Genomic DNA, 922,746 nt, shown 5'->3' with positions numbered 1-922,746 from the left:
AGAGGAGCCCACCGTGATCGTCACGCTGATCGTCGTCTGCGAGATCGGCTTCTGGGTGCTGCTGGCCGCGGGTCTATTCGTCCGTTACGCCCTGGGCATGCGCCGGGCGGGCCTCGCGCTGCTGCTGCTCGAACCGCTCTTGGAGGTCGTCCTCCTCGTCGCCACCGCCGTCGACCTCAAGAACGGCGCGGACCCCAGCTGGAAGCACGGCCTGGCCGCGCTCTACATCGGCTACACCGTCGGCCACGGCCACCGCACCGTGAAGTGGCTCGACGGGCACGCCGCGCACCGCATCGGCGGCGGCCCGCCCCCGCCGAAGCCGCCCCGCTACGGCATGGCGCGCGCCCGCCACGAGGGCCGGGTCTGGCTCGGCTCGGTGACGGCCGCCGCCGTCGCGAGCGGCCTGCTGCTGCTCGCCATGTGGTACGTCGACGACCCCGGCCGCACCGGCTCGCTCCAGAGCTGGACGTGGGTCGCCTGGCGCGCGGCGGGCATCCACGGCCTGATCGCCCTGTCGTACGCGATCTGGCCGAAGAAGGCACCGGCGGAGCTGCCGGAGCGGGAGCGGGTGGGCTAGCGCTCGCCGCCCGGCACCCACAGCACGTCCCCGACCTCCTTGTTCGCGATCCGCGCCAGGATGAACAGGAGGTCGGAGAGGCGGTTCAGGTACGTCGCGGTGAGCGGGTTCATCGTCTCGCCGTGCACCTCCATCGCGGCCCACGTCGACCGCTCCGCGCGCCGTACGACCGTGCATGCCTGGTGCAGCAGCGCGGCGCCCGCGGTGCCGCCCGGCAGGATGAACGACCGCAGCTTCTCCAACTGCTCGTTGAAGTGGTCGCAGTCCGCCTCCAGCTTGTCGACGTAGAACTGCTCGACGCGCAGCGGCGGGAACTCCGGGTTCTCGACGACGGGCGTGGACAGGTCGGCGCCCACGTCGAACAGATCGTTCTGCACGCGCACGAGCACCTTCACCACCTCCTCGTCGAGGCCGCCGAGGGCGATCGCCGTGCCGATGACGGCGTTGGCCTCGTTGGCGTCCGCGTACGCCGAGATCCGCAGATCGGTCTTGGCGGTACGGCTCATGTCACCGAGGGCGGTGCTGCCCTTGTCTCCGGTACGGGTGTAGATACGCGTCAGATTGACCATGCGACCAGCCTAGTTACGCCACGGCCGCCCGGAAGCCGCGTGTGCCGACCGTCACGGCGAGCGCCGCGAAGGCGAGCGCGACCAGCACTCCGTAGAGCATGTTCGCCGTCGCGTAGTGACCGACGTACGCGTCCCGCATCGCGTCCACGAGGTAGCGCAGCGGCATCACGTGCGAGAGGCCGTCCAGCCACCCCGGCGCGAGCGCCATCGGCAGCATCAGGCCGGACAGCAGCATCGACGGCATCGTGACCGCGTTGATGACGGGTCCGAACTCCTGCGGCGTCCGGGCCCGGAAGGCGAGCGCGTACGAGAGGGAGGCCAGGGAGAGCGTCAGGAGCGCCACGAAGGCGAAGCCGACGAGGATGCCCGCGAGTGGCGCCCGCAGGCCCATCGCCAGCGCCACGAGCACGAGCAGTACGGCCTGGAGGAGGAACAGCGCGGTGTCCCGCAGGACGCGGCCGAGCAGCAGCGCGAGCCGGCTCACGGGTGTGACCTGCATCCGCTCCACCACCCCGTGGTGCTTCTCCATGATGATGCCGAAACCGCAGAACGCCGCACCGAACAGGGCGAGTTGGAGCAGCAGCCCCGGTACCAGGACCTGCCATGAGCTGCCCGCGGAGGCGAGCGGGAGGCCGGTGAGGAGCGGGCCGAACAGCAGCAGGTACAGCAGCGGCATCAGGATGCCGAAGAGCATCTGGAAACGGGAGGAGAGGGTCTGGCGGGCGTAGCGGCCGAAGATGATCGCGGTGTCGGAGGCGAGGGTTCTCATGTCGCTCACACCGCCACCGGGGCCGTGTCCACCGGCGCCGGTCCGCGCCCGGTGATCGCCAGGAAGGTGTCCTGGAGGCTCGCGTCGGCCGCCCCGCCGTACCGCAGCTTGAGCGCGTCCGGCGTGCCCTCGGCGGCCACGACGCCCTTGTCCACCACGACGATCCGGTCCGCGAGTGCGTCCGCCTCGTCGAGGTAGTGCGTGGTGAGGAAGACGGTCGTACCGAACTCGGCGCGCAGCCGCCGCACCAGGTCCCACAGGTCGGCGCGGCTGCCCGGGTCGAGCCCGGTCGTCGGCTCGTCGAGGAAGAGCACCTCGGGTCGGTGCACGAGCCCCATCGCGATGTCGAGGCGGCGCCGCTGCCCGCCGGAGAGCGCGGCGGTCCTGCGCTCCATCAGGCCGGCGAGGCCGAGCTCGGCCGCCAGCTCATCGGCCCGCGCCGCCGCTCGCGGCTTCGTCAGGCGGTACAGGCGGCCCTGCGTGACCAGCTCCTCGCGTACGGAGACGGTCGGATCCACGCCGCCGGACTGCGCGACGTAGCCGACCGCGCGCCGCACACCCGCCGGGTCCCCCACGAGGTCGTGACCGGCGACGGTGGCCGCGCCGCCGCTGGGCGCGAGCAGGGTGGTGAGCATGCGCAGGGTCGTGGTCTTGCCGGCGCCGTTCGGACCGAGGAGGCCGAGGATCTCGCCCGGCTCGACGCGCAGGTCGATGCCGCGGACCGCTTCCACCGGCCCCTGTTTGGTCTGGAAGGTCCGGGTGAGTCCGGACGTGCTGATGACTGCCATGCGAGCCAGAAAAACAGAGTCACTGAAATTTTGCAATGCCCCCAAAATTTCAGCGAGGCCAGGAAGCCGTAGACTCGATCCATGGCTGAAGGGCTCAGGGAGCGGAAGAAGCGGCAGACCAGGCAGTACATCTCGGACGTGGCGACGGGCCTGTTCCTGGAGCGCGGCTTCGACGCGGTGACCGTCGCGGAGATCGCCGACGCGGCGAACGTCTCCGTGAACACCGTCTACAACTACTTCCCGGCCAAGGAGGACCTGTTCCTCGACCGTTCCAAGGGGGTCGTCGACCGCATGTCGCGGTGGGTGCGGGCCCGCGACGTGGGGGAGTCCGCGGCCGTCGCCGTGCTGCGTGAGCTGCGCGCGGAGGTCGAGTCGGTCTCACCGCGCGTCGGCCTGATGGACGGCTACAGCGACTTCATGCGCGTGGTGCAGGCGGCGCCCGCCCTGCGCTCCCGGCTGTGGGCGATCCAGCAGGAGGTCCGCGACAACCTCGTGGAGACACTGCGCGAGGAGACCGGCGCCCAAGAGGACGACCTGCTGCCGGACCTGGTCGCGGGTCAGATCGACTGGGTCCACCAGACCGTCATGGGCAGCATCGGGCGCCGCATGGTCGCGGGCGGCGCCCCCGCCGAGGTGTCCCGGGAGATGCTCGACGTGCTCGACGAGATCGAGGAACTTCTGAGCGCCAAGGTGCTCAACTACGCCGTACGGGACGCCTGATGGGCACGGATGATCGATCAATGCGCCGTGCCGGTGTGATGTCCGTCATTCGAGACGTGACGCGCATCTCTTAGCGGTCACACGGCCGCTGTCGGGCGCTAGTGTCCGCCGAAGAGCAACGTAAACAGCGATTTGTGCGGGCGCGCGGGACGCGCGGTTAGGGGACACGTACGTGGCAAGGAAGCTCGCGGTCATCGGAGCCGGCCTCATGGGGTCGGGCATCGCGCAGGTCTCCGCCCAGGCGGGCTGGGACGTCGTACTGCGGGACGTCACCGACGAAGCGCTCACGCGCGGCACCGACGGGATCAAGGCCTCGTACGAGAAGTTCGTCGGCAAGGGCAGGCTCGACGCCGCCGACGCCGAGGCCGCGCTCGGCCGCATCACCCCGACCACCGACCTCGACGCGGCCGCCGACGCGGACATCGTCGTCGAGGCCGTGTTCGAGAAGCTCGAAGTGAAGCACGAGATCTTCCGCGCGCTCGACAAGATCGTGCGGGACGACACCGTGCTCGCCTCGAACACCTCGGCCATCCCGATCACCAAGATCGCGGCGGTGACCGGGCGTCCGGAGCGGGTCGTCGGCGCGCACTTCTTCTCGCCGGTGCCGATGATGCAGCTGTGCGAGCTGGTGCGCGGCTACAAGACGAGCGACGAAACCCTCGCCACCGCGCGGGAGTTCGCCGAGTCCGTCGGCAAGACCTGCATCGTGGTCAACCGGGACGTGGCCGGGTTCGTGACGACCCGTCTCATCTCCGCCCTCGTCGTCGAGGCCGCGAAGCTCTACGAGTCGGGGGTCGCCACCGCCGAGGACATCGACGTCGCCTGCAAGCTGGGCTTCGGTCACGCGATGGGGCCGCTGGCCACCGCCGACCTGACCGGCGTCGACATCCTGCTGCACGCGACCGAGAACATCTACACCGAGTCGCAGGACGAGAAGTTCGCGCCTCCGGAGCTGATGCGCCGGATGGTGGACGCCGGTGACATCGGACGCAAGAGCGGGCAGGGCTTCTACGAGCACGGCTGACCGCACACCTGATGCCATGTCACCCCTCGGGGTGAATTCGGTATCGGTTCGCTTACAGACGGCAACTTTCGGCCCCCGCGGCACGTCAGTTGCAGTGACATACATAGATCACCCGGATCACATGAACAGCTGAGTAGCGGCTCAGTACCGGGCCGCCGTACTCCCGACCACGCCGAGCACTTCTGTATTTCCCACGGGGAGCGCATATGTACATCAGGGGCGACCACGCCGAGCTGGTCGTCGGGGGCCGCCTCGACGTCCGCAGCGCGGCGGACGCCCGTACGGTCCTGCACACCGCCGTCGACGACGGAATCGGCGATCTGGTGCTCGACCTGTCCGAACTCGACTCCTGGGACGCGACGGGCCTCGGCGTCATCATGGGCGCCCACCGGCGCGCGGGACGCTGCGGGCGCCGGCTCGTACTGCGCCGTGTGCCGCCCCAGATGCAGCGCCTCCTCGTCGCCACCCGGCTGCACCGGATCCTGGCCATCGAGGGCGGCATCGGCCTCGAGTCCCTGCCGCGCGTCTGACGCAACGATCGCGCGGCCGGACCGGAGACCGCGCGTCCCGACCGGAAGCCGCGCGTCCCGACCGGAACTCACGCGTCACCACCGGACGTCGCGCCTCCGAACGGGAATGCATACCTCCGAACCGGAAGGTATGACCCCGCAAGGTGTGAATCACTCATTCCGGCGGGAACCGCCCGCAATCCTCACGAGACTGTGACGTCTCGGGCGGCGCGGTACCTCCCGGCTTCGTAGATACTGAACGAAGGTCTAAGGTTCGGTCGCCCGCCACAAAAGACGAACCCGAGGCGCGGGCACCGGACCAGAAGCGACAGCGCAGTGTGCACAGGCCGGGAGGGGCAAGCGGCACACGACGCTTTTGGGGGGCTTTGACCATGGACCCGATGAACCGGGGACCGGAAGATTCCAGCCAGGACCGGCACGACCAGACGGCGGACAGCGGGCCGCGCCAGCGCCCGCCGCGCGACCCGCTGACGCCCGACTTCGGTCAGCCGTTGCCCGCCCTCGCCAGGGCCGTACAAGTGGTCTCCGGCGACTACCTGCTGACCGTCAATCCCGTCGACGGCAGCGAGATCGAACCCTGCCCGCCCGGCGAGCGCCCGGACCGGCCGGCCAAGTACGACGCCACGGAGCGCGCGGCCCACGCCCGCGCCGCCCGCCCGCCGCTGCCCCCGGGGCCCGCACAGCCCCAACTGCCGCTCCTGGAGCGCCAGGAGGAGCGCGAGCGGCTGGTACGGCTGCTGGCGCGCGGCCGCTCCGTACGGCTCACCGGGCCCTCCGGCTCGGGGCGCACGGCGCTGCTGGACCGGATAACCGAGGACTGCGCCGACATCGCGCCCGACGGCGTCGTCCGGCTCTGCGGCCACCGGCGCTCCGTAGAGGACCTGCTGTACGACCTGTTCGCCGCGGTCCACGACGCGCCGCTGCACCGGCCCGACCGCGCCCTGCTGCTCGAACTCGTCCACGAGGTCGGCGCCGTCGTGATCCTGGACGACCTGGAGTTCGGCGGCGCCGCGCTCGACGAACTCCTCGAAGCGACGCCCGAGTGCGCCTTCCTGCTGGCCGCGACGCCCGACGTGCCGGCGCCGTCCGCCGCATCGCACGCCGAGGAGGTCTTCCTCGCCGGGCTCGGCCGCGGCGGCGGACAGGAGCTCCTGGAGCGGGCCGTCGGCCGGGTGCTCACCGACGAGGAGGCCCAGTGGGCCGCCGACCTCTGGTTCGAGTCCGAGGGCCTGCCGCTCCGCTTCGTCCAGGCCGGCGCCCTGCTGCGCCAGCGCGACCAGCTGCGCGTCGACCCGGAGGCCTTCGACGCGTTCGGCTACTACGAGGGCCCCGGCGCGGCCCCCGTCGACGCGCCCTTCGACACCGCCGACGGACACGACGTACCGCTGCCCGCGCTCGCCGAGGCCGCGGCGCCCGCCGCGCTGCTCGCGTCCCGGCTCAGCGGGTCGGCCCGCGCCACCCTGGAGTTCGCGGTCGCCCTCGGCGGCGAGATCCCGCACCAGGCGCATCTGCCGGCCCTCATCGGGAACACGCACGCCGACGCGGCCCTCGCCGAACTCGTCTCCTGCGCACTCGTCACGCCCGTCGGCGGCCGCTACCGCCTCGCGGCCGGGGTACGCCAGCAGCTGGAGGCCGCGGGCTACGGCACCGACACCGCCGCCCGCGGCAGCACCGCCGCCCAGCACTACGCCTGGTGGGCCGCCCACCCGTCGGTGGGCCCCGAGCGGGTGGCCGCCGAGTCCGACGCGGTGCTCGCCGCCCTCGCGGCGACGACGGCGCAGGACGTGTCCGTGGAGCTGGCCCGCGCGGCCGCGCCCGCCTTCGCCGCCGGGTTCGCCTGGACCGCGTGGGAGCGGACCCTGCGGGCCGGCCTCGAAGCGGCGCGCGCCACGGGAGACGTGTCGGAAGAGGCGTACTTCCACCACGAGTTGGGCGTCTTCGCGCTCCTCGGCGGGCAGCTCGACCGGGCCCGCGTGGAGCTGGAGGCCTCCATCGCGCTGCGCGGCGCCGTCGCCGACAAGCGCGGCACGATCGCGGGGCGCCGGGCCCTCGCCCTGGTCACCGACCGCTCCGGCGGCGCGACGGCCGGGGAGGAAGTGCCGGACGCGATGTACGAGGAGTCGGCGTCGCCGCCCGGCGGTGTCGCCGCGTTCGGGCTGCCGCCCCAGACGCCGGGCCAGTCCGAGACGCTGGTGGCCCGGCAGGCCTCCCCGGGGCCCGCCCCGACGGTGCTCGGCAACAAGCCGCCCACCCGCAAGTCGGTGACCGGCGGCGCCCGGCGCAATCTGGTGGCGGCCGGTGCGGGCGCGCTGCTCGCGGCGGTGCTCGGTACGGTCGTCACGCTCGGCGCCACGTCGGGCAACGACGACGAGCCGTCGAACAAGGTCAACACGAACCCGTCGGCGACGGCGGGGGAGAACGGCGGGGAGCTGGGCGCCGACGAGGCGGCGGACGACGACAAGTCGAGCACGGCGCCGACGGACCCGGGCGCGGACGGCATTCCGAACACGTCGGACGACCCGACCCCGTCGAGCGGCGCCACGGACGAGCCCTCGGACGACGCGAGCGGCTCCACGACCCCGGACGACCCGACGAAGTCCCCGAGCAAGTCGCCCTCGAAGTCCCCGTCCAAGTCGCCGACCAAGTCCCCGTCGAAGACACCGACCCCGACGCCGACGAAGCCGCCGACCTCCAGCCCGCCGCCGTCCCCGTCGACCACGCCGCCGACGACGCCGCCGGAGACCCCCGACACCTCGGACTCGGCCAGCGGCCCGATCACGACGACCCCGTCCACCACGACGGCGACCACCACGTCGACCGCCTGACCTCTGCTCCTCAAGCGCCTCCGGCGTGTGAGGAGCGGGGTCCGGGGCGGAGCCCCGAGGCGTCGGCCACGGGGCTCCGCGGCCTCAGAAGAGCCGCAGCTTGTCGTCCTCGATGCCCCGCATGGCGTCATAGTCCAGCACGGCGCACCCGATCCCCCGATCCGTGGCGAGCACCCGCGCCTGCGGCTTGATCTCCTGAGCCGCGAACACCCCCCGCACGGGCGCCAGATGCGGATCCCGGTTCAACAGCTCCAGATACCGTGTGAGTTGCTCGACCCCGTCGATCTCACCCCGCCGCTTGATCTCCACGGCCACCGTCTGCCCCTCGGCATCCCGGCACAGGATGTCGACCGGCCCGATCGCCGTCATGTACTCGCGGCGAATGAGCGTGTAGCCCTCGCCGAGCGTGTCGATACGGTCGGCGAGCAGCTCCTGGAGGTGCGCCTCGACGCCGTCCTTGATGAGCCCGGGGTCCACCCCGAGCTCGTGCGAGGAGTCGTGGAGGATCTCCTCCATCGTGATGATGAGCTTCTCGCCCGCCTTGTTGATGACGGTCCACGTGCCCTCGTCCTCCCCGCTGCCCTCCTTCAAGGTGCACGGCGGCGACATCCAGTTGAGGGGCTTGTAGGCGCGGTCGTCCGCGTGGATCGAGACGCTGCCGTCCGCCTTCACGAGGATGAGGCGAGGGGCCGACGGAAGATGGGCGGTGAGCCGGCCCGCGTAGTCCACGGAGCAACGGGCGATGACGAGACGCATGGTCGGCAACGCTACTCGACACACACCGGTGGACGCACTTCTCCCTCTCGCCTCCCGTCACCGCTCCACCTGAGCCCCGAGGCGGCGCCCCTTTAATTCCAGTAAGCACGCGTTCGGCATTGGCCGGTTGTGTACGAACGAATCCCCCTACGCCCTGTTGCCGTTCGGACACGTTCCCTACCGTAGAAGACAGGAGGTCGCGGCGCGTGCACGCTCCGTGTTCCACGGGATCATGCGCGCCGAGGCCCTCTGCCCTGTCCGTCAGCCCCCGCTCCCCGGGGGTGCGAGAGGAGAACCCATGTCGCTCGACGTCTCACCGGCACTGTTGGATCAGGCCGAGCGAGGCGAGGTTGACGAAAAGGACTTCGTCGACTGCGTCCGGACCTCCCTGCCATACGCGTGGGAGATGATCAGCTCCCTGGTGGCCCAGCTGAAGGTCGACGGCGGAGACTTCGCCGACAACCAGACGCCGCCCCCGGACGAGCAGGCACGTGGACAGCTTCTGCGTGCGCTCGCGAGTGACGCGATACGTGGAGCGCTGCAGAGGCACTTCGGTGTCCGCCTCGCGTTCCAGAACTGCCACCGGGTCGCGGTGTTTCCGCAGGACCCGTCGGTGGACGAGACGCTCGCCCGCTTCACCTCGGCTCGCAACCAGCTGCTCAACCAGTCACCGGAGCTGCGTGACTGCTGAGTGCTGAGGGCGTGACAGCCTTGCCTGCCGTCCCGTATGCGGGAGGTGCATCTGTACGGGTCGGCAGGCGCCGAGGCGAACGCCCCACGGACTCAGGCGAGTTGAGGAAGCACCTCGGCCCCGAGGCGCCGGACGTTCTCCTCCGTCGCCGAGAGATCCCCCGAGCCCTCGACGAGCAGGGCGAACCGGGTGATCCCCGTCCGCTCCGAGGTGGCCGCCAGCCGGTCCGCGCACACCTGCGGGGTGCCGACCGGATGGAGCGAGCACAGCAACTCCGTGTAGGCGTGCGGATCACGCATCGCGCGGGCCCTGCCGTCGACCGTCACATGGGCGTCAAGACCCTGCTTCAGCCAGCCCGGCATCGCCTTCAGGAGTGTCTCGGCCGCCTCCGACTCGCTGTCACCGATCTGGGCGACACCGGCGGAGACGTGCGCCGCCGCGTAGACCTCCTCGACCGAGCGGCCCGCCTCGCGCGCGCAGCGCCGCCACAGGCCGACCATCTCCGCCTTCTCCGCGTCCCCGATGTGCATGCCGAGCAGCATCGGCAGACCCCGCTCGGCGGCGAGCCGCACCGTCTTCGGTGACGTGCAGGCAACAACCACTTCCGGCCCTTCCTGGGCCGCCCCGCCGATCGCCTCCGTGGGGCGCGGGACGACCGGGACCTCACGGAAGTCGAAGCGCCCGCCCGTCCCTCCGACCCGCTCGTCGCGCAGCCACCTCAGGAGCAGATCGAGGGACTCCGGGAAGCCCTCCTCGTACGCCTCGACGCCCGCCCCGAAGACCTCCAGGTCCACCCAGGGCCCGCCGCGGCCGACGCCGAGCGAGAACCGGCCGCCGGACGTGACGTGCAGCAGCGCCGCCTGCTCGCCGAGGGCCACCGGGTGCGCGGTCGGCAGCACACTGACCGCCGTGCCCACCCGGAGCGTGCGGGTGCGGCCGAGCAGCAGCGCGGCCAGCGTGACGGCCGACGGGCAGGTCCCGTACGGCACGAAGTGGTGCTCGGCGAGCCACACCGAGTCGAGTCCTGCCTCTTCGGCGACCTCGGCGGACCGCACCGCGCGGTGCAGTGCCTCCCCCTGACCCTGACCGGGAAACTGAGCGGCCAGTACAAACGTTCCTACGCGCATCGCACTCCTGCCTTTCTTGGCGCCGGCGCGGGCACTCCCCCTGAAGGCATTAACGGCTGGCAAGTGCCAAAGACACGGCCTCGCAAGAAGATTGGCGGATTTTCCGGTCGGTCCTGCGGCGGGCCCCGGCCGGAGGATCTTCGGGTACCCCCTGACCTTCGGCGTAGGCTGGAGAGGTCCTCCTGCTTCCGTTCCCACACACCGAGGTGAGACGTGTCTCCGCGCCGCAACCGTCCGAAGGCAGGCGGGTCCTCCAGCAACAGCGGCGGCAGCGGCGGCGCGGACGAGGGGCGGCGCTACGGCGGCTTCCAGTCCGCGGAGAGCTGGCAGGGCGAGCAGTGGAGCGTGCGCCACGTGGCGGGCGCGAGCGCGGCCGGCAAGACCTACCGCTGCCCCGGCTGCGACCAGCAGATCCCCTCCGGCGTCGCGCACGTGGTGGCCTGGCCGGAGTACGGGGGAGTGGACGACCGGCGGCACTGGCACAAGGCGTGCTGGAACGCGAAGGACCGCCGCACCACGAAGGTGCAGCGGTCCAGGAACGCTCCGCGGTACTGAGCCCCGGCGGATCCGCCGATACGGCTACACGTCGCGGTTGTTGATCGACAGGAACGCGCCGCCGAGCGCCACCGCGGTGACCCCCGCCATGATCCACAGCGGCTCCCAGCCCGTCGGGCCCGAGTTGCCGGTCACGGACTGGTCGTAGAGCACGGCGAGCTGGCTGGGCACCGAGTACTCCAGCAGGGCCTGCTGGAGGTCCTTGAGCGACTCCGCGAACATGAAGATCGCCATGACCAGCGGCAGCAGCACGACGCCGACCATGATGGTGATCGCGCCCGCCGAGTGCCGCACCAGCGTGCCGACGGCCAGGCCCAGCAGGCCGAGCAGCGCGACGAACAGGCCGACGCCGAGCGTCGACTTCACCCACACGCCGCCGCCCGGCGAGTCCGAGCCCACGATCCCGACCTGGAGCGCGCCGACGAGCGCGGCGAACACCGTGGTCAGCACGGCGACGAGCACGAAGAAGACGATCGCCTTGGCGGCGAGCACCCGGCTCCGGCTGGAGCAGGCCGTCATCGTCGTACGGATCATGCCCGTGCCGTACTCGGAGGCGATGGTGAGGACGCCGAGCGTCATCACGCAGATCGTGCCGAGCAGCGTGCCGAAGAAGCCGAGGCTGAGCACCTGGTCGCTGTCCGGCGCCGCGCCGTCGTCCGCGGCGACCACGGCGGCCGAGCCGAGCCCGAGGCCGACCATCAGCACGATCATCACGCCGAGCGTCCACATCGTGGAGCGCACGGAACGGATCTTCGTCCACTCCGAGGCGAGCGCGTCGCCGAGGTGCGCCTTGCGGATCGGGATGGGCGAGGCGTACGAGGCGCCGGGGGCGGCGAAGGGCGGGTGCGGCGTGCTCATCGGGCGTCCTTGTCCATCGGCGGGGCGGTCGGGGCCGGGGCGGCGGCCGGGCTCGGCGGCGCGGCGGGCGGGGCCGCCGGAGCGGCGGCCGGGGCGTTCGCGGGCGGCATGGGCGCGCTCGGCGGGACCGCGGGGGCGCCCGCCGGCGGCAGCGGGGCCGCGTACGGGTTCTGGTCCGCGACCGGCGGCTGGACGGGCGCCTGGGGCGGCGGCGGGGCGTACCAGCCCGGCTGGTCCTGGCCCGGCACCGGCATCTGGCCGGGCGGCATCATCCCGGGCGGCAGCGGCTCGTGCAGCCCCGCGCGCTGGTCGGCGGTCGAGCGGTAGTCGACGGCGCCCTGTGTCATCCGCATGTACGCCTCCTCCAGCGAGGCCTGGTGCGGCGACAGCTCCCACAGCCGGACGTCCGCGCCGTGCGCCAGATCACTGATGCGCGGCAGCGCGAGACCCGTCACGCGCAGCGCGCCGTCCTGCTCCGGCAGCACCTGGCCGCCCGCCTCGGTCAGCGCGGCGGTCAGCTTCTCGCGCTGCTGCGGCTCGCTGTCGGGCGTACGGACCCGGGCGAAGCCCGCGGAGTTGTGCGCGATGAAGTCCCGCACGCTCATGTCGGCGAGCAGCTGCCCGCGCCCGATCACGATCAGGTGCTCGGCGGTGAGCGCCATCTCGCTCATCAGGTGCGAGGAGACGAACACCGTGCGCCCCTCGGAGGCGAGTGTCTTCATCAGGTTCCTGACCCAGAGGATGCCCTCGGGGTCGAGTCCGTTGACCGGCTCGTCGAAGAGCAGCACCTGCGGGTCGCCGAGGAGCGCCGCGGCGATGCCGAGCCGCTGGCCCATGCCGAGCGAGAACCCCTTGGACCGCCGCTTCGCCACGTCCTGGAGCCCGACGACACCGAGCACCTCGTCCACCCGGCGGGCCGGGATGCCGGAGAGCTGGGCCAGGCTCAGCAGATGGCTGCGGGCCGTCCTGCCGCCGTGCACGGCCTTCGCGTCGAGCAGCGCGCCGACCTGGCGCGGCGCGTTCGGCAGCTTGCTGTACGGATAGCCGCCGATGGTCACGTGACCGGCGGTCGGCCGGTCGAGACCGAGGATCATGCGCATCGTCGTGGACTTGCCCGAGCCGTTGGGCCCGAGGAACCCGGTCACGGTCCCCGGCCGCACCTGGAAGGAAAGGTTGTACACGGCTGTCTTCGCGCCGTAGCGCTTCGTCAGGCCGACTGCCTCGATCATTCTCCGCACCCATCGGAAGGATCTGAGAGTTTCAGGACGTCGGGGCAGACGCCCCCGTAAGGGTTAGGAGGGTATACGCGCGCTGACGGTTCCTGCCAAGAGTGAGCAAAGAGTCAGAAGGGGCCGGAGGGGGTCGTTCCGCCCGCGCGCAGCAGCCGGGTGCCCCGTTCGCGTACGGAGGGCGAGGCGACGGCCCGCCGCACCCAGTCCCGCGGGGTCGGGCCGAGCAGGGCGGCGAGTTCGGCGGAGGCCGCCATGAGCGCGCTCAGCAGCCCCGCCTGGTCGACGCCGCCGGCCCGGGGAGAGCCGGTGGCCGGGTCGACGAGGACGCCGTGCTCACCGACGTACATCTGGAGTCCCGGGACGGGCGCCCCGGGGACGGGGACGCGGCGGTAGTTCGGCAGTTCCGTGGCGTCGACGGCCTTCAGCTGGGCCGCGTCGAGCCAGGAGACGACGAGGCTGCGCTCGGCCCCCGGGTCCGGGTACGGGGCCGCCGCCACGTACCCGTTGCGCCCGATGTGCGCGGAGCAGCCGACGCCGATGCCGCGGACGGTGACCGGGACCATCGGCACGGCCACTTCGAGGCCGAGCCGGTCGAGCTTGTGCGCGACCTGGGCGGGGGAGGCGTTGGAGCCGACGGCGAGCACGGGGGTGCGGTCCGCGCTCCACCGGGGCAGCTCGCGCTCCACGTCGAGGTCGAGGAGCCGGTCGCCCAGGAGGAGGGACGGGGCGGTGACCGGGCGGCCGGGGTAGCTGAGCGGGACGAGGGCGGGGACGGTGTCGTAGCCGAGCAGGGCCAGGGTGCGGCTGGGGTCGATGGGCGCCATGGGGCCGCAGATTAGGGCAGGCACGCGGGTCTGTCCCGTACAAGGACGAGTGCCGTGGGTGGACGGACCCGTCCTGTACGGAGCCCTTCTACGCGTCCCGCTTCTTCAGCAGCACGTATCCGACGATCAGCGCCACCGCGACCCACACCAGCAGGATCCCGAGCCCGCCCCACGGACCGTACGGGGTGTCGTCGCCGGGCGTGTCCACCACCTGCATGATCTTCGTGCCCGCCTGGTCGGGGAAGTACTGGGCGACCTTCTTCGTCGCGGAGACGCTGCCGAGGATCGGCGAGACCAGGAAGAAGAACGGCATCAGGATGCCGAGCGAGAGCATGGGGGAGCGGAGCATCGCCGCGACGCCCATGGAGAACATCGTCATCAGCGTCATGTAGACGGCGGCGCCGAACACCGCGCGCAGTACGTTCGGGGCGCCCAGGTCCGTGTTGTGGTCGCCGAGCATCAGCTGGCCGAGGAAGAACGACGCGAAGCTGGTGACCAGCGCGACGGCGAGCGCGAGCAGCGCGGCGACCAGGATCTTGGAGAAGAGGAACGTGCCGCGCTGCGGGACCGCCGCGAGCGAGGTGCGGATCATGCCGGTGCTGTACTCGCTGGCGACGACCAGGACGCCGAAGACCACCATGGCGAGCTGGCCGAGGGTGAGGCCGGAGAACGAGATGAAGGTCGGGTCGAAGGTCAGCTTGTCCCCGGTCGACATCTTGTCGAACTCGTTGCCGGTGAAGGCGCTGATCAGCATGCCGAGCCCGACGGAGACGAGCACCGCGAGGCCGAGCGTGAGGGCCGTCGAGTTCACCGACTTGATCTTGGTCCACTCGGAGCGGAGGACCTGGGCCGCGGCCATCTCAGGCCTCCTTCTTGCCGTCGTCGGGCTGCTGCCAGCCCTGGCCCCACTGCGCCTGGGGCTGCGGCTGCGCGGGGGCGTCCGTGTGCGCGTGGTACTCCACCGACTCCGCGGTCAGCTGCATGAACGCTTCCTCCAGGGAGGCCTGCTGGGGGCTCAGTTCGTGCAGGACGATCTGGTGGCTCGCGGCGAGTTCGCCGAGTTCCTCGGAGGAGTGGCCGTCCACCTCCAGCGTGCCGCTGCCGGCCTCCACGACCGTGATGCCGGACCGGTGCAGCAGGTCGAGCAGGCGCTCGCGCTGCGGGGAGCGCAGCCGTACGTAGGCGCGCGAGTTCTGCCGGATGAACTCCGGCATCGACATGTCGGCGAGGAGCCGGCCCTGGCCGATGACCACCAAGTGGTCGGCGGTGAGGGCCATCTCGCTCATCAGGTGGGAGGAGACGAAGACGGTACGGCCCGCTGCCGCGAGGGACTTCATCAGGTTGCGGATCCAGTGGATGCCCTCGGGGTCGAGCCCGTTGACCGGCTCGTCGAACATCAGGATCTGCGGGTCGCCGAGGAGCGCGCCGGCGATGCCGAGGCGCTGGCCCATGCCGAGCGAGAACCCCTTCGCCTTCTTCTTCGACACCGCGGTCAGGCCGACGGTGTCGAGCACCTCGTGGACGCGGCTCTTGGGAATGCCGTTGGACTGCGCCAGGCACAGGAGGTGGTTGTAGGCGCTGCGGCCGCCGTGCATCGCCTTCGCGTCGAGCAGCGCGCCGATGTGGCGCAGCGGGTCCTTCAGCTGGGCGTAGTGCTTGCCGTCGATGCGGACGTTGCCGGCGGTGGGGTTGTCGAGGCCGAGCATCATCCGCATGGTGGTGGATTTGCCGGCACCGTTGGGGCCCAGGAAGCCGGTGACGATTCCTGGGCGGACGGTGAAGGTGAGGTTGTCCACGGCGGTCTTCTCGCCGTATCGCTTGGTCAGCCCCGAGAGCTCGATCATGCGGCCACGCTAAAACGCGGCAAAGCCCCCGGCCACTTGTGGGTGACCGAGGGCTCTTAAGCCTCGCCGGCGATTGAGGCGCGGGGTCCGGGGCGGAGCCCCGTGACCTCGCCCCCGCGGCGCCGTGGCTGGCCCCCGGGGCTCCGCCCCGGACCCCGCTGCTCAATCGCCGCAGGGGCTTGATGGAGCCGAGCGCCGCAGGGGCTCGATGGGCCTAGCGGGACTGCTGCGCCGGCACTCCGCGGGAGATGGGCTCGTCCTCCGCCGGGGCGCCCGCGGCGGCGACCGCCGCACCGGTGAGCGTGGCCAGCATCTCGCGGACGTTGGTCAGCTGCGCGTTGATCGAGTCGCGGCGGTTCGTGAGCGCCGCCAGCTCGCGCTCGGACTCGCTGCGGATACGGTCCGCCTTCGCGTTGGCGTCCGCCACGATGTCCTCGGCCTGACGCTGCGCCGTCTCCACCGTCTGGCGGGCGCGCCGCTCGGCGTCCGTACGGAGCTTCTCGGCCTCCAGGCGGAGCTGCTCGGCACGGTGCTCGATCTCGGCGAGGCGCTTCTCGGCCTTGGCCTGACGCGAGGCCAGGTCGCGCTCCGACTGCTCGCGTCGCTTGGCCAGGTTCGTCTCGAAGTCGGCGGCGGCCTGGGCGGCCTTCGCGCGCGTCTCCTCGAAGAGGGCGTCGGCCTCCTCGCGCTTGGACTGCGCGTCCTTCTGCGCCTCGGTGCGCAGCGCGGTGGCCTCGCCCTTGGCCTTCTCGACGATCCGAACGCCCTCGTCCTCGGCCTTGGCCTTGCGCTCGGCGGCGAACGACTCGGCGTCGTTGCGCACCTGCTGGGCCGCGGACTCGGCGAGCTCCCGGTGCTGCTCGGCGGCCCGGCGGGCCTCTTCGCGCAGGTCCTTGGCCTCCTCCTCGGCGAGGCGGAGGATCTTCTCGACGCGGGCGCCGAGGCCGGCGTACGACGGCTCCGCGTCGTTCACCTGCGCCTGCGCGTTCTGCGTCTCGAGGTGCAGCTCCTCGATGCGCTTTTCCAGAGCAGTGATACGGGCAAGAGCGCTGTCACGATCGGAGACGAGCTTGGAGATCCGTTCGTCCACCTGAGCGCGGTCGTACCCACGCCGCACAAGCTCGAAGCCGTAGGGGGAAGTGTCGCTCATGGGGTTCCTGTCGAATGAGACCGGTGAGGTGATAGGGGGAATCCTAGGGGGCGTAGCGGCGTGTCACCGTGCAGATGCCGGTTTGATCAGGCTTCAGCTCTAAAATGTCACCCCTTTTGAGTGGCGTGAAGTCGGACTGCTTGCCAGGGCAAGGGCCAAAGGTCCTTGGTGGGCGCGGCCGTTGGCCGAATCGCTAGCTCTCGGAGCTTTTGCCACTCGATCGTGTGGCACCCGCGGCTGCCCCGGCCTTGACGCCCCCGTCCTTGCCTCCCCCGCCGGACGGAGCCTCAAAACTCTCCAACGCCTCCAACACGTCCTGGACACGGGAGATCTCGGCATTGATGTCCTCGCGGCGCCTGACCAGCACGTCGAGGTCCCGCTGGCCCTTTTCGAGCATGGCGGTCGCCTCCTCCTCCGCGTCCGCCTTGATCTTGTCCGCCTCGCGGGAGAGCTCGGCCTTCTTCTGCTCGGCTTCCTTGAGCAGCCCCTCGGCCTTCTTCACCGCGGCGATACGGACCTTGCCGGCCTCCGAATTCGCGTCGCTCAGCAGCTCCTTGGCCTTGGCCTGGGCCTCCGTGAGCTGCTCCTCGGCGGCCTTGATCAGGGCGTCGCAGCGCTCGCCCGCGCTCTTCATGGCTTCCGCGGACTCGCGGCGCGCGTGCTCGTGCAGCTCCTCGATCTCGGACGTGATCCGGTCGCGCAACTCCTCGGCGCGCTCCCGGATCTGCGTCGCGTCCCGGCGCGCGCCGACGAGCAACTCGTCGGCGTCCGTACGGGACTTCTCCACGATCGAGTTGCCCTCGACGGTCGCCTCGGAGACCAGGCGCTCGGCCTCCGTGCGGGCCGCGCCGACCATCGTGTCGGCCTGCGCCTCGGCGTCGGCGGTCGTCTTCTGCGCCGTCTCCTGCGCCTCGCGCGTCAGCTTGTCCGCCTCGGTCGCGGACTCCGTGATCAGCTTGTCGACCTGCTCCGCGGCCTCCGTACGCCGCTTGTTGGCGTCCTTGCGGGCCTCGTCGAGGGTGCGCTCGGCCTCCTCGCGCGCGGCCGTCGTGATGCTCTCGGCCTCCGCCGCCGCGTCCGCCTTGACGCGCTCGGCGTCGGTGCGGATCCGCTCCGCGTGCGCCTGCGCGGAGGCGACCGTCTCGGCGGCCTCGGCGCGCAGCCGCTCCGCGTCTCCGGTGGCGTCCGAGATCAGCTTCTCGGCCTTGGCCACGGACTCGGTCCGTACGCGCTCGGCCTCGGCCCGCGTCTCGTTCGTCAACTGCTCGGCGGCGGCCGTCGATTCGGCGCGCAGCCGCTCGGCCTCCGAGGTCGCGTCGCCGACGAGGTTCTCGGCCTCCGCCGTGGCGTCGCCGACCAGCTTCTCGGCCTTCGCGGTGGACTCGGCGCGGACCCGCTCCGCCTCCGCGTTGGTCTCCGTCGTCAGGCGCTCGGCCTCGGTGGCCGCCTCGGTGATCAGCGTGTCGGCCTGCGCCGCCGCGTCGGACCGGATCCGGTTGGCGTCCTCGCGGGCGTCCGCGCGGGTGCGCGAAGCGTCCTGGTCGGCGGCCGAGCGCAGGTCGGAGGCCTCCGTGCGGACCTGCTGGGCGTGCTCCGACGCGTCCGTGCGCAGGCGCTCCGCCTCGGCGAACGCCTCCGCGACGGTGCGCTCCGCCATGGCCTTGGCGGCCTCCGCCTCGGCGGTGGCCTCGGAACGGACCCGGTTCGCGTCCTCGGTGGCGCGCTCCCGCTCCGCGTAGGCGTCGGAGCGGACCCGGTCGGCCTCCTCCTGCGCCTCCGTGCGCGTGCGCTCCGCCGCGTGCTCGGCGGCGGACCGCAGCCCGGTGATCTCCTCCTGGGCCTGCTCCTGGAGCCCGGCCACGGAGTCGCGCACCTGCTGCGCCGTCTGCTCGGCGGTGGAGACCATCTCGGTCGCCCGCTGGTCCGCCTCCTCGACCAGGCGGACGGCCTCGGTCTGCGCCTCCTCGACGCGGGCGCGCGCCACGGCGAGCAGTTCCTCGCTCTGCTCGCGGGCCCGCTCGCGCTCCTGGTCGGCCTCCTCGCGCGCGCTGCCGAGCGTCTCCTCGGCCTCGCGGCGGCGCCGGGCCGCCTCCTCCTGGGCGGCGGCCAGCGTCTCGGCGGCCTCGGCGGCGATCCGCTCGGCCGCGGTCTGCGCCTCGGCGCGGATCCGGTCGGCGGACTCCTGCGCCTCCGTCTTGAGGCGCTCCGCCTCGGTGGCGGCCTCGGTGCGCAGCCGCACCGCCACGTTCTCCGCCTCGGAGCGGGTCGTCGACGCGTCCGCCGCGGCCTCCGTGCGCAGCCGCTCGGCCTCCGCCTCGGCCTGCGCCTGCACCGTACGGGCGCGCTCGGTGGCGTCGGCGCGCAGCCGGTCGGCCTCCTCGGCGGCCTCGCGGCGCAGCGTCTCGCCCTGCTCCCGCGCCTCGTTCAGCGCCGTCTCCGACGCGGTCAGGCGCTCCTCGGCCTCCGTGTGCAGGCGGGTCAGCTCGCGGGCCGCCTCCTCCTGCTTGGCCTGCATGGCCCGCTCGGCCTCGTCCTTGAGCTCCTGCGCCGCGCGCTCCGCCTCGGACCGGGTGGCCTCGGCCTGCTCCTCGGCCTCGGTGCGGTAGCGCTCGGCCTCCGCGCGTGTGCGCTCCAGGGTCTCCTCGGCCTGCTTGCGCAGCGCCGTGGCCCGCTCGATGGCCTCGGTGCGGACGCGCTCGCTCTCCGTCGCCGCGTTGCCGCGCAGCTCGTCGGCGTCCGCCTTCGCCTTGGCGAGGAGCTGCTCGGCGGTGCTGGCGGCCTCCTCGATCTGCTGGACGGACTCGCGGCGGGCCTCGGCCCGGATCCGCTCGCCCTCCTCGACGGCCTCGGCCCGCAGCTGCTCGGCCTCGCCGCGCAGCCGCCGCGCCTCCTCCTGGAGCTCGACGGTCTTGGCGCGGTACTCCTTGGTGTCGTCCTTGGCCGCGCCCTTGAGCTCGGCGGCCAGGTCGTGCGCCTCCGCGCGCAGCCGGTCCGCCTCCGCCTCGGCCTCGGCGCGCAGCCGCTCGGCCTCGTCGGCGGCGGCCTTCGTCGTCGCCTTGGCCTCTTCGGACGCCTTGTTGAGCACGTCCTCCGCGGTGCGCGCGGCCTTCGCGAGCTCGCCCGCCGTCTCCTCGGCGGTGACCGTACGGGCCTTCTCCTTGGCCTCGGCGATCAGCTTCTCGCCCTCGGCGCGCGCGTCGGCGACGACCTGCTCGGCCTCCGACTTGGTGGCCTCGGCCTCCTTGGTGGCCTCCTGCACGAGGCGGGCCACCTGCTCCTTGGCGGTGCGGGTGCGCTGCTCGTTGGTCGACTCGGCGCTCGCGAGCTGCTTGGTCGCGGCGTCCCTGGCCTCGGCGAGCACCTTCTCGGCCTCGGCGCGGGCCTCGCGCAGCGCGGTGTCCGCCTCGGCGATCTTCTGCTCGGCGGCGCGGCTCAGCTCGCCGGCCCGGCGGCGGGCCTGCTCGGACTCCTCGCTGGTCGACGTACGCAGCTGCTCGGCGTGGTCGGTGGCTTCCTGTGCCTGCGTCGACGCGGCGTTCAGCAGGCGCTCGGCGTCCTGGCGCGCGCGGGCCAGGATCGACTGCGCCTCGGCGCGCGCCTCCTCGGCCTCGGAGGTGAGGCGCCGGCGCGCCTGCTCGGAGACCCGCTCGGCCTCGGCGCGGGCGGCGGCGAGCGCCTGATCGGCCTCGGCGCGGGACTCGTCGAGGAGGCGGCGGGCCTGCTGCTCGGTGCGGGCGCGCAGCTGCTCGGCCCACTGCACGTTCTCGTTGACGTGCGTCTCGACCGTGCGGCGGCGCTCGGCGAGCTCCTGATCGAGCTGCTGGCGGCGGTTGACCGCCTCCGTGTGCAGCTCGGACTGGAGCCGGGACTGCTGCTCGGCGTGCTCCTGGAGGATGCGCTGGGTCTGCGCGCGGGCCTCGCGCAGCTCGCGCTCGGCGTCGGCGCGCAGCTGGTCGGCCTGGATCTGCGCGTTGCGCAGGAGCTGCTCGGCCTGGTAGCCGATGTCCGACCCGTCGTAGGCAGGCCGGGACGCGAGGCTGCGGCGCGCCTCGTGCAGCTTGGCGCGCAACACCTCCACCTGGTAGCCGAGGTCCTCGGCGTGCTGGACGGCCTTCTCCCGCTCGGTCTTCAGCCGGTCCATCTCGGCTTCGAACCGCGAGAGATGGTCGGTCTCAGCCGGCCGTCGGCCGTCCTGGCTCTCGTAGCCCCGCACTGCGCGGTCCCATCCGTCCCCTGGTCGCAAGTACTTCCTTACGAGCCTCGTCCATCCCGCGAACGAGGCCCCCGGGGAATGGTGTCAGATCGAATTCGCCGGTGCTGTCGGACCGTTCCGGCTGATGCCTTCGCCGTCCGATGTGCTCCGACCCTCGTCCCCCGATACCCGGACCCCGGCCCACGACCGGCCGTTGGAGACGGCAGCCGCCCCACAACCCTACCGGGCCCACTATGTGGAGGTCAGTGCTCCGCCGACTCCTGGGGCGCAGCGGTGACGAGTTCGGTCAGGACGCCGTGGCAGTCCTTGGGGTGCAGGAACGTGATGCGCGAGCCCATCGACCCGCGTCGGGGCTCTTCGTAGAGGACGCGTACGCCCTTGTCCTTGATGTCGGCGGCGTCCGCGTCGACGTCGGCCGTGCCGAAGGCGATGTGGTGCACGCCCTCGCCGTTCTTGGCCAGCCACTTGCCGACGGCGGAGTCGTCGCGGGTCGGTTCGAGCAGCTGGAGGTAGGAGGCCCCGCCGTCGGAGGTCTCGTTGATCTTGAGCATGGCCTCGCGCACGCCCTGCTCCTCGTTGACCTCGGAGTGGAAGACCTCGAAGCCGTACGTCGCCCGGTAGAACTCGACGGTCTTGTCGAGGTCGAAGCAGGCGATCCCGATGTGGTCGATTCGCGTCAGCATGCTGTCAGTGCAGCGCGCTCGGAGTGGTTACGCAACGTGCGCGCGATCACACTCGCGCGGCGATGACGCGGGCAGTACCGGTCAGTACCTTTCTTGGTAAACCCTCGTTCACTCCTCATCTCCAAGGGGCCGTGCCTCATGTCAGGAACGACCGGTACCACGTCAGTGATCGTCGCGGGCGCGCGGACGCCCATGGGCCGACTGCTCGGCTCGCTCAAGTCCTTCTCCGGAGCCGACCTCGGCGGCTTCGCGATCAAGGCCGCCCTCGACCGTGCGGGGATCGGTGGCGACCAGGTGCAGTACGTGATCATGGGGCAGGTGCTCCAGGCCGGGGCAGGGCAGATCCCGGCTCGCCAGGCCGCCGTCAAGGCGGGCATCCCGATGAACGTCCCGGCGCTCACCATCAACAAGGTGTGCCTGTCCGGTCTCGACGCCATCGCGCTCGCCGACCAGCTCGTTCGCGCCGGCGAATTCGACGTGGTCGTGGCCGGTGGCCAGGAGTCCATGACGAACGCCCCGCACCTCCTGCCGAAGTCCCGTGAGGGCTACAAGTACGGCGCCGTCGAGATGCTCGACGCGATGGCGTACGACGGGCTGACGGACTCCTTCGAGAACATCCCCATGGGCGCCTCGACGGAGAAGCACAACACCCGCCTCGGCATCGCCCGTCCCGAGCAGGACGAGATCGCCGCGCTGTCGCACCAGCGGGCCGCCGCCGCGCAGAAGAACGGCACGTTCGAGGCGGAGATCACGCCCGTCGAGATCCCGCAGCGCAAGGGCGAGCCGGTCCTGTTCAGCAAGGACGAGGGCATCCGCGCGGAGACCACCGCGGAGTCCCTCGGCAAGCTGCGCCCGGCCTTCGCCAAGGACGGCACGATCACCGCCGGCACGTCCTCGCAGATCTCCGACGGTGCCGCCGCGGTCGTCGTCATGAGCAAGACGAAGGCGCAGGAGCTGGGCCTGGAGTGGATCGCCGAGATCGGCGCGCACGGCAACGTCGCGGGACCGGACAACTCGTTGCAGTCGCAGCCGTCGAACGCGATCCAGCATGCCCTCAAGAAGGAGGGCATCGGCGTCGAGGACCTCGACCTCATCGAGATCAACGAGGCGTTCGCGGCGGTCGCCGTGCAGTCAATGAAGGACCTCGGGGTGTCCTCGGAAAAGGTGAACGTCAACGGCGGGGCGATTGCCCTGGGTCACCCGATCGGGATGTCCGGCGCGCGCATCGTGCTGCACCTCGCGCTCGAACTGAAGCGGCGCGGCGGCGGTGTCGGCGCGGCGGCGCTGTGCGGTGGCGGCGGTCAGGGTGACGCGCTGGTGGTGCGGGTACCCAAGGCGTAACGCCTTTCGCAGGCGTCTTACGTCGTCGTCGGTGTACGGGAACTGGTGAACGGAGCTGTGATGCAGGACGTCCCCACGCTGGTCGCGCAGGCGAGGGAGGGCAGGCCGCGGGCCGTGGCCCGGCTGATCTCCCTGGTGGAGGGGGCGTCCCCGCAGCTGCGCGAGGTCATGGCCGCGCTCGCGCCGCTCACGGGCGGGGCGTACGTGGTCGGGCTGACCGGGTCGCCGGGTGTCGGCAAGTCGACGTCGACGTCGGCGCTGGTGAGCGCGTACCGGCGGATCGGCAAGCGGGTCGGCGTGCTCGCCGTCGACCCGTCGTCGCCGTTCAGCGGCGGTGCGCTCCTCGGCGACCGGGTACGGATGTCGGAGCACGCCTCCGACCCCGGGGTCTACATCCGGTCGATGGCGACGCGCGGTCACCTGGGCGGGCTCGCGTGGGCCGCGCCGCAGGCGATCCGGGTCCTCGACGCCGCAGGGTGCGACGTGATCCTCGTCGAGACGGTCGGCGTCGGCCAGTCCGAGGTGGAGATCGCCTCGCAGGCGGACACGAGCGTGGTGCTCCTCGCGCCCGGGATGGGTGACGGGATCCAGGCGGCCAAGGCCGGGATCCTGGAGATCGGGGACGTGTACGTGGTGAACAAGGCGGACCGGGACGGGGCGGACGCCACGGCCCGCGAGCTGAACCACATGCTGGGTCTCGGTGAGTCCCGGGCTCCCGGGGACTGGCGGCCGCCGATCGTGAAGACGGTCGCGGCGCGCGGCGAAGGGGTCGACGAGGTCGTCGAGGCGCTGGAGAAGCACCGGGCGTGGATGGAGGAGCACGGGGTTCTCGCGGAGCGGCGGGTGGCGCGGGCGGCGCGGGAGGTCGAGACGATCGCCGTGACGGCGTTGCGGGAACGCATCGGCGATCTCTCCGGCGACCGTCGCCTCGGCGCCCTCGCGGAACGCATCGTCTCCGGCGACCTTGACCCTTACCGGGCGTCGGACGAACTCGTGGAGGGCCTCACGGGACGCTGAGCGCGGCCGGCGGGTGGGGCGCCCCGACGCCACCGTCCTGGTTACGCGGCATCGTGCTCGGCCTACCCGCACCGTGGCCGTGCCCACCGCCCCCATTGCGCCACACCGTGGTGCCGCCTTGCCCACCCTGCCGCCCCAGGCGGCAGACTGCCCAAGGCGGGGCGCGGCCGACCGCCATGGGTGGGGAGCCGGGGGCGGCGGCGGATTGCCCGAGGCGGGGTGCGGCCCCACCGCTATGGGTGAGGAGCCGGGGCTGGCGGCAGGTTTTCCGAGGCGGGGTGCCGGGGGGTGCGGTAGCCCGCCCTGGGGGGGGGCGGGCGGGCTGACCGGGGGTGGGGAATTTGAGCCCCTGCGGCGATTGAGCAGCGGGGTCCGGGGCGGAGCCCCGTGGCGTGAGGCGCGCTCCGCGGGGGAGCCCCGTGGCGTGAGGCGCGCCCCGGCGGGGTGTCAGTCGTCGTCGGACGAGCGGTCCGGCGTCACGGAGGCCGAGGTGAAGGACACGTGCCAGTCGGCCTGCGTCCCGTCCGCCGACGTCGTCTCGACCTCCCACACCTTCACCGCCCCGTCGTCATCCGCGTCCACCGACGTGACCGTCCCCTTCGAGGCCGCGGCCCGCGCCGCGTCCTCCGCCGACGTCGACGCCCCCTTCAGCATCGCCCCGACCCGCGCCGCGCTGTCGTCGTCGTCCCCGTCGTCGTCCCGCTCCGTGTGGGAGCCGAGCACCTTGCCCGTACCGGGGTCGACCTCGACGTGCTGCCACTTGTTCCCGGAGCCGATCACGTCGACGTCCCAGACCAGCCGCCCGTCGTCGGAGTCGAGGTCCGCACCCACGGCCGTGCCGGACGTGTGCTTCAGCGCGGCGGCGATCGCGTCCTCGGCGGAGACCTTCGCGCCCTTCGCCTCGTTCGCGTCCTCCTGCTTGTCGCTCACACCGTCGTCGTCCTTCACCTTCACCGACGACTTCGACGCCACCGACTTCGGCGAACCCTCGTCGTCGGCGACCGCGACCGCGGTGGCCGTGCCCGCGCCGAGCACGGCGACGACGGCGATGGCGGAGATGACAGTGGTACGGCGCTTCATGAGCTTCTCCCGTGACTGAGGTGTCCGGCGGGCGGCGCCTTCCGGCCGCCCTGTCCGTCCTTCGGGAAACACACTGCCCGGACGACCCTGAAGCCCCGCTGAAGAACCCTGAAGCCTTCTTCAGGTTCGACCTGCGACCCTTGCCCACATGCGCCCGCCCGTCACCCACCACCGCCCTGCTCGAGACGCTGCGCGTCGCCCCTCCCGACTCTTGATCGTCGAGGACGAAAAGCGACTCGCCCTGTCGCTCGCCAAGGGCCTCACCGCCGAGGGCTACGCCGTCGACGTGGTCCACGACGGACTGGAGGGCCTGCACGCCGCGAGCGAGTCGCCGTACGACCTGGTCGTCCTCGACATCATGCTGCCCGGCATGAACGGCTACCGGGTCTGCGGAGCCCTGCGCGCCGCGGGCAACGACGTGCCGATCCTGATGCTGACCGCGAAGGACGGCGAGTACGACGAGGCCGAGGGGCTCGACACCGGCGCCGACGACTACCTCACCAAGCCGTTCTCGTACGTCGTCCTCGTCGCCCGGGTGAAGGCGCTGCTGCGGCGCCGCGGCAGCAGCCGGAGCGCCAACCCGGTGCACACCGTCGGCCCGTACGCCGTCGACACCGCGGCCCGCCGCGTCACCCACGCCGAGAACGGTGAAGTCCCGCTCACAGCGAAGGAGTTCGCGGTCCTTGAGCAGCTCGTGACCCGGGCCGGCGAGGTCGTGTCGAAGGGCGAGATCCTCGACCACGTCTGGGACTTCGCCTACGAGGGCGACCCGAACATCGTCGAGGTGTACGTCAGCGCCCTGCGCCGCAAGCTCGACGCCTCCCTGATCCGCACGGTGCGCGGCGCCGGATACCGCCTGGAGGCCCCCCGATGAGGCGCCCCTTCGGCTCCGTACGGGCCCGCGCCGCGCTCGCCGCGACCCTCGTCGTCGCGGTCGCCCTCGTCGCGGCGGGCGCCACCGTGCTGCTGTCGCTGCGCGGCAACCTCACCGAGCAGGCGGGCGGCGCCGCCGACTCCACCGCCCGCCGCGTCGCCGGCCTCCTGGCCACCGGCACCGCGCCCGGCGACCTCGACCTGGACGACGAGGACCCGGTGCAGGTCGTCGACGACGACGGCAGGGTGGTGGCCGTCTCCGAGGACCTGGAGAAGGTCTCCGGCACCGGCGTGCGCGACGTGACGCCCGCCGCGGCGCGCCCCGAGGACGACGGGGACGAGGACGGAAGCGACGACAAGCGGGACGCCAGCGTCTCCGACCAGACCGACTACACGGACGGCAGCGCCACCATCGACGGCGACAGCGCCGACTACCGGTTCGCCGCGGTCGAGGTCGAGGACACCGCGTACGGGGATCTGACCGTGTACGCGGGCGGCTCGCTGGACGCCGAACAGAGCGCGGTGAACACGGCGTTGACGTCGATGCTGATCGGCTTCCCGGTGCTGCTCGTCGTGGTCGGCGGTGTCACCTGGCTGGTGACCCGGCGCGCGCTGCGGCCCGTGGAGGGCATCCGCGCCGAGATGGCCGCGATCACGGCGTCGCAGGACCTGGGCCGGCGGGTGCCGGAACCGGACACCCACGACGAGGTGGCCCGGCTCGCGGGCACCACGAACGAGACGCTCGCCGCCCTGGAGGCCTCGGTGGAGCGCCAGCGCCGTTTCGTCGCCGACGCCTCGCACGAGCTGCGCAGCCCGATCGCCTCGCTGCGCACCCAGCTCGAAGTGGGCGCCGCGCACCCGGAGTTGCTCGATGTCGACGGCGCCGTGGAGGACACGGTGCGGTTGCAGGAGCTGGCGGCCGACCTGCTGCTGCTGGCCCGCCTCGACGCGGGCGAGAAGCCGGGCGGCGGCGAGGTCGACCTCGCCGCGCTGGTGCGCGAGGAGGTGTCGCAGCGTGTGGGCGACCGCGTCCCCGTGCACGTGGAGGCCGCGGAGGTGCCCCAGGTCAGCGGCTCGCGCGGTCAGTTGGCGCGGGTGCTCGGCAACCTGGTGGACAACGCGCAGCGGCACGCTCGCGCCGCGGTGCGCGTCACCGTGCGCGCCGACGCGGAGCGGGTCGTGCTCGGCGTCGCCGACGACGGCGCCGGGGTTCCGCGGGGCGAGCGGGAGCGGATCTTCGAGCGGTTCGTACGGCTCGACGACGCCCGCTCCCGGGACGGCGGCGGGGCCGGACTCGGCCTCGCCATCGCCCGCGACGTGGCGGCCCGGCACGGCGGCACGCTGACGGTGCGCACCGCGCCGGAGGGCGGCGCGCTGTTCGAGCTCGCGCTGCCCGCCGACCGGTTCGTGCCGCCCGCCGCCTAATAGCTCACGGTTTGCCGCGTTGCGATCGCAGGTGTTCGGCGATGGGGGAGAGGGCCTGGCGCAGATGGCCCAGCTCCTCCGGTGAGACGAGGTCCACGAAGTGGCTGCGGACGGACGCCACATGGTGCGGGGCGACCTTCCGCATGGTCTCCATGCCGTGATCGGTGAGCACGGTGTACAGGCCCCGGCGATCCGACTCGCAGTTCTCGCGGCGGACCAGCCCGGCGTTCTCCATGCGGGTGATCTGGTGCGACAGCCGGCTCTTGGACTGAAGGGTCGCGGCGGCGAGGTCGCTCATCCGCATCCGCAGATCCTCGGCCTCGGAGAGGTTCACCAGGATCTCGTAGTCGTTCATCGTCAGGCCGAAGGGCTGGAGATCCTTCTCCAGCTGATAGTTGAGCAGTCTGTTGACCTCCAGGTGGGTGCGCCAGGCGCACTGCTCCTCATCGGTCAGCCACGGCGTGGCCGTCTCGGTCTCCATGAAATCGATTCTACCTAAGAAGTTGAAAGGTGAACGAATGTGGGGGGTGACACACTACGCACTCGCGTTCGACGTCACACTCCGCAGATTACCGCTCACAGCCCGAAGCGGCGCTGGAGGTCCCCGAGCTGTCCGGGAAGGCGCGGTGCCTGTGGCTGACCCGTGGAGGTTCCGTGTCCGCCGGGAACTCCCGCCTGGTGAGGCACGTCACCCACGGCCTGTTCGGGCATCAACGACTCGCTGGACTGGAGCAGTACGGTCCCCGCGCCCACGAACTCGAACTGGTGCTCCTCGCCGGAGACCCCGCCGATGCCCGTCATCGCACGTAGACCGCCGATCACGCCCGTCAGATAACCGTGGTCGTAGTGATGGCAGGGCGACGGACAGTCGGCCCAGCCGACGAGCGCCTGCGGGTCCACCCGGATCGGCGGCTCCATGAACACGACCGGACCATTTGACGCCGCGACGAATTTGCCGGTGCCAATGAGTGTGAGGAAGCCGGGAACGATCGATTGCTTCAGCGAGAGAGTTGGCTGAAAAGCGAGCAGGTTGCCCGCGCGGATCGTCAGGTTTCCGTCATCGAGGTCGTACGAGTTCACGTCGAAGGCCCGGTCCGCGAGCAGCATCTTGCCGCTGCCCTCCGCGACCACCCAGTCGCTCGCGTGCAGCGGCGAGTGGAACGAGGCGCGCACGAGCCGGTCGAGCCGGCCGTGCCCGATGCCGTTGAAGTCGATCCGCCCGTAGTAGGCGATCATCTTCCCCTTCTGCAGGAACCACTGGCTGCCGCTCAGCTCCACGCAGAAGGTGTACGCGTTGACGTTGTCGTCGACCGGCAGCGTCGCCGGGTCGTGCACGATCGGGCCGGTCACAGCTTCTCCTCCGATGCCTGGACGTACACTGCACCGCTGCCGCTCAGCTCCAGCTGGAACGCCTCGCCGCTGCCGCGCCCCACCATGTCCCGCCAGCCCAGGGCCGTGGACAGCTTGTTGCGCACGTCGCCGTGGTGCGCCACGTACGCCTGCGGGTCGACGTGCACCGACCGCCCCGGCGTGATCGGCAGCTCGATGACCCCGCCGTGCGCCATCACGGCCACCGATCCGTGCCCCTGAAGCGTCGTCGTGAACAGGCCCTGCCCGGTCACCTGGCCGCGCACCATGCCCATCACCCCGCCCTGCGAGCCCATGAACATGGTCCCCTGCCGCAGCGCCCCGTCGAAGGCGAGCAGCCGGTCCGCCTCCACGTACAGGGTGTCGCCGGAGAGCGTGATCACCTGCACGTGGTGCCCGCCGTGCCCGAACAGCACGGTGCCGCTGCCCTCGACCGTCATCAGCGGTGTCGCCTCGTTCGCGACCCGCCGCCCGATCATGGACATCAACCCGCCCTGCCCGCCCTGGGTGTTGGGGGTGAAGGAGACGTCTCCCTGGTAGGCGAGCATCGCGCCGCGCTGGCTGTAGAGCCGCTGGCCGGGCACCACGGTCGCCTCGACCATCCTCGAATTGATCTCCCGGAACCCCGGTGCGGCCGCCGTCGTCATCACACGTCCCCCGCGATCGTGTTGCGCTCACTGGGCTGCACGTAGACCAGCCCGTCGCCCTCGAAAAGGATCTGGAAGGCCTCGCCGCCGCCCTCGCCCAGGAATGTGCGGAAGCTCACCCCGGACTGGAACGACTGGTGCAGGTTGCCCTGGTGCGCGATGTACGCGCCGGGGTCCACGGTCAGCGGGTAGTCCCGGCTGACCCGGAGCACCACGGCCGGGCCCTCGCTCATGATCGCCGCCTGCCCGTGCCCCTCGACGGTCGTCGTGAACAGGCCGTTGCCCTGGGAGGCCCCGCGTACGCCGGTGAAGGAGGTGCCGGTGCGCAGCCCGGCGTCCGTGCACAGCAGATTGCTCGACTCGACGTACAGCTTGTCGCCGTTCAGCCCCACCAGGTTGATCTCGCTCGCCCGGTCCGCGAACCAGCAGGTGCCCTCGCCCTTCACCTCCATCACGGTCATCTGTTCGCCGGTGATGCGGCGGGTCACCATGCCCCGGATCCCCTCGCCGCCCCCGCTCAGCTTCTTGAACGCCATCCGGCCGTCGTAGGCGACCATCGAGCCGTTCTTCGCCTTCACGCTGTCGCCGGTCATGTCGACGGCCAGCACTTTGCTGCCCTGCAGTCGGAACGTAGCCACGGGGTCGAAGGTAGCCGCCCACGGGAGCCCGCCGACAGGCCCCCACCGGCGCGATGCCACAATGGGGAAACGCTTGTGCGCACATTCACAAGATCATCGACCGTCCGCCCGCTCAGCCGAAGGTGCACCCGTGGACCTCAAGACCGCCTCCGCCCTCCGACGACTCCGCCTGGTCTCCGCCCCGGAGGCCGTCTCCTTCCTCCTGTTGCTGATCTGCTCGGTCCTCAAGCGGACGACGGACTTCAACGCGGTGCCCGTGATGGGCGCGGTCCACGGCTTCCTCTTCGTGCTGTACGTGATCTTCTGGCTCGACGCCTGGAACCGCGCGAAGTGGAGCTTCGGCACCGCCGCGCTCTACTTCGTCCTCTCGGTCCTGCCCACCGGCGGCTTCTTCGCCGAGCGCCGGCTCAAGCGTGAGGCCGAGGCGGCGGTCATGGCCACCCGCGCCCGCCAGGAAGGCGTGGTCAACGCATGATCGTCGCCTTCTCCGTGACCCCGCTCGGCGTCGGTGAGGACGTCGGCAGCTACGTCGCCGACGCCGTCCGCGTGGTCCGCGAATCCGGCCTCCCGAACCGGACCGACGCGATGTTCACGTCCGTCGAGGGCGAGTGGGACGAGGTGATGGCGGTGATCAAGCGCGCCGTCGCCGTGGTGGAGGAGCGGGCGCCGCGGGTGTCCGTCGTCATGAAGGCGGACATCCGCCCGGGTGTGACGGACGGTCTGACGTCGAAGGTCGACACGGTGGAGCGCCACCTGTCCGAGTAGCCGGTCACGCCGCAGCGGCCCGATGCCCCCGTGGGGTGTCGGGCCGCTCGTGCGTACGGCCTCACTCGTACGCCCTCTCCTGGTCGACACGCCCGGGAAAGTCCCTTTTTGTGGGGGTACCGAAACGGTCGATCACCAGATCCTGGAGGGCACGTGCGGCCTGACGAGGGCTATGACTACGACACCTACAGCAGGCTCGCCGGCCCGCTCACCGAGCCGTCGGAGGACGGCGGCTACCGGGTGCAGTACACCTCGCTCCTCTCGAACGAGCCGCACCGAATACGGGCCGTCCTGCTCATGACGCTCGCGCCCCTGCTCACCGGGGCACTCCTCGTGTACCTGGTGTGGCCCAGCCACTGGGTCGAACGGGAGGGCGGCGACCGCTGGATGGTCTCGCTCGACATCGTGATGCTGCTCGCGATCGGGTTCATCGAGCTGTTCATGCTCGTCAACGTCGTCTCCATCGCCCACGCCACGCTCGTCGCCCGGGACCCGGTCCCCGTCCGTCCCGAACCCGGCACCCGCGTCGCGTTCCTCACCACGTACGTCCCCGGCAAGGAACCCCTGTCGATGGTGCGCGCCACCCTGGAGGGGGCCGTGCGCCTCACCCACGACGGGCCGCTCGACGTATGGCTCCTGGACGAGGGCGACGACGCCGCGGCCAAGGCCCTGTGCGCCGAACTCGGCGTCCGGCACTTCACCCGCAGCGGCATCCCCGAGTGGAACCAGGCCAAGGGCCCCCACAAGGCCCGTACCAAGCACGGCAACTACAACGCCTGGCTCGCCGCGCACGGCGACGGCTACGACTTCTTCGCCTCCGTCGACACCGACCACGTGCCGCACCCGGAGTTCCTGGAGCGGATGCTCGGCTACTTCCGCGACCCGGACGTCGCCTTCGTCGTCGGCCCCCAGGTCTACGGCAACTACGACTCCCCGGTCACCAAGGCCGCCGAGTCCCAGCAGTTCCTCTTCCACGCGCTCATCCAGCGCGCCGGGAACCGCTACCGGGCCCCCATGTTCGTCGGCACCAACAACGTCGTACGGATCTCCGCGGTGAAGCAGATCGGCGGCCTCGTCGACTCCATCACCGAGGACATGGCCACCGGCTTCGAGATCCACCGCCACCGCAACCCGGACACCCACGAGCGCTGGCGCTCCGTCTACACGCCCGACGTGCTCGCGGTCGGCGAGGGACCCGCCTCCTGGACGGACTTCTTCACCCAGCAGACCCGCTGGTCGCGCGGCACCTACGAGACGCTGTTCCGCCAGTACTGGAAGGCCCCCGGCTCGATGCCGCCCGGCCGCCTCTTCTCGTACTCGATGATGCTCGTCTACTACCCGATGACGGCCGTCAACTGGCTGCTCGGCGTGTTGAGCTGCGTCCTGTTCCTGTGGTTCGGGGCCAGCGGCACGCAGGTGTCCGCGTCCGTGTGGCTGATGCTCTACAGCGACGCCGCCGCCCTCCAGGTCGGGCTCTACCTGTGGAACCGGCGGCACAACGTCTCCCCGCACGAACCCGAGGGCTCCGGCGGCCTCGCCGGCATGGGCATGTCCGCGATCTCCGCGCCCATCTACCTCAAGTCGCTCGGCGCGGCCCTGCTCGGCCGCCCCAGCCGCTTCGTCGTCACGCCCAAGGGCGGCGACGCCAGCGCCGACCGGCCGCTGACCTTCCGCATCCATCTGATCTGGGCGGGCGTGCTCGCCACCTCGCTCGCGGCGTCCGTCGTCCTCGACCACACCCACGTCGCCATGCGCACCTGGGCCGTCCTCGCCCTGTGCATCGCGCTCGCCCCGCCCGTCGTCTGGTACGCCTCGCAGCGCCGGGCCGCGGCGGCACAGGCGGCGGCCAGGGCCGAGTTCGAGCCGACGATCACCGTGCAGCCGGTCTCCAGCACGTCGACCTCAGGAGGGAACTGACCCATGCCCTACAGACCTTCGCGCCGGATGAAGAAGACCCTCCTCGGAGCGGGCGGCGCCGTCCTCCTCGTCGGCCTGAACGCCCCGGCCGCCTGGACCTTCGCCAGCGAGCAGTACGAGGACTGGAAGATCGCCCAGCCCGGCTACAAGGCCACCTACGGCTCCTGGTCGCAGGTCGACATCCCCGAGGAGTTCCGCACCAACGCCATCCACGCCGCGCTGCTGCACACCGGCAAGGTCCTCATCGTGGCGGGCTCCGGCAACGAGCAGAAGAAGTTCGACGCCGGCTCCTTCGACACCGTCCTGTGGGACCCGAAGGCCAACACCTTCAAGAAGATCCCCACCCCCGCGGACTTCTTCTGCGGCGGCCACGCCCAGCTCCCCGACGGGCGGCTCCTGGTGGCGGGCGGCACCGCCCGCTACGAACTGCTCGACGGCGAGGTCGAGAGGGCCGGCGGCGGCATGCGCGTCAAGAACGAGAGCCCCGACAAGGCGGTGCACCTGAAGAAGGGCACCACGTTCCGCTCCCCGTCCGGCGTCGAGTACGTCTCCAAGTTCGACGTGACGGTGCCCAGGGCCCAGCGCACCTTCGACAAGAAGCGCAACGCGGCCGGCGTCATGCAGCCCTGGAAGACCAAGGTCAAGGCGAGCGAGGCCCGCGTCTTCGTCGAGGCCGCGCGGCCCGGCGAGGAGCACGTCACCGAGGACGACGCTCAGTACGAGATCGAGGGCCTGCGCGGCAAGGACGCCGACAACACGTACGGCCTCTCCGAGAAGATCACCATGGACAAGCAGGACTTCCAGGGGATCAAGGAGGCGTACGAGTTCGATCCCGTCGCCGAGCGGTACGTGCCGGTCGAGCCGATGACGAAGGCCCGCTGGTACCCGACGCTCGTCGGCCTGGAGGACGGCAAGGTGCTCGCGGTGTCCGGGCTCGACGACGTCGGCGTCATCGACCCCGGCGACAACGAGATCTACGACCCCGAGACCAAGAAGTGGTCGATGGGCCCCAAGCGGTACTTCCCGACCTACCCGGCGCTGTTCCTCACCAAGGGCGGCAAGCTCTTCTACCCGGCCTCCAACGCCGGTTACGGGCCCGCCGAGAAGGGGCGCGTCCCCGGGCTGTGGGACCTGAAGACCAACAAGTTCGAGAAGGTCCCCGGACTGACGGACACGGACCAGACGGAGACCTCGTCCTCGCTGCTGCTGCCGCCCGCGCAGGACCAGCGGTTCATGATCCTCGGCGGTGGCGGCGTCGGCGAGTCCAAGAAGTCGACCGCGCGCACGGCCGTGGTGGACCTGAAGAAGGAGAACCCCTCCTTCAAGGACGGGCCGCAACTCCCGCAGGGCACACGCTACTTGAACTCGGTCATCATGCCGGACGACTCCGTCTTCACGACCAACGGCTCCGAGGACTACCGCGGGCGCAGCGCCAGCAACATCCACAAGGCGCAGTTCTACGACCCGCGGGCGAACGCCTTCCAGGAGGCCGCCGCGCCCAAGGTCGGCCGCAACTACCACTCCGAGGCGCTGCTGCTGCCCGACGGCCGGGTCGCCAGCTTCGGCTCCGACCCGCTCTACGACAACCAGCAGAACACCAAGCTGGGCCACTTCGAGCAGCGCATGGAGATCTTCACGCCGCCCGCGCTGCACCGGGGCGGGGACCAGCGGCCCGTGCTGGGCGCGGGCCCGAAGGACGTGCCCGCGAGCGGGAAGGTCACCTTCCGCACGAAGGACGCGGACGGGATCGTGAAGGCGCGGCTCATGCGGCCGTCCGCCGTGACGCACACGACGGACGTGGAGCAGCGCTCGATCGCGCTCGACGTGACGAAGTCCGAGGGGGCGGTGTCGGTGGACGTTCCGAAGGACCGCACGCTGGTCCCTCCGGGGTGGTACATGCTGTTCGTGTCGGACGCGGACGGGGTGTCGTCCGAGGCGAAGTGGGTTCAGGTGAAGTGAGTTCCGCCGGTCCGGGGATGCGCTCTCGGGGCGCCGCCCCGGACCCCGCTCCTCAATCGCCGGAGGGGCTGGACCGGGCCAGGCCCAGCGCGTAGTCCGCCCACCACGTTCCGGCGGCCGGGCCGCCCCGGCAGGTGCCGTCGGACTCACCGGGCCGCTTCACCCACAGGTTCGCGTCGATGAGGGCGTCGCCCGTCTTCGTGGTCGGGGCGGAGCCCAGCGCGCGGCCGGGCGGATTGCACCAGGCGTCGCCCTGGCCGTCCCCGTAGGGCCCCGCGCCGTTGCGGCTCGTGTCGACGACGAAGTGGGCGCCGTCGAGGAGCCCGGAGAGCCGGCGGCCGTAGGCGGCGCTCGCCTTGTCGGTCTGGAAGTTGGAGACGTTGAGGGCGAACCCGTCCGCCTTCTCCACCCCGGCCCGCCGCAGCGGCTCCACCAGTTTGTTCGCGTCGGGGATCCAGGCCGGGTTCCCGGCGTCGACGTACACCTTTGTGTTCGGCTGCCGCTTCAGCCGGTCGATCGCCGCCGACATCAGCGCGTACCGCTCGTCGTCGTACTCGGCCGGAGTGCACCCGTCGACGATGTGCCCGAGCGCGTCCGGTTCGAGGACGACGAGGGCCTTGGCGTCGCCGATCCCGGAGGCGAACGCGTCGATCCACTGGTGGTAGAAGTCCGCGCTGTGCGCCCCGCCCGCCGAGTGCTGCCCGCAGTCGCGGTGCGGAATGTTGTACGCGACCAGCACCAGTGTCTTGTCCGCCTTCGTGGCCTGCGCCGCCGCCTCGGCGATCGGCTGCCGCGGGTAGTCGCCCGGCGCCCACATGGCCTGCGGGTGCGCGGCGATCCGCTCGATCAGCGCGGCGTCGGAGCCGCGGCCCCGGCTCTTCCACTCGGCGACCTGGTCGGCGGCGTCGGAGTCCGGGTCGACCCAGAACGGGGAGGTGTCGGTGACGGAACTCGACGGCGCGCTCTGCCGCGCGGGCTCCGCGGCGGAGTCGCGGCCGCCGCCGGTGCTGCCCGCGCCGCCCCCGCCGCCGTCCGAGCAGCCGACGGTGACGGCGGACAGCAGCAGCGCGGCGGTGGTGACCGCGAGGGTGCGGGCGGGTGTGCGGACGGACGGGACGGGCATCCTGCCCCCAGGCTCGGAGCGTGCGAAACGGTATCGATCGGCTTTATCAGGTCAATACCGGGCAATCGTTACACAGGGTTGTCGATTCCCCGCGCATTAGCGGGCCCGGCCCACTCCGGCCCGTCCCGCCGCGCCCTTCACGCGCCCTGATCGCCCGTCACGAGCGCGCTGCCCAGCGGCGTCCGCTCGTACAGCACCTGATGTCCGTGCCGCCGCGACGTCAGCAGCCCCGCCCCGCGCAGCGCCGACAGATGCGCCGACACCGACGAGGGCGCGCGGCCGAGCCGATGCGCGAGCGCGCTGGTCGACGCCGGTTCGGCGAGCGCGTCCAGGACGTCGGCGCGGCCCCGGCCCAGCAGGTTCGCCAGGGCGTCCGGGGTGCGCGCGGCCGGTGCGGACCACAGTGCGCCGACGCCCCGCGCCGGGTACGCGACGGTGGGCTGCCACGGCGGTTCGAAGCCGCTGACCACGTCGGGCCAGCAGAAGACGCTGGGGAGGAGGACCAGGCCCCGGCCGTCGAGGTCCCGGCGGTGCTCGCTCGCGCGGGCGGTGAGCGTGAGCGTGCCGGGCTCCCAGTCCACCCGCGGATGCAGCTCCTTGAGCAGCCCTTCGAGCCCGACCTCGGCGAGGCGCCGCGAGTGGTGGGCCACGTCCGCCTCCAGGAGCGCGCGCAGCCGCGGCCACTCCGGCTCGACCAGCGCCTGCCAGGCCAGCTCCAGCAGATCCGCCAACTCCCTTACGGCGCGCGCCGGTTCGGCCGCCAGGGCGCGCCCGAGCGGGGACCGCGCGGCGCCCGGTGTGCAGGCCAGCGACTGGGTGATGCCGCGCAGCGCCTCGTCCGGAGCCGTCGCCCGCAGCGCGGCGATCTCCTCGTCGAACGTGGCGGCGGGCCCGATCGGCGGCGGCCCGAGGAAGTCCGGGGTGTGCCCGCGCTGCGGCATCAGCAGCCACACCGGCGCCAGATCGAGCCCCTCGGCGGCGGCGCGGACTCGGCGCAGCCACGGCAGGTGGTACCCGTGCCGGTCCGGCCTCTTGAGCGTGCGGATCGCCTCCTGCGTCTCCCACAGCGGCGAGATCGCGAACCGGCACCGCAACAGGTCCTCCCGCCCGAACCTCAAGTGCAACGGCACCCCGCCACCCCTCCCCGGCCGGAACATTCGCCCCTCGCCGAAACACTACGACCGCCCGCGAACGGACGGCAGCCTGCGCCCATGACCACTGACCGTCGGGGCGCCTCACCCGCCGACCCGAACACCACGGACCCGAACACCGCCGACGCGGACGCCGCCGCCCCGGACACCTCCGACGAACGCACCGGCTACACACGCCTCTTCCGCATCGCCGAGTTCCGCGCCGTGTTCGTCGCGCACGCCGCCTCCCTGCTCGGCGTCGTCGTCGCCGAGATCTCGCTCACCGTGCTCGTGTACGGGCTGACCGGGTCGCCGTTGCTGAGCGCGCTCACCTTCACGCTCGGGTTCCTGCCCTACCTCGTCGGCGGGACGCTGCTGTCCGGGATCGCGGACCGGTTCCCGGCGCGGCGGGTGCTCGTGGGGTGCGACCTCGTGTGCGCCGGGTGCGCGCTGCTGATGGCGTTGCCCGCCACCCCGGTCGGGGGACTGCTCGCGCTGCGCTGCGTCATCGCGCTCGTCTCGCCGGTGTTCAACGGCACCCGCATGGCCACGCTCACCGACGTGCTCGGGGACGGCGACCTGTTCGTGCTCGGCCGCTCGCTGCTGCGCATCGTGTCGCAGAGCGCGCTCCTCGTCGGCTTCGGTCTCGGCGGCGTCCTGCTCACGGTCGTGACCCCGCGCGGCGCGCTCACCGTCACCGTCGTCACGTTCCTGTGCTCGGCGACCCTGCTCCGCCTCGGCACGAAGGCGCGCCCCGCGCGGGAGCGGGACCGCGACAAGGAGGGCGCGCTGCTGCGGTACTCCCTCGCCGGCGCCCGGCAGGTCCTCGGCCACCGCCGCATCCGCGCCCTGCTGCTCCTCCTGTGGCTGCCGCCCATGTTCGTCATCGCCCCGGAGGCCCTCGCGGCGGCGTACGCGGACGAGATCGGGGCGGGGCCCGCGGCCGTCGGACTCCTCATGTGCGCGATGGCCGTCGGCACCGTCGCGAGCGAACTCGCCGCGGGCTCGCTGCTCTCCCCGTCGGCCCGGTCCCGCATCGCGCTGCCGCTCGCCTCGGTGACCCTGCTGCCGCTCGCCGGCTACGCCCTCGTGCCCGGCACCGCCTGGGCCGTCGTGATCCTGCTGCTCGCCGGGGCCGGGTCCGCGTACACCCTCGGTCTCGACCGCTGGTTCGTGGAGGCGGTGCCCGAGGAACTGCGCGGCCGGGCCATGACCCTGCACAACGCGGGCCTGATGACCATTCAGGGCGTCGGCACCGCGCTCGCCGGTGCGGCCGCCGAGATCGTCGACGTGTCCACCGTCGTCGCGGGCACCGGACTCCTCGGCGCCCTGTGCTGCACGGCGCTCGCCCTGGAGGTGCGGGCGAGCGCCCGGACCCGCGGACCGGGCCGCGGCCCAAAGGCCGAGACGGGGCTGACCGGCATGTGACTGCCCGGTAAGGTCGGGTGCGTGCCGAAGCCCCTCTCTCTCGCCTTCGATCCGATCGCCCGCGCCGACGAACTCTGGAAGCAGCGCTGGGGGTCCGTCCCGTCCATGGGCGCGATCACCTCGATCATGCGCGCGCACCAGATCCTGCTCGCCGAGGTCGACGCGGTCGTCAAGCCGTACGGGCTCACGTTCGCGCGCTACGAGGCGCTGGTCCTGCTCACCTTCTCCAAGGCGGGCGAGCTGCCGATGTCGAAGATCGGCGAGCGGCTCATGGTGCACCCCACGTCCGTGACGAACACGGTCGACCGGCTCGTGAAGTCCGGCCTCGTCGACAAGCGTCCCAACCCCAACGACGGGCGCGGCACGCTCGCCACCATCACGGAGAAGGGCCGCGAGGTCGTCGACGCGGCCACCCGCGACCTCATGGCGATGGACTTCGGCCTCGGCGTCTACGACGCGGAGGAGTGCGGCGAGATCTTCGCGATGCTGCGGCCCCTGCGGGTGGCCGCGCACGACTTCGAGGACCAGTGACTGGCCCAGTGACGAGGGCCACTGGGGCCGCTTCAAGATCGAGCAAAACGGGCGGTTAGGCTCGACCCATGAAGAAGAGCGTGCTGACCCGCTACCGGATCATGGCCTACGTCACCGGTGTGCTCCTGGTCCTCCTGTGTCTCGGCATGATCGCCAAGTACGCGCTCGGCATGGACGGCGCCGCCGACGTCACGCGCGTCATCGCCATCGCGCACGGCTGGCTGTACGTCCTCTACCTGGTCTTCGCCTTCGACCTGGGCTCCAAGGCCAAGTGGCCGGTCGGCAAGCAGCTGTGGGTGCTGATCGCCGGCACGATCCCCACCGCCGCCTTCTTCGTGGAGCGCAAGATCTCCGCGGAGCTCGACGCCAAGGTCGCGGCCGACGGCACGAACCTCGCCAAGGCGTAACCCGCCCGGTTCCGGCAACTCCGCGCGCGCCCGTTCCCTACGGGTGCGCGCGTTTTTCGACCGCGAGTGTACGTTCGTACGCCTCGCAGTGTACGTTCGTACGCATGCCCACGGACCACTTCGCCGACGACCCGCGCAGCAACCTCGAACGGATGCTCGCGGGCGACCTCTACATCGCCGACGACCCGGAGATCGCCACCCGCCAGCGGCGCGCGATGCGGCTCGCCGCGCGGTACGAGGACGTCTTCCTCGACGACCACGGATCGGCGGGCGAGGTGCTGGCCGAGCTGCTGGGCTCCGTCGGCGAGGGCGTCGAGGTGCGGCCGCCGCTGTACGTCGACTACGGCAGCAACATCAGCATCGGCGCCCGCACCTTCGTCAACTACCGGCTCACCGCCCTCGACGTCGCCGCGATCACCATCGGCGAGGACTGCCAGATCGGCCCCGGCGTCCAGCTCCTCACGCCCACCCACCCGGTGGAGCCCGGCCCCCGGCGCGACAAGCTGGAGGCCGCGCTGCCCATCACCATCGGCGACAACGTGTGGCTCGGCGGCGGTGTCATCGTCTGCCCCGGCGTGACCATCGGCGCCAACAGCGTGATCGGCGCGGGCGCCGTCGTCACCCGGGACGTACCGGCGAACGTCGTCGCGGTCGGCAACCCCGCCCGCCCCGTCCGCGAGATCTGAGGGGTACGGCCATGGCCACCGGACAGGCGGACCCGCGGCGCCGCGAGCGGATCCTCGCCGCGACCCTCGACCACATCGCCGACGAGGGCGTCGCCGGGGTCTCGCACCGGAAGATCGCCGCGCGGGCCGGGGTGCCGCTGGGCTCGATGACGTACCACTTCGCCGGCATCGACGACCTGCTGCGCGAGGCGTTCACGGGGTTCGCCGACCACATCGTGGCGGTGTTCGAGCGGCACCTGGCGGGCGTCGGGACGCCGGACGAGGCGCGCGACGCCGTCACGGAGCTGATCCACGCGCTCTCCGAAGGCCCCCGGCGCGACCTCGTGCTGTCCCAGGAGCTCTACACCCTGGCCGCCCGGCGCCCGGAGTACCGGGAGCTGACGCGGGCATGGATGGCACGCAGCCGGGAACTGCTCGGGCGCCACTTCGACCCGGTGACCACGCGCCGCCTCGACGCGCTCATCGAGGGCCTGGCGCTGCACCGGTCCCTGGGCGACGCCGAGGCGTACACCCGCGAACTGACCGGTGAGGCGGTGCGGCGCCTCACGGTCGAGTAGACCGCCTGTGGGGGCACGGACCTGACACCGTGTCCCCACAGGCACGTACGGCCCCGAGGAGCATCCGCGCATGACCGCCACCCCGTCCCGCCCCGCGCACCACCCGCTGGTGGGCGCCGCCCGGCGGCTCGCCGACGACGTCCTCGCGCCCGCCGCCGAGGCCCACGACCGCACCGGCGTCACCCCCGGGGCGATCGCCGCGGTCCGGGCCTCGGGCGTGCTCGGCGTCAACGCGCCCAGCGCGTACGGGGGTTCGGGTGCGCCCGCCGCGGTCGGGCGGGAGATCGCGGAGATCCTGGCGGGCGCGTGCTGCTCGACGTTCTTCGTGCAGGCCCAGCACCACACTCCGGTACGCGCCCTCGCCACGGGCGCCGAGGCGCCCCGCGCGCGGTGGCTGCGCCGCCTGGCCGGGGGCGAGGCGCTCGCGGGCATCACCTTCTCGCACCTGCGGGCCTTCCCGGAGCTGCCGGTGCGGGCGATCCCGCTCGCAAGCGGCGGAGTGCGCTTCGACGGGCGGGTGCCCTGGTACACGGGCTGGGGCCTGAACGACGTGTTCCTGCTCGGCGGGGCGACCGAGGACGGCGAGGTCGTCTTCGCGGTGGCGGAACCCCGCGAGCAGCCGGGCCTGGCCCCCACCGAACCGCTGCGGCTCGCCGCGCTCACCGGCACCCGCACCGTCGGCCTGGTCCTGGACGGCTTCACGGTGGCGGAGGAGGACGTCGTCGTACGGCAGCCGTACGAGGAGTGGGCGCGGGAGGACCGGCCCAAGAACACCAACACCAACCCGGCCGTCTTCGGTGTCGCGCGCGCCGCCCTCGACCTGCTCGACGCGTCCGGCGACGCCGGGGCGAAGGAGACGGCGGGCGTGCTGCGCGAGCGCCTCGACGCGGCGCGCCGGGACGCGTACGCGCTGGTCGACGAGGTTCCGGCGGGGGAGCGGCTGGGGGACCGGCTCGCGGTGAAGACGCGGGCGTACGACCTGATGCGGGCGGCGACGACGGCCGCGATCGTGGCCGGGGGCGGGCGTGCCTTCGGCCTGTCGGCGCCGGCCCAGCGGCTGGCCCGTGAAGGGCTGTTCCTGGTGGTGCAGGGGCAGACGGCGGAGGTGCGGGCGGCGCATCTGGCGGCGCTGCGGGCCTGAACGGGGCGGAGGCCGGGGCGGATCGGCCGCCGTGGCCCATCGACATTTAGTAGGACGTCCAAGTAAATTTGACGCATGGACGCTGACGCGATCGAGGAAGGCCGCCGACGCTGGCAGGCCCGTTACGACAAGGCCCGCAAGCGGGACGCGGACTTCACGACACTCTCCGGGGACCCGGTCGAGCCGGTCTACGGGCCGCGGCCTGGGGACACGTACGAGGGCTTCGAGCGGATCGGGTGGCCGGGCGAGTACCCGTACACGCGCGGCCTGTACCCGACCGGGTACCGGGGGCGGACGTGGACCATCCGCCAGTTCGCCGGGTTCGGCAACGCCGAGCAGACCAACGAGCGCTACAAGATGATCCTGCGCAACGGCGGCGGCGGGCTTTCGGTGGCCTTCGACATGCCCACGCTGATGGGGCGCGACTCCGACGACCCGCGCTCGCTCGGCGAGGTCGGGCACTGCGGCGTCGCGATCGACTCGGCGGCCGACATGGAGGTCCTGTTCCGGGACATCCCGCTGGGCGACGTCACGACGTCGATGACGATCAGCGGCCCTGCGGTCCCCGTCTTCTGCATGTACCTGGTGGCGGCGGAGCGGCAAGGGGTGGACCCGGGGGTGCTGAACGGCACCCTCCAGACCGACATCTTCAAGGAGTACATCGCGCAGAAGGAGTGGCTGTTCCAGCCCGAGCCCCATCTGCGCCTGATCGGCGACCTGATGGAGCACTGCGCGCAGGCCATCCCCGCGTACAAGCCGCTGTCGGTCTCCGGGTACCACATCCGCGAGGCGGGTTCGACGGCCGCGCAGGAACTGGCGTACACCCTCGCCGACGGCTTCGGCTACGTGGAGCTGGGGCTGTCGCGCGGCCTGGACGTGGACGTCTTCGCCCCGGGCCTCTCCTTCTTCTTCGACGCGCACGTGGACTTCTTCGAGGAGATCGCCAAGTTCCGTGCCGCGCGCAGGATCTGGGCGCGGTGGATGCGGGACGTGTACGGGGCGAAGAGCGAGAAGGCGCAGTGGCTGCGGTTCCACACGCAGACGGCCGGGGTCTCGCTGACGGCGCAGCAGCCCTACAACAACGTCGTGCGCACGGCGGTCGAGGCGCTCGCCGCGGTCCTCGGCGGCACCAACTCCCTGCACACCAATGCCCTCGACGAGACGCTCGCGCTGCCGAGCGAACAGGCGGCGGAGATCGCGCTGCGGACGCAGCAGGTGCTGATGGAGGAGACCGGGGTCGGCAACGTGGCGGATCCGCTGGGCGGTTCCTGGTACGTGGAGCAGCTCACCGACCGGATCGAGGCCGACGCGGAGAAGATCTTCGAGCAGATCAAGGAGCGCGGCCTGCGGGCGCACCCGGACGGGCGGCACCCGATCGGGCCGGTCACGTCCGGGATCCTGCGGGGGATCGAGGACGGGTGGTTCACGGGCGAGATCGCGGAGTCGGCCTTCCGGTACCAGCAGTCCCTGGAGAAGGGCGAGAAGCGGGTCGTCGGGGTCAACGTGGCGGAAGGTTCCGTCACCGGTGACCTGGAGATCCTGCGGGTCAGCCACGAGGTCGAGCGCGAGCAGGTCCGGGTGCTCGCCGACCGCAAGGGCGGGCGCGACGACGCGGCGGTCCGGTCCGCGCTGGACGCGATGCTCGGCGCCGCGCGCTCCGGCACGAACATGATCGCCCCGATGCTCGACGCGGTCCGCGCGGAGGCGACGCTCGGCGAGATCTGCGGGGTGCTCCGCGAGGAGTGGGGCGTCTACACGGAACCGCCGGGCTTCTGACCGGGCGCTTTCAGCGCCGGTGCCGGTACCTCAAGCCCCTGCGGCGATTGAGCAGCGGGGTCCGGGGCGGAGCCCCGGGAGCGGAGGGTGGACGGGGCGAAAGACTGGGGCGCTGCCCCATACCCCGCTCCTCAATCGCCGGAGGGGCTTGAGCAAGTGATCTTGGGGTAGGCGCGCGCACGCCAAGTGCCGCGCCCACCCCAGGAGTTACCGTGCCCCGCCCCGCAACCACCCTCGCCGCCGCCACCCTCACCCTCCTCACCGGCATCGCCATCGGCACCACGACCACCGTCAGCGCGAACCCCCCGGCGGAGCCCAAGGTGCAGAACCGCTTCGACTCCCTCGGCGCCGACGTCCGCGCCGCGAAGCTCCCCTCCGGCCGCACCGCCCACTACACCGACTCCGGCCCCGCCACCGGCACCCCCGTCCTCTACATCGGCGGCACCGGCACCAGCGCCCGCGCCGTGCACATGACCGACTTCATGCGGACCACCAGACAGGACCTGGGCCTGCGCATGATCACCGTCGAGCGCAACGGGTTCGGCGACACCGACTACGACCCGAAGCTCGGCAAGGCCGACTACGCCGAGGACGCTCTCGCGGTCCTCGACGAGCTGGGCGTCAAGAAGTTCAAGGTGATCGCGATATCCGGCGGCGGCCCCTACGCCGCCGAGATCGCCGCCAAGGCCCCTAACCGGGTCAGCGCCCTGCACCTCGCCGCCGCCCTCCCGCCGTACGGCACGAAGCCCGCGTACTGCGGCCTGTCCGACGAGCAGCTCACCGACGCCGTCAAGGACCAGATCAAGGACCCGCGCGTGTGGTGGGCCTTCCCCGACGACAGCCCCGTCAAGTCGATCCCCGGCTTCGCCGACACCGCGTACGAGGAGGGGGCACGGACGTACTACCAGCGCGGCCAGCTGGCCGACCCGGCGCCGCAGGTGCACGAGCAGCGGCTCTACTGCGACCGGCCGGGCCCGGACCTGTCGAAGCTGACGGCGCCGGTGTTCCTGTACCACGGGGACAAGGACACGACCGTGCCCGCGAGCACCCTCAAGGCCTGGCGCGACAACCTGCCGGACGCGGCGAAGGTCAGGACCCGGACGTACGCCGACACCGGGCACGACGTCCAGTACCGCCACTGGGACCAGATCCTGGTCGACCTGGCGGGCCGCTCCGACCGCACCGTGGTCTGCCACGACAAGCGCACCCGCGCCCTGCCGGCGACCGAGGCCGACGCCCTCGTCGCCAAGAAGCGCGCCACGCTGGGCAGTTGCGCCTGGAACACCAAGTAGGCCCCAGGGCCTACCGCGCCGCCGCCGCGAGCCCGCCCAGGAGCAGCGCCGTGAACCGCCGCACCCACTCCCCGTCCGCCGGTTCCGCGCTCACCAGCGTGCGGTGCACCACCGCCCCCGCCGCCACGTCGTAGATGAGGTCCGCCGTGGCGGCGGCGGCGGCCGGGTCGGGGGCCGGGGGGAGTTCGCCGCGGCGCTCGGCCCGCGCCCGCCCCTCCAGCACGAGCCGCTTCTGGCGGTCGACGATCGACGTCCGGATCCGGTCCCGCAGCGGAGCGTCCCGCGTGGACTCGGCGACCACGGCCATCAGCGCCGTCTTCGTCTCGGGCCGCCCCAGGATCGCCGCGAACTGCCGCACCACGCCCTCCACGTCGGCGGCGAGCGAACCCCGGTCGGGCAGTTCCAGCTCGTCGAAGAGGACCGCGACCGCGTCCACGACGAGCTCGCTCTTGCCCGGCCAGCGGCGGTACAGCGTCGTCTTCGCGACACCCGCCCGCGCGGCCACGTCGCCGAGCGTCAGCTTCGACCAGCCGAGCTCCACCAGCGCCGCCCGCGTCGCCTCCAGAATCGCCTCGTCCGCCGCGGCGGAACGCGGACGCCCCGTCCGTACGTTGGGGGGACAGGGGCTGGACGAGTCGGGCGGCGTGCGGCTCTGCATGGTCGTTGACCATACCGGCGGGTACGGCCGAAAGATCGCGTGAGGCAGATCACCGGTTGATCACCGGGGCCCTGTTCCCGCGTCCCGCCCACGGCAGTTACGCTACGAGTCGTAGCGAAAGCTGCGGGATCTCGTACGACCGCCTCGGATCTGCACCCCTGGGCGAGCCGGACGAGCGGCAACCACAAGGCGCCAGGTGGGGACCCGGCGCCGACCATCAGGCCGAGTCCGCTCCGTGCCTCCAGATGCGTCTCGCATTCCGGCGGGAGGCCGCGGAGCCGGACCCGGCCCACAACCGTCCGCGGAGGGGGGAGACTGTACGCATGCAGCCACGGAACATGTCCATGAGCGGAGTCGTCGATCTCGCCGCGGTGAAGGCGGCCCAAGAGGCCAAGGCGAAGGCGGAGCAGGCGCGCGCCGAGCAGGCCCGGCAGGGCGGCGGCGGAGCCGTACCGCCGTCGAGCCTGGTCATCGACGTCAGTGAGGCGGACTTCGAGAGCGCCGTGCTCCAGCGGTCCACCGAGGTGCCCGTCGTCATCGACTTCTGGGCCGAGTGGTGCGAGCCCTGCAAGCAGCTCAGCCCGTTGCTCGAGCGGCTCGCCGCCGAGTACAGCGGCCGCTTCGTGCTCGCCAAGATCGACGTCGACGCCAACCAGATGCTGATGCAGCAGTTCGGGGTCCAGGGGATCCCGGCCGTCTTCGCCGTGGTCGCCGGCCAGGCGCTGCCCCTCTTCCAGGGCGCCGCCCCGGAGGCCCAGATCCGCGGCACCCTCGACCAGTTGATCCAGGTCGCCGAGGAGCGCTTCGGTCTCACCGGCATCCAGGTCGACCCGGCGGCGGAGGGTTCCGCCCCGGTCGCGCAGGAGGCCCCGGCGGGCCCGTACGACGCGCTCCTCGAGGCCGCCGTGCAGGCGCTCGACGCCGGAGACCTGGACGGCGCCGTGCAGGCGTACAAGAACGTCCTGTCCGACGACCCGGGCAACACGGAGGCCAAGCTCGGCCTCGGCCAGGCGCAGCTCCTCCAGCGCGTGCAGGGCGTCGACCCGCAGCAGGTGCGCAAGGACGCCGCCGAGAAGCCCGGCGACGTGCAGGCGCAGATCGCGGCGGCCGACCTGGACCTGGTCGGCGGACATGTCGAGGACGCCTTCGGACGGCTCGTCGAGACGGTGGGGCGCACCGCGGGCGAGGACCGGGACGCGGCGCGTGTACGACTGCTCGAACTGTTCGAGGTTGTGGGCGCCGACGATCCGCGCGTGACGACCGCGCGTACGGCTCTGGCCCGCGTTCTTTTCTGAGTCGTCAGTGACCAGTCGTTAAACACTGCGGCTTGTGACGCCGGAGTGAAAATTCTGTCCCGAGGGACGCACAGCGGCCGCGCTTTACCAAAACTTGGTAATCGCGGCCGCTGTTACTTGAAGTAACGCGGACGCGATCTTCTGTCCGGATCCGTCCCGGATTCAACCTGTATGGAAACTCGCTTGACGGCACCCTGAGTTGTTGTTCGGACTCGCTCCGTCCGTGTTCGGTTATCCGTCCGTTACCCGCGAGTAACGAACCCCCTTGTGTCCGGGCCGCGAATGCACCACGATCGGGCACGCTCGGTCCTCTCCCCACCGTCCGGCAGCCATTCGAGCGGCGGGGTGCATGGGTCCCCACCGGGCGGTCGACGGCGAACCAAGGGGAGCGCCGGCGGTCTAGGACAGGGGGGTCTCAGCCGTCCGGCTGGGCCTGTCCGGCAGGTTGCGCGTGATGGCTCAGGTGCGACCAGTGGTTGTCGCTCGGGGGTGATCGCCGGTGATCAGGGTGCGGAACAGACCATGCACTCCCGATGCGGGCGCTCTCCTTCCCGAGGACGTAGCACTTCTCCCATCCCTGCCCGGCTGAGCCGCCCTCAAGGGGCAGTCAGGGCCGGAGATGTACGTCCGAGAAGGAGGAACAGTCATGAAGTCCGTGACTCGTGGCGGAACCAGATGGAAGCGGTTCGCCGTAGTCATGGTGCCGAGCGTCGCGGCGACTGCCGCGATAGGCGTGGCCCTGTCCCAGGGTGCGCTCGCGGCATCGTTCAGTGTGTCGGGTCAGTCGTTCAAGGTGACGGCCGACTCCCTCGACGGCAAGGGTTTCGTCCAGTACGGGGCCATCGACTCCGGCAAGACGGGCAACCACCCGGTCGCCGTCGTCGGCATGAAGTCCGCGAACATCAACAACCTCTGCCAGTCGGTGGTTGTGCCGGTTCCGGTCTTCGGCGACGTGTCGATGAAGCTGTCCGCGGGCAGCAACCCGTCGGCTCCCGTCGAGGCCAAGACCCTCTACATCGACGCCGATGACCTGAAGGCCGACGCGACCTTCAAGAACATCGACATCGGTGTGGCGGCGGGTGACGCCAAGAAGGGCCCCGGTATCCACCAGGGCGACAAGGCCGACCCGAACTCGTTCGCCCAGCAGGCCGACTCGGTGCACTTCGAGAACGTCCAGCAGCGCGCGTGGGCCACCACGGCCGGCACCTTCAAGCTCTCGGGCCTCAAGATGAGTGTCAAGAAGGGCAAGCACGAGTGCTACTAGGCCCCGAGGGCCCGAACCTGGGCCGGGGTCTTGGCACTTGATGTGCTGAACGGCCGGGCGCGGGGACACTCGCACTGACGCGGGACCGTCCCCGTGCCCGTCTCCGGACAGCCACCATCACCACAGATCAACGCCTTCCCGAGGAGCTGTACGACATGAGCGCCGAAGCGCACGCAGGACTGGGCCCCAAGCTTGGTCGGATGCGCCAATCGTTCCGAGGGTGGCGCGGTCAGCGCCCGTTCTGGGGCGGCCTGCTGGCAATGCTCGGCGGCCTCCCGATCATGTACTTCCCGTACGCGAACCTCACGCTCGGCAACATGACGATCAAGATGGCGACCACGGCCGGTGCCGGTTCGCTCATCATCGGCATCCTGCTGGTCGTGCTCGGCCTGACGATGTGGTTCCAGCCGCACTCCCGTGTGTTCGCGGGTGTCGCGGCGATTCTTCTCGCCCTGGTCTCCCTCGTGGTGTCGAACTTCGGCGGCTTCGTCATCGGTTTCCTGCTCTCGCTCGTCGGTGGTGGCCTCGGCATTGCCTGGGCACCGGGTGAGCCGCAGCAGGAGGACTCGGCCCACAACGGCGGTGACCGGACCGCGTCCCCGGACGCGGCGCCGGCCGCACCGCCGATCGCGGGAGCCACCTACCAGGTCGCGGGCGCAAATGACGACGTGTCAGGGACGAGCCCGAACAACGGGACGAACGGGAGGCACCGTGCCGGCTGACGAGGTGCAGTACGAGGGCTCCGCCTCGGAGCCCCGTGCGAGAACCGGGCCGCGGCATGCGGCGCGGCGGCATGCGGCACCAAAGAAGCATCTGTTCACCAAGATGCACATGCCCGCGGGCAAGGCTGTCGCGCTCGCGGCCATGCCCACGGCCGTGCTGATGGGTCTCGGCCTGACGCCGACGCTCGCCGCGGCCAAGGACAACCCGACGAAGTTCTCGGTCGACGACTACAAGGCCTGCGCCGACGCCCTCGAGTCGGACAAGGACGCCACGTCCGACGAGGAGGCGAAGGACAAGACCAAGGAGTCGGCCACGCCGACCCCGTCGCCGTCCGCCTCGGAGTCCAAGGACAGCGACGAGAAGAAGGCGGCCACGCCGACTCCCTCGCCGTCGGCGTCCGCCTCCGAGGAGTCGGCCGACGACGACAAGGCCGGCGAGGACACGGCCACGCCGTCCCCCTCGGCGTCCGAGACCAAGAACCCCCTGGACCCGCTGGGCCTCGGTGACGCGCTCAAGAAGGCGTTCACCCCCGACGACCAGGAGTCGGAGAGCGCGACCCCGTCGCCGTCCGCGTCGGAGTCCTCGGGCGGTCTGCTCAAGGACACCACCGACAAGGTCGACGACACGGTCAAGGACACCACCGACTCGGTCAAGGACACGACCGACAAGGTGGGGGACACGGTCAAGGACACCACCGACAAGGTCGGCGAGACGACCGACAAGGTGGGGGACGCGGCCAAGGACGCGACCGAGAACGTGGGCGACCCGCAGGGCACCGGCGACGTTCCGGAGAACTGCCCGAAGGCCACGGACGCGGAGGGCGCGAACGAGGACACCCCCGCCCAGCTCCCGGACAAGACCTGGAAGCTGGAGGCCAGCTCGCTCCTGCTCAAGGGGGCGGACTACAAGGGCCTGGTGGACGTCCGGATGGCCGACGGTTCGACCAAGCGCGTCATGAAGTACGTCATCTCCAAGGGCACGGACATCGGCGATCTGCACCAGATCGCCCCGGGCCCCGACGGGAAGTTCTTCCACATCCGTTCGGACAAGGGCTCCACGTCCACCATCCGCGACGGACAGACCACGATGTACACGGAGGAGCTCTCGGGCAATCTGTTCGGGCTCATCCCCATGACGTTCAACGCCAAGAACCCGCCGCCGCTCAACCTGCCGACCCTGTTCTTCACGAACGTCAAGGTCACGCAGGCCTCGCAGTTCGGCGGGACCCTGCACGTGCCCGGTCTGCACACCACGATCGAGAACAGCTGACCGGCACGCCTCACAGCCCGTTCGGGAGCCGCACACGGCAAAGGGCGCCCCCTCCAAGGGGGCGCCCTTTGTCATGCGCTCATGTGCTCGGGCACGCGGTGACGCGTCAGTCGCGCTCGCCGCCGCCCAGGTGGTGCACCCGGACCATGTTGGTGGTGCCGGGGACGCCGGGGGGCGAACCGGCCGTGATGACCACCGTGTCGCCGTCGTTGAAGCGGTTCAGCTTCACCAGCTCGGCGTCGACCAGGTCGACCATGGCGTCCGTGTTGTCCACGTGCGGCACGACGTGCGACTCGACGCCCCAGCTCAGCGAGAGCTGGTTGCGGGTCTCCTCGTCCGTGGTGAACGCCAGGATCGGCTGCGCGGCGCGGTAGCGGGACAGGCGGCGGGCCGTGTCACCGGACTTGGTGAAGGCGACCAGCGCCTCGCCGTTCAGGAAGTCCGCGATCTCGCACGCGGCACGGGCCACCGAACCACCCTGCGTACGGGGCTTCTTGCCCGGCACGAGCGGCTGGAGGCCCTTGGAGAGCAGCTCCTGCTCGGCCGCCTGGACGATCTTCGACATCGTCTTGACGGTCTCGATCGGGTACGCGCCGACCGAGGACTCGGCCGACAGCATGACCGCGTCGGCACCGTCCAGGATCGCGTTCGCGACGTCGGAGGCCTCGGCGCGCGTCGGACGGGAGTTGGTGATCATCGACTCCATCATCTGGGTCGCGACGATCACCGGCTTGGCGTTGCGGCGGCACATCTCCACGAGGCGCTTCTGCACCATCGGGACCTTCTCGAGCGGGTACTCGACGGCCAGGTCACCACGGGCGACCATGATCCAGTCGAAGGCCGCGACGACGCCCTCCATGTTGTCGACGGCCTGCGGCTTCTCGACCTTGGCGCCGACGGGGACGCGACGCCCCTCCTCGTCCATGATCTTGTGGACGTCCTTGACGTCGTTGGCGTCGCGCACGAAGGACAGGGCGACCATGTCGCAGCCCATCCGCAGGGCGAAGCGGAGGTCCTCGATGTCCTTCTCGGACAGGGCCGGGACGTTCACCGCCGCGCCGGGCAGGTTGATGCCCTTGTGGTCGGAGATGACACCGCCCTCGACGACGATCGTCTTCACGCGCGGCCCGTCGACCTCGACGACGCGCAGCTCGACGTTGCCGTCGTTGATCAGGACCTGGTCGCCCTTGGAGACGTCGCCGGGCAGACCCTTGTAGGTCGTGCCGCAGATCGACTTGTCGCCCGGGACGTCCTCGGTGGTGATGGTGAACTCGTCACCGCGCACCAGCTCGACGGGGCCCTCGGCGAAGGTCTCCAGGCGGATCTTCGGGCCCTGGAGGTCGGCGAGCACGCCCACGGCGCGGCCCGTCTTCTCGGCGGCGGCGCGAACACGGTCGTAGCGACCCTGGTGCTCGGCGTGGGTGCCGTGGCTGAAGTTGAAGCGGGCCACGTTCATGCCGGCCTCGATCAGCGAGACGAGCTGCTCTTCGGAGTCGACGGCGGGGCCCAGCGTGCAGACGATTTTGGAACGGCGCATGGGGGCGATCCTATCGGTTTGTTTCGCTACGGAATATTCCGTCTGGTGGAATCTACAAATGGGCGGGCGGGCGCTCAGTCGTTGCGTCCTCGGACGAGTTCGTAGGTCTGCTGCGCGATCTCCAGCTCCTCGTCGGTCGGCACCACGGCGACGGCCACCCGGGCGTACTCGGGCGAGATGAGCCGCGGCTCGTCGGAACGTACGGAATTGAGCTCGCCGTCGACCGCGAGACCCAGCTCCTCCAGGCCCGCGACCGCAGCCTCGCGCACCGGCGCCGCGTTCTCGCCGACCCCCGCCGTGAAGGCGATCGCGTCCACCCGGCCGAGCACCGCGTAGTAGGCGCCGATGTACTTCTTCAGGCGGTGGACGTAGATGTCGAAGGCGAGCCGCGCCTCCTGGTCGCCCTCGTCGATGCGACGGCGGATCTCCCGCATGTCGTTGTCGCCGCAGAGCCCGATCAGGCCCGACTTCTTGTTGAGCAGGTCGTCGATCTCGTCCGCGGACATCTTGCCCACCCGCATCAGATGGAAGATGACGGCCGGATCGACGTCTCCTGAACGCGTACCCATCACGAGCCCCTCAAGCGGGGTCAGCCCCATCGATGTCTCGACGCAGCTCCCGCCGCGCACCGCCGAGGCGGAGGCGCCGTTGCCCAGGTGCAGCACGATGACGTTGACGTCCTCCGGGGCCCTGCCCAGCAGCGCGGCCGTCTTGCGCGAGACGTACGCGTGCGAGGTGCCGTGGAAGCCGTAGCGCTGGACCCGGTGCTCGTCGGCGGTCTTCACGTCGATCGCGTAGCGCGCGGCGGACTCCGGCATCGTCGTGTGGAACGCCGTGTCGAAGACCGCGACCTGCGGCAGGTCCGGGCGCAGCGCCTGGGCGGTCCGGATGCCCGTCAGGTTCGCCGGGTTGTGCAGCGGCGCCACCGGGATGAGCCGCTCCACCTCCTTGAGCACCGCGTCGTCGACGACGGTCGGCTGCGTGAACAGCTTGCCGCCGTGCACCACGCGGTGGCCGATCGCGGCCAGCTCGGGGGAGTCCAGGCCGAGCCCGTCCCGGGACAGCTCCTCGGCGACCGCCTTGAGCGCCTCCTCGTGGTCGGCGATCGGCCGGTTCTGCTCACGGGTGTCCCCGCCGGTGGCCAGCGGCGTGTGCTTGAGCCGGGAGGTCTCCTCCCCGATGCGCTCGACCAGGCCGACGGCGAGGCGGGCCTGGTCCGCCATGTCGAGGAGCTGGTACTTCACCGACGAGGAGCCGGAGTTCAGGACGAGGATGCGAGTCGCTGTCACGGGTACTGCTTTCGATGGGGTGGTGGGGGGATCAGTTGGCGGGGGTCTGGGCCTGGATCGCCGTGATGACGACCGTGTTCACGATGTCCTGCACGAGGGCGCCGCGCGACAGGTCGTTGACCGGCTTGCGCAGACCCTGGAGGACCGGGCCGACGGCGATCGCGCCGGCCGAGCGCTGCACGGCCTTGTACGTGTTGTTGCCCGTGTTGAGGTCCGGGAAGATCAGCACGCTGGCCTGGCCCGCGACCTCGGAACCGGGCAGCTTGGTGGCCGCGACGCTGGGCTCCACGGCGGCGTCGTACTGGATCGGGCCCTCGACCCGCAGGTCGGGCCGCGCGCCCTTGACGATCTCCGTGGCCTCGCGGACCTTGTCGACGTCGGCGCCCGAGCCGGAGGTGCCGGTCGAGTACGACAGCATCGCGATCCGCGGGTCGACGCCGAACTGGGCGGCGGTCGCGGCCGACTGGACGGCGATGTCGGCGAGCTGCTTGGCGTTCGGGTCCGGGTTCACGGCGCAGTCGCCGTAGACGAGGACCTTGTCGGCCAGGCACATGAAGAAGACGGACGACACGATCGCGGCGTCCGGCTTGGTCTTGATGATCTCGAACGCGGGCCGGATGGTCGCGGCCGTGGAGTGCACGGAGCCGGAGACCATGCCGTCGGCCAGGCCTTCCTGCACCATCAGCGTGCCGAAGTAGTTCACGTCGGCGACCACGTCGTGGGCCAGCTCCGGCGTGACGCCCTTGTGGGCGCGCAGCGCCGCGTACGCGTCGGCGAACCGTTCCCGCAGCGGCGAGGTCTGGGGGTCGATGAGGTCGCTGTCGGCGAGGTCGACGCCGAGGTCGGCGGCCTTCTTGCGGATCTGCTCGACCGGTCCGAGGAGGGTCAGGTCGCAGACGCCGCGGCGCAGCAGGACGTCCGCGGCGCGCAGCACGCGCTCCTCGGTGCCCTCCGGGAGGACGACGCGGCGCTTGTCCGAACGGGCCTGCTCCAGCAGCTTGTGCTCGAACATCATCGGCGTGAGGCGGTCGGAGGACGGCGCCTGGATGGTCCGCAGCAGCCCGGCCGTGTCGACGTGCTTCTCGAAGACGCCGAGCGCGGTCTCCGCCTTGCGGGGCGTCGCCGCGTTCAACTTGCCTTCCATGGCGAACAGTTCGGCCGCCGTCGGGAAGGAGCCGCCCGCCACCGCGACCACCGGGGTGCCCGGCGCGAGGCGCTCCGCGAGCTTGAGGACGCCCTCGCCGGGCTGCTCGTTCAGGGTCAGCAGGACGCCCGCGATCGGCGGGGTCCCCGCGCTGTGCGCGGCGAGCGCGCCGACGACCAGGTCCGCGCGGTCCCCGGGGGTGACGACCATGCAGCCCGGCGTCAGGGCGTTGAGGAAGTTCGGCAGCATGGCGCCGCCGAAGACGAAGTCGAGGGCGTCGCGGGCGAGCCCCGAGTCGTCACCGAGCAGCACCTTGCCGCCCAGGGCGTACGTGATCTGGGCGACGGTCGGCGCCGCGAGCGCGGGCTCGTCGGGCAGCACGTAACAGGGCACGGGCAGCCGGTTGGCGAGCTTGTCGGCGATCTCCTCGCGGTCCGCCGGGGTCACTCGGTTGACCACCATCGCGAGGACGTCGCAGCCCAGGCCGTCGTAGGCGCGGTAGGCGTTGCGGGCCTCGGCGCGCACCGATTCCTCGGTCTGCTTCTTGCCGCCGACGACCGGGATCACGGAGGCGCCGAACTCGTTGGCGAGCCGGGCGTTGAGGGCCAGCTCGTCCGGGAGCTGGGTGTCCGCGAAGTCCGTGCCGAGCACGAGGACGACGTCGAAGTCGCGGGCCACCGCGTGGAACCGGTCGACGAGCCGTGAGACCAGCTCGTCGGTGCCCTGCTCGGCCTGGATGGCGGAGGCCTCGTGGTAGTCGAGGCCGTACACGGTCGCCGGGTCCTGCGACAGCCGGTAACGGGCCCGCAGCAGGTCGAAGAGCCGGTCGGGGCCGTCGTGGACGAGCGGTCGGAAGACCCCCACCCGGTCGACCTGTCGGGTCAGGAGCTCCATGACCCCCAGCTCCACGACCTGGCGGCCGTCGCCGCGGTCGATCCCGGTCACGTACACGCTGCGCGTCACGCGTGCTCTCCGTTTCCCTCGTGGTCCTACGCGTCCGAACCCGGGTTTTCCGGGCCGATCCGGTCTCCTTCGGGTCAAAAAAAGGCCCGTAATGAAACCCGTGCCCTCTTGACAATACCTCCGGCGGTGGCTAGGTCGCCCGCCGGACAAAAGGCCCTTCCCACAGGGTCCACGTGCCCAGGAAGCCCCTCCCGAAGCTCCCCGCGCGGCCGAGCGCGAGCGCGCCCCCTCCGGGAGCGTGGAACAATCGACAACGCTCACCGACGTACCAGCAGCGAGCAGGAGACACAGCACGATGCGTATCGGAGTTCTCACCGCAGGCGGCGACTGCCCTGGCCTGAACGCCGTGATCCGGTCGGTCGTGCACCGCGCCGTCACGCACTACGGCGACGAGGTGCTCGGCTTCGAGGACGGCTATGCGGGTCTCCTCGACGGGCGATTCCGACCGCTCGACCTCAACGAGGTCAGTGGCATCCTCGCCCGGGGCGGCACCATTCTCGGCTCTTCGCGCCTGGAGCGCGACCGTTTCCGCGCAGCCTGCGAGAACGCGAAGCAGCTCGCCGAGGAGATCGGCTTCGACGCCCTCATCCCGATCGGCGGCGAGGGCACGCTCACGGCGGCCCGCATGCTGTCCGACGCCGGGCTGCCGGTGGTCGGCGTGCCGAAGACGATCGACAACGACATCTCCTCCACCGACCGCACCTTCGGCTTCGACACCGCCGTCGGCGTCGCCACGGAGGCGATCGACCGGCTGAAGACGACCGCCGAGTCCCACCAGCGGGTGATGGTCGTCGAGGTCATGGGCCGGCACGCGGGGTGGATCGCGCTGGAGTCCGGCATGGCCGGCGGCGCCCACGGCATCTGCCTGCCGGAGCGGCCCTTCGACCCGTCCGACCTGGTCAAGATGGTCGAGGAGCGGTTCTCCCGCGGCAAGAAGTTCGCCGTCATCTGCGTCGCGGAGGGCGCGCACCCCGCCCCCGGGACCATGGACTACGGCACGGGTGAGATCGACCAGTTCGGCCACGAGCGCTTCCAGGGCATCGGTACGGCCCTCGCCTACGAGCTGGAGCGCCGCCTCGGCAAGGAGGCCCGCCCGGTCATCCTCGGCCACGTCCAGCGCGGCGGCACCCCCACGGCCTACGACCGCGTGCTCGCCACGCGGTTCGGCTGGCACGCGGTGGAGGCGGTGCACCGCGGCGAATTCGGCAAGATGACGTCCCTCAAGGGCACGGACATCACGATGGTCCCCCTCGCCGAAGCCGTCACCGAACTCAAAACGGTCCCCAAGGACCGCATGGACGAGGCGGAGTCCGTCTTCTAACCCGCGGGCCAATCAAGCCCCTGCGGCGGGTGAGCCCATCAAGCCCCTGCGGCGTTTGAGCAGCGGGGTCCGGGGCGGAGCCCCGATCTTTCCAGCCGCGTCGCCGCTCACCCCCGGGGCTCCGCCCCGCACCCCGCGCCTCAAACGCCGGCGAGGCTGGAAAACCGCAAGCCCCGCCGGAGGCTCACCGCACCCGGATCCGGGACCAGAACTCGTCCAGGATCCGGTCCAGGAACAGCCTCCCCGCCTCCCCGGACTCCACGGAGGTCCCCCCACCCCAACTCAACGTCGCCGCCATCAACGCCTGATACTCCAAATGCATCTCGTGCAGCACATCCTCCAACTCCCTGCGCTGCACCGCGACCAACCGCGCCACCGGCCGCACCGCCCCCTGCCACCGCGTCCGCGCCGCATCCCGCAACAACTCCGCCAGCTGCGCGTCCCGCCCGGTCACCGTCGACAGCGCCCGCGGCCCCAGCCGCAGCGTCTGCGCGAGCGCCGTCGCCTGCCGGTCGTTGCCCTGCCAGTCGCCGGTCTCCTCCATCCGCAGATACGAATGGATCTCCATCCCGACCGCCCGCGCCACGTCCTCCGGCGCCAGCCCGTGCGCGAGCCGATGCTCCCGCAGGGTCCTCGGCGCACCGATGAGTTCGCTCGGCGAGCACCACAACGCCCCGGCGAGCGCGGTGAGTTCACCGGCCGACGGCGTCCCCTCGCCGCGCTCCCAGGCGACGATGAGGTCCGGCGTGACGTGCGCGAGCCCGTAACTCGCGCGCATGCCGTACGCGACGTGCCCCGGCGCCATCCCGAGCGCTTCGCGCAGCCGTCGGGCGGCGGGGGCGTTGAACGGTGGTGTCGGCTGGTTGGACGTGACCTCGTGCTGCACGGGCACAAAGTAGGGGGTCACGGGGCGCTTGGCTACGGTCCGTGCGTTCCGCGTGACAATTTGGTACCTGTTGACGGAACTTGAGGCCCGTCCGACTCATGCACAAGGACGAGACCGCTCACCCCTTCACCGCCCCGCCGAGCGCGAACCCCCCGCCGAAGCGCCGCGACACCAGGACGTACAGCAGGACCACGGGTGTCGAGTAGATGATGGAGAACGCGGCGAGCTGCCCGTACACGACGGTGCCCCGGTTGCCGAAGAAGTCGTTGATGCTGACCGAGGCCGGCATCTGGTCGGGGGAGAGCAGCAGCATGAACGGGACGAAGAAGTTCCCCCACATCATCGCGAACGCGTACACGGTGACGACGGCGACGCCGGGCCCCATCAGCGGCAGCACGATCCGTACGAGCCCCTGGAAGGTGTTCGCGCCGTCCGTCCAGGCCGCCTCCTCCAGCTCCTTCGGCACGCCGTCCATGAAGTTCTTCATCAGCCATACGGCGAACGGGAGTTGGGACGCGGCGAAGAAGTAGATGGTGCCGGACATCGTGTCGATCAGGTTCACCTGCACGAACAGCGCGTACACCGGCACCATGACCGCAGTGATCGGCAGGCACGTCGCGAACAGCGTCGTCGTGAGGAACGGTGTGTTCAGCCGCGAACGGTAGCGGGAGAGCGGATACGCGGCGAGCGCCGCGCAGCCGACCGTGAGGGCCGTCGCGCCGCCGCACAGGATCAGCGAGTTGAGCAGCGGCGTGAACGTGACGTCGGGCGTGAGCACGTCGTCGAAGTTGCCGAACGTGAACCGCTCCGGCCACTTCACCCGCAGATTCGCCCCCGCGTCGACCGACGACAGCACGACCCACGCCAGCGGCAGCGCGAAGGCGAGCGCGACGACGAGCAGCGCCGTGTCCGCCGTGAGCCGCCTACGGATACGGGTCTTCACCTCAGGTCTCCTCCGTGCGCAGCAGCCGCATGTACACCAGCGAGAACAGGGAGCCGACCACGAGCAGCAGCAGCGCGACCGCGGTGCCGTAGCCGATCATGGACTTCTGGAAGGCCTGCTCGTACATGAACAGGGGGAGGGTCTGGCTGTCGTTGCCGGGCCCGCCGCGGGTCATCACCCAGATCAGGCCGAAGACGGACAGCGTCTGGAGGGTGTTCAGCATCAGGTTCGTGCCGATGGAGCGGCGGATCATCGGCAGCGTGATGTGCCACAGGCGCTGCCAGGTGTTCGCCCCGTCCACCTCGGCGGACTCGGTGACCTCCGTCGGGATCTCGGAGAGCGCCGCCGAGTACACGAGCATCGAGAAGGCGGTGCCGCGCCACACGTTCGCGAACGACACCGCGAGGATCGGCAGGGTGAACAGCCAGTTCTGGCTGGGCAGTTGGAGCCAGTCGAGGATCGCGTTGAGGGTGCCCTCGCGGCGGAAGAAGGCGTACAGCAGGAAGCCGGCGACGACCTCCGGCAGCACCCACGCCGCCACCACGACGGCACCCGTGAGGCTCCGGACCGGCTTCGACGCGCGCCGCATCAGCGCCGCGAGCGCGAGGCCCAGCGTGTTCTGCCCGACGATCGACGACAGGAACGTGAAGACGAGCGTCAGCCACACGGCGTTCAGGAACGCGTCGTCCTTGAACGCCGTCGTGAAGTTGTCGAAGCCGACGAAGGACGACTCCGCCTGGCCGGTCAGCTGGAGGTCGGTGAAGGCGATGTAGGCGCAGTACGCGATCGGCCCCGCGAGGAACAGGGCCATGACGAGGGTCGCCGGGGCGATCGGTACGAGCCGGAGGACGGTTCTGCGACGTTTCACGCTGGTGCTGCTCTCTCCCTCAACTCCACTGCGCCTAGGGCTTCTTGACGACCTTCCCGTCCGCCGCCGTCCTCACCTGCTCGTCGTACGTGGCCGCCGCCTCGTCGACCGACGCGTCACCGGTCGTCACCGACTCCATCGCCTCCTGGATCGCCGTGGAGACCTTCGGGTACGCCGGGTACGCGGGCCGGTAGTGGGTGCTCGCCACGAGGTCCGTGAAGAACTTGATGCCGGGCTGCGCCTTCACGTACGCGGGGTCGTCGGCGACGTCCTTGCGGACCGCGATGCCGGAGTTGGCGATGTACCAGCGCTTGGCGTTCTCCTTGGTCTGCATCGTCTTGACGAAGTCGAAGGCGAGGTCGGGGTTGGCCGCCTTGGACGGGATCGCCCAGGTCCAGCCGCCGGACATGGAGACCTTGCCGGGCGCCTGCCCTTCTTGCGTGGGCATGGGGGCGAGGCCGAGCTTCTGCGACCACTCGGGCCACTCGTGCCCGCTGCCCTCGATCCAGTCCTGCGGCAGCCAGGAGCCGTCGAGGTTGATGCCGAGCTTGCCCTCGGGCAGCAGCTCGCCGCGCACCCGCGTCGGGAAGTTCGGATCGAGGGCGTCGGAGACGTCGGGGCCGAGCTTCTCCTCGAACACCGTCTCCACGAACCCGAGGCTGTCCTTGAACGCCTTCGAGCCGGTGACCCACTTGCCGCTGCCCTTGTCGTAGAGCGGGTCGGCGGCCCCGGACCCGGTCCCGTACAGGAGCATCTGGAAGCCCTGCATGGTGGAGGCCTCGCCGGCGGGTTTGCCGGTGTAGACGTTCAGCGGGGTGACGCCGGGGACCTTCTTCTTGACGGCGCGGGCCGCGTCCAGGACCTCGTCCCAGTTCTTCGGCTGCCACGGCAGCGCGATCCCGGCCTTCTTCAGGATCGCCTTGTCGTACCAGAGGCCGCGGGTGTCGGTGCCGTCCGGAACGCCGTACGTCTTGCCGTCCCTGGCCTTCGCCGCGGTCTTCGCGGTGTCGACGAACTGGTCCCAGTCCGCCCACTTGTCCAGGTACGGGTCGAGGGGCTTCAGATACCCGCTGGCGATGTCGGAGTTGATGAGGAAGGTGTCCTCGTAGACGAGGTCGGGGGCGGTCCTGGGGGAGCGCAGCATCTGCTGGAGCTTGGTGTAGTACTCCGCGTCCGGGGCCTTGATCGGGACGAACTCCACCTTCTTGCCGGGGTTCGCCTTCTCGAACTTCTTCTTCATCGCGGCCAGGTAGTCGTCCATGACCTTGACCTTGTTGTCCATGGACTGCTTGAAGGAGACCTTGATGGTGTCCGAGTCGCTTCCGGAGCCGCCGCCGCAGGCGGTGAGCGTCGCGGCGGCCAGCAGGACGGAGACGGTGAGGATCGGGGCGGTGGGGCGCACGGGCACGACCTCCTACGAAGCATCGCGGGCATCGTTGTCACGCGGGGCTGCACGTGAACGTAAGCGCGGCGCCGATCAGGGTCAATGGGTTGTGCAAGTTAGGTAAGGCTAAGCTAAGTTAATCTTCGGGTGGCGTCGCAACGCCCCCATCCGTGAAGGAGATTGACGCAGCATGCCTCGAATCACTCCCAGGCTCCGCCGTTCCGCCGCCGTCGCCGTGGCCCTCGTCGCGGGCGCCACCGCGGCCCAGACCGGCACCGCGAGCGCCGCCCCCACCGGCCCGGCCGCCGCCTCCGCCCCCGTCACCAAAGGCCTCTACCAGTCGGCGTACTCGGAGCGGAACCACGCCCTGTGGACGACGTCGGCCGTGGGCCGCCCCCCGGTGACCACGTCCGCGCTCACCAAGCTCGACCCGAAGACGCTCAAGGTCGAGGCGACGTACACCCCGCCGGTCACCGACGCCGCCACCGGCGCCGTCGAGGCGGTCTACGGCATCGCGGTCGACGACGAGCACAACACCGTGTGGGTCACCAACACCCGCAACAACTCGGTCGCCGTCTACAGCCAGAAGAACGGCGCCCACCTCGCCACCCTCCCGAACGTCGCCCACGCCCGCGAGATCGTCGTCGACGACAAGCACGACACCGTCTGGGCGAGCGGCTTCGGCGACGGCAGCGTCGTCGGCTTCGACAGCCGTACGTTCGCCGAGAAGAAGCGCGTCACCGTCGAGGGCGCCGGCCCGACCGGCCTCACCGTCAACGAGCGCACCGGCACGGTCTACGCCGCCGACCTCACCAACGACCAGCTCATCGAGGTCACCCGCGGGTCCGACGAGCCGCGCCTCATCCCGACCGGCGACGGCCCGATCTCCGTGGCCCTCTCCAAGAACGGCCGCACCGCCTACACCGCCGACAACACCGCCGGCACCGTCTCCGTCGTCGACCTCGACAAGGGCCTGGTCACCAAGTCCGTCGCGACCGGCGCGGGCACCCTCTCCGTCGCAGCCGACGACCGCTCCGGCAAGCTCGTCGCCGTCAACCGCACCGACGCGACCGCCACCGTCGTCGACCCCCGCAAGGGCTCCGTCGTCAAAACGGTGAGCACGGGCGCCAACCCGAACCACGTCGAGATCGCGCGCGGCACCGCGTACGTCGTCGACAAGTCGGGCACGGGCCCGGCCGGCGAGGACCTCCTGACGAAGTTCGCCGTACGGAAGTGAGCGCCGCCGCGCGCTACTTCCAGGTGTAGACGAGCTCCGGCCGGCCGACCTGCCCGTACTGCGGGCTGCGCACCGCCCGGCCGGAGTCGACGAGGTGCTCCAGATACCGCCGGGCGGTGATCCGCGAGATCCCGATCGCCTCCGCGGACGCCGCCGCGGTCATGCCCTCCGGCACCTCCCGCAACGCCTGCGTCACCCGCTCCAGGGTCGGCGCGCTCAGCCCCTTGGGCAGCGCGGCCGGAGCCGGCGAACGCAGCGTGGCGATCGCCCGGTCGACCTCGTCCTGGCCGGACGCCTCGCCGGTCGTCGCGCGGTACTCGGCGTAGCGCACGAGCCGGTCCCGCAGCGTCGGGAACGTGAACGGTTTCAGCACGTACTGCACGACCCCGAGCGACACGCCCTCGCGGACCACGGCCAGGTCCCGCGCCGACGTCACCGCGATGACGTCCGCCTGATGCCCGGCCGCCCGCAGGGACCGGGCGAGCGCCAGGCCGTGGCCGTCCGGCAGGTGCAGGTCCAGCAGGAGCAGATCCACGGGGTTGCGGTCCAGGAACCGCTTGGCCTGCGCCGCGGAGTGCGCCTTCCCCACGGGCCGGAACCCGGGCACGCGCCCCACGTACAACGCGTGCGCATCCGCGGCGACGGGATCGTCCTCGACGACCAGCACCCGAATGCCCCGCTGCACACCACTCACGACTTCCCTCCCTCACGGAACTGCCCACACCCTGCGACTCCGGCAATCTCAGCCCCGCCGCCGGTCCCGGCACTTCCAGCCCGCTCGGGGAAGCCGGCCTCGCCGCCGGTCCCGGCATTTTCAGCCCGCTCGGAGAAACTGGCCTCGTCGACGGTCCCGGCAATCTCAGCCTCGCCGGCGTTTGAGGCGCGGGGTCCGGGGCGGAGCCCCGAGTCGTCGACCCCGGAGGGGGTTGCGGCCACGGGGCTCCGCCCCGAACCCCGCTGCTCAATCGCCGCAGGGGCTTGAGGGGGCTCACCCGCCCCGGAGGCATGACGCGGCACCCGCACCGTGAACTCCGCCCCACCCCCCACCGCCCGCCCCAACTCCAGAACCCCACCACACCGCGCCAACGCCTGCCGCACAAGCGCCAGCCCCAACCCCCGCCCACCCGCCGCCGCCGACGGCTTCGTCGACCACCCCCGCTCGAAGACGGCGTCGACGTGCTCCGGGTCGACCCCCGGCCCCGTGTCGGACACCCGCAGCAACAACCCCTCGTCCCCCGTCCGCGCGGTCACCGTGACCCTCGCCCCGGGCTCCCCCTGCGCCGCGTCGACCGCGTTGTCGACAAGGTTGCCGAGCACGGTGACCAGGTCCCGCGCGGGCAACGCCTGCGGCAGCAACCCGTCGTCGATCCGCGTGTCCGCCGACACCACCAGCTCCACCCCGTGCTCATTGGCCTGCGCCGCCTTCCCCAGCAGCAACGCCGCCAGCACCGGCTCACTCACCGCACCCACGACCTGGTCCGTCAACGCCTGCGCCAGCTCCAGCTCCGCCGTCGCGAACTCCACGGCCTCCTCCGCCCGGCCCAGCTCGATCAACGACACCACCGTGTGCAACCGGTTCGCCGCCTCGTGCGCCTGCGACCGCAACGCCCGCGTGAACCCACGCTCGGAGTCCAACTCGCCCATCACCGACTGGAGTTCGGTGTGATCCCTGAGCGTCACGACGGTGCCCCGCCGGTCCCCGCTCGCCACCGGCGACGTATTGACGACCACGACCCGGTCGACCGTCAGGTGCACCTCGTCGACCCGCGGCTCGGCGGCCAGCAACGCCCCCGTCAACGGCGCCGGCAGCCCCAGCTCGGCCACGGACCGCCCCACCACGTCGTCCCCGACACCGAGCAGCACCCGCGCCCCGTCATTGATGAGCGCCACCCGCCGCTGCCCGTCCAGCATCACCAGCCCCTCACGCACCGCGTGCAGCGCTGCCTGGTGATACGCGTGCATCCGGCTCAGCTCGGCGGCGTTCATCCCGTGCGTGTGCCGACGTAGACGGGCGTTTATGACGTACGTACCAATACCGCCGAGCACGAGCGCGGCCAGCGCCACCCCCGCCACCGCGAGCACCTGCCCCCGCGCCCGCTCAGTGATCACGTCGACCGTGATGCCGGCGCTGACCAGCCCGACGACCCGGTGCCGCCCCTCGTCGTACACCGGCGTCACCACCCGCACCGACGCCCCGAGCGTCCCCGTGTACGTCTCCGAGAACGTCCGTCCCTTCAGCGCGGGCCCGATGTGCCCGAGGTAGCGCTCCCCGATCTGCCGCTCGTCGGGATGCGTCCACCGGATCCCGTCCGGATCCATGATCGTCACGAAGTCGACGCCCGTGTGCCGCTGCACCTCCCGCGCGTACGGCTGCAACCGCGCCGTCGGATCGACGGCCCCCGAGGCCGCCTCCCGCACGGACTCCGCGTCGGCGACCGCCCGCGCCGTCGCCGTGGCCTGCCGCCGCGCACTGCTCTCCGCCTGCCCCCGGTCACTGAGATACGTGAAGAGCGCACACCCCGCCACCACGACGGCCACCAGCACGACCTGCATCGCGAAGAGCTGGCCCGCGAGGCTGCGGGGACGGGGGAGACGCATGCGGAACAGTCTGCCTCCACGTATAAGCACGAACTAAATGAACGGAAGGGTGACGGTACTCACCGAGCAGAGAGATAGTCGCCAGGATTCGCAGGGCGTGAGCCGCACGACCTGGTACGCCGACGTCGTCGTCAGGAGGAACCGTGGCCGGGACAGAGACCACAGGGCCAGCCGCACCAGCGAAGCGGGACCGCACCCACTATCTCTACATCGCCGTGATCGTGGCCGTGCTGCTCGGTATCGCGGTCGGCTTCATCGCACCCGACTTCGCCAAGGAACTCAAGCCCATCGGCACGGGCTTCGTGAACCTGATCAAGATGATGATCTCGCCCATCATCTTCTGCACCATCGTCCTGGGCGTCGGCTCGGTCCGGAAGGCCGCGAAGATCGGCAAGGTGGGCGGCCTCGCCCTCGGCTACTTCATCGTGATGTCGGTCGTCGCCCTGGCCATCGGCCTGATCGTCGGCAACTTCCTGCACCCCGGCGACGGCATGAACCTCACCGAGGCGGTCAAGGGCGCCGGCCACACCGCCGCCGAGGAGGCCAGCGAAGGCCCCGTCGACTTCATCCTCGGCATCATCCCGACCACCATGGTCTCCGCCTTCACCGGCGACTCCGTCCTCCAGACGCTGCTCGTCGCCCTCCTCGTGGGCTTCGCGCTCCAGGCCATGGGCCGCTCCGGCGAGCCGATCCTGCGCGGCGTCGAGCACATCCAGAAGCTCGTCTTCCGGATCCTCGGCATGATCATGTGGGCCGCCCCCGTGGGCGCGTTCGGCGCGATGGCCGCCGTCATCGGCGAAACGGGCGTGGACGCCCTGAAGGCCCTGGCCACCATCATGGTCGGCTTCTACATCACGTGCGCCCTGTTCGTCGGCATCGTCCTCGCGGCGATCATGCGCCTGGCGACGGGCTTCAACATCTTCTCGCTGCTCAAGTACCTGGGCCGCGAGTTCCTCCTCATCCTCTCGACATCGTCGTCGGAGTCGGCCCTGCCGCGCCTGATCGCGAAGATGGAGCACCTCGGTGTCTCCCGCCCGGTCGTCGGCATCACCGTCCCGACCGGCTACTCCTTCAACCTCGACGGCACCATGATCTACCTGACCATGGCGTCGATCTTCATCTCCGACGCCATGAACCAGCCGATGTCCGTCGGCGAACAGATCGGCCTGCTCCTCTTCATGATGATCGCGTCGAAGGGCGCGGCCGGCGTCTCCGGCTCCGGCATCGCCGTCCTCGCCTCCGGCCTCCAGTCCCACAAGCCGGGCCTGGTCGACGGCGTGGGCCTGATCATCGGCATCGACCGCTTCATGAGCGAGGCTCGCGCCCTCACCAACTTCGCGGGCAACGCCGTCGCCACGCTGCTCATCGGTACGTGGACGGGCGAGGTCGACCGGGACCGCGTGAAGAAGGTCCTCGCCGGTGACCTCCCCTTCGACGAGCGCACCCTGCTCGACTCCGCCTCCGACTCGGACGCCGACAAGGACGTACCCGAGCCGCGCGACGGCGGATCGAAGGAGCCGGTAGGCGCCTGACCTCCCCCTCCCAGGCGCCTACCAAGGTGCGGGGCCCGGTGCGATCCGTCGCACCGGGCCCCGCTTTTGTGCCGCGGAGGGACGTGGCGTAGAGTCCTGCGAGTTGCCCAGCCACTGGGCGACACCCCCCAACCTTCAGCATGATCTCCCACCGGGAATGATTTCGGCGTGCCCGAATTCAATTCCGAACCCCGATTGGCTTCGGGGCCGGGGAATCCGCTAAAGTCTGGGACGTCGGAACGGCCCAACAGCCGCGAGGACAAACCCAACTGACTGGGAATCAGGCCCGAAAGGATCTGATAGAGTCGGACTCGCCGGAAAGCCGAAAGGCCGGAAAGCGAAGCGGGACCGAGGAAATCGGCCGGTTAAACGGTCTGATAGAGTCGGAAACGCACAACAGCAAGACCGAAGGGAAGCGCCCGGAGGAAAGCCCGAGAGGGTGAGTACAAAGGAAGCGTCCGTTCCTTGAGAACTCAACAGCGTGCCAAAAATCAACGCCAGATATGTTGATACCCCGTCTCCAGCATCCGCTGGGACGAGGTTCCTTTGAAAAGTCCTTCTTCGGAAGGCACACAGCGAGGACGCTGTGAACGGTCGGATTATTCCTCCGACTGTTCCGCTCTCGTGGTGTCACCCCGATTACGGGGAAACATTCACGGAGAGTTTGATCCTGGCTCAGGACGAACGCTGGCGGCGTGCTTAACACATGCAAGTCGAACGATGAAGCCCTTCGGGGTGGATTAGTGGCGAACGGGTGAGTAACACGTGGGCAATCTGCCCTTCACTCTGGGACAAGCCTTGGAAACGAGGTCTAATACCGGATAACACTCTCCTCCTCCTGGGGGTGGGTTAAAAGCTCCGGCGGTGAAGGATGAGCCCGCGGCCTATCAGCTTGTTGGTGAGGTAATGGCTCACCAAGGCGACGACGGGTAGCCGGCCTGAGAGGGCGACCGGCCACACTGGGACTGAGACACGGCCCAGACTCCTACGGGAGGCAGCAGTGGGGAATATTGCACAATGGGCGAAAGCCTGATGCAGCGACGCCGCGTGAGGGATGACGGCCTTCGGGTTGTAAACCTCTTTCAGCAGGGAAGAAGCGAAAGTGACGGTACCTGCAGAAGAAGCGCCGGCTAACTACGTGCCAGCAGCCGCGGTAATACGTAGGGCGCAAGCGTTGTCCGGAATTATTGGGCGTAAAGAGCTCGTAGGCGGCTTGTCACGTCGATTGTGAAAGCTCGGGGCTTAACCCCGAGTCTGCAGTCGATACGGGCTAGCTAGAGTGTGGTAGGGGAGATCGGAATTCCTGGTGTAGCGGTGAAATGCGCAGATATCAGGAGGAACACCGGTGGCGAAGGCGGATCTCTGGGCCATTACTGACGCTGAGGAGCGAAAGCGTGGGGAGCGAACAGGATTAGATACCCTGGTAGTCCACGCCGTAAACGGTGGGCACTAGGTGTGGGCAACATTCCACGTTGTCCGCGCCGCAGCTAACGCATTAAGTGCCCCGCCTGGGGAGTACGGCCGCAAGGCTAAAACTCAAAGGAATTGACGGGGGCCCGCACAAGCAGCGGAGCATGTGGCTTAATTCGACGCAACGCGAAGAACCTTACCAAGGCTTGACATACACCGGAAACGTCCAGAGATGGGCGCCCCCTTGTGGTCGGTGTACAGGTGGTGCATGGCTGTCGTCAGCTCGTGTCGTGAGATGTTGGGTTAAGTCCCGCAACGAGCGCAACCCTTGTTCTGTGTTGCCAGCATGCCCTTCGGGGTGATGGGGACTCACAGGAGACCGCCGGGGTCAACTCGGAGGAAGGTGGGGACGACGTCAAGTCATCATGCCCCTTATGTCTTGGGCTGCACACGTGCTACAATGGCCGATACAATGAGCTGCGATACCGCAAGGTGGAGCGAATCTCAAAAAGTCGGTCTCAGTTCGGATTGGGGTCTGCAACTCGACCCCATGAAGTTGGAGTTGCTAGTAATCGCAGATCAGCATTGCTGCGGTGAATACGTTCCCGGGCCTTGTACACACCGCCCGTCACGTCACGAAAGTCGGTAACACCCGAAGCCGGTGGCCCAACCCCTTGTGGGAGGGAGCTGTCGAAGGTGGGACCGGCGATTGGGACGAAGTCGTAACAAGGTAGCCGTACCGGAAGGTGCGGCTGGATCACCTCCTTTCTAAGGAGCATCTAGGCTGCCGGGCTTGCCCGGTGGTCCAGGGCCATTACGTCGGCAAATGTTCGACGGTGGTTGCTCATGGGTGGAACGTTGATTATTCGGCACACTTGATCGTCTTCTCCTACCAGTACTGCTCTTCGGAGCGTGGAACGTTGAGGGAAGCGGCGAGGGTGTCGGGCACGCTGTTGGGTGTCTGAGGGCACGGGCTTGTCCCGAACCTCGATGCCGGCCCCGGTAAAAATCTGCTTCGGCGGGTTGTGACGGGTGGTTGGTCGTTGTTTGAGAACTGCACAGTGGACGCGAGCATCTGTGGCCAAGTTTTTAAGGGCGCACGGTGGATGCCTTGGCACCAGGAACCGATGAAGGACGTGGGAGGCCACGATAGTCCCCGGGGAGTCGTCAACCAGGCTTTGATCCGGGGGTTTCCGAATGGGGAAACCCGGCAGTCGTCATGGGCTGTCACCCGCTGCTGAATATATAGGCAGTGTGGAGGGAACGCGGGGAAGTGAAACATCTCAGTACCCGCAGGAAGAGAAAACAACCGTGATTCCGGGAGTAGTGGCGAGCGAAACTGGATGAGGCCAAACCGTATACGTGTGAGACCCGGCAGGGGTTGCGTGTGCGGGGTTGTGGGATCTCTCTTCCATCGTCTGCCGGCGATGGGACGAGTAAGAAACCGTTGATGTAGGCGAAGGACATGCGAAAGGTCCGGCGTAGAGGGTAAGACCCCCGTAGCTGAAACGTTAGCGGCTCGTTTGAGAGACACCCAAGTAGCACGGGGCCCGAGAAATCCTGTGTGAATCTGGCGGGACCACCCGTTAAGCCTAAATATTCCCTGGTGACCGATAGCGGATAGTACCGTGAGGGAATGGTGAAAAGTACCGCGGGAGCGGAGTGAAATAGTACCTGAAACCGTGTGCCTACAAGCCGTGGGAGCGTCGGAACCAAGCTTGCTTGGTTCTCGTGACTGCGTGCCTTTTGAAGAATGAGCCTGCGAGTTTGCGGTGTGTTGCGAGGTTAACCCGTGTGGGGAAGCCGTAGCGAAAGCGAGTCCGAATAGGGCGGTATAGTAGCGCGCTCAAGACCCGAAGCGGAGTGATCTAGCCATGGGCAGGTTGAAGCGGAGGTAAGACTTCGTGGAGGACCGAACCCACCAGGGTTGAAAACCTGGGGGATGACCTGTGGTTAGGGGTGAAAGGCCAATCAAACTCCGTGATAGCTGGTTCTCCCCGAAATGCATTTAGGTGCAGCGTCGTGTGTTTCTTGCCGGAGGTAGAGCACTGGATAGGCGATGGGCCCTACCGGGTTACTGACCTTAGCCAAACTCCGAATGCCGGTAAGTGAGAGCGCGGCAGTGAGACTGTGGGGGATAAGCTCCATGGTCGAGAGGGAAACAGCCCAGAGCATCGACTAAGGCCCCTAAGCGTACGCTAAGTGGGAAAGGATGTGGAGTCGCAGAGACAACCAGGAGGTTGGCTTAGAAGCAGCCACCCTTGAAAGAGTGCGTAATAGCTCACTGGTCAAGTGATTCCGCGCCGACAATGTAGCGGGGCTCAAGCGTACCGCCGAAGTCGTGTCATTGCAGCAATAGGGCCAACGCCTGCTGTGATGGGTAGGGGAGCGTCGTGTGCCGGGTGAAGCAGCACCGGAAGGTAGTTGTGGACGGTTCACGAGTGAGAATGCAGGCATGAGTAGCGATTCACACGTGAGAAACGTGTGCGCCGATTGACTAAGGGTTCCTGGGTCAAGCTGATCTGCCCAGGGTAAGTCGGGACCTAAGGCGAGGCCGACAGGCGTAGTCGATGGATAACCGGTTGATATTCCGGTACCCGCTGTGACGCGAAAGACATCGAATCCAGTGATGCTAAGGCCGTGAAACCGCCGTCCTCGTCTTTGACGTGGTTCGGAGTGGTGGAGCCGCCGGTCCAAGCTGGTAGTAGGTGAGCGATGGGGTGACGCAGGAAGGTAGTCCAGCCCGGGCGGTGGTTGTCCCGGGGTAAGGGTGTAGGGCGCTGTCTAGGTAAATCCGGACAGCTTGTGCCTGAGACCTGATGCCGAGCCGATTGTGGTGAAGTGGATGATCCTATGCTGTCGAGAAAAGCCTCTAGCGAGTTTCATGGCGGCCCGTACCCTAAACCGACTCAGGTGGTCAGGTAGAGAATACCGAGGCGTTCGGGTGAACTATGGTTAAGGAACTCGGCAAAATGCCCCCGTAACTTCGGGAGAAGGGGGGCCACGTCTGGTGATGAGTCTTGCACTCTGAGCTGGGGGTGGCCGCAGAGACCAGCGAGAAGCGACTGTTTACTAAAAACACAGGTCCGTGCGAAGCCGTAAGGCGATGTATACGGACTGACGCCTGCCCGGTGCTGGAACGTTAAGGGGACCGGTTAGTCACATTTCGGTGTGGCGAAGCTGAGAACTTAAGCGCCAGTAAACGGCGGTGGTAACTATAACCATCCTAAGGTAGCGAAATTCCTTGTCGGGTAAGTTCCGACCTGCACGAATGGCGTAACGACTTCTCGACTGTCTCAACCATAGGCCCGGTGAAATTGCACTACGAGTAAAGATGCTCGTTTCGCGCAGAAGGACGGAAAGACCCCGGGACCTTTACTACAGTTTGATATTGGTGTTCGGTTCGGCTTGTGTAGGATAGGTGGGAGACTGTGAAGCGGCCACGCCAGTGGTTGTGGAGTCGTCGTTGAAATACCACTCTGGTCGTGCTGGATGTCTAACCTGGGTCCGTGATCCGGATCAGGGACAGTGTCTGATGGGTAGTTTAACTGGGGCGGTTGCCTCCCAAAGGGTAACGGAGGCGCCCAAAGGTTCCCTCAGCCTGGTTGGTAATCAGGTGTTGAGTGTAAGTGCACAAGGGAGCTTGACTGTGAGACCGACGGGTCGAGCAGGGACGAAAGTCGGGACTAGTGATCCGGCGGTGGCTTGTGGAAGCGCCGTCGCTCAACGGATAAAAGGTACCCCGGGGATAACAGGCTGATCTTCCCCAAGAGTCCATATCGACGGGATGGTTTGGCACCTCGATGTCGGCTCGTCGCATCCTGGGGCTGGAGTCGGTCCCAAGGGTTGGGCTGTTCGCCCATTAAAGCGGTACGCGAGCTGGGTTTAGAACGTCGTGAGACAGTTCGGTCCCTATCCTCTGTGCGCGCAGGAATATTGAGAAGGGCTGTCCCTAGTACGAGAGGACCGGGACGGACGAACCTCTGGTGTGCCAGTTGTTCTGCCAAGGGCATGGCTGGTTGGCTACGTTCGGGAGGGATAACCGCTGAAAGCATCTAAGCGGGAAGCCTGCTTCGAGATGAGTATTCCCACCCACTTGATGGGGTAAGGCTCCCAGTAGACGACTGGGTTGATAGGCCAGATCTGGAAGCCCGGTAACGGGTGGAGGTGACTGGTACTAATAGGCCGAGGGCTTGTCCTCAGTTGCTCGCGTCCACTGTGTTGGTTCTGAAACCACGAACAACCGTCGTAGTCATGGGCCACGACTCCGGTTGTCAGTTTCATAGTGTTTCGGTGGTCATAGCGTGAGGGAAACGCCCGGTTACATTCCGAACCCGGAAGCTAAGCCTCACAGCGCCGATGGTACTGCAGGGGGGACCCTGTGGGAGAGTAGGACGCCGCCGAACTATTTTTAGATGGGAAAGCCCGGACCGGGATACGGTCCGGGCTTTTCTGCGTTTAGGGTCGGCGGCAATTACTGCGTCGCGGTGCGCAGGCACGTGCGCAGTTCTTCCAGTGCTTCGGGATTTCCCGTCGCCCCTACCGTCTCCTGGCGGTTCCACAGAACCCGCAGCAGTGCTGCTGGGCGGCCGCTCAGGGTGGCGTCCACGGTGGGTCCGCCGGTGCCCTGCTGGGTGCCCTGCACGTCCTCGACGACGAAGCGGGGGCCGGGGCCCGTGTGGATGCGCCAGGCCCTGGGGGTTGTCGGGGACTCCGCGATCACCTCGAACGTGCGGCCCGGTGACGCGGCCAGGGGTTCCCTGAAGTAGTCCGACCACTCGGCGACCGCGTACGCGGTGAAGACCTTCAGGAGTTCGTCGATGCCGTCGACGGCCAGGTCGTCCGGGACCGGGGAGACCGGTTCGCCCGCCGCGAGTTCGGCGTCGATGCGGTGGACGACCGTCTCCTGAGCCATGCGGCGGATCCAGAAGCCGACGGTCTGGTCGGGGGCGTACCAGGTGCCGGCAGGGTCCTCGGGGCTGCGGGCCGTCAACTCCGCACGCAGTTCGGCGTAGGCGCGGTCGAGCAGGGCGAGCGGCTCCTCGTCGGCCGTGCCCTTCGGCGGCCACTCCGGTTCGGTGCCCGGGGCCGCCGTCCGGACGGCCTCCGTCTTGTGGGCGTAGACCTGGCCCACGTGGCGCGTCAGGTCGGTGAGGGTCCAGCCGGGGCAGGTCGGGACCTCGGCGGTCGCCGGGCCCGCCGAGGCCGCGGCCCGCAGGCGCTCGAAGTCGGCGGCCAGGCAGTCGAGATAACGGGGTACGGACAGCGGCGTGCGTACGTCGTTGGTCATGGGCGCAACTTAGCGTCCGGCACTGACAATGACCCCTGCCTTTTCGGTGCGGGCTGAGTACGTGACGTGAGTACGCGCACTCAGGTGCCGGGGCCGCGGGGTGCCTTGGATGGGGGTATGACTTCCGAACTCGTGGTCGACTCCGTCGCTCTGTCCGCGCCGCGCTCCCGGTCGTGGGTGGCGCCGCTGGTGTCCAGCGTGATCACGCTGCCCGCGGCGTTCTTCGCCTACGTGGTCGCCGCCGCCTCGCAGATGGCCTGCGACGCGTGTTCCGGTGCCGCGGCCGTTCGGTTCGAGGCGAGTGCGGAGTGGGCGTTCACCGTCTTCGGGTGGGGGCTGACCGTTTCGCTGCTGACGCTCGCGACGGCGTGGCTGCTGCCGTGGGAGGGCCGGTTCGCGAGCCGGCGGCTCGGGTTCGCGCTGGCGGCTCCGTTCGCCGTCGCGGTGACGCTCGTGCTGTACCTCGTGCTCGTCGACTGGCCTTGACGTCAGCGGCAAGGTCTACCGTCTCTCGTATGCGCATCGGAGAGCTCGCCGCCCGCGCCGGTACGACGACGCGGGCGCTCAGGTACTACGAGTCGCGCGGGCTGCTGCCCGCGCGGCGCGGCAGCAACGGCTACCGGACCTACGACGACGCTGATCTGCGGGCGTTGCGGCAGATCCGTACGTTGCAGGACTTCGGGTTCGACCTGGAGGAGACCCGGCCGTTCGTGGAGTGCCTGCGGGCCGGTCATCCGGAGGGTGACTCGTGCCCCGCCTCGCTGGCCGTGTACCGGGGCAAGGTGGCCGAACTCGATGCGCTGATCGGCGAGTTGACCGCCGTACGGGAGAAGGTCGGTGCGCAGTTGGCGCGTGCCGAGCAGGCCATGGAGGCGCTGGCCGGGGCGCAGGAGACCGGGCCGCGCTGTGAGCTGGGAGAGGGCGCATGACGTTGCGTGTCGTGACCGAGGCGGACTTCGAGGAGCAGGTGCTGCGGGCCGGGCGGCCCGTGCTCGTGGAGTTCACCGCGCAGTGGTGCGGGCCGTGCCGGCAGCTGGGGCCGGTACTCAAGGCGATCGCGGAGGAGGAGCGGGAGCGGCTCGACGTCGTGGCGATCGACGTCGACGCGAGTCCCGGAACGGCTGTGCGGTACGGGGTGCTGGGGACGCCGACGCTCATGGTGTTCCAGGGCGGCGAGCCGGTGTGGTCGCGGGTCGGGGCCCGGTCCAAGCGGAAGCTGCTGGAGGAACTGGAGCAGCTGGAGGGCGTGGGTTGATTGCGGCCGGCGCGGTCCCGTCGGTTCCGAACCCGTAATTGGAATTCAGCCCCGCCCGGGGTATATTCGGTGTTTCTGTGTGCCCACAGAAAAGGCCCCTCACTGGGGGCCAACAAAAACCACGGTACCGGGCAGGGAGTTGTTTTGTCAAGCCGGGACAGCCTGGAATTGCAGAAAGAACAGGAATACATCGACGCGCTCTACGGGCGCGTCGATGAGCTGCGTGGCGTCGCCGCGGACTCGGTCCGGGACGCGATCACCCCGGTGGGAACCGGTCAGCAGGCCCGCCTCGAGCGGGACCTGCTGGTCGTCGAGAGGTCCGGCCTGCTGGCCGCGCTGAATGCCGTCGAGGGCTCGCTCTGTTTCGGGCGTATTGATCTCAAGAGCGACGCCGAAGGCGACGGTGCCGTGCATCACATCGGCCGTATTGGAATTCGCGCCGACGACACCGAACGTACGCCTCTGTTGATCGACTGGCGGGCTCCCGTCGCCCGGCCTTTCTATCTCGCGACCGGGCATACGCCGATGGGGCTGCGCCGGCGCCGTCACCTCACGCTCGAGGGGCGTACGGTCACCGAGCTGCACGACGAGATCCTCGACCTCGACGACTCCGAGCGCACCGGGTTCGAGGACCCGACCGGTGACGCCGTGCTGCTCGCCGCCCTGAACTCGGCCCGCACCGGCCGCATGGGCGACATCGTGCAGACGATCCAGGCCGAGCAGGACCGCATCATCCGCCACGAGCACCAGGGTGTGCTCGTCGTCGAGGGCGGGCCCGGCACCGGCAAGACGGCTGTCGCGCTGCACCGTGCCGCGTATCTGCTGTACGAGCACCGGGAGCTGCTCGCCAAGCGGGCCGTGCTGATCGTCGGGCCGAACCCGGCGTTCCTGAAGTACATCTCCGAGGTGCTGCCGGCCCTCGGTGAGACCGGGGTGCTGCTGGCGACCGTCGGGGAGCTGTTCCCCGGCGTGCACGCCACCGCCAAGGACACGGCGCGCGCCGCCACGGTGAAGGGGTCGGCCGACATGGCCGAGGCGCTCGCGCTGGCCGTCACCGACCGGCAGCAACTGCCGGAGCCCGGTGCCCCGTTGGTGATCCCGCACGACGACGGCGACCTCATCCTCGACTGGGAGATCGCCTACGAGGCACGGCAGGCCGCCCGCGACACCAAGCTGCCGCACAACCTGGCCCGGCCGCACTTCGCGTTCCGCATCATCGACGCGCTCACCGAGCAGCTCACCGAGCGGATCGGCGCGGACCCCTACGGCGGGCCGAACTTCCTCGGGCCCGACGACATCGCCCAGCTCGGCAAGGGGGTCGCGTCGAGCGCCGAGGTGCATGCGGGCATCGAGTCGCTGTGGCCCACGCTCACGCCGCAGGGGTTCGTCGCCGACTACCTGGCCGAGCCCAGTCATCTGCCGGAGGACGACGCGCGGGCCATCCGGCGCGTGGACGCGGGTGACGACGCGTGGACCGTCGGCGATGTGCCGTTGCTCGACGAGGCCGCGGAGCTGCTCGGGTACGACGACAGTGCCGAGCGGGCCGCCGCGGAGGCCGCGCGGCAGGAGCGGATCGCGTACGCGCAGGGTGTGCTCGACCTCTCCAGGGGCTCGGAGACGTACGAGTTCGAGGACGAGGACGAGTCGGAGGTGCTCGCCGCGCACGACATCGTGGACGCGGACCGGGTCGCCGGGTGGTACGAGGAGGAGGACCACCGCAGTGCCGCGGAGCGCGCCGCCGCGGACCGGACCTGGGCGTTCGGGCACATCATCGTCGACGAGGCGCAGGAGCTGTCGCCGATGGCGTGGCGGCTGCTGATGCGGCGGTCGCCGACGCGGGCGATGACGTTGGTCGGGGATCCCGCGCAGACGTCGGAGGAAGGTGGCGTCGGGGCCTGGGCGGACATCCTCGCGCCGTACGTCGAGGACCGGTTCGAGCACACGCGGCTCGGCGTCAACTACCGGACGCCGTCCGAGATCATGGAGGTCGCGGCGGCCGTGCTGCGGGAGTCGTACCCGGAGTACGAGGCGCCGTCGTCGGTGCGGTCCACCGGGGAGCGGCCGTGGGGGGTGCGGGCGGAGGATGTCGTCGAGGCCACCGCCAAGGCCGCCGTCGAGCGGATCCCCGAGGAGGGGCGGCTCGCCGTGATCGCGCCTCGGCGGCTTCATGAGGCGTTGGCCGCGAGGTTGCCGGGGGTTGAGGCCGGGGGTGAGCCCGACCTCACGCGGCATCTCGTGCTGTTGGATCCGCGGCAGGCCAAGGGGTTGGAGTTCGACCGGGTGATCGTGGTCGAGCCGGGGGAGTTCGGGGTGAGTGATCTGTATGTGGCGCTGACTCGGGCTACGCAGGATTTGGGTGTGGTGTATGCGGGGGCCGTGCCGGCGGCGTTGCGGGGTGGGCTTGCGGAGGTGAGTGCCTGACGCCTCGGGGCTCCGCCCCGGGCCCCGCTCCTCAAGCGCCGGAGGGGCTCCAAAGGATCGGGGCTCTGCCCCGGGCCCCGCTCCTCAAGCGCCGGAGGGGCTGGAAAGACCTCAAGCGCCGGAGGGGCTGGAAGGGCCGGGTGGGTCAGGGGGTTAGCCAGATTGTGGACAGTGGGGGGAGGGTGATGCGGAGGCTTGAGGGGTGGCCGTGGTGGGGGGTGTCGTCCGGTTTGAGCGGGTCGCGGTTCGTCACGTCGCCGCCGCCGTAGCGGGCGGCGTCCGTGTTCAGGGTCTCGTGCCAGGCCGCGATGTCGTCCGGTACGCCGAGGCGGTAGTCGTGGCGGACGACCGGGGAGAAGTTCGAGACCGACAGGAGCGGGGTGCCGTCGGCCGCGTGGCGGAGGAAGGCGAAGACGTTGTCCTCCGCCGCGTCGCCGACGAGCCAGGAGAAGCCGGCCGGGTCGGTGTCCCGCTCCCACAGCGCCGGGGTGGCACGGTAGTTCGCGTTCAGGTCGCGGGTCAGATCGCGGACGCCCCGGTGGTCGGGTTCCGCGCCGTAGCCGGGATCGAGCAGCCACCAGTCGGGGCCGTGGGCTTCGGACCATTCGGCGCCCTGGGCGAATTCCTGGCCCATGAAGAGGAGTTGTTTGCCGGGGTGGGCCCACATGAAGGCGAGGTAGGCGCGGAGGGTGGCGCGTTGTTGCCACCAGTCGCCGGGCATTTTGGAGACCAGGGAGCGTTTGCCGTGCACGACTTCGTCGTGGGAGATCGGCAGGACGTAGTTCTCGCTGTAGGCGTAGACCATGGAGAACGTCATCTCGTGGTGGTGGTGCTTGCGGTGCACGGGTTCGTGGGCGAGGTAGTCCAGGGAGTCGTGCATCCAGCCCATGTTCCATTTGAGGCCGAAGCCGAGGCCGCCGAAGCCGGTGGGGCCGGTGTGGTGGGTGGCGCGGGTGACGCCGTCCCAGGCGGTGGACTCCTCGGCGATGGTGACGATGCCGGGCACGCGGCGGTAGAGGGTGGCGTTCATCTCCTGGAGGAAGGCGACGGCGTCGAGGTTCTCGCGGCCGCCGAACTGGTTGGGGGTCCACTGCCCGGCCTGGCGGGAGTAGTCGAGGTAGAGCATGGAGGCGACGGCGTCCACGCGCAGGCCGTCGATGTGGAACTCCTGGCACCAGTACAGGGCGTTGGCGACGAGGAAGTTGCGGACCTCCTTGCGGCCGTAGTCGAATTCGAGGGTGCCCCAGTCGGGGTGGGCGGCGCGCAGCGGGTCCTCGTGCTCGTACAGGGGGCGGCCGTCGAACTCGGCCAGCGCCCAGGCATCACGGGGGAAGTGGGCGGGCACCCAGTCCATCAGGACGCCGATGCCGGCCCGGTGCAGGGCGTCGACGAGGTGTTTGAAGTCGTCGGGGGTGCCCAGGCGGGCGGTGGGGGCGTAGAAGCCGGTGACCTGGTAGCCCCACGAGCCGCCGAAGGGGTGCTCGGCCACCGGCAGCAGCTCCACGTGGGTGAAGCCCAGGTCGGCGACGTAGGCGGGCAGTTGCTCGGCGAGCTGGCGGTAGGTCAGGCCGGGCCGCCAGGACGGCAGGTGCACCTCGTACACCGAGAACGGCGCCTGGTGCACCGGACGCGCGCCCCGCTGCTCCAGCCACGCCTCGTCACCCCACGTGTAGTGCGAGGCGTGCACCACCGAGGAGTTGGCGGGAGGCTGCTCCGTGCGGGTCGCCAGCGGGTCGGCGCGCATGGTCTTGCTGCCGTCGGGGCGGGTGATCTCGTACTTGTACAGCTCGCCCTCGCCGATGTCCGGGACGAACAGCTCCCAGACGCCGGACGATCCGAGTGAGCGCATGCTGTGCGCCGCGCCGTCCCAGTAGTTGAAGGTGCCGACGACGCGGACGCCGCGCGCGTTGGGGGCCCACACCGTGAAGCGGGTGCCCTGGACGCCCTGGTGCTCCATCGGGCGGGCGCCGAGCGCCGTCCACAGCTCCTCGTGGCGGCCCTCGTTGATCAGGTGCAGGTCCAGGTCGCCGAGGGAGGGGAGCAGGGCGTAGGCGTCGGCGATCGTCTGCGTCGTCTCGTCGTACGTGATCTCCAGGTGGTACTCGGGCGGGATCTCGCGGAGTTGGAGCAGGCCGGAGAAGAAGCCCTCGCCGTCGTCGTGGAGGTCGGCGTGGAGGCCCTCCGGGGTGGTGACGGCGACGTGGGTCGCGTAGGGGCGGCAGGTGCGGAAGGCGATGCCGCCGTGGGTGGGATGGGCGCCGAGCACGCCGTGGGGGTTGTGGTGGGTGGCGGACTTGAGGCGTGTGCGGTCGTCCGGGGGGACGGGGGCGGAGGGTGTGGTGGTCGGGGGGCGGGTCACGGTCGGGCCTCCTTGGGCGCCATCTTGTGGTGTGTGCGTGTGGTGGCGTGGCGGACGGGTGGTGGTGCCGCTTCTTTGAGGTCGCCCCCTCCTGAAAGATTGCGCAGTTCCTCGCGCCCCTTAGTGCGACTCCTCAGCCAACCGTTCCAGTGCGGCCAGCGGGACTTGGAGCCAGTCCGGCCTGTGCCGTGCCTCGTAGAGGGCCTCGTAGACGGCCTTGTCGGTTTCGTAGGCGCGGAGGAGGGCGGGGGAGCTGCGGGGGTCGGTGCCGGAGACTTCCGTGTAGCCGTCGCAGTACGCGGCTCGGCAGGCCGTGGCCCAGTCCGCCTGCCAGGGGCGGTAGGTGCGGGCCGCGTAGTCGAAGGAGCGGAGCATACCGGCGATGTCGCGGTGGACGGGGTGCGGCAGGCGGCGTTCGGCCAGGGGGCGGGACGGTTCGCCCTCGAAGTCGATCAGCTTCCAGGCGCCCGACGGTTCGCGCAGGCACTGGCCCAGGTGCAGATCGCCGTGGACCCGCTGCGCCTGCCAGGTGTGGCCCCGCGCGCCCAGGTCGGCCAGCGCGTCGAAGGCCGAGCGCAGGCCGTCGACGTAGGGGAGGAGGGACGGGACCTGGGCTGCCGTGGTCTCCAGGCGGTGGGTCATGGAGTCGGCCAGCTGGTCGATGTGGGCGCGGGTGTACGTGACCGTGGGCAGCGCACGGGCCAGCGCCGTGTGCACCTCGGCGGTGGCGCGGCCGAGGTCGCGGGCCTGCGCGGTGAAGTCCTGCTGATTGGTGAGGTGCTTGAGGGCGAGGTCCCAGCCGTCGGCCGCGCCCTTGAGGAAGGGCTGGAGGAGGCCGAGGGTGGCGGGTTCCGTGCCGGGGGTGCCGTTCGACTCGAACCAGGCGACCGGCGCCGGGACCCGGTCGCAGGACTCGCGGGCCAGGGCCAGCGGGAGTTCCAGGTCGGGGTTGAGGCCGGGGGTGACCCTGCGGAACAGCTTGGCGATCAGGGTGTCGCCGTACACGACCGAGGAGTTGGACTGCTCGGCGGTGAGGGGGCGGGAGGCCAGGTTGCGCGGCACCTCGCCGTGCGGGCCCCGGTGGAAGCGGAGGGCGCCGAGCGCGCCGGGTATTCGGAGCCGTTCCAGCAGGACCGCGGCGCGCCGGGGGTCCTGGAGCGCCTCGTAGGCGGTGCGGCCGGCGAGCGGCCCCTGGGTGATGTGGCCGATCACCGCGGGCGCCAGGTGCGGGGCCGCGGCCTCGGCCGTGCCGATCAGCAACTGGTAGCAGTCGCCGGGGCCCTCCTCGTCGGCCGGTGGCTGGTGGGCGCGGACGAGGAGGTGCAACAGGGCCGCGTCCGGCAGCAGTTCGGTGACCGCGTCGAGGGTGAAGCCGGTGACCGGTCGGCCCTTGCCGGCGAACCAGCGCTGGCGCGGCAGCCATTCGCGCAGCAGCGGGTCGAGCGACATGAGCGGGTCCACCGGCTGTGCGGTGGGCCGGGTTGCGGCTTCCGACATGGCGTCGCGTCCTTTCCCCGGGATGCCGGGCGACGCGGCGGATCCCGGGTGCCGTGATGCTGTCCAGGGAGTTGTCCGGAGTGGGGGACGTGCCGGGTATGCGGGGAAGAGTGCCCAGGGCGGGGCGGTGAAAACCGCCCCGCCCTCTCGCTACTCGCCGTTCTCGTGACGCAGCCTGAACCAGTAGAAGCCGTGTCCGCCGAGGGTGAGCAGGTAGGGGAGTTCGCCGATGGCGGGGAAGCGGACGCCGCCGATGAGTTCGACGGGGTGGCGGCCGTTGAAGGCCTGCAGGTCGAGTTCGGTGGGCTGGGCGAAGCGGGAGAAGTTGTGCACGCACAGCACCAGGTCGTCGCCGTACTCGCGCAGGAACGCGATCACGGCCGGGTTGGAGGAGGGCAGTTCGGTGTACGAGCCCAGGCCGAACGCCGGGTTCTGCTTGCGGATCTCGATCATGCGCCGGGTCCAGTGCAGCAGCGACGACGGCGACGACATCGACGCCTCGACATTGGTGACCTGGTACCCGTAGACCGGGTCCATGATCGTGGGCAGGAACAGCCGGCCCGGGTCGCAGGAGGAGAAGCCGGCGTTGCGGTCCGGGGTCCACTGCATCGGGGTGCGCACCGCGTCGCGGTCGCCGAGCCAGATGTTGTCGCCCATGCCGATCTCGTCGCCGTAGTACAGGATCGGGGTGCCGGGCAGGGACAGCAGCAGCGCGGTGAACAGCTCGATCTGGTTGCGGTCGTTGTCGAGCAGCGGGGCCAGGCGGCGGCGGATGCCGATGTTGGCGCGCATCCGCGGGTCCTTGGCGTACTCCGCGTACATGTAGTCGCGCTCTTCGTCGGTGACCATCTCCAGGGTCAGCTCGTCGTGGTTGCGCAGGAAGATGCCCCACTGGCAGCCCGACGGGATCGGCGGGGTCTTGGCGAGGATCTCCGAGACCGGGTAGCGCGACTCGCGGCGCACCGCCATGAAGATCCGCGGCATGACGGGGAAGTGGAAGGCCATGTGGCACTCGTCGCCGCCGGAGGCGGCGTCGCCGAAGTAGTCCACGACGTCCTCGGGCCACTGGTTGGCCTCCGCCAGCAGCACCACGTCCGGGTACTGGGCGTCGATCTCCTTGCGGACCCGTTTGAGCATCTCGTGGGTGGCGGGCAGGTTCTCGCAGTTGGTGCCCTCCTCGGCGTAGAGGTAGGGGACCGCGTCCAGGCGGAAGCCGTCGATGCCCAGGTCCAGCCAGAAGCGCAGGGCGGCGAGGATCTCCTCCTGCACGGCCGGGTTCTCGTAGTTCAGATCCGGCTGGTGGGAGAAGAAGCGGTGCCAGTAGTACTGCTTGCGCACCGGGTCGAAGGTCCAGTTCGAGGCCTCGGTGTCGACGAAGATGATCCGGGCGTCCTCGTACTGCTTGTCGTCGTCGGCCCACACGTAGTAGTCCCCGTAGGGGCCGTCCGGATCCGAGCGCGACTGCTGGAACCATTCGTGCTGATCACTGGTGTGGTTCATGACGAAGTCGATGATCACGCGCATCCCGCGCTGGTGCGCGGCGTCCACGAACTCCACGAAATCGGCCAGATCACCGAACTCGGGGAGGACCGACGTGTAGTCGGAGACGTCGTAACCGCCGTCCCTGAGGGGGGACTTGAAGAAGGGCGGCAGCCAGAGGCAGTCCACGCCGAGCCACTGGAGGTAGTCCAGCTTCGCGGTGATGCCCTTCAGGTCGCCGACGCCGTCGCCATTGCTGTCCTGGAAGGAGCGGACCAGCACCTCGTAGAAGACGGCGCGCTTGAACCAATCAGGGTCCCGGTCCTTCGCAGGGGTGTCCTCGAAGGTGTCCGGGACGGGTTCATTCATCATCATGGTGTGGGTGACCCTCCGAATCCCATGTCCCGTCTGCTCCTGAGAATTCATCGCGGCGTGGCCGGTCGCGTGAGGACGAGGATGTGCGCGGGCGCCCGGCCGGGCTCCAGGCGCACGTAGTTCGTCCTGCCCCAGTGGTAGGTGTCGCCGGTGAGTTCGTCGCGCACCGGCACGGATTCGTGCCAGTCGAGCCCCAGGTGCGGCATGTCCAACGACACCGTCGCTTCCTGGGTGTGGTGCGGGTCGAGGTTCACGACCACCAATACCGTGTTCGAGCCCTGTGCGGATGCGGTGGTCTTGGAGTACACGAGCACCGCGTCCTTGTCGGCCTCGTGGAAGTGCACGTCGCGCAGCGTGCGCAGCGCCGGGTTGCGGCGGCGGATCGCGTTGAGCGCGGTGATCAGCGGGGCGATGGTGCGCCCCTCCCGCTCGGCCGACTCCCAGTCCCGGGGCCGCAGTTGGTACTTCTCCGAGTTCAAGTACTCCTCGCTGCCGGGCCGCAGCGGGGTGTTCTCGCACAGCTCGTAGCCGCTGTAGACGCCCCACGTCGGCGACAGCGTCGCCGCCAGCACCGCCCGCAGCTCGAACGCCGGACGGCCGCCGTCCTGGAGGAAGGCATGCAGGATGTCGGGGGTGTTGACGAAGAAGTTCGGCCGCATGTACGCCGCCGTCTCGCCCGCCAACTCCCGTACGTACTCGGTGAGTTCGCCCTTGGTGTTGCGCCAGGTGAAGTAGGTGTAGGACTGCTGGAAGCCGACCGCGGCCAGCGTGCGCATCATCGCCGGCCGCGTGAACGCCTCCGCCAGGAAGATCACGTCCGGGTCGGTGCCGTTGATCTGGGCGATCACCTTCTCCCAGAACACCACCGGCTTGGTGTGCGGATTGTCGACCCGGAAGATCCGCACCCCGTGGTCCATCCACAGCCGCAGGATCCGCACCGTCTCCGCCACCAGACCGGGCAGATCCCTGTCGAAGGCGATCGGGTAGATGTCCTGGTACTTCTTCGGCGGGTTCTCCGCGTACGCGATCGTGCCGTCCGGACGGTGGTGGAACCAGTCCGGATGCTTGTCCACCCACGGATGATCCGGCGAGCACTGCAACGCGAAGTCGAGGGCCACCTCCATCCCCAACTCCCGCGCCCGGCCCACGAACGCGTCGAAGTCCTCGAACGTGCCCAGATCCGGATGGATCGAATCGTGCCCGCCCTCCGGCGAACCGATCGCCCACGGCACCCCCACGTCATACGGGCCCGGCGACAGCGAGTTGTTGGGCCCCTTGCGAAACGTCGTCCCGATCGGGTGCACCGGCGGCAGGTACACCACGTCGAAACCCATCGCCGCGATCGCCGGCAACCGCCGCGCCGCCGTCCGGAACGTGCCACTGACCGGCGGCTCACCCGCCCGGACCACCGCCCCCTCCGAACGCGGAAAGAACTCGTACCAGGACCCGAACAGGGCCCGCTCCCGTTCCACCAGGAGGGGCAGCCATGCGCTGCGTGTCACCAGTTCGCGCAGCGGGTGCCGGGACAGGGCCTGCCGTACGTCGGGGGCGAGGGCGGCGGCGAGCCGGGAGGCGGCGGGTCGGGCGCTGTCGCGCAGGATCGCGGCGGCGTCCGCGACCGGGGAGCGGAGCGGGGCGGGGACGCCCTTCGCGGCGCGCTCGTACAGCAACGCGCCCTCCTCCAGGACGAGTTCGGTGTCGATGCCCGCCGGGATCTTGATCTTCGCCGCGTGCCACCACGTCGCCACGGGGTCGCCCCACGCCTCGACCCGGAAGGCCCAGCGCCCCATCGCGTCGGGGGTGACGTCGGCGCCCCAGCGGTCGGTTCCGGGGCTCAGTTCCCGCATCGGGGTCCAGGGGCCGGTTCTGCCGTCGGGGCCGCGCAGCACGACGTTCGCGGCGACGGCGTCGTGGCCCTCGCGGAACACGGTGGCGGTGACCGGGAAGGTCTCGCCGACCACGGCCTTGGCCGGGCGGCGGCCGTGCTCGACGGCGGGGCGCACGTCGAGTATCGGTATGCGGCCGATCGTGGCACGCGTTTTTGCGGGAGTGGATCGTTCTGCGGGCATGACCGCTCCTGTCCGCGAGGATTCGGGGGGTGCGGAAATCAGATTCGGGGAGAGGGCCGTGCGGTGAAGCCGTGCGGCGTATCGGGGGAGCCTTCCACGCTCCGACGGCGGGCAATCCGGTGTCGTACCAACTACTCGTCACTACTCGCGCGTAAGGGAACACATAGGACCGGTCCCGCCGAAATCGACGGGACCGGGTCATGAACTCTCCTTCGTCCTAGGGGTTGTCGACCTGGAGCAGTTTGTTCGGTGAGCCGAGGCCCGCGCCCGTCACCTTGCCGGTCGCGGCCCGCTCGGTGAGCGCCTTGCTCACCTCGGCGGGCGAGGCCCCCGCGTGGTCCGCGAGGTACAGTGCGGCCGCGCCCGCGACGTGCGGCGAGGCCATGGACGTACCGGAGAAGGTGGCCTTCCCCGAATCGCTCGCGTAGGAGGCGGACGTGATGTCCACTCCAGGGGCGAACAGGTCTATTCGAGTACCCCAGTTCGAGAATTTCGCACGTGCGTCCTTCTTGTCGCTCGCGCCGACCGTGATCGCTTCCTTCACACGGGCGGGGGAGTACAGCTCGGCGGGCATGCCGTCGTTGCCCGCGGCGATGGTGTAGGTGACGCCGGAGGCGATGGAGTTGCGTACGGCGGCGTCGAGTTGGGCGTTCGCGAAGCCGCCGAGGCTCAAGTTGGCCACGGCCGGTTTCTGCGCGTGCTTGGTCACCCAGTCGATACCGGCGAGGACCTGCGCCGTGGTGCCGGAGCCCTCGTCGTCGAGGACCCGTACGGCGACCACGTCGGCCTGCTTGGCGACGCCGTACGTCTCGCCCGCGACGGTCGCCGCGACGTGCGTGCCGTGCCCGTTGCCGTCCTGTGCCACGGAGTCGTTGTCGACGAAGTCCCAGCCGCTGGTGGCCCGTCCGCCGAAGTCGCGGTGGGTGGCGCGGACACCGGTGTCGATGACGTAGACGTGTGTTCCGCTGCCCGCCGACTCGGGCCAGGTGTACGACTTGTCGAGCGGCAGATCGGTCTGGTCGATGCGGTCCAGGCCCCACGACGGCGGGTTGCTCTGCGTGTGCTCCATGGTGACCTGGGTGTCCTGGACGACGGATGCGACGTCGCCGTCGGCCGCGAGCCGCCTGGCCTGCCCCTCGCCGAGCGTCACCGCGTAGCCGTTCAGCGCCTTGCTGTAGGTGTGGCGTATTTTCGCCCCGTACTTCTCCGCGAGATCCTTGCCCGCGGTGGACGGGGCCCTCGTGTCCCCCTTCAGTGTCACGATGTAGCTGCCCGCTATGGAGCCGGGTTCCCCGGCGCCGGATATCCGTCCCTGAGCGGGGGCGGCGTCCGCGGGCAGTGTGATGGCCGAAAGCACCGCGACCGTGGCGGCCGCGGTGAGCCCGCCGGCCCAGCGCGTCCGTCGCTTCCGCGTCACTCGCACGGTCCCTGCCATGGATGAGTTCCCCTCCTCAACTCGGCGCGGTGTCACGCCAGTTGGCAGCCTCTCGTGCGGTGTGAAGCGCCACAAGGAGGTACGAGGTGGCGGAATCGGCCATATCGGTCGTGGCGGTCCTGGGCGTGAGTTGCGGCGTTTTTCGGTCGTCCGCGTGCGGAGGCCGGACCTCCGGGCGCGGCGCGCACCGGTCTGGCGCCGCGCACGGCCGCGGCCGATGATGAGGCCGTGTCGATCATTCACCGCACCACACTCACGCCCACCAAGCTCGAACTGCTCGCCGAGTGGCTGCCGCGGCAGCCCTGGTACCGGGGCGACGGCGCCCCGGAGCTGGCGAAGGCCGGCGGATTCCGTCTCGACGACCCGGCCGGGGACGTCGGCCTGGAGTTCATGGCCGCGACGGACACGTCGGGCCCCGAGCCGGTCACCTACCACGTCCCGATGGCCTACCGCGGAGCCCCGCTGGAGGGTGCCCCGGACGACGCGCTCATCGGCACCACCGAGCACGGCGTGCTCGGCAAGCGCTGGGTGTACGACGGGGCCCAGGACCCCGTCCTCCTCGCCCAGCTCACCGCACTGCTGAAGGGCGAGGTGCCCGCGCACGCGCAGAGCATCGACGGCGCCCTCGACCCGGCCGTGCACGCCCGGCTCACCGGCGACGCCGCCCGACCCGAGATCGTGCGCGTCCTGGAGGCGGGGGCGAAGGCGCCGGACGGGGCGGTCGGCGAGGTCTCCGCCGAGTGGCTCGCGGAGGACGAGCGGCGGGTCCGTGGGGTTTTCGTAGTGGTTCGGGGCGACTGAGGACCTCTGGGCGCCGCGTGCCTCTGGGTGATCATGAAATCTGACATCGTGGGACGGCCGCCGACGACCCGCGGCGGCATCTTCCCGTACCGACGTCCGAACGGTTTGGATGTGGTTTTTTGATCTGGGGGACAACACGCATGACAGCGACCCGACGTCCGCGACGGCTTGCACGCATCCTCACGGGGGCCGCCCTCGCGGTGGGCGCGCTCGTCGGCGCGGCCGCCGCACCGGCCGCCGCCCATGACCCCAACCCCGAGGCAGCCGTCACCTATCAGGACACCGGCGGCGGCGTCGGCGTCCGTGTGGCGCTGACCCAGGGCCCCGAATTCCTCGGCGAGGTCCGCTTCGACCCGGCCCGGCAGCAACTGCGGATCCTGGACGCCACGAACGACGGCGACACGTTCTACGTGCACGTCTCCTCCACCCGGGGCGGTGTCACCCACAACCTGGGCACCTACTCCGCGCCCGGCAGCGAGGCCCCCGTGGACTCCGTCGTGAAGGACTTCGACGTTCCCCGGGGCACGCCCCTGGACATCGAGGTGTACGACGACGCCGCGCTCACCGACTACATCGGCGGGGCGCGCGGCACCGGAGCGGCGATCGCGTAGCACGCGCCCGGGGCCTGTCGTTCGGATCAGGCCCTGGCAGCGCGCCGCGGGCCACGCGCAGGAGGCGCCGTGGCCCGCGGCCCGTTGTGGCGGCTACCGTCGGGGACACGACAGGCGTACTCCGCGCGACCGCAGAGGTGAGCACGTGAAGGCCATCCGTCGATTCACCGTCCGCCCCGTCCTGCCCGAACCCCTCGCCCCGCTGCACGACTTGGCGCGCAACCTGCGCTGGTCCTGGCACGCGGGAACCCGTGATCTGTTCGCCGCCGCCGACCCCGAGCGCTGGGCCGGGTCCGGCGGCGACCCGCTGCGACTCCTCGGCAGCGTCCCGCCCGAGCGGCTCGCCGCGCTCGCGTCCGACGAGGACTTCCTCGCGAGACTCAGCGAGGTCGCCGACGATCTGCGCGGCTATCTGCACGACGACCGCTGGTACCAGGACCAGGGCGGGCGCACCCGGCTCCCCGCCGCCCTCGCCTACTTCTCGCCGGAGTTCGGCATCACCGCCGCGCTGCCGCAGTACTCCGGCGGCCTCGGCATCCTCGCCGGCGACCACCTCAAGGCCGCGAGCGACCTCGGAGCGCCGCTGATCGGCGTAGGACTGCTGTACCGGCACGGCTACTTCCGGCAGTCCCTGTCGCGGGACGGCTGGCAGCAGGAGACGTACCCCGTCACCGACCCCAACGAGCTGCCGCTGGCCCTGCTGCGGGAGCCCGACGGCACACCCGTGCACCTCGCGCTCGCCCTGCCCGGCGGGCGGCGGCTGCTCGCACGGGTGTGGCAGGCGCAGGTGGGCCGGGTGCCGCTGCTGCTGCTCGACTCGGACGTCGAGGAGAACGACGTCCACGAACGCGACGTGACCGACCGGCTCTACGGCGGCGGCAGCGAGCACCGGCTGCTCCAGGAGATGCTGCTCGGCATCGGCGGGGTGCGTGCCGTACGCGCGTACTGCCGGCTCACCGGGCATCCGGCGCCCGAGGTCTTCCACACCAACGAGGGGCACGCCGGTTTCCTCGGCGTCGAGCGGATCGCCGAACTCGCCGAGCAGGGACTCGACTTCGACGCGGCCCTGGAGTCCGTGCGGGCCGGAGCCGTGTTCACCACCCACACCCCCGTCCCCGCCGGCATCGACCGCTTCGACCGGGAGCTCGTCGCCCGCCACTTCGGCGCCGAGGCCGAGCTGCCGGGGCTCGACGTGCAGCGCATCCTCGGCCTCGGCATGGAGACGTACGCGGGCGGGGACCCCAACGTCTTCAACATGGCCGTGATGGGCCTGCGGCTCGCCCAGCGCGCCAACGGCGTGTCCACGCTGCACGGCTCCGTCAGCCGCGACATGTTCGCCGGGCTGTGGCCCGGCTTCGACGTCGAGGAGGTGCCGATCGCCTCCGTGACCAACGGGGTGCACGCGCCGACCTGGGTCGCCCCCGAGGTGTACCGGCTCGGCGCCCGGCAGATCGGGGAGCGGCGCACCGAGGACGCCCTCTCGGTCGGCGGCTCGGACCGCTGGGACGCCGTCGGCGAGATCCCCGACCGGGACATCTGGGAGCTGCGCGGCGAGCTGCGCCGCCAGCTCGTCGACGAGGTGCGCGGGCGGCTCGCCGCGTCCTGGCGTCAGCGCGGCGCGGGCGCCGCCGAACTCGGCTGGGTCGACGGCGTCCTCGACCCGAACGTCCTGACCATCGGCTTCGCGCGCCGCGTCCCCTCGTACAAGCGGCTGACCCTCATGCTGCGCGATCCGGACCGGCTGATGCGGCTGCTGCTCGACGAGGAGCGGCCGGTGCAGATCGTCGTCGCGGGCAAGGCGCACCCGGCCGACGACGGCGGCAAACGGCTCGTGCAGGAACTGGTGCGGTTCACCGACGACCCGCGCGTGCGGCACCGCATCGTCTTCCTGCCCGACTACGGCATGGCGATGGCGCAGAAGCTGTACCCCGGCTGCGACATCTGGCTCAACAATCCGCTGCGCCCGCTGGAGGCCTGCGGCACGTCCGGCATGAAGGCCGCGCTCAACGGCTGTCTCAACCTGTCGGTCCTGGACGGCTGGTGGGACGAATGGTTCGAGCCCGACTTCGGCTGGGCGATCCCCACGGCCGACGGCACGGCCACCGACGAGCACCGCCGCGACGACCTGGAGGCGGCGGCGCTGTACGAGCTCCTGGAGGACCGGGTGGCGCCCCGCTTCTACGAGCGGGGCCCTGAAGGGCTGCCCGACCGCTGGATCGAGATGGTCCGCCAGACCCTCACCCACCTCGGCCCGAAACTCCTCGCGGGGCGCATGGTCCGCGAGTACGTGGACCAGCTGTACGCCCCCGCCGCCGAGGCCGCGCGGGCGCTCACCCCGGACGCCGCGCGGGACCTCGCCGCGTGGAAGGCGCGGGTGCGGGCCGCCTGGCCGGGCGTCACCGTCGACCACGTGGAGGCCTCGGCGGGCGGCGCCGAACTGGGCGCCACGCTCGGCCTCCATGTCCGCGTCGCCCTCGGCGCGCTGGGCCCGGACGACGTCGAGGTGCAGGCCGTCGCCGGCCGCGTCGACACCGAGGACCGGATCACCGAACCGACGACGGTCCCGCTGAAACCGGTCGGCGGGCCCGACGGCGAGGGGCGCTGGGCGTACGAGGGACCGCTCGCCCTGGACCGCAGCGGGCCCTACGGGTACACGGTGCGGGTGCTGCCCGCGCATCCGCTGCTCGCCTCGGTCGCGGAGACGGGGCTCGTGGTGGTGCCGACGGAGGCGACGGGGGAGGGGGCCGGGGTGCTGATGCGGTGAGCGCGCGGCCGGGGCGGACACCGCGTGCCCGCCCCGACCGCCCTGCCGTGAGGACTACTTGACGTTCACGGCCGACCAGGCGGCGGCGACCGCCTTGTACTCGGCGGAGTCCGCGCCGTACAGGTCGGACGCCGCGCTGAGCGTGCCGGTGCGGGCCTGCGCGTAGTTCGTGCTCGACGTGAAGTACGTCGTCAGGGACTTGAACCAGATCTTCTCGGCCTTGTCCCGGCCGATGCCGGTGACGGTGGAGCCGTCCGAGGTCGGCGAGTCGTAGTCGACGCCGTTGATCGTCTTCTTTCCGCTGCCCTCGCTGAGCAGGTAGAAGAAGTGGTTGGCGATGCCGGACGAGTAGTGGACGTCCACGTTCCCGGCGCCGGACTTCCAGGCGTCGAGGGAGTTGCCGTCCTTGCTGGGCTTGTCCATGTAGCGCAGCGGCGAGCCGTCGCCGTTGATGTCGATCTTCTCGCCGATGAGGTAGTCGCCGACGTCCTCGGAGTTGTTCGCGTAGAACTCCACCGAGGTCCCGAAGATGTCGGAGGTCGCCTCGTTCAGGCCGCCGGACTCGCCGCTGTACGTGAGGTTGGCGGTGGCCGAGGTGACGCCGTGGCTCATCTCGTGCGCGGCCACGTCGATCGAGGTGAGCGGCTTGGCGTTGCCCTCGCCGTCGCCGTACGTCATGCAGAAGCAGCTGTCGTCCCAGAACGCGTTGACGTACGCGTCGCCGTAGTGGACCCGCGAGTAGGCGCCCTTGCCGTCGCCGTTGATGCCGCTGCGGCCGTGCACCGACTTGTAGTAGTCCCAGGTCACCTGGGCGCCGTAGGCCGCGTCGACACCGGCGGTCGCGGCGTCGTTGGTCGTGCCGTCGCCCCACGTGTCGTCGGCGTCGGTGAACAGCGTGCCCTTGCCGGACGAGCCGTGCTTCAGGTCGTACGTGGAGTGCCCGCCGCGCGTCGCGTCCGTGAGCGAGAACGAGGAGCCGGAGCCGCTCGTCCCGATCTCGACGCTGCCGCTGTACTGGGACTCGCCGGTGCCGGTCCTGATCTCGTCGTACGCGAAGATCTTCTTGCCGGTGGCCGCGTCCGTGACGACGTGCAGGCGGCTGGGCGTGCCGTCCTTCTTCGTGGACGTGACGACCTTCTCGTAGGCGAGTCTCGGCGTGCCGGAGGCGGCCCAGACGACCTTGCGGGCGCCGGACGGGGCGGCCTTGAGGGAGGCGCCGGAGGTCGCCACGTCGATCGGCTTCGAGGTGGCGCGGGTGACGCCCTCGCGCTTGCCCGCCTTCGTCTCGTGGACGACGAGGTCGCCGCCGAGGACGGGGAGGCCGTCGTAGGTGCGCTCGTAGCGGGTGTGGGTCGTTCCGTCGCGGTCCTTGACCACGTCGCGGACGACGAGCTTCTCCTTGGCGCCGAGCTTCAACTCGGCGGCCGTTTGCGCCGTTTCGGCGCTCGCGTCCTTGATCAGGCCGGCGCGGGCCGAGGCGCTGAGAGCCAGTGGGGTGGCTCCCGGGGCGGACGGCTGGGCGGCGGCGCCGGTCGTGGTGAGGGCGCCGGTGAGCAGGGCGCTCGCGGCGACGGCGGTGGCGATGGACAGGGTGGTGCGCCTGGATATGTGGGGGGTCACGAAGAAAGCTCCTTGTGTGATGTGGGGGGGTGAGCTTTGCCGTGCGGGTGGTGCGGGTGGTGCGGGACGACTGTGACAGTTGACAGCTGTACGTGTCATGTACGCGATCGGATGTTGGCCGGAATTCGTCCGTTGAGCGAAAAGTGACGCACGCAATGCGAACGCGAACGGGCGTGCCGCACCGGGGAGTCGAACCACCGGTGCGGCACGCCCTGTCTCGCGTTGCGGGCCTACGGGAACGTCAGCTTGAAGCTGTTGATGTAGCCCGTGTCCTGCTGTCCGAGGTCCTGGACCTTCAGCTTCCAGGTGCCGTTCGCGGTCTCGGCGGAGGCGTTGACCGTGTACGTGGTCTGGATGTTGGGCGTCGGGTCGTACGCGGAGCTGTGCAGCCGGTACGTCCTGCCGCTCGGGCCGACCAGGTCCACCTGGAGGTCACCGCTCCACGTGTGCACGATGTCGACGCCGACCTTCAGCGTGGACGGGGCCGCGCCGCTGACGCCGGAGACCGTGACGGACGAGGTGACGGCCGCGCCCGGGTAGTCGGGGATCGTCACGTTCGCGTCGTTGGTGAACGTCTTTCCGGTGCCCGGGTCGCCGCCGCCGGAGCGGGCGCCCACGGCGACCCCGGCCCACGCGTCCTGCACGGCCTTGTACTCGGCGGACGTCGTCCCGTACAGCTCACCGGCGACCGCGAGGGTGCCGGTGCGGGCGCCCGCGTAGTTCGTCGTCGACGTGAACTTCGTGGTCAGCGCCTTGAACCAGATCAGCGCCGCCTTGTCGCGGCCGATGCCGGTGACCGGGAGGCCGTCGGACGTCGGCGAGTTGTAGGTGACGCCGTTGATCGTCTTCGTGCCGCTGCCCTCGCTGAGCAGGTAGAAGAAGTGGTTCGCCGGGCCCGAGGAGTAGTGCACGTCGACCGAGCCGATGCCGGAGTACCAGGCGTCCTTGGACGCGCCGTCCTTGCTCGGCTTGTCCATGTAGCGCAGCGGGGTGCCGTTGCCGTTGATGTTGATCTTCTCGCCGATGAGGTAGTCGCCGACGTCGGAGGAGTTGTTGGCGTAGAACTCCACGGTGGCGCCGAAGATGTCGGACGTCGCCTCGTTCAGGCCGCCCGACTCGCCGGAGTAGTTGAGGCCGGCGGTGTTCGACGTGACGCCGTGCGTCATCTCGTGCGCGGCCACGTCGATCGACGTGAGCGGCTTGGTGTTGCCGCTGCCGTCGCCGTACGTCATGCAGAAGCAGCTGTCGTCCCAGAACGCGTTGACGTACGCGTTGCCGTAGTGGACCCGGCTGTACGCGCCGACGCCGTCACCGCGGATGCCGCTCCTGCCCTGCACGTTCTTGTAGTAGTCCCAGGTCAGCGCGGCGCCGTAGTGGGCGTCGGCGGCGGCCGTCTCGGCGTTGGACGCGGAGCCGTTGCCCCATACGTCGTCGGCGCCGGAGAAGAGGGTGCCCGTCCCGGACGTGCCGCGGTTGAGGTTGTACGTCTTGTGGCCGCCGCGGGCGGTGTCGTTCAGCGTGTACGAGGAGCCGGACTGCGCGGTGCCGAGGGTGACGGTGCCGCTGTACATGGTGTTGCCCGTGCCGGTCTCGATCGCCTGCCACTCGTGGAGCTTCTTGCCGGTGCTCGCGTCGGTGATGACGTGCAGCTCGTTCGGGGTGCCGTCGTGCTGCAGCCCGCCGACCACCGTCTCGTACGCGAGGGTGGGCTGCCCCTTCGTCGCGCCCTGGCCGAGCCAGACGACCTTGCGGGGGGCCTTGTCGGCCTCGGTCCGCTTCGAGCCGTCCGCCTTCGCGAGGGCGAGGGCCTGGGTCTCGGCCTTGGCGGGCCTCACCGAGGGTGTGGTGTCGACGTTCTTGAGTTCCGCCTTGGACGCCTTGGTGACGTCCTGCGTGGTTCCGGCCTTCGTGGCGTCGACGACCAGGTCGCCGCCGAGGACGGGGAGGCCGTCGTAGGTGCGCTCGTAGCGGGTGTGCGTCGTGCCGTCCTTGTCCTGGAGCACGTCCCGGACGACCAGCTTCTCGTTCTTGCCGAGGCCCAGGTCCTTCGCGGTGCCGGCCTTCGTCGCGTTCGCCTCGCGGAGCAGCTCGGCGCGTTTGGCGGGGGTGAGCTTCGCGGGGAGCGAGCCGGGGTCGGCGTCCGCGGCGGGCCGCGCGGTGCGGGGCGCGTCGTCCGCGTCCGCGGTGGCCGGGAGGGTCTGGAGGGTGACCGTCAGGAGGGCGGCCATGGTGCCGGCGGCGAGAGCGGTTGCCGTGGTCCGGCGGCGGGGCGAGCCGGGTCTGTGGGAGGTGGTGTTCTTGCGCAACGCGGAACTCCTTCTGCATGACCGCGGGTTGGCGGTCAGTGGGGAACGGGCGGAGGGTGTCCGACCGGGCAGAGCGCAGTGCGGAGTGGTGCGGTTGGGAGAGTGGCACCGTGGGGGGTCGGTTGTCAGGGGCCGGTCAACATGTTGGCCGGAAATCGTTCGTTGACCGGTGGGTGGCGTTCGTTTCCCGGTGACGTGGTTGCGCCCACGGGGCTCCGCCCCGGACCCCGCTCCTCAAGCGCCGGAGGGGCTGGAAAGATCGGGGCGCTGCCCCGGACCCCGCTCCTCAAGCGCCGGAGGGGCTGGAAAGGATCGGGGCTCTGCCCCGTGCCCCGCTCCTCAATCGCCGGAGGGGCTGAAAGATCGGGGCTCTGCCCCGGACCCCGCTCCTCAAGCGCCGGAGGGGCTGGAAAGCAAGCGCCGGAGGGGCTGGAGATGGAGACCGCCGCCGATGCGCCTGGTTGAGTCGGTCTATTGAGCCACTCCGGCGATTGAGGAGCGGGGTGCGGGGCGGAGCCCCGGTAGTTGGAGCCTCTGCGGCGATTGAGCAGCGGGGTGCGGGGCGGGGCCCCGAGGGGTTAGCCGGTGAGGCTGGTGCGCCAGGCTCGGTGGAGGGTGGCGAAGGTGCCGGTGGCGGCGATGAGCTGGGAGGGCGGGCCGTCCTCGGTGATGCGGCCGGACGCCATCACCAGCACCCGGTCCGCGATCTCCACCGTGGAGAGCCGATGGGCGATGACCACCGCCGTACGCCCGCGCAACACCGTACGCATGGCGCTCTGCACCGCCCGCTCCCCGGGAATGTCCAGCGAACTGGTCGCCTCGTCGAGGATGAGCACCGCGGGGTCCGCCAGCAACGCCCGCGCGAACGCGACCAGTTGACGCTGGCCCGCCGAGATCCGCCCACCCCGCTTGCGGACATCCGTGTCGTACCCGTCGGGCAGCGCCACGATGAAGTCGTGCGCGCCGATCGCCTTCGCGGCCTGCTCGATCTCCTCGCGGGACGCCTCCGGGCGGCCGATCGCGATGTTCTCGGCGACCGTGCCGGAGAACAGGAACGCCTCCTGGGTCACCATCACCACCCCTCGCCGCAGCTCCGCGTGGGACAGCTCGCGCAGGTCCACCCCGTCGAGCAGCACCTCACCGTGCGAGGGGTCGTAGAAGCGGGCCAGGAGCTTGGCCAGGGTCGACTTGCCCGCTCCCGTCGAGCCGACCACCGCCACCGTCTGGCCCGCCGGCAGCGTCAGGTCGAAGCGGGGCAGCACCTCGCCGCCCGTGCGGTAGCCGAACGAGACCGACCGGAACTCGACCTCGCGGCCCGGCTGTTCACTCGCCCGCTCCGGCAGCGGACGCGGCACGGCCGGTTCCGGTACCGAGGGCGTCTGCACCAGCAGGCCCGCGATCTTCTTGAGGGACGCCGCCGCGCTCTCGTACGCGTTGAGGAACATCGCGAGGCGGTCGATCGGGTCGTACAGCCGCCGGATGTAGAGCACCGCCGCCGCCAGCACGCCCAGTTCGAGCGTGCCGCCCGCCACCCGGTACGCGCCCCACAGCACCATGCCCGCCACCGCCGTGTTCGCGAGGAGCCGGGAGCCGACGACGTAGCGCGCCATCTCCAGCATCGCCGTGCCGTTGGACCGCTCGTGCCGGTGGTTGAGCTGCGCGAAGTGCTCGTCGTTCGCGCGCTCGCGGCGGAAGGCGCGCACGGGACGGATCCCGTTCATGGTCTCGACGAACTTCACGATGACCGCGGCGATCGCCGAGGAACGCTCCGCGTACGCCCGCGCCGCCCGCTTCCGGTACAGCCGGATCAGGACGTAGAGCGGGCCGAACGACAGGGCCGCCACCGCCCCGATGCCCAGGTCGAGCCAGAGCAGCATCGCCGTGATGTAGAGCGATCCCACGATGACGTTGACCAGCTCCTGGAGGCCCTCGCTGAGCAGTTCGCGCAGCGCCTCCACGTCCGTCGTGGCCCGCGAGATGACCCGCCCCGACGTGTACCGGTCGTGGAAGTCCACGCTCAGCGCCTGCGCATGCCGGAAGATGCGGCCGCGCAGGTCGAGCAGCACGTTCTGGCTCACGCGCGCCGAACACCGGATGTACGCGTACACGAACGCCGCCGACCCGGCCGCGCACAGCAGGAAGCCCGCGCCGACCGCTACCAGCGGCCCGTAGTCGTGCGCCCGGAAGGCGGGGACGGCGCTGTCGATGGCGTACGCGACGATCAGCGGCCCGGACTGCACGGCCGCCTGTTGCAGGAGCAGGGCGAGGACCGTGAGGGCCACCATGCGGCGGTGCGGCGCGAGCAGCGAGCGCAGCAGGCCGCCCGTCGCGCCGGCCGGGGTCGGCAGGTCGTCCTGGTCGAAGGGGTCGCCGGAGGAGCGCGGCGGTGCGTCGTCGGGGCGCTGGGCCTTCTCCTTCGGGCCCGTCCTGCCGTTCGGCTTCGCGGTCGTCGTCATGCGCGCTCCGTCTCCGTCACCGTCTCCGTACCCGTCTCCCCGGTGGGCCCGCCCGACATCAGGTGTCTGTACTCGGCGTTCGTACGCAGCAGTTCGTGGTGGGTGCCCACCGCCGTGATCCGGCCCCCGGACAGCAGCGCCACCCGGTCGGCGAGCAGCACCGTCGACGGCCGGTGCGCCACCACCAGCGCCGTGCTGTCGGTGAGCACCCGGCGCAGCGCCGCCTCCACCGCGGCCTCCGTGTGCACGTCGAGCGCGGACAGCGGGTCGTCGAGGATCAGGAAGCGGGGCGCGCCCACGACCGAGCGGGCCAGGGCGAGACGCTGGCGCTGGCCGCCGGACAGGCTCAGGCCCTGCTCGCCCACCTCCGTGTCGATGCCGTCCGGCAGGTGGCGCACGAAGTCGGCCTGCGCGACGGCGAGCGCCTGGTCCAGTCGTCCGGGCTCCGCGGGCCCGGAGGCGCCCATCAGGACGTTGTCCGCGACCGATGCCGAGAACAGGGTGGGCTCCTCGAACGCCACGGACACCAGCGCGCGGAGTTCGGCGTGCGGCATCGCCGTGATGTCGCGGCCGTCGAGTGTGATGCGGCCCGCCGTCGGGTCGTACAGCCGGGGCACCAGGGCGGTGAGGGTGGTCTTGCCGCTGCCGGTCGAGCCGACCAGGGCCATGGTTTCGCCCGAGCGGATGTGCAGGTCGATGTGGGTGAGGGTGGGGGTGGAGTGGGCGGGGGCGTCCGGGTAGCGGAAGGTGACGCCCTCGAACCGCAGGCCGTCGCGCTCGCGCGTGGTTGCGGACGCGGGGCTCCGCCCCGGACCCCGCTGCTCAAGCGCCGCAGGGGCTGAAAGATCGGGGCTCCGCCCCGGACCCCGCTCCTCAATCGCCGGAGGGGCTTGATTGGCCGGGCCGTGCTGGTTCAGCACCTGTCGTTCCGGGGGCGTGTCCATGACCTCGAAGTAGCGGCGCGTCGCCGTCGCCGCCTCCTGGCTCATCGCGAGGAGGAAGCCGATGGACTCGATGGGCCAGCGCAGGGCGAGTGCCGTGGAGAGGAAGGCGACCAGGGTGCCCGCCGACAGGGAACCGTCGGCGACCTGGACCGTGCCGAGCACCAGGGCCGCGCCCAGCGCGACCTCGGGCAGCAGGGTGATCGCCGCGAGGATCCCGGAGAGCAGCCGGGCCTTCGTCAGCTCGGTGCCCCGCACCGTGGCCGCCAGGTCGCGGAACGCCCGCGCCTGGCTGCGGTGCCGGCCGAAGCCCTTGATGATCCGGATGCCGAGGACCGACTCCTCGACGACCGTGGTCAGATCGCCGACCTGGTCCTGGGCGCGGCGCGAGGCCCGCGAGTAGCCCTCCTCGAACTTGTAGCAGAACGCGATCAGCGGCAGCGCCGGGGCGAGCAGCACCAGGCCGAGCCCCCAGTCCTGGACGATCAGCAGGGTGAGCCCGGCCAGGATCGTCACGCCGTTGACGATGAGGAACGTCAGCGGGAAGGCCAGGAACATCCGCAGCACCATCAGGTCCGTCGTGCCGCGCGACAGCAGCTGGCCCGACGCCCACCGGTCGTGGAAGGAGACCGGGAGGCGCTGGAGATGCCGGTACAGATCGGCCCGCAGCGCCGCCTCCACCCCCGCGAGCGGCCGCGCCACGAGCCATCTGCGCAGCCCGAACAGCAGCGCCTCCGCGATGCCGAGCCCGAGCAGCACCCCGGCGCCCAGCCACACCCCGCCCGGATCGCGCTCGGTCACCGGGCCGTCCACGATCCACTTCAGGACCAGCGGGAAGACCAGGGCCAGGCACGACGCGAGCACGGCCACGACGGCCGCGCCCGCCCACCGCGCCCGCACCGGACGCACGTACGGCCACAACCGCAACAGCGTCCGCACGGCGGAGAGTTGACCGGTCGTCTCTGTGGTGGCACGTGTAGTCGTCGGCATCAGGAGCGAGCCTACGGTTCGGCACTGACAACGCCCACCGAGTTTCGGCCCGGGGCCCGAGCGGCGGGCGCCGCCCCGGAGTCGTACCCTCCATCAACCGATCGGTTGATACGGGGTCGAGCGCGTCGGCCGATGCCCGGACCCGGCCCGCGCGGCGAGTCTTGATGCCATGACGACCACCACAGCACCGCTCATCGAGGTCACCGGGCTGCGCAAGACGTACGCCGGGCGGGCCGTCGTCGACGGGGTGTCCTTCAGCGTCGGCGAGGGCGAGATCTTCGGCATCCTCGGGCCGAACGGCGCGGGCAAGACCACCACCGTCGAGTGCGTCGAAGGGCTGCGCGCCGCCGACGAGGGGCGCGTGCGGGTCGCGGGTTTCGACCCCGTACGCGACCACGCCCGGGTCACCGGAATCCTCGGCGCGCAGCTCCAGGAGAGCGAGATCCAGCCGAAGCTGACCGTCCGCGAGGCCCTGGAGCTGTACTCCGCGTTCTACCCTGACCCGCTCGACTGGCGGCCGCTGGCAGAACGGCTGCGCCTCACCGACAAGCTCGGCACCCGGTTCGCCAAGCTCAGCGGCGGCCAGAAGCAGCGGCTGTTCATCGCGCTCGCCCTCGTCGGCAACCCGCGGGTCGTCGTCCTCGACGAGCTGACCACCGGGCTCGACCCGCGTTCGCGCCGCGACACCTGGGAGCTCATCGAGGAGGTGCGCGCGGGCGGCGTCACCGTCCTGCTCGTTACGCACTTCATGGAGGAGGCGCAGCGGCTCTGCGACCGGATCGCCGTGATCGACCAGGGCCGGGTCGCCGCGCTCGACACTCCGGCGGGGCTGATCAGCCGGGCCGCCGGGTCGACCGTCATCTCGTTCACGCCGTCCGCGCCGCTCGACGAGCGGGACCTCGCCGGGCTGCCCGCGGTCACCTCCGTGGATCACAAGGACGGCCGCGTGACCCTCACCGGCACCGACGACACCGTCACCGGGCTCCTCACACTGTTCGCCCGGCAGCACGTCACCGCCCACCAACTCCGGGTCTCCGACGCCACGTTGGACGACGCGTTCCTCGACCTCACGGGAGTCGGCCAGTCATGAGCACCGTCACCGCGCCCACCACCGCCGCCGCCGTCCCCGCCGAACGGGCAGCAGTCAACCGGGCCGTCCTCAAGGCCGAGTTCACGCTCTTCCGGCGCGAGGCGGGCAGCCTCGTCGGGATCCTGCTCTTCCCCGTCGCCCTGCTCCTGATCCTCGGCTCCATCCCGTCCTTCCGGGAGGCCGACGCCGGGCTCGGCGGCATCCGGCTCGTCGACGCCTACGTGCCCGTCACCGTGCTGCTCGGCATGATCGCGGGCGGCATCCAGTCGATGCCGCCGATCATCACCGGGTACCGCGAACGCGGCATCCTGCGCCGCATGTCGACGACGCCGGTGCGGCCGACGGCCGTCCTCGGCGCGCAGATGGGCATTCACGGCGTGGCGATCCTGGTCTCTGTCGCCATCTGTCTCGCCGTCGGCCGGATCGTCTTCGACGTGGCGCTGCCCCGGCAGGCCGCCGGCTATCTGCTCGCGCTCGTCCTGTCCGTCGTCGTCTCCCTCGCCCTCGGCGCGCTGATCGCCTCCCGGGCGCGTACGACGAAGATCTCCAACGCCATCGGCTCGGTCGTCTTCTTCCCCGCGATGTTCTGCGCGGGCGTGTGGCTGCCGGTGCAGGCGATGCCGGAAGCGCTGGCCCGCATCGTGGAGCTGACACCGTTCGGCGCCGCCGCGCAGGCCCTGAACCAGGCCGCGGCGGGCGACTGGCCGGCCTGGTCGCACCTGCTGGTGCTCGCCGTCTGGGCCGTGGGCCTGACCGGCGCGGCCGCGCGCTGGTTCCGCTGGGAATGACCGTGGAGGCGGGCGCGGTCGCGCAGACTGGGGACATGGACGAGCGGGATCAGGGGGGGCCGGGCCTCGGGCGCGGCGGCAACGGGCCGGCCGGCCCGGGGACCGCCGACGGCCGGGCGGCCCGGACCGGAGCCGACGACGACCTGGCGCGGCTCGACCCCGGCACCGCCGAGGTCGAACAGCGCTGGCGCGCCTTCCACCGGTTCTCCCCGTACGTCCTGCTCGCCGTCAGCACGGTGATGGGCGTGGCGAGCAACAGCGCCTTCGGCGTCGGCGCCGCGGGCTGGTGGACGATGGGCGGGCTCGTCGCGGGAGCCGTCGCCCTGGAAGCCGTCGCCCTGCGCATCGGGCTCGCCCGCCGGGCGCCCTCGGTGGTGGGGTCCGTCTACTACTGGGTGCGCTGGGCGCTCGCCTTCTGCCTCACGTGGCTCAACCCGCTGTTCGCGTTCTACGCGGCCATCGGCTACTTCGGCGCCGGCCGGTTCCTGCTGCCCCGCCTGGTCAAACCGGGCCTCGCCGCGTCCGCGCTGATCCTCGCCGGATCGCAGTCGGGCGGGCTCCCGCCGCGGAACGGCGCGCAGTGGGCCCTGTTCGGCGCGCTCCTCGCGGTCAATCTGGGCCTGGTGGCGGCCATGGTCCACCTCGACACGAAGGAGGGCGAGCGCTCCCTCGCCCAGATCGCCACCATCGCCGAGCTGCACCGCACCAACACGGCGCTCCAGGAAGCGCTCGACGAGAACGCCGCGCTGCACGCCCAACTCCTCGTCCAGGCACGGGAAGCGGGCGTCGCCGACGAGCGCCGACGGCTCGCCGCCGAGATCCACGACACCATCGCCCAGGGCCTCACCGGGATCATCGCCCAGCTCCAGGTCGTCGCGAACACGGACGACCGGGCCCTCGCCCGCGAGCACCTCGACCGAGCCGCGGGCCTCGCCCGGCACAGCCTCGGCGAGGCCCGCCGCTCCGTGCACAACCTGGCGCCCGCCGCCCTCGACGACGCGACGCTCGGCGAGGCCCTGAAGAAGACCGTCGCCGACTGGTCCGCCCGCACCGGCGTCCGCGCCGACTTCACCCTCACCGGCACTGCGGAGCCGCTCCACGAGGAGATCGAGGCGAGCCTGCTGCGGATCGCCGAGGAGGCCCTGTCCAACGCCGCCCGGCACGCGGCCGCCACCCGCGTCGGCGTCACCCTGTCCTTCATGGCGGGCGAGGTCACCCTCGACGTCCGCGACGACGGCCGCGGCTTCGACCCGATCGGCCTGCCCGCCCGCACCGGCAGCGGCGGCTTCGGCCTCGACGGGATGCGGGCCCGCGCGGAACGCCTCGCCGGCGGGGTCACGGTCGAGTCGGAGGAAGGAGGCGGCACGGCGATCTCCGCTCACGTACCGTTGGTGCGCCATGACCAGTGACCCCGTCATCACCCTCCTGATCGTCGACGACCACCCCGTCGTACGGGACGGTCTGCGCGGCATGTTCGAGTCGGCCCCCGGCTTCACGGTGCTGGGCGAGGCGGCGAACGGGGTGGAGGCCGTCGCCCGCGCCACCGCGCTCGACCCCGACGTGGTCCTGATGGACCTGCGCATGCCCGGCGGGGGCGGCGTCGACGCGATCCGCGAACTGGGCAGGCAGGGCGTACGGGCCCGCGTCCTGGTCCTCACCACGTACGACACGGACTCGGACACGCTGCCCGCCATCGAGGCGGGGGCGACGGGCTACCTCCTCAAGGACGCCCCGCGCGAGGAACTCTTCACCGCGGTACGCGCCGCCGCCGACGGCCGCACGGTCCTGTCCCCGGCGGTGGCGTCCCGCCTGGTCACGGCCGTGCGGACCCCCGCACCCGCCGTGGACGAGACCCTCTCGGCGCGCGAGCGCGAGGTCCTGGTCCTCGTCGCGAAGGGCACCTCGAACAAGGAGATCGCCCGCGAGCTGTTCATCAGCGAAGCCACGGTCAAGACCCACTTGACGCACGTGTACGGCAAGTTGGGCGTGAAGGACCGCGCGGCGGCGGTGGCGGTCGGGTACGACCGGGGGATTCTCGGCTGAGGTGTGGCTGCGGCCGGGGGTCCGGGGGTTGTCCCCCGGGGATTGCAGTATCAGTGAGGCGACGGTGAAGACCCACTTGACGCACGTGTACGGCAAGTTGGGCGTGAAGGACCGCGCGGCGGCGGTCGCGGTCGGGTACGACCGGGGGATTCTCGGCTAGCAGCACCCCGGGGCGCGTCCCCATACTGGAAGGTATGAGCACCGGCTCCCAGGAGTTCGTGCGCGCGACGCCACGGCCCGGCGGGCCGATCGTCTCGGCGGTCGGCTACCGCACGCGGGGTCTGCCTCCCGCGCTCCACCGCGGCCTGCCCTCCCCGTACCTCACGGTGATCTTCACCCTCGACGAGCCGGTCGTCGGCGGTCACACCCCGGAGCAGGCCACGGGCCCCGACGCGGTCCGCACGGACATCGTCGTCGGCGGCCTGCACCAGAGCCCCGCGTTCATCGCGCAGTCCGGCACCGAGGCCGGCATCCAGCTCGCGGTGCACCCGCTGGCCGCCCGCGCGCTGCTCGGGGCTTCGGCGGCCGAGCTCGCGGGACCCGTGGCGATCGAGGGCACCGACGTCCTCGGCCGGTCCGCCGCCCTCGTACGGGAGGAGCTGGTGGGCCTGGACGGCTGGCGCGCCCGTTTCGACCGTCTCGCCGACTACCTGGCGCGAGCGGCGGACGACGACCCGCTCGTTGGCGTACGCCCCGAGGTCGCCGAGGCCTGGACGTGGCTCGCCCGCCACCGCGGCGCCGGCACCCTGCGCGGTCTCGCCGCCCACGTCGCCCTCAGCGAGCGCCGCCTCACCACGCTCTTCCGCGCCGAGACGGGCCTCGGCCCGAAACAGGCGGCCCGCCTGATGCGCTTCCAGCACGCGAAGGCCGCCGTGGTCCGCGCCGTGGCGGCCGGCGCCCCACCCGACCTGTCCCGCGTCGCCGCCGAGCACGGCTACTGCGACCACTCCCACCTGGTCCGCGACTTCCGCCAGTACACGGGCCTGAGCCCGACGGGCTGGATCGCCGAGGAGTGCCGAAACATCCAAGCCGGGGGCCACGCCAACGGCGAAGAATCGACGCCATGAACACCACACAGAGCACCCCGCAGACCCCGCGCGAGCCCGCCGTCTGGCCGACCCTCTCGGCCAACGACGCGCCCGCCCTCATCGACTTCCTCGTCGACACCGTCGGCTTCCTGCGCACCGCCGTCTACGAGGACGGCGGCCTCGTCGCCCACGCCCAGCTCGACTGGCCCGAGGGCGGCGGCATCATGCTCGGCTCCCTCAAACCGGACGCCACCGATGCGGACTGGTGCCTCAGGCCGGGCACGTTCGGCGCCTACGTCGTCACGGACCAGGTCGACGAGCTGTACGCCCGCCTCGTCGACGCGGGCGTCAAGATCCTCCGCGAGATCGCCGACCAGCCCTACGGCAGCCGCGAATTCGCCATCACCGACCCCGAGGGCAACAAATGGTCCTTCGGCACGTACCGGGGCGAGCCCGCGCCCCGATAGGGGTGCGGGGAACCGCGCACACCCCAGCTACCCGGCCACGCGCAGCAGAAGTACCGACCGCGCCCCCACCTCCACCACCGCCCCGGCCTCGTGCACCACCCCCGGCGGGGCACCCTGCGCCTCCTCGCCGGTGTCCACCACCACCTCGTACGAACCGGCCCACGGCTCACCCGGCAGCACGAACGGCTCGGGCAGGGCTCCCGCGTGCAGGATCGCCAAGAAGCTCTCGTCCCGTACCGGCTCGCCGCGCGCGTCCCGTCCGGGGATGTCCCGCCCGGACAGGTACATCCCCACCGTGGCGGCGGGCGCGTACCAGTCGCCCTCCGTCATCTCGGTGCCGCGCGACGTGAACCACGCCAGGTCGCGCAGCCCGTCCGCGGAGGCCGCCCGGCCCGAGAAGAAGGCGCGGCGGCGCAGCACCGGGTGCGCGTGGCGGAGCGCGACGAGCCGTGACGCCAGTTCGAACAGCTGGCGGCACCCGGGGTCGTCGAGCAGTCCCCAGTCGACCCAGCTGATCTCGTTGTCCTGGCAGTACGCGTTGTTGTTGCCGCGCTGCGTGCGCCCGAACTCGTCGCCCGCGACCAGCATCGGCACCCCCGTCGACAGCAGCAGCGTCGTCAGCAGGTTGCGCAACTGCCGCCTGCGCAGGGCCCGGACGTCCTCGTCGTCGGTCTCGCCCTCCACGCCGCAGTTCCAGGCCCGGTTGTCGTGGGTGCCGTCCCGGTTGCCCTCGCCGTTCGCCTCGTTGTGCTTGCGCTCGTAGGAGACCAGGTCGCGCAGCGTGAAGCCGTCGTGCGCGGTGATGAAGTTGACCGAGGCGTACGGGCGGCGCCCGCCCCACGCGTACAGGTCGCTGGAGCCCGACAGCCGGTACCCCAGGTCCCGTACGTCCGGCAGCGCGCCGCGCCAGAAGTCCCGTACGGCGTCGCGGTAGCGGTCGTTCCACTCGGTCCACAGCGGCGGGAAGGCCCCCACCTGGTAGCCGCCCGAGCCCACGTCCCACGGCTCCGCGATCAGCTTCACCCGCCGCAGCACCGGGTCCTGCGCGATCACCGCGAGGAACGGCGACAGCATGTCGACGTCGTGCATCGAGCGGGCCAGCGCCGCCGCGAGGTCGAAGCGGAACCCGTCGACGCCCATCTCCGTGACCCAGTAGCGCAGCGAGTCCGTGATCAGGCGCAGCACGTGCGGCTGGACGACGTGCAGCGTGTTCCCGCAGCCCGTGTAGTCGGCGTAGCGCCGGGCGTCGTCCTGGAGGCGGTAGTAGCCGCGGTTGTCGATGCCTTTGAGCGAGAGCATCGGGCCCAGCTCGCCCGCCTCCGCCGTGTGGTTGTAGACCACGTCGAGGATGACCTCGATCCCGGCGTCGTGCAGCGCCCGCACCATCCGCTTGAACTCGCCGACCTGCTGCCCGCCCGTCCCGGAGGCCGCGTAGCCCGCGTGCGGGGCGAAGTAGCCGATGGAGTTGTAGCCCCAGTAGTTCTTCAGGCCGCGGCGCAGCAGATGGTCCTCGTGCGCGAACTGGTGCACCGGCAGCAGCTCCACCGCCGTCACCCCCAGCCGCACCAGGTGCTCGATGGCGGCGGGATGCGCGAGCCCCGCGTACGTCCCCCTCAACTCCCGCGGTATGCCGGGGTGTTGGCGGGTGAAGCCGCGTACGTGCAGCTCGTAGATGACCGAGTCCGCCCACGGCGTCTTCGGCCGCCGGTCGTCCACCCACTCGTCCCCGTCCGCGTCGTCGTGCACGACCACGCCCTTCGGGACGTACGGCGCCGAGTCCCGGTCGTCGCGCACCGTGTCCGCGACGTGCTGCTGGGGCCAGTCCCGTACGTGCCCGTAGACCTCCGGCGGCAGCCCGAACTCGCCGTCCACGGCCCGCGCGTACGGGTCGAGCAGCAGCTTCGCCGGGTTCCAGCGCGCCCCGGTCCACGGGTCCCAGCGGCCGTCCACCCGGAACCCGTACCGCTGCCCCGGCAGCACGCCCGGTACGAAGCCGTGCCAGATCTCGTGCGTCAACTCGGTGAGGGGTGCCCGGCGTTCGCGGCCCGCCTCGTCGAAGAGGCAGAGCTCGACGGCGTCCGCGCCGCCCGCCCACAGCGCGAAGTTGGTGCCCGCGACGCCGTCGGGGCCCACCCGGTAGCGGGCGCCGAGCGGCACGGGCGTGCCCGGCCACACCGGCTCCAGCGGCGCGGCGCGCTCCCGTTCGCGGACGTGTCCGGCGAAGGGGGCGGGCAGGGGTGGCCTGCCGTTGCCCGTCCTGCTCGTCCCCGGCGCGCTCTGAACTGCCTCCTGCTCGGGTGCGCTCGACACCTGTCAGCCTCCCGCGGCTCCACGACTGATGCGCTCCAGGGCGTGCGGCGTCCCGGTCGCTCCCCTGCGCCCTCCCCACTGTTCTGCCCAGAGCTTCGCTCGCACTCACGTTTCCCCAGCGGGGGGCACGTCGTTGGGCTGGCGTGAGAACAGCTGTGAGGCGTGCGCGGCACGCAGGGGCGACACTGGCCGCCGTACTGACATGGGCGGGACTGACCGGCGCGCTGGCCGGATGCGAGTCGGACACGACATTCGACAAGCCGCGCTCCGCGAAGGAACTGATCCGGGTCACACCCGACGACCGCACGAAGGGCGTACGGGAGCACCAGAAGCTCCAAGTGACCGTCCCCGAGGGCCGGTTGGAGTCCGTCAAGGTCGTCCGCGTCCAGGACGCCCAGGAGCAGACCGTCCCCGGCCGGCTGGAGCGGGACGCCAGGCGCTGGCGCCCCACCGGCCCCGGCGCGGACCGCCTCGCGCTCGCCGCGCAGTACAAGGTCGACGCGGTCGCCGTCGACGGCCACGGCCGCCGTGTCGCCCGGCACACCACGTTCACGACGTACGTCCCCGACAAGCGCTTCATCGGCTACGTCACGCCCGAGCACCGCGCCACCGTCGGCACCGGGATCATCGTGAAGGTCGCGTTCAACCGGGAGATCCGGGACCGGGCCGCCGTCGAGCGGGCGATCAGGGTGACCGCCCGGCCCGCCGTGCGGATCGCCCCGCACTGGTTCGGCCGGACCCGGCTCGACTTCCGCCCCGAGAAGTACTGGAAGCCCGGCACCAGGGTCACCGTCGACCTCGGCCTGCGCGACGTGCAGGCGGCGCCCGGTGTCTACGGCCTCCAGGACAAGGCGTTCACGTTCACGGTGGGCCGCAGTCAGGTCAGCGTGGTGGACGCGGCGGCCCACACGATGCGGGTGCGCAGGGACGGGAAGGTGGTGGACACCCTGCCGATCACCGCGGGGGCGCCGCGCTCGACGACGTACAACGGGAAGATGGTCGTCAGCGAGATGCTCGACGTCACCCGCATGGACAGCCGCACCGTCGGTTTCGGCGGCGAGTACGACATCCCCGACGTGCCGCACGCCATCCGCCTCACCGACTCCGGCACGTTCCTGCACGGCAACTACTGGTCGGGCGGCGTCTTCGGGAACAGCAACGTGAGCCACGGCTGCGTGGGCCTGCGCGACGTCAAGGGCGGCAGCTCGCAGACGCCCGCGGGCTGGTTCTACGACCGCACGCTCATCGGCGACGTGGTGGAGGTCAGGAACAGCGCCGACAAGACGGTCGCGGCCGACAACGGTCTGGGCGGCTGGAACATGAGCTGGGCACGCTGGAAGGCCGGGGGAGCGGCCGCGCGATAGCCGCGCGCCCCCTGGGTGACGAATCAGCCGAAATTCACGCCTCCCGCACGGCGTTGGGACTAAACGGTGACATCTCTGGGGATCCGTTTTCCCAGGTCGTGTGGTTATCTTTCGCAGTGCGCGCAAGCGCGGCAGTGCGGGCCTTGGGGGCAAGGCCGTGCGAGGGGAGAAAGATCTTGAACGGGCGACGACCGATATCTGCGGTTCTGCTGGGGGCGGCACTTTTCATGGTCACCGCGTGCGGTGGCGGCGATTCGGACTCCGGGGACAGCAAGGGGAAATCCGAGAAGGCGGCGGCGAACAAGCCGTCGAGGGCCGTGGTGAAGGTGGAACCCAAGAGCGGCGCCGACGACGTCGCGACCAGCGGGGCGCTTCAAGTCACGGCGGACAAGGGCAAGTTGACCGAAGTGAAGGTCGCCGACACCAAGGGCAACGAGGTGCAGGGCGACATCGCCGCCGACGGCGCGAGCTGGAAGCCCGCGCACCACCTCGCGGCATCGACCGAGTACAAGGTGCACGCGGTCGCGAAGGACAAGGACGGCCGCGAGTCCGCCAAGGACTCCACGTTCACCACGCTCACCCCGAAGAACACCTTCATCGGCACGTTCACGCCGGAGGACGGTTCGAAGGTCGGCGTCGGCATGCCGTTCTCGGTGCGCTTCTCGCGCGGCATCACGCACCCCGAGGACGTCGAGAAGGCGATCTCGGTCAAGGCGGAGCCGTCCGTCCCGATCGAGCCGCACTGGTTCGGCAACGACCGCATCGACTTCCGTCCCGAGGAGTACTGGGCGAAGGGCACCGAGGTCACCGTCAAGATGAACCTCGACGGCGTCGAGGGCCGGCCCGGTGTCTACGGCAAGCAGGTGCGGACCGTGAAGTTCACCGTCGGCCGCAGCCAGATCTCCACGGTCGACGTGAAGACGAAGATGATGACGGTCAAGCGCGACGGCAAGACCATCAAGAAGATCCCCGTCACCACGGGCAAGCCGGGCTACGAGACGTGGAACGGCAAGATGGTCATCAGCGAGCGGCTGCGGGTGACCCGCATGAACGGCGAGACGGTCGGCTACGGCGGCGAGTACGACATCAAGGACGTCCCGCACGCCATGCGCCTCACCGACTCCGGCACGTTCATCCACGGCAACTACTGGGGCGGCGACGCCTTCGGCAACTACAACGCCAGCCACGGGTGTGTGGGGCTGCGCGATGTGCGCGGGGGCTACGACAAGAAGATCTCGGCGGCGTGGTTCTTCAACAACTCGATGACCGGTGACGTCGTCGAGGTCAAGAAGTCCCACGACAAGAAGGTCGACCCGGGCAACGGCCTCAACGGCTGGAACATGTCCTGGGCGGACTGGAAGAAGTAGAGCCTCACCGGCGTGGCGGTCCGGGGCTCTGCCCCGGACCCCGCTGCTCAATCGCCGCGAGGGCTGCAAAGGTACGCTGCGCCGCATGACCGTTCACCTCGAAGTAGCCGACGGCGTGGGCACCATCCGCCTGGACCGCCCCCCGATGAACGCCCTGGACATCGCCGTCCAGGACCGCATCAAGGAACTGGCCGAAGAGGCCACGGCACGTGACGACATCCGCGCCGTGGTGGTCCGCGGCAGCGAGAAGGTGTTCGCGGCCGGCGCGGACATCAAGGAGATGCGGGACATGGACCACGCGGCCATGGTCACCCGCTCCCGCGGCCTCCAGGACGCCTTCACCGCGGTCGCCCGCATCCCGAAGCCGGTCGTCGCCGCGGTCACCGGTTACGCCCTCGGCGGCGGCTGCGAACTCGCGCTGTGCGCGGACTTCCGGATCGCCGCCGACAACGCCAAGCTCGGCCAGCCGGAGATCCTGCTCGGTCTGATCCCCGGCGCGGGCGGCACCCAGCGGCTCTCCCGGCTCGTCGGCCCGTCCAAGGCCAAGGACCTGATCTTCACGGGCCGCCAGGTGAAGGCCGACGAGGCGCTCGCCCTCGGCCTCGTCGACCGGGTGGTCCCGGCCGCCGAGGTCTTCGACGCCGCGAACGCCTGGGCCGGACGGCTCGCCAAGGGCCCGGCCATCGCGCTGCGGGCGGCCAAGGAGTCCATCGACGCGGGTCTGGAGACGGACCTCGACACGGGCCTGGCCATCGAACGCAACTGGTTCGCAGGCCTGTTCGCCACCCAGGACCGGGAGACCGGGATGCGCAGCTTCGTGGAGGACGGGCCGGGCAAGGCGAAGTTCGCCTGACGGCCTTCCGGGCGGCTCCCGACGGGGTGTCAAATGCCGCGCGGGCAAGCGGAGTTGATCAGGTACCTCGTTCGGGGAGCATTATCCCAGTCTTAAGCGAACCTTAAGAGATCCTGTTCGCAGCCGATCAACCGCGGCGCATTTCGCGGGAGTCGCCGCAGGTCAGCACGGGCGAGCAAGGCTCTGTACTGCCATAGGCATATGCCTGAACGGCCCTCCGGAACGAAGTGTTCCGGGGGGCTTATTCCGTCGGAACGGCCCCACGGGGCGCCCCCTGCCCTCATCATGGAGGCATGGCGGGGCTTGAGGGTGTGGAACAACCGCGGCGGCACGCGGGTGCGACCGCGGCGCGCTGGTCTCCCGCGGTCGAGGACGAACACGCCCTGCGGGCACTGGAGTTGTTCGGAAACCCGGCCGAGGCGGAGGTGTCCCTGCCGTCGCGTCCCGAATCGGCCGCGACCGCACGGCGGCTCGCACAAGTGGTGGTGCTGCGGCACTGGGGACTCTCCCCGAAGATGACCGAGGACGCCGTCCTGCTCGTCTCCGAACTGGTGGGGAACGCGGTACGGCACACCGGCGCCCGCCACTTCGGACTGCGCATGCTGCGCCGCCGCGGCTGGACCCGCATCGAGGTGCGCGACCCGTCCCGCGGTCTGCCGTGCCTGATGCCGGTGCACGAGTTCGACATCTCCGGGCGCGGCCTCTTCCTCGTCGACAAGCTCTCCGACCGCTGGGGCGTCGACCTGCTGCCGCGCGGCAAGACGACCTGGTTCGAAATGCGCGTCGCCGACCGCTGAACCCACCGCCTTCACCGTGGCCTCGGGCGCTGGGCTTGAGTCTCCACCCACTGGAAGGCCCAGACTCCTCCACATGATCGACGACGGCCCACGGCTGCTCACGATCGGACAGCTGGCCCGCCGCACCGGCCTCACGGTGCGCACCATCCGGTTCTGGTCCGACGAGGGCGTCCTGCACCCCGTGACCCGCAGCGAGGGCGGCTACCGGCTCTACGACGCCGAGTCCGTGGCCCGCCTGGAGCTGATCCGCACCTTGCGCGAGCTGGGCCTCGGCCTGGACGACGTCCGGAAGATCCTCTCCGGCGAGCGCGACCCGGCGTCCGTCGCCGCCGCGCACGTGGCGGCGCTCGACGCGCAGATCCAGGTGCTGCGGCTCAACCGGGCCGTGCTGTCGACCGTCGCCAAGCGGAATTCGAGCGCCGAGGAGATGGCCTTCATGAACCGGATGGCACGACAGTCCACCGCCGAACGCAAGCGGATCATGGACGAGTTCGCCGAGGAGATGCTGCGCGGCCTGGACACCGTCGACCCGGCGGTCCAGGAGCGGATGCGGGGCATGAGCGCGGGCCTGCCGGACGACCCGACGCCCGAGCAGGTCGACGCCTGGGTGGAACTCGCCGAACTGCTCCAGGAGCCGGACTTCCGCGCCCGGATGCGGCAGGCCACCGAGTACAACGCCGCCGACCGCACCCCCGACGACGCGGCCGGCGCCTCCATGCGGTTCCTGCGCACACTGATCACTCTCGCGGGCGACGCGGTGCGCGCAGGCATCGACCCGGCCTCACCCGAAGCGGAACCGGTGCTCCGGGAACTGCTCGGCGACGCCGACCGCTCCGCCGTCCTCGACCGGCTGCTCGCCACGACGAACGACAAGGTGGCCCGCTACCGGGAACTCCTCGGTGTCCTCAAGGGCGGCCGCCCCGAGCAGCCGCACCGTGAGGAGTTCGCCTGGGTACTCGCCGCACTCCGCGCCAGGACGGCCAGCTAATCTGACCCCCGTCAACACGGCAGTGAGCAAACGAGGGGTGACCCGGTGGCGGACATCGAAGAAGCACGCAAGGCGTTCGAGCGGTTCGACGCGGACGGCGACGGCTTCATCACGGCGGCCGAGTACAAGAGCGCCATGGCGCAGATGGGCGACTTCAACGTCACGGACTCCGTGGCCGAGGTCCTCATCGCCGGACAGGACGCCAACGGCGACAAGCGCCTCTCCTTCGACGAGTTCTGGGCGAACCTGAACAAGTGACCCCGACGCCCACTGGGGCGTGCGCCCGCCGCACGCCCCAGCGACGCGTTCAGGCCCCGGCCGCCCACTCCTTCATGGCGGCCTTGGTCCCGAAGTCGGCGATGTTCTTGTCGAGGGGGCTGTCGGTGTACTGGTGGATGGTCCAGTCCGCCTGGATGCGGGGCCTGCCCGCGGTCACGTAGTCGGCGATCCAGAGGCCGTCGCCGGCGTAGGACGTCGTGTCCACATTGAGCCAATAATTGCGGTTGCAGTACAACATGACGCGGTGGTTGGGGCGCAGGCGCTTCACCTCGCGGATGAACTTGTCCTTCTCCGCGTTGCTCGCGTGCGTTCCCTCGCCGGTCGTCTCCCAGTCCGCGGCCAGCAAGTCCCCTGCTTTCTCCGGGGCCTTGCTCACGAAGTACTCGGCCTGCGCCGTGATGTTCCCCGGCCACAGGAAGTGGTAGAAGCCGACCACGCACCCGGCGTCGCGGGCCCGCTTCGTCTGCGCGGCGAGGCGCGGATTGACGTAGGAGCGCCCTTCCGTGGCCTTGACGAAGACGAACGAGACGCCGTCCGTGTCGAACGTGGACTGGTGCGAACTGACGTCGATGCCGCGGATCATGCGGGCCTCCGGGTCGGTGGTGCGACGAGGTCGAACTCTCATCGTTCCCGGTCCGGCACGTCATGACGCGGGCTTTGCGGGATCAGCGGCTGTCCGTCATGCCGCCCGTCACCGTGACGACCTCGCCGACCGTGTAGCTGGAGTCCGCGTCGGAGGCCAAGTACACGTAGGCGGGGGCGAGTTCCTCCGGTTGGGCGGCGCGGCCCATCGGGTCGGAGGTCGAGCCGAGGTCTGCCAGGTAGTCGTCCGGGAAGCGTTGGCCGGAGAGGTTGAGGACCGTCCAGGTCGGGCCCGGGGCCACGACGTTGGCCCGGATGCCGCGCTGCGCGAGATGGCTGGCGATGGACTTGGTGAAGATGATCTGGGCGCCCTTCGTCGCGGCGTAGTCCATCATCATGTCGCTGCCCTTGAGGCCCTCCTCGGAGGCCGTCGCGATCACCGCGTCCCCGTGGCCGAGGTACGGGAGCGCGGCCTGGAGGAGGTGGAAGTAGGCGTACATGTTGGTCTTGAAGGCCAGGTCGAACTCCTCGAAGTCGAGGTCTTCGAGGCTGTTCTGGCTGTTGAGCCGTGCGGCGTTGCTGACCAGGACGTTGAGACCGCCCAGCTCGCGCACGGTGGCCTCGACCGTCTCGTGGCAGACGGCCGCCTCGCTCAGGTCCCCCGGCAGCAGCAGGCAGCGCCGTCCCTCGGCCTCGACCGCCTTTCGGGTCTCCTCGGCGTCCGGCTGCTCCTGCGGGAGGTGGCCGATGGCGACGTCCGCGCCCTCGCGGGCGTACAGCACGGCGACCGCCCGGCCGATCCCCGAGTCACCGCCGGTGATCAGGGCGATCCTGCCGTCGAGCTTGCCGGAGCCGCGGTAGCGGGGTGCCAGGTAGTTCGGGCGCTGGCTCATCCGTGACTCCAGCCCCGGGCGCTCCTGCCGTTCCCACGCGTACGGCGGGGTCGGCTGGGCCTCCTCCTGGGCAGGCGGGGTGTTCTTCGGGTGGTCGGTCACCGGGCTCGCCTCCTTGAGCCGGGGGATGCGCTGACCCCACCCGTGTCCCTCACCAGCAGGAAGCGAAACGGACACCGCCTGTCGCGGCTACCTCCGGCCACATTTTTGGCCCGCGCTTTGCCCGCCCGGACGCAACTGACGGAGGCCGGGCGACTGTCTGACAGTGAGCTGGGCCCCCTAGGGGGTACGCGGAGTGGACCCGGGAGAGCGGAGCAGGTCGTGGGACGGCGCAGGGGCAGTGGCATAGGAATCGCGCTGATGACGGTCGCGGTGCTGGTGGGCACGAGTGCCTGCGGCGGCGGTGGCGGCGCGGACAGGGCCGAAGGGAAGGCGTCGGGGAAGGCGAGCGCGAGCGCCAAGCCCTCACCGGACAAGCCCAAGGGCCCGCCGATGCTCCTGGAGACGATCACTCCGCAGACCGGCGCCGAGGTCGGCGTGGCCATGCCCGTCTCGGTGGTGTTCACGAACCCGGTGGCGGCGAAGGCCCGCGCCTCCGTCGAGAAGCACATGAAGGTGAGCACGTCGCAGCCGGTCGAGGGCGCCTGGCACTGGTTCGGCGACAAGCGCGCCGACTGGCGGCCCAAGGAGTACTGGCCCTCGGGGACGAAGGTGAAGGTCGACGCCGACATGAAGGGCGTCAGCAACGGCAACGGCCGCTACGGCGTGCACGGTTACACGCACACCTTCACCGTCGGCGCCGACGTGCGCGCCGACGTCTCCGTCACCGGCCACACCCTGAAGGTGACGAAGAACGGTTCGGCTCTGCGCACCCTGTCCATCAACGCGGGCAGCGCCGAGTACCCCACGTGGAACGGCACGATGGCCGTGATCGACAAGCAGAAGAAGGTCCACATGACCTCCTGCTCGATCGGTATCAGCTGCGACAAGGGCAGCGCCGACTACTACGACCTCACGCTCCCCTGGGACGTCCACCTCACCCAGTCCGGCACCTACGTCCACTACTCGACCGGCGACCCGAACCCGGGCAGCGGCAGCGCCCGCGGCTCGCACGGCTGCGTGCACCTGTCGATCGGCGACGCGAAGTGGTTCTACCAGCAGGTGAAGCAGGGCGACCCGGTGACCATCACCGGCTCCCCGCGTGCCAAGGCCCCGGCCGACAACGGCTACGCGGCGTTCAACCTGAGCTGGGACCAGTGGCTCCAGGGGAGCGGCTCGGGGGCGGGGACGACCGCGGCCCTGTAGCCGCCGCGGGCCACCTGCCGTCGCGGGTTCTCGGCATTCTTCTCGTTGCTCACGCGCGCAACGGTGGCCGCAGTGGTTGTTTCTCTTCGCAGCCGAAGATTTCCGGACGGTCAAGGACTGAAGTTCAACTGCATATGTGGTTCGGGGCGGGGTACTGGGGCTGAGCCCCGGAAAACGCTGTGAACACATCAACTGCTGAACTTGAGCGAAGGGAATCCTGATGATTCTTGTCGGACTGATCCTGCTGATCATCGGCCTGCTGGTGGGCATGGGCCTGCTGACCACGATAGGTGGAATTCTTATCCTGGTCGGCGCGATCCTCTGGATTCTCGGGGCCACCGGCCGTGCGGTCGGCGGCCGCAAGCACTATTTCTAGATGCTTCTCGATCTTCAACTGTGCAATGCGGCCGAACGGCCGGTAGTTCTCCGTGAATTACCGGTCCGGGATGCTATTCCGCGATGCCCGGTGAACGACCTTGTTGTCGTCCACCGGGCATCGCGTGTGTTCCGGCACGTTCTCGCGCTCAGCGCTCGATGAGGTTCAGCGCTCGATGATGTTCAGCACTCGATGATGTTCACCGCGAGCCCGCCCCGCGCCGTCTCCTTGTACTTGACCGACATGTCGGCCCCCGTGTCCCGCATCGTCTTGATGACCTTGTCCAGGGACACCTTGTGCGAGCCGTCGCCGCGCAGCGCCATCTTGGCGGCCGTGACGGCCTTGACCGCCGCCATGCCGTTGCGCTCGATGCACGGGATCTGGACGAGGCCGCCGACGGGGTCGCAGGTCAGGCCGAGGTTGTGCTCCATGCCGATCTCGGCCGCGTTCTCGACCTGCTCGGGGGAGCCGCCGAGGGCCTCGGCGAGGGCGCCCGCCGCCATCGAGCAGGCGGAGCCGACCTCGCCCTGGCAGCCGACCTCGGCGCCGGAGATGGAGGCGTTCTCCTTGAAGAGCATGCCGATGGCGCCCGCGGTGAGCAGGAGGCGGACGACGCCGTCCTCGTCGGCGCCGGGCACGAAGTTCACGTAGTAGTGCAGGACCGCCGGGATGATGCCGGCCGCGCCGTTCGTCGGGGCGGTCACGACGCGGCCGCCCGCCGCGTTCTCCTCGTTCACGGCCATCGCGTAGAGGGTGATCCACTCCATGGCGTGGGCCACGGGGTCGCCCTCGGCGCGCAGCTTGCGGGCCGAACTCGCGGCGCGGCGGCGGACCTTGAGGCCGCCGGGGAGGATGCCCTCGCGGGACATGCCGCGCGAGACGCAGGACTGCATGACGCGCCAGATGTCGAGGAGCCCGGAGCGGATCTCCTCCTCCGTGCGCCACGCCTTCTCGTTCTCCAGCATCAGGGCCGGGATGGACAGGCCGGTCTCCTGCGTGAGCCGGAGCAGCTCGTCGCCGGTGCGGAAGGGGTACTTCAGGAGGGTGTCGTCGGGAACGATCGGGTTCTCGCCCTCGACGGCGTCCTCGTCGACGACGAAGCCGCCGCCCACCGAGTAGTACGTCTTGGTGAGCAGCTCCTGGCCCCCGGCGTCGTACGCCCACAGCGTCATGCCGTTCGCGTGGTACGGGAGGGCCTTGCGGCGGTGCAGGACGAGATCGTCGTCGTAGGAGAACGGGATCTCGTGCGCGCCGAGCAGGTTGAGGAGACCTTTTTCCTTGATCGTCTCGACGCGTTGGTCCGCCGTCTCGACGTCGACGGTGCGCGGGGAGTCGCCCTCCAGGCCGAGCAGCACCGCCTTGGGGGTGCCGTGCCCGTGCCCGGTCGCGCCCAGGGAGCCGTACAGCTCGGCGCGGACGGCGGAGGTGTGGGCCAGCAGGCCCTCGTTCTTCAGGCGCCGCGCGAACATGCGGGCCGCGCGCATCGGGCCGACCGTGTGCGAGCTGGACGGGCCGATGCCGATCGAGAACAGGTCGAAGACCGAGATGGCCACGGTGGGACTCCAATGATGGGTGGTAGACGCCGTTGTCTGCCGGACGAGCAAGAGTGCGGTGGAAGCGGCCGGGGCACCGCGCTCACTGTTTCCTTCTGGTTCCAGTGTGCGTGGTGCCCCGGTAGGACGTATGTACGCAAGGGTACGTAATCCGGGCCGAAGGGCCGTGGCTGCTACAGGCCCGGGTACAGCGGGTGCTTGTCGGCCAGGGCGGTCACCCGGGCCTTGAGCGCCTCCGCGTCGTACGACGGCTGGAGCGCGAGCGCGATGACGTCGGCGACCTCGCGGAAGTCGTCGGCGCCGAAGCCGCGCGTGGCCAGTGCGGGCGTACCGATCCGGAGCCCCGACGTGACCATCGGCGGGCGCGGGTCGTTCGGGACCGCGTTGCGGTTGACCGTGATGCCGACCTCGTGGAGGCGGTCCTCGGCCTGCTGGCCGTCGAGCTCCGACTCGCGCAGGTCGACGAGGACCAGGTGCACGTCGGTGCCGCCGGACAGGACGTTGACGCCGGCCGCGCGGGACTCCGCGGTCGTCAGCCGCTCGGCGAGGATCCGGGCGCCCTCGATCGTGCGCTGCTGGCGCTCCTTGAAGCCCTCGCTCGCCGCGACCTTGAAGGAGACGGCCTTGGCCGCGATCACGTGCTCCAGGGGGCCGCCCTGGAAGCCCGGGAAGACCGCCGAGTTCAGCTTCTTCGCGAAGTCCTTGGAGCGGGCGAGGATGATGCCGCCGCGCGGACCGCCGAGCGTCTTGTGCGTCGTGGACGTGACGACGTCGGCGTACGGGACCGGGTTGGGGTGCAGGCCCGCGGCCACGAGGCCCGCGAAGTGCGCCATGTCGACCCAGAGGTACGCCTCGACCTCGTCGGCGATGCGACGGAACTCGGCGAAGTCCAGCTGGCGCGGGTACGCGGACCAGCCGGCGATGATCACCTTCGGGCGGTGCTCCTTGGCGAGCCGCTCGACCTCGGCCATGTCGACGAGGCCGGCGTCGTCCACGTGGTACGGGACCACGTTGAACTGCTTGCCGGAGAAGTTCAGGCGCATGCCGTGCGTGAGGTGGCCGCCGTGCGCCAGGTCCAGGCCGAGGATGGTGTCGCCCGGCTTGGCGATGGCGAAGAGGGCGGCCTGGTTGGCGGAGGCGCCCGAGTGCGGCTGCACGTTCGCGTACTCGGCGCCGAAGAGCGCCTTCACGCGGTCGATGGCGATCTGCTCGGTGACGTCGACGTGCTCGCAGCCGCCGTAGTAGCGGCGGCCGGGGTAACCCTCCGCGTACTTGTTGGTCAGGACCGAGCCCTGGGCCTCCATGACGGCGGCGGGAGCGAAGTTCTCCGACGCGATCATCTCAAGGGTCGACTGCTGGCGCTTCAGCTCGGCGTCGACCGCTACGGCGACCTCGGGGTCGAGCTCGTGCAGGGATTCGTTCAGAACGGACTTCTCGGTCATGGTGCGGGTCAGCTCCCGGAGAACTCGGTGTACTCGTCGGCGGAGAGCAGGTCCTTCGGCTCCTCGGCAAGGCGGACCTTGAACAGCCAGCCACCCTCGAAGGGGGCCGAGTTGACCAGCGCCGGGTCGTCCACGACGTCCTGGTTGATCTCGGCGACCTCGCCGGTGACGGGGGAGTACAGGTCGGACACCGACTTGGTGGACTCCAGCTCGCCGCAGGTCTCACCGGCGGTGATGGCGTCGCCGACCTCGGGAAGCTGGACGAACACGATGTCACCGAGCGCGTTGGCCGCGTGCTCGGTGATGCCGACCGTCGCCACGCCGTCCTCGACGGCCGACAGCCACTCGTGCTCCTTGCTGTAACGCAGGTGCTGGGGGTTGCTCATGATGAGAATTCTCCTGTACGCGGGAAGGTGCCGGTGACGGCGGGGCTGCTGGGCGGTGCTGTGAGGCTTACTTCTGGCGCTTGTAGAACGGCAGGGCCACGACCTCGTACGGCTCGTGCGAGCCGCGGATGTCGACCCCGACGCCCGCCGTGCCCGGCTCCGCGTGCGCGGCGTCCACGTACGCCATGGCGATCGGCTTGCCGAGCGTCGGGGACGGGGCGCCGGAGGTGACCTCGCCGATGACTTGGCCGTCGGCGACGACCGACATCCCGGCGCGCGGGACGCGGCGGCCCTCGGCGATCAGGCCGACGAGCTTGCGGGGCGGGTTGGCCTCGGCCTTCGCGGCGGCGTCCTTCAGGGCGTCGTGGCCCACGAAGTCGTCCCCGTGCGAGGTCTTCTCGAACTTCACGACCCGGCCGAGGCCGGCGTCGAAGGGGGTGAGGCCGGTGGTCAGCTCGTGCCCGTACAGCGGCATGCCGGCCTCCAGGCGCAGCGTGTCCCGGCAGGACAGGCCGCAGGGGATCAGGCCGTGCTCGGCGCCCGCCCCGGTCAGCGCCTGCCACAGCTTCTCCGCGTCGGCGGGCGAGACGAACAGCTCGAAGCCGTCCTCGCCGGTGTAGCCGGTGCGCGCGATGAGCGCGTCCACGCCGGCGACGGTGCCCGGCAGGCCCGCGTAGTACTTGAGGCCGTCGAGGTCGGCGTCCGTGACGGACTTCACGATGGCGGCGGAGTTCGGGCCCTGCACGGCGATCAGCGCGTACGCGTCCCGGTCGTCGCGGACCTCGGCGTCGAACCCGGCGGCGCGCTCGGTGAGGGCGTCGAGGACGACCTGGGCGTTGCCCGCGTTGGCGACGACCATGTACGTCGTCTCTTCGAGCCGGTAGACGATCAGGTCGTCGAGGATCCCGCCGTCCTCGCGGCAGATCATGGTGTAGCGGGCGCGGCCGGGGCCGACGGAACCGATGTTCCCGACCAGGGCGTGGTTCAGCAGGTCCACGGCTCCCGGCCCGGTCACCGTGATCTCGCCCATGTGCGACAGGTCGAACAGGCCGGCCGCGGTGCGCACGGCGTGGTGCTCGTCGCGCTCGCTGGCGTAGCGCAGGGGCATGTCCCAGCCGGCGAAGTCGGTCATAGTGGCGCCGAGCGAGCGGTGCAGGGCGTCCAGTGCGGTGGTGCGGGTCATGGGTGGTGTGCTCCCGGTGGCATGACGGCGGTGGCGGGGTCTCGGATCTCGTACGAGACGCGAGGCGCCCTCCCCATCTGTCATCGGAACCTGAGAGGTTCGCCCCGGAGGGCTTGCACCTTGGGTGGGGTCACGTCACAAGCGTGACCCACTTTTCAGATCTGCCTCGCCCGCGCGGTACGGGGCCTGAGAGATTCAAGGGAGGAACTTGCTCCTTCGGCGTCCGGGTACTCGATCGTCCCCGGAACTCTCCCGCGCGGATTCAAGCGGCCGGTATGCAGTTGCGCGCACATCATTGCATGCCCGGCCAACGGGGAAAGCCCTTGAGGGGCATTACCTTCTCTTTACACTTGAGGGGCAAGGCTGACGTGACCGGAACGGGGAGGACGATCACGGTGCACAAGGCAGTGGCGGGGGCTTATGGGGTTTCCGCGCCCGCGGTGGCGGGCGTGCGGATTCCCGGCCAGCGTTCGGTGCGGGACCTCCGGGGGCGGCGCGGGCACACACCGCGCAGACTCGCGTTCGCGGCGGGCGACCTCGTGGTGATCTCCGGACTCCCGGGCAGCGGCAAGTCGACGCTGATGCGGCGGGCGGTCACCGTGGTCCGGATCGACTCCCAGGACACCCGCGAGCGCTGGGCCGCGCGCATGCCGCGCTTCCTGCCGTACGCGCTGTACCGCCCGGTGGTCCGCGTCGCGCACTACGCGGGGCTGCGCCGGGCCATGCGCTCGGGCGCCAGCGTCGTCGTGCACGACTGCGGTACGCAGGCGTGGGTGCGCCGCTGGGTGACCCGCACGGCGAGACGGCGCGGCGCGGGCGTCCACCTGATGCTCCTCGACGTGCCCGCGGACACGGCCCTTGAGGGGCAGCGGGACCGCGGCCGCGGGGTGTCCCGGTACGCGTTCGCGCGGCACCGCCGGGCGGTGGGCGCCCTCGTCTCCTCGACGGAGCGGGGGGATCTGCCGGCCGGGATGGAGTCGGCGGTGCTGCTGGACCGGGCGGCGACGGAGGCGCTGGGCGGGATCACGTTCAGCGAGTGATCGCCGAGGCGTACGAGTTTTCGGTGACCGTCAGGGCGTACGCGTATCGTCGGCCCCGCGCGGGACGACGTCGCGTGCGGGAAGAGCAGCGCGCAGAACAGCAGAGGTTGATGGCAGTCATGGAGTTCCCAGGGGCCCCCGAGCCGGGGCACGGTCACGCCGAGGGGCAGGAGGGTGCGTTCTCCCATCCCGCGCAGGGCTGGCCCGCCAACGAGTTGGAGCAGGTGCTCGCCGCGGCCCTCGGCGAGGGGGCCTCAAGCTCGGCGGGCGCGCGGATCGTGGAGGTCCTCGGCCGCAGCCCTGTCTGGATCCCGCTGCCCAAGGGCGGCTCGAACGCCAGCCGGGACCTCGACCTGCCGAGCCTGGAGATCGAGGGCCAGGCCTACGTTCCCGTGTTCAGCTCCGAGCAGCAGTTCATGGCGGTCACCGGCGGCCGGATGGACTGCACGGTGGCCCCGGCCGTGGAGTTCGCGCGCGGGCTGCCGCCGCAGGTCGGCATCGCCGTGAACCCGGACGGCACGGTCGGCGTGCCGCTGCCGCCGCCGGCCGTGGCGGAGCTGGCCCGCAGCGGCCGCACGCCGCTGGACGGCCCGGCGACGGGGGGCCGCGTGGTGCTCTCCGAGCCGGACTGGCAGGTCGACCCGGTCGACTTCCTGGCCGTGGTCCGCGAGGAGTTCGAGGCGCTCGGCACGGTGCTGAGCGCGCGCCGCTGCCTCGCCGCCGTGGAGGACGCGGAGCCGTCCCTGTTCATCGGTGTGGAACTGACGCAGTGGGAGGGCTCCGCGCGCGATCTCCCGCTGGACGCGCTGGGCCGGGCGCTGGGCCGGACACCGGTGCCCTGGGCGGTGAACCTGGTGTTCCTGGACGTCACACAGGACCCGGTCGCGGACTGGTTGCGTACGCATGTACGCCCGTTCTACGTACGAGAAGGGTGACCACGTCCGTCAAGTCGGTGTCAGTATCGCCGCTTAAGCTGGTTTCATGACGTGACCGGTCGGCGCTTCGCTTTCCGGCCACGTGTGGAACACGGACGTATTGAAGAGCCGAAGGGGCGGTTACGGGTGAGTGCGTCGGGCACGGCCGCGGCCGGACAGGTCGAGCACATGCTGCGCCAGGTGACGCCGGGACGCTACGACGCGTACGAGGCGCTCCTCAAGGCCCTCGCCGACCCCGCGGCAGGCCAGGTGTGGATGCTGCTCTGGCACGGCCAGGCCGGCTCCCCGGACGCCCAGTACGGGAACATGGAGGTGGACGGCTTCTCCTACGCCCCCTGCGTCACCTCCGCCCAGGAACTCTCCGCCTCCGGCTGGTCGCGGGCGTACGAGGTGGTCAGCGGGGTCGACGCCGCGCGCACGCTCTACCCGGACCATTACGGCCTCTGGCTCAACCCGCACGCGCCGGGCGGCGGCGTCGGCATTCCCTGGCTCGACCTGCGGCGCATCGCGGGCGGCCTCGACCGGCAGCCGGCGGGGCCGCTGCGGCTCTCGGAGCCGACGATCGAAATCCCCCAGTTCTACGCCGTTCTGACCCAGAACGCCCACCGCACCACGGCGATCCGCTCCCTGCGCCGCGCCTGGGTCCAGCCGACGCTGGGCGCGCCCTATCTGGCCATCGGCCTGGACGTCTACGACACGTCTCCGGCCTCCGTGGACGCCGTCCGCGCGATGATGCAGCAGTCCATCCCGGCGGTGCCGGAGGGCCTTCCGGTGTCCACGGTCGCGATGTCGGACGAGTACGACCCGGTGGCGATGTGGCTGCGCCAGGCCCGTCCGTTCTACGACCGCGAGGCCCATGCCGCGCCTCCGGCTCCGGCGGGCGGTGGTTACGGCTACCCGCCGCCGCACGGCGCGACGTACTGAAAAGCTGTCCTCAAACGCCGGACGGGCTGGATCTTTCCAGCCCGTCCGGCGTTTGAGGACAGTCCTTATGCCCGGTTCCGCACCAACTCGCCCGGTCAAAGGCGGAGTTCGTCCCCCGCGTCCCAACTGCCCACCGTCCGAACCCCGTTCACCCCAGTTCGGATAACGGAACACCCCAGCAAGCATCACGGTTAGGCATCCTTTCGCCGTCAAGTCTGGCAACAGATCACACCCAGGTTGAAGACTCCCGCTCCAAGGGGGCTTCGCCTCTGTGTACGACGGACTGAACCACGCCGCCACAGCGGCAAGTGCGGGCCGGTCACCGCCGGTTGAGAGGGGTCCCTGCCACGATGACGGCACCATTGCACGACACGAGCGCGGAAGCGGAGCCGAGCGCACCGGTCGAGCCTGCCAAGGGAGAAGGAGCCCGCAAGGTCGAGGGCCGCTCGCTCAAGCAGATCGCCTGGAACCGGCTCAAGCGCGACAAGGTCGCCCTCGGCGGTGGCATCGTTGTCGTCTTCCTGGTCCTGGTCGCGATCTTCGCCCCGCTCATCGTCAGTCTGCTCGGCCACCCGCCGAACGAGTTCCACCAGGACAAGCTGGACCCGCTGACGAACCTGCCGCAGGGCGCGCTCGGCGGCGTCAGCAGCGACTTCCTCTTCGGCCTCGAACCGAACAAGGGCCGCGACGTGTTCAGCCGGATCGTCTACGGCGCCCGCATCTCGCTGCTCGTCGCGTTCCTCGCGGCGATCGTCGCGGTGTTCCTGGGCACGCTGTTCGGCATCGTCGCCGGCTACTTCGGCGGCTGGGTCGACGCGGTGATCAGCCGCGTGATGGACGTGCTGCTCTCCTTCCCGCAGCTGCTCTTCATCATCTCCCTGGTCTCGGTGCTCCCGGACGACCTGCTCGGCCTGACCGGCAGCGGGGTGCGCATCGCCGTACTGGTCCTCGTCATCGGATTCTTCGGATGGCCGTACATCGGCCGCATCGTCCGAGGACAGACGCTCTCCCTGCGGGAGCGCGAATACGTCGAAGCGGCACGGTCGTTGGGCGGTGGCTCACGGCACATCCTCTTCCGCGAACTGCTGCCGAACCTGGTCGCGCCGATCGTCGTCTACATGACCCTGATGATCCCGACGAACATCCTCACGGAGGCGGCGCTGAGCTTCCTGGGCGCCGGTGTCCGGCCGCCCACGGCCTCCTGGGGCGGCATGCTCCGCGACGCCCTGGAGACGTACGAGCACGACCCGATGTTCATGGTCTTCCCGGGCGTGACGATCTTCATCACCGTCCTCGCGTTCAACCTCTTCGGCGACGGGCTGCGCGACGCCCTCGACCCGAAGGGCACCCGGTAACGCCGCGCGCGTCCGGCGTCACACGTCCAAACCGGCTTCACCGAACTGCGCCTGCATCACCGGCAGGCGGCTCGATTCCATGGTTCTCCGGCAGGTGTCCGGGACCGCGATCTCGGAGGTTACGAGAAAATGCCCACAGGTTCCTCGAAACGACGGCTCGCCGCCGGTGCCGCCCTCGTGGTCGCGGCTCTGGTGTCGACCACGGCGTGCGGTGGCGGTGGCGACGACGAGTCCAACGGCTCGTCGAAGGGCGCCGGTTACGACGCGGCGTACAACAAGATCGCCAACCCTTCGAAGAAGAAGGGAGGCACGCTGCGCATGGTCGGCAAGCAGGACCTGGACTCCGCCGACCCGCAGCGCGCCTACTACGGCATGTCGTGGGACTTCATGCGGTTCTACACGCGCCAGCTGGTGACCTACGCGCCCAAGCCGGGGGCCGCCTCCACCGAGCTCGTCGGCGACCTGGCCAAGTCCACCGCCAAGATCTCGGACGACGGCAAGACGTACACGTACGAGCTGCGTGACGGCATCACCTGGGAGGACGGCTCGCCGATCACCTCCAAGGACGTCAAGTACGGCATCGAGCGCATCTGGGCGACCGACACCATCACCGGTGGCCCGCAGTACCTGAAGCAGAACCTGGACCCCAAGGGCGAGTACAAGGGCCCCTACAAGGACACGTCCAAGGACAAGCTGGGTCTGAAGTCGATCGAGACGCCGGACGACCAGACCATCGTCTTCAAGCTGCCGAAGGCCAACGGTGACTTCGAGCAGTTCCTCGCCATGCCGACCGGCTCGCCGGTCAAGCAGGAGAAGGACACGAAGGCCAAGTACACCCAGCGCCCGTTCTCGGCCGGCCCGTACAAGTTCCAGTCGTACAAGGCCAACAAGAAGATCGTGCTGGTCCGCAACGACAAGTGGAAGAAGGCCTCGGACCCGGTCCGCGCCGCGCTTCCCGACAAGGTCGACGTGACGATCTCCGCCAACCTGGAGGAGAACGACAAGCGCCTGATGGAAGGCGACTACGACGTCGACCTGAACGGCACCGGCATGACCCAGTCGGGTCGCGTCACGGCCGTCCAGGACCACAAGGACAACGTCGACAACATGCGGACCGCCTTCGTCCGCTACGTCGCCCTGGTCCACACCGCCAAGCCCTTCGACAACGTCCACTGCCGCAAGGCCGTGTTCTACGCGACGGACTTCGCGGGCCTCCAGCAGACCCGCGGCGGCAAGCTGGCCGGCGGCGACATCGCCAACTCCACCCTGCCGAAGTCCATCAAGGGCCACAGCGACTACGACCCGTACGGCGTCCTCGCCCGCAAGGGCAAGCCGGACGCGGCGAAGGCCAAGGCCGAGCTGAAGGAGTGCGGCAAGCCGAGCGGCTTCTCCACGAAGATCACCGCCCGTAACAACAACCCGGGCGAGGTCGACACCGCCGAGGCGCTCCAGGAGCAGCTCGCCAAGGTCGGCATCAAGGTCGAGGTCGATGCCCTGGACGGCGCCGAGACCGCCTCGATCACCGGTTCGCCGAAGGTCGTCAAGTCGCGCGGCTACGGCATGATCATGAGCGGTTGGGGCCCGGACTTCCCGTCCGGCCAGGGCTTCGGCCAGCCGCTGTGGGACAGCCGGTTCCTCTCGGAGACCGGTAACTACAACGAGTCCCAGATCAAGGACAAGAAGATCGACAAGATGTTCGACGACGCGATCGCGGAGACGGACCCCGACAAGGCCGGGCAGATCTACGAGAAGCTCGACAAGCGGATCCTCGACGAGGCCGACTGGATGCCGTTCATCTACGAGAACAACATCACCTGGCGTGGTTCCCGTCTGACCAACGTCATGATGGCCGACGCCTTCAGCGGTCGCTACGACTACGCCTCCCTGGGCGTCGTCAAGTAACACCCCCGCCGGGGAGCGGAGTCGCTCCGCTCCCCGGCCCCCTCCTGCTTAGCCGCCGAAACCCGCCAGTCCGAAGGGCAGGTGATGGCCCCGGGCGGCGGACGTGGACTCCCACAAGGAGCCGACGGACGCCGCCGGGCCGCGCACAGTGCTTGCTTATCTCATCCGGCGCCTGTTCGCCGTAGTCATCATGGTGCTCGTCGTTCTGCTCGCGACCTTCACCATCTTCTTCATGCTGCCCAAATGGGCGGGTCAGGACATCGCCGTCCTCTTCGCCGGCAAGTCGTCCGGAGCCGAGCAGCTCGCGGGGATCCGGATCAAGCTGGGCCTCAACGACCCCCTGCTCGTCCAGTTCTGGGACTTCGTCAAGGGCATTCCGCTGGGGCGCGACTACGCCAACGGCAGTGACGTGACCCACTGTTCGGCGCCCTGCTTCGGCTACTCCTTCCGTACGGAGGTCCCCGTCTGGGACACCCTGAAGGACGCGCTCCCGGTCACCGGCGCGCTCGCGCTCGGCGCCTGCGTGCTGTGGCTGATCGGCGGCGTCGCCACCGGCGTCGTCTCCGCCCTCAAGCGCGGCACCGTCTGGGACCGCGCCGCCATGACCACCGCCCTCGCCGGCGTCTCCCTGCCGGTCTTCTTCACCGGCATGGTCGCGATGGGCATCTTCGTGCACAGCCTCGGCTGGGTGAAGATCGCCGACTCGCTCTCCACGGAGGACTCGATCGGCACCTGGTTCGAGACGCTGATCCTGCCGTGGATCGTGCTCGCGTTCCTCAACGCCGCGATGTACGCCCGGCTCACCCGCGCCACGATGCTGGAGATCCTCGGCGAGGACTACATCCGCACCGCGCGCTCCAAGGGCCTCGGCGAGCAGGCCGTCATCACCAAGCACGCGCTGCGTTCCGCGATGACGCCGATCCTCACCGTCTTCGGCCTCGACCTCGGTGTGCTGCTCGGCGGCGCCGTGCTCACCGAATCCACCTTCAACCTGCCGGGCCTCGGCCTCGCGGCGGTGCAGGCCATCAGCAACAAGGACCTGCCGGTGATCCTCGGCGTGACGCTTGTCGCGGCCCTCGCGATCGCCGTCGCCAACCTCGTCGTGGACCTTCTGTACGCCGTCATCGACCCGCGAGTGAGGCTGGGATGACCACCGAACCGAACAAGACCGGAACGGCGGTCGGAGCACCCTCCGAGGTGGTCTCCGCCTCCGGCGCCCCCACCTCCTTCCTCGAGGTCCGCGACCTCAAGGTGCACTTCCCGACCGACGACGGCCTGGTCAAGTCCGTCGACGGGCTCTCCTTCAAGCTGGAGAAGGGCCGCACCCTCGGCATCGTCGGCGAGTCCGGCTCCGGGAAGTCCGTCACCTCGCTCGGCATCCTCGGCCTGCACACCACCGGCCAGTACGGCCGGCGCAAGGCGCAGATCAGCGGCGAGATCTGGCTGGACGGCACCGAGCTGCTCACCGCCGACCAGAACACGGTGCGCAAGCTGCGCGGCCGCGACATGGCGATGATCTTCCAGGACCCGCTGTCGGCCCTGCACCCGTACTACACGATCGGCCGGCAGATCGTGGAGGCCTACCGGGTCCACCACGACGTCGACAAGAAGGTCGCGCGCAAGCGGGCCATCGAGATGCTCGACCGGGTCGGGATCCCCCAGCCGGACAAGCGGGTCGACGCCTACCCGCACGAGTTCTCCGGCGGTATGCGCCAGCGCGCCATGATCGCGATGGCGCTGGTGAACAACCCCGAACTCCTCATCGCCGACGAGCCGACCACGGCCCTCGACGTGACGGTGCAGGCGCAGATCCTGGACCTGATCCGCGATCTCCAGAAGGAGTTCGGCTCCGCCGTCATCATGATCACGCACGACCTCGGTGTCGTGGCGGAGATGGCCGACGAACTGCTGGTGATGTACGGCGGCCGCTGCGTCGAGCGCGGCACCTCGGAGCAGGTCTTCACCACGCCCCAACACCCGTACACCTGGGGCCTGCTGGGCTCGATGCCGCGCATCGACCGGGACCAGACCGAACGGCTCACCCCGGTCAAGGGCTCCCCGCCCAGCCTCATCAACCTGCCGAGCGGCTGCGCCTTCAACCCGCGCTGCCCCTACGCGGACGTGCCCAAGGACAACATCACGCGCACCGAGCGCCCCGAGCTTCGCGAGGTCGGCTCCGGCCACTTCTCGGCCTGCCACATGTCGGCCGACGAACGCGAGCGGATCTGGAACGAAGAGATTGCGCCGAAGCTGTGACGGACGCCAAAGGACCTGAGACCGACATGACGCCCTCCTCGCCCCCCTCGATCCCCCAGCAGGCGACGACCTCTCCGGAGCCCGCGGTCGGCGAACCGCTGCTCAGGGTCGACGGCCTCGTCAAGCACTTCCCGATCCGCAAGGGCCTGCTCAAGCGGCAGGTCGCCGCCGTGCAGGCGGTCGACGGGATCAGCTTCGACGTCCGCGCGGGGGAGACCCTCGGCGTCGTCGGCGAGTCCGGCTGCGGCAAGTCGACGATGGGCCGGCTCATCACGCGGCTGCTCGAACCCACGGGCGGGCGCGTCGAGTTCGAGGGCCAGGACATCACGCACCTGAGCACCGGCGGCATGCGGCCGCTGCGCCGCGACGTCCAGATGATCTTCCAGGACCCGTACTCGTCGCTGAACCCGCGCCACAACATCGGCACGATCGTGGGCGCCCCGTTCCAGCTCCAGGGCGTCAAGCCCGAGGGCGGCGTGCGCAAGACGGTCCAGGAGCTCCTGGAGAAGGTCGGGCTCAACCCCGAGCACTACAACCGCTACCCGCACGAGTTCTCCGGCGGCCAGCGCCAGCGCATCGGTATCGCGCGGGCGCTGGCGCTGCGGCCCAAGCTGGTGGTGGCGGACGAGCCGGTCTCCGCGCTCGACGTGTCGATCCAGGCGCAGGTGGTCAACCTCCTGGACGACCTCCAGGAGGAGCTCGGCCTCACGTACGTGATCATCGCGCACGACCTGTCGGTCATCCGGCACGTGTCGGACCGGATCGCGGTGATGTACCTCGGCAAGATCGTCGAGCTGGCCGACCGGGACGAGCTGTACGCGCGGCCGATGCACCCGTACACCAAGGCGCTGCTGTCGGCGGTTCCGGTGCCGGACCCCAAGCGCCGCGGTGCCAAGAGCGAGCGCATCCTGCTGCGCGGCGACGTCCCCTCGCCGATCGACCCGCCGACCGGTTGCCGTTTCCACACGCGGTGCTGGAAGGCGACGGAGCTGTGCCGGACGACCGAGCCCCCGCTGATCCCGCTCGCCTCGGGCCACCAGGTCGCCTGCCACCACCCGGAGAACGCGGCGGATCAGGCTCCGCAGGACACGGTGTTGTTGACGGAGGCGAAGGAGGCGATCGACGTGATCACGGTCCCCGAGACGGTGGACGCGGAGCCTTCGGACGACCCGAAGACGGACTAGCCCGACCCGCGGCTCCCGCCCCACCGCACGGGGCTCCGCCCCGGACCCCGCGCCTCAAACGCCGGCGAGGCTGGATATGCGCACTTCGCGCCGAGACTTTCGGCGCGAAGTGCGCCATTGAAGCCCCTGCGGCGATTGAGCAGCGGGGTCCGGGGCGGAGCCCCGTGGCGTCACCCCCGTGTCGGCGCATATGGCCCGATGGGGTCATGTACACGACCACCTTCGAGCGGCAGCATTCCGCTGTCCGTCACACCGGAACCCGCTCGAAGGGAACCGCCCATGGCCCTCTCCCGTTCGGCACGCCTGGCCGCGCTCACCGTCGCCGCCGCCTCCTTCTGCCTGATCGCCGCCGTCCCCGCCCCCACCCCCGGCTCCGACGGCATCGGCGACCCGTACTTCCCGCAGCTCGGCAACGGCGGCTTCGACGCCCGCCACTACGCCCTCGACGTCGACTACGACCCCGGAACCGACCGCCTCGACGGCCGGGCGACCCTCACCGCGCGCGCCACCCAGAACCTCTCCCGCTTCGACCTCGACCTGCAGAAACTGACCGTCACCAAGGTCGAGGTGAACGGCAGACGCGCCGAGTTCACCCGCAGCGGCGACGAGTTGCGCATCACTCCGCGCGCCGCGCTCCGCAAGGGCAACACCTTCACCACGACCGTCACCTACGGCGGCGTGCCCGAACCCCTCAGCGGCCCCATCGTCTTCGGCTCCGACTACGGCTGGATGAAGACCGCGGACGGCGTCTTCGTCGCGTGCGAGCCGAACGCCGCCTCCACCTGGTTCCCGTCCAGCGACCACCCCTCCGACAAGGCCACGTACGACATTCGCATCAAGGCGCCCAAGGGCCTGACCGGAGTCTCCAACGGCCGTCTCGTCGACACGTACGACACCGACAAGGGCACCCGGACCGTGCACCACTGGCGCGAGACCAAGCCCATGGCGACGTATCTCGCGACCGCCACCATCGGCGACTTCGACGTGAAGACCGGCACCACCCCCGGCGGCACCCCCATCTACGTGGCCATCGACCCGGTCCTCGCCAACAGCAACAACGTCGACGTGTACGCGGTCACCGCCGAGGCCACCGACTACTGGTCGCAGGTCTTCGGCCCGTACCCCTTCGAGGAGACGGGCGCGATCGTCGACGACATGCCGCAGGCCGGCTTCTCCCTGGAGACGCAGACCAAGCCGATCTACTCGGCCGTGCGCTCCGAGTCGACGATCGTGCACGAGCTGGCGCACCAGTGGTTCGGCGACTCCGTCTCGCCGAAGCAGTGGGACGACATCTGGCTCAACGAGGGCTTCGCCACGTACTCCCAGTGGCTGTGGACCGAGCACAAGGGCGGCGCCTCCGCCCACGACTCCTTCCTCGCCGGCTACAACGCCCGCCCCGCCGACTCCGCGTTCTGGCAGGTCAAGATCGGTGACCCGCAGCGCGACACGATGTTCGCCTCCGCCGTCTACCAGCGCGGCGCGATGACGCTCCAGGTGCTGCGCGAGCGCATCGGCGACAAGGCGTTCTTCAAGCTGTTGCCGAAGTGGACGCAGGCGAACCGGTACGGCAACGTCGAGACGTCCGACTTCATCGCCCTCGCCGAGCGGGTTTCCGGGCAGCAGCTCGACGACCTCTTCGACACCTGGCTGTTCACGACGGGCAAGCCCAGCCTGTAGAAGGCCCGGACGCGCGGCGGGTAAGAATGTCGCGTGCTCCAGGAACTGTTCAATCCCTCCGTCCAGCATTGGCTCGACCTCATCGGGATCTTCGTCTTCGCGATCTCCGGCGCCCTGATGGCCGTCCGCAAGAACTGGGACGTCTTCGGGATCGCCGCGCTCGCCGAGGTCACCGCGCTGGGCGGAGGGCTCTTCCGCGACCTGGTCATCGGGGCCGTGCCACCGGCCGCGTTCACCGACATCGGCTACTTCACGACGCCGCTGATCGCCGCCGCGCTCGTCTTCTTCCTGCACCCGGAGGTCGAGCGCACCCAGACGGCCGTGAACGTCTTCGACGCGGCGGGCCTCGGCCTGTTCTGCGTCACCGGCACGACGAAGGCGTACGACTACGGGCTCGGGCTCACCGCGTCCGCCGCGCTCGGCCTCGCCACGGCGGTCGGCGGCGGTGTGCTGCGCGACATCATCGCCAACGAGGTGCCCTCGCTCGTGCGCTGGGACCGCGATCTGTACGCGGTGCCCGCCATGGTCGGCGCCGGGATCGTCGTCACGTGCATCAGCCTCGACGCGCTCGACGCCTTCACCAGCGCCATCGCCGTCCTCACCGCCTTCGTGCTGCGGCTGCTCGCGATGCGCTACCACTGGCGGGCGCCCCGCGCGTGGAACCGCAGGTCGGCCGGGGTGGAAGTGACGGAGGAGACACCGTAGGCCCCGGGCGGGCCGCCCAAAAAGCTACCGCTCAGTAATTACCTGTTGTACGTTTCCGGGTATGGCAGACGCAGTATCCACGCAGGGCCGCCCGGCGACCATCGGCGACAGCGAGTTCGACCGCGACACGGCCGTCACCCGGCGCGCGGGCGAGCCCGGTGTCTACGACATCGACCTCTCCGCGGGCTGGACGATCATCAACGCCCTCAACGGCGGCTACCTCCTCGCCGTGCTCGGCCGCGCCCTCGCGGACGCGCTGCCGCACGACGACCCCTTCACGATCTCGGCGCACTACCTCACGGCCTCCGCGCCCGGCCCCGCCGTGATCAGGACCGACGTGGCCCGCACCGGCCGCACCCTCTCCACCGGCCAGGCCTCCCTCTTGCAGTACGCGGAGGACGGCAGCGAGGTCGAGCGGATCCGGGTCATCGCCAGTTACGGCGACCTCGACACGCTCCCCGACGACGTCCGCACCAGCGCCGAGCCGCCCGTCATGCCGGCCATCGAGCAGTGCTTCGGCGCGGGTGACGCCCCCGAGGGCGCGCCCGCCGTCCCCGGCAGCTCGGCGATCTCCGACCGGCTGCACCTCAAGCTCGACCCGGCCACCCTCGGCTGGGCGCTCGGCGCGCCGTCCGGCAAGGGCGAGATGCGGGCCTGGTTCGGTCTCGCCGACGGCCGCGACATGGACCCGCTGTCGCTGCTGCTCGCGGTGGACGCGCTGCCGCCGACCGCCTTCGAGATGGGCCTCATGGGCTGGGTGCCGACGGTCGAGCTGACCGTCCACGTGCGCTGCCGCCCGGCGCCCGGACCGCTGCGCGTCGCGATCACGACGCGAAACCTGGCGGGCGGCTTCCTGGAGGAGGACGCCGAGGTCTGGGACGCGAAGGACCGCCTGGTGGCCCAGTCCCGCCAGCTCGCGCGCGTACGCCTCGCCTGATCCGAGCTCCCGGGTCCGAGGACGCTACGACCGCAGGAACTCACCCAGTACGGCGGTGAGTTCCGCGGGTGCGTCCTCCTGGACGAGGTGCCCCGCGCCCTCGAAGATCCGCAGCTCGGCGCCGGGGATCAGCTTGGCCAGCTCGTGCGCCCGCGCGACCGGGATCCAGGTGTCCTCGGCGCCCCAGCCGACCAGGACGGGCAGGTCCAGCTCCCCGTAGCGGTCTTGGATGTCGTCGGTGGCCGCCCCCGGCGGGTTCTGCTCGATCTGCCGGTAGAACGAGTCCTGCCCGGCTTCGGTCAGCCACGGCTCGACCAGGCGGGCATGGGTCGCGGGATGCAGACCCGGGTGGCTGCACGAGCTGATGTAGCGGCGCACGAGCGCCTCGTGCAGCTCCGTGGGCAACTGCCGGTAGACGTCGCCGTGTTCGACGAAGTGCCGGTACGTGGGGGAGCCCCACGGCCGGATCGCCACCGGGTCGATCAGCGCGAGCCGCGCGTACGCGGCCCCGTGCAGCAGACGCGCGCGCAGCGCGATCGCGCCGCCGAAGTCGTGCGCCACGACCGCCGGCGCCCGCCCCTGCCCGGTGAGGCCCCAGTGGTCGAGCAGCTCGGTCAGGACGCGGGCCTGGGCGTCGAGCGAGAGGTCCTGCCCGGCGCGCATCTCGGAGGCGCCGTACCCGGGCAGATCCCATACGTGCACGTGGTGGCGGTGCGCCAGCGCGCGGGCCGGTGCCCGCCAGACGTACGACGAGAACGGCGTGCCGTGCACGAGGACGACGGGCGGCGCGTCGGCCGGCCCGAGGGACGTCCAACGGATCTCGCCGGACGAGCTGGAGAAGCTGCGGTCGAGGTTCCAGTCGGCTGCTGTCATGACCGTAACGCTAGTTGCTCATGACGCGTCGAGCCAGTGTTTTCTGCCGACGCTGACCAGGCGCAGCTGGCGCTCGGCCCGGTCCACCACGCGACCGAAGTCCTCGGTGTCCGTGCCGAGCAGCAGCGATGCCGTCACGAGCATGTGGTCGACGTACAGATTGGCCAGCATCGTCAGGTCCTCACGGCTCCAGCCCGCCGCCTCCGGGTCCTGGCCGAGCGCCTCCCGCACCTCTTCGGTGAACTGCCCGAGCTGCTCACCGATCGCCTCGCGGACCCGCTGCACGCCACCGTGCCGCTCGCGCGCGATAAAGCGGACGTGTGCGGGGTACGCGTGCACGTGACGGGCGATCAGCTCGATGGTGCGCGTGATGCGTTCGTCGCTGTCCCAGGTCGCCGTCAGCACGTCGCGGATCACCGCGTGCAGACTGCCGAGCGCCTCCTCGACCAGGGCCACTCCCAGTTCGGCCGTGCTGTCGAAGTGCCGGTAGAACGCGGTCGGAGTCATGCCCACGGCGCGCGTGACCTCGCGCAGGCCGAGGCTGCTGAGGCTCTGGTCCTCCAGCAGTTCCAGCGCCGCGTCCAGGAGCGCCTGTCGGGTCTTCAGCTTCTGTGCCTGACGGCTGCCGGGAGTGTGACTCATGTCATCCAGTTAACAACTGTTCTCTGTAATGGGGAAGTCGTCCCGCGAGCTAGACTCGTCAGTCAGTGAACAGTTGTAACCCTACTTTTCGAGAGGCTCCCATGCTGTTCCTCGTAGCGGCCCTCCTCGTGCTCGGCTTCGCGCTCGGCACCGTGGCCCACGCCCCGCTGCCCATCACGCTCGCCGCCGCCGCCGTCATCGGCGTCTGGCTGGCCGTCTTCACGGTCCGCGAGCGCCACGCGCGCCGCCGGCAACAGCACTGAACCGTCAGCAGTTCACGCACTCAGGGGGTATCACCGTGCAACTCACCGCAGACCCGCAGACCAGCGCCCGCCCCGTCGGCCGTCGGGACACCGACGGCATGGCCGTCGCCTCGTTCGTGCTCGGCCTGGTCGGACTGCTCGTCATGAACGTCTTCCTCGGCCCCGTCGCGATCGTCCTCGCGTCCCTCGCCCTGTGGCGCGGCACCGAACGCCGCGGCCGCGCCTTCCTCGGCCTCGGCCTCGGCATCGCCGACCTCGTCGTACTCGGCGCCCTGATCGCCGCGGACGGCACGATGTCCTGGAGCATCGCGGGCTGAGCCGCACGCGGCGGCCGGAGCGCCGCCGAAGGCTCGTAGAATCGAGCCCACCATGGCATACCTCGACCACGCCGCGACCACGCCCATGCTCCCGGAGGCGGTCGAGGTGATGACCGCCCAGCTCGCCGTCACCGGCAACGCCTCGTCCCTGCACGCCGCGGGGCGCCGCGCCCGGCGCACCGTCGAGGAGTCCCGCGAGACCCTCGCCGAGTCGCTCGGAGCCCGGCCCAGCGAGGTCGTGTTCACCTCGGGCGGCACCGAGGCCGACAACCTCGCCGTCAAGGGCCTGTACTGGGCGCGCCGCGCGGCCGACCCGGCCCGCACCCGGGTCCTGTCCAGCCCCGTCGAGCACCACGCCGTGCTCGACGCCGTGCACTGGCTCGCCGAGCACGAGGGCGCGACGGTGGAGTACCTGCCCGTCGACGCGTACGGGCGGGTGGGCGCCGAAGCGCTGCGCGAGGCGATCGAGCGGAACCCCGACGACGTCGCGCTCGCCACGGTCATGTGGGCCAACAACGAGATCGGCACGATCCAGCCGGTGCGCGAACTGGCCGACGTGGCAGGCGGGTTCGACATCCCGCTGCACGCCGACGCGGTGCAGGCCTACGGGCAGATCCCGGTCGACTTCGCCGCCTCCGGGCTCGCCGCGATGACCGTCTCGGGCCACAAGATCGGCGGCCCCTACGGCATCGGGGCCCTCCTGCTCGGCCGCGAGTACACCCCCGTCCCCGTGCTGCACGGCGGCGGCCAGGAGCGGCACGTGCGCTCCGGCACGCTCGACGTCCCGGCGATCGCCGCCTTCGCCACGGCGGGCCGGATCGCGACCGAGCGGCGCGAGTGGTTCGCCCGCGAGATCGGCGCGCTCCGGGACGCGCTGGTCACCGCGGTGCGCACGGCCGTCCCCGAGGCGATCCTCGGCGGCGACCCCGCGCCCGGCGGCCGGCTCCCCGCCAACGCCCATTTCACCTTCCCCGGCTGCGAGGGCGACTCCCTGCTCCTGCTCCTGGACGCGCAGGGCATCGAGTGCTCCACGGGCTCGGCCTGCACCGCGGGCGTCGCCCAGCCCAGCCACGTACTGCTCGCCACCGGCACCGACCCGGACCTCGCCCGCGGCACGCTCCGCTTCTCCCTCGGCCACACCACCACGAAGGCCGACGTCGAGGCGGTGGCGAAGGCGATCGGGCCCGTCGTGGAGCGGGCGCGGTCGGCGGGGCTGACGTAATCGCCGCCCGCTCTCAGGCCTTCGTCGAGCCCTCCCGCGCGTATGCCGCCCTCACCAGGCGTATGTACCGGTCCCAGTCCCAGTGCGGACCGGGATCGGTGTGGTCGGTGCCCGGCACCTCGACGTGCCCGATGATGTGCTCCCGGTCCACCGGCATGTCGTAGCGCCGGCAGATCCGGGCGGTCAGCCGCGCCGACGCCTCGTACATCTCGGCCGTGAAGTCCTCGGGCCGGTCCACGAAGCCCTCGTGCTCGATGCCGACACTGCGCTCGTTGAAGTCCCGGTTCCCCGCGTGGAACGCGACGTCCAGCTCCCGGATCATCTGCGCGATGTGCCCGTCCTGCCGGACGACGTAGTGCGCGGCGGCGCCGTGCCACGGATCCTTGAAGACCCGCAGCGCGCTCTGGTAGCTGCCCTGCGTGACGTGGATGATCACCCGGTCGACGCGGAAGTCGGAGGGGCGGTCCGCCCGCCGCCAGTTCGCCGCGGCCGCCGCCACCCACTCCGCGCCCTTGAAGTCCACCTCGCCGGCCTTGCGCGGCTTGTCGACGCCCGGCACCTGCCACCACATGCGCGCGAGGTCGCCGCGCGCGAGCAGTCCGACACCGACGGCCGACGCGGCCCCGCCGATGATCAGGGCCCGACGGCTGATCCCGCGGTCGCGATCCCCGCCCTTGCCGGCCCCGGCTCCCTGCTTGCCCATATGACGCCCCCGTCAGTCCCGTACGAGATCCACAACGGATGTCCGAGCGATTCGGTTCCCGCGGGCCCGTACTCTGTTAGTGCTATGACTTCGCAGACCTCGATGCTCCCCGCCGACCGCCCCCTCCGCGTTCTCGCCGCCATGTCGGGAGGCGTCGACTCCGCCGTCGCCGCGGCCCGCGCCGCCGAAGCGGGCCACGACGTGACCGGCGTGCACCTCGCGCTCTCCGCGAACCCGCAGTCGTTCCGTACGGGCGCCCGCGGCTGCTGCACCATCGAGGACTCCCGCGACGCGCGCCGCGCGGCCGACGTCATCGGCATCCCGTTCTACGTCTGGGACCTCGCCGACCGCTTCCGCGAGGACGTCGTCGAGGACTTCATCGCCGAGTACGAGGCCGGCCGCACGCCCAACCCGTGCCTGCGCTGCAACGAGAAGATCAAGTTCGCCGCGCTCCTCGACAAGGCCCTCGCCCTCGGCTTCGACGCGGTCTGCACGGGCCACTACGCGCAGGTGATCGTCAACGACCGGGGCGAGCGCGAGCTGCACCGCGCCGCCGACATGGCCAAGGACCAGTCGTACGTGCTGGGCGTCCTCGACGACCGCCAGCTCGCCCACGCGATGTTCCCGCTGGGCGACACGGAGACGACCAAGGAGGAGATCCGCGCCGAGGCGGAGCGCCGCGACCTCGCCGTCGCCAAGAAGCCCGACTCGCACGACATCTGCTTCATCGCCGACGGCGACACCCAGGGCTTCCTCGCCAGCCGCCTCGGCAAGGCGGAGGGCGACATCGTCGACGAGGCGGGCGCCAAGCTCGGCACCCACGAGGGCGCCTACGGCTACACCATCGGCCAGCGCAAGGGCCTGCGCATCGGCACGCCCGCCCCCGACGGCAAGCCGCGCTACGTCCTGGACATCTCCCCGGTGGACAACACGGTGACGGTGGGCCCGGCCGCCGCCCTCGACGTCACGGCCCTCACGGCGATCAAGCCCCGCTGGTGCGGCGCGGCGCCGACCGGCCCCGGCACGTACACCGCCCAGCTCCGCGCGCACGGCGGCGAGACCGAGGTGTCGGCGGAGCTGGTCGACGGCGAGCTGCGGGTCCGCTTCACGGAGGCCGTCCGCGGCGTCGCCCCCGGCCAGGCGATCGTGCTGTACGACGGCACGCGCGTGGTGGGCTCGGCGACGATCGCGACGACGCAGCGGGTCACCGCGGGCGTCTGAGACGTCAGCCCCGGCCCTGAAGGTAGTACTGGAGCACGGCTCCCAACTGGCCGCACCACTCGGCCGCCAGCGCCTTCTTCCGGGCGTGCACCGGGCAGGTGTAGACGGCGCCGTCCGACATCGACGCCGTGAGCACCACCCCGGACGGCAGCGGCTGGAAGTGCGCCGTGCGGACGTGCGACCAGGGCAGGTCGATGGCGTGCGGCCCCTGCTCGAAGTGCAGCCCGTCCGCGTCCACGACCACGCCGTTGAACTTGTCGGCGGCCACGAACTCCGGTCCGCCGGGGCCCGCCGGGGGAGCGGGCGGGGCCATCGGCGCCTGGCCGGGCGGCGCGGGCGCGTGGCCGGGCGGCGGCGGTGCGAAGGGTGGCGGCGCCGCGCCGAACCCACCCGTCGGAATGCCCTGCTGTCCGTCTTCGTGAGCCATGCCAGCCTCACCCTCCGCCCTGCGCCGTGTACCTCCTCATTCGACCACGCGCGCGTGGTTACGCGGCATCCACCTGCGTCTCGTAGAAGCACAGGTGGTCCTTGATGGCGGCGACCTCGGCCTTCGGCTCCGGGTACGCCCACACCAGGTCGGGTGCGCCGGGCAGCGACCAGTAGGAGGCGTCGCCCTTGAAGGGACAGTGCGTCGTCGTGTCCGAGGGGGTGAGAAGCTCGGTCCGCACGTCCTGCGGCGGCAGGTAGTACCGCACCGGGCAACCGGTCTCCTTCAGGACCAGCGGGCGCGTGCTCTCGGCGAGCACCTGCCCTGCGTGGACGACCCGCACGTGCTGCGAACCCTGCTCGACGGTGATCTCGTGTCCTTGAGTCATGGGTGTGTCAGCGCTCACAGCGGTCGAGTTCTTCCCGTTCATGGCGGGCCGTACCGTGGACGCCATGAACATCTGTGTCTTCCTCTCCGCCGCCGATCTCGACGAGCGCTACACCCGGCCCGCCCGCGAATTCGCCGAACTGCTCGGCAAGGGCGGCCACACGCTCGTGTGGGGCGGTTCGGAGAGCGGGCTCATGAAGGTCGTCGCCGACGGGGTGGCGGCGGCCGGCGGCGGGCTCGTCGGAGTCTCCGTGGACTTCCTCGCGGCCAAGGCGCGCGCCGTCACCGCGCCCGACGAGATGGTGATCGCCAAGGACCTCGCGGAGCGCAAGGCGCTGCTCCTCGCGAAGGCCGACGCCGTCGTGATCATGGTGGGCGGCACCGGCACGCTCGACGAGGCCACCGAGATCCTGGAGCTGAAGAAGCACGGCAAGACCGACAAGCCGATCGTGCTGCTCAACTCCGAGGGCTTCTACGACGGCCTGAAGGAGCAGTTCCGGCGCATGGAGGACGAGGGCTTTCTCCCGCTGCCCCTCACTGACCTCGTGTTCTTCGCCGAGGAGCCGGTCGGGGCGCTGGCCTACCTGGAGGAGTCGCAGGGCGTCGAGTAGTGCGAGCATGGCGGGCATGGCTACCCATGTGATCACCGGCGCCGGTTCCGGAATCGGCGCCGCCGTCGCCCGTCGACTGCACGAGCGCGGCGACGAAATCTACGTGCACGCGCGCGACGCGGGCCGCGCCAAGGAGCTCGCCGCCGAGTTCCCCGGCGCGAAGACCCTCGTCGGTGACCTCTCCGACCCGGACAAGCTGTCCTGGGCCTTCTCGCACCAGACGCTGCCCGACCGGATCGACTCGCTGCTGCACATCGCCGGCGTCGTCGACCTCGGCAAGGTCGGCGAGCTCACCCCGAAGTCGTGGCGCCACCAGCTCAACGTCAACCTCATCGCCCCGGCCGAGCTGACCCGTCACTTCCTGCCCCAACTCCGCCTCGCCCAGGGCCACGTGCTGTTCGTGAACTCCGGCTCCGGCATCCACGCGGGACCGGAGTGGTCCGCGTACGCCGCCTCCAAGCACGGACTGCGGGCTCTCGCGGACTCGCTGCGCAAGGAGGAGCACGACAACGGCGTGCGCGTCACCTCCGTCTACCCGGGCCGCACCGCGAGCGCCATGCAGGCCAAGGTGCACCAGCAGGAGGGCAAGGAGTACGACCCGTCGCGCTGGATCGACCCCGAGTCCGTCGCCACGACCATCCTCATGGCCCTCGACCTGCCCCGCGACGCCGAGGTCAACGACCTGACGGTGCGACCGGGGCGCTGACGCACCGCCCGCCCGGCGGCCGTCGTTACGTACCCTTCCTGGGTGGATGAAAAGAGCGACTTCAGGTGGGGGCCGGCCACGGGTGTCGGGTCGATGCCCGGTGGTGACGCGCGCGAGGCCGCCAAGACGGTGACCGGCAGCTTCGAGGGGCCCGAGCAGGGGATGCCGTACCTCGCGGAGCTGCCCGCGCGCGGGCCCGGCGCCGACATGATCGGCCGGACGGCCGGGCTGCTGGTCGATCTCTACGCGCGCGTGGAGCCCAGCGGCTGGCGGATCGGCGACCGGCCGGGCCGCGACACCAAGCGGGCCCGGTCCTGGCTCGGCGAGGACCTGGACGCGCTGGAGGAGTTCACGCAGGGGTACGAGGGGCCGCTCAAGGTCCAGGCCGTCGGGCCGTGGACGCTCGCCGCCGCACTGGAGCTGAGGAACGGGGAGGCCGCCCTCTCCGACCTCGGCGCCTGCCGTGACCTGGCCGCCTCCCTCGCCGAGGGCCTGCGCGCGCACCTCGCCGACGTCCGCCGCCGGGTGCCCGGCGCCCGGCTGATGCTCCAGCTCGACGAGCCCTCGCTCATCGCCGTGCTGCGCGGGCAGATCAAGACCGCCAGCGAGTACCGCACCCACCGCGCCGTCGACCGCCAGCTCGTCGAGAGCACGCTGCGGGACGTCCTCTCCGTGATCGAGGACGGGCCGCGCCTCGTCCACTCCTGCGCCCCCGACGTGCCGTTCGCCCTCCTGCGCCGGGCCGGGGCGGACGCGGTCTCCTTCGACTTCGCGCTGCTCACGGAGCGTGACGACGACGTGATCGGGGAGTCCGTCGAGGGCGGCCTGCGACTCGTCGCCGGTGTCGTGCCCGGCGTGGACGGTCCATTGTCAGACCCTGCCGGTAGCGTCATGGGTGTCAGGACGCTGTGGCGCAGGCTGGGGCTGAATCCGGGTTCGCTCGCGGACTCGGTGGTGCTCACGCCGTCGTGCGGTCTCGCGGGTGCCTCGCCCGCGTACGCCCGTGCGGCGCTCGCCCACTGCGTCCGGGCGGCGAGATCACTCGCGGACAACCCTGAGTGACCGTGGACGAAGGCATACGGGAGGACGAGACGGTGGCTGACGCACTGCAGAGCGAGAGCACGGTGCCCGCCGAGGCGCGGGACGAGCACGCCCAGCTGGCCGAGCAGATCGAGGAGCACCGCTTCCGGTACTACGTGAACGACGCTCCGGTCGTCTCCGACGCCGAGTTCGACAAGCTCCTGCGCTCCCTGGAGGCGCTGGAGGAGGCCCACCCCGAGCTGCGCACCCCGGACTCGCCGACCCAGAAGGTCGCGGGGCAGTACGAGACGGAGTTCACCTCCGTCGAGCACCGCGAGCGCATGCTCTCGCTCGACAACGCCTTCGACGACGAGGAGCTGGCGGCCTGGGCCGACCGCGTCGCCAAGGACGTGGGCGCGCCCGGCTACCACTTCCTGTGCGAGCTGAAGATCGACGGCCTGGCGGTCAACCTGACGTACGAGGACGGGCGGCTGACCCGCGCGGCCACCCGCGGCGACGGCCGGGTCGGCGAGGACATCACGCCCAACGTCCGCACGATCTCCGACATCCCCAACCGCCTCAAGGGCGACAACATCCCGCCGCTCGTGGAGATCCGCGGCGAGGTGTACTTCCCGATGGAGAAGTTCGAGGAGCTGAACGCCCGGCTCGTCGAGGCCGGCGACAAGCCCTTCGCCAACCCCCGCAACGCGGCGGCGGGTTCGCTGCGCCAGAAGGACCCGCGCGTCACGGCGACGCGTCCGCTGCACATGGTGGTGCACGGCATCGGCGCCCGCGAGGGCTTCGACATCGACCGCCTCTCCCAGGCGTACGGCCTGCTGCGCGAGTGGGGCCTGCCCACCACCAAGTACAGCAAGGTGGTCGACGACCTCGAAGGCGTACGCAAGTTCATCGCGTACTACGGGGAGAACCGGCACTCCGTCGACCACGAGATCGACGGCGCCGTCATCAAGCTCGACGAGATCCCGCTCCAGGGCCGCCTCGGCTCCACGGCGCGCGCCCCGCGCTGGGCCATCGCCTGGAAGTTCCCGCCCGAAGAGGTCAACACCAAGCTGCTCAACATCCGCGTGGGCGTGGGCCGCACGGGCCGCGTGACGCCGTACGCGCAGGTGGAGCCGGTCACCGTGGCGGGCTCCGAGGTGGAGTTCGCGACGCTGCACAACCAGGAGATCGTCAAGAAGAAGGGCGTGTTCATCGGGGACACGGTCGTCATCCGCAAGGCCGGAGACGTCATCCCCGAGATCCTCGGCCCCGTCGCCGACCTGCGGGACGGCAGCGAGTACGAGTTCGAGATGCCCACCGAGTGCCCTGAGTGCGGCACCCCGCTGCGGGCCATGAAGGAGGGCGACATCGACCTCCGCTGCCCCAACGCCCGCACGTGCCCCGCCCAGTTGCGCGAGCGCCTGTTCTACCTGGGCGGCCGCCAGTGCCTCGACATCGAGAACTTCGGGTACGTCGCCGCCGCCGCGCTCACCGGCCCCCTGGAGCCGGAGCAGCCGCCGCTCACCGACGAGGGCGACCTGTTCGACCTCACCATGGACCAGCTGCTTCCCATCAAGGCGTACGTCCTCGACCCGGACAGCGGGCTGCCCAAGCGGGACCCGAAGACGGGCGAGGAGAAGATCGCGGACATCTTCGCCACCAAGGCGGGCGAACCGCGCAAGAACGCCGTCTCCATGCTGGAGAACATCGAGGCCGCGAAGCAGCGCCCGCTGGCCCGCGTCATCAACGGCCTGTCGATCCGGCACGTCGGCCCGGTCGCCGCCGAGGCGCTCGCCCGCGAGTTCCGCTCCATCGATCGCATCGACCAGGCCACCGAGGAGGAGCTCGCCGCCACGGACGGCGTCGGCGGGATCATCGCCGCTTCCGTGAAGCAGTGGTTCGCCGAGGACTGGCATCGGGAGATTCTGCGGAAATGGCGTGACGCCGGTGTGAGGATGGAGGAGGAAGGTGCGGGCGAGGACGAGGGGCCGCGCCCCCTCCAGGGCCTCACCGTGGTCGTCACCGGAACGCTCCAGCACTTCACGCGGGATGGCGCAAAAGAAGCCCTCCAGACCAGAGGCGCCAAGGTCACGGGTTCCGTTTCGAAGAAGACGTCCTTCGTCGTCGTGGGGGACAACCCCGGTTCCAAGTACGACAAGGCCATGCAGGTGAAGGTTCCGGTTCTGGACGAGGACGGCTTCGCGGTCCTGCTGGAACAGGGCCCGGACGCCGCCCTCGACGTGGCGCTGCCCGCGGAGACGGAGACCGCCGAGTAGCGGCCCGGGGTCACTCGAACGGCGCATACCAGACGCACGCGGAACGCCGGGGTCATTCGGGCAACCGTCCTCGGGCGCGTCCGTCTGGTGCCCGTGGAAGCCTTCTGCGGCCTACTGTTGAGGTGTGCGCCTGCCGAGTCCTGCTGCGGATGGGGCAGATCCCCGCTCACTGGAAGCGAGGAGAGCGGGCAGTGGACGGAGAGTGCCGTCGGCAGTGAGAGGGACGGGAATGGAACCGACCGAGAGCGCCGCCCCGGACTCGACGCTGCGCCCGCGCCGACGCGCGCGGCGCTATCCGGCAGCGCGCACCGGCCACGGCGACGGGGTCGACGGCGACGCGAGCGGTCACGGGGAGAACAAGCGCGGTGGTGTGGTGAACTGGCGCAAATGGTGGCGCGGGGGCGTGCTCGCCCTCGGCGCCGGCCGGACGGGCGAGACGTCGGCCCCGGTCGCGGACAGGCGCGCGTCCGGCGCCCAAGTGGCGGGCCACGAAGGCCTGGTGGGGCCGGCGACGACGGGCCGCCCCGCGGCCCCCGGGACGCCGTCCGCCGCGAGTGACCTCACCGCCCGTGCGGACCAGGGCAGTTCGGCCGAACCGCGGGACCGGGCGCTGCCCGCCGCCCCCGCCCTGCCCGAACTGCCGGGCCGTCCGCCGAGGATCCACCACGCGCCCGCTAACGGCCGGCCGGTGCCCCTGCGGCCCGCCGACGGCCGCCCCGGAAACCACCGGCCGGGCGAGCACCCGCCCGTCGACCACCACGGCCGGGCCGTCGACCCGAACCACGCCGACGCCCGCCCGCGCCCCGCGATACCGGTCCGGCCGGGCACCGCCACGCCCCGTACGCCACTGCCCGGGACGGCACCCGCGGGCGGCCACGTCGGCATGGCGACGCCCGCGCGCAACCAGCACCAGCTCGCCGGGCAGACCGAGACCTCGCGGGCCGCGCTCGTCCCGCTGCTGCCCGGCATGGTGGTGGCGCTCGCCGCCGTGGTGCTCGGCGCCGGTTTCTACTGGGCGTTCGCGGAGGGGCACGCGCTCTTCCCGTCCGGCGCGGTCGGCTGGTGCCTCGCCATCCTGACCGGGATCATCGTCGGCCACCTCGTGGCGCTCGGCCGCGACCGCTGGTGGGGCGGCACCGGCTCCGGCGCCGCGCTCACCCTCGCCGTCCTGCTGCTCTACGGCTGGGTGCCCGCGGGCATGGTCAGCCTCACCGTCGTCGTCCTCGTCGGCATCGCCCGCAGACACTGCTGGCGCCAGGGACTGCTGCACGGCGCGATCGACATCCTCGGCATCGGGGCGGGCGCCCTCGTCCTCGCCGCGTTCGGCCGCGTGCCGTCCGTCGAGACGCCGTGGAAGCCCGAGACGTGGACCGTCTCCACCGTGGCCCAGGTCGCCCTCGCGGCGATCGCGTACCTGCTGATCACGCGCGCCCTGCTCTGGTACGTGCACGCGCCGCCGCACTCGGGACTGCCGACCGTGGCCCGCACCGCGCTCGTGCGGCAGGGACTCGTCGCCGTCGCGCTGCTCGGGATCGCGCCGCTGATCTGCGTCGTCGCCGTCGCGCTGCCGGTGCTGCTGCCGCTGTTCGCGATCCCGCTGATCGCGCTCGACTCCACGCTGTGGATCGCGCGGGCCCGCGCCGAGGAGCAGCTGCGCGACCCGCTCACCGGCCTGCCGAACCGGCAGTGGCTCCTCGAGCGCACCTGGTCCGCGCTCGACGACGCCGAGCGGATCGGGGTGCGCAGCGCGCTCATGCTGATCGACCTCGACCGGTTCCGCTCGGTCAACGACACGCTCGGGCACCTCGCCGGAGACCGGCTGCTGCTCCAGATCGCGGACCGGCTGAGAGCGGCCCTGCCGCGCGGTGCGGAGGTCGCGCGGCTCGGTGGCGACGAGTTCGCCGTGCTGCTGCCCGTGGCCGACTCCACGACGTCCGCGACGCGGGTGGCCCGCAACCTCGTGGCGACCCTCGGTTCCCCCCTCGACCTGGACGGACTGACCCTCGTACTGGAGGCCAGCGCGGGACTCGCCGTCTTCCCCGACCACGCGCTCGACGCGGAGGGGCTGCTGCGCCGGGCCGACGTCGCGATGTACCAGGCCAAGCGGGACCGCACGGGCGTCGAGGTGTACGAGTCGAAGCGCGACTCCAACACCCCCGACCGGCTCGGTCTCCTCGGCGACCTGCGGCGCGCGCTGGACGCGGGCGAGGTGGAGCTGCACTACCAGCCGAAGGTCCGGTTCGACGGGCAGGTGGCGGGTCTGGAGGCGCTCGTACGGTGGGTGCACCCGGAGCGCGGAAAGGTCCCGCCGGACGAGTTCATCGCCATCGCCGAGTCGTCCGGGCTGATGCCGCATCTGACCGAGTACGTCCTGGAGACCGCGCTCGGACAGGTCGCGCGGTGGCGCGCGCAGGGGCTGCACGTGCCGGTCGCCGTGAACGTGTCGCCGCGGGACGTGCACACGCCCGGGTTCGCGGGGGCGGTCGCCGCGCGGCTCGCGCGGCACGGGGTGCCTGCCGGATCGTTGCAGCTGGAGATAACGGAGCACGTGCTGCTGGAGGATCCGCAGCGGGCGGCGGACACGCTGGCGGGGCTCACCGGGCACGGCGTGAAGATGTCGCTCGACGACTTCGGTACCGGGTACTCGTCGCTCGTGCACCTGCGGCGGCTGCCGGTCAGCGAGCTGAAGATCGACCGGTCGTTCGTGGCGCGGCTCGCGGTGGACAACGAGGACGCGGAGATCGTGCGGTGCACGGTCGACCTGGCGCATTCGCTGGGGTTGCTCGTGGTGGCGGAGGGCGTCGAGGACGACGAGACGTGGGAGCGGTTGCGGGACCTGGGGTGCGATGCGGTGCAGGGGTGGCTGGTCGCCGCGGCGATGCCGCCCGACGAGACGACGGCCTGGCTCCGCGCCCGCGGTGACCGTGGCTGGCGCCCCCCGGCAGCCCTCCCGGCCACCCAATCCGACGACCTCGGCCCCCTCACCTGACCGCCCCCGAGCCGCGCACGCCACCCGTGGCTGAGGTCGCGCAGTTCCCCGCGCCCCCAAGATGGCGCGCGGAGTGCGCCCCTCAGGGGCGCGGGGAACTGCGCGACGCCAACCCCGTGTGACGCGCACCGGGGGCCGCGCCCGGAAACCCGTTCTCGGGCATGGGTCCGCGACCCATAGGATTGGGGTCAAACCGAGAACACGCACCCCGTGAGGATCCGCATGCCTGGCATCACGCGCGAGGAGGTCGCCCACCTCGCCCGGCTGGCGCGTCTGGAGCTGAAGCCCGAAGAGCTCGACCACTTCGCAGGCCAGCTCGACGACATCATCGGCGCGGTCGCCCGCGTCAGCGAGGTCGCCGACCAAGACGTACCGCCGACTTCGCACCCGCTGCCGCTGACGAACGTCATGCGCAAGGACGAGGTCCGTCCGTCGCTCACCCCCGAGCAGGCGCTGTCCGGCGCCCCGGCCCAGGAGCAGCAGCGTTTCAAGGTGCCGCAGATCCTGGGGGAGGACTAACCCATCATGACGGACATCATCAAGCTCACCGCCGCCGAGATCGCCGCGAAAATCGCGTCCGGCGAGCTCACCGCCGTCGAGGTCACCGAGGCCCACCTGGCCCGCATCGAGGCCGTCGACGAGAAGGTGAACGCGTTCCTGCACGTCGACCGTGAGGGCGCCCTGAAGCAGGCCGCCGCCGTCGACGCCAAGCGCGCCGCGGGCGAGAAGCTCGGCCCGCTGGCCGGCGTCCCGCTCGCGCTGAAGGACATCTTCACCACCGAGGGCATTCCGACCACGGTCGGCTCGAAGATCCTCGAAGGCTGGATCCCGCCGTACGACGCCACGCTGGTCAAGAACCTGAAGGCCGCCGACGTCGTCATCCTCGGCAAGACCAACATGGACGAGTTCGCCATGGGGTCGAGCACCGAGAACAGCGCGTACGGCCCCACCGGCAACCCGTGGGACCTCACCCGCATCCCCGGCGGCTCCGGCGGCGGCTCCTCCGCGTCCCTCGCCGCGTACGAGGCCCCGCTCGCCATCGGCACGGACACCGGCGGCTCGATCCGCCAGCCCGCCGCCGTCACCGGCACCGTCGGCGTCAAGCCGACCTACGGCGGCGTCTCCCGCTACGGCATGGTCGCGTTCTCGTCCTCCCTCGACCAGGGCGGGCCCTGCGCCCGTACGGTCCTGGACGCGGCGCTGCTGCACGAGGCCATCGCCGGGCACGACCCGCTCGACTCCACGTCCATCGACGCCCCGGTCCCGGCCGTCGTCGAGGCCGCGCGCAACGGCAGCGTGCAGGGCATGCGCGTCGGCGTCGTCAAGCAGTTCCGCGGCGAGGGCTACCAGGCCGGTGTCGTGCAGCGCTTCGACGAGTCCGTCGAGCTGCTGAAGTCGCTGGGCGCCGAGGTCGTCGAGCTGGACTGCCCCTCGTTCGACCTGGCCCTGTCGGCGTACTACCTGATCGCGCCGTCCGAGTGCTCCTCGAACCTCGCCCGGTTCGACGCCATGCGTTACGGCCTGCGCGTCGGTGACGACGGTTCGCACTCCGCCGAGGACGTCACCGCGCTGACCCGCGAGGCCGGCTTCGGCGACGAGGTCAAGCGCCGCATCATCCTGGGCACGTACGCGCTCAGCTCCGGCTACTACGACGCGTACTACGGCAGCGCCCAGAAGGTGCGCACGCTGATCACCCAGGAGTTCGAGGCCGCGTTCGAGCAGGTCGACGTCATCGTGTCGCCGACCACGCCGACCACCGCCTTCCCGATCGGCGAGCGCGCCGACGACCCGATGGCGATGTATCTCGCGGACCTCTGCACGATTCCGACCAACCTCGCGGGGAACTCGGCCATGTCCCTGCCCTGCGGCCTCGCCCCCGAGGACGGGCTGCCGGTCGGCCTGCAGATCATCGCCCCCGCGATGAAGGACGACCGCCTGTACAAGGTGGGCGCCGCCGTAGAGGCCGCATTCGTGGAAAAGTGGGGACACCCGCTGCTTGAGGAGGCTCCGTCGCTGTGAGTGCCATGGCAAAGAAGGCCAAGAACTTCAAGAAGTCCAAGACCGGCGTCTATGTCTCGCTGGCCAGCACCGCTTTCGGCGCGATCAGCGTCGCGAAGCAGGCGAAGATGGCCCGCAACGACAACGACACCCTGCGGCTGATCGACGCCGCCGTGTCCGCCGCCGCCATCGTCACCGGTATGGCGATCCTCTACCGGGAGCTCAAGCGCCTGGGCGACGACGACGTCCTGCTGGGCTGAGAGGGAAGTTTCAGAAATCGTGACTGCCACGACCACGTCCGAGCTGATGGGGTACGACGACGCGCTCGCGTCGTACGACCCCGTCATGGGCCTTGAGGTCCACGTCGAGCTCGGCACCAAGACGAAGATGTTCTGCGGCTGCTCCACCGAGCTGAAGCAGGACGCCAACAGCCAGACCTGCCCGACCTGCCTCGGCCTGCCCGGTGCCCTGCCGGTCGTCAACGAGATCGGCGTCGAGTCGGCCATCAAGATCGGCCTCGCGCTCAACTGCTCGATCGCCGAGTGGTGCCGCTTCGCCCGGAAGAACTACTTCTATCCGGACATGCCGAAGAACTTCCAGACCTCCCAGTACGACGAGCCCATCGCCTTCGACGGCTACCTCGACGTGCAGCTGGAGGACGGCGAGGTCTTCCGCGTGGAAATCGAGCGCGCCCACATGGAGGAGGACACCGGCAAGTCGACGCACGTCGGCGGTGCCACGGGCCGCATCCAGGGTGCCTCGCACTCGCTGCTCGACTACAACCGCGCGGGCATCCCGCTCATCGAGATCGTCACCAAGCCCATCGAGGGCGCCGGCGAGCGGGCCCCCGAGGTCGCGAAGGCGTACGTCGCCGAGCTGCGCGAGGTCATCAAGGCGCTCGACGTGTCCGAGGCCCGGATGGACAAGGGCCAGATGCGCTGCGACGTGAACCTCTCCCTGCGTCCCCACGGGACCAAGGAGTTCGGTACGCGCTCCGAGACGAAGAACGTGAACTCGCTGCGCAGCGTCGAGCGTGCCGCGCGGTACGAGATCCAGCGCCACGCGGCCGTGCTGTCGTCGGGCGGCACCATCGTGCAGGAGACCCGTCACTTCCACGAGGAGGACGGCTCCACCACGTCGGGCCGCATCAAGGACAACGCCGAGGACTACCGGTACTTCCCGGAGCCCGACCTGGTGCCCGTCGCCCCGGCCCGCGAGTGGGTCGAGGCGCTGCGTGCCGAGCTGCCCGAGCTGCCGCTCGCCCAGCGCAACCGGCTGATCGAGGAGTGGGGCATCAGCTCCCACGACATGCAGTCGATCCGCAACGCCGGGGCCATCGGCCCGATCGTCGCCACGATCAACGCCGGTGCCGACTCGACCTCCGCCCGCAAGTGGTGGATGGGCGAGCTGGCCCGCTCCGCGAACGACCAGGGCGTCGAGCTCGGCGCCCTGCCGATCACGCCGGAGCAGGTGGCCCGCGTGTCCGAGATGGTCGCCGCGGGCGACCTCAACGACAAGCTGGCCCGCCAGGTCATCGACGGTGTGCTGAAGGGTGAGGGCACGCCGGACGAGGTCGTCGAGAAGCGCGGCCTGAAGGTCGTCTCGGACGAGGGCGCGCTGTCCACGGCCGTGGACGAGGCCATCGCGGGGAACGCGGCGATCGCGGACAAGATCCGGGGCGGCAAGGTGGCTGCGGCCGGTGCCCTGGTCGGGGCGGTCATGAAGGCGACCCGGGGGCAGGCCGACGCGGCGCGCGTCAAGGAGCTGATCCTGGAGAAGCTGGGCGTCTCCGACGGGTGATCGGGGTGGGGCGGCGGTGCACCGGGGAGTCGGAGCGCCGCCGCCCTTCCATGTCCGACGCCGCGGGGCTCCGCCCCGGACCCCGCTGCTCAATCGCCGCAGGGGCTTGAAAGTGGGGGCTTGAACATCTCGATCGTCGCAGGGACGTGACCGTGCTCGTCTCCCTCGCCCTTCTCGTCGTCACACTCGTCTTCGCCGTCCTGCGCCCCCGCGGGTGGCCGGAGGCGGTCGTTGCCGTGCCCGCGGCCGGGGTGGCCGTGCTCACCGGAGTGGTGACACCCGCGCACGCCTGGTCGGAGACGCGGGAACTGCTCCCGGTCGTCGGGTTTCTCGCCGGGATCCTGCTGCTGGCTCAGCTCTGCGCCGACGAGGGGTTGTTCAAGGCCGCGGGGGACGCGGTCGCCCGCGCCTGTCACGGCAGTCCGAAGCGGATGCTCGGCGGGGTCTTCGTCGTGGCGGCGGGCATCACCGCCGTACTCAGCCTCGACGCCACCGTCGTCCTGCTCACCCCGGTCGTGTTCGCGACCGCGACCCGGATCGGCGCGCGCCCGCGGCCGCACGTCTACGCGAGCGCCCACCTCGCCAACTCGGCGTCCCTCCTCCTCCCCGTCTCCAACCTCACGAACCTGCTGGCCTTCGCGGCGAGCGGGCTCACGTTCACGCGGTTTGCGGGGCTGATGGCGCTGCCGTGGCTGGTGGCGATCGGGATCGAGTACGCGGTGTTCCGGCGCTGGTTCGCGGCGGACCTCGCCGCGCCCGCGCACGAGCCGGACCCCGCGGAGGAGACCGGCGTCCCGCTGTTCACGCTCACGGTGCTGGCGCTCACCCTCGCCGGATTCGTCGTCACGTCGTTCGTCGGGATCGAGCCGCTGTGGGCCGCCTTCGCCGGTGCGGCGGTCCTGGCCGTGCGGGCGCTCGCCCGGCGCCACACCACCCCGGTCGCGCTCCTCAAGGCGGCCAACCTGCCGTTCTGCGTCTTCGTCCTCGCGCTCGGCATCGTGGTCAGGGCGGTGGTCGACAACGGGCTCGGCGACGCCGTGGCCCGCTTCCTCCCCGACGGTTCCTCGCTGGCCGCGCTGCTCGCGGTCGCCGGGGTCGCGGCGCTGCTGTCCAACGTGATCAACAACCTGCCCGCGATCCTCGCGCTGCTGCCGGTCGTCGGCCCGATGGGGCCGGGCCCCGTCCTCGCCGCGCTCATCGGCGTCAACCTCGGGCCCAACCTCACGTACGTCGGCTCCCTGGCCACGCTCCTGTGGCGCCGCATCGTCCACGAGCACGGCACGGAGCCCGAACTGGGCGAGTTCACACGGCTGGGGCTGCTGACGGTTCCCGCGACGGTAGTGGCGGCGACGGTGGCCCTGTGGGCAGGTCTGGCCGTGCTGTAAGGCCTGGTTCCGCCGTTCTGTGAGTAAGGACACGAAAGCGACAAAGGATCACTTCGGCCTGCAAGAGTGGCTCGCCATTGCTCATGTGTTCTTTGCGGTCGGTACACGCACCAAGCGGATGTTCCCGGTCAAAGATCCACGAATGACTCAGGGAGCACGTCCATGGCCGCACTCGCCCGCTGGTGTGTCAGGCACCGGCTCGTGGTCGTCCTTCTGTGGCTGCTCGCCCTCGGAGGCATGAGCTCGGCCGCCGCCGTCGCCGGATCCGCGTACTCGAACGACTACGAGGCGCCGGGCACCGAGTCGGGGCACGCCACGCGCCTGCTCGACGAGAACTTCTCCGGCCTCGGCGGCGACAGCGACACCGTCGTGTGGCACATCGACGGCTCCACCGTGCGCGCCGACGACGTCGAGAAGACGATGACGAACACGCTGGACGAGATCGCCGACCTGCCGGGCGTCGCGTCCGTCACGTCCCCGTACACGGCCGGGGGCGCGGGACAGATCAGCGCCGACGGCGCCACCGCGTACGCCACGGTCACCTTCCACGAGCAGGCCGACGACATCCCGGTCTCCCAGGCGCAGGCCCTCGTCGACACCGCCGAGGACGCCGAGACGCACGGGCCCGACGGGCTCCAGGTCGAGCTGGGCGGCAGCGCCGTCGCCCTCACCGAGTCGACGTCCGGCCACCTGTCCGAGGTCATCGGCGTCGTCGTCGCCGCCGTCGTGCTGTTCCTCGCCTTCGGCTCGCTCGCCGCCGCCGCGCTGCCCATCGCCACTGCGCTGGTGAGCGTCGGCACCGCGTACGCGGGCATCGTGCTGCTCGGGCACGCCATGACCGTCGCGGACTTCGCGCCGATGCTCGGCATGCTCGTCGGGCTCGGCGTCGGCATCGACTACGCGCTGTTCATCGTGACCCGGCACCGCAAGGGGCTGAAGCGGGGCCTGCCGGTGGCCGAGGCCGCCGAGCGGGCCGTCGCGACCACCGGACGGGCCGTCGTGTTCGCGGGTGCGACCGTGTGCATCGCCCTGCTCGGCATGCTGATGCTGGGCCTGAGCTTCCTCAACGGCGTCGCCATCGCCGCCTCCGTGACCGTGCTGCTCACCGTCGCCGCGTCCGTGACGCTGCTGCCGGCGCTGCTCTCGTTCATCGGCACGCGCGCCCTGTCGCGGCGCGAGCGGCGCCGGCTCGCCGCACACGGGCCGGAGCCCGAGCTGCCGACCGGGCTCGCCGCCCGCTGGGCCGCCTTCGTGGAGCGCCGGCCCAAGCTGCTCGGCGCGCTCGCCGTCGCCGTGATCGCGGTGCTGTCGCTGCCCACGTTCTTCCTCCACCTGGGCACCTCCGACCAGGGCAACAATCCGGCGAGCAGCACCACCCGACAGGCGTACGACCTGCTCGGCGAGGGTTTCGGACCGGGCGTGAACGGACCGCTCACCCTCGTCACCGAGGTCGACGGCGCCCAGGACAAGGCCGCGCTGGCCGAACTGACGGGCGAGCTGCGGCACACCGAAGGCGTCGCCTCCGTCTCGCGCGTCACGTACAACGCCGACGACAGCGCCGCCTACCTCACCGTCGTACCGACCTCCTCGCCGCAGTCCGAGCAGACCAGCGCACTCGTCGACCGCCTGCGCGCGGACGTCGTCCCGCAGACCGGCCTGGACGTCCAGGTCGGCGGCGTCACCGCGAGCTACGACGACTTCGCCGAGGTCATCGTCGGCAAGCTGCCGCTGTTCGTCGGCGTCGTGGTCGGGCTCGGCTGCGTACTGCTGCTGCTCGCCTTCCGGTCCGTCGGCATCCCGCTCAAGGCCGCCGCGATGAACGTCGCCGCCGTGGCCGCCGCCTTCGGAGTCGTCGTCGCGATCTTCCAGTGGGGCTGGGGGAGCGAACTCCTCGGCCTCGGCAGCTCCGGGCCGATCGAACCCTTCCTGCCGGTGATCATGGTGTCCGTGCTGTTCGGGCTCTCCATGGACTACCAGGTGTTCCTCGTGAGCCGGATGTACGAGGAGTGGCTGGAGACCGGCGACAACCGGCGGGCCGTGCGGGTCGGGCTCGCCGAGACCAGCCGCGTGATCAACTCGGCCGCCGTGATCATGATCTCGGTCTTCCTGGCGTTCGTGCTCACCGGGGACCGGGTGATCGCGATGTTCGGCATCGCGCTCGCCGTGGCCGTCGCCGTCGACGCGTTCATCCTGCGGACGCTCCTGGTCCCCGCCCTGATGCACCTGCTGGGCGGCGCCAACTGGTGGCTGCCCGCCTGGCTGGAGCGACGCCTTCCGCGCCTGAGTATCGAGGCTCCCGAGTGCCGCGCCGACGCGGGTGCGAGGATCCCGGTGCAGCGAAGGACTGCCGATGCCGACGTGTTGCTGAAGGAGCCCGATGTACGCGATCCCGCTGGGTGAGGAAAAAGCCGAACTGCGCCCCCTGGAGCCCTGGCACGCCGAGGAGTTCCTGACCCACCTGGACCGGGGCCGGGAGTTCATCGGCCGGTTCATCCCGTTCGGCCAGGACGCCCGCGACACCGACGGAGCCCGCGCGCTGCTCCAGCGGTACGCCGACAAGCGCGCCGCCGACAGCGGCAGCCTGCACGGCATCTGGCTGGACGGGACACTCGTCGGCGGCGTGCTCTTCCGGCTCTTCGACGCGGCCGCCGGTACCTGCGAGGTCGGCTGCTGGCTGGAGCCCGCCGCCACCGGGCGCGGACTCGTCACGCGCGCGGCCCGGGTGCTCATCGACTGGGCCGTCGACGAGCGCGGCATCCACCGGGTCGAGTGGATCGCCGCGTCCGGCAACACGCCCAGCACCAGCGTCGCCCGCAGACTCGGCATGCGCCGCGACGGCGTGCTCCGCGAGGCGTTCCTGTACGACGGCGTACGCCACGACGAGGAGATCTGGTCCGTGCTCGCGCCGGAGTGGCGCAGCGCACGCGACGCGCACAGGGGACGTTAAGACGCCTCTCAGACTCCACCCCTACCGTGCCGTGCATGACTACGAAGACTGAGGCACAGCGCGACGCCGAGACGCGGGAGGAGGGCACGGAGGCCACCGCCCCCGAGGCCACCGAGGAGAGCACCACGGAGGCCAAGGACGTCGAGGCCACCCAGGACGCCGACGCCGCCGGTGCCGCCGACGACGGGACCACCGACGACGCGGCCGCCGAGGCCGCGGCGGAGGCGGAGCTCGAAGCCCTCGCCAAGGCCGAGGCCGACAAGCCGACCGGCGTCGGCCAGGGCGCGTGCGCCATCGCCTCCGTGGCCCTCGGCATCGTCGCCCTGAGCGGCAACTGGCTCGGCACCGTCGCCTCGGCCCGCCAGCAGCTCATCGGCCAGCTGAACACCGCGTCCAACGCGAGCATCGCCAAGCAGGTCTCCGCGGTCTACGGAGAGGCCTGGCACTCCGCCGCCCTCGTCGGCGGCGCCTTCTCGCTCGTCGCCCTGCTCGTCGCGGCGGCCGTCCTGGCCCGCCCCGCGTTCGGCGCGCCCGGCAAGCCGCAGGCTCCGTGGATCAAGTCGACGGCCTGGGCCGGACTCGCGGTCGGCGTCATCGGCCTGCTGCTCGCCGTCGCCAAGTACACCGACCTCATCATGGGCCTGCCGAGCACCAGCTGAGGCCACCCCCACCTGCGGCACGAGCCGCCTAAGGCACCCCGTGGGCCGCGTCTAAGGAGGCGCGGCCCACGAACATGCGGCACTCTCCCGATGTGCCGCACCCCCCTGGGAGACGAGAGTCGAGGCATCACGTCGAGGCCTCGCGAAGAACGCTCCGCGAGAGCCGCAGCGATCGTCACCAGGGAGACGACATGTTCGAGTACGAACTCCACCAGCTCCGCTCCGCCGAACTCATCGAGCGCGCCGACCGCTTCCGCCTCGCCCGCTCCGTCCGTACGCAGGCCAAGGCCCGCCGCGCGGAGCGCCGGGCGCACGGCGGCCAGGACGCGGAGGGGCGGGTGAGCACCGAGCGCGCCCGTGGACGCCGCGCGCCCCGCACCGCGTGAGCGCCGCCGCCGGGGTCGGCGAGGCCGAAATCCTCGCCGCCCTGTCAGGCCCGTGTGCGATGCTCAGCGATGTGGAGACCCGGTCCGTCAGCCCGGTGTTCGTCGGCCGCGCCGATGAACTGGGCGTACTGAACAAGGCCCTTGCCCGGGCCGAGGCCGCCGAGCCGCAGGCGCTGCTGCTCGGCGGCGAGGCAGGTGTGGGCAAGACGCGGCTCGTCGAGGAGTTCGGCGCGGCCGCCCGCGCGCGGGGCGCCGTCGTCGTCACCGGCGGCTGCGTCGAGATCGGCGCCGACGGGCTGCCGTTCGCCCCCTTCTCCGCCGCCCTGCGCGCCCTGCGCCGGGCACTGCCCGCCGAACTGGCCGCGGCGGCCGCCGGCCGCGAGGAGGAACTGGCGAGGCTGCTTCCCGAGTTGAGCGACCAGGACGGCCGGGGCTTCGACCGCCGCGGCGACGAGAGCGCCACCGCCCGCCTCTTCGAACTCACCGCCCGGCTCCTGGAGGGCGTGGCGGCCGAGCACACCGTGGTCGTCGTCCTCGAAGACCTGCACTGGGCGGACGCCACCACCCGCCACCTGCTCAGCTACCTGTTCCGTACGCTGCGCGGCGGCCGCCTCGCCGTCATCGCCAGCTACCGCGCGGACGACGTGCACCGCCGCCACCCGCTGCGCCCCCTGCTCGCCGAGCTCGACAGGCTGCGCACCGTCACCCGCATCGACCTCGGCCGCCTCAGCCGCGACGAGGTGGCCCGCCAGGTCGCCGGAATCATGGCGGCGGAGCCCGAGCCCGCGGTCGTCGACGACATCTTCCGCCGCTCCGACGGCAACGCGTTCTTCGTCGAGGAACTCGCGGTGTCCGCCGCCGAGGGCCGCGCCACGGGCCTGACGGACTCGCTGCGCGACGTCCTCCTCGTCCGCGTCGAATCGCTGCCCGAGACCACCCAGCGCGTCGCCCGGATCTGCGCGGAGGGCGGCTCCACGGTCGAGTACCCGCTGCTCGCCGCCGTCGCCGGGCTCGGCGAGGACGAGCTGATCGAGGCGCTGCGCGTCGCCGTCGGGGCGAACATCCTGCTCGCCTCCCCGGAGGGCGACGGCTACCGCTTCCGCCACTCGCTGGTCCGCGAGGCCGTCAGCGACGACCTGCTGCCCGGCGAGCGCTCCCGCCTCAACCGCCGCTACGCCGAGGCCCTGGAGGCCGACCCGGCGCTGGTCCCCGCCGACGCGCGCGTGACGCGCCTGGCCAGCTACTGGTACCACGCGCACGACGCGGCGAAGGCCCTGCCCGCCGTCCTCGACGCGTCCGTGGCGGCCCGCCGCAGGCACGCGTACTCCGAGCAACTGCGCCTCCTGGAGCGGGCGATGGAGCTGTGGGACGCGGCGCCGCGGGAGATCCGCGCCGGCCTGCGCGCCGGCGACCACGCCATCGCCTACTCCGCCGGCGACCGCGACCCCGCCGTCACCCCGCTCGACTACCTGGACCTGCTGTCCGAGGCCGCCGTCGCGGGGCGTCTGTGCGGGGAGCGCGAGCGTGCGCTCAAGATCGGCAGGCGGGCGCACCGCATCCTGGAGGAGGCCGAGGAGAGCGGCCGGGCGGATCCCCTGCGGGCCGCGTGGTTCCACATCCAGAACTCCAAGATCGTCTCCCATGTCGGCCGCGGCGACGGATGGGACGAGATCGCCACCGCGCAGGAGCTCGTCCGCGGCCTGCCGCCGTCCGCCGTGCACGCCGAGGTCCTGGTGAACGTGGCCGCCTGGGGCATGCTGCACAGCCCCGGAGCCACGACCCTCGCCGCCGCCGAGCGGGCCGTCGAGTACGCGCGCATGGTCGACGACGCCGAGGAGGTCGAGCTCCACGCGCGGCTCGTGCGCGGCGGACTCCTCGTGGACACGGGCGCCGTCGAGGAGGGCCTCGCCGAGATGTACGACGTCCGCGAGCGCTCCTTCGGGCACGGCCTGACCGCCCGCCTCGTCAACGTCAACGTCAACCTGCCGTCCCACCTGGAAGGCGTCGGGCGGTCCGCCGAAGCCGTGCGCGTCTGCGAAGAGGCCATCGATCTGTGCCGCCGGTACGGCCTCGCCGACAACAAGGGCTGGGTCCGGTCCAACCTGGCGGAGTCCCTCGTCTCCCTCGGCCGCTGGGACGAGGCGTCCGAGGTGGCCGACTGGGTGAGCCGGCGCTACGGCCTCAGCGACAAGCCCCGCGGCAGCGCGTGCGCGCACCTCGCGGTGATCGCGCTCGGCCGCGGCGCCCTCCAGGAGGCCGCCGGCCACCTCGACGCGGCCAACGGCTACTACGGCGCGCACGACCCGCAGCCCCAGTACTCGCTGCCCCGCGCCCACCTCGCGCTCGCGCTCGCCGCAGCGGAGGGCCGCGTCCTCGACGCCCGTGCCGTACTCGACCGGCTGGTCGAGGCGGGCCTGCCGCACTCCATGCACCGCTACCTGTGGCCCCTCCTGCGCACCGCCGCGGCCGCCGAGGCCGACGCCCGCGGCCTGCCCGCTGCCGACGCCGGGCGCGCCGCGGCGATCGACCGGATCAGGGCCGCCGCCGAGCGCCAGGCCACCTTCGTCCCGGTCTGGCAGGCGTACGACCTGTGGGTGCGCGCCGAGCTGCTGCGCGCGCAGGACCGCGACACCCCCGACGACTGGGCCGCCACGGTCACCGCATTCGACCCGCTCGACCGCCCCCACGACCTGGCCCGCGTCCGGCTCCGCCTCGCCGAGTCGCTGGTCGCGCGGGGCGCCGAGGACGACCGCGACCGTGCCACGGAGCTGCTGCGCCGCGCCGGGGCCGTCGCGGACCGCCTCGGGGCGCGCCCGCTCGCCGAATCCGTCGCGCTGCTCGCCCAGCGGGCCCGCCTGACCCTGGCGGCCGACGCGCCGCGGCGCAGCGCCCCGGCCGACGCCGCCGAGGAGTTCGGCCTCACGAGCCGCGAGCGGGACGTGCTGGGGCTGGTCGCCGCGGGCCGCAGCAACCGGCAGATAGCCGAGGAGCTGTTCATCTCGCCGAAGACGGCCAGCGTCCACGTCTCCAACATCCTCGGCAAGCTGGGCGTCGCGGGCCGCGGCGAGGCGGCGGCCCTCGCCCACCGCCTGCACCTCCTCTCGGCGCAGGGGGCTCCCGTACGCTGACGGGGAGGGCCCGGTCGGGCCCCGCCGTCTGGAGGCGCCGTGTTCAACATGTTCGAGGAACTGTTCGCACCCGGCCGCAAGCACACCAACGACGAGCGCAAGCGGCTGGAACTGACCCGCGTCGACCTCAACGACGGCGACCCGGGCCGCGGCCCGATAGACCTCACCTCGGGCAAGGTCGTGGTCCGCCCGCCTCAGGCGCAGACCCGGGCCCCGGAGCCGGAGGCGGCTTCCGACTCCGACGAGGGCCTCAGCTGACCTTCAGCTCCAGGATGCGGTCGTCGCCCTTCTCCGGGGTGCCGCGGGTGTCCGTCTCGCTCGTCACCAGCCACAGCTTGTCGCCGCCCGCCGGGACCACCGTGCGCAGCCGTCCGTACTCGCCCTCCAGGAACGCCTGCGGGTCGTGCGCGGCCTTCGTGCCGTCGAGCGGGATGCGCCACAGCCGCTCGCCACGCAGCCCGGCCATCCACACCGATCCCTTCGCGTACGCGATCCCGCTGGGCGAGGCCTCCGACGTGCGCCACTGGGCGACGGGGTCGTGGTACTCGTCGCCGTCGCTCCTGCCCTCGGCGTCCGGCCACCCGTAGTTGTCGCCCGCCACGATGTGGTTCAGCTCGTCCCAGGTGTCCTGCCCGAACTCGGAGGCCCACAGCCGCTTGTCCGCGTCCCAGGCGAGACCCTGCACGTTGCGGTGCCCGTACGAGTACACGGGGGAGTCGTCGCCGAACGGGTTGTCCGGCGCCGGGTCGCCGTCCGCCGTGAGCCGCAGGATCTTGCCGCCGGGGGAGTCCTTGTCCTGCGCCAGCTCCGTCTTGTACGTCTCGCCCGTGCCCACGTAGAGCAGCTCGTCGGGGCCGAACGCGATCCGCCCGCCGTTGTGGTTGGTGCCCTTGGGGATGCCCCGGAACACGGTGTCGGGAGCGCCCAGCTGCTCCCCGGCGGGCTTCTTCTCGTCGTACATCATCCGTGCGATGCGGTTGTCCGACTCGGTCGTGAAGTACGCGTAGACCATGTGGTCGGAGGCGTAGTCGGGGGAGAGCGCGAGGCCGAGGAGCCCGCCCTCGCCACCGGCGGCCACCCCCGGCACCTCGCCGAGGACCGTTTTCTTCCCGGTCTCCGTGTCGACACGGGTGATCGTGCCCTCGTCGCGGGAGGAGACGAGCAGACCGTCCTCGGGCAGCGGGGCGAGCCCCCACGGCGACTTGAGCCCCGTCGTGACCGTGCGCTCGACGCTCACCGAACCCTTCGCGGGCGGCACGTCCTTCTTCGGTGACGAGGAGCCCTTCGACCCGCTCGCGCTCGGCGCGGACGTCTCGCCCTTGCCCGGCGGGGTGCCGTCACCGGAGCTGCACCCGGCCGTGAGCAGGAGCGCGGCACAGGCGGAGAGGGCCAACGCGGGCCGCACTGCTGGTCGTTGCACGATCAGGATCCCTTCGACACGAAGCTCTGCCGTTCACACACCGCTCTACCGTTCAAACACCGCACACGCCGCTCAGGTTCCCGAACCCGCCGCACCGAACCGCAGCACCGAACCCGCCGCGCCGGAGCGGGGCCCCGCTCAGTCCCACGAGCCCTGCGCCGCCGGCAGTCCCGCGATCTCCGACAAGTCCGCGGGCGTCAGCCGCAGTTCGGCCGACGCCGCGTTCTCCCGCGCCCAGCGCTCCTGCTTGGTGCCCGGAACCGGCACCACGTTCTCACCCTGCGCCGACACCCAGGCGAGCGCCACCTGGGCCGGTGTCACCTGCGCCCCGTGCCGCGCGGCGACCCGGCGCAGGCCCGCTACGATCGGCTGGTTCGCGGCCATCATCTCGGCGGTGAAGCGGGGGTGGCGGGCCCGGACGTCGTCCGGTTCGAACCCACTGCCGGGGGTGAGCGTGCCGGTCAGGAAGCCGCTGCCCAGCGGCATCGCCGCGAGGAACCCGATGCCGCGCGCCGCACACCACGGCAGCAGCGCGTCCCGCGCCTCCGGCGACCACACCGACAGCTCGGCCATGACCGCGCTCACCGGGAACACCTGTTGCACCCGCTCCAGCTGGCGGATCGTTTCGGCATGCACCGCGGCCCGCGCGCCCCGGCCACCGCGCCGTGCCGTCCGCGCACCCACCGCGCAGAACCCCAGCGACCGCACCTTGCCCGCGCCGACCAGCTCCGCCATCGCGCCCCACGTCTCCTCGACGGGCACCTCGGGGTCCGCGCGATGCAGTTGGTACAGGTCGATGACATCGGTCTGGAGCCGCCGCAGCGACGCGTCGCAGGCCCGCTTCACATAGCCCGGCCTGCCGTTGGCCACGATGTGCTGCTCGCCGACCAGCAGCCCCACCTTCGTCGACACGAAGGCCTCCGCCCGCCGCTCCTTGAGCACCCGCCCCAGCAGCAGCTCATTGGTGAAGGGCCCGTACATGTCCGCGGTGTCGACCAGGCCGCACCCCCGGTCCAGAGCGGCGTGCAGGGCACGCAGTGACTCCTCGCCGCGCTGCCGCGAACGGGTGTACGCCCAGCTCATCGGCATGCAACCGATTCCGACGGCGCCCACGTCGAGGCCCGTCGTACCGATCGCCCTGCGCACATCTGCGGCGTTGTCGTCAATCACCATCGCTCCGCGATGCCTCAATCCTCCGCCTTGCAGCTGCACGCACCAGCCCCCGCTTACCCGCACCGATCCATGACGGCCGCTCGTACGCGACCTGATCCGCCGGACAGACCCTGGCCCCTCCCGACGAGGTCCCCAACCTAACCTCTGTACCTTCACGTGCCTGACATAGCCTCCTGACCATGACTGGTGACGTGTGGCTGCCCTTCCCCGCCGACGAGATCCCGGGCCTCCCCGACGGGCTCGACTACCGCTTCTGGAACGGTGAACCCGACTTCCCGGCCGACCCCACCGCGTGCGCGTACTACGTCGTGCCCTACATGAAGCCGCAGGGCGTCGGCGTGCGCCCGCTGCCGGAGATGACGTCCGTACGCGCCGTGCAGACGCTCTCCGCGGGCGTCGACCACGTGCAGAGCGGCCTGAAGTACCTGCGTCCGGGCGTGCAGTTGTGCAACGCGCGCGGGGTGCACGACGCCAGCACCGCCGAACTCGCGCTCACGCTGATCCTCGCCTCCCTGCGCGGCATCCCCGACTTCGTGCGCGGGCAGGACCGCGGCGAGTGGCGCGGCGGATTCAGGCCCGCGCTCGCCGACAAGCACGTGCTCGTCGTGGGGTACGGAGCCATCGGGTCCGCCATCGAGGACCGGCTCACTCCGTTCGAGGTCGCGCGGGTGACACGCGTCGCGCGCTCCGCCCGTACAACGGAGCGCGGCCCCGTGCACCCGCTCGCCGAACTGCCGGAGCTGCTGCCCGAGGCCGACGTGGTCATCCTGGTCACGCCGCTCACCGAGGACACCCGCGGCCTCGTGGACGCCGAGTTCCTCGCCCGCCTCAAGGACGGTGCGCTGCTCGTGAACGTCAGCCGCGGCGCCGTCGTCGACACCAAGGCACTCCTCGCGGAACTCGACACGGGCCGCATCACCGCGGCCCTCGACGTCACCGACCCCGAACCGCTGCCCCAGGAGCACCCGTTGTGGCAGGCTCCGGGTGTGCTCATCTCGCCGCACGTGGGTGGCCCCACATCCGCCTTCCTGCCGCGCGCCAAGCGCCTCCTCGCCGCCCAACTCAACCGGTTCGCGGCGGGGGAGCCGCTCGAGAACGTCGTGCTCACCATCGACTGAACCGTCCGCCCCACGGCCAACTCCCGGGCCGCCGCGCACCGTTCCCGGGCACGCTGTGCGCCCGTCCGAATGCACCCCGTGCCCATTCCGCGCTCGCATCGTGCCTGGTCGTCACGGAGAGTAGAGGAACTATGTCCCTGAGTGACGAGACTGGTGTATCGTCCCGACTGGGGCAGCGCCGTGCCAGCACGCGGCGCCGGGGATGAGTGACGGACTGCGAGGGGGGCGACGGGCGATGCACGGCCTATGGGCGAACGATCCGACGCGGCGGGGCCGCCGACGGCGGTCTTGTACGGTGACCCGCGCTCCGATGCGGGGCCGAAGTCCGGGCTGCCGCAGGACACATGCGCATCGGACCGGCCCGCGCGGCGGCCGCAGAAGGCATCCGCAGGCAGGGCAGCGAAGGCGGGACGTGGGGGTCGCCCCGCTGACCGAGGCGGCCCGGTGAGTACGCACCCCACGCCGACGACGGCCCTGGGCGCCTCGATGTACTCCGGCGGCCAGGCCCCCTCCCGCGCGCCCCAGCGCGGCGGTGCGGGGGTCCAGTTGTTCCTCGCCGTGCTGTGCGCCGGATACGCCACAGGCTCCGCGCTCGGCTGGGGCTCCGACCGACTCGCCCTGATCATGGGTGACTTCGGCCTGAGCCTCGCGGCCGCGATCGCCGCCGTGTCGAACTTCGTGTACGCGCGCAGCAGGCGCAGCCGTTTTCGACCCGCCTGGCTCCTGTTCGCGTTCTCCTCGCTCATGGCGAGCTTCGGCAACGGGGTGTGGGGCTGGTACGAGGTCGTCCTGCGCGCGCCGGTGCCGACCCCGAGCTTCGCCGACCTGTTCTTCCTCTGCTTCGCGCCACCCGCCATCATCGGCCTGCTCGTGCTGGCCAAACGGCCCGTGACCAAGGCCGGCTGGATCTGCCTCGGGCTCGACGCGTGGCTGATCGCCGGGTCCCTGATCACGCTCTCCTGGAGCCTGGCCCTCGCGCACACGGCCGAGTTCGAGGGCCAGAGCGTCACCCGCACCGCGCTCTCCCTCGCGTACCCGCTGCTCGACATCGCTCTGGTCAGCATGGTGCTCGCGCTGCACTTCCGCCGCTCGCCCGGCAATCGCACGGCGGTGAACACGGCCATCGGGGCGCTCGCGCTCACCGTGATGTGCGACGCCCTGTTCACCTCGCCGCTGCTGCACGCCAGTTACCGCTCGGGCGAGATCCTCGACGCCGGCTGGTTCGCCGGGTCCCTGCTGCTCGCCTACGCGCCGTGGGTGGGGACGCGCAGCGGCGAGCGGGACGAGGACCGCGCGCCCGCCCCGGGCAACCGCTACCAGGTCAGCTACACGCGCCCGATCTCCGGCTCGCTCGCCGCGCTCACCCCGTATCTGGCCGCCGCGGTCTGCACGTTGGGGATCCTCTACAACGTGCTCAACGGACACCGGGTGGACCGCGTCGTGCTCTTCACGGCCTGCACCGTCGTCCTGGCCCTCGTCATGCGCCAGGGCATCATGCTGCTCGACAACATCACGCTCACCCAGGAACTGGCGCAGAAGGAGAACCACTTCCGCTCCCTGGTCCAGGGCTCCAGTGACGTCATCATGATCGCGGCGCCCAACGGGATACTGAGATACGTCAGCCCGGCCGCCGCGGGCGTCTACGGACGCGACGCGGAGGAGCTCGTCGGTTCCGAACTCGCCTCGATCATCCACCCCGAGGACCTCGGGCGTGTGATGCACGAGGTGCGCAGATTCCTCGCCGCGAGCCAGGTCGAGGAGCCCACCACGCGCATCGAATGCCGTTTCCGCTCCGGCACCGGAGCCTGGCTGAACGTGGAGTCCACGATCAACCGCCACCACGGCGGTCTGATCCTCAACAGCAGAGACGTGACCGAACGGGTGCGCCTCCAGGCCCAGTTGCAGCACAATGCGGAGCACGACCCGCTGACCGACCTGCCGAACAGGTCGCTGTTCACCAAGCGGGTCGGACAGGCCCTGTCGGGGCGGCGGGCCGGCGATCTGGGCACCGCCGTGCTCTTCATCGACCTCGACGGCTTCAAGCAGGTCAACGACACGATCGGCCACCAGGCGGGCGACGAACTGCTCGTGCAGGCGGCAAGAAGGCTGGCCGACTCCGTGCGGTCTTCAGACACCGCGGCCCGTCTGGGCGGTGACGAGTTCGCGGCATTGATCGTCGGTGACGGCGGTCGGGATCACACCGCCAGAGAACAGCAGATCTACGAGCTGGCCGACCGGCTCAGAATCGCCCTGTCCCAGCCCTACACGATCGAGGGGCGGGAGGGGGTGCGGGTCGCCGCCTCCATCGGCGTCGCCTTCGCCGAGCCGGACATCACGGCGGGCGAGCTGCTGCGCAACGCCGACCTGGCGATGTACCGGGCGAAGGCCGCGGGCAAGGGCCGCGTCGAGCTGTACGCGCCGCAGATGCAGGCCGACGTCGTCCGCAAGGCCGAGCTGGCCACGCGGCTCCGGTCGGCCTTGCACGAGGGCGAGTTCGCGCTGCTCCACCAGCCGATCGTGTCGCTCGACGACGGCCGGATCACGGCGGTCGCCGCCCAGGCCAGATGGCGCAGCGCACAGGGCATCCTCTTCACGCCCGCCGAGTTCCTGCGGGTGGCCGACGACAGCGAGCGCACCGCCGAGCTCGGCCGCTGGATGCTGGAGGAGGCCGTCGAGCAGGCCGCCGAGCGCGGGCACAGCGGGCATGCGACACCGGTCGCCGTCCGGATCAGCGCGCGCAGGCTCCTCGACCGGGCCATGCCGCTCGGCTCGATAGAGGCGCTGCTGACCCGGCACGGGCTGCCCTCCGGCGCGCTCATCATCGAACTGGCGGACAGCGACCCCAGAGTGCCGCTCGACGAGCTGGAGCGGCGTCTGACGGCTCTGCGGCGCCTCGGTGTCCGGATCGCCCTGGACGGGTTCGGCAGTGGCTATGCGGCCATCACGGCGCTGCGCCGCCTCCCGGTCGACGTACTGAAGCTGGACCGCTCGCTCATCGAGGGCGTCGTCGAGTCGGCGCGGCTGCACAAGATCACCAGTGGGCTGCTGCGGATCGCCGGGGACCTCGGGCTCAGCTCCGTCGCGGACGGCGTCGACCTGCCCGAACAGGTGGCGGCGCTGCGCTCGATGGGGTGCACGCACGGGCAGGGCATGGCGTTCTCCGGGCCGCTCGACGAGTACCGGCTGCGCCGGGCGCTGGTCCTCGGGGAGTACCCGGTGCCCGCGGGGCCCGGAGAGCCGGTGTTCGCGGGCGCACCCGCGCTGCGCTCACATAATGAGACGGCTGTCCCACCCACTTGACAGGCCATGTGCGCCGGGGGGAGGGTCAGTGCCATGCGCACCCGAATTCTCGTACTTGGAAAGCGCGTCGGCTGAAGCTGGGACCACTGGTTCGAACACCGGAAACCCAGCGACCGCACCCGGCGCGCTCCCCTCGCTTGCCTCACGGCACGAGGGGTTTTTTGTTGCACGGGTGCCGGTTCAGCTCCACCGCCGACCGCCCGACAAACTCGTAAGACCCTGCACAACCCTCGCAAAAACCCTCAGCATCGAGAAGAGAATGCCGATGACCGAGCAGGCCACCGGGGCCAGCCAGCCGCAGCCGCGGCCCCGTTCCGGAGGACAGCAGTCCGCGCCCGTCGAGCACGTCACGGGTGCGAAGTCCCTCATTCGCTCGCTTGAGGAGGTCGGGGTCGACACCGTATTCGGCATCCCCGGCGGCACGATCCTTCCGGCGTACGACCCGATGATGGACTCGAGCCGGGTGCGCCACGTGCTCGTCCGTCACGAGCAGGGTGCGGGCCACGCGGCCACCGGTTACGCGCAGGCCACCGGCAAGGTCGGCGTCTGCATGGCCACGTCGGGCCCGGGTGCGACGAACCTGGTGACGCCGATCGCCGACGCGATGATGGACTCGGTGCCGCTCGTCGCGATCACCGGCCAGGTCGTCTCCAAGGCGATCGGCACGGACGCCTTCCAGGAGGCGGACATCGTCGGCATCACCATGCCGATCACCAAGCACAGCTTCCTGGTCACCAAGGCCGAGGAGATCCCGCAGGCCATCGCCCAGGCCTTCCACATCGCCTCGACCGGCCGTCCGGGCCCCGTCCTCGTGGACATCCCGAAGGACATCCTCCAGTCGCAGACCACCTTCTCGTGGCCGCCGCAGCAGGACCTGCCCGGCTACCGCCCGGTGACCAAGCCGCACGCCAAGCAGATCCGCGAGGCCGCGAAGCTGATCACCAACGCGAAGCGGCCCGTCCTCTACGTCGGTGGCGGCGTCCTCAAGGCCCGCGCCACCGCCGAGCTGAAGATGCTCGCCGAGCTCACCGGAGCGCCCGTCACCACCACCCTGATGGCGCTCGGCGCATTCCCCGACAGCCACCCGCTGCACGTGGGAATGCCGGGCATGCACGGTGCGGTCACCGCCGTCACCGCGCTGCAGAAGGCCGACCTGATCGTCGCCCTCGGAGCCCGCTTCGACGACCGCGTCACCGGCAACCTGGACAGCTTCGCGCCGTTCGCCAAGATCGTGCACGCCGACATCGACCCGGCGGAGATCGGCAAGAACCGCGCCGCCGACGTGCCGATCGTCGGTGACGCCCGCGAGGTCATCGCCGACCTGATCCAGGCGGTCCAGAAGGAGCACAGCGACGGTCACGCCGGCGACTACAGCGCCTGGTGGAACGACCTCAACCGCTGGCGCGAGACCTACCCGCTCGGCTACGACCAGCCCGCGGACGGCTCGCTCTCCCCGCAGCAGGTCATCGAGCGCATCGGTGAACTCGCCCCCGAGAACACGATCTTCGCGGCGGGCGTCGGCCAGCACCAGATGTGGGCCGCGCACTACATCCAGTACGAGAAGCCAGCCACCTGGCTGAACTCGGGCGGCGCCGGGACCATGGGCTACTCGGTCCCCGCCGCGATGGGCGCCAAGGCCGGCGCCCCGGACCAGACGGTCTGGGCGATCGACGGCGACGGCTGCTTCCAGATGACCAATCAGGAGCTGACCACCTGCGCCCTGAACAACATCCCGATCAAGGTCGCCATCATCAACAACGGCGCCCTCGGGATGGTCCGCCAGTGGCAGACGCTGTTCTACAACCAGCGCTACTCGAACACCGTGCTGCACGCGGGCCCGGACGGCGAGACCCCGCCCAACAAGGGCACCCGCATCCCGGACTTCGTGAAGCTCAGCGAGGCCATGGGCTGCTACGCCATCCGCTGTGAGCGCCCCGAGGACCTCGACAAGTGCATCGAGGAGGCGAACTCGATCAACGACCGCCCGGTCGTGGTCGACTTCATCGTCCACGAGGACGCCATGGTGTGGCCGATGGTCGCCGCCGGCACCTCCAACGACGAGATCATGGCCGCCCGGGACGTCCGCCCCGACTTCGGCGACAGCGAAGACGACTGAGAGCCGCAGGAGAAGGAACCAAGACCATGTCCAAGCACACGCTCTCCGTCCTCGTCGAGAACAAGCCCGGTGTCCTGGCCCGGATCACCGCCCTCTTCTCGCGCCGCGGCTTCAACATCGACTCGCTCGCCGTCGGTGTCACCGAACACCCCGACATCTCGCGCATCACCATCGTCGTGAATGTCGAATCGCTCCCGCTCGAACAGGTCACGAAGCAGCTCAACAAGCTGGTCAACGTCCTGAAGATCGTCGAGCTCGAGCCCGACTCGGCCGTGGCCCGCGAGCTGGTGCTCGCCAAGGTCCGCGCCGACAACGAGACGCGCTCGCAGATCGTCGAGATCGTCCAGCTCTTCCGCGCCAAGACCGTGGACGTCTCCCCGGAGGCCGTCACCATCGAGGCCACCGGATCCAGCGACAAGCTCGAGGCGATGCTCAAGATGCTGGAACCCTTCGGCATCAAGGAGCTCGTCCAGTCCGGCACCATCGCGGTCGGCCGCGGCTCGCGCTCCATCACCGACCGGAGCCTGCGGGCGCTCGACCGCACCGCGTAGCTCGCATAGCGAGACCCCCGAACCTTCCTTCCGCACCCCGCCGTACGGTGGGACGCAACACCAGCACACCAAGGAGAACCCCAGTGGCCGAGCTGTTCTACGACGACGATGCCGACCTGTCCATCATCCAGAACCGCAAGGTCGCGGTGATCGGCTACGGCTCCCAGGGCCACGCCCACGCGCTCTCGCTGCGCGACTCGGGCGTCGACGTGCGCGTCGGTCTGCACGAGGGCTCGAAGTCCAAGGCGAAGGCCGAGGAGCAGGGCCTGCGCGTGGTCACGCCGTCCGAGGCCGCGGCCGAGGCCGACGTCATCATGATCCTGGTCCCGGACCCGATCCAGGCCCAGGTCTACGAGGAGACGATCAAGGACAACCTGAAGGACGGCGACGCGCTGTTCTTCGGCCACGGTCTGAACATCCGCTTCGACTTCATCAAGCCGCCGGCCAACGTCGACGTCTGCATGGTCGCCCCCAAGGGCCCGGGTCACCTGGTGCGCCGCCAGTACGAGGAGGGCCGCGGCGTTCCGTGCATCGCGGCCGTCGAGCAGGACGCCTCGGGCAAGGCGTTCGACCTCGCCCTCTCCTACGCGAAGGGCATCGGCGGCACGCGCGCCGGCGTCATCAAGACGACCTTCACCGAGGAGACCGAGACCGACCTCTTCGGCGAGCAGGCCGTTCTCTGTGGTGGCACCGCCGCGCTGGTCAAGGCCGGTTTCGAGACGCTGACCGAGGCCGGCTACCAGCCGGAGATCGCGTACTTCGAGTGCCTGCACGAGCTGAAGCTCATCGTCGACCTCATGTACGAGGGCGGCCTGGAGAAGATGCGCTGGTCGATCTCCGAGACCGCCGAGTGGGGCGACTACGTCACCGGCCCGCGGATCATCACGGACGCCACCAAGGCCGAGATGAAGAAGGTCCTCGCCGAGATCCAGGACGGCACGTTCGCCAAGAACTGGATGGACGAGTACCACGGCGGTCTGAAGAAGTACAACGAGTACAAGACCCAGGACGAGAACCACCTCCTGGAGACCACCGGCAAGGAGCTGCGCAAGCTCATGAGCTGGGTGAACGACGAGGAGGCGTAAGCCTTCCGACAACGGGCCGCGGCCGAGCCGCGGCCCGTTGTCCATTCCGTCCAGCCTCGGACGAGTGATCCTTCCGGGGAGGCGCAAGACGCCCTCCCCAGCGCCACTACACTGCTGACTACATTCGCGTTGGGCCCACAGCGTCGTGCGTCTTCCACGCGGCAAGCACCCTCCACCGCCTGCGGCCGTCGGGACGGCCGTCCGCATTGGACCTGTGAGGACTCACGTGAGCACTGCTGCCACCGGCAAACCCGTCGTACTCATCGCCGAAGAGCTGTCGCCCGCGACGGTCGACGCCCTGGGCCCGGACTTCGAGATCCGCCAGTGCAACGGCGCGGACCGGGGCGAGCTGCTCCCGGCCATCGCCGACGTCGACGCGATCCTGATCCGCTCGGCCACCAAGGTCGACGCCGAGGCGATCGCCGCCGCGAAGAAGCTGAAGGTCGTCGCGCGAGCCGGCGTCGGCCTCGACAACGTGGACGTCTCCGCCGCCACCAAGGCCGGCGTGATGGTCGTCAACGCGCCGACCTCGAACATCGTGACCGCCGCCGAGCTGGCCTGCGGTCTCCTGATCGCCACCGCGCGCAACATCCCGCAGGGCTCGCAGGCCCTCAAGGGCGGCGAGTGGAAGCGCAGCAAGTACACGGGCGTCGAGCTCGCCGAGAAGACGCTGGGTGTCGTGGGCCTGGGCCGCATCGGTGCCCTCGTCGCGCAGCGCATGTCCGCGTTCGGCATGAAGGTCGTCGCGTACGACCCGTACGTGCAGCCCGCGCGCGCCGCGCAGATGGGCGTGAAGGTGCTGACCCTCGACGAGCTGCTCGAGGTGTCCGACTTCATCACCGTGCACCTCCCCAAGACCCCCGAGACCCTCGGCCTCATCGGCGACGAGGCGCTCCACAAGGTCAAGCCGAACGTGCGGATCGTCAACGCCGCGCGCGGCGGCATCGTCGACGAGGAGGCGCTGTACTCGGCGCTCAAGGAGGGCCGCGTCGCCGGCGCCGGCCTCGACGTGTACGCGAAGGAGCCCTGCACGGACTCCCCGCTGTTCCAGTTCGACCAGGTCGTCTGCACCCCGCACCTCGGTGCCTCCACGGACGAGGCGCAGGAGAAGGCCGGTGTCGCCGTCGCCAAGTCGGTGCGCCTCGCGCTCTCCGGTGAGCTCGTGCCGGACGCCGTGAACGTCCAGGGCGGCGTCATCGCCGAGGACGTCAAGCCGGGCCTGCCGCTCGCCGAGCGCCTCGGCCGCATCTTCACCGCCCTCGCGGGCGAGGTCGCGGTCCGCCTCGACGTCGAGGTCTACGGCGAGATCACCCAGCACGACGTGAAGGTGCTCGAACTCTCCGCGCTCAAGGGCGTGTTCGAGGACGTTGTCGACGAGACGGTCTCCTACGTCAACGCCCCGCTGTTCGCGCAGGAGCGCGGCGTCGAGGTCCGCCTCACCACGTCGTCCGAGTCGCACGAGCACCGCAACGTCGTCACCGTGCGCGGCACCCTCGGCGACGGCCAGGAGGTCTCGGTCTCCGGCACGCTGGCCGGCCCGAAGCACCTCCAGAAGATCGTCGCGGTGGGCGAGTACGACGTGGACCTGGCGCTCGCCGACCACATGGTCGTCCTGCGCTACGAGGACCGTCCGGGCGTCGTCGGCACGGTGGGCCGTGTTCTCGGCGAGGCCGGCATCAACATCGGCGGCATGCAGGTCTCGCGCGCCGATGTCGGCGGCGAGGCCCTCGCGGTCCTCACCGTGGACGACACCGTTCCGCAGAACGTCCTGAACGAGCTGGCCGCCGAGATCGGCGCCACGTCGGCGCGCTCCGTCAACCTCGTCTGAGGTCCGACGGCTTTACCGAACACGGCTGAGGGCCGGGTCACCCACGGGTGGCCCGGCCCTCGTGCGTTCAGCCGGAGGCGCTGGTCTCCGGTGCGATCAGACCCTCGCGGTAGGCGATGCCGACGGCCTCGGTGCGGCTGGACGCACCCAGCTTGGCGAGGATGTTCGAGACGTGGACGCTCGCCGTCTTGCCGCTGATGAACAGTTCCTCGCCGATCTGCCGGTTGGTGCGGCCCCGGCCCAGCAGCCGCAGCACGTCGCTCTCCCGGGCGGTCAGCGCGGCGATGCGCTCCCCGGCGGCGGGGGCGTCGGAGAGGCGGCCCCGCCGGATCAGGGTGTCCAGGGCCTCGCGCAGGGGCACGGCGCCGAGCCGTTCGGCGGTGTCGCGGGCCGCGTAGGCCTGCTCGGCGGCCTCGTCGCGGCGGTCCGCGGTGAGCAGCGCCTCCGCGAAACGGTGGCGGCACCGGGCCAGTTCGTACGGCTCGCCGTAGCCGAACGCCGTCACGACGCGGTCCCAGGCCGCGACGTCCGGGCCCGTGGCGGCGCGGACCGCCTCGGCCTCGGCGCGGGCCAGCCAGGCCAGGCCCTCGGGGCCCTGGTCGGGAACGTCCCCGCCGTGGGCCGCCGTGTCGCGGGCCAGCTCCACCAGTTCGGCCGCGGTCCCCGCCCAGCGCTCGGCGGTCGCCGCGTCGCCGGTCAGGCGGGACTGCTCCGCCGCGTCCGCGACCGCCGACAGGGCGAGCGCGGCGAGCCGGACCACGGCGTCGGGCCGCCCGGAGCCGGTGGAGTCCGTGAGCGCGTCGACGGCCGTGTGCAACTGCCGTACGGAGCCTTCGGCGTCGCCGCGCTGCGCCGCCGCGTCGGTCAGCACGATGTTCGCGACGAGCAGCGCCATCCAGTCGGCGGTGCCTTCGCCCTCGTACAGGGCGTTGGCTCCGGCGACGGCCGCGTTGAGGTCGCCGCGCGCCAGCGCGACGTAGAGCGCGGGCGCGGTCGCGAACGCCCCGGCGGCCGGGAGGAGTTCGGCGTCGGCGGCGGCCGCCCGCGCGCACTCGTCCCAGCGGCCCAGCGTGTAGAGCAGCAGGGACTGGAGGTAGCGCAGCTCCAGGGCGTACGGGGACGAGAGCAGGCCCGCGCGGCGGGCGCCGTCGAGGCCCTCGCCGAGCCAGGTGAGGCACTCGTCCAGGGCGCCGGACTCGTAGGCGCCGACGGCGAGGTTGTAGAGGGCGCGCATCTCCACCGGGAGGTTCCCGGAGGTCCTGGCCAGTGCCAGGGCGTCGCGCAGCCGCTCGCGGCCCCGCGGGGTGCCCCGGTCGTGCGGCTCCAGGCCGACCAGTGACACGAGCAGGTCGGCCTGCGCGTCGGTCAGGCGGAGCCGCTCGGCGACGTCGAGGGCCTGCCGGGCGACGCGCTCGGCGTCCGCGTCACGGCCCACGTACCGGGCCGCCATGACGTGCGTCGCCGCCGCCCACACCCAGGTGTGCGACGGCGGGTCGGCGGGGATCAGGCCCAGTGCCTCGCTGCTGTACGTGAACGCGGCCTCCGGGTTGTCGATCCGGATCAGGTTGCCCGCCAGGGTGTAGCGGACCCGGGCGGCGACCTCGGAATCGGCGTCCGAGCCGGTGCTCGCGAGGGCGGAGCGGGTGAGCTGGACCGCGCGGTGCGGCTCCCCGGCTCGCGCGGCGGCCGCCGAGGCGCGCAGCGCGAGCGTGATCGTGTCGTGGTGCTCGGGGCGGGCGGCCGCGTCGACCACGGCCCACAGTTCGAGCGCGGTCTCCAGGTGGCGCAGCTCCTCGGCGGGCGCGCCGACGCGCTGGGCGTGGTCGGCGGCCTCGATCGAAGCGGTCAGCGCGTCGCCGAGGTCGTGGCTCTCGCGGGAGTGGTGGGCGCGCTCCGCGGCCCGCTCCGGCGGGCGCCCGCCCGCAGCGAGGAGTTCGGCGAAGAGCCGGTGCAGCCGGATCCGCTCGCCGGGCAGCAGGTCCGCGTACACGGCCTCGCGGATGAGGGCGTGCCGGAAGGAGTACGTCGCGTCGTCGCCCGGCAGCAGCAGTTGCCGCCCGATGACCTCGCGCAGCACCGACTCCAGCTGCTCCTCCGGGAGTTGGACGGCGTCGCGCAGCAGGTCGTGCCCGACGCGGCGGCCCGCGACGGCCGCCGTGCGCAGCACCTGCTGGGCGCTGTCGGTCAGCTGCTCGACCCGGATGAGCAGCACGTCGGCGAGGCCGCCCAGCGCGACCGGGCCCTCGTCGCCGGGCAGCGCGGCGAGCAACTCCTCGGCGTAGAAGGCGTTTCCCTCGGCGCGGTCGACGATGCGGCGGACGGTGCTGTCGGCGACGGGGCCGGGATGCTGCGCGCGCACGAGCCGGGCGACATCGGCGTCGGGGAGCGGCCGCAGGTCGAGGCGGTCGACGGTGGGCAGCCTGATCAGCTCGGCGAGCAGCGGCCGCAAGGGGTGGCGGCGGTGCAGGTCGTCGGTGCGGTACGAGGCGAAGAGCGTGAAGTGGCGGGGCCGGCCCTCCTGCGCGGGCCGTCGCCGGGCGCCGCGGCTGAGCAGGAAGCGGAGCAGGTCGCGGGAGGACTGGTCGGCCCAGTGCAGATCCTCGACGACGAGGAGGAGCGGGGTCAGTTCGGCCAGGTCCGCGAGGAGTCCCGCGACGCCCTCGAAGAGCTGGAGCCGGCCGCCGGGGTCCGGTGCGGCGCCGGTGCCGGAGGCGGCGCCGAGCAGCCGGTCCACGGCCGGGTACGCGGCGAAGGCCGGGGCGAGCCGCTTGTCGGCGGCGGCCGCGCCGAGGATCTCCGTGAACGGCAGGTACGGCAGGCCCACGTCGCCCAGGTCCACGCAGTGGCCGGTCAGGACGGTCGTCCCGGTGGCGGCGGCGTGCGCGGCGGCCTCCGTCAGCACCCGGGTCTTGCCGACGCCCGCGTCCCCGGCCACGAGCACGGCCCGCGGTTCACCGGCCTCGGCCCGCCCCAGCGCACCGGTGAGCCGGTCCAGTTCGTCCGCCCGGCCGATCAACGGCGCCCCGAATGTCTGTTCCACGCGCCCATCCTGGCACGGCCCGGCCGACGCCCTCCCGGAGAAGACCGAACGCACCACTCCGCGACCATCGGCGGCAGCCGGCGTCACCGTCCTTTGGGGGACCCGCCGCTCCGGTGGCGGACGAAGGCGAGCGTGGCGTGGGGCTCGCCGGGCGCGGGGGACCGGACCCAGGGAGCCGCCTCGAAGCTGTGCAGGCGACCCGCCGTCAGCGCGAGCCGGGGGAGGCCCACCCGGTACAACCCGGCCAACGCGTCCAGGGCACGGACTGCCGCGCTCACCTGTTCCTCCTGGGCGGGGCCAGGTCCGGTGCCGGGGCCGGTGGCGGGAGTGGTGGTGGCGGTGGCCGTGGTGAAGCCGAGCCGTTCCGGGGCCAGTTCGGCGGGTATCTCGCCGGAGCGCGACTCGACCATGCCGGCGCGCGCGGTGAAGCCGTAGAGCGGCTTGCCGTCCCGCGCGGCCGACACGTGCAACGTCACCCGGCCCCAGCGCTGCCCGCACCACACCACGATCGCCCGGCGTCCCCCGGCCGACGCCGCGAGCGCGGGGGAGACGAACCGCTCGGCCAGGTACGAGGCCGGCGGGTCCTCGTCGATCCCGAAGCTCCACCCCGGCCCCGCCCGCCCGACCCGCAGCAGCACCAAGTCCTCGTCCGACGTGAAGGAACGCTGTGCGGGGCGGTGGTGGCGGCGGACGTCCCAGGCGCGCAGCGGCGGCGTCAGGGTCGCGCCGGGGGCGGCGCCCAGCAGCTCGGGCAGGGCGTCCGGGGCGGCGCCCTCCACCAGCACGAACCGGACGTCGCCCGGCTGGTTCGGCCGCAGGCCGGGGCGCACCACCCAGGAGAGACCGTCGGGCTCGGGCTCCGGCTCGGGTGCGGTAAGCGGTTCCGGTACGCGGCGCGGTTCCCGGGCGGGCTCACCGGCCGCGTCGCGCTCGTCCCCGCGCGCGGTGGCCAGCAGTTCGAGTCGGCGCTCGGCCGTCAGCGCCGGGGCGAGGAGCGGGTCGGCGAGCAGTCCGAGCGGGGCGAGTTGGTCCGGGCCGAGGGGCCGCCACGACGGCAGGCCTTCGCGGAGCAGTCGCCAGGCCGTCGTCGTATCGCCCCAACGGGCCGCCTCACGCGCCGCGTTCACCGCCTCGCCGAAGGCGCCGCCGGGCCGGTACTCGTAGGTGCCGTCGAGCATCCGACGGAGTAGGTCGGCGGCGGCTTCGGCGGTGTCGGGGAAGATGCCGGGGTTGGCGTGGTGCCAGCCCGCAGGGTCGGAGCCGCGCTGCCCGACGGCGAAGTGGGCCGCCGCCAGGGGCAGCAGATCGGTGAGGTATCCGGGGTCCGCGGGATGCGACGGGACTCCCGGCGCGCCGCCGCCGCGCACCGTTTCGAGCTGCCGCAGCATCGACGCCGCCCCCGGTCGCCCGTACCGCGCAGCCTCGCGCAGCAGCCCGGCCGCCTCCTCGTGCCGCCCCCGCAGCGCGGCCGTGCGGGCGCGGTCGACGGCGGCGTCCTGAGCGCGGGTGGTGTCGTTGGCGAATCCGGTTCCGGCCTCGGCCGCGAAGCGGTGGAACTCCTGGTGCATGGCCACCATGAACGCCGCGAACGACGGGTACCTGTCGGGGTCCGCGGCCCGCCAGGAGGCCCAGGTGCGGACCGCCCATTCGCCGTCCGGGCCCACGTCCTCGGGGTCGAGCAGGACGAAGACCATGTCCGACTCCGCGTCCAGCCGGAGCGCGCGCGACCAGAGGCCGACCTGGGCGCGGACCTCCGGCGTGTTGCCCTCCTCGCCCCAGAACGTGTCGAAGTCGGAGCCGAGGCCCATCGCGTCCTCGTGCCAGTGCGCCTGCTCGGTGCCCGCGAGGCGCCACACGAAGTTCCCCGCGTGCTGCCAGCCGTCGCTGATCCGCAGGAACTCGCGGTACGACGGCGGAAGTTCACGTCCCAGCCGACGCTCCAGCGCGGTGATCCGCTCCTGCGGCGCCGGGTCGAAGCCGAGCCACCGGTCCCGTACCGACTCCTCGTCGTCCGCCGACAGGTCCACCGCGTCGCGCCGTGCGTCGGACCACTCCTCGCTCCACCGCCCGAGGAAGCGCCGCCAGTCGAAAGTCGTCTCGTCCATGTCGCGGATCCTGGCACCCGCCACTGACAATCGCGGCGGACATCGGCAACGGGCGGGATGCCGGGGCCCGTTGAGAGCCACGGCACCCCGCCCGTTGCCGATGTCCGGCCCCGGTGTCCGACTCAGGCGACCGGTTCCGTCGTGCGGGCGTTGGTGGCGTCGGGAGCGTCGGCCGCCCGCGCGGCCTCGCCCGGCCGTACCCGCAGCAGCCACAGCGCGAGACCCGCCCCCGCCAGCAGCACCGCCATCGCCGTGCACGAGGCCCAGAACATGCCGTCCACGAAGGCGGTGCGGGCCGCGTCGACCAGGCCGGGGACGGTCACCGCCTCGCCGAGCGTTTCGGGGGCCCCGGCGGGGAGTCCCGCCTGGAAGGCCGCGGTGCCGACCGAGCCGAGCACCGCCATGCCGAGCGCCCCGCCGAACTCCTGGCCGGTCTCCAGGAGGGAGCCCGCCGTCCCGGCCTTGTCCACGGGCGCCGCGGCCAGCGCCAGATCGGTGACGACCGAGGCCACGGAGACCACGCCGCAGCCGATCAGGGCGGCACCGGCGAGGACCAGCGCCAGGGAGTCCGTACCCGCGAAGGACATCAGGGCGAAGCCGGACGCCGTGATCAGGAAGCCGGACGCCACGACGAACCGCTTCTCGACCCGCTGGGCGACCGTCGCCGCGAAGGGCGCCACGCCGCCGATGAGCAGGGACGGCGCCAGCGACCACAGGGCGGCCTTCAGCGGCTCGTAGCCGAGCACCGACTGGAGGTACTGGGTGGTGAAGAACGCCGAGCCCATCATGGAGAACATCACCAGGGTGTTGAGCGCGATGCCCGTCGCGTAGATCCGGTTGGTGAACAGCGAGCGGCTCAGCATCGCGTACGGGACGCGTCGCTGGCGTTGGACGAACAGGGCGCCGAAGACGAACCCGGCGGCCACGAACAGCAGTTGGCGTGCTTCGAAGCCTTCGGAGGCGATCTGCTTGAGGCCGTAGACGACGGGCAGCACCGTGGCCATCGACAGCGGCACGGACAGCAGGTCGAAGCGGGCCGACGGGTTGGGGTCGCGGCTCTCCGGCAGCAGGAACGGGCCGACCAGCAGAAGCAGCAGCATCGCCGGCACGTTGACCAGGAAGACCGAGCCCCACCAGAAGTGCTCCAACATGACGCCCGACATCACCGAGCCGAGGGCGACGCCGCCGGCCATCGCGCCGGACCAGATGCCGATGGCCTTGGCCCGCTGGGCGTCGTCGGTGAACAGCGTCCGGACGATGCCCAGGGTCGACGGCATCAGCGTCGCCCCGCCGATCCCCAGCAGCGCGCGTCCCGCGATCAGCGCCTCGGCGCTCGGTGCGTAGGCCGCGAGCACGGAGGCCGCACCGAAGGCGGCGGCGCCGATGAGGAGGAGCTTGCGGCGGCCGATGCGGTCGCCGAGGGAGCCCATGGTGAGCAGCAGGCCGGCCAGGACGAAGCCGTAGATGTCGAAGATCCACAGCTGCTGGGCGGCGCTCGTGTGCAGTTCCTGGCTGATCTCCGGGACCGCGAAGTAGAGCACGGAGACGTCCATCGAGACCAGGAGCAGAGGAAGCATCAGGACGGTGAAGGCCGCCCACGGATTGGCCCCGGCCCGGGGCCGCGGGTTCGTCGTCGGTGTCATGAGAGGGAATGTACGGCTGTCTTATACGCGTGTCTAGAACGACTGTATAAGACAGCCGTTTGAATTCCGGATAGGGTGACGGCATGGGACACCGTGAGGATCTGCTCGAAGGCGCCAAGCACTGCCTGCTGGAGAAGGGGTTCGTGCGCACGACCGCGCGCGACATCGTCAAGGAGTCCGGGGCGAACCTGGCGTCCATCGGCTACCACTACGGGTCGAAGGACGCGCTGCTCGCGCAGGCGTATCTCGCGCTCGCGGAGGAGTCGGGCGGCGCCTTCGACCTGGACTTCACGACACCGGCCGGCACCCTCGAACGCTTCCACGAGGTGTGGGCCAACGTCATCGAGAGCTTCGGCAAGCCCGGCACCATGTGGCACCTGGGCATGGAACTCGTCGCGATGGGCGACAAGCTGCCCGCCGTCCGGGAGATCGTCGCGAAGGCGCAGAGCGAGGGCGGCCGCGGGGTCATCCCCGCGTTCATGGGCGGGGACGAACCGCCCGCCGACCACCCCAGCGTCGACACCCTCGGCAAGCTCTACATGACGCTGATGACCGGGCTCATCGCCGAATACATGCTCGACCCCGAGAGCGCGCCCAGCGCCGAGGAGCTCACCGAGGGGATGCGCAGGCTGATCACGGCCGCGCACCCCTCACAGGCGTGACGCCTTCGGGTCCCTCACAGGCGTGACGCCTTCAGGCCCATGTGCAGCAGCAGCCGGTCCTCGCCCTCGTCCAGGTCGAGGCCGGTGAGCTGCTCCACCCGCGACAGGCGGTAGTACAGGGTCTGGCGGTGGATGCCGAGCGTCGCCGCCGTGCGGCCAGCCTGGCCCGCGCAGTCGAGGAACACCTCGGCGGTGTGCGCCAGTTGACGGTGGGCCGGGGCCAGCAGCGGGGCCACCGCCGGGTCGTGCGCGGCCTCCGCGGGGAGCGCCGTGAGCAGCCGGTACGGGCCGATCGACGACCACTGCGCGTCCGGGCCCAGGCGCGGATCGGCCAGCGCCGCGCGGGCCGCGGCCGTCGCCTCCTGCCAGCCCGTGGCCAGCTCGGCGAGGTCGTCGCGCGGCGCCCCGATCCCCGAGGCCACCCCCACGCCTCCGTCCGCACCCGCACCCGCCCCCGCGCGCGCCCGCAGCTTCCCGGCCGCCGTCAGCGCCGGCGCCAGCGCCTCCCGCGAGCGCAGCCGCACCAGCAGCGCGAGGCACTGCCCCGTCACCCCCCACGGCACCGTGCACAGCGCGTCCGCCGCCGGGATGGTGCGCACCGACGGCGCGTCGTCGGGGTCGGCCGAGGGCCACGGCGCGACGCACACCACCGTGTGCAGCCCGTCCGCCCGGCTGCCGAGCGCCGTCCGCAGCGCCGCCACCGCCATGTCCCGCTGCCAGCCCCGCTCCGCCGTCAGCACGGAGTGGAACTCGCGGGTCAGGTCCGCGCCCGCCTGCGCCTCGTCGGCGAGCTGCGCCCCGATCCGGCCCGCCACCTCCATCGCGGCATCGAGTTGCTCGGGCGTGGGACCCGGATCGTCGTCGAGCAGCCATACGTAGCCGAGGACGAAACCGTGATGGCGTACGGGAAGACAGATGCGGCCGCGATAGACGCCGGCCTCCGGGGTCGCCGGGATCCGGACCGGTTCCTTGGCGCTCGCGATGCCGAAACCCTCGAACCAGGTGCGGACCGCCGAGGTCGAGCCGCGCGTGAGGATCGAGCGGGTGCGCACCGGGTCGAGCGCCGTCTCGTCGAACTCGGTGTCGCTGTCGGTGACCTGCGCCCCGAACGCGATGAGCCGGAAGTCCCGGTTCTCCAGGGTCGCCGGGGCGCCGAGCAGCGCCGAGATCTCGTCGACCAGGTCCTGGTAATCGCCTTTCACCCCGCCATTCTCGCCCATCCCACCGGCCTCTTCATACAGATGTCTGAGGTGGGAGCCACAGATGCGTGACAGCTGTCGATGGCACAGGATCGGAGGGATCCTTAGATTTCACGGTGGTTCCGCGTGCCGTTCCCGCTTTGCGGTGGTACGGCATATTTCTCAACTCATGCTTCGTGGAGGTGCCCCGTGCTGGCTCCCTTGATCCTCGCCGCGTCGCGCAGCGACAAGATGCGCGCCTTTGTGTCGGCGGCGCCGGGCACCAAGCAGGTCGTCGACCGTTTCATCGCCGGTGAGTCGGTCGACCAGGTCGTGCCGATCATCGAGGACGCCGCCGCCAAGGGTCTTGAGGTCACGCTCGACGTCGTCGGTGAGGACATCACCACCGTCGAGCAGTCGCACGCCGCGCGGGACGCCTACCTCCAGCTGATCGAGCGCCTGAAGGAGCTGGGCCTCGGCACGAAGGCCGAGATGTCGGTGAAGCTGTCCATGTTCGGCCAGGCCCTCCCCGACGGGCACGAGCTGGCGCTCGCCAACGTCCGCCCGGTCGTCGAGGCCGCCGCCGCGATCGGCACCACCGTCACCCTCGACGCCGAGGACCACACCACCCTCGACTCGATGTTCGCCATCCACGAGGAGCTGCGGAAGGACTTCCCGCAGACCGGCTGCGTCATCCAGGCCTACCTCTTCCGCACCGAGGACGACGCCCGCCGCCTGGCCGCCGCCGGCAGCCGCGTGCGCATCGTGAAGGGCGCCTACAAGGAGCCCGCCGAAGTCGCGTACCAGGACAAGGCCGAGATCGACAAGGCGTACGTGCGGATCATGCGCATCCTCATGGAGGGCGCCGGGTACCCGATGATCGGTTCGCACGACCCGCGACTCGTCTCCATCGCGCAGGAGCTCGCCCGGCAGGCAGGGCGCAAGCTGGACGAGTACGAGTTCCAGATGCTGTACGGGATCCGCAGCGACGAGCAGCTGCGACTCGCCGCCGAGGGGCACCGCATGCGTGTCTACACCGCGTACGGCACCGACTGGTACGGCTACTTCATGCGTCGCCTGGCGGAGAAGCCGGCCAACCTCCTCTTCTTCGCCCGCTCGATCCTCACCAAGGGCTGAGCCTCCCTCTCGCAGGGCCCACCGCTTCCCCCGACGACTCCCCGACCCCCCGAAGGAGATACGGACTCATGACCTTCGACGCCGTGACCCAGGTCCCCGCCCCGGTCAACGAGCCGGTGCACGGCTACGCCCCCGGATCCCCGGAGCGCGCCCGCCTGGAGGCCAAGCTCAAGGAGCTGGCCGACAACCCGATCGAGCTGACCTGCACCATCGGCGGCGAGCGTCGGATGGGCGGCGGCGAGCGCTTCGACGTCGTGCAGCCGCACAACCACAAGGCCGTCATCGGTACGTATGCCAACGCCACCGAGCAGGACGCCCAGGACGCGATCGACGCCGCCCTGGCCGCCGCCCCGGCCTGGCGCGCGATGTCCTTCGACGACCGCGCCGCGATCATCCTGCGCGCCGCCGAGCTGCTGTCCACGAAGTGGCGCGAGACGATGGCCGCGTCCACGATGCTCGGCCAGTCGAAGACCGCCCAGCAGGCCGAGATCGACACGCCCTGCGAGCTCATCGACTTCTGGCGCTTCAACGTCCACTACGCCCGCAACCTGCTCGCCGAGCAGCCGCCGGCGAACTCCACCGGTGTGTGGAACCGCATGGACCACCGCCCGCTGGAGGGCTTCGTCTACGCGATCACGCCGTTCAACTTCACGGCCATCGCGGGCAACCTGCCCACCGCCCCCGCCCTCATGGGCAACGTGGTGGTCTGGAAGCCGTCCCCGACGCAGACGCACGCCGCCGTCCTGCTCCTCCAGCTCCTGGAGGAGGCCGGTCTTCCGAAGGGCGTCATCAACCTGGTGACGGGTGACGGTCTCGCGGTGTCGGAGGTCGCTCTCAACCACCGTGACCTGGCCGGTATCCACTTCACCGGTTCGACCAAGACCTTCCAGCACCTGTGGAAGACGGTCGGCAACAACATCGAGAAGTACCGCACCTACCCGCGGCTCGTCGGCGAGACCGGCGGCAAGGACTTCGTCGTCGCCCACCCGAGCGCCGACCGCGCCGTCCTCAAGACGGCCCTGACCCGCGGCTCCTTCGAGTTCCAGGGCCAGAAGTGCTCCGCGTCGTCCCGCGCGTACATCCCGGCCTCGATCTGGAACTCCGGTTTCAAGGAGGAGTTCGTCGCCGAGGTCGACGGCATCACCATGGGTGACGTCACCGACCTGTCGAACTTCATCGGCGCCGTCATCGACGAGCGTTCCTTCGCCAAGAACAAGGCCGCGATCGACCGCGCGAAGTCGGACGACTCCTGCACGATCGTCGCCGGTGGCACCTACGACGACTCCGTCGGCTACTTCGTGCGCCCGACCGTCATCGAGTGCACCGACCCGGCCAACGAGGTCTTCACCACCGAGTACTTCGGCCCGATCCTCGCGGTGTACGTCTACGAGGACGACCAGTACGACGCCATGCTGGAGCAGATGGAGTCGGCGTCGGACTACGCGCTGACCGGGTCGGTCATCGCGAACGACCGGGCCGCCGCGGCCCACACGATGGAGAAGCTGCGGTACGCCGCGGGCAACTTCTACATCAACGACAAGTCGACCGGTGCCGTCGTCGGCCAGCAGCCCTTCGGCGGTGGCCGCGCGTCCGGCACCAACGACAAGGCTGGTGCCCCGCAGAACCTGATGCGCTGGACGCTGACCCGCGCCATCAAGGAGACGTTGGTTCCGCCGACGGACTACACGTACCCGCACATGGGCTGACCGCCCCTGCGACGGTGCCGCCCCCGGTCGAGGTTCCGCCTCGGCCGGGGGCGGTTCACGTGAACCACCCCTACGCCTCGGGGCTCCGCCCCGGCCCCCGCTGCTCAATCGCCGCAGAGGCTCCAAAAGATCGGGGCTCTGCCCCGCACCCCGCTGCTCAATCGCCGCAGAGGCTCAAAATACCCGGACCGCCGCCATACCCATGGTGCGCACACACGGAGCCTCGCCGGCGATTGAGGCGCGGGGTCCGGGGCGGAGCCCCGGTCTTTTGGAGCCCCTGCGGCGATTGAGCAGCGGGGTCCGGGGCGGAGCCCCGTGGGCGCAACGGCGGGGTCGGTCAGGGGACGGTCAGGACGAGTTTGCCCTGGGTGTGGCCCGAGGCGATCAGTTCGTGGGCCTTGCCCGCTTCCTCCAGGGGGAGGACCGCCGATACGTGGGGGCGGACCCGGTTCGCCGCCATCAGGGCCGCGACCTTGCGAAGGGTGGCACCGGAGGGCTGGACGGAGACGGGGGCGAAGCGGGCCCCGCGGGCCTCGGCGTCCTCCTGGGTGACGCCGGGGTCCCACAGCACCGCCGAGACAAGGAGCCCGCCGGCGCGCAGGGTGACCAGGGTGCGGGGACCGTAGTCGCCGCCGATCAGGTCGAACGCCACGTCGACGTCGCGCACCGTGTGGGCGAAGTCCTCGGCCGTGTAGTCGACGCACTCGTCGACCCCGAGGTCGCGCAGGAAGTCGTGCTTGTCGGCGCGGGCCGTCCCGATCACGTACGCGCCCTCCGCCTTGGCGATCTGCACCGCCACGTGTCCGACGCCGCCCGCCGCCGCGTGCACAAGCACCCGGCGGGCCGGCCCGATCTGCCCGGTGTCGACGAGCGCCAGCCAGGAGGTGAGCGCCGCCGCGGGCATCGCCGCCGCGTGGACGTGGTCGACGTTCCCCGGCTTCGGCGCCAGGTGTTCGGTGCGGATCACGACGTACTCGGCGTACGCCCCGCCCCGGATCATCGCGAACACCTCGTCGCCGGGCCGGAACTCGGTGACGTCCTGGCCCGCCGCCTCGACGACGCCGGAGACGTCCCAGCCGAGCGTGAACGGCGGATCGCCGAAGAATCGCGTGGTGCCGGAACGCACCATCCGGTCCACCGGGTTCACGCCGACCGCGTGCACCCGGACGAGCACTTCACCGGCGAGCGGCTCGGGCCGCTCCGCCTCCACCACTTCGAGCACCTCGGGTCCGCCGAAACGGCGCTGACTGATGACGCGCATGGTGGGACTCCTCCCCAGGGCCCGCCGGGCCACCGCGACCCGGGCGGGTACGGCACCCATCGTGGGGCGTGCGCGGCGGCCGCGCCATGGCCCGTCCCACCCCGGGAACGTACTCGGCCATGGCCTGTGGCCGCTGTGACCAAAGGGGCTGAAGGGGCGGGGGAAGTGAGGCCCGTCTCAGATAGTAGGAAGTCCGAGTAATTGTGGAGACAGAAGCAGAGACCTGTCCTAGCTTTGTAGGAGCCGAACGTCTCGCCCGATCCGGCGAATGGCGGCCGCGAGCCGAGCACCGCGCAGGCAACCCCTGCGGCTCACCGCTCCCCGCCCCTTCCGGCGCCTCGAAATCCCCATGGGTGTGCGCTCGTTCCGCGCGCCCCGATGTGATCTCAAGGAGTCGATCACCATGGCCACTGCGACGCCCGTCCGCCGCCGAGTCCGTCACGTCTCCCCGTCGAGCGAAGCCGACCGGCACGCCGCCAGGACCGCGGCCGCCGCCCTCCAGCGCGCCCTCGACCGCAGGGACAACGGCGGGGAGACCGGTCACTGAGACCGGCCCCCCTCGAAAGCCGCTTCACGAACCGCGCTTCACCTCGAAGTGGTCGATGCGCTCGCCGCTCTCGGCCAGCGCCGACACCGTCATCCGGTCCTTCTCCACCTCCACCGCGAGGAACGAGAAGCCGGTGTACCGCACCCGGGACCACTCCACGGTGTCCGGGTCGGGCAGGCGTGACTTCGTCCAGTGGAAGGTGACGATCGACTCGCGGTCGACCACGTTGCCCTCGTAGCTGTCCTTCACGCCCGGTCCGAAGCCGTAGAGGTCCTTGCCGGCGCCGCCCGCGGTGACGTACACGATGCCGTCGCGCGTCGGATCGGTCGACGCGCCGACCGGCACCGGCTTGCCCACCTCTCCGTTCCCCGCGCCCCGGATCGCGTCCGTGCGCTCGTAGACGTGGTTGTGCCCGTTGATCACCAGGTCCACCTGGTGCTTCGCGAACAGCGGCACCCACGCGTCGCGCACCCCGCCGTCCGAGGCGTGCGTCGACGTCGAGTACGCGCAGTGGTGGAAGAAGACGATCACGAAGTCGATCTCGTCGCGCGCCCGCAGCTCACCGAGGCGTCTGTCCAGCCACGCCGTCTGCTTCCCGTCCGTGTACCCCTTGTTGGCGGTGATCTCGTACGAGACGTCGTTCGCGTCGAGGGCGACCACGCCCACGTTCCCGTACGTGAAGGAGTAGACGCCCGGCGCGTTGCGCGGGTCCGGGCCGTTGTCCGGCAGTGACCAGCGGGCGCTCTGGCCGCCGTAGCCGTTGGGGGAGTACCAGGCCTCCATGTCGTGGTTGCCGGTGGTCACCATCCACGGCACCGACTTGGCGACCGTCTCCGTCTGCGCGAGGAACTGGTCCCACACCCGCGCGTCGTACGTGTCCGAATCCTTGCCGTGGCCGGTGGTGTCGGCGTAGCAGATGTCGCCCGCGTGCAGATGGAAGGACGGGTTCTGGCCGAGGATCACCTGGTCGTTGGCGAGCGCGTCGTAGCTCACCCCCTGGTCGCCGAAGGCCGTGAAGACGAACGGCCGCGGGGCGGCCGGCGCGGTACGGAAGGTGCCGAGGGTGCCGAGGCGCTCCGCGTCCGCCGGGTCGAAGCCGTCGTGGCCGACGCCGTAGTAGTACGTCGTGCCGGGCTCCAGGCCGTCGAGCGCCGCGTGGAGGTAGTGCTGCTCGACCTCCGGGAGCTTCTTCGACAGGGCGGGGGTGCGCAGGGCGCGGACCTCCGCCGGGATCTTCCGGCTCAGCTCCCAGGGCTTCAACCCGACCCGCAGGTACGGGTTCTTGACCGGGAACGGCACCTGCCACGCGATCCGCATCTGCGTCTTCGGATCGGCGCCGAAGGCGAGGTGCCGGCCGAAGGGCGCGACGAGCGAACCGTCGACCTGTGCGGCGGGCGCGCGGGACGGCAGCAGCGGCGTCGCGTACGCCCCGCCGGCCGCGCCGCCGCCGAGCAGGGCCGCCCCGCCGACCGTGGCCGCGGCTCCCGTCAGGGCGCGGCGCCTGCTGAACCTCGTCCGCAGGTACTCGTGCTGCTCGGGCATGCTCATGCGCCGGGCGAGGTGTTCGGGGATGCCGACATGTGGGGTGTCGTTGGCAGGCGTCATGGAAGGGAACTTCCCAGTAACCTCCAACTCCCGCCATACGTACGGGTGAACAACTTCTGGCCGCCAGGAGACCGGGCCCCGTCCGCTGTCCGGATCGTGGACGCCGTGTGTCATCCCATGGGACGGAGGGGTACGGTGCTCGCATGTCTCGCAGCATCAATCTCGCAGTGATCCCCGGTGACGGCATCGGCCAGGAGGTCGTGGCCCAGGGTCTCAAGGTCCTCTCCGCCGTCCTTCCGCAGGATGTGAAGCTGGAGACCGAGGAGTACGACTTCGGCGCCAAGCGCTACCACGCGACCGGTGAGACCCTCACCGACGCCGACCTCGACTCCCTCAAGAAGCACGACGCCATCCTGCTCGGCGCCATCGGCGACCCGTCGGTGCCGTCCGGCGTCCTGGAGCGCGGCTTCCTGCTCAAGCTCCGCTTCGCGTTCGACCACCACGTCAACCTGCGTCCGTCGAAGCTCCTTCCGGGTGTCTCGACCCCGCTCGCGGGCGAGCCGGACATCGACTTCGTCGTCGTCCGCGAGGGCACCGAGGGCCCGTACACGGGCAACGGCGGTGTGATCCGCAAGGGCACGGCAGCCGAGGTCGCCACCGAGGTCTCCGTCAACACCGCCTTCGGTGTGGAGCGTGTGGTGCGTGACGCGTTCGCCCGCGCCCAGGCCCGCCCCCGCAAGAAGCTCACGCTGGTCCACAAGAACAACGTGCTGACCTTCGCGGGCCACCTGTGGACGAACATCTTCAACAAGGTGGCCGAGGAGTTCCCCGAGGTCACCACCGACTACATCCACGTCGACGCCGCGACCATCTACCTGGTCACCGACCCGGCCCGCTTCGACGTGATCGTCACCGACAACCTCTTCGGCGACATCATCACCGACCTCGCCGCGGCCGTCTCCGGTGGCATCGGCGTCGCGGCCTCCGGGAACATCAACCCGAGCCGTGAGTTCCCGTCCATGTTCGAGCCCGTGCACGGCTCGGCCCCGGACATCGCGGGCCAGGGCAAGGCCGACCCGAGCGCCACGATCCTCTCGGTCGCCCTCCTCCTGCGCCACCTCGGCTACGAGACCGAGGCCGCCCGCATCGAGACCGCGGTCTCCGCGGACCTCGGCGAGCGCGGCGACGCCGTGCGCTCCACCGACGAGATCGGTGACGCCCTCGTCGCCCGAGTAGTAGCCGGCTGACCCGGCGCTCACCATTACGGCAGCAGCCGCCGGGTCGCACACCGCGCCCGGCGGCTGTTCCTGTGCGGCCCCTGGGTGCGACCATCAGCCTTGGGCCGCTTCACGCACCCGTATCCACCTGGGTCCGTTTCGACCACACCCGTCCTCGCGAGATAATCGAACGCGGGGCCGCGATGTACGTGGAAGCTCGGACGTCCTAGTACCAGGAGTGCAGGCGTGAACGCGGTCCGTCACAACCAACGGTGAAGGACACGCAACCATGACGACGCCCACGATCGAGCTCAAGCCCACCGCCACCCCGCTGTCCGCCGCACAGCGCGAGGAGATCCTGGCGAACCCGGGATTCGGCCGCCACTTCACCGATCACATGGTGACGGTCAAGTGGACCGAGGGGCGGGGCTGGCACGACGGGCAGCTGGTGCCCTACGGACCGCTCTCCCTCGACCCGGCCACGAACGTCCTGCACTACGCGCAGGAGATCTTCGAGGGCCTCAAGGCCTACCGCCGCCCCGACGGCTCGGTCGCCACCTTCCGGCCCGACATGAACGCCAAGCGCTTCCAGCACTCCGCCTGGCGCCTCGGCATGCCCGAACTGCCGGTCGAGACCTTCATCGAGGCCTGCGACCTGCTCGTCCAGCAGGACAAGGACTGGGTGCCCGCGCACGGCGGCGAGGAGTCCCTCTACCTGCGCCCGTTCATGATCGCGACCGAGGTCGGCCTGGGCGTGAAGCCCGCCAACGAGTACCTGTTCATCGTCATCGCCTCGCCCGCCGGCGCGTACTTCTCCGGCGGCGTGAAGCCCGTCTCCATCTGGCTCTCCGAGGACCGCGTCCGCGCCGTCCCCGGCGGCGTCGGCGACGCCAAGACCGGCGGCAACTACGCGGCGTCCCTGCTCGCGCAGGCCGAGGCCGCCGCCAAGGGCTGCGACCAGGTCGCCTACCTCGACGCCGTCGAGCACAAGTGGGTCGAGGAACTGGGCGGCATGAACCTGTACTTCGTGTACGGCAACAAGATCGTCACGCCCACCCTCACCGGTTCGCTGCTCGCGGGCGTCACCCGTGACTCGCTCCTCCAGGTCGCCCGCGACCTCGGCTACGAGTCGGAGGAGCGCCGCGTCTCGATCGACGAATGGCAGGCGGCCACGGAGTCCGGCGAGCTGACCGAGGTCTTCGCCTGCGGCACCGCCGCCGTCATCACGCCGGTCGGCACCGTCAAGCGCGAGGGCGCCGAGTGGCAGCAGTCCGGCGGTGAGGCCGGCGAGGTCACGATGAAGCTGCGCAACGCCCTGCTCGACATCCAGCGCGGCACCGCCGAGGACAAGCACGGCTGGATGCACCGGCTCGGCTAGGACGTCCGGCGGTCCGGCCCCCGCCCCGCGCTCGCGCGGGGCGGGGGCCGACGCATGTCCGGGGCCCGGTCAGTCCCCGTCGCCCGACCCGCCGGACCGGCCGCCCGAACCCTTCCTCGCCGCCTGGCCCAGCGCGCCGAGCACCATCAGCAGGACCTGCGCGCAGCGCAGCAGCGCCGCGCCGGTGTACTTGGCAGCGATGACCGCCTTCGTCCGTGCGGGGGATCTCGTGGTCTCCGTCATGCCACGCATGGTCCCACTCCCCGGCCTGCCCCGTCCTTTGAATCGCGATCCATGTGCTCATGCCCTCGCGCCACCCGGACCCCCGGCCTCCTGATGCGAAGGGTTTAGAGTGGCGTTCTAAGAACGACGAGGAGGTGTGACGGCGTGCGACTGACCCCCACGGAACGCGACCGGCTGCTGCTGTTCGGTGCCGCCGAGCTCGCGCGGGCCCGCAAGGCGCGCGGCCTGCGGCTCAACGTGCCGGAGGCGACCGCCCTGATCGCGGACACCGTCTGCGAGGCGGCCCGCGACGGGAAGCGGCTCGCCGAGGCGATCGAGGCGGCCCGGTCCGCGCTCGGGCCCGAGGACGTGCTGCCGGGCGTCGCCGACGTGGTGACCGAGGTGCACGTGGAGGCGGTCTTCGACGACGGCTCGCGGCTCGCGGTCGTGAGCGACCCGATCGCTACCGGAGAGGACTCCGGCTCCCTGGGCGCGGACGCCCCCGGCGCCCTCCTGCCGGGGCCCGAGCACGAGGACCCGCGGGCCGTCCTCACGCTCACCGTCACCAATACGGCGACCGTCCCCGTCTCCGTCACCTCCCACTTCCACTTCTTCGAGGCCAACCCGCGCCTGGACTTCGTACGGGAGCGGGCCTACGGGATGCGGCTCGCGGTGCCCGCGGGGTCCTCGGTGCGGTTCGGGCCGGGGGAGACGCAGGAGGTCGGGCTGCTGCCGATCGGCGGAGCCCGCGTCGCCATCGGGTTCGCGGGCCTCGTCGACGGGCCGCTGGACGCGCCGGGCGCCAAGGACGAGGCGCTGCGCCGCGCCGCCGCCTGCGGATATCTGGGCGTATCGAGCGAGAAGACCGAGGAGGACGAGCGATGAGCCGCCCCGGAGGGCACCCCGCCGAAGCCCGCCGGCTGACCCCGTACGAGTACGCGGGCACGCACGGGCCGCGCGCCGGAGACCGCGTCCGGCTCGGGGATTCCGGGCTCACCATCCAGGTCGAGTCCGACTCCCAGAGCTACGGGGACGAGTTCCTCGCCGGATTCGGCAAGACCGCGCGCGACGGACTGCACCTGAAGGCCGCCGCCGTCCGCGACACCTGCGACATCGTGATCAGCAACGTCGTCGTGATCGACGCCGTGCTCGGCATCCGGAAGGTCTCCATCGGCATCCGCGAGGGGCGGATCCACGCCATCGGGCGGGCCGGCAACCCGGACACGATGGACGGCGTCGACGTCGTGGTCGGCACGGGCACGACGATCGTGTCCGGCGAGGGCCTGATCGCCACCGCCGGAGCCGTCGACACCCATGTGCACCTGCTGTCGCCGCGCATCATGGAGGCCTCCCTCGCCTCCGGCGTCACCACGATCATCGGCCAGGAGTTCGGCCCCGTCTGGGGCGTCGGGGTCAACTCGCCGTGGGCGCTGAAGCACGCGTTCTCAGCCTTCGACGCCTGGCCGGTCAACATCGGCTTCCTGGGGCGGGGTTCGTCCTCGCACGGCGCCCCGCTCGTGGAGGCGCTCGCCGAGGGCGGCGCCTGCGGGTTCAAGGTGCACGAGGACATGGGCGCGCACACCCGCGCGCTCGACACGGCGCTGCGCGTCGCCGAGGAGCACGACGTCCAAGTCGCCCTGCACAGCGACGGGTTGAACGAGTGCCTGTCGGTCGAGGACACCCTGAAGGTCCTCGAAGGCCGCACCATCCACGCCTTCCACATCGAGGGCTGCGGCGGCGGCCACGTACCGAACGTCCTGAAGATGGCGGGCGTCCCGAACGTCATCGGGTCCTCCACCAACCCCACCCTCCCGTTCGGCCGGGACGCGGTCGCCGAGCACTACGGCATGATCGTCTCCGTCCACGACCTCAAGACGGACCTGCCGGGCGACGCGGCCATGGCCCGCGACCGGATCCGCGCCGGGACGATGGGCGCCGAGGACGTCCTGCACGACCTGGGCGCCATCGGCATCACCTCGTCGGACGCGCAGGGCATGGGCCGCGCGGGCGAGACCGTGCGCCGTACGTTCGCCATGGCCGGGAAGATGAAGCGGGAGCTCGGCGACCCGGGCGTCGGCCACGACAACGACCGTGTGCTGCGTTACATGGCGAAGCTGACCGTCAACCCCGCCATCGCGCACGGCCTCGCGCACGAGATCGGCTCCCTGGAGCCCGGCAAGATGGCCGACATCGTCCTGTGGTCGCCCGAGTACTTCGGCGCGAAGCCCCAGCTCGTCCTCAAGTCCGGCTTCCCCGCGTACGGGGTGGTGGGCGACCCCAACGCCGCCACCGACACCTGCGAACCCCTCGTCCTCGGCCCGCAGTTCGGGGCGTACGGGGCGACGGCCGCCGAGCTGTCGGTCGCCTTCGTCGCGCAGGCAGCCGTCGACGACGGTCACGACACGATGCCCACCCGCAGGCGCCGCGTCGCCGTGCGCGGCACGCGCGGCATCGGCCCGGCCGACCTGCGCCTCAACTCCCGCACGGGAGCGGTCGACGTGGACCAGCGCACGGGTCTGGTCACCCTCGACGGCGATCCGATCCGCTCGGAACCGGCCGAGTCCGTCTCCCTCAACCGCCTCTACTTCCTGTAAGGGATCAAGCCCATGACGTATGTGATGCCGCCCGAGTGGGCCCCGCACGAGCGCACGTGGATGGCGTGGCCGGGCCCCAACCCCACCTTCGCGGACGACGGCGAGCTGGCCGGGGCGCGCGCCGCCTGGGCGTCGGTCGCGAACGCCGTGCGCGCGCACGAGCCGGTGACGATGGTCGTCGGTCCGGGCCAGGAGGCGTCCGCGCGTGAACTCCTGCACCCGTCCGTGGAGTTGACCGAGCGCGACCTGGACGACGCGTGGATGCGCGACATCGGCCCCACGTTCGTGAAGCACACGGAGTCGGGCGAACTGGCCGCCGTGGACTGGACGTTCAACGGCTGGGGCGCACAGGACTGGGCCCGCTGGGAGCACGACTCCGCGGTCGCCCGGCACCTCGCCGGCCTCACCGGCGTGCCCGTCCACTCCTCGGTCCTCGTCAACGAGGGCGGTGGCCTCCACGTCGACGGCGAGGGCACGGTGCTCCTCACCGAGACCGTGCAGCTCGACCCGGACCGCAACCAGGGCTGGACCAAGGAGCGCGTCGAGGCCGAGATCCACGCCCGCCTCGGCACCACCAAGGCGATCTGGCTGCCGCGCGGACTCACCGCCGACTACGGGGAGTTCGGCACGCGCGGCCACGTCGACATCGTGGCGGCGTTCGCGGCGCCCGGCGTCGTCCTCGTCCACTCCCAGCGGGACCCGGCGCACCCGGACTTCGAGGTGAGCCGCGAGATCATCGGCGTACTGGCCGGACAGACGGACGCGCGGGGCCGCGCGCTGGAGATCGTCGAGATCCCGGCCCCGACGGTCCTCACCGACGAGGCGGACGGCGGCTGGGTCGACTACTCCTACATCAACCACTACCTCTGCAACGACGGTGTCGTGCTGTGCGGCTTCGACGACCCGAACGACGAGCAGGCGGCGGCCATCTTCCGAGGGCTGTTCCCGGACCGGAAGGTCACCCTCGTCGACGCCCGCACGATCTTCGCGGCGGGCGGCGGCATCCACTGCATCACCCAGCAGCAGCCGGTCGCGGGGGCCTGAGCATGACCGGGACGCAGCGCAGGCGCACCCCGGCGCCGCCGCGCGAGGACGTGCTCGCCGCGACCATGGCGATGATCGCCGAGCACGGCCTGGAACGGCTGACGATGGCCGCGCTGGGCCGGGCGGTCGGGATGAGCAGCGGGCATCTCGCGTACCACTTCGGCAGCAAGGACGAGTTGCTGCTGCGCACGCTGGAGTGGAGCGAGGGGCGGCTCGGCGCGCGGCGCCGGGAGGCGCTGGTCGCGGGCGGCAGCGCGCGGGACCGCCTCGACGCGTACGTCGACCTGTACGTGCCGGACGCGCCGCGTGACCCGCACTGGACGCTGTGGCTGGAGGTCTTCAACCGGTCGCGGAACGCCGACGACGACGCGCGCGCCCGGCAGGCCGCCATCGAGGGGGCCTGGCACCGCGACCTCGTGGCGCTCCTCGCCGAGGGCATCTCGCGCGGCGAGTTCCGGACCCTCGACCCGGACCGCTTCGCGACGCGGCTGCGGGCGCTGCTCGACGGCTTCGCCATCGCGGTGGCGATCGGCCTGCGTACGGACCGGGCCGAAGTCATGGCCCACGTACGGGAGTTCCTCGACGAGGGCCTGCGCGCGGACAGGTCCTAGAGGGTGAACCTCAGCGGGGTGCCGGGCGCCGCCTGGGCCGCGGCGGCGAGTGCCGGTTCCGGGACGACGGCGATCACCGGGTAGCCGCCGGTGGTCGGGTGGTCGTGCAGGAACACCACGGGGCGCCCGTCCGGCGGCACCTGCACGGCCCCGAGGACCATGCCCTCGCTGGGCAGCTCGCCCTCCAACGCCCGTTCCAGGGACGGCCCTTCGGTGCGCAGGCCGATCCGGTTGCTGTTGCCGGAGACGGTGTACGTGGCGGTGCGGAAGGTGCGGTGCGCGCTCTCGGTGAACCAGTCCGCCCGGGGGCCCGGTCGTACCGGCAGGACGAGTTCGGCCGGGGGCGCGGGCCAGGGGGCGGCGGCCGGCAGCGCGGTCGGCGGGGGGCCGGGTGGGCCGACGGGGAGCACGTCTCCCGTGCGCAGCGGGGCGGGGCCGAGGCCCGAGAGCAGGTCGGTGGCGCGGCTTCCCAGCACCGGGTCGACGGCGAAGCCGCCGGCCACGGAGACGTAGGACCGGACGCCGGTCCGGGCGGGGCCCACGTCGAGGGTCGCGCCCGCGGGGACGTGGACGGGGGTGCCCCAGGGGGCGGGTGCGCCGTCGACGGTGACCGGGCAGGGGGCGCCGCCCACGACGAAGGTGGTGGCCCGGTCGGGGCGGAGCGCGCATCCCGTGAGGGTGGTCTCCAGGGCGGCGGTGCCCTCCGGGTTTCCGAGGAGGCGGTTGGCGAGGCGGAGTGCGGGGGCGTCGAGGGCGCCCGAGCGTGGTACGCCCAGGTGGGCGTGTCCGATCCGCCCGAGGTCCTGCACGGTGGTCAGCGCCCCACCCCGCACCACCTGCACCTTCCCCCTCACAGCGCACCCCCCGCACGCCCAACCCCGGGGCTCCGCCCCGGACCCCGCTGCTCAATCGCCGCAGGGGCTTGGTGTGTCGGGTCCTGCTGCTCAGTCGCCGCAGGGGCTTGCTGTGACGGAGCCGCCGTGCTCGACGCCGCGGGGCTCTGCCCCGGACCCCGCTGCTCAATCGCCGCAGGGGCTTGATAGGACTCGCCGAGCGTTGCCGAGGGGTGGTTCCTTTCAAGCCTCGCCGGCGTTTGAGGCGGAGCTGACCGTGTCGGGGGGTGGGGCGCATCGAGTGGGGCCGGCGATGGAGGCGTGCCGGTCGGGATGTCGAGCCTCGCCGGCGTTTGAGGCGCGGGGGCCGGGGCGGAGCCCCGGGGGTTCGGCCCCGTGGGGGTGAAGCGGACGAGGGTTCCGGGGGAGAGGAGTGCGGCGGGGGACCGGGCCACGTCCCACAGGACCCCGGGCCCGGCCATCGTTCCGATCAACTGCCACCCACCCGGCGTCGCCCGCGGATACACCGCCGAATACGCCCCGGCCAGGGCAACCGCCCCCGCGGGAACCCGCGTCCGCGGCGTCGCCCGCCGCGGCACACGCAACTCCTCCGGCAGCCCGGCCAGATATCCGAACCCGGGCGCGAACCCGCAGAACGCCACGCGATACGTGTACGACGCGTGCACCTCGCCCACCTCGTCCACGCGCACACCCCACAACTCCGCGACCTCCGCGAGGTCGGGCCCGTCGTACGTGACGGGAATCGTCACCACGTCGCCGTCCGCGACCGCCCCCACTTCCACGTCCCACGCGCCCAGTTCGCGCGCGAGCGCCTCCGGCTCCGCCACCCCGTCGAGCAGCACGGTCCGCGCCCCCGGCACGATCTCCCGCACCGGCGGCAGCGCCCCCGCCCCCCGCCTGCGCAGCAACTCCGCGTGGAACGCCCCCGCCTGCTCGGCGTCGGCGAACTCCACGAGCAGCGCCTCCCGCCCGGCGGGCCGCACCACGGGAGCCACGGCCCCGCTCACGCGAACGCCCCGACCTTGACCCCGGCGTCCTCGAGCGCCGCCCGCACGCGCGCGGCGATCCGCGCCGCACCGGGCGTGTCACCGTGCACGCACAACGACCGCGCGGCGACGGCGACATGCGACCCGTCGACCGCCTCCACCCCGCCGTCCACCGCGAACGCGACGGACCGGCGCACCACGGCGTCCGCGTCCTCGACCACGGCATGCGGCTCACGGCGCGGCACGAGCGTGCCCTCGGGGGTGTACGCACGGTCGGCGAACGCCTCGCGCACGCCCCGCAGCCCCGACTCCTCGGCCGCGTGCAGGAGTTGGGACCCGGGCAGTCCCAGTACCGGCAGCTCCCCACCGGCGAGGCGGACGCCCTCGACGACGGCGCGGGCCTGCTCACTGTCCCGTACGGTCCGGTTGTAGAGCGCCCCGTGCGGCTTCACGTACGCCACCTCGGCACCGGCCGCCTCGGCGAACACCCGCAGCGCCCCGATCTGGTACGCCACCTCGGCCGCCAGTTCGTCCGGCGGCACGTCCATGGCGCGCCGCCCGAAACCGGCGAGGTCCCGGTACGAGACCTGCGCCCCGATCCGTACCCCGCGCTCGGCGGCGAGATCGCAGACCCGGCGCATCACGGCAGGGTCGCCCGCGTGGAAGCCGCAGGCGACATTGGCGCTGGTCACGACGGAGAGCAGGGCCTCGTCGTCGGTGAGGGTCCACCGGCCGAAGCCCTCGCCGAGGTCGGCATTGAGGTCGATGACGTCCTGATCCTGGATCACCGTCTCAACGTAGAGGATTGTTCAACGATCCGACAAGGGTGAAGATTCTTTCCGGTGGCGGGCCGGACGCTGTCACGAGAAGGGCCGGAAGTCCGAATTCCGGAACCTCTTGTTAGATCGTTGAACGATCCTCTAGGGTCCGTGCATCCCTCATCCATCAGTGCGTCCCTCATCGAAAAGGCCGCCGCATGATCGTTCTGCTCGGTGTGCTCGTGGTGATCCTCGGATTCGTCACGCGCCGCAATCCCGTTCTCGTGGTCGGCGTCGCCGGCATCGTCACCGGGCTGCTCGGCAAGATGAACCCGTTGGAGATCCTCTCCGCCTTCGGGAAGTCCTTCGCCGACAGCCGCTCGGTCACCGTCTTCGCCATCGTGCTCCCGGTGATCGGTCTCCTGGAGCGCTACGGCCTGCGCGAGCAGGCCCGCAACCTCATCGGGAAGCTCGGGAAGCTCAGCGCGGGGCGGTTCCTCACCGCCTACCTGCTGGTCCGCCAGGTCACCGCCGCCTTCGGCCTCAACAACCTGGGCGGTCCCGCGCAGGCCGTGCGCCCGCTCGTGGCCCCCATGGCGGAGGCCGCCGCCGAGCGCACCGCCGGGGCGAAGCTGCCGGACCGGCTGCGCGAGAAGGTGCGTTCCTACTCCGCGTCCGCCGACACCGTCGGCGTCTTCTTCGGCGAGGACTGCTTCATCGCGATCGGCTCGATCCTGCTGATCACCGGCTTCGTGAACTCGACGTACCACGAGCACCTCGAACCCACCGAACTCGCGCTGTGGGCCATCCCGCTGGCCGTCTGCGCCTTCGTCATCCACGGCGCGCGGCTGCTGCTCCTCGACCGGCAGCTGGAGCGCGAGATGGCGCTCGCCGGCGCCGAGCACGACCTGCCGCTGCCGAAGCAGACGCCCGGTGACGCCGGGAAGGAGACCGCCAAGTGATCAAGGTCGAGTGGCTGTACTGGCTGATCGGTCTCGTCTTCGTCGTCATGGCCGTACAGATGGCGACGGACCGCACCAACCCCAAGCGCTGGACCTCGGCGGCCTTCTGGGGCCTGCTCGGACTGACCTTCCCCTACGGCACCGGGGTCGCGGGCGGCTCCACGACGCTGCCCGCCGAACCCCTCGGCGTCGCCGTCCTCGTCCTCATCGGCCTCGCCGGGTTCAACCTCATCGGCAAGGGCACCCCGGTGACGACGACGGACAAGGAGCGCGAGGCGTCGGCCCGGCGGCTCGGCAGCAAGCTCTTCATCCCGGCGCTCACGATCCCGCTGGTCGCCATCGTCTGCGCCTCCTTCCTCGACGAATCGGGCCTGTTCGAGACCGGTCAGGCCACCCTCCTCGGGCTCGGGCTCGGCTGCGTCGTGGCGCTCGTCGTCGGGATGCTGGTCACCGGCGAGCGCCGGATATCGACGCCGATCCACTCCGGGCGCTCGATGCTGGAGGCGATGGGTTCGGCGCTGCTGCTCCCGCAGCTGCTCTCCGTCCTCGGCTCGATCTTCGCGGTCGCGGGGGTCGGCACCCAGGTCGGAAAGATCACGAACGCGGTGCTGCCGGACGACTCCAAGTACCTGGCCGTGGTCGCGTACTGCGTCGGCATGTTCCTGTTCACCGTCATCATGGGCAACGCCTTCGCCGCGTTCCCCGTCATGACGGCGGCGATCGGCTGGCCGGTGCTCATCGTGCAGATGGGCGGCAACGAGCCGGCGATCCTCGCGATGGGCATGCTCGCGGGCTTCAGCGGAACGCTCGTCACGCCCATGGCCGCCAACTTCAACATCGTCCCGGCGACGCTCCTCGAACTGAAGGACCAGTACGGGCCGATCAAGGCGCAGCTCCCGACGGGCTTCGCGCTCCTCGGCTGCAACATCGTGATCATGTCGCTGTTCGCGTTCTAGGAGGTCGCAGGATGACTCGGGTGCTGCTCACCGGGTTCGAACCGTTCGGCGGGGAGTCCGTGAACCCGTCGTGGCGGGCGGCGGAGGCCGTCGCCGCCGCCCCACCGGACGGCCTGACCGTCACGGCGGTCCAACTCCCGTGCGTCTTCGGTGAGTCGCTGACCGCGCTGCGGGACGCGGTGACCCGGGCCCGGCCCGATCTGGTCGTCTGCCTCGGCCAGGCGGGAGGCCGCCCCGGCGTCACCGTCGAACGCGTCGCCATCAACGTCGACGACGCCCGGATCCCCGACAACGCCGGGGCCCAGCCCATCGACGTCCCGGTGGTGCCGGGCGGACCGGCGGCGTACTTCTCCACCTTGCCGGTGAAGGCGTGCGTGGCGGCGATGCGGGAGGCGGGGGTGCCGGCGGCGTTGTCCAACACGGCCGGGACGTTCGTGTGCAACCACGTGGCGTACGGCCTCGCGCACCTGCTGGCCACGGAACTCCCGGGCGTGCGGGGCGGGTTCGTGCATGTGCCCTGGGCGCCCGAGCAGGTCACGGACGGCACGGCGCCGTCCCTCCCGGTCGAGACGGTCGCGACGGGCCTCCGCGCGATGCTGCTCGCCGCGGTCACCACCCACGACGACCTGCGGATCACCGAGGGCGCCACCCACTAGCAGGGGCGCCCCGCGCCCCGAAAGGGGCGCGGGGAACTGCGCGAACGCAACCACAAGCGGAACCGCACCCGGCAACGCCCCCGCACCCCGCGCCCACTCACCCGCCCCCACCCCACCGAAGGATCACCCCATGCCCACCCCGGAGGAAACCGCCCGACTGGCGGCAGCCAACGTCACTCGCGAGTACCCCAACTTCACGGCCCACCTCACCACCTCCCCGGCCGACAACCCCCGCCCGAGCGACCTCCACCCCGCCTTCTACGGCGCCTACGACTGGCACAGCGCCGTCCACATGCACTGGCTGCTGCTCCGCACCCGGCCGGAGGCCCACGCCGACGTACTCGACCGCCACCTCACCCGCGAGAACCTCGCCCGGGAAGCCGCATACCTCCTGGCCCGCCCGAGCTTCGAGCGCCCCTACGGCTGGGCCTGGCTCGTCGCGCTCGCGGCGCAGTGCGACGGCACGCGATGGGCCGACGCCTTCGAACCCGCCGTCGACGCGGTCGACCGCCTCCTCACCGACTGGCTGCCGAAGGCCACGTATCCCGTGCGCCACGGCAACCACCCCAACAGCGCCTTCGCCCTCGGCCTGATCCTCGACACGGGGGAGCGCGCGGGGCTGCCGCACCGCACCCTGGACGCCGTACGGGACCGCCTGCGCGACTGGTTCGCCGACGACCACGACGCGCCCGCCCACTGGGAACCCTCCGGCCAGGACTTCCTGTCGCCGGCCCTGACGGAGGCCGACGCGATGCGCCGCGTGTTCGACGACGCCGACGCGTTCGCCGCCTGGCTCGACCGCTTCCTCCCGGCGCTCGCCACCGGCGCGCCCTGCGCGCTGCTCGACGTACCGGTCGTCTCCGACCACTCCGACCCGCAGATCGGGCACCTGCTCGGCCTCGCGCTCTCCCGTGCCGCGTCGCTGCGCGCGATCGCGAACGCGCTGCCCGAGGGAGCCGTCCGCGAGCGGCTCGCGCAGGCCGCGCGGGAGCACCTCGACGCGGGTCTTCCGGCCGTCGAGAGCGGCGACTTCACGACCGACCACTGGCTCGCGACGTTCGCCGAACTCGCCCGTGAACAGTATGAACGCAAGTAAGTGCGATCGTTGTCACTTACGCCCTTGCCCTGAGCACGACAGGTCGCGCATCGTGCCGATCATGGAACGACAGCAATGGAAGAAGATCCTGGTCGGCTCGGCCGGGAACATGGTCGAGTGGTTCGACTGGTTCGTGTACGCCAGCTTCGCGACGTACTTCGCGGGGTCCTTCTTCCCCAGCGGCAACCCGACCGCCCAGCTCATGAACACCGCCGGCATCTTCGCCGTCGGCTTCTTCATGCGCCCCGTGGGCGGCTGGCTGCTCGGCCGGGTCGGTGACCGCAAGGGCCGCAAGGCGGCGCTGACGCTCACCGTCACCCTCATGTCGGCCTCGGCCGTCCTCATCGCCGTCGCGCCGACCTACGCGGTGGCCGGGTACGGCGGCGCCGCGGTGCTGCTGATCGCCCGCCTGCTCCAGGGCCTGTCGGTCGGCGGCGAGTACGCGGCCAGCGCCACCTACCTCACCGAGGCGTCGGCGCCGGAGAAGCGTGGCTTCGCCTCCAGCTTCCAGTACGTGTCGATGACGGCGGGCCAGATCGTCGGCCTCGGCCTCCAGATCCTGCTCCAGCGCACGATGTCCGACGACGCGCTGCACAGCTGGGGCTGGCGCATCCCGTTCATCATCGGCGCCCTCGGCGCGGCGGTCATCTTCTACCTGCGCCGCAACATGCTGGAGACCGACGTCTACGAGGAGTCCGCCGACGCCGACGCCACCGTGGGCGGCGACGACAAGGGCACCCTCAAGGCGCTGTGGGCGCACAAGCGCGAGGCGTTCCTCGTCATCGCGCTGACCATGGGCGGCACCGTCGCGTACTACACGTACACGACGTACCTGACGAAGTACCTGTCGAACTCCGCGGGCCTGAGCAAGGAGACGGCGACGCTCGTCTCGTTCTGCGCGCTCGTCGTCTTCGCCTGCCTCCAGCCGGTCGCGGGCGCGCTCTCCGACCGGATCGGCCGCCGCCCGCTCCTGATCACCTTCGCGGTCGGCTCCACCTTCCTGACCGTGCCGATCATGACGCTGCTCCAGCACGCGGGCTCGTTCTGGCCGGCCCTCGGCCTCTCCCTGCTCGCCCTCGTCGTCGTCACGGGCTACACGTCCATCAACGCGTGCGTGAAGGCCGAACTCTTCCCGACCGGCATCCGCGCCCTCGGCGTCGCCCTCCCGTACGCCATCGCCAACGCCCTCTTCGGCGGCACCGCCGAATACGTGGCGCTCTGGTTCAAGAACGCGGGCATCGAATCCGGCTTCTACTGGTACGTCGCGGGCTGCGCGGCCGTCTCCCTGATCGTCTACCTCTCGATGCGCGAGACCCGCGACATCGACCTGAACCGCGTCAAGGCCGAGGCGACCGCCCCCGAGAAGGCCGAGCGGGTCGCCTGACGCCTCCGGCGGCGTCAGATCCCGAGCCGCCGCGCGATCCCGTCGAGCACGCAGTCGAGCCCGAACTCGAACTCCCAGGCGGGGTCGTCCTTGCGCGTCGCTGACAGGGTGTACGCGCGGTAGTTCGGGTAACGGCCGCTCTCCATCAGGTAGTTCATCTGCGGGGCGAGCGCCTGACGGGTCTCGTCCCCGCTCTTCCAGTCGTGCTGCTCGCGGTACTGGCGCAGCGCGATCTCGGTCTGCGTCGCGCCGTGCACGAACGCGCCGACCGCCCGGTGGGCGGCCACCATCGAGTCCGCGTCGAGGTCCTTGCCGGCCAGCGCCCTCAACTGGCGCTCCGCCACGGCCATCCGCGCGGGGGTGAGCTGGGCTCCCGGCAGCGGTGTCTGCCCGAGCCAGGGGTGGCGGAGCATCAACTCCCGCGTCTGCAAGGCGAAGGAGCGCAACACCTCACGCCAGTCGGTCACGTCGTCGGGCACGGTCAGCTCGGCGGAGACCCGGTCGAACATCAGCGCCCACAGGTCCTCCTTGCCGGAGACGTGCCGGTAGGCCGCCATGGGCGCGACGCCCAGCTTGGTGGCGAGGCGGCGCATGGTGACGGCGGCGCCGCCCTCCTCGTCGGCCAGCTCCACGGCCGCCGCCGCGATCCGCTCCAGGGTCAGCGCCGCGCGCCGGGCCGGTGCGGGCCGTTCGAGCCGCTCCCAGAGCGAGGGCTCGACGAGCCGACCCTCCTCGTCCCCGGTCTTCTTCCCTGCCGCCACGCTCCGGCTCCTCCCGCTCACGATTGTGTACATCGTATCGCCAGTGGACGCCGTACACATCGGTGTGTACGTTGTACGCGAATGAGTACGCCGTACACATCGTGCGCATCCAGGGGGTTCGCCATGTCCGACACCACTCCGCTCCGCGTCGCCGTCCTGATCGGATCCACCCGCGAGGGCCGGTTCGCGCCCGTCGTCACGCGCTGGCTCGCCGGGCAGCTCGGACAGCGTGCCGATCTGCGCGCCGATGTCGTCGACCTCGCCGAGACCCCGCTGCCCACCGTGCTGCCCGCTTTCGGCGAGGAGCCGCCGCCGGGCACGAAGGAGGCGCTCGCCCTCGTCTCGCCGCGCCTCGCGGCCGCCGACGCGTTCGTCCTCGTCACGCCGGAGTACAACCACAGCTTCCCGGCCGCCCTGAAGAACGCGATCGACTGGCACAACCAGGAATGGCACGGCAAGCCGGTCGCCTTCGTCTCGTACGGGGGTCTGTCCGGCGGCCTCCGCGCGGTCGAGCAACTGCGTGTGGTGATGGCCGAGTTGAACGCCATGTCCATCCGCAACACGGTCAGCTTCCACAACGCCTGGGGCGCCTTCGACGCGGAGGGGCGCGTCGACGATCCCGTCGTGGACGCCGCCGCGAAGTCGATGCTCGACCAGCTGACGTGGTGGGCGCAGGCGCTGCGCGACGCCAAGTCCGTCCGCCCGTACGCGGTTTGAGGGCGGCCATGACGACACTCATGGAGAAGGCGGCCGAGGAGCGGGCGACGCCCTCCCGGTTCGTGATCGCGGGCCTGCTGCTCGGCATCGTGCTCGCCACGCTGGACGGCACGATCGTCGGCACGGCCCTGCCCGTCATCGTCGACGACCTCGGCGGCCTGGACCAGCTCTCCTGGGTGGTGACCGCGTATCTCCTGGCGGCGGCCGTGACCACCCCGCTCTGGGGCAAGATCGGCGACCTCTACGGCCGCAAGGGCAGCTATCTCGCCTCGGTCGCCGTCTTCCTCGCCGGATCGGTGCTGTGCGGACTCGCCCAGGACATGGGCCAGTTGATCGCGTTCAGGGCGGTGCAGGGCATCGGCGCCGGCGGCCTGTTCGTGGGCGCGCTCTCGCTCGTGGGGACCCTGCTCGGCCCGGCCGGGGCCAGCCGCTCGCAGTCCGTCATCGGCGTACTGCTGCCCGCCGCGATGATCGGAGGGCCGCTGCTCGGCGGCTTCCTCACGGACCAGCTGAACTGGCGGTGGGTGTTCTACGTGAATGTGCCCGTCGGGGCCGTCGCGCTCGCCGTCGTCGGGGCGGGCGTGCGCTTGCGCTCGACGCGGGTGCGGGCACGGGTCGACCTCGCGGGCGCCGCACTGCTCACCGCCGCGATCCTCGCCCTGACGCTGCTGGCGTCCTGGGCCGGGACGGCGTACGCCTGGACATCGCCCCGGATCGGGGCGCTCGCGCTGGTCTCGGTGGCGGCCGTCGCGGGGTTCGTCGCGGTGGAGCGCCGCGCGGCCGAACCGGTGATCCCGCCCCGCCTGTTCCGCGACCGCAGCTTCGGCGTCGCGCAGGTGCTCAGCTTCGTCTCCGGGGCGGCGATGCTCGGGGCGGCCACCTATCTGCCGCAGTACATGCAGCACGTGCGGGGGATGTCGTCGACGGGCAGCGGACTGCTGCTGCTCCCCCTGATGCTCGGCATGATGGGCGCCCAACTGACCATCGGACGCCGGGTGGGCAACGGCGGCCGCTACCGGCACTACCCGATCGTGGGCGGCGTCCTCGGGACGGCGGGCGCCCTGGCCCTGCTCCTGCTGGACACCGGGACGGCGGCCTGGGTGGCGTCCGCCCTGACCCTGCTCCTGGGCATCGGACTCGGCTGCCTGCTCCAGCCGTCCCTGCTGATCACCATGAACAGCGCCGAGCCCCGTGACATCGGCGCGGCCAGCGGGACCCAGACACTGCTGCGGACCGTCGGAGGCTCGCTCGGCGTCGCGGTGCTCGGGTCCGTGTTCGCCGGGCGGGCGCACGGCGGCACCGACCCGGCGGGGATCGTCGCCGGGCTGCACGGCGTGGCGGTCGGCACGGCGGTGCTGTGCGCCGTGGCCCTCGGGGCGGCGCTCCTCGTACGGGAAGTGCCGCTGCGCACCCGGCCGGAGGGGGCCGGGCCCGAAGCCGACCGGGCCGCCTGACCGCATCGTGAGACCACGGCCCGGCATCCGGCCGGGCTGTGGCAGACTGCCGCCGTGCTCTCGTTCGCCATGATTATTGGCAGCAGGCGCGCCGGTCCGCAGTGACCGCCTCGTACGACCCGGTACAGGTGGACACCGTCGTCCTCGACCCGCGCGCAGACCTCTCGCACCCGCGAGGGGTTTTTCTGTTTCTGGCCCACCCACAGCCAGGCGGAGTGCGCGAGGGATCATAGATGGACGGTGGAGCCGGTCATTCCGGTAGACCGAGAATCCCCATCAGGAGCCAGATCAGCATGAGCAGCAGCCTCAGTGAACGTCCCAGTGCACAGCCCACTGAACTCGACGATTCCTTCCACGTCTTCGACACCACGCTGCGCGACGGCGCGCAGCGCGAGGGCATCAACCTCACCGTCGCGGACAAGCTGACCATCGCACGGCACCTGGACGACTTCGGCGTCGGCTTCATCGAGGGCGGCTGGCCGGGCGCCAACCCCCGCGACACGGAGTTCTTCGCCCGCGCGCGCGAGGAGATCGACTTCAAGCACGCGCAGCTCGTCGCCTTCGGCGCGACCCGCAGGGCCAACGCCAAGGCCAGCGAGGACCCGCAGGTCAAGGCGCTCCTCGACTCCGGCGCCCCCGTGATCACGCTCGTCGCCAAGTCCCACGACCGGCACGTCGAACTGGCCCTGCGCACCACCCTCGACGAGAACCTGGAGATGGTCCGCGACACGGTCTCGTACCTGGTCGCCCAGGGCCGCCGGGTCTTCATCGACTGCGAGCACTTCTTCGACGGCTACCGCGCCAACCCCGAGTACGCGAAGGCCGTCGTCCGGACCGCGCACGAGGCCGGTGCCTCCGTCGTCGTCCTGTGCGACACCAACGGCGGCTTCCTGCCCGCGCAGGTCCAGGCCGTCGTCTCCACCGTCCTCGCCGACACCGGCGCCCGGCTCGGCATCCACGCCCAGGACGACACCGGCTGCGCCGTCGCCAACACCCTCGCCGCCGTGGACGCGGGCGCCACCCACGTCCAGTGCACGGCCAACGGCTACGGCGAGCGCGTCGGCAACTCCAACCTCTTCCCGGTCGTCGCCGCCCTGGAGCTCAAGTACGGCAAGAAGGTCCTCCCCGAGGGCGCGCTGCGCGAGATGACCCGCATCTCCCACGCCATCGCCGAGGTCGTGAACCTCACCCCCTCCACGCACCAGCCCTACGTGGGTGTCTCGGCCTTCGCCCACAAGGCCGGCCTGCACGCCTCCGCCATCAAGGTCGACCCGGACCTCTACCAGCACATCGACCCCGACCTCGTCGGCAACCACATCCGCATGCTGGTCTCCGACATGGCGGGCCGCGCCTCCATCGAGCTCAAGGGCAAGGAGCTCGGCGTCGACCTGGGCGGCGACCGCGAACTGGTGGGCCGCGTCGTCGAGCGCGTCAAGGAGCGCGAGCTCCAGGGCTACACGTACGAGGCCGCCGACGCGTCGTTCGAGCTGCTGATGCGCGCCGAGGTCGAGGGCAGGGAGCGCACGTACTTCAAGGTCGAGTCCTGGCGCGCGATCGTCGAGGACCGCCCCGACGGCAGCCACGCCAACGAGGCCACCGTGAAGCTGTGGGCCAAGGGCGAGCGCATCGTCGCCACGGCGGAGGGCAACGGCCCGGTCAACGCCCTCGACCGCGCGCTCCGCGTCGGCCTGGAGCGCATCTACCCGCAGCTCGCGAAGCTGGAGCTGGTGGACTACAAGGTCCGCATCCTGGAGGGCAAGCACGGCACGTCCTCCACGACCCGCGTCCTGATCTCCACGTCCGACGGCGCGGGGGAGTGGTCCACGGTCGGCGTCGCCGAGAACGTGATCGCGGCGTCGTGGGGCGCGCTGGAGGACGCGTACACGTACGGGCTGCTGCGGGCGGGCGTCGAGCCGGTCGAGTAGCCGCCTTCAGCCTCTCCGGCGATTGAGGAGCGCAGGAGCGGGGTCCGGGGCAGCGCCCCGAGGCGTCCACTGAGTTAGCGTCGAGGGTATGAGGCCCTACCTCGCCGCCCTCGCCGCGCCGCTCCTCGCCCTGGGCGCCACCCTCGCGGTGGCGCCTCCCGCCTCCGCCGCCACGGACGTGTCCACCGTGGCGGACGCCCTGGAGAAGAGCCCTGTCTACGTCGCCCCGGGCGCCGCGGACGGGCTTACGTCCGCCGACGTCGACGCCCTCGCGGACAAGATCAAGGACGCCGACAAACCCGTGATGGTGGCGGTGCTGCCCGCGGACTTCCCCAAGCAGGACCTCTTCACCGACCTGCGGACGAAGACGGGGATCGTCGGCGTCTACGGGGTGCGCCTCGGAGAAGCGTTCGACGTGAAGGCAGACCGCCAGGTGATGTCGCAGAACGCCGTGGGCAACCTGGCGCGGTCCGTCCAGGGCGAACCCGCCAAGCAGCAGCTCGACGACTACGTCGACACGGCCGTCCGCACCGCCAAGGGCTCCGCCCCCGACAGCTGGAACGCCGGCGGCGCCGACGACGGCGTGCCCGTGGGCGCGCTCATCGGCGTCGGCGCGGTCGTCGTCGCGGGCGGCGCGGGCGCGTACGCCCTGGTCAGGCGCAACCGGCGCAGGCGCGAGGAGGAGCAGCGGGAGGCCCTCGAAAAGCTGCGGGTCGTGGTGGACGAGGACATCACGGCGTTCGGCGAGGAGCTGGAGCGCCTCGACTTCCACCCGGCGGAGGCCGGCGCCGACGACGCGATGCGCGCCGACTTCGAGCGCGCGCTCGACGCGTACGAGAAGGCGAAGCGGTTCATGGCGGCGGCCCAGCGCCCCGAGGAGGTGCGCGGGGTGACGCAGGCGCTGGAGGACGGCCGGTTCTCGCTGGCGCTGCTCGCCGCCCGCCGCGAGGGCCGCGCGCTGCCCGAGCGCCGCTCGCCGTGCTTCTTCGACCCGCGCCACGGCCCGTCCGTCGAGGACGCCGAGTGGACGCCTGAGGGCGGTGCGCCGCGCCAGGTCCCGGTGTGCGCGGCGGACGCGACCCGCCTGAAGGACGGCGACCGGCCGCTGGTGCGCACGGTCGACGCGGGAGCGGGCGAGCGCCGCCCGTACTACGACGCGGGTCCGGCGTACGGGCCGTGGGCGGGCGGCTACTTCGGCGGCGGCATCCTGCCGGGCCTGCTGGTCGGCACCGTGCTGGGCTCGATGATGGCGTCCCCCGCCTACGCGGCGGACTACGGCGCCGGGTACGGCGACTTCGGCGCGGACGCGGGCTACGACGGCGGCGACTACTCGGGCGCCGACTTCGACTCGTCCGACTTCGGCGGCTTCGGCGACGGCGGAGGCGGGGGCGACTTCGGCGGGGGCGGCGGCGACTTCGGCGGCGGGTTCTAGCGCCCGCCGCCGCCCCCTGGCGGCTCAGCGACGCAGCGCGGCCGCGCCCGCGTACCGGGCGCTCGCTCCCAACTCCTCCTCGATACGGATGAGTTGGTTGTACTTGGCGGTGCGGTCGGAGCGGGACAGCGAGCCCGTCTTGATCTGGCCGCAGCCCGTGGCGACGGCCAGGTCCGCGATCGTCGTGTCCTCCGTCTCGCCCGAGCGGTGCGACATGACGACGGTGTAGCCCGCGCGGTGCGCGGCGTGCACGGTGGCCAGCGCCTCCGTCAGCGTCCCGATCTGGTTGACCTTCACCAGGACCGAGTTGGCGACACCGGTGGCGATGCCGTCGCGCAGGATGGTCTCGTTCGTGCAGAACACGTCGTCGCCGGTGAGCTGGCAGCGGCCGCCGACCCGCGCGGTCAGGTCCCGCCAGCCCGCCAGGTCGTCCTCCGCCATCGGGTCCTCGATCGACACGACGGGGTACGAGTCGATCAACTTGACCAGGTAGTCGGCGTGTTCGGCCGGGGTGCGCCGCACGCCCTCCCCGGCGTAGTCGTAGGCGCCGTCGCGGAAGAACTCGGACGACGCCGGGTCCATGACGAGGCCGATGTCCGTGCCCGGCCGGTACCCCGTGCGCTCGACGGCGGCCACCACGAAGTCGAGGGCCTCCTCGGCGGTCCGCAGCGCGGGCGCGAAGCCGCCCTCGTCGCCCACGCCGGTGGAGTGCCCGGCGGCGAGCAGGTCGCGGCGCAGGGTGTGGAAGATCTCCGAGCCCATCCGCACGGCCTCGGCGAAGGTCTCCGCGCCGATCGGGGCGACCATGAACTCCTGGAAGTCCAGCGGATTGTCCGCGTGCGCGCCGCCGTTGACGATGTTCATCATCGGTACGGGGAGCAGCCGGGCGTCGGCGCCGCCGAGGTAGCGGTAGAGCGGCAGCCGGTGGGCGGCGGCCGCGGCCTTCGCGGTGGCCAGGGAGACCCCGAGGAGCGCGTTGGCGCCGAGCCGGGCCTTGGTGGGCGTGCCGTCCGCCGCGACGAGGGCGGCGTCGAGCCCCGCCTGGTCCTCGGCCTCGCGCCCGACGACGGCGTCCGCGAGCTCCGTGCCGACGTGTCGCACGGCCCGGTCGACGCCCTTGCCGTGCCAGCGGGCCGGGTCCCCGTCACGGAGTTCGACGGCCTCGCGGGCGCCGGTCGAGGCGCCGGAGGGGACCGCGGCGCGGCCCAGCGAGCCGTCGGCCAGTTCCACGTCCACCTCGACGGTGGGGTTGCCCCTGCTGTCGAGGACGCGGCGGCCGGTGACGGAAGTGATGGCGGTCATGGGAGTGGGTGTCCTTCCCCGTGCGCATATGTGCGCCGGGGCCCGGCTGCGGCGACGGTGGCGCGGCCCCGGCACCGAAAACTCTACAGCAATGCTGTGCAGTCGTGCTGATCAGTTCTGCTGTTCAGTGTGGCTGTCCAGCCGCGCTGCCCAGCCGTGCTGCACAGCGCGGCTGCTCAGAGCCGCTGCGCAGCAGTGCTGCGTTAAAATCCGGTATGCCCCTCCCGGAATCCGCCGCCGTCGCCGCCGAACTCCGCACCGCGATGGGAAAGCTCACGCGGCGCGTGAAGCTCGAGGACCAGATGCCGCTCGGTCAGGTGGCCGTGCTCGGCGCGCTGGACCGCAGCGGCGCGCTGACCACCAGCGAACTGGCGGCCGATCAGCGCGTGCGCCCGCAGTCCATGGCCCGTGCCGTCGGGCTGCTCATGGAGCAGGGGCTGCTCACCCGCCGTGCCCATCCGACCGACGGCCGGAAGAGTCTGGTCGAGCTGTCGGCCGCGGGGCGCGCCCTTCTCGAGGAGGAGCGGGAGCGCCGGGCGGATTGGCTCGCGCAGGCGATCGAGGCGGAACTGTCGCCCGCGGAGCGGGAGTTGCTGGCGAAGGGGATCGGCCTGGTGGAACGGCTCGCGGCGCACTAGCCCCGGCGCCCGCCTTCGGCACCTGCGTCCCCTCGCCGAACATCCACCGCGACAGGGCCACCCGCAGCCGCAGCGAGGCCGTGGCCCGGCGGCGTACGCCGTGCTCGTCCGTCCGGGGCGGCGGCTCCAGCGCGGCGGGCTGCTCGTGCTGGGTGAGCCGGTACGACTCGGCCCGCTCCAGCGGCTCGTGGACCTCCACGTACTCGCCGTGCGGCAACTGTTTGATCCGCCCCGTCTCCCGCCCGTGCAGCACCTTCTCCCGGTCGCGCCGTTGCAGCCCGAGGCAGATCCGCTTCGTGACGACGAACGCGAGCACCGGCCCGGCGAACAGCGCCACCCGCGCGAACCAGGTGATGGCGTTCACGGAGAGGTGGAAGTGCGTGGCCCACAGGTCGTTGCCGCCCGCCGCCATCGCCACGAGGAACCCGGTGAGCCACGCGACGCCGAGGGCCGTACGCACCGGGCGGTTCCGCGGCCGGTCCAGCACATGGTGCTCCCGCTTGTCGCCGGTGACCCACGCCTCCACGAACGGATACACCCCGATGAGCACCAGCCACAGCGGGAACGCCAGGAACGGGATGAAGACGCCGAGCGCGAGCGTGTGCCCGCCCACCACGATCTCCCACCCCGGCATCACCCGCACCAGACCCTCCGCGAACCCCAGGTACCAGTCCGGCTGGGCGCCGGTGGAGACCTGGTCCGGCCGGTAGGGCCCGTACACCCAGACGGGGTTGATGGACGCGACCGCCGAGATCAGCGCCACGGCGCCGAACACCAGGAAGAAGAACCCGCCCGCCTTGGCCACGTAGTTCGGGAAGAACGGCTCGCCCACGACGGTCCGTTCGGTCTTTCCGGCCCCCGGGTACTGCGTGTGCTTGTGGTAGAAGACCAGGATCAGGTGGAGGACGACGAGCACCGCCATGATGCCGGGCAGCAGCAGGACGTGGATCGAGTAGAAGCGCGCCACGATGTCGTCGCCGGGGAACTCGCCCCCGAACAGGAAGAACGACAGATACGTCCCGACGACCGGGATCGCGAGCGTCATGCCCTCCACGAGCCGCATGCCGGCGCCCGACAGCAGATCGTCCGGGAGCGAGTAGCCGAGCAGCCCCTCGAACAGGGCGAGGAACAGCAGGACCCAGCCGAACAGCCAGTTCAGCTCGCGCGGCTTGCGGAACGAGCCGGTGAAGAAGTGCCGCATCATGTGCACGAACATCGCCGCGATGAAGATCAGCGCCGACCAGTGGTGGATCTGCCGGATCAGCAGCCCGCCCCGCACGTCGAAGCTGATGTCGAGCGTGGAGGCGTACGCCTCCGACATCCGGATGCCCTTCAGCGGGACGTAACTGCCCTGGTACGTCACCTCGTTCATCGACGGATGGAAGAACAGCGTCAGATAGACGCCGGTGAGGATCAGGATGAGGAAGGTGTACAGGCAGATCTCGCCCAGCATGAACGACCAGTGGTCGGGAAACACCTTGCGCAGGTACGAGCGCCCGAGACCGTGGATCCCGAGCCGCCCGTCGGCCCAGTCGGCGAGGCGTTCACCCTTGGCGGGGGCGGGTGCGCGGCGTTCGGTTGGTGCGGACATCAGGCTCCTCCCGTGACTGCTCGCTGAGGAGACGGACGGGGGTGGCCGGGTTGTGACACGGGACGGCCGGAAAGTGGTGCGGGTCACACGGGCGGGGTCAGCCGCGGCTCAGTGTGCGCGTCACCCCGGCGAGCAGCGTCGTCGTCAGCAGCCAGCCGACCGCGATCAGCGTGTACGCCAGGCCCTGCACGCCCGTTTCGGCCCAGTGCCAGGCGCCGCGCTGGCCGAGACCGCCGACCGGGATCAGCAGATCGAGCGTGTACGCGACCGGGTTGAAGGGCGCGCCCTCGCCCCGCTTGTTCGGCACGGGGGTGTGCGCGTGGAAGACGAGCGTGCCGAAGAGGGTGAGCAGCACCAGCCAGATCCCGGCGATCCACGGCCGGTACCCGTAGCCCACCGTCACGTCCAGCAGCAGCCCCCAGGCCCGCCCCAGCGGGCGCCGCGCGGAGCGCCGCTGCCGTTCCCGCGCGAGCAGGACCCGCCGGGCCTCGTCGTCCTGCCCCTGCCTCCGGTAGTGCGCGGCGAGTTGCTCGTACGGCTGCGGGGCGAACACGGGCTGGTGGCTCAGCCAGGCGAGCCGGTTCCCGGTGTCCTCGCGCCGGCTGTCGGAGGTCGCCTCCAGCCAGTCGTACGTCAGCCCGTCGAGCCCGAGCGGCCGCCGCCAGGTGGCGGGGCGGTCCTGGATGCGGGTCGCGCGGGCGTTGCGCAGGTTCACGCCGCCGGCGGGGGGCCGGGCGAACCGCAGGTCCAGCGCCTCCACCTGGGCGCCGACGCACATCAACGACGAGCCCTCGCCGCGGAGTTCGGCCTCGTGGAACGAGAGCAGGTCGTCGATCCGCGCCCCGCGCAGCCGGACCCGGCCGTCGACCCTGCACCCCATCTGCATGCGGACCGTCGAGGCGTGCAGCCCGTCCCCGTTGAACGCCACCGTGTCGGCCTCCGGCACCACGATCCGGGCGCCGCGCAGCCACAGACCGCCCGGCAACTCGGCGCCCGGCAGCAGGACCTGGCCGTGGGCGACGAACCCGCCCTCGCAGAAGACGCCGCCCTCCATCACCAGACCGCCCGCGTTCAGGGCGATCTCCTCCTCCGCCACGAGACGGGCCCGGTCGAGCCGCAGCCCGCCCGCCACATGGGCGTGGACGAGGTTCACCGCGCCGCGCCGTCCCCCGGTGACGGTCGAACCGCGCAGGTCGAGGCGCCCGCCCATGCGCGCTGTCGGGGCGTGGAACCCGGGCAGCTCGCAGTCCGTCACGGTGAACGCGAGCGTGCTCGCCGCCTCCAGCGTCAGCGGCTCGTCGAACCGGCAGTCCTCGAACCGTACGAGCCGTTTGATCTCGGCGCCGTCGAGCGCGAGGGCGCCCGTGACGTGAGCGCCCCGCAGTACGTACGGTGCCGGGCCCGCGCCCTCGTCGAGGATCTCCCGTCGGACGGCCTCGGCGTCGACGCTCCGTTCAGGGGTGGGCGGCATGGGGCGCAGCATGACACACGGGGCGCCGCGCGTGTGCCGCGGGCGCGACCTCGAACGGGGCGCCCCGGAAACGGAGTTGGCGGCCACGGAGTCCGTGACCGCCTCAACTCACCGATCCAGCCGGCCCGGCCTCCGCGGCCGGTGCGGAAGGCCGGTTCAGGCCTCCTTGATCGCCGAGATGTCGAAGTTCAGCTTGATCTTGTCCGAGACGAGGACGCCACCGGTCTCCAGCGCGGCGTTCCACGTGAGGCCCCACTCCGAGCGGAGGATCTCCGTCTTGCCCTCGAAGCCCACGCGCTCGTTGCCGAACGGGTCCTTCGCGGCGCCGTTGAACTCCAGGTCGATGCTGAGCGGCTTGGTGGTGCCGAGGATCGTCAGGTCACCGGTGATGCGGTAGTCGTCGCCGCCCAGGGACTCGGCGGACGTGGACCGGAACGTCATCGTCGGGAACTCGTCGGTCTTGAAGAAGTCGGCGCTCTTGAGGTGACCGTCACGGTCGGCGTTGCCGGTCTCGATGCTCGTCATCTGCACGTCGAAGGAGGCCGTCGACTTCGACGGGTCCGAGCCGTCCAGGTGCAGCGAGCCGGTGAAGTCGGTGAAGCTGCCCTTCACGTTGGTCACCATGGCGTGCCGGGCGACGAAGCCGAGCGTGGTGTGCGCGGGGTCGACGGTGTACTCACCGGTGAGCGCGGCGAGGTCCGGGCTGACCGGCGCGGCGGTGGCAGCGGCGGCGGGGGTGGCGGTGGACTCGTTCTTGCGGCCGAAGATGCCCATGACGTGCTCCTTGGGGACGGGCGGCACGGGGGTGCCGGGTGGAGTGGTGCGCTGATGTTGAACGTTGAACCATCAACTGGCTACGACTGTAGCGCGATGAAGTTCAACTTTCAACATCAAACGGTACGTGCTTCTTCGATTACAGCCCGACACGCCGTATGTCGCCCTTTCGGGCGTGCGTCTCACGCCTGCCCGCGGGTCGGTGTGAGGCGGGTCTCAGGGGGTGGCTTTGTTTGACGTCTACAAGACGGACCCGTGCTGAGCAGTCACTTCGGCCCTCTCTTGGCGAGGTTCTGTTCAGGGCTACCAGGAAAACGGGCCGGAGACTGTACGGAGTCGACGGACCGTTTTCCCCTCTCCACTTCGTAAGGTCACTACATGACCGTTTTGGACGACACCGCCTCGAACCCGGGTGACGAGCCCACCGACGCCCGCGGGCGGGTGGCCGAGCTGCACGCGATCCGTGCGCAGGCGCTGGCCGGACCGAGTGAGAAGGCGACCGCGGCCCAGCACGCGAAGGGGAAGCTGACGGCGCGCGAGCGCATCGCGCTGCTTCTGGACGAGGGTTCGTTCAACGAGGTCGAGCAGTTGCGGCGGCACCGGGCGACCGGGTTCGGCCTGGAGGCGAAGAAGCCGCACACCGACGGTGTCATCACCGGCTGGGGAACGGTCGAGGGCCGCACGGTCTTCGTGTACGCGCACGACTTCCGGATCTTCGGCGGGGCGCTGGGCGAGGCGCACGCCACGAAGATCCACAAGATCATGGACATGGCGATCGCGGCGGGTGCGCCGCTGGTGTCGCTGAACGACGGTGCGGGCGCCCGGATCCAGGAGGGCGTCTCGGCGCTGGCCGGGTACGGCGGCATCTTCCAGCGCAACACCAAGGCGTCGGGCGTGATCCCGCAGATCAGTGTGATGCTGGGCCCGTGCGCGGGCGGCGCGGCCTACAGCCCGGCGCTGACGGACTTCGTGTTCATGGTCCGTGAGACCTCGCAGATGTTCATCACCGGCCCGGACGTGGTCAAGGCGGTCACGGGCGAGGAGATCACGCAGAACGGTCTGGGCGGCGCCGACGTCCACGCCGAGACCAGCGGCGTCAGCCACTTCGCGTACGACGACGAGGAGACCTGCCTCGCCGAAGTCCGCTACCTGCTCTCCCTGCTCCCGCAGAACAACCGCGAGAACCCGCCGACGATCGAGTCCGACGACCCGGCGGACCGTCGCGGCGACGTCCTGCTCGACCTGGTCCCGGCCGACGGCAACCGCCCGTACGACATGACCAAGGTGATCGAGGAGCTCGTCGACGACGGCGACTACCTGGAGGTCCACGAGCGCTGGGCGCGCAACATCATCTGCGCCCTGGCCCGGCTCGACGGCCAGGTCGTCGGCATCGTCGCCAACCAGCCGCAGGCCCTGGCCGGCGTCCTGGACATCGAGGCGTCGGAGAAGGCCGCGCGCTTCGTCCAGATGTGCGACGCCTTCAACATCCCGATCGTCACGCTCCTCGACGTCCCCGGCTTCCTGCCCGGCGTCGACCAGGAGCACGGCGGCATCATCCGCCACGGCGCCAAGCTGCTGTACGCGTACTGCAACGCCACGGTGCCCCGTATCTCCCTCATCCTCCGCAAGGCGTACGGCGGCGCGTACATCGTCATGGACTCCCAGTCCATCGGCGCCGACCTCACCTACGCCTGGCCGACCAACGAGATCGCGGTCATGGGCGCCGAGGGCGCGGCCAACGTGATCTTCCGCCGCCAGATCGCCGAGGCCGAGGACCCCGAGGCCATGCGGGCGCGCATGGTCAAGGAGTACAAGTCCGAGCTGATGCACCCGTACTACGCGGCGGAGCGCGGCCTCGTCGACGACGTGATCGACCCCGCCGAGACGCGCGAGGTACTGATCCGCTCCCTGGCCATGCTCCGCACCAAGCACGCCGACCTGCCGTCCCGCAAGCACGGCAACCCCCCGCAGTAGGAGACCTGCCACATGTCCATGCCTGACATCCGTGTCGAGAAGGGCCACGCCGAGCCCGAAGAGGTCGCGGCCATCACCGCGATCCTCCTCGCCCGCGCCTCCGCCCAGCCCGCCCCCGCCCCCGCCCCCTCCCACCCCGCCCGCCAGCCCCGCGCGGGCTGGCGCCGCCTGGAGCGCGAGCCCGGCTTCCGGGCGCCGCACAGCTGGCGCTGAGACTCTCACCGAAGTCACCGAAGTCACCGAAGGACCGGCACCCCCGCGAGGGTGTGCCGGTCCTTCGGCGTTCAGCGGCGCTTCAGGCGGATGCCGGGGACATTCGGCTCGGTGGGGGAGAGGGGGGTGGTCCCGATGACGCGGACCAGTACGGTGCGGCGGGTGGAGGGGCGGGCCAGGGAGGCGAGCGAGACAGTGGGAGCGTCGTCGGCCGGGCGGCAGCCGTGCAGGATCACCTCGCGCAGGCGGGGCAGCGCGGCGATAGGGCTCAGGTCACGAGGCAGGACGCACCCGCGCAGGTCCAGCTTGGCCACGGAGGAGGGCAGCGCGCCGTCGATCGGCAGCCAGCGACTCAGGTCGAAGCCGTAGAGGATCAATGAACGCAGTCCGGGATGAGCGGCTCCCAGTTCCTCCAGACCCACGGGGTGCCCCGAGCCCTGGAGCAGCAGGAAGGTCAGCGGCCGCGGGACGAGGAGCGGTGACAGGTCCGTCCCCGGTGGGAAATGGCCGAGTCCCAGACTCGTCAGACCGGAGGGCAGCGGGACATCTGCTGCTGGGGGCAGTTCCGGCCAGAACTGCAGTTGCAGATTCTCCAGCTCCGGCAGGTCGGCCACAGGGGAGACGTCCGTCAGGGGCACGTCCCCCCAGAGCGAGAGATTGCGCAGCGTCGGCCGCTCCCGCAACGGTGAGAGGTCGCTCTCCCCGCGCAGCGACGGAAGCCACAGCCAATCCAGCTCTCCCAGCGCCCGGCTCTCGGCCAGTCCGTGCGGGAACGGGTACTGGACGGCGACCATTCGCGCCTCGCGCAGCTTCAGCACCACCGGCCATTGGCCGGCGTGGGTCAGGGAGAGCCAGGTCCGATCCAAGGGAAGCGCGGCCAGCACGCGCCGCGCGAACTCCTGCGGGTCGAAGTACTCCCACGCCCCAGCCAGTGCCCTGTGCACCTGAGGGCGCGGGTCCTTGGTGTACTCGACGAGCAGATCGAGTGCGGGCGCCCCGCCGATGAGGGCCGCGGTGCGGATCGTGGCTGTCGCGATTCCAGGGGGCAATCCGTCCAGCGACTCGGGCAGCCTGCGTGTCAGGGAAGCCCCGACGGTCGCCAGTGAGGTGGCATCGGAGTGGCGCCTCGGCGGCAGCAGCGAATCCTGCGCCGCGTCGAGCTGTTCGAGGAGCTGCGTCGGCACGGTCGTCATCGTCTCCAGACACGCGGCGGCCAGCAGCCGCAACGTCCGCCGGTTCCGGGGCTCGGCCCGCGCCCGGTCCAGGACGCCCCCGACCAGTTCGACCCGCTGGCGCTGGTTGGCGTGACCGGCGGCAAGCACCACTGTCTCCCGCCACAGATCCAGATGCGCCCGCTCAACGAGATTGCCCATGCGGTCCTGAGCCGCGGCCTCGGCGGCGGCCAGATACTCCTGGAACGTACGGTGCATGAAATCCACCCAGCCCTCGGCGGGTGCGCGCAGCACCCCGGAGCGGGCGATCAAGTGGTCGAGCACGGCACCGGGATCGACGTTGTCGAGGTGACGCATCGAGCGCATCACCAGGTTCACGTGCACGACGGCCACATCGTGGGAGATCTCGCTGCGGTTGTTGTCGGAGAGCCGCCAGGCCAGCGCCCGCAGTATGTGAACCTTGTCGGTGAGGCTCAGCGGCAGCGCGCCCGCGCTGGGCACGCCCCGCTCCGCGTCCCGCCGCTGTACCAGGGTCTCCAAAGCGACCTGGTACAACTCCATCCGGTTCCGGGGCAGTTGGCGGCGACGGCTCAGGTGCAGCGCACACAGCAGAGCCGCGACCAGTGGCGTCCCGGCCAGCGCCTGGAGGTGAGCGCGGTCCTGGACGCTGGTGAGCAGGGACCTTTCGTAGAAGGGGAGTTCGTCGACCCGGCACGGCAGCCGGTCCCCGCTCGCCGCCACCGCCTCGTGCCACTGCCGGACGAAGGCCACGAGATCGGACGGCCGCATCCGGTTCAGCCGCAGCGTCTTGAAGTCCTGGGCGCGCAGCCAGTCCCAGCGTGCGGCCGCCGGACGCGAAGTGACGACCACGCGGTTGTCCGGGTAGGCCAGGAGCAGTGCGCGCAGCCACTGCCTGACCCGGGCCCGGTCCTCGGAGAGCAGTTCGTCGACACCGTCCACGAGCAGCAGCACCCGGCCCGCGGCGAGGTGTCGGTCCATCCACGCGGACGGCATGTGTCCGGTGAGCGGGCCCGCGACCGAGTCCAGCAGCTCGTCCGGGCGGGGCAGCGGCCGGCCCGCGTACCGGCGCAGCTTCACCAACACCGGCACCAGGCCGTTCCAGCCGTCGAGTTCCCCGGTGAACACGGAACGGGCGGCCGTCACCGCCAACCAGCGCAGCAGCGTCGTCTTGCCCGAGCCCGCCTCGCCGCGCAGCAGTACTCGCCGATGCGGACGCAGTGCCGCTTCCACGCCCTGGCCCTGCCCGGCCTCCTCGGCCTCGACCCAGGCCCCCGCTCCCGTACGCACCGATCGGCCGGGGCGCGGCGCGGCGGGCCCGGCCTCGTCACCGGCCCTGAGACTGACGTACGCGACCGAGAGCCGCGCCCTGGGCATCGCCTCGGCGGCGAAGCTGAACAGCTCCATCTCGTCCAGGGACGCGGCCACCAGCTCCAGGTACTCCCGCAGGAAGGCGTCGTCCTCGCCCGAGCCCTCGGGCGCGTACAACGAACGGGCGGGCAGCCGTTCCAGGATGCGGCTCACCTCGGTGCCCAGCGAGGTGGTGCGCCCCAGCAGTTCCGTGACGGCCCGCTCCGTGTACTGCGGCAGCCGCCGCAGGATCCGGACGTAGCAGTCGCAGCACTCCGCGAACACCAGGTCGTGAAAGCGGGCGGCCGCCTCGTCCAGGCCGGGTGGGGCGGGGTGCGCGGCGTGCAGGGCGCGGGCGAGGCGGACGGGGTCCGCGTCGGAGCCGATGACAGCCGCGTCCGACAGATCGGCGTGCGCGAAGGTGTCCGTGACCGCGTCCAGCGCTGACCGCCGTCCGGCATCGGTCAGCTCGCGGAACTCGTGGGCGAGCAAGGGCTCCAGACGCGCGGCGACGGCGTCCGCCATCTGCTCGAACTGCCGGTCCACCGCCCGCTGGGCGCGCATCCCCGGGACCCGGGCGCGGACGAGTTCGCTCAGTTCGGCCCGGCTCTCCCGCTCGCGCCGCCGCGGCGCCAGCCACATTCCGAGGGCACGGGTCGCCACCACCCGGCCCACCCCGATCGCCGCCGCCTCCACACTCATCGCAGCCCCCCCGGCACCGACAGCACAGAGCTGCATTGTGGCGCGCGGCCGGCCGCCGGTGCCCGGACAACGCGAAAGCCGGGGCCCCGTGGGACCCCGGCTTTCGCGTGGAACGGTGAACGGCTACCGCAGCCGCGCCATCAGCGCATGCTCCACCAACGTGATCAACGTCGACTTCGCGTCGGCGCGGTGCCGGGCGTCCGTCGTGATGATCGGGGTGTCCGGGCCGATCTGGAGGGCCTCGCGGACCTCGTCCGGGTTGTACGGCTGGCTGCCGTCGAAGCCGTTGAGGGCGATGACGAAGGGCAGGCCGGAGTTCTCGAAGTAGTCGACCGCGGGGAAGCAGTCGGCGAGGCGGCGGGTGTCGACGAGGACGACCGCGCCGATCGCGCCGCGCACCAGGTCGTCCCACATGAACCAGAACCGGTCCTGACCGGGCGTACCGAAGAGGTACAGGATCAGGTCCTGGTCGAGCGTGATGCGGCCGAAGTCCATGGCGACCGTGGTGGTCGTCTTGTCACCGGTGTGGGTCAGGTCGTCGATGCCCGCGGACGCGGACGTCATGACGGCCTCGGTGCGCAGCGGGTTGATCTCGGAGACGGCGCCCACGAACGTCGTCTTGCCGACGCCGAAACCACCCGCCACCACGATCTTCGCCGATGTGGTGGAGCGGCTTGGAGCAGCCGGCCCTCCGCTAGAGCTTGCGAAGTCCACTGAGCACCCTTTCGAGCAATGTCACGTCTGGCTGGCCGCCGGCGCTCTCGTCGCCGCCGGGCTGATGGATGGCGACCAGTCCCGCCTCCGCGAGGTCGGCGACGAGAATCCTGGCCACACCGAGGGGGATCGTGAGGAGCGCCGAGATTTCGGCGACCGACTTGATCTCTCGGCACAGATTGCAGATCCGCTGGTGCTCGGGCAGTTGGCCCTGCAACTGGTGCGGCTGCGCGGTCGTGTGCACCAGCGCCTCGATGGCGAGCTGGTACCGCGGCCTGGTGCGACCGCCCGTCATGGCGTACGGGCGCACCAGCGGGTTGTTCTTGGCGGCGGGTGCGGGATTCGCGTCGGGACGCGGCTGCGGCTGCACAGGCTGGATACGGGGCGCGGGCGGCTGGTCGTAGGGACCGGGCTGCCGGGTCGGCCGGGCGTGGTTCGCCGAGGACGGGGAGGACGGGAAGTTGTACCGGTTCTGCGACCCGTCGTCGCCCATGCCTGCCTGGCCCTGCCCGTGGCCGTGACCGTGGCCGTAGGGCGGCCACTGGGCCGACGAACCGCTCGGGGGTGTTGCTGAACCAGACACGAACTTCCTCCTCCGACTGCGCTGGGCACCATCACTGTGGAGCCGCGTCCCGAAACCTTACGGCCCCGGGACGCGAATACGCACTGCCTGTCTGTTAGTTGAGAAGGCTTCCCTGAAGCTCCGCCCGCAGGTCCGGGGTGAGAACCGAACCCGCACGGTCGACAAGAAGGGCCATCTCGTACCCAACGAGGCCAATGTCCGCCTCGGGGTGTGCAAGGACGGCGAGAGAAGAACCGTCCGAGATGGACATGATGAAGAGGAATCCTCGCTCCATCTCCACAACGGTCTGGTTCACCGGGCCGCCCTCGAAGATGCGGGAGGCGCCCGCGGTCAACGAGGTCAGACCCGACGCGACGGCCGCCAGCTGGTCGGCACGGTCACGGGGGAACCCTTCGGACATCGCCAGAAGGAGTCCGTCGGCGGAGACCACCACCGTGTGGGACACCCCGGGGGTGTTGTCCACGAAGTTGGTGATCAACCAGTTCAGGTTCTGTGCCGCCTGGCTCATCGGGCTCACACTAACGCTCCTGGTTGTAGGTGCTGTCAGGACCGAAGCCCTGGCCGTTCGTATCACTGCTGCCCTCACTGCGTCCCCGCTGCACGCCGCGACGCAGGTTGCTGAGCCTGCCCCGGACGTCCTCGGGGGCGCGGGAGACCTGTGGGCCGCCCTGCGGCGTCGACTCCGCCGTGCCCTCGACCAGATTGGCCTTGGGCACCCGGCGCGGCAGACCGGACGCGGTGACGCCGCCCGCCTTCGGCTTCTTGAGCTGCTCCGCGCGTTCCCACCGGGCGTCGTTGGCCGAACGCCAGCTGGTGTCCTCGTCGGAGCGGGGCTCGGGCTCCTGCGGCCGCGCGGGCTCGGGCTCCCGGAGGGCTCCGCCGCCGCGCCGCGGGAGACCGGCGTCGGTCAGCGCGTGGGGGGCGGAGGGGGCCGGTCCGGTCGGTTCCGCCGGGGCGGCACCGTGCCCGTCGAAGCCTACGCGTTCCTGGTCCGCCGCGGCAGTGCCCGGAGCGGATTCCGCTTCGGGGCCGAACGGGCCCTGGAAGTCGGACCGGTAGTCGCGCTGGGCCTGCCAATCGGCCTCCGGCGCGGGCCGGTCGAACGGGTTGTACGACTCCCGCGACACTTCCGCATAGTCGTCCTGCGGGCCGTAACCAGGGGCGAATCCGTCCGGCTGCCCGCCCTCGTGGGAGGGCTGCACGGGGACGAATCCGTCGTAACCGCCCTGCTGCCGGTCGTCGTAGCCGACCTGGTGCTCGTCGTAGACGTCCTGCTGCGGATCGTCGTAGCCGATCTGCTGGTGGTTGTCGTACGGGGCCTGCTGGGTGTCGTACGCGTTCTGATCGGCGAAGGGCGGACGGTCCTGCTGCGGCTGCTGTGGCTGGAACTCGTCACGGAACAGCGGGCGGTCCTGAGGGGCCCGGTCCGTGTCGTGCTGCTGGGCCTCCAGGGCCGCGCGGCGCTCCTCGCGCATGAGGGAGCGGCCGACCGGGTCCAGCTCGCGGGCGTCGTCCGGGACGTCGTAGCGGCTGTCGTCGAAGCCGAGCTCGGCGGCGGTCCGCAGCGGGGCGTGCTCGAAGGCGGCCTGCTTCGGGATCATCGTCGAGACGGTGAACTCGGAGTCCAGCGGCTGGTCGGCGCCGCCACCGTGGGTGATCACCTCGGGGAGCATGACCAGCGACGTCGTCCCCGCCTGCTCGCCCGAGGGGCGCAGCTGGACGCGGATGCCGTGCCGGTCGGAGAGGCGGCCGACCACGAACAGGCCCATGCGCTGGGAGATCGCGGCGTCCACGGTCGGCGGGTTGGCCAGCTTGTGGTTGATGTCCGCGAAGTCCTCGGCGGTGAGGCCGATGCCCTTGTCGTGGATCTCGATCATCACGCGGCCGTCGGGGAGACGGGTCGCGGTGACGCGGACCTTGGTCTGCGGGGAGGAGAACGTCGTCGCGTTCTCCAGCAGCTCGGCGAGCAGGTGCACGAGGTCGGTGACCGCACGGCCGTGGATCTCGGCCTCGGGGACGCCGGCCAGCTCGATGCGCTCGTACTGCTCCACCTCGGAGGTGGCGGCACGGAGCACGTCGACGAGCGGGACGGGCTGGTCCCAGCGGCGGCCGGGCTCCTCGCCCGCGAGGACCAGGAGGTTCTCGCCGTTGCGGCGCATACGGGTCGCGAGGTGGTCCAGGCGGAAGAGGTTCTCCAGCTGGTCCGGGTCGGCCTCGTTGTTCTCCAGGTCGGTGATGAGGGTCAGCTGGCCCTCGATCAGCGACTGGTTGCGGCGCGACAGGTTGGTGAAGATCGCGTTGATGTTGCCCCGCAGCAGGGCCTGCTCGGCGGCGAGCCGGACGGCCTCACGGTGCACCTGGTCGAAGGCGCGGGCGACCTCGCCGATCTCGTCGGTCGTGGTGATCGGGATCGGCTGGACGCGGGTGTCGACGCGGCCCGGCTCGGTGCGCGAGAGCTGGTCGACCAGCGACGGCAGGCGCTGCTCGGCCACGTCGAAGGCGGCGGTGCGCAGCCGGCGCATCGAGCGGGACATCTGGCGGGCCATCTGCCCGGCGAGCAGGAACGCGGCGAGCAGGGCGACCACGACGGCGGCACCGATGATGATCGCCTCGCGCTTGGCGGCGGCGGCGATCCCGGAGGCCTCGGTCACGGCCTTGTCCGCGAGATTCGACTCGATCGTGCGATAGGCGTCGAACTTCGCGGTGTTGACGGCCCACCAGTTCTCGGGCGTGACGCCCTTCTGGGCGAGCGCGAGCCGCGCGCTGGGCTGCGTGCTCGGCAGGCCCACGACGGCCGCCACCATCCTGGTGTTCTCCGGCGGCGCGACGTACGACGGGTCCTTGGCCTTGGCCGCGGCCGCCTGCTTGGCGCCGTCCGACTTCAGCTTCGCGATCGTGTCCTCGAGCTTCTGGAGGTCCTCGGCCGTACCGCCGCCCTTGTACTCCTCGATGGCGATGTTCTCGAGGTAGGCGTAGGAGCCGAGCGCGGTGCGCTGACGGCTCAGGTTCGTGGTGCCGGGGCCCGGCTTCACCAGGAGGTGCATGCCGATGGACCGCTCCAGCGAGAGCGCCGCCTTGGTCAGCGAGATCGCGTAGACGGTGCGGCCGTAGCTGGTGATGTTGCCGGTGCCGAGGCCGAGCTCGTTGGCGAACTCCATCAGCGGGTGCTGGATGGCGACGTAGCCCTCTTCGGTCTGCACGCCCGGCAGCTTGGAGGTGTACGCGGCGGCGCGCAGCTTCTTCAGCTGCGGCTCGACCTTGGTGAACTGCGCCATGCGGCGATCGAGGCCCGCCTTGTGCGGCATGTTCTCGGCCGCGGCGTGGAACTTCTCGGCGGCGGCGTCGGTGGCCTCACGGGCCGCCGTCACCTTCGGGTCGTCCGTCTTGCCCTGGAGGAGGGGCGCGGCGGAGATGTCGCGCTCCTCGATGAGGCGGTTGCCGTACGTCAGTGAGGCCTGCACGAGACGTGCGGTGTTCTCGGCGTCCTCGGCCTCCTGCCAGGTGGCGATCGAGTTCGACACCTGGAAACCGCCCATGACCAGACCGACGACCACGGGTATGAGCAGGATGGCGTTCAGCTTGGTGGGTACACGCCAGTTACGCGGCGACATCCGGCCACCCGACGGTGCCGGCGCCGGTGCCTCGGCCGCCGGTGCGGTCCGTGCCGCTTCGCGCGGCGGCGGGGTGAAGTTGCCCCGCGCCGATGCCGGCTCGGGACTGTTCTTGCTTCGCCTCACTCGACCAACAACCTCTCGGCGTCGGCACCTACGTTGTGCCGCTGTATGTCTCCCAGGCCCATTCCTACTGGGCAGTTCAGCGCATTCCAGCACGTCAAGAGGCGCACTTCCAAACAGTCGGAAGCGGAACCTCCGCGTGACGCACACCCCAGATAAAACGGTCATAAAGAGCGAGCCCCGCCAAAAGGCGGGGCTCTTGTGAGCGCAGTGGAACCGGGTGTGCGCGACGTGTGTCGGTGCCCTGGGAATTCTCTTTCGAAACGTTATGAACAGCGCGGCCCGGCGTGTCAAAGGCCACAGGGGCCGCCGACGGGGCTACGGCAACTGCCGTACGGATCTGGCCACTTGGTGACCGAGATCCGACCGCTCCTGAAAGGTGCCGATCATCGCGCCGGATGCCGCGCCCGCTACTTCAGGCGCGCCATGAGCGCGTGCTCGACCAGCGTGATCAATCCGCTCTTCGCGTCCGCGCGGTGCCGGGCGTCGGTCGTGATGATCGGGGTGTCCGGGCCGATCTGGAGCGCCTCGCGCACCTCTTCGGGAGCGTACGGCTGGTGCCCGTCGAAGCCGTTGAGGGCGATGACGAAGGGCAGGCCGGAGTTCTCGAAGTAGTCGACGGCCGGGAAGCAGTCGGCGAGGCGGCGGGTGTCGACGAGGACGACCGCGCCGATCGCGCCGCGCACCAGGTCGTCCCACATGAACCAGAAGCGGTCCTGGCCCGGCGTACCGAAGAGGTACAGGATCAGGTCGTCGTCGAGCGTGATGCGACCGAAGTCCATGGCGACCGTGGTGGTCGTCTTGTCACCGGTGTGGGTCAGGTCGTCGATCCCGGCGCTGGCGGAGGTCATGACGGCCTCGGTGCGCAGCGGGTTGATCTCGGAGACGGCACCCACGAACGTCGTCTTGCCGACGCCGAAGCCGCCGGCCACCACGATCTTCGCCGAGGTCGTCGCGCGGGCGGTTCCCACGGAACCGTCAGAGCTTGCGAAGTCCACTGAGCACCCTTTCGAGCAGAGTCACGTCCGGCGCACCGCCGTTGGCCTCGTCGCCGCCCGGCTGGTGAATGGCGACGAGCCCGGCCTCGGCCAGGTCCGCGACGAGGATCCGGGCCACACCCAGCGGCATCGAGAGCAGCGCCGAGACCTCGGCGACCGACTTCACCTCGCGGCACAGGTGGCAGATGCGCTGGTGCTCGGGCAGCAGCGTCACCAGGGCCGCCGGGTCGGCGGTCGTGCTCACCAGCGCCTCTATGGCGAGCTGGTAGCGCGGCCGGGTCCGGCCACCGGTCATCGCGTAGGGACGGACCAGGGGCTGGTCGCCCTCGTGACCGTACCCGGCGTGGGCTGTCGCGCCGTACGGGTCGTGGGAGTCGGTGGGCGGGGTCATGGATCCTCCGGGCGGGACGACAAGTGCGGGGGCCTGCCGTCTGAGGGTGGGCCGGTGGGGGGATTGTGACGGCGGAACTTCGCATGTGCGGATTGCGTGCGCTTACTGGATTCCGGGGCTGCCGATGCAGCAGACTGCGGGGACGGCCGGGTTACCGGCCGTTACCCGCCTCAGTGCAACAGGCTGCCCTGGAGTTCTGCGCGCAGGTCGGGGGTGAGCACGGAGCCCGCCCGGTCGACCATCAGCGCCATCTCGTAGCCGACGAGGCCGATGTCGCAGTCGGGGTGCGCCAGCACGGCGAGCGACGAGCCGTCCGAGATGGACATGATGAAGAGGAATCCTCGCTCCATCTCCACGACCGTCTGGTTCACCGGGCCGCCCTCGAAGATCCGGGACGCGCCGGCCGTGAGCGAGGTGAGACCCGACGCCACGGCCGCCAGCTGGTCCGCGCGGTCCCGCGGGAACCCCTCGGACATCGCGAGCAGCAGCCCGTCCGCGGACACCACGACCGTGTGTGAGACACCCGGTGTGTTGTCCACGAAGTTCGTGATCAACCAGTTCAGGTTCTGTGCCGCCTGGCTCATCTGGCTCAACTAACGCTCCTGCTGGTGAGTGGGGCGGGGGTAGCTGCCGGTGTTGCCGGCCTGCCGCCCCTGCTGGATGCCCCGACGGAGATTGGTCAGCCGACCGCGCACGTCGTCGGGCGCGCGCGAGACCTGAGGTCCGGCCTGAGTCTGCTGCTCCTGGGCCGTGCCCGCCACCAGGTTCGCCCTCGGCACACGGCGGGGCAGACCGGAGTGGGTGACGCCGCCCGCGGCGGGCTTGCGCACCCGCTCGGCCTGGCGCATCAACTCGTCGTTCGGCGACTGCCGCCAGTTGACCTCGGACGGGTCGGGGGACGCGGCGGGCCGGGCGGGCGCGGAGGCCTGGGCCCCCGGACGCTGCGGCAGCCCCTGCTCAAGGCGGCCACCGGGGGACTGCGTCCCCTGGTTCCGGCCCTGACCGTTCTGGCCCTGGTTCTGGCCCTGGCCCTGACCGTTCTGGCCCTGGCCGTGGAACCAGTTGGTCTCCAGCGTGTCGTACAGCGGCGTGCGGCCGTCACCGCCCGACGCGTCGCCCGGCGGCAGGAAGTCCTGCTGCGAGGGCTGCTCGGGGATGCCCTGGTCCTGCATGCCGTTGCGCTGCGGCGGCTTCGGGGGCGTGAACTCGAACTGGCCGGAGTTCGAGCGCCCCTGGGGCTGCGCGTACTGGCCCGTGCTCGACGGGTCGTTCTGGGAGCGGTTGTACTGGCCGGCGCCCGACGGGTCCTGGGACCGCGGGAACTGGCCGGAGGACGGATCCTGCGCGGGCGGGAAGCCACCGGCGTCCGAAAGGCCCTGCGGCTGGGCGTACTGCCCGGTGGCCGAGGGGTCCTGGACGCGCGGGAACTGGGCGGTGCCCGACGGGTCGCCCCCCGGGCGGTCGAAGCCACCGGTGTCCGAGGGGCCCTGGGGCTGCGCGTACCGGCCGGTGCCGGAGCGGTCGCCCTGCGGCTGGGCGTACTGCCCGGTCGCCGACGGGTCCTGCACGCGCGGGAACTGGGCGGTGCCCGGGTCCTGCGGGCGCCGGCGGCGGCCCGTGTTCGACGGGTCGCCCTGCGGACGCTCGAACTGGCCCGTGCCGGACGGGTCCTGACGGCCCGTGAGACCGCCGTCCCGGAACCCGTTCGCCGGACCGCCCGTGCCCGGGTTGCCGGCGTCGCCGCCGCGCGGACCGAAGACGTCGGACCGGACGAACTGGCCGGAGTCCTGCGCCGGTCCGCGACCGCCCTGGCCGGGCTGCCCGGCGGGCGGGCCCTGCCGGTCGTCGCGGACGCGCGGCATCCGGGCCGTCGAGTCCGGCTCGTCGTGCTGACGCGGCGCGTCGAGGTTCGGCTGCGCGTTCTCGTCGCCCCAACTCGGCGTACGGGGCTGCGGGTTGCCGCCCGGCAGCTCGGCACGCGGGCCACCGCGCGGAGGCAGCACCGGACGGCGCCGGCCCTGCGGCTCGTTCGGGTCGCTGTGCGTGCGCTGCTGCGGCGGAACGGGACCGCCGGGGGCCTGCCCCTTGCTGAACGCGTCGGCACCGGAGGGACCGGACTGAGCGGAAGGAGCCGACGGGCCCGAGGGAGCCATGGGGCCGGGGCCGGAAGGACCACCCGGAGCCTGCGGCCCGCCGGGACGTCCGGGCAGCGCCGCGCGCGGACCACCCGCACCGGCACCGACCTGCGGCCGCCCGGCACCGGACGCGCCGGAGCCGCCACCGAGGAGACCGCCCGGAGCGCCGGATCCGCCGGGCGCCTGACCGCGCCGCGCGGCGGCGACACCGGCCGCGGCCTGCGCGGCGGCGGGGCCACCGGAACCACCGGGGCCGCCCGGCTTGCCGCCGGGCTTCCTGCCGCCCTGCGCGACGTCCACGGGGAGCATGACCAGCGCGGTCGTACCACCGGAGTCGGAGGGGCGCAGCTGTATGCGGATGCCGTGGCGCTGCGAGAGGCGGCCGACCACGAACAGACCCATGCGGCGGGAGACCGACACGTCCACGGTGGGCGGCGAGGCGAGCCGCTCGTTGATCGCGGCGAGGTCCTCGGGGGAGAGGCCGATGCCGGTGTCGTGGATCTCGATCAGGACGCGGCCGTCGGGCAGCGCGTGACCGGTCACCTTCACCTTGGTCTGCGGCGAGGAGAACGAGGTCGCGTTCTCCAGCAGCTCGGCGAGCAGGTGCACGAGGTCGTTGACGACGCGGCCCGCGACCTCCGTGGCGGGCACGGCCGCCAGTTCGATGCGCTCGTACTGCTCCACCTCGGACGCGGCGGCACGCAGCACGTCGACGAGCGGAACGGGCCGGGTCCAGCGGCGGCCGGGCTCTTCACCGGCGAGAACGAGGAGGTTCTCGCCGTTGCGGCGCATGCGGGTCGCGAGGTGGTCGAGCTTGAACAGCGAGGACAGCTGGTCGGGGTCGGCCTCGCGGGACTCCAGCTCGGAGATGAGCGAGAGCTGACGCTGGATGAGGCCCTGCGAGCGCCGCGAGAGGTTGGTGAACATCGCGTTGACGTTGCCTCGCAGCAGCGCCTGCTCGGCGGCGAGGCGGACCGCCTCGCGGTGCACGTCGTCGAAGGCCGCGGCCACCTTGCCGATCTCGTCGCGCGAGTGCACGCCGACCGACTCCACGGACGTGTCGACGTCCTGCGGGTCGGCCTCGGAGAGCTCCTTGACCAGCTCGGGCAGGCGGTCCTGGGCGACCTTGGTGGCGGTGTCCTGGAGGCGGCGCAGCGAGCGGATCATGGACCGGGCCACGACGAAGGCGCCGACGAGCGAGACGCCGAGCACGAGCAGGATCAGCGCACCGTTGATGATCGCCGAACGCTCGGAGGCGTTGCGCAGCTCGCGGGCCTGCTGCTCCATCTGGTTGAGCAGCGTCAGCTCGATCTTGGACATCTCCTGGATGCGCGTGGTGTCCGCGTCGATCCAGTCCTTGTACGAGCGCTTGTCCTGGGACTTGATGCCGTCGGTCTTCTGCAGCACGCGGTTCGCGTACGTGTCGGCGGCCTTGATCGTGGAGTTGTTCTCCTCGATCGGCTTCAGCAGCTCCTGCGCGTCCACGGGGCCGTACACGGCCTTGAACGACTGGATCTGCGACTTCTGGTTCTCCAGCGCCGCGAGACCGTACTGCCGGTCGGTCTCGGTGAGCTTGCCGAAGCGGGAGCTGTTGGGCGGCAGGGCGGCCGCGATGATGGCGCGCTGCTCGGAGGCGTACTCCTTGGCGGAGGAGAAGGCCGCCAGCGCGCGCGTGCGCTGGATCATCTCCGGGCTGCTGGTCGCCTGCGCCATGTCCGTGGACAGCGAGAGCAGCTCGTTGATGATCCGGCTGTAGGCGTCGACGGTCTGCGAGGCGTTCGACTGGTCGCTGTACGCCTCCTGCCGGATCTTGCCGAGCTGGATCAGCTCGCTGGCGATCTGCACCGCGTGCTCGCGCACGCCGTTGAGGCTGCCGGCCTCGCCGTCGGACTTGATGTCCGTGGTGCTCTGCAGGAACGAGGTCTTGGCGCGGGTGGTCTTCTCCCGCGTCGACTTGACGCTGAAGTCGCTCGCCGACGAGCCGTTCGACAGCGGGCCCGCCGCCTGGTCGCGCTCCTCCTGGAGCGCCGACGCCAGCTCGGTCGCCTGCTTCGTCATCTCGGTCAGCAGCTTCATGTTGTCGAGCTGCTGGATGTCGTTCAGCGATTCGGCGATGCGCAGCGCGCCCAGCGAGGTCGCCGCGACCACGGGGAGCGCGAGCAGCGAGACGAGGCGCGTCGAGATGCGCCAGTTGCGCAGCGCCATCCGGGAGCCGGGCCCCGTGGGCACCTTGGGCTTCGCCGCGGACGGCGTGGAGGCACCCGGAGCGCCGCTCCGGCCGTCGCCCTCCGAGGTGTCGACGGACGCGGTGCGTCCCGGGTTCTGAGCGTGCGGGGGCCGGGTGCCGCCGGCTATCGGACCGGTCCCGCCGCGCGGCTCCGGCTCCGCCGCAGCGCTGCCATCCCTGTTCTTACGTCCCTGCACTAGCGTCGCAACCTCTGGACCAGGCGCCCCGCCCGCATGCGCGGACAAGGCGGTGTCGGCGTCGTTCGGGGGGCGACCTGAAACGTCCCCCTGTGGTCGTGAGTGACCGGCGCTGGCTCCCCCTACCGCCACTGTTCGGCGCTGCGATGCGCCCGTGCGCGCCGGTTCTGTACCTGCGGCGGTCCACGCGATTCCAGCACAGTGCAGGATCTCCAACAAGGCCCGAGGGGTACCCCGCGGTCTCTGTGACGCGGTGTGAGTGCAGGGTCACGAGACGTAGAAAGTGATCTAGATTAAACCGGGCATTGCGGTGCTTTCCGTGTGTGACTCGGGAGTGTCCCAGTCGCCATGATCGGGAGCGGAATGGTGACTTCAGGCATGCAATGTCCGTTTCGCGCGCGAGGGTTCACGTTCCGATCCGCCCCTTTTGCGAGCGCTTCCGTGAGCAAACTCACACGCCGATGATCACAACTTCCGGACTTTCGGAGGGATTCGGATGTTTAGCGCCGCTGGAGCTCTGTGTATGCCAGATAGTTCGGGATTTTCGGACCGGCCGACCGGTCCGCCGCGACGTATCGTGGTCACTCCGCACCCCGTCTCACCGAGAAGGTTCCAGAGCGCAGCCATGAAGACGATGATGTTCCAGAACATTGCCAACCCGCGGCGCACGACGCTGGCGCACCTCGCGGACGCCGAGGAGATCCAGGCCGCGCCGGCCGTCCCGGAACACTCGGCGACGCTCCCCACCAACACGGCCAACCCCAAGCGCACCATCCTGATGGTCGCGCCGGAGACCGCCCCGGCGGCCTAACCACCACAGCGACGGCGCCTGCCCCACCGCGTTAGCCTGGTCCGGTCACATCCCACCCGGGCCCAACGCAGAAAAAAGGGGCGCAGCAAACCGTGCGCATCGCCAGATTCTCCATCGACGGGAACGTCGCCTTCGGCGCGGTCGAAGGCGACAAGCCTGACGAGCTCGTCCTCGACATCATCAAGGGCATCCCGTTCACGGACTTCGAACTGAGCGGCACGAAGGTCCCGCTCAACAAGGTCCGGCTGCTGCCCCCGGTGCTCCCGAACAAGGTGATCGCCTTCGGCCGCAACTACGCGGAGCACGCGAAGGAACTGGGCAACGAGGTCCCGGACACCCCCTTCGCCTTCTTCAAGCCGTCGACGTCGGTGATCGGCCCGGACGCCGAGATCCAGTACCCCGGCTTCTCCGAGGAACTGCACCACGAGGCGGAGCTCGCCGTCGTCATCGGCCGTCTGTGCCGCGAGGTCCCGCGCGAGCGCGTCAAGGACGTCATCTTCGGCTACACGGCCGCCAACGACGTCACCGCCCGCGACGTGCAGAAGCGCGAGAAGCAGTGGGCGCGGGCCAAGGGCTTCGACACGTCCTGCCCGCTGGGCCCCTGGGTCGAGACCGGCCTCACCCTGGAGCAGGCCTCCGACCTCACGGTCCAGTGCACGGTCAACGGCCAGCAGCGCCAGCTCGGCCGCACGTCGCAGATGATCACATCCATCGAGGACCTGATCGTCAACATCTCCGAGGCCATGACGCTGCTCCCCGGCGACGTCATCCTCACGGGCACCCCGGAAGGGGTCGGCCCGCTCAGCGTCGGCGACGAGGTCGCCGTCAGCATCGAAGGCATCGGCACTCTCACCAACAAGGTTGTCAAGCGTGGCTAGCGCACCCGTACGCGTCCGTTTCTGCCCCTCGCCCACCGGTAACCCCCACGTGGGCCTGGTGCGCACCGCCCTGTTCAACTGGGCCTTCGCGCGCCACCACCAGGGCACCCTGGTCTTCCGCATCGAGGACACCGACGCGGCCCGCGACAGCGAGGAGTCGTACGAGCAGCTCCTCGACGCGATGCGCTGGCTCGGCTTCGACTGGGACGAGGGCCCCGAGGTCGGCGGCCCGCACGCGCCGTACCGGCAGTCGCAGCGGATGGACATCTACAAGGACGTCGCGCGCAAGCTCCTCGACGCCGGGCGCGCCTACTACTGCTACTGCTCCACCGAGGAGCTGGACGCCCGCCGTGACGCGGCCCGCGCCGCCGGCAAGCCCTCCGGCTACGACGGCCACTGCCGCGACCTCACCGCCGAGCAGAAGGCCGCTTACGAGGCGGAGGGCCGCAAGCCCATCGTCCGCTTCCGGATGCCCGACACGAAGATCACGTTCAACGACCTGGTCCGCGGCGAGATCAGCTACGAGCCGGAGAACGTCCCGGACTACGGCATCGTCCGTGCCAACGGCGCGCCGCTCTACACGCTCGTCAACCCGGTCGACGACGCGCTGATGGAGATCACCCACGTCCTGCGCGGCGAGGACCTGCTCTCCTCCACCCCGCGCCAGATCGCCCTCTACTGGGCGCTCAAGGACCTGGGGATCGCCCAGCTGGTCCCCGAGTTCGGCCACCTGCCGTACGTCATGGGCGAGGGCAACAAGAAGCTGTCGAAGCGCGACCCGCAGAGCAGCCTCAACCTCTACCGCGAGCGCGGCTTCCTCCCGGAGGGCCTGCTCAACTACCTCTCCCTCCTCGGCTGGTCCCTCTCCGCCGACCGCGACATCTTCTCCATCGACGAGATGGTGGCCGCGTTCGACGTCAAGGACGTCCAGCCGAACCCGGCCCGCTTCGACCTCAAGAAGTGCGAGTCGATCAACGGCGACCACATCCGCCTGCTCGACCCGAAGGACTTCGCGGAGCGCTGCGCCCCGTGGCTGCGGGCCCCCTTCGCGCCGTGGGCCCCGGAGGAGTTCGACGAGGCGAAGTGGGCGGCCATCGCGCCGCACGCCCAGACCCGCCTCAAGGTCCTCTCCGAGATCACGGACAACGTGGACTTCCTCTTCCTCGCCGAGCCCGTCTTCGACGAGGCGAGCTGGAACAAGGCCATGAAGGAAGGCTCCGACGCCCTCCTGCGTACGGCCCGCGAGAAGCTCGACGCGGCCGACTGGGCGTCCCCCGAGTCCCTCAAGGAGGCCGTCCTGGCCGCCGGCGAGGCCCACGGCCTCAAGCTCGGCAAGGCCCAGGCCCCGGTCCGCGTCGCCGTCACCGGCCGCACCATCGGCCTGCCCCTCTTCGAGTCCCTGGAGATCCTGGGCAAGGACAAGGCGCTGGCCCGCATCGACGCGGCCCTGGCCAAGCTCACCGCGTAACCACGCGCGCGCAGGCACGAAAGACCCGGAAGCGATCCGCTTCCGGGTCTTTCGCGCTTACGGTCGAGACATGCCGCACAGCACCGCCATCAAGGCCATCGTCTGGGACATCGATGACACGATCTTCGACTACGCGAACGCCGACACCGTCGGTATGCGCGAGCACCTCACCGTGGAGGGGCTGCTCGACGGCTTCGGGAGCGTCGAGGAGGCGCTCGTGCGGTGGCGGGCGGCCACGCGCCAGCACTGGGCGCGGTTCGAGGCGGGGGAGAGCGACTGGGAGGGGCAGCGCCGCGACCGGGTGCGCACCTTCGTGGGCGGCGCGATGGCGGACGACGAGGCCGACGGGTGGTTCGCCCGTTACCTCGCCCACTACGAGGCGGCATGGGCCCTCTTCCCGGACACCGTCCCGGCCCTGGACGCCCTCGCCGCCGGCTACCGGCACGCGGTGCTGTCCAACTCCTCGCTGCACAACCAGGACCGCAAGCTGCGTGCCCTCGGCGTGCGCGACCGGTTCGAGGCCGTCCTGTGCGCGGCCGAACTCGGTGTCGCCAAGCCCGAGGCGGCCGCGTTCCACGCCGTCTGCGAGGAGCTGGGCCTCGCGCCCCACGAGGTCGCGTACGTCGGTGACCAGCCGGACACGGACGCCCGCGGAGCGGTCGACGCGGGCCTGAGCGGGATCTGGCTGGACCGCGCGGGACTCGGCGGCCGGCCCGAGCTCGTGCGCATCACCGGCCTCGATCAACTGCCCGCACTGCTGGCTCGGGATACCCGTTTTGGAGCGCAGTCCACCTTCGGGTAATGTTCTTTCTGCGCCAAGGGGAGCGGGCCGAAAAGCCCGGGACCCGGAAGCGCAAGCCAAGCAAGATCCCCCTCGGGGGTTGTGCTTCGGTGGCCTATGGTGTAATTGGCAGCACGACGGTTTCTGGTTCCGTTAGTCTAGGTTCGAGTCCTGGTAGGCCAGCTCGCAGAGCTCATCTGCACACGTGGATATGGCATCCACAAAGCCCCCGTTGTGTAGCGGCCTAGCACGCCGCCCTCTCAAGGCGGTAGCGCCGGTTCGAATCCGGTCGGGGGTACAGATCCTTCCCGCGGGGACGGCCTGGGTAGCTCCCACCGACTCTGATGCAGGATCGCTAGGGCCCCCGTTGTGTAGCGGCCTAGCACGCCGCCCTCTCAAGGCGGTAGCGCCGGTTCGAATCCGGTCGGGGGTACGCATTGAGTTCGCAGGTCGCAAGGCCTTGAACTTCAGTGGTCTATGGTGTAATTGGCAACACTACGGTTTCTGGTACCGTCATTCTAGGTTCGAGTCCTGGTAGACCAGCTCGACCACGTAAGTGGTCAAGGCCCCCGTTGTGTAGCGGCCTAGCACGCCGCCCTCTCAAGGCGGTAGCGCCGGTTCGAATCCGGTCGGGGGTACGCGAACGAAGAAGGCCCTTCCCGAATGCGGGAAGGGCCTTCTTCATGTGTGCGCGCAGGACGCGGGAGTTGACGTTCCGCAGGGACAACTCCGGCCGGTCGCTGCGGCGTTGGAGCGACCGGCCGGGAACGGGCAGGGGTGCGGAAGGAGTTGAGCGCGACCGGATCAGCCGGTGCGGCGCAGGGCCTCGGAGAGGCGCCCCGCGGCGTCGATGACGGCCTGGGCGTGCATCCGCCCCGGGTGGCGCGTCAGACGCTCGATCGGGCCGGAGACCGAGACCGCTGCCACGACCCGGTTCGAGGGGCCGCGCACCGGCGCCGAGACGGACGCGACGCCCGGCTCCCGCTCGCCGATCGACTGGGCCCAGCCGCGGCGCCGTACGCCCGACAGGGCCGTCGCCGTGAAGCGGGCGCCCTGGAGGCCGCGGTGCAGGCGCTCCGGCTCCTCCCAGGCCATCAGGATCTGCGCGGACGAACCCGCCTTCATCGTGAGGGTCGAGCCCACCGGAACTGTGTCCCGCAGGCCGGAGAGCCGCTCCGCCGCGGCGACGCAGATGCGCATGTCGCCCTGGCGGCGGTAGAGCTGGGCGCTCTCGCCCGTGACGTCCCGCAGGTGCGTGAGCACCGGGCCCGCCGTCGCGAGGAGACGGTCCTCGCCGGCCGCCGCCGAGAGTTCCGCGAGGCGCGGGCCGAGAATGAAACGGCCCTGCATGTCGCGCGCCACCATGCGGTGGTGCTCCAGGGCCACCGCCAGGCGGTGGGCTGTGGGTCTTGCCAGTCCGGTGGCCGCGACAAGGCCTGCGAGGGTCGCGGGTCCGGACTCCAGGGCGCCCAGGACAAGGGCTGCCTTGTCCAGAACGCCGACGCCGCTACTGTTGTCCATGCGTCGATACTCCCGTCTCACTCTGTGAAACGCAAGTTCAATTTTCCGTGGAACTTGCCACCCTGTACGTCACACCGGCCCGTGGACCAAACGGGCCCGGCCGCCGGCGTCCGGTACGAGGGGTACGGGCGACGGCGATCCGAAATCTCTAGTTGGGCCGGCGCACCTCAAGCCGGCCGGAGGGAAAGCGATGGGTAGGACACTCGCGGAGAAGGTCTGGGACGACCACGTCGTCCGGCGCGCCGAGGGCGAGCCCGATCTCCTCTTCATCGATCTGCACCTGCTGCACGAGGTGACCAGCCCGCAGGCCTTCGACGGCCTCCGCCAGGCGGGCCGTCGGGTGCGGCGCACCGACCTCACCATCGCGACCGAGGATCACAACACCCCGACCCTCGACATCGACAAGCCGATCGCCGACCCGGTCTCGCGCGTGCAGCTGGAGACGCTGCGCAAGAACGCCGCCGAGTTCGGGGTGCGCCTGCACTCGCTGGGCGACGTCGAGCAGGGCGTCGTGCACGTGGTGGGCCCGCAGCTGGGCCTGACCCAGCCCGGCACCACCGTGGTGTGCGGCGACTCCCACACCTCCACCCACGGCGCCTTCGGCGGCCTGGCGTTCGGCATCGGCACCTCCCAGGTCGAGCACGTGCTGGCCACGCAGACGCTGCCGATGGCCCGCCCGAAGACCATGGCGATCACGGTCGAGGGCGAGCTGCCCGAGGGCGTCACCGCCAAGGACCTGATCCTCGCGATCATCGCGAAGATCGGCACCGGTGGCGGCCAGGGCTACATCCTGGAGTACCGCGGCTCGGCCATCGAGAAGCTGTCGATGGAAGCGCGGATGACCATCTGCAACATGTCCATCGAGGCCGGTGCCCGCGCGGGCATGGTCGCCCCCGACGAGACCACCTTCGCCTACCTGGAGGGCCGTCCGCACGCGCCGAAGGGCGCGGACTGGGACGAGGCGGTCGCGTACTGGAAGACGCTGAAGACGGACGACGACGCGGTCTTCGACGCCGAGGTCTTCATCAAGGCCGACGAGCTGTCGCCGTTCGTGACCTGGGGCACCAACCCCGGCCAGGGAGCGCCGCTTTCGGCGAACATCCCCGACCCGGCTTCGTACGAAGACGCTTCGGAGCGCTACGCCGCCGAAAAGGCCCTGGAGTACATGGGGTTGACCGCCGGGCAGCCGCTGCGCGAGGTCAAGGTCGACACCGTCTTCGTGGGCTCGTGCACGAACGGCCGCATGGAGGACCTGCGGGCCGTCGCCGAGATCCTCAAGGGCCGCAAAATCGCCGACGGCGTACGGATGCTGGTCGTGCCGGGTTCGGCGCGGGTGGGCCTGCTGGCCGTCGAGGAGGGCCTGGACAAGGTCTTCAAGGAGGCCGGCGCCGAGTGGCGGTACGCGGGCTGCTCCATGTGCCTGGGCATGAACCCGGACCAACTCGCGCCCGGCGAGCGCTCCGCGTCCACCTCCAACCGCAACTTCGAGGGCCGGCAGGGCAAGGGCGGCCGCACCCACCTGGTCTCGCCCCAGGTCGCCGCCGCCACCGCCGTGCTCGGCCACCTGGCCTCGCCCGCCGACCTGTCCGACGCCCCTGTCGCCGCTGGAGTCTGATCAGTCATGGAAGCATTCACCACGCACACCGGCCGGGCCGTCCCGCTGCGCCGCAGCAACGTCGACACCGACCAGATCATCCCCGCCCACTGGCTCAAGAAGGTGACGCGGGACGGGTTCGAGGACGGACTGTTCGAGGCCTGGCGCAAGGACTCCGAGTTCGTGCTCAACCGGCCCGAGCGCGAGGGTGCCACCGTCCTGGTGGCCGGCCCCGACTTCGGCACCGGCTCCTCCCGTGAGCACGCCGTGTGGGCGCTGCAGAACTACGGCTTCAAGACCGTCATCTCCTCCCGCTTCGCGGACATCTTCCGCGGCAACTCCCTGAAGAACGGTCTACTGACCGTGGTTCTCGACCAGAAGGTCGTGGACCAGCTGTGGGAGCTGGTGGAGAAGGACCCGCAGGCCGAGATCACCGTCGACCTCCAGGAGCGCGAAGTGCGCGCCGAGGGCGTCACCGCCTCCTTCGAGCTCGACGAGAACTCCCGCTGGCGGCTGCTCAACGGCCTCGACGACATCAGCATCACGCTGAAGAACGAGTCGGACATCGCCGCCTACGAGGCGAAGCGCCCGGCCTTCAAGCCGCAGACCATCCAGGTCTGAGTCCGGCCGGATCCCCGTCGGATCCGCAGCCCGACAAGGCTTATTCAGGCCACATCAACAGGGCCCCGTACCCCCAATCGTGCACCGGTTGGGGGTACTTCTGTGTCGGGCCCCGACCCCCCTCGGACGGCCCTCGCGGGCGGTCTCCGCGGCCCCTCAACTCCCTTGAATGACAGGGGTGTTCCCGGGGTACGCGTGGATCGGTGCCGCTCTGGGCGGACCCGCCGCGCAAGGCTCCAGAAGGGGCCTGTGAGGCGGGAGTTGCACCCTGCGGAGGCGACAACTCGCCCCAGATGGCACAATCTGTGCATGGAACACGACGGCCAACTCCAGCTGTACGCGGCGGTCGCGAACCAACTCAAGGAAGCGCACTCCCGAGTGCGCGCACTGCAAGTCCCGGAGGGCGTACGGATGGCGCTGACCCGGAAGCTGCTGGCCGTGACGGCCGCGGCCAAACACGATCTCGCCGGTGCGGCAAGGCGTCTGGAGCGATTCATGGCGGACCTCGACGACTTCGAAGAGGGCTCCATCACTGAAGAGGAACTCTGAGACTGCCTAGTTCGTTGCGGCACAAGGGTGATTAGCCCGTTTCGCGTTTGATTTGCGGTATATATCTGCCTAACGTGCGAAAAAGCCGGTGCGAAAGAGATTCGCTCGGCAATGTCTCCGAAGGGGAAGACGTGAACAAGGCGCAGCTCGTAGAAGCCATTGCCGACAAGGTCGGTGGCCGTCAGCAGGCCGCTGACGCCGTCGACGCCGTACTCGACGCCATCGTCCGTTCCGTGGTCAGCGGTGACCGTGTCTCGGTCACGGGCTTCGGTTCGTTCGAGAAGGTCGACCGCCCGGCCCGTTACGCCCGCAACCCGCAGACCGGGGAGCGCGTCCGGGTGAAGAAGACCTCGGTTCCGCGTTTCCGCGCGGGCCAGGGCTTCAAGGACCTCGTCGCGGGTTCGAAGAAGCTCCCGAAGAACGACGTCGCGGTCAAGAAGGCGCCCAAGGGCAGCCTGACCGGCGGTGCTTCGGCGACGGTCAAGAAGGCCGCGGCCAAGAAGACCACCGCCAAGAAGGCCGCCGCGAAGAAGGCCACGCCAGCGAAGAAGACCACGGCGAAGAAGACCACCGCCACGGCCAAGAAGGCCACGGCGAAGAAGACCACGGCGAAGAAGGCGACCGCCACGGCCAAGAAGGCGGCTCCCGCCAAGAAGGCCGCCACCACCGCCAAGAAGGCCGCCCCCGCCAAGAAGGCCACCGCGAAGAAGACGGCGCCCGCCAAGAAGGCCACGGCCAAGAAGGCTCCCGCCAAGAAGTCGACGGCGCGCAAGACCACCGCCAAGAAGGCCACCGCCCGCAAGAAGTAAGTCGCTTCTCGGGCGTACGCCACCTGGTTGCTCACGCGTCGGGCCGGGCTCCCTTCGGGGAGACCGGCCCGCGGTGTGTTCCGGCAGGTGTTCCGGGCGGCCGGCGCAGGCCTCAGAACGTCTGCAGCGTCACCAGCGTGATCCGCCGGGGGTCGGCCGCGCCCGGGGTCTCCTGGACCTCGATGCGCACCCGCTGCCCCGGACGCAGCAGCCGCAGGCCGCCCGCGTCGAAGGCGGCGGCGTCGAAGGGGACCGGGGTCCCGTCGTCCAGGAGGACGCTGCCGGAACGGGTCTGGGAGTCGTACGTGTACGCGGTGGCCTGCATACGGGCAGCGTACTCAGTGGGGGTCCGCGGACGGGATCGCGTCCGGGATCAGGAGCCCCGCCGCGGCCTGTGCGGTGTGCGGGCCGACGCCCAGGGACAGGGCCGCGCGCAGGTCCTCGCCGGTGTCGACGTCCTGACGCACGGAGTCCACGCCCGCGAGGGGGAGTTCCGCGGCGCCGGACGCGGTGTGCCGGGCGCGCGACGCCCCGCCGAATGCGGGGCGCAATTCCGTTCCGGGAGCCGCGGACAAGAGCGTGGTGCCGATTCCGGCGGCATCGGGCAGAAAAGCGCGGGGAAATGCGGCGGCCGACGCGAGAACACGGGCCAATTCCGGGGGACGCAGAGCCGGCAGATCCGCGTTCAGGGCCGCCACCGCCGCGGCCGGGCGCGCGGCGCGCACCGACGCCGCCCCGTGCGCGAGAGCGGCGTTGAGGCCCGCCTGCGGGGCGTCCGGTACGACGTGGGCGCCGAGCGCCGCCAGTTCGCGTTCGGCGCGCGGGTCGTCCGTGACGACCACCACATCCCGTACCGCCGCGCAGGCCCCGGCCGCGGCGACCGTGTCCTGGGCGAACGCCAGGGCGAGACCTGGGCGCAGGGCGTCTCCCGCTGTCGGGGTCAGCCTGCTCTTGGCCCGCACCAGCGGTTTCAGCGGTATCACCAGGGTCCACTGCACGCGCCCATTGTGACCTGTGCATGAGGTGCGGCCGTCCGGGCGGGCGTACGGTGTTCTCGACAGACCGGTGGGTCGGGGCGACACTTGTGCGGCCCCCAGGCCCCCTTAGAGGAAGGTGTCCGAGTGTCCCGCCGCAGAATCGGCTTCTGGTACCGCTTCGCCGCGGTCCTCTGCAAACCACCGCTGGTGGTTCTGTTCAAGCGGGACTGGCGCGGAATGGAGAACATTCCGGCCGACGGAGGCTTTATCACCGCGGTCAACCACAATTCGCATCTGGACCCGTTCCTCTACGCCCACTTTCAGTACAACACCGGACGGGTGCCGCGTTTCCTCGCGAAGCACGGCCTCTTCAAGAAGGGGTTCGTGGGCGCCGCGATGCGGGGCACCGGACAGATTCCCGTCTATCGCGAGTCCACGAACGCGCTGAGCGCCTTCCGTGCCGCGATCGACGCGGTGGAGCGCGGTGAGTGCGTGGCCTTCTATCCCGAAGGAACGCTCACGCGCGATCCCCAACTGTGGCCGATGACCGGTAAGACGGGTGTCGCTCGAGTGGCGTTGCAGACGAAGTGTCCGGTGATTCCGGTCGGCCAGTGGGGTGCCACCGAAGCGCTCGCGCCGTACTCCAAGAAGCCGCATTTCTTCCCGCGCAAAACGCACCATGTGCTCGCCGGTGAACCCGTCGACCTCTCCGCGTACTACGACCGGGAGATCACGCCGGAGCTCCTCAAGGAGGCGACCGAGGTCATCATGACCGCGATCACCGCCGAGGTGGAGGAGCTGCGCGGCGAGAAGGCGCCGCAGAAGCGTTACGACCCGCGCGAGGCGCGCATCGAGCAGCGCCGCAAGTTGCAGGCGGGCAAGGAAAGTTCGGCCACGAGCGGTACGAGCGGTACGACCGAGGAGAGCAGCAAGTGACCCGACCCGTGAAGGCCGCCGTCTTCGGCACCGGCTCCTGGGGCACCGCCTTCGCGATGGTGCTCGCGGACGCGGGCTGCGACGTCACCCTCTGGGCCCGCCGCGCCGAACTCGCCGAGGCCGTCAACTCCACGCGCACGAACCCCGATTACCTGCCCGGCGTGGAACTGCCGGAGAACGTGCGGGCCACCCACGACCCGGCCGAGGCCGCGGCGGACGCCGACTTCACGGTGCTCGCGGTGCCCTCGCAGACGCTGCGCGGCAACCTCGCCGAGTGGGCGCCGCTGCTCGCCCCCGACACCGTCCTCGTGTCGCTCATGAAGGGCGTCGAGCTCGGCTCGGCGATGCGCATGAGCGAGGTCATCGAGGACGTCACGAAGGTCGGCCAGGACCGCGTCGCGATCGTCACCGGACCCAACCTCGCGCGCGAGATCGCCGCCCGGCAGCCCGCCGCCGCGGTCGTCGCCTGCCGCGACGAGGAAGTGGCCCAGCGCCTCCAAGTGGCCAGCCACACCCCGTACTTCAGGCCGTACACCAACACCGACGTGGTCGGCTGCGAGCTCGGCGGCGCCGTCAAGAACGTCATCGGGCTCGCCGTCGGCATCGCGGACGGCATGGGCCTCGGCGACAACACGAAGGGCTCGCTCATCACGCGCGGGCTCGCGGAGACGACCCGGCTGGGGCTCGCCATGGGCGCGGATCCGCTGACGTTCTCCGGGCTCGCGGGCCTCGGCGACCTGGTGGCCACCTGCTCCTCGCCGCTCTCGCGCAACCACACCTTCGGCACCAACCTCGGCAAGGGCATGACGCTCCAGGAGACCATCGCGGTCACCAAGCAGACCGCCGAGGGCGTCAAGTCCTGCGAGTCGGTGCTCGACCTGGCGCGCCGCCACGGCGTCGACATGCCGATCACGGAGACCGTCGTCGCCATCGTCCACGAGGGCAAGTCGCCGGTCGTCGCGGTGAAGGAGCTCATGTCGCGCTCCGCCAAGCCGGAACGACGCTGAGCGACGAGTCGACGGCAGGTCTACGACAACTGTGCGACCGGGGCTCTGCGGGCGCTGACTCTCGTACTACCAGCAGGTACGCTCAACGCGATATGAGCAGCGAGAACCTCCCCCAGAGCCCTGCCTCCTCCGCCGGTGGGCCCAAGCCGCGTGTGGCCGTCGTCTTCGGTGGCCGCAGCTCCGAGCACGGCGTGTCCGTGGTCACGGCGGGTGCCGTGCTGCGCGCCATCGACCGCTCCACGTACGACGTGCTGCCCATCGGCATCACGCGCGAGGGGCGCTGGGCGCTGACGGCGGACGACCCGGAGCGGATGGCCATCACCGACCGCCGGGTGCCGGACGTCGCCGACCTCGCCGAGTCGCCCGAGGGCGGCGTGGTGCTCCCGGTCGACCCCGGCTCCCGCGAAGTCGTCTACAACGAGCCGGGATCCGTGCCCAAGGTGCTCGGCGAGGTCGACGTGGTCTTCCCCGTGCTGCACGGACCGTACGGCGAGGACGGCACCATCCAGGGCCTCCTCGACCTCTCCGGCACCCCGTACGTGGGCTGCGGTGTGCTCTCCTCTGCCGTCGGCCAGGACAAGGAGTACATGAAGCGGATCTTCACGTCCTTCGGGCTGAAGGTCGGCCCGTACCTGGTGATCCGGCCGCGTGAGTGGGAGCGGGACCAGGAGGGCGCCCGGCGCCGCGTCGCCGACTTCGTCGGGGACCACGGCTGGCCGCTGTTCATCAAGCCCGCGCGCGCGGGTTCGTCGATCGGCATCACGAAGGTCGACTCCTTCGAGGGGCTCGACGAGGCGATCGAGACCGCCCGCGAGCACGACCCGAAGGTGATCGTCGAGGCGGGCATCGTCGGGCGCGAGATCGAGTGCGGTGTCCTGGAGTTCGAGGACGGGCCGCGCGCCTCCGTGCCCGCGGAGATCCCGCCGGCCGACTCCCACGCGTTCTACGACTTCGAGGCGAAGTACATCGACTCCGCCGCCGGGATCGTGCCCGCGCCGCTGAGCGAGGAGCAGACCGCCGAGGTGCGCCGGCTCGCCGTGGACGCCTTCGAGGCCATGTCCTGCGAGGGCCTGGTGCGCGCGGACTTCTTCCTCGACGAGGACGGCGAGTTCGTCATCAACGAGATCAACACCCTGCCGGGCTTCACCCCGATCTCCATGTACCCGCGGATGTGGCAGGAGACCGGCGTCGGCTACCCGGAGCTGGTGGACCGTCTCATCCAGGCGGCGCTGCGCCGCTCGACGGGGCTGCGGTAGTCACCCCGACCGAAGGACTCTCTAGTCGGCGATCCCTTCGGGGATCGCCTTCTTGATGGGCTTCGCCAGGTCCACCAAAGAGCCCGCCCCGCTCCTGGCGACCTCGTCCTGGGGAATCGTCACCTCGACGTAGGCGAGGCGGCCGCCCGTCGTCATCCGCTGCGCGCCGCCGTCGAGTTCCTCCGCGACCCAGCCCACTCCGTCGATCGTCGCCGTGTTGCTGTCCGCCTTCACCGCCGCGTCGGGCCACGGCACGCCGCAGCGCAGTATGATCGCGGGGCTTCCCCAGGCAGCGGTGAGTTCCGAGTCCGGCTCGGGGTCGTTGCGCGTCAGTCCGTCGATCTTCTCCGGCAGGGCCTTGTCGAGGTCCCGGCACAGCTCGGCGGCCTTCGCGTCCGGCGTGGGAACCGCGGCCTCGGGTGCGTCGTCCGTCGCGGTACAGCCCGTGACGGCGATCAGCAGAAAGAGCGAGGGCACCACTATGGACAGGCGGCTGAGTCGGCCATGACGGAGCCGGTGACGATATGACTTCACCGGCACAGGGTAGACGGGGGCTACAGGTGGACGACCGGGCAGGTCAGAGTGCGCGTGATGCCGTCCACCTGCTGGACCTTGGCGACCACCATGCGGCCCAGCTCGTCGACCGTGTCGGCCTGCGCGCGCACGATCACGTCGTAGGGGCCGGTGACGTCCTCGGCCTGGATCACTCCTGGAATCTTCCCGATCAGCTCGGCGACGGTCGACGCCTTGCCTACTTCGGTCTGGATCAGGATGTACGCCTGTACCACGGAACCTCCAGGGCGGCCGCGAGGATCATCACGAGGATCATGTGGGGAGAAGGGACGCCACGGTATCGCGTCCCCTCTCGCCGCGGGGAGACCCGGTGGGGGCCGTGGCGCCCGACGGATGTGGAAGACAGGCCCGTGACAAAAACCGTACCCATGACAGACACGACCCGCGACCGCAAGCGGACCGGGGCAAACGGCCCTGGCGGCCGCCGGCGGACCGGGGCAGAAAGGGCAGCGCGCGCATGAAGGGCACCGTCGGCGAGTTGGGGGAGTTCGGCCTCATCCGGGAACTGACCTCGCGGCTCACCACCACCCCGGCCGTACGCATCGGTCCCGGCGACGACGCCGCCGTGATCGCGGCGCCGGACCGCAGGGTCGTCGCGAGCACCGACGTCCTGCTGGAGAACCGGCACTTCAGGCGCGACTGGTCCACCGCGTACGACGTCGGGCGCAAGGCCGCCGCGCAGAACCTCGCCGACATCGCGGCCATGGGCGCGGTGCCGACGGCGCTGCTGCTCGGCCTCGTGGTGCCCGCCGAACTGCCCGCGTCCTGGCCCTCGGAGCTGATGGACGGGCTGCGCGACGAGTGCCAGGTGGCCGGTGCCGCCGTGGTCGGCGGCGACGTCGTGCGCGGCGACACGATCACCGTGGCGATCACCGCGCTCGGCGACATGCGGGGGCACGACCCGGTGACGCGCGCCGGGGCGCAGCCCGGGGACGTGGTGGCCGTGACCGGCTGGCTCGGCTGGTCCGCCGCCGGGTACGCCGTGCTCTCCCGCGGCTTCCGCTCGCCGCGCGCCTTCGTGGAGGCGCACCGCCGCCCCGAGCCGCCGTACGAGGCGGGGCCCGCCGCGGCCGGGCTCGGCGCCACCGCCATGTGCGACGTGAGCGACGGGCTCATCGCCGACCTGGGCCACATCGCCGAGTCGAGCAAGGTCCGCATCGACATCACGTCCGGGAAGGTGGACGTGCCGTCGCAGATGAACGACATCGGCCAGGCCGTCGGCGTCGATCCGTTGCAGTGGGTGCTGTCCGGGGGAGAGGACCACGCGATCGTGGCGACCTTCCCGCCGGACGTGAAGCTGCCCGCGCGCTGGAAGGTGATCGGTGAGGTGCTGGGCCCCTCCGCGATGCCTCAGGTGACCGTGGACGGGGCGTCCTGGACGAACCAGGGCGGCTGGGACCACTTCGGCGACGGCGGCGCCGGGGGAGAGATCGAGTAGGCGCGGCGGGCCCACGAGAGCGGGCATACGAAAAGGACCGGTTCCCGAGGGAACCGGTCCTTTTCGAGCAACCAGCGAAGGTGGCCGCGCTAAGCGTTACGTCAGCGCGAGACCTTGCCGGCCTTGATGCACGAGGTGCAGGCGTTGAGGCGCTTCGGCGTCCCGCCGACCACGGTACGAACGCGCTGGATGTTCGGGTTCCAGCGACGCGGGGTACGGCGGTGCGAGTGCGAGATGTTGTTGCCGAAGCCCGGCCCCTTGCCGCAGACGTCGCAGTTGGCAGCCACGGGTCACTCCAAAGACTTCAGATGCACTTACGGTTGATCCCGGCATGCCGGGATCAGGATCGGAGGATCTGAGTGGCGGTGCCAGGGGATGGCCCGACGGATATCGGGCAACCCGAGCAGCATACAACGGCTGCGTCGGTAGAACGAAACCACCATGGCTGGTGGGACCCCCTGGCCGGGCTCCGCACCAGCTCGGAGCGGGGGTGCGGACCGGATTCCGGACCGGGCCCTCTTTCCGGACGGTCACCTTCCGGGGTCTACTCTGCGTTGCCAGTCCAGCTGCTCGAGGAGGAGGCGCAGGTGCCGCAGGTGCTCGACGTGATCGCGGTGCGCGCCTGGTGCTCACTGGCCCTGGAGGCGCTCGGCCGTGACCGCGCGGAGATCGACGCGATCAACGTGTATCCCGTCGCCGACGGGGACACCGGCACCAATCTGTACCTGACCCTGGAGTCCGCCCACCAGGCCGTCGAGGCGGTCTTCGACGGTCTCGAGGCGGGGCCCGAGCCGTCCGCTCCCGCGCTCCCCGAGGTGATCCGCGCCATGGCGCACGGCGCCCTCATCGGTGCCCGCGGCAACTCCGGGACGATCCTCGCGCAGCTGCTGCGGGGGATGGCCCAGGTGCTCGCCGCCGACGGGGTGGGTGAGGGAGATCACGCTGCGGGGGCCGACGCGGGCAGGGTGCGGCTCGCCCTGGGCCGGGCCGCCGAGTCCGCGCGCGAGGCGGTCGCCCGCCCCGTGGAGGGCACCGTCCTCACCGTGGCGGCGGCTGCCGCGGAGGCCGCCGCCGGAGCCGACGGGGACTGCCGCGACATCGTCCGCGCGGCCTACGAAGGCGCGTGCGTGGCGCTCGACGCGACGCCGGGGCAGCTCGCCGCCCTGAGCAGTGCCGGGGTCGTGGACGCGGGCGGGCGCGGGCTCGTCGCGGTGCTCGGCGCGCTGAGCGAGGCGGTCTCCGGGGAGGCGCCCGTACGGCGACGCGGCGCGGGCGGGCACGCGCGCGTGGAGCCGGTTCCCGACGCGGCGCTCGAATGCCCCGAGGAGGACGGCGCCGCGGGGCCCGCCTTCGAGGTCATCTATCTGCTGGAGGCGGACGACCGGGCCGTGGCCCGGCTGCGGACCCGGCTCGACGCCCTCGGGGACTCGCTCGTCGTCGTGGGCGGGGACGGCCTGTGGAACGTCCACGTGCATGTCGACGACGCGGGCGCCGCCGTGGAGGCGGGCGTCGAGGCGGGCCGGCCGTACCGCATCCGCATCACGCACTTCGGCGCCGGCGACGTGCACGCCACCCATGCCGCGCCCCGGGAGCGCGCCCAGCGGGCCGTCGTGGCGGTCGTCCCGGGCGACGGACTGGCCGGGCTCTACCGGGAGGCGGGCGCCACGACCGTGCCCGACCGGCCCGGCGAATCGCCCGCGAGCGGGGAGCTGGTCGAGGCGATACGGCGGGCCCACGCGCGCGAGGTGGTGCTGCTGCCGAACGACGCGGAGCTGCGGCACACCGCCGCCGCGGCGGCCGAGCAGGCCCGCTCCGAAGGTCTGCGGATCGCGCTCATTCCGACCCGCTCGGCGGTCCAGGGCATCGCGGCGCTCGCCGTCCACGAGCCCGACCGGCGCTTCGACGAGGACGTCGTGGCGATGACGTCGGCCGCGGGGGCGACCCGGTACGGCGAACTGACCGTGGCCGAGCGGCAGTCGTGGACCATGGCGGGCATCTGTCAGGCCGGCGACGTGCTGGGACTGATCGACGGGGACGTGGCGGTCATCGGCGCCGAGGTGCGGGACACCGCGCGCACGGTCCTCGACCGGATGCTCGCGGCGGGCGGCGAGCTCGTCACGCTCGTCCTCGGCGAGGAGGTCTCCGACGAACTGGCGGCCGGCCTCGAACAGCACGTGCGCGAGACGTACCTGGCCGTGGACACGGTGGTGTACCGCGGTGGCCGGCAGTCGGCGCTGATGCTGATCGGCGTCGAGTAGGCATGCGCCGCGCGGCGTCCGTCAGCGGATGCCCTCGCGGCGCAGGGTGGCCGCCAGTTCGCCCGCATGACGGTGGAGGGTCTCCGCGACGCGGGTGAGCTCCTTCTCCGTGGCCCGGGACAGCGGCATCGAGCAGCTGATCGCGTCGGTGGCCGGGATGCGGTAGCCGACGCAGGCCGCCACGCAGCACAGGCCCGCGGTGTTCTGCTCCCGCTCGATCGACCAGCCGCGCACCCGGCTCTCCTCCAGCTCGGCGTGGAGCGCGGTGCGGGTGGCCACCGTGGCCTCGGTCAGCTGCCGCAGCCGCTCGTCGGGGAGGATCGCGTCGACCTCGGCGCGGGTGCGTTCGGCGAGCAGGGCCTTGCCCAACGACGTGGCGTGCGCGGGCAGTTGACGGCCCACGCGGGACACCAGGCGCTTGGGTTCGGTGACCTCGCGACTGGCCAGGTAGATGACGTTGGGGGCGTCCAGGCGCGCGTAGTGCACGGTGTAGCCGGTCTCGGCGCGCAGGCTCTCCAGCTGCTGCACGGCGAGCGGCAGCGCCGGGTCGCGGTCGAGGTAGGCGGTGCCGGCGAGCAGGGCGCGCGGGCCGATGCCGTACGTCTGCTCGCCGTCGGAGGTCTCGATCCACTTCAGCGTCGTCAGCGTGCGCAGCAGGGCGTACAGGCTGGAGCGGGGGTAGCCGGTCCGCTCCTGGAGTCCGCTCAGGCTGAGGCCGTCCGCGGACTCGGCGAGCGTCTCCATGATCCGCGCGGTGCGCTCCGCGGACTTGACCAGGCCGCGGCCCGACTCGCTGTCCGCCGGGCCCAACGAGGCTTTGTTCGCTGCCACTTCTACCCCCCCTGAACGTCCGGATCATCGTAGGCGACGAGGTGGCCGGAGCCCCGCGGCCCGGACCGCGAAATCACATACGCAAGTCTTGTCCACGTACGTGGACGCGTGTCAGGATCCGGGCATGCCTGACACTGAGCAGCACCGGATCGCCGAGGTTCGTGTGACACCGGTGGCCTTTCGTGACCTTCCCCTCCTCAACTCCGTCGGCGTGCACGAGCCGTTCGCGCTGCGTTCCGTCGTCGAGGTGGTGACCGACAGCGGGCTGTACGGGCTCGGCGAGTCCTACGGAGACCTGCCGCACCTGCGCCGCCTGGAGCGGGCCGGACGGCATCTGGTCGGCATCGACGTCTTCGACCTCAACGGCGTGTGGCGCGCGGTCGGCGCGTCACTGGCCGCCGACAGCGGGGAGGGCGGTCATGGGATGAGCGGGATGGTGACCGACAGCTCCCTCGCCGACCGCGTCGTCTCGCCCTTCGAGGTCGCCGCGCTCGACCTCCAGGGCAAGGCCGTCGGCCGCCCGGTGAGCGACCTGCTGGGCGGCGCCGTCCGCGACCGCGTCGCCTACAGCGCGTACCTCTTCTACAAGTGGGCCGGACACCCCGGGCAGGACGACGACGAGTGGGGCGCCGCCCTCGACCCGGACGGGCTGGTCCGGCAGGCGCGGCGCATCATCGACCGGTTCGGGTTCGGCGCGATCAAGCTGAAGGGCGGCGTCTTCCCGCCCGAGGAGGAGATCGAGGCGGTCCGCGCGCTGCGTGCCGCCTTCCCGGACCTGCCGCTGCGGCTCGACCCCAACGGGGCCTGGAGCGTGGCCAGTTCCGTCAAGGTGGGGCAGGAGCTCGACGGCGTCGTCGAGTACCTGGAGGACCCGACGCCCGGCATCGCGGACATGGCCCGCGTCGCGCGCGAGGTGTCGATGCCGCTCGCCACCAACATGTGCGTGGTGGCCTTCCACCATCTGCCGCCCGCCGTGCGGCAGGGCGCCGTCCAGGTGGTGCTCTCCGACCACCACTTCTGGGGCGGGCTGCGCAGGTCGCAGCGGCTCGGCGCGATCTGCGAGACGTTCGGCATGGGTCTGTCCATGCACTCCAACTCGCACCTGGGCATCAGCCTCGCGGCCATGACGCACCTCGCCGCCGCCACCCCGAATCTCGACTACGCCTGCGACACCCACTGGCCGTGGAAGGACCCCGCCGAGGACGTCGTGGTGCCGGGCGCGCTCACCTTCGAGTGCGGCGCGGTCGCCGTGCCCACCGCCCCCGGGCTCGGCGTCGAACTCGACCGCGACGCCCTCGCCCGGCTGCACGAGCAGTACCTCACCAGCGGCATCCGCGAGCGCGACGACACCACCTACATGCGCCGCTTCCACCCGGAGTTCGACCCGACGGTGCCCCGGTGGTGAGCCCCCGGCTCCACGTGCTGGTCACCGAACCCGTCATGGGCCGGTTCGAGGACGTGCTCACCGAAGGCGGCGCGCACCGCTGGACCTTCGCGTACGGCGACGACCCCGCGGCCCGCGCCGCCGCGGCCACCGCCGACGTCCTCGTGTGCTCCGCCGCCGACCGGGCCCTGCTGGCGTCGATGGAGCGGCTGCGGCTGCTGCACGTCACCGGGGCCGGCTACGACAGGATTCCGCTGGACGCGCTGCGGCCCGGGGTGCGGGTGGCGAACACCTTCCACCACGGCCGCTCCATCGCCGAGCACGTGGTGATGGTGTCGATGATGCTGCTGCGCGACGTCGCGCGCGGCGAGCGCGACCTGCGGGCCGGAGTGTGGCGCAACGCCGTCGTCGACCGGACCTACCCCTTCGGTGGGGTCCTCGCGGGACGCACCCTCGGCGTTCTCGGCATGGGCGAGATCGGCGGCGAAGTGGCGCGGCTCGCGGGCGCGTTGGGCATGCGGGTGCGTACCGTGCGCCGCGATCCGGGCGCGCCGCCGCCTCCCGGGGTGGACCTGGAATGGGTGGGCGGGCAGGACCGGCTGCACGAGATGCTGGGCGCCTGCGACGTGGTCGTGGTGACGGTGCCGCTGAGCGAGGAGACGCGGGGGCTCGTGGACGCCGCCGCGCTCGCCGCGATGAAGCGGTCCGCCGTGCTCGTCAACGTGGCCCGGGGCCCGGTCGTCGACGAGAAGGCGCTGCACGCGGCGCTGGGCGACGGCACCATCGCCGGGGCCGGGCTCGACGTGTGGTGGCGCAATCCGCGGGAGGCCGGGGCGCCGCCGCCCTCGCACCTGGACTTCACCGGGTTCGGCAACGTGGTGCTGACGCCGCACCAGTCGGGCCACACCGAGGAGACGTTCCGGGGCCGGGCCGAGGACATCAGGGCGAACGTGGCGGCGCTGGCGGAGGGCCGGCCGCTGCGCAACCTGGTGCGGGGCTGACGGCCGCACCGGAGGTCACACCAGCTGTTCGCCGATCAGCAGCACCGCCCCCAGCGCCGACACCCCGATCGCGGCCCACCGCAGCCGCCGGGCGTCCATGAACCGGTTGACGTAGCGCGACAGCACGTAGCCGAGGACCGGCGCGGGGGCGAGCACGGCCGACATCGCGAGCGTGTGCGCCCCGATGGAGCCCGTGGACGCGAGGGTCACCACGGAGAGCACCGAGCCGATCAGGAAGAACCCGCTCATGGTGCCGCGCAGCACCGGCGCGTCCTTGCCCTGCCACACCAGCGCCATCGGCGGCCCGCCGATCGACGTCGCGGTACCGAGCAGCCCGGACGCCGATCCGGCGAGGACGAGCGTCGGCCGGTGCGGGCGCGGGGCCCAGCCGAAGCAGGTCAGTACGGTGCCGAGCAGGACGACGGCCGACAGCAGCAGGGCCAGGCCCCGCGCGGGCAGCGCCGCGACCAGCAGCGCCCCCGCGACGGTGCCCGGCACCCGGCCGACCAGCGCCCAGCCCGTGCCCCGCAGATCGATGTGCTGCCGCTCGGCCACGGTCACGAGCAGGGTGAGCAGGCCCGCCTGGATGATCAGCGTGCCCGGTACGAGGGACGGGTCGACGACGGCGACCACCGGCGCGGCGAGCATCCCCATGCCGAAGCCGATGGACGCCTGGAGACAGGAGGCGACCACCACCGCGACCGCGACGACCAGATAGCCGGTGAGCGTCACTGACCCTCCCCGCCGGACACCACCAACTTTGCCGGGTCCTCCAGCGGATGGAAGCAGGCCGCCGTGTGTCCCGGGTCCCGCGGGTCGACGGCCTCGTCGGGCGCCGCCGAGGCGCACGCGTCGGTCGCCTTCCAGCAGCGCGTACGGAAGCGGCAGCCGGACGGCGGCGACAGCGGGGAGGGCAACTCGCCCTGGAGGATGATGTGTTCGCGGCGTCCGCCGGCGTCCAGCGAGGGCGCGGCCGACATCAGCGCGGAGCTGTACGGGTGCAGGGCGCGGCGGAAGACGGACTCCGTGTCGCCCTGTTCCACGACGCCGCCCAGGTACATCACCATCACGCGGTCCGCGACGTGCCGGACCACCGACAGGTCGTGGGAGATGAAGAGGTAGCTGACGCCGAGCTGCCGTTGCAGGTCGTTGAGGAGGTTGAGCACCTGCGCCTGCACGGACAGGTCGAGCGCGGACACCGGCTCGTCGCAGATGATCACGTCGGGGGAGAGGGCCAGCGCGCGGGCGATGCCGATGCGCTGGCGCTGGCCGCCGGAGAACTCCTGCGGGTAGCGGTGCTCGTCGCCCTTGCGCAGCCCGACGAGGTCCAGCAACTCCCGTACGCGGGCGGCCCGTTCGGCGGCCGTGCGGTGCAGGGAGCGGTGGGTGCGCCACGGTTCGCCGATGATCTCACCGGCCGTCATCCGGGCGTTGAGCGAGGCGAACGGGTCCTGGAACACCATCTGCACGCGGCGCCGCCACGCAAGCAGCTCCGCCCCCTTCAGCGCGAACGGGTCCACGCCGTCGAAGCGGACGCTGCCGCCGTCGGGCCGCTCCAGCATCAGCAGCGTCCGGGCCAGCGTGGACTTGCCGCAGCCCGACTCCCCGACGAGGCCGAGGGTCTCGCCGCGCCGCAGGTCGAAGGAGATGCCGTTCAGGGCGCGCAGTCTGCGCCCCTTGCCGGCGCCCTGGACCTGGAACGTCTTGGTGAGGTCGCGTACGTCGAGCAGGGGCGCGTCGTTCATCGGTTCACCTCGTCGGAGAAGTGGCAGGCGGCCGTGCGGCCCGGCGCGACCTCGGCCGGTTCGGGGCGCCGCGCCCGGCACAGGTCGCGCGCCAGCGGGCAGCGGTCCTGGTAGACGCAGCCGGACGGAATGGAGTGCAGGTCCGGCGGGGCGCCGCCGATGGACCTCAGGTCCTCGCCGCGGGCGGCGTGCACCGGCACCGAGTCCAGCAGGCCCTTCGTGTACGGGTGCCGGGGCGTGTCGAAGACCTCGCGCACGGGCCCGGACTCCACGACGCGGCCCGCGTACATCACCACGACCTCGTCGGCCTGCTCGGAGACGAGCGCCAGATCGTGGGTGATCAGGACGACGCTCATGTCGCGTTCCTCGCGCAGGTCCCGCAGCAACTGCATGATCTGCGCCTGCACGGTGACGTCGAGCGCGGTCGTCGGCTCGTCGGCGAGGAGCACCGACGGGGACAGGGCGACCGCGATGGCGATGAGGAGGCGCTGGCGCATGCCGCCGGAGAACTGGTGCGGATAGGCGTCGACCCGGCTCTCCGGCTCCGGGATGCCGACCCGCGCCATCAGCTCGATCGCCTCCTTGCGGGCCTGCTTGCGGGACATGCCGCGGTGGATCCGGAACGGCTCGGCGAGCTGGGTGCCCACCGTGTAGACCGGGTTGAGGGCGGTCAGCGCGTCCTGGAAGACGATGGCCAGTTCGGGCCCGGCGAGCGCGCGCCGGGTCCGCTCGTCGGCCGCGACCAGGTCGGTGCCGTCGAGCAGCACCCGGCCCCCGCTCACCTCGGCGGCCGGGGCCAGCAGCGACACCACGGCCTGCGCGGTCATCGACTTGCCGCAGCCCGACTCGCCGAGCAGCGCGAGCGTCCGGCCGCGCCGCGCCCGGAAACTGACGTCGTCCACGGCGCGCACGGTGCCCCGCGGGGTGCGGATGTCGACGCTGAGGCCGTCGACCTCAAGGGCCGTGGCGGTGGTGGTCGCGGTCACGACTGGGCCTCCTGGGGAGCCGGGGCGGAACGGCGGCGCGCCGTGCGGGGCAGCGCGAGGCGCCAGCGCTGCGCGGGGTCGGTGGCGAGCCGCGCCCACGAGGCGAGCACGGTCGCGGACACCGTCGTGACGACGATGGCGAGACCGGGGAAGAACGTCAGCCACCAGGCGCTCTGCAAGTACGTGCGCCCCTGCGAGACCATCAACCCCCAACTGACGTCCGGCGGTTGGATGCCGATGCCGAGGAAGCTCAGCGAGGACTCGGCGAGCATCACGTAACAGAATTCGAGCGTCGCGAGGGTCAGCAGCGTCGGCAGCACGATCGGGAAGACGTGCCGGCGGATGATCGCCCCGCTGGACGTGCCGAAGGTGCGCGCCGCGTCCACGAACAGCCGGCTCTGGAGCTCGGAGGACTCGGAGCGTGCGGTGCGCAGATAGACCGGGAGCCGGGTGAGGGTGAGCACCAGCACGAGGTTGGCGATGCTCGGCGAGAAGACGTACAGCACGACGACCGCCATGAGCAGCGAAGGGAAGCTCATGATGACGTCGGCGATCCGCATCGCGACCGTCTCCCGGCGCCCGCGGTGGTACCCCGCCCACATGCCGATCACCGAGCCGACGGCCAGCGCGAGCAGTACCGAGGGCACGGCCACGCTGAACGTGGTGCGCGCGGCGACGACGAGCCGGGCCAGCATGCTCTGGCCGAGCGGGTCGGTGCCGAGGACGCCGAGCCAGCCGTGGTCGAGGGTGAACGGGGCCTGGTTGGCGTTCTTCAGGTCCTGGTCCGTCGCGGCGTCACCGAGCAGCGGCGGGCCGAGGAGCGCGGTGAGCGCGATCAGGACGAGCAGGACGGCGGCCACGGTGGCGACGCGGTCGCGCAGCAGCATGCGCCACAGGGGGACGTGGCTGCCGCGGGGCGGGGCGGGCGCCGTCTCCGGCTCGGCGGGCACGGTGTCCGGCGCGGGCTTGTCGATCGAGGTACTCACGGCGTCCTCCTCAGGCCGTCGCCGTCTCGCGCACGCGCGCGTCGAGCAGCGCGTAGCAGACGTCGATGCCGATGTTGAGCGCGAAGATGGTGATCGCGGTGATCAGCACCGCGGCTTGGAGCACCGCGAAGTCGCGGCCCAGGATGGAGTCGATCATCAGCTTCCCGATGCCGGGCCAGCCGAAGATGGTCTCCACCACCACGGCCCCGTTGACCAGCGACACGGCCAGGTCGCCCGCCACGGTGAGCGCGGGAGCGGCGGCGTTGCGCAGCGCGTGATGGCTGACCACGCGGACGCTGCCGGCGCCCTTGCTGCGTGCCAGCCGCACGTACGGGGCGGAGAGCGCGGAGACCATGGCGCCGCGCACCACCTGGGTGAGCACGCCGAGCGGCCGGATCACCAGCGTCGCCACCGGCAGCACCCACGACAGCATGCCGTCGCTGACGCCCGAGGTGGGCAGCACGCCGAACGTGACCGCGAAGATCCACACGCCGGTGATCGCGAACCAGAAGTCGGGGACGCTCGCGGCGGTCATGGACAGGAACGAAGAGACGCGGTCCGCGAGGGAGTTGGGCCGGAAGGCGGCCCAGCTGCCGATGACCACCGCGCCGATCACGGCGATCAGCATCGTCGCGAAGGCGAGTTGCAGCGTGGCGGGGAAGGCCCGCAGCGCCATCGTCGCGGCGGACTCCCCGGTGCGCAGCGACTCACCGAAGTCGAGCTGGAACACCCCGCCGAAGTAGTCGGCGATCTGCTGCCAGATCGAGTCGTCGAACCCGTTGCGCGCGGCGAAGTCGGCGCGCTGGGCCGGGGTGGCGGACTCGGGCAGGTACAGGGACGACGGATCGCCCGTGAGCCGCGCGAGGACGAACACCCCGAGGAGGACGGCGACCAGCGGCAGGATGCTGGTCAGCGTGCGTCGTCGAAGAAAATGGAACATCGCTGTCCCTTGGTTGAAGGAAGACCGTGGGCGTGCCGATCAAGCCCGGGTGGGTCGATCAAGCCCCTCCGGCGATTGAGGAGCGGGGTTTGGGGCAGCGCCCCATGCCGTGGGCTCAGTCGCCGCGCTCGAACTCGGCGAGCCGCATCTCGTCCCCGGTCGCGGAGTTGGGCCGGTACCGCACCCCGTCCGCGAGCGCGACGATCCCGTACATGTGCGCCACGTACGCGTACTGCGTGATCTCGTCCGGCTCCTGGGCGAAGATCCGGCCCAGTGCCTCCTGGCGCTCGTCCCTGGTGAGGGCCTCGGCCGCCCGGATCCTGCGGTCGAACGCGGCCGTGCCGCCGGAGCTCTGGAACCCCTTGCTGAGCAGGTACTGATCCATCGTGAACGCCGCGTCACCGGCCTGGTTCCCGTGCTGGACGAGCAGCAGGTACGGCCCCGTGTCCTTGGGGAACGGCCGCTCCTGGAACTCCGTGCTGCCCGCCGTGTCCTTCATCTGGATCTTGACGTTGAGCCCGATCCCCGCCAGCTCGTTCTGGATGACCTGCACGGTCTCGTCGACCTTCGGGAAGAGCGCGGTCCGGCTGATCAGCCGGATCTGCTTCCCGACGTCGACCCCGTCGGCCTTCGCCTCCGCCAGCAGCCTCTTCGCCTTGGCGAGATCGGTCGGCCAGGGCTTCAGCCCCTTGTCGAACCCGGTGATCCCGGCGGGCACGAGCTGGGCGGCGACCTTGGCGTCGCCCTGGTAGAGCGATTCGACGATGCCCTTGCGGTCGATCGCGTAGTTGATCGCCTTGCGCACCCGCTCGTCGTTCAGCGGCGCCTCGCCGAGCTGCATGCGCAGCGCGGTGGTCTCGTTGTTCGGATACGTGACCGCGGTGTCGCCCGCCCCGTCCTGCGGGCCGAGCGACGTGGCCACGTCCGCCTCGCCGCCCGTGACCATGGCGGCGCGGACGCTGCCTTCGGGGCGCCACTGGTAGAGGGCCTTGCGGTAGTCCGGGGCCTTGCCCCAGTACCGCTTGTTGGCGGTGAGGGAGAGCCGCAGTCCCGGCTCCCAGTCGGCTATCCGGTACGGGCCCGTGCCGATCGGCTCGCGCACCTTCTTCTTCGCGTCGGTGGACGTCGGCACCATCTCGATGAAGGACAGGCGCAGCGGAAGGATCGGGTCCGCCTCGGGTGTCGTCACCTTCAGGGTGTGCGCGTCGGGCGTCGACAGCTTCACGTCCATGTCACCGAAGACGTAGCCCTCGACGTTGCAGCCGAGCTTCGAGTTGACCGCGCGGTCGATGGAGTACGCGGCGTCCTTCGCGTCGAACCGCGAGCCGTCGCTGAACCGAACGCCCTCGCGCAGGGTGTACGTCCACGCGGTGGCGGAGGCGCGCTTCCAGGAGGTCGCGAGTTTCGGCCGCAGCTCGCCCGAGTGCGGATCGCGCTCGGTCAGCGGTTCGGTGATGTTGGAGCGCACCACCACTCCCGTGGAGGTCAGCGAGGACTCGCAGGGTTCGAGGGTGGGCGGCTCCTCCGGCAGTACGACGCGGAGCGTGTCCTTGCCCGCCGTCACCGACGCGCTGTTGGCCACGGTGCAGGCGCTGGCGGCGAGCGTGCAGACGAGCGTCGAAGCGAGAGCTGCCCGCCGGCGGAGCCTGACGGCTCGGGCCCGACCGGGGAGGGGAACAGGGGGCATGGGGCTTCCTCCACCGCGACAGACATTACGCCTGTCCACGGATGTAGACGCCGTTTCAATTTGTGGACGCACGGTAAGTGTGGGTTCTGAGACACGTCAAGAGATTGCGCAGGCGCGGGAGTGGGGAGTGCGTCGAGGGCCCGGTCGAGGACCCACAAGACCAGCCGTATGCATATGTGGACGGCATTCCTATCCGTGATCGAGGTCTGCTAGCTTGCGGCCAGCCGACCTCACCCGCCACGACCCTGGAGATCCCCATGGCCCGTTTCTCGCCCGACGATCTGCGCCGCGTCCTGGGCTCCGGTCTGCTGTCCTTCCCCGTCACCCACACCACCCCCGACCACGCCTTCGACGAGCCCGCCTACCGCGCCCACCTCCAGCGCCTCACCGGCTACGACGTGGCCGGACTCTTCGCCCCGGGCGGCACCGGCGAGTTCTTCTCCCTCAGCCACACCGACGTCGACGCCGTGCTGCGCGCGACCGTCGCCGAGGCCCCGGACGGGCTGCCGGTCATCGGGGCGGCCGGATACGGCACGGCCATCGCGGTCGAGATGGCGCGGCGGGCCGAGGCGGACGGCGCCGACGGCATCCTGCTGCTGCCGCCCTACCTCACCGAGGTCGGCCAGCAGGGGCTCTACGAGCACGTGGCCCGGGTCTGCGAGGCCACCTCGCTCGGCGTGATCGTCTACCACCGGGCCAACGCCCGCTTCACCGCGGAGACGGTCGACCGGCTGGTCGCGCGGTACCCCCACTTCATCGGCTTCAAGGACGGCGTCTGCGACATCGACCTGATGGCCCGGCTGCACGCCGAGCACGACGAGCGCCTTGTCCTCATCGGCGGCCTCCCCACGGCCGAGACCTACGCGCTGCCGTACCTCGAACTCGGCGCCACCACCTACTCGTCCGCCATCTTCAACTTCGCGCCGCAGTGGGCCTGCGACTTCTACGCCGCCGTGCGCGCCCACGACAAGGCGCAGGTGTACGACCGGCTGCGCGAGTTCGTCCTCCCGTACATCGCCCTGCGCGACCGGGCACCCGGCTACGCGGTGTCGATCGTCAAGGCGGGACTCACCGTCTCCGGCCACCCGGCGGGCCCCGTACGGCCGCCGCTCACCGACCTCACCGAGGCCGAGCACGAGGAACTCGCGGCGCTCGTGAAGAAGGTGGTCTGACATGACCGGCGCGCCAACGGGCCCCGTCGTCACGGCACTTCGCGTCGTACCGGTCGCCGGTCACGACAGCATGCTGCTCAACCTCAGCGGCGCGCACGGCCCCTACTTCACCCGCAACATCGTGCTGCTCACCGACTCCGACGGCCGCACCGGCGTCGGCGAGGTCCCCGGCGGCGAGGCGATCCGCCGCACCCTCCAGGACACCGCCCCGTACGTCGTCGGCGAGGCGCTGGCCCGCTACCGGTCCGTCCTGCGCGCCGTCGGCGCCGCGTTCGGCGACCGCGACAGCGGCGGGCGCGGCCTCCAGACGTACGACCTGCGCACCACCGTGCACGTACAGACCGCGCTGGAGGCCGCCCTCCTCGACCTGTTCGGGCAGGCCCTCGGCCTGCCCGTCGCGGAACTCCTCGGCGAGGGACAGCAACGCGCCCGGGTGCCCGTCCTCGGCTACCTGTTCTACGTCGGCGACCGCACACGCACCGACCTGGCGTACCGCTCGGAACCCGACGCCGCCGACGCCTGGAGCCGACTGCGCCACGAGGAGGCGCTCACGCCCGAAGCGGTGGTCGCGCTCGCCGAAGCGGCCAGGGAGCGCTACGGATTCGCCGACTTCAAGCTCAAGGGCGGCGTGCTGCCCGGCGAGGAGGAGGCCGAGGCCGTCACCGCGCTCGCCGAACGCTTCCCCGACGCCCGCATCACCCTCGACCCCAACGGCGCCTGGCCGCTCGCCGACGCCGTCCGGTACGGGCGCGCCCTGCGCGACGTACTCGCCTACGCCGAGGACCCCTGCGGCGCCGAGGGCGGCTACTCGGGCCGCGAGGTGATGGCCGAGTTCAAGCGCGCCACGGGACTCACCACCGCCACCAACATGATCGCCACGGACTGGCGGCAGCTCGGCCACGCGGTGCGCGCGGGAGCCGTCGACATCCCGCTGGCCGACCCGCACTTCTGGACCATGGCGGGCTCCGTCCGCGTCGCCCAGCTGTGCGAGGCATGGGGCCTGACCTGGGGCTCGCACTCCAACAACCACTTCGACATCTCGCTCGCCATGTTCACCCACGCCGCCGCGGCGGCCCCCGGCGAGATCACCGCCATCGACACCCACTGGATCTGGCAGGACGGCCAGCGGCTCACCACCGACCCGCTGCTCATCCGGGACGGCGGCATCGACGTGCCGACCGCGCCCGGCCTCGGCGTGCGCGTCGACCACGAGCGCCTGGAGACCGCGCACGAGCTGTACCTGCGCGAGGGCCTCGGCGCCCGCGACGACACGGTCGCCATGCGGTTCCTCGTCCCCGGATGGCGATTCGACCCCAAGCGACCGGCCCTGGACCGCGCGCCGGAAGCGACGACAGGAGTACCCGCATGACCCCCACGCCCACCCCCGCACCCACCGGCCGCGTCCTCGCCGTCGGCTCCCTCAAGCCCTCCCTCGCGCAGACCCTGAGCACCACGTACGACGCCCTCGTCCTTCCTCCGGAAGGACCGGAGCGCGCAGCCTTCCTCGACCGGTACGCGGACGAGATCGGCGTCGTCGTCACCTCCGGCCGGGCGGGCGTCGGCACCGAGCTGATGACCGCGCTCCCGCGCCTCGGCGCCGTCGTCAACTTCGGCGTCGGCTACGACACCACCGACGTCGTACTCGCCCGGCAGCGCGGCATCCTCGTCAGCAACACCCCCGACGTGCTCACCGACTGCGTCGCCGACACCGCGCTCGGACTGACGCTCGACGTACTGCGCGGCCTCAGCGCCGCCGACCGGTACGTGCGCGCCGGCCGCTGGCCCGGCGAGGGCCCCGTACCGCTGGCGCGGCGGGTGAGCGGGGCCCGGGTCGGGGTGCTCGGCCTCGGGCGGATCGGACAGGCCATCGCCACCCGGTTCGCGGCCATGGGGTGCCCGATCGGCTACCACAGCCGCCGGGAGGTGCCGGGCGTCGACTACGCGTACGCGGCGACACCCGCCGAACTGGCCGCCTCCGTCGACGTCCTGGTGGTCGCCACGTCCGGCGGCGCGGCGACCAGCGGCCTCGTGTCCCGCGCCGTCCTGGAGGCGCTCGGCCCCCAGGGCTACCTGATCAACATCGCGCGCGGCAGCGTCGTCGACGAGGAGGCGCTCGTCGACCTCCTGACCACGGGCGGCCTCGCGGGCGCGGGCCTCGACGTGTTCACCGACGAGCCGCACGTGCCCGAGGCGCTGCTCGCCCTCGACAACGTGGTGCTCACACCGCACCTGGCCAGCGGCACGGTGCAGACCCGCGAGGAGATGGAACGGCTGACGCTGGACAACCTGGCCGCGTACCTGGCGCACGGGAAGCTGGTGACGCCGGTACCGGAAGCGGCCTGAGGCGGCCGGTGAACCCGGCCGAGACCGGACAGGGACACGGGGCGGGACGCGGCCGGATTCCGGGAGGCGTTCGGCCATTGTCAGTGGCGTGGTGTGCAATGGATCTCGTGCCCGCGCTCGAAGAACCACTGAAGAAGGTGCTCGGCCCCGCCACCGCGAAGGTGATGGCCGAGCACCTCGGCCTGAACACGGTCGGTGACCTGCTCCACCACTACCCGCGCAGATACGCGGAGCGGGGCGAGCTCACCCGCCTCGCCGAGCTGCCGCTGGACGAGCACGTCACGGTCGTCGCCCAGGTCGCCACCGCCCGCATCCTGAAGTTCAACGGCGGGCGGGGCCAGCGCCTCGAAGTCACCATCACCGACGGCAGCGGCCAGCTCCAGCTCGTCTTCTTCGGCCGCGGCATCCACAAGCCGCACAAGGACCTGCTGCCCGGCACGCGCGCGATGTTCGCGGGCAAGGCATCGGTCTTCAACCGCAAGATGCAACTGGCGCACCCCGCCTACCAGTTGCTGACCGCCGAGTCCTCGGAGGACGCCGCCGAGACCGTCGGCTCCTGGGCCGGTGCGCTGCTGCCGATCTACCCGGCCACGGCCAAGCTGGAGTCGTGGAAGATCGCCAAGGCGGTCGACCTGGTGCTGCCCAGCGCGGGGGAGGCCGAGGACCCGCTGCCGGAGTCGCTGCGCGAGGGCCGCGGCCTGGTCCCGCTGCCCGAGGCCCTGCTCAAGATCCACCGACCGCAGGTGAAGGACGACATCGCCGCCGCGCGGGACCGCCTGAAGTGGGACGAGGCGTTCGTCCTGCAAGTGGCCCTCGCCCGGCGCCGCTTCGCGGACACCCAACTGACCGCCGTCGCGCGCGCGGCGAAGCCGGACGGCCTGCTGACCGCCTTCGACGCGAAGCTCCCCTTCACGCTCACCGACGGCCAGCAGAAGGTCTCCAAGGAGATCTTCGACGACCTGTCCACCGAACACCCGATGCACCGCCTGCTCCAGGGGGAGGTCGGGTCGGGCAAAACGATGGTGGCGCTGCGCGCCATGCTCGCCGTCGTCGACGCGGGTGGCCAGGCCGCGATGCTGGCGCCCACCGAGGTCCTGGCGCAGCAGCACCACCGGTCCATCACCGAGATGATGGGCGAGCTGGCCGAGGGCGGGATGCTGGGCGGGTCCGAGCACGCCACCAAGGTCGTCCTGCTCACCGGCTCCATGGGCATGGCCGCCCGCCGTCAGGCCCTGCTCGACCTGGCCACGGCCGAGGCCGGGATCGTCATCGGCACGCACGCGCTGATCGAGGACAAGGTCCAGTTCGACGACCTGGGGCTGGTCGTCGTGGACGAGCAGCACCGCTTCGGCGTGGAGCAGCGCGACGCCCTGCGCTCCAAGGGCAAGCAGCCCCCGCACCTCCTCGTCATGACCGCGACGCCGATCCCGCGCACGGTCGCGATGACGGTCTTCGGCGACCTGGAGACCTCCGTCCTCGACCAGCTCCCGGCCGGCCGCTCGCCGATCGCCAGCCACGTCGTCCCGGCGGCCGACAAGCCGCACTTCCTGGCGCGCGCGTGGGAGCGCGTACGCGAAGAGGTGAGCAACGGACACCAGGCGTACGTGGTCTGCCCCCGCATCGGCGACGACGAGGACGAGAAGGGGGCGAAGGGCAAGGCCACGAAGCAGTCCGCCGAGGACGAGGCGGAGAAGCGGCCGCCGCTCGCGGTGCTCGACGTGGCCGAGGAGCTGGCGCGCGGCCCGCTCCAGGGCCTCAAGGTCGAGGTCCTGCACGGCCGCATGCAGCCCGACGACAAGGACGCGGTGATGCGCCGCTTCGCCGCGGGGGAGACGGACGTCCTGGTGGCGACGACCGTCATCGAGGTCGGCGTGAACGTGCCGAACGCGACGGCGATGGTGATCATGGACGCCGACCGGTTCGGCGTCTCCCAGCTCCACCAGCTGCGCGGTCGTGTCGGCCGTGGCTCGGCGGCGGGCCTGTGCCTGCTGGTCACCGAGATGCCGGAGGCGAGCCCCGCGCGCGCCCGCCTCGGCGCGGTCGCCGCCACGCTCGACGGCTTCGAGCTCTCCCGCATCGACCTGGAACAGCGCCGCGAGGGCGACGTCCTGGGCCAGGCCCAGTCCGGCGTGCGCTCCTCCCTGCGGATGCTCGCCGTCATCGAGGACGAGGAGATCATCGCGGCGGCGCGCGAGGAGGCGACCCGCGTGGTCGCGGCCGACCCGGAACTGGACGCCCTCCCCGGCCTCCGCACGGCCCTGTCCGCCCTCCTCGACGAAACCCGCGAACAATACCTCGACAAGGGCTGAACGCCTCCGACGGAAGCGCGGCCATTTCCAGCCCCTCCGACGGAAGCACGGCCAAATCAAGCCCCTCCGGCGATTGAGGAGCGGGGTCCGGGGCGGAGCCCCGTGGCGTGGGGGCGGTGCCGGTCGACAGGCGCCGGGTGACGGTGGCCTGACAGACTGGACCCGCAGCGACAGCACACTCGTACGGAAGACAAGGACGTAGCGCGATGACCCGCGTGATCGCCGGAACGGCCGGCGGACGCCGCCTCACCGTCCCCCCGGGCAACGGCACCCGCCCCACCTCCGACCGCGCACGCGAGGGCCTCTTCTCCACCTGGCAGGCACTCCTCGGCGGCAGCCTCACCGGCACCCGCGTCGCCGACCTCTACGCCGGCTCCGGCGCCGTCGCCCTGGAAGCCCTCTCCCGCGGCGCCTCCCACGCCCTGCTCGTCGAGGCCGACGCCCGCGCCGCCCGCACCATCCGCGACAACATCCGCGCCATCGGCCTCCCCGGCGCCGAGGCACGTACCGGAAAAGCGGAGCAAATCGTCGCGGGCCCGGCCCCCACCACCCCGTACGACCTGGTCTTCCTCGACCCCCCGTACGCCGTCTCCGACGACGATCTTCGGGAGATCCTGCTCACACTCCGCACGCGGGGCTGGCTCGCGGACGAAGCGCTCGTCACCGTTGAACGCAGCACCAGAGGCGGCGAATTCCGGTGGCCGGACGGCTTCGAGGGCCTGAGGTCCCGTCGCTACGGCGAAGGCACGTTTTGGTACGGTCGCGCCGCCTTGAACACCACCCTCACGTGCGACGACGCACGATGACCGGACCGGAGAGCGAGGGACATCCCGTGCGCCGCGCAGTCTGTCCGGGGTCGTTCGACCCCATCACCAACGGCCACCTCGACATCATCGCCCGAGCCTCCAAGCTCTACGACGTGGTGCACGTCGCGGTGATGATCAACCAGTCGAAGCAGGGCCTGTTCACCGTCGACGAGCGGATCGAACTGATCCGCGAGGTCACCGCGGAGTTCGGCAACGTGGAGGTGGAAGCCTTCCACGGCCTGCTCGTCGACTTCTGCAAGCAGCGCGACATCCCGGCCATCGTGAAGGGCCTGCGCGCCGTCAGCGACTTCGACTACGAGTTGCAGATGGCGCAGATGAACAACGGTCTGTCCGGCGTGGAGACCCTCTTCGTCCCGACCAACCCGACGTACAGCTTCCTGTCCTCCTCCCTGGTAAAGGAGGTCGCCGCCTGGGGCGGTGACGTATCGCACCTCGTTCCGCCGCGCGTGCTCGAGGCATTGACCGAGCGCCTCCCCAAGAAGTGACACGCACGCGCCAGTTGGGCTTACAGTCGCCTTGTCCGTCTCCAACAACCCTCTGACTAGACGAGAGAGTGGCGAGCACACGGTGGACGTGCAGAAGAAGCTCGACGAGATCGTCGCCGCGGTCGGCGGCGCCCGTTCGATGCCCATGTCGGCCTCGTGCGTGGTCAACCGCGCCGACCTCCTCTCGATGCTCGAAGAGGTGCGCCAGGCGCTGCCCGGCTCCCTCGCGCAGGCCCAGGAGCTCATCGGCGGCCGCGAGCAGATGGTCGAGCAGGCCCACGCCGAGGCCGAGCGCATCATCGACAGCGCGCGGGCCGAGCGCGGCACCCTGATCGCCGACACGGAGATCGCCCGCAGCGCCCAGGCCGAGGCCGACCGGATCCTCACCGAGGCCCGGCAGGAGGCCGAGGAGGTCCGCGCGGAGGCCGACGACTACGTCGACTCCAAGCTGGCCAACTTCGAGGTCGTCCTCAACAAGACGCTCGGCTCGGTCGGCCGCGGCCGCGAGAAGCTGCTCGGCACCGGACCCGGTGTCGACGCCGACGGCTACGAGGACGAGGACGCCCCCGAGCGCAGCCACGACCCGGAGACGCTGCGCCGGGACGCGGACAGCTACGTGGACACCAAGCTCGGCGCCTTCGAGGCGGTGCTCGCCAAGACCCTGGAGGCCGTCGGCAAGGGCCGCCAGAAGCTGCACGGCCGGATCGCCAGCGACGACCTGGGCACGCTGGCCGCGGACGTCGAGGGCCAGGCGCACACCAGCGACGCCGACTACCTCGCGGGCCTCGCCGAGATCGGCACCCAGGACCAGCGGGGGACCGCGTCCCAGGCGCCGCCGGTCCCGCAGATCCCGGCCCAGGCCCCGGAGCCCGCGTACGCGCAGCAGGACCAGGACCCGTACGGCACCTTCCAGCAGCAGCCGTACGGCCAGCAGGACCCCTACGCGGCGTACCAGCAGGACCCGTACGCGTACCAGCAGCACCAGCAGCAGGATCCGTACGCGTACCAGCAGCAGGACCCCTACGGGTACCAGCAGCACCAGCAGGACGCCCAGAACCACCACCAGCAGCATCAGCCGCAGGCCCAGGACAGCGCGCTCGACGAGACGAGTCTCTTCGACACGAGCATGATCAGCCTGGAGCAGATGCGGCAGTACGAGCAGGGGCGCTGATCAGGGGCAGGGGGCAGATTGGGCCGTGAGCGAAAGGTCCAGTACCCTGGTTGTTCGGTCGCGCGTACACGTGCGTTCCGAGCTGCCCGGAAAATCGGGGCGGCAACCCCCCATGAGCTTCGAAGAACGAAAGCAGGACCAGCCCTGAGCACGCACCTCGACCACCGCAACCCGTTCGTGTTCGATACGCACGAGCTGGGTCGGCGTCCTGGTGCCATGCAGCGGCTGTCCCGCACGATCGGCGCTCCCAAGGAGTTCGGTCTCCTGGGGGTCATCGAGGTGCCGGAAGGCGCCCCGGTGGAGCTCGACCTCCGTCTTGAGTCGGTCATGGAAGGTGTGCTTGTCACAGGCACCGCCCGTGCATCGGCCGAGGGGGAGTGCGTAAGGTGTCTGGAGCCCGTCGTCCAAGAGGTCGACGCGGATTTCCAGGAGATGTTCTCGTACCCTGACGCCGACGACCGGGGCCGTCCCAAGGACGACGCCGGCGACGACGCCGAGGACGACGAGGACAGGCTCTTTCTCGAGGACGGTCTTTTCGACCTCGAGCCCGTGCTGCGTGATGCGGTGGTGCTCGCACTGCCGATGCAGCCGGTGTGCCAGGAAGACTGCGAGGGTCTGTGCTCCGAGTGCGGAGTGCGGCTTTCGGACGAGCCCGGCCACCACCACGACGCCGTCGACATCCGTTGGGCGGCTTTGCAGGGACTCGCTGGCACCATCCAGGACGGCGAGAAGGACGAGATGAGCGGCGCCGAAGCGGAAGCGGGCGTCGACGAGAAGCAGGAGAAGTAGCCGTGGCTGTTCCGAAGCGGAAGATGTCGCGCAGCAACACGCGCCACCGCCGGTCGCAGTGGAAGGCTGCGGTCACCCCCCTGGTGTCGTGCGAGCGCTGCCAGGAGCCCAAGCAGCAGCACATCGCGTGCCCGTCTTGCGGCACCTACAACAAGCGCCAGGTCCTCGAGGTCTGAGCGGCTGGTGAGAGGCACAGTGTCGAGCCCCAAGAAGGCGGATGACGCCAAGAAAAAGGTGGACACCACAGCCTCGTCCCACACGCTTCTGGAAGGGCGGCTCGGGTACAAGCTCGAGTCCGCCCTTCTGGTGCGTGCGCTGACACACCGTTCGTACGCGTACGAGAACGGCGGCCTGCCGACGAACGAGCGCCTGGAATTCCTGGGCGACTCGGTGCTCGGCCTCGTGGTCACCGACACCCTCTACCGCACCCACCCCGACCTGCCGGAAGGCCAATTGGCCAAGCTGCGGGCCGCGGTGGTCAACTCGCGTGCGCTTGCGGAGGTCAGCCGCGGGCTCGACCTGGGCTCCTTCATCCGGCTCGGCCGGGGCGAAGAGGGCACGGGCGGCCGGGACAAGGCGTCCATCCTCGCCGACACCCTTGAAGCGGTGATCGGCGCGGTCTACCTGGACCAGGGTCTGGACGCGGCGGGCGAACTCGTCCACCGTCTCTTCGACCCGCTGATCGAGAAGTCCTCGAATCTGGGAGCCGGCCTGGACTGGAAGACCAGTCTCCAGGAGCTGACGGCGACCGAGGGGCTCGGTGTTCCCGAGTACCTGGTCACCGAGACGGGTCCCGATCACGAGAAGACCTTCACTGCTGCCGCCCGCGTCGGAGGCGTCTCGTACGGCACCGGCACCGGCCGCAGCAAGAAGGAAGCGGAGCAGCAGGCCGCTGAGTCCGCGTGGCGTGCGATTCGCGCCGCGGCGGACGAGCGGGCGAAGGCTGCGGCGGTCGACACGGCCCCCGGAGCGTAATCGCTCCGCTTCCTGAGCCCGCTCCCACCCCACCGGTGCGAGCGGGCTTCGCACTTCCCACGCCACGGGGCTCCGCCCCGGACCCCGCTCCTCAATCGCCGGAGGGGCCCGACAACGGAGGACCGTCGTGCCAGAGCTGCCCGAGGTGGAGGTCGTCCGGCGCGGGCTCGCGCGGTGGGTGGCGCACCGGACCGTCGTGGAGGCGGAGGTGCTGCACCCGCGCTCCGTACGCCGCCACATCGCCGGTGGCGACGACTTCGCGTCCCGGCTGAAGGGCGTGACGATCGGTGAGCCGAGCCGGCGCGGCAAGTATCTGTGGCTGCCCCTGGAGGACTCCCGCACCGCCGTCCTCGCCCACCTCGGCATGAGCGGCCAGCTCCTCGTGCAGCCGCACGACGCCCCCGACGAGAAGCACCTGCGGATCCGGGTGCGGTTCGCCGACGACCTGGCGACCGAGCTGCGCTTCGTCGACCAGCGCACCTTCGGCGGGCTCTCCCTGCACGACACCGACGAGGCCGGCCTGCCCGACGTCATCGCGCACATCGCCCGCGACCCCCTCGACCCGCTCTTCGACGACGCCGCGTTCCACACCGCGCTGCGCGCCAAGCGCTCCACCATCAAGCGGGCCCTGCTCGACCAGTCGCTCATCAGCGGCGTCGGCAACATCTACGCGGACGAGGCGCTGTGGCGCTCGAAGCTGCACTACGAGCGCCCCACGGCCGGTTTCACGCGCCCCCGCACGGCCGAACTCCTGGGCCACGTACGGGATGTGATGAACGCGGCGCTGAGCGTCGGCGGCACCAGCTTCGACTCCCTCTACGTGAACGTGAACGGGGAGTCCGGCTACTTCGACCGCTCGCTCGACGCGTACGGACGCGAAGGGCTGCCGTGCCGCCGGTGCGGAACGCCGATGCGGCGCCGCCCGTGGATGAATCGGTCCAGTTACTACTGCCCGAAGTGCCAGCGGCCGCCGCGAGCGGTGGCGTAGGGGACGCAAGGGGGACGGGGCGGCCTCAGTAGCCGAAGTCCTGCGTCCACCAGGGGCCGCCCGAGCCGAAGTGCACGCCCACGCCCAGGGTCTTGAAGTCGCAGTTCAGGATGTTCGCCTTGTGGCCGGGGCTGTTCATCCAGGCGTCCATGACCGACTGGGCGTTGGCCTGGCCGCGCGCGATGTTCTCGCCGCCGAGATCGGTGATCCCGGCCGCCTTGGCCCGGTCCCAGGGCGTGTCCCCGTCCGGGTCCGTGTGGTCGAAGAAGTCCCGCGCGGCCATGTCGTCGCTGAACGCCGTGGCGAGCGCGGTGAGGCCGCTGTCCGACGTCACGGGGGAGCAACCCGCCTTGGAGCGCTCCTGGTTGACGAGGGCGAGGACCTGCGCCTGGGCCGACTTCTCCGACGCGCTCGACGAGCCGCCGGCGCTGCCCGCGGGCGCCTTCGTCTTGGCCGGGGCGGCCGGAGCGGCGGTGGAGGGGCTCGCGCTCTTCGTCTTCGTACCGCTGTCGCCGTCGGAGGAGGCGGACGTCCGCTGCTGCTTCGACGGCTCCTTGGACGGGGCGGCGCTCGACGCGGACCGTGACGGCGAGGCGGACGGTGTGGCCCGCTCGGTGTCCCGGCTCGCCGAGGACGGCTCCCGGTCGCCGACCGGCCCGTCCGTGCTGCCCTGCGCCGTGACGTCGGGGGAGTCGGCGGCCTCCACCGTGCTGCCGCCTCCGTCGCCGCCGAGCTTGAAGCCGCCGCCGCCCGGTATCAGGCCGGTGGTCACGGCGACCGCGCCCATCGCGACCGCCGCGGAGGCGCCGAGCAGGCCGGTGCGCAGCGGCACCCCGTCACGCTTCTTGCGGCGGCGGGAGCTGCCCGCCTGCGCGGGCGACGGGGTCGGCGAGGGGTACGCCGCGTACCCGTTCGCGTAGTCGCTCGCATGCGGGCGTCCGGCGGCGGAGCGTCGGTGGCGTCCCATGTCCTGGCCTTCCTGGATCCTCGCGGTCGTCACTGTGGCGCATGGTTCTCACCCGTACGAGTGAGTCTCAGTGGTCGGCGACGGTACCCCAACTCCCAAGGGCGCGAAGTGCTCCGAGTGCTTTTGGCCGGTTAGCGTGCACCCATGAACGAAGAAGTACGGATCACCGCCTGGGTGCGCGGACGCGTCCAACGTGTGGGTTTTCGGTGGTTCACTCGTGCACGTGCGCTGGAGATCGGCGGCCTGAGTGGTTTTGCTCTCAATCTCGACGACGGGCGTGTTCAAGTCGTCGCCGAAGGACCGCGCGAGGCGTGCCAGCACTTGCTCGACTGGCTCCACGGCGACGACACACCCGGCCGGGTCGACGGTGTGACTGAGATCTGGGACACGCCCCGGGGCGGCTACGAGGGGTTCGCCATCCGCTGAGCCGTCACCGGGGTCCGGCCCGGGGGAGGGGCTCGGAAGGTGCCGGGGACAACTGCCTGAGACGGAAATGCCCTGGTGGTTGCCAAGAACGGGTACTCGTGGGAGGCTCCCGAGCGACGGATGATCTCTACGCCCCCGGGCCCGGACGTGAGGCCGCACCGCAGGTTCTGCGGCGCGAGGCCCCCGGTTTGCCCGCCAATACGGGGCGTGATCGTGTTGACCGTCAAACTTTTTGGTGAGACTCTGGAAGTCCCCGCGCACCTTAGCTGTTTGGCATGTAAGAACGGCAGCAAAACAAGAAGTGCCAAGCACCGCGGGTGCGATTCCCTCACGACCCACACCGCTTCGGTCGGTCACTCAGTGTGGAGGACCATCCATCATGGCAAAGGCGCTTCTCGGTTACGTCGGCGGCAGCGACCCGCGACTCCTCGCCGAGATGCGACGGCTCCAGCAGCGCGTTCAGGACCTCGAATCCGAGCTCGGTCGGATCCAGGCCGAGAACGACGCGCTCGCGGCTGCCGCTTCTCACGACGCTCACTTCGAGGTCGACGTACCCCAGGCGGAGCCTGCGCTCACCTGACCACCCCCAGCGACGTAGGTGGTCGGGCCGCCCCGTAACCAGGCCGCTCAACAAGTTGTGCAAGGGACGCTTCGGCGTCCCTTCTTACTTCCGGCCCGCTCTTTCCGGCCGCTCCCGCTCCCGGACCGCCTTCTCGGCTCTCCGGCGCTCCCGCGCACCGGATTTCGCGACACTCGGCCTTGACGTTCTCTACGTCTGATGTGCCCTGCATGTTCATGCGTGAAACCGCGGGTTCATGGAGTGAGACAGGGGTGCCGGGTAGAGTCCGACGGCGTGCACCTCAAGGCCCTGACCCTGCGCGGGTTCAAATCGTTCGCCTCGGCCACCACGCTGCGGTTCGAGCCGGGCATCACCTGCGTCGTGGGTCCCAACGGTTCCGGCAAGTCCAATGTCGTGGACGCGCTCAGTTGGGTCATGGGCGAGCAGGGCGCCAAATCGCTGCGCGGCGGCAAGATGGAGGACGTCATCTTCGCCGGCACCACCGGGCGGCCACCGCTCGGCCGGGCCGAGGTCTCGCTCACCATCGACAACTCCGACGGCGCGCTGCCCATCGAGTACGCCGAGGTCACCATCACGCGGATCATGTTCCGCAACGGCGGCAGCGAGTACCAGATCAACGGCGACACGTGCCGACTCCTCGACATCCAGGAGCTGTTGTCGGACTCCGGCATCGGCCGCGAGATGCACGTCATCGTCGGACAGGGCCAGCTCGACGGCGTGCTGCACGCCGACCCCATGGGCCGCCGCGCCTTCATCGAGGAGGCCGCGGGCGTCCTCAAGCACCGCAAGCGCAAGGAGAAGGCGCTGCGGAAGCTGGACGCGATGCAGGCCAACCTCTCGCGCGTACAGGACCTCACCGAGGAGCTGCGGCGGCAGTTGAAGCCGCTCGGCAGGCAGGCCGCCGTGGCGCGGCGCGCCGCCGTCATCCAGGCCGACCTGCGCGACGCCCGCCTCCGGCTGCTCGCCGACGATCTCGTGCGGCACCGCGCGGCGCTCAGCGCCGAGGTCGCCGACGAGGAGGAGCTGAAGCGGCGCAAGGGCGCGGCCGAGGAGGAGCTGAAGAAGGCGCAGCTGCGCGAGGGGCACCTGGAGGACGCCGTCCGGCAGTTGACGCCCCGGCTCCAGCGGGCGCAGCAGACCTGGTACGAGCTGTCGCAGCTCGCCGAGCGGGTGCGCGGCACGGTCTCCCTGGCCGACGCGCGGGTCAAGAGCGCCACCGCCGCGCCCGCCGAGGAGCGGCGCGGCCGTGACCCCGAGGACCTGGAGCGCGAGGCCGCGCGGGTGCGGGAGCAGGAGGCCGAGCTGGAGGCCGCCTTGGAGGCGGCGCAGATCGCCCTGGACGAGACGGTGTCGCACCGCGCGGACCTGGAGCGCGAGCTGGCGGTCGAGGAGCGCCGCCTCAAGGACGTCGCGCGGGCCATCGCCGACCGGCGCGAAGGGCTCGCCCGCCTCCAGGGCCAGGCCAACGCGGCGCGTTCCCGCGCCGCCTCCGCCCAGTCCGAGATCGACCGCCTCGCCTCCTCCCGCGACGAGGCGCGGGCGCGGGCCGTCGCCGCGCAGGAGGAGTACGAGCAGCTGAAGGCCGAGGTCGACGGGCTCGACGCCGGTGACGAGGAGCTCTCCGCCCGCCACGAGCAGGCCAAGGCCGCGCTCGCCGAGGCGGAGGCCGCGCTGACGGCCGCGCGGGAGGCCGCCACGTCCGGGGAGCGCAAGCGCGCGGCGCTCGCGGCCCGCCACGAGGCGCTCGCGCTCGGACTGCGGCGCAAGGACGGCACGGGCGCGCTGCTCGGCGCGCGCGACCGGTTGACGGGACTCCTCGGCCCTGCCGCCGAACTCCTGTCCGTGACCCCGGGCTACGAGGTCCCGGTCGCGGCCGCCTTCGGCGCGGCCGCCGACGCTCTCGCGGTCACCACCCCCACGGCCGCCGCCGAGGCCATCCGCCTCCTCCGCAAACAAGACGCGGGCCGCGCCTCCCTCCTCCTGACCTCCGACCCCCCATCTCCGCCACCACGGGACGCCTCCACCCATCAAGCCCCCGCGATGCGGGACGGCTCCACCAATCAAGCCCCTCCGGCGATTGAGGAGCGGGGTCTGGGGCAGAGCCCCAGCGGTGCAGCGCAACCCGGAACCCGCACCCCACAACCCGCCGCGGAACTCGTCCACGGCCCCGCCGAGTTGCTCCCTGCCGTCCACCACCTCCTCCACCGCATCGTCGTCGTAGGAACACTCGAAGACGCCGAAGACCTCGTGTACGCCCGGCCCGACCTGACCGCCGTCACCGCCGAAGGCGACCTCCTCGGCGCCCACTTCGCCCACGGCGGATCCGCCGCCGCCCCCAGCCTCCTGGAGGTACAGGCCTCCGTCGACGAGGCCGCCGCCGAGCTGGAGGAACTGGCCGCCCAGTGCGAGGCCTGGGCCGAGGCCCAGCACACCGCCGCCGAGCGCCGCACCGAATGCGCCGCCCTCGTCGAGGAGTTGGGGCAGCAGCAGCGGCTGATGGAGCGCGAGCGCTCCGGCCGCGCCCAGCAGCTCGGCCGGCTCTCCGGCCAGGCCCGCGGCGCCGCGGGCGAGGCCGAACGCAGCGCCGCCGCCGCGGCCAAGGCCCAGGACGCGCTGGAGCAGGCCGTGCAGGACGCCGAGGAACTCGCCGAGCGCCTCGCCGTGGCCGAGGAACAGCCCGCCGACGAGGAGCCGGACACCTCCGTGCGCGACCGCCTCTCCGCCGACGGCGCCAACGCCCGGCAGACGGAAATGGAGGCCCGCCTCCAGGTCCGTACGCACGAGGAGCGCGTCAAGGGCCTCGCGGGCCGCGCCGACTCCCTCGACCGGGCCGCCCGCGCCGAACGCGAGGCACGCGCACGCGCCGAGCGCCAGCGCGCCCGCCGCCGCTACGAGGCCGCCGTCGCCGAGGCCGTCGCCTCCGGCGCCCGGCAGCTGCTCGCGCACGTCGAGGTGTCGATCACCCGCTCCGACGAGGAACGAACCCTGGCCGAGCGGGCGAAGGCGGCGCGCGAGCAGGAGCTGGCCGCCGAGCGCTCCCGCGGCCGCGATCTGAAGGAAGAACTCGACAAACTCACGGATTCGGTCCACCGGGGCGAGGTACTAGGAGCGGAGAAGCGGCTGCGGATCGAGCAGCTGGAGACCAAGGCTCTGGAGGAACTGGGTGTCGAACCGGCCGGGCTCGTCGCGGACTACGGTCCGGACCAGCTCGTGCCGCCCTCGCTCCCCGCCGAGGGCGAGGAGCTGCCGGAGGACCCGGAGCACCCGCGCAACAGGCCCCGCCCGTTCGTCCGTTCGGAGCAGGAGAAGCGGCTGAAGTCCGCGGAGCGCGCGTACCAGCAGCTCGGCAAGGTCAACCCGCTTGCCCTTGAGGAGTTCGCGGCGCTGGAGGAGCGCCACAACTTCCTCAGTGAGCAGCTGGAGGACCTGCGCAAGACCCGAGCCGACCTGCTTCAAGTGGTGAAGGAGGTCGACGAGCGGGTCGAGCAGGTCTTCACGGAGGCCTACCGGGACACGGCGCGCGAGTTCGAGGGTGTCTTCAGCCGGCTGTTCCCCGGTGGTGAGGGACGGCTCGTCCTGACCGACCCGGAGAACATGCTCACCACGGGCGTCGACGTCGAGGCCCGGCCGCCGGGCAAGAAGGTCAAGCGGCTCAGCCTGCTCTCGGGCGGCGAGCGCTCGCTGACCGCGGTGGCCCTCCTGGTCTCCATCTTCAAGGCGCGGCCCAGCCCGTTCTATGTGATGGACGAGGTCGAGGCCGCCCTCGACGACACCAACCTGCAACGCCTGATCCGGATCATGCAGGAGTTGCAGGAAGCCTCGCAGCTCATCGTGATCACGCACCAGAAGCGCACGATGGAGGTCGCGGACGCGCTGTACGGCGTCTCCATGCAGGGCGACGGGGTGTCGAAGGTCATCAGCCAGCGGCTGAGCTAGCCGCCGCGCGCCGAGCGCGGTCACCACCTCCACCGGTCATGTTCAAGTCTTGAACACATAACGACTCTCCCATGCCTGAAATTCACAGGACCCGAAGTATTGACTTCAAAACATGAAGGCATAGTCTCTGCAACGTTGCTTTTACCTTCAGGTGGTGGGCGGCGTGAACTTGTGCGCCACTGGAATCGCATCTGAAGGGCTCGCCCCCACCCCCGGCAGCGAAGCCGGTGGCCCGAGGAGTACATGTGACCAGCAGTGCGGCACCAAAGTCCGGAGCCCGGGAAGCCAGGCCCGAGCATCTGAGCCATGTCATCTTCATCGCGGCCGCGGCCGCGATGGGCGGTTTCCTCTTCGGCTACGACAGCTCGGTGATCAACGGAGCCGTCGAAGCCATCCGCGACCGGTACGACATCGGTTCTGCCGCGCTCGCCCAGGTCATCGCCATCGCCCTGATCGGCTGCGCCATCGGCGCCGCCACCGCGGGCCGCATCGCCGACCGCATCGGCCGCATCCGGTGCATGCAGATCGCGGCGGTCCTGTTCACCATCAGCGCCATCGGCTCGGCGCTGCCCTTCGCGATCTGGGACCTCGCCTTCTGGCGGATCATCGGTGGCTTCGCCATCGGTATGGCCTCGGTGATCGGCCCGGCGTACATCGCCGAGGTCGCCCCGCCCGCCTACCGCGGCCGGCTCGGCTCCTTCCAGCAGGGCGCCATCGTCATCGGCATCGCGATCTCCCAGCTCGTCAACTACGCGCTGCTCCAGGCCGCCGACGGCGACCAGCGCGGCAAGCTGATGGGCCTGGAGGCCTGGCAGGTCATGCTCGGCGTGATGGTCGTCCCGGCCGTCATCTACGGTCTGCTCTCCTTCGCGATCCCCGAGTCGCCGCGCTTCCTGATCTCCGCCGGCAAGACCGAGCGTGCCAAGCAGGTCCTCGAAGAGGTCGAGGGCAAGGAGATCGACCTCGACGCGCGCGTCGCCGAGATCAAGCACGCCATGCACAGCGAGCACAAGTCCTCCTTCAAGGACCTGCTCGGCGGCAGCTTCTTCTTCAAGCCGATCGTCTGGATCGGTATCGGCCTCTCGGTCTTCCAGCAGTTCGTCGGCATCAACGTCGCGTTCTACTACTCCTCGACGCTGTGGCAGTCGGTCGGTGTCGACCCGACGGACTCGTTCTTCTACTCGTTCACGACGTCGATCATCAACATCATCGGTACCGTCATCGCGATGATCTTCGTCGACCGCATCGGCCGCAAGCCGCTGGCCCTGATCGGTTCGGTCGGCATGGTGATCGGTCTGGCCCTGGAGGCCTGGGCGTTCAGCTACGACCTGGTGGACGGCAAGCTGCCGGCGACGCAGGGCTGGGTGGCCCTGGTCGCGGCCCACTTCTTCGTCCTCTTCTTCGCCCTGTCGTGGGGTGTCGTCGTCTGGGTCTTCCTCGGCGAGATGTTCCCGAACAACATCCGCGCCGCCGCGCTCGGTGTGGCCGCCTCCGCCCAGTGGATCGCCAACTGGGCGATCACCGCGAGCTTCCCGTCGCTGGCCGACTGGAACCTCTCCGCGACGTACGTGATCTACACGATCTTCGCCGCGCTCTCCATTCCCTTCGTGCTCAAGTTCGTCAAGGAGACGAAGGGCAAGGCGCTGGAGGAGATGGGCTGACCCAGGCCCCTCCCCGAGAACCCGGGGAGATGGATTCAAGTCCCCGCTGCCATCTCCCCGTTGCCGTCACTGCCCCGGCTGAAGGACCTACGACTGGTCCTTCAGCCGGGGCAGTACGTTTTCGCAGTACAGCTGGAGACTGCGGCGCCCCTCGTCCAGCGGCATCCCGCCGGAGAGCGGATGCAGGATGTAGCTGTCGAGCCCCAGACCCGCGCACTCGTCCGGCGTCAGCACCCGGTACACACCCTCGGCGCGCAGCTCCTCGACCGTCCGCGCCCCCGACTTCACCGCCGACTTGATGTCCCCCGACTGCCACGAGGCGTACGTCCGCGCCTCGTGCAGGAAGTGCTCGCCGTACGTGGCCCAGGTGCGGTCCGGGTCCTCGGACAGGTGGAGGAGCGGGGTCTGTTCGCCGGGCATCATGGTCCAGCCCTCGGTGCCGTACTCCTTCAGCTTCTCCTGGTAGTACGACTCCAGCTCCGGCAGGTGCGCGCTGGGGAAGAACGGGAGGCCGAGGCGGGCCGCCCGGCGCGCGGCCGCCTGCGAGGAGCCGCCGACCAGGAGCAGCGGGTGCGGCTGGGTGAACGGGCGCGGCGTGACCCGGACCCGGCGTCCGCGGTACTCGAACTCCTCGCCGGTCCACGCCTTCAGCAGCGTTTCGAGCAGCTCGTCCTGGAGCCTGCCGCGCCGCTTCCAGTCGACGTCGAACTGTGCGTACTCCTCCGGCCGGTACCCGATCCCGGAGACCGTCACCAGGCGGCCGCCGCCGACCAGGTCCAGTACGGCGATGTCCTCGGCGAGGCGGAGCGGGTCGTGCAGCGGCCCGATGATGGCGGAGACGGTGACCGCGATGCGCTGGGTGGCGCCGAGGACGGCGCCCGCGAAGGTGAAGGGCGAGGGCAGCCAGTTGTTGGCGACGCCGTGGTGCTCCTCGGTCTGGACCGTGTCGATGCCCTGTTCGTCGGCGTAACGCGCCATCTCCACGGACGCCTGGTAGCGGGCGGCGAGTGTCTCGGGCGTGCCGGCGGGGTCGACGAGGTTGAACCGTACGACGGATACGGGCATGAGAAGTCCCCCTTCACACGGGCACGCGGGCTCTGGTGAAGGGGGACGGTAGCTGACGGGGCGTCAGGAAGCCATGGCCTCGGCGGCCTCGGGCGCGTCCGGAGCCGTCGTGGTGTCGGCCGGCTTGGGCAGCGCCAGGTACAGCAGGCCGGAGACGACGATCGTGACGACCCAGCCGAGGCCGTACTCACCGATGAAGTTGTTCGTGGCGAGCGGCCCGGAGAACCAGGTCGACGACGTGAACAGCAGACCGACGACCAGGCCGACCGCCCAGGCCACGCACGCGGCGGGGGAGAAGCCGGCCTTGTACCAGTAGGCGCTGGTGCGGGTGGTGTCGATCAGGGCCGCACCGTCGTAGTGCCCCCGCGTGAACATGTCCGCGCCGAAGACGCCGACCCAGGCGGAGAACGCCACGGCGAGCAGCGACAGGAAGGAGATGAACGAGCTCATGAAGCTCGTCGCCACCAGCATCAGGATCGCGCCGAAGACCAGCGAGATCACCGCGTTGATGGAGACGGCCCAGTGCCGCGGCACCTTGAAGCCGAGGGTCTGCGCGGTGAACCCGGCCGAGTACATCGACATGGCGTTGATCAGCAGCATGCCGACCAGCGCGATCAGCAGGTACGGCACCGCGATCCACAGCGGCAGGATCTCGCCGAGGAAGGAGACCGGGTCCGCCGCGTCGGCCAGGTCCGGGGTGGAGACCGCCATCACGGCACCCATCAGGACCATCGGCAGCACGACGATTCCGGCGCCGCCGATCGAGTTCCCGATGATCCCCTTGGCGGAGGCGGTGCGCGGCAGGTAGCGCGTGAAGTCGGGGGAGGACGGGATCCAGCTGACGCCACCGGCGGCGATCATGCCGATGCCCGCGACCATCAGCGACGTCTGCCCGGCGGGCCGCCCGAAGACCTCGGACCAGTCGGTGTCGATGACCAGGTAGACCAGCACCAGCACCGAGAAGACGCCGAAGAGGTACGTCGCGTACTTGTTGCACATCTGCACGACGTTGATGCCGAGGCCCGAGATCGCGAACGTGGCGCAGACGAACAGCAGCAGGGTGAGGATCACCAGGAAGTTGTTCTGCTTGATGCCGAACAGGATGTCCAGGACGGTGAGCACGGCGTACGCGCCGGTCACCGCGTTGATCGTCTCCCAGCCCCAGCGCGCGATCCAGATCAGCGAGCCCGGCAGCAGATTGCCGCGCTGGCCGAACACGGCCCGGGACAGCGCCATGCCGGGCGCGCCGCCGCGCTTGCCCGCGATGCCGATCAGGCCCACGAGCCCGTACGACACGATGGGTGCCGCGATGGCGACGACGATGGCCTGCCAGAAGTTGAGCTCGTACGCCACGACGAGGCTCGCGCCCATCGTGAGCAGCAGCACGCTGATGTTGGCGGCGACCCAGGTGGGGAAGAGCTCGCGGGTCCTTGCGGTGCGCTCGGCGTCCGGGACGGGCTCGATGCCGCGTGTCTCCAGGGCGCCTTCGGCTTCGGCGGTCTTGCTCATGCGGTGGGGTTCCGTGCCTCTCGCTCGGCTCCGTCGTGCGGGGACGACGAGGGCCGGTGGGGGGTGACGTGATCGCGATGGACTCTACGCGCGTTGATGCGGCGACTGCCATCGTACTTTAGTCCGAGTCGAACCCGTCAGGGCCCTTTGTCCCTTGGAGGAAGGTACGAACACGGCCTGAACGGGGCCCATGACTGATACTGGACGGGTTATGGAAACCGTCATCCTTGCTGTAGTCATCGCCGTGGTCGTGCTCGGCGCGCTCGGCGGGCTCGTGGTAGGCAGCCGCCGTAAGAAGCAGCTGCCCCCGCCCCCGCCGGCGACGCCCGACATCACCACCGCCCCGCCCACCGAGCCGCACGTCGGCGAAGAGGCCGAGACGCCGCGCGACGAAGCGCGGCGCACCATCGAAGAGGTCGACCTCCCGACCGCCGAACCGGCGGTCGGGAGGTCGCCCGAGGCTCCGGCCGTCGAGGAGCCCGCCGCCCCCGAGGTCGAGGTTCCGGAGCCGACCGCGGGCCGCCTGGTGCGGCTGCGGTCCCGCCTTTCCCGGTCGCAGAACGCGCTGGGCAAGGGCCTGCTCTCCCTTCTGTCCCGCGAGCACCTCGACGAGGACACGTGGGAGGAGATCGAGGACATCCTGCTCACCGCCGACGTCGGTGTGCAGCCCACCCAGGAGCTGGTCGACAACCTGCGCGAGCGCGTCAAGGTGCTCGGCACGCGCACGCCGGACGAGCTGCGCGCGCTGCTCCGCGAGGAGCTCCTGAAGCTCGTCGTCCCCGAGTTCGACCGCTCCGTGAAGACGGAGGGGCTCGCCACCGAGGGCACGACCCCGGGCATCGTGATGGTCGTCGGCGTCAACGGCACCGGCAAGACCACCACCACCGGCAAGCTCGCGCGCGTGCTTGTCGCCGACGGCAAGAACGTGGTCCTCGGCGCCGCGGACACCTTCCGCGCGGCCGCCGCCGACCAGTTGCAGACGTGGGGCGAGCGGGTCGGTGCGCGCACCGTGCGCGGGCCCGAGGGCGGCGACCCCGCCTCCATCGCCTTCGACGCCGTCAAGGAGGGCATCGAGGAGGGCGCCGACGTCGTCCTCATCGACACCGCCGGGCGGCTGCACACCAAGACCGGGCTGATGGACGAGCTCGGCAAGGTCAAGCGGGTCGTGGAGAAGCACGCGCCGCTCGACGAGGTGCTGCTGGTGCTCGACGCGACGACCGGGCAGAACGGGCTGGTGCAGGCCCGCGTGTTCGCCGAGGTCGTCGACATCACGGGCATCGTGCTGACCAAGCTGGACGGTACGGCCAAGGGCGGCATCGTCGTGGCGGTGCAGCGGGAGCTGGGCGTGCCGGTGAAGCTCGTCGGACTCGGTGAGGGGCCGGACGACCTGGCGCCGTTCGAGCCGGAGGCGTTCGTGGATGCGCTGATCGGCGAGTAAACGCTTCGCCTCGGTGCGGGGAGGCCGCGGTCGTGCTGCTCTCTTTTGGGCGGCGCGGCTGCGGTTTTTTCTGTGGTCCCGTTCTTTTGCGCAGTTCCCCGCGCCCCTGAGGGTGCGCCCCTACCGGGGCGCTCGGTGGGCCACGTACGCCAGGGTGCCCAGCAGCAGCCGGGCCTGGGGCGGTTGGTTGGCCGTGTCCAGGGACGGGGGGCGCAGCCAGGTCGCCGGGCCGAGGCCGCCGCGGTCGGAGGGCGGGACGGTGATGTACGTGCCGGTACCGAGGGCGTGCAGGTCGAGGGCGGCGTCGTCCCAGCCCATGCGGTAGAGCAGCGCGGGGAGTTCGGCCGCGGCGCCCGGTGCCACGAAGAAGTGGGCGCGGCCCTCGGGGGTGGCGACGACCGGGCCGAGCGGCAGGCCCATGCGCTCCAGGCGGATCAGCGCCCGGCGCCCCGCGGCCTCCGGCACGTCGATGACGTCGAAGGCCCGGCCCACCGGCAGCAGCACCGCAGCACCGGGGAACCGGCTCCAGGACTCGGTCACTTCGTCGAGCGTGGCACCCGCGGGGACCACCGCCGACGGGTCGAGGGGATGGGCCCCGGGGGTCGGGCAGCCGGCCCTTCCGCAGGAGCAGGCGGAGCCGGCGGCGCGGGCGCCGGGCACCACGTCCCAGCCCCAGAGGCCGGTGAACTCCGCCACCGTGGTGCACTCAGAAGCGCGGCCCGACGTGCGGCCGCGGCGACGTGTGCCGGTGCGCATCTCGCGAATGCCGCCGATCGTGAAGCCCATGCCCCCTCCAACACATCCTGCGCGCCGGTGGTTACGCGGCGGAACGGGATCGTTACCCAATGCGCACGACATCCCGACGGGTCGGAGCCCAGTCGCACTCGGGGTGGTGCGCCCCGTATCGCGCGCCCCCGTCCACCCTGTTCCGCCTACTTCCGGCTGTCCTGTGTCAAGTGAATCGTGTGGGGCCGCCGCTGAGTTCATTCGAAGGGGTGGCGAATGGTGGCGTTTCCGGGTTCGCCCTCGCCGGAGGGGTGATCGTAGGATTACTTTCAGTGCACGAGCCCTGAGGGTCACGCACCCGTGGGTATGCCGGAGGCAAGTCGGTTTCCTGTTCGAGGAGTGACAACTGCCGGACGGGAAGCGGTATTTGACGGCATCCTGGTAGGGCTTGCGGGCAAGGGTGTGGACAGGACGGTCGCCGAGAGTGGCCGGCGCGCGTGCACACAGGTCTTAGAGGGCTTCAGGGATGGGGGCGTTCCAGTGGGCGGCAGCGGCGGTGGCGTCACGAACGCCGAGAAGCGCCCGAACGAGCTGCTCGGTTCGTGGTTCGTGCGCAGCGGCTGGTCCAAGGGCGAGCTGGCGCGGCAAGTGAACCGGCGGGCCCGGCAGTTGGGTGCGAACCACATCTCCACGGACACCTCGCGGGTGCGCCGGTGGCTCGACGGGGAGAACCCGCGCGAACCGATCCCGCGGATCCTCAGCGAGCTGTTCTCCGAGCGCTTCGGCTGTGTCGTCGCCGTCGAGGACCTCGGCCTGCGCGCCGCGCACCAGGCGCCCTCGGTGTCCGGCGTCGACCTGCCCTGGACCGCCCCGCAGACCGTGGCGCTCATCGGCGAGTTCTCGCGCAGCGACCTGATGCTCGCCCGCCGCGGCTTCCTCGGCAGCTCCCTCGCGCTCGCCGCCGGCCCTTCGCTCATCGAGCCGATGCAGCGCTGGCTGGTGCCCACCCCCGGCGCGACGGCCAGGCCCGAGCCCGAGCCGGTCACCCAGCGCCGGGGGAACCGGCTGTCGAAGCCGGAGCTGGACCTGCTGGAGTCGACCACGGTGATGTTCCGCCAGTGGGACGCCCAGTGCGGCGGCGGCCTGCGCCGCAAGGCCGTTGTCGGCCAACTCCACGAGGTGACCGACCTGCTCCAGGAGCCGCAGCCCGAGGAGACCACGCGCCGCCTGTTCAAGGTCGCGGCCGAACTCGCGGAGCTGGCCGGCTGGATGAGCTACGACGTGGGCCTCCAGCCCACCGCCCAGAAGTACTTCGTGCTCGCGCTGCACGCCGCCAAGGAAGCGGGCGACAAGCCCCTGGGCTCGTACATCCTCAGCAGTATGAGCCGCCAGATGATCCACCTCGGCCGGCCCGACGACGCGCTCGAACTCGTGCATCTCGCCCAGTACGGCAGCCGTGACTGCGCCAGCCCCCGGACGCAGTCCATGCTGTATGCGATGGAGGCCCGCGCGTACGCGAACATGGGGCAGCCCGGCAAGTGCAAGCGCGCCGTGCGGATGGCCGAGGACACCTTCACCGACGCCGACGACTGGGACGACCCGGATCCCGACTGGATCCGCTTCTTCTCCGAGGCCGAACTCCACGGCGAGAACAGCCACTCGTACCGGGATCTCGCCTACGTCGCCGGCCGCAGCCCCACGTACGCGTCGATGGCCGAGCCGCTCATGCAGCGCGCCGTCGAGCTGTTCGGGAAGGACGCCGAGCACCAGCGTTCGTACGCGCTGAACCTGATCGGGATGGCCACGGTGCACCTGCTCCAGAAGGAGCCCGTGCAGTCCACGGTGCTCGCGGGGCAGGCCCTGGAGATCGCCAGGAAGGTGCGCTCGGAGCGGGTCAACACCCGCATCCGCAAGACTGTCGACAATGCGACGCGGGACTTCGGTGATGTCGCCGAGGTCATCGACCTGACCGAACAGCTCGCGCTCCACCTGCCCGAGACCGCCGAAGCGGCGGTCTGACGGCGGGGGAGCACCCCCTCAGAACCCCGGCCGCGGCCACCCGTCCCGAAACAGCCCGACTCGGCTCCCCTACGCCAGGTCATCGAGGACGGAGGCCGCGGCCGGCTTGTTCTCGGCCTGCTTGGTTGCGTCACGATAACGATCGACCCGGACGCATTCCGGCATTTCATCCACCCGTAACACCCGCGACCTCTTCGTCACTGCGGCGAAACATCGAGGGGCCTCCACGGAAACCGCGCTGAGCCAATCTCTTGGCTCATAACCGGCCCACCCCTCATGACCGCTCAGGCTTCGCCCGCACGGGGCCGTACCAACGACGAGGAGACGCCGATGGCATCAGCCATCACGCTGGCGGCAGACGCACCCACGCTGTCGCCCGCCAACACAGGCTTCATGCTGATCTGTTCCGCCCTGGTAATGCTCATGACGCCGGGCCTGGCCTTCTTCTACGGAGGCATGGTCCGCGTCAAGAGCACCCTGAACATGCTGATGATGAGCTTCATCAGCCTCGGGATCGTGACGATCCTGTGGGTGCTGTACGGCTTCTCCGTCGCGTTCGGCACCGACAAGGGCTCGATCATCGGCTGGGACGGCGACTTCGTCGGGCTCAGCGGGATCGGGCTGACCCAGCTCTGGGACGGCTACACGATCCCGGTCTACGTCTTCGCGGTCTTCCAGCTGATGTTCGCGATCCTCACGCCCGCCCTGATCAGCGGCGCGCTCGCGGACCGCGTGAAGTTCAGCGCCTGGGCGCTGTTCATCGCGCTGTGGGCCACGATCGTGTACTTCCCCGTCGCCCACTGGGTGTGGGGGACCGGTGGCTGGGCCTTCGAGCTCGGCGTGATCGACTTCGCCGGCGGTACGGCCGTGCACATCAACGCCGGTGCCGCGGCGCTCGGCGTGATCCTCGTCATCGGCAAGCGCGTCGGCTTCAAGAAGGACCCGATGCGGCCGCACTCGCTGCCGTGGACGATGCTCGGCGCCGGTCTGCTCTGGTTCGGCTGGTTCGGCTTCAACGCCGGTTCGTGGCTGGGCAACGACGACGGCGTGGGCGCGCTGATGTTCCTCAACACGCAGGTCGCGACCGGCGCCGCGATGCTCGCCTGGCTGATCTACGAGAAGATGCGGCACGGCGCGTTCACCTCGCTCGGCGCCGCCTCCGGTGCCGTCGCCGGTCTGGTCGCCATCACTCCTTCCGGTGGTTCCTGCTCGCCGCTCGGCGCGATCGCCATCGGTGTCGTCGCCGGTGTCCTGTGCGCCATGGCCGTGGGCCTGAAGTACAAGTTCGGCTACGACGACTCGCTCGACGTCGTCGGCGTCCACCTGGTCGGCGGCGTCGTCGGCTCCCTGCTCGTCGGCTTCTTCGCCACGGGCGGCGGCCAGTCCGACGCGGCCGGCCTGTTCTACGGCGGCGGCCTCGACCAGTTCTGGAAGCAGTGCGCCGGTGTCGGCGGTGTCCTCGCCTACTCCCTGATCGTCTCCGCGGTCCTCGCCTTCGCCCTCGACAAGACCATGGGCATGCGGGTCGAGGAGGACGACGAGGTCTCCGGCATCGACCAGGCCGAGCACGCCGAGACGGCGTACGACTACAGCGGTGCCGGCGGTGGCGCCCTGGCCCGCCAGGCCGTCCCCGCGCCGTCCGCCGCTGCCGCCCAGGACCCGAAGAACACGAAGAAGGTCGACGCATGAAGCTGATCACCGCGGTCGTCAAGCCGCACCGGCTCGACGAGATCAAGGAAGCCCTCCAGGCCTTCGGCGTCCAGGGCCTGACCGTGACCGAGGCCAGCGGCTACGGCCGTCAGCGCGGCCACACCGAGGTCTACCGTGGGGCCGAGTACACCGTCGACCTGGTACCCAAGATCCGTATAGAGGTCCTGGTCGAGGACGACGACGCCGAGCAGCTGCTCGATGTCGTCGTGAAGGCGGCGCGGACCGGCAAGATCGGTGACGGAAAGGTCTGGTCGGTCCCCGTCGAGACCGCCGTGCGGGTCCGCACCGGAGAGCGTGGACCGGACGCGCTGTAACGGATCATTCATGGACGAATCGGGAGTCGCCGGGTGACGAGCGTGAACGACGTACGTGCTGAATCAGAGGATTCCGGACCCGGCGGCTATGCGGCGGCCCGACTGCGCCTCCTCCAGGGGGACGCGCGGTCCGGGCCGCCGCGCCGTGCCGCCCTCGCCGAACTCACCGACGACTGGCTCGTCGGGCTCTTCGGCGCCGGAGCGCCGGGCGTCTCGCTGGTGGCGGTCGGCGGCTACGGGCGCGGCGAACTCTCGCCGCGCAGCGACCTCGACCTGCTCCTGCTGCACGACGGCTCGGCGGACGCCGACGAGGTCGCGGCGCTCGCCGACCGCATCTGGTACCCGATCTGGGACCTCGGCCTCGCCCTCGACCACTCCGTGCGGACGCCGTCCGAGGCGCGCAAGACCGCGGGCGACGACCTCAAGGTGCAGCTGGGCCTGCTCGACGCCCGGCACATCGCCGGTGACCTCGGCCTGACGGCGGGCCTGCGCACCGCCGTGCTCGCGGACTGGCGCAACCAGGCGCCCAAGCGGCTGCCCGAGCTGCGCGAGCTGTGCGAGGAACGGGCCGCCCGCCAGGGCGAGTTGCAGTACCTGCTCGAACCGGACCTGAAGGAGGCGCGCGGGGGCCTGCGGGACGCCACCGCGCTGCGCGCCGTCGCCGCGTCGTGGCTCGCGGACGCACCCCGCGAGGGCCTCTCCGACGCGCGGCGCCGGCTCCTCGACGTACGCGACGCCCTGCACCTGGCCACCGGGCGCGCCACCGACCGGCTCGCGCTCCAGGAGCAGGACCAGGTCGCCGCCGAACTCGGCCTGCTGGACGCCGACACGCTGCTGAGGCAGGTGTACGAGGCCGCGCGCACCATCGCGTACGCCAGTGACGTCACCTGGCGCGAAGTGGGGCGGGTACTCAAGTCCCGGTCCGCCAGGCCCCGGCTGCGGTCCCTGCTCGGCGGCGGGAAGGCCGCGCCGATCGAGCGGTCGCCGCTCGCCGAGGGCGTCGTCGAGATGGACGGTGAGGTGGTGCTCGCCCGCGCCGCCAAGCCCGACCGCGACCCGGTCCTGCCGCTGCGCGCCGCCGCCGCGGCCGCCCAGGCCGGGCTGCCGCTGTCGCTGCACGCGGTGCGCCGGATGGCGGCCGCCGCCCGGCCGCTGCCCACGCCCTGGCCCGCCGAGGCGCGCGAACAGCTGGTGACCCTGCTCGGCGCGGGCCGCCCCACCGTCGAGGTGTGGGAGGCGCTGGAGGCCGAGGGGCTGATCACGCGGCTGATCCCGGACTGGGAGCGGGTGCGGTGCCGACCGCAGCGCAACGCCGTCCACACCTGGACGGTCGACCGGCACCTCGTCGAAACCGCCGTGCGCGCCGCCGAGTTGACGCGCCGCGTGCACCGGCCCGACCTGCTGCTCGTCGCGGCGCTGCTGCACGACATCGGCAAGGGCTGGCCGGGGGACCACTCGGTGGCCGGGGAGATCATCGCGCAGGACGTGGCCGCGCGAATCGGCTTCGACCGCGCCGACGTCGCCGTGCTCGCCTCCCTCGTCCGCCACCACCTGCTGCTCATCGAGACCGCCACCCGGCGCGACCTGGAGGACCCGGCGACCGTACGGTCCGTCGCGGACGCGGTCGGCTCGACCGGCACGCTCGAACTGCTGCACGCGCTGACCGAGGCCGACGCGCTGGCCACCGGGCCCGCCGCCTGGTCGTCCTGGCGCGGCTCCCTCGTCGCCGACCTGGTCAAGCGGGTCTCCGCGGTGCTCGCGGGCGACGAACCGGTCGACCCGGACGACGCCGAGCCGACGGCCGAGCAGGAGCGGCTCGCGGTGGAGGCCCTGCGCACCGGCGGCCCCGTGCTGGCGCTGCGGGCACAGACCGACGCCGTACCGACCGAGGCCGAGGGGTCCGCCGAACCGGAGCCGCTCGGCGTCGAGCTGGTGATCGCGGTGCCCGAGCAGGACGGGGTGCTGCCGGCCGTCGCCGGGGTGCTCGCCATGCACCGGCTGACCGTGCGCACGGCGGAGCTGCGGGCGCTGCGGCTCAGCGAGGTGGAGGGCGACGCACTGGTGCTGAACTGGCGCGTCGCCGCCGAGTACGGCTCCCTGCCGCAGGCCGCACGGCTGCGCGCCGATCTCGTACGGGCCCTCGACGGCTCGCTCGACATCGCGGCGCGGCTCGCCGAGCGGGACGCCGCGTATCCGCGCAGGCGCGGCGTGGTGGCGCCGCCGGCCCGGGTGACGGTGGCGTCCGCGGGATCGCGGCGGGCGACGGTGATCGAGGTGCGGGCGCACGACGTGCCGGGGCTGCTGCACCGCATCGGGCGGGCCCTTGAGGGGTCCGGGGTGCGGGTGCGTTCGGCGCACGTGTCGACGCTGGGCGCCAACGCGGTCGACGCGTTCTACGTGGCCGGGGGTGACGGCAGGCCGCTGGCTCCGGAGGAGGCGGTGTCCGTGGCGCGCGGCGTGGAGGAGTCGCTGCGGGGGTGACGGGGCCGGGGTGCGCGCACCCCGGCCCCGTGGGCGTCACTTTCCGATGAAGCCGTTGGCGCGCAGGAAGTACAGCGCGGCCTGGTCGGCGCTCCTGCCCTCCAGGTCGACCATTCCGTTGAGCTCGATGACGGTCTCCTCGGTGAGCGCGTTTCCGAGCTTCTTCGCCAGCTTCGCGAGCTGGGGGTACTTCCTGGCGGTCTCGTCGCGCACGGTCAGCGCGGCCAGCTCCGTCGTGAAGTGCCCCTTGTCGTCGTCCAGGACCTTCAGGTCCAGGGACTTCAGGCGGGCGTCCGTGGTGAACACCTCGGCGAACGCGCAGGGGCTGCCCTTGGCGACGTTCACGAAGTTCAGCGCGAACGCGTTCTGGTAGACCTGCGGCGCCGGGAAGGTCAGCTGGTACGGGCTCTGTTCCAGCGCCGACAGCTCACGGTCCAGGAACTCCGAGGCGCCGCACAGCGTCGCCTCCTGCGGGTGCTCCTTCGTCAGCTCCGCCAGGTCGCTGATCGAGTCGACCTTCCCCGCGGGGCCCGGGGCGTCGGCGGCGCGCGCCAGTGCGTACTGGTCGCCGAACTTCGCCGGGCCCAGCCACTTGATGCCGTGCTTCTTCAGGTCCTCCTGAGAAGTCGCCCTGAACTGTGCCGCGCTGCCCCGCACCGGCTTGTCGTGCTGGAGGAACTGGGTCCAGCCGGTGCCGGAGTAGTCCCAGTACAGGTCGACGTCGCCGCTCTTGAGGGCGCTGCGCACGATCGTCGTGCCCTGGAGGCCGGTCTGGTCCGTGGTCTTCGCCCCGGCCGCCTCCAGCGCGTACTTCGTGATCTTGCCGAGGATCAGCTGCTCGGTGAACTCCTTGGAGCCGACCTTGAAGTGCGCGCCCTTGAGGTCGACGTCCTTGGCGATCGAACCGCTTTCGAGCTGCTTCTGGCTCGCCTTGCGCGGCAGGCCGCCGGAGTCGTCGGCGCCCGTGTCCGTACAGCCGGTCAGCGCGGCGCCGCCGAGCAGGGCCGCGCACAGGGCGAGGGACACCGGCCTGAATCGCTTGTGTGTGGTCACTTCTCTCCCAGGTCCCTTCTCACAGACCGCGCGGACGCAGCACGTTCTCGACGATCCCGGCGACCCAGTCCACGAGCAGCGCGAGCACGGCGACGAGGACACTGCCGGTGATCAGGACCAGGTTCCGGCTGGAGTTGATCCCGTTGGAGATCACGTCCCCGAGACCGCCCGCCCCGATGAACGTCGCGAGCGCGACCGTGCCCACCGTGATCACCAGCGCCGTACGGATACCGGCGAGCATCACCGGTACCGCGAGCGGCAGCTCGATCCGGCGCAGCACCTCCCACTTCGTCATGCCCATGCCCCGGGCGGACTCCAGGATCGACGGGTCCACCTGTTGCAGACCCGCGATGGTGTTGCGCAGCACCGGCAGCACCCCGTACGCGACGAACGCGATCAGCGCGATCTGCGTGACGCCGAGGCTGACGAAGGCCACCGCGAGCAGCACGATCAGGCCGAGCGAGGGCAGCGCCTGCCCGATGCTGGCGAGCGCGAGCACGGGTCCGGCGAGCGGGCGCGCCCAGCGGCGGGTCAGCAGCACGCCGAGCGGGATGGCGATCACGAGGATCAACACCGTCGCGGCGGCGGTCAGTTCGAGGTGGGTGAGGGTGCGGCTGAGCAGGTAGTCCGTGTTCAGGCTGCGCAGCTCGATCTGGTCCTTGTCCTGCCCGGAGACGTACCAGGCGAGGAGCGCGAGGACCACGGCGAGGGCGAGCGGGGTGAGGGCGAGACGCCACAACGGCGGCAGGACGCGGGTGCGTTCGGCGCTTCTCGGTGCGCCGGGAGCGTCCTCGACGAGTGCCTGGGTCACGGCCGGGCCCCCTGGAGCAGACCGGAGCCGCCGTCGGTGTGGATCAGCGTCCGCAGCGTGTCCAGGGAGACGACCCCGCGGTAGCGGCCGGCGTCGTCCACGACCGTCAGCGCGGACGCGTTCACGGCGAGCAGCTCGTCGAGCGCGTCGTACAGGCTGGTGGCCGGGCCGAGCGGGGAGATCAGCGGCAGCCGCGAGCCACCGCCCGATGGCAGCCAGCCGACGGGGTGGCGGTCCTCGTCCAGGACCACCACGAACGCGTGATCGCTGTCGGCGGCCGCGGCCTGCTGTTCCTCGGCGCTCGCCGACTCGGCGACCGTGGGCCACAGCGGGACGTCGACGTTCCCGAGCCGGGTGAGGGAGAGGCGGCGGACGGCCGCGCCCGAGCCGATGAAGTCGGTGACGAACTCGCTGGCGGGCTCGGCGAGGATCTTCTGAGGGGTGTCGTACTGGACGACGTTGCCGTGCTCGGCGAAGACGGCGATCTTGTCGCCCATCTTCACGGCCTCGTCGATGTCGTGGGTGACGAAGACGATCGTCTTGCGCAGCTTGGCCTGGATCCTCAGGAACTCGTTCTGCAGCGCCTCGCGGTTGAGCGGGTCGATCGCGCCGAACGGCTCGTCCATCAGCATCACCTGCGGGTCGCCGCCGAGCGCGCGGGCGACGCCGACGCGCTGCTGCTGACCTCCGGAGAGCTGCTTCGGATAGCGGCCGCGGTACGTGTCCGGGTCCAGGCCCACCATGTCGAGCAGCTCGTCCACGCGCGCGTGGACGCGTTTTCTGTCCCAGCCGAGCAGGCCGGGCACGGTGGCTATGTTCTGGGCGACCGTCCGGTGCGGGAAGAGGCCCGACTGCTGGATCGCGTAGCCGATGCGGCGGCGCAGCTCGTGCACCGGGATCTTCGTGACGTCCTCGTCGCCGAGGTGGATACGGCCCGAGGTCGGCTCGATCAGCCGGTTGATCAGCTTCATCGTCGTGGTCTTGCCGCAGCCGGAGGGGCCGACGAAGACCACGATCCGCCCCTCGGGGATCTCCAGCGTCAGATCGTCCACGGCCGGACGCTCCTGTCCCGGGTAGGACTTGGTCAGCCGGTCGAGCCGGATCATCGGGTGACCCCCTTCGGAGTGGTGAGACGGTTCAGCAGGGCGAAGAGCAGATCGAAGAGCAGGGCCAGGACGACGATGGCGAGCGCGCCCTCGAGCGTCAGATAGACGGCGTACGGGGTGCCCGCGCTGGCGAGTCCGTCGAGGATGAGCTTGCCGAGACCGGGGCCGTTCACGGCGGCGGCGATCGCGGCGATGCCGAGCAGCATCTGCGTCGCGACGCGCAGGCCGGTGAGGACGACGGGCCAGGCCAGCGGGAACTCGATGGTGGCCAGCACCTTCAGCCGGGTCATGCCCATCGCGTGCGCGGACTCCACGATCGCCGGGTCCAGCTCGCGCAGACCGACCACGGTGTTGCGTATGACGGGGAGCAGCGCGTAGAGCGTCAGGGCCACGACCGACGGTCCCGTGCCCAGGCCGAGCGGCGTGATCAGCAGGCCGAACAGCGCGTACGACGGAATCGTGAGGAGCAGTCCGGCCGCCCCGAGCACGGCGGCGCGCGGCGCCCGCGTCCGGTAGGTGAGGACCGCCACCGGCACCCCGATGAGCACCGCGAGGGCGAGCCCTTCGAGGACGAGCAGGGTGTGCGCGAGCGCGGCGTCGAGCACGTCGGGCCAGTTGCCCTGGAAGTAACCGAGGAAGTTCACGCCGGCCTGCCCTGGGGCGCGGGTGTTCTACGCACCGGCCGCGGCGGCCGGTGCGTGGCGGGGGAGGTCATCTGCGAGCTCCTGTTCACGTCGGGGTGCGTGCGGCGGTGCGCCGCACGGCTGCTGGTGGCGGTTCCGGGCGCGACCGGGCACGCCCCGGCCCGGGGCGAAGGTGAGGGGCGGCTTCGAAATCGGAGGGCGCCTACCCGGTCCGGCGGCGCTGATGTGCGTCGATTTACGAAACCGTTGGGCCCGTAATTATGGCGAACGCGCAGGTCACGCACGGATGGCCGCAGCGGATATCGCGTCTTATGCGCGGTTTTTTCGTATGTCGGTGCGGTCCACGCGGCGCTTCAGGACCGGGCCACTGACCACGGCCGCGCGGGCGGATACCCTGGAGGGCGACCTGTCCGTAAAGCCACCCGACCCGAGGATTCGCGACCGCCGTGTTCGACACTCTCTCCGATCGCCTCGCAGCGACATTCAAGAACCTCCGCGGCAAGGGGCGCCTCAGCGAGGCGGACATCGACGCCACGGCGCGCGAGATCCGGATCGCCCTCCTGGAAGCCGACGTGGCCCTGCCCGTCGTCCGCGCCTTCATCAAGCAGGTCAAGGAGCGCGCGCTCGGCGCCGAGGTCTCCCAGGCGCTGAACCCCGCCCAGCAGGTCATCAAGATCGTCAACGAGGAGCTCGTCGGCATCCTCGGCGGCGAGACCCGCCGGCTGCGCTTCGCCAAGACCCCGCCCACCGTGATCATGCTCGCGGGTCTCCAGGGTGCCGGTAAGACCACCCTGGCGGGCAAGCTCGGCCGCTGGCTCAAGTCCCAGGGGCACTCGCCGCTGCTCGTCGCCTGCGACCTCCAGCGCCCCAACGCCGTGAACCAGCTGAGCGTCGTCGCCGAGCGCGCCGGCGTCGGCGTCTACGCCCCGGAGCCGGGCAACGGGGTGGGCGACCCCGTGCAGGTCGCCAAGGACTCCATCGAGCACGCCAAGGCGAAGGTCTACGACGTGGTGGTCGTCGACACCGCCGGTCGTCTCGGCATCGACGAGGAGCTGATGCGGCAGGCCGCGGACATCCGCGACGCCGTCAGCCCCGACGAGATCCTCTTCGTCGTCGACGCCATGGTCGGTCAGGACGCGGTCAACACCGCCGAGGCCTTCCGCGACGGCGTCGGCTTCGACGGCGTGGTGCTCTCCAAGCTCGACGGTGACGCCCGCGGTGGTGCCGCGCTCTCCATCGCGCAGGTCACCGGCAAGCAGATCATGTTCGCCTCCAACGGCGAGAAGCTGGACGACTTCGACGCGTTCCACCCGGACCGCATGGCGTCCCGCATCCTCGGCATGGGCGACATGCTCACGCTGATCGAGAAGGCCGAGCAGACCTTCTCGCAGCAAGAGGCCGAGAAGATGGCCTCGAAGCTGGCCTCCAAGAAGGGCCAGGACTTCACGCTCGACGACTTCCTGGCCCAGATGGAGCAGGTCAGGAAGATGGGCTCCATCTCGAAGCTGCTCGGCATGATGCCGGGCATGGCCCAGATGAAGGACCAGATCGCCAACCTCGACGAGCGCGACGTCGACCGCACGGCCGCCATCATCAAGTCGATGACGCCGATCGAGCGCCAGGAGCCGACGATCATCAACGGCTCGCGCCGTGCCCGTATCGCCAAGGGTTCCGGTGTCGACGTCAGCGCGGTCAAGAACCTGATCGAGCGGTTCTTCGAGGCCCGCAAGATGATGTCCCGCATGGCCCAGGGCGGCGGCATGCCGGGGATGCCCGGGATGCCGGGCATGGGCGGCGGTCCCGGCCGGCAGAAGAAGCAGCCGAAGAAGGCCAAGGGCAAGCAGCGCTCCGGCAACCCGCTGAAGCGCAAGCAGCAGGAGCAGGAGGAGGCCGCCCGGCGCGCGGCCGCCGCCGAGGCGGGCGGCGCGCTCGGCCTGCCCGGCGCGGGCCAGCAGGACGGCAAGTTCGAGCTGCCCGACGAGTTCAAGAAGTTCATGGGCTGAGCCCACCTCGTCGCTCATGTAAGGGGCGCCCGCCACGGCGGACGCCCCTTACGCATGTCCACGAGTGGCGGGCCTGCGGCAACTGTGCGGTCATGGGCGGAAGGCCTGGGGCCGTGACCGCCCCGGAGAACGGCAGGCCACAGGAGGCGAGGCAGGCGTGGCGAACCCGGTACCCCCGCGTGATCGGACGGATCAGCCCTGGCGTTCCGAGGGCGCGCCGCCGCCACCGCCACCGCCGAACCCCAAGCGCAAGATGCCCGGCGGCTGGGGCAGCCTCATCCTGACGGCCCTGATCGTCTACCTCATCGCCAACCTGGTGCTGTCGTTCTTCAACGAGGGCGACGAGCCCACCGTCTCGTACACCGAGTTCAGCAAGCAGGTGGCCGACGACAACGTCAAGAAGATCTACTCCAAGGGCGACGCGATCCAGGGCGAGCTCAAGAAGGAGCAGAAGACCCCGGACGACAGCGACAGCAAGCGCGAGAACTACACCAAGTTCACGACGCAGCGCCCGTCCTTCGCCGACGACGACCTCTGGGCCGACTTGGAGAAGCACGACGTCACGGTGACGGCCGAACCCGTCGTCCAGGAGCGCAGCTTCCTCTCCAACCTGCTGATCTCGCTCGCCCCGATGCTCCTCCTCGTCGCGCTGTGGGTGTTCATCGCGCGCCGCATGAGCCAGGGCATGGGCGGCGGCGCGGGCGGCATGCTCGGCCGCAAGCAGCCGCCCAAGCCGGTCGAGCTGGAACCCGGCAAGAAGCGCACCACGTTCGAGGACGTCGCCGGCATCGACGAGGTCGCGGGAGAGCTGGGCGACGTCGTCGACTTCCTCAAGAACCCCGACGACTACCGCACCATGGGCGCCAAGATGCCCCGCGGCGTGCTCCTCGCGGGCCCGCCCGGCACCGGCAAGACGTTGCTCGCGCGCGCGGTCGCGGGTGAGGCCGGGGTGCCGTTCTTCTCGGCCTCCGCCTCGGAGTTCATCGAGATGATCGTCGGCGTCGGCGCCTCCCGCGTGCGCGAGCTGTTCGCCGAGGCCCGCAAGGTCGCCCCCTCGATCATCTTCATCGACGAGATCGACACCATCGGCCGGGCCCGCGGCGGCGGGGGCGGCGTCGGCGGCCACGACGAGCGCGAGCAGACCCTCAACCAGATCCTCACGGAGATGGACGGCTTCAGCGGCTCGGAGGGCGTCATCGTCATCGCCGCCACCAACCGCGCCGACGTCCTCGACCCGGCGCTGACCCGCCCCGGCCGCTTCGACCGCATCGTCAACGTCTCGCCGCCCGACCGCGGCGGCCGCGAGTCCATCCTCAAGATCCACACCCGTGGCATGCCGCTCGCCCCCGACGTCGACCTCGCCCAGGTCGCCCGGACGACGCCGGGCATGACCGGCGCCGAACTGGCCAACCTGACCAACGAGGCCGCGCTGCTCGCGGTCAAGCGCAAGCAGAAGCAGATCAACCAGACCGACCTCTCCGAAGCGCTGGAGAAGGTCCAGCTCGGCGCCGAGCGGCCCCTGGTGATGCCCGACGAGGAGCGCCGCCGCACCGCGTACCACGAGAGCGGCCACGCCCTCCTCGGCATGCTCCGGCCCGGCGCCGACCCCGTCCGCAAGATCACGATCGTGCCGCGCGGCCGGGCCCTCGGCGTCACGCTCTCCACTCCGGACTCCGACAAGTACGCGTACACGGAGGAGTACCTGAGGGGCCGCATCATCGGCGCCCTCGGCGGCATGGCGGCCGAGCACGTCGTCTACGGGGTCATCACGACCGGCGCCGAGAACGACCTCGAACAGGTCACCAACATCGCCCGCGGCATGGTCGCCCGCTGGGGCATGAGCGAGAAGGTCGGCCGCCTGTCCGCCCTCCCGAACGACGCCCAGCAGGCCTACGGGCTGTCCGCGGCCCCCGACACCCTCGACACCATCGACGGCGAGATGCGCCGCATCGTGGACGAGTGCTACGAGGAGGCGTGCCGGCAGCTGCGCGACAACATGGACAAGCTCGACGCGCTGGCCTCCGCGCTCCTGGAGAACGAGACGCTGGAGGAGGCCGACGCGTACCGCATCGCCGGCGTCACCCGCCTCACGAAGGACTGATCAAGCCCCTGCGGCGATTGAGCAGCGGGGGCCGGGGCGGAGCCCCGTGGCGTGGAGGGTCACCGGGTCCGGGCGATCAGGTAGCGGAAGACGTTCGGCATCCACACCGTGCCGTCGCCGCGCACATACGCCTGGAGCGCCTCCGACACCTCCTTGTCGACCTGCGCCGGGTCCGTCGCCCCCACGGCGGCGTCGAACAGGCCCGTGGACATCAGCCCGCGCACCGCGCTCTCGGCGTCCGCGTACCCGAAGGGACAGGCCACCCGCCCCGAACCGTCGGGCCGCAGCCCCGCCCGCTTCGCGACGTCCTCCAGGTCGTCCCGGAGGGCGGGACGCCAACTGCCCGTACTGCGCAGCGGGTCGGCGAGCCGGGTGGCCACCCGCAGGACGGACGACGTGGCGCAGCGCTCCGGTGGACCCCAGCCGGCCAGCACCACGGCGGCGCCCCGCTCCGCCATCGGCGCCACACGCTCCAGGCGCGCGGAGAGCCCCTCGGAGTCCCCGTCCACACAGCCGATCGGCTGGAAGTCGGTGATCACGCTGTACGGGCCCCCGCCGGGCTCCGTCGCGGTGAGGTCCGCGACGTCGGCCGTCGTGAGCCGCGCGTCCGCCGCCTCGCCCGACCGCGGCGCGCCCTCGGGCAGCAGCCGCTCCTTGGCCAGGGCCAGGCGCTCGGGCTCCGCGGGTTCGACGCCGGTCACGGCCGCGCCGCGCGAAGCCGCCATCAGGAGGGCGAGTCCGGAACCGCAGTCGAGCCCCAGGAGCCGGGTACCGGGACCGACCTCAAGGCGCTCGTACACCGCTTCGTAGAGCGGCACCAGCATCCGTTCCTGGATCTCCGCCCAGTCACGCGCGCGTGCGCACAAGTCCGACCGCGGCGCGGGCGCCGCCTGCGGGAACTGCCGCCGCACGAGCGTAGGTGTCATCGAAAGTGCCCCAATCAACCGAGAGATGCCGAGAGTTGTCGCTGTGCTGTCCGGCCGTCCGCGTGGTGTCCGGCCGCGTGCGCGCGCTGCTCGCACTCCCCCCGTATGCCAGGGAACTCCGCAACGTCCGTCACGTCTAGGGGGTGTTTGGCAGGCGCGGCGACATTGCACGCGTGCACCGTCGTGCGCCCCCAAGGGGTCATATGACGGGTGCACACGGGCATCCGGGCGAAAAGGACTCGAATGCCCCGCGGCCCGCGCCGTAGCATCCGCGACATGGCCACAACCCGTGTTCTCACGCCCCGGTCGGAAGACTTTCCGCGCTGGTACCAGGATCTGATCACCAAGGCCGAACTGGCCGACAACGGTCCGGTGCGCGGCACCATGGTCATCCGACCGTACGGCTACGGCCTGTGGGAGCGGATGCAGCGGGAGATGGACGACCGCATCAAGGAGACGGGCACGCAGAACGCGTACTTCCCGCTCCTGATTCCGCAGTCCTACCTCACCAAGGAGGCCGACCACGTCGAGGGCTTCGCGCCCGAGCTCGCCGTGGTCACGCACGGCGGCGGCAAGGAGCTGGAGGAGCCCGCCGTCGTCCGCCCCACCTCCGAGACGATCGTCAACGCCTCCTTCGCCAAGTGGGTGCAGAGCTACCGGGACCTCCCGCTGCTCATCAACCAGTGGGCGAACGTCGTCCGCTGGGAGCTGCGGCCCCGTCTCTTCCTCCGTACGACGGAGTTCCTCTGGCAGGAGGGCCACACGGCGCACGCGACCTACGAGGATGCGCGCGACTTCGCCGCGCGCATCCACCGGGACGTCTACGCCGACTTCATGGAGAACGTCCTCGCGATGGACGTCCTCCTTGGGCGCAAGACGCCCAAGGAGCGCTTCGCCGGCGCCATCAACACGCTCACCCTCGAAGGGATGATGGGTGACGGCAAGGCCCTCCAGATGGGCACCAGCCACGAACTCGGCCAGAACTTCGCCAAGGCCTTCCACACCCGCTACCTGTCCAAGGACGGCGCGGAGGAACTGGTCTGGCAGACCTCCTGGGGCTCCACGACCCGCATGATCGGCGCCCTGGTGATGATGCACGGAGACGACAACGGACTGCGCGTACCGCCCCGCCTCGCGGCCACCCAGGTCGTCGTGCTCGCCATCAAGGGCGACGAGGCCGTGCTGACCAAGGTGCGCGAAATCGGCGCCCTTCTTAAGAAGGCGGGAATCCGGGTCCACGTGGACGACCGCACCGACGTCCCCTTCGGGCGCCGCGCCGTCGACTGGGAGCTGAAGGGTGTGCCCGTACGCGTGGAGATCGGGCCCCGCGACCTGGAGAACGGCACGGGGATGCTCGCCCGGCGCATCCCCGGCGGCAAGACCTCCGTCGCCCTGGAGGCCCTGACCGCGGTGCTGCCCAAGATCCTGGACGAGGACCAGGCGCTGCTGCTCGCGCAGTCACGCGAGCGGCGGGAGCTGCGCACGACCGACGTGACCACGGTCGCCGAGGCCCTGGAGGCGACCTCCGCGGGCGGCTGGGCGCGCATCCCGTGGGCCACCCTCGGCGAGGCGGGCGAGAACGAGCTGGCCGGTCACGGCGTCTCCGTACGGTGCCTGATCACACCGGAAGGGGCGGTGCCGGACGCCGACGACGCGGCCGGTAACGTCGCGGTCGTGGCGCGCGCGTACTAGGCGCGGTTGCCGGGAGGGCGCGCGCCGAGGGCGTACATTCCACTACGCACCACCTTGGTGCGAGCTGTGAGCCTTCTCCGCAGATCGGCGCACCCGCCCTCGTCGGGACGCATCAGCGACAACTGACTGGTACGTGCAAATTATTTGGGATGCCCCGGAATAGGAACACGGAGGCACCTCGGCTCGTTGTCACGACGTGAGCACGACACCACCTGTTCTCGCCGCAGAGCTGGCAGGGGCGTGGGCCGACATTCAGCGGCACCACTCCGAGCTGCCGGATCTAGCCGCGCCCGAATCCCTGATCGGCGAGTCGTCGTCCGCCTGTGGACGCGAGCTCTCCTTCGAGCGACTCCTTCACGAAGCAGTCCACGGCATCGCAGCCGCGCGCGGAATCCGCGACACCTCGCGCGCCGGCCGCTATCACAACCGCAGATTCCTGGCCATCGCCGAGGAGTTGGGCCTCGACCATCCCGAGGAGCCGCACCCCAGCAGCGGCTTCTCGCTGGTCACGCTCAACCCCGAGGCGAAGCAGCGCTACCGGCAGACGATCGAGCGGATCCAGCGCGCCCTCAAGGCGCACACCGTGGCGACCGCCGCGGACACCAAGCGCAGCTTCCGCGGCCCGGCCGCGCGGCACGGCTCCTCCGGGGGCGGCGTCCGCGTCAAGGCGGTCTGCGACTGCGGGCGCAACGTCCGCGTCGTGCCGTCGGTGCTCGCGCAGGCCCCGATCATGTGCGGCGGCTGCGGGAAGCCGTTCCGTATTCCGGAGGTCGTCGGCGTCGCGGCGGGCTGAGTGGCTCTCCTGGTGGGGGCGGTCGGGGGGATTCGGCCGCCCCGGGGACGTGTGGCACAATGGCTAGCTGTACTCGACAGTCGCACAGGACCCCTCTCTCCTCCGGCTGACGCGTCCATCGGGCACTCGGGTACCGCAACCCCACGCGGCAATCTCGCCGTGCCCACCCACGTCAAGACCAGGAGACACCACTCCCGTGGCAGTCAAGATCAAGCTGAAGCGTCTGGGCAAGATCCGTTCGCCTCACTACCGCATCATCGTCGCCGACTCCCGCACCCGCCGTGACGGCCGTGCGATCGAGGAGATCGGTCTGTACCACCCGGTGCAGAACCCCTCGCGCATCGAGGTCGACTCGGAGCGCGCCCAGTACTGGCTGGGTGTCGGCGCGCAGCCGACCGAGCCGGTCATGGCCATCCTGAAGCTCACCGGTGACTGGCAGAAGCACAAGGGCCTGCCCGCCCCGGAGCCGCTGAAGGTCGCCGAGCCGAAGGCCGCCCGCCCCTCCTTCGAGGCGCTGGCCACCGAGGACGAGCCCAAGGGTGAGGCCATCACCCAGAAGAAGAAGGCTGAGAAGAAGGACGAGGCCGAGGCCGCGTCCGAGTCGACCGAGGCCTGAGCATGCTCGAGGAGGCTCTTGAGCACCTCGTGAAGGGCATCGTCGACAACCCCGACGACGTGCAGGTCGCCTCGCGCAACCTGCGCCGGGGCCGCGTCCTCGAGGTCCGGGTACACCCCGACGACCTCGGCAAGGTGATCGGCCGCAACGGCCGCACCGCGCGCGCCCTGCGAACCGTCGTGGGTGCCATCGGCGGCCGTGGTGTCCGCGTCGACCTCGTCGACGTCGACCAGGTTCGCTGAGAAAAGTTGAACACCGGCTCGGGCCGGGGAGGGCTTACGAGCCGTCCCCGGCCCGATTCGTTTGTGCCCCGTGGTGGGCTGACAGGAGAGTTTCGGACGTGCAGTTGGTAGTGGGGCGCATCGGCCGCGCCCACGGCATCAAGGGCGAGGTCACCATCGAGGTGCGCACCGACGAGCCCGAGCTGCGGCTCGGTCCGGGCGCGCGGCTCGGCACCGACCCCGCGTCCGCGGGACCGCTCACCATCGAGTCCGGCCGGGTGCACAGCGGCCGGCTGCTGCTGCGCTTCGAGGGCGTACGCGACCGGACCGGCGCCGAGGCGCTGCGCAACACGCTCCTGATCGCCGAGGTGGACCCCGAGGAACTGCCCGAGGAAGAGGACGAGTTCTACGACCACCAGCTCATGGACCTCGACGTCGTCACGGTCGACGGCACCGAGGTGGGCCGGATCACGGAGATCTCGCACCTGCCCTCGCAGGACCTGTTCATCGTGGAGCGCCCCGACGGCAGCGAGGTCATGATCCCGTTCGTCGAGGAGATCGTCACCGAGATCGACCTCGAGGAGCAGAAGGCGGTCATCGACCCGCCGCCGGGCCTCATCGACGACCGCGCCGAGATCGCGTCCTCGCGCGAAGAGGGGGACGAGTCCGCATGAGGCTCGACATCGTCACGATCTTCCCCGAGTACCTGGAACCGCTGAACGTCTCCCTCGTCGGCAAGGCCCGCGCGCGTGGCCAACTCGACGTCCACGCGCACGACTTGCGGCAGTGGACGCACGACCGGCACAACACGGTCGACGACACCCCCTACGGCGGCGGCCCCGGCATGGTCATGAAGACCGAGCCGTGGGGCGACTGCCTCGACGACGTGCTCGCCGAGGGGTACGAGAGCGGGGCCCAGGGGCCCGTCCTGGTCGTCCCCACGCCCTCCGGGCGCCCCTTCACCCAGGAACTCGCCGTGGAGCTCTCCGAGCGCCCCTGGCTGGTCTTCACGCCCGCCCGCTACGAGGGCATCGACCGCCGCGTCATCGACGAGTACGCCACCCGCATGCCGGTCTACGAGGTCTCCATCGGCGACTACGTCCTCGCGGGCGGCGAGGCCGCCGTCCTCGTGATCACGGAGGCCGTGGCGCGGCTGCTGCCCGGCGTCCTCGGCAACGCCGCCTCGCACGAGGACGACTCCTTCGCGCCCGGCGCCATGGCCAACCTCCTCGAAGGCCCCGTCTACACCAAGCCCCCCGAGTGGCGCGGCCGGGACATCCCCGACGTGCTGCTCAGCGGCCACCACAGCAAGATCGCCCGCTGGCGGCGCGACGAGGCGCTGCGCCGCACCGTGCGCAACCGGCCCGACCTGATCGAGCGCACCGACCCCAAGGCCTTCGACAAGAAGGACCGCGAAATGCTCTCGATCCTGGGCTGGGGCCCCCGTCCCGACGGACGATTTGGGCCGACGCCCGGGGTCGTGGAAGAATAGGCCGCTGCTGTACGTCCAGCCTGCGCCCCTGCCACAGGGGGAACGACGCAAGGCCCGACGCGATCAGCTACCGAAACTCATCGCATACCTCCCGTCGATGACCTGTGGCATCGACGAAGAAAGCAGACGATCATGTCCAACCTGCTCGACTCCGTCGATGCCGCTTCGCTGCGCAGCGACGTCCCGGACTTCCGTCCCGGTGACACCGTCAACGTGCACGTCCGCGTCATCGAGGGCAACCGCTCCCGTGTGCAGCAGTTCAAGGGCGTAGTCATCCGCCGCCAGGGCGCCGGTGTCCGCGAGACCTTCACGGTCCGCAAGGTCTCCTTCTCCGTCGGCGTCGAGCGCACCTTCCCGGTGCACACGCCGATCGTCGAGAAGATCGAGCTCGTCACCCGTGGTGACGTCCGCCGCGCCAAGCTGTACTACCTCCGTGAGCTGCGCGGCAAGGCCGCGAAGATCAAGGAGAAGCGCGAGAACTGAGCCGCTCGGCGCCCCCAGGGGGCGCCGGCGCATCTCGCCTGCGGAGTCCAGGGAGCGGCCGGATAGCATCTGGCCTCGATGGACACCACAGCACAGCACGAGGAGCGCGACCGTTCCTCCGAGCCCCACGAGAACACCTCACAGGGCGAGGAGGGCCGGTCGCGCTCCTCTTTGCTGTCCGGGGTGGCCGACTGGCTGCCCGGCGGCCGCATCACCCTGTCCGTCCTGCTGTGCCTGGCGTTCCTGCTGGCGTTCACCGTCTTCGTGATGCAGCCGTTCCAGATCCCCAGCGGCTCCATGGAGAGCACATTGAGGGTCGGGGACCGCGTTCTCGTAAATAAGTTGGCGTACCGTTTCGGTGCCGAGCCGACCCGCGGCGATGTGGTCGTCTTCGACGGCAGTGGGTATTTCGGAGAGGGCGACTACATCAAGCGCGTCGTGGGCACCGGGGGAGACCACGTGGTCTGCTGCGACAGCAAGGGGAGGGTCGAGGTGAACGGGAAGTCCGTGGACGAGCGCTCCGTGCTGCACGCCGGGGACAAGCCTTCGGCGGTGCCCTTCGACATCGTGGTTCCCGAGGACACTCTCTTCCTGCTCGGCGATCACCGCAGCGACTCCCGTGACTCCCGCGACTACCTGGGCGCGCCGGGCGGCGGCTTCGTCCCCGTGGACCAGGTGATCGGCAGGGCCGAGTGGATCGCCTGGCCGACCGGACACTGGCACTCCTTGTCGCGTGAGGACATCTACGCGCGCGTGCCCGCCGCCGGCGGCGCCCATGGGTAGGCGCGGCAAGTCCCGCAGTCACCACGGCGACGAGCGGCTGCCCACCGGCAGCAGGCCCACCAGCGGCCCCGCACAGCCCGGCCGGGCCGAGCGGCGCAAGCTCGCCCGCAAGGTGAAGCGGCGCCGCAGGCGCTCTGCCCTCAAGGAGATACCCCTCCTCATAGGCGTGGCCCTGGCCATCGCCCTCGTACTGAAGACGTTCCTCGTGCAGGCCTTCGTGATCCCCTCGGGCTCCATGGAACAGACGATCAGGATCGGCGACCGGGTCCTGGTCGACAAGCTCACCCCCTGGTTCGGCGCGCAGGTGCAGCGCGGTGACGTCGTCGTCTTCAACGACCCGGACAACTGGCTGAAGCAGGAGGCCGTCCAGAAGAAGAACGCCCCGGTCGGCGTGAAGCAGGTCAAGGAAGGCCTGACCTGGATCGGGCTGCTGCCCTCCGACGACGAGCGGGACCTCATCAAGCGGGTCGTCGGCGTCGGCGGCGACACCGTGAAGTGCTGCGACAAGCAGGGCCGCGTCACGGTCAACGGGACTCCGCTCGAAGAGCGCTCCTACATCCACCCGGGGAACGCCCCCTCAAAGTTCGACTTCTCGGTGAAGGTGCCCGAGGGGCGACTGTTCGTGCTGGGCGACCACCGGGCCAACTCGGCCGATTCGCGCTACCACTTGAACGACAAGAACGACGGCTTCGTGCCGGTCGACAACGTCGTGGGACGGGCCCGCTTCATCGGCTGGCCGATCGGGCACTGGGCCTCGCTGGAGGAACCGACGACCTTCGCCGCCGTGGCCGACGCGCAAGGGGACGGGTCGACCACAGCCTCAGGAACGTCGCATAGGGTGGCCTCCACGTACGGTGCCGGACCGGGCTCGAACGCTTCGGATTCGGACGGATTTATCCCCCTCCCGACCCCTGCGGAACTCCCGCTCGTTATGGGAGTGGTGGGCCTGCATCGGATACGGATCAGGCAGCGGCACGGAGTGAGGAGTGGATGTGGGGGACTTGGCGGTCGGCGCACGGTCAGGGCATGGTCCCGAAGAGGAGCCCGGACGAACCGACGGCGCGGCGGGTCCGGGTCCCGAGGGTCCGGCCCCGGAGACGGGTGACGGCTCGACGGCCGCTCCCGCGAGCGACACGGCAGAGGGCGGCGCCGAGCGCGGCGGGCCCAAGAAGCAGCGTTCCTTCTGGAAGGAGCTGCCGCTCCTCATCGGTATCGCTCTCGTCCTGGCGCTGCTGATCAAGACCTTCCTGGTCCAGGCGTTCTCGATCCCGTCGGCGTCGATGGAGAACACGCTGAAGATCGGCGACCGGGTCCTGGTCGACAAGCTCACCCCGTGGTTCGGCTCGGAGCCGGAGCGCGGCGAGGTCATCGTCTTCCACGACCCGGCGGACTGGCTGGCGGGCGAGCCGACGGCGGAGCCGAACGCGGTGCAGACGGTGCTCAGCTGGGTGGGTCTGATGCCGTCGGCCGACGAGAAGGACCTCATCAAGCGCGTCGTGGGCGTCGGCGGCGACACCGTCGAGTGCAACGGCACGGGCCCGCTCAAGATCAACGGCAAGGCGCTGAACGAGCCGTACGTCTACCCGGGCAACACCCCGTGCACCGACGACAACGCGGGTGGAACGTTCAAGGTGAAGGTTCCCGAGGGCAAAGTTTGGGTCATGGGTGACCACCGCCAGGACTCCATGGACTCGCGCTACCACCAGAACGACAAGAACGACGGCTTCGTGCCGGTCGACAACGTCGTAGGACGCGCCATCGTCGTGGCCTGGCCGCCCACGCACTGGTCGACGCTGCCGGTGCCGGACACCTTCGACCAGTCGGGCCTGGGCGCCGCGGCGAACGTCGTTCCGGGCGCGCTCGGACTCGCGGGTGCGGCGCCTCTGGTGCTGTGGCGCAGGCGCAAGATCAACCAGCGCGTTACCGAGGGGAACACCAGGGTTTCTGGGACTGGTAGCGCGGGGTAGTGTGCCGTCCCAGATCGCCGATCTTCTGTGGTCCGCGCCGTTCCGGGGCCGGTTCGACGAGATCGATTTCTCCGAACCGGGGGAGCAACTGGGATGAGCAGGACGCGTCGTACGAATGAGGGCCACGGCAAGGTCGGCAGCGCGCTGTCCGGCATAGCCGTGGCCCTCGGCTGTGTGCTCTTCCTGGGAGGGTTCGTCTGGGGCGCCATCGTGTACCAGCCGTACACGGTGCCCACCGACTCCATGGACCCGACGATCAAGGCGGGCGACCGTGTCCTCGCGGAGCGGATCGACGGCAGTGACGTCAAGCGCGGTGACGTCGTGGTCTTCCAGGAAGCGACCTGGGGAAACGTTCCGATGGTCAAGCGCGTCGTCGGCGTCGGCGGTGACAAGATCGCCTGCTGCACGGACGACAAACTGACGGTCAACGGCAAGCAGATCGACGAGCCGTACCTCCCCAAGGGCGAGAGCGCCTCGCTCACCGGCATCAAGACCACGACCGTCCCGCAGGGCCGGCTCTTCCTGCTCGGCGACCACCGCTCGGACTCGATGGACTCCAGCATGCACCTGGGCGACAGCGAGAACGGCTCGGTGGAGCGCGGCGCCGTGCAGGGCCGCGTGGACGCCCTGGCGTGGCCCATGGCGGGCATGCAGAAGCCCACCGGGTTCGAGGCGCTGCCGGGCGGCATCTCGCAGCCGGGACCGGTGAAGACGATCCTCGCGGCCATCGTGGTGGGCGCCGTGCTGGTGCTCGGCGGGGCGGCGTACGGCCCGATCGCGAAGCGTGCGCAGCGCTCGCGCGGCCGGACCCCGGAGCCTGCCCGTGCCTGAACTCGGCCAAGAACTGCGCAGGGTCGCCCGGGTCGTCCTGCTCGACCCCGAGGGGCGGATCCTGCTGCTACACGGGCACGAGCCGGGCGACCTGGCGAACGACTGGTGGTTCACGCCGGGCGGCGGTCTGGAGGGCGACGAGACGCGTGAGGAGGCCGCCCTGCGGGAACTGGCAGAGGAGACCGGCATCACCGACGTCGAACTGGGGCCTGTGCTGTGGCAGCGGATCTGCTCCTTCCCCTTCGACGGCCGACGCTGGGACCAGGACGAGTGGTACTTCCTGGCCCGTACGAGCACGCCCTCCGCGGGACTCGGGGAGATCAACGAGACGGGCCTGACCGACCTGGAGCGACGCAGCGTCGTGGGAGCGCGCTGGTGGACGTGCCGGGAACTGGTCGAGGCGCATGAGACGGTGTATCCGACCAGACTCGCCGAGCTGCTGACGCGGCTGCTCGACGAAGGTCCCCCGGGCCGGCCCGAGATCCTCGACACGGAAATCGTCTAGAGGCGCACGAGGCTGGCGCACAATAGGGGGACGCACGGCTGAAGGGGAACATGCCATGAGCGCCGAGGACCTCGAGAAGTACGAGACCGAGATGGAGCTGAAGCTCTACCGGGAGTACCGCGACGTCGTCGGTCTGTTCAAATACGTGATCGAGACCGAGCGGCGCTTCTACCTCACCAACGACTACGAGATGCAGGTGCACTCGGTCCAGGGTGAGGTGTTCTTCGAGGTGTCGATGGCGGATGCCTGGGTCTGGGACATGTACCGGCCCGCTCGATTCGTGAAGCAGGTCCGGGTGCTCACGTTCAAGGACGTGAACATCGAGGAGCTGAACAAGAACGACTTGGAGCTTCCGGGCAGCTGAGTCGGCCGGGCGGTGACCGAGTCGGCCGGGTGACGGGGTTTTCCACAACCCGTAGGTAGTTCACCAAGATCCACTTCTGGTTCGCGCACACGTCAGCGTGGGTGCCGGAGGTGGTGCGACGTGAACGCACGGGGAGCACTGGGGAAGTACGGCGAGGATCTGGCCGCGCGGCGGCTGACCGAGGCCGGGATGACGGTGCTCGCGCGCAACTGGCGCGCGGGCAGGTCGGGCGAGATCGACATCGTGGCGCGCGACGGCGACGCGGTCGTCGTGTGCGAGGTCAAGACCCGCAGGAGGCAGGACGGCGCCGCCGGGGCCTTCGAGCACCCGATGGCCGCGATCACGCCGGTCAAGGCGGCCCGGCTGCGCGATCTCGCCGAGCGCTGGGTGCAGCAGCACGGGGGAGCGCCACCGGGCGGCGTCCGCATCGATCTCGTCGGCGTGCTGCTGCCCGACCGCGGAGCGCCCCGCGTCGAGCACGTGCGGGGGGTCTCCTGATGGGATTCGCGCGTACGTGTTCCGTGGCCCTGGTGGGCGTCGAGGGCGTCGTCGTCGAGGTGCAGGCGGACCTGGAACCGGGCGTCGCCGCGTTCACCCTCGTCGGGCTGCCCGACAAGAGCCTGGTGGAGAGCCGTGACCGGGTCAGGGCCGCCGTGGTCAACTCCGGGGGCGACTGGCCGCAGAAGAAACTCACGGTCGGGCTCAGCCCGGCGTCCGTGCCCAAGAGCGGTTCCGGGTTCGATCTCGCTGTCGCGTGCGCGGTCCTGGGCGCGTCCGAGCGGATCGACCCACGGGTCCTCGCCGACATCGTGATGATCGGGGAGCTGGGTCTGGACGGGCGGGTGCGGCCGGTGCGGGGCGTACTGCCCGCCGTGCTCGCGGCCGCCGACGCCGGTTACGAGCAGGTCGTGGTCCCCGAGTGCACGGCGGGGGAGGCGGCCCTCGTGCCGGGCGTCTCCGTCCTCGGCGTCCGCAGCCTGCGCCAGCTCATCGCCGTGCTGACGGACGAGCCGGTGCCCGAGGAGGACGCGGTGCCCGAGTCGGGGCGGCCCGATCCGATGCTCGCCGGCCTCAGCATGCCGGGCAGCGGCGTCGGCACGGGCCTCGGCGGCTCCGCGCACGACGGGCCGGGGCTCGACCTCGCCGATGTCGTCGGGCAGCTGTCCGCCCGCACGGCGATCGAGGTCGCGGCGGCCGGCGGACACCACGTGATGCTGTCCGGGCCGCCTGGTGCGGGCAAGACGATGCTGGCCGAGCGGCTCCCCGCCGTCCTGCCGCCCCTCACCCGCGAGGAGGCGCTGGAGGTCACCGCGATCCACTCCGTGGCCGGGATGCTGCCCCCGGGCAGGTCGATGATCGACACCGCGCCCTACTGCGCCCCGCACCACTCGGCGACCATGCAGTCCCTGGTGGGCGGCGGGCCCGGGGTCGCCCGGCCCGGAGCGGTCTCGCTGTCGCACCGGGGCGTGCTCTTCCTCGACGAGGCCCCCGAATTCAGCGGCAAGGCGCTCGACGCCCTGCGGCAGCCCCTGGAGTCGGGCCACGTGACGATCGCGCGCAGCGCCGGGGTGGTGCGGCTGCCCGCGCGCTTTCTCATGGCGCTCGCCGCGAACCCCTGCCCGTGCGGGCAGTACCGGGCGCTGGGCGGTGAGTGCGACTGCCCGCCGGCCACGGTCCGCCGCTACCAGGCCAGGCTCTCGGGACCGCTGCTCGACCGCGTCGACCTCCGCGTCGAGGTGGACGCCATCACGCGCAACGAACTCGCGGGATTCGGGCCGCGCGGCGAGAGCACCCGGACCGTCGCCGACCGGGTGCGGGAGGCCAGGCAGCGGGCGGCTGCCCGATTCGCCGACAGCCCGTGGCGGCTCAACAGCGAGGTGCCGGGCCACGCCCTGCGCACCCGGTGGCCCGCGGCTCCCGGCGCCCTGGACGAGGCGGAGCTCGACCTGGAGCGCGGCTTCCTCACCGCGCGCGGGCTCGACCGGGTGCTGAGGGTGGCCTGGACCGTGGCCGACCTCGCGGGCCGGGACCGCCCGTTCGCCCAGGACGTGGCACTCGCGCTGCAACTGCGGACCGGGATCTCGCGCGGGGTGCCGATGACGATCGGGGCGGGGGTGTGACGGGGGCGGCCTTCAAGCCCTGGAGGCATCACGGTCGGGCAAGCCGCTGCGGCGGCTCGGGTTTTCAAGCCCTGTGTGGGTCCGGGCCCCGCGACGGGGCGATGTGGAAGGGGGACGGACGTGGTGGGTGTCGGGGTCGGTGAGGAAGTGCGGCTGGCGCGCGTGCGGTTGACGCGGATCCTGGAGCCGGGCTGGGAGGTCGCCGGGCGGTGGTTGCGGGAATTCGGGCCGGTGGAGACGGTGCGGCGCATCGAGGCGGGGGAGAGGGAGGGGCCGCTGCCCGGCGTGCGGTCGGGACGCTGGGCGGGGCTCGTCGCGCGGGCCGCGGAGACCCCGGCCGCTGGGCGGGACCTGGCGCGGGCGGCGGCCGGCGGGGCCCGGTTCGTGTGCCCGGGGGACCCCGAGTGGCCGGGACAGTTGGACGACCTGGGGGACGCGCGGCCGATCGGGCTGTGGGTGCGGGGCGGGCCGAACTTGCGGATGTGGGCGCTGCGGTCGGTGGCCGTGGTGGGCGCCAGGGCCTGCACGGACTACGGGGTGCGGGTGGGCGCGAGCCTCGGCGCCGGGCTCGCCGAGCGCGGCTGGGTCGTGGTCTCGGGCGGGGCCTACGGGGTGGACGCCGCCGCGCACCGCGGGGCCCTCGGGGTGACCGGGGCGACGGTCGCCGTGCTCGCCTGCGGCATCGATCGGGTGTATCCGCGGGGGCACGCCCAGTTGATCGACCGGGTCGCGGAACAGGGACTCGTGATCGGTGAGTTGCCGCCCGGCGACCACCCGACGCCCAGCAGATTCATCCTCCGGAACCGGGTGATCGCGGCCCTCACCAGAGGGACCGTCGTCGTCGAGGCCGCCTACCGCAGCGGAGCACTCGGCACGGCCCGCTGGGCGCAGCGTCTCGGGCGCCACGCGATGGGCGTTCCGGGGCCCGTGACCAGCAACGTCTCCGCGGGAGTCCATGAACTGCTCCGGAAGGAAGCGGTGCTCGTGACCGACGCCGAGGAAGTCGTCGAGCTGGTCGGGGAGATGGGCGAGCTCGCGCCGGAGCGGCGCGGTCCGGTGCTGCCCCGCGACCTGCTGCCGCCCGCCGCGGCCCAGGTGCTCGCCGCGCTGCCCGCGCGCGGGGTGTGCACGGCGGCGGAGGTCGGCCGGGACGCGGGCACGACCGAGGACGAGACGATCGGGAGGTTGTACGAACTGCGCTCTTTGGGGTTCGTCGAACGACACGGTGGAGGCTGGCAGTTGACACGCCAGGCGATCGAATCTGTCTTTCCGCCAGGGGAGGTGCCGTGACGCGTTGCGTTGCGCCGTCCGGATGACCCCCCGATGGCCTTGGCAATTGCGGTAGTTGACGCTCCGGCCCGGTCGGCCGGAGCGACGGAACCGGCCACGTGAGTCGACGAAGGGAACGTATCTGCGCAACGGCGATCTCGCACCCTTCGCACACTGCGACGCTCCAGTCACGCTACGCTCACCAGGATCCGGGTTCGTCCCCTCCATCCGGAATCAGGCAGGTAGCTCGGCACCAGTCATCACCAGACAGGCAGCACGGCATCTTCACAGGCAGAGCGATCACAGCGACCAGTACGTCAAGCACCCTCGGTTTCCTGGGTACGCAGCAGCAGAACGGCACAAGGCGGCGCATGCCACAACACACCTCCGGGTCCGACCGCGCGGCGGTACCGCCCGCCGCGCGCGGCTCCAGCGTGCGGCCTCCGGCTCCCTCCTCGCTCGAGGAGCTGTGGAGGTCGTACAAGGAGACGGGCGACGAGCGGCTGCGGGAGCAGCTGATCCTGCACTACTCGCCGCTGGTGAAATACGTGGCGGGCCGGGTCAGTGTGGGGCTGCCGCCCAACGTGGAGCAGGCGGACTTCGTCTCGTCGGGCGTCTTCGGGCTCATCGACGCGATCGAGAAGTTCGACATCGAGCGGGAGATCAAGTTCGAGACGTACGCGATCACGCGGATCCGCGGCGCGATGATCGACGAACTGCGCGCGCTCGACTGGATTCCGCGGTCCGTGCGGCAGAAGGCGCGCAACGTGGAGCGGGCCTACGCCACGCTTGAGGCCCAGCTCAGGCGCACCCCCTCGGAGAGCGAGGTGGCCGCCGAGATGGGGGTCGCGCTCGAGGAACTGCACGCGGTTTTCAGCCAGTTGTCGCTGGCGAACGTGGTGGCGCTGGAGGAGCTGCTGCATGTCGGCGGCGAGGGCGGCGGGGACCGGCTCAGCGTCCTGGACACGCTGGAGGACCACGCCGCGGACAATCCGGTGGAGGTCGCCGAGGACCGGGAGCTGCGGAGGTTCCTGGCGCGGGCGATCAACACGTTGCCGGAGCGGGAGAAGACCGTCGTCACGCTCTACTACTACGAGGGTCTGACGCTGGCCGAGATCGGCAATGTGCTGGGGGTCACGGAGAGCCGGGTCAGCCAGATCCACACGAAGTCCGTGTTGCAGCTCCGGGCGAAGCTCGCGAGCTTCGGGCGCTGACTTCCGTGCGGTTCGCGGGCGCTGTTTTCGGGCGCCGGTCGGCTCCGGTCGGGCAGTGCGGGGTGCCGGTGGCTCCCGTCCCGGGCGGCATCTTCGTAAAGTGGAGACGTGCCTAGGATTCGAGCGGCCTCCGTGGCCGAGCACCGGTCGATGCAGCGCGGCGCCCTTCTGGACGCGGCGCGTTCCCTGCTGTCCGAGGGTGGGACGGAGGCGTTGACGTTCCCCGCACTCGCGGAGCGGACGGGGCTCGCGCGTTCGTCCGTCTACGAGTACTTCAAATCTCGGGCGGCCGTGGTCGAGGAGTTGTGCGAGGTCGACTTTCCGGTGTGGGCCGCTGAGGTCGAAGCCGGGATGGCGCGGGCGGACACGCCTGCCGGCAAGGTCGAGGCGTATGTGCGGGAGCAGCTGGCGCTGGTCGGGGACCGGCGGCACCGGGCCGTGGTCGCCATCTCCGCGAGTGAGCTGGACGCCGGGGCGCGGGAGAAGATCCGGGCCGCGCACGGGGGGCTCGTGGCGATGATCGTCGAGGCGCTCGGGGAGATGGGGCACGAGCAGCCGCGGCTGGCGGCGATGTTGGTGCAGGGGGTTGTGGATGCGGCTGTGCGGAGGATTGAGCTGGGGGCGGCGGAGGAGCCGGGCGTGATCGTGGATGCGGCCGTGGGGATGGTGTTGCGGGGCGTTCGGGGCTGAGGTGTGGCGGTGTGGGGCGTCCGCCGCTGGACCCCCGGGGCTCCGCCCCGGACCCCGCTCCTCAATCGCCGGAGGGGCTTCAAGTGCGGCGGCGATCGCCGGAAGGGCTTCAAGGGCGGTGGCGATCGCCGGAGGGCCCTGGGAAAAGGTCGCGATCACCTGAGGGAACCGAGAGAAGTGGGGCCCAGGACTGGGGGCGGCCAGGTCCAGACCGGTAGCAGTCTGGAGGGGGTGGTCGTGAGGAGGGACGGGGGGAGCAGGGTCAGGGGGTTCAGGTAGGTCGGGCCGCGGCGCAGGCCCCAGTGGAGGCAGGACGGAGCCGTCGGCGGGCAGTGGGTCGTGGGGAGTTGGAGCGTGGCGATCGGCTCGCCCGCCGTGACGTCGTCGCCCTTGCGCACCGTGGGCGTCACCGGTTCGTACGTCGTCCGCAGCGGCGGGTCGCCCGTGTCGGCGAGGTCCACCGACAGCACGCCCCGGCCCGCGACCTCGCCCGCGAAGGCGACCCGGCCGTCGGCCACCGCGCGTACGGGGGCGCCGATGGGGGCCGCCAGGTCGACGCCGCGGTGGCCCGGACCGTAGGGAGTCGCCGGAGGTGCCCAGGCGCGGACCACCGGAGGCCGGTCGCCCACCGGCCAGAACCGGGCGTCCCCCGCCCAGGCCGGCAGTGCCGGGATGCCCAGCGCGGCGCCCAGCGCCACCATCACCGTGAGTAGTTTTCGCATGACGCTCAGGTTCCTCCGCGGAGCGCCTCCGCGCGGATCTTGGCCGGGAAACGTGGACTACCGAGCGGTTGTGGACAGCGGCGTCACCCGGTACCTCGCGGGTCCCGTACACTTCATGTGGCGATCCGGCCCACCGGATCGACTTCGCACGCCCCGACACCGGGTCTCACCGGCCTCGTGTCAGTGGCCTATCGGTCCCGTACGGACAGCTCGCAGAGCGCGGACGTACGCGGCAGGCACACGCAGTGGGCGTCAGGAAACAACCGAGAAAACACAAGGAGTACGGCCATGGCCGTCGTCACGATGCGGGAGCTGCTGGAAAGCGGCGTCCACTTCGGTCACCAGACCCGTCGTTGGAACCCGAAGATGAAGCGCTTCATCTTCACGGAGCGCAACGGCATCTACATCATCGACCTTCTCCAGTCGCTGTCGTACATCGACCGCGCCTACGAGTTCGTCAAGGAGACCGTCGCCCACGGTGGCACGGTCATGTTCGTCGGCACGAAGAAGCAGGCGCAGGAGGCCATCGCCGAGCAGGCGACCCGCGTCGGCATGCCCTACGTGAACCAGCGCTGGCTGGGCGGCATGCTCACCAACTTCTCGACCGTCTACAAGCGTCTGCAGCGCCTCAAGGAGCTCGAGCAGATCGACTTCGAGGACGTCGCCGCGTCCGGTCTCACCAAGAAGGAGCTTCTCGTGCTCTCGCGCGAGAAGGCCAAGCTGGAGAAGACCCTCGGCGGTATCCGCGAGATGTCCAAGGTTCCCAGCGCCGTCTGGATCGTGGACACCAAGAAGGAGCACATCGCTGTCGGCGAGGCCCGGAAGCTCAACATCCCGGTCGTCGCGATCCTCGACACGAACTGTGACCCCGACGAGGTCGACTACAAGATCCCGGGCAACGACGACGCGATCCGCTCCGTCACCCTGCTCACCCGCGTGATCGCCGACGCCGTCGCCGAGGGCCTCATCGCCCGTTCCGGCGTGGCCACGGGCGACCAGAAGCCGGGCGAGAAGGCCGCGGGCGAGCCGCTCGCCGAGTGGGAGCGCGACCTGCTCGAGGGCGAGAAGAAGGCCGACGACAAGGCTGAGGCCAAGACCGAGGAGAAGGCCGAGGAGGCCGCCCCGGCCGCCGAGGCTGCCGCTCCCGCCGAGGCCGCTCCGGCCGCGGACGCCGAGAAGGCCTGACCCGTACGGGACTCGGTTTCATGAGGTGACGGCGGGGGTCGGCTTCGGCCCCCGCCTTCACCCGTGAACCGCCAGCTTTCGTCCTCGGACTTCCGTCCTCAGCCTTCCGAAGACCGCTTCCTTCTGAAGACTGCTCCAGACTTCGTAGAGAGAAAAACAGGATCATGGCGAACTACACCGCCGCTGACGTCAAGAAGCTCCGTGAGCTCACGGGCGCCGGCATGATGGACTGCAAGAAGGCGCTCGACGCGGCCGACGGCGACGTCGACAAGGCCGTCGAGGCCCTGCGCATCAAGGGCCAGAAGGGCGTCGCCAAGCGCGAGGGCCGCTCCGCCGAGAACGGTGCCGTCGTCTCCCTCATCGCCGACGACAACACCTCCGGTGTCCTCGTCGAGCTGAAGTGCGAGACGGACTTCGTCGCCAAGGGCGAGAAGTTCCAGGCCGTCGCCAACGAGCTGGCCGCGCACGTCGCCAAGACGTCCCCCGCCGACATCGAGGCGCTGCTCGCCTCCGAGATCGAGGCCGGCAAGACCGTCCAGGCGTTCGTCGACGAGGCCAACGCCAACCTCGGCGAGAAGATCGTCCTGGACCGCTTCGCGCAGTTCTCGGGCGCGTTCGTCGCCGCCTACATGCACCGCACCATGCCCGACCTGCCCCCGCAGATCGGTGTTCTGGTCGAGCTGGACAAGGCCGACGCCGAGCTGGCCAAGGGCATCGCGCAGCACATCGCCGCGTTCGCCCCGAAGTACCTCTCCAAGGAGGACGTGCCGGCCGAGGTCGTCGAGACCGAGCGCCGCGTCGCCGAGGAGACCACCCGCGCCGAGGGCAAGCCGGAGGCCGCGCTCCCGAAGATCGTCGAGGGTCGCGTCAACGGCTTCTTCAAGGAGGCCACGCTGCTCGGCCAGCCGTACGCCCTCGACAACAAGAAGTCCGTCGAGAAGGTCCTCCAGGAGGCCGGTGTCACCCTGAAGCGCTTCTCGCGCATCAAGGTCGGCATCTGAGTCCGTACCGCGACCGACGCGAGACCCCGCTAGGGTCGACAGCAGTCGCCCGCGTACATCCCTGTGCTTGGGGTGTACGCGCCGGGTGACCGCAGTTGTGACGAGGAGGCCATTGCCGCGCATGGGATGCGAACCACCCCACCGGCAGTGGCCTTCTTCGTATGTGTGCCAAGCAAAAGAGGCGAGAATCCCATGACCACCACCCAGGCCGACACTGCCGATACAGGCGACAAGAGCGACGAAGGCAAAGGCGCGGGGCGCTTTCTGCTGAAGCTTTCCGGCGAGGCGTTCGCCGGGGGCGGGGGTCTGGGCGTCGACCCCGACGTGGTGCACGCCATCGCCCGTGAGATCGCGGCCGTCGTACGCGACGGCTGGCAGATCGCCGTCGTCATCGGCGGCGGCAACTTCTTCCGCGGCGCCGAACTCCAGCAGCGCGGCATGGACCGCGCCCGCTCCGACTACATGGGCATGCTCGGCACGGTCATGAACTGCCTGGCCCTCCAGGACTTCCTGGAGAAGGAAGGCATCGACTGCCGCGTGCAGACCGCCATCACCATGGGGCAGGTCGCCGAGCCGTACATCCCGCTGCGCGCCGTACGGCACCTGGAGAAGGGCCGCGTCGTCATCTTCGGCGCCGGCATGGGCATGCCGTACTTCTCCACCGACACGACCGCCGCGCAGCGCGCCCTGGAGATCGACGCCGAGGCGCTGCTCATGGGCAAGAACGGTGTCGACGGCGTCTACGACTCGGACCCGAAGACCAACCCCGAGGCCGTCAAGTTCGACGCGCTCAGCTATGGCGAGGTCATCACGCGCGACCTCAAGGTCGCCGACATGACCGCGATCACCCTGTGCCGGGACAACAAGCTCCCCATCCTCGTCTTCGAGCTCCTCACCTCGGGCAATATCGCCCGTGCCGTCAAGGGTGAGAAGATCGGGACCCTCGTGGGCGAACAGGGCAACCGCGCCTGACCCCCCTTCAGTCCCCCGGGGAACCCCGTGTCCTTGGAGGTCCCCGAGGGATGGACAATGTCCTGCCGGTCGGACACCGTGCAGGAAAGACATGCGACGTAGCCGACCGTGCCCCGTGCCCGGCCGGGCCTCACTCAAGACACGCAGGAGCAAGTGGTGATCGAAGAGACCCTCCTCGAGGCCGAGGAGAAGATGGAGAAGGCCGTCGTTGTCGCCAAGGAGGACTTCGCCGCGATCCGCACCGGTCGTGCGCACCCGGCGATGTTCAACAAGATCGTGGCCGACTACTACGGCGCGCTGACGCCGATCAACCAGCTCGCCTCGTTCTCGGTGCCCGAGCCGCGGATGGCCGTGGTGACCCCGTTCGACAAGAGCGCGCTGCGCAACATCGAGCAGGCGATCCGCGACTCCGACCTCGGCGTCAACCCGAGCAACGACGGACACATCATCCGAGTGGTCTTCCCGGAGCTGACCGAAGAGCGCCGCAGGGACTACATCAAGGTCGCCAAGGGCAAGGCGGAGGACAGCAAGGTCTCCATCCGCTCCGTGCGCCGCAAGGCCAAGGACACCATCGACAAGGCGATCAAGGACGGCGAGGTCGGCGAGGACGAGGGCCGTCGCTCCGAGAAGGAGCTCGACGAGCTCACCTCGAAGTACGTGGCCCAGGTGGACGAGCTGCTCAAGCACAAGGAAGCCGAGCTGCTCGAAGTCTGAGCGAGCGCGGAAGATCGAGGTTCGAGGAATCCGTGAACGACTCTTCCTGGGGGGCGCCGACCGGGCCCGGACACTGGGGCCCGACCGACGGCCCCGGGCCCGCCCGCGGCCAGGACCCCGCGTCTGGGCAGGACCCCTCGTACGGTTCGTACGGGCAGGCATCGGCGTACGGCCAGGGCCTGCCGTACGAGGCCTCGTACGACCCGTCGTCGTACGACCCGCCGTCGTACGAGCAGGAGCCTCCGTACGGCCACGGAGCGTCGTACGACCAGCGGGCGTCGTACGAGCAGGGCCCGTCGTACGAGCACGGGCCGTCCTACGGCCAGGGGCCCTCGTACGAGCAGGGTCCTTCGTACGAGCAAGGGCCGTCGTACGAGCAGGGGCGCGCTCCGGCGGGTCCCGCGTATGAACGGCACGCGGTCGATGAGACTCGGCCCATGCCCATCGTGCCCGATATGCCTGATACGCCTTCTGGTGACGGAAGGGACGGCGACCAGGACGACCGGGGGGCCGCTCACCTGAGTGGTCCCCTCTTCCGCGACGAGACGCCGCAGGAGCCGGTGCCGGGAGCGGCGCGGCAGCAGCCCGTGCAGCCGGCCGCTTCCGCGCAGCCCGAGCCGCCCAAGAAGAAGAGCGCGGGCCGGGACCTCGGGGCGGCCATAGGGGTCGGCGTCGGGCTCGGCGCGGTGATCATCGCCTCCCTGTTCATCGTCAAGGCCGTGTTCGTCGGCGTCATAGCGGTCGCCGTCGTCGTCGGCCTGTGGGAGCTGACCTCGCGGCTGGAGGAGCGCAAGGGCATCAAGGCGCCGCTCGTGCCTCTCGCCGTGGGCGGCGCGGCCATGGTCGTCGCAGGTTACGTGCGGGGCGCCGAGGGCGCGTGGGTGGCGATGGCGCTGACCGCGCTCGCGGTGCTCGTGTGGCGGATGACGGAGCCGCCCGAGGGGTACCTGAAGGACGTCACGGCGGGGGTCTTCGCGGCCTTCTACGTGCCGTTCCTCGCGACCTTCGTGGCGATGATGCTCACCGCGGACGATGGGGCGTGGCGCGTGCTCACGTTCCTGATCCTGACCGTCGTCAGCGACACCGGGGCGTACGCGGTCGGCTGGCGCTTCGGCAAGCACAAGCTCGCGCCGCGCATCAGCCCCGGCAAGACCCGTGAGGGCCTGGTCGGCGCGGTGTCGTTCGCGATGGTGGCGGGCGTGCTGTGCATGCAGTTCCTGGTCGACGACGGCACGTGGTGGCAGGGCCTGGTCATGGGCGCCCTCGTCGCGGCCAGCGCGACCCTCGGTGACCTCGGCGAGTCCATGATCAAGCGGGACCTCGGGATCAAGGACATGGGCACGTTGCTGCCGGGGCACGGCGGCATCATGGACCGCCTCGACTCGCTGCTGCCGACGGCTCCCGTGGTGTGGTTGCTGCTGGTGCTGTTCGTCGGGTCGAGCTGACCCCGGAGCCTCGCTCCGGCCGGGCATTTTCCGAAGGCGGGCCCGTCGTCCACAGGACGACGGGCCCGCCTTCGTTCTGTCCGCGCCGCGGGCACTGACCGGGCTCATCGGGTACCGCGCCGAGGCGGTCTGCGCCGTCCGCCCGTCCGACGGCGGCGGCCGACGGGTCAGCGTGGGCGTACTGGAAATGGCGCGCATCCCCGACACCACCACGACGGACGAATGAGCCCCCGTCAGTAACCGGACGGGGGCTCTTCGTATAAGTGTGCGCGTCACTTGTGAAGACCTGTTCGCGAAGGTGGTCGGGTTCGTTGAGGGGGGCTTGCGGGCGTTCTTTACGCTCAAGTAACAACATGCCTCATGAACATTTTCGGTCGCAGCTTCACATCCCGGCGCGCAGAGGGATCCGCTGCTCCGGGGGCCGCCGGCACCGCACTGCTCGATCCTGCCGGTCTCGACCCCGCCATGGCGGCGCTCACCGGCGAGTGGATGGTCGACCCCGCGCACAGCAGGATCGGGTTCTCCGTGCGGCACGCCATGGTGACGACCGTGCGCGGCGCCTTCACGCAGTACGAGAGCCGGCTGCACTTCGACGGCACCGATCCGTCCCGTTCCTACGCGGAACTCGTCCTCGCCACCGCCAGCATCGACACGGGCGTCGAGCAGCGGGACGCCCACGTGGTCGGCCGCGACTTCCTGGACGCCTCCCGGTTCCCGCGGATGTCCTTCAAGAGCACCGCCGTGGAACTGGCGGAGCCGGACGTCTACCGCATGCACGGCGACCTCACCATCAAGGACGTCACCCGCCCGGTCACTCTGGAGCTCACCTACATCGGCTTCGTCACGGACGCCTTCGGCGACGAACGCGTCGGCTTCGACGGCACCACCACCATCAACCGCACCGACTGGGGCCTCACCTACAACGCCCGCCTCGCCCAAGGCGGCAACATGGTCAGCGAAAAGGTCCGGCTCCAGTTCGACATCGCGGCCATCCGCACGCCTGCGGGCCGCTGAGGCCGCGGGGCGGGGCGTCGACCAGGGCACGTGCGCACGTGCGTGACCGTCCGGTCGGCGCGCGGGGTGTGCGGAAGCGGGTAACGTCAACCCGTGACCGACAGCAAGAACATCAATAACCCCGTGGGCCAGGGCGGCGGCCAGCGCAAGAAGCAGTCCCGCGCCGAACGGCAGAACAACGGCCCGCACCGCAACCTCGACCGCCGGCTCGCCGCCGACCAGAAGGCGGAGCTGGTGCGCAAGATGCGCGAGAAGACGGGCGCAGCGGAGGGCTCTGGGCGGGCGGACGACGACACCGCGCAGGGCTGAGGCGCCACCGGAAGCCGTCCCCAAGTCGCTCAGCAGTGGCCTGCCGCCCCCCGTCGGTGACGGGGGGCGTGACCGCGACAGGTCACCGGTGAATGTCTGCGACACTGGTAACGCTATGCCTAAGCCCGGAGAACTAGCGGTGACCCGGCATCAAAAAGGCCCCCGACCTGCGCGTTTGGCGCGGATCAGGGGCCTGTTTTGGCTTACTGGGCCGTGTCTGGGCCGTCTGGCTCAGGAGGCGGCGGCAGGAACATCCGGTCCACGGCGTTCCGAGTGCGCTCTTGGCTCGACGGCATCAGGTGCGCGTACACGCGGAGCGTCAGCGCCGGGTCGGTGTGGCCGAGGTACTGGCTCACGGCCTTGATGCTCTCTCCGGCGTCGAGGAGGACGGACGCGTAGAAGTGCCTGAGCGCGTGCATGCCGTGCTCGCGGGCCGATACGTACCTCCCATCGGGCCCGGCGTCCGGGATGAGCCCAGCGAGCGCCAGAGCGGGCTTCCAGACATGGGTGTTGAAGTTGCTGCGCCACACGATCCCGTTCGCCTCGTTCGTGAACAGGAGACGGGCCGTCACCTTCGGTCCGTCGGGCTTCCGCCACGGCAGCGTGATCTCAACCGGCTTGAAGGCGTCCATGTGGGTGCGCAGTGCCTCAGCGACGTACGACGGCAGCGGGACGTCACGCTCCTTGCCGCACTTGGGCGGGGCGAACACGGCCTGGCCCCGGATGAGCTTCACCTGGCGGACCACGTGCAGGATGCCTGCCTCGAGGTCGATGGTGTCTTCGGCGAGACCCACGATCTCTCCCTGGCGGAGTCCGCATCCGGCGCCTGTGTCCACCATGGCCTGGTAGCGCTGGGAGAGTGCTGCGCGAACCGCCTGCACCTGTGTGGGCAGCCACGGGACGACGCGGCGGCGCTCGGCAGTCGGCGGGCGTACGGACTTCGCAGAGCACGGGTTCCGGGGCAGGAGGCCGTCGTCCACGGCCGCGCTCAGGACGGCACGGACGTCGCCGTAGATATTGCGTGCGTAGGCGCCGCTCACGGCCGGGTTGGCCTCCAGGGCGCTCGTGAGCTGGCGGATGTGCTCGGGGCGGAACGAGTCCAGCGGGCGCGTGCCGATGACCGGGAACGCGTGCAGGCGTAGCCGCTGCTCGGTGACGATCTGGCTGGACACGTCAGAGGTGTGAGCCTTGAGCCACTTCTCGGCGTACTTCTTGAAGGTGATCCGGGCGGCCCGAGGGTCGATGTAGTTGCCGCGCGACATGTCCGACGCAATGTCGGTCAGCCACTGCTCGGCGAGCCGCTTCTGACGGTCCGGGAAGCTCTTGGACTTCTCGGTGCCGTCCGGGCCGATGTAGCGGGCGCGGTAGCGGAGGCCGAGGCCGTGGCGGTCGCTCTTGGCCTTGACGGGCTTGCCGTTCGGGCCGGGCTCGGTCTTGTACCAGCGGTCTTGGATGTGTCCGGCCATCAGGCGGCCACCTCCATCTGCGACTTGACCCACGTGCGGATGTCCTCGGGGTCGAAGCGAAGGTGCCGGCCGACGCGGAAGCCCTTCGGTCCGGTGCGCTTGCGGCGCCACTGGTAGACGGTCTCGACCGGGACGGCCAGGAGCTCGGCGACGTCGACCGGGGTCAGGTAGCGCTCGGGCAAGGCGTGCTGCATGGTCACCACTCCTTCTCGTCTGCGAGGTCGGTCAGGGCTTCGCGGGCTGTCTCGCGGTTGAGTTGGAGGCCGCGGGCGATGGTGGCGGCCAGGGCGGATTCGCCGGGGGTGTGGCCGTGGCCCGCGTACTGCCAGTCGGCCAGGACGAGGACGGTGTCCGGCTCGTACTCGGGGTTGCCGAGGGCTTCGCGTTCCTGGGCGGCGCGGAAGTCGGCGCGGGCCTGGCGGAGTTCGCCGAGGGTGGTCGAGTAGCGGCGGGACTTCGAGGAGAAGTGGCCTCGGAAGCCGAGCATGTGGGCCCAGGCCCAGAGGCGGCGGTCCGGGTAGAGCGGGTCGAGGTGCTTGCACGCTTCGATCAGGCGCCGGGTGTGGTCGGGGACCTGGTGGCGGTCGAGTTCGGAGAGTTCGCCGATGCGGCGGTCGAGGGTGCCGGTGTTCTCGGCGGCCTTGGTGGCGTACTTGGCGACGTAGGCGGCGACAGCCTGTTCGGTGATGTCGGAGCCGTCGCCGAACGCCTTGACCGGGCGGACGTCGAGTTGGGTGCCCCAGCGGAAGGTGCGGGCCGGTTCGTCCTCGGCGGCCGGGATCGAGACGGACGTGTAGCTGTGGGAGGCGGCGGCCTGGATCGCGTCGGCGAGGAGCGTGACCGTGGCCCAGGACGGCGGCGGGGTCTCGGGGCCTTCCGGGCCGTCGATGCGGATCACCGCGTGGAAGTGCAGGGCGCCGCGCTTCTGGAACTCGGCGACCTTGCCGTACGAGAGGCGGGCCGACTCCTTGAGTTCGCGCTGGGTGACTCCGGCACGGGCGGCGATCTCGCGCCGCAGGCGGGTCGTGAAGCGCATCCACAGGTCGCCCGCGTGGTTGTTGAAGAGGACGGCGGCGGCGTAGTCGTACGTCGTCGGGTCGAGGGCCGTGCCGAGGGCGGGGTCGTCGGTGGCGTGGCGGGTGCCGCAGCGGCAGGTGCCGGAGTCGGGGCTGTTGTGGACCGGGCCGAAGGACGGGGCCGTGAGCGTGGCGAAGACGCGGGGGTGGTCGCGGACCGTGGAGGGGATGTCGCGGCGGTCGTCTCCGGCCAGGCCCGCGCGGATGAGGTGGTATGTGTCGCCCGCGTACGTGAAGGCGCAGGAGGGGCAGCGGGATGCGCGGCGGTTGCCGCAGGCGACGCGGAGACGACCACCCGGCTCGGTCTCGGTCGAGTAGTGGTGCAGCGTCTCGCCGGTGGTCTTGTCCTTGGTGAGGGTCCAGCCGGTGAGGTGGATGGGGTCGGAGCATCCGCCGGTGCGCTGGATCTGGTCCTGCCAGCGGTCGAAGTCGGCGGCCGAAGCCACCCTCAGCAGGTCGCCGAGGGTGGTCGGGTCGAGGAGCGTGTCAGGCACGGGCGCCCTCCCGCGCGGTGCTGGTGCGGAGGACGACGAAGCCGGTGCCGTCGCAGGCCGGGCAGTCGGCGGTGATGGTGCGCAGGTGGCCGTTCCGGTCGCGGCCGCCGAGGGTGATGGCGACGGAGGCGAAGCCGTCGCAGGCGGCGCAGATCCGGGACGGGCGGCGGGTGCGGTGCGTCATGCTGGGGGTTCCTTCCGGTTCTTGGATCGGTTGGGGCATGGCTCCCGGGCGGTGGAGACTTGGCGGTTTCAGGCCGCTCGGGGGCCGGTCAGCGGCGCTTGTGCTCGGAGTTCATGAGCGAGCGGATGACGAGCGCGGTGATGGCGGTCGATCCGGCGGTGATGGCGACGGCCAGGAGCAGCGAGACCAGGACGGTGCCGAGGACCAGGACGACGCCCGTGCCGCCGACGACGAGGGTGATCAGGGCGCCGGGCGTGAGCTGGACCGTGGGGCGGGTCGAGGTCGGAGGCTGGGTCGTTACCGGGGTGGGCTGAGACTGCGTGATTGCCGTGGGCTCGGCGACGGCGGGCGGGGTGACCTGGCCGGTTGGGACGGGCATGGTCGGGACCTTGGGGCGCAGCATCGGGACGTACTCCCTTCCGTGGGCGGTTACTTGACGGCGGTGTCGATGACCGGGGCGAGGACGCTGTCGGCGAGGAGGTAGCCGCCCAGGAGCAGGAGGGCGACGAGCCACCAGGGCGGGCGCATGAGCTTGATGCCGACCAGGCCGACGCAGGCGACGAAGAACCAGAGCGGGACGTCCATGGCGGTCTCCTCAGCGGACGCGGCAGCGGTGGGTGCGGGCGGCGAGCTGGGCGGCGGACTGGCTGGAGTAGTCCGAGGACCAGCCGCAGCGGTCGGCGGTGCAGACGGCCGCGTGCTTGGTGCGGCCGTGGCGGTCGCGGTGGGTTCCGACCTGGACCGGGCCGATCTGCATCACCGAGTGGAAGTGGTCGCGGGCGGGCATGGTGGTTCTCCTTTCGGGTCAGGTGAGTTGGGCGGCGATGGCGTCGGCCAGCTGGGGCGGGACGCCGAGGCGGGAGCGCAGGGTGTCGGGGTCGATGGCAGCGCCGGTACGGGTCCGGTGGTCGTCGGCGACCTTGCGGGCGTGGGCGACGAGGGCGGCCGGGACGGCGGGAGCCGGTTCGGCGGGCGGCGGGGCCGCGGGCTCGGTGGAGGCGGCCGTTAGTGCCGGGGCTTCCTCGGCGGCCGGAGGCTCTACGCGCTCAGGGGCCGGGGTGGTCGGCTGCTCGAATTCGGGCTCGGGCTCGGGTGCCGGCCGAACCGCTTCCTGCTCGTCCTCTGCGGGCGCGGCCGTGTGGGCCAGGAGCGTGCCGCCGAGGAAGGCGATCGCGGGCCACCCGGCGACGCCGATCCGGAGCCAGGCGGGCGGGTGGTCGACGTCGAGGAGTCCGGCGGTGGCGACGTTGGCGCCGAGCGAGGCGAACAGCGCGACAGCGAACCAGGACCAGGCGAGCCGGGACCGCCGGTCGCTCCGAAGTCGACGCCAGGCGGCGACCAGGAGCAGGTCGACGCTGACCGGGTAGGCCCAGGCCTTCCAGCCGTCTTGTCCGGCAGCGGCGGCCAGGTCGTGGAGGTGGGCGAAGGAGAGGGCTCCGGCGATGACGGCCTGGACGAGGACGGCGTCCGGGCGAAGCGTGGTGCGGGCCGTCACCGGTCAGCCCTCCGAGGCGTCGTCGCTGCCGTCGTACGGCATGGGCGGCAGGACCCCGATCGGCAGGGACAGGGCGAGCGCGGGGGCGATGACCTCGACGAACGCGGCGTCGGTCTCGTAGCGGCGCTCGTACAGGTCGAGTGCGCCGAGGAGGGCGGCGGTGCGGGCGAAGTCCTCGTTGGCGTCCATGGGTTGGCCTCCTGTTTTCGGCATGGGCGGGGTAGGGACGTGGCGCGGGGCGGTCGCGCCGACCGTGGAGCGGTGGGGAGTCAGGCCGTGACGGTGGCGGCCTTGGTGAGCGAGACGGACGCCGGGGCGGGCGCGGGCACGGCGGGCCGGAAGGCGGCGAGCGCGGGCAGGTCCGGGGTGCGGTCGGCGTGGGCGTTGCAGAGGTTCACGGCGGCGCGCAGCGAGGTGTGCGGGGCGCGGATGCGGGCCCAGCCGCCGGTCGAGTCACCGGCGACGGCGATGCCGGGGGTGTCGGGCGAGATCTGGATGGCGGCGAGTACGGCGTCCGGGGAGATGTCGCCGAAGGCCATGTTGGCGCTGGTCTCGTCGTTGACGCGGTGGGCGGTACGGCCGGTGAGCTGGGCGCGGAGCATCGTGATGCCCTTGCCGAGTTCGGAGCCGAAGCGCTGCCCGCAGATCTCCAGATAGATGCCGGCCGCGCGGCCGAGCTGGGCGAGGCGGACGAGGGCGGTGACGATGCGGTCGCGGCGCTTCTCCTCGTCCTTGCTGGCGTACAGGGCGAGTTCGGCGACCTCGTCGACCAGGACGACGACCGGGGTCGGGCGCAGATCGGCGGGCAGGTCCCAGATGTCGGCGGCGATCTCCGCGTCCGGGACGCCGACGCTGATGCGCTGTTCGGCGCGGATGAGCTGGTAGACCTCCTGCATGTGGTCGACGAGCGCGTCGAGGAGTTCGAGCGCGGTGTCCGGGTCGTCGGCGAGAGCCGAGAACCGGCGGGCGAGCGGGAAGAGCTCCACGCCCTGCTTGCAGTCGATGCCGACCAGGGCGACGTCGAGCGGGGCCAGGCCGCACACGAGATTGCGCTGGTAGACGGACTTGCCGGACTCGGTGGCGCCGAGGGTGAGGCCGTGCGGAACGGCCCGGTAGTCGCGGTAGTGGATCGAGCCGTCCTCGCGCAGCGCGACCGGGACACGGAGCGGCGACGAACCGGCGGCGGTGCTGGGCGCGGGCATCTGCACCCGCTTGAGCACGTCGTAACCGGTCATCCGCAACTCGACGACACCGGCGCGAAGTTCACGGGAGGCGACGCCGTGCATCCCGAAGGAGTGGCGGAGCCGGTCCGTGGCGGCGGAGAAGTCGAAGGCGTCCTGTCCGGGGCGGAGCTTGAGCCGCAGGACGAGGCCGGTCCGGGTGGGACGCAGCCGCAGGATGCGCGGCGAACGGGACTCGGGCAGAGGCCGGTTGGCCAGTCGGGCGAGTGCGAGGCGCCAGCGCGACGGCGGGACCGTGAGCCCACAGGCCTCCATCACCGAGGCATAGCGGACCAGGAGCCGCAGCGACGCAAGCACGGCGCCGAAGCAGACCCAGTACCAGGCGGGGCGCCGCCACCGCAGAAGACCTGCGACGGCGGCCACCACCAGGAGCACGACGATGAACTCGCCCATGATCAGGCCGCCTTGGCCGTGGACGCGTTGGCGGCGAGCGAGGTGACGGCGACGGCGCGGAAGGCGATGCCGTGCCGCTTCTGCCCGTTGAACTCGTTCTCCCACGGGCGGGCGATCAGGCCGGTGAGCGCGACGGGCGTACCCATTGTCAGCTCCTCGGAGACGCCGGTCTCGGGAACGGTGACGGACAGGATCTCCACCTGGTCGTTGGCCGCGAACATCACGTCCACGGTCATCAGCTTGCCGCCGGTCTCGACGTCCAGGGCGACCTCACCAGTCTTGCGGTCCTTGACCTTGACCTGCGGGGTCTTGGCGACCATCACGGTGGCGGCGGAGGTGTCGACGGGGATCTGACGCACAGAGATCACTCCTATGTAGGGGCTGGACTCCGTCACTCATGTACATGAGTGACATGAAGAAGAGTGCAACACTCCTATACATGAGTCAACCCGCCGCGACAGAAAAGTCACGACGGGCTGCGGATCAGCGAGGGTGCGTCAGTCGGCGGCAGGGATCCGGTACTCGAAAACGAACTGGTCAGCGGCCATGAGGGTGTCGCAGACCTCGACCACGCGGCCTTCGGTCGTACGGGCCTCACGAATCAGGTGGATCACCGGGGAGCCGGGGCTCAGCGCCAGTTCGGACGCCTCCGCCTTGGAGGCCGGACGCCCTTGCAGCGTCTCGACGAACTCCGCGAACTCGTGCCCGTGGTCTTCGAGTCGGGCGTAGATGCCGCCCCCGCCGGGGTTCTCGGCGAACAGCTCGGGGATGTCCTTCACGACGTCCCACGGGAGGTACGAGGAAGCCGTCTCGACCGGGGTGCCGTTGCGGAAGTAGAGCCGTCGGCGAGCGAGGACCTGGGTGCCGGCCGGAACGCCGAGACGTTCGGCAGCATCCTCCGGGGCCTCCATCGGGCCGATGTAGAGCACGCTGACCTTCGCCGTGGCGCCGGACTGTGCGGACTCGGCGAGGTAGGCGGCCTTCCCGCCCTGGCGGTGCGAACGCCGGAAACGATCGGAGGAGCGCAGCCGTACCGGCGGCCGGTCCTTCACCATCGAGCCCTTGCCGTGCCGGGTCTCCACGAGCCCGCTGGCCCGGACCTCGACCATCGCCTTACGAATCGTGCCGCCCGAAACGCCGTAGCGCTCGACCAGCTCTGACTCGCTCGGCACCAGCTCACCAGGCTTGATGACTCCAGCCCTGATCTGCTGAACCAGATCCTCAGCGATCCGCACGTACTGAGGGACGGACCTCCCCTCTCCCACTGCAGTTCCCATAGTCCTTTTCTTCCTCCTATGCTCCTGTACATGAGTAACAGCGCCAAGGAAGGCCAGTCAACGCCACTGCACTCCGTGTCCGTAGCCGGAGTGGTGGTCCGCGATGACGGCCGACTGCTGGCCATCCGGCGCGCGGACAACGGCACGTGGGAGCTCCCGGGCGGCGTGCTCGAACTCGAGGAGACCCCGGAGGCAGGCGTACGCCGAGAGGTCTGGGAAGAGACCGGCATCCACGTCGAGGTGGACGAGCTGACCGGCGTCTACAAGAACACCACCCGAGGCGTCGTCGCTTTGGTGTTCCGCTGCAAGCCCGCGGGCGGCGAGGAGCGCACGTCGGACGAGTCCACGGCCGTGGAATGGCTGACGCCTGACGAGGTCAGCGAGTTCATGTCCGAGGTCTACTCGATCCGGCTCCTGGATGCCCTCGACGGGGCAGGTCCTCATGTCCGAAGCCATGACGGCAAGCGGCTGACGCCAGCGCGATAGAACTTTCCCTACTTCATCAAGACCGGCTGCGCTCCGCTCCGCCGGGCGCGCTTCCCGGCTCCGCTGCCCTTCGCGCTCATGCCTTCGGCCCGCGCTACGGGCGCTGCGCCGACGCGCGCCCACATGGTTGGGGCCGGGGCTGTGAAGCGGACGAATCGCACGGCTCAACTCGCGGTCAAAGACGGTGCCTCCGGCGGGGGATCGGCCGGCACCGGGAGCCGGGGGAAACGCTGCCGGGTGCGGGTCCGTGGGTGGTTGCGAGGGCTCCCATCCCGTCCACCGTCGACCCAGGCAAAGCCGAGCAGACGTGGCCCCTGGTGTCCAGGTCGTTCGTACAGTGGCGCGCTCCACCTGGACACCAGGGGCCACGCCCGCTCCACTGCGTGTGGGTCGACGGCGGACGGGATGGGAGCTGGGGTTGAGCTGCTAGGCCAGTAGGCAACCAGCCCCCGATAGATGAAGCTCCACAGTGCTCCCAGCCTTGGAGTTCATCAATTCAAACAGGGAGAGCTACTTTCGGCCGGTTCCGCGTGCCCATCGTTGACGAATCGCAGGCTGCAACGCGAGGTAGGCACGATAGGCATCTCTTGGAGATGTTCCGTCAGTCCTGGAGCGAAAAAGCTCAAAGCAGTTGTTCATCAGTTGCTTGTCGGTGTCCCAGTTCCCCCTCAACAGATTTCCCTTTATCCATTTTTCAATTGTTTCCTTGTAAAGCGTCAGGTTGAATTCGCGAACGGCGCTAGTGCAGATCAGTGCGATTTTTTGCAGATGGGCGAAATCTAGGATGATCTGAGTGGTTTCTTCTTTTTTGCTTAGGCCGAGCGCCCTCGCATTACCTCGACTGAGCACACCATGCGAATGCACACTGGCGTGGCGAATGTGGCAAACGACATCAAAGTTGGCGAGAGCGATTCCGAGAGAGCTGTTTGGCTGCCATGAAAAGCCAAGCAGGGTGTTGCTCTTTTTCTTGATCTCCGATTCGCTAGCGAAGCTAACTCCCTCAAACAACCCCATTCCCAATTTACTGGCGCCATAATAATCGACGGCCCCCATGGCGATCATTTGATCGGCGACCTTTTCCCTTACGATCGGGCACGTATTTATCAACCCCAAAAAGATTGACCTAAAGTAGGATTCTGTTCCGGTCACGATCCCAAGAGCCAGCAGCCTTCCCAGGGTGTCGTTTCTTGAGAGTTCCTCAGGTAAGCCGAGTCGAAGGACGTCGCCCAAGCTGCCGTAGAAGGCATCAATGGGGCTGTTGTTCGCCTCTGCTTTCACGCAGCAAGTCGTGAATTTCGTGTCGGTGCTTTCGGGAGGGAGGTTTACTTTCTCCCAGGCGGAGTTTGTCATGTTTCTGCTAGACACTGACAAACTCCTGGGCGTAGCGCTTAATCCTTCTTGCCCAAACGGGGCCGATGTGGGGTACCGCGCGAAGTGCGTTCTCCTCGTCAAGTAGGAGGTCATTCACCGTACGGATCTCGGTGTGCTTTAGTAGCCCGTCCAGCTTCTTTTTGGTGAGTGGAAGGTTGTCGATCGGAGATTTCAACAACTCTTCGTAAATTGAAGCGGTCCTGAGTTGACGACCACATTTCATGCAGAACTGTGCATCCTCGGAGAAACGAGGAGCCCCACAGTTAGTACACGGAAGCAGGTCTAGAGTGCACCTGTCGGTGTAATCTTCGCCGAGCACATTGGCGGGCTGCAATCTCGAAAAGGCATGCGCATCGCGGGCCATTAGGGCCGACACGACATCTGATACAGCGAACGCTCTTCCCAGGCTAAGCGCGTTACCCTCAATCAGAACTGCGTAGTGGACCATGTACCGATGGAAAACCCCCTTCACGCCTCGCGAAACCGTATGGGCGTCGCGAAGAAGGCCGGAGTACTCAAGCATGGAAACCATTCGTGTGAGCTTGGCGTCCATGGGTTCGTGAAATGCAATTACTGTCGCTTTAGACCTATCTCGTCGACTGGAGTTGAAGCTTTGGAGGTGACGTACCGCGCCAGCCTCAAGCTCCCGTCCGAATTCCACAAAATGCCTATATCTGGGAAGCTTATCGGCGAGCGTACTAAAGATCTGTCGGACAGATGCTGCGTGATCAGAGATAGCGGCTTCGGCCATTTTTCGCGTTGGAGTGTGAGTCTCGTCTTCTTCAACTCCCAGAAGTTGTGAAAGCATTACCAGGAATCCGCGAGGCAAGCCGAACGAAGCTAGTGCCAAATAGTCAATTAGCTCATCGCGCCCTCTCAACTTCTTCAAGTGCGAGGGAGGGATACGGCGATCGACGATCTCGCGCATGAGTGCCAGATATCCGTCCTCGTCGGGGCGGAGCCAGGACTCGACGAGTTCGGCCTCGTGGCCGACATGAAAGTTAGGGGAGTAGCTCGTGATCCCTGGATACACGGCTGCTTTCGCCGAAACGATTCGCGACCTGAGTCCCCGGAAAATCTCAAAGAATTCCCGTTGCTGCTCTGGCGAGAAGGCATGCGCGGCATCATCCAAAAGTAGGATGCATCTCTTCAGTCCGCTTTCTCGGGTCCATGCCTCCAGAGCGTGCAGCAATTCCGTAGGAGTTGTGTATGCGTCCGGAATTTCGGTTGTCGCTCCGGCTTCAAGAGCCTTAATGTACTCCTTTGCGTCAAGTGTCAATTCCGCCAAGGTTGGCGGAATGTCTCGGTGGCACTCTTCGAAGGAGTCTCTGACGCCGATAGCAATCTTGAGCAGCACCCATTGTCGAAACAGTTGCAGGGCGTTCGCCGAATTGTGAAACAGGGGTTCCAGGGCTAGTGATCTGCTGTAATTCACGTAGACGCCTAGGTGTGACTCTCCTTCCTGCAATTCAAAGTAGGCTCGTCGCAGGAGCGTGGATTTCCCGCATCCGCGAGGGCCGATCAATAGCTTGGCCCCTGGCCCTTTGAGTTTCGAAAGGATTGTTCGATCTGCTTTAGTCTCGGCAGTCCATGCTGCTAGTTCAGCCTTTGAGAGGTATTCGGCGCGTTCTTCGAATACGTTCGCTGTCAGTGATTCGTGAAGATTTTCCATTGCTTCCTAACGTCTGAATGGGTTGCAGTGTTGCAATGTTTGCTGTGAGAGCGGGCGCCAAAATATAGAGCACTGTGCTCGCAGGTGAATTATTATCGCCCGGATCGGGCGTGGGGCGCAATGGCGGGCGGACCGGTTGGGAGCTTCTGTCGTCACTCGGGTATGGGTTCGCGTTCACAAGCCTCGGGTTTGCTGAAGCAGATAGAGCGCAGGCGCGACATGGCGCTGGCTGTGGACGCACTGTCCGATCTCGCCGAACCGCAGAACCGAAGCCAAGCCGTCATCGTTTACCGAGCTGTACGCGAAGCCGCCGATCACACGGAGCGGATCACGAAGTGAGCGATCATAGGAAACTTCTCCACCTGGAGCTTCGGATCAGAAGCTCGCGGTCAGCCCAGGCTGGTGCCATGAGGACGCGCAGGCGTTGGCAGTGGGCCAAACTTCAGGTGTGAAGCCTGCCCGCTGCTGTCCGGCTCGCTGGTCGGGCCATAGGTGGGTTGAGCGTCTTGGGCCGTCTATGGGCCGTCCGAGGGGGCTCAAGGAGGACGAGTAGTGACCACCGATGACAGGGGCCACGGGCCTTGGGCCCAGGTCACCCCCGCGCATCTGCGACACTGGAACCGCTATGCCTAAGCCCGGAGAACTCACGTTCGTCGCCCCCCGCGGGGCCAAGAAGCCGCCGCGGCACCTTGCTGATCTTTCGCCTGCGGAGCGGAAGGAGGCTGTTGTCGCGATCGGGGAGAAGCCGTTTCGCGCCAAGCAGCTGTCGCAGCACTACTTCGCGCGGTACGCGCACGATCCCGCGGAGTGGACCGACATCCCCGCGGGGGCGCGGGAGAAGCTGCGGGAGGCCTTGCTGCCGGAGCTGATGACCGTCGTGCGGCATCTGTCGACCGACAGCGACACGACGCGCAAGACGTTGTGGAAGCTGTTCGACGGGACGCTCGTCGAGTCCGTGCTCATGCGGTATCCCGACCGCGTGACGATGTGCATCTCGTCGCAGGCCGGCTGTGGCATGAACTGCCCGTTCTGCGCCACCGGGCAGGCCGGGCTCGACCGGAACCTGTCGACCGCCGAGATCGTGCATCAGATCGTCGACGGGATGAGGGCTCTGAGGGACGGCGAGATTCCTGGGGGGCCGGCCCGGCTCAGCAACATCGTGTTCATGGGCATGGGCGAGCCGCTCGCCAACTACAAGCGGGTCATCCGCGCCATCCGCGCGCTCACCGACCCCGAGCCGGACGGGCTCGGGCTCAGCCAGCGCGGCATCACCGTGTCGACGGTGGGGCTCGTGCCCGCCATCAACCGGTTCACCGACGAGGGGCTCAAGTGCCGCCTCGCCATCTCGCTGCACGCGCCCGACGACGAGCTGCGCGACACCCTCGTCCCCGTGAACACGCGGTGGAAGGTGCGGGAGGTGCTCGACGCCGGGTTCGAGTACGCGGCCAGGTCCGGGCGGCGGCTGTCCATCGAGTACGCGCTCATTCGTGACATCAATGATCAGGCGTGGCGGGGTGACCGGCTCGGGCGGATGCTCAAGGGGCGGCCCGTGCACGTGAACCTGATTCCGCTCAACCCGACGCCGGGCTCCAAGTGGACCGCCTCCCGGCCCGAGGACGAGAAGGCCTTCGTCGAAGCGATCGCCGCACATGGTGTGCCCGTGACCATTCGGGACACCCGTGGGCAGGAGATCGACGGGGCGTGTGGACAGCTGGCCGCCACCGAGCGGTAGCCTGGCCTCGAACAACAATTTGTATATTCCGACAGGGGAGCGCCACAGCGCTGAGAGTGCGGTACGCCGCAGACCCTCTGAACCTCGCCCAGGTCATTCTGGGTAGGAAGTTCGGTCATCACTCAAGCTGTTGCGCCCTGCCCGGAGACCGTCAGTGGTCCCCGGGCAGGGCCGCGTCTCTTCCTGGACCCCCAGGAGGAAAACCAGTGGGCAAGAAGAAGACCTGTGTGGCCGTTGCCGTCGGGCTCGGCCTCGTCAGCCTGTCCGCGTGCGGGTCGTCGTCCGACGGTTCGTCCGGCAGCGGCGCGTCCAAGACCGTCACCCTCGTCAGCCACAGTTCCTGGGCGGTCTCCAAGGACGTGCTCGCCGACTTCGAGAAGACGTCCGGCTACGACGTGAAGGTCCTGGAGGACGGCGACGCCGGCGAAGCCGTCAACAAGGCGATCCTGTCCAAGGGCAACCCGCAGGGCGACGTCTTCTTCGGCGTCGACAACACCCTCCTCTCCCGCGCGCTCGACAACGGCCTCTTCTCCTCGTACGAGGCCAAGGGGCTCGACGAGGTGGAGGAGCGGTATCAGCTCGATCAGAAGAAGAAGCGGGTCACTCCCGTTGATACCGGGTCCCTTTGTGTCAATTACGACAAGGCCTACTTCGAGAAGCGTGATCTTGCGCCTCCGGCCTCCTTCGCCGATCTCGCCAAGCCCGCCTACAAGGACCTCCTCGTCACCGAGAACGCCTCGACCTCCTCCCCGGGGCTCGGGTTCCTGCTCGGCACCGCCGCCGCGTACGGCGACGACGGCTGGCAGGCGTACTGGAAGAAGCTGAAGGCCAACGGCGTCAAGGTCGTTGACGGGTGGGACCAGGCGTACAACGAGGAGTTCTCGGGGTCCGCCGGCGGGAAGAAGGCCGGGGGCGAGCGGCCGCTCGTCGTGAGTTACGCCTCCTCGCCGCCCGCCGAGGCCGTGTACTCCGACCCGCAGCCGAAGACCTCGCCCGTCGGTGTCGCCAAGGACACCTGCTTCCAGCAGATCGAGTTCGCGGGGCTGCTCGACGGCGCGCGGAACGAGAAGGGCGGCAAGGCGCTGCTCGACTTCCTGGTCTCCAAGGAGTTCCAGGAGGACATGCCGCTCAACATGTTCGTCGACCCGGTGACCAAGAACGCCACGGCGCCCGCCGACTACACCAAGTACGCGGTGAGGATCGACGACCCCGAGACCATGAGCCCGCGCAAGATCGCGGACAACCGTGACGACTGGGTGAAGTCGTGGACGTCGCTCGTACTGAAGTAGCGGCCCCCCGGCAGCGGGGCAACGCGGCGCGGCTCGGGCTCATGGCCCTGCCCGTCGTGTTCTTCGGGCTCTTCTTCGCCTACCCGGTCGTCGCCATCGTCGAGCGCGGGCTGCACACCGACGGCGGCTGGCAGGCCGGGCGGATCCTGGACGTGCTCGGGCAGTCGGACATCCGGCACGTCCTGTGGTTCACGGTGTGGCAGGCGCTCGCGTCGACCGCGCTGACGCTGCTGATCGCGCTGCCGGGGGCGTATGTCTTCGCCCGGTTCGAGTTCCCGGGCAAGCAGGTGCTGCGGGCCGTCGTCACGGTGCCGTTCGTGCTGCCGACCGTCGTCGTGGGCACCGCGTTCCTCGCGCTCGTCGGGAACGGAGGGCTGCTCGACGAGGTCTGGGGCGTCCGGCTCGACACCACCGTGTGGGCGATCCTGCTCGCGCACGTCTTCTTCAACTACGCCGTGGTCGTACGGACCGTGGGCGGGCTGTGGGCGCAGCTCGATCCGCGGCAGGAGGAGGCCGCGCGGATGCTCGGGGCCTCGCGGTTCGCGGCGTGGCGGAAGGTGACGCTGCCGGCGCTCGGACCCGCTGTGGCGGCGGCCGCGCTGATGGTCTTCCTGTTCACGTTCACGTCGTTCGGTGTCGTGCAGATTCTGGGCGGGCCCGGGTTCTCCACTCTTGAGGTCGAGATCTATCGGCAGACCGCGCAGATCTTCGACCTGTCCACCGCCGCTGTGCTGACCATCGTGCAGTTCGTGGCCGTCGGGCTGATCCTCGGCGTGCACGCGTGGACCGTGCGGCGGCGGGAGAGCGCGCTCAGGCTGGTGGACGCCGCGCAGGCGTCGCGCAGGCCGCGCGGGGCCGGGCAGTGGACGCTGCTCGGCGGTGTCCTGGTGTCCGTCGCGCTGCTGATCGTGCTGCCGCTCGGGGTGCTCGTCGAGCGCTCGCTGGACGCGCCCGGTGGGTACGGGTTCGGGTACTACCGGGCGCTCACCGACGCCGACGGCGGGACCTTCCTCGTACCGCCGATCGACGCGATCGGGAACTCGCTGGAGTACGCGCTCGCCGCCACCGCCATCGCCGTGGTGATCGGCGGGCTCGCGGCGGCGGCGCTGACGCGGCGTGCCGGGCGGCTCGTGCGCGGGTTCGACGCGCTGCTGATGCTGCCGCTCGGGGTGTCCGCCGTGACCGTCGGGTTCGGGTTCCTGATCACGCTCGACGAGCCGCCGCTCGATCTGCGGTCCACGTGGATCCTGGTTCCGCTCGCGCAGGCGCTCGTGGGGGTGCCCTTCGTCGTACGGACGATGCTGCCGGTGCTGCGGGCCGTCGACGGGCGGCTGCGGGAGGCGGCGGCCGTGCTCGGGGCGTCGCCGCTGCGGGCGTGGCGGGAGGTCGATCTGCCGATGGTGCGGCGGGCGCTGCTGGTCGCCGCCGGGTTCGCCTTCGCCGTCTCGCTCGGCGAGTTCGGGGCGACCGTGTTCATCGCGCGGCCCGACAACCCGACGCTGCCGGTGGCCGTGGCGCGGCTGCTGGGGCGGGCCGGTGACCTCAACTACGGGCAGGCGATGGCGCTGTCGACCGTCCTGATGGTGGTGTGCGCCGCCGCCCTGCTGGTGCTGGAACGTCTGCGGCCCGCCAAGGCCACGACCGGGGAGTTCTGATCTGATGCCGCTGCTGGAGCTGGACCACGCGACCGTACGGTTCGGTGGGCGCGCCGTGCTCGACGAGGTGGGCCTGGAGGTGGCCGAGCACGAGATCGTGTGCGTGCTCGGGCCCAGTGGCAGTGGCAAGTCGACGCTGCTGCGGGCCGTCGCCGGGTTGCAGACGCTCGACGGCGGGCGGGTGGTGCTCGGGGGCGCGGATCAGGCCGGGGTGCCCGCGCACAAGCGGGGGGTCGGGCTGATGTTCCAGGACCACCAGCTGTTCCCGCAGCGGGACGTGGGGCGCAACGTCGCGTTCGGGCTGCGGATGCATGGGGCGGGCAAGGGCGAACAGGCCGAGCGCGTACGGGAGTTGCTCGCGCTCGTCGGGTTGCCGGGCGCCGAGCGGCGGGCGGTCGGTTCGCTGTCCGGTGGTGAGCAGCAGCGGGTGGCGCTGGCGCGGGCGTTGGCGCCGAGGCCGAGGCTGCTGATGCTGGACGAGCCGCTCGGGCAGCTGGACCGGTCGTTGCGGGAGCGGTTGGTCGTCGAACTGCGGGAGCTTTTCGGTGAGTTGGGGACGACGGTGCTGGCGGTGACGCACGACCAGGGGGAGGCGTTCGCGCTCGCCGACCGGGTCGTGGTGATGCGGGACGGGCGGATCGCCCAGAGTGGTACGCCTCTTGAGGTGTGGCAGCGGCCGGCCGACGAGTTCGTGGCGCGGTTCCTCGGGTTCGACAACGTGGTCAATGCGACGGTGACCGGGGTGGTGGCGGACACGGCGTGGGGGAAGGTGCCCGTGCCGGAGGGCTCCGCCCAGGGGGAGGGGAAGGTGTTGGTGCGGCCGGCGGGGGTCGGGCTTGTCGCGTCCGACGAGGCGCAGCTGAGGGGGACGGTCGTCGGTCGTACGTTCCGGGGGACGCATGTGGCGTTGCGGCTTGAGGTGGAGGGGGCGCCGAGGTTGGAGGCGGTCTGTGCGTTGCGGGTGGCCCCCGGGGTGGGGGATGTGGTGGGGGTCGCGTTCGACGCGGGCGAGGTTGTGGTGCTCGGCGCCTAGCCGGTGGGCGCGGTCGGCCGTGCCGTGGTGGACCCCCGACGAACGTGCTGCCCGCACCGGGGTGCCGCCTTGCCCACCCTGCCGCCCTTGGCGGCAGATTGCCCAAGGCGGGGCGGCGTCCACCGTAGTGGGTGGGGAGCCGGGGTGGCGGTGGATTGCCCAAGGCGGGGCGGGGTTGGCCGCCTCGGGTGGGGAGCCGGGTGGCCGTAGCAGTAAGCCCGTCCGGCGATTGAGGACGGTTTTTGAGGTGGCTCGGTGAGGGGGAGGTCGACCGTTCGGGTGGGCCGAACGGTCGACCCGGAAATTACTTCTGGGTGGCGCCCTTGCGGCGCAGGGCGAAGACGACGCCGCCGCCCGCGACGACCAGGAGGGCCGCGATACCGGCGATCACCGGCGTGTTGCTGCTGGCACCGGTCTCGGCCAGGTCCGAACTGCCCGCGGGGGACGCGGAGTTGCTCGGCGCCGGGGCCGCCGCCTCGGTGGTCTCGGGCGCCGCCGGCGCCGAGGTGCTGGGCGCCGCGGACGCCGGGGGCGTCGACGGGGGCGTCGACGGCTTCTCCGTGGCGCACGCCTTCGCCGGCGCGGTCACACCGCCGGCGATGTCGTCGTCGACGTTGAAGCGGTCGGTCTTCACGTGGACGCGGTAGGTCGCGCCCGGCTTCCAGTCCTCCTTGAAGGTGATCGTGACACCTTCCTTGGAGCCCTTCACGACCTGCGAGCCGACCTGTTCCTCGGCGCCGCCGGACGTCCGGAAGACGGTGACGGTCGCCGGGGTGCCGGAGGAGTCCACGTCGGTGACGGAGATGACACCCTGCTCGCCGTCGCAGACGGCCTTGGCGGTGAACTCGCTGATGTCGCACGCCGAGGCGGAACCCGCGACGCCGAGCGTCAGGGCCGTCGCGGCGGCGGCCACACCGGCGAAGCGGGCCGCTCTGGAGGAGATGCGAGAAGATATGCGGGGGGCTACGGACACGTTCGTCCTTCACGGGATGACGTAATGGGAGGGGGCGTGGCCCGGTGCGGACGCACCACGAATGCTCAACACCCCCACGGTCCCCTCACGTTTATCTGCGTCAGTGACGCAGCGTCAATACAAGGACCCCGCCAGGGAGTCAGGCTTGACCTGTCCTTGACCCGAGGCGCAGCACCGCGTCCGCCGCCTCCTCGACCGTGTCCACGAGCGCGATGCGGTCCTCCATCGACCGCTCCCGCGCGAGCGCCTGGAGGAGTGGCCAGGTGGGGAGCCGCTCCGTCCAGTGGGCGCGGTCGACGAGGACCATCGGGGTCGGTTCGCCGCGCGACTCGTAGTAGTTGGGCGTCGCGTTGTCGAAGATCTCCTGGACCGTGCCGGCCGCACCGGGCAGGAAGATCACGCCCGCGTTGGAGCGGGCCAGCAGGCCGTCCTCGCGGGTGGCGTTGGCGAAGTACTTCGCGAGGTGCGAGGCGAACGGGTTCGGCGGCTCGTGCCCGTAGAACCAGGTCGGGATGCCGACCGAGGCGCCGCCCTCCGGCCAGCGGTCCCGGACCTCGAAGGCCGCCCCCGCCCAGTCCGTGATCGACGGGGTGAACGACGGTGACTTCGCCAGGAGTTGGAGCGCCTCGTCGAGCATCGGGTCGCCGAAGGGCGCCGCGTACGCGCCCAGGTTCGCCGCCTCCATCGCCCCGGGACCGCCCCCGGTCGCGACGGTGACACCGGCGCGGGCGAGCGTCCGCCCGAGCCGGGCCGCCCCCGCGTACGCGTCCGTGCCGCGCGCCATCGCGTGCCCGCCCATGACGCCCACCACCCGCGCCCCGACGAGGAGTTCGTCGAGCGCGTCGGAGACGGAGTCGTCGTGCACGGCGCGCAGCATCGACGCGAAGACGTCGCCGTCGGCCTTGGTCCGCTGGAACCACTCGTACGCGCGGGCGTCGGGGGTGGCCTCGTAGCCACCCTCGGACGACAGGCCCTCGAAGAGTTCGTCGGGGGCGTAGAGGTGACCCCGGTACGGGTCGAAGGGGAGGCCCGGGACCGGCGGGAAGACCAGTGCGCCGCGGGCTCTGACCTCGGCCGCCGCGCGCTCGTCCATGGGGCAGCCGAGGAATATGGCGCCCTCGACATCGGCGCCGAGCAGTTCGTCGGTGCGGGCGGTCAGGTCGACGGCCTGCACCCGGTGTCCGGTGAGAGCCCCGTGCCCGGCGACCACCTCGTCGAACTCCGCGAGCGTCTCGATCTCGCGGTCGGAGGTGGTGCCGGGCACGTGGGGCTCGGAGGATGCGGATGCGGAGGGGTTCGCTGGAGTCGGCTGCACCCGCCCATGCTAAGCAGGGGCCCGCGCAGGCCCTTTGGTCAGCCCTCGACGGCCGTCGGGTCCATCCACATGACCTCGAAGGTGTGCCCGTCGGGGTCGTCGAAGGCCCGCCCGTACATGAAGCCGTGGTCCTGCTTCTCACCGGTCTCGGAGCCGCCCGCGGCGATCGCCCGGTCCACGAGCTCGTCCACCTTCTCGCGGCTCTCCGCACTCAGCGCCAGCAGCGTCTCGCTGCTGGTCCGGGAGTCCACGATCTTCTTCTTCGTGAACTGCGCGTACTTCTCCTTCGCGAGCAGCATGACCACGATGTGGTCGCTGATGACGATGGAGCTGGTGGTGTCGTCGGAGAACTGGGCGTTGCGCTCGTAGCCCAGCTCCGTGAAGAACTTCGTGGACGCCTCCACATCGCTCACGGCCAGGTTCACGAAGATCATCTGCTGGTACTCGCTCATGAGGTGTCCGTCGCCTTCTCGCTCAGTCGGTCGGTGTCGTCCGTACGAACAGATAGACGGTCAGTGTCGGCAAAACTCATCGCGCTGTCAGCGGAGCCGCCGAAAGTTGTGCGACGACCCAGGTCAGCGGACCGAACACGGCGAGCAGCACGCCGGTTCTGAGCGCCGCCGCCCCGCGCAATGCCGTGGCCGGCGCCCCGATCCGCAGCAGCGCCTCCGTGGTGTGCCGCCGCGCCCGGCGGGCCTCGAAGGACGCGGTCGCCAGCGTCGCCACGGCGCAGCCCACGACCAGCACCGCGCCGAGCGTCGCCAGCGGCCCGACCCCGGACGCCCGCGCCGGGCCCCCGTCGCCGCCGTACAGCGTCACCGCCGCGACCGCCCCCGAGGCCACCGCGCAGACCACGCCGAGCGGCCGGCCGATCCGCCGCGCCTCCTCCATGAGCCCCCGGCCCGCAAGCAGCCGCACCGCGGACGGGCGTACGGACTGGAGCGCCCGGCCGCACAGGTACGTGATGCCGGGACCGGCGAGCGCCAGGCCGAGCGCGGTCAGTGTCCACCCGGCGAGCACCCCGGTGGGGCTGCCGGTGAGACCGCCCGGCAGCCGGGACCCCGCGGCGCCGCGCGCGCCCGCCGCGTACGTCTCCACGGCGAGACCCGCCGCGAGCAGCGCGAAGCCCCACGGCAGCCCGGTCGGCGCCGTGGCCGGTTCCGCCGGTTCCTCGGTGTCCTTGACCGGCGCCGTGAGCCGCGGGCGCAGCGCGAGGGCGCTCGCCGCGGACGCCGTGAGCGGCACCCAGGTCAGCAGCGTGAGCACGGCGGCGAGCGGCAGCGGCCGGTCGGCGGCGAGCAGCCCGCGGGCCGCGCCGTCGAACGGCAGGCCCGTGAGGTCGCCCCGCAGGTGCAGGAAGAACAGCAGCGCCAGCATCGAGCCGAGCGTGCAGGCGATGGCCGTGGAGATCGCGGCGAGCAGGGTCAGCCGGGCCGGGCCGAGGCCCACCGCGGACAGGCCCGCGCGCGGCTTCGTACCGGGGTCGGAGCGGGCCACGGCGACCGCGAAGTACACGGTCGCGGCGAGTGGCAGGACGCACCAGGCGAGGCGCAGCAGCGAGTTCGCCGCGCTGTCGGGGTGGGCGAGGGCGTGGCCGAGCGTGCACAGGAGCAGGAAGCCGGTGCCCGCGGAGGCGGCGGCGACCAGGAGTCTGCGCAGCTGGGCCGTCGGGTGCGCGCCGCGCGCTAGACGGAGAGCGAGCACGCGGCCCGGCCTTCCCCTTCGGGGGCCTTCTCGGGCAGCTGCACGGTGTGCACCCGGCGCCCGTCGAGCAGCGCCTCCGTACGGTCGGCGAGGGCGCCCACCTCGGAGTCGTGCGTGGCGAGGACGACGGTGATGGCGTGCGAGCGGGCCGCGGCGGTGAGGGTGCGCAGGATGTGCGCGTGGTCGGCGCGGTGCAGGGTCGCGGTTGGCTCGTCGGCGAACACCACGCTCGGGGCGTGCGCGAGGGCGCGGACGATGGCGACGCGCTGCCGCTCGGCCACGGTCAGCGCGTGCGGGCGCTTGCGGGCGAGGCGGCCGACATCGAGCCGGTCCAGCCACTCGTGGGCGGTGGCCTTGGCGGCGCGGCGGGGGGTGCCGCGGAGCATCAGCGGCAGCGCCGCGTTCTCCCACACGTTCAGTTCGGGAACGAGGACGGGCTCGGGGTCGATCCAGCCGAACCGGTCGCGGCGCAGCCGCTCCCGGACGAGGGGGCCCATCGTGTGCACGGGCGCGCTGTTGAACCAGACCTCGCCCTGCTGCGGCAGGAGCTGGCCGGAGAGGCAGCGCAGCAGGGTGGTCTTCCCGCTGCCGCGCGGGCCGGTGACGGCGAGGATCTCGCCCTCGCGGACACCGAGCGAGACACCGGTGAGCGCGGGGGAGCCGCTGTCCGATCCGCTGTGCGAGTAGTGCAGGGCACGCGCCCACAGCACGTCGTTGTCCGGCGGGGCCACCATGACGTACACCTCGGTTCTGATCAGTTGCCTTCCCCCTAACGGGGGAACGAAGGCGGGGCCGATCGGTCACTGGGCACGGTAAGGAGGCGCGGGGGCGGGCCGGAGAAGGGCACGGCCCGGTCGCGTCCCATCTCACTCGGATGGGTGCGACCGGGCCGTGTTTCAAGCCAAGAGGCGTTCCGTGGCCGCCCTGGCTCGGGCCTTGCCTTGGAGCAGGGCTCAGATCTTCGTCCAGGCCTCCATGAGGACCTGGCGGATGATGCCCTCGATCTCGTCGAAGGTGGCCTGGTCGGAGACGAGCGGCGGGGAGAGCTGGATGACCGGGTCGCCACGGTCGTCGGCGCGGCAGTACAGGCCGTACTCGAAGAGCTTCTTGGAGACGAAGCCGTAGAGCACGCGCTCCGACTCCTCGTCCGTGAAGGTCTCCTTGGTGGCCTTGTCCTTCACGAGCTCGATGCCGTAGAAGAACCCGTTGCCGCGGACGTCGCCGACGATCGGCAGGTCGTTCAGCTTCTGGAGCGTGTTGAGGAAGTTCGCCTCGTTGTCCAGCACGTGCTGGTTGAGGCCCTCGCGCTCGAAGATGTCGAGGTTGGCGAGACCGACGGCCGCGGAGACCGGGTGGCCACCGAACGTGTAGCCGTGCAGGAACGTGTTGTCGCCCTTGTAGAACGGCTCGGCGATGCGGTCCGAGACGATCGCGGCGCCGATCGGGGAGTAGCCCGAGGTCATGCCCTTGGCGCAGGTGATGATGTCCGGGACGTAGCCGAACTTGTCACAGGCGAACATCGTGCCGAGGCGGCCGAAGGCGCAGATGACCTCGTCGGAGACGAGCAGCACGTCGTACTGGTCGCAGATCTCGCGCACGCGCTGGAAGTAGCCGGGCGGCGGCGGGAAGCAGCCGCCGGCGTTCTGCACCGGCTCCAGGAAGACGGCCGCGACCGTCTCCGGGCCCTCGAAGAGGATCTGCTGCTCGATCTGGTCGGCGGCCCAGCGGCCGAAGGCCTCCGGGTCGTCGCCGTGGATCGGGGCGCGGTAGATGTTCGTGTTCGGCACCTTGTGCGCGCCCGGAACGAGCGGCTCGAAGGGGGCCTTGAGGGCGGGCAGACCGGTGATGGACAGGGCGCCCTGCGGGGTGCCGTGGTAGGCGACCGCGCGCGAGATGACCTTGTACTTGAGGTTGTTGCCCTTGAGCTTGTGGTACTGCTTCGCCAGCTTCCACGCGGTCTCGACGGCCTCGCCGCCACCGGTGGTGAAGAAGACCTTGTTGAGGTCGCCCGGAGCGTAGTGGGCCAGGCGCTCGGCCAGTTCCACGGCCTTGGGGTGGGCGTACGACCAGATCGGGAAGAAGGCCAGCTCGGCGGCCTGCTTCGCGGCGACCTCGGCCAGCTCCTGCCGACCGTGACCGGCCTGGACCACGAACAGGCCGGAGAGGCCGTCCAGGTACTTCTGGCCCTTGTCGTCGTAGATGTAGGTGCCCTCGCCACGCACGATGGTGGGAACGGGCGCGTTCTCGTACGACGACATGCGCGTGAAGTGCATCCACAGGTGGTCGTACGCGGTTCGGCTGAGGTCCTTGCTCACGGCTATCGGGTTCCCCACATATAGGTCTGCTTCTTGAGCTTCAAGTAGACGAAGCTCTCGGTGGAGCGCACTCCGGGGATGGCCCGGATGCGTCGGTTGATGACCTCCAGAAGGTGGTCGTCGTCCTCGCAGACGATCTCCACCATCAGGTCGAACGAGCCCGCGGTCATCACGACGTACTCGCACTCCGACATGGCCGTCAGCGCGTCCGCCACGGGATCCAGGTCACCCTCGACGTTGATGCCGACCATCGCCTGCCGTCTGAAGCCCACGGTGAGCGGGTCGGTGACGGCGACGATCTGCATCACGCCCTGATCGAGCAGTTTCTGGACGCGCTGGCGCACGGCCGCCTCGGAGAGGCCCACGGCCTTTCCGATGGCGGCGTACGGGCGCCTGCCGTCTTCTTGGAGCTGTTCGATGATGGCGAGGGAGACGGAGTCGAGCGGCGGGTTGCTGCCGTTCCTCGAACTGGGTCCCTTGGGGTCTGCGCTGCGACTGGCCACGGCCTCACTGTGCACGAGGACTCGACAGTTCCGCAACCCTGGATCGATGAAATTCGTTGTCTACGGGCCTCATCATCACTGATTCCGTAGTTCACGGGGGGTGGGGGGTGTCGAAAACGTCGGTCTTCCGACTAGGGTGGGTGTCTCAAGCTTTGGACAGCGAACAGGTAGGAGGGCCGGCAGTGAGCACGAGTGAGCTGCGTCGTCTGCGTAACTACATCGACGGTGAGTTCCGGGACGCCGCCGACGGACGGACCACCGAAGTGGTCAACCCCGCCACGGGCGAGGCGTACGCGACCGCGCCGCTGTCCGGGCAGGCCGACATCGACGCCGCCATGGCCGCGGCCGAGGCCGCGTTCCCGGCCTGGCGCGACCTGGTGCCCGGCGAGCGCCAGCGGTACATCCTCAAGATCGCGGACGCCTTCGAGGAGCGCGCCGAGGAGCTCATCGCGGCCGAGGTGGAGAACACGGGCAAGCCCATCGGGCTCACCCGCTCGGAAGAGATCCCGCCGATGGTGGACCAGATCCGCTTCTTCGCGGGCGCCGCGCGCATGCTGGAAGGCCGCGCCACCGGCGAGTACATGGAGGGCCTCACCTCCATGATCCGCCGCGAGCCGATCGGCGTCTGCGCGCAGGTCGCGCCGTGGAACTACCCGATGATGATGGGCGTGTGGAAGTTCGCCCCGGCCCTCGCCGCGGGCAACACGGTCGTCCTCAAGCCCTCGGACACCACCCCCGCGTCCACGGTCCTGATGGCCGAGATCATCGGCTCGATCGTCCCCAAGGGCGTCTTCAACGTGGTGTGCGGCGACCGCGACACCGGCCGCATGATGGTCGAGCACAAGACCCCGGCGATGGCCTCCATCACCGGCTCCGTGCGCGCCGGCATGCAGGTCGCCGAGTCCGCGTCCAAGGACCTCAAGCGCGTCCACCTGGAGCTCGGCGGCAAGGCCCCCGTCGTCGTCTTCGAGGACACCGACATCGCCAAGGCCGTCGAGGAGATCTCCACGGCGGGCTTCTTCAACGCCGGGCAGGACTGTACGGCCGCGACCCGCGTCCTCGTCCAGGAGGGCATCCACGACGAGTTCGTGACCGCGCTCGCCAAGGCCGCCGCCGACATCAAGACCGGCATGCCGGACGACGAGGACGTGCTCTACGGCCCGCTCAACAACCCCAACCAGCTGAAGCAGGTCTCCGGCTTCATCGACCGCCTCCCGGCGCACGCCAAGGTCGAGGCCGGCGGCCACCGCGTCGGCGAGACGGGCTACTTCTACGCGCCGACCGTCGTCTCCGGCCTGAAGCAGGACGACGAGATCATCCAGAACGAGGTGTTCGGCCCGGTCATCACCGTCCAGTCCTTCACGGACGAGGAGCAGGCCGTCGCCTACGCGAACGGCGTCGAGTACGCCCTCGCCTCCTCCGTCTGGACGAAGGACCACGGCCGCGCGATGCGGATGTCCAAGGTCCTCGACTTCGGCTGCGTGTGGATCAACACGCACATCCCGCTGGTCGCCGAGATGCCGCACGGCGGCTTCAAGAAGTCCGGCTACGGCAAGGACCTGTCGTCGTACGGATTCGACGACTACACGCGGATCAAGCACGTCATGACGTCGCTGGACGCGTGAACCTCACCTACGGCGAGGTCGGCGCGACCCTGACGGAGGGCGGACTTCCGTCGGGGTACGGCCACGTGGACCGCCGCGTCCGGATCGGCTCGGGGCAGGAGTGCTTCGAGCGGGCCGGGGCGGCGGTTCTCGCGTGGGGCGCCCAGCGCGGCGCCGGGATGAAGGTGATGCCCGGCGACGACGCCCGGGAGGGCGCGGACGTGCGGCTGCGGTTCCTGTGGCTGCGGATCCCCTGCCGGGTGGTGCGCGTCGTACGGGACGCGTCGCGCATCGGCTTCGCCTACGGAACGCTGCCCGGCCACCCGGAGTGCGGCGAGGAGGCGTTCCTCGTCGAACGCGACGCGGACGACGCGGTGTGGTTCCGCGTACGGGCGTTCTCGCGGCCGGGGCGGTGGTACGCGCGGTGGGGCGGGCCGGTGGCGCGGGGCGTGCAGAAGTGGATGACCGGGCGGTACCTGCGGGCCATCGCGGGGTGACGCGGGGGGCGGCGTGGCCGCGCGGGGGCGTGCGGTTGTGCGCGAGCGTGAGGGTGTGCGTGAGCGGGCGGTCGTGCGCGGGCGGGCGGTCGTGCGCGGGCGGGCCCTCGGCCCCCTCCGCCGGCTCCCGCCCGCGCACGGCTCCCCCTCCGTCGGGTCAGGCGGTGCGGGCGTAGTGGCCCGCCCCGGTCACCGGTTGCTTGTGCCATGTGCCGTCGCCCGGACGCTTCGGCGGCGTCGGCGGCCGTTCGCCGTCCGGGAACGGGTGGCCGTGCTTCGGGAAGGACACGCCCGCCTCCTCCAGCGGGCCCTTGCAGGCCTTGAACGCCTTCCGGAAGGCGGCGGAGTCCAGGGCGGGCGCCTTGCCCCCGCGCACCCGCATCATGACCGTGAACGAGACGCCGCCGTCGCCGTCCTTCGCGGCGTGGAACGACGGAAACGTCTTCTGGCCGTGCTCGCGCATGCACGCCGCGAACGCGTCGTTGGCCTCGTTGAGGTCGTCCGGCGCCTCGTCGGTGGGCTGGTAACCGATGGCCGGTCCGCCGCTCCTCGGCGGCTTCGGCGGCGTGTCGCCTCCGGTGGCCGCGGCCTGGGTCGCGGTGACCGCGCCCAGGGCGACGGCCGAGATCAGCGCGCCGGCCGCGAGGACGCGGTGGCGGCGGTGGAGCGTGGGTGTACGCATGCGGGTTCCTCCTGATGGGCGGCTGGTTTCGCGCAACTCACTTCACCGGTACGGCGGTTACGGCACGGGAACGCCCGCCCTTATCCCCGCGTAACCGGGCCGCCGCCACACTGACGCCATGCGTGTGCTGGTGGTCGAGGACCACGAAGAGCTCGCCGAGACCGTCGCCGCGGGGCTGCGCCGCCAGGGCATGGCCGTCGACGTGGCGCTCGACGGGGACACCGCGCTGGAGCGGGTCACCGTGCACGGCTACGACGTCGTCGTGCTCGACCGCGATCTGCCGGGCGTCCACGGCGATCAGGTGTGCCGGGTGCTCGCGGCGGGCCAGGGGCGCGAGCGGGTCCTGATGCTCACCGCGTCCGGCGCCGTCGCCGACCGGGTCGCCGGGCTCGGCATGGGCGCCGACGACTACCTGCCCAAACCGTTCGCGTTCACCGAACTCGTCGCGCGCGTACGGGCGTTGGGGCGGCGTGCGACGCCCGCGCTGCCGCCCGTCCTGGTCCACGGGGACCTCCGGCTCGACCCGGGGCGCCGCGAGGCCGTCCGCTCCGGTCGGCAACTCCCGCTCAGCCCGAAGGAGTTCGCCGTCCTGGAGCTGCTGCTCGCGGCGCGCGGCACCGTCGTCTCCGCGGAGGAACTGCTGGAGCGGGCCTGGGACGAGGCCGCCGACCCGTTCACCCAGACCGTGAAGGTGACCGTCAGCAGGCTGCGCCGCAAGCTCGGCGACCCGCCGCTCATCGAGACGGTCGACCGGGCCGGGTACCGGGTGTGAGCGGCGCCCGCCCGGCCGGGAGGCTGCCCGGCGGCGGCAGCGTCCGATGGCGGCTCACGCTGCTCTACAGCGGCCTCTTCGTGCTCGCGGGCGGCGTACTCCTCGCCTTCGTGTACGCGTTGGTGGCCCGGACGCCGGACTGGTCCCGGGTGCGCTCCGGGGTGCGGTCCACCGACGCGGTCGTCCCGCCGCACGTCGACGGCCCCGCCCTGCGGGCCGTCGTCGAGCAGAGCCTCGAAGCACAGCGCGAAGGGCAGCTGCACCGGCTGCTCATCGAGTCGGGCATCGCCCTCGGCCTCATGGCGCTCGCCTCACTCGTGCTGGGCTGGCTGGTCGCCGGGCGGGTCCTCGCCCCGCTGCGCACCATGACCCACAAGGTGCGCCGGATCTCCGCCGACGACCTGCACCAGCGGCTCGCGGTGGGCGGCCCGCGCGACGAACTGGGGGACCTGGCCGACACGTTCGACGCCCTGCTCGCTCGACTGGAGGGAGCCTTCGAGGCGCAGAAGAGGTTCGTCGCCAACGCCTCCCACGAACTGCGTACCCCGATCACGTTCCAGCAGGCCGTCGTCGACGTGGCGCTCGACGACCCCGACGCGACCGCACAGGCGCTGCGCGCCGCCTGCCGCCGCGTGCGCACGGCGGCCGAGGAACAGGAGCGGATCATCGAGGCGCTCCTGATGCTCGCGCGCAGCCAACGCGGCCTGGAGACACGGGAGTACGTGGATCTCGCCGACGTCGTACGGGACGTGCTGGCGTCGGCCGGCGGGGGAGTGCCCGTGCGCGCCGCCCTCGACCGGGCGCCGCTGCTCGGGGACCGGCGCCTGGTCGAACGCCTCGTCGGCAACCTGGTCGACAACGCCGTGCAGCACAACTCCACTGATCGGCACGGACGTTGGGTGGCCGTGTCCACGCAGTGGCGCGACGGGCTCGCCACGCTCCACGTCCACAACAGCGGCCCGCACGTCCCCGCCGACCAGGTCGACTCGCTCTTCGAACCGTTCCGCAGGCTCGGCGCCGAACGCACCCGGCGCCGCGAGGGCCTCGGCCTCGGCCTGTCGATCGTCGCCGCCGTGGCGCGGGCCCACGGCGGGCATGTACGGGCCCGGCCCGGCGGGACGGACGGCGGGCTGAGCGTCGAGGTCGGCTTCCCCGGCGCCCACGCCTCGTCGCGGCACTCGACGCGGTAGGCCCCGTCGCCGCGCGTCCGCACACCGTGCGGGGTGTGGCCGCGCCGCCCCGGGACGTGGGCCGGCCGGTGAACATCGACAGGGTGTCGGGCGGGGGCCGGGCCGCTCGACGCAGCGTCCATTGAGGGCCCAAGGAGCCTGCGGGCAAGCTGAGTTCGTGCGATCGAACTCCATGACCCCCCATGTCACCCGCCGCTCCCTGTTGCGCGCCCTCGGCGGCGGCGCCACGGCCACGGCCCTCGGCGCCCTCGCCACCGGCTGCGGGGTGCCCGCCGCGTACGTCGCGGAGGGGGACCGCGGCGCCAAGGACCTGTCCGCCGACGACAAGCGGCTGACCTGGGCGAACTGGCCGCTCTACATCGACGTGGACGATGCGAACCCGTCCCGGCGGCCGACCCTCGACGCCTTCGAGGAACGGACCGGGATCCAGGTCAAGTACACCGAGGAGATCAACGACAACGACGAGTTCTTCGGGAAGATCAGCCCCTCCCTGATGAACCACCAGAAGACCGACCGCGATCTCATCGTCATCTCCGACTGGATGTGCTCGCGCTTCGTACGCCTCGGCTGGGTCCAGGAGATGGACCGGGCGCACCAGCCGAACGTCACCCGGTACCTCGACCCGCTGCTGCGTTCACCCGCCTTCGACCCCGGCCGCAAGTACACCGTGCCGTGGCAGTCCGGCATCACCGGCATCGCGTACGACAAGCGGCGCCTCGGCCGCGAGCTCCAGCACGTCTCGGACCTCTGGGCGGACGACCTGAAGGGGCGCGTCACCCTGCTCTCCGGCCTCGACGAGTCCTTCGCGCTCCTCATGCAGGGCAACGGCGTCGACATCACCCGGTGGACCGCCGACGACTTCGACCAGGTCTGCGAGCAGGTCGAGAAGCTCGTGCGGGCGAAGCACATCCGCCGCTTCACCGGCAACGACTACATCAAGGACCTGGCCGGCGGGGACGTCCTCGCCTGCCAGGCGTACAGCGGCGACATCATCCAACTCCAGGCCGACAACCCGGACATCGAGTTCGTCGTCCCCGAGGAGGGCGCGGAACTCTGGGCCGAGTCCCTGATGATCCCCAACCTCGCCGACCACAAGGCCAACGCCGAGCGCCTGATCGACTACTACTACCGGCCGGAGGTCGCCGCGGAGCTCGCCGCGTGGGTCAACTACGTGTGCCCGGTGCCCGCGGCGCGCGATGTGCTCGCCTCGTCCAAGGACAAGGAGACGGCCGCGCTCGCCGAGGACCCGCTGATCTTCCCCGACGACCGGATGCGCTCCCGGCTCGCGATAGCCCGGGACATCAAGCCGGCGGAGCGTACGGAGTTCTCGAAGCGGTGGAACAGGATCGCGGGGCTGTGAGCCGCCGGGGTGCCGCTCAAGTCGTACGCGGGTGTGTGGGCGGTCAACACCACCGCGCCGACGCTGCGGGACACCTTCACCGACCCGGACGGCGACAAGGTCAACGGCACCTTCCAGGTCCGCACCAACGCCTTCGACGGCACCCACTACCTTGGCGGGCCTCGGGGATTCGCCTCCACCTTCCGCATGTTGGACATGGACGGCTGCTGGGTCGACATCGACGGGTTCCAGGACTGCGACAGCAGCGCTGACGTGATCAAGTGCGCTCAGCGATCGTGACGCGTGAACCGTAAGGAGTGACAGGCGAGTGCGGGGTCCGTGTGAGCGGGCCCCGCACTCGCCTGTCGGACCCGCTCACACGGGCCGCCACCCGTCCTGGAGACGGCTCTTCACGAGGTCCGGTGCCTCGGCGTCGACCCAGCCCAGACCGTCGCCGGAGGGGGAGCGCAGCGGTGTCTCGCCCTCCGTCACCCGGCATGCCGTCCCGGTCGCCAACGCCCGTGCGGCATCGGCGAGATACTCGGCGACCGTGCACCCGGAAGGATCCAGCGTGCCCGCGTCCGTCCATGTGCCCAGGGTCCCCTCCGCATCGATCCACATCCCGGACATGTCGGAGTCGGTCACCTGGGACAGGAACGGGACGTGGCGGCGCGGATCGGCGGGGTCCGCGTACATGCTCACGTGCTCGGCCAGCTCAACGACCCGTTCGAGCGGGAGCCAGGCGAGCCCGCCGGGAAGAAAGCACACGGCATTCTGATAGCGCCAGAAAGGGTCGGCCGGATCCGCTGGAACGTCCTGCGGGTAGTCGGCGAAGTGCTCCGGCTCGTGCACTCCGTCATGAAGGAGGTACAACGCGCGTACCCCCGTGGGGAGGGCGGTCCCCAACTCGTCCTCGACGGCCGCGATCTCGTTCTCGGACGCGGGCGGACGGAGCATGCTGTGGGACAGCGGTGCCACGCGCGCGAGTTCGGTCTGGAACCGCTCCCAGGCCGACCTCGTATCTTCTGCGTTCATGATCGGCCACCCTATGAAAAGGAAAACCGAGATGAAGGCCGAACGGTGAGCGCGGGCTCCCCGGCCGTCACGAGCCCCATGGACTGCCGGGAATTCGCCGCATAAGGACGGGGCGATACGGAAAGAGTGCGCGGGCATCCTCGACGAGCACGGGCGGCTGATCCGCTGAGCGCGACCGTGTTGCCGCCGCTGGGAAGTGAACCCTCCTGCGGTACGGAGCGTGTCCTGTTGTGGAGAATACGTGAACGCGAACCGCTCATCGTCCACCGCCAGCCACCGACGGAGGAACACCATGGCCGACTCCGCGCACCTCCCCTCCCGCCGCACCGTCCTCACCGCGACCGCCGCGGTCGCCCTCGCCACAGCCGTGCAGGGCGGCAGTGCGGAGGCCGCCGCCTGGCCCACCGAGTTCCCGCTGCCGAACGGGTTCCAGCCCGAGGGCATCGCCGTCGGGCGCGCCCCGTACGCGTACATGGGCTCCCGCGTCGACGGCCGGATCTTCCGCGTCGACCTGCGCACCGGGCGCGGCGGCGTGCTGTGGCCGGGCGCCGCCGGGCTCGTCTCGCTCGGCATGAAGGTCGACCACGACGGGCTCCTGTACGTGGCCGGGGGCCCCGGAGGCGTCGCCAGGATCATCGACACCCGCACCGGAGCGCTCCTCGCCACCCACCGATTCACCGAGCCGAGCGGCCACTTCATCAATGACGTCGTCCTGACCCGGGCCGGTGCCTGGTTCACCGACTCGCGCGACAGCAACCTGTACCTCCTCAACGGCGACGCCGTACGCGGGCTCCCCCTGAGTGGCGACTGGGAACTCGTCCCCGACGCCACCAACGCCAACGGCCTCGTCCCCACCGCCGACGGCCGCGACCTGATCGTGGTCAACTCCGTCCAGGGACGCCTCTACCGCGTGGACACGAAGACGGGGCACGCCGCGCTCGTCGAACTGGTGGGCCTGCCCGACGTCGTCAACGGGGACGGGCTGGTGCGCATCGGCTCCCTCCTGTACGTGGTCCAGAACCGGCTCAACCGGATCGCGGTGCTGCGCCTCGACAAGCGGGAGACGAAGGCCACCCTCGTCCGCTTCCTCACCGACCCCCGCTTCGACGTCCCCTCCACCGCAGCCCGCCACGGCGACCGCCTCTACCTGGTCAACGCCCGCTTCACGACGCCGCCGACGCCGGAGACGACGTACAACGGGGTTGCCGTGAAGCTGAGTTGAGGATGCGGAGGCCGTTCTAGAGTGGGGCCATGGGTGACGAGGGTTCGGTCGGGGCGGCGGTGACGCTGGGGCTGTTCGCCGCGTGGGCGGTGCACGACACGGAGGAGGTGCTCGCCGCGCCCCGCTGGCTGCGGCGGCATCTGCCGGAGCTGCGCGAGCGGTGGCCCCAGGTGCCCGAGCGGGTGTGGCGGTCCCTGGAGGGCGTCGACGAGCGGGAGTTCCGTGCCGCCGTCGGCGTGATGGCCGGGATCGTCGGAGCGGGCGCCCTCGCCGGATGGGCGAGCGGCGGCCGCTCCGCGACGTATCAGGCGATGCTCGACGGCTTCGGCCTGCACGGCCTCGTGCACCTGGCGCAGGCCGCCGCCGTCCGCGGCTACACCCCGGGCGTGGCCACGACGCCCACCCTCGTCGTGCCGTTCGCCCTGTGGGCGCGCCACCGGCTGCGCCGCGCCGGGGTGCTGCGGCCGACCCGGGGCCGGGACCTCGCCGCCGGCCTGCTGTGGGCGGGGCGGCGACGGCGGTGTCGCACGGGGTGGCGCGGCGGCTGGTCGGGAAGCCGGGAAGCGACGTCAGGAAGCGTTCCTGACGGACGCCGCGATGATGCGCTCGGCGACGGGGTTCATCTCCTCGCCCTTCGCGTCCGTGGCGTTGACCGAGTAGACGACCGTGCGGGACAGGTCGCGGGTGGCGGCGACGCCCGTGCCGTAGCCGTAGCGGGAGCCGGACTTCCCCCAGTACACCTGGCCGTTCAGCTCGATCCGTTGCAGGCCCGCGCTGTACGTGGCGTCCTTGACGCGGGCCGGGGTCCTGAACATCTCCTTCAGCTGCGGGGCGGGCAGGATCCGGCCCTGGAAGAGGGCGGTGATCAGGCGTTCCAGGTCGGCGGTCGTCGAGATCATGTCGCCCGCCGCCGCACGGTCCGCCTGCACCCACTCGGTGACGTCCACGAACGCGCCGTCCACCAGCTGGTAGCCGCGGTTGTGCGGGCCCTGGATACGGGGGTCGGTGCCGGGGAACGACGTGTCGCGCATGCCCGCCGGGCGCAGGACCAGCTCCTGCGCCGCCTGTGCGTAGGAGCGGCCCGTGACCTTCTCCAGCAGGAGGCCAAGCAGCGTGTAGTTGATGTTCAGGTACTGCTGACGGGTGCCCGGCGCGAACGCGGGGCCCTTGGCGAGCGCCGACGTCATGACCTCGGTGGGCGTGATGACGTCGAAGCGGTGCGCGTACTGGTCCTCGAACGCGTTGCCCCAGCCGTCACCGGGCTGGATGCCGCTGGTGTGGTTGAGCAACTGCCGTACGGAGATGGGGTGTTTGAAGGGCGTGTCGTGGAAGAGGGCGGGGAGGTAGTGCTGGACGGGGCGGTTCAGGTCCAGCCTTCGTTCGGCGGCCAGGCGCAGGACCGCCGCCGCTGTCACCACCTTTGTCGTCGAACCCGCCCGGAACCGCGCGTTCTCCAGGGCCTTCTCCCGCGTCCGCAGATCCCGTACGCCCGCGGTCCCGTGCCAGGAGCCGCCGGTGCCGCCGATCCGGACGAGGGCGGCGGTGGCGTCGTCGTCCGGCAGCCCGGTGAGGGCGGCGGTGAGGGCCTGGGCGTCGGGGGCGGGGGCCGCGTTGGATGTCACCGGGGCCGGGTGGGCCTGGGCCGCCGGTGCGGCCGCGGCCACGGTGCCGAGGGCGAGTGCGAGGGCGGTGGGCAGGGCCAGGGTGAGGGCGGAACGACGCTTCAAGGGGGCCTCCTGGTGCGGAAGTCGACCCGAGTGGGCCGACGTCGACCATCCTCGGTCGCGCGTCGGCCGGGCGGCTCGTCCCACCGAACGAGTCCGACCCCGGGCCGTGCCCCGGGCGCCCCCCTAGGGGGCGTTCGTCAGCGGTCGTCCGGGCGCAGGGACGTCAGGACGTCGATGCGGTTCGTCGTGATGGAGTCCACGCCGAGGTCGAGGAGGCGGCGCATCGAGCGGCGGGTGTCCGGGGTCCACACCGACAGGAGGTAGCCGTCGCGGTGCACCCGGGCCGCCAGCTCCCGGTTCACCAGCGTGAAGCGGTAGTTGAGCCAGCGCGGGGTGAGCGCCGCGAGCACGGCCGGGCGGGGCGGGGCCAGCGAGGTCCAGGTGAGGGCGAGTTCGGCGGTGGGGGACGCGGAGCGCACCATCAGCATCGTCTGGGCGCCCGCGCAGTAGTAGACGCGTTCGGTGGCGTCGCAGTCGGAGACGGTGCCGAGGGTCGCGCGGACGGAGCGGGGTGTCGCGCCCGGGAGGTCGATCATGACGCGGGTGTCGCGGCATGTCTCCAGGGCGTCCGCCAGGGTCGGTACGCCGTCCTCCGTCAGGCTGCGGACCTCGTCGTAGGAGAGGGCGGAGAGGGGGCGGTCGTGCTCCCACAGTCGGTCGAGGGTGGCGTCGTGGAGGAGGACCGGGGTGCCGTCCCTGGTCAGGCGGACGTCGAACTCGACCGCGTCCGCGCCCCGGTCCAGCGCGGAGCGCAGGGACGGGAGGGTGTTCTCGCGGACGCGGTAGGGGTCGCCTCGGTGGGCGACGGCGGTCACGGGGTGCATGGCCACCATTGTGGCCGGTGGCCGGGTGGGTGGGTGTCACCCACCCGGTGAGCGCTCGCGGGGCTCCGCCCCGGACCCCGCTCCTCAATCGCCGGAGGGGCTTGATTGTGCCGGGCCTTGCTCCTTGGCCGCCGGACGGGCTTGATTGTGCCGGGCCCTGCTCCTTGGCCGCCGGAGAGGCTCTAGCTGAGCCAGTTGGTCGTGTACGTGTCGATCTCCGTCGCGATGCGCGCCTTGCCCGCGGCGTCGAGGAAGGACGCCTGGACGGAGGCCTTGGCCAGGTCGGCGATGCCGCGGGCATCGAGGTCGAGGAGGCGGGCGGCCACCGCGTACTCGGTGTTGAGGTCCGTGGAGAACATCGGCGGGTCGTCCGAGCTGATCGTGACCGGCACACCCGCCTCGACGAACTTCCGCAGCGGGTGCTCGTCGAGCGTGCGGACCGCGCGCGTCGCGATGTTCGACGTCGGGCACACCTCCAGCGGAATCCCGTGCTCGGCCAGGTGCGCGAGGAGCTTCGGGTCGTCCGCGGACGACGTGCCGTGGCCGATGCGCTCGGCGCCCAGATAGGTGAGCGCGTCCCACACCGTCTCCGGCCCCGTCGTCTCGCCCGCATGCGGCACCGACCGCAGGCCCGCCGCGCGCGCCCGGTCGAAGTACGGCTTGAACTGCGGGCGCGGCACGCCCACTTCGGGCCCGCCGAGCCCGAACGACACCAGGCCCTCCGGCCGCAGCGCGTCGTCCGTGGCCAGCCGCACCGTCTCCTCCGCCGACTCCAGGCCCGCCTCGCCGGGGATGTCGAAGCACCACCGCAGCACCGTGCCGAACTCGGCCTCCGCCGACTTGCGGGCGTCCTCGATGGCGTCCATGAACCCGCGCGCGTCGATGCCACGACGGGTCGAGGAGAACGGGGTGATGGTCAGCTCCGCGTACCGCACGTTCTGCCGGGCCATGTCGCGGGCGATCTCGTACGTGAGGAGGCGGACGTCCTCCGGCGTGCGGATCAGGTCGACCACGGACAGGTACACCTGGATGAAGTGCGCGAAGTCCGTGAACGTGAAGAAGTCGGCCAGCGCCTCGGGGTCGGTCGGGACCGTGGAGTCGGGGTGCCGGGCGGCGAGCGCGGAGACGATCCTCGGGGAGGCGGAGCCCACGTGATGGACGTGCAGTTCGGCTTTCGGCAGTCCGGCGATGAAGGTCTGCAGGCTCTGGCTCACGGGTTCCTCCCCAGGAACGTGGGTGATCGGCTGATCGGGGTCCTCGTCATCGTATGCGGGCGGCCCGCGCGCCCGGCGTGCTGCCTAGGGCCCTTCTGACGGATCTTGCTGGAGTCGCGGGGCCTGGCACGCACATCTGCTGCGTTGTCGTCGGTTGCCAACTCCCCCACCCTCGAACCAGGCTCCGCCAAGCTCGGGCGGGAGGTACCCCCTCGCGTTGTCGCCCTTCTCGGGAGGTCCCATTACCCCGCTCGCGGAGCCGAACGACGCGGCCTCCCGGGCCCAGCCTGATCCGTCAGAAGGGCCCTAGCATGACCGGATGAGCGAGCCCGACCCGCGGCGCACCCCGCCGGCGCCCTCCGCGTACGGGTACGTCAACCCGTACGCGGCGCCCGACGCGCCCGTGCCGCCACCGCCCGTGGGGCCGGAGGGGCGACCGGGTGCGCTGTCGCGTCCGGCGTACGGACACGCGTACGGACACGCGTACGGGCACGCGTACGGGGACGAGTGCGGCGCCGCCGGGGCCCGCGTTCCGTCCCGAAGAGGGTTCGGCTGTGGGCTCGTGCTGGGCGCGCTGCTCCTCCTGCTGCTCCTCGGGATCGCGGTCGCCCTCCTGAGGTAGGCCCCTCAGCCCGCTCAGCCCGCTGCGCGCAGCCGCTCCCGCGCCGCCATCAGCGCGAACCCCAGCAGATTCGCCCCCCGCCACCGCCGCGGATCCTGCGCCGCCGCGTCGTCCGCCGCCAGGCCGATGCCCCACACCCGGTCCATCGGGCTCGCCTCCACCAGCACCCGGTCACCCGTGCCGACGAGGAACTCCCGCAGTCCCGGATCCGAGGCGAACTTGTGGACGCTGCCCTCGACGACCACGCCGAACCGCGCCCGCTCCCACACCGCGTCGTCGAAGCCGCGGACCAGGCGGCCCGCCTTCTTGGCCTCCGACGGGTGTCCGGCCGCGATCGCGCGGCGCTCCGCCTCCGCGTCCCCGAACAGGCGGGCCTTCTCCGCCATCATCCAGTGCTCCGCCGTCGCGTACTCCACGCCGTCCACCGTGAACGGCGACGGCCACCACTGGCTGAGACAGCTCGCTCCGATCGTCCCGTCCTTGCGCGGCGTGTGTCCCCAGAAGTGCAGGTACTTGACCCTTTTCGCCGTCTCGTCCCCCGTCTCCAGAGCCGCCACCAGCGATTCCCTGCTGTCGATCTCCATACACGGGAGTCTGGCACCCACCACTGACAATCCGTCCTGGGTTTTCCAGGCGGACTCGACACCTGGTCGACAGATTCCGTCGCGTAACCAAAAGGCAACAACGGAATCACTTGTTGGAGTACTGGTCCTCTGTCAGGATCGGCACTCAAATCGAGCTGGAGCTACGGCTGGAGCTACGTCGGTGCCCTCGGGACGAGGACCGGCGCAGAGAAGCGAGAGCGAGCACTCATGCACCACCCCACCTCGGATCACCCCACCTCGGCCAAGAACGTCGCCGCCTCGGCACAGGAACGCTTCGCCGACGGCGCCAACTTCGTCGGCGGCCGCCTCGTCAAGGGCACATCCGGCCGCACCCACGCCGTCGTCGACCCGGCCACCGGCCAGGAGGTCTTCCGTTACGAGCTGGCGGGCACCGCCGACGTGGACGCCGCCGTCGCCGCCGCCCGCGCCGCCTTCCCCGGCTGGTCGGGCGCGACGCCCGGCGAGCGGTCCGACGCCATGCACCGGTTCGCGGCCGTGCTCGGCGAGAAGGCCGAGGAGTTCGCCCTGCTGGAGACGTTGCAGTGCGGCAAGCCGCTCAAGCTGAGCCGCGAGTTCGACGTGCCGGGGTCGATCGACAACGCCGCGTTCTTCGCCGGCGCCGCCCGCCACCTCCAGGGGCAGTCCGCGGGCGAGTACAGCGGCGACCACACCTCCTACGTACGCCGGGAGCCCATCGGCGTCGTCGGCTCCATCGCGCCCTGGAACTACCCGCTCCAGATGGCCGCCTGGAAGGTGCTCCCCGCCATCGCCGCGGGCAACACGATCGTCCTGAAGCCCGCCGAGCTGACCCCGTTCACCTCGCTGCTCTTCGCGCAGGCCGCCACCGAGGCCGGTCTCCCGGACGGTGTCGTCAACGTCGTCACCGGGGCGGGCAAGGACGTCGGCGAGCACCTCGTCGGCCACCCGGACGTCGCCATGACCTCCTTCACCGGCTCCACGGGCGTCGGGAAGCGGGTCGCCGAGATCGCCACCGCCACCGTCAAGCGGCTCCACCTGGAGCTGGGCGGCAAGGCGCCCTTCGTCGTGTTCGACGACGCCGACCTCGACGCCGCCGTGCACGGCGCGGTCGCGGGCGCCCTCATCAACACCGGGCAGGACTGCACCGCCGCCACGCGCGCGTACGTGCAACGTCCGCTCTACGACGCCTTCGTGGAGCGGACGGCCGCCCTCATGGAGACCGTCCGGCTCGGCGACCCGTTCGCCGCGGACACCGACCTCGGTCCGCTCATCTCGCACGCGCAGCGCGACCGCGTCGCCGCCTTCGTCGACCGGGCGCGCGGCTACGCGCGCGTGGTGACCGGCGGCGAGGCCCCCGGCGGCGACCTCGCCGACGGCGCGTACTACCGGCCGACCCTCATCGCCGACGCCGCGCAGGACAGCGAGGCGGTGCAGTCCGAGATCTTCGGCCCCGTGCTGGTCGTGCTGCCCTTCGACAGCGACGACGAGGGCATCGCGCTCGCCAACGACACCCCCTACGGGCTCGCGGCCTCCGCCTGGTCCACCAACGTGTTCCGCGCCAACCGCGCGACGCGCGAGATCAAGGCGGGCTGCGTGTGGGTCAACGACCACATCCCGATCCTCAGCGAGATGCCGCACGGCGGATACAAGGCGTCCGGCTTCGGCAAGGACATGTCCGCCTACTCCTTCGAGGAGTACACGCAGATCAAGCACGTCATGTTCGACAACACCGCGGTGGTGCGCAAGGACTGGCACCGCACGATCTTCGGGGACCGATAGTCACTGAGGCCGTACCGACCGACGGCCGCCAACCTCCCGAAAGGGCAACCACGCGCATGGAGCAGTACGAGCCCGACCGTTTGTCCCCGGCCCAACTGGCCGCCATGCACCGCAGCTTCAGGAACGGCAGGGCAGCGATGTCCCGCCGGACCCTGATGCGGGCCTCGGCCGGCGGCGCGCTCGCCGTCGGCGGGCTCGGCGCCCTCACCGGCTGCGGCATCCCCGCCGCGAGCAAGTCCTCGGGCGGCATCTCGTCCGAGGACCACTCGGCCAAGGAGAAGACGATCAACTTCTCCAACTGGACCGAGTACATCGACATGAGCGACGACGAGAAGCACCGGCCGTCGCTGGAGGCGTTCACCAAACGCACCGGGATCAAGGTCAAGTACACCGAGGACATCAACGACAACGTCGAGTTCTTCGGGAAGATCAAGCCGCAGCTCGCGGCGGGCCAGGACACCGGCCGCGACATCATCGTCCTCACCGACTGGCTCGCCGCGCGGCTCATCCGCTACGGCTGGGTGCAGAAGCTCGACCCGGCCAACCTGCCGCACGCGTACACCAACCTGGCCACCCAGTTCCGCAACCCCGACTGGGACCCGGGCCGCTCCTACTCCTACCCCTGGCAGGGCATCGCGACGGTCATCGCGTACAACACCAAGGCCACCGGCGGCAAGGAGATCACCTCGGTCTCGCAGCTGCTCGACGACCCCAGGCTCAAGGGCAAGGTCGGGCTGCTCTCCGAGATGCGCGACACGATCGGCATGACCCTGATCGACATGGGCAAGGACCCGCGCACCTTCAAGGCCGACGACTTCGACGCGGCGGTCGCGCGCCTGCAGAAGGCCGTCGACAGCAAGCAGGTGCGCCGCTTCACCGGCAACGACTACATTTCCGACCTCTCCAAGGGCGACCTCGCGGCGTGCCTCGCCTGGGCCGGTGACGTCGTCCAGCTCCAGGCGGACAACCCGGACGTCAAGTTCGCGATCCCGGACGCCGGTTACATCTCGTCGACCGACAACATGCTGGTCCCGAACAAGGCACGTCACAAGGCGAACGCCGAGAAGCTCATGGACTACTACTACGAGCCGAAGGTCGGCGCGGAGCTCGCGGCGTGGATCAACTACGTCTCGCCGCTGGAGACCGGCATCGTCAAGCCCGAACTCGCCAAGATCGACAAGGATGTCGCGAGTGACCCGCTGATCGTCCCCGACAAGGAGATGTCGGCCAAGGCACACGGCTTCCGCTCGCTGACCGCCAAGGAAGAAACGGCGTTCGAGCAGAAGTTCGCCCAGCTCACCGGCGGCTGAGCCGACTCACGCCCGCGCGCCCCGACCGTCCCACCCTCCTTGACTCCTTGGACTCACCATGACGACTCCTCCCCAGAGCGACCACGGCGGCGACGTCCGTCTCAGCGGGATCAGCAAGACGTACGACAACGGCTTCACCGCCGTACGACCGCTCGACCTCACCGTGCCCCAGGGGTCCTTCTTCGCCCTGCTCGGCGCCTCCGGCTGCGGGAAGACCACGACCCTGCGCATGATCGCGGGCCTGGAGGACCCGACCACGGGCACGGTCCACCTCGGCGACCAGGACGTCACGAACCTGCCGCCCTACAAGCGGCCCGTGAACACCGTCTTCCAGTCGTACGCGCTCTTCCCGCACCTCGACATCTACGAGAACGTCGCCTTCGGCCTGCGCCGCCGCGGTATCAAGTCGGTGAAGAAGCAGGTCGAGGAGATGCTCGACCTGGTGCAGCTCGGCGAGCACAAGCGCAAGAAGCCGCACCAGCTCTCCGGCGGCCAGCAGCAGCGCGTCGCCGTCGCCCGCGCCCTGATCAACCACCCCAAGGTGCTGCTCCTCGACGAGCCGCTCGGCGCCCTCGACCTCAAACTGCGCCGCCAGATGCAGCTGGAGCTCAAGCGCATCCAGACCGAGGTCGGCATCACGTTCGTGCACGTCACGCACGACCAGGAGGAGGCCATGACGATGGCCGACACCGTCGCCGTGATGAACGCGGGCCGCGTCGAACAACTCGGCGCCCCCACCGACCTGTACGAGAACCCGGGCTCGACGTTCGTCGCGAACTTCCTCGGCACCTCGAACTTCATCGAGGCCGAGATCGCGGGCCGGGCCGGCGACGACCTCACCCTCAAGGCGGGCGACGGCAAGCTCGTCCTGCCCACCGCCCGCAACTCCGCGGCCACCACCGCCACCGGCGACAAGCTCCTCCTCGGGGTGCGCCCCGAGAAGATCTCGCTCACGCACGCCGACGACGCGGGCGAGATCCCCGAGGGCCGCAACCGGATCACCGGCCGCATCGCCGACTCCTCGTTCATCGGCGTCTCCACGCAGTACGTCGTCGACAGCCCGCTGTGCGACTCCTTCGAGGTCTACGCGCAGAACATCGAGCGCGACAGCCGCCTCGCCCCCGGCGCCGAGGTCGTCCTGCACTGGAACCCCGCGCACAGCTTCGGTCTCGACGCCGCCCAGGATGTCGACGCGGGCGCGGCCAAGGTCTCGGAGGACGCCGCCGCATGAGCACGACACTCTCCGACGCGCCCCCGGTGGCGCCCACGCCCGAGGAAAAGCCACGCAGGCCCCGCAAGCGCGGCCGCCTCGTCCCGTACTGGCTGCTGCTCCCCGGCATCCTGTGGCTCGTCGTCTTCTTCGCGCTGCCGATGGTCTACCAGGCCTCGACCTCCGTACAGCAGGGTTCGCTGGAGGACGGCTTCAAGGTCACCTGGCACTTCGCGACGTACTGGGACGCGCTGTCCGAGTACTACCCGCAGTTCCTGCGCTCGGTCCTGTACGCGGGCCTCGCCACGGTCCTGTGCCTGCTGCTCGGCTATCCGCTCGCGTACCTCATCGCGTTCCGCGCGGGTCGCTGGCGCAACGTCATCATGATCCTGGTGATCGCCCCGTTCTTCACGAGCTTCCTGATCCGTACGCTCGCGTGGAAGACGATCCTCGCCGACGGCGGCCCGGTCGTCGGCGCGCTCAACTCGCTGCACGTCCTGGACGTCACGAGCTGGATCGGCATGACCGACGGCAGCAGGGTGCTGGCCACGCCGCTCGCGGTGGTGTGCGGACTCACGTACAACTTCCTGCCGTTCATGATCCTGCCGCTGTACACCTCCCTGGAGCGGATCGACGGCCGGCTGCACGAGGCCGCGGGCGACCTGTACGCGGCCCCGTTCACCACCTTCCGCAAGGTGACCTTCCCGCTGTCGATGCCGGGTGTCGTCTCCGGAACGCTGCTGACCTTCATCCCCGCGACCGGTGACTACGTGAACGCCGATCTGCTCGGCTCCACCGACACCCGCATGGTCGGAAACGTCATCCAGACGCAGTTCCTGCGGATTCTCGACTATCCGACGGCGGCGGCGCTCTCCTTCATCCTCATGGCGGCCATTCTCTTCATGGTCACCTTCTACATCCGTCGCTCCGGGACGGAGGACCTCGTCTGATGCGCTGGCTGCGAAAGAATCTCGTGGTGATTGCGGGCCTGCTCACGCTCGGCTATCTCCTGCTCCCGAACATCGTCGTCACGGTCTTCTCCTTCAACAAACCGAAGGGCCGCTTCAATTACGAGTGGCAGGAATTCTCGACGGACGCCTGGAAGAATCCGTGCGGCGTCGCCGACATGTGCGGCTCGCTCTCGCTGAGCCTCCAGATCGCCCTGTGGGCCACGATCGGCGCGACCGCCCTCGGCACGATGATCGCCTTCGCGCTCGTCCGCTACCGGTTCCGGGCGCGCGGCGCGATCAACTCGCTGATCTTCCTGCCGATGGCCATGCCGGAGGTCGTGATGGCGGCCTCGCTGCTCACGCTCTTCCTCAACATGGGTGCTCAGCTGGGCTTCTGGACGATCCTGATCGCCCACATCATGTTCTGCCTCAGCTTCGTGGTGACCGCGGTGAAGGCGCGCGTGATGTCGATGGACCCGCGCTTGGAGCAGGCGGCGCAGGACCTGTACGCGGGCCCCTTCCAGACCTTCGTACGCGTCACGCTGCCGATCGCCGCGCCCGGTATCGCGGCCGGCGCGCTGCTCGCCTTCGCGCTCTCCTTCGACGATTTCATCATCACGAATTTCAACGCGGGCTCGACTGTCACCTTCCCCATGTTCGTATGGGGTTCGGCGCAGCGCGGTACGCCCGTTCAGATCAATGTCATAGGTACGGCCATGTTCCTGGTCGCCGTACTGTGTGTGCTTGCCGGAATGACCATCGGCAAGCGAAAGAACAAGGTCGCCTGACCTTGCCGAGTTTCTGAGGGAGTTGGAATCATGGCCGCACGCGCCATGAATCGCTGGACGAATTCACTCGCCGACGCCAAGCCGGTCGCCTACTGGCTGGACGACCCCGGCAGGCCGGAGCCCCGCCCCGCGCTCACCGGCGACGAGCGCTGCGACCTGCTGGTCGTCGGCGGCGGCTACAGCGGGCTGTGGACCGCGCTGCTCGCCAAGGAGCGCGACCCCGGCCGGGACGTCGTCCTCGTCGAGGGCAAGGAGATCGGCTGGGCCGCCTCCGGACGCAACGGCGGATTCTGCGCCGCCTCCCTCACGCACGGCACGGCCAACGGGCTCGCCCGCTGGCCGAAGGAGATCAAGAAGCTGGAGGAGCTGGGCGCCGCCAACCTCGACGCCATCGAGGCGGCGGTCGCCCGCTACTCCATCGACTGCGACTTCGAGCGCAGCGGCGAGCTGGACGTGGCGACGCAGCCGCACCAGGTCACCGAACTGCGCGCGTTCCACGAGGAGTTGACCGAGGCGGGGCTCGCGGACGGCATCGAGTTCCTCGACGCGGACCAGACCCGCGAACAGGTGGCCTCGCCCACCTTCCTCGGCGCGCTGCACGACCGGCGCGGCGTCGCCCTGCTCCACCCGGCGAAGCTGGCGTGGGGCCTCAAGCGGGCCTGCCTCGACCTCGGTGTCCGCGTCTACGAGCACACCCCGGCCACCGAACTCGCCTCGGGCGGCACCGGGCTCGCGGTCCGCACCCCGTACGGCCGGATCTTCGCCCGGCAGGCCGCGCTCGGCACCAACGTCTTCCCGTCCCTGGTCAAGCGCACCCGCGCGTTCACCGTCCCGGTGTACGACTACGCGCTGATGACGGAGACACTGAGCGCGGACCAGCTGGCCGCGGTCGGCTGGAAGAACCGGCAGGGCCTCGGCGACTCGGCCAACCAGTTCCACTACTTCCGGCTCTCCGCGGACAACCGGATCCTGTGGGGCGGCTACGACGCGATCTACCCGTACGGCGGCCGGGTGCGGGCCGAGCACGACGACCGGCCCGAGACGTACGCGAAGCTCGCCGAGCACTTCTTCACATGCTTCCCGCAGCTGGAGGGCCTGCGCTTCACGCACGCCTGGGGTGGCGCCATCGACACCTGCTCCCGCTTCTCCGCGTTCTTCGGCACGGCGCACGCGGGACGGGTGGCGTACGCCGCCGGGTACACCGGCCTCGGCGTCGGCGCGACGCGGTTCGGCGCCGACGTGATGCTCGACCTGCTGTCGGGCGAGCCGACGGAGCGCACGGAGCTGGAGATGGTCCGCAAGAAGCCCCTCCCGTTCCCCCCGGAGCCCTTCGCCGCCACCGGCATCGCCCTCACCAAGTGGTCCCTGGCCCGCGCCGACGCCAACGGCGGCCGCCGCAACCTGTGGCTGAGGACCATGGACGCGGTGGGCCTCGGCTTCGACAGCTGAGCCGCTACTCGGCCGCGACCGTGCCCTGATGGAAGTACAGCCGCCACCCGGCCTCCGGGTGGCGGCGCCACACCGAACTGCGGTTCACGCGGCGCCCGTGGTCGGCCGAGTGGTACGTCAGGTGCACGACGCCCGGCGCGAGCAGCGTGCCCGTCATCCCCGTGACCACCGCCGGGTCCGCGGCCGAGATGCCGCCCGAGCCCGTCACCTCCAGGATCGTCTCGCGGTCCCACCGCCGCCCCGAGGCCCCGAACTCGAAATACTCCGGGTCGAGCAGCGCCCGGACCGCGTCGTCCGACGCCCGCACCGCCGGGTCGAGCATCCGCAGCTCCCCGTCGATCGCCGCCCGCACCTGCGCGTTCTCGTCCTCTTCCATGCCCGTGAGCGTACGTGCGCGCCCGCCCGCGATCACCGGCGTACGCCCCTGGTCGCGTGCGCGCGGGAGAATTCACCACCACCAGATGATCGAAGTCGCGTAATGCCGCGGCCCCTGCCCCCTCTCGTTCGTGACCATCAGCGTCGATGTGAACGAGGAGGCCCCGTCATGACTGGCCCTGGGGACAAGGCCGCGGTCGAGTGGCTGGTGTCCGTGGCACCGGATCCGGACGCCTGCCGCTGGGAGTGGGAACGCAATCCGCACGGGGTGGCGCTGCTGCCCGCGGGCAAGCGGTGGGACGTGCTGATCCTGCCGGGGGAGCTGGGATACCCGACGCTCGACGTGCTGCGCCGGGTCATCGACCGGCCCGGCCCCGTGCTCGCCGACTTCGGCGCGGCCCGCATGGGCTTCTTCGTCCCGGCGGGCACCGCCACCCGCTGGCTCGGCACCGGCGTGCGCAGCGCGGGACTCGGCACCTGGATCGTGGTGCCCTATCCCGGCCGGCTCTCCGGCGGCGTGCGCTGGCTGGTGGCGCCGGACGGCTCGGGCACGCTCACGGACCCGGCGCTCCTGGAGCTCGCGATGCACGAGGCCGCGGCCCAACTGGCAAGGGACGCGGGGGAGTAGCGACATGCCGTTCCGGGGCGGGTTCGGGGCCGGACCCTTGACAACTCAATTGGTCTGGACCAAGTTGGGCGCGCTCCACCGCGCTCGATTCCCCGCCCTGCCCGGAGGCAGCCATGTCCCGCTCCAGACCCCGCAGGCTCCTGAGAACCCTCACCGCCGTCGCGCTCGCCGCGACCGGCCTCACCGCCCTGTCCACCACCGCCCGCGCCGCCGACACCGACCTCGCCCGCAACGGCGGATTCGAGTCCGGCACGGACGGCTGGACCTGCTCCCCGGGCACGAGCAGAATCGTCAATTCACCGGTCCACGGCGGTACGTCGGCCCTCCAGGCCACCCCCACCGCCGCCGACAACGCCCGCTGCTCCCAGACGGTGACCGTCAAGCCCGACGCCACGTACACCCTGTCCGGCCACGTCCGGGGCAGTTACGTCTACCTCGGCGCGAGCGGCACCGGCACCACGGACGTGTCGACCTGGACCCCGTCGGCGTCCGACTGGCAGCGGCTCACGACCACCTTCCGCACGGGCCCCGCCACCACCAAGGTCACGATCTACACCCACGGCTGGTACGGCAGCCCCGCCTACACCGCCGACGACCTCACCCTGCTCGGCCCCGGCACCGAGACCCCCGTGCCGCCCGCCGCGCCCACCGGCCTCAAGACCTCCGCCGTCACCGCCACCGGCGTCGGCCTGTCCTGGTCGGCGGTCCCCGGAGCCACGGGCTACACGGTCTACCGCGACGGCGTGAAGTCCCAGACGGTGAGCGGCACTTCGGCCACCGTCACCGGCCTGACGCCCACCACCGCGTACAGCTTCCAGGTCGCCGCCGTGAACGACGCGGGCGAGTCCGCGAAGTCGGCGACGGTCACCGCGACGACGGCCGCGGGGCCCGGCGACTCCGGCTCCTCCGACCTCCCGGCACACGCCCTCGTCGGCTACCTCCACGCGAGCTTCGCCAACGGCGCCGGCTACACCCGCCTCGCCGACGTCCCCGACAGCTGGGACGTCATCGACCTCGCCTTCGGCGAACCCACCTCGACGACCTCCGGCGACATCCGCTTCAACCGCTGCCCGGTCACCGAGTGCCCCACGGTCGAGTCGGACGCCGACTTCAAGGCCGCGATCAAGGCCAAGCAGGCCGCGGGCAAGAAGGTCCTGATCTCCATCGGTGGCCAGAACGGCCAGGTCCAGCTCACCACCACGGCCGCCCGCGACACCTTCGTCTCGTCCGTCTCGAAGATCATCGACGAGTACGGCCTCGACGGCCTCGACATCGACTTCGAGGGCCACTCCCTGTCCCTGAACGCCGACGACACCGACTTCAAGAACCCCAAGACCCCCGTGATCGTGAACCTGATCTCGGCGGTGAAGACCCTCAAGGCCAAGTACGGCGACGACTTCGTCCTGACCATGGCCCCGGAGACGTTCTTCGTCCAGCTCGGCTACCAGTACTACGGCACCGGCAAGTGGGGCGGCCAGGACCCGCGCGCGGGCGCGTACCTCCCGGTCATCCACGCCCTGCGCGACGACCTGACGCTCCTGCACGTCCAGGACTACAACTCCGGCTCGATCATGGGCCTCGACAACCAGTACCACTCCATGGGCGGTGCCGACTTCCACATCGCCATGACCGACATGCTGCTCACCGGCTTCCCGGTCGCGGGCGACGCGAACAACGTCTTCCCGCCGCTGCGCGCCGACCAGATCGCCATCGGCATGCCGGCCTCCACCCAGGCGGGCAACGGCTACGTGAGCCCGGCCGAGACCAACAAGGCCCTCGACTGCCTCACCAGGAAGACCAACTGCGGCTCGTACGCCACCCACGGCACCTGGCCCGCCCTGCGCGGACTGATGACCTGGTCGGTGAACTGGGACCGCTTCAACAACTGGGAGTTCCAGAAGAACTTCGACGCCTACTTCGGCTGACGGCCCACGCGGCGGCGCACAGCAGCAGCACCGCCAGACACCAGCTCCCCACCACATCGGCAGGCCAGTGATACCCCTGCCGGACGAGCCCCAGGCCTACGGCAGCGTTCACCAGGACGCAGCCGTAGGCCGCCTCGCGTCGGCGGTGGACGACGTGCAGCAGCAGGACGCACAGGCCGTACGCGACCGCCGCCGTCGCCGCGTGCCCCGACGGGTAGAAGCCCGTTGCCGGGGCCATGGGCGGCGGGCCGGGGCGGTCGACGAGCGCCTTGAGCGGGGCCACCAGCGCGGGGACCAGGGCCATCGTCACGACCGCGACGACCACGGGGAAGCGGGAGCGGGTGCGCCACGTGACGTACGCGAGGGTGACGGCGAGGACCGGCAGGGCGACCGACATGTTGCCGAGGCCGGCGAAGAACTCGGCCGGGCCCGCGGGGACCGCGCTGGTGCGGATCGCGTCGCCGAGCCGCTCGTCGTACGCGAGGAGGGGGCCTTCGGCGGCGACCTGCCAGGTGAGTGCGGCGAAGAGGAGTGCCGCGAAGAGGAGGAGAAAGATGGTCGGCCGGTTCGGAACAGGGGGGGTAGTTCCGAACCGGCCGAACTGGCCGGCGTGTCGCGCGCCCCGGGGGGTATGGGGCGGGCGACCGTCCGACCGGTGAGGAGTTCCGGAGCCGGAAGCTCCGGGTGTGTGCGCGAGGGCACGACCAGGGCGAAGCTGGGGATGCTCCGACCCGGTGTCGCCCGCAGTCTCCTGCGAGCGGGGTGTTTCTCTCATCTGCAGAAACCGTACGGCAGGGGCTGAGGGCGCGACAGCCGGTTGGGCAACATCCCATCGGCCCCGCACACGTTCTTCACACGGCCCGACCGTCGTCGCAGGTCACGGAAGCGTCGCGGTCCGCGTCCTCACGACCGGGCGGTGTGACTCCTGTTGCCGGAGCGGCCCTGCGGGAACGGCTCAGAGCGCGGCGAACGCGCTCTCGATGATGTCGAGACCCTCGTTCAGGAGGTCCTGACCGATGACGAGCGGCGGCAGGAAACGCAGCACGTTCCCGTACGTGCCACAGGTGAGGACGAGCAGGCCCTCGGCGTGGCAGGCCTTGGCGAGCGCGGCGGTGGCCTCCGGGTTCGGCTCCTTGGTGGCGGGGTCCTTGACCAGCTCGACGGCGATCATGCCGCCGCGGCCCCGGATGTCGCCGATGACCGGGAACTTCTCCTGCATCGCCGACAGGCGCGACTTCATCGTCGTCTCGATCTCCTTCGCCTTGGCGTTGAGGTCGAGCTCCTTCATCGTCTCGATGGCGCCGAGCGCCCCGGCGCAGGCCACCGGGTTGCCGCCGTAGGTGCCGCCGAGGCCGCCCGCGTGCGCCGCGTCCATGATCTCGGCCTTGCCGGTGACGGCGGCGAGCGGAAGGCCGCCCGCGATGCCCTTGGCGGTCGTGATCAGGTCCGGGACGATGCCCTCGTCCTCACAGGCGAACCACTGGCCGGTGCGGCAGAAGCCGGACTGGATCTCGTCCGCGACGAAGACGATGCCGTTGTCGGCGGCGAACTGGCGGATCGCCGGGAGGAAGCCCTTGGCCGGCTCGATGAAGCCGCCCTCGCCGAGCACCGGCTCGATGATGATCGCGGCGACGTTCTCGGCGCCGACCTGCTTGGAGATCTGGTCGATGGCCTGCTTGGCGGCCTCCGGACCGGCGTTCTCCTCGCCGGTCGGCCAGCGGTAGCCGTACGCCAGCGGAGCGCGGTAGACCTCGGGGGCGAACGGACCGAAGCCGTGCTTGTACGGCATGTTCTTCGCGGTCAGCGCCATCGTCAGGTTGGTGCGGCCGTGGTAGCCGTGGTCGAAGACGACGACCGCCTGGCGCTTGGTGTAGGCGCGGGCGATCTTGACGGCGTTCTCGACGGCCTCGGCGCCCGAGTTGAACAGGGCCGACTTCTTGGCGTGGTCGCCCGGCGTCAGCTCGGCGAGCGCCTCGGCGACGGCGACGTAGCTCTCGTACGGCGTCACCATGAAGCAGGTGTGGGTGAAGTCCTGGAGCTGGGCGGAGGCGCGGCGGACCACGGCCTCGGCGGAGGCGCCGACCGAGGTCACGGCGATGCCGGAGCCGAAGTCGATGAGGCGGTTGCCGTCGACGTCCTCGATGATGCCGCGGTCCACCTTGGCGGTGAACACGGGCAGCGTGGAGCCCACACCGGCGGCGACGGCCGCGGTCCGGCGCTTCTGCAGCTCCTGCGACTTCGGACCGGGGATGGCGGTGACGACGCGGCGCTCCTGCGGGATGGCGCTCATGCGGGGCTCCTTGTTTCTGACGGGCCGGTTCCGGCTCCCGGGCTCGGTGTCGAGGTCTTCGGGTCGATGCCGCCGCGGCTGTTTTCGGGGGTTTCTCGCAGGTTAGGGGCGGGATGGCGAGCCGGTCATGCTCCATCCGGGCAGGGTCGGGGACAGGTGTTGTCCGTCTTGGACAGGTGGGGATCCGGCGCGCTCGCCGCCCGCACCGGGGACCCGCGCCGGACCGTTGCCCTTCCCTGGGGCGCGTAATCGGTGAACTCCCCTGGTACGGGCATTAGATTGAGGCCCGATCGACGCACACGGCACGGACGGACCGGCAGCTCGGGCCGGTCCGGCAGAGCAGGGGGCTACGTCATGGACAGCGACGGCGGCATGCAGGAGACGCAGGGCGCGGGCGGTGGTGAGCGGCAGGCGGCGGCCGTCCCCCGGCCCGCGCGGCCGCCGCGTCCGACCGCCCCGCCGAAGCCCCGGCAGGCACCCGCCCCGGCCCGCGGCTCGGTGGCCGAGTGGCTCGCCGCGCGGCGCCCGAAGGTCCAGCCGGGAATCTGGCGGTACGAGTACGTGCCCCGGCCCCCCGAGCGCGACACGTCCGCGATCGGGCGCAAGCTGCTCGTGTGGATGGCGGTGTCGTTCCTGGTCGGCGTCTTCCTGTGGAGCCTGTGGCGGCGCGGCACACTGCCGTACCAGTGGGCCCCGCTCAAGATCTTCACGCCGGACGACTGGTGGTGGCCGGGCACGACCACGTGGCGCGACCGCAAGGGATACGACGCGCTCGTCGTCTACGAAGGCGTGGCCTTCGCGCTGCTCGTCTTCCTCGTGGGCCGGTTCGGCGCCTGGGGCGAGGGCATCCGGCACTTCGTCGTGCGGCGTCCGCAGCCGGCCCGCGCCGTCATCGCCTCGGTCGCCGCGGTGGCCGCGCTGATCTTCGTATGGCCGGACGCGCTGGGCCTGGACTGGCGGCCGCTGCCGGTCGCCGACCCGGTCCTCTCCCTCGTCGTCCTCGTCACCGGCGGCTACGGCTTCTTCGAGGTGCCGGTCCTCGTGTATCTGCTGTACGCCCTGATCACCGCGGCGGTCCTGTGGCCGTTCGCCCGGCTGGGTGGCTGGCTCGACGTCTGGTCCGCGCGCCGCAAGAAGGCCCGCAAGGCGCCGCCCCGCCCCGCCGCGCCACCCGCGCGCGCGAGTTGGGCACAGCTGCGCGAGGCCGGCCAGGACCAGGCCGCCGACGTGCTCGCCGCCGAGGTGGCGAGCGGCCGCATGAACGACGTCGACTGCGCGCGCGTCACCCACGCCTGGCGGACCGGCGCCGACCCCGCGGCCTTCGCCGCGACCGTCCTCAAGCAGGGCGCCGCCGCCTGGACGCATCCCTCGGGCCAGCGCGACCTGCCCGCCCGCGCCGCCGCCCACGACCTGCTCGTCGGACAGGTGCGGATCGGGTCCTTCGCGCCCGACGAGCGCAATCCGTACGCGCTGCGCGGCGCGGGCGTCGCCCTCGACCCCGGCCTCCTCGGCACCTCGCTGCTGGCCGTCGGCCCGTCCGGCGCGGGCAAGACCGCCAAGGTCGTCCGCCCTGTCGTCGAATCCCTCGCCCTCCAGGCGCTCACCGGCCAGAGCGCCGTCCTCGCGGTCTGCGCGGCGGGCACCCCGCTCGGCTCCGACGACGCCTACGACGTCGTGGTCAGGCCCGGCGACCGGACGTCGGTGCACGACCTCGACCTGTACGCGGACGCCACCGACCCCGACGAGGCCGCCGCCTTCCTCGCCGACGGCCTGGTCGGCGACCTGGACACGGTGGACACCCGGCGCGCCGCCACCGCGCTCGCCCAGCTCCTCGGCCCCTACCGCGAGGCGCACGGCGCGTTCCCCGCGGTGCCGGTGCTGCGCGAACTCCTGGAGGGCGAGCCGGAGGCCCTCGCCGACCTCAAGGGACGGCTCCTCGCGGACTCCGCGATGCGCCGCGAACTCGACGCCCGGCGCCGCCAGCTGGGCACCGCCAACGACCCCGGCCCGATGCTCGCCGACCGCCTCGCGCTCCTCGACCGCCCGGTCTTCTCCGGCTTCTTCGACCCGGCCGCCACCCGCCCGTTCTCGGTGCGCGCCCTCGCCCACCACCCCCTGCGGGTCCGCGTCGACCTGCCCGAACAGGGCCACGAGGAGGCGTCCCGGCTCCTCGCCCGCCTGCTCCTCGCCCAGTTCACCACCGTCGTACGGGCCCGGGGGCAGCGCTCCCACTTCGCGTGCCTGGTCCTCGACGACGCGGCGCGCACCGTGACCGCCGAGACCGTCCGCGGCATCCAGCGGCTGCGGTCCGCGCACGCGGGCGTCGTGCTCGGCCTGCGCACCATCGGCGAGGTCGCCGAACCGCTCCAGGGCCCGCTGTACGCGGCGGTGGGCTGCCGCATGGCGTTCTCCGGCGTCACCACCTGGGACGGCCGGCGCTTCGCCGAGGCGTGGGGCACCGAATGGGTGGAGACCGAGGAGGTCGCGCAGCACGCGGTGTACGCGCAGGCACCGGTGACCCGCGCGCTGTACAAGATGCGCCAGATGGTCACCGGGAAGGCCGTCACCACCGACGCCGTGACCGTCCGCAAGGTCGAGCGCGAGCGCTGGTCCGCCTCCGACCTGGCGCACGCGGTGCCGCCGGGCCACGCGGTGCTCTCGCTCACCACCGTGCGCGGTGAACACGCTCCGCCGCTGCTCGTGGACCTGCGGGGCTGAAAGCGGCCCGCGAGCGCCTGAAGGTTCCCTGAGGTTCCAGGGGGTGTGGCCCCAGCGGTACGTACGGTGAGGCAGAATCGACACTGGTCGTTCATACGGACCGGCTAAAAGCTTCACAAGATCCACGAGGTCCGGAGTCGCGAGCTCCGGCCCTCCCCGACCCGGATCGCCCGTACGCCCCGCCCCGCCACCGCTCCCTGTACGCCCTCCTCACCGAAGGCCTGGCCCATGCCGCCCACGCTCGCCTCGCTCGTCCACCACTCGGCGCTCAAGCTCGTCGTGCGGGCGGGCGAGCAGCATCTGGACACCCCGGTCCGCTGGGCGCACGTGAGCGAACTCGCCGACCCGGTCCCGTACATGGACGGCGGCGAACTCCTCCTCATGACCGCGCTCAAGCTGGACGCGGAGGACGCCGAGGCGATGCGGCGCTACGTGAAGCGGCTCGTGGAGGCGGGGGTCGTCGGCCTCGGCTTCGCCGTCGGCGTCAACTACGACGACGTACCGGAAGCCCTCGTGAAGGCGGCGAAGGACGAGGGCCTGCCGCTGCTCGCGGTGCCGCCGCGCACGCCGTTCATCGCCATCAGCAAGGCCGTCTCCGCCGCCATCGCCGCCGAACAGTACAAGGCCGTCACCTCCGGCTTCGCCGCGCAGCGCGAACTCACCAAGCAGGCGTTGAACGGCGGCCCCGAAGGCGTCCTCGCGGTGCTCGCCGGGCAGGTCGACGGGTGGGCCGCGCTGTACGACGCGTCCGGCGCCGTCGTCGCCACCGCCCCGGACTGGGCGGGCCGCCGCGCCGCCCGCCTCACCGCCGACGTCGAGCGGCTGCGGGAGCGTCCCGCGCCCGCCAGCGCGGTCGTCGAGAGCGGCTCCGACGACCGCGTCGAACTGCACTCCATCGGCACCGGCCGGCGCCCCCGCGCGGCCCTCGCCGTCGGCACGGAGACCACCCTCGGCACGGCCGAGCGCTACGCCCTGCACTCGGCGATCGCCCTCCTCACCCTCACCACCGAACGCTCCCGCGCGCTGTACGCGGCCGAGCAGCGGATCGGTGCGGCGGTGCTGCGGATGCTGCTCGCGGGGGAGCCGGACCACGCGCGGGCCGTCGCCGGCGACCTCTACGGGGCGCTCCTCGACGCGCCGTTCCGCATGGTCATCGCGGACGCGGTCGCGCCGCCGCCGAGCGGGGTGGCGGCGCAGACCGGGGCCGCGTCGGCCGGGCCGGGGCCGACCGGGACGGCGGCGCTGCTCGCGGAGGCGGTGACCGGGGCCGGGGGGCCGGGGGCGGGGCCGCTGGCCGTCCTCGCGGACGTGGTGGAGTCGGCGGCGGCCCGCTCCGGAGAGGCGCTGCTCGTCGTCCCCGACAACCACCGCCTCGTGCTGCTCGCCGTCGACGGCGGGGCGGCGGCGGAGGCGTGCCTGCAGTACGCGGAGGCGCTGGAGTCGACGCGCGGTGAGAGCTCCTCCTCGTCGGAGGACGAACTGGTCGTCGGCTTCTCGGCGCCGGCCGGGCCGATCGCGGCGGTGTCCGCGTACAAGCAGGCCGAACAGGCGCTCTCCGTCGCACGCCGGCGCGGCCGGGTCCTCGTCGAGCACGAGGACGTCGCGGCGGGGTCCGTGCTGCCCCTCCTGGGCGACGACGCGGTGCGGGCGTTCGCGGACGGTCTGCTGCGTGCGCTGCGCGACCACGATGCGACGGGGCGGGGGGACCTGGTGCGGTCGTTGCGGGCGTGGTTGTCGCGGCACGGGCAGTGGGATGCGGCGGCGGCGGATCTCGGGGTGCATCGCCACACGCTCCGCTACCGGATGCGGCGGGTCGAGGAGATCCTCGGCCGCTCCCTCGACGACCCGGACGTCCGCATGGAGCTGTGGCTCGCCCTGAAGGCAACCGGCACGTGACCCCCACTTCCGGGGCTCCGCCCCGGACCCCGCTCCTCAAACGCCGGAGGGGCTGTAATTGGGCACCTTGCGCCGACTGGTTCCGCGCTGAACCAAGCCCCTGCGGCGATTGAGCAGCGGGGTCCGGGGCGGAGCCCCGAGGGTGCAACCACGGGGTGGTGCGCCAAAACGGCCACGTGGGGGCGCCGAACCGTACACGTTGGCCAAACCGCCGCCGCCCGCCCCGCCCTACCGTGGTCACACCCACCGCAACACCCACGGAGAGGCCGGTACACGCCCCATGACCACCCACGCCTTCTGGCTCGCCGGCCGCCAGGCCACCGGTGACACGACGTTCGACGTCCACAACTCCTACGACGGCCGCCTCGTCGGCACCGTCTCCGAGCCCACCGAGGCCCAGGTGGAAGAGGCCGTCGCCGCCGCCCACGCGGTGGTCGACGAGTTCGCCGCGACCCCCGCCCACGTACGGGCCAAGGCCCTGAACCACGTCGCCGACCGCCTGATCGAGCGCACCGAGGAGATCGCCCAGCTGATCTCCGCCGAGAACGGCAAGCCGATCAAGTGGGCCCGCGGCGAGGTCGGCCGCGCCGTCTCCGTGTTCCGCTTCTCCGCCGAGGAGGCCCGCCGCTGGAACAGCGGTGAGGCCCAGCGCCTCGACACCGACGCGGGCGGCACCGGCCGCATGGCGATCACCCGCCGCATCCCGAAGGGCGTCGTCCTCGGCATCGCCCCGTTCAACTTCCCGCTGAACCTGAGCGCCCACAAGGTCGCCCCGGCCATCGCGGTGGGCGCGCCCATCATCCTCAAGCCCGCCCCGGCCACCCCGATCTCCTCGCTGATCCTCGGCGAGCTGCTCGCGGAGACGGACCTCCCGGCCGGTTCCTGGTCCGTCCTCACGGTCCCGAACGACCGCATGCCCGCCCTCGTCCAGGACGAGCGCCTCCCGGTCATCTCCTTCACGGGTTCCGGCCCCGTCGGCTACGCGATCATGGACAGCGTCCCGCGCAAGCACTGCACCCTGGAGCTCGGCGGCAACGGCGCGGCCGTCGTCCTCGCCGACTACGCCTCCGAGGCGGACCTGGACTGGGCCGCGACCCGTATCGCGACCTTCTCCAACTACCAGGGCGGCCAGTCCTGCATCTCGGTGCAGCGCGTCATCGCCGACGCCGCCGTCTACGACCGGCTCCTGCCGAAGATCGTCGCGGCCGTCGACGCGCAGGTCACCGGCGACCCCGCGGACGACGCCACCGACGTGGGCCCGCTGGTCAGCGAGGACGCCGCCAAGCGCGTCGAGTCGTGGGTCGACGAGGCGGTGCAGGCGGGTGCGTCCCTCCTCGCCGGCGGCAAGCGTGACGGCGCGACCTACGCGCCGACCGTCCTCGCCGACGTCCCGGCCGACGTCACGATCGCCCGCGAGGAGGTCTTCGGACCGGTCCTCACGGTCACGAAGGTGGACGGCGAGACCGCGGCCTTCGCCGCCGTCAACGACTCCAAGTACGGCCTCCAGGCGGGCGTGTTCACGCACGACCTCCAGACCGCGTTCCGCGCCCACCGCGCCCTCGAGGTCGGCGGCGTGGTCATCGGCGACGCCCCGTCCTACCGCGCCGACCAGATGCCGTACGGCGGCGCCAAGCAGTCCGGCGTCGGCCGCGAGGGCGTCAAGTTCGCCATGGACGACTACACGTACGAGCGCGTCCTCGTCCTGACGGGCCTCGCCCTGTAGTACGCGTCCACAGACACCGGCGCGCGCCTGATCCGCGTGCCGGACACACGACGGCCCGAACCCACTGTGCGGGGGTTCGGGCCGTCGCTCGTTCCGCGTCGCGTCGCGGCGTACGAAGGGTCAGACGATGCGCTCGGGGGCGTCGAACTGGTCGACCGGCGCGTTGTCGCACGCCGCCACCGGGCCGCCGAGCACGTTGCCGCCGACGCCCTCGGGCGCGGGGACGGCGCACCGCAGGTCGACGTTGACGAACGGGGCGCCGTAGCTGTTGAGGAGGCCGCCCGTGTCGCCGCCGATGGCCACGTCCCCGTTGCGGCCGGCGAACTCCTGGGCGCCACCGTCGGCCGCGGCCGTACCCGCACCGCCGACGGCCGAGGCCGCGGCCGCGGCGGCGAGCGCGGCACCGGTCACGATTCTCCGGATCATTCTCTGCTCCAATTGAGGGGAGGAAAAGGCGGCCGCAGGTGCGGCCGTCTCATTTCTTACGCCATTTCCGTTCCGCCATTGAACGCAATAGGCAGTCTATTCACGCGAATGGAGAAAAGCGGGACGGGGAAAAGGGGTGCCCTCCCGCGGCCGTGCAAGGAGGGGACACGGCCGAAAGAGGGCGCAGCTCTTGAGTGCGGTGCGTGGAACCGCCTCCTGGCGGAGGGTCAGATGATGCGCTCGGGGGCGTCGAACTGGTCGACCGGCGCGTTGTCGCACGCGGCGACCGGGCCGCCGAGCACGTTGCCGCCGACGCCCTGGGCCGCGGGGACGGCGCAGCGCAGGTCGACGTTGGCGAACGGGGCGCCGTAGGAGTTGGCGACACCGCCGGTGTCGCCGGCGATGGCGACGTCGCCGTTGTCGGTGGCGAACTCGGAGGACCCGTTGCCCGTGCCGCTCACCGTCTCGCCGTAGGCGACGCGCGCGGCCTGGTTCATGTCGTGCGCGCTCGTCGTCAAGTTCTCGGCCTCGGGACCGCCCGTGGTGGCGGCGGCCATTCCGGCGGTGCTCACGGTGGCAGCGGTGGCGGCGGTCGCGAGGGCGGCGCCGGCCAGAACCTTACGGATCATGAATGCTCCAATTCAGAGGGGGTGACGGCTGCATTTTGCAGGGGCCGCTCCGTCGAATGCTGAATTCACGGTGAATGTCATCGCCATTCATGCATTCAGTCCATTCCGCCATTCCGTGTCGTCGATGCCCCGAACAGGAATGCGCGGCGGCGGGAAGTCCGCCGGAACCCGTGCGCGAGGTCTGGCCGACATGCCCGCTGTCGGGTACATACGATCCAGTAGCACCGGTCGGTAACCAGCCGGGCGGTGGACCCGACACGCGGCGAGGTGAACCTCATGTCCGCAACATCCCCCGCACCCCAGCACCGGGCGAAGGTCTCCGAGAAGGAGGCCCGCCAGGTCGCCGAGGCCGCCCGCGAACAGGACTGGCGCAAGCCCAGCTTCGCCAAGGAACTGTTCCTCGGCCGGTTCCGGCTCGACCTCATCCACCCGCACCCGATGCCCGCCGACGAGGACGCGCAGCGCGGCGAGGAGTTCCTCGCGAAGCTGCGCGACTTCTGCGAGACGAAGATCGACTCGGCCCGCATCGAGCGCGAGGCACGGATCCCCGACGAGACGCTCAACGGGCTCAAGGAGCTCGGCGCGCTCGGCATGAAGATCGACACCAAGTACGGCGGCCTGGGGCTCACGCAGGTCTACTACAACAAGGCCCTCGCCCTGGTCGGTTCGGCCTCGCCCGCCATCGGCGCGCTCCTGTCGGCGCATCAGTCCATCGGCGTGCCCCAGCCGTTGAAGATCTTCGGCACGCAGGAGCAGAAGGACACGTTCCTGCCGCGCTGCGCCCGCACCGACATCACCGCCTTCCTGCTCACCGAGCCCGACGTCGGCTCCGACCCGGCCCGCCTCGCCACCACCGCCGTGCCCGACGGCGACGACTACGTCCTCGACGGCGTGAAGCTGTGGACCACGAACGGCGTCGTCGCCGACCTGCTCGTCGTCATGGCCCGCGTACCCCGGTCGGAAGGCCACCGGGGCGGTATCACCGCGTTCGTCGTCGAGGCGGCCGCCGAGGGCGTCACCGTCGAGAACCGCAACGCCTTCATGGGCCTGCGCGGCCTGGAGAACGGCGTCACCCGCTTCCACCGCGTCCGCGTCCCGGCCGCCCACCGCATCGGCCGCGAGGGCGCCGGGCTCAAGATCGCGCTCACCACCCTCAACACCGGCCGGCTCTCCCTCCCCGCCATGTGCGTCGGCGCCGGGAAGTGGTGCCTCAAGATCGCCCGCGAGTGGTCGGCGGAGCGCGAACAGTGGGGCAGGCAGGTCGCGTTCCACGAAGCCGTCGGCGCGAAGATCAGCTTCATCGCGGCGACGTCCTTCGCCCTCGAAGCCGTGCTCGACCTCTCGTCGCAGATGGCCGACGAGGACCGCAACGACATCCGCATCGAAGCCGCCCTCGCCAAGCTGTACGGCTCCGAGATGGCCTGCCTCATGGCCGACGAACTCGTCCAGATCCGCGGCGGCCGCGGCTTCGAGACCGCCGAGTCCCTCGCCGCCCGCGGCGAACGCGCCGTCCCCGCCGAACAGGTCCTGCGCGACCTGCGCATCAACCGCATCTTCGAGGGCTCGACCGAGATCATGCACCTGCTGATCGCACGCGAGGCCGTCGACGCGCACCTGTCGGTGGCCGGCGACCTGATCGACCCGGAGAAGTCGCTCCAGGACAAGGCGAAGGCGGGCGCCAAGGCGGGCGGCTTCTACGCCAAGTGGCTCCCCAAGCTGGTCGCGGGCCCCGGTCAACTCCCGCGCACCTACGCGGAGTTCCACCCCAAGGGGCACCCGGACCTCGGAACGCACCTGCGCTACGTCGAACGCTCCTCCCGCAAGCTCGCCCGCTCCACCTTCTACGCGATGTCCCGCTGGCAGGGCCGCATGGAGACGAAACAGGGCTTCCTCGGCCGCATCGTCGACATCGGCGCCGAACTCTTCGCCATGAGCGCCGTCTGCGTACGCGCCGAACTCCTGCGCACCACCGAACCGTACGGCCGGGAGGCCTACCAGCTCGCCGACGCCTTCTGCCGCCAGGCCCGGATCCGCGTCGACGAACTCTTCGGCCGCCTGTGGACCAACACCGACGACCTCGACCACAAGGTCGTCAAGGGCGTCATCGCAGGCACGTACACCTGGCTGGAGCAGGGCATCGTCGACCCCAGCGGCGACGGCCCCTGGATCGTCGACGCCACCCCGGGACCCAGCAAACGGAAGAACGTCCACCGGCCGATCCGCTGAACCACCAGCAGGTCCTGTGCCATCCCGTGTCGGGCACACAGGGAAGTCACGCAAGAATGGGGGGATGAGCGACAGCCCATCCCCCCTCGCGGACCCGCACCTCGTCTTCGACCCGGCCCCGGCCGACGCCCCTCGCGACGTCGTCGTCCTCGGCTCCACGGGATCCATCGGCACCCAGGCCGTCGACCTCGTGCTGCGCAATCCCGACCGGTTCCGCGTCACCGCGCTCAGCGCCGCGGGCGGCCGCGTCGAACTCCTCGCGGAGCAGGCCCGGCAGCTGCGCGTCCGCACCGTCGCCGTCGCCCGCGAGGACGCCGTGCCCGCGCTGCGCGAGGCGCTCGCCGCGCAGTACGGGGCGGGGGAGCCGTTGCCCGAGATCCTCGCGGGGCCCGAGGCCGCGACCGAGATCGCCGGACGCGGCGACTGCCACACCGTGCTCAACGGCATCACCGGCTCCATCGGCCTCGCGCCGACGCTCGCCGCCCTCGAAGCGGGCCGCACCCTCGCGCTCGCCAACAAGGAATCGCTCATCGTCGGCGGCCCCCTCGTCAAGCGGATCGCCAAGCCCGGCCAGATCATCCCGGTCGACTCCGAGCACGCCGCGCTCTTCCAGGCCCTCGCCGCCGGCACCCGCGCCGACGTCCGCAGACTCGTCGTCACCGCCTCCGGCGGCCCCTTCCGCGGGCGGACGAAGGCGGATCTCCAACAGGTCACCGTCGACGACGCCCTCGCGCACCCGACCTGGGCGATGGGCCCGGTCATCACGATCAACTCCTCGACCCTCGTCAACAAAGGGCTTGAGGTCATCGAGGCACATCTGCTGTACGACATCCCGTTCGACCGCATCGAGGTCGTCGTGCACCCGCAGTCCTACGTGCACTCCATGGTCGAGTTCACCGACGGTTCCACGCTCGCCCAGGCCACCCCGCCCGACATGCGCGGACCCATCGCCCTCGGCATCGGCTGGCCCGAGCGGGTCCCCGACGCGGCGCCCGCCTTCGACTGGACGAAGGCCTCCAGCTGGGAGTTCTTCCCCCTCGACAACGAGGCGTTTCCGGCCGTGGGGCTCGCCCGACACGTGGGGGAGCTCGCGGGGACGGCCCCGGCGGTGTTCAATGCCGCCAACGAGGAGTGCGTCGACGCGTTCCTGAGCGGCGCCCTGCCGTATCTCGGGATCATGGAAACCGTGACGAAGGTCGTGGAGGAACACGGCACACCCGAAACGGGAACTTCGCTCACCGTCGCGGACGTCCTCGAAGCGGAGACCTGGGCACGCGCTCGGGCCCGTGAACTGACGAAGACAACGGACAAGGCAGCCGCGGAGGCTCGTGCATGACGACCTTGATGATGATCCTCGGCATAGTCATCTTCGCGGTGGGCCTGCTCTTCTCCATCGCCTGGCACGAGCTGGGCCACCTGTCGACGGCGAAGCTCTTCGGCATCCGCGTCCCCCAGTACATGGTCGGCTTCGGCCCCACCATCTGGTCGCGGCACAAGGGCGAGACCGAGTACGGCGTCAAGGCCATCCCGCTCGGCGGCTACATCCGCATGATCGGCATGTTCCCGCCCGGCGCCGACGGCAGGATCGAGTCCCGCTCGACCTCCCCGTTCCGCTCCATGGTGGAGGACGCGCGGGCCGCGGCCTTCGAGGAGCTGAAGCCCGGCGACGAGACCCGCCTCTTCTACACGCGCAAGCCGTGGAAGCGCGTCATCGTCATGTTCGCCGGACCCTTCATGAACCTGGTCCTCGCGATCGGGCTCTTCCTCACGGTCCTGATGGGCTTCGGCGTCACCCAGCAGACGAACGTCGTCTCGTCCGTCTCGTCCTGCGTCATCCAGGCCAGCGCCGACCGCGACACCTGCAAGGCCTCCGACCCGGAGTCCCCGGCGAAGGCGGCGGGCCTCCAGCCGAAGGACAAGATCGTGTCCTTCAACGGGGTCGCCACGGACGAGTGGAACGCGCTGTCCGACGAGATCCGCGAGAGCGCGGGCAAGACGGTCCCGATCGTCGTCGAGCGAGACGGGCAGCAGCAGACGCTGACCGCGAAGATCGCCACGAACCAGGTGCCGAAGAAGGACTCCCGGGGCCAGATCACCGAGGGCTACGTCAACGCGGGCTTCCTCGGCTTCACCGCCGCGACCGGCGTCGTGCGCCAGGACTTCGGCGACTCCGTCACCTGGATGACCGACCGGGTCGGCGACGCGGTGGACTCCATCATCGCGCTGCCCGCCAAGATCCCCGCCCTGTGGGACGCCGCCTTCGGCGACGGCCCGCGCGAGCAGGACTCGCCGATGGGCGTGGTCGGCGCGGCCCGTGTCGGCGGCGAGATCTTCACCCTGGACATCCCGCCGACGCAGCAGCTCGCGATGGCGTTGATGCTGGTCGCGGGCTTCAACCTGTCGCTCTTCCTGTTCAACATGCTCCCGCTGCTGCCCCTCGACGGCGGCCACATCGCGGGCGCGCTGTGGGAGTCGCTGCGCCGCAACCTGGCCAAGGTGTTCCGCCGCCCCGACCCGGGCCCGTTCGACGTGGCGAAGCTCATGCCGGTGGCGTACGTGGTGGCGGGCGTCTTCGTCTGTTTCACGATCCTCGTCCTGATCGCGGACGTGGTGAATCCGGTCAAGATCAGCTGACCGATCCCTGGTCAGAAGCCGTTCGGGGCCTGTTCGCCAGTCGTTCGGAAGGTGTTTCGGACCGCCCGGCACCATCGGTGCCGGGCGGTCCCTCTTTGTGGGGGATTGAAGGGGCGCGATGTGCTCGGGCACGCGCCGGTGACGTAATCTCGGAAGCCTCTGGACTCGATCCACATCCTTGGGGTTGCACAGCAGATGACTGCGATTTCTCTCGGCATTCCGTCCGTACCGACCAAGCTCGCCGAGCGGCGCAAGAGCCGGCAGATCCAGGTCGGCACGGTGGCGGTCGGCGGGGACGCCCCGGTGTCCGTGCAGTCGATGACGACGACGCGTACGTCCGACATCGGCGCCACGCTCCAGCAGATCGCCGAGCTGACGGCCTCCGGCTGCCAGATCGTGCGCGTGGCCTGCCCCACGCAGGACGACGCCGACGCGCTGCCCGTCATCGCCAAGAAGTCGCAGATCCCGGTCATCGCGGACATCCACTTCCAGCCGAAGTACGTCTTCGCGGCCATCGAGGCGGGCTGCGCCGCGGTCCGGGTCAACCCGGGCAACATCAAGCAGTTCGACGACAAGGTCAAGGAGATCGCCCAGGCGGCGAACGACCACGGGACGCCGATCCGGATCGGCGTGAACGCGGGCTCCCTCGACAGGCGGCTGCTCCAGAAGTACGGCAAGGCGACCCCCGAGGCGCTCGCCGAGTCGGCGCTCTGGGAGGCGGGCCTCTTCGAGGAGCACGGCTTCCGCGACATCAAGATCTCGGTGAAGCACAACGACCCCGTGATCATGGTCAACGCGTACCGGCAGCTCGCCGCGCAGTGCGACTACCCGCTGCACCTCGGTGTCACGGAGGCCGGTCCGGCCTTCCAGGGCACGATCAAGTCGGCGGTCGCCTTCGGGGCGCTGCTCTCCGAGGGCATCGGCGACACGATCCGGGTGTCCCTGAGCGCCCCGCCGGTCGAGGAGATCAAGGTCGGCAACCAGATCCTGGAGTCCCTCGGCCTCAAGCCGCGGCGCCTGGAGATCGTCTCCTGCCCCTCCTGCGGCCGCGCCCAGGTCGACGTCTACAAGCTCGCCGAGGAGGTCACCGCCGGCCTCGACGGCATGGAGGTCCCGCTGCGGGTGGCCGTCATGGGCTGCGTCGTCAACGGTCCGGGCGAGGCCCGCGAGGCCGACCTCGGCGTCGCCTCCGGCAACGGCAAGGGGCAGATCTTCGTCAAGGGCGAGGTCATCAAGACGGTGCCCGAGTCGAAGATCGTCGAGACGCTGATCGACGAGGCGATGAAGATCGCGGAGCAGATGGAGAAGGACGGGGTCGCCTCCGGCGAGCCGTCGGTGTCCGTCGCGGGCTGACCCCGCCGCTTTCAGGCCCGCGCACCCTCCGGGTGGGCGGGCCTTTCCGTTCGGCGCCCTGCGGTCCCGCCGTGGTCCGGTCTGCGCAGTTCCCCGCGCCCCTGATCCGCCGGCGTCCGGTCCGTGCCCCCTCCGCGTCGGCGACCACCGGTTTCGTTGTTGGTCCCGTTCGCGCAGTTCCCCGCGCCCCTGGGGGCGCACGCAGTGCGCCTTTCAGGGGCGCGGGGAACTGCGCAGACCCGCGGCGCGGCCGGAAGCCGCCGACGCGAGAGGACCCGCGCGGGGGCCCCGGCGGAAGGGGGCCGAAACGTCGACCCGTCACACCCGCGGAGCGCCAGGTACAGTGCGGAGATCAGTAGCCCATCCGGTGAGGCCCTTCCGCACGTGTTGACTCAGACCACCACTCGGGTCCTCGAACCGAGTGACCTCGACGCCGCGCTCGCCGTCCTCGACCGCGAGCCCGTCGCCAACGCCTTCGTCACGGCCCGCGTCCGTGTCGCGGGCCTCGACCCGTGGCGGCTGGGCGGCGAGATGTGGGGCTGGTACGAGGACGGCATGCTGGCCTCCCTGTGCTACGCGGGCGCCAACCTCGTACCGATCTGCGCCACCGACCGCGCGATCCGCGGCTTCGCCGACCGCGCCCGCAGGGCCGGCCGCCGCTGCTCCTCCATCGTCGGCCCGGCGGAGCCCACCGCCCGCCTGTGGCAGCTGCTCGAACCGGGCTGGGGCCCGGCCCGCGAGGTCCGCTCCCACCAGCCGCTGATGGTGACCGACCGGATGCCCGCCGACATCGCCCCGGACCCGTACGTCCGCCGCATCCGCAAGGACGAGATGGACACGATCATGCCGGCGTGCGTGGCCATGTTCACCGAGGAGGTCGGCGTCTCCCCGCTCGCCGGTGACGGCGGCCTGCTCTACCAGGCGCGGGTGGCCGAACTGGTCGGTTCCGGCCGCTCCTTCGCCCGCCTCGACGAGCACGGCAAGGTCGTCTTCAAGGCGGAGATCGGCGCCGCGACCGAGCAGGCCTGCCAGATCCAGGGCGTGTGGGTGGCCCCCGAGTACCGCGGCCGCGGCCTCGCTGCCCCCGGCATGGCGGCGGTCCTGCGCTACGCCCTCGCCGACGTCGCCCCCGTGGTCAGCCTCTACGTCAACGACTTCAACACCCCGGCCCGCGCCGCGTACCGGCGCGTGGGCTTCGAGGAAGTCGGGGCGTTCATGAGCGTGCTGTTCTGATACGGCACGTTTCTCCCGTTTCGTCGTGTGGTGCCCGTCTCAACTCTTTGGCGCACATTGACATTAGTGTGTCTTATGGACCATAAAGGTGTTGCTTTGGTTCAAGCTTCACTGACTGTAGGTGCCTCACGATGTCTGCTCCCGGTTCCGGCACAGCCGCCTGGCAGGAATGGCGTGCCGACCGGCACCGCTCCGTCACCGCTGCCACCGGAAACCTCGCCCTCGTCGAGACCCGCTGGCTCCCCGCCGGCGAGACCCCCGACCTCGACGCCGCCCGCGAGGGACAGCCCGACACCGTCACGGTGACGAGCCTCGAACGCACCGACATGGTCACCGGCGCCCCCGAGCACGGCCTGCGCTTCTGGGACGCCGAATCCCCGGCCGTCCGGGCCTTCGACCGCATCGACGTCTTCCCGTACGACCCGTCCTGGGTCCTGGACGCCACGTACACGCCCGTCGAGGGCGCCCGCACGGTCGCCTTCGAGCACCTGCGGGACAACGGCGGCACCCGCGAGAAGGTCGTCCCCGGCGACATCGCCCTGACCGTCGACGGCACCGACTACACGCTCTCCGCGTTCGACGACGACGGCACGCTGCTGCTCGTCTTCGGCGACCCGACCAACGGCGACTCGACCTACGGCGCCGGGCGCTTCCTCTTCGTCGAGCACACCGGCGAGGGCCGCGTCCGCCTCGACTTCAACCGGGCCTTCGTACCCCCGTGCGGCTTCTCCGATCAGTACAACTGTCCGATGCCGCCGCGGCAGAACCGGCTCCACCTGCCCGTCGAGGCGGGCGAGAAGCTCCCGGTCCTCCGCGACGGCTTCGCCGGCACCGCTCACTGATCGACTCCACCCGCACTCCTCCTCGTAAGGCCCCCTCATGCGCATCTCCAAGAGATCCCTGTCCGTCGGCACGCTCACCGTCGCCCTCGCCGTCACGCTCGCCGCCTGCGGCGGCTCCGGCTCCGGCTCGACGTCCGGCGGCGGCGCGTACGACAGGAACGCCACGGTCAACATCGGCTCCCTCTACGAGCCGCAGAACCTCGACAACACCGCGGGCGGCGGCCAGGGCGTCACCGAGGCCCTCAACGGCAACGTCTACGAGGGCCTGTTCAGGCTCACCGACCAGGGCAAGGTCGAGAAGCTCCTCGCCGAGGACCACAAGGTCAGCGGTGACGGCCTCACCTACACCTTCACCCTCCGCGACGGCGTGACGTTCCACAGCGGCAAGAAGCTGACCAGTGAGGACGTCAAGTACAGCCTGGAGAAGGTGATCGCGAAGGACTCGCAGTCCGCGCGGAAGGCGAACCTGGAGGTCATCAAGGACGTCGCCACCCCCGACGCGAAGACCGTCAAGGTCACGCTGTCGAAGAAGTCGATCTCCTTCATCTACAACCTCTCCTACGTCTGGATCATCAACTCCGACGCCAAGAGCCTGAAGACCAGCGAGGACGGCACCGGCCCGTACCAGCTGAGGAAGTGGACCCGCGGCTCCGCCCTCAGCCTCGACCGGTTCGGCGGCTACTGGGGCGACGCGGCCAAGAACAAGCAGGTCGTCTTCCACTACTACAAGGACGCGACCGCCCTCAACAACGCGCTCCAGACCAACGCGGTCGACGTCGTCACCAGCGAGCAGTCGCCCGACGCCCTCGACCAGTTCACGTCGAACCAGAACTACAAGGTCAACGACGGCGACTCGACCACCAAGCTGCTCCTCGCCTTCAACGACAAGGCGAAGCCGTTCACGGACGTCAAGGTGCGCCGGGCCGTCTCCGCCGCCATCGACGACAAGAAGCTCCTCGAATCCGTCTGGGGCGGCTACGGCAAGGAGATCGGGTCGATGGTGCCGCCCACCGACCCCTGGTACGAGGACCTGACGGACGTCAACGCGCACGACGTCAGCAAGGCCAAGAGGCTGCTGAAGGAGGCGGGTTACGGCAAGGGGTTCAGCTTCACGCTCGACACCCCGAACTACGACCCGCACCCCACCGCCGCGACCTTCATCAAGTCGCAGCTCGCCAAGGTCGGCATCACCGTAAAGATCAACACGATCACGCCGGACGAGTGGTACACGAAGGTCTACAAGAACCACGACTTCACGGCCACGCTCCAGGAGCACGTCAACGACCGCGACCTCGTCTGGTACGGCAACCCCGACTTCTACTGGGGCTACGACGACAAGCAGGTCCAGGACTGGGTCGAGAAGGCCGAGCAGGCGTCGACCACGGCCGAGCAGACCGAACTGCTGAAGAAGGTCAACCGCAAGACCGCCGAGGACGCGGCCAGCGACTGGCTCTACCTGTATCCGCAGATCGTCGTCGCGAACACCAAGCTGTCGGGCTACCCGCTCAACGGCCTGAACTCGCAGTTCTTCGCGTACGACATCAAGAAGAGCAGCTGAGCCAGGGGACATGACCCGCTACCTCCTGCGGAGACTGGTGTTCCTGCTGGTCTCCCTCGTCCTCGCGTCCGTCGTGCTGTTCGTGCTGCTCCGGATGCTGCCCGGCGACCCGGCGAACGCGCTCACCTCGGTGGGCGCCTCGCCGGAGCAGATCGCCGCGGCCCGGCACTCCATCGGCTCCGACAAGCCGCTGCCCGAGCAGTTCACGCACTGGATCGGCCAGCTGGTGAGCGGTGACCTCGGCACGTCCTTCGTGTCGTCGCTGCCGGTCGGCCCCGAGGTGTCGCAGCGCCTGAACGTCACGGTGCCGCTGACGCTGTCGGCGTTCGTGCTCGCCGTGCTCCTCGCGGTCCCGGCCGGGTTCGTGGCCGCGTACAAGAAGAACACCTGGTACGGGGCGCTGCTCAGCGGCGTCTCCCAACTCGGCATCGCCGTCCCGGTGTTCTGGCTCGGCATGATCCTCATCGCGGTCTTCGCGCTGAACGCGGGCTGGCTGCCGTCCGGCGGCTTCCCGCAGGACGGCTGGGACACCCCCGGTCCCGCCGTGCAGTCACTGGTACTGCCGGTGGTCACGGTGGCGCTCGTCATGTCCGCGTCCCTCATCCGCTACGTACGCTCCGCCACGCTCGACGTCCTCGACAGCGAGTACCTGCGCACCGCGCGGGCCCTCGGCTCGTCGTTCCGGCGGGCGATGTGGCGGCACGGGCTGCGCAACGCGTCCGTGCCGGTCATCTCGATCCTCGGCATCGAACTCGCCTCGACCCTGCTCGGCGCGGTCGTCGTCGAGTCCGTGTTCGCGCTGCCGGGGCTCGGCTCCATGCTCGCCACGGGGATCGCGCAGCACGACTACCCGGTGATCCAGGGCGTGCTGTTCGTGTCGACGTTCGGGGTGCTGATCATCGGGTTCCTCGCGGACCTCGTGCAGCGGCTCGTGGACCCGCGCCTGCGCGGACGGCTCTCGGGAGGCGGTGTGCGATGAAGCGCAGATCATCGGTCACCCTGTGGACGGGCGGCGTCTTCGCCGGACTCGTCGTCCTGCTCGCGCTCGTCTCCCTGTTCTGGCTGCCGTACGACAGCGACGACACGTCCGGCGGCCGGCTCGCCGGGCCCGGCGGCGGGCACCTGCTCGGCACCGACAAGCTCGGCCGTGACCTGTTCACGCAGCTCATGACGGGCTCGCGGATCGCGCTCCAGGCCGGGCTCGGCTCGGTCGCGGTGGCGGCGCTGCTCGGTGTCACCCTGGGGCTCCTCGCGGCGTTCGCGCAGGGCTGGTTCGACGACACCCTCTCGGCGCTGCTCGACATCCTCATCGCGTTCCCGACGCTGCTGCTCGCGATGCTGATCGTCGCGGCGCGGTCGGCGACGCTCGGCTCGGCGATCCTGGCCATCGGCCTCGCGCAGAGCGCGGTCGTGGCCCGGCTCACCCGGATCCTCGTCAAGCGGGTCCTCGCGCAGGACTACATCACGGCGTCCCGCACGTCGGGCACGAGCTGGCCGCGCGTCGTGGCCGGGCACGTCCTGCCCAACATCTGGCCGACCCTCGCGGTGAACCTGGCCCTCCAGTTCGGCCTCGCCGTCCTCGCGGAGGCGGGCCTGTCCTACCTCGGCCTCGGCGCACCACCGCCCAACGCCTCGTGGGGCCGGATGCTCCAGGAGGCGCAGGCGACGTTCACGACGGCGCCCGCGGGGGCGCTCGCGCCGGGCATGCTGCTCGTGCTGCTGGTCATCGGGGTCAACCTGATCGCGGACGGGCTGCGCGACGTCCTCGACCCGACGGCACGCAAGGAGCGGGTGGCGGCATGAGCGAACCGTTGCTTTCCGTAGAGGGACTCACGATCCGTACGGGAGACGGGCGCGAGCTGGTGTCCGGCCTCCGCTTCGAGGTCGCGCGCGGCGAACGCCTCGGCCTCATCGGCGAGTCGGGCTCCGGCAAGTCCCTGACGACGCTGGCGGCCCTCGGGCTGCTGCCCGCGGGCATGACGGCGACCGGCAGCGTCACGCTGGACGGTACGCAGATCGTCGGCGCGAGCGAGAAGACCCTCGTGGGCGTACGCGGCCGCAGCGCGGCCGTCGTCTTCCAGGAGCCGCTCACCGCGCTCGACCCGCTGATGCGGGTGGGCAAGCAGATCGCGGAACCGCTGCGCAGGCGGCAGGGGCTGAAGGGCGCGGCACTGCGGTCGGCGGTGACGGACCTGCTGGAACAGGTACGCCTCCCCGACCCGGCCCGGATCGCCCGCGCCTTCCCGCACGAGGTCTCCGGCGGCCAGCGCCAGCGCGTGGCCCTCGCCATGGCGCTCGCCTGCGACCCGGCGCTGCTCGTCGCGGACGAGCCGACGACGGCGCTCGACGTCACCGTGCAGGCCGAAATGCTCGACCTGATCGACGGACTCGTACGCGAACGCGGCATGGCGGTCCTGTTCGTCAGCCACGACCTCGCGGTGGTCTCGAAGGTGACGGACCGCGTCCTGGTGATGAAGGACGGGCGCGCGGTCGAGTCCGGCGCGGTGGCCGACGTCGTCCGGGCCCCGCGAGAGGCGTACACGAAGGCGCTGGTGGACAGCGCGCGGCAACTGGAGTCCGCGCTCGACCTGGGAGGCGTGCGATGAGCGCTCCTGTGCTGGAACTGGACAAGGTCTCGTACGCGTACCGGGGCGCCGCGGCGCCCGTCGTCACGGACGTGTCGGTGGCGGTCGAGACCGGGCAGAGCCTCGCGCTCGTCGGTGAGTCGGGCGCAGGCAAGACGACCCTCCTGCGCATGCTGCTCGGCCTCGCCCGGCCCACCTCCGGGACGGTCCGCTTCGACGGCGACGAGCTGCGGCCGCGCGACCGGGCGCGGATGAAGGCGTTCCGGCGGAGCGTGCAGTGCGTCTTCCAGGACCCGTACGCCTCGCTCGACCCGCGGCAGCGGGTGCGGCGGATCGTGGCCGAGCCGCTGCGGTCGCTCGGCGTCGCGACGGGGGAGGAGGCGGACCGGAAGGTCGCGCACGCCCTCGAACGGGTGGGGCTGCCGGCCGACGCGGGGGAGCGGTACCCGCACGAGTTCTCCGGCGGGCAGCGCCAGCGCATCGCCATCGCGCGCGCCACGGTCTGCGACCCGCGGGTCCTCCTCGCCGACGAACCGGTCTCCGCGCTCGACGTCACGACCCGGGTGAAGGTGGTCGACCTGCTGGCCGAGCTGAAGGAGACGGCGGGGCTCACGATCGTGATGGTCTCCCACGACCTGTCGGTGGTGGCGGCGCTGTGCGAGCGCACGGCCGTGCTGGAGCGGGGGCGGGTGGTGGAGTCCGGGCCCACACCGTCGGTCCTGGGCGCGCCAGACCACGCATACACGCGCCGCCTGCTGTCGAGCGTCCCGAGGCTGCCGCACGGTGGTTGACGCTACGGGGCTCCGCCCCGGTCCATAGAGCCCCTGCGGCGATTGAGCAGCGGGGTCCGGGGCGGAGCCCCGTGGCCGCGACCACGGCTGCCCGTACAGCGCTCGGTCGACCGAGGTACCCTCCGGGCATGCCGCACCGGAACCGCACGGACGACCGCGCCGTCACCATCGGCCCCCTGGACCTGCGCAGCCGTGTCGACGAGGCGCTCGCCGTGCAGGCGTACGCGTTCGGGCTCAGCGACGACGAGATCGCCGTGCGCCGCCAGATCGTGCTGCGGCACATCACCTACCCCGGCGCCCGCTCCCTCGGCGCCACCACCGACACCGGCCGCCTCGTCGGCTTCGTCTACGGCATGCCGAACGACCGCACCCACTGGTGGTCCACCGTCGTCGAGCCGTACCTCCGCGCCCGCGGCGAGGACCACTGGCTCGACGACTCCTTCGTGATCACGGAGCTGCACGTCCACCCCGGCTACCAGAACCGCGGCGTCGGCCGCACCCTCATCACGACGATCACCGACGGCGCCACCGAGCCCCGCTCGATCCTCTCCGCGATCGACTTCGACAGCCCGGCCCGCGGCCTCTACCGCTCCCTCGGCTACGAGGACCTCGCCCGCCAGGTCCTGTTCCCGAGCGCCCCGCGCCCGTACGCGGTGATGGGCGCGCCCCTGCCACTGCGCCGTCACGCATAACCGGCAACCGATTTCCGGCCGCGACCGCCCCCCGGCTAACCTCCTGACATCACCCTCCCCCAAGCTCTCAACTACGTTCGAGCAGGGGGCACCCCCTGTCGCAGGAGTCGAATCATGGCCAAGGTCCAGGTCCAGCGCATGTCGAAGTTGATGGTGAAGACACTGCGCGACGACCCGGCGGACGCCGAAGTCCTCAGCCACAAGCTGCTGGTCCGCGCCGGTTTCGTGCGCCGCACCGCCGCCGGTGTCTGGTCCTGGCTGCCGCTCGGCCGACGGGTCTACGCGAACGTCGAGCGCGTCATCCGCGAGGAGATGGACGCCATCGGCGGCCAGGAGGTCCTGCTGCCCGCGCTCCTGCCCAAGGAGCCGTACGAGGCGACCGGGCGCTGGGAGGAGTACGGCGCCGAGCTGTTCCGCCTCAACGACCGCAAGGGCGGCGACTACCTGCTCGGCCCGACCCACGAGGAGATCTTCACCCAGCTGGTCAAGGACCAGTGCACGTCCTACAAGGACCTGCCGGTGATCCTCTACCAGATCCAGACCAAGTACCGCGACGAGGCCCGCCCCCGCGCCGGCATCCTGCGCGGCCGCGAGTTCCAGATGAAGGACTCGTACTCCTTCGACCTGACCGACGAGGGCCTCGCCGAGTCGTACGGCCTGCACCGCGCCGCGTACCAGCGCATCTTCGAGCGCCTCGGTCTCGACTACCGGATCTGTGCCGCGACCGCGGGCGCGATGGGCGGCTCGAAGTCGGAGGAGTTCCTCGCCCCGGCCGCGGCCGGCGAGGACACCTTCGCCGACTGCCCGAACTGCGACTACGCCGCGAACACCGAGGCCGTCGGCTTCGCCGTCAAGGCGGTCGACGCGGAGGGCGTGCCCGCGTTGGAGGAGGTCCCGACGCCGGACACCCCCACCATCGAGACGCTCGCCGCGTACATGGAGGTCCCGGCCTCCGCGACGCTCAAGAACCTCCTCGTGAAGGTCGACGGCGAGATCGTCGCGGTCGGCGTCCCCGGCGACCGCGAGGTCGACATGGACAAGGTCGAGGCGCACTTCGCCCCGGCCGCCGTGGAACTGGTGACGGCCGAGGACTTCGAGGGCCGCGCCGACCTGGTCCGCGGTTACGTCGGTCCGCAGGGCCTGGAGAAGGTCACGTACATCGCCGACCCGCGGGTCGCCCCCGGCACGGCGTGGATCACCGGCGCCAACAAGGACGGCGTGCACGCGAAGAACGTCGTCGCGGGCCGTGACTTCGAGGTCTCCGAGTACGTCGACGTGGTCGTCGTCCAGGAGGGCGACCCGTGCCCCCAGTGCGGCACCGGCCTCAAGCTGGACCGTGCCATCGAGATCGGTCACATCTTCCAGCTCGGCCGCAAGTACGCCGACGCCTTCCAGCTCGACGTCCTCGGCCAGAACGGCAAGCCGGTCCGCGTCACCATGGGCTCGTACGGCATCGGCGTCTCGCGTGCCGTCGCGGCGCTCGCCGAGCAGCACGCCGACGACAAGGGCCTGATCTGGCCGGAGGAGATCGCCCCGGCCGACGTCCACGTCGTCGCGGCGGGCAAGGCCCTCCAGACCGAGCTCGCCCTGGAGGTCTCGGACAAGCTGGCCGCGGCCGGCGTCCGTGTCCTGGTCGACGACCGCCCCGGCATCTCGCCCGGCGTGAAGTTCACCGACTCCGAGCTGATCGGCGTCCCCAAGATCCTCGTCGCGGGCCGCCGCAGCGCCGACGGCGTCGTGGAACTGAAGGACCGCCGCACGGGCGAGCGCGAGGAACTCACGGTCGAAGAGGCCATCACCCGCCTCACGGCGTAAGCCCCTCGGCGCCCCCTCCCCGCTGTTCAAGCCCCTGCGGCGCTTGAGCAGCGGGGTCCGGGGCAGAGCCCCGATCTTTCAAGCCTCGCCGGCGTTTGAGGCGCGGGGTCCGGGGCGGAGCCCCGTGACGCCCACCACGGAGCCGGTCACAGCCAGCCGGCGAACTCCAGCAGGTTCTCGCCGTCCCGGTGCCGCCCCACGCGCAGTGCCCGCGCACCGGACTCCACCGCACGGAACAGCGTCCAGCCCCGCAGCCGGTCCTGGTCGACCTCCAGGGACTCCGCCAACCGCTTCACGCGGCGGCGCGTGATGGCGGGGCCGGAGGGGGAGCCGATGAGGTCCTCCACCCGGTCGCGGACCAGCCGCGCCAGGTCGAACGCCGTCTCGCCGACCACCGGGTCCGGCCCGACCGCCAGCCACGGCATCCGCTCCCCGGACAGCACCTTGGACTGCCGGAACGTGCCGTGCAGCAGGCGGAGTTCGGGCGGCGCGGACACCAGCTCGTCCCGGGTCGCGAGGGCCGCGTCGATCAGCGGCGCCACGTCGGGGAACGACTCCACCGTCGCCCGCATCCCCACCGCCTGACGGCCCGTACGCTCCGGAACGGTCTCGCAGTTGCGGCCCTCCGGCGGGTCCACCCACAGGCGGCGCAGCGTGCCCGCCGCCTCAAGGAGCGCCTTGGCCTCCGGCAGCGTCCGCACGGAGATCTCCGGGTGCAGGCGTTCAAGGAGCAGCGCGCCGTCGTTCACGCCCGGGTCGAGCAGCCGCACCGCACCGAAACCGTCCCAGTGCGTCAGCGCCGCCCGCTCGGCCTCCGGGCGGAAGCGCTCGGGGGCCAGCTTGAGGATCGCCGGGGAGCCGTCCGCCCTGCGGACGTGGGCGACCAGGCTGCTGCGGCCGCCGGGCACATGGACGCGCTCCACCGTCACATCGCGCCGCGCCGCCGCGGCGCCCAGCAGCGCGCCGACCTCGTCGAGCCACGCCGAGGCCCCGTCGTCGCGCACCTCGCCGAGCGCGTTCACCAGCCGCTTCGGCGGTTCGAATGCCATGCGCGGGGATGCCATGCGCGGGGATTCCCTTCCCAAGACTGCCTACGTGCTGGGCTGCTCCGAGGACGAGGACCCCGACGACGATGCCGTCGGCGCCGCGGCCCGTTCGGAGAGCCCAGGGAAGGCTACGCTGCCGCCGCCCCAGCGCACGGCACGGACCGCCGCCTCGCGCAGCGCGTCGGCCGCGCTCCGGCGCCGCTCCCCGCCCGCCGCCCGGACGAGGTCCGAGTAGACGCCGGCGACCCGGCTCTCGATGTCCGCGGCGAGCCGCGCCGCCGCCGCGGAGTCCGGCACCGGGAACGGCAGCGCGTACGCGCCCGCCGACTCCTCGGGGTTGCCGCCCAGGTCCCGCACCGTGCGCCGCAGTTCGTCGCGGCGCGCGCGATGCCCGTCGTACGCGGACCGGGCCTCGCTCCTGCGGTCCTCGCCGATCCGGCCGCCGACCACCCCGTACCCGTACACCGCCGCGTGCTCGGCCCGCAGCGCCGCCTGCACCGCGGCGAGCAGCTCGTTCTCGCTCATTCGCCCTCGTCCTCCGACAGCAGATACGCGTGCGCCGCCCCGGCCGCCGCCACCGACGCCAGCAGCCTCGCCAGCTCGCCCGGCGCGTCCACCAGCTCCGTCGCCCTGCGGTCCGCCAGCGACCGCTCGGCCACCGCGAGCGCCTTGAGGATGTCCTTCTCGGAGGCCGGCGCGGGCGCCGACTTCCGGCCCGGGGGCGCCGCGGCCCCCGAGGCGCGGGCCTTCCCGCCGAACGCCTTCACGTGCCGCTCGACCTCGGCCCGCAGCGGACCGAGCCGGGACGCGAGCCCCGGCCGGGCCGACAGCGCCTGGTCGTACTGGGCCAGCAGATCCGTGCTCTCCCGCGCCGCCCGCGTCCGCAGCCGCTTCTCCTGGGCGGCGGCCGGCGACCCGCTGCCGCCCTCGGCGCCCCCGTCGGCGTCCGAGCAGCCGGTCAGCAGCGCGGCACCGGCCAGCGAGGCGAGCAGGGTCCTGCGGCGAGGCCCGGAGCGGGCGGGAGGGAGCAGCGGCACGGCGGGCGTCCTCAAGAGGCAGAAGTGAGAAAGCTTTCGGAGGCGGCGGCATCTTGATCGGTACCGATCAAGGGGGAGTGGCCGTGATCACCGTACCGCCGCCCTTGCACGGGTGGACGGCAACACCCCCCTGGACCGGATACCCTTTGACCTGACGCGCAAGGAAAGTCAGTAACCACAACAGCACACGCGGCCGAGGAGTCACCCGGATGAGCACCACCCAGAACGAGAGGCTGCGGGAACTACTGGAACCGCTCGTCACCTCACAGGGGCTCGAACTCGAAGAGATCGAAGTGGCCTCGGTAGGACGCAAGCGTGTGCTGCGCGTCGTCGTGGACTCCGACGAGGGCGCCGACCTGGACGCGATCGCCGATGTGAGCCGCGCGCTCTCGGCGAAGCTCGACGAGACCGACGCCATGGGCGAGGGCGAGTACGAGCTCGAGGTCGGGACCCCGGGCGCCGAGCGCCCCCTGAAGGAGCACCGCCACTACCTCCGCGCCGTCGAGCGCCTCGTCAAGTTCCAGCTGAAGGACGACAGCGAGCTGGTCGCGCGCATCCTGAAGGTCGACGACGACGGCCTCGACCTCGAAGTACCGGGTGTGAAGGGCCGCAAGGCGACCACCCGCAGGCTCGACTTCGCCGACATCGCCAAGGCGCGTGTCCAGGTCGAGTTCAACCGCAAGAGCAAGAACGACAGCAACGACAACGAAGAGGAGGCGTAGCCGTGGACATCGACATGAGTGCCCTGCGGGGTCTGGTCCGGGAGAAGGAGATCTCCTTCGATCTGCTGGTCGAAGCGATCGAGTCGGCCCTCCTCATCGCCTACCACCGCACCGACGGCAGCTTCCGCCACGCGCGCGTGCGCCTCGACCGCGACAGCGGACACGTCACGGTCTGGGCCAAGGAGGACCCGTCGGACCTCGAAGAGGGCCAGGAGCCCAAGGAGTTCGACGACACCCCCTCCGACTTCGGCCGGATCGCCGCGACCACCGCGAAGCAGGTCATCCTCCAGCGGCTGCGCGACGCCGAGGACGACGCGACGCTCGGCGAGTACGCGGGCCGCGAGGGCGACATCGTGATGGGCCAGGTCCAGCAGGGCCGCGACCCGAAGAACGTGCTGGTCGACATCGGCAAGCTGGAGGCCATCCTGCCGGTGCAGGAGCAGGTCCCCGGCGAGGAGTACCCGCACGGGCTGCGCCTGCGCTCGTACGTGGTCCGCGTCGCCAAGGGCGTCCGCGGCCCGTCCGTGACGCTGTCCCGTACGCACCCGAACCTCGTGAAGAAGCTCTTCGCGCTCGAGGTGCCGGAGATCGCCGACGGGTCCGTCGAGATCTCCGCCATCGCGCGCGAGGCCGGCCACCGCACGAAGATCGCCGTGCGCTCCACCCGGAGCGGGCTGAACGCCAAGGGCGCCTGCATCGGCCCCATGGGCGGCCGTGTGCGCAATGTCATGGCCGAGCTCAACGGCGAGAAGATCGACATCGTCGACTGGTCCGACGACCCGGCCGAGATGGTGGCCAACGCGCTGTCCCCGGCCCGCGTCTCCAAGGTCGAGATCGTGGACCTCGGCGCCCGCTCCGCCCGCGTCACCGTGCCGGACTACCAGCTCTCCCTCGCCATCGGCAAGGAAGGGCAGAACGCCCGGCTCGCGGCCCGCCTCACCGGCTGGCGGATCGACATCCGTCCGGACACCGAGCAGCCGGAGTCCGGGGCCGGGGAATAAATCCGAGCGCTCAGCGCTTGGATCACGACAGTATGTGACGAAACCAGCCGTTCGATCTTTGCCCCAAAGGGGTGAGGTCGGTACGGGGAGGTAGACTTAATCGTGTCTGGTCGGACGCATGCCCGCGCATGCCCTGAGCGAACCTGCGTGGGATGCCGGGAGCGAGCGGCCAAGAGCGAACTGCTGCGGATCGTGGTGATCGAGGGACAGTGCGTCCCCGATGATCGCGGTACGCTGCCCGGCCGGGGTGCGTACGTGCATCCCGCCGTGGCCTGTCTCGACCTGGCGGTCCGCCGCCGGGCGTTCCAGAGGGCTTATCGAGCCCCTGGACCGTTCGACACGGCGGCCCTGCGCCACCGCGTCGAGCAGGCGACACCGTAAGAAGCGCCGCGCGGAACCCCCGTGCGGCCCTGGTACCCCGCGAGTTGGAAGTAGGTCGAGATTGCGATGAGCACTCGATGAGCACGCGATGAGTACGCCCATGAAGTAGCGACGGTCCGGCGTAACCCGGACCTAAAAGGAGCGAAGTGGCTAAGGTCCGGGTATACGAACTCGCCAAGGAGTTCGGCGTGGAGAGCAAGGTCGTCATGGCCAAGCTCCAAGAACTCGGTGAATTCGTACGTTCGGCGTCCTCGACGATCGAGGCGCCGGTAGTACGCAAGTTGACTGATGCCCTGAACCAGGGCACCAACGGTGCGGCCAAGAAGGCCGCGCCCCAGAAGGCCGCGCCCGCGAAGCCCGCGGCGCCGCGTCCCACCCCTTCTCCCGCGCAGGCCGCCAAGCCTGCCGCCCCGCGTCCGGGTCCGGCTGCTCCGGCGCCGAAGCCCGCCGCGGAGAAGCCCGCTGCCCCGGCCGCTCCGGCGACCCCGGGTCCGCGGCCGACGCCCGGTCCGAAGCCGGCCCCGAAGCCCGCTTCCCCGGCGCCGAGCACCCCGGAGTTCCAGGCTCCCGCCGCTTCGCAGGCCCCCGCGGCCCCGAAGCCCGGCGGCGCCCGCCCCGGTGCCCCGAAGCCCGGCGGCCGTCCGGCCCCCGGCCAGGACCGCGGCCAGGGCCAGCGCGGTGACCGCGGCGACCGTCAGGGCGCCCCGCGTCCCGGCGGCCAGGGCGGTCCCCGTCCCGGTGGCGCCCGTCCCTCGGGCCCGCGTCCGGGCAACAACCCCTTCACCTCCGGCGGTTCCACCGGCATGGCGCGCCCGCAGGCGCCCCGTCCGGGCGGCGCCCCGCGTCCCGGCGGCCAGGGTGCCCCGGGCGGTCCGCGCCCGCAGGGTGGCGGCCAGGGTGGTCCCCGTCCGCAGGCTCCGGGCGCCGGTCGTCCGAGCCCGGGCAACATGCCGCGCCCGCAGGGCGGCGCGGCCGGGCAGGGTGGTCCCCGTCCCGGCGGCGGCAACCGTCCGAACCCCGGCATGATGCCGCAGCGTCCCGCCGCGGGCCCGCGTCCGGGTCCGGGTGGCGGCGGTCGCGGTCCCGGCGGCGGCGGTCGTCCGGGTGGCGGCGGCGGTCGTCCCGGCTTCGCCGGTCGTCCCGGCGGTCCCGGTGGCGGTGGCGGCGGCTTCGCCGGTCGTCCCGGCGGTCCCGGCGGCGGCGGTGGCGGACGTCCCGGCGGCTTCGGCGGCCGTCCCGGCTTCGGTGGCCGTCCCGGCGGTCCGGGTGCACGTGGTGGCACGCAGGGCGCCTTCGGTCGTCCCGGCGGTCCGGCGCGTCGCGGTCGCAAGTCGAAGCGGCAGAGGCGCCAGGAGTACGAGGCCATGCAGGCCCCGTCGGTCGGCGGCGTAATGCTGCCTCGCGGCAAGGGCGAGACCGTTCGCCTGTCGCGCGGTGCCTCCCTCACCGACTTCGCGGAGAAGATCAACGCCAACCCGGCGTCGCTCGTCGCGGTCATGATGAACCTCGGCGAGATGGTCACGGCCACGCAGTCCGTCTCCGACGAGACGCTGCAGCTCCTCGGTGACGAGATGAACTACACGGTTCAGATCGTCTCCCCCGAGGAGGAGGACCGTGAGCTGCTCGAGTCGTTCGACATCGAGTTCGGCGAGGACGAGGGCGGCGAAGAGGCCCTCATGGCGCGTCCGCCGGTCGTGACCGTCATGGGTCACGTCGACCACGGTAAGACGCGACTGCTCGACGCGATCCGCAAGACCAACGTCATCGCGGGCGAGGCCGGCGGCATCACCCAGCACATCGGTGCCTACCAGGTCGCGACCGAGGTCAATGGCGAGGACCGCGCCATCACCTTCATCGACACCCCGGGGCACGAGGCGTTCACCGCCATGCGTGCCCGTGGTGCGAAGTCGACCGACATCGCGATCCTCGTGGTCGCGGCCAACGACGGCGTCATGCCGCAGACGGTCGAGGCGCTCAACCACGCCAAGGCCGCCGAGGTCCCGATCGTCGTCGCGGTCAACAAGATCGACGTCGAGGGTGCCGACCCGACCAAGGTGCGCGGTCAGCTGACCGAGTACGGCCTGGTGGCCGAGGAGTACGGCGGCGACACCATGTTCGTCGACATCTCCGCCAAGCAGGGCGAGAACATCGACTCCCTGCTCGAGGCCGTGGTCCTGACCGCGGACGCCTCGCTCGACCTGCGGGCCAACCCCGACCAGGACGCGCAGGGTATTGCGATCGAGGCCCACCTCGACAAGGGCCGCGGTGCCGTCGCGACCGTCCTCGTCCAGCGAGGCACGCTCCGCGTCGGTGACACGCTGGTCGCGGGCGACGCCTACGGCCGTGTCCGTGCCCTGCTCGACGACAAGGGCGAGAACGTGCAGGAGGCCGGTCCCTCGACTCCGGTCCTCGTGCTCGGTCTCACCAACGTCCCGGGCGCCGGCGACAACTTCCTGGTGGTCGACGAGGACCGTACGGCCCGTCAGATCGCCGAGAAGCGTGCCGCCCGCGAGCGGAACGCGGCCTTCGCCAAGCGCGTGCGCCGTGTCTCCCTCGAGGACCTGGACAAGGTGCTCAAGGCCGGCGAGGTCCAGCAGCTCAACCTCATCATCAAGGGTGACGCTTCTGGTTCCGTCGAGGCTCTCGAGTCCTCCCTGCTCCAGCTGGACGTCGGCGAAGAGGTCGACATCCGCGTCCTGCACCGCGGCGTCGGTGCGGTCACGGAGTCGGACATCGACCTGGCCATGGGCTCGGACGCCATCGTCATCGGCTTCAACGTCCGCGCGGCCGGCCGCGCGGCGCAGATGGCCGAGCGCGAGGGTGTCGACGTCCGGTACTACTCGGTGATCTACCAGGCCATCGAGGAGATCGAGGCGGCCCTCAAGGGCATGCTCAAGCCGGAGTACGAGGAGGTCGAGCTCGGCACGGCGGAGATCCGCGAGGTCTTCAAGTCGTCCAAGCTGGGCAACATCGCGGGTGTTCTCATCCGCTCCGGCGAGGTCAAGCGCAACACCAAGGCGCGCCTCCTCCGCGACGGCAAGGTCATCGCGGAGAGCCTCAACATCGAGGGTCTGCGTCGCTTCAAGGACGACGTCACCGAGATCCGCGAAGGCTTCGAGGGTGGTATCAACCTCGGAAACTTCAACGACATCAAGGTCGACGACGTCATCGCGACGTACGAGATGCGCGAGAAGCCGCGCGTCTGAGCCTGATACGCGACTGGGGCCGGTCGACGGGACTTATTTCCGTCGATCGGCCCCGGCCGTTGCGTGTACGGTTCCCGTATCGGTGGCCGGAACCGGCCGCCCATACGACCCCGGACCGGCGGGACATCCGGACACACATGTATGTGGGGACTCTGTCCTTCGACCTGCTTCTCGGCGACGTCCACTCGCTGAAGGAGAAGCGCTCCCTCGTCCGCCCGATCGTGGCCGAACTCCACCGCAAGTACGCGGTGAGCGTCGCCGAGACGGGGAACCAGAACCTCCACCGCAGGGCCGAGATCGGGCTCGCGGTGGTCTCCGGGGACACCGGCCACCTGACCGACGTGCTCGACCGGTGCGAGCGGCTCGTCGCCGGGCGGCCGGAGGTGGAACTGCTGTCGGTTCGGCGCAGGCTCCACGGCGACGACGACTGACGCAGACTGAAGCTACAAGCAAGTAAGCACTTAGAAGGAGACGGACCAGTGGCCGACAACGCGCGCGCCAAGAGGCTGGCGGACCTCATCCGAGAGGTGGTGGCGCAGAAGCTGCAGCGTGGGATCAAGGACCCGCGGCTCGGCTCGCACGTCACGATCACGGACACCCGTGTGACGGGGGACCTGCGGGAGGCGACCGTCTTCTACACGGTGTACGGGGACGACGAGGAGCGCGCGGCCGCCGCCGCGGGCCTCGAGAGCGCCAAGGGCATCCTGCGCTCGGCGGTCGGTCAGGCGGCCGGTGTGAAGTTCACGCCGACCCTGGCCTTCGTCGCGGACGCCCTGCCGGAGAACGCCCGCACCATCGAGGACCTCCTCGACCGGGCCCGGCAGTCCGACGCACAGGTGCGCGAGGCGTCCGCGGGCGCCGCGTTCGCCGGTGAGGCGGACCCGTACAAGAAGCCCGAGGATGCCGACGAGGACACGGCCGACGCCCCCGAGAAGGACGGCGAAGCCTGAGCATGTCCGACCGCACCCCTCCGCCCGACGGCCTTGTCATCGTCGACAAGCCGTCGGGCTTCACTTCGCACGACGTCGTGGCCAAGATGCGCGGGATCGCCAGGACCCGTCGTGTCGGACACGCGGGCACCCTCGACCCGATGGCGACGGGTGTGCTCGTGCTCGGCGTCGAGCGCGCGACCAAGCTCCTCGGCCATCTCGCGCTGACCGAGAAGGAGTACCTGGGCACGATCCGGCTCGGGCAGAACACGCTGACGGACGACGCCGAGGGCGAGATCACGTCCTCCACCGACGCGTCCGGCGTGAAGCGCGAGGCCATCGACGCGGGCATCGCCGAGCTGAGCGGCGACATCATGCAGGTGCCGTCGAAGGTCAGCGCCATCAAGATCAACGGCGTACGGAGCTACAAGCGGGCCCGCGACGGCGAGGAGTTCGAGATCCCGGCGCGCCCGGTCACGATCTCGTCCTTCGCCGTGTACGACGTCCGGGACGCGGTCGCCGAGGACGGCACGCCGGTCCTCGACCTGGTCGTCTCCGTCGTCTGCTCGTCCGGTACGTACATCAGGGCGCTCGCCCGTGACCTGGGCGCGGGGCTCGGTGTCGGCGGGCATCTGACGGCGCTGCGGCGCACGCGCGTCGGCCCGTACAAGCTCGACTCGGCGCGCACCCTGGACCAGCTCCAGGAGACGCTGACCGTGATGCCGGTGGCCGAGGCGGCCGCCGCCGCGTTCCCGCGCTGGGACGTCGACGGGCGGCGCGGCAAGCTGCTGCTCAACGGCGTGCGCCTGGAGATGCCCGAGGAGTACGCGGGGGCGGGTCCCGTCGCCGTGTTCGGTCCTTCCGGCGACTTCCTCGCGCTGGTCGAGGAAGCGAAGGGCAAGGCGAAGAGCCTGGCCGTCTTCGGCTGAGGCTCGGCCGGTGGAGCGGCGGGTTACCGGTCTGTGGGTGGCCGCCGCTCCACGTCCCCCTCTCCAGGGTGTATCCACTGCACCCGTGCAGTTCACCCCTCCGAGCGGGCGCTCGGAGTGAATCGGGGGAGTGCAAGGGGGCGCGTTCGCTTCGGGCGCTGTTCCACTGATCATCGCGCGCCTACCGTCGGACGTACGAAGTACTTCGAAGGTACAGGGAGTGGCGCGAAGCGGTGGGAGGGTCCGGGCATGGTGGATCCGCCGCTGGTACGGATCTGTGATCCGACCGGGCGGCCGTGCGGTACGGGGTTCGTGGCGGACGACCGCGGGACGGTCGTCACCAGCCACGAGGCGGTGGACGGCCTCGGGCGTCTCGAGGTGCACGGGCCGGGTGGCGTGAGATGCGCGGTGGGACCCGAGTCGATCGTCGAACTGCCCGAAGCGGGGCTGGCGTTGGTGCGAGCGGAGGGGATCGGCGCGGCGCCGCTGCCGATCGCGGCGTCGGGGGTGCTCCGGGCCGGAGCGTATGTGCGGATTCCGGCGGGCGGGTGGCGCGAGGCGCGGGTCCTGGGCCGGACACCGGTCGCGTACGTGGCCCGGGACGGCACGCATCTGCTCGACGACGCCCTGGAACTGGCCGTCGGCACGGCGGGGGCGGATGCGCTGCGCGTCGGCGGCGGGGCCGCGGGTGGGCCCGTGCTGGACGCGCGTACGGGGGTGGTGCTCGCGGTCCTCGGTACGGCGCTGCGGGCCGGGCACCGGGCCGCCGGGTTCGCGGTGCCGCTGCGGGCGGCGGCCGCCGTCGGTGGGCGCGGGGCGCTGGCCGAACTCCTGGCGCGCAATGCCGCGACCGTGCCCGCGTACGGGGACGAGCTGAACCTCGGCGGGGTGCTGCACCTGTGCGGGATCTCGGTGGGCAGCGACGGGCCGGGCGAGGAGGGGCCCGAGCCGGTCGAACGGCCGGACTTCGTGAGCGAGTTGGACGCCTTCACGTCGGGGGCGGGCGGTGAGGCGCGGGTGCTGGCCCTCGTCGGGGAGCCCGGGAGCGGGCGGACCACGGAGCTCGCCGCGTTCGCCGCGCGGCGGGCCGCCGGGGACGGGGCGGCGCCCGCGCTGTGGCTGCGGGGCGCGGATCTGAGCGAGGACGACGCGTCGGTGGCGCAGGCGGTGGGGCGGGCGCTGGAGCGGGCCGGGCGGATCGTGGCGGCGTCCGGGGACGGCAGAGGTGTCGCCGGAGGCGGCGTCGGGGAGGTCTCCGCCGAGCGGATCGCCGAGGTGGCCAGGGAGGCCGGACGCCCGCTCGTGCTGCTGCTCGACGGTCCCGAGGAGATGCCGCCCGTGCTCGCGCACCGGCTGGGTGCCTGGTCGCGGGGGACGGAGCGGTGGCTCGCGGCGTGCGGGGTGCGGCTGGTGGTGGCGTGCCGCGGCGAGTACTGGGAGCAGGCGGGCGCGATGTTCGGCGCGGAGGTCCTGCACGGGCGGGCGGAAGGGGCCTTCCCGGCGTGCGTACGGATCGGGGACCTGGTGGGGGAGGCGGCGCGGCGGGCGCGGGAGCGGTTCGGAGTGCCGGAGGGGGCGCTCGCGGAGCGGGAGGCCGGGCATCCGTTGTCGTTGCGGTTGCTGAGCGAGGTGCGGGCGGCGTTGCCCGGGGGTGTGGACGGGTGTCCCGACCGGGACGAGATCCTCGGGGCGTACCTCGACCTGATGTGCCTGCGGGTGGCGGTGCGCCTCGCCGCGCCCGCCGGGGTGCGGGGGAGCGGGGTGCGCAGGCTCGCGGCGCGGGTGGCGGGGCAGGTGCACGAGGCCGCGCGGCGCAGTCTTGGACCCGGGCAGGGGGAGTTGGACCGGGAGTCCTTCGAGGAGCTGTTCCCGTGGGGGATGCGGGACGGGGTCGCGGGGTGGGCGTCGGCGGTGCTGGCGGAGCGGGTACTGGTGCCGGCCGGCGGAGGGGGTGGGTATCGGTTCGCCCACGAGGAGGTCGCGGACTGGATCCAGGGGATGCACTTGGATGTGGCGGGGGCGTTGGAGGGGTTGGTGTTCCGGCGGGGTGAGGGGGCCGGGGGCGGGGGCGCGGTGCCGGTGCCGAGGCATCGGGCGGGGCCGGTGGTGAGGGCGTTGCTCCTGGTCGAGCGCCAGGGGGGCTGCGCCGAGCTGGAGGGGTGGTTGCGGGAGTTGGTGGCGTGGGGCTTCGCCGGTGATGCGGGTGGTCTTTCGCCCGAGCCGGGGTTGACGCCCGAGGAAGGTGCTGCCCGTGCCGGGGTGCGGCGTTCGCCCGAGCCGGGGTTGACGCCCGAGCAAGGCGCTGCCCGCGCCGGGGGCCGCCTTGCCCACCCTGCCGCCCCTGGCGGCAGATTGCCCAAGGCGGGGGCGGGGGCGGTGCCTGAGGGAGGGGCTGCCCGTGGTGGGGGCCGTCTTGCCCACCCTGCCGCCCCTGGCGGCAGATTGCCCAAGGCGGGGGCGGTGTCGGTACCTCGGGGCTCTGCGGCGTTCGAGGAACGGGAGGCGTGGGCCAATGAAGCCCCTCCGGCGATTGAGGAGCGGGGTGCGGGGCGGAGCCCCGACGCTGGGGTGGGGGAGGCCGAGTGGTGGGCGCGGGAGTTGGTGCGGGCGGTGTTGGTGAGGGTGGGGGACGTCGGGCCGTACATCGGGGTGGTCGAGGCGCTCGCCGAGCGGGGCGCGTTCGGCGGGGCGTTCTGGATGCGGATCGCCGTCGGGGACGACACCCGGTTCGAGTTGTTGCGGCGGGCCGTCGTGCACGACGGGGGCGCGGCCGGTGGGCGGTGCCTGGACGCCGTGGCGCAGGCACTCGTCGCCGACCCGCGCCGCGTACACCGCAGACTCACCCGCTGGTTCGACGACGAACGCCCGCTGCCCGCCCTCCCCGACGCCACCGTCGCGGACGCCGCCCAGGCCCTGCTGCACACCCACCGCCGCCACGACCTGGACGACCTGACCGAGGCCCTCGTCGACCGCGCCCACCCGCTCGCCGACGAACTGCTCGCCACGCTCGCCGAGGAGGAACCGGCAGGCATGTGCCGGGCCGTGGAGCGGTGGGCGCACGACGAGCGCCCCGAGCGCCGCGTGGCCGCCGCCGCGTACGGGGCGCGGGTCGCGCCGCGCGTGACGGCCGACGCCGACCGGGAGCTGCTGCGGTACGCCGCGCTCGCCCTGCTCGACCGGCCCGCGGACCGCGCGCTGCACGGCGCCGCCCTCGCCCTCCTCGTCCGGGACCCGGCCACGCGCCCCGGCCACCTGGCGCGAGCCCTGGAGCGCTTCGCGGCGGGCGACGCCCAGTTGCCCGCCGCCGCGCTCGCCCCGGCCCTCACCACCCACCCGGAGCCCGTGCTCGCCGCGTTCCAGGCGCGGCTGCGGGAGCCGGGCCCCGGACTCGGCGGAATCCTGCGGGCCCTGGCCGAGCTGACGGACCCGCCGCTGGCCCGCCGCGCCGCGGGCCTCGTGCGGCAGCTCGCCGAGGACTGGCCGGACGCCGCCGCGGGACACGTGGCCGCGTTCGTCGACCGCGGACTCGAACACGGCCCCGGCGCGCGGCCCGTGCTGTTCCCGCTCGTCGTGGGCCTGCTGGCGGAGCGGCCCCCGGTCGTCCGGTGCGCGCTCGCGCCGGTGCTCGCCGCGCCCGGCACGACGGCGTCACGGGCGCTGCGGGCCGAGCTGACCGACGTACTGCTCGACGAGGAGCGGGACCCGGTGGTGCTGGAGGCGCTGCTGGGCGCCGCCGCGCGGGACGCCGGGCGGCGCGGGCAGGCCAGGACGCGGGATCTGGTGCACCGCACGGGCACGCTGCTCGTGCGCACGCCCGAGGGCGCGGCCCGCTTCGACCGGCGGCTGGTGGAGCTGGCGCGCACCGTGCCGGGGTTCGCCGGGCTCGTGGCGCGCTGGCTGGCCGGGGCGCCGCGGGAGTGGGCGGCGCTGGTCGGGCCCGGCCCCCGGCGCACGATCGAGACCGTGGCGGGGGCGCGGGTGTCCGCGTAGCGTCGCGGGCCGCCCGATGCGGAGCGCGGGCGGTCGGCATGGCACTCTTAGACCTGCGTATTCGACAGAGAGACGTAACGGTCGTACACAGGTTTGCGAGGGGCAATCACCGTGCAGCGCTGGCGTGGCTTGGAGGACATCCCCGAGGACTGGGGGCGCAGCGTCGTCACCATCGGCTCCTACGACGGGGTGCATCGCGGGCACCAGCTGATCATCGGCCGGGCCGTGGAGCGGGCGCGTGAGCTGGGCGTTCCGGCCGTCGTGGTCACCTTCGACCCGCACCCCAGCGAGGTCGTGCGGCCGGGCTCGCACCCGCCGCTGCTCGCCCCGCACCACCGCCGCGCCGAACTGATGGCCGACCTCGGTGTGGACGCGGTGCTGATCCTGCCGTTCACCACCGAGTTCTCGAAGCTGTCGCCCGCCGACTTCGTGGCGAAGGTGCTCGTCGACCGGCTGCACGCGCGCGTGGTCGTCGAGGGCCCCAACTTCCGCTTCGGCCACAAGGCCGCGGGCACTGTCGACTTCCTGGCCGAGCAGGGGGGAACGTACGACTTCGAGGTCGAGGTCGTGGATCTGTACGTGAGTGGTTCCGCGGGCGGCGGCGAGGCGTTCTCCTCCACGCTGACGCGGCGGCTCGTCGCCGAGGGCGACGTGGCGGGCGCGGCCGAGATCCTGGGCCGCCCGCACCGCGTCGAGGGCGTCGTCGTGCGCGGCGCGCAGCGCGGCCGTGAGCTGGGCTTCCCCACGGCCAACGTGGAGACGCTCCCGCACACCGCGATCCCGGCCGACGGCGTCTACGCCGGATGGCTGCACGTGAACGGCGAGGCGATGGCCGCCGCGATCTCCGTCGGTACGAACCCGCAGTTCGACGGCACCGAGCGGACTGTCGAGGCGTACGCCATCGACCGTGTCGGCCTCGACCTGTACGGCCTGCACGTGGCCGTCGAGTTCGTGGCGTTCGTGCGCGGCATGGCGAAGTTCGAGTCGCTGGACGAACTGGTCGCTGCCATCGCGGACGACGTGAAGCGCTCGCGGGAACTGCTTGAGGCGAGCGAGCCGCACGAGGGCTGACCCCGTCGCGTCGTGTGACGCGGGTCACTTCGGCGGGTGTCACACGGGGGCGGGCCGCTCCGTCATAGGGGATGTCACCGCTTATGACGGAGTGCGAAGGAGCCCCTCATGGAACCGCGACTCGACCTCTTCTCCAACCCGGCCCTCGGCAAGATGCTCAAGCACGTCATCGCGGCGGGCCGGTCCGCCGCCGATTTCGGGGTGCCGGCGGCCACGCTGAACCTGGTCATGATCCGGGCCAGCCAGATCAACGGCTGCTCCGGCTGCCTCGACATGCACGTCAAGGACGCCGCCGAGGAGGGGGAGACGGCCGTCCGGCTCGCCCTCGTCGCCGCCTGGCGGGACGCCAAGGTCTTCACCGAGGCCGAGCGGGCCGCCCTGGAGCTGACCGAGGCGGGCACCCGCCTCGCGGACAGCGCCGGCGTCTCCGACGAGGTCTGGGCGCGGGCCGCCAAGCACTACGACGAGACGCAGCTCGGCGCGCTGATCGGCTGCATCGCCGTCATCAACACGTTCAACCGGGTCAACGTGATGACCCAGCAGCAGGGCGGCGACTACGTGCCCGGCATGTTCGGCTGAACCCGTGGGACAGGGGGAGGGCCCGGCTCCACGGAGCCGGGCCCTCCCCCTGCGCTTTCTACTCGGCCGCCGCCCAGTGGCACGCCACCTGCGACGCGGCCGCACCCGTCAGGACCGGCAGGTCCACGGTCCGGCACGCGTCGGCGACCCCCGCCCGCTCCGCCCGGCCGTCCGCGAGGACCTGGCAGCGCGCGTGGAAGCGGCAGCCGGCCGGGATGCGGGACGGGTCCGGCGGCTCCCCCGTGAGGACCACCGGTTCGCCCGGCGCCTCCGGCAGGACCGACAACAGGGCCTGCGTGTACGGGTGCCGGGGCGCGGTCAGGACGTCCTCGACGCGGCCCGTCTCCACGATCCGGCCCAGGTACATCACCGCCACCCGGTCCGCGATGTTCCACGCGAGGCCGAGGTCGTGCGTGACCACCAGCGCGGACAGGCCCAGCTCGTCGCGCAGGCGCAGCAGCAGGGCGAGGATCTCACCCCGTACGGACGCATCCAGGGACGCCACCGGCTCGTCCGCGACGATCAGTTCCGGGTCGAGGACCAGCGCGCCCGCGATGACGACGCGCTGGCGCTGGCCGCCCGACAGCTCGTGCGGGTAGCGCAGGAAGAACCGCTCGGGGGGCCTGAGGCCCGCGCGGGACAGGGCGTTCGTGACCGCCTCGCGTTCGTCGCCCGCGTATCCGTGGATGCGCAGCCCCTCGGCCACCGCGTCGTACACGGTGTGCCGGGGGTTGAGGGAGCCGCTCGGGTCCTGGAGGACCAACTGGACGCGCTTGCGGTACGCCTTGAGCGCCTTCGAGGCGTAGTCCAGCGGCTCGCCCGCGAACGTGACCCGGCCCGACGTCGGCTTCTCCAGGCCGAGCAGGGTGCGCGCGAGGCTCGTCTTGCCGCAGCCGGACTCGCCGACCAGCGCCACGATCTCGCCCGGCGCGATGTCCAGGTCGACGCCGTCCACGGCCCGCGCCTCGGCCGCGCCGCGGCGGCCGGGGAACGTGACGTGCAGCTTGTCGGCGCTGAGGAGGGTCTGCACGGAGCCGTCCGGCTTCTGAAGCGTTTCCGTCATGCCGTGGTGCTCCTTGCTTCGACTTCCGCGACCGGGGCGTCACTCGACCCCACGTGCACACACGCCGCCCGCCGCTGCGGACCCGCCACCCGCAGCACCTGGTCCTCACTCGCGCACACGTCGAGCGCGACCGGGCAGCGCGGGTGGAACGTGCAGCCCGACGGCAGCGCCGACGGGTCCGGCGGGTCGCCGGGCAGCCCGCGCGGCGCGAACCGGGACGCCGGGTCGCCGATCGTCGGGAACGCCGCCGACAGCGCCTTCGCGTAGGGGTGCACGGCGTCCTCGTACACCTGGAGGGCCGGGCCCTCCTCGACGACGCGGCCCGCGTACATCACGGCGAGCCGGTCGCAGGTGTCGGAGAGCACCGCCAGGTCATGGCTGATCATGACAAGGCCGAGGTTCTCCTCGGCCACCAACTGCTCGATCAGGCGCAGGATCTGGGCCTGGATCATCACGTCGAGGGCCGTCGTCGGCTCGTCGGCGATGATCAGGTCCGGCTCGCAGGCGAGCGCCATCGCGATCATCACGCGCTGGCGCTGGCCGCCGGAGAGCTCGTGCGGGTAGGCGTTCGCGCGCGCCGCCGGGAGCCCCACGTGTTCGAGGAGTTCGCCGACCTTCTTCTTCGCGCCCTCCTGCGTCGCCTTCTTGTGCAGCAGGATCGGCTCGGCGATCTGGTCGCCGATGCGGTGCACCGCGTTGAGCGAGTGCATCGCGCCCTGGAAGACGATCGAGGCGCCCGCCCAGCGCACCGCCCTGACCTGGCCCCACTTCATGGTGAGGACGTCCTCGCCGTTCAGCAGGATCTCGCCGGTGACCTTGGCGTCCTTGGGGAGCAGGCGCAGCAGCGCGAGCGCCAGCGTCGACTTCCCGCAGCCGGACTCGCCCGCGATGCCGAGCTTCTGGCCCGCCTCCACGGTCAGGTTCACACCGCGGACGGCCTGCGCCCCGCCGGCGTAGGTCACTTCGAGGTTCCGTACCTCAAGAAGCGTCATGACCGCACCCCCAGCTTCGGGTTGAGGACGGATTCGACCGCGCGGCCGCACAGCGTGAAGGAGAGCGCGACGATCGCGATGGCGATGCCGGGCGGGGCCAGGTACCACCAGTCGCCGGCGCTGACCGCGCCCGCCTCGCGCGCGTCCTGGAGCATGCCGCCCCAGGAGGTGACGGTCGGGTCGGACAGACCGAGGAACGCGAGCGTCGCCTCGGTCAGGATCGCCGACGAGATGATCATCGTGGTCTGCGCGAGCACCAGCGGCATCACGTTCGGCAGCACGTGCCGCGTCATGACATGGCTGTGGCTGCCGCCCAGCGCCCGCGCCCGCTCGATGTACGGGCGCGCCTCGACCGACAGGGTCTGCGCGCGCACCAGGCGCGCCGTCGTCGGCCAGGTCGTCACGCCGATCGCGATGATCACGGTCCACATCGAGCGGTCCATGACGGTGGCGAGCGCGATGGCCAGGACCAGCGTCGGCATGACGAGGAACCAGTCGGTGATCCGCATCAGGACCGTCGAGTACCAGCCGCGGAAGTGGCCCGCGACGATGCCGATGACGGTGCCGATCGCCACGCACAGGAACGCCGCGAGCAGGCCCACGGTGAGCGAGACACGCGCCCCGTACACCACGAGGGCGAGCACGCTGCGGCCGAACTGGTCGGTGCCGAGCGGGAATTCACCGCTCGGCCCCTCCAGCGGGCCGCCCGGCGCGTCGGTCACGCTCTGCGAGTCCTCGCCGACCAGGACCGGCGCGAGGATCGCGATGAGCGCGATCAGGATCAGCAGGCCGAGGCCCCACAGCCCGCTGCGGTGGGAACGGTAGGAACGCCAGAAGCGGGACAGGGACTGGCGCTTGCGGGCGCGCGCGAGGGAGCGCGCGCTCGGCGCCTTCGGCGCTTTCTCGGGAGGGGTCTCGGTCGTCGTCATCGGCCCACCCTCGGGTCGAGCAGCGGATAGAGGATGTCGGCGAGGGTGTTCGCGAGGATCACCGCGGTGGCGAAGACGAAGAACAGGCCCTGGACGAGCGGCAGATCGGGCACGGAGAGCGCCTGGTAGAACAGGCCGCCGAGGCCCGGCCAGGAGAACACCGTCTCCACGAGGATCTGCCCGGCGACCACGTGCCCCAGGTTCACGAACATCAGCGTGAACGTCGGCAGCATCGCGTTCGGCACCGCGTGCTTGCGGCGCACGAGGTCGTCCCGCAGGCCCTTGGCGCGCGCCGTCGTCAGATAGTCGCTGCCCATCTCGTCGAGCAGCGAGGAACGCATGACGAGCAGCGTCTGCGCGTAGCCGACCGCGACGAGGGTGACCACCGGCAGGACCAGATGGTGCGCGACGTCGAGGAGGTACGCGAACCCGGTCTCGCCGCCCGTTTCGAGGCCGCCCGTCGGGAACATGCCGGGGATCGGCCCGATGCCGACCGCGAAGACGATGATGAGGAGCAGGCCCAGCCAGAACGACGGGACCGAGTACAGGGTCAGCGCGAACGCCGTGTTGAAACGGTCGCTGCGCGAACCGTTGCGCCACGCCGTGCGCGTCCCCAGCCAGATGCCGAGCGCCGAGTACAGCACGTACGCGGTGCCCGTGAGCAGCAGCGTCGCCGGGAGCGCGTCGACGATCTTGTCCATCACCGGGGTGTGGAACTGGTACGAGATCCCGAAGTCGCCGGAGAGCGCGTCCCCGATGTACGACGTGAACTGCTTCCACATCGGTTGGTCGAGGCCGTACTGGTGGCGCAGGTTCTCCAACTGCTCGGAGGAGACCTTGCGGCCGCCGGTCATCTGCTTGACCGGGTCGGACGGGATGAGACGGAAGAGGAAGAAGCTGGTGACGAGGACGGCGAAGAGCGAGACGATCGCGCCGCCGATCTTCGCCAGCGCGTACCTCACGTACGCCTTGGTGTTGCGGGCCCGGGGCCCGCGGGCGGCGGGCGGCGGCCCGGCCGAAGCCGGGTCGCCGCCGGACTGCGCGTCCGCGGACCGCACGAGCGCCGGGGTGCTGTCAGCTGTCATGGTTCAGGTGAACTCTCGTTACTCGCCCGGGACGTGAGCCGGACGTGCCGGTGGTGCTACTCGCGCTCGTCCGCCGTCGTGCGACGCCGCCGCGCGAAGAGCACTCCGCCGCCGATGACGACGAGGGCCGCGACCACGATGCCGATCACGATGCCGGTGGAGCTGGACGAGCCGCTGTCCTCGCTGTCCGACGCGGACGCGGGCTCGGCCGACCACCAGCTCCAATACCCGTCCTGGCCGTAGATGTTGCCCGCGGCCGTGGGCATCGTCTGGATCGACTTGATCTGGTCGGTGCGGTAGGCCTCCACCGCGTTCGGGTACGCCATGACGTTCATGTAGCCGGAGTCGTAGAGCCAGGACTCCATCTTCTTGACGGTGTCCGCGCGCGAGGCCGGGTCGTAGTCGGCGAGCTGCTGATCGTAGAGCTTGTCGAAGGTCTTGTCGCAGATGCCGTTGTCGGTCTGCGCGACCTCCTTCGGCTTGCTCGGCAGCGCGGCGCAGGTGTGGATGCCGAGGACGAAGTCCGGGTCGGGGTTGACCGACCAGCCGTCGAAGGCGAGGTCGTACTCACCCGCGTACCAGGGCACCGAGACGTCGTCGACGCAGTTCAGCTTGAGGCCGATGCCGATCTTGCCCCACCACTCCTTGAGGTACTTGCCGACCGCCTTGTCGTTCGGGTCGGTGGCGTGGCACAGCATCCGCAGGTCGATCGGCTTGCCGTCCTTGTCGAGACGCTTGCCGTCCTTCATCTTGTAGCCCGCGTCGTCGAGCATCTTGGCCGCGGCGTCGCTGTCGTAGTCGAGCTTCTGGTCGCCCGAGGGCTCCCAGAAGTAGTCCTTGAAGCGCGGCGGGATGTAGCCCTCGCCCTGCACGGCGTGCCCCTGGAAGACCTTGTCGACGATCGTCTTGGTGTCGACGGACTTGAAGAGTGCCTGGCGGAACGTCTTGTCGAGCAGCGCCTTGTTGCCGTCGCCGAACTTCTTGCCGTCCTTGGTCTGCCAGCCCGGGTTGACCGCGATGGCGTAGAAGCGGCGGCCGGGGCCCTCGTTCACCTTGATGTTCTTCTCGCCCTTGAGGGACGCCGCCTGAGCGGGCGTCAGGGCGGGCGAACCGGCGACGAAGGAGACCTCGCCCTTGCGCAGGGCGGCGACCGCGGCGTCCTGGTCCTTGTACGTCTTGAAGACCAGGTGGTCGAATTGCGGCGTCTTCGTCTTGCGCCAGAAGTCCGGGTTGCGCTTCAGCTTGACGTACTGGTCGGTCTTGTAGCCGGTCACGACGTACGGACCGTTCCCGACGATCGGGAAGTCCTTGTCGTTGTTGAACTTCGAGTAGTCCTTGACGTCCTTCCAGATGTGCTCGGGCACGATCGGGATGTCGAGGGACGTCATGGTCGCCTGCGGCTTCTTCAGCTCGATGACGAGCTTGGTGTCGCTGGGCGCCGTGACCTTCTTGAAGTTGCCGACGAAGGAACCGTTGGCGGTGGCCGCCGCGTCGTCCGTCATCATCTTGTTGAACGTGAAGGCGGCGTCACGCGCCGTGGCCTTCTCGCCGTCCGACCACTTCGAGTTGGAGCGGATGGTGTACGTCCACGTCAGCTTGTCGGCCGACGGCTCCCACTTGGTGGCGAAGCCCGGAATGACGCGGTTGTCCTTGGGGTCGTAGTTGGTCAGGTACTCGTACATCAGACGGTGGATGCTCGTACTGACCAGGCGGGTCGCCAGGAAGGGGCTCAGCGAGTCGACGCTCTGCGCGACGGCGACGGTGAGGGTCTTGTTCGAGCCGCTGTCGGCCTTGGCGGCCGCCTGCTGTGCCTCGGCCTGCCGCGGCGCCGGGTTCAGTGGCGTGGCGAGCCCCGCCGTCAGGGTGAATGCCGCGGCGCCGGCCGCGAGGAGTATCCGCACTCCGCGACGCGCGGGGCGTGCCGTTCTGTCGTGCTGGTCTTGCTGAACTGGTGTGTCCATCGGCGGTGACCTCGCGCATCGATCGCACAGCTTGGCTGGATCCGGGAATTCAGGTGGATTGAAGTGTTGGTTTATCAGCGGCAGTTGAGGAACGTCAACGGTGGGTGAACCCCATGTGGCCTGCGGAAATAACGAGTTGACCCGCATTTCACGCACATTGGTCGAGACCTCTGACGCTGTGCAGGCCAGGGAGTGGCACCCGGATGGGGACAGGGTGCGCAAAAGGCCCGCACCGTGCAACGGTGCGGGCCCTTCGGGGTGTCGCGGCGGGTGCGGCCACGTGCGCGGCTACGCGTGCGGTGGCTGCCAGCCGGGTCCCGAGTGCGGCGGGTGCGGGTGCTGCGGCGCCTGGGGCTGCATACCGCGGGCGAAGCCCTCGGCGACCAGCGCGGAGAGGTCGAAGTAGGCCTCCCGCACCTTGGGCCGCATCATGTCGAGGTCGACCACGGCGCCGGCCGCGAGATGCTCGTCGAAGGGGATGGCGACGACGTCCCGGCAGCGGGTCTGGAAGTGGCTGACGATGTCGTCCACCTTGATCATCTTGCTGGTGTCGCGGACCCCGGAGATGACGGTGAGGGAACGGGCGACGAGCTCGGAGTACCCGTGGGCGGACAGCCAGTCGAGCGTGGTGCTGGCGCTGGACGCGCCGTCGACCGACGGGGTCGAGATGATGATCAACTGATCGGCCAGGTCGAGGACTCCGCGCATCGCGGAGTAGAGCAGACCCGTGCCGGAGTCGGTCAGGATGATCGGGTACTGCTTCCCGAGTACGTCGATGGCCCGGCGGTAGTCCTCGTCGTCGAACGTCGACGACACCTCCGGCTCCACGTCGTTCGCGATGATCTCCAGGCCGGAGGGGGCCTGCGAGGTGAACTGCCGGATGTCCATGTACGAGTGCAGGTTCGGGATCGCCTGCACGAGGTCGCGGATTGTGGCGCCGGTCTCGCGGCGGACGCGGCGGCCGAGGGTGCCGGCGTCCGGGTTCGCGTCGATCGCGAGGATCTTGTCCTGGCGTTCCGCGGCGAGCGTCGAGCCGAGGGCCGTCGTCGTGGTCGTCTTGCCGACGCCGCCCTTGAGGCTGATCACGGCGATGCGGTAGCAGGACGTGACCGGGGTGCGGATGAGGTCCAGCTTGCGCTGCCGCTCCGACTCCTCCTTCTTGCCCCCGAACTTGAAGAGCCCGCCACCGGACGCGCTGGGCGCCTTGCTGCGCTGCTTCTGCCGCTTGTTGTTGACCAGCCGGTCGGCGGACAGCTCCACGGCGGCGGTGTAGCCGAGGGGGTGCGAGGGAGCGGGGGCGGCTCCGCCGGGGGGTTGGGTGTGCGGGACCTGCGGGGCCGGTTGGGCGGGGGGTTGCTGCCAGGTGGGGGAGGGGTGGGTGTGTGGGGGCTGCGGCTGCGGCTGCGGTTGTTGGTGGGGGTGAGGGTAGGGGTTGGGCTGCGGTTGGGCTTGGGCTTGGGCGGCCGGGGTCGGTGGCGGGGAGCCGAAGGCGGGGTAGGGCTGCTGTTGGGGGTAGCCGTAGCCCGGAGGGGGCGGTGGGGAGCCGTACGCGGGCTGGGGCTGGGCTGGCGGTGCCGGGGGAGCCGGGGGCATCGGTTGGGGTGAGGGCTGGGGGTAGCCGTAGTTGGCGTGGGCCGGGGCCGGGGGCGCCGGTTGGGCGGGGGGTTGCGGGAACCCGTAACCGGGCTGGGGGGTGGGCGCGTTGGGTGGCGTCTGGGCCTGGGCCGGGGGCGCCGGCGGGAAGCCGTAGCCGGGTTCAGGGGTGGGCGCGGCCGGTGGTGCCGACTGCGGGAAGCCGTAGCCCGGCTGCGGGGTGGGCTGTGCCGGAGGCGGCGGGGCGACCGGTTGGGCGGGCGGCAGCGGTTGGCTTTGCTGCGGGAAGCCGTAACCGGGTTCGGGCGCGGCGGGGTTGGGCGTCGGTGCCACCGGCTGGGCCGGGGGCTGCGGGAGTGCCGGGGGCTGCTCGGCCGGGCCGGGGGTGGTCCACTCCGGGGCGGCGGCGGGTGCGGCCGGCTGGAACGTCGGCGGCAGCGGCGGCACCCCACCCGCGGGTGGGGGCGGGGGAGTCCAGCCACCCGGAGAGGCGGGAGCCGGGGGCGCCCCGGCGCCGAACGGGGTTGCGTCGGCCGCGGCCACACCCGCGACGCCGCCGGCCGCTTCGGCGGCGGGCGCCTGGGCCGGGAAGCTGGGGGCGTCTGCGGGGGTGGGGACCGGGGCGGGGGCGGCGACCGGGGCGGGGGCGTCGGTCGGGTCGTACGTCGCGGCGGGGCCGGTTGAGTCCGCCGGGGCGGGCGTACTGGCCGTGTCGCCGTGGCCGGTTGGGTCGGCCGGGGCGTGTGCACTGGCCGTGTCGCCGTGGCCGGTTGCGTCGGCCGGGGCGTGCGTACTGGTCGCCTCACCGTGGCCGGTTGCCTGGGCCGGGGCGTGCGCATCGGTCACGTCATCCGAGCCGGCAGTGGCGTCGGCGGCCACGACGCCCGCGCCGCTGGAGCCTCCGGCCGCGTACGTGTCGCCGACACCACTGGCACCGGTCGCACCACTCGCACCGGCCACAACGCCCGCACCCACAGCGCCTTCCGCCCCGGTCGATGTGACCGCGTCACCCGTACCGGTCGCACCGCCCCCACCCAGCGCATCGCCGCGGTCGACCGCACCGGTGGCACCACCCGCACCAGCAGTCACACCCCGTCCGGCGGAGCCACCCGTATCGATCTCCACATGCACCCGGTGCGCATCGACCCACGCGCGGGCCCGCTCCTCGGGGGTCTGGCTCTCCGCGGTGGGGGCGGGAGCCGGGGTCGGCGGCTCCGGGCGGCGGTCCTCCGGGGGTTCGCCGAGGGCCGCGAGTTCGGCGAAGTCACGGTTCAGGGACGGCGCGGAGAAGCGCAGCGTCGAGGCGCTCTCCAGGTCACCGGACGGGTTCTGCCCGGGAGCCGGCGGCGCCGGTGGGCCCTGCGTGTACCAGGGCGGCGGGGCGTACTCAATGGTGAACTCGCCCGTCTGCTCGACACTGGCCCCCGCGTCGGACGGATCGCGGACATCGTCACGATCGCTGTTCACAATGCCTCCTGGTGTGGTCGAGCACCGGCGTGCCTCCCCCTGTCCCCCTGACGGCACACGGCACGTCCCGCCCCAGCCTAATCACCGCGCCGCGCCGCACGGCAGGCCCCGCACGCCCGACGGCCCCCCGTGCGTCACAGGCGGTCGACTAGACTCGCCGCGCTGTGACCGGGGAGGGCACGGCGTGCGCATGCGGACCGGGGGGCCCACCCGTCCCCCACCCGTCCGCGTACGGCCTCCGACCCACCCGTACCGCAGCGCCGCACCGACGTACCGCCCCGCACCGCGATCACCCGTACCGAACCGTGCGCACGCACCGCCGCGCACCGACCCGCACCACACCCGACCCCGTGAGAACTGACAGCCCATGCCTACCGCGCTGACCCACGACGACCCCGTACAGCTCGGCCCGTTCCGCCTTGTCGCGCGGCTCGGCAGCGGTGGGATGGGGACGGTGTACGTCGCGCGGACCGCCGGCGGGCGGACCGTGGCCGTCAAGACGATGCACGCCGCCGTCGCCGCGGACCAGGCCGGCAGGACCCGGTTCCGGCTGGAGATCGACGCCGCGCGGGTCATCGGCGGGCAGTTCGGGGCGAAGGTCGTCGACGCCGACCCGCTCGCCGAGACACCGTGGCTGGCCACCGAGTACGTGCTCGGGCCCCCGCTCGACGAGGCCGTCGAGAACGGCGGTCCGATGCCGGAGGCGACCGTTCGGGCCCTGGGCGCCGCCCTGTGCGCGGCACTTGGGCAGCTGCACCGCAGCGACGTCGTGCACCGCGACCTCAAGCCGTCCAACATCCTGGTCACCGCGTACGGCCCGAAGGTCATCGACTTCGGCATCGCCCGCGCCATCGGCGACATCCACCTCACCCACACCGGCTCCGCGGTCGGCACCCCCGCGTTCATGTCGCCCGAGCAGGCCACCGGGCAGGAACACGGCCCGGCGGGCGACGTGTTCGCCCTCGCCGGGGTGCTGGTGTTCGCGGCGCGCGGCAGCGGCCCGTTCGGCAACGGGCAGGCCGCCGACCTGCTGTACCGGGTGCGTTACGGGGAGCCGGACCTGACCGGGGTGCCCGCCGGGCTCGTCCCCGTACTGGCGCCGTGCCTGCACAAGGACCCGGCGCACCGGCCCACCACCCAGCAGCTCGCGGCCCAACTCCACTCGGGCCAGGGCGAGTTCGCCGACCACCTCTCCGACGTGCTGCTCGGGGACATCGGCCGCCGCGCCACCGACGTATGGCAGATCGCGCCGCAGCGGCTGGCCGCCCCGCAGCACCACACCGTGGCGGGGACCACCGCCGTCGACGCCGTGGCCGGACCCGTCTCGCGGCGCCGCTTCCTCGCCGTCGGCGGGGTGCTCGCCGCGGGCGCCGTCGCGGGCGGCGGCGCTGTGTGGTGGACGGGACGGTCGTCCGGGGACCCGGAAGCGGCGGACCCCAAGGCGCGACCCGCCCGCAAGGTGGCCCGCAACCTCGACCCGCTCTGGGACGACGAGGGCTACTACGAGACCGGCGTCGTCAAGGGCAAGGCGATGATCCCGGCCATCGTCGACGGCGTCGCCGTCGCCATGCGCGGATACGCCCGCGGGCTCGACCTCTCCGACGGCACCAAGCGCTGGGACGACCACATCGGCAGCGCCTGGCAGTGGGCCGCCGCGGACGGAAAGCTCTACCACCTCTCGTACAACGTCAACGAGGACGACGAACCCGGCCCTCCCGTCACCCTCGACACCGTCGACCCGCGCACCGGCAAGAAGCTCAAGACGCTCGCCCGCCTCGCCGACACCACCGACCACCTGGAGGGCAACCAGATCCTGTGCGTCGCCGACGGCATCGCCTACGTCGCGGTCGGCAAGGACAAGGGCGACAAGCTCGGCTACGACCCCACGCAGAAGTGGTCCCTGCGCGCCGTGGACTGCGCCAGCGGGAAGACCTTGTGGAAGCGTGCGCTGCCCAAGAAGGTGGAACTCGACCAGACCATGCACATCGTCGGCGCGAAGGTCGCCGGCGGGCGCCTCATCACGTTCCAGAACGTCAAGGAGGACGAACCCCACATCGTCGTCCGCGACCTGAAGGACGGCCATGTGCTGTGGGACGTGTCCTACCTCGTCGACGACACGGCCATGCTGTGGGCCGAGATGGCGGCCGACGACACCCACCTCTACATCGGCGGCACCCGGCTGCGCGCCGTGCGCCTCAAGGACGGCAAGGCGCAGTGGCAGACCCCGGAGGGCCACGCCTTCGGCCCTCCGACGCTGGCCGACGGCGTGCTGTACGCGGTCGGCGAGGGGGTCGGGCTGACGGCGTACCGGCCGGGCAGCGGCAAGCGCCTGTGGGTGGAGAAGGGCGGCAGCGCCGACGAACAGTCCAGGCAGTGGCGCCCGCTCGTCGGCAAGAAGTCCGCGTACTACCGCAACGGTGCGCAGCTGCACGCCGTGGACCTCAAGAGCCGGGCGGTCACGTCGACGTACAAGACGGACGGCGACCGCTTCTACGAGAACCCCGAGCGCACGCGCATCATCTCGCTGAGCGACAACGCGAAGCTGGCGGCCTACCCCATGAAGTGACCCCGGCCCCGGCTCCGACCCGTCACGGAGTGCCCCGCTCCGCTCCGTCCGGCTTCCCACCCCCGACACCTCCCCGCCCCGGCAGAAGGCCCCCACCATGAAACCCCTCGGCATCGGCGACCCCCTCCGCCTCGGTCCCTACCGCGTGCTCGGCGTGCTCGGCGAGGGCGGCATGGGCAAGGTGTACGTCGGTCAGGACGGCGCCGCGACGCTCGCCGCGGTCAAGGTGCTCAAGCCCGAACTCGCCCACGACCCGCACCTCGCCCAGCGTTTCGTGCGCGAGGCGCAGGCCGCGCAGGCCGTGCGCAGCAAAGGAGTCGCGAACGTCCTCGGCGCGTGGACCGAGGGCGGCCGGCCGTGGATGGCGACCGAGTTCCTGGCGGGCCTCACCCTCGACCAGGCCGTCGAGGCGCACGGACCGCTGCCCGAACCCGCCCTGCGCGCCCTCGCCGCCTCCCTCGCGCACACCCTCGCCGACATCCACGCGGCGGGCTTCATCCACCGCGACCTCAAGCCGCCGAACATCGTGCTCACGTCGACGGGCCCGCGCATCATCGACTTCGGCATCGCCCGCCCCGAGCACGGACTGACCCTCACCACGACCGGCGAGGTGCCGGTCACCCCCGGCTACGGGGCGCCCGAACAGGTCCTCGGCCACCGGGTCACCCCGGCCGCGGACGTCTTCTCGCTGGGCGCGGTCCTCGTGTACGCGGCCACCGGGCGGCGCGCGTTCGACGGCGGACACGTGGCGGCCGTCCAGTACGAGGTCGTGCACGGCGATCCCCAACTCCAGGGCATCGCACCGGAGTTGACGTCACTGATCGCGCCCTGCCTCGCCAAGGACCCGGCCCACCGCCCCACGCCCGCCCAGATCGCCGAGGCGATGCGGCCGCCCAAGGGCGCGGAGAAGACCTGGCGGCGCGGCTCCATCGCCGACGCGATCACCGAACGGGAGACCGGCGCCAAGCACCTGTCGACCACCCTCGTGGGCGGGACGCGGCCACCGCAGCCGGCCATGTCACGAAGACGCCTGCTGACGACCCTCGCCGTCGGCGGCACCGTCGCGGCGGCGGGCGCCGGCACGGCCGCGTGGTGGTACGGCTCGCGCGACGACCGGGCCCTCTTCGACATCCCGGCCGCGGCGAAGACCCCCGTCCGCGCACTGGAGTCCAAGCCGACCGACGACTACGTCGAGAACGGCGGCTCCATGAAGCTGTGGTCCGTCTCCACCGCCGACGCCACCTCGCCCGAACTGCTCCCCGTACGGGACGTCCTGGTCTTCGCCCTCGGCTCCGGCGGCATCGGCGCGCACGCCGTCGAGGACGGCAAGCAGCGGTGGACCGCCGAGGGCATCCGCGCCAAGAGCGGCTACGTGTCGCTGGCCGACCGGCTCGTCGTCGGCGCCGACGAGCAGGGCACGCTGCACACCTTCGTGCCCGCCACCGGCGAGGCCAAGTGGACGTGCGCGGGGGCCGAGGCCGAGACGCTGCTGGCCGCCGACACCGACGCGGTGTACGTGACCACGAAGGACGACCGGCTGCGCTGCGTCGGCGCCAAGGACGCCGAGGTGCGCTGGACGGTCACCGCACCGGCGAAGTTCCGCGGAAAACTGCACGGCCCGGCGGCCGTCGGCAAGGGCGTCCTCGTCGTCCCGTCGACCGACGGCACCGTGCTCGCGGTGCGCACCGCCGACGGGCGCACGGCCTGGCAGCAGACCGACGAGTCCGAGGCGGTCGTCCGCCCCGTCGTCGCCGGGGACACCGTGTACCTCAACGGCCGCACCCTGGAGGCCCACACCCTCACCGACGGCCGTCTCGTGTGGACCACCATGCCGCTCGCCTCGATCAACTCCGACTACACGAAGTGGGGCCCGGTGGAGGTGCACGGCTCCCACGTGTACGCCAACGCCGCCGACGTCACCCGGTGTCTCGGCCGGTCCGACGGCCAGCAGCAGTGGTTCGCGGTCGGCCCGTCCACCGCCAGCCGGGTATTCGCGCAGGGCAGCGCCGTCTGGTCGGTCGACGACGGCGGCGGGATCGGGGAGCTGCAACTGAAGGCCTTCCCGCAGAAGGACGGCAAGAACGGCTGGACGACGCGGTACCCGCGGCCCCACTACTCACAGCTCGCCGCCGACGGGAACCGGGTCTTCCTGCTGCTCGACAGCACCGTGCAGGCGCTCGGCGTCTTCTGAGGGATTGGTTGACTTGGTGACACACATGCAGAGCGCTGCCCGGCAGGTCGGCCCGTACCTCCTGCTCACGCCCATCGACCCCGCCCACCAGGAGCGGCCGGTCCCGGCCGCCCGCTGGGTCGCCCGCACCCCCGGCGGCGACCGCACCGTCCTCCTCCACACCCCGGCCCCCGGCGCCGACCCGAACCGCTTCATGGCCGAAGCGGACGCCGCGCGCTACCTGTTGGGCACGTGGACGCTGCCCACGGTCGAGCTCGCGCAGCCCGGCGACACCCCCTGGCACGCGCGCCCGTACGTGCCCGTGCTCCCGCTGCCGACGGCGCTCGCGCTGCACGGCGGGCCGCTGCCGGAGCGCACCGTACGCGCCCTCGGTGTCGCCCTCGCCGAAACCCTCTCCGTCATCCACGGCCAGAGCCTGGTGCACGCGGGGCTGTCCCCGGCGGCCGTCCTGCTCTCCTTCGACGGCCCGCGCCTCGACTGCTTCGGCGCGGTACGGGCGGCGGCACCCGAGGGGGCGGCGCGGCGCGACCTGCCGGGCATCGACGGCACGGCGCTCGCGCCCGAACAACTGGCGGGCGGCAGGCCGCGCCCACTCGGCGACGTCTACGCGCTGGGCGCCACCCTCGCGTACGCGGCGACGGGCCACACGGTCCCGGAACGCGACGAACTCCCGCCGTCCCTGCGCTCCCTGATCAGCAGAAGCCTCTCCCGCGACCCGGTTGTACGCCCTCAACTGGCGGAGCTGGTCGTCGAATTGAGCGGCGGAGCGGACTCGCCGACTGCCGCCCGCCCCACCGGCTTCGGCACGACGGACCACGCCTCACGACTGCTGACGCCCGGCTGGCTGCCGTCCCGCCTGGTCGCGGCGCTGGCCCACCAGTCGGCGTCGATCCTGGACGCGGACCTGCCCGTGCAGCCGCCGGCCCCTGGTCACTGACTGGGGCCCTTCTGACGGGTCAGGCTGGGCCCGGGAGGCCGCATCGTTCGGCTCCGCGACTCCAGCAAGATCCGTCAGAAGGGCCCTAGGCGTCGCCGCCCGCTTGCCGGAGCGGCGCCGCCTCCAGGTCGAACTCCCCGTCCCGCGCCCCGAGCACGAACGCCGTCCACTCCGCCTCGGTGTACCGCAGCACCGTCTGGGGCTCCAGCGACGACCGCATCGCGACGGCGCCGCCCGGCAGCTTCGCGATCTCGACGCGCTCCTCGTCCTGCTCGGTGCCGGGCGCGCTCTCCCACGTGACACCGGAGATGTCGAGCGCGTACAACTCGTCCTTCTCGCGCTCCTTACGGGCCTGAACCTCTTCCGGCGTCTCGCCTGTAGTCCCCACGCCGCATCAGCCCTTCCGTCGCTCCCTGTGAAACGGGTTCAGCTTAGCGAGAGTTGACCCGCGCCCGTCCCGTGTCTTCCCCGTATTCACCTGTGCCGGTGGCCCGCTGGTCGCCCGGGGGCGTGGGTTGGTCAGGTGGGGAATTCGCCGAGCCAGCCGTGGGTGAGGAGGTGTTTGGGCAGGTACTCGGATTCCACGTGGATCGGGAGTTCGCCGTCGTGGGCCCAGCAGGCGATGGCGAGGGGGCCGAGGGCGAGGGCGCCGTCGATGTCCTCCGCCCGGTCCTCGTTCAGGGTCCAGTAGGTCTTGTGGAGTTTGAGGGCTTCTTCGAGGGCGGGGCTGAAGCCTTCTGTGTCTCTGCGGACGAAGTGGTAGAAGAGGTTGATCGGTGGATACAGGACGCCCTGGAGGAGATCCTTCGGCGTGGTGCGGGCGACCGAGGGGTCGGACATCTGAAGTGTGGTGGTGAGTTTTTCGACGAGTCCGGGGCGGCGCAGCCAGTAGGTCTGCAGGGTGTCGACCCAGTGGTAGATGTACTCGTCGTAGGCGCCTTCGGGGGCGCGCAGCCGCTCCAGCGGGATCTCGCACAGTCGCGTCATGCGGTCCGGTTCGCGGCAGATGACGGCCAGCCAGAAGGCGTCGATCCAGTTCCCGGCGTCGGCGGCCGATTGTCGGCCGATTGCGGCCAGGGTGCGTGGCTTGCGGTTGATGCGGCACTCGAAGGTGCCTTCGTCGCTGCCGCTGACGGTGAAGAGCGCGGAGCCGAGTTGCATGGCCGTCACGGCGGCTTCCCAGGTCTCGATGGCGCCTGCTCGGGGATCGGCCACGAGATGAGCGTTCAGCGCCGTACGGGAGGTGATGAACGCAAAGTCGATCATGCCGGTCGAGGCTTCCAAGTCGTCGACCTGTAGCGCGACTTCCTCGCTGATCCGTCCGGCGAACTCGGCAGCGTCAGCGCGCGGCGTGATGTGCCGTTCGATGGTCACGTTCACGGTCACGGAAAATCTCCTTGTTGCTCATTGAGGGCGATGCACAGTCGTAGCCGGCGAAAGCCTTCGCGGTGAGACGGAGGGCTGGGTGCTCGCATTCTCCAGGGCGCCGCGAACCGCGACCGAGGCAGGAATGCGCACCGTCGAACCAGGATCTTTCGTGGAGGGCGCCGCTCGTGGGGCGTACGGGGGCCGTGGGTCCGAGAGGATGTAGCGACGCATTCTTGAGGAGAGGGACTTCACGTCGTGAGCAGCAACCACCCGGGCCCGTACGCCGGACCGCCCCAGCAGCCGGGCCCCTACGGCGGACAACCGGGGCCGTACGGGCAGCAGCCCGCACCTGCCGGGCCGCCTCCCGCGCCTCCCGGTCCCTACTCGCAGCCAGTGCTCCCGGGGCAGCCTGGACAGCCAGGACCGTACGCGCCCGGACCGAACGGCCAAGCGCAGTACGGCGGTTGGGGAGGCCCGTCGCAGCCGGGTGGTTACCCGCCGCAGCGCCAAGGCAGCGCGGGCAGGACGTGCGCGACGCTCGCCGCGGTGGGGCTGGCGCTGCTGGTGGCTGCTGGCGGTGGCGTGTTCTGGTACGTCAAGTCGCAGGGACCCCAGGACGACGGCCCGCACAAGCTGACCGCGCCGTCGACGATGTCGTTCGCCCCGTACTACCGCTCCGGCGACGCAACGGATCCACGCCTCGCGACGGACGATCCGAAGGAGTTGGAGTGGCACGAGATGAAGAAGCCCACGGAGATCGCCGCGAGCTACTCCGACGAACTCCTCAACGGCGCCAACACCTCTGATCCGGACGCGGCCCAGGACACGTTGCAGCGCGCGGAGAACAGCAAACGGTTCACGGTCACGGGCGGCTACGGCGAGTTCCACAACCCCGAACTGGCCCTGGCCTACTACTTCGACGTCGTGAGGAACAACGTCCGCGAGACCGCGGACAAGGCTCCCGGGCACGTCGTCGCGTCACTGGACGTGGAAGAGGACACCGAGGCGGACTCCCTCGACGGCGCGGCGATGAGGTGTGCGGACCTCAAGGTGGACAGCTTCGACAACGACGACGCGGACCGCGAGACGACGGTGTGCGGGTGGGCCGACTACTCGACCGTCGCGCTGGTGACCCCGTACGACGGGAAGTTCGGTCTGTCGACCGAGGAGGCGGCGGAGCTCACGGGGAACGTCCGTAAGGCCATGCGCGTCGCGCGCTAGGCGGTGCCCTGGCTGTGGCGCGGCCGTGGGGGTGGCATGCGTGAGGCCCGTGACCGGGTTCGGCGGTCACGGGCCTCGGTGCTGCGGTGCTGCTGGGTACGTGTTCCTGCTGGGGCCTACTGGCGCGGAGTGCCCCACGGCGGTGGCGGCTGCTGGCTGGGCTGTTGGCCGTACGGGCCGGGCTGCTGGGGCTGCTGCGGGGGGTAGCCGCCCTGCTGGTAGGCCGGGGGCGGCATCGTGCCGGGAGCGCCGGGGCCACCCGGACCGCCGGGACCGCCGCCGTTGTTCCTGTTGCGCGAGACGACGACGATGATCACGATCACCGCGATGAGGACGAGTGCGCCGACACCGATGCCGACGTACAGCAGCATGTTCGAGCTGTCGCTGTCCGAGGAGTCGGAGGCGGCGTCCGAGGAGGAGTCCCCGGCCGCGCTGCCGCTGTCCTGGCCGGACGCCTTGGGGAGCGAGGACAGGTCCCACGGGCCGTTCGCACCGCCCTTGGGGATGTCCTGGGTGAGCGCCTTGAGGGGGCTCAGGTCACCGTAGCCGTGGTAGGGGTCGGGCAGCTTCGACTTGTTGACGCCGTCGGCGATGTACGTGGACTTGATGACACGGTTGACCAGCTGCCCGGGGGTGTAGTCCGGGAACTTCTCCTTGAGCAGGGCGAAGGCGCCGGAGGCGATGGCCGTCGACATGGACGTGCCATCGGTGGTGAGGTAATCACCCTTGACGGTGTTGCCGCCCGCGTCCTTGTAGTCGCCGTTGGCGGTGGCGACGGTGATGTCCTTGGCCGGGGCGGTGAACATCAGGGACTTGGAGTAGTTCTGGTCCTCCCACGGTGCTCCGCTCTGGGTGGAGCCGCCGACGAGGACGGCGCCGGGGACGGTACCGAGGGCCTTGTCGCGTCGAGAACCGCTGTTCCCGGAACCCTGGACCACGACCACGTTGTGTTCGATCGCGTAGGCGATGGCCCTCTTGTCCGAGGCGTCCGCGTAATCCACGTCCTGGGCGATGTTGATGACGTCGGCGCCCTGGTCGACGGCGTAACGAACGGCGTCTTCGTAGGAGCAGGAGTGCGAGCCCTCCTCGCCGACCGCGCCTCCCTCCGTGTCGAAGATGTCCACTGGGAGGATCTTGGCGTCCGGCGCCAGCCCCAACATCCCTTGGCTGTTGCCCGCACCGTGGCCGTGACCGGCGATCAGTGACGACATACCTGTGCCGTGGTCGTCGAGGATCTCCTTGTTGGCTGCCTGACCGTCCTTGCAGCGCTCGCCGGACAGCACGTTGCCCGTCAGGTCGGGGTGGGTCCCATCCACGCCGTCGTCGAGTACGGCGACAGTGACACCCTTGCCGGTGGCGACCTTGTGTACGGCGTCGATGTCGAAGGCCTTGTTCTGCCACTGTCCGTCGCGGGTCGCGTCCGCCGACGCGGCCGATGCGGTGCCGAGCACCAGGGCTCCCACCATGGCCGCGCCGCCGATCGCGCGTAGCGTTCTGTGCGCGAAGCGCATGCTCTGACACCTTTCTGGGTGAATTACCTGCTGTCGTACGTGGGGCCCACGACCGGGTGGTCGTGGGCCCCACGAACGGTATCTCGTTACTCGATGACCGGAGGGTTCGCCTTGCGCTGCTTCGGCGTCCAGGTGTCCTCGTCCTCGACGAGGTAGTCAGGTCGACGGCTGTTGTTCCCGCCCTCGCCCTGCTGCCTTCCGGCTCCGCGTCCGCCGGCCCCGGCAGGACCGAAACCGTTGCGGCCGTTCTGGCCCCTGCCTGCGGCTCCGGCTCCGGCGCCGCCCGCGGCACCGCCGCGATTGCGAAGTCCCGTACCGCCGGGGGTGAACGCCCCGCCGGTCTTGCCCTTCGCACCGCCGATGACGCCGCCCTTCGTACGAGCGGAGGCGCCCGTCCGGCCCGCGCCACCCGTGCCGCGCCCGGCAGCACCGCCGGCACCGGCGCCGCCGCCCATGCCGCCCATGCCGCGTCCGGCAGCACCGGTACCGCGTCCCGCGGCACCACCGGCGCCGAGGCCGCGGCCCGCTGCACCCGCACCGCGAGCACCCGCGCCGCCCGCGCCACGGGCAAGGCCCGCCGCGCCGCCGGCCAGACCACCGGCGAGGCCGCCTGCCATGCCTCCGCCGATGCCGCCGCCCGCACCGCCGAGCCCGGCTCCTCCGCCGCCGACGCCACCACCGGCTCCGAGGCCGGCACCGGATCCGAGGCCCGCGCCGCCACCCGTGGTGAGGCCGGGGCCCGCGCTCTCCAGACCCGTACCGATCTGGGACGCGTCGGAAGGAAGGGTCGACGTGGTCGGCGGCTTCAGGCCGTTCGCGTCGAAGCCGGGGATGCCCTGGCCGACTCCGCCGCCACCGATACCGGTGCCGCCGCTGATGCCCGGGTTCGTGCCGCCGGCGCCGGGGACGTTCATGTCACCGGGGCCGTTGACGTCAGGGGTCTTGACCTTGGGCGGATTGTAGACGTTGCCAGGATCCTTCAAGGCCGACGCGTTCGTCTTGTAGGCACTCCCGAGCTGCTCCAAGTGCTGAGCGGCCTGAAGCGCAGCCTGCTTCTTCGCGCCCATCTTGTCACCCCACTTGTCGATGACGTGCTGGGTGTCGATGCCGCTGGCGAGGTCGGCGTCGATGCTGCCCCCGGAGCTCCTGACGCTCTGGTAGAGCTGGTAGTCGGCGTACAGCGCGGTCCCGGGATTGGCGATCATCATCGCGTAGTCCTTGGCGGACATGTTGCTGAACATGTCCGTCGCGGTGTCCCACGCCTCGTCCCACCAGCTGACGTCGATGCTCTGGACCTGATCCTGGATCTGGTAGAGGTTGTCAGCGGAGTTGTCCATCGCCGTACCGGCCCGCTCGGCGTAGCCGCCGCCCTTGGCCATCTCCTGGCTGATCTTGTCCGCCTCTTCCCGGAACTTGTCCGCGGAGGCGCCCTTCCACTTCTCCAGGACCTTCTTCACCGCATTGTCGAACTGCAGCTTGAGGCCGCCTGCGCCGTCGGAGCCGACGAGGTGCTCCTTGACCTCCGTCCAGTTCTGCGCGACCTCCTTGACCGTCTGAGGCTTGGCGTCCTGGACCATCTGCTTCAGCTTGTCGAGGTCATTCATGTTGAACTGGGTGTCCCAGCCCTTGCCCGAGCCGCCGCCGCTCAGACCGCCACCCGATGCCGCGTCCGCCACCATCTCCCCGTCCCCCTTCAGCCGTTACGGTCCGCGACGCCCGAGCCGCCGGTCTCCTTGACCGTGTTGTCGGCCTCGGCGTCCTGGTAGACACCGCGAGCCTTGTCCGTTTTCTTGCCGAACTTGTCGACGAGCTTCTCGATCTTCTCGATCATGTCGACTTCGATCTTCTGCTTCATCTCGCCGTGCGCGTTGTACAGCTCCTGCGCCTCCGAGAACCCGTTCCCCAGCGCCCCGTTCGGCAAGTACGTGCCGTACTTGGCCTTGTCCTTCGGTCCGCTCATGTCGCTGAGGACCTGATTCAGCTCCTTGACCACCTGGTCAAGCGCATCAAGATCGACCTCGTAACCCTCACCAGCCATCGCAGGCCGCCTTCCCCGTTTCCCCTAATTCCGTTGTACAGCGCGCAGTTCAGTGCACAGCCGACGTCACTAGAATCGCCCGCCGTACACCGAACTCACAAGTCGAGCACAGGTTCTCTCACAGAACGTCCTCTGCAGAACGCCCCCTACAGAACATCCTCGCCCCGCCGCCGCAACCAGTCCCGCCGCGCCATCGCTCCCGCCGCGATCACCGCGAGGCCGAGGCCGCCGCCGATCACCAGGTAGGCGCCGAAGCGGGCGTTGCGCTCCGCCGGGGTTTCGCCCAGGGTCAGTTGGGCGGGGATGATCTTCTCTTCGTCGCCGTGTTTCGATCCGGACGCGCCTTGCAGGTCCTCGTTGGTGATCTGCTGCGTCGGCGGGGTCTCGTCCTTGATGGCGGCCACCGGGTCGACGACGCCCCAGCCGATGTTGTTGTCGCGGTAGGCGTGCGAGCGCGACGCGGTGTCCTCGAGGTGCCAGATGATCTGCTCGGGCGTCCACTTGGGGTGCTTCTGCTTGAGCAGGGCCGCGACCCCGGCCACGTACGGGGCGGAGAACGACGTGCCCTGGTCGACGCACTGGCCGCCCTGCGGGACGGTCGAGACCATGTCGACGCCGGGGGCCGCGATGTCCACGTGCTTGTTCGGCGTGGAGAACGGGGCGCGTTCGTTGTTGCGGTCGGAGGCCGCGACGGACAGGACGTTGGTGTTGGGCAGGGCCGCCGGGTAGGTGTCGACGGGCTTGCCGGACGCGCCGCTGTTGCCGGCCGAGGCGACGATGAGGATGCCCTTGGCCTCGGCCCTGTTCACCGCGGCCTGGAGGACGGGGATCTTGGAGACGTTCGCCGTCGTGCCCTGCGAGATGTTGATGACCTTGGCATTGGCCGAGACGGCGGCGTTGATCGCGTCGACCATCGTCGCCAGGTTGCCGCCCTCCTCCGCCGTGCTGGTCTGCAGCGGCAGGATCTTGGCCTTCGGGGCCAGGCCGTGGAAGCCCGAACCGGTGATGGGGGAGGCCGCGATGATGCCGGCGACCTTCGTGCCGTGGCCGACACCGTCCGTCGTGGCCTTGGACCCCTTCGCGAACGACTTGCCGCCCAGGACCTTCCCCGCCAGCTGCTCGTTCTTCGTGTCGACGCCCGTGTCGATGACGGCGACGGTCACGCCCTCACCCTGGGTCGCGCCGCCCTCCCACAGCTGCTCGGTGATCACCCGCTGCAGTGACCACGGCGTGCCCTTGATCAGGTTGCCGCCGAACTGGCAGTCGGTGTTGGCCAGTTGGGTGCCGGGGTTGTCGTCGGCGACCGCGGAAGGGGTGGTCAGTCCGGCAACTGCGGCGGTCGCCGCGAGGGCCACGGCCACGCGACGCGTGGAGGCAATGGATGCCACGGTGTCTGCTCCCCCTAGGAGTTCTGCGTCTGCTTCGCGGCCGTGGTGGTCAGGTCGGGCCCCGACGGCAGCAACTGGGACCACTGAGCGGGCACCGTGACCTTCTGCGCGCTCTCGTAGCCGAGGCGGATCTTCGCCTGGCTGACCTCCTGCTTGTCGGAGCCCGAGGTGTCCTTGCCGGAGTCGTTGTTGACCGGCAGGTAGTAGCGCAGGCCCGTGTCGGTGGCCAGGTAGTTGAAGCCGCTGGAGGACTTGCCCTCCTGCTCCTGGTAGAGCAGGCCGCTGCCGGGGCTCACGTACGAGGAGGCGCTGGACGCGATCGAGCTGATGGGCAGGGAGGTGCCGGCCCAGGTGGTCAGGCCGGTCGACTTGCCGCCGTGGTAGACGGAGCAAGAGGTGTCGTTCTGACCGCCGTTGGCGAGCTCGACGGCCTGGGCGGGCCAGGTGCCGCCGCCGGAGAGGCTGCCGGTGTCCGGCCGCAGGGCGGTCTCCTGGATCGTCGCCGGCTGCGGGTTGCTCAGCGTCTCCTTGAGCAGCTTCGTCTGGAAGTCGGTGACGGCGATGACGCGGTCCCGCTCGACGAGGTAGTGCTGGCCGTTGCGGGTCTTCAGCAGCGTGCCGGTGGTGCGGTACTTCTCCGGGACGCCGTCCGCGGTGGAGCCCGTTCCGTCACCGGGCACGTACGGCATGGAGATCGCGGTCGGGCTCTGGGTGAGCGTGGCGAGCCAGTCGTCCGTGACGGTGCGCGGCTGCGCCTGGTTGCCGAACAGGGTGCGGACGAGCGCGTCGAGGTCGCCGGTGCGGCCGTCGGTGAGCTTGTACGCGACGCCCTTGCTGCTCACCAGGTACGGCATGCCGCTCTTGTCCTGGACGTACAGGGCCTTGTCGCCCGCCAGCTTGCCCGAGTCCTTGGCCGTGACCTTCTTCGCGTCGCTCTTGTCGAGCACGAACACGGTCTGCTGCACCGATGTCGTGTCGGAACCGGCGCTCGCCTGCTGGCACAGAGCCCAAACCTTCGCCGTACCGGCGTCCTTGGCGCTGGGCATTCGGTCGGGGGCGTAGGGAATTCCGACCATCGAACCCTGAGCGATATCCGATTCGTCGAGGAACTTTTCCTTGACGGTCTTCACGGAACCGTCACCGCTCTTTTTCGGGTTCAGCAGAAGCTTCGCCGAAGCGAGGTTGAGCACCGGATGCAGAACGGGGATGTCCTTGCCGTTCTTGTCCTTTTCGTCTGACTTGAGCACGACATAGCGAGTCGCCGACGGGTCCGTGACGATGATCCCGGCCTCGGGGGTGTCCCAGCCCTCCGGGGCCACCGGGCTGATCATGCCGCAGGCGCCGAAGCCCGCCAGGATCACGACTGCCATGACGATGCCGGGCACCGCGTGCTTGAGAGGCCTCGGGGCGCTGTCCACCGATCCATTGGGGAGTGGCTTGAGAAAAGCGGCAACGGTCCGCTTGCGTGCGAAATTGTAGGCATTCAGTTCATCACGACGTGATGCCATCGTTACGTATTCTCCCCGTCCTCGCTGGACCGTGCTGGACTATTGCTGCGGGTCCACTTCTCGACCACCCCCGGCGCGTGCGCCGCACGGGCCTCTACTATGCCGTGTGGTGATCGGGCCGTAGCGTACGGGTACGGTTTTTCCACGCGCCAGCCGACGTTGGGTCCCGATGGCCCGGGGCGGTCCGATTCGGGCCGATTCAGCCCAGCCGGCCATCACGATTCATCACAGCAGCGAGCGAAGGAGCAGGGCGGGGGATGTCCAGCGCCAGCAGGACCCGACAGCGCGGCAATCAGGGGCGACCGGCCCCGAACGGGCGCCGCGGAGGCGGCCGTTCCGGCGGCCGTCCCAGCGGTCGACCGGGTGGGCAGGGCGGGCGGGGCGGGCGCGGTAGCCGTACCGCCCAGGTCGCCGCGCCGCCCGTCCAGCAACAGCCCGCGGCTCCGGCCCGGCCGAAGCTGCCCCGCAAGATCGGCAGCTTCGGACCGATCAGCACGCACCACCTGATCATCATCGAGATCGCCCTGGCGCTCGTCGTCGCGGCCGCCGCGATCAAGGCGGTGCTGATGGTGCCCGCCGCCATCGTCGGCGGTCTCCTCGTCTTCCTCCAGCTCGGCCGGCGCCGCCGGCACCCGCTGCCCGAGTGGATGGCGATCGGCCGCGCCCTCAAGCGCCGCCGCCGCGCCTTCAACGGACCGCCGCCCGCCGACATCGACAGCGGATTCGCCCCGCTCCTCGAGGCCGACCCGAGCCTGCGCACGTACGAGTACGAGGCGCGCGACCGGCGCCTGGTGGGCTTCGTCGGCGACGGGACGTTCCTGACGGCACTCGTTCAGGTGGACTCCGCGCCCGGCCCGCTGCGCCCGCAGGGCGACGCGCGTCCGCTGCCCGTCGAACTGCTCGCCGACGCCCTCGACGTCGAGGACATCCACCTCGAATCGGTGCAGCTCGTGCAGTACACCCAGCCCGCGCCCGCCCCGCACCTCCCGCCGCAGGCTCTCGCCGCGCAGGCGTACGCCGCGCTCCAGGCGCAGGCCGGGACGCCGGCGGTGCGGATGACGTGGGTCGCCCTCAAGCTCGACCCCGAGCTGTGCCCGGAGGCCGTCGAAGCCCGCGGCGGCGACCTGCGCGGCGCCCAGCGCGCCCTGCTGCGCGCCGCCGACCAGCTCATCAGCCGGCTCAACGGACAGGGCTTCGTCGCCGAGGTCCTCGACGAGTCCGCGGTCCTCTCCGCGCTCTCCGTCGCCACCTGCGTCAACCCGCGCGCCAACCTCAACGCCCAGTCCCAGCAAGGGCGTTCGGGCCCCCGTACCGAGGAGAGCGTGCGCGCCTGGCGGTGCGACGACCGCTGGCACGCCTCGTACTGGATCGGCACCTGGCCGCAGCTCGGCCGCGGTGGCACGCCGCTCGGCGCGCTCGCGTCCGGCCTGTCCACCACCCGTACGCTCGCGACCACGTTCAGCGTCGCCCTCGCGCGCGCGGGCCGTGAGGACGTCGCGGTGAGCGGCCACGTACGCCTGTCGGCGCGCAGCGAGAACGAACTCGGGCAGGCCAAGCGCGAACTCGAGCGCGCCGCCTCCGGCCTCAAGACCGGCCTCGTCCGACTCGACCGGGAGCAGCTGCCCGGCCTCCTCGCCACTCTTCCCCTCGGAGGCACGCGCTGATGAGCACCCCCGGCAACCAGGGACACCAGGGACCGCACGACCCCGACGGCCAGATGACGCCCGAGCAGGCGGCCGCGTACGCCGCCGAGCAGGAGCGGCGCGCCGCGGAGGCCGCCGAGCGGCGTCGTCAGTGGGAGGCGCAGCAGGCCGCCGCGCAGCAGCAGGGTGCCCCGGACCAGCAGGGTGCGTACGGCTACCCGCAGCAGCAACAGCCTCAGCCGCAGCAGCCTCAGCAGGTGTCGCCCGAGCAGCACGCGGAGCAGGAGCGCCGTGCGGCGGAGGCCGCCGAGCGGCGTCGCCAGTGGGAGGCGCAGCAGGCCGCCGCGCAGCAGCAGGGCGCCCCGGACCAGCAGGGCGCGTACGGCTACCCGCAGCAGCAGGCGCAGCCGCAGCAACAGCAGCAGCCCGTTCCGGAGCAGGGCGGCTACGGCTACCCGCAGCAGGCCACGCCCGACCACGCGGCCGCCCAGCAGCAGGCCGCCGCCCAGCAGCAACAGCAGGCCGCGGCCCAACACGCCGAGGAACAGCGGCAGTTGCGTGCCCGGTACCAGGAGGAGCAGCGCCGCGCCGAGGAGGCCGAGGCGCGCCGCCTCCAGTGGCAGGACCAGCAGCGGCAGCAGCAACTGGCCGCCCAGCAGCAGCTCGCGGCGCAGCAGCAGGCGGCCGCCCAGCAGCAGTACGCGCAGCCGCAGCCGGGGCCGGACCAGCAGCAGCCGCAGGACCCGTCCCAGGGCGGTGTCGTCGGCGGCATCGCGGGCGGCGTCGGCCACGTGCAGCAGCAGGCGGCGCCGACGGCGGCCACCGGCACCATGACGTACGCCCCCGCACCCGAGGTCGGCTCCGGCCGGCCGACGCACCGGGCGCTCCCCGAGGAACCCGACGACGACGACTTCGCGGAGTTCGAGGAGGAGTTCACCAGCCCCGGCTACGGGCTGCGCGGCCCGCGCCGGCGGCGGCACGTCATGTCGAAGAAGTCGCTCGGCTCGCTCGGCGTGAGCGTCGGCGACGACGGCGTCGTCATCGGCGTCGACCCGCAGGGCGCGCCCGCGGTGCTCGACGTACTGCGGCCCAAGCCCCGCGAGATCGTCGTCGTCGGCTCGATGTGGACCGCGCAGATCATCGCGCTGCGCACCGCCGCCATCGGCGCGCGCATCGCCGTCGAGTCCGTGCGGCCCGCCGCGTGGGCGCCGATGGCGCAGGCCGCGGGCGGCGGGCTCCAGTGCGTCTCGGTGTACGAGCCGCGCCAGATGGCCGCGCAGGGCGCGTCGGTCGCCAGCCCGGTCCTCGTCGTACGGGACCTGGGCGCGCAGCCGGGACGTTCCCAAGTCGCCCCGACGCCCTGGCAGTCGACGCTCACCGTCGTGCCGTTCCTCGGTCCGCGCGCGCCGCGTCTGCTCGCCCGCGCCGACGTGATCGGCCTGCAGAACCTCTCCCCGCAGGAGGCGGAGGTCATCGGCCGGGTGCTGCGGCTGCCCGAGCACGTCACGCAGACACTGCCGACGCTCAGCGACGCCACGATGCTGTGGATCGCGGGGGACAAGCACCAGTACGTGATGGTGCAGCCGACGGAACCGGAGACGGGGCTGCTCGGCGGCCCGCGCCGCATGGACTGACACGGGCGGCGTCGGACGGACCGGTGCGGCACGCTCCGTTCCGGTTCACCCGACGCGGTCCGCGCCGGACAACCTTGCGCGGCCTGCGTCGAACGGACGACGCGGCCCGCGGTGGAGTGTCCGGCGGTGGGCGGATCCCGGCGGTCGCGGTGGGTGGCTCCGTGGAGACAGCGGGTACGTGGTGACGCGTACCGCCTTTACGGTGGCCGCCCCGCACCGTTTACGCTGTCGGGACGAACGGCTGAGACGCAAGTGATGCGGGGCCGCTGCGACGGTCGGGGGCGACGACGCGCGACCCACCAGGTCCCGCCGGATCCGGTCGTTCAGGTGCACAGCAGAGACCAGGAGGCACAGTGACCAGTGACCGGGACCAGCGGAACCCGGAGCCCGGCGACGGTTCGATCGAGACGGAACTGACCGGCGAGTTCCGCCTCGATTTCGACGCGCCGTCCTGGTACGCGCAGCCAAGTGAACCGAGTGCGACGACGCCGCCGTCCGGCACGCCCGCGCCGCCCGCCAACCCCGCGGGCGCTTCGGCGGGTCCCTCGTCCGAGGGGTCCACGCCGCCGCCGGCCGCGCCCGGCTTCCCGAACTTCGGGGCTCCGGGCACGGGTTCCGCGGGGGCCGCTCCCGCGGCGCCGCCCGCGCCCGCGCCGCCGGCTCCGCCCGCCCCCGCCCAGCCCGCGCCGTCGGCCCCGCCGACCGCTCCCGCCGCCGACCCGGCCGCGTCGAGCCACCGGTCCGGGGCGGTCGACCCCACGGGTGACCTGTGGGGGGACGACGACGATGACGACGACACCGCCGAGGACGGGACGGACTCCGCCGCGGCCGCGGCTCCGGCGGAGGGCGCGCAGCCCGAGGCCGCGGAGACCGTGAACGAGGCCGAGCCCGCCGCCGGTTCGGGTACGCAGGCCCAGCCGGTTGCGCAGGCCGGGGCTCAGGCTCCGGCGGGCGCCGACACCGCCGCCCCCGCCCCGCAGCCCCCCGTCGACGGTGGTTACGGCTACCCCCAGCCGGGCCAGCCCCAGCCGGCCCCGGGCCAGCCCGCACCCGCGGTGCCCGGTTACGGCTACCCGCACCCCGCCGCTCCGCAGCCCCCTGCGCAACCGCAGCCCCAGCCGCAGGCTTCGGGTTACGGCTACCCGCAGCCCCCTGCGCAGCCGCAGCCGCAGGCCTCCGGTTACGGCTACCCCCAGCCCCAGCCCCAGCCGCAACCGCAGCCCCAGCAGCAGGCGGCTCCCGGTCAGCCCGGTCAGCCGATGCCTCCTCAGCAGCCGGGTCCGTACGGTCAGCCCGCGCCGCAGCAGCCGGGCCCGTACGGTCAGCCCGCCGCTCAGCAGCCGGGTCCGTACGGCCAGCCCGCCGCTCAGCAGCCCGGCCCGTACGGTCAGCCCGCTCCTCAGCAGCCGGGGCCGTACGGTCAGCCTGCCCCGCAGCCGCCCGCCGACGGTGGTTACGGCTACCCGCAGCCGGGCCAGCCGCAGCCGCAGCCCGGTCAGCCGCAGGCTCAGCAGCCCCCGGCGCAGCCGCAGCCTCCGGTCCAGCCGGGCCAGGAAGGTGCGCCCGGCACGCCCGGCACGCCTGGCGCCTTCGGTGTGCCGGGGGCCCCTCAGCCGCAGCAGGCTCAGCCGGCCCCGGCCCCGGCCCCGGCCCCCGCCCCGACTCCGTACCCGCAGCCCGCGGTTGACCCGCGTGCGGGCTGGGACCCGGGTGCCGGGCAGCAGCGTTCGGCGCCCGGCGCGCCGCTCGGCTACAACGCGCAGGTCGAGCTCAGCTCTGACCGTCTCCTGCGCAACCAGCCGAAGCGCAAGAACAACAACAAGGGCCCCAGCAAGTTCAAGCTGGGTGCCAAGGCGGCCGAGGCCGAGCGGCAGCGCAAGCTCCAGATGATGCGTACGCCGGTCATGTCCTGCTACCGGATCGCCGTCATCAGCCTCAAGGGCGGCGTCGGCAAGACGACGACCACGATGTCGATCGGCGCGACGCTCGCCTCGGAACGCCAGGACAAGATTCTCGCGATCGACGCGAACCCGGACGCCGGCACGCTCGGCCGCCGTGTCCGCCGCGAGACCGGCGCGACCATCCGCGACCTGGTGCAGAACATCCCGCACCTGCACTCGTACATGGACATCCGCCGCTTCACCTCGCAGGCCCCCTCCGGCCTGGAGATCATCGCCAACGACGTGGACCCGGCCGTCTCGACGTCCTTCAACGACGCCGACTACCGCGCCGCGCTCGACGTCCTGGGCCGCCAGTACCCGATCATCCTGACCGACTCCGGCACGGGGCTGCTGTACTCCGCGATGCGCGGAGTCCTTGATCTCGCCGACCAGTTGGTCATCATCTCGACCCCGTCGGTGGACGGCGCGTCCAGCGCGAGCACCACCCTCGACTGGCTGTCGGCGCACGGCTACGCGGACCTCGTCCAGCGTTCCCTCACCGTCATCTCCGGTGTCCGCGAGACCGGCAAGATGATCAAGGTGGACGACATCGTCAGCCACTTCGAGACGCGCTGCCGCGGCGTGGTCGTCGTCCCGTTCGACGAGCACCTGGCGGCGGGCGCCGAGGTCGACCTCGACATGATGCGCCCGAAGACCCGGGAGGCGTACTTCGAGATCGCCGCGCTGATCGCGGAGGACTTCGCGCAGCGCGCCGAGGCCCAGATGCAGGCGGGCGGCGGCATGTACGGAGGCCAGCAGCCGGGCATGCCCCCGGCCGGCTACCCGCAGCAGCAGGGCTTCCCCCAGCAGCAGCCCCCGGCCCCGCAGCCCGGCTACGGCTACCCGCAGCAGCAGCCCCCGGCGCCCCAGCAGCACCAGGCCCCGCAGCCTTCGCAGCAGCAACCGCCGCAGCAGCAGGGCGGGTTGCCGTCGGGCTGGACGACGCAGCAGCCGCCGCAGTAGGCAGCGGTACGAGCGAGGGGGCCACGTCCGCGTCGGACGTGGCCCCCTCCCTCGTATGCGCACGCGCACGCGGATCCTCACACGCGCCCGCGCCCAGCTGTCACCTCACCGCTGGAACGTGGCCCGCAGATGCTGGTCGAGCCAGGCGGTCCACGTGGGGACGTCGATGTCGGCGTACGAGAAGGGGTACGGCCCGTGCGGGCCGGTGATCAGGTCGAGCGAGTCGTGGCGCGCCACGAACACCGTCTCCAACTGGCCGCCGGGGCGCCGGTAGTCCGACGGGAACCACATCTCGATCTCCTGCCAGTAGTCGGTCGTCGAGTTCTGGCCGCCGCTCGGGGTGCCCTTCTTCACCTCCGCCTCGTCGAACCGGAAACCGAGGTTGGCGTAGGCCTGCAACAGCGCGTCCTGCGCGGGCAGCGCGTGCACCTGGATCTCGTCGAAGTCGCCGCGGTCCACGGCGTTGTCGATGGTCAGCTCGGTACGCACCGCCACGCGCGCCCCCTTGAGCGGCCGCCCGCCCAGGACGTGCGTCAGCGGCGTCTCCCACGGCACCTCGATCGTCAGCTGCCCGTCCTTGGTCTCACCGGCCTTGAGGTCGAACTTCTCACCGAGGACGAGGGACTTGATGACACCCGGGTTGCTCCACAGGGTCTCGGACTCCTCCTGGTCCTCGAACCGGGTGACGACCTCCAGCCGGACCCGCTCGACCTCGATGTCCACGGAGCCGCCCTTGAGCCGCACGCTGCACTGCACCTGGTCACCGGGCCGTACGGCCGTCGCGCTGAGCGTCGTCTCGACCTCGGGCGCACCGACTCCGAGCGAACTGAGGAACTTCCGAAAAGCCACGAATACCCACTCCCCGGGCCACCGGCTCCTCGCACCTGGACCTTCCAGGCCCGCCCCGACCCGCCGCGCGAACCCTAACGTGGGACGCCGCCCGGGGTGTTCGTCCTCCCTCAGATCGAATAAACGACGATCGACACGACGAGCCCCACGAGGGACACGAGGAACCCCCAGCCCGACAGCGCGTCCCGCACCGGCGCGGTGAGGACGCGCCACCTGTCCGGGGCGGACTCGCCCGTGTCCCTCATGCGCTGAAAGCCGCTCGGCAGAGCGCGCAGTACGAGGGAGAACGCGCCCAGATAGAAGAAGCCCAGGCAGAACGACCAGGCGGACTCCCGCCAGTTGACGACGGCGTACGAGGCGCCGGAACCGGAGACCGCGACCTTCTCCCCGCTCGCGTAGGCGTACCGGGGCTCGACGACCGCGCCGTCCACCGCGTCCCGCCCGGAGCCGGGCAGGTACCGCCCCACGCATGTGTGGCCCTGGGAGCCGCGCTGGTAGCAGTCCGTCACCGTCAGGGTCCCGGTCGAGCCGGTGACCCCGGATCGCTCCATGCCTTGGACGACGTACACCGCGGCGAGGAGGAGGGCGACGACGGTGATGACCGCGGCGGTGATGCGGCCCGCCCAGGCGGGTTGTTGGCCGCGCGTCGCCTTGTGAAGTTCAGGCATGCCGAATGCTCCAGCGGAAAGGGCCCATGTACGCACCGAGACGACTGGGGGGGGGCGGATCAATTCACATCGCGATGGCAGAAGCGATGAATCCGACGATCCCGATGCCCGTGAAAAAGATGACCGCGACGCGGCTCGGCATTCCCAATACGTCGTTCCAGGCTTCCTTGACCTTCGGGCCGCCACGCCGCGGCCAGTCCGCGATCAAGCAGAAGATTCCGGCGCCGAGGAAGATGGTTCCACCGCTGACCGCGGCCGCCGAATACGCCACGCGCCTCGTGTTGTCCAGTTCATAGTCACCCGTGATGGCATGCCCGATGAAGTCGGAGTCGAAGTGCTGGGCGGCCAGTTCGAGGTCCGACACGTCGGAGGCGAGCAGCCGCGCGACGTACGCGGTGCCGTCCTTGCTCGGTGCGTCGTTCTGGCCGATGGTGACCGCCGCGTCGTCGTCCACGTAGGAGCGATCGTCGGACCGGAATTCCCCCGTGCAGGTCGCGCGGAAACTGGACGGCCCTCGCGAGGAACTCGTACGCGCCTTCGTCTGCTCGCACTTCTGCACGGCGAAAGTTCCGTGCGTTCCGAAATGCCCCATGGACGAAAGAGCCTGAAATCCGTAGACGAGAGCCGCACTCACGAAGGCCAGGATGAATACGAATCCGAGTCCATTGCGCTGGCCAAGGGGCGTCTTCTGTCGTGCTTTTGTGCGGCTGTTCATGAGTGTGGGTGGCCTCTGCGCGGCATGTGGGGTGGTGGAAGGCAAGACGGCAGGACGGCAGGGAGGGGCTCACTGGAACGGCGAGGTCGCCAGACCGAAGACCGCGATGGCGAGACGGAACAGAATGGAGAGGACGAGTCCGATCCCGCCGATCACCCAGAGCCATTCCTCAGTGGAACGCAGCCGCTTCGGGATCAGCTGGTCCGCCTGTTTCGCGGAGGGACCGATGCCCTTCTTCGGGAAGGACCCCGTCAGCGCGCACTTGAATCCGTAGGCGAAGACCAGCAGGAAGAAGAAGCCGCCGCAGAGGTAATTGGCAACGGACTCCACGTTGGTGACCACCAGCGTTCCGTCATCGGCGCGGTTCACCGCCAGCTCGTCCGCGTGGTCGTCCGCGACCTTCCTTGCCGCGTCGGAATCGGCACCCTGGAAACTCAACGTGATCTTCGCGGACTCGTCGACGACGTCACCGTCGGACGAGCGGAAGGTGCCATGACACGTGACCCTGGCCCGCGCGTGCTCGCCCGTGCTCGAATACTTCGACGAACTCCGCGAGTATTCCTCGGTGCACTTGCTGATGGCGAGATTGCCGTGCGAACCGACATATCCACTGGACATCACGGCATTGAAAAAGGTCCAGTACATACCGCCCAGAGTGAGTGCCACGAGCACCAACCCGAAGATTCGGCCCAGGAGCGCGGGCGGCGGGACGGGGGCGCCCTCGTCGTCGGACGCGTCGTCGCCGACCGATTGGCCGGGGCGGGGATGGGGCACAGGTGAGGGTGTCTTCACCATTTCTCCAGATGGGGTCGAACCATTTTGAGCGGCGAGATCCAATGCTGCGGAGGGCCTCGTTCGATGGACTCCGGGCGTTGCGTGTGAGAAATGTGTGCGCAGTGCGTCCCGGCGTGGCGGTCGACTACTGTACGACATGCAGCCCACGCACGGCTGCGGTAGTCATCAAGCAACAGGGGAAGACGTGGCGGGTAAAGGCTTCGACGTCGATACGGATGTACTCAAGGCTCAGAGCCGGGCGTTCGCTCACCTTGCCAAGGAGTTCCAGGCGAAGGCAAAGGCGTTCGACTCCACGGTGAAGGAGCTCGAAAAGCCTTGGGCCGACGATCAGATTCAGCTCGTCAGTGAGCTCCTCATGCTCTACACCCCTGTGAGCGAAGGAATCCGCGGATCACTCGAGAGCCTCACCAACAGGCTTCAAGGCATGAGTGACGGGCTCGAGTACATGGCCAAGGAGCACGACACCACCGACGAGGCCCACTACGAGGCCTTGATGACGGCTGCTCAGCAGCACCGCTCCTGAACCATATTCACCGCACTCACCGGATTCACCGCATTCCACGCGCGTGGGGGACACGCAGTAACCATGAACATCGACATCAAGCTGCCGAACGAACTCGACTGGCTGCTCGACATCCTCGGCTTCCAGTGGCCCAACATCGACATCGACACGATGATGGAAGCCGCCCAGGAGTGGACGGAATTCGGCTCGACGGTCCAGCAGTTCGCCCAGGACGGCAACGCCGCCGCGGCCGCCGTCACTTCGAAGAACTCCGGTGACGCGGTTGACGCGTTCATCGAGGAGTGGGGCAAGTTCGGCGACGGTGGCACGGGCGTCGGCTACCTCGACCTGCTCTACGAGGCGTCGGTCGTGCTGGCCGGTCTCCTGGAGATCTGCGCGGTGATCATCGCCGCGATGAAGATCGCCATCATCGTCCAACTCATCGACCTGGCCATCGAGTTCGCCGTCGCGCAGGCTTCGGCCGTCGTCACCCTGGGAGCCTCCGAGGCAGGGCTGGCCGCTCGCATCGTCATGATCCGAGCCGTCGTCAAGCAGATCATCACTCAGGCGGTCCAGAAGATCGGCCAGGCGGTGCGCAAGGCGGTCGGCGAGTACGCCGTCAAGAAGGCCGCCGACGTCGGCAAGGAACTCGCCATGGAGACGGCCAAGTCGATCGGCATGGCGGTCGGTACTCAGGTCACCCGCCTCTCCCTCGGCGCGGGGGTCGACGCCAACGCCCTGGTCGGCGGTGCCATCAACCCGGCTCTGAAGACGTTCACCGGTACGAAGTGGGGTGACGAGGACGGGGACGGCAAGTACGGCCTCGAGGCCGACGGGGTGGGCAAGGTGGTCTCCGGAACCATTCAGGCCGGCCAGGGGATCGCCGAAGGTGACGGGAAGAAGGCCTGGGAGGGCTACCAGGACGCGGTGAGAGGTGCTCGCGACGGCATCGGCTCCCGCTACGAGGAGCCGGGCAAGCCGACGGCCGCCACTGAGGAGCCGGCGCCCGAGCCGAGCGGGCAGCCCGCCTCCGGAGACGGGGGCGAACCAGCGTCGGGAGGCGGCGGCGAAACCACGTCGGGAGGCGGCGGCGAGCCCGCGTCGGGAGGTGCAGGCGAACCCGCGTCGCGAGGCGCAGGGGAGCCCACGTCGGGAAGCGGAGGCGAATCCAGGGCGGAGCCGACGTCCGGTGGCCGTCCCGCGTCCGAGGGATCCTCGCGCGGCGGTTCCGCCACCACGTCCGAGAGGGCACTCTCGGACGGTGCCGAGGACGACGGCGTCCGCGCCGCCTTCGGCTGACCGGCCACCGCACCCCACGCCACCCCGCCACGACCACCCCGCACCCCGGAGGAGACACCACCCCATGAACACCGGCAACCGCGACAACTTCGGCCCGCAGGGCGAGCGCGAGTACCCCATCGAGGACCAGAACCTCACCGAGGAGCAGAACGAGCACCTCACCGAGAGCCTGCGCAAGGTACGTGACATGAAGGACGCGCCGCCCGCGTTGCAGGACCTCGCCCGTCAACTCCTCGGCGGACGCATGGACTTGAAGGAAGTACTCGATTCCCCGGCCGGCCACCGCGCCCTCGGCGAGGGGCTCGCTCCGCTGCGCGAGCAGTGGCGGAACATGTCGCCCCAGGAGCGCCAGCAGGTCCGGGACTACGACCCGGACGAGGACCCGAAGAACGCCCCCGGGCGCGACGGCCGGATTCGCTGAGAACGGGGCCTGACGGCACGGGTAGGGAGAGGGTGGTTACTGACATGACATCGACGGGGGCGTCCGGCGCGCACGCCGAGCAGTACGTGGCGCGGCGCGACCACATCTTCCGGCGCATGTTCGGCTGGATCGTCGGCCTCGGCATCGTCGCCATCGGCTGCGCGACGGCCTGGACCGGCACCGGGTACCTCGACGGACACGTGTCGGTCTCGGCGCGGCCCGGAACGCTGGTGGTCCAGTCGTGCGAGGTCGCGGACACCGCCCACACCTGCACCGGCACCTTCGAGGACGACAGGACCGGCGAGCGGAGCCGGGGCGCGGCCATGCGGTGGGACCGCGACGCCATCCAGGGCGCCGCGCTCCCCGCGTACAGGACGGACGACGGCTACACCGCCACGGACGACGGCGAGCTCACTCCGGGCAAGCTGGCCAGGGCCCTGTTCTGGTTCGGTGTCACGGCGCTGCTGTGGGTCGTCGGCGCCTTCTTCCTGCTGACCGGCTACCAGCTGCGGCCGCCACTCCACTACAGCCCCTTCTTCGGCGTCTGGCGCGAACGCGAACGCCGCTTCGGCCGCGTCACCCTCGGGGATGCGTGGCACGTCCTGCGCCACGAACGCGGCCCGGCCCTGCCGATCCTCGCCGTCGTGACCGTGCTGTGCCCGGTGCTGTTCGCCGGGAGCTGGCTGGCGGGCGGGGCGTAGTTCGTCGACGTACGTGACTGGGTGACCGCGTGACCGTGGGGCAAGCGCAAAGGCGCGGCGGCCCCGGTTACAGCACCAGCCCCAACACCAGCGACACCAGCGCGCCCAGCGCCCCGAACCCGGCCAGACCGAAGAGGACCGGCCGCGTCGCGCCACCCGCCGTCGACCGCCACGCGGCGCGGAACGGCACCCTGGTGCGCGTACCGGTGTAGCCGGTCGTCACCGCGAAGGCGCCCAGAGCGGTGCCGATCAGCATGGCGAAGGCGAAGGCGAACATCATGCCGCCGTTACGGGCGTTGGCCTCGACGTACGCGTACCGGCGGCTCTCCGGCGTCGAGGTGGAGTCCGTCCGCGTCACCGAGAGCTTCGCGCCCGCGGGGTGGGCGGAGGACGGTTCGAGGTAGGCGTTCGAGTCGTCGCCCTTGCCGCCGTCCGCGGCGAACGTCCCCAGGCACTCCACCTCCTCGCGCGTGCGGTGCTTGCCGTGCGCGCGGTAGCTGACGGTGTGCGCCGAGCACTGGGAGACCGTGAACTCACCGTGCGTACCGCGCATCCCGGCGGCGTACGTGGCCTGCCAGGCGAGGACGCCGGCGCCGATGAGCGTGACCAGCATGACCCCGACGCCGATCCTGTGCATCACGGATACGACGGATACAGATACGGATACAGATACGGATACAGATGTGGACAGTCGCGGAACGCTACCGCAGGTACATGGCAATCGTGCGTGGAGGGCGTGAAGACCGGTGGTTCGAGGCGGGGCGTGTGCCTGGGGATCACTACGATCGCGATGTCGGACATCTCTGTCCACGGGCTCGGGCCGCCACGCACACCAACCGCGCGCCGCCCAGACCCACTTGGGTGACACGCACACACACTCGTGATTCATGGGGGACTCACATGTCAGGTTTCGGCTCAGGCAGCTTCGACGTCGACCCGGCGGTCCTGAAGGAACAGGGCGTCGCCTTCGGCGAGTTGGGCAAGTCCTTCCTGGCCGCCACCAAGGAACTCAAGTCCGCTCTCGAATCCGCCGAGGGGGAGTGGGGTGAAGACATCATCGGCACCTTCAACGACATCTACGAGCCGGTGCGCGAAGGCATGTTCACCTCGATGGAGCACCTCGCCGACGAGCTCGACAAGATCGGCGGCAACTTGAAGGTGATGGGCACGCAGTACGAGCTGACCGAGGACGACCAGGCCCAGATCATGATCGGCCAGCAGGCGAACCGCCCCGGCCTGGGCATGCAGTTCTGACCCCGCCCCCGGACCTCCCAGTCCTTCCGGTCCGAGCCCGGCTCCGGTCCGGCCGCCGCCGCACGCCACATCGAGACGAACCAACTTCACGCGCAACACGGGGGAGTGACACAGCATGGCCCTGACCCTGCCCGACGAGATCGCATGGGTCCTCGACCTGCTCGGCTACAGCTGGCCGGACGCCGACGAGGACAAGATCCACGAAGCGGCCGAGACCTGGCGGCAGTTCGCCACCGCGGTGCGGGACGCGCAGAACGGCGGCACCACCGCCGCGAGCGCCGTCCTGAGCAGCAACTCCGGTGAGGCGTCCGAGCAGTTCTCGGCGGCGTGGCAGAAGTTCTCCGGCGGCGGGGGCGGCTACCTCGACGACGCCGCGACGGCCGCCGAGATCCTCGCCTTCGCCCTCGACGCGGTCGCCGTCATCGTCCTCGCCAGCAAGATCGCGGTCATCGCGCAGCTCATCGCGCTGGCCATCGAGATCGCGGTGGCCCAGGCGGCGGCGCCGCTCACGTTCGGCATCTCGGAGCTCGGCGCGGCCGGTGCCACGCAGGCGACCCGGCTCATCGTGCGCCGCATCCTCGACGAGCTGAAGCAGAAACTCATCCAGCAGGTCACCCAGGCCGTCGAGCAACAGGCGGTCCAGTCGATCAAGGACATGGTGATCGACGTGGTGAAGGAGGCGGCCGTCGAGGCGGGCAAGGCGGCCGGGCAGAACCTCGTCCAGCAGGGCGTGCAGAACCACTTCGGCGCGCAGGACGGCATGAAGTGGGGCGAGGCCGCCGTCGTCGGCGCGGGCACCTTCGCCTCCGAGACCGTCAACGGCGCCGCGGGCGTCGTCAGCGAGGCCACGGGCCAGTTGGGTCCCGCGGGCCGTGTGCTCGGCGGGGCCGCGAGCGCGGGGATCGGCGCGGTGGGCGAGGGCATCGGAGAAGGGGTGCACGCCACGGGCGAGGGCGTCGGCCAGGGCGCGGGAGCCGCGGCCCAGGGCATCCTCGACAGCACCGCCGAGAGCCTGCCGAAGGCGGGCGACGCCGTCACGGATGCGCTGGACCCCGGCTCGATGGTCTCGTCGCCGGGCGAGACCGCGCAGGGAATGATGGACGGCGCGGTGGACAGCGCGACCGGGGCGCTCGGGGACGCGGCTCAGAACGGGGTCTCGCGCCTGAGAGGGGAGCAGCCCGCGGCGGACGAGCCGGCCACCACGCCGAACGCGTCGGCCTCGCCCGGTACGCCGAACACGAGCAGCACATCCAGCCGGAACCCGGAGGACGCCCGCGCCAGATCGGTCTTCGGGTGACGTAACGGACGTATGGGTGCCCTGTGAAAGCAGGGCGTCACGATGTCAATCCGTAACATTGTGTGGATCCTGTCACGGCACGGCCGGTCACCTGGGAACCGCCTTGGGTGACCGTGTCAGTTGTGGCTAAAGTACTGTCGCGGCACTATCGAGAAGTGCCACCCGTGCTCAAGTTCCTCCTGGGAGTGACGAGCCGCGGGGACCGATGTCGAATTCTCATGGGGGCAAGTGGCCATGGCCGGTCAATTTAATGTCACGCACGAGGAGATGGTCGCGTTCAGCGGCCGTATCTCGCAGGTGAACGAGTCCATCCAGGGTGAGATCCAGCGACTGCAGACGGTGGTCGACTCGATCACCTCCGGCTGGAAGGGCCAGGCGGCCACTGCGTACAACAACCTGCAGAACCAGGTGAACGAGGACGCCACCGCCCTCAACCGCGTGCTGAACGAGATCAAGGAAGCGATCGACGCGACCACGCAGAACTACCAGACGTCCGAGGACGAGCAGGCCGCTTCGATCTCGCACGTCGCGTCGGGCGCCGAGGCCTCTCCCTTCGGATGAGCCGCCCCGGCCGCTGAATCCGCGCCGCCCTCACCGGCAGGCCGCGGACAGCGCGCCACCGTCGCAATCCTTCTTCACCCTTCCGTCCAACATCCCCCGGGGGAGACATCATGTCCGGTCAGGTTCTGGTCAATTTCCAGACCATTTCCCAGGCTTCGCAGGACGTCAAGTCCACCGCCAGCCGCGTCCGCCAGCAGCTCGACGACCTCGAGGCCGGCGTCAAGCGCATCGCTTCGACCTGGGAAGGTGCCGCCCAGGAGGGCTACCAGGCCAAGCAGAACGAGTGGGACCAGCGCGCCGCGTCCCTGCACCAGACGCTCGAGTCGATCGCCCGCGCGCTCGACACGGCCGCCCAGAACTACCAGGCGACCGAGAGCCGCAACACCAGCGTCTGGTCGTAACGCAACCTCCGCGCGCGTCCCCGCGCGCGGAAGCGTCGCAGCGATACGTGACCGGGGGCGGCGGGTGCGAGTGCACCTGCCGCCCCCGGTGGCATGTGCGGGGGCGCTTTGCCGCGCAGAGGGGAGCGGTGTGACACGACTCCGCGGGGCTCGGAGCGAATCCGGGAAATGCGGACGGAATCGCTTCGCGCTTCGGTAAGGGAACTCGTCATCATCAGCCGGGGTCGATGACCGCTCATTCGGAGCCGTGACCGGGTAATTCGTACGGGCCCTGTCGCCCGGCGAACGAATAGTCTCCGCGCGGTCCTTTGCGGTCGTTGCGGAGTCGTCCCTTGGTCATTTCACCGACTCATGAGCCACGCCGATCCCACGGTCACCAGCGGCGTCGCAAGGTTCAGGGCGAGCGCGCCCGCCGTCAGCCCCGGGCGGACGTCCCGGTGGCCGCGTATCCCCAAGTAGGCGGCGACCGGCGGCAGAACGAACCCGAGAACCACCCCGGGGTACCAGCCCTCTTCCACGAGGAAGAAGACCGCCAACCCCCACCAGGCCGGGACCGCCAACAGGGCGGCGACCCGGACCCGGGTCAGGAACACCTCCAAAAACTCCCCGGTACCGAACACGCTCACGCCCTCACACGACGGGGTGTGGCCGGTGGCCGTCGCCACCCGCCTCCTTGACCCGCACCACATACTCCACGCCTGAAGCCCTCACCCGAACATCGGCCCATCCCCCACCATCGCGACCCCCGCCCCCAGGCAGATCGCCGCGAACGCCCACCGCGTACGCCCCATGCGCGCCAGCAGCACCCCGCACCCGCTGATGACCCCGCCCGCGAGGTACAGCGCCGTCCACGGGCCGGCCGCGCTGCCCTGGCCGAGGCGGACGACCGTGAGGGCGAGCGCGACGAGGGCGATGAGCGCGGAGATGCCCGCGGAGACCCGGCGCGCCTGGCGGGCCGCGCGCCGCCGGTCCAGGGGGAACCCGGGTTGCCCCTGGCCCTGGAACCGCGACCTCAGCTCTTCGTCCCATTCCGAGCCATGAGTCATGTCGCGGAGCCTAGACGCCACGCATCCCCCTGTCGGGTGGCGCGACAGCTTTCCTACACTCCCTGCCCAAGTCGACACCTGACAGCCACGCACCGGCACCGAACGCCACAGTCGGACGCACCGGTGAGCGCCTGCCGCCGGGCCCGCCCCCGTACGATGATCGTCGGTTTCGGACCGGCAACAGCGGTCCACAACGGGGAAGTTGTCACTCACTCATGGCAGACATCGACATCGACGTCGCGCGCATACGCGCCACGGCCGACGACACCGGCTCACTGGCCCGCCAGACGGCCAAGCGGCTCAGCCACTCGCTCGACAGCAGCGACGCCGTGCACGCGAACCACCACGGCCACGGCTGGCAGAGCCCGGCCCAACTCAAGGCCTGCGCCCGCGCATGGGAGGAGCACTTGGTCTCCCTCGCCCGCCGGATGGGCGAACTGAGCGAGAAGGTACGGGACTCCGCGGACAGTTACGACCGCGCGGACGCCGAGGCCGAATCCCGGCTGCGCGCCGGCCTGAACGAGCTCGGGAGGGCCTGACGATGGTCTCGTACCAGGGTGTGTCGGGCGCCCACCCGAAGACGTGGGCCGCCGCGGGCGACGAATGGCACGCCACCGCCAAGTACGCCCTGGACGCCGCGAAGGACCTGCGCGAGCACGGCGCCAAACCGCTCGCCGACAACTGGACGGACGCCGTCGGCGCCGCCGCGGCGGCCGAGTTCGAGAGGCTCGCGAACCAGTTGGAGGCCGCGTACGACATCCTGCTCGCCGTCGACATGGTCGCCGACGGCATGACGACGACCCTCGAAACCGCGCAGAGCACCCTGCACGCCGCGCAGGACCTCGCCGCGCGCCACGGCCTGGAGATCGCCGCCGACGGCACCATCAGCGAGGTGGAGCCGGAGGGGGCCGCGGACGCGGAGCCGTACCGGGCTCAAGTGCAGGAACTCGTCGACCAGGCCCTGCAACAGGTCACGTACGCCGACGAGTTGGCCGCGGCCGAGTTCGCGAAACTCGCCGCCAAGACCGGTGTCAGCGACCCGGACAAGGCGCTCGACGGCGTCCAGACGCACGCCTCCCACGTCCAGATGAAGATGCTCGCCGCCGACATCCCGGTGGGCGAGGACCCCGCGACCGCGCGCCGCTGGTGGAACGGCCTGACGCCCCAGCAGCGCAAGGACATGATGCTGGCCCAGCCCGTCGCCCTCGCGGGCCTCGACGGCATCCCCGCCGACGTACGCCGTGAACTGCGCGGCAGCGACGGCAAGTTCGACCGCGTCAAGATGATCGAGTACGCCCTCGACAACTGGAACAAGCCCGACCCCACCGACTTCGGCAACAACTGCGCCAACTTCGTCTCCAACGCCCTCCTCCACGCCGGCATGAAGGAGAAGACCAGCCTCTGGGGCCCCGCCGACGACGACTCCTGGATGGCCGGCCCCCGCACCGGCATCGACGCGATCGACAAGCGCCTCTCCTACTCCGACACTTGGGCCGCCGCCGAGAACCAGCAGAACTTCATGCTCGCCCACGGCGCCGACGAGGTATCCCGCGCCGACGCGAAGCCCGGCGACCTCATCTACTACGAACAGGCAGGCGTGCCCGACACGGAGGCGAAGGGCAATACGCACCACGTCGCGATCGTCACCGCGGTGATGCCGGACGGCGAGATCAAGTACACGCAGCACAACGAGGAGTACCAGAACGTCAGCCTGGAGGGCCGCCTCCCCTCGACCGAGAAGAACGAGGGGCAGCAGAACCTGCGCATCGTCCGCCCGCACCCCGACTGGTACTGATACGCGCACCCGATTCCGACGCCCCCGAAAGATTCACAACGCCTTGACCAGCTCCCCTCGTGATCGACGAGGGGTCGCTCCGGCCGCTGATTGAATGGGCGGGTCACGTGTGGCAATCGCAAACACACGGGTTGTCACGGAGAACTACGGGGATCTGCGGGGATCTACGAGATCACGGGGATCTACGAGATCACGGTGATCTACGGGATCACGGGGGGATCCACGGGGATCACGGGGAAGTACGGGGAACTCATGAAGCACACGCACGTCCGGACCGTCCGCCGCGCCGCCGCCGCGCTCGCCTGCGCCGCCGCGCTGGTGTCGCTGACGGCCTGCAACAGCGGCGAGGACAAGGCCGCGGACACGGCGGACACCGCGGACAGCAAGCCGTCGGCCGCCGCCGGGAAGCCGAACGGGGTCGAGAAGCTCACCGCCACCGAACTGCGCGCCAAGGGCCTGGAGACCAAGGCCGCCGCCGGTTCGGTACGCGAGGTCATGTCCCGCTCCGACGCCAAGTCCGACCTCCGCCTCTCCGCCACGGAGTGCGCGGGCACGGTCGACCTCAACGACATGGGTTCGTTCGAGGTCATTCGCAAGGGCGACGACGTCTGGGGAAAGGTCGACTCCACGTTCTCGACCTGGGTCAAGGAGAACGGCGGCGCCGTCCCGGCCAACCAGTGGATGCACGGCTCGCCGACCGAGGCCGTCACGAAGGTGCTCGTCAGCTACTGCCACAGCGAGCAGTTCGGCACGCAGGAGAAGAGCACCCTCAAGCTGACGAAGGGCTCCGAGAGCAAGGTCGCGGGCCGGCCCGTCGCCACGGTCGTCGCCAAGGGCACGGCCGCGGACAAGCAGGCCACGTACAGCATCGCGACCACGGGCAAGCCGTACCTGGTGCAGCAGGTGGCCCCCTACAGCAACGGCACCGGCGACCAGACCATCACCTGGTCCGAGTTCGGCACGCCCGTCGACGCGAAGGCGCCGACCGGCAAGATCGTGGACGCGCCGGACGTCTGATCCGCGGTAGAACGCCGTCGGTCTGATTTGCGGGAGAGCGCCGTCGGGCTGATCCCCGGGGGAACGCCGTCGGTCTGATCCGCAGGAGAACGCTGTCCGTCCGACCACCGGAGTAACGCATGCGGGAGAGCCAGGAGCCCGACCAGGCCTCCCGCATGGCCGCGGGCGAGGCGGGGCGGGCCGAACTGGCCGCCGAGATCCGTTCACCTCGTGACGGTGCTGGACGTCTGATGGCAGGTGTCCTGCCCGACTTCCGCTCACTGCGGGCGGAACCCGTGGTGGCCGCAGGATGCCAACGGCAACAAGTACGCACACCGGCAACGGACTCAAGCACCGGCTGAGGAGCTACGCCGAGGGCATGTTCCCGGCCGCGGGGAGCGTGACGTCGAGGGCCACCGGACCAGAACCGTCCAGCTCGTCACGGCCACCGCGCCGTCGCTGCCGCCACCGCCGTCCCGGCTCAGGTCGACCGGCATCGATCCGCAGATCCGCGTACCACCGAAAGGCCCCCATGCTCCCGAACGCCCCCGGCAAGCGCCCCGCCGCCGGCGCCCTGATCGGCTCCGCCCTGGGCGATGCCATGGGGCAGCCGACCGAGTTCCTCTCGTCCGTAGAGCGCATCGAGGCCGAGTTCGGCCCGTGGCGCGAGATGCGGCTGCCCGTGCGTCACGACGGTGTCGCGCTCGTCACGGACGACACCGAGATGACACTCGCGGTGGCCCGCGCCCTGCGCAAGGTGCAGGCGTCCGGCGGCCTGAACCGCCCCGGCCCGGTGACGGAGACGCTCGTCGAGCACTTCTCCACGTGGCTCGACCACCCGGGCATCGCCCCCGGCCGTACGTGCATGACGGCATGCCGCGAACTGCGCAAGGGCACGCCATGGGCGCAGGCAACGATCGCCGACTCCAAGGGGTGTGGCGCCAACATGCGCGTCGCACCCGTCGCTCTGGTCCCCGGCCTTTCGCCCCAACACCGCGCGCTCATCGCCCAGTTGCAGAGCGCCCTCACGCACGGGCACCCCACCGCCCTCGCCGCCAGCGACCTGACCGCGTACGCGATCCGACTACTCGCCCACGGCACCGCTCCGGCCCTCCTGCCGGAACTCCTGCTCGCCTACGCACGCGCCTCGGTCCTCACCTCGCCGCCCGGTTGGAGCGATTGGCTCGGCGACCTCGCGCCTGAGGGGCCGGCCTACGTGGACGGTGGCTGGCAGGAGTGCATCGGCGTCCTCGAACGCGTGGCCGCGGCCGTCGCGCCGGGCGGCGCCGACCCGGAGGCCGACCCGTGCCTGGCGACGGGCGCGGGCTGGATCGCCGAAGAGGCCCTGGGCACCGGCCTGTTGTGCTTCCTGCTCTTCCCCGACGACCCGGTCACGGCGCTCCGCCGCGCCGCGTGCACATCGGGCGACTCCGACTCCATCGCCACACTCACCGGGGCGTTCGCGGGCGCCCACGACGGCATCGCGGCGTGGCCGCCGCACTGGCTGGCCAGGGTGGAGCACAGTGCGGAGCTGTTGGATGTGGGTGGTTCGTGGGACGGAGAGGTCTGACCAACGTCCCCGTGGAACCAGGAGTTCGAGTTGTCGAAGGCCGCCCAGGACGCGAAGGTTCACCACTCTTCGCCGTGGCGAAGTGGCGGCTGACAACCGCTGATGCTGACCATTTGGACTCCCTTCCGGAGGAGCGCATCGGCCACGGCACGGTTGGGTGCTTGGAATCTCGGCTGTGTCGAGCGTCAGGTTCAGCTCCGCAGCGATGTTCCAGTCACATCTGCGTGTGCTTCAACAGGCCGCCCTGACGGGCCTGTTCGATGACCCCCGGCTCGGCGGCCTTCCGTGCGGCTTCCGCATCTTCCCAGTCCTTGGGCTGGACGAAGATCAGCATCCCGGAGTGGGGAAGCATCACTACGCCACCGCATGAGTCGTCTCCCGCAAACCAGATCCAGTCCGCACGGCCGGAGGGCCAGCGGTCGTGGCGGAGGGGGTCCATGCCAGTCATGACCGGGGATTCGCCAGCGCCGGCGTCACCCAGACGAAGGGAACTCTTGCCGTTGACGCGAAGGTTGAGCGGATGGAAGGGGCGAGCGACCGGCTGGAATGCGCGAACAACGCGAGCACACTTTCGAGTCCAGTACAACGCTGTGCCAGCCCATCCCAGAGCCAGGATCGCCGCGGTGATGGACAGTGGAATGAGCGGGAACAGGTACGTGATCTCCAGTAGGGCGCTGGCCGCGAGGCTGAAGATGACGACGGCAGCCTGGACTCCGAACCAGCCAAGCGTCGCGAGGTAGTGAGCCCTGATCGCTGCGGTCGGATCCGGCTGGCTCACATCGGAGGCGCCATGCCCTGAGGCCTTCGGGAATGTCGCCAGAGCGAGCACGACGTATCCACCGATCAGCACGGCGATGCCCAGGAGCCCGAGAAGGAACATGCTGTCGCTCCTGAAGAGCAGGGCGAGCGGGTACCCGACGGCAATGGCAATGAGTGCCTTGCCGATCCTCCCCTTGGGAGCAGGCGTGGACGTGGTGAGGGGCTGTCCTGTCATGGTGGGTTCTCTCTTGTGGGCGTGGTGAGTCTCGGCTCAGCCGAAGATCTTCCGGACGCTGTCGGTGTCTGGAGCCTGGCTGGTCGGGCCAGCTGCATCGCCCGCCTGAGGGTCGCTGAAGGTCACTGTGCGCGCCACCCCCAGAAGCACGTCGCGATAGTCATCTGCCTGTTCGATCTCGGCAGTCACCAACTGCACAAAGAAGACGGTGGACGAACCGGGAGCGGGGATGGCGACAGTGCCTTGCCACACCGGCATCTCCTGGAATTCCTGAGTCTTGGGGTCTTCTCTGGGGGACGCGGTTTGTCTTTCCTGCTCGGTGACAAAACCAAGACCGCAGGGCAACTCAACCGGTCGCACGCCGCCCCGGCTGGACGAGCCGTCGGGGGACGTGGGGATCAAGCGAGTGAGTGCGGCTTTCGCGCCACCGCTCGGGACGGACATCATCGACACGACAAGGGTCGACAAGACGGGGCGCTCTGTGCCCTCCCCAGGGTGCAGGCCGATCGCACACCCCATGACTTCGTGGCTCCGCATGGACAGCAAGGAGACGGCGTACAGCCGCAGTGCCGAACTCGCTCGATCACGCTCTTCACCTGGTGGCAACGCACTGATCTGTTGTGCCCGCCCGCGGAGGTCGCTGAGGGAGGGGGCCAGGTCGATCTGGTGGAAGCCATGGGGGATGCCCCACCAAAAGGCCGGCGTCAGGGTGTCATCCTGTTTCATGCGCGGTCCCATCAAAGCCGGATTCCACGAAGCAGTTCACCGGTGTCCTTGAAAATCTCACTGAAGTCGTCAGGGGCGCTCGCCGCGCCGGCAGCGATCTTGGAATATTCGTTGGTTTCGTGTCCGACGCCGTCCTCCGGGAGAAGACCAAAGCTCTCAGCGGAGGAGACGATATTGACGGCCGCGTTCGCTCCATCGAGGGCGAATTCTTTCAGCCCCGCAGATGTGGCTCCGTCGAGGGCTTTGTACGTGAAGGCTGGAACGATGCCCTTGACGAACTGATCGGCCTTGGCTCCAACTGCCAGCGCTTCGCCGCCTTCCCTCGCCACCGCGCTGGCAAGCCCGACTTCACTTCCGGACCGTGCAAGCGCACCCACCCCGGGCACCATGCCGAGGGAGTCACCGACGACGCCTGCCCATGCTTTGACTCCTTCTCCCAACCCGTACTCACCGCGTAGGGAGTCCCTGAAATCCTCACTGGAGAGATTTTTGGCCATGGACAGCGCGCTGGCTCCCACGGCCACGGCGAGAAAAACCGGCGCAAACGGAGTGGGGAGCAGGGCCAGAAGCCCGGCGATCGCCGAGATGGTTCCGGCGTGCTCAAGAATTCCTTCACCGATCGCCTTGAGGGCGTCACCGATCGCGGAGGCCGCCTTGCTGAGCCAACCGGGTTCCTTCGGCGCGAGCTTGTCGTCGGCCTCGTCCAGGCGTTTGGCGACCGTCTCGGCCTTTGCTTCGTGCTCGGCCTCCAGCTCCTTCGCCTTGGAGATGACGTCCTGATACGCCTGGTTGGCCTGTTCGAGCTCGGTGGAGGCGTCGTTGAGGGCAGACTCGGCGGACCGTAGCCTCGCCGTGGCCGTGTCGGCTTCCTCCTGGCTGGGAAAGGTCCTGCCGGCGAGGTTGAGGTCCGGGTTCTGCCTGGCCTGATCGTGAGCTTTTCGAGCGGCTTCGGCAGCGGACTTCCGTTGGCCGGCCTCTTCGTCGTATTTCTTGGCCAGATCGCGGTGGGAGGTGAGCGTGGCGTTCCACGAGGAAAGGGCGGTCGCCGCCTTGTCCAGGGAGCGAGCGGCGTTCTTGACGTAGGTAGGGATGTCGCCGTCGAGCGCGTCACGGAAGGCGTCCGCAGCGTCCCCTTCCCAGTAGCTGCTCTCGCCGAGCAACTGCTCGATCTGGCGGTAGGTCGAATCCAGCGTCCTCGATGCCGTTTTGACCTTCAGCTCCAGTTCGGTGACTTCGAAAGGAGTACCGGGGGCAGGGTTCCAGCCGAGATGGGTGTAAGGGTTGGCCGCCATGGGTCACTTCCCGTGAGAGGAAGCGGTTGGGAATTTGGACAGTGCCTCCGCGAGACTGTTCTCCAACTTCTCGTAACTGAGCTTGTTGTCCTTCACTCCTTCGGAGATGCCGCCGATCTGCTCGCTGAGCTGCTCGGTCCCGAAACGCCAACGCTCCTGGAAGGTGTCGCAGGCTTGATCGAGGCGGGCCGTTCCGATCTGGTCGCCACGGACATGGGCGAGCGCGGTGCGAGCCGTGCTCAGCTCGTCGATGCTTGCTTCCAGTGAGGCAACAAACTTCCCCAATGCGTCAGTGTCGGTTTTGTAGTGGCCACCCACCCGGCTTCCTCCCAGCAGTCGGCGTCGGAACTGAGGGGTCACCATAGACCGACTGAGGCGATCTGCCTCAGGTGGTGGGGCGGTACGGTCTGCGCCTGGCTGGTACGGGTTGCCGGCACCGGTGCACGTTGCGCGGACTGCGCGCCGGTATGGGGGAGTGCCGCAAGTGCCCCATAGGGATGGCGTGTGTAGACCAACTGCGCCACCCCCCAGACGAGTTGGGCTCATGCGGATTGTGGCGGTCGCACCTGCTGGCCGCGCCCGCGTTCATGAGGGCCGCGGAGGGCACGTGCGTGACACAAATGCGTGCATTATGTCCGGCTCGGTGCCGTATCTGTTCTCTCTGTCGTGGAGTTGTGACAGACGGCACCGAGCGGGGTGCGGGTGCCGTTCGATAGGCTAAGGACAGGCTTGTGACAGGGGACCGGACTTATCGCCCCAAGGGGAAGAACGGGACTAGCAGGATGAACGGGGAGGGCCAAGCGCATGGCCGGTGACGGGTACAAGGTCGATCTGAGTGCGCTCGACCAGGTCATCAGAAAGCTGAACGGGGTTATCGGCGACCTCGGTAAGGCGAACGCGGACACGGAGCACAACACGCACCTGCCGCCTGGCGCGCTAGGCAGGAGCGTGGGCGCGCACAAGTTCCACGAGGCCGAGGATCTCGCCCAGGCGCACTCTGACATGCGCACGTATCTCAAGGACGTTGTCCGTCACCTGGAAGAGGTGATGGACGACTTCGGAGCGAAGACCAAGAGGGCGCACGGGGCGTACCAGGACGCCGAGGCAGACACGGCGGGCGCGATGCACGGGGCGGACGCGACGCAGGCATCGACGTCGTCCCCCTCGTCCGGAGCTTCCGCGGGGTCGATGTCTGGTGTGTAGCAGGAGCAGCGCGCGCAATGGCTGGTACGCAGGATACGACGTGAGAGATGAAGGGGGCCTGGGGCGCAATGAGTAACGAGGGCGTGAGCTACAGCTATAACGCGCCGACCCAGTGCTACGCAGGCGACAACACGACCGACTTCAAGAACCTGGACATGGACACCATGAAGGCCATGGTCCAGGACGCCAAGCCGGGCGATGTGCACGACGCTGCCCGGGGCTGGAAGGGCGTGCACGAACAGCTCGTTGGAATCAAGGAAGTCTACGAGCACGCCGTCGCCGAGGTGTTGCAGCACTGGGAGGGCTCGTCGGCCGACCAGTTCCAGGCTCGGTCGAAGGTAGTCGCGAAGAAGATCGAAGACACGGCCACGTACGCCTCGCACGTCTCCACGGCGATGACGAGCGCGGCGAACGTACTCGGTGACATTCAGCCCATTGTCCGGGATATGCAGAAGCCTAGTGGCGGTAGCAGCTTCGGGGATCGCCTCACTGACGGCGGGCGTGACGAGGACGGCCTGAACCGGGATCTCGCCAATAAGAACGTCTCTGCGCAGGAAATTGCTGACAGTCGCGAAGGTGACATGTCGGAGGGCCGAGAGGCGCAGATGCAAATGGCTGTAAAGATGGAGGAACTTGGAACCGCCTATAACGGGCAGACCAAGTCGATGGGGTCGTGGTCGAGGAGGCAGAGGGACGAAAGTGAGGACTATCCGGGAGAGCCTGGTGGCGTCGCTCCCGTGCCCATCGTGGCTGGCTCCGTAAGGAGTCCCTCTGCTGGCGTCGGAGCTGGAAATCTGGGTCGATCCACTGGTTCGGCCTCGTCCGCCAAGGGTGTGAAGTCGCCCACTGCCAGCGGCATTAGCGGTGGAATTGGTTCGCAGAAGCCGACTGCTGGCTCGCAGATCGGGGCTGGCAACCTCAGCTTCGGTGGCGGCTCAGGTATCGGAGCCGGTGGTGTCGGTGCGGGCTCTGGTGCCGGCGCTGGCGGTATCGGTGGTGGCATGGCTGGTTCCGGAGCTGGTGCTGGCGCGGGCGGTGTCGGCGGTGCGGGAATCGGCGGCGCGATCGGTGCCGGCGCCGGCCTCGGCGCGGGTGCTGCGGGCCGCGGAGGCGCAGGCGCAGTGGGGCGCGGCGGTCTCGGTGCTGGTGGCGCAGGTTCGGGCGCTGCCGGTAACGGTGCGGCGAAGGGGCTGAAGGGCAGCTCGCTCGCCCGTACGAAGGGCGGCGAGATCGGCAAGTCTGTCGTCAAACCCGGGTCTGGCCAGCAAGGCGGTTCGGCTCTGCGTCAGAAGCCGAAGACGGCGACCGGCGGAGCAGGGAAGAACGCCGGACGCAATGGCCTTCCGCATGGCGCTCAGACAGGCAATGGCAAGGACAAGAAGCGGCGCGACAACTCCCGTCCGGACTATCTGGTCGAGGACGAGCAGACCTGGGCAAACGGGCGCACTGTTAACCCCAAGGTCGTGGAATAGTCAGACCGACTGGTTAAGTATGCGGTGAAGACAAGACGGGGTCCGCAGCCTTCCGGCTGTGGGCCCCGCCCTGCGAGGGAAGGTGTTACGGCATGAGCTTCACGCGAGCGCTGCGCGCGGTGGGCGCCGCAGCGGCGGCGGGAGCGCTGCTTTTCGCGGCTGCGCCGACGGCGTCGGCGGACCAAGTCAGAAACGGGCAGTGGCCGTTGACGGCCTGGTCGGCCGACAAGATCTGGAAAGTGGCGACCGGCAAAGGTGTCACGGTTGCCGTGATCGATGACGGCGTAGACGCGGATCATCCGGACCTCAAGAACAACGTTCTGGCTGGCAAGGACTTCGAGTCCGGAGACGACGATGCCTCGCCCGAGGATGGCGACAGCCACGGGACAAGCATGGCTGGCGACATCGCTGGGCACGGCCATGGTGCGAACGGTGGGGACGGCGTCAAGGGGCTGGCCCCGGAGGCGAAGATCCTCCCGATCCGTGATCTCGGTGGGAGTTGCTTTGCGGAGTCTATTCGTTACGCGGTAGACCGTGGTGCCCAGGTGATCAACATTTCGCAAGGGGTCAGCAACTGTGCAGACGAGAGCGCAGTTCTCAGCGCAATTTCCTACGCCAACGAAAAGGGAACGCCGGTCGTTATCTCCACCGGAAATGAGGGGGAGAATGCCGACAAAATGTTGCCTGTCAGCTACCCAGGCGTCGTTGGCGTGGGAGCTGTGTCGAGCAGCGGTGAAGTTTGGAGCAATTCGAACTACGGCAAGGTCGTACTGCTCACCGCTCCCGGCGTGGAAGTCGTCAGCACAGGTACTGGCCCCACTGGGTATACCAAAGGGCAGGGCACGTCTGACTCCGCCGCTTACGTTTCTGGCGCCCTGGCTCTCCTCCAGCAGAAGTTCCCCGACCTGACCCCGGGACAACTGGTCAACCGTCTCGTCAAGACCGCCGGTCTCCCCGCCTCCGCGAAGGGCGCCTCGCTCCCCGACGAGCACTACGGTTACGGCTACATCCAGCCGCTGGCCGCGCTCACGAAGGACATTCCGGCCGGTTCCAAGAACGGGCCGCTGAAGATCGACGAGTTGAACTCCGCAGTCGGCAAGACCAGCAGCGGCGGTGCCTCCGCCCCGTCCTCCTCTTCGCCCGACGCCGCGTCCGACTCCTCGGACTCGGGCGGCATGAGCACCGGCCTGATCGTGGGCATCGCTGCCGGCGTCCTCGTCGTCCTGGTGGTCGTCGTGATCGTGATCGTGCGCAGCCGCAAGAACAACGGTGGCGGGCCGCCTCCGCCCCCGGGTGGCGGCTGGGGCGGCGGCGGCCAGGCTCCGTATCCGGGGCAGCCGCAGCCCAATCCGTACCAGCAGCAGTCGCCTCCTGCGCCGGGCGCGTACCCGCAGGCGCCGACGCAACCGCCTTACGGCCAGCAGTAGTTGCAGGCATCGAGTTCCAGGCGGCGTCTGCGACCGGCCCAGGGCCCGGTCCAGGACATCGCACCACGCGCCCCGCATCCTCAAAGATGCGGGGCGCGTGGCATGTGTCGGGGAGCAATAGCGGCGCGGAGTCGGCGGAGCGGTCAGCGGCCAGAAGCCAGCCGTTACACAATGATCGCTCCGCCGAGGCATCGTCCCTGCAAATCGGACGTCGTCCGTGACCTCGATCTGTGGCCTGAGAGTGGCCGCCCCCCTCGTGCTCCTTGTGCGTCAGGGGTACAGCGCAGTGCGGCGCATCGCGCTGTCCTCAGTAGGCAGTCGTCAGCCGTGGGGGCCGCAGGTGCTGCCGTGCGGCCCCCGCCTCCCGGCCGAGGTGGGCGGCGGCCGCATTCTGATCGCCGCCCCCGTACAGCAACGCGTCAGTCGCCCATCTTGATGAGCGAAGACTCGTGTGCCTGATCCATCGTGGTTCCCTCGATGCGCTCGCCGCTGTTGGAGACCGACGCAAGGAACAGTGAGCCGTCGTGCCAGTAGGGCATCGCCCAGGCGTCCTGGCCGAGCGCGCCGTCGAGGTGCCCGTAGTACTGCTTCTGCGTTTCCGTGCCTGACTTGGGGTCGAGGCCGACGAGGTACATGGGGTATCCGTCGCCGCCGAAGGTGTCCTCGCGCCAGCTGTTGTCGTCGTGCTTCACGGCCATGAGCTCGTTCCCGCTCCCCTGGACGAGGAGGTACTGCACGTCGGTACGGGTGCCCGTGGACCAGATGCGCTTGCCGCTGTCGAGGTCGTACGCGTCGATCGCCGACCAGAGCGACGAATCCTCGCGCTTCTCGGCGATGTACAGGGTGTTGCCGATGACCTTCATCGCGGCCTCAGGGTCGCCCGCCGTCGCGCCCTCACGCTGCGAGAAGTAGAGCTCGGCGGGCCGGGAGCCGCCCAGGACCAAGTCGCTCTTGGCCTTGCCGTCGTCGTCCAGGACGGTGAACCCGTTCTTCTTCACGTCCCATGGGACACCGACGATGACCGGGGACGTCGACACGACCGTGGCGTCGTCGCCGTAGCCCCAGTCGCCCTTGCCCATGGCGTAGGTCCACTCGGCCTTGCCGGTCGCCGGGTCGACGCCGGCCGCCGAAGCGCTCTGCTCCTCGGGAACGACGCCCACCCAGCGGGTCGTGCAGCGTTGCACCCGCACCAGCCTCTCCCCACCGACATACCCCTCTCCCTTGCACGCCTTACCCCCATACGTCCCCTTCTTGCTGTCCTTCCACAGCACCTTGCCGGAGCGCAGGTCGTACGCGGTTTTGTCGTTGACCACGACGGTGCCGCCGCTGACCGCGGTGCTGGGGCCGTCGTCGCGTTTGGGGATCGTGTGCTGCCACAGTTTCTTGCCGGTTTTGAGGTCGAGGGCGAAGAGGCTGTTGCAGTTGTGGACGGTGCCGACCGCGAGGACGGCGGTGTCCTTGCTCGTTATGGAGGAGGCGTGGCAGATGGCGGAGGCGCCCTTTCCGGGGGCGGCCATGCCCCACTGGAGGTCGCCGCTGTCGGTGTCGAGCGCGCTGATGCCGTCGGTCTGGGCGCGGACGACGGTGTCGCCCGTGAACCAGGTGCCGAGGTAATTCTGCGTGTCGGTCTGGCCCCCGTAATAGGGAAGGCTCCACTCGACCGACGTCTTCGTGGGGTCCAGGAGCAGCCAGGCCACCGAGCCGAAGACGCCCGAGACGATGATGCTGAGTACCAGGAGGAAGATCATCAGGCCCTGGCCGCGCTTCTTGCCGGGCATCTGGGATGCCGGGTGCATCGGCGTGAACTGCGGTGGTGCGAAGCCCTGTTGGGGCGAGGGCGCGTACGGGGAGGCGTAGGGCTGCTGGGGCTGCTGTCCCGGTGCGGGCGGCATGCCGTTGGAGTAGCCGGGCGTCGTCATGAGATCTGCTTCCTCACGTAGTCGGCCCAGGCGTTCTGGAACTCGTCCAGGCCCATGCCGGTGGCCTGCTCCAGCTGCGCGTCCATCCCCTTGGCGTTCTTGTACTGCTCGGCGACGAAGGCGAGGGCCTTGTCCTCGCCGTACTTCTCGGCGATGAAACGGATGGCCAGCCAGCCCAAGGAGTAGTGCGCGCTGTTCTCCTCGTCGATCGTGCTGTGGAAGTTCTCGCTGGTGGGGAGCTTTCCGTCGAAGGGATCGACGTAGCTGTCCGCGTAGTACGCCTTCAGCGTGCGTACTTCCCTCGCCGCCGCGGCGGCGTCGTCCCGCATCGCCATGTACTCGGCGAAGCCCTCGACGACCCACAGCTGCGCCTGACCGTTCGGGCCGGTCAGCGGTTCCACCAGGGTGTGCGCGAGTTCGTGGTGGCTGATCTCGAGTACGCTCGCGGCGTAGTCGGGGCGGGTGAAGCGGCTCTCCGCGGTGTCCATGACGATCCGGGCGCCGCCGTTCTGGACGCTCACCTTGGCCTTGCTGCCGCCCGCTTGCACGGCCGGCATCTGGATGGACACGCCCGCCTCCGCGATCGACTCGTCGTCGCCGGTGCCCTCGCGGTACATGTTCTTGTACACCTTGCGGTTCTTCTCGAGCGTGACGACGAAGCCGGGCATCGTCCTGCCGCTCTTGGGGCCCTTGGCTCCCCAGATCGCGAGATTGTCCTTCGCCGCCTTCTCGATGTACGGCGCGTAGCGGCGGGCGTCGGCGGCCTGGGCGGCGTCGGACATGATCACGGTGTGCGCCTTGACGGTGACGGCCATCGAGTCGTACGCGTCCCAGGGGGCCGGGTAGTTGGTCATCTTTCCGAAGCCGGCGAGCTTCGGGGTGGCGGGCCCCACGTCGGTGACCTTCAGGTCCGCGTCCTCGGTCTTCTTCTCGACGGTCCACCGGTACCACTCGGCGACGGGCGTCGCGTCGGCGCCCTTCACCTGGTGTACGAACGCCACGTCGACGGAGGCCGAGGCGCCGGCGCCGTAGTGGTCGACGGCCCGGCCGTCGATGTTGAGGAACTGGTACTCCGACACCGCGAAGGGAACCTTGCGGAGGTTCGTGAACAGCGACGCCTGCTTGCTCTTCAGCGTCGACGAACCGCCGTCGAACGGCGCGAGGTAGGTGTCCTTGTCGCCGCCCGTGAGTGCTTCGGAGTGCTTCTTCAGGAGGCTCGACATGTCGGCCTGCGTGATCGCGGTGGCCTGACCGCCCTCGCCCGCCACCGGGAGTTCGTCGTCGCCGACCACCTGCACGATGCCGAACACCATCAGGATCAGCGACATGACGGCGATGCCGCCGAAGGCCACCGTCACCCACTTGAGGACGGGGTTCACCGTGCGCGGCGCCGCACTGCCCTGCGATGCGACGGACGGCCCGAGGGGCGGTGCCGGTGGGGCGGGCGGCGGGGACGGGGGCCTGGGTGGCTGTTGCGGGGGATACGACTGGCCGTATCCCTGCGGCGGTTGAAACGACATGAATCCCTCGTTGAGTGGGGGACACACGTCCGTCCCCCGTGACGACGCTTGTCATGCATCCGATGAAGGGGACGCTTCTCATTCTTATCAGACGTTTACCTCGGTCACTGAGGCGCCTCCAGTCGCGCTCAGGTGGCGGCTGAGGCGTAGTTGCGTGTGGCTGGTGGGACGGAAAATGTTCCGTGAAGTGCGCACGTATGTTCTTTTCCGGTCCTACACTCGTCGCTTGCAACGACGGTGGCGGTCACGGGAAGCGGGGGCTTCGCAGCATGCGCAATCGCGCCAACTCATGCTTGTGGAACGACGAATCGATCACCGTTGGCGGAGGTCGATGTGGCCTCTGACTTCGCGCGACTGATGAAGCAGGGCTTCACGGTTGTGGGTGTGGGAGCGGCCGTCGGAGCGTGGCGCGAACTGCCGCACAGCGCACCTAAGTTGACGGGACGTCATGGGCCATGATTTATCGGCCCGTTGCACCATTCCTAGAAGGGAGACGACGCCGACTCGGCGCTGTTCTTCCTGGTGAACGTCGAGTCGAGGTTGGGGTCGACGAGACCGAGGTGTTGGCCGTCACGCGCGCCGTGGACACCACGAGCAGCCACGACGCGGCGGCGGAGTCCGCAGTCGATGTGAAGCGCGCCTTATCGCCGGAAGGCCTCCCCGTGGAGTACCGAAGGAGGCCAATGGTGACCCGGAGCCAGGCTCGTTCATTGGTGAGGGCCCGACTGCTGGGCAGGGTGTTGGCCGTGTCTCTCGCACTGCTGACGGCCGGAGGTTGCGTCTCCCAGGAAGACCACGAACGGAATGCTCCGTTGCCGCGTATGGAGCGCGATGCCGTACTGAAGTGGGCCAAGGATTTCACCGCGTACATGGCCGATGCGTCCGGGGCGGATCTCGTTCCCTCCACCGAAAAGACGAACTTCGAAACGTGCGTCGGGGCCCATGACGAAGTCGCCGAGGACGGCCGGTACAGCCTCTTCTACTACGTGTACTCATCCGCGCCCGCGACGCAGCACACACGCTTGGTGCGGGCGTTGCGTGAATCGCTCGAGAAGCATGGGTACGACGTCACGGACTACCGCGAGTTCAAGAACTCCTACGAATCGGCTCTCCTGTGGGCCGAGAACGAGAAGAATCGCTACCGCGTCATGGCGGAAACGGTCGGGTCCGGTAGGACCAAGCCGCAGCGGTTCTCCTTCTCCGTGCGCACTCCGTGCTTGCTCCCGCCCGGGGCCGAACAGCAACAGTTCTGAGAGAACGGTTCTGAGAGGGAACGCATCCGGAATGCGAGAACGCCGGCGTGGATGGAGCCGCGGCCGCCGTGCGGGCGGCGCCACGTACGACGATGGATCCGTCACTACGCGGCTCACCCGGGCCGGTAACCCGGGCGCGCTGCTCGCGTTGGCCCTCGTGCGGTCATCGGTGTCGTTCTGCTCTTCGCGGCGGCCGTCTTCGGCCTGCTTGCCGTGAGGGTCAACTGAACGTTGTGTCGCTGGTGGTGACGTGGTGATCTGGTGACCGCGGTGAAGTGGTGAGTTGTGAACGGGAATCGGGGAGCAAGATGAGTAGGTCTTCGGGGGCTGTTCGTCGGCATGCCGTGAGTGGCCTGGGTGTGGTCAGTTGGGGCGCTTCGGGTGTGTGCGTTGTCGGCTTGCTCGGGTGGCTGTTTCTGCCGGTGCTGGCTTGGCGGCGGGTGCTGGTCGTCGCGTGTCTGGTGGTGTTGCTGGGGCATCTGGTGGTCCTGTTGCTGGGGCGCCGGGGGTTGGGCGTGGCCGGTGGGGGTGAGGGTGCGGGGTACCTGGCTGTTCGGCCGGAGGGGGCGGTGGTCGAGGGCGGGGATCCTCCCGGGTTGCCTGCGGTGTTGCCTGTAGGGCGTTGGGTGAAGGTGCGCGGGCTGGTCGGGATCGTCGCGTTTCTGGCGGCGCTCGTCGGGATTCTGGCCGTGACCGCGGGGGACGGCCGGGATGCCGACCGGGCGGCTGCCCTCACCGAGGCCGGGGCCGTTCGAGGGAGCGCGCGAATCCTGGAGGTACGGGACGTCGAGCGGTTCGCCGGGCATTCGGACACGGACTTCGAGGCCCGCCTGACCGTGCTGTTGCCAGCGAGGCAAGGTGAGCCCAGCGCTGACCGAGCCACGCTTCAGGCGCGCACGCCCGACGAGCCGCGCAGGGGCGGGGAGGTGGAGGTGCTCTACGTTCCGGGGCGGCCGGACCTCGGAGCCGTGCACGGCGACGGTCCGACGCTCGACCGGCTGGAGGCCGGGACCGCCCTGACGCCCGGCGCGACGTGGGCGTTCTTCGGGAGTTGGGCAGGGGTGTCGCTGGTCGTGATGCTGGCTTCCGTCGGTGCGGGCAGCTTCCGTGGGATCGGTCGGCTCGGTGACGGTACGCGCGCCGTGCGCGGGCGGGTGCGGGGCGTCGCGCGCTGGGACGGCGGCGGTACCGCGGTCCGTGTGCGTACCGGCAGTGGTGAGGTGCACTTCTCGGCGGAGCAGAACAACCAGGCCATCGCGCAGGTTCTCCGGGACGAGGAGGTCTGGGTGTGCTGGGCCGATCCCGCTGGCCTCGCTGACCCCGCCGACTCCACGGGTGTCGGCAACGGCCGACGACTGCATGCCGCGCTCGTCGGAGACCGGCACTGGTGCCTGCCGGGTGAGGTGTGGAGCGCCCAGGTCGCGCGCTCCGCCGCTCGGGACGCGGCCGCCGTGGGCACGCCGGACGCTCCGCTCGACGGGCGACGTTCCGTGGCGTTGTGGCTGCCCGTGACCTCGTGGCCGCTGCGGCTCCGTATGCCGACGGTGCTGCTGATCCCGGCCTGCGCCGTCGCCACCGCCCTGCTGCTGACCGATGTGGAAGGGCGTACTCGCTGGGCGCTGGGGCTCGTTGCCGTGGTGGCGCTCCTCGGCACGTACGTCGGATTCCTGGCTTCCGGCGGCCCTCGGAAGAAAGCCGCCGCCACTTCCGCAGGTACCGGTACTGGTGTCGCTCTAGGTGTCGATGCGAAAGGTGCTCGTCCATGAGGTCACACGTCCAACTGGCGTGTAAAGAGCGTGAGTTCAGCAGCGTCGCGATCCGTGACGCCCTGCGGTGCCACGTAGACCGGCTTCCGGATCCGACGGCGCCTGATGCCCGCCCAGCGGGCCCTCGCGATGCGCTCGACGCCCGCGCCCTTCCGGCTGCGCGGTCCAGAGCCTCCAGCCGTTCGGCTGCATGATCAGCAGCTCGCCGCTGCCCGGCACGAACGCGGCCCCGCCGAAGACCTTGTCCCCCGCGAACCACACCCCGGCCTCGATCTCCTTCTGATGACGGTCTCCTTCTGATGACGATGGGGCGGCGTGAGTCAGGGGGGCGGCGCCGGCCGGCCGTGCCGACTGACGTGCCGCCGGCCGACGGCCCTGCCTGCGCGGCCGTCAGAACAGCCCGTGCCACATCTGCTCGATCACCAGCGACCACCAATGGTTCGGCTCGGCCAGGGAGTTCGGGTCGATCCCAAGGAGGCGGGACTGGAGGTCGGCGACGATGTTGCCCGCCGTGTGCGGGTCCGCGCCGACCATGTGGCCGCGCGTCGCGTACAGCGTGGCGAGGGAGTACGCGAAGGCCGCCACCGAGGAGTTGACGTACTGGAGGCGGCCGTCGAGAGGCGTGGCCGCCCAGACCTGGCCCGTCTCGCGGTGCACCGTGATCACGTACAGCCCGTCCGTGCCGATGCGGGTGTACGCGGTGAGGGTGTTCGACGCGTCAGGGGGCAGCGGGACGCCGACGCCGATGAGGTTGGTGCCGGCGTCCGTGAACATGCCGCCCGTCACCGGGGGAACGCTCGGGTCGTCCGTGTCCGCCAGGAAGAAGAGCGGCACGTCGGCGGGGATGCCGGCCGTGGACAACGTGGCCCGCGCCGAGTCCGGCAGGGCCGCCGTGGCCAGCAGCTGAGGAGCGTAACGGCGGACCTTGTCCGCGCCGAACACCTGCGTCAGCAGCGGACCCAGCTCCGCGTCCGGCAGTACGTGCGTCGGCGGTACGGGGTGGGGGAGCGGGGCGCGCGAGGGTTGCGGTGGCGCCTGATGGCCCGCGAGTTGGGCCATCAGCTGCGCGTGCGAGGTGAGCGCGGTGACGCCCTCGACGCGGGTGGCGGGCTCCCAGCCGTAGGGGTGCGCGTGCGACTGCTTGGCGTTCGGGAAGATGTTGTTGAGGACGTTCGCCGTGTAGCCGCCGGGGAAGTAGCCGGGGCACAGATCCGTGTGGATCGCGACGACGTTGCTCACCGGCACGTTCAGCTGGTCCAGTTGTGCCATGCCCTGGTACTCGGCCGGGGGCTGGCCGGGTGCCGAGACCGCCGTGACGTAGGCCTCCTGGCCCGTGCGCGGATCCACGTAGGTGAACACGGCCGTGTTGCCCGGTCCGGTGGCCGGGCGGGGGCCGCCCTGGCTGGGAACGTGTGCGGCGGCAGGGCCGGGGGAGGGAGCGGGCGGGGGCGTGGGGGTGGCCTGCTGTGCCGCCTGGTGGGGCGGCGGAGTGGACGCCGCGGGCCGCTGCGGCGGCGCCAACGGGTAATCCACCACGGTGGGCGTGCGCTGCGCGGACGACCCGGACGACCCGGACGACCCGGACGACCCGGACGACCCGGACGACGCGGCGGACGCGGCACCGGCGGGCTGCTCGGACCGCCCCCCTGCCGCCCCGGACCCGGCCACCCCGGCCCCCGGCACCCCCAACACCCCCGCGTACTGAGCGAGCCCGTCCTCCTCGAACGCCGCCGCCAGCACCCGCACCCGCTCCGCGGGCCCCGCCTGCGTACGCGTCAACAGCGGCGCGATCCGCAGATACGTACGCCCCGCGGCGGGCAGCGCCTCGCGGGCGCGGTCGTCCGCGGCGACCTCCTCCACCGCGGCCCGCAGCACCACGGGGTTCGCGTGCGCCAGCAGCCACGGGTCCTTGAGCAGGCGCGGCAGCTGGCCCGCGCCCAGGAGGTGGCCGACGACACCGTCCCGGACGTAGGGGTCGGCCCGCTCCCAGCCGCCCTGCTCGGAGACCAGCTCCAACAGCTCCAGCGCCAGGCCCAGGTGCGCACCGCGCACATCGGGCAGAGCGGCGCGCAGCGCCTCGCCGAGTGCCGGGTGGGTGAGGGCGACGAGGGTGGGTTCCGCCGGATCGTCGTCGTTCACCGTCGTCACGAACGGTCCCGCCAGCGGCATCCCGTTCGCGATCTCCGAGGACAGGTCGCGGCCCGCGAGCGCCGAGGCCAGCGGCGCCCACAGCGGCAGGGGAATCCCGTCGCCCTCGGCCAGCGCCAGCGGGGCGAGCATCGCGCGCAGGAGCGCCGGGTCGGCGCCGAGCCGCTGCGCGTGCAGGTCGACGGCCTCGGCGGGGCCGGCCGGGAACAGTGCGGCGTTCGGGGGCGCCTGGGGTGCCAACAGGTGCGCGTTGACGGCGAGTTGTACGGTCAGTCGGCTGCCGCCGGGGCCCGTGGCCGCGCGCGCCGCGAGGCCCTGAGCGAGCCAGAGCCGCATCTGCGGATCATCCGTGAACGGCAGGCGGGGCGCCCCGAAGGCGGGGTCGAGCGCGGTCTGCGTCTGAAGGGTGAGGCCCTGGAGGTCGGCGTACTCGGGGGCGTCGAGGTCGACGACCTGCGCCGTCCCCGCGGGGAGCGCCGCGGCGATCTCGGCGGCCAGCGCCCTCGGCACCTCCGCCAGCAGCCGCACGGACGCAAGCCCCGCCAGCGGCACCAGCAGCTCGCGCGCCATCCGCTCGGGCCCGCGCCCCGCCCGCACGGGACCGGCCCGGTCCACATCCGGTACGACGATGACGCGCTCGGCGGCGCCCAACGCCTCGTACACCTGAGCGTCCCGCGCGACGTCGATGCCGTAGTGGTCGGCCAGCACCCACAGCACCTGCGCGGGAGTGAGGCCCGCGGCGCTCGGCACGGCGGGAGCGGGCAGCGCCGGCGGAACGGTCCACGGGTCGAGGCGCGCGAGGTCCATGCGCTCGCGGTAACCGGGGTCGCACATCATCAGGAACCCGGTCAGCAGCCGTGAACTCCCGCACCCGGGCGACCCGGTGAGCAGCACGACACGCGGCGCGTCCGGAACGGCGGCCCGCCAGGCGGCGAGCGGACGCAGGGCGGAGGCGCGGCCGCCGATGAACGGATGCGGCTCGTAGGCGACCTGCTGCGGCGCCGCCATCGGGCTGCTCTGCCAGTTCACGTCTCTCCCTGGTGTCCCGTGTTCACGTGCCCGGTCACTCTAGTACCGGGCCGTGCCGCACCGAACGCGGCATGGACGGCGTCCGAACCGGTGCGCACGGGTGGTTTGGGGCCCGCGGCGAGCCGGTGGCCGCCTCCGCCTCGGGATGAGCCGCCCACCGCCGGTCGGCTAGGGTCGCGGGCATGACACGTACGGGTGGAGACGGCACCGGCCTGCAGTGGGAGGCGGACTTCTCGGGGAAGTGGGAGACCGAGCTTCCGCCGGAGGAGCGCGCGCTCGCCGAGGAGCAGGCGCGGGTCGCCGAGGCGGGGCGGCGCGAGCGGCTGCGGGACGTCGTGTGCGCGGCCGTCTTCGTCGTGGCGGCCGTCGCGGCGCTCGTCGGGCAGGCCGTCGGCGGGGCCGGCGCGGTCGCCCTGGGCGCGAACGCCGTGGGCGTGGCCGGGGGCTGCGGCGCGCTGTGGCTCGCCGTGCGCGGGGCGGGCGGCATGGGGCGTACCGGCCTGTGGCTGATGGTCGGCGCGCTGCTCGTCATCGGCGCGGGCCAGGCGGTCTGACCGGGCCCGCTCGCACTCCCCTCACGTCGCCTTCGTGATGTGCGACTCCGTACCGCCCCCACCCGCGGCGAAGTCGATGTCGTTGCGCTCCTGCTTGATGAGTTCCTCGTTGAAGGACTCGTTTTCGGCATGGTTCTTGGCCATCGCGCCGAGCGCGCCACCGATGTTCGTCAGCTCCTGCGCCAGGTGCCGCATCGACTCGAACATGCCGGTCTGCAGACCCTCGTAGGCGATGCCGAACTTCTCGCCGATCTCGTCGTCGCCCCACGGCGGCATGTCCGCCTTGTCGGCGAAACTGGTCAGGCCCTGCACGAAGCCCTCCACCTGCCCCTTCTCGGGGGCGGGAGCCTCACCGCTGGTGGGGGCGCAGGCGTTGACGGAGGCCAGCCCGTTCTGGAGGGCGGCCGCCGCTCGGGCGAACTGGGCGCCCAGGTCCTGGAAGCTGGTGCCCTCCCGGGAGAGGGACGTCGTGTCGGTACGGAATCCTTCGCGAGCCATGAGGGTCCTCTCAAGCGACCTGGAGTGCGGACGGTCGGTGCGTGCGGCCAGGCACCGTCGTCCTAACCCTGCTCGACCTGGCGCCGGTACAGGCTGATCGCCGACTCCGGCGGGAAGTTCGGGACGTGCATCGTCGAACCGTCCGCCTTCGAGACGACCAGGTGGCTCCCGCCGTACGAGGGCGGATCCGTCGGCGGATACGTCGCGTGGATCAGGAAGCCGAGGTCGAACTCCTCGACGTGGAGCGTCGCGGGCGTGCCGTCGGCGCACAGCGGCCGGTACGTGGTGCGGGCGATCGCCAGGGCTTCGTCGGCCGTCCGGGGCGGCTGCGGCGGTTGCGGCGGGGTGCTCAACTCTCTTCTCCCTCACGTCGGTTCGGACAAAAGACTACGGCGCCGGAGATCGGTCCACCCGATCTCCGGCGCCGTACCGTACTCACGTCACGCGCCAGCCACTGCGCAACTCACGTCACGCGTCAGCCACCGCGCAACTCACGTCACGCCTCAGCCACTGCGCATCGGCAGCCACGCCGTCTGCACCAGCTGCGCCCCGCCCTTGCGGGTGACGAGCATGCCGCGACCCTGTGGGAGCCGCTGCGGCTTGAGCGGGCCGAAGATCTGGCCCTCGGCCGGGTCGCCGGAGAGCACCAGGCCCGTCGCGCCGAGCTCCTTCATGCGCTGCATGACCGGCTCGAAGGACTGCCGCGCCGCACCCGAGGACGAGCGCGCCACGATGATGCGCAGGCCCAGGTCCCGGGCGAACGGCAGGTACTCCAGGAGCGGGTTGAGCGGGTTGCCGGAGCTCGTCGCCACCAGGTCGTAGTCGTCGACGATGATGAACGCGTCCGGCAGGTCGTACCAGGAGCGGTTGCGCAGCTGCTCCGGCGTGACGTCCGGACCCGGCATACGACGGCCCATGGAGCCGGCGAGGCTGGTGATGACCTCCTGGAGCTGCGGACCCGAGGCGCAGTACTTGTAGACGTGCGAGTCGGGCATCTCGCCCAGGTGGGCGCGCCGGTAGTCGCCGACGACGATGAGCGCCTTGTCCGTCGCGTACCGCTCGGAGATCTGCTTCGCGATCATGCGCAGCACCGCGGACTTGCCGGACTCGGACTCGCCGTAGACCACCAGCAGCGGGTCGTTCTCGAAGTCGATGAACGACGGCGACAGCGTCGTCTCGTCGACACCGATCGCCACACCGCGCTCGGGGAAGTCGCCGCCCTTGGGGACCTCGCTGATGTGCAGCTTGGTCGGCAGCATCCGCACCGGCGGGGCCGGCGGACCCTGCCAGTGCTCGGCGACCGTCGTCACCATGTGCTCGATGGCCTGGCCGAGCGTCTCCACGTCCGACGAGGCGTCGATACGGGGGAGTGCGGACAGCGAGCTGAGCTTGTCGGGGGTCAGACCGCGGCCGGGCATGCCGAGCGGCACGGCCTCCATCTTCTTGCGGTCGAACTCCGACTCCATCGGGTCACCGAGCTTCAGCTCGACCCGGTTGAGGAGCTGGTCGCGCAGGGCGGGCCGGACCTCGGTGTAGCGGCCGGAGCCGATGATCAGGTGGACACCGAAGCCGAGACCGCGCGAGGCCAGGTCGAGGATGACCGGGTCGAGCTGCTCGTAGTCGGTCTTGAAGGCGGCCCAGCCGTCGATGACGAGGAAGACGTCGCCCCACCGCTGCTCCGGGTACTGGCCCGCGGCGCGCCGCGAGCGGAACGTACCGATGGAGTCGATGTTGTTGGCGCGGAAGAACTCCTCGCGCTCGTTCAGGATGCCGCGGACCTCGGCGACCGTACGGCGCACCTTCTCGGCGTCGAGGCGCGAGGCGGCGCCGCCGACGTGCGGCAGCCCCTCCATCGCGAGCATGCCGCCGCCACCGAAGTCCAGGCAGTAGAACTGCACTTCGGACGGGGTGTGGGTGAGCGCGAACGACGTCATGATCGAGCGGATCAGCGTCGACTTGCCGGACTGCGGACCACCGACCACGAGCCCGTGACCGGCCGAACCGGAGAAGTCCAGGTACTGGATGTCGCGGCGCTGCTCGAACGGCTTGTCCACCAGCGCCATCGGCACGACCAGCTTGCCGAGCGCCGGGTAGTCCGGCGCGTGCAGACCGCGCTCCGGCGTCGTCGACAGCGGCGGCAGCAGCGAGTCCACCGAGGGGGACTCCTCCAGCGGCGGCAGCCACACCTGGTGGGCGGGCGGGCCCTGGCCGACGATGCGCGCCACGATCACGTCGAGGACGGTGTCCGCGAGCGCGTCGTCGACCTGGTCGGGCACGACCTCGGGCTCCGGCTCGTGGATGATCTGCTCGGCGACGGGCGCCGCCGTGAACAGCACCGGCTGCCGGTGCGTGCGCGACCCGCCCCCGCCGGAACCGCCGGCGCGGTAGACACCACCGACGTACGCGGCCTTGAACTGGATCATCGTCTCGGTGTCGTACTTGAGGATGCCCGAGCCGGGGACGTTCGGCAGGTGGTACGCGTCCGGGACACCGATCGCGGTACGGGACTCGGCGGCCGAGAACGTGCGCAGACCGATCCGGTACGACAGGAAGGTGTCCAGGCCGCGGAGCTTGCCCTCCTCCAGACGCTGCGAGGCGAGCAGCATGTGCACACCCATGGATCGGCCGATACGGCCGATCTGGATGAACATCTCGATGAAGTCGGGGCGCGCGGTGAGGAGTTCGGAGAACTCGTCGAGCACCATGACGAGGGAGGGCAGCGGATCCAGCGGGGCGCCGGCCGCGCGGGCCTTCTCGTAGTCGGTGATGTTCGCGTAGTTGCCCGCCGAGCGGAGCAGCTCCTGGCGGCGCTGGAGCTCACCGGTGATCGAGTCGCGCATGCGGTCGATCAGCGTGAGGTCGTCGGCCAGGTTGGTGATCACGGCGGCGACGTGCGGGAGTTCGGACATGCCCGCGAAGGTCGCGCCGCCCTTGAAGTCGGCGAGGATGAAGTTCAGCGTCTCCGAGGAGTGCGTCACCGTGAGGGCGAGCACGAGCGTGCGGAGCACCTCGGACTTACCGGAACCGGTGGCGCCGACGCACAGGCCGTGCGGGCCCATGCCCTCCTGCGAGGCCTCCTTGATGTCGAGCATGACCGGCTGCCCGTCGCGGTCCACACCGAGCGGCACACGCAGCCGCTCGTGCAGGGTGCGGGGCCGCCAGGTGCGCGCGACGTCGACCGAACCGGCGTCGCCGATGCCCATCAGCTCGGTGAAGTCCAGGTTGGCGAGGAGCGGTTCGTCGCCGTCCGCCGAACCGGCGCGCAGCGGGGCGAGCTGCCGCGCGAGCGCCTCCGCCTCGGTGAGCGACAGCGTGTCGCAGACGCCGGTGTACTGGGTGCCGCCCTGCGACTCCAGCAGCAGCTCGCCCGGCTGCACCTGCACGGACAGCGAGCCGCGCAGCTCCTCGACGACGCCCGGGACGACCTCGATGATGGTGACGCCCTGAAGGCCCTCGGCGCCCGCGATGAGCGACTCGTCGGGGATGCTGCCGCCGTCCATGACGACGACGAGGTGCGGCTGGTCGACGACCGGCGGGCCCTGCGGGTTGAACCGGCCGCGGCCCTCCAGCTCGTCGGCGAGCATCTCCTCGACCTCACCGAGGTCGTCCACGATCACGCGCCGCGAGCCCGCGCCGTCGGAGGTGCTGTGCTGCACGTGCGGCAGCCACTTCGCCCACTCCCACTCGGCCATCGCGCCGGGCGAGGCCACCACGGCGACCCGCAGGTCCTCGGGGGAGTGCAGGGTGCACAGCTGGGCGATCATGGCGCGGGCCGCGCCGTACGTGGTGTCCGGATCACCGGAGACGCTCACGTGGTAGAAGGACCGCAGCGACACGGCCAGCGGCAGCGCGTCGAGCGTGCCGTGGGTCTCCAGGAACGACTTCATCGCGTGCGCGGTGAGCGGTTCCAGCTCGTCGAGCGGCGCGGTCTCCGGCGCCATCAGGGGAGTTGCCAGCTGCTGCGGGCCGAGCCCGAGCCGCACCTGGGTGAAGTCCGAATCGCTTCCCCGGCGCTCCCACACCCGCCGGCCCTCGGCGACCAGCGCCCACAGCTGTTCGGGGTTGGGGTGCAGGAAGTACTGACCGTCGCGCTGCATGCGCGCCGTCTTGCGCACGTCGCGCCGCACCTGGGTCAGGTACTTGAGGTAGTCCTGGCGCTCCTGGGCCATCTCGGCCCCGCCGCCCTGCCGCGCCTTGATCAGCTGGGCCACCGCCATGGCCAGGGTGGAGGCGATCATGATGCCACCCATGATCTTCATGATCGACTGACCCGAGGTGAAGAAGAACGCCGAGGACGTGCCCATGCCCAGCATGGGCAGCAGGCTCATCATCAGGTTCTGGTCTTCGGGCCGGGCCAGCTCCGGCGGCGGTTCGAGACGCACCTCGTCGGTCGGTACGTCGGGTGGCAACACCCGAGGCGGTCGCTTGACGATGACCACGCTCACCGAGGCACCAGTCCTTAAATCTGCAGTCGTCAGTTCAGCGCGCACGTATGTCGTACGCATCGGGACATGTCGGACCGCCCCCGTTACTGGCGGTTCCCCCAGGCCGAAGACAGAGTTCTCCGGCGTGCGTCGGCGATCCTACTGACTCATCCCAACTCCTGGGGCCCATGGGGTGAGGAGGCTTTGTGGACGCTACGCTGACGCACCGCGCGTGACGCCGTCCGGCCGCCGCGCCGCCGCACCGATACCACAACAAGTCATGACATGAGGGGGAACCGCGAGGTGAGCACCACAGCTCTTGCCGGAGGCGGAACCGGCTTCTGCCGGGTCACCGTCGCCGCACCGGACGCACGTATCGATGTGGCCCTGCCCGAGGACGCCGCGCTTGCCGACATCTACCCGGAGATCCTCCAGCTCTCCGGGCAGAGCCAGGCCGAGGGCGACCCCACCGGGTACCACCTGGTCCGCAGGGACGGCACCGTGCTGGACGCCGGCCGCTCGCTCGCCGACCAACGGGTGCTGGACGGCGACGTGTTGATGCTGCGCCCGTTCTCCGAGTCGCTGCCCGCCGCGGTGTTCGACGACGTCTCCGACGCGGTCGCCTCCGCGGTCCGCCGCGACCGGCGCCGCTGGAGCGACGAGCTGATGAGCGTCGTCGGCCTGGGCGCCGGTGTCCTGCTGCTGACGCTGATGGCGTTCGCGCTGTGGTTCTCGAACCCGGTCGACCGCGACATGCACAGCCTGCCCGGCATCATCGCCGGTGTCGTCGGCGTCCTGCTCGTCGCCTTCTCCGTGGTCCGCGCCCGCGTGTACGACGACCGCGCCGCGTCCACCTCGCTCGGGCTCGCCTCCCTGCCGCACCTGCTCATCGCCGGTTCCGGCATCTTCGGCACCGGTGCCGCGGAGGGCCCCGGCCGGCTTCAGCTGCTGTCCGGCTGCGTCGTGGTGCTCATCGCCTCCGCGCTGCTCGTGGTGCTGCTGCCGCACGGCGACGCCGTGTTCGTCGCCGCGGCCCTGGGCTCAGCCGTCGGCGCCCTGGCCACGTTCGGCGCGCTGATCACCGAGGCCTCGCCGAGCGAGGTCGCCTCCGTCACCGCGGTCGTCGCGATCATCGCGTTGGCCTGGCTCCCCGGCATGTCGGCCCGCTCCGCGCGGCTGCCCATCGGCTACCGCTCGCCGGACCAGATCGCCCAGGGCCGCGACTACGGCCGCGAGGAGGAGGAGCACATCGACTTCGGCCGCATCGGCGCCCAGGTCCGCCGCGGTCACGAACTGCTCCTCGGCCTCGTCATCGGCTGCGCCGCCCTCGCCGTCGCCTCGGCCGGTGTGGTGCTCGGCTTCTCCGACGACGTGTGGGCGCAGCTGCTCGCGCTGGCCGCCGGTATCGCGCTCATGCTGCGCGCCCGCCTGTTCGACTACACGGCGCAGGTCGCGTCCCTGGTCGTGGGCGGTCTGCTGATCCTCGGGCTGCTCATCCTGGGCGTGACCCTGAACACCCCGCACTCGCTCCTGCAGAGCTTCCTCCAGGGCGACACCGCGCCGCTCAACATCCACATCCTGTGGTTCGCCGCCGCGATCGGGGGCGGCGCCGCCCTCCTCGTGATCGTCGGCCTGTCCGTGCCGCGCAAGGGCGTCTCCCCGTTCTGGGGCCGCATGCTCGACCTGTTCGACGGCTTCGTGCTGCTGACCCTCGTACCGCTGTGCCTGGCCGTGCTCGGCCTGTACACGCAGGTGCGCAGCATGGTCAGCTGAGTCCGGGACCGGGCGGCCGCCGTCGAGGCGGTCGCCGGGCGGCTGGTACGCTGTGTGACGGCCGTTTGTGTACGCGTCCCCGGTATCCCTGAGGACAGCGCCCAGCGGATCCCCGCCTCCCGAGTTGTGGAAGCTCCCCTGAGATGCAGACCAGGGGCACTCGGCGGCATCAAGACTCTACGAGGAGTAAGCGTGGCTCTCGACACCGCTACGAAGAAGCAGATCATGACCGAGTTCGGCACCAAGGAGGGCGACACCGGCTCCCCCGAGGTCCAGGTCGCCATGCTCTCCCGCCGCATCTCGGACCTGACCGAGCACCTCAAGACGCACAAGCACGACCACCACTCGCGTCGCGGTCTGCTCATCCTGGTCGGCCAGCGTCGCCGCCTGCTGCAGTACCTGGCCAAGAAGGACATCCAGCGCTTCCGTACGCTGGTCGAGCGCCTCGGTATCCGCCGCGGTGCGGCCGGCGCCCGATAAGACGCTGTGAAGGGGGCGGTTCCCGATTGTGGGGGCCGCTCCCTTTGCCGTACGTGCGCACTGTCACCGACGCTTTGTAGTCTGGTGACGTACGACGACACCGATGAGGAGAAGCGCCACCTCGCCGCCGCCGGTCCTCGGTAGTGGCCCCCGGAGACGCAAGAGGATCTCCGGGAGCTTCGATCGAAGACCGGCCCGCACCCAAGGCGCGCTTCTCCGTACCGTCCCCCTGCCACACGGGCAGAGCGGGACAAAAGACGCATACGACGAAAGTAAACGGAGAGATCGCTAGTGGAGAACGAGACCCACTACGCCGAGGCCGTCATTGACAACGGCTCCTTCGGCACCCGGACCATCCGCTTCGAGACGGGCCGCCTCGCCCGCCAGGCCGCCGGCTCCGCCGTCGCCTACCTCGACGACGACACGATGGTCCTGTCGGCCACCTCGGCCTCGAAGAACCCCAAGGACAACCTCGACTTCTTCCCCCTCACGGTGGACGTCGAGGAGCGGCAGTACGCCGCGGGCAAGATCCCCGGCAGCTTCTTCCGCCGCGAGGGCCGCCCCTCCGAGGACGCCATCCTCACCTGCCGCCTCATCGACCGCCCGCTGCGCCCGTCCTTCAAGAAGGGCCTGCGCAACGAGATCCAGGTCGTCGCCACGATCATGGCGCTCAACCCCGACCACCTGTACGACGTCGTGGCGATCAACGCCGCGTCCGCGTCGACGCAGCTGGCCGGTCTGCCCTTCTCCGGACCCGTCGGTGGCGTCCGCGTCGCGCTGATCAACGGCCAGTGGGTCGCGTTCCCGACGCACACCGAGCTCGAGGACGCCGTCTTCGACATGGTCGTCGCCGGTCGCGTCCTGGAGGACGGCGACGTCGCGATCATGATGGTCGAGGCCGAGGCCACCGAGAAGACCATCCAGCTGGTCAAGGGCGGCGCCGAGGCGCCCACCGAGGAGGTCGTGGCCGCCGGTCTCGACGCCGCGAAGCCCTTCATCAAGGTCCTCTGCAAGGCCCAGTCGGACCTCGCCGCGAAGGCCGCCAAGCCGACCGCCGAGTTCCCGATCTTCCTGGACTACCAGGACGACGTGCTCGAGGCCCTGACCGCCGCGGTCAAGACCGAGCTCTCCGCCGCCCTCACCATCGCGGGCAAGCAGGAGCGCGAGGCCGAGCTGGACCGCGTCAAGGGTCTGGCCGCCGAGAAGCTCCTCCCGGAGTTCGAGGGCCGCGAGAAGGAGATCTCCGCCGCGTACCGCTCGCTGACCAAGTCCCTGGTCCGTGAGCGCGTCATCAAGGAGAAGAAGCGCATCGACGGCCGCGGTGTCACCGACATCCGCACCCTGGCCGCCGAGGTCGAGGCCATCCCGCGCGTGCACGGCTCGGCGCTGTTCGAGCGTGGCGAGACCCAGATCCTGGGCGTCACCACCCTCAACATGCTCCGCATGGAGCAGCAGCTGGACACCCTTTCGCCGGTGACCCGCAAGCGCTACATGCACAACTACAACTTCCCGCCGTACTCCGTCGGTGAGACGGGCCGCGTCGGCTCCCCGAAGCGCCGCGAGATCGGCCACGGCGCGCTCGCCGAGCGCGCGATCGTGCCGGTCCTGCCGACGCGCGAGGAGTTCCCCTACGCGATCCGCCAGGTCTCCGAGGCGCTGGGCTCCAACGGCTCGACGTCGATGGGCTCGGTCTGCGCCTCCACCATGTCGCTGCTGAACGCCGGTGTGCCCCTCAAGGCCCCCGTCGCCGGTATCGCCATGGGCCTGATCTCCCAGGAGATCAAGGGCGAGACGCACTACGTCGCCCTCACCGACATCCTCGGTGCCGAGGACGCGTTCGGTGACATGGACTTCAAGGTCGCCGGCACCAAGGACTTCGTCACGGCCCTCCAGCTGGACACGAAGCTCGACGGCATCCCGGCCTCCGTCCTGGCCGCCGCCCTCAAGCAGGCCCGCGACGCCCGCCTGCACATCCTCGACGTGATGATGGAAGCGATCGACGTTCCGGACGAGATGTCCCCGAACGCGCCGCGGATCATCACCGTCAAGATCCCGGTGGACAAGATCGGTGAGGTCATCGGCCCGAAGGGCAAGATGATCAACCAGATCCAGGAGGACACCGGCGCCGACATCACGATCGAGGACGACGGCACCATCTACATCGGTGCCGCTCAGGGCTCGCAGGCCGAGGCCGCCCGCGCCACGATCAACGGCATCGCCAACCCGACCATGCCGGAGGTCGGCGAGCGCTACCTGGGCACCGTCGTGAAGACGACGACCTTCGGTGCGTTCGTGTCGCTCATGCCGGGCAAGGACGGTCTGCTGCACATCTCGCAGATCCGCAAGCTCGCCGGCGGCAAGCGCGTGGAGAACGTCGAGGACGTTGTCGGCGTGGGCCAGAAGGTCCAGGTCGAGATCGCCGAGATCGACTCCCGCGGCAAGCTCTCCCTCATCCCCGTGATCGAGGGCGAGGAAGGCGACGAGGCGAAGAAGGACGACGCCGACAAGTGACGTCCCGTAGCACCAAGACGACGGCCCGCACCTCTTCGGAGGGGCGGGCCGTCGCCCGTACCCAAACCCTCATCCAGGGCGCGAACGGCATCGGCACGGTCCGCAAGACGACGCTCCCGAACGGGCTGCGCATCGTCACCGAGACCCTGCCCTCGGTCCGCTCGGCCACCTTCGGCATCTGGGCCCACGTGGGCTCGCGCGACGAGACACCGACGCTCAACGGCGCGACGCACTACCTGGAGCACCTGCTCTTCAAGGGCACCCGCAAGCGCAGCGCGCTGGACATCTCGGCCGCGATCGACGCGGTCGGCGGCGAGATGAACGCCTTCACCGCGAAGGAGTTCACCTGCTACTACGCGCGCGTGCTCGACACCGACCTGCCGCTCGCCATCGACGTCGTCTGCGACATGCTGACCGGCTCCCTCATCGAGGAGGAGGACGTCGACGCGGAGCGCGGCGTGATCCTCGAAGAGATCGCGATGACCGAGGACGACGCCGGTGACGTCGTGCACGACCTGTTCGCGCACACGATGCTCGGCGACACCCCGCTCGGCCGCCCCGTCCTCGGCACGCCCGACACGGTCAACGGGCTCAGCAGGAGCCAGATCACGCGCTTCTACAAGAAGCACTACGACCCGACGCACCTGGTCGTCGCGGCGGCGGGCAACGTCGACCACAACAAGGTCGTACGCCAGGTCCGCGCCGCCTTCGACAAGGCGGGCTTCGGAGGCGTCTCCGCGGCGCCCATGGCCCCGCGCGCCGGCCGCAAGACCCTGCGCGCCGCCGGACGCATGGAACTCCTCGGCCGCAAGACCGAGCAGGCCCACGTGATCCTCGGCATGCCGGGCCTGTCCCGCACCGACGACCGCCGCTGGGCCATGGGCGTGCTCAACACGGCGCTCGGCGGCGGCATGTCCTCGCGCCTGTTCCAGGAGGTGCGCGAGAAGCGCGGCCTGGCGTACAGCGTGTACTCGTACACGTCGGGCTTCGCCGACTGCGGGCTGTTCGGCGTCTACGCGGGCTGCCGGCCCAGCCAGGTGCACGATGTGCTGAAGATCTGCCGTGACGAGCTCGACCACGTCGCGCAGCACGGCATCAGTGACGACGAGATCCGCCGCGCCATCGGCCAGCTCGCCGGCTCCACGGTCCTCGGCCTGGAGGACACCGGGGCGCTCATGCACCGCATCGGCAAGAGCGAGCTGTGCTGGGGCGAGCAGATGTCGGTCGACACGATGCTGGAGCGCATCTCGGCGGTGACCCCGGACGAGGTGCGCGCGGTCGCACGCGACATCCTGGGTCAGCGACCGTCCCTGTCGGTCATCGGCCCGCTCAAGGACAAGCAGGCGTCGCGCCTGCACGAAGCGGTCGCGTAAGCGCCCCTCACCTAAGGATGACGGAGATCATGAGCAAGCTGCGCGTGGCGGTTCTCGGAGCCAGGGGCCGCATCGGCTCCGAGGCCGTACGGGCCGTCGAGGCGGCCGAGGACATGGAGCTGGTCGCGGCCCTCGGCCGCGGCGACAAGCTGGACGCCCTCGTGGAGTCCGGCGCCCAGGTCGCGGTCGAGCTGACCACGCCCGACTCGGTGATGGAGAACCTGGAGTTCTGCGTACGGCACGGCATCCACGCCGTCGTCGGCACGACGGGCTGGACGGACGAACGCCTCGCACAGCTGAACGGCTGGCTCGCGGACTCCCCGGAGACCGGCGTCCTGATCGCCCCGAACTTCTCCATCGGCGCGGTCCTGACCATGAAGTTCGCGGAGGCGGCGGCGCCGTACTTCGAGTCCGTCGAGGTCATCGAACTGCACCACCCGAAGAAGGTCGACGCCCCCTCGGGCACGGCCGGCCGCACCGCGCAGCTGATCGCCGCCGCCCGCGAGAAGGCGGGCAGCGCCCCGATGCCCGACGCCACGGCGACGGCGCTCGACGGAGCGCGCGGCGCGGACGTCGACGGCGTCCCGGTCCACTCGGTCCGCCTGCGCGGCCTCCTGGCGCACCAGGAGGTCCTCCTGGGCGCCGAGGGCGAGACGCTGACGATCCGGCACGACTCGCTGCACCACAGCAGCTTCATGCCCGGCATCCTGCTCGGCGCCCGCAAGGTCACGACGACCCCCGGCCTCACCTTCGGCCTGGAACACTTCCTCGATCTGAACGGCTGACCTGCTGCGATGCGCGCGAAAATCACGTATGCCGTCACGGCCGCCGTCCTGGTCTTCTACTTCGTCCTGGCCGGCGACCGCGGCGTCATGCTGTTGAGGCAGGGCACGGCACTGACGATCACCTTCGGTGTCGCGGTGCTGATCCTGCCGCTGATCGGCGTGTGGTTCCTGTGGGCGAACACCCGGTTCGTCACCAAGGCGAACCGGCTCGGCGAACTCCTGGAGGCGGAGGGCGGCCTGCCGGTCGACGAACTCCGGCGCGACAGTTACGGCCGCATCGACCGCGACTCCGCCGACGAGGTCTTCGCCCGGCGCAAGGCCGAGACGGAGGACGCGCCGGGGGACTGGCGCTGCTGGTTCCGCCTCGCCATCGCCTACCGCGACGCACGGGACACCCCGCGCGCGCGGAAGGCGATGCAGCGCGCGATCGCCCTCCACGAGGGCCGCTCCGCGGGCATCTGATCCGCGTACGCAGAAGGGCCCCATCGGCACGACGCCGGTGGGGCCCTTCTGCGTACGCTCACGTACGCGCGCGTGCGTCAGCGCCGCACGCGGTACTCCTCGGCCCAGACCTCGATGGTGTCCGCGGCCCGGTCGAACGCGGTGGACCGCCCGAGGAAGTCCGCGCTGTGACTCGTCAGCAGCGTCGTCTGATCCCCCTGCTGATCCCGCTGTACGAGGATCAGGGCCTGACCCTGCACGGTGCGCGGCAGCCCGAGCCAGCGCACGGGCCGCTGCACCGTGCGCGCGGTGGCGACGCGGTCCCACGACGCCGTGCGGGTGACGAAGAAGCCGACATGGCGCAGCCCGCGCGCGCTGACCCAGGTGCCCATGCGCAGCAGCCGCAGGGCCGACGCGATGATCAGCACCGCGAGCACACCGCAGACCGTGGCGGCGGAGGTGTCCCCGGCCACGGCGATGATCACCGAGGCGAACAGCACGTACGAGGCCAGGAGCAGCAGCAGCGCCGCCGCGCCCACCCGGTACGGTCCCGGGCGGTAGGGGCGGCGCCACTGGTCGCGGTCGTCGAACGGCAGCGGGGTGTCCGCGGCCGCGTCGAAAGCACGGTCGGCCGTCAGGAAGGGCAGGGGCACGACGGGTCCTCACTCGGTCCACCGGTATGGGGGCTGTGCCCGGTGAGGCTATCCGGGGTCGTACCGGCCTTCCACCCCAGGGGGCCGGACGTGACGCCGGGTCAGTGGCCCTGCGAGGCCTCCGACTGCTGCACGCGCTGCGAGGACTGATCGGTCGACAGGGCGGGCATCCCGATCAACAGGGAGCCCACGAGGCCGGCCACGACGGTGAGGCCGACGAGTGCTCGGCCGGCGATCTGCCCGGCCGAGGGGCGCTCACGCGCGGGCGGTTCGACATTGCTGCGGAACTTGTCGGCTTCGGCGATGAAGGCGAACGGTACGGGCTCGCGCCGACGGAACATTGGACTGCCACTCCTCAAGCGACTCAAGTGTCTCGAACAAAGTGTGTTCATCTACACAGACGAGCGATCGCTTCAAAGGGTGCCCACTTTCACCAAATTAACCAAACTTCGCTCCCGTACGCCGCGGATCGTCGTGACAAGCGAGCGAATGCCCTGTTGTCAGTGGCGGCCCGTAGAGTGGGCGCCGCCCTGGAGAGAGTGATCGGAAGGACCCCGGCAGCATGACCGAAACCCCAGCTGAAGACCTCAAGCCGACGTTCCGCGGTGACGTCACCGTCGAGCTGGTGAAGCACACCGCGAGCGACACGGACGTGCTGTTCGCGGCCCGCGTCTCGACGCTCGGCGAGCAGTCGATCGACGAGCTGTCGAAGGACCCCGAGCGCTCCAAGGGCCTGATCAACTACCTGATGCGGGACCGCCACGGCAGCCCCTTCGAGCACAACTCGATGACGTTCCTCATCAGCGCCCCGATCTTCGTCTTCCGCGAGTTCATGCGGCACCGCGTGGGCTGGTCGTACAACGAGGAGTCGGGTCGCTACAGGGAGCTCCAGCCGACGTTCTACGTCCCGGACGCCGACCGCAAGCTGGTCCAGGAGGGCCGCCCGGGGAAGTACCAGTTCGTCGAGGGCACCCAGGCGCAGCAGGAGCTGACGGGCCGCGTCATGGAGGACTCGTACCGCCAGGCGTACGAGGCGTACCAGGAGATGCTGGCCGCGGGCGTCGCCCGCGAGGTGGCCCGCGCTGTGCTCCCGGTCGGCCTGTTCTCGTCGATGTACGCGACGTGCAACGCGCGCTCGCTGATGCACTTCCTCGGCCTGCGCACCCAGCACGAGCTGGCCAAGGTGCCGTCCTTCCCGCAGCGAGAGATCGAGATGGTCGGCGAGAAGATGGAAGAGGCGTGGGCCGAGCTCATGCCGCTCACGTACGCCGCGTTCAACGCCAACGGCCGCGTGGCGCCGTAGCCCTGACCGGGCTTGCCCGTGACCGCCAGGAGCCGGGCCCGAGTTCCGGGATCGGCACAGATGTGCGGGCACCCGACCGAAGTGTCCGTATTGCGGCATTTCGGAAAGTTCATCTAGCCTGATCAAACGGACCCGGCACTGCTTGAACCCCCGAGCAGGCAGTGCCGGGCTCCACCTTTGTTCTGACTTGTCGCATCCCCCGAGGGGGGACCCGGTACTGAGCAGCGAGTAGCGTGTTACCCATGGCTCCGACCTCGACTCCGCAGACCCCCTTCGGGAGGGTCCTCACCGCCATGGTCACGCCCTTCACGGCGGACGGCGCACTCGACCTCGACGGCGCGCAGCGGCTCGCCGCCCACCTGGTGGACGCAGGCAATGACGGCCTGGTCGTCAACGGCACCACCGGCGAGTCCCCGACCACCAGCAACGCGGAGAAATCGGATCTGATTCGAGCCGTCGTCGAGGCGGTCGGCGACCGGGCCCACGTCGTGGCGGGCGTCGGCACCAACGACACGCTCCACAGCATCGAACTCGCCCGCCAGGCCCAGCAGGCCGGCGCCCACGGCCTCCTCACGGTGACGCCGTACTACAACAAGCCGCCGCAGGAAGGCCTGCTCCGCCACTTCACGGCGATCGCCGACGCGACCGAACTCCCCGTGATGCTCTACGACATCCCGGGCCGCAGCGGCGTGCCGATCAACACGGACACGATCGTCCGACTGGCCGAGCACCCGCGCATCGTCGCCAACAAGGACGCCAAGGGCGACCTCGGCCGCGCCAGCTGGGCCATCGCCCGCTCGGGCCTCGCCTGGTACTCCGGCGACGACATGCTCAACCTGCCCCTGCTGTCCGTCGGCGCGTGCGGCTTCGTCTCCGTCGTCGGCCACGTCGTCGCACCCGAGCTGCGCGCCATGCTCGACGCCTTCACGACCGGCGACGTGCACAAGGCGACGGAGATCCACCAGAAGCTGCTCCCCGTCTTCACCGGCATGTTCCGCACCCAGGGCGTCATCACGACGAAGGCCGCCCTCGGCCTCCAGGGCGTCCCGGCGGGCCCGCTCCGCCTGCCGCTCGTGGAGCTCACCCCCGAAGAAACGGCCCAGCTCAAGATCGATCTTGCCGCCGGTGGGGTACAGCTCTGATCACAGACTTGGCAAAGCTTCACAACTGAATCAGCTGAACCAACTGAATCACCAACAGAACAGCACGACCCGGGCCCGGCGCCCGGCAACCACCACAACTGCTACTGCACGAAACGTCATGCGCGCCACGTGCCTACAGGTACGTGGCGCGCGTGGTTGAGGAGAGTCTTTTGAGTCATCCGCATCCTGAACTCGGCGCCCCGCCGAAGCTTCCGAAGGGCGGCCTGCGGGTCACCCCGCTCGGCGGCCTCGGTGAGATCGGGCGCAACATGACCGTCTTCGAGTACGGAGGCCGTCTGCTGATCGTCGACTGCGGAGTGCTCTTCCCCGAGGAGGAGCAGCCCGGAATCGACTTGATCCTGCCGGACTTCACGTCCATCAGGGACCGTCTGGACGACGTCGAGGGCATCGTCCTGACGCACGGCCACGAGGACCACATCGGCGCCGTCCCGTATCTCCTGCGCGAGAAGCCGGACATCCCGCTGATCGGCTCCAAGCTGACCCTCGCCCTGATCGAGGCGAAGCTCCAGGAGCACCGCATCCGCCCGTACACCCTCGAAGTCTCCGAGGGCGAGCGCGAGCGGCTCGGCCCGTTCGACTGCGAGTTCATCGCGGTCAACCACTCCATCCCGGACGCGCTGGCCGTCGCCATCCGCACCCCGGCGGGCATGGCGGTCCACACGGGCGACTTCAAGATGGACCAGCTTCCGCTGGACCGTCGCCTCACGGACCTGCCGACGTTCGCGCGCCTGGGCGAGGAAGGCATCGACCTCCTCCTCACGGACTCGACGAACGCCGAGGTCCCGGGCTTCGTCCCGCCCGAGCGCGACATCTCGAACGTGATCCGCGGCGTCTTCGCGAGCGCGCAGAAGCGCATCATCGTCGCGTCCTTCGCCAGCCACGTGCACCGCATCCAGCAGATCCTGGACGCCGCGCACGAGTACGGCCGCCGGGTCGCCTTCGTCGGCCGCTCGATGGTCCGCAACATGGGCATCGCCCGCGACCTCGGCTACCTGAAGGTCCCGGCCGGCCTCGTCGTGGACGTCAAGACGCTCGACGACCTTCCCGACAGCGAGGTCGTCCTGGTCTGCACGGGTTCCCAGGGCGAGCCGATGGCCGCCCTGTCCCGCATGGCCAACCGCGACCACCAGATCCGGATCGTCTCCGGTGACACGGTGATCCTGGCGTCGTCCCTCATCCCCGGCAACGAGAACGCGGTCTACCGCGTGATCAACGGCCTGACCCGCTGGGGTGCGAACGTCGTCCACAAGGGCAACGCGAAGGTGCACGTCTCCGGCCACGCGTCGGCGGGCGAGCTCCTGTACTTCTACAACATCTGCAAGCCCAAGAACCTGATGCCGGTCCACGGCGAATGGCGCCACCTGCGCGCCAACGCCGAGCTGGGCGCCCTCACCGGCGTCCCGCACGACCGCATCGTCATCGCCGAGGACGGCGTCGTCGTCGACCTCGTCGACGGCAAGGCCAAGATCTCCGGCAAGGTCCAGGCCGGTTACGTCTACGTGGACGGCCTCTCGGTCGGCGACGTCGGCGAGCCGGCCCTGAAGGACCGCAAGATCCTTGGCGACGAGGGCATCATCTCGGTCTTCGTGGTGGTGGACTCCAGCACCGGCAAGATCACGAGCGGTCCGAACATCCAGGCCCGCGGCTCCGGCATCGAGGACTCGGCGTTCAACGCCGTCATCCCGAAGATCCAGGAGGTCCTGGAGAAGTCGGCCCAGGACGGCGTCGTCGAGCCCCACCAGCTGCAGCAGCTCATCCGCCGCACGCTGGGCAAGTGGGTCTCCGACTCGTACCGCCGACGCCCGATGATCCTCCCGGTCGTCGTCGAGGTCTGAGCGACCCAAGGAGCGGGGCGCCTCGATTTGCATCGGGGAGCCCCGCTCCAGTAGGTTTACGGCTCCGCTTCAGGGGGCACCCGCCGCACTCAGCTGCTCGGGTCGACCACCAGACGGAGCGGAAATTCCGACTCAGAATCTCTGATAAAGTCGGTCCCGCCGAAAGGCAAAGGCCCTCCAACGGCCACCGGAAATGAATTCCGAACCGGAAACGGAACGGAAAACGGATCTGGTAGGGTTGGAAACACGAAATACCGAAGGGAAGCGCCCGGAGGAAAGCCCGAGAGGGTGAGTACAAAGGAAGCGTCCGTTCCTTGAGAACTCAACAGCGTGCCAAAAATCAACGCCAGATATGTTGATACCCCGTCTCTCTGAGACGAGGTTCCTTTGTAAAACACAGCGAGGACGCTGTGAACGGTCGGATTATTCCTCCGACTGTTCCGCTCTCGTGGTGTCACCCCGATTACGGGGAAACATTCACGGAGAGTTTGATCCTGGCTCAGGACGAACGCTGGCGGCGTGCTTAACACATGCAAGTCGAACGATGAAGCCCTTCGGGGTGGATTAGTGGCGAACGGGTGAGTAACACGTGGGCAATCTGCCCTTCACTCTGGGACAAGCCTTGGAAACGAGGTCTAATACCGGATAACACTCTCCTCCTCCTGGGGGTGGGTTAAAAGCTCCGGCGGTGAAGGATGAGCCCGCGGCCTATCAGCTTGTTGGTGAGGTAATGGCTCACCAAGGCGACGACGGGTAGCCGGCCTGAGAGGGCGACCGGCCACACTGGGACTGAGACACGGCCCAGACTCCTACGGGAGGCAGCAGTGGGGAATATTGCACAATGGGCGAAAGCCTGATGCAGCGACGCCGCGTGAGGGATGACGGCCTTCGGGTTGTAAACCTCTTTCAGCAGGGAAGAAGCGAAAGTGACGGTACCTGCAGAAGAAGCGCCGGCTAACTACGTGCCAGCAGCCGCGGTAATACGTAGGGCGCAAGCGTTGTCCGGAATTATTGGGCGTAAAGAGCTCGTAGGCGGCTTGTCACGTCGATTGTGAAAGCTCGGGGCTTAACCCCGAGTCTGCAGTCGATACGGGCTAGCTAGAGTGTGGTAGGGGAGATCGGAATTCCTGGTGTAGCGGTGAAATGCGCAGATATCAGGAGGAACACCGGTGGCGAAGGCGGATCTCTGGGCCATTACTGACGCTGAGGAGCGAAAGCGTGGGGAGCGAACAGGATTAGATACCCTGGTAGTCCACGCCGTAAACGGTGGGCACTAGGTGTGGGCAACATTCCACGTTGTCCGCGCCGCAGCTAACGCATTAAGTGCCCCGCCTGGGGAGTACGGCCGCAAGGCTAAAACTCAAAGGAATTGACGGGGGCCCGCACAAGCAGCGGAGCATGTGGCTTAATTCGACGCAACGCGAAGAACCTTACCAAGGCTTGACATACACCGGAAACGTCCAGAGATGGGCGCCCCCTTGTGGTCGGTGTACAGGTGGTGCATGGCTGTCGTCAGCTCGTGTCGTGAGATGTTGGGTTAAGTCCCGCAACGAGCGCAACCCTTGTTCTGTGTTGCCAGCATGCCCTTCGGGGTGATGGGGACTCACAGGAGACCGCCGGGGTCAACTCGGAGGAAGGTGGGGACGACGTCAAGTCATCATGCCCCTTATGTCTTGGGCTGCACACGTGCTACAATGGCCGATACAATGAGCTGCGATACCGCAAGGTGGAGCGAATCTCAAAAAGTCGGTCTCAGTTCGGATTGGGGTCTGCAACTCGACCCCATGAAGTTGGAGTTGCTAGTAATCGCAGATCAGCATTGCTGCGGTGAATACGTTCCCGGGCCTTGTACACACCGCCCGTCACGTCACGAAAGTCGGTAACACCCGAAGCCGGTGGCCCAACCCCTTGTGGGAGGGAGCTGTCGAAGGTGGGACCGGCGATTGGGACGAAGTCGTAACAAGGTAGCCGTACCGGAAGGTGCGGCTGGATCACCTCCTTTCTAAGGAGCACTTCTTACCGAGTCCTTCGGGACGAGGTCAGAGGCCACTACGTCGGCAAACGTTCGACGGTGGTTGCTCATGGGTGGAACGTTGATTATTCGGCACACTTGATCGTCTTCTCCTTCCAGTACTGCTCTTTTAGAGCGTGGAACGTTGAGGGAAGCGGCGAGGGTGTCGGGCACGCTGTTGGGTGTCTGAGGGCACGGGCTTGTCCCGATCCTCGATGCCGGCCCCGGTAAAAATCTGCTTCGGTGGGTTGTGACGGGTGGTTGGTCGTTGTTTGAGAACTGCACAGTGGACGCGAGCATCTGTGGCCAAGTTTTTAAGGGCGCACGGTGGATGCCTTGGCACCAGGAACCGATGAAGGACGTGGGAGGCCACGATAGTCCCCGGGGAGTCGTCAACCAGGCTTTGATCCGGGGGTTTCCGAATGGGGAAACCCGGCAGTCGTCATGGGCTGTCACCCGCTGCTGAATATATAGGCAGTGTGGAGGGAACGCGGGGAAGTGAAACATCTCAGTACCCGCAGGAAGAGAAAACAACCGTGATTCCGGGAGTAGTGGCGAGCGAAACTGGATGAGGCCAAACCGTATACGTGTGAGACCCGGCAGGGGTTGCGTGTGCGGGGTTGTGGGATCTCTCTTCCATCGTCTGCCGGCGATGGGACGAGTAAGAAACCGTTGATGTAGGCGAAGGACATGCGAAAGGTCCGGCGTAGAGGGTAAGACCCCCGTAGCTGAAACGTTAGCGGCTCGTTTGAGAGACACCCAAGTAGCACGGGGCCCGAGAAATCCTGTGTGAATCTGGCGGGACCACCCGTTAAGCCTAAATATTCCCTGGTGACCGATAGCGGATAGTACCGTGAGGGAATGGTGAAAAGTACCGCGGGAGCGGAGTGAAATAGTACCTGAAACCGTGTGCCTACAAGCCGTGGGAGCGTCGCGCAAGGAACTTGTTCCTTGCGTCGTGACTGCGTGCCTTTTGAAGAATGAGCCTGCGAGTTTGCGGTGTGTTGCGAGGTTAACCCGTGTGGGGAAGCCGTAGCGAAAGCGAGTCCGAATAGGGCGGTATAGTAGCGCGCTCAAGACCCGAAGCGGAGTGATCTAGCCATGGGCAGGTTGAAGCGGAGGTAAGACTTCGTGGAGGACCGAACCCACCAGGGTTGAAAACCTGGGGGATGACCTGTGGTTAGGGGTGAAAGGCCAATCAAACTCCGTGATAGCTGGTTCTCCCCGAAATGCATTTAGGTGCAGCGTCGTGTGTTTCTTGCCGGAGGTAGAGCACTGGATAGGCGATGGGCCCTACCGGGTTACTGACCTTAGCCAAACTCCGAATGCCGGTAAGTGAGAGCGCGGCAGTGAGACTGTGGGGGATAAGCTCCATGGTCGAGAGGGAAACAGCCCAGAGCATCGACTAAGGCCCCTAAGCGTACGCTAAGTGGGAAAGGATGTGGAGTCGCAGAGACAACCAGGAGGTTGGCTTAGAAGCAGCCACCCTTGAAAGAGTGCGTAATAGCTCACTGGTCAAGTGATTCCGCGCCGACAATGTAGCGGGGCTCAAGCGTACCGCCGAAGTCGTGTCATTGCAGCAAGAGGGCCAACGCCTGCTGTGATGGGTAGGGGAGCGTCGTGTGCCGGGTGAAGCAGCACCGGAAGGTAGTTGTGGACGGTTCACGAGTGAGAATGCAGGCATGAGTAGCGATTCACACGTGAGAAACGTGTGCGCCGATTGACTAAGGGTTCCTGGGTCAAGCTGATCTGCCCAGGGTAAGTCGGGACCTAAGGCGAGGCCGACAGGCGTAGTCGATGGATAACCGGTTGATATTCCGGTACCCGCTGTGACGCGAAAGACATCGAATCCAGTGATGCTAAGGCCGTGAAACCGCCGTCCTCGTCTTTGACGTGGTTCGGAGTGGTGGAGCCGCCGGCCCAAGCTGGTAGTAGGTGAGCGATGGGGTGACGCAGGAAGGTAGTCCAGCCCGGGCGGTGGTTGTCCCGGGGTAAGGGTGTAGCCCGTCTTCCAGGTAAATCCGGGAGACATGAGGGTGAGACCTGATGCCGAGCCGATTGTGGTGAAGTGGATGATCCTATGCTGTCGAGAAAAGCCTCTAGCGAGTTTCATGGCGGCCCGTACCCTAAACCGACTCAGGTGGTCAGGTAGAGAATACCGAGGCGTTCGGGTGAACTATGGTTAAGGAACTCGGCAAAATGCCCCCGTAACTTCGGGAGAAGGGGGGCCACGTCTGGTGATGAGTCTTGCACTCTGAGCTGGGGGTGGCCGCAGAGACCAGCGAGAAGCGACTGTTTACTAAAAACACAGGTCCGTGCGAAGCCGTAAGGCGATGTATACGGACTGACGCCTGCCCGGTGCTGGAACGTTAAGGGGACCGGTTAGTCACATTTCGGTGTGGCGAAGCTGAGAACTTAAGCGCCAGTAAACGGCGGTGGTAACTATAACCATCCTAAGGTAGCGAAATTCCTTGTCGGGTAAGTTCCGACCTGCACGAATGGCGTAACGACTTCTCGACTGTCTCAACCATAGGCCCGGTGAAATTGCACTACGAGTAAAGATGCTCGTTTCGCGCAGAAGGACGGAAAGACCCCGGGACCTTTACTACAGTTTGATATTGGTGTTCGGTTCGGCTTGTGTAGGATAGGTGGGAGACTGTGAAGCGGCCACGCCAGTGGTTGTGGAGTCGTCGTTGAAATACCACTCTGGTCGTGCTGGATGTCTAACCTGGGTCCGTGATCCGGATCAGGGACAGTGTCTGATGGGTAGTTTAACTGGGGCGGTTGCCTCCCAAAGGGTAACGGAGGCGCCCAAAGGTTCCCTCAGCCTGGTTGGTAATCAGGTGTTGAGTGTAAGTGCACAAGGGAGCTTGACTGTGAGACCGACGGGTCGAGCAGGGACGAAAGTCGGGACTAGTGATCCGGCGGTGGCTTGTGGAAGCGCCGTCGCTCAACGGATAAAAGGTACCCCGGGGATAACAGGCTGATCTTCCCCAAGAGTCCATATCGACGGGATGGTTTGGCACCTCGATGTCGGCTCGTCGCATCCTGGGGCTGGAGTCGGTCCCAAGGGTTGGGCTGTTCGCCCATTAAAGCGGTACGCGAGCTGGGTTTAGAACGTCGTGAGACAGTTCGGTCCCTATCCTCTGTGCGCGCAGGAATATTGAGAAGGGCTGTCCCTAGTACGAGAGGACCGGGACGGACGAACCTCTGGTGTGCCAGTTGTTCTGCCAAGGGCATGGCTGGTTGGCTACGTTCGGGAGGGATAACCGCTGAAAGCATCTAAGCGGGAAGCCTGCTTCGAGATGAGTATTCCCACCCACTTGATGGGGTAAGGCTCCCAGTAGACGACTGGGTTGATAGGCCAGATCTGGAAGCCCGGTAACGGGTGGAGGTGACTGGTACTAATAGGCCGAGGGCTTGTCCTCAGTTGCTCGCGTCCACTGTGTTGGTTCTGAAACCACGAACAACCGTCGTAGTCATGGGCCACGACTCCGGTTGTCAGTTTCATAGTGTTTCGGTGGTCATAGCGTGAGGGAAACGCCCGGTTACATTCCGAACCCGGAAGCTAAGCCTCACAGCGCCGATGGTACTGCAGGGGGGACCCTGTGGGAGAGTAGGACGCCGCCGAACTATTTTTAGAGAGAAGCCCCGTGCCATTCGGCACGGGGCTTTTCTACGTTCAGCCCTCGTTCACGTTGCATGGACACGATCCCAGGCATGGGCACAGTTGAAATGCTGCGAGCCGCAGGCGTCGGTACCGGGGACGAAGTCATCGTGCCGGCCTTTGGGAACCCCGAGGTCGCCGAGGGCGTCGTGCAGGCAGGGGCCGTACCGGTCTTCGCCGACATTCACCCTGAGACGTACTGCATCGATCCCTCCCACGTCGCCGCCGCCGTGAGCGCGCGGACCGCCGCGGTCGTCGCCGTGCACCGCTTCGGGCATCGTGCGGACGTCGCTCGGCTGCGGGAGCTGGAGCGGAGTCACGGGCTGCTCGTGCTGGAGGAGCCGGGCGAGTCCGAGAAGTCGTACGACGAAGTGGCTCGGCGTCGGGTGCACGCGGCCTACTTGAGCGCGCGGCTCACCGGCGTACGGACACCCGTCGGGCAGGAAGGGCACACGTATCAGCAGTACGTGGTGCGGGTGCCGGGGAATGGGCGGCCGGACCGGGATGCGTTCGCGCAGGTGTTGCGGCGGAAGGGCGTCGACTGCCGGGTGCCGGTGAAGACGCCCGTGCACCGGATGCCGGGATTTCGGTGCGACATCACGCTTCCGGAGACCGAGCGGGCCGCCGACGAGACCCTCGCGCTGCCGGTCGAAGCGGCAATGACGCGGCGGCAGTTGCAGCGGGTGACCCAGGCCTGCAATGCGCTCGGGGGATTGCTGCAGCCGGCGTTCTAGCCAGGGCGAATGGTGGTTCGGAGGGGCCTCGACATCAGGTATGCTTTTACTCGTTGCCGAGCGGGAAACCGCGAAAGCGACAGGCCCCTATAGCTCAGTCGGTAGAGCGTCTCCATGGTAAGGAGAAGGTCAGCGGTTCGATTCCGCTTGGGGGCTCTTTCATTTAAGGCCTTCGCCCTTCGGGCGGGGGCCTTTTTCGTTGCCCCCGCCCCCGGGCGATGTCAGTCGTGGTGGACGCCCGGAACGCGCATCGTCAGGATCGCCATGTCGTCCGACGGGGCGTCGGCGGCGAAGCGCTCCACCGCGCGCATGATGCGGGCGGCCACCGCGCCGGCCGTGAGGCCCGTGCACGTGGAGAGCACATCGGCGAGGCCGTCGTCGCCGAGCATGCGGCTGCCCTCGCGGCGCTCCGTGATGCCGTCCGTGACGCAGAGCAGCACGTCGCCCGGGTCGAGCGTCACAGTCTGCTCGTACAGCTCCAGGTCGTCCATGACGCCGAGCAGCGGCTGCGGTTCCGCGTACGGCTCGACCGTGCCGTCCTGGCGGAGGCGGAGGGGGAGCGGGTGGCCGGCGCAGACCATCTTGAGGACCGCCGAGCCGTCCTCCTGCGGCCACAACTCCCCGTAGAGCAGGGTCAGGAAGCGGCTGCGGGCGCCCTCGTCGAGGATCGCCGCGTTCAGGCGCTCCAGGACCGCCGGGCCGCCGAAGCCCTCGCGGGCCAGGAGGCGCAGGGCGTGGCGGGCCAGGCCCGTCACCGCCGCCGCTTCGGGGCCCGTGCCGCAGACGTCGCCGATCGCGAAGCCGTACGCGCCGTCGCGGATGGGGAACAGGTCGTAGAAGTCGCCGCCGACCTCGTTGCCCTCGCCGGCCGCGCGGTAGATGACCTCGACCTCGACGCCCGGGACGTCCGGGAGCTCCGGAGGGAGGAGGCTGCGCTGGAGGGACTGGCTGATCGCCATGCGCTCCGAGTACAGGCGCGCGTTGTCGAGGGCCAGGGCCGCCCTGCGGCTCAAGTCCTCGGCGAGCTCAAGGATTTCCTGGCGGAAGTGCTCGTCGGTCGGCTTGCCGAGGGTCAGCATGCCGATGACGCGGTTGCGGGCGACCAGGGGGAGGACCACTGTTTCGCCGCCGACCGCGGAGGCCGTCTGGAGGGTCGTGCCGATGCCGGAGCTGACGCTCGCGGGTTCGCCGAGACCCAGGCTTCTCATGGACGTACGGAGTGCGGCCTGGTGCGCTGCTTCCGCCGGGGCCGCCCAGACACGGGCGCCGGGTGTGGGGACCGGGTCCGGAGGGGCGATCTTCGACAGGAGTGCCTTGAGGCCGTCGATGCGCTCCTCGTCCTCGTGCAGCACATAGGAGAGGTACGGCTCCGAGGCCTGGTCGGCGATCGTGTAGACCGCGCACCACGTGGCGAGGGTCGGGACCGTCATCTGGGCCATGAGCGCCAGGGTCTGGTCTCTGTCGAGCGTGCCCGCCAGGAGGTCGGAGGCCTCGACGAGGAAGCTGAGCGAGCCGCGGCGGAGCTTTTCGAGTTCGCCGAGGCGCGCCGATTCGACGGCCAGCGCGATGCGGTCGGCGGCGAACTGCAGGCGCAGCGCCTCTTCGTTGGAGTACCGGTCAGGGGCCTCCGCCGCGACTCCCAGGGAGCCCGTGAGGCGGCCCTCGACCTTGAGGGGGACCGTGACGACCGAGCGCATGCCCGTGCCGTTCAAGAGCGGTACGGCGCCGGGGACTTGGGTCAGGTCCTCGTGCACGGCGGGCATTCGGGCCGAGCCGTAGCGGCCGGGGCCGACTTCCACGGGTACGCGCGCGAAGCGCTGTCGTGCGGAGGGCAGGCCGGTCGAGGCGCGGACCTCCAGCTCCGTCTCGTCGTCCGTGGCGAGGAGCAGGAACGCGGAGTCGCCGTCGAGCATGTCGCGGGCGCGCTCGACGGTGCGCTGAAGCAGTCCGTCCAGGTCGTCCGGGGCCGGCGAGCCGATGAAGACCTCGAACGGGTCGGAGCCCTGGCTGTCGGAGTGCGTCGTCGCGTCGGGCGCCGGGACGCGCAGCGGGGTCTGGAGGACGGCCCGCTCGTGGTCGCGTACGAGGAGGCACACCGTCGACGGTTCGCCGTCGGTGTCGCGGACGCGCAGGTGGGAGGCGTACACGGGCGTCACGCGGCCGGCGGCGCTGCGGATGCCGTAGCTGCCCTCCCAGCGTGAGAGTTGCAGCGCGTCGACGATTCCGGTGCTCGTGCCGGGCGTGTGCGGCCAGGCCGCGAAGTCCGTGAGGGGCTTGCCGGTGACCTGCTCGGCGGCGTAGCCGAAGAGCTCCTCCGCGTCCTCGTTCCACCCGGTGATCGCGCCGACCCGGTCGATCTGGACGACGGCCACGCGGACCCGCTCGTCCGCGAGGGGGAGGAGGTCCGTGGGGAGCGTGGGGCCCGCGGCGCGGGTGCCCACGGAGCGCTCGGGGAGGTCGAGTTGGAACCAGACCGTCTTGTGCGTGGCCGAATAGTCGACCCCCCAGCGGCCCGCGAGCGCCGCGCAGAGCTGGAGACCGCGGCCGCCCTCGCGGTCCGGGCTCCCCATGTTCATGGCGGAGGACTGCAACGGGATCTCACGTTCCGGATAGCGGTCGGAGACCTCGATGCGGACGTGGTCCTCACTCCGCAGGCACAGAACCTCCGCGGATGTGCCCGCGTGAACCACGGCATTTGTCACGAGTTCGCTGGTGAGGACGACGGCGTCGTCGATGATGTCCGCATGGCCCCACCCCTGGAGGGTGTCGCGCACGAAGGAGCGGGCCGTCGCGACGGACCGCCCGACGGGTTCGAAAGTGGCAGCCGCGCGCGCGGTGATCACAGAACTCCCTGTACGAGTTGTACTCGTTGTACGAGTGTCGAGGCCCAGGTCTCCCGTACCCATGTCTCGGCCGCCCCTCCGATGCCCGCTCGTTTTCCGCCACCGCCCAGGCCGGGCAGACCGGGGTGGGTGGACAGCCGCATGCAAGGTTACTTACCTTCGCCGTCCATGCGGATGCCGGTCGTCTGTGTTTCCGCCCGGAGGGTGTGCGGACGGTGTGCGAAGCTGCCGAACTGTTATGGCCTGGTTCAGCCATGGTGAAACACTGGGCAAGCTTCCATAGAAGAACGCATTGAACTGTCGATGCGGCGGTAGAAGCGAATCCGAGAAAAACCCGAGCTACCCGAGCAGTACAGGTCGATCCCTGCGGGAGGGACACAGTGGAGTCTGGCGCAGCGACGCGAAGCAAGAAGGCGCGCGCAGAAGGCGGACAGTCCCTGACAAAACAGCGCAAGGGGCGCAGTGGCGGCGGCACGACGACCGTGGATACCGCGGCTCTGAACCGGCTGCTCGCAGGTCTGGTCGCGATGAGAGACGGCAATTTCCGCAAGCGGCTGACCGTCAACGGCGACGGTGTCATGTCGGAGATCGCGGCCGTCTTCAACGAGGTCGCCGACCGGAATCTGCATCTGACCGGCGAGCTGTCGCGGGTGCGGCGCATGGTCGGCCGCGAGGGCAAGCTCACCGAGCGGCTCGAGACGGGCGCCTGCGAGGGCTCCTGGGCCAATGCGATCAATGCGTCCAACGCGCTCGTGGACGACCTCGTACGGCCCGTCTCCGAGGTCGGGAGGGTGCTCTCGGCGGTCGCGGACGGCGATCTGTCGCCCCGCATGGAGCTGCGGGCGCAGGTGCCGGAAGGGAAGCCGGAGGCGCACGGGCATCCGCTGCGCGGTGAGTTCCTGAAGGTCGGCCGGACGGTCAACAACCTGGTCGACCAGCTGTCGACGTTCACCGACGAGGTCACGCGGGTGGCCAGCGAGGTGGGCACCGAGGGCAAGCTCGGCGGGCAGGCGCGCGTACGTGGAATGTCCGGTTCGTGGAAGGATCTCACGGATTCGGTCAACACCATGGCCTACCGGCTGACGGCGCAGGTGCGTGACATTGCTCTCGTTACGACCGCCGTGGCCAAGGGTGACTTGTCCCGGAAGGTCACGGTTCACGTCGCGGGCGAGATGCTCGAGCTGAAGAACACCGTGAACACGATGGTCGACCAGCTGTCGTCGTTCTCCTCGGAGGTCACCCGGGTGGCCCGGGAAGTGGGCACGGAGGGTGAGCTCGGCGGGCAGGCGCAGGTGCCCGGTGTGGCCGGTGTGTGGAAGGACCTCACCGATTCGGTGAACCTCATGGCCGGCAACCTGACCGCCCAGGTGCGCGGGATCGCGCAGGTCACGACGGCGGTGGCGAACGGCGACCTCTCGCAGAAGGTCACGGTGTCGGCGCGCGGCGAGGTCGCGCAGCTGGCCGAGACCATCAATCAGATGACGGAGACGCTGCGCACCTTCGCGGACGAAGTGACGCGCGTCGCCAACGAGGTCGGTGCCGAGGGGCAGCTCGGCGGCCAGGCGAATGTGCCGGGGGCCGCCGGGACGTGGAAGGACCTCACCGATTCGGTGAACACGGTTTTCCGGAACCTCACAACTCAGGTGCGGGACATCGCGACCGTGACCACGGCGGTGGCGAACGGTGATCTGTCGCAGAAGGTCACCGTCGATGTCGCGGGCGAGATGCTCGAGCTGAAGAACACCGTGAACACGATGGTGGACCAGCTGTCCGCCTTCGGTTCCGAAGTGACGCGCGTTGCTCGTGAGATCGGTGTCGAGGGTGAGCTCGGTGGTCAGGCGCTCGTTCCCGGCGCCGCCGGCACGTGGAAGGATCTGACCGACTCCGTCAACACCGCGTTCCGCAACCTCACCGGGCAGGTGCGCAACATCGCCCAGGTGACGACGGCGGTGGCGAACGGTGATCTGTCGCAGAAGGTCACCGTCGACGTCTCCGGCGAGATGCTCCAGCTGAAGAACACCGTGAACACGATGGTGGACCAGCTGTCGAGCTTCGCCGACCAGGTGACGCGGATGGCCCGGGACGTGGGCACGGAGGGCCGCCTCGGCGGGCAGGCGCGCGTGGACGGCGTGAGCGGCACGTGGAAGGAACTGACCGACTCCGTCAACTTCATGGCCGGCAACCTGACGTCGCAGGTGCGGCAGATCGCTCAGGTCACGACCGCGGTGGCGCGTGGTGACCTGTCGCAGAAGATCGACGTGGACGCGCGCGGCGAGATCCTGGAGCTGAAGAACACCATCAACACGATGGTCGACCAGCTCTCCGCCTTCGCCGACCAGGTGACCCGCGTCGCGCGCGAGGTGGGCACGGAGGGCCGGCTGGGCGGTCAGGCGCAGGTGCCCGGCGTGGCCGGTGTGTGGCGCGACCTGACGGACTCCGTGAACGGCATGGCCGGCAACCTCACGGCTCAGGTGCGCAACATCGCGCAGGTGGCGACCGCGGTGGCGCGGGGTGACCTGTCGCAGAAGATCGACGTGGACGCGCGCGGCGAGATCCTGGAGCTGAAGAACACCCTCAACACGATGGTGGACCAGCTGTCGGCCTTCGCCGAGCAGGTGACGCGGGTCGCCCGCGAGGTGGGTACGGACGGCATCCTCGGCGGACAGGCCGAGGTGCAGGGCGTGTCGGGTACGTGGAAGGACCTGACGCAGTCCGTGAACGGCATGGCCAACAACCTGACGCTCCAGGTGCGCAACATCGCCGAGGTCACGACGGCCGTGGCGCGCGGTGACCTGTCCAAGAAGATCACCGTCGACGCCAAGGGCGAGATCCTCGAACTCGTCACGACGGTGAACACGATGGTGGACCAGCTGTCGTCGTTCGCCGAGCAGGTGACCCGGGTGGCCCGCGAGGTGGGCACCGAGGGGCAACTGGGCGGTCAGGCAAGGGTTCCGGGTGTCACGGGCATCTGGAAGGACCTGAGCGACAACGTGAACCTCATGGCCAACAACCTGACCATGCAGGTGCGCAACATCTCCCAGGTCGCCAACGCGGTGGCCAACGGCGACCTGACCCGGCAGGTCACCATCGAGGCGCGCGGCGAGGTCGCGCAGCTCGCCGACACGTTCAACACGATGGTGCGGACCCTGAGTTCGTTCGCCGACCAGGTCACCAAGGTGGCCCGCGAGGTGGGCACCGACGGCATCCTGGGCGGCCAGGCCCGCGTACCCGGCGTCTCCGGTACGTGGAAGGACCTGACCGAGTCCGTGAACGGGATGGCCTCGAACCTGACCGGTCAGGTGCGCAACATCGCGATGGTCACGACCGCCATCGCCAAGGGCGATCTGACCAAGAAGATCGACATCGACGCGCGCGGTGAGATCCTCGAGTTGAAGACCACGATCAACACGATGGTGGACCAGCTGTCGTCGTTCGCCGAGCAGGTGACCCGCGTGGCCCGTGAGGTGGGCACCGAGGGCCAGCTGGGCGGCCAGGCGCGGGTGCGCGACGTGGACGGCACCTGGCGCGATCTGACCGAGTCCGTGAACGAGATGGCAGGGAACCTGACCCGTCAGGTGCGCGCCATCGCGGCCGTCGCGACCGCGGTGACGCGTGGCGACCTGAACCTCAAGATCGACGTCGACGCCGCGGGCGAGATCCAGGTCCTCCAGGACAACATCAACAAGATGATCTCCAACCTGCGCGACACCACGATCGCCAACGAGGAGCAGGACTGGCTCAAGGGCAACCTGGCGCGCATCTCGGGTCTGATGCAGGGCCGCCGCGACCTCGACGACGTGGCCGGGCTCATCATGAGCGAGCTGACCCCGGTGGTCTCCGCGCAGCACGGCGCGTTCTTCCTGGCACTGCCCCTGGACGACAGCGCGGACGCGGCGATCGCGGACCAGGACGCGTACGAGCTGCGCATGTGCGGGAGCTACGGGTACTCCATGGGTGCCATGCCGACGGCCTTCCGGCCCGGCGAGACGCTCATCGGGACGGCCGCGCAGGAGAAGCGCACGATCCTCGTGGACAACGCGCCCAGCGGCTATCTGAAGATCGCCTCCGGGCTCGGTGAGGCGCCTCCGGCGCAGGTCATCGTGATCCCCGTGCTCTTCGAGGACACGGTGCTCGGCGTGATCGAGCTGGCGTCGTTCACGCCGTTCACTCAGATCCAGAAGGACTTCCTGAACCAGATCGCCGAGATGATCGCGACGAGCGTCAACACCATCTCGGTCAACACCAAGACCGAGGTGCTGCTGAAGCAGTCGCAGGAGCTCACCGAGCAACTGCGTGAGCGCTCGGCCGAGTTGGAGAACCGGCAGAAGGCCCTCCAGGCGTCCAACGCCGAACTGGAGGAGAAGGCCGAACTGCTGGCCCAGCAGAACCGTGACATCGAGGTGAAGAACACCGAGATCGAAGAGGCGCGGCAGGTCCTGGAGGAGCGCGCCGAGCAGCTCGCCGTGTCGATGCGCTACAAGAGCGAGTTCCTCGCCAACATGTCGCACGAGCTGCGCACGCCGCTCAACTCGCTGCTCATCCTCGCCAAGTTGCTGGCCGACAACGCCGACGCGAACCTCACGCCGAAGCAGGTCGAGTTCGCCGAGACGATCCACGGCGCGGGTTCCGACCTGCTCCAGCTGATCAACGACATCCTGGACCTGTCGAAGGTCGAGGCGGGCAAGATGGACGTCTCGCCGACGCGCATCGCCCTGGTGCAGCTCGTCGACTACGTGGAGGCCACGTTCCGGCCGCTGACCGCGGAGAAGCAACTGGACTTCTCCGTAAGGGTGTCGCCGGAACTGCCCACCACGTTGCACACCGACGAACAGCGCCTCCTTCAAGTGCTGCGCAACCTGCTCTCCAACGCGGTGAAGTTCACCGACTCCGGAGCCGTGGAACTCGTCATCAGGCCCGCCGGCAACGACGTACCGAACGCGATCCGTGAACAGCTCCTGGAAGCGGGCTCGTTGCGGGAGGTCGACGGCGATGTGATCGCCTTCTCGGTGACCGACACCGGTATCGGCATCGCGGCCAGCAAGATGCGCGTCATCTTCGAGGCGTTCAAGCAGGCCGACGGCACGACGAGCCGCAAGTACGGCGGTACCGGCCTCGGCCTGTCCATCAGCCGTGAGATCGCCCGCCTCCTGGGCGGCGAGATCTTCGCGCAGAGCGAGCCCGGACGCGGCTCGACGTTCACTCTGTACCTGCCGATGCACCCGAGCGAGCTGCCGCCCCAGGGCTACGCGCAGCTCGCGCCGACCATCGAACCGGGGGAGCGGCTGGCCCTCGACGCGGCGCCCGAGCCGGCCGAGGTGGAGACCCCGGCCGAGGTGCGGTCCTACCAGGACACCCAGAACGGCCCCGCGGCCCTCTTCCGGCGCCGCCGCAGGTCCGCCACGCCGCAGCCCGAGCGGACGGCGCTGACGGGCCAGCCGATGCCCGCGCAGGAGCGTGCGGACGAGCAGTGGGACGGCACCGCGGGGGCCACGGGCGCGGCCGAGCAGAGCGCGCCCGCGCCGCGGCGCGGGCTGCTGTTCGGTGGCGAGAAGGTGCTCATCGTCGACGACGACATCCGCAACGTGTTCGCGCTCACCAGCGTCCTGGAACAGCAGGGCCTGTCGGTGCTGTACGCGGAGAACGGGCGGGAGGGCATCGAGGTCCTGGAGCAGCACGACGATGTGACAGTCGTGCTCATGGACATCATGATGCCGGAGATGGACGGCTACGCGACGACGACGGCGATCCGCAGGATGCCGCAGTTCGCCGGGCTGCCGATCATCGCGCTCACCGCCAAGGCGATGAAGGGCGACCGGGAGAAGGCGATCGAGTCGGGCGCGTCCGACTACGTTACGAAGCCGGTCGACCCGGATCATCTGCTCTCTGTGATGGAGCGGTGGATGCATGGCGAGTGACCGGAAACCGAAATCTTCAGGATGAGTTGCTGACTGAGTGTGGTCGTGGCCGTGTAGAAGCGCGGGATACGGGGAACCTTCTGGTCTCCCACCGCGTTTCTGCTACGTGCACGGTGACATCGCGGTGACAGGGTGTGGCGACAGGCGGGGTGCGGCTACCATGACCGGCACAAGGACGGACGGCGCAAGGGAGTCGTTCCCTGGGGCGGCGAAAGGAGCCTCCCCGAGTCCTGCGGACAGGGGCGGCCCCATGCCGGGGCGAGGAGGGCGGGCCATGGTGCAGAAGGCCAAGATCCTCCTGGTCGATGACCGGCCGGAGAATCTGCTGGCGCTGGAGGCCATCCTCTCCGCGCTCGATCAGACACTGGTACGGGCATCGTCCGGGGAGGAAGCGCTGAAGGCGCTGCTCACGGACGATTTCGCGGTCATTCTGCTGGACGTTCAGATGCCGGGAATGGACGGTTTCGAAACCGCGGCGCACATCAAGCGTCGTGAGCGGACACGGGACATCCCGATCATCTTCCTCACGGCGATCAACCACGGACCGCACCACACGTTCCGTGGCTACGCGGCCGGGGCGGTCGACTACATCTCGAAGCCGTTCGACCCGTGGGTGCTGCGCGCCAAGGTCTCGGTGTTCGTCGAGCTGTACATGAAGAACTGCCAGCTCCGGGAGCAGGCGGCGCTGCTGCGGCTCCAACTGGAGGGCGGCGGCAAGGCCATCGGGGACTCCAAGGAGCCCGCGGGGCTGCTCGCCGAGCTCTCGGCGCGGCTCGCCGCGGTCGAGGAGCAGGCAGAGGCACTGTCGAAGCAGCTGGACGACGAGTCGGCGGACGCGGCCGCGGTGGCCACCGCGGCGCACCTGGAGCGCAAACTCACCGGGCTGCGCCGGGCGCTCGACGCCCTGGAGCCCGGCGCGGGAAGCGGCGCTCCCACGCTGCCCTCGCAGAACTGAGGCAGGACCGAGGCGGTCGCCCTCCAGAATCGAGGGCGCCGATCGGGCTTTGAGGACACGTCAGTTTTCACCCCGTCAGTTCGCGACACGAACGGGTGAAGCAGTGGGCACACGTGTCCAAGGTCGTCTCCCCCGGTAACCTCACACCTATGGCCTCACGTCCCGCAGCCAAGAAGACGCCCGCGAAGAAGACGGCGGCGCCGACCAAGGCTCCGGCGAAGAAGGCCGCTGCCAAAAAGGCCCCCGTGAAGGGCGCGGCCAAGAAGCCGGTGCCGAGGAAGGCGCCCGCCAAGAAGGCCGTGGCGAAGAAGCCCGCTCCCAAGCCGGCACCCAGTCCCACGGGCGGCCTGTACCGGCTCGTACGGGCCCTGTGGCTCGGCGTCGCGCACAGCGTGGGAGCGATGTTCCGAGGCATAGGGCGTGGGGCGAAGGGGCTCGACCCGGCCCACCGCAAGGACGGCCTCGCGCTGCTGCTCCTCGGCGTCGCCCTGATCTGCGCGGCCGGTACCTGGTCCAATTTGCAGGGCCCGGTCGGTGACCTCGTCGACATGCTGGTGACCGGTGCCTTCGGCCGCCTCGACCTGCTGGTGCCGATCCTGCTCGGCATCATCGCCGTACGCCTGATCCGGCACCCCGAGAAGCCCGAGGCCAACGGGCGGATCGTGATCGGCCTCTCCGCGCTCGCCATCGGCGTGCTCGGCCAGGTCCACATCGCGTGCGGCTCACCCGCGCGCGGGGACGGCATGCGCGCCATAAGGGACGCGGGCGGGCTCATCGGCTGGGCCGCCGCGACGCCGCTGAGCTTCACGATGACCCAGGTGCTCGCGGTCCCGCTGCTCGTCCTGCTCACCGTCTTCGGGCTGCTCGTGGTGACCGCGACGCCGGTCAACGCGATCCCGCAGCGGATGCGCCAGCTCGGCGTGCGGCTCGGCGTCGTGCAGGACGACGCCGCCTACGTCGACGCGGCCGCGGACGACTACGACTACGACGACGAGTGGCGCGAGGCCGCGCCCGTGCGCTCCCGCAAGCGCCCCGCGGCCCCGGACTCGTACGACCCGGACCAGGCCGAGGAAGAGGCCTTCGCCAAGCGCCGCAAGCCGCGGCGGTCGGTGCAGCCCGCGATGGACCGGCCGATGGACGCGGTCGACGTGGCCGCCGCCGCTGCCGCCGCGCTCGACGGTGCGGTGCTGCACGGCATGCCGCCGTCGCCGCTCGTCGCCGACCTCACGCAGGGCGTCTCCGGCGAGGGGGCGGGCGAGAGGAGTGGTGAGCCGTCCGCAGAGGACCGCTCGGCGGCCGTGCCGACGGCCAGGGCCAAGAAGGCCCCGCAGGCCGCCCAGAAGGAGCCTGAGCCCACGCCCACCTCGCTCGCCGTGCCGGACCTCACCAAGGCCGCGCCCGACGCGCGCGGGGACCTGCCGCCGCGCGCCGAGCAGCTCCAGCTCGCCGGCGACATCACGTACGCGCTGCCCTCGCTCGACCTGCTGACGCGTGGCGGGCCCGGCAAGTCGCGCAGCGCCGCGAACGACGCGGTCGTCGAGTCGTTGCAGAACGTCTTCACCGAGTTCAAGGTCGACGCGGCCGTCACCGGCTTCACGCGCGGCCCCACGGTCACGCGCTACGAGATCGAGCTCGGCCCCGCCGTGAAGGTCGAGAAGATCACGGCGCTGGCCAAGAACATCGCGTACGCCGTCGCGTCCCCCGACGTCCGGATCATCTCGCCGATCCCCGGGAAGTCCGCGGTCGGCATCGAGATCCCGAACACCGACCGCGAGATGGTCAACGTCGGCGACGTGCTGCGCCTCGCGGACGCCGCCGAGGACGAGCACCCGATGCTGGTCGCGCTCGGCAAGGACGTCGAGGGCGGCTACGTCATGGCCAACATGGCCAAGATGCCGCACATCCTGGTCGCCGGTGCCACCGGTTCCGGTAAGTCCTCGTGCATCAACTGCCTCATCACCTCGATCATGATGCGGGCGACCCCCGAGGACGTCCGGATGGTCCTCGTCGACCCCAAGCGCGTGGAGCTGACCGCGTACGAGGGAATTCCGCACCTGATCACGCCGATCATCACCAACCCCAAGAAGGCAGCCGAGGCGCTCCAGTGGGTCGTGCGGGAGATGGACCTGCGCTACGACGACCTCGCGGCGTTCGGCTACCGGCACATCGACGACTTCAACCAGGCCGTCAAGGACGGCAAGCTCACCACGCCCGAGGGCAGTGAGCGGGAGCTGAAGGCGTACCCGTACCTGCTGGTGATCGTCGACGAGCTGGCCGACCTCATGATGGTCGCGCCGAGGGACGTCGAGGACTCCATCGTCCGGATCACGCAGCTCGCGCGCGCGGCCGGAATCCACCTGGTGCTCGCCACGCAGCGCCCGTCCGTCGACGTCGTCACCGGCCTGATCAAGGCGAACGTGCCCTCGCGGCTCGCGTTCGCCACCTCCTCGCTCGCCGACAGCCGGGTCATCCTCGACCAGCCGGGTGCCGAGAAGCTCATCGGCAAGGGAGACGGCCTGTTCCTGCCCATGGGGGCGAACAAGCCGACCCGTATGCAGGGCGCCTTCGTCATAGAGGACGAGATCCACGCCATCGTGCAGCACTGCAAGGACCAGATGGCGCCCGTCTTCCGGGACGACGTCACGACGGGCACCAAGCAGAAGAAGGAGATCGACGAGGACATCGGCGACGACCTGGAGCTGCTGTGCGCGGCCGCCGAGCTGGTCGTCTCCACACAGTTCGGCTCGACCTCGATGCTCCAGCGCAAGCTGCGCGTGGGCTTCGCCAAGGCCGGACGCCTCATGGACTTGATGGAGTCGCGGAACATCGTCGGACCCAGTGAAGGTTCGAAGGCTCGTGACGTTCTTGTGAAAGCCGATGAGCTGGAGGGAGTGCTCGCGGTGATCCGCGGGGAGGCTCAACCCTAAAGAGGTCCCTCGAACGACGTCACTCGTAAGGGCACCGGAGCAACCGTTTCCCCATCGCCTACGTCAAGTTGAGGGAAGGGACAACCGAGTACGTCGCCAGCGGGACGGCAGGCCATTCCGATGGCGTACAAAGTCCGACCGCCCGGTTGCCTCACCCATTCACACCCCCCCTACACTGAACCTCCAGCAGGTGGCTACACGCTCGAAAGGCGCCCCCGTGTCCATCGGCAACTCCCCTGAAGACGACCGCCCTTCGGAAGACCGCATCCCGCACGCGGACGACGACCGGCCGTCGATCGGTCGTGTCCTCCAGCAGGCACGTATCGACGCGGGTCTGACCGTCGACGAGATCAGCCAGTCGACCCGGGTGCGCATTCCGATCGTGCACGCGATCGAACAGGACGACTTCTCGCGCTGCGGCGGCGACGTCTACGCCCGCGGCCACATCCGTACGCTCGCGCGTGCCGTCAATCTTGATCCCGAACCCCTGCTCGAACAGTTCGGCGAGGAGCACGGCGGGCGCCCCGCGCCGACGCCGGCCACGCCGCTGTTCGAGACCGAGCGGATCCGCTCCGAGCCCCGCAGGCCCAACTGGACGGCCGCCATGGTCGCGGCGATCGTCGCGGTGATCGCCTTCGTCGGCTACACCGCCTTCAGCGGCGGCGACAGCGACGGCAGCCAGCAGCAGGCCGCCGAGGGATCCACCCCGGCGACCGGCAAGCCCAAGAGCCCGAAGCCGAGCCCCAGCACCAAGAAGCCCACCGACCCGAAGCCCGAGCCGAGCGACAGCGCGATCGCCGCTGCCCCCGCGGACAAGGTGACCGTGAAGGTCAGCGCGTCGGACGGCCGCAGCTGGATCTCCGCCAAGGACCACAACGGGCGGATCATGTTCGACGGGCTGCTGCAGGACGGCCAGACGAAGACCTTCCAGGACAACCAGAAGATCGACCTCGTGCTCGGTGACGCGGGCGCCATCAAGCTGTTCGTGAACGGCAAGCAGATCGAGGACGAGTTCCAGCCCGGCCAGGTCGAACGGCTGTCGTACACGAAGGGTGACCCCGAGGTCGGCTGAGGCCCACCGAGGCCGACGATCTTGCGGTAACCCCTCGCGGCTGGGGCTGTCAGTGGGACGAAGTAGTCTTGTTGCCATGCCCGAACGCCGTACCGTCGCACTTGTCACCCTTGGCTGCGCCCGTAACGAGGTGGACTCGGAGGAGCTCGCAGGCCGCTTGGAGGCGGACGGCTGGGAGCTCGTCGAGGACGCCGACGCCGCCGATGTCGCCGTCGTGAACACCTGTGGCTTCGTGGAGGCCGCGAAGAAGGACTCCGTCGACGCCCTCCTGGAAGCCAATGACCTCAAGGGCCATGGCAGAACCCAGGCGGTCGTCGCCGTCGGCTGCATGGCCGAGCGGTACGGCAAGGAGCTCGCCGAGGCGCTGCCCGAGGCCGACGGCGTGCTCGGCTTCGACGACTACGAGGACATCTCCGGCCGCCTCCAGACGATCCTGTCCGGGGGCAGCGTGGAGGCCCACGCCCCGCGCGACCGCCGCAAGCTGCTGCCGATCAGCCCGGCCGAGCGCCAGGAGGCCGGCGCCGGCATCGCGCTGCCCGGCCACGCCCCCACGGACCTTCCCGAGGGCGTCGCGCCCGCGTCCGGGCCGCGCGCGCCGCTGCGACGCCGCCTCGACGGCAACCCCGTGGCGTCCGTGAAGCTGGCCTCCGGGTGCGACCGGCGCTGCTCGTTCTGCGCCATCCCGTCCTTCCGCGGCTCGTTCATCTCGCGCCGCCCCAGCGACGTGCTCAACGAGACGCGCTGGCTCGCCGAGCAGGGCGTCTCGGAGATCATGCTGGTCTCCGAGAACAACACGTCGTACGGCAAGGACCTGGGCGACATCCGGCTTCTCGAGTCGCTGCTGCCCGAGCTGGCCGGCGTCGACGGGATCGAGCGGGTGCGCGTCAGCTACCTCCAGCCCGCCGAGATGCGCCCGGGGCTGATCGACGTACTGACGGGGACCGAGAAGGTCGCCCCGTACTTCGACCTGTCCTTCCAGCACTCGGCGCCCGGCGTGCTGCGCGCGATGCGGCGCTTCGGTGACACCGACCGGTTCCTGGAGCTGCTCGACACCATTCGGTCCAAGGCGCCGCAGGCGGGTGTCCGGTCCAACTTCATTGTCGGCTTCCCCGGCGAGAGCGAGGCCGACTACGCGGAGCTCGAGCGGTTCCTGAACGGCGCGCGCCTGGACGCCATCGGTGTCTTCGGCTACTCCGACGAGGAGGGCACGGAGGCGGCGACGTACGAGAACAAGCTGGACGAGGACGTCGTCGCGCAGCGCCTCGCGCGCCTGTCGCGGCTCGCCGAACAGCTGGTGTCGCAGCGTGCCGAGGAGCGCCTCGGTGAGACCGTGAAGGTGCTCGTCGAGTCCGTCGACGAGGAGGACGGCGTCGTCGGGCGCGGTGCCCACCAGGCGCCCGAGACCGACGGGCAGGTGCGTCTCACGAGCGGCGCGGGTCTCGTGGTCGGTCGTATGGTCGAGGCGAAGGTGGTCGGCACCGAAGGTGTCGACCTTGTGGCCGAACCGCTGGAGATCGCTGAGGAGGCGGCCAGATGACCGGAGTCCCGGCGTCCGCTGCGGGCGGGACCGGCAGGCCGTCGCCCGGAGGCAAGCTGGGTACTGCGGCCGTCAATCAGGCGAGCCTGTGGAACATCGCGAACATCCTGACCATGATCCGGCTCCTTCTGGTGCCGGGCTTCGTGGTGCTCATGCTGGCCGACGGCGGGTACGACCCGGCGTGGCGGGCCTGGGCGTGGGCCGCGTTCGCCGTTGCCATGATCACGGATGTTTTCGACGGTCATCTGGCACGTTCGTACAACCTGGTCACCGATTTCGGAAAGATCGCCGATCCCATCGCCGACAAAGCGATCATGGGCGCCGCCCTGATCTGTCTGTCCTCGCTCGGTGATCTTCCCTGGTGGGTGACCGGAGTGATTCTCGGGCGCGAGCTCGGGATCACCCTGCTGAGATTCATCGTCATTCGCTACGGCGTCATTCCGGCCAGCCGCGGCGGCAAGCTCAAGACGCTCACGCAGGGCACGGCCGTCGGCATGTACATCCTGGCGCTGACCGGCCCGCTCGCGACGCTGCGCTGGTGGGTGATGGCGGTGGCCGTCGCGCTCACCGTGATCACCGGGCTGGACTACGTGCGGCAGGCCGTCGTGCTGCGCCGCGCGGGGATCGCCGAGTCGAAGGCGGCGGCGCGGGTGTCCGCGGAGGCTGCCGAGAAGTGACGGACGAGGCTGTCGAGGCGCTGCGCCTGTTGACCGAGCGGGGGCAGACCCTCGCCGTCGCCGAGTCGCTCACGGGCGGCCTGGTGGCCGCGGAGCTCGTGGCGGTGCCGGGGGCCTCGAAGGCGTTCCGCGGCTCCGTCACGGCGTACGCGACCGAGCTCAAGCACCAGCTGCTCGGTGTCGACGCGGAGCTGCTCGCCGCGCACGGCCCCGTCCACCCCGAGGTCGCGCTGGGCATGGCGGCCGGGGTGCGCCACGCGCTGGGCGCGGACTGGGGCATCGCCACGACCGGTGTCGCGGGCCCCGAGCCGCAGGACGGACAGCCGGTCGGGACGGTCTACGTGGCCGCTGTCGGGCCGGGAGCTGATCGTTCCGAGGGCGCGGCCGATTTCGCTGCTAGCCACAAAGTGGTCGCGCTGCGGTTGAACGGCGTTCGGACGGAAATCCGTAGGGAGAGTGCACGGAGCGTGCTCGCCCTGCTCGTCGAAGAGCTGGTCGGAGCGCATGTCGGCGAACGTACTGGGAAAGCGCGGGCACAGGATACGGAACAGAACGGGGGGTTTTGATGTTTGCAGCCCTGAGTGAACACGACATCGCTCCCCGCACGGCCGCGGCACAAGGCGGTACGGTGGGGCGAGAAGGATGCGGCTACGCGGTCCGAGGAGGGAGCCACCGATGATTCTGCTCCGTCGCCTGCTGGGTGACGTGCTGCGTCGGCAGCGCCAGCGCCAGGGCCGTACTCTGCGCGAAGTCTCCTCGTCCGCCCGAGTCTCGCTCGGCTATCTCTCCGAGGTGGAGCGGGGGCAGAAGGAGGCTTCCTCCGAGCTGCTCTCCGCTATTTGCGACGCGCTTGACGTACGGATGTCCGAGCTGATGCGCGAGGTGAGCGACGAGCTCGCTCTCGCCGAGCTGGCCGAGTCGGCAGCAGCGGTCCCGTCGGAGCCGGTGCCCGCACCGGTTCGTCCGATGCTCAATTCCGTCTCCGTGGCCGGTGTCCCACCGGAACGTGTGACGATCAAGGCGCCTGCGGAGGCCGTGGACGTTGTAGCGGCGTAACGCCTGCGCTCAGTGCGCTGAGCCCAGCTTGAACCCGGGAGAGCCCCGGCCGAGTCATCGGCCGGGGCTCTCTGTTGTGTGGGCGGGTGTGTCGGGGCCTGTGGGCGGGTGGGTGAGGGCTGCGTGGGCAGAGGACTCGACGTCCGATATGCCCGGAATAGTGCGCGTGTGCCATTGTTGGGGGTGGTTTCGATATGGAGGTGGCGTATGTACGTCGTGAAGAGCCCGTTGTCCGATGCCGACCTGAAGACCGTGGGCGAGGCGCTGCAGGGTGCTCTCGTGGACCTGGTGGATCTGTCGCTCGTGGCGAAGCAGGTCCACTGGAACGTGGTCGGTCCGCGGTTCCGGTCGGTGCACCTTCAGCTCGACGAGGTCGTGGACACCGCGCGGCAGCACTCCGACACGGTGGCCGAGCGGGCCTCGACGCTGGGTGTCCCGCCCGACGGCCGCGCGAAGACCGTCGCGGACACCAGCGGCGTGGGCGTGGTCCCCGACGGCTGGGTGAAGGACGTGGACGCGGTGGGGACGCTCGTGGACGCGCTGGGCGCCGTCATCGCGCGGATGCGTGAGCGGGTGGAGGCGACCGGTGAGGCGGACCCCGTGAGCCAGGACATCTTCATCGGCATCACGGCCGACCTGGAGAAGCACCACTGGATGTTCCAGGCGGAGAACCGGGGCTGAGGCCCCACGGGGGTGCTGGTCGGTTCCGGCGGGCGCGGCGCGGGGCGGCCGGCCCCGGGGAGTCGGCGGGTGGAGGTGAGCGGTCGGTGGCGTGGACTGGGTGGCAGGTCCTGCGGTGGGTGCCGGCCGTCGTGTGCGGGGCGCTGTGGTGGTGGGGCGCCCTGCGGCTCGCCTTCGCTCCGGACGCCGGGGCGCTCGAAGGTGCGGTCGTCGCCGGGGGCTGGGGGCTGAGCCTGCTGCCGGTGCACGCGCTGCCGAAGTCGCGCGCCGCCGGGGTGGCCGGGATGTCCGGTCGCCACGGCGCTCGGCGCGTGCGGACGCGGGCGGTGCGCGCGGGGCGTGAAGTCGCGGGCGGGGTGTGGCGGGAGGTCACCAGGGCATGGCGACGCCCCCGTTCGGGCGGAGGATCTGGCCCGTCGTGAACGATGCGGCGTCCGAGGCCAGGTGCAGCACCGCGTGGGCGATGTCCGCCGCCTCGCCGACCCGGCCCAGCGGTGACATGCGCACCATCAGGGCCTCGGTGTGGGCCTGCGCGCTCTTGTCGTGGCGGGTCGTCATCGGCGTACGGATCCAGCCCGGTGCCACCGCGTTGACCCGGATGCCGTGGGGGCCGACCTCCGTGGCGAGGGTTTTGGTGAGCTGGACGACGGCGGCCTTCGCGGCGCCGTAGCAGAGCAGCCCCGGGCCTCCGGTGTCGACGGCGCCGGAGGCCATCGTGACGATGCTGCCGCGGGTACCGGCCGCGATCATGGTGCGGGCCGCCTCCTGGCAGGCGTAGAGCACACCCTTGAAATTGATGGCGATGACGCGGTCCAGGTCCTCGTCGCGGGTCTCCAGGACCGGGCTGTTGTGCATGACCCCGGCGATCGCGGCCATGATGTCGAGGCCGCCCGAGGTGGTGGTCGCGGTGGCGACGGCCTCCGTGACCTGCGTGCGGTCGGACACGTCCAGGGTGTGCGTGTGGGCCGTGCCGCCGCTCTCCTTGATGAGGGCCGCCGTCTCGTGCAGGCCCTGTGCGTCGCGGTCGGCGCAGTGGACGGTGGCGCCCGCCTCCGCGAGGAGCGCCGCCGACGCGCGGCCGATGCCGCTCGCCGCGCCGGTGACGAATGCGGTGCGTCCGGTGAGGTCGTACGCGGTGAGGGGCATGGGTGGACGGTACGAGGTTTTCTGACGGGGCGTCAATTGTTGTGCAGAGGGCGACTTCTACGGCGTGGGGGCCGGGCCTTGTTGGCAGTTCGGGCACCAGTAGGTGGGGCGTTCGCGGGAGCCGTCGCCCTGGTTGGCCGTGCGGATGGGGGTGCCGCAGCGCAGGCAGGGGCGGTGGGTGCGGCCGTAGACGTAGAGGCGCTCGTCGGCGCGGGGGCGGCCGGTGGTGACGCGGGACGGGCGGTCGCGGTTGGCCTCCAGGAGCTTCTTCGCGAGGAGCGGGAGGCGGTCGGCCGACTCGGCGGGCAGCTCGCCGGCCGGGAGCCAGGGGGTGGCGCGCAGGAGAAAGCAGAGCTCGGACTTGTAGATGTTGCCGATGCCCGCGAGGTTGCGCTGGTCGAGGAGGGCCTCGCCGAGGGGGCGGGTGGGGTCCTTGAGGATGTTCCGCAGGGCGGTGTCCGGGTCCCAGTCCGGGCCTAGGAGGTCGGGGCCCAGGTGGCCGACGGCTTGTGACTCCTCGCTGGTGCGCAGGAGTTCCAGGACGGGGAGGCGGTAGCCGACGGCGGTGCGGGTCTCGTTCGCGAGGATCGCGCGGATCTGGTGGGTCGGGCCGCCGCGCCAGCGCTCGCCGGGGGCGTAGATCTTCCAGGAGCCGTCCATGCGCAGGTGGGAGTGGAGGGTGAGGCCGCCCTCGATGCGGGTCAGCAGGTGCTTGCCGCGGGGGGTGACGTTCAGGACGGTGCGGCCGGTGAGGTCGGCGGTGGCGAAGCGGGGGACGCGGAGGTCGGAGCGGGTGAGGATTTGGTCGGCGAGGGCGGTGTGCAGTCGGCTTGCCGCCTGCGCGACGGTGTCTCCTTCGGGCATGAGGTCAAGGGTAGGTGGGGGTGGGGTGGCGTTGGGTCGGTTGACGTTGCGGGGCTCTGCCCCGGGCCCCGCTGCTCAAGCGCCGCAGGGGCTTGAAAGTGGAACTTCGCCCCGGACCCCGCTGCTCAAGCGCCGCAGGGGCTTGAACGGGTGGGGGTCAGGGGCGGAGGCGGAGGCCGCGGGGGGTGGCGTGGAAGCCGGTGGATTCGAGGAGGGGGGCGTAGGGGGAGGTGAGGGCGGGTTCCGCGTTGATGCGTTCGACCGTGATGGCGCCGATGGCGCCTGAGCGGGCGGACTCCGCGAGGGCCTGGGCCGCGGCGGGGACGCGGGGGTCCTCCGCGAGTTGAGCGGCGGTGGCGGTGGCGGGGGCTGGGGTGTCGGTTTCGGAGGCGCGGTGGGGCCAGGCCAGGAGCGTTTTGCCGCCGCGCTCCATGTAGAGCGTCAGCTCACCGTCGACCAGGACCACCAGCGAACCGGCCTTGCGGCCCGGCTTGTGGCCGGGTTTCTGGCCCGCGCCGGTGGGGGGATCGGGCCAGGGGAGGGCCGCCCCGTACGCGTTGGCGGGGTCGGCCGCGGCCAGGACGAGGGCGCGCGCCGCCGTCCTGCCGTTGTCCACGGGAGGGGCGCCGCGCTCCTGTGCGTTGGCCGCCGCTCGCAGGCGGTCCACTGCGCCGTCCATCGCGAACTGGGCGGCGCCGAGGCCCTCCACCACGTAGCCGCGCCGCGCCTGGCCGCTCTCCTCGAAGGCGGAGAGGATCCGGTACGTCGCCGAGAAGCCGCCCTCGACACCCTCCGCGGCCACGGCTCCTCGCGTCACCACTCCGTGGCGGTCGAGGAGGGTGCGGGCCAGGGCGTGGGCGCGCACGGTCGCATCGGGTTCCTGGGTGGGCAGCAGCGACCAGCGTCCGGCGACCGTGGGAGGGCCGGTGCGTGAGGTGGGCCGGGCGCCGGCCGTGAGTCCTCCGTAGCGGCCGCGGGGGACGGCTCTGCGGGCCCGGTGCGCGGTCGAGCCCGCGGTGCGGCCCGAGCCGAGAAGGGAGCGCATCGGGGCCAGCGTGTCGTTCGTGAGACGGCCCGACCAGGCCAGCTCCCAGAGCGCGTCGGCCAGGTGGGGGTCGGTCGCCTCGGGGTGCCCGGTGGCGCGGACCTGATCGGCGATCTGGCGGAAGAACAGGCCGTAGCCGCCCGAGAGGGTGTCCAGTACAGACTGGTGGAGCGGGGTGAGCTCCAGCGGGTGTGCGGGGGGCAGGAGGAGCGGGGCCGCGTCGGCGAGGTAGAGGCTGATCCAGCCGTCCTTGCCGGGCAGTGAGCCCGCCCCCGCCCACAACACCTCGCCGGACGCCGTGAGTTCGTCGAGGAGCGCGGGCGCGTAGCCGGAGACGCGTGAGGGCAGGACGAGCTTTTCCAGGGCAGAGGCTGGTACCGAGGCACCCTGGAGTTGCTCGACCGCCCGCACCAGGCCGTCGATGCCGCGCAGGCCGTGCCCGCCCACGTGCTGCCACTGGGGCAGGAACTGGGCGAGCGCCGCCGGTGGCACCGGCTCCAGCTCGTGGCGCAGTGCGGCCAGCGAGCGGCGGCGCAGCCGGCGCAGGACCGTGGCGTCGCACCACTCCTGGCCGATCCCCGCCGGGTGGAACTCGCCCTGGACGACACGGCCGTTCGCGGCCAGGCGGTGCAGCGCGCCGTCCGTGACCGCCGCGCCGAGGCCGAAGCGGGCCGCCGCCTGCGTGGAGGTGAACGGGCCGTGGGTGCGGGCGTAGCGGGCCAGGAGGTCGCCGAGCGGGTCCTTGACCGGCTCCGTGAAGGCCTCGGGGACGCCGACCGGCAGCGCCGTGCCGAGGGCGTCGCGCAGTCGGCCCGCGTCCTCGACCGCAGCCCAGTGGTCGGTGCCTCCGATACGGACGCGGATGGCGCGCCGGGCGCGCGCCAGGTCCTCGGCCCAGCCGGGCTCGGCGCCCCGCTCGGCCAGCTCCGCGTCCGTGAGCGGCCCGAGGAGGCGCAGCAGGTCCGCGACGCCTTCGGCGTCCTTGACGCGACGGTCCTCCGTGCGCCACTGCAGTTCCTGCTCCAGCTCGGCGAGGACGTCCGCGTCGAGCAGTTCGCGCAGCTCGGCCTGGCCGAGGAGCTCGGCGAGCAGCCGGGAGTCCAGGGACAGCGCGGCCGCACGGCGCTCGGCCAGCGGTGAGTCGCCCTCGTACAGGAACTGCGCCACGTAGCCGAACAGCAGCGAGCGGGCGAAGGGGGAGGCTTCCGGGGTGGTGACCTCGACGAGACGGACCTTGCGGGACTCGATGTCGCCCATCAGCTCGGCGAGGCCCGGCACGTCGAAGACGTCCTGGAGGCACTCCCGCACCGCCTCCAGAACGATGGGGAAGGAGCCGAACTCGGATGCCACCTCCAGCAGTTGCGAGGCGCGCTGACGCTGCTGCCACAACGGGGTGCGCTTGCCGGGGTTGCGGCGGGGCAGCAGCAGCGCGCGGGCGGCGCACTCGCGGAAGCGGGAGGCGAACAGGGCCGAGCCGCCCACCTGGTCGGTGACGATCTGGTCCACGTCGCCCTTGTCGAAGGCGACGTCGGACGCCCCGATGGGCGCCTGCTCGTCGTCGTACTCCATGCCCGGCTTGGCGGGTTCCTGGTCGAGGAGGTCCAGGCCCATCAGATCGGCGTCGGGCAGGCGCAGCACGATGCCGTCGTCGGCGTGCATCACCTGGGCGTCCATGCCGTACTTCTCGCTGAGCCGGGCGCCGAGTGCCAGCGCCCACGGCGCGTGCACCTGGGCTCCGAACGGCGAGTGCACGACGACCCGCCAGTCGCCCAGCTCGTCGCGGAAGCGCTCGACCACGATGGTGCGGTCGTCGGGGATGTGACCGCAGGCCTCGCGCTGCTCCGCGAGGTACGACAGAACGTTGTTCGCCGCCCACTCGTCGAGCCCCGCCGAGGCGAGGCGCTCGCGCGCGTCCTCGGGCTTCTGCGAGCCGACCTCGCGCAGGAACGCGCCCAGAGCACGCCCCAGTTCGAGCGGACGGCCCAGCTGGTCGCCCTTCCAGAACGGCAGGCGTCCGGGCACTCCGGGGGCGGGGGAGACGAGGACACGGTCGCGGGTGATGTCCTCGATGCGCCACGAGCTGGTGCCGAGCGTGAACACGTCCCCGACCCGGGACTCGTAGACCATCTCCTCGTCGAGCTCGCCGACCCGGCCGCCGCCCTTCTTGGGATCGGCTCCCGCGAGGAAGACGCCGAACAGGCCGCGGTCGGGGATCGTGCCTCCGGAGGTGACGGCGAGGCGCTGCGCTCCCGGGCGGCCGGTGATCGTGCCGGCGACGCGGTCCCACACGACGCGCGGCCGAAGCTCCGCGAAGGCGTCCGAGGGATAGCGGCCCGCCAGCATGTCGAGCACGCCCGTGAACGCCGACTCGGGCAGCGAGGCGAAGGGGGCGGCGCGGCGCACCAGGGCCAGCAGATCGTCGACCTGCCACGTGTCCAGGGATGTCATCGCGACGAGCTGTTGCGCGAGTACGTCCAGGGGGTTCGCAGGGAGGCGCAGCGATTCGATGGCGCCGGACCGCATGCGCTCGGTCACGACCGCCGACTGCACCAGGTCGCCCCGGTACTTCGGGAACACCACTCCCGTGGAGACCGCGCCCACTTGGTGGCCCGCACGGCCCACGCGTTGCAGCCCCGACGCGACGGACGGGGGCGATTCCACCTGGACCACCAGGTCGACCGCGCCCATGTCGATGCCCAGCTCCAGGCTCGACGTGGCGACGACGGCGGGGAGCCGGCCCGCCTTCAGGTCCTCCTCGACCAGCGCGCGCTGTTCCTTGGAGACCGAGCCGTGGTGGGCGCGCGCGATGACCGGGGGCGCGCCCTTCGCGGCGCCCGCCTCGGCCATCAGCTCGGCCGGGGAGTGGTCCTCGGGCAGCGTCTCGCCGGTGGCCCGCTCGTAGGCGATCTCGTTGAGCCGGTTGCACAATCGCTCGGCCAGGCGGCGCGAGTTGGCGAACACGATCGTCGAGCGGTGGGCTTCGATCAGGTCCGTGATCCGCTCCTCCACGGAGGGCCAGATCGAGGGACGCTCCGCCCCCTGGTCGGAGTCGGGCACCGGGGAGCCGCCGAGCTCGCCGAGGTCCTCCACCGGGACGACCACCGACAGGTCGAACTCCTTGCCGGACGGCGGCTGGACGACCTCCACCTTGCGCTGCGGCGACAGATAGCGCGCCACCTCGTCGACCGGCCGGACCGTCGCGGACAGGCCGATGCGGCGGGCCGGGCGGGGCAGCAGCTCGTCCAGGCGCTCCAGGGAGAGCGCCAGGTGGGCGCCGCGCTTGGTGCCGGCCACCGCGTGCACCTCGTCGAGGATCACCGTCTCGATGCCCGCCAGCGCGTCCCGCGTGGCCGAGGTCAGCATGAGGAACAGTGACTCGGGCGTCGTGATCAGGATGTCCGGCGGGCGCGTGGCCAGCGCGCGGCGCTCGGCGGGCGGGGTGTCGCCGGAACGGATGCCGACCTTCACCTCGGGCTCCGGCAGGCCGAGCCGGACCGCCTCCTGACGGATACCGGTCAGAGGGCTGCGCAGATTGCGCTCCACGTCCACCGCGAGGGCCTTCAGCGGGGACACGTACAGCACCCGGCAGCGCTTCTTCGGGTCGGCCGGCGGCGGGGTCGACGCGAGCTGGTCCAAGGCGGCGAGGAACGCGGCGAGCGTCTTGCCCGAGCCGGTCGGCGCCACGACCAGCACGTCCGAGCCCTCGCCGATCGCCTTCCACGCCCCGGCCTGAGCGGATGTGGGCGCGGAGAAGGCCCCCGTGAACCAACCGCGGGTCGCGGGGGAGAAGCCGCTGAGGGCCTGCGAGGCGCTGGGGCCCCCTTGCCTGGACCTGACCATGCCCCCATCCTGCACCCCGCCACTGACAATGGTCGTGACCTGGGCAAACGGGTGGTTCGGCGAGGCGGCGCTGACGCAGAATGGGCGTATGGCACTGGCGGCGGGGAAGAGCGAATGGGCACGGCACTGGCGGTACGAGCAGCTGCCGGGGCTCGACCTGCTGCGGGCCCGTTACGTTCGGCACACCTTCCCGCGCCACAGCCACGACGGATTCGTGATCGCCGCGGTCACCCGCGGTGTCGAAACGATCGGCCTGCCCGACGGCACCCTGCACGCCGGGCCGGGCACCGTCGTCATGCTCAACCCGGAAGTGGCGCACACCGCGCGGGCGGGCGGGCCCGACGGCTGGACCTACGCGACGCTTTACCCGTCCGCCGACGTCGTCGCCGAGATCGCCGAGGAGACCGGCACGGTGCGCGGCACCGCGGTGTTCGGTGAGCCGATGGTCACCGATCCGCAGGCCGCGCTGATGATCAGCGAGATGCACCGTGCCGCGGAACAGGGCAACGCGCTGGCAGCCGACAGCCTGCTCAGGGTCGTGTGCGCCCGGCTGCTGCGCGCGCACGGGACCTCGCTCGCGGTGCGGCCCCGGAGGTCCGCAGGCGCCAGGGCCGCGGCCAGTGCGCGCGACCTCCTCGAAGCACGGCTGTCCGACCCGCCGTCCCTGGAGACCCTCGCGGCCGAGCTCGGCACCAGCCCCTTCGCGTTGCTGCGGGCCTTTCGTGACGCGTACGGGATGCCGCCGCACACCTGGCTCACCAACGCGCGCGTGCGCGTGGCGCGACGTCTCCTGGAGGCGGGGACGGCGCCCGCGGATGCCGCAGTGGCCGTCGGCTTCACCGACCAGCCGCACCTGAACCGGCACTTCACGCGGATCGTCGGGGTGCCGCCGGGGGCCTACCAGCGCGAGCGCAAGAACGTACAAGAACGGGACGCGTCCCTCCTCGTACCGTTCGGGACGTGGCAGACAAGACAACATCCACAGACATACGTACAGCAGAAGCTCTCCCTCCCGGACCCGAGCACGCGGGTGAGCCGGTCAAGGCGGATTCCGCCGTCGTCCGGGACGCGCTCGGGGTCGGCGTCGCCGTAGGCCTTTCCGGATTCGCCTTCGGGGTGACCTCGGCGGGTAGCGGCCTCACCGTGCTGCAGTCCTGCGCGCTCAGCCTTCTTGTCTTCACGGGGGCCTCGCAGTTCGCGCTCGTCGGGGCGCTCGCGGCCGGGGGCAATCCGTTCACGGCCGCCGCGGGCGCGTTCTTCCTGGGGGTGCGCAACGCGTTCTACGGGTTGCGCCTGTCCCAGCTGCTCGCCCTCCCGCGCGCGGTGCGACCGTTCGCGGCGCACTGGGTGATCGACGAGACGTCGGCCGTGTCACTCGCGCAGCCGACACGGCGCAGCGTGCGCCTTGGCTTCACCGTCACCGGACTGACGCTGTACGTGCTGTGGAACCTCACCACGCTGCTCGGCGCCCTGGGCGCCGAGGCCATCGGCGACACCGACGCGTGGGGGCTCGACGCGGCCGGGCCCGCGGTGTTCCTGGCGCTGCTCGCGCCGATGCTGAAGACCACCACGGAGCGTGCCGTGGCCGGGCTGGCCGTCGTCCTGATGCTCGGACTGCTGCCCGTACTGCCGGCCGGGGTGCCGGTGCTCGTGGCCGCGCTCGCGGCCCCCGCCGTGCTCTGCGTGGAGGGGCGCCGCCGGGGCGCCGCGTCCGACGCGTCGCGAGGAGGAGACCGATGAACATCTGGATCGCCATCGGGGTCACCGCCGTCGGCTGCTACGCCGTGAAACTGATCGGTCTGCTCGTTCCCGCGGGCGCCCTGGAGCGCCCCTTGGTGAGGCGTCTTTCCGCGCTGCTCCCGGTCGCCCTGCTGGCCGCGCTCACGGCCCAGCAGACGTTCGCGGACGGGCGGGCGCTGGTCCTCGACGCCAGGGCGGCCGGGCTCGCGGCGGCCGCCGTCGCGCTCGTGCTGCGGGCGCCGTTCCTGGTGGTGGTCGCGGCGGCCGTGGTGGTCACCGCGGGGATGCGGGCCCTCACCGGGTGACGCGGCGCGTGGCGCGGGGACCCGCGCCCCCGCTCGCGCGGTGCTGTGACGCGTCACAATGGGTGTCCTGCTGCAGGTGACCAGGGAGGACCCGTGGCGTTGTCTCCGGAAGCGCGCTCTCTCGCCGCGCGCTGCGAGCCGCGCGTCAACCAGCTGGCGCGCCGCATGGCCAGGGAAGCCTTCGAGGAACTGCCCGGCTACGCGGAGCTGCCGGACGACGTGAAGGACCTGGAGATCGCGGCGACCGCGCGACACGGCGTACGGCTCTTCCTGCGGCACGTGGAGGACCCGGACGCGCAACGGGCCGGGAGCCACCGGCTGTTCCGCGAGAGGGCCGCTCAGCGCGCTGAGGAGGGCATGCCGCTGCACCTCCTGCTGCGCACGCACGCGCTCGGCTCCTACGCCCTGTGGCGGGCGCTGCGCGATGTCGCGGAGCCCGGCGACGAGGCCGCGCTGGTGGAACTCGTCGACGTGCTGCTGCGGGCCCAGCCCGGCGTCGTCGGATCGGTCGCCGAGACCTACCTGGACGAGCGGTCCGCCCTGGAGGCCGAACGGCACGCGCAGCAGCGGTCGCTGGTGCGCGGCCTGCTCGACGGGATGCTCCCGCCCGGCCACGTACTGCTCGACCAGCTCCGGCTCACGGGCCCCGCCCACGTACTGGCGCTCGGGACGGACGTGACACCTGCCGAGGGACCCGTCGCGGTGCGCCGACGGCTGCGACGCCTGCAGAGCGTCCTGGACCGCACCTTCGATGGAGCGGTGCTCGCCCTGCTGGACGGCGACGTGGGACGTGTCGTCGTCCCGAAGGACTGCCCCGTGCCCGGCGACCTGCCGCACCACCTGAGCCGGGCGAGTGGCCTGCCCGTGCGGGTCGCCGCGGTCCGGGCGGACAGCCCCGAGGAGCTGCCCGGCGCGGCCCGCACCGCGACCGAGATCCTGCGCATCACGCGCGCGTGCGGCCTGCCGCCGGGTCTGCACCGCCTCGATGACGTCCTGCTCGAGTACCACCTCTCCAGGCGCAACGAGAGCAGCCACCTCATCGCCGCCCTCCTCGACCCCGTCGCCGAGCGGCCGGAGCTCCTGGAGACGCTCCGCACGCACCTGGCCCACCAGCAGGACCGCAGGGCGACCGCCGAAGTGCTCGGGCTGCACCCGAACACCGTCGACAACCGGCTCGCGAAGATCGCCGAGTGGACCGGCATCGAGCTGTCCTCACCGCGCGGCACGGCCCTCGCCATCGCGGCGCTGCTCCTGCGCGACGCCGAGCAGTGAGCGGACGACCCTGTCCGCACAACGCCCTGCGTGCGACGCCCTACAAGGGGCGCCCGTAAGCGCGCAGCGTGCGCAGGGCCTCGATGGTCACCATGGGGCGCGCCTCCATCGCGGTCGACGGGGCCCACTGCCGCCAGTTGATCGGCCAACCCCCGTCCTCCTGCTGCTCGTTCACCAGATGGTCCAGCGAGCGGGCCATCTCCTCGTCGGTGAACCAGGAGCGCGCCAGGGACTCGGGCACCTTGGCGAAGTCGTACGGGAAGTGGTGCTCGTCCGGCGCGTACCCGGGCGCGACCGGGTGGTCCGCCCTGCGCTCCGGATCGAGCACCGCGAGCCGCTGCTCGCGCACCAGGCGGCCGAGCCGGTCCGCGGCCGCCCGCGCGCGCGGGCGGTCGGGTGCGCTGTCCAGGAAGGCGACCGCGGCCTGGACCTCGTACGGGTGGGATGTCTCGAGGGACTCGACGGCGGACCAGCAGAAGTCCGTGGCCCGGAACAGCCAGGCGTGCCACACCTCGTTGCGGTGCAACAGGCCGACGACGGGGCCGGTGGCGAGCAGCTCGCCCGGCGGGTCGTCGACCACCGGGACGAACGGGGCGCAGGGGTAGCCCCGTTGGCTGGGATGCACCGCCGGAAGCGCGCCTTCCGGGGTGGACACGGCGGTCAGATAGCGGCCCACGCGCTCCACGCGCTGCCCCGAGCATCGCCCGATCGAGTCCAGTACGCGCAGCGCGTGACCGGTGTGCAGGGGCTGGCTGACCGGGCCGCGCAGGTCCGGTTCGAGGGCGTGCCCGAAGCCGTCGTCCTCGTTGCGGTAAGCGGTCAGGGCCGTCTCGACGGCGTTCGCCGCCGCGGTCGAGCCGTCCAGGAAGTGATAGGCGAACCGGCGCTGTTCCAGGACGCGTGCGGTCAGCCAGACGAAGGTCTCGGCACGGGCGAGCGGGGAACGTGCCGGGGGCGACGGGGGGAGTGGGGAAGCTCCGGTTTCGGCCATGCACCGACCGTAGGGCGGAAAGCGTTCTCGGCGAGCCTCCCGGGCGCGGCTGCACTCTCAGGGGCGGGATACTGGACCTATGCGGTTGACGGTCTTCTGGCAGCGAATGGCGGATCATTTCGGATCCGGTTACGCCGACACGTTCGCGCGTGATCATGTGATGGCGGGGCTCGGTGGGCGCACGGTCCACCAGGCGCTCGACGCGGGCTGGGAGGCCAAGGACGTGTGGCGGGTCGTGTGCACGGCGATGGACGTACCGGACGACAGGCGCTGAAGAGTGATGGAACGGGGGAGGCCGACCAGGGTCGGCGACGTGGGCGAGACTGACAGCGTGGCACCGACTGACGAGACCTTGCAGGTGGCGGACGACGCCCCGCCGCCCGGCACCACGCCGCCCCCGGCACCGCCGGGTTCGGCGCCGGCGCCGCGTGAGCGGATGCCGCGCTGGCTGCCGCGCGCCATGGTGCTCGCGCTGGCCCTCATCGCCTGCTTCCAGCTGGGCCACTGGGCCTTCGACCAGCTGACCGGGCTGCTGATCAACATCCTGATCGCGTTCTTCCTGGCGCTCGCCGTGGAGCCGGCGGTGAGCAGGATGTCGGCGCGCGGGCTGCGCCGGGGCTTCGCCACCTTCCTGGTGTTCCTCGCCGTCCTGGTCGTGAGCGCGGGCTTCGTCGTGCTCCTCGGGTCCATGCTCGCCGGCCAGATCGTCGACATGTTCGACGACTTCCCGAAGTACATCGACCAGCTCATCAGCTGGGTCAACGACACGTTCCACACGGACCTCAACCGGGTCGAGGTGCAGGACAGCCTGCTGCACTCGGACTGGCTCCAGAAGTACGTCCAGAACAGCGCCACCGGTGTCCTGGACGTCTCCGCGCAGGTGCTCGGCGGGCTGTTCCAGCTCCTGACGGTCCTGCTGTTCTCGTTCTACTTCGCCGCCGACGGCCCGCGCCTGCGGCGTGCGCTGTGCTCGGTCCTGCCGCCCGCCCGGCAGACCGAGGTGCTGCGCGCCTGGGAGATCGCCGTCGACAAGACCGGCGGCTACCTCTACTCGCGCGGCCTCATGGCACTCATCTCCGGGATCGCGCACTACATCCTGCTCGCGGCGCTCGCCGTCCCGTACGCGCCGGTGCTCGCCGTGTGGGTGGGGCTCGTCTCGCAGTTCATCCCGACCATCGGCACGTATCTGGCGGGCGCCCTGCCGATGCTCATCGCGTTCACCGTGAACCCCTGGTACGCGCTGTGGGTGCTCATCTTCGTCGTCGTGTACCAGCAGTTCGAGAACTACATGCTGCAACCTAAGCTGACCGCGAAGACCGTGGACATCCACCCGGCGGTCGCCTTCGGTTCGGTCATCGCGGGCACCGCGCTCCTGGGCGCGGTGGGCGCCCTGATCTCGATTCCGGCGGTCGCGACGCTCCAGGCGTTCCTCGGGGCGTACGTGAAGCGGTACGACGTCACCGACGACCCGCGCGTGCACGGGCACCGCATCCGTGGGGCGTCCCTTCTGGCGAGGATGCGGCGCATCGTGAAGGAGCCGCGCTCCGGGCGCCGGTGAACCCGCCGTACGACGCGGGGTGGGTCAGCCGGTCCGCGTCGCGAGGAGGCGGCGCAGTGAGGTGTGTCCGGGCGGGCCCCAGGAGGGCTTGCCCCCAGGGCGGCCGTGGTCGCCCGCGTCGCCGATGAGGATGCAGACGAGGGCCTTCATCACGGCCCAGCCGCGCGCACGCCGCAGGGTGGCCGCGTCGGGGGCCGGTCGACAGGCGGCGTGGAAGCGCTCGACGGCGCCTTCCGGGAGCAGCATCCAGGCGGCGGCGAGGTCCCAGGCAGGATCGCCCGTGCAGAGGTCGCCGAAATCGATCACGCCGCAGAACGTGCCGTCGGCGGTCAGGACGTTGGCCGCGTGCAGGTCGGCGTGGAGCCACAGCGGCGGGCCCGTCCACGCGGGTGCGGCGACGGCGTCGTCCCAGACGGCGCGGACTGCGGCCGGGTCGGTGATCAGCCCCCGCTCGGTTGCTTCGGCGAGCTGCTGGGCGAAGCCCTCGGTCGCGTCGGCCGGGTGGCCCCCGCGAGCGCGCCCGGTCGGCGCCCCTTCGGGAGCGGGCTGGTGGAGTGCGTTCAGGAAGGCGGCCAGGGCGTCGGCCGATGAGGCGGCGGTGGCGGGCTCCTGGTCGGCGGGTGTGCCCGGCACCCAGGTGGTGACGATCCAGGGGCGGGGGAAACGCTCGGAGGGCTCGCCGAGGCGCTGCGGGACGGGGACCGGCAGGGGCAGGCGCGGGGCGAGCCAGGGGAGCCAGGCGTGCTCCTTGCGCAGCAGCGCGTCCGCGGAGTCGGTGGCCCAGGGCAGCCGGACGGCGAGGTCGTCGCCGAGCCGCCACAGCTGGTTGTCCCAGCCGCGGGCGCCGAACCGCACCGGACGGTCGGCCAGGTCGGGGTGCTGTTCCCGGAGCAGCTCCCGGACGAGCTCTGCGGTGATCTCGATCGCGGTGTGGGTCATGCGGAGCCACGGTAGCCGGAGGGTCGCACCCGTTCGTGGTGACCGGTGATCTCGGGCTCGGGAGCGGGCAGGCTGGTGTGCGGGGCCCCGGCGATCATGTGGCGGTCGGGGCGCGCCGACCCGCGTGGTGCGCTTGACACCAAAATCGAACATCCATTCTTATGGAGTGTCCAGAGGCACTTTCCCCCAGTGTTTCCAAGGGATTCGGGGAGAGTGGCCGGGCGAGGAGCCTCGAGTTATCCACAGGCGAGACAGGCGTCGAGGCCGATTGTCAGTGGCAGGCGTTAGCGTCTTTGGCGTGAAGCGATCGACTCAAGCAAACCGGGTGGAACCCATGGCAGGAACCGACCGCGAGAAGGCGCTCGACGCCGCTCTCGCACAGATTGAACGACAATTCGGCAAGGGCGCGGTCATGCGCATGGGCGACCGAACCCACGAGCCCATCGAGGTCATCTCGACCGGCTCGACGGCGCTCGACGTGGCCCTCGGCGTCGGCGGCATCCCGCGCGGCCGTGTGGTGGAGGTCTACGGCCCCGAGTCCTCCGGTAAGACGACCCTGACCCTGCATGCCGTGGCCAACGCGCAGAAGGCCGGCGGCCAGGTGGCCTTCGTGGACGCCGAGCACGCCCTGGACCCCGAGTACGCGAGGAAGCTCGGCGTCGACGTCGACAACCTGATCCTGTCCCAGCCGGACAACGGCGAGCAGGCTCTCGAGATCGTCGACATGCTGGTCCGTTCCGGCGCCCTCGACCTGATCGTCATCGACTCCGTCGCCGCGCTCGTGCCGCGCGCGGAGATCGAGGGCGAGATGGGTGACTCGCACGTGGGTCTTCAGGCCCGCCTGATGAGCCAGGCGCTCCGGAAGATCACCAGCGCGCTCAACCAGTCCAAGACCACCGCGATCTTCATCAACCAGCTGCGCGAGAAGATCGGCGTCATGTTCGGCTCGCCGGAGACCACGACCGGTGGTCGCGCGCTGAAGTTCTACGCCTCGGTGCGCATCGACATCCGTCGTATCGAGACCCTGAAGGACGGCACGGACGCGGTCGGCAACCGCACCCGCTGCAAGGTCGTCAAGAACAAGGTCGCCCCGCCCTTCAAGCAGGCCGAGTTCGACATCCTCTACGGGCAGGGCATCTCCCGCGAGGGCGGCCTGATCGACATGGGCGTGGAGCACGGCTTCGTCCGCAAGGCCGGCGCCTGGTACACGTACGAGGGCGACCAGCTCGGTCAGGGCAAGGAGAACGCGCGCAACTTCCTGAAGGACAACCCCGACCTGGCCAACGAGATCGAGAAGAAGATCAAGGACAAGCTGGGCGTCGGTGTCCGTCCGGAGGAGCCGGGCAGCGAGCCGGCGGCGGACGCGGCGGCGGAGCCGGCCGTTCCCGCCGAGGACGCGGCCAAGACGGTGCCCGCGCCCAAGGCGACCAAGTCCAAGGCCGCGGCGGCCAAGAGCTAGTCCGCCGTGACACGACGAACCGACTGGACCGATGACGACGTGCGCTTCGCCGTCCCCGAGGGCCGGGGGCGCGGGGGCGGCGGGGCGTACGACGACGTGGGGTACGGCGAGGCCGGGGACGACGTCGAAGCGGGGAGCGGCGCGGCGGACGGGCCGCGCCGTGGTGGACGTGCACGGGGCGGGGCCGGCCCGCGTGGGCGTCGGCGCCGGGGTGGATTCGGGGATCCGTCCGGCGCCGAACAGGACGACGGCCACCCCGGCTCGTCGAGGGCCGAGCGGGGGGAGCCGTCAGGGGACCCGGCTGAGCGGGCGCGGAACATCTGTCTGCGTCTGCTCACCGGGACTCCGCGTACGCGCAAGCAGTTGGCCGACGCGCTGCGCAAGAAGGAGATCCCCGACGACGTGGCGGAGGAGGTGCTGAGCCGCTTCGAAGAGGTGGGGCTCATCAACGACAGTGCCTTCGCGGACGCGTGGGTGGAGTCCCGGCACCACGGCCGTGGGCTTGCCCGGCGGGCGCTGGCGCGTGAGTTGCGCACCAAGGGGGTGGACTCGACCGTGATCGACGAGGCGGTCGGGCAGCTGGATTCCGACCGGGAGGAGGAGACCGCGCGCGAGTTGGTGGCGCGGAAGCTTCGGTCCACGCGAGGGCTCGAGCGGGACAAGCGGTTGCGGCGGCTGGCGGGTATGTTGGCGCGCAAGGGCTATGGGGAGGGGATGGCGTTGCGGGTGGTGCGGCAGGCGTTGGAGGAGGAGGGGGAGGAGACGGACGACTTGGGGTTCGGGGAGTAGCGGCTCCGCCGAAGGTGGGCGTGTGGTGTGTGTCGGGGCGTGGTGTCAGGTGTGTGGTGCGCCGCGCCTTGGGGTTCGGTCGCACGGGGAGCGGTCGGGGCTCTGCCCCGGAGCCCCGCTCCTCAATCGCCGGAGGGGCTTGATGGGCTGCGAGGTCGGCTGCTCGGCGGGGAGTGGTGGGGTTTTCCCCCGGGAGAGTGGGCGGGCTGCCGGAATGTCAGGGGGCGGGCCGCGGGCCATCGTTGGGGGATGACATGGACGATGGGTGTGGGTCGGCCGGGCGGTGCCTCATGATGCTGCGTTATGCCCTGCGGAGCGTTCGGGCCCGAAAAGGGGGCTTCCTCGGGGCCTTTGTGGCGCTGATGTGCGCGGCGGCGCTGGTCACGGCCTGTGGCACGTTGCTGGAGACGGGGCTGCGCGGCACGGTGCGCACTGAGCGGTACGCGGCCGCGCCGATCCTGGTCTCCGCCGATCAGGACGTGCACCAGACCATCGTCAAGCACAAGAAGGGCAAGACGAAGGTCAAGCACAAGGCGAAGCCGATCGCCGAGCGGGCGTGGCTGCCGAAGGACGTCGTACGGCAGGTCCGGGACGTTCCCGGTGTGCGGCGGGCCGTGCCCGAACTCTCCTTCCTCGCCCAGCCGTTGGCGCGGGGAGCGGTGGACGCCGAGCGGCCCGCGCAGGGGCATGCGTGGGAGTCGGCGGTCCTGACGCCGTTCGTGCTCGCGACCGGCGCCGCGCCCCGTTCCGACCGCGACGTCGTGGTGGACCGGGATCTCGCGCACCGCGCGCACCTCGCGGTCGGCGACCAGCTCGCCGTGCAGTCCACGCAGGACCCGCAGACGTATCGCGTCAGCGGTATCGCGGCGCCGGGCGCGGGAGCCACCGTCACCCACCAGACCTCGCTGTTCTTCGCCACCGCCGAGGCCGAGCGGTTGGCCGCGCACCGGGGAGCGGTCACGGCCATCGGCGTCGTGCCGGAGCGGGGGCGGGACGTGGCAGAGGTGAAGCGGGCCGTCTCCCAGGCGCTCGGCCGCGCCTCCGGCCAGGTGTCCGGTCAGACCTCCGGCCAGGCTTCCGGTGCGGCTTCCGGTGCGGCTTCCGGAGGCGTGAGGGTCGAGGTGAGCACCGGGGACGACCGGGGTGCCGTCGAGTTCCTCGACGCGTCGGCCGCCCGCGTGAAGCTCGTCAGCATGGGCGGGGCCATGGGTGGCACGTCGCTGCTCGTCGCCGTGCTGGTGGTGGTCGGCACGTTCGCGCTGAGCGTGCAGCAGCGGCACCGCGAACTCGCGTTGCTGCGCGCCATCGCCGCCACCTCGCGGCAGATTCGCCGACTGCTGGGGCGGGAGGCGCTGATCGTCGGCGGCGTGGCCGGGGTCGTCGGCGCCCTCCTGGGGCTGCCGCTGGGCGGCTGGCTCTACGGGCGCTTCGTCGAACTGGGCGCCGTGCCGTCCACCCTGGAACGCACCGTCAGCTTCTTCCCCGTGGCCGCCGGCGTCCTCGCGACCCTGTTCGGAGCGTGGCTCGCGGCCCGTGTCGCCGGGCGTCGTATCGCGCGGATCCGGCCAGCGCAGGCCCTGTCCGAGGCGAGCGCCGAGGCGCGGCGGCCCTCCGTGGTCCGGATCGTCGCCGGACTCGTCGCGCTGGCGGGCGGCACCGTGCTCGTCGTGGTCCTCGGGGGCCTGCGGACCGAGGCGGCGTCAACGCCCGTGACGTTCCTGACGGTTGTCGTCCTCGCCTGCGCCGTCTCCCTGCTGGGGCCGCTGCTCGTCAAGGCGACCATGGCCGTCGTCGGACGGCCCCTGCGCGGCACCGGCCCCGGTGCCCGGCTCGCCGTCGCCAACGTGCGGGGCAACTCCGTCCGGATGGCCGCCGTCGTCACCCCGCTCACCCTGCTCGTCGGCATGACCTGCACCGTCCTGTTCGCGCAGCCCACCCTCGGCGACGCCGCCCGCGCCCAGGAGCGCGCCGGCATCCGCGCCGACTGGGTGCTCGCCGCGCAGCAGCCCGGCGTTCCGGCGGCGGCCGCGCGTGCCCTGCGTGCGGACCGGGACACCACCGCCACCGAGGTCGTCCGCTCCACGGTCCGCGTGGGTCTCACCAAGTACCCCGCGCAGGGCGTCACTTCGGCCGGGCTCACCCGCACCTGGGACCCGGACGTCACCTCCGGCACCCTCGACCGTTTCGGGGCCCGCTCGGTCGCCGTCAGTGAACTCGCCGCGGATCAGCTGGGCCTGAAGCCCGGCAGCAGCCTGAAGCTCACGCTCGGCGACGGCACACCGGCCACCCTCACCGTCGCCGCCGTCTACGCCAGGGGGCTCGGCTTCGGCGATCTGACCCTCTCCCACGCCCTGCTCGCCCGCCACGTCGACAATCCGCCCGCCTCCTCCGTGCTCGTCTCCACCGACCGCACACAGGAACAACTCGCGCACACGCTCCGTGAGTTCCCGGCCGTGCGCGTGCTGACGCCGAGCGCCGCCGACGGCCTCCAGGAGGCGCGGCAGCAGGCCAACGCCGAGGTCAATCTGCTCGCCATGGCACTCGTCCTCGCCTTCACCGCCATCGCAGTCGTCAACACTCTGGCGATGTCGGTGTCCGAGCGGATACGGGAGTTCGCGCTCCTGCGGCTCGCCGGAGCGACCCGGCGCCAGGTGCTGCGCATGCTGCGCGTCGAGGCCCTGGCCGTCGTCCTCATGGGCGTCGGCCTGGGCAGTGGGATCGCGCTGGCCGTGCTCACCGCGTTCAGCCTCGGCATGACGGGCACGGCGGCGCCGGCCGTGCTGCCCCTGGTGTACGTGGGAGTGGTCGCGGCCGCCGCGCTGCTCGCGCTGACCGCGAGCTCGCTGCCGGGACGCGCGGCCCTGCGGATCCGGCCCGTCACCGCGGCAACCGCCAAGGAGTAAGGGGCACTTCGCAAGGGTGGGCGCCCCTTACCCACAGGGCCGCCCACCTCTGCCTGCCCACCCTTGCCTGCCCGGCAGTTGCCGCTCAGCCCTTACGCCTTCGCCACCGGCAACCCCGCCGCCCGCCACGCCTGGAAGCCGCCCACCAGGTCCGTCGCCCGGTGCAGGCCCAGTTGGTGCAGGGAGGCCGCGGCGAGGCTGGAGGCGTAGCCCTCGTTGCAGACGACCACGACCCGCAGGTCGTGACCGGTGGCCTCGGGGGAGCGGTGGCTGCCCCACGGGTCGAGGCGCCACTCCAGTTCGTTGCGCTCGACCACCAGCGCCCCCGGGATCAAGCCGTCTCGCTCCCGCAGGGCCGCGTACCGGATGTCGACGAGGAGTGCCTCGCCGCTGGAGGCCGCGTCGAACGCCTCCCGCGCCTCGACCCGGTCGAGCCCGGAACGCACCCGCTCCAGGTGGTCGTCGATGCCCACCGGGCGGGGGCCGGGCGCGCTCACTGCCAGTCCTCCGGGCTCTCCACCGACTCCAGGCGCAGCACCGGGCCGGTGCGGCTGTAGCGCCGGATCCGGGGGAGCGGCGGGTAGTAGGCGTGCACCGAGACGGCGTGCTCGGCGAGGGACTCGTTCAGCACCTCGTGCACGTGGTGGCGGCCGAAGGCGCGGCCCTCGCCCGCCGTCAACCGCCGTTCCCTGTCGACGTCCTCGGACAGCTCCAGGGTCTTCCACCCGTCGGTGGGGAGGCGGGCGGCGAGCGAGTTCTCCTTGAGCGCGCCGCGCGCGGTCAGGAAGGCGCCGACGGACTCGGCGTGGTCGTGCCAGCCGGTGCCGGTGCCCGGCGGCCAGCCGATGAGCCAGGCCTCGCTGCCCTCGGGGCCTTCGAGCCGCACCCACGTACGGCCCTCCGGATCGAGGGGCAGCGAGGTGATCAGCTCGTGGTCCGCCGCGACGCTGCGGACGAAAGCGAGGAGGTCGGCCTGCGTGGGAGCGGCCGGGGACGTACGCGAGGAAGGCGTGCGCGAGGCGGACGTACGGGATGCGGGCGTGGGGGATTCCGGCGTGCGGGAATCAGAGGCCAGACTGGACACAGGAACCGTCCTGGGAGTTCGCGGGAAGCACGCGCACGCCGAACGGCGCGCACGTGAAAGGAAGGATGCGAATTCAGCAGGACGAGTGACACACGCAGCCCGCGTAGCGGACGAGGTCCATATGGACCCTCCGCCACAGGCGTACATCGGTGTCGAGCGTCATGGTCCGGAGTAGACCACGACGCCAGGGGCCGGTCAACCTGCCCTCCGGATCCTCACTCCGGCCCCCCGCCCGCTCACCGGCCCCCGCCGTGCCTCAGCGACTCGCGCCGCTCTTCACCGGTCCGTTCTCCTCCGCGGGCTGGCCGACGGCCGTGCGCGCCGCCTCGTACAGCTCCGCGGGGCGGACCCCGCTCAGCGCCGTGACCAGGTGCCCGTCCGGCCGGATCAGCAGCACGGTGTGCGCCCCGGCCCCCGGGTAGCTCTCCGCGACGAGCAGCTCGGCCTCGTGGGGGAGCGCCGCGACGGCCGCCGCGAGCCGGGGCATCAACCCCGCCGACATCCAGTGCTTGCGCTCCCACACCCCGGTCCCGGGGGCGACGAGCACGACGAGCAGCGGCCCGCGCCCCAGCCGGTCACGGAGGCGTACGAACGAGCCGTCGGGCGCCGTGACCTCGACGTCCGTGATCGGTGCGCCCGGCGCGGTGTCGACCTCCACCTGCGACTCGGAGTGCGGGGGCGCGAGCGGCGAGTCGGGGTACGCCCCCGGCGCGCCGAGCGGCCCGTGCCCCAGGTGACCGTCCGTGAGCAGCGCGTCGTGCCCGCGCGCGGCACCGGGCACGTACGCGCGCAGCCCGCCGCCACCGCGCAGTATCGGCAGCGCCTGGTCCGCGGCGCGCAGCCGCCCGGCCACCACGGCCCGGCGCTCGGCCTGATAGCTGTCGAGCAGCCCTTCGGCGGTGGGGTGCGGCCCCGCGTGCCAGGCCAGGGCCAGCTTCCACGCGAGGTTGTCGGCGTCGCGCAGCCCCTCGTCCAGGCCCTGCGTGCCGAGCGCGCCCAGCAGGTGCGCGGCGTCCCCGGCGAGGAAGACGCGGCCCACCCGCCAGCGCCGGGCGAGGCGGTGGTGGACCGTGTGCACTCCCGTGTCGAGCAGTTCGTACGGCGGGGTGGAGCCTCCGCACCAGCCCCCGAGGGTCTCCCGGACGCGGTTGACCAGTGCGTCCGGGGTCACCAGGTCGCTGCGGGGCGGCAGCAGCCAGTCCAGGCGCCAGACGCCGTCGGCCAGGGGGCGGCCGACGACCTCCGAGCCCGATCGACCCGAGGTCCGCCACGGAGGACTCCGATGGAGCAACGCCTGACCGGGCCACGGAAGTTCCACACGCAGCGCGGCGACCGCGTGCCGCTCGACGGCGGTGCGGCCGGGGAAACGGATGTCGAGGAGCTTGCGGACCGTGGAGCGCGGCCCGTCGCAGCCGACGAGGTAACTGCCGCGCCACCACGTGCCCTTGGGGCCGCGGGTGTGCGCGGTCAGGCCGCTCTTCTCCTGCTCGATCGAGTCGAGGCGGCTGCCGACGGCGACCTTGATGAGCCGCTCGGCGTTGACGGCCCCGCGCAGGGCGTTGGTCAGTTCGTGCTGGGCGATGTGGAGCGGGGCGGGCAGCGATGCGCCCGCGCCACCCGGAGCTCCGGGCTCACCGAAGGTGACGACGCCCATCTCCTGCTTGCGGCGCAGGGAACGCCAACCCGTCCAGCGGGCACCGATCCCCTCGAACGACGTACCCGCGAGCCGTTCGGCGAGCGCCGCGGTGTCCTCCCGCAGCACCACCGTGCGGGCGGGCCGGGGTTCGTCCTTGCCGGGGCCCTCGTCGAGGATCACGGACGGTACGTCGTGCCGCGCGAGGGCGAGGGACAGCGCGAGCCCTACGGGTCCCGCGCCGACGACGATCACCGGGTCCACGGCGTGGCCCCTCCCGCCCCGAGTAGCCCGCCGGGAAGTGTCCCGTGCCAGGGCACGGGCGGCGTACTGGACGTACAAGGACGGGCAGTTGGAGCGGGGTGCGCGTTCACAGAGCGTATGCAACCCATTGCCGGTGCTTGCGTCAAGTGACGGCGGCAGTGGCGATCAAGCCACTGCCGCCGTCGTCCGCGGGTCCCGGAACCCTGCTCGGGTCAGGTGGTGCGGGAGTCCGGTCCCTCGGGTCGGTCGTCCGTGCCGGGCCGCTCGTCGGCGACCTCGTCGACGGTGGCGGCGGCACCGTGGTGGCCCGCTCCGCCCGGCAGGTCCACGGCGTCCTTCAGACCGCCCTCGCCCACGGGTTCGGCGGCCGCGGCCACCTTGATGCCGGTCTTGGCCCGACGGCCGCGCCGCTCGATCCAGTTGGCGAGCCCGGACAGCGCCAGACACATCAGGACGTAGATCGTGCCGGTCACGACGAGCACCGGAACGTACGGGTACTCCCCGCCGACCAGCGTGTTGTTGGCCAGCTTGCGGGCCGCGTAGAGGAGCTCCGCGTACGTGATGATGTAGCCGAGCGAGGTGTCCTTGAGGGTGACCACCAACTGGCTGATGATCGTCGGCAGCATCGACCGGATCGCCTGCGGCAGCAGCAGTGTGGTCATCACCTGGTACTTGCGCAGGCCCAGCGCGTACGCCGCCTCGACCTGTCCGCGCGGCACGGCCTGGAAGCCGGCGCGCAGCACCTCCGCCTGCACCGAGCTGTTGTAGACGGTCAGGCCGATGACCAGCGCCCAGAAGGCGTTGTTCTCGCCGATGACGCCCAAGTCGCTCTTGTAGGTGAGGAAAAGAACCCACAGGGCGTAAATGGTGATCAGCAGCGGGATGGCGCGGAACAGCTCGATGAAGCCCGTGGCGAACCAGCGGATCGGCCGGTGCTCCGAGGAGCGGGCCACCGCGAGGACGACGCCGAAGATCAGCGAGAGCGCGCCCGCCGCGGCGAAGACCTTCAGGGTGGTCAGGATGCCGTCACGGATCGCCGTGCGGACGTTGGCGTAATTGAAGATGTTCCACTTGTCGGCCTCGAACTGGCCCTTGGAGGCGAGCTGCGTGACGACGAAGACGATGAGGCCGAGCACCGCGAGGGTGCCGACGACGGTGTAGATCCGGTTGCGGATCCTGGCCTTGGGGCCCGGGGCGTCGTAGAGAACGCTGGCACTCATCGGGCGACCTCCAGGGTCCTCTCGAGCACCCGGAACAAGATGCTGATGGCGAAGGTGATGACCAGGTAGCCGAGCGCCACCCACAGGAAGATCCAGGCGATCGGGTAGCCCTGGTCGCTCAGCAGCTTCTGCCAGCCGAACAGCTCGGTGACGCTGAAGGCGCCGGCGATGGCCGAGTTCTTGGTCAGCGCGATGAAGATGGAGCTCAGCGGGGGCAGCACGGTCCGAACCGCCTGCGGAAGGATGATCAGGCCGAGCGTCTGGAAGAACGTCATGCCGATCGAGCGCGCCGCCTCGGCCTGCCCGAGCGGGACGGTGCTGATGCCGGAGCGCACCGCTTCACAGACGAACGCGGAGGTGTAGCAGCTCAGCACGATCAGGGCCTTGACCCACGGGCTGAAGCCGAAGTCGATGACCTGGGGGACCGCGAACCAGATGACGAGGAAGAGCAGCGTCAGCGGGGTGTTGCGGAACAGCGTGACCCAGGCGGTGCCGAAGTACCGCAGGGGCGGTACGGGAGAGACCCGGAACCCGGCGAGGAGCGTGCCGAGCAGCATCGCGAGCAGTCCACTGGCCAGGGTCAGGCCGATGGTGCCGAAGAATCCCTCGCGGAATTCCGACAGGTGGTCGAGCAGTACATTCACGGGGATTTCCTCGTGGGGCGGCAGCGGTCGGGCAGGGGGAGCCGCGCCCTGTACGCGGTCGTGGCGTACAGGGACGCGGTCAACTCACTGCCTGCGAGAACAGGCGGCTGAACACTCAGGAGGTGCCGAACGCCCGAGAGCGCTCAGCGGCGCCGAACGCTCAGTAGCGCTCCAGGGCCGGCGGCTCGGTGTACTCGGCGCCCGAGAGGCCGAGCGTCGCGTCGTAGGCCTTCTTGTAGTCGCCGTTCTTCTCGTGCGCCTCGATGGCGTCGGAGACCGCGTCGCGCAGGGCCTTGTCGTCCTTGCTCATGCCGACGCCGTACGGCTCCTCGGTGAAGGGCTTGCCGACGACCTCGAGCTTCTTCGGGTTCTGCGCGGCGTAGCCCTTGAGGATCGCGTCGTCGGTGGTGACGGCGTCGACCTCGTTGTTCAGCAGCTGCTGCACGCACTCCGAGTACTTCGCCAGCTCGACGGTCTCGGCGCCGTACTTGGGCTTCTTGATCTCCTGGAGCGGGGTCGAGCCCTTGATGGAGCAGACCTTCTTGCCCTTGAGGGAGGTCGGACCCGTGATGTCCTTCTCGCCCTTGCGGACCAGGAGGTCGGCGCCGGCCTGCATGTACGGGCCCGCGAAGCCGACCTGCTTCTTGCGCTCGTCGTTGATCGTGTACGTGCCCACGTAGAGGTCGACGTCGCCCTTGGAGATGGTGGTCTCGCGGACGCCGGAGTCGATCGTCTTGAAGGTGATCTGGCTGGGCTTGAAGCCGAGGTCGGCCGCGACCATCTTGGCGATCTCGATGTCGAAGCCGGAACGCTTGCCGCTGGAGTCCTGGAAACCGAGGTACGGCTGGTCGTCCTTGGAACCGATGACGAGCTTGCCGGCCTTCTGGGCCTTCTCCAGGGTGGGCGAGTCGATCTTGACGTCGGTCTTCACCGCGTACGTGGGGAGCTTCGGCTGGTTCTTGCCGCCCGAGGCACCGGCGGGCTTGTCACCGGCCTCTCCGGACTCGCCGCCACAGGCGGTGGCGGTCAGCGCGAGCGCGGCGACGGCGGCGGCCGCGGCGGCGGACTTGCGGAGCTTCATGGTGAACATCCTTCGTGTCGGCAGATTCGGCAGTGGAAAGTAGGCAACACGCGCGCGCGGGTGCGCAGTTGCGGGCCCGCGCGGGGCGCGCGTCTAGTGGTGCAGGATCTTCGACAGGAAGTCCTTGGCCCGATCGCTGCGCGGATTGCTGAAGAACTGGTCGGGTACGGCCTCTTCGACGATCCGGCCGTCCGCCATGAAGACGACTCGGTTGGCCGCGGAGCGGGCGAAGCCCATCTCGTGCGTGACCACCACCATCGTCATGCCGTCCCGGGCGAGCTGCTGCATCACTTCCAGGACCTCGTTGATCATCTCCGGGTCGAGCGCCGATGTCGGCTCGTCGAAGAGCATCACCTTCGGATCCATCGCCAACGCCCGTGCGATGGCGACGCGTTGCTGCTGGCCGCCGGAGAGCTGCGCCGGGTACTTGTCGGCCTGGGCGGCCACACCGACCCGGTCGAGAAGCGCACGGGCCTTCTCCTCGGCCGCCTTCTTGTCCGCCTTGCGGACCTTGACCTGTCCCAGCGTCACGTTCTCGAGCACCGTCTTGTGCGCGAACAGATTGAAGGACTGGAAGACCATTCCCACATCCGCGCGCAGGCGCGCCAGCTCCTTGCCCTCCTGGGGCAGCGGCTTGCCGTCGATCGCGATGTCGCCGGAGTCGACCGTCTCCAGGCGGTTGATCGTGCGGCACAGCGTGGACTTGCCGGAGCCCGACGGGCCGATGACGACGACGACCTCACCCCGCGCGATGGTCAGGTCGATGTCCTGCAGCACGTGCAGCGCGCCGAAGTGCTTGTTGACTCCACTCAGCGCGACCAGTGCGTCGCCCGCAGGGGGAGTGGCGTCCTTGGTCACCGAAACTTCGGTCATCGGGGTCTTGCTCCGTCCTCCTCGGTTGGGAGGACAGTAGTAACCCCATACGACCAGCGTCATTACATCTGAGGGGAAATTGAGCATAACGATCCGGCCGCAACCGGACACTATGCGTGAAGGGGGCGAGGGCCTCGCGTACCGGGTGCATAACGGAACACGGCCGTAACCGGAACCCTCTTGACGTCGTCCTTACCTATCGGAGTGGATGCCCTGGTGAACAGCGCGGAGAGGTGAGGGGGCCGAAATGAGACTGCTGCTCGTCGAGGACGACGATCACGTGGCGGGCGCCCTCTCGGCCGTCCTGTCCCGGCACGGCTTCGAGGTGCGGCACGCCCGCAGCGGCGAAGAGGCGTTGCAGGCACTGGTGCCCGAGGCGGACGCCTTCGGTGTCGTCCTGCTCGACCTGGGCCTGCCCGACCTGGACGGCTTCGTGGTCTGCGACAAGATCCGCCGGCGCACCTCGACACCCGTGATCATGGTGACCGCGCGCGGGGACGTACGGTCCCGCATCGAGGGACTCCACCGCGGCGCCGACGACTATGTGGTGAAGCCCTACGACATCGGGGAGTTGCTCGCCCGGATCCACGCGGTGAGCCGCCGCACGGCCCAGGAGGGGGCCGCCGCCGTGGACCACGGGGTGCAGTTCGGCGACGTCAGCATCGATCTGCCCACTCGCAAGGTCGCGGTCGCGGGAGAGTTCGTCCAGCTCACCCGCAAGGAGTTCGACCTGCTCGCCCTCCTGGCGCAGCGGCCCGGCGTCGTCTTCCGCCGGGAGCAGATCATCAGCGAGGTGTGGCAGACCAGTTGGGAAGGGACCGGGCGCACCCTGGAGGTGCACGTCGCCTCGCTGCGCTCCAAGCTGCGCATGCCCCGGCTCATCGAGACCGTGCGAGGGGTCGGATACCGGCTCGTCGCCCCGGCCGCGTAACAGAAGCCGTAGAGTCCTGGCGTGCGTGCCCGCCTGCTTCCCCTGCTCATCGTCCTCATGGCGGGTGTGCTGCTCGCGCTCGGCTTCCCGCTGGCCGTGAGCGTGGCCTCCGCGCAGCAGCAGAAGGTGGTCGTCGACCGCATCGACGACACCGCGCGGTTCGCCTCCCTCGCCCAGTTCGTCACCACCCGCCCGGACAAGGCCGGCGGGGGCCGGGCCATGGAGAACGACGAGCGGCGGCAGACCCTGCGCACCGAACTCGCCCGCTACTACGAGGTGTACGGCATCAAGGCGGGCGTCTTCTACCGGGGCCGGGAGCCCATGGGGCGCGCGCCCGACGACTTCGGGATACCGCCCGCCGGCTCCAGGAGCCCGCTGCGCGCCGCGTTCGACGAGGCGCTGTACTCGCGCGGCAGCCACGACCCGCCGCAGGTGTGGCCGTGGCAGCGCGGCCGGCTCGTGGTCGCCTCGCCCGTCATCCGCGACGGCGACGTCGTCGCCGTCGTGGTCACCGAGTCGCCGACCGGCGCGATGCGCAGCGCCACGCTGCGCGGCTGGCTGGTCATCGGCGCCGGTGAGGTGGCCGCGATGCTGCTCGCCGTGGGCGCCGCGCTGCGGCTCACCGGCTGGGTGCTGCGGCCCGTACGGGTGCTGGACGCGACGACCCACGACATCGCCACGGGCCGCCTCAAGTCGCGTGTCGCGGCGGCCGGCGGCCCGCCGGAACTGAGGCGCCTGGCCCGGTCGTTCAACGAGATGGCCGACAACGTCGAGGACGTGCTGGAGCAGCAGCGCGCCTTCGTCGCCGACGCCTCGCACCAACTGCGCAACCCGCTGGCCGCCCTGCTGCTGCGCATCGACGTCCTGGCGCTCGAACTACCGGAGGGCAACGAGGAGATCGCGTCCGTGAAGACCGAGGGCAAGCGCCTCGGCCGGGTCCTCGACGACCTGCTCGACCTGGCCCTGGCCGAGCACGCCGCGGCGGACCTCCAGCTGACCGACATCGGCGAGCTGGCCGCGGAGCGGGTGGAGGCCTGGCGCCAGACCGCCGAGGACAAGGGGGTCCGGCTCACGGCCGACTGCCCGCCGGTGACGGGCTGGGCGGACCCGGTCGCCCTGTCCAGCGCCCTCGACGCCGTGGTCGACAACGCCCTGAAGTTCACCCCCGGGGGCGAGCAGGTCACCGTCTCCGCACGGGCCACGGGCGACGCGACGGTGGTCGAGGTCGCCGACGGCGGCCCCGGCCTGCGCGAGGAGGAGTTCGCCCGGATCGGTGACCGGTTCTGGCGCAGCGGACAGCACCAGAACGTCAAGGGCTCGGGCCTCGGCCTGTCCATTTCGCGGGCCCTGCTGACGGCGGGCGGCGGCTCGATCGGCTACGCGCGCCGGGAGCCGCACGGCCTGGTGGTGACGCTCCGGGTGCCCAGGACCGCGCCCGTGCCGCCGCAGGACGCGGCCGAGCGGGGTGGCGGCGCGGGCCGCGGGGAGAACGGTTCCGGCAGGCAGGCCGCCACCGTTCAGGGCTTGACCGAGCGGTAGTAGCGGCGCGCGCCCTCGTGCAGGGTGAGCGGGTCGGTGTAGACGGCCGTCCTGAGGTCGACGAGCTGCGCCGCGTGCACCTCCGCCCCGATGTGGTCGCGGCTGTCGATGACCGTACGGGTGACCGCCTCGGCCAGCTCAGGATCGACCCGGTCGGTGGTGACCAGCAGGTTCGCCACCGCGAGGGTGCTGACGGGTTCGCCCTGCTGGGCCGCGGGGTAGGCGTCGGCGGGCATCACGGCGGCCCGGTAGTAGCGCGAGTACCCGCCCATGGCGTGCAACTCGTCGACCAGCGAGCCGAGTTCCACGAGCCGGATCGGGGCGGCGTCGGACAGGTCCCGTACGTGACCGGTGGGCAGTCCGCCGGACCAGAAGAAGGCGTCGATCTCACCGGAGCGCAGGGCGCGCGGCATGGTGTCTATGCCGATGCCCACCTCGGTGACGTCCTTCTCCACGTCGAGCCCCGCCGCCTTCAGGATCCGCTCGGCGATCAGCCGCACGCCCGAACTGCGCCCGCCCACGGCCACCTTCATGCCGCGCAGGTCGGCGACCTTCTGCACGGGGGAGTCGCGCTTCACGACGAGCTGCATGTAGTCGTCGTAGAGGCGGGCGCAGCCGCGCAGGCGTCCCGCGCCGGCCTGGTCCTCGGCCTGGTACTTGGCGACGGCGTCCGCCGCGGCGATGGTGAAGTCGGCCTCGCCGGTGGCCACCCGCTCCACGTTCTCCCACGAGCCCTGGCTCTCCTTGAGCGTGACGCCCAGGTCGGGCAGGTCCCGGTCCATGGCCCGCTTGAGGAGATTGCCGTACTTCTCGTAGACGCCGGTACGCGCGCCGGTGCTGAACGTCATCCGGCCCTGCGGCGGCTCCTCGCCGAGCGGCAGCAGCCACCACAGCAGCAGCGCGAACACCACGAGACCCGCCCCGGAGCCCAGCAGGGCGCGGCGACGGGTGACGCGGAGGGTCGGCTGTGGCATGGCGCGATCCTGCCAGGTGGGGGCGCGCGGTGACCAGGTTCGGAGGGTCTCGGTGAGGTCACCGTCCGTAGCGCCGAACTGGGGAGTGGCGCTGCCGCCGACGCTGTGAGGCCACCCGTTCCGGGCCCGGCCTCGCGGGCGGCGCAGGACCACTCCCGGAACCCCATACCCTTGTTGTCATGAGCAGCAGCGACCCGCGTCCGGCCGTGGACGACCGTTCACCCAAGACATACGAAGTACGCACCTACGGGTGCCAGATGAACGTCCACGACTCCGAGCGCTTGTCGGGTCTCCTGGAGGGCGCGGGTTACGTACGCGCCCCCGAGGGCTCCGACGGCGACGCCGACGTCGTGGTCTTCAACACGTGCGCGGTGCGGGAGAACGCTGACAACAAGCTCTACGGCAACCTCGGCCACCTCGCCCCCATGAAGGCGCAGCGGCCGGGCATGCAGATCGCCGTGGGCGGCTGCCTCGCCCAGAAGGACCGCGACACCATCGTGAAGAAGGCGCCCTGGGTGGACGTCGTCTTCGGCACGCACAACATCGGCAAGCTGCCCGTCCTCCTGGAGCGCGCCCGCGTCCAGGAGGAGGCGCAGGTCGAGATCGCCGAGTCCCTGGAGGCGTTCCCCTCCACGCTGCCCACCCGCCGCGAGAGCGCGTACGCGGCCTGGGTGTCGATCTCGGTCGGCTGCAACAACACCTGCACCTTCTGCATCGTCCCGGCGCTGCGCGGCAAGGAGAAGGACCGCAGGACCGGCGACATCCTCGCCGAGATCGAGGCACTGGTCGGCGAGGGCGTCTCCGAGATCACGCTGCTCGGCCAGAACGTCAACGCCTACGGCAGCGACATCGGCGACCGCGAGGCCTTCAGCAAGCTGCTGCGCGCCTGCGGAAAGATCGAGGGCCTGGAGCGCGTCCGCTTCACGTCCCCGCACCCGCGCGACTTCACGGACGACGTGATCGCCGCCATGGCCGAGACGCCGAACGTGATGCCGCAGCTGCACATGCCGATGCAGTCCGGTTCGGACACCGTCCTGAAGGCGATGCGCCGCTCGTACCGCCAGGAGCGGTTCCTCGGCATCATCGAGAAGGTCCGCGCCGCCATGCCGGACGCGGCGATCACCACCGACATCATCGTGGGCTTCCCCGGCGAGACCGAGGAGGACTTCGAGCAGACGCTGCACGCCGTGCGCGAGGCCCGCTTCGCCAACGCCTTCACCTTCCAGTACTCCAAGCGCCCCGGAACGCCGGCCGCCACCATGGAGGGCCAGATCCCCAAGGAGGTCGTGCAGGCCCGCTACGAGCGGCTTGTCGCGGTCCAGGAGGAGATCGCCTGGGAGGAGAACAAGAAGCAGGTCGGCCGCACCGTGGAGCTCATGGTCGCCGAGGGCGAGGGCCGCAAGAACGGCGCCACGCACCGACTCTCCGGCCGGGCCCCCGACAACCGCCTCGTGCACTTCACCAAGCCCGAGGCCGAGGTGCGCCCCGGTGACGTCGTGACCGTCGAGATCACCTACGCCGCCCCGCACCACCTCCTCGCCGAGGGCGACGTCCTGAACGTGCGTCGCACGCGCGCGGGCGACGCGTGGGAGAAGCGCAACCAGGAGGAGCAGGACAAGAAGCAGGGCGTGCTGCTCGGCCTGCCGAAGATCGGCGTCCCCGAGCCGCTGCCCGCCATGACCGGGGGCTGCGCGGTCGACTGACGCGCCACGACGGGGGGATCGGATGACGCGCTGGGTGATCACGATGGAGTACGGCGCGGGTGACGGGCACAGCTTCGGCGCGCTCACCCGCTTCGACTCCAGCCGCGACGAGGCCAGGGCCGCCCTGTACCGGTACGCCTGCGAGCACCGGCACAGGCCCGGCCTGCGCCAGCGCGGCCGTGAGGTGTTCCGCGAGCACGACGACGCGTACTACGTCCGGATCACGGGCGCGATGTCCACGCACGACGTGCGGTACCGCCTCGCCGAGCTGGTCTGGAGCACGGACGACGGTCCGGATCCGGGACCGCCCCGGCCCCCGTCCCAGTGGCGGCGGGACGTCTGGGCCCCGCCGCCGGGCGACACCGCGGCGGAGCCGTCCGACGCCACCCCCGACTACTGGCGGCCGCCCGACGAGTAGGCTGCCGATCATGCTTGTCGCCGCCGCCGTCTGCCCGTGCCCGCCCCTGCTCGTGCCCGAGATCGCCGCGGGCGCGGCCCCGGAACTGGACGCCGCGCGGGCGGCCTGCGACGAGGCGCTCGCGGCCCTGCTCGCGGCGGAACCCGACCTGGTGTGGGTCATCGGCGAGGGCGCGCGCACGGGCGTCCACCGGCCCGGAGCCCGCGGTTCCTTCCGCCCCTTCGGCGTCGACCTCGACGTGCACCTCGGCGCCCCGTCCGGCGCCACCGGGGCGACGCTCCCGCCGTCCCTCGCCGTCGGCGCGTGGCTGCTCGCGCGCGCGGGGTGGACCGGCGAGACGCGCGGCTACGAGATGGCGGGCGGCGGCTCCGCGTTCGACCGGGCCGAGGGCGCGTGGCGACTGGCCGACGGTTCAACCGGGGCCGAGCGCGTGGCGTTCCTCGTCATGGGCGACGGCACGGCCTGCCGCACGCTCAAGGCCCCCGGCTACCTGGACGAACGCGCGGAGGGCGTCGACGCCGCCATCGCCGCGGCCCTGCGCGACCTCGACGTCGACGGCACCCTCGCGCACCTCGACGCCGACCTCGCCCGCGAACTGAAGATCTCCGGCCGCGCCCCGTGGCAGCTCCTGAGCGCCGCCTGGGACAAGCAGGACGGCACGGGCCGCCTCCTGTACGAGGACGCTCCCTACGGAGTGGGCTACTTCGTGGCGTCCTGGACGTGATCCCGGGCGTGCCCCGTCCGGGACGCCGCCCGTAGAAGCCCCGGAAACACGGCGACGGCCGCGAAGCCCGATGGCTTCACGGCCGTCCGCCCGGTGGTGCGACGCGCGACGTCACGACGCCGGCGGAGGCGACGACGGCGGGTTGCCCCCGTCCTTGGCGTCCTTGGCATCCGGCCCGGACATCCGGTCGACGGCGTCCTTCGCCTTCTCCGTGCCCTGCTGGATCTTGTCGCTGTACTTGCCCTTGGTCTTCTCGTCGACCATCCTGCCGGCCTTGTCCAAGCCCTGGTCGATCTTGTCCCCGTGCTGTTGCGCGAGGTCCGAGACCTTGCCCTTGGCGGGACCGAGCTTGGCCTTCAACGAGTCCAGGAAGCCCATGGCTGTACCTTCCGTCGCACTGAGCTCCCGCGGGAGCTACTTGCGGGCGCCTTCGCCGGCCTCGTTGTCGGCGGCCTGCTCCGCGGACTGCTGCTTCGGGATCTCCACGCCCTCCGCCGCGGCGGCCTCGGCCGCCTTGTCGTCAGCGGTGGCCTCCGCGGCCTCCTGCTCCGGGGTGGGAGCCGCGGCGGCCTCGTCGGCACCCTCGGCGCCCTCCGTCTCCGGAGCGGCCGTCAGAGTGGAACCCTGAGCCTCGGTGGTTGACACCTCGCCCGCTTCGCCGGCCTTTCGGCGAAACATGGAAAAAACGCCCATTTCAACTCCATACGGTACTTGTGTGGGCGAAATCCCGCCCTACCCGGTGCGTCCCATTGCGGCGACCGGGGCGCCGGCCCTTGAAACCGGCGGCTGGAACCTCGCAACAGGCAACGACCCCGAACCGGTGGCGTCACGTAGCTCATTCGTGAACAGGCGTCCGGGTTTGCGAGACTGGGGCGGTGAGTAGCGCAGCTCCCGCCCCGCGGGTCATCGCCGTCGTCGGGCCGACCGCGGCAGGAAAGTCAGATCTCGGTGTTTTCCTCGCCCAGGAACTCGGCGGCGAGGTGGTCAACGCCGACTCCATGCAGCTGTACCGCGGGATGGACATCGGCACCGCCAAGCTGACGCCCGAGGAGCGCGACGGGATCCCGCACCACCTCCTGGACATCTGGGACGTCACGGAGGCCGCCAGCGTCGCCGAGTACCAGCGCCTCGCCCGCGCGGAGATCGACCGGCTGCTCGCCGAGGGCCGCTGGCCCGTCCTCGTGGGCGGCTCGGGGCTCTACGTGCGGGGCGCAGTCGACAAGATGGAGTTCCCCGGCACCGACCCCGAGGTGCGCGCCCGCCTGGAGGACGAGCTCCGGCTGCGCGGCTCCGGCGCCCTGCACGCGCGCCTCGCCGCCGCCGACCCGGAGGCCGGAGCGGCGATCCTGCCGAGCAACGGCCGGCGCATCGTGCGCGCCCTGGAGGTCATCGAGATCACGGGGCAGCCCTTCACCGCGAACCTGCCGGGACACGACTCCGTCTACGACACCGTCCAGATCGGCGTGGACGTCGCGCGTCCCGAACTCGACGAACGCATCACCACGCGCGTGGACCGTATGTGGGAGGCCGGACTGGTCGACGAGGTGCGCGCGCTGGAGGCCCAGGGGTTGCGGGAGGGACGCACGGCGTCGCGTGCCCTCGGCTACCAGCAGGTGCTCTCGGCCCTCGCCGGGGAGTGCACCCTGGACGAGGCGCGCACGGCGACCGTCCGCGCCACCAAGCGCTTCGCGCGCCGTCAGGACTCGTGGTTCCGGCGCGACCCGCGGGTGCATTGGCTCAGTGGAGCCGCGGCGGACCGCGAGGAACTTCCGGCTCGAGCAATGTCGTTGGTCGAACGACCGGTTACAGCCTGATCACGTGATGGCATCGGGACGCTCCGCCCGTCATCGCGCCCTCCGCGGGCGTGCCATCATCGACCATCGATCGACCAGTGGAGTCCGAAGTGGGAGGGCGCGTGGCGATGGAGGCCGGCCCTCGTGACACCGCACCAGGCGGAGAGCAGCTCAGCACCGACGGTCCCGGGGCGAACGCCGACGGCGTGATCGCCGACGGACCGACCGTGGAGGAGCTCGCCGCGCAGGAAGAGGCCCAAGAGGTCGAGGTCGAGCTGCGCCCGCAGCGCAGACTCCGCATCTGGCAGCTTGCGCCCATCGTGATGCTGGCCGCGATCGGCTCCCTGATGTTCGCGTTCCCGCTGTTCTTCGAGTTCGGCGACGGCGGCGCGGTCGTCGCCATGCTCGGCCTCCTGATCAGCTCCTGCGCCGCGGGCTGGGGCATGATGGCGGCCCGCCGGGTGGGCTACACGCTGCCCGGACTGCCGCCGCGCGGCTCCGGCAGATGGCCGGACTGGCGCGTCGTGGGCGCGTACGTCGTCGTGGTCGCGGCCGTCGCGGTGCTCGCCGTGTGGCGCGTCGCACGGCTGCGCTGACCCCGCCCCGCACCGGCCGGCCCGATCCGCCGCCCTGGTTGCCGGAGCCATCTCGTACGATCGAGAAATGACCACCTTCCTCAAGGGTCACGGGACCGAGAACGACTTCGTGATCATCCCGGACCCGGAGAACGCCCTCGCGCTTCCGCCGACCGCCGTCGCCGCCCTGTGCGACCGCCGGGCCGGCATCGGCGCGGACGGCGTGCTCCACGTCGTGCGCACCGCCGCCCACCCGGAGGCGAAGCACATGGCTGCCGAGGCGGAGTGGTTCATGGACTATCGCAACGGCGACGGTTCGGTGGCCGAGATGTGCGGCAACGGAGTGCGGGTCTTCGCCCGGTACCTCCAGCACGCCGGGCACGTCGGCGAGGGCGACCTCGCCGTGGCCACCCGAGGCGGCGTCAAGACGGTCCACATCGACAAGGAAGGCCTGATCACGGTCGGCATGGGCAAGGCGGCGCTCCCCGAGGGCGACGTCACGGTCAGCGTCGACGAGCGGACCTGGCCCGCGACGAACGTGAACATGGGGAACCCGCACGCGGTCGCCTTCGTGGCCGACCTCGCCCACGCGGGCACCCTGCACGCCGCACCCCCCTTCGCTCCGGCGAACGCCTACCCGGAGGGTGTGAACGTTGAGTTCGTCGTCGACCGCGGCCCGCGGCACGTCGCCATGCGCGTGCACGAGCGCGGCTCGGGCGAGACCCGCTCCTGCGGCACCGGCGCCTGCGCCGTGGCCGTCGCGACCGCCCGCAGGGACGGCCTGGACCCGGTGGTGACCGGGTCTCCTGTCACGTACGAGATCGATCTGCCAGGTGGCAGGCTGACGATCACCGAGCGTCCGGACGGCGAGATCGAGATGACCGGTCCCGCCGTGATCGTCGCGGAGGGTCGGCTCGACACCGACTGGTTCGCGGCGATCGAAACCGTAAACCAGTGAACCTTCGCTCGAATGGGTGATCCGTTTCACGCTCGGCGAGAGGGGGACTGCGCCACGTGATGGGCTCGGTAGCATCAAGCACCGGTCCGGACGGGTGCCGCCGCCAGCCCGCCGCCGGTCGACAAAGCCGGAGGTGCTCATGAGTGCGGAGGCGACCAACCCCGCGAACCCGGGGTCGATCACGCCCGGATCGCATCGTCGGCGTGGCCGCCCCCGGATCGATCTGCGACGTCTCGGCCGCGCCGCGCTGCTGGGCGCCCCCGCCCGCGGCCGCCTGCCGGACGCGATCGGTCACGTGGCGGAGGCCCACCGGGCCCACTACCCCGACGCCGTCCTGGACCCGCTGCACCGCGCCTATGTGCTGGCCGAGTCCTCGCACCGCGGCCAGATGCGCAAGAGCGGCGAGCCGTACATCACGCACCCGCTCGCGGTGACGCTGATCCTCGCCGAGCTGGGCGCGGAGATCACGACGCTGACGGCGTCCCTGCTGCACGACACCGTCGAGGACACCGAGGTCACGCTCGACCAGGTGCGCGAGGAGTTCGGCGCGGAGGTCGCCTACCTCGTCGACGGCGTGACCAAGCTGGAGAAGGTCGACTACGGGGCGGCGGCCGAACCGGAGACCTTCCGCAAGATGCTGGTCGCGACCGGGAACGACGTGCGCGTCATGTCGATCAAACTCGCCGACCGCCTGCACAACATGCGCACCCTCGGCGTCATGCGCCAGGAGAAACAGGAGCGCATCGCCAAGGTCACCCGCGACGTCCTGATCCCGCTCGCCGAGCGGCTCGGCGTGCAGGCCCTCAAGACCGAGCTCGAAGACCTCGTGTTCGCGATCCTGCGCCCCGAGGAGTACGGCGAGACCCGCGAGCTGATGGCGGCGAACGCCCAGCGCACCGAGGACTCCCTCGCCGGATTCGCGACCGAGGTGCGCTCCGTGCTGCGCGAGGCGGGCCTGAGCGCCGAGGTCCTCATCCGGCCGCGGCACTTCGTCTCCGTCCACCGGGTGCGCCGCAAACGCGGCGAGCTGAGGGGCGCCGACTTCGGCCGCCTCCTCGTCCTCGTGAACGAGGACGCGGACTGTTACGGCGTCCTCGGCGAACTGCACACCTGTTTCACGCCGGTGGTCTCGGAGTTCAAGGACTTCATCGCCGTACCGAAGTTCAACCTGTACCAGTCGCTGCACACCGCGGTCGCCCGCGGCGACGGCGAGGTCGCCGAAGTCCTCATCCGCACGCACCAGATGCACAAGGTCGCGGAGGCGGGCGTCGTGGCGCTCGGCAACCCGTACGCGCCCTCCGCGGAGGAGCACCTGGACACCGTGGGCGAGCGCTCCGACCCCACGCGCCCCGGCTGGCTGAACCGGCTGCTCGACTGGCAGCAGTCCGCCCCCGACACCGACACCTTCTGGTCGACGCTGCGCGAGGACCTCGCCCAGGACCGCGAGATCACCGTCTTCCGGCCCGACGGCGGCACCATCGGGCTCCCCGCGGGCGCCAGTTGCGTCGACGCCGCGTACGCGCAGTACGGCGAGGACGCCCACGCCGCCATCGGCGCGCGGGTCAACGGCCGCCTGGCGACGCTCAGTACGGTCCTCGGCGACGGCGACACCGTGCAACTGCTCATGGCGGGGCCGGAGGGCACCCCCGCGCCCGAGCCGTCCGTGGCCTGGCTCGACCACGCCCGCACGCCCGCCGCGCGCATCGCCATCCGCCGCTGGCTGGCCACCCACCCCGAAGGCCCGACCGCCCCCTCCTCGGCGCCCCGGGCCCCCTACAGCGGCCCCTCGGCGCGGCCCTCGGCGGCCAACGTCGTGGTGGACCAGCCGGGCGCCACCGTGCGACTCGCGGGCTGTTGTACGCCCGTGCCGCCCGACGAGATCACCGCCTTCGCGGTCCGCGGCGGAGTCGTCACCGTGCACCGGGTCGCCTGCTCCGGGGTGGCGCGCATGAAGGACGCGGGGCGCGCGGAGGTGGGCGTGCGCTGGGCGGACGCGGAGGCCGCCGAGTACCGGGTGACCCTGATCGCCGAATCCTTCAGCCGCCCCCACCTCCTCGCGGACCTCACCGAAGCCATAGCGCTGGAGGGCGTCGCCATCATCTCGGCGACCGTCGACCCGCCCGACCAGGGCCGCGTCCGGCACACGTACACGCTCCAACTCCCGGACGCCGCCAACCTCCAGGGACTGATGCGGGCGATGCGCAACGTGCCGGGCGTGTACGACGTGGGGCGCACGCGGCACGCGGCGGCGGGCGCCCTGTAGGTCCGCGCGGGGCGCTCGTTCGGGTGGTGCGGCGCGTGCCACCCCCGCGCGCGGGGGTGCGCGCTGATAGCGGTAAGTCATGCTGCTCAGCTCCCGAACGCCCCGCACCGCCGCGCTGCTCGCCGCCGGTGCCTCGCTCGCCCTGGTGGCCGCGACCGCGCCCCGACCCGCCGAACCGCTCGGCATCGGCGACCGGCTCTTCCCGCACCTGGGCAACCCCGGCTACGACGTCACCGACTACGACATCTCCTTCACGTACCACGGTGACAACAACAAGCCCCTCGACGCCGTCACCAGGATCGACGCGCGGGCGACCTCCTGGCTCGACCGGATCAACCTCGACTTCTCGCACGGCACGGTCGATTCCGTGCGGGTCAACGGCGCGCGGGCGCAGTACGTCACCAAGGGCGAGGACCTGATCGTCACGCCCGCCAGGGCCGTCGCTCCCGGCCAACCGCTGAACATCACGGTGCGGCACACCAGCGACCCCCGGCCCGGCAAGAAGGAGATCGGCTGGCTGCGCACCAAGGACGGTCTCGCGATGGCCAACCAGGCCGACGCCGGACACCGGGTGTTCCCCTCCAACGACCACCCCTCCGACAAGGCCGTCTTCACCTTCCGTATCACCGCGCCCCAGGGCTATACGGCCGTCGCCAACGGCCTCCCCGTCGGGAAGACGCGGCACGCGGGCGCCACGCAGTGGGCCTACCGCACCGCCCACCCCATGGCCACGGAGCTCGCCCAGGTCTCCATCGGCCGCTCCGCCGTGCTCCACCAGGAGGGGCCGAACGGGCTGCCCGTACGCGATGTCGTGCCGGCCGGCGACGTCAAGGCGCTGAAGCCGTGGCTGGCGAAGACGCCGGGACAGATCGCCTGGATGGAAGGGAAGGTCGGCGGCTACCCCTTCGAGAACTACGGGCTGCTCATCGCCCACGCCTCCACCGGCTTCGAACTCGAGACACAGACGCTCTCTCTCTTCGAGAGAGACCTGTTCCAGCGCTCCGGCTACCCGAAGTGGTACGTCGAGTCGATCATGGTCCACGAGCTGGCCCACCAGTGGTTCGGCGACAGTGTCAGCCCCCGCACCTGGTCCGACCTGTGGCTCAACGAGGGACACGCCACCTGGTACGAGGCCCTGTACGCCGAGGAGAAGGGCGACCTGCCCATGGAGCGGCGGATGCGGGCCGCCTACCGGGCGTCCGACGCCTGGCGCGCCGACGGCGGACCGCCCGCCCGGCCCAAGGTGCCCTCCGACGACGGAAAGATCAGCATCTTCCGGCCCGTCGTCTACGACGGCAGCGCCCTGGTCCTCTACGCCCTGCGCCAGGAGATCGGCAAGGACGCCTTCCAGCTCCTGGAGCGCACCTGGGTGAGCACGCACCGTGACTCCACCGCCACCACCGACGACTTCGTCAAGCACGCCTCCCGGATCGCCGGCCGGGACCTGAGCGGCTTCTTCCAGGACTGGCTGTACGCGAAGAAGACCCCGCCCATGCCGGGGCACCCGAAATGGACGTCCGACCCGGTGTCGCAGGGCTGACAGCGGGAAACAAATCGAGTGACGAGACGCCCCGTGCCGTGCGAACATCGACACCGTCGACGGCGCGGGCCGACGGATCGGCGCCCGCGGGAATCCCCCGGGCAGTGCGCGCGTTGTCAGTGATGACGGGTGCCATGCCCGTCGCACCCCTCGTATCCCACCGACGTAAGGACCCAATGACCTCCTCTTCTTCCCCTTCCCAGGACGCGCAGCAGACGGCGCAGAACCACCCCGAGAGTCTTCGGGCCGATGCCCTGATGGAAGAGGACGTCGCCTGGAGCCACGAGATCGACGGAGAGCGGGACGGCGAGCAGTTCGACCGCTCCGAGCGCGCGGCTCTGCGCCGCGTCGCGGGCCTCTCCACCGAGCTCGAGGACGTCACCGAGGTCGAGTACCGACAGCTCCGCCTGGAGCGCGTGGTCCTCGTCGGCGTGTGGACGTCGGGAACGGTTCACGACGCGGAGAACTCCCTCGCGGAGCTCGCCGCCCTCGCCGAGACGGCGGGCGCCCTCGTGCTCGACGGCGTGATCCAGCGCCGCGACAAGCCGGACGCCGCGACGTACATCGGCTCCGGCAAGGCCCAGGAGCTGCGCGACATCGTGCTCGAAACCGGTGCGGACACCGTCGTGTGCGACGGTGAGCTCAGCCCCGGCCAGCTCATCCATCTCGAAGACGTCGTCAAGGTCAAGGTGGTCGACAGGACCGCCCTGATCCTCGACATCTTCGCCCAGCACGCCAAGTCCCGAGAGGGCAAGGCGCAGGTGGCGCTCGCGCAGATGCAGTACATGCTGCCGCGCCTGCGTGGCTGGGGTCAGTCGCTGTCCCGGCAGATGGGTGGCGGTGGCTCCGGCTCCTCGGGCGGCGGTATGGCCACCCGTGGTCCCGGTGAGACCAAGATCGAGACGGACCGGCGGCGGATCCGCGAGAAGATGGCGAAGATGCGCCGTGAGATCGCGGAGATGAAGACCGGCCGCGACATCAAGCGCCAGGAGCGCCGCAGGCACAAGGTGCCCTCGGTGGCCATCGCCGGGTACACCAACGCCGGCAAGTCCTCGCTCCTGAACCGCCTCACGGGCGCCGGCGTCCTGGTGGAGAACGCGCTGTTCGCCACCCTCGACCCGACCGTCCGCCGCGCCGAGACCCCGAGCGGCCGCCTGTACACGCTGGCCGACACGGTCGGCTTCGTACGGCACCTGCCGCACCACCTCGTCGAGGCGTTCCGCTCGACCATGGAGGAGGTCGGCGACTCCGACCTCATCCTGCACGTGGTCGACGGTTCGCACCCCGCGCCGGAGGAGCAGCTCGCCGCCGTGCGCGAGGTCATCCGCGACGTCGGCGCGACGAACGTGCCGGAGATCGTGGTGATCAACAAGGCGGACGCGGCCGACCCGCTGGTGCTCCAGCGGCTGCTGCGCGTGGAGAAGCGATCGATCGCCGTCTCGGCCCGCTCGGGCCAGGGCATCGAGGAGCTGCTCGCGCTCATCGACGTCGAACTGCCGCGCCCCGCGGTCGAGATCGAGGCCCTCGTGCCGTACACGCACGGCCAGCTGGTCGCGCGGGCGCACGCCGACGGCGAAGTGATCTCCGAGGAGCACACCCCGGAGGGCACGCTGCTGAAGGCACGCGTCCACGAGGACCTCGCGGCGGAGTTCGCGCCGTACGTCCCGGCGGCCGCGAACTGACGGCTCGTACGTGCACGGGCTGAGCCCCTCCCCGGTCCACCGGAGAGGGGCTCAGTCATGTGGTCCTGTTCGCTGTGGGCCCCGCTGGGCCCGGGATCACTGTCCGGCGAACTTGTTGCTCACCGCGTCGTAGATCCCCTTGGCCTCCTTGCCGAGCCGCGGCCCCGCGAGCCAGCCCGCCGTCACCGGGCCGATCGACGTGTTCGACACCAGCACCGGCTTGCCGTCGGACCCCTGGCCGACCCAGCCACCGCCGGACGAACCGCCCGTCATGGTGCAGCCGATGCGGTACATCGTCGGGTCCGTGTCGTTCAGCGACAGGCGTCCCGGCTTGTCCGCGCACTGGTACATCTTCTGCCCGTCGAACGGCGCCGCCGCCGGGTAGCCCTTCGCGGTCAGCTGCGCGATCCTCGGCACCGCCGGCGCGTTGAAGTCCACCGGGAGCGCCGAACCGACCGTCTCCTCCAGCGACTTCGTGGTGCCGCCCTTCTCCGGCGTCACATGGATCACGGCGAAGTCGTACGTGGCGCCCTGGCCGCCCGTCGGGCCGCCCCGCGCGATCCACTGGTCGGACGTCAGCGCCCCGTCGCCCCACCACACGCCGTACGGAGCGACCTCCTCCTTGGGCGTGTTCTGCAACTCCTGCGCCGACTTGCCGTCGTTGTTGTACGAGGGCACGAACGCGATGTTGCGGTACCAGCCGCCGTTCTTGCCCGCGTGCACACAGTGGCCCGCCGTCCAGAGCATGTTGGACTTCCCCGGGTGCGCGGGGTCGGCGACCACCGTCGCCGAGCAGACCATCGACCCCTCGGGCCCGTCGAAGAACAGCTTGCCCGCGTACGGCGCGTTCGCGTGGTACGGGGTGCCGACGCCCGCTGCCGCCACCGGCCGCGGCTCCGGGTCCGTCACGCCCTGGTCGCCCGACAGGTCGTTCTCGTCGACCTCCCCGGCCGGGTTCTCGTCGGCGTCCCGCATGCGGTCCGAGTCCCACAGACCGGCGATGATCGGGTTGACGAAGTCCTGCGCCTCACGCAGCCACTTGTCCTTGTCCCAGTTCTTCCACTCGCCGTCCTTCCACTTGTCCGGGTCGATCCCGTGCTCCTTGAGCCGGTCCCCGAGGTCGTCCGGGATCTTGAACTTGCCATCGCCCGCGGAAGCCGCGTCGGTCGGCTTGTCGCTCGCGCTGTCCTGGCTCGATCCGCACGCCGTGGCGGTCAGGGCGAGCACCGCGCTGAGAGCAACCGCCGCCACGGGGGACGTTCTGCTGCGCGCGCCCCGTGTGCGGCGAGCGGCGAACTGCGGGCGTATGGGTCGCATGTCGTGAATCCCCCTGGGCTTCGAAATGGTTCAACTGCCGTACGCGCGCGGAGGACGTGAGGCCTGGCCTCTCCCCCCCGAACGGCACACCACACTATGCCGGTGCCGTCGGGGACGGCCGACAAAGCCGCAACGGTTCCGTCACGGAGGGATCTTCCGGTCCGCACGGAGCGTTGACGCCCGGCGCACCACCGCCGCCACGGCGCACCCGGCAAAAGTCTGCTCATGAGTCCCGCACGAGCCGTGTTCCTCCGCCCGCCGCGTCGTTGGTACGTACGGGGGAACCTCAGTCGACGTTCAGCGCACGCCAACCCGCCGCGCCGACGGGTGAGTCGAGGGACCTTTTCGGCCGTATATCCAGCGGGAGGACCAACAGACGTGGCCGTGACAGATCCTGTGCCTGTGACCGATCTTGAGACCGCGGTGGTGCCGGCCCCGTCCGTCGGCGGGGCATCCGGGACCACCGCGCGCGACACCGTTCAGCACGAGGGGATCCTGCGCCGTCAGGGCGCGCGGGAGTCCGCGGCGCGCACCTACGCGCGCGCCCTGCCGATCGTGCCGGTGCGCGCCCGAGGGCTCACCATCGAGGGCGCGGACGGCCGCCGCTATCTGGACTGCCTGTCCGGCGCGGGGACCCTCGCTCTCGGCCACAACCACCCGGTCGTGCTGGAGGCCATCCGCAAGGTGCTCGACTCGGGGGCGCCGCTGCACGTCCTCGATCTGGCCACCCCGGTCAAGGACGCCTTCACCACGGAGCTGTTCAGCACGCTGCCGCCCGCGCTCGCCGACCGGGCCCGCATCCAGTTCTGCGGACCCGCGGGCACCGACGCCGTCGAGGCCGCGCTCAAGCTGGTCCGCACCGCCACCGGCCGCTCGGGCCTGCTCGCTTTCACGGGCGCGTACCACGGGATGACCGCGGGGGCGCTCGCGGCCTCGGGCGGGGCGCAGGACGTCCGCGTCACGCGCCTGCCGTATCCGCAGAACTACCGCTGTCCCTTCGGCATCGGCGGACCGCGCGGGGCCGAACTCGCGGCCCGCTGGACCGAGTCCCTCCTCGACGACACCAAGTCCGGGGTGCCGGATCCGGCGGGCATGATCCTCGAACCGGTGCAGGGGGAGGGCGGCGTGATCCCCGCCCCCGACGCCTGGATGCGCAGGAACCGCGCCCTCACCGAGCGGCGCTCCATCCCGCTGATCGTCGACGAGGTGCAGACCGGCGTCGGCCGCACCGGCGCCTTCTGGGCCGTGGAGCACAGCGGCGTCGTCCCCGACGTCATGGTGCTGTCCAAGGCGATCGGCGGCAGCCTCCCGCTCGCCGTGATCGTCTACCGCGACGACCTGGACGTCTGGAGCCCCGGCGCCCACGCCGGCACCTTCCGCGGCAACCAGCTCGCCATGGCCGCGGGCGCCGCCACCCTCGCGTACGTCCGTGAGAACGCCCTGGCCGAGCGCGCGGCCACCCTGGGCGACCGCATGCTCGGCCAACTGCGCAAACTCGCCGACGACTTCGCGTGCGTCGGAGAGGTGCGCGGGCGGGGCCTCATGATCGGCGTGGAACTCGTCGACCCGGACGGAGCCGGCGCACCCACCGCCACCACTCCGCCCGAACTCGTCGACGATCCGCTGCTCGCCGGGGCCGCCCCGCTGCCCGCCGCGCCCCGACTCGCCGCCGCCGTGCGCGACGCCTGCCTCGCCCGCGGCCTGATCGTCGAACTCGGGGGCCGTCACTCCAGCGTCGTCCGCCTGCTGCCGCCCCTCACCATCACCGACGAGCAGGCCGCGGCCGTCGTGGACCGGCTCGCGGACGCCCTGGCCGCGGTCGCACCGGCCCACCCGCACCATCCGTAGGAGCGCCCCGAGACCCACTCCCGCCAGCGACGGCGGTGACGCGCCCGACCAGCCGACCCACCGCCTCACGGAGCCCACCACCCCACGCAAGGAACCCTCTTGAACGCCACACCCGCTTCCGACGGCCGTCCCCGTCCCACCGCCGGCGGATCCTGCGACACGCAAGACCCGCACACCCCGGAGCACGACCCGATCCCGCGGCAGTACCGCGGCGACCAAGAGGCCGAGCGTCCCCGCACCCCCGCGGCGGACCTCCTGGAACACCCCGACCCCGGCACCGCCGCCCAGGCCGCGGCCGTCGAGAACCTGCTGCGCTGCTGGGTGCGCGAGAACAACATCGCTCCTCCTTCCCACGGTGCCCTGCGCATCCCGCTCCCCGCGAGCGGCACCGCCCTCCTCGTCCCCGTCCACTACTGGTCGCCCGCCGGCTGGCACCGCTTCGGGCTGCCCTGCCTGGAGAGCGCTCCGCACCGCGCCCCCCGCGTGGACGCCGTCACGCTCGCCGCCCTCCTCAGCAGGGAATCGGCCCACGGCGACGCCGACGCCACCACCGGCCCCGACCACGCCGCGGCAGCCCCGACCGCCGAGGTCCCCGGCGGCGACGGCGGCGAACTGGTGGTCCGTGTCGCCGACTCGCTGCGCCGCACCACCGACTTCATCGCCGACCGGCGCGAACACCCGCAGGACCCGGCCGATCCCTTCCTCGCCGCCGAGCAGGCGCTCCTCCTCGGCCACCCCCTACACCCGACGCCGAAGAGCCGCGAGGGACTCTCCGAGGCCGAATCGGGCCGCTACTCACCGGAGCTGCGCGGCTCCTTCCCGCTGCACTGGATCTCCGTCGCCCCGGACGTCCTCGCCCACGACTCGGCCTGGACCGAAGACGGCCGCGCCCGCGACGCCGCCGACCTCACCGCCGAACTGGCGGGCCCCGGCCTCCAGGTGCCCGAAGGACACGCCGCGCTGCCCGTGCACCCGTGGCAGTTGCGCGAGCTGCGGCACCGCCCCGCCACCGCCGCCCTCCTGGACGCCGGTCTGCTGCGCGACCTCGGCCCGCACGGCGACCCCTGGTTCCCCACCTCCTCCGTCCGCACGCTGTACCGGCCCGGCGCCCCGGCCATGCTCAAGCTCTCCCTCGGCCTGCGCATCACCAACTCCCGCCGGGAGAACCTCCGCAAGGAACTCCACCGGGGCGTCGAGGTCCACCGGCTCCTCGGCACCGGCCTCGCCGAGCAGTGGCGCGCAGCGCACCCCGGCTTCGACATCGTCCGCGACCCGGCCTGGCTCGCGGTCGACGGCCCGGACGGCGCACCCGTGCCGGGGCTCGACGTGATGATCCGCACCAACCCCTTCCGCCCCTCCGACGACGCCTCCTGCCTCGCCGGCTTCGTATCGCCCCGGCCGTCCGCCGATCCGGCGGCCCCCACCGACCGCCCGGCCGTGAGCTCCCGCCTCGCCGACACCGTGACCCGGCTCGCGGCCCGCACCGCACGCCCCCGCGGAGCCGTGGCCGCCGAGTGGTTCCTGCGCTACCTGGAACACGTCGTACGCCCCGTGCTCTGGCTCGACGGCGAGGCCGGCATCGCCCTGGAGGCCCACCAGCAGAACACCCTGCTGCTCCTGGACGCCGACGGCTGGCCCACCGGCGGCCGCTACCGGGACAACCAGGGCTACTACTTCCGCGAGTCCCGCCGCGCCGAACTCGACCGCCGCCTGCCCGGCATCGGCACACACAGCGACACCTTCGTCGACGACGACGTCACCGACGAGCGCTTCGCCTACTACCTCGCCATCAACAACGTGCTCGGCCTGATCGGCGCCTTCGGCTCCCAACGCCTCGCCGACGAGCGGCTGTTGCTCGCCGCGTTCCGCCGCTTCCTCGACGAGGCCGCCACCGGGCCCACCCGGCGGCGCAGCACGCTGCCGAGCCTGCTGCTCGACTCGCCCACGCTGCGCTGCAAGGCGAACATGCTCACCCGGCTGCACGGCCTCGACGAACTCGTCGGTCCCGTCGACACCCAATCCGTCTACGTCACTATCGCCAACCCCTTTCACTCCCGCCGTTCCTGAGAGAGGAGCGTCGCCGTGCACCCCACCGATGCGAGCACCGACACGGACACCACTCCCGACACCGACCCCCACGACACCGCCCCGCCCGCGGAGGGCACCACCAGCACGCAGGACGCGGGCACCGTCCACTGCGCCGACGACGCCGACGCGCAGGACACCCTGGACCTGCGCCTCCCCGACGAGCTGATCGCGCTCATCGCGGAGCACGACGGCGCCCACCGACGCACCGCCGCCGACCCCACCGCCCCGACCGAGCACGACCTGCTGGACGACGTGGGGGAGTGGGGACCGGTCACCACCCCCTCAGGCGTGTTCCAACTCGTGCCCGTGCGCGTCGAGCGGGACCTGGCACTGCTCAGCCGCTGGATGAACGACCCCGCCGTGGCGGCCTTCTGGGAACTCGAGGGCCCCGACACCGTCACCGCGGACCACCTGCGCCCCCAGCTCGACGGCGACGGACGCAGTGTGCCCTGCCTCGGCGTCCTCGACGGCACGCCGATGAGCTACTGGGAGATCTACCGCGCCGACCTCGACCCGCTGGCCCGCCACTACCCCGCCCGCCCGCACGACACCGGGATCCACCTCCTCATCGGTGGCGTCGCCGACCGCGGACGAGGGCTCGGCACCAGGCTGCTCCAAGCCGTCGCCGACCTCGTACTCGATCACCGTCCGCGCTGCGCGCGCGTCGTCGCGGAACCCGACCTTCGCAACACCCCCTCCGTCTCCGCCTTCCTGGGCGCGGGATTCCGCTTCTTCGCCGAGGTGGACCTCCCCGACAAGCGGGCCGCGCTGATGGTCCGTGACCGCGCCCTCCGCAGCGCGCTTCCGGCCAGTCACTCTCTGTAACGAACTTCGACCCGATCCGGTTCCCGTCCGAGGAGTCCCCGTGCCGAATCAGTCCGTCGTCCCGAGTTCCGAAGAGCCGCCCGAGCTGTACGCCCCGCCCGAACTCACGTCGGAGAACTGGGTCCGGGCGGGCGCCCGCCTGCTGGCCAAGCTGGTCGGCGAGTTCGCCTACGAGGACATCCTGCGGCCGGAGCCCCACACTCCGGCCGGCTCCGGCCTCCACCCCTACTCCCTGCGCCTGCCCGCGGGCCGCGCCGCGTCCGGGGCCGTCGGCGACCCCGGCGGCACCTTCCACTTCCGCGCCCGCCGCGGCGCGTACGGCAGCTGGCGGGTGGACCCGGCGAGCATGGAATGGGAGCCCGGGGCGGCCGGGACCCAGGGTCCGGCCGCCACTCCTCCCACCCGCGAACCCCTCACCGACCCCTTCACCTTCCTGCTGCGCGCCAAGCACGTCCTCGGCCTCGACGGCAACACCCTCGGCCACCTCATCCGTGAACTCACTGTCACCCTCGCCGCCGACGCCCGCCTCGACCACACCGCGCTCACCGCGGCCCAGCTCGCCGAGCTCGGCTACGCGGAGCTCGAAGGTCACCAGACAGGCCACCCCTGGCTCGTCCTGAACAAGGGCCGCCTCGGATTCACCGCGACCGACACCTCCCGCTGGGCGCCCGAGGCCCGCCGCCCCACCCGCCTCCCGTGGATCGCCGTGCACAACGCCCTCGCCACATACCGGGGAGTCATCGGCCTCGACGACCCCGCCGCCCTCTACGAACGTGAACTCGACGGGCCCACCCGTGCGTTGTTCGCGCAGGAACTCCGTTCCCGCGGCCTGGACCCCGCGGCGTACCTTTACCTGCCGGTGCACCCCTGGCAGTGGGACGACGTCGTGCTGCCGCTCTTCGCCCCGTCCGTCGCCTCGAGCGACATCGTTCCGCTCCCTGCGGACGGCGACCTGCGGCTGCCCCAGCAGTCCATCCGTACGTTCCTGAACATCGCGCACCCGGAACGGCACACGGTGAAGCTTCCGCTCTCCATCTTCAACACCCTCGTATGGCGCGGGCTTCCGACGGAGCGCACCTGGGCCGCGCCCGCCGTCACCGCGTGGGTGCACGCGCTGCGCGACGCCGACCCCTTCCTGCGCGACGAATGCGGCGTCATCCTGCTCGGCGAGGTCGCCTCCGTGACCGTGGAACACCCGCTGTACGACGGGCTCGCCGAAGTGCCCTACCAGTACAAGGAACTGCTGGGCGCCATCTGGCGCGAGCCCGTCGTCCGGCACCTCGCCCCCGGAGAGCGCGCCCGGACGCTCGCCTCCTTGTTGCACATCGACTCCGAAGGACGCGCGTTCGTCGCGGAGCTCGTCGCGCGCTCCGGTCTCGACCCGAAGACCTGGCTGCGCAGGCTCCTCGCCGCCCTGCTGCCCCCACTGCTGCGCTTCCTCTACCGCTACGGCACCGTCTTCTCCCCGCACGGAGAGAACGCCATCGTCGTCTTTGACGACCAGGACGTGCCCACCCGGCTCGCGGTCAAGGACTTCGTGGACGACGTCAACATCAGCTCCGAGCCGCTGCCCGAGCACGACTCCATGCCCGAGGACGTCCGCGAGGTCCTGCTCACGGAGGACCCCGCGTTCCTCACCCAGTTCATCCATTCGGGGCTCTTCGTGGGCGTCTTCCGCTACCTGGCCCCGCTGTACGAGGAACAACTCGGCGTTCCCGAGGCCGAGTTCTGGAGCCTGGTGCGCGCGGAGATCCTGCGCCACCACGCGCGCTTTCCGGAGTGCAAGGAGCGGTACGAGATGTTCGACCTGCTCACCCCGGAGATCGAGCGCCTGTGCCTCAACCGCAACCGGCTGCACCTCGACGGCTACCGCGACCGCGCCGACCGCCCGCACGCCGCCGTGCACGGTACCGTCGCCAATCCGCTGCACCAGCCGTGATCGCCGGAATGTCAGTGGGTCCGTTTAGGGTGGTCGAGCTATGACGAAGCCCTCACTCCCCGAGCTCCTGCACGCCGCCGTCGCCGCTGTCGGCGGCACGGAGCGCCCTGGCCAGGTCACCATGGCCGAGACCGTCGCCGAGGCGATCGACGACGGTTCCCATCTGCTTGTCCAGGCGGGCACCGGCACCGGTAAGTCACTCGGCTACCTGGTGCCGGCCCTCGCTCACGGGGAGCGCGTCGTCGTGGCGACCGCCACGCTGGCCCTCCAGCGCCAGCTCGTGGAGCGGGACCTGCCGCGCACGGTGGAGTCGCTCCACCCGCTGCTGCGGCGCCGCCCGAATTTCGCGATGCTCAAGGGCCGGTCGAACTATCTGTGTCTGCACCGTCTCCACGAGGGCGCGCCGCAGGAGGAGGAAGAGGGCCTCTTCGACCAGTTCGAGGCGGCCGCGCCCACCAGCAAGCTGGGCCAGGACCTGCTGCGCATGCGGGACTGGGCGGACGAGACGGAGACGGGTGACCGGGACGATCTCACGCCGGGAGTCTCGGACAAGGCCTGGTCGCAGGTCTCGGTCTCCTCGCGCGAGTGCCTGGGAGCGTCGAAGTGCGCCTACGGGCAGGAGTGCTTCGCCGAGATGTCCCGCGAGCGCGCCAAGCTCGCCGACGTCATCGTGACCAACCACGCGCTGCTCGCCATCGACGCCATCGAGGGCGCGCCGGTCCTGCCGCAGCACGAAGTGCTGATCGTCGACGAGGCGCACGAGCTGGTCTCGCGGGTGACCGGAGTGGCCACGGGCGAGCTGACCCCCGGCCAGGTCAACCGGGCGGTGAAGCGCGCGGCGAAGCTCGTCAACGAGAAGGCGGCGGACCAGCTCCAGACCGCCTCCGAGGGCTTCGAGCGCGTGATGGAGCTGGCCCTGCCCGGCCGCCTCGAAGAAGTCCCGGAGGACCTCGGCTACGCGCTCATGGCCCTGCGCGACGCCGCCCGTACGGTGATCACCGCGCTGGGCAACACCCGTGACAAGTCCGTCCAGGACGAGGACGCGGTCCGTAAGCAGGCCAGGGCCTCCGTGGAGAACATCCACGACGTGGCGGAGCGGATCACGAACGGCTCGGAGTGGGACGTCGTCTGGTACGAGCGCCACGACCGCTTCGGAGCCTCCCTGCGCGTGGCCCCCATGTCCGTCTCTGGCCTCCTCCGGGAGAAGCTCTTCACCGACCGCTCCGTGGTCCTGACCTCGGCGACGCTGAAACTGGGCGGCGACTTCAACGGGGTGGGGGCCTCCCTGGGCCTCGCCCCGGAAGGCACCCAGGGCGAAGACCTGCCCGTGTGGAAGGGCGTCGACGTCGGATCCCCGTTCGAGTACCGCAAGCAGGGCATCCTCTACGTCGCCAAGCACCTCGCGAAGCCGACGCGTGACGGCACGCGTACGGACATGACGGACGAGCTGAGCGAGCTCATCCAGGCGGCCGGCGGTCGCACGCTCGGCCTCTTCTCCTCGATGCGGGCCGCTCAGGCGGCGGCCGAGGAGCTGCGAGGGCGGATCCCGCAGTTCCCGATCCTGCTCCAGGGGGAGGACACCCTGGGCGAGCTGATCAAGAACTTCGCGGCGGACCCGGAGACCTGCCTGTTCGGCACTCTGTCGCTGTGGCAGGGCGTGGACGTACCGGGCCCGAACTGCCAGCTGGTCGTGATGGACAAGATCCCGTTCCCGCGCCCTGACGACCCGCTGATGAGCGCGCGCCAGAAGGCGGTCGAGGAGGCGGGCGGCAACGGCTTCATGGCCGTGGCCGCCACGCACGCGGCGCTGCTGATGGCACAGGGCGCGGGCCGTCTCGTACGGGCGACGGGTGATCGCGGAATGGTCGCGGTCCTGGACCCCCGTCTGGCGACGGCACGGTACGGCAGCTATCTGAAGGCATCGATGCCGGACTTCTGGTTCACGACGGACCGGAACCAGGCGCGGCGCTCGCTCTCGGCGATCGACGCGGCGGCGAAGAAGGCGGCCGCGGACGCGGTGCCGGTGAAGGCCGACGGCGAATAGCCAGGAATGGCGGCCGGCGCGGGGGCCCTGGCGCGGACAGCGCAGGGCCCCGGAACCGGCGCAGTAGGTTCCGGGGCCCGGTCAGGGAGGGGCGTCAGACGCGCCGCAGAACGGCCACCACCTTGCCGAGGATCGTGGCCTCGTCACCGGGAATCGGCTGGTACGCCGAGTTGTGCGGCAGGAGCCATACGTGGCCGTCCTCCCGCTTGAAGCGCTTGACGGTGGCCTCGCCGTCGAGCATCGCGGCGACGATGTCACCGTTCTCCGCCACGGGCTGGCGGCGGACCGTGACCCAGTCCCCGTCGCAGATCGCGGCCTCGATCATCGAGTCACCGACGACCTTCAGGACGAACAGCTCACCGTCACCGACGAGCTGCCGGGGGAGCGGGAAGACGTCTTCGACCGACTCCTCGGCGAGGATCGGGCCACCGGCGGCGATCCGGCCCACCAGAGGCACGTAGGACGCGGCGGGCTTGCCCGTGGTGTCCGTGGGCTGCGCGCTGGGCTGGTCCGAGCCGCGTACCTCGTAGGCGCGCGGGCGGTGCGGGTCGCGGCGCAGGAAGCCCTTGCGCTCGAGAGCCATCAGCTGGTGCGCGACCGACGACGTGCTGGACAGGCCGACCGCCTGGCCGATCTCCCGCATGGACGGCGGGTACCCCCGGCGCTGCACCGAGTCGCGGATGACCTCGATCACGCGGCGCTGCCGGTCTGTGAGGCCCGAGCTGTCCGCGCGGATCCCTGGAGGTCGGCCGGGCAGTGAGCGGCCTGGCTTCGGCCCCTCCTGGCTCATGGCTGCGTCATTCATGGCATGCACCGGCTCGAGTCGGCCCTGGGGGCGGCCCTGGGCAGTGATGGTGGCGCTGTCTGCGGTCGTGGTCACGTCGGTCGGCCCCTCTCGAGAATGTCTCCCTAGCTAGCCAACGGTAGTTCCTTTCGAAAGGTTGCGCCAAACACACGTTCGAGTGAAAAAACGCAGATTGCTTGTCGTGATCATGTGCCCGGGTGTAGGGCCGCGCCGAAGCGGAGTGGCAATTCAGCTCAATCCGGTACGCTTCAGCGCTGGAGTCGAGGCTCGGCCCGTGGGTTCCCCAGTCTGCCACTCGTCCCTCCGTCGGCCGGGCACCGCCCTCGCCTTTTTCTCGCGTCGCGCCGGTCCGGCGCACGCCGTCGCCCGGCCTCGCGGCCCTTGTGCTGCGCGTTCCGCACGCGCGACACGCTCTAGGGCCCAATGTGCGGCCAAACCCCAGATGTAGTGGTTGGATTGGATCCGCAGCCCAGAAGTTGTGGTCCCCGGTCCATCGCGTCCGTGGTCATCGCCTATGCTTGGGGCTGCTTCGAGAGGCGTCACCAGCCCCTCGGGGCCATCGAGTCGTGCCGTGAAGGAGGGTTGGGAGTTCATGCACTGCCCCTTCTGCAGGCATCCCGACAGTCGTGTCGTCGACAGCCGCACCACCGACGACGGCACGTCGATCCGCCGGCGCCGTCAGTGTCCGGACTGCTCCCGTCGTTTCACGACGGTGGAGACGTGCTCACTGATGGTCGTGAAGCGGAGCGGGGTGACCGAACCCTTCAGTCGCACCAAGGTCATCAATGGCGTACGCAAGGCGTGTCAGGGCCGTCCGGTCACCGAGGACGCCCTTGCCCAGCTCGGCCAGCGGGTCGAGGAGGCGGTGCGCGCCACCGGAAGCGCCGAACTGACCACGCACGACGTGGGCCTGGCCATACTCGGTCCGCTTCAGCAGCTGGACCTCGTCGCCTACCTGCGGTTCGCGTCCGTGTACCGGGCGTTCGACTCGCTGGAGGACTTCGAGTCGGCGATCGCGGAACTGAGGGAGCAAGCGCCCGGCGCGGAGGCGGACTGCGCCGGCGCGGAGCGCGCAGAGAGTGAGAGCGGGCCCGGAGGGACTGTAGAAGTCCCCGTGCCCGCCCACGCCGCCGACTGACGGCCACGGGCCGGGCGGGCGGCGACCCAAAGACCTGTTGCGGGCGGCAAGAGCGGCGGCCGCAACATCAAGACACACACCGTGCACGGGAAGATCCGGGCACTTTAGGGCGTTTTAGCCCGATATATGGGAGGCGGCATGACAGAGACGGCGAGCGGCCCGGCACGAGGCTCCCGGGCCAAGGGAGCCAAGGCCACCAAGGGTCTGCGTATCGAGCGCATTCACACCACCCCCGGCGTGCACCCGTACGACGAGGTGGAGTGGGCGCATCGCGACGTCGTCATGACCAATTGGCGCGACGGCTCGGTCAATTTCGAGCAGCGTGGCGTCGAGTTCCCCGAGTTCTGGTCGGTGAACGCGGTCAACATCGTCACCAGCAAGTACTTCCGGGGCGCCGTGGGCACCCCGCAGCGCGAGGTGAGCCTCAAGCAGCTCATCGACCGCATCGTGAAGACGTACCGGAAGGCCGGTGAGGACTACAAGTACTTCGCCTCGCCCGCCGACGCCGAGATCTTCGAGCACGAGCTGGCCTACGCCCTCCTGCACCAGATCTTCAGCTTCAACTCGCCGGTCTGGTTCAACGTCGGCACGCCGCAGCCCCAGCAGGTCTCCGCCTGCTTCATCCTGTCCGTCGACGACTCCATGGAGTCGATCCTCGACTGGTACAAGGAAGAGGGCATGATCTTCAAGGGCGGCTCCGGCGCCGGCCTGAACCTCTCCCGCATCCGCTCCTCCAAGGAGCTGCTCTCCTCCGGCGGCAACGCCTCGGGTCCCGTCTCCTTCATGCGCGGTGCCGACGCCTCTGCAGGAACGATCAAGTCGGGTGGCGCCACGCGCCGCGCGGCCAAGATGGTCATCCTCGACGTCGACCACCCCGACATCGAGGGCTTCATCGAGACCAAGGTGAAGGAAGAGGAGAAGATCCGCGCCCTGCGTGACGCGGGCTTCGACATGGACCTGGGCGGCGACGACATCACGTCCGTCCAGTACCAGAACGCCAACAACTCGGTCCGCGTGAACGACGAGTTCATGAAGGCCGTCGAGACCGGCTCCAAGTTCGGCCTGCGTGGCCGCATGGACGGCGAGATCATCGAGGAGGTCGACGCCAAGTCGCTCTTCCGCAAGATGGCCGAGGCCGCCTGGGCCTGTGCCGACCCCGGCATCCAGTACGACGACACCATCAACCACTGGCACACGTGCCCGGAGTCCGGCCGCATCAACGGCTCGAACCCGTGCAGCGAGTACATGCATCTGGACAACACGTCCTGCAACCTCGCCTCGCTGAACCTGATGAAGTTCCTCAAGGACGACGGCCTGGGCAACCAGTCCTTCGACGTCGAGCGCTTCTCCAAGGTCGTCGAGCTGGTCATCACCGCGATGGACATCTCGATCTGCTTCGCGGACTTCCCCACCGAGAAGATCGGTGAGAACACCCGTGCCTTCCGTCAGCTGGGCATCGGCTACGCGAACCTGGGCGCCCTGCTCATGGCGACCGGCCACGCCTACGACTCGGACGGCGGCCGCGCCCTCGCCGGCGCCATCACGTCGCTGATGACGGGTACGTCCTACAAGCGCTCCGCCGAGCTCGCCGCGGTCGTCGGCGCGTACGACGGCTACGCCAAGAACGCCACCCCGCACAACCGCGTCATGAAGCAGCACGCCGACGCCAACGCCGCGGCCGTCCGCATGGACGACCTGGACACCCCGATCTGGGCCGCCGCCACGGAGGCCTGGCAGGACGTCGTCCGCCTCGGCGAGAAGAACGGTTTCCGTAACGCCCAGGCGTCGGTCATCGCCCCGACCGGCACCATCGGTCTCGCGATGTCCTGCGACACCACCGGCCTCGAGCCCGACCTCGCCCTGGTCAAGTTCAAGAAGCTGGTCGGCGGCGGCTCGATGCAGATCGTCAACGGCACCGTGCCGCAGGCCCTGCGCCGCCTGGGTTACCAGGAGGAGCAGATCGAGGCGATCGTCGCCCACATCGCCGAGCACGGCAATGTGATCGACGCCCCGAGCCTCAAGCTCGAGCACTACGAGGTGTTCGACTGCGCCATGGGCGAGCGCTCCATCTCCGCGATGGGCCACGTCCGCATGATGGCCGCCATCCAGCCCTGGATCTCCGGCGCGCTCTCCAAGACGGTCAACCTGCCGGAGACGGCGACCGTCGAGGACGTCGAGGAGGTCTACTTCGAGGCCTGGAAGATGGGCGTCAAGGCGCTCGCGATCTACCGCGACAACTGCAAGGTCGGTCAGCCCCTCTCCGCCAAGAAGAAGGAGCAGGAGAAGACCGAGGTCACCGAGAAGACCGAGGCGACGATCCGCGAGGCCGTCGAGAAGGTCATCGAGTACCGCCCGGTGCGCAAGCGCCTCCCGAAGGGCCGTCCCGGCATCACCACCTCCTTCACGGTGGGCGGCGCCGAGGGCTACATGACCGCCAACTCCTACCCGGACGACGGTCTCGGCGAGGTCTTCCTGAAGATGTCCAAGCAGGGCTCCACCCTCGCGGGCATGATGGACGCCTTCTCCATCGCCGTATCGGTCGGCCTCCAGTACGGCGTGCCGCTGGAGACCTACGTCTCGAAGTTCACCAACATGCGCTTCGAGCCGGCCGGCATGACGGACGACCCGGACGTGCGGATGGCGCAGTCGATCGTCGACTACATCTTCCGTCGCCTGGCGCTCGACTTCCTGCCCTTCGAGACGCGCTCCGCGCTCGGCATCCACTCCGCCGAGGAGCGTCAGCGCCACCTGGAGACGGGTTCCTACGAGCCGACCGAGGACGAGGTCGACGTCGAGGGTCTGTCCCAGTCGGCGCCGCGCGCCCAGGAGCTGAAGGCCGTCGAGACGCCGAAGGCCGAGGGTGCCACCGCGCAGCCCGTCCCGCAGCAGGCGCACACCAGCGCCGAGCTCGTCGAGATGCAGCTGGGCATCCAGGCCGACGCTCCGCTCTGCTTCTCCTGCGGGACGAAGATGCAGCGCGCCGGTTCCTGCTACATCTGCGAGGGCTGCGGCTCGACCAGCGGTTGCAGCTGATCCGGCGGTACGCCTGATCGGGCTGGACGTCTGACCTGAAGGGGCGGTGGGACCACTACGGTTCCGCCGCCCCTTCGGCGTGCCCTCGGGCGTGACCGGCGGCCAAGTGCCCCCTGGGACGTACCCGTGGGAAGCAAAGGACGCGCCTACAGCGTGCCCATCACCGCCGCGAACGCGTTCAGGTCGCCGGTGTCGAAACCCCGGACGGTCTCGCGGAACGACCACTCCCCGTCGGCGTCCCGGCTGAACTCCGCGATCGTGGTCGCGGCGGAGTCGGAGACCACCGAGAAGTCGTGCTGCGACAGGTCGGTGTAGCCCTCTCGTATCCGCACGGCCGTGTTCCGCACGTCCGCGAACACCTTGGCCCGGCCGGTCCCGGTCTCGCTCTGCTGGATGGTCACGCCCACGACCACGCGCGCGTAGGTGGACGCGAGCCGCTCCAGCTCGATGGTCATGACCTCGTCGAATCCGAAGCCCTGGCCGGTCCGGCTGTCCCGGTTGAGCGTGATGGTCCCGTCGGGTGACCGGCTGTCGAAGTGCACGACGTACGCCGGGCTGCCGTGCGGGTCGTCGCCCGTGTACGTCGCGGCGATGAGGTCCAGGTCGTGGGGAGGCGAGCCCATCGGGCTCGGGTCCCACTTCAGACCGATCTCGATCTTCTCGTGTCCCTTGTGGAGGCTGCTCACCGAACTCCCCCTCCTCGGTGCGATGTTGAGTGCTACGGATACGCTACGTGGTCCCACTGACAACAACACGGTCATCCCCCTCAGGGGTGTGCTCGACCGTGGGTTCGGGACCGCCACGGCGGGCGGTGTGCGCGCCGTACGATGGCGCGGTGCTGGTCAAGTGGATTCGTTGCACTGTGGTGGACCGTCGGGGTTTCGAGCGGGGACAGCGGAAATGGGCGGGGCTTCTGGGTGAGCCGGGATTCCGAGGTCAGGGTGGTGGCTGGAGCAGACAACGGCCCGATGTGGCCCATGTCTTCGGCTTCTGGGAGAGCCGCGCCTTCTACGACTCCTTCATGGCGCGCTCCCACGACCGGCTCGCCGCCGCGCAGTCGGGCACGTACAAGAACCTCCAGGCCAAGCTGTTCGACCACCGCTTCGACGTGAAGACCGGGTTCGAGCCGCGGTTCACGGACGCGGACGTCGTACGGGTGGCCCACTGCACGGTGCACGCAGACCGTGCCGAGCACTTCACCTTGATGCAGCAGAAGGTCTGGAACCCGGCGATGGCCGGATCGCCCGGCATGATCAGGGGACTGTTCGGCGACGCCCCGGGCGACGAATTCCTGGTCCTGTCCATGTGGCGCTCGGCGGCCGAGCACGGCAAATACCAGGTCGACCGGGTGGAACGCCTCTCGCAGCGCGCCCAGACGGACGACGACATCGCCACCATCACCGGGGACATCGTGCGGCTGGAGACGGCCTGGACGGTGTGAACGCGCGACCACGCGCGCGTGCCCTTCTGCCGCTGTGATCTCCGCCGTACAGCCCGCACGGGTGCTCGAACACGGCCGAGGCGATCTAGGGTCGTGTGCATGGCACGACCGCGGCGCATCGTTCTAGTCCGGCACGGCGAATCCGAAGGCAACGCCGACGACACCATCTACGAGCGCGAGCCCGATCACGCCCTGACGCTCACCGAGAAGGGATGGCGCCAGGCCGAGGCCACCGGAGAGGATCTCCGGCGGCTCTTCGGACGCGAGCGGGTGAGCGTGTACGTCTCGCCGTACCGGCGCACCCACGAGACCTTCCGCGCCTTCCGCCTCGACCCCGATCTCGTCCGCGTACGGGAAGAACCCCGGCTCAGGGAGCAGGACTGGGGCAACTGGCAGGACCGCGAGGACGTACGGCTTCAGAAGGCGTATCGCGACGCCTACGGCCACTTCTTCTACCGCTTCGCCCAGGGGGAGTCGGGGGCGGACGTGTACGACCGCGTGGGCGCGTTCCTGGAGAGCCTGCACCGCAGCTTCGAGGCACCGGACCATCCGCCGAACGTCCTGCTCGTGACCCACGGACTGACCATGAGGCTGTTCTGCATGCGCTGGTTCCACTGGACCGTCGGAGATTTCGAGTCGCTGTCGAACCCGGGGAACGCGGAAAAGCGGTTGCTCGTTCTCGGGGAGAACGGCAAGTACACCCTGGACCGTCCTTTCGACCGCTGGCGCGAACCGGAATCGTACGGGGTCACCGGATAGAGTGGCAGAGCGATGACCGCTGACTCCTCACCCGACGGGCGCTTGAACCGCGCCCTGTCCAGCCTGCGCGGACTCTCCGTCGGAGACGCGCTGGGATCACAATTCTTCGTTCCCGCGAACTACCCGCTCCTCAAGAGCCGCGTCCTGCCGGACGGCCCCTGGCAGTGGACCGACGACACCGAGATGGCCTGCTCCGTGGTGTCCGTCCTGGCCGCTCATGAGCGCGTCGACCAGGACGAGCTGGCGCGTTCGTTCGCGGAGCACCACGACGAGGGCCGCGGATACGGTCCCGCCGTGACCAAGCTGCTCCAGCAGGTCCAGGAGGGCGAGGACTGGCGGGCCCTGGCCTCCGCGCTGTTCAACGGCCGGGGGTCGTGGGGCAACGGGGCGGCGATGCGGATCGCCCCGCTCGGCGCCTACTACGCCGACGATCCCGAGCAGGCCACCCACCAGGCCGAGATCTCCGCCTACCCGACGCATCAGCACCGGGAGGCCGTCGTGGGCGCGATGGCCGTGGCCGCGGCGGCGGCCCTGGTGGCGGACGCCGCGGGGCCTCCCACGCCGGGGGCCCTGCTGGACGGCGTGATCGCGCTCGTGCCGCGCAGCGCCGTAGGCGCGGGGCTGCGCCGGGCCAAGGACATGCTCGACTACGGGGACGCGTCCACGGTGGCCGCCGTCCTCGGCTGCGGCCGGCGGACCACCGCGCACGACACCGTGCCCTTCGCCCTCTGGTCCGCGGCGCGTGGCCTCGGAGACTTCGAGGGGGCCTTGTGGAGCACGGCCCAGGTCGGCGGCGACATGGACACGACCTGCGCGATCGTGGGTGGCGTCGTCGCCTCCGGCAAGGACGGGGCGCCCCCGGCGGAGTGGCTCGGGCGGACCGAGGCACTGCCGGCCTGGGCGCCGACCGCGTAGGGCGGAGGACCACGGCGGGGGAGCGCCCCTCGTGAGGACGGGGCGCCGCCCCTCAGACCGGGGCCCCGGACTTGCCGCTGAGCGCTTCCAGGTCGCTCTTGCGTACCTGGATGACGAACAGTGCGATGAGCGCCGCCAGCACCGCGAGCGCGGCCGCGGCGATGAACGCGTTGCCGATGCCGTGGGCCAGCACCGCGTCGTTCCACGGCGCGGGCAGCCGGTGGGTCCGGGCGAACTCCGCCTTCTGCTCCGGTGAGGCCTCGGCGAGGAACTTCGGAATCTGTGCCTTGGCCTCGCTCTCACTGGCGCTGCTGAAGACGGTGGTGAGGACCGACAGGCCGAGGGCGCCACCCACCTGCTGCGTCGTGTTGAGCATGCCGGACGCCGCGCCGGACTCGCTGTCTGCTATGCCGGAGACGGCGGTCAGGGTGAGTGTCACGAAGTTCAGGCCCATGCCGAAGCCGAACAGGAGCATCGGGCCCAGGATGCCGCTCAGATAGGAACTGCCCGGGTCGATGAGCGTCAGCCAGCCCATGCCGGTGGCGGTCAGCAGGGACCCCACGACCATGAACGGCTTGGGGCCGAGCCGGGGCAGCAGGTTCGTGGAGATCCCCGCGCCGAGCACGATGGCGACGGTCACCGGAAGGAAGGCGAGGCCGGCCTTGATCGGGCTGTAGTGCAGCACGTTCTGCACGAAGAGCACGATGAAGAAGAACATCCCGAACATCGCCGCGGCGAGGCTCAGCATCATCGCGTAGGTGCCTGCCCGGTTGCGGTCCTGGAACAGCTTGAGGGGCGTGATCGGCTGGCTGGTGCGCCTCTCGATGGCGATGAAGGCCAGGAGCAGGACCGCCGCGGCGCCGAAGGAGGCGATGGCGAGGCCGTCGCTCCACCCCTCCGAGGCGGCCCGGATGAATCCGTACACGAGGGCTGCCATGCCGAGGGTCGAGGTCAGGGCTCCCGGCAGGTCGAATCGGCCGGGGTGGCGCTGCGACTCGTTGATGTAGCGAGGGGCGAGCAGGGCTATCAGGACGCCGATGGGGACGTTGACGAAGAGCACCCATCGCCAGTCCAGCCAGTCCGTGAGCATGCCGCCCGCGAGCAGCCCGAGGGCGCCGCCGCCGGCGGACACGGACGCGAAGACCCCGAACGCCCGGTTCCGTTCCGGTCCTTCGGGGAACGTGGTGGCGATCAGCGCGAGTGAGGTGGGCGACGCGATGGCCCCGCCGACGCCCTGTAGCGCACGGGGGGCGAGCAACTGCCAGGGCTCCTGGGCGAAGCCGCCCAGGAGCGAGGCCAGGCTGAACAGGCTGATGCCGATGATGAACATGCGGCGGCGCCCGAGCAGATCGCCGGCCCGGCCGCCCAGGAGCAGCAGTCCGCCGAAGGTGAGCGCGTAGGCGTTGATCACCCAGGTCAGGTTGTTGGTGGAGAAGCCCAGGGCCGTCTGAATGTCTGGCAGGGCGATGTTCACGATGGTCGCGTCGAGAACAACCATCAGTTGGCACGCGGCGATCACGGTCAGCGCGATGCCGGGTCGGCGCGGGCGCGTGGTGGCCCCGGATTTTTCGGGTGAAGCCGGATGTACCTGGAGCTGATCCTGTGTCACGAGCGATCCCCCATGGACGATTTTAGGGAACGGTCGCGTTCCCTGTCCGGGAGCCTAACGGCTGCGACTTAGTGAACGCAAGCGTTCTTTAGGGGGTTGACGCCGCGCTTGAGGTCGTGGTTGCCCGCCCATCGCAAAGCGGGAGGTCGCCTGACATGCTCAGTGGTGGCTCCCCGTCAGTGGACGTGCTCGTTCACTGAGCCCGCAGTCGCGCGTTCGAACCGCTCTCGGACCGCTCAATGGAGAGATGAAGATGGTTAGTTCACGTCGGACGGCCGCCCCCGCTCAGGCGGCCGCCGCGCTTCGCAGGCGTGGCCCCGTGCTCGAACGGGCGATCCTGGAAGCGACGTTGGATCAGCTCAGCACGGTCGGCTGGAACGGCCTCACGATGGAAGGCGTCGCCGCGGGCGCGCAGACCGGCAAGGCCGCGGTGTACCGGCGCTGGCCCTCCAAGGAGGACCTCGTCGTCGACGCGCTCCAGGCGGGGCTGCCCGCGCTGGACTCGGCGCCGGATCGCGGAAGTGTCCGCGAGGAGCTGCTGGAGCTGTGCCGCCGCCTGCGGTCGGCCATGTACTCCCGACCCGGCTACGCGCTGCGTTCGGTTCTTCACGAATGCGACAGCAACACCGCTGAACGCTTCCATGCGGTGATCGCCGAGGGCGTCATCGAGCCCAGCGTCGAACTGATCAAGGAAGTCGTGCGGCGCGGCGTTGAGCGGGGTGAGGTGCGGCCCGACGTCGACGAGGCCGGTGTGTGCGACGTGATCCCGGCGCTGATGATGTACCGCTCAAAGGTGTGCGGAAGCGAATGGGAAGAGGCGGATCTGGTGGAGATGATCGACCACGTGATGGTCCCGTTGTTGCGTCGCCACGTCGTTTGAGGTGAGCCGGGTGTCGCGGCGGCGGCATGGCGGCGTACGCTGTCTGCCGCCATGCCGTACGAAGCACCCACCCACACCGTCGAGCGCTCACTGCGCGCCACCACCGGTGCCAAGATCATTGCCGGTGTCGACGAGGTCGGTCGCGGTGCCTGGGCCGGTCCGGTCACCGTCTGCGCCGCCGTCACCGGGCTGCGCCGTCCGCCGGAGGGCCTCACCGACTCCAAGCTGATCAGCCCCAAGCGCCGCGAGACGCTCGCGGTCGAGCTGGAGAGCTGGGTGACCGCGCACGCCCTCGGGCACGCCTCGCCCGAGGAGATCGATGACCTGGGGATGACGGCGGCCCTCCGACTCGCCGCCGTGCGCGCCCTCGAGGGCCTGCCGGCGCGGCCGGAAGCGGTCATCCTCGACGGGAAGCACGACTATCTCGGTGCTCCCTGGCAGGTTCGTACGGTGATCAAGGGGGACCGTTCCTGCGTCGCCGTCGCCGCGGCGTCGGTGATCGCCAAGGTTCGCCGCGACAAAATGATGGCCGAACTGGGCATCGACCATGCAGACTTCGGGTTTGCGGCCAACGCCGGATACCCGTCGCCGGTGCATCGCGCCGCGTTGGAGGAGCGGGGGCCCACCCCGATCCACCGGCTTTCGTGGGCCTACCTCGATGCGCTGCCCCAGTGGCGGCACCTCAAGAAGGCCCGCAGTTGGGCGGATGTCGGCGTTCCGGAGATCGAGGGCCAGCTCGGCTTCGACTTCTGACCACCGCGTTCGCACTGACGTGCCACCCGCTGACGCGAGTCGCACCTGCGTTTGATAGATATCAGCTCATGCCTCTCAGTCCCGAGGAGCCTCAGATTCCCGAGAGTGCCCAGGGTCCCCGCGCCACGCCCACCAGCGGCCGTACCGCGCCGACCCCCCGCCCCGTACCCGGCCCGCGTCCCGCGGCGCCCCCGCGACCCGGACGTCCGGGTCCCTCAAGGCCCATGCCGTCCGCGCAGCGACCCTCGCGCGAGTCGGCGGGTGTCCACAAGCCGGGGCCGAACGCCCCGGTCGCCACGCCGACTTCCACCTCCCAGCCGCAGATCCAGCTCATCCCGGCCTCGGCCGAGGGCGCGCTGGACGCCGCGGAGGAGGCGCTCGACCTGCTGCTCGACTCGGGCCGGACGCCCGGCGACGTCCTGGTGATCACCACCGGGGACCCGCACCCCTGGGCGGCTCACGAGCTGTCCTTCGGTGAGGCGTCGTACTGGGCGCAGCACGACGCGCGCGACGACGTCTTCTACGCCGACGCCTCCGCCCTGGGACGTGCCGCGTCCCGTCCGGTGGTCGTCGTCGCCGTGAACGGCGGAACCGACGAGGCCGTCACCACGGCGCTGCCGCTCGCGCTCGGCCGGGCCGGGGCCCTGCTGATCGTGTGCGGCGACCCGGAGCGCATCAACTCAGCTCTGGGCGCCGGAGTCTGACGCGCCGCTTGCCGGCTGCCCGGTCCGCGCAGCGGTGGACGGGGAGCCCGGCAGGCGGGCGCGCGGCCGCCTGCCGGGCGGTTCAGCGCGCCGCGGCGCGGCGGAGCACTTCCGTCGCGGCGCCGCCTGTGCGCGGCGCCGCGGACTCGCCCTGGCCGAGGGCCTCGGCCACGGAGCCCATGCTCGGGCGACGCCCCGCCCTGCCCTCGCCCAGGACCTGCCAGCCGTCCCGCGTCATCGTGATGTACGCCCCGCAGCGCAGGCCGTGCAGCGTGCACGCGTCGCGCAGCCCCCACATCCAGGCCCCGTCCTCCTCCGTCCAACGGGTGTCGCCCTCCCGGCAGTACAACAGCACCGCGGTGCGGACCGGTGTGCGGCGCCGCAGGTCGTGCGGGATGACCCGGCGCAGCTGGGCCAGCAGCGCGTTGCGGAACGTCCAGCCGTCGGCAGCGCTCTCGCGGCGCACGAACGAGGCGCTGGCCCGCAACCGCTCCTCGGGATCGAGCACGGCCACGACAGCCGTCCGCGGGCTCGGCCGGTGCCGGGTGTGCAGACCGCTGACGACCTCACGCGGATTGCGCAGCAGCGGGATGCCGGCCGCCGCCCACTCCGTGGGTTCGAGCAGCCTGGTCGGTCGGTTCACGGAATCGGCGGACCTCTCGGTGCGCATCGAGGACGCGGACGTCGATGCCGCCGAGTACGGAGAGAATCCGAAGGCCACGGTCCTCCCTTCGGCTACACGCCCACACTGAGGGCGGGGTCGGGCTGGGGAGCGCACCGCGGCAGAGCTCTACGGGGCCACGGGGAGCCGCGCGGGGAGCGCCTCCAATTCTTCCCGTCGCGATGGCAGACGGCAACGAACAATTGGGACCGCGTTCCTGTATCTGGCGATGCGTCGCCAATATCCCTGCCCAAAGGTTGAGCCTGCACGCCTGCCTCACCCCTGTACGGCGAGCACCAGCGGCAACACCCCCTCGGCGCCGGCCCGGCGCAGCAGCCGGGCGGCCATCGCCAGCGTCCAGCCGGTCTCCGTGTAGTCGTCGACGAGCAGCGCCGGGCCACCCGCGCCCGCGAGCGCCTCGGACAGCTCGGGCGGAAGCGTCAACGTGCCGTCGAGGGCGCGCAGTCGCTGGGCGCTGTTGCTGCGCGAGATGTGCGCGGTGTCGCTGCCCGGCGCGTACGAGACGCTGCCCAGCAACGGCATGCGGCCGACCTGCGCGATGCCCGCGCCCAGGGAGTGGATGAGCTGTGGGCGGGTGTGCGACGCCATCGTCACGACGCCCACGGGGCGCGGCGCCGCGTCGGGCGCCCCCGACGCCCAGCCGCCCGGCCCCTTGGCCCAGTCGGCGAGCACCTCGACGACGGCGCTCGCCACGTCGTTCGGCACCGGCCCGTCCGGGGCCTGCGGGGTGAACATGGGGCGCAGCCGGTTGCCCCAGCCGATGTCGGAGAGGCGGCCGAGCGCTCGTCCGGCCCCGGCCTGCTCTCCGGCGGGGATGCGGCCCTTGAGGTCGATGCCGACGGCCGCGAGCCCGGTGGGCCACATCTTCCTGGGCTCCACCTCGACGCCGGGACGCCCGAGCTCACCGCGTGCCGAGGTGAGCGCCTCGGGCGAGACGGTGTCGGTGAAGCGCGGCGCCGCGCAGTTGTCGCAGCGGCCGCAGGGAGCCGCCTCCTCGTCGTCCAGCTGGCGCCGCAGGAACTCCATGCGGCAGCCGGTCGTCGTCGCGTAGTCCCGCATCGCCTGTTGCTCGGCCTCGCGCTGCTTGGCCACCCACGCGTAGCGCTCCGTGTCGTAGATCCAGGGCTGCCCCGTGGCGATCCACCCGCCCTTGACCCGGTGCACCGCGCCGTCCACGTCGAGGACCTTAAGCATGGTTTCCAGACGTGAGCGGCGCAGCTCCACCAGCGGCTCGAGCGCGGGCAGGGAGAGGGGGCGGTCGGACTGCGCCAGTACGTCCAGCGTGCGTCGCACCTGTTCCTCCGGAGGGAAGGCCAGCGAGGCGAAGTAGCGCCAGATCGCCTCGTCCTCCTTGCCGGGAAGCAGCAGCACCTCGGCGTGGTCGACGCCACGCCCGGCGCGGCCGACCTGTTGGTAGTAGGCGATGGGGGAGGACGGGGAACCCAGGTGGACGACGAACCCGAGGTCCGGCTTGTCGAACCCCATGCCCAGCGCGGACGTGGCGACCAGGGCCTTCACCCGGTTCGCCAGCAGGTCCTCCTCGGCCTGCTGCCGATCGGCGTTCTCCGTCTTGCCCGTGTACGAGGACACGATGTGGCCGCACTGCCGCAGATAGGCCGTGACCTCCTCCGCCGCGGCGACGGTGAGGGTGTAGATGATCCCGGAGCCCGGCAGGTCGTTCAGGTGGTCGGCCAGCCACGCCAACCGGTGGGCGGCGTCCGGCAGTTGCAGCACGCCGAGGCTGAGGCTCTCGCGGTCGAGCGGGCCGCGCAGCACCAGGGCGTCCGAACCCGAACCGGTGCCGAGCTGGTCGGCCACGTCCGCCGTCACGCGCGCGTTGGCCGTCGCCGTCGTCGCCAGGACCGGCACCCCCTGGGGGAGCTCGGCCAGCATCGTGCGCAGGCGGCGGTAGTCGGGGCGGAAGTCGTGCCCCCAGTCCGAGATGCAGTGGGCCTCGTCGACCACGAGCAGGCCCGTGGCGGCGGCGAGCTGGGGCAGGACGTTGTCCCGGAAGTCGGGGTTGTTGAGCCGCTCCGGGCTGACCAGGAGCACATCGACGTCGCCGGCCGCCACATCGGCCCGCACGGTGTCCCACTCCTCGGTGTTCGACGAGTTGATGGTGCGGGCGCGGATACCGGCCCGCTCGGCCGCCTCCACCTGGTTGCGCATGAGCGCGAGCAGCGGGGAGACGATTACGGTCGGCCCGCCGCCACGGCGGCGGATCAGCGAGGTCGCGACGAAGTACACCGCGGACTTGCCCCAGCCGGTGCGCTGCACGACGAGGGCCCGCCGGTGGTCGGCGACCAGCGCCTCGATGGCACGCCACTGGTCCTCGCGCAGTCTGGCCGTACCGCTCGGGTCACCGACGAGACGGGCGAGAACGGTATCGGCGGCGGTCCGCAGCTCTTCGTTGCTCATGCCCCCATGCAACCCGATCGCACTGACATCGCGCGAACGACCCCGCCGACCTGTGGACAACTCCTGTCGTGTCCCTGATCGGGGTTATCCACAGGCCAAACGGGATCATGACGTTTCGCGGCATGGTCGGCGCATGACGAATCACAGCGAGCCCGTCGGACTGACCGGCGAAGCAAAGATCACTCTGCGCACGGCCGGTGAACTGGCCGAGGCCCTCCCGTACTTGCTCGGGTTCCGGCCGGAGCGCAGCATCGTTCTGGTCGCCCTGCACCAGGGCCGCTTCGGCGGTCGCGTACGCCTGGGCATTCCCGAGCGCACGGAGGACTGGCCGGCCGTGGCGCGGGAAATGGCCCAGTGCCTGATCGGCGAGTGCGAGCGCAGGGACGGGCACCCGGACAGCATCGTCGCGTTCCTGTGCCAGGACGCCACGACACCCGGCCCCGACGCCGGCCTGCGGATCATGCAGCGGCTCAGGCCGCTGGCCCAGCTCCTGCGCACCGAGTGCGGCGGCCTCGAAGTGCCGGTCACCGAGGCACTGTGCCTCTCGGAAGGCAGGTACTGGTCGTACTGCTGCCCACGCGCCGAGTGCTGCCCCGCGGAGGGCAACGCCATCGCCACTCAAGGGACCTCGGTGATGGCGGCCACGGCGGCCTTCGCGGGCATCCAGGTACGCGAATCCCTGGAAAAGGTGAGGGCACGCCTCGCCCCCTTGGAAACGGCGCTGGTCACGGATCAGACGCGCGCCCTCGACGCGGCGGCCATGGACCTCGTACCGAGAATCCTCGCCGGAACTCCGCGCCAAGAGGTGGAGACGGCGACGCTGGACCTCGCCCGCCTGGTCATGCGACGCCTCGCGGACGCGCCACGCACCGGCGACGCGCTGGCCGCCGACCTCACGGACGACGAGCTCGTGGCGCACGACGAGGCGGCGTCGCTGATTCTCGGCCTCCAGGACCGGGTGACCAGGGACCGGGCGGCGGAGTGGATGGAAGGCGAGGAAGGCGCCCGCGCGCTGCGGCTGTGGCGGGCGCTGGCACGGCGGTGCGTCGGCCCGTACGGGGAGCATTCGGCCGCGCCCCTCGCTCTCGCGGGCTGGGTGGCCTGGTCGCTCGGGGACACCGTCGAGGCGGACCAGGCGCTGGAGATGGCCCTCGGCGTCGATCCGCGCTACCTGTTCGCCCGGTTGCTCAACGAAGCGCGGGCCGACGGTTTCGACCCGGAGTCCATCCGGCGCTCCCTGCGTGCGAGCCGGACGGAGCCGTGCCCGGTGCCGGACGCACCGGGAGGCGAGGCCGACACGGCGCACACGGGCAAGGCCGAAGGACCCCGCCCGGTCGCGGCCCCCGTCCCCGCCGCCACGGACCCCGGCATGTCCCGTGCGGCCCGAGGCCTGGAGGCGGCCCTGCGCCGGCGAGGAGAGCGGCGCTCCGGGGCCGGAACGCGGCCTGCGCGTGCGGGCGCGCGTGCGCCACGGCGTCCGACGGAGCACCGCCGCCCGCGGCGGCAGCGGAGCAGGGGCGACGGATGACGCCCGGCCACCGCGCGGGCCTGCTTCCCCGCTTCGGCGCGCTGCGGCGTTACTTGGGACGGGTGCGCCCCGTTCACCTTCGTGGGCGGCGGCAGAGCCGTGCCACCGAGGCGCACAGCAGTCCAGCGGCGCGCCGGACACGCAGGGGGAGGGGAGCGGAGATGACGTCCGACGCTTCGCGGCAGTGCACACCAACGGCGCGCGACGGTGACACACCCCGTGGCCTCACGGCGCGGCCCGGGAACCCGCCGCTGCCGCCCCCGAGCAGCGCCCCCGACACCCGCCCCCTCAAGCCGGCGCAGGACCGACCCCGCACGCCGGCGGGGCACCCCGGGCTCCAGGCGCCCGCCGCGGGGCCCGCCCGCGCGCTGCGCAGGACCGTCGAACTCCCGCCGGTCCACCAGGCGCTGATCTGCGTCGCCCTGCCCGGTCTCGCGATCTCCTCCAGTGACGGCCAGCTGACCGGCCAAGGACTCGAAGGCTTCTACTACGGAGGCAGACGTCTGCTGTCGCGCTGCCAGATCCGGGTGGCCGGGCGCGAACCGCTCGCCGTTCAGGCGCGCATGGTCTCGGCGGACCTCGCCTGCTTCACGGCCACCGTGCGGGCGGCCACCGACGCCGGGCCCGACCCGGACGTCGTGGTCGAGCGCACCCGGCACGCGGACGGCACGGAGCGCGTCACACTGCACAGTTCCGCGCAGCGACCGTTGAGGCTGCCGGTCGAGGTGGCCCTCGGCACCGACCTCGCCGACCTCGGCGTCGTGGCGGCCGGAAACGGCGGCCGTGAACTGCCCGCCATGGTCCACGACTCCGGCCTGCGCTGGTCGTCGACGGCCGGAGGACCGGCCGTCCTGGTCACGGTGACACCACCACCCACCGACGCCCTGGCCTCCGCCGGCCTGTTGCGCTGGGAGTTCGAGCTGCCGCCCGGCGGCAGCCGCACGGTACAGCTGCGAGTACGGGCGAGTGGCGCGGACACCGGTAGAGCGGTGGGGCACGGTCCGGTACGGCCGCTGGCCGCGGCCACGGCGCAGGGCGACGACCCGCGCGTGGGCCCCCTGTTGCGCGGCAGCATCGCCGACCTGCAAGCGCTCCTGGTGCGTGACCCGACGCATCCAACGGACGTCTCCGCCGCAGCGGGCGCACCCTGGCGCTGCGGTCCTGCTCCCGCTGAGGCGCTCGCGGCCGCGCGCATGGCGTTGCCCTTGGGCACCAGGCTTGCTCTCGGCACTCTGCGCACCCTCGCGCGTGCGCAACTGCGCGGGTCCGGAACGGAGTTCGGGAAGCTGCCGGGTCCCTTGCGGCAGGCGGGACCGCACCTGCCGCCCAGTTGCACCGGAGTCGAGGCCACCCTCCTGTTCCCCGTCGTGCTCGCCGAGGCCAGACGCTGGGGCCTTGGCGAGCACGACGTGGCGGAGCTGCTGCCCACCGCCGAGCGATGCCTGCAATGGCTGCGGACCAGCACGCGCGAAGGTCCCTATCTCCCGGACCCGGGACCGGGAGCCCTCCGACGGTGCGAGACCCAGGCGCACGCCCATCGGGCCGCTCTGCTCGGCGCGGAGCTGCTCGACGCCCATGGCAGACACGGCGGTGTTGAGCTGCGCCAGTGGGCCGAGGAACTGCGGCGGCGCTTCCGGGAGGACTTCTGGGTCGAGGACCGCGGTGGCGGCAGGCCGGCGGCCGCGCGCACGGCGGACGGGCAACCGGTCGCGCAGCTGGGCGGCGGCGCCGCCCACCTCCTGGACACCGGGTTGCTGGGTACGGGCGTGTGCGCGCCCGGCCTGCTGGACAAGGTGCAGACCGAGCAGCTCGCGAGACTGTTCGGCGGGCCGGGACTCGACTCCGGCTGGGGGCTCAGAAGCCTGGGCGTGAAGGAGGCGTCGTACAACCCGTTCGGGCACCGCTCGGGAGCGGTGCGGGTGCACGAGACGGTGATCGCCGTCGCGGGCCTGTCCGCCGCCGGGTACGAGAAGGAGGCCGCCTCCCTGATCCAGGGCCTGCTGGCCGCGACGGACGCCTTCGACGGCCGGCTGCCCGAGATGTACGCGGGACTGCAGCGGGTCGAGGGCGGTGTGCCGCTGCCGCACCCCGCCGCGTGCCGCCCCGCCGCCGGCGCGGCCGCCGCCGGAGTGCACCTGCTCGCCACCGTCGCGGGCATCCGCCCCGACGCACCCGCCCGGACGGTGGCGCTGTCGCCGATGCGCGGCGCCCCGCTGGGGGAGCTCGGACTGACCGGGCTACGGGTGGCCGGACAGCCCTTCTCCGTACGCGTCAGCAGACTCGGCCTCGCCATGGTGGAGGAGGCCGCGGACGAACTGCAGTTGGGGGTGTGACGGGTGCGAACCGTGACGAGCAGGGACCACCGCGGGCCGTCCGAACAGGGTGGGGCAAGCAAGCGAAGGGAGTGTTTATCGTCAGGCAGACGACTATGATCGTTCCATGTCGCCCTACGACCCGTCGGCCTTTCCGCCCTTCGCAGTCACCGTCGACCTGGTCGTGCTGACCGTGCGCCGTCACGCGCTGTGCGCACTGGCGGTACGCCGTGGTGAACCGCCGTTTCAAGGGCGTTGGGCCTTGCCCGGCGGGTTCGTACGGGACGACGAGGACCTCACGGCTGCGGCCGCGCGGGAACTGATCGAGGAGACGGGGCTGTGCGCCCACGACCCGATGGCGCCCGCGCAGGACAACGGCGCACACCTGGAGCAGTTGGCCACGTACGGGGAGCCGAAGCGGGACCCCCGGATGCGTGTGGTCAGCGTCGCTCATCTCGCGCTCGCCCCTGACCTGCCCGCGCCCCGCCCCGGCGGCGACGCGCACAGTGCGCGGTGGGCGCCCGTGGAGGCGCTGCTGCATCAGGGCGGTTACGGGCGTGAGGGCGAACAGGCGGCGCCGCTCGCCTTCGACCATGCGCAGATCCTGGCCGACGGTGTGGAGCGGGCCCGCTCCAAGATCGAGTACTCCTCGCTCGCCACGGCGTTCTGCCCGCCCGAATTCACGGTCGGCGAGCTGCGCCGGGTCTACGAAGCGGTGTGGGGTGTCTCTCTGGACCCGCGCAACTTCCACCGCAAGGTGACGGGCACGCCCGGCTTCCTGGTGCCGACCGGCGGCACCACGACCCGGCAGGGCGGCCGGCCGGCCCAGCTCTTCAGGGCCGGTGGCGCGACGCTCCTCAACCCGCCCATGCTGCGCCCGGAGGCCTGACGGTCGCACGGGTGGACGGCCGCGCCGCACAGTCGCCGTAGGCGGCGTCCGGTGCGCCGTCGTGGACCCAAGAAGGGCTTGGAATCGCGGGCGGCTACGTGAGCACGGTGCCCGAAATGAGCTAAATAGCGCGTTATCTTGCTGCGGTACCCCAGGGGTTCGCCCGTCGCCCTGTCGGCGGGTGGGTCCCGGCCGCCGAGCGGTCGCCCATCCTGCGAGAGAAGCGATGATCCAGGCCATCGGACTGACCAGTAACGCACGCAAGGGGAGCCCGGCCGCGGTCGACGACGTGTCCTTCGACGCGCCCGTCGGCCGTGTCACCGCGCTGCTCGGCGCACGGGGGTCGGGCAAGACGACCGCCGTACGGCTGATGCTCGAACTGCAACAGGGCCGAGGCATCACCTACTTCAGAGGTCGTCCACTGCACCGCATCGCCCACCCCGCGCAAGAGGTCGGCGTCCTGCTCGGTGACGTGCCCGGCCACCCGGCCCGCAGCGTCCGAGGGCACCTGCGCATGCTGTGCTCGGCGGTCGGCGTGCCCGTGCGGCGCGCCGACGAAGTCCTCGAAGTGGTGGGCCTCGTGAGCCTGCGCGATCAACGGCTGGGCACCTTGTCGCGCGGCATGGACCGACGGCTCGGCCTGGCCTGCGCGCTGCTCGCGGACCCGCACACGCTGGTGCTCGACGGCCCCGCGGTCGGCCTCTCCGGCCGGGAGGGCCGGTGGCTGCACGGCGTTCTGCGGGCGCACGCCGAGTCCGGCGGCACGGTCCTGTTCACCACCGACGACGCCAAGGAGGCGGCACGGGTGGCCGACCGGGTCGTCACCCTCGACGCGGGCCGCGTCGTCGCGGACCAGGACGTCGCCGACTTCGCGCGCACCAGGCTGCGGCCCCGGGTCGCCGTCCGCAGTCCGCATGCCGCCCGGTTCGGCGTCCTCCTGGCCAAGGAAGCGCGCGCGGCCAGGCGCTCGGTCGAAGTGGTCACCGAGGACGGCAGCCGCCTCTCGGTCTACGGCAGCACCTGCGCGGAGGTGGGGGACATCGCCTTCCGGCACGGCATCCTCGTGCACCAACTGGCCGACGAAATCGGCGATGCGGGGCCTTCGGCGGTGGGGCCCTCCGCTGCGGTCGACCGTGCGGACGACGGCGCGAAGGGCGCTCCCGCCGGAGGCCCCGACACGGACGCCGTCTCGGCCCCGAAGGGCACCCTCACGCCCGCTGCGGGCCTCCCCGCGGCCACGGAGAGCGCGACCGGCACCGACACCGACACCGCCATCGTCTCCGACGCCGCCCACCCGTCGAGCGCCCCCGAAGCTCCGGCAGCCACCACGCCCCTCAACGCGCCACCCGCATCGAGCACGTTCGTACCGCTCACCGACTCCACCACCTGGCCCCCGGCCGCGCAGAACCGTTCCGCTTCACCCGCTGGGCCCGCACCCACGACTGGGCCCACACCCATGACGCCGCGCCGGTCCACGACTCCCAGCAGCCCCGCCCCCGGCGACCGTCCCGCGGGCCACCCCTCCGCCGCGCTGCCGACCCTGCCGCCGCCTATTGCGGTCCGCCCCACCCGCAGCCCACTGCGTCCCGTGCGCTACGAGGTGCGTCGCGCGACCGGCATCGCCACCGGTTACGTGACCCTCGCGCTCGTGCTCGCCGTCTCCGTGCTGCTGTCCGTGCTGCTCGGGCGGGCAGGTCACACGCCGCAGCCGCGCCTGATCGCCGCTTGGCCGCAGGAACTGCCCCTGCCGCCCGCCGCCCTGGGCGCGGGGCTGCTCGGCGCGTTCGCCTTCGGTGAGGAGTTCCGTCATCCCGCGCTCGCCGCCGACCGCGGAACCGTCCCGCGCCGCCTGGGACTTCTCGCCGCGAAGCTGCTGGTGGGCGCGGCGACGGCGGTGCTCGTCGGCGTACTCACCGTCGCCGGTGACACCGCGTCGCTGTACCTCGTCTACGGATCGGAGCTCACCCGGATCCCCGCCGACTGGCTCTCGCTGAGCGTCAGTTGGCTCGCGCTGCTCGTCGGGTGCGCGTGGGCGGGAGTGCTCGCGGCCGGTCTGTTCCGGTCGACGACGGCCGGACTGGCGGCCGTGGTGGCTGTTCCGATCATCATCGTGCCGCTCGTACAGAAGGCCTTGGAGGGTCCATCTGTGCGAACAGCGGCGGGACTTCCGGCACGACTGCGTGATCTCGCGCCGCTGGACTGGCCGTTCGGGATCGAGCGTTTCGCGGCGGCCGGAGTGCGGATGGTCGCTCAACCCGTGGGCGGCGCCCTGATGTTGTCGTTGGGTGCTCTGCTCTGCGCATATCTGCTCACAGCGCTGCGTACTCGGGTGCGGTGACGATCGCCCGACACCTTCCGGCCCCTCGCTGCGCACAACTCCCCTTCCAACGCCCGTTTCCTTCCGATAAGGCGTCAAGTGCGGCGAGGAGGGAGATCACCCTTTCGTGTGCTTTTCACCAAAGACCTCAAGGGAGTTGGGGACGGCGCCGACAACAGATTCCGTGAGTACCCTTGCGCACACCATGATGACCGCCGCCCGCTCCGCCGACTCCGGCCTCGCAGGACCGGGCGAACTCGACCGCTACCCCTACGCGGAGTCGCCCTCCGAGCGCCTCGGCAGCCCCGCATGGGAGAGCGCGGACCCGGATCTCGGCCGGGTGGGCCGCCGCGCCGCGGGCAGCCGCGGCCGCGGCCTGCACGGCCAACTCGTCCAGCAGCTCGGGCAGATGATCGTCTCCGGCGACCTGGGCGCCGACCGCCCGTTGGTCCCGGAGGAGATCGGCCAGCGATTCGAGGTGTCCCGCACCGTTGTCCGCGAGTCCCTCCGCGTACTGGAGGCCAAGGGCCTGGTCAGCGCCCGGCCGAACGTCGGTACGCGTGTGCGGCCGGTCAGCGACTGGAACCTGCTGGACCCGGACATCATCGAATGGCGCGCCTTCGGACCGCAGCGCGACGACCAGCGACGCGAGCTGAGCGAGCTGCGCTGGACGATCGAGCCGCTCGCCGCGCGCCTCGCGGCGGGTCACGGCCGGGAGGAGGTCCAGCAGCGCATGGTCGACATGGTGGAGATCATGCGGCACGCGCTGGGTCAGGGTGACCCGATCACGTTCTCGCGCGCCGACGCGGAGTTCCACGCGCTGCTGATCCAGCTCGCGGGCAACAAGATGCTCGAACACCTTTCCGGCATCGTGTCCGCCGCCCTCCAGGTGTCCGGTGGCCCGGTCACCGGTTGCGACCGGCCCAACGAGGCGGCCGTCCTGCACCACGCGCGCATCGTCGACGCGCTCGCCGCGGGCGACGCCTCGGGCGCCGAGGCCGCCATGCGGCAGCTGCTCACCGTCCACCCCGAGGTGGAGCGCGTCGTGCCGGCTCCCCGCGAGCACTGACCCCGCCAGGGGTGGGGTCGACGCCGGAAGGGCGGATCGGAGGTCGTCGTGCGGCTCCTCGTACGTATGCGGATACGGCGCATGGGTAGGAGGGCGCCGTACGGCGACCCGGGCAGAGGTGGACGGTTCGTTCTCCTTGGGTGATCCGCTCTTCGGAGGTCGTTGTTCGCCCGGACGTGATCGACTGCATGCCCTGTTCTGTCCGTTTCAGTCAGTCTTTGACCGATAACGGGGTGTGACTCGGGCCACGCGGATTGGGCGTAACGCTCCCCGGAGCAGCGCGATGACCTAAGAGGTGACAGCCGAGGAGGGAATACAGCAGCCGTTCGTGGCGCTGTCCATCTCCCAGGCTCCTGCCCGCGCCGTCGGCCCATCCCCAAGTCGGCGGTCGTCGGCTCCGGTCCACACAGGACGGGGCCGGAAGCCGTTTTCCAACGTTCCGAGAGGTTGTTCGTGTCGGCCAGCACATCCCGTACGCTCCCGCCGGAGATCGCCGAATCCGTCTCTGTCATGGCGCTCATTGAGCGGGGAAAGGCTGATGGCCAGATCGCCGGCGACGACGTCCGTCGTGCGTTCGAAGCCGACCAGATTCCGGCCACTCAGTGGAAGAACGTTCTGCGCAGCCTCAACCAGATCCTCGAGGAAGAGGGTGTGACGCTGATGGTCAGTGCCGCTGAGCCCAAGCGTCCCCGAAAGAGCAGCGTCGCAGCCAAGAGTCCGGTCAAGCGCACCGCGACCAAGACCGTCGCGGCCAAGACGGTCACCGCCAAGAAGGTCGCCGCCACCACCACTCCCGAGCCGCCGGCCGTCGAGGCCGTCGACGAAGAGGCCGCGCCGGCCAAGAAGGCCGTCGCGAAGAAGGCGCCGGCCAAGAAGGCCGCCGCCAAGAAGACGGTCGCCAAGAAGACCGCCGCAAAGAAGACCGCCGCCAAGAAGGACGACGACCTTCTTGAGGACGAGGCGACCGAGGAGACCCCGGCCGCTCCGGCGAAGGCCGGCGAGGAGGAGACCCCCGAGGGGCAGGGCTTCGTACTCTCCGACGAGGACGAGGACGACGCGCCGGCCCAGCAGGTCGCCGCCGCCGGTGCCACCGCCGACCCGGTCAAGGACTACCTCAAGCAGATCGGCAAGGTCCCGCTGCTCAACGCCGAGCAGGAGGTCGAGCTCGCCAAGCGCATCGAGGCCGGTCTGTTCGCCGAGGACAAGCTGGCCAACGCGGACAAGCTCGCTCCCAAGCTCAAGCGCGAGCTGGAGATCATCGCCGAGGACGGCCGCCGCGCCAAGAATCACCTCCTGGAGGCCAACCTCCGTCTGGTGGTCTCCCTGGCCAAGCGCTACACCGGCCGCGGCATGCTCTTCCTGGACCTCATCCAGGAGGGCAACCTCGGTCTGATCCGTGCGGTCGAGAAGTTCGACTACACCAAGGGCTACAAGTTCTCGACGTACGCCACCTGGTGGATCCGTCAGGCGATCACCCGCGCCATGGCCGACCAGGCCCGCACCATCCGTATCCCGGTGCACATGGTCGAGGTCATCAACAAGCTCGCGCGCGTGCAGCGCCAGATGCTCCAGGACCTGGGCCGCGAGCCCACCCCGGAGGAGCTGGCCAAGGAACTCGACATGACCCCCGAGAAGGTCATCGAGGTCCAGAAGTACGGCCGCGAGCCCATCTCCCTGCACACCCCGCTGGGCGAGGACGGTGACAGCGAGTTCGGTGACCTCATCGAGGACTCCGAGGCCGTCGTCCCGGCCGACGCGGTCAGCTTCACGCTCCTCCAGGAGCAGCTGCACTCCGTGCTCGACACCCTGTCCGAGCGTGAGGCGGGCGTCGTCTCCATGCGCTTCGGTCTCACCGACGGTCAGCCGAAGACCCTCGACGAGATCGGCAAGGTGTACGGCGTGACGCGCGAGCGCATCCGCCAGATCGAGTCCAAGACGATGTCGAAGCTGCGCCACCCGTCGCGCTCGCAGGTCCTGCGCGACTACCTCGACTAGTCACAGGCGCTGTACGGCTCTCAGAAGGCCCGGCACGCCCCCGCTCCGTGGGTGCGGTGCCGGGCCTTCGCCGTGAGCGCTGGGTGGCGGACCTCGCGGTGCGTCGCGCCGCGCGCTGGATCACTCTGGGTGTGCCATTGCAACCCAGAGTGAGGAGCTCGTATGCGTCGCCCTTCCGTCAGAGCGCTGACCGCTCCACTGGCCGTGCTGACTGCGGCGGCGGTGCTGCCGTTGACGTCCCCGCAGCCCGCGGCCGCCGACGAGGGAATCGTCGGCGGCTACCGGGCCGACGCGTCCAAGAGCCCCTGGGCGGTGGCGCTCGGGAGCCGTGACCGGTTCGGCGGTACCCGCGCCGGGCAGTTCTGCGGAGGCGTCGTCGTCGGCCGCTCGACGGTCCTCACCGCCGCGCACTGTCTGAGCGAGAAGGTGCTCGGCGTGCCGCGCGATCAGGTCCGCGATCTCAAGGCGATCGTCGGCCGCGGCAACCTCGACTCGAACGACGGGTCCGAGGTGTCCGTGAGCAGCGACTGGATCAACCCCGCCTACGACAGCCGCACCAATGCCGGCGATGTGGCGGTCCTCACACTGTCCTCACCGCTACCCGAGGGATACGTGATCCAGATGGCCGACGAGGGCGACCCGGCCTACCGGGCCGGGACCGAGGCGACCGTCTACGGGTGGGGGGACACGACAGGGGCGGGCACCTACCCGCGTGCGCTGCGCGCCGCTCAGGTGCAGGTCCTCGCCGACGCGGAGTGCGAGCAGGCGTATCCGCCGGGCGGCGGTGACGGGACGTACGCCTCGGACTCCATGCTGTGCGCGGGGGTGCCCGGCGGCGGCAAGGACGCCTGTCAGGGGGACAGTGGCGGCCCGCTCGTCGCCAAGGGCAGGCTGGTCGGGCTCGTGTCCTGGGGGAGCGGCTGCGGGCGCCCCGGGAGCCCGGGGGTCTACACACGCGCCTCGGAGGTGCTGCGGGTCCTTCAGCAGCACGCCTGACGCGCTTCACGCATACGAGGACGGGCGGCTGTCCCTGGGGTCAGGGGCAGCCGCCCGATCACCGGCCTGATGCCGGAGCTGGCTCGTCGTGTGTGCGAGGTGTCAGCGTTCCTCGGTCTCGGCGCTTGCCGGAACGGCGGTGAGTCGCTCCGTCTCGTCCTGTATCTCAGCGGCGATCTTCTTGAGTTCCGGCTCGAACTTGCGGCCGTGGTGGGCGCAGAAGAGCAGTTCACCACCGCTGGTCAGGACGACGCGCAGATATGCCTGGGCGCCGCAACGGTCGCAGCGGTCAGCGGCCGTCAGCGGGCTCGCGGGGGTCAGAACAGTAGTCACGTCGCCTCTTCTCTAGCTCGACGAGCTGTCGTACCAGGGTCAACATCCAACCAGGCCGAAAACGTTCCCGCTCGCGGCTTTTCCTCGAAAAATTTCTTCGAGGCCGGCTGTCTGTCGCCGGGTGGCGGCGAATGTGCCGTATTGCGTCTCTAACGTCTTACGGGTTCGCGCGTTCTGTCAGGTCGGTCCTCCCCCGGCTGGGTTGCCGGTTTGTTCATGAGGACGTGCCCGGAGCCTAAATGGTTCATGCCTGGAAGGGAACGTGATGTGGGCTTCACTCCATCGAGGGATCGAACACTCATACGATCCTGGACTAGTCTGGGCTGAGGTGAGGGTGGCGTGACAAAGGCTCTACCAGGCCTCGGTACCCTCTGAACGGCGACCGACGCCGGCCCTTCCTCCAAGAGGGCCCCATCTGAAATTCAGCGAGGAGCGAACCGCGTGACCGCCGATACGTCCGTGCCGTCCACAGCGCTGCTGACCGGAGCAGACCGGGACGGTTCCAACTACACCGCGCGGCACCTGCTCGTCCTTGAGGGGCTCGAAGCCGTACGCAAGCGTCCGGGCATGTACATCGGCTCGACCGACAGCCGCGGCCTGATGCACTGCCTCTGGGAGATCATCGACAACTCCGTCGACGAGGCACTCGGAGGCTACTGCGACCACATCGAGGTGATCCTGCACGACGACGCCTCGGTGGAGGTGCGGGACAACGGCCGTGGCATCCCCGTCGACGTCGAGCCCAAGACCGGCCTTTCCGGCGTCGAGGTCGTCATGACCAAGCTCCACGCGGGCGGCAAGTTCGGCGGTGGCTCGTACGCGGCCTCCGGCGGCCTGCACGGTGTGGGCGCCTCCGTCGTGAACGCGCTGTCGGCGCGCCTCGACGTGGAGGTGGACCTCCACGGGCACACGCACGCCCTGAGCTTCCGGCGCGGCGTTCCCGGCGCCTTCGCGAAGACGGGCCCGGACGCGCCGTTCGACCCCTCGGTGGGGCTGAGCAAGGTCAAGAAGATCCCCAAGACGCGCCGCGGCACCCGCGTGCGCTACTGGGCGGACCGCCAGATCTTCCTCAAGGACGCCAAACTCTCCCTGGAGAACCTGCACCAGCGCGCGCGGCAGACCGCTTTCCTGGTGCCGGGCCTGACCATCGTCGTCCGCGACGAGCTGGGTCTCGGTGAGGGCGGCAGCAAGGGCGAGGAATCCTTCCGCTTCGACGGCGGGATCAGCGAGTTCTGCGAGTACCTGGCGCAGGACAAGGCCGTCTGCGACGTCCTCCGCTTCACCGGACAGGGCACCTTCAAGGAGACCGTCCCGGTCCTCGACGAGCACGGCCAGATGACGCCGACCGAGGTCCAGCGCGAGCTCGGTGTGGATGTCGCGCTGCGCTGGGGCACCGGCTACGACACGACGATCAAGTCGTTCGTGAACATCATCGCAACCCCCAAGGGCGGCACCCACCTGACCGGCTTCGAGCGCTCGCTCACGAAGACGATGAACGAGGTTCTGCGCAGCCAGAAGGTGCTGCGCGTCGCCGAGGACGACATCGTCAAGGACGACGCCCTGGAGGGCCTCACGGCCGTCGTGACGGTGCGCCTGGCGGAGCCGCAGTTCGAGGGCCAGACCAAGGAGGTCCTCGGTACCTCGGCGGCCAACCGGATCGTGGCGAACGTCGTGGCCAAGGAGCTCAAGGCGTTCCTGTCCTCCACGAAGCGCGACGCCAAGGCGCAGGCCCGCGCCGTCATGGAGAAGGCCGTCGCCGCGGCCCGTACGCGGATCGCCGCGCGCCAGCACAAGGACGCGCAGCGCCGCAAGACGGCCCTGGAGTCCTCGTCCCTCCCCGCCAAGCTCGCGGACTGCCGCAGCGACGACGTGGAGCGCAGCGAGCTCTTCATCGTCGAGGGCGACTCCGCGCTCGGCACCGCCAAGCTCGCGCGGAACTCCGAGTTCCAGGCGCTGCTGCCGATCCGAGGCAAGATCCTCAACGTTCAGAAGTCGTCCGTCTCGGACATGCTGAAGAACGTCGAGTGCGGCGCCATCATCCAGGTCATAGGAGCCGGGTCCGGCCGGACCTTCGACCTCGACGCGGCGCGCTACGGCAAGATCATCCTGCTCGTCGACGCCGACGTCGACGGCGCGCACATCCGTACGCTGCTGCTGACGCTCTTCCAGCGCTACATGCGGCCGATGATCGAGGCCGGCCGCGTGTTCGCCGCCGTACCTCCCTTGCACCGCATCGAGCTGGTCCAGCCCAAGAAGGGCCAGGACAAGTACGTGTACACGTATTCGGACCGCGAGCTGCGCGAGACGCTGCTCGAGTTCCAGCGCAAGGGTGTGCGGTACAAGGACTCGATCCAGCGGTACAAGGGTCTCGGTGAGATGGACGCCGACCAGCTCGCGGAGACCACCATGGACCCGCGTTACCGCACGCTGCGCCGGATCAACATCGGCGAGCTGGAGGCCGCGGAGCAGGTCTTCGACCTCCTGATGGGCAACGACGTGGCGCCGCGCAAGGAGTTCATCAGCAGCTCCGCCTCGACCCTCGACCGCTCGCGCATCGACATGTAGCGCGTGGGCGGACTCGCCGTCGAGCGAGAGGGGCGGACGCACCGCACGCCCCACGGTTCTCATCATGCGGCTCCACCCCACGGGTGGAGCCGCATGGCGTCGCGGGCCCGTGAGCCGTGGCGCGCACCGGCACGGGCTTGCGAAGCCGCCGGGGGCGTTCATCACCTAATGGGGTGAAGGGTCTGCGGTGAGAGTCCGGGATCTTCCCGATCTGTCCATCCTTGGGCACGCGGCCGAAGTGGGCCGCGGACAAGGAGAGTTCGGTGGACAAGCACGACGGGCGCGCGAGCACGCGGCCCAGGGCCGGTGCCGTGAGAGGCATCGGCGATCCCTGGAACGAGGCGCCCGACCCGGGACGGGGGGAGTGGCGCGGCCCGCGCGCGCGGGTGTCCGAGGTGCCTGCCCAGGGCGTGGCGCCCGAGCCGAGCGCGGCGGGGGTCTACCTGGCGGTGCAGCGCAGCGCGGCGTTCCAGGAAGTGCGCGGAAGCTACCGGCGGTTCGTCGTCCCGGCGGTCGTGATCTTCTTCGTCTGGTACGTCGCGTACGTCGTGACCGCCACCACGGCGCCCGGCCTGATGGCCGAACCGGTCGCGGGCTCCGTGAACGTGGCGATGGTGGCCGGGCTCGGCCAGTTCGCCAGCACGTTCCTGCTGACCTGGCTGTACGTGCGCCACGCGCGGCTGCGCCGGGACCGTGCGGCGCTCGAACTGCGGTGGGACACGCAGGAGATGACGCGCGGCGTCGAGGAGCACGCGCGCGTGAGCGGAAACGGTGCTGCACGCGGCGAGGGCGGTCCGCGGTGACCGGGACGCATCAGACCCTGGCGCTGGTCCTGTTCAGCGCGTTCGTGGCGGTCACGCTCGCCATCACCACGTGGGCCGGCCGCAAGCGGCACGGCACGACGGAGGAGTTCTACGCGGGCGGCCGGCTGTTCTCACCGATGGAGAACGGATTCGCCATCGCGGGCGACTACATGTCGGCCGCGTCCTTCCTCGGCATCTCCGGCCTCATCGCGCTGTACGGCTACGACGGGCTGCTCTACTCCGTCGGCTTCCTCGTGGCGTGGCTCGTGGTGCTCTTCCTGGTCGCCGAACTCGTGCGCAACTGCGGCCGGTTCACCCTCGCCGACGTCGTCGCGGCCCGGATGCGGGAGCGGCCGGTGCGCATCGCGGCGGGCACCTCCTCGGTGACCGTGTCCGTGCTGTACCTGGTGGCCCAGATGGTGGGTGCGGGCAGCCTCGTCGCGCTGCTGCTGGGAGAGGCGAGCGGCGCCGCGCAGGCGTGGACCGTCGTCGCTGTGGGCGCGCTCATGGTCATCTACGTGTCGCTGGGAGGGATGCGGGCCACCACGTGGATCCAGATCGTGAAGGCCGTCCTGCTCATGGGCGGGGCGATCATGCTGACCGTGCTCGTCCTGGCGCGCTTCCACGGCGACTTCGACCAGCTGCTGCGCTCCGCCGCCGCCCGCAGCGGACACGGCTCGGACTTCCTCGTGCCGGGCCTGAAGTACGGCGGCAGCTGGACCGCGCGCTTCGACTTCATCAGCCTCGGGCTCGCCCTGGTGCTCGGCACGGCGGGCCTGCCGCACATCCTGTCGCGCTTCTACACCGTGCCCACCGCGCGGGCCGCGCGCCACTCGGTCGTCTGGTCCATCGGGCTCATCGGCAGCTTCTACCTGATGACCATCGTGCTCGGGTTCGGCGCCGCCGCCCTCGTGGGCTCAGATGCCGTGCGGAGCTCGAACGCCGCGGGCAACACGGCGGTTCCGCTGCTCGCCCTCGACCTCGGCGGCGGGGTGGACTCGACCGGCGGCACGGTGCTGTTCGCGATCGTCGCCGCGGTCGCCTTCGCCACCATCCTCGCCGTCGTCGCCGGGATCACCCTGGCGTCCTCGGCGTCCGTGGCGCACGACCTCTACGCCACGCTGCGCCGAGGCGGCCCCGAGGGGAAGCGCGGCGGCAGGCAGTGGAGCGAGGTCGCGGTGGCGCGCGTCGCCGCGGCGGGGGTCGGCGCGCTCGCGATCGGGCTCGGCCTGCTCGCGCGGGACCTGAACGTGGCGTTCCTGGTCGGACTCGCGTTCGCCGTCGCCGCGTCGGCCAATCTGCCGGTACTGCTCTACTCGCTGTTCTGGCGAGGGTTCACCACGCGGGGTGCCGTGTGGTCCGTGTACGGCGGTCTGGTGCCCGCGCTGGTGCTCGTCGTGCTGTCACCGGTGGTCTCCGGGAGCCCCGCCTCGCTGTTCCCCGGAGTGGACTTCCAGTACTTCCCGTTGGAGAACCCCGGGCTCGTCTCGATCCCGCTCGGCTTCCTCGCGGGCTGGCTGGGCACTGTGACGTCCCCGGAGGCGCCGGACGAGGCCAAGCACGCCGAGACCGAGGTACGCGCTCTCACGGGCGCTGGAGCGGTCTGACGCGGGTCTCCCGCGGGAGGGCGGCCGACCTCAGCGGCCGGTGGCCCACGCGTAGCGGTGCTCGGGCCGTCCCGTGTCGCCGTACTTGAGGCTCAGCCGCACCCGCCCGGTCCGCTCCAGGAGCTTGAGATAGCGCTGGGCGGTCTGCCGGCTGAGCCCGGTGATGTCGGCCAACTCCTGCGCGGAGAGCGGGCCCTCGGCGGTCATCATCGCCCTGCGGACCAGCTCTGCGGTGGTGGGGGAGTGACCCTTCGGCAGCTCGGGAGCGGGCCCCGCGGAGAGCGCCCCGAAGATCCGGTCGACCTCCGCCTGCTCCGCCTCGCCCCCGCCGTCGAGGGTCCGCCGCAGCGTCGCGTACGCCTCCAGCTTCCCCCGCAGGCCCGCGAACGAGAACGGCTTGACCAGGTACTGCAGCGCCCCGTTGCGCATGGCCGCCTGTACGGTCCCCACGTCGCGCGCCGCGGTCACCATGATCACGTCGATCTGGTGGCCGCGTTCGCGCACCGTCCGGGCGAGCGCGAGGCCCGTACGGTCCGGCAGGTAGTGGTCGAGCAGCACGAGATCGACATGCAGCTCCTCGATGCGGTCCAGTGCCTCCGCCGCGCTGTGCGCGGTCGCCGCGACCCGGAAGCCGGGGACCTTCGCCACATAGGCGGCGTTCACGTCGGCCACGCGGGTGTCGTCGTCCACGACCAGTACGTCGATCATCGGGCCTCCTCGGTCGCGTCCGGCACGTCGTCGGTCGGGGCATCGGTCCGGGCCCGGGGCGCTGCTTCGGGCAGCACGTCGGGCAGGTCGTCGGTCAGAGCCTCCGGCAGGACGACGACGAACTCGGCGCCGCCGAGCGGAGACCGGGTCACCTCGGCCGTGCCACCCTGTCGCTCGGCGAACCTGCGCACCAGGGCGAGCCCGATACCGCGCTTGCCGTGTGCCGGCGGTTCCTTGGTGGACCAGCCTTCCACGAAGACGCTCTCGCGCTGGTCGTCAGGGACACCCGGCCCCGAATCGCGTACCCGGAGGACCGCGCTTCGGCCCTCCGCCCGCAGCACCACCTCCACGCGCGCGTGCCGGTCCGAACCGGCGGTCGCGTCCAGGGCGTTGTCCACCAGGTTGGCGACGATCGTGACGAGGCCGCGCGGATCGACGAGGCGGTCGGGCAGCCAGGTGTCCGCGGAGATGCCGAACGCGACCCCGCGCTCCGCGGCGACCGTCGCCTTGCCCACCAAAAGGGCGGAGAGCAGCGGGTCCTCGATCCGCTCGGTGATCTGTTCCGCGGTCACGCGGCGCGCCCCCGCCACCTCGCCGACGAAGTCCACGGCCTCCTCGTACATCTCCAGCTCCAGAAGCCCCAGCAACGTGTGCATGCGGTTGGCGTGTTCGTGGTCCTGCGCGCGCAGGGCGTCGATCAGGCCGCGCGTGGAGTCGAGTTCGCGGCCCAGCTGTTCCAGCTCCGTACGGTCGCGCAGGGTGGCGACCGCGCCCCCGTCGTCGGTGGGCATCCGGTTCGCGACCAGGACACGCTGACCGCGGACCGTCAGCAGGTCCGTCCCGGCGACATGCCCCGCGAGGACATCCGTCGTGCGCCCCGCCCCGAGAGCCTCGTCGAGCGGCCGGCCGACGACCTTCGCGTCCACGCCGAGCAGTCGCTGCGCCTCGTCGTTGACCAGGCGGATCCGGCCGTCGCGGTCCAGGGCCACGACGCCCTCGCGAATGCCGTGCAACATGGCCTCGCGCTCGGCCAGAAGCGCGGAGATGTCGGAGAAGGCCAGGTCCCGCGTCTGCCGCTGGACCCGGCGCGAGATCAGATACGCGGCCAGCGCCCCGACGGCCAGGGCGCCGCCCGCGTAGGCGAACAGGCCGGGGATGGCGTGGATGAGGCGCGCGCGGACGCTGTCGTACTCGATGCCGACCGAGACGGCGCCCACGATGGCCCCGTCCGCGGCCCTCAGCGGCACTTTGCCGCGTGCGGAGCGGCCGAGTGTGCCCTCGTCGATCTCCATGACCGCGCGGCCCGCCAGCGCCGTGCTGGGGTCCGTCGAGACGACGTGGCCGATCCGGTCGCGATCTGTGTGCGACCAGCGGACACCCTCCCTGTTCATGATCACGACGTACTCCGCGCCGCTGGCCCGGCGGATCCGCTCCGCCGCGTCCTGCACGGGACCGTCCTCGGACGGCCTTGACGAGCGCAGCTCCTCGGCGATCCGGGGCTCCGCCGCCGTGGTCTGCGCGATGGCCAGAGCACGGCGCATCGCCTGGTCGTCGAGCTGGTCGCTCAGCGGTGCCAGGAAGAGCCCCGTGGCCAGCACCGCGACCCCCGCGGCGATCGCCACCTGCATCAGCAGCACCTGGGCGAACACCCGCTTGGGCAGGCCGAAGCGCCGTCGGCGGGCAGGGGGAGTCGAGCTCATGGCTCAGAACCGTACGGGCCCGTCGGCGCTGGTCGTAGGCCTTGTGGCAGGGATCTCCCTGGCTGTACGGCTGCGCCGCGCTCGCTCGCGCCGTGCTCAGCCGCGGGCGGCGGGGACCTCACGCACAGCGACGACGTCCATGCGGGCCGGCGAACCGAGAGCGGCGTCGCAGCTCTCCGGACGGGGTGGGAGGGAGGCGCCCTGGGCGACCGTGACCGTCCAGAGCCGGCCGTCCGCGTGGGCGATCGTCACGTTCCAGTGAGGGGGCGCGGGAGGAGGCAGGACGCCGGAGGTGTCCGTGGATGCGTGGGCCTCCGTGGGCGCCTCCACTGACGTCGTGTCCACGACGCTCAGGACACCGGCGTCGTACGTCCCGGTCGACCGGCGCACCGCGAGCTCGGCGGCCTGTCCGGGCCGGTCCCAGGCGGAACCGCCGCGGCACCCGTGGGGCACGATCCGGTCGGAGCGCACCGCCTCCAGGATCTCCTTCACCTCGGCGGCCGAGCACCTTCCGTAGGCGTAGCCGTAGGGCAGTACGAGGAGAGTCGGCGAGAAGCGGTGGCCACCGAGATGAGTGACTTCCCAGACGCCCTTCTCCCCTGAGGACGCCAGTTCGGAGGCGAGGGGCCGCCCCAGGAGCGCGCAGCACCGGTCGCGCTTCCCGTTCGTGCAGACGAACGCCAGCGGCGAACCCGTGTGGGGCTTGCCGAAATCGCCGTGCAGGCCCGCTCCCAAGGAGGCGAAGTCGAGCCGCAGCAGGTCTTCAGGTGACTCGACTGTGGTGCCGCGCAGCCATGTGTTTCCCGGAACGGTGTGGGCTGCGTACGCCTGGCGGCGTCGCGCGGCATCGCCGTCCGCGTGCCGTCCCGGTCGGCGGATGAGTGCGACGCGTACGCCGGTGCCCTCGGCCGCCGCCTCCAGGGCGCGGCCCACCGCCGGGTCGAGATGGCTGGAGACCAGGGCCTTCGCGCCCCACGGGCCGGGCTGCTCGATCAGTAGCCAGGTGCGGGCGGTGGCCGCGGTCCCGGCGAGAGGCTCCTGAAGATCCCGCGAGGCGGTCGTGCACGTACTCACGCCGGTGACCTTAACCCGCGCGGCCGGTCACTTCTCCGTAGGCGCCGACGGCAGCGGCTGCGGCGGACGCAGCCCCACGTAGTGCCCCGAGGGCCGCATCCGGAGCGGGCGTTCGCCGTACTCCTCCAAGGCGTGCGCGATCCAGCCCGCCGTACGTGCGACGGCGAACACCGTCTCGCCCGCCTCCGCGGCCATCCCGAACGAGGAGGTGAACGCGGCGAGCGCCAGGTCCACGTTGGCGCGCAGGTCGGTGTGGCGGGCGGTGGTCGTCACGACGTCGCGGGCCGCCTCGAGCGCCGGTTCCGCCTCGGGCAGCTCCTCCAGGGCCGCGAACAGTGCCTGCGCGCGCGGGTCCTCGCCCTGGTAGAGGCGATGGCCGAGGCCGGGGACGCGGCGGCCCGAGCGCAGTTCGTCCGCGACCACGGCGCCCGCGCTGCCCCGGTCGAGGACCTCCAGCAGCATCCGGTGGGCCAGGCCGCTCGCCGCCCCGTGCAGCGGCCCCTCCAGGACGCCCAGGCCCGCGGAGACGGCGGCGTAGGCGTGCGCCCGCGCGGAGGCGGCCACGCGCACCGCGAGGGTGGACGCGGCCAGGTCGTGGTCGACGAGCAGGGCGAGGGCCAGGTCCAGGACGCGCAGCGCCGCCTCGGTGGGCTCCCTGTAGGTCAGCCGCCCCCACAGGCGCTGTGCGATCGGTGCGCCGTCCGCGTAGGTCGTGCGTACGAGGGGTGGCGCCGCCGCGAGGGTGGGGATGAGGGAGCGGGCGGTGCCCAGGACGGAGTCCTCGGACAGGTCGTAGCGCAACGGGTCCGCCGTCGCCGCGGCGACGGCGGCCACCCGCAACCGGTCGATGGGGCTGCTGAGTTCGGGCAGGGCGGCGACCGCCTTGCGGGCGGCGCCGAGCGACTCCTCGGGGGCGGTGAACCGGATACCGGGGCGCAGTTGGCCCGTCCACAGCCACTCCGCGACCTCCTCGTAGGAGTGACGGGTCGCGAGCTGTACCGCGTCGACTCCCCGGAAGAAGTACCGGTCGTCGTCGATGAGGGTGATCCGGGTGCGCACCGACAGCTCGTTGGCGCCCGAGGACGGGGCGTGCTCCCGCCTGTTGCGGCGGGCCAGGGCCTCGACTTCGGCGGCGTCGAAGGTGCTGCCGCGCCGGCTCTCCGAGCGTCTGCTGCTGAGCTGCCCGCGGCTCACGTAGGCGTACACCGTCTCGGGCTTCACACCGAGGAGTTCGGCGGTCTCCTTGGTGGTCAGTCGGCGGGCCTGCTGCGTCGGCGCAGGTTCTTGATCGCTCATGCGCGTCACCGTATCCGGATCGATCGGCGTTGATTCAATCAATATTGACAGCTATTGAGTCAAGCATGGACAGTCGAATCAAGTACAGGGAGGAAACATGCCGATCAACGGGACCGCTTCCACCGTCGTCGCCGATGTGCCGCGAGGGCTCGCCGGCGTCGTCGTCACCGACACCGAACTCGGGGACGTCAGGGGACGCGAGGGCTTCTACCACTACCGCCAGTACTCCGCCGTCGAACTCGCGAGGACCCGCGGCTTCGAGGACGTGTGGCACCTGATGATCCACGGTGAACTGCCCGACGCGGAGCGGTCGGCGGCCTTCGCGCGGGAGACCGCCGGGCTGCGCGGGCTGCCGGAGGACGTGCGGGCCGCGCTGCCCGCGATCGCCCGTGCCAGTGCGGTCTCCGGACCGCTCGCCGGGCTGCGGACGGCGCTCTCGCTCTTCGGGGCCTCCCGCGGTTTCCGGCCCGTGTACGACATCGGCCGGGAACGGCGCCGGGCGGACGCCGTCGCGGCGACGGCGGTGGTGCCCACGATGCTCACGGCGCTGCATCGGCTGGGGGAGGGGCTCGAACCGGTGGAGCCGCGCGAGGACCTCTCGTACGCGGCCAACTATCTGTACATGTTGACGGGTGCGGAGCCCGACCCCGCCCATGCACGGGCCATCGAGCAATACCTGATCTCAACCATTGATCACGGCTTCAACGCGTCAACGTTCACGGGGCGTGTCATCGCGTCGACCGGAGCGGATGTCGCCGCCTCCCTGGTCGGAGCCGTGGGCGCGCTGTCCGGGCCGCTGCACGGAGGAGCGCCCAGCAGGGCCCTCGACACCCTGGACGCGATCGGTACGCCGGACCGCATCGACTCCTGGATCCGTGAGCGGGTGCTCGCGGGGGACCGGATCATGGGCTTCGGCCACCCCGTCTACCGTACGGAGGACCCGCGCTCGCGCATGCTGCGCGGCATCGCTCAGGAATTCGGCGGCCCGCTGGTGGACTTCGCGGTCGAGGTCGAACGCCACGTGGAGGCGATCCTCGCGGAACTCAAGCCCGGCCGCGAACTCCACACCAACGTCGAGTTCTACGCGGGCGTGGTCATGGAACTGTGCGGCCTGCCGCGCACCATGTTCACGCCGACGTTCGCGGCGGCCCGTGCCGTCGGCTGGAGCGCCAACATCCTCGAACAGGCCGAGGACTCGAAGATCATCCGCCCGGCGGCGCGTTATGTGGGGGTGGAGCCGCCGGTGGCGGTGCCGGGGGTCGTGTGACCGGCGCGTCCGCGCATGGCTGAGGCCCGGCATGCGGCGCTGCCGGGCCCGCTGGCGGCGCGGGCCGCCACAGGCGATCAGCTGTCGGGAATGTCCGCCTTGGCGCGAACCAAGGTCTCCCGGTTCACAATGACGATGCGCTCGTAGTCGGCGACCCCGGCGTCCGAGGGGAGTTCGTGTCTGAGGTCCGCGGTGGCCTCCGTCCCGATCACTGCGAAGTTCCCATCGCTGAGTTCGAAGACATCGGGGCAGGTGGCGCCGGAGCTGCTTCCGCGTGCGCTCGGGGGCACCCCGATGCGGCGTACGATCTTCAAGGAACCGGTTCCTTCTCGGGCAAGTGATGTGACGCCGTCACAGTAGTGGGCTGAATGAGGCGTTGAGGTGCTTATTCCCTTGCTCGCGGCGGGAGTTGGCTGACAACTTCACCCGTGCGGGGGGACCGGACCGCCGCCTGCCTCAGTCCGACGGCGGCTCCCCCACCACCCACCACTCGTCGGTGTCCGAGGCCGCCTCGATCTCGTGGAACAGTGCCTCGGCCATGCGGCCGATCTCGGCCTCGCTGGACGACGGGTCCAGGGACGCCCGGTGCGGGCGTGTGGCCTCCCAGTACTCGCGCATGTACGGGCTCTGGAACAGCTCGCGCAGGATGCCGAAGAGTTCGCGCTGGTCGTGCAGGCCGGATTCGTAGTTGTGGAACGCGTTGACGTACCAGAGGTTGGCGTACATGTACTGGCGCCGTTTCTTCGGCGTGAGCTCCAGGCCGTAGTTGTCGATCACGACGGCCAGGTCGGGGTCGTCGATCGCCTTGCTCAACAACTCCCAGTGCATGCGCTGCTGGTGCGCCCGCGCGAGACGTCGCCGCTCCTCCGAGGCCCACTTCGTCCCCGGTCCGAAGCGATGCCACAGATGCGTCGCGGTGCCACCCGCCAGCCCGCCCACGGCAGCGGCGACTACCGTCCGGCAGAACCCTTTACTCTGTGTGGCCATGTCAACCCCCGATTCAGGCGACCGTGCGCCGGTCGTCGGGTGATGCGGGGCGACGGAGACGGGGACCGGCGGCGGTGGGCGGCGCGCTTGCCGTCTCCCGGGGTGCCGAGCGGCTCTGATCGGCGGGGAGGCGGAGAGGAGGCGCGCGGGTGGATGCTCAGTTCGCGAAAACCGGCGCCATGTCCAACCTGTGCCCAGCGGGCGGCGTTAGCAATCGTTCACTTCGCGGTGTTTCCACCCGCTCGTATCCTGGGGCGGCATTCATTCTTCGTACGAGAGCCGGTTCCCGAGCCGGCGCACGCTGCGGCGTGCGATTCGGTGTGAGAGAGGTCGCGTTGAGCAGGACCAGCCCGCAGCAGATCCCCGTCGTCGTCCTCGCGGGCTTCCTCGGGTCGGGGAAGACCACGTTGCTCAATCATCTGCTGCACCGCAGCGGCGGCACGCGGATCGGGGCGATCGTCAACGACTTCGGGTCGATCGAGATCGACGCCATGGCGGTCGCCGGGCAGCTGGGGGACTCGACCGTCTCGCTCGGCAACGGGTGCCTGTGCTGCGCCGTCGACGCCAGTGAACTTGATGTGTATCTGGACAAGTTGACTCGGCCCGTCAATGACGTGCACGCCATTGACGTCATCGTGATCGAGGCCAGCGGTATCGCCGAGCCTCAAGAGCTGGTGCGCATGGTGCTCGCCAGTGAGAACCCGCGGATCGTGTACGGCGGGTTGATCGAGGTGGTGGATGCCGCCGAGTTCGAGGCGACCCGGCAGCGGCATCCTGAGGTGGAGCGCCACCTCGGGATCGCGGACCTCGTCGTGGTGAACAAGGGCGACCGGGTGGGGGAGAGCGAGCGCGAGCGCGTTCTGGGCGCCGTGCGGGCCGCGGCCGGACGGGCCGCCGTCGTGTCCGCTTCGTACGGGCGCATCGACCCGGAACTGCTCTTCGACTGCCGCCCCACGGAGGAACGCATCGGGCAGCTGTCCTTCGACGACCTGCACCAGCGCGAGGACGAGCACGCCGATCAGGCCGGTCAGGACGATCACGCCGGTCAGGACGATCACGCCGGGCACGACGGCCGCGCGGCGCACTCCGGCCATCTGCACTCCGCCTACGACAGCGTCTCGTTCACCTCGGAAACGCCCATGGACCCGCGCCGGCTGATCGCCTTCCTCGACAGCAGGCCCGACGGGCTGTACCGCATCAAGGGCTACGTCGACTTCGGCGCGGGCGACCCCGGCAACCGGTACGTGGTGCACGCCGTGGGCCGCTTTCTGCGCTTCTACCCGGAGCCGTGGACGAGCGACCAGGCGCGCCTCACCCAGCTCGTCCTGATCGGCTCGGGCATCGACACCGCCGCGGTCGGCCGACAGCTCGACGCCGCCAAGAGCGACGCCCCGCACACCGTCGACGAGCACGGCATGTGGGGCGTTCTGCGCTACGTACAGGACAAGGGGGAGGCGGAAGAGGTCGCGGACTACGTCGACCTCTAGGCGTCCGGCCCCCCGGCCCGCGCTCCCCGTGCCTAGACCGGGCCCGCCGTCACCGCCACCGTCTTCGGCAGCGACACACCCGAACCGTCGCGGCGCGGGTCCATCTCGGGCAGCTCGGCCGGCACACCGTTCTTCTGCGCCGCACGCGCCGGCGCCGGACCCGCCCAGGCCAGGCTCAGGCAGTCCTCGCCCTTCAGGAAGCGCTGGCAGCGAACGCCGCCCGTGGCGCGCCCCTTCCTCGGGTACTGGTCGAACGGCGTGAGCTTCGCCGTCGTCTGCACCGAGTCGTCCAGCGTGCCGCGCGAGCCGGCCACCGTGAAGACCACGGCGTCGACCGCCGGGTCGACCGCGGTGAACGAGATGACCTTCGCGCCCGTCGCCAGCTTCACCCCCGCCATGCCGCCCGCCGCCCGGCCCTGCGGGCGCACGATGGAGGCCTGGAAGCGCAGCAGTTGGGCGTCGTCCGTGATGAAGACCAGGTCTTCCTCACCGGTGCGCAGCTCCGCGGCGCCCACGATGCGGTCGCCGTCCTTGAGGGTGATGACCTCCAACTCCTCCTTGTGGGACGGATAGTCCGGCACCACGCGCTTCACGATGCCCTGTTCGGTGCCGATCGCCAGGCCGGGCGAGGACTCGTCGAGGGTCATGAGGCAGACGACCGTCTCGTCCGCGCCCAGGGAGGACAGGAACTCGGAGATCGGGGCGCCCCCGGAGAGGTTCGGCGTCGCCGCCGTCTCCGGGAGCTGCGGCAGGTCGATCACGCTCAGCCGCAGCAGACGGCCCTCGGACGTGACGACGCCGACCTCGCCGCGCGCCGTCGCGGGCACCGCGGAGACGATCACGTCGTGCTTGACGCGCTTCGTGCCTTCACCTTCGGTGAAGGGCTCACCGTTCGCCGTACGGGCGAGGAGCCCGGTCGAGGAGAGCAGCACGCGGCACGGGTCGTCGGCGACCTGGAGCGGGACGGCCGACACCGGGGCGCCCGCCGACTCCAGGAGCACCGTGCGCCGGTCGGTGCCGAACTTCTTCGCCACGGCGGCCAGTTCGGTGGAGACCAGCTTGCGGAGCTCCGCGTCCGAGTCCAGGATGCCGGTCAGCTCGTCGATCTCGCCGTTGAGACGGTCGCGCTCCGCGTCCAGCTCGATGCGGTCGAACTTGGTGAGGCGGCGCAGCGGCGTGTCCAGGATGTACTGCGTCTGGATCTCGCTCAGCGAGAAGCGCTCGATGAGCCGCTCCTTGGCCTGCGCGCTGTTCTCGCTGGAGCGGATGATGCGGATGACCTCGTCGATGTCCACCAGGGCGACGAGGAGGCCCTCCACCAGGTGCAGCCGGTCCTGCTTCTTGCTGCGGCGGAACTCGCTGCGACGGCGCACCACGTCGAAGCGGTGGTCCAGGTAGACCTCGAGGAGTTCCTTGAGGCCCAGGGTGAGCGGCTGGCCGTCCACCAGGGCCACGTTGTTGATCCCGAAGGACTCCTCCATGGCCGTCAGCTTGTAGAGCTGCTCCAGGACGGCCTCCGGCACGAAGCCGTTCTTGATCTCGATGACCAGGCGCAGGCCGTGCTCGCGGTCCGTGAGGTCCTTGACGTCGGCGATGCCCTGGAGCTTCTTGGAACCGACCAGTTCCTTGATCTTCGAGATGACCTTCTCGGGACCGACCGCGAAGGGCAGCTCGCTGACGACGAGCCCCTTGCGGCGCGCCGTCACGTTCTCCACGGAGACCGTCGCGCGGATCTTGAAAGTGCCGCGGCCCGTCTCGTAGGCGTCCCGGATGCCGGACAGGCCGACGATCCTGCCGCCGGTGGGCAGATCGGGGCCGGGCACGTACTTCATGAGCGTGTCGAGGTCGGCGCCCGGGTGCTTGATCAAGTGCCGGGCGGCGGCGATCACTTCGCCCAGGTTGTGCGGCGCCATGTTGGTCGCCATGCCGACCGCGATGCCGGACGCGCCGTTCACCAGCAGGTTCGGATACGCGGCCGGGAGGACCAGCGGCTCCTGCTCCTGGCCGTCGTAGTTGGGCGCGAAGTCGACCGTGTTCTCCTCGATCGACTCGGTCATCAGGCTCGCGGCCGGGTCCATGCGGCACTCGGTGTAACGCATGGCGGCCGGGCGGTCGTCATTGCCGAGCGAACCGAAGTTCCCGTGGCCGTCGACCAGGGGGACGCGCATCGAGAAGGGCTGGGCGAGGCGCACCAGGGCGTCGTAGATCGACGCGTCGCCATGGGGGTGCAACTTACCCATGACCTCGCCGACGACGCGGGCGCACTTCACGTAGCCGCGCTCCGGGCGCAGGCCCATCTCGTTCATCTGATAGACGATCCGACGGTGCACGGGCTTCATCCCGTCGCGTGCGTCGGGCAGGGCGCGCGAGTAGATGACCGAGTACGCGTACTCCAGGTAGGAGCCCTGCATTTCGTCGACCACGTCGATGTCGAGGATCTTCTCCTCGAAGTCGTCGGGCGGCGGGGTCTTCGTGCTGCGGCGGGCCATCGCTGCTGCGGCTCCTTCACCTACAAGAACGGGTACAAGAACGGGTACGAGAACGGGGACATGAACGGGAACTGTCGCGGTCCATTGTGGACCGCCGCACTGACAACGCCGCTCGCGCCCCGTCAGTACCGGGTGTCGCACGGCCCTCAGAAGGGCCCGCGCTCGCTCACGGCGTAGCCCCGGCGGGAACTTCGCCAGGTGCCAGCACGCTTGCATACAGTGGCAGGACTCGCAGCAGTTCAGTGTTTCAGGACTTGCCGCGGTCCAGAGTTCACCGCGAATCCGCGTTGTACCGCGATCGAAGGGACGTACATGCCCATGGGTCACACGGCCACCGCCGAGGCCGGCTCCGGCGGCCTGACAGCGACCGAGCACCGGCTGGCCAACGGCCTGCGCGTGGTGCTCTCCGAGGACCATCTCACCCCGGTCGCGGCGGTCTGCCTCTGGTACGACGTCGGCTCGCGCCACGAGGTCAAGGGCCGTACGGGCCTGGCTCACCTTTTCGAGCACTTGATGTTCCAGGGCTCGAAGCAGGTGCACGGCAACGGGCACTTCGAGTTCGTCCAGGGCGCGGGCGGTTCGCTCAACGGCACCACGAGCTTCGAGCGGACCAACTACTTCGAGACGATGCCCGCCCACCAGCTGGAGCTCGCACTGTGGCTGGAGGCCGACCGCATGGGCTCGCTGCTGGAGGCCCTCGACGAGGAGTCGATGGAGAACCAGCGGGACGTCGTGAAGAACGAGCGCCGCCAGCGCTACGACAACGTCCCCTACGGCACGGCGTTCGAGAAGCTGACCGCCCTGATGTACCCCGAGGGCCACCCGTACCACCACACGCCCATCGGCTCCATGGCCGACCTGGACGCGGCCACCCTCGAGGACGCGCGCGCCTTCTTCCGCACCTACTACGCGCCCAACAACGCGGTGCTGTCGATCGTCGGCGACATCGACCCGGAGCAGACGCTCGCCTGGGTCGAGAAGTACTTCGGCTCCATCCCGGGCCACGACGGCAAGCCCGCCCCGCGCGACGGCGCCCTCCCGGACGTCGTCGGCGAGCAGCTGCGCGAGGTCGTCGAGGAGGAGGTCCCGGCCCGCGCCCTGATGTCCGCCTACCGGCTCCCGCAGGACGGCACGCGCGCGTGCGACGCCGCGGACCTCGCGCTCACCGTGCTCGGCGGCGGCGAGTCCTCCCGCCTGTACAACCGCCTCGTACGCCGTGACCGTACGGCGGTGGCGGCCGGTTTCGGTCTGCTGCGCCTGGCCGGAGCGCCCTCCCTGGGCTGGCTGGACGTGAAGACCTCCGGAGACGTCGAGGTGCCGGTCATCGAGGCCGCCGTCGACGAGGAGCTCGCCCGGTTCGCCGAGGAGGGCCCGAGCCCCGAGGAAATGGAGCGGGCCCAGGCCCAGTTGGAGCGCGAATGGCTGGACCGCCTCGGCACGGTCGCGGGCCGCGCCGACGAGCTGTGCCGCTACGCGGTGCTGTTCGGTGACCCGCAGCTCGCCCTGACCGCCGTGGGACGCGTCCTGGACGTGACCGCCGCCGAGGTCAAGGAGATCGCCCAGGCCTGCCTGCGCCCCGACAACCGCGCGGTCCTCGTGTACGAGCCGACCGCACCCGCCGACACCGACGAGAGCGACGAGGAGGCGGGCCAGTGACCGAGCAGCTCGCGAACATGGACTTCCACCCGCGCCCCCAGGCCGGCGAGCCCAAGCCGTGGGCCTTCCCGGCCCCGGAGCGCGGCGCGCTGCCCAACGGTCTCACGGTGCTGCGCTGCCACCGCCCCGGCCAGCAGGTCGTCGCCGTGGAGGTGCACCTGGACGCGCCGCTGGACGCCGAGCCCAAGGGCCTCGACGGCGTCGCGACGATCATGGCGCGCGCCTTCAACGAGGGCACCGACAAGCACTCCGCCGAGGAGTTCGCCGCCGAGCTGGAGCGCTGCGGCGCCACCATGGACGCGCACGCGGACCACCCCGGTGTCCGTGCCTCCCTCGAAGTGCCGGCCTCCCGCCTCGGCAAGGGCCTCGCCCTCTTCGCCGACGCGCTGCGCGCCCCCGCCTTCGACGACAGCGAGATCGAGCGCCTCGTACGCAACCGCCTGGACGAGATCCCGCACGAGAGCGCCAACCCCGCCCGGCGGGCCGCCAAGGAGCTCTCCAAGCAGCTCTTCCCGGCCGACGCGCGCGTGTCGCGCCCCCGCCAGGGCACCGAGGAGACCGTCTCGGCCATCGACGCCGCGTCGGTGCGCGCCTTCTACGACCGGCACGTACGCCCCGCCACCGCCACGGCCGTCGTCGTGGGCGACCTGACGGGCATCGACCTGGACACCCTCCTCGCCGACACGCTGGGCGCCTGGACCGGCGACACCGCAGAGGCGCGCCCCGTGCCGCCGGTCGTCGCCGACGACACCGGCCGCGTGATCATCGTGGACCGTCCGGGAGCCGTGCAGACGCAGCTGCTCATCGGCCGCGTCGGACCCGACAAGCACGACCGTGTGTGGGCCGCGCAGGTCCTCGGCACGTACTGCCTGGGCGGCACCCTCACGTCGCGTCTGGACCGCGTCCTGCGCGAGGAGAAGGGCTACACCTACGGGGTGCGGTCCTTCGCCCAGGTGCTGCGTTCGGCGCCCGACGGCAGCGGCGCGGCGATGCTCGCCATCAGCGGCTCGGTGGACACGCCGAACACCGGCCCCGCGCTCGACGACCTCTGGAAGGTCCTGCGCACCCTGGCGGCCGAGGGCCTCACGGACGCCGAACGGGACACCGCCGTGCAGAACCTGGTGGGTGTCGCCCCGCTGAAGTTCGAGACCGCCGCGGCCGTCGCGAGCACCCTCGCCGACCAGGTCGAGCAGCACCTGCCGGACGACTTCCAGGCGCGGCTGTACCAGCAGCTCGCCGCGACCGGCACGGTGGAGGCCACGGCCGCCGTCGTGAGCGCGTTCCCGGCGGACCGGCTGGTGACGATCCTCGTGGGCGACGCCGCGCAGATCGAGGAGCCGGTGAAGGCGCTCGGCATCGGCGAGGTCACCGTGGTCGCGGGCTGATCCGATCCGTCCCAGCACCTCGCGAGCCCCGGCGCCGACTCGGCCGCCGGGGCTCCGTGGTGTTGGTCACGATCATTCGGAATCACCACACGCTCGCAAATGTCCGAATTGGTGCAGAGGTTGCCTGTCTGCCCTGTGGCGTGCACTACAAAAGCCGGGTTCTGTTTGTTGATTCAAAGTCGGCCCGCTTAGCGTTCCCTCCGGCTGTCCGCCAGCCGCACGTCGCGCCCGCGACACCGGACAGTCATCGCCGAGTCCCCATGGTGCGAGCCAGGGGAGCCGGGGACCCACCGCAGTCCCTGGGGTGAATCGGGCGCTCTTCCCGCAGGGGGAGGGGGCCCGTAGGAGACCTTCCTGCTCCGAACCCGTCAGCTAACCCGGTAGGCGAGAAGGAAGGAAAGGACCAGCCACTTCATGGCGTTCACCCGTGCCACCGGGAAGCACCGCCGCCCCAGCCGCCTGACGCGTACCACCGCACAGGTAGCCGGCGTTGCCGCACTCACCACGACGGGTGTGGTGGGAAGCCTCGCCGCCCCCGCGCTCGCCGCCGACACCACGTTGGCCGAGCACGACGGCCTCACGCAGGCCGTCGCCATCGGCGACTCCCTCGCCGACCAGATCGACGCCCAGGCCGTCGCGCAGGAGAAGGCCGCCGCCAAGGCGAAGGCCGAGGCCGAGGCCAAGAAGAAGGCCGAGGAGGCCAAGCGCAAGGCCGAGGCCGAGGCCAAGAAGCGGGCCGCCGAGAAGGCCGAGAAGGAGCGCGAGGCCAAGGAGCGCGCCGCCCGCGAGGCCGAGCGCAAGCGCCTGAACAGCTTCGTGGCGCCGATCTCCGGTTCGTACGTCTCCACCGCCTACCAGGCCGGCAGCGGCCTGTGGTCCTCCGGCAGCCACACCGGCATCGACTTCCACGCCTCCACCGGCACCTCGGTGCACGCGGTCGGCATGGGCACCGTCGTCGAGGCCGGCTGGGGCGGGGCGTACGGCAACAACGTCGTGATCAAGATGAAGGACGGCACGTACACCCAGTACGGCCACCTGTCGTCGATCGGCGTCTCCGTCGGCCAGAGCGTCACCCCCGGCCAGCAGATAGGCCTCTCCGGCGCCACCGGCAACGTCACGGGCCCGCACCTGCACTTCGAGGCCCGCACCGGCCCGGACTACGGCTCGGACATCGACCCCGTCGCGTACCTGCGCCAGCACGGTGTGAACGTCTGACCCACCCGGCACACGCCTCGAAAGCCCCGGCTCACCGAGCCGGGGCTTTCGCGTGTGCGGACCCCGACTGTCCAAAAAATATCCCTGGATTCGGCCCTCTCGTCGGAAATTCAAGTCCGGTGGAATAGAGTCATTGACCAAGGGTTCCGGCCGCGTGTCATTCGCGCTTGCAGGGGCGTCAATCGACCGCGTTTCGCGGGGATTAAGGCGGAGGTCGACTCATGCGCATTCCCGCGCACTCGGTATGCACGGCGATCCGCGACGACATCGTCGCCGGGGTCTACGAGCGCGGCGGCAGGCTCACCGAGGAGCTGCTCGCGCGCCGCTACGGGGTCTCCCGCGTGCCCGTGCGCGAGGCGCTGCGCACCCTGGAGGCGGAGGGTTTCGTCGTCACGCGCAGGCACGCGGGCGCGTGCGTGGCCGAACCCACCGAGCAGGAGGCGGCCGACCTCCTGGAGATCCGCATGCTGCTGGAGCCCATGGGCGCCGCCCGCGCCGCGCAGCGTCGCACCGAGGCCCACCTCAAGGTCCTGCGCGGCCTGGTCAGGCTGGGTCAGGAGCGCTCCAGGCGAGGTCAGAGCGAGGATCTGCGCAGCCTGGGCAGCTGGTTCCACGAGACGCTCGCGCAGGCCTCCGGCAGCCCCGGCCTGATCACCCTGCTCACCCAGCTGCGCCACAAGATCGCCTGGATGTACGCCGTGGAGAGCCCCGCCCAGCCCGCCGAGTCCTGGGCCGAGCACGGCGCCATCGTCGACGCGGTGGCGCGTGGCGACGCGGAGCGCGCCCGCGCCCTCGCCGCCCTGCACACGGAGCGGGCGACGGCCGCCCACCGGCTGCGCGTCCCCCGCGCGGGCGAGCGTGTGAGGACTTCGCAACATGCAGTCAACACGGTGGGGCCCCAGGTTTAACAGCGGAGCCGTATACAAAGAAGTGAGCTATTCGACGACGGGTCGCGGATTCATTTCCGCTGCCCAATTCGCCGTGAATTAATGAGTGGCCTTACGGGGTGACTTCGGCGCGCCGGAATTCTGTCCGCGGGGGCAGGGCAAACGAAAAAGCCGCGCACCCCTGAAAGGGACGCGCGGCTTCGCCGTACTGCTTGTACGTCTGTGGGTCAGACGGTCTCGGGAAGCTCCTCGAGGCCCTCGGCGACCAGCTTGGCCAGACGGTCGAGCGCGGCGTCCGCGCCCTCGGCGTCGGAGGCCAGCACGATCTCCTCGCCGCCCTGGGCGCCCAGGCCCAGCACGGCCAGCATGGAGGCGGCGTTGACGGGGTTGCCGTCGGCCTTGGCGATCGTCACGGGAACGCCGGCGGCCGTGGCAGCGCGGACGAAGATGGAAGCGGGGCGGGCGTGGAGGCCCTCGGCCCAGCCGACGTTGACGCGGCGCTCAGCCATGTGATGCTGCCCTTCAGGTGTCTCACGGTTGTCTAGACCAGTGTTCCATACCGGGGCGCGTGCGTGACGCGGACCCAGGTCCTCACCGGCACGGCCCTTCGGTCCTCCATAGCGTGCCCTCCGTACGCACGGGCCGCGACCTGTACGACAGGGCTCCGTCTGTCGGTGCCCGGCCCTACGCTTGCGACATGGAGACCCCGTCGGACCGCCACGCGTACCCCGCCCACTGGGAGGCCGACGTAGTGCTGCGCGACGGCGGCACCGCGCGGATCAGGCCCATCACGACCGCGGACGCCGAGCACCTGACCAGCTTCTACGAGCAGGTCTCGGACGAGTCGAAGTACTACCGCTTCTTCGCGCCCTACCCCCGGCTGTCCGCGAAGGACGTGCACCGCTTCACCCATCACGACTACGTGGACCGGGTCGGCCTCGCCGCCACCGTGGGCGGCGAGTTCATCGCGACGGTGCGCTACGACCGGATCAACGCGCAGGGCATGCCCGCCACCGCCCCCGCCGACGAGGCGGAGGTCGCCTTCCTCGTGCAGGACGCCCACCAGGGCCGCGGCGTCGCCTCCGCCCTCCTGGAGCACATCGCGGCCGTCGCCCGGGAGCGCGGCATCCGCCGCTTCGCGGCCGAGGTGCTGCCCGCCAACACCAAGATGATCAAGGTGTTCCGGGACGCCGGGTACACCCAGAAGCGCAGCTTCGAGGACGGCGTGGTCCGCCTGGAGTTCGACATCGAGCCCACCGAGGCCTCGCTCGCGGTGCAGCACGCGCGCGAGCAGCGCGCCGAGGCCCGCTCCGTGCAGCGCCTCCTCGCCCCCGGCTCCGTCGCCGTGATCGGCGTCGGGCGTGCCGCCGGAGGAGTGGGCCGCAGCGTTCTCGACAACCTGAAGGACGCCGGTTTCACCGGCCGCCTGTACGCGGTGAACCAGGCGTTCGGGGACGACGTCACCGAGATCGACGGCGTACCCGCTCACCGCTCCGTACGCGACATCGCCCCGGCCGAACCGGTCGACCTGGCCGTCGTCGCCGTGCCCGCCCCGCAGGTCCCCGAGGTCGTCGCCGAGTGCGGCGAGCGCGGCGTGCAGGGCTTCGTCGTGGTCTCCGCCGGCTACGCCGAGAGCGGTACCGAGGGCCGCGAGCGCCAGCGCGCCCTGGTCCGCCAGGCGCGCAGCTACGGCATGCGCATCGTGGGGCCGAACGCGTTCGGGGTCGTCAACACGTCACCGGAAGTCCGGCTCAACGCCTCGCTCGCCCCCGAGATGCCGCGCCCAGGCCGCATCGGTCTGTTCGCCCAGTCCGGCGCCATCGGCATCGCCCTGCTGTCCCGGCTGCACCGCAGGGGCGGGGGAGTGACCGGGGCCAGCGGAGTCTCCACGTTCGTCTCGGCGGGCAACCGCGCGGACGTCTCCGGCAACGACGTCCTTCAGTACTGGTACGACGACCCGGACACCGACGTCGCCCTCATGTACCTCGAATCGATCGGCAACCCGCGCAAGTTCACGCGCCTCGCCCGCCGCACCGCCGCCGCCAAGCCCCTCGTGGTCGTGCAGGGCGCCCGGCACAGCGGCATCGCGCCCACCGGGCACGCGGTGCGGGCCACCCGCCTCCCGTACGCGACCGTTTCCGCGCTGCTGCGTCAAGCGGGTGTCATCCGCGTCGACACGATCACCGAACTCGTCGACACCGGACTTCTGTTGGCCCGCCAGCCGCTGCCCGCGGGACCCCGCGTCGCGATCCTGGGCAACTCGGAGTCGCTGGGCCTGCTCACCTACGACGTGTGCCTCTCCGAAGGGCTGCGCCCCAAGACGCCCCTGGACCTCACGACCGCCGCCTCCGCGGCCGACTTCCGGGGCGCGCTGGAGCAGGCCCTGGCGGACGACGGGACGGACGCCGTCGTGGTCACCGCGATCCCCGCCGTCGGCGAGGGCCCCTCGGAGGACGCGGAACTCGCGGCCGCCCTGAGCACGGCCGCCGCCACCGGCCCCACCAAGCCGGTGCTGGTCGTCCACGTCGAACTCGGCGGCCTCGCCGAAGCGCTCTCCGCCGCGGTGAGCACGGGACCCAACGCGCCGGACACCCCACTCCAGCGCGCCCCCGAGCCGTCCGCCACCCCCGAGACCCTCGAAGGCGGTGCCCCGTCGGACCGCCCCCCGCGCCTCATCCCCGCCTACCCGGCCGCCGAGCGCGCCGTCCGCGCCCTCTCCCAGGTCGCCAAGTACGCCCAGTGGCGGCGCGACGCGGCCGAGCCCGGCAAGGTCCCCGAGTACGACGCCATCGACGAGCAGGGCGCCGCCGACCTCATCCAGGAACTGCTCGCCAAGCACAGCGACCCCAAGGGCGTCGACCTCGCCCCCGACGACGCCCGCGCGCTGCTGTCCCGGTACGGCATCGACGTACGGCGCACGCTGCCCGCGCGCGACACGGACGAGGCCGCCGAGGCCGCGCGCACCCTCGGCTACCCCGTGGCCCTGAAGACGACGGCCCCGCATCTGCGGCACCGCCCCGACCTCGGCGGCGTACGCCTGGACGTGTCCGGTGAGGGGGAGCTGCGGCGCGCCTACGAGGACCTGACCGCGCGGCTCGGCCGCCCCGCCGAACTGCGGCCGGTCGTGCAGTCGATGGCGCCGCGCGGAGTCGACACCGTCGTACGGGCCGTCATCGACCCGGCCGCGGGCGCGGTGCTCTCCTTCGGTCTCGCCGGAGCCGCCTCCGAACTGCTCGGCGACACGGCGCACCGGCTGATCCCGGTGACCGACAAGGACGCGCAGGGGATCGTGCGGTCGATCAAAACCTCCCCGATCCTGTTCGGCTGGCGCGGCGCCGCCCCCGTCGACACGCCCGCGCTGGAGGAACTGCTCCAGCGGGTGTCGTGCCTGGTCGACGACCACCCCGAGGTGGTCGGCGTGGCCCTCGAACCGGTCGTCGTGGCGGAGCACGGCCTGACCGTCCTCGGCGCCTCCGTCCGGCTCGCCCCGCCGCCCGCGCGGGACGACCTCGGACCGCGCACCCTGCCCGCCGCGTACTGAGAATCGCCTCGTCACAGGCGCTCACGGAGAGTTATCCACAGGAGCAACGGGAGTCTCTTTCCGGGCCTTAGGATGGACCCCATGGCCAAGACCAGTACGACGACCCAAGGGCTGCGGACGGCGATCGAGCGCAGCGGCTACTACCCGGCTCTCGTGGCCGAGGCCGTGGAGGCCGCGGTCGGCGGCGAGCCGATCTCGTCGTATCTGGTGCACCAGGAGACCACGTTCGACGCGAACGAGGTCCGTCGGCACGTCACGGTCCTGGTCCTGACCGACAGCCGCTTCATCGTCAGCCACACGGACGAGCAGGCGGCCGACAGCACGTCCCCGACGCCGTACGCGACGACGTCCACGGAGTCCGTGCAGATCGGCCGGATCTCCTCGGTCGTCCTCAGCCGCGTCGTCGCCAACCCGGAGAAGTACGTTCCGGGCGCGCTGCCCCGCGAGGTCGTCCTCACCATCGGCTGGGGCGCCGTCTCCCGCATCGACCTGGAGCCCGCGAGCTGCGGCGACCCCAACTGCGAGGCGGACCACGGCTACACGGGCAACACGACGGCCGACGACCTGAGCCTGCGCGTCAGCGAGGCCGGGGACGGCCCGGAGACCGTGCGCCAGGCCCTCACGTTCGCCCAGTCCCTCTCCGAGGCCATCGCGGACGCGGGACGCCGATGACGCAGGCCGCCTGGGACGACGTAGAGCCGCTGCCCGTCCACACCGCTCCCGTCCCGGCGTACGGCACCGGATCCCTCGCCGACCTGCTGCCCACCCTCGGCGCCCACCTCGGCGTCCCCGGCTGCACCGCCGGAATCCCGGAACTGCGGGCGGTCGACCGGGCCTGTGTCTTCCTGATCGACGGCCTGGGCTGGGAGCAGCTCAAGGCGCACCCCGACGAGGCCCCGTTCCTCAGCTCGCTCATACCGTCCTCGCGCGGCGGCACCGGCCGCCCCATCACCGCGGGCTACCCGGCCACCACCGCGACCTCCCTCGCCTCCGTCGGCACCGGGCTGCCCCCCGGCGCCCACGGCCTGCCCGGCTACACGGTGCGCAACCCGGCCACCGGCGAGCTGATGAACCAGCTCCGCTGGAACCCGTGGACGAAGCCGAAGACCTGGCAGCCGTACCCCACGATCTTCCAGCGCGCCCATGAGGCGGGTGTGCACACCGCGCAGGTCTCGGCCCCCGCCTTCGAGTCGACGCCCCTCACCAAGATCGCCCTCAGCGGCGGCACCTTCTTCGGCCGCCTCTCCGGCGAGGACCGCATGGACCTGGCCGCCGAGCAACTGGCCGCGGGGGACCGCTCGTTGGTCTACACGTACTACAGCGAGGTCGACGGCAAGGGGCACCGCTTCGGCGTCGACTCCGACGCCTGGCGCGGCCAGCTCATGTACGTCGACCGGCTCGCGCAGCGCCTCGCCGAGCAACTGCCGCCGCGCAGCGCCCTGTACGTCACCGCCGACCACGGCATGGTCGACATCCCCTTCGACGAGCAGTCCCGCATCGACTTCGACGAGGACTGGGAACTGGGCGCGGGCGTCGCCCTGTTGGGCGGCGAGGGCCGCGCACGCCATGTGTACGCGGTGCCGGGCGCGGCGGGCGACGTGCTCACGGTCTGGCGCGAGGTCCTCGGCGAGCAGTTCTGGATCGCCTCGCGCGACGAGGCGATCGCGGCCGGCTGGTTCGGTCCGCAGGTCGACCAGCGGGTGTACGACCGGCTCGGCGACGTGATCGCCGCCGCCCGGGACGACGTCCTGATCATCGCCTCACAGACCGAGCCGAAGGAATCCCTGATGGTCGGCAACCACGGCTCGATGACCCCGGCGGAGCAGCACGTACCGCTGCTCGAAGTGCGGTCCTGACCGCCCGCGCCGTGCCCCGCCCGCCCTCCACCGCGTCCCCCTCGAAAGGTGCTCGACTCCCCATGCCCGAGCTGGTGTTCTTCTCCGGAACGATGGACTGTGGGAAGTCGACTCTCGCTCTGCAGATCGAGCACAACCGCTCGGCGCGCGGTCTCCAGGGCCTCATCTTCACCCGCGACGACCGGGCGGGGGAGGGCAAGCTCTCCTCCCGCCTCGGCCTCGTCACGGACGCCGTGGAGGTCGCGGACGACCTGGACGTGTACGCGTACGTGGTCGAGCACCTCTCGCAGGGCGGCAAGGTCGACTACCTGATCGCGGACGAGGCGCAGTTCCTCGCGCCCGAGCAGATCGACCAGCTCGCCCGCGTCGTCGACGAGCTGGAGCTCGAGGTCTTCGCCTTCGGGATCACGACCGACTTCCGCTCCAAGCTGTTCCCCGGCTCGCAGCGCCTCGTCGAACTCGCCGACCGCGTCGAGGTGTTGCAGGTGGAGGCGCTGTGCTGGTGCGGCGCCCGCGCCACGCACAACGCCCGGACCGTCAACGGCGCGATGGTCGTCGAGGGCGCCCAGGTCGTGGTCGGCGACGTGAACCGGTCGGCCGACGAGATCGGCTACGAGGTGCTGTGCCGGCGCCACCACCGCAGGCGGATGACGAGCGCCACGGCCCACGCGGCCGCGCTCTCCCCGGACGTCCTGCCGGTCGGCTCGGCCTGACCGAGGGCCGACCGGGCGGGGGCGCTACACGGCTCGCGACGTCAGCAGCGAGAACTCCGCGCCCTCCGGGTCCGCCACCATGGCCACCCGCCCGTGCGACCCCTCGCGCGCGGGCTTGATCACATGACCGCCGAGGTCGGCGACCCGCTCCACCGCCTCGTCCACGTCCGCGACCTCGAAGTACGTCATCCAGTGCGGCCCCTGGTCGCGGGGCAGGGCGTGCCCGACGCCGTGCACGGAGGCGACGGGGGCGCCCTCCAGGTGCAGGGTGAGGAAGTCGAAGTCGGCGGAGACGACGGCCTCTTCGGTGTAGTCGAAGACGGCCTGGTAGAACTTGGCGACGCTCGCCGTCTCCCGTGTCACCAGTTCGTTCCACGCCATCGCGCCCGGCACCCCGGTCACCGCCGTGCCCGCGTGCCCGGCGGCCTGCCACAGGCCGAACACCGCGCCCGACGGGTCGGAGCCGATCGCCATCCGCCCGGCCTCCCCGGCGTCCAGCGGGCCGACGCCCACCGTGCCGCCGCAGTGCCGCACGGTCTCCGCCGTCGCGTCCACGTCGTCGGAGGCCAGATAGGGGGTCCAGGCGACCGGCAGGTGGCGCTCGGCGGGCAGCCGGCCGATGCCCGCGACCTCCATGCCGTTCAGGAGCGCCCGTACGTACGGCCCGAGTTGTTGCGGGCCGGGCCGGAACTCCCAGCCGAAGAGCGCCCCGTAGAACTCCTGGGTGGCGGCCATGTCGTGCACCATCAGGCTCACCCAGCAGGGGGTGCCCGGTGCGCGCCGGGCTGCTGCCTCGGTCATCGTCACTCTCTCCTCGAAAGAAACCCTCGGTCCCACGGCGCGGGTACCCACGTCACTCGGTGCCCCTCCTGATGGTGGCACTCGGTGCCGCACGGCGCTCCTCGGCCGCGCCGAAACCGGCCGATACCTCGCCGCGGATACCCGGAACGCCGTGTCGCACGTGGTGCGGCGCCCCGACCCGGCCATGTCCGGTCAATAGACGCTCGGTAGTCGATCGAGCACGCTATACGACCATGGGCGCGCGGGCCAGAGCATGAGCAAGGATGGGGCCCATGAATGCCATCATCTCCGCATCCGAACTCGCGAGCGAGTTGGCAGGGGAGCGTCTTCCCGTGCTGCTCGACGTCCGCTGGCAGCTCAGCGTCGCCCAGGCCGCGGGCGCACCCGCCTTCGACGGCCGTGCCGAGTACGCGGCGGGCCATGTGCCGGGCGCGGTCTACGTCGACCTGGACTCGGAACTCGCCGGTCACGCCGGTCCCGGTGAGGGCAGGCACCCGCTGCCGGACCTCACCGTCTTCGGCGCCGCGATGCGCGCGGCCGGGGTCTCGGCGGACCGGGACGTCGTCGTGTACGACGGCGGGCAGGGCTGGGCCGCGGCGCGCGCGTGGTGGTTGCTGCGCTGGACGGGTCACCCGTCCGTGCGGGTTCTCGACGGCGGACTCGCCGCGTGGGAGGGCCCGCTGGAGACGACGGTTCCGACGCCGGAGCCGGGCACCTTCGAGCCTGCACCCAGTGCCACCGGGGTGCTCGACGCGGACGCGGCCGCGGCGCTCGCCCGGTCCGGGCTGCTTCTGGACGCGCGCGCCGCCGAGCGCTACCGCGGTGACGTGGAGCCCATCGACCGGGTCGGCGGCCACATCCCCGGTGCGGTGTCCGCCCCGACCAACGAGAACGTCGGCGAGGACGGCCGCTTCCGCCCGGCCGCCGAACTGGCCGAGCGCTTCAAGTCCCTTGGCGTGAGCGGCGATCCGGGCCGCGTCGGCGTCTACTGCGGCTCGGGGGTCTCGGCCGCGCACGAGATCCTGGCGCTCGCCGTGGCCGGTTTCGACGCGCAGCTCTATGTGGGCTCGTGGTCCCAGTGGTCCGCGGACGCGTCGCGCCCGGTGGCGACGGGTCCGGACCCGCAGTAGCCGTACCCACGGGTGAGGGGCCCGCGCCGACTGAACGGCGCGGGCCCCTCACCCGTATGAGAAGACGCGCGGCCCTCGCGGGAGGGGCGTCCTAGCCCTCGCTACTCCTGCTTCTTGCGGCGCGTACCGAAGACGATCTCGTCCCAGCTCGGTACGGCCGCGCGGCGACCCGGGCGGACCCCGTCGGCCTCCGCCTGGCGGTCGGTGGTGCCGGTCAGGCGGTCGCGATGACCTGCGACGGAGCGCGGCATCAGGACGTCCGCGTACGCCGATCCGGCTCCGGCCGAGGCGGCGGGCGCCGGCGGCTCCTCCACCTCTACGGCCGCGGGCGGCTCGGGCTCCTCCTGCGGCGGCTCGGGAGCCGCCGAGGGGCGCTCGGGCACGGCGAGGTCGCCGCGGTAGCTGGGCACGGCCTCCAAGAGGCTGGTCAGCGAGTCGCGCTCCGACGAGGCGGAGGCGATCGCCGGCAGTTCGTTCTCCTCGGTGTCCGGCTCCAGGGGCGCGGCCGGACGCTCCAGCTGCCGGTCCAGGGCCCGGTCGAGCGGGCGGTCCCGGGGCAGCCGGGCGATGCGCGGCACGAACGGGAACGTGGGCTCGGGCGTGCCGATGTCGTCGGACTCGCCGATGAGCGAACGTGCCTCGTCGTCCACGGCCTGGACGAGCCTGCGGGGCGGGTCGTATGTCCAGCTCGCCGAGTGCGGTTCGGTCGCGACCCGGTAGACGAGCAGGACTTCCCAGGTGCCGTCGTCGCGGCGCCAGGAGTCCCACTGGACCGTGTCCTTGTCGGCGCCGCGCAACAGCAGGCGCTCCTGCACGGCCTCTCCGAGCTGAGGGCCTGCGTTCTCGCCGGGGCGGCGCACGGGGGTCTTCCTGGCGCGCTCCGCCATGAAGGCGCGCTCCGCGAGCACGGGGCCCTCGAAGCGGCGCACCCGGTCGACCGGGATGCCGGCGAACTGCGCGACCTCTTCCGCGGTCGCGCCGGCCCGTATGCGCGCTTGGATGTCGCGTGGGCGGAGGTGGCTCTCCACCTCGATCTCGATCTGGCCGAGACGCGGACGGTCGCCTCGTACGGCGGCCCGGAGGCGCTCGTCGATCGGCAGCGTGTACTCCGTGCTGTCCGCAGCCTTCAGCACCAGCCGTGTGCCGTCGTTAGAGACGGCCACGACACGCAGTTCGGGCATGGGGACCTCCCGGGTGGTGCCTGCCGACGTCACGTGCGTCGCTGCTTCCGCTAGTCGAGTGTGGCCTGCCCGGGTGCAGCCTGCCACAACCTTGCCGAGTTGCCCGGCGTGTCGGGCATGGGCCCTGGATCGCCGTTATGGCACGGTTATCTATTCGCAACGCTAAGTGACAGACTTCGTCACCCTGTGCAGCGAACCCCCTCCCCACGGTCCTGGCAGGACCCGAGCACCCTGGCGGGAGACCGGACCCAGGGCTCGCAACAGTACTCCATTCGGGCCACTTGCGTGGATCGCCGCGCCGCCGAAGTTGTCCAGGGGCGCGGCAGTTGAGGTCGCGGGCTCCCGGCCTTCGTCTGAAATGTGTGGGCTTCGCGTGTCGTGCTTCACGAAAAACACGTAATCGGAACTGAAGCCTCCCCCCTAAACGTCCTTTCTCGTGGGACACAGGGAGTTCGCTTACTCTTGAGCACTTCGCTGCGTCTGGGTGGTTATGTCGAGAAAGGTAGACAAGGTCTGAACATGGGCAAGAAGCCGGAAATCTCCGAGGACACAGAGGACGAGCCCAAGGAGAAGCGGCTGGATCTGAGCGTGCCCCAGGTGGCCGGCAGCGCGGTCGCCGCCGTCGTGGCCGCGAAGCTCGCCTCGGGCCTCGGTGTCTACGGGACGATCCTCGGTGCCGGCGTGGTCAGCGCCCTCGCGACGTGCGGCGGCACGCTCTTCCAGCACTTCTTCAGGCGTACCGGCGAGCAGATACGCGACGTCCGGGTGCCGAAGGGGAAGGCCCGGCACGTGCCGATGACGGCGCAGGGCACCCCGGTGCCCCGGACGTTCCGCTCCGACTCCTCGATGGATGCCACGAGCTCCATGGACACCACGAGTCACACGCGGCAGATGGGCGCCACTCGTTCCGCGGGCACGAGCGACGAGCCGTCCGCGGCGCCGCCCACCGTCAAGGTGCTGCCGACCACCACGACCTGGGGCATGCCGAGCGCTCCGGCGCCGGACGCCGAGGAGACCACGGCGCTGCCGCAGGTCTCCGCGACCGACGGGACGCACCTGCTCGACACGGGCGCGGTGGCCGACCTGCTGCCCGACGAGGACACCGACAGGACGCAACTGCTGGGCGCCGCCGCCGCGACGACCGCGGCCGACCCCGAGAAGACCCAGCTGATCAGGCCCGAGACGGTCGACGAGGCCACGCGCGTGCTGCGCGTCCCGGACGACGGGCCCGCCGAGCCCGGGGCCGGTTCCGACCTGGACGTCAGCGACGAGTTCACCGAGGGCACCGTGCACCGCTCGCGCATCAAGAGCTGGAAGCGGCCGCTGATCGCCGCGGCCCTTGTGTTCGGCGTCACCATGTGCGGCATCACCACCTACGAACTGGTCTCGGGCCACACCTTCGGCGGCAGCGGCGGCGGAACCACCATCGGTGACGCCTTCAAGGGCAGGAGCTCGTCCGGCAGCGGCACCACCTCGGGCGACACCACACCGACGCCGTCCGACAGCAGCAGCACCGGTTCGGACTCCGGTACGCAGCAGAACGACGACTCGAGCACCACCACCCCGGACCCGAGCGCCACCCCGTCGACGGGGGAGAGCAGCGGCACGGGTTCGGACTCCGGTTCGGACAGCGGGTCCTCCGACTCCGGTTCGGACTCGGATTCCGATTCCGGCTCGGACAGCGGCTCCGACAGCGGGTCCGACTCCGGTTCGGACTCGGACTCCGGCAGCGGCTCGGACTCCGATTCGGGCAGCAGTGCCAACCCGACGACCGCTCCCACGCAGGGCTCGGACACCCTTCAGCAGTCGGAGTGACCGGTCGCCCCCGAGGGGAAGCCGCCGCCTTCCGGGCGGCGGCTTCTCCGCGTCAGTCGCCGAGAACCCGCCGCAGATAGGCGTTGCCGAACACGCGGTCCGGGTCGAGGCGGTCGCGCAGCGCCGTGAACTCCTCGAAGCGCGGGTACACGCGCGCGAAGTACTCGGCGTCGCGCGTGTGCATCTTGCCCCAGTGCGGACGCCCCTCATGGGCGGTGAAGATCCGCTCCGCCGCGGTGAAGTACCGGTGGAACGGTGTGCCCTTGTACATGTGCACGGCGACGTACGCGGAGTCGCGGTCCGAGGCCGTGGACAGGGCGATGTCGTCGGCCGGAGCGGTGCGGACCTCCACGGGGAAGCTGATCCGCAGCCGTGAGCGGTCGACCATGGCCTTCAGCTCCCGCAGCGTGTCCACCAGGGCCGCGCGCGGAACCGCGTACTCCATCTCCACGAAGCGCACGCGGCGCGGCGATGTGAAGACCTTGTAGGGGATGTCGGTGTATGTCCGGGCCGACAGCGCCTTGCTGGAGATCTTGGCGATGGTGGGGATCGTGCCGGGCACGGCGCGGCCGATCGAATTGACCACCTGGAAGAGGCCGTTGGAGAGCACCTCGTCCTCAAGGAAGCCGCTGAGCTTCGGGACCGGGGCCTCGGGGCCCGCGCTGCGGTTGTTGCGCTTGGTGTTGCAGTTGCCGGTGTGCGGGAACCAGTAGAACTCGAAGTGCTCGTTCTCGGCGTGCAACTCGTCGAACTCCATGAGCACCCGCTCCAGGCTCATCGGCTCCTCGCGCGCGGAGAGCAGGAAGAGCGGCTCCACGGCGAAGGTGATGGCCGTGACGATGCCCAGGGCGCCGAGGCCGATCCGGGCGGCCGCGAAGACCTCGGGGTTCTCCTTCTCGGAACAGGTGAGCAGGCCGCCGTCGGCGGTGACCAGTTCGAGCCCCTTGATCTGCGCGGCGATCGAGGCGGAGTCGCGGCCCGTGCCGTGGGTGCCGGTGCTGGTGGCGCCCGAGACCGTCTGCTCCATGATGTCGCCCATGTTCGTGAGCGACAGGCCCTCGCGGGCCAGGGCCAGGTTGAGTCGCTTGAGCGGAGTGCCGGCCTCGACCGTGACCGTCCCGTTCTCCCGGTCGATGTGGCGGATCCCGGTCAACAGTTGAGGGCGTATCAACACCCCGTCGGTCGCCGCGGCCGCCGTGAAGGAGTGGCCCGAGCCGACGGCCTTCACCTTCAGGCCGTCCGCCGCGGCGTCGCGCACCGCCGCGGTCAGCTCCTCGACGGAGGCGGGCATCACCTCGCGCGCGGGGCGTGAGGTGACGTTCCCCGCCCAGTTACGCCAGGCTTCGCCGGTCCTCCGGCTGCCCGTCTGCGCGCCCGGCGTGCCCCTCAGTGCCCTGCTCATCGGTGCTTCCTCCCCGCTGCGGAACCGGCCGCTTCAGCCGGCGGTGGCCCAGGAGCCCGACGAGGACCGCGACGGCTCCGGAGACTCCCGGCACCGCGTACCCGGCCCCCGCCCCGGCGGCGTCGATCACCCAGCCGGCCACGGAGGAGCCGAGCGCGACGCCGACCGAGAGTCCGGTGCTCACCCAGGTCATGCCCTCGGTCAGCTTCGCGCGAGGTACGTGCTGCTCGACGAGGGCCATCGTCGTGATCATCGTCGGTGCGACGGAAAGGCCCGCGACGAAGAGCGCCACGGCCAGGAGTGGCAGGTTCCCGACCAGTTGGAGGGGGATCATACTCACGGCCATCGTGACGACACCCACCAGCCACCTGCGAGCGGGTGCCCCCTTGAAGTGCAACAGGCCGAACAGGGCGCCCGCGAGACAGGAACCCGCGGCGTACACGGCGAGCACGACACTGGCCATCGACTTGTGCCCGAGCTCCTCGGCGTAGGCCACCGTGACCACGTCGATCGAGCCGAAGATCGCTCCCGTGGCGACGAAGGTCGCGACCAGGACCTGCAACCCGCGCGCGCGGAGCGCCGAACCGCGGGTGTGGTGCTCACGCGGGTGCGGTGCCGGTTCGGTGGCCCGCTGCGCGGTCAGCCAGAAGACGCCGACCGCGAGGAAACAGCCCGCCAGGAGGGGACCCGCCTCCGGGAACCACACCGTGGACAGCCCGATCGAGATGATCGGCCCGAAGATGAAGCACACCTCGTCGATCACGGACTCGAAGGAGTACGCGGTGTGCAGCACCCGCGGCACGTCCTGGTAGAGGGCCGCCCAGCGCGCCCGGATCATGGAGCCCACGCTCGGCACGCAGCCGACGAGCGCCGCGCACACGAAGAGCGTCCAGTCCGGCGCCTCGTACTTCGCGCACAGCAGCAGGGCGCCGACCGCGACGAGCGAGACCAGCGTGGCCGGGCGCAGCACCCGGCGCTGCCCGTGCCGGTCGACGAGGCGGGAGATCTGCGGTCCGAGCAGGGCGGCGGAGAGCGCCACCGTCGCGGACAGGCCGCCCGCGAGTCCGTAGCGCCCGGTCAGCTGGGAGATCATCGTGACGATGCCGATGCCCATCATGGACAGGGGCATCCGGCCGAGGAACCCGGCCGTGGAGAAGCTCTTGGTGCCGGGCAGGGCGAAAATGGCGCGGTAGGGGCTGGGCAACTCGACTCCGGTAAGGCGTAAAAGCGGTTGATACAGCTTACGGCTTCCGAGAACCGCACACATGGCGGTTTCCTGCCTGTCAGTGGCGGGTGGCAGGATCGAAGGCATGCCAGAAGCGCACGCTGCCAGCCCCGATGCCCGCCCCTACGACGCCCTGCTGCTGCTCTCGTTCGGTGGCCCGGAGGGTCCCGACGACGTCGTCCCGTTCCTGGAGAACGTGACGCGCGGCCGGGGCATCCCCAAGGAGCGACTCAAGGAGGTGGGGCAGCACTACTTCCTGTTCGGCGGCGTCAGCCCGATCAACGACCAGAACAGGGCCCTGCTCGACGCCCTGCGCAAGGACTTCGCCGACCACGGCCTGGAACTGCCGGTCTACTGGGGCAACCGCAACTGGGCGCCGTATCTGACGGACGCCCTGCGGGAGATGGTCACCGACGGCCACCGCCGCATCCTCGTCCTCGCCACCAGCGCCTACGCCTCGTACTCGGGCTGCCGCCAGTACCGCGAGAACCTCGCGGACTCGCTCGCCGCCCTGGAGGCGGAGGGGCTGGAGCTGCCGAAGATCGACAAGCTGCGGCACTACTTCAACCACCCCGGCTTCATCGGCCCCATGGTCGAGGGCGTCCTGAAGTCCCTCGCCGACCTCCCCGAGGACGTCCGGGGCGGCGCCCACATCGCCTTCACCACGCACTCCATCCCGAACGCGGCGGCCGACACCTCCGGCCGTCCCGAGGAGCACGGCGACGGCGGCGCGTACGTGAAGCAGCACCTCGACGTCGCGCGGCTCATCGCCGACGCGGTGCGCGAGGAGACCGGCGTCGACCACCCCTGGCAGCTCGTCTACCAGTCGCGCTCCGGAGCCCCGCACATCCCGTGGCTCGAACCCGACATCTGCGACCACCTGGAGGAGCGCCACGCGGCGGGCGTCCCGGCCGTCGTCATGGCGCCCATCGGTTTCGTCTCCGACCACATGGAGGTCCTCTACGACCTCGACACCGAGGCCGAGGCCAAGGCGGCGGAGCTGGGCCTTCCGGTGCGCCGCTCCGCCACCGTCGGAGCCGACCCGCGCTTCGCCGCCGCCGTACGGGAGTTGGTCCTGGAGCGGGCCGCGACCGAGAGCGGCAGGAACGTCACACCCTGCGCTCTTGGCGCCCTCGGCGCCAGCCACGACCTGTGCCCCGTGGGCTGCTGCCCCGCCCGCGCCCCCAAGCCCGCTGCGGCCGGCGCCGACAGCCCGTACGCGTAAGGACAGTGACGTGACAGACCCCAAGGCAGGCGACGCCACCGAGGCCGCCCGCGCCGCCGACGACCTCACGGCCCTCAAGGCCGAACTGCTGGAGATCGCCCTGGAGGCGGCCGGCCGGGCCGGTGTCTTCCTGCGCGACGGCCGGCCCGAGGACCTCGGCGTCGCCGCCACCAAGACGAGCGCCGTCGACGTCGTCACCGAGATGGACATCGCCTCCGAGAAGCTGATCACGGACTACCTGGCCGAGCGCCGCCCCGACGACGGGGTGCTCGGCGAGGAGGGCGCCTCCTCGGAGGGCACCAGCGGCGTCACCTGGGTGATCGACCCCATCGACGGAACGGTCAACTACCTTTACGGGCGCCCCGATTGGTCCGTCTCCATCGCGGCCCGCAAGGACGGCGAGACGATCGTCGGCGTCGTCGCGGCCCCGATGCGCGGCGAGACCTACCGGGCCGTCCTCGGCGAGGGCGCCTTCGTCAACGACCGGCCCGCCCACGCGCGCGTGGCACCGCCCTTCGAGCAGGCCCTCGTCGGCACCGGCTTCGGCTACCTGGAGACGCGGCGCGCCCGCCAGGCCGAGGTGCTGCGGCAGTTGGTGCCGCGCGTACGCGACATCCGGCGCGGTGGCTCGGCCGCCATCGACCTGTGCGACGTGGCGGTCGGCCGCCTGGACGCGTACTACGAACGGGGCCTGAACCCCTGGGACTTCGCGGCCGGCGACCTCGTCGCGCGCGAGGCCGGCGCCCTCACTGGTGGCCGCCCCGGAGAGCCCCTGTCGCCGGAGCTGACGATCGCCGCGCCCCCCGGCCTCTTCGAGCCGCTCCAGAACTGGCTGGAAGAACTCGGCGCCTGGCACGACTGACCGTTCCGGCGCGCGGCACGCGAGCCCCCGCCGCGCGAGACGGCACACGAAAGGGCCCCGGCGCCCGCCTGGATCGAACCAGGCGCCGGGGCCCTTTCGTGTACGTCAGACGCTGGAGGCGTGAACCTCCACGCCGTGCTCGGCGGCGAGGCGGTGGAGGTCGTCCAGCTCGCCCTGCTCGACCTCGGCGAGGAAGTCGTCGCCGGTCTCGCGCGCCCGCGTCAGGTCGGTCTCGGCAGCCTTTATGCGCTGCAGCAGTCCTGCGGTGAAAGCGTCCATGGTTGCGCCCCCTCGTCCTGGGTCGTGGGTCGATGGCACGGGGGTGTGCCCTTGGAAGGGGCGATCACGTGTCGACCCGTCCTGGGGCGAGCGGTTTCGACAGCGGCTCGTGGCATGCCACGTACAAAGCGTGATCGCGGGTGTACAGCCGTCCTCCCCAAGGTCCCTTCCGCAGAAACCTCAACCCGGCCGGAAAATCCCGCATTCCCCGTACGCCCGACCGTCTTACAGCCGGTTTATGGCCGAAAGGGGCAGGATGGGGGTCCACACCCCAAGACCTGACCTGCCCGTGCGCCCGAGAAACGCGCCGGCGGGTGACCAGAGGAAGGACAAGCGACGTGCGCGTACTCGTCGTCGAGGACGAGCAGCTGCTCGCCGATGCGGTGGCCACCGGACTCCGCCGGGAGGCCATGGCCGTCGACGTCGTGTACGACGGTGCGGCCGCCCTGGAGCGCATCGGCGTCAACGACTACGACGTGGTCGTACTCGACCGCGACCTCCCGCTCGTGCACGGCGACGACGTCGCCCGCAAGCTCGTCGAGCTGGGCATGCCCACCCGCATCCTCATGCTGACCGCATCCGGCGACGTCAGCGACCGGGTGGAGGGCCTGGAGATCGGGGCCGACGACTACCTCCCCAAGCCCTTCGCGTTCAGCGAGCTGACGGCCCGCGTGCGGGCCCTCGGGCGGCGTACGAGCGTGCCTCTGCCGCCTGTCCTGGAGCGCGCCGGGATCAAGCTCGATCCGAACCGCCGCGAGGTGTTCCGCGACGGCAAGGAGATCCAGCTCGCGCCCAAGGAGTTCGCCGTCCTGGAGGTGCTGCTGCGCAGCGAGGGCGCCGTCGTCTCCGCCGAGCAGCTCCTGGAGAAGGCCTGGGACGAGAACACGGACCCGTTCACGAACGTCGTGCGCGTCACCGTGATGACCCTGCGCCGCAAGCTGGGCGAGCCCGCCGTCATCGTCACCGTGCCCGGCTCCGGCTACCGGATCTGATCCCTCGATGGCCGCCGCACCCGCGCCACCCTCGGCGCCACCGAAACCGACCTGGAAGCCCGGCACGAAGGCGGAGCCGCCCTTCCCGTGGCTCCGCCCCACCATCCGGATAAGGCTCACGCTGCTGTACGGCGGCATGTTCCTCATCGCGGGCATCCTGCTGCTCTCGATCATCTACCTCCTGGCGGCGCAGGCCCTCGACATCGGCGGCGCGCTGCCGTTCAAGGTCACTGACGGGCACGTCATCAGCACCAGCTGCAACTTCCCGTCGGGGAACATCTCGGCGAGCGAGCTGAACGACCTGATGAACGACTGCGTGAACCAGCAGCGCCAGCACGCCCTGGACACGCTCCTCAGCCGTTCCCTGATGGCTCTGATGGGCCTCGCCGTCATCGCCTTCGCCTTCGGCTACGCCATGGCGGGCCGCGTGCTGTCCCCGCTCGGCCGCATCACCCGCACCGCGCGCCGGGTCGCCGGTACGGACCTGACGCGCCGGATCGAGCTGGACGGCCCGGACGACGAGCTGAAGGAGCTGTCGGACACCTTCGACGAGATGCTGGACCGCCTGGAGCGCGCCTTCACGGCGCAGCAGCGCTTCGTCGGCAACGCGTCCCACGAGCTGCGCACGCCGCTCGCGATCAACCGCACCCTCCTGGAGGTGCACCTCTCCGATCCGGGCGCGCCCGTGGAGCTCCAGCAGCTCGGCAAGACGCTGCTGGCCACCAACGAGCGCAGTGAGCAGCTCGTGGAGGGCCTGCTGCTGCTCGCCCGCAGCGACAACCAGATCGTCGAGCGCAAGCCCGTGGACCTCGCGGAGGTCGCCTCGCAGGCGATCGACCAGGCCAGGTCCGAGGCCGACGAGAAGGGCGTGGAGGTGCGCGGTGAGCGCAAGGAAGCGGTCATCCAGGGCAACGGCGTGCTCCTGGAGCGCATCGCCCTGAACCTCGTGCAGAACGCCGTGCGCTACAACATCCCCGAAGGGGGCTGGGTGCGGGTGGACACGGAGGCACAGCACGGCCAGGCGGTCCTCGTGGTCGTCAACACCGGCCCGGTGGTCCCCGCGTACGAGATCGACAACCTCTTCGAACCGTTCCGGCGGCTGCGTACCGAGCGCACCGGCAGCGACAAGGGCGTGGGCCTCGGGCTCTCCATCGCCCGGTCGGTCGCCCGCGCGCACGGAGGACGCATCACCGCCGAGCCGCGTGAGGGGGGTGGGCTCGTGATGCGGGTCACCCTGCCGATCTAGGCCGGTTCGACGTGCGAGCCGGGCACGGATCTGACATGCTTCCGCCGACGCGCAGGAGAGTTCGCTTTTAGCTGAATTTTCCGGACCTGCGCCGGAGATCGCGCTGTGTGATCGATCACATGCACGCTTTTTCGGCCGTCCACTCTCCGTGATCGCAAAAGCCGTGTGAAAGCCGGGAAAATCCGGGTTTTCGGGCGCCTTGATCACGGGAAGTACACGGGGTGGCGCCCGTGCGGCGCGGCAATCGGACCGTGTACGGTCCCGTTCGCCACCCAGAATGATCACTCGTGAGGGGTCCGGTTGGGTGTCGATTGAGTAACAGACCTTGATGTGAGGCAAAATCTCCGCCTCAGGTCGGGCACAAGTCCGGCCTCTCATGCGTTACGGCGCTTGAGACACCGCAGACACCCAGAGGGGGAGAGCGATATGGCAACGGATTACGACACCCCACGCAAGACCGATGACGACCTCAATGAAGACAGCATTGAGGAACTCAAGTCTCGGCGTAACGACAAGTCCGCGTCGAACGTCGACGTGGACGAGTTCGAGGCGGCGGAAGGCCTGGAACTTCCGGGCGCCGACCTCTCGAACGAAGAACTGGCCGTTCGCGTCCTGCCCAAGCAGCAGGACGAGTTCACCTGCATGAGCTGTTTCCTGGTGCACCACCGGAGCCAGCTCGCGCGGGAGAAGAACGGGCAGCCGATCTGCCGCGACTGCGACTGAGGCAGGGTCGGGCATGACCAGCTCGACCCCGCCCTGGAAGCGCCGTACCCGCAAGAAGCTGCGCGGGACGGCTCAAGGCCCGTCAGAGGCCGTGCGTGACGACGAGCGAGGCTCTTTCCCAGGAGCACCCGGCCAGTCCGGTGCCCCCGGAGAAGAAGCCTCGCTCGAATCGGCGCCCGACCCCGATGCGACGGGCGTCCTGTCGACGGGCGAAGAGGGCGACAAGACGGTGGCCGACAAGGACGGTGCGCGCAGAGGCGGCGCCGTCGCGAGAGGCGCCAGAACGGCCAGGACGGGGCTGGCCAAGGGCGGCGCCGCCGCCAAGGCCGGAATCGGCTATCTCGCCGACCGGATCATCGACAACGCGCCGCGGGTGCCCGTTCGGGACCTGACGGCCCTCCGCAAGCAGTTCCCGGGCCTGGAGCCCGAGAAGCTCGCGGACAAACTGGTGGCCGGCGCGACCGCCGCCACCTCCACGGTGGGCGCCGGAGTCGGTGCCGCCGCGATGCTGCCCGTACCGCCCGCGATGCCGTACGAGCTGGCCACGGAGATCACCGGCGTGGCCGCGATCGAGCTGAAGCTCATCGCCGAGTTGCACGAGGTCTACGGACTGCGTCCGCCGGGGAACCTGAAGGACCGCAGCACCGCGTATCTGACCTCGTGGACGGAGGAGCGCGGGATCGACGTGGCGAAGCCCGTGACGATCAACGCGGCCCTCGGCGGGCAGATGAAACGCGAGCTGCGGCAGCAGATCATGAAGCGCATGGTGCGGAACCTGCCGAGCCTGACCCCGTTCATGATCGGCGCGGCCGTGGGCGCGCTCATGAACCGGCGCGACACCAGGAAGCTCGCCGACCGGGTGCGTCAGGACCTGCGACGGCACCAGGTGCCCTGGGACGCCCTGCCCGAGCTGCCGCCCCTGGAGAAGCCGCGTGACGCCCTGCAGATCGAGGACTAGGCGCGGCTCAGAGCCTTTGCCAAAGCTTCAGGTTCGCGCGTCGACACGTACACGTACGGGGTCGGGTCCGAGGGGTCGGTGATCTCCGCCCGGACCGCGGTGGGGACGTAGCTGCGCAGCAGCATGAACGCGCGCGGGTCGGCCTTGTAGGTGCGCCAGGCGACGGCTTCCTCGGCGTCCAGGATCTCCACCTCGCCGAGCGCCGACAGCGGGATCTTCGCGTCGCCCGCGACCAGCGAGTCGGCCACGACACGGACCCGCGCCGAGCCGTACGAACTGGTGAACACCGCCGCGATGAGCAGACCGACGACGAAGCCGCCGAGCAGCGGCAACGTGCCGAAGGGCAGCAGGATGATGGCCCCGACCACGCCGACCATGAAGGTGATCAACCACCACGAGCGGGGCGCGGTGAGTCGTTCGTCGTAAGGCGTCGTCGAGAGCTCCATGGGGTCAAGCTTGGCATGATGCGTGCCCATACAGGGTGCGCGGGTAAGGTCTGCGCCTGTGAGTGGTACTTCTGCAGCTCTGACGCCCCCCGCCGACGCCATAGCACCGGTGCGGCACCCCGACGCTCCCGCCCCCGGAGAGCTCCTCGGCGCGCACTACGGACACTGTTTCGGCTGCGGCGGCGAGCAGCCGCACGGGCTGCACCTGGAGGCGCGGGCCGGCGAAGGCGTCGCCGTCACCGCCGAGTTCACCGTGCGCCCCGCCCATCAGGGCGCGCCGGGTCTCGCGCACGGCGGGATCCTCGCGACCGCCCTCGACGAGACGCTCGGCTCCTTGAACTGGCTGCTCCAGGCCATCGCCGTGACCGGTCGTCTGGAGACCGACTTCGTGCGGCCCGTCCCCGTGGACACGGTGCTGTTCCTGTCCGCCGAGGTGACGGCCGTGGCCGGGCGCAAGATCTACTCGACCGCGACCGGCCGGATCGGCGGCCCCGACGGGCCCGTCGCGGTGCGCGCCGACGCCCTCTTCATCGAGGTCAAGGTCGATCACTTCATCGAGAACGGCCGCCCGGAAGAGATCGAGGCGGCCATGAGCGACCCCGACCAGGTCAGGCGCGCCCGCGCCTTCGAGGTGAACCCGTGAGCATTTCCCCCAGCGGTCGAGGCGTCGGCCTCGACGTGCTCGTGCGGCGCGTCGACCCCGACGTGCCGCTGCCCTCGTACGCGCATCCCGGTGACGCCGGAGCCGATCTGCGGACCACCGAGGCGTGCGAACTCGCGCCCGGGGAGCGGGTCGTTCTGCCCACCGGAGTGTCTGTCGCCCTGCCCGAGGGGTACGCGGCCTTCGTGCATCCCAGATCCGGTCTCGCAGCACGCTGTGGCGTGGCTCTGGTGAATGCCCCGGGGACGGTGGATGCCGGGTACCGTGGGGAGATCAAGGTGATCGTGGTGAATCTCGATCCGCGCGAGAGCGTGCGGTTCGAGCGTTTCGACCGGATTGCCCAACTGGTGGTCCAGCAGGTCGAGAGGGTCCGCTTCCAGGAGGTCGCGGAGCTTCCCGATTCGGTGCGGGCCGAGGGGGGCTTCGGGTCCACCGGCGGGCACATGTCCGTAGGTGGTCCGACCGTTGCCGACAGCGGCACGGACGGTCAAAAGGGTGGGAATCGATACGCTTCGGTCGTATCCGACCGGGAAGGACAGTGACGTGTTCGGACGTCGCAAGAAGAACGGCGCCGCCGAGGATGCGGCCGGCGAGGCCGAGCAGGTCGTCGACAGCGTCGACACGGACGAGCAGGAGTCGGAGCGCGTCCGGCTCGAGCCCGAGCCCCGTCCCGACGGTCCCTGGGACGCCTCCGAGGTCCGCGAGCCCGGCGAGGGCCGGGTGGACCTGGGCGGAGTCTTCGTCCCCGGCGTGGAGGGCATGGAGCTGCGCGTGGAGGTCGCGGGCGACGCGATCGTCGCGGCGACCGTCGTCCTCCAGGACAGTGCGATCCAGCTGCAGGCCTTCGCCGCCCCCAAGAAGGAGGGCATCTGGGGCGAGGTCCGCGAGGAGATCGCCACGGGCATCACCCAGCAGGGTGGTGTGATCGACGAGGTCGAGGGCCCGCTCGGCTGGGAGCTGCGCGCCCAGGTGCCGGTGCAGCTGCCGGACGGCACGGGCGGCTTCCAGGTCGTACGGTTCATCGGCGTCGACGGCCCGCGCTGGTTCCTGCGCGGTGTGATCTCGGGGCAGGGTGCGGTGCAGCCGCAGGCGGCCGGTCTCCTGGAGCAGATCTTCCGTGACACCGTCGTGGTGCGCGGTGAGGGTCCGATGGCCCCGCGCGATCCGATCGTCCTCAAGCTTCCCGAGGACGCGCAGATGGTCGCCGAGAGCGCCCAGAGCGACGCGCAGGAGGCCTCGCGCTTCTCCGGCGGCATGGGCCAGCTGGCCCGCGGCCCGGAGATCACCGAGGTCCGCTGAGACGCTCTCGCCGCAGTACGTGTCCGGGGCCGCACCCTCAAGGGGGTGCGGCCCCGGCTTTTGCATGTGCCACGCATCAGGGTTGCGTCAAAGCCGACCTCCCGGCCGCCCTCCGCCCCATTTGCGCAGATCGTCGGCCGTAGGCTCGACGCTGCGCAGAGCAGTCACGGGAAGACAATGGGGCCATGGGACGCGGCAAGCTTCGGATCTACCTCGGTTCGGCACCGGGCGTCGGCAAGACGTACGCGATGCTGTCCGAGGCGCACCGCCGGGTGGAGCGGGGCACGGACTGCGTGGTGGCGTTCGTCGAGCACCACGACCGGCCGCGCACCGAGGTGATGCTGCACGGCCTGGAGCAGTTGCCGCGCCGAGAGATCGCCTACCGGGGCACCGTCTTCCAGGAGATGGACGTCGACGCCGCCCTGCGCCGCGCCCCCTCCGTCGCCCTCGTGGACGAACTGGCCCACACCAATGTGCCGGGCTCCCGCAACGCCAAGCGCTGGCAGGACGTCGAAGAACTGCTGGCTGCGGGTATCGACGTCATATCGACCGTCAACATTCAACATCTTGAGTCGTTGGGTGACGTGGTTGATTCGATCACCGGTGTACGTCAACGGGAGACGGTCCCCGACGAGGTGGTCCGGCGGGCCGACCAGATCGAGCTCGTCGACATGTCGCCCCAGGCGCTGCGCCGCCGCATGGCCCACGGCAACATCTACAAGCCCGACAAGGTCGACGCGGCCCTGTCCAACTACTTCCGCCCCGGCAACCTCACCGCGCTGCGCGAGCTGGCCCTCCTCTGGGTCGCCGACCGGGCCGACGAGTACCTCCAGGAGTACCGGGGCGAGCACAACATCCGCTCCACGTGGCAGGCCCGCGAGCGCATCGTCGTCGGCCTCACCGGCGGTCCCGAGGGCCGCACGCTGATCCGGCGCGCGGCGCGGCTCGCCGAGAAGGGCGCGGGCGGCGAGGTGCTCGCCGTCTACATCGCCCGCAGCGACGGCCTCACCGCCGCCTCGCCCAAGGAACTGGCCGTGCAGCGCACCTTGGTCGAGGACCTGGGCGGAACGTTCCACCACGTCATCGGCGACGACATCCCCGCGGCCCTCCTGGAATTCGCCCGCGGCGTCAACGCGACCCAGATCGTCCTCGGCTCCTCGCGCCGCAAGACCTGGCAGTACATCTTCGGCCCCGGAGTCGGCGCGACCGTCGCCCGCGAGTCGGGACCCGACCTCGACGTGCACATCGTCACGCACGACGAGGTCGCCAAGGGCCGCGGCCTGCCCGTCGCGCGCGGCGCCCGGCTCGGCCGCTCCCGGATCGTGTGGGGCTGGCTCATCGGCGTCGGCGGGCCCGCGCTGCTCTCGCTGATCCTCACGCACTCCGACAGCGACCTCGGCCTCGCCAACGACATGCTGCTGTTCCTGTCCCTGACGGTCGCCTCGGCGCTCGTCGGCGGGCTGCTTCCGGCGCTCGCCTCGGCCGCGTTCGGCTCGCTGCTCCTGAACTACTTCTTCACGCCGCCGCTGCACCTGTGGACCGTCGCCGACCCCCGCAACATCGTCGCCATCGTGATCTTCGTAGGGGTCGCCGTGTCGGTGGCCTCCGTGGTGGACCTCGCGGCGCGTCGCACGCACCAGGCCGCCAGGCTGCGCGCCGAGTCGGAGATCCTGTCCTTCCTCGCGGGCAGCGTGCTGCGCGGCGACGCCAGCCTCGACGCGCTCCTGGAACGCGTACGGGAGACCTTCGCCATGGAGTCGGTGGCGCTCCTGGAGCGGGAGCGCGACACGGCGCCGTGGACCTGCGCGGCGAGCGTCGGGCCGCGGCCGCTGGGCCGGCCCGAGGACGCCGACGTCGACATGCCGGTCGGCGACCACATGGCGCTCGCCCTGTCCGGGCGGGTGCTGCCCGCGGAGGACCGGCGCGTGCTCGCGGCCTTCGCCGCGCAGGCCGCCGTCGTCCTCGACCGGCAGCGCCTCAAGTCCGAGGCCGACCAGGCCCGCACGCTCGCCGAGGGCAACCGGATCCGGACGGCGCTGCTCGCCGCCGTCTCGCACGATCTGCGCACCCCGCTCGCCGGAATCAAGGCCTCGGTGTCGTCGCTGCGCTCCGAGGACGTCGACTGGTCGGACGAGGACCAGGCGGAACTGCTCGCCGGGATCGAGGAGGGCGCTGACCGGCTCGACCACCTCGTCGGGAACCTGCTCGACATGTCCCGCCTCCAGACCGGCACCGTCACCCCGCTCATCCGCGAGATCGACCTCGACGAGGTCGTGCCGCTGGCCCTCGTCGGCGTGCCCGACCCGGACCTCAGCGTCCACCTGGACGTGCCCGAGACGCTGCCCATGGTCAGCGTCGACAAGGGGCTCCTGGAGCGGGCCGTCGCCAACATCGTCGAGAACGCCGTCAAGTACAGCCCGCCCGACCAGCCCGTGCTCGTCGCCGCGAGCACGCTCGGCGACCGTCTGGAGCTGCGCGTCGTGGACCGCGGGCCCGGCGTCCCGGACGAGGCCAAGGACCGGATATTCGCCCCCTTCCAGCGCTACGGTGACGCTCCGCGGGGCGCCGGGGTGGGCCTCGGGCTCGCCGTGGCACGCGGCTTCGTCGAAGCCATGGGGGGCACGCTCAGCGCGGAGGACACTCCTGGAGGCGGGCTCACCATGGTCCTGACCCTGCGGGCCGCCGCCCGCGCCGCACCGGACACGGCCCCGGAAGCCGTGGAGACCGCAGTTCGCACAGCTGAACCCCAGAGAGGCAGGTACGCATGACCCGGGTGCTCGTGGTCGACGACGAGCCGCAGATCGTCCGCGCCCTCGTCATCAACCTGAAGGCGCGCAAGTACGAGGTGGACGCCGCCACGGACGGCGCGCAGGCGTTGCAGCTCGCCGCCGCCCGCCACCCCGATGTGATCGTTCTCGACCTGGGCCTGCCCGACATGGACGGCGTCGAGGTCATCAAAGGGCTGCGCGGCTGGACCCGCGTCCCCATCCTCGTGCTGTCCGCGCGGCACTCGTCCGACGAGAAGGTCGAGGCGCTGGACGCCGGCGCCGACGACTACGTGACGAAGCCCTTCGGCATGGACGAGCTCCTCGCCCGGCTGCGGGCCGCCGTACGGCGCGCCGAACCCACCGGCGGGACCGAGGACGAGGGGATCGTCGAGACGTCCGACTTCACGGTCGACATGGCCGCCAAGAAGGTCAACCGGGGCGGGCACGACGTACGGCTCACCCCCACCGAGTGGCACCTCCTGGAAGTCCTGGTGCGCAACACGGGCCGTCTCGTCAGCCAGAAGCAACTGCTGCAGGAGGTCTGGGGTCCCTCGTACGGGACCGAGACCAACTATCTGCGGGTGTACATGGCGCAGCTGCGCCGAAAGCTGGAGACCGACCCGTCGCACCCGCGGCACTTCGTCACGGAACCGGGAATGGGATACAGGTTCGAGCGGTGAGCCTCGGGTGTTGAGAAGCCCCGAAAGCGGGGTACACCAGCGAGTACGACCGTGTCGGAGGGCCCAGGTACGCTTCCAGTATGAGTGCTGTTCCTCGTTCCGACAGGACGCCCGAGAAGCCGACGGGCCGGTTCCGGCGCATGCTCGACAGGCTGTCCAGCTCCCAGGAGGACCTGGAGTCGGAGGAGCTGCGTGAGGACTCGGAGACCACCGGCTGTACGCGCATAGGCGACTGTGCGGACCGACAAATAGTCACCGTTACTGGTACGTTGCGCACGGTCACCCTCCGGCCACGCGCCGGAGTCCCGGCTCTGGAGGCGGAACTGTTCGACGGGTCCGCCGCCCTGGACGTGGTGTGGCTCGGCCGGCGTTCGATCGTGGGGATCGAGCCGGGGCGCAAACTCATCGCTTCGGGACGGATCTCGATGAGCCGGGGCCGTAGGGTGCTGTTCAATCCGAAGTACGAACTCAGACCGCTCGGACGGGAGTAGCCGGTGACGTCCCTCGACAAGCCGACCGACCGCGAACCCACAGGCCAGGACGGGCAGGACGTGACGGACAAGTCCGTGACCGAGGCCGCGCTCTTCGAGGCCTTCGGCGGCGTGCGGGGCATGGTGGAGACGGTCCTGCCGGGCCTGCTCTTCGTGAGCATCTTCACGGTCAACAAGGACCTGCACATGGCCGCCATCGCGGCCATCGCGGTGTCCCTGGTCATGGTGGCCGTGCGCCTCGTCATGAAGGACACCGTCAAGCACGCCTTCAGCGGCGTCTTCGGCGTCGCCTTCGGTGTGGTCTTCGCGATGATGACCGGCAACGCCAAGGACTTCTATCTGCCGGGCATGCTCTACACGTTGGGGCTCGCGCTCGCCTACATCATCACGACCTTGTGCGGTGTGCCCTTGATCGGCCTGATCCTCGGGCCGGTGTTCAAGGAGAACCTGTCGTGGCGCACGCGCAACCCGGGGCGCAAGAAGGCGTACGCGAAGGCGAGTTGGGCCTGGGGGCTCATCCTGCTGGCCAAGTGCGCGATCCTCTTCCCGATGTACTTCTGGGCGGACACGGATTCGGCCAACACCCAATTCGGCTGGGTGCTCGTCGCGTTGAAGATCCCGCCGTTCCTGCTGGCGGTGTGGCTGACGTGGGTGTTCCTCGCCAAGGCGCCCGCGCCGATCGACGTCTTCGCGGAGATGGAGGAGGCCGAGCGCCAGCGCGACGCCGACCGCGAGAAGGCGGAGGCCGCGCGGGCCGACGGTGGGGGCGCGCGGCACCGCCGCGAGGTCTGAGCGCCGTACGACCCCGAAAGACGACACGCCGTACGAAGCAACAAGGAGGCGGCCCCGAGTTCTTGGCTCGGGGCCGCCTCCTTGTTGCTTCGTACGGCGTTGCTCCGTCCGGCGCGGCGGCGCCTACGCGCCCTCGCGGCGGACCGACAGCAGGTCCTCCAGCTGTTCCTCGCGGGCCTGGGCCGCGACGAACAGCAGCTCGTCGCCCGCCTCGAGGGAGTCCTCGGGGCTGGGGGCCAGGACGCGCGTGCCACGGATGATCGTCACCAGGGACGTGTCCTGCGGCCACTGGACGTCGCCGACCCGCGTGCCGGCCAGCGCCGACTCCTCGGGGAGCGTCAGCTCGACCAGGTTCGCGTCGCCGTGGCTGAAGCGGAGCAGGCGGACGAGATCGCCCACGCTGACCGCCTCCTCGACGAGCGCCGACATCAGGCGCGGCGTGGAGACGGCGACGTCCACACCCCACGACTCGTTGAACAGCCACTCGTTCTTGGGGTTGTTGACGCGGGCGACGACCCGCGGGACCCCGTACTCGGTCTTCGCGAGCAGCGAGACGACCAGGTTGACCTTGTCGTCGCCGGTGGCCGCGATGACCACGTTGCAGCGCTGGAGCGCCGCCTCGTCCAGGGACGTGATCTCGCAGGCGTCGGCCAGCAGCCACTCCGCCTGCGGCACGCGCTCGACCGAGATGGCCGTCGGGGCCTTGTCGACGAGGAGGACCTCGTGACCGTTCTCCAGGAGCTCGCCCGCGATGGAGCGACCGACCGCCCCTGCTCCGGCAATGGCGACCCTCATCAGTGACCGCCCTCCTCAGGGCCCTCGGCGAACGCCGCCTCGACCTTCTCGACGTCGTCCGTGCGCATCATCACGTGCACCAGGTCGCCCTCCTGGAGCACCGTCTGCGACGTCGGCAGGATCGCCTCGCCGAGCCGGGTCAGGAACGCGACGCGCACGCCGGTCTCCTCCTGGAGGCGGCTGATCTTCTGGCCGATCCAGGACTCCGAGGCGTGCACCTCGGCGAGCTGGACGCCCCCGGTGGGGTCGCGCCACAGCGGCTCGGCGCCGGACGGCAGAAGGCGCCGCAGCATCTGGTCGGCGGTCCAGCGGACCGTGGCGACCGTCGGGATGCCGAGACGCTGGTAGACCTCCGCGCGGCGGGGGTCGTAGATGCGCGCCGCCACGTTCTCGATGCCGAACATCTCGCGCGCGACCCGCGCGGCGATGATGTTCGAGTTGTCACCGCTGGAGACGGCGGCGAAGGCGCCCGCCTCCTCGATGCCCGCTTCGCGCAGGGTGTCCTGGTCGAAACCGACTCCGGTGACGCGACGGCCGCCGAAACCCGAACCCAGGCGACGGAACGCCGTCGGGTCCTGATCGACCACGGCGACCGTGTGGCCCTGCTGCTCCAGGGTCTGGGCGAGTTGGGACCCTACTCGGCCACAGCCCATGATCACGATATGCACGGCCCTACCCCGCACTCCTCATAGGCCTTTTGACCTGCGTAAACGTCCTGCTCATGTCTCTCTCTCGCGGCTCGGTCCAGCCGGTGCGGCTCGATCTCGGGCACGATGCGGGCTGCTGTGCGGCTCGCGCTCTGGACCACCGTATCGGCTATGCGGGAGATCTCCTCCTTCGCGTCCACGGGGAGATCGTCCAGGGCGTGGCGCAGAGCACGAAGCTGAATGGGGGTGGTGGGTGGGCGCCCCCGCGTTCGAACGCTTACGATCCTCTCCGTGTCCAAACTGACCGACGTGCCCAAACGGATCTTGATCGGGCGCGCACTGCGCAGTGACCGGCTTGGGGAAACGCTCCTGCCGAAGCGCATCGCACTCCCCGTTTTCGCCTCCGACCCGCTGTCCTCCGTGGCGTATGCGCCCGGTGAGGTCCTGCTGGTCCTCTCCATCGCGGGCGTGTCGGCGTACCACTTCAGCCCCTGGATCGCGGTCGCGGTCGTCGTGCTGATGTTCACGGTCGTCGCCTCCTACCGCCAGAACGTGCACGCCTACCCGAGCGGTGGCGGCGACTACGAGGTGGCGAACACCAACCTCGGGCCGAAGGCCGGGCTCACCGTCGCCAGCGCCCTCCTCGTCGACTACGTGCTGACCGTGGCCGTGTCGATCTCCTCCGGCATCGAGAACCTGGGCTCCGCGATCCCCTTCGTGGTCGAGCACAAGGTGCTGTGCGCGGTCGCCGTGATCGTGCTGCTCACGCTGATGAACCTGCGCGGTGTGAAGGAGTCGGGGAAGCTTTTCGCGATTCCCACGTACGTCTTCGTGGCCGGCGTCTTCATCATGATCGTCTGGGGTGCCTTCCGCGGGATCGTCCTCGACGAGACCATGAAGGCGCCCACCGCCGACTTCCACATCAAGGCCGAGCACCAGGGCCTCGCGGGCTTCGCGCTCGTCTTCCTGCTGCTGCGGGCCTTCTCCTCCGGCTGTGCGGCGCTCACCGGTGTCGAGGCGATCTCCAACGGCGTGCCGGCGTTCCGCAAGCCCAAGTCGAAGAACGCGGCGAGCACGCTCGCGCTCATGGGCGCCCTCGCCGTCACGATGTTCTGCGGCATCATCGGCCTCGCCCTCGCGACCGATGTGCGGATGGCCGAGAACCCGGCGAAGGACCTGATCCACAACGGCGCGGCGGTCGGCGCCGGCTTCGTCCAGGACCCGGTGATCTCGCAGGTGGGCAAGGCCGTCTTCGGAGACGGCAGCTTCATGTTCCTGGTCCTCGCGGCCGCCACCGCCCTCGTCCTCTTCCTCGCGGCCAACACCGCGTACAACGGCTTCCCGCTGCTCGGCTCGATCCTCGCCCAGGACCGCTACCTGCCGCGCCAGCTGCACACCCGCGGCGACCGCCTCGCGTTCTCCAACGGCATCGTGCTGCTCGCGGGCGCCGCGGCCCTCCTGGTCGTCATCTACGGCGCCGACTCGACCCGCCTGATCCAGCTCTACATCGTCGGCGTGTTCGTGTCGTTCACCCTCAGCCAGACCGGCATGGTCCGGCACTGGAACCGGCACCTGACCACCGAGCGGGACCCCGCCAAGCGCCGCCACATGATCCGCTCGCGCGCGATCAACGCGTTCGGTGCCTTCTTCACCGGCCTCGTCCTCGTGGTCGTCCTCCTCACGAAGTTCACGCACGGCGCCTGGGTCGCGCTGCTCGGCATGGTCATCTTCTTCGTGACGATGACCGCGATCCGCAAGCACTACGACCGGGTCGCCGAGGAGATCGCCGCCCCCGAGGTGCCGTCCGACGACAGCGTGCGCCCCTCCCGGGTGCACTCCATCGTCCTCGTGTCGAAGATCCACCGGCCGACGCTGCGGGCGATCGCGTACGCCAAGTTGATGCGTACGGACACCCTTGAGGCGCTGAGCGTCAATGTTGATCCAGTAGAGACGAAGGCATTGAGGGACGAGTGGGAGCGTCGTGGCATTGACGTTCCGCTCAAGGTTCTCGACTCGCCGTACCGGGAGATCACCCGGCCGATCATCGAGTACGTGAAGAACCTGCGCCGCGAGTCCCCGCGCGATGCGGTCAGCGTGATCATCCCCGAGTACGTGGTCGGTCACTGGTACGAGCACCTGCTGCACAACCAGAGCGCGCTGCGCCTCAAGGGCCGCCTGCTCTTCACACCCGGCATCATGGTGACCTCCGTGCCCTACCAGCTGGAGTCCTCCGAGGCCGCGAAGAAGCGGGCCCGCAGGCGGTCCGAGTGGAACGCGCCGGGCGCCGTGCGGCGCGGCCCGGTCGAGAAGCGCCCCAAGGAGCCCAGCTCGAAGTGAGCGGCCCCCCGCGCCGAGCGGGGACCCCGGCCGTGGTGAGCGGTCGGACATCAGCCACGTAAACTGGTGGGCTGTTGTCCGGCCGCTTTTTCCATGACCACCGTGACGACCGAAGACCTTCCCCTTACGTACTGGAGCCCCGCCATGCAGGCAGAACCGACGAAGTCACTGGTGGGGGAGGAGTACGAGGTCGAGGTCGGACCCGTCGCGCACGGCGGTCACTGCATCGCGCGCACGGCCGAGGGCCAGGTCCTGTTCGTCCGGCACACCCTGCCCGGCGAGCGGGTCGTCGCCCGCGTCACCGAGGGCGAGGAGGGCGCGCGCTTCCTGCGCGCCGACGCGGTCACCGTGCTCGAACCGTCCAAGGACCGCGTCGAGGCGCCCTGCCCGTACGCGGGCCCCGGCCGCTGCGGCGGCTGCGACTGGCAGCACGCGAAGCCCGGCGCCCAGCGCCGCCTGAAGGGCGAGGTCATCGCCGAGCAGCTGAAGCGCCTCGCGGGCCTCACCCCCGAGGAGGCCGGCTGGGACGGCACGGTCATGCCGGCCGAGGGCGACAAGCTCCCGGCGGGCGAGGTGCCGCAGTGGCGCACGCGCGTCCAGTACGCGGTCGACGCCGACGGCAACGCGGGCCTGCGCCGCCACCGCTCCCACGAGGTCGAGCCGATCGAGCACTGCATGATCGCGGCCGAGGGCGTCTCCGAGCTGGGCATCGAGCAGCGCGACTGGTCCGGCATGGAGTCGGTCGAGGCGATCGCGGCGAGCGGCTCGCAGGACCGTCAGGTGATCCTCACGCCGAAGGTCGGCGCCCGCCTGCCCATCGTCGAGCTCGACAAGCCGGTGTCCGTGATGCGCGTGGGCGAGAAGGACGGCGGCGTGCACCGCGTCCACGGCCGCCCCTTCGTGCGCGAGCGCGCCGACGACCGGACGTACCGCGTCGGCAGCGGCGGCTTCTGGCAGGTGCACCCGAAGGCGGCGGACACGCTGATGCGCGCCGTCATGCAGGGCCTGCTCCCGCGCAAGGGCGACATGGCGCTCGACCTGTACTGCGGCGTCGGCCTCTTCGCGGGCGCGCTCGCGGACCGGGTCGGCGACAAGGGAGCGGTGCTCGGCATCGAGTCCGGCAAGCGGGCCGTCGAGGACGCCCGGCACAACCTGGACTCCTTCGAGCGGGTCCGTATCGAGCAGGGCAAGGTCGAGGCGGTCCTGCCGCGCACCGGCATCTCCGAGGTCGACCTCATCGTCCTCGACCCGCCGCGCGCGGGCGCCGGCAAGAAGACGGTCTCCCACCTCACGACGCTGGGCGCGCGCCGCGTCGCGTACGTCGCGTGCGATCCGGCGGCGCTGGCGCGGGACTTGGCGTACTTCAAGGAGGGTGGGTACAGGGTGCGGACGTTGCGGGCGTTCGATCTGTTTCCGATGACGCATCATGTGGAGTGCGTGGCGATTCTGGAGCCTGTGGCAAAGGGTGCCTGACCTGTGGTCTTGTGGACCGGCTGGACGGCTCGACCTGTTTCTCTCCGCCCATCACGTGAAGCATCGCGCACGCCCCCACTGCCTATCTGACCTGCGGCTTCGCCTGACGGGATGCAAGTGGACCTGGCTTCTGCGGGCCGGTCGGGGCAACGTGCTGACGCTCGTGCGACGCTGATCCTGACGAGGCGTCATGGCCGCTGGTGTTGAACAGGGTGTCGTGCGCCCTCTTGGCTTGTCCTACCGTTTTCCATGCGGGTCCACGCCGGTCATTCGTAGGATCGGTGAGCCCGAGGACTCCGGGTATGGCAGGGAGCTTGTCGCCGCTCGATGGCTGAAATGACTTGGCCGCCCGGAGCCCGTGACGGTCACAACCGCGTGACGGCGAGATGCCGGCATGGTTGACCAGCACGTCGAAGCGGTCCACCTGAGCCGCGGCCTTCACGACGCCGTCAGGAGTGCTTTCTCCCCCTCGTGCGCGATACGTCCGTGCAGGCTGCGTTCGTTGAGCAGCGCGAGGGTCTGGTCCGCGTCCTACCGGTAGTCCGTCAAGCCCCTACCGCTGGGTTTGACGGACTACCGGTAACCGGTCCTGTTCGCCCTCACTGGCGTAGAGCTCGGCGCGTGCCCGCAGCTCAGCGTGGGAACCGAGGACGAGTTCGGTGCAGCTCCCGGCCCAGCGCGGCGCGCCGGTCGCGGTGTCGCGTCCTTCGAAGACGCTCTTGTCGTGGGCGACCGGCGCCCAACTGATGCCCTGGTCGAGGAGGTTGACGAAGTAGTCGTTGGGCAGACTGCCGGGTGTCCGGGTGAAGACGCCGAGTGCGGTGTTCTGGGAGGTGACTGACAGTGTCCCCCGGACAGGCCGTAGCGAGGCGGATCCGGCGGGTGCGCATGAGCCCGGTGGCCTCCCAGGGGCCTGTCGAAAGCCTCCGTGGGGCCCGTTTCGAAAGTGACCTTCTGAGGTGGAGGGCCGCACGTCCGTTCTGGTGACGCAGGGGAACCTGCCGGAATGGCACACGAGGAGTGGGTCGTGCTCCCACTACGTTCCGGCTCATGCAGTGTCATCGTCATTTTGTGCGAAATGCAACCGTCGGCGCGGTCACGGGCCTTGTGCTCGGCGTCTGCACGCCCGCCTGGGCCGCCCCCCGGGCCGCGGGCTCCGAGTCCTTCTCCTACACCGGCGCGACCCAGACCTTCACGGTCCCCGAGGATGTCTGCGAGATGACCGTGGACGCGTCCGGCGCCGAAGGCGGCAGCGGAGCGCACAACACTTACACCAACGCGCAGAGTCCGGGCGGCCAGGGCGCTCAGGCTCGTGCGGCCGTTCGGGTCACCCCGGGCGAGCAGTTGACCGTCACTGTGGGCGGCCGGGGCAGCGACGCCTCCCCACGCGGCGGGTACGGCGCCGGTGGCTACGGCGGTGGTGGCGACGGCGGCACCGTGGACGATCAGCACGATGCCGCGGCCGCGGGCGGTGGCGGAGGCGGTGCCACCAGCCTGACCCGGGCGGGCACTCCGGTGGTGGTGGCCGGCGGTGGTGGAGGGGGCGGCGGCGGCACCCTCATCCTCGCCCGCGAGGAGGCCGCCACAGAGGCCGTGGGCGCCGGCGGGGACGGCGGGGAGGCGGGCGCGGCCGGCCAGGAGGGGTACGACAGGGCCGGTAACGGCGGCAAGGGCGGCAGGCCGGGCGGCGAGGGCGGAGCCGGCGGCGCGGGCGGCGCGGGTTCGCAGGCCGCGGGCATCGCGGGCGACGCTGCGAGCGGCAGCGCCGGAGGCGACGGCGGCGACATTTCCGACCCCGAGCGTCAGGGTGGCGGAGGCGGCGGCGGGGGCGGCGCCACCGGTGGTGGAGGCGGTGGCGCCAGTGGGGACAGCGGCAGGTACAACGGTGGTGGCGGTGGTGGCGGTGGTGGCGGCTCCAGCACCGGCCCGGCAGGCGCCACCTTCACCGGCGGGGTCCGCGCAGGCAACGGCACCCTCACCCTCGACTGGGCGGAAGGGACCTGCGAGACACCCACCCCCACCCCTACTCCCACCCCCACCGCGACTCCCACGCCGACCGCGTCCGCGAGCCCGGAGCCGATCCCCACGCCCAGCGCCTCCGCGAGCACGGCGGCAACCCTCACCCCGACTTCCACTCCCTCCGCCTCGCCGACCGGACAGCTCGCGGACACCGGGACCGACGGCTCGCTCCTGACCGGCGCGGCGCTCCTCGGACTCGCCGGCGGCGCCGCGCTCCTCGCCGCGCGACTCCTGCGGCAGCGCACCCGCGATTGACCGGGGCCTGGGGTGGGCCGCTCCCTACTCGCGCGTCGGGGGCGGCCTACAGCCAACGGCCTCAACGGTCTTTCTTGGATTCCGGGTGGCCTGTTCGGCTTGTTCTCGTTCGCGGAATGAGTCGACTGAGGTTCGCTCGGGGAACGGTCCGAGCCGCAGTTTCGAGGGCCGGCGCGGATCTCTTCGGCTCCGGGGCGCGTGGACCTGAGGCGTCGCCACGGGGCAGGGACTCCGGTTCCGGGGTGGCGACCGCGCCTCCCCGACCGTGCACAAGGGCCGGCTCCGTAGCCCAGGGGCTTGAGTGGCAGGTATCACCTCGCCGCCTAGATACCAGACTGGTATCATTACCGTATGGCGATGACACTCCGACTCCCCGACGACCTTGACGCGAAGCTCACCGAGCGTGCTCGTCGGGAACGCCGCAGCAAGCAGGAGCTTGCCATTGAGGCCATCCGAGACGCCCAGAACCGGGCCGAGCTGAAGGTCGATGACGTCCTGGCCGAGCTCATGGACAGCGATGCGGAGATCCTGGACTACCTGAAGTGACCGAAGTGCGCTACATCCAGATCGACGAGATCCTTACCATCGTTCGCGCGGTCAACGGTACCGAGCACAGCGTGCGTGACATGGGGCTCTTGGTGTCAGCAATCGAACGGCCCCGGACCAACGTGTTCGGGGCCGAGCTATACCCCACGCTGCACGAGAAGGCGGCCGCACTGCTGCACTCCGTCGCCCGCAATCACGCGTTGATCGACGGCAACAAGCGCACCGCTTGGCTCGCCATGCGCGTCTTCCTGCGGTTCAACGGCGTCGGAGCCGAAATCGCCCCGCCGTCCGTCTCCATTGCCGGTCCGTTCGTCGAGGAAGTTGCGCAGGACCATATCGATGTACCGGCCATTGCCAAGCGCCTGGCGGCCTGGTTCCCCGTTTCTTGACGTTCGACATCGTCAGAGCAGGGGTGGAATGAGGTTCCTTGAGCCATACCGGCTGGGCACGGGCACATTCCTTGGCGAGATCATCGACAGGGTCGCCCCGCCCCGCTACAGACCGACCCCGTCCCGGCGCGTAGGAATCGAGGCGCGGGAGCCGTACGAGGTGAGGCCACTCACCGCAGGCCGCCCAGCGGTTGTCCGGCCAGCCGTGACGCTCACGTGACGCTCTGGGCGCCCTCACGCTGCTCGGCGAGCCGATAAAGCTCCTCTGACCTGCTCTTCTCCGCGAATAGCCCAGGCCGACATCTTTTCGATGACGCACCATGTGGAGTGCGTGGCGATTCTGGAGCCTGCGAACAAGGGTTCCTGACCTGTGGTTACGCGGTTCTGGTGAGTCGTTCGACGCGTTCGGGGGAGTCGTCAGGAGGTCCCGCCCTTGAGCCAGTCCGGCGTGTGGAATCCGCCGCCGCCGTACATCGGGAGCTTCACCGCCATGCCGTAGCGGGCGAGTTGGGTCCAGGGGCGGTTGAGGCCGGCGGAGCCGTACGCGCGGACGCGGGTGACGGCGTCGAGGTCGAGGACGTCGACGAGGATCTCCTCGCCGGGTCCGGCCTGTTGGCGCACGATGCCCTCGGGGTCGACGACGGTGCTCTGGCCGACCCCGGCCGGGTCGGCGGCGTTGACGTTGACGACGTGGACCTGGTTGGTCCAGGCGTTGGCGCGCGCGCAGACGAGTTCCATCTCCCGGTCGCGGGTGGGCGTGAGAGTGGGCTGGATGATGACTTCCGCGCCCAGCCAGGCGAGCTGGCGGACCGTTTCGGGGAAGGAGCCGTCGTAGCAGATGGCCAGGCCCACCCGGCCCGCGCCGGCCCGCCGCGAGATCCACACCGGGCGGCACAACTTCCTGCACCGCAGCTGGGGGCCGTTGGAGCCGTTCGACGACTCCATGCCCGAACTGCTCAAGCAGAACGGCGGCGTCTACACCTATCTCGTCAGCGATCACCCGCACTACTGGGAGGACGGCGGCGCCACCTACCACGGCCGCTACCACACCTGGGAGTTCTTCCGCGGTCAGGAGGGCGATCCGTGGAAGGGGCAGGTCGCCGACCCCGAAATACCGGAGGACCTGAAGAAGGTCCGCTTCGGCGCCTACCGCCAGGACTGGGTGAACCGCCCCCACATGGCGACCGAGGACCGGCATCCGCAGACCCTCACCTTCGACGCCGGACTCGACTTCATCCGCACCAACCGGGAATCCGACCGGTGGTTCGTGCAGATCGAGACCTTCGACCCGCACGAGCCGTTCTTCAGCCACCAGCCGTACAAGGACCTCTACCCGCACGACTACGAGGGCCCGCACTTCGACTGGCCCGACTACAAGCGGGTCGTGGAGAGCGATGAACAGGTCGAGCACGGCCGGTTCGAGTACGCGGCCCTCCTGTCGATGTGCGACCACTCCCTGGGCCGCGTCCTGGACACCATGGACGAGCTGGAACTGTGGGACGACACGCTGCTGATCGTCTGCACCGACCACGGCCTGCTGCTCGGCGAGAAGGGCTGGTGGGGCAAGAGCGTCCAGCCGTGGTTCAACGAACTCGTCCATCTGCCGCTCTTGGCCTGGGACCCGCGCGCCGCCACCGCCGGAGCGCGGCGTGAGGCGCTCGTGCAGACCATCGACCTGGCCCCGACGTTCCTGGAGTTCTTCGGCGTCGGCCGCCCGCGCGACATGCGGGGCGAGCCGCTGCCGATCGCCGAGGACACCCCCGTGCGAGAGGCGGGCCTGTTCGGCATCCACGGCGGGCACGTCAACGTCACCGACGGCCGGTACGTCTACATGCGGGCACCCGCCTCGCCCGACAACGCGCCCCTGTTCGAGCACACCTTGATGCCGACGCACATGCGGGGCCGCTTCTCACCCGCCGAACTCGTGGACCTGGAACTGGCCGAGCCGTTCACCTTCACCAAGAACGTCCGCACCGTGCGCGTGCCGGGCCGCACCCTGGTCAACCCCTACCACCACGGCACGCTCCTCTTCGACCTGGAGACCGACCCCGAACAGAGCTCACCCCTGGTCGACGACGCCGCCGAACTCCGCATGGCCACCTTGATGGTGGAGCTGATGCGGGCCGAGGACGCGCCGCCCAGCCAGTACGAACGCCTCGGGCTGCCCGCCGAGGGACCGGTGACCCAGAAGCACCTGCTGGTCCGCGCCCAGCGCGAACAGGCGGAACGGGCCGCCCTGCCACTGCCCCGCGCCGAGGACTACCCCGAGGGACGCCTCTCCCTGCGTACGCCGCTCAAGGCGCTGCTCTCCGACCCGGTGGCCGTCGAAGTGCTGCGCAGGCACCTGCCCGGTGTCGTCGACTCCGAGCTGCTTCAGATGCTGGGCCCCACACCGCTCATCGACGTCGCCGCGATGGCAGGAGCGATGTTCCCCGTGCCGGGTCTGCGCCGCGTCGCCGACGAACTCGCCCAACTCTGATCCCTGCATGGCCTGTTGAGCCGGTGACGGGGTTGCCGCCCCGTCACCGGCAGTCGGCCTGCCATCTCCCCACTGATCTCCCGCCAAGAAAACCGCAGAGAAATGAGAGGGCACGATGACCGAGCTCAGCCAGAGCACCGTCATGCCCACGGCCGAGGTCCCGGTGAAAGGGCGCTGGCGACAGCTGTCCCTGCTCGGCGGCACCATGCTGGTCGACAGCACCGAGGCGAGCCTTGTCAGCAGCCTGTTCCCGCTGATCCGGCAGTCCCTCGGGGTCTCCCTCGGAGCACTGGGCATCCTCACCGCCTCCGGCAAGATCGTGGGCGCCTTCACCGGGCCCTTCTGGGTGTGGGCCGCGCAGCGCTGGTCGCGCAAGAGCGTCCTGGTCGTGGCCACCGGGCTGTGGGGCGTCTGGGGCGTGGCCGCGGGCTTCGCGCAGAACTTCGCCCAACTCCTCGTCCTCTACACCGTCCTGGCGGCCGGCTACGCCGCCGCCCACCCCATCATCACCGAGCTGATCGGCGACCTCTTCGGCGGATCGTCCCGCGGCCGCGCGGTCGGTGTGGTCTACGGCGCGGTCTCGCTGGTCAGCGCCGGGATCGGCCCGCTCAAGGGGCAACTGGCCGGCGTCGACGAGGGCTGGCGCTGGGGCCTGTGGGGCATCGGCGCCTTCAACATCGTGCTCGGCATCGCCCTGTGGATCTGGTTCCGCGACCCGGGACGAGGAGCGGCCGAGCGGCAACTGGCCGACCTCGACCGCGCCACACGCGACGCCCACTCGAAGCTCACCTGGCACAAGGCGCTCTCGCTGCTGAAGATCCGCAGCCTGGTCCTCCTCCTCGTCTCCCGGCTCCTGTCGGGCCACCTCCTGGTGGGCACCTTCGGGGTGGTCTTCCTGGTGGACGTGTACGGCTTCAGCGCCCAGAAGGCGGCGATCGTGCTGCTGCCCTTCGGCATCGGCTACTTCCTCGGCACGCTGCTCGGCGGCGTCGTGGCCGACTGGGCCACCCGGCGCAGCCCGCGCCACGGACTCGTCGCGGTCCTGCAAGCGGCCCAGTTCGTCTTCGCGCTCGTCGCCTTCTTCGGCACGCAGTTCGACTACGGCAGCATCGCCCTGTTCGGCATCTTCTTCGCCCTCATGGGCGCCACGCAGGGGATCAACCCCAGCGTCAACCGCCCCATGGTCATGGCCATCACCCCGCCCGAACTGCGCGGCGCCGCCTTCGCGCTCTACGTCTCCGTCTTCGAGGCGATCGCCTGGGCCGCGTTCAGCCTCGGCGCGGGCTTCCTCGGCGACGTCATCGGACTGCGCTCGGTCTTCCTGTGGGCCCTCGTGATCCTCATGCTGATCAACGGAGCGTTCCTGACACTCCTCTACCGCCCCTACGCCGATGATGTGGCCCGCGTCCAGCGGGATCTGCAAGCACGACGCGATCAGGCGCTCGGTCACAGCACCTGATCCGTCGGCGCGAGGTGCGTGACGCCGCTGAACCGCGCCCCTGGAATGCGCGCGCGGGCTCATGCTCATACATCAATCTGGTACATACACTAGCCTTGGTACATGTCCATGAAGCGAACCAATGTCTACGCCGATCCCGAGGACCTCGCCATCATCAAGGAGGCCGCCAAGCGGCGCGGCATCAGCGAGGCGGAGATCATCCGGCAGGGCATCCACCTCGCGGCCATGGCGAACCGCGTCTGGGGCGAACCTCTCTTCTCCCGCACTTTCGAGGGGTCCGGTCGCACCCTCGGCAAGAGCGAGGTGCGCGACACCGTGGCTGACGCTGTGAGCCGCGAGACCGAGGCCGGTACTGCCGCGTGATCATCGTCATCGCGGACACCTCCGGGCTCCTCGCGGCCCTCGACTCCACCCACCCCGAGCATCAGGCGTCCAATGAAGCGATCATGGCCGCCGGCCTGCTGGTGATGTCACCTCTGCTGCTCGCGGAGATCGATCACGTAGCCACCCGGGAACTCGGCCGTGAAGCGGCGCTCAGCGCGGTCGACGACATCCGGAACTGGATGCGGCGCGGTCGCGTCGCCGTCCCTGAGGTCACGGAGGATCACCTGGGGGTCGCTCAGTCCGTGCGTGCCCGCTACCGGGACCTCGACCTGGATCTGGCGGACGCCGTGAATGTGGCGTTGGCAGCCGACTACGACACCGATGCCGTCCTCACTCTCGGCCGTCGCGACTTCCGTGCGGTGCGCCCGCTCGGCCGCCACAAGGCGTTCCGGGTGCTTCCGGACGACCTTCCCCTGTGAAGTCAGCGGCACGCGCGTGAGGCTTCGCCTGCGTCGGCCGTTCTTGAGCCGGTCTCGGCGCTCGTGACGCTCACTGCGTCCGTTGACGAGAGCGGGCGTGCGAGTGTGGGGCATGACGACAGAACTGTTTGAAGTCACCCGTCAGATCGCCGCAGCCCCGTCGGCGATCTTCGAGGTGCTGCGGTCCCCGATGGGGCATGTGGGTATCGACAGTTCGGGGATGCTCCAGTCCGCGGAGGGCGATCCCGTCGGTGCGGTGGGGGACGAATTCCTGGTTCACATGGACCGGGAGGCTCTCGGGGACCTTCCCATGGGGCGGTACGACGTCACCGTGATCATCACTCGCTACGAACGTGACGCGCTCCTGGAGTGGACGATCTCGGGTACCGTCCAGCCGCCCATCCGGCATCTCTACGGGTACCGCCTGGAGCCCAACGAGGCGGGTACCCTTGTCACTTCCTATTACGACTGGAGCCTGATCGAGGACAGGTACCGCGAGGCGGGTGTCTTCCCGGTCATCCCGGAGGCCGGTCTGCGGGCCACGCTGGGGATCCTCGCGCGTACGGTCGAGAACGGTTCGCGCGTGACCTGACGGCCAGTCAAGTGCAGTGACTGCGGCTCCCTGGTGCGGGCCTGACTCCTCCGCCTGTCGGCGACGGCGCGTCGTTCACGGAGAGCGACCGCCACGGGGCGTCATGATCCAACGCGCGGTATCCCCGGCACCGTTCTAGCGTCGATCTCGTTGTTGCCACAAGGACATTGGAGTCCCTTATGCGCACCAAGATCGCCAAGACCGCGGCCGTCGCCGCCCTCACCTGCGCCGCGGCCCTGCCGCTGGTCGGAACGGCACAGGCCGCGACCCCCGCACAGAACACGAGCGCGACCGTCAGTAGCGCCCCGGCCGACGACGGGCCCTACTGGCACCACCACCACGACTACTGGGACCACCACCACGGCGTCGGGGTCGGGCTCGGTCTGGGGCTCGGCGTCATCCTCTGACGTCACCGACAGTGATGTCGGAGGGGCGGGCACTCCCGTGCGACGGGATGCGCCCGCCCCTTCGGCGTGGCGGCGCTGCCGGTGTCGGCGCGCCGCTGGCGATCCCCGTCACCGGCCGAACTTCGCCACCGCCTCCGGCGTCACCGGTGTGAAGAAGTTGACCAGGTTGCCGTCGGGGTCGCGGAGCAGGAGTGAGCGGTTGCCCCAGGGCATGGTGGTCGGGCCCGCGACGAAGTCCGTCACGTGCTCCGTCAGGTCCTGGTGGAGGCGGTCGACGTCGGGAACCAGGAACTCGGTGATCACGGAGTGGTTCGACGCCGGGCGGGCCGAACCCGGGGCGAAGAGCGGGACCGTGCGCGTGGAGGCGATCGCGAGTGTGGCGCCCGGTGTACGGAGTTCGGCGAAGTCCTCGGTGGCCCACGTCGCCCGGACACCCGTGGCCCGTTCGTAGAACCTGACGAGGCGGGTGACGTCGGCCGTGATGATGCGGATCGAGACGAAGTCCATGGAGGCTCCCTGAGGTCCGGGGCGGGCGAGTGCTTCGCAGGCTAGGAGCAATAGCGGACAGAATCGGTCCGGTATGCGCGTTAGCCTGCGAACATGTCCCGACCCACCGGCCGCGTCCTCACCCTCCTGGAACTGTTGCAGTCCGGCGGCACCCGCACCGTCGCCGAACTCGCCGACCGGCTCGGCGTCGACGGGCGCACCGTGCGGCGATACGTCGACCATCTGATCGACCTCGACGTTCCCGTGGAGTCGGTGCGCGGCCGCTACGGCGGGTACCGGCTCGGCCCCGGCCACCGGCTGCCGCCGCTCATGCTCGGCGACGACGAGGCGCTGGCCGTACTGCTCGGCCTGATCGCCGGCCGGCGCGAGGGGCTGACGGTCGCCGGGGACGCCGCCAGCGAGACGGCCGCCGCGAAGATCCGGCGGGTGCTGCCCCCGCCGCTCGCCCGGCGGCTCGACGCGCTCCTGGACGCGCTCGCCTTCACGGACCGGCCCGGTGAGCGCGCCCCCGCCCCGGACACCGGCGTGCTGCTCACCCTCGCCGACGCGGTGCGCCACCGCCGCCCCGTCTCGGTCCGGTACGTCGACGGGGAGGGCCGGCGCAGCGAGCGCACGCTGCACGCGTACGGGATCGTCTCCCACGCCGGCCGCTGGTACGTCACGGGCCAAGACGCCGGAATCGGCGAGGACCGGGTCCTCCGGCTCGACCGCATCGGGGACGCGCGGTCGTTGCCCGGCACGTTCGAGGTGGCCGAGGAGGGCGACGGGACCGATCCGGCCCGGCGCGTGGTGGCGGCGCTCGCCACCGCCCCGTACCGGTACGAGGTGGTCCTGCGGATCCACGGCACCGTCGAGCAGATCCGGGCCCGACTTCCCGAGAGCGTGGCCGTGTTGAGCGGTGGCCAGTCCAACTCGGCCGCTTCAGGCGCAAGTTGGTGGCACGCTCAGCTTCGGGTCCAGCGGCTCGACTGGCTGCCCCCGGTGCTCGCCTCGCTCGACCGGCCCTTCGTCGTCGAGCGGCCGGTCGAACTCCGGGAGCTGGTCGGTGAGTTCGCGGATCGGCTCGCCTCCTACGCCCGGCGCGCCTGACGTCATCCGCGCGGCGGTGCCGTCGACCCCCTCGGTGTCAGTGACGGTGTCGGTACCGGGCCCGGGGTCGCCGGGTTGCCCGCGATGATGTCGAAGAGGACGCGGGTGACCTGGGCCCCGAAGCTGTGCACGTCGTGGCTCATCGCGGACAGCGTGGGGTGCGTGAGGCGGCAGAGCTGGGAGTCGTCCCAGGCGAGGAGGGAGAGGTCGTCGGGGACCCCCACCCCCATCTCCGCGGCGACGCCCAGCCCGGCCACCGCCATGATGTCGTTGTCGTACACGATCGCCGTCGGCCGGTCGGGGCGCAGTAGGAGGGAGCGGGTGGCGCGGGCCCCCTCCTCGTCCGCGAAACCCGTGGTGAGGTGCAGGCTCGCGTCGAGGCCGAGCCCGCTCAGCGTCGACTGGAACGCCTCCTCGCGGATCGCGCTGTGCCCGAGGTCGGCCGGGCCGCCGACGCGGGCGATCCTGCGGTGGCCGAGCGCCGCGAGATAGCGCACGGCCTCCGTCATCGCCGTGCCGTCGTCCGTCCACACCGACGGCAGGCCGCCCGTGAGGTCCGGGTGGCCGACCGCGACGGCCGGGAGGCCGAGGCGGGTGAGCGGTTCGACGCGCGGGTCGTCCCGGTGGAAGTCGACCAGGACGCTGCCGCCGATCTGCCGCTCGCGCCACCACGTCTGCTGGAGCGCGATCTCCTCCTCCAGGCTGCTGACCAGGCGAAGGAGGAGGGAGCACGAGTGCTCTGCCAGGACGCTCTCGATGCCGGAGATGAACTCCATGTAGAAGGGCTCCAGGCCGAGCAGCCGCGCCGGGCGGCACAGCGCGAGGCCGACCGTGTCCGTGGTGCGCCGGGACAGGCTGCGCGCCGAGGAGTTCGGCGCCCAGCCCAGCTCCCGCGCAGCGGCGAAGATCCGCTCGCGGGTGGCCTCGGAGAGTCCGGGCTTCTGGTTGAAGGCGATCGACACCGCGCCCTTGGACACCCCGGCGGCGGCCGCGACGTCCTTGATGGTGACGTTCCGGATCGGGGCGCTCACGCCGGTTCCACGCAGAAGAGGGCGGCGTGGATCGCGTTGGCGCCCGCGCCGCGCGCGCCGGTGAGGCGGATCCGGGCCCGCTCGCCGGGCAGCAGCGTGGCGAGGCCCTGGTCGGCGCGGGCGTGCGGGGCGACCCGGTCGGGCTGGAGCAGCAGGTCGCGTACGAGGGTCTGGGCGGTCACCACGACGTCGACTGTATCCGGGTCCCCGCCGACGGTCTCGACCGCGACCGTGAAGCGGGGCTCGGGGTAGCCGAAGTCGCGGTCCCGCACCGCGAAGTGCAGCGCGCGCAGGCCGTCGGCGTCCGCGACCAGGAACTCCTTCGCCGAGCCCGCGGCGGGCACCAGCTCGCGCGGCACCGCCACCCGTGTCACCCGGCGCGCGCCCGCCGTCGCCTGGAGGCGGGTCTGCCCGGCCAGGCTTCCGTCGGCGCGCATCAGGCGCAGGGTGACCGTGGCCGTCCACGGTTCGGCGCCGAGGTTGGAGAGCACCAACTCCGGTACGTCGTCGGCCGGTTGCAGGGTCAGCAGGCGGTCCGCGTAGACGCGGCGCAGTTCGTGGTGGAGCGGCTTGAGCCGGCCGTCGCCGTCGATCGCGGACCAGGAGCTGACCGGCCAGCAGTCGTTGAGCTGCCACACGACGGCGCCCGCGCAGCGCGGCCAGTTGGCGCGCCAGTGCTCGATGCCGGTGGCCACGGCGCGGGCCTGCACGACCTGCGTGAGGTAGTGCCAGCGGTCGAAGTCGCCTACGGGTGGCGCGAAGTGGCGTGCCAGGCCCCGGTCCAGTTTCCCGTTGCCGTCCTCGGCCTTCTGGTGGTGCAGCATGCCGGGGGAGTCGGGCGCGAGCCGCTCGCCGGGCAGGGCGCGGCGCAGCGTCGCCATCGCGGGCGGCGCCTGCCAGCCGAACTCGGCGACGAAGCGCGGCACGTCGGACCGGTACTCGGTGTAGTCGAGCCGGTTCCACACCTCCCACGAGTGGAACGTGCCGTGGTCGGGGTCGTTGGGGTGGTGGTCCCACGAGCCGGACCACGGGCTGCCGGCCGTGTAGGGGCGGGTCGGGTCCAACTCGGCGACGATGCGCGGCAGTACGCCGAGGTAGTAGCCCTCGCCCCAGGAGTCCCCGGCGAGTTCGCCCTCCCAGCCCCAGTCGCGGAAACCCCACAGGTTCTCGTTGTTGCCGTTCCACAGGACGAGGCTGGGGTGCGGCATCAGGCGGCACACGTTCTCGCGCGCCTCGGCCTCCACCTCGCCGCGCAGCGGCTGCTCCTCCGGGTAGGCGGAGCAGGCGAACGGGAAGTCCTGCCACACCATGAGGCCCAGCTCGTCGCACGCGTCGTAGAAGGCGTCGTCCTCGTAGATGCCGCCGCCCCAGACCCGTACGAGGTCGATGTTCGCGTCGGCGGCCTGGGTGAGGCGGGTGCGGTAGCGCTCGGGCGTGACGCGGGAGGGCAGGACGTCGTCGGGGATCCAGTTGATGCCGCGGACGAAGACGCGGACGCCGTTGACGACGAAGGTGAAGCCGGTGCCGTGGGTGTCGGCGCTCCGGTCGAGCTCGATCGTGCGGAATCCCACGCGGTGCTGCCAGGTGTCGAGTTCCTCAGTGTCGGCCAGGAGCGTCAACTCCACGTCGTACAGAGGCTGTTCGCCGTAGCCGCGCGGCCACCAAAGGTCCGCGTCCGGGACGTCCAGGGTGAGGGTGACGGTGTCGCCCTCGAAGGTCGCGTGCGTCCGGGCGCCTGCCACCGACGCCCGCGCCGTCAGCGTCCGGTCGGCGCCGCCCGCGGACCGTTCGACGTCAACGCGCAGCTCCACGCGTCCCGTTGTGCCGTCGACCACCGTCACCAAGGGCCTGACCCGCGCCAGGCGCGCCGTCGACCAGCGTTCGATGCGGACCGGGCGCCACATGCCCGCCGTCACCACCGTGGGGCCCCAGTCCCAGCCGAAGGCGCAGGCCATCTTGCGGATGTACTGGGACGGGGCCGGGTAGACGTTCGGGCGCTCGCCGGTCAACTGCCGTACCGCGTCCGCCTCTTCGTAGGCCGAGGCGAACGCGACGCGCAGCTCACCGGAGCGTCCGGTCACGTCGAAGCGGTACGAGCGGTGCATGTTGCGGGTGCGGCCGAGCCGCCGCCCGTCGAGCGTGAGGGTGGCCGCCGTGTCGAGGCCGTCGAAGACCAAGTCCACGCGTTCGTGGCCGTCTTGAGCGCCGTCCACGTCACGTGCGTAGGTCCAGGAGCGGCGGCCCACCCAGGCGACCTCGTCCTCGTTCGTGCCGATGTACGGGTCCGGAATCAGGCCCGCCGCCAGCAGGTCGGTGTGGACACAGCCCGGAACGCGGGCGGGGACCTCGGTCCCGTCGTGGTCGAGGCGCCAGCCCTCGCCGAGCTGGACGGTGTCCTTCATAGTGCGGCTCCCATCGGACGTACGGCAGGCCTGAGTTCGCGATCCGCGCCAACCTAACTCCGGATTTGTGAACCGGTCTAGTCCCCTTCCGTCAGCCAATTGTCGTCGGGGTGCTGCAAGGGCCTTTACCGGTTCACGGATCGCTGCCATAGTGCCGTCAGCCGCTGGGCCGGAGCCGTAAACCCTCAAAGGAGTGGGGCACATGAGGAAGAAGCCGAGCAAGCCGTTGGGCGTCGCACTGCTCGCCACCGCGATGTTGGCGACAGCGACAGCCGGGTGCAGTGGGGGAAGCGCGGGAACGGGCGGGGAGGCCAAGGCGCCCGCCGACCCCAAGGACGTGTCGGGCAGCATCACCGTGCTGACCCACCGCACCGATCTCGTGCAGAGCGGCGCGATGAAGAAGTACGCCGCCGAGTTCAACAAGACCTACCCCAAGGTGAAGGTCAAGTTCGAGGGCATCACCGACTACGAGGGCGAAGTCAAGATCCGCATGAACACCGAGAACTACGGTGACGTGCTGATGATCCCCGGCGTCATCGCCAAGAACAACTACCCCAAGTTCTTCGCGCCGCTCGGTGACACCGCGGACCTGAAGAAGACGTACCGCTTCACCGACAAGACCGACGTGCAGGGGAAGACGTACGGCATAGCGAGCTTCGGCACCGTCAACGGGCTGCTCTACAACAAGGCCGTCTGGAAGAAGGCCGGCATCACCGAATGGCCCACCACGCCACAGGAGTTGCTCGACGACCTCAAGGCGGTCAAGACGAAGACGGACTCGGTGCCGTACTACACCAACTTCAAGGACGGCTGGCCGCTGAGCAGCCCCTGGTCCAACTCCATCGGCTCGGTCAGCTGCGACGTGGACGCCAACGACAAGCTCGTCACCGAGAAGCAGCCGTGGGCGCGGGGCAGCGACCTCCACGTCATCGACACGCTGCTCTACGACATCGTCCACGACAAGTACGCGGAGAAGGACCCGACGACCACCAACTGGGAGAACTCCAAGAACCTGCTGGCCAAGGGCGAGATATCGAGCATGCTGCTCGGCTCCTGGGCCATCACGCAGATGCAGGACGCCGCGAAGAAGGCGGGCGAGAACCCCGACGACATCGGATTCATGCCGTTCCCCGTGCAGAAGGACGGGAAGTTCTGCGCGACGCTGCTCTCCGACTACCAGCAGGCCGTGAACATCCACTCCGAGCACAAGGCCGCCGCTCGGGCGTGGATCGACTGGTTCACCGAGAAGTCCGACTACGCGGCCTCCTCGGGCGCCGTCTCGGCGCTGCGGTCGGCTCCGATGCCGGCCACGCTGAAGCCGTACGAGGACAACGATGTCAAGTACATCGAGCGGTCGGAGGCGAAGACCGGGCAGGTCAACGCGGTCGACGACGCGGCGGAGATCGGGTTCAGCAAGCCGGACTACCGGCAGAAGCTCGTGGACATCGCGCGAGGAGCGCAGAAGGGGTCCTTGGAGGACTACTTCGCGGAGCTCGACAAGCGGTGGGGCGACGCGGTTGCCGGTGCGGGTGGGTGACATGGTCTTCGACGCGAAGTCCGGTGGGCCGGTGGCGGGGGACGTGCCTACGTCGCGGGGCTCCGCCCCGGGCCCCGCTGCTCAATCGCCGCAGGGGCTTGAGAAGGCCGACCGGCTCGAGAAGGCCGATCGGCTTGAGAAGGCCGATCGGCTCGAAAGGTTGTCTCCAGTACCGCGGAAGCGTGGGCGTGTCACCCCGTGGTTGTTCCTTCTCGTGCCGCTCGGGTTGCTGATCACGTTCACGTACGTGCCGGTCGGGAACATGATCTATTACAGCTTCACGGACTGGGACGGGGTCAGTCCCGAGCGGAATTTCACGGGGGTCGACAACTACACCCAGCTGTTCACGCGGCCCGAGCTGTTCCGGGTGTTCTTCGTCAGCTTCTACTACCTCGCCGCGTCCGCCGTGCAGATCGTGATCGCGCTGTACTTCGCGACCGTGCTCAGCTTCGATCTGCGCTTCCGGAACCTCTTCAAGGGCATCCTGTTCTTCCCATACCTTGTCAACGGCGTCGCCATCGGCTTCGTCTTCCTGTACTTCTTCCAGGACGGCGGCACCCTCGACTCGGTCCTGTCGTGGTTCGGGGTGGGCGGCGACCACGCGTGGCTCGGCGACGCGGAGTCGGCGAACACCTCACTGGCGGGGGTGTCCGTGTGGCGGTTCACCGGACTCAACTTCGTGCTGTTCCTGGGCGCGATCCAGTCGATCCCGGGGGAGTTGTACGAGGCCGCGCAGCTCGACGGCGCCAGCCGCTGGCAGCAGTTCCGGCACATCATCGCGCCCGGCATCAAACCGGTGATCGGGCTCAGCGTCATCCTGGCGATCTCGGGCTCGCTCGCCGTCTTCGAGATCCCGTACATCATGACCGGCGGTGCCACCGGCACCCAGACCTTCGTCATCCAGACGGTGAAGCTCGCCTTCCAGTTCAACAAGACAGGGCTCGCCTCGGCCTGCGCCGTGGTGCTGCTCCTGATCATCCTGCTGATCACCTGGATCCAGCGCCGCCTGGTGCCCGACGAGAAGGTGGACCTCGTATGACCGCGCTCCCCGCAGCAGCCGGCCGGGCCCGCAGGCGGCCGCGGGTCGGCAGGGCCCTGACCTATCTCTCGCTCGTGGTCGCCTCCCTCGTGGTGCTGGTGCCGCTCGTCGTCGTGTTCCTCACGTCGTTGAAGACCTCGCCCGAACTCACGCGTGGCGGCGGCGCGTTCAGCCTGCCCGACGACTGGCTGAACCTGTCCAACTACGTCACGGCGTTCCGCGACGGCCGGATGCTCACGGCGTTCGGGAACACGGCGTTCATCCTGCTGTTCTCGATCTCCGGAACGGTGCTCATCGGCTCGATGACGGCCTACGCGATCGACCGCTTCGAGTTCCGGCTGAAGAGGACGGTCCTGGCACTGTTCCTGTTCGCCACGCTCGTGCCCGGAGTCACGACGCAGGTCGCGACCTTCCAAGTGGTCAACAGCTTCGGCCTGTTCGACACCCGGTGGGCGCCGATCCTGCTGTACATGGGCACGGACATCGTGTCGATCTACATCTTCCTCCAGTTCATCCGCTCCATCCCCACCTCCCTCGACGAGGCGGCCAGGATCGACGGCGCGAGCACCTTCACCATCTACTGGAAGATCATCCTGCCGCTGCTCAAGCCGGCCATCGCCACCGTCGTCATCGTCAAGGGCATCACGACGTACAACGACTTCTACATCCCGTTCCTCTACATGCCTTCCGAGGAGCACGGCACGATCTCCACCGCCCTGTTCCGCTTCAAGGGGCCGTTCGGCGCGCACTGGGAGGACATCTCGGCGGGCACGATCCTCGTGATCCTGCCGACGCTGCTCGTCTTCCTCTTCCTTCAGCGCTACATCTACAACGGCTTCGCGGCGGGTGCCACGAAATGACCGGGCGGCCGGCACGACGCGTCACCATCACCGATGTGGCGGCCCGCGCCGGGGTCTCGCGCGGCGCGGTGTCCCTCGCGTACAACAACCGACCCGGCCTCTCCGAGGCCACCCGCGCCCGCATCATGGCGGTGGTCGCCGAACTGGGGTGGGCGCCGAACCAGGCGCCGAGCAAGCTCTCCGGGACGGCGACCGGCGCCGCGGACACCGTCGGCCTCGTCATCGCGCGCCCGGCACGCCAGCTCGAACTGGAGCCGTTCTACGCCGAGTTCATCGCGGGCGCCGAATCGGTCCTGGAGGAGCACGGCTGCTCGCTGCTCCTGCACCTGGTGCGGGACACCGCCCGCGAGATCGGCGTGCACCGGCAGTGGTGGCGCTCCCGCCGCATCGCCGGTTCCCTGCTCGTCGACATCCGGCACGACGACCCGCGGATCACCGCCCTGCGGGCCATCGGCCTCCCGGCGGTCGCGGTCGGCCACCCGTCCCTGACCGGCGGCTACACCTCGGTGTGGACCGACGACGAGACCGCGGTACGGGAGGCCGTGCGGCACCTCGCCGCGCTCGGGCACCGGCGGATCGCCCGCGTCGGCGGTCACCCGGCGCTCGGCCACACCATCCTGCGCACCGCCGCGCTGAACACGGCGGTCGCCGACCTCGGCCTCGAACCGGCCCGCAACGTCACCACCGACTTCTCCGCCGAGCAGGGCGCCCACGCCACCCGCACCCTGCTCGGCTCGGCGCGGCGGCCCACGGCGATCGTCTACGACAACGACATCATGGCGGTCGCGGGGCTCGCCGTCGCCGCCGAACTGGGCCTGGCCGTACCGGCGGACGTCAGCCTGATCGCCTGGGACGACTCCCAGTTGTGCCGGCTCACCCACCCGCCGCTGTCCGCCATGAGCCACGACGTCTTCGGCTTCGGCGCCGACGCCACGCGCCGCCTCTTCGACGTCGTCCACCGCCGCAACCCTTCGTCGGAACCGGTCGCGCCGCCCGTGCTGGTGTCCCGCGGCAGCAGCGCGCCGCCGCGGGACACCGGCGCAGGTGGCTAGAGGGTGAGTTCACCCTGGTTCAGGACCCGGGGGTGGAAGTACGTCGACTGGATCTCGGCGTTGGTGTTGTTCCCGCGCAGCTGCTCGGACCACAGCATGAACCACGCCCATTGCGGCTGACTCGTCAGCAGCGCGTCGTTCGGCATCTTGCCCATTTCGGCGATGGCCATGGGCTTGGTGCCGGCGATGCTCCGCATCTGCTGATAGTCGGCGGCGCTCGGATAATTCTTGTACCAGGCGTCGAGGGAGACGACATCGACGTACTGGTCGCCGGGGTAATAACGGCTCCAGCCGCCCGCCGGATTGTCCTGCACGTTCCACACCCAGATCAGATTGTCCAGGCCCTTGGTGTTGGCCAAGTAGTCGTGCGTGATTTGGTACAGGCGTGCGCTGCCGCCCGCTCCGGGGCGATTTCCCCACCAGTTCCACGATTCGTTCATTTCGTGGAGCGGACGGAAGAGAACGGGAACTCCGGCGTCCTTCAGCTGCTGGAGATACGGCACGGCCTCGTCGAGCCGCTTCTTCCACGCCGTGTTGAGCGCGCTGCCCTCGGTGACGATCTGGGAGAACTGCGCGTTCGAGATGTTCGACTTCACGCCGCCCTCGAAGGCGCAGCTGCTGCCCATGGTCGGCGGGCAGACGTGCCAGGTCAGGGAGGTGAGTGAGCCGTTCTTCCACTCCGTCTTCGCCTGGTCGATCACCCGCTGCCGGTTGGCCACGTCCGTGGCGTTGAACATCAGGTCACCACCCCACAGGCCGGGGTACTGGCCGGTGACGTCCTTGACCTGTTGCGTGTACTGACTGGGCGCGGAGGCCGGTTCCTTGTTGTGCTGTCCGGAGACGATGTGCTTTCCGGAGATGGACCGCAAGTAATTCAGTACGGTCTGCTTCGAACTCGGCGGGAACGCCTGCGCCGAAGGCGTCGCGGGCCAGGCGAATACGGCGGCGGCGAGCGCCGCGGCCGCCGCGAAGAACGCGACACAGTGTTTGATTCTCTTCATGACCGTCCCAGCTCTCGGGAATGAGCGGAATGCTTGTCGCCATGACGGTGGCGGGGATCGCGGCAGGCGTCAATGGCTTCGTGGTTTCCCGAGAGGCGGGGGACGCATTGTTACTGAACGTTTTGTAAACGGCGACAAATGAAAAGTGGCCGAGAGGGCTCTACAGCACTCCGCGCTCCATCGCCACGACGACCGCCCGCGTCCGGTCCCCGACGTCCAACTTGGCGAAGATGCGCAGCAGATGGGTCTTCACGGTCGCCTCGCCGATCACGAGCCGCTTCGCGATGTCGGGATTGGAGAGGCCGTCCGCCACCGCCGTCAGGACATCCACCTCGCGCGCGGTCAGCGCCGTCTGCGCGGGCCGCCGCATCTTCGCCACGAGCTTCTGCGCCACCCGCGGCGCGAGCACCGTCTCGCCGCGCGCCGCCGACCGGATCGCGTCGACGAGCTGCTCACGGGTGGTGTCCTTGAGCAGGTAGCCGATCGCACCCGCCTCCACCGCCCGCTCGATCTCGGTGTCCGTGTCGTACGTCGTCAGGATCAGCACGCGGGTACGGCTCGGCCCCGCGACGATCCGCTCGGTCGCCGCCACTCCGTCGAGGCCCGGCATCCGCAGGTCGAGCAGCGCCACATCGGGGCGCAGCTCCTCGACGAGCGCCACACCGGAACGGCCGTCGTCCGCCTCACCGACGACCTCGACACCGCTCTCCGGCGCCAGCAGGGCGACGACACCGGCCCGCATCACGGTGTGGTCGTCGACCACGACGACCCTCAGGTTCCCTGTGTCGCTCATGCCGTTCGCTCCTCCTGGCCCCGGGTGACGGGGAGTTGGGCCAGTACGCGGGTGCCGTCCCCCGGCGAACCGGTCACGGTCAGCTCGCCGCCGAGCTCGGCGAGCCGCTTGCGCATGCCGTCGAGGCCGAAGCCGCGCGCCGCCGCCACGTCGAAACCGCGCCCGTCGTCGGCGACTTCGAGATCGATGCCGTACGCGTGCTGCTCCAGGACCACGACGACGGTCGAGGCGGCGGCGTGCTTGCGGACGTTGGCCAGCGACTCCTGTGTGCAGCGCAGCAGCGCGATACGGGTCTGCTGGTCGCAGTCGACCTCGGCCAGCTCGGCGTCCACCGTGATCCCGGTGTCCTCGGCGAACCGGTCGAGGGTGCGGCGCAGCGTGCCCGCCACCGAACCCTGCGCGGCGCTGCCGGGCGGCGCCGTGGCGCCGACGAGGGCGCGCGCCTCCGCCAGGTTCTCGCGGGCCGTCTGCTCGATCGACGTCAACTGCTGCGCGGAGCGCGCGGGTTCGGTGGCGAGGCCCGCGCGGGCCGCCTCCGCGAGGACGATGATCGAGGCGAATCCCTGGGCGAGCGTGTCGTGGATCTCGCGGGCCATCCGTTCCCTCTCTTCCGTGGCGCCCTGTTGGCGGTGTGCCTCCACCAACGCCGCCTGGGTGTCGGCGAGTTCGTCGCTGAGCTGGCGGGTGCGGGCCTCGCCCTGGGCGCTGATCCGGTGCACGAGGAGGCCGACCGCGCACCCGGCGGCGTATCCGCCGAGGATGAACAACAGCTCTCCGCTCAGGAGTTGGGCGCCGGGGCCGCGCCCGGTGACGCTGCCGCCGACCGTGAGGGCGGCCGCCGCGCCGCTCAGGGCGAGGGCCGCGCCGGGCCCGGCGGCGTAGATCCAGAAGTGCGGAAGCGACACGATGAACAGGGCGGCGCCGCTGCCCATCGTGTACGCCACCGCGCCGACGCCGGCGGCGAACACCACGAGGTAGGCGGTCGGCGGCAGCAGCTCCCGGCCGGGGAACATGGCCACGGCCGCGTACGCGCAGGTCATGACGGACAGCAGCACGAACGTCGGGTACTTCGTCCCGGCCGGGGTGTCCGCCACCGCCAGGGCGGGCGGCACGACTCCGCACAGCACCCACACCACGGCGTTCCATCGGTGCAGCGCGGGCACGACGGCCGTGGGGCCGACGGCCGCCCGGTCGGCGGTCGTCGGGCCGGGGGCGAGGAGAGGCGCTCTGCTGCTGTCCACGGCGATCAGCCTACGTTCGCCAAGGGGCGCTCGGGCGTGGACTTCCCGGGCCGCGGGCGACGCGGCGCCGGCCACCAACTCCGTTCGCCCAGCAGCAACATGAGCGCCGGGAGGATGAGCACCCGGATGACGAAGGCGTCGAGCAGCACGGCGACCGCCAGGCTGAACCCGATCTGCTTCATCTCGATGAAGTGCAGCGACACGAAGCTGGCGAACACCGTCACCATCACGAACGCCGCGCTGGTCACCACCCCCGCCGAACTGCCGACCCCGTCGAGCACCGCCTGCCGCGTGGGCACCCCGCGCAGCACGCCCTCCCGGATCCGGCTGATCACGAACACCTGGTAGTCCATGGACAGACCGAAGAGGATCACGAACAGGAACAGCGGCACCCGCGAACCGATCGACCCCGTCGAGTCGAAGTCCAGCAGCCCCTCGGCCCAGCTCCCCTGGAAGACGAAGGTGAGAACGCCGAGCGAGGCCGCCGCGGACAGCAGGTTCAGCAGCACCCCGACGAGCCCGAGCACCACCGACCGGAACGCCCACACCGTCATCGCGAACGTCACGAGCAGCAGCGCCCCGACGATGAGCGGCAACTTCTGCTTCTGGTGCTCCGGATAATCGGCGTACCGCGCCACATCACCGGTGACACCGGCCTCCACGTCGCCGCCCAACTCCGCGACCGCGCGCGGGAGATGCTCGGAACGGAGCCGCTCCAGCGATTCCTGCGCGGGCTGGGTGCTGACGTAGTGCGGGACGGGCAGTTCGAGCGAGGTGACACGGCGGTCGGCGGAGGTGCGCAGCGTGTACGTACCGTTCAGGCCGGGATCGTCCTTGGCCGCCTCGGCGAGCGAGCGCAGGGCCCCCGCGACCTCGTCGGCGCGCCCGGCGGCGGCCCGTACCAGTACCTGGTGTCCGGCCTTGACCTCGGGGAACGCGGCGTTGAGCCGGTCGAAGGTGGGCATCGACTGGGTCTGCCGGGAGTGCGTCTCGCGCCCCATGTCGGTCAGCTTCATGCCGAACAGCGGCGCGGCGAGCGCGAGCATCGCGGCGACGGCGACGAGCAGCACGGCGCCGGGCCGACGGGCGGTGAGCCGCAGCAGGGCGTTGGGGCGCACGGGCTTCGTCGCGGCCTTGGCCTTGCGCGGCCTGCGGGCGGCGCGGCGCTCGGCCCGCGCGCCGATCTTCACGAGCAGCGCGGGCAGCACGGTCAGCGAGCTGACCACGGCGACGAGCGTCACCAGGATCGCCGCGGTCGCGATCGACGAGAAGATGACGTCATCGGCGAGGTAGAGCGTGGCGCTGGAGACGGCGACGGCGAGCCCGGACAGGACGACGGCGCGCCCCGACGTGGCGGCGGCGATCTCCACCAGCGCCCGCGACGACAACTCCCCGCCGGAGCGGGCCCGTTCCTCCCTCTCCCGCTTCAGATAGAAGAGCGTGTAGTCGACGCCGACGGCGAGCCCGATCAGCAGAATGATGTTCGTGCCGACCCCCGCGTCGGGGAAGACGTGCGAGGCGAGCATCGACAGGCCGATCGACGCGACGATCGCGGACAGCGCGAGCAGCAGCGGCACCGCCGCCATCGCCACCGAGCGGAACACGAGCAGCAGCGTGAGCAGCGTGATGGGCAGCGCGATCATCTCCGTACGGGAGAGGTCACTGCCGCGCAGCTTGTCGACGCCCTGACTGATGGACGGCCCGCCGGTCTCCTCGACGCGCAGCTCGGGGTGCGCCTTCTGCGCGGCCGCGGTCTGCGCCCGCAACGGGTCGACGTGCTTCTTCCCTTCGAGCTCGGCGCCCTTCATGGTGACGTCGACGCGCACCGCCCGGCCGTCCTTCGACCACACGGGCTCCGCCACGGACCGCACCTCGGGCAGCGTCCGCATCCGCTCCGCGACGTCGTCGGCGACGCCGCCCCCCGCCTCCCGGTCGAGCCGCCCGCCACCGCGGGCCTCGATCAGCACCCGCTCCACGGGCCGCTGCGCCAGTCCGCCCTCCCGGGCGATCGCCTCGGCGCGCCCGGCCTCACCGACACCGAAGTCGGCGGACGTCGCGGCGTTCCCGCCCACGGCGATCCCGCCACCAAGACAAAGCACCACAAACAGAAACCAGCCGGCGATCGCCCTCCACGGGTGTCCGGCGCTCCAACGAGCCATGCGTACGGGGTAGTTGGTCATGACGTCCATGCTGGTCGCGGGCGTGTGCCCCCGGACAGCGGCGACCGGTGGAACCTGCCGTCCACCGGTCGGTGGACCCCGCCCCGGTCCACGACTCGGACGCCCGCCCCGATGGATGCCGCCTACAGCTACTCTCCGTACCGTGCACGACGGAGCGGGAGGCGCCATGAACGGGACGGACGGGAACCGGAGCGAGCGGCGTGCGGTGGCCGCGCTCGACGGCGTCAGCATGCGCCGCTACACCACCGGCCAGGTCATCCTCGACGGCATCGACTGGACGGTCGGCCCCGGCGAGCACTGGGCGCTGCTCGGCCCGAACGGCGCCGGAAAGACCAGCATCCTGCGCCTCGTCGGCGCCACCAACCACCCCACCACCGGCACCGTCGAGGTCCTCGGCCACCGCCTCGGCCGCGTCGACGTCCGCGAGCTGCGCGCCCTCATCGGCCACGTCTCCACCTCGCAGCGCGTCCCTCAGGACCTGCCCGGCCGCACCGTCGTCCTCACCGGCCACAGCGGCACCGTCCAGCCGCTCTGGAAGTCGTACGACGACGAGGTGCGCGGACGGGCCGACGCGCTGCTCGCCGAACTCCAGATCAAGGAGCTCGCCGACCGCCCCTACGGTGTCTGCTCCGGGGGTCAGCGCGCCCGCCTCCTCATCGCCCGCGCCCTCATGGCGGACCCGGCCCTGCTCCTCCTCGACGAGCCCTTCAACGCACTCGACCTCCCCTCGCGCGAGGACCTCATCGACACGATGGGCCAACTGGTCGTGAGCCGACCCGAGTTGGCGACGATCACGGTCACCCACCACCTTGAGGAACTGTCCCCGGCCATCAGCCACGCCCTCCTCCTGCGCGAGGGCCGCGTCCTCGCCCGCGGCGCCGTGGGCGAGGTGCTGACCAAGGAGCGGATGACCGCCTGCTTCGGCCGCCCCATCGAGGTCACCCGGCACGCGGGGCGCTGGCTCGCGCGCTCCGGTGACCAAGTGTGACCGGGCGCACGGGCTCCGCACCGTGTCGGTGTTGGGCCGAACGGGTTGCATGACGTAAGAATTGGGCGGTGCAGACAACAGTGCGAGCCCAAACGGGGTGGGGGCAGTGAACAGCCACGACGTCACGGACGAACAGTGGGAGGGCCTCGCCCAGGTCGTGCCGTTGCGCAGCCGGAACGAGTGGCCCTCCGCGGTCGACCACCGGGCGATGCCCGAGGCGCACACGGAACCGCGCCGCCGTTTCGTGGTCCTGCGCGTCAACGTCTTCGGTGACGCGCGCGAGGTCGCCGAGACCGTCATGTCCGGCATTCCGGTCCTCCTCGACCTCAGCGGCGCCGAAACCGAGGTCGCCAAGCGCGTCCTCGACTTCAGCAGCGGCGTGGTCCTCGGCCTCGGCTGCGGCATGCACCGCGTCGACCGCAACGTCTTCCTCCTCGCCCCTCCCGGCACGGAGGTCCAGGGCCTGGTGAAGGACGCGGTCTCGTAACCCCGACCGTTCCAACCCCCTCCGGCGAGGCTCATCTCAAGCGCTTCCGGTGATGTTCATTTCAAGCCCCTCCGGCGATTGAGGAGCGGGGTCCGGGGCGGAGCCCCGCGGCCGTACCCCCCGCGGGTCGCCGGGGAACGCGCGGGGCAAGCCCGAGAGGCATAGTCCCCCGTTCGTAGGAAGATCCCGCCGCCCAAACGGTTCTGCACCCCACCCCCGCCTACGTTCATCGCATGACCGTGCTCCGGCAGGCCACGCCCCCACTACCCGGCGCGTCCCACACCCGCCCCCGGGTGACCCACCTCCGGCTCTCCGCCTTCGCCCGCCACCGCGGCACCACCCTCCCCCTCGCCCCGTTCACCGCCCTCAGCGGCCCCAGCGGCAGCGGCAAGTCCAGCGCGCTCCGAGCGCTCTCGGCGCTCGCCGCCCTCGGCGGAGGAGCGCAACTGGCCGACGTGTTCCCCCGCCCCCACTCCTACGTCCCCGAGCGCGCCCGCCCCGACGCCGAACAACGCCGCGGCTTCCGCATCGGCTGCACCGTCGAAGGCCCCGCGGGCCCGGTCCGCCTCGACCTCGCCGTCCAGGTGGAACCCGAACTCCGCGTCGTGGGCGAGCGGTTGACCGGCCCCGACATCACGTACCTGGAGACCGCCCTGCGCGACCCCGGCCGCCGCGACGTCCAGGCCGCGTGGCACACCGCGGGCTCCGTGCCGGTGACCCGCGGCCCGCTCCCCGACGACCTGCTCGGTACGGCGATGCTCCCGCTGCGCGTCGCGGGGCGCACGGAGGGGCAGCGCAAGGTGCTCGCGGCGGCGGAGCAGGTCGTCGTCGGCCTGCGCTCCACGTTCGTCTGCGACCCCGACCCCCGCCGGATGCGCGCCCCTGTCGCCCCGGCGGCCGACCGCCTGCACGGCGGCTGCGGCAACCTCGCCGCGGTGCTGCGCCGCACCGCCGCCGAGTGCGGCAACCGGCACGCGCTCCTCGTCGCGGCGGCCCGTGCCGGCCTCGCCGGTCCCGTGACGGACGTCCGGGCCGAACCGACGCCGGACGGGCTCCTGCGCGCGGTCGTGGACCGGGGCGACGGGGTGGTCAGCCCCGTGGAGCGGCTCGCGGACGGCGAGTTGCGGTACCTCGCCCTCGCGCTCGTCCTGCTCACCGGTCCCCGCGTGCTCGCCGTGGACCCGGCGGCCGAGGTGCCGGAGGCGTACCAGAGCCTCACCGTCCTCGCGGACAACCTCGACCGCGGCCTCGACCGCACCCAGTGCGCCGAACTCACGGCGCTGGCCGCCCGCATGTGCGCCCGGGGTCACATCCGCCTCGTCGCCGCGACGGGCGAGGACTCGGCGGCGGTGGAGGGCGCGCGGGCGGCGGGGGCGACGATGGTAGACCTGGGACGATGAACGAAGAACGCAACGAAGAACTCGGCGGCGGGAGCGGCAAGAGCGCTGAGATCGGCAAGAGCGCTGAGATCGGCGAGGGCGGCGGGAGTCGCGGGAGCGGGGAGGCCCGCCCTCTGGACGTGGCGACCCTCCAGACCCGCCTCGCCCGATTCGCCGAGGCCCGCGCCTGGGGCCCCTTCCACACCCCGAAGAACCTCGCGGCCGCGCTCAGCGTGGAGGCGTCCGAACTGGTCGAGATCTTCCAGTGGTTGACCCCCGAGCAGTCGGCCCGCGTGATGGAGGACCCGGACTCGGCGCACCGCGTCGAGGACGAGGTCGCCGACGTTCTCGCGTATCTGCTGCAACTGTGCGAGGTGCTCGGGATCGACGCGCTCGCCGCGCTGTCGGCGAAGATCGACCGCAACGAGCGACGGTTCCCGGTACCCGGCAAGGAAGTCGGTTAGTCCGGGGCCTGTTGTCACTCTCCGGAGTTACGATCTTCTCCACATCGGACTTTGTGTCCACAGATTTCGGGCTTCCCCTAGCTTTTCGCCGCGCATGCCTTCACTCTGGGTAGTGGACGAAGGAGTTCGGCGGGAGACGGACGGGGACGCGATGGATGCGGTGCGGCTCATCGGGGTCGGCCGACGGGCCCTGGCGGAGAGCCAGGATCCGCCGGACATCATGAGGGAGGCGTGGCAGGCACAGGCCATGGCGCAGGCGATGGGGAGTCGCCTCGCGATGCAGGGGCCACCGGAGTTACGAGGCGAGGCGCTGGGGCTGAGCGAGGCGGGAGCGCGCGGAAGCGGCGGTTCGGCGACGCCCGTCGTCGGGGCCGGGGGGATACGGGCGGCGCAACTGACCGAGCTGGGCGATGTGCACCAGGCGTTGATCGAGCTCGGCGCGCTCCTCGGCGACGTGGGCATCGCGCTCGTGGCAGTGGCCAGCGAGTCGTTCGAGGAGGGGGCCTACTGGCAGTGCATGGAGGCGATCGACGCGGCGGACGAATCGCGCGACAGGGTCCTGGACATACTGCAGCGGCTGCCGGAGCGCGGGCGGGGACTGTCGCTGGCCAACCGGGGGCCCGAGCCCGAGCCGGACTCGGACTCCGCGGCGTGAGAGTGGGGCGTCCCGCTCAGGCGTCTTCGGGGATCCTTGGGCGCCCTCGGGCGCCCTCGGGGATTCTCAGGCGTCCTCACCGTCGGGCCGCGAGGCCCTGGGCGGCTGCTGGAGGTCGGCGTCGAGCTGCGAGAGGTCGGCGTTGAGCGCGGCCATCAGCTCTTCCATCTGCTGCAACAGGCCCTTGGGGGCGCCTTGCTGCTCCGGCACGGTCGGGTCCGGCATGGACGTGTCCGGCGCGGACGCGTCCGGTGCGGCCTGATCCGGCGCGGCTTCCTGGGACATGGCGGCCTCCTCGGCCCTCGCCCTTCCGCGTGAGGAAGGGGAGTTGACGCAATATGACGCCCGGCAGCGACCGCCGGCGCGGGTGCCGGGCGGTCCGGCTCCGCCCGAGTCAACGATCACGAAGGGGGCCTGGTCACTGCGCGGCCCCGCCCCCACGCACGGGGTTGACGACTTTCACCCGACCGTGGTGACGGTGCCGAAGAGGGGAGGCGGCATGGGAACGGTGACGACGCCCGCGAGTCCGGGCTCAGCTCAGCTGCGGTGCCACCTCGGAGGCGATCAGTTCGAGGTGGTCCAGGTCGTCGAGATCGAGCATCTGGAGGTACATCCGCTGGGAGCCGACGGCCTGGTAGGCGGCGATGCGCTCGACGACCTCGGCGGGGGAACCGGCGAGACCGTTCGCCTTGAGCTCGTCGACGTCGCGGCCGATGGCGTCGGCGCGGCGCTTGACCTCGGCGTCGTCGCGGCCGACGCAGGCGATGAGGGCGTTGGAGTAGGTGAGGGCGTCCTGGGCGCGCCCGTGCTCACCGGCCGCCGCCTTCACGCGCTTGAACTGCTGCTCGGTGTCGGCGATCGAGGCGAACGGGATGTTGAACTCGGTGGCGTACTTCGCGGCGAGCGCCGGGGTCTTCTTCGCGCCGTGCCCGCCGACGAGGATCGGTACGCGCGACTGGGCGGGCTTGGGCAGCGCGGGGGAGTCCTTCAACTGGTAGAAGGTCCCGTCGTAGGTGAAGCGCTGGCCGACCGGCGTCTCCCACAGGCCCGTCACAATGGCGAGCTGCTCCTCGAGACGACCGAACTTCTCCTTGGGGAACGGGATGCCGTACGCGGAGTGCTCCTCCTCGTACCAGCCGGAGCCGAGCCCCAGCTCGACGCGGCCGCCGGACATCTGGTCGACCTGCGCGACCTGGATGGCGAGCACACCGGGCAGCCGGAAGGTGCCGGCCGTCATCAGCGTCCCGAGCCGGATCCGCCGGGTCTCACGGGCCAGCCCGGCGAGCGTGGTCCAGGCGTCCGTCGGCCCCGGCAGACCGTCGACGGATCCCATGTGGAGGTAGTGGTCGGACCGGAAGAAGGCTCCATAGTTCAAGTCCTCGGCGGCGCGGGCGACGCGGAGCAGCGTCTCGTAGGTGGCGCCCTGCTGCGGTTCGGTGAATACGCGAAGATCCATGCACCCATCATGCAGGTCACAGCCGTGCGCTTCGATGACATGGGCGGCTTCGCGCGGGCGAAAACCCATGGTGGTGACGGGCCGTCGGTGACCATAATCGGCCGTGTGTTCATGACGATCTCGACCACCGGCACTGCCACGAATCCGGCCACCGATCTGGGCTTTCTGCTGCACAAGCATCCTGAGCGGGCCCAGGCGTTCAGCACGGCGCACGGCACCGCGCACGTCCTCTACCCCGAGGCGAGCGACGAGCGGTGCACGGCCGCGCTGCTGCTGGAAGTGGATCCCGTGGCGCTGGCGCGGCGGGGGCACGGCAAGGGCCGGGGCGGCGCGCCCGACGTGGCGCTCGCGCAGTACGTGAACGACCGGCCCTACGCCGCGTCGTCGCTGCTGGCCGTGGCGTTGAGCAACGTCTTCTCCAGTGCGCTGCGCGGTGTGTGCAGGTCCCGTCCGGAGCGGGCCGAGCAGCCGCTGCCGCTGCGCATCGAGGTGCCGGCGCTGCCCGCGCGGGGCGGGCCCGATCTCGTCCGGAAGCTGTTCGAGCCGCTCGGCTGGCGGGTGGGCGTCGAGGCGGTGGCGCTGGACGCGCAGTTCCCCGAGTGGGGCGACTCGCGGTACGTACGGCTCGTCCTGGAGGGCGAATTGCGGCTCGCGCACGCGCTGCGCCACCTGTACGTGCTGCTGCCGGTGCTCGACGACGCCAAGCACTACTGGGTCTCGGCGGACGAGGTCGACAAGTTGCTGCGGGCGGGCGACGGCTGGCTGGCCGAGCACCCCGAGCAGAAGCTCATCGTCGGCCGGTACCTGTCGCGGCGCTGGTCGCTGGCCCGGCAGGCAATGGAGCGGCTCGAACTGGCGCGACTCGCGGACGCCGACGACACGGACGTCGAGGAGATCGACAACGCCGTGGACGAGGAGAGCGACACCGAGGAGCGGCCCGTGCCGCTGGCCGTGCGGCGCCGGGAGGCGATCCTCGCCGTGCTCCGCGTGTCCGGGGCGGGGCGGGTGCTCGACCTGGGCTGCGGACAGGGCCAGTTGGTGCAGGAACTGCTCAAGGACGCCCGGTTCACCGAGATCGTCGGCGTGGACGTGTCCGTGCGGGCGCTCACCGTGGCGTCCCGGCGGCTCAAGCTGGACCGGCTGGGAGAGCGGCAGGCCGCGCGCGTCCGGCTCGTGCAGGGTTCGCTCGCGTACACCGACAAGCGGCTCAAGGGGCACGACGCGGCGGTGCTCAGCGAGGTGATCGAGCACCTCGACCTGCCGCGGCTGCCGGCCCTCGAGTACGCCGTGTTCGGCTCGGCCCGGCCTCGCACGGTCGTCGTGACCACGCCGAACGTGGAGTACAACGTCCGCTGGGAGTCCCTGCCCGCCGGGCACGTCAGACACGGTGACCACCGTTTCGAGTGGACGCGCGCCCAGTTCCGCGACTGGGCGGGGCAGGTCGCCGCGCGGCACGGATACGCCGTGCGGTACGAGCCGGTGGGACCCGACGACCCCGAGGTGGGGCCGCCCACCCAGATGGCGGTCTTCACGACGACCGATCCCGCGGACACCGCGGCCAGGAACGAGAAGGAGGCGAAGGCCGTATGAGCGCCACCCGCACCATCGACACCACCGACACCGCAGGGCGCGTGCTGCCCGTCACCGACCTCTCGCTGATCGTGCTGGTCGGAGCGTCCGGCTCGGGCAAGTCCACGTTCGCGCACAGCCACTTCAAGCCGACCGAGGTGATCTCCAGCGACTTCTGCCGGGGCCTCGTGGCCGACGACGAGAACGACCAGAGCGCCAGCCGCGACGCCTTCGACGTGCTGCACTACATCGCCGGCAAGCGGCTCGCGGCGGGCCGCCTCACCGTCGTCGACGCGACCAACGTCCAGCAGGACGCGCGTCGTCAGCTGGTCGACCTGGCGCGCAAGCACGACGTGCTGCCCATCGCCATCGTGCTCGACGTCCCGGAGGACGTGTGCGCCGCGCGGAACGCGCGGCGGACCGACCGCGCCGACATGCCGCGCCGCGTCATCACCCGCCACACCCGCGAGCTGCGCCGCTCCCTCAAGCACTTGGAGCGCGAAGGGTTCCGCAGGGTGCACGTCCTGCGCGGCGTCGCCGACGTCGAGGGCGCGAGCGTCGTGCGCGAGAAGCGGTTCAACGACCTGACGCACCTCACCGGACCGTTCGACATCGTCGGCGACATCCACGGCTGCGCGAGCGAACTCGAGACGCTGCTCAGCAAGCTGGGCTACGTGGACGGGGAGCACCCGGAGGGGCGCACCGCCGTCTTCGTCGGCGACCTCGTCGACCGTGGCCCCGACACACCCGGTGTGCTGCGTCGCGTGATGGGCATGGTGCGGGCCGGTACCGCGCTGTGCGTGCCCGGCAACCACGAGAACAAGCTGGGGAGGTGGCTCAAGGGCCGCAACGTGCAGCACACGCACGGCCTCGCCGAGACCATCGCGCAGCTGGAGGGGGAGACCGAGGAGTTCCGGGCGCGGGTGCGCACCTTCGTCGAAGGACTCGTCAGCCACTACGTGCTGGACGGTGGACGGCTCGTCGTGTGCCACGCCGGGCTGCCCGAGAAGTACCACGGCCGCACGTCCGGGCGGGTGCGCTCGCACGCGCTGTACGGCGACACGACGGGCGAGACCGACGAGTTCGGGCTGCCGGTGCGCTACCCGTGGGCGGAGGACTACCGGGGCCAGGCCGCCGTGGTCTACGGCCACACCCCGGTGCCCACCGCTACATGGCTCAACAACACCATCTGCCTCGACACCGGTGCGGTGTTCGGCGGGAAGCTCACCGCGCTGCGCTGGCCCGAGCGCGAGTTGGTCGACGTACCGGCCGAGCAGGTCTGGTACGAGCCGACCAGGCCGCTGACCACCGAGGCGCCGGGCGGGCACGAGGGGCGTCCGCTCGACCTCGCCGACGTGCACGGCCGCCGGGTCGTCGAGACCCGGCACAGCGGACGCGTCACGGTGCGCGAGGAGAACGCGGCAGCGGCGCTGGAGGTCATGAGCCGGTTCGCGGTCGACCCGCGGCTCGTGCCGTACCTGCCGCCGACGATGGCGCCCACCGCCACCTCCGAGGTGGAGGGCTATCTGGAGCACCCGGCGGAGGCGTTCGCGCAGTACGCCGCCGACGGTGTGGCGCGGGTCGTGTGCGAGGAGAAGCACATGGGGTCGCGGGCCGTGGCGCTGGTGTGCCGGGACGCCGAGGCGGCGAAGGAGCGGTTCGGGGTGAGCGACGGGTCGGTCACCGGCTCGCTCTACACCCGGACCGGGCGGCCGTTCTTCGACAGCCGGGAGACCACCGAGGCGGTGCTCGCGCGAGTGCGGGACGCGGTCGGCGCCGCCGGTCTGTGGGAGGAGCTCGACACGGACTGGGTGCTGCTGGACGCCGAGTTGATGCCGTGGTCGCTCAAGGCGTCCGGGCTGCTGCGCGCGCAGTACGCGGCGGTGGGCGCGGCGTCCGGCGCGGTGTTCCCCGGGGCGCTCGGTGCGCTGGAGGCGGCGGCCGGGCGGGGCGTCGACGTGGGCGAGCTGCTCGACCGGCAGCGCGGGCGGGCGGCCGACGCCGAGGCGTTCACGGACGCGTACCGGCGCTACTGCTGGAGCACGGACGGGCTGGAGGGGGTGCGGCTCGCGCCGTTCCAGATCCTCGCGGCCCGGGGGCGGTCGCTCGCGGCGGTGCCGCACGACGAGCAGCTCGCGCTCATCGACCGGATCGTCGCGCACGACACCACGGGGCTGTTGCAGACCACGCGTCGGCTGTACGTCGACACGGGGGACGCGGAGTCGGTGCGGGCCGGAATCGACTGGTGGCTGGAGATGACCGGGCGCGGTGGCGAGGGCATGGTCGTCAAGCCGGTGGGGGCGCTGGTGCGGGACGAGAAGGGGCGGCTCGTGCAGCCCGGTGTGAAGTGCCGGGGGCGGGAGTACCTCCGGATCATCTACGGGCCGGAGTACACGAGGCCGGGGAACCTGGCGAAGCTGCGGCAGCGGTTTCTTGGGCACAAGAGGTCGTTGGCGATACGGGAGTACGGGTTGGGGGTGGAGGCGTTGGACCGGTTGGCGGCGGGGGAGCCGTTGTGGCGGGTCCACGAGGCGGTGTTCGCGGTGCTGGCCCTTGAGTCGGAGCCGGTCGACCCGCGCCTGTGACCCCACCCCCGGGGCTCCGCCCCCGGACCCCGCTCCTCAATCGCCGGAGGGGCTTGAATTGCCCGGCCAGTGCTTTTCAGCCTCGCCGGCGTTTGAGCCCCGGGGTGTCACCACGGGTGGCGGGCGTGGGGGGCGAGGCCGGGGAAGGATGGGGGTATGGGATTTCACGTCGACTCCGAGGCCGGGCGGCTGCGCCGAGTGATTCTGCACCGGCCCGACCTGGAACTGAAACGCCTCACGCCGAGCAACAAGGACCAGTTGCTCTTCGACGACGTCCTGTGGGTACGCCGAGCCCGCGCGGAGCACGACGGTTTCGCCGACGTGCTCCGCGACCGCGGCGTCAGCGTCCACCTCTTCGGCGACCTGCTCACCGAGACCCTCGACGTGGACGCCGCCCGCGGCCTCGTCCTGGACCGCGTCTTCGACGAGAAGGAGTACGGCCCGCTGGCCACGGCCCACCTGCGCGAGGCGTTCGAGACGCTGCCGTCCCCGCAGCTCGCCGAGGCGCTGATCGGCGGGATGACGAAGCGGGAGTTCCTCGCGGCGCACCCGGAGCCGACCTCCGTGCGCTTCCACGTCATGGAGCTGGACGACTTCCTGCTCGGCCCGCTGCCCAACCACCTGTTCACCCGCGACACGTCCGCCTGGATCTACGACGGCGTGTCCATCAACGCGATGCGCTGGCCGGCCCGGCAGCGCGAGACCGTGCACTTCGAGGCGATCTACCGGCACCACCCGCTGTTCCGCGACGACGGCGGGTTCCACGTCTGGTCCGAGGGCCAGGCCGACTACCCGTCGACCATCGAGGGCGGCGACGTCCTCGTCATCGGGCAGGGCGCCGTGCTCATCGGGATGAGTGAGCGCACCACACCGCAGGCCGTGGAGATGCTCGCGCACAAACTGTTCGCCGCGGGCTCGGCCCGCACCATCGTGGCGCTCGACATGCCGAAGCGCAGGGCCTTCATGCACCTCGACACCGTCATGACGATGGTCGACGGCGATACGTTCACGCAGTACGCGGGGCTCGGCATGCTGCGCTCGTACACCATCGAACCGGGCACCTCGCCGAAGGAGTTGAAGGTCACCGACCATCCGGCCGAGCACATGCACCGCGCCATCGCCGCCGCGCTCGGGCTCCCCGAGATCCGCGTGCTGACCGCCACGCAGGACGTGCACGCCGCCGAGCGCGAGCAGTGGGACGACGGCTGCAATGTGCTCGCCGTCGAGCCGGGGGTCGTCGTGGCGTACGAGCGGAACGCGACGACGAACACGTTCCTGCGCAAGCAGGGGATCGAGGTCATCGAGATCCCGGGCAGTGAACTGGGGCGGGGCCGCGGCGGCCCCCGCTGCATGAGCTGCCCGGTCGAGCGGGACCCCGTGCCCTCGTAACCGCCTGCGTCCGTCCGCGAGTTCCACCCCCGGGCGGTGGCCACGGCCCCCTCTTCCCAGACGGGCTCGGCGCGGCGTACGGTCCTGGCGACCCGCCAAACGAAAGGCATTCGTTTTGACGTCGTCCCCCGAGACCGCACCGGGCAGGGCCGTCGCCCCGCCGGCCACCACGCTGGAGAAGGGCGCCATCGGCACCGGTGACCTGGTCTTCTTCGTCGTGGCGGCCGCGGCGCCGCTGACCGTCATGGCGGGTGTCGCCCCGCTGGCCATCGGCATGGCGGGCCAGGGCGCCCCGCTCGGCTACCTCGTCTCCGGCCTGCTCCTCATCGTCTTCGCCGCCGGTTTCACCGCGATGAGCCGCTACGTGCGCAACGCCGGCGCCTTCTACGCGTACATCGGCCGGGGCCTGGGACGTCCGGCCGGAGTGGGTTCCGCCTACGTCGCGCTGCTCGCGTACAACGCGATCGAGGTCGGACTCCTCGCCGCCTTCGGGGTGTTCGCCGAGTCCGGGTTCCAGGACCTGACAGGCGCCCGGATCCCCTGGTGGGCCTGGGCGCTCGCAGGACTCGTGGCCATCGGCGTGCTCGGCTGGCTCAAGGTCACCCTCAGCGCCAAGGTGTTGGGCGTCGCGCTCGTCCTCGAAGTGCTCGTCCTGCTGGTGTTCGAAGCCGGGGTGTTCGCGGGCGGCGGCGGGCCGGGCGGCCCGGAGTTCGGCGCGCTCTCCCCGGGCCACCTCCTGAACGGCGGAGTGGGCGGCATGTTCGTCCTCGCCATCGGCGCCTTCGTCGGTTTCGAGGCGACCGCGATCTACGCCGAGGAGGCCCGCCGGCCGGAGCGCTCGGTGCCGCGCGCCACGTACGTCGCCGTCGGATTCCTCGCGCTCTTCTACACCTTCACCGTCTGGACGATCATCAACGCGTACGGGGCGGGGGACGCACAGCGGGTCGCGAACGGGGACGGCGGCGCCGACATGGTGTTCACCGCGACCGAGCGGTTCGTCGTGGCCTGGGCCGCCGACGCCATGCACGTCCTGATCATCACCAGCGCCTTCGCCGCCACCCTCGCCTTCCACAACGGCGCCACCCGCTACTTCTACGCCCTCGGCCGCGAGGGCCTGCTGCCGCGCCGCCTCGGCCGGGTCACCGCGCGCACCGGCTCGCCCGCCGTCGCCGTGGTGGCGCAGTCGGCGCTCGCACTGCTCACCGTCGTCGTGACGCTGATCGCGGGCGTGGACCCGTACAGCGTCACGTTCCTGTGGACCAACGGCACCGGGATCCTCGGTGTGATGCTGATGCAGGCCGGCGCCGCACTCGCGGTGTACGGGTTCTTCCGCCGCGACCGGCGCGGGCTGCCCGCGTGGCGGGTGGTCGCCGCGCCGCTGGTGTCCTGCGCCGGGCTGGCCGTGCTCATCGGTCTGGCCTGCGTCAACCTCGACCTGCTCACGGGGGCGACGCCGGGCGTCAACGCGGTGCTGCTCGCACCGCTGCCGGTGCTGTTCGCGCTCGGAGTCGTGGTCGCGCTGCGGGTGCGGCGCCGCGATCCGGCCGCGTACGCCCGGCTGACCACCGCCGACGCCGAGCGCGTCTGACATCCGTACATCAGGAGATCGAGAGACATGCTGGTACTGCGCGGCACCGTCCGCACCGGGAGCCGGACGTACGGCGACGTGGACGCGCTCGCCGTGCGCGACGGCCGGATCGTGGCTTTGGGCGCGGCGGCAAAGGCCCTCGCCGCCACCGCCGACGAGGTGCTCGACCTCGGCGCGGACGCGCTGCTCATGCCCGCCTTCGGCGACGGCCACGCCCACCCGCTCTTCGGCGGCCTGGAGCACTTCGGGCCGCGGATCAAGGAGGCGGGGTCGGTCGAGGAGATCGTCGCCGAGGTCGGGAGGTGGGCCGCCGAGCACCCCGAGGAGGAGTGGATCGTCGGCGCCAGCTACGACCCGGCACTCGTCCCCGACGGCGCGTTCGACGCCCGCTGGCTGGACGCCGCCGTCCCCGACCGGCCCGTCGTGCTGCGCGCCTACGACTACCACACGGTGTGGTGCAACACCGAGGCGCTGCGCCGCGCCGGAGTGGACGCGACGACGCCGGAACCCCGCCTCGGCTGGATCGTGCGCCGCCCCGACGGCACCCCGATGGGCACCCTGCGCGAGTGGCACGCCTGCGACCTGGTGCTCGACCGGGTGCCGGGCCGCCCCGTGGACGAGCTGGTCGACGCCCTCCGCGTGGCGGGCCGGGCGTACGCGCGGGCGGGTCTGACGTGGGTGCAGGACGCGTGGGTGGAGCCGGAGATGGTCGACGCCTACCTGGAGGCCGCCCGCCGCGGAGCCCTCCGCTTCCGCGTGAACCTCGCCCAGCGCGCCGACCCGGACCGCTGGCGCGAGCAACGTCCGGCGTTCACGCGACAGCGCCGCCGGATCGAGGCCGAGGGCGGCGAGCTGCTCACCGCCCGCACCGTGAAGTTCTTCAGCGACGGCGTGATCGAGGGCGGCACCGCCGCGCTGCTCGCCCCCTACGACGACGCCCCGCACAGCTGCGGGATGCCCGTGTGGGAACCGGCGGCGCTCGCCGAGGCCGTCCGGGCGTTCGACGCCGACGGCTTCCAGATCCACATCCACGCCATTGGTGACGCCGGGGTGCGGGCCGCGCTCGACGCGATCGAGTCCGCGGCCCGGACGAACGGCGCGGGGGACCGCCGCCCGGTGATCACCCATGTCCAGCTCGTCGACCCCGCCGACCTGCCGCGCTTCGCCGAACTCGGGGTGATCGCCAACTTCGAGCCGCTGTGGGCGCAGCCCGACCCCTTGCAGACCGTGCTGTCCGTGCCGCGCATCGGCGACAAGCGGGCTGCCCTGCAGTACCCGATGGGCGACCTCGCGCACGGCGGGGCGCGGCTGTCGTTCGGCAGCGACTGGCCGGTGAGTTCGTACGAGCCGCTGGAGGGGATCCAGGTGGCGGTGACCCGGCGGACGTTCGACGGCGAGCCGGAGGGCGGCTGGCTGCCCCACCAGCGGCTGACCGTCGAGCAGGCGCTGGCCGCGTACACGGCGGGCTCGGCGCACCAGGCCTTCGCCGACGAGCGCGCCGCGCTCGTGCCGGGGGCGCCCGCGGACCTGGTGTGGCTGTCGGCGGACCCGCGGACCACGGACCCGATGCGGTTGCGGGAGATCCGGGTGCTCGGCACCTGGCTGGCGGGGAATCCCACGTTCCGCAACGGATCATGAATAGAAATGTGGAACATCGTATAGACTTCCATTGTCCCGATCTCGTCCCCGAGTCATGCCCAGGAGTACCCCCATGAGCCTCACCGGCCGCCACTTCCTCAAGGAGCTGGACTTCACCGCCGAGGAGTTCCGAGGCCTGGTCGACCTGGCCGCCGAGCTGAAGGCGGCCAAGAAGGCGGGGGCCGAGACGCAGCACCTCAAGGGCAAGAACATCGCGCTGATCTTCGAGAAGGCGTCCACGCGCACCCGCTGCTCCTTCGAGGTCGCCGCCGCCGACCAGGGCGCGTCGACGACGTACATCGACCCGGCCGGTTCGCACATCGGCAAGAAGGAGTCGAGCAAGGACACCGCCCGCGTCCTCGGCCGGATGTTCGACGCCATCGAGTTCCGGGGCGACGAGCAGGCCATCGTCGAGACGCTCGCCGAGTACGCGGGCGTGCCGGTCTACAACGGCCTGACCGACGACTGGCACCCCACGCAGATGCTGGCCGACGTGCTCACGATGACCGAGCACAGCGCCAAGCCGCTCGCCGAGATCGCCTTCGCCTACCTCGGCGACGCCCGCTTCAACATGGGCAACTCCTACCTCGTCACCGGCGCCCTGCTCGGCATGGACGTCCGGATCGTCGCGCCGAAGACCTACTGGCCGGCCGAGGAGATCATCGCCAAGGCCCGTGAGCTGGCCGCCGCCAGCGGTGCCCGCATCACGCTCACCGAGTCCGTCGAGGAGGGTGTGGCCGGCTCCGACTTCGTCGTCACCGACGTCTGGGTCTCCATGGGGGAGCCCGAGGAGGTCTGGGACGAGCGCATCAAGGCCCTCACGCCGTACGCGGTCACGATGGACGTGCTGCGCGCGACGGGCAACGCGGAGGTGAAGTTCCTGCACTGCCTGCCCGCCTTCCACGACCTGGGCACCAAGGTCGGCCGCGAGATCCACGCCAAGTACGGCCTGGAGTCCCTGGAAGTCACCGACGAGGTGTTCGAGTCGGAGCACTCGGTCGTCTTCGACGAGGCGGAGAACCGGATGCACACCATCAAGGCCGTCATGGTCGCGACGCTCGGCAAGTAGCCGCAAACAGAACATTCAGTAAGCAACCGTTCAAACTGGTGGGGCCGGAACACCACTCCCGGCCCCACCGGCATGCGGCACACCCCGCCGCACCGCACCACCAGAAAAGAGCACCACCCCATGTCGCCGACCCCGTCCGGCCTGCGCATCAAGTCGCCCGAAGCCCTCATCGCCGAATCGGGCGCCGACCTCGAAGGCCACGGCCTCAAGCGCACCATGGGGCTGTTCCAGCTCGTGTGCTTCGGCGTCGGCGCGATCGTCGGCACCGGCATCTTCGTCGGCCTGTCCGACACGGTCGCGGAGGCCGGCCCCGCCGTCATCCTCTCCTTCGTCCTCGCCGCGATCACCTGCATCTTCACGGCGTTCTCCTTCGCCGAGCTGGGCAGCGCGATCCCGGTCTCCGGCTCCTCGTACTCCTTCGCCTACGCGACCCTCGGCGAGCGCGTCGCGTTCCTCGTCGGCTGGTGTCTGCTCCTGGAGTACGGCGTCTCGGTGTCGGCCGTGGCCGTCGGCTGGAGCCAGTACCTCAACGAGCTGCTCGACAGCGTCTTCGGCTGGCAGCTGCCCGACGCGCTGTCCGCCGGGCCCGCCGACGGCGGCGTGGTCAACCTGCCGGCCGTGCTCGTCATGATGATGGCCGCGACGCTGCTCGTGCGGGGCATCCGGGAGAGCGCGGGGGCGACCGCCGCGATGGCCGTGCTCAAGATCGGCATCCTGATCGTCTTCTGCGCGATCGCCTTCTCCGCCTTCCAGGACGGCAACCTGACGCCTTTCCTCAAGGACGGCATGGCCGGTGTCACCTCCGGCGCCTCCCTCGCCTTCTTCTCGTACATCGGCTTCGACGCGGTCACCACGGCGGGCGAAGAGGTCAAGAATCCGCGGCGCAACATCCCGCTCGCCATCCTGATCTGCATCGGCATCGTCACGCTGCTCTACGTCGCCGTGGCCGTCGCCGCCATCGGCGCGCTCGGCGCGGACGCCGTCGGGGACAAGCCCGCCGCGCTCTCGCTCGTCGTCGACCAGGTCACCGGCTCCGACATCGGCGGCGGCATCATCGCCTTCGGCGCGGTCGTCGCCATCGCCTCGGTCGTGCTCGCGGTGATGTACGGGCAGACCCGCATCCTGATGTCGATGTCCCGCGACGGACTGATCCCGCGGGTCTTCGAGCGGGTCTCCCCGAAGACGCACACGCCGGTCACCAACACGTGGATCGTCGCGGTCGTCTTCGCGATCCCGGCCGCGTTCTCCTCGCTCGACGCCGTCGTCAACCTCACGACCATCGGCACCCTCGCCACCATGGTCGTCGTGAACATCGCGGTGATCGCGCTGCGCCGCTCGCACCCCGGACTGAAGCGCTCGTTCCGGGTACCGCTCTACCCGGTGAGCCCGATCCTCGGCGTCGGTTTCTGCCTCTACCTGATCTGGGGCACGGGCTGGACGACATGGGTGCAGTTCGCGGTGTTCCTCGTCGTCGGGGCCCTCGTCTACGCGCTGTACGGGCGCCGGAACTCGCGGCTCGGCGGCGGGGGCGCTACGCCTCGGACGCCGGACGGGGCATCGGCACCGTAGGAGGAAGCGTGAACCACACCGCCTTGCCGGAATCGGTGGGGCGGTGTCCGCACGACGAGCTGAGGGTGCGGATGAGGAGCAGGCCGCGCCCGTGCTCCTGCCAGGGGTCGGGCATCACGGCGTCGTCCGGGTTGGTGAGGTCGGCCGGCGGCGCCGGGTCCGTGTCGTGCACCTCGACCTGACAGCCCGATTCGAGCAGCTCCACGACCAGCTCGATCGGCGAGTCCCCGGCGGTGTGCTCCACCGCGTTCGCCACCAGCTCCGCCGTCAGCAGCTCCGCCGTGTCCGCGTCGGCCGCCGGTGACGCGAGCTCCGTCAGCGCGGTCCGCACGAGGGCGCGAGCGACCGGCACGGCCGCCGCGGTGTGCGGCAGCGCGATGCGCCACGACGTGGGCGTGGGAGGACCGGGGAAGGGGGTCACAGCGGAATCCTGGGGAGCGGAGGGCACGGAAGCGGCTTCAAGGGCGGGCTCGGGAACGGGCTCGGGGAACGGGCTCAAGGCGGCTCAAGGGGGACTGTCCTGCGTTCAACCTTAGGAATGGTACGGCGTGGGGCGAAAGAGGCTCCCGTCGGTGCGGCTCGGGACGTCCGACCCCTTTCCGGTTATCGCGCACTCGTGACGACAGTCACGATGCGGTGATACGGTCGACGGGTCACGCGCTCCCTCCGTACGCCAGCACCCCCGCCGGAGGCCCTCATGAGTCCCTTCACCGGCTCCACCCCGAGCACCGACTCCTGGCACCACCTGACGTACGCCGTGGACGAGCGCGGTGTCGCCACCGTGACCCTCGCCCGCCCCGAGAAGCTCAACGCGCTCACCTTCGGCGCCTACGCCGACCTGCGCGACCTCCTCGCCGAGCTGTCCCGGACCAAGTCCGTGCGCGCCCTCGTCCTCACCGGCGAGGGCCGCGGTTTCTGCTCCGGCGGCGACGTCGACGAGATCATCGGCGCCACGCTCGCCATGGACACCGCGCAGATCCTCGACTTCAACCGGATGACCGGGCAGGTCGTCCGGGCCGTGCGCGAGGCCCCGTTCCCGGTGATCGCCGCCGTGCACGGGGTCGCGGCCGGGGCGGGCGCGGTCCTCGCGCTCGCCGCCGACTTCCGCGTCGCCGATCCCAGCGCCCGCTTCGCGTTCCTGTTCACCAAGGTCGGCCTGTCCGGCGGCGACATGGGCGCCGCCTATCTGCTGCCCCGCGTCGTCGGCCTCGGTCACGCCACCCGGCTCCTCATGCTCGGCGACGCGGTGCGCGCGCCGGAGGCCGAACGGATCGGTCTGCTCAGCGAGTTGACCGACGAGGGCAGGGCCGACGAGGCGGCGCTGACCCTCGCCCGACGCCTCGCCGACGGCCCGGCGCTCGCCTACGCGCAGACGAAGGCGCTGCTGACGGCGGAGCTGGACATGCCGCTCGCCGGGGCCATCGAGATGGACGCCGCGACGCAGGCGCTGCTCATGCACGGTGAGGACTACGCCGAGTTCCACGCGGCGTTCACCGACAAGCGTCCGCCGAAGTGGCGGGGGAGGTGAGCCGCGGATGAGCGCCCGTGCCCAGCGCGTCGCCGTCGTCGGAGGCGGCCCCGGCGGCCTGTACGCGGCCGCGCTGCTCAAGCGCCTCGAACCGGACCGCCGGATCACGGTCTGGGAGCGCAACGCCCCGCACGACACGTTCGGCTTCGGTGTCGTGCTGTCCGACGAGACGCTCGGCGGCATCGAGCACGCCGACCCCGTGGTCTACAGCGCGCTCCAGGACGAGTTCGTGCGCTGGGACGACATCGACATCGTGCACCGCGGCCGCCGCCAGACCTCGTCGGGCCACGGCTTCGCGGCGCTCGGCCGCCGTCGCCTCCTTCAGATACTGCACGGCCGCTGCCGCGGGCTCGGCGTGGACCTGCGCTTCCAGGAGGAGGCGCCGGACGTCGAGGAGCTGCGCGCGGAGTACGACCTGGTGATCGCGGCCGACGGCGTGCACAGCATGATCCGCCAGACGTACGCCGACGCGTTCCGGCCGCACGTCGAGGAGCACCGCAACCGCTACATCTGGCTCGCCGCCGACTTCGCCTTCGACGCCTTCCGCTTCGACATCGCTGAGACCGAGCACGGAGTGATGCAGCTGCACGGATACCCGTACAGCGAGGGCGAGTCGACGGTCATCGTCGAGATGCGCGAGGAGGTGTGGCGCGCGGCGGGCTTCGACACCATAGACGTGCGGGAGTCCATCGAGCGGTGCGCGAAGGTCTTCAAGGACGCGCTCGGCGGCCGCCACCTGAAGGCCAACAACTCCTCGTGGCTCACCTTCCGCACGGTGGTCAACGACCGCTGGTCGCACGGCAATTGCGTCCTCATCGGCGACGCCGCGCACACCGCGCACTTCTCCATCGGCTCGGGCACCAAGCTCGCCGTCGAGGACGCGCTCGCGCTCGCGGCGTGCCTCACGGAACAGCCGACGACCGGGGCGGCGCTCTCGGCGTACGAGAAGGAGCGGCGTCCGGTCGTGGCGTCGACGCAGCGGGCGGCGCGGGCGAGCCTGGAGTGGTTCGAGGAACTGTCCCGCTATCTCGACCAGCCGCCGCTCCAGTTCGCGTTCAACCTGCTCACACGCTCGCGCCGGGTGACGCACGACAATCTGCGACTGCGGGACGCGCACTTCACGGAGTCGGTGGAGCGGGAGTTCGGCTGCCCCGAGGGCACGCCGCCGATGTTCACGCCGTACCAGCTGGGCGGGTTGCGGTTGCGGAACCGGGTCGTGGTCTCGCCGATGGACATGTACTCGGCGGTGGACGGCGTCCCGGGCGACTTCCACCTCGTCCACCTGGGGGCGCGGGCGCTCGGCGGGGCGGGCCTGGTCATGACGGAGATGGTGTGCGTGAGCCCGGAGGGCCGGATCACGCCGGGGTGCGCGGGGCTGTACACGCCGGAACAGGCGGCGGCCTGGCGCAGGGTGGTCGAGTTCGTCCACACGCGGGCGCCCGGTACGGCGATCGGGGTGCAGCTCGGGCACTCGGGCCGCAAGGGTTCCACTCGGCTGATGTGGGAGGGCATGGACGAACCGCTGCCGGAGGCGGACGACAACTGGCCGCTGGTCGCGGCGTCGGCGCTCCGCTACCGCCCGGACAGCCAGCTGCCGCGTGAACTGACGGTCGCCGAACTCGCCGACGTACGGGCGCAGTTCACGTCTGCGGCGTGGCGGGCGGCGCGGTCGGGCTTCGACCTGCTGGAGCTGCACTGCGCGCACGGCTATCTGCTGTCGGGCTTCCTCTCCCCGCTGACGAACCGGCGCACGGACGCGTACGGGGGCTCGCTGGAGGGCCGGCTGCGGTTCCCCCTGGAGGTCTTCGACGCGGTACGGGAGGTGTGGCCGCAGGACCGGCCGATGACGGTGCGGATCTCCGCGACGGACTGGGCGGAGGGCGGTACGAGCGCGGAGGAGGCGGTCGCGATCGCGCGGGCGTTCGCCGGGCACGGGGCCGATGCGGTGGACGTGTCCACGGGGCAGGTGGTCGCGGAGGAACGGCCCGCGTTCGGGCGCTCCTACCAGGTGCCGTACGCGGAGCGGATCCGTGCGGAGGCAGGGGTGCCGGTGATCGCCGTCGGCGCGATCTCGTCGTGGGACGACGTCAACTCCCTGGTCCTGGCGGGCCGTACGGACCTGTGCGCGCTGGCCCGCCCGCACCTGTACGACCCGAACTGGACACTGCACGCGGCGGCGGAGCAGGGGTACACCGGGCCGGGGGTCGCCTGGCCCGAGCCCTACCGGGCGGGCAGCCGCCGCCCGCAGACGGGCCGCCTCGACGCCCCCAAACCCCGCCTCACCCTGCCGGGCTGACCGGGCAGTTCGAGCCTCTCCGGCGTTTGAGGGGCGGGGCCCGGGGCGGAGCCCCCTGGCGTCAGGACGGGAGGCGGGCCATGCAGGCCGTCAAGGTCATGCCGTCCGACGGGTCCACCAGGAGGAACGCCCCCGTGCGGCGCACCTGCGCGTACGTGTCGAGAGGCAACGGCTCAGCCGTGCGCAGCACCACCTCGCCGATGTCGTTCGCCGCCAGCACCTCCACCGCTCCCAGGGACGTGACCACGGCCCGCACCACCCGCGCGCCGTGCCGCACCAGCACTCGCTGCCCCACCCGCAACGGCCGGTCCGCGAGGTGGCACACCGCCGCCCGGACATCCCGCGTCACCGTCGGCTCCCGGTCTGCGGTGGGCGCGATCAAGTCGCCGCGCGCCACGTCGAGTTCATCCGTGAGCCGCACCGTGAGCGACGCCTCGGCGTGCGCCTCGTCGGCCCGGGTGCCCAGGACGTCGAGCGCCGCGATCGTCGACGTGCGGCCCGAGGGGTGCACCGTCACGGTGTCGCCCACGCGCAGCGTGCCCGACGCCAACTGGCCCGCGTAGTAACGCGATTCGCCGTGCCGGATCACGTACTGGACCGGGAAGCGGCCCGGCGCCGCCGCGGACCCGGTGGCCACCGGGACCGTCTCCAGGTGTTCCAGGATGGTCGGCCCCCCGTACCAGTCCATCCGGGACGACGGCTCCACCACGTTGTCGCCCGCGAGCGCCGAGACCGGGATCGCCGTCACTTCCGGTATCCCCAACTCACCTGCGTACGCCGCGAATTCGGCGGCGATGCGGGCGAACGCGCGCTCCTCGTAGCCCACCAGGTCCATCTTGTTCACCGCGAGGACCACCCGCGGCACCCGCAGCAGCGCCGCGATGGCCGCGTGCCTGCGCGTCTGCTCGACGACTCCGTTCCTGGCGTCCACCAGGATGATCGTCAGCTCCGCCGTCGAGGCGCCGGTCACCATGTTGCGCGTGTACTGCACGTGGCCCGGCGTGTCCGCGAGGATGAAGCGGCGGCGCGGCGTCGCGAAGTAGCGGTACGCGACGTCGATGGTGATGCCCTGCTCGCGCTCGGCGCGCAGCCCGTCCGTGAGGAGCGCCAGGTCCGGCGTCCCGGTGCGGGAGATCGACTCCAGCTGGTCCGCCAGGACCGACTTCGAGTCGTGCAGGAGACGGCCGACCAGCGTGGACTTGCCGTCGTCGACCGAGCCCGCCGTGGCCAGCCGCAACGTGTCGACGTCGGCGGTCGTGGAAACAGACATCTCTAGAAGTACCCTTCGCGCTTGCGGTCTTCCATGGCCGCCTCGGACAGCTTGTCGTCGGCGCGCGTGGCGCCCCGTTCGGTGAGTCGCGACGCCGCGATCTCGGCGATCACCTGGTCGAGGGTCCCGGCGTCGGAGTCGACCGCGCCCGTGCAGGACATGTCGCCGACGGTGCGGTAGCGCACCTGCCGCTTCTCGACCGTCTCGCCGTCCTTCGGGCCGCCCCAGTCACCGGCCGTCAGCCACATGCCGCCCCGGTCGAAGACCTCGCGCCGGTGGGCGAAGTAGATCTCCGGCAGTTCGATGCCCTCGCGGGCGATGTACTGCCACACGTCCAGCTCGGTCCAGTTCGAGAGCGGGAAGACGCGGACGTGCTCGCCGGGGGCGTGCCGGCCGTTGTAGAGCTGCCACAGTTCGGGGCGCTGGCGGCGCGGGTCCCACTGCGAGAACTCGTCGCGCAGGGAGAACACGCGCTCCTTCGCGCGGGCCTTCTCCTCGTCGCGGCGCCCACCGCCGAACACCGCGTCGAAGCGCTCGTTCTGGATGGCCTCGGTCAGCGGCACGGTCTGGAGCGGGTTGCGCGTCCCGTCGGGGCGTTCGCGCAGCACACCGCGGTCGAGGTAGTCCTGCACGGAGGCCACATGGAGCGTCAGCCCATGTGCGGCGACCACACGGTCGCGGTAGGCGATGACCTCGGGGAAGTTGTGTCCGGTGTCGACGTGCAGCAGCGGGAACGGCACCGGCGCGGGCGCGAACGCCTTCAGCGCCAGGTGCAGCATGACGATGGAGTCCTTGCCGCCGGAGAACAGGATCACCGGCCGCTCGAACTCGCCCGCCACCTCGCGGAAGATGTGCACCGCCTCGGATTCGAGGGTGTCCAGGTGGCTCAGTGCGTAAGTCGAGTCGCTCACACCAGCCCCCGCTCCACCAGCACCGCCCGCACCGAACCCGCCGACTCCTGCGGCGTCTGTACTTGCGTCTCCAGCGCCAGCTCCGGGTCCACCGGCGGCTCGTACGGGTCGTCGACCCCCGTCAGCCCGGTCAGCTGCCCCGCCGCCTGACGCGCGTACAGGCCCTTGACGTCGCGTTCGCTGCACACCTCGACCGGCGTCGCGACATGCACCTCGATGTACGCCGTGTCGCTGGCGGCGTGCCGCTTGCGCACGGCCTCCCGGCTGTCGGCGTACGGCGCGATGACGGGAACGACCGCGAACACCCCGTTGCGGGCCAGGACTTCGGCGACCAGGCCGATGCGCTGCACGTTCGTGTTGCGGTCCTCGCGGCTGAAGCCGAGGCCCGCCGAGAGGAAGCGGCGGATCTCGTCGCCGTCGAGCACCTCGACGCGGTGGCCCTCCGCGCGCAGCTGCCCGGCGAGGGCGCGCGCCACGGTCGTCTTGCCGGAGCTGGGCAGCCCGGTGAGCCAGATCGTGGCTCCTCGTGGGCGGGCCGTCGTGGCCGTGGTCATACGTGAAGTCCTTCCGCGGAGCGCTGGGCAGCCCGCCGGTCGTCGGGGTCGGTCAGTTCGGTGAAGAGGGCCTCCCACCGCGGGTGCACCGCGTCGGGCCCGTAGGACGCCGCCGTGAGCACGGCCGCCGTCCCCATCTCCGTGCGCAGTGCGCGGTCGCCCATCAGGCGGGCGAGGGCGTCGGCGAGGGCGTCGGGGTCCTGCTCCGGCACGAGCAGCCCGTCCACGCCGTGCGTGAGCACGTCGGCGGGGCCCGTGGGACAGTCGAGGGAGACGACGGGGAGGGCGTGGGCCATCGCCTCGATCATCACCATCGGCAGCCCCTCGAAGCGCGAACTCAGCACGTACAGCGAGCACTTGGCGAGTTCGTCGTCGAGCCGGTCGGTGTGGCCCATCAGCAGGACGTGGTTGTAGAGGTGGTGCTCCTCGATCAGGGCGCGCAGCTGCGCCTTCTTCTCGCCGCTGCCGTAGATGCGCAGCTGCCAGTCGGGGAACTCCCGGGCGAGCCTGGCCCACGCGGGGATCAGCAGGTCGAAGCCCTTCTGCGGGAAGAGCCGCCCGGCCGCGGCCACGATCTTCGAACCCTGGTCGGCGGGGGCCTGGTCGAGGGAGTGCACGGCGTTCGGAATCCGCACCACGCGCGTGCCGGGCAGCAGGCGCGCGTACTCGGCCCGGTCGCGCTCCGTCAGGACGGCGACCGCCGCGAAGGTCTCGTACGTCTCGACGATGCGCTGCTGCACGTCGGGGCGGTGCGTGCCGTGGTTCATGTGCTCCTGCGCCACCCGCACCACGCCGTTCGTGGCGTGCGCGGCGGCGAGGAAGTTCAGGGCGGGGCGCGTCGTGACGAGCACGCCGTCGGTGAGCGAGCGCAGATAGTCGCCGAGGGCGAGCTCCAGGCGCCGGTCGAAGTACCGGTGGCCGAACTCGCCGCGCGGGATCTCGCGCGCGGGGGTCGCGGCGAGCCTGTCGCGCCTGCGGGCCCGCCACCAGCCGCCGAGGCCGGGCTCCCGGCCCGCCGCGGCGCTCTCGCGCAGGTCGACGACGGTCGTCACGGGCACCCGCTCGTCCAGCGGGAACTGGAGGGCGTCGCGGCGCCGCACGGCGCTGACGATCTCGACGTCCCAGCCCGCGGCGACCAGGGAGTTGGCCTGGTTGAAGACGGTGCGGATGGTGCCGCCGCGCCCGTAGGCGTGCAGCAGCAGGTACCGGATTCGCGTGTTCCTCATGCGCGGCACTCCAGCGACAGGTTGTCCTCGACCGTGTAGTACGGCCGGACGCCGAACCCCGCCCCCGGCACCGGCTGCTCCGGGTACACGTAGATCGACTTCTTGCCGCGGATGTCGTCGAGCCTGCGGCCGACGCGCAGCCTCAGCGCCCCGTCGGTGAGGTGCAGGTCCCACTGGTCGGCGCCGCCGAACCCGTCGTACGCGGCGAGGTCGGCCACGTCCCACGCGCAGGCGAACCGCTCACCGTCCACCTCGGCCTCGTAACTGAGGACGTGGTCGGTGCGCGAGCGCCGGGTCACCAGCAGCTGCCAGCGCCCGCCGGCCCCGGCGGTCAGCCCGTGCAGCCGTCCGACGACGCTGATCCGGCCGTCCCGCGGCCACACCCGCTCGACCTCGGCCCGGGGCTTCACTTGGCGTACCCCCAGGCCTCGCACATGGGCCGCAGCACCTCGGGGATCTCGTCGTCCTTCGGCAGCGCCCGGCCCGCCTGCACGCTGCCGCTGCGGATCTTGTCCCGCCAGTCGCCGAGCCCCTTCTGGACCTGGGACTCGTCGCGCTCGCCGTACTCCAGCATCGACGGCTCGAAGTCGACGCCGAGGAAGGTGCACAGGGCGCGCAGCCGCGCCTCCGGGTCGGCCGTGAGCTCCTCGTAGCGGACGGTGTGGCCGCCGGTCAGGCCCTTGCGGGCGTGGTCGACGGCCTTCATGTAGCGCAGCGCGTCGACGCAGGCCTCGTCGTACGTGCGCTTGTCGGGGTCGCCCTCGTGCCAGGACTGGGCGATGGAGACGGGGTGGCGCAGCAGGAACACGAAGCGGGCGTCGGGCCAGCAGTCGCGGATGCGCTGGTAGACGAAGGCGTTGCTGGGGGTCTTCTCGACGATGAAGTCCTTGCCGGACCTGGTGAGTTCACGGTGCAGGACGCGGTCCCACAGCAGGTGCTCCAGGTCGCCGCGGTCCAGGTCGAGGGCGTCCATGGCGCGCTGCGACAGCTTGCTGCCGTAGCCGACCTCCAGGCGGCGGATGTGCAGTTCGTGCGGGGCGTGCAGCCGCGGGTGCGCGTCCAGCAGCATCCGCAGCAGGGTCGAGCCCGAGCGCACCGGCGACATGATGAACACCGGCCGCCGCAGCAGCCGGTCGGTCGCCGGATCGTCGGTACATCGGTACTTCGGAGCGGCCCGCCGCGCCGGGGCCGGCCGCGCCGGCGCCTTGGTGGCGGGGGCGTGCTCCTTGGGCGCGCGGCGCACCTGGAGGCCGGTGGTGGCGGTCAGCGCCCGGTTCATGTTGCGCATGAGGCTCATGCGAACCGACGCTAAGCAGGCATTCTGAGAAGAGGTGTGGAGGAAGCTGAGCGTTGCCTTAGGGATCAGGGCTGTGACGCACGCCGCAGGTCGTCGCCCGCTTCCGCGCCGTGCGCGAACCGCGCACCGGCCGCACGAAGTCGCTGGTCAAGGGCGCGGAACACCTCGGCGGAGCGCACCCCCGGCCAGCCCTCGGGCAGCACCTCCGGCGGCAGCCCCGGGTCCGCGTACGGCAGGTGGCGCCACGAGTCGAGGGCCGTCACATGGTCCCGGTACGCCTCGCGCGGCGGTGTGTCCTCGCGGGCCTGCCAGGCCCGCAGCACCGGCTCGTGCTCGTCGAGGAACGCCTCGTGGAGCTTGGCGAGCGCCGCCAGGTCCCACCAGCGGGCCACCGCGTCGGCGGTCGCGGCGAAGCCCAGGTGCTCGCCCCGGAACAGCTCCACGTACGCGGAGCAGCCGACGCGCTCCAGGGTGTGCCGGGTCTCCTCGTGGACGCTCATGGGCGCGATCCACACGCCGGGCGCGGCCGTGCCGAAGCCGAGGCCGGTGAGCGTGGAGCGCAGCACGTGCCGCTTGGCGCGCTCGGACTCCGGCACGGAGAACACGGCGAGCACCCAGCCGTCCCGCGCGTGCCCGGTCCCGTAGATGCGGCGGTCGCCGTCGTCGAGGAGCTGGCGGGCGTCGTCGGACAGCGCGTACGCGGCGGCGCCGGTGGCGGTGCGGGCCGGGCGGAGCAGGCCGCGCCGCTTGAGGCGGGAGACCGCGGAGCGCACGGACGGCGCGTCGACACCGACCGCGCCGAGCAGGCGGATCAGCTCGGCGATCGGCAGCGGTCCCGGCAGGTCGCGGCCGTAGGCGCCGTACAGGGTGACGATGAGGGAGCGGGGCGTATGCGTGGGCTGCTCGGGCACGCGATCACTCTACGGTTCCGGTCCCGCGCAGCCGGAACCGTTGGAGCTTTCCCGTGGCCGTGCGCGGCAGCGCCTCCAGGAACTCGATCGCGCGCGGGCACTTGTACGGGACGAGTTCCCCCTTGACGAAGTCCCGCAGCGCCTCGGCGTCCTGCCGCGCCCCGGCCCGCAGCACCACGTACGCGACGGCCACCTGCCCGCGCTCCTCGTCGGGCCGCCCGACGACGGCCGCCTCCGCCACGTCCGGGTGGCGCAGGAGGGCGTCCTCGACCTCCGGGCCCGCGATGTTGTACCCGGCCGAGATGATCATGTCGTCGGCGCGGGCCACGTACCGGAAGTAGCCATCGCTCTCCCGGACGTACGTGTCCCCGGTGATGTTCCAGCCGTGCCGTACGTACACCGTCTGCCGCTCGTCGGCGAGGTAGCGGCAGCCGACGGGCCCGCGCACGGCGAGCAACCCCGGCTCGCCGTCGGGGAGTTCACGTCCCTCGGAGTCGACGACGCGGGCCTCCCAGCCGGGCACGGGGACGCCCGTCGTCCCCGGCCGGATCGCGTCGTCGGCCGCCGAGATGAAGATGTGCAGCAGCTCGGTCGCGCCGATCCCGTTGATGATGCGCAGCCCGGTCGCCTCCCGCCATGCGTGCCAGGTCGCGGCGGGCAGGTTCTCGCCCGCGGATACGCAGCGGCGCAGCGAGGAGACGTCGTACGAGCCCAGCTCGGGCAGCATCGCCCGGTACGCGGTCGGTGCGGTGAACAGGACGGACACCCGGTGCTCGGCGATCGCCGGTAGCAGCTTCTGCGGCCCCGCCTGCTCCAGCAGCAGCGCCGAGGCGCCCGCGCGCAGCGGGAAGAGGACGAGCCCGCCGAGCCCGAACGTGAAGCCCAGCGGCGGACTGCCCGCGAACACGTCGTCGGCGTCCGCCTTGAGCACGTGCCGCGCGAAGGTGTCGGCGACCGCGAGCACGTCCCGGTGGAAGTGCATGCACCCCTTGGGGCGCCCGGTGGTCCCCGAGGTGAAGGCGATCAGCGCGACATCGTCGGCGGCCGTCCGGACGGCCTCGTACGGCACCGGTTTCCCGGCGGCCAGGTGCAGCAGGTCGTCGGGCCCGTCCCCGCCGAACGTGGCGATGCGCAGCCCCGGCACCTCCGCCTTCGCCAGATCGTCGACCGACCGGGCGTCGCACAGCGCGTGCCCCACCCGCGCGATCCCGCAGACCGTCGCCAGCTCGCTCGCCCGCGCCGCCGCCAGCACGGTCACGGCGACGGCTCCCGCCTTCATCACGGCGAGCCAACAGGCCGCGAGGTGGCGGGTGGTGGGGCCGCGCAGCAGCACCCGGTTGCCCGGCACGATCCCCAGCTCGTCCGTGAGCACGTGCGCGATCCGGTCGACCGTGTCCCTCAACTCGCCGTACGACCACGGTGGTTGGCCGGGGGAGTGGAAGGCGGGGCGGTCCGCGCCGAACCGCGCGATCGTCGAGTCCAGCAGCTCGGCACCGCAGTTCAGCCGCTGCGGGTAGGCGAGCTCCGGCAGGTCGAAGGTGAGGCCCGGCCACAGCTCAGCGGGCGGCAGGTGGTCGCGCGCGAAGGTGTCCCGGTGCGCCGACGGGGACAGCGGGAGAGGAGGAGTGGTCATGGCCGGGTGCCCCCTTGCGGTGGTGGGCTCGCGGGCTCCCCGGGTGGGATCGCGGGCCCTTGCTGGGATCGGTGACCGCGCAACGAGCGTATCGTGATGGTGACGACAGTCAACGGGGCGCGATACGGTTCCTGTGGGTGACCGATCGGCAGCCGTGGGAGGAGCACCACGTATGGGGACATTCTCGCTCGAACCAGAGCAGCTCGCGTGGTGCGCGGAGCTGCGCGCCCTCGCCGCCGACCGCCTCGCCCCGCTCGCCGAGAAGGGCGAACCGGGCCGCGTGAACCGCCCCCTGGTCGCCGAACTCGGCCAACTCGGCCTCATTGACCGGCTGTTCACCTCGGGCGCGCTCGACCTCTGCCTGCTGCGCGAGTCCCTCGCCCGGGTCTGCACGGAGGCCGAGACGGCGCTCGCGCTCCAGGGCCTCGGGGCGCACCCGATCCACGCGTACGGCGGCCCGGCGCTGCGCGAGCGGTGGATACCGCGGGTGCGCGCGGGCCGGGCGGTCGCGGCGTTCGCACTGAGCGAGCCGGGGGCGGGCTCGGACGCGGCGGCACTGTCCCTGGAGGCCGCGCCCGACGGCGACGGCTGGCGTCTGACCGGCGAGAAGTGCTGGATCTCCAACGCCCCCGAGGCCGACGTCCTCACCGTCTTCGCCCGCACCACCGCGGGCGCGGGCGCACGCGGCGTCACCGCCTTCGCGGTCCCCGCCGACCGCCCGGGGCTGACGGGTCAGGCGCTGGACATGCTCTCCCCGCACCCCATCGGCGCGCTCACCTTCGACGGCGTCCCCGTCACCCGCGACGACCTGCTCGGCGAGGTCGACGCCGGGTTCCGGGTGGCGATGGGCACACTGAACCTGTTCCGGCCCAGCGTCGGCGCGTTCGCGCTCGGCATGGCGCAGGCCGCCCTCGACGCGACCCTCACGCACACCTCCCAACGGCAGGCGTTCGGCGGCCCGTTGAAGGACCTCCAGACCGTCGCCCACCAGGTCGCCGACCTCTCGGTCCGCGTCGAGTCCGCCCGCCTGATGGTCTACGCGGCGGCCTGCGCGTACGACGAAGGGGACCCGGACGTACCGCGCCGCGCGGCGGCGGCGAAGCTGCTCGCGACGGAGACGGCGCAACACGTCGTCGACACGGCGGTGCAGTTGCACGGCGCGCGGGCGCTGCGCCGCGGCCACGTCCTGGAGCACCTGTACCGGGAGGTCAGGGCGCCCCGCATCTACGAGGGTGCCTCCGAGGTCCAACGGGCCGTCATCGCACGCGAGTTGTACAAGTCCCACGAGGAGGCGGCCCGGTGAACGACGGCATCGAACGCGTCAACCCGCACGAGCTTTCCCCGCCCACCGGCTTCTCCCACGCCGTCGTCGCGACCGGCGGCCGCCTGGTGATGCTGGCGGGCCAGACGTCCCTGGACGCCGATGGCAAGATCGTCGGCGACGCCCTCCCCGGACAGTTCACCCGCGCCCTCACGAACCTGCTCACCGCCCTGCGCGCGGCCGGCGGCCGGCCGGAGCACCTCACCCGCGTCACCGTCTACGCCACGGACGTCGCGGACTACCGGTCCCACGCGCGCGAACTGGGCCGCATCTGGCGGGAGTTGGCGGGGCGCGACTACCCGGCGATGGCGGTGATCGGCGTGAGCCGCCTCTGGGACGATACGGCCATGGTGGAACTCGACGGAATCGCGGTCCTGCCCTGACCGACCCGCTCGCTGGTACGCGGAGCCCCTGCGGCGATTGAGCAGCGGGGTCCGGGGCGGAGCCCCGTGGCGTGGGGTCAGTGGGGCGCCACGAACGCCGCGTCGTCCTGGCGGGAGACGCCCTCCGTGATCCACCAGTGCGTGAACACCCCCTGCGCCCCCCACGCCAACACGAACTCGTCCCGCCCGTCCCCGTCGAAATCGGCGGAGCCGTACGGCAGGGCCCGCCCCCGCTTCCCCCGCGCGAACTCCTCGACCCCGTCCGCCCCGTCGAGCAACGCCACCCCGTGGTCCGTCGGCACGAGCACCCCGTCGCGCCCGTCCCCGTCCGGGTCACCCGCCGCGTACACGAGCCGTGTCTGGAACCCCTGCCGCCGCTTGCTCGCCTCCGGCAGTTCCCACCGCACCGGCGCACCCCCGTCACCCGGATACATCGTCATCGCGCCACGGACCCCCGGGTCCTCGTCATCCGCCCCCGGCTCGTCGTTGCGGCTGCCGTCGTCACCGACGACCACGTCACGCCGCCCGTCCCCGTCGAAGTCGCCGAAGGCGTGCGCGCTGCCCGCGACGAGCTCGCGGCCCCTGCCGGTGGCGGGCGACGCGTACAGCGTGTTGTGGGCCTGCTCGCCGTCGTCGCTCGCGCGCACGAGCAGCGGCGTGACCCGCGGCCGCTCACCGGTCGGTTCGATGTCGTCCGCGTACAGCGTCCCGCCGGTCCCCGGCAGCGTCCCGGTGCGCGCGGGCGCCCCGGTGGCCCGGTCGAACGGCCCGTACAGCAGCCACACCGTGCCGCCGGACGTTTCGAGCCCGGCGAGGTCGTGCCGTCCGTCCCCGTCGAAGTCGCCCCGCACCGCCTTGTCGAGCCCCAGCACGGAGGCGCCCCGCGGGAGCCGTACGGCCGTCGGCTCGCGGTCGGACCCGCCGGGCCCGCGCGGCGATCCCCACACCACGTACAGGGTGGTGGGATGGGCGCTGAGCTGCCCGTCGCTCACGCTCTCCTGGCCCGTCACGGGGACGGCGAGGTCAGTGAACCCGTCCCCGTCGAGGTCCGCGGCCGCCACCGCGCGGGCGTCGACGGCTTCGGGCGGAGCGGCCGCGGAGGCGGAGCCCCCCGGCGCGGGCAGCCCCAGATCGCCGCGCCCCGACATCGTCCGCGTCCCGGGATCGAGCCCGCGCGCCGACCCGTACACCACGAGGATCCGCCCGTCGGAGGGCTCCGATCGCGGCTGTCCGTCCGACGTCTCCACGGGGAGCAGCAGGTCCCGGTGTCCGTCGCCGTTGAAGTCGTCCGGGTCGTGGGAGCCCTTCCCCGCGGCGGGGGAGCGGCTCGCGGTCGGCGTGCTCAGGGACGGTGAACCCCCGCCGGGGGAGGGCGCCTTGGCCCCGTCGTCGCCTCCTCCGCCGCAGCCGGCGAGCAGAACCAGGGCGGCGCACGCGGCGACCACGGCACACGAAGAACGCTTCATGCGCACACCTTCACACCCCGCCCGCCGCACCGGCAGGCGGGAGTGCGGAGTGCGCGATCAGATGTCCCGGAACGTCTCGATCTGCGCACCCACGGAGTTGAGCCGCTCCGCGAGTTCCTCGTAGCCGCGGTTGATCACGTAGACGTTGCGCAGCACCGACGTGCCCTCGGCCGCCATCATCGCGAGGAGGACGACCACCGCGGGCCGCAGCGCCGGCGGGCACATCATCTCGGCGTGCCGCCAGCGGGTCGGGCCCTCGACCAGCACCCGGTGCGGGTCGAGGAGTTGCAGGCGCCCGCCCAGCCGGTTGAGGTCGGTCAGGTAGATCGCCCGGTTGTCGTAGACCCAGTCGTGGATGAGGGTCTTGCCCTGGGCGGACGCCGCGATGGCCGCGAAGAACGGCACGTTGTCGATGTTGAGGCCGGGGAACGGCATCGGGTGGATCTTGTCGATGGGCGCCTCCAGCTTGGAGGGCCGGACCGTGAGGTCGATCAGGCGCGTGCGCCCGTTGTCCGCCGGGTACTCCGCCGAGCGGTCGTGGTCGAGGCCCATCTCCTCCAGGACCGCCAGCTCGATCTCCAGGAACTCGATCGGTACGCGCTTCACCGTCAGCTCGGACTGGGTGACGACGGCCGCGGTCAGCAGGCTCATCGCCTCGACCGGGTCCTCGGACGGCGAGTAGTCCACGTCGACGTCGATGTGCGGCACGCCGTGCACGGTGAGCGTGGTGGTGCCGACGCCCTCGACCTTGACGCCGAGCGCCTCCAGGAAGAAGCACAGGTCCTGGACCATGTAGTTCGAGGACGCGTTGCGGATGACCGTGGTGCCGGCGGCGCGGGCGGCGGCGAGCAGCGCGTTCTCCGTCACGGTGTCGCCGCGCTCGGTCAGCACGATGGGGCGGTCCGGCGCGACGTCCGGCTGGATCTCCGCGTGGTACAGGCCCTCGGTCGCGGTGATGTCGAGGCCGAAGCGGCGCAGCGCGATCATGTGCGGCTCGATGGTGCGGGTGCCGAGGTCGCAGCCGCCCGCGTACGGCAGCTTGAAGCGGTCCATGCGGTGCAGCAGCGGGCCGAGGAACATGATGATCGACCGGGTGCGGCGCGCGGCGTCCGCGTCGATGGCGTTCATGTCGAGCTGGGCGGGCGGCACGATCTCCAGGTCGGCGCCGTCGTTGATCCAGCGGGTGCGGACGCCGATCGAGCCGAGCACCTCCAGGAGGCGGTACACCTCCTCGATCCGCGCGACACGGCGGAGCACGGTGCGGCCCTTGTTGAGCAGCGAGGCGCACAGCAGCGCCACGCACGCGTTCTTGCTGGTCTTCACTTCGATCGAGCCCGAGAGCCGGCGCCCGCCGACCACGCGCAGATGCATCGGTCCCGCGTACCCGAGCGAGACGATTTCACTGTCGAGGGCTTCGCCGATTCGGGCGATCATCTCAAGGCTGATGTTCTGGTTCCCGCGCTCGATGCGGTTCACCGCGCTCTGGCTGGTGCCGAGCGCCTCCGCAAGCTGCGACTGCGTCCAGCCCCGGTGCTGCCGGGCGTCGCGGATGAGCTTGCCGATGCGTTCGAGGTAGTCGTCTGCCATAGCGGCAGGTTATCTCAAATATGAGATGCCGCATGCCGGGGGGCCCGTCGGAGTGACGGGCCCCAAGTGCACCTCAGCGACGCTTGGTTGTGCGGGTGCGGCGCCAGCCGAAGGGGCCGGGCAGATCCATGGACGTGGTGCGGCGGCCCGTGCTGCTGTGCGTGTGGCGCGGCCCGTTGCGCCCGCCGGTGGTGATGGACCAGGAGCGGCGATTGATGTTCAGCCGGACCCCGGGAAGGATGCGGAAACTCTTGCGGAACGTGAGAGGCATGCGGAACTCCCTTCGGCGCGGTGCGATGCGATGCGGTGCGGTGCGAAACGCCGTACGAATACCCGCACACCCCGCGATCAGTCGGCACGCGAGCCGAAGTCCACCGTCCCGGCGGCCACCGATGGTGCATCCCGGCGCCCCGTACGACGATGAAGGGAGCGGGGGCGGGTACGCGCTCAAGTGTGAGCTCGGCGGCACCGCTTGATGGCACCACCGAGTGATGTATTAGAGTTATCTCGACATCGAGATATCTGCCGAGGCGCACCGCAGCCCACGGCGCCGCGCGGGTCCGTCGGTAAGGTCTACCTAACTTAGCCTTACCTTAGCGGATTGGCGAGCCGACGTGACGGCAGGATGCGGTGGAACGCGCACATATATGAAGGAGACTGTCGTGTCGGCGAACAGCTTCGACGCCCGCAGCACGCTGCGCGTGGGCGACGAGTCGTACGAGATCTTCAAGCTGGACAAGGTTGAGGGCTCGGCCCGCCTTCCCTACAGCCTGAAGGTCCTTCTGGAGAACCTGCTCCGCACCGAGGACGGCGCGAACATCACCGCCGACCACATCCGTGCGCTCGGCAACTGGGACTCCCAGGCTCAGCCCGCGCAGGAGATCCAGTTCACGCCGGCCCGCGTGATCATGCAGGACTTCACCGGTGTCCCCTGTGTCGTGGACCTCGCCACGATGCGTGAGGCCGTGAAGGCCCTCGGCGGCGACCCCGCGAAGATCAACCCGCTGTCGCCGGCCGAGATGGTCATCGACCACTCCGTCATCGCCGACAAGTTCGGCACCTCGGACGCGTTCAAGCAGAACGTGGACCTGGAGTACGGCCGCAACAAGGAGCGCTACCAGTTCCTGCGCTGGGGCCAGACCGCGTTCGACGACTTCAAGGTCGTCCCGCCGGGCACCGGCATCGTGCACCAGGTCAACATCGAGAAGCTGGCCCGTACGGTCATGGTCCGCAACGGACAGGCCTACCCCGACACCCTGGTCGGCACCGACTCGCACACCACGATGGTCAACGGCCTGGGCGTCCTGGGCTGGGGCGTCGGCGGCATCGAGGCCGAGGCCGCGATGCTCGGCCAGCCGGTCTCGATGCTCATCCCGCGCGTCGTCGGCTTCAAGCTGACCGGCGAGCTCCCGGCCGGCACCACCGCCACGGACCTCGTGCTCACGATCACCGAGATGCTGCGCAAGCACGGCGTCGTCGGCAAGTTCGTCGAGTTCTACGGCGAGGGTGTGGCGGCCACGAGCCTCGCCAACCGCGCCACCATCGGCAACATGTCGCCGGAGTTCGGCTCCACCGCCGCGATCTTCCCGATCGACGACGAGACGCTGAACTACCTGCGTCTGACCGGCCGTGACGCCCAGCAGGTCGCGCTCGTCGAGGCGTACGCCAAGGAGCAGGGCCTCTGGCTCGACCCGGCCGCCGAGCCCGACTTCTCCGAGAAGCTGGAGCTCGACCTCTCCACGGTCGTCCCGTCGATCGCCGGCCCGAAGCGCCCGCAGGACCGCATCGTCCTCGCGAACGCCGCCGAGCAGTTCAAGACCGACGTGCTCAACTACGTCGACTCGGTCGACGAGGCGGGCAAGGAGTCCTTCCCGGCCTCCGACGCCCCGGCCACCACGAACGGCGTCCCGTCGAACCCGGTCACCGTGACCGCCCCCGACGGCTCGACGTACGAGCTGGACCACGGCGCCGTCACCGTCGCCGCGATCACCTCCTGCACCAACACCTCGAACCCGTACGTGATGGTGGCCGCCGCCCTCGTCGCGAAGAAGGCCGTCGAGAAGGGCCTGACCCGCAAGCCGTGGGTCAAGACCACGCTCGCCCCGGGCTCGAAGGTCGTCACCGACTACTTCGACAAGTCGGGTCTCACCCCGTACCTCGACAAGGTCGGCTTCAACCTCGTCGGCTACGGCTGCACCACCTGCATCGGCAACTCGGGCCCGCTGCCCGAGGAGGTCTCGAAGGCCGTCAACGACCACGACCTCGCCGTCACCTCGGTCCTCTCCGGCAACCGGAACTTCGAGGGCCGCATCAACCCCGACGTCAAGATGAACTACCTGGCGTCCCCGCCGCTGGTCGTCGCGTACGCCATCGCCGGTTCGATGAAGGTCAACATCACCAAGGACGCCCTCGGCGTCGACCAGGACGGCAAGCCCGTCTACCTGGCCGACATCTGGCCGACGGAGGCCGAGGTCAACGACGTCGTCGCCAACTCCATCGGCGAGGACATGTTCTCGAAGTCCTACGAGGACGTCTTCGCGGGCGACGCCCAGTGGCAGGCCCTCTCGGTCCCCACCGGCAACACCTTCGAGTGGGACGACGAGTCGACCTACGTCCGCAAGCCCCCGTACTTCGAGGGCATGGGCATGGAGCCGGCCCCCGTCGAGGACATCTCGGGCGCCCGCGTCCTGGCCAAGCTGGGCGACTCGGTCACCACCGACCACATCTCCCCGGCCGGTGCGATCAAGGCCGACACCCCGGCCGGCAAGTACCTGTCGGAGCACGGCGTCGAGCGCCGCGACTTCAACTCGTACGGCTCGCGCCGCGGCAACCACGAGATCATGATCCGTGGCACGTTCGCCAACATCCGCCTGCGCAACCAGATCGCGCCGGGCACCGAGGGCGGCTACACCCGCGACTTCACCCAGGCCGAAGGACCGGTGTCGTTCATCTACGACGCCTCGCAGAACTACCAGGCCGCGGGCGTCCCGCTCGTCATCCTGGGCGGCAAGGAGTACGGCTCCGGCTCGTCCCGCGACTGGGCCGCCAAGGGCACCGCGCTCCTCGGCGTCAAGGCCGTCATCACCGAGTCGTACGAGCGCATCCACCGCTCGAACCTCATCGGCATGGGCGTCCTGCCGCTCCAGTTCCCGGAGGGCCAGTCGGCCGACTCGCTCGGTCTGACCGGCGAGGAGACCTTCTCGATCTCCGGCGTGACCGAGCTGAACAACGGCACCACGCCGTCCACGGTCAAGGTCACCACCGACACCGGTGTCGAGTTCGACGCGGTCGTCCGCATCGACACCCCCGGCGAGGCGGACTACTACCGCAACGGCGGCATCCTGCAGTACGTGCTGCGCAGCCTGATCAGCGAGTAAGCGATCCGGTGAGGTAGTTGGGCCGCGACCCCCGGCGGGGGTCGCGGCCCTTCGCCGTTCACGCGTCGGGGCCCCGCGCCCGCACCCGCCGCACCTGCTCCAGGGACTCGCTCAGCTCGCTCAGCCAGTCGTCCGCGTGCCGCTCCACCAGCCGTACGCACCAGGCGAGCGCGTCGCTGCGGCTGCGGGCCACGCCGCCCGCCACCAGCGTGTCCAGGACCTGCCGCTCGGGCTGGCGCAGCCGGGTCATGACGGGGGCGGACACGTGCGTGAACAGGGCCTGTTCGGTGCCGCAGCGCACGCCCCACGACACCTTCTTGCGGAAGCGGTGCTCCGCCTCGCGCGCCACGCCGACGCGGTCCTCGCGCGTGCGCTCCCGGAACTCCTGGATGCGGCCCTCGACGGCGGCCGCCCGCTCCGCGTCGGACGCGTCCTCGCCGAGCCGGGGCTCGGCGATCGCCCCGACGACGGTGATCTCCTCGCGGTCCACGGTGACGTCGACCGGCCCCTCGAAGAGCCCTTCGGGCAGCCGGCCGGCGAACCAGCCGCGCAACTCCTCGTGCTGTTCGGCTGTAATCATGTAAGCAACGTTGCACCGAAGGGAGTTGGCGGCAACCCCCGGCGCACGTGCGGCGGACCGCCGGTTCGCCGCCGTACCTCTATGGTGGAAGGTACGTGGGCAACGGGGGTGGGCAGTGGAACTGGGCACCGTGGGGCTGAAGGTCGCTTCCTCAGTGGTGGTGCCGCTGCTGAAGCGGTTCGTGCTGCCGCCGGCGAAGGCCGCGGGCGCCGAGTTCCCCGGCGAGAAACCCGTCCGCGTACGGTCGTTGCTCTCCTTCGTGGGCGATCACCCCTCGCTCAGCCGGGACGACATGCACCGGTTGTCGCGGGAGCTGGTGCGCCGCGCCGTGCGGGCCGTGCCGCCGCACGAGAGCCCGCTGCCGGACGACGAGCACGACGCCGTGGGGCAGGCGCTCACCCGGACGCTCTTCGCGCTCGGACAGCTCGACATGGACGACGTCGACCTGGTGCTCCTCGGCCCCGAGGAACTCGCCGCCACCCTCAACAAGGCGGCCAAGAAGGACATTCGGGGGCTGCTCACCGCCGACGCCGCCCGCTTCCACGACGCGCTCCTCGTCACCGCCTGCGTCCACCTCGTACGGTTCTTCACCGAGCGCCCCGGCTTCGAGGCCCGCGCCCAGCTGTCGCACGCCCGCGAACTGCGCGAGCAGAAGGGGCTGTTGGAGCGGATCGTGCGCATGCTGTGCGACGAGGACCACGTGTCCGCCGACGCCCGCTTCGAGGCCGACTACGCCCGCTACGTCGTCGAACGGCACGGCAGGCTCACCATCTACGGCGTCGACCTGCGCGACCCCGCGGGCCCCGATTGGCCCCTGGACGACGCCTACTTGAGCCCCACCGCCGTACCGCTCGCCGCCGCCGAGACGGACGGCGACTACGAGTCCGTGCCGGAGGAGAGCGTCGAGACCGCGCTCGCCGGGCGCGGCCGGGTACTCCTGCACGGCCTCGCGGGCACCGGCAAGACGACCGTCGTGCAGTGGCTCGCCCTGACCACCGCCCGCCAGGAGGCCGTACCCGTCGCCCTGCCCCAGCTGATCGGGCGGGTGCCCTTCGTGCTGCCGCTGCGCACCCTCGCCCGGCACGGCGCCGAACTCCCGTTGCCCGAGGAGTTCCTGGACTGGATGCGCTGCGACCTCAGCGGCAGCGAACCGCCCGGCTGGGCCGTCCGCGTCCTGAAGAACGGGCGGGCGGTGCTGCTCGTCGACGGGCTCGACGAGATCCCCAAGGCCGACCGGCGGCGCACCCGCGACTGGCTGAGCCGCCTCGTGCGCCGCTACCCCGGCAACCTGTGGCTGTGCACCACCCGGCCCTCCGCGCTCGAACCGGGCTGGCTGCGGAGCGAGGACTTCTACGAGCTGAGCCTCAACCCCCTCAGCCCGGACGGCCTGCGCCGCTTCATCGCACGCTGGCACGTCGCGGCCGACGCCCGCGAAGGACTCGACGACGAACTCGTCGCGTCGCTGCGGTCCAACCCCGAGCTGAGCCGCCTCGCCACCAACCCCCTCATGTGCAGCCTCATCTGCGCCCTGCACCGCGAGCGCCGCGGCTTCCTGCCGCACGGGCGGGCCTCCCTCTACAAGGCCGCCCTGTCCATGCTGCTGGAGCGCCGGGACGTGGAGCGGGACCTGTTCGGCCGGGGCGACGAGCGGCCGCGGCTCGACGAGGAGGCGGCGACCGAACCGCTCAAACGGCTCGCGTACCGGCTGATCCGCAACGACGACACGCAGATGGAGCGCGAGGACGCCATCCACGAGCTGCGCAGACTCCAGCCACAGGTGCCGAGCCTGGAGAAGCTCGGTGCGCCGGAGCACGCGCTGGAGTATCTCCTGGAACGCTCCGGTCTGCTTCAAGAGCCCGCTCCGGGCGCAATTGATTTCATTCACCGCACGTTTCAGGACTACCTGGGTGCCAAAGCTGTTCTGGAGGACCGTGATTTCGGCATGCTGGTGAAACACGCTCACATGGACCAGTGGGAGGACGTGGTGCAGATGGCCGTCGCGCAGGCCGATCACAACGGACGCGCCGACCTGCTCATGCGTCTCAGCGACCGCGGCAAGCGCGAGAAGGACGTGACCGTCCAGGCCCGGATCCGGCTCCTGGCCCTCGCCTCCCTCGAACAGGCCACGCGGCTCGAACCCGCCGTGCGCCAGACCATCGAGGCCGAGGCCGCCAGCATGCTCCCGCCGCGCAGCCTCCGCCAGGCCCGTGTGCTCGCCCGGACCGGGCCGCTCCTGCTCGGCCTGCTCCCCAGGGCCGACGAACTGGACGGCGACGCCGAGCTCGCCACCGCGCACGCCATCTGCCAGATCGGCGGGGACGCCGCCATCCCGCGGCTGCGCGAGTTCCTCACCACCTCCCAGTCCACGGTCCGCGCCCAGCTCCTCGGACACTGGGACCGCTTCGACACCGAGACCTACGCCCGCGAGATCATCGCCCCGCTCCTCGAAGCCGCCCCCGGCGAACCCGTCACCGTCCGCTCCCGGGCCGAGCTCGACGCCCTGGCGCGGCTGCCCGGCTGCGAGCGCGTCGGGATCCACGGGGACTTCGACCCCGACGCCGTACGCGCCGCCCTGTCCGCGGCGCACCTGCGCGAGCTGCGGCTGCGCGGCGCCCTGGGCATCGACGACCTCGCCCTGCTGCACGACTTCCAGAACCTGGAGAGCCTCACCCTCCAGGGCTGCCGCAACGTGAAGGACCCGGCGCCGCTCACCGGCCTGCCGCGGCTGCGCAGCCTCGCCCTGGAGAACGTCCCGCAGTTCGAGCCGCTGGAACAGCTCGACCAGTGCGAGCACCTCGACACCCTGCACATCGGCGCGGGCGTCCCCTGGCGCGGCGTGTCCGGACTGCCCAGGCCCGGCCGGCTCAGGACCCTGTCGCTGCCGCCCGGCACCTCCGACCTCTCCGACATCACACGTTGTGTCGCCCTGGAGGAACTGCGGCTGCACGAGGCGAGCAGCCGGCTGCTGCCCGACGGCTGGGGCGGCCTCCTCGCCCGGCTGCCCGAGCTGCGCACACTGTGCCTCTCCGCCGAACAGCTCAGCACGCTCCTGTTCAACCCCTCCAGCCAGATCCCGCAGCTCACCAAACTGTTCGTGTACGCGCAGCCCGGCACCCCGCTTCAACTGCGGCGCATGTCACGGCGGTTGCAGGGTCTGGAGGAACTGCACGTGACACAGGGCGGCGACATCGACCTCGCCCCGCTGCGGGGCATCACCTCGCTGCGGCGGGTGCGGATCGCGTACCCGGGCGGAACCGTCCAAGGGGTCGAGGAGCTGCCCGAAGGCGCCGAACTGGAGATATACCCCAGTCCGTGAGGTGGTGCCGGAGACCCGCGGATTGTCTGGCGGGAGATCGACACCCCCGGTAAGTTCTAGGGTTCACACGGTAGTTGTCGAGCCCCAGGGAAGCAGGACAGCCGACGATGGCCAGGCCCAAGGCGCCCTTTCTGTACGGGCGCGCACCCCTGGTGGGCTCGCTCGTCCCCGCACTCACCGGACTCGCGTTCCACGAACGCACGCGCGCCAAAAGGGAGTTCGGATCGGACGTCCCCGTGGTCCTGCTGACCGGGGAGCACGGCACCGGGCGCAGCGCCCTCCTCGACACCCTCGCGCGCGGCTACCGGGGCCGGCTGCCGCTTGCCCACGTACGGGCCGTCGTACCGGGCTCGCCCCTCGCGGCGGGCCTGCCCGAAGAGCTCCCCGAGGGCAGCCTGCCGCCGCAGATCGCCGCGTCGCCCGCCGAGATCCTGGAGCGCGTCGTCGGCGCGCTCACCCCCGCGTACGGGGTCTTCCGCACGCTGATGCCCGCCCTGTTCGCCGTGTCCGGCTGGCACGTGGGGCAGACCGACGAGCGCGACGAGGTGTGCCGACGGCACGCCCGGATGCTGCTGGCCGCCGACCTGGCGCGCGGCTCCGAACGCGACGTCGCCCGCGACTGGGCCACCGAGGTCGAGACGTCGATCAGCGAGGCCGCCGCTTGGGACCGCGACCCCGACGACCCGGACGGCACCCAGCCCGTCACCGCCGCCGTGCTGCGCCAGCTCGGCGCCAGGATGTCGCTGACCGCCTCCCGCTCCTGGTTCCGGGAGCGGCACACCACCCCCGACGGCACCATCGCCGAAGAGGACCCGCTGTGGCTGCTCTCCCGCCGCTACCACCGCGGCGGCGACTACCTGCACGCGGCCGAACAGGCCCTGACCGCCGCCTTCCTGGAGGAGACCGCCCACTGCCACGGGCTGCTGCGCCGCCTCAACCGCGAGCCGTGGCCGCTGATCCTGCTCGACGAGGCACACACCCCGGCGGGCTCCCGGTTCCTCGAACTCCTCCTGGAACAGCGGGCGTCGAGCCCGCGCACGTACGACGACCGCACCGTCGTCGTCGCCACCCGCCTCGGCGACGTCCCCAGGGAGGACGCGCCGCACGCCGTACGCCGGGAACTCGTCGATCTGCTGCCGCCCGGCGGCGCCAGACGGCCCGGACACGCGGCCACCGTGTGGAAGCGCACCGGCCACGAGCCGTCCGAAGGCCTCCTCGTCCTCCCGCTCACGCCGCTCACCAGGGACGACATCCTCTCCATGCTGGACCGGGCGTCCTCCCGCCTGCTCCACCCGCACCTCGCCTCCGCGCTGCACGCCCTCACCGGCGGGCACCCCTCGGCCAGCACCGTCCTCGCCGACGCCGCCGTCGAGACCGCCCGGCAGAACCGCACCGTCGTACCGCGCGACCTCCTCGACCTCAAGGTCAGGGGCGGCCGACCGGTCACCGAGGTGCTCCTCGGCGACCTGCTGCCCGACCGCAGGCAGCGCGAGCGCCTCGTCAAGCTCTGCCTCGCCCGGGACTCCAAGGCCGCCGAGGCGCTCGCCCAGGACCTCGGCCTGGTCGGCCCCGAGCAACTGCCCGCCACCGCCGCCGCCCAGTACCTCGTCGAGCGCAAGTGGCAGGAACTGCCGGAGGCCGACGACCCGTTGGTCACCAGCCCGCTGCTGCGCACCCTCCTCGTGCACGAGGCGCGGCGCACCCTGCCGCCCGGCGACGCCCCGCACAGCTGGCGCTCCGTCCACGCCTTCCTCCACCTGCACCACGTGCAGCGCGCCGAGACCGAGGAGGCCGACGCGCTGCGCCACAACCTCGCCGCCGGGAACCCGGACCAGGTCGTCGCGATGCTCGCCGACGAGTTCGACGCCGAGGAGGCCGAACAGAGCGTCGAGCACTGGCTGTTGTGCCTCAAGCGCTGCGCCGACGCCCCCGTACCGCCCACCGACGACAGCTGGTGCGACCAGCGCGTGGAGATCGCCGACGGCGAGCACGCCGCCCGCTACGCGCGCCTCGACCCCTCGGGCCGCAGCATCAACCGGCTGCTGCACGCCCTGTGGTACCTCTCCGAGCCGTACGCCGACGCCGCCCTGGACCCGGACGCGGACCGGATGTGCAAGGCGGTGGGGGAGGAGCTCGGCTTCCTGGCGCGCCGCCACCCCACCTGGTACGCGGCCCTCGGGCAGGCGGCCCGCGACTGGCCGACGGCCGCCCGCAAGGGCCAGGAGCTGCCCGTCCCCGCAAGCGCCAACTCCCCTGAAGGAGGCTGATGTTCGGCAGCAGGATCAGGGAGTGGGGGCCGCTGGACTGGCTCGTCGTGACGGTGGTCGTGCTCGCCCTCGTCGCGGGCGGCATCTACGGCGGCTCGAAGCTGCTGCGCAACTGCGACGATGGGCTGCGGGACATCGACGGCCAGTGCATCGGCGTGACGTCGCGGTCCTTCGAGGCCGACCACGGCATCCGCTCGCTCCTCGACGCCGTCGCCGAGGAGAACGACCGGGTCGCCGGGAGCGGCACCCCCTACGTCCGCGTCGCCCTGATGATGGCCTTCACCTCCGGCGAGGCGAGCGCGATGACCGGCGACATGATCCGCCGCGCGCTCGCCGGCTCCCTCGCCGCGCTCAAGGAGGCCAACGCCGGGGCGGGCGGCCCGCAGATCCAGCTGATGCTCGCGCCGGTCGGCCGGCAGCTCGACCAATGGCGGCCCGTCGTCGAGCAGCTGGACGACCTCGCCGCCGACTCCGAGCACCCGCTCGTCGGCATCACCGGTATCCCCAGCAGCCAGACCGACACCCAGACGGCCCTGCGCGAACTCAGCGAACGCAAGATCCCCGCGGTCGGCCCGGTGATCAACGCCTCGTCGATGAACTTCCCGTACTTCTTCAAGACCTCGCCGGACGACAAGGAGTTCGCCAACGCCATGGCGCACTACCTCGACACGTATCCGCAGGGCAAGAAGAAGGGGCTGCTGCTGCTCGACCGGCACACCGGCGACGTGTACTCGGCGGATCTGACGAGCACCCTCAGGAAGCGCTTCGGCAAGGCCTACGGGCTCGCCACCAGCTCCTCCCTCTTCACCGGCTCCTCCGGCAGCGACGAGGGCGAGCCGGGCATCTTCGTCGACGCGGTCGACAAGATCTGCCGCGAGCGCACCGACACGGTCTTCTTCGCGGGCCGCGACCAGGACCTCCCGGGCTTCATCGACGCCCTCTCCGACGCGGGCGCCTGCAACCACGGCGGCCGCCTGCGCATCCTCAAGACCGGCATCGGCCTGGAGCCCACGCTCACCCGGCCGGAGATCGAGCGCGACCTGAACAAGGCGAAGGCCACGATCGTCGACGCCGCCTCCTTCGACCCGCGCTGGGAGAAGGCGGGCTCCGCGAACCGGCCCGCGGGCATGGACGACTTCCTCGACCGCTTCAACGCCCTCAAGACCGCGCACACCCTCGGCGAGAAGCCCCTGGACGACGGCTACGCGGCCTCGTACTACGACGGACTGCGGCTGCTCACCGAGGCGGTGAAGCGCACCTTCGCCGAGATGAACCACGGCAAGAACACCGAGCAGCTGCCCACGCGCCAGGAGCTGTACACGACACTGTCGCAGTCCACCGTCAACAGCTCCGGCATGCTCCAAGGGGCGACCGGAACGTACGGCTTCGCGGGGCAGGGCACGCACAACCGGTGGTCGGCGTGCAAGCCGGTGCCGGTCGTGGAGTTCCCCGCTCAGCGGCACGACCGGAAGCTGTCGCTGTACCGGACCCACGACAACGGCGACTGCCCCGGGTGACGCGCCGCTCGACGCGGCACGCCACCCGGGACGGCGTCACGACAGCAGCTCCACCTCCGCCACCGTCGCCGCCCCGCCGGTGAACACCAGGCGGTACTGCTGGTGCGCCGCCGGTTCCGGCACGGAGAACGCCCGGGTCTGCTTGTCCCAGGCGAAGGACTCGCCGGAGCGTTCGTCGACGGTCTGCCAGTCCTCGCCGTCGTCCGACGCCTCCAGCTTCCACGCCGTCGGCGCCTTGGACCGGTCGCCCGACGACGTCAGCGTGTACTGCACGGCCTTCGCGCCGTCCGCCCCGACCGGCAGCTCCACCGACTCCGCGCTCGCGGACGTCGCCGAGGAGTTGTCGAAGAGCGCGCCCGAGCCCGTGATCGCGTCGGAGCGCGGCGACGGCACCTTGTCGTCGTCCGTGATCGACGTCGGCGCGGCGCCCGCTCCCGTGCCCCACGTCGACGGCTTGTCGCCCATCGCGAACTCGATGACGCCGCCGTTGGCGATGGCCGAGTGCGGCAGCGACGTCTTGTTCCACGCCTTGCCGTTGACCTTCACGCCCTGCACGTAGATGTTCTTCGCGCTGTTCTTCGGCGCCTTCACGACGAGATCCTTGCCGCCGTCCAGGTGCAGCGTCATCTTCGTGAACTGCGGGGATCCGATGGCGTATTCACCGCTGCCCATGACCAGCGGGTAGAAGCCCAGCGAGGAGAACAGGTACCAGGCCGACTGCTCGCCGTTGTCCTCGTCGCCGTGGTAGCCCTGGCCGATCTCGCTGCCGGTGTAGAGGCGGGACAGCACCTCGCGCACCTTCTCCTGCGTCTTCCACGGCTGACCGGCCGCGTCGTACATGTACGTCACGTGGTGCGCGACCTGGTTGGAGTGGCCGTACATGCCCATGCGCACGTCACGCGCCTCGGTCATCTCGTGGATGACACCGCCGTAGGAGCCCGCGACGTCCGCGGAACCGGTCTCCGGCGTGTCGAAGTACGTGTCGAGCTTCTTGGCGAGCCCGCCGCGTCCGCCGTAGAGGTTGGCGAGGCCGCGGCTGTCCTGGACGGCGGTGAACGCGTAACCCCAGGCGTTGGTCTCCGTGTAGTCGTAGCCCCAGATCGCCGGGTCGAAGTCGGCCGACTTCACCCGCCAGTCGCCGTCCTTGTCCTTGCCCTGGAAGAAGCCGGGGCTGGAGCTCCCGCCCGCCGCCTTGTCGTCGAACATGTTGACGTAGTCACGGGCCCGGTTGAGGAAGTACTCGGACTCCTCCTTGTACTGCTTCTTGCCCGTCTTCTTGTAGAGCTTCCGGCCCATCTCCGCGATGCCGAAGTCGTTGAGATAGCCCTCCAGCGCCCACGACATGCCCTCGTGCGTGTCCGTCGACGTGTAGCCGAGGAACGGGGACGTCTCCATGCCCTTGCGGCCGACGCCCGCCGACGGCGCCACCACGGTCGCGTTCTTCACCGCGGCCTTGTACGCCGACTCCACGTCGAAGCCGTCGACGCCCTTCACGTACGCGTCCGCGAACGCCACGTCGGAGGAGGTGCCGGTCATCAGGTCCGCGTAGCCCGGCGAGGACCAGCGGGAGGTCCAGCCGCCGTCCCGGTACTGCTGCACGAAGCCGTCGACCAGCTCACCGGCCTTCTTCTTCGTCAGCAGCGAGTACGCGGGCCACGTCGTGCGGTAGGTGTCCCAGAAGCCGTTGTTGACGTACGGCTTGCCCTCGACGATCTTCGCGCCGGTGTGCGTCGGGGTGTCGGGACCCGGCATCGGCGAGAACGGGGAGGCGTACTTGTACGTGGCCTTGCCGGAGCCCGAACGCACCTTCTCGAAGCCGGAGTTGGGGTACAGGTACAGCCGGTACAGCGAGGAGTAGAGGCTCGTGCGCTGGTCGTCCGTCGCGCCCTCGACCTCCACCTTCCTCATCAGCGCGTCCCACTGGGCGCGCGCCGCGTTCCGTACGTCGCTGAAGGAGCGCTTCGCCGGCAGTTCCTGCGCCAGGTTGTCCTTGGCCTGGTCGATGCCGATGAGGGACGTGGCCAGGCGCAGGGTGACCGTGCGGTCCTTGCCCGCGTCGAACGTGAAGTGCCCCTTCACGCCCGCCGATTCGGCGTCCTTCACCGGCTTGTCGAAGACCCCGTAGACGAACAGCCGCGTCGCGCCCGCCGACAGGCCCGACTTCACGTCGGAGTAGCCGGTGACGATCCCGTTCTCCTTGTCGAGCGTGAGCCCGCCCTGGTCGGAGACGTTGTCGAAGACCACGCTCGCGTCGTCGTCGGGGTAGCTGAAGCGCAGCGCCGCCGCGTGATCGGTCGGCGTCATCTCCGCCTTCACGCCGTTCTGGAACTTCACGCCGTAGTACGAGGGTGTCGCCGTCTCGTCCTCGTGCTTGAAGGCCAGTGCCCGCCCCGAGCGCGAGGTGTCCAGCGCGTCGCCGGACTTCGCCGACGGCATCACCTGGAACGTCTGCCGGTCACCCATCCACGGGCTCGGCTCGTGGCTCGCCGCGAACGCCTCAAGGGCCGGCAGGTTCTCCGCGTTGTTGTCGCGCGCGTAGTCGTACAGCCAGCTCAGCGAGCCCGCGTTGGTCACCGGCGTCCAGAAGTTGAAGCCGTGGGGGACGGCCGTCGCCGGGAAGGTGTTGCCGCGCGAGAACCCGCCCGTGGAGTTCGTGCCGCGGGTCGTCGACGCGTAGTCGCTCAGGTGCGCCTTGGGCTTGGCCGGCCGGGCCTTCGCGATGCTGATGTCGTCCAGCCAGCCGCGGAACTTCGCCGGCCCCTTGGGGGAGTCGTACGCGACGAGGATCCGGTCGACGGTCTTCCCGGCCGCGACGGAGCCGATCCCGGACGTCACGGCGTTCCACTGGTTCACGTACAGCCGCTTGGCCGCGCCCTGCCCCTGCGGGGTGAGCAGCCCGCCGTGCGAGTCGACGGCCTTGAGGTCGCTCAGGTACGTGCCGTCGGTGAAGGCGAGGTCGACGGAGACGTTCGTGGCGTCGTAGTCGCGGTCGCCGTCCGCCATCGACGGGAAGACCTTGTAGGCCAGCTCGGTGTCCCTGGCCACCGCCACGTCCACGTCGAAGACCTTGTTGTACGAGTACGCGCGTCCTTCGCCCTTGTGCGTACCGGCGTAGCGCAGCGCGCGCGTGCCCGTGAAGCCGACGCCCGCCTTGGCGGTCGGGGAGGCGGTCGGGCCGCGGTCCACCAGCGACAGCATGTCCTCGGGGGCGGGTGTGGCGTCCTCGCCGGTCGAGAGCTGGAGGTCGGCGAGCTGCGTCGCGTCGCCCGCACCGTTGTTCTTCGTGAACTCGACGCGGAAGTGGGAGTACTCCGCCGGGTTCTCGATGTCGTACGTCTTCAGCTGGTGGCGTTTGTCGAACGTCTCGCCGGAGCGGGAGTCGAGCGTCGTCCACTCCTTGCCGTCGGCCGACCCCTTCAGGACCCAGTCCTTCGGGTCGCGCTCGGCGTGGTCGTTCGCGGACGTGAGCGCGTACGTGGTGATCTTCACCGGCTCGTCGAGGTCGTACTCGACCCAGGCGGTCGGCGTGAACGCCAGCCACTTGGTGGTCGGCTCGCCGTCGACGAGGTTCTCCTTGGTCTCGCCGCCGCCGGAGTTCTCGTCGCTGGCCCGGATGTCGGTGACATGGCCGTTGACGTTGCCCGGCATGCCGCTGCTGTACGCGCCGTCGACCCCGCTGGCCCGCTTCGCGCCGTCCGGGGCGGTGTCCACGGTGTTCAGCCAGTTCGGGGCGGGCTCGCCGGCCTCGAAGGAGGAGCGGAAGGCCGGCTTCCCTTCGGCGGCGTGGGCGGCCTGGGCCGTCGTGAGGCCCTGGCCGGTCGCCGTGAGCACGAGTGCGGCCGCGCCCAGCGCGGCCGTGGTTCCGAGTCTGTGTCGGGATCTGAGCTGTCTGGATCTGCCTCGCATAAAGGCGCACCCTCCGGCCGCTGGACAACGTTGTCAGTAGATGGAGCAAGGTCCAGTAGGGGCTGAAGTGCACTGTGATGTCAAGGGTGTTGAGGCTCGCATGCGTGCACGAAGCGGCGTTGTGTGCATACGCGAACCCGGGCTCGCGCGGACCGCGATCACGCGCCGAGGGAATTGCATATGTCGGTGTAAGTGGCACGAGTTCAAGCGGTGCGGAGGATTCCGTTACACCCTTTGTAGGCAGGGCAGTTGGAAAGAACGGTTCGTCGCTGGTGCGACGTATTTCCGGGAGGTCTCAACTCGGAAAAGACCGATGCCCAAACCTGCATTCGATCTTGCCCCTCTCACAGGGAGTGGACTATACCTGTCGCCACCGCCCCGGCCTGTGCGGCATCCGGGCGGGTACCACCCAGCTCCACCTGCGTTGCGCAGCACATCACCGCGGTGCCGGGAGGATCCGGTTCACCGCCTGAGTCCTGGAGAAGGCGAGGACTTGAGCATGGGATCCACTCTCGGTACAGGCCTTTTCCGACATCGCTCAGCTGATCACCACGGGTGCCGCTGAGCGGCACCGGCACCAGGAATCGCCCCCAGAGCAGTACGGCAAGCGCATGGCCGATCCGGCCCGGCAGCCGAACACGCAGCACACCGTTAGAGATCCAACCGATCAGTGAGGATGCAGAGATGACCATTCGTGCCGGCTCTCTCGACAGGCGGACGCTCCTGCGCGGGGCGATCGCCACCGCGGCCATGGGTTCGTTCGCCGTTGCGTGTGGCTCCCCCTCCAGCAACGAAGGTGACAACGGCAGCCCGAAGACCAAGGGCAGCGCGAAGAACCCGTTCGGCATGGAGAAGAACTCCAAGGTCGAGGCGGCCATCTTCGACGGCGGTTACGGGACCGACTACGTCGAGTACGTCAACCAGGTCATCGGGGCCCAGATCGCCGGCGCCAAGGTCCAGGTCAAGCCGGTCGTCGACATCGCCCCGGAGCTCCAGCCCCGGTTCGTCGGCGGCAACCCGCCGGACCTCATCGACAACTCCGGTGAGGACCAGATCGGATTCCTCGGCATCCTCGACCAGCTGGAGGAGCTCGACGACGTCCTCGAGGCGAAGAACTACGAGGGCAAGAAGATCGCCGACACGGTCTACCCCGGCGTCAAGGACCCGGGGACGTTCAAGGACAAGTTCGTCGCGCTCAACTACGTCATGACGGTGTACGGCGTCTGGTACTCGAAGACGCTGTTCGAGGAGAACAACTGGACCCCGCCCAAGACGTGGGACGAGGCGCTCGACCTCGGCCAGAAGGCGAAGAAGAAGGGCAAGTACCTCTTCGTCCACGGCAAGGAGGCCGCGACCTACTACCGGACGCTGCTGATCGACTCGGCGATCAAGGAGGGCGGCGACGAGGTCCGGATCGCTCTGGGGAACCTGGAGAAGGACTGCTGGTCGCACCCGGCCATCCAGGACGTCATCAAGATCATGGAGACCATGGTCAAGGACAAGATGTTCGTCCCCGGCGGCTCCGGCACCCAGTTCCAGAAGGCGCAGGCGATCTGGAGCAACGACCAGAAGGCGCTGCTCTACCCGTCCGGTGGCTGGATCGAGAACGAGATGAAGGACGCCACCAAGAAGGACTTCCAGATGACCGGAGTCCCGGCGATGACGCTCACCGACAAGCCGAAGATGCCCTACGAGTCGCTTCGCGCGGCCGCGGGCGAGCCGTTCATCGTCCCCAAGCAGGGCAAGAACCCGGCCGGTGGCAAGGAAGTCCTGCGGGCGATGCTGTCCGAGAAGGCGGCCGCCAACTTCTCGAAGACGAAGCTGGCCCCGACGATCGTCAAGGGCACCGTGCCCGCCGACGGTTACGGGTCGTCGGCGCTCGTCTCGCAGACGAAGATGCTGGAGGCCGCGGGCGACAACATCTTCAACTACACCTTCGTCGAGGCCTACGGGATGAACACCGACCAGCTGGTGCCGTTCAACTCGTTCCTCTCGGGCGACCTCGACGGCAAGGGCCTGACCCAGGCTCTCCAGAAGATCTCCGACAAGGTCAGGGAAGACGACTCCGTCGACAAGATCGAGGTCAGCTAGTACCGCCATGAGTGACGCGATCCCCACCTCCAAAGCCGCGAGCGACCGGCCGGCGCCGGCCGCTCGCGGCGGGCGGCCCCGCCGCCGCAAGCTCACCTTCGACCGGGTGACGTTCTTCCTCGCGTTCCTCGGCATCCCGCTGACCGTCTTCGTGGTCTTCGTGCTCTACCCGTTCGCCCAGGCGATCTTCTGGGGCATGACGAACTGGCGGGGCTTCAGCCCGGACTACGACTTCGTCGGGCTCGACAACTTCGTCAAGATCTTCCAGGACGACATCTTCCTGAAGGCGTTGACCAACGTCGCGCTGCTGGCGGCCTTCGTACCGCTGATCACGTTGTCGCTCGCGCTCGCGGTCGCGGTGGCCATCACCCTGGGCGGACCCAGCATCGGCCCGGTCCGGGGGATCGGGTCCGCCTCCTTCTACCGGATTATCTCGTTCTTCCCCTACGTCGTCCCGGCGATCATCGTCGGCCTGATCTGGGCGCAGATGTTCGATCCGAACGCGGGTCTGGTCAACGGCATCCTCACCTCGCTCGGTCTCGACGGCTTCAAGGAATTCGCCTGGCTGGGCGAGACGGCGACCGCGATGCCGGCCCTGATGTTCGTCTTCGTCTGGGGGCTCGTCGGGTTCTACGCGGTGCTCTTCATCGCCGCGATCAAGGGCGTTCCCGCCGAGCTGTACGAGGCGGCCAGGATCGACGGGGCCGGCCGGTTCCGGATGACGATCTCGGTCACCCTGCCGGCGATCCGGGACAGCGTGCAGACGGCGTACATCTACCTGGGCATCGCCGCCCTCGACGCGTTCGTCTACGTCCAGGCGATGCTGCCGAACGGCGGTCCCGCCAACTCGACCCTGACGATCAGCCAGCGGCTGTACCACGTCGCCTTCACCAAGCAGCAGTTCGGCCTCGCCACCGCGATGGGCATCGTCCTCGCCGTCGTCACCCTCGTGTTCGCGGCGCTCGTGTTCACCGTCAACCGCCTGACCGGCGGCGGCGAGAACGAAGGCAAAGAGAAAGCACGTGGGTTGAAGGCTCGGCGTGCCGGAGCCAAGGGAGGTGCCCGGTGAGCGCCATAACCGCCGCCCGGAAGCCGGCGAGCGACCGGAAACTCACGAGAGCCGTCGTCAGCAGCGACCGCAGGTTCGCGGCGATCTCGCACGGCCTGCTGATCCTGTGGTCCGTGATCGTGATCGTGCCCATGCTGTGGGTGCTGCTGTCGTCGTTCAAGTCGACCGGCGAGATCCTGTCGTCGCCGTTCGACCTGCCGAACCACTGGCGGGTCGAGAACTACGTGAACGCGTGGACCGACGCCAACATCGGGAAGTTCTTCCTCAACTCGGTGATCATCGTGGTCTCCGCGCTGTTCCTGGTGATGCTGCTGGGCGCCATGTGCGCCTACATCCTCGCCCGGTTCGAATTCCCGGGACGCCGGGCGATCTATTACCTGATGCTGGCCGGTCTGACCTTCCCGGTCTTCCTGGCGATCGTCCCGCTCTTCTTCCAGCTCCAGAACTTCGGGCTGCTGAACACCCGGCCGGGACTGATCCTCACCTACGTCGCGTTCGCGCTGCCGTTCACGGTGTTCTTCCTCTACTCGTTCTTCCGGTCGCTGCCGCACGACGTGTACGAGGCCGCGCTGATCGACGGTGCCGGGGACTGGCGGGCGTTCTTCCAGGTGATGCTGCCGATGGCCACTCCGGGCATGGCCGCGGTGGCGATCTTCAACTTCCTGGGCCTGTGGAACCAGTTCCTGCTGCCGGTGGCGCTCAACACCGATCAGGACAAGTGGGTGCTGACCCAGGGGATGGCCGCCTACGCGTCTTCGCAGGTTTACGACATCGACTACGGCGCTCTGTTCGCGGCCATCGTGGTCACGGTGGTCCCCGTGCTCATCGTGTACATCATCTTCCAGCGCCGGATCGCCGGTTCGGTGTCGCAGGGCACCTTCCGCTGACCGTTCAACCACCGTGCACCAGGGGTCGGGCCCCGGAGAGACCGCTCTCCGGGGCCCGACCCCTGCGGCCGGTGGAAAGAACCGATCTCCGTCAAGGGCTTGACGGCGGAGATACCTTCAGCGGAGTTTGGAGTTCATAACTTGTACAAGGTCTGGTCACGTACGGTGACGTGGGCCAAGGGACTAAGGGTGGGTCAATGGAGACTCCGGGGTCGCAGTCCTCGCTGCACCGGGCCAATCTCGAGCGGGTCGTGCGTGCGGTGCGCCTCGCGGGATCGCTCACGCAGGCGGAGATCGCGAGGACGACGGGCCTGTCCGCGGCGACGGTCTCCAACATCGTCCGGGAGCTCAAGGACGGCGGAACGGTCGAGGTCACACCCACATCCGCCGGGGGGCGCCGGGCCCGCAGCGTGTCGCTGAGCGGTGACGCGGGCATCGTGATCGGCGTCGACTTCGGCCACACCCACCTGCGCGTGGCGGTCGGCAACCTGGCGCACCAGGTGCTCGCCGAGGAGTCCGAGCCGCTCGACGTGGACGCCTCCGCGGCGCAGGGCTTCGACCGGGCCGAAGAGCTGGTCGAGCGCCTCATCGCGGCGACCGGCGTGGACCGCACCAAGGTCGCGGGCGTCGGGCTCGGCGTGCCGGGGCCGATCGACGTGGAGAGCGGCACGCTCGGCTCCACCTCGATCCTGCCGGGCTGGTCCGGCACCAAGCCCGCCGAGGAGCTGGCCCGCCGCCTCGGCGTCCCCGTGCACGTCGACAACGACGCGAACCTGGGTGCGCTCGGCGAGCTGGTGTGGGGCAGCGGCCGGGGCGTGAAGGACCTCGCGTACATCAAGGTCGCCAGCGGTGTCGGCGCGGGCCTCGTGATCAGCGGGAAGATCTACCGCGGCCCCGGCGGCACGGCGGGGGAGATCGGGCACATCACGCTCGACGAGTCGGGCCCGGTGTGCCGCTGCGGCAACCGCGGCTGCCTGGAGACCTTCACCGCCGCCCGCTACGTACTGCCCCTGCTCCAGTCCAGCCACGGGACGGACCTCACCATGGAGGGCGTCGTGCGGCTCGCGCGCGAGGGGGACCCGGGCTGCCGTCGCGTCGTCGCGGACGTGGGCCGGCACATCGGCTCCGGGGTCGCGAACCTGTGCAACCTGCTGAACCCCAGCCGGGTCGTCCTCGGCGGCGACCTCGCGGAGGCCGGTGAGCTGGTCCTGGGGCCCATCAGGGAGTCCGTGGGGCGCTACGCGATCCCCAGCGCCGGGCGTCAACTCTCGGTCCTTCCAGGGGCGTTGGGGGGCCGCGCGGAGGTGCTCGGCGCGCTGGCACTGGCCCTCAGCGAGATGGGCGATTCGACCCTTTTGGACGGTTCCGTCCCCGCAGTCACACCTGCCTTCACTTAGAGAACGCATGACACCGTTGCCAACCCGTTAAGGATTTACTCCTTGACGCTGCGGTTGCGGCCGAGTTGACTTCCAGCCACCTCGGCCGCAACGACGCGGCCTCGTCAGGGAGGTTTCTGAAGTGAACACGCGTATGCGTCGTGCCGCCGTTGCCGTCTGTGCCAGCGCCATGGCCGTCTCTCTCGCCGCCTGTGGCAGCGCCAAGGAGTCCGGTGGCGAAGCTAAGAAGTCCGAAGGCAAGAAGACCGACGCTCTGAAGGTGGGTCTGCTCCTTCCGGAGAACCAGACCGCGCGTTACGAGAAGTTCGACAAGCCCATCATCGAGCAGCAGGTCAAGAAGCTGACGAACGGCAAGGGCACGGTCGAGTACCTCAACGCCAAGCAGGACGCCAACCTGCAGTCGCAGCAGATAGACACCATGGTCACCAACAAGGTGGACGTGCTGATCCTCGACGCGGTCGACTACAAGGCCGTCGCCGGTGGCGTCAAGAAGGCCAAGGACGCGGGCATCCCCGTCGTCGCCTACGACCGCCTGGCCGAGGGCCCGATCTCCGCCTACACCTCCTTCGACAACCAGGAGGTCGGCAAGACGCAGGGCGAGGCCCTGCTGAAGGCCCTGGGCGACAAGGCGAAGCCGAGCAACCAGATCGTCATGATGAACGGCGCCGCCACCGACCCCAACGCCGGTGACTTCAAGAAGGGCGCCCACTCCGTCCTCGACGGCAAGGTGAAGATCGGCAAGGAGTACGACACCAAGGAGTGGAAGCCGGAGAACGCCAACACCAACATGGAGGGCGCGATCTCCGCCCTCGGCAAGGACAAGATCGTCGGCGTCTACTCCGCCAACGACGGCCTCGCCGGCGGCATCATCACCGCGCTCAAGGGCGCGGGTGTCTCCAAGCTTCCCCCGGTCACCGGCCAGGACGCCGAGCTCGCCGGCGTGCAGCGCATCGTGACCGGCGACCAGTACATGTCGGTCTTCAAGTCGTACCCGCAGGAGGCCGAGACCGTCGCCAAGATGGCCGTCTCGATCGCCAAGAACGGTGAGCTCGACTCCTCCCTGAAGACCACCGAGGTCGACTCCGGCACCGAGAAGGGCATCCCCTCGGTGATCGTCCCGGTCGTCTCGCTGACCCAGGACAACATCAAGGACACGGTCATCAAGGAGGGTTACTACACGGTCGACCAGATCTGCACCGCGAAGTACAAGAGCGCGTGCGACAAGATCGGCCTGAAGTAACCGAGGTCCGGGCGCTTTTCGCCCTCTGACACGTCCAGCGCCCCGCCGCCGACAGCCCCGCAGCTCAACGGCGGGGCGCTGGACGGAACACCCACACCCCCCTCATTCTTTTTGAGTGCAACCTCCCGCCGGGTCAGGCCTTAGGCGGTGAAGGAGATGGTTCACGTGTCCGCTACGCCCGTGCTGGCGTTGCGCGGGGTCTCCAAGCGATTCGGTGCCGTGCAGGCGCTCACCGACGTAGAGCTTGAAGTCCACGCCGGTGAGGTGGTCGCCCTGGTCGGCGACAACGGTGCCGGAAAGTCCACCCTGGTCAAGACGATCGCCGGAGTGCACCCCATCGATGACGGTGTCATCGAGTGGGACGGCAAGGCCGTGGCGGTCAACCGGCCGCACGACGCCCAGAACCTGGGCATCGCGACCGTTTATCAGGATCTCGCGCTGTGCGACAACATCGATGTCGTCGGCAACCTCTTCCTGGGGCGCGAGATCAAGAAGCGCGGAGTCCTCGACGAGGTCGAAATGGAGCGCCGCTCAAGGGAGTTGCTCCAGACCCTGTCGATCCGGATACCCAGCGTGCGGATCCCGATCGCCTCGCTGTCCGGTGGTCAGCGCCAGGTCGTGGCGATCGCCCGCTCCATGCTCGGCGAGCCCAAGCTGGTGATCCTCGACGAGCCGACCGCCGCCCTCGGCGTCGAGCAGACCGCGCAGGTCCTCGACCTCGTCGAGCGACTGCGCGAGCGCGGCCACGCGGTCATCCTCATCAGCCACAACATGGCCGATGTGAAGGCCGTCGCCGACAAGGTCGCGGTCCTGCGGCTCGGCCGCAACAACGGCGTGTTCGAGGTCAAGAGCACGTCGCAGGAAGAGATCATCTCCGCCATCACCGGCGCCACGGACAACGCCGTGACCCGTCGTGCGGCGCGCGCGAATGGGGAGGCTCAGAAGTGAGCATCGACAAGACGGACAGCCCCCAGCCCGCGGTGGACGCCCCCGCCGCGGCCGCCGGCGCCGCTGTCACCGCGGTGGACCCCCGCCTCCTCGTGCGCGAGCAGGGCTTCGCGGGGTACGTCAGCGAGTTCAAGCGCAAGGTCAAGGGCGGCGACCTCGGGGCCATCCCCGTCGTCATCGGCCTGATCGTCATCTGCGCGATCTTCCAGAGCCTGAACTCGGCGTTCCTGGGCGCGGAGAACCTCAACAACATCTTCGTGGCGATGGTCGCCACCGGCATGATGTCCGTCGGCATCATCTTCGTGCTGATGCTCGGCGAGATCGACCTGTCGGTCGGCTCCGTCTCCGGCGTCTCCTCGGCGATCACCGCCGTACTGAGCGTCACCCACGGCATGAACGAGTGGCTCGCCGTCCTGGTCTCGCTCCTCGCGGGCGCGATCATCGGGGCGCTGCACGGTTTCTTCTTCGCCCGGCTCGGCGCCCCCGCGTTCGCCGTCACGCTGGCGGGCCTGCTGTTCTGGAACGGCTTCATGCTCCAGATCCTCGGCTCCAACGGCACGATCAACATCGACGGCGACGGCGTGGTCGGCAAGCTCACCACGTACTACTTCTCCGACGTCGCCGCCGCCTACGGGCTCGCCGTCGTCGCGATCCTCGCCTACTTCGTGCCGACCTACCTCGGCAACCGGCGTCGCGAGGCCGCGGGGATCCCGTCCCGGCCGCTCAGCGACATCCTGATGCGTACGGTGCTGCTCGCGGTCGCCCTGTTCGCCGTCGCGATCATCTTCAACCAGTACAAGGGCCTGCCGCTGGCGGTGCTGCTGTTCGGCATCGTCCTCGTGGCGACCGACTTCCTGCTCCGCCGTACCTCGTACGGCCGCAAGGTCAACGCGCTCGGCGGCAGCGTCGAGGCCTCCCGGCGTGCCGGTATCAACGTCACGGCGATCCGGATCTCGGTCTTCTCCCTCGCGGGCCTGTTCGCGGCGGTCGGCGGCCTCTTCTGGGCCTCCAAGATCGCGGCGGCCAACCAGAGCGCCGGCGCCGGTGACCTCCTGATGAACGTCATCGCCGCGGCCGTCATCGGCGGCACCAGCCTCTTCGGTGGCCGGGGTCGCACCTGGAACGCGCTGCTCGGTGTGCTCGTCATCACGTCGATCCAGTACGGCCTCGCCCTGGAGGGCATCGCCACCCCGATCCAGTACATGATCACCGGCGGTGTGCTTCTCGCCACGGTCGTCATCGACTCGGTCACCCGTAAGACCCAGAAGACGGCCGGCCGCGCCTGACGGCTGCCGGTCCCCTTCCGGCCTGGACTGACTGTGCCCGGTGTCAATGAGGACACCGGGCACAGTCATGCGCGGGTTCCGGTGGAACTGGTTCCATTTCGTGACGCGGGCGTGACGAGTAACGCACGGCCCGGCCGCCGCTTTCCGTGACGGAACATTAGACTCGACAGGCCCGACAAGCTCGACCGCTCAACCAGCTACTCACAGCTCTACGCAAGGAGGCACGGGTGCCGCTGCTGACCCGCATCACGGGACCGCGCGATCTGGACCGGCTCAGCCTGGAGCAGCTGGACCAGCTGGCAGGCGAGATCCGGACCTTCCTCGTCGACGCGGTTTCCAAGACCGGCGGCCACCTCGGCCCGAACCTGGGCGTCGTCGAGCTGACGATCGCCCTGCACCGCGTCTTCGAGTCGCCCCAGGACAAGGTCCTGTGGGACACCGGCCACCAGTCCTACGTGCACAAGCTGCTCACCGGCCGCAAGGACTTCTCCAAGCTCAAGATGAAGGGCGGCCTCTCCGGCTACCCCTCGCAGGCCGAGTCCGAGCACGACGTCATCGAGAACAGCCACGCCTCCACCGTCCTCGGCTGGGCCGACGGCCTCGCCAAGGCCAACGAGCTGCACGAGCGCGACGACCACGTGGTCGCCGTCATCGGCGACGGCGCCCTCACCGGCGGCATGGCCTGGGAAGCGCTGAACAACATCGCGGCCGCCAAGGACCGCCCCCTCGTCATCGTCGTCAACGACAACGAGCGCTCCTACGCGCCCACGATCGGCGGCCTCGCCAACCACCTGGCCACCCTGCGCACCACGGACGGCTACGAGCGCTTCCTGGCCCGCGGGAAGGACCTCCTGGAGCGCACCCCGGTCGTCGGCCGCCCGCTGTACGAGACGCTGCACGGCGCCAAGAAGGGCCTCAAGGACTTCATCGCCCCGCAGGGCATGTTCGAGGACCTCGGCCTGAAGTACGTCGGCCCCATCGACGGCCACGACATCGAGGCCCTGGAGTCCGCGCTCACCCGCGCCAAGCGCTTCGGCGGCCCCGTGATCGTGCACTGCCTCACCGAGAAGGGCCGCGGCTACAAGCCCGCCCTCCAGGACGAGGCCGACCGCTTCCACGGCATCGGCCCCATCCACCCCGACACCGGCCTGCCGATCAAGGCCTCCGGCGCGGACTGGACCTCCGTCTTCGGCGACGAGATGGTCGAGCTGGGGCGCGAGCGCGAGGACATCGTGGCGATCACCGCGGCGATGCTCCAGCCGGTCGGCCTGAAGAAGTTCGCCGAGGAGTTCCCCGAGCGGGTCTACGACGTCGGCATCGCCGAGCAGCACGCGGCGACCAGCGCGGCCGGCCTCGCCCACGGCGGCCTGCACCCGGTCTTCGCGGTGTACGCGACGTTCCTCAACCGCGCCTTCGACCAGGTCCTCATGGACGTCGCCCTGCACAAGTGCGGCGTCACCTTCGTCCTGGACCGGGCCGGCATCACCGGCACCGACGGCGCCTCCCACAACGGCATGTGGGACATGTCCCTCCTCCAGGTCGTCCCCGGCGTCCGCATCGCCGCGCCGCGCGACGCCGACCAGGTGCGTGCGCAGCTGCGTGAGGCGGTGCAGGTGTCGGACGCCCCCACGGTCGTCCGTTACTCCAAGGGCGCCGTCGGCCCGGCCGTCGAGTCGGTCGGCAGGATCGGCGGCATGGACGTGCTGCGCGAGGCGTCCTCGGACCGCCCCGACGTCCTCCTGGTCTCGGTCGGCGCCCTGGCGCCCATGTGCCTGGAGATCGCCGACCTCCTCGACAAGCAGGGCATCACGACGACCGTCGTCGACCCCCGCTGGGTCAAGCCGGTCGACGAGGCGATGGCGCCGCTGGCCGAGCGCCACCGGGTCGTCGTCACGGTCGAGGACAACTCGCGGGTGGGCGGTGTCGGCTCGTCCGTCGCGCAGGCGCTGCGCGACGCGGGCGTCGACGTCCCGCTCCGTGACTTCGGCATCCCGCCGCGGTTCCTCGACCACGCGTCCCGCAAGGAGCTGATGGCCGAGATCGGCCTCACGGCGCCGGACATCGCCCGCCAGGTCACGGGCCTCGTGTCCAAGCTGGACGGCTCCGCCGAGCGTGCCGTCGAGGTCGCCCGCGACTGACCGTATTGAGCCCCCGCGCCTCAATCGCCGGCGGGGCTGACAGGTGCCCGGCGAGGCTGATGCGTGCCCGGCGACGGGGCGGCGGATCGCCCATAAGGCGGCCCGGCCGGCCCCGTTCGCATGAATTCGCATGACTCACCCGCCCGCCAACGGCAACTCGTCTCGATCATGTCGAGGACGACGAAGCCTACGGAGGTAGCCGGTGACCACCCAGCCAGAAACAGGCGCGGAGCGAACCCGCAACGGCCTGTTCCGGACGAAGTCCATCGAGCAATCCATCAAGGACACCGAGGAGCCTGAGCACAAGCTCAAGAAATCCCTCTCCGCCCTCGACCTCACCGTCTTCGGCGTCGGCGTCGTCATCGGCTCCGGCATCTTCGTCATCACGGGCACCGCCGCCACGGACTACGCGGGCCCGGCCGTGACCATCTCCTTCGTCGTCGCCGCCGTGGTCTGCGCCCTCGCCGCCCTCTGCTACGCCGAGTTCGCCTCCACGGTCCCGGTGGCGGGATCCGCGTACACCTTCGCCTTCGCCTCCCTCGGCGAGTTCCCCGCGTGGATCATCGGCTGGGACCTGATCCTGGAACTCGCCCTGGGCTGCGCCACCGTCTCCGTCGGCTGGTCCGGCTACGTACAGTCCCTGCTCGACAGCTGGGGCATCCCCCTCCCGGCCGCTCTCCAGGGCCCCGGCTCGGGCGACGGCTTCAGCTTCAACATCGCCGCGTTCCTGCTGGTCCTGGCCGTGATGACGGTCGTCGTCATCGGCATGAAGCTCTCGGCCTGGGTGACGTCGGTGGTCGTGGCCATCAAGGTGACGGTCGTCCTGATCGTGATCGCGGTCGGCGCCTTCTTCATCAACTCCAGCAACTACAGCCCGTACGTCCCGCCCGCCCAGGACAACAAGGGCGGCTCGGGCCTGAGCGCCACACTCCTCGAAGGCATCGCCGGGTTCACCCCCTCCAGCTTCGGAGTGATGGGCATCTTCACCGCCGCGGCCGTCGTCTTCTTCGCGTTCATCGGCTTCGACGTCGTGGCCACCGCGGCGGAGGAGACCCGCAACCCGCAGAAGGACGTCCCGCTCGGCATCCTCGGCTCCCTCGCCATCTGCACGGTCCTGTACGTGGCCGTGGCCGCGGTCGTCACCGGCATGCAGAACTACAAGGACCTCGACCCGGGCGCCCCGCTCGCGGAGGCGTTCAAGTCGGTCGGCCACCCGTTCTGGGCGGGCCTGATCTCCTTCGGCGCGGTCATCGGCCTGACGACCGTCTGCATGATCCTGCTGCTCGGCCAGAGCCGCGTGTTCTTCGCGATGAGCCGGGACGGACTGCTGCCGCCGGTGTTCAGCCGCGTCCACCCCAAGTTCCGCACCCCGTACCGCTCGACGATCATCCTGGGCGTCGTGACGGCCCTGGTGGCGGGCTTCATCTCGCTCGAAGAACTCTCCAAGCTGGTCAACATCGGCACGCTGTTCGCCTTCGTCGTCGTGGCGCTCGGCGTCCTGATCCTGCGCCGCACCCGCCCCGACCTCCCGCGCGCCTTCAAGGCCCCGTGGGTGCCGTTCCTCCCCGTCGCCTCGGTGGCGTGCTCGGTGTGGCTGATGCTGAACCTGTCGGTGGAGACGTGGCTGCGGTTCGCGGTGTGGATGGTGCTGGGCGTCGTCATCTACTTCGCGTACGGACGCCGCCACAGCCGCGCCTCGCGCGCCAACACGCAGTAACCCACCACCTGATCCGCCGCCCCCGTATGTCCTTCCTTAAGCTGACATACGGGGGCGGATAGTTTTGCGCCCATGCTCACCGAGGCGCGCCCGTCCCGACCGTACGCATCCGAGGCCCCCGGCGACTCCCGGCCGCGCGACCGCCTCCCCGCCCTCGGCTACTGGCCCGGCCTGGTCCTCGCCCTGACCGTCCTCGCCTGCGCCACCCGCATCCCGTCCTTCGCCCGCCCGCTGTGGAACCCGGACGAGGGCTACCTCGCCGTCCAGGCGCGGATACTGGCGCACGGCGGGACGCTCTACGAGACCGTCGTCGACCGCAAGCCCCCGCTGGTGCCCTGGCTGTACGAGGCGGTGTTCGCGCTCTTCGGCTCGGACTCGCTCGCGCCGGTGCGGGTGTGCGCGGTGGCGGCGCACGTGGTGACGGCCGTGTTCCTGGCGTCGTCGGCCCGCCGCCGCTGGGGCGACACGGCGGGCCGCACGGCAGGGGCCCTGTACCTCCTCCTCTCCGTCGGCCTGAACCCGCAGGACGCGCAGGCGGCGACGTTCGAGGTGTTCATGCTGCCGTGGACGGCGGCGGCGCTGTGGTGCGCGGACCGGCGCCACTGGGGCTGGTGCGGGCTCGCGGTCGCCGGGGCGTTCCTGACGAAGCAGACCGGGGGAGCGGTGCTGCTGCCGGTGGCGTGGATGCTGTGGCGTTCGGGCGCCCGCCCGTCAAGTGGCGCGCTGCGACTGGCCGTTGGGTTCCTGGCCGCCGTACTCGCGGCGGCCCTCGCCACCACCCCCGAGGGCTTCCTCTTCTGGACGGTGACGGGCTCGGGCTCCTACGCCTCGATCACCGGCTCCGCACTCCACGTCGTGGCGCGCGGTGCGACGAACGCGGCGATCCTGGCGGTGGCCTGCGCGGGCGTCCTGCCCCCGATCGTCCGCGCGCTGCGCGTCACGCGAAGGGGCTCCGCGGAGCTGTGGCTGTGGCTCGCGTCGTCGGCCGTGGCGGTGACCGTCGGCTTCCACTTCTTCGGCCACTACTACCTCCAACTGGTGCCACCCCTGGCCCTGTTGGGGACGCGTTCCCTCCAGGCCCTCCCGCGCGCCCACCTGCCGCGGGCCCTGCTCGTCTCGGCGTGCTGCTGCGCCCTGTTCCTGACCTGGGGCCTGCTCGCCCCGCGCGCCGAACTCACCCACGCGCAACGCGTGGCGGCCGCCGTCGCGGCGCGCACGGCTCCGGACGAGCGGGTCCTGGTCTGGGGCATGCACCCGGAAACGTACTGGCTCGCCCACCGCGCCCCCGCGAGCCGCTATCTGACGGCCGGCCTCCTGACGAACTTCAGCGGAGGCCGCGACGGCGGCCGGGTGGGGGAGCGGTTCGGCGTGGCGGGCGGCTGGACCACCCTCCGCACGGAACTCCGCCACCACCCGCCGGCCCTGATCGTCGACGACTCCCGCGGCGCCCCGTACGGACCGGATCGGGTGGCGGCGCTGCGGCGGATCCTCGGGGGGTATCGGGAGGTGGGGCGGGTGGATGGGGCGGTGCTCCACGTACGGCGTGGCGCAGACGGGTCCTAGGGGTAGACGGTGCGCGGGCCCACGCACGTGGCGCCCAGTGCTTCCACCCGGCCGCGCAGTTCACGGTCGGCCGTCACCACCACGCACGGTCCGGTGGAATCGGCGACGACGGCGACGATGTGCGCGTCGCCGTCGGTGGGCGCCTCCGAGACACGTACGCCGGCCACGGACTCCACCCCGCGGGCGGCGCCCTCGACGACCAGCACCACCTCGGCCTCCGGATGGTCGCCCGCGTAGTCGGCCAGCCGGTCGCGCAGCCGGACCGCGGCGGCTCTCCGGTCGCGCCACCATCCGTCGGGGACGGACCCCACCACATTGGCCCCGTCGACCACCACAAGTCCCGCGTTCATGAGGTCAGGGTCCCACGAGAGGTTCCCGGGCACCCGATTAAGGTGGAGCGCGTGAACGGCGACTGGCTGGTACGGGCACGCGACGGCAGGCTCTGCGCCTACGAGTACGCCACCGCGGGCGATGCCGTCGTCTGCCGCCTGGAGCGCGGCCCGGACGAGCCGTGGAGCGCCGGCCGCACCGTCGGAGGCGAGCAGCGTCTCCTGCGCGGCCTCGCTCTCGCCCAAGGCCCGCACGACTACGTCCACTTGGTGTCCTGGCGGCCCACCGTGCCCGGCGAGGCGGGCCTGGTGCACTCCACCCATTTCCAGCCCCACCTCGCGGCGCTCGACTGGGCCCCGATCGGCCACCCGAACAAGACGGGCGACCGCACGGGCCCGCCCGCCGTCGCCGTCGACGCCCAGGGGCGCGCCCACGTCTTCGTACGCAACCGCGGCGGCGGCCTCAGCATGCGCGCACAGGGGGAGAAGGGCGGCTGGGGAGCGTGGACCGACCTCAAGGGCTCCGGAGTCCGGGGTGAACCGGCCGCGGTGACGGGAGAGTCGGGTCTGGTCGAGGTGTACGCCCTCACGGTCGACGGGCTCGTCCGCTGGAAACAGCGGGAGCCGGGCGCGAAGCCGGAGCAGGACGGCGCGCCGCTGCCGGTCGGGGCACGCGAGTCGAGCCTGACCGCTCTGGCCACGTCCGCGACCCGGAGCACGCTCTTCTTCACGGACGAGGACGAGGTCCTGCACGTCCTGCGCGGTGACGCACGGCCCGTTCCGCTCCTCAAGGCCGCGGGGCCGGGCCCGGTCGCGGCCGTCCGGTGCGTGCTCGACGGCCACGACTGCACGGTTCTCGCGCAGCGCACGGCCTCGGGCCGCGTGGCCCTCGCCGCGTACCCCACGGAACAGGAGTCGGCCGGTGCGTGGTGGGCGGACTCGGGGCCGCGGCTGCCGGACGACGCGCAGGTGGCACTGGTCCTCGACCACCGGGGTGACGTCGTGGCGGCCACGGTCTCGCCCTCGACCGGGCAACTGCTCGTCGCGCGGCGCAAGGACGAGCCGGGGCTCGCGCTGACCGCCTGGCAGCCTGTCTGAACCGGGGCCCCGGTGCCGCTGGAGGCCACTGCCGCACGCGATCATCGCGGCATGTTCACCGGATGGTCACACTATGATGGGACGGCTCGGGGCGCACACAGGTTCGTATATGGATGATCGGTCGCTGCCCCGAGTCAGAGAAGGGGCAGGTCACGTCATGCGGACCAGATCCGGGCGCGGCGCCGCCCGAGACAGAGCGATCGTCGACACGGACAGTGCGGTGGACCTCCCTGGCGGGGCCGAGGGACCGGTGGCCGGCCGCTGGTTGACCCTCGGAAAGGACGGTCGGCTCACCGCCTACGCCCGCACCCGTACCGGGCTGCTGCGGTGGACCGAGCGGCGGCCGGGCGGCCCGGACTGGCACGGCCCCGAGGCCATCCCGATCGCCGATCTGACCCATGTGTACGCGGCCCAGGGGGCCGACACCTACGTGCACTTCGTCGGCCGCCGCCAGGTGCGCAAGGGCGACGGGCCGCCCGCGGTCGACGTCGTGCACGCCATCCAGTACCAGTCGGGACGCCCCGTCACCGAGTGGCGCTCGCTGGGCAATCCGCACAAGGACCGCGAGAAGGCGGCCCGCTTCGGTGTGCCGGCGGCAGCGGTCAGCGCCTCCGGCACCGTGTACGTCTTCGCCCGCAACGCGGGCCGCGGCGTCATGCTGCGCAGGGAACTGCCCGGGGGCAAGTGGGGCGGGTGGACCGACCTCAAGGGCAGCCAGGCCCAGGAACCCGTGGTCGTGGTCGACCACTCCGGCGGCCATGTCGAGGCGATGGTCCCCGGTCCGAACCTCGTCATGCGGTGGACCCAGGAGGAGCCCGAGGGCGAGTTCCGGCAGCAGCCCGACATCCCCGTCGCGGTGGCCCCCGGCAGCGCCGTCGCCCTGGAGACCGCCCCGGGCCGGACCACGTACTACTGGACCGACCCCGCGACCGGCGGTGTCGCGGCGCATCGGCCGGGGGACTGGGTGTACCCGCTGGGCGGTGCGCCCGGCGAAGGGCCGTCGGCCGTGCTGCGCACGCCCATCGACGGCTACGACTGCACCGTGCTGGCCCACCGCGACGTGGACGGTCAGGTCCTGCTGGCCGCTTTCGGTACGGAGAACGAGCAGGCCGGCCTCTGGTGGTCGGCGACCGGCGAGGGCTGCGTGGGCACCCCGGCCCTGGCGTGCGACGCGTACGGCCGGGTGGTGCTCGGCCTGATCGGCGCGGACGGTGGCCTGCACATCGCACGCCACACCGGCGGGTCCGGCCTGAACCTCGGGCCGTCGCAGCGGGTCTGATCACCGGGTGACGGGAGGAGGCGGGCCCCGCGGTGGGGGACCCGCCTCCTCCCGTCGAGCACCTCTCAACCGGCCCCGAAAGCAGGCCTGTTGTGGGGTCAGCCCGCCGTTCCGCCGGTGGCGGGGGACTTCTTCGCCGACTCGGGGATCGCCTTGTCCGCACGCAGCGCCTTCCACAAGGTGTCGGCCTGCGGCTGCGCTGCCACGACGCGGTTGCGGTCCTGCTGGTCGTAGGCCACCGGCAGCATGATCGTTTCCATGGAGCCGGGATCGACGCCGTTCATGCTCCGGGCGAAGTCGGCCAGCTTGGTCAGCGAGGAGAGGCCGGAGTCCGTCGTCATCGACGCGGTCAGGCTGTCCGCGATCTTGTACGCCTTGGTGGGGCTGCCCAGCAGATCCTGCTTCTTGATCTCCGACAGCAGGGCGATCATGAACTTCTGCTGCAGCCCGATGCGCCCGAGGTCGCTGCCGTCGCCGACGCCGTGCCGGGTACGGACGAACGCGAGCGACTGGGTGCCGTCCAGCTTGTGCGTGCCGGCTTCCAGGTCGAGGCCGCTGGACTTGTCGTGGATGGCCTTGTCGACGGTGACCGTCACGCCGCCGATCGCGTCCACGAGCCCCTTGAACCCCGCGAAGTCGATCTCCACGAAGTGGTCCATGCGCACGCCGGACATCTGCTCCACCGTCTTGACCACGCAGGCCGGACCGCCCGTGGAGTAGACGGAGTTGAACATCACACGCTTCGCGGACGGCAGGGTGGATCCGCCGTCCGAGGTGCACTCGGGGCGGGTGACGAGGGTGTCGCGCGGGATGCTGATGGCGACGGCCTGCTGACGGCCCTCGGGGATGTGCATCACGAGGGCGGTGTCGGAGCGGGCGCCGGAGACCTTGCCGGTGCCGAGCGAGGCGTTGTCACCGGAGCGCGAGTCGGAGCCGAGGACCAGGATGTTCTGCCCCGAAGTGGGCAGCTTCTCCGGCCTGTTCGTGCCGATGGCCTCGTCGAGGTCCACGCCCTTCAGGTTGCTGTTCAGGTCGCTGTAGAGCCAGTACCCGGTGCCGCCTGCGGCCAGGAGCACCAGCACCAGGGCGAGCAGGATCCAGCGCCCCACGCGACGGCGCCGCGGCGGCTTGCCTCTGCGGCGGTTGGGCGCGCGCCTGGATCTACGGGTCTGCTGCGGCTCCGTCAGGGCGTGCGTCATGCCGCGGTGTCCTCTCTCGCAGGTGGCTCGGCGCAAGGAGGCACCGACCCGGGTGATGACGGGTGGGGGAGGCCACGAGTGGGGGGAGAGGCCCGGCCGCAGGGCCGGCCGGAGGGCCGTGCTGTTTCCGAACTATAGACCGACTTGGACGGCGAACGGGAGCGAGCGCTCGACTGGCGTCCGTGCTGTCGAACGCCGACATGGGGCAATTATGAGCTTTGTGGTTTGTGGAGACCTGTCTAACTCCTGTTGACAGATGTGTGATGGCTTAGTGAAGATGTGCGCGACATCTAAGAGACTGAATCGGTCTTTCGATGATCAAATCCGGCTATTTATCGCCGGTTTGTGAGTGGTCGCGGTTTTCGAGCCGGGGGGCACAAGGGCGTGCGACCGCTGGGGCTCGTTCTCGGCTCAATGCCGGGCGAGAAGGGGAGGGGTGGAAGTGCGATCTCTGCACGCCCTTGAGGGGCAGCGCCGGTGACAACCGTTTCGGAACCCGCCGTCCACCGAGCTTCACCGCACACTTCGGTCGGACCGGCGCAGCACACCCCTGCCGTTTCCACGACACCCGCGGACTCCGGGGACCACACCGACGTCTACGTCGAGCCCGGCATCACACCGCTGGGTGCCCGGGAAGCCAACCGCAGGGCGCTCACCTCGCTGCTCGACGCGGCCGGCGTGGCCCACTTCGCGGTGCGCGGCACCTCCGACCACGGCACCGTCGTGGCCGTCGCCGAGCACGACCGGGAGCGGGCGCTCGGCGCGGTCTTCCGGGGCCTCGGCCAGTACCCGGGCCATCTCAGCGTGGTGGACCCCGACGCCCTGCGCGCGGCCAAGCCGGTCTCCTCGCGCGACCCGAAGGCCTGGCGCGACGTCTCCGACGCCCGCGTGCTGCACGTGAGTTGGTACCGCACCGACCCGGGCCGGCACCTCCTGCTCGGGCACGAGTACGGCTGCGCCGTCGAGTTCTGGCAGCCGCGCGGCACGTACCTCGTCGCGCCCCGCGCCAACCGGGCCACCTGGGCCGTGGCGGCGGACAGCGCGAACGTGCTGGGCGCCGCGCGCCTGTTCAGCCGCTTCGTCTCCGACTGGACCGACCCGAACCTCGCGCCCCCGCTGCCCACCCGGCCCGAGTTCCTGGTGAAGTGCGCCGACGACATCGCCTTTCCCGTCGACGCCGTGTACACCTGGGTCGACGGCAACGACCCCGCCTGGCAGCGCCGCAAGGCGACGGCGAAGGGCGAGGTCTACCACGCGGAGTCGGCGAGCGACGCCCGCTTCATCAGCCGTGACGAACTGCGCTACTCGGTGCGCTCCCTGCACCTGTTCGCGCCGTGGATACGCAACATCTACATCGTCACCGACGACCAGGTGCCGGACTGGCTGCGCGAGGACCTGCCCGGTCTGCGCATCGCCGACCACCGGGAGATCTTCCGCAACCCAGCGGACCTCCCGACGTTCAACTCGCACTCCATCGAGAGCCAGTTGCACCACATCGAGGGCATCGCCGAGCACTTCCTGTACTTCAACGACGACATGTTCATGGGACGGCCCGTCGCCCCGCACGCGTTCTTCACGCCCACCGGTGTCGCCCGCTACTTCCCCTCGCGCAACCGCATCCCGCAGGGCCCGGTCGCCCCGACCGACACCCCGGTCGACGCCGCCTGCAAGAACAACCGCGCGCTGCTGCGCGAGCGCTTCGGCCGGGTCATCACCCAGCCCATGGAGCACATCCCGTACGCCCTGCTGAAGTCGGCCATGGACGAGGCCGAACGGGACTTCCCCGAAGCCTGGGCGCGCACCTCGGCCAGCCGGTTCCGCGCGATCACGGACCTCTCGCCGACGTCGTCGTTCGCGCTCTACTACGCGGCGCTGACGGGGCGGGCACAGCCCGGCTCGATGCCCTTCACCTATCTCCAACTGGCCGTGCCCGACCTGGCGGACCGCCTCCAGCGGCTCCTGGACGGCAGGAACCAGGACTCCTTCTGCCTCAACGACGCCTTCTCGACACCCGAGGACATCGAGGCCCAGCAGGAACTCCTCGACGGATTCCTCACCTCCTACTTCCCCACCCCAAGCCCCTACGAGCGATGAGACGGAGTTCATGACATGTCGGATCAGACATCGCTGAGCTCCGCGGCCCACGTCTACCGGCGCCTCGTCCCGCAGCCCGTGCGCTCCGTCGCCGCGACGACCGTGCCCCGGCGGGTGCGGCGCAAGGTCCAGAGCTCGCTGGCGGGGACCCTCCGCCGCCGTGAGGCCCGCCTCCACCAGCGCGCGCTCCGGCGCGTCCGCAGAGTCCAGCTCGGCCACTCCGAGCGCCGGACCGCGGCGCCCGACGGCCGCATCGGGCATGTGCACACCGGGCTCACCTTCGACCTGGCCCGCAGGCTCGACCACGACCTCGTCGCCCACGCCCTGGACGCGGCCGAGATCCCGTGGTTCGCGATCCCCGCCCTCGACGACCGCCGGATCGCCCTCGCCGTGGACCAGCGCGACAAGGGAGCGGTGCGCCGCGCCCTGCGCGCCCTGCTGGAGGAGCACACCGGATACGTGGTGTCGGTGTCGCCCGCCAACAGCGACACCCAGACGATCCCCGGCAGCCATGTGAAGGCGTGGAAGCACTTCGGCAAGGCGCGCGTCGTCCGCCTCGTCTGGCTGCGCACCGACCCGACCGAGAACCTGTGGCTCGGTGACGACCAGGGCATCGAGATCGAGTTCTGGACCCGCAACACCGACCTGCCCCAGGAGCGGCTCGTCGGCCCCCGCCCCAACCGGGTGCAGCGGGCCGTCCCCGCGGACTCGCCCGGAATCGAGATCGGCCTCGACCGGCTGAGCGGCTACTGCGACATCGACGGCGCCATGGAGCCGACCATCACGCTGGAGCACTTCGACGTGCCCCGGCTCGAAGAGGTCACCTTTCCCGTCGACGCCGTCCTGCTGTGGCAGCACCCCACCCCCTGGGGCGAGGAACTGCTCAGGGCCGCCCTGCGGTCCGTGCACCAGTACGCGCCGTGGACCGATCTCGTGCACGTGGTCGCGCAGGCGCCCGTGCCCGCCTGGCTGCGGTCCGACGACCGGCTCAGCATCGTGCCCGCGGGCCCCGGTATCGAGTGGCAGCTGAACCAACTCCCCGACATCGCGGAGAACTTCCTGCTGCTGCGCCCCGGCGCCCTGTTCGGCCGGCCGGTGCGCCCCTTCGACTACTTCAGCCCGCACGGTGTCACCCGACCCCGCCGCGGACGGTGGACGGCCGAGGAGTCGTTCGCGCCCTGGACCCGGACCGCGTACGCGGCGACCGGCAGCGTCACCGCGCACGGCTACGCGGGTGGACCGCAGCCGCACCGCTGCGCCACCCTCGAACGGCTCGCGGCGTCGGTCACCGAACCGCTGGCGCTCTTCGACGGCCAGACGGTACCGGCGATCCCCGGCGGCCATCCGCTGGACAGCGTGATCCACCACATCGGATGCACGACCGGCCTCGCCGACCCGTCGGGCGAGACGTCCACGGCGCTGCACGCGGCCCTGCCCGGCATCGAGCTGCGGCTCGAACGCATGCTCGTGCGCCGGGACACCCAACAGATCCAGTTCTACGGGCTCGGCGACCAGCGGGCCCTGAGCCAGGGCGGCACGGAAGCCGTGACCCGCTTTCTGCGCCGCTACTACCCCGTCCGCAGCATCTTCGAGCGCGGGGCTTCGAGGGAGTCGGACAACCAGTCGTGAGCATGGGCAATCCCGAGGCGTCCGCGGTCGTCGGGGCGTACCGCACCCTTGTCCCGAGCGGGATGCGACGCCATATCGCGCGCCGCGTACCGGCCCGGCTCCGGACGGGTCTCAAGCAGCTGTTGCGCCACGCGACGGCCGTGACCCTGCTGGCCCGCGCCCTGCGTGCCGCGCGGGCGCGCCGCCGCTGGCCGCACCTGTTCAACGCGCAGGAGCGGCTCGCCGTGCTGGCCGGACACGCCACACACGTCGCGCTCGTGCGCCCCACGGTGTCACCGCTCGGACTGCGCGAGGCCAACCTCGAACTCGTCTCGGCCCTCTTCGACGAGGAGGGCGTCGACTACTTCGCGATCAGGGGCGAATCCGACTACCGCTCCTGCCTGGCGGTCGCCGAGGCGGACCGCGAACGCGTGGCACGGGCGCTGAGCCGCAGCGCCGCCACCGGCCCCGTCTACGTGACCGCCTGCCGCGGCGACGCAGCCGTGGGCCGCCGGGTGCTGTGCGGATCCCGGCGCGGCCGTCAACTCGTGCGCGCATCCGATGTGTTGCGTGTCGGCATGGTGTGGAGCGACCCCGCCGCGTCCCTGGTGCTCGGCCTCGCCCACGGCTGCGACATCGAGTTCTGGCAGCTGCGGGACGGCCGGCTCGTGGCCCCGCGGCCCAACCGCGTCACCGACGACGTGGCCTACGACGAGCCGCGCGTCGTCGTGCCGGTCAGCAGACTGACGGGCTTCGCGGCGCTGCACACCCGCCGCACCCGTTCGGTGCGCACCATCGCGCCCTGCGCCGAGCCGCTGCCCGAGGACGTCCGCTTCCCCGTCGACGTGGTCTACACGTGGGTCGACGGCAACGACCCCGCGTGGCAGCGCCGTCGCGCCGTGTACGGCGAGGGCGGCTATCACACGGAGTCCGCGAACGCCGCCCGCTACATCAGCCGCGACGAACTGCGCTACTCGCTGCGCGCGTTGGAGCAGAACGCGCCGTGGGTGCGCCACGTCTACGTGGTGACGGACCGGCAGCGTCCGGCCTGGCTCAACGAGCGTCATCCGCGGATCACCGTGGTCGACCACTCGGAGATCTTCGACGACTCCGCCGCGCTGCCGACGTTCAACTCCCACGCGATCGAGAGCAGGCTGCACCACATCAAGGGGCTGTCCGAGCACTTCCTCTACTTCAACGACGACATGTTCCTCGGCCGCCCGGTGACCCCGAGCGACTTCTTCCTGTCGAACGGAGTCACCCGCACCTTCCTCTCGCCCTCCCAAGTGCCGCGCTGGGAACGCACCCTGGGGGACCGGCCGGTGGACGCCGCGGGGAAGAACAACCGCCGGCTGCTGCTCGACAACTTCGGCTCGGCCATCGTCCAGAAGATCCGGCACGCGCCGTACGCGCTGCGGCGCAGCGTGCTCCAGGAGATCGAGGCGGAGTTCGCCGACGCGCACCGCAGGACGTCCATGAGCCGGTTCCGCAGCGCGGACGACATCTCCATCCCGTCGTCGCTGTACCACTACTACGCCTACTTCACGGGGCGGGCGATCCCCTCCGAGATCACCTTCGCCTACCTCGACCTGGCCAGACCCGAGATCCAGCGACGGCTCGGCATCCTGCTCGCCCGCCGTGACCGGCAGGCCTTCTGCATCAACGACACGCTCTCCGACGGCCGCGACACCGCCCGCCAGACGGCGATGCTCAGCAGGTTCCTGAAGGCGTACTACCCCGTGCCAAGTCCGTTCGAGCGCAGGGAGGACGAGGTCCGATGAAGATCTCCTTCCTCATCAACAACATCTACGGCATCGGCGGCACCAACCGCACGGTGATCAACCTCGCGGAGGCCCTGGCCGTCCACCACGACGTGGAGATCGTCTCGGTCTTCCGCCGCGCGACCGCGACCAAGTTCGAGATCTCCCCGCGGATCACGGTCCGCGCCCTCGTCGACCTGCGCCCCGGCTCCGCCGACCGCGCGGCGGCCGGCAGCGACGAACCCAGCGAAGTGGTGCCGCGTCAGGAGGAGTTCTACGCGCAGTACAGCAGGTTCACCGACACCCGCATCATCCGGGACCTGGAGCGCACCGACGCCGACGTCGTCGTCGGCACCCGGCCCAGCCTCAACCTGTTCGTCGCCGCGTACACCCGCGACGGCGCGCTGCGGGTCGCCCAGGAACACATGACGCACCTGGGCATTCCCGCCGCGGTGCGCGCCGAGATGGCCCGCGTCTACCCGCGGCTCGACGCCATCACCACGGTCACCGAGGCCGACGCACGCTCGTTCATGGAGAACACCCCGATCCCCGGCATCCCCGTCGTCGGCATCCCCAACAGCGTGCCCCAGCCGTCCGTCCCGCCGTCCGACTGCACGCACAAGGTCGTGGTCAGCGCCGGACGCATGCACCGCATCAAGCGGTACGACCTGCTGATCCGGGCCTTCGCGGAGCTGGCCGACGAGTTCCCCGACTGGCAGCTGCGGATCTACGGCGACGGCGGCGAGGCGGGAAAGCTCCGCACACTCGTCTCGGAACTCGGCCTCGCGGGCCGGGCGTTGCTGATGGGCGGCTTCTCACCGATCGAGTCGGAGTGGGCCAAGGGATCCATCGCCGCCGTCACCTCCAGCGCGGAGTCGTTCGGCATGACGCTGGTCGAGGCCATGCGCTGCGGACTGCCCGTGGTCTCCACGGACTGCCCCGTCGGACCGCGGGAGATCCTCCACCCCGGTGAGGACGGCTTCCTCGTGCCCAACGGGCAGGTCGAAGGCATCGTCTGGGGCCTGCGCAGGCTCATGGCCGACGAACCCCTGCGCCGCGCCATGGGCGCCGCCGCCCTGCGCAACGGCGCCGAGTACGACCCGTCCGCGGTGGCCGCCCGCTACGTCGCGCTGTTCGAGGAGGCCGCCCGCAAGCGCGCCGCCGCCCAGCGGGGCTACCGGCCCCCGGCGTCCGCCCGCCGCACCGGCGGCGGCCTGCTCACCGTGCCCCCGGTGTCGCTGGGCGCGGCCACCGTGGACGTCACCACCGACGACACGGGCTGGCTGCGCTTCTCGGCGGACGGCCCGGGGGAGGGACGCCGCCGCTGGCAGTTCACGCTGCGCCACAAGCCCTCGGACGGCAAGCCCCGCCCCGACCTCCCGTTGCGCACCTCGCGCAAGGACCTGGACAACGGCGGCACCCGGTACTCCGCAGCGCTCACACCGTCCGCGTTCGACGCCCTCGGCGACGGACGCTGGCAGGTGACCATGAGCGCCCCCAACTCCGCGCCCGTGCACATGAAGGCGGGCGTCCGCGACACCCGCGCCCTCATCGACGCGCGGGCCCGGGTCGTCGACCGCCCGCCCACCGGACCCATCGCCTGGAACCTGCCGTACGCCCAGCCCAACGGGCGGCTCATGCTGCGGACCGTGCTGCGCGAGGACCACGCCGAGTGCACCGAGGTCGCCGTCGACGGCGACACGATCTCGCTGCGCGGTGTGCTGTGCGGCGGGCTGAAGATGGAGCCCGGCGCACAGTTCATCGTCAGCCGGCGCGGCCGGCACGCACGCAACGTCTCCGTACAAGTCGGCATCCTGGGCCGGCAGTCGTTCCGGGCGGAGGTGCCCCTGCGCCACGTCGTCGACCTCCGCCTGGAACGGTGGGAGGACTGGGACTGGTGGCTGCAGCCCGACCCCTACGACCGGCGCAAGGTGCGCGTCTGTCATCTTCTGGAGGACTTCCACGACGTGAAGAGCGCTTACGTGTACCCGTCGGTGCCCCTCGCGGGTGAGGAGGCATCGGAGTTCGCCCTGGTCCATCCGGCCCGCCCGGTGTGGGTGCGGCCGTACTGCTCGGCATCCGGCGCCATGGCCATGAACGTGGTCGACCGATGACCGCGCCGAAGACCGTGCCGGCCCGTTCCGTCCTGCACATCGTCGCTCACCAGGACGACGACCTGTACTTCATGAACCCCGACCTGGTGCGTTCCTTGCAGGACGGCGACGACATCACCACGGTGATCGTCACCGCGGGAGAGGGCGACGGCATCAACGTCGACACCAACGAACCGCAACGCAAGGCCGTGGCCCCCGACTTCGCCCGCTACAGCACCGAGCGCGGCTGCGGCCTGCGGTCCGCGTACGCCCGGATGGCGACGGGCGACCGCGACCGCCCGTGGCACCGCGAGGCCGTGGAGATCGTCCCCGGGTTCGCCGTGGAGCGCTTCACCCTGGTCGGCCACGCGTCCGTGTGCCTGTACTTCTTCCAACTGCACATGGGCGCGCCCACGGAGCGGGGCACCCGCACCCGGCTGCACGAACTGTGGGAAGGGGCCCTGCGGACCCAGCGCACCCTGCCCGTGCACGGCGGCGTCGTGACCGAGCCCCAGAACATCACCCGCGAACAGGTCGTCGGCGCGCTCACCGCACTCCTCGACCGCATCCGGCCGACCACCGTGCGCACCATGGACCCCGACCCCGAACACGACGGCGGCCGAACGGAGTTCGTCTGCTCCGACCACGTCGACCACACCACGACCACCCAGTTCGCCCTCGCCGCCCTCACCCGGCACCGCGAGGCGGGACACGCCCCCGTCGTCGAGCACTACCGCAGCTACGCCAACCGCTTCTGGGGCTACAACCTCGACTCGGACGCCGTGACGGAGAAGGCCGAGTACCTGGCGACGTACAGCGGTCTCGACGCTCCCGACGTCTGCCCGCACGGCACCTGTCACACCTGCGGCGACCGGCAGCTGGGGCCGGACCCGTACCGCAGCACCCACATGATGAGCGCCGCCTACCGGTACTCGCCGACCACCGGATGGCTGCGCCTCGGCCCCGGCGGGCGGCTCAACGCCTTCGGCGTGCTGGGCGGGCGGCTCGCCTTCTGGACGGAGACCGGGCCGGCGAGCGGCGAGTGGAAGGGGCCGTTCGTCCTCGGCGACGGGTGGGTCGCGCCCACCCTGGCCGTCGCCGGTGCACCCGGCGGCGCCGCGGAACTCACGGCGCTGCGCCGCCAGCACGTCGTCGGCAGCGGCGTCACCGTCGACGTCGTGCACACCAGCCAGGACGCGGACGGCAACGGATTCAGCGGCTGGCGGAGCCTGGAGAACCCCGAGTGGGCGCACGGCGACGCCCGTCGCCAGCGGGAGCTGGGCGTGCCGTCGTCGGCGGTCGACGCCGCCGGCCGGTTGTACGTCTTCTGCCGCGACTTCGACCAGGGCATCAGCGTGCGCCGCCGGGAGGCGGACGGCACCTGGGCCCCGTGGGAGAGCATCGGTGGCAGCTTCGTCCAGGACGCGGGCACGGCCATCGGTACCGACCGCGGCACCGTGGAGCTCTACGTGCCGGGCAAGACCTCGGTCTGGCGCTGGCACCAGGCCGAACCAGGAGGCCCCTTCCTGCTGGACGACACCCTCAGGACGGGCCGGCCGGCGACCGGCGGGCTCTCGGCGGTCGACTCCGGCGGCGGCCGCACCTGCCTGTACTTCCGGGAGGCGGGGACGCAGCAGGTCATGGCCTACCGGCAGCACGCCGACGGTCGCTGGCCGGGTTCGGGAGCGGGGCTCGGCGGCCACGGCGGCACCGGCGCGGTGGCCGCGCTGTGGGCCCCCGAACGCGGCGCGCGGGAGGCCTTCCTGGCGCACCGCGGCAGCCGGGGCCGGCTCGTCGTGTCGATGCCCGACCGCGACAAGGACGTCTCCGGCACGCACTGGCGCGAGTCGGGGGAGATGTTCGCCAACGCCCCGTCGATGGCGTACGACGCGTCAGGAGCGCTGACCGTCGCGGTCATCGGGACGGACGGCCGCCTGCGGGTGCGGCGCCAGCTGGCCCCCAGGGTGGGCAGCCCGCTGGGACCGTGGAGTGCCTGACGCGCATCCGACGTAGAACGGTCGTATGGCGTTCATGCAGCCCGTATGCGCACAATCCCCCATCGGTGGCGTCGTGGACACCAGGGGGGAAAGTGTCGCGCGGACGATGGTTCGGTTGTGGCGCCGTCATGGCCATGGCGCTCGTGGTGATCACCGGGGTGCTGGTCGCGGCGCCCGGCCAGCGGGGTTCCGCCGCCGCGCAGCGGCCGGCCGTCCGGATCATCCAGTACAACCTGTGCGGCGCGGCGGCGCACTGTACGTGGAACGCGGGGCGCAGCGGCGCCGGGACGTCGATCGACCGCCTGGTCCGCAGCGCGGCCCGGTACCGGCCGGCCCTGATCACCGTCAACGAGATCTGCCTGACCCAGTACGCGCAGCTCAAGCGGCGCCTCGCGCGGGCGGGTTGGGCGATGGACGGCACCTACGCCTCCTCCCAGGACAACGTGCCGGCCTGCGGCAGCAGCGGACGGTTCGGCTCGGCGGTGCTCAGCCGGGGTGACGTGCCGGACGGGCGGCAGGACTACCGCCGCTTCCGGCACACCGGCGGCGAGACCTACACCAACGCGGGCCGCACCGTCCCGGTCCGCCGGGGCCTGCTCTGCGCCCACACCAAGGCCCACGGCAAGCGCGTCACCGCATGCACGGCCCACACGTACTCCCGGGCTCCCGAACAGCTGAGGGAGATCAGGGACTGGACGAGTGCCTTCCCGCGGAGCGTGCCCGTCGTGCTGGGCGGAGACCTCAATCTGCCGCCGCAGGCGCCCGCGCTGTCCTGGCTCACGTCCGGTTTCGTCGAGGCGGACCGGGCGGACGACGAACCCACCGCCGACGGCCGAAAGATCGACTACCTCTTCGCGGGGCGCCGGCACGTACGGTCCTGCGCCGCCGACGCGGTGAAGTACCGCGAATCGGACCACGCAATGCTGAAGGGATGGTTCCGGACGGGCTGAGCCCCCCCGCCCCACGAACTGTGACGGCTGCCCACGAATATCTCGTGGGCAGCCGTCACAGTCACATCAGTGGCGCATCCTTACGCGGGTACCGAAGCTACTCCGGCCTGCAGGAACCGCTTCCCGTTCACCCGCTCCGACACACCCTCACGGTCCAGGTACGGAGTGATTCCGCCCAGGTGGAAGGGCCAGCCGGCGCCGGTGATGAGGCAGAGGTCGATGTCCTGGGCCTCGGCGACGACGCCCTCGTCGAGCATCAGGCCGATCTCCTGGGCCACCGCGTCGAGGACGCGGTCGCGGACCTGCTCCTCCGTGAGGACCTTGTCGCCCTGCTTGAGGAGCGCGGCGACCTCGGGGTCCAGCTCCGGCTTGCCGGAGTCGTAGACGTAGAAGCCGCGCTTGCCGGCCTTGACGACGGCCGCGAGGTTCGGGGACACGGTGAAGCGCTCCGGGAAGGCGCGGTTCAGGGTCTCCGAGACGTGCAGACCGATGGCCGGGCCGACGAGCTCCAGGAGGACCAGGGGAGACATCGGCAGGCCGAGGGGCTCGACCGCCTTCTCCGCGACGGCCACCGGGGTGCCCTCGTCGATGACGTTCTGGATCTCGCCCATGAAGCGGGTCAGGATGCGGTTCACGACGAACGCCGGGGCGTCCTTCACGAGGACCGCGGTCTTCTTCAGCTTCTTGGCGACGCCGAACGCCGTGGCCAGGGCCGCGTCGTCGGTCTGCTCGCCGCGGACGATCTCCAGGAGCGGGAGGATCGCGACCGGGTTGAAGAAGTGGAAGCCGACCACGCGCTCGGGGTGCTTCAGCTTCGAGGCCATCTCGGAGACCGAGAGGGAGGAGGTGTTCGTCGCCAGGATGGCGTGGGCGGGGGCGACCGCCTCGACCTCGGCGAACACCTGCTGCTTGACGCCGATCTCCTCGAAGACCGCCTCGATGATGAAGTCCGCGTCCGAGAAACCGTCCGCCTTGTTCAGGACGCCGGAGACCAGGCCCTTGAGGCGGTTGGCCTTGTCCTGGTTGATGCGGCCCTTGCCGAGCAGCTTCTCGATCTCGGCGTGGACGTAGCCGACGCCCTTGTCCACGCGCTCCTGGTCGATGTCCGTGAGGACGACCGGGACCTCCAGGCGGCGCAGGAAGAGGAGGGCGAGCTGGCTGGCCATCAGGCCCGCGCCGACGACGCCGACCTTCGTGACCGGGCGCGCCAGGTTCTTGTCCGGGGCGCCGGCCGGGCGCTTGGCGCGCTTCTGGACGAGGTTGAACGCGTAGATGCCCGAGCGGAGTTCGCCGCCCATGATCAGGTCCGCGAGGGCCTGGTCCTCGGCGTCGAAGCCGGCCTGGAGATCACCGGACTTCGCGTTCGCGATGATGTCGAGGGCGCGGTACGCGGCCGGGGCGGCGCCGTGCACCTTGGAGTCGGCGATGAACTTGCCGCGCGCCACGGCCTGGTCCCAGGCCTCGCCGCGGTCGACATCCGGGCGCTCGACCTTGACGTTGCCCTTGAGGACGTCAGCGGTCCAGAGCAGGGACTGCTCCAGGAAGTCGGCGCCCTCGAAGAGCGCGTCGGCGATCCCGAGCTCGTAGACCTGCACGCCCTTGAGCTGCTTGTTCTGGTTGAGGCTGTTCTCGATGATGACCGAGACGGCCTTGTCCGCGCCGATCAGGTTCGGCAGCAGGGCGCAGCCGCCCCAGCCGGGAACCAGGCCGAGGAAGACCTCGGGCAGCGAGAAGGCCGGGAGGGCCTTCGAGACGGTGCGGTACGAGCAGTGGAGGCCGACCTCGACGCCACCGCCCATCGCCGCGCCGTTGTAGTACGCGAACGTCGGCACGGCCAGACCCGAGAGGCGCTTGAAGACCTCGTGGCCGCCCTTGCCGATGGCGAGCGCGTCGTCGTGGTTCTTCAGCAGCTCGACGCCCTTGAGGTCGGCGCCGACCGCGAAGATGAACGGCTTGCCGGTGACGCCGACGCCGACGATGTCGCCCTCGGCGGCCTCCTTCTCGACCTGGTCGATCGCCGCGTTCAGGTTGGCGAGGGACGCCGGGCCGAACGTGGTCGGCTTGGTGTGGTCCAGGCCGTTGTCCAGCGTGATCAGGGCGAACTTGCCCGCGCCGTACGGCAGGTCGAGGTGGCGTACGTGCGCCGACGTGACGACCTCGTCCGGGAAGAGGGCGGATGCGCCCTTCAGGAGCTCAGCGGTGGTGGTGCTCACTTGTCGCCTCCGGCGTCCTTGTGGTGCGGGTTCTCCCAGATGACCGTGGCGCCCATGCCGAAGCCGACGCACATGGTCGTGAGGCCGTAGCGGACCTCCGGCTGCTCCTCGAACTGGCGGGCCAGCTGCGTCATCAGACGGACGCCCGAGGAGGCGAGCGGGTGGCCGTAGGCGATGGCGCCGCCGTACTGGTTGACGCGCGCGTCGTCGTCGGCGATGCCGTAGTGGTCGAGGAAGGCCAGGACCTGGACGGCGAATGCCTCGTTGATCTCGAAGAGGTTGATGTCGGAGATGGAGAGGCCTGCCTTCGCGAGGGCCTTCTCCGTCGCCGGGATCGGGCCGTAGCCCATGACCTCCGGCTCCACGCCCGCGAAGGCGTAGGAGACGAGGCGCATCTTGACCGGGAGGTTGTTCTCGCGGGCGAAGTCCTCGGAGGCGATGATCGAGGCCGTCGCGCCGTCGTTCAGACCAGCGGCGTTGCCCGCCGTCACACGGCCGTGCGTGCGGAACGGGGTCTTGAGGCCCGCGAGGCTCTCCAGGGTGGTGCCCGGCCGCATCGGCTCGTCCGCCGTGACCAGGCCCCAGCCGGTCTCGCCGACCTCGGCGTTGGTGTTGCGCACGGAGATCGGGACGAGGTCCTGCTGGATCTTCCCGTTCGCGTACGCCTTCGCCGCCTTCTCCTGCGAGCGCACGGCGTACTCGTCGGCGCGCTGCTTGGTGATCTGCGGGTAGCGGTCGTGCAGGTTCTCGGCGGTCATGCCCATGAACAGGGCCGACTCGTCCACGAGCTTCTCGCTCACGAACCGCGGGTTCGGGTCCACGCCCTCGCCCATGGGGTGGCGGCCCATGTGCTCGACACCGCCCGCGATGACGGCGTCGTACGCGCCGAAGGCGATGGAGCCGGCCGTCGTCGTGACGGCGGTGAGCGCGCCCGCGCACATGCGGTCGATGGAGTAGCCGGGGACCGACTGCGGCAGACCGGCGAGGATGCCCGCGGTGCGGCCGATGGTCAGGCCCTGGTCACCGATCTGCGTGGTCGCGGCGACGGCGACCTCGTCGATCTTGGCGGGGTCCAGGTTCGGGTTGCGGCGCAGCAGCTCCCGGATGGACTTGACGACCAGGTCGTCGGCGCGGGTCTCGTGGTAGATGCCCTTCGGGCCCGCCTTGCCGAACGGGGTGCGGACGCCGTCGACGAAGACGACGTCCCTGACGGTACGAGGCACGATGGCTCTCCTCCAGGTGCGGGAATGCGCTGCCGCGCGGCGCGGGTCCGGTATCGGGGTACCGAGATACACGGACGCCGCGCTGCGAATACCGTCATGCTACTTGCGGGTAACCAAGTCTTGAAGTCCCCCCGGCCGGAGCGGCGAAGGTCACATTTACGGCGGGCCGGGGCCGTAGGGCCGGTGTCGGTGAATCAAGCCCCGCCGGCGATTGAGGCGCGGGGTCCGGGGCGGAGCCCCGAGGCCGTAACGCCGGTTCGGCGAGCCCGGAGGCGTCGGGAGACCAGCGCGGACGCCGACGCGCCCCCCGGCCAGGCCAAGGGGGCGCGTCGAGCGGTGGACGGTGCGGTCAGGCGCGGGGGGCGAGCGCCGGGATGAGGATCGGCGTGACCTGTTCGACCTGCCAGCGGCGGGCGCCGTGCGAGCGCAGCGCTTCCGCCACCGACTCCGCGTCGACCGAGGCCGGCGGCTCCCAGCACACCCGGCGCACGGTGTCCGGCGTGATCAGGTTCTCCTGGGGCATCGACAGCGTCTCGGCCAGCGCCGAGACCGCCGCCCGCGCCGCGGAGAGGCGGGCCGCCGCGGCGGGGTCCTTGTCGGCCCAGGCGCGCGGCGGGGGCGGGCCGGTGGTGGGCTGGCCCGGCTGCGGCAGCTCGGAGTCCGGCAGGGCCTTGGCCCGGTCGATCGCGGCCTGCCACTGCTCCAGCTGACGCCGCCCCATGCGGTGCCCGAAGCCGGGCAGGCCGGACAGCGCGTGCACGTTCGGCGGCAGCGCGAGCGCGGCCTCGACGATCGCGGCGTCCCCGAGCACCTTGCCCGGCGACACGTCCCGCCGCTGCGCGACGTGGTCGCGGGCCGTCCACAGCTCCCGGACGACCGCCATCTGACGGCGCCGCCGCACCTTGTGCATCCCGGACGTGCGCCGCCACGGGTCCTTGCGCGGCGCGGCGGGCGGCGCGGATGCGATCGCGTCGAACTCCTGGTGCGCCCAGTCGAGCTTGCCCTGCCGGTCGAGTTCCTTCTCCAGGGCGTCGCGGAGGTCGACCAGGAGCTCGACGTCGAGCGCGGCGTAGCGCAGCCAGGGCTCGGGCAGCGGGCGCGTCGACCAGTCGACCGCGGAGTGGCCCTTCTCCAGTACGTAGCCGAGCACGTTCTCGACCATCGCGCCGAGGCCCACCCGCGGGAAGCCGGCGAGCCGTCCCGCCAGCTCGGTGTCGAAGAGCCGCGCGGGCCGCATGCCTATGTCGCGCAGGCAGGGCAGGTCCTGGGTCGCCGCGTGCAGGTCCCATTCGGCGTCGGCGAGCGCGTCGCCGAGCGACGACAGGTCGGGGCACGCGACCGGGTCGATGAGCGCGGTGCCCGCGCCCTCGCGGCGCAACTGCACCAGATACGCGCGCTGCCCGTACCGGTAGCCGGACGCGCGCTCCGCGTCGACGGCCACGGGGCCGGTGCCGGCGGCGAAGGCCGCGACGACATCGGCGAGCGAGGCCTCGTCGGCGATCACCGGCGGGATGCCCTCGCGCGGTTCGAGAAGGGGGGTCGGCGCACCGTTGACTGAACCAACAGATCCTTCAGCAGAAGATCCGCCGTCGTCCAGAGGGGCGCCTCCGGTGGTGTGCAGTGAACTGTCTGCTGCGGTCTCTTGGGCGTCGGTCACCTGTCAAGAGTATCTGTGAACGCACGACGCCCGTCGACGGAACGTTACGTCGACGGGCGTCGTGCCGGAGTAAACCGGATGAATCAGGCCACGGGCCGATCAGTGGATGATGCCGGTGCGCAGCGCGACCGCCACCATCCCGGCCCGGTCACCCGTGCCGAGCTTGCGCGCGATACGGGCGAGGTGGCTCTTGACGGTCAGGGCGGACAGGCCCATGGAGACGCCGATGGCCTTGTTCGACTGGCCCTCGGCGACGAGCCGGAGCACCTCCACTTCGCGGCCGGACAGTTCGCGGTAGCCGCCCGGGTGGCTCGGGGCACCCGGGGGGCGACGGTGCATACGGGCGGCCGCGGCGCCGATGGGGGCGGCGCCGGGGCGGGTGGGCAGGCCCACGTTCGTGCGGGTGCCGGTGACGACGTAGCCCTTGACGCCGCCCGCGAGGGCGTTGCGTACGGCGCCGATGTCGTCGGCGGCGGAGAGGGCCAGCCCGTTGGGCCAGCCCGCGGCGCGGGTCTCGGAGAGGAGCGTGAGACCGGAGCCGTCGGGGAGATGGACGTCTGCGACACAGATGTCGCGGGGGTTGCCGATGCGGGGACGAGCCTCCGCGACGGACGAGGCCTCGATCACGTCACGAACACCGAGCGCCCACAGGTGGCGGGTCACGGTGGAACGGACGCGGGGGTCGGCCACGACCACCATCGCGGTCGGCTTGTTCGGGCGGTAGGCGACCAGGCTTGAGGGCTGCTCGAGGAGAACGGACACCAGGCCTCCTGGGGTGCGGGACGGAGCCGGCTCGGGGATGAAGCCGGGATGAACCGTGCTTTCAAGGTCACAGCAACCTTCGGCATCAAACCCCTCGGCCTTTAGGGAATGATCACGATCTGGTGAGTAACAATGCGAGCAATTCGGACACACTAGCGATCATTCGAAAGGGGGGCGAATAGTCACGAGTCGCATTGAACCGAAACGAATGAGAACAAAGCTGGCCCAAGCGAAACGACCCGAAACGTGCGACGGCCGCGCCGGAGAAGCTCCGACGCGGCCGAAAATGATCGCTGTGCAGACGTGTGCAGACGTGTGCAGATGTGTGCGGAGGTACGCGGTGAGCGTCAGGAAGGCTGGGGGCCCCGCCGCTGCGGCAGCGTCACCACCGCGCCGTCCTGCCCCTGCGGCCCCGCCGCCACCGGCGGCAGACCCGCGATCTGGCACAGCACCTCGCACCACGCCGCGAGATGCGCCGCCGTGTCCGGAACGCCGCCCAAGCCCTCGCGCGGCGTCCACGACGCGCGGATCTCGATCTGCGAGGCGGGCTGCCGGTCACCGAGCCCGCCGAAGTAGTGCGAACTCGCGCGGGTCACCGTGCCCGACGGCTCCCCGTACGACAGCCCACGGGCCTGCAACGCGCCCGTCAGCCACGACCAGGACACGTCGGGGAGGAGGGGGTCGGCCGCCATCTCGGGTTCGAGTTCCGCGCGGACGAGGGTCACCAGGCGGAACGTGCCGTGCCAGGCGTCGTGACCCGCCGGATCGTGCAGCAGGACGAGCCGGCCGTCGGCCAGATCCTCGTCGCCGTCGACGACCGCGGCCTCCAGCGCGTACGAGTACGGCGCGAGGCGCTGCGGCGGCCTGGTCGGGTCGATCTCGATCTCCGGTCGCAGCCGCGCCGAGCGCAGGGCGTCGACCGCTGTTCGGAAGGCGGGCGGGGTGGGGTCGTGCTCCTGTGCAGCGTTCATGTCCCGAGCGTTCTGCCCCTCCCGCACCGATTCACTCATCCCGCCTGTCGCGTCGTGGTCGTCGCGACCGTCGTCCGACCGTCGTCCCTGAGCCGCAGCCATGCCGGGAAGGTTAAGGGGAAGGAGCGCCCCGGGCGGGGAGGGACACCCCTCGCGGCCGCCCTTCCCCATGTCCTTCACGGACGGGTCCCCGAGCGTGCGAAACTTTCGGGTGTGAGTGCCAACACCGAGGCCACGGGCCAGCAGCCGTCAGCGACCTACGAAGCCACGAAGGATTCCGCCTTCCTCAAGGCGTGCAGGCGCGAACCCGTGCCGCACACGCCGGTGTGGTTCATGCGCCAGGCGGGCCGCTCGCTGCCCGAGTACCGCAAGGTGCGCGAGGGCATCGCGATGCTGGACTCCTGCATGCGCCCGGACCTGGTCGCCGAGATCACCATGCAGCCGGTGCGCCGGCACAAGGTCGACGCCGCCATCTACTTCAGCGACATCGTCGTCCCGCTGAAGGCGATCGGCATCGACCTCGACATCAAGCCCGGCGTCGGCCCGGTCGTCGCCAACCCGATCCGCTCCCGCGCCGACCTCGCGCAGCTGCGCGACCTCACCCCCGAGGACGTCTGGTACGTCACCGAGGCCATGGGGCTGCTCACCGCCGAGCTCGGCGAGAAGCCGCTCATCGGTTTCGCGGGCGCCCCCTTCACCCTCGCCAGCTACCTCATCGAGGGCGGCCCGTCGCGGGGCCACGAGCACACCAAGGCCCTCATGTACGGCGACCCGCAGCTGTGGGCCGACCTGCTGGACCGGCTCGCCGAGATCACCTCCGCGTTCCTGAGGGTGCAGATCGAGGCGGGCGCCAGCGCCGTGCAGCTGTTCGACTCGTGGGTGGGGGCGCTGGCGCCCGCCGACTACCGGCGCTCCGTCATGCCCGCCTCGGAGAAGGTCTTCCGGGCCGTCGAGGGCTACGGCGTGCCCCGTATCCACTTCGGCGTGGGCACCGGCGAGCTGCTCGGGCTCATGGGCGAGGCCGGCGCGGACGTCGTCGGCGTCGACTGGCGCGTCCCGCTCGACGAGGCCGCGCGCCGCGTCGGGCCCGGCAAGGCGCTCCAGGGCAACCTCGACCCGGCCACCCTCTTCTCCACGCCCCAGGCCGTCGAGACGAAGGCCCGCGAGGTGCTCGACGCGGCCGCCGGACTCGAGGGCCACGTCTTCAACCTCGGCCACGGCGTGCCGCCGAACACCGACCCGGACGCGCTGACCCGCCTCGTGGAGTTCGTCCACACGCAGACCGCCAAGTAGCGGCCGTCACCTCGGATTGCCTCCACGGTCCCGCGTCACCGGGTCGAACGGGGCGTCCAGAGAGCGCTGTTGGTACGTCCGCTGGAACACGGGCCGGAGGGGGCGGAACGTCGCGCGTTCCGATCACCCTTCGGCGTGGTGCACCGCGCGCTGCGCGGCTGGTTCGACGCCATCGCCGCCGCCCCGGGCCGGAACCTCCGGTCCGGGGCTTTCGTGTGTGCGTCACAAGGAGGAGCACATTCCTCACACGAGGGGTGTTGTGTTTGAGGGGTTCGTTGTTAGCTTGGTGCGCAGTGGTCAGGAGGGAAGCACTGTGTCCGCCGATGAACTCCCCCATGAAGCAGCCGAGTTGCTGAGCCCGCAGGCGCGTCAGGAGCGCATCCGTGACCGGGTGCTGGAGCTGGGATCGGTCCGCAACGAGGACCTCGCGCGCGAGCTCGGGGTCAGCGTGATGACGATCCACCGGGACCTGGACCGGCTCGCCGAGGAGGGCTGGCTCCGCAAGACGCGCGGGGCGGCCACGGCCCAGCAGTCCGTGCTGTTCGAGAGCAACGTCCGCTACCGGACGACCCAGCAGGGCGACGCGAAGAAGGCGCTGGCCGCCGCGGCCCTGGAGCACGTCGACCGGGGGCAGGCGATCCTGCTGGACGACAGCACCACGTCCCTCGCCGTCGCCCGCGCGCTCCCCGAGCGCGGGCCGCTCACCGTCATCACCAACTTCCTCGCCATCGTGAACGCGCTGGCGGGACGGCCCGGCATCGAACTGATCTCGCTGGGCGGCAGTTACGACCCGCACTACGACGCCTTCCAGGGCATGGCGACCTGCGACCACATCAAGCCGCTGCACGCCGACACGGTGTTCATCTCGACCTCGGCGGTCACCGACGGCTACTGCTACCACCAGTCGCAGGAGGCGATCCTCGTCAAGCGCGCCCTGCTGGAGGCCGCGCAGCGCCGGATCCTGCTGGTCGACCACACCAAGTTCCGCAAGCGGGCGCTGCACCGGGTCGCGCCGCTGTCGGACTTCGACCTCGTGATCGTCGACGACCGCATCCCGGGGCCCGAGCTGGAGCACCTGCGCGACGAAGGCGTCAGCGTGCAGGTCGCCGCCCTGCGCCCGACCGCGCCCTGACCCTCGTACGCATCCCTCTTCCCACCCCGCATCCCTCTTCCCACCCCGCATCCCCATCCGCGCAAGAGCCGACTGCCAATGGAGGTAGTAGTGATCAGTGTGCCGAAGCGAATGCAGGCCGTGGTCGTCCACGGGCCCGAGGACTACCGCCTCGAGGAAGTGGACGTCCCCACTCCCGGCCCGGGTGACCTGCTGTTGCGGACCGAAGCGGTCGGGGTGTGCGCGAGCGACCTGAAATGCTACCACGGCGCCCCCAAGTTCTGGGGCGACGAGAACCGGCCCGCCTGGGCGCAGCGCGGGATCATCCCCGGTCACGAGTTCGTCGGCGTGGTCGCTGCCGGTGACGACGCCGCGCTCGCGGCCCACGGCGTGCGGGTCGGCGACCGGATCGCCTGCGAGCAGATCGTGCCCTGCGAGGAGTGCCGCTACTGTCGGCGCGGTCAGTACTGGATGTGCGGGCCGCACGACATGTTCGGCTTCCGGGGCCACCACGGCGCCATGGCCCAGTACATGGTGGTGCCGCCCAACGCCCGCGCCCACAAGGTCGCGCACGACCTGAAGCCGCACCACGCCGCGTACGCGGAGCCGCTGTCCTGCGCCCTGCACGCCGTGGAGCGCGCCGACATCCACTTCGAGGACGTCGTGGTCGTCGCCGGCTGCGGCCCCATCGGGCTCGGCCTGATCGCGGGCGCCCGGCAGAAGAACCCGCTCAAGCTCATCGCGCTCGACCTCGACGACAACAAGCTCGAACTGGGCCGCCGCACCGGCGCCGACATCGTCCTCAACCCCGCCAAGGAGGACGTCGTCGCGCGCGTCAAGGAGCTGACCGACGGCTACGGGGCCGACGTCTACCTGGAGGGCACCGGCGCGACACCCGCGGTCGCGCAGGGCCTCAATCTGCTGCGCAAGCTGGGCACGTACGTCGAGTACTCGGTGTTCGGCTCGGACGTGACCGTCGACTGGTCGATCATCTCCGACGACAAGGAACTCGACGTCCGCGGCGCACACTTGGGCCCGCACTGCTGGCCCGCGGCGATCCGCCTGCTGGAGGAGGGCAAGGTGCCGGTCGAAGAGATCTGCACCCACCAGTTCCCGCTGAGCGACTTCCAGAAGGCGTTCGACCTCGTCGCCGACACCTCGGGCGCCTCCGTGAAGGTCTCGATCCTGCCGAACGCGGGGGCCGGCACCGGCGCGGTGGCGGCATGAGCGCCGCGGCGACCGGACCGGCGACAGCCGCCGGGACCCGGCTCGACCGCATGGGTATACCCCACCCGCTGCGCTGGGGCTTCGTCGCCGTCCTGGTCTTCATGACCGGCAACGGCACCGAGTCCAACTTCATCGCCCCGCACATCGAGCACGTCCTCGGCAGCAGCACCGCGACCGCCGGCACCATCATCTCCATGTACGGCGTGTCCGTACTCGTCGGCAGCTATCTGTCCGGCGCGCTCACCGACCTGTGGGGCCCGCGCCGCGTCATGCTGCTCGGCACCGTCGTATGGGTCGTGTTCGAGCTGCTGTTCCTGGCGGGCCTCGCCGCGGGCAGCATGCCGATGGTCTTCCTGACGTACTTCCTGCGCGGCTTCGGCTATCCCCTGTTCGCCTTCGCCTTCCTGGTGTGGGTCAACCTGGTCACGCCCAAGGAGCGCAACGGCGCCGCCGTCGGCTGGTTCTACGTCATGTTCACCGGCGGACTGCCCACGCTGGGCTCGCTGTTCGCGCTCGGCATGATCCCCGCGTTCGGCGGCTCGACCGGCGGCGAGACCGGCGCGATGGCGGCGTCCACCGCCCTCGTGGTCCTCGGTTTCCTGATCGCCCGGTTCGCCGTCAAGGAGCCGCACGGCGACGGGCGCGTGGCCCCGGCCGACAAGTCCGCCTTCGAAGTCCTTTCTGCGGGCGTGCGCCTGACGGCACGTCAGCCCAAGGTGCTGATGGGCTTCCTGGTGCGGCTCATCAACACCGCGCCCCAGTACGGCATGTTCATCATCCTGCCCGGAGTGATCGCCGACGACCGGGGCTGGGGACAGAGCCGCTGGCTCACCATGACCGTCCTCGTCTACGCCACGAACATCCTCGTCAACGCCCTGTTCGGCGTCATCGGCGACCGCTGGGGCTGGCGCCGCACCGTGCAGTGGTTCGGCGTCTTCGGCTCCTCCCTCGGGCTGCTCGCCTGGTGGTACGTGCCGCAACTGGTGCCCGCCGGATCCACCTGGGGCTTCTGGGTGTCGGTCGTCGCGGGCTGCGTCTTCGGCTGCCTGCTCGCCGGGTTCGTGCCGATGGGCGCGATCATGCCGGCGCTGGTGCCCGCCGAGTTCAAGGGCGCGGCCATGGCCATGTACACCACGGCCGCCGGTGGCGCCTCGTTCCTCGGCTCCGCCGTCGTCACCGTCGTGCTGTCGGTCGGCCTCGGCAACGCCGGAGTGGTCTGGGCGTTCGTCGTGCTCTACGGCGCGGCCTTCGTGATGGTCTCCTTCCTCAACGTGCCGCAGAGCGAGGGGAGTTCGGAGGCCGATCGGGCCGGCATCGGAGCCCTCACGGCCCGCTGACCGGGCACGGCACCGCCGCACGCAGACGTACCACCGCAGTTCTTTGGGAGGTCCCCTCGTGACCAGAATCTTCGACGACCCGGCGACCTTCGCCGAGGACCAACTGGCCGGATTCCTCGACCTGTACGCCGACCGGCTGCGCGGAGTGCCGGGCGGTGTGGTCGCGCACCGCGGAGAGCGGCCGCGGGTCGCCGTCGTCATCGGCGGCGGCTCCGGCCACTACCCGGCGTTCTGCGGCACGGTCGGTCCCGGGATGGCCGACGGCGCGGTGGTGGGCAACATCTTCACCTCGCCCTCCGCAGCCCAGGTCTACTCGGTGGCGAAGGCGGCCGACCAGGGCAGAGGCGTCGTCCTCAGCTTCGGCAACTACGCCGGGGACGTGCTGAACTTCCGGATCGCCGCGGAGCGGCTGTGCGCCGAGGGGATCGACACCCGCGTCGTGATCGTCACCGACGACGTGGCGTCCGCCGACAAGGAGGGCGAACGCCGGGGCATCGCGGGCGACTTCACCGTCTTCAAGGTCATGGGCGCGGCAGCGGCCGAGGGCCTCGGCCTCGACGAGGTGGAACGCCTCGGCCGCGCCGCCAACGCCGCGACGCGCAGCCTCGGCGTCGCCTTCAGCGGCTGTACGCTGCCGGGCTCCGGGGAGCCGCTCTTCGAGGTCCCCGACGGGCACCTGGGCCTCGGCCTCGGCATCCACGGCGAGCCCGGCATCGAGGACGTGCCGATGCTGAGGGCCGACGAACTGGCCGCGCTGCTCGTGGAGCGGATCCTCCGGGAGGCGCCGGCCGGCTCCGGGCAGCGGGTGGGCGCGATCCTCAACGGGCTCGGCGCCACTAAGTACGAGGAGCTGTTCCTGCTCTGGGGCCGGGTCTCCGCCCGGCTGCGCGAGCGCGGCATCGAGATCGTCGACCCCGAGGTGGGGGAGCTGGTCACCAGCCTCGACATGGGCGGCTGCTCCCTCACCCTCATGTGGCTCGACGAGGAACTGGAACCGCGGTGGCGCGCCGACGCCTACACCCCGGCGTACCGCAAGGCGCGCACCCCCCTGTCGGGCCTGCGCCCGGCGGATGGCGAGGAGGGCGGGCCGCGGGCTGCCGAGATCCCCCAAGCGTCCATGGCGGCGCGGGAGTTGGCGGACGGCGTCCGCGCGGCGCTCGCGACCGTCCACCGCACGATGGCCGACCACGAGGACGAGCTGGGCCGCATCGACGCCGTCGCCGGAGACGGGGACCACGGGCGCGGCATGGTCCGCGGCGCCCGGTTCGCCGCCGAACGCGCCGAGGCCGCGAGCCGCGAGGCCGGCCCCGGGTGGCTGCTGCGGCAGGCGGGCCAGTCCTGGGCCGAGCATGCCGGGGGTACCTCGGGCGTGCTCTGGGGCGCGGCGCTCGAAGCGTTCGGGCGGTCGCTCGACGACAGCGCCGAGTCGTACGCCGCCGCGGATCTCGCCGCGGGGGTAGGGGCGTTCGCCGACTCGGTCCGTGATCTGGGGCGGGCGGCGCCCGGCGACAAGACGATGCTGGACGCGCTGCTCCCGTTCGCCGACACGCTGCGGCGGGCCGTGGAGTCCGGCGCCGAACCCCGCGCGGCCTGGTGCGTCGCCGCCGAGGAGGCGACGCGGGCCGCCGGGGCGACGAAGGAGCTGCGCCCCAAGGTGGGCCGGGCCCGGCCGCTGGCCGACCGCAGCGTCGGCACCCCCGACGCGGGCGCGACGTCGCTGGCGCTGATCGTCACGGCGCTGGGCGGGCTGCCCGGACCGCGTACGCAGGAGGAAGGAGTGGCAACGGCATGACGGACCGGCTGCGTCTCGTCGTCGGCTGCGACGACGCCGGATTCGAGTACAAGGAACGCATCAAGGCCGACTTCGAGGCCGACGAACGGGTGGCCGAGGTCATCGACGTCGGCGTCGAGGCCGACGGCACGACCGCGTACCCGCACATCGGCGTGGCCGCGGCGCGGCTCGTCGCCGAGGACCGGGTGGACCGGGCGCTGCTCATCTGCGGTACGGGGCTCGGGGTGGCGATCTCCGCGAACAAGGTGGCCGGGGTGCGGGCGGTGACCGCGCACGACGCGTACTCCGTGGAGCGGTCGGTCCTCAGCAACAACGCGCAGGTGTTGTGCATGGGGCAGCGGGTGGTGGGGGTGGAGCTGGCGCGGAAGCTGGCGTCGGAGTGGCTCGGGTACCGCTTCGATCCGGGGAGCTCCTCCGCGGAGAAGGTGGCGGCCCTCAGCCGGTACGAGCGCGACCCGGGGACGTGAGGTTGCGGCCGCGGGGCTCTGCCCCGGACCCCGCTCCTCAATCGCCGGAGGGGCTGAAATGGTCCGGGCACGATCAAGCCCCTGCGGCGATTGAGCAGCGGGGTCCGGGGCGGAGCCCCGGGGGTTTCGCCGGACGGGTGGGGCTAGGTGGTGCGGACTGCTGTTACCGCCTTGCGGGCCGCCACCAGGACCGGGTCCCAGACGGGGGAGAACGGTGGCGCGTAACCGAGGTCCAGCACCGTCATCTGCTCCACCGTCATCCCCGCCGTCAACGCCACCGCCGCCACATCCACCCGCTTCCCCGCACCCTCCCGCCCCACGATCTGCACACCGAGCAACTTCCCGGTGCGCCGCTCGGCGAGCATCTTCACCGTCATCATCGCCGCCCCCGGGTAGTACCCCGCCCTGCTCGTCGACTCGATGGTCACGGTCACGTACTGAAGGCCCGCCCGCCGCGCGTCCCTCTCCCGCAGGCCCGTTCGGGCGATCTCCAGGTCGCACACCTTGCTGACGGCCGTCCCGACGACACCGGGGAACGTCGCGTAACCCCCGCCGACGTTCGAGCCGATGATCTGGCCGTGCTTGTTCGCGTGCGTGCCGAGCGCGATGTGCCGCTCGCTGCCCGACACCAGGTCGAGGACCTCCACGCAGTCGCCGCCCGCCCAGATGTCCTCGTGGCCGCGCACCCGCATCGACATGTCCGTGAGCAGCCCGCCGTGCGCCCCGAGCGGCAGTCCGGCCTCCCGCGCGAGGGTGGTCTCCGGGCGCACCCCGATGCCCAGCACCACCACGTCCGCCGGATACTCGGCGTCCTGCGTGGCCACCGCGCGGGCCCGCCCGTCGTCACCGGTGAGGATCTTCGTGACCTCGGCGTCGCCGACCATCGTGATGCCCATGCCGGTCATCGCCTCGTGCACGAGGCGGCCCATGTCCGCGTCGAGTGTCGACATGGGTTCGGCGCCGCGGTTCACGACCGTCACCTCGTAACCGCGGTTGATGAGCGCCTCCGCCATCTCCACGCCGATGTAACCGGCGCCCACGACCACGGCCCGCCGCCCCTTGGTCCCCCGCAGGGTCTCCAGCAGCGCCTCGCCGTCGCCGAGCGTCTGCACGCCGTGCACGTTCGGCGCGTCGATGCCGGGCAGGTCGGGGCGGAGCGGGCGGGCGCCCGTCGCGATCACGAGCTTGTCGTACGAGGTCCAGGACTCGGTGCCGCCGTTGTCGAGGTCGCGGGACCGGACACGGCGCCCCGCCACGTCGATCTCCGTGACCTCCGTGCGGGTGCGGAGGTCGATGTCGCGTGCGCGGTGCTCCTCCGGGGTGCGGGCGATCAGGTCGTCGCGGTCGTCGACCTGGCCGCCGACCCAGTAGGGGATGCCGCAGGCGGAGTACGAGGTGAAGTGGCCGCGTTCGAAGGCGATGATGTCGAGGTCGGCGGGGGTGCGCAGGCGGCGGGCCTGGGAGGCGGCGGACATGCCGGTGGCGTCGCCGCCGATGACCACGAGGCGCTCGCGCGCGGGGTTCTCGGAGCTCATGGGGCCACGCTAACCCGGGGTTGCGGCCGCGGGGCTCCGCCCCGGACCCCGCTCCTCAATCGCCGGAGGGGCTGGAAGGGGTGGAGGGGCTGGAAGGGGTGGAGGGGCTGGAGAGGCGGGGGCGGATGAAGCGGAGGAAGAGGTAGATGAGGAGGGCGAGGAGGACGGCGAAGGGGAGGACGGCGGCCAGGGTGATGGCGATCCACTTCAGGGCCGTGACGAACGCGTTCCAGCCGGCGGCGAGCGCGGAGGTGAACGTGGGATCGTCGTCGCCCGACGGGGACGAGGGGGCCTCGGTCAGGCGCAGGGTGATGGTCGCCAGGGTCGTGCGGTCCTTCAGGGACTCCTGCTGGGCCAGCAGCGACTCCAGCTCCGCCTGACGGGTGCTCAGCTCACCCTCCAGGGTCACCACGTCGCTCAACTTCGTCGCGTCGTCCATGAGTTCACGCACCCGCGCCACACTCGCCCGCTGCGACTTGACGCGGCTGTCGACGTCGACGACCTGCTGCGTGACGTCCTTCGCGGTCACGTTGCGCTGCAACAGGCGCCCGCTGCCCGCGAGTTCGTCGAGGACCCGCTCGTACGACTCCTGCGGAACCCGCAGCGTCACGCGGGAGCGCTCGTGGCCGTCGCCGTCGCGGTCGGTCGTCTCGTCGCCGACCATGCCGCCCGCGTCCTCGGCGGCGCTGCGCGCCTTGTCGAGGGCGTCGGGGACGTCCTTGACCCGCACCGACAGGTGCGCGGTGCGGATGATGTGGACGCCGGCGGGGTTCGCCGGCTTCTTGGCCTGCTGACCGGCGGAGCCGGAGGCACCGGACTTGGCGCCTGCCGCGCCGCCGCCCTTGCCGTCGGAGTCGCTGTACCCCTTGTTGCTCCCGTCGTCGCCCGTCCCCGAGCAACCCGTCAGCGCGAGCGCCATCGCGAACAGTGCCGCCGCCAGCAGCGCCATCAGGCGTGGCCCGGTGCGTGGTGTCGTGCCCGGTGTGGAGTGCGTGGAGCGCATCGGCGCAACCCCCGAAGGTCGTGACGGTCGTCGGACGCTTCCTTCGACGCGCGAGGCGCCAAGACGGTGGTTGCCGAGCGGTCCCGAACGGGTCACGGTCGGGACACGTCCGCACGCGTCAACTCGGCGCTGACGTTCTGACAAAGTGGGGGCATGCGTGAAGCGGACACTGTGACGAAAACGGGACGGGACAGGCGGGACCGGCGGGGCCGGAAGGTGCTCGTCGTCGGCGGCGGCATCGCGGGCCTCGCGGCCGCCCACCGGCTGCTCGACGGGGACGGCCGGGCCCAGGTGACCGTTCTGGAGGCGGACGAACGGCTCGGCGGCAAGCTGCGCGCGGGCGAGATCGCCGGGGCCCGCGTCGACCTCGGCGCCGAGTCGATGCTGGCCCGCCGCCCCGAGGCGGTCGGCCTCGCCCGCGAGGTGGGCCTCGGCGACCGGTTGCAGCCGCCCAGCACGGCGACGGCCTCGATCTGGACCCGCGGCGCCCTGCGCCCGATGCCGAAGGGCCACGTCATGGGCGTGCCCGGCACCGCCGACGCGCTCGCCGGGGTGCTGTCCGACGAGGGCCTGCGCCGCATCCGCCGCGACGACCACCTGCCGCCCACCCACCTCGGCGAGGACGTCTCCGTCGGCCGGTACGTCGCCGCGCGCCTCGGCCGCGAGGTCGTCGACCGGCTCGTCGAACCGCTCCTCGGCGGCGTGTACGCGGGCGACGCCGACCTGATCTCGATGCGCAGCGCCGTGCCGCAGCTGTTCGCGGAGGCGGGGCGTCATGTGTCGCTGACGGAGGCGGTCCGCGCCATCCAGGAGCGCGCGGCGGCCAACCAGCAGACGGGCCCGGTGTTCATGGGCATCGACGGCGGCATCGGCACGTTGCCGGGGGCCGTCGCCGACGCCGTGACCGCCAAGGGCGGCGAGATCCTGCTCGGCGAGCGCGCCACGTCCCTCACCACCCGTGACGGGCTCTGGCGGCTCGGCACCGAGTCCGGCCGGGCCTTCGAGGCCGACCAGGTGATCGTCGCGCTGCCCGCCCCCGCCGCCGCGAGCCTGCTGCGCACCGCGTCCCCGATGGCGTCCCAGGAGCTGCGCCGCATCGAGTACGCGTCGATGGCGCTGATCACGATGGCGTTCCGGAAGGCGGAAGCGGACCTCCCCGAGGGCAGCGGTTTCCTCGTCCCGCCGGTCGACGGCCACACGATCAAGGCCGCGACGTTCGCGTCCCGCAAGTGGGGCTGGATCGCCGAGCGGAACCCGGACCTGATGGTCGTGCGCACCTCGGTCGGCCGGTACGGCGACGAGAAGGACCTCGCCCGCGACGACAACGACCTCGTCGACCTGTCCCGCCAGGACCTGCGCGAGGCCACCGGGCTGACCGCCGCGCCCGTCGACGCGCACGTCACGCGCTGGAAGGACGGGCTGCCCCAGTACCCCGTCGGGCACGCCGCCCGCGTCGAGCGGATCCGCGAGCACATCGCCGCCGTACCGGGCCTCGCCGTGTGCGGAGCCGCGTACGACGGCGTCGGCATCCCGGCGTGCATCGCCGGTGCGTACGCCGCCGTGGACATGCTCGGCGGTGACACCGCCGCCCTCGACGAGCTGAAGGCCGACCCGGTGCAGAGCATGCACGGGGGAGCAGGAGAATGAGGACATGAGCGACGACACCCCCAACACCGACGCCGCGCGCGTACCGAACAAGGGCAAGCTGGCGAAGGATCTCAACGAGACCATCCGCTACACCCTGTGGTCCGTCTTCAAGCTGAAGGACGTGCTGCCGGAGGACCGCGCCGGGTACGCCGACGAGGTCCAGGAGCTGTTCGACCAGCTCGCCGCGAAGGACGTCACCGTCCGCGGTACGTACGACGTGTCCGGTCTGCGCGCCGACGCCGACCTCATGATCTGGTGGCACGCCGAGACGGCGGACCAGTTGCAGGAGGCCTACAACCTCTTCCGCCGCACGAAGCTGGGCCGTGCCCTGGAGCCGGTCTGGTCGAACATGGCGCTGCACCGGCCCGCCGAGTTCAACCGCTCGCACATCCCGGCGTTCCTCGCCGACGAGACGCCGCGCGACTACGTGTCGGTGTACCCGTTCGTGCGGTCCTACGACTGGTACCTGCTGCCCGACGACGAGCGCCGCAAGATGCTCGCCGATCACGGCAAGATGGCGCGTGGCTACCCGGACGTGCGGGCCAACACGGTCGCGTCCTTCTCCCTCGGCGACTACGAGTGGATCCTCGCGTTCGAGGCCGACGAGCTGTACCGCATCGTCGACCTCATGCGTCACCTGCGGGCCTCCGAGGCGCGGCGTCACGTCCGTGAGGAGGTCCCCTTCTACACGGGCCGCCGCAAGTCCGTCCCGGATCTGGTGGCCGGCCTGGCCTGAGCGTCCGCGTCCCGCCCCCTGCGGGTGGGTGAGCCGATCAAGCCCCTGCGGCGATTGAGCAGCGGGGTCCGGGGCAGAGCCCCGAGGCCCCGCCACGGAAGCCGTGGTGGCCTCAATCGCCGGCCGGGCTTGGGGGAGGCGGCCGGGCTTGGTGGGCGGAGCCGTGGTGGCCTCAATCGCCGCCCGGAGGGGGCTAGTGGCTCAGGGGTTTTGGTTCGGGGTGGGGGGCGCAGGAGGCCGTACCGGTGTCGGGGAGCTCTCCGGTGAGGAGGTACGCGTTGAGGTGCCCGTTCACGCACCGGTTCGGACCCGCCCCGATACCGTGCGTCCCCGCCTCCCGTTCCGTCACGAGCGCCGACCCCGCGAGCCGCCGGTTCAACTCCACCGCCCCCGCGTACGGCGTCGCCGCATCCCGCTCCGCCGCGAGCACGAGCGTCGGCGGCAGCTCACCGGCGCGCGTGCGCACGTCGACCGGCTGCTGGCGCGGAGCCGACCAGTAGGCGCACGGCAGGTTCATCCACGCGTTGTCCCACGTCTCGAACGGCGCCCGCTTCGCCAGCTCCGAGTTGTCGCGGTCCCAGACGCGGAAGTCCGTCGGCCAGGCCGCGTCGTTGCACTGGACGGCCGTGTAGACGGCGTTGCCGTTCTCGTTCTCGGCCGCTGCCCCGGCGATCGGCGCCGCCTGGTCGATCAGCGGCTTCGGATCACCCTCGACGTACGCGGACAGCGCGTACGCCCGCAGCGGCCAGTAGTCGTCGTAGTAGCCGGTCTGGAGGAACGCCGACTGCAACTGGCCGGGCCCGACCTTCCCGCCGGCCGGCTCACGGGACAGCTTCGCGCGCACCTTCTCGTACGAGGCGAGCACCTCGTCGGCCGTCTTCCCCAGGTGGTACGTCTTGTCGTGGCGGGCGACCCACGCCCGGAAGTCGGCCCAGCGGCCCTCGAACGCGGCCGACTGCTCCAGGTTGTTGCGGTACCAGATCCGGTCCGGGGCCGGGTCGACCGCCGAGTCGAAGACCATCCGCCGCACGCGCGAGGGGAACAGCTCCGCGTACACGGCGCCGATGTACGTGCCGTACGAGGCGCCCATGAACGTCAGCTTCTTCTCGCCGAGCGCGGCCCGCAGCACGTTCAGGTCACGGGCGTTGTTGAGCGTCGTGTAGTGCTCGATGCCCGGGTTCTTCTCCACGCACGCCCGCGCGTACGCCTTCGCCCGCTCGACGCGCTTCTCCTTGTACGCGGCCGAAGGGTGCGTCGGCGACTGCGTCGGGGCCTTCTGGAACGTCTTCGGGTCCTCGCAGGACAGCGGCGCCGACCGGCCCACACCGCGCGGGGCGTAGCCCACCAGGTCGTACGCGGCGGCGATGTGCCGCCACTCCGGGGCGGAGGCGGCCATCGGGAAGTACATGCCGTTGCCGCCGGGGCCGCCGGGGTTGAAGACGAGCGCGCCCTGCCGCTCGACCTCGCGGGCCTTGTCGGCGCTCTTGTCCTTGCCGGACGCCTCGATGCGGCTGACCGTCAGCTTGATCTGCTTGCCCGAGGGGTTCGCGTAGTCGAGCGGGACGGAGACGGTGCCGCACCGGACGGACTTGGGGAGGTCCTCCACCTCCGGGCACGTCTTCCAGTCGATCCCCGCGGACGCGGCGCGCACCGCGGCGAGGGTGGTGCCCACGGTCTCGGAGGGGTACGGCGGGGCGGGCGCCGCGGCGCCCGCGGGGGCGGCGGCCAGGGCCGAGAGGATCAAGGATCCCGCGGTGGCGCAGAGGGCCGGGGCTGCTCTCATCGGTGGGGTGCGTCCCTTTCGTCGGGGTGCGTCGGGGCCGCGGGACCGGTCGGGCCCGCGGGCCGGTGCCGCTCACGAGCGGTGCCCGAGCGGCTCGCGAACGACTCGCGAACAAAAGGGATCCTTGGGGCGGGAGTTGGCGAAGTAAAGCACCAGGTCGTGGATGTCGGAACGATGACCCGCACGCGTGGTACCTGCCGACTTCAGCGCGCGGAACGGCTCACTCGGTGGTATGCCGCCCCGCGCCGGTCAGCGCCGCCCGCAGGTGCGGGTCGTCCACCGCGCCCACCCCGCGCACCGCGACCGCGAGCAGCCCGCCGTGCTCCGCGGGCCGGTCGGCGAGGAGCCGCTGCCCGGCGGGCGAGGCCCAGCGCGTGTACGCGTGCATCTCGATGCGGGCGAGCGTCAGACAGCTCAGTGTCAGCAGCAGCGGGAGGCCGAACCACAGGGCGACCGGGCCGCCCTGCCGCGCGCCCTCGCCCGGCAGCAGGACCGCGAGCACGCCGAGCACCACGACCGCGGCGGCCGCCTCCCGTACCTGCCGCACCGCGCCGGTGAGGGTCGTGCGCTCCCGGTCGGGCGTCGCGAGCCCGGCCGCGACGAGCCGCTCCGCGAGGCCCCGCACCGGGTCCCCGGCCGCGGCCGCCGCCCGCAGCGGCGCTATCGGCGCCTGCCCCTCGGGCCCGATCGCGCCGAGCACCGAGCGCTCCATGGCGTCCTCACCGACCGGGTCGACGACGGTCGCCCAGCCGGTGTGCGCGAGCAGCAGGCGCCGGCTGCGGGCCATCGACACGAGCGTCACGTCCGCGACCCGGTCCGGGCCGCCGGCCAGGAACGCCGTCTCGTACAGCGACAGCTCGGTCGCGTCGAAGCGCGGGTCGTGGCGCGCCTCCCCGCGCTCGCTCTCGGCGGCGCGCACGGCCGCGAGGCAGAGCCGCCCGCAGGAGACTCCCGCGGCGGCGCAGGCGACGAGGAGGAACAGGACCCACAACATGCGCAGTTTCTACGACAGTTGTGCGGGCGCCGCTACAGCGTGTTCACGATGTGGACACGCCGTGCCCACGCGGTGACCCGTCCCCTTCCTTCTCTCCTCTGTCGCCCTTGCCCTTCCCCTTGCCCCGGTCGCCCGGGGTGGCCGGTTTCGGGCTGGAGGCGGCGGGCGGCAGGGAGAACGACGGGGTGGGGGACGGCGAGACCGGCGTCGGGGTGGCCGGGGCCGCGGTCGGGCCCGGTGGGGCGGGGGAGCGGGTCGCGGGCGGCGGGCTCGCGGTGGCGCCGTCGCGGGCCAGCGCGTCGAAGTCGACGAGGCCCGTCGCCTCCAGGACCTTGATGTGGTCGAGGACGGTGGTGTTGGCGTCGTCGGCGAGTTCGCGTACGAGGGTGTTGCGCGTGGAGGCGCGGACCTGGGCGACGAGTGAGAAGACCTGGCCGTGGGCGCGGCGCAGGATGTTGGCGAACCTCCGCTCGTAGTCCTCGCCGCGCGCCGCCGTCAACTCCCGTAGCCAGCCCTGCTGTTGGGCGTTGGGCTGGTTCGGCAGCTCCAGGTTCATCCGCGCCGCGACCTCGCGCACCCGTGCGTCCAGGAACGTGTGCCCCTCGATGAGGTGCTCGCCGGCCGTCTCCACCGCCTTGCTCGGTGCCCGCTCCTGCGCCTGCTGTCCGGCGGGCAGCTCCCACAGGCCCGCGAGCCGCACCTTGGTGATGAACAGCCGGTCGGTCGCGGACAGCGGGCCGAATCTGGTGGACACGCTCTGGGCGTTGAGCTCGTCGAGCCCGGTGCCGGAGCGGTCCGCGTAGGACCAGAGGGGGAAGACGAGGGCGGCGAGGGTGGCCATGAGGCCGGTGACGATGAGGGTGGTGCCGGTGACGGGTGGGAACAGTCGCATGGTGCCTCCTGGTGCGGTCCCGCACGCTAGCCGCCCCCCACACCGACCCGTCGGCCATCCACCCCGTCTACGCCAACTTCGGTAGACCGGACCCGGTTCCGCCCTTGCACGGTGTGCGGCCGGGGCAAATCAAGCCCCTGCGGCGATTGAGCAGCGGGGTCCGGGGCGGAGCCCCGAGGCCGGGGCCACGTCCGGCGGCCCAAAGACGTGGGGCGCTGCCCCACACCCCGCTGCTCAATCGCCGCAGGGGCTTGAATGCGGTCAGCCGCGCCGCAAGGCGAGGGTCGCGGTGCGGAGGGCGCGGGTGACGGGGCGGTGAGCCAAGGGCGCGGGACCCGCGCGGTCCAGCCACCACCGGCTCAACTCCCGCCGCACCCGCGCCCCCCGCACCCGCCGCCCCACCAACACCCCCTCGGCGAAGTCCAACGCATCCCGCCGGTACCCACCCGTCATCGGCCGCCGCCGCGCATGCGCGAGGAACAGCGCCCGGTACTCCGACTCGCCGAGAATCGCGGGGAGTTCGGGCGCCACCTTGGCGACCACGTCGGCCCGCTTGGCCGCGAGCGCACGACTCTGCACCGCGAGCCGCTCCCGGTCGAACCCCTCGGGAACCGGCGTACCGGCGACGAGCGCCGACAGCAGCGCCGCCTGGTCGAGCGCGAGCCGCTGCCGCACGGCGTCGTCCACCGGCACCGCCTCCCGCGCGGCGGCCACGGGCGCCGCCTGTGCCCGGGGGTCGGAGCCCGCCGCGACGGTCTCCCGGATCGCCTCCACCTCGCGCCCCAACTCCCCGAGATCCGCCGGGAAGTTGTCGTCCCGTTCCAGCAGCACACCGGGCGGAGCCACCCGCGAGACGAGCTCGGCCAGCACGTCGAGCACGACCTGCGGCACCGGGTGCGCGTGGCTGTCGTGCCAGACCCCGTCACGCTCGAAACCGCCCGCGACGTGCACGTAGGCGATGGCCTCGACCGGCAGCTCGGCCAGCGCCTTCGCCGGGTCCTCGCCACGGTTGACGTGGTTGGTGTGCAGGTTCGCCACGTCGATGAGCAGCCGGACGCCCGTGCGCTCCACCAGCTCGTACAGGAACTGGCCCTCCGTCAACTCCTCGCCGGGCCAGCCGAAGAGCGCCGCGATGTTCTCCACCGCCAGCGGCACCGGCAGCGCGTCCTGGGCGATCCGCACGTTCTCGCACAGCACGTCGAGCGCGTCGCGGGTGCGCGGCACGGGCAGCAGGTGACCCGCCTCCAGGAGCGCCGACGCGGTGCGCTCGCCCCCGGCGCGTACGTACGCGATGTGCTCGGTGACCAGCGGCGACCCGAGCGCCTCGGCGCGCGCCGCGAGGTCGGCGAGCCGCTGCGCGTCGGGCCGCTCGGCCCCGCCGAGGCCGAGCGAGACGCCGTGCGGCACGACGGTGACGCCGCGCTCGCGCAGCCGCAGCAGGGAGTCGGGGAGATGGCCCGGACAGAGGTTCTCGGCGACGGCCTCGACCCAGTCGATGCCGGGCATGGCCTCGACCGTCTCCGCGATCTCGGGTCGCCAGCCGATCCCGGTACCCAGCTTCAGTTCCACGGAACTCCCCCTCCTCCGCCCGCCGCCTCGGCTTTTCGGTGTCATGACCCCGGCGGCGCTCCACGAACCCATCAACGGGGACGTTCAGAGCAACATTTGAGGTTTCACCCACGAGCGGCGGTCCGACGCAAAGGGCTAGGACCCGCTCGGCCCACCCGTGCCGTCGATGTCCGCCACGACCGTGCACGACCCCGGCGCGATCTCCGTGAAGCCGGCGTCCCGTACGACGGGCAGCCCGCTCGTCGTCAGCGCGGGCCAGCGCGCCGCGTCCGCGGTGCGCACCGTCAGCGGGAAGCCCGCCTCCCGCCACTCCTTGCGCCGCGCGTCGGAGAGCTCCCACCAGGCGAGCTGGGCGCCGTGCCCGGCCTGCGCCATGGCCTTCCCGGCCGTCATGTCGAGGTCCGGGTTGAGCCACAGCACGGGGGTCGCCGGGGCCGGGGCGGGCGGCTGCTCCGGGTCGTCGAGGTCCGTGCCGGAGACCTGGAGCCGGGCCAGGTCCTTGGGCCATCCGTCGAGCGGGACCGGCGGGAAGACCCGCACCTCGGCGGAGCCCGCGGTGACCGTGATCCCGTCGAGGGCCTCCGCGCGACGCCACTCCGCGCCCCTGGCCCGCCGTACGACCTTGCGGATCCGGGCGTCCTGCCAGTCCCGCATCGCCTGCGCCCACACGCCGTCGCCGACCGAACGCTCGTCGGAGAGGATCACCAGCACGGCGCGCGCCGCGGCCTCCAGGGCGTCCGTGCGGGACGGGGGCGTGGCCCGCTCCAGGCGTACGACGAGCGGCAGCACGAACTGCGGGGCCTCGTCACGGGAGGTGGGCTCGGTACGGAAAGGGCTGTCGGCGGAGCCGCCGGTGCCGTCGGTGCGGGAGTCGTCGCTGGTCACGCCCTCCAGTCTGCCAGCAGCCACCCACCGGCCCGGCTCCCGCCCGGCGTGCGGGACCATGAGCGCATGCTGGTCACGCTCCGCGGCGCAGGCCGCCGTTACGGACTCGGTGGGCCCTGGGTGCTGCGCGATGTGGACCTGGACGTGCCCGACGCGGCCGTGCTGCGGGTCCGCGGGCCCAACGGCACCGGGAAGTCGACCCTGCTGCGCCTCGTCGCCGGCATCGACGCGCCGTCCGAGGGCCGGGTCATCGGCCGCCCGCGCACGGCCTACGTCCCCGAACGCTTCCCGCCCGCCCTGCCGTTCACCGCCCGCGCCTATCTGACGCACATGGGCCGCATCCACGGCCTGGGCCGGGCGACGGCCGCGCGGCGGGCGGGGGAGTGGCTGGAACGGTTCGGCGCCGCGCCTTGGGCGAACGCGCCGCTCGCCGAACTGTCCAAGGGCAGCAGCCAGAAGGTGGCGGTGGCCGCGGCCCTGCTCGCGCAGCCGGACCTGCTCGTCCTCGACGAGGCGTGGACCGGCCTGGACGCCGCGGCCCGCACCACCCTCGACACCGTCCTCACGGAACGCGCCGCGTCCGGCGCCGCCGTCCTCTTCGTGGACCACGACCCGCACCGCCTCGCCGCCGCCGCGCAGGCCACGTACGAGGTGACGGCCGCGACGGTCGTACCCGGTACGAGGACGGGCGCGGCCCCGCCACCGGATCGGGCAACTGCGTTGCCAAGAAAGGGAGTTCGTGATGGCGCTGTCCGTATCGACGCCGCAGGGCCCCTCGGCCGCGAGCCCGTGCTCCCGCAGGCGCACACCGTCGTACGGCTCGACGACCGCACCGTGCGGATCACCGTGGACGCCGCGCGGTCCGACGCCGTGCTGCGGGCGCTGCTCGACGACGCGGCGGGGTGGCACATCGTCGGGGTCCGTACGGTCGAGTGCCCGGAGGGACGCGGATGACCACGGCGCTGCTCGCCTACCAGACGGCCCTGTTGCTGCGCTCGCAGCGCTGGCTCGCACCGGTCGTGCTGTACGCCGCGTTCGCCGCGGTCGGCGTGCAGGTGGGGCAGCCGGTGCTGGACTCGCTGGCGTACGTCGCCGCCGCGCTGCTGCCCGTCGGGGCGTGGCTGGTGCGGATCTGCGTGAGCAACGAGCCGCCCGCAGCGCGCAGTTGCACCGCGGCGGCGACCGCGCCGTGGCGTGCCCACCTGGCGAGCCTGGTCGCCGGGTGCCTCGCCACGGTGGCCGTCGGCGTCGTGGCGGCCACCGTCGTGGTGCTGATCAGCGACGGCGTGAGCACCGACCGGCAGGTGCGCGTCGCCATGGCCCCGGCCGCCGGAGCGGGGCTGCTCGCGGTCCTGGTCTGCGCGCTCATCGGCGCCGCCGTGGGGGCCGTCACCACGTGGCCCGTGGTGCGCGGCACCGGACTCGGCCTCGGGGCGCTGGTGCTGTGCGCCCTCGTCGCGCTGATCGCCCCCGGTTCACCGGCGAAGGCGGCGGTGAGCGGACTGGTGACCGGTTCGCAGGACGGCTCGGTGCCGCTCCCGCTGCTGCCGCTCGCGGGGGCGCTCCTGCTGGCCGCCGCCTGCGCGGCCACCGCCTGCGCCCTTGCGTCCCGCCGCTGAGCGCCGGTCGGACGCGGGCGGGCGGCTAGGGCCTGTCGTGTGGATCAGGCCCTAGCCCGAGCAGGCGCTCCGCTGCGCCTCCTGCCACTCGCACACCGGGCACAGCGTCGCGCCCTTCGTCGACTCCGGGTACTCGGTGGGCTTGCGGCACAGCACGCACTCGGCCCTCGGTTCGTCGGGCGCGGCGGTGGGTACCGGGCGCTCCTCGGGGGCCCCGGCGCAGTAGTCGGCCATGGCTCCAGCGTACGGTTCACGCCCGGCGCGCGCCCCCGACCAGCTCCGACACCCGCACGAACCGGTACCCCCGCTCCCGCAGCCGGGGCACCACCGACCGCACGACCCGCTCCGTCGTCGGCGCCGCGCTGCGCGTGCAGTGCATGACGACGACCGAACCGGGCCGCACCCCGTCGAGCACCTGCCGGGTCACCGCGTCCGCGTCCGTGGCGAAGGCGTCCCCGCTCACCACGTCCCACTGCACCGCCGTCACCCCGGTCGGCGTCAGCGCCCGCAGCGCCGCCCGGTCGTAGCAGCCGCCGGGGAACCGGAAGTACGGCACGACGTGCTCGACGCCCGCCTTCCGGAACGCCGCGAAGGCACGGTCGACGTCGGCGCGCATGTCCCGCGCCGGCACCCGTGGCAGCCCGTAGCAGTTACCCGTGAAGGCGTAGTGGCTGTACGAGTGGTTGGCGACCTCGAAGAGCCGGTCCCGGCCGATGTCCCGGGCCGCCGCCGGGTACTCCTCGGCCCACCGTCCGGTCATGAAGACGGTGGCCGGGACCTTCAGGCGCCGCAGCGTCCGGACCAGCCGGGGGTTGTCGAAGCGCTCGCCGGCCCGTGCCCGCGCCCCCTGGTCGGCCGTCATGTCGGCGTCGAAGGTGAGCGCGACGGTCTTCTCCCGGGTGGCGGCGCCCCGCTCGAAGACGGGCGTCGTGCCGCCGGGGCCGGGGGCCAGCGTCGGCGTCGGGGTCGGCGTGGGGGGCGTCTTCGTCCTCGGCGCGGCCCCGGGCCCGGGGGAGGACGTGGACCGTGCCGCCCCCGGTACGCCCGACGGCGTGGGGTCGCCGCATCCGGCGAGTCCGAGAGTGAGGGCGCCGAGCGCGCAGGTCGCCGTCACGCGGCGTACATAGCTGATCACGCGGTGACGATAGCCCCGTAATCGTCACAAATCGTGCAAATTGCTCTCGCGGGGAGTGATCCCGAACAGCGGGGTACTCGGGCCCCATGACCACACCAATCGCCTTCCCCTCGACCTCGGTCCTGCCGTTCGCCGCGGGGCTGGTCATCGCGCTGGCCCTGATCTGGATCGTCTGGTTCGGCATCCGCAACCGCCGCCGCGAGCCGGGCCCGCCCGATCCGTCCGAGCAGCCGAAGCTGCCCCCGGAGGGCCCGGTCGGCGAGGTCCGTGAGATGCGGGAGGCCGACGAGGTCCCGCGCACGGACAACGGCAACGAACGCCTGACGCCGCACGAGCTGAACGGCTTCGGCAACGCCGGCAGCAAGCGCAGCGAGGACCAGCGGCCGCGCCGCTGGAGCCGCGGCGGCAGCGGTTCCTTCGGCAGCGGCGGCTCCGGCAAGACCTGAGCCGTTCGGCGGACCCGTTTCCGCCACCGGCGCCGTCGACGCGCGCCTGCCCCGACGGCGCCGGTCGACTGCTGTCCGGGGCCCGGTCTCACCGGCTCCCCGGGACGGCCCGGGGGCTCACCGGCCGCCCGCGGCCCGCGCCTCCTGACGCGCCCGCCGTCGGTGCGCCCTCAGCAGGGCGGCTCGTTCGGTCTCGGACGTGCCGCCCCACACGCCTGTCGTCTGCCCGGTCGCCAGGGCGTGGTCCAGGCACGCGGCGCGCACCGGGCAGCGGTGGCAGATCTCCTTGGCGGCCTGTACGTCGTGCACGTAGGGCCCTGTCGTGCCGACGGGGAAGAAAAGCTCAGGATCCTCCCCCACGCACGCGGCCCTCTCCAGCCACTCCATTTCCCTCTCCCTCATGGGCACCGGCATAGCGGCGCGGGTGCCCATGAGGAGCCGCCGAAAACGCCGAGTTTGAGGGGTGCGGGCCCGGGGGACTCGGGTTCCGGCCCGAGTGGCCAGGGGAGCGAAGGGAATCGGGGCCGGGGGGCCACACACCCCCGGCCCCGGTGTCGCTGCCGAGGGCCGTGAGTCGGCTCCGGAAACACCGCCCGGAGCCAGGAGTACGGGAAGCGAGGCCGGGCGGATGACCCCATCGCAGAGGAAGCCGAGGCGGCTCCGCCGCCCCGACTGGCCGGTCCTGCGCCAGCTCACCGGGTCCGCCGACCGCACGGGCCGCGGCGCCTCCGCCGTCTCGGCCCCCACCCGCGCCCTGCGCCCCCGCACCGACACCGCGCACCGCGTGGCGAAGACGGTCTGCCCGTACTGCGCGGTCGGCTGCGGCCAGCAGGTGTACGTCGCCCCCGACGAGCACGGCGAGGACCGCGTCGTCCAGATCGAGGGCGACCCCGACTCCCCGGTCAGCCGGGGCAGGCTCTGCCCCAAGGGCGCCGCGACCCTCCAGCTCACCACGGGCGACGCCCGCCGCCACCAGGCCCTGTACCGGCGCCCGTACGCGAAGGACTGGGAGCCGCTCGACCTGGCCCGCCGCGCTCGCCGCCGCCGCGGAGGCCGCGGCCCTGAAGGCGGCGAAGGCGCGGCTCGGCGAGACGGCCGAGACGTACGAGGAGGGCAGGGCGGGACGGCTGCTGCGCACCGCCGAGGCGCTGACCGCCGGAGGCGCAGCCCTCGCCGCGCTCGCGGGCGGCCGCAGCCGTGCCGCCGCGGCCACGGCGGGCCTCGCCCTGCTCGCCGGTTCCGCCTGCACCCGCTTCGGGATCTTCGCGGCGGGCATCGCCTCCGCCGAGGACCCGCGGTACACGGTGGTGCCGCAGAAGGAGCGGCTCGACGCCCGTGCATGATCACCGCACAGCGGGTACCCGTACGCGTGCCAGGCCGAAGACCGCACGAGAAGGGACGCACGCCATGCCCAGCGGATCCAACGCCAAGCGGGAACGTCAGTACGAAAAGATCAAGGAGAGCGCCCTCGACCGCGGCGAGAGCACGTCGCGCGCCAAGGAGATCGCGGCCCGCACCGTGAACAAGGAGCGGGCGAGGAGCGGCGAGTCGAAGACGGCCAGCCGTACCTCCAAGAAGGACATCTCGTCCGGCCGCCGCGGCGGCCTGCGCTCGCACCAGGGCTCCGGGGGTCCCACGAGGGACCAGCTCTACGAAGAGGCCAAGGACCGGAACATCAAGGGCCGCTCGAACATGAACAAGTCCCAGCTCGCCAAGGCGCTGGGGCACTGAAGGGGAACAAGGGGAACCATGACCAATGACCCGGGTCCCGAGATCCGGCCCGAGACCCCCGGCGGGCGCCCGCCGGCGATCCCGCGCGATCTGCCGGACCAGGAGGCGGGCGCCCACGAGGTCGATCCGCTCGACGTACCGGTGGAGAAGGACGAGGGCGACAACGACACCTCCGTGCCCGACTCCGACGAGGCCGGCACGGGCCGCCGCGGCGCCCCCCACACCAACGGCACCCGCGCCGACCAACCCACCCCGGACGAACCCTCGGGCTGACTCCTTCAAGCCCCTATGGCGAGGTCCACTGAAGCCCCTCCGGCGATTGAGGAGCAGCCCATTAAAGCCCCTCCGGCGATTGAGGAGCGGGGTCCGGGGCAGAGCCCCGCGACGTGAGCGACCGGACTACGCAAGGGCCCGCGCCACCACGTCGTAGACCCCCGCATGGGCCACCGCACTGGCCGGAACCTCCGGGTTCCACGCCAGCACGGTGGCCCGCCCCGCCACCTCCGCCCAGTACGGATCCCCGGCGTACTCCTCCCGCGCCGCCGCATTCGCCCGCGCGTCCACGAGCACCACGTCCGGCGCGAGCGCGGCGACGTCCCGCCACGTCCCGGTGTACCAGTTCGCCCCGGGCCCCCGCGGCGGCGCGGCCATGGTCACACCGAGTGCGCCGAGCGCGCTCAGGTCGGGCCATTTGTCGGGCCGGGCGAGGTGCACGCCGTCCGCCCCGGCGGGCGACAGGGCCAGCACCGTGACACCCGGCGCGCGCCGCGCCGCCGCGCCCAGCTCCCGCTCGGCCCGCGCCAGGTCCTCCCGCGCCTCGGCGGACTCGGCGAACCCGAGCGACCGCCCGAGCTCGGCGAAACGTTCCCGCACCCCGCTCAGCGCCCGCCCCTGACCCACGTCGATCACGACGAGCGGAACGTGCTCCTCCAGGTGTTTCGCCGTATCGGGCTCGATGCCGTACACCTGCCCGCCGCCGTAGGTGAGCGCCACGACGAGGTCGGGCCGCGCCGCGAGCACGTCGTCGAGGCCGAGCCCCGCTCCGGCGCCCAGGTACGCGACCTCGTCCAGCGGCAGAGACCCGGACTTGGCGCGGTCGGGGTGGTCCCCGTCGTGGTACGAGCCGAATATCCCGACGGGGCGTACGCCCAGATCCCACAGGCTCGCCCCGGCCTGGATGTAGGCGACGACGCGCTGCGGCGTCGTCGGCGCGGACGTGAGGTGCCCGCGGTCGTCGGTGAACTCCCATGCAGTGGTTGACCGTTGTTCCATGCAGGGAACTTGCCCAGGGCACTCGCACGAAACGCGGCGCGCCGCGCGCGAAAACCGGCCACGGGGGAACCGGCCATCGCGCGCGGCGGCCGTCGCGCCGGACCGCTCAGTGCCAGGGGCCCGTCACGGCGAACGTCGTCCCCGGCGTGTAGCAGTTCACGTACATCGTGTCGCCGTCCGGCGAGAACGTGACCCCGGCGAACTCGCCCCACTCCGGCGCCTCGGGCGTCCCGATGTTCTGCCGCCCGCGGGCCATGGCGTACACCTCGCCCTTGCGCGTCAGCCCGAACACGTGCTGCGCGCCCTCGCCGTCCTCGCAGACCATGAGGCCGCCGCTGGGCGCCAGGCAGATGTTGTCGGGCTCCTCGCCCGGCAGCTGGACGTCGGTGTCCGGGCCGAACACGATGACCAGCGTCAGCCTCCGCTTGCCCGGCTCGTAGCGCCACACCTGCCCGTAGTGGTCGGCCGCGGAGCCCTCCCGGCTGCGGGCGTACGAGGAGACGAAGTAGACGCTCGACCCGCCCCAGTAGCAGCCCTCCAGCTTCTGCGCGTGGGTGATGCCCTTCGGTCCGAAGTCCTGGTTGCGGATGGGCGTCTGCGCGGCCAGCGGGTCCGGTACGTCGACCCACTCGACCCCGCCGAAGGTGGCGCCGGTCTCCTGGACGGCCGACAGGTCCGGCACCCCGGGCACCCGCATGGCCTGCAATGTCCCGCCCGCGCGCAGCGAACCGAGGCCGCCGAGCGGCTTCTTGGGCAGGAAGCGGTAGAAGAGACCGAAGGGCTTCTCGAAGGCGTCCTCGGTCTCGTAGACGACGCCGCTGCGCGGGTCCACGGCGATCGCCTCGTGCTGGTAGCGGCCCATCGCGGTGAGCGGCACGGCGCCCGAGCGGTGCGGGTCGACGGGGTCGACCTCGAAGATGAAGCCGTGGTCCTTGGTGTAGCCGTTCGTCCCGGCCTTGTCCTCGGTCTCCTCGCAGGTGAGCCAGGTGCCCCACGGGGTGGGCCCGCCCGCGCAGTTGACCGCCGTACCGGCGATCCCGACGCGCTCGGAGACCACGTTGTTCCTCCGGTCCACGGTCAGCGCCGTACAGCCGCCCTTGCCCATCGGGTCGTACGTCAGACCCTCGACGGTCGGCACGCCGATCTTCCCGGTGACCCGGTTCTCGTGGTTGCGCACGAGGTGGACGCGGCCCTGTCTGCCGGCGAACGCCGCCATCCCGTCGTGGTTGGAGGGCACGAGGCCTTCGCCGGAGCGCAGTGGCTCGCCCTCGCGGGACAGGACCTTGTAGCGGAATCCTTTCGGCAGGTCGAGCAGTCCGTCCGGGTCGGGCACCAGCGGCCCGTATCCGGCCCGCCCCTGCGCGGCGGCGGACCCGGCGAACAGCTCGGACAGGCTCCCGGCGAAGGCGATGCCCACGCCGAGCGCGCCGGAGCGGGCGAGGACTTGACGTCGTGTTGCGGACTGCCGTGCATCTGCGGTGCGTGACATGGGGCAACCTCCTGCTGGCGGACAGGAACTGTGACCCGGCTGTGTTTATCACGTGCCTTTCCCCGCGGGAACCACGCGCGTAGCACCGGCGTTTCGTGCATCACCCATGAAACGCCCGACCTGCGGGTTACTCGTGCACGAGCCCCTTGGCGTCGCGGGCGAGCGCGGTGAGGCGGGAGATGGCCCGGAAGTACTTCTTCTTGTAGCCGCCGTTCAGCATCTCCGCGCTGAACAGCTGATCGAACGGCTGCCCCGAGGTGAGGACCGGGATCTCCCGGTCGTAGAGCCGGTCCGCGAGGACGACGAGGCGCAGCGCGGTCGACTGGTCCGGCACGGCCGACACGTCGGTGAGGCAGACCGCCTTCAGGTCGTCGGTCAGCGCCCCGTACCGGCTGGGGTGCACGCGCGCGAGGTGCTCCAGAAGGTGCGGGAAGTCGTCGAGCGAGGCGCCCTCGGTGGCGTACGCCGCCTTCGTGACCTGCTCGTCGGTGAACGGCGCGGGGGCCTCGGGAAGGCCGCGGTGCCGGTAGTCCTCGCCGTCGATGCGCAACGGCCTGAAGTGCGCCGACAGGCCCTGGATCTCGCGCAGGAAGTCGGCGGCGGCGAACCGGCCCTCGCCGAGCTTGCCCGGCAGCGTGTTCGACGTCGCGGCGAGCGCGACGCCCGCCTCGACCAGCTTCCCGAGCAGCGACGACACCAGCACCGTGTCCCCCGGGTCGTCCAGCTCGAACTCGTCGATGCACAGCAGCCGGTGGCCGCTGAGCGTCTTGACGGTCTGCTGGAAGCCGAGCGCGCCGACCAGGTTCGTCAGCTCGACGAACGTGCCGAACGCCTTGTACTCGGGCTCCGCCGCGGTCGCGTGCCACAGCGAGGCCAGGAGGTGGGTCTTGCCGACGCCGTAACCGCCGTCGAGGTAGACGCCGCGCGGCCCGGCCGGGGCCGCGGGCTTCTTCCCGAAGCCGAACAGGCCGCGCTTCCTGCCCGCCCCGGACGCGTGCGCCCCGCCGAGACCGGCCGCGAACGCGCTCAGGACCCGGACGGCCTCGGTCTGGCTCGGCTGGTTGGGGTCCGGGATGTAGGTGTCGAAGCGCGCCGTGCTGAACCGCGGGGGCGGCACCATCTCGGCGACCAGGCGCTCCGCGGGGACGTGCGGCTCACGGGCGCACAGGGACAGCGGCGCCGCGTCGGGTATGGGGCTGATACCCATCGGACTGGACTCCCGGGAGTCGGCGGCTTCGAGGGATGACGACACGGTTACCCAGCTTAGTGGTCGTGCCACACTGCACGACATGCGACGCCTGTTCCCTGTGACGTACGAAACAGCAGATGACAAGGGGTACGAGGGGAGGGATGCCGGCTCGGCCGCCCGCGGGTGGACCCTCGACGAGCTCGCCGGGGCCTACGCCTATCCGCCCGAGGCGGAGCGCGCGCCGTGGCTGCGGGCCAACATGGTCTCCACGCTCGACGGCGCCGCCCAGCACGACGGCCACTCCCGGCCCATCTCCAACGACACCGACATGCGGATCTTCGGCACGCTGCGCGCGCTCGCCGACGTCGTCGTGGTCGGCGCCGAGACGGTCCGCGCGGAGGGCTACCGCCCGGCACGCGCGCGGGAGGCCTTCGCCGCGCGCCGGGAGGCGGCCGGTCAGGGGCCCGCCCCGCACATCGCGGTGATCAGCGCGAGCCTCGACCTCGACTTCGACCTGCCGCTGTTCACCGAGCCGCTGGTGCCGACCCTGCTGCTGACCGGCGCCGGCGCCCCGGCCGACCGGGTGGAGACGGCGCGCAAGGCGGGCGTGGAGGTGCTGATCGCGGGCGACGGCGCGGCGGTCGAGCCCGACCGCGCGGTGGCGGCACTGGGCGGCCGGGGCTTTCGCAGGCTGCTCACGGAGGGCGGCCCGAGGATGCTCGGTCAATTCGTCGCCGCAGGGGTACTCGACGAGCTGTGCCTGACCCTGTCCCCGATGCTCACCGCCGGCGATGCCCAGCGCGTCGCGGGCGGCCCGACCCTGGCCGTACCGGCGCGCTTCGAACTGAAGTCCTTGTTGGAGGAGGACGGATTCCTCTTCAGCAGGTATTGCGGGACGCGCGGCGGACATTCGGCGGAATGAGTCGTTCCGTTTAGCTTTGACTGGGCACACTAAATCTCGTCAGACCCCGTGCGAATGCGGGGCAGGATGGTTTCCGCAGGTCCGCTGGTCCACCCGGTGGGTCGACGACGGTCGGCTCACGGTAGGAGAAGAAGGGCGCCCGTCGTGTTCACGAGCGTATTGATGATCGAGAAGGCCCTGACGTCGGCCGACGTGGAGTTTGTCACCACCTTGCACGGCGACGAGAACGTCTCCTTCCACGTGCTGCTCCAGCCCCGCGGAGACCAGGCGGACCGCCTGCTGCGGGCCATCGACGACGTGGCGATGGGGGAGTTCGACGAGGCCGGCAAGGAGAGCGAGGTGCCCGAGGGCGAGGACGCCAGGGGCCCGGCGGAGCGGGCCCTCGCCGTCTCCCTCACCGCGCTGCACCAGGCGGGCAGCGAGGCGGTGGGCCGGCTCATCGAGGACCACCCGCTGGACGCCCTCAAGGCGCTCGTCGAGGAGGTCAAGGCGGACGAGGTCATCGTGCTGACCGACCCGCACTACGTGGAGGAGTTCTTCCACCGCGACTGGGCCTCGCGCGCCCGGCACCAGGTCGGCGTTCCGGTCCTGAAGCTCTTCTCGCACAGCAAGGCATAGCGGGCGAAGGGGAGAGATGCGGAGCGGGCCCGGCCGAGGCAATAGGCTGGGCCCGTTCCGCTGCCGCGCAGGCAGCGGGCCCGTACATCCAAGGACACCAGGGGAGAGACACGTATGGCACCCGGCCTGCCCACCGCCATGAATCGACCGCACTTCATCGGCATCGGCGGCGCCGGCATGTCGGGCATCGCCAAGATCCTCGCCCAGCGCGGCGCCCGGGTGGCCGGCAGCGACGCCCGCGAGTCCGCGACGGCCGAGTCCCTGCGCGAGCGCGGCGCGACCGTGCACATCGGCCACGACGCCGCGCACCTCGCCGCCGACGCCAGCTGCGTCGTCGTCTCCTCGGCCATCCGCGAGGACAACCCGGAGCTGGCCCGCGCCACGGAGCTGGGCATTCCGGTCGTGCACCGCTCGGACGCCCTCGCCTCCCTCATGGACGGCCTGCGCCCGATCGCCGTGGCGGGCACGCACGGCAAGACGACCACGACGTCGATGCTCGCGGTGTCCCTGAAGTCCCTCGGCCTCAACCCGTCCTACGCCATCGGCGGCGACCTCGACGAGCCCGGTTCCAACGCCGACCACGGCGAGGGCGAGATCTTCGTCGCCGAGGCCGACGAATCGGACCGCAGCTTCCACAAGTACAAGCCGGAAGTCGCGATCATCCTCAACGTCGAGCTCGACCACCACGCGAACTACGCGTCGATGGACGAGATCTACGAGTCCTTCGAGACGTTCACCACGAAGATCGTCCCTGGCGGCACCCTCGTCATCGCCGCCGACCAGTCCGGCGCCGCCGAGCTGACCCGCCGGATCCGCGACACCACGTCCCTCAAGGTCGTCACCTACGGCGAGTCCGAGGGCGCCGACATCCGTATCCACAAGATCACCCCGCGCGGCCTGACCAGCGAGGTAACGGTCCTCCTGGACGGCAAGCTGCTCACCTTCACCGTCTCGGTCCCCGGCCGCCACTACGCGCAGAACGCGGTGGCCGCGCTCGCCGCGGGCGTCGCCATGGGCATCCCGGCCCGGAACCTGGCCTCCGCCCTCAAGACGTACACGGGCGTCAAGCGCCGCCTCCAGCTCAAGGGCGAGGAGAACGGCGTGCAGGTCATCGACTCGTACGCCCACCACCCCACCGAGATGACGGCCGACCTGGAAGCCATGCGCTCCGCCGCGGGCGAGGCCCGCATCCTCACGCTCTTCCAGCCCCACCTGTTCTCCCGCACCCAGGAGCTGGGCAAGGAGATGGGCGCCGCCCTCGCCCTCGCGGACGCCTCGGTCGTCCTCGACATCTACCCGGCCCGCGAGGACCCGATCCCCGGCATCACCAGCGACCTGATCATCGACGCCGCGCGCGAGGCGGGCGCCGACGTGCAGGCCGCCGCCGACAAGGACGCCGCCGTCGCAGCGGTCGCGGGAATGGCCAAGCCCGGAGATCTTGTTCTCACCATGGGCGCGGGCGACGTCACGGACCTCGGCCCGCGCATCCTGGACCAGCTGAAGCGCCTCTGAAGGGACGAGCACATGGCGTACGACGTAGAGAAGCCGGACGAGCAGTGGCGCGCGGAGCTGAGCCCGGCGGAGTACGCGGTGCTGCGCCAGGCCGGCACGGAGCCCGCGTTCGTCGGTGAGTACACCGACACCAAGACCAAGGGCGTCTACTCCTGCCGGGCGTGCGGCGCGGAGCTCTTCACGTCCACCGAGAAGTTCGAGTCGCACTGCGGCTGGCCCTCGTTCTACGACCCGAAGAACTCCGACGCCGTCGAACTGATCGAGGACCGCTCCCACGGCATGGTCCGCACCGAGGTGCGCTGCGCGCGCTGCGGCTCGCACCTCGGCCACGTCTTCGAGGGCGAGGGGTATCCGACGCCCACGGATCAGCGGTACTGCATCAACTCGATCTCACTGACGCTGAGCCCCGAAGGGGAGTGAGGTCCGGCCGGCCCCGGCGGCGCTCACCGCGCCGCCGTCGCCGGCTCGAAGGCCGGGTTGCTCTCGCACTCCGACATGATCTCGGTGTTCGTCTCCTTGTTGATCGGGCACGCGCCGATGACGAACCGCGACTGCACGCCGCCCGGGAAGGCCACCTCGACCTGGTCGGCGTACTTGTGGGTGTCGCCGATGGTCTCGTTCACGTCGATGCCGTTCGGGGCGTCGATGTAGTAGTTGTACGCGCCGCCCCGCATCCACTTCGTCCACTTCTTGAACAGGTCGTGGTCGCGGGTGGTGGAGACGAACGGCGAGGGCTGGTTCTTCAGGACGTACTTCTCCAGGTCGTACTGCCCGTTCTCGACGTCCTTCGCCTCGAAGCCCTCCTTGAAGATGACCGCCGGGGCGCGCCCGTCCGCCCGGTACAGGGTCTGGCAGTCGCCGCGGTACGCCGGCTCCGGGGAGATCCGCTCCAGCGGGACGCGGTCGATCGCCGCGTAGAGGCGGTCCGGGACGACGGGGCAGGAGGGGGCGGCCTTCGCCGCGGCCACGGGGCTCTTCGCGTTCTCGGCGGCGTCCGGGGCGCTCGCCGTGGCCGACGGCGCGGACGCGAGCGCGAGGACGGAGACCGCGGCGGCGGGCAGGGTGGCGAGGCGGCGGACGGAACGGGGAATGTTGTTGATCATCACGGGATGAACCTTCGGCGGACCGCGGCCGCGATCCCCGCAACTCACCGGATCGTGGGCGTGTACGGCGTGCGGGACGCATGCGCTGCGCCGGGCGTGAACACCCGTAGTTCCTTGATCCCGTTGATGAAGTTCGACACGAGGCGCTTCGGCGGCGCCGCGAGCGTCAGGACCGGGAGCACCCGGCCCACCTCCTCGTACAGCACCCGCAGTTGGAGGCGCGCGAAGTGGGCGCCGAGGCAGACGTGGGGGCCGTCCCCGAACGAGACGTGGGGGTTGGGGGCGCGGGACAGGTCGAGGGTGAACGGGGCCCGGAAGACGCGCTCGTCGTGGTTGGCCGAGGCGTGGAAGACGACCACCTTGGCACCGCGCCCGATGCGGGTGCCGCCCAGCGAGATGTCCTGCGTCGCCGTGCGGCGGAAGGTCAGGACCGGCGGGTGGCGGCGCAGGAGTTCGTCCAGGGCGAGTGCGAGGCCCGCCTCACCGGTGCGCAGCCGTTCGTACGCGGCGGGGTTCTCGGCCAGCAGCGCCAGGCCGCCCGGCGCGGCGCTGCGGACCGTGTCGTTGCCCGCGATCGTCAGCAGGAAGAAGAACATCTGGCGTTCGGACGGCGTGAGTTCGGGGTCCGTCGCGAGCGTGGTCATGATGTCGTCGGCGGGGTGCGCCCGCTTGTGGGCCGTCAGTTCGTCGGCGTACGCGAACATGTCCGCCAGCGCCGAGGGGGAGCGCGGGTTCACCGGAGGGCCGTCGCCGGGGTCCGCCGCCTCGTCCGGGTCCTGGTAGCCGATGACGCGGCGCGTCCAGTGCAGCAGCAGCGCGCGGTCGGACTCCGGGACGCCGAGGAGGTCGGCGAGGTTCAGCAGGGCGTAGTCGTCGGTGACCGTGCCGACCAGGTCGACCGTCTCCGCCGGACCGCCCCCAAGTGCCGTGCGCAGCAAGGATCGTGCCCGGTGGCGGGCCGCCTCCTCGAAAGCCGCCACCCGGCGCGGTGTGAACGCCCGGCTCACCAGGCGGCGCAGGCGGCCGTGGGCCGGCGGGTCCTGGTTGAGCATCATGGAGCGGATGAACGGGAGGTCCGCCGGATCGGGATCGCGGATCTGGGTCGCCCCCAGCGACGAGGAGAACGCCGTCGCGTCCTTGAGGACCCGCACCACGTCCGCGTGCCGGGTGACCGCCCAGAAGCCGGGGCCCTCCGGCCAGCCGAGGACCGCGGGCTCCGGCTGCCACGCCACCGGGTGGTGGTCCCGCAGCGCCCGGTAGCGCTCGTGCGGGACACCGCGGGCGTAACGGCGGGGGTCGAAGACGTCGGGGACGGCCTCGGTGCGCCCCGCCCTCACGCGCGCGTGCGCTTCACGACGCGCGGCGTCCGGCCCGCCCGGTCCGCGCGCAGGAAGTCCTCCATGACGCGGATCAGCGCCAGCGGCGCCTCGTCCATCGCGTAATGGCCGCACACGGGCAGGTCGACGAGCTCGCCGCGGGTGAACCAGGTCAGCCACGTCGACCGCATGAGGGACGCCGAAAGGGCCGGGTCCAGCTGGCCGGTGATGGCGAGCGCCGGGACCGTACAGGGCTGAAGCTCCGCGTGGAAGTCGTCGCCGGTCCACGAGTCGAGCCACGCCCGGAACGCCTTGGCGTCACTGCGCGCGAGCGAACGCTCCACCATGCGGTCCAGCCACGCGCCGGGGCGCACGCCGCCCGTGGTGACGTCGAGGATCGCGCGGCGGTTGGCGGGGGAGGAGTCGGCCGTCGCGAACAGCTCCCACTGCTCGGGCGGCATCGGCAGCCCCGACGCCGGGACCGGCGACACCCCCACGATGCGCCGCACCCGCCGCTGCGCCGTCGCCACCACGCGCTGCGCCACACTGCCGCCCATCGAGTGCCCGACCAGCGAGAAGCGCTCCCAGCCGAGCCGGTCCGCGAGGTCCAGCACGTCAGCGGCGCCCTCGGCCGTCGTGTACGCCCCCGGCGTCTGTTTCGCCTCCCCGTAGCCGCGCAGGTCCACGAGCGCGTACTGGAAGGAGACACGGTCGAGGTCCGCCACGACCGGCGCGTAGGCGGAGCGGTCGGCGAACCAGCCGTGCACCGCGATCACTTTGTGCGGGCCGTCCCCGTGCAGTTCGTACGGCAGGGCGAAGGTGGAGGCCACGTCGACTCCCAAGGGATGTGGAACGAAGCGGTGCGGGACGCCTCCCACGGTGGCGCGGCGCCGGGCCCGGCCACAAGGGGGCGCACGCGCGCGTGGCGGCGTACGCCGTGGCTGATCGGCGACAATGGACGGGTGACCTCCCCGTCGACCCCGCCCGACCGTCCCGACCTGCGCGCGGACTGCGCGGACTGCTTCGGCCTGTGCTGCGTGGCCCTCCCGTTCGCGAAGTCGCACGACTTCGCGCACGACAAGAACGCGGGCACGCCCTGCCGCAACCTCCAGGCCGACTTCCGCTGCGGCATCCACGCCCGGCTGCGCGACGAGGGCTACCCCGGCTGCACCGTCTTCGACTGCTTCGGCGCGGGGCAGAAGGTCTCCCAGGTCACCTTCGAGGGCGTCAGCTGGCGGGAGCGGCCCGAGAGCGCCCGCGCCATGTACGAGACCTTCCCGGTCGTGCGGCAACTGCACGAACTGCTCTGGTACTTGAGCGACGTCCTGGAACTGGCCGCCGCCCGCCCCGTGCACCTGGAGGCCCGCCGGGCCCGCGAGGACATCGAGCGGCTGACCCGCGCGCGCAGCGACGAACTGGTCGCGGCGGACGTACCGGCCGTGCGCGGCGCCGTGAACGCCCTGCTCCTGAAGGCGAGCGAACTCGTACGCGCCGACGTGCCCGGCGCCCTCGGCCGCAAGAAGAACCACCGCGGCGCCGACCTGGTGGGCGCCCGGTTCCGGAAGGCCGACCTCAGGGGCGCCAACCTCCGCGGCGCGCTCCTCGTGGCGGCGGACCTCACGGACGCCGACCTGCGCTCGGCCGACCTCATCGGCGCGGACCTGCGGGACGCCCGGCTGGCCGGCGCCGACCTCACCGGCGCCCTGTTCCTCACCCAGGCGCAGGTGAACGCGGCGCGCGGCGACACCGCCACCCGCATCCCGGCGGGCCTGCGGCGCCCCGCGCACTGGGCGTGAGCCCTCGCGGGCAGGGCCGGGCACGGGATCCAGACGCGCCCTTCCCCGAACCGGTGGCGGGCACTCCCCGGTTCACGCGATGGTGCGATCATGTGCCGCCCCGAGGATGCCGGTTGACGCCCACGGGTAGGGCGGCGCTCATGACACACGAGTCCTCCCAGCCCTTCCACCTGCCGCGTTTCTACATGCCGTACCAGGCCCGGCTCAATCCGCACCTGGACGAGGCGCGGGCCCACTCCGCGGTGTGGGCCCGCGAGATGGGCATGCTGGAGGGCAGCGGCGTCTGGGAGCGGAGCGACCTGGACGCGCACGACTACGGCCTGCTGTGCGCGTACACCCACCCCGACTGCGACGGCCCGGCGCTCTCTTTGATCACCGACTGGTACGTGTGGGTCTTCTTCTTCGACGACCACTTCCTGGACATGTACAAGCGCACCAACGACCGCGAGGCGGGCAAGGCGCACCTGGAGCGGCTGCCGCTGTTCATGCCGATGGATCTCGACACACCCGTGCCGGAGCCGCGGAACCCGGTGGAGGCGGGCCTCATCGACCTGTGGCGGCGCACCGTCCCCGCGATGTCGTCGGACTGGAGGCGCCGCTTCGCCGCGTCCACGGAACACCTCCTGAACGAGTCGATGTGGGAGCTGTCCAACATCAACGAAGGGCGGATCTCCAACCCCGTCGAGTACATCGAGATGCGCCGCAAGGTCGGCGGCGCCCCCTGGTCGGCGGGGCTCGTGGAGTACGCGACCGCCGAAGTCCCGGCCGCCGTCGCCGAATCGCGGCCGCTGCGCGTCCTCATGGAGACGTTCGCCGACGCCGTGCACCTGCGCAACGACCTCTTCTCGTACGAGAGGGAGGTCAGGGACGAGGGCGAACTCTCCAACGGCGTCCTGGTGCTGGAGACCTTCTTCGGCTGCACCACGCAGGAGGCGGCGGAGGCCGTCAACGACGTGCTGACCTCGCGGCTGCACCAGTTCGAGCACACCGCGCTGACCGAGGTGCCCGCGCTCTCCGTGGCCAAGGCGCTCACCGCGGACCAGGTCGCGGCCGTCGCCGCGTACACGCGCGGCCTCCAGGACTGGCAGTCCGGTGGTCACGAGTGGCACATGCGCTCCAGCCGCTACATGAACAAGGAGGCCGCCGCGCAGGCCGCGCCGCCCCTGGGCGGGCCGAGCGGCATCGGGACGGGCGCCACCGACATGCGGGCGCTGCTCGACGCCGTCGGGGCGAAGCGCCTGCGCGCGTACACGCACGAGCCGTTCCAGAAGGTCGGCCCCTCGCTGATCCCCGACATCCGCATGCCGTTCGCCCTGACGCTCAACCCGGAGCTCGACGGGGCCCGCGCGCGGCTGCTGCCGTGGATGCACCGCACGGGCATGCTCGGGGAGGGCGTGTGGGACGAGGACAAACTCCGCGCCTACGACCTGCCGTTGTGCGCGGCGGGCCTCGACCCCGACGGCTCCGCGGAGGCGCTCGACCTCAGCTCGCAGTGGCTCGCCTGGGGCACCTACGGGGACGACTACTACCCGCTGGTCTTCGGACACCGGCGCGACCTGGCCGCCGCCCAACTGTGCACCGCCCGGCTCTCCGCGTGCATGCCCGTGGACGGCGAGGAGATCCCGCCGCCCGCCAACGCCATGGAGCGCGGCCTCGCCGATCTGTGGCGGCGCACCACGGCCGACATGACGCCGGAGCAGCGGCGCACCCTCAAGGACGCGGTCGAGGTCATGACGGAGAGCTGGGTGTGGGAGGTCGCCAACCAGCTCCAGCACCGCATCCCCGACCCGGTCGACTACCTGGAGATGCGCCGCGCCACCTTCGGCTCCGACCTCACCCTCAGCCTGTGCCGGATGGGCCACGGCCCCGCCGTGCCGCCCGAGTTGTACCGCACCGGGCCGGTGCGGGCCCTGGAGAACTCGGCCATCGACTACGCGTGCCTGATCAACGACGTGTTCTCGTACCAGAAGGAGATCCAGTACGAAGGCGAGATCCACAACGCGGTCCTCGTCGTGCAGAACTTCTTCGGCGCGGACTACCCGACGGCCGTCCGCATCGTCGGCGACCTCATGAACCAGCGCATGAAGCAGTTCGAGCACATCGTCGCGCACGAACTGCCGGTGCTGTACGAGGACTTCGGGCTCGACCGCGAGGCGCGGGCGGTCCTCGACGGCTACGTCGGCGATCTGCGCAACTGGATGGCGGGCATCCTCCACTGGCACCGGGAGGTCGACCGCTACCGCGACAGCTGGCTCGCGCGCCGCGCCCACGGGTTCGTGCCGGACCGGATTCCGGCGGCGCCGGTTCCGTTCGGTTTCAGGAACTGCACGTCCGGATTGGGCGGTTCAGGGAACTTTGCTGGGACGTCAGCCGTCTTGTGAGGTGAGACGGCCGTGCGCGGCCGTGACGGGGACTGTTTGAGAACACACGGGGGTGTTCTTCTCATGACCGAAATCTTCGAGCGCATCACGGACGGGCTCACCGGGGTCGAGGAGGCCGCGAGCGAGATCGCCGCGGCCGCCGTGGGGGAACTGGCGCCGTACGTGGCGCCGTTGACGGTGCCGCCGGTGCTGCGGCCCGAGTCCGGTGACGTCCGGCAGGAGACGGAGATCGCGCTGCGGCCCACATGGCAGCGGCTGCACCCGCAGCTCCCGCCGACGCTGATGTGGGGCTACGAGGGGTCCGTACCGGGCCCGACCATCGAGGTGCGGCGCGGGCAGCGCGTCCGCATCGCCTGGACGAACCGCATTCCCCAGGGCGGTGAATTCCCGGTGACCGCGGTGGAGGTGCCCAACCCGCCGACCGAGCCGGGCCAGGACCCGCCGCCCTCGCCGAGCACCCTGCCGGGCCGCGACGGCGTCGCGGCGAACGCGGACGTGGCCGCGCTGCCCGCCTGGACCGTGACACATCTGCACGGCGCGCAGACGGGCGGCGGCAACGACGGCTGGGCGGACAACGCGGTGGGCTTCGGCGACGCCCAGCTCTCCGAGTACCCGAACGACCACCAGGCGGTGCAGTGGTGGTACCACGACCACGCCATGAACATCACCCGCTGGAACGTGCAGGCGGGCCTGTACGGCACGTATCTGATCCGCGACGACGAGGAGGACGCCCTCGGGCTGCCCTGCGGGGAGCGGGAGATCCCGCTGCTGCTCGCCGACCGGAACCTGGACACGGACGAGGACGGCCGGCTCAACGGCCGGCTGCTCCACAAGACCGTGATCGTCGACCCGGCGAACGAGGAGACCGGCAAGCCCGTGACCCTGCCGTTCGCCGGGCCGTACACGACGGTCAACGGACGGATCTGGCCCTTCGCGCGGGTCGACGCGGGCTGGTACCGCTTCCGCCTGGTCAACGCGTCGAACGCGCGGATCTACAACCTGGTGCTCATCGACGAGGACGGCGAGCCGCTGCCCGGCGTCATGCACCAGATCGGCAGCGACGGCGGACTGCTGCCCAGGCCCGTCCCGGTCGACTTCGACGAGGCGCTGCCCACGCTGACCGTCGCGCCCGCCGAGCGCATGGACCTCCTCGTCGACTTCGCCTCCCTCGCCGGCCGGCGGGTGCGCCTGGTCGACAAGGGCCGCAACGAGGCGCCGGGCGTCCCGGACGTGCCGGGCGGCGTGCGCTACCCGCAGGTCATGGAGTTCCGCGTCGGCGAGTGCGGTGAGCCCGACCCGTTCGTGCTGCCCGAGGTGCTCTCCGGCTCCTTCCGGCGGCTGACGCACGACATCGAGCACGGCCACCGGCTGATCGTGCTGACACCGCCCGCGACCAAGGGCGGCGGCGGACACCCGGAGATGTGGGAGATGGAGGACGTCACCGAGGACGCCGACAGCATCCAGGTGCCCAGTGACGGCGTCGTCCAACTGGTCGACGACAAGGGCAGGCTGAAGACCTACCGGCGCACCGCCCGGACCTTCAACGACGGCCTCGGCTTCACCATCGCCGAGGGCACCCACGAACAGTGGAGCTTCCTGAACCTCGCGGTGAACCCGCCGGTCGTGCACCCCATGCACATCCACCTCGCCGACTTCCAGATCCTCGGGCGGGACGCGTACGACGCCTCGGGATTCGACGTCGAGGTGGGCGGCACGGTCAAGCCGGTCGCGTTCGACCCGGACCGGGTGATCCCGCTGCCGCCCAATGAGCAGGGTCACAAGGACGTGTTCCGGTCCCTGCCCGGCCAGATGCTGCGCGTGATGGGGAAGTTCGACGGCGCGTACGGCCGTTTCATGTACCACTGCCATCTGCTGGAGCACGAGGACATGGGCATGATGCGGCCCTTCGTGGTGATGCCCGCTGAGGCCCTGAAGTTCGACCACGGGGCCGGGCACGGCGGGGGCCACGGGGGCCATGGGGGTCACACGGGCTGACGCGTCCGAGCGTGCCCCGCACTCTCACTCGTTCGTGGAACGTGGCGCGCGAGCGCGGAGGGTAGGGCTCCGGCCGTGGCCGAACGGGCCGGGACCGGAGGCGGACGATTCATGGAACAGACTGCGTTGCGGCCCAGGGCGATGCCGGGATCCGGTGGGCCGAGGGGCAGGCCGGGGGAGACGTCGCGGTCCGGGCCGCCGCCAGGTGAGCCCGGCGGCGGCTCGACCGGGCCCGGTTCCACCGGGTCCGACTCCACCGGGGCCGCGAAGGCCCGGGGACGGCGCCTCGGCGGCGCGCTCTGCGGGCTGCTGTGCGCGGTCCTGCTGCTGCTCGCCGGGATCGGCCTCGGCACCGTGGGGACCGGTGTCATCGGGATGGGCCGGCTCGCCGAAACGACCCGGCAGGACCCGCCCCCGGCCGGGCCGGGACCGGCGGCCCCGCCCGCGAGCGCCGCGCCGGACCCCGGCGCGGCGCCCGCGTCGCCTCCGCCGGTGAGGGGCGGCCTCGGCGTCGAGGTCGTCGACGCCCCCAAGGGCGCGGGCGCACTCGTCGTCGCCGTGCACGTCCCGGGCCCCGGCAACACCGGCGGCCTGGCCCGCGGCGACGTCCTCGTGGCCCTCGGCGACCAGCGCGTCGGCTCCGCGCTCGACCTCGCGGCGCACGTCGCCGACGCGGCGGACGCGCGACCGGGGCGACAGCTCGTCGTCACCGTCCGGCACATCGACGGGCAGCTCCAGAAGCTGGCCGTGACCCCCGGGGTGGTCACGTGACCGGCGCGCGCGACGGGCGTGAGGGAGCCGGGTTCGGCGCGCGCCCCGCACGGGACGCCTGAAATCATGGGCAGAGGTCGGTCTCGCGCCGTCCCGCGCCGCCGGGCAGGATGACTGCCCGTACGACCCGCCCTCAGGTACGTCCCCGTACGAAAGGCCAGGACATGACGACCGGTACCCCCGCGCCCTTCACCGCCGCCGACTACAAGGCCCGCATGGACCGTGCCGCGCAGTCCGCCGCCGACGCGGGGCTCGCCGGGGTACTGGTCGCGCCGGGCCCCGACCTCGTCTGGCTCACCGGCTACCACGTGCCGGCCGACACCGAGCGGCTCACGCTCCTCGTGCTCGCGGCCGGCCAGGAGCCCACGCTCGTGGTGCCGACCCTGGAGGCGCCCGACGCCGCCAAGGCCGCCGGAGCCGATGCCATGACGCTGCGCGACTGGACCGACGGCAAGAACCCCTACGCCGTCACGGCCCCGCTGCTCGACGTCGCGGGCCGCTTCGGGGTGAGCGACAACGCCTGGGCGATGCACCTGCTCGGCCTCCAGAGGACGCTGCCCGAGACCTCGTACGTCTCCCTGACCGAGGCCCTGCCGATGCTGCGCGCCGTGAAGGACGCCGCCGAACTGGAGCGCCTCGCCGCGGCCGGGGCCGCCGCCGACGCGACCTACGAGGAGATCAAGAAGGTCGCCTTCGCGGGCCGCAAGGAGAACGACATCGCGCGCGACCTGTCCGACCTGCTGAAGCGGCACGGGCACTCCCAGGTCGACTTCACGGTCGTCGGCTCGGGCCCCAACGGCGCCAACCCGCACCACGAGGCGGGCGACCGCGTCATCGAGCACGGCGACATGGTGGTGCTCGACTTCGGCGGCCTCAAGCACGGCTACGGCTCCGACACCACCCGTACGGTGCACGTCGGCGAGCCGACCGACGAGGAGCGGAAGGTCCACGACATCGTCCGCGAGGCGCAGACCGCGGCCTGCGACGCGGTGCGGCCGGGGATCGCCTGCCAGGACGTCGACCGGGTGGCCCGCAAGGTCATCACCGACGCCGGGTACGGCGAGTACTTCATCCACCGCACCGGGCACGGCATCGGCGTCACCACGCACGAACCGCCCTACATGATCGAGGGCGAGAAGCAGGAGCTGGTGCCCGGCATGTGCTTCTCCGTCGAGCCGGGGATCTATCTGCCGGGGCGGTTCGGGGTCCGCGTCGAGGACATCGTGACCGTCACCGAGGACGGCGGCAGGCGCCTCAACGCGACGGCGCGCGAGATGGCGATCGTGGGCTGAGGCCGCGATGCCGTCCACGCCGCAGCAGCCGACCGCCGAGACGGTCCGCCGCGTCCTGGGGGCGAGGCTCCCGGACACGGCGGCCGTCCGGGCCGCCGACGACCCGCCGTTCACCTGGTGGATCGGTGACACGCACGTCCTGCGGCTGGCCCACGACAAGGCCGCCGCCGCCCGCCGCGCACGGGAACTGCGGCTGCGCGATCTCGTACGCCCCCTCGTGCCGGTCGCCGTGCCGACCGGTGTCGCCACGGGGGAGTGGGCGCCGGGCCTCAGCTACGCCCTCGACACCCGGCTGCCCGGCTCGACCGCGCAGGAGCGCGAGGTCACCGCGGCGGGCGAGGAGAACCTCGCCGGGCTGCTCACGGCGCTGCGGGCGGTGCCCCTGGCCCGCGCCGCGCAGCTCGGCGTCCCGAAGGTCGCGCCGCGCTCCCTGGAGCAGCTGCGCCGGCAGGCCGGTCCCGCGGCCCAGGAGCTGGACGACAAGGGCGAGTTCGACGCGGAGCGGCTGCGGCAGCTCACCGCCCAGGCGGTCGCGCAGCTCGGCGCGCAGGGCGAACCGGTACTCGTCCACCACGGTCTGTCCGGCGAGCACCTGATCGTGACGCCCGACGGCCGGGTGACCGGCGCTCTCGGCTGGGGCGACGCCTTCATCGGCGACCCCGCCGAGGACATCGCGTGCCTCGCGGCGGCCGTGGGCGCGCGGGCCGCGGTGCGCTCCGCGACGCTCGCGGGATACGGGCCGCGCTCCTGTCTGCGCGGCCTGTGGCTGGGGCGCTGCGACGCGGTGGTCCGGCTCGCGGAGGGCCTCGGCGCGGCGTCCCCGGGGGCGCTCGCGCTGCTGCGGGTGCGGTTGGAGCGGGTCTGGGAGCCGATCCTGCTGGAGCTGGTGTCCGAGGGGTGACCGGGGGGCGCCCCCGGTCACCCCTTCGCCCTACGGCGCCACCGCCACCACGCTCGACTCCGCTGGAACCGTCAGCACACCGTCCCGGCCCGGCAGGGCCACCGGCTCCCACGCGGCCAGCAGCCGCGCCACCGGGCGGCCCAGCGGGATCGACACCGGCGTCTTCGACAGGTTCACCGCCACGCGGAGGTCACCGCGCCGGTAGGCGATCCACCGCGCCCCCTCGTCGTACGCGACCTTGACCGCCGCCAGGTCCGGGTCCCGGAGGTCGGGGCGGGCGTGCCGCAGGGCGATGAGTTCGCGGTACCAGGCGAGCACGCGCGCGTGGTGGCCCGTTTCCCGCTCGTCCCAGTTCAGGCAGGAGCGCTCCCGGGTGGCCGGGTCCTGCGGGTCGGGGACGTCCTCCTCGGCCCAGCCGTGCGCCGCGAACTCCCGCCGCCTGCCCTTGCGCACGGCCTCGGCGAGGGCCGGATCGGTGTGGTCGGTGAAGTACTGCCAGGGCGTGCTCGCCGCCCACTCCTCGCCCATGAACAGCATGGGCGTGAACGGGCCGGTGAGCACCAGCGTCGCCGCGCACGCCACGAGGCCGGGGGAGACGAGCGCGCCGAGCCGGTCGCCCTGCGCCCGGTTGCCCACCTGGTCGTGGGTCTGCGTGTAGGCGAGCAGCCGGTGCGCGGGCACCGTGGCGCGGTCCAGCGGGCGGCCGTGGCGGCGGCCCCGGAACGACGAGTACGTGCCGTCGTGGAAGTACCCGCGCGTGAACGTCTTGGCGAGCGCCGCCATCGGCTGCCGCGCGAAGTCGGCGTAGTAGCCCTGGCGTTCACCGGTGACGGCCGCGTGCACCGCGTGGTGGACGTCGTCGTTCCACTGCGCGTGCAGCCCGAGACCGCCCCGCGCGCGCGGGGTGATGACGCGCGGGTCGCCGAGGTCGGACTCGCCGACCAGGAACAGCGGCCGGCCGAGCTCCTCGGCGAGCGCGTCCACGGCCGCCGACAGCTCCTCCAGGAACGGCAGGGCGCGCTCGTCGTGCAGCTCGTGGATCGCGTCGAGCCGCAGCCCGTCGAGCCGGTAGTCGCGCAGCCAGGCGAGCGCGCTGCCGATCAGATAGGCCCGCACCTCGTCGGAACCGGCCGCGTCCAGGTTCACGGCGCTGCCCCACGGCGTGTGGTGCGTGTCCGTGAAGTACGGGCCGAACGCGGGCAGATGGTTGCCGGACGGGCCCAGATGGTTGTGGACGACGTCGAGCACGACACCGAGACCGTGCTCGTGCGCCGAGTCGACGAACCGCTTCAGGCCCTCGGGGCCGCCGTACGGCTCGTGCACGGCCCACAGGTCGACCCCGTCGTACCCCCAGCCGTGCCGCCCCGGCACCGGGCACAGCGGCATCAACTCGACGTGCGTCACGCCCAGTTCCGCGAGATGGCCCAGCCGCTGCGCCGCGGCGTCGAACGTGCCCTCCCGCGTGTACGTCCCCACGTGCAGCTCGTACAGGACCGCGCCGGTCAGCCCGCGCCCGGCCCAGTCGCCGCGCCACGCGTAGCGCCGGTGGTCGACGACCGCGCTCAGACCGTCCGGGCCGTCCGGCTGGCGCCGCGAGCGCGGATCGGGCAGCACGGGGCCGCCGTCGATCGCGAACCCGTACCGCGTGCCGTCCTCGGCCTCGGTCCGCCCGGACCACCACCCGTCCCCGCGGTAGGGGTCGCGCGACAACGCGCGCGTGGTGCCCTGTTCGTTCCCCGCGCCCTCCACATGGAGCGCTACGTGCTCGGCCTGCGGTGCCCACACCTCGAACTGCACGGACCGTACCCCCTCGTGACCGGATGCCTGCCGACAGTGACGAATGATCCCCATGGTGCGTCAGTTGTGATCCCTGCGGGGCGGTTTCGGCCCGCTGGGGCGCGTGTCACACGCTGACGCGCGCCATCGCGGGGCACGGACGCGGCCCGCGCTCCCGCTTTTCTGGACACTACGGCCTCCACTGCCCGACAATTCCCTGTGTGACGTCCTCTTTTGAACACCACACGTACCCGGCTCGGCTCTCTGACGCCGAGCGGGACCGTGCCCTGAAGGTGCTCAGGGACGGCGTCGCCCTCGGCCGGTTGTCGCAGGACACGTTCGTGCGCCGGATGGAACTGGTGCTGGCCGCCCGCAGGACCGAGGAACTCGACCGGCTCACCGCCGATCTGCACCAGGAGGGCCGCTGGTCGCGGGCGTTCTTCGGCAGCGTGGCAGCGGTCTCCGGCTTCCCCGAGCGGCTGCGCAGGGCGTGGACCCTGGAGCGGCTGCCGAAGCTGCTGCTGCCCCCGGTCGGCTCCGCGTACCCGCTGCGCATCGGCCGTGACCCGGTCAACGGACTGCGGCTCAGCCACGACACGGTCTCGCGGGTCCACGCCGAGCTGAGCAGGCAGGGCGGTACGTGGGTGCTGCGCGACCTCGGCTCCACCAACGGCACGACGGTGAACGGGCGGCGGGTGATCGGCGCGGCGATCGTGCGGGACGGGGACCAGGTCGCCTTCGGGCGCATGGCGTTCCGCCTCTCCGCGGCCTGACCGGGCCGGCAGGTGTGCCCCGGTCCGGCGGGGCGGCCTGAAGCACCCGCGCTCACCCGCGCGCGTGCCGCACCGCCGCCACCGTCGTCCGCGCCTGGTGCTCGACCTGGTGGGCCACCGGCACCCAGCGCGCCCCGAACCGCTCCGCGTACACCTCGCACCACCGCGTGACCAGCGCGTCGAGCCGGGGCGCCGCCACGTCGTCGGCCTCCTCCAGGACCCGCAGCAGCATCGCCGCGGCCCGCAGCGGCAGCCGCCGGGCGAAGGCGTCGATGCTGCCGATGTACGCCATCGTCGCGTCCGGCGGTGGTGGCTGGACCCAGTCGTCCGCGAGCCCCGGCACCAGGCCGAGGGCCCACCGGGCCGCCCCGAGCAGCGGACCGCCGGTGTCCCGGAGCCGGGGCAGGGCCTCCGCGAGGATCTCCTCCACGAGCCGGGTGTCGCGGCTGAGCCGGGCCGACAGCCGCCGCAGCGCCCGCTCCGGCGCCGGATGCGGCGCCGGGTCGTCCACCAGGTCACTGGCCCACATCGGCACCTCCACGATCGCCGTGGAGCCGCCGTAGCGGTGCGCGTGGTGCCACGTCGACAGGCGCGCGTCGTCGGGCAGGCTCGGGAACGCGGCCTGCGCGTCCAGGTCCGGCATCACGTGCACGCCGCGCCCCGACGTCGGCCAGCCCGCCGCGTCCGACGCACCCGTCTCCACCGGTATGTGCAGCTCGGCGGCCGACTTCGCGAACGGCTCGGCGAGCCCCGGTATGTCCCGCGTCAACTGCACCCAGCTGCCGCCCAGTTCGGTGCCGTGCAGGGACACCTGGAGGTAGGGGCGCACCTCGTCGATCACCCCGACCAGGGTCGTCGTCTCCGGGGGCAGCCGGTCCGGCGGCAGCACCGACGGCGACCACTCCGGCTGCTCGGCGCCCGTGGGCCGGAAGAAGCCCCGGTGGTAGTCGAGCAGCGAGCGCGGCTGCGGCGCGTTGTGCAGCGCCGCCCCGTCCGGGTCCGCGCACAACAGGAAGTGCCACGACCGGTCGGTCCGCAACTCCCGCTCGTAGAGGGCTCTTTCGGCCAGATGCAGGGCCGTCGGCCCACCCGTGGGCTCATTGGCGTGCGCCCCCGCGACGACGAGGACCGCGCGCCGGTCGTGCCCGACGGACAGCAGATGCAGGGGGCGCCCTCCGCGCGACGTCCCGACCTGGCGCAGGCGGCACAGGTCGGGTCGGTGAGACGTCAGCTCCCGCGCTGACTGGACCAATTCGGCCGAGGTGGGGTATCGCTGCTCCGTCAGGTGACTCACCCCCGTTGGTGCTCCCGGCGTCAGCAATCCGCAGTACCCCATGCTCTGCTCCGTGTGTCAAGAAGGCCTCTGCGGCGGCGCGCGGCCCCGCGGCAGGGAAAGGATCGCGCCACCGTCGCCCCCCGCGCAGGTCAGACCCACCCGTCACCCTGCGTCGCCGCCGTCACTCGTACGGTCGCACGGAGACTGCGTGACGCGGGCCTCGGTGGTGCGCTGGGAGGAGCCGCGCGCAGCGACCAATGCGCGCCCCGGTACGGAGTGGAGCCCCGCTGTGCTGTGCCCTCCCGGACCGGTCTCGTGTGCCGTCCCCCCGGGGTCCTGCCCGCCCGCGACGCCCGCGACGCCGCCCCCGAGCCTCGCCGCGCCGGATACCGCGCACGACCCGTTCCCGCTGTACCGCACGCTGCGGGCCCGACACCCGCTGCACTACGACGAGGGCTTCGGCGCGTGGCTCCTCAGCCGCTACGCGGACGTACGCGCGGCGCTCGCCGACCCCCGCCTGGTCGCGCCGCCGCCCGGCCGGACCTTCCCGCACCTGGAGGAGGCCACGCACGCCGCGCACCGCGCGCTGCTCTCCCCGGCCCTCCAGGGGCGCGCCCTGGCCGCCCTGAAGGCGAGCGTCGCGCGCACCGCCCACGTCCTCGCCCACCGCGTCGCCGGGCGCCAGGAGGCCGACCTGGTCGAGGAGTTCTGCCACTGGCTGCCCGTCGCCACCGTGGTCCGCGCCCTCGGCCTGCCGTACGAGGACACCGCCCACGTCACCGCCCTGTGCCGCTCCGGCCTCACCCACCTGGGCGGCGCCCCGCCCGCCCTGGACGACTATCTGCGCCCCCGGCTGGCCCGCCGCCGCGCCCACCCCACGGACGACCTCCTGGGGGCCCTGTGCGCCGCGCGGGCCGACGGCCGCCCGCTGTCCGACGAGACGGTCTGCGGGCTCGTGGCGACGTTCCTCGGGGCGGGCGGGGACGCCACCGACCGTGCGCTCGCCGCGCTCCTCGCCAACCTCCTCGACCACCCCGACCAGTTGGCGCTCGTGCGGGCCCGCCCCGAACTCGTCGACGCCGCCTGGGCCGAGTCGCTGCGCCGCGACCCGGCCGCCCACGTCGTGCTGCGCCGGGCCCTCGCGCCGGTCCCGGTGAGCGGCGGCACGATACCGGCGGGCGCCACGGTCGCGTGCCTGGTGGGCGCGGCGGGCCGGGACGCGACCCGGTTCGCCGACCCCGACCGCTACGACCTGTTCCGCGCGGCACCGGGGCAACTGGCCTTCGGCGCGGGCCGGCACCGCTGCCCCGGCGTGCCGCTCGCCCGCCTCACCGCCGACGCGGGGCTGCGCGCCCTGCTGACGGTGCTGCCCGCGCTGCGCTGGGCGCCGGGCTTCCGGCCGCGCTACGAGGGGCTGCTCACGCGGTCCCCGCAGGCGCTGGTCGTGCGGATCGGGTGAGACGCCGCACCGGCGCGCGGCGCAGGCTCAGCCCGCCTGGTCGCCCGCAACCTGGTCGCCTGAGAGCTCGTCGTCCGTGGCCTCGTCGGCCGGTACGAGGAGGGCCACCGGGAGGCGCCCGAAGAGTTCCGCCACGCGCGCGTGGCCCTGGAACGACCGGCCCGGCGCCAGCAGGTCGACCCACTCGCCCTCGGGCAGCGCCAGGCGCGTCGACCGCCAGCCACCGGCCTCGGCGAGCCGCAGGGAGAACCGCGTCACCGCCACGACCGCCCGGCCCCCGCGCGCGTAGGCGACGCAGTGCGCCTCGCCGGGGCCCTCGGCGGGCAGCGGCTCGTACGTGGCGCCGTCGCCGAACCAGTCGGGCCGCGCCCGCCGCAGCCGCAGCGCCGCGCGGGTGAGCGCCTCCTTGTCGTCGCGCTCGTCCTGAGCGAACCGGGCAGGTGCCCGGTTGTCCGGGTCGACCAGGGCCCGGTACTCGTGCTCCGTGCCCTGGTAGAGGTCCGGCACGCCCGGCATCGTGAGGTGGACCAGGGCCGTGCCCAGGATGTTCGCCCGCACGTGGGGTGCCAGGCCGTCCATGAAGGCCAGCACCTCGTCGCCGGGCGGTCCGCAAGGGCCGGACGCGACGAAGTCCGCCACCGCGCGCTCGTACTCGGCGTTCTGCTCCGTCCACGTCGTGAACAGGCCCGCCTCGCGCGCGTGCTTGAGCATCGCGCCCCGCAACCGCTCCGGCTCGGCGGGGCCGAGCCCGGCCAGGGACTGCCAGGCGGCCCAGGCCAGTTGAGGGTCGGGCGCGCTCGTGGCGCCGCCCCGCGCGGTCCGCTCGGTGACCTCCACGAGCAGCGTCTCCCACCGCTCGGGGCACTGCGTCAGGACGGCGATCGACGCCCGTACGTCGCCGCTGCGCTTGGTGTCGTGCGTGGACAGGGCCGTCGACGTACTGGGCCAGTCGCGCTGCACGCGCGCGCAGTACGCGTGGAAGGCCGCCACCGGGACGGCGGGGTCGCCGGGGCTGCCGCCCACCTCCAGGGCCGACAGCAGCGGCGTGTACCGGTAGAACGCCTTGTCCTCCACGGACTTGGCGCGCAGCGCGGAAGCGGTCTGCGCGAACCGGGCGCGGAACGCCGTGTGCGCCGGGCCCGCGCCGCGCCGCCCCAGCGCCAGGTCCCGTACGGCGTCGACCGCGCGGGCCTCCTCGGCCACCGTGAACGCGTCCTTCGCCTCCTGCGCCGCGGAAGCCGTCAGGACCGTCTCAGGAGGCTCGCCACCGGTCACGTAGGGCCGGTACACCGGGACCCGCACCAGAAGCTCGCACAGCGCCGTACGCAGCGCCCAGGGGGCGTGGTCGCGCAGCTCCGGCTCCTCGTCGCACAGAGCGGCGGCCTCGCGGGTCAGCCGGTCCACCTCGGTGGCCAGTTCGTGCCTGACGACGCGGAGCGCGGCGCGGCGCGCGGTCGCGGGCCAGTTCCCGCCGAGGTCCGCAGCGGCGCCCGTGAACCGGCGGAACAGGCCCACGAGTTGATCGGCTCCGGCCGGATCGGTGAACAGCCCGTCGATGTGACGCAGCGCGTCGTACCCGGTGGTGCCGGCGACCGGCCACGCCGCGGGCAGTCGCTCCTCGTCCTCCAGGATCTTCTCGGCGACGGTCCACCGGCCGCCCGTCGCCCCGCTCAGGCGCTGGAAGTAGGCGCCGGGGTCCGCGAGCCCGTCGGGGTGGTCGATGCGCAGCCCGTCCACGACCCCCTCGCGCAGCAGCGAAAGCACCTTCCCGTGCGTCGCCTCGAAGACCTCCGGGTCCTCCACCCGTACGGCGATGAGATCCGAGATCGTGAAGAAGCGGCGGTAGTTGAGCTCGGTGCGGGCCAGCCGCCACCACGCCAGGCGGTACCACTGCGCGTCGAGCAGTTGGGGCAGCGGCAGCTTCTGGGTGCCCTCGCGCAGCGGGAAGGCGTGTTCGTAGTAGCGCAGTACGTCGCCGTCCACCTTCAGGTGCGGCAGTTCCTCACCCACGCGGCCACCCAGGACCGGCAGCAGCACCCGCCCGCCCTGCGCCTCCCAGTCGATGTCGAACCAGCGCGCGTACGGGGACGACGGCCCGTCCCGCAGTACCTCGCGCAGGGGACGGTTGTGGGACACGGCCGCCGCCATGTGGTTGGGCACCAGGTCCACGACCAGGCCCAGCCCGTGCCCGTGCGCCGCGCGGGCCAGGTCCCGCAGCCCCTCCTCCCCGCCCAACTCGCCGCGCACGCGCGCGTGGTCCACCACGTCGTAGCCGTGCGTCGAACCCGGCACCGCCTCCAGGACCGGCGACAGGTGCAGGTGCGAGACCCCCAAGGAGGCCAGATGGGGGACAGCGGCCGCCGCGGCGGCGAACCCGAAGTCGGGTTGCAGTTGGAGCCGGTACGTGGCCGTCGGGGGCGTCGTCGGCGGTGTCGGGCGCTGAGGCGTCATGGGAACCTACGTACCCCCACCGCCCCGTTTCGTGTCATCGACGCATGCGTACGCGCACGCGTGCGTCGATAACGTCGAACGATGCCTGGTACATCCACCCGTGCGGCCGGAACGCTCGGCGCGTACCGCGACGTGCTCGCGGCGACCGGGCGGCCGCTGCCGGTCGTCTCGTTCCTCGGGCGGCTGCCGGTCGCGGTGATCCAGTTCGGCAGCGTCCTGCTGGTGACCCGCACCAGCGGCTCCCTCGCCACCGGAGGCGTCGTCGCCTGCGCCCTCGCGCTCGGCCAGGTGGCGATGGGCCCCCTCGTCGGACGGCTCGCGGACCGGCACGGCCAGCGCCCCGTCGTCCTCGCCTTCGCGCTGCTCAACGGCCTCGCTGTCGCCGTCTACACACTGGCCGCGCTCGCCGGGCTGCCGACGGCGGCGCTGATCGCCCTGGGCGTGCTCGCGGGCGCCACCGTCCCCGGCATCGGGCCGCTCGCGCGCGCCCGCGGTGTCGCCCTCGTGCGCCGGGAGGGCGGCGACGAACGGGTGGTGAACGCCGTGCTGTCCCTGGAGTCGACCATGGACGAGCTCAGCTTCGTCCTCGGACCCGCGCTCATCGGCGTCGCCTCCGTGGTGGCGCACCCCGCCTACGCGTTCGGCGCCGCCGCGCTCCTCGTCGCCGTCTGCGGCACCGCGTTCGCCCTGCACCCCACCGCGACGGCGGTGCCGGCCGCACCGGCCGCCGCACGACCACGCGCGCGTGCCGACCGGCCGCGGCTGCCGCGCCAGGTCCACGTGGTGCGCGTCGGGCTCGTCCTCCTCGGCATCCTGCTGGGCGGCTGCGGCGCCGGAATCACCGCGCTCACCGAGGAACTGGGCCACGCCGACCAGGCGGGGCTCGTGTACGCGGCGATGGGCGTCATGAGCGCCGTCGTCGGCCTGGCCATGGCGGCGGTGCCCGCCCGGTACACGCTGCGGGCCCGCTGGCGCGTCGCCACCGCCGCCGCGGCCCTCCTCTCGCTGCCGCTCCTCGTCGCCCACTCCCTGCCGCTGCTGTACGTCCTCGTGACCGTGTTCGGCGCCCTGTTCGCGCCCAACCTGATCACCGGGTTCGGGCTCACGGAGCAGGCCGTGCCCCGCGAACGGCTCGGCGAGGGCATGACGGCCGCCGTGAGCGCGTTCGTCGGCGGGCAGGCCGTCACGCTCGCCGTGGCGGGCCGTCTCGCGCAGTCCCACGGCCCCGCTGCCGCCTTCGCGGTGGGCAGCGTGGCCGCCGGGGCTGCCTTCCTCGTCGCACTGCGCGTACGGCCCTTCCGGGCGCCCGCGGTGGCTACGCCGGCCGCTGCAGCACCGTGAGGCTGCGGCCTTCGACCGTGACCCGGTCGCCCGCCTGCACCTTCTGGCCCTCGCCCGCCGCGAGCCCGGCCGTCAGCGCCGTGTCGATCACGGCCTGCCACTGCCGCCCGTGGTCGACCGGCACCACGAAGTCCGTGGGCTCGGGCGAGGCGTTGAACAGCAGCAGGAACGAGTCGTCCTGGATGCGCTCGCCGCGCTCACCGGGCTCCGAGATCGCGTTGCCGTTGAGGAACACCGACAGGGCGCGCGCCTGCGCCGCGCCCCAGTCCTCCTGCGTCATCTCCTCGCCCTCCGGGGTGAACCACGCGATGTCCGACAGGTCGTCGTGCGTGCCCTCCACCGGACGGCCGTGGAAGAAGCGCCGCCTGCGGAACACCGGATGGTCGCGGCGCAGCCGCACCATCGCGCGCGTGAACTCCAGGAACGGGTCCACGGGCTCGTCGGGGTCGGGCCAGCGCACCCACGCCAGTTCGTTGTCCTGGCAGTAGGCGTTGTTGTTGCCGCTCTGGGTGCGCCCGAACTCGTCGCCGTGGCTGAGCATCGGAACGCCCTGCGACAGCATCAGCGTGGCGACGAAATTGCGCATCTGGCGCTCGCGCAGGTCGAGCACCGCCTGATCGTCCGTCTCGCCCTCGGTGCCGCAGTTCCACGACCGGTTGTGGCTCTCTCCGTCGCGGTTGCCCTCCCCGTTGGCGTCGTTGTGCTTGTCGTTGTACGACACCAGGTCGCGCAGCGTGAAACCGTCGTGGCAGGTCACGAAGTTTATGGAGGCCAGAGGGCGGCGCCCGTCGTCCTGGTAGAGGTCCGAGGAGCCGGTCAGCCGGCCCGCGAACTCGGCCAGCGTGCGCGGCTCGCCGCGCCACAGGTCCCGTACGGTGTCGCGGTACTTGCCGTTCCACTCCGTCCACAGGGGCGGGAAGTTGCCCACCTGGTAGCCGCCCTCGCCGACGTCCCAGGGCTCCGCGATGAGCTTGACGCGCGAGATCACCGGGTCCTGCTGCACCAGGTCGAAGAACGACGACAGCCGGTCCACCTCGTGGAACTGCCGGGCGAGGGTGGCCGCGAGGTCGAAGCGGAACCCGTCGACGTGCATCTCCTCGACCCAGTAGCGCAGCGAATCCATGATCATCTGGAGGACGTGCGGGGACCGCATCAACAGCGAGTTCCCGGTCCCCGTGGTGTCCATGTAGTACTTCGGGTCGTCGGTCAGCCGGTAGTAGGAGTGGTTGTCGAGGCCCTTGAAGGACAGCGTCGGCCCCAGGTGGTTGCCCTCCGCCGTGTGGTTGTAGACCACGTCCAGGATGACCTCGATGCCCGCCTGGTGCAGCGCCCGCACCGCGGACTTGAACTCCAGGACCTGCTCGCCCCGATCACCCCACGACGCGTACGCGTTGTGCGGAGCGAAGAAGCCGATCGTGTTGTAGCCCCAGTAGTTGTTGAGGCCCATCTCGACCAGCCGGTGATCGTTGACGAACTGGTGGACCGGCATCAACTCGAGCGCGGTGACGCCCATTTCCGTGAGGTGCTCGATGATCGCCGGATGCGCCAGCGCCGCGTAGGTGCCGCGCAACTCGTCCGGCAGCGACGGATGCCGCATCGTCAGGCCCTTCACATGGGCCTCGTAGATCACCGTCTCGTGGTACTCCGTGCGCGGCAGCCGGTCGTCGCCCCAGTCGAAGTACGGATTGACCACCACCGAGGCCATCGTGTGCGGCGCCGAGTCCAGGTCGTTGCGCTCGTCCGGCGAGCCGAACGGATAGCCGTACACCGCCTCGTCCCAGTCGATCCGCCCGCTGATGGCGCGCGCGTACGGGTCGAGCAGCAGCTTCGCCGAGTTGCAGCGCAGGCCGTGCTCCGGTTCGTAGGGGCCGTGCACCCGGTAGCCGTAGCGCTGCCCCGGCATGATCCCCGGTAGGTAGGCGTGCCGCACGAAGGCGTCCGCCTCCCGCAGCTCCACGGCGGTCTCCGAGCCGTCGTCGTGCAACAGACACAGCTCGATACGGTCGGCGGCCTCCGAGAAGACCGCGAAGTTCGTTCCGGCACCGTCGTACGCGGCACCCAGCGGATACGCCTGTCCAGGCCAGACCTGCATGCTGACGACTCTTCCTTCCCCAAACCCTCGATTCCGTTCGAGCAGGGGATGTCCGGGTGGCCCGGCGGTCCGGGCGGCATAGAACACTCTCTCCCCGAAAGTGAGGCAACCACACGGGAGTTGATGCCCTCTTACAAGATGACCAAGTCGGTCCGGCACGCCCTCGACCGGGGCTGCCGGGGAAGTTGGGGGAAGATGTGCGCACTACGGTGAGACGCCATCTGGGGAAGCTGATGGCGGTGGTGGCGCTCGCGGTCGCGGGCGGAGCCGTCGCGGTCGGCGTGACCCTGCCGGAGGACGGCGGGAGCGACATGACGAGGGCGGGGGCCGCGCGGCAGGACGCGGTGGCCCCGGAGGGCACCGTGGAGCCCGCGCCCGCCGAGGACGCGAAGGGGGTGGGGCGCGATCCGCTCACGGACGCGGAGACGGAGCGCGCGGAGAAGCTGGCCACGGCGGCGAACAACCTGCGGATGGACGCGCGGGACGTGGAGGGCGACCGCGGCCCCCAGCACCTGTCGACGAACCTGACGGAGGTCGACCCGGGCCTCGCCGGCGCCGCCGCCGGCCAGCGGCGCGCCGACGTCGTGTACTACGACTACAAGAGCGACTCCGTCGTCACGAAGACGGTGAACCTCGACACGGGGAAGGTCGAGGACAGCAGGACCGACCAGGGCGTGCAGCCCCCGCCCAGCCAGGGCGAACTAGCCGAGGCCGCGCAGCTGTTGATGGCCGACCCGCTCGGCGCGGACCTGAAGGCCGACTACAAGGACGCCACCGGCAAGCAGCTCACCAAGGCGGGTCAACTGGAGCTGAGCGGGATGGTGTTCCGCAAGAAGACCGTCGCGGACGTCCCGGCCGACCTCGCGAAGTGCGGCGAGCACCGCTGCCTGCGCGTCATCACCAAGGTCGTCAACGGCCCGTGGATAGACACCCGGGCGCTCGTCGTCGACCTGAGCGACCGGTCCGTCGGCCGCCTCGGCTGAGCGCCCACCCGTCACTGTCTTCTCCTCCATGAAGGAGCCCTTCCGTATGCACGTCATGCACGGCACAAGACTTCCGCGCGCCCGCAGGCGGCCCGCGGCCCTGCTCACCGGTCTCGCGGCCACCGCGCTGCTCACCGGCACCCTCGCCACCGCTCCCGCCGCCTCGGCGGCCCCGCCGCAGGCGCCCGCCGCGGCCGCCCCCGACTGCTCGGAGGCGTACCGCATCGAGCAGACCCTCGACGGCGGCACGACCTGGCGCATGTGCTGGCACTACAACACGCTGTCCGGACTCGTCCTGGACGACGTCAGCTACCAGCCCAAGGGCGAGGCCGCACCGATCCGCGTCCTCACCAGTGCCCGGCTCGCGCAGGTCCATGTCCCCTACGACGACGGAGAAGCCGAGTACGACGACGTCACCGGCACCGACTTCGGGCAGGCACTGCAAGACCTGAAGCCCGCCGAGTGCCCCGGCGGCACCATCAAGACCGTCAAGGTGCCCGACATGGGCAACGTGAAGGGCCTGTGCACCACCACGCGTGCGCGCGGGCACGCGTACCGGCTCAGCGACGACGAGTCGACGGGCGGCAGCGGCAAGGTCTTCGCCGCCCAGGGCAAGGACCTCCTCGTCTACACGGTCAACAAGGCGTCCTGGTACGAGTACATCACCGAATGGCGCTTCTCCTCCGACGGCACCATCACCTCCAACGTGGGAGCCACCGGCAGCCTCTCCCCGTACGACTACGACGGCACCGACGGCAAGGGCTGGCCCATCGGCAAGGGCGCGACCGCCTACGCCGAGAGCCACAGCCACAACGTCTTCTGGAGGCTCAACTTCGGCCTGGACGGCTCGCCCAAGGCCAAGGTCGAGCAGTACGACTCCAAGGTGACCCCGCCCCGCGGCGACGGCTCGCCCACCACGAAGACCACCCGCACGCCCGTCACCAAGGAACTCGCGGGCGACGTCAAGGCCATGCGGTGGTGGCGCGTCGTCTCCACCGCGGGCAAGAACAAGGACGGCCACCCCAGGTCGTACGAGTTCGTTCCCGGCCGGACCAACAAGTTCCCGGGGCGCGCCTTCACCAAGCACGACGTCTACTTCACCGAGTACAAGAAGTGCGAGCAGTACGCGAGCGACAATCCGTCGGCGAACTGCGCGGGCACCAGCGTCAACAAATGGGTGAACGGGCAGACGCTGAAGCATCCGATCACGTGGGTCAACATCGGGTTCCACCACATCGCCCGGGACGAGGACCAGCAACCCATGCCGGTCCACTGGCAGGGCTTTTCGCTGGCCCCCAGGGACGTGACCGCTATGAATCCGCTCACTCCGGCCGACCTGGCGGGACAGAACGGCGTTCCCCCGAACGGCAGTTGAGAAACGAGCGGCCTCATCCGGCTGCATCGCCACCCGCTCCCGGAGTACCCTTCCTTGATCGTTGCTGGGGGCTGTGCTCCACCAGTGAGGGCTCGACAGGCTCGGGGGAGCGGAAGGCGGTGCGGAGCGGGTGAGCTCGGGAGGGCTGGAGCTGCCCCCTGGTGACGAGGGTCACGAGGGCCAGGACAGCCAGGAGGCAGCCTCCACGGACATCCCGCCACAAGCGGTGTCACTGGCCAGGCCCATGGACGTGACGTCGCAGATCGGACCGGAGCTGGACTGGGGCGCCGACGCGTGGAGCGAGGTCCGTACGCGCGCGCAACGGGCGGGGCGGGCCTACATCTGGCTGAACCTGGTGGAGCAGCGGCTGCGCGCCGTCGTCGCCGCCGTGCTCCGCCCCGTCTACGCGCCGGTGCACGGCGAGGACTGGGTGGTCGCGGCGGCGGGGCCCGCCGGGCAGGAGTGGGTGCAGCGGGCCGTCGCCGTGCGCGAGGTCAGCCGCCGCAAGGGGTATCTCCTCGACCCGGCCGACGACAACGTGCTGTCGTTCCTGACCCTGCCGCAGCTGCGCGAGCTGATGGTGCAGCACTGGCCGTGCTTCGAGCCGTACTTCGACGACCGGCGCGACGTCGAGCTCGCCCTGGACGAGCTGGAGGTCACGCGCAACGTGGTCTCCCGCAACCGGGCCCTGTCCGAGACGGTCCTCGCGCAGGCCGAGCGCGCCTCCGCGCGCCTGCTCGAGATACTCGGCGCGGGCTCGGACGTCCCCTCGGCCCGCCGGCTGCCCGTCGACGCCGTCGAGGACCTCGTCGGCGACCGGTACGCGGACGTGGTGGGCGTGCATTCGGACCGGGTCAGGCTGCTGCGCCAGTTCCCGGCCGAGGACCTCTTCGGCGGGGCGCGCCGCCTCGACGTCATCGGCATAGGCCTCAACCTGCTCGTGCAGAACTTCTCCGGCCGCCGCCTGGTCCGGCTCGCCGAGTCGGGCTGCCGCGTACGGCTCCTCTTCCTCAACCCGGCGTCCAGCGCGGTCAAACGCCGCGAACGGGAACTCGGGCTCAAAAGGGGCGAGTTGAGCCGTTCCGTCGAGATGAACATCCTGCACATGCGCCGGGTCAGGGCCCGGCTCAAGGACCCTGGCGCCTTCGAGATCCGCGTCTTCGACGAGACGCCGCGCTTCACCGCCTACCTCGTGGACGGCGACGGCTCGGACGGCATAGCCGTCGTCCAGTCCTATCTCCGCCGCACGCGGGGGATGGAGGCGCCGGTGCTCGTGCTGCGCGGCGGCGGCCGGATCGTGAAGGCGAGCGCGTCGTCCGACACGGGTGAGAACGGGCTGTTCGTGACGTACCGCGACGAATTCGAGCAGGCGTGGGCGGACGCGCGGCCGGTGTCCTAGGGCCCGTCGTTCGGATCAGGCCGGATTGTCAGTGGGGCGTGCGAAGGTGGTGGTCACTTGGGGGAACGCACCACGAGAAGGGGGCTGCCATGGGCTGGCACCGGGAGCTGATGATCGGCTTCGACCTGGAGACGACCGGGACCGATCCGCGCGAGGCGCGCATCGTCACCGCCGCCGTCATTGAGGTGAAGGACGGCGCGGTCCTCGGCCACCGGCAGTGGCTGGCCGATCCCGGAGTGCCGATCCCGGACGAGGCGATCGCGGTGCACGGCGTCAGCAACGAGCGGGCGGCCGCCGAGGGGGAGCCGGCCGACCGGGTCGCCGACGCCATAGCGGACGTGCTGGTCGGGTACTGGCGCACGGGGGTGCCGGTGGTGGCGTACAACGCGACGTTCGACCTGACGCTGCTCTCGGCCGAACTCGTCCGGTACGGCCTGCCGTCGCTGCGGGAGCGCCTCGCCGGCGTCGATCCGGCGCCGGTCGTCGACCCGTACACGATCGACCGCACCGTCGACCGCTACCGCAAGGGCAAGCGCAACCTCGAAGCGGTCTGCACCGAGTACGGCGTCACCCTGGCGTCCGCCCACGACGCGTCGGCGGACGCGCTGGCCGCGGCGCAGCTGGCCCACGCGATAGGCGAGCGCCACGCGAAGGTCGCGCAACTGGGGGCGGCCGAGCTGCACCGCAGACAAGTCGAGTGGTACGCCGAGTCGGCGGCGGACTTCCAGAACTTCCTGCGCCGCAAGGGCAACCCGGACGCGGTGGTGGACACGGTGTGGCCGATAGCCGCCACCTCCGGCACCCCCGCGACCTCCGGCTCCTCTGCCGCGTCCGGCAATTCCAGCCCGTCCGGCGCTTGAGGACATCTTTTCCGCCGGTTCGGCAACCCCAGCCCGTCCGGCGTTTGAGGACGATCCTTCAGCCGGTCCGGCGCTTGAGGACCGGCGGCCTCAGAACGGGTACCACCGCACCGCGGGGTCCCCGTCCCGCAACGACGCCACCCGCCGCCGAAACTCCGTCAACGCCTTCGGGTTGGACGGCGCATGCTGCGCCACCCACGCACAGGACGCCGTCTCCCGCGCCCCGCGCAACACCGGGCACCCCTCCCACTCCCGTACATCCCACCCATACGTGGACACGAACCCGTCGTACGCCTCCGCAGGCAACCCGTACCGGTCCCGCGACAGCGCCATGACGACCAGGTCGTGCTCCCGAAGATCGGAGGAGAACGTCTCGAGGTCGACGAGCACGGGCCCCTCGGGCCCGATGTGCACATTGCGCGGCAGCGCGTCCCCGTGGATCGGCCCGCTCGGCAACCGCGGGGTCAGCGCCGCCGCGGCCGCCGCGAACCCGTCCCGCCGCTCACGGAGATAGTCCGCGTCCGCCGGGTCGATCGCGTCGCCCGCGAGCCGCAGCCAGCGCTCGACCCCGCCGAGGAGTTCCCGCCGCGGCAACTCGAACCCGGTCGGTGCGGGCAGCGCGTGCACGAGCTTGAGCAGTTCCGCCACGTCCCGCGGTTCGGCCGGGCGGACGGCCGCCGGGATGCGGTGCCACACCGTCACCGGGTGCCCGTCCACGACGAGCGCCTCGTCCTTCGCGGCGCGCACCGCGGGGACGCCGTGCGCGGCGAGGTAGGAGGCGATGGCGACCTCGCGGCGGGCCCGGTCGAGGAGTTCGGCGCCGCCGTGCTCGATGCCGCGGCCGACCTTGACGACGAGGTCGCCGGTGGCGAACACCGCGTTCTCGCCGAGCGCGATCAGCTCAGCGGTGCGGGGCGCCTCGGCGGTGCCGTCGATCACGTCCGCCTGCGCCAGCACGTCCCGTGCCCGTGCCTCGTCCATCCCGTGCCTCCCGGGTTCCCGCGTATCGCCTGGTAGGGGGCCAGTTTCGCACCTGGGGCGAGGTGGGGTGCGCCGTGGGCGGGGGTGAAAAGCGGTGGACGGGGTGGTGGGGGTGGGGTCAGCATGTGGGGTATGTGCAGCGCAGCGATGATGGCCGTTTCGGTGACCCGCGGCGTTCTGGGCTGCGCGCCTGCCGTTCGGCTGCGTGTGGCCCCGGTGCTCTGACCGTTCCGGTCGTCCTGACGCTTACCGGCGCGTTCCCTTTCGGCGTCCGTTGCCCGGTCGCGGGGCTCTGCCCCGGACCCCGCTCCTCAAACGCCGGAGGGGCTTGATATTGCCGCGCCCCCGACGACACGGTCCCTCTCAGGTCAGAGCGCCCTCATCCGCCCCTTTTCCGTACGGATGACAAGGACCGTTGGCCATGGCCGCCCGTTCCACCGGCACGTCGCGATCGCGTGTGCTCTCGCAGAATTTTCTGACTGATCGTGCTGCCGCGCACCGCTTCGCGCGGCTCGCTGCTTCGGACTGTGTTCCGGACCGTGTTCCGGACTCCGGGAGCGCTCCGGCTCCCGTTCCGCTCCTCCTCGAAGTGGGCGCCGGCAAAGGCGCGTTGACCGCGCCGCTCGCCCGGCGGGCCCCGGCGCTCGTCGCGTACGAGATCGACGGGCGGCTCGTCGACGGGTTGCGGGAGCGGTTCGCGGGGCAGGGCCACGTCCGCGTACGGCACGCGGACTTTCTCGACGTGCGGCCGCCCCGCACTCCGTTCGCGGTCGCCGGGAACGTGCCGTTCTCACGGACGTCCGCCGTCGTCGACTGGTGCCTGCGCGCCGACCGGCTGACCGCCGCGACCCTCCTCACCCAGCTCGAATACGCCCGCAAACGCACCGGGGACTACGGGAGTTGGACCCGGCTCACCGTCCTGACCTGGCCGCGCTTCGAGTGGCGGCTGCACGGCCGGGTGCCGCGCACCGCGTTCCGCCCGGCGCCGCGGGTTGACGCGGGTGTGCTGCGCATCGAGCGCCGGGCGACGCCGCTGCTGACACCGGCCGAGTACCCCGCGTACGAACGGCTCGTCGCGCTCGGCTTCTCCGGCGTTGGCGGCAGCGTGCGCGCGTCGCTGAGCCGCGCGTACCCGCGCCGCCGGGTCGAGGCGGCGATGCGCGCCGCGGGAATCCCGGGGTCCGCGCTCGTCGGACAGGTCGCTCCGGGGCAGTGGCTGAGGCTGTGGGGCGCCTTGGGCCGGTAACCGGAAAAACATTGCACGAGACGTCTCGTCTCGCGTACGGTGGGGGCATGACGAACCCGAATCACGGCAAACGTGCCCACATCGCCATGTTCTCCATCGCCGCCCACGGGCACGTGAACCCGAGTCTCGAAGTGATCCGGGAGCTCGTCGCCCGTGGGCACCGCGTCACGTACGCGATTCCGCACCTGTTCGAGGAGAAGATCGCCGAGACCGGCGCCGAGCCGGTCCTCTACCGCACGACGCTCCCCGGCCCCGACGACGACCCGGCGGCGTGGGGGGCGACGCTGCTCGACAACGTGGAGCCGTTCCTGGACGACGCGATCAGTGCGCTCCCGCAGCTGATCGAGGCGTATGAGGGGGACGGGACGGAAGGAAGCGGGGTCGGGGTGCCCGATCTCGTGATCCACGACATCACCTCGTATCCGGCGGGCGTCCTCGCTCATCGCTGGGGTGTGCCCGCGGTGACGCTCTCGCCGAACCTCGTCGCCTGGGAGGGGTACGAGGAGGAGGTCGCCAAGCCTATGTGGAAGGAGCCCCGGCAGACGCCGCGCGGAAAGGCGTACTTCGCGAAATTCGACGCGTGGCTCAAGGAGTGCGGACACCCGCAGAACGCGGACGAGTTCTGGGGGCGCTACGACCGCACTCTCGTGCTCATTCCGAAGGCGTTGCAGCCCCACGCCGACCGGGTCGACGAGAAGCGCAACACCTTTGTCGGCGCCTGCCAGGGCGACCGGTCCGCGCAGGGCGAATGGGAGCGTCCCGCCGACGCCGAGCGTGTCCTTCTGGTCTCGCTCGGCTCGTCGTTCACCAAGCAGCCCGACTTCTACCGGGAGTGCGTGAAGGCATTCGGCGATCTGCCGGGCTGGCACGTCGTGCTCCAGGTCGGCAAGCACGTCACCGCGGACGACCTCGGGGCGGTCCCCGGCAACGTGGAGGTGCGTCAGTGGGTGCCGCAGCTGGCGATCCTCAAGCAGGCCGACGCGTTCATCACGCACGCCGGCGCCGGTGGCAGCCAGGAAGGCCTGGCCACGGCCACGCCGATGGTCGCCGTGCCGCAGGCCGTCGACCAGTTCGGCAACGCCGACCTGTTGCAGGGCCTCGGCGTCGCCCGGCACGTCCCGAAGGAGGAGGCGGACGCCGAGACGCTCCGCGAGGCCGTCCTCGGGCTCGTCGACGACCCGGAGGTGGCGCGCCGCCTCGCCGCGATCCAGCGGGAGATGGCGAACGAGGGAGGAACGCGGCAGGCGGCCGACCTCATCGAGGCCGAGTTGCCCGCGTAGTACGGCCCGCACCGCGGACGGCTAGACGCGATTTTTCACGGAACGGTTCCACCGTTCCGTGAAAAGCGTGTGCGCGTGAGATAACGAAATCGACTCGCTTAACACCTACGACCGATACCCCCCGGAAAAGGTTGCGTTCGTCCGTTCTTGAACTTGTTGAGAACTGATTCTTACGCTGAGGTGAACCTACTTATGTGAACAGAGAAAGCTGGCGCGCCTCATGCCCCGAGACATACCGTCGTTGCCCGAAGTGCGGCGCATCACACAGAAGAAGCGCGACGCGTGGTGGACCGTCCTGCTCGTCGACCCGCTCGCCACACCGCTCGTACGGATCACGGCGCGCTGGACCCGCATCACCCCGAACCAGATCACGTGGGGCGCCCTCGTCCTGGGGCTCGGAGCGGCCGCCTGTTTCGCCATGGGGAGCTGGCCCTGGCTGATCGCCGGAGCCGTCGTCTACCACCTGAGCTTCGTCCTCGACTGCATGGACGGCAAGGTCGCCCGGCTCACCGGACAGGGCTCCGTGTTCGGCGCCTGGCTCGACTACATCTTCGACCGCGTCCGGGTCATGGCCTGCGCCGTGGCGCTCATGGGCGGGGAGTTCCACCGCACCGGCGAACTGATCTACATCTGGCTCGCCGTGGCCGTCGTCTTCCTCGACGGACTGCGCTACATCAACTCGCTGGAGATCTTCAAGACCCGGCACACGATGCGCAAGCAGATCAAGGCCCGGATGCGCGCCGCCCGGCGGGCGGCCGACGCCGAGCGCGTCGCGTTCATGGAGGACCTGCTGCGGGCCAACCCGTCCGCCGACATCGAGCAGGACCTGAACGGCGCGGCCACCGCCACCGCCCTCGACGACGACGGGGAGCCCGCGCACGAGCAGCCGGTCGAGTCCGCGCCGCGTCCCAAGGTCGTGGACCTGCACCAGGAGTTCCGCAGCCGCTTCCCGGTCTATCTGCGCTTCCGGTCCTTCCTGCTGCGCCACCGCATCCGTACGCACCTGATCAGCGGCATCGAGTTCCAGATGGCCGTCTTCGTCGTCGGCCCGCTGCTCGACCAGGTGATCGGCGCGACGATCGTGGCCGGCGCGCTGCTGCTCGTCTTCGAGCTCGCCATCATCTACAAGCTCCTGCTCTCCACTCGCGACTTCGGCCGCACGCTGGAGGCCTTCGAGGCGGACGGCTTCGCGGAGAAGGAGAACGAGAAGGGCCTGTCCGCCGTCGCGTGACGCGAGCGGTGGACAGACCCCTGCGGGCAGGCGGGGCGCCGCGTCGTCAGACGCGCAGCTCCTCACCGCCCGTGCGCCGGACCGGGGCGGGCTCGATGCCCGCCTCGTCGTGCGTCAGGTCCGGCATCCGGCGCAGCCACCTCGGCAGATACCAGTTGCGCTCGCCGAGCAGCGCCATCACGGCCGGGAGCAGCACGCCGCGGATGACGGTCGCGTCGATCAGGATCGCGGCGGCCAGGCCCACACCCATCTGCTTCATGGACTGCATGGACAGCGTCCCGAAGATGCTGAACACGGCGACCATGATGACCGCGGCACTGGTGACCACGCCCGCCGTGGTGACCACGCCGTGCCGGATGGCGGCCTCGTTCGTACGCCCCTGAAGGCGGGCCTCCTTGATCCGGGACACCACGAACACGTGGTAGTCCATCGACAGGCCGAACAGGATCACGAAGAGGAACAGCGGCAGCCACGCCACGATCGCGCCGACGCCCTCCGCCCCGACCAGCGAGGCACCCCAGCCGTGCTGGAAGACGGCGACGAGGATCCCGTACGCCGCGCCCACCGACAGCAGGTTGAGCACGATCGACGTGATCGCGATCGTCAGCGAGCGGAACGACAGCAGCATCAGCAGGAACGCGAACACGACGACGAACGCGAAGACCGGCAGCACCGAGCCGACGATCTGGTCGTTGAAGTCCTTCGAACCCGCGACCTGACCGGTGATCGGCGCCTCGACGCCCTCGGCCCTGCCCAGCGTGTCGGGCCGCACCTCGTCGCGCAGCAGCGCCAGGCTCCGCTCCGCCCTGTCCTGGTCGGAGCCGCCCACCAGCGGCACGGCGATGGTCGCCACGTTCGCGTCCCGGTGCACGGTGACCTCGACCGGGCCGCGCGAGGCGCCCGAGCTCACCGACCGCGCCCGGAAGTCGGCGATGGCCGACCGCACCTCGGCGGAGTTGATGTCGTCGGCCCGCACGACCACCTCGGCCGGGTCCGAGCCGCCCGGGAACGCCGCGTTGACCCGGTCGTACGTCGCCACGATCGGCAGCGAGTCGCCGAACTCCTGGTCCAGGGTGAGGTTCTGGGTCTTCATGCCGAGCGCGGGCGCGGCGATCGCGAGCAGCGCGCAGACCGCCACGGCGACGGAGACGGCGGGCCGCGCGAGCACGACGGTCAGCACCCGGCTCCAGAACCGGCTGCCGCTCTCCCCGTTGCCGTTGCCCCGTCGCTTCGTCGGGTGCAGGAACGGGATGCGGCCCTTCTCCACCCGCTCACCGAGCAGCGACAGCAGGGCGGGGAGCACGGTCACCGAGCCCACCATCGCGACCGCCACCACCATCAGCGAGGCGAGCCCCATCGCCTGGAACTCGGCGATCCCGGTGAACAGCATGCCCGCCATGGCCACGCACACCGTGACGCCGGAGACGATGATCGCCCGGCCGCTGGTGGCCGCCGCGACGCGCAGCGCGGTCCCCGGGTCGTGCCCCTTCATCCGCTCCTCGCGCTCGCGCCGCAGATAGAACAGGCAGTAGTCGACGCCGACCGCGAGGCCCACCAGGAGCATCACCGAGTTCGCGGTCTCGCTCATCGGCTGCAGATGGCTGACGAGGCCCATCAGCCCCATCGTCGCCATGATCGCCGTGACCGCGAGCGCCACCGGCAGCAGCGCCGCGACGAGCGCGCCGAACGCGATCAGCAGGATGCCGAGCGCCACCGGCACGGCCGAGTACTCGGCGCGCTGGAAGTCGTCGCCGAACGCGTCGTCGAAGGTCTTGTTCATGCTCGCGGCGCCGATCTCCTCGACCCGCAGCGCGTCATGGTCCGCGGCGACCCCTGCGACGGCCTTCTGCACCGGTTCCACCCGGTCGGCCGCGGTGTCGGGATCGCCCCGCATGTCGAACCGGACGAGCACGGTGCGCCCGTCCTTCGAGACGGTCCGGGTGTCGGCGGCGTACGGCGAGCGCACGTCGGTCGCCTCGCCGGTGCCCTCGACCGCCTTGATCACGTCGGCGACCGCGGCCCGGAACTCCGGTGCCGTCGCCCGCAGTCGGCCGTCCTTGCTCTGGACGAGCACGGTCTCCCCGGCCGGCTCGTCGATCTTCGCGTCGTCGATGATGCGCGCCGCCTGGCTCGTCTCACCCTTGAGTCCGTCGTCCTCCGAGACGTCCACGCGTCCCGCGACGGAGCCCAGGCCCATCGCCACCACGACGAAGAGCACCCAGATCCCCACCGCCGCCCATCGGTGCCGGGCGCTCCAGCCCCCGGCCCGCGCCGCGAAGCCGCGCACCCTGCGCTCCCGCCGTTCCCCGTTCCTGGCCATCAGGTCACCTCCGGAATCGAAGGTATGGGCGGGATAAGGCTGCTTCGTCGTGCTGCCCGGTGAAGTACGGCCGCCGCCGGTCCGCGCGGAGGATGACGGAAGTCCCTTACATCTATCGGGGGTTGAGCTGTCCAGGGATGAACATCCGGAACCGCCCGATTTGTTATTACGAAACCTTGTTGAGCATGTCACAGCTGTATGTAGGTCTTGATCTGGTCGCGTCAATCGGTCAGGGTTTCGTCTCAACCCCCGGACATCTTCCGGAGATTGACAACCTTCACGAGGGTTCGTCCTGGGGCGCTGGATTTTCCCCCCACACACACCACTGAGGAGATCCCTCTTCATGGCAACTCACCAGCGTGCGCGCTTCGGCGCCATCAAGCTCACCGCGGCGATAGCCACCGCTGCCACCGCGGTCGGAGTCACCCTTCTCACCGGCTCGTTCGCCAACGCGGCCCCCGCCGAGGGCAAGGTCTACGGCCAGGACGCCAAGGGCGCCGTGGCCGGCAGCTACATCGTCCTGCTCGACCAGAAGGCCGGCGCCGCCGCCAAGAAGGACCTGGCCAAGGAGTACGGCGGCACCCTCAAGCGCAACTACGGCTCCGCCGTGAACGGCTTCTCGGCGAGCGGCCTCTCCGACGCCGAGGCGAAGCGGCTCGCCGCCGACTCGTCCGTCGCGAAGGTCGTCCAGAACAAGAAGTTCCACATCGACGCCACCCAGGACAACCCGCCGTCGTGGGGCCTGGACCGCATCGACCAGGCCGAGACCGCGGGCGACAGCAAGTACACGTACCCGGACAGCGCCGGCGAGGGCGCGACCGCGTACGTCATCGACACCGGCGTCCGCGTCAGCCACAAGGACTTCGGCGGCCGCGCCACGTCCGGCTTCGACGCCGTCGACAACGACGACAGCGCCGACGACGGCAACGGGCACGGTACGCACGTCGCGGGCACCATCGCCGGTGAGGCGCACGGCGTCGCCAAGAAGGCGAAGATCGTCGCCGTCCGCGTCCTCGACGACCAGGGCTCCGGCACCACCGAGCAGGTCGTCGCGGGCATCGACTGGGTGACCGAGAACCACTCGGGCCCCTCGGTCGCCAACATGTCGCTCGGCGGCGGCGTGGACGAGGCGCTCGACGCGGCGGTGCAGAAGTCCATCGCGTCCGGTGTCACCTACGCGGTGGCGGCGGGCAACGAGTCGGCGGACGCCTCCCAGTCCAGCCCGGCCCGCGTCCCGGAGGCCATCACGGTCGCCTCCTCCACGAAGGACGACGAGCAGTCGGACTTCTCCAACTACGGCTCCGTCGTCGACATCTACGCGCCTGGATCGGACATCACGTCCGACTGGAACACCGGCGACGACGCCACCAACACCATCTCCGGTACGTCGATGGCGACCCCGCACGTCGTCGGCGCGGCCGCCGTCTACCTCGCAGGCCACCCGGACGCGGCCCCGGCCGACGTCGCGAAGGCGCTCACGGACGGGGCCACCCCGGACGCGATCAAGAACGCGTCGGACGGCACCGCGAACAAGCTCCTGAAGGTCGTCGAGTAACCTCTCCCACTCGATCACCGGCGGCCGCCGTGCCCACCCCCACGGGGAACGGCGGCCGCCTTATCGTGTGCCCATGACTCAGGGGACCGAGGGGTACGCGGCGCTGCTGCGCGGCATCAACGTGGGCGGCAGCAAGAAGGTGCCGATGGCGGCGCTGCGGCCGGTGATCGAGGGCCTCGGGCTCACCGACGTGCGGACGTACCTCCAGAGCGGCAACGTCGCGTTCACCGCGCCCGACGGAAACCGCGACGAGGACGCGCTCGCGGGCGCGATCGGCGCGGCGATCGAGGCCGAGTTCGGCTTCACCGTCGACGTCCTCGTCCGCGGCCACGCCTACCTCAAGGCGGTCGTGGCGGACTGCCCGTTCCCGGCCGCCGAACTGGAGGCCAAGCAGTTGCACGTCACGTACTTCTCGCAGCCCGTGACCGCCGAGCGGTTCGCCGCCGTCGACCCGGCCGCGTACGCCCCCGAGGACTTCCGCCTCGGTGACCGCGCCCTGTATCTCTACGCGCCCCAGGGCCTCGGCGTCTCGAAGCTGGCGGCCCAACTGTCCCGGCCGGGACTCAACAAGGGGCTGATCGCGACGAGCCGCAACTGGAACACGGTGACGAAACTGGTGCAGCTGACGGCCCCACGGTGAACACGCGTTCGTGAAAAGGTCGACGCATGCGCTACATCATCATCGGAGCAGGAGCGGTCGGCGGCGTCATCGGCGGGCGGCTCGCCCAGGCCGGGCACGAGGACGTGGTGCTCGTCGCGCGCGGCAGCCAGTACGAGGCGCTGCGCGCCAAGGGGCTGCGCGTCGAGACGCCCGACGGACCGCACACCCACCAACTCCCCGTCGTGGACGGCCCGGAGGCGCTCGGGGCGCTGCGCGCCGACGACGTGCTGATCCTCGCCGTGAAGACCCAGGACAGCGCGGCGGCGCTCGCCGCATGGGGGCCGCGGCCCGTCGAGGGCGGGGGCACGGCGGCGCTCCGCCTGCCGCTGGTCTGCGCGCAGAACGGGGTGGAGAGCGAGCGGCTCGCGCTGCGGACGTTCCAGCGCGTGTACGGGATGTGCGTGTGGCTGCCCGCGACGTTCGTCGAGCCGGGCGTCGTCCGCGCCCAGGGCGCGCCGCTCTCCGGGGTGCTGCACCTCGGCCGCTACCCGGCCGGCAGCGACGACACCGTCCGGGCGGTCTCCGCGGACCTGGAGAAGGGGCTGTTGGAGGCGCCGGTCGTCGACGACGTCATGCGGTGGAAGTACGCCAAACTCCTCGCCAACCTCGCGAACGCGATCGAGGCGGTCTCCGGGGTGCTCGCGGGCGACGAGGCGCTCGGGCTGGTCCGCCGGGTGCGGGCCGAGGGGGAGGCGGTGCTGGCCGCCGCCGGGATCGGGTACGTGCCGCCGGACGAGGAGAAGGCGGCGCGCGGCGGGAAGGTCCGCCTCGAACCGTTCGACGGGGTGCCGCGGAGTGGCGGGTCCTCCTGGCAGTCGCTCCAACGGGGCGCGGGGAGCATCGAGGCGGACTACCTCAACGGTGAGATCGCGCTGCTCGGGCGGTTGTACGGGGTGCCGACGCCGGCCAACGACGTCCTCCAGGAACTCGCCAACCGGGCGGTGCGGGAGGGGCGTTCGGCGGGGGAGACGAGTGTGGCGGAGCTGGTGGCGGCGGTGGACGCCCGCGTGTGAGGCCGGCCGGGTCCCGTTGCGGCGGATGCCCCCTCACGCCACGGGGCTCCGCCCCGGACCCCGCTGCTCAATCGCCGCAGGGGCTTGAACGGGGGTGGTGGCTCAGGCGCCGACCGCCAGCAACTTCCGCGCGACGGCCGCTTCGTAACGGTTGATCAGGACCCGTGCCACCTCGGGCGCCGCCCCCAGGACGTCGGACAGCACGTCGGCGTCGGCGGCGCCCGTCGCGATGCGGTCGGGGAGGCGGCCCGGGGCGAGGACGTAGGGGGCGACCGCCACCCGGTCGCAGCCGTCGGCGCGGAGTTCGCGTACGACGTCCTCCGTGCGGGGCAGGGATGCGGAGGCGAACGCAGGCCGCACGGCGCACCAACCGGTCTGCCGCCACTCCCGCGCGATTTCAGCGATCACTGCGATCGCCTCCGGGTCGGATGAGCCCGCCGAGGCCAGGACGACCCCGGTCGTGGGCTTGTCGGCGGGGGTCAACCCCGCCTCGTACAGGCGTCGTTCGAGGGCCGAGACCAGGAGCGGGTCGGGGCCCAGGACCTCCGCCTGGCGGATCCGCAGCCCGCGCGGCGCCTCGCGCAGCACCGACGGGATGTCCGCCTTCGCGTGGAAGGCGCGGGTGAGGAGGAGGGGAAGCGCGATCACGTCGCGCACCCCTTCCGCCGCCAGCGACTTCAACATCCCTTGCGCCGAAGGGACGTTGAAGTCCAGGAACGCCGTCTCCACCCGCACGCCCGGCCGCTGCTCGCGCACCTCGCCCACGAGGGCGTGCACGGTCGCGGCATGGCGCGGGTCGCGGCTGCCGTGGGCGATGACCAGGAGGACCGGTTCGGGCATGGGCGGCTCTGTTCCTCAGAGGATTCGGCGGGACGCTTCGGGGCGGGTGGGAGCTAGAAGTCCCAACCCTCCTCGTCCACGAGCGACTTGGGGTCCTCGGCCGACGCGAACGACTCGCCCGCCATGCCCGCCGCGAGCGTCGTGCCGTCCGACGGGTCGATGAGCAGGAAGGAGCCGGTGCGCCGCGAGTCCGCGTAGGAGTCGATGGCGAGCGCCTCGGAAATTCGGACCTTGACGCGGCCGATGTCGTTGGCCACCAGCTGCCCCGGCTCCGGGTGCTGGGAGAGGTCGTCGAGCGTGAGCCGCGACGGGATCTCCTTGACGATCGCCTTGACCGTACGGGTGGTGTGCTTGAGCAGCACCCGCTGGCCGACGACGAGCGGGGTGTCGGCCACGTGGCACACCGTCGCCTCGATGTCCTGCGAGGTGGCGGGCGCGTCGTGGCTCGGCACGATCAGGTCGCCGCGCGAGATGTCGATGTCGTCCTCCAGGCGGAGCGTCACCGACTGCGGCGTCCACGCCACGTCGACCTCCGTGCCCAGCAGGTCGATACCGGCGACCTTCGACGTACGGCCCGAGGGCAGCACCGTGACGGACTCGCCGACGCGGAACGTTCCTGCCGCGATCTGACCCGCGTAGCCCCGGTAGTCCGGGTGCTCGGCGGTCTGCGGGCGGATCACGTACTGGACGGGCAGGCGCGCGTGGCAGCTCGTCAGGTCGTGACTGACCGGCACCGTCTCCAGGTGCTCCAGGACGGTCGGGCCGCCGTACCAGTCCATGTTGGCGGACGGCTCCACGACGTTGTCGCCGGCGAGCGCGGAGATCGGGATCGCGGTGATCTCCGGAACGCCCAGCTTCCCGGCGTACGCGGTGAACTCCTCGGCGATCTTCGCGAAGACCTGCTCCTTGTAGTCGACGAGGTCCATCTTGTTCACGGCGAGGACGACGTGCGGGACACGGAGGAGGGCCGCGACCGCGGCGTGCCGGCGGGTCTGCTCGATGACGCCGTTGCGCGCGTCGACCAGCACCACGGCGAGGTCGGCGGTGGACGCGCCGGTCACCATGTTCCGCGTGTACTGCACGTGCCCCGGCGTGTCCGCGAGGATGAAGCGGCGGCGCGGGGTCGCGAAGTAGCGGTACGCGACGTCGATGGTGATGCCCTGCTCGCGCTCGGCGCGCAGCCCGTCCGTGAGGAGCGCCAGGTCCGGCTCGGCGGCGCCGCGCGACTTGGAGGCCAGCTCGACGGCCTCCAGCTGGTCGGTGAGGACCGACTTGGAGTCGTGCAGGAGACGGCCGACCAGCGTGGACTTGCCGTCGTCGACCGAACCGGCCGTGGCGAACCGCAGCAGGGTCGTCGCCGAAAGCCCGGCCAGCTCTTCGGTGGCGGCGGAGGTGGTGGTGCTCATGTCTAGAAGTACCCTTCGCGCTTGCGGTCTTCCATCGCGGCCTCGGACATCTTGTCGTCGGCGCGGGTGGCGCCCCGCTCGGTGAGCCGGGAGACGGCGATCTCGGCGATCACCTTGTCGATGGTGGTGGCGTCCGAGTCGACGGCTCCGGTGCAGGACATGTCGCCGACGGTGCGGTAGCGGACCTGCCGCGTCTCGACCGTCTCGCCGTCCTTCGGGCCGCCCCACTCGCCCGCGGTCAGCCACATGCCGCTGCGCTTGAAGACCGGGCGCTCGTGCGCGTAGTAGATCTCCGGCAGTTCGATGTTCTCGCGGGCGATGTACTGCCACACGTCCAGCTCGGTCCAGTTGGACAGCGGGAAGACGCGGACGTGCTCGCCGGGGGCGTGCCGGCCGTTGTAGAGCTGCCACAGTTCGGGGCGCTGGCGGCGCGGGTCCCACTGCGAGAACTCGTCGCGCAGGGAGAACACGCGCTCCTTGGCGCGGGCCTTCTCCTCGTCACGGCGCCCGCCGCCGAACACCGCGTCGAAGCGCTCGCTCTGGATCTTCTCGGTCAGCGGCACGGTCTGGAGCGGGTTGCGCGTCCCGTCCGGGCGCTCGCGCAGCTTTCCGGCGTCGATGTACTCCTGCACCGACGCGACGTGCAGACGCAGGTCGTGCTTGGCCACCGTGCGGTCGCGGTACTCCAGGACCTCGGGGAAGTTGTGTCCGGTGTCGACGTGCAGCAGGGAGAAGGGGATCGCGGCCGGGGCGAACGCCTTCAGCGCCAGGTGCAGCATGACGATGGAGTCCTTGCCGCCGGAGAAGAGGATCACCGGCCGCTCGAACTCGCCCGCCACCTCGCGGAAGATGTGCACCGCCTCGGACTCCAGCGCGTCCAAGTGGCTCAGCGCGTACGGGCTGTCGGTCTCCTCGGCGCCCTCGGAGACGGAAGAAGCTACGGTCGTCATGCGGCGAGACCCCTCTCGGTGAGCAGCGCACGGAGCGCTGCCGCGGACTCCTGCACGGTCTGGTTCTGCGACTCGATGCGCAGGTCGGGCGATTCGGGTGCCTCGTACGGGTCGTCGACCCCGGTGAGCCCGGACAGCTCACCGGCGGCCTGCTTGGCGTACAGGCCCTTCACGTCGCGGTCGGAGCACACCTCCACCGGCGTGGCCACGTGCACCTCCAGGTACGCGGTGCCACCGGCCTGGTGGCGCTTGCGGACGGCCTCCCGGCTGTCGGCGTACGGGGCGATGACCGGGACGAGCGCCAACACGCCGTTGCGGGCGAGCAGTTCGGCGAGGAAGCCGATGCGCTGCACGTTGGTGTGCCGGTCCTCCCGGCTGAAGCCGAGGCCCGCCGAGAGGTACTCGCGGATCTCGTCGCCGTCCAGCACCTCGACCTGCCGGCCCTCGGCGCGCAGCGTCTTCGCCAGCTCGTACGCGATGGTGGTCTTGCCGGCGGACGGCAGACCCGTGAGCCAGATCGTGGCTCCGGTCACTTGGTTCTCCAAAGTCTGGGTGTCGTTCATGGCGGTCAGCCGTGCAGTCCGCACTCGGTCTTGGACCGGCCGGCCCACCGTCCGGCGCGCGCGTCCTCGCCCTCCAGCAGGCGGCGGGTGCACGGGGCGCAGCCCACGGAGCCGTAACCGTCCATCAGGAGGGGGTTGGTGAGCACTCCGTGCTCGGTGACGTACGCGTCGACGTCGTCCTGCGTCCAGCGGGCGATCGGCGAGACCTTGACCTTCCGCCGCTTCTCGTCCCAGCCGACGACCGGGGTGTTCGCGCGGGTCGGGGACTCGTCGCGGCGCAGGCCCGTGGCCCACGCGGAGTAGGCGGCGAGGCCCTCTTCGAGGGGCTTGACCTTGCGCATCGCGCAGCACAGGTCGGGGTCCCGGTCGTGCAGCCTCGGGCCGAACTCGGCGTCCTGCTCGGCGACCGTCTGCCGCGGGGTGAGCGTGATGACGTTGACGTCCATCACGGCCTCGACGGCGTCCCGGGTGCCGATCGTCTCCTCGAAGTGGTAGCCGGTGTCGAGGAAGACGACGTCCACGCCGGGCATGGCGCGGGAGGCGAGGTGGGCGACGACCGCGTCCTCCATGGACGAGGTCACGCAGAACTTCTTGCCGAAGGTGTCCGTCGCCCACCGCAGGATCTCCAGCGGGGAGGCGTCCTCCAGATCGCGCCCGGCCTGCTCGGCGAGCGCCTTCAACTCTTCCGTGTCCGTGGGGGCTTGAGCCGTCGTCATATCTGTTCCCCTCCACCGTCGTTGCGCTGAACCCCGCGGGTGAGAAGCCCGCGGAACTTCAACGTGAAGGCTCGGTTGCAGGCCGCGCATTCCCAGGCGCCGTGCCCTTCCTCGCCCGGACGAAGATCCTCGTCGCCGCAGTACGGGCAGTAGAACGGCGCGGCACGCTCGCTCACGACAGGGCCTCCGCGGACGCGCGGGCCGCCCAGGTCGCGAAGCGCTCGTCGGTCTCGCGCTCCTCCTGGTAGTTCTTCAGCACCCGCTCGATGTAGTCCGGCAGTTCGGCCGACGTGACCTTCAGGCCGCGCACCTTGCGGCCGAAGCCGGCCTCCAGGCCGAGCGCGCCGCCGAGGTGCACCTGGTAGCCCTCGACCTGGTTGCCCTCGTCGTCGAGGACGAGCTGGCCCTTGAGACCGATGTCCGCGACCTGGATGCGGGCGCAGGCGTTCGGGCAGCCGTTGAGGTTGATGGTGAGCGGCTCGTCGAAGTCCGGGAGGCGGCGCTCCAGTTCGTCGATGAGCTGCGAGCCGCGCGCCTTCGTCTCGACGATGGCCAGCTTGCAGAACTCGATGCCGGTGCAGGCCATCGTGCCGCGGCGGAACGGCGAGGGCTTCACCTGGAAGTCCAGCGCCTCCAGGCCCGCGACGAGCGAGTCGACCTGGTCCTCGGTGACATCGAGGATGATCATCTTCTGCTCGACGGTGGTCCGCAGCCGGTCCGAGCCGTGCGCGGCGGCCAGTTCGGCGATCTTCGTGAGCGTCGTGCCGTCCACGCGGCCGACGCGCGGCGCGAACCCGACGTAGAAGCGGCCGTCGCGCTGCTGGTGGACGCCGATGTGGTCGCGCCACTTCTGCGCGGGCTCCTTGGGCGCGGGGCCGTCCAGGAGCCTCCGCTTCAGGTACTCGTTCTCGAGCACCTCACGGAACTTCTCCGGGCCCCAGTCGGCCATCAGGAACTTCAGGCGCGCCCGGTTGCGCAGGCGGCGGTAGCCGTAGTCGCGGAAGATGCCGACCACACCGGCCCAGACGTCGGCGACCTCGTCCAGCGGCACCCAGGTGCCGAGACGCTGCGCGAGCTTCGGGTTGGTGGACAGGCCGCCGCCGACCCACAGGTCGAAGCCGGGACCGTGCTCCGGGTGCTCGACGCCGACGAAGGCCACGTCGTTGATCTCGTGGACCACATCCTGGACGGGGGAGCCGGAGATCGCGGTCTTGAACTTGCGCGGCAGGTTGGAGAATTCCTTGTTGCCGATGTAGCGGTCGTGGATCTCGTCCACGGCGGGCGTGCCGTCGATGATCTCGTCGGCGGCGATCCCGGCGACCGGGGAGCCGATGATCACGCGCGGGCAGTCGCCGCACGCCTCGGTCGTGGACAGGCCCACGGCCTCCAGCTTGTCCCAGATCGCGGGAACGTCCTCGATGCGGATCCAGTGCAGCTGGATGTTCTGCCGGTCGGTGATGTCGGCGGTGCCGCGCGCGTAGCTCTCGGAGACCTCGCCGATGGCGCGCAGCTGCGCGACGGTCAGGCGGCCGCCGTCCACGCGCACGCGCAGCATGAAGTACTCGTCGTCCAGCTCCTCCGGCTCCAGGACGGCCGTCTTGCCGCCGTCGATGCCGGGCTTGCGCTGGGTGTACAGGCCCCACCAGCGCATGCGTCCGCGCAGGTCCTGGGGGTCGATGGAGTCGAAACCGCGCTTGGAGTAGATCGTCTCAATACGTGTCCGTACATTGAGACCGTCGTCGTCCTTCTTGAACTGCTCGTTGCCGTTGAGCGGCGTGAAGTGGCCCACGGCCCACTGGCCCTCACCACGGTGACGGCTCACCTTGCGGCGGGGCGTGGCGGGAGCGGGTGTCTCGGGGGTGGCAGCCATGGAGAATCGTCCTTCAGGCAGGCTTAGGGCGGCACTGACCTGCACACTTCGCGCAGGAGGCGCGGCGGTGCGCAGTGGATCGGGTGAAGCTGGAAAGCGGCAGGGCTGGAGAGATCAGCGCGCCGGACAGATGGCGCTGGACATGCGGCCGAAGTCGACGTGACGTCGACTCACCAAGGCGGTTCCAGCTGTAGACATGACGAAAGCGTGTCACGGGACTTTGGACCTGGTCCAGCATTGTCCGCGATGCGGACGAGTTCGTCTCGCATCGCGGACAATCGTGGTGTCGGTCACACCGGACGGTCACATGGATCGGTCACAGCGATCGGTCACACCGAGGGGAACGCTCCCGGCCACGGGCCGGGCGTCGGCAGGTTCTCCTCCTCCTCGGTCTCCTCCTTGAACACCTTGAAGCCGCGCCGCTCGTAGTTCGCCATCGCGTGCTCGCCGTCCTTGCTGCACGTGTGCAGCCACACCCGCCGCGTCGGCTCCCGGTCCGGCCAGCGCTCGGCCAGGTCCCACGCGCGCGCGACCGCGTACGACAGCAGGTGCCCGCCGATCCGCCGCCCCCGGAACGCCGGGATCAGGCCGAAGTAGACGACTTCCACCACTCCGTCGTCCTGCGCGTCCAGCTCCACGTAACCGGCAGGGGTGCCCTTCTCGTACGCGACCCAGGTCTCGGCACCCGGACGCGACAGCTGCTCCTGCCACTGCGCGTACGTCCAGCCGAGCCGGTCGAGCCACTGGATGTCGCCGCCCACGGACGCGTACAGGAACCGGCTGAACTCCGGGGAGGGGACCCCGGCGCGCGCGATGCGCACGTCGTCGCCCTCGGGCGGGGTCGCGGGGCGCAGGTCGGAGGGCGAGGTCTGCTCCAGCGACCACGTGGTGACGGTGATGGTGTTGCTGCTGCTCATGCGGCACATCGGATCACGGCCGACGGCCCCTGGCCAAGGGTGCCCGGCATGCGGGAAGATCCGGCAGCGCGCAACAGCGCCACCCCCCCCCGCGCCATCCGTACCAGCCCAACCGGAGGTTGTACCGATGTCCCGCCGTTTCTCCCGTGCCCCGCTCGCCGCGGCCACCCTCACCGTGGCCCTGGCCACGCTCGCTTCGCCCGCCCTCGCCGCGCCCGCGGCCCCGCAGGGGCGGATCTTCATGGTGAACCCGGTCCAGTCGTCCGGCGACCAGACCCTCGTCGACGCCAAGGACTCCGCGACGGCGGTCCCGGCCGAGCAGTACGCGACGGCGGCGCTGCGCAATCTGGACGGCAGCGGAGGGCTGTCCGGGAAGTGGGCCACCGTCAGATCCGAGACGGGCGCCGCCGCGCAGGTCGCGGACGCCGGCGCCTACACCCGCCACGCCGACCAGTTCGAGCAGGTCATGGCCTACTTCTGGGTCAACGAGGCGCAGGAGTACCTCCAGTCCCTCGGCTTCGGCACGGAACTGCCCGGCGCCAACGACCGCGCTCAGCCCGTCCGCATCAACCAGTGGGGCGCGGACAACAGTTACTTCACCGACAAGAAGGCCGAGATCCGGTTCGGCAAGGGCGGCGTCGACGACGCCGAGGACGCGGAGGTCGTCGTCCACGAGTACGGGCACGCCGTGCACCACGCGCAGGTGCCCGGCTTCGGTACGTCGGTGGAGGCCGGGTCGATCGGAGAGGCGTTCGGCGACTATCTGGCGGTCGAGGTCGGTTCGGCCGCCGCCGCCAAGCACCACTGGCCGGTGAAGGCGGACCTGGCCTGCGTCGCCGACTGGGACGCGGTCTCGTACACGAACACCGCCCCGCACTGCCTGCGCCGCGTCGACACCGACAAGACGTACGCGGACCGGGTGGGGGAGGTGCACGCCGACGGCGAGATCTGGTCGCGCGCCCTGTACGACATCCGCGGCGCGCTGGGCGCCCGTACCGCGGACCGGATCATCGTGAACGCCCAGTTCGACTTCGCCCCCGACACCAGCTTCGCTGCGGCGGCGGGGGCGACGGTCGCGACCGCCCGTGAGATGTACGGGGCGGACGCGGAGGCGGCGGTGCGCAAGGCCTTCGCGGACCGGGGCATCCCCGGCTTCTAGGCCTCGCGCACCTGGTCCGGGTGGCTCAGTCGACGCTCTCCTTGCGGCTGAGGCGTCCGGGCCACCACGCCTTCGGGCCGATGTCCCGGACCAGCGCCGGGACGAGCAGCGAGCGCACCACCAGCGTGTCCAGCAGGACGCCGAAGGCCACGATGAACGCGATCTGCACCAGGAAGGCGAGCGGGATCACGCCGAGCGCGGCGAAGGTCGCGGCCAGTACGACACCGGCCGACGTGATCACGCCGCCGGTGGCGACGAGCGCGCGCAGGATGCCGTCGCGGACGCCGTGCTCCAGGGACTCCTCGCGGGCCCTCGACATCAGGAAGATGTTGTAATCCACGCCGAGCGCGACCAGGAACACGAACCCGTACAGCGGCACGGACGCGTCGGTGCCCGTGAAGCCGAACACGTGCTGGAAGACCAGCGAGGAAATGCCCAGCGTGGCAACGAAGTTGAGCGCCACCGTCGCCACCAGCAGCAGCGGCATCATCACCGAGCGCAGCAGACCGATGAGGATCACCAGGATGATCGCGAGGACCACCGGCACGATCAGCATGCGGTCGCGTTCGGCGGTGTTCTGGGTGTCGTACTGCTGCGCGGTGTAGCCGCCGACGAGGGCGTCGGCGCCGTCGACGGAGTGCAGTGCCGTGCGCAGATCGGCGACCGTCTCCTTGGCCGCGTCGCTGTCGGCCGGGTCCTTGAGCGTGACGTCGACGCGGATCTTGCCGTCGACGACCCGGGCCTCGCCGGCGCCCGGCCGGCCCTGCTCGGTGAGGACCGACGCGCTCGCGACGCCGTCGACCTTCTCGGCGGCCGAGACGACCTCGTCCCGGTGGTCGGCGCCCGCGATCACCACGGCCGGGTTGCCGGAGCCGCCGGGGAAGTGCTCGGCGAGCGTCTCCTGCGCGGCGACCGAGGGGGCGTCGTTGACGAAGATCTCGTCGAGCGGCACGCCCTTCGAGGTGAGCGTGGGGGCGAACGCCGCGCACACCAGCAGACCGGCGAGCGCGATCGCCCAGATCCGGCGCGGCGCCCGCTCCACCGAGCGCGCCACGCGCCGCCACAGGCCGTGCCCGGCGCCCGACCCGTCGTCGGCCCGCACCTTGGCGGGCCAGTACGCGGCGCCGCCGAGCAGGACCAGCGCGGCGGGCAGGAACGTGAGGGTGCTCAGGACGGCGCAGACGATGCCGATGGCGCCGACCGGGCCGAGCGCGCGGTTGTTGGTGAGGTCGCTCAGGAGCAGGGCGAGCAGACCGAGGGCGACGGTCGCGGCGCTCGCCACGATCGCCCCGGACGAGCGGCGCAGCGCGGCCCGCATCGCGGTGAACCGGTCGCTGTGGGCGGCGAGTTCCTCGCGGTAGCGGGCGGTGAGAAGCAGTGCGTAGTCCGTCGCGGCGCCGATGACGAGGATCGACAGGATGCCCTGCACCTGTCCGTCGACGCGTACGACGTCGTGGTCGGCGAGGACGTAGACGATCGCGCAGGCGACACCGAGCGCGAAGACCGCGCCGATGATGATCACGAAGGGCAGCAGCACGCTGCGGTAGACCAGGACGAGGATCACCAGGACCGTCACCAGGGCCACCGAGAGCAGCAGCCCGTCGATCCCCGCGAAGGCATCGGACAGGTCGGCCTGGCTGGCCGCCGGGCCCGCGACGTCGACCGTCGTGCCCGGCACCTTCTCCGCGGCGGCCCTGATGTCGTCGAGCGTCGGAGCGAGTTCGTCCCCGAGGTCGGGGCGCAGCTGCACCACGCCCTGGAGGGCCTCGCCGTCCTCGGACGGCAGGGCGGGCGAGACCTGGCCGACGACGCCCGGCTCGCCCTTGAGCGAGGCGAGGGCGCGGGTGGCGGCGGTGCGCTCGTCGCCGCCGAGGCGGTCGCCGTCGTCGCCGTCGGCGGTCCAGACGACCACCGCGGGGAGGGTCTCGTCCTCGCTGAAGGCGCGTTGTGCGTCGATCACGCGGGTGGACTCGGCGCCCTGCGGCAGGAAGGCGGCCTGGTCGTTGGTCGCGACCTCGCCGAGTTTTCCGGCGAACGGGCCGAGGGTGCCGCCGACGGCGAGCCAGCCGAACAGCAGGACGATCGGCACGAGCCAGCGGGCGCGTCGGTGGGTGCGGGGCATGGTTCTCCCAGGGAAGACAGCCGGACAAGCTCAATCGGAAAGTATCTCAATGATTGAGTTAAATGGATGGTGACATACGTCGTCCCTTCCCCTGTACCCACCCCGGCGGATGCAGTCGTCCGGGGATCGATGTGCGCGCGGGGCGCGAGGTTACGAGCGGGGGCTCTCCACGGCGGTCAGCTCCTTGTTGAGCGAGCCGAGGAAGCGCACGACCACGTCCAGCTCCTCCGGGCTGAAGTCGGCCCGGACCCGGTCGGCGGCCTCGGCGAGCGGGCCGAAGTACTTGCGGGCCCGTACCTGCGCCCCGGACACGTACTGGAGGTGCACCACGCGGCGGTCGCTGCTCTCGCGCACCCGGCGCAGGTGGCCGGCGCGCTCCAGCCGGTCGACGCAGGCGCTCACCGCGCCGGAGGTGAGACCGAGGCGGCGGCGCAGCACGCTGGGGGTGACGGGTTCCGTGGAGTCCAGGACGACGGCGAGGGCCTGTACGTCGGTGGGGTGCAGGTCCTGGCCGGTGGCGAAGCCGTGGACCACACGGGTCAGCTCGCCGTTGAGGCGGCGCAGCTCCACCGCGAGACGGCGCAGATCCGTCGCTGCGGTCGCGCTCCCGTCGTCGGCCCCCTCGGCCCGTCCACCCACGCCCACGGCTCACCCCTTCACTCCACTACGAGGGTGCGCCAGCTTACTCGCGGCGCCTGGGCGGGCCTGACGTGCGGCTTCCTTCGGCGGGCCGGTCGGGCCCCCGGATGACGTCGAGCGGCGTCCGCTGCCACGGGCTCCTGCGGTTCGCGGGGTCGAGCAGCGCCGTCACGTGGCGCTCCATCGCGTCCTGCGGGGCGAGCAGCGACTCGCCCGGTGTCCCGCGCACGCCCTCGCGCCAGGCCGAGAGCCCGAGGAGATAGTGGTCGGCGTACTCCTGCCACGTGTTGTACGTGCCCGCCACCTGCGGCACCACGTTCTTCAGCAGGTTCCAGGCGTCCGCCTCGGAGAGCAGCCCGGCGGCGAAACCGCACCGCGCGGCGTCCGCGTACAGGGCGATGTCCCAGGCCAGCGGCGCCACGCCGAGCCGGGCGCGGGCCTGCTCCCGGAACCCGGACCGCGCCAGCGCGCCGAGCCGCACCAGCAGCTCGTCCCGCGTGCCGGACTCCCACTGCTCGACGAGACGGCGCCGCGCCTTGTCCTCGTCGAGGCGCTTGAACGGGTGGAGCGTGGTCCGGGACGCGTCCTTGTCCGGCCGCACGGGCGCACTCAGCGCCACCATCCAGAGCTGGTGCGCGGTGAGAGGCGCCCGCTGGACGCGCCGTGTCCTCGGCCTGATGCGTGTGAAGAACATGGGCGCGGACTGTACCGAACCGATGACGAACCCCACCAAGCCCCTGTGGCGATTGAGCAGCGGGGTCCGGGGCGGAGCCCCGCGACGTGGGCCCGGCCCACCGCAACCACCGTCACCGCCGCGCCAACCGCACCGCTAGCGTCCGCCGCCCGCCGCACGGGCCGCGAGCACCGCGGGTGCCGCCGAGTGCGGCAGCAGATCCCGCGGGTCGTCCGGCAGCAGCACGCCGACCTCCGCGTCGTCCGCGAAGCGGTAGGGGCGGTGCGCGAGGAGGGCGCCGAGGTAGCGGCGGACGCGGGACATCTCCGCGCGCACCGTCACCGTACGGCCCCGGTCGCCGAACAGGTCCTCGGCCAGCTCGGAGGCGCTGCGGCCCGCCGGGTGCAGGGTGAGGACGTACAGCAACTCGGCGTGGCGCGGGCTCAGTTCGTGGGTCCAGGAGGCGGCCGTCCCGGTCACCTCCAAAGACCAGCGGCGCGCCCGGCTCACGTCGAGGGCGATCCGTGTCGCGTCCAGCGGCCGCGGCTCCTCGTCCACCATCAGCAGCCAGCCACCGGGCAGCGGCGACACCCGGCACGCCCCGAGCGACGGCACCCAGCAGCTGCCCTCCGTCAGGGACTTGGGCAGCGCCACCCGGTCCACCGGCGGCATCCCGGTGACCGCCGCCGTCCAGCCGAGACCGTCGACCGCGAGGGCCCGCCCGCTCATCCGGGCCAGCGCCGGAGCCGCCACCGAACGCAGCCGCTCCAGGCCCGCCTGCGACTGCTCGCGCAGCCGCGCCTCGGCGAGCTGCGCCACCGAGTGCACCCACGACAGCGTCGCCGGATGCATGGTGTCCAGGGGGCCGCTGATGTCCACGACACCCAGCAGCCGCCCGTCGCGCGGGTCCGTCACCGGCGCGCCCGTGCAGATCCACGGATGCTGCGACTGCACGAAGTGCTCGGCGGAGAAGATCTGTTCGGGGCGGCGGGTCACCAGCGGCGTCCCGATCCCGTTCGTGCCGACGACGTCCTCCGCCCAGTGCGCGCCCACCTCGAAACCGAGCCGGTCGGCCATGCGCAGCACCCCGGGGTGCCCCTCCCGCCACAGGATCCGGCCGTCCGCGTCACTGATCACCATGATGTGCTGCGCCGCGTCGGCCACCGTCACCAGCGCCTCGCGCAGCAGCGGCAGCAGCGGCAGCAGCGGTGAGGTCTGCCGCCGCTCCTCCAGCTCCTCGGTGCTGAGCAGCCCCGCCCGCACGTCGTGGTCCGGGTCGAGGCCGCGGTCCAGCATCCGCCGCCAGGAATCGCCGATCACCGGCCGCGGACGCAGGCGAGGCCGCTGACCCGAGAGTGTCGCCTCGCGCACCCCCTTGAGCAGCCGGGACGAGTGCGCCACGTCCATGGCGGACAACCGCGCGAGGTCGATCGTCGAATCCTTGTTCATGCCGGGAACCTCAGTTAGGGGAGATGCGCCCATCCTGCCCTGCTGACCCCGGCAAGGGTGGGTGTTACCGAGGAACGTTGCAACCCCTTGCAACCCTGGTGTACATCCGTGAGCCGTTTGAGACTGGAAGCAACGCCGCCGCTCGCGGCGTTCGAGCTCCTCTAGGGGCCTGATGAGCGGGGATGGTGCCGTGTCGGCGCAGCACCATCCCCGTATCAGTTCTCGGTGCTGCCGGACGGCAGCGCCCGCTCCACCAGGGCCGCCAGATCCAGCGTGTGCGGCAGCGTCCCGAAGCCCGCGCCCCGGTCGCCCCCGAACCGCCCCGCGCAGAACGCGTCGGCCACGTCGGCGGGCCCGTACCGCACGAGCAGCGAACCCTGGAGCACCAGCGCGATCCGCTCCACGAGCCGCCGCGCCCGCGTCTCGATGCCGTCCAGGTCGCCCAGTTCGGTCAGCAGGTCCTTCACCGCCGCGTCGAGCCGGTGGTCGGCGCCACGCGCCTTCCCGACCTCGACGAGGAACGCGTTGAGCGCCGCCGGCTCCCGCTGCAACGCCCGCAGCACGTCCAGGGCCTGCACGTTCCCCGCGCCCTCCCAGATCGAGTTCAGCGGCGACTCGCGCAGCAGCCGCGGCATCCCCGACTCCTCGACGTACCCGTTCCCCCCGAGGCACTCCAGGGCCTCCGCCACCAGCGGCGTACAGCGCTTCGTCACCCAGTACTTGGCCGCCGGCACCGCGATCCGCAGGAACGCCCGCTCCTGCTCGCCCCCGTCGTCGTACGCGGCGGCGAGCCGCAGCCCGAGCGTCGTCGCCGCCTCCGACTCCAGCGCCAGATCCGCCAGTACGTTGCTCATCAGCGGCTGGTCGACGAGCTTCGCGCCGAACGCCTCGCGGTACGCGCAGTGGTGCACCGCCTGCGCCACCGCCTGCCGCATGAGGGCCGCCGAGCCGAGCACGCAGTCCAGCCGGGTCGCCGCCACCATCTCGATGATGGTGCGCACCCCGCGCCCCTCCTCGCCGACCCGGCGCGCCCACGTCCCGTCGAACTCCACCTCGGCCGACGCGTTCGACCGGTTGCCCAGCTTGTCCTTGAGACGCTGGAGGGCGAACGCGTTGCGCGTGCCGTCCGCCAGCACACGCGGCACGAGGAAACAGGTCGGTCCGGCGTCAGCCGCCTGCGCGAGGACCAGGAAACCGTCCGACATCGGCGCGCTGCAGAACCACTTGTGGCCCGTCAGCGCGTACGCCCCGTCGTCCGCCAGCGGTACGGCACGCGTCGTATTGGCCCGTACGTCGCTGCCGCCCTGCTTCTCCGTCATCCCCATGCCGAAGAGGACACCGGCCTTCAGCGCGGCGGGCCGCATCCCGGAGTCGTAGACCGTCGACGTCAGCCGGGGCTCCCACTCGGCGGCGAGAGCCGGATCCGTGCGCAGCGCGGGCACCGCCGCGTGCGTCATCGACAGCGGGCACAGGTGCCCCGCCTCCACCTGCGACCACACCAGGAACGCGGCGGCGCGCCGCACATGACCGCCGGGGCGGGTCCACGCCGAGGTGAGCCCGGCCGACACCCCCTTGCCGAGCAGGCGGTGCCACGCGGGGTGGAACTCCACCTCGTCGATCCGGTGGCCGTAGCGGTCATGGGTGCGCAGCCGCGGCGGATTCTCGTTCGCGAGCCGCCCCCACTCCTGCGCCTGCGCCGACCCGGCGGTGCGGCCGAGCAGTGCCAGCTCGGCCGCGACCTCGTCCAGCGACTCCGGGGCCACGTGCCGCCGCACCCCCTCGACGAGGGCCCGGTCGGCACCGTAGACGTCGTAGCCCGTCAGCGGCGGGGGCTGGTTGGTGACCGTGTGCGTGCTGCCTGCCATGCCTGGGAACCTACCCGCGACAGGGCCCCGGTCACGTCACCCGCTGTGCGCCATGGCCGCCACACCGTCCCATTCCGGCCGCGCGCGTTCCTCGTTCGGCCAGCCGGGGCGGTACACGGTGTCGAGATAGCGTTCGCCGAGGTCAGGGGCGATCGCCACCGAGGTGAGATCGGGCTGCCCGTGCCGGTCGAGCCACTGCCGTGCCCCGCTGATCACGGTGCCGGTCGACCCGCCGAACAGGAAGCCCCGGGCGGCGAGCGCACGGCACGTGCGCAGCGCGTCCGACTCGTCGACGTGCACCACGTCGTCGATGTACGAGGTGTCGAGCAGCGGCGGCCGCACCCCCGCGCCGAGGCCCGGGATGAGACGGCGCCCCGCCGGCCCGCCGAAGCTGACCGAGCCGACGCTGTCGACGGCGACGATGTGCACCCGGCGCCGCCACTGCCAGAACCAGCGGGCGCACCCCATCAGCGTGCCCGTGGTCCCCGCCCCGACGAAGAGCACGTCGAGGCGCGGGAAGCGGTGGGCGATGGCCGGGGCCGTGGTGCGGTAGTGCGCCCGCCAGTTGTGGTTGTTGCTGTGCTGGTCGAGCCAGACGTACCGGTCGTCGGCCGCGCACATCGCCCGTACGTACCCGAGCCGGGCCGCCAGCAGGCCGCCGTGCGCCGCCGGTTCGCGGACCACGTGCACGCGGCTGCCGAGGGCCTCCATCAGCCGGATCGTCGTCTGGTTGCAGCGGTCGTCGGTCACGCACAGGAACCGGTATCCGCGGTGCGCCGCGATGACGCTGAGCGCGAGCCCCAGGTTCCCCGACGACGACTCGATGAGAATGCTGCCGGGCCGCAGCAGGCCGTCGCGTTCGGCGGCGTCCACCATCGCGGTGGCAGCCTTCAGCTTGATGGACCCGGCGAAGTTGAAGCCTTCGCACTTGAGGAAGAGCGGCAGGCCCAGTGAGGCCCGCAGGTCGACGTACAGCTCCTCCTCGTTGAACTGTGCGGGATCGTCAATGACTGGCATGGCGTGTGCCGCCCCCCTCATTCCTGTGTCCCCCGTGCATGATGTCCCCCTGTTTCTCAGCCGTGCCGTCGCAGTTCGTCGAAGAAGCCGTCCACGACGTGGAGCCGGCCCTGCCGGGCCACCTCGTCGTGCACGAACCGGCCGACGGCCAGGTCGAGTACCCCGAGTCCGAACGGCGAGAACACCACGGTCCTCGCGTCCGGCACCTCGACGCGCCCGGTGAGCACGTCGTCGAGCGTTCCGTCGATGAAGTCCCTTCCACCGGTGAGCTGTTCGGCCAGATGCGGCGATGTCTCCGCCTTCAGGCAGTGCTCGACGTCGTCCACGTAGTTGGCGCTGTCGAGCAGGATCTCGGGCGCGAGATCGCGCAGCGACACGTGCAGCACCAACGGATGGTGTTCGAACCAGGACCGGTCGTGGATGTGCGGTTTCGCGGCGACCGTGGCGAAGACCACCAGGTCGCTCTCCCGGATCAGCCGTTCGGCGTCGTCGTGCACCGTGATGCGGCCCTTGGTGCCCGCCCGCTCCAGATAGCCGCGGAACCCGGCGGCGCTCTCCGCCGACAGGTCGTGCACGGCCGTCTCCTCGAACTCCCAGCCGGTCGCGGTGAGATGGGTGTGGATGTGCCGGGCGATCAGCCCGGTGCCGATGAAACCGACCCGGCGCGGCCGCTCCCGGCCCCGGCTGAGCCGGTCCGCGGCGAGCGCCGCGGACGACGCCGTCCGGGTCGCGCTGATCACCGAACTCTCCAGGCAGGCATACGGATAGCCGGTGTCCGGGTCGTTGAGGATCAGCACGGCGGAGGCGCGCGGCAGGCCCGAGCGGGTGTTCTCCGGGAAACTGGAGATCCACTTAAGCCCGTCCGTGCGCAGCGGCCCGCCGAGCGACGCGGGCAGCGCGATGATCCGCGCGCGAGGCCGGTCCGGGAACCGCAGGAAGTACGAGGGCGGGTTCACGGTGTCGCCCACCCCGTGCAGCCGGTACACCGTCTCGACGAGCTCGCCGACCTCCACCTCACGGCCCCGCAGCACCTGCTGGACCTGTTCGCCGGGGATCACGGCGAACCCGGGCGCGACGGCGCTCATCCGGCGGCCGCCTCGACGCTCGGTGCGCAGTCCGCGAGCCGCACCGGATCGGCGAGCCCGACCAGCACCTCGCGCGGCCCGTCGAACGGCTCCCGGCTGTGCGCCGTGCGCACGTTGTCGACGAGCAGCAGATCGCCGGGGCGCCACCGGGTGCGCACGGTGTGCGCCTCGTACACCTCGTTCAGGGTGCGCACCACGTCCTCCTCCAGCGGATCGCCGTTGCCGTACAGGGTGTTGAAGGGCAGCCCTTCCGGCCCGTAGTCCTCGACGAGGTACTCGCGGACCTCCGGCTCCATCGTCCACTCGCTCAGGAAACCGATCTGGTTGAACCAGACCGGGGCGCCGTCGCGCGGGTGACGGACGACCGCGCTGCGCCGCTGCCGGGTGCGCAGCGAGCCGTCGTCCTGCCAGGCGAAGCCGATGGCGTGGGCGCGGCAGTAGGCGGCGACGGCCTCCCGGTCGTCGGTGCCGAACGCCTCCGCGACGGAGGCGCCGATCTCCTCGTGGTACGTCCGGGCGAGGATCCAGCCCTCCCGCTCGAAGCGTTCCCGCAGCGCGGCGGGCAGAGCCTTCAGGACGGCGCGCGCGTCGGCGAGACCGGTCGCCCCGCCGCTCGCGGGCGTCTCCAGGCAGGCGAACAGCTGAAGGCCCGGGAACTCCAGGCAGTAGCTCAACTCGTGGTGCATGCACATCAGTTGGTTCGGCGGCCACTTCGTCGCCGAGTACATGCCGTCCGGGTAGCCGCGGCGCGGCGCGAACGGCTCCCGGTCGGCCATCAGGGTGTCGGCCGCCTGCTTGAACACGGCGGCCGCGGTGCCCGGGTCGGTGATGCCGAGGCCGCGCACGAGGGCGCAGCCGTGCTCGGCGACGACGGCGTGGACCGCGCGGCGGTGCTCGGCGGTCCAGCCCTCCGGGTCGCCCGCGCAGTCGGCGTGCACCAAGGGCGGCCCTTCGGCGATGAGTTCAACATGTGGGGACGGTGTCGAGAGCGACATGCGGGTGCGCTTCCTTCCAGCGGTTTCAGTGGGTGGTGGTGGCTGTTGCGGTCGTTGCCTCTATTGCGTCGTCCAGCAGTTCCGCCAGGTCCGCGAGGACCGGGTGGCGCGTGACGTCCTTGAGCGTGATCGCCCGGTCCAGGGCGACCGCGAGTTTCACGGCGGCCAGTGAGGTGCCGCCGAGGTCGAAGAAGCGGTCGTGGCGGCCGATGCGCTCGACCGGGACACCGAGCACGTCGGCCCAGAGCGCGGCGAGCCGCCGCTCGGTCCCCGTACGCGGCGGCGCGCCGCCGGTGTCCAGCTGTTCGGCGAGCGCGGTCAGGGCCCGGCGGTCGACCTTGCCGTTGGCGGTCAGCGGCAGCCGCTCCCGCCAGTGCACGACCGACGGCACCATGTACGCGGGCAGCGCGGCGGCCGCCGGTTCCCGCACGTCCACGGGGTGCGGACCGGTGCAGAACGCCGCGAGCTGCGTGCCCCGCACCACGACCACCGCCGCGTCACGGACCCCGGCCACCCGCAGCAGCGCGTTCTCCACCTCGCCGATCTCGACGCGGAAGCCGCGGATCTTGACCTGGCCGTCCCGGCGCCCGAGGAACTCCAGCTTCCCGTCGGGCCGCCAGCGCCCATGGTCGCCACTGCGGTAGAGGCGCTCGCCCGGCCGGTACGGATCCTCGGTGAACGCGGCCTTCGTGCGCTCCGGATCGTTGACGTAACCGCGGCCCACGCACACCCCCGAGAAGACGATCTCGCCGGGCGCGCCGAGCGGCACCGGCAGCAGGTCCTCGTCCACGACGTAGATCCGTACGTTCGCGACCGGCGGGCCGAGCGGCACCCGGTCGCCCTCCGGCGGCCCGGACATGACCTCGTGGTTGGTGTCGTCGGAGGTCTCCGTCAGCCCGTACGCGTTGACCAGCCGCACCCCGGGGCGCGCCGCGAACCAGCGGCGCACCAGCTCCGCCTTCACGGCCTCCCCGGTCACCGACACACAGCGCAGATCGGGCAGGTCCCGAGGGCGCCGCGCCAGCTCGGCAAGGACCGCCTCCAGGTACGACGGCACCACCTGAAGCACGTTGACCCGGCCCCGCTCGACCGTGTCCACGAACCGGGCGACGTCGAGGATCGCGTCCTGGCCGACGACCAGGGTGCGGCCGCCGACGACCAGCGCGGAGACCAGCTGCCACAGCGAGATGTCGAAGCACTGCGGCGCCGTCTGCGCGACCGTGTCCCCGGCGCCGATCCCCAGGTCGTCGATCTTGGCGAGGACGTGGTTGAGGAATCCGGCGTGCTCGCACAGCGCGCCCTTCGGCTCGCCGGTGGACCCCGACGTGAAGTACAGATAGGCGAGTTGGTCCGGCGCGACCGGCACACCGAGGGCGGTGTCCGGATGCCCTTCGGCGTACGCGTCCGCCACGGAGAACGTGCCGTCCCGGTCGGCGACCACCAGGCGGCAGTCGGCGCGGGCCAGCATGGTCGCGACGCGCTCGGCCGGGAAGTGCGGCTCGACCGGGAGATACACCCCGCCCGCCTTCAGCACGCCGAGGACGGCCGCCGCCCAGTCCAGGCCGCGTTCCATGACGACGGCGACGACGCCCTCGGGCCGCAGACCGCGTGCCAGCAGCGCCCGGCCCACCTGATTGGCCCGCGCGTCGAGCTCCGCGTACGTCCACACCCGGTCGGCGTCGGCGACGGCCGGCGCGTCCGGGTGCTCGGCCACCCGCTCCTCGAACAGCTCGTGCACCCGCCGGTCCGGAAGGACCCGGGCCGGACCGGCCAACTCCTGCAACTGGTGCCGGAGTTCGCCCTCGGACAGCAGGCTCCGGTGCGGCGGACCGGCCAGCGCGGCGATGTGATACCCGGCCACCCGGGCCGCCGCCTCCGCGTCGAGGAAGCCGGTGCGGTAATGGACGCGCAGGGCGCCCGCCTCGGTGGCGTCCACCCGGAACACCGGGTCGTCGGGGTCCAGCGACAGGGCGTCGCGCACCCGGGCGCGGGCCGCCTCCAGGGCTCGCCCGGACGCCAACAGGCCCTCGGGGAGCGGTACATCGAGCACCTCCGTGCCAACGGCCGGAGTGCGGGTCCACTGAAAGTCCGTCATGACTGCCTCTCCACTGCCGGGTTGCCGCCCCAGTCGGCGCCCGCCGGCATCTGCTCGCCCTTCATCAGGAAGGAGTCGGGGGCGAGCACGGCGCCCTCGCCCAGCTCGGTCCCGTAGTGCACCAGCGCACCCGTGCCGACCGTGGCGCCGGCGCCGATCACGATCCGGTCCGACTTGAACGTGCCGTCCTCCTGCGAATGGGCCTGGATCTTGGAGTGCGCGCCGAGCGTGCAGTCGTCGCCGAGCGACGCCAGCGTGCGCTCGGTGATGCTGGCCCCGTCGTCGAAGACCCGGCGCCCCACACGCACGCCGAGCAGCCGCCACACCACGTTCTTGAACGGCGTCCCGTTGAACACCACGAGGTGGTTGTCCGGCACCTTCCACAGCCGCTCGTGCCACCGGAAGTACGGGTCGTAGATCGAGCACAACCGGGGAGTCAGCGGCCGGAACCGGCAGATCAGCCGCTCCACCAGCACGTAGTAGCAGGTGCTGAACACGAGACCGGCGACCATCGCCGCGCCGAGCAGCAGCCCGCCCGCGACGCCCGCTCCCGCGTACAGGTCGATCGCGCCGAACGCGATGACCGACAGCGCGAACCAGTGCAGCCACCGCACGAACAGGAACAGGCCCATCGAGCGCAGGTTGTAGCGGTTCTTCGCGGCGAGACGCCGCTTGAACTCCTCGCCCCGGCGCAGATGGTCGAAGCGGCTGTCGCGCTCCACCGTGCGCGGGATCTCGAACGGCGGGGAGCCGAGCAGCCCCACGTCGCTGCGGACCTCGCCGTCGAGCGGCACCATCACCTTCGTGGCCAGCAGCACGTTCTCGCCCGTGCGGCCGCCCGACGGATAGGCGATGTGGTTGCCGAGGAAGCTGTGCGCCCCGATCGTCGCGCGCGACAGGCGGAACGAGCTCGCAGAGAACTCCGCGTTCAGGATCGAGAGCCCGTCGGCGACCATCGTGCCGCGGCCCACCGTCGCCAGGTACGGCGTCTCGTGCTGGACCTCCGTACCGAAGTTCGACCCCGTCTGCTCGACGTTCGACAGGTCGTACCCGATGGAGCGCAGATACCCGACGATGTACGAGCTGTCGCCCGCCAGCCACTTGAAGAACTTGATGTTCGTCATCCGGGCGACGGCGCGCTGCACCCCGTAGTGGAACCCGTACAGCGGATACGTGCGGTCCGGGCGCACCAGTGGACGCAGCGCGCGCGGCAGCAGCGCCACCCCGGCGAAGCCGAGCGCGACGAACGCCAGGAACCCCGCGAGGGACAGCCCGAGCGCCTCGCCGTAGAACGCGGCGGACCCCAGGTCCTGCGTGTCCGGCGCGAACAGCACGTCCAGCGCGGGCAGCTCCGTCAGCGCCAGGTGCGTGCCGCCCACCGCGATCGGCACGTACAGCAGGAGCAGCTGCGTCAGACCCGCGAAACCGAAGAGGGCGCGGCGCGCCACGGACGTGCCGGTCGCCGGTACGCGGACGTAGTCGACGTCGGTCCGCTCGGCGGGGGAGCCGTGCCAGTGCTCGCCCGCCGGCACCTCGGCGCCGTCGTACAGGGCGGAGGCGTGGCCGAGTTGGGTCCCGTCGCGCAGCGTCGTGCCGATGTCGAGGACGGTCTTCTCACCGATGAAGACGTCCCGGCCGATGGTCACCGGACCGGTGCGCACCCGGCCGGCCAGCGTCCGGTACCCCAGGAAGTAGGCCTCCTTGCGGACCACGGTGTCCGCGCCGATCGTCAGCAGGTCGGTGCAGACCGGCACGGCATGGGACAGGATCGTCACGTTCCTGCCGATGCGCGCCCCGAGCAGCCGCAAGTACTGCACGTACAGCGGGCTGCCCACGAACAGCACCATCGGGTTGGCGTGCAGCAGCGCCTTCACCGTCCAAAAGCGCACGTAGGCGAGGCTCCACACCGGGAACTCGGTCTCCCGCCAACGGCCCACCAGCAGCCACTTGGCGAGCACCGGCAGCAGGCAGGCGCCCACGAAGACGGCGCCGCCGAAGACCGCGGACCGCACGTACACCTCAAGGACACCGTCGCCGTCCGCCACCCACGCGTAGCCGCGCGCGGCGGCCACCCCGGCGAGCGCGCAGTACAGGGCGAACACCAGGAACTGGAGTGCCCCGCAGAGCAGATACCGGGGCGTGCTGCCCGGCGGTGGCGGCGCGGGCGGGGGCGGCTTCGGCCGGGTCGCGGTGGCGACCGGGGCGGCGTCGAGCGCCGCGGCCAGTGAACGGATCGTCGGATTCCCGTAGACGTCCCGCATGGACACCGACGGCAGATCGTCCCGCTTGCGTACGCGGGCGCAGAAGTGCGCCATTACCAGGGAGTTGGCGCACAGATCGTCGAAGAAATGACTGTCCGGGGGCACGTGCTCCACCCGTACGACGCCAGCAAGAACTTCGGCGAGAACATTCTCCGTGCCATTCGACAAGACGGCTCCTCATGAAAAAACACATGGCTTTGTGCGGCTTCCGATGCATGGGAAAAGCGCGTCACAATGCGAACGGGCAGTGGCCCGTGACCCCCTGTTTCCCCCTTGTCACACGCGCTCTGACGGCCCCCCCGAGAGCGCGCGGCATGCAATGCGGATTCTTTCCAGAAACTCATGAACGGTTCAATCGCGCTCCAGGCATTGGCGATTTCCGATTGCCTGTCCCTGACGCGCACATGGCGGTCGGCCGATCATTTCGTGCGGCTCGCCGGGGAACACACCAAAGAGACGGTTCAATTACTTCGTTCGGTTCCATGTTGAGGAGCGAACAAATCGGCCGCCGACAGCCGGAAGCCCCGCGGGCGGGCCGCGCCCGGGGGCACCGGGGATGGGTGCCGGGGCCCGCGACGGATACCGTTATGGCGTGCAGCCAGCAAGTGAATCCCCCGAACCGCCGTCCGGACGACTCCACCGGGCGCGCGTCCTGTACCACAACGTCTCAAAACGGAAGACGGCCTGGCTGCTCCTCAAGGACACCGTCAACTCCTGCATGGAGTACCGCATCCTGGGCCTCGCGGCCGAGGCGGCGTTCTTCACCCTGCTGTCCGTGCCGCCGCTGCTGCTGTCCCTGGTGGGACTGCTCGCCTACGTCGACACCTGGACCGGCGCGGACACCATCGCGGGCGTCCGCGACAACATCCTGGAGGCGTCCCGCACCGTCCTGACCGACCAGGGCGTCAAGGAGATCGCGCAGCCGATCCTCGACGACGTCATCAAGGGCGGCAGGCCCGACGTCATCTCCATCGGCTTCCTGCTCTCGCTCTGGTCCGGCTCGCGCGCGGTGTCGACGTTCGTGGACACGGTGACCGTGATGTACGGCCTGGACGGCGTACGCGGCATCGTGAAGACGCGACTGCTGGCCTTTCTGCTGTTCCTGGTGGCGCTGGTCGTCGGGGCGATAGCGCTGCCGTTGATGATCGCGGGGCCGGACGCGGTGATCGGGCTCGTGCCGTGGTCGCAGACGCTCGTGCAGATCCTGTACTGGCCCGTGGTGCTCGTCCTGTCGATCGCGTTCCTCACGACGCTGTACCACGTGTCCGTGCCGGTGCGGTCGCCGTGGATCGAGGACGTGCCGGGGGCGCTCGTCGCCCTCGCGATGTGGATCCCCGGCAGCTTCCTGCTGCGCCTGTACCTCACCAACACCATCGAGGGCCCGACCATCTACGGCTCGCTCGCGGCGCCGGTCGCCGTGCTGCTGTGGATCGGTGTCTCGGCGTTCGCCGTGCTGGTCGGCGCCGCCGTGAACGCGGCGATCGACCGGGTGTGGCCGTCGGTCGCGACGGCCGCGGCACGGGCGGTGAACGAGCGGATACGGGCGGCCGCGGCGGCGGAGCAGGTGGCGCGGGTGGCGGCGCTCGATCTGGAGGACGACGACGACGACGAGGACGAGGTCGGGGAGGGGGATCCGGGGATGCCGTCCGAGTTCCCCGAGCGGTGGTCGAAGTTCCTTCCGCCGGAGGACGTGACGTCCCGGCTGCGTACCCACGCCCGCAAATCCGGCGACACCCCTCCCGACTCCTGACCCCCACCCCCGGGGCTCCGCCCCGGACCCCGCTCCTCAAACGCCGGAGGGGCTGAGAAGACCGAGCGCCGGAGGGGCTGAAAAGGGTGGGGTGTGTGTCGTGTCGTTAGGCTGAGGCCATGGCCATGGACGCACCCGTGGAGCCCCCGGATGGTGACCGGTACGCGGAGAGGGGTGCCGTCGGGGTGCCGGGGGCCGTCGTGTGGGAGCGGGGGGTCGGCGGTAAGGGCGGGCCCGTGGTGCCCGACGGGTGCATGGACCTGATCTGGACCGAGGGGCACCTCTTCGTCGCGGGCCCCGACACCCACGCCCACCCCACCGGCCCCGCCGGCCACTACGCGGGCATCCGCTTCGCCCCCGGCACGGCCCCCGCCTACCTCGGCGTACCGGCCCATGAACTGCGCAACGCCCGTGTCGACCTGGCCGACCTGTGGCGCCCCGCCGACGCCCGCCGGCTGACCGAGCGGCTCGACGCCTGCGCCGACCCCGCCGCCACCCTCGAAGCGCTCGGCGCCCGCCTCACCGTGACCGCGGGACCGCCCGACCCGCTCCTCACCCATGTGGCCCACGCCCTCGGAGCGGGCCGCACCGTCACCTCCGTCGCCGCCGAGACCGGCCTCGGGGCCCGCACCCTGCACCGTCGCAGCCTCGCCGCCTTCGGCTACGGCCCCAAGACCCTCGCCCGCGTCCTGCGCCTGCAACGCGCCCTCGCGCTCACCCGCGCCGCCGTGCCCTACGCCGAGGCCGCGGCCCGCGCCGGGTACACGGACCAGGCCCATCTGGCCCGTGACGTCAGGGACTTGACCGGAACCACCCTCGGCCGGCTCCTCGCGTGACGCCCGTCAGGAGAGCGGAGCGAACAGGTCCACCTGATTGCCGTCCGGATCGTGCACCACCGCGTACCGCTGCCCCCACGGCGCGTCCCACGGCTTGGCCTCACCGTGCGCCCCGGCCCCGGTCAGCTCCCCGTACACGGCGTCGACGCCCGCGGCGTCCCCGCAGTGGAACGCGAGCGCGACCCGCCCCGGCCCCCGCTCCCCGCCGCTCGGGTCCGGGTCCGGGTCGAACATCAGCCGGATGCCCCCGGCCAACTCGGCCTCCACGTGCGGAAGTTGCTCGGCGCCCTCCGGGAACGTGAGCCCGAGACGGCGGTAGAAGGCCAGCGACGCGGCCAGGTCGGTGGTGGCGACGCCGATGGCGTCCATACGGATACGGATCTCGTTCATGCGGCCCACCGTAGGCGCCGCCACCGCGACCCGTCTTGTAGGAAACGGACACCGCGCGTCTCCTTGCGTACGGCCCGAAACCGCCGTACACGAGGCATATGACCGACAACGAGACTCTTGTCAAGACGATCGGGGCGCCCCCGAGCCCGGTCGCGCTGGAAGCCGACCACGATCCCGCGCCCTCCCGCTGGCTGTGGCTCGTGAAGTGGCTGCTGGCCGTGCCGCACTATCTGGTCCTGGCCGTGCTCTTCGTCGGCTTCCTCCTCGTCTGCGTGGTCGCCTGGTTCGCGATTCTCTTCACGGCCCGCTACCCGCGCCCCCTCTTCGACTTCAACCTCGGCGTACTGCGCTGGAGTTGGCGCGTCAGCTACTACTCGTACGGCACCCTCGGCACCGACCGGTACCCGCCGTTCACGCTCGGCCCGGCGCCCGACTACCCGGCCCGCCTCGACATCGCCTACCCCGAACGCCTCTCCCGCGGCCTGGTCCTCGTCAAGTGGTGGCTGCTCGTGCTGCCCCAGCTGCTGATCGTGTCGCTGCTCGTGGGCGGCTCCAGCACGGCGGGCGGCGTCGTGGGGCTCCTCACCTTCTACGCCGCCGCGGCCCTGCTCTTCACCGGCGTCTACCCGCGCGGCATGTACGACCTCAACATCGGCCTGCACCGCTGGGCGGCGCGGGTGACGGCGTACGGGACGTTGATGACGGACGCGTACCCGCCGTTCCGCCTCGACCAGGGCGAGCGCGAGCCCGCCGCCCTGCCGGGGCCGCCGTCGTAGCGTCCGGCCCTACCGGCCGAGCGCCGCCGCGATCTTGGTGATCGCCCCCGGCCCGACCCGGCAGCAGCCGCCGATCAGCCGGGCCCCGGCGTCCCGCCACGCGGTCACCTGCTCGGGCGTGAACGTGGCCCGGCCCGTCCAGGCCCGCGCCTCGGCGTCCCACTCCTCACCGCTGTTGGGGTAGACGACGACCGGCTTGCCGGTGACCCGGGCGGCGAGCCGCACGGCGGGCTCGACGTCGCGCGGGGCGCAGCAGTTGACGCCGACGGCGACGACCTCCTCCGCGTCGGCGGCCACCGCGAACGCCTCCTCCAGCGGCTGCCCGGCACGGGTGCGCTCCCCGTCGACGCTGTACGACAGCCAGGCCGGCACCCCGAGTCCCCGCACGGCCCGCACCAGCGCCCGCCCCTCGTCGGCGTCCGGCACGGTCTCCAGCGCGAAGACGTCCGGCCCCGCCCCGGCGAGCACGTCGAGTCGCGGCCGGTGGAAGGCGTACAGCTCCTCCTCGCTCAGCCCGTACCGCCCCCGGTACTCCGACCCGTCGGCGAGCATCGCCCCGTACGGCCCCACGGACGCGGCCACCCACAGCGGCCGCCCGGCGGCGGTCTCCCGGGCCGCGGTCCGCGCCAACTCCACGCTCGACGCGATGAGTTCGGCCGCCCGCGCCCGCCCGGTCCCGCGCCGCGCGAACCCCTCGAAGGTGGCCTGATAGCTGGCCGTGATCGCCACGTCCGCCCCGGCCTCGAAGTACGCCCGGTGCGCCGCGACGACCGCTGCCGGCTCCTCGTCGAGCAGCCGGGCCGACCACAGCTCGTCGCTCAGGTCGTGCCCGGCGGCCTCCAGCTGGTTGGACAGGCCGCCGTCGAGGACGAGGGGGCGGGCGGCGAGGGCGTCGGTGCTCTTGAACATGGTGCCGACGGTAATCGAGGGCGCCGCCCGGAAGCCCGCCGGAGAGGTCGGGTCCGCCCCGTTGACCCACTCGCGGCACAGCTCTACCTTCTCGTTGTTCGGCATCACGATTGACGTTCGACATAGCGAACACCTTCCGTGCCCGACCCCACTGCTCAGGAAAGGCCACCCGCATGAACGCCAGGAACCCCGAACACCCCTCCCGCAGAGGACTGCTGGCGACGGCCGCGGCGGCCGGCGCGGCCGTCGCGCTGCCCGGCACCGCCGCGCACGCCGCCGCCCCCGCCCGCTACCGCAACCCGCTCGTCGAACAGCGCGCCGACCCGCACGTCCACCGCCACACCGACGGCACCTACTACTTCACGGCCACCGCCCCCGAGTACGACCGCATCGTCCTGCGCCGCTCCCGCACGCTCCAGGGCCTCGGCGGCGCCGCGGAATCCGTGATCTGGCGGGCCCACGCCACCGGCCCCATGGGCGCGCACATCTGGGCGCCGGAACTCCACCGCATCGACGGCACCTGGTACATCTACTTCGCGTCGGCGCCCGCGGAGAGCGTCTGGGACATCCGTATCTGGGTGCTCGCCAACCCCAACCCCGACCCCTTCAAGGGGAGTTGGCAGGAGAAGGGGCAGATCACCACGGCCTGGGAGACCTTCTCCCTCGACGCCACCACCTTCACCCACCGCGGCGAGCGCTATCTGTGCTGGGCGCAGCACGAGCCCGGCATGGACAACAACACCGCGCTGTGGCTGTCGAGGATGGCGAATCCCTGGACCCTGAAGGGCCCTCAAATCCGGCTCTCCACACCCGAGTACGACTGGGAGTGCGTCGGCTACAAGGTCAACGAGGGCCCGTACGCCCTCGCCCGCAACGGCCGGCTCTTCCTCACCTACTCCGCCAGCGCCACCGACCACCACTACTGCGTCGGCCTGCTCACCGCCGACGCCGACAGCGACCTGATGGACCCGGCGTCCTGGACCAAGTCCCCGACACCGGTGTTCACCAGCAACGACGGCACACGCCAGTACGGACCGGGCCACAACTGCTTCACCGTGGCCGAGGACGGCCGCACGGACGTGCTGGTCTACCACGCCCGCCAGTACAAGGAGATCGTCGGCGACCCCCTGAACGACCCGAACCGCCACACCCGCGCCCAGAGGTTCGGCTGGCACGCGGACGGGACGCCGGACTTCGGCGTCCCGGTCGCGGACGCGCGGTAGAACCGCTCCTAGGCGACGAGCAGGTCGATCGCGTCGATCGCCGTCCCCGCGCTCAGATACGCCGTCGTCCCCGATCCGCTCACCACGTGGATCTTCAGCGTGTTGTACGAGCCGGTGTCCGTCAGCCAGGCGGACGCCGGCACCGAGTACGTGAACGTGTGGTTGTTGCCGCGGTACGAACCGTTCGTCAGGGAGCGGGTGTTCGGCTGGGTCGGCGGGGACGGGATCGCCGAGGTCCACGTGTCGTTGACGACGACCTGCGGGCGGCCGTTCGCGTACGCCGTCGTCACGCCGATGCGCAGCGTGTGCGCGGCGGCGGCCTGGGCCGCGGTCAGCTTGAAGTAGACGACGATGCCGCTGTTGACGTCCTTCCAGAGGTAGCAGGGGAACGCCGAGGTCTCCGTGCCGCTGCCGATCACGACGTTCCCGGTCCAGGACGCGGCGCGGATGTCGGACGGGTGCGCGTACGTCATCAGGTCCGCGTTCTTGAACCCGCTCGGTGTCCCGTTCCAGTCGCCCAGACGCCAGATCGCGGCGGCGTTGGAGGGGTCGTTGGAGGACGGGACCGCGATCGTGTTCACCGTCGTGGTCCCGCCCGCGGTGACCGTCACCGAGCCGGTGTGCACGGCGAGTTCACCCTTGTACACGGTGAGCGTGTACGTACCCGGCAGCACCTTCGCGATCGAGAAGTACCCGTCCGAGGCGCGCGCCGAACCCCAGTACTGGGCGGCCGGGTTGGCGAGGCCCACCGTGTACGGCTGCCTGGTGTCCCGGCCCGTGATGCCGACCCCCGCCACCCGCCCGCGCCCGCTCGCGGCGACGTACCCGGACATGCCGAGCGCGTCCGCCCACGACGTGTCGATGTTCGCGGGGAACAGCGCCGACGAGGGCGCGCCGCCGTCCGTGAGTGCGATGACGTACGGGCCCTGGAGGCCGAACCGCTCGCTCTCCGTCTGGTTCTGGCCGTAGTGGAGGATCTCGTAGAGCCCGCCGCCGTCCGCGCTCTGGTGCCGCAGCAGCGAACGGTAGAACGGTCCGCCGGCGGCCTTCTCGTGGTTCGAGCGCACGACCCACAGCCCGACGCCGCCCGCGCTCCAGCCGACGTAGTCGTAGTCGATGACGCGCAGCTTCGCGTAGTGCTTGGACCTGGTCTGACCGTCCGCTTTCGCGAACACGTCCGACGCCTCGATCGTCGTGGGCGCGTACGTGTAGGAATCCGGCTGGTCGTTGAGGAAGAGACCGGCCCTGACACGCAGGATGAAGCGGGTGGCGCTCACCGAGGTGTCGGCCTTGTTCGTCCACATGTACACGTTGTTCTCGCCGGAGCGGGCCGCGTAGTAGTGCTTGAGCGTCCCGTACGTCACCGAGACCAGGATCGTCGAACCGGACTGCTCGACGGTGACCGTCGAGGCGCCGAGGCCGGACTCGATGTGCGAGTTCTTGCCGCCGTACCCCTGGTACTCGACGCCCTTGTACACGAGGGAGCTCAGGTCGCCGTTCGCCTTGCTGACCTTGAAGACGAGGCTCGCGCCGGTGTCGACGACGTAGTGCGTGCCGTCGTCGCTGTAGCCGAAGGAGGCGGCCGAGGCGGTGGGGGAGAGGGGGCCCGCGACCGCCGCGGCGGCGGCCGTCGCGGCGGCGCCCGCCAGCAGGGCGCGGCGTGCGACGGGGTGCTGGGGCAGGGGGGATCCGGGCATGGGGGTGCCCTCCTGGAAGAGGTGGGAGGTGCGGATGGTTCGGCAGCGTGACAGTCGAACGCAGTTCGCGAAAGCCCTTTCGGCGAAATGGATGCGACGGCACCGACCGCGTTCCGGCCGAAATCTTTGAATCGTTGCAGGGGGGCTAGAAAGCGCTTGCCCGCTGGGCTAGGGTCCGTCCGCCGTCGCCCTCGTTCCTGACCGGGGGCGTCGGCTCCGCCCTCGCTGAAGGAGCCCTCCGTGAGCCGTGCCCCGAGACCCGTCCTCGCCGTCGCCTGCGTCACCGCCGCCGTGTCCGCCGTGGCCCTCACCCCCGCCCACGCCGACTCCGGCGCCACCGGCCTCGACCACTGCACCGGGACCGTGCCCGTGACCTGCCACTTCGACGTGGCCCCCGGAACCTACGACGTACGCGTCACGCTGGGCGGCGCCGAAGCGGCCGACACGAGCGTGACCGGCGAGACCCGCAGAGCCCTGCTCGCGCAGACCCCGACGGCCGCGGGGCGTCCGGTCCACCGCTCGTTCACGGTCGACGTCCGCACCCCGGAAGGCGAGCCGACGGGCCCCGCCGGCACCCCGGGCCTCGACCTCAGCTTCTCCGGATCGGCCCCGCACCTTGCATCGATTCAGATCAAGAAGGCGCGCGCCACCACACCGCAGGTCTTCCTCCTCGGCGACTCGACGGTGTGCGACCAGGCGGGCGATCCGTACACGGGCTGGGGCCAGGAGCTGCCGCAGTTCCTCAAGCGGGGCGTGTCGGTCGCCAACTACGCCGACTCCGGCGAGAGTTCGGTGTCGTACCTCCAGAACCCCGCGCTCTTCCCGACCGTCGAACCCCTGATCGGCCGGGGCGACCTGGCCCTGATCCAACTGGCCCACAACGACAAGACGACGGACGCGGCGACGTACCGCGCCAACCTCAAGACCCTCGTGGACCGCGTCCGCGCCCGGGGCGGGACCCCGGTCCTCGTGACCCCGATCGTGCGCCGCTGGTTCAACACGGACGGCACCCTGAACAACGACACGGCGCTCCTCGTGAACGGCCTCGGCGTCAACCACCCTGCCGTCGTACGCGAGTTGGCGGACACGGAACAGGTCCCGCTGATCGATCTGACGGCACTGACCAAGGCGCGCGTGGAGGAACTGGGCCCGGAGGGCTCCAAGGCGCTCTACCTCTACGACGAGAAGCGCGACAACACGCACACGTCGGTGCGCGGCGCGACGGAGTTCGCGCAGTTCGTACGGAACGAGCTGCGCGAACAGGGCCTGATCCAGCAGCAGTTGTTCCGCCCGTAGCGGCCCGTCGGAGGCCACCGGGCGCCTACCGGACGGTGAGCACCAGCTTCCCCGTCACCCGGCCCGTGTCACCCTCCGCGTGCGCCTTCGCGGCCTCGGCGAGCGGGTACGTGCGGGAGACGTGCACCGCCAGCTCCCCGGACTCCACGAGGCCGGTCACCGCGCGCAGGCCCGCCTGGTCGTGCTCGACGAGCATCGCGGTGGCCCGCACGCCCAACTCGGCCGCCCGCGCGGTGACGTCGTCGAACCGTCCCGGCAGCAGCGAGACCAGGATGCCGCCCGGCTTCAGCACGTCGAGGGTGCGCAGCCGCTCCTCGCCGCCGAGGGTGTCGAGCACGACATCCACATCGCGAACCTCGGCCGCGACATCGGTGGTGCGGTAGTCGACGACCTCGTCGGCGCCCAGGCCGCGCACGAAGTCGTGCTTGGCGGCCGACGCAGTGCCGATGACGTACGCGCCGCGCGCCTTGGCGATCTGCACCGCCACGTGCCCGACACCGCCCGCCGCGGCCTGCACCAACACCCGCTGCCCCGGCCGCACGTGGGCGATGTCGACGAGGGCCTGCCAGGCGGTGAGCCCGACCAGCGGCAGCGCGCCCGCCGTCACGTGGTCCAGCCCCGCGGGCTTCGGCACGAACGCGCGGGCGGGCCCGGCGACGTACTCGGCGTGCGAACCGGCCCCGTACGGGTACGGCAGCATGCCGAGCACCTCGTCGCCCGGCGCGTACAGGGAGACGCCGAGCCCCACGGCCTCGACGACGCCGGACACGTCCCAGCCCAGCACGAACGGCGGCTCGCCGAGGAAGAGGCCGGAGGCGCGGTGCTTGTAGTCGGTCGGGTTCAGGCCCGCCGCGTGCACGGCGACCACGATCTGCCCGATGCCCGGCTTCGGCCGGGGCACCTCGACCTCCTGGAGCACCTCGGGCCCCCCGAGAGTCTCCTGGCGGACGGCCTTCATGGTCGCGGTGGTGGTGATGTTCTCGTCGCTCATGTGACCAGCCTGCGCCAGGGCGGCGAAACCGGACAATGGCAAGATGGTCATCCACCGATAGAATCGTGCCATGAGTGCAGCGCCCGAGACCTCACCCCACCGCGTCGTCGTGCTCGCCCTCGACGGCGTCTACCCCTTCGAGCTCGGCATCCCCCAACGCGTCTTCGGCTCCGCGGGCGGCGCCTACGAGGTGCTGACCTGCGCCGCGACGCAGGACCGCACCGTCCGGACGGACGCCGACTTCACGATCACCGTCGCGCACGGCCCGGAGGCGCTGGAGACCGCGGACACCGTGATCGTCCCGCCGTACGACATGTCCCGCATCGCCGAGCCGCTGCCCGACGCCGAGCGGGCCGCGCTCGCCCGGATCCGGCCCGGCGCCCGCACGGTGTCGATCTGCACCGGGGCGTTCACGCTCGCGGCGGCCGGGCTGCTCGACGGGCGGCGCGCCACCACGCACTGGGCGCTCGCGGACCGCTTCCGGCGGATGTTCCCCCACGTCGCCCTCGACCCGGACGTGCTGTTCGTGGAGGACGGGGACGTACTCACCTCGGCGGGAGCGGCCTCCGGCGTCGACGTCTGCCTGCACCTGGTCCGCTCCGACCACGGCAGCGCCCTCGCCAACTCCGTCGCCAAGTGCTGCGTCGTCCCGCCGTGGCGCGAGGGCGGGCAGGCCCAGTACATCGAGCAGCCCGTCCCCGAGGAGGGCGAGAGCGGCACGGCGCCCGCCCGCGCCTGGGCCCTGGAGCACCTGGACCGCCCGCTGGCCCTGCGCGAATGGGCCACGCACGCCCGGATGAGCCCGCGCACCTTCGCCCGCCGCTTCCAGGAGGAGACCGGTACGAGCCCCGGCCGCTGGCTGATCCGCCAGCGCGTGCACCGGGCCCGCCACCTCCTGGAGACCACGAACCTCCCGGTCGACCGCATCGCGGCGGAGGTCGGCTTCGCGACGGGCACGTCCCTGCGCCAGCACCTGCACGCCACCATCGGAGTGACCCCGCAGGCCTACCGCCGCACGTTCCGCGCGGGCCCGGTGAGCAGCACTGCTGCCGGACTGTGACGCCTGACCACAAGTTTTCCGTGGTCAGGCGTCACAGTCCCGATGGATCACACTCCCTCGGGCCACTCCCAGCGGGCCAGGTCTCGGAGCCATACCCTTGCGTTGCTGTCCGAGGGGGCGCGCCAGTCGCCGCGTGGTGAGAGGGAGCCGCCCGCCGAGACCTTCGGGCCGTTCGGCATCGCGGAGCGCTTGAACTGCGCGAACTGGAAGAAGCGGCGGCAGAAGTACTCCAGCCAGTGCCGGATCTCCGCGAGGTCGTACGCGCCGCGCTTGTCCTCCGGGAAGCCGGGCGGCCACTCGCCCGCCTCGACGTCGCGCCAGGCGTGCCACGCCAGGAACGCGATCTTCGAGGGCCGGAAGCCGTGCCGCAGCACGTAGTACAGCGTGAAGTCGTGCAGCGCGTACGGGCCGATCTTCGACTCGGTGGACTGGAGCTCCTCGCCGGGGACCAGCTCGGGGCTGATCTCCGTGTCGAGGATCGCGGTGAGGATCCTTCCGGCCTCGTCGCCGAACTGGTCGCTGCTGACGACCCAGCGGATGAGGTGCTGGATCAGCGTCTTCGGCACGCCGCCGTTGACGTTGTAGTGGCTCATCTGGTCGCCGACGCCGTACGTGCACCAGCCGAGCGCCAGCTCGGACAGGTCGCCGGTGCCGAGGACGATGCCGCCGCGCTGGTTGGCGAGGCGGAACAGGTAGTCGGTGCGCAGGCCCGCCTGGACGTTCTCGAAGGTGACGTCGTAGGCCGGCTCGCCGTCCGCGAAGGGGTGGTTCATCTCGCGGAGCATCAGGCGGGCGGTGTCCGTGATGTCGAGTTCGGCGGCCGTGACGCCGAGGGACTTCATCAGCGCGTGCGCGTTGGACTTGGTGTGGTCGCCCGTCGCGAAGCCCGGCATCGTGAAGGCCAGGATGTCCGTGCGGGGGCGGCCCGCCCGGTCCATCGCGCGGGCCGCGACGATCAGGGCGTGCGTGGAGTCCAGGCCGCCGGAGACACCGATGACGATCTTCGGGTCGCCGATCGCCGACAGGCGCTGGACCAGGCCCGAGACCTGGATGTTGTACGCCTCGTAGCAGTCCTGGGCCAGGCGCTCGGCGTCGGCGGGCACGAACGGGTAGCGCTCGACGCGGCGCTTGAGGCCCAGGTCCGTGCTGGTGGGGGCCTCCAGGCGGAAGGTGATCCGGCGGAAGTCGCCGGTGCGCGCGGCGTGCGTGCGGCGGTTGTCGTCGAACGTGCCCATGCGCTGGCGCTCCTGGCGCAGCAGGTCGAGGTCGACGTCGGCGACGGCGTGCTGGTCGCCCAGCGGGAAGCGGTCCGTCTCGGCGAGCAGCACCCCGTTCTCGTAGATCATGGTCTGGCCGTCCCAGGAGAGGTCCGTGGTGGACTCCCCGGCGCCGGCCGCGGCGTACACGTACGCGGCCAGGCAGCGGGCCGACGCCGAGCGGCACAGCAGCTTGCGGTCCTCGGCGCGGCCGACCGTGATGGGGCTGCCGGAGAGGTTGAGGAGGACCGTCGCGCCGGCGAGGGCCGCCTCCGCGCTGGGCGGCACGGGGACCCACATGTCCTCGCAGACCTCCGCGTGCAGGACCAGGCCGGGGACGTCCTCGGCGGCGAAGAGCAGGTCCGTGCCGAAGGGGAGGTCCGTGCCCCGGAACCGGATCGTGCCGCCGCGCTCGTCGTCGCCCGCCGCGATCTGGCGCTTCTCGTAGAACTCCCGGTAGGTGGGGAGGTACGACTTGGGGGCGATGCCGAGGATCCGGCCGCGGTGCACGACCACGGCGCAGTTGTAGATGCGGTTGCGGTGCCGCAGCGGGGCGCCGACCACGAGGACCGGGAGCAGGTCGGCGGAGCCCGTGACGATGTCGGCGAGCGCCTGCTCCACCTCGTCGAGCACCGGGTCCTGGAGCACCAGGTCCTCGATGGAGTAGCCGCACAGGCCCATCTCGGGGAAGAGGGCGACGGCGACTCCGTCCTCGGCGCAGCGGCGGCCCTGACGCAGGACGGCCTCCGCGTTGGTGCGCGGGTCGGCGATGGCGGCGTGGCCGGTGCACGCGGCGATCCGCGCGAAACCGTGACTGTAGATCGACCGGAAGTTCACCCGTCCATGATGTCAACCGGGCCGGGACGCTGCGCGCCGGGGCCCGGCCGGGGGTGATCGGCGTGGTGGGCGCCGGGGTTCGGGATTCCGGACGGGTGTGTGAACTGTTCTGACGGGAGTCGGCCGGGAAGTGACGGTTTCCTGATCGAGACGTGGCCGAAGTGGTTCGGCAGGGACCTCGTGCGGGGAGACTTCCCCTCGATTCCCTTACGGGGTACGGGAATTGTGGAAGCGTCTTCGTGGCGCGGGCGGAGGGCACGCGAACAGGGGGAAGCGTGGAGATCACATTCTCGGTCCCGCGGGGCGCGGGGGACACCGGGGCGGAGAGCGCCCGGGAACTGGAGTCGCTCCGGGACTGGCTGGAGGACGACGACGAGCTGCTCTCCGCCGGGGCGCGCGTCGACAGCGCGTACGCGGCCCGGCCCGGCGCGATGGGTGACGTACTGGAGTGGGTCGGCGTCACCTGCGGCGTGGTGTCCCTGGCGATCGACGTGACGCACAGCGCGCGCGCATGGTGGCGCAGCCGGGGGCACGACGGGGAGATCACGTTCGTCGTACGGGGCGAGGACGTCGACCGGATCCGCGGGCTGCTGCGCGACGCCGGACTGAGCGACGGCGACGGCGAAGGCGATGGTGACGGTCACGACGGAGCCTCCCGATGACGCACGCCGGGGGCGCCGCGAGGAACGGGGCGCGGCGCGTGGAACCCGAAAGGGGCGCCGAGGCGGGGTCCGTCGGTCCGCAGCGCACCGGTGGCGAACGGCGCATCGACCCGGAGAAGTCGGCGTGCCTGCTGATCGGGGTCAACGACTACCAGCACGACACGATGGAGCGCCTCGACAGCGTCGAGCACAACCTGCGGCGGCTGCGGGACGTACTCACCGACCCCGACATCGGCGGCTTCCCCGAGGAGCGGGTCCGGGTCCTGCCCAACCCCGTCGCCGCCCGCGAGGTGACCGCGGCGATCGAGGTCGCGGGCAGGCTCGCGGCCGAGGACACGCTGTTCGTCTACTACGCGGGCCACGGCGTGCGCGAGGGCGAGGACAACCGGCTGTTCCTGACGCTGCCCGGCACCGAGCGCGGCCAGCCGGAGACCTGCGTCGACACCATGTACGTGCGCAAGGCCATCAACCGCTCGCCCGCGCCCCGGACCGTGCTCGTCCTGGACTGCTGCTACAGCGCCCAGTGGGCCCGGGACAGCCGGATGTCCGGGGGCGAGAGCGGCGCCGACCTCGCGGCCCGCTCCGTCCGCGACCTCAAGGGCCTGTACCTGATGGCCTCCTCGCCGCACAACCGCGCCTCGCACGCCCCCGACCCCGACCGCTGCTCGGTCTTCACCGGCGCCCTCGTCGACGTGCTCGAAGAGGGCGACCCGGACCCCGGAGCGGGCGAGGCGATCACCCTGAAGGACATCTACCAGCGGGTGCGGACCCGCGTCGAGGACTGGGTGGCCGAGCAGGACCGCAGCGACGCGGCGGCCCCGCTGTGCACGGACGAGAACGGGCTGGGCGACTACGCCGTCGTCCGCAACGCCGCCCGCCGCCCCGTCCACGCCCCGCCCCCGGCCCCCGCGCCGCCGCCGAAGCGGGGCCGTCTCGCCCTCGGCGTCGCGATCGGTCTGGTGCTCGGCCTCGCCGCCGGATTCGGCGTCCCCTACGTCCAGGACCGGCTCGACGAACCGGCGCCGAAGCCGCACCACGAGGCGCGCGGCGCCTGTTCCGCCCGCGCGGCCCTGCTCGACCACTCCGACGCGCTCGACAAGACGGAGGTCGACAACGAGCCGGTGGCGGGCCTGTCCGGACTCGCGTACGCGCCCGACGAATCGAGGCTGGCGTACGCGGTCGCCGACAACGACGCCGTGCGGATCTTCCCGATCCGCTTCGGCTCGCCCGACGCGCTGGCGCCGAGGGCCGAGCGGGCGCGCACCCTGCGCACGGCCGAGGGCGGCTCCCTGGGCGGCTGGTTCGACGCCGAGGCGGTCGCCGTCGAGAAGGACGGCGGCACGGCGCTCGTGGCGGGCGAGACCGACCCCACCATCCGCCGTTTCGATCTGCGCACGGGCCGCCAGAAGGGGGAACCGCTGCCGATCCCCAAGGCCTTCGAGATCTACCCGAAGGGCGCCGCGACGGCGGGCCGCACCATCGAGGCGATGGCCCTGTCGCCGAGCGACAAGTACCTCTTCGTCGCGCTGGAGTCACCGCTCGCCGGGGACGGCGACGAGCGCGGCCGCAACCTGATGCGCATCCAGCGCTACGAGCGGCAGTCCGACGGCGGCTACGAACCCGACGCCCAGTTCGCCTACCGCGGCGACGAGGGCCTCGGCCTCGCCGACCTCGTGGCGGTCTCCGACACGCGGCTGCTCGCCCTGGAACGGCAGTACGTGGCCGGGCTCGGGAACTCGGTGCACGTCAAGGACCTCTCGCTGGCCGATGCCCAGGACGTGACCGAGAAGAAGCAGCTCTACCGCGCGCCCGCCGACGTCTTCATCGCCGGCCGCCCCCTCTTCGACCTGGCCCGCTGCCCCGAGGGCAGCCCCGGTGAGGTGAGCGACGCCGGGAACCCGCAGTCGAACGAGCTGCTGGACAACGTGGAGGGCATGACCCTCGGCGACACCGTCGAGTCCGGAAAGTTCAAGGGCCGCAGGCATCTGCTGCTGGTCTCGGACGACAACCGCAGCAAGGCGCAGACGACGCGGCTGTACTCCTTCGCCGTCGATCTCTGACCGCGAGAAAAAAGGTGGCGCGGCGGCAACCTTCCCGCGTCCGGCGGCGACTGACGTGCAGACGACCGCTTCGCCCCTGCCCCCCAGGGCGGTCGTCAGGTCGGCCGGGGCGGCGACGGGACCGCTGCCTCGGCCGACACGAACGTACCGGTGGCTACGTCAACGGGGTGAAGACGAACGTGAACTCCGCCGGCTCCGGCGTGAGCCTGTACTGCGGGAGCACACCCGGGCCGCAGGACTGCGTGCCGATGCCCTGCTGGGCGTGGTCCAGGTGCACCCACAGCGTGTCACCGGGCGTCAGGTCCGTCCGGTGCGTCGCCGCGTCGAGCTGCTCCGTCGTCCAGCGGCGGGCCGTGAGCGCGTACGCGGGCTCGCCCTCGATGCGCAGGCCGCCGAGCTCGGCCCAGCGGACGCCGACGCGCGCCCCGTTCTCCTGCGGCCGCACGTACGGGGTGTGCAGCGCGTCCACGTCCGCCTCCCAGCGGCCGAGCCGCGCCGCCTGGCGCGTGTCGGGATACGCCTCGCCGGGCCCGCCGCCGAACCAGCGCACGCCCAAGTCGCCGACCGGAAGCCCGAGTCGGACGCCGAGCCGGGGGAGCGGCAGGTGCCAGTCGCCCTCCGGGGTGACGGAGACGGTCAGCCGCAGCCGCCGTTCGTCGGCGGTCCAGCGGTAGCTCGCGCGCAGCCCGATGTCCCGGCTGGCGGGCGCCACCCGCGTGTGCACGGTGAGCGCCTCCTCGCCCAACTCCACGGCGTCCACGCGGTGTTGCATGCGGTGCAGCCCGAACTCCCGCCACCGCAGACCCAGCCGCTCGTCGTCCTGCCAGCTCGCGCCGTCGTCGTTGTCCGTGGTGGCGCGCCACACGTCGAGGCGGGGAGCGGCGGCGAGGGCCACGTCGCCGAGGGCGCGCAGCGCGCCGGTCCGGGCGTCGAAGACGGCAGGGCCGAGGGCGACCGTGCCGTCGGCGGCGGCCGGCCGCGCCCCAACCGGCAACGGCAGTTCGGTGGTTGAGGTGGGCTCGGCGCTCTGCCCCCACGCCACCTCGTTGCCGTCACCGTCCAGGGCGCGCACGGTCCAGTAGCCGTCGCCCGCGGCCGACGGCGAGGTCAGCTTCACGTCGGCGGACTCTCCGGGGCCGAGGGGCGGAGCGGTGAGGGTGCCCCGCTCGGCGACCTCGCCCGCCACCTCGTACGTCCAGTCGAAGGCCAGGTGGGACAGGTCGCGGAAGTCGTAGCGGTTGGTGACCCGGACCGATCCGGCGTCCGCGTCGATCTCGATCCGTACGGGCTCGATCACCTTCTTGAACTCGACGAGCCCCGGCGACGGCGTCCGGTCCGGGAACAGCAGCCCGTCGCAGACGAAGTTCCCGTCGTGCAGCTCCTCACCGAAGTCGCCGCCGTACGCGAACCCGTAGCGGTCGTCGGCGACGCCGTGGTCGATCCACTCCCAGACGAACGCGCCCTGGAGCCGGTCGTACGTCTCGAACAGCCGCTGGTAGTCGGCGAGTCCACCCGGCCCGTTGCCCATGGCGTGCGCGTACTCGCACTGGATGAAGGGCAGTCCGCGCCGCTTCTCCGTGCCGCCGTCGAGGCCCCGGCCGATCCGCTCGACCTCGGCGTGCGGGGCGTACATCCGTGAATAGACGTCCGTGTCACGGCAGTTGATGTCGCCCTCGTAGTGGATGAGCCGCTCCGGGTCGCGGGCGCGGATCCACTCGGCCATGGCGGTGAGCCCGCGCCCGGTGCCCGCCTCGTTGCCGAGCGACCACAGGACGACGGACGGGTGGTTCTTGTCGCGCTCGACCATGCGGGCCGCGCGGTCGAGGAGCGCGGGGGTCCAGCGTTCGTCGTCGACCGGGTTGTCGCGCCAGCCCTGCTCGCAGAAGCCGTGCGTCTCCAGGTCGCACTCGTCGACGACCCACAGCCCGTACTCGTCGCAGAGCGCGAGGAAGGCGGGATGCGGCGGGTAGTGGGAGGTGCGGACCGCGTTGATGTTGTGGGACTTCATCAGCTCGACGTCGCGGCGCATGGTGTCGAGGTCGAGCGCACGGCCGTGCTCGGGGTGCCACTCGTGCCGGTTGACGCCCTTGAAGAGGACCGGCGTGCCGTTGACCTTGATCAGCCCGTCGGACAGCTCCACGGTGCGGAAGCCGATCCGCAGCGGCACCCGCTCACCGGCCGTCGCGAGCTCGCCGTCGTACAGGCGCGGGGTCTCGGCCGTCCACGGCTCGACGGCGACGGTGACCGGCTCCCCGGTCGCGACGTCGATGCCCAGCTCCGGCACGGTGACCCGCCCGGCGACGTCACTGTCGACGCGCAGCGTGCCGTGGCCGGTGCCGTGGTCGTACGAGGCGTGCGTGAAGAAGTCCCTCACGCCGTCGGCGGGGCGGTGCAGGAGGGTGACGTCGCGGAAGATGCCGGGCAGCCACCACTGGTCCTGGTCCTCCAGGTACGTGCCGGCCGACCACTGGTGGACGCGGACCGCGAGCACGTTCCCGGTGGGCGACAGCAGCTCGCCGACCTCGAACTCGTGCGGCAGCCGGCTTCCCTTGAACTCGCCCAGCTCCGTCCCGTTCAGCCACACCCTGGCGCAGGACTCCACCCCGTCGAAGCGCAGCACGGCTCCGCCGTCGGCGGGCCAGTCGTCCGGCAGGTCGAAGGTGCGCAGGTGGTCGCCGGTGGGGTTCTCGTCCGGCACGTGCGGCGGGTCGACGGGGAACGGGTACAGCACGTTCGTGTAGGCAGGCCCGCCGTACGCCCCGTCCCCCTGCATCACCCAGTGCCCCGGCACGGCCACCTCGCCCCAGTCACCGGCGTCGAACCCCGGCGAGGCGAAGGCGTCGTCGTGCTCGTCGGCCCGCCCGGCCAGCCGGAAGCTCCACGTCCCGTTCAGGGAGAGCGACGGAGCCGAGGACGCCGCGTACCAGGACCGCGGCGGAAGCGAACCGGTGCCGGGGGAGGGGTCGGTGACGTAGGCGATGGACACGGTGTCTCCTTCGGTAGACGACGAACACGGGTCGACGGAGCGGACGCCTCGGGGCTCCGCTCCTCACTCACCGGAAGGGCTCGGCATGTCGCGGCCCAGGAACCCCTCCAACGCGAACGTGGCCGCGCCCAGACTCACCGGCCCGCTCGATATCGGCGACAGCACGATCTCCGCCGCGGCACACGGACCCGCGAGCGCATGCCGCCCCACGGCCTCGCGCACCTCACTCACCAGCGGCCCGCCCAGCGCCGCCGCCACCCAGCTGCTGAGCACGACGACCTCCGGATTGAGCAGATTGACGAGGTCGGCCACCGCCGCGCCCAGATGCCGCGCGGTCTCCCGCACCACGTCCAGCGCCTCGGCGGAGCCCTCGGCCGCGGCCCGCCCGACCGCCTCGATCGTGGCGGTCTGGTCGTCGGGATGCAGGAGCGCCGAACCGGGGTGCAGCTCCCGCAGGTTGCGCATGATCCCCGGCGCCCCCACGTACGCCTCGACGCACCCCCGGTCACCGCAGTGGCAGGGCCGACCGTCGAGGACGAGGGTGGTGTGTCCCCACTCACCGGCGCTGTTGGTGACACCCCGGTGCAGCGTGCCGCCGAGCGCGAGCCCGGCGCCGACACCGGTGCCGAGGTTGACGACGACCGCGTCGTCCCGCCCGCGCGCCGCCCCGAACCACAGCTCGGCGACGGTGGCCGCCCGCAGCGGGTTGTCCAGGTACAGGGGAACGTCCAGGTGTCCGGCGAGCAGCTCGCGCAGCGGCACCGCCTCGTGCCAGCCCCAGTTCGGGGCGTACACGCTGACGCCGCTGCGTCGGTCGACGATCCCCGGCATGCAGACGCCGGCGCCGAGCACGGGCCCGCCGGTCCCGGCGTCGAGCAGGGCGCGGACCGCGTCGGCGACGACCGCGGCCACGTCCTGCGGCGCGTGCGCGCCCGGCCGCAGTGCGCGGTCGGCGCGGGCGACGGGCCGCAGGTTCAGATCGAACAGCTCGGCGTGCACATACGTCTCCGCGACGTCGACGCCGACCAGCGCACCGCGCCCGGCGTCGACCGACACGAGGCCCCGCGGCCGTCCGCCCGCCGAGTCCTGGAAGCCGACCGGCCGCAGGATCCCGAGGTCGGCCAGCTCCCCGACGAGCGTGGCGACGGTCGCCGAGCTGAGCCCGGTCCAGGCGGCCAGCTCCTGCCGGGAGACGGCGGACCGGCCGAGGCAGTGGCGCAGCACCTCGTACCGGTTCGCCGTCCGGATGTCGCGGGACGTGCGCTTCATGCGCTCAGGCTAGGAGCGCCCCGGGGACTTCGACAAGGGGTTGGAGAAAGGGCTTTCAGAAGTCGGTTCACGCGCCGCGCGGCAGCAGCGCCCGCACGAACGCGTTGCTGAACTTGCCCTCCGCGTCCAGCCGTTCGGCCAGCGCGGCGAAGTCCGCCGCCCGCGGATACCGCCCCGAGACCCGCCCCGGCTCCACCGTGAACACCTTCCCCCAGTGCGGCCGCGGGTCGAACTCCGCCAGCCGGTCCTCGACCAGCGAGACGACCGGCAGCGCCCGCTCCGCGTCCGCCACCCACGTGAAGTGGAACGCGACGGTGTCCCGCCCGTACGCCGGGCTCAGCCACTGCGTGTCCGCGGCGACCGTGCGCACCTCGCAGACCTGCACCACCGGCGCGATCCGGTCCCGCACCGCGTCGAGGGCGCCCAGCGCGGCCACCGCGTGCTCGCGCGGCATCAGGTACTCCGACTGGAGCTCGTCGCCGCTGCTCGGTGTGAACTCGGCGCGGAAGTGCGGCAGTCGCTCGTGCCAGGGCCCCGGCACCCCGAACTGCTCGGTGCAGTGCACCGCCGACATCCCCGGCACCGGATGCTGCGCCTCGACGGTGGGCCCGGCCCACGGGAAGTGCTCCGGCTCCGGCAGCCGCCGCTTCACCCACACCTGGTCGAAGCGCGGCCCGCGCCAGTCGGTGAACATGCTCACGCTGTACGCCGCCGCCGACACGGCGGCGAAGTCCAGCTCCGCGAAGGGCAGTTCGCGGTACACGCGCTGCGCGACCTCGAACGACGGCTCCACGTCCAGCGTCAGCGACAGCACGACACCGAGCGCGCCCAGCGACACGACCGCGCCCTCGAACCCGTCGTCGCCGCGCGCCAGCGTCACCGACTCGCCGTCCCCGGTGAGCAGCTCCACGGCGCGTACGGACTCGGCGAGGGAGCGGTTGCCGTTGCCGGAGCCGTGCGTGCCGGTGGCCACTGAACCGGCGACCGAGATGTGCGGCAGCGAGGCCATGTTCGGCAGGGCGAGACCGTGCGGGTGCAGGGCGGCGGCCAGCTCGGCGTAGCGCACGCCACCGCCGACCCGGACGGTGCGTTCGGCGGTGTCCACCTCGATCAGGGACGGCAGCGCGCCGAGCGACACGAGCGCGCCGTCGCGCTCCGCGTCCACGTCGGCGATCCGGTTGAACGAGTGGCCGCTGCCGAGCACCCGTATGTGCGCGCTCTTGGCGACGACGCTCCGCAACTCCTCCACGCTGCCGGGGCGGTGCAGCCGGTCTGCGGCGAAGGTGATGTTGCGGGCCCAGTTGGTGATGGCAGGCACGGGATGCCTTTCTCGGGGAACGGTTGTGCGGCGATTGCATCACGTCACGGGGCCCCGCCCCGGACCCCGCGCCTTTGTCGCCGGCGGGGCGCTCGGCGCCCCCGTCCTGGCCCGAGCGGGGACCCGTCAGGGGGGAACGCCGGACGGGGCGTACCGTGAGGAGTCGAGGAAAACCCTGAACAGAAGGTCGAGGAGAACGGGATGCAGAGCCGTACGGCGCTGGTAGAGGACCTGATGGAGCGCTTCCCGCACGTTCCTAAGGAAGCGGTCTTCAAGGAGGACCTGCTGCGTGGCGGCGTTGCGTTCGACGCGTCCGCGCTGAGCGACAACGAGGACGGCGAGGTCAAGCCGAAGTCGTACTTCATCTTCTCCTTCGACCACGGCACCCTCCCCGAGCTGGGCGAGGCCGCGCTGCGCCGCCCGCCCGAGGAGATCGTCCTCACCGGCGGCCCCTACGAGCTGCGCCGCACCGTCGTCTCGGTCCGCGTGAACCCGAACTCGCCGTACCGCGTCGCGGCGGGCGAGGACGGCATGCTGGGCCTGTACCTCGACGGCAAGCGCATCTCCGACGTGGGTGTGCCGCCGATGCCGGAGTACTACCGGCACAAGCTCTCCAACGGGAAGTCGGTCATGGAGGTGGCCCCGACGATCCAGTGGGGCTACCTGATCTACCTGACCGCGTTCCGGGTGTGCCAGTACTTCGGCGCCAAGGAGGAGTGCCAGTACTGCGACATCAATCACAACTGGCGCCAGCACAAGGCGGCGGGCCGCCCGTACACGGGTGTGAAGGACGTCGACGAGGTCCTCGAGGCCCTCGACATCATCAACCAGTACGACACCGCGAAGGCCTCCACCGCGTACACCCTCACCGGCGGCGCGATCACCTCGAAGGTGCAGGGGCTCGACGAGGCGGACTTCTACGGCCGGTACGCCAAGGCCATCGAGGAGCACTTCCCGGGCCGCTGGATCGGCAAGGTCGTCGCCCAGGCGCTGCCCAAGGACGACGTGCAGCGCTTCAAGGACTACGGCGTCCAGATCTACCACCCGAACTTCGAGGTGTGGGACGAGTACCTGTTCAAGATGTACTGCCCCGGCAAGGAGCGCTACGTCGGCCGGGACGAGTGGCACAAGCGGATCCTGGAGTCGCGCGACGTCTTCGGCGCGCGCAACGTGATTCCGAACTTCGTCGCGGGCGTCGAGATGGCCGAGCCGTTCGGCTTCAAGACGGTCGACGAGGCGATCGCCTCCACCACGGAGGGCCTGAACTTCTTCATGTCGAACGGCATCACGCCGCGCTTCACCACGTGGTGCCCCGAGCCGACGACGCCGCTCGGCAAGGAGAACCCGAACGGCGCGCCGCTGGAGTACCACATCCGGCTGCTCGACGCGTACCGCAACGCCATGGACGAGCACGGGCTCTCCTCGCCCCCCGGCTACGGCCCGGCGGGCGCGGGCCGGGCCGTGTTCTCGGTCAGCTCGTTCATGGACAGCCTCGCGCCGAACGAAGAGGCCGTGGAGTTCTGAGTTACGCGGCCCGCTGCTCGGCCGGCTCCTCGTGGTCGCCGGGCAGCGGGCTCGGCGCGTCGATCAGGCGGCGCAGCAGGTCCGGGCGGGTGGCGGGCGTGACGTCCGCGAGGAGTGCGGCCAGCACGGCGATCCGGGTCTGGCCCGCGCGCAGCGTGCCGCTGAGCACGGCGCCCGCGGCGACCAGGTCCACGGCGCCGCCGCCCGTGTAGATCTCGGCCAGCGGGCCCGCGGATACGCGCGTAGACACGGCGACGAGGACACCCCGGCGCACCGCGTCGGCCACCGCGTCGACCAGCTCAGGCGTCGCGTTGCCCGCGCCCGTGGCGACCAGCACGATGCCGCGCGCGCCCGCGGCGACCGCCGCCTCGAAGAGCGTGGCGTCGGCGTCGGAGTGGTGCATGACGATGTCGACGCGGGGTATCGCCGCGCCGGGCTCCGGCCGCGGCAGCGGGGCCGGGCGGGCGGGCTTGTGGCGCAGGTCGACGCGGCCGAAGCCGAGCCGGCCGAGCGGCTGCCCGGAGGGGTCGGCGAAGGCGTCCGCCGCGAGGGTCTGGGTCTTCACGGTGCCGCGTGCCGCGTGCACCTTGCCGTCGAAGACGACGAGCACGCCCGAGTCCTTGGCGTTCGCGGCCACCTGGAGCGCGTCGTACATGTTTCCCGGGCCGTCGCCCTCGGCCGAGCCGAGCGGCTTCTGGGCGCCGGTGAAGACGACCGGGCGCGGGTCGTCGTGGTGCAGGTCGAGCAGGAAGGCGGACTCCTCCAGGGTGTCCGTGCCGTGCGTGACCACGATCCCGTCGACCTCCGGGTCGGCGAGCACCTCGCGCACGGTGCGCAGCAGCGTCAGCTGGAGCTCCGTCGTCATCCGCGAGCTGTTCACGTTGAACAGGTCGACGACGCTCACCTCGACGCCCTCCGGCACGGCGGCCGTGGCCAGCACGGTGTCCCCGCCCGCGTCGGCGGCGTAACCGGTGCCCTGCCAGCGGCTGGCGATGGTGCCTCCGGTACTGATGAGGGTGATGCGAGCCATGTGACCTGCCTTGTGGGAGTGTTTGTTCGACCTCCAGCAAGGATAAATCGCGATCTGCGCAATCGGATTGCGAATCCTGGCCGATGATCGCGGAAACCGTGGTGCATGATTGCGCCATGGACCGGATCGACCTGCATATCTTGCGCGAACTCCAGCAGGACGGGCGCCTGAGCAATCAGGACCTGGCCGCCCGGGTGGGCCTCAGCCCGTCCCCGTGCATGCGCCGCGTGCGCCAGCTGGAGAAGGACGGCGTCATCCAGGGCTACCGCGCGATCGTCGACCCGGAGGCCGTCGGCCGCGGCTTCGAGGTCCTGGTCTCCATCGAGGTGCGCCGCGACCGGGCCTCCGTCGAGGCCTTCGAGCACGCGCTCCAGGACATCCCCGACGTCATCGAGGCCTACCGCCTCTTCGGCAGCCCCGGCTGCCTGCTGCGGATCGCGGTCGCCGACCTCGCCGCGTACGAGCGGCTGTGGATCGAGGAGCTCACCGCGCTCGACGGGGTGACCGAGGTCAACTCGCAGATCATCATGAAGCGCGTCAAGGAACCGAAGGGGCTGCCCGTCTAGCGGCGTGCAGCCCCTCCGGCCGGGATCAGCCCTCCCGCAGGCTCAGCACCAGATCGCGCGGCAGGCCGTGCGTGTCGTGCAGATAGCGCAGGTCCTCCTCGCCCAGCGGGCCCCGGAACCGCGGTCGCGACAGCACCTGCCTGCCGCGCTCCAGGAGCCGGTCGAAGCGCTGCTCCTCGTCGAGCAGCACCCGGCGCACCGTGGAGGGGTCCACGTCCTGGCGGAAGTGGTCCAGGGTGTGCCGGACCAGCTCGTCCGGCAGATCCCCGAGCCGCCGCGTCGGGTCCTCGCGGCGCAGCACCGTGAACACCCGCCGCAGCAGCCGGCGCAGCACGTACCCGCGCCCGGTGTTCGACGGCGACACCCCGTCGCCGACGATCACGACGGACGAGCGGAGGTGGTCGGCGACGACGCGGAACGACGGCTCGTCCAGCGGCCACAGCCCCGGAAGCAGCCGCCGCCACGGATCGAACAGGTCGCAGTCGAAGACCGAGGAGCCGCCCTGCAACAGCGTGGACAGCCGCTCCAGGCCGAGCCCGGTGTCGACGTTGCGCTGCGACAGCGGCACCAACGAGCCGTCCTCCAGGCGCCGGTAACGCATCGTCACGTGGTTCCACACCTCCACCCAGCGGTCGTCCTTCGTCGGGCTCGACTCCGGCGGGGTGTCACCCGTCCACAGGAAGATCTCCGAGTCGGGGCCGCACGGCCCGGTCGGCCCGTTGTCCCACCAGTTGTCCTCGACGGTCTCCTCGACCGGCACCCCGCGCCGCTCCCACACCTCCCGCGAACGGTGGTCCGGGCCGGTGTCCTCGTCGCCGCCGAACACGGTGCCGTACAGCATCCGCGGGTCGATGCCGAACCCGTCGGTGAGCAGCTCGTACCCCCACTCCAGGCTGCGCGGCCCCTCGTAGTCGCCGAGCGACCACGTGCCGAGCATCTCGAAGACCGTCAGATGCGTCGGATCGCCCACCTCCTCCAGGTCCGTGGTGCGCAGACACCGCTGTACGTTGACGAGCCGCCGCCCCAGCGGATGGGGGCGGCCCTCCAGGTACGGGGTGAGCGGGTGCATGCCGGAGGTGGTGAACAGGACCGGGTCGCCGGGCGGCGGCAGCAGCGTCGAGCCGGTGATCCGGCGGTGGCCGCGGTCCTCGTAGAACTCGGTGAACGTGCGCAGGACGTCCTCGGTACGCATGGTGTGTCTCCTTCGCGCGAAGCGGGCGGAAGGCACCGGAAGCGGCCGGAGGGGCAGAGCTGCGACAACGAGAACACCGGCGGCCGTTTCCGGTCGCCGGTGGATGGGATGAATACGTCAGGCGGCGGCAACCGGCGAGCTGGTCGCTCGCGCGGTCGCGGTGGTCGTGTGGCGCCCCATGACGTTCATGAGGCCGAGGGTAACGCGGCCCGCCCGGCGCGTGCCACGCGTTTTCGGGCCCGCTCCGAAGCGGCTCAGTAGCGGCGCACCGCGCCCCTGGCCACCGAGGACAGCAGCGAACCGATGGCGATGCCGATCACGAGATACACCCCGGCCGTGCCGAGCTTCGCCTGCCACGTCAGCCCCGTGGTGAACGGCAGCAGCACCATCACCGCCGTCGCGAGACCGATGATCCAGGCGAAGAAGCGCTCGGGCCGCGGGGTCGCCACGATCAGCAGGTTGAGGAGCGCGGTCGCGACGAGCGCCGCCACCGCCGCGCTGCCCGCGAGCGCCCCGGTGGTCGCGTTCCCCATCAGGCCGTCGCCCTCCGGCGCGAACACCGGAACGCCGAGCACACCCCGTACGAGCAGGAGCGCGACCACCGCCGTGAGGGCGGCGATCACGGCGGTCATCAGCCCGCCCGCCCACAGCTTTCCGGCGTCGAGGCGGGGGGCCGGCGGCTGGGGCGGCTGCGGGGGTGGCTCGGGCGCGTAACCGGGGTCGGCCTGGCCGTAGGACTGACCGTAGGTCTGGCCGTAGGGCCGGTCGTAGGACTGGTGCCCGTAGGGCGAGTTCTGAGGATCCACGATGAGGCTTTCCGGTCGAGTTCCGGGTGCGGCGGACGTCCGGTGCAGTATTACCCGCCCCTTCTGCCCCCGCATTTCGGGCGAATCATCCGGGGGTGCGCCGCTGACCTCGGCGTTCACCCACCTGGAGCCGCCCGCCTCGCCGGGCGGCGGCGCAGCGGTTCCCCTTGCTCTCACCACGGCACGCGCGCGCGTGCCGACAAGGAGGCAACGGTGGCGGACGACACGGCGCCGATGGGACCCGCGGAGCAGGCCGAACTCGAGCGGCTGCGCGGCCGGGTGGCCGCGCTGGAGGCCGAGCGCGCGCCGCGGCGGCACCGGGGACGGTCGTTCCTCGCCGTCGTGCTCATCGTCATCGGCTGCGTGCTCGCGCCGCTGGGCATCGTCGCCTCCTGGGCCGCCGACCAGGTCGGCGACACCGACCGCTACGTCGACACCGTCGCGCCGCTCGCCTCGGACCCCGACATCCAGAAGGCCGTCGCGAACCGGGCCACGGACGCCGTCATGCAGCGGATCGACCTCCAGGCACTGCTGTCCGAAGTGGACACCGACGACCGGCCGCTCGTGGAGAAGTCCCTCGGAAAGCTGGGCGACTCCCTCGAAGGCGCCGTCCGCAGCTTCGTCCAGGACAAGGCGCAGGCGTTCGTCGCCTCCGACGCCTTCGAGAACGTCTGGGAACAGACCAACCGCAAGGCCCACGGCGCCCTCGACAAGGCGCTGACCGGCAGCGGCGGCGGAGCGGTCAAGTTGGAGGGCGGCGACACCGTCACCCTCGACCTCGGCCCGGTCGTCGAGCAGGTCAAGCAGCGGCTCGTCGACTCCGGCCTCACCGTCGCCGCCCGGATCCCCGAGGTCCACACCGAGTACACGCTCGTCACGAACGACAACATCGGCAAGGCCAAGACGTACCTGCGGCTGCTCCAGGTGATGGGCAACTGGCTGCCCGTCATCGCCCTCGTCCTCGTCGCCGCGGGTGTCCTGCTCTCCGGGCGCCGCCGCAGGGCGCTCGTCGCGACCGCGCTCGCCGTCGCCGTGACCTGCGGACTGCTCGGCATCGGGCTGCGCGTCGGCCGCGTCCTCTACCTCGACCGGCTCCCCGCGGACGTCTCGCAGGACGCGGCCGCCGCGGTCTACGACACCATGACGCACTTCCTGTTCACCACGGTCCGCATGGTGGTCGCGCTCGGCGTGGTCGTCGCCCTCGCGGCCTGGCTCACCGGTCGCGGTCGACGGGCGTTGCTGGTACGAGGGTTGTGGGTCTCCGGCATCGACGCGACGCGCCTTACCGCGGACCGGGCCGGGTTCCGCACGGGCCCCGTCGGTCCTTTCGTGCGGCGCTACCGTGCGTGGATCGTCGGGGTACTGGTCGTGGGCGCGCTCGTCGTGTATCTGCTGTGGTCGTACCCGACCGGGTGGGTGGTCGTCGGGATCGCGCTGTGCCTGCTGTTCCTGCTGGCGGTCGTGGAATTCCTGGCGGCGGAGGGCGGGAACGACGCGAGGAGGGGTGAATCATGAGGACGACGGTGGCGGTGGACGCCGACACGGTCCGGCGGATGTCGGACACCCTGTTCATCCAGCGCGGGCTCAAGAGCCCCAGCTCCACCCGTTTCTGGGGCCTGCTCGTGCTCGCCGCGGTGATCGCGGGCGCGGGGGTGGTCGGCGACTCCACGGCCACGGTCATCGGCGCGATGATCGTCGCCCCGCTGATGACGCCGATCCTCGGCAGCGCGCTCGCCCTCGTCCTCGCGGACCGTTCGCAGGTCGTGCGCTGCGTGCTGCTCGTCCTCGGCGGGGCGCTCGCGGTGGTGGCGATCGGGATGCTGCTCGGCTGGATCGCGGCGCCGCCCGACGACTTCGCGTCCAACTCGCAGGTGTCCTCCCGGATCAGCCCGCGCCTCATCGACCTGCTGGCGGCGCTCGCCACCGGGACGGTCGGCGCGTTCGCCCTCGTCCGCGCCGACATCTCCGACACGCTGCCGGGCGTCGCCATCGCGATCTCGCTGGTGCCGCCGCTGGCGGTGACGGGGCTGCTGATCACGGTGGGGCGGTTCCACGACGCGCTCGAATCGGGGCTGCTGTTCGCCACGAACGTGGCGGCGATCGTGGCGACCGGCACGGTGGTGTTCCTGGTGTACGGGATCCGGGGCGCGGCGCAGGAGTCGGGGCTGCGGGTGGGGGAGTTCCACGGGCGGACGGTCGTGGCCGTGGCGGCGGTCGTGGTGCTGATCGCGGTGCCGTTGACCACCGGGACGGTCTCCGTGTGGCGGGACCGGGTGCTCGCGGCGGACGCGAAGCCGGTGGCGGAGGAGTGGGCGGCGGGGCGGAACTGGGAGATCGCGTCAGTGGAGGCGCGGCAGGGGGTCGTCGTCATCGGCGTCCTCGGCCTCCCGCCCCAACCGGCCCCCACGGCGCTGCGCTCCGCGCTCGACGAACACGGGATGTCCGCCGCGGACCTGGAACTCCACCTCGTCGGCGGCCGCACGCACTGGTGCGCGGCGGGCGCCGACACCTGCACGGTCCGCGGCACCACCCGGGACTGACCGGTACCTATACCGTGGCCGGCGTCGTCCGTCCGTGTGGCGCGGCCCCGTGCTTGAGCCCGCACCGTGGCCGCGCCCTCCTCCCCGTTGCACCGCACCGTGGTGCCGCCTTGCCCACCCTGCCGCCCCAGGCGGCAGACTGCCCAAGGCGGGTTGCGGCCGCCCGCGGCGGGCGGGGAGTGGGGGCGGGCCCTTCAAGCCCCTCCGGCGTTTGAGGAGCGGGGTCCGGGGCGGAGCCCCGTGGCGTTGCGGCGGGTGGGCCCGTCCAAGCCTCTCGGGGTGGAGCCCCGACGGGGGCCGGGTCAGGCGGGGAGGCGGGACAGGAGCGCCCCGAAGTCCACCCCCACCGGCAGCGTGCCGAACGCCAACCCCCCTCCCCCACCCAAGCGGCCAGCGCAAAACGCATCGGCCACCGCCCCCGGCGCCCACCGCACCAACAACGCCCCCTGCAACACCAACGCCGCCCGCTCTACCACCCTCCGCGCCCGCACCTCCGCATCCTCCGCCGACCCCAACTCCCGCCGCAGCTCCCGCCACGCCGCATCCAGCCGCGCATCCGCCCCGGCCGCCGCCTCCACCTCCCCGCGAAACGCCTCCAACGTCTCCGGCTCCCGCCCCAACGCCCGCAGCATGTCGAGCGCGTTGACGTTCCCGGACCCCTCCCAGATCCCGTTCAACGGCGCCTCCCGGTACAGCCTCGGCATCCCTGACGCCTCGTCATAACCGTTGCCACCGAGGCACTCCAGCGCCTCCGCCACCACCGCCGGCTGCCGCTTGCACACCCAGTACTTCCCCACGGCCGTGGCCAGCCGCAAAAAGGCCCGCTCGCCCGCGTCGCCGCGGTGCGCGCGATCCGCCGCCCCGGCCAGCCGCAGCGCCAGCGTCGTCGCCGCCTCCGATTCGAGGGCCAGGTCCGCGAGGACGTTGCGCATCAACGGCTGGTCGATCAGCTTCTTCCCGAACACCGACCGGTGCCGACTGTGGTGGGCCGCCTGCGCGAGCGACTCCCGTACGTGCGCCGCCGACCCGAGGACGCAGTCGAGGCGGGTCATCGTCACCATGTCGATGATGGTGCGCACCCCCTTGCCCTCGTCGCCGACCAGCCACGCCACCGTGTCGTCGAACTCCGGCTCGCTGGAGGCGTTCGAACGGTTGCCGAGCTTGTCCTTCAACCGCTGGATGCGGAACGTGTTGCGGCTGCCGTCCGGCAGCACCCGCGGCACGAGGAAGCACGACAGCCCGCCCGGCGCCTGCGCCAGCACGAGGAACACGTCGTTCATCGGCGCCGACGTGAACCACTTGTGCCCCCGCAGCCGCCACGTCCCGTCGGCCTGCTCCACGGCCGACGTCGTGTTCGCGCGCACATCGGTGCCGCCCTGCTTCTCCGTCATGCCCATCCCGGCGAGCAGCCCGCGCTTGCCGAGGGGCGCGCGCAGACCGGGTTCGTAGACGGTGCTGGTGAGCAACGGCTCGTAGACCTTGGCGAGTTCGGGGGCGCGGCGCAGCGCGGGCACCACCGCGTAGGTCATCGAGACGGGGCACATGTGGCCCTGCTCCAGCATCGTGGCGAGCATGAACGTGCCCGCACGGGCCACGTGTGCGCCGGGCCGCTCGTCCGCCCACGCCGACCCCGCCGCGCCCGCGGCCACCGTCGCGCGCATCAGCGCGTGGTACGAGGGGTGGAAGTCGACCTCGTCGATCCGGTTGCCGTACCGGTCGTGGGTGCGCAGCTCCGGCTCGTACCGGTTGGCCTGGTCGGCCCAGAGGCGGGCCTCCTCGCTGCCCACGTACCGGCCGAAGCGGTGCAGTTCGTCGATGTGCCACTCGGCGCCCTCGCGGCGCACGCCCTCCAGGAGGACCGGGTCGTCGGCCGCGTCGTGACCGGTCAACGGCGGCGCCTGGTTGGTCACTTCGTGTGTCACCGATGGATGCGAGTGCATGAGGAACTCCTGGGCGATGAGTGCGGAACGTACGGTCGGTCAGGCGGGCGTCGGCGCGCCCGCGCAGCGCAGGGCCATGGCGGTGAGTTCGGCGATCAGCTCGCCGGTGGCGCTCTCGTCGCGCGTGTCACCGAGCGGGAAGGCCAGCACCTCGCCGATGGCGCCGGTGAGCGCCGCCGCGGTGACCTCGCCGTTCTGCTCCGGGAACAGCCCGGCCGCCATGCCCTCGCGCACGACCTGGGCGAACAGCGTGTGGTAGCGGCGCCGGTAGTCGATGCGCTCGGCGGCGACCTTGGGGTCGGCGGGGGCGGCGAGCAGCGCGTGGGCGAGGCCCCGGTTCTCCAGGGCGCGCCGCGCGAAGACCTCCACCCCGCGCCGCAGCCGCTCGCCCGGGTCGCCGTCGCCCTGGAGCACCTCGCCGATCACGGTCACCTCCCGCGCCGCGGCGCGCCGGAACACCTCGACCGCGAGCGCCGCCTTCGACGGGAAGTGCTGGTAGACGGAGCCCGCCGCGATCCCGGCCGCGTCGGCGACCGCCGTCACGGACGCCTGCGCCCAGCCCACTTCGGCCACGACGGAGGTGGCGCACGCGATGAGGTGTTCGCGGGCCGCTTCGAGCCGGCGGATTTCGGTGGGGGTCTTGCGGTAGGCCATGCAAGCAGTGAACCATCATTCAGAGTTTCCCGCCACGGTCGGTCCCACCGGCAAGGCCTCGTCAGGAGAAGTCGATGCACCTCAGTGCCCTGCTGGACAGCGCCGTTCGCTCGGGCAGCACGAAGGAAGCCCTCGTCTACCGCGAACAGCGGTGGAACTACCGGGAGTTCGGCGCCGCGAGCCGCCGCGCCGCCACCGTGCTGCACGACGCGGGCCTGCGCCCCGGCGACCGGCTGGCCGTCATGACGCACAACACCCCGGCGTTCCTCTTCGCCGCGTTCGGCGCGTGGCACCTGGGTGCGACCCTCGTCCCGGTCAACCACAAGTTCCGGACCGACGAGGTGGCGCGCCAGCTCGCGCACTGCGGCGCCCGCCTCGCCCTCGTCGACGCGGAGATCGGCGGGCACGCCACCGCCGCCGACCCCGGCGTGCGCTGGCTGACCAGCCACCCGGACGCCCCGGCCGAGGCGCGGCCCGCGGACTCCTTCGAGGCGCTGCTCGCCGCCGCCGAACCGTGGACCGGCGAGGACCGCCCGGACACCGACGTGGCGGAGATCCTCTACACGTCCGGCACCTCCGGCACCCCCAAGGGCTGCGTCCACTCGCACCGCACGGCCGCCCTGACGGCCGCGTACTCCGTCGCCGCGATGTCGCTGCGCGGCGACGAGCGCTTCCTGGTCTGCATGCCGATCTGGCACGCGGCGCCCCTCAACAACATGACGCTCGGCACGCTCTTCGCGGGCGGCACGGTCGTGCTCCAGCGCGAGTACGAGCCCCGCGGCATGCTCGACACCATCCAATGCGAACGGATCACCGCCCTCTTCGGCGCCCCCATCGCCCTCATCGCCCCGACCCGGGCCGTCCCCGACTTCGCCGATTACGACGTGTCGTCCGTCCGCGCCTGGCTCTACGGCGCGGGCCCGCTCGACGCGGACACCGTGCGCCGCCTCATGAAGGCGTACGGCACCGAGAACTTCCAGCAGGTGTACGGGATGAGCGAGACCGGCCCCGCGGGCGCCTCGCTGCTCCCGGCCGAGCACGCGGACAAGGCGGGCGCGATCGGGCGCGGTGGCATGCCAGGCGTCGACCTGCGCGTCGTACGCCCCGACGGGAGCGACGCGCAGGCGGGGGAGAGCGGTGAGATCTGGCTGCGCACCGACACCCGCATGCTCGGCTACCTCGACGACGAGGCCGCCACCGCCGAGGTGTTCGCCGGCGACTGGTACCGCAGCGGTGACCTGGGCCGGATCGACGAGGACGGCTACGTCACGCTCGTCGACCGGATGAAGGACATCATCGTCACCGGCGGGGAGAACGTCGCGTCGCAGGAGGTCGAGGGCGCGCTGCGGGGCCACCCGGACGTGCTCGACGTCGCCGTCGTCGGCCGCCCGCACCCCGAGTGGGGCGAGACGGTGGTGGCGTTCGTCGTGCCGCGCGAGGGCGCCGGGCTCGACCTGGCCGGGACGCGGGCGTGGCTGGAGGAGCGGATCGCCCGGTACAAGGTGCCGCGCGAGCTGATCCTGCGGGACGCCCTTCCGCGCACGCCCTCCGGAAAGATCACGAAGCACGTGCTGCGGGCCGAACTCGCCCGCCAGGCGCCGCTGTAGGGTCTCGGCATGGCCGATGAGCAGGGACAGCGAGCGCGCAGGGGGCCTGGGCGGCCGCGTCAGGAGCACGTCACCCGGGCCGTGCTCGAAGCCGTCGTCGAGCTCGTCGCCGAGGAGGGCATGGGCGCGCTGACCATGGACGCCGTCGCGACCCGCGCCGGGGTCAGCAAACCGGCCATGTACCGCCGCTGGCCCACCAAGCAGGACCTGATCATCGCCGCCGCCGAATCCCGCGTCGGGGCGCTGACCGTGCCCGACATGGGCGACTTCCGGGCCGAGCTGCGCGCGGTCCTCATGGAGCGTGTGCGCGCCTACCGGCAGCCGGGCGTCGGCCGGCTGCTCGCCGGGGTGATCAGCGCGGCGGCGGAGGCGGGCGCGGGCCGTGAGGCGTTCCAGGCGTACGTGACGCGCGTGACGAGCGAGACCCGGCATGTGCTGGAGCGCGGCATCGAGCGCGGTGACGTGCGCGCCGACGTCCCGATCGTCGACGTCACGACTCTCGTCGCGTCCTCGCTGGTCTTCCGGCTGGTCGCCGAGCAGCGGGAGCCGGACGTGGACCTCGTCGACTCCGTGGTCGACCTGATCGGCAGGGCGGTCGCCGTCGGGCCGTGACCGGCCGCTGACGGCACGTCATCACCGCACCGTGCCGGGCGAGTTGTCGCCCGGCACGGCTTTCGCGCTGCCCGCGTGCCACCCCTCGCGTCCTGTGCGGCCTTCCTGAAATCCATGACCCCGGACCCCTTGCCCCGTCGCGCCGCAATATCGATACTGCCGGTTACGTAATAACGTTCGCTGTTGGGAGGGACCCCCCATGCACGACGTCGCGACGGCTCCCGTCGAGGACCCCAAGCCGATCCTGGACAAGCCCCTGATGCGCTACGGGCGCCGCGTCCTCGACCGGCTCGCGCCGGGAGCGGACCAGGTCGACTACAAGCTGTTCGAGGTCAACCCGCTCACCCCGCACTTCGGGGCCGTGCTCAGCGGTGTCGACCTCACGAAGCCGATCACCGAGGAACTCGCCGAGGAACTGCGCCAGGCCCTCCTCGAATGGAAGGTGATCTTCTTCCGGGGGCAGACCGGCTTCCAGGCCGAGAACCACCTGGAGCTGTCGGCCGTCTGGGGTCCACCGGAACCCAACCCGTTCTTCCCCAGGACGGGGACCGTCGGCCTGTCCCGGCTCGCCAAGGACGCCAAGGCGGCGGGCAACAAGAACATCTGGCACAGCGACCACTCGTTCATGGCCAACCCCTCGCTCGGCGCCGTGCTCCGCGCCGTCGAGGTGCCCGCGGCGGGCGGCGACACCATGTGGTGCGACATGGGCGCCGCCTACGACAACCTGCCCGACGACCTCAAGGAGCGGATCGAGAACCTCACCGCGGTCCACGACTGGGAGGCCAGCTGGGGCGCGCTCATGAACGACGAGCAGAAGGCCGCCTTCCGCGCCGACTGGCCGCAGGTCGAGCACCCCGTCGTCGTCCGCCACCCGCGCAGCGGCCGGAAGACCCTGTACGTGAACGAGCCGTTCACCCGGTACATCAAGGGCCTGTCCGAGGCGGAGAACCGCGAACTCCTCGACATCCTCGTGCTCCAGGCGCGCATCCCCGAGTTCCAGATCCGCTTCCACTGGGAGCCCGACTCGATCGCGATCTGGGACAACATCGCCGTCCAGCACTACGCGGTCAACGACTACTTCCCCGCCAAGCGGGTCATGGAGCGCATCGCGATCGCCGGCGTGCCGCTCTCCTGAGCCGTCACACCGAAGCGCCGGCTCCGGACCGCACCGCGCCCGCCGACCGTGGTGCGGGCCGGCCCCACCCCTCATCCCCGCCCTTCCACCTGGAGGCCCCATGACCGCGGCACCGACCCTGCCCCAGCAGCCCGCTGGGGACGTCGAGGTCACCCGTGGCAGCAGTGCCCGCGCATGGACGGTGACCGCGCTGCTCGTGGTCTTCATGATGGTCAACTTCGCTGACAAGTCCGTGCTCGGCCTCGCCGCCGACGAGATCCGCGCCGACCTGCACCTGAGCGCCACCGAGTTCGGCCTCGCCAACAGCGCGTTCTTCCTGCTCTTCTCCGTCGCCGCGATCGCCGTCGGCATGGCCGCCGACCGGGTGTCGCCGAAGCTGCTGCTCCTGGTGATGGCCGTGCTCTGGTCCGTGGCGCAGGTGCCCGCGGCCATCGGCGGGGGACTGGCCGTGCTCATCGGCTCGCGGATCTTCCTCGGCGCCGCGGAGGGCCCCGCCTTCCCCGTCGCCCAGCAGGCCACGCTGTCCTGGTTCCCCAACGGCAAGCGGAACCTGCCCGGCGCGCTCATCACCATCGGCATCACGCTCGGCGTGATCGTCTCCGCGCCGGGCCTGTCCTGGGTGATCCAGCACCACGGCTGGCGCTCGGCCCTGTGGGTGCTCGCCGCGATCGGCGTGGTGTGGGCGGCGCTCTGGTCCCTGTTCGGAGCGGACAGCCCGCGGGCCCGCGTCACGCGGGCCGTGGACGACGGCGCGCCCGCGGTCCCGTACCGGCGGATCTTCGCCAGCCGTACGTGGCTCGGCAGCACCCTCGCGTACTTCATGAGCTACTGGTCCGTGGCGCTGATGCTGGTGTGGATGCCGTCGTACCTGCGCAACGCCCTCGACTACTCGGCGGCCACCGCCGGAAAGCTCGTCGTCCTGCCCTGGGCGGTCGGCGCCGTCGTGCTGCTCGGGCAGGCCGCGCTCACCGGCCGGCTGATGCGGCGCGGCGTCGCCAGCCGGAAGGCGCGCGGCTGGGTCGGCGGCGGCATGCTCGCGATCGGCGCCGTCTGCTGCCTGCTGACCCCGTTCGTCGATTCGGTGCCCGCGCAGACCGTGCTCGTCGCCCTCGGCTTCGGCTTCAGCGGCTCGTACGCCACCGTGGCCGCGACCACCGTCGCCGAACTCGCCCCGGCCGCCCGCAGCGGTGGCGCCCTCGGCCTCATGAACGCCCTCGTCACGGTCTCCGGGCTGCTCGCGCCCGCCGTCGTCGGCGCCCTCGTCGACGCGCGGGGCGACGCCGGGTACCAGCAGGCGGTGCTGCTCACCGGCGTCCTCGTCGCGATCGGCGCCGCACTCGCCTTCGCCCTCATCGACCCGGAGCGCGACCGCGCACGGTTGACCGTCTGACCCCGCGTCACGCAGCCTGACCCTTACCGGGGGTTACCCCCGGATGCAATGATCGTCGGACGAACACCCCACTGTCTCCGACCCCTTCACCCCCACCCGCGTTCCCTAGGAGTTGACCGTGAGCGCCGCAGCAGCACTCGACACCGCACCGCTGGACCAGGCCGTCCTCGACCTGCGCGAGCACGCGTCGTCCTGGACCGCGACGCCCCTGGACGAGCGCATCGCGCTCCTGGAGCGGACCCTCCCGCGGATCGCCGAGGGCGCCGCCGCGATGGTCGCCGACGCGGCCGCCGCCAAGGGCTACGCCGAGACCTCCCCGTGGGCCGCCGAGGACTGGATCACCGCGCCGTGGGCCCTCGCGCAGCCGATCACCGCGTACCTGCACGTGCTGCGCCGCCTCGCGGCCGGCAAGGGACCGGTCGACCCCGCGTCCGTGCGCAGCCACGAGGGCCGCACCGTCGTCGACGTCTTCCCCACCCTCGCCACCGACCGGCTGCTGCTCAACGGCTTCTCGGCGCAGGTGTGGACGCTGCCCGGCACCACCCGCGAGCAGGTCCTCGCCCGCGCGGCGGGGGAGTACCGGGGCCGCCCCGGCGAGCCGACCGTCGCGCTCGTCCTCGGCGCCGGGAACGTCGCGGCGATCACCCCGCTCGACATCCTCCAGAAGCTGTACGCGGAGGGCCAGGTCGTCCTCGCCAAGATGAACCCCGTCAACGCGTACCTGCGCCCGCACTTCGAGAAGGTCTTCGCCGAGTACGTGGACCGGGGCTGGGTCCGCTTCGTCGACGGCGGCGCCGCCGAGGGCGCGTACCTCACCCAGCACGAGGACATCGACACCATCCACGTCACCGGCAGCGAGCGCACCCACGACGCCATCGTGTGGGGCACGGACGAGCAGGCCGAGCGGCGCCGCGCCGCCGACACCCCGCTCAACGACAAGCCGTTCACCAGCGAACTCGGCGGCGTCAGCCCCTGCATCGTGACGCCGGGACCGTGGAGCGACGCCGACTTCCGCTTCCAGGCCGAGCACATCGTCACCAGCAAGCTCAACAACTCGGGCCACAACTGCATCGCCACGCAGGTCCTGGTGGTGCCCCGCGAGTGGGACGGCACGGAGAAGCTCCTCGCCGAGATCCGCACGGTCCTGCGCGAGCTGCCGCCCCGCCCCGACTACTACCCGGGCGCCGCCGACCGCGTCGCCAAGGTCACCGACGCCCACCCGGCGGCGGAGCGGCTCGGCGTCGACGACTCGTGCCGGGTCCTCGTCCCCGAGATCGAGGGCATGGACGACGTGCTGCTCACGGACGAGGTGTTCGCGAGCGCGCTCGGCGTCGTCCGTCTCCCGGGCGCCGACGCCCCCCACTTCCTCGCCGCGGCGACCGAGTTCGCCAACGACCGTCTCCCCGGGACCCTCGGCGCCACGCTGCTGGTCCACCCGAAGACGGAGCGCGCCCACTCCGGCGCCGTCGCGGACGCCATCGCCGGGCTGCGCTACGGCACGCTGGGCGTCAACGTCTGGTCCGCCTTCGGCTTCCTCCTCGGCTACACGCCGTGGGGCGCCTTCCCCGGCAACACGCGGCAGGACATCGGCAGCGGCATCGGGTTCGTGCACAACGCGTTCATGCTGGAGGACGTCGAGAAGACGGTGGTCCGCGCCCCGTTCGCCCCGTCGCCGCGCGGCCTCTTCACCGGCTCCCCGTCCCTCTCCCCGCGTCCCCCGTTCTACGTCACGAACCGCACGGCCCTGACCACGATGAAGCGCCTCACGGCCTACACGACATCCCCGTCCCCGACCAAACTCCCGGCCATCTTCGCGTCCGCCCTGCGCGGCTGACAACCCACCCGTTTCCCGGGGCTCCGCCCCGAACCCCGCTCCTCAATCGCCGGAGGGGCTTGATTCAAGCCCCTCCGGCGATCGATCCTTCCAGCCCCGCCGGCGCGGAGCCCGGTCTTTCCAGCCCCGACGGCGCTTGAGTCGCGGGGCTCGGGGCAGGGCCCCGATTTTTCCAGCCTCGCCGGCGTTTGAGGCGCGGGGTCCGGGGCGGAGCCCCGGGGCGTGGGGGTGGTCGGCCGCGCACCGCCCGCCGCGGCGCTCAGCCGCTGAGGACGCGCGCCTTCTCCGCCGCGAACTCCTCATCCGTCAACAACCCCTGCGCCTTCAGCTCCGCCAGCGCCTGGAGCTGCGACACCCGATCCCCACCCGCACCTCCCGGCGCCGCCGCCGGAGCAGGCGCCGGGGCGGGGGCGGGGGCCGCCTCCCACTCCCGCCGCACGTCCCGCTCGGACATCCGCCGATTCACCCCCCGCGACACCGCCGTATGCGTCGCGGAGATCGCCGCCGTACGCGCGATCGTGCCAAGAAGTCCGGGCCGTCCGAATCGCTGCGGCATGCTGACCGCCTCCTCGTTCCTACGCGTGAATGTGTCGTCAGGCCGTCGCGAGCGCCTCGATGGCCTCGTTGACGGTCTCCCGCGGAATCCGCTCCAGCATCAGCACCCGCCCCCGCGAATCCCGCACGGCCGCGCCCAGCCGCGCCGCCCAGGTGTTCTCCCAGGCCAGCACGAGCGCGGACGACTCGGCCGGAAGGTTGTCGGAGACGGTCCTCAGGTCCTCGTCGCTGAGCAGGTCGAAGCGCACGTCAGCGACCTGCTGGAACAGCTCGGTGACCTCGGGGTCGCCCAGTTCCACCACATCCACGGACCCGTCCGCCGCCTTACGGATGAAGCACAGGTCGAGGATCCGCACGGTCCCGTCCCGCTGCATGTCCCGCAGCGCCGGCGCGATGTCGCCGTTGAACCGGTTGCCCTCGAAGGCGAGCACGGCGACGTCCACCGGGCCGACGGTGTCGGTGTTGAGACCACTGGTCACGGGCGAGCACCTTCCCTAGGTCTCCGCACAGGAGTAAAGCGAACAAAACGGATTAAACAGATGAAACGGATACTAGGGTGAGGGTACAGCGGACGGCGCGGACTGCGCGTCCAGGAGTTCCGCGAGACCGCGCCGGGTGGCGGCGAGGACGACCCGGTCGGTGGAGCGCAGCACGTGACCGGGGTGCAGCTCCCAGATGAGCCCCGGCCCCCGGTCCGCGTCGTCCTCCTCCGGGGCGGCGCCGAGGTCGGGCCGGCGTTCGTCCGGCTCGGTCGAGTCGATGGCCAGCACCCGCCAGGCCCCGGGCCGGAACGACTCGGCGACCGTCCGCCCCTCCAGGTGCGGCAGGCCCGCCACGTCCAGCGCCGCGAACAGCAGTACCTTGCGCTCCACCGGGATCGCGCCGAGTATGTGCCGGCCCATCATCGCCCCGGCGAACGCGGGCGCCGCGAGGGTCGTGACGCTGCGGCTGCGGGTGAGGGCGCGCGGGTGCGCGGCGCGCAGCGTGCGGTAGACGGCGGTGGCGAAGGCGTCGTCGTACAGGCGCAGGCTCACCTGGAGGTCCGGCTTGAGGGAGCGGGCGTACAGGGCGGATTCGAGGTTGGTGGTGTCGAGGCTGGTGAGGGCGAGCAGGGCGCGCGCCCGGTGCACCTTGGCGGCCTCCAGGACCCCCTCGTCGCGTACGTCGCCGAGCACCGTCGGCACGCGCAGACGGCGGGCGAGCGGGATACCGCGGGCCTCCGGGTTCTCCTCGACGCACACCACCGGGACACCGAGTTCGTGCAGCCGGGCCAGTACGCGGGTGCCGATCTTGCCGAGGCCGAGCAGCACGATGTGGCCCGACAGGCCGCGCGGCGGGCGGCGCAGCGCGGACGCGTTGCGGAAGGTGCCGAGCGCCTCCAGTACGGCGGCCATGAGCACGGGCAGCAGCAGCAACCCGGCGAACCCGGTGAGGAGTTGGATGATCTGCCGGGAGGCCGGCTCCCCGATGGCCGGGTCGTCGATGGCGAACAGGTCGAGCATGGTGAGGTACCCGGCCCGCAGCGGGTTCGGCTCCGTCGTGGCCCACGTGGCGAGCGCCAGACCGAGCACGCACACCGCGAGCCCCGCCAGGGTCCAGCGCACCCGGCGCGAGAACAGCGAGCCGAACGGCAGCGCCCGCACGGCCGTGCGGCGCGGCACCAGCGTCGACTCCGCGGGCGTCACCGTGTCGAGGACGAGGCTGCCGCGGCCCGTGACGGTGCGGACCGCCTCGTCGTCCGGCAGCAGCAGCGGCTCCACCTGCCCCGAGGGATCCGAACCCGCCGGGTCCGAGGGGTCGTTGTTCGACGGCGAGAGCAGCGCGAGCGTGCACAGGCCCGGGTGGACGACCCGGCCGCGGCCGCGCGGGGCGCGCTCGACCGCGCGCAGCAGCAGCCCGTCGGCCTGCACGACCTTGCCGGTGCCCGCCACCGCGGTCGCGGCGAGCGCGGGAGCGGCGGTGTCCGCGTCCGACAGGATCGTCGTGGACGTGTCGAGGGCCTCCGGGTCGAGCCCCGGCTGCGCCAACGCGGCCGCCTGGTCCAGGAGTTCGGCGAGATGCTGGCCCAGCTTGCGGTCGAAGAGCCGGATGACGAGACGCAGGCGCGGATTGAGACGGCGGGCCGCCAGCGCGGCGCGGATGTTGGTCTCGTCGTCGTCATGGACCAGCGCCAGCGCGTCCGCCCGCGCCACCCCCGCCTCCATCAGGGCGTCCTCGCCGAGCACCGCCGCCTCCATGACGCGCGGCGCCTGCCCGGCGAGCGAGTCGCCCTCGGCCGGCACGACCCTGCCCATCGCCGCCTGCAACCGGTTCAACAGGGCCGCGGCCCGGACCCGGCCGCCGCCCTCCTGCTGCGGCTCGCCCGCGGTGCGGATCGACGGGACGACGATGGTGACCTGGGCGCGGTACAGCTCGCGCAGCTCCGCGGCGAGCCGCTCGGCGAGCGCGTCGTCGCCGCACACCACCATGTGGCGTGGAAGGGGCGTCTGTTGGGGGTGAGGGGGCCGTGGCGGCTGGTGGGGAAGTGACACCGTGTCATGGTGCGTGTTCGTGGTGTGCGGCGTCCACCGACTCCGGGGGGCACCCCGTGAAAAACCGGTGGCGGGCGGGTGGTGCCGGTGACTATCGTCGTCGGCACCACGGTGGCGGACGCCGCCGTCGAGTGAGTGAGCCGAGCGATCCAGGAGGTGTTGACCGATGGCTGTCGATGCGATGGGCGCTGCCCGCATCCGGAAGTTCATCCAGTCCACCTCTGTGGCCACCGGCTGACCCGATCACCTCAGTTCGATCGTTCGTCATGGCGCCGGGGCCGCCCATCGAAGGGTCACCCCTTGTCTTCGTCGTCCTCATCGACTCCGTCCTCTTCTCGTTCCATCACCGAATCCCTCGCCGCGTACGGCTGGGACTCCCACTGGGCGGATGAGTTCGCCCCCCATGCCGCGCGCGGACTCGTGCCCGGCCGCGTGCTGCGCGTCGACCGCGGGCAGTGCGACCTCGTCACCCCCGAGGGGGTCGTCCGGGCCGACACCGAGTTCGTCGTGCCGCGCGACCCCATGAAGGTCATCTGCACCGGGGACTGGGCCGCCGTCGACCCCGACGGCGCCGACCCCCGCTACGTACGGGCGTATCTGCCGCGGCGCACCGCCTTCGTGCGCTCGACGTCCTCCAAGCGGTCCGAGGGGCAGATCCTCGCCGCGAACGTGGACCACGCGATCATCGCGGTCTCGCTGGCCTCCGAACTCGACCTGGGACGCGTCGAGCGGTTCCTCGCCCTGGCGTGGGAATCGGGCGCCCAGCCCCTCGTCGTCCTCACCAAGGCCGACCTCGTGCCGGACCCGGTCGGCCTCTCCTACCTCGTCTCCGACGTCGAGACGACCGCGCCCGGCGTGCAGGTACTGCCCGTCAGCGCGCTCGACGGCAGCGGTACGGAGGTGCTGCGGGCGGTCGTCGCCGGGGGTACGTCGGTGCTGCTCGGGCAGTCGGGTGCGGGGAAGTCGACGCTGGCCAACGCGTTGATGGGCGCGGACGTCATGGACGTCCGGGCCGTGCGGGACGCGGACGGCAAGGGCCGTCACACGACGACCACCCGCAATTTGTTCGTCCTGCCGGACGGCGGCGTCCTCATCGACACGCCGGGGCTGCGGGGCGTCGGTCTGTACGACGCCGAGGCGGGTGTCGGGCAGGTGTTCGCGGAGATCGCGGAGCTGGCGGCGGACTGCCGGTTCCACGACTGCGCGCACACGGTCGAGCCGGGGTGCGCGGTGCTCGCGGCGCTGGAGGACGGGTCGTTGCATCAGCGGCGGCTCGACAGCTATCGCAAGCTGTTGCGCGAGAACGAGCGGCTCGCGGCGCGGACGGATGCGAGGCTGCGGGCGGAGATGCGGAAGGTGTGGAAGCAGCGGGGGGCGCAGGGCCGTGCGGCGCTCGAGGCGAAACGTGGGCTCCGCTAGGCGCTGATGCGCGGTACCCCGGGGTTACGGCCTCGGGGCTCCGCCCCGAACCCCGCTCCTCAATCGCCGGAGGGGCTTGAGGCGGGCCGGAGAGCCGTGTCCGATTTCCGCTAGTCCCGGGGGTGCGTCGGGGGGAGACTGGTGGGGTGATGACCGAGGAAGAGTTGCGGTACGAGGCCGTGCGGAGCAGGGACGCGAGGTTCGACGGGGAGTTCTTCTTCGCCGTCGAGACGACCGGTATCTACTGCCGGCCGAGCTGCCCCGCGGTCACCCCGAAGCGGCGGAACGTCCGGTACTACGCCACGGCGGCCGCCGCCCAGGGCTCCGGGTTCCGGGCCTGCCGGCGCTGCCGCCCCGACGCGGTGCCGGGTTCCGCCGACTGGAACGTGCGGGCCGACGTCGTGGGCCGGGCGATGCGCCTGATCGGTGACGGTGTCGTCGACCGGGAGGGCGTCGGGGGTCTCGCCACCCGGCTCGGCTACAGCCCCCGCCAGGTGCAGCGCCAGCTCACCGCGGAACCCGGGGCCGGACCCGTCGCCCTTGCCCGCGCCCAGCGCGCCCACACCGCCCGCGTCCTGCTCCAGACGACCCCGCTGCCGATCACGGAGATCGCCTTCGCGGCCGGTTTCGCCAGTGTCCGGCAGTTCAACGACACCGTCCGCGCGGTCTACGCCCGCACCCCCACGCAACTGCGCGCCGAGGCCCCGGACAAGCGCCGCGCGGGCGCCCCCGCGGCGGGGATTCCGCTGCGGCTCGCGCATCGGGGCGCCTATCAGGCCGGTCCTGTCTTCGCGCAGCTGCGGGCCCAACTCCTGCCTGGTGTGGAGGAGTTGAGCGTCGTTGTCGTCGGCTCGCGGCGCTATCGGCGTGCCGTGCGGCTGCCCTACGGCACCGGTGTCGTCGGTGTCGACGAGGCGACGCACGCGCAGCCCGGCGCCGGGGCCGAGCACCGTGGCGGGTGGCTCGACGTCCGGATACAGCTGACCGATCTGCGCGATCTGACCACGGCCGTCGGGCGGCTGCGGCGGCTGTTCGACCTCGACGCCGACCCGTACGCCGTCGACGAGCGGCTCGGCCTCGACCCGCGGCTCGCCCCGCTGGTCGCCGCCCGCCCCGGCCTGCGCTCGCCCGGAGCCGCCGACCCCGACGAACTGGCGCTGCGCCTGGTCGCCGGACCCGAGGAGGCCGCCCGGCTCGTCGAGACCCACGGCAAGCGGCTCGACGCCGCCTGCGGCAGCATCGACCGGCTGTTCCCCGAACCGGCCGACCTCGTCGACGAACCGGGCCCCGTCGGCGCGCTCGCCCGCGCCCTGCACACTGGCGCCCTCCGCCTCGACGCGGGCGCCGACCGCGACGAGGCCGGGGCCGCGCTCCGCGCCCTGCCCGGCATCACGCCGCGCACCGCCGCCCTGATCCGGATGCGCGCCCTCGGCGACCCGGACGTGGCCGTGCCCGGCGACCCCGTGACCGATGACGCGTGGCGCCCCTGGCGCTCGTACGTGCGTCAACACCTCATCGCAGAAGGACAGTTGTGACCGCTGTGAACACCGTGTACTGCACGACCGTGGCCAGTCCGCTCGGTGAGCTGCTGCTCACCGCCGATGCCTCCGGCGCCCTCACCTCCCTCTCCGTCCCCGGACAGAAGGGCGGTCGCGTCGCCGACGAGGCGTGGGTGCGCGACTCCGCGCCGTTCGCCGAGGCCGAGCGGCAGCTCGCCGCCTACTTCGCCGGTGAACTCAAGGAGTTCCAGTTGGAGTTGAAGGCCGAGGGGACCGAGTTCCGGCGGCGCGTCTGGGACGCGCTCGACGACGTCCCGTACGGCGCCACCACCACCTACGGGGAGATCGCCGCCCGCATCGGCGCCTCGCGCCCCGCCGTCCGGGCCGTGGGCGGCGCGATCGGCGCCAACCCGCTGCTGATCGTGCGGCCCTGCCACCGCGTGATCGGCGCCGACGGCTCGCTCACCGGTTACGCGGGGGGTCTTGAACGCAAGGTGGAGCTGCTGACGCTGGAGGGGGCCCTCTAGAGGGCGAGCGCGACCGCCGCCGTGTACCCGTGCGGCACCGGCACGTCGTACAGCGACCAGCCGTCCGGGGCGCCGGGGGAGCCCGGACGGGTGCCCACGTAGTCGTGCTCCGTGCCGCGCGACAGGCCCGTGCCGAGTCCCTTCAGGTAGGCCTCCTTGCGCACCCAGGCGCGGGCCACGCCGAGCCGCCGCTCTCCGGGGTCCGCGAGGGCCGCGAGTTCCGCGCGCTCCCGCGGGTGCAGCACCTCCGTGAGGTCCTCGGCGGCCTCGGGTGCGGGCAGCTCCTCCACGTCGGCGCCGACCGGTGCGTCGGCCAGCGCCACCAGCGCGAGGTCGCCGCTGTGGGAGAGGGAGAAGTGCGGCCCGGCGGCGTCCGCGAGGGCCGGCCGGCCGTGCGGACCGCCGCAGCCGGGGCACGGCAGCCGCGTGAACCGTACGGCGCCGGGGGCGCGGCCCAGCCGCTCGCCCAGGACGGTGCGGAGCGCGACGTGCGCGGCGACGTAGCGCACCCGGTGCCGGTCGAACCGGAAGGCGGCGGCCCGCCGCGCCTCCTCCGCGTCGAGGACGCCGACGCCGACGCCGACGCCGGCCCGTGCGCCGGGACCGCCCGCGCCGTCGCCGGTCGTCGTGACCAGCCACAGCCGCACCGGCCCCGCCGACGGCAGCTCCCGCACCCCGTCCACGCGTTCCGCATCGCTCACCCGTGCGACCTTACGCGTCGCGCTTCTCGCGGCTGCGCCACCGCACGACGACGTACGCGACGAGGGCGACGACCGCCGCCCCGAGGACCACCTTCGACAGCACGCCGACGTACCGCTCCACCAGGTCCCACTGGTCGCCCAGCCAGTACCCGGCCATGATCAGCGCCGCGTTCCAGATCAGCGAGCCGACCGCGGTCAGCGCGAGGAACACCGGCAGCCGCATCCGCTCCACGCCGGCCGGGATCGAGATGAGGCTGCGGAAGATCGGCACCATGCGGCCCAGCAGCACCGCCTTCGTCCCGTGCCGCTGGAACCACGCCTCCGTGCGCTCCAGGTCGGAGACCTTCACCAGCGGGAGCCGCTCCCACAGCGCGTACATCCGCTCGCGGCCGATGACCCGGCCGATCCAGTACAGGACCGCCGCGCCGATCACCGAGCCGAGCGTCGTCCACACGAGGGCCGAGACCAGCGTGATCGAGCCCATGCTCGCGGCGAAGCCGGTCAGCGGCAGGATCACCTCGCTCGGCAGCGGCGGGAACAGGTTCTCCAGGGCGATCAGGAGGCCGGCGCCGGGCCCGCCGAGCGTGCCGATGAGGTCGGCGGCCCAGCCCGCCAGACCGCTGGTGGGCTCCGCGGGGGCGGCCAAAGTCACAGAGTGCATGCGAGGTCTGTCTCCAGGCGTGGACGATTCCCCGATAGTAATGGTTTGGCAAAGTCCTTTCGTTCCGGGGGTGTTCACCGCCGCCCGCGACGCCCGCCGGACCCGCCTCCGCTCAGCCCCAGATCACCGCGCCCAGCCACGCCCCCACGATCAGCAGGCACGTGAACAGCTCCACCAGCACGTTCGAACCGCCCGCCCGCATCGCCGTCCGCGTCGACGCCAGCGCGTCCCCGTGCCGCCCGAGCCGCAGCCGCTCGGACACGTAGATCCCGCCCATGAAGCCCGGGATCGCCCCGATCACCGGCACCACGCAGAACCCGACGACCGCGCCCGCGCCCGCCCAGACCTCCAGGCGCCGGGTCGCGCCCGCCTGCCTCAGTCGGCGCGGCGGCAGCTGCCAGCGCAGCACCTGGGAGGCGAGCAGCACGACGGTCGCGCCGACCAGGACCCCCCAGGCGAGCCCGTTGGGGTCCCGCAGCGCCCACACGGCGACCGCGGCCCACACGAGCCATGAACCCGGTACGCCCGGCACCATCACCCCGCACAGGCCCAGCGCCATCACGGCACCGACCAGGAGGAGTTCCCACGCTCCCATGGGCCCAGGGTCCCCCATACCGGTCGAAAGTGCAGGTCAAACGGGTCCGAACGGCAACCTCGTGAGACTCAGCGGGCCACCCAGCCCCGCGCGTACGCCTGCCACCCGAGCTGCAACCGGGTCGTCACGCCCGCCAGCTCCATCAGCCGCTTCACGCGCCGCTGGACCGTCCGCAGGCCCAGGTCCAGCTGCTTCGCCACGCTCGCGTCGGTGAGCCCCGCCAGCAGCAGCGAAAGGATCTCCAGATCGGTGGTGTCGGGACCCTCGGCGACGGCCTCGGCCACCTCCCCGGCCGCCCCGAGCCGCAGCGGCAGCGCCTGCTGCCACACCGCCTCGAACAGCCCCGACAGCGACTCCAGCAGCCCGCTCGCGTGCACCACGAGGGCCGCGGGCTCGGATCCGCTCGACGTCAGCGGCACCATCGCGAGCGTCCGGTCGGCGACGACCAGCGTGGTCGGCACCCGGTCCGCCACCCGCACCCGCTCGTCGCGGCCGAGCGCGGCGGCCAGCTCGGACAGCCCCTCGGGCCGGGAGAGGGCCGCCCGCTCGACGACCACCCGGTGGTTCACGCCCCGGGCGACGGCCCGGACGGCCGCCTCGTCGTCCCGCCCGGCGACCGCCGCCGGGGCGCCGGTGACCAGCGCGCAGACCTCCTCGCTCGCGCCGAGCCGGATCTGGAGGAAGCGCTGGGCGACCGCGGCCGCGCCGGTCACCACCTCGACCAGGTCGTGCGCGGCCGGCTCCACGGCCCGGCCCCGGTACTCCTCGGCCAGCCGCGCCGCCGCCACCTCCGCCTGCTCCAGCTCGTGCCGCTGCCGCGTGAGCAGGGCGCCGAGCGCGATGCCGGGCGGCGCGGCCACCCAGCGCCCCGCCCGCGCCGACGACTGGGCGGCGAGCCCGTGCCGCTCCAGGCGGCGCAGCGTGTCCTCGGCGGCGTCCGCCGACAGGGCGAGGCGGCGCGCCAGGGCCGCCACGTCGGCGGCCCCCACCGACACCAGGGCGCGGTACGCCGACTCGTCGGTACCGTTCAGGCCGATCGCACCCAGCATGTGGCGTCGCCTCCCCTGCGACCCGGCCGGCTCCGGCCCCGCCCCAGAAGCCGTGCTTCCGGGGGCCGTTGGCGGAATCCGGCCATGGCATGTACCCGCCGCGCCCCATCTTCCCCGCACCGCACACATCTTTGCCACCGTGTGGCCACCGCAGCACCACCAGGACACAGCCGGAACACGCGGGGCTCCGGTTCCACGGACGGGGCGACCCGCGCCCACGACGTTCGCTGATCACCGCCCCCGCGGGCGAATTCTCCGAATACACCGTTTTCGTGCGCCGTTCGCGGTGGAAAATAGGGGCATGAGCCAGCAGGGGGAGAGGCCCGCCGGTCGCCACGCCCAAGAGGGCGACTGGTGGGGGCAGTTGTACGAGTCCGACACCGCCGCCGCCGACACGGGGCCGACACCGACCGCCGACACCGTCGACGACCGCTTCGTCTCGGCCGACGCGGTCACGGCTCCGCCGACCGTCCCCGCTCCTCGGGAGACGCCGGGCCCGCTCGGCCCGGCGTCGGGCCCGTACGTGGACCCGGCCGAGGGGAACGTACGCCGCTCGGAGCCGTCCGAGGGCTCCGCCGCCGACCCACCGTCCCCGCCGCGACCCGAACCCGCCCCGCACACCGCGGACCCGACACCGCCCACGTGGCCGCCCCCGCGCACCGCGCCCACCACCCCGGCGCCGCCCGAAGCCCCGGCCGCGCCACCGGCGCCACCCGTGCCGCCGGTGGATCCGGCGCCGTCCGCGCCACAGGGCCCTCCGGCACCCGAGGTCCCGGCCCTGTCCGTCCCACCGGTGCCACCCGTGCCACCGGTGGACCCGGCGTCGGCCCAGGAGCCCGCGCCGCCCGTGGATCCGGCGCCGTCCCCGCGCGACGCGCCCACCACCCCGGCGCCGCCCGGAACATCGGCCCCGGCCGCACCCGAGGCATCCGTCCCGCCGATGCCACCCGTGCCGCCCGTGGACCCGGCGTCGGCCAAGGAGTCCGTGCCCGAGCGGCAGCCCGACGTGTCGTCCGTGGAGCCGCCGCGGGCCGCCCCGGTGGTCGAGTACGTGGGGGACGGGCCGCCCACCTATGAGGCGGAGCCCACCGCGCTGCCGGGGGCCGATCCCGAGGACCTCGACGATCTCGTGGCCGACACGGTGCTGGAGGGCGCGCGGTACGGGGCCAGTACGCTGCGCGCCGTCTCCGTGCGCGGGGACTCCGCCCGGTACCGGGGCGAGCCGCGCCGCGACAGCCTTCTCACCGCGCGGTTCGGCAGCGGGCCGACCGCGCTGATCCTCGTCGCGATGGCCACCGGCGCCCGCGCGACGCCCGGCGCGCACCGGGCCGCGGCCGAGGCCTGCGAGTGGATCGGCCGGGCCGTCGGACTCAGCCACGCCCGGCTCGCGGAGGACGTGCGGGCGGGCCGCCGCGGCGACCTCAAGTCCGGCCTGCACCGGCTCACCGACCGCAGCCTCGGCAAACTCCGGGCCGGCGCCACCGAACAGGGCCTCGACCCGGACCAGTACGCGGCGACACTGCGCTGCCTGCTGCTGCCCGCCGACCCGGCCTGCCGCACCCGCGTGTTCTTCGGCGTCGGCGGAGGCGGCCTGTTCCGGCTCCGGGACGGCGCGTGGCAGGACATAGAGCCGCACGTCGCGGAGCAGAGCGGCGCCCCCGTCGTCGGCTTCGGCTCGTCGCCCCCGGCCGAGACACCGGACGGCGACCGCCTCACCATGGACCTCAACATCACCACCCCGCCGAGCCCCTACGAACCCGCACCGCCGCCACCCCGCGACGCCTTCCGGTTCCGCGCCTCGGTCGCCCGACCGGGGGACACGCTGCTGCTGTGCTCGGCGGGCCTCGCCGAACCGCTGCGCGGCGAACCCGACCTGGCCCGGCACCTGGCCGACCGGTGGTCGGACGCCGGTCCGCCGGGCCTCGCCGCGTTCCTCGCGGACACCCAGGTCCGGGTGAAGGGATACGCCGACGACAGGACCGCCGCGGCCGTCTGGGAGGCGTGAGCACGCCCCGTATGAATTCATGGAACCCGGAAGCAACGCGATCAGACGCGAAGACCGGGTTCCGAAAGGGCGCGTGAGTCATGGCCAAGCAGAACGTCGCCGAGCAGTTCGTCGACATCCTCGTCCGCGCGGGCGTCGAGCGCATGTACGGAGTCGTGGGCGACAGCCTCAACCCGGTCGTGGACGCGATCCGGCGCAACGACGCGATCGACTGGATCCACGTCCGGCACGAGGAGACCGCCGCCTTCGCCGCCGGCGCGGAGGCCCAGATCACCGGCAAGATGACGGCGTGCGCCGGCTCCTGCGGCCCCGGCAACCTGCACCTCATCAACGGGCTGTACGACGCCCACCGCTCGATGGCCCCGGTCCTCGCGCTCGCCTCCCACATCCCGTCCAGCGAGATCGGCCTCGGCTTCTTCCAGGAGACCCACCCCGACCGGCTGTTCTCCGAGTGCTCGCACTACAGCGAGATGATCTCCAGCCCGAAGCAGATGCCGCGCGTCCTGCAGACCGCCATCCAGAACGCGGTGGGGCAGTCGGGCGTCAGCGTCGTCACCCTGCCCGGCGACGTCGCCGACGAGGCCGCCCCCGAGGGCTCGACGGAGACGGCGATCGTCACGTCCCGCCCCAGCATCCGCCCCGGCGACGCCGAGATCGACAAGCTCGTCGAGCTGATCGACGGCGCCAACAAGGTCACCCTCTTCTGCGGCAGCGGCACCGCGGGCGCGCACGCCCAGGTCATGGAGTTCGCCGAGAAGATCAAGTCTCCGGTCGGGCACGCGCTGCGCGGCAAGGAATGGATCCAGTACGACAACCCGTTTGACGTCGGCATGAGCGGGCTGCTCGGCTACGGCGCCGCCTACGAGGCCACCCACGAGTGCGACCTGCTGATCCTCCTCGGCACCGACTTCCCGTACAACGCGTTCCTGCCGCAGAAGGACGTCAAGATCGTCCAGGTCGACGTGCGGCCCGAGCACCTCGGCAGGCGCTCGAAGCTGGACCTCGCGGTCTGGGGCGACGTGCGGGAGACCCTCAGGTGCCTCACCCCGCGCGTGCAGCCCAAGACCAACCGGCGCTTCCTCGACAAGATGCTCAAGAAGCACGCCGACGCCCTGGAGGGCGTCGTCAAGGCGTACACCCGCAAGGTCGAGAAGCACACCCCGATCCACCCCGAGTACGTCGCCTCCGTCCTCGACGAACTCGCCTCCGAGGACGCCGTGTTCACCGTCGACACCGGCATGTGCAACGTCTGGGCGGCCCGCTACATCTCGCCCAACGGGCGGCGCCGCGTCATCGGCTCGTTCTCGCACGGCTCGATGGCGAACGCGCTGCCCATGGCGATCGGCGCCCAGTTCGTGGACCGCGAACGCCAGGTGATCTCGATGTCCGGCGACGGCGGCTTCTCCATGCTGATGGGCGACTTCCTCACGCTCGTCCAGTACGACCTGCCGGTGAAGGTCGTCCTGTTCAACAACTCCTCCCTGGGCATGGTCGAGCTGGAGATGCTGGTGGCCGGTCTCCCCTCGTACGGGACCACCAACAAGAACCCCGACTTCGCCGGCATCGCCCGCGCCGCCGGGGCCTACGGCGTCCGGGTCGAGAAGCCCAAGCAGCTCGAAGGCGCCCTCAAGGACGCCTTCAAGCACAAGGGCCCGGCCCTGGTCGACGTCGTCACCGACCCCAACGCGCTGTCCATCCCGCCGAAGATCAGCGCCGAGATGGTCACCGGCTTCGCGCTGTCCGCCTCGAAGATCGTCCTCGACGGCGGCGTCGGCAGGATGGTGCAGATGGCCCGCTCCAACCTGCGCAACATGCCGCGCCCCTGATCACACCGGGCGCAGCCGCAGCGTCAGGATCTGGAACGGGCGCAGCCGCAGGGCGAGCCCGGTGTCGGAGGTGTCGGCGGGGCGCAGCGGGCGTTCCAGGAGGTCCGTCTCGTCGGCACCGGCCACCGGGAACGCCGCCGTGAGCACGGCGTCCGCGCGCCCGCCCCGCGACTCGTACAGCCGCACCACGACGTCCCCGCTGCGGTCCTCCGCGAGCTTCACCGACTCCACGGTCACCGCCGGGTTGTCGACCGTGACCAGCGGAGTCACGTCGGGCGCGGGCGCGATCCGCAGCGGCAGGTTCAGTGCGAGCCCCTCCGCCACCGCGTCGCCGGTGCTCGCGCCGGGCAGCAGCGCGTACGTGAAGCGGTGCGTGCCGAGGTCCGTCTCCGGATCGGGGGAGTGCGGGGCGCGCAGCAGGGTGAGCCGGACCGTGGTGCCGAGACCCTCGTCGTGCGCGGCGCGCGTCACGTCGTGCCCGTACGTCGAGTCGTTGACGAGCGCCACCCCGTAGCCCTCCTCCGCGACCCGCAGCCAGCGGTGCGCGCAGATCTCGTAACGGGCCGCGTCCCAGCCGGTGTTGGCGTGCGTGGGCCGGTTGACGTGGCCGAACTGGATCTCGGCGGAGGACCGCTCGGCGTGCACGTCCAGGGGGAACGCCGCCTTGAGGACCTTCTCCGACTCCTGCCAGTCGACGTCCGTGACGACGTCGAGGCGCCGGCTGTCCGCCGCGAGCCGGTACTCCTGTGTGATGCGGGACTTGCCGAAGGAGCGGGTGACGCGGACGGAGACCCGCAGCGGCCCTTCCTCGACCAGCTCCACCGACTCGGCGGCCGTGAGGTCGGTGCGGGTGTGCCGGTAGTGGGCGTCCAGGTCCCAGGCGTCGTACTGCGTGGGGTGGTCGGGGTGCAGCTGGAGCAGGTTCCCCCGGCTGCCGGGGGTGAGCGTCTCACGGCCTCCGTTGGCCAAGTCCCTTACGGAGGTCAGGAGTCCGTCGCTGTCGATGGTGACGGTGAGGTGCTCGTTGGCGAGGACGATCGACTCGGTCTCCGGGGCGGCCGCCGCGTGCGCGCCGGGACCGCGTGTCTTCCCGGTGGTCTCGGTGAGGGTCTGCGCCCCGAGCCCGCCGACGTACACGTGCACCAACTGGCCGTCGTGCGCGACGACTTCACTGCGCGGGTACGGGGAGGCGTTCAGCGCCGACGGCGCGGATCCGCCGAGCCGGTGCACGGCGTCCGACGTGATGTCGTCCAGCTCCGCGAGCACCCGCGCGTACGTCTCGCGGGCCTCCCGGTGGACCCAGGCGATCGAGGAGCCGGGCAGGATGTCGTGGAACTGGTGCAGCAGCACCGTCTTCCAGATCCGGTCGAGCGCGTCGTACGGATAGCTGTACGTCGGGTCGTGCACGGCGGCGGCCGTGCACCACAACTCGGCCTCGCGCAGGGCGTGTTCGGAGCGCCGGTTGCCCTGCTTCGTCTTCGCCTGCGTGGTGTACGTGGCGCGGTGCATCTCCAGGTACAGCTCGCCGGACCACACCGGGGCCCCGGCGCCGTACTCCTCGTGTGCCGCCTCGAAGAACGCGGCCGGCTTCTCGATGTCGACGCGCGGCGAACCCTCCAGGGAGCGCAGGCGGCGCGCCTTCTCCAGCATCTCGCGGGTCGGGCCGCCCCCGCCGTCGCCCCAGCCGAACGGCACGAGGGACTGGGACGCGCCGCCCTTCTCCGCGAAGTTCCGCTCCGCGCGCGCCAGTTCACTCGCGTGGAACTGCGCGTTGTACGTGTCCACCGGCGGGAAGTGGGTGAACACACGGGTGCCGTCGATGCCCTCCCACCAGAACGTGTGGTGCGGCATCCTGTTCGTCTGGTTCCAGCTCAGCTTCTGCGTCAGGAACCACTTGGCGCCCGCCAGCTTCGCCAGCTGCGGGAACGCGGCGGTGTACCCGAAGGAGTCCGGCAGCCAGACCTCCTCCGTCTCCACACCCAGCTCGTCCTGGAAGAACCGCTTGCCGTGCACCAGTTGACGCGCCAGCGCCTCGCCGCCGGGCATGTTCGCGTCCGACTCCACCCACATCGAGCCGACCGGCGCCCAGTTGCCATCCGCGACCGCCTTCTTGATGCGCTCCCAGATGTGCGGCTGGTGCTCCTTCACCCACGCGTACTGCTGCGCCTGCGAGCACGCGAAGACCAGCTCCGGGTAGTCGCGGGCGAGCGCCGTGACGTTCGCGAAGGTCCGTGAGGCCTTGCGGACCGTCTCGCGCAGCGGCCACAGCCACGCCGAGTCGATGTGCGCGTGCCCGGTCGCCGACACCCGGTGCGCGCTCGCGTGCGCGGGCCGGGCGAGGACGTCGGCCAGCTCGGCGCGGGCCGCCGCCGCCGTGCCCGGCACGTCGTGCAGGTCGAGGGCGTCCAGCATCCGCTCCAGGGCGCGCAGGATGTCGTGACGCCGGGCCCGGTCCGCGTCCAGCTCGTGCATCAGCTCCGTGAGCACCTCGACGTCCAGTACGAGGTGCCAGACCTCCTCGTCGAGTACGGCCAAGTCGGCAGACCGGAATCGGTAGATGGGGCGATCTCCTGCGGTCAGTACGTCGCCGAGGAAGGTCGGCTCGAAGTCCCGCAGCACCGTCGGATTGGCCGCCGCCTCAAGGAGCAGCCGCACCGGCTCGCCTCCGGTGGCGCGCGTGGCGATCGTCAGGTGGCGGTTGCGCGGGTGGATGCCCTTGAGGGGGACGCCGGACGCGTCGTAGAGCATCCCCTCGGCCTGGAAACCGGGCCCCTGACCGGAGAAACCGGGATCCACGACCGCCTCGACATGCCGCCCCTCCCACTCCTCGGGGACCGCACCTTCCAAACGGAACCAACTGGTGGACCATGGTTTTCCCCAGTCGGTACCGGGTTCGAAGGGCTCGTACGTCCCTTCCAGGGCCTCGGCCACCGGGACCGGCTCGCCCGGCGCGTGCCAGACGCTCATGCCCAGCGGTACCCGCGCCCCGTACTGCGCGGGCCGCACGAACTGGCGCATGGCCCGCTCCAGGCGGCCTTCCACGAGGTGTCGGTCGTCGTGCACGGCAGCTCCTTCGGTGCTCCGGCGGTGCTTTCCCGGATGCTCGTACTGTGCCGGTCCGGACGGCATCCTCCCGCCTCCTTCCCCGGCGCGGCGGCGAGCACCCCCACAAGTGGTGGAGCAATCAACAAGCGTGCCGATCAGGCAGTGGGGCATTCATCCCCGTGTACGCGTTCGAGGAGCCGGCCGAGCGGTAGGGGGCCAGCCAGGAAGGCATCGGGATCAGCGTGTGGGCGGGGGCCATGAAACGGCAGTCACGAGGGGGCGGCCCAGTGGGTGACACGGGCGCAATGACGTACGAGAAGGGGGTCGCGGCGAGAGCGGATCCGGTGGACGGGCCGCCGCGACAACTGAAACGCAAGCTGGGGAAGGCGGACCTGCGGGCCGTCCCGGAGACGAGGCGCGCGCTGCGCGAACTCCTGAGGCACTGGGGCAGGCCGGGAAGATCGGACGTGGCCGAACTGCTCACCAGCGAACTGGTGACGAACGCGCTGGTGCACACGGACTGCGAGGCGGAACTCACGGCGACCGTGGGTCCGCGCGGCCTGCGGGTCGAGGTCCGTGACTTCGTCTCACGCCGGCCCACGCCACGCGTACCGCACGCCGACGACGGTACGCACGGCACCAGTGGGCGCGGTCTGGTCCTGGTGCAGTCGCTCGCGGACGCCTGGGGCGTCGCGGCGCTCGGACCCGGTGCCACGGGCAAGGTCGTCTGGTTCGAACTGGACGGCGGCGCCGTGTGAGTTCACGGCGCCGCCGTACCGGGCGGCTCAACCGAGCTGCTGCTCAAGGTCCTTGAGCTTCTGCTCCAGAGAGTCGAGCCGGGGCAGCGCCTGCGTGTCGTCCTCCGCCGTCAGATCGACGGTGACGGGCGCCTGTTGTTCACGGGATTTGCGCAGGCCCCGTACGGCCTGGAGCGAGGGCCGGGTGCGCACCGGAAGCTGCTCCGGGGCGCCCGTGGCCTGCGGCAGTTCCGACGGTGAGTTCGCCGGCGATATGGCGGACTCCGCGTCGGGCTGCCCAGATCCGGCGGACTCGACCTGACGGCCGCCGCCGCGCGGGCCGAAACCCCGGCTCAGCGCCTTCAGCTGCGCCCGCTCCAGCTTCTGGTGCTCACGCTGGCGCATCCGTTCCTGGGCTCTCTCCCGCTTGTCCTCACGGACCTCGTCCACGGCCTCGTCCAGGGTGCGCACCCCTTCGAGGAGCATCAACGACCAGGCGTTGTACGTCTCCAGCGGCGCGCGCAGCCACCGCACGATCCGGATCTGCGGCAACGGCCTCGGCACCAGGCCCTGTTCGCGCAGCGCCGCGCGGCGCGTCTGCTTCAGGGCCCGGTCGAAGAGGACGGCGGCCGACAGGGACATCCCCGCGAAGAAGTGCGGGGCGCCCGCGTGGCCCAGGCCCCGCGGCGCGTGCACCCAGTTGAACCAGGCGGCGGCACCGGCGAACGTCCACACGAGTATGCGGGAGCCGAGCGCGGCGTCACCGTGGCTGGCCTCGCGCACGGCGAGCACCGAGCAGAACATGGCGGCGCCGTCGAGCCCGAACGGGACCAGGTACTCCCAGCCCCCGGACAGGTTCAGGTTCTGCTTGCCGAAGCCGACCAGGCCGTGGAAGGACAGGGCGGCGGCGACGGCCGCACAGCAGAACAGCAGCACGTACGAGGCGGTGCCGTAGACGGCCTCCTTGCGCCTGCGGCGCTCCTCGCTGCGCTCCCACGAATCGTCGGCGAGCGCTCCTCCGGCCTTCTTGGCGCCCCCGGCGCGCCTGCCGCGCGCGAGCACTGCCACCGCCGCCAGCATGCCCAGGAGCAGTACGGCGCCCGGAAGCAGCCAGTCAAGCGATATGTCGGTCAGTCTCATCTGGGGTCCCTTGCATCGCGATAGGGCGAACGGGCGCCATATTGGCCCAGCCGCCGGACCCCGCAGGGGGTTTCGGGGCAAGAGAACGCCATTGGTGTGCAAGGGGGCGCGTAAAGCGGTCGTACGCTCGAACTCCCGCCGGGAAAACGGAAGTTGAGTTCGAATTACGTCACTCGTACGGGTGGTTCAGGCTGCCGCGGTTGCGGTGAGCCGCGCGACGCGGTCCGCGTCACAGGTGCGCGGGCACGTCACACACGTGTCCTCGGGGCGCAGCGTGTAGAACATGCAGCAACTCGCGCGGTCGCGCGTCGGCAGCGACTCCCCGGCGGGGCCCGTCAGCTCGCGGAACGCCGCCTTCCCCACGTACGGCTTCGTGGACCCGGGCAGCAGCGCCTCCAGGTCGGTCATGGCGCGGCGCTCCTCGCCGAGCAGATGACCCACGTACCAGAGGCCCTCGACGATCTCGTCCGTCGCCATGCCCCACAGGGCGCGCGGGCCGCGCCGCATCCGCGGGCCGAAGCCGGTGAGGACGGGCTGGAGGTGTTCGGCGACGGCCGCGCGGACCTCGGCGCGCAGGGCCTCCTCGTCGGGGACGACGCGGGCGCCGGGCTGCCGCGCCGCCGGGTCGTCCGGCAGGCAGGCGAACCCGGTCGCGTGGACGGCGAGCCGGCCCAGCGTGCGCTGGAAGGCGACCTCGGAGGCGGGGAAGCGGGGCACGCGGCGGTGCAGGAACCAGGGGATCGTGATGAGCAGACAGGCGGGCCAGGCGTACCGGTGCAGGCCGAAGCTCGCGATGACGTCGGGGCGGGCCTGGGTGCCGTAGTCCTTCAGTACCTGTGCGTTGTCCCACGCGAGGAACGCGTCGAGCGCGGCGCCGCCCTCGGCGAGCTGCTCCGTGCGCACCCAGCCGGCGCCCTCGGGCAGCGCCTCGCCCGCGGGCACCTCGATGACGCGCAGGCCCGGGAACACCTCGGTGAGGCGGGCGTACGCGGCAGAGACCGCGCTGGTGGGCGCGGTGGGCGCCGACGTGGTGAGGGGCATGCGGGGGCCACCGATTCACGATCGTTTACAGGTAAGCCTTACCTTACCCGAACCATGTGGGGTTTGAACTGTCGGTCCGGCCCTCTATCGTTCGTCGTTGAGCTTCGGACAAACGGCAAGGAACGGCGGCGAAGGGGATGACCGGGGTGGAGCGGACGAGGCCACGCATGGCGCACGACTCCTCCGTTGGAGTGCCGGTGCAGCGGTCCGCGTCCGCGTGGGCGGCGCGGCCCGCCGCCTCCGGCCCCGCGGCCGGTGCCGTGCCCGAGCGGAGCCGCGGGGACCACACCCACAGTGAGCCGCCCGCGCCGCGGGTCGCCCCGCGCGGCGCCGTCGAGCGGACCTCGGTGCGCGGACAGGTGCTCGACGCGCTGCGCTCCGCGCTCGTCGCCGGGGACCTGGTGCCCGGCGAGGTGTACTCGGGGCCCGCGCTCGGTGAGCGGTTCGGGGTCTCGGCCACGCCCGTGCGCGAGGCGATGCAGCAGCTGGCGCGGGAGGGCGCCGTCGAGGTCGTGCCCAACCGGGGGTTCCGGGTGACCCGGCGCTCCGAGCGCGAGCTGGCCGAGCTCGCGGAGGTGCGGGCGCTCGTCGAGGTGCCGGTGGTGACGCGGCTCGCGCGCACGGTGGCGCCCGCGCGGTGGGCCGAGCTGCGGCCGCTGGTCCGGGCGACGGCGGTGGCCGCGGCGGAGGGGGACCGGGCGGGGTACGCGGAGGCGGACCGGGCGTTCCACCGGGCGGTCCTGGCGTTCGCCGGGAACGACCAGGTGGTCCGGGTCGCGGACGATCTGCACCGGCAGGTGGGGTGGGCGACGTCGGACCTCACGGTCGACGCGAGGCAGCACGGGGCGTTGCTGGACGCGCTGGAGGCGCAGGACTGCGGTGCGGTGGGTGTGCTGGTGCGGGAGCACCTCGCGGGCTGACGGTCCGTCCGTTCCCGCGTCGCGGGGCGCTGCCCCGGACCCCGCTCCTCAATCGCCGGAGGGGCTTGAGTGGGTGAGGGGCTTGAGGCGTCCCCGTGGCTGGATATCGTCGGACATGGCCGGGACGGCTCGGCCGCGGAGCCGCGTAATCCAGATGTCATCAACAACGGCGCGACACATGCGCGTTGAGGGCAAACAGCCCTGATAGCATCCCCGCGGCGATCTTGATCAACTCATCCCGCGTGCCTCCTTGACACGCGCCCGCGGGATGGGGGCGGGGGTACGGGTCGCCTGTTTTCCTGCCCGTGCCAAGAGAGGCGCCAATGTCACACGCACTTGTGTGGACCCTGGGTGCGATCGCGCTGATATCCGTCGCCGCCGTCGTCGCACTCACAGCCCGTACCCGAGCGCTGGCCGCGAGGAGACGCGAGACAGAAGCCGACCTGAACCAGAGGCTCAACCAGGCCAACGCGCATCTCGTCGCGCAGCAGGCCGAGTTGAGGCGATTCGGCGAGGAGCGCGACAGCGTCATCGCCGAAGCGAGGACCACCGCCGAGGACAGCACCAAGTCGGTCCTCAAGGGAGCCGCGAGCTTCCTCCAGAGCCTGGCGGCCGAGCAGACCGCCCTGCTGGACACCGTCCAGCGCAAGTACGGAGGCCACGAGGTCCTCAGCGACCTCCTGGACGTCTCCCACGCGAACGCCCAGATGGCGCGCAAGGCGCAGGGCATCGCGGTGATGTGCGGGGCGCCGCTGGGCCGCCGCAACCGGCCGGCCAGCGTGTACGACGTGGTGCGCAGCGCCCAGGCCCAGATCCGGAACTTCCAGCGTGTGTCGATCATGCAGCAGACCGGGCTGGCCCTGAAGGCCTCCGCGGTCGCGCCGGTCGCGCTCGCCGTGGCCGAACTCCTCGACAACGCGGCGGCCTTCTCGCAGCAGGACGCCCCGATCGAGGTCAACTTCCAGCGGGTGCAGGGCAACCTCTGCATCATCATCGACGACGCCGGCGTCAGCATGAGCGACGAGGACCGCCAGCGCGCCACCGCCCTGCTGTCCGGCGACGACGTGCCGCGCCTTTCGCAGCTGGGCACGCAGCCGAAGTTCGGCTTCCCGGTCATCGGGCTGATCGCCCGTCAGTACGGCTTCAACGTGGACGTCACCGGCGTGTCCCGTTACGGCGGTGTGCGCGCCGTCGTCCGGCTTCCCGAGGACCTGTGGACCATGGAAGAGTCGGCGCCGAAGGCCGCCCCCGCTCCCGCCGCCGCCCCGGCCCCGGCCCCGCAGGCCGCGCCCGCCCCGCCGCGCCAGGGGCCGAGCCGTTCCGAGGTGGCGCCCCAGCGCACCGCGCACGGCCTGCCCAAGCGCGGCGCCCGGCAGACGCCGGTCGTCCCCGCCTCACCGGGCTCACCGCCCCGCCCCGTGGACCGGCCGGCCGAGCCCGGACCGCGCGCCTCCGGCCGGGGCCTCGGAGCGTTCCAGCGCGGCACCCTGGAGGCCCGCGCCGGTGAGGCCCAGCAGGGCGAAGGGTCTGATGGCCAGTGAGCACCGACCTGTCATGGATGCTCGATGACATCGTTCGCAACGTGCCCGGAGCCCGGCACGCGGTGCTGCTGTCCGCCGACGGTCTGCCCCGCGCGTCCACGGACGGCCTGGCCGAGAGCGACGTACGCACCATCTCCACGGCGATGTCCGGGATCCAGTCCCTGAGCCGCGCCACGGCGCCCTTCGTCGGGGCAGCGCCCAGCGACGCCTGGACCCAGACCATCATCGAGTTCTCGCACGGCTGGATCTTCCTGATCGGCGCCGGTCAGGGCGCCTATCTGGCGGCGGCCGCGGACCCCGACGTGGACATGCAGCAGATCAGTTTCCGCATGCACCGGCTGGTCGCCCGGCTCGGCCACAACATGACGTCCGCGCCGCGTGTGGTCCCGCCCGGCGAAGGCAACCGAAACGGTTCTCCGACGCTGCCCAGCGGCGAGGTGCCCGCGCAGGTGCTGCCCGACCTCGATCACGCGCTCGCCGACGTCCAGGGCGCCCGCCACGCGGTGCTGCTGGGCGGCGACGGCCTGCCGCGCGGCGCCACCTCGGCGCTGCCCCGCGACCTCGCCGACCGGATGGCGGCGGCCATGACCGGCATCCACGCCAACAGCCGGGCCGCCGGGCAGTTCGCCGGACCCGCCTCGAACGTGACGTGGCAGCAGACGGCCATCGAGTTCCAGCACGGCTGGATCCTCCTCAACGCCGCGGGCGAGGGGGCGCTGCTCGCGGCCTCGGCCGACCACGGCTGCGACATCGAGGAACTGACGACCCGTCTGCACGAGCTGGGGCCCAAGGTCGCGTCCGCCGGCGCGCCGGGCAGGGCGTTGGGCAATGTCTGAGCCCGGCGGCCCGGAACTGGAGCTGACCTCCGACCTCGTGCCGCTCTTCGTGATCACGGGTGGGCGGGCGCTGCCGCCGGAGCACGAGTACGAGCACACCGCCATGGTGACCTCGGCCCAGGGCTCCGCGACCGCCCTGCCCACCCTGACCCCGGAGGCCCGTACGGTCCTGGACCTGGTCGGCGACGGCTTCCTGTCCGTGGCCGAGGTCGCCGGACACACCCAGCTGCCGGTCGGTGTCGTGCGCATCCTCCTGGCCCAGCTGGCGGAAGCGGACCTGCTCGTCGTGCGGGGGCCGATCCCCGCCGCCGAGCAGGTGGACATGGACGTCGTCAGCGCTGTCCTCACCGGCCTGCAGAGAAAATTCGGAGCGTGAGCGTGTACCTCGAACCATCCGTCACTCACGCGGTGAAGATCCTCATAGTGGGGCACTTCGGCGTGGGCAAGACGACCTGCATCGGCAGCCTCTCGGAGATCAAACCGCTGCGGACCGAAGAACAGATCACCGTGGCCAGCGTCGGACTCGACGACCTCACGAGCACCCCGAACAAGACGACCACCACCGTGGCGATGGACTTCGGCCGCCTCACCCTCAGCGAGAGCCTGGTCCTCTACCTGTTCGGCACCCCCGGACAGGAGCGCTTCACGGAGATGTGGGAGGAGCTGTCGCGCGGCGCCCTGGGCGCGCTCGTCCTCGTCGACCCCGAACGCCTCGACGAGTCCTTCGCCGTCCTGGACCTCGTGGAGTCCTTCGGCCTCACCTACACGATCGCCGTCAACGCCTTCGAGGGCGGCGACGAGTACGCCCTCGAAGAGGTCCACGAAGCGCTCAACCTGGAGGCCCAGACGCCGATCGTGCGGTGCGACGTGCGCGACGAGCGTTCCTCCGCCGAGGCACTGATCACGCTCGTGCAGCACCTCATGACCCAGCTCGCCGCCTAGGAGTTCCCGCATGTCCCAGTCGACCGACCCCCGGATACCGACCGGCTGCCCGGCACACGCCCAGGGCGGCAACGTCTCGCTGTACGGTCCCGAGTACGCGGCGGACCCCGAGGCCTACTACGCGCACCTGCGCGAGCAGGGGCCCAGCACGCCCGTCGACATCGCCCCCGGCGTCGAGGTCGAGCTCGTCACGAGCTACGACGCCGCCCTGCACATCCTCCAGAACCCGGCCGCCTTCCCCCGCGACTCGCGCCGCTGGAACGCGCTGGCCGAGGGCCGGGTGCCCGCCGACAGCCCGGCCCTGCCGATGATGGCCTACCGGCCCAACGCGCTGTTCTCCGACGGCGCCGACCACGCCAAGCTCCGCCAGGCCGTCACCGCGGCGCTCGACACGGTGGACGAGCGGGCCCTGATCCGGCAGACCCAGCGGTCGGCCGACTACCTGATCAGCAACTTCAGTTCGGACCGGCGCGGCCGCGCCGAGCTCATGGCCGAGTACGCCAATCCGCTGCCCCTGCTGGTCTTCTCGCATCTCTTCGGCTGCCCGCCCGAGCTCGGCGACCGGGTCATCACCGGAATCAGCGGCATCTTCGAGGGCGCCGCGGGCGCCGACGAGATCCTCGGCCACGCGCTCGCCGAACTGATCGCGCTCAAGCACCGCAGGCCCGGCGACGACGTCACCACCGAACTGATCCGCCAGCACGCGCTGCTCACCGCCGACCAGGCCGAGGCCGACGAGGCGGTGCTCCACCAGCTCGTCACCCTGCTGTCCGGCGGCACCGCCCCGCTCGCGGCGGCCATCGGCACCAGCAGCGCCCTGTACCTGGGGGAGGACTGGCCGACCGGGCTCCCGGTCGAGGACGCCGTCTCGCGGGCCCTGTGGTCCTACGCGCCGATCGCCAACTACGCCGCCCACTACCCGGCGATGGACATCGAGCTCGGCGAGCGGACCCTGCGCGCCGGTGACCCGGTCCTGATCTCCTTCGCCTCGGCCAACACCGACCCGAAGCTGAGCGAGCACCGCGCGCAGCTCAACTCGAAGGCCCATCTCGCCTTCGGTGCGGGCCCGCACGCCTGCCCCGCGAAGGACCCCGCGTTCATGATCGCGGTGACGGCCGTCGAGTGCCTGCTCAACCGGCTGCCCGACATGGAGCTGGACGCGCCCTTCACCTCGCTCGACTGGGTGCCCTCGCCGTGGAGTCGCGCGCTGAGCGACCTGCCCGTGCGCTTCACCCCCCGGTCCGTCACGGCGTCCACCGGTCCCGCGGAGTCCGCCGCGCCGGTGGTCTCCCAGCCGACGCCCGACCTCCAGCCGCCCGGCGGCCGGCCGGTTCCCGCCGCCTTCGCGGGCGGCGAGGACGCCGGGGCGGCGCGCAAATCCCGCAAGGGGGGACTCTTCAGCCGCTTCCTGGCATGGACCAAGGGCGAGTGACGTAGGCAACTTCAGGTGCCTGCGGTGTTGTTGGATACTCAAATGATCTTGTGGGTATTCATGGCGGCTGATGCTCGGAAAGGAGCACAGTGGGAATCGCCGCATTGCCGCAGGACCTTCGCCGTGCCACCGTCGCGGTCTTCTCTCGCCTACGCACCGCGCGGGGACAGGCCGACCCCTTCCCGCACTACGCGGATCTCGCCGCGTCAGGTCCGGTCAGCCCCGCCCCCTGGGGCGGTCACCTGGTCACCTCCTTCGCGGAGTGCGACCAGGTGCTGCGCGACCGGACCTGGCAGGAGCCCGACCGCCGCTGGCGCGAACAACAGGGGACCGGAACCCGCTGGACCGCCCCGTCCGCACAGGAGATGAGCCACACCCTCCCCAACCTCAACGGACCGGATCACACCCGAATACGCAGGGCCGCCAGCGGTTTCGACCGCGCGGCCGTCGAACGCCTCCGCCCGGCCGTCCTGGCCGCCACCGACCGGCTCCTGAACGGGCTGCACGAGCGACTGCGGGACGGGGAGGCCGACTTCTCCACCCTCGTCGGCGAGGAACTGCCCATCGCGACGGTCGGACACTGGCTCGGCCTGCCGAGCGCCGACTGGCCCCGGCTGCGCGAGCTCACCCACGAGCAGGTCTTCACCCAGGAACTGCTGCCCACCGCCAGCCAGCTCGCCCGCTCCGACGCCGCCACCGTCGAGCTGCGCGCGTACTTCACCGACCTCGTGCGCACCCGCCGCGCGCACCTCGGCGACGACCCCGTCTCCCAGTGGATCCGCACCTGGGACACGCTCGAGGACGACCGCGACGAGGCCGACCACCAGGTCTACCACCTGGCCCGCTTCGTCCTCCTCGCCGCGCTGGAGACCACCGCGACGCTCCTGTCGCAGGCGGTGCTTCGCCTCGCCGAACAGCCCCGGTACTGGTCGGAGACGGCCGCCGACCCCGACCTGGTGCCCGCCGTGGTCGAGGAGAGCCTGCGCCTCGACCCGCCCACCCACGTGATCAGCCGCGTCGCCGCCCACGACACCGTCCTCGCCGGCCAGGACGTCCGCGAGGGCGAGATGGTCCACCTGATGATCGGCGCCGCCCACCACGACCCGGCCCGCCACCGGGACCCCGGCACCTTCGACCCCCGACGCACCCCCGGCCACCTGGCGTTCAGCGGAGGCATCCACTACTGCCTCGGCGCCCCGCTGGCGCGGCTGGAGGCGCACATCCTCCTCACCCAACTCACCCGGCGCATCCCCCGGCTCACCCTGGTACGCCCGCCCACCTGGGCGCCCCGGGTGGCCTTCCGCCGCCTCATGAATCTGGACCTCGCCCTCGCATGACCGACCACCCCCAGCCCTCCGACGGCTTCAAGACCCTCCACATCGAGCAGGACGGACCGGTGCTGCACGCCCGGCTGCACGCCGGCCGCGACACCGCCGTCCTCGACGTCGCCGCCATCGACGACCTCCTCGCCCTGCTCGACGGCCTGACCGAGCGCACCGACGTCAAGGTGCTGGTCCTGTCCTCCACCCACCAGGACTTCTGTCTGGGGGCCGACCGCGCCGAATTCGGCGAAGCGCGCGCGGCCGACCCGAGCGGCGCGGCGCTGCGCCGCATCGTCGACAAGGCATTCCGGCTGTGCCAGGCCCTGGAGACCACCGACGCCGTCACGATCGCCCGGCTGCACGGCCGGGTCTTCGGCGCCGGACTCGCCCTGATCTCCTACTGCGACCTGCGTGTCGGCGCCGACACCAGCCGCTACCGGATGCCCGAGGTCGGCCTCGGGCTGCCGCCGGCCTGGGGCGGCGCCACCGGCCGCCTCATCACCGAGATCGGCGTCGCCCGGATCCGTGAACTCATGCTCACCTGCGCCGAGTTCGACGCCGCCAAGGCGCACCGCCTCGACCTCCTGCACGAGACGGTGCCCGAGGACGGACTCGACACCGCCGTCAGAACCTGGACCCGTCTCCTCGCCCGCCGCCCCCACGAACCCATGATCGCCGCGAAACGAATGCTGACCGGCTACGCACGCGCCGACCGCACCGTCGACCTCGGACTCCTCGACGCCAACCTGCTCACCGCCCACCTCACCTGACCTACGCCGCGGCGGGCAGCACCCCCGCCAGCCACACCGGCACCCCGTCCAGCAGCCGGAACAGTCGGCCCGCCTCCGCCCGGAGGCGGGCCTTCGTGTCCGGTTCGGGCTCCGCCTCGGCCAGGGAGACCAGGGCGGGGGCCGTGCCCACCAGGTAGCCGAGCTCCTCGCGCAGCCGCAGGGACTCGGTGAAACCGTGCCGGGCCTCCGCCAACTCGCCCTCGCGCAGCGCGAGTCCGGCCAGATGGCGCCAGGTGAACGAGAGCAGGAGGTCGTCCCCGTGGGCCGTCGCGCCCGCGTGCGCCCTGCGGTACGCCGAGCGGGCGGCCTGCGGCGCGTCCGCCAGGTTCTCCGACATCAGGCCGCGCCGGAAGTCGAGCATCGCGCGGGCCGGCGCCCCGGGAGCGATCAGAGCCGCCGCCCTGCCGAACGCCGAGCGGGCCTCGTCGGAGCGGTCGCGCACCTTCAACAGCGTTGCCGCGTAAGCGAGTTGACCGCGTTCGCAGGCCGCCGCGCCGCGCTCCTCGTCGGTGTGGGCGAGCGCCTCCGCCGCCCGCAGCGCGTCCTCCGCGTCCGACCAGCCCCGCTCCGTGTACAGGCACCGCTCCACCAGCAGCGCGGCCCGCTGGAGGGCCGCCGCCGCGTCCGCCGCGGCGTGCCGGTCGAGCAGGGCCGCCGCGTCGGTCCAGCAGCCGCGCGAGCGCAGCCGCCATACCGCGGTCTGGAGTGGATCGTCCGCAGTGTTCGTTCCGGAACCAGACATGGCGGTATCCGCCACATTGCCCTCCCCGAGCACGCCATCGAGCCGAGTTGCCGTGGGGCATCTCAGCACGGATCACCGCGCCCGGCCAAGAGGGTGGGTGAAAGATTTCACAAAGGCGTGGGCTTCCCCACGCGTCCCAAGATCGATAAAGGGCGCGCCGGGTGCCGGGGCGTGCGTCAGCTCATGCGCAACGCGAGGAAGAAGTCCAACTTGTCCTCCAGGCGCGACAGATCACGACCCGTCAGCTGTTCGATGCGGCCCACCCGGTACCGCAACGTGTTGACGTGCAGATGCAGCCGCGACGCGCAGCGGGTCCACGAACCGTCGCAGTCGAGGAACGCCTCCAGCGTCGTGATCAGCTCCGCGCGGTGCTTGTGGTCGTAGTCCCGCAACGGGTCGAGGAGCCGGGCCGTGAACGCCCGCCGCACGTCGTCCGGCACGAACGGCAGCAGCAGCACGTGGGACGCCAGCTCCTGGTGGCCCGCCGCGCAGACCACGCCCGTACGGGCCGCCGCCACGCGCCGCGCGTGCCGCGCCTCCTCCAGGGCGCCGCGCAGCCCCTCCGCGGAGTGCACGGCGGCGCTCACGCCGATCGTCAGACGCCCGTCGTCGGCGAGCCCGGCCGCGAGGGGCTCCCGTACGGCGGTCAGCAGCGAGTCCGCGAGCAGGCCCTGCTCCGAGCCGTCGTGCTCCGCCGCCACCGCGGGCAGCGGCACCAGGGCGATCGCCTCGTCGTCCGTGTGCGCCACCGCGATGCGGTCGGAGGGCTCGGCGGCGTCGGGGCGGGCGCCCGCCTCCGGGTTGATCAGGATCTCCTCCAGGAGCGACTGGGCCACCGCCCCGCCCCCGGCCTCGTCGCCGGCCCACTCGACGCGCGCCACGACGACCTGCCAGTGCGGGGCCGCGCCCAGACCCGGCAGCAGCACCGGCGCCGCGACGCGCAGCCGCGCCGCGATCTCCGCGGGGGCCGCGCCCGCCTGCACCAGCTCCAGGACCTCCTGCGCGAGCCGCCGCCGCACCGTGCGCGCCGCGTCCCGCCGCTCCCGCTCCACCGAGATCAGCTGCGTGACGCCCTGGAGCAGGTCCAGCCGCTCCTCAGGCCAGTCGCCCGCGTCCGCCTCGACGGCCAGCAGCCAGTCCGCGAGCACGCCCGCCGAGGCGTCCGGGGCGGCGGGAGCCGTCTCCTTCGGCGCCGAGGCGATCGGGAACAGCGAGTACGCGACCCCGTCCACCGTCACCCGGTGCGGGCTGCGCCGCGCCGTGCGCACGGCCGCCAGGTGCTCGGCGGCGAGTCGGGTGCGGACCTCCGCGGGCAGCTCGGGCCCCGCCGCCGCCGAACCGGCGATCGCCCGCCCCGTCGGGGAGAGCACCCACGCCCGCAGGTCCAGGTCGGAGCCGAGCAGGTCCAGGACGACGTCCGGGCCGCCGCCCGCGGGCCCCGACGTCATCAGCCGCCGGTGCCGGTCGACGACCGCCGCGAGGTCCCCGGCGCGCTCGCCCGAGACCTGGCGCACCACGTGCTCGGTGATCGTCCCGAACGCCACCGACTGGGCCACCGAGAACAGCGGCACGCGGTGCCGGGCGCAGGCCTCGACGAAGTCCTCGGGGACGTAGCCGAACTCGGCGGTGCCCGCGGCGACCGCCGCGACGCCCGCCGCCGCCATCAGCCGGGCGAACGGCTCCGAGTCGGCCGGCTCCCGGTGCCAGGCCAGGCCCGTCAGGACCAGCTCGCCGCCGGACAGATAGCGGCTCGGGTCCCGCAGGTCCGTGGTCATCACGCCGCGGACGGTGCGGTCGAGCTCGTCCTCGCCGCCGAGGAGCCTGAGGCCCAGCGCGTCCGTGTCCAGCAATGCGCGCAGCCGCATGTGTTCGTCGCCGCCGATCTGTCTCGAAGTAGTGCCCAAGTGGAACCCCAGGGACCTGTGGCCTGGGTTTCCGGAGGAAAACGGTGAGGTTACTGATGCCGCCCGTTCATACGAATCTACAAGACACCCTCGTGGGCCAGCCAACGCGTTCATGTTTTCCGTGACTGACACAGCCGGAGTACAGGCGGTGTACTGGGCTCACTCCGCGTGAACAGCACATGAACGAGCCCCTGTGATCCGCACATCCCGTGGCTCGAACGCATCGCATCGACCCCCGCACGACACGACGCACGAACCACGCACGATCCCTGCCCGATCCACGAACCTCACGGAGAAGAGAGCCGTCATGGACTTCCTTCGCCCCGGCAGCTGGGAGGAGGCGCTCGCCGCGAAGGCCGAGCACCCCACCGCAGTGCCGATCGCAGGTGGCACCGATGTCATGGTCGAGATCAACTTCGACCACCGCCGCCCCGAATACCTGCTCGACCTCAACCGCATCGGTGAGCTGAACGAGTGGGAGGTGGGCGAGGGCAGCGTCCGGCTCGGCGCCTCCGTCCCGTACACCAGGATCATGGAGCACCTGCGCACCGAGCTGCCGGGTCTCGCCCTCGCCTCCCACACCGTCGCCTCCCCGCAGATCCGCAACCGCGGCGGCGTCGGCGGCAACCTCGGCACCGCGTCCCCGGCCGGTGACGCCCATCCGGCGCTGCTCGCCTCCGGCGCCGAGGTCGAGGTCGAGTCGGTACGCGGCTCGCGGCGCATCCCGATCGACGAGTTCTACACCGGGGTCAAGCGCAACGCCCTCGCCGAGGACGAGCTGATCCGCGCCGTGCACATCGACAAGGCCGCGGGCCCGCAGCAGTTCTCCAAGGTCGGCACGCGCAACGCGATGGTGATCGCCGTCTGCGCCTTCGGCCTCGCCCTGCACCCCGACACCCGGACCGTGCGCACCGGCATCGGCTCGGCCGCGCCCACGCCCGTTCGGGCCAAGGAGGCCGAGCAGTTCCTGAACGCCGCGCTCGAAGAGGGCGGCTTCTGGGACAACGGCAAGATCATCACCCCGTCGGTCGCCAAGCAGTTCGCCACGCTGTGCTCCGGCGCCTGCAACCCGATCGACGACGTACGCGGCACCGCCTCGTACCGCCGGCACGCGGTCGGCGTCATGGCGCGCCGCACGCTGACCTGGGCCTGGGAGTCGTACCGCGGCTCGGCCACTCGCACGGAGGGAGCCGCGTAATGCGCGTCAATTTCACGGTCAACGGCCGCAAGCAGGAAGCCGACGACGTCTGGGAGGGCGAGTCCCTGCTGTACGTGCTGCGCGAGCGCATGGGGCTTCCGGGCTCGAAGAACGCGTGCGAGCAGGGCGAGTGCGGCTCCTGCACCGTCCGGCTCGACGGCGTGCCGGTGTGTTCGTGTCTGGTGGCCGCGGGACAGGTCGAGGGCCGCGAGGTCGTCACCGTCGAGGGCCTCGCCGACCACGCCAAGGCCCGCTCCTGCGGCTCCCACGGGGGCGGTACGACGCTCCAGGAGGCGCAGGGCTGGTCCGCGAAGGGCACCGACTCGCAGACCGGCGAGGGCGGTGAACTCGCCCCGATCCAGCAGGCGTTCATCGACGCGGGCGCCGTCCAGTGCGGCTTCTGCACGCCCGGACTGCTGGTCGCGGCCGACGAGATGCTGGAGCAGAACCCGAACCCGTCCGACGCGGACATCCGCGAGGCGCTGTCCGGCAACCTCTGCCGCTGCACCGGCTACGAGAAGATCATGGACGCGGTCCGGCTCGCCGCCGCGCGGCAGTCGCAGCCCGAGGGAGTCTGATCAGCATGGGTACGACAGGAATCCCCGGCAAGGTCACCCAGGGTTCGCAGACCAAGGGCGGCATCGGCGAGTCCACGCTGCGCCCGGACGGCACCCTCAAGGTCACCGGCGAGTTCGCGTACTCGTCCGACATGTGGCACGAGGACATGTTGTGGGGCCACATTCTGCGCTCCACCGTCGCCCACGCCGAGATCGTGTCCATCGACACGGCCGAGGCCCTCGCGACGCCCGGCGTCTACGCGGTCCTCACCTACGACGACCTCCCCACGGCCATGAAGAACTACGGCCTGGAGATCAAGGACACCCCGGTCCTCGCGCACGGCAAGGTCCGCCACCACGGCGAACCGGTCGCCTGCATCGCGGCCGACCACCCGGAGACCGCGCGCCGCGCCGCCGCCAAGATCAAGGTGGAGTACCGCGAGCTGCCCGTCATCACCGACGAGGCCTCCGCGACCGCGCCCGACGCCGTCCTCGTGCACGAGAACCGCGACGACCACCACATCGGCCACGTCCCGCACCCGAACATCGTGCACCGCCAGCCGATCATCCGCGGCAACGCGGACGAGGCCGCCAAGAAGGCCGACTTCGTCGTCAAGGGCGAGTACACCTTCGGCATGCAGGACCAGGCCTTCCTCGGCCCCGAGTCCGGCCTCGCCGTGCCCGCCGAGGACGGCGGCGTCGACCTCTACGTCGCCACCCAGTGGCTGCACTCCGACCTCGGCCAGATCGCCCCGGTCCTCGGCCTGCCCGAGGACAAGGTGCGGATGACGCTCTCCGGCGTCGGCGGCGCCTTCGGCGGCCGCGAGGACCTGTCGATGCAGATCCACGCGTGCCTGCTCGCGCTGCGCACCGGCAAGCCCGTCAAGATCGTCTACAACCGCTTCGAGTCCTTCTTCGGACACGTCCACCGCCACCCCGCGAAGCTTTACTACGAGCACGGGGCGACCAAGGACGGCAAGCTCACGCACATGAAGTGCCGCATCGTCCTCGACGGCGGCGCCTACGCCTCAGCCTCCCCGGCCGTCGTCGGCAACGCGTCCTCCCTCGCGGTCGGCCCGTACGTCCTCGACGACGTCGACATCGAGGCCATCGCGCTGTACTCCAACAACCCGCCCTGCGGCGCCATGCGCGGCTTCGGCGCGGTCCAGGCGTGCTTCGCGTACGAGGCGCAGATGGACAAGCTCGCCGACAAGGTGGGCATCGACCGGGTCGAGTTCCGCCAGCTCAACGCCATGGAGCAGGGCACGATCATGCCGACGGGCCAGCCCGTCGACTCGCCCGCCCCCGTCGCCGAACTGCTGCGCCGCGTCAAGGCGATGCCCATGCCGCCCGAGCGCCAGTGGGAGTCCAGCGAGGGCGCCGACGTGCGCCAGCTGCCGGGCGGCCTGTCCAACACCACGCACGGCGAAGGCGTCGTACGAGGGGTGGGCTACGCGGTCGGCATCAAGAACGTCGGCTTCTCCGAGGGCTTCGACGACTACTCCACCGCGCGCGTCCGCATGGAGGTCGTCGGCGGCGAGCCGGTCGCGACCGTGCACACCGCGATGGCCGAGGTCGGCCAGGGCGGCGTCACCGTGCACGCCCAGATCGCGCGCACCGAGCTGGGCGTCACCCAGGTGACCATCCACCCCGCCGACACCCAGGTCGGCTCGGCCGGCTCGACGTCCGCGTCCCGCCAGACGTACGTCACCGGCGGCGCCGTCAAGAACGCCTGCGAGCTCGTCCGGGAAAAGGTCCTGGACCTCGGCCGCCGAAAGCTCGGCACGTACCACCCGGCGTGGGCGACGGCCGAACTCCTCCTGGAGGGCGGCAAGGTCGTCACCGACGGCGGAGAGGTCCTCGCCGACCTCGTCGACGTACTGGAGGGCGAGGCCGTCGAGGTCGAGGAGGAGTGGCGGCACCGCCCCACCGAGGCCTTCGACCTGCGCACCGGACAGGGCAACGGACACGTCCAGTACTCCTTCGCCGCGCACCGCGCCGTCGTCGAGGTCGACACGGAGCTCGGCCTGGTCAAGGTCGTCGAACTGGCCTGCGCCCAGGACGTCGGCAAGGCGCTCAACCCGCTGTCCGTGGTCGGCCAGATCCAGGGCGGCACCACCCAGGGCCTCGGCGTCGCGGTGATGGAGGAGATCATCGTCGACCCGAAGACGGCGAAGGTGCGCAACCCCTCCTTCACCGACTACCTGATCCCCACGATTCTCGACACGCCGACCATCCCGGTCGACGTGCTCGAACTCGCCGACGACCACGCCCCGTACGGGCTGCGCGGCATCGGTGAGGCACCGACCCTGTCGTCGACCCCGGCTGTCCTCGCGGCGATCCGGAACGCGACGGGTCTTGAGCTCGACCGGACCCCGGTCCGTCCCGAGCACCTGACGGGAACGGCTTCGGCCTAGCCCCGCCTCCCCGCGGGGTGACGGCCGACGCCGTCACCCCGCAGTACCTCTGCGTCTCGGGCCGTCCCCCGGGTCGTGCAGCCATCCCAAAACCCGTGCGCCGTAAGGCAGTCGACGGGTGCCCCTATGAACCTTGGGAAACGAGGCACCATGACCCAGCAGTCCGTGGAGCCCAAGACCACCGCCGACGACGCGGGCGCGGGCTCGCGCCAGCCGGCCGGACGGTCTTGGCTCGACCGCTACTTCCACATATCCGACAGAGGATCGACGTTCGCGCGCGAAGTGCGCGGCGGCATCACCACCTTCATGGCGATGTGCTACATCCTCCTGCTCAACCCGCTGCTGCTCGGCGGCCCCGACGCCGCGGGCAACAAGCTCAGCCACGCCGGCCTCATCACGGCGACCGCGCTCGCGGCCGCTGTCTGCACCCTCCTCATGGGCTTCCTCGGCAAGGTCCCGCTGGCCCTCGCCGCCGGCCTCTCCGTCTCCGGCGTGCTCGCCACACAGGTCGCGCCCAACATGACGTGGCCGCAGGCCATGGGCATGTGCGTGATGTACGGCGTCGTGATCGTGCTGCTCGTCGTCACCGGGCTGCGCGAGATCATCATGAACGCGATCCCGCTGGCGCTGAAGCACGCCATCACCATCGGCATCGGCCTGTTCATCGCCCTGATCGGGCTGGTCAACGCGGGCTTCGTCGGCAAGGGCAACCCGGTGACGCTGGGCATGGGCGGACAGCTCAAGGGCTGGCCGGTCCTGCTCTTCGCGGTCACCCTGCTCCTGATCTTCATGCTCCAGGCCCGCAACGTCCCCGGCGCGATCCTCATCGGCATCGTCGTCGGCACGGTTCTCGCCGTCATCGTGAACGCGGTGTTCGACCTGAGCCCGAAGGTCTGGGGCGGCAGCCCGCCCGAACTGACCGGCAGCGCCGTCTCCATGCCCGACTTCTCGCTCTTCGGGCACGTCGAGTTCGGTGGCTGGGACTCCATCGGCGGCATGACCGTCGGCATGATCGTGTTCACCCTCGTCCTCGCCGGCTTCTTCGACGCGATGGCGACGATCATCGGCGTGGGAACGGAAGCCAAGCTCGCCGACGACAAGGGCCGTATGCCCGGCCTGTCGAAGGCGCTGTTCATCGACGGCGCCGGCGGCGCGATCGGCGGTGTGGCGGGCGCGTCCGGCCAGACCGTGTTCATCGAGTCCGCGACAGGCGTCGGAGAGGGAGCCCGCACGGGCCTGTCCTCCGTCGTCACCGGCTTCCTCTTCGCGCTCGGCCTGTTCTTCACGCCGCTCGCGCAGATCGTGCCGGGGCAGGTGGCAGCCGCCGCGCTCGTCGTCATCGGCGCGATGATGATGCAGAACGCCCGCCACGTGGACTGGTCCGACCGGGCCGTCGCGGTGCCGGTGTTCCTGACCGTGGCGCTGATGCCGTTCACGTACTCCATCACGGCCGGGGTCGGCGCCGGAGTGATCGCCTACACGGCGATCAAGGCGGCGCAGGGGAAGTTCCGCGAGATCGGCGCCTTCATGTGGGTGCTGACGCTCGTCTTCCTCGTCTACTTCGGCCTGCACCCGATCGAAAGCTGGCTGGGCGTCAAATAGCCCTACCGTTACCCCCTTTGCGTAAGGAGACCCAGACATGCTGGACATCGCCGAGGAACTGCACCGGTGGGTCGAGCAGGGACGTGACTTCGCCGTGGCCACGGTGGTGGCCGTCGGCGGCAGCGCGCCCCGGCAGCCGGGCGCGGCGCTCGCCGTCGACAGCGAGGGCGTCGCGATCGGCTCGGTCTCCGGAGGGTGCGTGGAGGGCGCGGTGTACGAACTGTGCGGCCAGGCCCTGGAGGACGGTGAACCCGTCCTCGAACGGTTCGGCTACAGCGACGACGACGCGTTCGCCGTGGGTCTCACCTGCGGCGGCGTCATCGACATCCTCATCACGCCTGTACGGGCGTCCGACACGGCTGTACGGGGCGTGCTCGCGCGGGCGCTCGGGGCCGCCGCCACGGGGGAGGCGGCGGCCCTGGCGCGCATCGTCGCGGGCCCGTCGGAGCTGATGGGGCGGGCACTGCTGGTACGTCCCGACGGTGCGTACGAGGGCGGGTTCGGGGGCCACCCGGAGCTGGACAGGACCGTGGCGGGGGAGGCGGCGGCGTTCCTCGACGCGGGCCGTACGGGCACGCTGGAGATCGGCGAACAGGGCTCGCGCTGCGGCGCGCCGCTCACGGTCCTGGTGGAGTCGTCGGTACCGGCCCCCCGGATGATCGTCTTCGGCGCGATCGACTTCGCGTCGGCGCTGGTGCGGATGGGGAAGTTCCTCGGGTACCGGGTGACGGTGTGCGACGCGCGGCCGGTGTTCGCGACGGCGGCGCGCTTCCCCGAGGCGGACGAGGTGGTGGTCGAGTGGCCGCACGAGTACCTGGAGCGGGAGTCGGACGACGTCGACGGCCGCACGGTGCTGTGCGTGCTGACGCACGACGCGAAGTTCGACGTGCCGTTGCTGCGGTTGGCGTTGCGCCTGCCGGTGGCGTACGTGGGGGCGATGGGGTCGCGCCGCACGCATCTGGACCGCAATGAGCGCCTGCGTGAAGTCGGCGTCACGGAGCTGGAGTTGGCGCGTCTGCGCTCACCCATCGGGCTGGACCTGGGTGCGCGGACGCCGGAGGAGGTGGCGGTCTCCATCGCCTCCGAGATCGTCGCGACCCGCCGCGGCGGCACGGGCGTGTCCCTCACCGGCGCCCACACCCCCATCCACCCCGACCCGACGCCCTCCCGCCCCATCACCTCCGTGGCCTGACCCACCCCACCCGGCGCCGACCCCACCGCCCCGGCTACGCGGCACCGGGGGCCGCCTTGCCCACCCTGCCGCCCCAGGCGGCAGACTGCCCAAGGCGACTCGGTCTGCGTAGGCGCCATCCGGCACATCAGCCCCTCCGGCGCTTGAGGAGCGGGGCTCGGGGCGGAGCCCCGTAGCGGTGCTGTGGGTGGCCGGTTTGTGGGGTCGGCGTAGGTGCCATCCGGCACATCAGCCCCTCCGGCGCTTGAGGAGCGGGGCTCGGGGCGGAGCCCCGTAGCGGTGCTGTGGGTGGCCGGTTTGTGGGGTCGGGGTAGGTGTCATCCGGCACATCAGCCCCTCCGGCGTTTGAGGAGCGGGGTCCGGGGCGGAGCCCCGTGGCGGGGGTGCGGGTGGCCGGGTCCGGGGCGGAGCCCCGTGGCGGGAGGCCCATGGGGTGACGGGTGACCGGACTTGGGCCCCGCGTACTTGACGGCACGGACACCACCCCGGAACCCTGTGGGAGCGCTCCCGCAAGGCCGACCGTCACCCGCTCGACCGGACCCCAGGAGTCACCGTGCGAAGACCCCTCACCCGCACCGCCGCCGCAGCCGCGACCACCGCCGCTCTCCTCCTCGCCGCACCGCAGGCCCTCGCCGCCGAACAACCGACGGCGGACGCCACCCGCGGCCCCGCGCTCCACACCCCCGAGCCCAACCCCGACGCCGTACGGCAGATCGCCCGCCTCCTCAAGGCCGGCGACCACCGCGACGCCGCCCGCATCACCGCGATGATCCGCACTCCGCAAGCCGTGTGGTTCGGCGACCAGACCCCGACCGAGGTCGAGAAGCTCGCGCGCGACGTCGTCAAGGACGCCGACCGCCACGACGAGACCCCCGTGATCGCGCTCTACAACGTCCCGGGCCGCGACTGCTCCAACTACTCGGCCGGCGGCGCCACCACCACCGCCGAGTACCAGACCTGGATCGACGCCGTAGCCGACGGCATCGGCTCCCGCGAAGCACTGGTCGTCCTCGAACCCGACTCGCTCGCCCTGCTCCCCGCCGACTGCGGGCAGGACGACGCCCAGGGCACGAAGACCACCGCCCGGTACGCCGAAGTGAACTACGCCGTCGACACGTTGGAGCGGCTCGACCGCACCCGCGTCTACCTCGACACCGGCCACCCCGGCTGGCACAGCGTCAACTCCATCGTGCCGCGCCTCATCAAGGGCGGCGTCACGGACGCGGCCGGCTTCTTCACCAACGTCTCGAACTACCAGACCGACGACGCCAACTCCTGGTACGGCAAGCTCATTTCGTCGTGCATCACGTACGTCGAGAAGAGCGAGGGGGACGCCGCCGACTGCCCGAACCAGTGGACGCCGCGCGCCGACGCGCAGACCTGGCTCGACGCCCACGTGAAGGTCCCGGCCTCCCGGATGCCGCACTTCGTGACCGACTCCAGCCGCAACGGAAAGGGCCCGTGGACCGCGCCCGCAGGGAAGTACACGGACGCCCAGGAGTGGTGCAACCCGCCGGACCGCGGCCTCGGCGCCCGCCCGACCCTGCGCACGGGCGACCCCTTGCAGGACGCCCGTCTGTGGATAAAGATCCCCGGCGAGTCGGACGGCCTGTGCCTGCGCGGCACCGCGGGCCCCGAGGACCCCGAGCGGGGCATGGTCGACCCGAAGGCGGGCGACTGGTTCCCGCAGCAGGCGCTGGAACTGGCCCGGTACGCCAACCCGCCGCTGCTCCCCGAGAAGTGACGCCCGGCCGTCACCCCTGACGAGGTGACGTTTCTCCGGTGGCATCACCCGCGGGGCCGTCCGCGGGGCCGCCCCCGGCGTCGTCGAGCAGCGCGTCCACCGCCCGCCCGAACATCCACCGCCCCGCCGCCGCGACCACCCGGTCCGCGGCGCGGGGCACTCCGCGTACCCGCAGCTCCTCGCGCCACTCGACGCGCGCGCCCCCGTCGCCGAGCGCCCGCACCTCGAACTCGGCCCAGCCGGTGACGACCCGGCCCCGCTTCTCCATCCGGCAGCGGCGCGGCGGCTGCCAGGCCACGATCTCCATCGGGTCGTCGAAGCCCCAGCGGCCGACGCCGGTACGCGCCACGAACACCGTGCCCGCCGCGTCCGGCGGCGGGGTCGTCACCGTGACCCGGGTCAACGGCACGCTGTCGCCGTGCCGTTCCCAGTCGGTCAGGCGCCGCCACGCCTCGGCGGCACGCAACGGCGTGTCACGAACGATCCTGATACGGGCACTCATGTCGCGATGCTAAGCATCCGGCCCCGTCCCGTGGCGTGCCACGCCGACCGGCCCGCGAGTGAGTTGTCTGTCTCCTCGGCGAACCGGGCAGGAACCGCCGCCCGTACGACGGACTGCTGCCGCTCGCCGCGAGCCGAAGCACCAACGCGCCCGGCATGCCGCCCCCCGGCGCACGCGTGAGGGCCGCGTGCGGCCGCCGTCGTGGCGACCGCACGCGGCCCCGGTCACACTGCCGTGCGCGGTCGCGTCACGCCCGCCGGTAGGCGGAGACGAGCCGGTCGAGAGCGTCCGCGTACTTCCCGGTGAGCGCCAGGTGATCGGCGTCCGCGAACGGCTTCGCCCAGCCCGCCGACACCGTGCCGCCGGCCTTGCCCTGCACGATGAGGCGCGCCTTGGTCACGAGGGCCTCGCCGGTCCGCGCGTCGTGCGCCTTCCGCGCCTCGCGGGCCAGCGCCCGCAGCTCCTGCTCGCCGCCGCCCGGCGCCTTCACCAGGGTGGTGAGCCCGTACCCGTACGGGAACTGCGGATCGTACGACGCGTCGCCCACGTTGATGGGCAGCTGCGCCTCCGACTTCGGCCAGGTGACGGGGAGTTGACCCGTGAACGGCCGCTTCCCGTACAGCACGTCGGCGACGCCGTCGCCCTCCGTGCCCGGCAGCCAGGACGCGACGAGCGCGTCGATGTCACCGAGCCGGTCACCGATGAGCTGCGGGCGGCCCGAGACGACGAGCACCGCGCACTTCATGGCGCCGCAGACCTTGTCCACGGCCGCCTTGTCGGCGGCGGAGAGCTCCAGGTCGTGCCCGTTGCCGACATCGCCGACGCCCTCCGCGTACGGGGTCTCGCCGACGACGACCACGCCGACGTCGTACCCGGAGGTGGGCGCCGAGGCGTCCTTCGAGTAGTCGACCTTCGCCGCGGGCGCGGCCTTCTTCATCGCCTGGAGGATCGTCGTGCCGTCCGTGATCTTCCCGGACTGGCCCTGCCAGGAGATGGTCCAGCCGCCGGCCTGGTTGCCGATGTCGTCGGCGTTGGACCCGGCGACGTACACCTTCTGCGAAGGCTTCAGCGGCAGTACGCCCCCGGCGTTCTTCAACAGGACCTGCGACTTCGCCGCCGCCTCCCGGGCCACGGCGCGGTGCGCGGCGCCGCCGATCTCGTCGATCCCGCTCGTGTCGGCGTACGGCTTCTCGAAGAGGCCGAGCTTGAACTTCTGTGTGAGGATGCGCGACACGGCGTCGTCCACGCGCGCCTCGCTCACCCGGCCGGAGGTCGTCTCGGCGAGCAGGGCCTTCTCGAAGTCGGCGTAGGCGTTCGGCACCATGATCATGTCGAGGCCCGCGTTGATCGACGTACGGACGTCGGAGGCGTAGTCGCCGGGAATCTGGTCGATGCCCGCGTAGTCGCTGATCACGAACCCGTCGAAGCCGAGCTTCTTCTTCAACTCCCCATTGATCATCGCCGCGTTGGCGTGCATCTTCACGGGGCCCTGGTCGTCGCCGATGATGTCGAGCGAGGAGTACGAGGGCATGACCGTGCCGACACCGCGCTTCACGGCCTCGCCGAAGGGCGCCAGGTGCACGGCCTCCAGCTCCTGCCTCGTCACCTTCGTGATGCCCTGGTCGATGGTGTACGAGCCGGTGGTGGAGGAGCCGTACTCGGTGCCGCCGTCGCCGACGAAGTGTTTGGCTGTGGCGAGCACCTTGTCGTTCCTGTCCAGGTCGCCGCCGTTCGCGCGGCCCTGGAAGCCCTTGATGACGGTCTCCATGGACTCGACGAGGGCCGGGTCCTCGCCGAAGGCCTCGTAGGAGCGGCCCCAGCGCTCGTCGCGGGTGACGCACAGGCAGGGCGCGAAGTCCCACGGGACGCCGGTCGCGCGGACCTCGGAGGCCGTCACCGCCCCGGTCCTCTCGGCGAGTTGGGGATCGCGGCTCGCGCCGATGCCGATGTTGTGCGGCATGATCGTGGCGCCGACGACGTTGTTGTGGCCGTGCACGGCGTCCACGCCGTAGATCAGCGGGATCTGGAACCGCGTCGCCTGCGCCCGCAGCTGGTAGCCGTCGATCATCTTGGCCCAGGCCTCGGGCGTGTTCGGCGTGGGCACGGAACCGCCGCCGGAGAGCAGCGATCCGAGCGCGTGACTCGCGATGTCCCCGGGCGACTTGAGCGCGGCTCGCTCGGCCTGCGTCATCTGGCCGACCTTCTCCTCCAGCGACATCCGCGAGACGAGGTCGGCGACCCGCTTCTTCACGGGGAGCTTCGGGTCGAGGTACGGCAGCCCGTGCGCGTCGACGACGACCTGCGGGGACTCGGCGGGCGGCTTGGCGCCGGTGACGGTCAGCTTCAGCGGAACGGTCTCGGCGGCCTCGGCCCTGGTGGAGTCCTTGCGGGTGGTGACCGTGACGGTCTTCGCCGCGCCGGACGCGGTGCCCGCAGGGAAGGTGACCTTGCCGGTGACCGGGGTGTAGTCCGTGCCCGCGTCGGCGGTGCCGCCTTCGGTGGCGTACTCGATGGTGACCGGGTCCTCGATCGGCACGTTCCCGGTGGTCGTGACGGACAGCTTCACCGCCGCCGAACCGCCCTCCTTCACCGGGTACACGGCCGCGTCCGTCGACACCTGCGCCCGCAACGACTGATCGGCCTTGCCGTACAACTCGACGTGGTCCATGGCGAATTTGCTCTTCACGCCGGTCGGCAGCGTGACCGCGTAGCCCCACATTCTGTCGAGCCCGAGGACGTGGTCGATGCCGCCGACGGGCTGGTAGTCCGTGCGGTACTCGAACCGCGTGAACGGCAGCTCGACCTGCTTCCAGCCGGTGAAGTCGTCGGTGAACGACGTCGTCCACAGTTCCGACGCCTCGCCGTGCGCGCCGCCGTCCTTCAGCTCGAAGGTGAGCTTGCGGCCCGAGTCGTCGCCGTACCACCACAGGCGGATGCCCTTGTGCGCCGACCAGTCGTGGGCGGGCTCGTCGGCCGCGTAGTCGTGGCTGAAGCCGCCGTAGCCGCTGATGTCGTAGGCGCCTTCGAGGACCTTGGCGCCCTCGGGCGCGTCCGCGCGTTCCTTGAGTTCGAGCTTCGGATGGTCGTCGGTGTCGCCGCCCCACGTGAAGATGCCCTCGGCGGGCTGCGAGGCGAAGGGCACCTCGCCCTCGAAGCGGTCCACAGGCGTGGGCGCGGGGTCGTCGGCGGCGGAGGCGGCCGTGGTGCCGGTCAGCGGCAGCAGACCCGCCGCGAGCGCCGACACGGCCACTAAGGCCGCGCGTCTCCTGCGGCCTCTGCGGCCCGATCCGGTGGTGGTGTCGGTGTGACGCAAGGTTCCCTCCCGGTGTTCCCGTTGCGGGTGCTGGTGGTGCGCCGTGCCGTTTCTAAATTCAAGGCTTGAGTTAAAGGGGGAGTCGTGGGGCCGTCAAGAGTTCGGAACGTAAAGGGAGTTGGGGCCGGGACGCGGCCGAGTTGGCACCAGGTAACCGATTGACAGCCGCGCCCCCGCCCCCGATCGTTTCCCTCGGGGTGTGACACCTGACGGTTGGGGGACCGCGATGAGGTGGCAGGGGGGCGCGTCGTCGTCCGACGACGCGGAGCGACGAAACGGTGGCGGCTTCGGCCCGCCGCCACAGAATCCACCGGTGTCACCGGGGCCGTCGGTTCCGCCGATGCCGCCAGGGCCGCCGCCCGGCCCGCCCCCGTCCGCGCCACCCGGCTTCGGCCCACCCGTGCCCCCGCCACCCGTTTTCGGCCCGCCGGGCACCCCGGTGCCCGGCTTCGGGCCGGCGCAGGAAGTGGGGTTCGGGCCGGTCCGGCCGCCGGGGCCGCCGCCCGGCCCCGCCGATCCGGGGCGGGCCGTCGCGGTCGGGTTGCTCAACCTCAGCGGGCTCGGGATCGGGTACGTGCTCGTGCGCCGCAGGCTGCTCGCGTTGCTCTGTGTCGCCGCGACGGCCGCGCTGCTCACGGTCGCGTTGCCCGCCCGGCCGGACGGCGTGCCCGGCTGGGCCCTGGCCGGGTACGGCGTGCTGCTGCTCGCCGCGGCGGCCGACGGGGCGCGGCGCGGGCTGCGGGCGCCGTCGACTTCCGTACGGATCCGTCCGGCCGTGGCGATCGCCCTCGGTGTCGTACTCCTCGCGGTGCCCGCCGGGGGAGCGGTCGCCTACGACGGACTGCGCGACGACGCCGTGGAGGAGATGCTGCTCCAGCGGCTCGACCGCACCGACGCCCTCGTCGCGCAGGCTCGCCAGCGCGGCTTCGAGGACGGCGACAGCACCTTCGTGCGCGCGCTCGGCCGCTACGACGACCTCGTCGAGGAACACCCCGGTTCACAGGCGGCGCGCCGCGTCCCCGCGAGCCTGACCAAGTACTACGAGGCGGTGGCCGCGCCCTACGGAACCCGCGGCGGCAGCTGCGCGTCCGTCGACGGGCTCACGTACCTGCGCACCGTGCCCCGCGTCATCGACCGCGACGTCCTCGGCAAGCTCGCCACCTGGCCCGACGACCGGCTCGCCGAGTCCCTCCTCGCGTGCGGCGCCACCCGGCTCGGCAGCGGCGGCTCCGACCGGCGCGGCGGCGAACTCGGCGCACTCCTTCGGACGTTCCCCGACTCCGAGCAGGCTCGGAAGGTCGGCCCCACCGTGCTCTCCGCCCTCGGCAAGCGCGACGACATGCTCGGCGACGGCGGCCGTTCCTGCCGGGCGCGCGACGAGGTGCGCGGCATCGGCAGGACCGTCGACGGGCTGCCCGCCGCCACCGCCGACGCCCTGCGCGGCGAGGTCCGCCGTGCGCTCGGCAAGGGGCTGTACGCCTGTGGCCTGGAGGAGTTCGACGACAAGTCGTTCGCCGCGGCCCGCAGGACGCTGACCGAGTTCACGGACGCGTACAAGTCCGACAGCCACCGGGCGCGAGCCCGGCAGATCGCCATCGCCGCCGAGATCGCCGAGAAGCGCCCGCAGGCCGGCGACCGGCTGCCGCCGCGGTCCGCGCCGGGCGGCACCGGCATGGAGATGGTGATCAGCAACGACGGGCCCGACCCCGTCGAGGTCCTCTACACCGGACCGGTCACCGGCCGGATCACCATCGGCGCCTGCGGCTCCTGCACGACGTACCCCACGGAGGCGGCGGGCCGCGGCAAGGCATGCCAGGCGAGCGGCAAGAGCTACCCGAAGAAGACGCTGCGGCTGCCCCCGGGCACGTACCACTTCCTGCACAAACCGGGCGGCAAGAGCGCGACGGCCTCCGGGCGCGCGGCGGGCGGCCGGGTGCAGCCCGGCTACTCGTACACGCAGTGCAGCTACGTGGTCAGGAGCCAGCTCGGCGCGGACCGCTAGGGCCTGATCCAAACGACAGGCCCTAGCGGCCCGGAACCGACCCGCAGCGCCCGCTCTTGACCCCGGCTTGTCCCCGGCTTGCCTCTGCCTTGACCCTGCTTTGACCTGCGCAAATACCCTTCCGGGTCCCTGTCGGAACGGTCAGGGAAAGTGGTTACACTCGCTTGCTCGATACAGGCGAGCGACGCCTGCGATCGGGAGACGGTGGCCATGGGCAAGGGGACGGTCCATGGCCGGACGGACGGGCCACGGGGCCGTGCCGACCGCTCTCCCGCCTCGATGCCGATCCGGAAGAGTCTGAATACGCACGCCACGCGCCCGGCCGCAGTACCCGGGCCCGATGGCGAGCAGGGAGCAACACAAGAATGACTGAGGCCGTGTCCGCGTCCCGCGGAGACACCGCTGCCCAAGCGATACCGACCCGCCAACACAGCACCACATCCAATGGCCTGAGCCACCGTCAGATCCTGACGATCCTGAGCGGCCTCATGCTGGGCATGTTCCTGGCCGCCCTCGACCAGACCATCGTCTCCACCTCGATCCGCACCATCGCGGACGACCTCGACGGCCTCAGCCAGCAGGCCTGGGCCACGACGGCGTACCTGATCACCTCGACGATCTGCACGCCGCTGTACGGCAAGCTGTCCGACCTGCACGGCCGCAAGCCGTACTTCCTGACGGCGATCAGCGTCTTCATCGTCGGCTCGGCGCTGTGCACCTTCTCCACGTCGATGCCCGAACTCGCCGCGTTCCGCGCGGTCCAGGGCATCGGCGCCGGCGGGCTGATGTCACTTGCGCTCGCGATCATCGGCGACATCGTGCCGCCCCGCGAACGCGCCCGCTACCAGGGCTACATGCTCGCCACCTTCGCCACCTCCAGCGTCGCGGGACCGCTCATCGGCGGCGCCCTCGCCGGACAGGACAGCATCCTCGGTGTCACCGGCTGGCGCTGGGTGTTCCTGGTGAACGTACCGATCGGCGTCATCGCGCTGTTCGTCGTCGCCAAGGTCCTCAACATCCCGCACGTGCGCCGCGACCGGCGCATCGACTGGTGGGGCGCCTTCACCATCGCCCTCGGCGTCGTGCCGCTGCTGCTCGTCGCCGAACAGGGCCGCGAGTGGGGCTGGGGCTCCCCGGGCGCGATCGTCTGCTACGCCGTCGGCGTCGTCGGCATCGTCGCCTGGATCTTCGTGGAGCGGGCGGTAGGCGACGACGCGCTCATCCCGATGCGGCTGTTCCGCAACGCCATCTTCAGCAAGACCAGCTTCCTGTCCGTGCTGATCGGCGCGGGCATGTTCGGCGGCATGCTGATGATTCCGCAGTACCTCCAGATCGTGAAGGGCGCGAGCCCCACCAAGTCCGGTCTCGAGATGCTGCCGCTGATGGCCGGCATGATGATCGCGTCCATCGTCTCCGGCCAGATCACCGGAAAGACCGGCCGCTACAAGGTCTTCCCGGCCATCGGCACCCTCTTCATGGTGGCGGCGCTGCTGCTCTTCCACTTCAAGGTCGAGTGGGACACCCCGCTGTGGGAGACCATGCTCTACATGGGGCTGTTCGGCCTCGGCCTCGGCTGCTGCATGCAGACGCTGGTGCTCGCGGTGCAGAACGCGGTGCCGCCGCAGGACATGGGTGTGGCGACCGCCTCCTCCACGTTCTTCCGGCAGATGGGCGCCACGGCCGGTACGGCGATCTTCCTGTCGGTGCTGTTCAGCAACGTCGGCGACAAGATCTCCGAGGCGTTCCGGTCGGCCGCCCGCACCGCGGACTTCCAGGCCGCGCTGCACGACCCGTCGGTGGTGAACGATCCCGCCAACAAGCCGGTCCTCGACATGGTCAAGGGCTCCGGCGGCAGCGGCGGCGACGTGCTGTCCGACTCCTCGTTCATCCAGCACCTCGACCCGCGCCTCGCGGAGCCGTTCAAGCAGGGCTTCGCCGACGCCATGCACGTGGTGTTCCTCATCGCGGCGTGCGTCATCGTCGTCGCGTTCCTGATGGTCCTGTGGACCAAGGAGGTCCCGCTGCGCACCATGTCGGGGCTCCAGGCGCGCGAGGCGGCGGAGAAGGGGGAGACGGCCCCGGCGCCCGCCCCGGCCGAGCCGGTGGGCACGGCGACGGGCGACGCCTCCGCGGGGGTCCAGGGCCACGTCCGGGACCGCGACGGCTCGCCGCTCGCGGGCGCGGTGGTCACGCTGATCGACCTCAGGGGCGGTCAACTGGGCCGTGCGACAACGGGATCCGACGGCGCGTACCGCATCGGCGCCCCGGCCGGCGGCACCTACGTGCTGATCGGTTCGGCCGGCTCCCGGCAGCCGCAGGCCACGACGCTGACGGTCGGCGAGGGCTTCCTCGACTTCGACCTGATGCCCACCGGGGCGGCGGGCCTGACCGGCACGGTCGTCACGGCGGACGGTGAAGTCCCGGTCCCCGGCGCCCTGGTGATCGCCACCGACGTACGCGGTGAGGTGGTCGCCTCGTGCGCCGCCGACGCCACGGGCGGCTTCACCTTCGGTGACCTGGCCCCCGGCGGCCACACCCTCGCCGTGAGCGCGGCGGGCCACCGGCCCACGGCCCTCCCGGTCGAGATCGCCCCCGGCGCCCCGAACCGGTGCGAGGTCCGGCTCGTGCCCGGCGCCCGCGTCCACGGCGTGGTCCGCGGCGCGTCCGGCACCCCGCTGAACGACGCCCGCGTCACCCTCCTCGACGCGGCGGGCAACACGGTCGGCACGGCGATCACGGGCGACGACGGCGCCTACGCCTTCGACGACCTCGACGCCGGCCCGTACACCGTCGTCGCCGGCGGCTACGCCCCGCGGGCCCTCCCGGTCACCCTCGACGGCACGGGCAGGAACGACGCCGACGTGGAGCTGAGCCACTGACGCGCTGAACGCGGTCGCGGCGAAGGCCGTGGCCCGGCCCCCGGAGCCACCGGGGACCGGGCCACGGCCTTCGCCGTACGCCCACTCGCCCGCGCTACGTCCACGCGACGGCCACCACGACCGCGGCCGCCGTGGACGTCCCCACGCCGTAGAAGGCCCACGGCCGCCCGGTGCGCATCCCCGCCACCGCGATCGCCGCCACCAGGACGTCCAGCCCCAGCTTCACCCCCATCTTCGCGTGGTCCACCGGAAGGCCCAGACGGTCACGGGCCCAGATGAGCCCCACACCGGTGACCACCTGGACGACCGCGCTGCTCACCATGTAGCCGCCGGCCACCGGGTCCTTTCCTCTCAACTGGTAGAAGATGCCGCCCAACAGCGCGGCGAACCCGAAGAGATGGAAAACGAGCAACACGTACCGAAGGGTCTCCATGCCAGTGATCTCCCTGTGCGAACGGACCGGGCGACTGCTTCCGCTCCTGGGACGGGACAGCGCCTCCGCCTGTGACACGAGCGGCGGAAGTTCCCGGAGAATCCCTACTCCCGTGTCAGGGCCTCGACCTCCGGCGGCAGGCTGCCCCCGGGTTGGACCGCGAGGAGCACGACCTCGTCCGAGGGGTAATGGACCGCGATGGCGGTACGCGGGTTCAAGCCGTCGACGGCGTAGGCCGTGGTCGGTTCGGGCCCCGCGGTGTCATCGTCGTTCGGTGTGTCGTCGCAGGGCGGGAACTCGGCGGGGCCGAGTTCCCGGCCGACCGTGAAGTCGATGTTGGCCACTTGCGTGTAGGTGCGGCCCTCGTACCGGGCGGCGACCGCGCAGACACTCGCGGCCTCCCCGCCGCCGCCCTGCGCCGTGCAGCCGATCGCCAGCGCGGCCACGATCATGCCCGAAAACCACGGCAGCCGCCGTGACCGCGTCGACCTGGCGGCGTCGGGTCGGCGTGGGGTGCTGATACGCATCGGTGGGCTCCTTCTGGAGCGTGCTCGCTCCGTCTCACCGGGTACCGCATGACGCAGGGGAGTTCGGACTCCGGGCGCGGTTCCCGACCCTTCATGACCATGACGGAGTCCGAGGCGGTCGGGTTCGTTCCGCTACGAGCGAGGTGACGAGGGAGGTGACGCGGGAGGCGTCGCC

771 protein-coding genes, 6 tRNA genes, 6 rRNA genes, 4 pseudogenes and 3 riboswitches (1 of these 790 cut by a window edge) are annotated in these 922,746 nt (G+C 71.1%); of the genes and pseudogenes, 478 read left to right on the top strand and 309 right to left on the bottom strand.

Going from position 1 to position 922,746, the window contains the following annotated elements; all coding sequences use genetic code 11:
- Positions 1-13 precede the first annotated feature (13 nt).
- Positions 14-577 (top strand): hypothetical protein, encoded by a 564-nt coding sequence (locus ACYBSK_RS30865; protein WP_457480525.1) that lies wholly within the window; start codon positions 14-16, stop codon positions 575-577.
- On the opposite strand, the gene ACYBSK_RS30860 is transcribed toward ACYBSK_RS30865, so the two are convergent.
- From ACYBSK_RS30860 to ACYBSK_RS30850, 3 genes are read right to left on the bottom strand one after another with little or no spacing between them, the layout of a single operon-like run.
- Positions 574-1,146 (bottom strand): cob(I)yrinic acid a,c-diamide adenosyltransferase, encoded by a 573-nt coding sequence (locus ACYBSK_RS30860; protein WP_460244079.1) that lies wholly within the window; start codon positions 1,144-1,146, stop codon positions 574-576. The two genes, ACYBSK_RS30865 and ACYBSK_RS30860, sit on opposite strands and share 4 nt — an antisense overlap.
- A gap of 13 nt (positions 1,147-1,159) precedes the next feature.
- The gene (locus tag ACYBSK_RS30855; RefSeq protein ID WP_457481912.1) at positions 1,160-1,915 is read right to left on the bottom strand and encodes an ABC transporter permease; all 756 of its coding nucleotides are present in this window, start codon (positions 1,913-1,915) and stop codon (positions 1,160-1,162) included.
- Positions 1,916-1,920: 5 nt separating this feature from the next.
- Positions 1,921-2,703, bottom strand: a complete 783-nt coding sequence (locus tag ACYBSK_RS30850) for an ABC transporter ATP-binding protein (RefSeq protein ID WP_460244078.1) — start codon at positions 2,701-2,703, stop codon at positions 1,921-1,923.
- An 81-nt stretch (positions 2,704-2,784) separates the two neighbouring features.
- Between ACYBSK_RS30850 and ACYBSK_RS30845 the strand changes: the two genes are divergently transcribed.
- From ACYBSK_RS30845 to ACYBSK_RS30830, 4 genes are all read left to right on the top strand, one after another.
- Positions 2,785-3,423 carry a TetR/AcrR family transcriptional regulator gene (locus tag ACYBSK_RS30845; RefSeq protein WP_457480522.1) on the top strand — a complete coding sequence of 213 codons (639 nt, stop codon included), beginning with the start codon at positions 2,785-2,787 and terminating at the stop codon, positions 3,421-3,423.
- A gap of 172 nt (positions 3,424-3,595) precedes the next feature.
- On the top strand, positions 3,596-4,447 hold the full coding sequence (locus ACYBSK_RS30840; RefSeq protein WP_457480521.1) for a 3-hydroxyacyl-CoA dehydrogenase family protein: 852 nt from the start codon (positions 3,596-3,598) through the stop codon (positions 4,445-4,447).
- A gap of 206 nt (positions 4,448-4,653) precedes the next feature.
- Positions 4,654-4,977 carry an STAS domain-containing protein gene (locus ACYBSK_RS30835; RefSeq protein ID WP_457480520.1) on the top strand — a complete coding sequence of 108 codons (324 nt, stop codon included), beginning with the start codon at positions 4,654-4,656 and terminating at the stop codon, positions 4,975-4,977.
- A gap of 371 nt (positions 4,978-5,348) precedes the next feature.
- Positions 5,349-7,802 carry an ATP-binding protein gene (locus ACYBSK_RS30830; RefSeq protein WP_460244077.1) on the top strand — a complete coding sequence of 818 codons (2,454 nt, stop codon included), beginning with the start codon at positions 5,349-5,351 and terminating at the stop codon, positions 7,800-7,802.
- An 84-nt stretch (positions 7,803-7,886) separates the two neighbouring features.
- Here ACYBSK_RS30830 and nucS read toward each other — a convergent pair whose 3' ends face one another.
- Positions 7,887-8,558 carry an endonuclease NucS gene (nucS, locus tag ACYBSK_RS30825; protein WP_457480518.1) on the bottom strand — a complete coding sequence of 224 codons (672 nt, stop codon included), beginning with the start codon at positions 8,556-8,558 and terminating at the stop codon, positions 7,887-7,889.
- A 298-nt stretch (positions 8,559-8,856) separates the two neighbouring features.
- Between nucS and ACYBSK_RS30820 the strand changes: the two genes are divergently transcribed.
- Positions 8,857-9,249 carry an SCO5389 family protein gene (locus tag ACYBSK_RS30820; protein ID WP_457480517.1) on the top strand — a complete coding sequence of 131 codons (393 nt, stop codon included), beginning with the start codon at positions 8,857-8,859 and terminating at the stop codon, positions 9,247-9,249.
- A gap of 92 nt (positions 9,250-9,341) precedes the next feature.
- Here ACYBSK_RS30820 and ACYBSK_RS30815 read toward each other — a convergent pair whose 3' ends face one another.
- Positions 9,342-10,376, bottom strand: a complete 1,035-nt coding sequence (locus ACYBSK_RS30815; RefSeq protein WP_460244076.1) for an LLM class flavin-dependent oxidoreductase — start codon at positions 10,374-10,376, stop codon at positions 9,342-9,344.
- A gap of 213 nt (positions 10,377-10,589) precedes the next feature.
- Here ACYBSK_RS30815 and ACYBSK_RS30810 point away from each other — a divergent pair, with 213 nt between their 5' ends.
- Positions 10,590-10,931: an ATP/GTP-binding protein gene (locus ACYBSK_RS30810; RefSeq protein WP_457480515.1), complete on the top strand. Its 342-nt coding sequence runs from the start codon at positions 10,590-10,592 to the stop codon at positions 10,929-10,931.
- A gap of 24 nt (positions 10,932-10,955) precedes the next feature.
- Here ACYBSK_RS30810 and ACYBSK_RS30805 read toward each other — a convergent pair whose 3' ends face one another.
- The 8 genes from ACYBSK_RS30805 to mce all read right to left on the bottom strand — a co-directional run bounded on the left by ACYBSK_RS30805 (position 10,956) and on the right by mce (position 21,735).
- Entirely contained in the window at positions 10,956-11,789 is an 834-nt protein-coding gene (locus ACYBSK_RS30805; RefSeq protein ID WP_457480514.1) for an ABC transporter permease, read from the bottom strand.
- Positions 11,786-13,018, bottom strand: a complete 1,233-nt coding sequence (locus ACYBSK_RS30800) for an ABC transporter ATP-binding protein (protein WP_460244075.1) — start codon at positions 13,016-13,018, stop codon at positions 11,786-11,788. The genes ACYBSK_RS30805 and ACYBSK_RS30800 overlap by 4 nt, the downstream gene beginning before the upstream one ends.
- A 113-nt stretch (positions 13,019-13,131) precedes the next feature.
- On the bottom strand, positions 13,132-13,845 hold the full coding sequence (locus ACYBSK_RS30795; protein WP_460244074.1) for a hypothetical protein: 714 nt from the start codon (positions 13,843-13,845) through the stop codon (positions 13,132-13,134).
- A gap of 88 nt (positions 13,846-13,933) precedes the next feature.
- Positions 13,934-14,704: an ABC transporter permease subunit gene (locus ACYBSK_RS30790; RefSeq protein WP_457480511.1), complete on the bottom strand. Its 771-nt coding sequence runs from the start codon at positions 14,702-14,704 to the stop codon at positions 13,934-13,936.
- Position 14,705: 1 nt separating this feature from the next.
- Positions 14,706-15,689 (bottom strand): ABC transporter ATP-binding protein, encoded by a 984-nt coding sequence (locus ACYBSK_RS30785; protein WP_460244073.1) that lies wholly within the window; start codon positions 15,687-15,689, stop codon positions 14,706-14,708.
- 214 nt (positions 15,690-15,903) lie between these two features.
- The gene (locus ACYBSK_RS30780) at positions 15,904-16,839 is read right to left on the bottom strand and encodes a coiled-coil domain-containing protein (protein WP_306321819.1); all 936 of its coding nucleotides are present in this window, start codon (positions 16,837-16,839) and stop codon (positions 15,904-15,906) included.
- A gap of 193 nt (positions 16,840-17,032) precedes the next feature.
- On the bottom strand, positions 17,033-21,052 hold the full coding sequence (gene scy / locus ACYBSK_RS30775; RefSeq protein WP_460244072.1) for a polarized growth protein Scy: 4,020 nt from the start codon (positions 21,050-21,052) through the stop codon (positions 17,033-17,035).
- 242 nt (positions 21,053-21,294) lie between these two features.
- Complete coding sequence (gene mce / locus ACYBSK_RS30770; RefSeq protein ID WP_457480508.1) at positions 21,295-21,735, bottom strand: methylmalonyl-CoA epimerase; 441 nt, start codon at positions 21,733-21,735, stop codon at positions 21,295-21,297.
- Positions 21,736-21,873: 138 nt separating this feature from the next.
- On the opposite strand from mce, the gene ACYBSK_RS30765 reads away from it, so the two are divergent.
- Both ACYBSK_RS30765 and meaB read left to right on the top strand, forming a co-directional pair.
- Positions 21,874-23,076 carry an acetyl-CoA C-acetyltransferase gene (locus tag ACYBSK_RS30765; RefSeq protein ID WP_457480507.1) on the top strand — a complete coding sequence of 401 codons (1,203 nt, stop codon included), beginning with the start codon at positions 21,874-21,876 and terminating at the stop codon, positions 23,074-23,076.
- A gap of 60 nt (positions 23,077-23,136) precedes the next feature.
- Entirely contained in the window at positions 23,137-24,093 is a 957-nt protein-coding gene (gene meaB / locus ACYBSK_RS30760; protein ID WP_457480506.1) for a methylmalonyl Co-A mutase-associated GTPase MeaB, read from the top strand.
- A 447-nt stretch (positions 24,094-24,540) separates the two neighbouring features.
- Here meaB and ACYBSK_RS30755 read toward each other — a convergent pair whose 3' ends face one another.
- Entirely contained in the window at positions 24,541-25,173 is a 633-nt protein-coding gene (locus tag ACYBSK_RS30755) for a PepSY domain-containing protein (RefSeq protein WP_457480505.1), read from the bottom strand.
- Between the two features lie 148 nt (positions 25,174-25,321).
- On the opposite strand from ACYBSK_RS30755, the gene ACYBSK_RS30750 reads away from it, so the two are divergent.
- Positions 25,322-26,047 (top strand): response regulator transcription factor, encoded by a 726-nt coding sequence (locus tag ACYBSK_RS30750; RefSeq protein ID WP_460244071.1) that lies wholly within the window; start codon positions 25,322-25,324, stop codon positions 26,045-26,047.
- A complete protein-coding gene (locus ACYBSK_RS30745; RefSeq protein ID WP_460244070.1) occupies positions 26,044-27,471 on the top strand; it encodes a sensor histidine kinase in 1,428 nt (475 codons plus the stop codon). The genes ACYBSK_RS30750 and ACYBSK_RS30745 overlap by 4 nt, the downstream gene beginning before the upstream one ends.
- A 4-nt stretch (positions 27,472-27,475) precedes the next feature.
- Here the strand turns inward: ACYBSK_RS30745 and ACYBSK_RS30740 are convergent, their stop codons facing one another.
- The 4 genes from ACYBSK_RS30740 to ACYBSK_RS30725 form a co-directional block, all read right to left on the bottom strand.
- Positions 27,476-27,952 carry a MarR family winged helix-turn-helix transcriptional regulator gene (locus tag ACYBSK_RS30740; RefSeq protein ID WP_457480502.1) on the bottom strand — a complete coding sequence of 159 codons (477 nt, stop codon included), beginning with the start codon at positions 27,950-27,952 and terminating at the stop codon, positions 27,476-27,478.
- Positions 27,953-28,047: 95 nt separating this feature from the next.
- Complete coding sequence (locus ACYBSK_RS30735) at positions 28,048-28,821, bottom strand: AIM24 family protein (RefSeq protein ID WP_460244069.1); 774 nt, start codon at positions 28,819-28,821, stop codon at positions 28,048-28,050.
- Complete coding sequence (locus ACYBSK_RS30730) at positions 28,818-29,486, bottom strand: AIM24 family protein (RefSeq protein ID WP_457480500.1); 669 nt, start codon at positions 29,484-29,486, stop codon at positions 28,818-28,820. The genes ACYBSK_RS30735 and ACYBSK_RS30730 overlap by 4 nt, the downstream gene beginning before the upstream one ends.
- Positions 29,486-30,124, bottom strand: a complete 639-nt coding sequence (locus ACYBSK_RS30725) for an AIM24 family protein (RefSeq protein WP_457480499.1) — start codon at positions 30,122-30,124, stop codon at positions 29,486-29,488. Before ACYBSK_RS30725 ends, ACYBSK_RS30730 begins: the two co-directional genes overlap by 1 nt.
- A gap of 130 nt (positions 30,125-30,254) precedes the next feature.
- Between ACYBSK_RS30725 and ACYBSK_RS30720 the strand changes: the two genes are divergently transcribed.
- From ACYBSK_RS30720 to glxA, 4 genes are all read left to right on the top strand, one after another.
- Entirely contained in the window at positions 30,255-30,599 is a 345-nt protein-coding gene (locus ACYBSK_RS30720; protein ID WP_457480498.1) for a DUF3817 domain-containing protein, read from the top strand.
- Positions 30,596-30,889, top strand: a complete 294-nt coding sequence (locus ACYBSK_RS30715) for an MTH1187 family thiamine-binding protein (protein WP_457480497.1) — start codon at positions 30,596-30,598, stop codon at positions 30,887-30,889. The genes ACYBSK_RS30720 and ACYBSK_RS30715 overlap by 4 nt, the downstream gene beginning before the upstream one ends.
- A gap of 153 nt (positions 30,890-31,042) precedes the next feature.
- Positions 31,043-32,806 carry a glycosyltransferase family 2 protein gene (locus tag ACYBSK_RS30710; RefSeq protein WP_460244068.1) on the top strand — a complete coding sequence of 588 codons (1,764 nt, stop codon included), beginning with the start codon at positions 31,043-31,045 and terminating at the stop codon, positions 32,804-32,806.
- Between the two features lie 3 nt (positions 32,807-32,809).
- Entirely contained in the window at positions 32,810-34,765 is a 1,956-nt protein-coding gene (gene glxA, locus ACYBSK_RS30705; protein ID WP_460244067.1) for a radical copper oxidase GlxA, read from the top strand.
- A gap of 52 nt (positions 34,766-34,817) precedes the next feature.
- Here glxA and ACYBSK_RS30700 read toward each other — a convergent pair whose 3' ends face one another.
- Together ACYBSK_RS30700 and ACYBSK_RS30695 are read right to left on the bottom strand one after the other, a co-directional pair.
- Positions 34,818-35,888 carry a glycoside hydrolase family 6 protein gene (locus tag ACYBSK_RS30700; RefSeq protein WP_460244066.1) on the bottom strand — a complete coding sequence of 357 codons (1,071 nt, stop codon included), beginning with the start codon at positions 35,886-35,888 and terminating at the stop codon, positions 34,818-34,820.
- Positions 35,889-36,025: 137 nt separating this feature from the next.
- A complete protein-coding gene (locus ACYBSK_RS30695) occupies positions 36,026-37,018 on the bottom strand; it encodes an ArsR/SmtB family transcription factor (RefSeq protein WP_460244065.1) in 993 nt (330 codons plus the stop codon).
- An 81-nt stretch (positions 37,019-37,099) separates the two neighbouring features.
- Between ACYBSK_RS30695 and ACYBSK_RS30690 the strand changes: the two genes are divergently transcribed.
- The 8 genes from ACYBSK_RS30690 (at position 37,100) to ACYBSK_RS30655 (ending at position 44,836) form a co-directional block, all read left to right on the top strand.
- Positions 37,100-38,446, top strand: coding sequence for an MFS transporter (locus ACYBSK_RS30690; RefSeq protein WP_460244064.1), 1,347 nt, complete (start codon positions 37,100-37,102; stop codon positions 38,444-38,446).
- A 21-nt stretch (positions 38,447-38,467) separates the two neighbouring features.
- The gene (locus ACYBSK_RS30685) at positions 38,468-38,977 is read left to right on the top strand and encodes a MarR family winged helix-turn-helix transcriptional regulator (RefSeq protein WP_457480491.1); all 510 of its coding nucleotides are present in this window, start codon (positions 38,468-38,470) and stop codon (positions 38,975-38,977) included.
- A 68-nt stretch (positions 38,978-39,045) separates the two neighbouring features.
- On the top strand, positions 39,046-39,384 hold the full coding sequence (locus ACYBSK_RS30680; protein ID WP_460244063.1) for a DUF3817 domain-containing protein: 339 nt from the start codon (positions 39,046-39,048) through the stop codon (positions 39,382-39,384).
- Positions 39,385-39,488: 104 nt separating this feature from the next.
- A complete protein-coding gene (locus ACYBSK_RS30675; protein WP_457480489.1) occupies positions 39,489-40,070 on the top strand; it encodes a sugar O-acetyltransferase in 582 nt (193 codons plus the stop codon).
- An 11-nt stretch (positions 40,071-40,081) separates the two neighbouring features.
- The gene (locus ACYBSK_RS30670; protein WP_457480488.1) at positions 40,082-40,627 is read left to right on the top strand and encodes a TetR/AcrR family transcriptional regulator; all 546 of its coding nucleotides are present in this window, start codon (positions 40,082-40,084) and stop codon (positions 40,625-40,627) included.
- 70 nt (positions 40,628-40,697) lie between these two features.
- The gene (locus tag ACYBSK_RS30665) at positions 40,698-41,768 is read left to right on the top strand and encodes an acyl-CoA dehydrogenase family protein (RefSeq protein WP_460244062.1); all 1,071 of its coding nucleotides are present in this window, start codon (positions 40,698-40,700) and stop codon (positions 41,766-41,768) included.
- 75 nt (positions 41,769-41,843) lie between these two features.
- Complete coding sequence (locus tag ACYBSK_RS30660) at positions 41,844-43,544, top strand: acyl-CoA mutase large subunit family protein (protein WP_460244061.1); 1,701 nt, start codon at positions 41,844-41,846, stop codon at positions 43,542-43,544.
- A 212-nt stretch (positions 43,545-43,756) separates the two neighbouring features.
- Complete coding sequence (locus ACYBSK_RS30655) at positions 43,757-44,836, top strand: alpha/beta fold hydrolase (RefSeq protein ID WP_460244060.1); 1,080 nt, start codon at positions 43,757-43,759, stop codon at positions 44,834-44,836.
- 10 nt (positions 44,837-44,846) lie between these two features.
- Here ACYBSK_RS30655 and ACYBSK_RS30650 read toward each other — a convergent pair whose 3' ends face one another.
- A complete protein-coding gene (locus ACYBSK_RS30650; RefSeq protein ID WP_457480484.1) occupies positions 44,847-45,494 on the bottom strand; it encodes a TetR/AcrR family transcriptional regulator in 648 nt (215 codons plus the stop codon).
- 323 nt (positions 45,495-45,817) lie between these two features.
- Here ACYBSK_RS30650 and ACYBSK_RS30645 point away from each other — a divergent pair, with 323 nt between their 5' ends.
- The 4 genes from ACYBSK_RS30645 (at position 45,818) to ACYBSK_RS30630 (ending at position 50,045) form a co-directional block, all read left to right on the top strand.
- Positions 45,818-46,789: a tetratricopeptide repeat protein gene (locus tag ACYBSK_RS30645; RefSeq protein ID WP_457480483.1), complete on the top strand. Its 972-nt coding sequence runs from the start codon at positions 45,818-45,820 to the stop codon at positions 46,787-46,789.
- Positions 46,790-47,435: 646 nt separating this feature from the next.
- A complete protein-coding gene (locus ACYBSK_RS30640; protein ID WP_457480482.1) occupies positions 47,436-48,053 on the top strand; it encodes a DUF6230 family protein in 618 nt (205 codons plus the stop codon).
- A 155-nt stretch (positions 48,054-48,208) separates the two neighbouring features.
- On the top strand, positions 48,209-48,775 hold the full coding sequence (locus tag ACYBSK_RS30635; protein WP_457480481.1) for a DUF6114 domain-containing protein: 567 nt from the start codon (positions 48,209-48,211) through the stop codon (positions 48,773-48,775).
- A 109-nt stretch (positions 48,776-48,884) separates the two neighbouring features.
- Complete coding sequence (locus ACYBSK_RS30630) at positions 48,885-50,045, top strand: hypothetical protein (RefSeq protein ID WP_460244059.1); 1,161 nt, start codon at positions 48,885-48,887, stop codon at positions 50,043-50,045.
- 106 nt (positions 50,046-50,151) lie between these two features.
- On the opposite strand, the gene pyk is transcribed toward ACYBSK_RS30630, so the two are convergent.
- The 3 genes from pyk to pta all read right to left on the bottom strand — a co-directional run bounded on the left by pyk (position 50,152) and on the right by pta (position 54,978).
- Entirely contained in the window at positions 50,152-51,582 is a 1,431-nt protein-coding gene (gene pyk, locus ACYBSK_RS30625; protein ID WP_457480479.1) for a pyruvate kinase, read from the bottom strand.
- Between the two features lie 74 nt (positions 51,583-51,656).
- Positions 51,657-52,871, bottom strand: coding sequence for an acetate kinase (locus ACYBSK_RS30620; protein ID WP_457480478.1), 1,215 nt, complete (start codon positions 52,869-52,871; stop codon positions 51,657-51,659).
- 31 nt (positions 52,872-52,902) lie between these two features.
- On the bottom strand, positions 52,903-54,978 hold the full coding sequence (gene pta, locus ACYBSK_RS30615) for a phosphate acetyltransferase (RefSeq protein WP_460244058.1): 2,076 nt from the start codon (positions 54,976-54,978) through the stop codon (positions 52,903-52,905).
- 295 nt (positions 54,979-55,273) lie between these two features.
- On the opposite strand from pta, the gene ACYBSK_RS30610 reads away from it, so the two are divergent.
- The gene (locus ACYBSK_RS30610; RefSeq protein WP_457480476.1) at positions 55,274-56,299 is read left to right on the top strand and encodes an ATP-dependent 6-phosphofructokinase; all 1,026 of its coding nucleotides are present in this window, start codon (positions 55,274-55,276) and stop codon (positions 56,297-56,299) included.
- A 184-nt stretch (positions 56,300-56,483) separates the two neighbouring features.
- Here the strand turns inward: ACYBSK_RS30610 and ACYBSK_RS30605 are convergent, their stop codons facing one another.
- The 4 genes from ACYBSK_RS30605 to ACYBSK_RS30590 form a co-directional block, all read right to left on the bottom strand.
- The gene (locus ACYBSK_RS30605) at positions 56,484-57,191 is read right to left on the bottom strand and encodes a helix-turn-helix domain-containing protein (protein WP_457481911.1); all 708 of its coding nucleotides are present in this window, start codon (positions 57,189-57,191) and stop codon (positions 56,484-56,486) included.
- A 112-nt stretch (positions 57,192-57,303) separates the two neighbouring features.
- Positions 57,304-58,128, bottom strand: a complete 825-nt coding sequence (locus ACYBSK_RS30600) for a carbohydrate ABC transporter permease (RefSeq protein WP_457480475.1) — start codon at positions 58,126-58,128, stop codon at positions 57,304-57,306.
- Position 58,129: 1 nt separating this feature from the next.
- The gene (locus ACYBSK_RS30595; RefSeq protein ID WP_460247133.1) at positions 58,130-58,939 is read right to left on the bottom strand and encodes a carbohydrate ABC transporter permease; all 810 of its coding nucleotides are present in this window, start codon (positions 58,937-58,939) and stop codon (positions 58,130-58,132) included.
- Between the two features lie 91 nt (positions 58,940-59,030).
- Positions 59,031-60,398, bottom strand: a complete 1,368-nt coding sequence (locus ACYBSK_RS30590; protein ID WP_460244057.1) for an ABC transporter substrate-binding protein — start codon at positions 60,396-60,398, stop codon at positions 59,031-59,033.
- Positions 60,399-60,570: 172 nt separating this feature from the next.
- Between ACYBSK_RS30590 and ACYBSK_RS30585 the strand changes: the two genes are divergently transcribed.
- Positions 60,571-61,617, top strand: coding sequence for a YncE family protein (locus ACYBSK_RS30585; protein ID WP_460244056.1), 1,047 nt, complete (start codon positions 60,571-60,573; stop codon positions 61,615-61,617).
- A gap of 13 nt (positions 61,618-61,630) precedes the next feature.
- On the opposite strand, the gene ACYBSK_RS30580 is transcribed toward ACYBSK_RS30585, so the two are convergent.
- Together ACYBSK_RS30580 and ACYBSK_RS30575 are read right to left on the bottom strand one after the other, a co-directional pair.
- Entirely contained in the window at positions 61,631-62,302 is a 672-nt protein-coding gene (locus ACYBSK_RS30580) for a response regulator (protein ID WP_460247132.1), read from the bottom strand.
- 5 nt (positions 62,303-62,307) lie between these two features.
- On the bottom strand, positions 62,308-64,215 hold the full coding sequence (locus ACYBSK_RS30575) for a sensor histidine kinase (RefSeq protein ID WP_460244055.1): 1,908 nt from the start codon (positions 64,213-64,215) through the stop codon (positions 62,308-62,310).
- A gap of 143 nt (positions 64,216-64,358) precedes the next feature.
- Between ACYBSK_RS30575 and ACYBSK_RS30570 the strand changes: the two genes are divergently transcribed.
- The 4 genes from ACYBSK_RS30570 to rrf (ACYBSK_RS30555) all read left to right on the top strand — a co-directional run bounded on the left by ACYBSK_RS30570 (position 64,359) and on the right by rrf (ACYBSK_RS30555) (position 71,563).
- Positions 64,359-65,747, top strand: a complete 1,389-nt coding sequence (locus ACYBSK_RS30570; RefSeq protein ID WP_457480471.1) for a cation:dicarboxylate symporter family transporter — start codon at positions 64,359-64,361, stop codon at positions 65,745-65,747.
- Positions 65,748-66,399: 652 nt separating this feature from the next.
- Positions 66,400-67,925: ribosomal RNA gene (locus ACYBSK_RS30565) — 16S ribosomal RNA — on the top strand.
- Positions 67,926-68,236: 311 nt separating this feature from the next.
- Positions 68,237-71,358, top strand: a 23S ribosomal RNA gene (locus tag ACYBSK_RS30560).
- Between the two features lie 88 nt (positions 71,359-71,446).
- Positions 71,447-71,563: ribosomal RNA gene (gene rrf, locus ACYBSK_RS30555) — 5S ribosomal RNA — on the top strand.
- Together the 16S, 23S and 5S rRNA genes form the textbook arrangement of a ribosomal RNA operon.
- A 68-nt stretch (positions 71,564-71,631) precedes the next feature.
- Here the strand turns inward: rrf (ACYBSK_RS30555) and ACYBSK_RS30550 are convergent.
- Positions 71,632-72,447: a maleylpyruvate isomerase family mycothiol-dependent enzyme gene (locus tag ACYBSK_RS30550; RefSeq protein WP_460244054.1), complete on the bottom strand. Its 816-nt coding sequence runs from the start codon at positions 72,445-72,447 to the stop codon at positions 71,632-71,634.
- Positions 72,448-72,564: 117 nt separating this feature from the next.
- On the opposite strand from ACYBSK_RS30550, the gene ACYBSK_RS30545 reads away from it, so the two are divergent.
- The 4 genes from ACYBSK_RS30545 to ACYBSK_RS30530 all read left to right on the top strand — a co-directional run bounded on the left by ACYBSK_RS30545 (position 72,565) and on the right by ACYBSK_RS30530 (position 76,123).
- On the top strand, positions 72,565-72,933 hold the full coding sequence (locus ACYBSK_RS30545) for a hypothetical protein (RefSeq protein WP_457480469.1): 369 nt from the start codon (positions 72,565-72,567) through the stop codon (positions 72,931-72,933).
- Positions 72,934-72,962: 29 nt separating this feature from the next.
- On the top strand, positions 72,963-73,376 hold the full coding sequence (locus tag ACYBSK_RS30540) for a MerR family transcriptional regulator (RefSeq protein ID WP_460244053.1): 414 nt from the start codon (positions 72,963-72,965) through the stop codon (positions 73,374-73,376).
- The gene (locus ACYBSK_RS30535) at positions 73,373-73,702 is read left to right on the top strand and encodes a thioredoxin family protein (protein ID WP_457480467.1); all 330 of its coding nucleotides are present in this window, start codon (positions 73,373-73,375) and stop codon (positions 73,700-73,702) included. Before ACYBSK_RS30540 ends, ACYBSK_RS30535 begins: the two co-directional genes overlap by 4 nt.
- 168 nt (positions 73,703-73,870) lie before the next feature.
- Complete coding sequence (locus ACYBSK_RS30530; RefSeq protein WP_460247131.1) at positions 73,871-76,123, top strand: HelD family protein; 2,253 nt, start codon at positions 73,871-73,873, stop codon at positions 76,121-76,123.
- Between the two features lie 145 nt (positions 76,124-76,268).
- Here the strand turns inward: ACYBSK_RS30530 and glgB are convergent, their stop codons facing one another.
- The 5 genes from glgB to ACYBSK_RS30505 all read right to left on the bottom strand — a co-directional run bounded on the left by glgB (position 76,269) and on the right by ACYBSK_RS30505 (position 85,337).
- Positions 76,269-78,482 (bottom strand): 1,4-alpha-glucan branching enzyme, encoded by a 2,214-nt coding sequence (gene glgB, locus ACYBSK_RS30525; protein WP_460244052.1) that lies wholly within the window; start codon positions 78,480-78,482, stop codon positions 76,269-76,271.
- 120 nt (positions 78,483-78,602) lie between these two features.
- Positions 78,603-79,979, bottom strand: a complete 1,377-nt coding sequence (locus ACYBSK_RS30520; RefSeq protein WP_460244051.1) for a maltokinase N-terminal cap-like domain-containing protein — start codon at positions 79,977-79,979, stop codon at positions 78,603-78,605.
- A 150-nt stretch (positions 79,980-80,129) separates the two neighbouring features.
- Positions 80,130-81,833 (bottom strand): maltose alpha-D-glucosyltransferase, encoded by a 1,704-nt coding sequence (treS, locus tag ACYBSK_RS30515; RefSeq protein ID WP_460244050.1) that lies wholly within the window; start codon positions 81,831-81,833, stop codon positions 80,130-80,132.
- Positions 81,834-81,880: 47 nt separating this feature from the next.
- Positions 81,881-83,902: an alpha-1,4-glucan--maltose-1-phosphate maltosyltransferase gene (locus ACYBSK_RS30510; RefSeq protein ID WP_460244049.1), complete on the bottom strand. Its 2,022-nt coding sequence runs from the start codon at positions 83,900-83,902 to the stop codon at positions 81,881-81,883.
- Positions 83,903-84,119: 217 nt separating this feature from the next.
- Positions 84,120-85,337 (bottom strand): S8 family peptidase, encoded by a 1,218-nt coding sequence (locus ACYBSK_RS30505; RefSeq protein ID WP_457480462.1) that lies wholly within the window; start codon positions 85,335-85,337, stop codon positions 84,120-84,122.
- A 228-nt stretch (positions 85,338-85,565) separates the two neighbouring features.
- Here ACYBSK_RS30505 and ACYBSK_RS30500 point away from each other — a divergent pair, with 228 nt between their 5' ends.
- The 3 genes from ACYBSK_RS30500 (at position 85,566) to glgP (ending at position 89,513) form a co-directional block, all read left to right on the top strand.
- Positions 85,566-86,138 (top strand): maltokinase N-terminal cap-like domain-containing protein, encoded by a 573-nt coding sequence (locus ACYBSK_RS30500; protein WP_460244048.1) that lies wholly within the window; start codon positions 85,566-85,568, stop codon positions 86,136-86,138.
- A gap of 140 nt (positions 86,139-86,278) precedes the next feature.
- Positions 86,279-86,749, top strand: coding sequence for a hypothetical protein (locus ACYBSK_RS30495; protein ID WP_457480460.1), 471 nt, complete (start codon positions 86,279-86,281; stop codon positions 86,747-86,749).
- 145 nt (positions 86,750-86,894) lie between these two features.
- On the top strand, positions 86,895-89,513 hold the full coding sequence (gene glgP, locus ACYBSK_RS30490) for an alpha-glucan family phosphorylase (RefSeq protein WP_457480459.1): 2,619 nt from the start codon (positions 86,895-86,897) through the stop codon (positions 89,511-89,513).
- A gap of 54 nt (positions 89,514-89,567) precedes the next feature.
- Here glgP and ACYBSK_RS30485 read toward each other — a convergent pair whose 3' ends face one another.
- From ACYBSK_RS30485 to ACYBSK_RS30470, 4 genes are all read right to left on the bottom strand, one after another.
- Positions 89,568-91,133 (bottom strand): M4 family metallopeptidase, encoded by a 1,566-nt coding sequence (locus tag ACYBSK_RS30485; protein ID WP_460244047.1) that lies wholly within the window; start codon positions 91,131-91,133, stop codon positions 89,568-89,570.
- Positions 91,134-91,363: 230 nt separating this feature from the next.
- On the bottom strand, positions 91,364-93,439 hold the full coding sequence (locus ACYBSK_RS30480) for a M4 family metallopeptidase (RefSeq protein WP_460244046.1): 2,076 nt from the start codon (positions 93,437-93,439) through the stop codon (positions 91,364-91,366).
- Positions 93,440-94,017: 578 nt separating this feature from the next.
- Entirely contained in the window at positions 94,018-95,895 is a 1,878-nt protein-coding gene (locus tag ACYBSK_RS30475; protein ID WP_460244045.1) for an ABC transporter ATP-binding protein, read from the bottom strand.
- Positions 95,892-97,826, bottom strand: a complete 1,935-nt coding sequence (locus ACYBSK_RS30470) for an ABC transporter ATP-binding protein (RefSeq protein ID WP_460244044.1) — start codon at positions 97,824-97,826, stop codon at positions 95,892-95,894. Before ACYBSK_RS30470 ends, ACYBSK_RS30475 begins: the two co-directional genes overlap by 4 nt.
- 169 nt (positions 97,827-97,995) lie before the next feature.
- On the opposite strand from ACYBSK_RS30470, the gene ACYBSK_RS30465 reads away from it, so the two are divergent.
- The 7 genes from ACYBSK_RS30465 (at position 97,996) to ACYBSK_RS30435 (ending at position 103,242) form a co-directional block, all read left to right on the top strand.
- Entirely contained in the window at positions 97,996-98,916 is a 921-nt protein-coding gene (locus ACYBSK_RS30465; RefSeq protein WP_457480454.1) for an ABC transporter ATP-binding protein, read from the top strand.
- Entirely contained in the window at positions 98,913-99,704 is a 792-nt protein-coding gene (locus ACYBSK_RS30460) for an ABC transporter permease (protein ID WP_460244043.1), read from the top strand. The genes ACYBSK_RS30465 and ACYBSK_RS30460 overlap by 4 nt, the downstream gene beginning before the upstream one ends.
- Before the next feature lie 35 nt (positions 99,705-99,739).
- Positions 99,740-101,113, top strand: coding sequence for a sensor histidine kinase (locus ACYBSK_RS30455; protein ID WP_460244042.1), 1,374 nt, complete (start codon positions 99,740-99,742; stop codon positions 101,111-101,113).
- Entirely contained in the window at positions 101,103-101,747 is a 645-nt protein-coding gene (locus ACYBSK_RS30450) for a response regulator (RefSeq protein ID WP_457480451.1), read from the top strand. Before ACYBSK_RS30455 ends, ACYBSK_RS30450 begins: the two co-directional genes overlap by 11 nt.
- A gap of 64 nt (positions 101,748-101,811) precedes the next feature.
- On the top strand, positions 101,812-101,907 hold the full coding sequence (locus ACYBSK_RS30445) for a hypothetical protein (protein ID WP_460244041.1): 96 nt from the start codon (positions 101,812-101,814) through the stop codon (positions 101,905-101,907).
- Between the two features lie 34 nt (positions 101,908-101,941).
- The gene (locus ACYBSK_RS30440; protein ID WP_460244040.1) at positions 101,942-102,814 is read left to right on the top strand and encodes an AraC family transcriptional regulator; all 873 of its coding nucleotides are present in this window, start codon (positions 101,942-101,944) and stop codon (positions 102,812-102,814) included.
- Positions 102,811-103,242 (top strand): VOC family protein, encoded by a 432-nt coding sequence (locus tag ACYBSK_RS30435; protein ID WP_460244039.1) that lies wholly within the window; start codon positions 102,811-102,813, stop codon positions 103,240-103,242. The genes ACYBSK_RS30440 and ACYBSK_RS30435 overlap by 4 nt, the downstream gene beginning before the upstream one ends.
- A 27-nt stretch (positions 103,243-103,269) precedes the next feature.
- Here ACYBSK_RS30435 and glgX (ACYBSK_RS30430) read toward each other — a convergent pair whose 3' ends face one another.
- The gene (gene glgX, locus ACYBSK_RS30430) at positions 103,270-105,552 is read right to left on the bottom strand and encodes a glycogen debranching protein GlgX (RefSeq protein WP_460244038.1); all 2,283 of its coding nucleotides are present in this window, start codon (positions 105,550-105,552) and stop codon (positions 103,270-103,272) included.
- 143 nt (positions 105,553-105,695) lie between these two features.
- On the opposite strand from glgX (ACYBSK_RS30430), the gene ACYBSK_RS30425 reads away from it, so the two are divergent.
- The 6 genes from ACYBSK_RS30425 (at position 105,696) to ACYBSK_RS30400 (ending at position 111,179) form a co-directional block, all read left to right on the top strand.
- Complete coding sequence (locus ACYBSK_RS30425) at positions 105,696-106,916, top strand: L,D-transpeptidase (RefSeq protein ID WP_460244037.1); 1,221 nt, start codon at positions 105,696-105,698, stop codon at positions 106,914-106,916.
- 227 nt (positions 106,917-107,143) lie between these two features.
- Positions 107,144-108,283, top strand: coding sequence for a L,D-transpeptidase (locus ACYBSK_RS30420; protein ID WP_457480445.1), 1,140 nt, complete (start codon positions 107,144-107,146; stop codon positions 108,281-108,283).
- A gap of 85 nt (positions 108,284-108,368) precedes the next feature.
- Complete coding sequence (locus tag ACYBSK_RS30415) at positions 108,369-109,136, top strand: enoyl-CoA hydratase/isomerase family protein (RefSeq protein ID WP_460244036.1); 768 nt, start codon at positions 108,369-108,371, stop codon at positions 109,134-109,136.
- A gap of 293 nt (positions 109,137-109,429) precedes the next feature.
- Positions 109,430-109,933 (top strand): ATP-binding protein, encoded by a 504-nt coding sequence (locus ACYBSK_RS30410; protein WP_460244035.1) that lies wholly within the window; start codon positions 109,430-109,432, stop codon positions 109,931-109,933.
- Between the two features lie 73 nt (positions 109,934-110,006).
- On the top strand, positions 110,007-110,921 hold the full coding sequence (locus ACYBSK_RS30405; protein WP_460244034.1) for a MerR family transcriptional regulator: 915 nt from the start codon (positions 110,007-110,009) through the stop codon (positions 110,919-110,921).
- 45 nt (positions 110,922-110,966) lie between these two features.
- Positions 110,967-111,179 carry an EF-hand domain-containing protein gene (locus tag ACYBSK_RS30400; RefSeq protein ID WP_457480441.1) on the top strand — a complete coding sequence of 71 codons (213 nt, stop codon included), beginning with the start codon at positions 110,967-110,969 and terminating at the stop codon, positions 111,177-111,179.
- A 49-nt stretch (positions 111,180-111,228) separates the two neighbouring features.
- On the opposite strand, the gene ACYBSK_RS30395 is transcribed toward ACYBSK_RS30400, so the two are convergent.
- Together ACYBSK_RS30395 and ACYBSK_RS30390 are read right to left on the bottom strand one after the other, a co-directional pair.
- Positions 111,229-111,783 (bottom strand): glycoside hydrolase family 25 protein, encoded by a 555-nt coding sequence (locus tag ACYBSK_RS30395; protein WP_460247130.1) that lies wholly within the window; start codon positions 111,781-111,783, stop codon positions 111,229-111,231.
- An 82-nt stretch (positions 111,784-111,865) separates the two neighbouring features.
- A complete protein-coding gene (locus ACYBSK_RS30390; RefSeq protein WP_460244033.1) occupies positions 111,866-112,777 on the bottom strand; it encodes an SDR family oxidoreductase in 912 nt (303 codons plus the stop codon).
- A 219-nt stretch (positions 112,778-112,996) separates the two neighbouring features.
- Here ACYBSK_RS30390 and ACYBSK_RS30385 point away from each other — a divergent pair, with 219 nt between their 5' ends.
- Together ACYBSK_RS30385 and ACYBSK_RS30380 are read left to right on the top strand one after the other, a co-directional pair.
- On the top strand, positions 112,997-113,980 hold the full coding sequence (locus ACYBSK_RS30385; protein ID WP_460244032.1) for a L,D-transpeptidase: 984 nt from the start codon (positions 112,997-112,999) through the stop codon (positions 113,978-113,980).
- 220 nt (positions 113,981-114,200) lie between these two features.
- On the top strand, positions 114,201-114,356 hold the full coding sequence (locus tag ACYBSK_RS30380) for a hypothetical protein (protein ID WP_457480439.1): 156 nt from the start codon (positions 114,201-114,203) through the stop codon (positions 114,354-114,356).
- Positions 114,357-114,538: 182 nt separating this feature from the next.
- Here ACYBSK_RS30380 and ACYBSK_RS30375 read toward each other — a convergent pair whose 3' ends face one another.
- The 4 genes from ACYBSK_RS30375 to gcvT form a co-directional block, all read right to left on the bottom strand.
- Complete coding sequence (locus tag ACYBSK_RS30375) at positions 114,539-115,909, bottom strand: L-serine ammonia-lyase (RefSeq protein ID WP_457480438.1); 1,371 nt, start codon at positions 115,907-115,909, stop codon at positions 114,539-114,541.
- A 173-nt stretch (positions 115,910-116,082) separates the two neighbouring features.
- Complete coding sequence (glyA, locus tag ACYBSK_RS30370) at positions 116,083-117,351, bottom strand: serine hydroxymethyltransferase (RefSeq protein WP_460244031.1); 1,269 nt, start codon at positions 117,349-117,351, stop codon at positions 116,083-116,085.
- Positions 117,352-117,359: 8 nt separating this feature from the next.
- Positions 117,360-117,737, bottom strand: coding sequence for a glycine cleavage system protein GcvH (gcvH, locus tag ACYBSK_RS30365; RefSeq protein ID WP_457480436.1), 378 nt, complete (start codon positions 117,735-117,737; stop codon positions 117,360-117,362).
- Positions 117,738-117,804: 67 nt separating this feature from the next.
- A complete protein-coding gene (gcvT, locus tag ACYBSK_RS30360) occupies positions 117,805-118,920 on the bottom strand; it encodes a glycine cleavage system aminomethyltransferase GcvT (protein ID WP_460244030.1) in 1,116 nt (371 codons plus the stop codon).
- 67 nt (positions 118,921-118,987) lie between these two features.
- Positions 118,988-119,085: riboswitch (glycine riboswitch) on the bottom strand.
- A riboswitch (glycine riboswitch) is annotated at positions 119,086-119,185 on the bottom strand.
- A 124-nt stretch (positions 119,186-119,309) separates the two neighbouring features.
- Here gcvT and ACYBSK_RS30355 point away from each other — a divergent pair.
- From ACYBSK_RS30355 to ACYBSK_RS30305, 11 genes are all read left to right on the top strand, one after another.
- The gene (locus tag ACYBSK_RS30355; protein WP_457481906.1) at positions 119,310-119,960 is read left to right on the top strand and encodes an AAA family ATPase; all 651 of its coding nucleotides are present in this window, start codon (positions 119,310-119,312) and stop codon (positions 119,958-119,960) included.
- A 119-nt stretch (positions 119,961-120,079) separates the two neighbouring features.
- Positions 120,080-120,895 carry an enhanced serine sensitivity protein SseB gene (locus ACYBSK_RS30350; protein WP_460244029.1) on the top strand — a complete coding sequence of 272 codons (816 nt, stop codon included), beginning with the start codon at positions 120,080-120,082 and terminating at the stop codon, positions 120,893-120,895.
- A gap of 126 nt (positions 120,896-121,021) precedes the next feature.
- Positions 121,022-121,819 (top strand): enhanced serine sensitivity protein SseB C-terminal domain-containing protein, encoded by a 798-nt coding sequence (locus ACYBSK_RS30345; protein ID WP_457480433.1) that lies wholly within the window; start codon positions 121,022-121,024, stop codon positions 121,817-121,819.
- A gap of 350 nt (positions 121,820-122,169) precedes the next feature.
- A complete protein-coding gene (locus ACYBSK_RS30340) occupies positions 122,170-123,174 on the top strand; it encodes an ABC transporter permease (RefSeq protein ID WP_457480432.1) in 1,005 nt (334 codons plus the stop codon).
- Positions 123,175-123,303: 129 nt separating this feature from the next.
- The gene (locus ACYBSK_RS30335) at positions 123,304-125,076 is read left to right on the top strand and encodes an ABC transporter substrate-binding protein (RefSeq protein ID WP_457480431.1); all 1,773 of its coding nucleotides are present in this window, start codon (positions 123,304-123,306) and stop codon (positions 125,074-125,076) included.
- Positions 125,077-125,224: 148 nt separating this feature from the next.
- Entirely contained in the window at positions 125,225-126,226 is a 1,002-nt protein-coding gene (locus ACYBSK_RS30330) for an ABC transporter permease (protein ID WP_457481905.1), read from the top strand.
- Positions 126,223-127,332, top strand: coding sequence for an ABC transporter ATP-binding protein (locus ACYBSK_RS30325; RefSeq protein ID WP_457480430.1), 1,110 nt, complete (start codon positions 126,223-126,225; stop codon positions 127,330-127,332). The genes ACYBSK_RS30330 and ACYBSK_RS30325 overlap by 4 nt, the downstream gene beginning before the upstream one ends.
- Positions 127,333-127,358: 26 nt before the next feature.
- The gene (locus ACYBSK_RS30320) at positions 127,359-128,516 is read left to right on the top strand and encodes an ABC transporter ATP-binding protein (RefSeq protein WP_457480429.1); all 1,158 of its coding nucleotides are present in this window, start codon (positions 127,359-127,361) and stop codon (positions 128,514-128,516) included.
- Between the two features lie 279 nt (positions 128,517-128,795).
- Positions 128,796-130,193 carry a M1 family metallopeptidase gene (locus ACYBSK_RS30315; protein ID WP_460244028.1) on the top strand — a complete coding sequence of 466 codons (1,398 nt, stop codon included), beginning with the start codon at positions 128,796-128,798 and terminating at the stop codon, positions 130,191-130,193.
- Between the two features lie 33 nt (positions 130,194-130,226).
- Positions 130,227-130,898, top strand: coding sequence for a trimeric intracellular cation channel family protein (locus ACYBSK_RS30310; RefSeq protein ID WP_457480427.1), 672 nt, complete (start codon positions 130,227-130,229; stop codon positions 130,896-130,898).
- 61 nt (positions 130,899-130,959) lie between these two features.
- The gene (locus tag ACYBSK_RS30305; RefSeq protein WP_460244027.1) at positions 130,960-131,835 is read left to right on the top strand and encodes a thioesterase family protein; all 876 of its coding nucleotides are present in this window, start codon (positions 130,960-130,962) and stop codon (positions 131,833-131,835) included.
- A gap of 24 nt (positions 131,836-131,859) precedes the next feature.
- Here the strand turns inward: ACYBSK_RS30305 and ACYBSK_RS30300 are convergent, their stop codons facing one another.
- Positions 131,860-132,708 carry an alpha/beta fold hydrolase gene (locus ACYBSK_RS30300; RefSeq protein WP_460244026.1) on the bottom strand — a complete coding sequence of 283 codons (849 nt, stop codon included), beginning with the start codon at positions 132,706-132,708 and terminating at the stop codon, positions 131,860-131,862.
- An 18-nt stretch (positions 132,709-132,726) separates the two neighbouring features.
- Complete coding sequence (locus tag ACYBSK_RS30295; RefSeq protein ID WP_457480424.1) at positions 132,727-133,350, bottom strand: TetR family transcriptional regulator; 624 nt, start codon at positions 133,348-133,350, stop codon at positions 132,727-132,729.
- A 101-nt stretch (positions 133,351-133,451) separates the two neighbouring features.
- On the opposite strand from ACYBSK_RS30295, the gene ACYBSK_RS30290 reads away from it, so the two are divergent.
- The 3 genes from ACYBSK_RS30290 to ACYBSK_RS30280 are packed head-to-tail and all read left to right on the top strand — an operon-like array spanning position 133,452 to position 135,152.
- A complete protein-coding gene (locus tag ACYBSK_RS30290) occupies positions 133,452-133,613 on the top strand; it encodes a hypothetical protein (RefSeq protein ID WP_460244025.1) in 162 nt (53 codons plus the stop codon).
- Between the two features lie 35 nt (positions 133,614-133,648).
- On the top strand, positions 133,649-133,930 hold the full coding sequence (locus ACYBSK_RS30285) for a DUF4190 domain-containing protein (RefSeq protein ID WP_457480422.1): 282 nt from the start codon (positions 133,649-133,651) through the stop codon (positions 133,928-133,930).
- A 52-nt stretch (positions 133,931-133,982) separates the two neighbouring features.
- Positions 133,983-135,152 carry a cysteine desulfurase family protein gene (locus ACYBSK_RS30280; protein WP_460244024.1) on the top strand — a complete coding sequence of 390 codons (1,170 nt, stop codon included), beginning with the start codon at positions 133,983-133,985 and terminating at the stop codon, positions 135,150-135,152.
- 13 nt (positions 135,153-135,165) lie between these two features.
- Here ACYBSK_RS30280 and ACYBSK_RS30275 read toward each other — a convergent pair whose 3' ends face one another.
- Positions 135,166-135,855, bottom strand: coding sequence for an N-acetylmuramoyl-L-alanine amidase (locus tag ACYBSK_RS30275; protein WP_460244023.1), 690 nt, complete (start codon positions 135,853-135,855; stop codon positions 135,166-135,168).
- A gap of 84 nt (positions 135,856-135,939) precedes the next feature.
- On the opposite strand from ACYBSK_RS30275, the gene mnmA reads away from it, so the two are divergent.
- The gene (gene mnmA / locus ACYBSK_RS30270; RefSeq protein WP_460244022.1) at positions 135,940-137,076 is read left to right on the top strand and encodes a tRNA 2-thiouridine(34) synthase MnmA; all 1,137 of its coding nucleotides are present in this window, start codon (positions 135,940-135,942) and stop codon (positions 137,074-137,076) included.
- Positions 137,077-137,080: 4 nt separating this feature from the next.
- On the opposite strand, the gene ACYBSK_RS30265 is transcribed toward mnmA, so the two are convergent.
- Together ACYBSK_RS30265 and ACYBSK_RS30260 are read right to left on the bottom strand one after the other, a co-directional pair.
- On the bottom strand, positions 137,081-137,503 hold the full coding sequence (locus ACYBSK_RS30265) for a hypothetical protein (protein ID WP_460244021.1): 423 nt from the start codon (positions 137,501-137,503) through the stop codon (positions 137,081-137,083).
- 58 nt (positions 137,504-137,561) lie between these two features.
- Positions 137,562-137,891: a DUF427 domain-containing protein gene (locus tag ACYBSK_RS30260; protein WP_460244020.1), complete on the bottom strand. Its 330-nt coding sequence runs from the start codon at positions 137,889-137,891 to the stop codon at positions 137,562-137,564.
- A gap of 64 nt (positions 137,892-137,955) precedes the next feature.
- Between ACYBSK_RS30260 and ACYBSK_RS30255 the strand changes: the two genes are divergently transcribed.
- From ACYBSK_RS30255 to ACYBSK_RS30180, 16 genes are all read left to right on the top strand, one after another.
- The gene (locus tag ACYBSK_RS30255) at positions 137,956-138,501 is read left to right on the top strand and encodes an LOG family protein (RefSeq protein WP_457481904.1); all 546 of its coding nucleotides are present in this window, start codon (positions 137,956-137,958) and stop codon (positions 138,499-138,501) included.
- Between the two features lie 7 nt (positions 138,502-138,508).
- On the top strand, positions 138,509-139,207 hold the full coding sequence (locus ACYBSK_RS30250) for an SDR family oxidoreductase (RefSeq protein ID WP_457480416.1): 699 nt from the start codon (positions 138,509-138,511) through the stop codon (positions 139,205-139,207).
- Between the two features lie 42 nt (positions 139,208-139,249).
- Complete coding sequence (locus tag ACYBSK_RS30245; protein WP_460244019.1) at positions 139,250-140,269, top strand: methionine synthase; 1,020 nt, start codon at positions 139,250-139,252, stop codon at positions 140,267-140,269.
- A gap of 32 nt (positions 140,270-140,301) precedes the next feature.
- The gene (gene ligA / locus ACYBSK_RS30240) at positions 140,302-142,503 is read left to right on the top strand and encodes an NAD-dependent DNA ligase LigA (protein ID WP_460244018.1); all 2,202 of its coding nucleotides are present in this window, start codon (positions 140,302-140,304) and stop codon (positions 142,501-142,503) included.
- Positions 142,504-143,311: 808 nt separating this feature from the next.
- Positions 143,312-145,492, top strand: a complete 2,181-nt coding sequence (locus ACYBSK_RS30235) for a putative bifunctional diguanylate cyclase/phosphodiesterase (RefSeq protein ID WP_457481903.1) — start codon at positions 143,312-143,314, stop codon at positions 145,490-145,492.
- A gap of 222 nt (positions 145,493-145,714) precedes the next feature.
- Positions 145,715-146,011, top strand: coding sequence for an Asp-tRNA(Asn)/Glu-tRNA(Gln) amidotransferase subunit GatC (gene gatC / locus ACYBSK_RS30230; RefSeq protein WP_016432511.1), 297 nt, complete (start codon positions 145,715-145,717; stop codon positions 146,009-146,011).
- 6 nt (positions 146,012-146,017) lie between these two features.
- A complete protein-coding gene (gatA, locus tag ACYBSK_RS30225) occupies positions 146,018-147,511 on the top strand; it encodes an Asp-tRNA(Asn)/Glu-tRNA(Gln) amidotransferase subunit GatA (protein WP_457480413.1) in 1,494 nt (497 codons plus the stop codon).
- Between the two features lie 5 nt (positions 147,512-147,516).
- Entirely contained in the window at positions 147,517-147,750 is a 234-nt protein-coding gene (locus tag ACYBSK_RS30220) for a hypothetical protein (RefSeq protein ID WP_356389257.1), read from the top strand.
- 46 nt (positions 147,751-147,796) lie between these two features.
- On the top strand, positions 147,797-149,290 hold the full coding sequence (gatB, locus tag ACYBSK_RS30215; RefSeq protein WP_460247129.1) for an Asp-tRNA(Asn)/Glu-tRNA(Gln) amidotransferase subunit GatB: 1,494 nt from the start codon (positions 147,797-147,799) through the stop codon (positions 149,288-149,290).
- A 146-nt stretch (positions 149,291-149,436) separates the two neighbouring features.
- Positions 149,437-150,675 (top strand): SLC13 family permease, encoded by a 1,239-nt coding sequence (locus tag ACYBSK_RS30210; protein ID WP_457480411.1) that lies wholly within the window; start codon positions 149,437-149,439, stop codon positions 150,673-150,675.
- Positions 150,676-150,837: 162 nt separating this feature from the next.
- A complete protein-coding gene (locus ACYBSK_RS30205; protein ID WP_460244017.1) occupies positions 150,838-153,075 on the top strand; it encodes an MMPL family transporter in 2,238 nt (745 codons plus the stop codon).
- Positions 153,053-153,622 carry a GNAT family N-acetyltransferase gene (locus ACYBSK_RS30200; RefSeq protein ID WP_457480409.1) on the top strand — a complete coding sequence of 190 codons (570 nt, stop codon included), beginning with the start codon at positions 153,053-153,055 and terminating at the stop codon, positions 153,620-153,622. Before ACYBSK_RS30205 ends, ACYBSK_RS30200 begins: the two co-directional genes overlap by 23 nt.
- Before the next feature lie 35 nt (positions 153,623-153,657).
- Positions 153,658-154,281 (top strand): hypothetical protein, encoded by a 624-nt coding sequence (locus ACYBSK_RS30195; protein ID WP_460244016.1) that lies wholly within the window; start codon positions 153,658-153,660, stop codon positions 154,279-154,281.
- 191 nt (positions 154,282-154,472) lie between these two features.
- Complete coding sequence (locus tag ACYBSK_RS30190; protein WP_457480407.1) at positions 154,473-154,667, top strand: hypothetical protein; 195 nt, start codon at positions 154,473-154,475, stop codon at positions 154,665-154,667.
- 59 nt (positions 154,668-154,726) lie between these two features.
- A complete protein-coding gene (locus ACYBSK_RS30185) occupies positions 154,727-157,795 on the top strand; it encodes a helix-turn-helix transcriptional regulator (RefSeq protein ID WP_460247128.1) in 3,069 nt (1,022 codons plus the stop codon).
- A 39-nt stretch (positions 157,796-157,834) separates the two neighbouring features.
- Positions 157,835-158,053 (top strand): DUF6191 domain-containing protein, encoded by a 219-nt coding sequence (locus tag ACYBSK_RS30180; RefSeq protein WP_460244015.1) that lies wholly within the window; start codon positions 157,835-157,837, stop codon positions 158,051-158,053.
- Here the strand turns inward: ACYBSK_RS30180 and ACYBSK_RS30175 are convergent.
- Together ACYBSK_RS30175 and ACYBSK_RS30170 are read right to left on the bottom strand one after the other, a co-directional pair.
- The gene (locus ACYBSK_RS30175; protein ID WP_460247127.1) at positions 158,046-159,221 is read right to left on the bottom strand and encodes a PQQ-dependent sugar dehydrogenase; all 1,176 of its coding nucleotides are present in this window, start codon (positions 159,219-159,221) and stop codon (positions 158,046-158,048) included. The genes ACYBSK_RS30180 and ACYBSK_RS30175 overlap by 8 nt on opposite strands.
- A gap of 132 nt (positions 159,222-159,353) precedes the next feature.
- Positions 159,354-160,388 (bottom strand): aldo/keto reductase, encoded by a 1,035-nt coding sequence (locus ACYBSK_RS30170; protein WP_460244014.1) that lies wholly within the window; start codon positions 160,386-160,388, stop codon positions 159,354-159,356.
- Positions 160,389-160,567: 179 nt separating this feature from the next.
- Between ACYBSK_RS30170 and ACYBSK_RS30165 the strand changes: the two genes are divergently transcribed.
- From ACYBSK_RS30165 to serA, 6 genes are all read left to right on the top strand, one after another.
- A complete protein-coding gene (locus tag ACYBSK_RS30165) occupies positions 160,568-161,506 on the top strand; it encodes a 2-hydroxyacid dehydrogenase (protein ID WP_460244013.1) in 939 nt (312 codons plus the stop codon).
- 486 nt (positions 161,507-161,992) lie between these two features.
- Positions 161,993-164,806, top strand: coding sequence for a putative bifunctional diguanylate cyclase/phosphodiesterase (locus tag ACYBSK_RS30160; RefSeq protein WP_460247126.1), 2,814 nt, complete (start codon positions 161,993-161,995; stop codon positions 164,804-164,806).
- 265 nt (positions 164,807-165,071) lie between these two features.
- Positions 165,072-166,922 carry an acetolactate synthase large subunit gene (locus tag ACYBSK_RS30155; RefSeq protein WP_457480403.1) on the top strand — a complete coding sequence of 617 codons (1,851 nt, stop codon included), beginning with the start codon at positions 165,072-165,074 and terminating at the stop codon, positions 166,920-166,922.
- A 26-nt stretch (positions 166,923-166,948) separates the two neighbouring features.
- Entirely contained in the window at positions 166,949-167,473 is a 525-nt protein-coding gene (ilvN, locus tag ACYBSK_RS30150; RefSeq protein WP_425829179.1) for an acetolactate synthase small subunit, read from the top strand.
- 83 nt (positions 167,474-167,556) lie between these two features.
- On the top strand, positions 167,557-168,558 hold the full coding sequence (ilvC, locus tag ACYBSK_RS30145) for a ketol-acid reductoisomerase (RefSeq protein ID WP_457480401.1): 1,002 nt from the start codon (positions 167,557-167,559) through the stop codon (positions 168,556-168,558).
- A gap of 226 nt (positions 168,559-168,784) precedes the next feature.
- Positions 168,785-170,386, top strand: coding sequence for a phosphoglycerate dehydrogenase (serA, locus tag ACYBSK_RS30140; RefSeq protein WP_457480400.1), 1,602 nt, complete (start codon positions 168,785-168,787; stop codon positions 170,384-170,386).
- 67 nt (positions 170,387-170,453) lie between these two features.
- On the opposite strand, the gene ACYBSK_RS30135 is transcribed toward serA, so the two are convergent.
- The 3 genes from ACYBSK_RS30135 to ACYBSK_RS30125 form a co-directional block, all read right to left on the bottom strand.
- A complete protein-coding gene (locus ACYBSK_RS30135) occupies positions 170,454-173,426 on the bottom strand; it encodes a helix-turn-helix transcriptional regulator (protein ID WP_460244012.1) in 2,973 nt (990 codons plus the stop codon).
- A gap of 83 nt (positions 173,427-173,509) precedes the next feature.
- On the bottom strand, positions 173,510-175,531 hold the full coding sequence (locus ACYBSK_RS30130; protein WP_460244011.1) for an SMI1/KNR4 family protein: 2,022 nt from the start codon (positions 175,529-175,531) through the stop codon (positions 173,510-173,512).
- Positions 175,532-175,653: 122 nt separating this feature from the next.
- A complete protein-coding gene (locus tag ACYBSK_RS30125; protein ID WP_460244010.1) occupies positions 175,654-177,174 on the bottom strand; it encodes an MFS transporter in 1,521 nt (506 codons plus the stop codon).
- Positions 177,175-177,257: 83 nt separating this feature from the next.
- Here ACYBSK_RS30125 and ACYBSK_RS30120 point away from each other — a divergent pair, with 83 nt between their 5' ends.
- Positions 177,258-177,836: a TetR/AcrR family transcriptional regulator gene (locus ACYBSK_RS30120; RefSeq protein ID WP_457480397.1), complete on the top strand. Its 579-nt coding sequence runs from the start codon at positions 177,258-177,260 to the stop codon at positions 177,834-177,836.
- A gap of 14 nt (positions 177,837-177,850) precedes the next feature.
- Here ACYBSK_RS30120 and ACYBSK_RS30115 read toward each other — a convergent pair whose 3' ends face one another.
- Positions 177,851-179,056: a PucR family transcriptional regulator gene (locus ACYBSK_RS30115; RefSeq protein WP_457480396.1), complete on the bottom strand. Its 1,206-nt coding sequence runs from the start codon at positions 179,054-179,056 to the stop codon at positions 177,851-177,853.
- A gap of 168 nt (positions 179,057-179,224) precedes the next feature.
- Between ACYBSK_RS30115 and ACYBSK_RS30110 the strand changes: the two genes are divergently transcribed.
- Together ACYBSK_RS30110 and pruA are read left to right on the top strand one after the other, a co-directional pair.
- Positions 179,225-180,151 carry a proline dehydrogenase family protein gene (locus ACYBSK_RS30110; protein ID WP_457480395.1) on the top strand — a complete coding sequence of 309 codons (927 nt, stop codon included), beginning with the start codon at positions 179,225-179,227 and terminating at the stop codon, positions 180,149-180,151.
- 68 nt (positions 180,152-180,219) lie between these two features.
- Positions 180,220-181,857, top strand: coding sequence for an L-glutamate gamma-semialdehyde dehydrogenase (pruA, locus tag ACYBSK_RS30105; RefSeq protein ID WP_457480394.1), 1,638 nt, complete (start codon positions 180,220-180,222; stop codon positions 181,855-181,857).
- 337 nt (positions 181,858-182,194) lie between these two features.
- Here the strand turns inward: pruA and ACYBSK_RS30100 are convergent, their stop codons facing one another.
- Positions 182,195-183,118, bottom strand: a complete 924-nt coding sequence (locus ACYBSK_RS30100) for an NADP-dependent oxidoreductase (protein ID WP_457480393.1) — start codon at positions 183,116-183,118, stop codon at positions 182,195-182,197.
- A gap of 403 nt (positions 183,119-183,521) precedes the next feature.
- Here ACYBSK_RS30100 and ACYBSK_RS30095 point away from each other — a divergent pair, with 403 nt between their 5' ends.
- On the top strand, positions 183,522-183,665 hold the full coding sequence (locus tag ACYBSK_RS30095; RefSeq protein WP_457480392.1) for a hypothetical protein: 144 nt from the start codon (positions 183,522-183,524) through the stop codon (positions 183,663-183,665).
- A gap of 24 nt (positions 183,666-183,689) precedes the next feature.
- On the opposite strand, the gene ACYBSK_RS30090 is transcribed toward ACYBSK_RS30095, so the two are convergent.
- Positions 183,690-185,270, bottom strand: coding sequence for a purple acid phosphatase family protein (locus tag ACYBSK_RS30090; protein WP_460244009.1), 1,581 nt, complete (start codon positions 185,268-185,270; stop codon positions 183,690-183,692).
- 143 nt (positions 185,271-185,413) lie between these two features.
- Between ACYBSK_RS30090 and ACYBSK_RS30085 the strand changes: the two genes are divergently transcribed.
- Both ACYBSK_RS30085 and ACYBSK_RS30080 read left to right on the top strand, forming a co-directional pair.
- Entirely contained in the window at positions 185,414-186,457 is a 1,044-nt protein-coding gene (locus tag ACYBSK_RS30085; protein WP_457480390.1) for a 3-isopropylmalate dehydrogenase, read from the top strand.
- A gap of 259 nt (positions 186,458-186,716) precedes the next feature.
- Positions 186,717-187,805: a branched-chain amino acid aminotransferase gene (locus tag ACYBSK_RS30080; RefSeq protein ID WP_460244008.1), complete on the top strand. Its 1,089-nt coding sequence runs from the start codon at positions 186,717-186,719 to the stop codon at positions 187,803-187,805.
- Between the two features lie 69 nt (positions 187,806-187,874).
- Here the strand turns inward: ACYBSK_RS30080 and ACYBSK_RS30075 are convergent, their stop codons facing one another.
- Positions 187,875-188,048, bottom strand: coding sequence for a hypothetical protein (locus tag ACYBSK_RS30075; protein ID WP_457480388.1), 174 nt, complete (start codon positions 188,046-188,048; stop codon positions 187,875-187,877).
- Positions 188,049-188,192: 144 nt separating this feature from the next.
- Here ACYBSK_RS30075 and ureA point away from each other — a divergent pair, with 144 nt between their 5' ends.
- From ureA to ACYBSK_RS30055, 4 genes are read left to right on the top strand one after another with little or no spacing between them, the layout of a single operon-like run.
- Positions 188,193-188,912: an urease subunit gamma gene (gene ureA / locus ACYBSK_RS30070; RefSeq protein ID WP_457480387.1), complete on the top strand. Its 720-nt coding sequence runs from the start codon at positions 188,193-188,195 to the stop codon at positions 188,910-188,912.
- On the top strand, positions 188,909-190,621 hold the full coding sequence (locus tag ACYBSK_RS30065) for an urease subunit alpha (RefSeq protein WP_460244007.1): 1,713 nt from the start codon (positions 188,909-188,911) through the stop codon (positions 190,619-190,621). The genes ureA and ACYBSK_RS30065 overlap by 4 nt, the downstream gene beginning before the upstream one ends.
- Positions 190,622-190,633: 12 nt before the next feature.
- A complete protein-coding gene (locus ACYBSK_RS30060) occupies positions 190,634-191,665 on the top strand; it encodes an agmatine deiminase family protein (protein ID WP_460244006.1) in 1,032 nt (343 codons plus the stop codon).
- Positions 191,666-191,667: 2 nt separating this feature from the next.
- Positions 191,668-192,276, top strand: coding sequence for a TetR/AcrR family transcriptional regulator (locus ACYBSK_RS30055; RefSeq protein ID WP_460244005.1), 609 nt, complete (start codon positions 191,668-191,670; stop codon positions 192,274-192,276).
- Here ACYBSK_RS30055 and ACYBSK_RS30050 read toward each other — a convergent pair.
- From ACYBSK_RS30050 to ACYBSK_RS30040, 3 genes and pseudogenes are all read right to left on the bottom strand, one after another.
- Positions 192,273-193,130 carry a 5-oxoprolinase subunit C family protein gene (locus tag ACYBSK_RS30050; RefSeq protein WP_457480383.1) on the bottom strand — a complete coding sequence of 286 codons (858 nt, stop codon included), beginning with the start codon at positions 193,128-193,130 and terminating at the stop codon, positions 192,273-192,275. The genes ACYBSK_RS30055 and ACYBSK_RS30050 overlap by 4 nt on opposite strands.
- Positions 193,131-193,474: 344 nt before the next feature.
- Positions 193,475-194,137: pseudogene (locus ACYBSK_RS30045) on the bottom strand (5-oxoprolinase subunit B family protein); the annotation flags it as partial.
- On the bottom strand, positions 194,134-194,901 hold the full coding sequence (locus ACYBSK_RS30040) for a LamB/YcsF family protein (protein WP_460247125.1): 768 nt from the start codon (positions 194,899-194,901) through the stop codon (positions 194,134-194,136). The pseudogene ACYBSK_RS30045 and the gene ACYBSK_RS30040, both read right to left, overlap by 4 nt.
- A gap of 191 nt (positions 194,902-195,092) precedes the next feature.
- Here ACYBSK_RS30040 and ACYBSK_RS30035 point away from each other — a divergent pair, with 191 nt between their 5' ends.
- The 5 genes from ACYBSK_RS30035 (at position 195,093) to ACYBSK_RS30015 (ending at position 199,928) form a co-directional block, all read left to right on the top strand.
- Entirely contained in the window at positions 195,093-195,836 is a 744-nt protein-coding gene (locus ACYBSK_RS30035; RefSeq protein WP_457480382.1) for a DUF969 domain-containing protein, read from the top strand.
- Positions 195,833-196,792 (top strand): DUF979 domain-containing protein, encoded by a 960-nt coding sequence (locus tag ACYBSK_RS30030; RefSeq protein ID WP_460244004.1) that lies wholly within the window; start codon positions 195,833-195,835, stop codon positions 196,790-196,792. The genes ACYBSK_RS30035 and ACYBSK_RS30030 overlap by 4 nt, the downstream gene beginning before the upstream one ends.
- Before the next feature lie 11 nt (positions 196,793-196,803).
- Positions 196,804-197,448, top strand: coding sequence for a pyroglutamyl-peptidase I (gene pcp, locus ACYBSK_RS30025; RefSeq protein WP_457480380.1), 645 nt, complete (start codon positions 196,804-196,806; stop codon positions 197,446-197,448).
- Positions 197,449-197,578: 130 nt separating this feature from the next.
- Positions 197,579-198,544 (top strand): DUF2891 domain-containing protein, encoded by a 966-nt coding sequence (locus tag ACYBSK_RS30020; RefSeq protein ID WP_460244003.1) that lies wholly within the window; start codon positions 197,579-197,581, stop codon positions 198,542-198,544.
- 61 nt (positions 198,545-198,605) lie between these two features.
- Positions 198,606-199,928: an MFS transporter gene (locus tag ACYBSK_RS30015; protein WP_457480378.1), complete on the top strand. Its 1,323-nt coding sequence runs from the start codon at positions 198,606-198,608 to the stop codon at positions 199,926-199,928.
- A 14-nt stretch (positions 199,929-199,942) separates the two neighbouring features.
- On the opposite strand, the gene ACYBSK_RS30010 is transcribed toward ACYBSK_RS30015, so the two are convergent.
- Complete coding sequence (locus tag ACYBSK_RS30010) at positions 199,943-200,689, bottom strand: TetR/AcrR family transcriptional regulator (protein WP_457480377.1); 747 nt, start codon at positions 200,687-200,689, stop codon at positions 199,943-199,945.
- A gap of 123 nt (positions 200,690-200,812) precedes the next feature.
- Here ACYBSK_RS30010 and ACYBSK_RS30005 point away from each other — a divergent pair, with 123 nt between their 5' ends.
- The 4 genes from ACYBSK_RS30005 to ACYBSK_RS29990 all read left to right on the top strand — a co-directional run bounded on the left by ACYBSK_RS30005 (position 200,813) and on the right by ACYBSK_RS29990 (position 206,217).
- Complete coding sequence (locus ACYBSK_RS30005) at positions 200,813-201,406, top strand: NADPH-dependent FMN reductase (RefSeq protein WP_460244002.1); 594 nt, start codon at positions 200,813-200,815, stop codon at positions 201,404-201,406.
- A gap of 8 nt (positions 201,407-201,414) precedes the next feature.
- Positions 201,415-202,860, top strand: coding sequence for a DHA2 family efflux MFS transporter permease subunit (locus ACYBSK_RS30000; RefSeq protein ID WP_460244001.1), 1,446 nt, complete (start codon positions 201,415-201,417; stop codon positions 202,858-202,860).
- A 293-nt stretch (positions 202,861-203,153) separates the two neighbouring features.
- A complete protein-coding gene (gene cimA, locus ACYBSK_RS29995; protein ID WP_457480374.1) occupies positions 203,154-204,785 on the top strand; it encodes a citramalate synthase in 1,632 nt (543 codons plus the stop codon).
- Positions 204,786-204,873: 88 nt separating this feature from the next.
- Positions 204,874-206,217 carry a hypothetical protein gene (locus ACYBSK_RS29990; RefSeq protein ID WP_457480373.1) on the top strand — a complete coding sequence of 448 codons (1,344 nt, stop codon included), beginning with the start codon at positions 204,874-204,876 and terminating at the stop codon, positions 206,215-206,217.
- Positions 206,218-206,241: 24 nt separating this feature from the next.
- On the opposite strand, the gene eno is transcribed toward ACYBSK_RS29990, so the two are convergent.
- The gene (eno, locus tag ACYBSK_RS29985) at positions 206,242-207,519 is read right to left on the bottom strand and encodes a phosphopyruvate hydratase (RefSeq protein WP_460244000.1); all 1,278 of its coding nucleotides are present in this window, start codon (positions 207,517-207,519) and stop codon (positions 206,242-206,244) included.
- A 215-nt stretch (positions 207,520-207,734) separates the two neighbouring features.
- Here eno and ACYBSK_RS29980 point away from each other — a divergent pair, with 215 nt between their 5' ends.
- Positions 207,735-208,157: a MarR family winged helix-turn-helix transcriptional regulator gene (locus ACYBSK_RS29980; protein WP_457481898.1), complete on the top strand. Its 423-nt coding sequence runs from the start codon at positions 207,735-207,737 to the stop codon at positions 208,155-208,157.
- A gap of 4 nt (positions 208,158-208,161) precedes the next feature.
- Here ACYBSK_RS29980 and qcrB read toward each other — a convergent pair.
- From qcrB to ACYBSK_RS29965, 3 genes and pseudogenes are all read right to left on the bottom strand, one after another.
- Positions 208,162-209,748 (bottom strand): annotated as a pseudogene (gene qcrB / locus ACYBSK_RS29975) (cytochrome bc1 complex cytochrome b subunit); the annotation flags it as partial.
- 97 nt (positions 209,749-209,845) lie between these two features.
- Positions 209,846-211,219, bottom strand: coding sequence for an oxidoreductase (locus ACYBSK_RS29970; protein ID WP_460243999.1), 1,374 nt, complete (start codon positions 211,217-211,219; stop codon positions 209,846-209,848).
- A gap of 156 nt (positions 211,220-211,375) precedes the next feature.
- On the bottom strand, positions 211,376-211,993 hold the full coding sequence (locus ACYBSK_RS29965; protein ID WP_460243998.1) for a YceI family protein: 618 nt from the start codon (positions 211,991-211,993) through the stop codon (positions 211,376-211,378).
- Between the two features lie 378 nt (positions 211,994-212,371).
- On the opposite strand from ACYBSK_RS29965, the gene ACYBSK_RS29960 reads away from it, so the two are divergent.
- Positions 212,372-213,967 carry an acyl-CoA carboxylase subunit beta gene (locus ACYBSK_RS29960; RefSeq protein WP_460243997.1) on the top strand — a complete coding sequence of 532 codons (1,596 nt, stop codon included), beginning with the start codon at positions 212,372-212,374 and terminating at the stop codon, positions 213,965-213,967.
- A 12-nt stretch (positions 213,968-213,979) separates the two neighbouring features.
- A complete protein-coding gene (locus ACYBSK_RS29955) occupies positions 213,980-214,180 on the top strand; it encodes an acyl-CoA carboxylase subunit epsilon (protein WP_460243996.1) in 201 nt (66 codons plus the stop codon).
- Between the two features lie 71 nt (positions 214,181-214,251).
- Here the strand turns inward: ACYBSK_RS29955 and ACYBSK_RS29950 are convergent, their stop codons facing one another.
- From ACYBSK_RS29950 to ACYBSK_RS29910, 9 genes are all read right to left on the bottom strand, one after another.
- The gene (locus ACYBSK_RS29950) at positions 214,252-217,422 is read right to left on the bottom strand and encodes an NACHT domain-containing protein (RefSeq protein ID WP_460243995.1); all 3,171 of its coding nucleotides are present in this window, start codon (positions 217,420-217,422) and stop codon (positions 214,252-214,254) included.
- 123 nt (positions 217,423-217,545) lie between these two features.
- Positions 217,546-218,136 (bottom strand): GTP-binding protein, encoded by a 591-nt coding sequence (locus tag ACYBSK_RS29945; protein WP_457480366.1) that lies wholly within the window; start codon positions 218,134-218,136, stop codon positions 217,546-217,548.
- Positions 218,117-218,719 carry a DUF742 domain-containing protein gene (locus tag ACYBSK_RS29940; protein WP_457480365.1) on the bottom strand — a complete coding sequence of 201 codons (603 nt, stop codon included), beginning with the start codon at positions 218,717-218,719 and terminating at the stop codon, positions 218,117-218,119. The genes ACYBSK_RS29945 and ACYBSK_RS29940 overlap by 20 nt, the downstream gene beginning before the upstream one ends.
- 94 nt (positions 218,720-218,813) lie before the next feature.
- Positions 218,814-219,227 (bottom strand): roadblock/LC7 domain-containing protein, encoded by a 414-nt coding sequence (locus tag ACYBSK_RS29935; RefSeq protein WP_240140277.1) that lies wholly within the window; start codon positions 219,225-219,227, stop codon positions 218,814-218,816.
- 10 nt (positions 219,228-219,237) lie between these two features.
- Positions 219,238-222,456: a nitrate- and nitrite sensing domain-containing protein gene (locus tag ACYBSK_RS29930; protein WP_460243994.1), complete on the bottom strand. Its 3,219-nt coding sequence runs from the start codon at positions 222,454-222,456 to the stop codon at positions 219,238-219,240.
- A 407-nt stretch (positions 222,457-222,863) separates the two neighbouring features.
- Entirely contained in the window at positions 222,864-223,451 is a 588-nt protein-coding gene (locus ACYBSK_RS29925) for a GTP-binding protein (RefSeq protein ID WP_457480363.1), read from the bottom strand.
- On the bottom strand, positions 223,432-223,842 hold the full coding sequence (locus ACYBSK_RS29920; protein ID WP_457480362.1) for a DUF742 domain-containing protein: 411 nt from the start codon (positions 223,840-223,842) through the stop codon (positions 223,432-223,434). The genes ACYBSK_RS29925 and ACYBSK_RS29920 overlap by 20 nt, the downstream gene beginning before the upstream one ends.
- A gap of 170 nt (positions 223,843-224,012) precedes the next feature.
- Positions 224,013-224,426, bottom strand: a complete 414-nt coding sequence (locus ACYBSK_RS29915) for a roadblock/LC7 domain-containing protein (RefSeq protein ID WP_306318913.1) — start codon at positions 224,424-224,426, stop codon at positions 224,013-224,015.
- Between the two features lie 9 nt (positions 224,427-224,435).
- Positions 224,436-228,401, bottom strand: coding sequence for a nitrate- and nitrite sensing domain-containing protein (locus ACYBSK_RS29910; protein WP_460243993.1), 3,966 nt, complete (start codon positions 228,399-228,401; stop codon positions 224,436-224,438).
- Between the two features lie 637 nt (positions 228,402-229,038).
- Here ACYBSK_RS29910 and ACYBSK_RS29905 point away from each other — a divergent pair.
- The 9 genes from ACYBSK_RS29905 to ACYBSK_RS29865 all read left to right on the top strand — a co-directional run bounded on the left by ACYBSK_RS29905 (position 229,039) and on the right by ACYBSK_RS29865 (position 232,977).
- Positions 229,039-229,212 carry a hypothetical protein gene (locus tag ACYBSK_RS29905; protein ID WP_460243992.1) on the top strand — a complete coding sequence of 58 codons (174 nt, stop codon included), beginning with the start codon at positions 229,039-229,041 and terminating at the stop codon, positions 229,210-229,212.
- Positions 229,213-229,304: 92 nt separating this feature from the next.
- Positions 229,305-230,090 (top strand): fumarylacetoacetate hydrolase family protein, encoded by a 786-nt coding sequence (locus ACYBSK_RS29900; RefSeq protein WP_457480359.1) that lies wholly within the window; start codon positions 229,305-229,307, stop codon positions 230,088-230,090.
- On the top strand, positions 230,074-231,558 hold the full coding sequence (gene gltX / locus ACYBSK_RS29895; protein WP_460243991.1) for a glutamate--tRNA ligase: 1,485 nt from the start codon (positions 230,074-230,076) through the stop codon (positions 231,556-231,558). Before ACYBSK_RS29900 ends, gltX begins: the two co-directional genes overlap by 17 nt.
- A gap of 70 nt (positions 231,559-231,628) precedes the next feature.
- Positions 231,629-232,360 carry an HAD family hydrolase gene (locus ACYBSK_RS29890; RefSeq protein ID WP_457480357.1) on the top strand — a complete coding sequence of 244 codons (732 nt, stop codon included), beginning with the start codon at positions 231,629-231,631 and terminating at the stop codon, positions 232,358-232,360.
- 90 nt (positions 232,361-232,450) lie between these two features.
- Positions 232,451-232,522 (top strand) — tRNA-Gln (locus tag ACYBSK_RS29885).
- A gap of 42 nt (positions 232,523-232,564) precedes the next feature.
- A tRNA-Glu gene (locus ACYBSK_RS29880) sits at positions 232,565-232,637 on the top strand.
- Positions 232,638-232,699: 62 nt separating this feature from the next.
- Positions 232,700-232,772 (top strand) — tRNA-Glu (locus ACYBSK_RS29875).
- 38 nt (positions 232,773-232,810) lie between these two features.
- Positions 232,811-232,882, top strand: a tRNA-Gln gene (locus tag ACYBSK_RS29870).
- Between the two features lie 22 nt (positions 232,883-232,904).
- A tRNA-Glu gene (locus ACYBSK_RS29865) sits at positions 232,905-232,977 on the top strand.
- Between the two features lie 166 nt (positions 232,978-233,143).
- On the opposite strand, the gene ndgR is transcribed toward ACYBSK_RS29865, so the two are convergent.
- A complete protein-coding gene (ndgR, locus tag ACYBSK_RS29860) occupies positions 233,144-233,860 on the bottom strand; it encodes an IclR family transcriptional regulator NdgR (RefSeq protein ID WP_324767461.1) in 717 nt (238 codons plus the stop codon).
- Positions 233,861-234,050: 190 nt separating this feature from the next.
- Here ndgR and leuC point away from each other — a divergent pair, with 190 nt between their 5' ends.
- From leuC to ACYBSK_RS29840, 4 genes are all read left to right on the top strand, one after another.
- Positions 234,051-235,475, top strand: a complete 1,425-nt coding sequence (gene leuC, locus ACYBSK_RS29855) for a 3-isopropylmalate dehydratase large subunit (RefSeq protein ID WP_457480356.1) — start codon at positions 234,051-234,053, stop codon at positions 235,473-235,475.
- Positions 235,476-235,481: 6 nt separating this feature from the next.
- Positions 235,482-236,075, top strand: a complete 594-nt coding sequence (gene leuD, locus ACYBSK_RS29850; RefSeq protein WP_460243990.1) for a 3-isopropylmalate dehydratase small subunit — start codon at positions 235,482-235,484, stop codon at positions 236,073-236,075.
- A gap of 309 nt (positions 236,076-236,384) precedes the next feature.
- Positions 236,385-236,624, top strand: a complete 240-nt coding sequence (locus tag ACYBSK_RS29845) for an SCO5555 family protein (RefSeq protein WP_460243989.1) — start codon at positions 236,385-236,387, stop codon at positions 236,622-236,624.
- A gap of 131 nt (positions 236,625-236,755) precedes the next feature.
- Positions 236,756-237,433, top strand: coding sequence for an HU family DNA-binding protein (locus tag ACYBSK_RS29840; RefSeq protein ID WP_457480353.1), 678 nt, complete (start codon positions 236,756-236,758; stop codon positions 237,431-237,433).
- Positions 237,434-237,545: 112 nt separating this feature from the next.
- Here ACYBSK_RS29840 and ACYBSK_RS29835 read toward each other — a convergent pair whose 3' ends face one another.
- Complete coding sequence (locus tag ACYBSK_RS29835) at positions 237,546-237,758, bottom strand: hypothetical protein (protein ID WP_460243988.1); 213 nt, start codon at positions 237,756-237,758, stop codon at positions 237,546-237,548.
- A gap of 13 nt (positions 237,759-237,771) precedes the next feature.
- A complete protein-coding gene (cofC, locus tag ACYBSK_RS29830; protein ID WP_457480351.1) occupies positions 237,772-238,431 on the bottom strand; it encodes a 2-phospho-L-lactate guanylyltransferase in 660 nt (219 codons plus the stop codon).
- Between the two features lie 123 nt (positions 238,432-238,554).
- On the opposite strand from cofC, the gene ACYBSK_RS29825 reads away from it, so the two are divergent.
- From ACYBSK_RS29825 to ACYBSK_RS29815, 3 genes are all read left to right on the top strand, one after another.
- Entirely contained in the window at positions 238,555-239,346 is a 792-nt protein-coding gene (locus ACYBSK_RS29825; RefSeq protein WP_460243987.1) for a lysophospholipid acyltransferase family protein, read from the top strand.
- On the top strand, positions 239,343-240,353 hold the full coding sequence (locus ACYBSK_RS29820; protein ID WP_460243986.1) for an NAD(P)H-dependent glycerol-3-phosphate dehydrogenase: 1,011 nt from the start codon (positions 239,343-239,345) through the stop codon (positions 240,351-240,353). Before ACYBSK_RS29825 ends, ACYBSK_RS29820 begins: the two co-directional genes overlap by 4 nt.
- A 92-nt stretch (positions 240,354-240,445) precedes the next feature.
- Complete coding sequence (locus ACYBSK_RS29815; protein ID WP_457480348.1) at positions 240,446-241,609, top strand: D-alanine--D-alanine ligase family protein; 1,164 nt, start codon at positions 240,446-240,448, stop codon at positions 241,607-241,609.
- Positions 241,610-241,630: 21 nt separating this feature from the next.
- On the opposite strand, the gene ACYBSK_RS29810 is transcribed toward ACYBSK_RS29815, so the two are convergent.
- Both ACYBSK_RS29810 and ACYBSK_RS29805 read right to left on the bottom strand, forming a co-directional pair.
- Positions 241,631-242,143: a DUF3515 domain-containing protein gene (locus tag ACYBSK_RS29810; protein WP_457480347.1), complete on the bottom strand. Its 513-nt coding sequence runs from the start codon at positions 242,141-242,143 to the stop codon at positions 241,631-241,633.
- Positions 242,144-242,163: 20 nt separating this feature from the next.
- Positions 242,164-242,397 carry an Lrp/AsnC family transcriptional regulator gene (locus ACYBSK_RS29805; RefSeq protein ID WP_016642988.1) on the bottom strand — a complete coding sequence of 78 codons (234 nt, stop codon included), beginning with the start codon at positions 242,395-242,397 and terminating at the stop codon, positions 242,164-242,166.
- Between the two features lie 242 nt (positions 242,398-242,639).
- On the opposite strand from ACYBSK_RS29805, the gene ACYBSK_RS29800 reads away from it, so the two are divergent.
- Positions 242,640-243,620 carry a thiamine-phosphate kinase gene (locus tag ACYBSK_RS29800; protein WP_460243985.1) on the top strand — a complete coding sequence of 327 codons (981 nt, stop codon included), beginning with the start codon at positions 242,640-242,642 and terminating at the stop codon, positions 243,618-243,620.
- 101 nt (positions 243,621-243,721) lie between these two features.
- Here the strand turns inward: ACYBSK_RS29800 and rpmB are convergent, their stop codons facing one another.
- Complete coding sequence (gene rpmB, locus ACYBSK_RS29795) at positions 243,722-243,907, bottom strand: 50S ribosomal protein L28 (RefSeq protein WP_102913572.1); 186 nt, start codon at positions 243,905-243,907, stop codon at positions 243,722-243,724.
- Between the two features lie 267 nt (positions 243,908-244,174).
- Here rpmB and ACYBSK_RS29790 point away from each other — a divergent pair, with 267 nt between their 5' ends.
- Positions 244,175-245,878 carry a DAK2 domain-containing protein gene (locus ACYBSK_RS29790; protein WP_460243984.1) on the top strand — a complete coding sequence of 568 codons (1,704 nt, stop codon included), beginning with the start codon at positions 244,175-244,177 and terminating at the stop codon, positions 245,876-245,878.
- Between the two features lie 21 nt (positions 245,879-245,899).
- On the opposite strand, the gene ACYBSK_RS29785 is transcribed toward ACYBSK_RS29790, so the two are convergent.
- Complete coding sequence (locus ACYBSK_RS29785; protein WP_457480344.1) at positions 245,900-246,709, bottom strand: IclR family transcriptional regulator; 810 nt, start codon at positions 246,707-246,709, stop codon at positions 245,900-245,902.
- 124 nt (positions 246,710-246,833) lie between these two features.
- Between ACYBSK_RS29785 and ACYBSK_RS29780 the strand changes: the two genes are divergently transcribed.
- Together ACYBSK_RS29780 and ACYBSK_RS29775 are read left to right on the top strand one after the other, a co-directional pair.
- Entirely contained in the window at positions 246,834-248,114 is a 1,281-nt protein-coding gene (locus ACYBSK_RS29780) for a glucarate dehydratase family protein (RefSeq protein WP_457480343.1), read from the top strand.
- Positions 248,111-249,094 (top strand): 2-hydroxyacid dehydrogenase, encoded by a 984-nt coding sequence (locus ACYBSK_RS29775; protein WP_460243983.1) that lies wholly within the window; start codon positions 248,111-248,113, stop codon positions 249,092-249,094. Before ACYBSK_RS29780 ends, ACYBSK_RS29775 begins: the two co-directional genes overlap by 4 nt.
- A gap of 15 nt (positions 249,095-249,109) precedes the next feature.
- Here the strand turns inward: ACYBSK_RS29775 and ACYBSK_RS29770 are convergent, their stop codons facing one another.
- From ACYBSK_RS29770 to ACYBSK_RS29745, 6 genes are all read right to left on the bottom strand, one after another.
- The gene (locus ACYBSK_RS29770; protein WP_460243982.1) at positions 249,110-249,826 is read right to left on the bottom strand and encodes a sulfite exporter TauE/SafE family protein; all 717 of its coding nucleotides are present in this window, start codon (positions 249,824-249,826) and stop codon (positions 249,110-249,112) included.
- Positions 249,823-250,839 carry an ABC transporter ATP-binding protein gene (locus ACYBSK_RS29765; RefSeq protein ID WP_460243981.1) on the bottom strand — a complete coding sequence of 339 codons (1,017 nt, stop codon included), beginning with the start codon at positions 250,837-250,839 and terminating at the stop codon, positions 249,823-249,825. Before ACYBSK_RS29765 ends, ACYBSK_RS29770 begins: the two co-directional genes overlap by 4 nt.
- The gene (locus ACYBSK_RS29760; protein ID WP_460243980.1) at positions 250,836-251,825 is read right to left on the bottom strand and encodes an ABC transporter ATP-binding protein; all 990 of its coding nucleotides are present in this window, start codon (positions 251,823-251,825) and stop codon (positions 250,836-250,838) included. Before ACYBSK_RS29760 ends, ACYBSK_RS29765 begins: the two co-directional genes overlap by 4 nt.
- Positions 251,822-252,811 (bottom strand): ABC transporter permease, encoded by a 990-nt coding sequence (locus ACYBSK_RS29755; protein ID WP_457480338.1) that lies wholly within the window; start codon positions 252,809-252,811, stop codon positions 251,822-251,824. Before ACYBSK_RS29755 ends, ACYBSK_RS29760 begins: the two co-directional genes overlap by 4 nt.
- A gap of 10 nt (positions 252,812-252,821) precedes the next feature.
- Positions 252,822-253,751, bottom strand: a complete 930-nt coding sequence (locus ACYBSK_RS29750; protein ID WP_460243979.1) for an ABC transporter permease — start codon at positions 253,749-253,751, stop codon at positions 252,822-252,824.
- Positions 253,752-253,866: 115 nt separating this feature from the next.
- On the bottom strand, positions 253,867-255,333 hold the full coding sequence (locus ACYBSK_RS29745; RefSeq protein WP_460243978.1) for an ABC transporter substrate-binding protein: 1,467 nt from the start codon (positions 255,331-255,333) through the stop codon (positions 253,867-253,869).
- A gap of 362 nt (positions 255,334-255,695) precedes the next feature.
- Here ACYBSK_RS29745 and kdgD point away from each other — a divergent pair, with 362 nt between their 5' ends.
- The 11 genes from kdgD to mutM all read left to right on the top strand — a co-directional run bounded on the left by kdgD (position 255,696) and on the right by mutM (position 266,497).
- On the top strand, positions 255,696-256,610 hold the full coding sequence (gene kdgD, locus ACYBSK_RS29740; protein WP_457480335.1) for a 5-dehydro-4-deoxyglucarate dehydratase: 915 nt from the start codon (positions 255,696-255,698) through the stop codon (positions 256,608-256,610).
- A gap of 1 nt (position 256,611) precedes the next feature.
- Positions 256,612-257,979, top strand: a complete 1,368-nt coding sequence (locus ACYBSK_RS29735) for an enolase C-terminal domain-like protein (protein WP_460243977.1) — start codon at positions 256,612-256,614, stop codon at positions 257,977-257,979.
- Entirely contained in the window at positions 257,976-258,953 is a 978-nt protein-coding gene (locus ACYBSK_RS29730) for a 2-hydroxyacid dehydrogenase (RefSeq protein WP_460243976.1), read from the top strand. Before ACYBSK_RS29735 ends, ACYBSK_RS29730 begins: the two co-directional genes overlap by 4 nt.
- A 98-nt stretch (positions 258,954-259,051) precedes the next feature.
- Positions 259,052-261,262, top strand: coding sequence for an ATP-dependent DNA helicase RecG (gene recG / locus ACYBSK_RS29725; protein ID WP_460243975.1), 2,211 nt, complete (start codon positions 259,052-259,054; stop codon positions 261,260-261,262).
- A gap of 206 nt (positions 261,263-261,468) precedes the next feature.
- Positions 261,469-262,068, top strand: a complete 600-nt coding sequence (rsmD, locus tag ACYBSK_RS29720; RefSeq protein ID WP_457480331.1) for a 16S rRNA (guanine(966)-N(2))-methyltransferase RsmD — start codon at positions 261,469-261,471, stop codon at positions 262,066-262,068.
- 26 nt (positions 262,069-262,094) lie between these two features.
- On the top strand, positions 262,095-262,574 hold the full coding sequence (gene coaD / locus ACYBSK_RS29715; RefSeq protein ID WP_457480330.1) for a pantetheine-phosphate adenylyltransferase: 480 nt from the start codon (positions 262,095-262,097) through the stop codon (positions 262,572-262,574).
- Between the two features lie 82 nt (positions 262,575-262,656).
- Entirely contained in the window at positions 262,657-263,745 is a 1,089-nt protein-coding gene (locus ACYBSK_RS29710) for an ATP synthase F0 subunit B (protein ID WP_460243974.1), read from the top strand.
- Positions 263,746-263,889: 144 nt separating this feature from the next.
- Positions 263,890-264,534 (top strand): YceD family protein, encoded by a 645-nt coding sequence (locus ACYBSK_RS29705; protein ID WP_457481897.1) that lies wholly within the window; start codon positions 263,890-263,892, stop codon positions 264,532-264,534.
- Positions 264,535-264,536: 2 nt separating this feature from the next.
- Positions 264,537-264,710, top strand: coding sequence for a 50S ribosomal protein L32 (gene rpmF / locus ACYBSK_RS29700; protein ID WP_030676011.1), 174 nt, complete (start codon positions 264,537-264,539; stop codon positions 264,708-264,710).
- A 7-nt stretch (positions 264,711-264,717) separates the two neighbouring features.
- Positions 264,718-265,509 (top strand): ribonuclease III, encoded by a 792-nt coding sequence (gene rnc / locus ACYBSK_RS29695; RefSeq protein ID WP_457480328.1) that lies wholly within the window; start codon positions 264,718-264,720, stop codon positions 265,507-265,509.
- A gap of 127 nt (positions 265,510-265,636) precedes the next feature.
- Positions 265,637-266,497, top strand: coding sequence for a bifunctional DNA-formamidopyrimidine glycosylase/DNA-(apurinic or apyrimidinic site) lyase (gene mutM / locus ACYBSK_RS29690; RefSeq protein ID WP_460243973.1), 861 nt, complete (start codon positions 265,637-265,639; stop codon positions 266,495-266,497).
- 25 nt (positions 266,498-266,522) lie between these two features.
- Here mutM and ACYBSK_RS29685 read toward each other — a convergent pair whose 3' ends face one another.
- Positions 266,523-267,464, bottom strand: a complete 942-nt coding sequence (locus ACYBSK_RS29685; RefSeq protein WP_460243972.1) for a CAP domain-containing protein — start codon at positions 267,462-267,464, stop codon at positions 266,523-266,525.
- Positions 267,465-267,608: 144 nt separating this feature from the next.
- Here ACYBSK_RS29685 and ACYBSK_RS29680 point away from each other — a divergent pair, with 144 nt between their 5' ends.
- From ACYBSK_RS29680 to ACYBSK_RS29665, 4 genes are all read left to right on the top strand, one after another.
- Positions 267,609-267,890 (top strand): acylphosphatase, encoded by a 282-nt coding sequence (locus tag ACYBSK_RS29680; protein ID WP_457480325.1) that lies wholly within the window; start codon positions 267,609-267,611, stop codon positions 267,888-267,890.
- Positions 267,891-268,269: 379 nt separating this feature from the next.
- On the top strand, positions 268,270-268,470 hold the full coding sequence (locus ACYBSK_RS29675; RefSeq protein WP_356388941.1) for a hypothetical protein: 201 nt from the start codon (positions 268,270-268,272) through the stop codon (positions 268,468-268,470).
- A gap of 273 nt (positions 268,471-268,743) precedes the next feature.
- Positions 268,744-272,406 (top strand): AAA family ATPase, encoded by a 3,663-nt coding sequence (locus tag ACYBSK_RS29670; protein WP_460243971.1) that lies wholly within the window; start codon positions 268,744-268,746, stop codon positions 272,404-272,406.
- 245 nt (positions 272,407-272,651) lie between these two features.
- Complete coding sequence (locus tag ACYBSK_RS29665; protein ID WP_457480323.1) at positions 272,652-274,067, top strand: sugar porter family MFS transporter; 1,416 nt, start codon at positions 272,652-272,654, stop codon at positions 274,065-274,067.
- Between the two features lie 87 nt (positions 274,068-274,154).
- Here ACYBSK_RS29665 and ACYBSK_RS29660 read toward each other — a convergent pair whose 3' ends face one another.
- Together ACYBSK_RS29660 and ACYBSK_RS29655 are read right to left on the bottom strand one after the other, a co-directional pair.
- Positions 274,155-275,132: an LLM class flavin-dependent oxidoreductase gene (locus ACYBSK_RS29660; RefSeq protein ID WP_460243970.1), complete on the bottom strand. Its 978-nt coding sequence runs from the start codon at positions 275,130-275,132 to the stop codon at positions 274,155-274,157.
- Positions 275,133-275,195: 63 nt separating this feature from the next.
- Positions 275,196-276,641 carry a cytosine permease gene (locus ACYBSK_RS29655; protein WP_460243969.1) on the bottom strand — a complete coding sequence of 482 codons (1,446 nt, stop codon included), beginning with the start codon at positions 276,639-276,641 and terminating at the stop codon, positions 275,196-275,198.
- Positions 276,642-276,852: 211 nt separating this feature from the next.
- On the opposite strand from ACYBSK_RS29655, the gene ftsY reads away from it, so the two are divergent.
- Entirely contained in the window at positions 276,853-278,079 is a 1,227-nt protein-coding gene (ftsY, locus tag ACYBSK_RS29650) for a signal recognition particle-docking protein FtsY (RefSeq protein ID WP_460243968.1), read from the top strand.
- A 120-nt stretch (positions 278,080-278,199) separates the two neighbouring features.
- Here ftsY and ACYBSK_RS29645 read toward each other — a convergent pair whose 3' ends face one another.
- Entirely contained in the window at positions 278,200-278,865 is a 666-nt protein-coding gene (locus tag ACYBSK_RS29645) for a bifunctional DNA primase/polymerase (protein WP_457480319.1), read from the bottom strand.
- Positions 278,866-279,345: 480 nt separating this feature from the next.
- Between ACYBSK_RS29645 and nsdA the strand changes: the two genes are divergently transcribed.
- The 4 genes from nsdA (at position 279,346) to ACYBSK_RS29625 (ending at position 285,329) form a co-directional block, all read left to right on the top strand.
- The gene (nsdA, locus tag ACYBSK_RS29640) at positions 279,346-280,824 is read left to right on the top strand and encodes a transcriptional repressor NsdA (RefSeq protein WP_457480318.1); all 1,479 of its coding nucleotides are present in this window, start codon (positions 279,346-279,348) and stop codon (positions 280,822-280,824) included.
- Positions 280,825-281,154: 330 nt separating this feature from the next.
- On the top strand, positions 281,155-282,513 hold the full coding sequence (locus tag ACYBSK_RS29635; protein ID WP_460243967.1) for an ammonium transporter: 1,359 nt from the start codon (positions 281,155-281,157) through the stop codon (positions 282,511-282,513).
- Entirely contained in the window at positions 282,510-282,848 is a 339-nt protein-coding gene (locus ACYBSK_RS29630) for a P-II family nitrogen regulator (protein WP_457480316.1), read from the top strand. Before ACYBSK_RS29635 ends, ACYBSK_RS29630 begins: the two co-directional genes overlap by 4 nt.
- A gap of 33 nt (positions 282,849-282,881) precedes the next feature.
- Positions 282,882-285,329 carry a [protein-PII] uridylyltransferase gene (locus ACYBSK_RS29625; protein WP_460243966.1) on the top strand — a complete coding sequence of 816 codons (2,448 nt, stop codon included), beginning with the start codon at positions 282,882-282,884 and terminating at the stop codon, positions 285,327-285,329.
- A 36-nt stretch (positions 285,330-285,365) separates the two neighbouring features.
- Here the strand turns inward: ACYBSK_RS29625 and ACYBSK_RS29620 are convergent, their stop codons facing one another.
- Genes ACYBSK_RS29620 through ACYBSK_RS29605 form a run of 4 tightly spaced genes read right to left on the bottom strand, consistent with a single transcriptional unit; the run spans position 285,366 to position 288,943 of the window.
- Positions 285,366-286,382, bottom strand: coding sequence for a glycine betaine ABC transporter substrate-binding protein (locus tag ACYBSK_RS29620; protein ID WP_460243964.1), 1,017 nt, complete (start codon positions 286,380-286,382; stop codon positions 285,366-285,368).
- A 19-nt stretch (positions 286,383-286,401) separates the two neighbouring features.
- On the bottom strand, positions 286,402-287,193 hold the full coding sequence (locus tag ACYBSK_RS29615) for an ABC transporter permease (RefSeq protein ID WP_460243963.1): 792 nt from the start codon (positions 287,191-287,193) through the stop codon (positions 286,402-286,404).
- The gene (locus tag ACYBSK_RS29610; protein ID WP_460243962.1) at positions 287,190-288,299 is read right to left on the bottom strand and encodes an ABC transporter ATP-binding protein; all 1,110 of its coding nucleotides are present in this window, start codon (positions 288,297-288,299) and stop codon (positions 287,190-287,192) included. The genes ACYBSK_RS29615 and ACYBSK_RS29610 overlap by 4 nt, the downstream gene beginning before the upstream one ends.
- On the bottom strand, positions 288,296-288,943 hold the full coding sequence (locus ACYBSK_RS29605) for an ABC transporter permease (RefSeq protein WP_457480311.1): 648 nt from the start codon (positions 288,941-288,943) through the stop codon (positions 288,296-288,298). Before ACYBSK_RS29605 ends, ACYBSK_RS29610 begins: the two co-directional genes overlap by 4 nt.
- Positions 288,944-289,389: 446 nt before the next feature.
- Here ACYBSK_RS29605 and ffh point away from each other — a divergent pair, with 446 nt between their 5' ends.
- Entirely contained in the window at positions 289,390-290,946 is a 1,557-nt protein-coding gene (gene ffh / locus ACYBSK_RS29600; protein WP_460243961.1) for a signal recognition particle protein, read from the top strand.
- Between the two features lie 157 nt (positions 290,947-291,103).
- Complete coding sequence (gene ftsH, locus ACYBSK_RS29595) at positions 291,104-293,047, top strand: ATP-dependent zinc metalloprotease FtsH (RefSeq protein WP_460243960.1); 1,944 nt, start codon at positions 291,104-291,106, stop codon at positions 293,045-293,047.
- A 59-nt stretch (positions 293,048-293,106) separates the two neighbouring features.
- Here the strand turns inward: ftsH and ACYBSK_RS29590 are convergent, their stop codons facing one another.
- Positions 293,107-293,973, bottom strand: a complete 867-nt coding sequence (locus ACYBSK_RS29590) for an SAM-dependent methyltransferase (protein ID WP_460243959.1) — start codon at positions 293,971-293,973, stop codon at positions 293,107-293,109.
- Between the two features lie 276 nt (positions 293,974-294,249).
- Here ACYBSK_RS29590 and proS point away from each other — a divergent pair, with 276 nt between their 5' ends.
- From proS to ACYBSK_RS29500, 18 genes are all read left to right on the top strand, one after another.
- Complete coding sequence (gene proS / locus ACYBSK_RS29585; RefSeq protein ID WP_460243958.1) at positions 294,250-295,665, top strand: proline--tRNA ligase; 1,416 nt, start codon at positions 294,250-294,252, stop codon at positions 295,663-295,665.
- 196 nt (positions 295,666-295,861) lie between these two features.
- The gene (locus ACYBSK_RS29580; RefSeq protein WP_457480306.1) at positions 295,862-296,458 is read left to right on the top strand and encodes a hypothetical protein; all 597 of its coding nucleotides are present in this window, start codon (positions 295,862-295,864) and stop codon (positions 296,456-296,458) included.
- A 196-nt stretch (positions 296,459-296,654) separates the two neighbouring features.
- Complete coding sequence (gene rpsP / locus ACYBSK_RS29575; RefSeq protein WP_457480305.1) at positions 296,655-297,074, top strand: 30S ribosomal protein S16; 420 nt, start codon at positions 296,655-296,657, stop codon at positions 297,072-297,074.
- Between the two features lie 2 nt (positions 297,075-297,076).
- The gene (locus ACYBSK_RS29570; RefSeq protein WP_014176063.1) at positions 297,077-297,316 is read left to right on the top strand and encodes an RNA-binding protein; all 240 of its coding nucleotides are present in this window, start codon (positions 297,077-297,079) and stop codon (positions 297,314-297,316) included.
- A 98-nt stretch (positions 297,317-297,414) separates the two neighbouring features.
- Positions 297,415-297,969 (top strand): ribosome maturation factor RimM, encoded by a 555-nt coding sequence (rimM, locus tag ACYBSK_RS29565; RefSeq protein WP_457480304.1) that lies wholly within the window; start codon positions 297,415-297,417, stop codon positions 297,967-297,969.
- Positions 297,966-298,787: a tRNA (guanosine(37)-N1)-methyltransferase TrmD gene (trmD, locus tag ACYBSK_RS29560; RefSeq protein ID WP_457480303.1), complete on the top strand. Its 822-nt coding sequence runs from the start codon at positions 297,966-297,968 to the stop codon at positions 298,785-298,787. The genes rimM and trmD overlap by 4 nt, the downstream gene beginning before the upstream one ends.
- A 132-nt stretch (positions 298,788-298,919) precedes the next feature.
- Entirely contained in the window at positions 298,920-299,270 is a 351-nt protein-coding gene (gene rplS / locus ACYBSK_RS29555) for a 50S ribosomal protein L19 (RefSeq protein WP_457480302.1), read from the top strand.
- 78 nt (positions 299,271-299,348) lie between these two features.
- The gene (gene lepB, locus ACYBSK_RS29550; RefSeq protein ID WP_457480301.1) at positions 299,349-300,053 is read left to right on the top strand and encodes a signal peptidase I; all 705 of its coding nucleotides are present in this window, start codon (positions 299,349-299,351) and stop codon (positions 300,051-300,053) included.
- On the top strand, positions 300,046-301,158 hold the full coding sequence (lepB, locus tag ACYBSK_RS29545; RefSeq protein ID WP_460243957.1) for a signal peptidase I: 1,113 nt from the start codon (positions 300,046-300,048) through the stop codon (positions 301,156-301,158). The genes lepB (ACYBSK_RS29550) and lepB (ACYBSK_RS29545) overlap by 8 nt, the downstream gene beginning before the upstream one ends.
- A complete protein-coding gene (gene lepB, locus ACYBSK_RS29540; protein WP_460243956.1) occupies positions 301,046-302,020 on the top strand; it encodes a signal peptidase I in 975 nt (324 codons plus the stop codon). Before lepB (ACYBSK_RS29545) ends, lepB (ACYBSK_RS29540) begins: the two co-directional genes overlap by 113 nt.
- A 93-nt stretch (positions 302,021-302,113) precedes the next feature.
- A complete protein-coding gene (lepB, locus tag ACYBSK_RS29535; protein WP_460243955.1) occupies positions 302,114-302,851 on the top strand; it encodes a signal peptidase I in 738 nt (245 codons plus the stop codon).
- Positions 302,844-303,356, top strand: coding sequence for an NUDIX hydrolase (locus tag ACYBSK_RS29530; RefSeq protein WP_457480297.1), 513 nt, complete (start codon positions 302,844-302,846; stop codon positions 303,354-303,356). The genes lepB (ACYBSK_RS29535) and ACYBSK_RS29530 overlap by 8 nt, the downstream gene beginning before the upstream one ends.
- Before the next feature lie 55 nt (positions 303,357-303,411).
- Entirely contained in the window at positions 303,412-303,720 is a 309-nt protein-coding gene (locus ACYBSK_RS29525) for a DUF2469 domain-containing protein (RefSeq protein ID WP_457480296.1), read from the top strand.
- A 120-nt stretch (positions 303,721-303,840) separates the two neighbouring features.
- Entirely contained in the window at positions 303,841-304,218 is a 378-nt protein-coding gene (locus ACYBSK_RS29520) for a YraN family protein (RefSeq protein ID WP_460243954.1), read from the top strand.
- Positions 304,218-305,840: a YifB family Mg chelatase-like AAA ATPase gene (locus ACYBSK_RS29515; RefSeq protein ID WP_460243953.1), complete on the top strand. Its 1,623-nt coding sequence runs from the start codon at positions 304,218-304,220 to the stop codon at positions 305,838-305,840. The genes ACYBSK_RS29520 and ACYBSK_RS29515 overlap by 1 nt, the downstream gene beginning before the upstream one ends.
- 120 nt (positions 305,841-305,960) lie before the next feature.
- Positions 305,961-307,130: a DNA-processing protein DprA gene (gene dprA, locus ACYBSK_RS29510; RefSeq protein WP_457480293.1), complete on the top strand. Its 1,170-nt coding sequence runs from the start codon at positions 305,961-305,963 to the stop codon at positions 307,128-307,130.
- Between the two features lie 350 nt (positions 307,131-307,480).
- Positions 307,481-308,323: an RNA polymerase sigma factor WhiG gene (whiG, locus tag ACYBSK_RS29505; protein ID WP_450810637.1), complete on the top strand. Its 843-nt coding sequence runs from the start codon at positions 307,481-307,483 to the stop codon at positions 308,321-308,323.
- A gap of 132 nt (positions 308,324-308,455) precedes the next feature.
- Entirely contained in the window at positions 308,456-309,013 is a 558-nt protein-coding gene (locus tag ACYBSK_RS29500; RefSeq protein WP_457481896.1) for a TetR/AcrR family transcriptional regulator, read from the top strand.
- Positions 309,014-309,168: 155 nt separating this feature from the next.
- On the opposite strand, the gene ACYBSK_RS29495 is transcribed toward ACYBSK_RS29500, so the two are convergent.
- Positions 309,169-309,735: a murein hydrolase activator EnvC family protein gene (locus tag ACYBSK_RS29495; RefSeq protein WP_460243952.1), complete on the bottom strand. Its 567-nt coding sequence runs from the start codon at positions 309,733-309,735 to the stop codon at positions 309,169-309,171.
- A gap of 288 nt (positions 309,736-310,023) precedes the next feature.
- Between ACYBSK_RS29495 and rpsB the strand changes: the two genes are divergently transcribed.
- The 8 genes from rpsB to ACYBSK_RS29455 all read left to right on the top strand — a co-directional run bounded on the left by rpsB (position 310,024) and on the right by ACYBSK_RS29455 (position 316,375).
- Entirely contained in the window at positions 310,024-310,920 is an 897-nt protein-coding gene (gene rpsB / locus ACYBSK_RS29490; protein ID WP_457480291.1) for a 30S ribosomal protein S2, read from the top strand.
- Between the two features lie 164 nt (positions 310,921-311,084).
- Positions 311,085-311,921: a translation elongation factor Ts gene (gene tsf / locus ACYBSK_RS29485; RefSeq protein WP_457480290.1), complete on the top strand. Its 837-nt coding sequence runs from the start codon at positions 311,085-311,087 to the stop codon at positions 311,919-311,921.
- A 192-nt stretch (positions 311,922-312,113) separates the two neighbouring features.
- Positions 312,114-312,893, top strand: coding sequence for a UMP kinase (gene pyrH, locus ACYBSK_RS29480; RefSeq protein ID WP_457480289.1), 780 nt, complete (start codon positions 312,114-312,116; stop codon positions 312,891-312,893).
- Positions 312,894-313,049: 156 nt separating this feature from the next.
- Positions 313,050-313,607, top strand: coding sequence for a ribosome recycling factor (gene frr / locus ACYBSK_RS29475; protein ID WP_457480288.1), 558 nt, complete (start codon positions 313,050-313,052; stop codon positions 313,605-313,607).
- 437 nt (positions 313,608-314,044) lie between these two features.
- A complete protein-coding gene (locus ACYBSK_RS29470) occupies positions 314,045-315,052 on the top strand; it encodes a phosphatidate cytidylyltransferase (RefSeq protein WP_460247124.1) in 1,008 nt (335 codons plus the stop codon).
- 25 nt (positions 315,053-315,077) lie between these two features.
- A complete protein-coding gene (gene gvpO / locus ACYBSK_RS29465; RefSeq protein WP_460247123.1) occupies positions 315,078-315,278 on the top strand; it encodes a gas vesicle protein GvpO in 201 nt (66 codons plus the stop codon).
- Between the two features lie 134 nt (positions 315,279-315,412).
- Positions 315,413-316,066 (top strand): YceI family protein, encoded by a 654-nt coding sequence (locus ACYBSK_RS29460; RefSeq protein WP_457480287.1) that lies wholly within the window; start codon positions 315,413-315,415, stop codon positions 316,064-316,066.
- A gap of 93 nt (positions 316,067-316,159) precedes the next feature.
- A complete protein-coding gene (locus ACYBSK_RS29455) occupies positions 316,160-316,375 on the top strand; it encodes a DUF6243 family protein (protein ID WP_457480286.1) in 216 nt (71 codons plus the stop codon).
- 203 nt (positions 316,376-316,578) lie between these two features.
- Here the strand turns inward: ACYBSK_RS29455 and ACYBSK_RS29450 are convergent, their stop codons facing one another.
- The 12 genes from ACYBSK_RS29450 to ACYBSK_RS29395 form a co-directional block, all read right to left on the bottom strand.
- Positions 316,579-317,841 carry a tyrosine-type recombinase/integrase gene (locus ACYBSK_RS29450; protein WP_460243951.1) on the bottom strand — a complete coding sequence of 421 codons (1,263 nt, stop codon included), beginning with the start codon at positions 317,839-317,841 and terminating at the stop codon, positions 316,579-316,581.
- The gene (locus ACYBSK_RS29445; protein ID WP_460243950.1) at positions 317,841-318,035 is read right to left on the bottom strand and encodes a helix-turn-helix transcriptional regulator; all 195 of its coding nucleotides are present in this window, start codon (positions 318,033-318,035) and stop codon (positions 317,841-317,843) included. The genes ACYBSK_RS29450 and ACYBSK_RS29445 overlap by 1 nt, the downstream gene beginning before the upstream one ends.
- A 2-nt stretch (positions 318,036-318,037) precedes the next feature.
- On the bottom strand, positions 318,038-319,411 hold the full coding sequence (repSA, locus tag ACYBSK_RS29440; RefSeq protein WP_460243949.1) for a replication initiator protein RepSA: 1,374 nt from the start codon (positions 319,409-319,411) through the stop codon (positions 318,038-318,040).
- The gene (locus ACYBSK_RS29435) at positions 319,404-319,595 is read right to left on the bottom strand and encodes a hypothetical protein (RefSeq protein ID WP_457480282.1); all 192 of its coding nucleotides are present in this window, start codon (positions 319,593-319,595) and stop codon (positions 319,404-319,406) included. Before ACYBSK_RS29435 ends, repSA begins: the two co-directional genes overlap by 8 nt.
- Before the next feature lie 88 nt (positions 319,596-319,683).
- Positions 319,684-319,998 (bottom strand): SpdD-like protein, encoded by a 315-nt coding sequence (locus ACYBSK_RS29430; RefSeq protein ID WP_457480281.1) that lies wholly within the window; start codon positions 319,996-319,998, stop codon positions 319,684-319,686.
- A gap of 26 nt (positions 319,999-320,024) precedes the next feature.
- The gene (locus tag ACYBSK_RS29425; RefSeq protein WP_328633431.1) at positions 320,025-320,180 is read right to left on the bottom strand and encodes a hypothetical protein; all 156 of its coding nucleotides are present in this window, start codon (positions 320,178-320,180) and stop codon (positions 320,025-320,027) included.
- A 10-nt stretch (positions 320,181-320,190) separates the two neighbouring features.
- Positions 320,191-320,382, bottom strand: coding sequence for a mobile element transfer protein (locus ACYBSK_RS29420; RefSeq protein ID WP_266714668.1), 192 nt, complete (start codon positions 320,380-320,382; stop codon positions 320,191-320,193).
- An 18-nt stretch (positions 320,383-320,400) separates the two neighbouring features.
- The gene (locus tag ACYBSK_RS29415; protein ID WP_460243948.1) at positions 320,401-321,090 is read right to left on the bottom strand and encodes a DUF2637 domain-containing protein; all 690 of its coding nucleotides are present in this window, start codon (positions 321,088-321,090) and stop codon (positions 320,401-320,403) included.
- A 3-nt stretch (positions 321,091-321,093) separates the two neighbouring features.
- On the bottom strand, positions 321,094-321,279 hold the full coding sequence (locus tag ACYBSK_RS29410; RefSeq protein WP_422475422.1) for a hypothetical protein: 186 nt from the start codon (positions 321,277-321,279) through the stop codon (positions 321,094-321,096).
- An 80-nt stretch (positions 321,280-321,359) separates the two neighbouring features.
- Complete coding sequence (locus tag ACYBSK_RS29405; protein WP_460243947.1) at positions 321,360-322,724, bottom strand: FtsK/SpoIIIE domain-containing protein; 1,365 nt, start codon at positions 322,722-322,724, stop codon at positions 321,360-321,362.
- A 2-nt stretch (positions 322,725-322,726) separates the two neighbouring features.
- The gene (locus ACYBSK_RS29400) at positions 322,727-323,083 is read right to left on the bottom strand and encodes an SCO3933 family regulatory protein (RefSeq protein ID WP_460243946.1); all 357 of its coding nucleotides are present in this window, start codon (positions 323,081-323,083) and stop codon (positions 322,727-322,729) included.
- Positions 323,084-323,221: 138 nt separating this feature from the next.
- Positions 323,222-324,001: a GntR family transcriptional regulator gene (locus tag ACYBSK_RS29395; protein WP_422475416.1), complete on the bottom strand. Its 780-nt coding sequence runs from the start codon at positions 323,999-324,001 to the stop codon at positions 323,222-323,224.
- An 18-nt stretch (positions 324,002-324,019) separates the two neighbouring features.
- Between ACYBSK_RS29395 and ACYBSK_RS29390 the strand changes: the two genes are divergently transcribed.
- Positions 324,020-324,487, top strand: coding sequence for an NUDIX hydrolase (locus tag ACYBSK_RS29390; RefSeq protein ID WP_460243945.1), 468 nt, complete (start codon positions 324,020-324,022; stop codon positions 324,485-324,487).
- 510 nt (positions 324,488-324,997) lie between these two features.
- On the opposite strand, the gene ACYBSK_RS29385 is transcribed toward ACYBSK_RS29390, so the two are convergent.
- A complete protein-coding gene (locus ACYBSK_RS29385) occupies positions 324,998-325,852 on the bottom strand; it encodes a hypothetical protein (protein ID WP_460243944.1) in 855 nt (284 codons plus the stop codon).
- The gene (locus ACYBSK_RS29380) at positions 325,845-327,530 is read right to left on the bottom strand and encodes an ORC-CDC6 family AAA ATPase (RefSeq protein WP_460243943.1); all 1,686 of its coding nucleotides are present in this window, start codon (positions 327,528-327,530) and stop codon (positions 325,845-325,847) included. Before ACYBSK_RS29380 ends, ACYBSK_RS29385 begins: the two co-directional genes overlap by 8 nt.
- Positions 327,531-328,155: 625 nt before the next feature.
- Between ACYBSK_RS29380 and rlmN the strand changes: the two genes are divergently transcribed.
- From rlmN to ACYBSK_RS29360, 4 genes are all read left to right on the top strand, one after another.
- A complete protein-coding gene (gene rlmN / locus ACYBSK_RS29375; RefSeq protein ID WP_457480273.1) occupies positions 328,156-329,262 on the top strand; it encodes a dual-specificity RNA methyltransferase RlmN in 1,107 nt (368 codons plus the stop codon).
- 206 nt (positions 329,263-329,468) lie between these two features.
- Positions 329,469-330,551 (top strand): thiamine ABC transporter substrate-binding protein, encoded by a 1,083-nt coding sequence (locus ACYBSK_RS29370; RefSeq protein WP_460243942.1) that lies wholly within the window; start codon positions 329,469-329,471, stop codon positions 330,549-330,551.
- Complete coding sequence (locus tag ACYBSK_RS29365; protein ID WP_460243941.1) at positions 330,527-332,206, top strand: ABC transporter permease; 1,680 nt, start codon at positions 330,527-330,529, stop codon at positions 332,204-332,206. The genes ACYBSK_RS29370 and ACYBSK_RS29365 overlap by 25 nt, the downstream gene beginning before the upstream one ends.
- A 4-nt stretch (positions 332,207-332,210) precedes the next feature.
- Positions 332,211-333,239, top strand: coding sequence for an ABC transporter ATP-binding protein (locus tag ACYBSK_RS29360; RefSeq protein WP_460243940.1), 1,029 nt, complete (start codon positions 332,211-332,213; stop codon positions 333,237-333,239).
- 304 nt (positions 333,240-333,543) lie between these two features.
- Here the strand turns inward: ACYBSK_RS29360 and ACYBSK_RS29355 are convergent, their stop codons facing one another.
- The 7 genes from ACYBSK_RS29355 to ACYBSK_RS29325 all read right to left on the bottom strand — a co-directional run bounded on the left by ACYBSK_RS29355 (position 333,544) and on the right by ACYBSK_RS29325 (position 340,064).
- Positions 333,544-334,212, bottom strand: coding sequence for an LAETG motif-containing sortase-dependent surface protein (locus ACYBSK_RS29355; RefSeq protein ID WP_457480269.1), 669 nt, complete (start codon positions 334,210-334,212; stop codon positions 333,544-333,546).
- Positions 334,213-334,351: 139 nt separating this feature from the next.
- Complete coding sequence (locus ACYBSK_RS29350; protein ID WP_460243939.1) at positions 334,352-335,476, bottom strand: LOG family protein; 1,125 nt, start codon at positions 335,474-335,476, stop codon at positions 334,352-334,354.
- Between the two features lie 89 nt (positions 335,477-335,565).
- The gene (locus tag ACYBSK_RS29345; RefSeq protein ID WP_457480268.1) at positions 335,566-335,979 is read right to left on the bottom strand and encodes a VOC family protein; all 414 of its coding nucleotides are present in this window, start codon (positions 335,977-335,979) and stop codon (positions 335,566-335,568) included.
- 76 nt (positions 335,980-336,055) lie between these two features.
- Entirely contained in the window at positions 336,056-337,231 is a 1,176-nt protein-coding gene (locus tag ACYBSK_RS29340) for a hypothetical protein (RefSeq protein ID WP_460243938.1), read from the bottom strand.
- Entirely contained in the window at positions 337,213-337,965 is a 753-nt protein-coding gene (locus tag ACYBSK_RS29335) for an ABC transporter ATP-binding protein (RefSeq protein ID WP_457480266.1), read from the bottom strand. Before ACYBSK_RS29335 ends, ACYBSK_RS29340 begins: the two co-directional genes overlap by 19 nt.
- 219 nt (positions 337,966-338,184) lie before the next feature.
- Positions 338,185-339,564: an aspartate aminotransferase family protein gene (locus ACYBSK_RS29330; RefSeq protein ID WP_460243937.1), complete on the bottom strand. Its 1,380-nt coding sequence runs from the start codon at positions 339,562-339,564 to the stop codon at positions 338,185-338,187.
- Positions 339,549-340,064, bottom strand: a complete 516-nt coding sequence (locus ACYBSK_RS29325) for an Lrp/AsnC family transcriptional regulator (protein ID WP_306318694.1) — start codon at positions 340,062-340,064, stop codon at positions 339,549-339,551. Before ACYBSK_RS29325 ends, ACYBSK_RS29330 begins: the two co-directional genes overlap by 16 nt.
- Before the next feature lie 167 nt (positions 340,065-340,231).
- On the opposite strand from ACYBSK_RS29325, the gene ACYBSK_RS29320 reads away from it, so the two are divergent.
- Together ACYBSK_RS29320 and ACYBSK_RS29315 are read left to right on the top strand one after the other, a co-directional pair.
- Complete coding sequence (locus ACYBSK_RS29320; protein WP_457480264.1) at positions 340,232-341,674, top strand: gamma-aminobutyraldehyde dehydrogenase; 1,443 nt, start codon at positions 340,232-340,234, stop codon at positions 341,672-341,674.
- Positions 341,671-342,150, top strand: coding sequence for a DUF1990 family protein (locus ACYBSK_RS29315; protein WP_457480263.1), 480 nt, complete (start codon positions 341,671-341,673; stop codon positions 342,148-342,150). The genes ACYBSK_RS29320 and ACYBSK_RS29315 overlap by 4 nt, the downstream gene beginning before the upstream one ends.
- Positions 342,151-342,307: 157 nt before the next feature.
- Here ACYBSK_RS29315 and ACYBSK_RS29310 read toward each other — a convergent pair whose 3' ends face one another.
- On the bottom strand, positions 342,308-342,832 hold the full coding sequence (locus ACYBSK_RS29310; RefSeq protein WP_460243936.1) for a hypothetical protein: 525 nt from the start codon (positions 342,830-342,832) through the stop codon (positions 342,308-342,310).
- A gap of 118 nt (positions 342,833-342,950) precedes the next feature.
- On the opposite strand from ACYBSK_RS29310, the gene ACYBSK_RS29305 reads away from it, so the two are divergent.
- The 4 genes from ACYBSK_RS29305 to ACYBSK_RS29290 all read left to right on the top strand — a co-directional run bounded on the left by ACYBSK_RS29305 (position 342,951) and on the right by ACYBSK_RS29290 (position 346,433).
- On the top strand, positions 342,951-343,604 hold the full coding sequence (locus tag ACYBSK_RS29305; protein WP_457480261.1) for a response regulator transcription factor: 654 nt from the start codon (positions 342,951-342,953) through the stop codon (positions 343,602-343,604).
- On the top strand, positions 343,601-344,794 hold the full coding sequence (locus ACYBSK_RS29300) for a sensor histidine kinase (RefSeq protein WP_460243935.1): 1,194 nt from the start codon (positions 343,601-343,603) through the stop codon (positions 344,792-344,794). Before ACYBSK_RS29305 ends, ACYBSK_RS29300 begins: the two co-directional genes overlap by 4 nt.
- 172 nt (positions 344,795-344,966) lie before the next feature.
- Complete coding sequence (locus ACYBSK_RS29295; RefSeq protein WP_460243934.1) at positions 344,967-346,154, top strand: polyamine ABC transporter substrate-binding protein; 1,188 nt, start codon at positions 344,967-344,969, stop codon at positions 346,152-346,154.
- A 9-nt stretch (positions 346,155-346,163) separates the two neighbouring features.
- Positions 346,164-346,433, top strand: a complete 270-nt coding sequence (locus tag ACYBSK_RS29290) for a hypothetical protein (RefSeq protein ID WP_460243933.1) — start codon at positions 346,164-346,166, stop codon at positions 346,431-346,433.
- A 75-nt stretch (positions 346,434-346,508) separates the two neighbouring features.
- On the opposite strand, the gene ACYBSK_RS29285 is transcribed toward ACYBSK_RS29290, so the two are convergent.
- On the bottom strand, positions 346,509-347,168 hold the full coding sequence (locus tag ACYBSK_RS29285) for an SMI1/KNR4 family protein (protein WP_460243931.1): 660 nt from the start codon (positions 347,166-347,168) through the stop codon (positions 346,509-346,511).
- 292 nt (positions 347,169-347,460) lie between these two features.
- Here ACYBSK_RS29285 and ACYBSK_RS29280 point away from each other — a divergent pair, with 292 nt between their 5' ends.
- Together ACYBSK_RS29280 and ACYBSK_RS29275 are read left to right on the top strand one after the other, a co-directional pair.
- Positions 347,461-348,390: an SMP-30/gluconolactonase/LRE family protein gene (locus ACYBSK_RS29280; RefSeq protein ID WP_460243930.1), complete on the top strand. Its 930-nt coding sequence runs from the start codon at positions 347,461-347,463 to the stop codon at positions 348,388-348,390.
- 29 nt (positions 348,391-348,419) lie between these two features.
- Positions 348,420-348,976 (top strand): annotated as a pseudogene (locus ACYBSK_RS29275) (HXXEE domain-containing protein).
- On the opposite strand, the gene ACYBSK_RS29270 reads toward ACYBSK_RS29275, so the two are convergent.
- The 3 genes from ACYBSK_RS29270 to ACYBSK_RS29260 all read right to left on the bottom strand — a co-directional run bounded on the left by ACYBSK_RS29270 (position 348,960) and on the right by ACYBSK_RS29260 (position 352,182).
- Entirely contained in the window at positions 348,960-350,117 is a 1,158-nt protein-coding gene (locus ACYBSK_RS29270) for a serine hydrolase domain-containing protein (protein WP_460243929.1), read from the bottom strand. The pseudogene ACYBSK_RS29275 and the gene ACYBSK_RS29270 sit on opposite strands and share 17 nt — an antisense overlap.
- A 137-nt stretch (positions 350,118-350,254) precedes the next feature.
- The gene (locus ACYBSK_RS29265) at positions 350,255-350,941 is read right to left on the bottom strand and encodes a glycerophosphodiester phosphodiesterase (RefSeq protein ID WP_460243928.1); all 687 of its coding nucleotides are present in this window, start codon (positions 350,939-350,941) and stop codon (positions 350,255-350,257) included.
- Positions 350,942-351,123: 182 nt separating this feature from the next.
- Positions 351,124-352,182: an adenosine deaminase gene (locus tag ACYBSK_RS29260; protein ID WP_460247122.1), complete on the bottom strand. Its 1,059-nt coding sequence runs from the start codon at positions 352,180-352,182 to the stop codon at positions 351,124-351,126.
- A gap of 292 nt (positions 352,183-352,474) precedes the next feature.
- Between ACYBSK_RS29260 and ACYBSK_RS29255 the strand changes: the two genes are divergently transcribed.
- Positions 352,475-352,777 carry a hypothetical protein gene (locus ACYBSK_RS29255; protein ID WP_460243927.1) on the top strand — a complete coding sequence of 101 codons (303 nt, stop codon included), beginning with the start codon at positions 352,475-352,477 and terminating at the stop codon, positions 352,775-352,777.
- Between the two features lie 14 nt (positions 352,778-352,791).
- Here ACYBSK_RS29255 and ACYBSK_RS29250 read toward each other — a convergent pair whose 3' ends face one another.
- Entirely contained in the window at positions 352,792-353,361 is a 570-nt protein-coding gene (locus ACYBSK_RS29250; RefSeq protein WP_460243926.1) for an NADAR family protein, read from the bottom strand.
- A 228-nt stretch (positions 353,362-353,589) separates the two neighbouring features.
- On the opposite strand from ACYBSK_RS29250, the gene ACYBSK_RS29245 reads away from it, so the two are divergent.
- From ACYBSK_RS29245 to ACYBSK_RS29220, 6 genes are read left to right on the top strand one after another with little or no spacing between them, the layout of a single operon-like run.
- A complete protein-coding gene (locus ACYBSK_RS29245) occupies positions 353,590-355,140 on the top strand; it encodes a gamma-aminobutyraldehyde dehydrogenase (protein ID WP_460243925.1) in 1,551 nt (516 codons plus the stop codon).
- 56 nt (positions 355,141-355,196) lie between these two features.
- Positions 355,197-356,450: a polyamine ABC transporter substrate-binding protein gene (locus ACYBSK_RS29240; protein WP_460243924.1), complete on the top strand. Its 1,254-nt coding sequence runs from the start codon at positions 355,197-355,199 to the stop codon at positions 356,448-356,450.
- 58 nt (positions 356,451-356,508) lie between these two features.
- Positions 356,509-357,681, top strand: a complete 1,173-nt coding sequence (locus tag ACYBSK_RS29235; protein WP_457480248.1) for an ABC transporter ATP-binding protein — start codon at positions 356,509-356,511, stop codon at positions 357,679-357,681.
- Positions 357,678-358,610, top strand: a complete 933-nt coding sequence (locus tag ACYBSK_RS29230) for an ABC transporter permease (protein ID WP_457480247.1) — start codon at positions 357,678-357,680, stop codon at positions 358,608-358,610. Before ACYBSK_RS29235 ends, ACYBSK_RS29230 begins: the two co-directional genes overlap by 4 nt.
- The gene (locus ACYBSK_RS29225; protein ID WP_457480246.1) at positions 358,610-359,398 is read left to right on the top strand and encodes an ABC transporter permease; all 789 of its coding nucleotides are present in this window, start codon (positions 358,610-358,612) and stop codon (positions 359,396-359,398) included. The genes ACYBSK_RS29230 and ACYBSK_RS29225 overlap by 1 nt, the downstream gene beginning before the upstream one ends.
- 30 nt (positions 359,399-359,428) lie before the next feature.
- Complete coding sequence (locus tag ACYBSK_RS29220; RefSeq protein ID WP_460243923.1) at positions 359,429-360,847, top strand: NAD(P)/FAD-dependent oxidoreductase; 1,419 nt, start codon at positions 359,429-359,431, stop codon at positions 360,845-360,847.
- A gap of 4 nt (positions 360,848-360,851) precedes the next feature.
- Here ACYBSK_RS29220 and ACYBSK_RS29215 read toward each other — a convergent pair whose 3' ends face one another.
- Positions 360,852-361,223 carry a nuclear transport factor 2 family protein gene (locus ACYBSK_RS29215; protein WP_457480244.1) on the bottom strand — a complete coding sequence of 124 codons (372 nt, stop codon included), beginning with the start codon at positions 361,221-361,223 and terminating at the stop codon, positions 360,852-360,854.
- Positions 361,224-361,391: 168 nt separating this feature from the next.
- Here ACYBSK_RS29215 and ACYBSK_RS29210 point away from each other — a divergent pair, with 168 nt between their 5' ends.
- Both ACYBSK_RS29210 and ACYBSK_RS29205 read left to right on the top strand, forming a co-directional pair.
- Entirely contained in the window at positions 361,392-361,850 is a 459-nt protein-coding gene (locus ACYBSK_RS29210) for a hypothetical protein (RefSeq protein WP_457480243.1), read from the top strand.
- Positions 361,851-361,963: 113 nt separating this feature from the next.
- Complete coding sequence (locus tag ACYBSK_RS29205; protein WP_460243922.1) at positions 361,964-363,775, top strand: chitinase; 1,812 nt, start codon at positions 361,964-361,966, stop codon at positions 363,773-363,775.
- Here the strand turns inward: ACYBSK_RS29205 and ACYBSK_RS29200 are convergent.
- On the bottom strand, positions 363,729-364,172 hold the full coding sequence (locus ACYBSK_RS29200; protein ID WP_460243921.1) for a phosphatase PAP2 family protein: 444 nt from the start codon (positions 364,170-364,172) through the stop codon (positions 363,729-363,731). The genes ACYBSK_RS29205 and ACYBSK_RS29200 overlap by 47 nt on opposite strands.
- Positions 364,173-364,730: 558 nt before the next feature.
- A complete protein-coding gene (gabT, locus tag ACYBSK_RS29195) occupies positions 364,731-366,065 on the bottom strand; it encodes a 4-aminobutyrate--2-oxoglutarate transaminase (protein WP_460243920.1) in 1,335 nt (444 codons plus the stop codon).
- Between the two features lie 354 nt (positions 366,066-366,419).
- Between gabT and ACYBSK_RS29190 the strand changes: the two genes are divergently transcribed.
- The 3 genes from ACYBSK_RS29190 to ACYBSK_RS29180 all read left to right on the top strand — a co-directional run bounded on the left by ACYBSK_RS29190 (position 366,420) and on the right by ACYBSK_RS29180 (position 372,402).
- Positions 366,420-368,783, top strand: a complete 2,364-nt coding sequence (locus tag ACYBSK_RS29190) for an ATP/GTP-binding protein (protein ID WP_460243919.1) — start codon at positions 366,420-366,422, stop codon at positions 368,781-368,783.
- A gap of 228 nt (positions 368,784-369,011) precedes the next feature.
- Entirely contained in the window at positions 369,012-370,679 is a 1,668-nt protein-coding gene (locus ACYBSK_RS29185) for a PucR family transcriptional regulator (RefSeq protein ID WP_457480238.1), read from the top strand.
- 280 nt (positions 370,680-370,959) lie between these two features.
- Entirely contained in the window at positions 370,960-372,402 is a 1,443-nt protein-coding gene (locus tag ACYBSK_RS29180) for an aldehyde dehydrogenase family protein (RefSeq protein ID WP_457480237.1), read from the top strand.
- Between the two features lie 120 nt (positions 372,403-372,522).
- Here the strand turns inward: ACYBSK_RS29180 and ACYBSK_RS29175 are convergent, their stop codons facing one another.
- Both ACYBSK_RS29175 and ACYBSK_RS29170 read right to left on the bottom strand, forming a co-directional pair.
- Complete coding sequence (locus ACYBSK_RS29175; RefSeq protein ID WP_460243918.1) at positions 372,523-372,828, bottom strand: hypothetical protein; 306 nt, start codon at positions 372,826-372,828, stop codon at positions 372,523-372,525.
- A 227-nt stretch (positions 372,829-373,055) separates the two neighbouring features.
- Positions 373,056-373,457, bottom strand: coding sequence for a hypothetical protein (locus ACYBSK_RS29170; protein ID WP_460243916.1), 402 nt, complete (start codon positions 373,455-373,457; stop codon positions 373,056-373,058).
- 276 nt (positions 373,458-373,733) lie between these two features.
- Here ACYBSK_RS29170 and ACYBSK_RS29165 point away from each other — a divergent pair, with 276 nt between their 5' ends.
- The 13 genes from ACYBSK_RS29165 to ACYBSK_RS29105 all read left to right on the top strand — a co-directional run bounded on the left by ACYBSK_RS29165 (position 373,734) and on the right by ACYBSK_RS29105 (position 389,186).
- Positions 373,734-375,683, top strand: a complete 1,950-nt coding sequence (locus tag ACYBSK_RS29165; protein ID WP_460243915.1) for an acyl-CoA dehydrogenase family protein — start codon at positions 373,734-373,736, stop codon at positions 375,681-375,683.
- Between the two features lie 64 nt (positions 375,684-375,747).
- Positions 375,748-377,019 carry a 1-deoxy-D-xylulose-5-phosphate reductoisomerase gene (dxr, locus tag ACYBSK_RS29160; RefSeq protein ID WP_460243914.1) on the top strand — a complete coding sequence of 424 codons (1,272 nt, stop codon included), beginning with the start codon at positions 375,748-375,750 and terminating at the stop codon, positions 377,017-377,019.
- On the top strand, positions 377,016-378,317 hold the full coding sequence (locus ACYBSK_RS29155; protein ID WP_457480234.1) for a M50 family metallopeptidase: 1,302 nt from the start codon (positions 377,016-377,018) through the stop codon (positions 378,315-378,317). Before dxr ends, ACYBSK_RS29155 begins: the two co-directional genes overlap by 4 nt.
- Before the next feature lie 195 nt (positions 378,318-378,512).
- On the top strand, positions 378,513-379,670 hold the full coding sequence (ispG, locus tag ACYBSK_RS29150) for a flavodoxin-dependent (E)-4-hydroxy-3-methylbut-2-enyl-diphosphate synthase (protein WP_457480233.1): 1,158 nt from the start codon (positions 378,513-378,515) through the stop codon (positions 379,668-379,670).
- A gap of 384 nt (positions 379,671-380,054) precedes the next feature.
- Positions 380,055-380,903 carry a GNAT family N-acetyltransferase gene (locus ACYBSK_RS29145; RefSeq protein ID WP_457480232.1) on the top strand — a complete coding sequence of 283 codons (849 nt, stop codon included), beginning with the start codon at positions 380,055-380,057 and terminating at the stop codon, positions 380,901-380,903.
- Between the two features lie 131 nt (positions 380,904-381,034).
- Positions 381,035-381,745: a DUF1684 domain-containing protein gene (locus tag ACYBSK_RS29140; protein ID WP_460243913.1), complete on the top strand. Its 711-nt coding sequence runs from the start codon at positions 381,035-381,037 to the stop codon at positions 381,743-381,745.
- 37 nt (positions 381,746-381,782) lie between these two features.
- Positions 381,783-383,303, top strand: a complete 1,521-nt coding sequence (locus tag ACYBSK_RS29135; RefSeq protein WP_460243912.1) for an ABC transporter substrate-binding protein — start codon at positions 381,783-381,785, stop codon at positions 383,301-383,303.
- A 10-nt stretch (positions 383,304-383,313) separates the two neighbouring features.
- Positions 383,314-384,282, top strand: coding sequence for an ABC transporter permease (locus tag ACYBSK_RS29130; RefSeq protein ID WP_457480229.1), 969 nt, complete (start codon positions 383,314-383,316; stop codon positions 384,280-384,282).
- The gene (locus ACYBSK_RS29125) at positions 384,279-385,106 is read left to right on the top strand and encodes an ABC transporter permease (RefSeq protein ID WP_460243911.1); all 828 of its coding nucleotides are present in this window, start codon (positions 384,279-384,281) and stop codon (positions 385,104-385,106) included. The genes ACYBSK_RS29130 and ACYBSK_RS29125 overlap by 4 nt, the downstream gene beginning before the upstream one ends.
- On the top strand, positions 385,103-385,909 hold the full coding sequence (locus tag ACYBSK_RS29120; protein WP_460243910.1) for an ATP-binding cassette domain-containing protein: 807 nt from the start codon (positions 385,103-385,105) through the stop codon (positions 385,907-385,909). The genes ACYBSK_RS29125 and ACYBSK_RS29120 overlap by 4 nt, the downstream gene beginning before the upstream one ends.
- Entirely contained in the window at positions 385,906-386,679 is a 774-nt protein-coding gene (locus ACYBSK_RS29115) for an ABC transporter ATP-binding protein (protein ID WP_460243908.1), read from the top strand. Before ACYBSK_RS29120 ends, ACYBSK_RS29115 begins: the two co-directional genes overlap by 4 nt.
- A 128-nt stretch (positions 386,680-386,807) precedes the next feature.
- Positions 386,808-387,371 carry a GNAT family N-acetyltransferase gene (locus ACYBSK_RS29110; RefSeq protein WP_457480225.1) on the top strand — a complete coding sequence of 188 codons (564 nt, stop codon included), beginning with the start codon at positions 386,808-386,810 and terminating at the stop codon, positions 387,369-387,371.
- Positions 387,372-387,485: 114 nt separating this feature from the next.
- On the top strand, positions 387,486-389,186 hold the full coding sequence (locus ACYBSK_RS29105) for a proline--tRNA ligase (RefSeq protein ID WP_457480224.1): 1,701 nt from the start codon (positions 387,486-387,488) through the stop codon (positions 389,184-389,186).
- Positions 389,187-389,332: 146 nt separating this feature from the next.
- Here ACYBSK_RS29105 and ACYBSK_RS29100 read toward each other — a convergent pair whose 3' ends face one another.
- From ACYBSK_RS29100 to ACYBSK_RS29090, 3 genes are read right to left on the bottom strand one after another with little or no spacing between them, the layout of a single operon-like run.
- Positions 389,333-390,235 (bottom strand): aminoglycoside phosphotransferase family protein, encoded by a 903-nt coding sequence (locus ACYBSK_RS29100; RefSeq protein WP_457480223.1) that lies wholly within the window; start codon positions 390,233-390,235, stop codon positions 389,333-389,335.
- Positions 390,236-390,277: 42 nt separating this feature from the next.
- On the bottom strand, positions 390,278-390,757 hold the full coding sequence (locus ACYBSK_RS29095) for a ferritin-like domain-containing protein (protein ID WP_460243907.1): 480 nt from the start codon (positions 390,755-390,757) through the stop codon (positions 390,278-390,280).
- The gene (locus ACYBSK_RS29090) at positions 390,754-391,269 is read right to left on the bottom strand and encodes a hypothetical protein (RefSeq protein ID WP_460243906.1); all 516 of its coding nucleotides are present in this window, start codon (positions 391,267-391,269) and stop codon (positions 390,754-390,756) included. Before ACYBSK_RS29090 ends, ACYBSK_RS29095 begins: the two co-directional genes overlap by 4 nt.
- Positions 391,270-391,478: 209 nt before the next feature.
- Between ACYBSK_RS29090 and rimP the strand changes: the two genes are divergently transcribed.
- The 10 genes from rimP (at position 391,479) to ACYBSK_RS29040 (ending at position 404,077) form a co-directional block, all read left to right on the top strand.
- Complete coding sequence (gene rimP, locus ACYBSK_RS29085) at positions 391,479-391,991, top strand: ribosome maturation factor RimP (RefSeq protein WP_457480220.1); 513 nt, start codon at positions 391,479-391,481, stop codon at positions 391,989-391,991.
- A gap of 2 nt (positions 391,992-391,993) precedes the next feature.
- Entirely contained in the window at positions 391,994-392,992 is a 999-nt protein-coding gene (gene nusA, locus ACYBSK_RS29080; RefSeq protein WP_457480219.1) for a transcription termination factor NusA, read from the top strand.
- Positions 392,993-393,094: 102 nt separating this feature from the next.
- Positions 393,095-393,373 (top strand): YlxR family protein, encoded by a 279-nt coding sequence (locus ACYBSK_RS29075; RefSeq protein ID WP_457480218.1) that lies wholly within the window; start codon positions 393,095-393,097, stop codon positions 393,371-393,373.
- Positions 393,374-393,519: 146 nt separating this feature from the next.
- Positions 393,520-396,579: a translation initiation factor IF-2 gene (gene infB, locus ACYBSK_RS29070; protein WP_457480217.1), complete on the top strand. Its 3,060-nt coding sequence runs from the start codon at positions 393,520-393,522 to the stop codon at positions 396,577-396,579.
- A gap of 137 nt (positions 396,580-396,716) precedes the next feature.
- The gene (locus ACYBSK_RS29065) at positions 396,717-397,010 is read left to right on the top strand and encodes a DUF503 domain-containing protein (protein ID WP_385761001.1); all 294 of its coding nucleotides are present in this window, start codon (positions 396,717-396,719) and stop codon (positions 397,008-397,010) included.
- Between the two features lie 48 nt (positions 397,011-397,058).
- Entirely contained in the window at positions 397,059-397,529 is a 471-nt protein-coding gene (gene rbfA / locus ACYBSK_RS29060; protein WP_457480216.1) for a 30S ribosome-binding factor RbfA, read from the top strand.
- A gap of 2 nt (positions 397,530-397,531) precedes the next feature.
- The gene (truB, locus tag ACYBSK_RS29055; RefSeq protein WP_457480215.1) at positions 397,532-398,437 is read left to right on the top strand and encodes a tRNA pseudouridine(55) synthase TruB; all 906 of its coding nucleotides are present in this window, start codon (positions 397,532-397,534) and stop codon (positions 398,435-398,437) included.
- A gap of 249 nt (positions 398,438-398,686) precedes the next feature.
- Positions 398,687-402,427, top strand: a complete 3,741-nt coding sequence (locus ACYBSK_RS29050) for a trypsin-like peptidase domain-containing protein (RefSeq protein ID WP_460243905.1) — start codon at positions 398,687-398,689, stop codon at positions 402,425-402,427.
- Positions 402,428-402,538: 111 nt separating this feature from the next.
- Positions 402,539-403,498, top strand: a complete 960-nt coding sequence (locus tag ACYBSK_RS29045; protein ID WP_457480213.1) for a bifunctional riboflavin kinase/FAD synthetase — start codon at positions 402,539-402,541, stop codon at positions 403,496-403,498.
- A gap of 108 nt (positions 403,499-403,606) precedes the next feature.
- Positions 403,607-404,077, top strand: a complete 471-nt coding sequence (locus ACYBSK_RS29040; protein ID WP_457480212.1) for a carboxymuconolactone decarboxylase family protein — start codon at positions 403,607-403,609, stop codon at positions 404,075-404,077.
- A 58-nt stretch (positions 404,078-404,135) separates the two neighbouring features.
- Here the strand turns inward: ACYBSK_RS29040 and ACYBSK_RS29035 are convergent, their stop codons facing one another.
- From ACYBSK_RS29035 to ACYBSK_RS29010, 6 genes are all read right to left on the bottom strand, one after another.
- Complete coding sequence (locus tag ACYBSK_RS29035; RefSeq protein ID WP_457480211.1) at positions 404,136-405,140, bottom strand: oligopeptide/dipeptide ABC transporter ATP-binding protein; 1,005 nt, start codon at positions 405,138-405,140, stop codon at positions 404,136-404,138.
- Complete coding sequence (locus tag ACYBSK_RS29030) at positions 405,137-406,132, bottom strand: ABC transporter ATP-binding protein (protein WP_457480210.1); 996 nt, start codon at positions 406,130-406,132, stop codon at positions 405,137-405,139. The genes ACYBSK_RS29035 and ACYBSK_RS29030 overlap by 4 nt, the downstream gene beginning before the upstream one ends.
- Complete coding sequence (locus ACYBSK_RS29025; RefSeq protein ID WP_460243904.1) at positions 406,129-407,061, bottom strand: ABC transporter permease; 933 nt, start codon at positions 407,059-407,061, stop codon at positions 406,129-406,131. Before ACYBSK_RS29025 ends, ACYBSK_RS29030 begins: the two co-directional genes overlap by 4 nt.
- Complete coding sequence (locus ACYBSK_RS29020; protein ID WP_457480208.1) at positions 407,058-408,146, bottom strand: ABC transporter permease; 1,089 nt, start codon at positions 408,144-408,146, stop codon at positions 407,058-407,060. The genes ACYBSK_RS29025 and ACYBSK_RS29020 overlap by 4 nt, the downstream gene beginning before the upstream one ends.
- A gap of 56 nt (positions 408,147-408,202) precedes the next feature.
- Positions 408,203-410,107 carry an ABC transporter substrate-binding protein gene (locus ACYBSK_RS29015; protein ID WP_460243903.1) on the bottom strand — a complete coding sequence of 635 codons (1,905 nt, stop codon included), beginning with the start codon at positions 410,105-410,107 and terminating at the stop codon, positions 408,203-408,205.
- Between the two features lie 288 nt (positions 410,108-410,395).
- Positions 410,396-413,167, bottom strand: coding sequence for an SCO5717 family growth-regulating ATPase (locus tag ACYBSK_RS29010; protein WP_460243902.1), 2,772 nt, complete (start codon positions 413,165-413,167; stop codon positions 410,396-410,398).
- A 367-nt stretch (positions 413,168-413,534) separates the two neighbouring features.
- Between ACYBSK_RS29010 and ACYBSK_RS29005 the strand changes: the two genes are divergently transcribed.
- The 3 genes from ACYBSK_RS29005 to ACYBSK_RS28995 all read left to right on the top strand — a co-directional run bounded on the left by ACYBSK_RS29005 (position 413,535) and on the right by ACYBSK_RS28995 (position 418,861).
- Positions 413,535-415,733 (top strand): protein kinase domain-containing protein, encoded by a 2,199-nt coding sequence (locus ACYBSK_RS29005; RefSeq protein ID WP_460243901.1) that lies wholly within the window; start codon positions 413,535-413,537, stop codon positions 415,731-415,733.
- 97 nt (positions 415,734-415,830) lie between these two features.
- Positions 415,831-417,924, top strand: coding sequence for a serine/threonine-protein kinase (locus ACYBSK_RS29000; RefSeq protein WP_460243900.1), 2,094 nt, complete (start codon positions 415,831-415,833; stop codon positions 417,922-417,924).
- Positions 417,925-417,949: 25 nt separating this feature from the next.
- Positions 417,950-418,861, top strand: coding sequence for a protein kinase family protein (locus ACYBSK_RS28995; protein ID WP_457480203.1), 912 nt, complete (start codon positions 417,950-417,952; stop codon positions 418,859-418,861).
- Between the two features lie 85 nt (positions 418,862-418,946).
- Here the strand turns inward: ACYBSK_RS28995 and ACYBSK_RS28990 are convergent, their stop codons facing one another.
- On the bottom strand, positions 418,947-419,249 hold the full coding sequence (locus ACYBSK_RS28990; RefSeq protein ID WP_457480202.1) for a DUF397 domain-containing protein: 303 nt from the start codon (positions 419,247-419,249) through the stop codon (positions 418,947-418,949).
- Between the two features lie 131 nt (positions 419,250-419,380).
- On the bottom strand, positions 419,381-420,247 hold the full coding sequence (locus ACYBSK_RS28985) for an immunity 49 family protein (protein WP_460243899.1): 867 nt from the start codon (positions 420,245-420,247) through the stop codon (positions 419,381-419,383).
- Positions 420,248-420,775: 528 nt separating this feature from the next.
- Here ACYBSK_RS28985 and ACYBSK_RS28980 point away from each other — a divergent pair.
- Positions 420,776-421,450, top strand: a complete 675-nt coding sequence (locus tag ACYBSK_RS28980) for a hypothetical protein (protein WP_460243898.1) — start codon at positions 420,776-420,778, stop codon at positions 421,448-421,450.
- Positions 421,451-421,566: 116 nt separating this feature from the next.
- Here ACYBSK_RS28980 and ACYBSK_RS28975 read toward each other — a convergent pair whose 3' ends face one another.
- The 5 genes from ACYBSK_RS28975 to eccB all read right to left on the bottom strand — a co-directional run bounded on the left by ACYBSK_RS28975 (position 421,567) and on the right by eccB (position 427,895).
- Positions 421,567-422,961 (bottom strand): S8 family serine peptidase, encoded by a 1,395-nt coding sequence (locus ACYBSK_RS28975; RefSeq protein WP_460243897.1) that lies wholly within the window; start codon positions 422,959-422,961, stop codon positions 421,567-421,569.
- 86 nt (positions 422,962-423,047) lie between these two features.
- Positions 423,048-424,640: a hypothetical protein gene (locus ACYBSK_RS28970; RefSeq protein WP_460243896.1), complete on the bottom strand. Its 1,593-nt coding sequence runs from the start codon at positions 424,638-424,640 to the stop codon at positions 423,048-423,050.
- Positions 424,641-424,654: 14 nt separating this feature from the next.
- Complete coding sequence (locus tag ACYBSK_RS28965; RefSeq protein ID WP_457480197.1) at positions 424,655-424,999, bottom strand: hypothetical protein; 345 nt, start codon at positions 424,997-424,999, stop codon at positions 424,655-424,657.
- Positions 425,000-425,145: 146 nt separating this feature from the next.
- Positions 425,146-426,387: a type VII secretion-associated serine protease mycosin gene (gene mycP / locus ACYBSK_RS28960; RefSeq protein ID WP_460243895.1), complete on the bottom strand. Its 1,242-nt coding sequence runs from the start codon at positions 426,385-426,387 to the stop codon at positions 425,146-425,148.
- A gap of 14 nt (positions 426,388-426,401) precedes the next feature.
- Positions 426,402-427,895, bottom strand: coding sequence for a type VII secretion protein EccB (eccB, locus tag ACYBSK_RS28955; RefSeq protein WP_460243894.1), 1,494 nt, complete (start codon positions 427,893-427,895; stop codon positions 426,402-426,404).
- 257 nt (positions 427,896-428,152) lie between these two features.
- On the opposite strand from eccB, the gene eccE reads away from it, so the two are divergent.
- The 3 genes from eccE (at position 428,153) to ACYBSK_RS28940 (ending at position 434,075) form a co-directional block, all read left to right on the top strand.
- Positions 428,153-429,559, top strand: coding sequence for a type VII secretion protein EccE (eccE, locus tag ACYBSK_RS28950; protein ID WP_460243893.1), 1,407 nt, complete (start codon positions 428,153-428,155; stop codon positions 429,557-429,559).
- Positions 429,559-431,172: a hypothetical protein gene (locus ACYBSK_RS28945; RefSeq protein WP_460243892.1), complete on the top strand. Its 1,614-nt coding sequence runs from the start codon at positions 429,559-429,561 to the stop codon at positions 431,170-431,172. Before eccE ends, ACYBSK_RS28945 begins: the two co-directional genes overlap by 1 nt.
- 353 nt (positions 431,173-431,525) lie before the next feature.
- Positions 431,526-434,075 carry an AAA family ATPase gene (locus ACYBSK_RS28940; protein WP_460243891.1) on the top strand — a complete coding sequence of 850 codons (2,550 nt, stop codon included), beginning with the start codon at positions 431,526-431,528 and terminating at the stop codon, positions 434,073-434,075.
- A gap of 105 nt (positions 434,076-434,180) precedes the next feature.
- On the opposite strand, the gene ACYBSK_RS28935 is transcribed toward ACYBSK_RS28940, so the two are convergent.
- The 4 genes from ACYBSK_RS28935 to ACYBSK_RS28920 form a co-directional block, all read right to left on the bottom strand.
- Entirely contained in the window at positions 434,181-434,924 is a 744-nt protein-coding gene (locus tag ACYBSK_RS28935; protein WP_460243890.1) for a sporulation protein, read from the bottom strand.
- Positions 434,925-435,034: 110 nt separating this feature from the next.
- On the bottom strand, positions 435,035-435,592 hold the full coding sequence (locus tag ACYBSK_RS28930; RefSeq protein ID WP_460243889.1) for a hypothetical protein: 558 nt from the start codon (positions 435,590-435,592) through the stop codon (positions 435,035-435,037).
- A 64-nt stretch (positions 435,593-435,656) separates the two neighbouring features.
- Positions 435,657-436,046 (bottom strand): hypothetical protein, encoded by a 390-nt coding sequence (locus ACYBSK_RS28925; RefSeq protein WP_460243888.1) that lies wholly within the window; start codon positions 436,044-436,046, stop codon positions 435,657-435,659.
- A 330-nt stretch (positions 436,047-436,376) separates the two neighbouring features.
- On the bottom strand, positions 436,377-437,102 hold the full coding sequence (locus ACYBSK_RS28920) for a hypothetical protein (RefSeq protein ID WP_460243887.1): 726 nt from the start codon (positions 437,100-437,102) through the stop codon (positions 436,377-436,379).
- A gap of 136 nt (positions 437,103-437,238) precedes the next feature.
- On the opposite strand from ACYBSK_RS28920, the gene ACYBSK_RS28915 reads away from it, so the two are divergent.
- The 4 genes from ACYBSK_RS28915 (at position 437,239) to ACYBSK_RS28900 (ending at position 440,025) form a co-directional block, all read left to right on the top strand.
- Positions 437,239-437,625: a hypothetical protein gene (locus ACYBSK_RS28915; protein ID WP_460243886.1), complete on the top strand. Its 387-nt coding sequence runs from the start codon at positions 437,239-437,241 to the stop codon at positions 437,623-437,625.
- A gap of 63 nt (positions 437,626-437,688) precedes the next feature.
- Positions 437,689-438,903: a WXG100-like domain-containing protein gene (locus ACYBSK_RS28910; RefSeq protein ID WP_460243885.1), complete on the top strand. Its 1,215-nt coding sequence runs from the start codon at positions 437,689-437,691 to the stop codon at positions 438,901-438,903.
- 64 nt (positions 438,904-438,967) lie between these two features.
- Positions 438,968-439,324, top strand: coding sequence for a hypothetical protein (locus ACYBSK_RS28905; RefSeq protein ID WP_457480186.1), 357 nt, complete (start codon positions 438,968-438,970; stop codon positions 439,322-439,324).
- Positions 439,325-439,368: 44 nt separating this feature from the next.
- Positions 439,369-440,025 carry a hypothetical protein gene (locus ACYBSK_RS28900; protein ID WP_460243884.1) on the top strand — a complete coding sequence of 219 codons (657 nt, stop codon included), beginning with the start codon at positions 439,369-439,371 and terminating at the stop codon, positions 440,023-440,025.
- A 67-nt stretch (positions 440,026-440,092) separates the two neighbouring features.
- Here ACYBSK_RS28900 and ACYBSK_RS28895 read toward each other — a convergent pair whose 3' ends face one another.
- Positions 440,093-440,665 carry a hypothetical protein gene (locus ACYBSK_RS28895; protein WP_460243883.1) on the bottom strand — a complete coding sequence of 191 codons (573 nt, stop codon included), beginning with the start codon at positions 440,663-440,665 and terminating at the stop codon, positions 440,093-440,095.
- Between the two features lie 260 nt (positions 440,666-440,925).
- Here ACYBSK_RS28895 and ACYBSK_RS28890 point away from each other — a divergent pair, with 260 nt between their 5' ends.
- The 4 genes from ACYBSK_RS28890 (at position 440,926) to ACYBSK_RS28875 (ending at position 443,538) form a co-directional block, all read left to right on the top strand.
- Complete coding sequence (locus ACYBSK_RS28890; RefSeq protein ID WP_457480183.1) at positions 440,926-441,279, top strand: WXG100 family type VII secretion target; 354 nt, start codon at positions 440,926-440,928, stop codon at positions 441,277-441,279.
- A gap of 115 nt (positions 441,280-441,394) precedes the next feature.
- A complete protein-coding gene (locus ACYBSK_RS28885) occupies positions 441,395-442,576 on the top strand; it encodes a WXG100-like domain-containing protein (protein WP_460243882.1) in 1,182 nt (393 codons plus the stop codon).
- Between the two features lie 234 nt (positions 442,577-442,810).
- Entirely contained in the window at positions 442,811-443,137 is a 327-nt protein-coding gene (locus tag ACYBSK_RS28880) for a WXG100 family type VII secretion target (protein WP_460243881.1), read from the top strand.
- Positions 443,138-443,247: 110 nt separating this feature from the next.
- Positions 443,248-443,538 carry a WXG100 family type VII secretion target gene (locus ACYBSK_RS28875; protein WP_457480180.1) on the top strand — a complete coding sequence of 97 codons (291 nt, stop codon included), beginning with the start codon at positions 443,248-443,250 and terminating at the stop codon, positions 443,536-443,538.
- 341 nt (positions 443,539-443,879) lie between these two features.
- Here the strand turns inward: ACYBSK_RS28875 and ACYBSK_RS28870 are convergent, their stop codons facing one another.
- Together ACYBSK_RS28870 and ACYBSK_RS28865 are read right to left on the bottom strand one after the other, a co-directional pair.
- The gene (locus ACYBSK_RS28870; protein ID WP_460243880.1) at positions 443,880-444,203 is read right to left on the bottom strand and encodes a hypothetical protein; all 324 of its coding nucleotides are present in this window, start codon (positions 444,201-444,203) and stop codon (positions 443,880-443,882) included.
- 42 nt (positions 444,204-444,245) lie between these two features.
- Positions 444,246-444,584 (bottom strand): hypothetical protein, encoded by a 339-nt coding sequence (locus ACYBSK_RS28865; protein WP_457480178.1) that lies wholly within the window; start codon positions 444,582-444,584, stop codon positions 444,246-444,248.
- Positions 444,585-444,799: 215 nt separating this feature from the next.
- Here ACYBSK_RS28865 and ACYBSK_RS28860 point away from each other — a divergent pair, with 215 nt between their 5' ends.
- The 4 genes from ACYBSK_RS28860 (at position 444,800) to ACYBSK_RS28845 (ending at position 448,945) form a co-directional block, all read left to right on the top strand.
- On the top strand, positions 444,800-445,123 hold the full coding sequence (locus ACYBSK_RS28860) for a type VII secretion target (protein ID WP_460243879.1): 324 nt from the start codon (positions 444,800-444,802) through the stop codon (positions 445,121-445,123).
- Between the two features lie 2 nt (positions 445,124-445,125).
- Complete coding sequence (locus ACYBSK_RS28855) at positions 445,126-446,379, top strand: amidase domain-containing protein (protein ID WP_460243878.1); 1,254 nt, start codon at positions 445,126-445,128, stop codon at positions 446,377-446,379.
- A 252-nt stretch (positions 446,380-446,631) separates the two neighbouring features.
- Positions 446,632-447,396 carry a hypothetical protein gene (locus tag ACYBSK_RS28850; RefSeq protein ID WP_460243877.1) on the top strand — a complete coding sequence of 255 codons (765 nt, stop codon included), beginning with the start codon at positions 446,632-446,634 and terminating at the stop codon, positions 447,394-447,396.
- Between the two features lie 511 nt (positions 447,397-447,907).
- Positions 447,908-448,945, top strand: a complete 1,038-nt coding sequence (locus ACYBSK_RS28845) for an ADP-ribosylglycohydrolase family protein (protein WP_460243876.1) — start codon at positions 447,908-447,910, stop codon at positions 448,943-448,945.
- Positions 448,946-449,159: 214 nt separating this feature from the next.
- Here ACYBSK_RS28845 and ACYBSK_RS28840 read toward each other — a convergent pair whose 3' ends face one another.
- The 4 genes from ACYBSK_RS28840 to ACYBSK_RS28825 are packed head-to-tail and all read right to left on the bottom strand — an operon-like array spanning position 449,160 to position 452,275.
- Entirely contained in the window at positions 449,160-449,939 is a 780-nt protein-coding gene (locus ACYBSK_RS28840) for a hypothetical protein (protein WP_460243875.1), read from the bottom strand.
- 36 nt (positions 449,940-449,975) lie between these two features.
- Positions 449,976-450,665 (bottom strand): hypothetical protein, encoded by a 690-nt coding sequence (locus ACYBSK_RS28835; RefSeq protein ID WP_460243874.1) that lies wholly within the window; start codon positions 450,663-450,665, stop codon positions 449,976-449,978.
- Positions 450,666-450,676: 11 nt separating this feature from the next.
- A complete protein-coding gene (locus ACYBSK_RS28830; protein WP_460243873.1) occupies positions 450,677-451,957 on the bottom strand; it encodes a putative T7SS-secreted protein in 1,281 nt (426 codons plus the stop codon).
- Positions 451,958-451,960: 3 nt separating this feature from the next.
- Complete coding sequence (locus ACYBSK_RS28825) at positions 451,961-452,275, bottom strand: hypothetical protein (RefSeq protein ID WP_460243872.1); 315 nt, start codon at positions 452,273-452,275, stop codon at positions 451,961-451,963.
- A gap of 486 nt (positions 452,276-452,761) precedes the next feature.
- On the opposite strand from ACYBSK_RS28825, the gene ACYBSK_RS28820 reads away from it, so the two are divergent.
- The 3 genes from ACYBSK_RS28820 to ACYBSK_RS28810 all read left to right on the top strand — a co-directional run bounded on the left by ACYBSK_RS28820 (position 452,762) and on the right by ACYBSK_RS28810 (position 456,059).
- Positions 452,762-453,160: a hypothetical protein gene (locus ACYBSK_RS28820; RefSeq protein WP_460243871.1), complete on the top strand. Its 399-nt coding sequence runs from the start codon at positions 452,762-452,764 to the stop codon at positions 453,158-453,160.
- Between the two features lie 83 nt (positions 453,161-453,243).
- Positions 453,244-454,632: a WXG100 family type VII secretion target gene (locus tag ACYBSK_RS28815; RefSeq protein WP_460243870.1), complete on the top strand. Its 1,389-nt coding sequence runs from the start codon at positions 453,244-453,246 to the stop codon at positions 454,630-454,632.
- A gap of 92 nt (positions 454,633-454,724) precedes the next feature.
- Complete coding sequence (locus tag ACYBSK_RS28810; protein ID WP_460243869.1) at positions 454,725-456,059, top strand: S8 family serine peptidase; 1,335 nt, start codon at positions 454,725-454,727, stop codon at positions 456,057-456,059.
- Between the two features lie 419 nt (positions 456,060-456,478).
- Here the strand turns inward: ACYBSK_RS28810 and ACYBSK_RS28805 are convergent, their stop codons facing one another.
- Together ACYBSK_RS28805 and ACYBSK_RS28800 are read right to left on the bottom strand one after the other, a co-directional pair.
- Positions 456,479-457,978, bottom strand: coding sequence for an outer membrane protein assembly factor BamB family protein (locus ACYBSK_RS28805; RefSeq protein ID WP_460243868.1), 1,500 nt, complete (start codon positions 457,976-457,978; stop codon positions 456,479-456,481).
- Positions 457,975-459,357, bottom strand: a complete 1,383-nt coding sequence (locus ACYBSK_RS28800) for a hypothetical protein (RefSeq protein ID WP_460243867.1) — start codon at positions 459,355-459,357, stop codon at positions 457,975-457,977. Before ACYBSK_RS28800 ends, ACYBSK_RS28805 begins: the two co-directional genes overlap by 4 nt.
- Before the next feature lie 887 nt (positions 459,358-460,244).
- Here ACYBSK_RS28800 and ACYBSK_RS28795 point away from each other — a divergent pair.
- Both ACYBSK_RS28795 and ACYBSK_RS28790 read left to right on the top strand, forming a co-directional pair.
- Complete coding sequence (locus ACYBSK_RS28795) at positions 460,245-460,751, top strand: hypothetical protein (RefSeq protein ID WP_460243866.1); 507 nt, start codon at positions 460,245-460,247, stop codon at positions 460,749-460,751.
- Between the two features lie 398 nt (positions 460,752-461,149).
- On the top strand, positions 461,150-462,517 hold the full coding sequence (locus ACYBSK_RS28790; protein ID WP_460243865.1) for a hypothetical protein: 1,368 nt from the start codon (positions 461,150-461,152) through the stop codon (positions 462,515-462,517).
- A gap of 390 nt (positions 462,518-462,907) precedes the next feature.
- On the opposite strand, the gene ACYBSK_RS28785 is transcribed toward ACYBSK_RS28790, so the two are convergent.
- Complete coding sequence (locus ACYBSK_RS28785; RefSeq protein WP_460243864.1) at positions 462,908-465,694, bottom strand: SUKH-4 family immunity protein; 2,787 nt, start codon at positions 465,692-465,694, stop codon at positions 462,908-462,910.
- Positions 465,695-465,876: 182 nt separating this feature from the next.
- Here ACYBSK_RS28785 and ACYBSK_RS28780 point away from each other — a divergent pair, with 182 nt between their 5' ends.
- Complete coding sequence (locus tag ACYBSK_RS28780; RefSeq protein ID WP_457480164.1) at positions 465,877-466,248, top strand: hypothetical protein; 372 nt, start codon at positions 465,877-465,879, stop codon at positions 466,246-466,248.
- A gap of 21 nt (positions 466,249-466,269) precedes the next feature.
- Here ACYBSK_RS28780 and ACYBSK_RS28775 read toward each other — a convergent pair whose 3' ends face one another.
- The 3 genes from ACYBSK_RS28775 to eccCa all read right to left on the bottom strand — a co-directional run bounded on the left by ACYBSK_RS28775 (position 466,270) and on the right by eccCa (position 471,191).
- Entirely contained in the window at positions 466,270-466,746 is a 477-nt protein-coding gene (locus ACYBSK_RS28775) for a hypothetical protein (RefSeq protein ID WP_457480163.1), read from the bottom strand.
- A 62-nt stretch (positions 466,747-466,808) separates the two neighbouring features.
- Entirely contained in the window at positions 466,809-467,099 is a 291-nt protein-coding gene (locus ACYBSK_RS28770; RefSeq protein WP_457480162.1) for a hypothetical protein, read from the bottom strand.
- Positions 467,100-467,249: 150 nt separating this feature from the next.
- Positions 467,250-471,191 carry a type VII secretion protein EccCa gene (gene eccCa / locus ACYBSK_RS28765; protein WP_457480161.1) on the bottom strand — a complete coding sequence of 1,314 codons (3,942 nt, stop codon included), beginning with the start codon at positions 471,189-471,191 and terminating at the stop codon, positions 467,250-467,252.
- Between the two features lie 264 nt (positions 471,192-471,455).
- On the opposite strand from eccCa, the gene eccD reads away from it, so the two are divergent.
- From eccD to ACYBSK_RS28735, 6 genes are all read left to right on the top strand, one after another.
- Complete coding sequence (gene eccD, locus ACYBSK_RS28760; protein ID WP_457480160.1) at positions 471,456-472,943, top strand: type VII secretion integral membrane protein EccD; 1,488 nt, start codon at positions 471,456-471,458, stop codon at positions 472,941-472,943.
- A gap of 192 nt (positions 472,944-473,135) precedes the next feature.
- Complete coding sequence (gene rpsO / locus ACYBSK_RS28755) at positions 473,136-473,423, top strand: 30S ribosomal protein S15 (protein ID WP_306323305.1); 288 nt, start codon at positions 473,136-473,138, stop codon at positions 473,421-473,423.
- Between the two features lie 291 nt (positions 473,424-473,714).
- On the top strand, positions 473,715-475,934 hold the full coding sequence (locus ACYBSK_RS28750) for a polyribonucleotide nucleotidyltransferase (protein WP_457480159.1): 2,220 nt from the start codon (positions 473,715-473,717) through the stop codon (positions 475,932-475,934).
- Positions 475,931-477,307 (top strand): M16 family metallopeptidase, encoded by a 1,377-nt coding sequence (locus ACYBSK_RS28745; RefSeq protein WP_457480158.1) that lies wholly within the window; start codon positions 475,931-475,933, stop codon positions 477,305-477,307. Before ACYBSK_RS28750 ends, ACYBSK_RS28745 begins: the two co-directional genes overlap by 4 nt.
- 29 nt (positions 477,308-477,336) lie before the next feature.
- The gene (dapB, locus tag ACYBSK_RS28740; protein WP_457480157.1) at positions 477,337-478,092 is read left to right on the top strand and encodes a 4-hydroxy-tetrahydrodipicolinate reductase; all 756 of its coding nucleotides are present in this window, start codon (positions 477,337-477,339) and stop codon (positions 478,090-478,092) included.
- A 9-nt stretch (positions 478,093-478,101) separates the two neighbouring features.
- A complete protein-coding gene (locus ACYBSK_RS28735; RefSeq protein WP_457480156.1) occupies positions 478,102-478,554 on the top strand; it encodes a hypothetical protein in 453 nt (150 codons plus the stop codon).
- Between the two features lie 77 nt (positions 478,555-478,631).
- On the opposite strand, the gene ACYBSK_RS28730 is transcribed toward ACYBSK_RS28735, so the two are convergent.
- A complete protein-coding gene (locus tag ACYBSK_RS28730) occupies positions 478,632-479,186 on the bottom strand; it encodes a hypothetical protein (protein WP_460243863.1) in 555 nt (184 codons plus the stop codon).
- Between the two features lie 101 nt (positions 479,187-479,287).
- Positions 479,288-479,527 carry a hypothetical protein gene (locus ACYBSK_RS28725; protein ID WP_457480154.1) on the bottom strand — a complete coding sequence of 80 codons (240 nt, stop codon included), beginning with the start codon at positions 479,525-479,527 and terminating at the stop codon, positions 479,288-479,290.
- A gap of 221 nt (positions 479,528-479,748) precedes the next feature.
- Between ACYBSK_RS28725 and thyX the strand changes: the two genes are divergently transcribed.
- The 8 genes from thyX to ACYBSK_RS28685 all read left to right on the top strand — a co-directional run bounded on the left by thyX (position 479,749) and on the right by ACYBSK_RS28685 (position 490,055).
- On the top strand, positions 479,749-480,489 hold the full coding sequence (thyX, locus tag ACYBSK_RS28720) for an FAD-dependent thymidylate synthase (protein ID WP_460243862.1): 741 nt from the start codon (positions 479,749-479,751) through the stop codon (positions 480,487-480,489).
- A gap of 242 nt (positions 480,490-480,731) precedes the next feature.
- Complete coding sequence (gene dapA / locus ACYBSK_RS28715; RefSeq protein WP_457480152.1) at positions 480,732-481,631, top strand: 4-hydroxy-tetrahydrodipicolinate synthase; 900 nt, start codon at positions 480,732-480,734, stop codon at positions 481,629-481,631.
- 170 nt (positions 481,632-481,801) lie between these two features.
- Complete coding sequence (locus tag ACYBSK_RS28710) at positions 481,802-483,487, top strand: ribonuclease J (protein ID WP_457480151.1); 1,686 nt, start codon at positions 481,802-481,804, stop codon at positions 483,485-483,487.
- 476 nt (positions 483,488-483,963) lie between these two features.
- Positions 483,964-485,489 (top strand): 16S ribosomal RNA (locus tag ACYBSK_RS28705).
- A gap of 313 nt (positions 485,490-485,802) precedes the next feature.
- A 23S ribosomal RNA gene (locus tag ACYBSK_RS28700) occupies positions 485,803-488,926 on the top strand.
- Between the two features lie 88 nt (positions 488,927-489,014).
- Positions 489,015-489,131: ribosomal RNA gene (gene rrf, locus ACYBSK_RS28695) — 5S ribosomal RNA — on the top strand.
- A 102-nt stretch (positions 489,132-489,233) separates the two neighbouring features.
- Positions 489,234-489,899 carry a DegT/DnrJ/EryC1/StrS family aminotransferase gene (locus tag ACYBSK_RS28690; protein ID WP_460247121.1) on the top strand — a complete coding sequence of 222 codons (666 nt, stop codon included), beginning with the start codon at positions 489,234-489,236 and terminating at the stop codon, positions 489,897-489,899.
- Between the two features lie 83 nt (positions 489,900-489,982).
- Positions 489,983-490,055 (top strand) — tRNA-Thr (locus tag ACYBSK_RS28685).
- Between the two features lie 65 nt (positions 490,056-490,120).
- Here ACYBSK_RS28685 and ACYBSK_RS28680 read toward each other — a convergent pair.
- Positions 490,121-492,742, bottom strand: coding sequence for a SpoIIE family protein phosphatase (locus ACYBSK_RS28680; protein WP_460243861.1), 2,622 nt, complete (start codon positions 492,740-492,742; stop codon positions 490,121-490,123).
- A gap of 380 nt (positions 492,743-493,122) precedes the next feature.
- On the opposite strand from ACYBSK_RS28680, the gene ACYBSK_RS28675 reads away from it, so the two are divergent.
- From ACYBSK_RS28675 to ACYBSK_RS28630, 10 genes are all read left to right on the top strand, one after another.
- A complete protein-coding gene (locus tag ACYBSK_RS28675; RefSeq protein ID WP_457480149.1) occupies positions 493,123-498,657 on the top strand; it encodes a HAMP domain-containing protein in 5,535 nt (1,844 codons plus the stop codon).
- 274 nt (positions 498,658-498,931) lie between these two features.
- On the top strand, positions 498,932-499,612 hold the full coding sequence (locus ACYBSK_RS28670; RefSeq protein ID WP_457480148.1) for a response regulator: 681 nt from the start codon (positions 498,932-498,934) through the stop codon (positions 499,610-499,612).
- A gap of 149 nt (positions 499,613-499,761) precedes the next feature.
- Entirely contained in the window at positions 499,762-502,539 is a 2,778-nt protein-coding gene (locus ACYBSK_RS28665; protein WP_460243860.1) for a DNA translocase FtsK, read from the top strand.
- A gap of 217 nt (positions 502,540-502,756) precedes the next feature.
- On the top strand, positions 502,757-503,611 hold the full coding sequence (locus ACYBSK_RS28660) for a helix-turn-helix domain-containing protein (RefSeq protein WP_460243859.1): 855 nt from the start codon (positions 502,757-502,759) through the stop codon (positions 503,609-503,611).
- A gap of 76 nt (positions 503,612-503,687) precedes the next feature.
- Complete coding sequence (gene rimO, locus ACYBSK_RS28655) at positions 503,688-505,148, top strand: 30S ribosomal protein S12 methylthiotransferase RimO (RefSeq protein ID WP_457480145.1); 1,461 nt, start codon at positions 503,688-503,690, stop codon at positions 505,146-505,148.
- Complete coding sequence (gene pgsA / locus ACYBSK_RS28650; RefSeq protein WP_457480144.1) at positions 505,145-505,825, top strand: CDP-diacylglycerol--glycerol-3-phosphate 3-phosphatidyltransferase; 681 nt, start codon at positions 505,145-505,147, stop codon at positions 505,823-505,825. Before rimO ends, pgsA begins: the two co-directional genes overlap by 4 nt.
- Complete coding sequence (locus tag ACYBSK_RS28645; RefSeq protein WP_460243858.1) at positions 505,822-506,391, top strand: CinA family protein; 570 nt, start codon at positions 505,822-505,824, stop codon at positions 506,389-506,391. Before pgsA ends, ACYBSK_RS28645 begins: the two co-directional genes overlap by 4 nt.
- Before the next feature lie 109 nt (positions 506,392-506,500).
- Positions 506,501-506,881 carry a helix-turn-helix domain-containing protein gene (locus tag ACYBSK_RS28640; protein ID WP_188336490.1) on the top strand — a complete coding sequence of 127 codons (381 nt, stop codon included), beginning with the start codon at positions 506,501-506,503 and terminating at the stop codon, positions 506,879-506,881.
- 207 nt (positions 506,882-507,088) lie between these two features.
- Positions 507,089-507,562, top strand: coding sequence for a Dps family protein (locus ACYBSK_RS28635; RefSeq protein ID WP_460243857.1), 474 nt, complete (start codon positions 507,089-507,091; stop codon positions 507,560-507,562).
- Positions 507,563-507,648: 86 nt separating this feature from the next.
- Positions 507,649-507,984, top strand: coding sequence for a hypothetical protein (locus tag ACYBSK_RS28630; RefSeq protein ID WP_460243856.1), 336 nt, complete (start codon positions 507,649-507,651; stop codon positions 507,982-507,984).
- Here the strand turns inward: ACYBSK_RS28630 and ACYBSK_RS28625 are convergent.
- The 3 genes from ACYBSK_RS28625 to ACYBSK_RS28615 form a co-directional block, all read right to left on the bottom strand.
- The gene (locus tag ACYBSK_RS28625) at positions 507,932-508,708 is read right to left on the bottom strand and encodes an SDR family NAD(P)-dependent oxidoreductase (RefSeq protein ID WP_460243855.1); all 777 of its coding nucleotides are present in this window, start codon (positions 508,706-508,708) and stop codon (positions 507,932-507,934) included. The two genes, ACYBSK_RS28630 and ACYBSK_RS28625, sit on opposite strands and share 53 nt — an antisense overlap.
- A 57-nt stretch (positions 508,709-508,765) precedes the next feature.
- Entirely contained in the window at positions 508,766-509,572 is an 807-nt protein-coding gene (locus ACYBSK_RS28620; RefSeq protein ID WP_457480139.1) for an Fpg/Nei family DNA glycosylase, read from the bottom strand.
- Between the two features lie 157 nt (positions 509,573-509,729).
- Positions 509,730-514,457: an ATP-dependent helicase gene (locus ACYBSK_RS28615; protein ID WP_460243854.1), complete on the bottom strand. Its 4,728-nt coding sequence runs from the start codon at positions 514,455-514,457 to the stop codon at positions 509,730-509,732.
- An 88-nt stretch (positions 514,458-514,545) separates the two neighbouring features.
- Between ACYBSK_RS28615 and ACYBSK_RS28610 the strand changes: the two genes are divergently transcribed.
- The 4 genes from ACYBSK_RS28610 to ACYBSK_RS28595 all read left to right on the top strand — a co-directional run bounded on the left by ACYBSK_RS28610 (position 514,546) and on the right by ACYBSK_RS28595 (position 517,774).
- Positions 514,546-515,550 carry an AraC family ligand binding domain-containing protein gene (locus ACYBSK_RS28610; RefSeq protein ID WP_460243853.1) on the top strand — a complete coding sequence of 335 codons (1,005 nt, stop codon included), beginning with the start codon at positions 514,546-514,548 and terminating at the stop codon, positions 515,548-515,550.
- The gene (locus ACYBSK_RS28605) at positions 515,445-516,197 is read left to right on the top strand and encodes an AzlC family ABC transporter permease (RefSeq protein WP_460247120.1); all 753 of its coding nucleotides are present in this window, start codon (positions 515,445-515,447) and stop codon (positions 516,195-516,197) included. The genes ACYBSK_RS28610 and ACYBSK_RS28605 overlap by 106 nt, the downstream gene beginning before the upstream one ends.
- Positions 516,194-516,502 carry an AzlD domain-containing protein gene (locus ACYBSK_RS28600; protein WP_457480136.1) on the top strand — a complete coding sequence of 103 codons (309 nt, stop codon included), beginning with the start codon at positions 516,194-516,196 and terminating at the stop codon, positions 516,500-516,502. The genes ACYBSK_RS28605 and ACYBSK_RS28600 overlap by 4 nt, the downstream gene beginning before the upstream one ends.
- Positions 516,503-516,595: 93 nt before the next feature.
- The gene (locus ACYBSK_RS28595) at positions 516,596-517,774 is read left to right on the top strand and encodes a PucR family transcriptional regulator (protein ID WP_460243852.1); all 1,179 of its coding nucleotides are present in this window, start codon (positions 516,596-516,598) and stop codon (positions 517,772-517,774) included.
- A gap of 40 nt (positions 517,775-517,814) precedes the next feature.
- Here ACYBSK_RS28595 and ACYBSK_RS28590 read toward each other — a convergent pair whose 3' ends face one another.
- Positions 517,815-518,765 carry a hypothetical protein gene (locus tag ACYBSK_RS28590; protein ID WP_460243851.1) on the bottom strand — a complete coding sequence of 317 codons (951 nt, stop codon included), beginning with the start codon at positions 518,763-518,765 and terminating at the stop codon, positions 517,815-517,817.
- A 79-nt stretch (positions 518,766-518,844) separates the two neighbouring features.
- On the opposite strand from ACYBSK_RS28590, the gene ACYBSK_RS28585 reads away from it, so the two are divergent.
- On the top strand, positions 518,845-519,039 hold the full coding sequence (locus ACYBSK_RS28585; protein ID WP_457480133.1) for a DUF3046 domain-containing protein: 195 nt from the start codon (positions 518,845-518,847) through the stop codon (positions 519,037-519,039).
- Between the two features lie 57 nt (positions 519,040-519,096).
- Positions 519,097-520,323: an AI-2E family transporter gene (locus ACYBSK_RS28580; protein ID WP_457480132.1), complete on the top strand. Its 1,227-nt coding sequence runs from the start codon at positions 519,097-519,099 to the stop codon at positions 520,321-520,323.
- A gap of 24 nt (positions 520,324-520,347) precedes the next feature.
- Here ACYBSK_RS28580 and ACYBSK_RS28575 read toward each other — a convergent pair whose 3' ends face one another.
- Complete coding sequence (locus ACYBSK_RS28575; protein WP_460243850.1) at positions 520,348-521,262, bottom strand: aminoglycoside phosphotransferase family protein; 915 nt, start codon at positions 521,260-521,262, stop codon at positions 520,348-520,350.
- A 334-nt stretch (positions 521,263-521,596) separates the two neighbouring features.
- Here ACYBSK_RS28575 and recA point away from each other — a divergent pair, with 334 nt between their 5' ends.
- The 3 genes from recA to ACYBSK_RS28560 all read left to right on the top strand — a co-directional run bounded on the left by recA (position 521,597) and on the right by ACYBSK_RS28560 (position 526,413).
- Positions 521,597-522,721 (top strand): recombinase RecA, encoded by a 1,125-nt coding sequence (gene recA / locus ACYBSK_RS28570; RefSeq protein WP_460243849.1) that lies wholly within the window; start codon positions 521,597-521,599, stop codon positions 522,719-522,721.
- Between the two features lie 6 nt (positions 522,722-522,727).
- Complete coding sequence (recX, locus tag ACYBSK_RS28565; protein ID WP_460243848.1) at positions 522,728-523,510, top strand: recombination regulator RecX; 783 nt, start codon at positions 522,728-522,730, stop codon at positions 523,508-523,510.
- 290 nt (positions 523,511-523,800) lie between these two features.
- Complete coding sequence (locus tag ACYBSK_RS28560) at positions 523,801-526,413, top strand: FtsX-like permease family protein (protein WP_460243847.1); 2,613 nt, start codon at positions 523,801-523,803, stop codon at positions 526,411-526,413.
- 92 nt (positions 526,414-526,505) lie between these two features.
- Here ACYBSK_RS28560 and ACYBSK_RS28555 read toward each other — a convergent pair whose 3' ends face one another.
- From ACYBSK_RS28555 to ACYBSK_RS28520, 8 genes are all read right to left on the bottom strand, one after another.
- The gene (locus ACYBSK_RS28555; RefSeq protein WP_460243846.1) at positions 526,506-526,910 is read right to left on the bottom strand and encodes a rhodanese-like domain-containing protein; all 405 of its coding nucleotides are present in this window, start codon (positions 526,908-526,910) and stop codon (positions 526,506-526,508) included.
- Positions 526,907-527,488: a cupin domain-containing protein gene (locus ACYBSK_RS28550; RefSeq protein WP_460247119.1), complete on the bottom strand. Its 582-nt coding sequence runs from the start codon at positions 527,486-527,488 to the stop codon at positions 526,907-526,909. Before ACYBSK_RS28550 ends, ACYBSK_RS28555 begins: the two co-directional genes overlap by 4 nt.
- Before the next feature lie 82 nt (positions 527,489-527,570).
- Positions 527,571-527,660, bottom strand: coding sequence for a putative leader peptide (locus tag ACYBSK_RS28545; protein WP_457480126.1), 90 nt, complete (start codon positions 527,658-527,660; stop codon positions 527,571-527,573).
- A 93-nt stretch (positions 527,661-527,753) separates the two neighbouring features.
- Positions 527,754-529,394: an FAD-dependent monooxygenase gene (locus ACYBSK_RS28540; RefSeq protein ID WP_460243845.1), complete on the bottom strand. Its 1,641-nt coding sequence runs from the start codon at positions 529,392-529,394 to the stop codon at positions 527,754-527,756.
- Between the two features lie 212 nt (positions 529,395-529,606).
- On the bottom strand, positions 529,607-530,614 hold the full coding sequence (locus tag ACYBSK_RS28535; RefSeq protein WP_457480124.1) for an amino acid ABC transporter permease: 1,008 nt from the start codon (positions 530,612-530,614) through the stop codon (positions 529,607-529,609).
- The gene (locus tag ACYBSK_RS28530; protein WP_457480123.1) at positions 530,611-531,258 is read right to left on the bottom strand and encodes an amino acid ABC transporter permease; all 648 of its coding nucleotides are present in this window, start codon (positions 531,256-531,258) and stop codon (positions 530,611-530,613) included. The genes ACYBSK_RS28535 and ACYBSK_RS28530 overlap by 4 nt, the downstream gene beginning before the upstream one ends.
- Positions 531,259-531,418: 160 nt before the next feature.
- Positions 531,419-532,339 carry a glutamate ABC transporter substrate-binding protein gene (locus ACYBSK_RS28525; RefSeq protein WP_457480122.1) on the bottom strand — a complete coding sequence of 307 codons (921 nt, stop codon included), beginning with the start codon at positions 532,337-532,339 and terminating at the stop codon, positions 531,419-531,421.
- 93 nt (positions 532,340-532,432) lie between these two features.
- Positions 532,433-533,212, bottom strand: coding sequence for an amino acid ABC transporter ATP-binding protein (locus tag ACYBSK_RS28520; protein ID WP_457480121.1), 780 nt, complete (start codon positions 533,210-533,212; stop codon positions 532,433-532,435).
- Positions 533,213-533,459: 247 nt separating this feature from the next.
- Here ACYBSK_RS28520 and ACYBSK_RS28515 point away from each other — a divergent pair, with 247 nt between their 5' ends.
- Positions 533,460-534,143: a response regulator transcription factor gene (locus ACYBSK_RS28515; RefSeq protein WP_457480120.1), complete on the top strand. Its 684-nt coding sequence runs from the start codon at positions 533,460-533,462 to the stop codon at positions 534,141-534,143.
- Positions 534,144-534,164: 21 nt separating this feature from the next.
- Entirely contained in the window at positions 534,165-535,682 is a 1,518-nt protein-coding gene (locus ACYBSK_RS28510; RefSeq protein ID WP_457480119.1) for a sensor histidine kinase, read from the top strand.
- Here ACYBSK_RS28510 and ACYBSK_RS28505 read toward each other — a convergent pair.
- Positions 535,661-536,656 (bottom strand): TAXI family TRAP transporter solute-binding subunit, encoded by a 996-nt coding sequence (locus tag ACYBSK_RS28505; RefSeq protein ID WP_457480118.1) that lies wholly within the window; start codon positions 536,654-536,656, stop codon positions 535,661-535,663. The genes ACYBSK_RS28510 and ACYBSK_RS28505 overlap by 22 nt on opposite strands.
- Before the next feature lie 179 nt (positions 536,657-536,835).
- Here ACYBSK_RS28505 and miaB point away from each other — a divergent pair, with 179 nt between their 5' ends.
- Genes miaB through ACYBSK_RS28490 form a run of 3 tightly spaced genes read left to right on the top strand, consistent with a single transcriptional unit; the run spans position 536,836 to position 539,501 of the window.
- Positions 536,836-538,359 (top strand): tRNA (N6-isopentenyl adenosine(37)-C2)-methylthiotransferase MiaB, encoded by a 1,524-nt coding sequence (gene miaB / locus ACYBSK_RS28500; protein WP_457480117.1) that lies wholly within the window; start codon positions 536,836-536,838, stop codon positions 538,357-538,359.
- Positions 538,360-538,381: 22 nt separating this feature from the next.
- Positions 538,382-538,777, top strand: coding sequence for a hypothetical protein (locus ACYBSK_RS28495; protein ID WP_460243844.1), 396 nt, complete (start codon positions 538,382-538,384; stop codon positions 538,775-538,777).
- 10 nt (positions 538,778-538,787) lie between these two features.
- Positions 538,788-539,501 (top strand): class III extradiol dioxygenase subunit B-like domain-containing protein, encoded by a 714-nt coding sequence (locus ACYBSK_RS28490; RefSeq protein WP_460243843.1) that lies wholly within the window; start codon positions 538,788-538,790, stop codon positions 539,499-539,501.
- A gap of 111 nt (positions 539,502-539,612) precedes the next feature.
- On the opposite strand, the gene ACYBSK_RS28485 is transcribed toward ACYBSK_RS28490, so the two are convergent.
- Together ACYBSK_RS28485 and ACYBSK_RS28480 are read right to left on the bottom strand one after the other, a co-directional pair.
- On the bottom strand, positions 539,613-539,879 hold the full coding sequence (locus tag ACYBSK_RS28485; protein ID WP_457480114.1) for an antitoxin: 267 nt from the start codon (positions 539,877-539,879) through the stop codon (positions 539,613-539,615).
- 36 nt (positions 539,880-539,915) lie between these two features.
- Positions 539,916-540,146, bottom strand: coding sequence for a gliding motility protein (locus ACYBSK_RS28480; protein WP_460243842.1), 231 nt, complete (start codon positions 540,144-540,146; stop codon positions 539,916-539,918).
- Positions 540,147-540,376: 230 nt separating this feature from the next.
- Between ACYBSK_RS28480 and miaA the strand changes: the two genes are divergently transcribed.
- From miaA to hflX, 6 genes are all read left to right on the top strand, one after another.
- A complete protein-coding gene (miaA, locus tag ACYBSK_RS28475) occupies positions 540,377-541,315 on the top strand; it encodes a tRNA (adenosine(37)-N6)-dimethylallyltransferase MiaA (protein WP_460243841.1) in 939 nt (312 codons plus the stop codon).
- Between the two features lie 107 nt (positions 541,316-541,422).
- The gene (locus tag ACYBSK_RS28470; RefSeq protein ID WP_457481888.1) at positions 541,423-541,890 is read left to right on the top strand and encodes a hypothetical protein; all 468 of its coding nucleotides are present in this window, start codon (positions 541,423-541,425) and stop codon (positions 541,888-541,890) included.
- Between the two features lie 67 nt (positions 541,891-541,957).
- Positions 541,958-542,827, top strand: a complete 870-nt coding sequence (dapF, locus tag ACYBSK_RS28465) for a diaminopimelate epimerase (protein ID WP_460243840.1) — start codon at positions 541,958-541,960, stop codon at positions 542,825-542,827.
- A 139-nt stretch (positions 542,828-542,966) separates the two neighbouring features.
- Positions 542,967-545,090, top strand: coding sequence for a RelA/SpoT family protein (locus ACYBSK_RS28460; protein WP_460243839.1), 2,124 nt, complete (start codon positions 542,967-542,969; stop codon positions 545,088-545,090).
- Positions 545,091-545,169: 79 nt separating this feature from the next.
- Complete coding sequence (locus ACYBSK_RS28455) at positions 545,170-546,630, top strand: M1 family metallopeptidase (RefSeq protein WP_460243838.1); 1,461 nt, start codon at positions 545,170-545,172, stop codon at positions 546,628-546,630.
- A gap of 176 nt (positions 546,631-546,806) precedes the next feature.
- A complete protein-coding gene (gene hflX / locus ACYBSK_RS28450) occupies positions 546,807-548,312 on the top strand; it encodes a GTPase HflX (RefSeq protein WP_457480108.1) in 1,506 nt (501 codons plus the stop codon).
- Positions 548,313-548,408: 96 nt separating this feature from the next.
- Here hflX and ACYBSK_RS28445 read toward each other — a convergent pair whose 3' ends face one another.
- Positions 548,409-549,629 carry a trypsin-like serine peptidase gene (locus tag ACYBSK_RS28445; protein WP_457480107.1) on the bottom strand — a complete coding sequence of 407 codons (1,221 nt, stop codon included), beginning with the start codon at positions 549,627-549,629 and terminating at the stop codon, positions 548,409-548,411.
- A gap of 423 nt (positions 549,630-550,052) precedes the next feature.
- On the opposite strand from ACYBSK_RS28445, the gene ACYBSK_RS28440 reads away from it, so the two are divergent.
- The 5 genes from ACYBSK_RS28440 (at position 550,053) to ACYBSK_RS28420 (ending at position 558,373) form a co-directional block, all read left to right on the top strand.
- Positions 550,053-551,477, top strand: coding sequence for a diaminobutyrate--2-oxoglutarate transaminase family protein (locus ACYBSK_RS28440; RefSeq protein WP_460247118.1), 1,425 nt, complete (start codon positions 550,053-550,055; stop codon positions 551,475-551,477).
- A gap of 99 nt (positions 551,478-551,576) precedes the next feature.
- Positions 551,577-553,544, top strand: coding sequence for an IucA/IucC family protein (locus tag ACYBSK_RS28435; protein ID WP_460243837.1), 1,968 nt, complete (start codon positions 551,577-551,579; stop codon positions 553,542-553,544).
- A gap of 15 nt (positions 553,545-553,559) precedes the next feature.
- Positions 553,560-554,390: a GNAT family N-acetyltransferase gene (locus tag ACYBSK_RS28430; protein WP_460243836.1), complete on the top strand. Its 831-nt coding sequence runs from the start codon at positions 553,560-553,562 to the stop codon at positions 554,388-554,390.
- A gap of 40 nt (positions 554,391-554,430) precedes the next feature.
- Positions 554,431-556,329 carry an IucA/IucC family protein gene (locus ACYBSK_RS28425; protein ID WP_460243835.1) on the top strand — a complete coding sequence of 633 codons (1,899 nt, stop codon included), beginning with the start codon at positions 554,431-554,433 and terminating at the stop codon, positions 556,327-556,329.
- A gap of 40 nt (positions 556,330-556,369) precedes the next feature.
- Positions 556,370-558,373 (top strand): ATP-dependent DNA helicase, encoded by a 2,004-nt coding sequence (locus tag ACYBSK_RS28420; protein WP_457480103.1) that lies wholly within the window; start codon positions 556,370-556,372, stop codon positions 558,371-558,373.
- Between the two features lie 94 nt (positions 558,374-558,467).
- Here the strand turns inward: ACYBSK_RS28420 and lexA are convergent, their stop codons facing one another.
- Positions 558,468-559,253, bottom strand: a complete 786-nt coding sequence (gene lexA, locus ACYBSK_RS28415) for a transcriptional repressor LexA (protein ID WP_457480102.1) — start codon at positions 559,251-559,253, stop codon at positions 558,468-558,470.
- Positions 559,254-559,770: 517 nt separating this feature from the next.
- Here lexA and nrdR point away from each other — a divergent pair.
- Complete coding sequence (nrdR, locus tag ACYBSK_RS28410; RefSeq protein WP_457480101.1) at positions 559,771-560,316, top strand: transcriptional regulator NrdR; 546 nt, start codon at positions 559,771-559,773, stop codon at positions 560,314-560,316.
- Between the two features lie 138 nt (positions 560,317-560,454).
- A complete protein-coding gene (locus ACYBSK_RS28405) occupies positions 560,455-563,349 on the top strand; it encodes a vitamin B12-dependent ribonucleotide reductase (protein ID WP_457480100.1) in 2,895 nt (964 codons plus the stop codon).
- A gap of 146 nt (positions 563,350-563,495) precedes the next feature.
- Here ACYBSK_RS28405 and ACYBSK_RS28400 read toward each other — a convergent pair whose 3' ends face one another.
- The gene (locus tag ACYBSK_RS28400; RefSeq protein WP_457480099.1) at positions 563,496-564,035 is read right to left on the bottom strand and encodes a TerD family protein; all 540 of its coding nucleotides are present in this window, start codon (positions 564,033-564,035) and stop codon (positions 563,496-563,498) included.
- A 149-nt stretch (positions 564,036-564,184) separates the two neighbouring features.
- Here ACYBSK_RS28400 and ACYBSK_RS28395 point away from each other — a divergent pair, with 149 nt between their 5' ends.
- From ACYBSK_RS28395 to ACYBSK_RS28385, 3 genes are all read left to right on the top strand, one after another.
- A complete protein-coding gene (locus ACYBSK_RS28395; RefSeq protein WP_457480098.1) occupies positions 564,185-564,790 on the top strand; it encodes a YdbC family protein in 606 nt (201 codons plus the stop codon).
- A 99-nt stretch (positions 564,791-564,889) separates the two neighbouring features.
- Positions 564,890-565,549 (top strand): histidine phosphatase family protein, encoded by a 660-nt coding sequence (locus tag ACYBSK_RS28390; RefSeq protein ID WP_457480097.1) that lies wholly within the window; start codon positions 564,890-564,892, stop codon positions 565,547-565,549.
- A 12-nt stretch (positions 565,550-565,561) separates the two neighbouring features.
- Positions 565,562-566,464, top strand: coding sequence for an ADP-ribosylglycohydrolase family protein (locus ACYBSK_RS28385; RefSeq protein WP_460243834.1), 903 nt, complete (start codon positions 565,562-565,564; stop codon positions 566,462-566,464).
- A 52-nt stretch (positions 566,465-566,516) separates the two neighbouring features.
- Here the strand turns inward: ACYBSK_RS28385 and ACYBSK_RS28380 are convergent, their stop codons facing one another.
- Positions 566,517-568,073, bottom strand: coding sequence for an MFS transporter (locus ACYBSK_RS28380; RefSeq protein ID WP_460243833.1), 1,557 nt, complete (start codon positions 568,071-568,073; stop codon positions 566,517-566,519).
- Between the two features lie 253 nt (positions 568,074-568,326).
- Here ACYBSK_RS28380 and ACYBSK_RS28375 point away from each other — a divergent pair, with 253 nt between their 5' ends.
- The 3 genes from ACYBSK_RS28375 to ACYBSK_RS28365 all read left to right on the top strand — a co-directional run bounded on the left by ACYBSK_RS28375 (position 568,327) and on the right by ACYBSK_RS28365 (position 570,410).
- Entirely contained in the window at positions 568,327-568,953 is a 627-nt protein-coding gene (locus ACYBSK_RS28375) for a TetR/AcrR family transcriptional regulator (protein ID WP_460247117.1), read from the top strand.
- Positions 568,954-569,004: 51 nt separating this feature from the next.
- Complete coding sequence (locus ACYBSK_RS28370; protein ID WP_460243832.1) at positions 569,005-569,706, top strand: ribonuclease HII; 702 nt, start codon at positions 569,005-569,007, stop codon at positions 569,704-569,706.
- 68 nt (positions 569,707-569,774) lie between these two features.
- Complete coding sequence (locus ACYBSK_RS28365; RefSeq protein WP_460243831.1) at positions 569,775-570,410, top strand: hypothetical protein; 636 nt, start codon at positions 569,775-569,777, stop codon at positions 570,408-570,410.
- Positions 570,411-570,492: 82 nt separating this feature from the next.
- On the opposite strand, the gene ACYBSK_RS28360 is transcribed toward ACYBSK_RS28365, so the two are convergent.
- A complete protein-coding gene (locus ACYBSK_RS28360) occupies positions 570,493-571,131 on the bottom strand; it encodes a hypothetical protein (RefSeq protein ID WP_460243830.1) in 639 nt (212 codons plus the stop codon).
- A 216-nt stretch (positions 571,132-571,347) separates the two neighbouring features.
- Positions 571,348-573,510 carry a RecQ family ATP-dependent DNA helicase gene (locus ACYBSK_RS28355; RefSeq protein ID WP_460243829.1) on the bottom strand — a complete coding sequence of 721 codons (2,163 nt, stop codon included), beginning with the start codon at positions 573,508-573,510 and terminating at the stop codon, positions 571,348-571,350.
- A gap of 133 nt (positions 573,511-573,643) precedes the next feature.
- On the opposite strand from ACYBSK_RS28355, the gene ACYBSK_RS28350 reads away from it, so the two are divergent.
- The 7 genes from ACYBSK_RS28350 (at position 573,644) to ACYBSK_RS28320 (ending at position 584,616) form a co-directional block, all read left to right on the top strand.
- A complete protein-coding gene (locus ACYBSK_RS28350; protein ID WP_460243828.1) occupies positions 573,644-575,038 on the top strand; it encodes a DUF4192 domain-containing protein in 1,395 nt (464 codons plus the stop codon).
- Between the two features lie 161 nt (positions 575,039-575,199).
- Positions 575,200-577,371: a glycogen debranching N-terminal domain-containing protein gene (locus ACYBSK_RS28345; RefSeq protein WP_460243827.1), complete on the top strand. Its 2,172-nt coding sequence runs from the start codon at positions 575,200-575,202 to the stop codon at positions 577,369-577,371.
- 106 nt (positions 577,372-577,477) lie between these two features.
- On the top strand, positions 577,478-578,239 hold the full coding sequence (locus tag ACYBSK_RS28340; RefSeq protein ID WP_457480088.1) for an NUDIX hydrolase: 762 nt from the start codon (positions 577,478-577,480) through the stop codon (positions 578,237-578,239).
- Positions 578,240-578,465: 226 nt separating this feature from the next.
- Positions 578,466-580,577, top strand: a complete 2,112-nt coding sequence (locus ACYBSK_RS28335; RefSeq protein ID WP_460243826.1) for an ABC transporter ATP-binding protein — start codon at positions 578,466-578,468, stop codon at positions 580,575-580,577.
- A 163-nt stretch (positions 580,578-580,740) separates the two neighbouring features.
- A complete protein-coding gene (locus tag ACYBSK_RS28330; protein ID WP_457480086.1) occupies positions 580,741-581,625 on the top strand; it encodes a FadR/GntR family transcriptional regulator in 885 nt (294 codons plus the stop codon).
- Between the two features lie 453 nt (positions 581,626-582,078).
- Positions 582,079-583,620 (top strand): RNA polymerase sigma factor, encoded by a 1,542-nt coding sequence (locus ACYBSK_RS28325; RefSeq protein ID WP_457480085.1) that lies wholly within the window; start codon positions 582,079-582,081, stop codon positions 583,618-583,620.
- Positions 583,621-583,782: 162 nt separating this feature from the next.
- Positions 583,783-584,616, top strand: a complete 834-nt coding sequence (locus ACYBSK_RS28320) for a serine protease (protein ID WP_460243825.1) — start codon at positions 583,783-583,785, stop codon at positions 584,614-584,616.
- A 102-nt stretch (positions 584,617-584,718) separates the two neighbouring features.
- On the opposite strand, the gene ACYBSK_RS28315 is transcribed toward ACYBSK_RS28320, so the two are convergent.
- Complete coding sequence (locus tag ACYBSK_RS28315) at positions 584,719-584,949, bottom strand: DUF7455 domain-containing protein (RefSeq protein WP_457480083.1); 231 nt, start codon at positions 584,947-584,949, stop codon at positions 584,719-584,721.
- Positions 584,950-585,390: 441 nt separating this feature from the next.
- Here ACYBSK_RS28315 and ACYBSK_RS28310 point away from each other — a divergent pair, with 441 nt between their 5' ends.
- From ACYBSK_RS28310 to ACYBSK_RS28300, 3 genes are all read left to right on the top strand, one after another.
- Positions 585,391-587,514, top strand: coding sequence for a DNA gyrase/topoisomerase IV subunit B (locus ACYBSK_RS28310; RefSeq protein ID WP_457480082.1), 2,124 nt, complete (start codon positions 585,391-585,393; stop codon positions 587,512-587,514).
- 263 nt (positions 587,515-587,777) lie between these two features.
- On the top strand, positions 587,778-588,317 hold the full coding sequence (locus tag ACYBSK_RS28305; protein WP_457480081.1) for a DUF485 domain-containing protein: 540 nt from the start codon (positions 587,778-587,780) through the stop codon (positions 588,315-588,317).
- The gene (locus ACYBSK_RS28300; RefSeq protein ID WP_460243824.1) at positions 588,314-589,924 is read left to right on the top strand and encodes a solute symporter family protein; all 1,611 of its coding nucleotides are present in this window, start codon (positions 588,314-588,316) and stop codon (positions 589,922-589,924) included. Before ACYBSK_RS28305 ends, ACYBSK_RS28300 begins: the two co-directional genes overlap by 4 nt.
- Positions 589,925-589,954: 30 nt before the next feature.
- Here ACYBSK_RS28300 and ACYBSK_RS28295 read toward each other — a convergent pair whose 3' ends face one another.
- From ACYBSK_RS28295 to ACYBSK_RS28280, 4 genes are all read right to left on the bottom strand, one after another.
- Positions 589,955-590,632, bottom strand: coding sequence for a response regulator (locus ACYBSK_RS28295; protein WP_460243823.1), 678 nt, complete (start codon positions 590,630-590,632; stop codon positions 589,955-589,957).
- A complete protein-coding gene (locus ACYBSK_RS28290) occupies positions 590,629-592,332 on the bottom strand; it encodes a sensor histidine kinase (protein ID WP_460243822.1) in 1,704 nt (567 codons plus the stop codon). Before ACYBSK_RS28290 ends, ACYBSK_RS28295 begins: the two co-directional genes overlap by 4 nt.
- Before the next feature lie 96 nt (positions 592,333-592,428).
- On the bottom strand, positions 592,429-593,406 hold the full coding sequence (locus tag ACYBSK_RS28285) for a sucrase ferredoxin (protein WP_460243821.1): 978 nt from the start codon (positions 593,404-593,406) through the stop codon (positions 592,429-592,431).
- 27 nt (positions 593,407-593,433) lie between these two features.
- The gene (locus ACYBSK_RS28280; RefSeq protein ID WP_460243820.1) at positions 593,434-594,702 is read right to left on the bottom strand and encodes a citrate synthase; all 1,269 of its coding nucleotides are present in this window, start codon (positions 594,700-594,702) and stop codon (positions 593,434-593,436) included.
- 97 nt (positions 594,703-594,799) lie between these two features.
- Between ACYBSK_RS28280 and ACYBSK_RS28275 the strand changes: the two genes are divergently transcribed.
- On the top strand, positions 594,800-595,969 hold the full coding sequence (locus tag ACYBSK_RS28275; RefSeq protein WP_460243819.1) for a citrate synthase/methylcitrate synthase: 1,170 nt from the start codon (positions 594,800-594,802) through the stop codon (positions 595,967-595,969).
- Between the two features lie 77 nt (positions 595,970-596,046).
- On the opposite strand, the gene ACYBSK_RS28270 is transcribed toward ACYBSK_RS28275, so the two are convergent.
- Positions 596,047-596,283: a hypothetical protein gene (locus ACYBSK_RS28270; RefSeq protein WP_385765837.1), complete on the bottom strand. Its 237-nt coding sequence runs from the start codon at positions 596,281-596,283 to the stop codon at positions 596,047-596,049.
- A 142-nt stretch (positions 596,284-596,425) separates the two neighbouring features.
- Complete coding sequence (locus tag ACYBSK_RS28265; RefSeq protein WP_460243818.1) at positions 596,426-596,908, bottom strand: DUF6082 family protein; 483 nt, start codon at positions 596,906-596,908, stop codon at positions 596,426-596,428.
- Positions 596,909-597,291: 383 nt separating this feature from the next.
- Here ACYBSK_RS28265 and ACYBSK_RS28260 point away from each other — a divergent pair, with 383 nt between their 5' ends.
- Positions 597,292-598,443, top strand: coding sequence for a CobW family GTP-binding protein (locus ACYBSK_RS28260; RefSeq protein ID WP_460243817.1), 1,152 nt, complete (start codon positions 597,292-597,294; stop codon positions 598,441-598,443).
- Positions 598,444-598,475: 32 nt separating this feature from the next.
- Here the strand turns inward: ACYBSK_RS28260 and ACYBSK_RS28255 are convergent, their stop codons facing one another.
- Positions 598,476-600,932 carry a DNA gyrase/topoisomerase IV subunit A gene (locus ACYBSK_RS28255; RefSeq protein WP_460243816.1) on the bottom strand — a complete coding sequence of 819 codons (2,457 nt, stop codon included), beginning with the start codon at positions 600,930-600,932 and terminating at the stop codon, positions 598,476-598,478.
- A 318-nt stretch (positions 600,933-601,250) separates the two neighbouring features.
- Between ACYBSK_RS28255 and ACYBSK_RS28250 the strand changes: the two genes are divergently transcribed.
- The 4 genes from ACYBSK_RS28250 to ACYBSK_RS28235 all read left to right on the top strand — a co-directional run bounded on the left by ACYBSK_RS28250 (position 601,251) and on the right by ACYBSK_RS28235 (position 606,096).
- Complete coding sequence (locus tag ACYBSK_RS28250) at positions 601,251-602,588, top strand: M16 family metallopeptidase (RefSeq protein WP_460247116.1); 1,338 nt, start codon at positions 601,251-601,253, stop codon at positions 602,586-602,588.
- Positions 602,589-602,605: 17 nt separating this feature from the next.
- Positions 602,606-603,973, top strand: a complete 1,368-nt coding sequence (locus ACYBSK_RS28245) for a M16 family metallopeptidase (protein ID WP_457481884.1) — start codon at positions 602,606-602,608, stop codon at positions 603,971-603,973.
- A 238-nt stretch (positions 603,974-604,211) separates the two neighbouring features.
- Positions 604,212-604,374, top strand: a riboswitch (cyclic di-AMP (ydaO/yuaA leader).
- 13 nt (positions 604,375-604,387) lie between these two features.
- Positions 604,388-605,188 carry a M23 family metallopeptidase gene (locus ACYBSK_RS28240; protein ID WP_457480071.1) on the top strand — a complete coding sequence of 267 codons (801 nt, stop codon included), beginning with the start codon at positions 604,388-604,390 and terminating at the stop codon, positions 605,186-605,188.
- A 221-nt stretch (positions 605,189-605,409) separates the two neighbouring features.
- A complete protein-coding gene (locus ACYBSK_RS28235) occupies positions 605,410-606,096 on the top strand; it encodes a GntR family transcriptional regulator (protein ID WP_457480070.1) in 687 nt (228 codons plus the stop codon).
- A 206-nt stretch (positions 606,097-606,302) separates the two neighbouring features.
- Here the strand turns inward: ACYBSK_RS28235 and ACYBSK_RS28230 are convergent, their stop codons facing one another.
- Positions 606,303-606,584 carry an HPr family phosphocarrier protein gene (locus ACYBSK_RS28230; protein WP_030021209.1) on the bottom strand — a complete coding sequence of 94 codons (282 nt, stop codon included), beginning with the start codon at positions 606,582-606,584 and terminating at the stop codon, positions 606,303-606,305.
- A 188-nt stretch (positions 606,585-606,772) separates the two neighbouring features.
- Here ACYBSK_RS28230 and ACYBSK_RS28225 point away from each other — a divergent pair, with 188 nt between their 5' ends.
- From ACYBSK_RS28225 to ACYBSK_RS28210, 4 genes are all read left to right on the top strand, one after another.
- Positions 606,773-609,616 carry a bifunctional acetate--CoA ligase family protein/GNAT family N-acetyltransferase gene (locus ACYBSK_RS28225; RefSeq protein WP_460243815.1) on the top strand — a complete coding sequence of 948 codons (2,844 nt, stop codon included), beginning with the start codon at positions 606,773-606,775 and terminating at the stop codon, positions 609,614-609,616.
- 72 nt (positions 609,617-609,688) lie between these two features.
- Complete coding sequence (locus tag ACYBSK_RS28220; RefSeq protein WP_457480068.1) at positions 609,689-610,288, top strand: DUF5998 family protein; 600 nt, start codon at positions 609,689-609,691, stop codon at positions 610,286-610,288.
- The gene (locus ACYBSK_RS28215) at positions 610,285-611,472 is read left to right on the top strand and encodes an alkaline phosphatase family protein (protein WP_460243814.1); all 1,188 of its coding nucleotides are present in this window, start codon (positions 610,285-610,287) and stop codon (positions 611,470-611,472) included. Before ACYBSK_RS28220 ends, ACYBSK_RS28215 begins: the two co-directional genes overlap by 4 nt.
- A 62-nt stretch (positions 611,473-611,534) precedes the next feature.
- Entirely contained in the window at positions 611,535-612,185 is a 651-nt protein-coding gene (locus ACYBSK_RS28210) for a thymidine kinase (protein WP_460243813.1), read from the top strand.
- Between the two features lie 24 nt (positions 612,186-612,209).
- Here the strand turns inward: ACYBSK_RS28210 and ACYBSK_RS28205 are convergent, their stop codons facing one another.
- Entirely contained in the window at positions 612,210-612,986 is a 777-nt protein-coding gene (locus tag ACYBSK_RS28205) for a VOC family protein (protein WP_460243812.1), read from the bottom strand.
- Positions 612,987-613,258: 272 nt separating this feature from the next.
- Between ACYBSK_RS28205 and ACYBSK_RS28200 the strand changes: the two genes are divergently transcribed.
- Positions 613,259-614,116, top strand: coding sequence for a sulfurtransferase (locus tag ACYBSK_RS28200; protein WP_460243811.1), 858 nt, complete (start codon positions 613,259-613,261; stop codon positions 614,114-614,116).
- Positions 614,117-614,217: 101 nt separating this feature from the next.
- Here the strand turns inward: ACYBSK_RS28200 and sepH are convergent, their stop codons facing one another.
- A complete protein-coding gene (gene sepH / locus ACYBSK_RS28195; protein WP_460243810.1) occupies positions 614,218-615,297 on the bottom strand; it encodes a septation protein SepH in 1,080 nt (359 codons plus the stop codon).
- A 519-nt stretch (positions 615,298-615,816) separates the two neighbouring features.
- On the opposite strand from sepH, the gene ACYBSK_RS28190 reads away from it, so the two are divergent.
- Positions 615,817-617,112 carry a hypothetical protein gene (locus ACYBSK_RS28190; protein ID WP_460243809.1) on the top strand — a complete coding sequence of 432 codons (1,296 nt, stop codon included), beginning with the start codon at positions 615,817-615,819 and terminating at the stop codon, positions 617,110-617,112.
- A 52-nt stretch (positions 617,113-617,164) separates the two neighbouring features.
- Here ACYBSK_RS28190 and ACYBSK_RS28185 read toward each other — a convergent pair whose 3' ends face one another.
- Positions 617,165-618,514 carry a D-arabinono-1,4-lactone oxidase gene (locus ACYBSK_RS28185; protein WP_460243808.1) on the bottom strand — a complete coding sequence of 450 codons (1,350 nt, stop codon included), beginning with the start codon at positions 618,512-618,514 and terminating at the stop codon, positions 617,165-617,167.
- A complete protein-coding gene (locus ACYBSK_RS28180; protein ID WP_457480060.1) occupies positions 618,444-619,718 on the bottom strand; it encodes an MFS transporter in 1,275 nt (424 codons plus the stop codon). Before ACYBSK_RS28180 ends, ACYBSK_RS28185 begins: the two co-directional genes overlap by 71 nt.
- A 106-nt stretch (positions 619,719-619,824) precedes the next feature.
- Here ACYBSK_RS28180 and ACYBSK_RS28175 point away from each other — a divergent pair, with 106 nt between their 5' ends.
- Together ACYBSK_RS28175 and ACYBSK_RS28170 are read left to right on the top strand one after the other, a co-directional pair.
- Positions 619,825-620,964: a ferrochelatase gene (locus ACYBSK_RS28175; RefSeq protein ID WP_460243807.1), complete on the top strand. Its 1,140-nt coding sequence runs from the start codon at positions 619,825-619,827 to the stop codon at positions 620,962-620,964.
- Positions 620,965-621,049: 85 nt separating this feature from the next.
- Positions 621,050-621,826 carry an inositol monophosphatase family protein gene (locus ACYBSK_RS28170; RefSeq protein WP_457481883.1) on the top strand — a complete coding sequence of 259 codons (777 nt, stop codon included), beginning with the start codon at positions 621,050-621,052 and terminating at the stop codon, positions 621,824-621,826.
- A 105-nt stretch (positions 621,827-621,931) separates the two neighbouring features.
- Here ACYBSK_RS28170 and ACYBSK_RS28165 read toward each other — a convergent pair whose 3' ends face one another.
- Positions 621,932-622,105: a hypothetical protein gene (locus ACYBSK_RS28165; protein ID WP_403844164.1), complete on the bottom strand. Its 174-nt coding sequence runs from the start codon at positions 622,103-622,105 to the stop codon at positions 621,932-621,934.
- Between the two features lie 338 nt (positions 622,106-622,443).
- On the opposite strand from ACYBSK_RS28165, the gene ACYBSK_RS28160 reads away from it, so the two are divergent.
- The 4 genes from ACYBSK_RS28160 to ACYBSK_RS28145 all read left to right on the top strand — a co-directional run bounded on the left by ACYBSK_RS28160 (position 622,444) and on the right by ACYBSK_RS28145 (position 626,024).
- Entirely contained in the window at positions 622,444-623,097 is a 654-nt protein-coding gene (locus tag ACYBSK_RS28160; protein WP_457480058.1) for a response regulator transcription factor, read from the top strand.
- Positions 623,098-623,104: 7 nt separating this feature from the next.
- The gene (locus tag ACYBSK_RS28155; RefSeq protein WP_460243806.1) at positions 623,105-624,343 is read left to right on the top strand and encodes a sensor histidine kinase; all 1,239 of its coding nucleotides are present in this window, start codon (positions 623,105-623,107) and stop codon (positions 624,341-624,343) included.
- A 426-nt stretch (positions 624,344-624,769) separates the two neighbouring features.
- Positions 624,770-625,066, top strand: coding sequence for a DUF4193 domain-containing protein (locus ACYBSK_RS28150; RefSeq protein WP_018535993.1), 297 nt, complete (start codon positions 624,770-624,772; stop codon positions 625,064-625,066).
- A gap of 13 nt (positions 625,067-625,079) precedes the next feature.
- On the top strand, positions 625,080-626,024 hold the full coding sequence (locus tag ACYBSK_RS28145) for a hypothetical protein (RefSeq protein ID WP_457480056.1): 945 nt from the start codon (positions 625,080-625,082) through the stop codon (positions 626,022-626,024).
- Here ACYBSK_RS28145 and ACYBSK_RS28140 read toward each other — a convergent pair.
- Complete coding sequence (locus ACYBSK_RS28140; RefSeq protein ID WP_457480055.1) at positions 626,021-626,470, bottom strand: DUF3093 domain-containing protein; 450 nt, start codon at positions 626,468-626,470, stop codon at positions 626,021-626,023. The two genes, ACYBSK_RS28145 and ACYBSK_RS28140, sit on opposite strands and share 4 nt — an antisense overlap.
- Before the next feature lie 58 nt (positions 626,471-626,528).
- On the opposite strand from ACYBSK_RS28140, the gene ACYBSK_RS28135 reads away from it, so the two are divergent.
- From ACYBSK_RS28135 to ACYBSK_RS28105, 7 genes are all read left to right on the top strand, one after another.
- Positions 626,529-627,113 (top strand): PaaI family thioesterase, encoded by a 585-nt coding sequence (locus ACYBSK_RS28135; RefSeq protein WP_457480054.1) that lies wholly within the window; start codon positions 626,529-626,531, stop codon positions 627,111-627,113.
- A gap of 2 nt (positions 627,114-627,115) precedes the next feature.
- Positions 627,116-627,673: a dUTP diphosphatase gene (gene dut, locus ACYBSK_RS28130; RefSeq protein WP_460247115.1), complete on the top strand. Its 558-nt coding sequence runs from the start codon at positions 627,116-627,118 to the stop codon at positions 627,671-627,673.
- 1 nt (position 627,674) lies between these two features.
- A complete protein-coding gene (locus ACYBSK_RS28125) occupies positions 627,675-628,430 on the top strand; it encodes a DUF3710 domain-containing protein (protein ID WP_457480052.1) in 756 nt (251 codons plus the stop codon).
- A 185-nt stretch (positions 628,431-628,615) separates the two neighbouring features.
- Positions 628,616-631,198, top strand: a complete 2,583-nt coding sequence (locus ACYBSK_RS28120; protein ID WP_460243805.1) for an ATP-binding protein — start codon at positions 628,616-628,618, stop codon at positions 631,196-631,198.
- A complete protein-coding gene (locus ACYBSK_RS28115) occupies positions 631,195-631,878 on the top strand; it encodes a response regulator (RefSeq protein ID WP_385765769.1) in 684 nt (227 codons plus the stop codon). Before ACYBSK_RS28120 ends, ACYBSK_RS28115 begins: the two co-directional genes overlap by 4 nt.
- 80 nt (positions 631,879-631,958) lie before the next feature.
- Positions 631,959-632,369 (top strand): OB-fold nucleic acid binding domain-containing protein, encoded by a 411-nt coding sequence (locus ACYBSK_RS28110; RefSeq protein WP_457480050.1) that lies wholly within the window; start codon positions 631,959-631,961, stop codon positions 632,367-632,369.
- Positions 632,370-632,372: 3 nt separating this feature from the next.
- Complete coding sequence (locus tag ACYBSK_RS28105) at positions 632,373-633,161, top strand: DUF3159 domain-containing protein (protein ID WP_460243804.1); 789 nt, start codon at positions 632,373-632,375, stop codon at positions 633,159-633,161.
- A gap of 123 nt (positions 633,162-633,284) precedes the next feature.
- Here the strand turns inward: ACYBSK_RS28105 and ACYBSK_RS28100 are convergent, their stop codons facing one another.
- Positions 633,285-633,956 carry a potassium channel family protein gene (locus ACYBSK_RS28100; protein ID WP_457480048.1) on the bottom strand — a complete coding sequence of 224 codons (672 nt, stop codon included), beginning with the start codon at positions 633,954-633,956 and terminating at the stop codon, positions 633,285-633,287.
- Complete coding sequence (locus tag ACYBSK_RS28095; protein ID WP_306318136.1) at positions 633,956-634,624, bottom strand: potassium channel family protein; 669 nt, start codon at positions 634,622-634,624, stop codon at positions 633,956-633,958. Before ACYBSK_RS28095 ends, ACYBSK_RS28100 begins: the two co-directional genes overlap by 1 nt.
- 270 nt (positions 634,625-634,894) lie before the next feature.
- On the opposite strand from ACYBSK_RS28095, the gene ACYBSK_RS28090 reads away from it, so the two are divergent.
- From ACYBSK_RS28090 to ACYBSK_RS28070, 5 genes are all read left to right on the top strand, one after another.
- Positions 634,895-636,940, top strand: coding sequence for an APC family permease (locus tag ACYBSK_RS28090; RefSeq protein WP_460243803.1), 2,046 nt, complete (start codon positions 634,895-634,897; stop codon positions 636,938-636,940).
- Positions 636,941-637,084: 144 nt separating this feature from the next.
- Entirely contained in the window at positions 637,085-638,413 is a 1,329-nt protein-coding gene (locus tag ACYBSK_RS28085) for a class I SAM-dependent RNA methyltransferase (protein ID WP_457480046.1), read from the top strand.
- Positions 638,414-639,484: 1,071 nt separating this feature from the next.
- Positions 639,485-640,687 carry a hypothetical protein gene (locus ACYBSK_RS28080; RefSeq protein ID WP_460243802.1) on the top strand — a complete coding sequence of 401 codons (1,203 nt, stop codon included), beginning with the start codon at positions 639,485-639,487 and terminating at the stop codon, positions 640,685-640,687.
- 351 nt (positions 640,688-641,038) lie between these two features.
- Entirely contained in the window at positions 641,039-641,233 is a 195-nt protein-coding gene (locus ACYBSK_RS28075; protein WP_147995503.1) for a ribbon-helix-helix protein, CopG family, read from the top strand.
- On the top strand, positions 641,230-641,622 hold the full coding sequence (locus ACYBSK_RS28070; RefSeq protein ID WP_460243801.1) for a type II toxin-antitoxin system death-on-curing family toxin: 393 nt from the start codon (positions 641,230-641,232) through the stop codon (positions 641,620-641,622). The genes ACYBSK_RS28075 and ACYBSK_RS28070 overlap by 4 nt, the downstream gene beginning before the upstream one ends.
- A gap of 417 nt (positions 641,623-642,039) precedes the next feature.
- Here ACYBSK_RS28070 and ACYBSK_RS28065 read toward each other — a convergent pair whose 3' ends face one another.
- Complete coding sequence (locus ACYBSK_RS28065; RefSeq protein ID WP_460243800.1) at positions 642,040-642,474, bottom strand: carbon-nitrogen hydrolase family protein; 435 nt, start codon at positions 642,472-642,474, stop codon at positions 642,040-642,042.
- Here ACYBSK_RS28065 and ACYBSK_RS28060 point away from each other — a divergent pair.
- The 6 genes from ACYBSK_RS28060 (at position 642,461) to ACYBSK_RS28035 (ending at position 647,362) form a co-directional block, all read left to right on the top strand.
- On the top strand, positions 642,461-644,101 hold the full coding sequence (locus ACYBSK_RS28060) for a sulfatase (RefSeq protein WP_460243799.1): 1,641 nt from the start codon (positions 642,461-642,463) through the stop codon (positions 644,099-644,101). The genes ACYBSK_RS28065 and ACYBSK_RS28060 overlap by 14 nt on opposite strands.
- Positions 644,102-644,216: 115 nt before the next feature.
- Positions 644,217-645,560 carry an MFS transporter gene (locus ACYBSK_RS28055; protein ID WP_460243798.1) on the top strand — a complete coding sequence of 448 codons (1,344 nt, stop codon included), beginning with the start codon at positions 644,217-644,219 and terminating at the stop codon, positions 645,558-645,560.
- A 102-nt stretch (positions 645,561-645,662) separates the two neighbouring features.
- Entirely contained in the window at positions 645,663-645,923 is a 261-nt protein-coding gene (locus ACYBSK_RS28050; protein ID WP_460243797.1) for a ribbon-helix-helix domain-containing protein, read from the top strand.
- Complete coding sequence (locus ACYBSK_RS28045) at positions 645,920-646,363, top strand: PIN domain-containing protein (protein ID WP_457480033.1); 444 nt, start codon at positions 645,920-645,922, stop codon at positions 646,361-646,363. Before ACYBSK_RS28050 ends, ACYBSK_RS28045 begins: the two co-directional genes overlap by 4 nt.
- A gap of 112 nt (positions 646,364-646,475) precedes the next feature.
- Positions 646,476-646,955, top strand: a complete 480-nt coding sequence (locus ACYBSK_RS28040; protein WP_460243796.1) for an SRPBCC family protein — start codon at positions 646,476-646,478, stop codon at positions 646,953-646,955.
- 179 nt (positions 646,956-647,134) lie between these two features.
- A complete protein-coding gene (locus ACYBSK_RS28035) occupies positions 647,135-647,362 on the top strand; it encodes a hypothetical protein (RefSeq protein ID WP_457480031.1) in 228 nt (75 codons plus the stop codon).
- A 108-nt stretch (positions 647,363-647,470) separates the two neighbouring features.
- Here the strand turns inward: ACYBSK_RS28035 and ACYBSK_RS28030 are convergent, their stop codons facing one another.
- Positions 647,471-647,869 (bottom strand): VOC family protein, encoded by a 399-nt coding sequence (locus ACYBSK_RS28030; RefSeq protein WP_460243795.1) that lies wholly within the window; start codon positions 647,867-647,869, stop codon positions 647,471-647,473.
- 93 nt (positions 647,870-647,962) lie between these two features.
- Here ACYBSK_RS28030 and ACYBSK_RS28025 point away from each other — a divergent pair, with 93 nt between their 5' ends.
- Positions 647,963-648,958: a helix-turn-helix transcriptional regulator gene (locus ACYBSK_RS28025; protein ID WP_460243794.1), complete on the top strand. Its 996-nt coding sequence runs from the start codon at positions 647,963-647,965 to the stop codon at positions 648,956-648,958.
- A gap of 2 nt (positions 648,959-648,960) precedes the next feature.
- On the opposite strand, the gene ACYBSK_RS28020 is transcribed toward ACYBSK_RS28025, so the two are convergent.
- Together ACYBSK_RS28020 and ACYBSK_RS28015 are read right to left on the bottom strand one after the other, a co-directional pair.
- Positions 648,961-649,989 carry a LacI family DNA-binding transcriptional regulator gene (locus tag ACYBSK_RS28020; RefSeq protein ID WP_457480028.1) on the bottom strand — a complete coding sequence of 343 codons (1,029 nt, stop codon included), beginning with the start codon at positions 649,987-649,989 and terminating at the stop codon, positions 648,961-648,963.
- The gene (locus ACYBSK_RS28015) at positions 649,986-652,391 is read right to left on the bottom strand and encodes a glycoside hydrolase family 2 protein (protein ID WP_460243793.1); all 2,406 of its coding nucleotides are present in this window, start codon (positions 652,389-652,391) and stop codon (positions 649,986-649,988) included. Before ACYBSK_RS28015 ends, ACYBSK_RS28020 begins: the two co-directional genes overlap by 4 nt.
- Before the next feature lie 202 nt (positions 652,392-652,593).
- Between ACYBSK_RS28015 and ACYBSK_RS28010 the strand changes: the two genes are divergently transcribed.
- The 4 genes from ACYBSK_RS28010 (at position 652,594) to ACYBSK_RS27995 (ending at position 656,879) form a co-directional block, all read left to right on the top strand.
- A complete protein-coding gene (locus tag ACYBSK_RS28010) occupies positions 652,594-653,928 on the top strand; it encodes an ABC transporter substrate-binding protein (protein WP_460243792.1) in 1,335 nt (444 codons plus the stop codon).
- A gap of 160 nt (positions 653,929-654,088) precedes the next feature.
- Entirely contained in the window at positions 654,089-654,967 is an 879-nt protein-coding gene (locus ACYBSK_RS28005; protein WP_460243791.1) for a carbohydrate ABC transporter permease, read from the top strand.
- A complete protein-coding gene (locus tag ACYBSK_RS28000; protein ID WP_460243790.1) occupies positions 654,964-655,827 on the top strand; it encodes a carbohydrate ABC transporter permease in 864 nt (287 codons plus the stop codon). The genes ACYBSK_RS28005 and ACYBSK_RS28000 overlap by 4 nt, the downstream gene beginning before the upstream one ends.
- Complete coding sequence (locus ACYBSK_RS27995) at positions 655,824-656,879, top strand: LacI family DNA-binding transcriptional regulator (RefSeq protein ID WP_460243789.1); 1,056 nt, start codon at positions 655,824-655,826, stop codon at positions 656,877-656,879. Before ACYBSK_RS28000 ends, ACYBSK_RS27995 begins: the two co-directional genes overlap by 4 nt.
- Here the strand turns inward: ACYBSK_RS27995 and ACYBSK_RS27990 are convergent.
- The 4 genes from ACYBSK_RS27990 to ACYBSK_RS27975 form a co-directional block, all read right to left on the bottom strand.
- Positions 656,876-657,880: a glycosyl hydrolase gene (locus ACYBSK_RS27990; RefSeq protein ID WP_460243788.1), complete on the bottom strand. Its 1,005-nt coding sequence runs from the start codon at positions 657,878-657,880 to the stop codon at positions 656,876-656,878. The two genes, ACYBSK_RS27995 and ACYBSK_RS27990, sit on opposite strands and share 4 nt — an antisense overlap.
- 160 nt (positions 657,881-658,040) lie before the next feature.
- A complete protein-coding gene (locus tag ACYBSK_RS27985) occupies positions 658,041-658,673 on the bottom strand; it encodes a response regulator (protein ID WP_457480021.1) in 633 nt (210 codons plus the stop codon).
- On the bottom strand, positions 658,670-659,836 hold the full coding sequence (locus tag ACYBSK_RS27980) for a sensor histidine kinase (RefSeq protein ID WP_460247114.1): 1,167 nt from the start codon (positions 659,834-659,836) through the stop codon (positions 658,670-658,672). Before ACYBSK_RS27980 ends, ACYBSK_RS27985 begins: the two co-directional genes overlap by 4 nt.
- Before the next feature lie 83 nt (positions 659,837-659,919).
- On the bottom strand, positions 659,920-662,094 hold the full coding sequence (locus ACYBSK_RS27975) for an MMPL family transporter (protein WP_460243787.1): 2,175 nt from the start codon (positions 662,092-662,094) through the stop codon (positions 659,920-659,922).
- Positions 662,095-662,260: 166 nt separating this feature from the next.
- Between ACYBSK_RS27975 and ACYBSK_RS27970 the strand changes: the two genes are divergently transcribed.
- The 5 genes from ACYBSK_RS27970 to ACYBSK_RS27950 all read left to right on the top strand — a co-directional run bounded on the left by ACYBSK_RS27970 (position 662,261) and on the right by ACYBSK_RS27950 (position 666,067).
- Complete coding sequence (locus ACYBSK_RS27970; protein ID WP_457481881.1) at positions 662,261-663,082, top strand: ABC transporter ATP-binding protein; 822 nt, start codon at positions 662,261-662,263, stop codon at positions 663,080-663,082.
- Between the two features lie 106 nt (positions 663,083-663,188).
- Positions 663,189-663,569, top strand: a complete 381-nt coding sequence (locus ACYBSK_RS27965) for a cell division protein SepF (RefSeq protein ID WP_457480019.1) — start codon at positions 663,189-663,191, stop codon at positions 663,567-663,569.
- Between the two features lie 233 nt (positions 663,570-663,802).
- Positions 663,803-664,969: an ATP-binding protein gene (locus tag ACYBSK_RS27960; protein WP_460243786.1), complete on the top strand. Its 1,167-nt coding sequence runs from the start codon at positions 663,803-663,805 to the stop codon at positions 664,967-664,969.
- A gap of 119 nt (positions 664,970-665,088) precedes the next feature.
- The gene (locus ACYBSK_RS27955) at positions 665,089-665,412 is read left to right on the top strand and encodes a nucleotide pyrophosphohydrolase (protein WP_460247113.1); all 324 of its coding nucleotides are present in this window, start codon (positions 665,089-665,091) and stop codon (positions 665,410-665,412) included.
- A 151-nt stretch (positions 665,413-665,563) separates the two neighbouring features.
- Positions 665,564-666,067, top strand: a complete 504-nt coding sequence (locus ACYBSK_RS27950; RefSeq protein WP_457481880.1) for a DUF6099 family protein — start codon at positions 665,564-665,566, stop codon at positions 666,065-666,067.
- Positions 666,068-666,133: 66 nt separating this feature from the next.
- Here ACYBSK_RS27950 and ACYBSK_RS27945 read toward each other — a convergent pair whose 3' ends face one another.
- A complete protein-coding gene (locus ACYBSK_RS27945; RefSeq protein WP_457480016.1) occupies positions 666,134-666,352 on the bottom strand; it encodes a hypothetical protein in 219 nt (72 codons plus the stop codon).
- A gap of 247 nt (positions 666,353-666,599) precedes the next feature.
- Positions 666,600-667,523, bottom strand: coding sequence for an LLM class F420-dependent oxidoreductase (locus ACYBSK_RS27940; protein WP_457480015.1), 924 nt, complete (start codon positions 667,521-667,523; stop codon positions 666,600-666,602).
- A 105-nt stretch (positions 667,524-667,628) separates the two neighbouring features.
- Here ACYBSK_RS27940 and ACYBSK_RS27935 point away from each other — a divergent pair, with 105 nt between their 5' ends.
- The 7 genes from ACYBSK_RS27935 (at position 667,629) to ACYBSK_RS27905 (ending at position 678,930) form a co-directional block, all read left to right on the top strand.
- Positions 667,629-669,113, top strand: coding sequence for a 3' terminal RNA ribose 2'-O-methyltransferase Hen1 (locus tag ACYBSK_RS27935; RefSeq protein ID WP_460243785.1), 1,485 nt, complete (start codon positions 667,629-667,631; stop codon positions 669,111-669,113).
- Positions 669,110-671,677 (top strand): polynucleotide kinase-phosphatase, encoded by a 2,568-nt coding sequence (locus ACYBSK_RS27930; protein ID WP_460243784.1) that lies wholly within the window; start codon positions 669,110-669,112, stop codon positions 671,675-671,677. Before ACYBSK_RS27935 ends, ACYBSK_RS27930 begins: the two co-directional genes overlap by 4 nt.
- Before the next feature lie 156 nt (positions 671,678-671,833).
- Complete coding sequence (locus ACYBSK_RS27925) at positions 671,834-673,066, top strand: arginine deiminase (protein ID WP_457480013.1); 1,233 nt, start codon at positions 671,834-671,836, stop codon at positions 673,064-673,066.
- A gap of 115 nt (positions 673,067-673,181) precedes the next feature.
- Complete coding sequence (locus tag ACYBSK_RS27920) at positions 673,182-674,654, top strand: APC family permease (protein WP_460243783.1); 1,473 nt, start codon at positions 673,182-673,184, stop codon at positions 674,652-674,654.
- A 27-nt stretch (positions 674,655-674,681) separates the two neighbouring features.
- Positions 674,682-676,292 (top strand): amidohydrolase, encoded by a 1,611-nt coding sequence (locus ACYBSK_RS27915; RefSeq protein WP_460243782.1) that lies wholly within the window; start codon positions 674,682-674,684, stop codon positions 676,290-676,292.
- 73 nt (positions 676,293-676,365) lie between these two features.
- Entirely contained in the window at positions 676,366-677,361 is a 996-nt protein-coding gene (argF, locus tag ACYBSK_RS27910; RefSeq protein ID WP_457480010.1) for an ornithine carbamoyltransferase, read from the top strand.
- Between the two features lie 120 nt (positions 677,362-677,481).
- Positions 677,482-678,930, top strand: coding sequence for an amino acid permease (locus tag ACYBSK_RS27905; protein WP_457480009.1), 1,449 nt, complete (start codon positions 677,482-677,484; stop codon positions 678,928-678,930).
- On the opposite strand, the gene ACYBSK_RS27900 is transcribed toward ACYBSK_RS27905, so the two are convergent.
- The gene (locus ACYBSK_RS27900) at positions 678,893-679,351 is read right to left on the bottom strand and encodes an ATP-binding protein (RefSeq protein WP_457480008.1); all 459 of its coding nucleotides are present in this window, start codon (positions 679,349-679,351) and stop codon (positions 678,893-678,895) included. The genes ACYBSK_RS27905 and ACYBSK_RS27900 overlap by 38 nt on opposite strands.
- Positions 679,352-679,627: 276 nt before the next feature.
- Here ACYBSK_RS27900 and ACYBSK_RS27895 point away from each other — a divergent pair, with 276 nt between their 5' ends.
- A complete protein-coding gene (locus tag ACYBSK_RS27895) occupies positions 679,628-680,458 on the top strand; it encodes an enoyl-CoA hydratase family protein (RefSeq protein ID WP_460243781.1) in 831 nt (276 codons plus the stop codon).
- A 7-nt stretch (positions 680,459-680,465) separates the two neighbouring features.
- The gene (locus ACYBSK_RS27890) at positions 680,466-682,754 is read left to right on the top strand and encodes a bifunctional salicylyl-CoA 5-hydroxylase/oxidoreductase (RefSeq protein ID WP_460243780.1); all 2,289 of its coding nucleotides are present in this window, start codon (positions 680,466-680,468) and stop codon (positions 682,752-682,754) included.
- Positions 682,755-682,815: 61 nt separating this feature from the next.
- Here the strand turns inward: ACYBSK_RS27890 and ACYBSK_RS27885 are convergent, their stop codons facing one another.
- The 8 genes from ACYBSK_RS27885 to ACYBSK_RS27850 form a co-directional block, all read right to left on the bottom strand.
- Entirely contained in the window at positions 682,816-684,024 is a 1,209-nt protein-coding gene (locus ACYBSK_RS27885) for a sulfate adenylyltransferase subunit 1 (protein WP_460243779.1), read from the bottom strand.
- A gap of 2 nt (positions 684,025-684,026) precedes the next feature.
- The gene (cysD, locus tag ACYBSK_RS27880; RefSeq protein WP_457480004.1) at positions 684,027-684,935 is read right to left on the bottom strand and encodes a sulfate adenylyltransferase subunit CysD; all 909 of its coding nucleotides are present in this window, start codon (positions 684,933-684,935) and stop codon (positions 684,027-684,029) included.
- The gene (gene cysC, locus ACYBSK_RS27875) at positions 684,932-685,489 is read right to left on the bottom strand and encodes an adenylyl-sulfate kinase (protein WP_460243778.1); all 558 of its coding nucleotides are present in this window, start codon (positions 685,487-685,489) and stop codon (positions 684,932-684,934) included. Before cysC (ACYBSK_RS27875) ends, cysD (ACYBSK_RS27880) begins: the two co-directional genes overlap by 4 nt.
- Positions 685,486-686,715, bottom strand: a complete 1,230-nt coding sequence (locus ACYBSK_RS27870; RefSeq protein ID WP_460243777.1) for a glycosyltransferase family 4 protein — start codon at positions 686,713-686,715, stop codon at positions 685,486-685,488. The genes cysC (ACYBSK_RS27875) and ACYBSK_RS27870 overlap by 4 nt, the downstream gene beginning before the upstream one ends.
- Positions 686,712-687,125, bottom strand: coding sequence for a hypothetical protein (locus ACYBSK_RS27865; RefSeq protein ID WP_460243776.1), 414 nt, complete (start codon positions 687,123-687,125; stop codon positions 686,712-686,714). Before ACYBSK_RS27865 ends, ACYBSK_RS27870 begins: the two co-directional genes overlap by 4 nt.
- On the bottom strand, positions 687,122-688,012 hold the full coding sequence (locus ACYBSK_RS27860; RefSeq protein ID WP_460243775.1) for a sulfotransferase family protein: 891 nt from the start codon (positions 688,010-688,012) through the stop codon (positions 687,122-687,124). Before ACYBSK_RS27860 ends, ACYBSK_RS27865 begins: the two co-directional genes overlap by 4 nt.
- Positions 688,013-688,077: 65 nt before the next feature.
- The gene (locus ACYBSK_RS27855) at positions 688,078-688,923 is read right to left on the bottom strand and encodes a PaaX family transcriptional regulator (protein ID WP_460243774.1); all 846 of its coding nucleotides are present in this window, start codon (positions 688,921-688,923) and stop codon (positions 688,078-688,080) included.
- Between the two features lie 4 nt (positions 688,924-688,927).
- Complete coding sequence (locus tag ACYBSK_RS27850) at positions 688,928-690,556, bottom strand: AMP-binding protein (protein ID WP_460243773.1); 1,629 nt, start codon at positions 690,554-690,556, stop codon at positions 688,928-688,930.
- A 172-nt stretch (positions 690,557-690,728) separates the two neighbouring features.
- Between ACYBSK_RS27850 and ACYBSK_RS27845 the strand changes: the two genes are divergently transcribed.
- Positions 690,729-691,859 (top strand): acyl-CoA dehydrogenase family protein, encoded by a 1,131-nt coding sequence (locus tag ACYBSK_RS27845; RefSeq protein WP_460243772.1) that lies wholly within the window; start codon positions 690,729-690,731, stop codon positions 691,857-691,859.
- Entirely contained in the window at positions 691,856-692,260 is a 405-nt protein-coding gene (locus ACYBSK_RS27840) for a RidA family protein (protein ID WP_460243771.1), read from the top strand. Before ACYBSK_RS27845 ends, ACYBSK_RS27840 begins: the two co-directional genes overlap by 4 nt.
- A 77-nt stretch (positions 692,261-692,337) precedes the next feature.
- Here ACYBSK_RS27840 and ACYBSK_RS27835 read toward each other — a convergent pair whose 3' ends face one another.
- From ACYBSK_RS27835 to ACYBSK_RS27825, 3 genes are all read right to left on the bottom strand, one after another.
- Positions 692,338-693,726: a hypothetical protein gene (locus ACYBSK_RS27835; protein ID WP_460243770.1), complete on the bottom strand. Its 1,389-nt coding sequence runs from the start codon at positions 693,724-693,726 to the stop codon at positions 692,338-692,340.
- Positions 693,727-693,783: 57 nt separating this feature from the next.
- Positions 693,784-695,313: a helix-turn-helix domain-containing protein gene (locus ACYBSK_RS27830; RefSeq protein ID WP_457479994.1), complete on the bottom strand. Its 1,530-nt coding sequence runs from the start codon at positions 695,311-695,313 to the stop codon at positions 693,784-693,786.
- 73 nt (positions 695,314-695,386) lie between these two features.
- The gene (locus ACYBSK_RS27825; protein WP_457479993.1) at positions 695,387-695,584 is read right to left on the bottom strand and encodes a DUF4236 domain-containing protein; all 198 of its coding nucleotides are present in this window, start codon (positions 695,582-695,584) and stop codon (positions 695,387-695,389) included.
- A gap of 376 nt (positions 695,585-695,960) precedes the next feature.
- On the opposite strand from ACYBSK_RS27825, the gene acnA reads away from it, so the two are divergent.
- Positions 695,961-698,690, top strand: coding sequence for an aconitate hydratase AcnA (gene acnA, locus ACYBSK_RS27820; protein WP_457479992.1), 2,730 nt, complete (start codon positions 695,961-695,963; stop codon positions 698,688-698,690).
- Positions 698,691-698,748: 58 nt separating this feature from the next.
- Here the strand turns inward: acnA and ACYBSK_RS27815 are convergent, their stop codons facing one another.
- The gene (locus ACYBSK_RS27815; RefSeq protein ID WP_457479991.1) at positions 698,749-699,270 is read right to left on the bottom strand and encodes a hypothetical protein; all 522 of its coding nucleotides are present in this window, start codon (positions 699,268-699,270) and stop codon (positions 698,749-698,751) included.
- A gap of 115 nt (positions 699,271-699,385) precedes the next feature.
- Here ACYBSK_RS27815 and ACYBSK_RS27810 point away from each other — a divergent pair, with 115 nt between their 5' ends.
- The 3 genes from ACYBSK_RS27810 to ACYBSK_RS27800 all read left to right on the top strand — a co-directional run bounded on the left by ACYBSK_RS27810 (position 699,386) and on the right by ACYBSK_RS27800 (position 706,370).
- Complete coding sequence (locus ACYBSK_RS27810; protein ID WP_460243769.1) at positions 699,386-702,586, top strand: NACHT domain-containing protein; 3,201 nt, start codon at positions 699,386-699,388, stop codon at positions 702,584-702,586.
- Between the two features lie 107 nt (positions 702,587-702,693).
- The gene (locus ACYBSK_RS27805; RefSeq protein ID WP_460243768.1) at positions 702,694-704,853 is read left to right on the top strand and encodes an ATP-binding protein; all 2,160 of its coding nucleotides are present in this window, start codon (positions 702,694-702,696) and stop codon (positions 704,851-704,853) included.
- Positions 704,853-706,370, top strand: a complete 1,518-nt coding sequence (locus ACYBSK_RS27800; RefSeq protein WP_460243767.1) for an ABC transporter substrate-binding protein — start codon at positions 704,853-704,855, stop codon at positions 706,368-706,370. Before ACYBSK_RS27805 ends, ACYBSK_RS27800 begins: the two co-directional genes overlap by 1 nt.
- Positions 706,371-706,406: 36 nt before the next feature.
- Here ACYBSK_RS27800 and ACYBSK_RS27795 read toward each other — a convergent pair whose 3' ends face one another.
- Complete coding sequence (locus ACYBSK_RS27795; protein WP_460243766.1) at positions 706,407-710,276, bottom strand: GH92 family glycosyl hydrolase; 3,870 nt, start codon at positions 710,274-710,276, stop codon at positions 706,407-706,409.
- Between the two features lie 684 nt (positions 710,277-710,960).
- On the opposite strand from ACYBSK_RS27795, the gene ngcE reads away from it, so the two are divergent.
- The 10 genes from ngcE to ACYBSK_RS27745 all read left to right on the top strand — a co-directional run bounded on the left by ngcE (position 710,961) and on the right by ACYBSK_RS27745 (position 724,612).
- The gene (ngcE, locus tag ACYBSK_RS27790) at positions 710,961-712,367 is read left to right on the top strand and encodes an N-acetylglucosamine/diacetylchitobiose ABC transporter substrate-binding protein (RefSeq protein WP_457479986.1); all 1,407 of its coding nucleotides are present in this window, start codon (positions 710,961-710,963) and stop codon (positions 712,365-712,367) included.
- Between the two features lie 7 nt (positions 712,368-712,374).
- Entirely contained in the window at positions 712,375-713,436 is a 1,062-nt protein-coding gene (locus tag ACYBSK_RS27785) for a carbohydrate ABC transporter permease (RefSeq protein WP_457479985.1), read from the top strand.
- Complete coding sequence (locus ACYBSK_RS27780; RefSeq protein WP_457479984.1) at positions 713,433-714,323, top strand: carbohydrate ABC transporter permease; 891 nt, start codon at positions 713,433-713,435, stop codon at positions 714,321-714,323. The genes ACYBSK_RS27785 and ACYBSK_RS27780 overlap by 4 nt, the downstream gene beginning before the upstream one ends.
- A gap of 197 nt (positions 714,324-714,520) precedes the next feature.
- Complete coding sequence (locus tag ACYBSK_RS27775) at positions 714,521-715,720, top strand: ROK family transcriptional regulator (protein ID WP_457479983.1); 1,200 nt, start codon at positions 714,521-714,523, stop codon at positions 715,718-715,720.
- 133 nt (positions 715,721-715,853) lie between these two features.
- On the top strand, positions 715,854-716,960 hold the full coding sequence (locus ACYBSK_RS27770; protein ID WP_457481878.1) for an ABC transporter substrate-binding protein: 1,107 nt from the start codon (positions 715,854-715,856) through the stop codon (positions 716,958-716,960).
- 156 nt (positions 716,961-717,116) lie between these two features.
- Positions 717,117-717,908, top strand: a complete 792-nt coding sequence (locus ACYBSK_RS27765; RefSeq protein ID WP_457479982.1) for an ATP-binding cassette domain-containing protein — start codon at positions 717,117-717,119, stop codon at positions 717,906-717,908.
- Entirely contained in the window at positions 717,905-719,194 is a 1,290-nt protein-coding gene (locus ACYBSK_RS27760; RefSeq protein ID WP_457479981.1) for a sugar ABC transporter permease, read from the top strand. Before ACYBSK_RS27765 ends, ACYBSK_RS27760 begins: the two co-directional genes overlap by 4 nt.
- A 227-nt stretch (positions 719,195-719,421) precedes the next feature.
- The gene (dxs, locus tag ACYBSK_RS27755; RefSeq protein WP_457479980.1) at positions 719,422-721,332 is read left to right on the top strand and encodes a 1-deoxy-D-xylulose-5-phosphate synthase; all 1,911 of its coding nucleotides are present in this window, start codon (positions 719,422-719,424) and stop codon (positions 721,330-721,332) included.
- Between the two features lie 202 nt (positions 721,333-721,534).
- On the top strand, positions 721,535-723,049 hold the full coding sequence (locus ACYBSK_RS27750) for an amino acid permease (protein WP_457479979.1): 1,515 nt from the start codon (positions 721,535-721,537) through the stop codon (positions 723,047-723,049).
- Positions 723,050-723,121: 72 nt separating this feature from the next.
- Complete coding sequence (locus tag ACYBSK_RS27745; RefSeq protein ID WP_460243765.1) at positions 723,122-724,612, top strand: ArnT family glycosyltransferase; 1,491 nt, start codon at positions 723,122-723,124, stop codon at positions 724,610-724,612.
- On the opposite strand, the gene ACYBSK_RS27740 is transcribed toward ACYBSK_RS27745, so the two are convergent.
- The gene (locus ACYBSK_RS27740) at positions 724,609-724,962 is read right to left on the bottom strand and encodes a PIN domain-containing protein (protein WP_460243764.1); all 354 of its coding nucleotides are present in this window, start codon (positions 724,960-724,962) and stop codon (positions 724,609-724,611) included. The genes ACYBSK_RS27745 and ACYBSK_RS27740 overlap by 4 nt on opposite strands.
- A 51-nt stretch (positions 724,963-725,013) precedes the next feature.
- On the opposite strand from ACYBSK_RS27740, the gene ACYBSK_RS27735 reads away from it, so the two are divergent.
- Both ACYBSK_RS27735 and ACYBSK_RS27730 read left to right on the top strand, forming a co-directional pair.
- Positions 725,014-726,039, top strand: coding sequence for a PLL family lectin (locus ACYBSK_RS27735; protein ID WP_460243763.1), 1,026 nt, complete (start codon positions 725,014-725,016; stop codon positions 726,037-726,039).
- A 157-nt stretch (positions 726,040-726,196) separates the two neighbouring features.
- Positions 726,197-727,318 carry a PLL family lectin gene (locus ACYBSK_RS27730; RefSeq protein WP_460243762.1) on the top strand — a complete coding sequence of 374 codons (1,122 nt, stop codon included), beginning with the start codon at positions 726,197-726,199 and terminating at the stop codon, positions 727,316-727,318.
- 98 nt (positions 727,319-727,416) lie between these two features.
- On the opposite strand, the gene ACYBSK_RS27725 is transcribed toward ACYBSK_RS27730, so the two are convergent.
- Positions 727,417-728,517 carry an LCP family protein gene (locus ACYBSK_RS27725; RefSeq protein ID WP_460243761.1) on the bottom strand — a complete coding sequence of 367 codons (1,101 nt, stop codon included), beginning with the start codon at positions 728,515-728,517 and terminating at the stop codon, positions 727,417-727,419.
- A gap of 612 nt (positions 728,518-729,129) precedes the next feature.
- Here ACYBSK_RS27725 and ACYBSK_RS27720 point away from each other — a divergent pair.
- The 6 genes from ACYBSK_RS27720 (at position 729,130) to ACYBSK_RS27695 (ending at position 739,019) form a co-directional block, all read left to right on the top strand.
- Positions 729,130-730,611 carry a stealth family protein gene (locus ACYBSK_RS27720; protein ID WP_460247112.1) on the top strand — a complete coding sequence of 494 codons (1,482 nt, stop codon included), beginning with the start codon at positions 729,130-729,132 and terminating at the stop codon, positions 730,609-730,611.
- 15 nt (positions 730,612-730,626) lie between these two features.
- Positions 730,627-732,240, top strand: coding sequence for a sugar phosphotransferase (locus tag ACYBSK_RS27715; RefSeq protein ID WP_460243760.1), 1,614 nt, complete (start codon positions 730,627-730,629; stop codon positions 732,238-732,240).
- A 2-nt stretch (positions 732,241-732,242) separates the two neighbouring features.
- Positions 732,243-734,000 carry a stealth family protein gene (locus tag ACYBSK_RS27710; RefSeq protein WP_457481877.1) on the top strand — a complete coding sequence of 586 codons (1,758 nt, stop codon included), beginning with the start codon at positions 732,243-732,245 and terminating at the stop codon, positions 733,998-734,000.
- Positions 733,997-736,093 (top strand): glycosyltransferase family 4 protein, encoded by a 2,097-nt coding sequence (locus ACYBSK_RS27705; protein WP_457479971.1) that lies wholly within the window; start codon positions 733,997-733,999, stop codon positions 736,091-736,093. Before ACYBSK_RS27710 ends, ACYBSK_RS27705 begins: the two co-directional genes overlap by 4 nt.
- The gene (locus tag ACYBSK_RS27700; protein ID WP_457479970.1) at positions 736,090-738,069 is read left to right on the top strand and encodes a PIG-L family deacetylase; all 1,980 of its coding nucleotides are present in this window, start codon (positions 736,090-736,092) and stop codon (positions 738,067-738,069) included. Before ACYBSK_RS27705 ends, ACYBSK_RS27700 begins: the two co-directional genes overlap by 4 nt.
- Positions 738,070-738,197: 128 nt before the next feature.
- Positions 738,198-739,019: an endonuclease/exonuclease/phosphatase family protein gene (locus ACYBSK_RS27695; RefSeq protein WP_460243759.1), complete on the top strand. Its 822-nt coding sequence runs from the start codon at positions 738,198-738,200 to the stop codon at positions 739,017-739,019.
- Positions 739,020-739,099: 80 nt separating this feature from the next.
- Here ACYBSK_RS27695 and ACYBSK_RS27690 read toward each other — a convergent pair whose 3' ends face one another.
- From ACYBSK_RS27690 to ACYBSK_RS27670, 5 genes are all read right to left on the bottom strand, one after another.
- On the bottom strand, positions 739,100-741,232 hold the full coding sequence (locus ACYBSK_RS27690) for a 3-hydroxyacyl-CoA dehydrogenase NAD-binding domain-containing protein (protein ID WP_460243758.1): 2,133 nt from the start codon (positions 741,230-741,232) through the stop codon (positions 739,100-739,102).
- Complete coding sequence (locus tag ACYBSK_RS27685) at positions 741,229-742,455, bottom strand: thiolase family protein (RefSeq protein WP_457479967.1); 1,227 nt, start codon at positions 742,453-742,455, stop codon at positions 741,229-741,231. The genes ACYBSK_RS27690 and ACYBSK_RS27685 overlap by 4 nt, the downstream gene beginning before the upstream one ends.
- A 349-nt stretch (positions 742,456-742,804) precedes the next feature.
- Positions 742,805-744,112 carry an HRDC domain-containing protein gene (locus tag ACYBSK_RS27680; protein WP_460243757.1) on the bottom strand — a complete coding sequence of 436 codons (1,308 nt, stop codon included), beginning with the start codon at positions 744,110-744,112 and terminating at the stop codon, positions 742,805-742,807.
- A gap of 99 nt (positions 744,113-744,211) precedes the next feature.
- Complete coding sequence (locus tag ACYBSK_RS27675; RefSeq protein WP_164301513.1) at positions 744,212-744,874, bottom strand: response regulator transcription factor; 663 nt, start codon at positions 744,872-744,874, stop codon at positions 744,212-744,214.
- A gap of 347 nt (positions 744,875-745,221) precedes the next feature.
- On the bottom strand, positions 745,222-745,947 hold the full coding sequence (locus ACYBSK_RS27670; protein WP_457479965.1) for a DUF3000 domain-containing protein: 726 nt from the start codon (positions 745,945-745,947) through the stop codon (positions 745,222-745,224).
- 111 nt (positions 745,948-746,058) lie between these two features.
- On the opposite strand from ACYBSK_RS27670, the gene hemE reads away from it, so the two are divergent.
- The 6 genes from hemE (at position 746,059) to ACYBSK_RS27640 (ending at position 753,072) form a co-directional block, all read left to right on the top strand.
- A complete protein-coding gene (gene hemE, locus ACYBSK_RS27665; RefSeq protein ID WP_460243756.1) occupies positions 746,059-747,138 on the top strand; it encodes a uroporphyrinogen decarboxylase in 1,080 nt (359 codons plus the stop codon).
- Between the two features lie 313 nt (positions 747,139-747,451).
- On the top strand, positions 747,452-748,270 hold the full coding sequence (locus ACYBSK_RS27660) for a DeoR/GlpR family DNA-binding transcription regulator (protein ID WP_460243755.1): 819 nt from the start codon (positions 747,452-747,454) through the stop codon (positions 748,268-748,270).
- 90 nt (positions 748,271-748,360) lie between these two features.
- A complete protein-coding gene (locus ACYBSK_RS27655) occupies positions 748,361-749,476 on the top strand; it encodes an alcohol dehydrogenase catalytic domain-containing protein (protein ID WP_460243754.1) in 1,116 nt (371 codons plus the stop codon).
- Positions 749,473-750,813, top strand: a complete 1,341-nt coding sequence (locus tag ACYBSK_RS27650) for an MFS transporter (protein ID WP_460243753.1) — start codon at positions 749,473-749,475, stop codon at positions 750,811-750,813. Before ACYBSK_RS27655 ends, ACYBSK_RS27650 begins: the two co-directional genes overlap by 4 nt.
- Positions 750,814-750,871: 58 nt before the next feature.
- Complete coding sequence (locus tag ACYBSK_RS27645) at positions 750,872-752,605, top strand: dihydroxyacetone kinase family protein (protein WP_460243752.1); 1,734 nt, start codon at positions 750,872-750,874, stop codon at positions 752,603-752,605.
- Entirely contained in the window at positions 752,602-753,072 is a 471-nt protein-coding gene (locus tag ACYBSK_RS27640) for a ribose-5-phosphate isomerase (RefSeq protein ID WP_457479959.1), read from the top strand. The genes ACYBSK_RS27645 and ACYBSK_RS27640 overlap by 4 nt, the downstream gene beginning before the upstream one ends.
- A 143-nt stretch (positions 753,073-753,215) precedes the next feature.
- On the opposite strand, the gene ACYBSK_RS27635 is transcribed toward ACYBSK_RS27640, so the two are convergent.
- Together ACYBSK_RS27635 and ACYBSK_RS27630 are read right to left on the bottom strand one after the other, a co-directional pair.
- Positions 753,216-754,607, bottom strand: coding sequence for an FAD-dependent oxidoreductase (locus ACYBSK_RS27635; protein ID WP_460243751.1), 1,392 nt, complete (start codon positions 754,605-754,607; stop codon positions 753,216-753,218).
- Positions 754,608-754,662: 55 nt separating this feature from the next.
- Entirely contained in the window at positions 754,663-755,610 is a 948-nt protein-coding gene (locus ACYBSK_RS27630) for a DUF4349 domain-containing protein (protein WP_460243750.1), read from the bottom strand.
- A gap of 153 nt (positions 755,611-755,763) precedes the next feature.
- Here ACYBSK_RS27630 and hemG point away from each other — a divergent pair, with 153 nt between their 5' ends.
- Positions 755,764-757,257, top strand: a complete 1,494-nt coding sequence (gene hemG / locus ACYBSK_RS27625; protein ID WP_457479956.1) for a protoporphyrinogen oxidase — start codon at positions 755,764-755,766, stop codon at positions 757,255-757,257.
- Positions 757,258-757,261: 4 nt separating this feature from the next.
- A complete protein-coding gene (gene hemQ / locus ACYBSK_RS27620) occupies positions 757,262-757,993 on the top strand; it encodes a hydrogen peroxide-dependent heme synthase (protein ID WP_457479955.1) in 732 nt (243 codons plus the stop codon).
- A gap of 193 nt (positions 757,994-758,186) precedes the next feature.
- Here hemQ and ACYBSK_RS27615 read toward each other — a convergent pair whose 3' ends face one another.
- The 5 genes from ACYBSK_RS27615 to ACYBSK_RS27595 all read right to left on the bottom strand — a co-directional run bounded on the left by ACYBSK_RS27615 (position 758,187) and on the right by ACYBSK_RS27595 (position 764,116).
- Positions 758,187-759,776 (bottom strand): alpha/beta hydrolase, encoded by a 1,590-nt coding sequence (locus tag ACYBSK_RS27615; RefSeq protein ID WP_460243749.1) that lies wholly within the window; start codon positions 759,774-759,776, stop codon positions 758,187-758,189.
- Between the two features lie 220 nt (positions 759,777-759,996).
- Positions 759,997-760,770 (bottom strand): TIGR04222 domain-containing membrane protein, encoded by a 774-nt coding sequence (locus tag ACYBSK_RS27610; protein WP_460243748.1) that lies wholly within the window; start codon positions 760,768-760,770, stop codon positions 759,997-759,999.
- A 43-nt stretch (positions 760,771-760,813) separates the two neighbouring features.
- A complete protein-coding gene (locus ACYBSK_RS27605; RefSeq protein ID WP_460243747.1) occupies positions 760,814-761,662 on the bottom strand; it encodes a DUF4142 domain-containing protein in 849 nt (282 codons plus the stop codon).
- Between the two features lie 261 nt (positions 761,663-761,923).
- The gene (locus ACYBSK_RS27600) at positions 761,924-763,276 is read right to left on the bottom strand and encodes a multinuclear nonheme iron-dependent oxidase (protein WP_460243746.1); all 1,353 of its coding nucleotides are present in this window, start codon (positions 763,274-763,276) and stop codon (positions 761,924-761,926) included.
- 90 nt (positions 763,277-763,366) lie between these two features.
- A complete protein-coding gene (locus ACYBSK_RS27595; protein ID WP_460243745.1) occupies positions 763,367-764,116 on the bottom strand; it encodes an aminoacyl-tRNA hydrolase in 750 nt (249 codons plus the stop codon).
- Positions 764,117-764,182: 66 nt separating this feature from the next.
- On the opposite strand from ACYBSK_RS27595, the gene ACYBSK_RS27590 reads away from it, so the two are divergent.
- Positions 764,183-765,070 (top strand): ATP-binding cassette domain-containing protein, encoded by an 888-nt coding sequence (locus ACYBSK_RS27590; RefSeq protein WP_460243744.1) that lies wholly within the window; start codon positions 764,183-764,185, stop codon positions 765,068-765,070.
- The gene (locus tag ACYBSK_RS27585; RefSeq protein ID WP_460243743.1) at positions 765,067-765,735 is read left to right on the top strand and encodes an ABC transporter; all 669 of its coding nucleotides are present in this window, start codon (positions 765,067-765,069) and stop codon (positions 765,733-765,735) included. The genes ACYBSK_RS27590 and ACYBSK_RS27585 overlap by 4 nt, the downstream gene beginning before the upstream one ends.
- Positions 765,736-765,786: 51 nt before the next feature.
- Here ACYBSK_RS27585 and ACYBSK_RS27580 read toward each other — a convergent pair whose 3' ends face one another.
- Positions 765,787-765,969 (bottom strand): hypothetical protein, encoded by a 183-nt coding sequence (locus tag ACYBSK_RS27580; protein WP_460243742.1) that lies wholly within the window; start codon positions 765,967-765,969, stop codon positions 765,787-765,789.
- A gap of 16 nt (positions 765,970-765,985) precedes the next feature.
- Complete coding sequence (locus ACYBSK_RS27575) at positions 765,986-766,870, bottom strand: polysaccharide deacetylase family protein (RefSeq protein WP_460243741.1); 885 nt, start codon at positions 766,868-766,870, stop codon at positions 765,986-765,988.
- A gap of 86 nt (positions 766,871-766,956) precedes the next feature.
- On the opposite strand from ACYBSK_RS27575, the gene ACYBSK_RS27570 reads away from it, so the two are divergent.
- Positions 766,957-767,316 (top strand): DUF6479 family protein, encoded by a 360-nt coding sequence (locus tag ACYBSK_RS27570; protein ID WP_457479945.1) that lies wholly within the window; start codon positions 766,957-766,959, stop codon positions 767,314-767,316.
- Between the two features lie 117 nt (positions 767,317-767,433).
- Here the strand turns inward: ACYBSK_RS27570 and ACYBSK_RS27565 are convergent, their stop codons facing one another.
- Entirely contained in the window at positions 767,434-767,718 is a 285-nt protein-coding gene (locus ACYBSK_RS27565; RefSeq protein ID WP_457479944.1) for a WhiB family transcriptional regulator, read from the bottom strand.
- A 226-nt stretch (positions 767,719-767,944) separates the two neighbouring features.
- On the opposite strand from ACYBSK_RS27565, the pseudogene ACYBSK_RS27560 reads away from it, so the two are divergent.
- The 3 genes and pseudogenes from ACYBSK_RS27560 to ACYBSK_RS27550 form a co-directional block, all read left to right on the top strand.
- A pseudogene (locus ACYBSK_RS27560) lies at positions 767,945-768,340 on the top strand (formate dehydrogenase); the annotation flags it as partial.
- A 383-nt stretch (positions 768,341-768,723) separates the two neighbouring features.
- A complete protein-coding gene (locus tag ACYBSK_RS27555; RefSeq protein ID WP_457479943.1) occupies positions 768,724-769,047 on the top strand; it encodes a plasmid stabilization protein in 324 nt (107 codons plus the stop codon).
- 18 nt (positions 769,048-769,065) lie between these two features.
- Complete coding sequence (locus ACYBSK_RS27550; RefSeq protein ID WP_460243740.1) at positions 769,066-769,320, top strand: hypothetical protein; 255 nt, start codon at positions 769,066-769,068, stop codon at positions 769,318-769,320.
- Between the two features lie 126 nt (positions 769,321-769,446).
- On the opposite strand, the gene ACYBSK_RS27545 is transcribed toward ACYBSK_RS27550, so the two are convergent.
- From ACYBSK_RS27545 to zapE, 3 genes are all read right to left on the bottom strand, one after another.
- Complete coding sequence (locus tag ACYBSK_RS27545) at positions 769,447-770,319, bottom strand: TroA family protein (RefSeq protein WP_460243739.1); 873 nt, start codon at positions 770,317-770,319, stop codon at positions 769,447-769,449.
- A gap of 106 nt (positions 770,320-770,425) precedes the next feature.
- Complete coding sequence (locus tag ACYBSK_RS27540; RefSeq protein WP_460243738.1) at positions 770,426-771,808, bottom strand: PhoX family protein; 1,383 nt, start codon at positions 771,806-771,808, stop codon at positions 770,426-770,428.
- 127 nt (positions 771,809-771,935) lie between these two features.
- Entirely contained in the window at positions 771,936-773,015 is a 1,080-nt protein-coding gene (gene zapE, locus ACYBSK_RS27535) for a cell division protein ZapE (RefSeq protein ID WP_457479939.1), read from the bottom strand.
- 82 nt (positions 773,016-773,097) lie between these two features.
- On the opposite strand from zapE, the gene ACYBSK_RS27530 reads away from it, so the two are divergent.
- The 4 genes from ACYBSK_RS27530 (at position 773,098) to msrB (ending at position 776,469) form a co-directional block, all read left to right on the top strand.
- The gene (locus ACYBSK_RS27530) at positions 773,098-773,919 is read left to right on the top strand and encodes a pyrimidine reductase family protein (RefSeq protein WP_460243737.1); all 822 of its coding nucleotides are present in this window, start codon (positions 773,098-773,100) and stop codon (positions 773,917-773,919) included.
- 144 nt (positions 773,920-774,063) lie between these two features.
- Complete coding sequence (locus tag ACYBSK_RS27525; protein WP_460243736.1) at positions 774,064-774,537, top strand: indole-3-glycerol phosphate synthase; 474 nt, start codon at positions 774,064-774,066, stop codon at positions 774,535-774,537.
- 114 nt (positions 774,538-774,651) lie between these two features.
- Positions 774,652-776,049, top strand: a complete 1,398-nt coding sequence (gene murC / locus ACYBSK_RS27520) for a UDP-N-acetylmuramate--L-alanine ligase (protein WP_460243735.1) — start codon at positions 774,652-774,654, stop codon at positions 776,047-776,049.
- 12 nt (positions 776,050-776,061) lie between these two features.
- Positions 776,062-776,469, top strand: coding sequence for a peptide-methionine (R)-S-oxide reductase MsrB (gene msrB / locus ACYBSK_RS27515; RefSeq protein WP_460243734.1), 408 nt, complete (start codon positions 776,062-776,064; stop codon positions 776,467-776,469).
- A gap of 23 nt (positions 776,470-776,492) precedes the next feature.
- On the opposite strand, the gene ACYBSK_RS27510 is transcribed toward msrB, so the two are convergent.
- The 3 genes from ACYBSK_RS27510 to ACYBSK_RS27500 are packed head-to-tail and all read right to left on the bottom strand — an operon-like array spanning position 776,493 to position 779,298.
- Entirely contained in the window at positions 776,493-777,152 is a 660-nt protein-coding gene (locus ACYBSK_RS27510) for an ADP-ribosyltransferase (protein WP_460243733.1), read from the bottom strand.
- Between the two features lie 44 nt (positions 777,153-777,196).
- Complete coding sequence (locus tag ACYBSK_RS27505; RefSeq protein ID WP_460243732.1) at positions 777,197-778,489, bottom strand: cytochrome P450; 1,293 nt, start codon at positions 778,487-778,489, stop codon at positions 777,197-777,199.
- A complete protein-coding gene (locus ACYBSK_RS27500; protein WP_460243731.1) occupies positions 778,486-779,298 on the bottom strand; it encodes an alpha/beta fold hydrolase in 813 nt (270 codons plus the stop codon). The genes ACYBSK_RS27505 and ACYBSK_RS27500 overlap by 4 nt, the downstream gene beginning before the upstream one ends.
- Before the next feature lie 132 nt (positions 779,299-779,430).
- On the opposite strand from ACYBSK_RS27500, the gene ACYBSK_RS27495 reads away from it, so the two are divergent.
- From ACYBSK_RS27495 to ACYBSK_RS27470, 6 genes are all read left to right on the top strand, one after another.
- Entirely contained in the window at positions 779,431-780,264 is an 834-nt protein-coding gene (locus ACYBSK_RS27495) for a pentapeptide repeat-containing protein (RefSeq protein ID WP_460243730.1), read from the top strand.
- Between the two features lie 140 nt (positions 780,265-780,404).
- Complete coding sequence (gene cyc2, locus ACYBSK_RS27490; RefSeq protein WP_460243729.1) at positions 780,405-782,645, top strand: germacradienol/geosmin synthase Cyc2; 2,241 nt, start codon at positions 780,405-780,407, stop codon at positions 782,643-782,645.
- Between the two features lie 63 nt (positions 782,646-782,708).
- The gene (gene phsA / locus ACYBSK_RS27485) at positions 782,709-784,640 is read left to right on the top strand and encodes an O-aminophenol oxidase PhsA (RefSeq protein ID WP_460243728.1); all 1,932 of its coding nucleotides are present in this window, start codon (positions 782,709-782,711) and stop codon (positions 784,638-784,640) included.
- A 111-nt stretch (positions 784,641-784,751) separates the two neighbouring features.
- A complete protein-coding gene (locus tag ACYBSK_RS27480) occupies positions 784,752-785,411 on the top strand; it encodes a PDZ domain-containing protein (protein ID WP_460243727.1) in 660 nt (219 codons plus the stop codon).
- 164 nt (positions 785,412-785,575) lie between these two features.
- Entirely contained in the window at positions 785,576-786,703 is a 1,128-nt protein-coding gene (locus ACYBSK_RS27475; RefSeq protein WP_460243726.1) for an aminopeptidase P family protein, read from the top strand.
- A 7-nt stretch (positions 786,704-786,710) separates the two neighbouring features.
- Positions 786,711-787,604 carry an aminoglycoside phosphotransferase family protein gene (locus ACYBSK_RS27470; RefSeq protein WP_460243725.1) on the top strand — a complete coding sequence of 298 codons (894 nt, stop codon included), beginning with the start codon at positions 786,711-786,713 and terminating at the stop codon, positions 787,602-787,604.
- Positions 787,605-787,634: 30 nt separating this feature from the next.
- Here ACYBSK_RS27470 and treZ read toward each other — a convergent pair whose 3' ends face one another.
- Entirely contained in the window at positions 787,635-789,401 is a 1,767-nt protein-coding gene (gene treZ, locus ACYBSK_RS27465) for a malto-oligosyltrehalose trehalohydrolase (RefSeq protein ID WP_457479918.1), read from the bottom strand.
- A gap of 200 nt (positions 789,402-789,601) precedes the next feature.
- Between treZ and ACYBSK_RS27460 the strand changes: the two genes are divergently transcribed.
- On the top strand, positions 789,602-790,153 hold the full coding sequence (locus ACYBSK_RS27460; protein ID WP_457479917.1) for an FHA domain-containing protein: 552 nt from the start codon (positions 789,602-789,604) through the stop codon (positions 790,151-790,153).
- A 52-nt stretch (positions 790,154-790,205) separates the two neighbouring features.
- On the opposite strand, the gene ACYBSK_RS27455 is transcribed toward ACYBSK_RS27460, so the two are convergent.
- Entirely contained in the window at positions 790,206-791,447 is a 1,242-nt protein-coding gene (locus tag ACYBSK_RS27455) for a M14 family zinc carboxypeptidase (RefSeq protein ID WP_457479916.1), read from the bottom strand.
- 190 nt (positions 791,448-791,637) lie between these two features.
- On the opposite strand from ACYBSK_RS27455, the gene ACYBSK_RS27450 reads away from it, so the two are divergent.
- Positions 791,638-792,888 carry a cytochrome P450 gene (locus ACYBSK_RS27450; RefSeq protein WP_460243724.1) on the top strand — a complete coding sequence of 417 codons (1,251 nt, stop codon included), beginning with the start codon at positions 791,638-791,640 and terminating at the stop codon, positions 792,886-792,888.
- 27 nt (positions 792,889-792,915) lie between these two features.
- Here ACYBSK_RS27450 and treY read toward each other — a convergent pair whose 3' ends face one another.
- Positions 792,916-795,339, bottom strand: a complete 2,424-nt coding sequence (treY, locus tag ACYBSK_RS27445) for a malto-oligosyltrehalose synthase (RefSeq protein WP_460243723.1) — start codon at positions 795,337-795,339, stop codon at positions 792,916-792,918.
- 81 nt (positions 795,340-795,420) lie between these two features.
- Between treY and ACYBSK_RS27440 the strand changes: the two genes are divergently transcribed.
- A complete protein-coding gene (locus ACYBSK_RS27440) occupies positions 795,421-796,680 on the top strand; it encodes an MFS transporter (protein ID WP_460243722.1) in 1,260 nt (419 codons plus the stop codon).
- Here ACYBSK_RS27440 and glgX (ACYBSK_RS27435) read toward each other — a convergent pair.
- The gene (gene glgX / locus ACYBSK_RS27435; protein ID WP_457479912.1) at positions 796,655-798,772 is read right to left on the bottom strand and encodes a glycogen debranching protein GlgX; all 2,118 of its coding nucleotides are present in this window, start codon (positions 798,770-798,772) and stop codon (positions 796,655-796,657) included. The genes ACYBSK_RS27440 and glgX (ACYBSK_RS27435) overlap by 26 nt on opposite strands.
- Before the next feature lie 209 nt (positions 798,773-798,981).
- Here glgX (ACYBSK_RS27435) and ACYBSK_RS27430 point away from each other — a divergent pair, with 209 nt between their 5' ends.
- From ACYBSK_RS27430 to ACYBSK_RS27415, 4 genes are all read left to right on the top strand, one after another.
- Positions 798,982-799,755, top strand: a complete 774-nt coding sequence (locus ACYBSK_RS27430; protein ID WP_460243721.1) for a Tat pathway signal sequence domain protein — start codon at positions 798,982-798,984, stop codon at positions 799,753-799,755.
- A 55-nt stretch (positions 799,756-799,810) separates the two neighbouring features.
- The gene (locus tag ACYBSK_RS27425) at positions 799,811-801,130 is read left to right on the top strand and encodes a copper amine oxidase (RefSeq protein ID WP_460247111.1); all 1,320 of its coding nucleotides are present in this window, start codon (positions 799,811-799,813) and stop codon (positions 801,128-801,130) included.
- 130 nt (positions 801,131-801,260) lie between these two features.
- Positions 801,261-802,529 carry an SAV2148 family HEPN domain-containing protein gene (locus ACYBSK_RS27420; RefSeq protein WP_460243720.1) on the top strand — a complete coding sequence of 423 codons (1,269 nt, stop codon included), beginning with the start codon at positions 801,261-801,263 and terminating at the stop codon, positions 802,527-802,529.
- 89 nt (positions 802,530-802,618) lie between these two features.
- A complete protein-coding gene (locus tag ACYBSK_RS27415) occupies positions 802,619-803,389 on the top strand; it encodes an exonuclease domain-containing protein (protein ID WP_460243719.1) in 771 nt (256 codons plus the stop codon).
- A gap of 90 nt (positions 803,390-803,479) precedes the next feature.
- On the opposite strand, the gene ACYBSK_RS27410 is transcribed toward ACYBSK_RS27415, so the two are convergent.
- Entirely contained in the window at positions 803,480-804,370 is an 891-nt protein-coding gene (locus tag ACYBSK_RS27410; RefSeq protein ID WP_457479908.1) for a phosphotransferase enzyme family protein, read from the bottom strand.
- A gap of 421 nt (positions 804,371-804,791) precedes the next feature.
- Here ACYBSK_RS27410 and erm point away from each other — a divergent pair, with 421 nt between their 5' ends.
- The 3 genes from erm to ACYBSK_RS27395 all read left to right on the top strand — a co-directional run bounded on the left by erm (position 804,792) and on the right by ACYBSK_RS27395 (position 808,127).
- The gene (gene erm / locus ACYBSK_RS27405; RefSeq protein ID WP_460243718.1) at positions 804,792-805,616 is read left to right on the top strand and encodes an ErmE/ErmH/ErmO/ErmR family 23S rRNA (adenine(2058)-N(6))-methyltransferase; all 825 of its coding nucleotides are present in this window, start codon (positions 804,792-804,794) and stop codon (positions 805,614-805,616) included.
- Between the two features lie 47 nt (positions 805,617-805,663).
- Entirely contained in the window at positions 805,664-806,896 is a 1,233-nt protein-coding gene (gene mgt, locus ACYBSK_RS27400; protein ID WP_460243717.1) for a macrolide-inactivating glycosyltransferase, read from the top strand.
- Between the two features lie 220 nt (positions 806,897-807,116).
- Complete coding sequence (locus ACYBSK_RS27395; protein ID WP_460243716.1) at positions 807,117-808,127, top strand: CDP-alcohol phosphatidyltransferase family protein; 1,011 nt, start codon at positions 807,117-807,119, stop codon at positions 808,125-808,127.
- Between the two features lie 46 nt (positions 808,128-808,173).
- Here the strand turns inward: ACYBSK_RS27395 and ACYBSK_RS27390 are convergent, their stop codons facing one another.
- Positions 808,174-810,447 (bottom strand): MMPL family transporter, encoded by a 2,274-nt coding sequence (locus ACYBSK_RS27390; protein WP_460243715.1) that lies wholly within the window; start codon positions 810,445-810,447, stop codon positions 808,174-808,176.
- Positions 810,448-810,790: 343 nt separating this feature from the next.
- On the opposite strand from ACYBSK_RS27390, the gene ACYBSK_RS27385 reads away from it, so the two are divergent.
- The 3 genes from ACYBSK_RS27385 (at position 810,791) to ACYBSK_RS27375 (ending at position 813,676) form a co-directional block, all read left to right on the top strand.
- On the top strand, positions 810,791-812,002 hold the full coding sequence (locus ACYBSK_RS27385) for a S8 family peptidase (RefSeq protein ID WP_457479903.1): 1,212 nt from the start codon (positions 810,791-810,793) through the stop codon (positions 812,000-812,002).
- A gap of 73 nt (positions 812,003-812,075) precedes the next feature.
- The gene (locus ACYBSK_RS27380; protein ID WP_460243714.1) at positions 812,076-812,642 is read left to right on the top strand and encodes a DUF1697 domain-containing protein; all 567 of its coding nucleotides are present in this window, start codon (positions 812,076-812,078) and stop codon (positions 812,640-812,642) included.
- A gap of 26 nt (positions 812,643-812,668) precedes the next feature.
- Entirely contained in the window at positions 812,669-813,676 is a 1,008-nt protein-coding gene (locus ACYBSK_RS27375; protein ID WP_460243713.1) for a ketopantoate reductase family protein, read from the top strand.
- 102 nt (positions 813,677-813,778) lie between these two features.
- On the opposite strand, the gene ACYBSK_RS27370 is transcribed toward ACYBSK_RS27375, so the two are convergent.
- The 8 genes from ACYBSK_RS27370 to ACYBSK_RS27335 all read right to left on the bottom strand — a co-directional run bounded on the left by ACYBSK_RS27370 (position 813,779) and on the right by ACYBSK_RS27335 (position 820,938).
- Entirely contained in the window at positions 813,779-814,516 is a 738-nt protein-coding gene (locus ACYBSK_RS27370; protein ID WP_460243712.1) for a sirohydrochlorin chelatase, read from the bottom strand.
- A gap of 53 nt (positions 814,517-814,569) precedes the next feature.
- Positions 814,570-815,922, bottom strand: a complete 1,353-nt coding sequence (locus ACYBSK_RS27365; RefSeq protein ID WP_460243711.1) for a sulfate adenylyltransferase subunit 1 — start codon at positions 815,920-815,922, stop codon at positions 814,570-814,572.
- A gap of 2 nt (positions 815,923-815,924) precedes the next feature.
- Positions 815,925-816,872, bottom strand: coding sequence for a sulfate adenylyltransferase subunit CysD (cysD, locus tag ACYBSK_RS27360; RefSeq protein WP_460243710.1), 948 nt, complete (start codon positions 816,870-816,872; stop codon positions 815,925-815,927).
- Positions 816,869-817,435, bottom strand: a complete 567-nt coding sequence (gene cysC / locus ACYBSK_RS27355; protein ID WP_460243709.1) for an adenylyl-sulfate kinase — start codon at positions 817,433-817,435, stop codon at positions 816,869-816,871. Before cysC (ACYBSK_RS27355) ends, cysD (ACYBSK_RS27360) begins: the two co-directional genes overlap by 4 nt.
- Positions 817,436-817,440: 5 nt before the next feature.
- Entirely contained in the window at positions 817,441-818,151 is a 711-nt protein-coding gene (locus ACYBSK_RS27350) for a phosphoadenylyl-sulfate reductase (RefSeq protein ID WP_457479894.1), read from the bottom strand.
- Complete coding sequence (locus ACYBSK_RS27345) at positions 818,148-818,327, bottom strand: hypothetical protein (RefSeq protein WP_457479893.1); 180 nt, start codon at positions 818,325-818,327, stop codon at positions 818,148-818,150. The genes ACYBSK_RS27350 and ACYBSK_RS27345 overlap by 4 nt, the downstream gene beginning before the upstream one ends.
- Entirely contained in the window at positions 818,324-820,021 is a 1,698-nt protein-coding gene (locus ACYBSK_RS27340) for a nitrite/sulfite reductase (RefSeq protein WP_457479892.1), read from the bottom strand. Before ACYBSK_RS27340 ends, ACYBSK_RS27345 begins: the two co-directional genes overlap by 4 nt.
- A 329-nt stretch (positions 820,022-820,350) precedes the next feature.
- Positions 820,351-820,938: a GNAT family N-acetyltransferase gene (locus tag ACYBSK_RS27335; protein WP_460243708.1), complete on the bottom strand. Its 588-nt coding sequence runs from the start codon at positions 820,936-820,938 to the stop codon at positions 820,351-820,353.
- A 127-nt stretch (positions 820,939-821,065) separates the two neighbouring features.
- Between ACYBSK_RS27335 and ACYBSK_RS27330 the strand changes: the two genes are divergently transcribed.
- Positions 821,066-822,097 carry a M4 family metallopeptidase gene (locus tag ACYBSK_RS27330; protein WP_460243707.1) on the top strand — a complete coding sequence of 344 codons (1,032 nt, stop codon included), beginning with the start codon at positions 821,066-821,068 and terminating at the stop codon, positions 822,095-822,097.
- Between the two features lie 25 nt (positions 822,098-822,122).
- On the opposite strand, the gene ACYBSK_RS27325 is transcribed toward ACYBSK_RS27330, so the two are convergent.
- From ACYBSK_RS27325 to ACYBSK_RS27280, 10 genes are all read right to left on the bottom strand, one after another.
- A complete protein-coding gene (locus tag ACYBSK_RS27325; RefSeq protein WP_460243706.1) occupies positions 822,123-824,219 on the bottom strand; it encodes an MMPL family transporter in 2,097 nt (698 codons plus the stop codon).
- A gap of 150 nt (positions 824,220-824,369) precedes the next feature.
- Positions 824,370-824,864 carry a MarR family winged helix-turn-helix transcriptional regulator gene (locus ACYBSK_RS27320; protein ID WP_457479888.1) on the bottom strand — a complete coding sequence of 165 codons (495 nt, stop codon included), beginning with the start codon at positions 824,862-824,864 and terminating at the stop codon, positions 824,370-824,372.
- Between the two features lie 37 nt (positions 824,865-824,901).
- Positions 824,902-825,552, bottom strand: coding sequence for a DUF1266 domain-containing protein (locus tag ACYBSK_RS27315; protein WP_457479887.1), 651 nt, complete (start codon positions 825,550-825,552; stop codon positions 824,902-824,904).
- Positions 825,553-825,687: 135 nt separating this feature from the next.
- The gene (locus tag ACYBSK_RS27310; protein WP_460243705.1) at positions 825,688-826,980 is read right to left on the bottom strand and encodes a helix-turn-helix domain-containing protein; all 1,293 of its coding nucleotides are present in this window, start codon (positions 826,978-826,980) and stop codon (positions 825,688-825,690) included.
- A gap of 215 nt (positions 826,981-827,195) precedes the next feature.
- Entirely contained in the window at positions 827,196-828,845 is a 1,650-nt protein-coding gene (locus ACYBSK_RS27305; RefSeq protein WP_460243704.1) for an acyl-CoA dehydrogenase family protein, read from the bottom strand.
- Positions 828,846-828,881: 36 nt separating this feature from the next.
- Positions 828,882-829,862, bottom strand: coding sequence for a 2,3-diaminopropionate biosynthesis protein SbnA (sbnA, locus tag ACYBSK_RS27300; RefSeq protein ID WP_457479884.1), 981 nt, complete (start codon positions 829,860-829,862; stop codon positions 828,882-828,884).
- Between the two features lie 56 nt (positions 829,863-829,918).
- Positions 829,919-830,947 carry a 2,3-diaminopropionate biosynthesis protein SbnB gene (gene sbnB / locus ACYBSK_RS27295; protein ID WP_460243703.1) on the bottom strand — a complete coding sequence of 343 codons (1,029 nt, stop codon included), beginning with the start codon at positions 830,945-830,947 and terminating at the stop codon, positions 829,919-829,921.
- Positions 830,944-831,942 (bottom strand): TauD/TfdA family dioxygenase, encoded by a 999-nt coding sequence (locus tag ACYBSK_RS27290; RefSeq protein WP_460243702.1) that lies wholly within the window; start codon positions 831,940-831,942, stop codon positions 830,944-830,946. Before ACYBSK_RS27290 ends, sbnB begins: the two co-directional genes overlap by 4 nt.
- A 25-nt stretch (positions 831,943-831,967) precedes the next feature.
- The gene (locus tag ACYBSK_RS27285; protein ID WP_460243701.1) at positions 831,968-834,037 is read right to left on the bottom strand and encodes a non-ribosomal peptide synthetase; all 2,070 of its coding nucleotides are present in this window, start codon (positions 834,035-834,037) and stop codon (positions 831,968-831,970) included.
- Entirely contained in the window at positions 834,034-836,466 is a 2,433-nt protein-coding gene (locus ACYBSK_RS27280; RefSeq protein WP_460243700.1) for a Pls/PosA family non-ribosomal peptide synthetase, read from the bottom strand. Before ACYBSK_RS27280 ends, ACYBSK_RS27285 begins: the two co-directional genes overlap by 4 nt.
- A 424-nt stretch (positions 836,467-836,890) precedes the next feature.
- Between ACYBSK_RS27280 and ACYBSK_RS27275 the strand changes: the two genes are divergently transcribed.
- Together ACYBSK_RS27275 and ACYBSK_RS27270 are read left to right on the top strand one after the other, a co-directional pair.
- Complete coding sequence (locus tag ACYBSK_RS27275; RefSeq protein ID WP_460243699.1) at positions 836,891-838,048, top strand: YihY/virulence factor BrkB family protein; 1,158 nt, start codon at positions 836,891-836,893, stop codon at positions 838,046-838,048.
- 119 nt (positions 838,049-838,167) lie between these two features.
- Positions 838,168-838,884, top strand: a complete 717-nt coding sequence (locus ACYBSK_RS27270) for a helix-turn-helix domain-containing protein (protein WP_460243698.1) — start codon at positions 838,168-838,170, stop codon at positions 838,882-838,884.
- Positions 838,885-838,890: 6 nt separating this feature from the next.
- On the opposite strand, the gene ACYBSK_RS27265 is transcribed toward ACYBSK_RS27270, so the two are convergent.
- Positions 838,891-839,274 (bottom strand): VOC family protein, encoded by a 384-nt coding sequence (locus tag ACYBSK_RS27265; protein WP_457479877.1) that lies wholly within the window; start codon positions 839,272-839,274, stop codon positions 838,891-838,893.
- 98 nt (positions 839,275-839,372) lie between these two features.
- Between ACYBSK_RS27265 and ACYBSK_RS27260 the strand changes: the two genes are divergently transcribed.
- Complete coding sequence (locus tag ACYBSK_RS27260) at positions 839,373-840,050, top strand: DUF4389 domain-containing protein (RefSeq protein WP_460243697.1); 678 nt, start codon at positions 839,373-839,375, stop codon at positions 840,048-840,050.
- A 9-nt stretch (positions 840,051-840,059) separates the two neighbouring features.
- Here the strand turns inward: ACYBSK_RS27260 and mmuM are convergent, their stop codons facing one another.
- Positions 840,060-840,959, bottom strand: a complete 900-nt coding sequence (gene mmuM / locus ACYBSK_RS27255) for a homocysteine S-methyltransferase (protein WP_460243696.1) — start codon at positions 840,957-840,959, stop codon at positions 840,060-840,062.
- Between the two features lie 173 nt (positions 840,960-841,132).
- Between mmuM and ACYBSK_RS27250 the strand changes: the two genes are divergently transcribed.
- Positions 841,133-842,182, top strand: a complete 1,050-nt coding sequence (locus tag ACYBSK_RS27250; protein WP_460243695.1) for a glycoside hydrolase family 43 protein — start codon at positions 841,133-841,135, stop codon at positions 842,180-842,182.
- Positions 842,183-842,190: 8 nt separating this feature from the next.
- On the opposite strand, the gene ACYBSK_RS27245 is transcribed toward ACYBSK_RS27250, so the two are convergent.
- A complete protein-coding gene (locus tag ACYBSK_RS27245) occupies positions 842,191-843,879 on the bottom strand; it encodes a rhamnogalacturonan lyase B N-terminal domain-containing protein (RefSeq protein WP_457479873.1) in 1,689 nt (562 codons plus the stop codon).
- 240 nt (positions 843,880-844,119) lie between these two features.
- Here ACYBSK_RS27245 and ACYBSK_RS27240 point away from each other — a divergent pair, with 240 nt between their 5' ends.
- A complete protein-coding gene (locus ACYBSK_RS27240; RefSeq protein WP_460243694.1) occupies positions 844,120-845,175 on the top strand; it encodes a rhamnogalacturonan acetylesterase in 1,056 nt (351 codons plus the stop codon).
- A 25-nt stretch (positions 845,176-845,200) separates the two neighbouring features.
- Here the strand turns inward: ACYBSK_RS27240 and ACYBSK_RS27235 are convergent, their stop codons facing one another.
- Entirely contained in the window at positions 845,201-846,166 is a 966-nt protein-coding gene (locus ACYBSK_RS27235) for an NADP-dependent oxidoreductase (protein WP_457479871.1), read from the bottom strand.
- Between the two features lie 70 nt (positions 846,167-846,236).
- Between ACYBSK_RS27235 and ACYBSK_RS27230 the strand changes: the two genes are divergently transcribed.
- Positions 846,237-847,226, top strand: coding sequence for a GlxA family transcriptional regulator (locus ACYBSK_RS27230; protein ID WP_457479870.1), 990 nt, complete (start codon positions 846,237-846,239; stop codon positions 847,224-847,226).
- Positions 847,227-847,273: 47 nt separating this feature from the next.
- On the opposite strand, the gene ACYBSK_RS27225 is transcribed toward ACYBSK_RS27230, so the two are convergent.
- Positions 847,274-849,319 carry an NAD(+) synthase gene (locus ACYBSK_RS27225; RefSeq protein WP_460243693.1) on the bottom strand — a complete coding sequence of 682 codons (2,046 nt, stop codon included), beginning with the start codon at positions 849,317-849,319 and terminating at the stop codon, positions 847,274-847,276.
- 275 nt (positions 849,320-849,594) lie between these two features.
- Here ACYBSK_RS27225 and ACYBSK_RS27220 point away from each other — a divergent pair, with 275 nt between their 5' ends.
- Both ACYBSK_RS27220 and ACYBSK_RS27215 read left to right on the top strand, forming a co-directional pair.
- Positions 849,595-849,981, top strand: a complete 387-nt coding sequence (locus ACYBSK_RS27220; protein WP_460243692.1) for an effector-associated constant component EACC1 — start codon at positions 849,595-849,597, stop codon at positions 849,979-849,981.
- Positions 849,978-852,041, top strand: a complete 2,064-nt coding sequence (locus ACYBSK_RS27215; protein WP_460243691.1) for a caspase, EACC1-associated type — start codon at positions 849,978-849,980, stop codon at positions 852,039-852,041. The genes ACYBSK_RS27220 and ACYBSK_RS27215 overlap by 4 nt, the downstream gene beginning before the upstream one ends.
- 154 nt (positions 852,042-852,195) lie before the next feature.
- Here ACYBSK_RS27215 and ACYBSK_RS27210 read toward each other — a convergent pair whose 3' ends face one another.
- From ACYBSK_RS27210 to ACYBSK_RS27200, 3 genes are all read right to left on the bottom strand, one after another.
- On the bottom strand, positions 852,196-855,027 hold the full coding sequence (locus tag ACYBSK_RS27210; protein WP_460243690.1) for a glycoside hydrolase family 2 TIM barrel-domain containing protein: 2,832 nt from the start codon (positions 855,025-855,027) through the stop codon (positions 852,196-852,198).
- 63 nt (positions 855,028-855,090) lie between these two features.
- Positions 855,091-856,296, bottom strand: coding sequence for an ROK family transcriptional regulator (locus ACYBSK_RS27205; RefSeq protein ID WP_460243689.1), 1,206 nt, complete (start codon positions 856,294-856,296; stop codon positions 855,091-855,093).
- A gap of 67 nt (positions 856,297-856,363) precedes the next feature.
- Positions 856,364-857,614, bottom strand: a complete 1,251-nt coding sequence (locus ACYBSK_RS27200; RefSeq protein ID WP_460243688.1) for an FAD-binding protein — start codon at positions 857,612-857,614, stop codon at positions 856,364-856,366.
- A 201-nt stretch (positions 857,615-857,815) separates the two neighbouring features.
- On the opposite strand from ACYBSK_RS27200, the gene ACYBSK_RS27195 reads away from it, so the two are divergent.
- Positions 857,816-859,138 (top strand): radical SAM protein, encoded by a 1,323-nt coding sequence (locus ACYBSK_RS27195; protein WP_460243687.1) that lies wholly within the window; start codon positions 857,816-857,818, stop codon positions 859,136-859,138.
- 1 nt (position 859,139) lies between these two features.
- Here the strand turns inward: ACYBSK_RS27195 and ACYBSK_RS27190 are convergent, their stop codons facing one another.
- On the bottom strand, positions 859,140-860,168 hold the full coding sequence (locus tag ACYBSK_RS27190; RefSeq protein ID WP_460243686.1) for an asparaginase: 1,029 nt from the start codon (positions 860,166-860,168) through the stop codon (positions 859,140-859,142).
- Positions 860,169-860,284: 116 nt separating this feature from the next.
- On the opposite strand from ACYBSK_RS27190, the gene ACYBSK_RS27185 reads away from it, so the two are divergent.
- Positions 860,285-860,734 carry an Lrp/AsnC family transcriptional regulator gene (locus ACYBSK_RS27185; RefSeq protein ID WP_457479861.1) on the top strand — a complete coding sequence of 150 codons (450 nt, stop codon included), beginning with the start codon at positions 860,285-860,287 and terminating at the stop codon, positions 860,732-860,734.
- 25 nt (positions 860,735-860,759) lie between these two features.
- Here ACYBSK_RS27185 and ACYBSK_RS27180 read toward each other — a convergent pair whose 3' ends face one another.
- On the bottom strand, positions 860,760-861,926 hold the full coding sequence (locus tag ACYBSK_RS27180) for an alanine--tRNA ligase-related protein (RefSeq protein WP_460243685.1): 1,167 nt from the start codon (positions 861,924-861,926) through the stop codon (positions 860,760-860,762).
- A gap of 254 nt (positions 861,927-862,180) precedes the next feature.
- Positions 862,181-862,732, bottom strand: a complete 552-nt coding sequence (locus ACYBSK_RS27175; protein WP_457479859.1) for a DUF6069 family protein — start codon at positions 862,730-862,732, stop codon at positions 862,181-862,183.
- Between the two features lie 234 nt (positions 862,733-862,966).
- On the opposite strand from ACYBSK_RS27175, the gene ACYBSK_RS27170 reads away from it, so the two are divergent.
- Positions 862,967-864,247 (top strand): hypothetical protein, encoded by a 1,281-nt coding sequence (locus ACYBSK_RS27170; RefSeq protein WP_460247110.1) that lies wholly within the window; start codon positions 862,967-862,969, stop codon positions 864,245-864,247.
- The gene (locus tag ACYBSK_RS27165) at positions 864,244-865,272 is read left to right on the top strand and encodes a DUF389 domain-containing protein (RefSeq protein ID WP_460243684.1); all 1,029 of its coding nucleotides are present in this window, start codon (positions 864,244-864,246) and stop codon (positions 865,270-865,272) included. The genes ACYBSK_RS27170 and ACYBSK_RS27165 overlap by 4 nt, the downstream gene beginning before the upstream one ends.
- Positions 865,273-865,574: 302 nt before the next feature.
- Here the strand turns inward: ACYBSK_RS27165 and ACYBSK_RS27160 are convergent, their stop codons facing one another.
- A complete protein-coding gene (locus ACYBSK_RS27160; RefSeq protein WP_460243683.1) occupies positions 865,575-867,212 on the bottom strand; it encodes an acyl-CoA dehydrogenase family protein in 1,638 nt (545 codons plus the stop codon).
- Positions 867,213-867,251: 39 nt separating this feature from the next.
- Positions 867,252-867,866, bottom strand: a complete 615-nt coding sequence (locus ACYBSK_RS27155) for a TetR/AcrR family transcriptional regulator (RefSeq protein WP_457479856.1) — start codon at positions 867,864-867,866, stop codon at positions 867,252-867,254.
- A gap of 74 nt (positions 867,867-867,940) precedes the next feature.
- Between ACYBSK_RS27155 and ACYBSK_RS27150 the strand changes: the two genes are divergently transcribed.
- From ACYBSK_RS27150 to ACYBSK_RS27130, 5 genes are all read left to right on the top strand, one after another.
- On the top strand, positions 867,941-869,473 hold the full coding sequence (locus ACYBSK_RS27150) for a class I adenylate-forming enzyme family protein (protein ID WP_460243682.1): 1,533 nt from the start codon (positions 867,941-867,943) through the stop codon (positions 869,471-869,473).
- Positions 869,474-869,482: 9 nt separating this feature from the next.
- Positions 869,483-870,085 carry a TetR/AcrR family transcriptional regulator gene (locus ACYBSK_RS27145; RefSeq protein ID WP_457479854.1) on the top strand — a complete coding sequence of 201 codons (603 nt, stop codon included), beginning with the start codon at positions 869,483-869,485 and terminating at the stop codon, positions 870,083-870,085.
- A gap of 199 nt (positions 870,086-870,284) precedes the next feature.
- Positions 870,285-871,220 (top strand): TauD/TfdA dioxygenase family protein, encoded by a 936-nt coding sequence (locus ACYBSK_RS27140; protein ID WP_460243681.1) that lies wholly within the window; start codon positions 870,285-870,287, stop codon positions 871,218-871,220.
- 100 nt (positions 871,221-871,320) lie between these two features.
- On the top strand, positions 871,321-872,610 hold the full coding sequence (locus tag ACYBSK_RS27135; protein WP_460243680.1) for an MFS transporter: 1,290 nt from the start codon (positions 871,321-871,323) through the stop codon (positions 872,608-872,610).
- 118 nt (positions 872,611-872,728) lie between these two features.
- Entirely contained in the window at positions 872,729-874,444 is a 1,716-nt protein-coding gene (locus ACYBSK_RS27130) for an aldehyde dehydrogenase family protein (RefSeq protein WP_457479851.1), read from the top strand.
- A 259-nt stretch (positions 874,445-874,703) separates the two neighbouring features.
- Here ACYBSK_RS27130 and ACYBSK_RS27125 read toward each other — a convergent pair whose 3' ends face one another.
- From ACYBSK_RS27125 to ACYBSK_RS27115, 3 genes are all read right to left on the bottom strand, one after another.
- The gene (locus ACYBSK_RS27125; RefSeq protein WP_460243679.1) at positions 874,704-875,000 is read right to left on the bottom strand and encodes an SHOCT domain-containing protein; all 297 of its coding nucleotides are present in this window, start codon (positions 874,998-875,000) and stop codon (positions 874,704-874,706) included.
- 37 nt (positions 875,001-875,037) lie between these two features.
- Positions 875,038-875,478, bottom strand: coding sequence for a DUF6325 family protein (locus tag ACYBSK_RS27120; protein WP_460243678.1), 441 nt, complete (start codon positions 875,476-875,478; stop codon positions 875,038-875,040).
- Between the two features lie 72 nt (positions 875,479-875,550).
- Positions 875,551-877,467 (bottom strand): potassium channel family protein, encoded by a 1,917-nt coding sequence (locus tag ACYBSK_RS27115; RefSeq protein ID WP_457481874.1) that lies wholly within the window; start codon positions 877,465-877,467, stop codon positions 875,551-875,553.
- Between the two features lie 363 nt (positions 877,468-877,830).
- Between ACYBSK_RS27115 and rsgA the strand changes: the two genes are divergently transcribed.
- From rsgA to ACYBSK_RS27100, 3 genes are all read left to right on the top strand, one after another.
- On the top strand, positions 877,831-878,949 hold the full coding sequence (gene rsgA / locus ACYBSK_RS27110; RefSeq protein WP_460243677.1) for a ribosome small subunit-dependent GTPase A: 1,119 nt from the start codon (positions 877,831-877,833) through the stop codon (positions 878,947-878,949).
- Positions 878,950-879,098: 149 nt separating this feature from the next.
- Positions 879,099-880,484 (top strand): DNA-3-methyladenine glycosylase 2 family protein, encoded by a 1,386-nt coding sequence (locus ACYBSK_RS27105; RefSeq protein ID WP_460243676.1) that lies wholly within the window; start codon positions 879,099-879,101, stop codon positions 880,482-880,484.
- 5 nt (positions 880,485-880,489) lie between these two features.
- Positions 880,490-880,975 (top strand): methylated-DNA--[protein]-cysteine S-methyltransferase, encoded by a 486-nt coding sequence (locus tag ACYBSK_RS27100; RefSeq protein ID WP_457481873.1) that lies wholly within the window; start codon positions 880,490-880,492, stop codon positions 880,973-880,975.
- On the opposite strand, the gene ACYBSK_RS27095 is transcribed toward ACYBSK_RS27100, so the two are convergent.
- From ACYBSK_RS27095 to ACYBSK_RS27080, 4 genes are all read right to left on the bottom strand, one after another.
- Entirely contained in the window at positions 880,972-881,676 is a 705-nt protein-coding gene (locus tag ACYBSK_RS27095) for a 4'-phosphopantetheinyl transferase family protein (RefSeq protein ID WP_460243675.1), read from the bottom strand. The genes ACYBSK_RS27100 and ACYBSK_RS27095 overlap by 4 nt on opposite strands.
- 10 nt (positions 881,677-881,686) lie before the next feature.
- The gene (locus tag ACYBSK_RS27090) at positions 881,687-882,337 is read right to left on the bottom strand and encodes a DedA family protein (RefSeq protein ID WP_457479845.1); all 651 of its coding nucleotides are present in this window, start codon (positions 882,335-882,337) and stop codon (positions 881,687-881,689) included.
- Positions 882,338-882,449: 112 nt separating this feature from the next.
- The gene (locus ACYBSK_RS27085) at positions 882,450-882,932 is read right to left on the bottom strand and encodes a DUF456 domain-containing protein (RefSeq protein ID WP_457479844.1); all 483 of its coding nucleotides are present in this window, start codon (positions 882,930-882,932) and stop codon (positions 882,450-882,452) included.
- A 68-nt stretch (positions 882,933-883,000) separates the two neighbouring features.
- The gene (locus ACYBSK_RS27080) at positions 883,001-883,981 is read right to left on the bottom strand and encodes a helix-turn-helix domain-containing protein (protein ID WP_460243674.1); all 981 of its coding nucleotides are present in this window, start codon (positions 883,979-883,981) and stop codon (positions 883,001-883,003) included.
- Between the two features lie 301 nt (positions 883,982-884,282).
- Between ACYBSK_RS27080 and ACYBSK_RS27075 the strand changes: the two genes are divergently transcribed.
- Both ACYBSK_RS27075 and ACYBSK_RS27070 read left to right on the top strand, forming a co-directional pair.
- Positions 884,283-885,986, top strand: a complete 1,704-nt coding sequence (locus ACYBSK_RS27075) for a protein phosphatase 2C domain-containing protein (protein WP_460243673.1) — start codon at positions 884,283-884,285, stop codon at positions 885,984-885,986.
- Between the two features lie 80 nt (positions 885,987-886,066).
- The gene (locus ACYBSK_RS27070; protein WP_457479841.1) at positions 886,067-887,812 is read left to right on the top strand and encodes a pyruvate dehydrogenase; all 1,746 of its coding nucleotides are present in this window, start codon (positions 886,067-886,069) and stop codon (positions 887,810-887,812) included.
- On the opposite strand, the gene ACYBSK_RS27065 is transcribed toward ACYBSK_RS27070, so the two are convergent.
- The gene (locus tag ACYBSK_RS27065; protein WP_460243672.1) at positions 887,813-890,875 is read right to left on the bottom strand and encodes an alpha-mannosidase; all 3,063 of its coding nucleotides are present in this window, start codon (positions 890,873-890,875) and stop codon (positions 887,813-887,815) included. It lies immediately after the preceding gene.
- 287 nt (positions 890,876-891,162) lie between these two features.
- Between ACYBSK_RS27065 and ACYBSK_RS27060 the strand changes: the two genes are divergently transcribed.
- Entirely contained in the window at positions 891,163-891,615 is a 453-nt protein-coding gene (locus ACYBSK_RS27060) for an ATP-binding protein (RefSeq protein WP_457479839.1), read from the top strand.
- Positions 891,616-891,642: 27 nt separating this feature from the next.
- Here the strand turns inward: ACYBSK_RS27060 and ACYBSK_RS27055 are convergent, their stop codons facing one another.
- The gene (locus tag ACYBSK_RS27055) at positions 891,643-892,734 is read right to left on the bottom strand and encodes a DUF2637 domain-containing protein (protein ID WP_457479838.1); all 1,092 of its coding nucleotides are present in this window, start codon (positions 892,732-892,734) and stop codon (positions 891,643-891,645) included.
- Between the two features lie 186 nt (positions 892,735-892,920).
- Positions 892,921-893,775 carry a (2Fe-2S)-binding protein gene (locus tag ACYBSK_RS27050; protein WP_460243671.1) on the bottom strand — a complete coding sequence of 285 codons (855 nt, stop codon included), beginning with the start codon at positions 893,773-893,775 and terminating at the stop codon, positions 892,921-892,923.
- Between the two features lie 167 nt (positions 893,776-893,942).
- Here ACYBSK_RS27050 and ACYBSK_RS27045 point away from each other — a divergent pair, with 167 nt between their 5' ends.
- From ACYBSK_RS27045 to ACYBSK_RS27010, 8 genes are all read left to right on the top strand, one after another.
- Positions 893,943-894,695 carry a GntR family transcriptional regulator gene (locus tag ACYBSK_RS27045; RefSeq protein ID WP_460243670.1) on the top strand — a complete coding sequence of 251 codons (753 nt, stop codon included), beginning with the start codon at positions 893,943-893,945 and terminating at the stop codon, positions 894,693-894,695.
- A 323-nt stretch (positions 894,696-895,018) separates the two neighbouring features.
- Entirely contained in the window at positions 895,019-896,236 is a 1,218-nt protein-coding gene (locus ACYBSK_RS27040) for an ATP-binding protein (RefSeq protein ID WP_460243669.1), read from the top strand.
- Positions 896,237-896,253: 17 nt separating this feature from the next.
- Positions 896,254-897,072: a roadblock/LC7 domain-containing protein gene (locus ACYBSK_RS27035; protein ID WP_457481872.1), complete on the top strand. Its 819-nt coding sequence runs from the start codon at positions 896,254-896,256 to the stop codon at positions 897,070-897,072.
- Positions 897,065-897,448, top strand: coding sequence for a DUF742 domain-containing protein (locus tag ACYBSK_RS27030; RefSeq protein ID WP_460243668.1), 384 nt, complete (start codon positions 897,065-897,067; stop codon positions 897,446-897,448). The genes ACYBSK_RS27035 and ACYBSK_RS27030 overlap by 8 nt, the downstream gene beginning before the upstream one ends.
- A gap of 2 nt (positions 897,449-897,450) precedes the next feature.
- Positions 897,451-898,014: a GTP-binding protein gene (locus ACYBSK_RS27025; RefSeq protein ID WP_457481871.1), complete on the top strand. Its 564-nt coding sequence runs from the start codon at positions 897,451-897,453 to the stop codon at positions 898,012-898,014.
- A 10-nt stretch (positions 898,015-898,024) separates the two neighbouring features.
- Positions 898,025-899,446: a cytochrome P450 family protein gene (locus tag ACYBSK_RS27020; protein WP_460243667.1), complete on the top strand. Its 1,422-nt coding sequence runs from the start codon at positions 898,025-898,027 to the stop codon at positions 899,444-899,446.
- Positions 899,447-899,535: 89 nt separating this feature from the next.
- Positions 899,536-900,783, top strand: coding sequence for a cytochrome P450 (locus ACYBSK_RS27015; RefSeq protein ID WP_460243666.1), 1,248 nt, complete (start codon positions 899,536-899,538; stop codon positions 900,781-900,783).
- Positions 900,780-901,538 carry an enoyl-CoA hydratase/isomerase family protein gene (locus ACYBSK_RS27010; RefSeq protein ID WP_457479831.1) on the top strand — a complete coding sequence of 253 codons (759 nt, stop codon included), beginning with the start codon at positions 900,780-900,782 and terminating at the stop codon, positions 901,536-901,538. The genes ACYBSK_RS27015 and ACYBSK_RS27010 overlap by 4 nt, the downstream gene beginning before the upstream one ends.
- A gap of 1 nt (position 901,539) precedes the next feature.
- Here the strand turns inward: ACYBSK_RS27010 and ACYBSK_RS27005 are convergent, their stop codons facing one another.
- Complete coding sequence (locus ACYBSK_RS27005; RefSeq protein ID WP_460243665.1) at positions 901,540-902,301, bottom strand: hypothetical protein; 762 nt, start codon at positions 902,299-902,301, stop codon at positions 901,540-901,542.
- A gap of 176 nt (positions 902,302-902,477) precedes the next feature.
- Positions 902,478-904,166, bottom strand: coding sequence for a PucR family transcriptional regulator (locus ACYBSK_RS27000; RefSeq protein ID WP_460247109.1), 1,689 nt, complete (start codon positions 904,164-904,166; stop codon positions 902,478-902,480).
- 346 nt (positions 904,167-904,512) lie between these two features.
- Between ACYBSK_RS27000 and ACYBSK_RS26995 the strand changes: the two genes are divergently transcribed.
- The 6 genes from ACYBSK_RS26995 (at position 904,513) to ACYBSK_RS26970 (ending at position 912,915) form a co-directional block, all read left to right on the top strand.
- Positions 904,513-905,403, top strand: a complete 891-nt coding sequence (locus tag ACYBSK_RS26995; RefSeq protein WP_460243664.1) for an FAD binding domain-containing protein — start codon at positions 904,513-904,515, stop codon at positions 905,401-905,403.
- A complete protein-coding gene (locus ACYBSK_RS26990; RefSeq protein ID WP_457479828.1) occupies positions 905,403-905,981 on the top strand; it encodes a (2Fe-2S)-binding protein in 579 nt (192 codons plus the stop codon). The genes ACYBSK_RS26995 and ACYBSK_RS26990 overlap by 1 nt, the downstream gene beginning before the upstream one ends.
- A gap of 5 nt (positions 905,982-905,986) precedes the next feature.
- Positions 905,987-908,377 (top strand): xanthine dehydrogenase family protein molybdopterin-binding subunit, encoded by a 2,391-nt coding sequence (locus ACYBSK_RS26985; RefSeq protein WP_460243663.1) that lies wholly within the window; start codon positions 905,987-905,989, stop codon positions 908,375-908,377.
- A 150-nt stretch (positions 908,378-908,527) separates the two neighbouring features.
- Entirely contained in the window at positions 908,528-909,979 is a 1,452-nt protein-coding gene (locus tag ACYBSK_RS26980; protein ID WP_457479826.1) for an NCS2 family permease, read from the top strand.
- A 37-nt stretch (positions 909,980-910,016) separates the two neighbouring features.
- Positions 910,017-911,171 carry an XdhC family protein gene (locus ACYBSK_RS26975; RefSeq protein ID WP_460243662.1) on the top strand — a complete coding sequence of 385 codons (1,155 nt, stop codon included), beginning with the start codon at positions 910,017-910,019 and terminating at the stop codon, positions 911,169-911,171.
- 553 nt (positions 911,172-911,724) lie between these two features.
- Positions 911,725-912,915 (top strand): glycoside hydrolase family 6 protein, encoded by a 1,191-nt coding sequence (locus tag ACYBSK_RS26970; protein WP_460243661.1) that lies wholly within the window; start codon positions 911,725-911,727, stop codon positions 912,913-912,915.
- A gap of 10 nt (positions 912,916-912,925) precedes the next feature.
- Here ACYBSK_RS26970 and ACYBSK_RS26965 read toward each other — a convergent pair whose 3' ends face one another.
- Positions 912,926-913,417 (bottom strand): SRPBCC family protein, encoded by a 492-nt coding sequence (locus tag ACYBSK_RS26965; RefSeq protein ID WP_460243660.1) that lies wholly within the window; start codon positions 913,415-913,417, stop codon positions 912,926-912,928.
- A 247-nt stretch (positions 913,418-913,664) separates the two neighbouring features.
- Positions 913,665-916,667, bottom strand: a complete 3,003-nt coding sequence (locus ACYBSK_RS26960; protein ID WP_460243659.1) for a glycoside hydrolase family 3 protein — start codon at positions 916,665-916,667, stop codon at positions 913,665-913,667.
- Between the two features lie 463 nt (positions 916,668-917,130).
- Between ACYBSK_RS26960 and ACYBSK_RS26955 the strand changes: the two genes are divergently transcribed.
- Together ACYBSK_RS26955 and ACYBSK_RS26950 are read left to right on the top strand one after the other, a co-directional pair.
- Complete coding sequence (locus ACYBSK_RS26955) at positions 917,131-918,732, top strand: hypothetical protein (protein WP_460243658.1); 1,602 nt, start codon at positions 917,131-917,133, stop codon at positions 918,730-918,732.
- A 365-nt stretch (positions 918,733-919,097) separates the two neighbouring features.
- On the top strand, positions 919,098-921,611 hold the full coding sequence (locus tag ACYBSK_RS26950) for an MFS transporter (protein ID WP_460243657.1): 2,514 nt from the start codon (positions 919,098-919,100) through the stop codon (positions 921,609-921,611).
- A gap of 94 nt (positions 921,612-921,705) precedes the next feature.
- Here ACYBSK_RS26950 and ACYBSK_RS26945 read toward each other — a convergent pair whose 3' ends face one another.
- From ACYBSK_RS26945 to ACYBSK_RS26935, 3 genes are all read right to left on the bottom strand, one after another.
- Positions 921,706-922,044 carry a hypothetical protein gene (locus ACYBSK_RS26945; RefSeq protein ID WP_460243656.1) on the bottom strand — a complete coding sequence of 113 codons (339 nt, stop codon included), beginning with the start codon at positions 922,042-922,044 and terminating at the stop codon, positions 921,706-921,708.
- Between the two features lie 104 nt (positions 922,045-922,148).
- Positions 922,149-922,571, bottom strand: coding sequence for a DUF6281 family protein (locus tag ACYBSK_RS26940; RefSeq protein ID WP_460243655.1), 423 nt, complete (start codon positions 922,569-922,571; stop codon positions 922,149-922,151).
- Between the two features lie 132 nt (positions 922,572-922,703).
- A protein-coding gene (locus tag ACYBSK_RS26935) for a PhzF family phenazine biosynthesis protein (protein ID WP_460243654.1) crosses the window boundary here: on the bottom strand, positions 922,704-922,746 show its 3' portion. 899 nt of this gene lie beyond the right edge of the window; the window shows 43 of its 942 coding nt (coding positions 900-942); the start codon falls outside the window, past its right edge — the gene reads right to left on this strand; the stop codon is at positions 922,704-922,706.

The sequence above is a fragment of the Streptomyces sp. BYX5S genome, assembly GCF_054724165.1.
This window is presented reverse-complemented; position numbering and strand designations above follow the sequence as displayed.

What these genes read in the sequence shown, in the direction of transcription:
- ACYBSK_RS30860 (WP_460244079.1), bottom strand. Translation starts at nt 1,146, where the DNA reads ATGGTCAATCTGACGCGTATCTACACCCGTACCGGAGACAAGGGCAGC.
- ACYBSK_RS30855 (WP_457481912.1), bottom strand. Translation starts at nt 1,915, where the DNA reads ATGAGAACCCTCGCCTCCGACACCGCGATCATCTTCGGCCGCTACGCC.
- ACYBSK_RS30850 (WP_460244078.1), bottom strand. Translation starts at nt 2,703, where the DNA reads ATGGCAGTCATCAGCACGTCCGGACTCACCCGGACCTTCCAGACCAAA.
- ACYBSK_RS30845 (WP_457480522.1), top strand. Translation starts at nt 2,785, where the DNA reads ATGGCTGAAGGGCTCAGGGAGCGGAAGAAGCGGCAGACCAGGCAGTAC.
- ACYBSK_RS30835 (WP_457480520.1), top strand. Translation starts at nt 4,654, where the DNA reads ATGTACATCAGGGGCGACCACGCCGAGCTGGTCGTCGGGGGCCGCCTC.
- ACYBSK_RS30830 (WP_460244077.1), top strand. Translation starts at nt 5,349, where the DNA reads ATGGACCCGATGAACCGGGGACCGGAAGATTCCAGCCAGGACCGGCAC.
- nucS (WP_457480518.1), bottom strand. Translation starts at nt 8,558, where the DNA reads ATGCGTCTCGTCATCGCCCGTTGCTCCGTGGACTACGCGGGCCGGCTC.
- ACYBSK_RS30820 (WP_457480517.1), top strand. Translation starts at nt 8,857, where the DNA reads ATGTCGCTCGACGTCTCACCGGCACTGTTGGATCAGGCCGAGCGAGGC.
- ACYBSK_RS30815 (WP_460244076.1), bottom strand. Translation starts at nt 10,376, where the DNA reads ATGCGCGTAGGAACGTTTGTACTGGCCGCTCAGTTTCCCGGTCAGGGT.
- ACYBSK_RS30805 (WP_457480514.1), bottom strand. Translation starts at nt 11,789, where the DNA reads ATGAGCACGCCGCACCCGCCCTTCGCCGCCCCCGGCGCCTCGTACGCC.
- ACYBSK_RS30800 (WP_460244075.1), bottom strand. Translation starts at nt 13,018, where the DNA reads ATGATCGAGGCAGTCGGCCTGACGAAGCGCTACGGCGCGAAGACAGCC.
- ACYBSK_RS30795 (WP_460244074.1), bottom strand. Translation starts at nt 13,845, where the DNA reads ATGGCGCCCATCGACCCCAGCCGCACCCTGGCCCTGCTCGGCTACGAC.
- ACYBSK_RS30790 (WP_457480511.1), bottom strand. Translation starts at nt 14,704, where the DNA reads ATGGCCGCGGCCCAGGTCCTCCGCTCCGAGTGGACCAAGATCAAGTCG.
- ACYBSK_RS30785 (WP_460244073.1), bottom strand. Translation starts at nt 15,689, where the DNA reads ATGATCGAGCTCTCGGGGCTGACCAAGCGATACGGCGAGAAGACCGCC.
- ACYBSK_RS30780 (WP_306321819.1), bottom strand. Translation starts at nt 16,839, where the DNA reads ATGAGCGACACTTCCCCCTACGGCTTCGAGCTTGTGCGGCGTGGGTAC.
- mce (WP_457480508.1), bottom strand. Translation starts at nt 21,735, where the DNA reads ATGCTGACGCGAATCGACCACATCGGGATCGCCTGCTTCGACCTCGAC.
- ACYBSK_RS30765 (WP_457480507.1), top strand. Translation starts at nt 21,874, where the DNA reads ATGTCAGGAACGACCGGTACCACGTCAGTGATCGTCGCGGGCGCGCGG.
- meaB (WP_457480506.1), top strand. Translation starts at nt 23,137, where the DNA reads ATGCAGGACGTCCCCACGCTGGTCGCGCAGGCGAGGGAGGGCAGGCCG.
- ACYBSK_RS30755 (WP_457480505.1), bottom strand. Translation starts at nt 25,173, where the DNA reads ATGAAGCGCCGTACCACTGTCATCTCCGCCATCGCCGTCGTCGCCGTG.
- ACYBSK_RS30750 (WP_460244071.1), top strand. Translation starts at nt 25,322, where the DNA reads ATGCGCCCGCCCGTCACCCACCACCGCCCTGCTCGAGACGCTGCGCGT.
- ACYBSK_RS30745 (WP_460244070.1), top strand. Translation starts at nt 26,044, where the DNA reads ATGAGGCGCCCCTTCGGCTCCGTACGGGCCCGCGCCGCGCTCGCCGCG.
- ACYBSK_RS30740 (WP_457480502.1), bottom strand. Translation starts at nt 27,952, where the DNA reads ATGGAGACCGAGACGGCCACGCCGTGGCTGACCGATGAGGAGCAGTGC.
- ACYBSK_RS30730 (WP_457480500.1), bottom strand. Translation starts at nt 29,486, where the DNA reads ATGACGACGGCGGCCGCACCGGGGTTCCGGGAGATCAATTCGAGGATG.
- ACYBSK_RS30715 (WP_457480497.1), top strand. Translation starts at nt 30,596, where the DNA reads ATGATCGTCGCCTTCTCCGTGACCCCGCTCGGCGTCGGTGAGGACGTC.
- glxA (WP_460244067.1), top strand. Translation starts at nt 32,810, where the DNA reads ATGCCCTACAGACCTTCGCGCCGGATGAAGAAGACCCTCCTCGGAGCG.
- ACYBSK_RS30700 (WP_460244066.1), bottom strand. Translation starts at nt 35,888, where the DNA reads ATGCCCGTCCCGTCCGTCCGCACACCCGCCCGCACCCTCGCGGTCACC.
- ACYBSK_RS30690 (WP_460244064.1), top strand. Translation starts at nt 37,100, where the DNA reads ATGACCACTGACCGTCGGGGCGCCTCACCCGCCGACCCGAACACCACG.
- ACYBSK_RS30680 (WP_460244063.1), top strand. Translation starts at nt 39,046, where the DNA reads ATGAAGAAGAGCGTGCTGACCCGCTACCGGATCATGGCCTACGTCACC.
- ACYBSK_RS30675 (WP_457480489.1), top strand. Translation starts at nt 39,489, where the DNA reads ATGCCCACGGACCACTTCGCCGACGACCCGCGCAGCAACCTCGAACGG.
- ACYBSK_RS30670 (WP_457480488.1), top strand. Translation starts at nt 40,082, where the DNA reads ATGGCCACCGGACAGGCGGACCCGCGGCGCCGCGAGCGGATCCTCGCC.
- ACYBSK_RS30665 (WP_460244062.1), top strand. Translation starts at nt 40,698, where the DNA reads ATGACCGCCACCCCGTCCCGCCCCGCGCACCACCCGCTGGTGGGCGCC.
- ACYBSK_RS30660 (WP_460244061.1), top strand. Translation starts at nt 41,844, where the DNA reads ATGGACGCTGACGCGATCGAGGAAGGCCGCCGACGCTGGCAGGCCCGT.
- ACYBSK_RS30650 (WP_457480484.1), bottom strand. Translation starts at nt 45,494, where the DNA reads ATGCAGAGCCGCACGCCGCCCGACTCGTCCAGCCCCTGTCCCCCCAAC.
- ACYBSK_RS30645 (WP_457480483.1), top strand. Translation starts at nt 45,818, where the DNA reads ATGCAGCCACGGAACATGTCCATGAGCGGAGTCGTCGATCTCGCCGCG.
- ACYBSK_RS30640 (WP_457480482.1), top strand. Translation starts at nt 47,436, where the DNA reads ATGAAGTCCGTGACTCGTGGCGGAACCAGATGGAAGCGGTTCGCCGTA.
- ACYBSK_RS30635 (WP_457480481.1), top strand. Translation starts at nt 48,209, where the DNA reads ATGAGCGCCGAAGCGCACGCAGGACTGGGCCCCAAGCTTGGTCGGATG.
- ACYBSK_RS30630 (WP_460244059.1), top strand. Translation starts at nt 48,885, where the DNA reads ATGCCCGCGGGCAAGGCTGTCGCGCTCGCGGCCATGCCCACGGCCGTG.
- pyk (WP_457480479.1), bottom strand. Translation starts at nt 51,582, where the DNA reads ATGCGCCGTTCCAAAATCGTCTGCACGCTGGGCCCCGCCGTCGACTCC.
- ACYBSK_RS30610 (WP_457480476.1), top strand. Translation starts at nt 55,274, where the DNA reads ATGCGTATCGGAGTTCTCACCGCAGGCGGCGACTGCCCTGGCCTGAAC.
- ACYBSK_RS30595 (WP_460247133.1), bottom strand. Translation starts at nt 58,939, where the DNA reads ATGGCCCTGTTCCTCGCGGGGCCGATCGCGTACTGCGCCTACATCGCC.
- ACYBSK_RS30585 (WP_460244056.1), top strand. Translation starts at nt 60,571, where the DNA reads ATGCCTCGAATCACTCCCAGGCTCCGCCGTTCCGCCGCCGTCGCCGTG.
- ACYBSK_RS30575 (WP_460244055.1), bottom strand. Translation starts at nt 64,215, where the DNA reads ATGCGTCTCCCCCGTCCCCGCAGCCTCGCGGGCCAGCTCTTCGCGATG.
- ACYBSK_RS30550 (WP_460244054.1), bottom strand. Translation starts at nt 72,447, where the DNA reads ATGACCAACGACGTACGCACGCCGCTGTCCGTACCCCGTTATCTCGAC.
- ACYBSK_RS30545 (WP_457480469.1), top strand. Translation starts at nt 72,565, where the DNA reads ATGACTTCCGAACTCGTGGTCGACTCCGTCGCTCTGTCCGCGCCGCGC.
- ACYBSK_RS30540 (WP_460244053.1), top strand. Translation starts at nt 72,963, where the DNA reads ATGCGCATCGGAGAGCTCGCCGCCCGCGCCGGTACGACGACGCGGGCG.
- ACYBSK_RS30535 (WP_457480467.1), top strand. Translation starts at nt 73,373, where the DNA reads ATGACGTTGCGTGTCGTGACCGAGGCGGACTTCGAGGAGCAGGTGCTG.
- ACYBSK_RS30520 (WP_460244051.1), bottom strand. Translation starts at nt 79,979, where the DNA reads ATGTCGGAAGCCGCAACCCGGCCCACCGCACAGCCGGTGGACCCGCTC.
- treS (WP_460244050.1), bottom strand. Translation starts at nt 81,833, where the DNA reads ATGATGATGAATGAACCCGTCCCGGACACCTTCGAGGACACCCCTGCG.
- ACYBSK_RS30510 (WP_460244049.1), bottom strand. Translation starts at nt 83,902, where the DNA reads ATGCCCGCAGAACGATCCACTCCCGCAAAAACGCGTGCCACGATCGGC.
- ACYBSK_RS30505 (WP_457480462.1), bottom strand. Translation starts at nt 85,337, where the DNA reads ATGGCAGGGACCGTGCGAGTGACGCGGAAGCGACGGACGCGCTGGGCC.
- ACYBSK_RS30495 (WP_457480460.1), top strand. Translation starts at nt 86,279, where the DNA reads ATGACAGCGACCCGACGTCCGCGACGGCTTGCACGCATCCTCACGGGG.
- ACYBSK_RS30475 (WP_460244045.1), bottom strand. Translation starts at nt 95,895, where the DNA reads ATGACGACGACCGCGAAGCCGAACGGCAGGACGGGCCCGAAGGAGAAG.
- ACYBSK_RS30470 (WP_460244044.1), bottom strand. Translation starts at nt 97,826, where the DNA reads ATGCCGACGACTACACGTGCCACCACAGAGACGACCGGTCAACTCTCC.
- ACYBSK_RS30465 (WP_457480454.1), top strand. Translation starts at nt 97,996, where the DNA reads ATGACGACCACCACAGCACCGCTCATCGAGGTCACCGGGCTGCGCAAG.
- ACYBSK_RS30460 (WP_460244043.1), top strand. Translation starts at nt 98,913, where the DNA reads ATGAGCACCGTCACCGCGCCCACCACCGCCGCCGCCGTCCCCGCCGAA.
- ACYBSK_RS30455 (WP_460244042.1), top strand. Translation starts at nt 99,740, where the DNA reads ATGGACGAGCGGGATCAGGGGGGGCCGGGCCTCGGGCGCGGCGGCAAC.
- ACYBSK_RS30450 (WP_457480451.1), top strand. Translation starts at nt 101,103, where the DNA reads ATGACCAGTGACCCCGTCATCACCCTCCTGATCGTCGACGACCACCCC.
- ACYBSK_RS30440 (WP_460244040.1), top strand. Translation starts at nt 101,942, where the DNA reads ATGAGCACCGGCTCCCAGGAGTTCGTGCGCGCGACGCCACGGCCCGGC.
- ACYBSK_RS30435 (WP_460244039.1), top strand. Translation starts at nt 102,811, where the DNA reads ATGAACACCACACAGAGCACCCCGCAGACCCCGCGCGAGCCCGCCGTC.
- ACYBSK_RS30420 (WP_457480445.1), top strand. Translation starts at nt 107,144, where the DNA reads ATGGTCACCGCGTGCGGTGGCGGCGATTCGGACTCCGGGGACAGCAAG.
- ACYBSK_RS30415 (WP_460244036.1), top strand. Translation starts at nt 108,369, where the DNA reads ATGACCGTTCACCTCGAAGTAGCCGACGGCGTGGGCACCATCCGCCTG.
- ACYBSK_RS30410 (WP_460244035.1), top strand. Translation starts at nt 109,430, where the DNA reads ATGGCGGGGCTTGAGGGTGTGGAACAACCGCGGCGGCACGCGGGTGCG.
- ACYBSK_RS30405 (WP_460244034.1), top strand. Translation starts at nt 110,007, where the DNA reads ATGATCGACGACGGCCCACGGCTGCTCACGATCGGACAGCTGGCCCGC.
- ACYBSK_RS30395 (WP_460247130.1), bottom strand. Translation starts at nt 111,783, where the DNA reads ATGATCCGCGGCATCGACGTCAGTTCGCACCAGTCCACGTTCGACACG.
- ACYBSK_RS30380 (WP_457480439.1), top strand. Translation starts at nt 114,201, where the DNA reads ATGATTCTTGTCGGACTGATCCTGCTGATCATCGGCCTGCTGGTGGGC.
- glyA (WP_460244031.1), bottom strand. Translation starts at nt 117,351, where the DNA reads ATGACCGAGAAGTCCGTTCTGAACGAATCCCTGCACGAGCTCGACCCC.
- gcvH (WP_457480436.1), bottom strand. Translation starts at nt 117,737, where the DNA reads ATGAGCAACCCCCAGCACCTGCGTTACAGCAAGGAGCACGAGTGGCTG.
- gcvT (WP_460244030.1), bottom strand. Translation starts at nt 118,920, where the DNA reads ATGACCCGCACCACCGCACTGGACGCCCTGCACCGCTCGCTCGGCGCC.
- ACYBSK_RS30350 (WP_460244029.1), top strand. Translation starts at nt 120,080, where the DNA reads ATGGAGTTCCCAGGGGCCCCCGAGCCGGGGCACGGTCACGCCGAGGGG.
- ACYBSK_RS30340 (WP_457480432.1), top strand. Translation starts at nt 122,170, where the DNA reads ATGACGGCACCATTGCACGACACGAGCGCGGAAGCGGAGCCGAGCGCA.
- ACYBSK_RS30335 (WP_457480431.1), top strand. Translation starts at nt 123,304, where the DNA reads ATGCCCACAGGTTCCTCGAAACGACGGCTCGCCGCCGGTGCCGCCCTC.
- ACYBSK_RS30325 (WP_457480430.1), top strand. Translation starts at nt 126,223, where the DNA reads ATGACCACCGAACCGAACAAGACCGGAACGGCGGTCGGAGCACCCTCC.
- ACYBSK_RS30320 (WP_457480429.1), top strand. Translation starts at nt 127,359, where the DNA reads ATGACGCCCTCCTCGCCCCCCTCGATCCCCCAGCAGGCGACGACCTCT.
- ACYBSK_RS30315 (WP_460244028.1), top strand. Translation starts at nt 128,796, where the DNA reads ATGGCCCTCTCCCGTTCGGCACGCCTGGCCGCGCTCACCGTCGCCGCC.
- ACYBSK_RS30305 (WP_460244027.1), top strand. Translation starts at nt 130,960, where the DNA reads ATGGCAGACGCAGTATCCACGCAGGGCCGCCCGGCGACCATCGGCGAC.
- ACYBSK_RS30300 (WP_460244026.1), bottom strand. Translation starts at nt 132,708, where the DNA reads ATGACAGCAGCCGACTGGAACCTCGACCGCAGCTTCTCCAGCTCGTCC.
- ACYBSK_RS30295 (WP_457480424.1), bottom strand. Translation starts at nt 133,350, where the DNA reads ATGAGTCACACTCCCGGCAGCCGTCAGGCACAGAAGCTGAAGACCCGA.
- ACYBSK_RS30290 (WP_460244025.1), top strand. Translation starts at nt 133,452, where the DNA reads ATGCTGTTCCTCGTAGCGGCCCTCCTCGTGCTCGGCTTCGCGCTCGGC.
- ACYBSK_RS30280 (WP_460244024.1), top strand. Translation starts at nt 133,983, where the DNA reads ATGGCATACCTCGACCACGCCGCGACCACGCCCATGCTCCCGGAGGCG.
- ACYBSK_RS30275 (WP_460244023.1), bottom strand. Translation starts at nt 135,855, where the DNA reads ATGGGCAAGCAGGGAGCCGGGGCCGGCAAGGGCGGGGATCGCGACCGC.
- mnmA (WP_460244022.1), top strand. Translation starts at nt 135,940, where the DNA reads ATGACTTCGCAGACCTCGATGCTCCCCGCCGACCGCCCCCTCCGCGTT.
- ACYBSK_RS30265 (WP_460244021.1), bottom strand. Translation starts at nt 137,503, where the DNA reads ATGGCTCACGAAGACGGACAGCAGGGCATTCCGACGGGTGGGTTCGGC.
- ACYBSK_RS30260 (WP_460244020.1), bottom strand. Translation starts at nt 137,891, where the DNA reads ATGACTCAAGGACACGAGATCACCGTCGAGCAGGGTTCGCAGCACGTG.
- ACYBSK_RS30255 (WP_457481904.1), top strand. Translation starts at nt 137,956, where the DNA reads ATGAACATCTGTGTCTTCCTCTCCGCCGCCGATCTCGACGAGCGCTAC.
- ACYBSK_RS30250 (WP_457480416.1), top strand. Translation starts at nt 138,509, where the DNA reads ATGGCGGGCATGGCTACCCATGTGATCACCGGCGCCGGTTCCGGAATC.
- gatC (WP_016432511.1), top strand. Translation starts at nt 145,715, where the DNA reads ATGCCTGGCATCACGCGCGAGGAGGTCGCCCACCTCGCCCGGCTGGCG.
- gatA (WP_457480413.1), top strand. Translation starts at nt 146,018, where the DNA reads ATGACGGACATCATCAAGCTCACCGCCGCCGAGATCGCCGCGAAAATC.
- ACYBSK_RS30220 (WP_356389257.1), top strand. Translation starts at nt 147,517, where the DNA reads ATGGCAAAGAAGGCCAAGAACTTCAAGAAGTCCAAGACCGGCGTCTAT.
- gatB (WP_460247129.1), top strand. Translation starts at nt 147,797, where the DNA reads ATGGGGTACGACGACGCGCTCGCGTCGTACGACCCCGTCATGGGCCTT.
- ACYBSK_RS30205 (WP_460244017.1), top strand. Translation starts at nt 150,838, where the DNA reads ATGGCCGCACTCGCCCGCTGGTGTGTCAGGCACCGGCTCGTGGTCGTC.
- ACYBSK_RS30200 (WP_457480409.1), top strand. Translation starts at nt 153,053, where the DNA reads ATGTACGCGATCCCGCTGGGTGAGGAAAAAGCCGAACTGCGCCCCCTG.
- ACYBSK_RS30195 (WP_460244016.1), top strand. Translation starts at nt 153,658, where the DNA reads ATGACTACGAAGACTGAGGCACAGCGCGACGCCGAGACGCGGGAGGAG.
- ACYBSK_RS30190 (WP_457480407.1), top strand. Translation starts at nt 154,473, where the DNA reads ATGTTCGAGTACGAACTCCACCAGCTCCGCTCCGCCGAACTCATCGAG.
- ACYBSK_RS30185 (WP_460247128.1), top strand. Translation starts at nt 154,727, where the DNA reads ATGCTCAGCGATGTGGAGACCCGGTCCGTCAGCCCGGTGTTCGTCGGC.
- ACYBSK_RS30170 (WP_460244014.1), bottom strand. Translation starts at nt 160,388, where the DNA reads ATGGTGATTGACGACAACGCCGCAGATGTGCGCAGGGCGATCGGTACG.
- ACYBSK_RS30165 (WP_460244013.1), top strand. Translation starts at nt 160,568, where the DNA reads ATGACTGGTGACGTGTGGCTGCCCTTCCCCGCCGACGAGATCCCGGGC.
- ACYBSK_RS30160 (WP_460247126.1), top strand. Translation starts at nt 161,993, where the DNA reads ATGTACTCCGGCGGCCAGGCCCCCTCCCGCGCGCCCCAGCGCGGCGGT.
- ACYBSK_RS30155 (WP_457480403.1), top strand. Translation starts at nt 165,072, where the DNA reads ATGACCGAGCAGGCCACCGGGGCCAGCCAGCCGCAGCCGCGGCCCCGT.
- ilvN (WP_425829179.1), top strand. Translation starts at nt 166,949, where the DNA reads ATGTCCAAGCACACGCTCTCCGTCCTCGTCGAGAACAAGCCCGGTGTC.
- ACYBSK_RS30130 (WP_460244011.1), bottom strand. Translation starts at nt 175,531, where the DNA reads ATGGACGAGACGACTTTCGACTGGCGGCGCTTCCTCGGGCGGTGGAGC.
- ACYBSK_RS30125 (WP_460244010.1), bottom strand. Translation starts at nt 177,174, where the DNA reads ATGACACCGACGACGAACCCGCGGCCCCGGGCCGGGGCCAATCCGTGG.
- ACYBSK_RS30120 (WP_457480397.1), top strand. Translation starts at nt 177,258, where the DNA reads ATGGGACACCGTGAGGATCTGCTCGAAGGCGCCAAGCACTGCCTGCTG.
- ACYBSK_RS30115 (WP_457480396.1), bottom strand. Translation starts at nt 179,056, where the DNA reads ATGGGCGAGAATGGCGGGGTGAAAGGCGATTACCAGGACCTGGTCGAC.
- pruA (WP_457480394.1), top strand. Translation starts at nt 180,220, where the DNA reads ATGACCTTCGACGCCGTGACCCAGGTCCCCGCCCCGGTCAACGAGCCG.
- ACYBSK_RS30100 (WP_457480393.1), bottom strand. Translation starts at nt 183,118, where the DNA reads ATGCGCGTCATCAGTCAGCGCCGTTTCGGCGGACCCGAGGTGCTCGAA.
- ACYBSK_RS30095 (WP_457480392.1), top strand. Translation starts at nt 183,522, where the DNA reads ATGGCCACTGCGACGCCCGTCCGCCGCCGAGTCCGTCACGTCTCCCCG.
- ACYBSK_RS30090 (WP_460244009.1), bottom strand. Translation starts at nt 185,270, where the DNA reads ATGACGCCTGCCAACGACACCCCACATGTCGGCATCCCCGAACACCTC.
- ACYBSK_RS30085 (WP_457480390.1), top strand. Translation starts at nt 185,414, where the DNA reads ATGTCTCGCAGCATCAATCTCGCAGTGATCCCCGGTGACGGCATCGGC.
- ACYBSK_RS30080 (WP_460244008.1), top strand. Translation starts at nt 186,717, where the DNA reads ATGACGACGCCCACGATCGAGCTCAAGCCCACCGCCACCCCGCTGTCC.
- ACYBSK_RS30075 (WP_457480388.1), bottom strand. Translation starts at nt 188,048, where the DNA reads ATGACGGAGACCACGAGATCCCCCGCACGGACGAAGGCGGTCATCGCT.
- ACYBSK_RS30065 (WP_460244007.1), top strand. Translation starts at nt 188,909, where the DNA reads ATGAGCCGCCCCGGAGGGCACCCCGCCGAAGCCCGCCGGCTGACCCCG.
- ACYBSK_RS30060 (WP_460244006.1), top strand. Translation starts at nt 190,634, where the DNA reads ATGACGTATGTGATGCCGCCCGAGTGGGCCCCGCACGAGCGCACGTGG.
- ACYBSK_RS30055 (WP_460244005.1), top strand. Translation starts at nt 191,668, where the DNA reads ATGACCGGGACGCAGCGCAGGCGCACCCCGGCGCCGCCGCGCGAGGAC.
- ACYBSK_RS30035 (WP_457480382.1), top strand. Translation starts at nt 195,093, where the DNA reads ATGATCGTTCTGCTCGGTGTGCTCGTGGTGATCCTCGGATTCGTCACG.
- pcp (WP_457480380.1), top strand. Translation starts at nt 196,804, where the DNA reads ATGACTCGGGTGCTGCTCACCGGGTTCGAACCGTTCGGCGGGGAGTCC.
- ACYBSK_RS30020 (WP_460244003.1), top strand. Translation starts at nt 197,579, where the DNA reads ATGCCCACCCCGGAGGAAACCGCCCGACTGGCGGCAGCCAACGTCACT.
- ACYBSK_RS30015 (WP_457480378.1), top strand. Translation starts at nt 198,606, where the DNA reads ATGGAACGACAGCAATGGAAGAAGATCCTGGTCGGCTCGGCCGGGAAC.
- ACYBSK_RS30005 (WP_460244002.1), top strand. Translation starts at nt 200,813, where the DNA reads ATGTCCGACACCACTCCGCTCCGCGTCGCCGTCCTGATCGGATCCACC.
- ACYBSK_RS30000 (WP_460244001.1), top strand. Translation starts at nt 201,415, where the DNA reads ATGACGACACTCATGGAGAAGGCGGCCGAGGAGCGGGCGACGCCCTCC.
- cimA (WP_457480374.1), top strand. Translation starts at nt 203,154, where the DNA reads ATGAGCAGCAGCCTCAGTGAACGTCCCAGTGCACAGCCCACTGAACTC.
- ACYBSK_RS29990 (WP_457480373.1), top strand. Translation starts at nt 204,874, where the DNA reads ATGAGGCCCTACCTCGCCGCCCTCGCCGCGCCGCTCCTCGCCCTGGGC.
- eno (WP_460244000.1), bottom strand. Translation starts at nt 207,519, where the DNA reads ATGACCGCCATCACTTCCGTCACCGGCCGCCGCGTCCTCGACAGCAGG.
- ACYBSK_RS29980 (WP_457481898.1), top strand. Translation starts at nt 207,735, where the DNA reads ATGCCCCTCCCGGAATCCGCCGCCGTCGCCGCCGAACTCCGCACCGCG.
- ACYBSK_RS29970 (WP_460243999.1), bottom strand. Translation starts at nt 211,219, where the DNA reads ATGCCGCCCACCCCTGAACGGAGCGTCGACGCCGAGGCCGTCCGACGG.
- ACYBSK_RS29965 (WP_460243998.1), bottom strand. Translation starts at nt 211,993, where the DNA reads ATGGGCATCTTCGGCCGCAAGAACGAGTCCACCGCCACCCCCGCCGCC.
- ACYBSK_RS29960 (WP_460243997.1), top strand. Translation starts at nt 212,372, where the DNA reads ATGACCGTTTTGGACGACACCGCCTCGAACCCGGGTGACGAGCCCACC.
- ACYBSK_RS29955 (WP_460243996.1), top strand. Translation starts at nt 213,980, where the DNA reads ATGTCCATGCCTGACATCCGTGTCGAGAAGGGCCACGCCGAGCCCGAA.
- ACYBSK_RS29950 (WP_460243995.1), bottom strand. Translation starts at nt 217,422, where the DNA reads ATGAGTGTGGAGGCGGCGGCGATCGGGGTGGGCCGGGTGGTGGCGACC.
- ACYBSK_RS29935 (WP_240140277.1), bottom strand. Translation starts at nt 219,227, where the DNA reads ATGAGCCAGGCGGCACAGAACCTGAACTGGTTGATCACCAACTTCGTG.
- ACYBSK_RS29920 (WP_457480362.1), bottom strand. Translation starts at nt 223,842, where the DNA reads ATGACCCCGCCCACCGACTCCCACGACCCGTACGGCGCGACAGCCCAC.
- ACYBSK_RS29915 (WP_306318913.1), bottom strand. Translation starts at nt 224,426, where the DNA reads ATGAGCCAGGCGGCACAGAACCTGAACTGGTTGATCACGAACTTCGTG.
- ACYBSK_RS29905 (WP_460243992.1), top strand. Translation starts at nt 229,039, where the DNA reads ATGTTCCAGAACATTGCCAACCCGCGGCGCACGACGCTGGCGCACCTC.
- ACYBSK_RS29890 (WP_457480357.1), top strand. Translation starts at nt 231,629, where the DNA reads ATGCCGCACAGCACCGCCATCAAGGCCATCGTCTGGGACATCGATGAC.
- ndgR (WP_324767461.1), bottom strand. Translation starts at nt 233,860, where the DNA reads ATGGACAACAGTAGCGGCGTCGGCGTTCTGGACAAGGCAGCCCTTGTC.
- leuC (WP_457480356.1), top strand. Translation starts at nt 234,051, where the DNA reads ATGGGTAGGACACTCGCGGAGAAGGTCTGGGACGACCACGTCGTCCGG.
- leuD (WP_460243990.1), top strand. Translation starts at nt 235,482, where the DNA reads ATGGAAGCATTCACCACGCACACCGGCCGGGCCGTCCCGCTGCGCCGC.
- ACYBSK_RS29845 (WP_460243989.1), top strand. Translation starts at nt 236,385, where the DNA reads ATGGAACACGACGGCCAACTCCAGCTGTACGCGGCGGTCGCGAACCAA.
- ACYBSK_RS29835 (WP_460243988.1), bottom strand. Translation starts at nt 237,758, where the DNA reads ATGCAGGCCACCGCGTACACGTACGACTCCCAGACCCGTTCCGGCAGC.
- ACYBSK_RS29815 (WP_457480348.1), top strand. Translation starts at nt 240,446, where the DNA reads ATGAGCAGCGAGAACCTCCCCCAGAGCCCTGCCTCCTCCGCCGGTGGG.
- ACYBSK_RS29800 (WP_460243985.1), top strand. Translation starts at nt 242,640, where the DNA reads ATGAAGGGCACCGTCGGCGAGTTGGGGGAGTTCGGCCTCATCCGGGAA.
- ACYBSK_RS29780 (WP_457480343.1), top strand. Translation starts at nt 246,834, where the DNA reads ATGCCTGACACTGAGCAGCACCGGATCGCCGAGGTTCGTGTGACACCG.
- ACYBSK_RS29765 (WP_460243981.1), bottom strand. Translation starts at nt 250,839, where the DNA reads ATGAACGACGCGCCCCTGCTCGACGTACGCGACCTCACCAAGACGTTC.
- ACYBSK_RS29750 (WP_460243979.1), bottom strand. Translation starts at nt 253,751, where the DNA reads ATGTTCCATTTTCTTCGACGACGCACGCTGACCAGCATCCTGCCGCTG.
- kdgD (WP_457480335.1), top strand. Translation starts at nt 255,696, where the DNA reads ATGGCCCGTTTCTCGCCCGACGATCTGCGCCGCGTCCTGGGCTCCGGT.
- ACYBSK_RS29735 (WP_460243977.1), top strand. Translation starts at nt 256,612, where the DNA reads ATGACCGGCGCGCCAACGGGCCCCGTCGTCACGGCACTTCGCGTCGTA.
- ACYBSK_RS29730 (WP_460243976.1), top strand. Translation starts at nt 257,976, where the DNA reads ATGACCCCCACGCCCACCCCCGCACCCACCGGCCGCGTCCTCGCCGTC.
- recG (WP_460243975.1), top strand. Translation starts at nt 259,052, where the DNA reads ATGGATCTCGTGCCCGCGCTCGAAGAACCACTGAAGAAGGTGCTCGGC.
- rsmD (WP_457480331.1), top strand. Translation starts at nt 261,469, where the DNA reads ATGACCCGCGTGATCGCCGGAACGGCCGGCGGACGCCGCCTCACCGTC.
- ACYBSK_RS29685 (WP_460243972.1), bottom strand. Translation starts at nt 267,464, where the DNA reads ATGGGACGCCACCGACGCTCCGCCGCCGGACGCCCGCATGCGAGCGAC.
- ACYBSK_RS29680 (WP_457480325.1), top strand. Translation starts at nt 267,609, where the DNA reads ATGAACGAAGAAGTACGGATCACCGCCTGGGTGCGCGGACGCGTCCAA.
- ACYBSK_RS29675 (WP_356388941.1), top strand. Translation starts at nt 268,270, where the DNA reads ATGGCAAAGGCGCTTCTCGGTTACGTCGGCGGCAGCGACCCGCGACTC.
- ACYBSK_RS29660 (WP_460243970.1), bottom strand. Translation starts at nt 275,132, where the DNA reads ATGCCCGTATCCGTCGTACGGTTCAACCTCGTCGACCCCGCCGGCACG.
- ACYBSK_RS29655 (WP_460243969.1), bottom strand. Translation starts at nt 276,641, where the DNA reads ATGAGCAAGACCGCCGAAGCCGAAGGCGCCCTGGAGACACGCGGCATC.
- ftsY (WP_460243968.1), top strand. Translation starts at nt 276,853, where the DNA reads ATGGAAACCGTCATCCTTGCTGTAGTCATCGCCGTGGTCGTGCTCGGC.
- ACYBSK_RS29645 (WP_457480319.1), bottom strand. Translation starts at nt 278,865, where the DNA reads ATGGGCTTCACGATCGGCGGCATTCGCGAGATGCGCACCGGCACACGT.
- ACYBSK_RS29635 (WP_460243967.1), top strand. Translation starts at nt 281,155, where the DNA reads ATGGCATCAGCCATCACGCTGGCGGCAGACGCACCCACGCTGTCGCCC.
- ACYBSK_RS29630 (WP_457480316.1), top strand. Translation starts at nt 282,510, where the DNA reads ATGAAGCTGATCACCGCGGTCGTCAAGCCGCACCGGCTCGACGAGATC.
- ACYBSK_RS29610 (WP_460243962.1), bottom strand. Translation starts at nt 288,299, where the DNA reads ATGATCCGGCTCGACCGGCTGACCAAGTCCTACCCGGGACAGGAGCGT.
- ACYBSK_RS29590 (WP_460243959.1), bottom strand. Translation starts at nt 293,973, where the DNA reads ATGACACCTACGCTCGTGCGGCGGCAGTTCCCGCAGGCGGCGCCCGCG.
- proS (WP_460243958.1), top strand. Translation starts at nt 294,250, where the DNA reads ATGGCCACAACCCGTGTTCTCACGCCCCGGTCGGAAGACTTTCCGCGC.
- ACYBSK_RS29570 (WP_014176063.1), top strand. Translation starts at nt 297,077, where the DNA reads ATGCTCGAGGAGGCTCTTGAGCACCTCGTGAAGGGCATCGTCGACAAC.
- trmD (WP_457480303.1), top strand. Translation starts at nt 297,966, where the DNA reads ATGAGGCTCGACATCGTCACGATCTTCCCCGAGTACCTGGAACCGCTG.
- rplS (WP_457480302.1), top strand. Translation starts at nt 298,920, where the DNA reads ATGTCCAACCTGCTCGACTCCGTCGATGCCGCTTCGCTGCGCAGCGAC.
- lepB (WP_457480301.1), top strand. Translation starts at nt 299,349, where the DNA reads ATGGACACCACAGCACAGCACGAGGAGCGCGACCGTTCCTCCGAGCCC.
- lepB (WP_460243957.1), top strand. Translation starts at nt 300,046, where the DNA reads ATGGGTAGGCGCGGCAAGTCCCGCAGTCACCACGGCGACGAGCGGCTG.
- lepB (WP_460243955.1), top strand. Translation starts at nt 302,114, where the DNA reads ATGAGCAGGACGCGTCGTACGAATGAGGGCCACGGCAAGGTCGGCAGC.
- ACYBSK_RS29525 (WP_457480296.1), top strand. Translation starts at nt 303,412, where the DNA reads ATGAGCGCCGAGGACCTCGAGAAGTACGAGACCGAGATGGAGCTGAAG.
- ACYBSK_RS29515 (WP_460243953.1), top strand. Translation starts at nt 304,218, where the DNA reads ATGGGATTCGCGCGTACGTGTTCCGTGGCCCTGGTGGGCGTCGAGGGC.
- whiG (WP_450810637.1), top strand. Translation starts at nt 307,481, where the DNA reads ATGCCACAACACACCTCCGGGTCCGACCGCGCGGCGGTACCGCCCGCC.
- ACYBSK_RS29495 (WP_460243952.1), bottom strand. Translation starts at nt 309,735, where the DNA reads ATGCGAAAACTACTCACGGTGATGGTGGCGCTGGGCGCCGCGCTGGGC.
- rpsB (WP_457480291.1), top strand. Translation starts at nt 310,024, where the DNA reads ATGGCCGTCGTCACGATGCGGGAGCTGCTGGAAAGCGGCGTCCACTTC.
- tsf (WP_457480290.1), top strand. Translation starts at nt 311,085, where the DNA reads ATGGCGAACTACACCGCCGCTGACGTCAAGAAGCTCCGTGAGCTCACG.
- pyrH (WP_457480289.1), top strand. Translation starts at nt 312,114, where the DNA reads ATGACCACCACCCAGGCCGACACTGCCGATACAGGCGACAAGAGCGAC.
- ACYBSK_RS29470 (WP_460247124.1), top strand. Translation starts at nt 314,045, where the DNA reads ATGCCCATCGTGCCCGATATGCCTGATACGCCTTCTGGTGACGGAAGG.
- ACYBSK_RS29460 (WP_457480287.1), top strand. Translation starts at nt 315,413, where the DNA reads ATGAACATTTTCGGTCGCAGCTTCACATCCCGGCGCGCAGAGGGATCC.
- ACYBSK_RS29450 (WP_460243951.1), bottom strand. Translation starts at nt 317,841, where the DNA reads ATGGCCGGACACATCCAAGACCGCTGGTACAAGACCGAGCCCGGCCCG.
- ACYBSK_RS29445 (WP_460243950.1), bottom strand. Translation starts at nt 318,035, where the DNA reads ATGCAGCACGCCTTGCCCGAGCGCTACCTGACCCCGGTCGACGTCGCC.
- ACYBSK_RS29435 (WP_457480282.1), bottom strand. Translation starts at nt 319,595, where the DNA reads ATGACGCACCGCACCCGCCGCCCGTCCCGGATCTGCGCCGCCTGCGAC.
- ACYBSK_RS29430 (WP_457480281.1), bottom strand. Translation starts at nt 319,998, where the DNA reads ATGCTGCGCCCCAAGGTCCCGACCATGCCCGTCCCAACCGGCCAGGTC.
- ACYBSK_RS29425 (WP_328633431.1), bottom strand. Translation starts at nt 320,180, where the DNA reads ATGGACGTCCCGCTCTGGTTCTTCGTCGCCTGCGTCGGCCTGGTCGGC.
- ACYBSK_RS29420 (WP_266714668.1), bottom strand. Translation starts at nt 320,382, where the DNA reads ATGCCCGCCCGCGACCACTTCCACTCGGTGATGCAGATCGGCCCGGTC.
- ACYBSK_RS29410 (WP_422475422.1), bottom strand. Translation starts at nt 321,279, where the DNA reads ATGGACGCCAACGAGGACTTCGCCCGCACCGCCGCCCTCCTCGGCGCA.
- ACYBSK_RS29405 (WP_460243947.1), bottom strand. Translation starts at nt 322,724, where the DNA reads ATGGGCGAGTTCATCGTCGTGCTCCTGGTGGTGGCCGCCGTCGCAGGT.
- ACYBSK_RS29395 (WP_422475416.1), bottom strand. Translation starts at nt 324,001, where the DNA reads ATGGGAACTGCAGTGGGAGAGGGGAGGTCCGTCCCTCAGTACGTGCGG.
- ACYBSK_RS29390 (WP_460243945.1), top strand. Translation starts at nt 324,020, where the DNA reads ATGCTCCTGTACATGAGTAACAGCGCCAAGGAAGGCCAGTCAACGCCA.
- ACYBSK_RS29380 (WP_460243943.1), bottom strand. Translation starts at nt 327,530, where the DNA reads ATGGAAAATCTTCACGAATCACTGACAGCGAACGTATTCGAAGAACGC.
- rlmN (WP_457480273.1), top strand. Translation starts at nt 328,156, where the DNA reads ATGCCTAAGCCCGGAGAACTCACGTTCGTCGCCCCCCGCGGGGCCAAG.
- ACYBSK_RS29360 (WP_460243940.1), top strand. Translation starts at nt 332,211, where the DNA reads ATGCCGCTGCTGGAGCTGGACCACGCGACCGTACGGTTCGGTGGGCGC.
- ACYBSK_RS29345 (WP_457480268.1), bottom strand. Translation starts at nt 335,979, where the DNA reads ATGAGCGAGTACCAGCAGATGATCTTCGTGAACCTGGCCGTGAGCGAT.
- ACYBSK_RS29335 (WP_457480266.1), bottom strand. Translation starts at nt 337,965, where the DNA reads ATGGTGGCCCCGCCGGACAACGACGTGCTGTGGGCGCGTGCCCTGCAC.
- ACYBSK_RS29310 (WP_460243936.1), bottom strand. Translation starts at nt 342,832, where the DNA reads ATGCGTACACCCACGCTCCACCGCCGCCACCGCGTCCTCGCGGCCGGC.
- ACYBSK_RS29305 (WP_457480261.1), top strand. Translation starts at nt 342,951, where the DNA reads ATGCGTGTGCTGGTGGTCGAGGACCACGAAGAGCTCGCCGAGACCGTC.
- ACYBSK_RS29295 (WP_460243934.1), top strand. Translation starts at nt 344,967, where the DNA reads ATGACCCCCCATGTCACCCGCCGCTCCCTGTTGCGCGCCCTCGGCGGC.
- ACYBSK_RS29285 (WP_460243931.1), bottom strand. Translation starts at nt 347,168, where the DNA reads ATGAACGCAGAAGATACGAGGTCGGCCTGGGAGCGGTTCCAGACCGAA.
- ACYBSK_RS29280 (WP_460243930.1), top strand. Translation starts at nt 347,461, where the DNA reads ATGGCCGACTCCGCGCACCTCCCCTCCCGCCGCACCGTCCTCACCGCG.
- ACYBSK_RS29265 (WP_460243928.1), bottom strand. Translation starts at nt 350,941, where the DNA reads ATGCACCCCGTGACCGCCGTCGCCCACCGAGGCGACCCCTACCGCGTC.
- ACYBSK_RS29255 (WP_460243927.1), top strand. Translation starts at nt 352,475, where the DNA reads ATGAGCGAGCCCGACCCGCGGCGCACCCCGCCGGCGCCCTCCGCGTAC.
- ACYBSK_RS29250 (WP_460243926.1), bottom strand. Translation starts at nt 353,361, where the DNA reads ATGGAGATCGACAGCAGGGAATCGCTGGTGGCGGCTCTGGAGACGGGG.
- ACYBSK_RS29245 (WP_460243925.1), top strand. Translation starts at nt 353,590, where the DNA reads ATGCACCACCCCACCTCGGATCACCCCACCTCGGCCAAGAACGTCGCC.
- ACYBSK_RS29240 (WP_460243924.1), top strand. Translation starts at nt 355,197, where the DNA reads ATGGAGCAGTACGAGCCCGACCGTTTGTCCCCGGCCCAACTGGCCGCC.
- ACYBSK_RS29235 (WP_457480248.1), top strand. Translation starts at nt 356,509, where the DNA reads ATGACGACTCCTCCCCAGAGCGACCACGGCGGCGACGTCCGTCTCAGC.
- ACYBSK_RS29230 (WP_457480247.1), top strand. Translation starts at nt 357,678, where the DNA reads ATGAGCACGACACTCTCCGACGCGCCCCCGGTGGCGCCCACGCCCGAG.
- ACYBSK_RS29225 (WP_457480246.1), top strand. Translation starts at nt 358,610, where the DNA reads ATGCGCTGGCTGCGAAAGAATCTCGTGGTGATTGCGGGCCTGCTCACG.
- ACYBSK_RS29220 (WP_460243923.1), top strand. Translation starts at nt 359,429, where the DNA reads ATGGCCGCACGCGCCATGAATCGCTGGACGAATTCACTCGCCGACGCC.
- ACYBSK_RS29215 (WP_457480244.1), bottom strand. Translation starts at nt 361,223, where the DNA reads ATGGAAGAGGACGAGAACGCGCAGGTGCGGGCGGCGATCGACGGGGAG.
- ACYBSK_RS29210 (WP_457480243.1), top strand. Translation starts at nt 361,392, where the DNA reads ATGACTGGCCCTGGGGACAAGGCCGCGGTCGAGTGGCTGGTGTCCGTG.
- ACYBSK_RS29205 (WP_460243922.1), top strand. Translation starts at nt 361,964, where the DNA reads ATGTCCCGCTCCAGACCCCGCAGGCTCCTGAGAACCCTCACCGCCGTC.
- ACYBSK_RS29200 (WP_460243921.1), bottom strand. Translation starts at nt 364,172, where the DNA reads ATGTCGGTCGCCCTGCCGGTCCTCGCCGTCACCCTCGCGTACGTCACG.
- gabT (WP_460243920.1), bottom strand. Translation starts at nt 366,065, where the DNA reads ATGAGCGCCATCCCGCAGGAGCGCCGCGTCGTCACCGCCATCCCCGGT.
- ACYBSK_RS29190 (WP_460243919.1), top strand. Translation starts at nt 366,420, where the DNA reads ATGGACAGCGACGGCGGCATGCAGGAGACGCAGGGCGCGGGCGGTGGT.
- ACYBSK_RS29185 (WP_457480238.1), top strand. Translation starts at nt 369,012, where the DNA reads ATGCCGCCCACGCTCGCCTCGCTCGTCCACCACTCGGCGCTCAAGCTC.
- ACYBSK_RS29180 (WP_457480237.1), top strand. Translation starts at nt 370,960, where the DNA reads ATGACCACCCACGCCTTCTGGCTCGCCGGCCGCCAGGCCACCGGTGAC.
- ACYBSK_RS29175 (WP_460243918.1), bottom strand. Translation starts at nt 372,828, where the DNA reads ATGATCCGGAGAATCGTGACCGGTGCCGCGCTCGCCGCCGCGGCCGCG.
- ACYBSK_RS29170 (WP_460243916.1), bottom strand. Translation starts at nt 373,457, where the DNA reads ATGATCCGTAAGGTTCTGGCCGGCGCCGCCCTCGCGACCGCCGCCACC.
- ACYBSK_RS29165 (WP_460243915.1), top strand. Translation starts at nt 373,734, where the DNA reads ATGTCCGCAACATCCCCCGCACCCCAGCACCGGGCGAAGGTCTCCGAG.
- dxr (WP_460243914.1), top strand. Translation starts at nt 375,748, where the DNA reads ATGAGCGACAGCCCATCCCCCCTCGCGGACCCGCACCTCGTCTTCGAC.
- ACYBSK_RS29155 (WP_457480234.1), top strand. Translation starts at nt 377,016, where the DNA reads ATGACGACCTTGATGATGATCCTCGGCATAGTCATCTTCGCGGTGGGC.
- ispG (WP_457480233.1), top strand. Translation starts at nt 378,513, where the DNA reads ATGACTGCGATTTCTCTCGGCATTCCGTCCGTACCGACCAAGCTCGCC.
- ACYBSK_RS29140 (WP_460243913.1), top strand. Translation starts at nt 381,035, where the DNA reads ATGTCTGCTCCCGGTTCCGGCACAGCCGCCTGGCAGGAATGGCGTGCC.
- ACYBSK_RS29135 (WP_460243912.1), top strand. Translation starts at nt 381,783, where the DNA reads ATGCGCATCTCCAAGAGATCCCTGTCCGTCGGCACGCTCACCGTCGCC.
- ACYBSK_RS29130 (WP_457480229.1), top strand. Translation starts at nt 383,314, where the DNA reads ATGACCCGCTACCTCCTGCGGAGACTGGTGTTCCTGCTGGTCTCCCTC.
- ACYBSK_RS29125 (WP_460243911.1), top strand. Translation starts at nt 384,279, where the DNA reads ATGAAGCGCAGATCATCGGTCACCCTGTGGACGGGCGGCGTCTTCGCC.
- ACYBSK_RS29120 (WP_460243910.1), top strand. Translation starts at nt 385,103, where the DNA reads ATGAGCGAACCGTTGCTTTCCGTAGAGGGACTCACGATCCGTACGGGA.
- ACYBSK_RS29115 (WP_460243908.1), top strand. Translation starts at nt 385,906, where the DNA reads ATGAGCGCTCCTGTGCTGGAACTGGACAAGGTCTCGTACGCGTACCGG.
- ACYBSK_RS29110 (WP_457480225.1), top strand. Translation starts at nt 386,808, where the DNA reads ATGCCGCACCGGAACCGCACGGACGACCGCGCCGTCACCATCGGCCCC.
- ACYBSK_RS29105 (WP_457480224.1), top strand. Translation starts at nt 387,486, where the DNA reads ATGGCCAAGGTCCAGGTCCAGCGCATGTCGAAGTTGATGGTGAAGACA.
- ACYBSK_RS29100 (WP_457480223.1), bottom strand. Translation starts at nt 390,235, where the DNA reads ATGGCATTCGAACCGCCGAAGCGGCTGGTGAACGCGCTCGGCGAGGTG.
- ACYBSK_RS29095 (WP_460243907.1), bottom strand. Translation starts at nt 390,757, where the DNA reads ATGAGCGAGAACGAGCTGCTCGCCGCGGTGCAGGCGGCGCTGCGGGCC.
- rimP (WP_457480220.1), top strand. Translation starts at nt 391,479, where the DNA reads ATGAGCACCACCCAGAACGAGAGGCTGCGGGAACTACTGGAACCGCTC.
- ACYBSK_RS29065 (WP_385761001.1), top strand. Translation starts at nt 396,717, where the DNA reads ATGTATGTGGGGACTCTGTCCTTCGACCTGCTTCTCGGCGACGTCCAC.
- truB (WP_457480215.1), top strand. Translation starts at nt 397,532, where the DNA reads ATGTCCGACCGCACCCCTCCGCCCGACGGCCTTGTCATCGTCGACAAG.
- ACYBSK_RS29050 (WP_460243905.1), top strand. Translation starts at nt 398,687, where the DNA reads ATGGTGGATCCGCCGCTGGTACGGATCTGTGATCCGACCGGGCGGCCG.
- ACYBSK_RS29040 (WP_457480212.1), top strand. Translation starts at nt 403,607, where the DNA reads ATGGAACCGCGACTCGACCTCTTCTCCAACCCGGCCCTCGGCAAGATG.
- ACYBSK_RS29035 (WP_457480211.1), bottom strand. Translation starts at nt 405,140, where the DNA reads ATGACGGAAACGCTTCAGAAGCCGGACGGCTCCGTGCAGACCCTCCTC.
- ACYBSK_RS29030 (WP_457480210.1), bottom strand. Translation starts at nt 406,132, where the DNA reads ATGACGCTTCTTGAGGTACGGAACCTCGAAGTGACCTACGCCGGCGGG.
- ACYBSK_RS29025 (WP_460243904.1), bottom strand. Translation starts at nt 407,061, where the DNA reads ATGACGACGACCGAGACCCCTCCCGAGAAAGCGCCGAAGGCGCCGAGC.
- ACYBSK_RS29020 (WP_457480208.1), bottom strand. Translation starts at nt 408,146, where the DNA reads ATGACAGCTGACAGCACCCCGGCGCTCGTGCGGTCCGCGGACGCGCAG.
- ACYBSK_RS29015 (WP_460243903.1), bottom strand. Translation starts at nt 410,107, where the DNA reads ATGGACACACCAGTTCAGCAAGACCAGCACGACAGAACGGCACGCCCC.
- ACYBSK_RS29005 (WP_460243901.1), top strand. Translation starts at nt 413,535, where the DNA reads ATGCCTACCGCGCTGACCCACGACGACCCCGTACAGCTCGGCCCGTTC.
- ACYBSK_RS29000 (WP_460243900.1), top strand. Translation starts at nt 415,831, where the DNA reads ATGAAACCCCTCGGCATCGGCGACCCCCTCCGCCTCGGTCCCTACCGC.
- ACYBSK_RS28995 (WP_457480203.1), top strand. Translation starts at nt 417,950, where the DNA reads ATGCAGAGCGCTGCCCGGCAGGTCGGCCCGTACCTCCTGCTCACGCCC.
- ACYBSK_RS28975 (WP_460243897.1), bottom strand. Translation starts at nt 422,961, where the DNA reads ATGCGCTTCGCGCACAGAACGCTACGCGCGATCGGCGGCGCGGCCATG.
- ACYBSK_RS28970 (WP_460243896.1), bottom strand. Translation starts at nt 424,640, where the DNA reads ATGGTGGCGGACGCGGCATCGGGTGGCGGTCTGAGCGGCGGCGGCTCG.
- ACYBSK_RS28965 (WP_457480197.1), bottom strand. Translation starts at nt 424,999, where the DNA reads ATGGCTGGTGAGGGTTACGAGGTCGATCTTGATGCGCTTGACCAGGTG.
- eccB (WP_460243894.1), bottom strand. Translation starts at nt 427,895, where the DNA reads ATGGCATCACGTCGTGATGAACTGAATGCCTACAATTTCGCACGCAAG.
- eccE (WP_460243893.1), top strand. Translation starts at nt 428,153, where the DNA reads ATGTCCAGCGCCAGCAGGACCCGACAGCGCGGCAATCAGGGGCGACCG.
- ACYBSK_RS28945 (WP_460243892.1), top strand. Translation starts at nt 429,559, where the DNA reads ATGAGCACCCCCGGCAACCAGGGACACCAGGGACCGCACGACCCCGAC.
- ACYBSK_RS28930 (WP_460243889.1), bottom strand. Translation starts at nt 435,592, where the DNA reads ATGCCTGAACTTCACAAGGCGACGCGCGGCCAACAACCCGCCTGGGCG.
- ACYBSK_RS28920 (WP_460243887.1), bottom strand. Translation starts at nt 437,102, where the DNA reads ATGGTGAAGACACCCTCACCTGTGCCCCATCCCCGCCCCGGCCAATCG.
- ACYBSK_RS28915 (WP_460243886.1), top strand. Translation starts at nt 437,239, where the DNA reads ATGCAGCCCACGCACGGCTGCGGTAGTCATCAAGCAACAGGGGAAGAC.
- ACYBSK_RS28910 (WP_460243885.1), top strand. Translation starts at nt 437,689, where the DNA reads ATGAACATCGACATCAAGCTGCCGAACGAACTCGACTGGCTGCTCGAC.
- ACYBSK_RS28905 (WP_457480186.1), top strand. Translation starts at nt 438,968, where the DNA reads ATGAACACCGGCAACCGCGACAACTTCGGCCCGCAGGGCGAGCGCGAG.
- ACYBSK_RS28900 (WP_460243884.1), top strand. Translation starts at nt 439,369, where the DNA reads ATGACATCGACGGGGGCGTCCGGCGCGCACGCCGAGCAGTACGTGGCG.
- ACYBSK_RS28890 (WP_457480183.1), top strand. Translation starts at nt 440,926, where the DNA reads ATGTCAGGTTTCGGCTCAGGCAGCTTCGACGTCGACCCGGCGGTCCTG.
- ACYBSK_RS28885 (WP_460243882.1), top strand. Translation starts at nt 441,395, where the DNA reads ATGGCCCTGACCCTGCCCGACGAGATCGCATGGGTCCTCGACCTGCTC.
- ACYBSK_RS28880 (WP_460243881.1), top strand. Translation starts at nt 442,811, where the DNA reads ATGGCCGGTCAATTTAATGTCACGCACGAGGAGATGGTCGCGTTCAGC.
- ACYBSK_RS28875 (WP_457480180.1), top strand. Translation starts at nt 443,248, where the DNA reads ATGTCCGGTCAGGTTCTGGTCAATTTCCAGACCATTTCCCAGGCTTCG.
- ACYBSK_RS28865 (WP_457480178.1), bottom strand. Translation starts at nt 444,584, where the DNA reads ATGACTCATGGCTCGGAATGGGACGAAGAGCTGAGGTCGCGGTTCCAG.
- ACYBSK_RS28860 (WP_460243879.1), top strand. Translation starts at nt 444,800, where the DNA reads ATGGCAGACATCGACATCGACGTCGCGCGCATACGCGCCACGGCCGAC.
- ACYBSK_RS28855 (WP_460243878.1), top strand. Translation starts at nt 445,126, where the DNA reads ATGGTCTCGTACCAGGGTGTGTCGGGCGCCCACCCGAAGACGTGGGCC.
- ACYBSK_RS28850 (WP_460243877.1), top strand. Translation starts at nt 446,632, where the DNA reads ATGAAGCACACGCACGTCCGGACCGTCCGCCGCGCCGCCGCCGCGCTC.
- ACYBSK_RS28845 (WP_460243876.1), top strand. Translation starts at nt 447,908, where the DNA reads ATGCTCCCGAACGCCCCCGGCAAGCGCCCCGCCGCCGGCGCCCTGATC.
- ACYBSK_RS28840 (WP_460243875.1), bottom strand. Translation starts at nt 449,939, where the DNA reads ATGACAGGACAGCCCCTCACCACGTCCACGCCTGCTCCCAAGGGGAGG.
- ACYBSK_RS28835 (WP_460243874.1), bottom strand. Translation starts at nt 450,665, where the DNA reads ATGAAACAGGATGACACCCTGACGCCGGCCTTTTGGTGGGGCATCCCC.
- ACYBSK_RS28830 (WP_460243873.1), bottom strand. Translation starts at nt 451,957, where the DNA reads ATGGCGGCCAACCCTTACACCCATCTCGGCTGGAACCCTGCCCCCGGT.
- ACYBSK_RS28820 (WP_460243871.1), top strand. Translation starts at nt 452,762, where the DNA reads ATGGCCGGTGACGGGTACAAGGTCGATCTGAGTGCGCTCGACCAGGTC.
- ACYBSK_RS28810 (WP_460243869.1), top strand. Translation starts at nt 454,725, where the DNA reads ATGAGCTTCACGCGAGCGCTGCGCGCGGTGGGCGCCGCAGCGGCGGCG.
- ACYBSK_RS28805 (WP_460243868.1), bottom strand. Translation starts at nt 457,978, where the DNA reads ATGACGACGCCCGGCTACTCCAACGGCATGCCGCCCGCACCGGGACAG.
- ACYBSK_RS28780 (WP_457480164.1), top strand. Translation starts at nt 465,877, where the DNA reads ATGACACGTACGGGTGGAGACGGCACCGGCCTGCAGTGGGAGGCGGAC.
- ACYBSK_RS28775 (WP_457480163.1), bottom strand. Translation starts at nt 466,746, where the DNA reads ATGGCTCGCGAAGGATTCCGTACCGACACGACGTCCCTCTCCCGGGAG.
- eccD (WP_457480160.1), top strand. Translation starts at nt 471,456, where the DNA reads ATGAGGGGGAACCGCGAGGTGAGCACCACAGCTCTTGCCGGAGGCGGA.
- dapB (WP_457480157.1), top strand. Translation starts at nt 477,337, where the DNA reads ATGAGCAAGCTGCGCGTGGCGGTTCTCGGAGCCAGGGGCCGCATCGGC.
- ACYBSK_RS28735 (WP_457480156.1), top strand. Translation starts at nt 478,102, where the DNA reads ATGCGCGCGAAAATCACGTATGCCGTCACGGCCGCCGTCCTGGTCTTC.
- ACYBSK_RS28725 (WP_457480154.1), bottom strand. Translation starts at nt 479,527, where the DNA reads ATGTTCCGTCGGCGCGAGCCCGTACCGTTCGCCTTCATCGCCGAAGCC.
- thyX (WP_460243862.1), top strand. Translation starts at nt 479,749, where the DNA reads ATGACCGAAACCCCAGCTGAAGACCTCAAGCCGACGTTCCGCGGTGAC.
- dapA (WP_457480152.1), top strand. Translation starts at nt 480,732, where the DNA reads ATGGCTCCGACCTCGACTCCGCAGACCCCCTTCGGGAGGGTCCTCACC.
- ACYBSK_RS28690 (WP_460247121.1), top strand. Translation starts at nt 489,234, where the DNA reads ATGCTGCGAGCCGCAGGCGTCGGTACCGGGGACGAAGTCATCGTGCCG.
- ACYBSK_RS28670 (WP_457480148.1), top strand. Translation starts at nt 498,932, where the DNA reads ATGGTGCAGAAGGCCAAGATCCTCCTGGTCGATGACCGGCCGGAGAAT.
- ACYBSK_RS28665 (WP_460243860.1), top strand. Translation starts at nt 499,762, where the DNA reads ATGGCCTCACGTCCCGCAGCCAAGAAGACGCCCGCGAAGAAGACGGCG.
- rimO (WP_457480145.1), top strand. Translation starts at nt 503,688, where the DNA reads ATGCCCGAACGCCGTACCGTCGCACTTGTCACCCTTGGCTGCGCCCGT.
- pgsA (WP_457480144.1), top strand. Translation starts at nt 505,145, where the DNA reads ATGACCGGAGTCCCGGCGTCCGCTGCGGGCGGGACCGGCAGGCCGTCG.
- ACYBSK_RS28640 (WP_188336490.1), top strand. Translation starts at nt 506,501, where the DNA reads ATGATTCTGCTCCGTCGCCTGCTGGGTGACGTGCTGCGTCGGCAGCGC.
- ACYBSK_RS28635 (WP_460243857.1), top strand. Translation starts at nt 507,089, where the DNA reads ATGTACGTCGTGAAGAGCCCGTTGTCCGATGCCGACCTGAAGACCGTG.
- ACYBSK_RS28625 (WP_460243855.1), bottom strand. Translation starts at nt 508,708, where the DNA reads ATGCCCCTCACCGCGTACGACCTCACCGGACGCACCGCATTCGTCACC.
- ACYBSK_RS28620 (WP_457480139.1), bottom strand. Translation starts at nt 509,572, where the DNA reads ATGCCCGAAGGAGACACCGTCGCGCAGGCGGCAAGCCGACTGCACACC.
- ACYBSK_RS28615 (WP_460243854.1), bottom strand. Translation starts at nt 514,457, where the DNA reads ATGGTCAGGTCCAGGCAAGGGGGCCCCAGCGCCTCGCAGGCCCTCAGC.
- ACYBSK_RS28610 (WP_460243853.1), top strand. Translation starts at nt 514,546, where the DNA reads ATGGCACTGGCGGCGGGGAAGAGCGAATGGGCACGGCACTGGCGGTAC.
- ACYBSK_RS28600 (WP_457480136.1), top strand. Translation starts at nt 516,194, where the DNA reads ATGAACATCTGGATCGCCATCGGGGTCACCGCCGTCGGCTGCTACGCC.
- ACYBSK_RS28590 (WP_460243851.1), bottom strand. Translation starts at nt 518,765, where the DNA reads ATGGCCGAAACCGGAGCTTCCCCACTCCCCCCGTCGCCCCCGGCACGT.
- ACYBSK_RS28585 (WP_457480133.1), top strand. Translation starts at nt 518,845, where the DNA reads ATGCGGTTGACGGTCTTCTGGCAGCGAATGGCGGATCATTTCGGATCC.
- ACYBSK_RS28575 (WP_460243850.1), bottom strand. Translation starts at nt 521,262, where the DNA reads ATGACCCACACCGCGATCGAGATCACCGCAGAGCTCGTCCGGGAGCTG.
- recA (WP_460243849.1), top strand. Translation starts at nt 521,597, where the DNA reads ATGGCAGGAACCGACCGCGAGAAGGCGCTCGACGCCGCTCTCGCACAG.
- ACYBSK_RS28560 (WP_460243847.1), top strand. Translation starts at nt 523,801, where the DNA reads ATGATGCTGCGTTATGCCCTGCGGAGCGTTCGGGCCCGAAAAGGGGGC.
- ACYBSK_RS28545 (WP_457480126.1), bottom strand. Translation starts at nt 527,660, where the DNA reads ATGACGCTCGACACCGATGTACGCCTGTGGCGGAGGGTCCATATGGAC.
- ACYBSK_RS28535 (WP_457480124.1), bottom strand. Translation starts at nt 530,614, where the DNA reads ATGAGTGCCAGCGTTCTCTACGACGCCCCGGGCCCCAAGGCCAGGATC.
- ACYBSK_RS28525 (WP_457480122.1), bottom strand. Translation starts at nt 532,339, where the DNA reads ATGAAGCTCCGCAAGTCCGCCGCCGCGGCCGCCGCCGTCGCCGCGCTC.
- ACYBSK_RS28520 (WP_457480121.1), bottom strand. Translation starts at nt 533,212, where the DNA reads ATGACCGAAGTTTCGGTGACCAAGGACGCCACTCCCCCTGCGGGCGAC.
- ACYBSK_RS28515 (WP_457480120.1), top strand. Translation starts at nt 533,460, where the DNA reads ATGAGACTGCTGCTCGTCGAGGACGACGATCACGTGGCGGGCGCCCTC.
- ACYBSK_RS28505 (WP_457480118.1), bottom strand. Translation starts at nt 536,656, where the DNA reads ATGCCACAGCCGACCCTCCGCGTCACCCGTCGCCGCGCCCTGCTGGGC.
- miaB (WP_457480117.1), top strand. Translation starts at nt 536,836, where the DNA reads ATGAGCAGCAGCGACCCGCGTCCGGCCGTGGACGACCGTTCACCCAAG.
- ACYBSK_RS28495 (WP_460243844.1), top strand. Translation starts at nt 538,382, where the DNA reads ATGACGCGCTGGGTGATCACGATGGAGTACGGCGCGGGTGACGGGCAC.
- ACYBSK_RS28490 (WP_460243843.1), top strand. Translation starts at nt 538,788, where the DNA reads ATGCTTGTCGCCGCCGCCGTCTGCCCGTGCCCGCCCCTGCTCGTGCCC.
- ACYBSK_RS28485 (WP_457480114.1), bottom strand. Translation starts at nt 539,879, where the DNA reads ATGGGCTTCCTGGACTCGTTGAAGGCCAAGCTCGGTCCCGCCAAGGGC.
- ACYBSK_RS28470 (WP_457481888.1), top strand. Translation starts at nt 541,423, where the DNA reads ATGGAGGCCGGCCCTCGTGACACCGCACCAGGCGGAGAGCAGCTCAGC.
- dapF (WP_460243840.1), top strand. Translation starts at nt 541,958, where the DNA reads ATGACCACCTTCCTCAAGGGTCACGGGACCGAGAACGACTTCGTGATC.
- ACYBSK_RS28460 (WP_460243839.1), top strand. Translation starts at nt 542,967, where the DNA reads ATGAGTGCGGAGGCGACCAACCCCGCGAACCCGGGGTCGATCACGCCC.
- ACYBSK_RS28455 (WP_460243838.1), top strand. Translation starts at nt 545,170, where the DNA reads ATGCTGCTCAGCTCCCGAACGCCCCGCACCGCCGCGCTGCTCGCCGCC.
- hflX (WP_457480108.1), top strand. Translation starts at nt 546,807, where the DNA reads ATGACCTCCTCTTCTTCCCCTTCCCAGGACGCGCAGCAGACGGCGCAG.
- ACYBSK_RS28445 (WP_457480107.1), bottom strand. Translation starts at nt 549,629, where the DNA reads ATGCGACCCATACGCCCGCAGTTCGCCGCTCGCCGCACACGGGGCGCG.
- ACYBSK_RS28420 (WP_457480103.1), top strand. Translation starts at nt 556,370, where the DNA reads ATGACGAAGCCCTCACTCCCCGAGCTCCTGCACGCCGCCGTCGCCGCT.
- nrdR (WP_457480101.1), top strand. Translation starts at nt 559,771, where the DNA reads ATGCACTGCCCCTTCTGCAGGCATCCCGACAGTCGTGTCGTCGACAGC.
- ACYBSK_RS28405 (WP_457480100.1), top strand. Translation starts at nt 560,455, where the DNA reads ATGACAGAGACGGCGAGCGGCCCGGCACGAGGCTCCCGGGCCAAGGGA.
- ACYBSK_RS28390 (WP_457480097.1), top strand. Translation starts at nt 564,890, where the DNA reads ATGGCACGACCGCGGCGCATCGTTCTAGTCCGGCACGGCGAATCCGAA.
- ACYBSK_RS28385 (WP_460243834.1), top strand. Translation starts at nt 565,562, where the DNA reads ATGACCGCTGACTCCTCACCCGACGGGCGCTTGAACCGCGCCCTGTCC.
- ACYBSK_RS28375 (WP_460247117.1), top strand. Translation starts at nt 568,327, where the DNA reads ATGGTTAGTTCACGTCGGACGGCCGCCCCCGCTCAGGCGGCCGCCGCG.
- ACYBSK_RS28370 (WP_460243832.1), top strand. Translation starts at nt 569,005, where the DNA reads ATGCCGTACGAAGCACCCACCCACACCGTCGAGCGCTCACTGCGCGCC.
- ACYBSK_RS28365 (WP_460243831.1), top strand. Translation starts at nt 569,775, where the DNA reads ATGCCTCTCAGTCCCGAGGAGCCTCAGATTCCCGAGAGTGCCCAGGGT.
- ACYBSK_RS28355 (WP_460243829.1), bottom strand. Translation starts at nt 573,510, where the DNA reads ATGAGCAACGAAGAGCTGCGGACCGCCGCCGATACCGTTCTCGCCCGT.
- ACYBSK_RS28350 (WP_460243828.1), top strand. Translation starts at nt 573,644, where the DNA reads ATGACGAATCACAGCGAGCCCGTCGGACTGACCGGCGAAGCAAAGATC.
- ACYBSK_RS28345 (WP_460243827.1), top strand. Translation starts at nt 575,200, where the DNA reads ATGACGTCCGACGCTTCGCGGCAGTGCACACCAACGGCGCGCGACGGT.
- ACYBSK_RS28340 (WP_457480088.1), top strand. Translation starts at nt 577,478, where the DNA reads ATGTCGCCCTACGACCCGTCGGCCTTTCCGCCCTTCGCAGTCACCGTC.
- ACYBSK_RS28335 (WP_460243826.1), top strand. Translation starts at nt 578,466, where the DNA reads ATGATCCAGGCCATCGGACTGACCAGTAACGCACGCAAGGGGAGCCCG.
- ACYBSK_RS28320 (WP_460243825.1), top strand. Translation starts at nt 583,783, where the DNA reads ATGCGTCGCCCTTCCGTCAGAGCGCTGACCGCTCCACTGGCCGTGCTG.
- ACYBSK_RS28295 (WP_460243823.1), bottom strand. Translation starts at nt 590,632, where the DNA reads ATGATCGACGTACTGGTCGTGGACGACGACACCCGCGTGGCCGACGTG.
- ACYBSK_RS28290 (WP_460243822.1), bottom strand. Translation starts at nt 592,332, where the DNA reads ATGAGCTCGACTCCCCCTGCCCGCCGACGGCGCTTCGGCCTGCCCAAG.
- ACYBSK_RS28280 (WP_460243820.1), bottom strand. Translation starts at nt 594,702, where the DNA reads ATGAGCGATCAAGAACCTGCGCCGACGCAGCAGGCCCGCCGACTGACC.
- ACYBSK_RS28275 (WP_460243819.1), top strand. Translation starts at nt 594,800, where the DNA reads ATGCCGATCAACGGGACCGCTTCCACCGTCGTCGCCGATGTGCCGCGA.
- ACYBSK_RS28255 (WP_460243816.1), bottom strand. Translation starts at nt 600,932, where the DNA reads ATGGCCCGCCGCAGCACGAAGACCCCGCCGCCCGACGACTTCGAGGAG.
- ACYBSK_RS28250 (WP_460247116.1), top strand. Translation starts at nt 601,251, where the DNA reads ATGGGTCACACGGCCACCGCCGAGGCCGGCTCCGGCGGCCTGACAGCG.
- ACYBSK_RS28245 (WP_457481884.1), top strand. Translation starts at nt 602,606, where the DNA reads ATGGACTTCCACCCGCGCCCCCAGGCCGGCGAGCCCAAGCCGTGGGCC.
- ACYBSK_RS28240 (WP_457480071.1), top strand. Translation starts at nt 604,388, where the DNA reads ATGGCGTTCACCCGTGCCACCGGGAAGCACCGCCGCCCCAGCCGCCTG.
- ACYBSK_RS28235 (WP_457480070.1), top strand. Translation starts at nt 605,410, where the DNA reads ATGCGCATTCCCGCGCACTCGGTATGCACGGCGATCCGCGACGACATC.
- ACYBSK_RS28230 (WP_030021209.1), bottom strand. Translation starts at nt 606,584, where the DNA reads ATGGCTGAGCGCCGCGTCAACGTCGGCTGGGCCGAGGGCCTCCACGCC.
- ACYBSK_RS28225 (WP_460243815.1), top strand. Translation starts at nt 606,773, where the DNA reads ATGGAGACCCCGTCGGACCGCCACGCGTACCCCGCCCACTGGGAGGCC.
- ACYBSK_RS28220 (WP_457480068.1), top strand. Translation starts at nt 609,689, where the DNA reads ATGGACCCCATGGCCAAGACCAGTACGACGACCCAAGGGCTGCGGACG.
- ACYBSK_RS28215 (WP_460243814.1), top strand. Translation starts at nt 610,285, where the DNA reads ATGACGCAGGCCGCCTGGGACGACGTAGAGCCGCTGCCCGTCCACACC.
- ACYBSK_RS28210 (WP_460243813.1), top strand. Translation starts at nt 611,535, where the DNA reads ATGCCCGAGCTGGTGTTCTTCTCCGGAACGATGGACTGTGGGAAGTCG.
- ACYBSK_RS28205 (WP_460243812.1), bottom strand. Translation starts at nt 612,986, where the DNA reads ATGACCGAGGCAGCAGCCCGGCGCGCACCGGGCACCCCCTGCTGGGTG.
- ACYBSK_RS28200 (WP_460243811.1), top strand. Translation starts at nt 613,259, where the DNA reads ATGAATGCCATCATCTCCGCATCCGAACTCGCGAGCGAGTTGGCAGGG.
- sepH (WP_460243810.1), bottom strand. Translation starts at nt 615,297, where the DNA reads ATGCCCGAACTGCGTGTCGTGGCCGTCTCTAACGACGGCACACGGCTG.
- ACYBSK_RS28190 (WP_460243809.1), top strand. Translation starts at nt 615,817, where the DNA reads ATGGGCAAGAAGCCGGAAATCTCCGAGGACACAGAGGACGAGCCCAAG.
- ACYBSK_RS28185 (WP_460243808.1), bottom strand. Translation starts at nt 618,514, where the DNA reads ATGAGCAGGGCACTGAGGGGCACGCCGGGCGCGCAGACGGGCAGCCGG.
- ACYBSK_RS28175 (WP_460243807.1), top strand. Translation starts at nt 619,825, where the DNA reads ATGCCAGAAGCGCACGCTGCCAGCCCCGATGCCCGCCCCTACGACGCC.
- ACYBSK_RS28165 (WP_403844164.1), bottom strand. Translation starts at nt 622,105, where the DNA reads ATGGACGCTTTCACCGCAGGACTGCTGCAGCGCATAAAGGCTGCCGAG.
- ACYBSK_RS28155 (WP_460243806.1), top strand. Translation starts at nt 623,105, where the DNA reads ATGGCCGCCGCACCCGCGCCACCCTCGGCGCCACCGAAACCGACCTGG.
- ACYBSK_RS28150 (WP_018535993.1), top strand. Translation starts at nt 624,770, where the DNA reads ATGGCAACGGATTACGACACCCCACGCAAGACCGATGACGACCTCAAT.
- ACYBSK_RS28145 (WP_457480056.1), top strand. Translation starts at nt 625,080, where the DNA reads ATGACCAGCTCGACCCCGCCCTGGAAGCGCCGTACCCGCAAGAAGCTG.
- ACYBSK_RS28140 (WP_457480055.1), bottom strand. Translation starts at nt 626,470, where the DNA reads ATGGAGCTCTCGACGACGCCTTACGACGAACGACTCACCGCGCCCCGC.
- ACYBSK_RS28120 (WP_460243805.1), top strand. Translation starts at nt 628,616, where the DNA reads ATGGGACGCGGCAAGCTTCGGATCTACCTCGGTTCGGCACCGGGCGTC.
- ACYBSK_RS28115 (WP_385765769.1), top strand. Translation starts at nt 631,195, where the DNA reads ATGACCCGGGTGCTCGTGGTCGACGACGAGCCGCAGATCGTCCGCGCC.
- ACYBSK_RS28110 (WP_457480050.1), top strand. Translation starts at nt 631,959, where the DNA reads ATGAGTGCTGTTCCTCGTTCCGACAGGACGCCCGAGAAGCCGACGGGC.
- ACYBSK_RS28100 (WP_457480048.1), bottom strand. Translation starts at nt 633,956, where the DNA reads ATGAGGGTCGCCATTGCCGGAGCAGGGGCGGTCGGTCGCTCCATCGCG.
- ACYBSK_RS28085 (WP_457480046.1), top strand. Translation starts at nt 637,085, where the DNA reads ATGCAGGCAGAACCGACGAAGTCACTGGTGGGGGAGGAGTACGAGGTC.
- ACYBSK_RS28075 (WP_147995503.1), top strand. Translation starts at nt 641,039, where the DNA reads ATGGCGATGACACTCCGACTCCCCGACGACCTTGACGCGAAGCTCACC.
- ACYBSK_RS28060 (WP_460243799.1), top strand. Translation starts at nt 642,461, where the DNA reads ATGGCCAGGCCCACCCGGCCCGCGCCGGCCCGCCGCGAGATCCACACC.
- ACYBSK_RS28055 (WP_460243798.1), top strand. Translation starts at nt 644,217, where the DNA reads ATGACCGAGCTCAGCCAGAGCACCGTCATGCCCACGGCCGAGGTCCCG.
- ACYBSK_RS28050 (WP_460243797.1), top strand. Translation starts at nt 645,663, where the DNA reads ATGTCCATGAAGCGAACCAATGTCTACGCCGATCCCGAGGACCTCGCC.
- ACYBSK_RS28040 (WP_460243796.1), top strand. Translation starts at nt 646,476, where the DNA reads ATGACGACAGAACTGTTTGAAGTCACCCGTCAGATCGCCGCAGCCCCG.
- ACYBSK_RS28035 (WP_457480031.1), top strand. Translation starts at nt 647,135, where the DNA reads ATGCGCACCAAGATCGCCAAGACCGCGGCCGTCGCCGCCCTCACCTGC.
- ACYBSK_RS28030 (WP_460243795.1), bottom strand. Translation starts at nt 647,869, where the DNA reads ATGGACTTCGTCTCGATCCGCATCATCACGGCCGACGTCACCCGCCTC.
- ACYBSK_RS28025 (WP_460243794.1), top strand. Translation starts at nt 647,963, where the DNA reads ATGTCCCGACCCACCGGCCGCGTCCTCACCCTCCTGGAACTGTTGCAG.
- ACYBSK_RS28015 (WP_460243793.1), bottom strand. Translation starts at nt 652,391, where the DNA reads ATGAAGGACACCGTCCAGCTCGGCGAGGGCTGGCGCCTCGACCACGAC.
- ACYBSK_RS28010 (WP_460243792.1), top strand. Translation starts at nt 652,594, where the DNA reads ATGAGGAAGAAGCCGAGCAAGCCGTTGGGCGTCGCACTGCTCGCCACC.
- ACYBSK_RS28000 (WP_460243790.1), top strand. Translation starts at nt 654,964, where the DNA reads ATGACCGCGCTCCCCGCAGCAGCCGGCCGGGCCCGCAGGCGGCCGCGG.
- ACYBSK_RS27995 (WP_460243789.1), top strand. Translation starts at nt 655,824, where the DNA reads ATGACCGGGCGGCCGGCACGACGCGTCACCATCACCGATGTGGCGGCC.
- ACYBSK_RS27990 (WP_460243788.1), bottom strand. Translation starts at nt 657,880, where the DNA reads ATGAAGAGAATCAAACACTGTGTCGCGTTCTTCGCGGCGGCCGCGGCG.
- ACYBSK_RS27985 (WP_457480021.1), bottom strand. Translation starts at nt 658,673, where the DNA reads ATGAGCGACACAGGGAACCTGAGGGTCGTCGTGGTCGACGACCACACC.
- ACYBSK_RS27975 (WP_460243787.1), bottom strand. Translation starts at nt 662,094, where the DNA reads ATGACCAACTACCCCGTACGCATGGCTCGTTGGAGCGCCGGACACCCG.
- ACYBSK_RS27970 (WP_457481881.1), top strand. Translation starts at nt 662,261, where the DNA reads ATGAACGGGACGGACGGGAACCGGAGCGAGCGGCGTGCGGTGGCCGCG.
- ACYBSK_RS27960 (WP_460243786.1), top strand. Translation starts at nt 663,803, where the DNA reads ATGACCGTGCTCCGGCAGGCCACGCCCCCACTACCCGGCGCGTCCCAC.
- ACYBSK_RS27950 (WP_457481880.1), top strand. Translation starts at nt 665,564, where the DNA reads ATGGATGCGGTGCGGCTCATCGGGGTCGGCCGACGGGCCCTGGCGGAG.
- ACYBSK_RS27945 (WP_457480016.1), bottom strand. Translation starts at nt 666,352, where the DNA reads ATGTCCCAGGAAGCCGCGCCGGATCAGGCCGCACCGGACGCGTCCGCG.
- ACYBSK_RS27940 (WP_457480015.1), bottom strand. Translation starts at nt 667,523, where the DNA reads ATGGATCTTCGCGTATTCACCGAACCGCAGCAGGGCGCCACCTACGAG.
- ACYBSK_RS27930 (WP_460243784.1), top strand. Translation starts at nt 669,110, where the DNA reads ATGAGCGCCACCCGCACCATCGACACCACCGACACCGCAGGGCGCGTG.
- ACYBSK_RS27925 (WP_457480013.1), top strand. Translation starts at nt 671,834, where the DNA reads ATGGGATTTCACGTCGACTCCGAGGCCGGGCGGCTGCGCCGAGTGATT.
- ACYBSK_RS27915 (WP_460243782.1), top strand. Translation starts at nt 674,682, where the DNA reads ATGCTGGTACTGCGCGGCACCGTCCGCACCGGGAGCCGGACGTACGGC.
- argF (WP_457480010.1), top strand. Translation starts at nt 676,366, where the DNA reads ATGAGCCTCACCGGCCGCCACTTCCTCAAGGAGCTGGACTTCACCGCC.
- ACYBSK_RS27905 (WP_457480009.1), top strand. Translation starts at nt 677,482, where the DNA reads ATGTCGCCGACCCCGTCCGGCCTGCGCATCAAGTCGCCCGAAGCCCTC.
- ACYBSK_RS27895 (WP_460243781.1), top strand. Translation starts at nt 679,628, where the DNA reads ATGAGTCCCTTCACCGGCTCCACCCCGAGCACCGACTCCTGGCACCAC.
- ACYBSK_RS27890 (WP_460243780.1), top strand. Translation starts at nt 680,466, where the DNA reads ATGAGCGCCCGTGCCCAGCGCGTCGCCGTCGTCGGAGGCGGCCCCGGC.
- ACYBSK_RS27885 (WP_460243779.1), bottom strand. Translation starts at nt 684,024, where the DNA reads ATGTCTGTTTCCACGACCGCCGACGTCGACACGTTGCGGCTGGCCACG.
- cysC (WP_460243778.1), bottom strand. Translation starts at nt 685,489, where the DNA reads ATGACCACGGCCACGACGGCCCGCCCACGAGGAGCCACGATCTGGCTC.
- ACYBSK_RS27870 (WP_460243777.1), bottom strand. Translation starts at nt 686,715, where the DNA reads ATGAGGAACACGCGAATCCGGTACCTGCTGCTGCACGCCTACGGGCGC.
- ACYBSK_RS27860 (WP_460243775.1), bottom strand. Translation starts at nt 688,012, where the DNA reads ATGAGCCTCATGCGCAACATGAACCGGGCGCTGACCGCCACCACCGGC.
- ACYBSK_RS27850 (WP_460243773.1), bottom strand. Translation starts at nt 690,556, where the DNA reads ATGACCACTCCTCCTCTCCCGCTGTCCCCGTCGGCGCACCGGGACACC.
- ACYBSK_RS27845 (WP_460243772.1), top strand. Translation starts at nt 690,729, where the DNA reads ATGGGGACATTCTCGCTCGAACCAGAGCAGCTCGCGTGGTGCGCGGAG.
- ACYBSK_RS27835 (WP_460243770.1), bottom strand. Translation starts at nt 693,726, where the DNA reads ATGAAGCGTTCTTCGTGTGCCGTGGTCGCCGCGTGCGCCGCCCTGGTT.
- ACYBSK_RS27830 (WP_457479994.1), bottom strand. Translation starts at nt 695,313, where the DNA reads ATGGCAGACGACTACCTCGAACGCATCGGCAAGCTCATCCGCGACGCC.
- ACYBSK_RS27825 (WP_457479993.1), bottom strand. Translation starts at nt 695,584, where the DNA reads ATGCCTCTCACGTTCCGCAAGAGTTTCCGCATCCTTCCCGGGGTCCGG.
- acnA (WP_457479992.1), top strand. Translation starts at nt 695,961, where the DNA reads ATGAAGGAGACTGTCGTGTCGGCGAACAGCTTCGACGCCCGCAGCACG.
- ACYBSK_RS27815 (WP_457479991.1), bottom strand. Translation starts at nt 699,270, where the DNA reads ATGATTACAGCCGAACAGCACGAGGAGTTGCGCGGCTGGTTCGCCGGC.
- ACYBSK_RS27805 (WP_460243768.1), top strand. Translation starts at nt 702,694, where the DNA reads ATGGCCAGGCCCAAGGCGCCCTTTCTGTACGGGCGCGCACCCCTGGTG.
- ACYBSK_RS27800 (WP_460243767.1), top strand. Translation starts at nt 704,853, where the DNA reads ATGTTCGGCAGCAGGATCAGGGAGTGGGGGCCGCTGGACTGGCTCGTC.
- ACYBSK_RS27795 (WP_460243766.1), bottom strand. Translation starts at nt 710,276, where the DNA reads ATGCGAGGCAGATCCAGACAGCTCAGATCCCGACACAGACTCGGAACC.
- ngcE (WP_457479986.1), top strand. Translation starts at nt 710,961, where the DNA reads ATGACCATTCGTGCCGGCTCTCTCGACAGGCGGACGCTCCTGCGCGGG.
- ACYBSK_RS27785 (WP_457479985.1), top strand. Translation starts at nt 712,375, where the DNA reads ATGAGTGACGCGATCCCCACCTCCAAAGCCGCGAGCGACCGGCCGGCG.
- ACYBSK_RS27775 (WP_457479983.1), top strand. Translation starts at nt 714,521, where the DNA reads ATGGAGACTCCGGGGTCGCAGTCCTCGCTGCACCGGGCCAATCTCGAG.
- ACYBSK_RS27770 (WP_457481878.1), top strand. Translation starts at nt 715,854, where the DNA reads ATGCGTCGTGCCGCCGTTGCCGTCTGTGCCAGCGCCATGGCCGTCTCT.
- ACYBSK_RS27765 (WP_457479982.1), top strand. Translation starts at nt 717,117, where the DNA reads ATGGTTCACGTGTCCGCTACGCCCGTGCTGGCGTTGCGCGGGGTCTCC.
- ACYBSK_RS27745 (WP_460243765.1), top strand. Translation starts at nt 723,122, where the DNA reads ATGCTCACCGAGGCGCGCCCGTCCCGACCGTACGCATCCGAGGCCCCC.
- ACYBSK_RS27740 (WP_460243764.1), bottom strand. Translation starts at nt 724,962, where the DNA reads ATGAACGCGGGACTTGTGGTGGTCGACGGGGCCAATGTGGTGGGGTCC.
- ACYBSK_RS27730 (WP_460243762.1), top strand. Translation starts at nt 726,197, where the DNA reads ATGCGGACCAGATCCGGGCGCGGCGCCGCCCGAGACAGAGCGATCGTC.
- ACYBSK_RS27725 (WP_460243761.1), bottom strand. Translation starts at nt 728,517, where the DNA reads ATGACGCACGCCCTGACGGAGCCGCAGCAGACCCGTAGATCCAGGCGC.
- ACYBSK_RS27715 (WP_460243760.1), top strand. Translation starts at nt 730,627, where the DNA reads ATGTCGGATCAGACATCGCTGAGCTCCGCGGCCCACGTCTACCGGCGC.
- ACYBSK_RS27710 (WP_457481877.1), top strand. Translation starts at nt 732,243, where the DNA reads ATGGGCAATCCCGAGGCGTCCGCGGTCGTCGGGGCGTACCGCACCCTT.
- ACYBSK_RS27705 (WP_457479971.1), top strand. Translation starts at nt 733,997, where the DNA reads ATGAAGATCTCCTTCCTCATCAACAACATCTACGGCATCGGCGGCACC.
- ACYBSK_RS27700 (WP_457479970.1), top strand. Translation starts at nt 736,090, where the DNA reads ATGACCGCGCCGAAGACCGTGCCGGCCCGTTCCGTCCTGCACATCGTC.
- ACYBSK_RS27695 (WP_460243759.1), top strand. Translation starts at nt 738,198, where the DNA reads ATGGCCATGGCGCTCGTGGTGATCACCGGGGTGCTGGTCGCGGCGCCC.
- ACYBSK_RS27670 (WP_457479965.1), bottom strand. Translation starts at nt 745,947, where the DNA reads ATGGCTGCGGCTCAGGGACGACGGTCGGACGACGGTCGCGACGACCAC.
- ACYBSK_RS27650 (WP_460243753.1), top strand. Translation starts at nt 749,473, where the DNA reads ATGAGCGCCGCGGCGACCGGACCGGCGACAGCCGCCGGGACCCGGCTC.
- ACYBSK_RS27640 (WP_457479959.1), top strand. Translation starts at nt 752,602, where the DNA reads ATGACGGACCGGCTGCGTCTCGTCGTCGGCTGCGACGACGCCGGATTC.
- ACYBSK_RS27635 (WP_460243751.1), bottom strand. Translation starts at nt 754,607, where the DNA reads ATGAGCTCCGAGAACCCCGCGCGCGAGCGCCTCGTGGTCATCGGCGGC.
- ACYBSK_RS27630 (WP_460243750.1), bottom strand. Translation starts at nt 755,610, where the DNA reads ATGCGCTCCACGCACTCCACACCGGGCACGACACCACGCACCGGGCCA.
- hemG (WP_457479956.1), top strand. Translation starts at nt 755,764, where the DNA reads ATGCGTGAAGCGGACACTGTGACGAAAACGGGACGGGACAGGCGGGAC.
- hemQ (WP_457479955.1), top strand. Translation starts at nt 757,262, where the DNA reads ATGAGCGACGACACCCCCAACACCGACGCCGCGCGCGTACCGAACAAG.
- ACYBSK_RS27615 (WP_460243749.1), bottom strand. Translation starts at nt 759,776, where the DNA reads ATGAGAGCAGCCCCGGCCCTCTGCGCCACCGCGGGATCCTTGATCCTC.
- ACYBSK_RS27610 (WP_460243748.1), bottom strand. Translation starts at nt 760,770, where the DNA reads ATGTTGTGGGTCCTGTTCCTCCTCGTCGCCTGCGCCGCCGCGGGAGTC.
- ACYBSK_RS27605 (WP_460243747.1), bottom strand. Translation starts at nt 761,662, where the DNA reads ATGCGACTGTTCCCACCCGTCACCGGCACCACCCTCATCGTCACCGGC.
- ACYBSK_RS27600 (WP_460243746.1), bottom strand. Translation starts at nt 763,276, where the DNA reads ATGACACCGAAAAGCCGAGGCGGCGGGCGGAGGAGGGGGAGTTCCGTG.
- ACYBSK_RS27590 (WP_460243744.1), top strand. Translation starts at nt 764,183, where the DNA reads ATGCTGGTCACGCTCCGCGGCGCAGGCCGCCGTTACGGACTCGGTGGG.
- ACYBSK_RS27585 (WP_460243743.1), top strand. Translation starts at nt 765,067, where the DNA reads ATGACCACGGCGCTGCTCGCCTACCAGACGGCCCTGTTGCTGCGCTCG.
- ACYBSK_RS27580 (WP_460243742.1), bottom strand. Translation starts at nt 765,969, where the DNA reads ATGGCCGACTACTGCGCCGGGGCCCCCGAGGAGCGCCCGGTACCCACC.
- ACYBSK_RS27570 (WP_457479945.1), top strand. Translation starts at nt 766,957, where the DNA reads ATGACCACACCAATCGCCTTCCCCTCGACCTCGGTCCTGCCGTTCGCC.
- ACYBSK_RS27565 (WP_457479944.1), bottom strand. Translation starts at nt 767,718, where the DNA reads ATGAGGGAGAGGGAAATGGAGTGGCTGGAGAGGGCCGCGTGCGTGGGG.
- ACYBSK_RS27555 (WP_457479943.1), top strand. Translation starts at nt 768,724, where the DNA reads ATGCCCAGCGGATCCAACGCCAAGCGGGAACGTCAGTACGAAAAGATC.
- ACYBSK_RS27550 (WP_460243740.1), top strand. Translation starts at nt 769,066, where the DNA reads ATGACCAATGACCCGGGTCCCGAGATCCGGCCCGAGACCCCCGGCGGG.
- ACYBSK_RS27545 (WP_460243739.1), bottom strand. Translation starts at nt 770,319, where the DNA reads ATGGAACAACGGTCAACCACTGCATGGGAGTTCACCGACGACCGCGGG.
- ACYBSK_RS27540 (WP_460243738.1), bottom strand. Translation starts at nt 771,808, where the DNA reads ATGTCACGCACCGCAGATGCACGGCAGTCCGCAACACGACGTCAAGTC.
- zapE (WP_457479939.1), bottom strand. Translation starts at nt 773,015, where the DNA reads ATGGGTATCAGCCCCATACCCGACGCGGCGCCGCTGTCCCTGTGCGCC.
- ACYBSK_RS27530 (WP_460243737.1), top strand. Translation starts at nt 773,098, where the DNA reads ATGCGACGCCTGTTCCCTGTGACGTACGAAACAGCAGATGACAAGGGG.
- murC (WP_460243735.1), top strand. Translation starts at nt 774,652, where the DNA reads ATGGCACCCGGCCTGCCCACCGCCATGAATCGACCGCACTTCATCGGC.
- msrB (WP_460243734.1), top strand. Translation starts at nt 776,062, where the DNA reads ATGGCGTACGACGTAGAGAAGCCGGACGAGCAGTGGCGCGCGGAGCTG.
- ACYBSK_RS27510 (WP_460243733.1), bottom strand. Translation starts at nt 777,152, where the DNA reads ATGATCAACAACATTCCCCGTTCCGTCCGCCGCCTCGCCACCCTGCCC.
- cyc2 (WP_460243729.1), top strand. Translation starts at nt 780,405, where the DNA reads ATGACACACGAGTCCTCCCAGCCCTTCCACCTGCCGCGTTTCTACATG.
- phsA (WP_460243728.1), top strand. Translation starts at nt 782,709, where the DNA reads ATGACCGAAATCTTCGAGCGCATCACGGACGGGCTCACCGGGGTCGAG.
- ACYBSK_RS27480 (WP_460243727.1), top strand. Translation starts at nt 784,752, where the DNA reads ATGGAACAGACTGCGTTGCGGCCCAGGGCGATGCCGGGATCCGGTGGG.
- ACYBSK_RS27475 (WP_460243726.1), top strand. Translation starts at nt 785,576, where the DNA reads ATGACGACCGGTACCCCCGCGCCCTTCACCGCCGCCGACTACAAGGCC.
- ACYBSK_RS27470 (WP_460243725.1), top strand. Translation starts at nt 786,711, where the DNA reads ATGCCGTCCACGCCGCAGCAGCCGACCGCCGAGACGGTCCGCCGCGTC.
- treY (WP_460243723.1), bottom strand. Translation starts at nt 795,339, where the DNA reads ATGACGCCTCAGCGCCCGACACCGCCGACGACGCCCCCGACGGCCACG.
- ACYBSK_RS27440 (WP_460243722.1), top strand. Translation starts at nt 795,421, where the DNA reads ATGCCTGGTACATCCACCCGTGCGGCCGGAACGCTCGGCGCGTACCGC.
- glgX (WP_457479912.1), bottom strand. Translation starts at nt 798,772, where the DNA reads ATGCAGGTCTGGCCTGGACAGGCGTATCCGCTGGGTGCCGCGTACGAC.
- ACYBSK_RS27425 (WP_460247111.1), top strand. Translation starts at nt 799,811, where the DNA reads ATGCACGGCACAAGACTTCCGCGCGCCCGCAGGCGGCCCGCGGCCCTG.
- ACYBSK_RS27415 (WP_460243719.1), top strand. Translation starts at nt 802,619, where the DNA reads ATGGGCTGGCACCGGGAGCTGATGATCGGCTTCGACCTGGAGACGACC.
- ACYBSK_RS27410 (WP_457479908.1), bottom strand. Translation starts at nt 804,370, where the DNA reads ATGGACGAGGCACGGGCACGGGACGTGCTGGCGCAGGCGGACGTGATC.
- erm (WP_460243718.1), top strand. Translation starts at nt 804,792, where the DNA reads ATGGCCGCCCGTTCCACCGGCACGTCGCGATCGCGTGTGCTCTCGCAG.
- mgt (WP_460243717.1), top strand. Translation starts at nt 805,664, where the DNA reads ATGACGAACCCGAATCACGGCAAACGTGCCCACATCGCCATGTTCTCC.
- ACYBSK_RS27395 (WP_460243716.1), top strand. Translation starts at nt 807,117, where the DNA reads ATGCCCCGAGACATACCGTCGTTGCCCGAAGTGCGGCGCATCACACAG.
- ACYBSK_RS27390 (WP_460243715.1), bottom strand. Translation starts at nt 810,447, where the DNA reads ATGGCCAGGAACGGGGAACGGCGGGAGCGCAGGGTGCGCGGCTTCGCG.
- ACYBSK_RS27385 (WP_457479903.1), top strand. Translation starts at nt 810,791, where the DNA reads ATGGCAACTCACCAGCGTGCGCGCTTCGGCGCCATCAAGCTCACCGCG.
- ACYBSK_RS27380 (WP_460243714.1), top strand. Translation starts at nt 812,076, where the DNA reads ATGACTCAGGGGACCGAGGGGTACGCGGCGCTGCTGCGCGGCATCAAC.
- ACYBSK_RS27375 (WP_460243713.1), top strand. Translation starts at nt 812,669, where the DNA reads ATGCGCTACATCATCATCGGAGCAGGAGCGGTCGGCGGCGTCATCGGC.
- ACYBSK_RS27370 (WP_460243712.1), bottom strand. Translation starts at nt 814,516, where the DNA reads ATGCCCGAACCGGTCCTCCTGGTCATCGCCCACGGCAGCCGCGACCCG.
- ACYBSK_RS27365 (WP_460243711.1), bottom strand. Translation starts at nt 815,922, where the DNA reads ATGAGCACCACCACCTCCGCCGCCACCGAAGAGCTGGCCGGGCTTTCG.
- cysD (WP_460243710.1), bottom strand. Translation starts at nt 816,872, where the DNA reads ATGACGACCGTAGCTTCTTCCGTCTCCGAGGGCGCCGAGGAGACCGAC.
- cysC (WP_460243709.1), bottom strand. Translation starts at nt 817,435, where the DNA reads ATGAACGACACCCAGACTTTGGAGAACCAAGTGACCGGAGCCACGATC.
- ACYBSK_RS27350 (WP_457479894.1), bottom strand. Translation starts at nt 818,151, where the DNA reads ATGACGACGGCTCAAGCCCCCACGGACACGGAAGAGTTGAAGGCGCTC.
- ACYBSK_RS27340 (WP_457479892.1), bottom strand. Translation starts at nt 820,021, where the DNA reads ATGGCTGCCACCCCCGAGACACCCGCTCCCGCCACGCCCCGCCGCAAG.
- ACYBSK_RS27335 (WP_460243708.1), bottom strand. Translation starts at nt 820,938, where the DNA reads ATGAGCAGCAGCAACACCATCACCGTCACCACGTGGTCGCTGGAGCAG.
- ACYBSK_RS27330 (WP_460243707.1), top strand. Translation starts at nt 821,066, where the DNA reads ATGTCCCGCCGTTTCTCCCGTGCCCCGCTCGCCGCGGCCACCCTCACC.
- ACYBSK_RS27325 (WP_460243706.1), bottom strand. Translation starts at nt 824,219, where the DNA reads ATGCCCCGCACCCACCGACGCGCCCGCTGGCTCGTGCCGATCGTCCTG.
- ACYBSK_RS27315 (WP_457479887.1), bottom strand. Translation starts at nt 825,552, where the DNA reads ATGTTCTTCACACGCATCAGGCCGAGGACACGGCGCGTCCAGCGGGCG.
- ACYBSK_RS27310 (WP_460243705.1), bottom strand. Translation starts at nt 826,980, where the DNA reads ATGAACAAGGATTCGACGATCGACCTCGCGCGGTTGTCCGCCATGGAC.
- ACYBSK_RS27305 (WP_460243704.1), bottom strand. Translation starts at nt 828,845, where the DNA reads ATGGCAGGCAGCACGCACACGGTCACCAACCAGCCCCCGCCGCTGACG.
- sbnA (WP_457479884.1), bottom strand. Translation starts at nt 829,862, where the DNA reads ATGCCAGTCATTGACGATCCCGCACAGTTCAACGAGGAGGAGCTGTAC.
- sbnB (WP_460243703.1), bottom strand. Translation starts at nt 830,947, where the DNA reads ATGAGCGCCGTCGCGCCCGGGTTCGCCGTGATCCCCGGCGAACAGGTC.
- ACYBSK_RS27290 (WP_460243702.1), bottom strand. Translation starts at nt 831,942, where the DNA reads ATGTCGCTCTCGACACCGTCCCCACATGTTGAACTCATCGCCGAAGGG.
- ACYBSK_RS27285 (WP_460243701.1), bottom strand. Translation starts at nt 834,037, where the DNA reads ATGACGGACTTTCAGTGGACCCGCACTCCGGCCGTTGGCACGGAGGTG.
- ACYBSK_RS27270 (WP_460243698.1), top strand. Translation starts at nt 838,168, where the DNA reads ATGGCCATGGACGCACCCGTGGAGCCCCCGGATGGTGACCGGTACGCG.
- ACYBSK_RS27265 (WP_457479877.1), bottom strand. Translation starts at nt 839,274, where the DNA reads ATGAACGAGATCCGTATCCGTATGGACGCCATCGGCGTCGCCACCACC.
- ACYBSK_RS27260 (WP_460243697.1), top strand. Translation starts at nt 839,373, where the DNA reads ATGACCGACAACGAGACTCTTGTCAAGACGATCGGGGCGCCCCCGAGC.
- mmuM (WP_460243696.1), bottom strand. Translation starts at nt 840,959, where the DNA reads ATGTTCAAGAGCACCGACGCCCTCGCCGCCCGCCCCCTCGTCCTCGAC.
- ACYBSK_RS27250 (WP_460243695.1), top strand. Translation starts at nt 841,133, where the DNA reads ATGAACGCCAGGAACCCCGAACACCCCTCCCGCAGAGGACTGCTGGCG.
- ACYBSK_RS27245 (WP_457479873.1), bottom strand. Translation starts at nt 843,879, where the DNA reads ATGCCCGGATCCCCCCTGCCCCAGCACCCCGTCGCACGCCGCGCCCTG.
- ACYBSK_RS27235 (WP_457479871.1), bottom strand. Translation starts at nt 846,166, where the DNA reads ATGAGCGACGAGAACATCACCACCACCGCGACCATGAAGGCCGTCCGC.
- ACYBSK_RS27230 (WP_457479870.1), top strand. Translation starts at nt 846,237, where the DNA reads ATGAGTGCAGCGCCCGAGACCTCACCCCACCGCGTCGTCGTGCTCGCC.
- ACYBSK_RS27215 (WP_460243691.1), top strand. Translation starts at nt 849,978, where the DNA reads ATGACGCACGCCGGGGGCGCCGCGAGGAACGGGGCGCGGCGCGTGGAA.
- ACYBSK_RS27205 (WP_460243689.1), bottom strand. Translation starts at nt 856,296, where the DNA reads ATGAAGCGCACGTCCCGCGACATCCGGACGGCGAACCGGTACGAGGTG.
- ACYBSK_RS27195 (WP_460243687.1), top strand. Translation starts at nt 857,816, where the DNA reads ATGCAGAGCCGTACGGCGCTGGTAGAGGACCTGATGGAGCGCTTCCCG.
- ACYBSK_RS27190 (WP_460243686.1), bottom strand. Translation starts at nt 860,168, where the DNA reads ATGGCTCGCATCACCCTCATCAGTACCGGAGGCACCATCGCCAGCCGC.
- ACYBSK_RS27185 (WP_457479861.1), top strand. Translation starts at nt 860,285, where the DNA reads ATGGACCGGATCGACCTGCATATCTTGCGCGAACTCCAGCAGGACGGG.
- ACYBSK_RS27180 (WP_460243685.1), bottom strand. Translation starts at nt 861,926, where the DNA reads ATGCGTACCGAGGACGTCCTGCGCACGTTCACCGAGTTCTACGAGGAC.
- ACYBSK_RS27170 (WP_460247110.1), top strand. Translation starts at nt 862,967, where the DNA reads ATGGGACCCGCGGAGCAGGCCGAACTCGAGCGGCTGCGCGGCCGGGTG.
- ACYBSK_RS27165 (WP_460243684.1), top strand. Translation starts at nt 864,244, where the DNA reads ATGAGGACGACGGTGGCGGTGGACGCCGACACGGTCCGGCGGATGTCG.
- ACYBSK_RS27160 (WP_460243683.1), bottom strand. Translation starts at nt 867,212, where the DNA reads ATGCACTCGCATCCATCGGTGACACACGAAGTGACCAACCAGGCGCCG.
- ACYBSK_RS27155 (WP_457479856.1), bottom strand. Translation starts at nt 867,866, where the DNA reads ATGGCCTACCGCAAGACCCCCACCGAAATCCGCCGGCTCGAAGCGGCC.
- ACYBSK_RS27150 (WP_460243682.1), top strand. Translation starts at nt 867,941, where the DNA reads ATGCACCTCAGTGCCCTGCTGGACAGCGCCGTTCGCTCGGGCAGCACG.
- ACYBSK_RS27145 (WP_457479854.1), top strand. Translation starts at nt 869,483, where the DNA reads ATGGCCGATGAGCAGGGACAGCGAGCGCGCAGGGGGCCTGGGCGGCCG.
- ACYBSK_RS27140 (WP_460243681.1), top strand. Translation starts at nt 870,285, where the DNA reads ATGCACGACGTCGCGACGGCTCCCGTCGAGGACCCCAAGCCGATCCTG.
- ACYBSK_RS27135 (WP_460243680.1), top strand. Translation starts at nt 871,321, where the DNA reads ATGACCGCGGCACCGACCCTGCCCCAGCAGCCCGCTGGGGACGTCGAG.
- ACYBSK_RS27125 (WP_460243679.1), bottom strand. Translation starts at nt 875,000, where the DNA reads ATGCCGCAGCGATTCGGACGGCCCGGACTTCTTGGCACGATCGCGCGT.
- ACYBSK_RS27115 (WP_457481874.1), bottom strand. Translation starts at nt 877,467, where the DNA reads ATGGTGGTGTGCGGCGACGACGCGCTCGCCGAGCGGCTCGCCGCGGAG.
- ACYBSK_RS27105 (WP_460243676.1), top strand. Translation starts at nt 879,099, where the DNA reads ATGACCGAGGAAGAGTTGCGGTACGAGGCCGTGCGGAGCAGGGACGCG.
- ACYBSK_RS27090 (WP_457479845.1), bottom strand. Translation starts at nt 882,337, where the DNA reads ATGCACTCTGTGACTTTGGCCGCCCCCGCGGAGCCCACCAGCGGTCTG.
- ACYBSK_RS27085 (WP_457479844.1), bottom strand. Translation starts at nt 882,932, where the DNA reads ATGGGAGCGTGGGAACTCCTCCTGGTCGGTGCCGTGATGGCGCTGGGC.
- ACYBSK_RS27080 (WP_460243674.1), bottom strand. Translation starts at nt 883,981, where the DNA reads ATGCTGGGTGCGATCGGCCTGAACGGTACCGACGAGTCGGCGTACCGC.
- ACYBSK_RS27075 (WP_460243673.1), top strand. Translation starts at nt 884,283, where the DNA reads ATGAGCCAGCAGGGGGAGAGGCCCGCCGGTCGCCACGCCCAAGAGGGC.
- ACYBSK_RS27070 (WP_457479841.1), top strand. Translation starts at nt 886,067, where the DNA reads ATGGCCAAGCAGAACGTCGCCGAGCAGTTCGTCGACATCCTCGTCCGC.
- ACYBSK_RS27060 (WP_457479839.1), top strand. Translation starts at nt 891,163, where the DNA reads ATGACGTACGAGAAGGGGGTCGCGGCGAGAGCGGATCCGGTGGACGGG.
- ACYBSK_RS27055 (WP_457479838.1), bottom strand. Translation starts at nt 892,734, where the DNA reads ATGAGACTGACCGACATATCGCTTGACTGGCTGCTTCCGGGCGCCGTA.
- ACYBSK_RS27050 (WP_460243671.1), bottom strand. Translation starts at nt 893,775, where the DNA reads ATGCCCCTCACCACGTCGGCGCCCACCGCGCCCACCAGCGCGGTCTCT.
- ACYBSK_RS27045 (WP_460243670.1), top strand. Translation starts at nt 893,943, where the DNA reads ATGGCGCACGACTCCTCCGTTGGAGTGCCGGTGCAGCGGTCCGCGTCC.
- ACYBSK_RS27040 (WP_460243669.1), top strand. Translation starts at nt 895,019, where the DNA reads ATGTCACACGCACTTGTGTGGACCCTGGGTGCGATCGCGCTGATATCC.
- ACYBSK_RS27035 (WP_457481872.1), top strand. Translation starts at nt 896,254, where the DNA reads ATGCTCGATGACATCGTTCGCAACGTGCCCGGAGCCCGGCACGCGGTG.
- ACYBSK_RS27030 (WP_460243668.1), top strand. Translation starts at nt 897,065, where the DNA reads ATGTCTGAGCCCGGCGGCCCGGAACTGGAGCTGACCTCCGACCTCGTG.
- ACYBSK_RS27020 (WP_460243667.1), top strand. Translation starts at nt 898,025, where the DNA reads ATGTCCCAGTCGACCGACCCCCGGATACCGACCGGCTGCCCGGCACAC.
- ACYBSK_RS27010 (WP_457479831.1), top strand. Translation starts at nt 900,780, where the DNA reads ATGACCGACCACCCCCAGCCCTCCGACGGCTTCAAGACCCTCCACATC.
- ACYBSK_RS27005 (WP_460243665.1), bottom strand. Translation starts at nt 902,301, where the DNA reads ATGTCTGGTTCCGGAACGAACACTGCGGACGATCCACTCCAGACCGCG.
- ACYBSK_RS27000 (WP_460247109.1), bottom strand. Translation starts at nt 904,166, where the DNA reads ATGCGGCTGCGCGCATTGCTGGACACGGACGCGCTGGGCCTCAGGCTC.
- ACYBSK_RS26995 (WP_460243664.1), top strand. Translation starts at nt 904,513, where the DNA reads ATGGACTTCCTTCGCCCCGGCAGCTGGGAGGAGGCGCTCGCCGCGAAG.
- ACYBSK_RS26990 (WP_457479828.1), top strand. Translation starts at nt 905,403, where the DNA reads ATGCGCGTCAATTTCACGGTCAACGGCCGCAAGCAGGAAGCCGACGAC.
- ACYBSK_RS26985 (WP_460243663.1), top strand. Translation starts at nt 905,987, where the DNA reads ATGGGTACGACAGGAATCCCCGGCAAGGTCACCCAGGGTTCGCAGACC.
- ACYBSK_RS26980 (WP_457479826.1), top strand. Translation starts at nt 908,528, where the DNA reads ATGACCCAGCAGTCCGTGGAGCCCAAGACCACCGCCGACGACGCGGGC.
- ACYBSK_RS26975 (WP_460243662.1), top strand. Translation starts at nt 910,017, where the DNA reads ATGCTGGACATCGCCGAGGAACTGCACCGGTGGGTCGAGCAGGGACGT.
- ACYBSK_RS26965 (WP_460243660.1), bottom strand. Translation starts at nt 913,417, where the DNA reads ATGAGTGCCCGTATCAGGATCGTTCGTGACACGCCGTTGCGTGCCGCC.
- ACYBSK_RS26950 (WP_460243657.1), top strand. Translation starts at nt 919,098, where the DNA reads ATGACTGAGGCCGTGTCCGCGTCCCGCGGAGACACCGCTGCCCAAGCG.
- ACYBSK_RS26945 (WP_460243656.1), bottom strand. Translation starts at nt 922,044, where the DNA reads ATGGAGACCCTTCGGTACGTGTTGCTCGTTTTCCATCTCTTCGGGTTC.
- ACYBSK_RS26940 (WP_460243655.1), bottom strand. Translation starts at nt 922,571, where the DNA reads ATGCGTATCAGCACCCCACGCCGACCCGACGCCGCCAGGTCGACGCGG.